The organism is Streptomyces sp. SCSIO ZS0520, assembly GCF_025643355.1.
Lineage (GTDB): Bacteria > Actinomycetota > Actinomycetes > Streptomycetales > Streptomycetaceae > Streptomyces > Streptomyces physcomitrii.
The window spans coordinates 5044197-5964418 of sequence record NZ_CP092644.1 but is presented as its reverse complement, the minus strand read 5'-3'; the positions used below and the strand labels follow the sequence as shown (position 1 = coordinate 5964418).

Sequence of the window (920222 nt, the reverse complement as noted above, 5' to 3'; positions counted from 1 at the left end):
GGCGGTACGGCTGCGTTCCCGCCCGGGCAGTCGGGCTGCGGTGCGGTCGCGCGTCCGGCTCGGGACCTCACCCCCGGTCCGGCTCGGGACCTCACCGCCGGTCCGGCTCGGGTCTCACCGCTGGTCCGGCCGGGGTGAGAGGTGCCCTTGCCCGGCGCGTAACCGGGCGGGGCCGGGCGGCGTAACACCCGCGCCGCAGGCTGGCGGGCATGCACTCCGCTCCGACAGCCGCGGCCCCCGGCGAGGGCACCCCCGCGGTGACGCCCACCCACTGCCCGTACTGCGCGCTGCAATGCGGGATGGGGCTGCGCGCCCGGGGTGCGGGGGCGGTGGAGCTGGTGGAGCGGCCGGAGTTCCCGGTGAACCGGGGCGCACTCTGCGGAAAGGGGCGGACGGCACCCGAGCTGCTCTCCCCCGGGCTCCGGCTGACCGGGCCGCTGGTACGGGACGCCGCCTCGGGCGCCCTGGTCCCGGCGAGCTGGGAGCAGGCGCTCGACCGGATCGCCGAGGGGCTCCGGCGCACCCGGCGGGAGCACGGCGCGGACGCCGTGGGGGTGTTCGGCGGGGGCGGGCTGACCAACGAGAAGGCGTACGCGCTGGGCAAGTTCGCGCGGGTGGTGCTCGGCACCTCGCAGATCGACTACAACGGCCGGTTCTGCATGTCCTCTGCGGCCGCGGCCCACCAGCGGGCCTTCGGTCTCGACCGCGGGCTGCCGTTCCCGCTGGCGGACGTCTCCCGTACCGGCTGCCTGATCCTGGTCGGCTCCAATCTCGCCGAGACCATGCCGCCCGCCCTGCGCTACCTCACCGAACTGCGGGAGAACGGCGGAAAACTGATCGTCGTCGACCCGCGGCGCACCCGCACCGCGGAGGCGGCCGACCTGCACCTGGCACCCCGGCCCGGCACCGACCTGGCGCTCGCCCTCGGACTGCTGCACCTGGTCGTCGCCGAGGGGCGCACCGACGAGGAGTTCATCCGCGAGCGCACCCGCGGCTGGGCCGAGGCGCGGGCCGGGGCGATGGCGCACTGGCCGGAGTACGTGGAGCGGATCACCGGGGTGCCGCTGCCGCGGCTGCGCGAGGCGGCGGAGCTGTTCTGCGAGGCGGAGTCCGCGATGGTGCTCACCGCGCGCGGCCCCGAGCAGCAGGCCAAGGGCACCGACACGGTCGGCGCCTGGATCAACCTGTGCCTGGCGACCGGCCGCGCGGGCAGGCCGCTCTCCGGGTACGGCTGCCTCACCGGCCAGGGCAACGGCCAGGGCGGCCGGGAGCACGGCCAGAAGGCGGACCAGCTGCCGGGCTACCGCAAGCTGACCGACCCCGCGGCGAGGGAACATGTCGCCCGCGTCTGGGGAGTGGCGCCGGAGAGCCTGCCGGGCCCCGGGCGCAGCGCCTACGAACTGCTCGAAGCGCTCGGCGGGGACATCCGCTCCCTGCTCCTGATGGGCTCCAACCCGGTGGTCTCCGCCCCGCGGGCCGGGCACATCGAGGAGCGGCTGCGGGCCCTCGACTTCCTGGCGGTGGCGGACGTGGTCCTCTCCGAGACCGCCGCGCTCGCCGATGTGGTGCTGCCGGTGACGCAGTGGGCGGAGGAGACCGGCACCGTCACCAACCTGGAGGGCAGGGTCCTGCTGCGCCGCCGGGCGCTCGACCCGCCGAAGGGGGTGCGCAGCGACCTGTACGTACTCTCCGCCCTCGCGGAGCGGCTCGGCGTGGAGAAGGGCTTCCCCACCGACCCGGAGGAGGTCTTCGGCGAACTCCGCCGCGCGAGCGCGGGCGGCCCCGCGGACTACTCCGGCATCAGCTACCGGCGCCTGATCGAGGAACAGGGCGTGCACTGGCCCTGCCCGGAAGGGGACGACGCGGGAGGCGGGGATGACGTGGGAGGCGGGGATGGCGTGGGAGGCCGGATCGCCGGGTACGGCGCGGGAGACGGGATCGCCGCGGACGCCGGGATCACCGGGGGCGGCGCGGGAGGCTGGGCCGCCGGGAGCGGTGACCGTGGAGACGGCGACAGCGGAGAGGATGGTGCCGGCGGCGGAGATGCCGGCGGCGGCGGAAACGGCGGTGAGAGGCGCGCCGGTCGGCCGCCGGAGTCGGGTGCCCGGCCGCACCCCGGTACGCCGCGGCTCTTCCTCGACCGTTTCGCGACCGAGGACGGGCGGGCCCGGTTCGTGCCGGTCTCGCACCGGCCCTCCGCCGAGGAGCCGGACGAGGAGTACCCGGTCTTCCTGACCACCGGGCGGGTGCTCGCGCAGTACCAGTCGGGTGCGCAGACCCGGCGGGTGGACGAGCTGAACGCGGCGGCGCCCGGACCCTTCGTCCAGCTGCACCCCCGGCTCGCCGCACGGCTCGGCATCGCCGAGGGCGAGGAGGTGGCGGTGGTCTCGCGGCGCGGCCGGGCGGTCGCCCCGGCCCGGGTGAGCGCGGGCATCCGGCAGGACACGGTCTTCATGCCCTTCCACTGGCCGGGCGCGGGCCGGGCCAACTCGGTCACCAACCCGGCGCTCGACCCGACCTCGCGGATGCCCGAGTTCAAGGTGTGCGCGGTCCGCCTGGAACGCGCAACCGGCTGAGCGGGGGCGGGGCGAGGGCCGGGTCCTGGACCGGGTCCGGGTCTGGGACCGGGACCGGGTCCCGGACCAAGGCCGGGACTGGGACAGCGCGCCCGGCGGATCCGGGTGCTCAGGCCGGGCCCGGAGGGTCCCGCCTATCCCGCGGAGACTCCCCGAACAGCACACCTAACCGGCCCGGGTGGACCAGTCGCCGCCCTCGATCCGTCTGCCGCGCTCCGCCAGCGAGAGCGCGAGCCGCCCCGCCGCGACATAGACCCAGGCGGCCGCCCGGCCCCCGTCGGCCCGGCGCACCTCGCGGCGGACGCGGTCGTAGTGGTTCGCCGAGCCGCCCGGGACGTACCCCTCCAGCCGGTCCAGGTCGCGGGCCACGGCCTCGTACAACTCGGTGCGCGGGGTGAGGAGTTCACCGTGGACGGTGTCCTCCTCGCTGCCGCTCTCCACCAGGTACGGGAAGCCGGGGCCCTCGTAGAGGACGGCGCCGGTGAGGACCGCGGGGGCCTCCTCCTCGGTACGGCCGGACAGGAGTGCCGCGTGGTTGCGGGCGCCGGGGCGCAGGGTGCCGTAGACGAAGAAGGGCAGCGGGGTGCTCACCCGCGGGTCTCCCGCGCCAGCCAGTCGAGATAGGCGGCGCTGCCGCGGACCACCGGGGTGGCGATGATCTCCGGGTTCTCGTAGTCGTGGGCCTCGGTGAGCCAGCTCTCCAGGGCCGGGTAGCGGGCGCCGGTCGTCTTGAAGAGCACCTGCCACTCCGAGGCGTGTTCGACCAGGCCCTCCCACCGGTACACGGAGGTCACCGGGCCGTTGATCTGGGCGCAGGCCGCGAGCCTCAACTCCACGGCGCCGTCGGCGAGAAGCCCCGCCTTCTCGGCCGCGTCGGTCGTGGTGAGCACCGTCAGCCAGTCCACGGGAGCACCGGCTCCCCCGGGGTCGGCGGGGGCGGCGCTCCCGGGCTCGGCGGATCCGGCGGTTCCGGGGGCGGGCTGGTCGGCCGGGGTCATGGGGGTCCCTCCACGCTGCGGGGCGGTGCGCGCCGGGACGGTGTCCGCGCCCGGGCCCGGCGCGCACGGCCCGCGGCGACAGCGAGCATGCCACGCACCCGCCCCGCGCAGGCGAAGGCACGGGACGGGACGGATGGGCGGGGGCCGGATCCGGCCGGGAGCAGCCCCCTCCCGTCAGGATCGGCGGGACGGGCAGGACAGGCATGACGGGTACGGGAGGTATGAGGGCCCCTCCTCACCTCCGTACGAGAGCGGAACCCCAGCCCGCGCACCGGCGGCCCCCAACTCCCGTACCCGCAGGCCTCGATCTCCGTACGGGCGCATCCCGCTCCCCTGCCTGGGGCCTCAACCCCCGTACGGGCGGACCGCCTTGGCCTCGCGGAGGGCGAGGGCCCACCAGACGACCTGGTCGAGCATCGTCTTGGTGGCGGCCTCCGCCTCGGCCGGTTCGCGCAGGGTGCCCTGCTCGTCGAACTGGCCGTGGGCCCAGTGGAAGGAGACGGTGTCGCGGACGGTGACGGCGTGCAGTTCGGCGAAGACCTGCCGCAGGTGTTCGACGGCGCGCAGGCCGCCCGAGATCCCGCCGTAGGAGACGAAGCCGACCGGCTTGGCCCGCCATTCGCCGAAGTGGCGGTCGATCAGGCCCTTGAGGCCCGCCGGGTAGGAGTGGTTGTACTCGGGCGTGAGCACCAGGAAGGCATCGGCCCCGGCGAGCTTGGCGGTGGCCCGGTCCAGGCGGGCCGCGACCTCGGCCGAGGGCCCCGAGGAGGCGGCGGGCAGCTGCGCGTCGGCCACGTCGAGCAGTTCGACCTCGATATCGGGCCGCGCCTCGAACTGGTCGAGCAGCCAGGCGGCGATCGTGGGCCCGAAGCGGCCGTCCCGGTCGCTGCCGAGGATCAGGGTCAGCCGGACCGGCGCGGGGGCGGCGGTCTCGGCGGCCGAAGGGGCGGGGGACGTCGTGGTGGCACCGGAAACGGTGTGATCGGTGGTCATGACCCACAGCCTCATACCTCAAGCAAGCTTCAGGTCAAGCCCTCACCGGAACCGCCGCCGGAGGCCGTACGGGAACCCGCACCGGGGCCAGCACCGGACCCCGCACCGAGGCCCCACCCCGCTCCGCACCACAGGCCCACCACGCGCAGCCGCCCCCGAGCCCCCACCCCCCTCCCGCCCCGCCCTTCCCCACCGCGGATCACCCGTTTCACCCCCGCGCCCCCAGGCCACCGGAGCGGACTACCCCGTACCCGTATGACCAGGCGGAACACATCTTTCGCGGCGTCAGGAACCCTGCGGAACAAGGGGTGCTGACGCCCGCTCAGGAGGCGTGGCCGCCGGGGCGCCGGTTATCTCGGAGGGCGGGGCGCGACCGGACGCACTGGCACACCTCCGTGCCGCCGGGCGGGCCCTCTCGGAGGAGCAAGCACCATGCGCCAAGTCCGCATGCTGGCACCCGCCGCCCTCGCCCTGGGTGCGGCAGGCCTCTCGGTCACGGCGGGGCTCGCCGCCGCACCCGCCGAGGCGGCCGACGGCCCGGGGCTGCGGGTCTACCCCGCCACCGCCGAACCCGGCGCCACGGTCACCGTGAACACCGCCGCCTGCGCCGCGGACGGCGCCGCCGACGGGGACGCGAGCGCCGTGGGCGCCGGAGCCTTCACGCTGGCCCCGAGCGCGCACGAGGAGGAGGTGATCGGGCAGTTCCAGGTACCGGCCTCCGCGCAGCCGGGGACGTACGAGATCCGCGCCAGCTGCCCGAGCGGCGCCGAGGCCACCGGTGACCTCGTCCTCTCCCTCGCGGGCGCGGGCGAGGCGGTGCACCCGCGCGGACATGTGCAGTCCGGGGTCGGCGGCGCCCTCGGACCGGACCCGGTGCAGATCACCGCGGGCGTGGCGGCGCTGGCCGTCGCCGCCGCGGGCGGCACCTGGCTGCTGCACCGCCGGGCACACGCCACCGGATTCTGAGGACCCGCGGACACCCGACGCCGGACACCCACACCCACACCCGCACCCGCACCCGCGGACATCCCGGCGACAGCCGGGCCGGTACCCCAGCCCCAGCCCCAGCCCCAGCCCCAGCCCCAGCCCCAGTGACACCCGACCCCACCTCCGCAGAAGCCCAGCCACGAACCCGGACTGAGAACCCACCGGACTGAGAACCCACCGGACTCAGAGCCCACCGGACTCAGAGCCCACCGGGCCGAGACCCCACCGGACCGAAACCCGGACAGAACCCCAGGCGGACGCCCCCGCAGACAGAGAGCCCACCCCCATGCACCGCATCAGCAACCGCTCCATAGCCCTGGTCAGCGCGCTCGCGCTCTGTTCGGGTGCCTGGCTGGTGCACAGCGGGACCCGTGGTGCGGGGCCGCCCCAGCCGAGTGCCGCGCAGGCCGCGCCCGCACGGCCCGGTGCGGGTACCCGGGAGGCCGCCGGGCTCGCGGCCTCGGCGCCCGAGCGGATCCGAGTGCCGTCGATCCGGGTAGACGCGCCGCTGACCGGCCTCGGTCTGACCCGGGCGGGCAGCCTCGACGTGCCGCCGCCGGAGCGGAAGAACCTGGCGGGCTGGTACGAGCGCGGGACCACGCCCGGTGAGCCGGGCACCGCGATCGTCGCGGGCCATGTCGACAACGCGCGCGGCCCGGCCGTCTTCTACCGGCTCGGCGCGCTGCGGCACGGGGACCGGATCGAGGTGGACCGGGCGGACGGGAACACGGCGGTGTTCACGGTCGACGCGGTGGCGGTGTACTCCAGCCGCGACTTCCCGGACGAGAAGGTCTACGGCCCGGCCGCCCGGCCCGAACTGCGGGTGATCACCTGCGGGGGCGGCTGGTCCGAGCGCACCGGCTACCGCGGGAACGTCGTGGTCTTCGCCCATCTGACCGCCGCCCGCCCGAGGCGCTGAGCCCGCCCCGACGGACCCGGCCCCGGGCGTCCTCCACCGCGAAACACCAGCTCACGCCCCGGTCCGGCGGCCTCACACCGCCCCCTCCCCCGCGCTGAGCGCAGCGTTCCGCACGGGAAACAGGAGGGAACCCGACGGGTAACACCGGCACCACACGCTGAGCGGCATGACCTCGGAAAAGCGTGTGGTGGTGATCGGCGCCGGGCTCGCGGGCGCCCGTCTCGCCCAGCGCCTCGGCGAACTCGGCGCATCCGGCGGCCCGGCCGCCCGGGTGACGCTGCTCGGCGAGGAGCAGCACCCCCCGTACAACAGGGTGCTGCTCGCCGAGGTGCTCGCCGGGCGGCTCGCGCCCGAGGTGGTGGCGCTGCCCGCGCCCGCCGGGCGGCAGCTGCGGGTCAAGGCCGAGCGCATCGACCGGTCCGCGCGGACGGTGCACTGCGCCGACGGCACCCGGGTCGACTACGACCACCTGGTCCTGGCCACCGGCTCCAACCCGGTGCTCCCGCCGCTGCGCGGACTGCTCACCCCCGGCGCCACCGAACTGCCCGCGGGGGTGCACGCCTTCCGCACCATGGACGACTGCCTGGCCCTGTCGGCGGCGGTGCGGCCGGGGCTGCGGGCGGTGGTCGTCGGCGGCGGGCTGCTCGGGGTCTCGGCGGCGCGCGCGCTGGCCCGGCGCGGCGCCCACGTGGTCCTGGTCCAGCAGTCCGAGCGGCTGATGGAGCGTCAACTCGACGCGCAGTCCTCGCAGTTGGTGCACCGGAACCTGACCGGGGCGGGCATCGAGGTGCACACCGAGTGCCGGGTGCGCGGGATCGGCGTACGGGACGGGCAGGTCGTACGGACCGAACTGGCCGACGGCTACCACCTGGGCACCGACCTGCTGGTGCTGGCCTGCGGGGTGCGGCCGCGCACCGGACTGGCCGCCGAGGCGGGGCTCGGCGTCCGCGAGGGCGTGCTCGTCGACAGCGCCCTGCGCACCGGCGATCCGCACATCCACGCCATCGGCGACTGCGCCGAGCACGAGGGCCGGGTCTACGGGCTCGCCGCCCCCGCGCTCGAACAGGCCGAGGCGCTGGCCCGCACCCTGGCCGGTTCCGGGCCGCCGGTCCGCTACCGCGGCACCCGGGCACTGACCCGGCTGACCCTGGCGCCGGGCGGCCAAGACCCCCTGGATCTGGCGGTGTTCGGGCAGACCGAGCCGCTGCCGGGCGACGACGTGGTCCAGATCGGCGACGCCACCCGCGGCACCTTCCGCAAGGTCGTCGTCCGCGGCGACCGGCTCGTCGGCGGTGTGCTGCTCGGCGAACTCTCCGCGGTCGGCGCGCTGGCCCGCGTCTGGGAGGGCGAGGAGCCCCTTCCGGCGGAGAGCGAGGCCCCGCTGCTCCATCTGCTCACCCCTGACGGAGGTTCCTGACATGGCGGCGAACACCGCGACCACCGAGACGACCGAGACCCGCGCGGCGACCGGGGCGGGCGGCCCCGCCGGGTCCGCGGCGCGGCCCACCCTGGTGCTCGTCGGCCACGGCATGGTCGGCCAGCGGTTCCTCGAAGCGCTCGCCGAGCGCGGCCTGACCGCGAGCCACCGGGTGGTGGTGCTCTGCGAGGAGCCCCGGCCCGCCTACGACCGGGTCCAGCTCACCTCGTACTTCAGCGGCCGCAGCCCGGAGGAACTCTCCCTCACCGAGGCCGGGTTCCTGGCGCGGCACGGCATCGAACTGCATCTGGGCGACCCGGCCGAGTCCGTCGACCGCGAGGCGCGGACCGTCACCGCCCGCTCGGGCCGGTGCCTGTCCTACGACACCCTGGTGCTCGCGACCGGCTCGTACCCCTTCGTGCCGCCGGTGCCCGGCAGGGACGCGGAGGGCTGCTTCGTCTACCGCACCATCGAGGACCTGCTCGCGATCGAGGAGTACGCGGGCAGGCACGCCACCACCGGTGCGGTGGTCGGCGGCGGGCTGCTCGGCCTGGAGGCGGCGGGGGCACTGAAGGGGCTCGGACTGACCTCGCACATCGTGGAGTTCGCGCCCCGGCTGATGCCGGTGCAGGTGGACGAGGGCGGCGGGGCCGCGCTGCTGCGCACCATCGAGGGGATGGGCCTGGCGGTGCACACCGGGGTGGGCACCCAGGAGGTGCTCACCGGCGAGGACGGCCGGGTGCGGGGCATGAAACTCTCCGACGGCGGTGAACTCGCCGCCGATCTGGTGGTGTTCTCCGCCGGGGTGCGCCCCCGCGACCAACTCGCCCGGGACTGCGGCCTGCCGGTCGGCGAGCGCGGCGGCATCGCGGTGGACGAAAGCTGCCGCACCGAGGACCCGCGCGTCTACGCCATCGGCGAGTGCGCCCTCGCAAGCGACGGCCGCGTCTACGGACTGGTCGCCCCGGGGTACGAGATGGCCGAGACCGTCGCCTCCGCCCTCGCCGCCGAGGAGGCACCGCTCGCCTTCACCGGGGCGGACACCTCCACCAAGCTGAAGCTGCTCGGCGTGGACGTGGCCTCCTTCGGCGACGCGCACGGCGCCGCCGGTGACTGCCTGGACGTCGTCTACGCCAACTCCCGTACCGGGGTGTACAAGAAGCTGGTCGTCTCCCCCGACGGCACCCTGCTCGGCGGCGTCCTGGTCGGCGACGCCGAGGCCTACGGCACGCTGCGCCCGCTGACCGGTTCGGTGCCGCCCGTCGACCCCGGGCAGCTGGTGCTGCCCGCCGGGGCGGGCGCCGCGGCCCCGCTCGGCCCCTGGGCGCTGCCGGACTCGGCGGTGATCTGCTCCTGCCACAACGTCAGCAAGGGCAGCATCCGCGAGGCGGTCACCGCACACTCCTGCACCACCGTGCCCGAGGTCAAGAAGTGCACCAAGGCCGGTACCGGCTGCGGCAGTTGCGTCAAGGCGCTCGGCCAGCTGGTCACCGCCGAACTGGAGGCCGGCGGCGTCGAGGTCGACAAGGGCCTGTGCCACTGCTTCGACCGGACCCGCCAGGAGCTGTACGAGATCGTGCTCGCCCTCGGCGTGACCTCCTACCGCGAACTCCTGGACGAGCACGGCCGCGAGGAGGCCCGGCGGGGCGAGGGCTGCGAGGTCTGCAAGCCGGTGGTCGCCTCCCTGATCGCCTCGCTCGCCCCGGCGGTCGGCGCCAGCGGCTACGTGCTCGACGGCGAACAGGCCGCGCTCCAGGACACCAACGACCACTTCCTCGCCAACTTGCAGAAGAACGGCTCCTATTCGGTGGTGCCGCGCATCCCCGGCGGGGAGATCACCCCCGAGAAGCTCATCATGATCGGGGAGATCGCCCGCGACTTCGGCCTCTACACGAAGATCACCGGCGGCCAGCGGATCGACATGTTCGGCGCCCGGGTCGAGCAGCTGCCGGTGATCTGGTCCCGCCTGGTGGACGCCGGATTCGAGTCCGGGCACGCCTACGGCAAGTCGCTGCGCACGGTGAAGTCCTGCGTGGGCTCGACCTGGTGCCGCTACGGGGTGCAGGACTCGGTGCGGATGGCGATCGACCTGGAGCTGCGCTACCGGGGGCTGCGCTCCCCGCACAAGCTGAAGTCGGCGGTCTCCGGCTGCGCCCGCGAGTGCGCCGAGGCCCAGTCGAAGGACTTCGGCGTCATCGCCACCTCCAGCGGCTGGAACCTCTACGTCGGCGGCAACGGCGGCGCCACCCCGCGCCACGCCGACCTGCTCGCCCAGGACCTCTCGGACGCCGAACTGGTGCGCCTGATCGACCGGTTCCTGATGTTCTACATCCGCACCGCGGAGCCGCTCGAGCGCACCGCGAGCTGGCTGGAGCGGATCGAGGGCGGCCTCGCCCACGTGCAGGACGTGGTGGTGCACGACTCCCTGGGGATCTGCGGGCAGTTGGAGTCCCTGATGGCCGCGCACATCGCGCACTACCGCGACGAGTGGGCCGAGACCCTGGACGACCCGGAGCGCCTGGCCCGCTTCGTCTCCTTCGTCAACGCCCCCGACACCCCCGATCCCACCGTGCGGTTCGTGCCGGAGCGCGACCAGATCAAGCCCGAGCTGCCGCTCCTGAGCATCGGCGGCCGCCGCCCCGAAGCCTCCCTGGAAGGAAGTGCGCGCGTATGAGCACCATGACCGAGACCCCCGCGGCCACCGCACAGGTCCAACTGCGCCCGGGCGGCGGGGAGGACGGGGGCGCCGACTGGGTCACCGTCTGCGCGCTGGACGGGCTGCTCCCCGGCCGCGGGGTCGCGGTACTGCTGCCCGACGGCACCCAGGCCGCGCTCTTCCTGGACCGCGAGGGCCGGGTGCACGCGATCGGCAACCGGGACCCGTTCACCGGCGCCGCGGTCCTCTCCCGCGGACTCACCGGCTCGGCCGAGGGCCGCCCGTACGTCTGCTCCCCGCTGCTCAAGCAGCGCTTCGACCTGGCCGACGGGCGCTGCCTGGACGACGAGTCGGTACGGGTGCCGGTGTACGCGGTGCGGACCGTGGGAGCCGCAGGGACCAGCTCAGCGGTACGGACCAGCTGAGCCGGTACGGACCGCCGGGACCGTGCCCACCTGAACTCCCCCTGCGGGGGCGGGCGTTCGCCTCGGTGAGCGCCCGCCCTCCCCTGTTTGACCGATCGTTCCAATAAACCTAGGCTCTCCCCCGTGAGCCGAACCAAGTCCTTCGATCCGGACGCCGCCCTCCGCTCGGCCCTCGACCTGTTCTGGCAGCGCGGGTACGAGGCGACCTCGATGGCCGATCTGGTGGACCACCTGGGCATCGGGCGCGCCAGCATCTACGCCACCTTCGGCGGCAAGCGCGAGCTGTATCTCAAGGCCCTCGAACGCTACGGCGAGCTGCACGAGCCGCAGTTGCTCGCCACCCTGTCCCGGCCGGGCCCCGCGCTGCCCGCCGTGCACGCCCTCGTGGAGCGCTTCGCCGCCGAGGCCACCGCCGAACACAGCCGCGGCCAGGGCTGTTTCATCACCAACACGGCCGTCGAACTCGCCCCGCACGACCGGGGCGCGGCCCGCCGGGTCGAGGCCAGCTGGGCCCAGCTGGAGACCCTGCTGCACGCGGCCCTGGAACGCGCCCGCGCGGGCGGCGAGTTGGGCGAGGACACCGACCCGGGCGCCCTGGCGCGCCTGCTGCTCGTCCTGCTCCAGGGCATGCGCGTGGTCGGCAAGGCCTCCGGCGACCCGGCCCGGGTACGCGACGCCGCCGCACAGGCCCGCAGACTCCTGAGCTGATCCCGCGCGCCCACCCGGAGACGGGGAAGGGCCTTCCCCACCGCGGAGTTCACCACCCCTGCCCGCATAACAGAACGATCGGTCAAATTCCTGAGGGCGCGAAAGGCACTGCCCCCCGCTGTCCCTCCTCTCCCCTCCCTTCCTTCCCTCCCTCCCCAAGTCCGCCTTGCCACAGAGGAGTTCATCGATGTCGCAGCAGCCCCGTGCCCGTTTCGCCTCCCGCAGCGCCCTGGTCACCGGGGGCGGTTCCGGGATCGGGCGGGCCGTCGCGCTCGCCCTGGCCGCCGAGGGGGCCGCGGTGCTCGTCACCGGGCGCTCCCCCGACGCACTGGCGGAGACGGTCGCCCTCGTGGAGGAGGCGGGCGGCACCGCCCGGGCCCAGGTCGCGGACGTGACACGGGCCGAGGAGGTGCGGGAGGCCGTCGCGGCGGCGGTGCGGCACTTCGGCTCCCTGGATGTCGCGGTGAACAACGCGGGCGTCTTCCGCGGCGGACCGCTCACCGAACTGACCGCCGAGGACTGGCAGTTGCTCCTCGCCACCAATGTCACCGGGGTGCTGAACTGCCTCCAGGCCGAGATCCGCCGGATGCGGACCCAGCCGGGGGGCGGCGCCATCGTCACCATCGGCTCCAACCTGGGCGCCCACCTCAGCCACCCCGGCACCGCCGCCTACGGCGCCACCAAGGCCGCGGTCTCGGCACTGACCCGGGGCGCGGCCCGCGAACACCTCGCCGAGGGCATCCGTATCAACACGGTCAGCCCCGGCCCCAGCGCCACCGCGATGTCGCTGCGGCCCGGGGAGAGCGAGGCGGAGCGGGCCGCCCGGATGAAGGAGGAGTCGCCGCTGGGCCGGGTCTCCACGACGGCGGAGGTCGCCGCGGCCGTCCTCTACCTCGCCTCCGAGGAGGCCGCCTCGGTGGCGGGCGCGGACCTGGTGATCGACGGCGGCGCGGCGGCCTGAGCACCGACCGGGGGCGCCGGTTCCGCCCGGCGCCCCCGGTCCCCCGGGCCCCTCCGAGCCGCCCGGCGGTGAGCGGAACCGGCGGCCCGCGACCGGACGTCTGCCCCTCGGGGCGTTATCCGGAAGGCCTGCGGGGTACCGGTTGATGTCCGCCAACCGTCCCCAGTGGCAACGGAGTTGCTCCCCATGAAGACCCTGACGACCCTGAAGACCGCCAAGACGAAGACCGCGGACACCGCGAAGACCCCGAACACCGCGGTCACCGCGAAGAGCCCGGCCGCCGCGAAGGGCGCGAACACCGCGAGGACCGGCCTGCGCGCGACCGCCGCCGCCGGGTGCCTGCTGCTCGCCGCGCTCGGCACGACCGGCTGCGACAAGGACAAGGACTGCGACAAGGCGGCCCCGGCCGGGGCGGTCGTGGTGGCGCAGAGCCACCCGGACGACTCCGTCGTCGGCAAGGGCGGCCGGGGCGGCGGCAAGGGCGGCCGGGGCTCGGGCGGCCACCACTCCTCCGGCGGCGGGGACGACTGCGACGACTGACCGGCAGCCGCCCGGCGGCGTCCGGCGCCCGGCGGCGAGCAGCGGCCGGCGGGCGCCTCAGGACTCCAGGAGCACCTTCAGCGCGCCGAGCCGCTCCCGCCAGAACTCCTTGTACGTGGCGACCGCCTCCACCCCGGGCAGGCGGGTGTGACCCACGCCGAGCCGGGTCTTCTGCCCGGTGACGGCGGTCAGCCGGACCTCGATACGGCTCACTCCGCCGAAGGCGTCCTCGAAGTCGGCGGTGACCGAGCGGGCGGGCCGGTGGGTGCGCAGCGTGAAGCCCTCCTCGGGCAGCCAGTCCCGCCGGATCCCGGGGTCGGCGAAGGCCTCGATGACGCGCGCCGCCGAGGTGTTGACGGTCGTGCTCGCGCTCGCCTGCCACTCGCCGTCCCGGCTCTGCCCGGCGGCCCGCAGCCCGCGCTGCTGCTCATAGCCGACGGTGATCGACTGGGCGTACCAGCCGCCGACCCCGTGCGCCTCGCGCACATGCCGGGCGATCTCGGTGTGGCTTCTCGCCGCGGCTCCCCAGTCGTCGAGGGCGGTGAACCAGTCGGCCCAGCCCCGCCCGGTCGCGGCGCGCAGTGCGCCGTCGGACACCTTCTCGGTGATGCGTTTGCCCGCGGTCGACTCGCTCATGGCGCCGACGCTAGAAGCGCACCCGGCCGCCCGCAATGCGAACGGCCACCGGTCTCGGCCCTCGGGCACCGGTGAAGCACAAGGCGCACGCGGCGCAGCACAGCGTACGGACGAGGGGCCGGGGAGCGCGGCCCGCGGCGAGCAGGGTCAGAGGCTGAGCGCGCTGTAGTGGACCCCGGTCAGCTCCTCGGAGGCCGTCCAGAGGCGTTCGCCCGCGGTGTCGTTGAGGGTCCAGGGGGCGCGCCAGGAGCGGGCCGGGGCGCCGCGCCACTGGAGCAGGCGCGGTCCGGTGAAGGAGTCCGGGGTGACCCCGGGCGAGGTCGCCGCGAACAGCGAGGGCAGCGCGCCGTCCTCCGCGGGCTGGGCGAAGATCCGGTTGCCGAGCAGGGCGAGGCGCTCCGCCGCCTTGCGGCCCTCCATCCGTACCCCGGCGGTCTGCAGATTGGTGGAGGCGTACCCGGGGTGGGCGGCCGCCGCGACGACGTCGGAACCGGCGGCGGCGAGGCGGCGGGCGAGTTCGTGGGTGAAGAGGAGGTTGGCGGTCTTGGAGCGGCCGTAGGCGATCCAGCGGCGGTAGCCGCGCTCGCTGTTGAGGTCGGCGATGTCGATGTTGGAGAGCACGTGCAGCCCGCTGGAGACGGTGATCACCCGGGCGGCCGGGGTGTCGAGCAGCAGCGGAAGCAGCCGGCCGGTGAGCGCGAAGTGCCCGAGGTGGTTGACGCCGAACTGCGACTCGAAGCCGTCCTTGGTGAGCACATGCGGCAGCGCCATCACGCCCGCGTTGTTGACGAGCAGGTCCAGCCGCTGGTGCTCGCGCACGAATCCGGCCGCGAACTCCCGTACCGATTCCAGGGAACCGAGGTCGAGGGCGCGCAGCTCCAGCTCGGCGCCGGGCACCGCCCCGCGGATCAGCTCCACCGCCGCCTCGCCCCGCTCGGTGCTGCGGCAGGCGAGCACCACCCGCGCGCCCCTGCGGGCCAGCTCCCGCGCGGTGACCAGACCGAGGCCGCTGTTGGCGCCGGTCACCACCGCCGTGCGGCCGCTCTGGTCGGGGATGTCGTACGCGGTCCAGCCCATGACGGTGCTCCTTGTACTGGTGACGAGGACCTGGCAGGTACGGGCCAGCGTACGGTGTCCGGCCCCCGCACCCGCCGAAAAGGGAGGGAAGCGCCCCGGGCCGGGCCACCGCCTGCGGGGGCTAGAGCTTTTCGGCCGAGGTGCCCCGGCGGGCCAGATCGGCCGCGACGCAGACGGTCGCGAGCCCGGCGAGCGCCATGGCCGCACCGGCGCCGGTGAACTCGGCGAGGACGCCGCACAGCGCGGGCCCGATGCCCTGTACGGACATCAGCCCGGCGGAGAGGAGTCCGAAGGCCTGGCCGCGGCGGGCCTCGGGGACGGCGTCGAGGAAGCGGCGCTGGATGCCGAGGGCGTAGGCGAAGCCGGTGCCGCTGAGCACGAGGAGCAGGGCGCAGACCGGCCAGGGCGGATGCCAGGCGAAACCGGCGAGCGGCAGGCCGAGGACCACGACCAGCGCGGCGACCAGGCGTTCGCGGGTGGCGGGCCGCAGCAGGCGGCCGACGGCCAGATCGCCGAGGAGCATGCCGACCGGCAGGCAGGCGAGCAGCGGTCCGGCCGTCCCCTGCGGGAGTCGCTGCTCCCCGGCGAAGGGCACGATCAGGCTCTCGGCGCCGGTCGCGAAGAGCGGCGGCAGCCACTGCGCGAGCAGCAGCGGGCGCACCGCCGCGTCGGCGAGGAGCGCCCTGCTCCCCGCCCAGCTGTGCCGCAGCACCGCGCGGGAGCCGCGCCCCTTGGCGCGCTCCGCCGGTGCGGCGGCGGGCAGATCGGGCAGCCCGAGGCGCACGGCGAGCCCGGCGAGCAGGAAGGCGCCCGCGCTGAGCAGCAGGCTGCCGCGCGCGCCGAGGAGGGCGACGGCGGCGCCGCCGAGGGCGAGTCCGGCGAGCTGGGCCGCGGAGGAGGCGATATTGGACAGCGAGCGGCCGAGGACATAGGCGTCGCCGGTGAGGGTCTCGGCGACGAGCCGGGCGGAGACGCCGCTGAAGACCGGGGTCAGCACGGCCACGCAGGACAGCAGGACGAGGAGCACGGCGACCGGCGGGCGGGCCAGGCCGAGGTAGGCCGCCGAGCTGCACTGCAGCAGATGGCCCGCGGTGAGCAGCAGCCGGGGGCGCGTCCGGTCGGCGAGCGAACCGAGGAAGAAGGACCCGGCGAGCTGCGGCAGGAAGCCCGCGCCGAAGGTCAGGGCGCCGAGCAGGGGCGATCCGGTCGCGTCGAAGACCAGCACCGACAGGGTCATGATCCGCAGTGCCTCGGCCGCGACCGCCAGGGTCCGGGTCCAGAAGAGCAGCCGGAAGCGCCGGTCGGCGAGCACCTCCCGGTAGGTGGTGCGGGCCTCTCGGGGTGTGGACGGGGGCGGGTTCACGGACAGGAGCGTGCGGATCGGCCGCCCGCGCGGCCCCCGGTTACGCCCGGAGCGTAAGTACGAAGGTGTGTTCGCCGGGGTGCGGGACAACATTCTGGGCAACGGCCCCTGCGGCCGGGACATCCGGTCCCGGGGCTCGGGCCACCGTGACAGGGCGTCAACTGCCCTGCCCGGCATGGTTTGTCCACCGACGAACGAAGGACTGAACATGCTCATCGACCACATCGAGACCCCCGAACTGGCTCCGGCCGCCTACCTCGACGAAGAGGCCGCGGCCGTCGCCACCGACGCACCGGAGGAGCGCGCCTGGCTGCCCTCCTACCAGGCCTCGCTGAGCGCCTGACGCCGGGGCGCCTGATCCAGGCGCCGCCGGCGGGGCACCGGGTCCCGAGGGGCCCGGTGCCCGTCCGGCACCGAAGCGCACCCTGCGCCGGTGCCCCGGCCCGCGCCCCCTCCCCGGGGCCGGGTCCTCGCCAACTCCTCTTCCTGACCCCGCTGTTCGCGCTCCAGGCCCGCTGTTCGAACCGAAGGACGGTCCCCCGTTGTCCGCTTCCCCTTCCGTCGCCGCCCCGGTGGGCGACGTGGTGGCCCAGGCCGACGCCCTGCTCTGCGCCGACCGGCAGTACGGCGACTCCGCCGCCATCGGCGAGCGCAACCTCGCCCGGTTCCGGCTCGGCCTGACCCTGCTCGCCCGGCAGGACGAGGAGGCGGCGCCGCTGCTGCGGGCGATCGCCGCGGCCGAGGCGGAGCAGCTGCGCCCGCTCCTCTACGACCCGGTCCTGCGCAACTGCTTCGAGGTGGACCTCGTCCGGCTGGAACGCGGCCGGCTCGACGGCAGCTCCTTCGCCGTGCACGCACGGGAGTTGACGGCCACTCAGCAACTGGTGGCCTCGACTGCCGTTTCGGACAAGGCCGTTGGGACAGCGGCCGAGCCTGGCGAGACGGAGGCCATCGGCCCCTGCGAGAGCCTGACCGTGCCGCAGCTGCGCGCCTGGCCCGGACTCGGGGACGCCTGGGTGCTGACCGGCCTCGCTCCGCGGGACGGCGCCGAGGAGCAACTCGGCGGGCGGCTCATGGAGTTGTACCGGGACGCGCTCGGCGCGGGCCACACCGCCGAGCCGCTGCTGCCCTCGGCGGAGGTCAGGTCGGTCCTGCGGGAGGGCGCGGAACTCCTCGCCGCCCTGCTGCCCGCCACGGGCGCGGGGGTGCTCCGGCACGTCACCATGGTCGGCTTCACCCACCGGGAGAGCGAGGAGGGCCCCCTCCAGTCGATGTCCGGCGGCGACCCGCTGCCCTCGGCGGTGCTCCTCGCGCCCGAACGCTGCGCCTCCCCCTGGCTCGCCGCCGAGAGCCTGCTGCACGAGGGCTCCCATCTGAAGCTCTTCGACGCGCTGCGCACCGGCGCCGTCGTCCGCAACGCCACCGAACGCGTCCCGATCCCCTGGCGCATCGGCTCCTGGACCGTCATCCGGGTCTTCGTCGCCCTGCACTTCTACGTCCATCTGCTGGCCTTCCGGGCGGCCGGGACGGCGGCGGGCGCGGAGATCCGGGAGCGGTTCGGGACTCCCCCGCCGCCCGAGGAGCTGGACGAGCCCAGCCCCGGCACTCCCGCCGCCCTCGCCGGTACCCACCGGACCAGTGAGGAGCGGGCCCGCTACCTCGCCGGGCAGGTGCTCGCGCTGCCGCCCGAGGCGCTCACCGAGAACGGCCACCGATTCGCCCGCTGGCTGCTCGCCGCCCTGCGGCTGGTGGACGCGGACGCCCCGCGGCCCCCGGAGCGGACGGACCCGGACCCCCGGGACACCGAGACCCCGGCGGCGGCCACCGCGGAGGCGCCGCCCGCGGGCGCCACCCTCCGGCGGACCGCCCCGGTGGACGCCTGCGCCCTGCCCGGGCTCGGCCAACTCCTCGTATCGGCGGGGCAGTCGGGCCGGATGCACTGGCTGGGCGCCCGCGCCTGGACGGTCTACTCCCTGTGCGAGCAGAGCGGCCCCGAGGCCCTGTACCCGGCCTACGCCCGCGCCTGCGGGCTCGACGCCGAGTCGCCCGAGGTCCGTGCGCAGGTGGACGGGAGCCTGCGGCAGCTGCTTGCCGCCGGGCTCGTGAGCTGGGAGGCGTAGGCGGAAGGGACGTACGGGGAAGACACCGCCGTACGGAGAAGGGCCGTACGGAGGAGAGCCGTACAAAGAAGACGGAGAGAGGCGGCACCCCCGCACAGGGTGCCGCCTCTCAGGTGCACCGGGGCCGCCGCCGCGTCGGTGAGGGTCGGGGTGACCCGGCGGCGGCCCCGGAGGCAGCGGGGTCAGCGGCTGTCGCTGCCCTTGGAGGCCGCCGCGGCGCGGCCCGCCTCCAGCCGGGCGACCGGGATGCGGAAGGGCGAGCAGGAGACGTAGTCGAGGCCCACCTCGTGGAAGAAGTGCACCGACTCCGGGTCGCCGCCGTGCTCACCGCAGACGCCGAGCTTGAGGTCGGGGCGGGTCTCGCGGCCCGCCGTGACGGCGTCGCGCACCAGCTTGCCCACGCCGTCCTTGTCGATGGTCTCGAAGGGCGAGACCCCGAAGATGCCCTTCTCCAGGTAGGCGGTGAAGAAGCTGGCCTCCACGTCGTCGCGGGAGAAGCCCCAGACCGTCTGGGTCAGGTCGTTGGTGCCGAAGGAGAAGAACTCGGCGGCCTCGGCGATCTGCCCGGCGGTCAGCGCGGCCCGCGGCAGCTCGATCATGGTGCCGAGGGCGAGCCCGAGGTCGCTGCCGGTGGCGGCCTGGACCTCGGCGATGACCTGCTCGGCCTCGTCGCGGACCAGCTCCAGCTCCTGGACGGTGCCCACCAGCGGGATCATGATCTCGGCGCGCGGGTCGGCCTTGGCGGCCCTGCGCTCGGCGGCGGCCTCGGCGATGGCCCGTACCTGCATGGTGAACAGGCCCGGGATGACCAGGCCGAGCCGGACGCCGCGCAGGCCCAGCATCGGGTTCTGCTCGTGCAGCCGGTGCACGGCCTGGAGCAGGCGCAGGTCGTTCTCGTTGGCGTCCTTGCGGGACTCGGCGAGGGCGACGCGTACCGAGAGTTCGGTGATGTCGGGCAGGAACTCGTGCAGCGGCGGGTCGAGCAGCCGCACGGTGACCGGCAGCCCGTCCATCGCCTCGAAGAGTTCGACGAAGTCCTTCTTCTGCAGCGGGAGCAGCTCGGCGAGGGCGGCCTCGCGCTCCTCGTCGGTGTCGGCGAGGATCAGCGACTCGACCAGCTCGCGGCGCTCCCCGAGGAACATGTGCTCGGTGCGGCACAGGCCGATGCCCTGGGCGCCGAAGCGGCGGGCGCGGGCGGCGTCCTCGGCGTTGTCCGCGTTGGCCCGTACCCGCAGGCGGCGTACGCGGTCGGCGTAGGCCATCACCCGGTGCACGGCGCCGACCAGTTCGTCCGCGTCGTCGGCGCCCGCGTGCATCCGGCCCTCGAAGTACTCGACGACCGGGGAGGGCACGACCGGGACCTCGCCGAGGTAGACCTTGCCGCTGGAGCCGTCGATGGAGACGGTGTCGCCCTCCTCGACGACCACGTCGCCGACGGTGAGGCGGCGCCGCTTGGTGTCGACCTCGATCTCCTCGGCGCCGCAGACACAGGTCTTGCCCATGCCGCGGGCGACGACGGCGGCGTGCGAGGTCTTGCCGCCGCGCGAGGTGAGGATGCCCTCGGCGGCGATCATGCCGTTGAGGTCGTCGGGGTTGGTCTCGCGGCGGATGAGGATGACCTTCTCACCCGAGCGGGACCACTTGACGGCCGTGTAGGAGTCGAAGACGGCCTTGCCGACGGCCGCGCCCGGCGAGGCGGCGATGCCGCGGCCGAGCAGCTCGGTGGCGGCCTTGTCGTCGAAGCGCGGGAACATCAGCTGGGCCAGCTGGGCGCCGTTCACCCGCTGGAGTGCCTCGGCCTCGTCGATCAGGCCCTGGTCGACCAGCTGGGTGGCGATCCGGAAGGCGGCGCCCGCGGTGCGCTTGCCGACCCGGGTCTGGAGCATCCACAGGGTGCCGCGCTCGATGGTGAACTCGATGTCGCACAGGTCCTTGTAGTGCGTTTCGAGCGTCTCCATGATCTGCATCAGCTCGTCGTACGACTTCTTGTCGATCTTCTCCAGATCGGCGAGCGGCACCGTGTTGCGGATACCGGCGACGACGTCCTCGCCCTGGGCGTTCTGCAGGTAGTCGCCGTAGACGCCCTGGTGGCCCGAGGCGGGGTCGCGGGTGAAGGCGACGCCGGTGCCGGAGTCGGGGCCGAGGTTGCCGAAGACCATGGAGCAGACGTTGACGGCGGTGCCGAGGTCGCCGGGGATGCGCTCCTGGCGGCGGTAGAGGATGGCCCGCTCGGTGTTCCAGGAGTCGAAGACCGCCTTGATGGCGAGGTCCATCTGCTCGCGCGGGTCCTCGGGGAACTCGCGCCCCGCCTCGGCCTTGACGATCTTCTTGAAGGCCTTGACCAGCTTCTTGAGGTCGGCGGCGTCCAGCTCGATGTCCGTCTTGACCTTCTTGGCCGCCTTGGCCGCGTCGATCGCGTCCTCGAACAGCTCGCCGTCGACGTCGAGCACGGTCTTGCCGAACATCTGGATGAGGCGCCGGTAGGAGTCCCAGGCGAAGCGCTCGTCCCCGGCCTGCTGCGCGAGGCCGGCCACCGAGGCGTCGGAGAGGCCGATGTTGAGGACGGTGTCCATCATCCCGGGCATGGAGAACTTGGCGCCCGAACGGACCGAGACGAGCAGCGGGTCGTCGGCCTGGCCGAGCTTCTTGCCCATCTTCTTCTCGAGGGCGTCGAGGTGCGCACTCACCTCGTCGCGCAGCGCGGCCGGTTCGGTGCCGCTGTCCAGGTAGACCTTGCAGGCCTCGGTGGTGATGGTGAACCCGGGTGGCACCGGGAGACCGAGGTTGGTCATTTCGGCGAGGTTCGCACCTTTTCCGCCGAGCAGGTCCTTGAGGTCGCGGTTTCCCTCGGTGAAGTCGTAAACGAACTTCTGCTCTTTGTTTTCCGACACGGGTCTCGACTCCTCGAGGACTCGGTGGCTGCCCTGACGGCGAGGAACATACCCAGATCGAAGGCCCATGGGTACGTCCACTCAGCCGTCATACCGCTGTAACCCGGTGTCCGCCAGTGGATCGAAGAGCGGTCCGGCCACCACCGGCCAGGAAGATCACATTCCAGAAGTCGAAGGAGTCCACGCGCGTATACCGCCTCTACGCGCTCACCTGAGCGTGCCTAACGACAAGTGGGTTCACTTCTTAAATGATCGAGCGGTGGCACTCCGTGCCACCCCCTTTGAGAGTTGCACCCGTCACGAATGCGCTCATCTGAGCACACCCCTTATCAAGGTGGCGAGAATCACGCCTCTCATGGGACTCCGGATTTCATCATCCGGACCGGGATGTTCCCTTTGCGGACAGGCCGCCCCCGGCGGGCGGACGCGGACCGCCGGACACCCGCCGGGGTTTCACAGCCCCCGCGCCGCCAGCCGCTCCTCCACCCGCGCCGGGGCGTAGAGGTCCTCCACCACCAGGGCCGCCGCCCCCACCAAACCCGCGCGGTCGCCGAGTCGCGGGGTGACGATCTCCAGGTGGGCGGTGGAGCGGGGCAGGGCGCGCTCGTAGAGGAGTTCGCGGACGCCGGTCAGGAAGGGGGTGCCCGCCAGGTCGCCCGCGAGCATCAGGACGCCCGGGTTCAGCAGGGTGACCACGGTGGCCAGCACCTCGCCGAGCCGCCGGCCGGCCTCCCGGGCGAGGCGGGCGGCCTCCGGGTCCCCCGCGAGCAGCAGGGCGCGCACCTCGGCGCCGCCCGCCGCGGGGATGCCGGCCCGGGTCAGCCGGTGGGCCAGGGCCCGGCCGCTGGCCACGGCCGCCAGGCAGCCGTACGCCCCGCAGGTGCAGGGCTCCCCGGCACCCTCGGCGTCCGCGGCGATCCGGATGTGGCCGATGTCGCCCGCGCCCCCGTCGATGCCCCGGTACAGCTCGCCGCCGACCACCACGCCCGCGCCGATGCCGGTGGAGACCTTGACCAGGGCGAAGGCCGCGCAGTCGGGGAAGGCGGCGCGCTGCTCCCCGTACGCCATGAGGTTGGCGTCGTTGTCGACGAGCACCGGGGTGTCCGGGGCGCCGCCCGTGTGGGCGGCGAAGGCCTGGCCGAGCAGCGCGGGTATCGCCGCCCCGTCCCAGCCGGGCATGATCGGCGGCTGGACGACGGTGCCGCTCGCCACGTCCACCGGGCCGGGCACCGCGAGGCCGATGCCGCAGACCACCTCCGGGGCGCGGTCGGCGCTCTTCAGCAACTGCCCGAACCAGCGCCCGAGTTCACCGAGTACGGCCTCGGGGCCCGCGGCGATGTCCAGCTCCGCCTCGTGCCGGGCGAGCAGTTCGCCGCCGAGCGAGAGCAGGGCGGCCCGGGCGTGCCGGGTGTCCAGGTCGGCGGCGAGGACGACCGCGTGCGCGTCGTCGAACTCCAGCCGGACGGAGGGGCGTCCGCCGAGCGGCGAGTCCACCGGACCGGCCGGGCCCTCCCGCAGCCATCCGGCGCGGAACAGCCGGTCGAGCCGCTGGCCGACGGTGGCCCGGGACAGTCCGGTCGCCTCCTGGAGCGCTCCGCGGGTGGTGGCGCGGCCACTGCGGACGAGGTGGAGCAGGTCGCCCGAGCTGGTCGCACCGCTCTGGTTTCTGGCCATCCCCACTCCTCGCCTGCCCCTTGCTTCGGTCAAGTGCGCATTACATAGTGAGTTCTGCCTGTTAAATAGGCGTAACCCTACGGTAGTTGCCGCCGAACTCCTCGGCGGCCCGTCCTCGGGGAGGATGAGTGGACCGCTCGACCCAACTGGCCGCCCGGCCCACGGCACTTCCCGGGGGCCATCCTGCACCGCCCGGCGGACCGCACCGCGAACACCCTCGCCCCGCACCGGACTTCACCCGCGACGGCGACCCGGCGGCGGAGCCTCAGGTCGGGGCTGCCGGAGAGGCCGGGGCCGCCGGAGAGGCCGGGCGGGACCGGGCCGGAGGGGTCACTCCGGCCGCCGGGCCATCCGCTGCCGTACATCGGCGAGGAGTTTGCCCAACAGGCCGGTCAGCGCGGCGCGTTCCTCCTCCGTGAGGCCCTGGACGAGAAAGGCCTCCCGGCCGAGCACCGCGTCCACGGACCGCTCGATCAGCGCGTGGCCCGCGTCCGTCAGCTCCACCAGGACGGTACGGCGGCCGGTGGTTCCCGGTGTGCGCCGGACCAGTCCCTCCCGCTCCGCCCTCGCGACCCGCTGGGAGACCGCACCGGCGGTCACCAGGGTGCGGGCGGCGATCTCGCGGGTGCTGAGGGCGTAGGGCGGCCCGGAGCGGCGGACGACCGACAGCAGGTCGAGGGTGGCCGCGTCGATCCCCGCCTCCCGCAGCACCCGGCCGCGGTCGTCGGCGAAGAGCTTGCCCAGCCACCACAGGGGCGTGACGATCTCGATGGACTCGGTGGGGGTGCCCGGCCGCTCCCGCTGCCAGGCCGCGGCGATCCCGGCGGCGGAGGGGGCGGGATCCTGGGGAGCGGGATCCTGGGGAGCGGGGGTCGTCTCGGCCACGGTTGCTTTCCCGCCGTCCTCGATGGCGTGTACGTTTAGATCTAAACGTAGAGCATCGGATCCGACCACGGAGCACCCGAGGGTGGCAGGAGGAGCCTTGACCCGCACCGTTCTCATCACCGGAGGCACCAGCGGCATCGGCCGGGCCGTCGCGGCGGCCTTCGCCGCCGAAGGGGCCGAGGTCCTCCTCACCGGACGCACCCCCGCCACCGTCGAGGCGACCGCCGCGGAGCTGGGGGTGCGGGGCCTCGTCTGCGATGCCTCCGACCCCGGGCAGGTCCAGGCGCTCGCGGACCGGCTGTCCGCGCTGGACGTCCTGGTCAACGCCGCGGGCGGCCTGCCCCCGGCGGCCACCGGTGACCAGCCCGCCCTGGAGACCCTGCTCGCCCAGTGGGGGGCCGGCCTGGCGCAGAACCTGCTCACCGCCGTGCTCACCACGGCCGCCGTCCAGGACCGGCTGCGCCCCGGCGGCTCCGTCGTCAGCATCGGCTCGATCGGCGCCGAACGCCGCGGCGGCTCCTACGGCGCGGCCAAGGCCGCACTGGGCGCCTGGAACGCCTCCCTCTCCGCGGAACTCGCCCCCCGGGGCATCACCTGCAATGTCATCTCCGCCGGGTACATCGCCGGAACGAACTTCTTCCAGGGGCAGTTGAGCGAGGAACGCCACCGCGCCCTGGTCGCGGAGACCCACGACAAGCGGGCGGGCACGGTCGAGGACATCGCGGCGACCGTCGCCTTCCTCGCCTCACCCGGCGCCCGCCACCTCACCGGCCAGACCCTCCATGTCAACGGGGGCGCCTTCACCACGCGGTAGGGGGCGGGGGCGTGGCGGCGACTCCGGCCCGCGGCCTGGTGGAGCGCCCTCGCCGGGTGCCCCGCCACCTGAGTAGGTACCTGCGGTCCGTCTGAGTACCTGCGCCGATTCCTGGCGGCCCGCCGCCGAACAGACTGGCACCACTCCCCCGCCGGGGCCGGAGCCAGAGCCGGAGTCAGAGAGGGCGCCTGAGATGTTCGGACCGCCGCAACACCCTTACAGCCGCCCGCAGTCCGGTGCCGGACCGGTGCTCCCGCCGGGCACCCGGACGCTGCCGGGCCCGCGGACACTGCCTCCGCAGGGGCCGGGGACGCTTCCGCCGAGGAGGCCGGGGACGCTGCCTCCGCAGGGGCCGGGGACCTGGTGGGCGCCCGGCCCGGTGCGGCCCGCCGCGCGGAAGACGGGGACCGCCTCGGCGCTGGCCGCCGTCTTCTGGAGCATCACCGTGCTCTCGCTCGGCTGGCTGGTCTTCTGCGCGCTCAACATCAGCTTCTGGGCAGCGATCGCGGGCGGCAACCCGCTGCCGTACTTCCTCTTCCCGGCCGGTGGACTGGCCGCCGTGATCGCGGTGGTCGCGGTGATGAACGCCTTCCTCACCGCCAAGGGCCTGCCCCGCCAGGTCAAGCTGGCCGCCCTCGGCGCGGTGGCCTTCCCGGGACCGCTGGCCGGGGTCCTCTACACCTTCTACTGGCTCTCCAGCGCGACCTGAGGTGTTCCACCGGCTTCCCGCGCGCCCTGAGCGGCAGCGGCCACCGGGCCCCGGGCCCGACGCATCGGGGCACGGGCCCGAACTCCCCTTCCGCCCCGGGGAGTTCAGCCCCCCGAGGTGTCCAGCTCCGCGTCCTCGCCGAGGCCCGCGCAGTCGTAGGGGTCCTTCAGCCAGCCGTCCGGGAGGACCACCCGGTTGTTGCCGGAGGTCCGTCCGCGCGGGCCGTCCGCACCGGCGGGCCAGGGCTGGTCGAGGTCCAACTCGTCCAGACCCGCGGCCAGTTCGGCGAGCGAGGAGGTGACGGCGAGCCGGCGGCGCATCTCGGAGCCGACCGCGAAGCCCTTGAGGTACCAGGCCACATGCTTGCGGAAGTCGACGACCCCGCGCGCCTCCTCGCCGATCCACTCACCGAGCAGCGCGGCATGACGGAGCATCACCTCGCGCACCTGCCGCAGACTCGGGGCCGCGGGCGCGCCGCCGCCCTCGAAGGCGGCCACCAGATCCCCGAACAGCCAGGGCCTGCCGAGGCAGCCGCGGCCCACCACCACGCCGTCGCAGCCGGTCTCGCGCATCATCCGCACGGCGTCCTCGGCGCACCAGATGTCGCCGTTGCCGAGGACGGGGATCTCCGGGACGTGCTCCTTGAGGCGGGCGATCGCCTCCCAGTCGGCGGTGCCGCCGTAGTGCTGGGCGGCGGTACGGCCGTGCAGGGCGATGGCGGTCACACCCTCCTCGACGGCGATCCGGCCCGCGTCCAGGAAGGTCAAGTGGTCGTCGTCGATGCCCTTGCGCATCTTCATCGTGACCGGCAGCTCCCCGGCCCCGGTCACCGCCTCGCGCAGGATGGAGCGCAGCAGCGGGCGCTTGTAGGGCAGGGCGGAGCCGCCGCCCTTGCGGGTCACCTTGGGCACCGGGCAGCCGAAGTTGAGGTCGATGTGGTCGGCGAGGTCCTCCTCGGCGATCATGCGGACCGCCTTGCCGACCGTCACCGGGTCCACCCCGTACAGCTGGATCGAGCGCGGCTTCTCACTCGCGTCGAAGTGGATCAGCTGCATGGTCTTCTCATTGCGCTCGACCAGTGCCCGGGTCGTGATCATCTCGCTGACGAAGAGTCCCCGGTGCCCCGCGCCGGGCTCGGCGGGCGTGGCGGCGCCCCAGCCCTCGCCCTCGGCGAAGGAGCGGCACAGGGTGCGGAAGGGGGCGTTGGTGATGCCCGCCATGGGGGCGAGCACGACCGGGGGCGTGACGAGATGCGGACCGATCGCGAGGGTCCCGGGGGCGGAGGGCGGCGTGGGCATTCCCCCATTTTCACGTATCCGGGCCCAGGAACCAAAGTCATTAGTTAGCCGTACTATTGATGGATGCACGAACTGTCCCACCGGCGCCGGATGCTCGTCCTCGGGATCTGCTGCCTGAGCCTGCTGATCGTCAGCCTCGACAACACGGTGCTCAATGTCGCCCTGCCCGCCATCCAGGACGACCTGGACGCCGATGTCGCCGGACTGCAGTGGACCATCGACGCGTACACCCTGGTCCTCGCCTCGCTGCTGATGCTCGCGGGCTCCACGGCCGACCGGATCGGGCGGCGCCGGGTCTTCCGGTGCGGGCTCCTGCTGTTCACCCTCGGCTCCGTGCTGTGCTCGCTCGCCCCGAGCCTCTCCGCCCTCGTCGCCTTCCGCATGATCCAGGCCGTCGGCGGCTCGATGCTCAATCCGGTCGCCATGTCGATCATCACCAACACCTTCACCGAACCCCGGGAGCGCGCCCGGGCCATCGGCGTCTGGGGCGGCGTGATCGGGATATCCATGGCCGCGGGCCCACTCGTCGGCGGACTGCTCGTCGACTCGGTCGGCTGGCGCGCGATCTTCTGGCTGAACCTTCCCGTCGGCCTCCTCGCCCTGCTGCTCACCACGCGCTACGTCCCCGAGTCCCGCGCCCCCAGGCCCCGGCGGCCCGACCCGCTCGGCCAGCTCCTGGTGATCACGCTGCTCGGCTCCCTGACCTACGCGATCATCGAGGCGCCCACCGAGGGCTGGACCTCACCGGTCACCCTCGGCCTCGCCGCCCTGGCCCTCGGCGCGCTCGCCGGTCTCCTGTACGTCGAACCCCGCCGCCGCGAACCCCTCATCGACCTGCGCTTCTTCCGCAGCGCACCCTTCAGCGGCGCCACCGTCATCGCGGTCTGCGCCTTCTCCGCCCTGGCTGGCTTCCTCTTCCTGAGCACCCTCTACCTCCAGCACGTACGAGGGCTCAGCGCGCTGCACGCCGGTCTGTGGACGCTGCCGATGGCCGCCGTCACCCTGGTCTGCGGACCGCTCTCCGGACGGCTGGTCGGCAGCCGCGGGCCCCGCCTCCCGCTGGTGATCGCGGGCCTCGCCATGACGGTCAGCGGGATCCTCTTCGCGGCCTTCGGGGCGCAGCGCTCCGACGTCGGACTCGTCGCCGGGTACGTCCTCTTCGGCATCGGCTTCGGCTTCGTCAACGCGCCCATCACGCACACCGCGGTCTCCGGGATGCCGCGCGCCCAGGCCGGGGTCGCGGCCGCGGTCGCCTCCACCAGCCGCCAGATCGGCCAGACCCTCGGGGTCGCCGTCATCGGCGCCGTCCTCGCCTCCGGGGTCGCGGCGGGCAACGGGCAGGCCTACCGCGACAGTTACGCCTCGGCGGCCACCCCGGCCTGGTGGATCCTCACCGGCTGCGGGGCCGCGGTACTGCTCTTCGGGCTGCTCACCAGCGGCCGCTGGGCACGCGGCACGGCCGCACGCACCGCCCGGCGGCTCTCCGCGCCGGAGACCGCTCAGGACCCGGCCACCGCCAGGGCGTGAAGCCGCTCCAGCTTCGTACGCGACTCCTCGTCGGCGGGCGGATAGGTCACCATGCGCGGGCCGCCCGAAGGACCCAGCCACAGATCGGTGTGCACCAGGGAGACCAGCCCGACCAGGGCGTTGCGGAACTGCTTGGTCTTGCTGTGCTGGCCCACCACCTCGTGCCGCGCCCAGGCCGCGCGGAACTCCGGCGAGGAGGTCGTCAGCCGGTGGAGCAGCACCTTCCAGGCGGGCTCGGCGAGATGCCCCGCCATCGACACCCGGAACTTCGCGGCCATCACCCGGCTCGTCTCCTCCGCGAGCACCAGGGAGGAGCGCCACTCCTCGTTGGTGAAGCAGAGCACCATGCAGTTGCGGTCCTCGGGCGGTATGCGGTCCAGGTCGCAGAGCAGGCGCCCGTAGGTGCGGTTGTAGGCGAGGATGTCGTACCGGCTGTTCTGTATGCAGGCGGGGACCGGCTCCAGCTGTTCGAGGAGCAGGCGCAGGGCCGGGGTCACCGAGGGGCAGGGCGTGCCGGGCGCCGGGTCGACGACCGCGGCGAGGGCGAACAGATGGCCCCGCTCGGTGGCGTCGAGGAGCAGGGTGCGGGCCAGCGCGTCGAGAACCTGGGCCGAGACCTGGATGTCGCGGGCCTGTTCCAGCCAGGTGTACCAGGTGACGCCGACCGTGGAGAGCTGCGCGACCTCCTCGCGGCGCAGCCCCGGTGTACGACGGCGGCGGCCCCGGGGGAGGCCGACCTGCTCCGGGCTGATGCGCTCGCGGCGGCTGCGCAGGAAGGCCGCCAGCTCGTGCCTGCGGATCTCGGCCTCGGGGCGCGGGGCGGGGTCGGTCTCCGCCGCGGGGACCGGTGCGGAGGCGTCGCTCAGAGCGGGCGCGGGTGCGGGTGTGAGTGCGGGGAGGGAGCGGGCCGGGTCGCCGGGGGGAGCAGTCCCGGCGGGAGCCGACCGCCGTGCCGTGGTCGTCATGGGACCAGCCTGCCGGATCCCCGAAACTGTTGCCAGGTACTGCCGATACCAGGATAAGGAGTCTCTGGTACCCGGCTGTGCGAGGCCCCACGCTGAGGAGCGTGAGCAAAACCGGAACACTCCAGGCACCCCTCCGCACCGCCCCGCCCGCTCCCGGGCTGAGCGAGGCCGGGCTGATCACCCTGCTGCTCGGCGCGGCCCTTCCGCTGATCGACTTCTTCATCGTCAACGTCGCCCTGCCCACCATCGCGCACGACCTGTCCGCGGGCGAGGCCCTCCTCGAACTGGTCGTCGCCGGGTACGGACTCGCCTACGCGGTCCTGCTCGTCCTCGGCGGCCGGCTCGGCGACCTCTTCGGCCGCCGCAGGCTCTTCCTGTTCGGCATGGGGGCCTTCGGCCTCACCTCACTGGCGTGCGGGCTCGCCCCCGACGCCTGGAGCCTGGTCGCCGCGCGCGTCGCCCAGGGCGCGGCCTCGGCCCTGATGCTGCCGCAGGTCCTCGCCACCATCCAGTCCTCGACCACCGGCCACCAGCGCGCCCGCGCCATGAGCATGTACGGGGCGACCGCCGGGCTCTCCATGGTCGCCGGGCAGATACTGGGCGGCGTCCTCGTCGCCGCCGACCTCGCCGGAACCGGCTGGCGGGCCGTCTTCCTGGTCAATGTGCCGGTCGCCCTGTTCGGCCTCCTCCTCGCCGCCCGGACCGTCCCCGAGACGCGCTCCGCGCACCCCGAACCGGTGGACATACCCGGCACCCTGCTGCTCGGCGCGGCCCTGCTCGCCCTCCTCGCACCGCTGACCGAGGGCCGCGCCGCGGGCTGGCCGCTGTGGACCTGGCTCGCCCTGGCCGCCTTCCCGCTCGCCGCCTGGGCCTTCTACCGGGTCGAGCGGCGCGCGGACCGGCTCGGCCGCACGCCGCTGGTCCCGCCCAGCCTCTTCCGGCTGGTGGCCCTGCGGCGCGGGCTGGTGATGCTGGTGCCCTTCTCCATCGGCTTCAGCGGCTTCATGTTCGTCATCGCGGTCGCCCTCCAGGGGGGCGCGGAACTCGGCCCGGTCCAGGCGGGCCTGGCCCTCGCCCCCATGGCGGTCGTCTTCTTCTTCACCTCGCTCGCCGGACCGCGCCTGGTCACCCGGTACGGCACCCGGGTGGTGACCGCGGGCGGGCTCATACAGGCCCTCGGCGTCGGCCTCCTCGCGCTGGCCGCCCTCAGCCAGTGGCCCGACCTGGACCTGCTGACGCTGCTGCCCGGCGCGGCGGTGGCGGGCATGGGCCAGGCGCTCCAACTGCCCGTACTCTTCCGGGTCATCCTCGCCGAGGTACCCGCGGCGCGGGCCGGTGTCGGCAGCGGCGTGATGATCACGACCCAGCAGTCCGCCCTCTCCCTCGGTGTCGCCACCCTGGGCTCGCTCTTCCTCTCCCTGATCCCCGGCATGGGCATGCGCGACGCCCTGCTCGTGACCCTGGGGGCCCAGCTGGCGGGGATCGCCCTGACGGTGGGGCTGAGCTTGCGGCTGCCGCGGGAGGTGGGGTGAGGGGGTAGCCGGGTGAGGCGGTGCGGGGGGGTGAGGCGGTGAAGGGTAATGGGTGAGGGCCATTTGGGGAGTTGGGGGCTCGGGCGGATCCCGGAGTGGGGAGTTGAGGCTGGGAGGGGGCGCGGGGACACAGGGACCCGGGCGAGGACGCGAGGGCACCAGGGCACGAGGGCCTGAAGACGCGAGGGCGCGAGGACGCAGCCCGAGGGCGCGGTAGGGATCCCGCCGAGCGAGGTGGATGACGAGTGACAGCCAACAGGTAACAGATGACAGATATTGAAATCTGTCATCTGTTATGCCAAGGTTGACACCACCCCTCCCCCGCCCTCGCCCTCATCTCCCGTCTTCACCCCTCACCCCGCACCCCCTCACTCCTCTCGCCCCGCACCCTTCACCACCCCCCTCGCCCCATCGCCCCTCACGCCTCGCCCCTCCCTCCCCACCCCCTGACCGGAAAGGGCCCCTCCCCATGACCTCCCCCACCCCCCTCCGCCCCCTCGGCTCCACCGGCCCCCAGGTCTTCCCCCTCGGCCTCGGCTGCATGGGCATGTCCGCCCTGTACGACGACGCCGACCGGGGTGAGTCCCTCGCCACCGTGCACGCCGCGCTGGACGCCGGGGTCACCCTCCTGGACACCGGCGACTTCTACGCCATGGGCCACAACGAGCTGCTGGTCGGCGAGGCCCTGCGCACCGCTCCCCCGGCCCTGCGCGAACGCGCCCTGACCAGCGTCAAGTTCGGCGCCCTGCGCGACCCGGACGGCGGCTGGACCGGCTACGACGGGCGCCCGGCCGCGGTGAAGAACTTCGCGGCCTACTCGCTCCAGCGGCTCGGCGTCGACCACATCGACGTCTACCGGCTGGCCCGGCTCGACCCGGACGTCCCGATCGAGGAGACCGTCGGCGCCGTCGCGGAGCTGGTCGAGGCGGGACACGTACGGCACATCGGCCTCTCCGAGGTGGGGGCCGAGACGATCCGGCGGGCCGCGGCCACCGCGCCCATCGCCGACCTGCAGATCGAGTACTCGCTGATCTCGCGCGGGCCGGAGGAGCGGATCCTGCCCACCACCCGGGAGCTCGGCATCGGTATCACCGCCTACGGGGTGCTCTCCCGCGGGCTGATCTCCGGCCACTTCAGCCGCGACCGGGAGCTGTCGGCGACCGACTTCCGGGCGCACAGCCCGCGGTTCCAGGGCGAGAACCTCCAGCACAACCTGGAGCTGGTGGAGGCGCTGCGTACGGTGGCCGAGGGCAAGGGCGTGAGCGTCGCGCAGACGGCGATCGCCTGGGTGCTCTCGCGCGGGCAGGACATCGTGCCGCTGATCGGCGCCCGCACCCGGGCCCGCCTCGCGGAGGCGCTCGGCGCCCTGGACGTACGGCTCGACGAGGCGGACCTCGCGGCGATCGAGAAGGCGGTGCCGCCCGGCGCCGCGGCGGGCGACCGCTACCCCGAGCCGCAGATGGCCCACCTCGACAGTGAGCGCTGACAGAGGCGCCGGGTACGGTTCGTCCATGACGAAGCCCGCAGCGCTGACCGCCGAGCGCATTCTGCAGGAGACCGAGGAAGTGCTGCGCACGCACGGCGCGTCCAGGGCCACCGTGATGGACGTCGCCCGTGCCCTCGGCGTGAGTCACGGCACCGTCTACCGCCACTTCCGCACCAAGGCGGAGCTGCGCGAGGCGGTGACCCGGCGCTGGCTGAAGAACGCCTCGGGCGCCCTCGTGCTGATCGTCCAGGAGAGCGGGGAGAGCGCGCCGGACAAGCTGCGGCGCTGGCTCTCCGCGCTCTTCGCGGCCAAGCGCCGCAAGGCGGGCGAGGATCCGCAGCTCTTCGCGACGTACGAGGGGCTGCTCGGCGAGCACAGCCAGGTGGTCGAGGAGCACATCGGGGAGCTGGTCGGCCAGATCGAGGAGATCCTCGAACAGGGCGTGGCCCGCGGCGAGTTCCGCTATCCGCACCCGGATCCGGCGATCAGCGCCCGCGCGGTCTTCGACGCCACGGCGCCCTTCCACGACCCGAAGCACGCGGCCGGCTGGCACCGCTCCGGGATCGAGACGGAGTTCTCGGCCGTGCTCGACCTGGTCCTGCTGGGCGTGACCGTCCCCTCCTGAGCCGACGCCTCCTCCTGAGTCGGTTTCCCTTCCTGAGTCGGCGTCCTCTCCCGAGTCCCGAGTCGGCACCCCGCCCTTTCGCTCACCGAGCCGAAAGAGAGCCGCCCCGGGCCGGATCACCCTCTGGACAGGGGGAAACCGCTGAGCCCCGGAGACACCACCACCGCGAGGGGTGGCGCGCTCCGGGGCTCGGCGACACAGCAGCCGGACGGACTGCTGCCTGATGGACTGCTCGGGCTGCCGCCGACTACCAGATCGACTCGACCCACTCCGGGTGGTCGACGAACGGGTTCCTGTTGTGCTGGAACTGGTCGAAGATGACCTGGTTCCGGTTCTGCTCGAAGGCGTCCGGCGGGTCCTCGTCGCTCCACTGCTTGAGCACGGAGAGCTTGCCGATGTTGGGCGCCGAGCCGTTGTCGACCTGGTCGTTGGGCTCCAGGTCGGCGAAGCCGTCGTCGCCGTCGTAGCGGACGGCCATGTAGAGGATCATCCGGGCGACGTCGCCCTTGACCGCGTCGCGGGGCTCGAAGGAGTCGTCGTCGGTGAGGCTGCCGGGCGCCTCGTCGACGGCGCTGCCGCCGTTGTCGAAGTCCTTGTTGCCGCGGACGCTGTTGACCGAGACGTCCTCGGGGCGCAGGTGGTGCACATCGGTGCCCGGACCGGTCGCGGTGCCGAAGTCGCCGTGGCTCTTGGCCCAGACGTGCTCGCGGTTCCAGTCATCGGGGTTGCCGCCGTTGGAGTCCTTGCTCTGCGAGCGCCCGCTGTAGAGCAGGACGACGTTGGCGGAGTTGTCCGGGTCCTCGTCGGTGACCTTGAGGGCGTCCCAGACCTCGTCGTAGCTCAGCTTGGTCTGCTCGCTGATGATGGTGTGCAGGGCGCCCTTGAGCTCCTCGCCGGTCTTGCCGATCGCGCCCTCGTAGTACGTGTCGTCGTAGGCGGTGACGGCCGACCGCGCGCCGTCCGCACCGCGTTCGGCGGGCGTGAGGCCGAAGGAGGGCGCCTGGCCGGCGGTGGCCGCGGCGAGCGCCAGGGCGGCGATGAGAGCGCCGCGCGATATACGTGACTTGTCCACGGAAGAATTCCTCTCCCCGGGGGGCGGTACCTGCCACACGGAAGGTGGGGGGGTGGCACATACCGGACCGGCAGGCAGCCGGACGCAAGAAGCCTGCCAGCGCCCGCACTTGGACACAAGGGCATCACAGCAGGTGGCCGCGCGTAGACCCGGCTATTCCCACCCAGGTCCGGCGCCCGCCGGCTGCCGTACACCCGCCGGAAACAGACGGGACGCCCGCCGAGAGCTCCGGGAAACCGATGGCGTTTCCCCAGGAAGGCGCATACGCGGGAGGACCGGCGGCGGTTCAGTCCTCCGCCGGGTCGACGGTCGCCTGGTGCGCCTCGGCGAGGTGTTCCTCGGCCTTCAGCCAGGGCAGGAACTGGGCCTTCTTCTGCCAGTCGCAGGTCGCGCAGCGCAGGGCGCGCTGGACGCCCGACTTGCTGACGTGGACGGTGTGTTCCCGTCCGTGCTGATCCCATCGGCTGACCTTGCTCGTGGTCATGGACGGCATCGGGGGCCTCCTGGGTCGGGATGCGCCCAGTGTGCAACGGGGCCCCCGCTTCCGGATACGGAATCGGGGGCCCCGCAAGGGAATTGACGGTGCGGGCCGTCAACTCCGGGTGTACTCGTGGTGGTTCAGCAGCCGATGAGGCGACCTGCGAGGTATCCCTCGATCTGGTCGAGGGATACCCGCTCCTGCTTCATCGAGTCGCGCTCGCGGATGGTCACCGCGTTGTCGTCGAGGGTGTCGAAGTCGACGGTGACGCAGAAGGGCGTACCGATCTCGTCCTGGCGGCGGTAGCGGCGGCCGATGGCGCCCGCGTCGTCGAACTCGATGTTCCAGTGCTGGCGCAGAGCGGCGGCGAGGCCCTTGGCCTTCGGGGACAGCTCCGGGTTGCGCGAGAGCGGCAGCACGGCGACCTTGACCGGGGCCAGGCGCGGGTCGAGGCGCAGCACGGTGCGCTTCTCCAGCTTGCCCTTGGCGTTGGGCGCCTCGTCCTCGACGAAGGAGTCGAGCAGGAAGGCCAGCATGGTGCGGCCGACACCGGCGGCGGGCTCGATGACGTACGGCGTCCAGCGCTCCTGGGCCTCCTGGTCGAAGTAGGAGAGGTCCTGGCCGGAGGCCTTGGAGTGCGCGTTCAGGTCGTAGTCGGTGCGGTTGGCGACGCCCTCCAGCTCACCCCACTCGCTGCCGCCGAAGCGGAAGCGGTACTCGATGTCGGCGGTGCGCTTGGAGTAGTGGGAGAGCTTCTCGGCGGGGTGCTCGTACCACCGCAGGTTCTCCTCGGAGAGGCCGAGACCGGTGTACCAGTTCCAGCGCTGCTCCATCCAGTACTCGTGCCACTTCTCGTCCTCGCCGGGCTTGACGAAGAACTCCATCTCCATCTGCTCGAACTCGCGGGTGCGGAAGATGAAGTTGCCGGGCGTGATCTCGTTCCGGAAGGACTTGCCCATCTGGGCGATGCCGAAGGGCGGCTTGCGGCGCGAAGTCTGCTGCACCAGGCCGAAGTTGGTGAAGATGCCCTGGGCGGTCTCCGGGCGCAGGTAGGCGACGGAGCCGCTGTCCTGGGTCGGGCCGAGGTGGGTGGAGAGCAGGCCGGAGAACTGCTTGGGCTCGGTGAAGGTGCCCTTGTTGCCGCAGTTGGGGCAGTTGAGGTCGGCGAGGCCGTTCGCCGGGGTGCGGCCGTGCTTCTCCTCGTACGCCTCCTCCAGGTGGTCGGCGCGGTAGCGCTTGTGGCAGGAGGTGCACTCGGTCAGCGGGTCGGTGAAGGTCGCGACGTGGCCGGAGGCCTGCCAGACCTCGGTGGCCAGGATGACCGAGGAGTCGATACCGACGACGTCCTCGCGGGACGTGACCATGTAGCGCCACCACTGGCGCTTGATGTTCTCCTTGAGCTCGACGCCGAGCGGACCGTAGTCCCAGGCGGCGCGCTGGCCTCCGTAGATCTCACTGCACGGGTAGACGAAGCCACGGCGCTTGCTCAGGCTGACGATGGTGTCGATCTTGTCGGCGGCCACGGTGCTCTCTTCATTACGACGGAGAAATGGGACGGGGGGCGGCGCGGGAGCGCCTCGGTAAAGGGCTTGCGGTCGAGTGGCGGGCGAGGAATGAGGGCTAATGCATCAGGTTACCGGCGCCCCGGGTACCCGGATCAAATCGGTTGGGCGGCCGGGAGCGCGGACCGGCCGGGCCGGGGGCGGACCGAGGGATCAAGATCGCTGTAGTTGACAATCGTTTCCAGTTTTAGTGAAAATGAGTGTCATGAACGTACGACGCCGCCCGACTCCCTCCCGCATATCCACCGCCCTCGCCGCCACCACGGCCGCGGCGCTCGGCCTCGGTGCCCTCACGGCCTGCTCCACCTCCTCCGGGGACGGGAAGGTCGACGGGAAGCTGGACGTCGTCGCCTCGTTCTACCCGATGCAGTTCCTCGCCGAGGAGATCGGCAAGGAGCATGTGAAGGTCAGCAACCTCACCGAGCCCGGCACCGAGCCCCACGACCTGGACATCAGCGCCCAGCAGACCGGTCATCTGCAGAAGGCCGGTCTGGTCCTCTATCTGAAGGGGCTGCAGCCCGCCGTCGACGAGTCCGTGGCGCAGTCCAGCGCGAAGGTCAAGGTGGACGCCGCCACCCTCACCTCGCAGGAGAAGCACGGCACCGAGGTCGGCGGCCACGCCGAGGAGCACGACGAGCACGGTGACCACGAGGAGCACGGCGAGGAGGAAGGCCACGAGGGGCACGGCCACGACCACGAGCACGGCGGCCTCGACCCGCACATCTGGCTGGATCCGGTGAAGTACGCCGAGGTCGCCGAGGGCGTCGGCAAGGCCCTGGAGAAGGCCGACCCGGACCACAAGGCGGACTACCGCAAGAACACCGCGGCCCTGGTCGGCAAGTTGGACGCCTTGCACGGCCGCTTCGAGAAGGGCCTGGCGAAGACCGATACCAAGGTCTTCATCACCACCCACGCCGCCTTCGGCTACCTCGCCGAACGCTATGGTCTGACCGAAGAGGCGATCTCCGGTCTCGACCCGGAGAGCGAGCCGAGCGCGGGACGCGTCCGGGACCTGCAGAAGATGGCGAAGGCCGACGGCGTCACCACCGTCTTCTACGAGACCCTCGTCTCCGGCAAGACCGCGAAGACCCTCGCCGACGACGGCGGCCTGAAGACCGATGTCCTCGACCCGGTCGAGGGGATCACCGGCAAGTCGAAGGGCGAGGACTACCTCCAGGTCATGGACGCCAACCTGGCGGCGCTCAAGAAGGCACTCGGCTCCCAGTGACGACGCCCGGCGGCGGGAGACCGCCGTCCGGCAGGCAAGGACGGAAGGCGCGAGCCATGGACACTCCGGAAGCCACCCGCGGCGGTGAGCCGGTCATCGAGCTGCGGCAGGTGAGCGCCGAACTGGGCGCGCGGCCGGTGCTGCGCGGAGTCGACCTGCGGGTGGGACGGCGCGAGGTGGTGGCGCTGCTCGGCGCCAACGGCTCGGGCAAGTCCACCGCGATCCGCACCATCGTCGGCCAGGTCCCGGTCACCGGCGGGGAGATCCGCCTCTTCGGCACCCCGCGCCGCCGCTTCCGCCAGTGGTCGCGGGTGGGCTACGTACCGCAGCGCACCACGGCCTCCTCCGGGGTGCCCGCCACCGTCACCGAGGTCGTCTCGGCGGGCCGCCTCGCGCGCACCCGCTTCGGGCCGATGCGCCGCGCCGACCGCGAGGCCGTCCACCGCGCCCTGGAGCAGGTCGGCATGGCGCAGCACGCGGGCGACCCGGTGGAGGCGCTCTCCGGCGGCCAGCACCAGCGGGTCCTGATCGCCCGCGCGCTGGCGGCCGAGCCGGAACTCCTGATCATGGACGAGCCGATGGCGGGCGTCGACCTGGCGAGCCAGGAGGTGCTGGCCAGGACCCTGCGCGCACAGGTCGGCGCGGGCTCCTCGGTGCTGCTCGTGCTGCACGAACTCGGGCCCCTGGAACCGCTGATCGACCGCGCCGTGGTGCTGCGCGACGGCTGCGTCCTGCACGACGGCCCGCCGCCCGAGGCGGTCGGCCAGCACGCGCTGCCGGGCCACGACCACGTCCACCCGCACGACCCCGCCCCCCAGCCGCTGCGCTCCGGACTGCTGAGCTGACGAGGCCGAAGGAAGCGCCATGGAACTCCTCACCTTCCCCTTCATGCAGCGGGCCCTGCTCGCCGCCGTGCTGGTCGGCATCACCGCCCCGGCGATCGGCATCTACCTGGTCCAGCGCCGCCAGGCCCTGATGGGCGACGGCATCGGCCATGTCGCGATGACCGGCGTCGGCCTCGGCTTCCTGCTCTCCGCCTCGCCGGTGTGGATGGCGACCGCGGTCGCCGTGCTCGGCGCGGTCGCCATGGAGCTGATCCGCTGGTACGGCAGGACCCGCGGCGACATCGCCCTCGCGATGCTCTTCTACGGCGGCATGTCCGGCGGGGTGCTCTTCATCAACCTCGCCCCCGGGGGCTCCAACGCCAACCTCGGCTCGTACCTCTTCGGCTCGCTGACCACGGTCTCCGAGGACGACATCGTCACCATCTGCGTGCTCGCCGCGCTGGCGCTCGCGGTCACCCTCGGGCTGCGCCGGCAGCTCTTCGCGGTCAGCCAGGACGAGGAGTTCGCCCGGGTGACCGGGCTGCCGGTGCGGCTGCTCAACCTGGTCACCGCGGTGACGGCGGCGGTCACCGTGACCGTGGCGATGCGGGTCGTCGGGCTGCTCCTGGTGAGCGCGCTGATGGTGGTCCCGGTGGCCGCGGCGCAGCAGATCACCCGCAGCTTCCTGGCCACCTATGTCTTCTCGGTGGTGATCGGGGTGGCCGTCGCCGTCGGCGGCACGGTGACCTCGTACTACCAGGACGTGCCGCCCGGGGCGACCATCGTGCTGCTGACCATCGGGGTGTTCCTGGTGCTCAGCGTGGTCGCGACGCCGCTCGCCCGGCGCCGCGCCCGGGCGCTCGCCGGTGCCGGGCAGCCCGCGGGCCCGGTGGAGTGCGCGGTGCCCGCGGCGGCCGGGGCGACGGGGCTGTCCGGGCCCCGCAGCGGGGCGCACGACGAGATCTGAGTCACCCGCGGTCCCCTCCCGCGACCTGACACAATGGCCGTACAGCAGACGTCAGGAGGCAATCGTGGCAGCCCCGGTACGAGGCAGGTCGACCCGCCAGCGTGCGGCCGTAGCGGCAGCTCTCGACGAGGTGGAAGAGTTCCGCAGCGCGCAGGAGCTCCACGACATGCTCAAACACAAGGGCGACTCGGTGGGCCTGACCACCGTCTACCGCACCCTGCAGTCCCTCGCCGACGCGGGCGAGGTCGACGTGCTGCGCACCCACGAGGGCGAGTCCGTCTACCGGCGCTGCTCCAGCGGGGAGCACCACCACCACCTGGTCTGCCGGGTCTGCGGCAGCGCGGTGGAGGTGGAGGGCCCGGCCGTGGAGAAGTGGGCCGAGTCGATCGCCGCGGAGCACGGCTTCGTCAATGTCGCGCACACCGTGGAGATCTTCGGCACCTGCGCGGACTGCGCGCGCAAGAGCGGCCGCTGAGGCTTCCGGAGCGCCGGACCGGGGACCGCGAGGGGTTCCGGGTCCGGCGTCCGTCGTCCGGCCTGCGTTGCTCGGCCCGGAGCCGTTCACTCCTCGGGCTGCTCGCCCTCCATCGCGAGGAGTTCCTCGTTCGGGATGGCCCCGCCGAAGCGGCGGTCGCGGGAGGCGTATTCGAGGCAGGCTCGCCACAGGTCCCGCCGGTCGAAGTCGGGCCAGAGCACGTCCTGGAACACCATCTCGGCGTAACTCGACTGCCAGAGAAGGTAGTTGGAGGTGCGCTGCTCCCCGCTCGGGCGCAGGAAGAGGTCCACGTCCGGCATGTCCGGGTAGTACAGGTACTTCTGTATGGTCTTCTCGCCGACCTTGTTCGGGTCGAGGCGGCCCGCGGCCACGTCCCGGGCCATCCGCTGGGCGGCGTCCGCGAGTTCGGCCCGGCCGCCGTAGTTGACGCAGAAGTAGAGCGTCATGGCGTCGTTGCCCTGGGTCTGCTCCTGGGCGATCTGGAGTTCCTGGACCACCGACTTCCACAGCTTCGGCATCCGGCCCACCCAGCGGATGCGGATGCCCAGTTCGTCCATCTCGTCGCGGCGGCGGCGGATGACGTCCCGGTTGAAGTTCATCAGGAAGCGCACCTCCTCGGGCGAGCGCTTCCAGTTCTCGGTGGAGAAGGCGTAGAGGGAGAGGTTCTTGACCCCGATCTCCAGGCAGCCCTTGAGGACGTCCATCACCACGCCCTCGCCGACCCGGTGGCCCTCGGTACGCGGCAGCCCGCGCTCCTTGGCCCAGCGCCCGTTGCCGTCCATGACGACCGCCACATGCCCCGGGACCAGTTCGCCGGGGAGCTTCGGCGGGCGGGCGCCGGACGGGTGCTTCTCGGGCGTCTTGTACTCGCGGCGCGAGCGCCCCAGAATCCCGCGTACTGCCATGACGGTCCTCACTCCGATCGTTCGGTGCGCCCCGGGCTGCCCGGGTGCGCGGCTGCTGTCCGCGGCGGTGCCGCTCCTTCAGCGGGGACGGCCGGATCTCGTACCGCTGGGGTAGACCGCTCTCCCCCGACCGTACGGCCCCGCCGTCCGTCTCATGTCTTCTCGACGTAGCGCAGCGAGCGCAGTCCGCGCTCCATGTGCCAGTGCAGATACGCCGAGACGAGGCCGCTGCCCTCCCGGACGTAACGGGCCTCGCAGGCGTCCGCGCTCTCCCAGTCGCCGGTGAGCAGCGCGCCGAGCAGGGCGAGCGCCCCCGGCGAGGGTACGACGCTGCCGGGCACCCGGCAGTCCGCGCAGACCGAGCCGCCCGCGGCCACCGAGAAGAAGCGGTTGGGGCCCGGCATGCCGCACTTCGCGCAGTCGTCGAAGCTCGGGGCGTAGCCGCCGACGGCGAGGGAGCGCAGCAGGAAGGCGTCGAGCACCAGGTGCGGGGCGTGCTCGCCGCGGGCCAGGGTGCGCAGGCCCCCGACGAGGAGCAGGTACTGCTGGACCGCGGGTTCGCCCTCGTGGTCGGTGAAGCGCTCGGCGGTCTCCAGCATCGCGGTGCCCGCCGTGTACCGGGCGTAGTCGGTGACGATGCCGCCGCCGTAGGGCGCGATGGTCTCGCTCTGGGTGCACAACGGCAGTCCGCGGCCCACCAGTTCGCTGCCCCGGGCGAAGAACTGCACGTCCACATGGGAGAAGGGTTCGAGGCGGGCGCCGAACTTCGACTTGGTGCGGCGCACCCCGCGGGCCACCGCGCGGACCCGGCCGTGACCGCGGGTGAGCAGGGTGATGATCCGGTCGGCCTCGCCGAGCTTCTGGGTGCGCAGCACGATGCCGTCGTCGCGGAACAGGCTCATCGGGCGGCCCCGCTGCCTGCCCGGGGGCCCGTGCCGCGCGCGGGGGCGCCTGGCCGGGTGCGGGGGCGGGCGGCCCGGGCGGGGTAGGAGTCCATGACCCCATTCTCGCGCACCCCGGGGGCGGCGAAGGGCCCGGGATCCCGGGGGCGGGCCCGCGGGCCGGGGCCTCAGCCCACCGGCGCCCCGTCCTCGCCCGCCCGCGGGCGGTCGTGCTCGGCGAGGGTGACCCCGCGCACCGCCTCCGGGGCGCAGTCCCACTCCCGGCCGCCGCCCAGGGGCCTCAGCTGCACATACGGCCCCTCGTGCCCCATGACCCGGCCGAGCTGCCCGGTCCGGGTGTCCACGGCGTACGAGCCGACCGGCAGTGCCATCCGGCTTCCCCCTTCGCGCTGCCCCTCATGCTCCCCCGTCCCGCCCCGATTCACGCTTCGTGTCCCTCCGCATGCGTCGCGCAGCCAGTCCCGAGTGAACGGTGCCCCGAACCGGGGCCAACTACCCACGTGTGAACGGCTCGGCCTCGCACTGGACACGCAAGTGACCTGAGGGGGACAGGAGATGGCCGAATAGGTTTGCCCGAACGGGCGCGGCGGAGGGTCCGCGGGCGCGCCCGCGGGTCAGCCCACTCCCCGGGTCGCCCGGACCGCGCGCGCCTCGATGCCGCGGAAGTGGTCCGCCATGGCGCGCTGGGCCGCCGCCACGTCGCGGGCCCGCAGGGCGGTCACGATGTCGCGGTGGCGGCGCACGGTGCGCTCGGGCGAGGGGTCCTCGGTCCAGTCCTGGGCGAGGGCGACCCGGTGGAAGACGTTCCAGAAGGCGCCGAGCAGCTGGGCGACGAGGGTGTTGCCGAGCGGGCGGTAGAGGAGTTCGTGGAATGCGCGGTCCAGCTCGGGGAAGGGCCGCCCGGTGCGGCCCGCCTCCTCCATCCGCTCGACGAGGTCCTCGAGGGCGTCCAGCTCCCGCTCGCCGAGCGCGGTGGCGACCCGGCGGATCAGCCCCTCCTCCAGGACCTCGCGGATCTGCAGGATCTCGCCGAGGGCGTGGGCGTCCTCGTGCCGGGCGAGGGTGCGGAAGGTGAGCCCGTCCACCAGGGGGGTCAGCGAGGCCTGGCCGACATAGGTGCCGTAGCCGTGCCGGATCTCCACGATGTCCAGGGCCTGGAGGGCCTTGAGCGCCTCGCGTACGGAGTTGCGGCTCACGCCGAGGGTGTCCATCAGCTCGGCCTCGGTGGGCAGCGGATCGCCCGGGCCGAGTCTGCTGTCGAGGATCAGCTGCATGATCGCGCCCTGGACCTGGCCGCTCACCCGGCGGTCCCGGGCGGGCAGGCCCGCGGAAAACCTCGGCTCCTCGGACATGCCCGAAAGGGTAAGCCCAGCGGAGGTACTACGTCCCACGTCCGGAGCAACCGGGATTCGTGCGCATGCCCTTGACCGCTTCTCCGGCCGCTTTTATGGTCGCGCTACCCACGACGTAGGACGTGGTATCTCCTATTTTCATGGAGGGCACAGTGCGCGACGTGACCGCCGGACCGGGCCTGCACCGCCGGTCCTTTCTGAAGCACTCCGGCGCGCTCGGCGCGGCCGCCGCGATCTCCACGACGCTCTCGGCCTGTTCCTCCGGCCCGGAGTCCACCAACGAGACCGGCGGGGGCCGCGGCACCGGCACCCTGACCGCCGTCATCGGCTACGGGAACGACCAGAGCTGGGACCCGACACAGACCGCCTCGGCCTTCTGCATGGCCGCCAACCACCACATCTACGAGGGCCTGCTCGACACCGACCCGCTCACCCGGAAGCCGTACGCCGCCCTCGCCACCGAGGTCCCCGCCGACTTGCAGGCCACCACCTGGCGCTTCACCCTGCGCGAGGGCGCCACCTGGCACGACGGCAGGCCGGTCACCACCGAGGACGTGGTCTTCACCTTCGACCGCATCCTCGACCCGAAGGTCACCTCGCTGGCCAAGGGCTTCTTCGCCTCCTGGCTGAAGGAGGTCAGGAAGGTCGACGCGCGGACGGTCGAACTGGTCCTGAAGTTCCCCTTCCCGGACGGCGCGCCCCGCCTCACCCTCGCCAAGATCATGCCGAAGCACGTCTTCGGCAAGCCGGGCGGCTGGGACGAGGCCACCCGCGGCAAGGCGATCGGCTCGGGCCCGTACCGGCAGACCGCGCACCACCCGAAGTCGAACACCACCTTCGCCGCCTTCGCCGCGTACAACGGCCCGCGCAAGGCCGCCTTCAAGAAGATGAACTGGCTGTCCATCGTGGACGCCGCCCCCCGGGTCGCGAAGATCTCCGGCAGCAGCGCCGGGGCGCAGATCGCCGACAACATCCCGTACGCCAACATCGAGCAGTTGCAGAGCGAGGGGCTGCGGGTGGAGGGCGGCGCCGGGATGAACCACCTGTTCCTGCTCTTCAACACGGCGCACGAGCCCTTCGGGGACATACGGGTGCGCCAGGCGCTGCACTACGCCGTCGACCGGGACAAGATGATCGAGGCGGCGCTGCGGGGCCACGGCAAGGCGGCCACCTCCTTCCTCGACGAGGGCAACCCGGCGCACCGCGAGGCGAAGACGGTCTACGCGTACAACCCGAAGAAGGCCGAGCAGCTGCTCGCCGCGGCGGGGGTGAAGAACCTCAAGGTGAAGCTGACCGCGGTGAACGTCAGCTGGCTGGTGGACTGCCTGCCGACGATCAAGGCCTCCTGGGACGCGGTCGGGGTCGAGACCACCCTGGAGCCGCAGGAGACCGCGGCGGTCTTCGGCAAGCTCGACCAGAACAAGGACTTCCAGGTGGTCGCGGCGGCCTCCAACCCCAACCAGTTCGGCATCGACGCCGACCTGATCATGCGCTACAACTACGGCCCCGAGAACCTCTGGATGCGCTATGCCCGCTGGGCGGACAAGGCCGAGGCCAAGCGCCTGTTCTCGATGATGGACAAGGCGACGCGCGAGCCGGATCCGGCGAAGAAGAAGGAGATGACGCAGGATTACCTCGACGTCGTCGCCGAGAACGCGGTGATTTATCCGGTCGTCCACAACGAACTCATGACGGCCTGGGACGCCGAGCAGCTCAGCGGAGTCCGGGCCCAGCCGTATCCCGGCATCAACCTGCTCCAGGCCAAGCCGAGCGGCTGAGCGGCGGATGCGCCCGGCCCGCGGGGCCGGCCCCCGCCGGTACGCACCCGCCCGTACCCGAACCCCCGGCGCCCCCGCACTCTCGCCGGTCCCCCTGCACTAAGGAGCGTTCGTGGCCGCGGTCGCCAGAATCCTGGCTCGTCGCATTGTCCTGCTCGTCCCGCTGATGCTCGGGATCGTGCTGTTCGTCTTCCTCGTGATGCGGTTCTCGGACAACGATCCGGCCTCGGCCTATTACCAGGGCGCCAACCCCACCCAGGAGCAGCTGCACGAGTTCCGGGAGAAGAACGGCCTGCTCGACCCGCTGCCGGTGCGTTACCTCGCCTTCGTCGGCGATCTGCTCCGCGGCGACATGGGCTTCAGCGTCCTGAACCGGCAGCCGGTGGTCGAGCAGATCACCACCGCGCTGCCGCTGACCATGCAGCTGACCTTCCTCGGCCTCGGCATCGCGGTGGTGCTCGCCCTGCTCCTCGGGGTCGCGGCCGCGATCTGGCGGGACCGGCTGCCGGACCAGATCATCCGGGTCGTCTCCCTGGTCGGGGTGGCCGCGCCGGGCTTCTGGCTGGCGCTGCTGATGATCCAGTACCTGGCGGTCGACGCGGGCTGGTTCCCGACCGGCGGCTACATCAACCCGGGCGACTCCTTCACCGGCTGGCTCAAGACGATGACGCTGCCCGCGCTCGCCCTCTCGCTGCCGGTGGCCGCCCAGCTGATCCGCATCGTGCGCACCGCGGTGGTGGAGGAACTCGACAAGGACTACGTGCGCACCGCGATCGGCAGCGGGCTGCCCCCGGTGGTCGTCGTCGGCCGCAATGTGCTGCGCAACGCCCTGATCAACCCGCTGACCGTGCTCGGCCTGCGGGTCGGCTATCTGCTCGGCGGCGCCGTGGTCATCGAGACGATCTTCTCGCTGCCGGGCATGGGCAAGCTGATGATCGACGCGGTCAAGAACGGCGACCCCGCCGTGGTGCAGGGCGTGGTGCTGACCACCGCCTTCGGCTTCGTGGTCGTCAACCTCGTCATCGACGTCCTGTATCTGCTCGTCAATCCACGACTGCGGGGTGCCTGATGACCACGTCCGAACCGCGCTCCCCGCTCACCCGGAGCCCCAGGAAGCTCAGCGAGGACCTGGCCCGGCCGGGCATCCGGCTGCGCGGACTGCGCCGCCTGCCACTGCTGTCCAAGATCTCCCTCGGCGTGCTCACGGTGGTGGCCCTGCTCGCGGCCCTGGCCCCGCTGCTCGCCCCGCACGATCCGCTGGACCAGGCCACCCTGGTCGGGGACGGCGGCCCCTCCGGCTCCCACTGGCTCGGCCAGGACTCGCTCGGCCGCGACATCGCGTCCCGGCTGATGTACGGGGCCCGCTGGTCGCTCGCGATCGGGCTCGGCGCCACCCTGCTCGCGCTGGTCTGCGGGGCGGTGCTCGGCGCACTGGCGGCGACCGGCACCAAGGCCGTCGACGAGACCATGATGCGCTGCCTGGACATCGTGATGGCCTTCCCCGGCATCGCGCTCGCCGCCGTCCTGGTCACCGTCTTCGGCGGCGGCATCCCCGTACTGATCTGCGCCATCGCCTTCCTGTTCACCCCGCCGATCGCCCGCGTGGTGCGGGCCAATGTGATGGCCCAGTACGGCGAGGACTACGTGGTCGCCGAGCGGATCATCGGCGCGCGGACCTGGCACATCGTCCTCAAGCACGTGGCGATCAACTGCGCGGCGCCGATCCTGGTCTTCTGCACCGTGCAGGTCGCCGAGGCGATCGTCTTCGAGGCCTCGCTCTCCTTCATCGGCGCGGGCGTACGGCCCCCGGACCCCTCCTGGGGCAGCGTCATCGCCGACGGCAAGAACCTGGTCCAGATCGGCGGCTGGTGGGCGACCGTCTTCCCCGGCCTGCTGATCCTGGTCACCGTGCTCGCCCTGAACATCCTCTCCGAGGGGGTCTCCGACGCCTGGGCCGCGCCCGCGGGCCACGGGGTGCGCCCGCGCGCCGCCCGCAAGGAGGACGTCCTCGAAGCCCCCGAGCCGGGCACCGGCAAGGTCCTCGCGCTGCCCGGGCTCACCGAGGCCGCGGCCCGGCTGCGGAAGCGGGCCCGGCCGCTGCCCGCGGGCGAACCGCTGCTGCGGGTGCGCGGCCTCGCCATCGGCTTCGACCAGCGGCACGAGGGCGTGGACATCGTCGACGGCATCGGCTTCGAGGTGCGGCCGGGCGAGGTGCTCGGCCTGGTCGGCGAGTCGGGCTGCGGGAAGTCGCTGACCGCGCTGACCGTGATGGGCCTCGCGCCCCAGGGTGCCCGGATCCGCGGCGAGGTGGTCTTCGACGGCAAGGACCTGACCCGGATGAAGGCGGGCGCCCGCCGCCGGCTGCTCGGCCACGAGATGGCGATGGTCTACCAGGACGCGCTCTCCTCGCTGAACCCGGCGATGACCATCCGCGCCCAGCTCGGCCAGGTGGTGCGCCGAGGCGGTACGCACACCGCCCGCGAGCTCCTGGAGATGGTCGGCCTGGACCCCGAGCGCACCCTGCGCAGCTACCCGCACGAACTCTCCGGCGGCCAGCGCCAGCGCGTACTGATCGCCCTCGCCCTGTCCCGGAGCCCCAAGCTGATCATCGCGGACGAGCCGACCACCGCCCTCGATGTGACCGTGCAGGCGCAGATCATCGGACTGCTGCTGCGGCTGCGCGCCGAACTCGGCTTCGCGCTCGTCCTCGTCTCGCACGACCTCGCCCTGGTCGCCGACGTCACCGACCGGATCGTGGTGATGTACGGCGGGCAGATCGTGGAGACCGGGGTGACCGCCGACCTGGTCGAGGCGCCGACCCACCACTACACCCGCGGGCTGCTCGGCTCGGTGCTCTCGCTGGAGTCCGCCGCCGAGCGGATGACCCAGATCAAGGGCGTGGTGCCCTCCCCCGCCGGCTTCCCCGCGGGCTGCCGCTTCGCGGACCGCTGCCCGCTGGCGAGCGAGCGCTGCCGCGCCTCGGCGCCCGCCCTGCTCGGCGACCCGCCCCGGCACACGGCGGCCTGCCACCACCCGGCCCTCGATCTCGCGGGCACCGGTACGCACGGCAAGCGGCCTCACGGGCCCGCGCCCGAGGACCCCGACGGCCGCGGCAGCGACGGCCGGGAAAGCGAGCCCGTCACATGAGCCTCATCTCCCTGTCCGGAGCGCACGTCGTGCACAGGGCCCGCACCGGCGGCCTCCTCTCCCGCGACAAGGTGTACGCGCTGACCGGCGCCGACCTGGACATCGCACCCGGCGAGACGGTCGGCGTGGTCGGCGAGTCCGGCTGCGGGAAGTCCACCCTGGCCCGGGTCCTGGTGGGGGCGCAGCGGCCGACCTCGGGCACCGTCGCCTTCCGGGGCAGGGACCTGTGGGCGATGAGCGCGGGCGAGCGGCGCCGGGCGATCGGCCGACACACCGGGATGATCTTCCAGGACCCCTCGACCGCGCTGAACCGGCGGCTGACGGTACGCCAGATCCTGCGCGACCCGCTCGACGTGCACCGCCGGGGCACCCCCGCCGAGCGCGAGGACCGGGTGCAGGAGCTGATGGCCCTCGTCGGGCTGCCGAAGGTGCTCGCCCAGGGACTGCCGGGGCAGCTCTCCGGCGGGCAGCGGCAGCGGGTGGCCATCGCCCGCGCGCTCGCCCTGGAGCCGGAGCTGGTCGTCGCGGACGAGCCGACCAGCGCCCTCGACGTCTCGGTGCGCGCGCAGATCCTCAACCTCCTCCTCGACCTCAAGGAGCGGCTCGGCCTCGCCCTGGTCTTCGTCTCGCACGACATCCAGACCGTGCGGCGGATGAGCGACCGGGTGATCACGATGTACCTCGGCCGGATCGTGGAGGAGTCCCCGGCCGCCGAGGTCACCGCGCACGCACGCCACCCGTACACCCGCGCGCTGTTCTCGGCGACGCCCGGGCTGCTCACCCCGATCGAGCCGATCCCGCTGGCCGGTCCGGTACCCTCGGCGACCCGGCCGCCGAGCGGCTGCCCCTTCCGCACCCGCTGCTGGAAGGCGGACGGGCAGTGCGCCGCCTCCATGCCGGAGTTCTCGGCGGCGGTCCCGGGAGCCGATCTCCCGGCCGCGGATCCCCCGGCCGCGAAGGTCCCGGTGGTGGATCTCCAGGCCCCGGGCCTCCCGGCGGCGGACGGCGGCCACCGCTTCCGCTGCCACCATCCGGTCGGCGGGGGCGAGTCCATTCACGACCTCGTCCTCCAGGCGAGCGCACCGAAGGAGCACCCATGAGCCTTCCCCCCTTGCTGACCGGTGTCGTCCCGCCCGTCTGCACACCCCTGACCCCGGACCTGGAGGTGGACACCGCCTCGCTGACCCGTCTCGTGGACCACCTGGTCGCGGGAGGCGTGGACGGCCTCTTCGTGCTCGGCTCCTCCTCCGAGGCGGCCTATCTGCCCGACGGGCACCGCCGCCGGGTGGTGGAGACGGTGGTCGCCCATGTGGGCGGGCAGCTCCCGGTCCTCGCCGGCGCCATCGACATGACCGCGCTGCGGGTCCTGGACCACGCGCACACGGCCCGGGCCGCGGGCGCCGACGGCATCGTCGTCACCGCGCCCTTCTACACCCGCACCCACCCCGCGGAGATCGTCCGGCACTACCAGGTCGTCGCCGAGCGGGCGCAGCTGCCGGTGCTCGCCTACGACCTGCCGGTGTCCGTGCACAGCAAGCTGGACGCCCGCCTGGTCCTCGAACTCGCCGCGCAGGGCGTGCTCGCGGGCCTGAAGGACTCCAGCGGCGACGAGGCCGGGCTGCGCCGCGTCCTGATGGGCCGCCGCGCGCTCCCGGGCCCGCCCTCCTTCAGCGTGCTCACCGGCTCCGAACTCACCGTCGACTCGGCCTTCGCGATGGGCGCCGACGGGGTGGTGCCGGGCCTCGGCAATGTCGATCCGCACGGCTACGTCCGCCTGGCCCGGCTGTGCCGCGCGGGCGACTGGGCGGGCGCGCGGACCGAACAGGAGCGCCTCGCCGCCCTGTTCCGCATCGTCGACGAGGGCGACCCGGCGCGGATCGGCGCCAGCTCCTCGGGCCTCGGCGCCTTCAAGGCGGCCCTGCATCTGCGCGGCGTCATCGACTGCCCGGTCACCGCCGCCCCTCAACTCCCGCTCACCGAGGACGAGGTGAAGCGGATCGGCAAGCACCTGGCGAGTGCCGGACTGCTCTGAGCCCGGCACCCGCGCCGGGCCTCAGCGCAGCTCGCGCAGCGCGATCCGCCGGAACTCCAGCCTCTCGTACGTCCCTTGGTCACCGGTCTCGTAGAGGAGGCCCAGCGTCGCGGGACCGAGCGGCACCAAGTCCGAGTAGGCGGCCGGGAGTTGCGAGAGGGTGAGGGCCCGGGTGAAGTGCGCGCCCCGGTCGGTGGAGGACCACAGGGCCATCGAGCGGCGGGCACTCGGCACGGAAGGCCCGGAGAAGAGCAACGGCCCTCTCCTGCCGGGCACTTGGAGGGCGCTGCCCTGGACCACCGGTACCTCGTTCAGCGTGGGCTGCACCCGGTAGGGCCGCTCGACGCTGCGCCCGCCGTCGCGCGAGGAGGTGTCGAGCCGGTTGCCCACCGAGGGGCCGTTCTGGTCGCGGGCGCTGAAGTACACGCTGCCGTCGGGCAGTTGGGCGGCGCTCGACTCATTGGCGTTGCTCTCGCCCTCGTAGGCGGCGTCGACGAAGCCGAGCCGCCAGTGGCGCCCGCCGTCGTCGCTGAGCAGCGCGTGGGCACCGTAGTAGCGGGGTTCCTGGCCGGTGTCGGAGGAGCCCGCGGGCGGCGCGACGGAGTGGTTCGCCGGGACCACGAGGCGGCCGCGGTGCGGGCCGTGCGTCAGCGCGAGCGCGTGGCCGGGCCCGGTGGCGTACCAGCGCCAGCCCGGCGGCTTGACCGCGGCCGTCACCTCCCGGGGCGGCGAGAAGCGGCGGCCGTCGTCCCGGCTGTACTGCACGAAGACCCGGCGGCTCTGCGCCGCGGTGACCTCCCCGCGCATGATCTGCGCCTCGGTGACCTGCCCGCTGTTGTACGAGGTCAGCAGGACGATCCGGCCGGTGCGGGGGTCGACGACCGGCGCCGGGTTGCCCCGGGTGTCCCCGCCCCCGGCGGCGACCACGGCGGTCGGCCCCCAGGTGCAGCCGCCGTCGCGGGAACGCTTGAGGACGACATCGATGCTCCCGCTGTCCCCGGCCCCGCCGACGCGTCCCTCGGCGAAGGCGAGCAGGGTCCCGGCCCGGGTGCGGACCACGGCCGGGATGCGGTACGTGTCGTAGCCGCCCTCCCCCGAGACGTACGGGACGGAGGAGGCGCACCGCCCCGGGGCGTCCGGGGCGGTGGGGGCGGCCCCGGAGGCGGTCGCGGGGAGCACGGCGGCGGCGAGGGCGGCGGTGAGTCCGGTGGCGAGGCAGGCGAGGGTGCGGCTCCTGGTGGGCATCGCTCTCCTGTTCAGCGGGGGGGGCGGGGTCGCTTCGGTGGTTCGGCGGGAGGGGTTCGGCTGGGGTGGTGAGGCCGGGCGGGGTCGGTTCGGCTGTGGTGGTGGCGGGGCCGGCTCGGTGTGGCCGGTTCGGCGGTTGGGCTCGTTCAACTGGGGTGCGGCACAGGCCGGTTGAGGGCAGCTCGGGGCGGCCGGTCCGGTCGGACATAGGACGTGGGATGTTCCCTCGCGCGGAACGTATAGCCGGTGGGGTGGGACGGCAAGAGGCGCGCGACCGGTGGAGTGAGGGGCGGCGCGGAGTGGGGTGAGGGTGTGCGGGGTGGGGCGTGTGTGGTGTGCCGTGAGCGGGACGCGCGGCGGGCGGTCAGCGTTCGCCGGGGGTGACGAGGCCGGACTCGTAGGCCACGATGACAAGTTGGGCGCGGTCGCGGGCGCCGAGCTTGCCCATGATGCGGCTGACATGGGTCTTGGCGGTGAGCGGGCTGAGGCCCAGCGCCTCGGCGATGCCGGTGTTGTTGAGGCCGCGGGCGACCAGGGTGAGCACCTGCCGTTCACGCTCGGACAGCCCCTCCGGCCCGCCCGCCGCGCCCGTCGGCGCCTCGGGGGCGGAGAGGAAGCGCGCGATCAGCCGGGAGGTCGGCCCGGGCGAGAGCAGGGCCTCCCCCGCGGACACCGTCCGGATGGCGTCCAGGAGTTCGGCCGGGCGGGTGTCCTTGACCAGGAAGCCGGAGGCCCCGGCGCGCAGCGCGTCCACGACATGCTCGTCGGTGTCGTACGTCGTCAGGACCAGCACCCGTACCGCGGCGAGGCTCGCGTCCGCCGCGATGATCCGGGTCGCCTCGATGCCGTCGAGCCCCGGCATCCGGATGTCCATCACGACCAGATCGGCCTTGGTGCTGCGGGCGAGGTCCACCGCCTCGGTGCCGGTACCGGCCTGCGCCACCACCTCCATGTCGGGCGCCGAGGCGACGAGCATGGCGAAGGCGGCGCGCACCAGGTGCTGGTCGTCGGCGAGCAGCACACGGATGGGGGTGGTCACGGTCCCTCCACGGGGAGTACGGCCGGGGAGCGGCTCGGCGGCGTCGAGGCGGTGCGGCGGGGCGGGGCGGCCCACCGGGTCGGGGCGGCCCGGCAGGACGGGACGGCCCGGCGAGGCGGGGGCTTCCCGGCGGGGCCGAGTGGCGGGCGGGGTCATGGGGCGGCGTCCGCCGCGGGGAGGGGCAGGGCGGCGCGGACGGCGAAACCGCCCTCGCTCCGGGGCCCCGCGGTGAAGGCGCCGCCGACGCTGCGGGCCCTCTCCCGCATGCCGGTGAGCCCGAACCCCCGCCCCTTCCGGGCCAGTTGACCGCCCCGGCCGTCGTCGGAGACCGCCACGTGCAGGGTGCCGTCCGCGGAGTGCAGCTCCACCCGCACCGAGGGGCTGGGCCCCGCGTGCCGTACCGCGTTGGTGAGCGCCTCCTGCACGATCCGGTAGGCGGTGGCGCCCACCGAGGGCGGGACCCCGGCGGCCCGTACCGACACCTCGACGGTGGCGCCCGCCGTACGCGCCGCACGGGCGAGGTCGGCGACCCCGTCGAGACCCGGCACCGGGCCGCGGCCGCCGCCCGGATCCGAGCGGCGCAGCACCTCCAGGGTGGTCCGCAGCTCCCCGCGGGCGGTGCGGCAGGTCTCGGCGATGTCCTCCAGGGCGCCGGCCACGGCCTTGCGGTCCAGGCGCTCGGGGTCGGCCTCCAGGACGTGGGCGGCGACCGAGGTCTGCACGCCGATCAGGGTGATGCTGTGGGCGAGCAGGTCGTGCAGGTCGCGGGCGATGCGCAGCCGCTCCTCGGCGACGCGGCGCCGGGCCTCCTCCTCGCGGGTGCGCTCGGCCCGTTCGGCGCGCTGCACGAGCGAGGCGACGTACTGCCGGTAGACCCGGACGTCGATGCCGAGGAAGAGCATGGCGAGGATCCAGCCCGAGATGCGCAGCAGTTGCAGGCCCTCGTGGGCGTTGTTCGCGCTGACGACCGAGACCACCAGGGTGAGGACGCCGAGGGCGACGAACAGGGTGCGCAGCGGCCTGCCGGTGGCGGCGACCGTGTAGAGGATCACGCAGGTCTGGAACATCGAGGCCGCATGGGAGTTGTCCATCGCGTGGTACGGCGCCACGCAGGCGACCAGCCCGGCCACCGCAAGCACCGGCCGCTGCCGCCGGACCGCGATCAGCAGGGCACTGGCGAGGAGCAGCGCCCAGCCGAGCGCGTCCGGGCGGCGTCCTGAGTCGCCCAGCGTGCCGAGCAGGACGGAGAGCACGCAGGCCGCCAGCGCGAGGAGGCAGTCGTTGCGCAGCCGGTGCGGGGCGCTCATCGGCTCCCGGGTGGCGGCGGCGAGGATCCGCTCGGTCAGCCGCGGCCCGGCGCCCGGTGCCTTCGGCGGATCGTCCACGACGTCCGCATGGTCCACATCGTCCACGGGGTCATCTTCCGTCAGAGGGTTCGTCGGGTTCGGTCCGGGGGGTTCGTCCGGTTCGGTCCGGGGTCGCAGCGGGTGGGTCCGCGGTTCCCGTGGGTGGCTCCGCGCTTCCAGCGGGTGGGGCGCGTACGGGAGTTGAGGAGGCTGCGGGAGGCGGGAGGGCCGTCCCGGGGCGGTCGGTGGCGCGCCCCGGGACGGCCTGGCGGCGGGTCGGCCGCCTGCCGTGCGGGCCCGGCGAGTCGTCGTACGGATCGCCGGGCCGCCGCGCGGATCACCGGCCGACGTACGGACCAGCGGGCCGACGTACGGACCGGCGGGCCGACGTACGGACCGGCGGGCCGACGTACGGACCGGCGGGCCGAGGCTCGGATCAGCGGGCCGCCGCGCCCACGGTCTCGGGTTCGCGGGGCGGGTCCGCCTGCCGGGGCGGCTTCGAGAGGGCACCCGGCCACCAGAGCTTCCGGCCGAGCAGCAGGCTCGCCGAGGTCACCAGATAGGTGCGTACCAGGAAGGTGTCGAGCAGCACGCCGACCGCGATCACGAAGCCGAGTTCGACCAGTTGCACCATCGGCATGCTGGTGAGCACGGCGAAGGTCGCGGCGAGCACCAGGCCCGCGGAGGCGATCACGGCCCCGGTGGTGCGCAGCGCGGTGAGCGCGGCGGCGGCGGGTTCGGCGCCGCCCAGCGACTCCTCCCGCATGCGGTGCATCAGGAAGATCCCGTAGTCCACACCGAGCGCGACGAGGAAGACGAAGGAGAGCAGGCCGAGCCCCGGATCGGTGCCGCCGAAGCCGAACAGCGGCCCGAAGACGAGCCCCGCGATGCCGAGCGAGGCGCCCCAGACGCCGACCACCGCGACGGTCAGCAGCACCGGGGCGACCAGCGAGCGCAGCAGCACCGTCAGGATCAGCAGGACGCAGAGGAGGACGAGCGGGACGACGATGCGGGTGTCCCTGGCGTTGGTCTCCCTCAGGTCGATCTGCTCGGCGCTCGGGCCACCGACGTAGGAGCCGTCGAGGGTGTCCCGCAGCCGTTCGATGGTCCTGGTCTCGGCCGGGCTCTGCGGCGCGCCCTCGGCGACCACGGAGATCTCGGTCCACCCCTGGCCCGCCCGGGTCGTCCTGGCGGTGTCGACGCCCTCGGTGGCGCGGATCTCGCGCAGGGAGCGCTCCGCCCGCCCGCTCGGGGTGAGGACGGTGACGGGCTGGGTGCTGTGCTCGGGGTAGGCCTCGGCGAGCGTCCGCATCGCGGTGACCGCCTGCGGCCGTTCGGTGAAGGAGTCCTCCTGCTTGAGCTCGCCGGGCAGCGCGAAGGCGCCGAGGGCGAGCGCGCCGAGCACTACGCCTCCGGTGGCCAGCACGGCGAGCGGGCGCCGCCCCGCCGAGGAGCCCATGGCGGCGAAGATGCCGCGCCGCTCCTTCGGCCGGCTGCCGAAGGCGGGCACCAGCGGCCAGAACACCCGGCGGCCGAGCAGGACCAGCAGCGCGGGCAGCAGCGTCACCATCGCGACCAGCGCGCACAGCACCCCGACGGTGCCGAGCGGGCCGATGCCGCGGCTGCTGTTGAGGTCCGCGGCGAGCAGGCAGAGCAGTCCCGCCGCCACGGTGCCGGAGGAGGCGAGCACGGCGGGTCCGCAGCCGCGCAGGGCCGCCCGCATCGCCTCCTGGGGGCGCTCGAAGCGGCGCAGTTCCTCGCGGTAGCGGGAGACGAGCAGCAGGGCGTAGTCCGTACCGGCGCCGAAGACGAGGATCGTCATCACGCCCGCACTCTGGCCGCTGATCGGGGTGCCGAGGAACTGGTGGAGGCCGTAGGCGACCGCCATCGACAGGAAGTCGGCGATTCCGGCGACGACCAGCGGGACCAGCCAGAGGAAGGGGCTGCGGTAGATGAGGATGAGCAGCAGCGCGACGACGGCGACCGTGGTGTAGAGCAGCGGGCCGCCCAGGGAGGTGTAGACCTCGGCGGCGTCGGTCGCCAGCGCCCCCGGACCGCCGACGTCGACGCTGAGCCCGTCACCGCCCTCGGTGATCTCCCGCACCCCGTGGACGAAGTCGTCCCGCGCCTCCTCGTCGGTACCCGGCGCGGTACTGCCGACCGGGTACATCAGCGTGGAGCCGTCCTTCGACGGCACCGGCCCGGGCCTGCCGGTCAGCTCGAAGGCCTCCGCGATCCGCTCGACCTGCCCGGTGGCCCGGTCCCGGTCGGCCGGGGTCAGTCCGCCCTCGCGGTGGTAGACGAGCACCAGCCGGGTGGTCTCGCCGCCGGGCAGCCGGTCCTGCATCTCGGCCACCTGCGTCGAGTCGGCGCTCGCGGGCAGGTAGTCGACGGCACGGTCGCGCTGCACGTCGGCCAGCTTGCCGCCGAAGGGCCCGAGCACGGCCAGTGCGGCCACCCACAGGCCGAGGACCACCCAGGGCACGGCCCGGCGTCGTGAACTGTTCTTCGCGGCCCCCATGACGCGGGCCTCCCTCCACCCTGGCGGACTCGGACCCGTCCAGCCTCCCGGCCCCCGCACGCCGATTCCTCGGGCTTGAGAGCGAGTACGGCCGTACTACGGGGGTGGGCCGAGGGGCGCCGGTACTCCCTGGGGAGTAAGGCGGGAGGGGAGCGGCAGCGGGTGCCGGGGCGGCAGCACGTGCCGCGTCCACCGAGGGTGCGGGGGGGAGGCGGGCGGAGGCGCCGGGTCAGGACGGTGTGCGGGCGGCGGTGAGCAGTCGTTCGACCTCGTCGGTGGTGATGGTCAGCGACTTGCCCACGGCGCCGAGCACATCGCGCTCGGCCGGGGTGTACGGCCCGTCCGCGAGGGCGATCCGGGCGCCTTCGAGGAGGATCGACTCCCGGCCCGGCGCGGCGAGGAAGGGCGTCAACGGGGCCAGCGCCTCGTGGAGTTCCACCGAGAGGCCCGCGCAGCCCTCATCGCAGCCCCGGCTCATCGCGCCGGTCTCGGCGGTGAGCGCCTCGACGAGTGCGGTGAGCTGCAAGGCCGTGCAGTTCTCCACCCCGGCGTCGTTCAGGACCCGTACGGCGGCCTCCAGGGCGGGAGTCGAGGTCCCCCCGGCGGCGAGTGTGGACAGGGTGACGGTGTGCACGGCGTCCCGCAGCATGGCCGTCAGCCGGTGGGTCGTCGGATGGTCGAGCACCTCGGTACGGAACTGCTCCCTGCACGCCGCGCACTCGATCACCGGACCGCTGCGCCCCCGCGGCAGCGTCGGGATGCCCAGCACGGCGATGAAGCGGCGGCCCGTCCGGCGCTGATAGTTGCGGTCCCCGCCGCAGCCGGGACAGAAGAACTCGCCGTCACCCACCGTATTCCAGACGGTGTGCGTCCCGACGAGGCGAGAGATCAACTCGGCAGGGGCTCGTCCCCGTCCTGGCAGCACGTCCACCTCCGTAACACCGCGAACACGCTCCCTTGCGCTCCGCTGCGGCGCGCCGACTCCGCCCGGCGGATGATCCGCATGCCGAGATGACGCGCTGGCGTGATGTTAGCCACACCACCCAGTCGGCGTCAGCCCCTTGGGCCGAGAGCTGGCCGAGACCTGCCCGGCGGGCACCGCGTCCCCCGGGTGTCACAGGGACGCCCGGGGGACCCGAAGCCGCGGGTCAGCCGCCGTTCCGGGCCGCGCGGTTGACCGCGGAGACCACTGCCTTCAGGGAGGCGCGTGTCGTATTCGCGTCGATGCCGATACCCCAGAGCACCTTGTCGCCGATCGCGCACTCGATGTACGAGGCGGCCAGCGCCGAAGCGCCCTCGCTCATCGTGTGCTCCTGGTAGTCCAGCAGCCGTACGTCGATGCCGATCGACTGCAGTGCGTCGAAGAAGGCGGAGATCGGACCGTTGCCCGTACCGCTCAGCACCGTGTGCGCGCCGTCGACCTCTGCCTCGACGGTCAGGGTGTCGGCACCGCCGCCGCTCGTGCCGCTGGTGGCCTGGCCGCCGTCGCGCACCTGGATGCGGCCCCAGGGGTTGTCCGGGTTGGGCAGGTACTCGTCCTGGAAGACGGACCAGATGGCCCCCGGGGTGACCTCGCCGCCCTCGGCGTCCGTCTTCGCCTGGATGATCCGGGAGAACTCGATCTGCATCCGCCGGGGCAGGTCCAGGTGGTGGTCGTTCTTGAGGACGTAGGCCACACCGCCCTTGCCGGACTGCGAGTTGACCCGGATCACGGCCTCGTAGGAACGCCCCACGTCCTTCGGGTCGATCGGCAGGTAGGGGACCGCCCACTCGATGTCGTCGACCGTCCTGCCCGCCGCCTCGGCGCGGCCCTCCATCGCCTCGAAGCCCTTCTTGATGGCGTCCTGGTGGGAGCCGGAGAAGGCGGTGTAGACGAGATCGCCCGCGTAGGGGTGGCGCGGGTGCACCTCCATCTGCGTGCAGTACTCGGCGGCGCGGCGGATCTCGTCGATGTCGGAGAAGTCGATCTGCGGGTCCACGCCCTGCGAGAACAGGTTCATGCCCAGGGTGACCAGGTCGACGTTGCCGGTCCGCTCGCCCTGGCCGAAGAGGCAGCCCTCGACGCGGTCGGCGCCCGCCATCAGCGCGAGTTCGGCGGCGGCCACCGCGGTGCCCCGGTCGTTGTGGGGGTGTACCGAGAGGCAGACGAACTCACGCCGGCTCAGATTGCGCGACATCCACTCGAAGCGGTCCGCATGCGTGGAGGGCGTCGAACGCTCCACGGTGGCGGGCAGGTTGAGGATGATCTCGCGGCCCGCCTCGGGCTGCCAGACGTCCATCACCCCCTCGCAGACCTCCAGCGCGAAGTCCAGCTCGGTGTCGGTGAAGATCTCGGGGCTGTACTGGTACCCGAACTCGGTCCGCTCGTCGAGCAGCTTCTCCGCGTACTCCATGACCAGCCGCGTCCCGTCCACGGCGATCTGCCGGACCTGGTCGCGGGAGCCCCGGAAGACCACCTCGCGCCAGACCGGAGCGGTGGCGTTGTACAGGTGCACCGTCGCCCGGCGCGCGCCCTTCAGCGATTCCACGGTGCGCTCGATGAGTTCCTCGCGCGCCTGCGTCAGGACCGAGATCGTCACGTCCTCGGGGATCGCCTCGTCCTCGATGATGGAGCGGACGAAGTCGAAGTCCGTCTGCCCGGAGGAGGGGAAGCCGACCTCGATCTCCTTGTAGCCCATGCGTACGAGCAGATCGAACATCTCCCGCTTGCGTACGGGCGACATGGGGTCGATCAGCGCCTGGTTGCCGTCGCGCAGATCGGTGGACAGCCAGCGCGGGGCCTTGGTGATGCGCTGCTCGGGCCAGGTGCGGTCGGCGATGTCCACGGCCTCGTAACCGCGGTACTTGTGGATCGGCATCGCGGTGGGCTGCTGGAAGTGGTGCGCGGTGGTGAGCGGCGTACGACGACCGACGGGCTGGTCAGCAGGGTTCGACATGATGCGTGGGGCTCCTCATTGGTCCACAGGGGGCCGGCCGACGGGTCGTAGCGCAACACCGAACTCCGCGGGGAGGGGGTCGGCCTCGACTACAGGCCCTCGCCGCGGCAGCTAAGGAGAAGCAGCCCAAAACGCATGATGGCTGCACTGTAACCGAACGGTGCCGCCGCAAGGCGATGCGTTTCAGTATGCGGGACTGCCGCCACGTAAAGGCCATCGCGTGAGTTATCACTCCATTTCGCCAATCTCCCTCGCTTCTAGTGACTGCACCACCACTCACTGTCACAGTCCTTGTATGAGCACTCACCGCGACATCACGCCCGTCTTCTGCACGATCGTCCCGCCGCACCTGCTGGACGCCCTGTCCCAGCACAGCAACGCAAGCCTCGCCGACGTCGCCCGGCGCACCCTCGAACGCGACACCCTGGAGCGCACCCGCCGCAGCCTCACCGTGGCCGCAGGCCCTCAGGCGACGGCCGCTCCAGGCGCCGAGGCCGACCCGCCCGACCAGCCCGAACGCTCCATCCACGACGCCGCCCACGGCACCGCCCTGCCCGGCCGCAAGGTCCGCGGCGAGGGACAGCAGCCCGTGAAGGACGCCTCCGTCAACCGCGCGTACTCGGGTCTCGGCGCCACCTTCGAGCTGTACCTCAAGGCCTACGGCCGCTCCTCCATCGACGGCCGCGGCCTCCCCCTCGTCGCCACGGTCCACTACGACCGCGAGTACAACAACGCCTTCTGGAACGGCGACCAGATGGTCTTCGGCGACGGTGACGGGGAGATCTTCCTGGACTTCACCCTCCCTCTCGACGTCATCGGCCACGAGCTGACGCACGGCGTCACCCAGCACACGGCGAACCTCACCTACGCCGACCAGCCCGGCGCCCTCAACGAGTCCCTCTCGGATGTGTTCGGCTCACTGATCAAGCAGTACGCCCTGGGCCAGACCGCCTCGGAGGCCGACTGGCTCATCGGCGCCGGGCTGCTCGCCCCCGGGGTGAGCGGCAAGGCCCTCCGCTCGATGAAGGCCCCGGGCACCGCCTACGACGACGATGTCCTCGGCAAGGACCCCCAGCCCGGCAGCATGAAGGACTACGTCCGCACGGAGGACGACAACGGCGGCGTCCACATCAACTCCGGCATCCCCAACCGCGCCTTCTACCTCCTGGCCGAGACACTGGGCGGCAACGCCTGGGAGCGGGCCGGGCAGATCTGGTACGACGTCCTCACCGGCGGCGATCTGGCCTCCGACGCGGACTTCGCCGCCTTCGCCCGCCTGACCGCCTCCGCCGCGCAGACGCGCTACGGCGGCGGCGCGGAGCAGGAAGCCGTCCTCAAGGCCTGGTCGCAGGTGGGGGTATCCACCGGCTGAGCCATCGGCCTCCGTCCGCTCCGGCGCATCCTCCTCCCGCCGGGGCGCTGCTCCCCCGGGGCCGTTCCGCTACGCGAACGGCCCCGGGCGGGCGGTTCGGATTCAGGTCCGGGACGGGCAGCCCCGGGGGAGGCTCCGGACGCCCCGCGAAGGCGCGGCCGGAGGTGGGAAATATGGCGGACAGGAAGCGGCGGAAGAGATTGGGGGTAGAACACCTTCCATGCGCATTCAGGTAAAACGCACAGGGGGGTTCGCGGCCATCGTGCGCGAGGCCCAGGTCGACACCGGGGATCTCCCGGACGCCGAGGAGTGGAAGGCCCTGGCGGACGAAGCGCTGGCCACCGCCGGCGAGAGTCCCTCGGCGGGGGTCCCGGACGGTTTCCACTACGCCCTGACCGTCGGCGACCGCACCGTCCACTGCGCCGACCCCGGGCTCACCGAGGCGCAACGGAAGCTGATCTCGCGGGTGTTGAAGGAGGGGGCCTGACCACCGCGGGTCAGCCTGTCTCTCCGCGGATCCCTTGCGCAGCTGTTGCACGATCCGCGGAGGCCGCCACCGGCCCATCTTGCGTCTGACTCTTGCCAGGAACTTCAGCATCTGTTGCGCCTCTCCTCTTCGCAGGGGTTCTTGGCCGGTGTCCGGCCGGTGGTCACGGCGGTGCCTTCCCTCGCCGGTGTCTTCCTGGGACGTGAGCGTCGCCTCGGCGCTCCGCCCCGGCCCCGCTCCTCCCCCTCGCCCGGCTCGGCCCCCGTCCGCGGGAGCCGGGAAAGGGGAGGGATTGCGGGTTGCTACGGCCCCGGTCAACTCCGCTGTCGGGAGCGGCGCTTCCGTGGTCGCAGTGCCAGACTCACCCGCTCACCGAGGAAGTGGGAGAGGACTCCCGATCCTGGGATCGGGAGTCCCTGGATAACTCTCCGTACCCGGGTGATGCTGTCCTCGTGAACCGACTCGATCGACCTCAGCTCGCAGACTTCCTGCGCCGCGGACGTGCCCGTCTCACGCCCGCGGCCGTGGGGATGGAAGCGGGCGGACGGCGCCGCACCCCGGGGCTGCGCCGTGAGGAGGTGGCGCAACTGGCCGGGATGTCTGTCGACTACTACATCCGCCTGGAACAGCGCCGCGGGCCCCGTCCCTCGCGGCAACTGCTCACCTCGCTCTCCCGCGCCCTGCGGCTGACGGAAGAGGAGCGTGACCATCTCTTCCATCTCGCGGGCGAGCAGCCGCCACGCCCCGGCCACACCGATCTGCATGTCCGCCCGGGGCTGCTGCTGATACTCGACCGGTTGCACGACACACCCGCGCAGATCGTCACCGACTACGGAGAGGTGCTAGCCCAGAACCATATGGCCGCCGCGCTCACCGGCGACATCAAGCAGCGCCCCACCGAAGACCGCAACCTGGTCCGGCACTTCTTCACCGACCCGGAAGCACGGCAACTGATCCCAGAGGAAGACCGAGCAGACCGCGCTCGGGCCCATGTCGCCTGCCTGCGAGCAATCACGGCGGCGAGGCCGGACGATCCCGGGCCCGGGCGGCTCGTCGCCGAACTACGCAAGAAGAGCGAGGAGTTCCGAAGACTCTGGCAGTCCCATGAGGTCGCGGCGCGGCACACCGCGATCAAGCGGTTCCAGCATCCGATGGTCGGTCTCCTGGAGCTGGACTGCGAGGTCCTGCTCAGCCAGGGCGGCGACCAGCAGTTGATCGTCCACACCGCATGCCCGGGAACCGAGTCCTACGAAAAGCTCGAACTGCTGCGAGTGGTGGGCTGCCAGGACATGGACGCCGACCCGCTGGAGTCGCCGGTGCCCTGGGGCGAGGAGTACGCGGCGTACGAGGACTTCGAGGAGGACGCGGGGTACGACTGGGTGATGGCCGCCAGAAGCGCCGTCCCGGAGCTGGGAGAGGGCGCGGAAGGAAGCGGTCCGACACGGGAGCACCACGAACGGGAGCAGGGCGAGCGAGGGCAGGGCAAGCGAGGGCAGCGCGTCCCAGCACAACCCGAGCATCGGGAAAGGAGGAGTCACCTGGCCGCGGACGGATAGAGCGGAGGGAAGAGCGGCGGTCCGTCGGCCCGTTCGGAGATCAGAAGCCGAGTCGCCTCAGCTGCTTGGGGTCGCGCTGCCAGTCCTTGGCCACCTTCACATGGAGGTCCAGGAAGACGGGGGTGCCGAGCAGGGCCTCGATCTGCTTGCGGGACTTCACACCGACATCCTTCAGGCGCTTTCCCTTCGGGCCGATGACGATGCCCTTCTGGCTCGGGCGCTCGATGAAGAGATTGGCGTGGATGTCCAGCAGGGGCTTGTCGGCCGGCCGGTCCTCGCGGGGCAGCATCTCCTCCACGACGACGGCGATGGAGTGCGGCAGTTCGTCGCGCACGCCCTCCAGAGCGGCCTCGCGGATGAGTTCCGCCACCATGACCTGCTCGGGCTCGTCGGTGAGATCGCCCTCGGGGTAGAGGGTCGGCCCCTCGGGGAGCAAGGGCACCAGCAGATCGGCGAGAAGGGAGACCTGCTGACCCCCGACCGCGGAGACGGGGATGATCTCCGCCCACTCGAAGCCGAGTTCCTTGCCGAGCTGGTCCACGGCGATGAGCTGCTCGGCGAGGGCCTTGGGGTCGACGAGGTCCGTCTTGGTGACGACCGCCACCTTCGGGGTGCGCTTGATCCCGGCCAGTTCCTTGGCGATGAAGCGGTCACCGGGGCCGAGCTTCTGGTCGGCGGGGAGGCAGAAGCCGATCACGTCGACCTCGGCCCAGGTGGTGCGGACCACGTCGTTCAGGCGCTCTCCCAGCAGCGTACGGGGCTTGTGCAGGCCGGGGGTGTCCACCAGGACGAGCTGGGCGTCCGGACGGTGCACGATCCCGCGCACGGTGTGCCGGGTGGTCTGCGGACGATTGGAGGTGATGGCGATCTTCTGACCGACAAGAGCGTTCGTCAGGGTGGACTTGCCCGCGTTGGGGCGCCCCACAAAGCAGGCAAAGCCGGACCGGTGGGGGGAATCGGACGGCTCGGTGGGGTCGCTGTGAACGCTCATGGCGACCATTGTCCCTGATCCCGGGAGCCGGTCCGACCTGTGAGATTACGGAAACGCTGACGCAATGCGAAACACAGCGGAAACACCGATGTGTGCGGAGCGAAATGCGTGGCGGTGACTCTCTCAGTCTCCCCGACCCTCAGGAGACCGACAGTGAAGACCGTGCACCTGGCCGCAGGCCTCGACAGCGGCGACACCGCCTGGTTGCTCGCGGCAACGGCGCTGGTCCTGCTGATGACCCCCGGGCTGGCCCTCTTCTACGGTGGGATGGTCCGTACCAAGAGCGTGCTCAACATGCTCCTGATGAGCTTCGTCTCGATCGCGCTCGTCACCGTGGTCTGGCTGCTCGCAGGCTATTCACTGGTCTTCGGCGACGATGCCTTCGGCGGCCTGATAGGTGATCTCGGCCACCTCGGCATGGCCGACATCGGACCGGACGACGTGTCCGGGACGGTGCCGACGATGCTGTTCAGCACCTTCCAGCTGACCTTCGCGATCATCACCGCGGCGCTGATCAGCGGGGCGGTGGCGGACCGGACGAAGTTCGCGGCCTGGCTGGTGTTCGTGCCGGTGTGGGCGCTGCTCGTATACGTTCCGGTGGCGCACCGGGTCTGGGGGCCGGGCGGCTGGATCTCGGGGCGCCTCGGTGCGCTCGACTTCGCGGGCGGCCTCGTCGTGGAGATCGCCTCGGGGGCTTCCGGACTGGCGCTCGCCCTGGTGCTCGGGCCGCGGATCGGCTTCCGGAAGGACGCCATGCGTCCCCACAACCTGCCCCTGGTCATGCTGGGCGCGGGACTTCTGTGGTTCGGGTGGCTCGGCTTCAACGGCGGTTCGGCGCTCGGGGCCAACGGCCTCGCGGCCGCCTCGCTGCTCAACACCCTCGTCGCCGGCTGCACCGGGCTGCTCGGCTGGCTCGCCGTCGAGCAGGTGCGGGACGGCCATCCGACCACCTTCGGTGCCGCCTCGGGTGCCGTGGCCGGACTGGTGGCGATCACCCCGGCCTGCGGGACGGTGGGCATCCTCGGCGGGGCCGTGGTGGGGCTCGCTGCGGGCGTGGTGTGCTCGTATGCCGTGGCCTGGAAGTTCCGCTTCGGGTACGACGATTCGCTGGACGTGGTGGGGGTGCACTTCGTCGGCGGGGTGGTGGGCACCCTGCTGATCGGGCTGTTCGCGACCGAGGCGATGACCGGCGGCGCGGAAGGGCTCTTCTACGGCGGCGGTCTGGGGCAGTTGGGCAGGCAGGCGGTGGCGGTCGTGGTGGTGGCCGCTTACACCTTCGGGGTGACCTTCCTCCTCGGCAAGGCGATCGACCGGCTGTTGGGCTTCCGGGCCTCCGCCGAGGAGGAGATGACCGGACTCGACCAGACCGTGCACGCGGAGACCGCCTACGATCACGGCGTGCTGGGCCACGGTGCCCCGCACAACTCCCCGGCGGTCACGAAGGACAGGAGCCCGTCCGCATGAAGCTCATCACGGCGATCGTCAAGCCCTTCCGCCTCGACGAGGTGAAGAGCGCCCTCCAGGAACTCGGCGTGCACGGAATGACCGTGACGGAGGCGAGCGGCTACGGACGCCAGGGCGGGCACACCGAGGTGTACCGGGGGGCGGAGTACAAGGTCGACCTGGTGCCGAAGGTCCGTATCGAGGTCGTGGTCGAGGACGCGGACACGGAGGCCTCGGTGGACGCGATCGTGCGCGCCGCGCAGACGGGACGCATCGGAGACGGCAAGGTCTGGGTGGTACCGGTCGACTCCGTGGTCCGGGTGCGCACGGGCGAACGCGGCCCGGACGCCCTCTGATCCGCCCGCCCTGTGATCTGCCCGCCGACTGATCTGTCCGCCGGGTCCCGGCCGGTGCCCCGCAGGACGGGTCAACCGGCGGTGACCACGTTCCTGACCTCGCCGTCGGTGCCGGCGACCAGCACGGGGGTGTCGGCACCGCCCAGGTCGCGTACCGCCGCGCGGTCGGCGTCCGCGGCGGCCGGGGCCTCGGTGACCACGGCTGCCGCCTCCAGCGAGGTGGCACCGGAGGCCACCGCCATGGCCACCGCCGTCTGCAGGGCGCTGAGTTGCAGGGAGTCCAGGGACACCGTCCCGGCGACATAGGTGCGGCCGGTCTCGTCGCGTACCGCAGCGCCCTCGGGCACGCCGTTGCGGGCTCTGGCCGAGCGGGCCAGGGTGACGATCTTGCGGTCCTCGGGGTCGAGCGCGGTGCTGTCGGTCATGTGCCGAAGCATACGAAGCCGCGGGAACGGCTCGCGCGGGGGCCAGCCGGTGAGGCGAATGCGCGTATCGCCGCCCTACGGAGCCAGTCCCCGTACCGACCCCCCTTGGGGCAAGGGGCTGCTGCCCGAGCACCAGGAGGGCGTAACGGGAGAGACGTACGAGCGCCGATGGAACACCCCTTGCCCCCTCGACGGGCCGTGAGAGGAGAGCGCACCCTACGAGCGCACGCCCCTACGAGCCGAGGAACTCCCGGGCGCCGCGCAGGCGGGTGCGCAGGTGGGACTGGGTGGCGCGGCTGTCGAGGCGGACGTCGAGGGCGCCGGGGAGCGCGGAGTCGGCGCGGCGGGCGGACGGGAGCCGGGACGGGTCGAGTCCCTCACGGCGGGCGAGGAGTACGCCGAGGTCGTAGCGGCTCACGGCATCTGCTCCGGCGAGGTGGAACATCCCGGACGCCTCGGACACCGTGAGTTCGCACAGGGCGGCGGCCAGGTCCGTGACGTGCACCGGGCAGCGGAAGTCGTCGGTGAACAGGGCACCCGACCGTGGATCGGCGGCCAGGGCACGGACCCGGCGCTCGTGTGCGGAGCGGCCGTGGCCGACGATCAACGAGGTGCGCGCGACGGCGGCGTCCGGGACGAGGAGCCGCACGGCGGTCTCGGCGGCTGCCTTCGCCGCGCCGTACGGGGTGACCGGATCGGGCAGGCAGCTCTCGTCGTAGTGGACCCGGGAGCCGGAGAAGACGGCGTCGCTGGAGACGTGGACCAGGCGGCACGGGTGTTGTGCCGCGGCCAGGGCCACCCGTACCGAACCGTCCGCGGTGACCGCCCAATCGGGCTTGCCCGCTCGTGACGTTGAGGACGGCGTCCGGAGCCACCTCGGCGAGCAGTGCGTCGAGACGGCCGGGGAGGCGGAGGTCGAGCCGGTGCCATGTGGCGCCGGGGATGTCGCGGGGTCGGGAGTGGTAGGTCGCGGAGGTCCGCCAGCCCGCGGCGAGGGCCTGGCCCACCAGTTCCGTTCCGAGGAAGCCGCTGCCGCCGATGATCAGGACTCTCATGGGTCCTAACCGTAGGCCGACCGTCAGGGCCGGTCGGCGAGGCTCCTCAGGGGGAAGCGGCCAGGCCGGTCAGGGCCGGTCGACCCGACCCCCTCAAGGGGAACGAACCAGTCAGGGCGGTCGGCCAGGCTCCCCAGGGGGAAGCAGCTCGGCCCGTCAAGGCCGATCGAGTCGGAGCCGCTCCGCGCGTGGCAGTTTGGCCACCACCAAGTCGTAGGAGTCCTCGATGAGTTCGCGGAGCTGGCGGTCGGGGAGCGGGCCGACCGTCACCGTGTTCCAGTGCCGCTTGTTGAGGTGGTAGCCGGGGACGATCTCGGGGTGGCGCTCGCGCAGCCGTACGGCCTCTTCCGGATCGCACTTCAGGGAGATGGTCAGCGGCTCCGCGTCCAGGGCGCTGAGCGCGAAGACCTTGCCGAGCACCTTGAAGACCGAGGTCTCCGGGTTGAAGGGGAACTCCTCGGCCACCGCGTTGAAGGAGAGGCAGAAGGCGCGCAGTTCGGCGGGGGTCATGTGCTGGACTCCTCGGTCGCGGGGACCGTCTCGACGGCGACCGGCTCCACCAGTACGGTCACGATCTTGTTCCGGCGCCCGGCCGCCGCCTCCGCGGTCAGCCGCAGGGCCCGGCCGTCGGGCAGGTCGACCACCGCGCTCGCCCCGGCGATCGGCACCCGGCCGAGGGCCTTGGCGAGGAGGCCGCCGACGGTCTCGACGTCCTCGTCGTCGTAGGCCTCCAGGCCGTACAGCTCGCCGAGGTCGCCGATGTCGAGGCGGGCGGTGACCCGGTGGCGGTCCTCGCCCAGCTCCTCCACGGGCGGCAGTTCGCGGTCGTACTCGTCGGTGATCTCGCCGACGATCTCCTCCAGGATGTCCTCGATGGTGACGATGCCCGCGGTGCCGCCGTACTCGTCGATGACGACGGCGACGTGGTTCCGCTCCTGCTGCATCTCGCGCAGGAGGTCGCCCGCGTTCTTGGTGTCGGGGACGAAGGAGGCCGAACGCATCGCGGTGGAGACCAGCTCGGACTCGGCCTCCCGGTTGATGTGGGTCCGGCGGGCCAGGTCCTTGAGGTAGACGACGCCGACGATGTCGTCCTCGCTCTCGCCGGTCACCGGCATCCGCGAGAAGCCGGAGCGCAGGGCGAGGGTGAGCGCCTGGCGGATGGTGCGGTAGCGCTCGACGACGACGAGGTCGGTGCGCGGCACCATCACCTCGCGGACCAGGGTGTCCCCCAGCTCGAAGACGGAGTGCACCATCCGGCGCTCCTCGTCCTCGATCAGGGACTCCTTCTCCGCGAGGTCGACCAGGGCGCGCAGCTCCGCCTCGGAAGCGAACGGGCCCCGCCGGAAGCCCTTTCCGGGGGTCAGGGCGTTGCCGATGAGGATCAGCAGGGGCGGGATGGGACCCATGATCCGGGCCAGCGGCAGCAGGATGTACGCCGCCGCGGTGGCCGTGTTCAGCGGGTGCTGGCGGCCGATGGTGCGCGGGGAGACGCCGACGGCGACATAGCTGACGAGCACCATGACCCCGATGGCGAGCAGCAGCGCCTGCCAGGTCTTGTCGAACTCCTCCAGGCAGGCGTACGTGACGAGCGCCGCGGCGGCCATCTCACAGGCCACCCGGACGAGGAGGGCGACGTTGAGGTAGCGGGTGGGGTCGGCGGCGACCTGGGCGAGCTTGGCGCTGCCCCGCCGCCCGCCGCGGGCCGCCTCCTCCGCGCGGAAGCTGGAGATGCGGGCGAGTCCGGCCTCGGCGCAGGCGGCGAGCCAGGCGACGACGACCAGGAGGATCGCGCCGAAGATCAGCTGGGTGTTCATGGCCTCAGGAGACGGTCGGGGCGGGCGAGGGACCGGTCAGGCCCCGGTCGGCCCGCCAGCCGTCGACGATGGCCGCCTGCAGGGAGAACATCTCCGCCTTCTCGTCGGGGACTTCGTGGTCGTAGCCCAGCAGGTGCAGCACCCCGTGGACGGTCAGGAGCTGGAGCTCCTCGTCCATGGAGTGCTGCGTCGGGGCCTCCTCGCCCTGCCGGGCGGCGACCTCCGGGCAGAGCACGATGTCGCCGAGGAGTCCCTGCGGGGGCTCGTCCTCGTCCCTGGCGGGCGGGCGCAGCTCGTCCATCGGGAAGGACATGACATCGGTGGGCCCCGGCAGGTCCATCCACTGCAGGTGCAGCTGCTCCATCGCCTCGGCGTCGACCACGATGACCGACAGCTCGGACAGCGGGTGGATGCGCATCCTCGCGAGGGCGTAGCGGGCGATGTCGAGCACCGCCTGTTCGTCCACCTCGGTACCGGACTCGTTGTTGACGTCGATCGACATTGCCGCCTGGTCTACTTCCCGTCGCGCCGGGTGTGCGTGCCGCCCGGCGAGCTCGTCTCGCTGTCGTACTTCTCGTACGCGTCGACGATACGGCCCACCAGGCGGTGCCGGACGACGTCGTGCGAGGTGAGGCGGGAGAAGTGGACGTCGTCGACGCCTTCGAGGATGTCCTGGACCTGGCGCAGGCCGCTCTTGGTGCCGCTCGGCAGGTCGATCTGGGTGACGTCACCGGTGATGACGATCTTCGATTCGAAGCCGAGCCGGGTCAGGAACATCTTCATCTGCTCGGGGTTGGTGTTCTGGGCCTCGTCGAGAATGATGAAGGCGTCGTTGAGCGTGCGTCCGCGCATGTACGCCAGCGGGGCGACCTCGATGGTGCCCGCGGCCATCAGCCGGGGGATCGAGTCGGGGTCGAGCATGTCGTGCAGGGCGTCGTAGAGCGGGCGCAGATACGGGTCGATCTTCTCGTAGAGGGTGCCCGGCAGGAAGCCGAGGCGCTCGCCGGCCTCGACCGCGGGGCGGGTCAGGATGATGCGGTTGACCTGCTTGGACTGCAGGGCCTGCACCGCCTTGGCCATCGCCAGGTAGGTCTTGCCGGTGCCCGCGGGGCCGATGCCGAAGACGACGGTGTGCTTGTCGATGGCGTCGACGTACCGCTTCTGGTTGAGCGTCTTGGGGCGGATGGTGCGCCCGCGCGAGGAGAGGATGTTCTGGGTGAGCACCTCGGCGGGGGTCTCCTGGGCCTCGCCCGCCTCGCCGTTCTCGCTCGCCCTGAGCATGGCGATCGAGCGTTCCACCGCGTCCTCCGTCATCGGCTGCCCGGTGCGGAGCACCAGCATCATCTCGTCGAACAGGCGCTGCACCAGGGCGACTTCCTGGGCCTCGCCGACAGCGCTGATCTCATTGCCGCGGACGTGGATGTCCGTGGCGGGGAAGGAGTCCTCGATCACGCGCAGAAGGGAGTCCCCGGATCCGAGCACCGTGACCATGGGGTGCTTCGCGGGGACGGTGAACTGGGCTCGTGCCTGTCCCCGCGCGGGGTCGTGAGCTGTGGGTGACTGGGTCATGGGCCGGCTCTGTAGGCCTGCTCATCCTCCTCGGTGCCGGGCTCGCGCCCGCCTGACAAGGTCGTGTGCTGCTGTTCCCAGCCTACGACGGGCCACCGACAACACCGAGGGCTTTTCGCGCGCCCGCCCGTGAACCGGCCGGGTGTGCGAGGGCCCGCGCACGCTCCGTGGCCGATCCCCCGGTACGTCCGGCCGCCCACAGCCCGTACGCCTCAGTCGCCCGGCCGGAAGCCGATGGTGGGGACGGCCCGGCGCAGCGGCCAGGGCCGGGAGCTGCCGGTCGCGGCGGGCAGCAGCTCCTCCAGGAAGGCGTAGTGCTCCAGGACGCCCGGGTAGCGCGTGCCGCGCGAGCGCACATGGCGCCACCAGGCGGCGACCTCCGCCCAGCCCGGCGCCGAGAGCGAGCCGCCGAACTCCTGCACCGACAGGGCCGCGGTCAGCCCGGCGAAGGCGAGCCGGTCGGCGAGCGGCCAGCCCGCGAGGGTGCCGGTGACGAACCCGGCGACGAAGACGTCCCCGGCGCCGGTCGGGTCGAGCGCCTCCACCGCGAGGGCCGGCACCCGGGCGGTCTCCCCGGTGCCCGCGTCCACCGCGTAGGCGCCCTCCGCGCCGAGGGTGACCACGGCGAGCGGGACGCGTTCGGCGAGCAGGTGGGCGGCGGCCTCCGGGGAGTCGGCGCGGGTGTAGCGCACCGCCTCCTCGGCGTTGGGCAGGAAGGCCTCGCAGTGCTCCAGGTCGGTGAGCGCGTCCAAGTCCCAGCGCCCGGAGTCGTCCCAGCCGACGTCCGCGAAGACCCGGGTGCCGTGCCGGGCCGCCTCCGCGATCCAGGGGGCGGGGGCGCCGTCCGCGAGCGCGGCGACGGCGGCCCTGGCACGGGGCGGGCAGCGCGGGGCGGGTTCCTCGGGCGGGGGCTCGTGGCCGTGCGAGACCATGGTGCGCTCGCCCTCGTAGGCCATGGAGACGGTGACCGGCGAGTGCCAGCCGCGCACCCGCCGGGAGGGGCCGAGGTCGATCCGCTCGCCCTGGGCGAGGGCGTCCCAGCAGTATTCGCCGTAGTGGTCGTCGCCGAAGGCCGCGGCGAGGGTGGTGCGCAGGCCGAGCCGGGCGAGCGCGGTCGCCATGTTGGCCACGCCGCCGGGGCTGGAGCCCATGCCGCCCGCCCAGGACTCGGTGCCCCGCACGGGGGCGCTGGCCAGGCCGGTGAAGATGATGTCCAGGAAGACGGTGCCGGTCAGATAGACGTCGCAGGGCGGGTCCTGGGGCGTCCGCAGACCGGCGAGCGGATCAAGACCGCCCGGTGCGGGCGGCCGGCCCTTGTCCTGCGTCGTCACGGTGTGCTCCCCCTGATGGTCCGGGTCCGCACAGTGTGCCTGATGGGCGGCGTGGGCCGTCCGGCACGGGCCCGGGTATCTTCCGCGGCATGAGGCTCACGATTCTCGGCGGCGGCGGTTTCCGCGTCCCTCTGGTCTACCGGGCGCTGGCGGGCAGCGAGGTGTCCGGGGTGACCCTGTACGACACCGACCCCGGGCGGATCGCGGTGATCCGCTCGGTCCTCGGGCAGCTGCCCGCCGGGCCGCCGGTGCGGGTGGCCGGGGACCTCGACGAGGCGGTGCGCGGCGCCGACTTCGTCTTCTCCGCGATGCGGGTGGGCGGCACCGCGGGCCGGGTGCACGACGAAGCGGTGCCGCTGGCCGAGGGCGTCCTCGGGCAGGAGACGGTGGGCGCGGGCGGCATCCTGTACGGGCTGCGCACCATCCCGGTCGCACTGCGGGTCGCCGAGCGGGTGGCCGCGCTCGCGCCGGGGGCCTGGGTCATCAACTTCACCAACCCGGCGGGCATGGTCACCCAGGCGATGGCCTCGGTGCTCGGTCCGCGCGTGATCGGCATCTGCGATTCGCCGGTGGGCCTGGTCCGGCGGGCGGCACGGGCCGCGGGCGCCGACCCGGACACGGTGGCGTACGACTACGTGGGCCTCAACCACCTGGGCTGGCTGCGCTCGCTGCGGGACGCGGCGGGGCGCGAGCTGCTGCCCGGTCTGCTCGCGGACTCCGCGGCCCTCGGCTCCTTCGAGGAGGGCCGCCTGTTCGGCGCCGAGTGGCTGCGCGCGCTGGGCTCGCTGCCCAACGAGTACCTGCACTACTACTACTTCCGGCGCGAGACGCTGGCCGCGGTGCGCGCGGCCGGGGAGACCCGCGGCGCCTTCCTGGAGCGCCAGCAGGGCGAGTTCTTCGACCGGGCCGCGCGCGAGCCGGACCGCGCCCACGCCCTGTGGGAGGCGACCCGGCGCGGCCGCGAGGAGACCTATCTCGCCGAGAGCCGGGCCGCGAGCGGCGGCTGGCAGCGCGACAGCTGCGACCTGGACGGCGGCGGCTACGACCAGGTGGCGCTGGCGCTGATGCGGGCCATCGCCCAGGACCGCGGGACCCGGCTGATCCTCAATGTGCGCAACGGCGCCACGGTGCCCGCGCTCGACCCGGAGGCGATCATCGAGACGGTCTGCGAGGTGGGCGCGGACGGGGCGCGCCCGCTGCCCTCGGCCGCGCTCGGCCCGGCCGAACTCGGGCTGATGCTCCAGCTCAAGGCGGTGGAGACGGCGGCGGTGGAGGCCGCCCTCTTCAAGGACCGCGAGGCGGCGCTGCGTGCCCTCGCGCTGCATCCGCTGGTGGACTCCCCGGCGGTGGCGGCACGCATCCTGGAACGCGCGGCAGAGCGCCCCTGAGCTGCGCTTTCCCATCGATCCGGGCCGGGTTCACGGCTCCCGGCAGGCGACCGGGGCGCGCTGCGCGGAGCGGGGCGCGTGTCCGGACGCCAGGCGCATATGCCGCCGCGGGGCGTGCGCGGCGGCGCACGGCGGGAGCACCGCGCCGGTCAGCAGGCGGCGACCTGCACGGACTCCGCCGTACGGAGCGGGCCGCCCGGCCGCGTCGAACCTCGGGGCCGGCCACCCCTGCCCCCATACGGACCGCGACCATCTGGCCGAGCAATGCCACCGTCGCGATCCCCGGCGGACGGCGTCCCGGCTGCGGCGGACCACTCCGCCGAGTCACGCACATATACCCTTTGAACTGGGAAAACTCCCCGCTCTCACCCATTCCCGCAGCCGCGGAATCCCGCATTTCCGGGCCGCAAACCTGATGTGACGCAGATCACACAGCAGCGAGCGTCTCGCCACTCTGCGTGATTGATAGAACTTTGGCCCGCGGTCCCGTCAGCCGACGCCACCGCACCCCATCCCCCACCCCCCACTCCGCGTCCTCCGCTCCACGTCACACCCCTCGCTCCACGTCACACCCCCGCTTCACGCTCGACCCTCTCCGCGCCGTCGCGCGCCCTTCGCGCCTCCCCGCGCCCCTCCACACCCCGCCCCGCCCTCCATCCGCACGCCCAGGGAACGCCCGTGTCCTCCCGCCGCACCACCTGGCCCCTCATCGCCCTCTTCGCCTCCGGCTACCTCGCCTCGTATCTGCTGCCCAGCATCGTCAGCAGACTGATCGACGGCCTCGGCCTCGCGCCGACCCAGGCCGGGCTCATCGGCAGCGCGCTGCTGCTCAGCTCCGCGAGCGCCGGTTTCGCGCTGGCCTCGCGCATCGAGCGCCTCGGCCCGGCCCGGCTGGCCCGCGCGGGACTGCTGCTGTGCGCGGGCGGATACGGTGCCGCCGCCCTGAGCCAGGGGCTGCCGCTGGTGATCGCCGGGTCGATGGCGGGCGGCCTCGGCTCGGGCACCGCCATCACGGTGGCCGCCTCCCGGATCGCCGGGCTCGGGGACCCGCACCGCGCCTCCACCACCGGGCTGCTCTGCGTCTCCGCGCTGGCCGGGGGCGTCTTCCTGACCATCCCCTACCTGGGCGGCGGGCACGGCCTGCCCTTCGGCGCCCTCGCGGTGAGCGCCCTGCTCACCCTGCCCGTCACGGGACGGCTCGGCGGCCCGGCACCGGCCGCGGACAGCGCACCGGCGGCCGCGGGCCCGCTGCCCTACCGCCGCTCGGGCATGGTCCTCGCCGGGGCGATGCTCTGCTGGTCGATGGCCCAGAACTCGCTCTGGGGCGTGAGCGGGCGGATCGGGCTCGACCAGGCGGGCATGAGCGAGGTCGCCGTGGGTGCCGTCTTCGCGGCGGCCCTCGGCGCCGGTCTGCTCGGCGTCCTCGGCGCGGGCGCGCTCGGCACCCGCCTCGGCCGGGCGCTGCCGATGGGCGCGGGCACCGCACTGATCGGCTGCTGCATAGTGGTCACCGCCTGCTCGACCACCCCGGCGGCCTTCGCCTCGGGCCAGATCACCTGGAACGTCCTCTACCCGGCCGTCCTCTCCTATCTGATCGGGGTGGCCGCCTCCCTGGACACCCGGGGCCGCTGGGCGGTCCTCGCCGGTTCGGCCTCCGCGCTCGGCACCGCCTTCGGCCCCGTGGTGGGCAGCGGGCTCTCCGCGCTCGCCGGGTACCGGGCCATGGGACTGCTGCTCTGCGCGGGCCTGTTCGTCCTCGCCGCCCCGATGACCGCCGTCACGCTGCACACCGCGGGCCGCCCCCTGCTGCCGGGCGCACGGCGCCGCCGCGCCACCCGGGCCGCGTACGCCGCCACCGCCACGGCGGCGGTCCCGGCCGGGCTCGCCGAGCGGGACATGGTGGAGATCCCGACCCCGGCCACCTGGCACGAACCGGGCCTGGGCGCCCTCGATCCCGCGGGCGACGAGTCGGGCACCGGCGAGGCGGTTCCGGCAGGGCGCTGAGCGGCAGCGGGCGGGCGCCCGTCGCCGTCGGGAGTGCCGCACAGATGAGGGAGCCCCTCACCAGTTGTGCACAAAAACGTAGATCTCGTGGTCATGCACTCCCGGATGCGCGACAATCTGCGCACATCTGGCTGTGCCACGGGAGTCCACAGGGGGGACGATGGCCGTCGACGAGCAGAGGATCGCCCGATTCCTCAACCGGAGCGAGCTGCGTACGAAGATCGCGAACGTGCTGCGCGGTGCCGGTTTCAAGATCGTGTGGGTGAACGAAGAGGCCGAGGGGAAACGCTGGTCCCTCTTCCTGAAACTTCCCCAGCGCCTGCGAGATCTTTTCGGAACCGCGCGAGAGGTCCTGGTGTGGGTGGTGGAATCCCCCGAGTTCCAGGCCAGAACCGTGACGCAGGCGGAGCGCATCATCAGCGAAGAACGGCCCCGGCTCTGCGAGGATTTCGCCATCGTCGTCACCCTGGACTCCGACACGATGCGCCATGTGTCGGAGACGGCCGAAACCCTGGACACCCTCTTCCTCGGCTTCGACGCGGAGACATTCTCCGCCTGCTCTCCGTACGGGCCGTCCGACTTCATCGAGGCCATGCAGCGCAGGCTCTATGTGCGGGATCTCTACGATCTGCCGTCCGCCGTCACCAGGGCCGAGGACTTCTTCGGCCGCCGCGGGATGGTCAGCGAGATCGCGACCAGTCTGCGGCGCGGGGGCCGGCATGTGGGACTGTTCGGCTTACGCAAGATCGGCAAGACGTCCATGCTCTACAAGCTGCGGTCCACCCTGCAGACGAACGGCGATTCCTATATCGGGCATGTGGACGTCGAGCGGATCGACGCCATCGAGCCCTCGGCGGAGAATCTCCTGTGGAGCCTCGGGGAGTCGATCTACGATTCCCATCGCCATATCCGCAACATCACCACGCTCCAGCTCTTCGGCAAGTACAAACTCTTCTCCTCGATCCCGGACAAGGGCGCGGTCTTCGAGCTGTTCGACCACGACATCAGGGAGATCATCGAGAAGACCCGCCGCTCGATCATCATGATGCTCGACGAGGTCGAGCTGCTCTCTCCGTCCACTCCCGGGTCCGAGTGGGGTTCTTCCTTCGTACGGATCTGGCGGCTGCTGCGCGGACTGGATCAGCAATTCCCCAACAGGCTGAGCTACTTCGTCACCGGGACCAATCCCAGCGCCTTCGAAGTGAGCAATATCGGAGGGCGCGAGAACCCGGTCTACAACTACTTCAAGGTGCAGTACCTGCGCCCGCTCGCCAAGGACGAGGTGGAGAACCTCCTCGTCACCCTCGGGAACAAGATGGGCCTCAAGTGGGAGAGCGCGGCGCTGGAACGGCTGGCCAGCGCGACCGGCGGGCACCCGGCCCTGGTCAGATCCCTGGCCTCGATCATCCACTCCGCCCGGCCCCCGGAGGGCGATGTCAAATTCAGTGTCACGCAGGCGGATGTCGTCTCCGCCATCGACAGATTCCTCGTGGAGAAGAGTTCGCTGCTCAGCCAGATCGTGGCGATTCTGGAGGAGCAGTACAAGGACGAGTACTACCTCCTGGAACTCCTGGCACGCGGCAGGATCGGAGAGTTCCGGGAGTGCGTGACGGCGTTCCCCAAGGACACCGCGCACCTGGTGGGTTACGGAATCTGCGTGAACCCCGAGAGCTGCACCAGTCTGGAGATCGAGATCCTGCAGACCTTCCTCCAGAAGCAGAAGGAGGGGAGAGCCGCCGAGTCGTCGAGCAGGCACCTGTCCCCCGGCGACCGGGTCGACGGCTACGAGGTCATCTCCTCCATAGGCGCCCCGGGCGGATTCGCGAAGGTCTACGAGGCCCGCACCTCCGCCGACGGCGAGCGGGTCGCGCTCAAGGTCTTCGACAACGGCCTGCTCAGCGCCCTGCAGCGGGAGGTCGAGCCCCTCCAGGAGATCGACCACCCCAACGTCGTACGCGTCCTCGACCACGGGAAGAGCGACGACGGGGCCGTCTACATGGTGATGGAGTTGCTGAGCGGCAAGCCGCTGCGGCACTTCTGCACCAGGTCCACCCGGGCCAGCGAGGCGGAGTGCATAAAGTGGCTCGGCGACATCCTGTCGGCGATGCGGGAATTCCACCCGAACGATCTCCTCGTGGAACAGCTCCGGCGGCACACCGAGATCAGCGCCCATGACCTCATGCGTCTCGAAGAGGCGCGGCACGGATTCATCCACCGGGACATCAAGCCGGAGAATGTCATCATCTCGGAACGCGGTGCGGTGCTGATCGATTTCAATATCTCCGTGCGGGCCTCGGAGCAGATCCTCACGCGCAGCGCCACTCCGGGCTATCTTCCGCCGGACGGTCTGGGCATCGCCTGGGATGTCGACGTCGACCTCTATCAGCTCGGGGTCACCATGCTGCAGGCCGCACTCGGTTCCGAATACTTCGAGGGGGCGGCGGACGATCTGCGCCTGGCGGCCAAGGAGGAGTTGTCGGTCAACCTCGCGAAGATCCTGCTGCGTATGACGAATCCGGTACGCGAGAGCCGGTACGCCGGTGCCACTCAGGCGTGGATGGAGGTCAGCAGGCAGCCGCTGTGACCTGGCGCGGGCGCACGCCGGGAGGCACAGGTACGGCCGGGCGGGGCGGCGAGGCCCCGGTCTTCAGCGCCGCTTCGGCAGCGGCACCCTCATCAGGTCGGCGGCGACGGTGAGTTCGCCCGCGAAGCCCGCCCGGCGGGCCTCCGCGCCGAAGGCCTCCGGGTCCGGGTAGCGCTGGCTGAAGTGGGTGAGCACCAGATGGCGCACGCCCGCGTCCCGGGCCGCCCTCGCGGCCTGGGCGGCGGTCAGATGCCCGTATTCGGTGGCGAGTCGCTCGTCCTCCTCCAGGAAGGTCGACTCGATGACGAGCAGGTCGCAGCCCTCGGCGAGGACGGAGACGGCGGGGCACAGCCGGGTGTCCATGACGAAGGCGAAGCGCTGGCCGCGCCGGGGTTCGCTGACCTCGTCGAGGTGGACGCCGCGCAGGCTGCCCTCCCGCTGGAGCCGGCTGATGTCGGCGCCCCGGATGCCGCGTTCGGCGAGGGCGGCGGGCAGCATGCGGCGGCCGTCCGGTTCGACGAGGCGGTAGCCGTAGGCCTCGACCGGGTGCGAGAGGCGGTGCGCGTGCAGGGTGTACGCGCCGGTGGCGGCGAGCGGCCCGTCGGCGGCGACGGGGGCCTCGGTGAGCGCGACGGTCTCGCGGTAGGCGGTGGCGTGCCGCAGCCGGTCGAAGTAGCGCTGACCGCTCTGCGGGTAGTGGGCGGTGATCTCGTGCGGCACCCGGTCGAGGTTGATGCGCTGGATCACCCCGGCCAGGCCCAGCGAGTGGTCGCCGTGGAAGTGCGTGACGCACAGCCGGTTGAGGTCGTGCGCGGCGACCGAGGCGCGCAGCAGCTGCCGCTGGGTGCCCTCGCCGGGGTCGAAGAGCAGGCCCTCGCCGTCCCACAGCAGGACGTAGCCGTTGTGGTTGCGCTGCCGTGTCGGGACCTGGCTCGCGGTGCCGAGGACCACCAATTCACGTACGGACACGGGGAGTTCGATCCTTCTGCTGCGGACAGGGCCGGGGGTGTCTCAGCCGGGCGGCCACTGCAGTCCGCGCCCGGCCAGCACATGAGCGTGGGCGTGGAAGACGGTCTGGCCGGCGCCGGAGCCGGTGTTGAAGACGATGCGGTAGCCGCTGTCGGTGACCTTCTCGTCCTCGGCGACATTGCGGGCCTCGGTCAGCACGTCGGCGGCCGCCTGCGGGTCGGCGGCGGCGAGCGCGGCGGCGTCCGGGTAGTGGGCCCGCGGGATGACCAGGACGTGCGTCGGGGCCTGCGGGTTGATGTCGCGGAAGGCGACGGTGTTCTCGGTCTCGCGTACCACCGTCGCCGGGACCTCGCCCGCGACGATCTTGCAGAACAGGCAGTCGGCCTGCGGTTCGCCCGACATCCGGGTACTCCCTCACCCTCGGCTGATCGTTGCCCGGGAATCGTAGCCGCCGCCCGGGGCCGGTCCGCCCTCCGGGCGTGGCGGACCGGCTCCGGGGCCGCGCGTTCAGTCCAGCGGGGGCAGCGCGGGCGCGGTCTTCGCCGGGTTCTGCTCCAGGGCGGCGAGGGCGATCCGGACGGCCTCGTCGAGCTGCGGGTCCCGGCCCGCGACATGGTCCTGCGGCGCCATGACGACCTCGACGTCCGGGTCCACGCCGTAGTTCTCCACCTGCCAGCCCGAACCCTCCACCCAGAAGGCGTACTTGGGCTGGGTGACCAGGGTGCCGTCGACCAGGTGGTAGCGGCTGTCGATGCCGATGACGCCGCCCCAGGTGCGGGTGCCGACGACCGGGCCGATGCCGAGCGCCTTGATCGCCGCGTTGACGATGTCGCCGTCGGAGCCGGAGTGCTCGTTGGCGACGGCGACCACGGGCCCGCGCGGGGCGTCGGCGGGATAGCTCTGCGGGCGGCGGCCGCGCGGCAGGTCCCAGCCGACCACCCGGCGGGCGATCTTCTCGACCACCAGCTGCGAGGTGTGGCCGCCGCGGTTCTCCCGCACGTCGAGGATCAGCCCCTCGCGGGCCACCTCGACCCGCAGGTCCCGGTGGATCTGCGCCCAGCCCGGGGCCTGCATGTCCGGTACGTGGAGGTAGCCGAGCCGGCCGCCGGAGAGCTCGTGGACACGGGCGCGGCGGCCCGCGACCCAGTCGTGGTAGCGCAGCGGCTCCTCGTCGTCCAGCGGGACGACGACCGCGTGCCGGGGGTCGCCGCCGTCGGCGGGGCCGACCATCAGCTCGACCGGCTTGCCCGCGGTGCCCACCAGGAGCGGCCCGGGACCGGTGACCGGATCGACCGGGCGGCCCGCGACGGCGAGCAGCCGGTCGCCGGGGCGGACCGCGACGCCGGGCGCCGCGAGCGGGGCGTAGGCGCGGGGGTCGGAGGTCTCCGAGGGCAGGATGCGGTCGATGCGCCAACTGCCGTCCTCGTGGCGGGAGATGTCCGCGCCGAGCAGTCCCTGCCTGCGCTCGCCGCTGCCGCCGCCGAAGGGGCTGACGACGTAGGCGTGCGAGGTGCCGAACTCGCCGTTCACCTCGTAGAGCAGGTCGACCAGGTCGTCGTGGGTGGCGACCCGGTCCAGGACCGGGCGGTAGCGGTCCAGGACGGCGTCCAGGTCGAGGCCGCCGAGGTCGGGGCGCCAGAAGTGGTCGCGCATCAGCCGGGCCGCCTCCTCGTACATCTGCCGCCATTCGGCGGCCGGTTCGAGGGTCTGGCGGATACGGGAGAGGTCGACGGTGATGTGGGCGTCGCCGTCGTCCTCGTGCGGGGCGCGGCGGTCGCTGGGCACCACCTTCAGCTTGCCGTCGCTCCACAGCAGGATCCGCTTGCCGTCGCCGGAGACCGCGAAGCGGTCGACGTCCAGGGCGAGGTGCTCCACCCGCTGCTGGGCGAGGTCGTAGCGCTCCAGCTCGGTCTTGGGGTCCGGGTCCTCGGGGTTCGCGCGGGCGTTGCCGAGGACGCCGTGGACCGGGTGGTGCAGCCAGAGCAGTCCCTCGTGGGCCGCCTTCAGCGAGGAGTAGCGGGCCGCCTCGACGGGGAAGGGCACGATCCGGTCGGCGAGCCCGTCGAGGTCGATCCGGGTGACCGGGGAGCCCTCGCCCTCCGGGGTCTCCTCCTTGTCGGGCGCCTGGAAGGGGCGGCCGTGGCGCTGCGGCCCGAAGGGCGAGGGGGTCGCGGCGGAGAGCGTGATCAGATGCGGGCGGCTGCCGCCGACGAAGGCGAGGTCGAAGACGTGCTCGTCGTAGACCGGGTCGAAGGAGCGCGCCGAGAGGAAGGCGAGGTGCTTGCCGTCGTCGGTGAAGGCGGGCGAGTAGTCGCAGAAGCGCAGCGGGGTGGCCTCGGTGACCGACAGGTCGGCGGTGTTGGCGAGCTTCAGCTGCCGCAGCGGCTCGGGGCCGGGGTGCGACCAGGCGAGCCAGGCGGAGTCCGGGGAGAAGACGAGGCCGCTCGCCTCGCCGTCCTCGGTGCGGTCCACCTCGCGGACCTCGCCGCTCTCCCGCTCCACGAGGAGCACCCGGCCGTCGTGCGAGGCGACGGCGGCGCGGCTGCCGTCGGGCGCCACGGTCAGGGCGAGGACCCGGCCGAGCCTGCCCGCGGCGAGCCTGCGGGGCGTGGCGCCGGGGGCGGCACCGGTGGCGGGCGCGAACTCCAGGGCGTCCTCGCCCTCCGCGTCGGTCACCCAGACCACGTACTCCTCGCCCTCGGCGCGGAAGGCGCGCGGCAGCCGGGCGCGGACGCCGGGTTCGGCGGCGAGGGCGCGGGCCGGTCCCGAGCGGTGGGTGACCCAGTGCACCGCGCCGCGCACCGTGAGGGCGCTGCCGCGGCCGGTGTGGTCGGGCGCCCCGGCGCCGAACCAGGCGGCGGCGCTGACCGGACGGGGCTGCATGTCGGTGCGCTGGCCGCCGAGGCGGATGTCCAGGCGGCGCGGGGCGGCGCCGTCCAGGTCGTCCAGGAGCCAGAGTTCACCGGCGCTCGCGTAGACGACGCGGCTGCCGTCGGTGGCGGCGTGGCGGGCGTAGAAGCCGCCGCTGCCGTCCTCGGCCGGGCCGAGGGGGCTGTGGCGGCGCAGGTCCTCGCCGTCGGGCAGCGAGGAGTAGAGCGCGCCGGTGCCCTCGTGGTCGCTGAGGAAGGCGATCCGGGCCGGGCCTTCGGCGGGGACCGTCCACAGCGGGTACTCGATGTTGCCGTCGAGCCCCGCGTGCAGCCGGGCGAAGTCACCGGAGCCGTCCTCGGCGGCGATCCACAGCTTGCCCGCGGTGCCGCCCCGGTAGCGCTTCCAGTACGCGGCCTCCCGGCCCATCGGCACCGAGAGCAGCAGCGCCCGGCCCTCGGGCCCGAGCGCGAGGTCGCCGACCGGTCCGTAGGGCAGGGTCTCGGCGGGGCCGCCGTCGAGCGGGACAGCGTGGGCCCAGGAGCGCCGCAGGGAGGCCCGGCCGTGGGTGGTCACCGCGAGGACCCGGCCGTCCGGTGTCCAGCCCCGCACGCCGGTGCGCGCGCTGCCCCAGTAGGTGAGCCGCTTGGCGGGCCCGCCGTCGAGGGGCGCGGTGAAGATCTCCGGGGCGCCGTCCCGGGTGGAGGTCCAGGCGACCTGGGTGCCGTCGGGGGATATCCGCGGATGGTGCACGGGCATGTTGTCCGCGCTCACCCGCCAGGCGCGGCCGCCGTCGAGCGGGGCCGCCCAGACGTCGTCCTCGGCGGTGAACACGAGGAACTCGCCGTGCAGATGCGGGAAGCGGAGGTAAGCAGGCTGGGTCACACCAGCACCCTAAGCAGCACGAGCGGTACTTGGTGACCCTTTTCGATCACTTGGTCCGCCCCACCGGCGCACACCGGGGCGCACGGTGCAAAGGGGTCGCTCGGGGCGGCAGCCGCACCGCCGGGGCGGGCAGTGCGACCGCGGGAGGCCTATCCCTGGAGGAGCAGCCACTCCTGGAGTTCGACCAGGTTGCCCTCGGGGTCCTTGAGGTGGGCCACCCGCATCCGGTCGGTGAGCGGGGCCGGGCCCTGGAAGACGGCGGCGCCCCGGGCGGTGATCTGCTCGCAGTAGTCGTCGAGGTCGTCGACCCGCAGCACGACCAGCGAGCGGTGGCCGTTGACCGACTCCCCCAGCTCCCCGATGATCTCGGCCATCGCCGTACGGTCCTGGAGCGCGATGCCCGCGGAGCCGGTCGCCGGGGAGAACTTCTCGTACGGGCCCTGCGGTGCGCCGGACTGCGGCTTGAGGCCGAGCACCTCCGCGTAGAAGCGGTAGCAGGCGGGGAAGTCGGTGACGAGCAGCCTGACCTGCGCGAGTTCCAAGGGGGTCTCCTTCGGGGTGCGGCTCAGGACCAGCGGCCGGTGCGGCCGAGCAGCAGTGCGGCCGCCGCCGTACCGGCGGTCGATGTACGCAGCACGCTACGCCCGAGCCGGTACGGTTCGGCGCCGGCCTCGGCGAAGAGGGCGAGTTCCTCCGGGCTGATACCGCCCTCGGGGCCCACCACGAGGACGATCCCGCCGCCGGTGGGCAGTTCGGCGGTGGCCAGGGCCCGGCTCGCCACCGCCGCGTCCTCGTGCAGCACGGCGGCGAGGTCGGCACCGGCGAGCAGGCCCGCGACCTGACGGGTGGTCATCGCCTCGGCGACCTCGGGGAAGCGGACCCGGCGGGACTGCTTCCCTGCCTCGCGCGCGGTGGCGCGCCACTTCCCGAGCGCCTTGAGGCCCCGCTCGCCCTTCCACTGGGTGATGCAGCGGGAGGCGGCCCAGGGCACGATCGCGTCCACCCCGGTCTCGGTCATCGTCTCGACGGCCAGCTCGCCCCGGTCGCCCTTGGGCAGCGCCTGCACCACGGTCAGCCGCGGGCTCTCGGGCTCCTCCTGCCGCACCGGGCCCCGGCGCACGGTGAGCCGGTCCTTGCCCTCGGCGGCGAGCACCTCGCACTCGGCCCAGCGGCCGAGGCCGTCGGTGAGCACGAGCGGCTCGCCCGCGCGCAGCCGCTTCACGGAGACGGCGTGCCGCCCCTCCGGCCCGGTGAGCAGCAGGCGGCCCTCGTCGTCGGCGGTGAAGTCCTCGGTGAGGAAGACGGCGGCGGTCATGCCCCGGCCGCCAAGTCCTGCCGGGCGGCGGCGAGTTCGCCGACGAGCACCTCGACGAGTTCGGCCGCGGGCAGCGGCCGGGCCAGCCGGTGGCCCTGGCCCGCCCACAGCGCCATGCCCTGCGGGTCCTGCGCCTTGGCGGCGGCCCGGCGCAGCGGCGAGGTCAGGTAGTGCACCTGCGGATAGGCGGCGGGCGCGTACGGGCCGTGCTCGCGCAGGAAGCGGTTGACCAGGCCCCTGGCCGGGCGGCCGGAGAAGGCGCGGGTCAGCTCGGTGCGCGGGAACAGCGGGTCGGTCAGGGCGTCCTTGTGGAGCTGCGGCGCCCCCGACTCGGGGGTGGCGAGGAAGGCCGTGCCGAGCTGCGCGCTCTGCGCTCCGGCCGCGAGGACCCCGGCGATCTGCGCCCCGCGCATCAGTCCGCCCGCGGCCACCAGCGGCAGCCGGACCGCCTCGCGGACCTGGGCGATCAGGGCGAGCAGTCCGGTGCCGGTGTGGTCCAGCTCCGGGTCGTCGCGGTGGGTGCCCTGGTGGCCGCCCGCCTCGACGCCCTGCACGCACACCGCGTCGGCGCCGCTGGCCTCGGCCGCGCGGGCCTCCTCGGCGGTGGTGACGGTCACCAGGGTGCGGGTGCCGACGCGGGCGAAGGACTCCACGACCTCGGCGGTGGGGCAGCCGAAGGTGAAGGAGACCAGCGGCACCGGGTCGTCGAGGAGGATGGCGAGCTTGGCCTCGTAGCCGTCGTCGGTCTTGGCGTCCGGGTCGCCGAGCGGGGTCTCGTACCAGGCGGACTCGCCCCAGAGCTGGTTGCGGTAGACGCCGACCGCCGCCATGTCGGTCAGCGGCCGCTGCGGCATGAAGAGGTTGACGCCGAAGAAGCGGCCGGTCAGCGAGCGGAGCTGTTTGATCTCCTCGTACATGCCGTCCGCGGTCTTGTATCCGGCGGCGAGGAAACCGAGGCCGCCGGCCTCGCTGACCGCGGCGGCGAGCCGCGGCGGCGAACCGCCTCCGGCCATGGGCGCCTGCACGATCGGGTACGCAGAAAGATCGCTCAGAGCCAAGGACATGGAACGCATGGTGCCATGTTCCTGCTACCGGTCAGAAACCAGTGCCGGGGTGCGCGCGGGGTCCACCGGCACGCCGCGCGGGGCGGGCCGGTGGACCGCGGCTCAGCGTCCGTTGAAGGCGTCCTTCAGGCGGGAGAAAAGGCCCTGCTGGCCGGGCTGGAACTGGCCCGTGGGGCGCTCCTCGCCGCGCAGCTTGGCCAGTTCGCGCAGCAGGCGCTCCTGCTCCGGGTCGAGCTTGCCGGGGGTGGTGACCTCGACGTGCACGATCAGGTCGCCGCGGCCGCCGCCGCGCAGATGCGTGACGCCCCGGCCGTGCAGCGGGACCGACTGGCCGGACTGGGTGCCGGGCCGGATGTCGATGTCCTCCACTCCGTCCAGGGTCTCCAGGGGCACCTTGGTGCCGAGGGCCGCCGCGGTCATCGGGATGGTGACCGTGCAGTGCAGGTCGTCGCCGCGGCGCTGGAAGACCGAGTGCGGCAGTTCGTGGATCTCCACGTAGAGGTCGCCCGCGGGGCCGCCGCCGGGGCCGACCTCGCCCTCGCCCGCGAGCTGGATGCGGGTGCCGTTGTCCACACCGGCCGGGATCTTCACCGTCAGGGTGCGCCGGGAGCGGATCCGGCCGTCGCCCGCGCACTCGGGGCAGGGGGTGGGGACCACGGTGCCGAAGCCCTGGCACTGCGGGCAGGGGCGCGAGGTCATGACCTGGCCCAGGAAGGACCGGGTGACCTGGGAGACCTCACCGCGGCCGCGGCACATGTCGCAGGTCTGCGCGCTGGTGCCGGGGGCCGCGCCCTCGCCGCTGCACGTGGTGCAGACGACGGCGGTGTCGACCTGGAGGTCCTTGGTGGTGCCGAAGGCGGCCTCGTCCAGCTCGACCTCCAGGCGGATCATGGCGTCCTGGCCGCGCCGGGTGCGCGAGCGGGGCCCGCGCTGGGAGGCGGTGCCGAAGAAGGCGTCCATGATGTCGGAGAAGTTGCCGAAGCCGCCGGCACCGAATCCGCCCGCGCCGCCGCCCGCCTGGGACAGCGGGTCGCCGCCGAGGTCGTAGACCTGCTTCTTCTGCGGGTCCGAGAGCACCTCGTAGGCGGCGTTGATCTCCTTGAACCGCTCCTGGGTCTTCGGATCCGGATTGACGTCCGGGTGCAGCTCGCGGGCGAGTCTGCGGAACGCCTTCTTGATCTCGTCCTGGGAAGCGTCGCGGCGCACGCCGAGTACGGCGTAGTAGTCCGTGGCCACTTACGACTCCGCCAGGATCTGTCCGACGTAACGTGCCACTGCGCGTACTGCTCCCATCGTTCCCGGATAGTCCATGCGGGTCGGTCCGACCACGCCGAGCTTGGCGACTGCCTCGCCGCCCGAACCGTAGCCGACCGAGACCACGGACGTGGAGTTGAGTCCCTCGTGGGCGTTCTCGTGCCCGATGCGTACGGTCATGCCCGAATCGGTCGCCTCACCGAGGAGTTTGAGGAGGACGACCTGCTCCTCCAGGGCTTCGAGGACCGGCCGGATGGTGAGAGGAAAGTCATGCCCGAAGCGGGTGAGATTGGCGGTGCCGCCGATCATCAGGCGTTCCTCGGTCTCCTCGACGAGGGTTTCGAGGAGGGTGGACAGCACGGTCGTGACCGTGCCCCGGTCCTCGTTCTCGAAGGCCTCCGGCAGGTCCTGGACGAGCTGCGGCACATCCGCGAAGCGCCGTCCGGCGACCCTGCTGTTGAGCCGGGCCCGCAGATCGGCGAGCGAGCTCTCGCCGAAGGGCGCCGGGCAGTCGATCATGCGCTGCTCGACCCGCCCGGTGTCCGTGATCAGGACCAGCATCAGCCGGGCCGGCGCCAGCGCCAGCAGCTCGACATGGCGCACCGTGGAGCGGGTCAGCGACGGGTACTGCACCACCGCGACCTGCCGGGTCAGCTGCGCGAGCAGCCGCACGGTGCGGCCCACGACGTCGTCGAGGTCGACGGCGCCGTCGAGGAAGTTCTGGATGGCGCGCCGCTCGGGCGGCGTCATCGGTTTCACCCCGGCGAGCTTGTCGACGAAGAGCCGGTAGCCCTTGTCGGTGGGGATCCGCCCGGCGCTGGTGTGCGGCTGCGCAATGAAGCCCTCGTCCTCCAGGGCGGCCATGTCGTTGCGCACGGTCGCCGGGGAGACCCCGAGGCTGTGCCGCTCGGTGAGCGCCTTGGAGCCGACGGGCTCCTCGGTGCCGACATAGTCCTGGACGATGGCGCGCAGCACTTCGAGCCTGCGTTCACTCAGCATCGCGTCCACCTCCAGTTCCCGGTCACGGCCCGCCCGACGCTCCCCTTGGCACTCCGGGCAGCAGAGTGCCAGACGCGGCCCAGTGTACGGCCGGTGGGTACGGCCACGGCAAGAGCGCTCGCAGGGTCCTGCCGCACCTTGGCCCGCTGTTCCTCCCCTTTACCGCCCCTTGCCGTCCTTTGCCGCCCTCGCCGCCCCTCGGCCGCTGCCGCCGCCGCGCGCGCTGCCTCGGTCTCCCGCGCGCCCCGGAAGAAGCGGATGGCTGTACTTTCGCATGCCGGGAGCGCTCTCCGGCGCGCCTGTGGAAAACCCGCCATCCCCCTGGAGGGAACGTGCCCGAGGGCAGGAGAACCGCCACCGGCGACGGTACGGAAGGTGCGCGCCGATGACGCCGGAGCGGCCCGCGCCGGATCGCGTACCGGACTGGGCGGCGCAGGGCTGGGAGGACCTCGGTGAGGGCTGCGGGAGGGTGCGGCTGCCCGGCTGGGACTGCACCGCGGGCCTGGTCACCGGAGGAGAGGCCGCCCTCATGGTCGACGCCGGGTCGGGGCTGCGGGAGGGCGCGGCGCTGCGGGCGGCGGCCCGGGAACTGCTCGGGCCGGGCCGCCGGGTCGGCCACCTCGCCCTGACCCACCCGCACTTCGACCACGTCCTCGGCGCCCCGGTCTTCTCCGGGGCCGAGGTGTACGCCGCGGTCGGCTTCGGCCGCGCCCTCGACCGCGGGCGGGAGGCGCTGTGCGCGGACGCGGTGCGGCACGGCGCGGACGCCTCCGCCGCGGCCGAGGCGAGCGAGCTGCTGCGGCCCCCGCACCACGAGGTCTCCGGCACCCGCGCCCTGGACCTCGGCGGCCGCCAGGTCCTCCTCGCCGATCTGGGCCCCGCGCACAGCCCGTACGACCTGGTGGTCCTCGTGCCCGGCCCGGTGCCGGTGGTGTTCTGCGGGGACCTGGTCGAGGAGTCCGGACAGCCGCAGGCGGGGCCCGACGCGGCGCCCGGGCGCTGGCCCGCCGCCCTGGACCGGCTGCTCGAACTCGGCGGGGAGGACGCCCGGTACGTACCGGGCCACGGGGCCGTGGTGGACGCCGCGTTCGTTCGCCGTCAGCGTGATCAACTGGCCGGATCCGTCGGCGTGTCGTGACCTGGCGTAGACCTGCTGTTCCTATCGTCAGCCGAATGCGCCCGTACTCGCCGGACCTGACTCCGCCCTGGAAGAAGAAGCAGCCCGCCCCGGAGGTGGCCGCGGAGCCGGGCCTCGTGGTGGAGGAGCCGGCGACCGGCTTCTGCGGGGCGGTGATCGGCTGCGAGGCGGGCACGGTCACCCTGGAGGACCGCTTCGGCAAGCACCGCGTCTTCCCGCTGGAGCCGCGCGGCTTCCTCCTGGAGGGGCGGGTCGTCACCCTGGTGCGCCCGTCCGCCGCTCCGGCCCGGTCCGGCCGTACGGCCTCCGGTTCGGTGGCAGTGCCCGGGGCGCGGGCGCGGGTGGCGCGCGCCGGGCGGATCTATGTGGAGGGCCGCCACGACGCCGAGCTGGTGGAGCGGGTCTGGGGCGACGACCTGCGGATCGAGGGCGTGGTCGTGGAGTACCTGGAGGGGATCGACGATCTGCCCTCCCTGGTCGCCGAGTTCGGCCCCGGCCCCGATGCCCGGCTCGGGGTGCTGGTCGACCATCTGGTGCCCGGCTCGAAGGAGTCGCGGATCGCCGCCGAGGTGACCAGTGCGCACGCGCTGGTGGTCGGCCACCCCTACATCGACGTCTGGGAGGCCGTGAAGCCCTCCTCGGTCGGCATCGCCGCCTGGCCGCGGGTCCCGCGCGGACAGGACTGGAAGACGGGCGTCTGCCGGGCGCTCGGCTGGCCCGAGAACACCGGCGCGGCCTGGCAGCGGATCCTCGACTCGGTACGCAGCTACCGGGACCTGGAGCCGCAACTCCTCGGCCGGGTCGAGGAGTTGATCGACTTCGTGACGGCGCCGCAGTAGGGCGGGGTGGCCTGCGGGCCCGGGCGAAGGGTCGGCACCGCAGTAGCTCGGCGGGTCGGCGGGTCGGCGGGTCGGCGGGTCGGCGGGTCGGCGGGTCGGCGGGTCGGCGGGTCGGCGGGTCGGCGGGTCAGTCCACCAGGTCGCGGACCACCGCGTCGGCGAGGAGGCGGCCCCGCAGGGTCAGCACCGCCGAGCCCTCGGCGTAGGGCGCCTCCTGGAGCAGCCCGTCCGCGAGGGCGCGGGCGGCGGCCTCCGCGCCCGCGGGGCGCAGCAGATGGAGCGGGCAGCCCTCACGCAGCCGCAGTTCGAGGAGGATGCGCTCGACCCGGCGGTCCTCCTCGCTCAGCAGCTCGCGCCCGGCACCGGGTGAGCGGCCCTGGGCCAGGGCGGCCGCGTAGGCGCCGGGGTGTTTGGCGTTCCACCAGCGGACCCCGCCGACGTGGCTGTGCGCGCCGGGGCCCGCGCCCCACCAGTCGGCGCCGCGCCAGTACAGCTCGTTGTGCAGGCAGCGGGCTTCCTGCCGCCCCTCGGCGGCCCAGTTGGAGACCTCGTACCAGCTGTACCCCGCGGCGGCGAGCACCTCGTCGGCGATCAGATAGCGGTCGGCGTGGACGTCGTCGTCGGTCATCGGGACCTCGCCGCGGCGGATGCGGCGGGCGAGCTGGGTGCCCTCCTCCACGATCAGGGCGTAGGCGGAGACGTGGTCGGGGCCCGCGCCGATCGCCGCGTCCAGGGAGGCCCGCCAGTCCTCGTCGGACTCGCCGGGGGTGCCGTAGATCAGGTCGAGGTTGACGTGCTCGAAGCCCGCCGCGCGGGCCTCCGCCACGCAGGCCTCGGGACGGCCGGGCGTGTGGGTGCGGTCGAGGACGTCCAGGACATGGCGGCGGGCGCTCTGCATGCCGAAGGAGATCCGGTTGAAGCCGCCCTCACGCAGGGCCTGAAGATAGGCGGGGTCGACCGACTCGGGGTTGGCCTCGGTGGTGATCTCCGCGTCCTCGGCGAGGCCGAACTCCTCGCGTATCGCGGTGAGCATCCGCACCAGGTCGGCCGCGGCGAGCAGAGTCGGGGTGCCGCCGCCGACGAAGACGGTGCGCACCTGGCGCGGATCGTCGCCGAGCACCTTGCGGGCGAGGCGGACCTCCTCGGTGAGGGTGGCGGCGTAGTTGTCCCGGGAGGCGAGCACGCCGCCGCTGCCGCGCAGCTCGGTGGCGGTGTAGGTGTTGAAGTCGCAGTAGCCGCAGCGGGTGGCGCAGTACGGCACGTGGAGATAGAACCCGAGGGGGCGCCCGGCGGCCCCGCTCAGGGCGTGGCCGGGCAGGGCGCCGTCCTCGGGAACGGGCTCACCGTCGGGAAGTGCGGAAGGCATGCCCCCCATTGTCCCGTACCGCGCGGGGTGGCCCGCCCGCCTGTGGACAACGGGCGGAGGGCACGCTTGTGGACAACCGGCGATCGCGGTCTGTGGACAACGCCGGGTCCCCGGATGTGCACAACGAGGTGCCCGCCGATGTGGACAAGGGAGGGTCCGCGGATGTGGACAACCGGCGGCCGGCCGATGTGCACAACGGCCGACCCCGCGCTCGCGCGCACCGGGCACCGGGCACCGGGCACCGGGCACCGGGCGGCAGACAGCGCACACGGCGAGGGGCGGCCGGGTCTCCCCCGCCGCCCCTCGCCACGGTCCGGCCGCGCGGGCTCAGGCCTCGCGCGCTCCCGCGTACATCTCGTCGATGAGGTGCTTGTACTCGCGCTCGACGACCGGCCGCTTGAGCTTGAGGCTCGGGGTCAGCTCGCCGTGCTCCACGTCCAGGTCGCGGGGCAGCAGCTTGAACTTCTTGATCGTCTGCCAGCGCTGGAGGCCCTCGTTGAGCTGCTTCACATAGCCCTCGACCATCTCCAGCGTCGCGGGGGCGGCGACCACCTCGGCGTAGGACTTGCCCCCGAGACCGTTCTCGGCGGCCCACTCGAGGAGCGGGGGCTCCTCCAGGGCGATCAGGGCGGTGCAGTAGTTGCGGTCCGCGCCGTGCACCAGGATGTTCGAGACGTACGGGCACAGGGCCTTGAACTGGCCCTCCACCTCGGCGGGCGCCACGTACTTGCCGCCCGAGGTCTTGATCAGGTCCTTCTTGCGGTCGGTGATGCGCAGATAGCCGTCGGCGGACAGCTCACCGATGTCGCCGGTGTGGAACCAGCCGTCCGACTCCAGGACCTCGGTGGTCTTCTCCGGCTGGCCGTGGTAGCCCTGCATGTTGTTGGGGCCGCGCAGCAGGACCTCGCCGTCGTCGGCGATGCGGACCTCGTTGCCGGGCAGGGGCTTGCCGACGGTGCCGGTGCGGTAGGCCTCGCCGGGGTTGACGAAGGCGGGGCCGCTGGTCTCGGTGAGTCCGTAGCCCTCCAGGATGTGCACGCCGACGCCCGCGAAGAAGAAGCCGATCTCGGGGGCGAGCGCTGCGCCGCCGGAGATGCAGGCGCGCAGATTGCCGCCGAAGGCCGCCCGGATCTTCTTGTAGACGAGGGCGTCGGCGACCTTGTGCTTCAGCTCCAGGCCGAGCGGAGCGCTGGCCTTGCCGGTGCGGCGGAAGTTGTCCTGGGTGACCTTGGCCCACTCGCGGGCGACCTCGGCGGCCCACAGGAAGATCTTGTACTTGGCGCCGCCCCCGGCGCGCGCCTTGGCCGCGACGCCGTTGTAGACCTTCTCGAAGACGCGCGGCACGGAGGCCATGTACGTCGGCTGCACGATCGGCAGGTTCTCGATGATCTTGTCGACCCGGCCGTCGACGACGGTGAGATGCCCGGCCTCGACCTGCCCGGACAGCAGCGCCTTGCCGAAGACGTGCGCGAGCGGCAGCCACAGGTACTGCACGTCCGCCTCGCTGAGCAGCTCCGTGCCCACCATGGCCTTGGCCATGTAGGACCAGCAGTCCTGCGTCAGCCGTACGCCCTTGGGGCGGCCGGTGGTGCCGGAGGTGTAGATCAGCGTGGCCAGCTGCTCGGGGCCGAGCGCGCCCACCCGCTCCTTGACGATCCCGGGCTGCTTCTCCAGGAGGGCCGTGCCGCGCGCCTCCAGTTCGGCGAGGCTGAGCACCCAGCCCTCGGGGTCGCCGGGCTCGGCGGTCAGGCCCTCGGTGTCGATGACCACGACGTGCACGAGACCGGGCAGCTCGGCCCGGGTGTCACGGGCCTTCTGCAGCTGCGTGACGTCCTCCGCGATCAGCACCTTGCTGGCGGAGTCGGAGAGGATGAAGGAGGCCTCGTCGGCGTTGGTCTGCGGGTAGAGCGTGGTGGTGGCCGCGCCCGCACAGAGGATCGCGAAGTCCGCGAGGATCCACTCGATCCGGGTGGAGGAGGCGAGGCCCACCCGCTCCTCCGCTTGCACCCCGAGGTCGACGAGTCCGGCGGCGATCCGCGAGACCCGCTCGGCGGTCTGCGCCCAGGTCAGCGACTCCCACTCGTCCGGCCCCTCACCCGACTCCGCCGGTACGGGATATCGGTAGGCCTCGGCGTCCGGCGTCGCCGCCACGCGATCCAGGAAGAGGTTCGCCACGGAGGGCGGCCGGTTTTCGATCAGGGTCTTTGTGTCGCTCACGACATCCTCCGGGGCCCGCGGGCTGCGCACGCCGTGCAGGTGCGGCTGACGGGTTCACTGGCTGGTTGCGGCTGCTTGCTTAACTCGCGAGTAACCATCGAGCAGTGGTCAGAGTATTCCGCGTTCGGCCGCCATGTAAGAGGGCACGGGGTGTCACTTCCTACAGATGGAGCGATGTGCGCGTGTGACAGATCACAGGCCGCGGGCCTGCCGCGACACTGCGCGGCAGGCCCGTGGGGGTGTGCCTGGGGATGTCAGCTCTGATCGATTTCCGGCCTATTTCTTGGCCTTGCCCTGGCCGCCGCCGTCATCACTGGACAGGACCGCGATGAAGGCCTCCTGGGGCACCTCGACCGCGCCCACCATCTTCATCCGCTTCTTGCCCTCCTTCTGCTTCTCCAGCAGCTTCCGCTTACGGGAGATGTCACCGCCGTAGCACTTGGCGAGCACGTCCTTGCGGATGGCGCGGATGGTCTCGCGGGCGATGACCCGGGAGCCGATCGCGGCCTGCACCGGCACCTCGAAGTTCTGCCGCGGGATCAGTTCCTTCAGCTTGGCCACCAGCCGCACCCCGTAGGCGTACGCCTGGTCCTTGTGCGTGATCACCGAGAAGGCGTCGACCTTGTCGCCGTGCAGCAGGATGTCGACCTTGACCAGGTCCGCGGACTGCTCGCCGGTGGGCTCGTAGTCCAGGGAGGCGTACCCGCGGGTCTTGGACTTCAGGTGGTCGAAGAAGTCGAAGACGATCTCCGCGAGCGGCAGCGTGTAGCGGATCTCGACCCGGTCCTCGGAGAGGTAGTCCATGCCGAGCATGACGCCGCGCCGGGTCTGGCACAGCTCCATGATCGCGCCGATGAACTCACTGGGCGCGAGGATGGTCGCCCGCACCACCGGCTCGTACACCTCGGCGAGCTTGCCCTCGGGGAACTCACTCGGATTGGTGACCTGGTGCTCGGTGCCGTCCTCCATGACCACGCGGTAGACCACGTTCGGGGCGGTGGCGATCAGGTCGAGCCCGAACTCCCGCTCCAGGCGCTCGCGGACCACGTCCAGGTGCAGCAGGCCGAGGAAGCCGACCCGGAAGCCGAAGCCCAGGGCGGCGGAGGTCTCCGGCTCGTAGACCAGCGCGGCATCGTTCAGCTGGAGCTTGTCCAGCGCCTCGCGCAGCTCCGGATAGTCCGAGCCGTCGAGCGGATACAGACCCGAGAAGACCATCGGCTTCGGGTCCTTGTAACCGCCGAGCGCCTCCTCGGCGCCCTTGTGCAGGGAGGTGATGGTGTCACCCACCTTGGACTGCCGGACGTCCTTCACCCCGGTGATCAGATAACCCACCTCGCCGACGCCCAGACCGTCGGCGGGCAGCATCTCCGGGGAGTTGCTGCCGATCTCCAGCAGCTCGTGGGTGGCGTTGGTGGACATCATCCGGATCCGCTCACGCTTGTTGAGCTGGCCGTCCACCACCCGGACATAGGTGACCACGCCCCGGTACGAGTCGTACACCGAGTCGAAGATCATCGCGCGGGCGGGCGCGTTCGCGACGCCGACCGGGGCCGGGATCTCCGCGACCACCTTGTTCAGCAGCTCCTCCACACCGAGGCCGGTCTTCGCGGAGACCTTCAGCACCTCGTCGGGCTCGCAGCCGATCAGGTTCGCCAGCTCCTCGGAGAACTTCTCCGGCTGCGCGGCGGGCAGGTCGATCTTGTTCAGGACCGGGATGATCTTGAGGTCGTTCTCCATCGCCAGATAGAGGTTGGCGAGGGTCTGCGCCTCGATGCCCTGCGCCGCGTCGACCAGGAGGACCGTGCCCTCGCAGGCCGCGAGCGAACGGGAGACCTCGTAGGTGAAGTCCACGTGACCCGGGGTGTCGATCATGTTCAGGATGTGGGTACTGCCCTGCTCCGCACCCTCGGTGGGCGCCCAGGGCAGCCGCACCGCCTGCGACTTGATCGTGATGCCGCGCTCTCGCTCGATGTCCATCCGGTCGAGGTACTGGGCACGCATCTGCCGCTGCTCGACCACGCCCGTCAGCTGGAGCATCCGGTCGGCGAGCGTGGACTTGCCGTGGTCGATGTGCGCGATGATGCAGAAATTGCGGATCAGAGCCGGGTCGGTACGGCTCGGCTCGGGCACATTCTTAGGTGTCGCGGGCACGCGGGGTCCTGATTCTTGAGGCGCCGGGCGTCGGGCTCGGAGGGCTCCACCGCCGGAATCCGCCCGCCCCGAGGGCCGGTTTCTCCGGTGTGCAGCGTCGATATGCAGGCTCCATGCTCCCATGGGTCGGGCACTGCGCACGGTTTGGGCCGCTCCGAGGGCGGCTGGTAGCCTGAGCAGCTGTGTCTCATGCCCTCTCAGCGCGAGGCACGGTGCGCGAGCAGAGCAGTACGGCGAACCGCACCCGCACCACCCAGTTTGACGACGCCCGCAGCAGTACGGCGTCCGGCAAGAGGCCTCCGGGGGCTCTCCTCGAAGGCCAGACATTCTGAACCTGAAAAGGCTCTTTCGTGGCGAACATCAAGTCCCAGATCAAGCGGATCAAGACCAACGAGAAGGCGCGCCAGCGCAACAAGGCCGTCAAGTCCGCTCTCAAGACCTCGGTCCGCAAGGCTCGCGAGGCTGTTGCCGCGGGTGACGTCGAGAAGGCCACCGAGTACCAGCGCGTTGCCGCGCGTCAGCTCGACAAGGCCGTCTCCAAGGGCGTCATCCACAAGAACCAGGCCGCCAACAAGAAGTCGGCCCTGGCTTCCCAGGTCGCTTCCCTCAAGGGCTGACACCCCTCGGCCCCTCGCGGGGCCGCACGGCCTCGGCCGAGCCTCACGGCCCGGCTCGACGACGTGAACCGTCGGCGGGGACCCAGAGCGGGCCCTCTCATCCGCTCCCCGGCCGGCACCCCGGACTCGCACACCGAATCGCGTTCGCCACGCGGGTACGAGTCCTCACAACGCAAGACCTGTGAAACCGAAGACCCCGGCACTGTCCTTTCCCCGAGGACGGTGGCGGGGTTTTCGGCTTGGCGGGGGGGCGGAGGGGGGGTCGGGGCAGCCGCCTGGTCGGCTATGCCTGCGGGGGCTGCTGGGGCGGGGAGTACGGGGGCTGGGGGGCGGCTGCCGGGGGTCGGGGTGGTGTGGTGCTGGGGGTCCAGGTGGTGGGGATCGGGGTGCTGGGTGCCGAAGGCCATCGTGTGGTCGGTACCGGGCGGGGGCTGGTGCGGCTGCGGGGTCTGATGGGGTTGCGGGAACTGCTGGGGGTTTCCGTATTGCTGGGGGTGTCCGTACGGCTGGGGCTGTCCCTGGTGCTGAGGCTGTCCCTGGTGCTGCGGGTATCCGTACGGCTGAGGTGGCTGGGCTTGCTGCTGGGGCGGCTGGGGCTGGTGGTGGTTCGCGGGGGTCACCGGCATGCCCAGGGCCATCGTCTGCTGGGGTTCCGGGATGGGCTGAGTTCCGGGAGTGGGCTGGGCAGCGGGCTGCGGACCACCGTAGGAGGCGGGCTGGGCAGCGGGGTACGAGGCGTAGGGGCCTGTCGGCTGCGGGGCGTACGGGCCCGCGAGGTTCTGCGGGGATGCCGGGGGGTGCGGCTGGGCGTAGGCCTGAGCCTGGGAATGGGCTTGGGCTTGGGCCTGCTGGGCGTACGCGGTCGTGGGTTGCGGCTGGGCGTGGGGGCCGCCGGGAGCCGGGTGCGGGGGTCCGCCGTAGGGCCCCGGCGGGGGCTGCTGGGCGAAGGGGTTGCCGGTGGGCTGCGGGGCGGCGGCGAAGGGATTGCCGCCTGCCGGATCGGCACCGCCCGCGAACGGGTTGCCGTGGCCGGGCAGTTGACCCCCGGGCGGCAGATACCGCAGACGGCCGGACTCGTCGGTGACCGCGGTGAAGCCCGCGTCCCGCAGCCGCGCCGCGAACTTCGCGTTGCGCTTGCGGTTCACGAAGAAGCCGATGCCGAGGAGGGCCATGAGCAGGACCCACATGCCCACCACGAAGGGCGCCACGTCCCCGCCCGCCTGCACGACGCTGATGACGCACCCCGCGGTGAGGCCCAGCGCGGCGAACATCAACCGCTTCTCGGCGCTCTTGCCGGTCAGGTCGAAGTTGAGGCGGGCCTTGAGCAGTTCCAGCGCCGCGGGCTCGGAGGGCGGCAGCGCGCCGTCGTTGCCCGCCTGCGGATACTGCGCCCAGGAGCGGCCCGCACGCTCCCTGCCCTGAGGCGTCGCATCGGGCACGATCAGCATCTTGAGCGAGGTGTCCCGGCCGCCTCCGGTCCGTACATCCGCGTACTGGTAGCCGAACTGCTCGGCCAGGAAGGCGAGTCGGGCGAGCTTCTTCACGGAGGCCATCGCGCTGGTCAGCTCGACGGGCTCGCCGCTCGCCATCAGCGCGAACATCTTGCGTATCTGGCGTTTGCTCACGTCGCTGTCTCCCACCGGCCTGCATGCCGTCGCTCGCTGCTCACTCGTTCCCCGCAGCCCTCAGCAAACGCCCCGTCGCGGGAGATCGTCAACCGCCTCCTGCCCGGTCGAGGACAGCCGGGCCAAGTCGGTTGTCCACCAGCGGCGTGGTGTCCGTGCAGGTGATCGTCCCGCGTCTGGTTCAGGGGCGAGGGAACAGCCGGGGGAGGAATCCGCCGGCTGAGCGCGATCGCCGGACAATCTCCGGACAACGGGGAGGTGTACGGGTCGGGAGCGCGCGGAGGGAACGGGTGGGCCGGGGGCGCGGGAGGGAGCAGTCCGGCCGGGCGTAGGGGGTAATCGGGCGGAGAGGGAGCGAGCGGGCGCGGCGGAGAGAGGCGGCCCCGGCGGCTGAAGAGTGGGTCAGGGGCGGCGGCTTCTGGCCGCGTGGGCGATGGTGACGACCGCCTTCTCCAGGGCGTACCCGGGGTCGTCTCCGCCGCCCTTCACCCCCGCGTCGGCCTCGGCCACCGCGCGGAGCGCCACCGAGACGCCCTCGGGGGTCCAGCCGCGCATCTGCTGGCGGACCCGGTCGATCTTCCAGGGCGGCATGCCCAGTTCACGGGCGAGGTCGGCGGGGCGGCCGCCGCGGGCGGAGGACAGCTTGCCGATGGCGCGGACCCCCTGGGCCAGGGCGCTGGTGAGCAGGACCGGGGCCACCCCCGTGGACAGGGACCAGCGCAGCGCCTCCAGCGCCTCGGCCGCTCTGCCCTCCACGGCACGGTCCGCCACCGTGAAACTGGAGGCCTCGGCCCGCCCGGTGTAGTACCGCCCGACCACCGCCTCGTCGATGGTGCCCTCGACATCGGCCACCAACTGGGCCACCGCCGAGGCGAGTTCACGCAGGTCACTGCCGATGGAGTCCACCAGGGCCTGACACGCCTCCGGCGCCGCGGAACGCCCCTGCGCCCGGAACTCGCCCCGTACGAAGGCGAGCCGGTCCGCGGGCTTGGTCATCTTCGGGCAGGCCACCTCGCGCGCGCCCGCCTTGCGCGCGGCGTCGAGCAGGGCTTTGCCCTTGGCGCCCCCCGCGTGCAGCAGCACCAGGGTGATCTCCTCGGCCGGTGCCCCGAGGTAGGCCTTGACGTCCTTCACGGTGTCGGCGGCGAGGTCCTGTGCGTTGCGCACCACCACGACCTTGCGCTCGGCGAAGAGGGAAGGACTGGTCAGCTCGGCGAGGGTGCCGGGCTGCAGACGGTCCGGGGTGAGGTCCCGTACGTCGGTGTCGGCGTCCACCGCGCGGGCGGCAGCCACCACCTGCTGCACGGCACGGTCGAGCAGCAGCTCCTCCTGTCCCACGGCGAGCGTGAGAGGGGCGAGCGGATCGTCGTTCTCGTTCTTCCTGGCCATCGCGCCAAGCATCCCACGCCGCACTGACAGCCGGGCCGGGCCCGGGGCCGCGGTGGCGGTGGCGGTGGCGGTGGCGGTGGCGGTGGCGGTGGCGGTGGCGGTGGCGGTGGCGGTGGCGGTGGCGGTGGCGGTGGCGGCACCCTAGGGTTCCTCGCGCCAGCCCTCCCACTCGGCGGCGAAACGGTCCAGTTCCGCGGCGTCGAGGCGCCGGTCCGGGTCCTCGACGGGGACCAGCCACTGGGCGTCCTCGGCGTCGTCCTCCCCGGCGAGCGCGTCCCGCACCGGGCGCGGCTGCTCGGCGACCCCGAACCTGGCCATCAGCTCGACGGCGACCTCGTCCGCCGCATCCCGGTCGGGCAGTACCAGCACATGTCTCACATCGCTCACCCGGTCATGATCCTCGATCCGGGGGGCTGGGCTCCAGCTTCTTGCTTGGTGGGTGTGCTTCCGGGGGGGCAGGGGGTTCGGCCGGGGAGGTTGGTGGTTGGGGGGCTTGGCGGGAGCGTCTTCTGTTTCTGCGTGGCTCGGGTGGGGCCCCCTCCCCCCTCCCCACCCCGCCCCATCCCCTCGCCCCTCGCCCCTCGCCCCTCGCCCCTCGTCCCTCGCCCGCCAGGCTGCCGCGGCTATCGAGCCTCGGTGGCCGCCCTGAGACCCTCGCCTCCCGTTCCCATCACCGCCAGGGCGCCGTCCTGGTCCGTGCGCAGCACCTCCGTGCCCATGGACCGCAGCGCCGTCACCGTGTGCGGGGACGGATGCCCGTACGGATTGCCCTCGCCCGCGGAGATCAGGGCGAGCCTCGGGCGGGCTCTGCGCAGCAGCTCGGGATCCTGGTAGGCGGAGCCGTGGTGCGCGACCTTCAGTACGTCCACCGCGGTGACCAGGCCACCGGCGGGGCTGGCCAACAAGGCTTGCTGTGCGGGCGGTTCGAGGTCGCCGAGCAGGAGCAGCCGGAGGCCCCGGGATCTGACGAGCAGGGTGACGCTGGCGTCGTTGGCCCCCTCCTGGGCCGGTGCGGGAGGCGGCCAGAGCACCTGCCAGTCGAGGTCACCGGTGCGCCGGCGCTCTCCGGCCACCGCCTGCCGTACGGGGATGCCGTGCTCCTTCGCCGTCCGGTGCACGAACTCCGCCTGCTCATAAGGGTCCTGCAGGCCCGTCGTCTCGATCGCCCCGACCGCACGTCCTCGTAGGACACCCGGCAGGCCTGCCACGTGGTCGGCGTGGAAGTGGGTCAGGAGAACCAGCCGGATGCTCCGGATGCCGAGGAGGCGCAGGCAGCGGTCGGCCAGGGCGGGATCGGGTCCGGTGTCGATCACCACCGCGGAGCCGTCGCCTACGGCCAGCACTCCGGCGTCTCCCTGGCCGACGTCGCACATCACGAACCGCCACCCCGGCGGCGGCCAGCCGGTGAACACCCGGGTCAGTGAGGGTGGTTGGAGTACGGCGAGTATCAGCCCGAGGACACAGGCGACGCAGGCCCAGGGGTGCCGGACGAGTCTGCGTCCGGCGACCACGAGGCACACGGTGAGCAGGGCGAGCAGGAGTCCGCCGCGCCAGCCGCCCGGCCAGTCGACGCCATTGCCGGGCAGTCCCGCACCCGTGCGTGCCACGCGCACGATCCAGCCGACCAACCAACTCGCGCACCAGGCCAGCCCTTCGGCAAGGGGCATCGCGAAGGGTGCCGTGAGGAGCACCCCGAAGCCGAGCACCGTGGCCGGGGCCACCGCGAGTTCCGCGAGCAGATTGCAGGGTACGGCGACCAGGCTCACCCGGGCGGCCATGAGCACCACGACCGGGGCGCAGACCGCTTGTGCGGCGAGTGCGGCGGCCAGCGCCTCGGCACCCCGCGGGGGCATCCCGCGCCGCTGGAGCGCGGTGCTCCACCGAGGCGCGAGGAGGAGGAGTGCTCCGGTGGCGAGTACGGAGAGCACAAAGCCGTAGCTCCGGGCCAGCCAGGGGTCGTACAGGACGAGCAGTACCACGGCCGCGGCCAGCGCCGGGAGCAGTGATCTGCGGCGTCCGGTGGCGAGGGCCACCAGGGCGAGGCTGCCGCAGGTCGCCGCGCGCAGCACGCTCGGCTCGGGTCGGCAGACCAGGACGAAGGCGAGGGTCAGCATCCCGCCGAGCAGTGCGGTGGCCCGCAGGCCGATGCCGAACCGTGGGGCGAGACCCCGGCGTTCGGCGCGGTGCGCGCTGCCCGGCGGGCCGATCAGCAGAGCGAGCAGGATGGTGAAGTTCGCTCCGCTTACCGCGAGAACGTGTGTGAGGTCGGTGGCCTGGAAGGCGTCGTACAGCTCCGGTGTCATGCGGGAGGTGTCGCCGACCACGAGTCCCGGCAGTACCGCGCGTGCCTCGGGCGACAGCGAGTCGGTGGCCTGCCGCAGCCCCGCGCGCATCCGTCCGGCGAACCGTTGCGCCGCAGTCGGCCCCCGGACCACGGTCGGCTGCTCTCCGCGGGTGACCCGGGCGACCGCCGTGATCCGGTCGCCGTCGCGGTAGGGCGGGGTCAGTCGTACCGGGACCCTGATCACGGTGGACGGGAGCAGCCTCAGCCACGGCGAGGGGGACTCCGCTGCGGCTGACGCGGCGCCCTCCGCGTTGGTCCGGGGACCGTACGGCGGCCCGGTGCTCTCCGCCGCCCCCTTCCGAAGCCGCTGCTCGGCGGGGTCCGGCGGGTCCTCGGCCAGGAGGAGCACCGGAGCACGGGTGCGGGTGACCGAGCCGTCGGCGGTGGTGAGGCGGAGCGCCTGGGCCTCCAGTACGACGGAGGTGGGGAGTTGGCGTTCGCCGGTGACGCGGGGGCGGGTGCGGCGGGGGTCGGTGAGGACTTTCAGCTCGACCGTGGTGTGGGCGGACCGGCGGGCAAGATCGGGGACCGGCCCGCGGTGCACCTCCGCCGCGTGCAGTGCCGCCGAAGCTGCCGAGGCCGTGACGCACAGCAGGACCGCGCCCGCGGTGTAGCGGCCCCAGAACTTCGGCGCCCTGCTCCTGCCCCCTGCTCCGTCGCCTGTCCTTGCCCTCTCCCCCGTGCCTGCCCGGCCTCTCCGTCCGGGGCCCTCCGGGGTCTCCCGGGCCTCCGGGGTCTCCAGCGACTCGGGTGGCTCCGCTGGCTCCGACGACTCCGGCGGGCTCGGCCTGCACTTCGCGTAGACCGTGTAGACAAGGAGCAGTGCGGCGAGTACCGCTCCGGTGGCGGTGATCGTCATCGCGGTGCGCCAGGACGCACCGGTGACGTACGCCGCGGTCGCCCAGACGGCCAGGGCGGGCGGCAGCAACCGGAGGTCGATTGGGCCCTCTTGGCGGGGATCGGATGCTCCGAGCCGGCTCGGGGCACGCCGGTGGATGCCTGGGCGCTGACTGTTCTCCGAGGGCGGTTCGATTGCCGCCTGCCGCCTGTTGCCCTCCAACTCTTGCGCAGAGTCGGCGAGTTGGACGGTCTCCTCACCGGGAGCGGACGAGTGTGGGCGGGTGCTGATGTCCGGCGGCGGTCCCTCGCTGTCGCTTCCCGCGGCCCCACGCCTTGTGGCGGTCATGGCTGGACCAGGTCGCGGAGGTCGGCGAAGCGGCCGTCGCCGACATACCCGCGCCTACCCTTCGCCACATGAAACCTACACAGAACACTCCAAAACGGGCGATCTTGCTTGTGCGCATCTCGGACGACAAGGCGGAGGACGCTCGCGGCGTCGGGCGGCAGGAAGCTGACGGCCGGGCCCTCGCGGATCGGCTCGGCTGGACGATCGCCGAAGTGATCACCGAGAACGACACGTCGGCCTTCAAGCGGCGCAAGGTGGTGCTGCCGGACGGCTCGACGGCGCTCCGGACGGTCCGACCCGGCTTCCGCAGCGCGCTGGACAAGCTGTCGTCCGGCGCACGCGACGGGCTCATAGCCGACGACCTGGACCGCGTGGCGCGAGACCCACGCGACCTGGAAGACCTCATCGACGTGGTGGAGCAACGCCACATCCCCGCCATTGCGACCACGGGTTCCATGCGGCTGGACGACGACGCCGGAATCACGATGGCCCGCGTCATGGTCGCCATCGCCAACAAGTCCAGCCGGGACACGCGGCGTCGAGTGGCCCGCAAACACCAGGAGTTGGCCGAGGAGGGGAAGCCGGGCGGGGGCGGCTTCCGGGGGTACGGCTTCACTCGGAACGGCATGGAGGTCATCCCCGCCGAAGCGAAGGTCATCCGGTGGATGGCGGAACGCATCCTCGACCCCTTGGAGCCCTGGGCGTTGAACCGGATCGCCGCCGACCTGGAGCGGCGTGGGGTGCCGTCCGCGACCGGCGCGAAGTGGTCCGGCAGGTCGGTCCGGTCCATCGTCACGAAGCCGTCCGTGGCCGGTCTGCGGGCCCACAAGGGCGAAGTGGTCGGCCCCGCCGTGTGGTCGGCCATCCTCCAACGGGACGTGTGGGAGGCCGTTTGCGCCACGCTCGCCGGGCGCGCCGGGCACACCGACCTGACGTTGAAGCGCTGGCTTACCGGGGCCCTCTGGTGCCCCCTGTGCAGGCACAGCCTCACCGGATGGCAGGGCAACCACGGTCCCCGGTACTGGTGCGCGACCCCGCTGGGCGGCTGCGGGAAGATCGCCATCAAGGCCGACCGGGCAGAAGCCGAAGTGGCCACCCGCGTACTGGATTTGCTGACAAAGCCGAACATCCTCCAGCGGCTCACGGCCATAGCGGCGACCTCTGTCACGGAGGACATGCGTCGAGAACTCGCCGAGGATGAAGCGCAGTTGAAGCAGCTCGCTGGGATGTGGGCTCGCAAGGAACTGTCCTTCGCCGAGTACCGCGAAGCGAGGGCAATCATTGAGGACCGGGTGAAGGAATCCCGGGCGCTCGTGCAGTCGTCCGCGCCCAGGGTTCTGCGCTCCCTGCTGGCCGGTGACGTACGCAAGGGGTGGGAGAGGCTGACGCCCGCCGGGAAGCGCGAAGTCGTCCTCACGCTGCTGCCGGACGGGTACGAGGTGGGCCCTCACGACCGCTCACGCGGGAACGTCTTCGACCCCCGGCGGCTCACGCCACGGGCCGCCCTGGCCGCGTGAGACGGCCGCCCACGCCCCCGCCGAACACCCCGGCGGGGGCGTTTCCATGCCCGGCAATATCTACCTCTAGAAGGACTTCCACGACTCCGAAGGTGAAGATCATCCGAACTCGCGCGGACCTGGGCGTTTCCCCTGGCCTGCGGAGGTAGCGAGGGCTCGCCCGGGGTCTAAACGGGGTCCTCATGCCCCCGATTCGGATAGTTCTGTCGCAGGGCACCGGGAGCGTTGGAGGCACAGCCGGGGCAGCCCGCACCGGCCCCCCTCGAAAGGGCCCCGACATGGCCTCACACTTCAACCGCCACGCCCTCCGTGCCGATCGACGCCCTGATCAAGAAATGAAACGACCCCCGGGGAAAGCAGCCGGGGGCCGTAACCGCCAACCCGTTCGGACCCGCGAACCGGTCGGCATTCATACCTGAAAGAGGTAACCCTCATGATACAGCCGAATTCTGGCACTGAAACCCCGCCGTGCGGGTCCGGCGCGCGCCCCATCTTCGATCGCCCGTTGCCCAACGGGCCGAACGAAGAACTCACCCCCAACGATGTCGTTGAGGCCCTTATCGCGGCCGACGTGCACGCCAGGCGCGTAAGGGAAGGCGCGGAGTACGAACTGTTCAAGCGGGAAGTCCGACGCCACGCCGACGCATTGGAGCATGAAAGCGACATCGACGCGCTCAACGCGCGCTCACGCAGCCTGACGGAATTCCTCGCGGAGAAGCCCGCCGGGAGCCCGCGCTACGACATCGCCGAACTCCTCCCTGTCGAGGGCAATTTCACGCTGCTCGCGGCTAAGAAGACGGGTAAGACGACAACGACCGTCGAACTCGTCCGGGCCGTTGCCGATGGTGAACCCTTCCTCGGGCGCTTCCAGATCACGGACGGCCCAGGCAATGTCGCCGTCTGGGACTACGAAATGAGCGAAGACCAGCTCAGGGAGTGGATACGGGACGCAGGTGTCAGGAACACCGGAAACGTGTATGTGCTGAGCTTGCGCGGGATTTACGCGTCGCTGCGTACCCCCGCTACGCGAGAGTGGGCAGTCAGGTGGCTCCGCGACCGTCAGATACGGGTATGGGTCCTAGACCCAGCCCACCGCGCCATGACCGGCTTTACGACTCAGAGCGACCCGAATGACGCCGTCCTCGAATTCACTGAGACCCTGGAGCAGATTAAGCGCGAAGCAGGGGTGCGGAACATCGGGTTGCCCATCCACACCGGAATCAGGGGCGACCACGCCCGGGGGGCCTCCCGGTGGGGAGACTGGCCCGATGCAATCTGGACGCTCAAGAAAGACGAGTCCGGGCGTCGGACACTGCAAGCGGAGGGCCGTGACGTTAATCTCCAGCCGGCCGACCTTCAAATGGACCCGAACACGCGAAGGCTGTCAGTTCCGGTGTTCGCCACAGCGACCAGTGTCTATCAGGGTCCGAGCGACGTAGACAAGCTCTGCATGTGGCTTGCGAGCAACCCCGGAAAACACCCCTCGAAACGAGGTGTGGCCCTCGCTCTGGGCGTGAGCCAGGAAAAAGCCGCAACAGTCATGGAATTGGCCGAGGACGCTGAACGGATCGTCGTCCAGCCCGGTCCCCGGAGGTCACATCGGGCATGGCTCCCGGAGCACTGGAAAGCGGAGGAGAAGGCCCGGCAGGAAGACGCCCAGGGGCGTCAGATGGAGCTGTAGAGAGCGACTGCTCGGCCGACTGCTTCCGGAGTGCTTCCGAAGCAGTCACCGAGCAGTCGAAACGCCCAGGTCACACCGCTTCCGAAGCAGTCGAAAGCACTCACTGCTCTTATCCCTATAGGGGAAGCACTCAGCCAGAAGCACTCGATTCAGCCGTAGGGGTGAGCCTCTGGACGCCCCAGAGGAAGCCCCTCGACACCCCTCCCGGTACACGGACGCCGATCGGCACCACAAAGCCGCCAGAACGCCACGCAGCCCCTCCTTGGGCGTCCTGAGCTGGACGCCCCACCCGAAAGGAAACCGCCATGACCACGATCCCCGACTTCCCTCCCGTGCCCGGCCCCGGCGAACTCGTCCTCGCGGCCTTCAAGCGCTACCCGCTCACAGAAGCCGACTGGTCGCGTTTCATGCGAGGCGTGGACACATACGTCAAGAATTGGCGGAAGGTCCTTAAGACCCGCGAGGACGCCGGAGGTGACGTCTATATCTCTCCGGTGTGGGAAAAGCCCTTGTCGGAGCAATTCGAGCACGAATCCCGAAGGCTTGAAGGAATAGGGCAGCCTGAATGGAGGCTCTGGGACGCCTACGCCCGCGAATTCGACCTCGCCGGATTGTGACGCATACCACACCATATCCCCTATTCCCGAATAGAGGGAAATAGGCGTACTCTCGAAATTAGAGTGCGGGAACGCTCCTTCATGGTGGGACGAGAGGGTGCCGTGGTCGCGGCACCCTCTCTTCTTTCTCCCTCGGTAGCGAGGTGGCTACCTACCGCAGACGCGAATGGCCGGGCGGCCTTCGGAATGCGGCACAGGGAAGCGGCTCCCCGACCCTCAACTTCCCGGCGGCTGGGCGGCTGTCGCCGCACCGATGGCTAGGTGGTCCTCGGAGCGTACGGAAACCCCACGTACACACTCCAGAAGAGGACAACTGTCATGGAATTCCCTACCCTTCGCGCTGTTCAGGACGAACTCGCGGCCCTGCTCAATGAGGCACGCACCGAGGACGGCGGCCACGATGTCGCCAAGATCCGGAGCATCACCGGCACCAACGCCGAAAAGCTCGCCAAGATCAAGGCTCTGAACGCCCGCGTCGCCGAACTCAAGGCGATGGGGCACGCCGCCGAGAACCTGGGCGGCGGCAACCTGTCCGGCGACGGCGCACGACGCTACGAGAGCGCCCCTCTGGGCGGCACCAAGGGCGTCGCCCCCAGCATCGGCCAGGGTTCCCGCCAGTGGGCCCAGGAAGCCGCCCAGGTGCTCACCAAGGCGGCCGAGAAGCACGGCGTCAAGGCGCTCACCTCCGGGGCCGTGGACGCCCCCACGATGGTCCGCACCGGCCTGTTCGCCATGCCGACCAACCCGGCCCGGCTGCTCGACCTCATCGTTGACCGGCAGTCCGTGCCCGGCAACGAGTACGAGTACCTGCGGCAGACCGTCCGCACGGACAACGCCGCCGCCGTCGCGGACTTCGCCACCAAGCCCACATCGATCTACACCGTGGCCTCCATTCCCGACCGCGTGAGGGTGTACGCGCACCTGTCCGAGGCCATCCCGCTCCGCCTCTTCGCCGACCATAAGGACCTCTCCGGGTTCCTGGAGTCGGAGATGTCGCGGGGAGTCCTGGATGCCCTCGAAGCCGACATCGTCAGCGGGGCGACCGGCGGACAGAACGTCGTCGGCATCCTGGAAACCTCCGGCGTCGGGACGACCGCGTACAACACCAGCGTGCCGGTGACCCTCCGCAAGGCCCGCACGGCGATGGAGAACGCCCACGAGGCCCCCACGGCGTGGGTGCTCAACCCGACCGACGCCGAGGGGCTGGACCTCCTCACCACGGCTGACGGCGAGTACGTCGTGGATGGCTCCGGATACGTCAACGTCTTCGGAGACATCCCGAAGATCGTGAGCACAAGTGTCCCCGCCGGTACGGCACTTCTGGCCGACTGGAACCAGTGCCGGCTGATCGTCCGTCAGGGCACCACGATCGACGCCGACCACTCCGGGGCCCTGTTCGACACGAACACGGTCAAGCTCCGGGCAGAGGGCCGGTTCGGGTTCGCTGTGAACCGTCCGGCCGCCTTCCGGGTCATCGACCTGACCCCGTGACCGGGTAACGCCCCGCAAACCGGGGGCCCTCTCCTTGGGCCCCCGGTTCCCCCGATTGACCCGCAGATCGGCGAACTGCCATGAAAACTGCGGACGTTACTCAAGCGGAGCTTCAACTGGGCTACGCGTGCATGGACCGGGACCACTTCGCGGCCCTGTATCCCGGCTCGACCCCACACCGAGAACTCGAAGCCGAAGTAGTGCTGCGTCGCAAGCTGCTGCCACGACTGCCAACCCGTGCCGAGCTGGTCGCCTGCCGACGAACTGCTACCTGAACTCCCCACTGCCAGGCCCCGCGTGGGTGGTGCGGCACAGGAGACCGGGCACCACCACCCACCACACGATGAGTAGGTGTTCCCTGATCGCTGAATCGATTACGGAAACCTACTCATCGTTGCGTTTCCACTGCTTCCGAAACACTGAACTCGAAACCTGTTGACTTCCACTCATTGGAATCATTTCCCAATGATGACGAGACGCCGGAATATGGCACGTATGCGCAATCCCGAGCCTTTTGGACAAGTGATTCTGTGACCAATTCACTGGAATTCCCCAACGAAGCCCTTTCGAAGGCCGCCGAGCGCCATGACGACCGCCAGAGGATAAGCCACAGCCACCCGCCAAGGAATCGCCAAGCGAACGTAACGCAGGCAACGAACCGGTGGCCGCACAGCAGTCGTGAAGCAGTGCATTACCTGCCACCAGCGGTCACCCGTGGGGGTAAAAGCACCCACCCTCGGCGGACCTTCACGCGCAAACGGAGCCCCAAGCCGATGCCATGCATAAACGCTGCATATTCATGCGGCCACCCCGGGGGGTAGGTATGCAGCCACTATGCACCCCCCGGACGACCCCCGCCCCTGTGAACCGTTTCCCTCCCTATTCGTCACACTGACGAGAAAAGGCAAAAGTCGCAGGTCGGAGGCATGATCGATTCGAGCCGGCCCGACCGGCGGGGTCAGGCCCTCTGGGCGTCCCCGGGCGGGACACATAAACGCCGCATATTCATGCAGCTCTGCATATTCACCGCATAGATTGGAGGCCGATTATGCATCATCGGCTGTGTATTGGATGTGGAACCCCGTTCGAGGGGAGAAAAGGTCGGAAGTTCTGCCGAGAGCTGGAATGTGTACGGGCTCGACGGGCAAAGGCGTACCGAGATTGGTACGCCAATGCCCGCGCTAATGGGATGCCGCCCCGGAAAACCGGCGTCGTCCCCTGTGCGGGATGCGGAAAGCCTTGCATGGGAGGGAAGGGGAGCCTTCCGGAAGGGCAGAGGCGTTGCCGGGAGTGCCGGGCGAAGTGACGCCCCAATTACGAGTCGAGAGCCTTAATGGCGTTGGCGATGATTCCCCGGGCTGCCTGCCCCCGCACGGCGTGTTCAGAGAGTCGGTCGAATGCCCGCGTATAGAGCTTGACTTGGCCCGGTTGAACGAGGGTCTGGGCGGCGTCCAGCGTGTCAGCGTGGACCCTCTTCTTGTCGAACATGGTGAAGGTGGCCATCGGCCAGACGGTCCGCTCGGCGGCGAACGGGATGATGCCCACGGCGACCCTGGGCAGGGCCATGACGGCCAGCAGGTGCCCGTACTGAACGGCCATCGTCTCGGCGTCGGCGACGCGGTACCGCAGAACCGACTCCTCCAGCACGATCAGGAACCGGCGGTTGCCCTCGCGGATGACCCGGTTGCGGTCCATGCGGGCCGCCACGGCCTCGCCCACGTCGTTCTTGGTTTTTCGGAAGGCCGCGATGGACGAGAGCAGCGCCGTGGCGTACTCAGGCGTCTGGAGGAACCCGGGGACCACGTCGGAGCAGTAGACGCGGAACAGCTTGGTGCGGTCGTACAGGGACGCACCGCTCTCCTGCAAGCGTCGCAGACCGGTGCCCTGGAGCCGCCTCCACTGGACGTACGCCTCCGCCGACTGCCGGTTGGCCGCCGCCAGGTCGTCCGCCTGCTCGGAGGCCCCACAGGCGGCGCACCAGGACCGGATATCGGCGTCTGACGGGGGCGTTCGGGCGTTCTCGATCCGCGAGGACTTCGACTCGTGCCATCCGCAGCGGACGGCCAGTTCGCGCCCCGAAATACCAGCGTCCAGACGGAGTTCCCGAAGGCGGGCAGCTAGAGCCTCGCGCGCCTTCTGGACGTTGGGGGACGGGTGTTGGGGCAACGAACTGGCCGTTCTGTCAGATCTCGAACTGTTCGTGTGGGGTGGCGAGTTGCCAGACAGTATCGAACGCTGAGCGGCACAGCTCCGCAACCGCCGGCTCGTCCGTGATCTCGTCCTCCACCACGGCACCGTCACCCGAGAAGTGGTGAACCCTCAACAGGGTGCCGTCGAACAACCAGAAGTCGTTTCCCGGCAACGCGATGCCGGTCGCCAACCTTCTGGGCAGCCATCGGACTTGTTCGCCCGCTGTCACGTTGGCGTGGGTGACGTAGTGCTCCCAGCGGATGTACTCGCTTACCGGCTCCGAGACGATCCGGGCGCGCCGGATGGTGACGCCACGGGCCACGGTGTCGGCGATCAGTTGGTCGTACGGGTGCCACCAGGACTCCCGATCCGCCCAGTTGATGCGCTCTCCCCGCTGCCACGCCTCGAATCGCTCCGTGGGCGCGTAGGAGTCGCGCATCTCCAGGTGGACGGCGGACCGCTGGCACTTGCCCAGCAGCTCACCGAAGCTGGGCACGCTCGACGGCATCACAAGCCTCCCTGATCATCGGGATCATCCGGGCCGGAATCCGGATGATCGCTTCCGTGTCCGGCACCGAACCGTTCGCCGGACTGGTCGCCTCACACTGGGCGTGGGTCTCGGCGTCAGGCTTCCAGCCCTGGAAGAGGACTTCCTGCGCCTCTGCGTCGGCCCACACGGTCGGGCAGTGGTCGCGGTCGGTGTTGGGGTCGATCCCCACGAACTCTACGGACATGCCAGCCTCCCGGCTCCAGGTGCTTGCTCGGACTTGCATGAGCCTTCCCTGCCTGCCCGGACGCGTCAACACCGCCTCACGTGGCGGAAGTTGACGTGCAAGTCGGTGCAAGGAACTGGAGCCCCGGCACGAGAGGTCCCTAGCGTCAGGGCAGGGCCTGACCAGGGCTCGCCTGCCACACCCGTTCGCAGCCGGGGAGAGATTGACGATGCGCCATAAGACGACTCAGGAGCGGCCGGTAGACCTGCCGGTGGGGTTCAACGCCTGGCTGCTGGACTGTGCCCCGGCTCCGGGCTGCGCGACCTGCCGGACCGAATGGCGGAGCCTCAAGACGGCCGAGGAGGCCGGGGACATCACGCGGGCCGCCAACCACGCCACGAAGGTTCGAGACCACGCTTCGGGGAGCCACTGATGCCGATGGAGATGCAGACCTACCGGGACGGCCGCAAGGCCGCCGACGACGCGGCAGAGGCCATCAGGGCCGCCCTGGCCGGGCTGGGGCTTCCGGAAGGCGTCTGGGGCAGCGTGCGGCCGATGGTCACCCACAGCGGCAAGCCGTACGTCCACCTGGGCATGATGCGCGCCGAGGCCGTCGCCAAGATCGCGGAGGCAGTCGGAACGGCAGACGCTTCCGAACTCCCGCTCGACGCACCCTGATCGTCAGTGCACGATGCGACAATCCCACCTATGAGCCCTGAGCTGTCCTCGCCTGACATGTCCCTCCCACTGGACGCCGAGCGGAACGCCCCTCTCGTGAGTGAGTGGCTTCTAGGGGCGAGCGCTCTATTGATGAAGCATCAGGGCGACATCAGGACTGCCGAGCTGATCGCTGATGTCTCAGCGCTGGAAGTGCGCTTGTGGGATACGCAGTTCGATCGTGAGGGCTACAGAATCGTTCTCGTGGTGGATGCTCACCTGTTCCCTCGCTACGGCGAGGAGGCGCTGAAACGCATCGAGAAGGTGATGCAGACAGTGCTCATGCCAGCAGGCAAGGAAGTGGACGAGTTCGCGGTGCGCCCGGACATCCGGCTTCCCGCTAGCTGGCGAGACCAACTCCGGCACCCAAACGGGCCGAAGCCGAGCAACCCATGCACGCAAAGTCCGCCGCGACCTGCCCAACCACCCGACTAAGGATGACCTTCACTTCTCGAACGAGTGGGAGTTTGACGTGTATCAGGTGCTCAAGGAGCGACAGGCAGCCTTGCCCGACAACGAGACGATCGGCATCATGCCGCTGTGCAGGATGAGGGTGCTCGGCTCCACCCGGGAACCTGACTTCTTGATCACTTACAAGGGGCGGGCGGGTGTGATCGAGGTGGATGGGCCTCATCATGAGGGCCCTAAAAGAGCCTCGAATGATCACAGCCGAACGGACTTGTTGATCAACGCCGGGGTCGAGTGGGTCGCCCGTCTGGACGTACGCGACGTGAAGGACAGGGCGGAGGTGGAGAAGTTCGTAAGCACCTTCCTGTCCCGCCTCACTCGGCGGTAGCTGCCCGCTCCCGCGCCTCCTGGGCGGCGATCACCTGGCCCATGAGGGTGTCCGCCCAGTCGCGCCGTTCGGTCCCGGCAGGGGCCCGCCAGAACGCTCCGGGCAGGATGTCGGCCAGGACGGCCAGGTCGTCTCGGTCCATCCGGGCGATGGAGACGGAGAGGTCGGGGAGCATTTTGATCACCCTTTCGATCGGGTTCCGCGTTCCACGCTACGCCGCCGAAAGGGCCTCTGACCAGGCATTTCGCCGCAAACCTGGCCGGTAGCTTGTGCCCCTCGCAAGGACCGCCAGGCTCTTGCGACAGTCGAGAGGTCGGTATGGGAAGGTTGCATCGCCGATGCCCTTCACCTGACGGAGTTCGTCGACGGACCGGAAGCCGCCGTGCTGGGTGCGGTAGTCGATGATGTGCTGGGCCAGGACGGGGCCGACACCCGGGAGGGCGTCCAGTTGCTCCACGGTGGCCATGTTGAGCGGCACCGGCGTACCCGCCGCCGTTCCGGACTGTCCGGTGCCGGATGGTGCCGCCCCTGCTGCACCGCCGCCCGGGGTACCGGCGCCGGTCCCGTTGGTCCCGCCGTTCCCGAGGGCGCCCTCCGACGAGGCCTCGCCGACGAGCAGTTGCTCCCCGTCCATCAGCACCCGGGCCTTGTTGAGCCGCGTGATGTCCGTACCCGGGCGGACTCCTCCGGCCCTGCGCAGGGCATCGGCCACCCGTGATCCTCTCGGGAGGCGTTGCAGACCGGGTCGGCGCACCTTTCCGCCGACGTCCACATAGATCTCGCCGCCCGTCGCAGGGCTCGCGCCGGTCGCGGGTGCCGTTCCCGCTGTGCCGGTTTCCGCGCCCCGGGACGGGGACACCGTGCGTACGACGTCAGGTGGCCGTACGGACTGGGTGCGACCGGACCAGAAATGCTGGAGGGCGAAACCGGCGGCCAGTACCAGCACCGCGGCGAGAGCGATCACGCTGCGGCGTTCCAGGCCGCACCGGGTCTGGAGCCAGAGCGGCAGCCGTTCCCGCAGTGCCGGGAGGGCCCGCGCGCGCCAGGAGACCGAGGCCGAGGAAACGCCGGGCAGTTCACGGGTGGCGGGGTCGGTGCCCCCGGGGTCGGCGTCCTCGGGTTCGGTGCCCTCGCCGTCCCGGTACCGGGGCTTTCCGTCCACCGTCCGAGCCGGGCCGGGGGCGATCTCGGCACCAGCGCCGGAGCCTGGGCCCGGGGTAGCACGACCAGGGAAAGCCGCGCCGGAACGGCGACCGGCCTCCGCCTCCGCCTCGGCTTCGGCACCCCGACCGGAACGGAGACCGGGACGGGAATCGAGACGGGGACCAGGACGCGAACCGGGATACAGATCAGGACGCGGACCGGACGCGGCGGTCAGGCCCGTACGGAAGGCGATCCGGAGGTCCCGGGCAGGCCCGGCAGTGGACGTTCCACCGGATCCGTCGCCGCCGACGAGTCCAGCCCCGGCACCTCGTACCGCACCCCTCCCGGCCCCGGATCCCCGTACAGGCGCAGGCCTCGGCGGGACCTCCACGGGAACCGCCGCCGGATCCACGGTCGGAGCCGCGACCGGATCCCCCACCCGAGCCGCCACCGAATCTGCCGCCTGGGTCGCCGCCGGACCCGCCACCGGATCCCCCGTCGAGCCCGCCCGCGCGGAAGGCGAACCCGCTCGGCGGGGCCGCACCTTCATTGTCGGCGGGTCGTCCCACAGCGCGTGATGCTGCTGCCGACTTGGGGGTTTCCTCTGCTCGCTCCGGGCCCATGACGGTACGGGCCAGTCGAGGATTTCCTGCGTGGACTCCCGAACGGGCGCTGGCACATCACTCCCGCCACCGCCGTCCCGAGCGGCCACTCCCGTACCGCCGCCCTTGGGCTTCTCGAAGAGTGCCTGGGCGCGCTGGTTCACCTGTGGTGTCGGGGGTTTGGCCCGGCGGCCGGTGGGGGCGCGATGGCGGGGTCTGCCGCGTACGTCCCCGGCGGGAGGGCGTCCGGGTCCCGTGCCCGCGGGCGCGATGGTGCCACGGGGCCGGGCTCCCGGGCGGTGGGGCCTTCTGGTGACGATCCTGCGCGGGAGGTCGGCGTCCGGAACCGTGGAAGCAGGACTCGGTGGCGCGGGTGAGGTGGGCGCGGCCGGTGTACGGGCGAAGGGAGCCGCGCCGAGGAACCGTGGCGACGGGGCCGCCCGGACAGCGACTGCCCTGCTTCCCGAACCCGTGAACACCGTGTCCGTCGGGCCCCGCAGCCCCGCCCCTACCTCAGCCTCTACGCCTACGCCTGACTCAGACCTAGCCCCAGTCCCAGCCCCAACCCCGGTCCCAGTCCCAGTCCCAGCCGTCGAGCCTGCCCCGGAATCTGTTGCCGTCGCCTGAGTCGCCCGCCTCGCCGGAGGCGCCTGCCTCTCCTGTGTCGCCAGCCTCGCCTGTGTCGCGGTCGTCGTGGAATGTGTCCGAAGTGCCATGGCGGGGACGTTAGGCGGATCACCAGGATCGCGATGATCTTGGTCAAATGCGGTGGATAACCTGCCGGTTGTGGATAACTCGCTCACCTGCCATGGCGAACCGGGACCGCCGAAGGTGACGTTTTCCCTGAGCCGCCCGCCCGGAGCCAGCCCCCCAGCCGCAGATCAGTCCCGCGGCCTGCCGTCCCACCGCCAGGCAGTGAGGCGGGCCCGGCCGGGGAGTTCGCCGCGCCCGGTGGCCCAGAGCAGCGTGGCCCATGGGTCCGTGTCGGCAGGGGTGTCGGGCCAGAGGCGGTCGAGGGCGGCCCGGCAGAGTCCGGCGGGCGGGGTCCAGTCGAGGGCGAGGCCCTGGGCGAGGTCGTGCAGGTGGACGAGTACCTCCACGAGGCCCATGGCGGCGAAGCCTTCGGGATCCGAGATGCCGTAGACGTGGAAGGCGCGCACGGTGGGCGGCTTCGTGCGGACCAGGGCGCTCAGCATCGCGGCGCTCGCCTGGAGCACCTGGAGGAGCCCGGCCGGGCCCGCGCCGCGGTCGGCGCGGATGAGGTTGGCGGGGCCGCCGGGGCGCTCCTCCTCCCAGCGGAAGGGCACGGGGCCGTTCAACGGGGTGGTGGCGGGGCCGATTTGGGCGGCGTAGAAGAACAGGTCGTCGCAGAGGTGCTCGACGGTCTCCCAGCAGGACCAGTCGAGGGCCCCGGCCTTGGCGTCCCAGTCCGGGGAGTCCAGGGCGGCGCGGAGGGTGGTGACCGCGAGGTCCACGGCGAGGTCGAGGTCGTCGGCGGTGACGGGGCGGCGGCCCGGGGCAGTGGCAGTGGCTTCGGCCGTGGCTGCGGCTTCGGCTTCGGCTGTGGGCGCGTCGGGTGTCCGGGAATCAGGCATCCGCGACGGTAACCCGTGCCCCGGTGGCGCCGCCTCCGAATTGGCGGCCGTCCATCCGGGCCGGCGTCCCGCCCGCCGCGGGCCCGTCCGCGGGGCCGCCGACGGGCCCGCGGACGGGTTCAGCGCGAGGAGACGACGACCCCCAGCAGGCCCGGCCCGGTGTGCGCGCCGATCACCGCGCCCACCTCGCTCACGTGCAACTCGCCCAGTCCGGGGACCCGTTCCCGCAGGCGGGCCGCGAGGGTGGCGGCGCGTTCGGGGGCGGCGAGGTGGTGGACGGCGATGTCCACGGGGTTCCGGCCGGTGCGTTCGGTGACGATCTCCTCCAGGCGGGCGAGGGCGCGGGAGGCGGTGCGGACCTTCTCCAGGCTCTCGATGCGGCCCTCGTGGAGTTGGAGCAGGGGTTTGACGGCGAGGGCGGAGCCGAAGAGGGCCTGTGCGGCGCCGATCCGGCCGCCCCGGCGGAGGTAGTCCAGGGTGTCCACGTAGAAGTACGCGGAGGTCACCTCGGCGCGGGCGCGGGCGGCGGCCACGGCGTCCTCGGCGCTGCCGCCGGACTCGGCGGTCTCGGCGGCGGCGAGCGCGCAGAAGCCGAGGGCCATGGCGACCATGCCGGTGTCGACCACTTCCACGGGCACCGGTGCCTCGCGGGCGGCGAGCACGGCGGCGTCGTAGGTGCCGGAGAACTCGGAGGAGAGGTGGAGGGAGACGATGCCGTCCGCGCCCTGCTCGGCGAGGGTGCGGTAGGTCTCGGCGAACTGGCGCGGGCTGGGCCGCGAGGTGGTGACCGACCTGCGCTTCTGCAGGGCTTCCGCCAGGGAGCGGGCGGAGATCTCGGTGCCCTCTTCGAGTGCCTGGTCGCCGAGGACGACGGTCAGGGGGACGGAGGTGATGCCGTGACGCTCCATCGCGGGCTGCGGCAGATAGGCCGTGGAATCCGTAACGATCGCGACATGGCGGGACATGGCCTGGACATTACCTGGGGCGCAGGGGTGGCGGCAGCCCGGGCTCGGCCAAGCGCCGGTGGTTCAGGTGGTGTTCTCGGGGCGGGCCTTCCGCTCCCACGGGTACGGGGCCTGCGGCGGTGCCGGTTCGGTGAGGGCGGGGCGCTCCCGGGGGGCGTCCTCCGGCGGGCTCTGTGTGCTGGGGGAGCGCGTCGCGCCGGACCCGGGCGGCTCGCCCTGAGCCGCCGGATCCGGCCACTCGGCGGGCTGGGGGGTGCCGGGCGCCTCGGGGACGGGTGTCCAGTGGCGCAGGGCGCCGGCCTCGACGTCGATCTGGGCGCTCAGGCTGTCCAGCTCGTCCTCGGTGAAGCGGCGGGCGCGGTCGCGGGCGGCCCAGCGCAGGGAGTCGGCGGAGGCGGTGATGCGTTCGGTGCGGCGGCGCAGCTCGGGCATGCGCTGGGCGAGGACGGCCTTGTCGGGCTCGGACTCCAGGTGGCGCAGGGTGGCGTCGAGTTCCTGGCCGTGGGTGCTGAGCCGGGTGAACAGGGCGAGTGATTCGCTCAGGCCGGCGTCCTCGGCGGCGCCCGCGCGCAGGGCCTCCTGGGTGGCGCGCATGGAGGTGCGCAGCGAAAGACGGAGCTGGGCGAGCTCACCGGCGGGGCCCGGCTGGGCGTAGGACTTGGCGCGCAGCGTGGTGTCCTCGACGGTGCGCCGGGCCTGGGTGAGGGTGCGGTCGACGCCGCGTTTGGCCGCGCCGACGGCCTTCACCGTGGCGTACACACCGAGTGCCACGAACAGCACGAACAGCAGCACCACGACGGTGACCACGACCTCCATGGCGCTCCCTCCTGCCTCTGCGTCCGGTGTCCGTCCGCGTTTCGGTCTCGCCGTACCGGCGGCACGGGCCCGCCCGCACTCTCCACCGTAAACGGAGACGGCGGGCGGGAGGTTCCTGAGCGGACCCCGAGGCTCCCCCTAGGGGTTGTCCCGGACCCACGCCCGAGCCGGGTCCGCGGCATCGCGGCGGACCCGGCAGGGGAACGGCCCTCAGGCGGGAACGATGTTGACCAGCTTCGGTGCGCGGACGATGACCTTGCGGATTCCGGCGCCGTCCAGGGCGGCCTGGACCTTGGCGTCCGCCAGGGCCGCCTGCTCCAGGTCCGCGTCGGAGACGGACGGGGAGACCTCCAGGCGGGCCTTGACCTTGCCCTTGATCTGGACGACGCAGGTGACGGTCTCGTCGACCACGTACGCGGGGTCGGCGACGGGGAAGTCGCGGTGCACCACGGAGTCCTCGTGGCCCAGCCGGTGCCACAGTTCCTCGGCGATGTGCGGGGCCAGCGGGGCGATCATCAGGACCAGGTGCTCGGCGACCGTGCGGGGCACCGCGCCCGCGTTCTTGGTGACGTGGTTGTTCAGCTCGGTGATCTTGGCGATGGCGGTGTTGAAGCGCAGCCCGGCCAGGTCCTGGCGGACGCCGTCGACGGCCTTGTGCAGGGCGCGCAGCGTGTCGCCGTCGGTCTCCGGGTCCAGCTCCCGGTCGACGACGGTGACCTCGCCGCTCTGCTCGTCGACGACATTGCGCCACAGCCGCTGCAGCAGCCGGTACTGGCCGACGACCGCGCGGGTGTCCCAGGGCCGCGAGACGTCCAGCGGGCCCATCGCCATCTCGTACAGGCGCAGGGTGTCCGCGCCGTACTCGGCGCAGATCTCGTCCGGGGTGACGGCGTTCTTCAGGGACTTGCCCATCTTGCCCAGCAGCCGGGAGACCTTGTCGCCCTGGTGGTAGTAGGCGCCGTCGCGTTCCTCGACCTCGGCGGCCGGGACGGCGATGCCGCGGCTGTCCCGGTAGACGTAGGCCTGGATCATGCCCTGGTTGAACAGCTTGTGGAAGGGCTCGGCGGAGGAGATGTGGCCCAGGTCGAACAGGACCTTGGACCAGAAGCGCGCGTACAGCAGGTGCAGTACGGCGTGTTCGGCGCCGCCGACGTACAGGTCGACGCCGCCGGTCGGCATGGACTCGCGCGGGCCCATCCAGTACCGCTCGACGTCGGGGTCGACCAGCTTCTCGGTGTTGTGCGGGTCCAGGTAGCGCAGCTCGTACCAGCAGGAACCGGCCCAGTTGGGCATGGTGTTGGTCTCGCGGCGGTACGGGCGCGGGCCCCGGCCGTCGCCCAGGTCCAGGGTGACGTGGACCCAGTCGTCGTTGCGGGACAGCGGGGTCTCGGGCTGGGTGTCGGCGTCGTCCGGGTCGAAGGTGCGCGGGGAGTAGTCGTCGACCTCGGGCAGTTCCAGCGGCAGCATCGACTCAGGCAGGGCGTGGGCGACGCCGTCCTCGTCGTAGACGATCGGGAAGGGCTCGCCCCAGTAGCGCTGGCGGCTGAACAGCCAGTCCCGCAGGCGGAAGTTGACGGTGCCGCTGCCGATGCCGGTGCGCTCCAGCCATTCGGTGGTGCGCGCCTTGGCCTCGGTGACGCCCAGGCCGTTCAGGTCGATGCCCTCGCCCGCGGAGTTGGTCAGGACGGCCTCGTACGAGCTGAAGGCGTCGGCCCACTCGGCGGGGTCGGTGCCGCGGCCGTCGGTGGGCTCGACGACGCAGCGCATGGGCAGTTCGAAGGCGCGGGCGAAGGCGAAGTCGCGGCTGTCGTGGGCGGGGACGGCCATGATCGCGCCGGTGCCGTAGCCCATCAGGACGTAGTCGGCGATGAAGACGGGGACCTGCTCGCCGCTGACCGGGTTGCGGGCGAAGGCGCCGGTGAAGACGCCGGTCTTCTCCTTGGCGTCGGCCTGCCGCTCGACGTCGGACTTGGCGGCGGCCTGCTTGCGGTAGGCGGCGACGGCCTCGGCGGGGGTGGCGTGGCCGCCGGTCCACACCGGGTGGGTGCCCTCGGGCCAGGCGGCCGGGACGATCCGGTCGACCAGGTCGTGCTCGGGGGCCAGCACCATGTAGGTGGCGCCGAACAGGGTGTCCTGACGGGTCGTGAAGACGGTGATGGCCTCCTCGCCGACGGGGAAGTCGACGCGGGCGCCCTCGGAGCGGCCGATCCAGTTGCGCTGCTGCAGCTTGATCGCCTCGGGCCAGTCCAGGCCGTCCAGATCGTCCAGCAGGCGGTCGGCGTAGGCGGTGATGCGCATGTTCCACTGGCGCAGCTTGGCCTTGAAGACGGGGAAGTTGCCGCGTTCGGAGCGCCCGTCCGCGGTGACCTCCTCGTTGGCCAGTACGGTGCCCAGGCCCGGACACCAGTTGACAGGTGCGTCGGAGGCGTAGGCCAGCCGGTACTCGCCCAGCACGCTCGCGCGTTCGGCGGCGTCCAGCTCGTTCCAGGAGCGCCCCTCACCGGGGACGGCGCGCTCACCGCTGGCGAACTGGGCGATCAGCTCCGCGATGGGCCGGGCCTTGGCGGCCTCCTCGTCGTACCAGGAGTTGAAGATCTGCAGGAAGATCCACTGGGTCCACTTGTAGTACTCGGGGTCGATCGTCGCGAAGGACCGCCGCTTGTCGTGGCCCAGGCCCAGCCTGCGCAGCTGGGCCCGCATGTTGGCCATGTTGGCCTCGGTGGAGACCCGCGGGTGGGTGCCGGTCTGCACCGCGTACTGCTCGGCGGGCAGGCCGAAGGCGTCGAAGCCCAGGGTGTGCAGGACGTTGTGGCCGGTCATGCGCTGGTAGCGGGCGGAGACATCGGTGGCGATGTAGCCCAGCGGGTGCCCGACGTGCAGTCCCGCACCGGAGGGATACGGGAACATGTCCATAATGAACTTCTTGGGCCGGGCGGCGACGGCGGGATCCCCGGCCAGGTCACCGCTCGGATTGGGCGCCTCGTACGTGCCCTGCGCGTCCCAGAAGTCCTGCCAGCGTGCCTCGATACCGGCCGCGGTGGCGGCGGTGTAGCGGTGGGGCGCCGACTCGGAGGTGGCGGTCCCCGACGCGTCGGCGGCGGAGGAGTTGGTCTCGCTCATGATCCTCAAAGCTCCATGGGTCGTCTCTGCCTGCGGTCCGGAAACGAAAAATCCCCTCGCACAGGAGGGGACGCCGCGCCGATGCCGACCGAGGTACTCCGGCGGTCGGGACTGATCAGCGCGGCCCGCTAAGCAGAAGGCGTACGGCACGCATGGCGTCAGGGTACCGCAGCCCCCACACCCCCCGCGACGAGGTAAGCCCAGCCCCGGTCCACCCCACCGGAGCCCGGCCTCACCCTTCGCCCAGCCGAACGGCCAACCGGATCACCGCCCCGAGGCGGGCACCCCACCGACGACGGTCCCCCCGAGGCAGACGCCGAACCGACAACCGCAACCCACGACGGCCACCGAACCGACGACCGCAACCCGAGACGATGGGGGTGCGGGTGGCGAAGCCCCCGCCCCGCGCGGCGCCAGCCCGCGCAAAAACAACGAAAGCGACGAGGTCCACACTTCCCGTGGACACACGTCGCCTCCGCTTTCGTGGAGCTAAGGAGAATTGAACTCCTGACCTCCTGCATGCCATGCAGGCGCTCTACCAACTGAGCTATAGCCCCGTGCTGCTTCCGCCTGGTCTCCCTGGCGGCGACGCCAACATTACACGGTCGGGGCGGCCCACCACCAAATCGTTTCCCGTGGAGGGGGACGGGGGCCGGACGGCGGTGCCGGGGAGGGGAGTTGGGCGTCCGGCGGGGCCGGTGCCTCAGGCGGTGGCGAAGGTGTAGAAGCGCTTGAGGGTGCAGTGCTCGTCGAGGAGCCTGCCGTAGATGGGCTCCCCTTCGAGTTCCCGGTAGGTCTCGATGGGGTCGCCTTTTATGATCAGCGCCCGCGCGCACTCCTCGCACCAGTACTGGTAGTCGGGGTTGACGGGTTCCATGTCGCGGACGATGGGCGTACCGCTGCCGCACCAGTCGCATTTCCTCCTGTGTGCACCCATCGCTCAGCTCCAGCTGTGGCCGCAGGCCGTACACACGTAGGAGACGCCGCCGTTGTCCCCGAGGACCTGGGCGACATGGGCGGACCCGCAGGACGGGCAGTTCAGGTGGGTTCTCACGGAGGCGGCCTCGGTCGCGGAACTCGCTACGCCGAGGAGCGGGATCTCCTCGGGGTTGCGCGCAGGCATCGCCTCTCCCTCCCGCCGGACCGGTGTCCCCCCGTCCGGCCGTACCGATTCTGCCACGGCCCGGCCACTACGGTCAGCGATGCCTTACGGGCAGACCGTCCACCCAAGCGGGGAGCGCCTGGTCCCCCGGCCGCACCCGAGGACGTGCCCACCCGAAGCCCAACCTGAAACCCTCAACCACAGGGTCCAGAAGAAGCCCCCACCGAGCGACAACCTCAGCCCTGCCCGAACGGCCGACCGATCCCCTGAACCCGACCCGCCCACTCAACCAACGACAACGACCACACCGCGAGGCAGACACCCAACCCACGACGGCACCCAAAGACGGCCACCCAACCGACAACCGCACCCAAAGCCGGCCACCCAACCAACGACCGCAACCAAAAGCGGCCACCGAACCGACGACCGCAACCCGAGACGATGAGGGTGCGGGTGGCGAAGCCCCCGCCCCGCGCGGCGCCAGCCCGCGCAAAAACAACGAAAGCGACGAGGTCCACGCTTCCCGTGGACACACGTCGCCTCCGCTTTCGTGGAGCTAAGGAGAATTGAACTCCTGACCTCCTGCATGCCATGCAGGCGCTCTACCAACTGAGCTATAGCCCCGTGTTCTTCCCGCCCGGCGGGCGAACAAGAAGAACCTTAGCCTGCGGGAAGCCGGAAAGTGAAATCCGGCCCCGGGTGCCCCGCGGGCGGCTCAGTCGTCGTCGCCGAGGACGGGTTCGGGCAGGGTGCCCGCGTTGTGTTCGAGGAGCCGCCAGCCGCGCGCGCCCCCGCCGAGCACGGACCAGCAGCAGTTGGAGAGGCCGCCGAGGCTCTCCCAGTGGTGCGGTTCCAGGCCGAGCAGGCGCCCGATGGTGGTCCGCAGGGTGCCGCCGTGGCTGACCACGACGAGGGTGCCGTCCTCGGGCAGCTTGGAGGCGTGCGCGAGGACCACGGGAGCGGCGCGGTCGGCGACCTCGGTCTCCAGTTCGCCGCCGCCGCGGCGCACCGGCTCGCCGCGCTTCCAGGCGGCGTACTGCTCGCCGTGCCGGGTGATGATCTCCTCGTGGGTGAGGCCCTGCCAGACGCCCGCGTAGGTCTCGCGGAGCGCCTCGTCGTGGGTGACCTGCAGGCCGGTGAGCGCGGCGAGCTGGGCGGCGGTGTCCGCGGCGCGGCTGAGGTCGGAGGCGATGATCGCCTGGGGTTCCAGGGAGGCGAGCAGCCGGGCGGCGCGGCGGGCCTGGCCGACGCCGGCCTCGGTCAGCGCGATGTCGGTGCTGCCCTGGAAGCGGCGCTCCAGGTTCCAGGCGGTCTGCCCGTGCCGCCACAGGATGATCCGGCGGCCCTTGCGGGGCGCGCGCTCCCGGGCCGCCTCCTCCTGCCGGGCGGGGGTCCCGGCGGACTCGGCGGTCGCGGGCTGTGGCGGTGACTGCGGCTGGGCGGGGGTGGTCACCGCATCTCCCCGCCGAGCTCCCGCAGCTCGGGCGCGACATCGGCGGCCTCCTGCCGCTGCGCGTACTCGGCGCCCTTGCCGCGGGTGGCCTTGGCCTCCTCGGGCAGTTCCAGCTCCGGGCAGTCCTTCCAGAGCCGCTCCAGGGCGTAGAAGACGCGCTCCTCGCTGTGCTGCACATGGACCACGACGTCGACGTAGTCGAGCAGGATCCAGCGGGCGTCGCGGTCGCCCTCGCGGCGGACCGGCTTGGCGCCGAGGTCCTTGTTGAGGCGCTCCTCGATCGCGTCGACGATGGACTTGACCTGGCGGTCGTTGGGCGCGGAGGCGAGGAGGAAGGCGTCCGTGATGGAGAGCACATCGCTGACGTCGTAGGCGATGATGTCGTGCGCGAGCTTGTCGGCCGCGGCCTGGGCGGCGGTGGTGACGAGTTCGATGGCGCGGTCCGTGGCGGTCATTCCTGGCTTTCGTTCGGCGATGCGGGGCGGTGTGCCGGCCCGGTCGGCCCGGTCGTGGGCACGGCTTCCAGGATCTCACGTACCTCCGGCGTCCCCGGGACGGGCGGAACGCCGGTGCACAGCCGTGACCCGGGCCGCGGGGGCGGGCCGCGCCGCGGCCGCCCGCCCCTGTCCGCCGTGCCCGGCCGGTGCCGCCGGGTTCAGTCCGGCTCCGGCGGCTCGTAGTCGCCGCCGAGCTGCACCAGGACGTCGGCGTTGGCCGGGACCTTGCCCTTGCGTGCGGCGCTCGCGGGCAGGCCGAGGGTCTTGGCCACCTCGACGGCCTGCTGCTTGCGGGCGGGGTCGGCGTACTGGACCTGGGAGTCACCGGTGTGCTGTCCGCTGCCGCCGTCGACGAAGGTGAAGCCGCCGTTGACCAGGCTGACCCGGGCGCTCTCGACCTCGTCCCGGCCCTCGCCGCCCCCGGTGCCGCCGCGGACGCCGACGCGCAGGGCGTCGCCCTTCCCGGGTGCCTTGACGGTGCCGCCGAGGACCTTCTCGACCACCCCGTCGGTGGCCTCGCGGCTCAGGGTGCCGTCGTCCCGCACGGGCAGCAGCGCGGTCTCGTAGTCGCCGCCCTTGGCGCGTTCGGCGAGGCCCGCGAGGAAGGCGCCGAGTTCGCGTTCGGGCAGCGAGGGGTCGAGGATCTGCGCCAGGGACTGCACGGTGACGGTGGCACCCTGGGTGTCGGAGGAGAGCTTGCGCAGTACGCCCTGCATGACCTGGCCGAAGCGTTCCAGCTGGGCGGTGGGCTGCTCACCGGGGGCGCGGTAGGTGGCGTAGGCGACGGCCATCGGGCCGCTGAGGGTCTGCGCCTCGCCCTTGTGCACCAGCGGGGCCTCGCCCTTCTTCGCCTTCGGCGCGGGCACGTCGGTGTCGGTGGTGACCTCGATGCTGCCGACGAGTTCGACGAGGTTGTTCAGGTACGGGGTGTCCAGCCGCCAGGTGCCCTCGACGCGGGTGCCGAGCAGGGTGTCGACGGCCTCGCTGGTGCCGCTGGACCCGTCCTGGTCCACGGACTTGGCGAGGGTGGTCGCGCTGCCGTCGTCCCCGGCGACGGCCAGCGAGTTGGGCAGCAGTACGGTGCTGCCGCGCCCGGTGGTGGTGTTGTCGACGAGCAGCGCGGTGGAGGTGCCGCCGCCCTTGGTGTTGTGCAGGTGGACCAGGATCATGTTCCGCTTCTGCGGGCCCGCGGCCTCGGCGCCGCCCTCGTCCTGACCGGCGCCGAGCCCCGGTATCCTGCCCGCGGACCAGAGGTATCCGCCGCCGCCGAGCAGGGCGAGCACCAGGACGCAGATCAGCGCCAGGCGGCGGCTGCGCCCGCGCCGCTTGGCCTCCTCGCGCCGCTCGGTGCGGCTCTCGGTGAACTTCAGCCAGTCGATGACGTCCTCGGAGTCCTCGGTGGGCTCCTCGACGAAGGAGAACTGCTCGGTGCGGTAGTCCTCCTCACCGCGCTCGCCGAACTCGTCCTGCCCACCGAACCCGTCCCGCGGGCCGAACCCGTCCTGCCCGCTGTCGCCCTCCCGGCCGTGCTCGGGCGCGGGCGCCCGCCGGGACTGCTGCGGGATCCGGTCCGCCTCGCCGAGCCCGGTCCGGCCCGGGCCGGGCTGCGGGCCGGTGTCCCCGAGCTGCGCGTAGGGATCGCCCGGCGGCACCGGCGGCTGCTGCCCGGTGCCGTCCCCGAGCGGCCCGTACGGGTCCTGGGCGCCGTGGCCCTGCCCGCCCTGGTGGCCGGTGGCGTACGGGTCGTGGGCCGGCTGCTGCCCGTACCCCGGCTGCGCGTAAGGGGACGGCTGCTCGTACGGGGAGGGCGGGGAGGGCGGGGCGTAGCCCTGGGACTCGTAGGGGGACGCATAGCCCTGCGGCTCGTACCCCTGGGAGGCGGGCTGTTCGTAGCCGGAGGGCTCATAGCCCCGGGGGCCGGAGGTCTCGTAGCCCTGCTGGCCGGAGGTCTCGAAGTCCTGGGGCCGGTACGGCTGTTGGGGGCCGGTGTCCTGGGCGTACGGGTCGTAGCCGTAGCCCTGGCTCTGCCCCTGGGACCGGTCGTGGGAGTACGGGGACGGGTCGGCGTAGGGCTGCTGCTGCCCGTACGGGTCGTAGGAGTCCTGCGGGGGCGGGGCGTCCGGGACCCTGCGGTACACGGGGGCGCCCGAGGCGTCGTAGCCGACGAGTTCGTAGGGCTCGCCGGTGGGGTCCCGGTGCCCGTCCTCGCCGTATCCGCGGTAGCCGTCGCTCATGGTGCGCCTCCGCCCCGGGGTGTGCCGCCGCGGTACAGGGCTCTCTTGTCGATGTACCGCACCACTCCGTCCGGCACCAGATACCAGACCGGGTCCCCCGCCGCGACCCTCGCGCGGCAGTCCGTCGAGGAGATGGCCAGCGCCGGGACCTCGACCAGGGAGACGCCGCCGTCCGGGAAGCCGGGGTCGGCGAGGACGTGGCCGGGGCGGGTGACGCCGATGAAGTGGGCGAGGGAGAAGAGTTCCCCGGCGTTCTTCCAGGTGAGGATCTGGCCGAGGGCGTCGGCGCCGGTGATGAAGAAGAGGTCGGCGTCCGGGTCGAGGGCGTGCAGCTCGCGCAGGGTGTCGGTGGTGTAGGTGGCGCCGCCGCGGTCGATGTCGATACGGCTCACCGAGAACTGCGGGTTCTCGGCGGTGGCGATCACCGTCATGAGGTAGCGGTCCTCGGCGGGGGTGACGTCCTTGTGGCTCTTCTGCCAGGGCTGCCCGGTCGGCACGAACACCACCTCGTCGAGGTGGAACCGGGCGGCGACCTCACTGGCGGCGACCAGGTGCCCGTGGTGGATCGGGTCGAAGGTTCCGCCCATGACACCCAGGCGGCGCTTGACCGTGCTCACCGGGCCGGCCGGCTTGTCCTGCTCTCCCATGCGTGCAGACCCTACCGGCCCGGCCGCGGGGGCCGGGGCGGAAGGGGCGGCCCCGGTCTTCCTCAGCGGTCGCGGTTGAAGCGGGTGGTGATCCAGAGCAGCAGCAGGAGGGCGAACAGGGCGCCGCCGCCGGTGAGATAGGGGTTGAGGCTTTCGTGGTTGCCGCCGTGCTCGCCGCCCTCGGAGGCGAGAGTGACCAGCTGGGCGGCGGTGCTGTGGAGGCTCATCGTGACCTATCCGGGAGCGGGGAGCGGGCAGCGGACAAAGAACTGCCGCCATCGTATGCGGGGCCCTCGCGCCCCCACACGCCGACTCGGCACTTCGGCGGCCTCGCGGCCTTCGTACCGGAGTCGGCGGATTCGCGGATACGGGCCCCGGCTCGGGATGTGGCCAAGAGCACGGCGGGCAGGGGGAGGCGCGGACGGCGGGACGGACGGGCGGCGGGACGCGAAGTGGCCGCGAGGGCCCACCGCGCCGCGGGCGGGTGTGAACCGCCCGGGCCGGTCAGTCGCGGTCGCGGTAGCCGCGGAGCAGCAGCCAGGCCAGGAGTACCGCGCCGAGGACCGAGACCACGATCACCACGCGCAGCAGATTGCCGGCGCCTTGTTCCGCCGCCGTGTCCGTGGCGAGCAGCACCGGGTGCGCGTCGTGCATGGCGGACTCTCCTGGTTCGGGTGGCTCCGGCTGTTCCGGTGGCTCCGGTTCACGGTAGCTCCGCCCGGTTCCGCCGCCTCGGGCGGGGCCTCGCCCGAGGGGCGCGGGGGGTGTGCGCGGCGGCTGCCGGGCCCTGGTCGCGCGCCCGTGGCGGAACCTTCCACCCCGCTCCGGGCGTCCTACTGTGAGGCCGGGGCGGCAGGCTCTTTCGCGATCGACGCCCGTATGCGCTCCATTTCGACCACTGCCCGATGGGGGATTCATGACTGAAGGCTTCGAGAAGGTCCCGAGCAGGCAGCGCAGGCGTTTTCCCGGGATCTCCTCCCGGGCGTACGAGCACCCGGCCGACCGGTCGGCGCTGGTCGCGCTGCGCAAGCTGAGCGGTTTCGACACCGTCTTCAAGACGCTCAGCGGGCTCCTGCCGGAGCGGAGCCTGCGGCTGCTGTTCCTCTCGGACTCGGTACGGGTCTCGGACGCGCAGTTCGCCCACCTCAACGACATGCTGCGGGACGCCTGCTACATCCTGGACCTGGAGAAGGTCCCGCCGCTCTACGTCACCCAGAACCCGCGGCCGAACGCCATGTGCATCGGCCTCGACGAGCCGATCATCGTCCTGACCACGGGACTTGTGGAGCTCCTCGACGAGGAGGAGATGCGCGCGGTCGTCGGCCACGAGGTGGGCCACGCCCTCTCCGGCCACGCCGTCTACCGCACGGTCCTGCTGTTCCTGACCAACCTCGCCGTGAAGGTCTCCTGGATCCCGCTGGGCAGCGTCGCGATCTACGCCATCGTCACCGCGCTGCGCGAGTGGTTCCGCAAGTCGGAGCTGTCGGCGGACCGGGCCGGGCTGCTCGTCGGCCAGGACATCCAGGCCTCGATGCGCGGACTGATGAAGCTCGCGGGCGGCAACCACCTGCACGAGATGAACGTCGACGCCTTCCTCGCCCAGGCCGAGGAGTACGAGCACTCCGGTGACCTGCGCGACTCCGTGCTCAAGATCATGAACGTACTGCCGCGTTCGCACCCCTTCACCACCGTGCGGGCGGCCGAGCTGAAGAAGTGGGCGGCCTCCCGGGACTTCCAGCGGATCATGGACGGCCACTACCCGAAGCGGGACGAGGACAAGGACGCCTCGGTCTCCGACTCCTTCCGGGCCTCGGCCGCGCACTACGCCAACGACATAAAGAGCTCCAAGGACCCGCTGATGAAGCTGGTCACCGACCTCGCGGGCGGCGCGGGCGACCTCGGCGGCAAGGTGCGGGACAAGTTCACCGGGGGCGGGCGGGGCACCGCCGCGGGCGATCGCGCCGAGGACACCGAAGGCTCCGAGGGTTCCGGTACGGACGGCTCGGGCGAGTCCGGGGACGGGCGCCGGCAGTAGCGGCTCGCGGGGGCGGGCGGCCGGCGGGCGTCAGCCGGTCGGCGCCGCGGCCTGCCCCTGCGCGCCGCCGCCCGCCGGGTGCGGGGCGAGGGCGCCGCAGAGCGCGGTCGCCGCGCCCCGCGCGTAGGGGTCGGTGCCCGCGGCCGGGCCCTTGCCGCTGGCCCGCTGCCCGGCGAGCACGGGGCTGAAGCCGCCGGCCCAGTCGACCGCGCAGTCCAGCGGCCCGGCCTGGACGTACGAGACGAGGATCTCGGCGCGATGGGCGCGCAGGTCCTCGCGGTCGAAGCGGAAGTGCAGTTCGCGGTGGACGGTGAAGAGCGAGGGCTCGATTCCCTTGGCCTGCCCCGCGGGGCGCACCGCGTAGACGAAGGTGTGCTCCGAGGTGACTTCGAGGGTGCGGGAGTCGGCCTCGGCGGCGTGCACGGTGCCCTGGACGCGGATCTCGGGGTCGGCCAGGCGCACGGTGCCCGGGTTGAGGCGGACCGCCCAGCCGGTGGCCGCGTACCGGGCGCCGGGCACCGGGCGGGCGAAGCTCTCGTCGAACTGCGCGGTCTGGCCGGGGTCGAGCAGCTCGCGTACCGGCTCCGTGCTGCCGCCGCCGACCACCTGCGGGTCGAGCGAGGAGGCGACGAGGTAGTCCTTGGCGGTGGTCAGGGCGGACATGATCTGGCTGTCCGAGAAGTGCGGGGTGGGTTTGGCGGCGGGCAGCCTGATGCCCTCGCCGCCGATCGCGAAGCGGGCCGCCGGGCTCTTCTGGAAGAGCGCCCGCACCGTCGGCGCTCCCGGGACCCGGCCGGGCGGTGCCAGCGGTATCACGGTCATCCGCAGCGGTTCGGTGCGCCGTCCGGAGGCGGTCGGCGACTGGTAGGGGTGGCGGACCCCGATGTAGATGGCGGTGCCGAAGGCCACGGCGAGCAGCAGCACCAGGACGAGGGCCTGCCGGGTGAGCCCGCGGTGCAGCCGGGGCGTCCGGCGGACGGCGGGAATGTGGTCCGGGTCGGCGATGCGCTCCTCGGCGGAGAACTCCTGCAGATGGGCAGCGCGGACGAACGATTCGTCGAAGACGACGGATCGGTACTCGTCGTCGCCACCGCCGGGAGCGCCCTCGGGTGTGCCCTGCGGTGGGTCTCCTGGCCCGCTCATACCTTCAGAGTAGGTCGCGGCGGACCCCCGTAAACGCGCGGGTATGCGACAACTTGCGGCGGCTTTCGGCCTGGCCCGCCGCCGCGCCGCTCCCCCGCCGGGCCCCGCGCAGGTCGGGGGCACCGCGGCCGTCCCGGCGCGGTCCCCGCCGCCGCAGGCGCGGTGGGCCTCAGGGCGTGCGGGAGGCGCCGGAGAGTTCCTCCTGGCCGCCGCGGATCAGGTCGGCGGATCCGGCGGGGGCGCCCTTGTCGACCTCGCTGGAGCTGGCCGGGCGGCCGGGCTCGGGGTCGCCGGAGGCGGAGGCGCCCCGGTAGACGGCGGTGAAGGCGAGGGCGACCACGCCGACGCCCATCACCACGGCGAGCATCCAGGCCACCGGGCGGTGCCAGCGGGCGTAGCCGCCGTACGAGCCGTAGCCGTCCTCCAGGTCGCCGAAGTCCTCGGGGCCGTAGGCCTCGTCGGGGATGCGCTGGCCCTCGGTGAGCGGGGCCCGCCACAGGCGGCCCCGGCGGATCTCCTCCGCCTCGGCGGCCGCGGCGCGGGCGCGGGCGGCGGCGAGGAGGCGCTCCACCGCGCTGGGTTCGTGGACGGGTGCCGAGCGGACGAAGTCCTCGTCGAACACCACGGTCGCGGACTCCTCGTCCGCGCCCCCGTGGTCGTGGTTCTCGTCGGGGTCGCGGCCGTCGTGCGACGGTGTGCCCCCCACGTCCTTCGGCACGCTGCCCAGAGTAGACCCGGGGGACCGCTTTGTGCAGGGGGCCTGGGCGGGGGCCCGGGATTCTCAGCCGCGGGTGTGGCCGTCGCCGGTGAGGATGTACTTGGTGCTCGTCAGCTCGGGCAGGCCCATGGGGCCGCGGGCGTGCAGCTTCTGGGTGGAGATGCCGATCTCGGCGCCGAAGCCGAACTGGCTGCCGTCGGTGAAGCGCGTCGAGGCGTTGACGGCGACCGTGGTGGAGTCCACCAGCTGGGTGAAGCGGCGGGCGGTGCGCTGCGAGGTGGTGACGATCGCCTCGGTGTGCCCGGAGGACCAGAGCCGGATGTGCTCCACGGCCTGTTCCAGGGAGTCGACGATCCCGGCGGCGATGTCGTACGAGAGGTACTCGGTCTCCCAGTCCTCGACGGTGGCCTCCACGACGGTGGCCTTGGTGCCCTCCGCGTAGGGCAGCAGCCGCTGGTCGGCGTGGACGGTGACCCCGGCCTCCGCGAGGGCGTCCAGGGCGCGCGGCACGAAGGCGTCGGCGATGTCCTGGTGGACCAGGAGGGTCTCGGCGGCGTTGCAGACGCTGGGGCGCTGCGCCTTGGAGTTGACGAGGATGTCGACGGCCATGTCGAGGTCGGCCTCGGCGTCCACGTACACATGGCAGTTGCCGGTGCCGGTCTCGATGACGGGCACCGTGGAGCCCTCGACGACGGTGCGGATGAGGGAGGCGCCGCCGCGCGGGATGAGGACGTCGACGAGTCCGCGGGCGCGCATGAGTTCGCGTACCGATTCGCGGTTCTCGCCGGGGACGAGCTGGATCGCGTCGGCGGGCAGGCCCGCGCCGCCGACCGCGTCCCGCAGCACGCGCACCAGGGCGGTGTTGGAGCGGTGGGCGGAGGAGGAGCCGCGCAGGAGTACGGCGTTGCCGGACTTCAGGCAGAGCGCGGCGGCGTCGACGGTGACATTGGGCCGGGCCTCGTAGATGATCCCGACGACGCCGAGCGGGACGCGGACCTGGCGCAGGTCGAGGCCGTTCGGCAGGGTCGAGCCGCGGACGACCTCGCCGACCGGGTCGGGCAGGACGACGACCTCGCGGACGTCGGCGGCGATGGCGCGCACCCGCTCCGGGGTGAGGGTGAGCCGGTCGACCACGGACTCGGCGGTGCCGGCCTCGCGGGCGGCGGCGACGTCCTCGGCGTTGGCCTCGACGATCTCGCGGGTGCGGACCTCCAGGGCGTCGGCGATCGCGAGGAGGGCGTCGTCCTTGACCGCGCGCGGCAGCGGGGCGAGGTCCGCCGCGGCGGACCGGGCGCGGTAGGCGGCCTGGACGACCGGCGTCATGTTGTCGTACGGCGAAACCGAGGGCAGCGAGGTCATGTCCCGAGGGTAGGCGACGCCACCGGTCGGATGGTCCGGTTCCAGGGGGTGAGACGGCCTACGGGGTGCGGGCCGGGGGGCGGGCGTGCGGCAGCGGACCGTGCCCGGTCGGCAGACGCCGGGCCGCCGGGCGCTCAGAACGGGTGCACGCCCATCGGGGAGGCCGGCGGCGGCCCGTATCCGGCGGCGATCCGCAGGTGGTAGGTGTCCCGGTCGATGACTTCGAGGCCGACGATCTCCCAGGGCGGCAGCCGGGCGCTCAGCCGGTGCTCGCCCCACAGCCGCAGGGCGACCGCGGCGGCGTCGTGCAGGTCCCGGGCCTCCTCCCAGTAGCGGACCTCGGCGTGGTTGCCCGCGTAGCGGCTGGTCAGCAGGAAGGGGTGGTCGTGGGCCAGCTGCTCCAGGGCGCGGCGCACCTCGGTGAGCGGGGTCTCGGCGCCGGAGACGCTCAGTGTGACGTGCCACAGCCGGGGCCCGTCGGCCGGTTCGGTCCCGCGGCCGTCGAGGCGCTCCCCGGCGGCGACGCTGGTGAGCCGGGGCTGCTGTCCCTGGTCCCGTCCGCGGGCCGCGCCGCCGGTGCGGGACGCCGTCTGGGGGCGCACTTTTCTCACGGCGACCTCCTTCGCGCAATGCCCGTGCCGCAATTTCCTGCAACAAAGTGGAGCAGGCGGGGCGCTCCCGCGGGAGCGTTTTCCGGAAGGTCCCTCAGCCGAGGCAGGAAGATCTCCGGCCATCCCCGGCTATTTGTGCAAAAGCACCAGATCGTCTCGGTGTACCACTTCCCGCTCGTACGCCGGGCCGAGGTCCCGGGCGAGATCCCGGGTGGAACGCCCGATGAGCTGGGGAATCTCCCGGGCGTCGAAGCTGACCAGGCCCCGGGCGACGGCCCGGCCCGCCGGATCGCGCAGTTCGACCGGGTCCCCGGCGGCGAACTCGCCCTCGACGCCCGCGAGGCCCGCGGGCAGCAGCGACTTGCGGCCGTCCACCACCGCGCGTACCGCGCCCTCGTCCAGAAGCAGGGCGCCGCGCGGCGTGGAGGCGTGCTGGAGCCACAGCAGACGGTCCGCGCTGCGGCGCCCGGTGGCGTGGAAGTACGTACCCGTGTCCCGTCCGGCGAGCGCGTCCGCGGCCCGGACCGCGGAGGTGAGCACCACCGGGATGCCCGCGGCGGCGGCGATCCGCGCGGCCTCCACCTTGGTGGCCATGCCGCCGGTGCCGACGCCCGCCTTGCCCGCGCTGCCGATCTCGACGCCGTCCAGGTCGGCGGGGCCCCGGACCTCCGCGAGGCGTGCGCTGCCGGACTTCGCGGGGTCGCCGTCGTAGACGCCGTCCACGTCGGAGAGCAGGACCAGGAGGTCGGCGCGGACCAGGTGGGCGACGAGGGCGGCGAGGCGGTCGTTGTCGCCGAAGCGGATCTCGTCGGTGGCGACGGTGTCGTTCTCGTTGACGACCGGCAGCGCGCCCATGGCGAGCAGCTTGTCCAGGGTGCGCGAGGCGTTGCGGTGGTGGGCGCGGCGGCTGGTGTCGTCGGTGGTCAGCAGCACCTGCCCGACCCGGACGCCGTAGCGCGCGAAGGAGGCCGTGTAGCGGGCGACGAGGAGTCCCTGCCCGACGCTGGCGGCGGCCTGCTGGCGGGCCAGGTCGCGGGGGCGGCGGCGCAGCCCGAGCGGGGCGAGCCCGGCGGCGATGGCGCCGGAGGAGACGAGCACCACCTCGCGGGCCCCGCCCTCGGGGGCGTGCCGGTCGCCGCGAGCGGTCGCGAGCACGTCCACCAGCGCGTCGACCCGGTCCGCGTCGAGGCCGCCGGAGGCCGTGGTCAGCGAGGAGGACCCGACCTTGACGACGACCCTGCGCGCCCCCGCCACCGACTGCCTCGCCCCTGACACGTCCATCTCCGTCCACCGCCCGGCCCAGCGGATCCTTGCCGGTCCGCTGCTCGTGCGGCAAATCTACGTGAGCGCCCGCGCCCGCCGCCCGCCCATTTCAAGGGGCGGACCGCGACCCCGCCTTCGCGGCGCGGCTACGACTCCTGTACGACTCCCCTACGAGCGCTCCACGCGCCCGCGGCCCTTTTCTCACCTTTGCGCGCAATGGCGTCGGGCAAGATTGCCCGGGGGCCGACAGAAGTCATACGGTCAGTGGTCGGCCATCGACATCCGGGGAGTACCTCCCCTGTGACGGGCCGCCCCCCACCCCCTTGTCACACCCGGTCCGATCCCCCGCAGGAGCCCTCCCCGTGTCCTTTGCCGGACTCGCCCCCCGCCGCCTCGTGCAGCTGGGCGCGCTGACCTTGTTGTCCGCGCTGTTCGCCGCGCAGCTCATCGGCGCCTTGCTGCCCAGCGCCCCGCTCCTCGCCGTCGCCGGTGCGGGCGGGCTCGCGCTCGACACGGCCCTCCAGTACAAGCAGCCCGGACTGCTCTCCGCGCTGTCCAAGGTCCGCTTCGACGTCACCGTGCGCCAGCTGCTGCGCGACGCCCTGCTCCTCATCGGCCTGCTGCGGCTCGACGAGGTCGGCCAGGGCGCCCAGGCCGCCGCCACGGTCCTGCTGCTCGGCGCCTATCTCACGCACTTCGCCTGCCAGGCCGCCGCGGTGCTGGTCCGCCGCACCCGCTCGCTGCCGGTGGCGACCCGCAACATCGACGCCTCCGCGCTGCGGCTCACCACCGCCCCGCCGCGGATCCTCTCCCGCCGCCCGGGGCACCGGCTGCTCGCCTTCTCGGTCCCGGCAACCCTCGGGCTCGCGCTCAGCGCGCTCTCCGGCGAGGACCTCGGCGCCGTGGCGGGCACCGCCCTCTCGCTGGCGCTGCTGCTCGGCGGCACCGCCTTCCTCGCCACCTGGCTGCTGCCGAAGAAGCGCGCGGTCAACGAGCGCCGGGTGATGGAGTGGATCGACGCCTGGCTCGCGGACTACCAGCCGAAGGTCGCCATGTACTTCTCCGGCGGCGCCTCCTCGGCCTACCAGGCGAACATGTGGCTCTCCACCCTCGCCGGCCTCGACAAGCCGCTGATCGTGCTGCGCGAGCGCTTCATGGTGCAGAAGATCGACGCCACCGACGTACCGGTGATCTGCTTCCCCAAGGTCGCCACCATGTTCTCCCTGGAGAACTCCACGCTGAAGATGATGCTGCACCCCGCGAACTCCGGTAAGACCTCGCAGGTGCTGCGCATCCCCACCATCAAGCACGCCTTCATCAACCACGGCGAGAGCGACAAGCTCTCCTCCTGCAACCCCTACGCCAAGGCCTACGACGAGGTCTGGGTGGCCGGACCCGCGGCCCGCGAGCGCTACGCCCTCGCCGAGGTCGGCGTGGAGGACAAGGACATCGTCGAGGTGGGCCGCCCGCAGCTCACCCCCATCCGCCCCTACGCGGGCCCGCCCACGGGTACGTACACCACCGTGCTCTACGCGCCGACCTGGGAGGGCTGGGACGGCAACCCCGGCAACACCTCGGTGGTCCTCGCGGGCGAGAACCTGGTGCGCCGCCTCCTCGCCGACGAGGGCGTCCGCCTGCTCTACAAGCCGCACCCGATGACCGGCTCCGTCGACCCGCGCGCCGGTGCCGCCAACGAGCGCATCATGGCGATGATCCGCGAGGCCAACACCCGCCGCTCCGGCGAGCGCCCGGGCCCCGAGGCCGCCGCCGAGCTGACCCGCCGCTCCGCCGCCCTGGACGAGCTGACCAGCACCTCCTTCCGCAAGAGCGCCGACGAGATGGAGCGGATGCTGCTCCAGGGCGCCCCCGACGGCTCCCGGGACGCGGCGATCCTCGCCGCGACGGCGGAGTGGGAGCGCGCCTACTGGGCCTCCTTCCCCGAGTGGGAGCACCAGATCATCACCGGCCCCCGCCCGGCGATCTTCGCCTGCTTCAACGTCGCCGACCTGCTGATCAGCGATGTCTCCAGCGTGGTCTCCGACTGGCTGAGCAGCGAGAAGCCCTACGCCGTCGCCAACACCTCGGGCCTGACCGAGCAGGAGTTCCGCGAGGGCTTCCCGACCGTGCGCGCCGCCACCCTTCTCAGCCCCGGCGCCGAGGAGATCCCGGAGCTGCTCGCCACGGTGCGCGAACCGGCCAGGGACGACCTCGCCGCGGAGCGCGCCGCGCTCAAGGAGCACCTGCTCGGCCCGGCCGAGCCGCCGTCCATGGTGCGCTTCCGCGCGGCCGTGGACGCCCTGTCCGCGCGGGCCGACGAGCGCCGGGTGCGGATGGTGGGACGCCTGGACGAGGGCGCCCCCAGCGGAGACCCCGAACTGGTCGACGAGCCCACCGAGTCGGAGCACGGCGAGAACGGCTCCGGCGCGGAGGACGGCTCCGACACGGCGCACTCGCTGTCCGCGGAGCCCCCGAGCACCGAGGACACCGTCACCGCCTGAGCGGCGTACGGAACGGACCGACCCCGGCCCGGCGGCACCACCAGCCGGGCCCGGGACGGACAGCAGAACCGAGGGCGGCCCGCTCGACTGCGGGCCGCCCTCGGCGTGTTCAGGCGGTCGGCCCGTCGGCCCACCGGTCGGCCGGTGGGCCAGCCGGGCGCCTGTCAGCCGGTCAGCCGGTCAGCCGGTCAGCCGGTCAGCACACGTACGTACCCGGCGTGCCGTACGTACCGCCGCTCACGGCGTGTACAGCCGCTCGGCCGGGATGACCTGCTGGGACTGGTGGGCGCTGGACCAGAGCAGCTTCATATGGGACTCGCCGCCGCCCTCGGTGTGCTCCACCCTGATCGCGTGCTTGCGGCCCGCCTGGAGGGTGACCGCGGCCCGGTCCGCCTTCGGTCCGTGCGGGACCGAGCTGTCCAGGACCAGCTTGCCGTCGATCCACACCCGGGCGGTGTCGTCGGAGACCGTGGTGAGCGTGTACTCCTCCCCGTAGCGGGGCTCGACGGAGCCGGTCCAGCGGGTGCTGAAGTGGTCCGCCGGGATCGAGGCGGCGGGCGAACCGTCGAAGCGGTAGGACTCGTTGACGGCCGGGTCGGTCGAGGTGGCCGCGGGCGGGCCGGAGAACGTCTCGTTGGCGTAGCTCTCCGCCTTCAGCCCCGTCCCCTTGCCCTCTCCCGCGGCGGGCGTCGGCTTCAGGCTCAGCTCGATCACCGAGGACGCCGGGTCGGGGGCGGTGCCCGAGGGGGTCAGGTCGAGGCCGTCGCCCGCCGGTGCCACGGCCACCCGCTGCCCGCTGCCGAGGACCCGGGCCCCGGTCACCTCCACCGGCGCCTCGGTCTTCAGGTGCAGCGGCTCTCCGGCGCCGGGCCACTCGTGGACGGCCGCGTACAGCTTGTCGCCCTTGCGGCTGACGGAGCCCCAGGTGGGCTCGGCGACCAGGCCCGCCGCCTCGCTGCCGTACACCGACTCGCCCTGGCCGGCGGTGCGCAGCCACCTGCCCATGGCGGCGAGGCGGTCCAGGGAGGGCGCGGGGACCCGGCCGAGCCTGTCCGGGCCGATGTTGAGCAGGAAGTTGCCGCCGCGGCCCGCGACATCGCCCAGATTGCGGATGAGCTGGGTGGCGGACTTCCAGTCGGTGTCGTGCGCGGCGTAGCCCCAGCTGCCGTTGATGGTCATGCAGGACTCCCAGAGCTGCCCGGCGACCGGGGCGTCCGGGATCTCCTGCTCGGGGGTGCCGAAGTCGCCCTCGACCACACCGCGCTTGCCGACCCGGTTGTTGATGACCAGCTCCGGGTTCAACTCGCGCAGATAGGTCTCCAGTTCCGCCCCGTCCCGGCGGGACCAGCGGTTGACCGGGTTGTCCGTGTCCCATTCGCCGTCGAACCAGAGCAGCGCCGGGTCGTAGTGGTCGACCAGCTCCTTGAGCTGCGCGTACATCCGCTTCTTGTAGCGCGGGAAGGTCGCCGGATCGGCGAAGTCGGGGTCGTGCCAGTCCCAGATCGAGTAGTAGAAGCCGAGCTTGATGCCCGCGGCGTCGGACTCCTTCTTCAGCTCCGCGAGGATGTCCCGCTCCTTGTCGAAGGAGGAGTGGTCCCGCAGATTCCAGGTGTTCTGCTTCGTGGGCCACATCGCGTAGCCGTCGTGGTGCTTGCTGGTGAAGACGATGTAGCGCTGCCCGGCGTCCTTGGCCGCCCGGACGATGGCCTTGGCGTCGAACTGCGCCGGATCGAAGCGCGCGGCCTGCTTCTCGTACGCCTCGTCCGGGATCGCACAGGCCCGCTTGATCCACTCCGCGTTCTCGCAGACCGAGCCGTCCGGCCGGGTGTAGCTGCCCTCCAGATGGGAGTACGCGCCGAAGTGGATGAACATCCCGAACTTGTCCTGCCGGTACCAGCTGGTCCGCTCGGAGGTGAAGGGGTCGTCCACCGCGTGGTTGGTGCCGGGGCCGCCCTCGGCCTGCGCCACCTGGCCCGCGGGGGCGGCGGGTGGGGCGGCGCTCACGGCGGGCGCCGTCACGGCCAGCAGGGCGACCCCGAGGAGCGGCACAAGTGCCTTGAGGGATCTGCGTGTTCGGCCCGTCTTCGCGCGGCCCGTCTTCGCGCGGCCCGCCGGGAACCGGGCTGCCGCCCTTCGGCCTGCTGTCATCCGACCTGTCTTCGTATGCATGGACGCTCCAGGGAGGAGAGGGGGACGTCTGAGCAGGGCTGGCCAGCCGCATACGGAACCTAGGGAGACACACATCGGATGTCAATGGACCGAACAAGGGGAGACGGCGGGAGTTACGCACCCAATCCCCCTTCAGAGATCCTATCTTTGATGGTCGTCATGGGAGGTCATCATGGGAGGCGGTCTTCGGAGGCCACCGGGCCGCCCCGCAGACCCGCAGACACGGAGACACGGAGAGGAGCCCCGGGCATCGCGCCCAGGGCTCCTCTCCACGGTCTCCGCCGTCCGCGCCGTCTCCGACGCCTCCGCCGCCGGTCAGGTCAGAACGGTTCGAAGTCGTCGTACTCCCGTTCCGCCTCGTCGCGTTCGGCCTGCCGGTCCCGGCGGCGCTGGGCGGCCGGGCGCGGGGCCTCGAAGCGGTGGTCCTCGCCGCGGCGGCCGAGCATCTCGGCGCCGGCCATGGCGGTGGGCTCCCAGTCGAAGACGACCGCGTTGTCCTCCGGGCCGATCGCGACGCCGTCGCCCGAGCGGGCGCCCGCCTTCATCAACTCCTCCTCGACACCGAGGCGGTTGAGCCGGTCGGCGAGGTAGCCGACGGCCTCGTCGTTGTTGAAGTCGGTCTGGCGCACCCAGCGTTCGGGCTTCTCGCCGCGGACCCGGAAGAGACCGTCCTCCTCCTGGCTGACGGCGAAGCCCGCGTCGTCGACCGCCTTCGGCCGGATGACGATCCGGGTGGCCTCCTCCTGCGGCCGCGCGGCGCGGGCCCGGGAGACCAACTCGGCGAGCGCGAAGGAGAGTTCCTTCAGACCGAGGTGGGCGACCGCGGAGATCTCGAAGACGCGGTAGCCGCGCTGCTCCAGATCGGGGCGGACCATCTCGGCCAGGTCCTTGCCGTCCGGTACGTCGATCTTGTTGAGGACGACCACGCGGGGCCGGTCCCCGAGGCCCCCGTACTGCGCGAGCTCCTCCTCGATGATGTCGAGGTCGGAGAGCGGGTCCCGGTCGGACTCCAGGGTCGCCGTGTCGAGTACGTGGACCAGCACGCTGCACCGCTCGACGTGCCGCAGGAACTCCAGGCCCAGGCCCCGCCCCTGGCTCGCCCCGGGGATCAGGCCCGGCACGTCGGCGACCGTGTAGACGGTGGAACCGGCGGTCACCACACCGAGGTTGGGCACCAGGGTGGTGAAGGGGTAGTCGGCGATCTTCGGCTTGGCGGCCGAGAGCACCGAGATCAGCGAGGACTTGCCCGCGCTCGGGTAGCCGACCAGGGCGACATCGGCGACCGTCTTGAGTTCCAGGACGACGTCGTGCAGGTCGCCGGGCTCACCGAGCAGCGCGAAGCCGGGGGCCTTGCGGCGCGCGGAGGCAAGGGCCGCGTTGCCGAGCCCGCCCCGGCCGCCCTCGGCGGCGACATAGGTGGTGCCGTGGCCCACCAGGTCGGCGAGGACATTGCCCTGCTTGTCGAGGACCACCGTGCCGTCCGGCACCGGCAGCACCAGGTCCTGCCCGTCCTTGCCGGAGCGGTTGCCGCCCTCGCCGGGCTTGCCGTTGGTGGCCTTGCGGTGCGGGCTGTGGTGGTAGTCGAGCAGGGTCGTCACCGACTGGTCGACGACCAGGGTGACATCCCCGCCCCGGCCGCCGTTGCCGCCGTCGGGCCCGCCGAGCGGCTTGAACTTCTCCCGGTGCACGGAGGCACAGCCGTGGCCTCCGCTACCCGCGGCGACATGCAGTTCGACGCGGTCCACGAAGGTGGTCATGGGGGGTGCCTCCAAATAGGGAGCGGCGGTTCGTCACGGCCGGGGGCCGTCCGCCGTCACCGTCAGTCTGTACGGATCTGTACGTCGATGCAGAAAACGTCTGTACGCCGGGAAAGTCTGTACGCCGGGACCGCCTGCCCGTGCCCGTCCGCCGACGCGGTACGCGCCCCGGTTCCGGCACGGACGGGACCAGCCGATCCCCGCAGGCGCAGGGCTCACGGAAACCGCCCCGCCTGCTCGTAACACGCGAGAGGCGGACCCTCTTCCCGTACGGAGATCCGTACGGGAAGCCAGGTCCGCCTCTCGGGAACGTGCTCCGAGCGGGTCCCGGGCAGGCCCGGGACTCCACCACAGGTGCGCCTTGGTCAGGCGACCGGAACGATGTTCACGACCTTGCGACCGCGGAAGGTGCCGAACTCCACCGCACCGGGCTGCAGCGCGAACAGGGTGTCGTCGCCGCCGCGGCCGACGCCGCTGCCGGGGTGGAAGTGGGTGCCGCGCTGGCGGACGAGGATCTCACCGGCGTTCACGACCTGACCGCCGAAGCGCTTCACGCCGAGCCGCTGGGCATTCGAGTCGCGACCGTTCCGGGTGGACGATGCGCCCTTCTTGTGTGCCATCTCTTCTCAGTCCCTTACTTCGCAGCCGCGGGGATCTCAGTGACCTTGATCGCCGTGTACTGCTGGCGGTGGCCCTGACGACGGCGGTAGCCGGTCTTGTTCTTGTAGCGAAGGATGTCGATCTTCGCGCCCTTGTGGTGGTCCACGATCTCGGCCTGGACCTTCACCCCGGCCAGCACCCACGGGTCGCTGGTCACGGTCTCGCCGTCGACGAGGAGCAGGGTCGAGAGCTCGACCGTGTCGCCGACCTTGGCGGTGGAAATCTTGTCAACCTCGACGACGTCGCCGACAGCAACCTTGTGCTGACGACCGCCGCTGCGCACGATGGCGTACACGCGAACTCTCTCTCGCTAGGAACGAAACCCCTGATGCCAGCCGCTCACGCGGGCCGGGGCCCAGCGATCCGAGGAGACGAGCGGCCTCCCCCGCCTTGCTGCCGGACCCCGCGAGGATCCGAGCCGCAGCGGGAGGTGAGGTGCTCAGAGGTGCGGCGCACAAACACGCCGAGGGTCAAGATTACGGGCCCGGCGGCGAAAGGGCAAAACGGCGGCCGGGAGCGGGAAGGGGCGGAAGAACGGGACGGGCCCCGGCCGTCACACGACCGGGGCCCGCTCCTCGCTCGGCTGTCAGGCACCGTCCTCGGCCGAAGCGGTGACCGCCGGGGCGCTCTGCTCCGCAGCGACCGTCTTCTTGGTGGCCTTCTTGGCGGTCGTCGCCTTCTTCGCCGTCGTCTTCTTGGCGGCGGTCTTCTTGGCCGCCGCCTTCTTGGCGGGGGTCGCGGCCTTCTTCGCCGTCGCCTTCTTGGCCGTCTTACGGGCGGCCTTCTTCGCCGGAGCGGACTCCTCGCCCTCCGGTACGGACTCCGCGGCGGCGGACTCCGCGGCGGGGGCACCGGTGACCACCGTGACCGCGCTGTCCTCGGAACCGGCGGGCGCACTGGCGGTGCGCACCGCGCGGCGGCGGGGACGGGCCGGGGCGGCGGACTCCGCGGGCGCGGGCTCGGCCTCGGGGGCCGGCTCCGGCTCGGCGGCCTTCGGCGCGGGCTCGGCCACGGTCACCACCGCGGCCTCCGCCTCCCCGGCGCCCTCGGGCGAACCGGCCGGTGCCGTCACCTTGCGGGTGGCCCGGCGGCGGGTACGGCCCTTGGGCGCGGCGGACGCCTCGTCCTCGGGCCGGGCGGCGGGCTCGGCCGCGGGGGCGGACGCGGCGGCGGGCGCCGGTTCCGCCACGGGCTCGGCCACCGGGGCCGCGGCCTCGGCGGGCTGCTCGTGCACCTCGCCCACGGAGGTCCCGGCCTGGGGCTCCGCCTTGTCCGCCCGGCCCTTGGACTCGGACTTGGGCGCACCGGCCGGTGCCGAGGCACGGCGGGAGGCCCGGCGGCGGCCACGGCCGCGGCCCGCGGCGGCCTCCGCCTCGGCGACGGAGCTGTACAGCTCCTCGTCCGGCCGGAACTCGGGCTCGGGGAGGGCGGCCGGCGCGGCGGCCTCGGCCGCCACCTCGGCGGCGGTCTCCGCGGGCTCCTCGGCGGGCTCCTTCTGCTCCTGCGCGGTGTGCTCGTGGTGGGCGTGGTCGTGCGTCTGCTCGCCGCCGCCCTTGCCGCGCTTCTTGCCGCGCTTGCCGCCGCCGCCCGAGGTGGTCGGCTGCTCCATGTGCACGATCACGCCGCGGCCGTTGCAGTGGACGCAGGTCTCGGAGAAGGACTCCAGGAGGCCCTGGCCGACGCGCTTGCGGGTCATCTGGACCAGGCCGAGCGAGGTCACCTCGGCGACCTGGTGCTTCGTACGGTCCCGGCCGAGGCATTCGAGGAGCCGCCGCAGGACCAGGTCCCGGTTGGACTCGAGGACCATGTCGATGAAGTCGATGACCACGATGCCGCCGAGGTCGCGCAGCCGCAGCTGGCGCACGATCTCCTCGGCCGCCTCCAGGTTGTTCCTGGTGACGGTCTCCTCGAGGTTGCCGCCCTGACCGGTGAACTTCCCGGTGTTGACGTCGATCACGATCATGGCTTCGGTCTTGTCGATGACCAGCGAACCGCCGCTGGGCAGCCAGACCTTGCGGTCGAGCGCCTTCATCAGCTGCTCGTCGATCCGGTGGCTCGCGAAGACATCGGTCTCCGAGGTCCACTTGCTCAGCCGCCCGGCGAGGTCCGGGGCCACGTGCGCGACATAGCCGTGGATGGTCTCCCAGGCCTCCTCGCCGCTGACGACGACCTTCGAGAAGTCCTCGTTGAAGATGTCGCGCACCACGCGGACGGTCATGTCCGGCTCGCCGTAGAGCAGCGTCGGGGCGTTCGAGGAGCTGCTCTTGGCCTTCTTCTGGATGTCGGACCACTGCGACTGGAGCCGCTCCACGTCACGGCGCAGCTCGTCCTCGCTGGCCCCCTCGGCGGCGGTGCGCACGATCACGCCCGCGTCCTCGGGGACGATCTTCTTGAGGATGCTCTTGAGGCGGGACCGCTCGGTGTCCGGGAGCTTGCGGCTGATGCCGGTCATCGAGCCCTCGGGCACGTACACCAGGTAGCGGCCCGGCAGCGAGACCTGGCTGGTCAGGCGGGCGCCCTTGTGGCCGATCGGGTCCTTGGTGACCTGGACGAGCACGGACTGGCCGGACTTGAGCGCCGACTCGATCCGGCGCGGACCGCCGGACATGCCGAGCGCCTCGAAGTTGACCTCGCCCGCGTACAGGACGGCGTTGCGGCCCTTGCCGATGTCGATGAAGGCGGCCTCCATCGAGGGCAGGACGTTCTGCACCTTGCCGAGGTAGACATTGCCGACGTACGAGGTCGACTGCTCCTTGTTGACGTAGTGCTCGACGAGCACGTCGTCCTCGAGGATGCCGATCTGGGTGCGCTCGCCGCTCTGGCGGACGACCATGACGCGCTCGACGGCCTCGCGGCGGGCGAGGAACTCGGCCTCGGTGATGATCGGGACGCGGCGGCGGCCCTGCTCGCGGCCCTCGCGGCGGCGCTGCTTCTTCGCCTCCAGACGGGTGGAGCCCTTGATGGACTGCACCTCGTCGGCGCCGGTGCCGGGCTCGTCCTTGGCGCGGCGCTCCCGGGGCTCGCGGACCTTGACCACGGTGCGCTCCGGGTCGCCGTCGCCGGGCGAGGCGGGCTCGGAGCCGTCGCCCGCGCGGCGGCGGCGACGGCGGCGACGGCGGCTGCTGGAGGAACCGGACTCGTAGCCGCCGTCCTCGGAGTCGTCCTCGGAACCGTCCTCGCCCGCGGAGTCCTCGGAGCCGCTGTCCTCGCGGTCCTGGCTGTCACCGGAACCGTCCTCGCCCTCGGCCTGGTCGGCGCTCTCACCGCGACGGCGGCGGCGGCCACCGCGGCGGCGGCGACGGCGGGAGCCGGACTCCTCGGAGCCGTCCCCGTCCCCGTCCTCGGCGTCGCCGGAGTCCTCGTCGCCGTCCGCGGACTCGGCGCTCTCGGCGGATCCGGCGCTCTCGGCGGAGTCCTGCTCGGCGGGCGCCTGGCTCTCGGAGACCGCGCGCCGGCGGCGGCGACGGCGGCCGGAGCCGCTGTCCTCGGCCTCGGCACGGTCCGCCTCGGCGCGGTCGTCCTCGGCCGGGGCCTCCTCGGCGGGCTGCTCCTCGACGGCCGCGGCGGCGGCAGCGGCCGCGGCGCTCTCGGGGGTCTGGAACATCGGCTCGGCGAAGACCGGCGCCCGGAAGACGGCGACCGCCGGACGCGCGGGCGGCGCGGCGTCCTCGCCCTCGCTCTCCTCGGCCGCGCGCGCGGCCTTCTTGCGGGCCGGCTCGGAGAAGCCTCCGGCGGCCTTACGGGTGGCACGGCGGCGGCCACGACGCGGCCCCGCGTCCTCCTCGGCCTCGGCGGCCTCCGCCGGGGCGTCCTTGTCGTCGCGGCCGGACTTGGCGCCCTTACCGGACTTGGCGTCCTGGCCGGACTGCGCGGCCGGGGCGGCCGGGCCGCTGGGCACCTGCGTGGTCTCGGCGCCGGGAAGGTCGTCGGTGGCCGCGAGCCCCTCGGTGTCGAGGGCGGCCGGGGCCGCGGTCTGCGCCTCGGCGGCCAGCGCCTCGGCGGCGGGCGCGCTCACCCGGCGGGTGGCGCGGCGGCGGGAACGGCGCGGGGCCGCGTCCTCCTCCTCGGCCACGGCGGGCTCGGCAGCCTCGCCAGTCTTGGCGGTCTTGGCAGCCTTGGCGGGAGCCTGCGCGGCAGGCGCTTCGGCGGCCGGGGCCTCGGCGGCGGGCGCGCTCTCGGCGGGTGCCGGGGCGGAGTCGGCGGACGCCGACTGCGGGGCACCGGCCGGAGCGGAGGCCCGGCGGGTGGCGCGGCGGCGGGTACGGGCCGGGGGCGCGGCCTCGGCGGCCGGTGCCTCGGCGGTCTGGGCGGTGGAGGCGGTGGCCTCCTCCGTGGTGGCTGCCCCCGTGGCGGCTTCCCCGGTCGCGGCCGTCTCGGCCACCGCCGGAGTCTCCTCCTCGGTCTCCGCCACGTCCTCGGCCGGGGCGCTCGCCTCGGCGCCGGTGGCGGCGGCCGCCTTCGGCTCGGCCGCGGGCGGTCCCGCGGGCCGGGAGGCGGCGCGGCGCCTGCGGCGGGGCGGCAGGGTGTCGCTGGGGGAATCCTTGTCCTGTCCCACGGAGGACCCCGTGGGTTCGGTCGGCTCAAGCATGCGGGCGTTTCTCCCGTCAGGCTCCCGGGCGCCGCGCCTGGTCCGGTGACGTCCGGGGCGCGCGCTCGTGGTGCGCGCCGCCGCCGTCCGGGGCGCGGGCGCCGCACGGGAGCTCATCAGTGTCTTGTTCTCGCCGGTTCCGGTACGCCTTGTGCGTACGGCCTGGCGAAAGTCTTCTGGTCGGTGCGCTGCCCGACCCAGATGGCTCCCGAGTACGAGGGCGGCGCTGCGACGACTGCCTTACGCGGGACCGGGCTGCACCGCCGCGGCGGCAGCGGCATCGGCCTTGGGTGGGGCCGTGACTGCCTCGCGGTCAGGCGCGAGCGGATCGGTCACCGTGCCGTTCTCCTCATCGAACAGCCCCTGCGCCAGCCTGGTCACCGCTGCGGGGACCGGCGGCGCCAGGTCGGCCACAGCTCGAAGACCGGACAGGACGTCGTCAGGCCGTACGGCAGGTGTCACGTGCCGAACAACCAGGCGCAGTATCGCACAGGGCTGCTCGGTGGGCCCATCAGCCATGAGGTTTCCCTCAGTGGAAGACGAGCGGGAGGCCTCCGAGGCGTCGAGCAGTTCCAGCCGGACCACGGCGGCGCGGGCGTCGAAGGCCCGTATGCCGCTCTTGGTGCGCCGCTGCACCTCGACGCTCCCGGCCGCCAGGAAGGCGTCCACCGCCTCCTTCGCCACCGCGGGCTCGACCCGGTCCAGGCGCAGTTCCCAGACGGAGGCGGTGAGCCGGTCGGCGAAGGACGAGGTGTGCGCCTCGACGGCGTCGGTGAGGTCGAGGCCGCCGGGCAGCGACTCGTCGAGCAGCGCCCGCAGGACTTCGGGGTCCCGCGCCTCGGTGAGCGCGATCTCCAGGTACTCGGCCTCGCTGCCGGTGCCGGTGGGTGCGGCATTGGCGTACGAGACCTTCGGGTGGGGCGTGAAGCCCGCCGAGTAGGCCATGGGCACCTCGGCGCGGCGCAGCGCCCGCTCGAAGGCGCGCTGGAAGTCGCGGTGGCTGGTGAACCGGAGGCGGCCGCGCTTGGTGTAGCGCAGTCGGATGCGCTGCACCGCCGGGGCGGGCGGCGGGCCTACGGGCTGTCGCTTGCCCAGTGGTTCTTCTCCTTGATCCGAAGGCGCCGGGGCGCCTGACCCGCCGGGGCGGGACTCTGCTGCGGACGACGCCCCGAGGGCGCGGCCGGTCCGGATCGTCCCCGCGCGAGCGCGGCGGCCGTGGCTCCGGACACCTTCCCCAGGGTACGCGCCCCGGCCGCCGCGGTCGCCGGGGCTGTGGACAACGCCCTCGCGGCCCGCTCTCCGGGCCCGGGCCCGCGGGTCTCGGGCCTTGCCGGACCGGCAGTCTCAGGCCTTGTCGAACCCGCGGGTCTCAGGCCTTGTCGAACCGGACCGGCTCGGGTGCCGGTTCCCGCACGGCGGAGTCCGCCCCGGGCCTCCGCGCCGCGAGGCCCGGCTCGGCGGGCGGCCCCGCGGCCGGTTCCACCGCCGGGGTGCGGGGCGCGCCGAAGAGCAGTCTGCGCACCTCCGCCCGTGCCTGCCGGGCGCTCTGCCGGGCGGCGGTCAGGGCCTCCCGCACCGCGGCCCGCGCCTGGCGGACCGCCCGGCCCGCCGGGCGCCAGACCGCGTCCCGTACGAAGTGCCCGGCGGGGGTGAGCACCGCGCGGTAGGCCCAGCGGACGGGTTCCACGAAGAGCAGCCGCAGCAGACGGCCGAGGAAGCGGCCGACCGCGCGGGAGATCCGGCCCGCCACCCGCCAGGCGTGGCCGAAGGCGTCAGCGATCTCCCGGAGCACCACGGCGCAGAACCGGGCCGCCGGGGCGAGCACCCAGCGCCACAGAGCGAGGAAGGGGACCACGAGGATCCAGCGCAGCAGGGTGCCGAGCCCGCGCACCACGGCCCCGGCCACGCTCCCGAGGCCCCGGCCCAGCGGCGCGAGCACCATGCCCCACAGCCACCCGGCCGCCGCGCCCAGCGCCCCGGCGACCGGCAGGAGCACGTACCGCCACAGCCCCAGCCACAGCCAGACGAAGACCCCCTTGAGCAGCCACACCGCGGCGGTGAGCAGCGCGCGGCCGCACCACCGCAGGCCCCGGCCCAGCGGGGTGAGCACCTGGGCGTACAGCCAGGCCAGCGGCAGGACCAGCAGGGTGCGCAGGAGCCAGGCGGCGGCGCGGCCCAGGGAGCGCAGGGTGCGGGTGAGGGCGTGGCCCAGGGGGGTGAGGAGGCTCCGGTACAGCCACCGCAGCGGGACGACGCACAGCAGATGGCCGAGCCGGACGAGGCCGCGCCCGAACGGCACCAGCGCGTACCGCCACAGCGCCACCCAGGGCAGGACGAAGAGCGCCCGGGCGAGCCGGCCGATCCCGGTGCCGATTCCGGCGGCCGCCGCGGCGAGCGCGGTGAGCAACCCCCGGCCGCAGCGGGCGAGTCCGCGCCCGAGCGGGGTGAGCACCCGGGTGGAGAGCCAGGACAGCGGGGCCACGACCAGGGTCCGGAACAGCCAGGCCAGCGGGGCCGCCACGAGGTTGCGGCCGCTCCAGGCCAGGGCGCGGCCGAGGGCCAGGAGCGGGAGGAGGACGAGCACCCGGCCGAGCCAGGCGAGTCCGCGGCCCAGGGCGGTGAGCGGCCGGACGATCAGGGTGTGCCCGAGCCAGGAGAGTCCCCGCCCGAGCGGGCGCAGCAGCCGGTCCCTGAGCAGCCGCCCGCCCGCGGTGAGCAGGTCCCAGGCCATCCGCACGGGTACCACGAGCACGAGTACGACGATCCGTACCGGCAGCCGGATCGCCACCGCGAGGCAGCCCTCCTCGGCATGCGGGACCGGCGACTTGGGATCGGGACGGGACACCGCCGCGGCGGCTCCGGGGCCGGGGGCCACCGGCGCTCCGCCTCGACCGGGAGCCGCTCCTTCGCCATGCCCGGGAGCCGCCCCTCGACCTCGACCGGCAGCCGCCCCTCCCCCGCGACCGGGAGCCTGCACGCCTCCCCCGTCACCGGGAACCGGCGCTCCTCCTCCGGAACCGGGAGCCAGGACCTCTCCCCCGGAACCGGCAGCCTGCACCCCTCCCCCGTCACCGGACCCCAGCGCCCTGTCCTCCCCCATCGCGGGCTCGTCGGGTGGCGGGTCGTGCGGGGGCCGGTGTGTGTCCATGTGGGCGAAGACGCCTCAGGCGCCCGTACGGATCCAGTAGCGGAGACTTCCGTTTCTGTTGTCCTCGAAGCGGCCGCCGCAGGCCTCTATCACCTTGCGGGAGGCGGTGTTGGACTCCGCGCAGGTCAGCAGCGCGGGGTCGACGCCGAGCCGGTGGGCGTGCGGGAGCGCGGCGCGGAGCATGGCCTTGCCCTGCCCGTGGCTGCGGACGCTCGGGCGCACCGAGGCGACGAGGTGGCCGCCGTGGTCGAGCAGCGCGGGGGTGAGCCGGTGCCGGATGAACAGGGTGCCGAGGTGCTCCTCGCCCTCGGTCCACCACAGGACCGTGGCGGGGACCGGGAGTTCGGGCGGCAGCCGGACGCCCTCGGCCCAGCCGCGCAGTTCCTCCACGAGGGCGGCGAAGCCCTCGGCGCTCTCCCACCGCTTGCCGTGGCGGGCGATGATCCCGCGGGTCAGCGGTCCCGGCCCGCCGGGAGCCGCGGCGACCTCGGCGGTGGTGGCGAGAAAGGACCGGTGGAAGCGCGGGTCCGGCTGGCTCAGTTCGGGCATGCTGCCGATTCTCACCCCTGCCGCCCCGCGGACGGCAGGCGGGTCCGGCCGAAAGCTTCCGGCCGGACCCGAACTGCCAGTGTTCCCGGGCTACTTGACGACGGTCAGCGGCAGCAGCTTCTTGCCCGTGGGGCCGATCTGGATGGAGGTGTCCATCTGCGGGCACACCCCGCAGTCGAAGCAGGGCGTCCAGCGGCAGTCCTCGACCTCGGTCTCGTCGAGGGCGTCCTGCCAGTCCTCCCAGAGCCAGTCCTTGTCCAGGCCCGAGTCCAGGTGGTCCCAGGGCAGGACCTCCTCGTAGCCGCGCTCGCGGGTGGTGTACCAGGCGAGGTCGACGCCGTAGCCGGGCAGCACCTCCTCGGCGCAGCGCATCCAGCGGGTGTACGAGAAGTGCTCGCGCCAGCCGTCGAAGCGGCCGCCGTCCTCGTAGACGGCGCGGATGACGGCGCCGATGCGGCGGTCGCCGCGGGAGAGCAGGCCCTCGACGATGCCGGGCTTGCCGTCGTGGTAGCGGAAGCCGATGGAGCGGCCGTACTTCTTGTCGCCGCGGATGCGGTCGCGCAGCTTCTCCAGGCGGGCGTCGGTCTCCTCGGCGGAGAGCTGCGGCGCCCACTGGAAGGGGGTGTGCGGCTTGGGCACGAAGCCGCCGATGGAGACGGTGCAGCGGATGTCGTTGGAGCCGGAGACCTCGCGGCCCTTGGCGATCACGTTCATCGCCATGTCGGCGATCTGCAGGACGTCCTCGTCGGTCTCGGTGGGCAGTCCGCACATGAAGTAGAGCTTCACCTGGCGCCAGCCGTTGCCGTAGGCGGTGGCGACGGTGCGGATCAGGTCCTCCTCGGAGACCATCTTGTTGATGACCTTGCGGATGCGCTCCGAGCCGCCCTCGGGGGCGAAGGTGAGTCCGGAGCGGCGGCCGTTGCGGGTCAGCTCGTTGGCGAGGTCGATGTTGAAGGCGTCGACCCGGGTGGAGGGCAGGGACAGGCCGATCTTGTCCTCGGTGTACCGGTCGGCGAGGCCCTTGGCGACCTCGCCGATCTCGCTGTGGTCGGCGGAGGACAGCGAGAGCAGGCCGACCTCCTCGAAGCCGGTGGCCTTCAGACCCTTGTCGACCATCTCGCCGATGCCGGTGATCGAGCGCTCGCGCACCGGGCGGGTGATCATCCCGGCCTGGCAGAAGCGGCAGCCGCGGGTGCAGCCGCGGAAGATCTCCACCGACATCCGCTCGTGCACGGTCTCCGCGAGCGGGACCAGCGGCTGCTTCGGGTAGGGCCACTCGTCGAGGTCCATCACGGTGTGCTTGGAGACCCGCCACGGCACGCCCGAACGGTTCGGTACGACACGGGAGATGCGGCCGTCCGGCAGGTACTCCACGTCGTAGAAGCCGGGCACGTACACCCCGCCGGTCTTCGCCAGGCGCAGCAGGAGTTCCTCGCGGCCGCCGGGGCGGTCCTCGGCCTTCCAGGCGCGGATGATCTCGGTGATCTCCAGGACGGCCTGCTCGCCGTCGCCGATGACGGCGCAGTCGATGAACTCGGCGATGGGCTCCGGGTTGAAGGCCGCGTGGCCGCCGGCGAGGACGATCGGGTCGTCGAGGCCGCGGTCCTTCGCCGCCAGCGGGATGCCCGCGAGGTCGAGGGCGGCGAGCATGTTGGTGTAGCCCAGCTCGGTGGAGAAGGAGAGGCCGAAGACGTCGAAGGCGCGCACCGGGCGGTGCGAGTCGACGGTGAACTGCGGCACCGCGTGCTCGCGCATCAGCTCCTCGAGGTCCGGCCAGACGCTGTAGGTGCGCTCGGCGAGGACGCCCTCGCGCTCGTTGAGCACCTCGTAGAGGATCATGACGCCCTGGTTGGGCAGGCCGACCTCGTAGGCGTCCGGGTACATCAGCGCCCAGCGGACGTCGCAGGACTCCCAGGGCTTGACGGTGGAGTTGAGTTCGCCGCCGACGTACTGGATCGGCTTCTGCACATGCGGGAGCAGGGCTTCGAGCTGGGGGAAGACCGACTCGGCCGCTGCGGGCGAGCCGGTGGGGGGCGCAGACGCCACTGAGACCGCTTCCACTGCTTCGGCAGACATTCCGGGAACCTTCGTGAGCTGGCTTACGGGCATTCCGCCGCCGAGGGCACGGGACGGGTGACCCTCAAGACTACGGGTGACCCTCAAGACTAACGTGACGGAACGGGCCGCCCGCACGCCGAGCGGCCAGGGCCCGGCCCGGCGGACCGGGGGCCGGGCCGGGGGCTCACTTCTTGTGCCGGAGCCGTCTCCCGCTGTGCTCGACGCGCTTCCAGGCCGCGGGCACCTCGCTCTCGCAGCGGGCGGCGGCCCGCTCCTCGCGCCCGTAGAGGAGGCCGTAGGTGAAGGCGTTCTCGCCCGCCGTCTCGGCCGCGGCGGCGAGTTCGCGCAGGCGGTCCCGGGCGACCACGCCGTCCTGGTGCTCGCCGAGCAGCTTCTGGAGCTTCTTGACGTCCTTGGCCAGCTTCTTCGCCGGGGAGCCGAGCAGTGCGGTGGCGGCCTCGGCGGCGTAGCGGGTGCGCTTGGCCTTCTTGCGGGCCTCGTGCAGGGCGAGGTCGCGCTCCGGGCCCGGGGCGGTGGCGGCGGCGCGCTCCATCCGGCGCCGCAGCCGGGCCAGTTCGCGGCCGAGGGCCTTGCGGTAGACCTTGCGCGGCGGGCCGCCTGCGGCCTTGCGGAACGGCGGGTCGGCGAGGAGGGCGTCGAGCCGGTCGAGGAGGGCGAGGTAGCGCTCGCTGTCGAGGGCGGCCGCCACCTGCCCGCGGGAGTCGCCGCGGTTCTCGCCCGCCCACTGCCGCAGCCGCTGCGGCACCGGCCCCTCGACCAGCTCCGGCGCCAGCTCCGCCAGGTGCGCGCCGAGGCGTTCGGTGAGCACCTCCAGGTCGCGGTCGGCGCCGAGTTCGCCCGCGAGCCACTTCAGCTCCGCGCCGAGCGGGTCGGTCGCCTCCCGGTCCAGGAGGTCGGCGTAACTGCGCAGGGCGCTGCGCAGCCGCCGGGTGGCCACCCGCATCCGGTGCACGGAGTCGGGCAGCCCGCGGCGTACGGCGGGGTCGAGGTGGACGAGGGTCTCGCGCTGGGCGCGCAGATAGGCGAGGAGGCGGGCGCCCGCCCGGCCGGGCGGCTCCGCGGCCGGGGTCCCGGGCGGCTCGGGGGCGGTCCGCTCGGGGGCGGTCCGCTCCAGGGCGGTGGCGAGCTTGGAGGGGGAGGAGGCGCGGTGCAGGCCCGCCTTGCGCAGCCGCTTGTCGAGCTTGTCGAGCAGGGCGGGCGGCGCCCCCTCGGCGAGTTCGACCTCGGCCTCGGCCCACTCCGCGCTCGCCCCGCCGAGGCGTTCGGCGAGCACCCGGTCCACCGAGGCCTCGGCGAGCAGGGTGCCCCGGGCGTCCACCAGGTGGTGCAGCTCGCGCACCGAGACCAGCCTGACCAGCGGGACCAGGGCGGCGCCGCGGGTGAAGCCGCGTACCAGGGCGGCGAGTTCCGCGGGGACCTCGGGGGCGAGGGGTGCCTGGATCTCCTCGCGGACGTCGGCGGCGAGGGGGAGTTTGAGGTGCCAGCCCTCGTCCTCGCCGCCGGTGCGTCTGCGCAGGGTCAGTCCGCCCGCGGCCAGCCGCGCGTCGGCGGTGTCGAAGTAGAGGGCGTCCAGCTCCCGGACGCCCTGGTCCCGTACGGCATGGACCGGCCCTGTGCCGACGAGCTCGGGCAGGCTGAGGCTCCCGGAGCCCGGCGGGCCCTCGTACTTCCGCTCGATCTCCCGCTTGGAGTGCGCCATACCCCGAACCTAGCGGCGAAGGGGGCAAAGCGGCAGGCCCCCTGCGGGAGGGGGCCTGCGCTGAAGGGACTGCCGGAGGGCGCTAGGCCGACATCGGGCGCTGGACTCTGATCGACTGGAGCAGCCCTATGGCGATCCACACCGCGAACATCGAGGTGCCGCCGTAGGAGACGAAGGGCAGCGGCAGACCGGCGACCGGCATGATGCCGAGGGTCATGCCGATGTTCTCGAAGGCCTGGAAGGCGAACCAGGCGATGATCCCGGCGGCCACCACCGTGCCGTACAGCTCGGTGGTCTCGCGGGCGATCCGGCAGGCCCGCCAGAGCAGCACGGCGAGGAGCAGGATGATCGCCCCGGCGCCGACGAAGCCCAGCTCCTCGCCCGCGACCGTGAAGACGAAGTCGGTCTGCTGCTCGGGCACGAACTGCCCGGTGGTCTGCGAGCCGTGGAAGAGGCCGGTGCCGGTGAGGCCGCCGGAGCCGATCGCGATCCGGGCCTGGTTGGTGTTGTAGCCGACGCCCGCCGGGTCCAGCTCGGGGTTGGCGAAGGCGGCGAAGCGGTTGATCTGGTACTCGTCGAGCACGCCGAGCTGCCAGACGGCGAGCGCCCCGAGCGCGCCGGTGCCGATCAGCCCGAAGACCCAGCGGTTGGAGGCGCCGGAGGCGAGCAGCACGCCGAGCACGATCAGCACCATCACCATGACCGAGCCGAGGTCGGGCATGAGCAGCACGACCAGGATCGGCACCGCGGCGAGGCCGAGCGCCTGGAGCACGGTGCGGTGGTCGGGGTGCTCGCGGTCGCCCGCGTCCACCCGGGCCGCGAGCAGCATCGCCATGCCGAGGATGATGGTGATCTTGCAGAACTCGGAGGGCTGCAGCGAGAACCCGGCCGGGAAGACCAGCCAGGCGTGGGCGCCGTTGATGGTGGCGCCCATCGGGGTGAGCACGAGCAGCACCAGGAAGAGCGAGACGCCGTAGAGGATCGGCACCACGGTGCGCAGACCGCGGTGGCCGAGCCAGAGGGTGCCGACCATCAGGGCGAGGCCGATCCCGGTGTTCAGCAGGTGCCGGACAAGGAAGTAGTACGGGTCGCCCTGGTTCAGCTCGGTGCGGTTGCGGGTGGCCGAGTAGACCAGGGCCGCGCCGATCAGGGAGAGCGCGAGGGCCGAGAAGAGCATCGGCCAGTCGAGCCTGCGCGCCAGGGAGTCGCGGGCCAGCAGCCGCGACATGGTGGAGCGCTCCGGGCCGTAGCCCGGGACGGAGAAGCCTCCGGCACCGGCCATCAGTCCCGCCTTCCGGTCAGCGGCGGTCCGCCGAGGGCGAGCTGCTGCTCCTCGGCCGGGTCCTTCGGCTTCTTCTTGCCCGGGTACTCGTCGACCTTCGGGGCGTCCATGGTGCCGTCGGGCTCGATCTTCGGCAGCTCCTTCTGCGGCTTGGGCAGCAGCGCCTTGCTGCCTCCCTGGCCGTAGAGGGCGTCGTAGATCTTGCGCACGGCGGGGCCGGAGGCGCCGGAGCCGGTGCCGCCCTGGGCGATCGTCATGACCACCGAGTAGTCCTTGGTGTAGGTCGCGAACCACGAGGTCGTCTGCTTGCCGTAGACCTCGGCCGTACCCGTCTTGGCGTGCATCGGGATCTTGTCCTGCGGCCAGCCGCCGAATCGCCAGGCGGCGGTACCGCGGGTCGCGACTCCCGCGAGGGCGTCGTCTATCTCGTCGCGGGTCTTCTTGCTGAACGGCAGCTTCCCGTGCGGGACGGGCGCGATCTCCTTGACCTGCTTGCCGTCCGGGCTGACCACCGCCTTGCCGACGCTCGGGTTGTACAGGGTGCCGCCGTTGGCGATCGCGGAGTAGATGGTCGCCATCTGGATCGGGGTGACCAGGGTGTCGCCCTGCCCGATCGAGTAGTTGACGGAGTCACCGGCGCGCATCTTCATGCCCTCGAGGCAGTTCTCGTACGCGATCTTCTGGGCGTAGCTGCCGTTCTTCTTGCCGGTGCGGCACCAGGAGGCCTTGTTGGCCTCGTAGTAGTCCTTCTTCCACTGGCGGTCGGGGACCCGGCCGGTGACCTCGTTGGGCAGGTCGATACCGGTCTCCTTGCCGAGGCCGAACTCGTGGGCCGTCTTGAAGAACCAGTCCTTGGTCTTCTTCTTCGGCTTGGTGCCGCCGTCCTTCTTCCACTCGTTGTGCGCGAGCCCGTAGAAGACGGTGTCGCAGGAGACCTCAAGGGCGCGGCCGAGGCTGATCGGGCCGTGGTTCTCCGACTCGAAGTTCTTGAAGACCTGGCCGCCGATCGAGTACGAACTGGTGCAGGGGTAGCGGCCGTTGAAGGAGTACCCGGCCTGCACCGCGGCGGTGGTCGAGATGACCTTGAAGATGGAGCCGGGGGCCGCCTGGCCCTGGATGGCCCGGTTGAGCAGCGGGTAGTTCGACTTCTTGCCGGTGAGCCGCGCGTAGTCCTTGCCGGAGATGCCGCCCACCCAGGCGTTCGGGTCGTAGCTCGGGTTGGAGGCCATCGAGACGATGCGGCCGGTCTTGTTCTCCATGACGACGACGGCGCCGGAGTCGGCCTTGTAGTTGGTGCCGGTGTTCCGGTCGTGCTGGGTACGGGCCTCCTTCATGGCCTCGTTCAGCTCGTACTCGGCGACCCGCTGCACCCGGGCGTCGATGCTGGTGACCAGATTGGCGCCGGGCTCCGCCTTGTCGTTCTTCGCCTGGCCGATGACGCGGCCGAGGTTGTCCACCTCGTAGCGGGTGACGCCCGCCTTGCCGCGCAGCTCCTTGTCGTACTGGCGCTCCAGACCGCTGCGGCCGACCTGGTCGGAGCGGAGGAAGGGCGAGTCGGTGTCCTCGGCCTTCTTGATCTCCTCGTCGGTGACCGGGGAGAGGTAGCCGAGCACCTGGGCGGTGTTGGACTTGCCGGGCGCCGGGTAGCGGCGGACCGCGGTCGGCTCGGCGGTGATGCCGGGGAAGTCCTCGGCGCGCTCGCGGATCTGCAGGGCCTGCTTGCTGGTGGCCTCGTCGGTGATCGGGATCGGCTGGTACGGGGAGCCGTTCCAGCAGGGCTTGGGGGTCTTGGCGTCGCAGAGGCGGACCTTCTCCCGGACGTCCTTCGGCTTCATGCCGAGGATGCCGGCGAGCTTGCTCAGCACGGCCTCGCCGTCGTCGGGCATCTTCATCAGCTTGGTGCGGGAGGCCGAGACGACCAGGCGGGTCTCGTTGTCGGCGAGCGGCACCCCGCGGGCGTCCAGGATCTCGCCGCGCACGGCGGGCTGGACGACCTGCTGGACGTGGTTGCCGGAGGCCTCCTCGGCGTACTCGTCGCCGTTGCGGACCTGGAGGTACCACAGGCGTCCGCCGAGGGTGAGCAGCAGGGAGACGACGAGGATCTGGATGACGACCAGGCGGATCTGCACCCGCGGGGTGCGGCCGGTCTCCGGGATGTTGGTCATGGGCGGGGTCCACTCCCCGGCAGGTGCGCGGACGGGCGGTACGTCACGGCTGCCTCCCCTCAGTCGGTGCGTTCGCTACGGGAACGGGGGCGCGGGCCGGCCGGCGGGCCCCCGCGCTCCGTGCGTCTGCTGCTCACAGCCGCTTGACCCCCTTGATGCGTCCGGCGCGGGCGACCCTGGCCCGGGTGGCGCGGGCCTTGAAGGCGCCGCGCTGCTTGCCGATGCTCAGTCCGGTCCCGGCGGAGAGCCAGCCCGCGGCGACGTCCTTGGTGGCGGCGCCGGAGCCGCCGTTCTCGGTGACCGGGTCGCGTTCGGTGCGCCGCGCCAGGGCCACGATCAGCGGCACCGTGAACGGCGCGAGCAGCAGGTCGTACAGGGCGGCGGTGAACAGCAGGCTGCCGAGGCCCACATGGCGGGCCGCGCTGTCCCCGACCAGGGCGCCGACCAGGGCGTACAGCAGGGTGGAGCCGACGGCGGCGGCCACCACCACGGCCATCGGGCCGAGCGCGGAGCGCAGTTGGCCCTTGTCCGGCTTGAAGAGCCCGGCGACGTAGCCGATGACGCAGAGCACCAGGGCGTAGCGCCCGGCGGCGTGGTCGGCGGGCGGGGCGATGTCCGCGAGCAGTCCCGCGCCGAAGCCGATCAGGGCCCCGGCGGTGTGGCCGTAGACCAGGGCGAGGCCGAGCACGGTGAGCAGGAGGAGGTCGGGTACGGCGCCGGGCAGTTGCAGCCGGGCGAGGACGCTCACCTGGATCATCAGGGCGAGCACCACGAGGGCGGTGGACAGGAGCACTCGGTTGACGCGCACGGTATCCAGCTCCTACTGCTCTTGCTCGGCCGGTTCGGCGGGCTGTCCCGCCTGCTCCGGCTCCACGGGGCGGGCCGGGTCCCGGGCGCCCTGCTCCTGCGGTTCGTTCGGGCCCTCGGGGTCCTGCGGGCCGCCGTCCTGGCCGGGGGTGGCCGTCACGGTCACCGTGGGCGTCGGCTTGGCCTCGGGCTTCTCCGGCAGGACGGTGTCGCGGGGGTCGGTGCGGGGCGCGGTGACGACGACGCCCACCACGTCCAGGCGGGAGAAGCCCGCGTACGGCTCCACGTAGACGGTGCGGGTGAGGTCGCCGCCGGAGGGGTCGACGCGGGTGATGCGGCCGACCGGGACACCCGGCACGAAGGGCTTGTCGCCCTGCGAGCCGAAGGTGACCATCCGGTCGCCCTTCTTGACCTTGGCCTTGGAGTTCAGCAGCTGCACCCGCAACGGGCCGTTGCCGCCGCCGGAGGCGAAGCCCAGCTCGTCGGACTTCTCCAGGCGGGTGCCGACGGTGAAGTCGGGGTCGTTGGCGAGCAGCACGGTGGAGGTGCCGGGGCCGACCGTGGTGACCCGGCCGACCAGGCCGTCGGCGTTGAGCACCGTCATGTCGCGCTTTATGCCGTCGCCGGAGCCGGCGTCGATGGTGACCGTCCAGGAGAAGCCCTGTGCGGCGCCGATGCCGATGACCTCGGCGCCCTTGATGCCGTACTGCCCGGCGCCCGCCTTCTTCAGCATGCCGTCGAGCTGCTTGACCCGGCTGCGGTTGCGGTCGTCGCTGCCGAGCTTGGCCTTCAGGGCGGCGTTCTCCCGCTCGAGTTCGGCGATGCGGTCCTCGCTGGCGCCGGAGTCCTTGACCGCGCCGACCGCGTTGCCGACCGGGTCGACGGCGGAGGAGACGCCGTCCTCCACCGGGCCGAAGACGGCCGCGGCGCCGCGGCGGGCCCCGTCGACCGGTGAGTCCTCGCCGCCCCGGATGTCCACCGTGATCAGCGCGAAGGCGATCGCGATCAGCAGCACCAGGAGCAGGCGGCTCTCTCGTGTGTCCCTCACGTGCGGCGGCCGTGCCTTCCTCGTAGGAATGTGTGTGGCTTATGCCTCTATATCAACGATCCGCCGCCCTCGCGGGCACCTGTGGACGCCGGTTCCGGGAGGGACGGGTCCTCCCGCTTCCCCCGTCCGGTGCGCACCGGACGGGGTACGGGCGGACTCAGCCGCGGCGCGGGTGCGCGTCCAGGACCTGCTGGAGCGCCTCGAACTCCTCGACGCACTTGCCGCTGCCGAGCGCCACGCTGTCCAGCGGGTCCTCGGCGATGTGGATCGGCATGCCGGTCTCGGCGCGCAGGCGCTCGTCGAGGCCGCGGAGCAGGGCGCCGCCGCCGGTGAGCACGATGCCGCGGTCCATGACGTCGCCGGAGAGCTCCGGCGGGCACTTGTCGAGCGTCGTCTTGACCGCGTCGACGATCGCGTTGACGGGTTCCTCCATGGCCTTGCGCACCTCGGCCGCGGAGACCACCACGGTCTTCGGCAGCCCGGAGACGAGGTCACGGCCGCGGATCTCGGTGTGCTCCTCCTCCGTCTCGAAGGCGGAGCCGATGGTGATCTTGATCTGCTCGGCGGTGCGCTCGCCGAGGAGGAGGGAGTACTCCTTCTTGATGTGCTGGATGATCGCGTTGTCCAGCTCGTCGCCCGCGACCCGGATCGACTGGGCCGTGACGATCCCGCCGAGCGAGATCACCGCGACCTCGGTGGTGCCGCCGCCGATGTCGACCACCATGTTGCCGGTGGCCTCGTGCACCGGCAGTCCGGAGCCGATCGCCGCGGCCATCGGCTCCTCGATGATGTGCACCTGGCGGGCACCGGCCTGCGAGGAGGCCTCGATGACGGCGCGGCGCTCGACGCCCGTGATGCCCGAGGGCACACAGACCACGACGCGCGGGCGGGCGAGGTAGCGGCGTTTGTGGATCTTGAGGATGAAGTAGCGCAGCATGCGCTCGGTGATTTCGAAGTCGGCGATGACGCCGTCCTTCAAAGGACGCACGGCGACGATGTTGCCGGGGGTCCGGCCGATCATCTTCTTCGCTTCCGCGCCGACCGCGAGGATGCCACCGGTGTTGGTGTTGATCGCGACGACGGACGGTTCGTTGAGGACAATCCCTCGGCCCCTGACGTACACCAGCGTGTTGGCGGTCCCGAGGTCGACAGCCATGTCACGGCCGATGAACGACATCTTGTTCCCCATGAGGATGCGACTGGCCTTCCCGTGAGCTTGCGGCTTTTCAGGACGGCGAGGTGGGTGCTGCGGTGAAGGCTTACATCGTAAGGGCGCCCGCACAATCACAGCGCAAGGGTCTTCGCCATTGTCAGCAGATGTACGCCCGCTCCGCTTGTGGGAACGAGCCATCAGGGGAACGGGTTCCCCCGATCGGGAGGCCTATGCCGGGCGGCGGAGGTTTTTCTTCTCCGGCGCAGGTCACGACCATTACACGCCTGACGAAGCGTCAGAAAACAGTGGGATTACCACGAACGCCCGGGCGCGTCGCGCACGACACCCGGGTCATGAACGGGCAAATTCCGGCGTGCGCCGCAATTCGCGCGGCGCACGCCGGACAAGCCGGATACACGGTAATGGGGAACGGCTCAGGCGAGGCCGGGGAAGAAAATCTTCAGCTCGCGCTCGGCGGACTCCTCCGAGTCCGAGGCGTGGATGAGGTTTTCCCGGGTGATCGTGCCGAAATCACCCCGGATGGACCCGGGCTCCGCCGCGATCGGGTCGGTGGGCCCCGTCAGCCGGCGCACTCCCTCGACGACCCGCTCGCCCTCGACGACGAGCGCCACCACCGGTCCGGAGGACATGAACTCCACCAGCGGCTCGTAGAACGGCTTGCCCACGTGCTCGGCGTAGTGCTGCTCCAGGGTCTCGCGCTCCAGGGTGCGCAGCTCCAGCGCGCCGAGCGTCCAGCCGGCCTTGGCCTCGATCCGGCCGAGGATCTCGCCGACCAGGCCGCGACGGACCGCATCGGGCTTGAGCAGGACGAGGGTGCGCTGGCTCACGGGGGTGCTCCTTCGGTGACAGGTGTGCGGAGATCAGAGGCTACAGGGCGTGTCGCGGCGCCTCGTCCCCGGCTGACCACCCGTCACGCGGACTCGGGGGTGCCGCCCGCCGCGGCCTCCGCGGCGAGCTTCTCCTCGTACGCCGCGCGCTGGGCCTTGGCCACGTCGACCTTGCGGCCGTAGTGGATGCCCGCCCACCACAGCCCGGTGAAGCAGGCGCCGAGGAAGAACATCACCGGCACCGCGAAACCGCTGGCCAGCAGGCCGATCTGCAGCGCCCAGCCGAGGGCGAGCGCGCCGGGCCGGGTGAGCACCCCGCACAGCAGCACGCACAGGGCCATGGCGATGCCGCTGACGATCCAGACGGTGGCCTGGCCGAGGTCCGGGTCCTTCATCGCGACCAGGGCGGCGAAGCCGATCACGAAGAACTCGGCGATCAGCGTGGTGGCACAGAGCGTACGCATGGGTCAGCCCCTCCCCAGGAGCAGTCGGGCCTCGCCGACAGTGATCACGGATCCGGTGACGAGCACCCCGCCGCCCGCGTACTCGCCCTCTTCCTCGGCGAGGGTGATCGCGGCCTCCAGGGCGTCGTCCAGGCGGGGTTCGACCTGGACGCGGTCCTCGCCGAAGACCTCCACGGCGAGGGCGGCCAGCTCGTCCGCGTCCATCGCGCGGTGGCTGGAGTTGCGGGTCACCACGACCTCGGTGAACAGCGGCTCGAAGGCCTCCAGAAGGCCCCGGGCGTCCTTGTCGGAGCTGGCCCCGACGACGCCGATCAGCCTGCTGAAGTCGAAGACCTCGGTGATGCCCTCGACCGTGGCCCGCGCGCCCGCCGGGTTGTGCGCGGCGTCCAGCACGACGGTCGGCGAGCGGCGCACCACCTCCAGGCGGCCCGGCGAGGTCACCGAGGCGAAGGCGGTGCGCACCGTCTCCAGGTCGAGCGGGCGGGCGTGCTGCGAGCCGATCCCGAAGAAGGCCTCCACCGCGGCGAGGGCGACCACGGCGTTGTGCGCCTGGTAGGCGCCGTGCAGCGGCAGGAAGACGTCCTCGTACTCGCCGCCGAGTCCGCGCAGGGTGAGCAGCTGGCCGCCGACCGCGGCCTGGCGGCTGGTCACCCCGAACTCCAGGCCCTCGCGGGCGACCGTGGCGTCCACCTCGACGGCCTTCTTCAGGACGACCTGGGCGGCGTCCACCGGCTGCTGGGCGAGGACGACGGTGGCGTCCTGCTTGATGATCCCGGCCTTCTCCACCGCGATCTCGCCGGGCGTGGAGCCGAGCCGGTCGGTGTGGTCCAGGTCGATCGGGGTGAGCACGGCGACCGAGCCGTCGACGACATTGGTCGCGTCCCAGCTGCCGCCCATGCCGACCTCGACCACGGCGACGTCCACCGGCGCGTCCGCGAAGGCCGCGTAGGCCATGCCGGTGAGCACCTCGAAGAAGGAGAGCCGGTACTCCTGCTGGGCGTCGACCATCTCGACGTACGGCTGGATGTCCCGGTAGGTCTCCACGAAGCGCTCGGCGTCGATGGGGGCGCCGTCGAGGCTGATCCGCTCGGTGATCGACTGGACGTGCGGCGAGGTGTACCGGCCGGTGCGCAGCTCGAAGGCGGCGAGCAGCGCCTCGATCATGCGGGCGGTGGAGGTCTTGCCGTTGGTGCCGGTGATGTGGATCGAGGGGTACGCGCGCTGCGGTTCGCCGAGGACGTCCATCAGCGCCGCGATGCGCTGCACGGAGGGCTCCAGCTTGGTCTCGCCCCAGCGCCCCGCCAGCTCGGTCTCGACCTCGCGCAGGGCGCGGTCCACCTCGGGGTCCGCGGGGCGGGCGGGCACCTGGTCGCCCACCGGCGGGCCCGACCGGGTGCGCAGCGTGCGGCTCCCGGCCTCGATCACGGCGAGGTCGGGGTCGCGGTCGGTCTCGGCGGCGATGATCTCCTCGAACTGCTGCGAGGGGTCGTCGCCGTCGTCGTCGCGGGCGTGGTCGTGCGGGGGGAGGTCACTCACGCGGACAGTCTACGGAGGAGCGGTGACACTCCGGGACAGGGCGCCCCCGGCGGCCGCCCCACCGGCGGCAGGCGGCGGCGCGGGCCCGGCCCGGCACCGTCCGGGGGCCCGGCCCGGTACCGTCCGGGGGCCCGGCCCGGTACCGCGCGGAGGCCGGACCCGGCACCTCCGCGGTGTCGGGCCCGGCCCCGGACGGGACGCTGCTCAGGCCGCGGGGAGCCGCTCCAGCTGGGCGGTCAGGCGGGCGATGTCCTCGTCCGCCTTGCCGAGCCGGGTGCGGATCTTCTCGACCACGTGGTCCGGCGCCTTGGCGAGGAAGGCCTCGTTGCCGAGCTTGGCGTTCGCCTGCTGCTTCTCCTTCTCGGCGGCGGCCAGGTCCTTGGCGAGGCGCTTGCGCTCCGCGGCCACGTCGATGGCGCCGGAGAGGTCGAGCGCCACCTGAGCCCCGGCGACCGGCAGGGTCGCGGTCGCCGCGAAGCTCTCGCCCTCGGGCTGGAGCCGGAGCAGCTGGCGGATGGCGGGCTCGTGCGGGGCGAGCGCGGTCCCGTCGAGCACCAGGCGGGCCGGGACCCGCTGGCCCGGCTGCAGCCCCTGGTCGGCGCGGAACCGGCGGACCTCGGTGATCACCTGCTGCAGGGTCTCGATCTCCCGCTCGGCGCCCGCGTCACGGAAGCCGGAGTCGGCGGGCCACTGCGCGACCACCACCGACTCACCACCCGTGAGAGTGGTCCACAGCGTCTCGGTGACGAAGGGGACGATCGGGTGGAGCAGCCGCAGGGTGACGTCGAGCACCTCGCCGAGGACGCGCCGCGAGACCCGGGCCGCCTCGCCGTCCGCCTGGAAGGTGGTCTTGGACAGCTCGACGTACCAGTCGAAGACCTCGTCCCAGGCGAAGTGGTAGAGGGCGTCGGAGACCTTGGCGAACTGGAAGTCCTCGTAGTACGCGTCCACCTCGGCGACGGTCTTGTTCAGCCGGGACAGGATCCAGCGGTCGGTGGCGGACAGCTCCGCCGGCTCGGGCAGCGGGCCCTCGACGGTGGCGCCGTTCATCAGGGCAAAGCGGGTCGCGTTCCAGATCTTGTTGGCGAAGTTGCGGGAGGCCTGGACCCAGTCCTCGCCGATCGGGACGTCCGCGCCCGGGTTGGCGCCGCGGGCCAGGGTGAAGCGCACGGCGTCGGAGCCGTAGGCGTCCATCCAGTCCAGCGGGTCGACCGCGTTCGGGTTCGACTTGGACATCTTCTTGCCGAACTCGTCGCGGACCAGACCGGTCAGCGCGATGGTGCGGAAGGGCACCTCGCCGTCCATCGCGTACAGGCCGAACATCATCATCCGGGCGACCCAGAAGAAGATGATGTCGTGCCCGGTGAGCAGGACGTCGGTCGGATAGAACTTCTCCAGATCCGGGGTCCGCTCCGGCCAGCCCAGGGTGGAGAAGGGCCACAGGCCCGAGGAGAACCAGGTGTCGAGGACGTCCTCGTCCTGCGTCCAGCCCTCGCCGCTCGGCGCCTCCTCGTCCGGGCCGAGGCAGACCACCTCGCCGCCGGGGCCGTACCAGACCGGAATGCGGTGGCCCCACCACAACTGCCGTGAGATGCACCAGTCGTTGAGGTTGTCGACCCAGTCGAAGTACCGCTTCTCCATCTCCTTGGGGTGGATGGCGACCCGGTCCTCGCGGACGGCGTCGCCCGCGGCCTTCGCCAGCGTCTCCACCTTGACCCACCACTGGAGCGAGAGCCGGGGCTCGACGGTGGTCTTGCAGCGCGAGCAGTGCCCGACGGAGTGGACGTACGGGCGCTTCTCGGCGACGACCCGGCCCTGCTCGCGCAGCGCGGCCACGATCGCCGAGCGCGCCTCGAAGCGGTCGAGCCCCTCGAAGGGGCCGTGCGCGGTGATGACCCCGCGCTCGTCCATGATGGTCAGCGACTCGAGGCCGTGGCGCTGGCCGATGGCGAAGTCGTTCGGGTCGTGGGCGGGCGTCACCTTGACGGCGCCGGTGCCGAACTCCGGGTCGACATGGGCGTCCGCGACCACCGGGATCGTACGGTCCGTCAGCGGCAGCTTGATCCGCTTGCCGATGAGCCGGGCGTAGCGCGCGTCGTCGGGGTGGACGGCGACCGCGGTGTCCCCGAGCATCGTCTCGACCCGGGTGGTCGCGACGACCAGGCTGTCCTCGCCCTCGCCGTACTTGAGCGAGACCAGTTCGCCGTCGTCGTCCTGGTAGTCGACCTCGATGTCGCTGATCGCGGTCAGGCAGCGCGGGCACCAGTTGATGATGCGCTCGGCGCGGTAGATCAGCTCGTCGTCGTAGAGCTTCTTGAAGATGGTCTGGACCGCGCGGGACAGGCCCTCGTCCATGGTGAAGCGCTCGCGCGACCAGTCGACGCCGTCGCCCAGCCTGCGCATCTGGCCGAGGATCCGGCCGCCGTACTCCTCCTTCCACTGCCAGACCCGCGCGGTGAACTCCTCGCGGCCCAGGTCGTGGCGGGACTTGCCCTCCTCGGCGAGCTGCTGCTCGACCTTGTTCTGGGTGGCGATACCGGCGTGGTCCATGCCCGGCAGCCACAGCGCCTCGTAGCCCTGCATCCGCTTGCGGCGGGTGAGGGCGTCCATCAGCGTGTGCTGGAAGGCGTGCCCGAGGTGCAGGCTGCCGGTGACGTTCGGCGGCGGGATGACGATGGTGTACGGGGGCTTCTCGCTCTTGGCGTCGGCGGTGAAATACCCCCGCTCCACCCAGCGCTCGTACAGCTCCCCCTCTACCTCGGCCGGGGCGTACTGCGTCGGCAGGTCGGTGGTGGGCGCTGGCGTCTGCTGCTGAGTGTTCTCGGTCACGGGTTCAGTTTAGAGGGGTCACGAACCAGGTTTGAAACGGGAATCTTTGGTGTGCGTCGGCCTCCCGCCTGTCCCGCTGTCGGACCCGTACGCGAGGATGAGCGCATCGCACGCGCAGCACCTGGAGGGGGAACCCGATGAGCTACAACCAGCCCGGCCCGTACGGCGGGCAGCCGCAGCAGCCCGGACCGTACGGTCAGGGCGGAGGGCAACCTCCCCAGCAGCCCGGCCCCTACGGCGGCCAGCAGGGCCCCTACGGCCAGCCGCCCCAGCAGCAGCCCGGGTACGGCTACCCGCAGCAGCCGCCCCAGCAGGCCGGCGGGTACGGCTACCCCCAGCAGCCCCCGCCCCCGCAGCAGGGCTACGGCTACCCCCAGCAGCCCCAGGGCTTCCCGCAGCAGCAGCCCTACGGCCAGCCGAACACGTATGTGCCGGGCCCCCAGCAGGGCGGCGGCAAGAAGAAGACCGGCCTGATCATCGGCGCCGTCGCGGTGGTGGCGGCGATCGCGGTGGGGGCGTATTTCGTCCTCGGGGGTTCGGACGGCGGCGGGGGGCTCGAGGACGACGGGCCGCACATCCTCACCGCGCCGGAGAGCATCATGGACGGCTACAAGCGCTACGGACCGGAACCCAAGCCGGAAGAGGCCAATTCGAGCGAGGCCGGCAAGTTGGCGAGCGGTGGCGTGACCGACGCCAAGGGGCTGTCCACGATCTACACGACGATCTCGATCACTCCGGGGGAAACCCCTGAGCCCGCCGAGATCGCGGCTTCGAAGGCCGTCACGTACTCAGGTCTCTACGGCAAGGTCAAGGACCCTGAGTCCGCCCTCGACCAGGCCATCGCCGGCATGAAGAAGGCAGTGGAAGACGGCAACGAGAGCGGCAGTTCCAGCCCGAGCGGCTCGAAGGACATGAAGTTCGTGGGCGAACCCGAGTCCGTGGAACCGAGCAACCTCGAAGGCGCGATCATGAAGTGCCAGAAGGGTGAGGCGAAGGACGCCACGGGCCAGTCCGACACGCAGTACCTCTGCTTCTGGGCCGACTACAGCACGATCGGCATGGGAATCCCTGCCGCCGGGGGCAAGGGAGTCGGCCTCGACGACTCCGCTCGGATAACCGCCGACCTCCGCAAGGCGGTTCGTGTCAAGCAGTAAGCGTTCATTTCACCGCCCCCATCAGGCAGTTGATAGCATGATCACTTCTGCTACTTATGGGGGTTTGGTGCATGAAGAAGAAGTCCATCGCCATCGTCGCTTCACTCGCAGCGCTCGCCGCGATACCCCTGACGGCAGGCCCTGCTGCGGCCTATGAAGCCGCGAGCTCCTGTGACCTGCAGTTCGGTGGTGCCGTGTCTCCTTTCAACGGGCGAGCCGTCGGGTCTTGGGACTGGTCGACGAAGACCAAGTTGACGAGTCTCCACATGGAGGCGCGGGACTATGAAGCTGACGGTTGGCACCCCGCCGTCCGACTGGTCACCAAGAAGAGCAACGGTGACACGCACGCCTGGCAGTGGCACCACAACACGGCGGGGGCCGATACCACGCGCTCCTGGAACACCACCGCCTCGGATACCGGAGGCATCCGCAAAGCCTGGATTCAGGGGGCCCTGTTCGACGGGAGCAAGCTCGTGGGGTACTGCAACGGGGGCGTCCGGCCCAATCCCATCTACTGATCACGCAGATCAGCATCCGGAGGGGTTGAGTACAGCAAAGGTGTGGGGCACCCGATGATTCATCGGGTGCCCCACACCTTTAGCTCAACTCCGACTGCCTCAAGCCGACTTCTGCTCCCCGTTCCCCCTCCCCCGGGCGTCCCGGGGGATCAGGGTCGGGTTGACGTTGGAGCGGACGACCTCGGCGGTGATGACCACGCGGGCGACGTCCTTGCGGGACGGGACCTCGTACATGACCGCCTGGAGGACCTCCTCCATGATGGCGCGCAGGCCGCGGGCTCCGGTCTGGCGGAGGATGGCCTGGTCGGCGATGGCCTCCAGGGCCTCGCGCTCGAAGTCCAGTTCCACGCCGTCGAGTTCGAAGAGGCGCTGGTACTGCTTGACCAGGGCGTTGCGCGGCTCGATGAGGATCTGGAGCAGGGCCTCGCGGTCGAGGTTGTGGACCGAGGTGATGACCGGCAGGCGGCCGATGAACTCGGGGATCATCCCGAACTTCACCAGGTCCTCGGGCATGACGTCCTCGAACTGGTCCTTGGACTCGATCTCCCGCTTGGAGCGGATGGTGGCGCCGAAGCCGATGCCCTTGGCGCCCGCCCGGGACTCGATGATCTTCTCCAGGCCCGCGAAGGCGCCGCCCACGATGAACAGCACGTTCGTCGTGTCGATCTGGATGAACTCCTGGTGCGGGTGCTTGCGTCCGCCCTGCGGGGGCACCGAGGCGGTGGTGCCCTCCAGGATCTTCAGCAGGGCCTGCTGGACGCCCTCGCCGCTGACATCGCGGGTGATCGAGGGGTTCTCGCTCTTGCGGGCCACCTTGTCGATCTCGTCGATGTAGATGATGCCCGTCTCGGCCTTCTTGACGTCGTAGTCGGCGGCCTGGATGAGCTTCAGGAGGATGTTCTCGACGTCCTCGCCGACATAGCCCGCCTCGGTCAGCGCGGTGGCGTCCGCGATGGCGAAGGGGACGTTGAGCATCCGGGCCAGCGTCTGCGCGAGCAGGGTCTTGCCGGAGCCGGTGGGGCCGAGCAGCAGGATGTTCGACTTCGCCAGCTCGATGGCGTCCTCGCGGCCCTGCCCGCCGCCGTTCTCGCCTGCCTGCACCCGCTTGTAGTGGTTGTAGACGGCGACCGAGAGCGCCTTCTTCGCGGGCTCCTGCCCGACGACGTAGCTCTCCAGAAACTCGTAGATCTCACGGGGCTTGGGAAGCTCTTCCCAGCGCACCTCGCTCGTCTCGGCGAGCTCCTCCTCGATGATTTCGTTGCAGAGGTCGATGCACTCGTCGCAGATGTACACACCGGGGCCTGCGATGAGCTTCTTGACCTGCTTCTGGCTCTTTCCGCAGAAAGAGCACTTGAGCAGGTCGCCGCCGTCACCGATGCGTGCCACGAGGTGAATCCCCTTCGCCTGCCAGACGCCTGCTTCAGCGGCTCCTGGTGCCTCTATCCGACGGTACCCTGCCGGACCCGGTGTTCGGGTCCCCCTTGGCGCGGTTCACTTGTGCGTGGACCGCGCCAAGGGTGCGGGCGCTGTTCCCGCGACGTCTCAGACGACCGTGGAGTTGTTCATCTTCCGGGTGGAGATGATCTGGTCGACCAGGCCGTAGGACAGGGCGTCCTCGGCCGTGAGGATCTTGTCGCGCTCGATGTCCTCGCGGATCTGCTCGATCGGCGTGGTCGAGTGCTTGGCCAGCAGCTCTTCCAGCTGTGAGCGCATCCGGAGGATCTCGTTCGCCGCGATTTCCAGGTCGGAGACCTGACCGCGACCCGTCTCACTGTAGGGCTGGTGGATCAGAACCCGCGCATTGGGCAGGGCCATGCGCTTGCCGGGGGTGCCCGCGGCGAGCAGGATCGCGGCGGCGGAGGCGGCCTGGCCCATGCAGACGGTCTGGACGTCCGGCTTCACGAACTGCATCGTGTCGTAGATGGCGGTGAGCGCCGTGAAGGAGCCGCCGGGGCTGTTGATGTAGACCGAGATGTCGCGGTCCGGGTCCATCGACTCCAGGCAGAGCAGCTGCGCCATGACGTCGTTGGCGGAGGCGTCGTCGATCTGCACACCGAGGAAGATCACCCGCTCCTCGAAGAGCTTCGCGTACGGGTCGTACTCGCGCACGCCCTGCGAGGTGCGCTCGACGAAGCGCGGGATGACGTAGCGGGACTCGGCGCGCGGCCCGGTGTACTCGGCCTGCGTGCGGTCGTAGAGGCCGCTGCCGGGGAAGTCGTTCACTTCTGTCTCCTGAAAATGAGCTGAGGCGGTCGGCTGGGGGCTGTCGGGGCTCAGGCCGCCCCGGTGCCACCGCCGCCCGGCATACCGGCAGCCGTGGGCATGATGTCGTCGATGAGGCCGTACTGCTTGGCCTCCTCCGGGTCGAACCAGCGGTCGCGGTCGGAGTCGCGGGTGATCTGCTCGACGCTCTGGCCGGTGTGGTGCGAGGTCAGCTCGGCCATCCGCTTCTTGGTGTGCAGCAGCCGCTCGGCGTGGATCTTGATGTCCGAGGCCGAGCCGGCGAGGCCGGCGGAGGGCTGGTGGATGAGGATCTCGGCGTTCGGCAGGGCGAAGCGCTTGCCCGGGGTGCCCGCGCTGAGCAGGAACTGCCCCATCGAGGCGGCCATGCCCATGGCGATGGTGACCACGTCGTTCTTGATGTACTGCATCGTGTCGTAGATCGCCATGCCCGCGGTGATCGATCCGCCCGGGCTGTTGATGTAGAGGAAGATGTCCTTGTCCGGGTCGGCGGCAAGGAGCAGCAGCTGTGCGGTGATCTTGTTCGCGATGTCGTCGTCGACCGGCTGGCCGAGGAAGATGATCCGCTCGTTGAGCAGCCGGTTGTAGACCTGGTCGCCGAGGCCACCACCGATGGAAGGCTCGCCGGCGGCGGAGGGCATCAGATTCGTCACGTATCCACCTGCTCGTCTTACGACGGCGCCGGGCCGTCTCACGTCTTCTGCTGGGGCGTGGGGCCCCGCGTCCTCACCGCCGTCCGGCGGCGCCTGGGGACTCCCCTGCCCTCGTAGTTATGGACCCTAACGCGCAGGCAGGCGGGTGCACTCCCGCACCGGGGACTGTTCGCTGTGAGCGCAGGTGCACCAGGGGCCACGTAGGGGGGCCGCCGGGGCCGGACGGCGGCGAGGCGAGGCGGGGCGCGACGGGGCCGCCGGCGGCCGCGGAGGGCGAGGAGCGGCGCGGGGGCGGGAGGGGCGACGGCGCGGCGCGAGAGCGGCGCTGAGGGCTCCGCGGGGCGGCCGCGCGGGCCGCGGGCGGGGCGGACCGCCTCACGGGCGCCGGGGAGTGCCGCCAGGGCGCCGGGAGACGGCCGGGCACAAGCCGAGGGGCCCCGGACGCGCACGACGGCGTCCGGGGCCCCTCGGCCGCGCACCCGTGCGGGCGCGCGGCGGCTCTGCGGAGAGCCGGGAGGGCGACGGGGCTCAGGCCTCGTTCTTCTCCTCGGCGGGCTTCTCCTCGGTGGCCTCCTCGGCCGAGCCCTCGGCGGCGGCCTCGGCGGTCTCGGCCGCCTCGGTCTCCTCCTCGTCGTCGCTCAGGTCGACGACCTCGCCGTTGGTGTCCTTGACGGTCGCGGCCTCGACCACGGCGGCCAGGGCCTTTCCGCGGGCGACCTCGCCGACGAGCATCGGCACCTGGTTGCCCTCGACGACCGCCTGCGCGAACTGGTCGGGGGACATGCCGGAGGAGGCGGCGCGGCGCATGAGGTGCTCGGTGAGCTCCTCCTGGCTGACGTTCAGCTTCTCCCGGTTGACCAGCTCGTCCAGGACGAACTGGGTCTTGATGCCCTTGACCGCGGCGTCCTTGGTCTCGGTCTCGAACTCCTCGGCGCTCTTGCCCTGGATCTCGAGGTACTTCTCCAGGTCCAGGCCCATCTGACCGAGCTGGTGGTGCTCCAGGTTGTGCTTGCGGGTGTTGATCTCGTCCTCGAGCAGCTTCTCGGGGACGGGCACCTCGACCAGTTCGAGCAGCTTCTCCAGGACGCGCTCCTGGGCCTGCGTGGCCTGGTCGTACTGCTTCATGTTCTCCAGCCGGGAGCGGCTGTCGGCGCGCAGCTCCTCCAGGGTGTCGAACTCGGAGGCGAGCTGGGCGAAGTCGTCGTCCAGCTCGGGCAGTTCGCGCTTGGCGACCTGGGTGACCTTGACGGTGACCTCGGCCTCCTTGCCCGCCGCCGAGCCGCCGGTGAGCTCGGAGGTGAAGGTGGCCTCGCCACCGGCCTCCACGCCCTTGACGGCGTCGTCGATGCCGGCGAGCAGCTCACCGGAGCCGATGGTGTAGGAGACGCCGTCGGCCACCCCGTCGGGGAGGACCTCGCCGTCGACCTTGGCCTGCAGGTCGAGGGTCAGGACGTCGCCGTCCTCGGCGGCGCGCTCGACCGGGCTGGTGGAGGCGAAGCGCTCGCGCAGCTCCTCGACCGCCTTGTCGACGTCCTCCTCGCTGACCTCGATCGGGTCGACCTCGACCTCGATGCCGGAGTAGTCCGGGATCTCGATGGTCGGGCGGACGTCGACCTCGGCGGTGAAGTTGAGCGTCTCGTTGTCCTTCAGCTCGGTGATGTCCACCTCGGGCTGGCCCAGGACGTTGAGCTCGGCCTCGTTGACGGCCTCGGTGTAGAACTTCGGGAGGGCGTCGTTGACCGCCTCCTCAAGAACCGCTCCGCGGCCGAACCGCTGGTCGATGACGCGCGCCGGAATCTTGCCCTTCCGGAAACCCTTCACCGTGACCTGCTGGTTGATCTTCTTGTACGCCGCGTCGAGGCTGTCCTTGAGCTCCTCGAAGGGCACCTCGACAGTGAGCCGAACCCGAGTCGGGTTCAGGTTCTCCACGGCGCTCTTCACGGTTCGGTCTCCTTGTGGCTGACTTCTTGGATTCTGCTGAGCCGGAGAGCTTCAGCGGATCGCCCCCTCGAAAGTCCCGGATCCGTCCCCCTCGGGGCGTGGACGCAGGCACACGGGCGCGCAGCTTGCATAGTAACCGCAGGCGGGACACGCCCCAAAAGAAGAGCCCGGGGACCTCTCCCCGGCACTCCCGGCCGGGGAGGCGACAAGTGGGCGGCACCGCTCGCGCGCGGTCCCGTGAGGTGGTCGGGGTGGCGGGATTTGAACCCACGGCCTTCCGCTCCCAAAGCGGACGCGCTACCAAGCTGCGCCACACCCCGTGCTGGTGCGACACGTAGGGTACATGCCCGCGAGCACGGGGGACTTCCCGATTTACGGCGTCCGCCGCCTGGCGCGATGAAGCCGGTGCGGGAGGCGGCACCGGACCGGTGCGGACGGGCCGGGCCGCCGCCAGAAGCGGCCGGGAGGGGCCCGCGGCGGAAGGGGTGTGCGGCGGGCGCCCGCGAGACGCTACGATGCTTCCCGTGCCGCGCGGTCACTGACCTGCGGTGCGAGGTGTGCGGGCGTAGCTCAATGGTAGAGCCCTAGTCTTCCAAACTAGCTACGCGGGTTCGATTCCCGTCGCCCGCTCCAGACGGCTCAGGGCCGGGACATGAGGACTGCTCCTCGCGTCCCGGCCCTGAAGCGTTTCGCCGGGTGTTTCCGCCGGGCGGTCGCCGTGGGTGTTCTCGCCTGCGGGCCGGGGCAGTTGGGGGCCCGGGCGGACCGGAGGGCTCAGGGCCCCGGGGCCGGTGAGGCCCGGGCGTCCGCGGACGCCGGGGCCCCGCCCGCCGCGGCCTCAGAACTGTATGTCGCTGATGGTGTCGGCGATGGAGTTGAGGAAGTCGTTGATGTCCGGCGCCACGTCGGTCGAGGCCAGGAAGAAGCCGAAGAGCACCGCGACGACGGCAGGGCCCGGCTTTATCGATCCCCCGCGCAACAGCACCACCAGGATGATCGCCAGCATCAGCACCACTGACAGCGAAATGGCCACGTCGATCACACACCCTCGGTCGGTCCGCACTCCCCGGCCGGGGGCACGTCCACACGACCCGCACACCCCCGCCAGAACCATCGTGCCACCAACGGGCCCGCCCCATGCCTTCAGTGACGGATCGTCGGCGGACGGGAGCCGGGGACAGCGCCCGCGGGCGCATCCGCACGGCCCGACTGGGCGCCCGTACGGGGGAATTGACGGTCCGCGGCCACGTAATTCCGAGGTGATCGTTTCCGGTGCCATCCAGTTGCCGCGCGGCGCCCGTACCGCGCCGCGGACCAAAGGGCGGACGGCTATTGCGAATTGACGGGCCGGGCGGACCGGAGGCCGGTCCTCCGGCGTGAGACGGGGCACCAACCCGTATCAACCAGGCATATCTCCGGTGTCACCCTCGGACGCTATGCGCCGCTATGGGTATCGATGTCGGATGTGCCGGTCACGACGGACATAGCATTCCGGGGGTCGGCTATTGGACTACTCCGCTGCGTACTTGAGGCAATTCCGGGTAATCGCAGTCACCTATGGATTCCGTGTCGATGGTTTTACGAAGACGACCTCGCGAGGCTAGGGTGCCTCAGATGTTCCACGCTGCCACGATCTCTGAAAGCGCGGTGGGTCCCCTGTTCGTCCCGAGGTGTGAGTGGCGGGAGGGTCTGTGACCAGTTCACTGCGACCGCAGGACCATGAGGGCGGGACGCGCGCGGGCGGGATGCCGCTGCCCCCGGCCGTGGAGACCGCCGATCCCCCGGCGGTCGAGACCCCGGCGAAGGAGGCCGCTCCCGCCGCCGGGAAACGGGCGAAGGCCTCGCCCGGACGCGACCCCTTCTTCGACAACGCGAAGTACCTGGCGATCCTGTTCGTGGCCATGGGGCACTCCTGGGAGCCGCTGACCGACCACAGCCGGGCCGCCGAAGCGCTGTACATGGTCGTGTACACCTTCCACATGCCCGCGTTCATCGTGATCTCGGGCTACTTCTCGCGCAGCTTCGACATGCGCCCGGACCGGCTCAAGCGGCTGATCACCGGGGTCGCGGTGCCCTATGTGCTCTTCGAGGTGGCGTACACCTTCTTCAAGCGCTGGGCCGACGACGATCCGCAGCAGCCGATCTCGCTGCTGGACCCCTGGTATCTGACCTGGTTCCTGGCGGCGCTGTTCGTCTGGCGGATGAGCACCCCGCTGTGGAAGGTGGTGCGCTGGCCGCTGCCGCTGGCGCTGGCCGTCGCGGTGCTCGCCTCCGTCTCGCCGGACATCGGCGACGACCTCGACCTCCAGCGGGTGCTGCAGTTCCTGCCGTTCTTCGTCGCGGGGCTGCTGATGAAGCCGGAGCACTTCCGGCAGTTGCGCGGGCGCAAGCTGCGGCTGCTCTCGCTGCCGGTGCTCGCCTGCGGCGCGGTCGTCGCCTACTGGGCGGCCCCGCGGATGAACTCGGCCTGGTTCTACCACCGCGACAGCGCGCAGGAGCTGGGCGCCCCCTGGTGGGCGGGCGCGGTGATGACCCTCGCCCTGTTCGGCTGCTCCGCGGTGCTGACCGCCTGCTTCCTGGTGTGGGTGCCGCGCCGCCGGATGTGGTTCACGGTCCTCGGCGCGGGCACGCTCTACGGCTACCTGCTGCACGGCTTCCTGGCCAAGGGCTCGCGCTTCTGGGGCTGGTTCGACACCTACGAGTGGCTGAAGGAGCCGCCCGGCGAGGTCTTCGTGACCCTGGTCGCCGCGGTCGTGGTCACCGCGCTGTGCACCCCGCCCGTGCAGCGGGCCTTCAAATTCGCCATGGAGCCCAAGATGAACTGGGCCTTCGCGAAGGACCCGGCGGAGCAGGCCCGCCGCCGCAGCGCCACCCGCTGACCACCCCGCGGCACCGCCCGCCGACTCCCCCGCGGCTCGCCGCCCCGGCTCACCGGCCGGGTGCGGCGAGCCCGAGCAGCGCCCGCATCCGCGCGTACTTGGCCCGCAGCCGCTCCCGTGTCGCCGGGTCGAGTACGGCGAGGCGGTCCGGGTCGGCGTTGTGCGCGAGGTCGGCCTCTTTGACCAGGAGCGCGCCGGGGGTGGCGAGGATCCGCCGGGCGTACGCCTCGGGTTCCTCGCCCGCCCGCCGGGTCAGGGCGCGCACGATCTCCTTGGTACGGGTGCCGAGCGCCGCCTCCTCCAGCCACTCCCCGGTCAGGCGGTCGTCCTCGACGGCGTCGTGCAGCCAGGCCGCGGCGATCTGCTCGGGGTCACCGCCCCGGGCGCGCACCCCTTCGGCCACCGCGCGCAGATGCTCGCGGTAGGGCCGCCCCGCCTTGTCGGTCTGCCCCTCGTGGGCGGCCCGGGCCAGCGCCTCCACCTCGGCGAGGCTGAGCCGTCCGCCGCTTCCGGGACCTCTCGTACCGTCCATCCGCTCCCCCGCTGCTGGGCGCTTCGCTGCCGCGCGGCTCAGGCGTCCCGGCAGAGCAGGAGCAGCGCGCGGTCGTCCTTCACGTCCTTGGCGACGGCCTCGATGAGGTGCCAGGCGGCGCCGTGGAAGCCGCCGACGACATAGCGGTCGGCCTCGCCGGTGAGCCTGCCGATGCCCTCGGAGATGTCCTGCTCGGAGGTCTCCACCAGCCCGTCGGTGAAGAGCATCAGGACGTCGCCGGGGCGCAGGCTGCCCTTGACCGGGTCGAACTGGGCGCCGCCGTAGACGCCGAGCAGCGGGCCCTGGCCGGAGATCTCCTCCCACCGGCCGGTGCCCGCGCTCAGTTGCAGGGCGGGCGGGTGGCCCGCGGAGAAGAGTTCGTAGTCGCCGCTCTCCAGGTCGAGCACCAGGTGGACGGAGGTGGCGAAGCCCTCGTCCCAGTCCTGGCGGAGCAGATAGGCGTTGGCGGCGGGCAGGAAGGCGTGCGGGGGCAGCGAGCCGAGCAGTCCGCCGAAGGCGCCGGAGAGCAGCAGGGCGCGGGAGGCGGCGTCCATGCCCTTGCCGGAGACGTCGGTGAGCACGACCTCCAGGGTGCGCCCGCCGTGCGTGCGGGCCGCGACCACGAAGTCGCCGGAGAAGGACTGGCCGCCCGCGGGCCGCAGCGCCATCTCGCGGTGCCAACCGCGCGGCAGGCCCGGCAGCTTGCTCTGCACCCGGATGCGCTCGCGCAGGTCGAAGAGCATGGTGCCGCCGCGCCGCCAGGGCACCCCGACCCGGGTGCGGAACTGGGCGAGCAGCAGCCCGAAGAGGCCGCAGGCCGCGACGACCAGGACCACTCCGGGGGTGACCCGGCCGGGGCCCTCCTCGTAGGGGCCGAGCCGCAGGGACTCCACGATCAGGGCGGCCGCGGCGGCGGCGTAGAGGGCGAGCAGGCTCGCGGGGCGCAGCAGCAGTCCGCCGGCGACGATGGGCAGGACCAGGGTGGCCGGGGCGCACCAGACGGCATCCATCAAGGTCAGGGCGCAGATGACCGGGACGGTGGCGAAGAGTCCGGCGAGCGCGATCCAGTCGGAGCCGTCACCGCGGAAGTAGTCGACACCGGATCTGCGCAGCGTGATGCGGGCCCGGTGCACACGTTTCTTGATCCGGTGCCCTGCCGTGTCCGCTTCCGCTCGTCGTACTGCCATCGCCCGTGGACCATATCCAGCAAGGGCCCTGCCGCGCACGGGTGGGCGGATATCTCCTTCCCCGGAGCGGGAAGCGGCCCGGAGGCGGGCGGAGGGAAAGGCTCCGGTTCCGGGTGGAAAACGCCTCGCCCCGCGGTGGGCGCACTGGTAACGATGTGCGTATGAGCATCGATCTGCGTGTGCTGCGCGAGGCCGACTTCGACAGCTGGTACGCCCTTCTCGACCGGGCCTTCGGCGGGGTCCCCGAACCCGCCGAGGAACGCGCCCTGTGGAAGGGCCTCATCGAGTACGAGCGCTCCCTCGCCGCCTGGGACGAGAAGGAGATCGTCGGCACGGCGGGCGCCTTCTCCTTCCGGATGACGGTCCCCGGCGGCGCCCGGGTGCCGACCGCGGGCGTCACCATGGTCAGCGTGGCCGCCACCCACCGGCGGCGCGGGGTGCTGCGGTCGATGATGCGCCGCCAGCTCGACGACATCCGGGCCCTCGGCGAACCGCTGGCCGCCCTGGTCGCCTCCGAGCCGGACATCTACGGCCGCTTCGGCTACGGCTCGGCGGGCCGGGCGCTGGCCGCCGAGATCGACACCGCCCGGGTCCGGCTGCGGATGCCCCCGGGCGCGGACGAGCCCCGGCTGAGCTTCGCCGACCCCAGGGACTCGCTGATGCGCTGCGAGGACCTGTACTCCCGGCTGGTCAGCGGCCGCCCGGGGCTCCTCGCGCGCGCTCCGGGCTGGGAGGAGCTAGGCCTGCTCGACCCGGAGAGCGAGCGCGGGGGCGCCTCGCCCCTGCAGTGCGTACTGGCCGAGCGGGAGGGCGAACTCGTGGGCTACGCGCGGTACTCGGTGAAACCGGAGTGGGACGCGGCGGGCCCGAAGGGCATCGTCCGGCTGCGGTCCCTGGAGGCGCTGGACCCGGCGGCGCACGCGGCGCTGTGGCGGTTCCTCTTCGACCTCGACCTGACCTCGACGCTGTCCGTGCACAGCCGCCCGCTGGACGACCCCCTCCCGCACCTGGTCTCCGACCCCCGGCGCTGCGGGCTGCGGACCAGGGACCTGCTGTACCTGCGGATCGTCGACCTCCCGGCGGCGCTCGCCGCGCGTACGTACCAGGTGCCCCTGGACACGGTCCTGGAGGTCGAGGACGCGTTCTGCCCCTGGAACACCGGCCGCTGGCGGCTGCGCGGGGACTCCGGCGGCGCGGTCTGCGAGCGCACCGAGGACGAGCCCCGACTCGCCCTCGCGGCACGGGAGTTGGGCGCCGCCTACCTGGGCGAGAGCCCGCTCACCTCGCTGGCCGCCGCCGGTCTGGTGCGCGAGCTGGTGCCGGGGTCGCTGGCGCCGGTGTCGCTCGCCTTCGGCTCGCAGACGGCGCCTTGGCTGCCGCACGGCTTCTGACCCCGGCGGCGGTGGCGGCCCCGGTCGCGGGCTGGCAGCGCGGGCACCAGAAGAGGTTGCGGGCGGCGAGGGAGGCGGTGCGGACCTCGGTGCCGCAGATGTGGCAGGGCTGGTCCGCCCGGCGGTAGACGTAGACCTCGCCGCCGTGGTCGTCGACGCGCGGCGGGCGCCCCATGGCCTCCGGCAGGTGCTCGGGGCTCACGGTGTCTATCCGGTTGTTGCGCACGCCCTCGCGCATCAGCTCCACCAGGTCGTCCCAGAGCGCCTGCCACTCCTCGGGGGCGAGGTCGCGGCCCGGCCGGTACGGGTCGATGCCGTGCCGGAAGAGCACCTCGGCGCGGTAGACGTTGCCGACGCCCGCGACCACCTTCTGGTCCATCAGCAGGGCGGCCAGGGTGGTGCGGCTGCGGGAGATGCGGCGGTAGGCGGCGGCCGGGTCGTCGCCGGGGCGCAGCGGGTCGGGGCCGAGCCGCTCGTGCACCGCCTGCTTCTCGTCCTCGGTGATCAGCGCGCAGGTGGCCGGGCCGCGCAGGTCCACGTAGGAGCCGCCGCCCTCCAGGCGCAGCCGTACGGTGTCGGCGGGCGGCGGCGCGGGCAGCGCGCCGAAGGCGACCTTGCCGAACAGGCCCAGGTGGATGTGGACATGGCCCGCGCCGCCGAAGTGCAGGAAGAGGTGCTTGCCGTGCGCCTCGGCGCCGGTGAGCTCGCGGCCGTCGAGCAGCGCGGCGCTCTGGGCGAAGGTGCCCTGCGGGCTTGTCACGCGCAGCTCGCGGCCCTGGAAGCGGGCGTGGTGGTCCTCGGCGAGCCGGTGGATCGTGTGCCCCTCGGGCACGGTCCCTCCCCTGGTGGTTCAGGCCCGCGAACCCTGAGGGGTCGGGCCTGCGCGGGCCTTTGGCGGATCACTCCCGCGGGCCTTCGGTGGATCACTCCCGGGGGCCGCCGGTGGAGCGGGCCCGCGGGCCACTGGCCGGGCGGGCTCGCGGGGCCCCGGCTGGATCAGGCCTGCGGGAGCGGGCCCCGGCCCTGCGGCGGGCCGGGGCGTGGCGGGTTCAGCCCTGCGGGTGGTGGGCCGGGACGGGCGGCAGTTCGCCGGTGGTCTCGTAGCCGGAGAGCATGTCGATGCGGCGGATGTGCCGCTCGTCGCCGGAGAAGGGCGTCGTCAGGAAGATCTCGACGAAGCGGGTGGCCTCCTCGGTGCTGTGCATCCGGGCGCCGACGGCGACGACATTGGCGTTGTTGTGCTCCCGGCCGAGCGCGGCGGTCTGCTCGCTCCAGGCGAGCGCGGCCCGTACGCCCTTGACCTTGTTCGCGGCGATCTGCTCGCCGTTGCCGGAGCCGCCGATGACGATGCCGAGGGAGTCCGCGTCCTTCGCCGCGCCTTCGGCGGCGCGCAGGCAGAACGGCGGATAGTCGTCCTGGGCGTCGTAGAGGTGGGGCCCGCAGTCGACGGGCTCGTGGCCGTTGGCCTTCAGCCATTCGACCAGGTGGTTCTTGAGTTCGTAGCCGGCATGATCCGAGCCGAGGTACACGCGCATGGCCCCGAGTCTGACACGGACCGCCCCGCCGCCCGGACCCGGCCCGGAAAACCTGACGGCACCTGTCAGGTAATGCTGGCAGCGTCGGGGGCGTCCGAGGCCTTCGGACGCGGACGGAGCCGGGGCGGCCCGCGGTGGGCGCCGCCGTCTCCGCCCGGTGGCACAGGGGAAAGGGCACAGCCATGCATGCGACGGATTCCTCGTCCGAGAGTCGGGTACTCACCCCCGGGGACCCGGAGTACGCGCCGGAGGTGGCGGGCTTCCAGACCGGGTTCGCGCTGCGGCCGGCCCGGGTGTGGGCGGCGCGCTCGGCCCGCGAGGTGGCCGAGGCGGTCGGGTACGCGGCCGGGGAGGGCCTGCCGCTCGGCGTGCAGGCGACGGGGCACGGGCTGCCGGATGCCGCCGAGGGCGGGGTGCTGGTCAGCACCCGGCGGATGGACGCGGTGCGGATCGACCCCGGGGCGCGTACCGCGGTGATCGGGGCGGGCGCCCGCTGGGGCCAGGTCGTCGAGGCGGCGGCGCCCTACGGACTCGCCCCGCTCAACGGCTCCTCGCCGGGGGTGGGCGCCGTCTCGTACACCCTCAGCGGCGGACTGGGCATCCTGGCACGGGAGTTCGGCTACGCGGCGGACCGGGTGCGGCGCCTTGAGGTGGTCACCGCGGACGGGCGGCTGCGCGAGGTGGCGGCCGGGAGCGAGCCGGAGCTGTTCTGGGGGCTGCGCGGCGGCGGGCACGGGCTCGGCGTGGTCACCGAGCTGGAGATCGGCCTGGTCCCGGTGGCCCGGCTGTACGGCGGCGCCCTCACCTTCGACGCCTCGGCGGTCGACCCGGCGCGGATCCTCGCGGAGTACGAGGCCTGGACGCGGACCGTGCCGGAGAACCTGACCTCCTCGCTGGCCGCCGTCCCCTACCCGGACCTCCCGGCGCTGCCCCCGCATCTGCGCGGCGCCTATCTGATCTCCCTGCGGGTGGCCTTCACCGGCGGCGCCGAGGAGGGCGAGCGCCTGGTGGCCCCGCTGCGCCGGATCGGGCCCGCGGTCACCGACACCCTGCGCGAGATGCCCTACGCGCAGAGCCCGAGCATCCACAACGACCCGGCCAGCCCGCACGCCTACTACGGGGACAGCGCGGTGCTGAGCGAGCTGGACGTGAAGGCGGCGGCCGAACTGCTCGCCGCGACCGGCCCCGCGGCGCCGATGATGTGCGTGGTCCAGCTCAACCACCTGGGCGGGGCGCTGAGCCGGGAGCCCGAGCCGCCCAACGCGGTGCCGCACCGGGAGGGCCGCTTCCTGGTACGGGTGCTCGCGGTGCTCGACGGCACCGACCGCGCCGCGGCCCGGGCCCACTTCGCCGGAGCGCTCGCCCCGCTGGCCCCGGCGACCACCGGCCGCTTCCTCGGCTTCGCCTTCGGCGGCGGCGACCGCGGCGAGGGCCTCTACCCGGCCGCGACCCGGGAACGCCTCGCCGCCCTGAAGAGGACGTACGACCCGGGGAACCTCTTCGGCGGCCCTCACGGGGGACAGGACTGAGCCCCCACCCAGGGGGGCGGGGGCTCGCGGGTCCTTCATCCGGTCCCGGCCGGGGGGGGGCTCCGCGGTTCCCGGCCGGGTCTCGGTGGCTCCCGGCGGTGTCCGGTGGTTCCGGGCCGGTGGTCTCAGCGCTCGCCGAGCAGCTTCCAGGCGCCCGGCAGGAGGCCCATCGCCAGGGCGGCCTTGAGGGCGTCGCCGAGCAGGAAGGGGGTGAGCCCGGCGGCGACCGCCTCGCTCAGGCCCATGCCGGTGGCGAGGGCGAGGTAGGGCACGCCCACCGCGTAGATGACGGCGGAGCCGAGCACCATGGTGCCGGCGGTCCGGGGCACCGAGCGGTCGCCGCCGCGGCGGGCCAGCGCCCCGGTCAGCGTGGCGGCGAGCAGCATGCCGAGGACGTAGCCGAAGGAGGGGGCCGAGGCGCCGGAGGAGCCCTCGGCGAACCAGGGCACGCCCGCCATGCCGACCAGGGTGTAGAGGACGAGCGAGAGCAGTCCGCGCCGGGCGCCGAGGGCGGTGCCGACGAGCAGCGCGGCGAAGGTCTGCCCGGTCACCGGGACCGGCGAGCCCGGCACCGGCACGGAGATCTGGGCGGCGAGCCCGGTCAGCGCCGCGCCGGAGACGACGAGCACCAGGTCGCGGACGCGCGCCCGGGCCGTCGAGGAGGCGGGCAGCAGGTCCGCGAGGACGGCGCCCGGGCGGGCGGGGGAGGCAGCGAGGCTCATCGGGACTCCGCGGGGAGGAGGGTGGGGACCGGGGCCGGAGGGCGGGGCCCGGGGGACAGCGCGACGCTATCCCAGCGGCCCTCGGCGCCTCACCGTCAGCCGCCGACAAAGGGTCTCGGCGGGGATTGGTGGGTACTACACAAAATCCGGGGCCACACCTGCCGGGCCCGTGAGGCGCGTCACGCGGGGGCGGGGCGCCGGGTGCGGCCGCTCCGTACGGCGGCACCGGGTCGGCACCCTGCGGGTTCGCCGGAACCGGCCGCCCGGACCGCCGCGAGCAGCGGCCGGGAGCGCGGAAAACCGTCCATCCGGAATGCTCGGGGCACCCTGCCGAAGGGTCCAATTCAGCAGGTCACATGAGAGGTCGTTCACAACACCGGCAAGTAAACGGACCATCACGATCCGAGGTCGATGAGTCCGCATGGCGGGCGATCACTTGGCCCTGTCCCGTGCGGTGCCCACACTGTGAGTTCTTTCCCCGGCGTCTCACGTTATGGACAGTCGCTCCCCCATGTCCCGGACTTCTCCTGGTGCCGAGTCGGTCACGACCGACGCCACCCCCCACAGCGAACCGCACGCATCCGCGCAGCCCGCCCTCTCGCACGGGCTCAAACAGCGCCATCTGTCGATGATCGCCCTCGGCGGCGTCATCGGCGCCGGACTCTTCGTCGGCTCCGGGGCGGGCATCGCCTCCGCCGGGCCCTCGATCGTGCTCGCCTTCGCCGCCTCCGGCCTGCTCGTCACGCTGGTCATGCGGATGCTGGGCGAGATGTCCGCCGCCAATCCGGCCTCCGGCTCCTTCTCGGTGCACGCCGAGCGCGCCATCGGCCCCTGGGCCGGCTTCACCGCGGGCTGGATGTACTGGGCCCTGCTCTGCGTCGGCATCGCGGTCGAGGCCATCGGCGCCGCCGACATCATGACCAGCTGGCTCCCGGACACCCCCGGCTGGATGTGGGTGGCCGTCTTCATGGCCCTGTTCTGCGGCACCAACCTCGCCGCGGTGAGCAACTTCGGCGAGTACGAGTTCTGGTTCGCCCTGCTCAAGGTGGTGGCGATCACCGCCTTCCTGGTGCTCGGACTGCTCGCCATCGCGGGCCTGCTGCCCGGCACCGACGCCCCCGGCACCTCGCACCTCACCGGCGACGGCGGCTTCCTGCCCAACGGCACCGACGGACTGATCACCGGCCTGCTCGCCTCCGTCTTCGCCTACGGCGGCCTGGAGACGGTGACCATCGCGGCGGCCGAGTCCGAGGACCCGCGCCGCGGCGTCGCCAAGGCCGTGCGCACCGCCGTGTGGCGGATCGCGGTCTTCTACGTCGGCTCGATGCTGGTGATCGTCACCCTGATCGACTGGCAGGACAAGGCGCTGCTCGCCGGTCCCTACGCGGCCGTCCTGGACGAGATCGGCATCGGCAACGCGGGCGAGGTCATGAAGGTGATCGTGCTCGCCGCCCTGCTCTCCGCGATGAACGCCAACATCTACGGCGCCTCGCGGATGTCGTACTCGCTGATCGCCCGCGGCGAGGGCCCGCGCTTCCTCGGCAAGCTCACCGGCGGCGTCCCGCGCCGCGCGGTGGTCGCCTCCTCGGTCTTCGGCTTCTTCGCGGTGCTGCTGAAGTTCTGGTGGGAGGACACCGTCTTCACCTGGCTGCTGAACATGGTCGGCGCCGCCACCCTCGTGGTCTGGGGCTTCATCGCCGTCTCCCAGCTGATCAGCCGGCGCCGCCTGGAGCGGGAGAGCCCGGACAAGCTCCTGGTACGGATGTGGCTCTTCCCGGCGCTCACCTGGGTGGCGCTCGCGGGCATCCTCGCGGTGCTGCTGCTGATGCTCCGCGAGGACGACACCCGCACCCAGCTCTGGTTCACCGGCGGCCTCGCGCTCGCCCTGGCGGGCGCCGGCTATCTGCGGCAGCGGCTCGCCGCCGAGCGGCAGGCAACTGCCGCGGCCGGGAAATAAGGCGGAGGACCACGGGCCCTGCGCCCGCTCGGCCCAGTCCGCCGCGAGGAAATCGGGTCTCCCGTCCGGGAGGCCCGATTTCCCGTTTCCCGGCGCTTTCCCGCGCCTCCGGGTCACCGGGACTAAGCCAAGCCTTACCCCCGAAAGGGCCAACGCCCTTGTCAGGCAAGGGTTCCGGAGGTGTGCCCCTGCCCGCCGGAGGGCACTGTTGTTGCTAAGGTGCACTTGCAAGAAGCTTGCAATAAGCCGAGGGGACCGTCATGGCTTTGTACACGCTTCCGGAACTGCCCTATGACTACGCGGCACTCGCGCCCGTCATCAGTCCGGAGATCATCGAGCTGCACCACGACAAGCACCACGCCGCCTACGTCAAGGGCGCCAACGACACCGTGGAGCAGCTCGACGAGGCCCGCGACAAGGAGCAGTGGGACTCGATCAACGGGCTCCAGAAGAACCTCGCCTTCCATCTGAGCGGGCACATCCTGCACTCGATCTACTGGCAGAACATGACCGGCGACGGCGGCGGCGAGCCGCTGGCCGCCGACGGCGTGGGCGAGCTGGCGGACGCGATCACCGAGTCCTTCGGCTCCTTCGCCGGGTTCAAGGCGCAGCTTTCCAAGGCCGCGGCGACCACCCAGGGCTCCGGCTGGGGCGTCCTCGCCTTCGAGCCGGTGACCGGCCGCCTGATCGTCGAGCAGGTCTACGACCACCAGGGCAACATCGGCCAGGGCTCCACCCCGATCCTGGTCTTCGACGCCTGGGAGCACGCCTTCTACCTCCAGTACAAGAACCAGAAGGTCGACTTCATCGAGGCCATGTGGAAGGTCGTCAACTGGCAGGACGTGGCCCGGCGCTACGCCTCCGCCAAGCAGCAGACCGACCGCCTCCTGCTCACCCCCGGGAAGTGAGCGCGGGCCGGTCCCGGTGACCGGCCCCACTCCCCCGGGCGGCCCGACGCCCTGCTCGTGATCGTCTTCTCAGCCTTCACGGGGCAGGCGGAAGAAAGGAGAGCCCCCGCCAGGACGTGACTGGCGGGGGCTCTCCCGTTTCCACGGCGGCCTTCCACGGCAGCGGCGGCGCGCGGCCGCGGCCGGGATCAGTCGAAGATCGGCCCCTGGGTACGGGTGCGCTTCAGCTCGTAGAAGCCGGAGACGCCCGCGACGAGCAGGGTGCCGTCCCACAGCCGGGCGGCCTCCTCGCCCTTGGGCGCCGGGGTGACCACCGGGCCGAAGAAGGCGACCTCGCCCTGGCCCTCGGGTCCGGGGACCGCGATGACCGGGGTGCCGACGTCCTGGCCGACCTTGTCGATACCGGTCTTGTGCGAGGCCCGCAGCTCGGTGTCGTAGGTGTCCTTCTCCGCGTACTCGGCGAGCGAGGCCGGCAGGCCCACGTCCGCCAGGGCGCCGAGGACCGCCTCCGGCGTGGTCCCCTCGCCCTGGTTGTGGATCCGCTTGCCGAGCGCCTCGTACAGCGGGCCGACGACCTCCTGACCGTGCTGCTCCCGCGCGGCGACGACCACCCGCACCGGGCCCCAGGCGGTGGTGGCCATCATGTCCCGGTACTCGTCGGGGAGTTCGTCGAGGCGGGGCTCGTTGAGGACGGCGAGGCTCATCACGTGCCAGCGCACCTCGATGTCGCGGACCTTCTCCACCTCCACCACCCAGCGGGAGGTCATCCACGCCCAGGGGCACAGCGGGTCGAACCAGAAGTCGACGGGGGTCTTCCCGGAAGTCGTCGTCCCGGACGTCTCGGACATGTCTCTCCTCGGCTTGCTGCGAATGCGGGTACGGAGGCGGGCGGGCGCGCACGCCCCTCCCGTACCGGGCCAACATCGCCGGGGGTACGCCCCATTCCCGCCCCCGCGGCCCGAACCGGTGTCCGGCAGCCGGTGAGCCCTGTCCTCTGACAGGAGCGCATGCGAGGATCAGTCCTGATCGATCAACCCCCCATACGCGGATGAACCCGAGGAGTACGACCCGTGCCCGGTGAGAATCTGAGCCGCGACGAGGCGCAGGAACGCGCCGCCCTGCTGACCGTCGACGGGTACGAGGTCGCCCTCGACCTGCGCTCGGCGGTCGGTGAGGGACCCGAGTCCCGGACCTTCCGTTCGGTGACCACGATCCGCTTCCGCTGCGCCGAGCCCGGCGCCGCGAGCTTCGCCGACCTGATCGCGCCGCATGTCACGGCCGTCTCGCTGAACGGCGAGGACCTCGACCCGGTCGCCGTCTTCGACGGCGCGCGGGTCCTCCTCGAAGACCTCGCCGCCGAGAACGAACTCGTGGTGGACGCCCAGTGCGCGTACAGCCGCACCGGCGAGGGCATGCACCGCTTCACCGACCCGGAGGACGGCGAGGTCTACCTCTACACGCAGTACGAGCCCGCCGACGCGCGCCGCGTCTTCGCCAACTTCGAGCAGCCCGACCTCAAGGCCCCCTACCGCTTCGAGGTCACCGCGCCCGAGGGCTGGACGGTCTGGAGCAACGGCGCCGGTGAACTCGCCGAGGGCGTCTGGCGGTTCGCGGAGACCGAGCCGATCTCGACGTACATCACCTGCGTGGTGGCCGGCCCCTACGCCGAGGCCCGCGAGCACTACCGGCGCACCCTCGCCGACGGCTCCACCCTGGAGATCCCGCTCGGCCTGCTCTGCCGCAAGTCGCTGGCCCGGCACTTCGACACCGAGGAGGTCTTCGAGGTCACCAAGCAGGGCCTGGACTTCTTCCACGACAACTTCGACTACCCCTACCCCTTCGGGAAGTACGACCAGGCCTTCGTGCCGGAGTACAACCTGGGCGCGATGGAGAACCCGGGGATGGTCACCTTCCGCGAGGAGTTCATCTTCCGCGGCAAGGTCACCCAGGCCGCCTACGAGCGCCGCGCCAATGTCGTCCTGCACGAGATGGCGCACATGTGGTTCGGGGACCTGGTCACCATGCGCTGGTGGGACGACCTCTGGCTGAAGGAGTCCTTCGCCGACTACATGGGCGCCTTCGCGCTGGTCGGCGCCACCCGCTACCGCAACGCCTGGGTCACCTTCGCCAACAACCGCAAGTCCTGGGCGTACCGGGCCGACCAGCTGCCCTCCACCCACCCGATCACCGCCGACATCCGCGACCTGGAGGACGCCAAGCTCAACTTCGACGGGATCACGTACGCCAAGGGCGCCTCGGTGCTCAAGCAGCTGGGCGCGTACGTCGGCCAGGAGGCCTTCCTCGAAGGGGCCCGGCGCTACTTCAAGCGGCACGCCTACGGCAACACCGAGCTCGGCGATCTGCTCTCGGTCCTGGCGGAGACCTCGGGCCGGGACATGGCCGCCTGGTCGCGGGCCTGGCTGCAGACCGCCGGGGTCAACTCCCTGACCCCGCAGCTGACTTCGGACGCCGAGGGCCGGATCACCGAGCTGGCCGTCCTGCAGGAGGCCGCCGCCTCGCATCCGCAGCTGCGCCCGCACCGGGTCGCGATCGGCCTGTACCGGCGCGAGCCCGACGGCACCCTCGCGCGCTACGCGCGGACCGAGACCGATGTGGACGGCGCCCGTACGGTGGTCGCCGACCTCGCCGGGCAGCCGGAGCCCGATCTGGTCCTGGTCAACGACGAGGACCTCACCTACTGCAAGATCCGCTTCGACGCGCGCTCCCTGGACACCCTGCGGGCCCACCTCGGGGACCTCACCGACCCGCTGGCCCGCGCCCTGTGCTGGACGGCGCTGTGGAACCTCACCCGGGACGCGCTGATGCCCGCCCGGGACTTCGTCGACCTCGTGCTGCGCTTCGCCGGGCGCGAGTCGGACATCGGGGTGCTCCAGATGCTGCACTCCTGGGCGCGCTCGGCGCTGGTGCACTACGCGGCGCCCGAGTGGCGCGAGGAGGGCGGGCGGCTGCTCGCCGAGGGCGCCCTCGGCGAGCTGCGGAAGGCCGAGCCGGGCAGCCAGCACCAGCTGACCTGGGCGCGGTTCTTCGCCGCGGTCGCCTCCGGCGAGGCCGACCTCCAGCTGCTCGACGGGCTGCTCGACGGCAGCGCGAAGATCGACGGGCTCGATGTCGACCAGGAGCTGCGCTGGGTCTTCCTGGAGCCGCTGACCGTGCACGGCCGCGCCGACGGTGCCGCCCTCGCCGCCGAACTCGCCCGCGACGACACGGCCTCCGGCAAGCGGCACCAGGTGCGGCTGCTCGCGGCCCGGCCCTCGGCCGAGGTCAAGGCGGAGGCCTGGAAGCAGCTCATCGAGGCCGACACCCTCTCCAACGCCCTGGTCGAGGCGACCATCGCGGGCTTCGGGCAGCCGGAGCAGCGCGCGCTCACCGCCCCGTACGCGCCCCGGTACTTCGAGGTCATCGAGCGGATCTGGGCCGAGCGCTCGATCCAGATCGGCATGCACGTGGTGCGCGGGCTCTTCCCCACCGCCCAGGACAGCCAGTCCACCGTGGACGCCGCGGACGCCTGGCTCGACGGGCACCCGGCGGCGGCCCCCGCCCTGCGGCGCCTGGTCCTGGAGTCCCGCGACGACCTGGCCCGCGCCCTGCGCGGCCAGGACCGCGACCGGGCGGCGGCCCAGGGCACCTGAGCGGACCGCGCCCGCGGCTCCGCCTGAGCGGACCCGCCTGAGCGGACCGCGCCCACGGCTTCCGTGAGCGCACCGCCTGGGCGGACCCGCGTGACCGGGCCCCGGCACTCTCCTCGCGAGGGGAGCGCCGGGGCCCGCCGCGTCCGTACGGAAGCTCCGCGGGAGCGCCGCGGCGGGGTGACCGGCGCTGTTACCGACCCGTCGAGAACCGGGCGGGGCAGCGGACGAGGACGCCGCCCCGGGGCCCGACCGGCAGCAGGGCGGACCCCGTTGGCCAGGGCCTCGCCGGGCGTGCCCGAATCCCCGTGCCCGGCTCGAACTCCTGCCCCCTTCGGGAGTGATGTCCCGGTTTGCCGACGGGGCTGTAACACCGGTTAGCGGGGCACCGGCCACCGGGAAGCTGGCGGGCATGAACCACAATCCGACGCCGCCGCACGGCACCCGGCTCCCGCTCTCGCCCCACCCGCTGCGCCATCTCACCGACAGCCGCAGCCGGGTGCTGACCGCCGCCGAGCTGCGGGCGCACGGGGTGAGCGCCGCCGAGGCCGCCGAGCAGTGCCGCCCCGAGGGTCCCTGGCGCCAACTCCTCCCGGGCGTCTTCCTGTTGCACACCGGGCCGCCGACCGGTGCGGAGCGCCTGCAGGCGGTGCTGCTCTACGCGGGCCGGGCGCCGCGCGGCTCCGCCGAGTCGGTGCCGGCCCAGCCCGCCGCCGCGGACCGCTTCGGGGAGGCGGCCCTCACCGGGCTCGCCGCGCTCGCCTGCCACGGCTTCGCCTCGGCGCCGCCGCCGGCCTCCCTCGACCGCCTCGACGTCCTCGTCCCCCGGGGCCGCAGGCTGCGCTCCACCGGCTGCGTCCGGCTGGTGCGCACCCATCGGATGCCGGGGGCGGTGGTGGTCGGCGGGGTGCCGCTCGCGCCGGTCGCCCGGGCGGCGGCCGACGCGGTGGCCCGGCTCGGCGACGGGGCGCTGGTGCGCGCCCTGCTCACCGAGGCGGTACGCGAGGGCCACGCCGAAGCCTCCGAGCTGGTACGGGAGTTGACGCGGGCCCGGCTGCTCGGGCGCCCCCATGTGACCGAGGCGGTGGACGCGCTGCTCGCCGAGGGCCGCACCCACGCCGAGCACCGCTTGTACCGGATGGTCCGCGAGCAGGGCCTGCCGGACCCGCTGTGGAACGTCGACCTGCGCCTGCCGGGCGGCCCCCACCTCGGCGGCGTGGACGCCTACTGGCCCGATCACGCGGTCGCCCTGGAGCTGCGCACCGCCGCCCCGGCCAGGAGCGCCCCGCCCGCCGAGGGCACCGTGCGGTCGGTGCCCGGCGTCGAGCGCGAGCATCTGGAGCGCCTGGGCATCGCGGTGGTGCACGCCGACCCTGGCCTGCTGCGCGAGCACCCCGCCCGGCAGGCCGCGGTGGTCCGCACCGCCCTGCTCGCCTCGGCGGACCGGGAGCCGGTGCCGTACGTGGTCGTGCTGCCCCGGTGAGCGCGGGGCGGCGGGTGGGCGCGAAGGGGCGGGCGAACCGACCGCCCCCGCGCGCCCGGCCGTCGGCTCAGTCCTCGCAGAACTCCGCCTCCAGGACCGGGGCGCTGTCGCCCGCCCAGTCCCCGTTGAGGTTCATGGCGAGCGCGTGCGTGCCGTCCGCCGTGGTGACGGCGGTGGAGGTGGAGCCGTGGATGCCGCCGTCGTGGCCGTAGAGGGTGACCCCGCAGCTCAGCTTCTGCTCGATGAGCGCGAGTCCGTAGCGGTATCCGGGGTGCTCGTCGCCGGTCGAGACGGTGTCCTTCATCTCGGCCAGCTGCTTCTTCGGCAGCAGCTGTCCGCCGAGCAGGGCGGAGTAGAAGCGGTTCAGGTCGGCCGAGTCGGAGACCATGTCGCCCGCGGCGCCCGCGAGGGAGGGGTTGAGCGCGGTCACGTCGTAGGTCTTGGTGGCGTTCGGATCGTTGGAGAGCTTGGAGTAGGCGCGGGCGTGCGGGCCCGGCAGGCGCGGGTCGGTGCCGGGTGAGCGGGTGCCGCGCAGATGCAGCGGCTCGATGATGCGGCGGCGGATCTCCTCGGCGTAGCCGCGGCCGGTGACCTTCTCCACGATCATCCCGGCGAGGGTGTAGTTGGTGTTGGAGTACCGCCAGCCGGTGCCGGGCTCGAAGCTGGGGGCGTGCCGCATGGCGAGGGCCACCTGCTCGGCGGCGGTCACGGTGCGGTAGCGGTTCTTCAGGAACTCGGTGGAGAAGAACTCCCGCACGAACTGCGGGTCCTCGGTGACGTTGAAGACCCCGCTGGTGTGGTTGAGCAGCTGCCGCACGGTGATCCTGCCGCCGTCGTGCCCGTGACCGCGGACCACGCCCGGCAGCCACTTCTCCACCGTGTCGTCGAGGCTGATGCGGCCCTCGGCCTCCAGTTGCAGCAGCACGGTCGCGGTGAAGGTCTTGCTGATGCTGCCCACCCGGTAGTGGTCCTCGGCCCCGCGCGGCTCCCCGGTGCGCAGATCGCCGGTGCCCACCCCGGCCTTCCAGCGGGTGCCGTCCTCGCGGACCCCGGCGGTCACACCGGGCACCCCCGCCTCGACCGTCTTCTCCAGTGCCGCGCGGGTCGCCTCGTGGCCGCCGCCCGCCTGTCCGGCGCCCGGTGCGGCCGAGGCGGGTATCGCCAGCGCCCCCGCGGCCAGCGCCGCCACCATCGCGCAGGCCGCTGTCTTCCGTACTGCCATCTCGTGTCCCTGCTCTCCCCGTAGTCCCCGTGCGGCCTCGTCCCCCGAGGCCCGGGCCCGCCGTGCGGGGCCCTCACGGGGGCAAACCCCGCCGGACCGGCCCGGGTTGAGCACGCCCCGGGGGTTGAGCGAATTCGCGCCATTCGGCGTGATCGTACGGTCGGGTGGGGCGGGAGTCAGCCCTTGCGCAGCAGGAGTTCGGTGTTGCGGTCGCCCGGGGCGCCGAAGAGGGTGGTGCGGGCGCCGGGGGCGTTGAAGGCCAACTCCCGGTAGAGGGCGGCGAGTCCGGACTGGGAGAGGTCGGCGAAGTCGGTGCGCTGCGGGGCCGCCGACTCGATGAGGGTGGTGAACAGCGAGAGGGTGCCGTCGTGGTTGTCGGCGATCTCGATGATGCGGGCCAGCTGCGGGAAGTCCACGTGCGAGGCGGTGGAGATCTCCCAGAAGCTGCCGTGCGGGGTGATGGCGTTCTTGTGGCTGTGGCCGTTCACCCAGGCGAGGACGTTGCGGTGGCCGCGCAGCAGCTCCACCAACTCGGCGCCGCTGTGCCGCCGTTCGCCCGCCCGCGCGGGATCGGGGCGCAGATTGCGCATCGACTTGCTGGTGTGGTGGCTGAAGACCAGGACGTGCTCGTCCTTGTGCGCCGTCAACTGCTGGCTCAGCCAGGTGAATTGGGCGCTGCCGAGGGAGCCCTCGTAGTGGCCGCCCGGGTCGGTGGAGTCCAGGCTGATGCCGAGCACGCCCTCGGCGACCCGGAAGGTGTAGAACTGCGTGCCCTCGGCCAGATTGGCCTCGGTGTAGCCGTGGCCGTGCGGCCCGGGCCCGGTGAACTCCGCGCGCAGATGGGCCCGTACGTACTCCTCGGGGGTGAAGGGGGCGCGGCGTTCGTCGGGGGTGACGCGGCGCATTCCGGCGGGGCGGGAGCGCAGCAGCTCCTTGTAGAGCTCGCCGGTCGGGTCGCCGCCCTTCTTGACGGTGTTCCACAGAGCGGCGCCCTGCTCGCCGGGCAGGGTCATCACCTTCCGGTCGCCGACGGCGTATTCGGCCCAGAAGGAGTCGCGCGGGGCGTAGCAGCCGCCGGGGAGCTGGTCGTGGTTGCCGACCGTGGAGTACCAGGGCAGGTTCAGGCCGGGGCTGTTCAGCTCCCGGATCGCGGCGTCCAGGAAGCCGTCCAGGCGGGGGAAGCCCTGCGCCTTGTCGGCGTCGCGCAGTTCGTCGCCGGGCTGCCAGTAGAGCTTCAGGCCGCTGTCCTGCACGCCCTCGTAGCGGCGCGGGTCACCGGTGTTGGGGGTGAGCCGTCCGCCGCTCATCGCGGTGAGGAACCAGTCGAGTTCGCTGCGGGCGTTGTTGTCGGTGTTGTCGCCGGTGGTCATCACGAAGTGCAGCGGGGAGCCGGTGGCCGGTGCGCCGCGCAGCGCGTTCACCCGCTCGACGAGGGAGATGGCGCCCGCCACCGAGAGGGCCTCCTGCGGCCGCCAGGCGCTCGCGGTCTGCGCGCGCAGGTACTCGTAGCGCAGCGGGTGCTGCACATCGACCAGGTGCAGATCGGTGAACTGCACGAAGGAGGCGAGGGCGGTGCGGCGTTCGGTGCGCCGGGCGCCGGGCGCGGCCAGCTCCTCGCGCACCACCCGCTCCCAGCCCGGGCCCGGGCCGAGCCGCCGGTAGCCGGGTCCCGCGCCGCGGGGCGCGGCGACGCTGTCGAGGGTGGTCCCGCGGCGGTACGGGGCGAGCGGCGCCGCCGGGGCGGGACGGGAGGCGGCGGGCGGCGGGCCCGCGGTGGCGCGGGAGCTGCCCGGGCCGAGGGCGTAGCCCGCGACGCCCGCGGTGACGGCGAGGGCGCCGCCGGAGGCGAGCAGGGTGCGACGGTCGATTCCTGTGCCAGAGCCATTGCGCGGCATGCGCGGTTCTCCCCGGGTGCGAACGCATCAGCGGTGGTCGCGGGGCGGTGGACTCCCCGCTCACCAGCGATGGTTCGCAAGTGCGATGGCCGCCGCGTGAACGCGGCGGCAACGCCCGACACCCATCCGCGTACGTGGATCACGGCGTCCGCCGGGCGGCCATCCGCGCCTCGGGTGCGCGAGGGCGGACGGTCACCGGGCGTTCATCCGGCGGGGTACGGGCCGGTTCCGGGGGCCGGGTGCGCCTCCTCCGGTATGCGGGGCGAAGGGGTGCCGGTGACCGCCCGGAACACCGGAATCTCGCATTCCGGAGGTGAGGGAGACGCGCAGACGCCGTGAGGGAACCGTCCAAGTCGCCCCGCGCACCGCATGGATGGGGCTCGGGCGACATCCGTACCCGTGAGGAAAGATACACATGTGATGCTCTTTGTCCCTCATGGCGTATGGCGGAAGTACGCCACCGCGTATCCCGGCCCGGGCATTTCTCCCCAAAGCCCGGCCGGATCCATAAAGCTGAGCGGTCATCCGGGCACGTATTCCGGGCACTTCCGATCTCTCTTGATCGTCGCGGATCCTTACCTCACAGGGATGATGATGACCTCCGACCCTCAGCCCGCACCGAGACCAGGTGCGAGACGCGCGGCGCGCATAGCCATGGCCGCCGGACTCACGGCGGCCCTCGCGGCCGCCGGACCCGCTCCGCTGGCCTTCTCCGCGGACCCGGCACCGGCGGCCGACCCCGCCGCCAAGTCGGCGAGCGCCAAGCTCGGCGCCGCGGACGCCGACCTCCTCGCCGACGCGAAGGCGTCCGGCACCAAGAACATCACGATGATGATCGCCACCGCCCCGGGCGCCACCGAGCGGGTCGCGGACCAGCTCGACGCCGTCAAGGGCGGCTCGGTCGGCCGCACCTACGACAAGCTCGGCTATGTGCGGGCCACGGTGCCCACCTCCGGCGCCGAGGCCGCGATCAAGGCGGCCGCGAAGCTGTCCTCGGTGCACGGCATCGACCTGCGCCACGAGATCGAGCTGGACGACCCGACCCCGGCCGGCGACCGCGCCGAGGGCGCGGCCCGCGCGGCGAAGGGCGGCTATGCGGCGCCCGGCAAGAAGACGCCCGCGAAGAACCCGTACAACCCGTCCTTCGAGACCGGTGCGGTGGACTTCGTCGCCAAGCACCCGAAGTACGACGGCCGGGGCACCACCATCGGCATCCTCGACTCGGGCGTGGACCTCGGCCACCCGGCGCTGCGCAAGACCAGCACCGGCGAGCGCAAGATCACCGACTGGGTGACCGCCACCGACCCGATCGTGGACGCCGACGGCACCTGGCGCCGGATGACCAACCCGGTCACCGGGCCCTCCTTCACCTTCAACGGCCGCAGCTGGAAGGCGCCCGAGGGCGCGTACCAGATCAGCATCTTCAGCGAGGCCGCGACCAAGGGCGGCGACGCCAAGGGCGACCTCAACCGGGACGGCGACACCACCGACACCTGGGGCCTGCTCTACGACCCGGCCGCCGGTACCGTCCGCGTCGACCTGGACAACGACGGCGACTTCTCGAACGACAAGGTCCTCAAGCCCTACAAGGACGGCTTCCAGGTCTCCTACTTCGGCGAGGACGACCCGGGCACCGAGGTCGTCGAGCGGGTCCCCTTCGTGGTCGAGATCCGCAAGGACGTGCCGACCGACCCGTACGGCGGCGACTGGGTCGGCAAGAAGGCCGACTTCGTCAACATCGGCGTCATCGAGTCCGAGCACGGCACCCACGTCGCGGGCATCACCGCGGCCAACGGCCTCTTCGGCGGCAAGATGAACGGCGCGGCCCCCGGCGCCAAGCTGGTCTCCTCGCGGGCCTGCACCTGGAGCGGCGGCTGCACCAACGTCGCGCTCACCGAGGGCATGATCGACCTGGTCACCAACCGCGGCGTCGACATCGTCAACATGTCGATCGGCGGCCTCCCGGCGCTCAACGACGGCAACAACGCCCGCGCCGAGCTGTACAAGCGCCTGATCGACACCTACGACGTCCAGCTGGTGATCTCCGCGGGCAACGAGGGCCCGGGCGTGAACACCATCGGCGACCCCGGCCTCGCCGACAAGGTGATCTCGGTCGGCGCCGCCATCTCCAAGGAGACCTGGGCCGCGAACTACGGCTCCGGCGTGGCCAAGAAGTACGCCCTGATGCCCTTCTCCTCCCGCGGCCCGCGCGAGGACGGCGGCTTCACGCCCACGATCAGCGCCCCCGGCGCCGCGATCAACACCACCCAGACCTGGCTGCCGGGCTCCCCGGTCGCCGAGGCCGGGTACCAGCTGCCCGCCGGGTACTCGATGCTCCAGGGCACCTCGATGGCCTCGCCGCAGGCCGCGGGCGCCTCGGCGCTGCTCCTGTCCGCCGCCAAGCAGCTGCACATCGAGCTGACCCCGGCGAAGCTGCGCACCGCGCTGACCTCCACCGCCAAGCGCATCCCCGGTGAGCAGGCCTACGCCCAGGGCGCCGGCCGGATCGACATCGTCGGCGCCTGGAAGAACGTGAAGAAGGGCGTCGCCGCCCACGACTTCACCGTCCGCGCGCCCGTCGACACCGCCATCGACCAGTTCCTCAAGGAGCCGGGCTTCGGCACCGGCCTCTACGACCGCGAGGGCGGCCTCAAGGCCGGGCAGAAGAAGACGTACGCGGTGCAGGTCACCCGCACCTCGGGCCCGGACCGGACCGTCTACCACAACCTCGAACTGCGCAACAACGACGGCACGTTCAAGATCGTGGGCGACGACGTCGTCAAGCTGCCGCTGAACAAGACGGTCACCGTCAAGATCCAGGCGAAGCCCACGTCGGCCGGGGTGCACAGCGCCATCCTCGACGTCGACGACAACCGCACCCCGGGCATCGACCAGCAGATCCTGTCGACCGTCGTGGTCTCGGCCGCGCTCACCAAGCCCGACTACGGCTTCTCCGCCAAGGGCTCGGTCCAGCGCAACAGCACCCGCTCGTACTTCGTGAACGTCCCCGAGGGCGCCAAGAACCTCGAAGTGGCCCTGGGCGGCCTGAAGGGCAAGAGCCAGACCCGCTTCATCGCGATCCACCCCTACGGCGTCCCGTCCGACGACACCTCGACGCCGCTGTGCTACGCCAACTACGAGAACCCGGACAACACCTGCCGCCCGGACCTGCGCTCCTACGCGGACCCGCAGCCCGGCGTCTGGGAGATCGAGCTGGAGTCGCGCCGCACCTCGCCGCTGCTCGACAACCCGTACCAGCTCGGCGTCTCGGTGCTCGGCGCGGCCTTCGACCCGGCCGTGCAGAAGGTCGCCGAGGCCAAGGTGGGCAAGGCCACTCCGGTGACCTGGAAGGTGACGAACAAGTTCGCCGCCGTCGACGGCAAGCTCCAGGGCGGCCCGCTCGGCTCCTCCAAGGCGGACCGTCCGACGATCAAGCCGGGCCAGACGGTGACCACCGAGGTCGTGGTGCCCGAGGGCGCCGACCGCCTCGACGTCGCCATCGGCGGGGTCTCGGACACCGCCGCCGACCTCGACCTCGCGGTCCTCAAGGACGGCGAGGAAGTCGCCACCTCCGCGGACGGCGACTCCGAGGAGTCGGTGAGCATCAGCAAGCCGGCCGCCGGCACCTACACCGTCGAGGTCCTCGGCTACGCGATCCCCTCCGGGGCCACCGAGTACGACTACCACGACGTGTTCTTCTCCGGCGCGCTCGGCAAGGTCACCGTGGACGGCAAGCCGGTCAAGCTCGGCAGCGGCAAGTCCACCGAGGTCACCGCCGAGGTCACCGCCAACGCCGCCGCCCCCGAGGGCCGCACCTTCTTCGGTGAGGTCCAGCTCCTGAACGGCCGCGGCACGGTCGCCGGAGTCGGCAGCGTGGAGATCGAGAAGGTCACCCCGTAACTGACCCGACCCCGGGTACGGCTCCGAGGGCGCCCCGTCCGCTTCGGCGGACGGGGCGCTCCCGCGTGTACGGGGCGCTCCAGGCGGGTGCGGGGCGCTCCGGACGGGTGCGGGAAGCGGGCTCGACCGCCCGGGCGAAAAAACTCCGGGAAATCTTCCGCGGCGATGTCGAGAACCGCCGAGCGGCTCCGTCCCCGGGGTGCGCGCGGCCACAATGGCCCGCACCAGTACCGAGGAGAACCATCATGGCCAAGTACCTGCTTCTCAAGCACTACCGCGGCGCCCCGGCCCCGGCCAACGACGTCCCGATGGACAAGTGGACCCCCGAGGAGGTCACGGCCCACATCCAGTACATGCGGGACTTCGCCACCCGGCTTGAGGAGACCGGCGAGTACGTCGGCGGCGAGGCGCTCGCCCCCGAGGGCAGCTGGGTCCGCTACGACGGCGAGGGCCGCCCGCCGGTCACCGACGGCCCCTTCGCGGAGACCAAGGACCTCATCGCCGGGTGGATGGTGATCGACGTCGACAGCCACGAACGCGCCGTCGAACTCGCCGGGGAACTCTCCGCCGCCCCCGGAGCAGGCGGCAAGCCGATCCACGAGTGGCTGGAACTCCGCCCCTTCCTCGCGGCCGCGCCCAACACGGACTGCCACTGAGAGGGTGCGGGTCGGGGAGGGCGGTACGGCCCTCCCCGAGAGACGCCCGAGCGGGACAGATGAGGGGGGCGGGGCGGGTGGAGAAGGAAGAGCAGGCGGGGCAGGCGGCAGAGCCCGGCCAAGCATCAGAACCCGGCCGAGTGGCAGAGCCCGGCCGAGTGGCAGAACCCGGTCAGGCGGCAGAACCCGGTCAGGTAGCAGAACCCGGCCCGGTGACCGAGGGAGGTCAAGTGCCTGACGGCGGTCGAGTAGCCGACGGCGGTCGAGTGGCCGAAGACGGCCGGACGGACGGAGCCGGCCAGGTGGTGGACGAAGCCCTGCTCCGGAGCCTCACCCCGCAGGTGCTCGGGATCCTCGTACGCCGCGGGGCGGACTTCGCGGCGGCCGAGGACGCCGTACAGGAGGCCCTGCTCGAAGCGGTCCGCGGCTGGCCCGGGGCGCAGCCGCGGGACCCCAAGGGCTGGCTGGTCACGGTGGCCTGGCGCAAATTCCTCGACGCGGTACGGGCGGACAGCGCCCGCCGCCGCCGTGAGGACCTGCTCGACGAGCAGCCCGCGCCGGGCCCCGCCCCCTCGGCGGACGACACCCTCCAGCTCTACTTCCTGTGCGCCCACCCCTCCCTGACCCCCTCCTCCGCGGTCGCGCTCACCCTGCGCGCCGTCGGCGGACTCACCACCCGCCAGATCGCCGCGGCCTATCTGGTGCCCGAGGCGACCATGGCCCAGCGCATCAGCCGCGCCAAACGCACCGTCTCCGGGGTCCGCCTCGACCGGCACGGCGATGTCGCCACCGTGCTCCGCGTCCTCTACCTGGTCTTCAACGAGGGCTACTCCGGCGACCTCGACCTCGCCGCCGAGGCCATCCGCCTCACCCGCCAACTCGCCGCCGCCATCGACCATCCCGAGGTGGCGGGGCTGCTGGCCCTGATGCTCCTGCACCACGCCCGCCGTGCCGGCCGCACCGCCCCGGACGGCAGCCTGGTCCCGCTCGCCGAGCAGGACCGCGGCCGCTGGGACACCGCCTCGATCGCCGAGGCCGTCGGGATCCTCCAGACCGCCCTCGCCCGCGACCGGCTCGGCGAGTTCCAGGCCCAGGCCGCCATCGCCGCCCTGCACGCCGACGCCCCCGCCGCCGAGGAGACCGACTGGGTCCAGATCGTGGAGTGGTACGACGAGTTGCTGCGCCTGACCGACAGCCCCGTGGTCCGCCTCAACCGCGCGGTGGCGGTGGGCGAGGCGGACGGTCCCCGCGCCGGTCTCGCCGCCCTCGCGGAACTCGACCGCTCCCTGCCCCGCCACACCGCGGCCGCCGCCTACCTCCACGAACGCGACGGCGACCTGAAGACCGCGGCCCGCCTCTACGCCGAGGCCGCCCACCAGGCCCCCAACCTCGCGGAACGCGCCCACCTGACCCGCCAGGCGGCCCGGCTCAACTCCGGGTCCTCCGCCCGGCCCGGCTCCCGCCCCGACTCCCGGCCCGACTCCCAGGACCGCTGAATCCCACCCGGCAGCCGACCGCCGACCGGCCCCTCAGCGGAACTCGTGCACCACCTGGATCCCACCCACGATGTGCGCGTTGAACTCCGCCAACTCCTCGGCCGGTACCCAGAGTTCGAGAATCGTCCGCCCACCTGCCTGCCGCACCGGATACCGCCCGAGAAACGCCGACTCGACCTCGAACCGCGTCACGAACCCGGCCCCGCTGTGCTTCACATTCCAGTCCCGCGCGATCTTGACCGCGTACTCCTCGTCGAGCACCGGATAGAAGATCGGCTGCTCCGGCAACCGCGGCGGCCAGGCCCGCCACCCCGACTCCCGTACGAGCGCGAGCTCTTCGGGACCGGTAGGACGCCAGAGAGTGGTCGTCACCGGACGACTGGTCATGAGCACCGCCTTGCGAACGCCGCCTGCCGGTAGGGCAGTTCAGGAAATCGGACAGCCGGAGAGCCCGGAAAACCGGGGGGCTCCGGGGACCGGACGGTACCGGGGCGTCGACTCGGGGGCCATGCGATTTCCCTTGGCGAGGGGGCGGGACTCGGGGGACTGGAGCGTTCAACGAGGCTTTCGCCGAGCGGGAGTTGAGACTGCCCAGGGGCGCTCAGAGGGCACCCAGGGGGCGCCCAGGGGCCTTTTCTCGCCGCAGCGGAGCGCGAGACGAGGCGTCATCAGTCGTAAGGAAGATCCGGCCCGACGCCTGGTTGTTCTTCAAGTCTCTTTCTCAGTCGGTGCCCCACGACATCATCCGAGCACGGAACACCCTGAACTGGCCGTAGAGCCTTCGACGAGGCGAACGGGTCAATGTTCAAGAGCTGAATGCAGCGCGAACTCTTGACGGTGCGGGCGGAGTTGCACGACAGTCGTCTCGCCCTGCTCCACTCCCCACGTGGTCGAGGCGCCTGATGCACCGACGCCGCCTTGCCCCGGATCGCTCCCGCACCCCCGCAGGGCTCGACCCTCCTTTGCCGCCGCAGAGGTCCCCCCTCGTCGAAAGCAGGCATCATGAACCGTACGTTCCGGACCTTCCGGCGCTCTTCCTCGGGACGGCGAGGCCGTCGCCTTCCCACGCTGCTGCTCACCGGACTCGCCGTATCGGCGCTGGTGGGTCCCGCGGCCCTGACCGGCTCCGCCGCGGCCAGTGTGCCGCCGCCCGCGGACGGCTGGTCGACGATGTTCAGCGACGACTTCGAGGGAGCCGCGGGCAGCCGCCTCAACGGCGCCGACTGGCTCTACGACATCGGCACCGGCTATCCCGGCGGCGCGCCCAACTGGGGCACCGGCGAGATCGAGGTCTCGACGGACTCCACTGACAACGTTTACCAGGACGGCGAGGGTCACATGGTGATCAAGCCGATCAAGGACTCCGCGGGCAACTGGACCTCGGGCCGGGTGGAGACCCAGCGCACCGACTTCGGCGCGCCGGAGGGCGGGCAGATGGAGATGAGCGCCTCCATCAAGCAGCCCAACCCGGAGAAGGCGCTGGGGTATTGGCCGGCCTTCTGGGCGATGGGCGCCGACGCCCGGCCGGTCGGGGCCACCAACTGGCCCAGCATCGGCGAGCTGGACATCATGGAGGACGTCAACGGCCTCAGCAAGCACTCCACCACCTTCCACTGCGGTGAGTGGGCCGGGGAGTGCCACGACCCCGACGGCATCAGCAGCGACCTCCAGGCCTGCGACGGCTGCCAGACGGAGTTCCACACCTACTCCGTCGTCGTCGACCGTACGAACGCCGCCGCCGAGCAGCTGCGCTTCTACCTCGACGGCAAGGAGACCTACCGGGTCGACCAGAACCAGGTCTCCGAGGCCACCTGGCGGACCGCGGTCGACCACGGCTTCTTCGCCATCTTCGACGTGGCCATCGGCGGCTCCTACCCGAACAAGGTCTGCGGCTGCACCTCCCCGGCCGCCGACACCTCCTCCGGCGCGGGGATGAGCGTGGACTGGTTCGCCGTCTACAAGACCGACAACGGCGCGACGGCGGGCCCGGCCCCGGCGGTCGCCCACGGCTCCGCCCACGAGCGCCCGTAGAGGTCCTGCGCGTAGAGGTCCTGGGCGTAGAGGTCTTGCCCGTAGAGGTCCAGGGCGTAGAAGTCCAGGGCGTCGTCCGGGCTCCGGCTCGCCCTCCGGTCCTTGGTTCCCTCCGGTCTCGGCCGGAGGGAACCCGGCTCACGGACGCCGCCCCGCGCCCTCCTTGGTGTCGAGCCTGCCCAGCGGATGGGTGCCCCCTTCCAGGGCCCGGCGCGCCGCCGTCCAGCCGGAGCTGTCGATGCCGAGGGCGTGGCGGAGGTAGGCCCAGGTGACCTGTTGGAGGAGGGCGAGGCGGGCGGGGTTCTCGTCGGTGGTCTCGGCGGCCTCGTAGCCGGGGATGCCGCCGAGGGAGTGCTCCGCGCCGTACAGGGTGAGCAGGCCCTCGGCGCCGGGGCTCAGATGGTACGGATCGGCCGTCCACTCCGGTCCGCGCACGCTCAGCGGGGAGTCGTCCCGGTCGCCCGCGACCACCAGGGCGGGGGTGGTCAGATGCGTGAAGTCCGGGTTCATGAAGGGGAATTGCTCGGCCGCGAAGGGGGTCAGGTCGGTGCCGCCCCGGCCCGCCGTGGCGAGCAGCACCCCCGCCTTGACGCGCGGATCGGAGAGGTCCGGCGCCTCCGCGGTCCCCGGATCCCGGACGCGCAGGCCGAGCAGGGTGCCCGCCGTCTGGCCGCCGAAGGAGTGCCCGGCCACGGCGACACGGCTCCGGTCGAGACGGCCGCCGAGTCCGGGGACGGCGGCCTCCAGTGCGTCGAGCCCGTCGAGGATCCGCCTCAGGTCCGCCGACCGCAGACGCCAGATCCGCGGGGTACGGGGATCGCCCTCGGGCAGGCCCACCGTCCGGGAGTCGAGGTGGGTGGGCTGGATCACCGCGAAGCCGCGGGCGGCCCAGTAGTCGGTCAGGGGGCCGTAGCCCTCCAGGGACGAGCCGTAGCCGTGGGTGAAGAGCACGATCGGCAGCCCGCCTCCGGTCACCGGCGCGGAGACCCGTACCCGCAGGTCCTCGCCGCGGTCCGGCGCGGGCAGCACGAGCGGCTTCACGGAGACGACGGGCGTGGGAGCCGTGACGGGGATGCCGGTCGGCGGGGGCAAGGGGGTCGGTGCGGTGGATGCGCTCGGTGCGGTGGATGAGGTGGAGGGGCTGGATGAGGTGGAGGGGCTGGATGAGGTCGGTGCGGGGTTCTCGGTGGTCATGGGGGGACGTCCTTCCGCCGGGCCACCGGTCGGTCGCGGTGGAGCCCTCGCGGATTACGCTAGAACCTGACGTCGACGTGAGGGTCAAGGGCTGAGACGTGAGGGTCGAGGGCTGAGGGAGGCGCCATGCGTATCGGTGAACTGGCCGCCAGGACGGGTGTCAGCGTCCGGGCGCTGCGCTACTACGAGGAGCAGAGCCTGCTCGGCGCGGAACGCAGCGCCGGCGGGCAGCGGCAGTACCCGGAGAGCGCGGTCGACCGCATCCGGCTGATCCAGCAGCTCTACGCCGCGGGTCTTTCGAGCAGGACGATCGTCGAGCTCCTGCCGTGCGTCGTGGACGGCAAGGCCACCCCGGAGCTGCTCGACCGGCTCGCCTCGGAACGGGACCGCATCGACCGCCAGATCGCCGACCTGCTCGGCACCCGGGACCGGCTCGACTCCGTCCTCGGCGGCGCCGCCCGGAACCTGCGCACGGGACAGCCCTGCCAGGGGCGGGCCGACGCCGCCGGGCTCAGTGAGCGAGCTTCAGACCCGCCACGCAGCCGATGATCCCCGCGAGCAGCAGGATCTTCAGCACTCCGGCGGGCTCCCCCTCGAAGAGCATCGCGTACGCGGCGGTGAGGACCGCGCCGATGCCCACCCAGACCGCGTAGCCGGTTCCCACCGGCAGCGTCCGCAGAGCGTGGGCGAGTCCCGCCATGCTGAACACCAGGCCGACGGCGAACACCGCCGTCGGGAGCGGGCGGCTGAAGTTCTCGGACTTCCCCAGGGCTGTCGCCCAGACCGCTTCGAGCATTCCGGACAACACCAGAACGACCCATGCCATGACCGCACCTCGGGCACCGTCTTGTCGTGTGCTGGGTACGGCGCGCTCGTCCAGGAGCCGATCGGGGCTCTGCGACCATCCTCGCACGCACCGCCGGGACCGTGCATCGTCAACCGGCCGCCCCACCAACTCCCCTTGGGTCTCAGGCACTTCAGCTGCGTACGGGGCGATCGGGTCCGGGGGCGGCTCCCCAGTCGGGCAGATCAGTACGTGTGACCCGACCTCCCGCAGGAGATGCCCTCGAGCTTCCGGGCCTTCGGCAGCGCGGCCGTGATCCACGCGCGCTCCTCGGCGACGCGGCTGCCGGTCGACCAGATGTCGGGCGTGGCACCGCCCCGGGGGATCCCGATGAGCGCGTGGTCGCCGACGCGCGGCCGCGAGGAGGCGTTCACCCCCATCACGAACGAGACCCGCGGCTTGCCGCTCTCCGGCTTGTAGTAGCGCTCGGCCGCCAGGATCACCCGCTCCTCCAGGCCGCCCGGAACCGGCGTCACCTCCAGGACGGTGCCCTCGACGATCAGTCCGGCGCAGGCGACGTACCCCTCGGGGCTCAGGTCCCCGCCCGCGGATCCCCCGTCCCGGTCCGACGGCCCCTCCGCACCCGGGGCGCTCGCCTCCGGCCGCCGCACGTCCGCCGCGTCGCCCGCCCCCTCGCGGTCCCCGCCGCCGAGGGAGGTGAGGCCGACCACGCCGAGCACCACGGCGGCCGAGGCGGCGGCCAGCCCGAGGACCAGGCGCCGGGCCCGGCACCCGGGTGCGTGCGCGCGCGGGGGCGCGGGGGTCGCCGCGCGCGGGGGCGCGGAAGCCGCGGGGGGCGCCTGCACCGGAGGCACACGCGGGGGCACGGAGGGCTCCCGTGCGCCCGCGCTCGCAGCCGTACCCGCACCGGCACCGGCACCCGCACCCGCACCCGAGGACAGGGACCGGGACGGAGACGGGGACGAGGTGGCCGCAGCACCCGTCAGTTCCTCCGCCAGGGTCGCAAGCCCCTCCCGCAGCAGGTCGAGGTCGGCCACCGCCCGCGCGTGCTCGGCCCTGAAGCCCGCGTCGTCCCGGACCTCGTCGGCCGGCGGCTCCCCGAGGAGAGCGGCCATCAGCGGATCGGCCCCGAAAGCCGGATCGGCCCCGAAGACCGAGTCGGCCCCCGAAGCAGAGCGGCCCCCGGAGACCGAAGAGGCCCCGGACTCCGAAGAGGCCCCGGACACCGAAGGCTCCTCGGAGGCGGAGTGGGCCCCCTGAGCCGAGTCGCCCTCGTGAGCGGGGCTGCCGTTCCCGGTCATGTCACACCACCTCGTCCTCGTGCAGTCGTACGCGCAGGGCCCGTACCGCCGCGTGCAGGCGGCTCTTCACGGTGCCCTCGGGCAGGTCCAGCTCCTCGGCGATGCTGCGCACCGGCAGGTCGGCGTAGAAGCGCAGGACCACCACCTGGCGCTGGGGGTCGGTGAGCGCGTCGAGGCCGCGGGCGACGGCCAGCGAGAGCAGGCTGCGCTCGTCGGCGGCGGGCTGCTGCTCCTGGCGGAGCGCGGCCAGGCGTTCGCCGAGGCCCTCCTGGCGCCTGCGGGCCCGGTGCCAGTCCATCGCCAGATGGGAGGCGACGACCGCGGCCCAGGCCGAGACGTCCCGGGGCGCTTCGAGGCCGCGGGCGGCCCGCTCCAGGAGCCGCAGCCTGACCTGCTGCACCCCGTCGGGCACCTCCGACCGCGGGACCCCGCCCAGCACCAGCACGGCCCGTACCCGGTTCTCCTGGGCGGCGTCGAGCGGATCCGCCTCCCGGCCCTTCCCCCAGCGCAATGCGCCACCCCTCCCCCTGCGTGCTTTCCCCCGTGCGTCCCTCCTACGACGCGGCAGGCGGCCGGAACGTTCGCCCGGCGGCCGGGAAATTCCGCACGGGTGAATCGCGGGAGAACCCCCCGTCGAGCCCGGCGTGCCGAAGGTCACGTGTCCCAGGGACCGGACAATGGATTGGACAAGTCGGCGCAGGACATACGCATCATGGACACGTACGAAGGCCCAGTTCGCGGGCCCGGGCCGCAGGAGAAGGAGTCCCCGTGAGGGTCGGAATCGTCGGAGCCACCGGTCAGGTCGGCACAGTCATGCGCGGGATCCTCCAGGAGCGGGACTTCCCGGTCGAGGAGCTGCGGCTGTTCGCCTCCTCGCGTTCGGCGGGGTCGACGATCGACTGGAAGGGGCTTCCGGTCACCGTCGAGGACGCGTCCACCGCGGACTACTCGGGGCTGGACATCGTGCTCTTCTCGGCGGGCGGCGCGACCTCGAAGGCGATCGCCGAGAAGGTCGCCGCCCAGGGCCCGGTCGTGATCGACAACTCCTCGGCCTGGCGCCGCCACCCCGAGGTGCCGCTGGTCGTCTCCGAGGTGAACCCGCACGCGGTCGCCGACCGCCCGAAGGGCATCATCGCCAACCCGAACTGCACCACCATGGCCGCGATGCCGGTGCTGCGCCCGCTGCACGCCGAGGCCGGGCTCGAAGCCCTGGTCGTCGCCACCTACCAGGCGGTCTCCGGTTCCGGTCTCGCCGGTGTCGCCGAGCTGCACGGCCAGGCGCAGAAGGTCACCGCCGAGGCCGACCGGCTGACCCACGACGGCGAGGCGGTGGAGTTCCCCGAGCCCGGCGTCTACCAGCGGCCCATCGCCTTCAACGTCCTGCCGCTCGCGGGCAGCATCGTCGACGACGGCTCCTTCGAGACCGACGAGGAGCAGAAGCTGCGCCACGAGTCGCGCAAGATCCTGGAGATCCCGGAGCTGAAGGTCTCCGGCACCTGCGTCCGGGTGCCGGTCTTCTCCGGCCACTCGCTCCAGGTCAACGCCCGCTTCTCGCGGCCGCTGAGCGTCGAGCGCGCCCACGAACTGCTCGCGGGCGCCCCCGGCGTCGCCCTCTCCGAGATCCCGACCCCGCTGGAGGCCGCGGGCAAGGACCCCTCGTACGTGGGCCGTATCCGCGCCGACGAGACGGTCGAGAACGGCCTCGCGCTCTTCCTCTCCAACGACAACCTGCGCAAGGGCGCCGCGCTCAACGCGGTGCAGATCGCGGAGCTGGTGGCGGCGGAGCTGAAGGGCTGAGGCCCCGGCTCCCGCGCATACCGGGCCGCCGCTTCCCGCGAGGGGGTGGCGGCCCGTCGCGTACCCGCCCGCCGAGCGAATTGACCCTAGGGTAAGTTAGCTCTCCCCAGAGGACTTCGGGCTCTTATGGGCTGCTCTGCGCTGCTTCGGCCCGAGGCGCGAGGAAGCGGAGGGCCACCACCATGAGCACCCGGCGAACCCGTCCCCGGCGACCGCTTCCGGAACGGCTCACCGCACTGGTGAACCGGACCGGATCCCTGAACGGCCGCCCCTTTCCCCCCGGCACCCCGATGCGGCCGCCCGCCGGACGGCTGCGGAACTGGGCGCACTACGGGCTGATGGTCCCGGACCTGCCGGAGCCGCACCGCTTCTTCGGGGTGATGTCGATCCTCGGGACGCCCGGTGTCACCGTCTTCGCCAACGACCGGCTGATCACCACCACCCCCGAGGACACCGCGTACACCGTCTCCGCGACCGCCTCGATGGAGTCCGGGCAGTTCCTGGTGCAGAGCATCGCGCGGGACTGCGACTTCCGGGCGGACGGCAGCCGGCTCCGCTTCGGCGAGGAGCTGCTCGTCGAGGGGGCCCCGCCCCGGCTCACCGTCCGGCGGACCCACCCGGACGTCACCGTGGAACTCGACGTCGAGGTGACCGGCACCGCCTCCCACTTCGCCGCCCTCCCCGGCACCTACCGGCACTGGAGCCTGCTCGCGCGCTACCGCGGCCGCATCGAGCACGGCGGCCGCCACCAGGACATCGCGGGCCTGTGCACCTTCGAGTACGCGGCGGGCGCGGGCACCCGCAGCCTGCCGCTCACCCGGCGGCTCAAGGTGCCGGTGCGGCTCTTCACCTACCACGTGCTCAACCTGGACGAGCGCACCCAGGCGCTGCTGGTCGAGGTGCTCGGCCCGGGCGGCTTCCCCCTCCAGCGCGCCGTCTACCTGCGCTCCCTCGACGACCACGGCTCCGTGCACACCCGCGGCTTCGCCCTCGACATCACCTCCTACGAGGCCACCGGGCGCGCTACACCCGACGGCCGGTCCATGCGGCTTCCGCGCACCCTCGCCTGGCGGGTCCAGGACGAGGCGGGCCGGGAGCTGCTCAGCGTCGAGGGCACCACCGGGGGCGACTTCGCCTACGGGCTCGGCGCCGGGTTCGTCGGCAGCTATACGTACACCGGGCGCTTCCGGGGCGCGGAGATCGGCGGGCGGGCCTACCTGGAGTACGTGGACTGCCGTTGAGCCGGGGCCGGTGCGTCCCGGAGCGGGGCGTACCGGGTGCCGCGGTGCGTCATGAGTCCCGCCCGTTCGGGTACGCCCCTGTTCACCGGCCCTATGGGGACATCGTCTTGGAGGGTGTCCGCGTGGAAGGATGGCCGGAACGTCACCTGTGACGGACCCGACCCCGAACGAACGACGCTCTGAAGAAGACGCATCGAGGAGATGACCGCGTGCCCGGCACCAATCTGACCCGTGAAGAGGCGCAGCAGCGGGCGAAGCTGCTCACCATTGACTCGTACGAGATCGATCTCGACCTCTCGGGTGCGCAGGAGGGCGGGACCTACCGGTCGGTGACCACCGTCCGCTTCGACAGTGCCGAAGCCGGGGCCTCCTCCTTCATCGACCTGGTCGCGCCCGCCGTGCACGAGGTGGTCCTCAACGGCGCGGCCCTGGACCCCGCCGCGGTCTTCGCCGACTCCCGGATCGCCCTCGCGGACCTGAAGGAGGGCGGCAACGAGCTGCGGGTGGTCGCCGAATGCGCGTACACCAACACCGGTGAGGGGCTGCACCGCTTCGTCGACCCGGTGGACGAACAGGCCTATCTGTACACGCAGTTCGAGGTGCCGGACGCGCGGCGGGTGTTCGCCTCCTTCGAGCAGCCGGACCTCAAGGCGACCTTCCGGTTCACCGTGCGGGCGCCCGAGGGCTGGACGGTGATCTCCAACTCGCCGACCCCCGAACCGGCCGACAACGTCTGGGCGTTCGCGCCGACGCCGCGCATCTCCTCGTACATCACCGCGCTGATCGTCGGGCCCTACCACGCGGTGCACAGCAGCTACGAGAAGGACGGCCAGTCGGTGCCGCTGGGCATCTACTGCCGCCCCTCGCTGGCCGAACACCTCGACGCGGAGGCGATCTTCGCGGTCACCCGGCAGGGCTTCGAGTGGTTCCAGGAGAAGTTCGACTACGCCTACCCCTTCGCCAAGTACGACCAGCTCTTCGTGCCGGAGTTCAACGCGGGCGCGATGGAGAACGCGGGCGCGGTGACCATCCGCGACCAGTACGTCTTCCGCTCGAAGGTCACCGACGCCGCCTACGAGGTGCGGGCCGAGACCATCCTGCACGAGCTGGCGCACATGTGGTTCGGCGACCTGGTCACCATGGAGTGGTGGAACGACCTGTGGCTGAACGAGTCGTTCGCCACCTACACCTCCATCGCCTGCCAGGCCCACGCCGCCGGCAGCCGCTGGCCGCACGCCTGGACCACCTTCGCCAACTCGATGAAGACCTGGGCCTACCGGCAGGACCAACTGCCGTCCACCCACCCGATCATGGCCGAGATCAACGACCTCGACGACGTCCTGGTCAACTTCGACGGCATCACCTACGCCAAGGGCGCCTCGGTGCTCAAACAGCTCGTCGCCTATGTCGGCATGGACGAGTTCTTCAGCGGCGTGCAGGGCTACTTCAAGCGGCACGCCTACGGCAACACCCGCCTCTCCGACCTGCTCGGCGCCCTGGAGGAGACCTCGGGCCGGGACCTGGCCACCTGGTCGCAGAAGTGGCTGCAGACCGCGGGCATCAACATCCTGCGCCCCGAACTCGCCACCGACGAGGAGGGCGTGCTGACCTCCTTCGCGGTACGGCAGGAGGCCCCCGCACTGCCCGCCGGGGCCAAGGGCGAGCCGGTGCTGCGCCCGCACCGCATCGCGATCGGCCTCTACGACCTCGACGAGGCGAGCGGCAAACTGGTGCGCCGCGAGGGCGAGTCGGGCCGGATCGAGCTGGACGTGGACGGCGAACTCACCGAGGTCCCGCAGCTGGTGGGCGTCCGCCGCCCCGCGGTGATCCTGCTCAACGACGACGACCTCTCGTACGCGAAGGTCCGCCTCGACGAGGAGTCGCTGCGGGTGGTCACCGAGCACCTCGGCGACTTCGCGGACTCCCTGCCGCGCGCGCTGAGCTGGGCCTCCGCCTGGGACATGACCCGCGACGGCGAACTGCCCGCGCGCGCCTACCTCGACCTGGTGCTCGCCGGGGTGGCCAAGGAGTCCGACATCGGCGTGGTGCAGTCGCTGCACCGCCAGGTCAAGCTCGCCCTCGACCTCTACGCGGACCCCAACTGGCGGGAGGCCGGGCTCGCCCGGTGGACCGAGGCGACCCTCGCGCATCTGCGCGGCGCCGAGGCGGGCAGCGACCACCAGCTCGCCTGGGCCCGCGCCTTCGCGGCCACCGCCCGCACCCCCGAGCAGCTGGACATCCTGGAGCAGCTCCTCGACGGCACCGACACCGTCGAGGGCCTGGTGGTCGACACCGAGCTGCGCTGGGCCTTCGTGCAGCGGCTCGCCGCGGTGGGCCGCTTCGACGAGCCGGAGATCACCGCCGAGTACGAGAAGGACCGCACGGCGGCGGGCGAGCGGCACGCGGCCACGGCCCGTGCCTCCCGGCCGACCGACGAGGCGAAGGCGGAGGCCTGGGCCTCGGTGGTGGAGTCGGACAAGCTCCCCAACGCGGTGCAGGAGGCGGTCATCGCGGGCTTCGTCCAGACCGACCAGCGCGAGCTGCTCGCCCCGTACACCGAGCGCTTCTTCTCGGTGGTGAAGGACGTCTGGGAGTCGCGTTCGCACGAGATGGCCCAGCAGATCGCGATCGGCCTCTACCCGGCGGTCCAGGTCGAGCAGCCCACCCTGGCGGCCACCGACGCCTGGCTGGAGTCCGCCGGGCCGAACGCGGCGCTGCGGCGGCTGGTCTCGGAGTCCCGCTCGGGCGTGGAGCGCGCGCTGCGGGCCCAGGAGGCGGACGCGGCGGCGAGCGCCCGCTGAGCCCGTCCGGCCGTGACGGCATGACGCGGGCCACAGCGGCATGACGCGGCCGTGACGGTGTGAGACGCGAGACGGGCGGTCCCCGCGCAGGGGGCCGCCCGTCGGCGTCCGGGAGGGCCCTCGGCGGACCCGGCGCCCGGGCGGAGGGCCCGGGCGGAGGGCCCGGCCGGATCGGCCCGTGCGCATCCGATCGGCCCGTGCGCGTCCGGACGGCAGGCGAGCATCCGGACCGGCCCGCGAGCATGCCGAGGGCGTGGCCCGTACCCGGGCTCGGGTACGGGCCACGCCCTCGGTCGGTCACACGGCGCGGATCAGCTCTGCTTCTGCTGCTTGCGGGACTTGTCGCCCACCATCACCAGTCCGGCGATCACCAGGAAGAGCACGAGCGGCGCGGCCACGAAGAGGCCGAGCGTCTCCACGACGCTCAGCTTGGCGCCCGGGTCGTCGCCGTCGTCCGGGGTGGCAGCGAGCGCGGGGGCCGTCATCAGCAGCATCATCAGCGTCGTACCGGCGGTCAGGGCTCCGGCGCGCAGGGCGTTCTTCTTGTCCACGGGGCCAACGTAGCGAATGGCTAGAGCACCCGCGCGTCCGGGGGTACCGATCGGGGCCCCGGGGAGGCCTCCGGGGAGCGGAAGACGTCGATGAGGGAGTAGAGGCGGGAGGAGGCGGCCAGCTCCTCCAGGGTGACCGGCCTGCCCTGGTCGTCGGCGATCGGCAGGCGCCAGTTGGGGTACGCGTCCGAGGTGCCGGGGACGTTCTGCGGGCGGCGGTCGCCGACCGCGTCCGGCAGCCAGACGCCGACCAGGCGGGCCGGGGTGCGGCGCAGATAGCGGTGGACCGCGCGGATCTCGTCCTCCTCGTCGCCCGCCCCGGCCGGGAGCAGCCCGAGCCGCGCGAAGACGGCCAGCCACTGCGCGACCTCGGTGGCCTCGGCCTCCTGCGCCTCCTCGTCCGCCCGGGCCTCGCTGTCCGCGTCGGTCGTGCTGTCGGGGTCGGTCGCGCCGGCGGCCGGTTCCGGTGGCGCCGCCGGGGCCGCCGCCGCGGGCGGGCCCGCCTCGTCGCCGTGGCCCGTGGTGCCGCCCGACTCCGGTCCGTCCAGGCCGAGTTCGCGGCGCAGCCGGACGTGGTCGCCGCTGAGCCGGGCCGCGGTGGGCGGCAGGTCGTGGGTGGTGGCGGTGGCCAGGCAGTCCGCGCGCCACTCCTCGGGGGCCAGCGGGCGCCCGGAGCCCCGGTAGTCCCGCTCGAACCAGAGCACCGAGGTGCCGAGCACCCCGCGCCGCTGGAGCGTCTCGCGCACGCCGTCCTCGACGGTGCCGAGATCCTCGCCGATCACCAGGGCGTCCGCCCGGTGCGCCTCCAGGAGCAGCACGGCGAGCATCGCCTCGGCGTCGTAGCGGACGTAGGTGCCCTCGGTGGGCGGCTGCCCCGCGGGCACCCACCACAGCCGGAACAGGCCCATCACATGGTCGATGCGCAGCGCGCCCGCGTGCCGCAGCAGGGCGCGCAGCAGGTGGCGGTACGGGGCGTAGCCGCTCTCCGCGAGGCGGTCGGGGCGCCAGGGCGGCAGCCCCCAGTCCTGGCCGCGGGCGTTGAAGGCGTCCGGCGGTGCCCCGATCGACATGCCCTCGGCGAAGTAGCGCTGCTGCGCCCAGGTGTCCGAGCCGGAGGGGTGGACGCCGACCGCGAGGTCGTGCACGAGGCCCACCGCCATGCCCGCCTCCCGGGCGGCGCGCTGGGCGGCGGCGAGCTGGCAGTCGGTCAGCCAGGCGAGCAGGCAGTGGAAGTCGACGCGGTCCCGGAGTTCGCCGCGCAGCCGCCCGGTCCCGGTGGAGCGGGGGTCGCGCAGCTCCTCGGGCCAGCCGCGCCAGTTGCTGCCGTGCACCTCGGCGAAGGCGCAGAAGGTGGCGTGGTCCTCCAGGGCGCGGCCCTCGAGGGCGAGGTAGTCGCAGTAGGCGGCGCGGCGGCCCGGTCCCTGGGGCACCGCCGCCACGAGGGCGAGGGCCTGCTCCTTGAGCTCCCGGACGGCGTCCCGGTCGATCAGCTCCCCCTCGCCGAGGACGCCTTCCCGCAGCGCCGCCGCCCGCCGCAGCAGTTCCTCGGCCGCCGCGCGCTGCTCGCCGCGCAGCTGGGCGTACTCGGGGATGTCCTCGATGCGCAGATGGACGGGGTCGGGGAAGCGGCGGGTGGAGGGCCGGTACGGGGAGGGGTCGGAGGGCGTTCCGGGCAGGGCCGCGTGCAGCGGGTTGACCTGGAGGAAACCGGCGCCGAGGTCGCGGCCCGCCCAGGAGGCGAGTTCGGCCAGGTCGCCGAGGTCGCCCATGCCCCAGGAGCGGGCGGAGAGCAGCGAGTAGAGCTGGACGAGGAGTCCGTAGGTGCGGGCGTGCGGCGCGGGCGCGCGCTCGGGCGCCACGATCAGCTGCGCCTCGGCGCGGCGCCCGTCGGCGGCCTCGGCGTCGAGGCGGTGCACTCCCGGCGGCAGCCCGGTGGTCTCGGCCCGGGTCTCGCCCTGCTCGGTGGTGACCCGCAGCCGGGTGCCGGGCGGCAGCCGGTGCAGCGCCTCGGCCTGCCCGGCGCTCCCGGTGCCCCAGCAGACCACGGTCGGGGGCAGCAGCCGCTCCCGGTCCTCGGCCTCCCGTACGGCGAGCGCCCGGCGGACGGCCCCGGGGGTGCTCGCGTCCACGCCGAGCGCGGCGAGCGCGGCGACCACGGTGGACTCCGGCACCGGAACGTCCCGGCCGGGTGAGGGCGCGTAGGAGGTGGCGACGCCGTAGAGCGAGGCGAGCCGGGACAACGGCATCGGGTCTCCCTAGGCTCCCGTGGACTCCGGGCCCGCCGCGGTGGCGTTGGCGGTCGGCTCGCTGGTGAGGGGAAGTACGTCGGCGAGCGGGGGCTCGCTGGTCAGCGGGGCCGCGTCGGCGAGCGGGGGCTCACTGGTCAGCGGCAGCTCCGCGAAGGACCCCTCGGAGGTGAAGAGCGCGGCGTCGTCGAGGGCGGAGGCGGGCTCGGGGACCACGGTCAGGGGCCGGGTCCCGCTGCGTTTGGACAGGGCGGTGGGCAGGACATGCGCTGAAGCGGCCACGGTGGGCTCCTTGCGGTTGGGCGGAGAGTGCGGAGGGCTCGGAAGCCCGGCGTCCGGTATCCGGACCGTTGCGTCCCGATGAGAGCAAGCCCTACCCAGTGAACTCCAACCCAGACATCTTCGCCCCACCAACGTGACGCTGCCCACAGTCCGGCTCCCCGCCGCCCCGCACCCGGACGGCCGGGCGGCCCGCCGTGGCGGGGCCGGGGCCTGGTCAGGCGTACGTACGGTCGTCGGGTGACCGCGGAGGGGTGCTACCCGATCGGGTGGTTGCGGAGGGGCGGAGTGCGGGTGCGGGTGCGGATGCGGGTGCGCGGGCGGTGCGCCCGGGACTGTCGATCCCGGGAGCGGGGATCCTGGGACCGGCGATCCCAGGATCCCCGCTCCTGGGGCTGACGATCCCGGGACTGGCAGTCCCCTGACCCGGGACCGGCAGTCCCCTGACCGGTGCTCCCAGGACCGGCCCCGGAACCGGCCCGAGAGCCGGTCCAGGGCCGGGCCCTCAGGCCGAGACCCCCTCGATCCGCGCCAGCGCGTCCTGCGCCCCGTACGGCTGGAGGTAGGGCAGCCAGCTCGGGTCGCGGTGCCCCGTGCCGATGATGCGCCAGGCCAGGCCGGTCGGCGGGGCGGGCGGGTGCCGCAGCCGCCAGCCGAGTTCGCGCAGGTGGCGGTCGGCCTTGACGTGGTTGCAGCGGCGGCAGGAGGCGACGACGTTGTCCCAGACGTGCTGACCGCCGCGGCTGCGCGGGATCACATGGTCGACGCTGGTGGCGGCCTGACCGCAGTACATGCAGCGGCCGCCGTCGCGGGCGAACAGGGCGCGCCGGGTGAGCGGAACGGGCCCCCGGTAGGGGACCCGCACGAACCGCTTGAGCCGGACCACACTGGGTGCGGGCACGGTGCGGCTTGCGCTGTGCAGGAAGGCGCCGGATTCCTCAAGGCAGATGGCCTTGTTCTCCAGGACGAGGACGAGCGCGCGGCGGAGCGGTACGACGCCGAGCGGCTCGTACGACGCGTTGAGGACCAGGACATGCGGCACGTAGGCCTCCTTGTACGCCGGCGGCGCGTGGCTCGCGCCGGGACGATCTGCAGTCAGTCTCTCCTCATGCCTGGTCGGAGCGCCACCATGTACCCGTAACGGGCACGGAGTGTTTTGCCCCACACCGGCCTCCCGGCCCGCCTCCCGGCGCGGCCGCGCGAAGGCCCAGGGTGAGCACATCTTTTCCCGGTTCTCCCCCGCCTTCCTCCCCGAAACCGCCCACCGATCCGCACACGATGCCCCGTTAGTGTGGTTGGTGCTGCCCGTACGGCTTCACCTCGTGGAGACTGCCGGACCGTACGGGCGGGCAGCTGATCTGGAGGTTCCCGCCGTGTTCTCGTCCGTCCTTGCCGCCACCGGCACCGATGACCGCTCCGGCTCCTTCGGGAACACCCCGGACCGGGTGAACGAGGCCGCGGGCTGGTTCCAGGACAACTGGTCGCAGTGGCTCGCCGTGAGCCTGCGGATCCTGCTGATCGTGATCGTCGCCGCGGTGCTGCGGGGCGTGGTCCGGCGCGCGATCACCCGGCTGATCGACCGGATGAACCGCACCGTGCAGGCCGTGGACGGCACCGCGCTCGGCGGCCTGCTCGTCAACGTCGAGCGGCGCAGGCAGCGTTCCCAGGCGATCGGCTCGGTGCTGCGCTCGGTGGCCTCCTTCCTGATCCTCGGCACCGCCGCGCTGATGATCATGTCGACCTTCGAGATCAACCTCGCCCCGCTGCTCGCCTCCGCGGGCGTCGCGGGCGTGGCGATCGGCTTCGGCGCCCGCAACCTGGTCACCGACTTCCTCTCCGGCGTCTTCATGATCCTGGAGGACCAGTACGGCGTCGGGGACAGCATCGACGCGGGGGTGGCCTCCGGCGAGGTCATCGAGGTCGGCCTGCGGGTCACCAAGCTGCGCGGCGACAACGGCGAGATCTGGTACGTGCGCAACGGCGAGGTCAAGCGGATCGGCAACCTCTCCCAGGGCTGGGCCACCGCCGGGGTCGATGTCACCGTCCGCCCGGACGAGGACCTGGACCGGGTGAAGGCCACCCTGACCGAGGTCGGCGAGCAGCTGGCCAAGGACGAGCCGTGGAACGAGCGGCTGTGGGGACCGGTGGAGGTGCTCGGCCTGGACAGCGTGCTGCTCGACCAGATGACGGTGCGCCTGTCGGCGAAGACCATGCCGGGCAAGTCGCTGGGCGTGGAGCGCGAGCTGCGCTGGCGGGTCAAGCAGGCCTTCGACCGGGCGGGGATCCGCCTCGTCGGCGGGCTGCCCGCGCAGGCGGAGCCCGAGGCCGACGACCCCTCCGCCGGTGTCGCGGCGCCCTCGGCCTACGCCTCGGCCACCTCGCCGCAGTCGGTCGCGGCCTCGCCGATCGTGCCGCCGCCCAACCTCTCCAAGTAGCCGCCGCACGACGCGCGGGAGCGCCGCGGGGGCCCAGGGCACGCCTGAGCACGTCGACCGGCCCCCCTCGGCACCCGAGCCTCTGGACACCCGCATCCCTCGGCACCGGCCCGCTCCGGTGCTTCCCTCCCCCCAACTCCCTTGATCTCCCCGGCCGTCCGGCCCCCTCCGGCTGCCCCGAAGGCCCGCACCATCGGCCCCCGCGACACGCCCTTTCCGGTCAAAGCGCCCCAGGGCGGCGCCAGTCGGGTCACCACCGGCGCATCCGGCGCCACCCGGGAACCGATGTGCCCGCGGGTACGTGTACAAGTGCGGAGGCGGTGCGCCGGAGGGAGCCGGGGGCGCCGCCGCCGTATCAAGATCGTGGAACGCTGGTGTGGATGTCGGTCCCTGCGGCCATACTTGCGCCCGTGCACCTCTTGTCCCCGGACCGGGCGGAGGTGACCGCGAGACGACCGAGGGGGAGGCACAGGTGACACACCCGCCGAACGGCAGCGCCGCGCCGCCGGTCCCGGCGCCGCCTGCCATGCCCGCGGTACCGCCGCAGCAGGCGCCCGCCGGGCCGCCGGGGGCCGCGCCCGGCACCCCGCCGCCGGGGCCGGGCCGGCGCACGGCCTGGGCCGAGGGCGTCGAGCGGCTGCGCGCCGCGGCGACCACCGAGCCCGGGCGGCTGCGCATCATCGGTGCCGTACTCGCCCTGCTCGTGGTGGTGTTCGGCGCGGTGACCGCCTGGGAGACCTCGGCGCGCTCGGCGGCCGCCGACGACGTACTGCACCGCAGCCAGCGGCTCAGCAGCGACGCGGCGGACATCTACCGCTCCCTCGCGGACGCCAACACGGCGGCCTCCAGCGGCTTCCTCGCGGGCGGCCAGGAACCGGCCGCGGTGCGCGAGCGCTACGACCGGGACATCGAGCGGGCCTCGGAGAAGCTGGCGCGGGCCGCCTCCAGTTCGGGCGCGGACAGCGGCTCGGCCGACGCGATAGCCGAACTCAACCAGCTCCTGCCCCAGTACACCGGCCTGATCGAGCGGGCCCGCGCCAACAACCGCGAGGGCCTGCCGCTGGGCGGCGCCTACCTGCGGTACGCGAACGACCGGATGCAGCGCGAGATGCTCCCGGCCGCCGAGAAGCTCTACACGAGCGAGAACGAGCGGCTGCGCGGCGACTACGACGACGCGACCCCGTATCCGTGGCTCTCCCTCGCCCTCGGGGTCCTCGCCCTCGGCGCACTGGGCTGGGCGCAGCACCGCAACTACCGCCACACCAACCGGGTGTTCAACCACGGCCTGCTCGCCGCGACCGCCGCGGCCACCGTGGCCGTGCTGTGGCTGGCGGTCGGGCACAGCGTCGCCCGCTCCGGCCTCGACGACTCCTACGACGGCGGGGTGCGCTCCCTGAAGGTGCTCAACGACGCGCGCATCGCCGCCCTGAAGGCCCGCGGCAACGAGAACCTGACGCTGGTCAGCCGGGGCGCCGAGACCGTCACGGTGAAGGACAGGTCGCAGGACAAGTTCGACTTCGACTACCAGAAGCAGATCAAGAGCCTCGGCGGCGCGGAGTCCGGACTCCTCGGCGAGGCGGCCCGGCTCGCCGACGACAAGGACGGCGACGAGCCGGTGGCGAAGGCGGTCGACGGACTGCGCGCCTGGACCGAGCGCCACACCCTGGCCCGCGAGAGGGACGACACCGGCGACTACGAGGGCGCGCTGGAGAAGGTCATCGGCGCCGACGACAAGGACCCCACGGGCGAGTCCTTCGACCAGGTGGACCGCGCGCTCGGCGAGGCGGTCGCCCATGAGCAGCGGCAGTTCACCGGCGCGGCCGAGGACGGGCGCGGCGCGATGACCGGTCTGACGGTCGGCATCGCGCTGCTCGCGGTGCTCGGCGCGGCGGCGGCGGTGCTCGGCATCGGGCGCAGGCTTTCGGAGTACCGGTGAGAGGGGGCACTGTGGGCGGGGCACAGCGGGCCCCCGGGCCAGGAGGCAGGCGTACCGGCGGAGTTGAGGAGCGTGGGGTGACAAGGCGGCGAGCCGTTCTCGGCAGGCTGCGCGGCTGGGGCGGGGTGGCCGCGATGGCGGTGGCCATCGTGCTCACGGCCGTGTTCGTGCTGCTGCCGGTGCTCCACTCCCGCGGCCAGGAGAGCGGCGCGAGCCCCGGCGGACCGGGGGTGGCGAAGGCCAGGCCCGCGGCCGACAGCTGCAAGGATCCCGAGGCCAGCGTGCGCCCGTCCGGCGGGAGCGGGCCCGAGATCGAGAAGATCAAGGACCGCGGCAGGCTGGTGGTCGGCGTCGACCAGAACAGCTACCGCTGGGGCTACCGCGACCCGAACAAGCCCGGCGGCGACCTGGAGGGCTTCGACATCGACCTGGTCCACGAGATCGCCGAGAAGATCCTCGGCGACCCGGACAAGGTCCAGTTCCGCGCCATCCCCACCAACCAGCGCATCCCCGCGATCCAGAGCGGGGACGTCGACATGGTGGTGCGCACCATGACGATCAACTGCGAGCGCATCGAGGACGTCGACTTCTCCACCGCCTACTTCGAGACCGGCCAGCAGGTCCTCGCTCCGAAGAACTCGAAGATCACCGGCTACGACGACTCGCTCTCCGGCAAGAAGCTGTGCCTGGCCACCGGTTCGACCGCGGAGGCCGCCCTGAAGAAGAAGAGCTACGGCGCGGACCTCTCCACCACGGTGCCCAACCAGCTCGACTGCCTGGTCCGGCTCCAGCTGGGCGAGGTCGACGCGATCGTGACGGACGGCGCGCTCGGCGCGGGCCAGGCCGCCCAGGACCCGACGATCGAGCTGAAGGGCGAGCCCTTCACCGAGGAGTTCTACGGCGTGGCCATGAAGAAGGGCGCCACCAAGCTGGTCGCCCGCGTCAACCAGGTGCTCGTGGACTACCGGAAGAACGGCTGGAAGGCCTCGTACGACGCATGGCTGGCCGCGGACCTGGGCAAGTCCAGCGGGCCGCCCGCCGCCAAGTACCGCTGACCGCAGGAGGAGAGCCGGGCGCCGGACAGGAAGGGACCGGCCGGGAGAGGAACCCGGCCCGGTGCGGGACGCGGAGCACCGGACCGCAGCAGGTGTGACCCACACAAGACTCCATGTGACCCACACAAGACTCGAGAGGTGATCGATGGGCGTCGCGGGACCCCCCGGGCCGGTGATGGACCGGGACGAGGTGGACCGTGCGCTGGCGCGACTCGGCGCCGAGCACGAAGCCGTGGAGACCTCGCTCCTTTCGCTCCAGGACCACGCCGGGCGCAGGCTGCTCGAAGGCGCCGAGCTGACCGGCGTCACGGCCGAGCGCTGGGCCGAGGCGGACTCCTCGATCACCCTCCTCTGGTCGTACTTCGACGCCTATACGGCCGCCCTGCACGAGGCCCGCTCGCTGCGCGCGGGCAAGCGCTGGCTGAGCCAGGAGGCGCTGGCCGAGCTGACCGAGCGGCTGCGCGGCGCCAGTGTGACGGTGCCCGGCGCGACCGGGGCGGCGGCCGCGCGGCTGACCGGCTCCCAGTCGCTGAGCGAGACCTTCACCCTGGAGCAGCTCGTCGACCGGATGAACAAGCTCTACGCCCACTCCCTGGACATGGTGGTCGCCGCGGACGCCGTCTGGTCGGCGCTGCCCGCCCGGATAGACCTGCTCTCCGCGGAGCTCCAGCGCACCCTCAGCCTCGCCAACTCCGTCGGCGTGCGCCCCGGCGAGCACCCGGCCGGTGACGACCTGGCGCGCATCGCCCGTACGCTCACCAGGCTGCGCGCCCAGGTGATCAGCGACCCGCTGGCCTTCTGGCAGTCCGCCGGGGGCAGTTCGGCGCCCGGTGGCGGGCGCCCCGACACCGAGCGCTACGACCGCGAGGCGCGCGCCCTGGAGGATGTGCGCCGCGAGATCGAGGCGGTGCTCGCGGTCCGCCAGGACGCCGAGGCCCGCCTGCACGGGCTGCGCGACCTGCTCTCCCGCGCCGACCGCACCCTCGCCGAGGCCCGCACCGCGCGCGGCGAGGTGCTCGCCAAGATCGCCGCCTTCGAGGTGCCCGCGGTCTCCGGGCCGCCCACCGCGCTGCACGAGCAGCTGGCGACCGCCGCCGAGTACCGCAGGCACGCCCAGTGGAACCGCCTCTCCCCGCTGCTCGACTCCCTGGAGGCCAAGGCGGAGGACGAACTCCTGCGCGCCCGCGAGTCGTTGACCGCGGTGACCGCCCCGCTGGCGGTGCGGGCGGAGCTGCGCGGCCGCCTGGACGCGTACAAGGCGAAGGTCGCCCGGCACGGCCACGCGGAGGACCCGCTGCTCCTGGAGCGCTACGACACCGCGCGCCGGATGCTGTGGAGCGCGCCCTGCGATCTGCGCGCCGCCGAGGCCGCGGTGCGGCGCTACCAGCAGGCGGCGGCCGAGGCGCTGACGCCGCGGGTCCCCGAACAGGGCGGACCCACCGACTCCAGGGGGGACTCATGAGCGGACAGTCGTGCCAGCGGCCCGGCTGCCCCGGCGCCTACGAGGACGTGGGCGGCGGTGAGCTGTACTGCAACACCTGCGGCCTGGCCCCGGTCGTCTCGCCCACCGGCATGGTCAACTCCCCCTCCACGGGGATGACTTCGGGCGGGGAGGGCAGCCAGGGCTCGGCGGGCAGCTCCCGGTCCTCCGCGCAGTCGGCGCGCTCCTCGCGCTCCTCGCGGTCCTCGACCTCCCGCCGCTCGGTCTCCGGCCGCCTCTCCCGCTCGGTCTCCGGGCGGAGCTCCTCGCGCTCGGTCTCGGTGCGCAGTTCGGGCACCTCGGGCGCCTCCTCGGGGCGCGGGCGGCTCGGCGCGGGCCTGGTGCAGGTGCCGGACGTGCCGCGGCCCGATCCGCGCGCGATGGTCCAGCAGAATCCGGAGGTCCCCGAGCGCAAGCGGTTCTGCTCGCGCAGCGACTGCGGCGCCCCCGTGGGCCGCTCCCGCGGCGAACGCCCCGGGCGCACCGAGGGCTTCTGCACCAAGTGCGGCCACCCGTACTCCTTCGTGCCCAAGCTCAGCCCCGGCGACATCGTGCACGGCCAGTACGAGGTGGTGGGCTGCCTCGCGCACGGCGGGCTCGGCTGGGTGTATCTCGCCGTCGACCGCGCCGTCTCCGACCGCTGGGTGGTCCTCAAGGGCCTGCTGGACACCGGGGACCAGGACGCGATGGCGGCGGCGATCTCCGAGCGCCGCTTCCTCGCCGAGATCGAGCACGCCAACATCGTGCGGATCTACAACTTCGTCGAGCACCTCGACCAGCGCACCGGCTCCCTCGACGGCTACATCGTCATGGAGTACGTCGGCGGCAAGTCGCTGAAGGAGATCGCCAACCAGCGGCGCACCCCCGGCGGCAAGCGCGATCCGCTGCCGGTGGAGCAGGCCTGCGCGTACGGCATCGAGGCCCTGGAGGCGCTCGGGCACCTGCACAGCCGCAATCTGCTCTACTGCGACTTCAAGGTCGACAACGCCATCCAGACCGAGGACCAGCTGAAGCTGATCGACATGGGCGCGGTGCGCCGGATGGACGACGAGGAGTCGGCCATCTACGGCACGGTCGGCTACCAGGCCCCGGAGGTCGCCGAGGTCGGCCCCTCAATCGCCTCCGACCTCTACACGGTGGCCAGGACGCTCGCCGTGCTCACCTTCGACTTCCAGGGCTACACCAACGTCTACGCCGACTCGCTGCCCGACCCCGACAGCATCGCGGTCTTCCGCAGCTACGAGTCCTTCTACCGCCTGCTCGTCCGGGCCACCGACCCCGATCCGGCACGGCGGTTCGCCTCCGCGCAGGAGATGGCCGAGCAGCTGACCGGCGTCCTGCGCGAGGTCGTCGCGCTCCAGTCGGGGCGGCCGCGGCCCTCGCTGTCCACCCTGTTCGGGCCGGAGACCAAGGTCACCGACACCGAGCTGTTCGGCGAGGCCGAGGCGGAGGTCTCCCGGCTCGGCCCGCGCCCGCTCACCGCCGGGCCCGGGCGCAAGCGGGCGGGCGCCGCGCTGGTGCCGGGCCCCGCGGCCCCGCCGCCGCCCGGCCCGCTGGTGAAGGCGCTGGACACCCCGGCGGCCTCGCTGGCGCTGCCGGTGCCGCGGGTGGACCCCGGCGACGCCAACGCGGGCTTCCTCGCCGGTCTGATGGCCTCCGCGCCCGCGGAACTGCTCACCGCCCTGGAGGCGGCGCCGAACCCCTCCCTGGAACTGCGGCTGCGCGAGCTGCGCGCCCGCCTGGAGATGGGCCAACTCGCCCCGGCCGCCGAGTCGCTGGCCCACCTGGAGAGCGCCCACCCGGACGACTGGCGAGTGGTCTGGTACCGCGGCATCGCCGCGCTCGCCACCGGCGACCGCGAGCACGCCGCCCTCTCCTTCGACGCGGTCTACGACGCCTTCCCCGGCGAACCGGCGCCGAAGCTGGCCCTCGGGGTCTGCGCCGAGGTCCTCGGCCAGCTCGACAACGCCGCCGAGTACTACCGCCTCGTCTGGACGACCGACCCCAGCTATGTCAGCGCCGCCTTCGGCCTCGCGCGGGTGCAGCTCGCCGCGGGCGACCGGCGCGGCGCGGTGGCCACCCTGGAGTCGGTGCCGGAGTCCTCCATCCACTACACGGCGGCCCGGGTGGCAGCGGTACGGGCCAGACTGCGCCACCGCGTGGGCGCCCCGGAACCCTCCGCGGGCCCCGGCAACGACGTGCCCTTCCTCACCGAACTCACCGCCGCCGCGGGCCAGGTGGAGGCGCTCGACGGCTACGGCCTGGACGCGCTGCGCCGCGAACGCCTGTCCACGGAGGTTCTGGGGACGGCGCTGGACTGGGTACTCTCCACGGGCCGGAGCGGCGCGGAGGCCGCGGGCGGTGCCCGCACCGTGCTGCTCGGCAGCGAACTGGACGAGCGCGGACTGCGGTTCGGTCTGGAACGCTCGTACCGTACCCTCGCCCGGCTCGCGCAGCGGGGTGAGGAGAGGATCGAACTGGTGGAGCGGGCCAACCGCCTCCGCCCCCGGACGTGGGTGTGAGTGATGTCGCAGATCGACCAGCCGGCTGCCGGTGCGAACTGTCCGAACTGCGCGGAGCCGCTGGAGTCGGACGACAGATTCTGCGGTGCCTGCGGGCTGGACCTCGCGGCGCGCGCGGCCGGGCCCGGCGACCGGCCGACGGTCGCGCTGAGCACCCCGCCGGAGGGCACGGCCGTCCCGGTGCCCGCGCGCAGGGCCCCCGCCGAGGGCTCGGTGGACTGGCCCGAGGCGCCGGAGGTGGACAGCTCGGACCGCCCGGTGCCGGTGCACCACGGCAGTGAACTGCCCGGCACCGACTCCACCGGCATCGCCCTGCCCCGCACCGAGGAGGAGGCGCTGCGCCACGACGCCAGGGCCGGGGACGCCGCGCACACCGGGAACCCCGAAAACGCCGCGAACGCCGCGAACGCCGCGCACGCCGGTGGCACCGACTACCCGCTCGCCGCGCCCGCGGCGGCCGATCCGCGGCTCGCCGTGCCCGCGGCCCCGGAGTCCGGCGGGGGCAAGTCCTGTGTGGCCTGCCGCCTCGGCCGGGTGGACACCGACGGCTACTGCGAGAACTGCGGCCACGCCCAGCCCCGCGAACGCGACCACATGGAGCAGGAGTTGGGCGCCGTCGCCGCGGTCAGCGACCGCGGCCTGCGCCACCACCGCAACGAGGACGCCTTCGCCGTCTCCCGTACCGCCCTGCCGGACGGTTCGGAGGCGGTCGTCGCCGTGGTCTGCGACGGGGTGTCCTCGGCGACCCGGCCCGACGAGGCCTCGCTCGCCGCCTCCCACGCGGCCAACGAGACCCTGCTCGCCGCGCTGCCCCGGGGCACCCACCCGCAGCAGGCGATGCACGAGGCGATCCTCGCCGCCTCCGGCGCGGTCAACTCGCTCGCCGCCCAGGGCGGGGTGCAGGTCGACCAGAACGCGCCCGCCTGCACCCTGGTGAGCGCGGTGATCGCCGGGGAACTGCTCACCGTCGGCTGGGTCGGCGACAGCCGCGCCTACTGGGTGCCGCTGGACCGTACGGCGCCCTCCGCGCGGCTCACCGAGGACGACTCCTGGGCCGCGCAGATGGTCGCCAACGGCTTGATGACCGAGGCCGAGGCCTACGCCGACGAGCGCGCCCACGCGATCACCGGCTGGCTCGGCGCGGACGCCTACGAGGTGGAGCCGCACACCGCCAGCTTCAAGCCCGACCGCCCCGGCGTCGTGGTGGTCTGCACGGACGGGCTGTGGAACTACGCGGAGGCCGCCGAGGAGATGGCCCGCGTCCTCCCGGCGGACGCCGCCGAACGCCCCCTGCACAGCGCCCAGGTGCTCGTCGGGCACGCCCTGGACGGCGGGGGCCACGACAACGTAACAGTGGCGGTTCTGCCGTTCCCGCCCTCGGCGACGGGGGAAGTATCGGCCTGAGGCGCGGGATGTCCGGGCGAAACGGACAGCCACGCGCCCGGAAAACTAGGGGGAGCACGAAGGATGGCGAATTTCTCGAAGCCGATCGGCCCGCGGTTCTCGGTCGAGGTCTACCAGAACGAGTATCTGCCGGAGGGCGGCCGCGAGGTCAACGCGATCGTCACGGTGACCGCGACGGGCGGCGGCACGGTCGGCGGCGCGGTGAGCGCACCGGGGCTGTACGGCGCCGCCGTACCCGACGCCGCGGTGGCGCTCATGGTGGACTGCTCGGGCTCCATGGACTACCCGTCCACGAAGATGCGCGGCGCCCGTGAGGCCACCGCCGCGGCGATCGACACCCTGCGCGACGGGGTGCGGTTCGCGGTGATCGCCGGTACGCACGTGGCCAAGGAGGTCTACCCGGGCGGCGGGGCGCTCGCGGTCGCCGACTCCCGTACGCGGGAGGAGGCGAAGGACTCGCTGCGGGGCCTCTCGGCGGGCGGCGGCACCGCCATCGGCACCTGGCTGCGGCTGGCCAAGGGGCTGCTCACCGGGGCCGAGACGGCGATCCGGCACGGCATCCTGCTGACCGACGGACGCAACGAGCACGAGTCCCCCGAGGACCTGCAGGCCGCGCTCGACGACTGCGCCGGGAGCTTCACCTGCGACGCCCGCGGGGTCGGCACCGACTGGGAGGTCAAGGAGGTCACCGGCATCGCCTCCGCGCTGCTCGGCTCCGCCGACATCGTGGCCGACCCGTCCGGACTGCGCGAGGACTTCACGCGGATGATGGAGCAGGCGATGGGCAAGGAGATCGCGGATGTCGCGCTGCGCCTGTGGACCCCGCTCGGCTCCGAGATCCGCTTCGTCAAGCAGGTCGCCCCGACCGTGGAGGAGCTCACCGACCGCCGCACCGAGGCGGGCCCGCGCGCGGGCGACTACCCCACCGGCTCCTGGGGCGACGAGTCCCGCGACTACCACCTCTGCATCGAGGTGCCGGACGCGGCGATCGGCCAGGAGATGCTCGCGGCCCGGGTCTCGCTGGTGATCACGGAGGCCGACGGCGGCGTCCAGACGCTCTCCCAGGGGCTGGTACGCGCGGTGTGGACCGACGACATGGCGGCCTCCACCTCGCTCAATCCCCAGGTCGCGCACTACACCGGCCAGGCCGAGCTGGCGGACGTCATCCAGCGCGGACTCGAAGCACGCAAAGCGGGCGATCTGGACGGCGCGACCGCCAAGTTGGGGCGCGCGGTACAGCTCGCGAGCGCCTCCGGAAACGCGGATACGGCCAAGCTCCTGGCGAAGGTGGTGGACGTGGTGGACGAAGCGACGGGTACTGTGCGACTGAAGGCGAAGGTCGCCGACTCCGACGAAATGACCTTGGAGACCCGGTCGACAAAGACCGTCCGCGTCAAGAAGTCTTAGCGTCGACGCAGTGGCACGGCCGGAAGGACCGGCCACCAGCCACCCGCCGCAGGCGACGCGGACGTCCACAGGAACCGGCCCACGGGCCGGAGAAGGAAAGGGGGAGGCGCCACCATGCCGACCTGCCCGAACGGACACCAGTCGGGTTCCGACGACTGGTGCGAGGTCTGCGGTCACCGCATGGCCGGAGCCGTACCGCCTCCCCCGCCCCCGCCACCGCCCGGCGGCACCTACGGCTACCCGCAGCCCGGGGCCGGCTACGGCTACCCGGGCCCCGGCGGCCCGGGCGGCCCACCACCCCCGCCCGGCGCGGGAGGACCACCGCCGCCACCTGGCGCGGGGGGCCCGCCGCCGCCTCCCGGCGCGGGCGGCCGGCCGCACCTCTCGGCCGTACCCGACCCGGCACCCGAGCCCCAGCTGTGCCCGCAGTGCCGCACCCCGCGTGAGGGCGGAGCGCCCTTCTGCGAGGAGTGCCGCTGGAACTTCCTCACCAATACGGCGACTTCGTACACCCCCGCGGCACCCAACTCACCGCTGCCCGGCGGCCCGGGCGGACCCGGCGGACCCGGTCAGGGCGGCCACGGCTTCGGCGGACCCGGCGGCCCGGGGATGCCTCCCGGCCCACAGGGGGGCAACCCCTTCCCGCAGCAGGGCCCGCCGCCCGGCCAGGACGCGTACGAGTACCAGGGGTCGCGCCCCTCGCAGATGAACCGGCCTGCGGAACCGTTGCCTCAGGGGCCTGGCGGGCCTGGACCCGGCGGGCCTGGCGGGTATGGGTATCCCGGGCAGGGGGGACCGCAGGGGCCTGGTGGGCCCGGTGGGTTCCCGGGGCCGGATGGTCCTGGCGGATACGCGGGGCAGGACGGGCCTGGCGGATACCCGGGGCCGGGTGGCCCGCAGGGGCCCGGCGGTCCCAACGGGCCTGGTGCGCCTGGCGGGTTCCCGGGTCAGGGTGGACCGGGCGGGCCCGGGATGCCTCCGGGTGGACCGCAAGGGCCTGGCGGTCCCCACGGTCCGGGGCAGAACGGCCCGGGTCAGCACGGGCCGGGGCAGAACGGGCCCGGTCAGCACGGTGGTGGGCCGGAAGGGCCCGGAAGTCCGGGTGGTGGCGGGGCGCCGCAGGCGTTCCAGCAGCCGGGGCCGCCCCCGGCCTTCCCGCAGAGCGGGGACCGTCAAGGTGTCCCCCAGCCTCAGATGCCGCCCGGCCCGGCCTTCGGCGGCGAGGACGACTGGGTCCTCTCACCGCCCTCGGCCCCGGCGGGCGGCCCCGGCCCCGAGGGCTGGAACGGCCAGGGCGGCGCCCAGCAGACGCAGCCCCCGCAGGCGTACCCGGCGCCGGGCACCAACTGGTCGATCACCATCGGCCCCGACCGCGAGTACTTCATGGCGATGATGCAGCGTTCGGGTCCGGAGGCCGCGGGGCTCAACCTGCCCGCGTACTCCCCCGAACAGCAGCGCCCGCTCACCGGCAACCAGATCACCATCGGCCGCCGGCGCCACTCGACGGGTGACACCCCGGACATCGACCTGTCGGTGCCGCCGGAGGACCCGGGCGTCTCGCATCAGCACGCGATGCTGGTGCAGCAGCCGGACGGATCCTGGGCGGTCGTGGACCAGAACTCCACGAACGGCACCACGGTCAACGGCGGCGAGGAACCGATCCAGCCGTTCGTTCCGGTACCGCTTCAGGACGGGGACCGGGTACACGTGGGGGCTTGGACGACGATCCGGGTTCGGCGGGGCTGAGGCTGGGCGACGGATCCGGCGGGTCCAGCGGGTCCAGCGGGTCCAGCGGGTCCAGCGGGTCCAGCGGGTCCAGCGGGTCCAGCGGGTCCAGCGGGTCCAGCGGGTCGGAGGCTAGACGGGAGCGTCGGGAGCCGGGGCTGCCGGGGGCTGACAGGTGACGTCTGACACCTGACAGATAACAGCTGACGGATGACGGATGACGGATATCGATATCTGTCATCCGTCAGCTGTTATCTGTTACCCGTCACCTGCTCCCCCGCCCCGCCACCACCACCTCACAACTGCCACCGATAAGCCCCCTCCGGATCATCCAGCCAAGCCCACTGCCGGTCCCCGTACACGGTGATGCCGAAGCGTTCGCGCCGCGGTGCGCCCTCCGCCTCCCAGACCGCGAGGGCCTCCTCCGGATCGAGGGCGCCCGCGCTGAGCGTGGCGAGGAAGCGGAACCCGTCGTCGCCGAGTACGCGCGGGGGCAGCCCCGAGAGCACCAGTTCCCTGTCCGGGCGGGCGGTTCCGCGCAGCGGCACGAAGAAGGCCGAGGTCTCCAGGAAGCGGCCCTCCGCCTGCGTCGGCCCCTGTACGTCCAGCGCGATCAGCCCGGTGGACAGCGGCGCGAGGATCCGGGCACCCGGCGCGCACTGCTGGAGCCAGGGACCGGGGATCGAGGCGAGCGTGCAGGTGGCGATGATGCGGTCGAAGGGGGCGCGCGGCGGGCAGCCGAGGAAGCCGTCGCCCGTCACCACCGCCGGTGCCCAGCCCGCGGCGGCCAGATGGCTCCGGGCGGACTCGGTGATCTCCGGGTCGAGGTCCACCGTGGTGACCCGGTCCTCCCCCACCCGGGCGGCGAGCAACGCGGCGTTGTACCCGGTACCGGCGCCGATCTCGAGCACCCGGTCCCCGTCCCGTACCCGCAGATCGGTGAGCATCCGGGCCATCAGGGAGGGCTGGCTGCTGGAGGAGAGGAGTTCGCCGTCCCTGATGCGGGTGGCGAGCGGGCCGTCCGTATAGGCGCCGCGTACCCAGCTCAGGCGGCGTTCGGGGTCCGGGTCCTCGCCCCACAGCCGCTCGTAGCCTCCGACGACCCCGATGTAGTACCAGGGCACGAAGAGGTGGCGCGGCACCGAGGCGAAGATCTCCTGCCAGACCGTGTCCCCGTCGAAGGCGCCGCGCGCCGCGATCTGCCGGACGAGGTCGACGCGTGCCCGGTCCGCCTCCGCCTCCAGTGCCTGCTCGCGCAGGCCCGGTGCGTACGGCTGTGCGCGTTCGGTGTCCCCTCGCTGCTTGCCCATGACTCCACTGTCCTGCGGCGCCCCGCCCGAAGCGAGGCGCATCGCACGGAACACGGCATCATCGCCGGATCACCCGCGTCCGGCGAGGGTCACAGGGGGCTCACCCGGGGCTCGTGCCGGACCCGGATATCCCCGCGCACGGCCGGGCGGGGGCCGGTCCTAGGTCCGGGGTCCTCGTTCACCGCATCTGAGACGATGGACGGTGTGAATGAGATTCCGCGCGGCACGCTTCAGGAGCAGACCTTCTACGAGCAGATCGGCGGCGAGGAGACCTTCCGGCGCCTGGTGCACCGTTTCTACGAGGGAGTCGCCGAGGACCCGATACTCCGGCCCATGTACCCGGAGGAGGACCTCGGACCGGCCGAGGAGCGCTTCACGCTGTTCCTGATGCAGTACTGGGGCGGCCCGACCACCTACAGCCAGCACCGCGGCCACCCGCGGCTGCGGATGCGGCACGCGCCGTTCGCCGTCGACCGCGCGGCGCACGACGCCTGGCTGAAGCACATGCGGACCGCGCTCGACGAGCTGGGTCTCACCGAGGAGCAGGACCGCACCCTGTGGAACTACCTCACCTACGCCGCCGCCTCGATGGTCAACACGGCGGGCTGACCGGGGCTCTCCCACCCCGCAGCCAGCCGTCCGGTCTCAGCCCGCCCGCCGCCCCCGCGCGGGCATGACGCTCAGCTGCGCCGAGGATCCCGACCTGCGGACCGCGATGGACCCGTAGTCCGTGCGGAGCCGCAGCCAGGGGCCGGTGGCGAGCAGGGCCAGTCCGGGTTCGCGTCCCGGGGCGGCGGGGCGCAGGAAGCCGAGGGAGTGGGCGGCGTGGGCGGCCCGCAGCGGGAGCCCGCCCTCGCCGAGGGAGCGGGACCAGAGGTCGTTGCCGATCCGGTCGAGCGCCTCGCGGGTGCGTTCCTCGGGCGCCAACTGCTCGGTGCGGGTACGGAATTCGGCGACGGCGGCGCCGACCGCCGCGCGTATCCGCTCGGGTGCGGGCAGCCCGGGCACCTCGCGCCAGCCGCCGCGCGGGGGCAGCACGCCCGCCCAGGACGGGCCGGTGACGGGCTGGGGCACCAGGGCCGTACCGGCCCCTTCGTCGATCTGCTCCAGGAGTTCGCCCGCGGAGGCGGTGAGGTCGAGGACCGCGTCGAGCCCGTGCTCGTACGGCTTCGCCAGGCGGGCCGTGCGGATGGCGAGCACCTCGAAGGAGGCCGGGCGGCCGAAGACGGCCAGGGTGGTCCCGCTGGCCTGGACGCGTACCGCCGCCGCCTTGTCGTAGTGGAGCAGGCGGGTCAGGAAGGCGGCGAGGTCCGCCGCCTCCCCGGTGTCGGCGAAGTGCACTGTGGGCCTGGGGGCCGTCATGCGGCTCGCGTCCCCGCGTCCTCGCCCGGCTCGGCCAGGTACTTGGTCAGGAAGGACTTCTCCTCCGCGCTGATCCGGCGCGGACGCTGGGTCTGGAGGTTGTACGGGACGACCAGCGTGGAGGCGCGGACGTAGATCTCCTCCGCGCCCTCCTCGTCCTTGATCTCGTAGGCGATGGTCAGCGAGGCCGCCGAGATCTTGGTGACCCAGGACTCCACGAGCACCGGCTCGTGCCGGTGGACGAGGGGCCGCAGGTAGTCGATCTGGTGGCGGGCCACGACGGAGCCGCCCGAGAACGAGGGCGAACCGTCGCCCGGCGCCAGCCGGAACATGAAGTCGATGCGGGCCTCCTCCAGATAGCGGAGGAAGACCACATTGTTGACGTGGCCGAAGGCATCCATGTCCGACCAGCGCAACGGGCAGCGGTAGAGGTGGCGCGCCACGAGATCCCTCAGCCTCGCGTGAGCTTCTTGTAGGTGGCGCGGTGCGGACGCGCGGCGTCCGGGCCGAGCCGCTCGATCTTGTTCTTCTCGTAGGACTCGAAGTTGCCCTCGAACCAGAACCACTTCGAGTCGCCCTCGTAGGCGAGGATGTGCGTCGCCACCCGGTCCAGGAACCAGCGGTCGTGGGAGACGACCACGGCGCAGCCCGGGAACTCCAGGAGGGCGTTCTCCAGCGAGGACAGGGTCTCCACGTCGAGGTCGTTGGTCGGCTCGTCGAGGAGGAGGAGGTTGCCGCCCTGCTTGAGGGTGAGCGCGAGGTTGAGGCGGTTGCGCTCACCGCCGGAGAGGACGCCCGCGGGCTTCTGCTGGTCCGGGCCCTTGAAGCCGAAGGCCGAGACATAGGCGCGGGAGGGCATCTCGACCTGGCCGACGTTGATGTAGTCGAGCTCGTCGGAGACGACCGCCCACAGGGTCTTCTTCGGGTCGATGTTCTCGCGGCTCTGGTCGACGTAGCTGATCTTGACCGTGTCGCCGACCTTGATGGAACCGGCGTCCGGCTCCTCCAGGCCCTGGATCATCTTGAACAGGGTGGTCTTGCCCGCGCCGTTCGGGCCGATGACGCCGACGATGCCGTTGCGCGGCAGGGTGAAGCTCAGGTCGTCGACGAGGACCTTGTCGCCGAAGGCCTTGCTGAGGTGCTCGACCTCGACGACGACGCTGCCCAGGCGCGGGCCCGGCGGGATCTGGATCTCCTCGAAGTCCAGCTTCCGCATCTTGTCCGCCTCGGCGGCCATCTCCTCGTAACGGGCAAGGCGCGCCTTGGACTTGGCCTGGCGCCCCTTGGCGTTGGAGCGGACCCACTCCAGCTCCTCGCGCAGCCGCTTCTGCCGCTTGGCGTCCTTGGCGCCTTCGACCTTCAGCCGGGTCTGCTTGGTCTCCAGGTACGTGGAGTAGTTGCCCTCGTAGCCGATGGCGCGGCCGCGGTCGAGTTCGAGGATCCAGCCCGCGACGTTGTCGAGGAAGTACCGGTCGTGGGTGATGGCCACGACGGTGCCCGGGTACTTGGCGAGGTGCTGCTCCAGCCACTGCACCGACTCGGCGTCGAGGTGGTTGGTGGGCTCGTCGAGGAGGAGCAGGTCGGGGGCTTCGAGCAGCAGCTTGCACAGGGCGACGCGGCGCTTCTCACCACCGGAGAGGGTGGTGACCGCCCAGTCGCCGGGCGGGCAGCCGAGGGCGTCCATGGCCTGCTCCAGCTGGGCGTCGAGGTCCCAGGCGTTGGCGTGGTCCAGGTCCTCCTGGAGCTTGCCCATCTCCTCCATCAGCTCGTCGGTGTAGTCGGTCGCCATCTGCTCGGCGATCTCGTTGAACCGGTTGAGCTTGCCCTTGACCTCGGCGACGCCGTCCTCGACGTTCTGCAGCACCGTCTTGGTCTCGTCGAGCGGGGGCTCCTGGAGCAGGATGCCGACGCTGTAGCCGGGCGAGAGGAAGGCGTCACCGTTCGACGGCTGCTCCAGGCCCGCCATGATCTTCAGCACCGTCGACTTACCGGCGCCGTTCGGACCCACGACACCGATCTTCGCGCCGGGCAGGAAGCTCAGCGTCACGTCGTCAAGGATCACCTTGTCGCCGTGCGCCTTGCGTGTCTTGCGCATCGTGTAGATGTACTCAGCCAAGAGAAACCGTCCGGCAGCTTGAATCCTGCAGTGTCATTAGCGACTCCGCCGCATGAGGGCAGACGTACACCATCTTGCCGTACGGGCCGTGCGCTGCGAAAACCGCCTGGTGAGGCCGCACCCGGCCGCAGCTGGGGGTTCGGCCCCGCGAGGCCCCTGGGGCGGGTGGCACGGGAGGGCTCACCGCCCGCCCGGGCTCAGCTCCCGGAACCGTCCGCGTCCGGCGCACCGGCCTCGGCGTCCGCCTTCCTCCTGCGCACCAGGAAGAGCGCGCCGCCGCCGAGGACGACCAGGGCGACCGCGATCCCGGCGAGCAACGGCGTCGAGCTGGAGCTGCCCGAGTCCGCCAGGTCGGCGTCGACCTGGGTGCCGCCGACCGTGGCCGTACCGGGGCCGGAGGTCAGCTGGGCGGTCGTCCCGGCCGGGATGTCGCCCTGGGTCCGGCAGTCGAGCACCCCCTTGAACCTCTTGGCGAAGCCGTGCACCCCGGTGATGGTGAAGTCGTAGGCCTGGTCCTCCTGGAGCGGAACCGTCACGGTCTGTGAGCCGCCCGCCTCGATCACGTACGTGAAGCCCATCAGCCGGAAGCTGAAGTCCTCGTCGCCCTGGTTGGAGGCGGTGAGGGCGATCCCGTCGTCCGCGCACCTCTCCTTCGCCGTGAGTCCGGGAACCGCCCCGGAACCGGCCCAGTTGGCGGTCGCCGCGGCCGAGACCGTCGACTCGCTGGACCCGGCGAGGACCTGGGTCGGCCCCCGGGTGTCCGAGGTGAAGGCCCGGCCGACGGGCACCTTGGTGGAAGCCTGCACGGTGAGCGCCGCGGTGCCGTCCATGGCGCCCGAGGGCACGTCGAGGTAGACCTTGCTGCCGTTGCCCGCCGAAGTGACCCGCTTGCCGTCCTTGTCCACGACCTTCACCCCGCTCGCCGTGGAGTCGGCGGGCGGCAGCACGCTGACGCTGTCCGCGGTGGTGCGGATCGTCACCGGGCCGAGCCGCTCCCCCGGGTGCCCGGAGAGCGCCGCAGGCTCCAGGGCGAGCGAGGCCTTCGGCTCCGCGAGCCCGCGGGCGTGCCGCTGGAGGTAGTCCGCGAGGCGCTCGGCGTCCGGATCGGCGGCCGTGACCTCCGCGCCGTCCGAGTAGCGCCAGATCGCGACCTGGGTGCCCGCGGCGGCGTCCTCCTCGGAGAGGTGCTTGGCCCCGGCCTTCTCGGCCAGCGCGCCGAGGTCGTTGACCTGGGGGTAGGAGTGCTGGAGTATCCAGCGGATCCTGCCCGCCTGCCGGTTGGCCCCCAGCGAGGTGCTGCTCCAGTCGGCCTCCTGGTACTTGGCGTCTTTCTGCGTGGGGCTGTGCAGATCGACGCCGTAGGTGAGCAGGGAGCCGCCGCCCTCGACGGACATCTCGAAGAGCCCGGCGGATATACGCCGTTCCCCTCCGCTCTCGCGGACCACGGCCTCCCCGTGCGTACGCGAGGAGCCGAGCGCCGCCGAGGCACCGCCCTGGTGGTGCGGGATTTCCTGCGCCACCGCGTCCCCGGCGGTGACCGCGATTCCCCCGGCGGTCATCAGCCCCGCGGCGAGCACGGGCGCGGCCCGCCGCATACGCGGACGCCGACAGCGGAGGGTGCGTTCCGTGGTGCCGCTCGTGCCGGATCGCGCGCGTACCGCCGAGAACGCAGAAAACACAGAATTCCCCTCCAGGTGGGTGCGCTTGGCGCGGGCCGACCACTCCCACCAGCAGATTCAGATGCCCCGTGAACTATCCCGGCATCCTAGGAGCGGGGCCCGAGGTGTTCGCGGATCTTGTACGGAGACCGCACATCCGAATCGGAATTGTTATCGCGGGAGGGTGTAACGAGCTGGGCTTATCGACAAATCCATGCGGCTCTCCGAACGTCATTCACCGATAAGCCGCAGTTCGGTCACCTCGGAATTTCCTGTTCCGGAAATCCCGGCCACAGCACGCGCGTTGCCGGACCGAGACCACCGACGGCCGCGGGTCTCGTCCTCAGCCCATCACCACCTCCTGCTGCTGTTCCCGGGACTGCTGGGACTGCTGGGGCTGCTGTTGCTGTTGCTGTTGCTGTTGCTGTTGCTGTTGCTGCGAGGGAGGGGCCACCGTGAAGTCCGGTTCCGGCAGGCCCGGTCCGGGCAGGCCCGGCGGCGAACCCGGCTGCAGCCCGGCCGGGGCGGGCGCCTGCCCCTTCACCCCCTGCCACGTCGCCATCGCCTGCTGCGGCTGTTGTGTCTGCTGCGTCTGCTGCGTCTGCTGGCCACCCGCGTACTCGGGCCGTGCGCGCCGGAAGGCCGCGGTGCCGCGCGCGAGGTCGTGGCCGATGGCGGTGGCCTCGATGTCGACCGAGGACCAGTGCTGGCCCCCGCGGTCCTCGCTGCGCACCTTCAACCTGCCCTGCACCACCACCGGCTCGCCCAGGCCGAGCGAGGCCGCCGCGTTGACGCCGAGCGCCCGCCGGGCCCAGACCGTGTAGAAGTTGGTGTGCCCGTCGACCCAGGCGTCCTTGGCGGGGTCGTGGTACCGGGAGGTCGCCGCGATCCGGAACCGGGTCACCGGCCCCGTGGCCGTCTCCCGGTAGACCGGAGCCGTGGCGACGTTGCCGACGACGCTCACCGTGGTCTCGTTCATGTCGTGCCCTCCCTCGTCCTGCGCCGCCGAAGCACGGGGCGCCCTGCGGACGGCAACGGGCCCCTTCCCGTACGGCTCCGTCCGCGTGTGCACAGACTGCCGTGCCGAGAAGGGGCCCGCTCGAGCCTGTGGATCACCGACGGCTTGTGGACAACTCCCTCACCCGTGAGGGTGAGTACGCCTCCCGCGCCGAGGAGGAGTACGCCTCCCGCGAGGGCGCGTACACCTCGGTACGGACCGCCCCCGCGGCCTTCGCGTACTGCTCCCGCACCTCGCGGTAGCGCAGCAGTTCCGAGGCCACCGGTTCGAGGACGCGGGCCCGGCCGCAGGCGCCGGCCGCCTCGCGCAGCCGGCGCTCGGCCTCCGCTCCGTAGCGCCGGGCCGGGCCGCGTGCCGCGATCCGGCAGGTCCACTCGACGAGCGGCCCGCCGAGGATGCCGAGGACCATCAGCAGGGCGGGGACGCCGAGGTTGGGCGGGCAGACCCGGGCGATCTGGGCGAGCAGCCAGAGCGCGCCGACCACCTGGAGCAGCGTCATGGCGCCCTGGGCGAGCACCGCCGCGGGCCACCAGCCGGGCTTCGGCGGCCGCCGCCCGGGCGCCAGCGAGTCGGCGCTCAACCGGTCGAGGGCCTCCGGGAGTTCCTCGGCCCCGCGGGCGGCGGCCTCCCGTACGGCCTGGGCCCAGGGCGCGGGCAGCCCCTGTGCGGCCCGGTCGGAGAGGGTGCGTACGGCCTGCTCGACCCGCTGCCGGGCGGCCGCCTCCTCCTGCGCCTGGTCCGGTCGGCTCTCCTCGGCCGCCTCCGGGCCGCGCTTGTCCTTCGCCCAGCGCCAGAGCCGCAGCCAAGGGGTGCCGCAGGCCCGTCCCGCGTTCCTGCGCCAGGCCCGCTCGGCCGTCTCGCCCGCGGCGAGCGCGCCCACCGAGTCCGCGAGCCGCGCGCCGAACTCCTCCCGTGCCTCCTCGCTCAGGCCCACCCCGGGCCCGGGCTCGTAGACCGGCCGGAGCCCGACCGCCGCCGCGTCCAGATCGGCCGCGATCCGCCGGGCCGCGGCACCCCGCTCCTGTACGAACTGCCCCAGGCACTCGCGGAGTTCGCCCACCCCCGCCCCGGACAGCGCGGACACCGCGAGCACCGTCGCCCCCGGTTCTCCGTGCTCGCCGAGGGCCACCCCGTCCTCGTCGAGCAGCCGCCGCAGGTCGTCCAGGACCAGGTCGGCGCTGTCGCCGGGCAGCCGGTCGACCTGGTTGAGCACCAGGAAGGTGACCTCCGCGTGCCCCGCCATCGGCCGCAGATAGCGCTCGTGGAGCATGGCGTCCGCGTACTTCTCGGGGTCGAGGACCCAGATCACGGCGTCCACCAACTCCAGGATCCGGTCCACCTGTTCGCGGTGTTCGGGGGCCGCGGAGTCGTGGTCGGGGAGGTCCACCAGGACCATTCCCTCCAGCTCGGCGGCGTCGGGGCTCTGGACCGGCCTGCGGCGCAACCGGGCCGGAATGCCGAGGCGGTCCAGGAGCCGTCCGCTGCCCTCTCCCCAACTGCAGGCCAGCGGAAGGGCGGTGGTGGGCCTGCGCACCCCCGTCTCCGAAATGGTCACTCCGGCAAGGGCGTTGAAGAGGGCCGACTTGCCGCTGCCGGTGGCGCCCGCCACCGCGATCACGGTGTGCTCCCCGGACAGCCGCCGCCGCGCGTCCGATTCCTCCAGGACCCGCACCGCCTCGGCCAGGGTGTCCACGTCGAGCCGGGTACGCGAGAGCCCCACGAGTTCCCGCATCGCCTCCAGCCGCCCCTGCAACTCCCCGGTGAAGGCCAGCACTTCACCCCGCCCGCCACGCTGCGCCCCACCGGGGAAGGGGCCCGCTCCCGGCTGCTCCCCCTCCCCGTCCTCGGCGGCGCGCCGGGCGATGAGCCCGTCGTCCCAGGCGTCCAGCGGATCCGCCTCGGACTGCAACACCTCCGCGGGAGCGAGCGCCAACGCCTCGGCCCCGCCCGCGACTTCGCCCTCCACGACGGCCTCGCTCGCGGCGTCGCCCGGCGACTGCGACTGCGACGGGGGCTGCGGCTGCGGCTGCGCGGACCTCTCCGGCCGAACGGTCGCCTCGGTCTCCTCGGCCTCCTCAGACCTCTCGGCCTTCTCAGCTCGTTCCGCCCTCCCGGACCTCTCGGACCTCTCAGCCCACTCGGCCCTGTCGGACAGCTCGAACTGTCCGAACTGCTCGAACTGCTCGGATTTCTCAGCCGGGTTGACCTTCTCAGGCTCCTGCGGCCTCTTCGGTCCTGCCTGCTCCTGCGGCTGGTCGCGTTCTTCTTCCTGCTCCTGATGACCCGTCAGGGTGGTCACGCGGATCGCCTCTCCTTCTGCAGTACGGACAGTGCGGCAATCAGTCCCGCCTGCGGCTCGGGGCGTACGTCGAGGGCGTCCAGGGGGGCGAGACGGCGTTCACGTTCGGCGTGCAGGACCTTGTCGACGTAGGTGGCGAGCAGGGTGGTGCCGCGGTCTCGCAGCCGCAACGCGCCCAGTGCGCCGATGCGTTCGGCGAGGGTCTCGCCCGCGGCACGGGCCCGCCGCCCGCCGAGCAGCCCGGTGGCGAGGAGCGCGGCCACGGTCTCCGCGTCCGGCGCGGTCCCCTTGTCCAGGAGCCGCACCTCCTCCTCTGCGTACTCCTCGATGACGCGGCGCCAGCGGCGCACCGCGAGCCCGATCCGGTGCTCGGCGCTCTCGGGGTCCGGGTCGCGGGTGCTCAACCCCGCGGCGCCCGCGGCCGGTTCGTCCTGCCAGGCCGCCGCGATCTGCTCGTCGGCGGCGGTCACCGCGCACACCAGGAGCGTGCCGAGGCTCTCCACCACCGCGTCGAGCAGTTCGCCCGCCCCGCAGTCCACCGGATAGCTCCGCCAGCGCTGCAGGGCTCCGCCCGCGAGCACCCCGCCCGCCTCCAAACGCTCGCGCACCCGGCCGAGTTCGCGTACGTAGGCGTCCTCGACGGCGGCGGTCAGCCGCAGGGCGGCCGCGTACTGGGCGGCGACCGATCCCGCGAGCTCCGGCATCCGGGAGGCGAGCGAGGCGAGCACGCCCTGGGCGGTACGGACGGCCGCCCGCTGCCGGGCCTCGGTGTCCTGGGCGCGGGCGGCGAGCCAGCCGCGCAGCGGGGCGACCGCCGTGGCGGGCAGCAGCCCGCCGCCACCCGCCGATTCGGGCAGTTCGGGGACGGTGAAGCGGGGCACGCCCGCGAGTCCCGCCCGGTCGAGCAGGGCCCCGTACTGCCCGGAGACCTCGGTGAGCACCTGGTGCGGCACCCGGTCGAGGACGGTGACCAGGGTGGCGTCGTGCTCCTTGGCGCTGCGCAGCAGGTGCCAGGGGACGGCGTCGGCGTAGCGGGCGGCGGTCGTGACCATCACCCAGATGTCCGCCGCGCAGAGCAACTCGGCGGCGAGGACCCGGTTGTGGGCCACCAGGGAGTCGATGTCCGGCGCGTCGAGCAGGGCGAGTCCGCGCGGCAGGGTGGTGGCCGTCTCGATACGCAGCACGTACTCGCCCTCGGCGGCGGGCAGCTCGGCGCAAGGGTCGAGCCCCACAAGGCCGGTGAGCCCCTCGGCCGAGGCGTGCCCGGTGGCCGAGACCACCGGCGAGGCGCCGAACCGCCCCGGGCCACGCTCCCCGAAGACACCGCCGCCGCGCTCCGGGGCGCCGCCCTGCTCGGCCCCGGCGGGCGCCTCCTGCTGGGGCACCCACACCCGGGTCAGCTCGGGCAGCACCCGCAGATTGCTGAACCAGTGGTGGTCGTCGGGGTGGCAGACGAGTACCGGGGTACGTGTCGTCGGCCGCAGCACACCCGCCTCGCTGACCCGCCGCCCGACGAGCGAATTGACCAGGGTGGACTTGCCCGCCCCGGTCGAACCGCCGACGACGGCCAGCAACGGCGCCTCGGGGGCGCGGAGTCGGGGCACGAGGTAGTCGTCCAGCTGTGCGAGGAGTTCGTCCCGGTTGGCGCGCGCTCTCGGCGCACCAGGGAGGGGCAGCGGAAAACGCACCGCTGCGACACGATCGCGCAGTTCGCAGAGCGCTTCGAGCAGCTGAGGCCGTACATCCAAGGTCACCACATGCGAAGAATGCCCAATTTTGCTGTCTTTCTGAAGCATATGGGCGCTCCTGCGCGCCGACGGTACGCCCGAGGCGCAAGGGGCGGCGGGGGCGGGGGCATAACGAGTGCACAACACCCGCCACGACTGGCGCGAAAAGCGATGCGCGATTCGCACCTGCCTGCGAGTATCAGGACCGCTTCACCGAACCTCCACAACGTGGCGCGGAGGCGAAGCAACCGGGAGCACGACCCTGGAGCCCTATCCTTGGTCCCCGGCAAGGCAGGGCCCGACCGGCCCCGCCGACCGCACACCGGCCCCCGTAGCTCAGTGGATAGAGCAGGCGCCTTCTAAGCGCTTGGCCGCAGGTTCGAGTCCTGCCGGGGGCGCCACTGGCATCCCGTCAGATGTAACCGCTCTTGCCTGATCAGGCGACGCGCTCGGCCCGCACGGGCATCGGCCCTACGCCGCTTCGCCGGACGGTACGGGAGTCGCCGACACTCGCTGGAACTGACCTTCCACGGGCGTCTGCCCCCCCCATACACCCCAGCCAATCCCTCCCCATGCACCCGAAAAGCCCGCGCCGGGCAGCGCCGAAGGGTGGTGCGGAACCCCGCACTCTCGGGTTCCGCACCACCCTTGATCGCGTCGTTCCGCACCACCCTTGATCCCGTCCACGAAACCGCGTGGTCAGTCGTCCCCCTGCGGTCCGGCTTCAAGGGGCTTTGTCCGCCGCGCAGAACGAGCGTGCTCCGCGAACAGGAGCACGCCCAGCGCCCCGCCGGCCATGGTGAGCGAGCCGTCGGTGACCGCCTCGACGGCGTCGGGCGGACCCCCGCACCCCGGCCCCCCCTCACCCCTGCTGGCAGAACTCCACTTCCCCGGAGGTCTTCAGTGCCGTGGACGGGATCCACTGGGCCTCGGTGGTGAGCAGCCAGCGGGTGGTCTTCGCGGTGGGGCCGGAGTCGGTGTAGCAGAGGATCTCGGTGGTGGTGCCCTTGGCGAGGGTGGTGCGCCTGCGGTCGGCGGTGCTCGGGCCCTCGTAGGCGCCGGTGGACTTGGTGGTGGCCGCGACGCTCAGGTCGGGGCCGCAGTGGCGGGGCTCGGCTTCGAGGTCCACGTAGCGGGCGGAGACCCACTTGGCGTCGCCCTCGGCCGAGATGAGGTACCAGTCGGGGTTGCCGGAGACGCGGGTGCCCTTGGTCGCGCAGTCCACCGCGACCTCGGCTCCGTCCTGGAAGGTGTAGGTCGAGGGCGCGTGGGTGCTCGGGGCCTGGTGGGCGACGAGGCCGCCGTCGGCCTTCACGGTGCCGTGCGGAAACGTCTTGGCCTCGGCCTGCCCGGTCAGGGTCAGCGAGAGCGCGGCAGTGCCCAGCAGGGCGGCGGTGAGCCCGGCGGCGCGCGTACGACGGTGGCGGAACTGCATGGTGCTCCTCGGGTGCGGCGGTCCGGTCGACCGCGTTCACTCCGCAGAGAGTCCCGGGGCCCGAGGTTTGTTGCCGGGAGCCGCGAAAAACTTCGGATCCGCCGCCGGGCCAGGAACCCAGCACCAAGGAGGCCGGGTCAGGAACCCAGTACCAAGGAGAGCGCCAGCCAGGTCGCCACCGCCAGGACCGCAGCGAGCCCGAGCGAGGCCAGGGCCAGGCCCCAGGCGGGCAGCCGGGACTGGCGGGGGTGTACGGCGGGGGCCGGTTCACGTGCGGGTTCGGGGGGTACGGCCGAGGCCGGTTCGGGGCGTGAGGTCGGTCCGGGGCGTACGGCGAGGGCTGGTTCGCGTTCGGGGCGTACGTCGGGGGCCGGTTCGCTTTCAGGTTCAGGTTCAGGTTCGGCCGGTGGCGTTGCTTGCGTCGGTGGATTCGATGGCGTCGATGGCCTCAGTGGAGTCGGTGGCGTCGGCGCAGTCGGTGCGGCTTCCGTCGCGGAGGGAGTCTCGCGGACCTCCGTGGCGAACGGCGCCCTGCGCCCTGCGACCGGAAGCCCGGCGACCGGAAGGCCCCCCGCACCAGACCCCGTACGGTCCGCACCTGACTCCGCGCCCTCCTCGCCCCTCGCGCCGAAAGGCCTCCGCAGCCGCTGCGTGTCCTCCAACTCGGCCGCCAAGCCGCGCAGTTGGGCGGCGAGGGCAGCGGCAGTGGGCGGGCGGTGGTCCGGGGCGGCGGAGAGAGCGGAGTGGAGGAAGGCGTCCACGGTGGGGGGCAGGCCGAGTTCCGGGGCGAGGGGGGCGGGGGTGCGGTCGGCGGGGCGGACGGCTACGTCGGCGATGCTGGTCTCGTCCTCGAAGGGGCGCCGCCCGGTGAGCAGGACGTGGACGACGGCGGCGATGCCGTAGACGTCGACGCGCTGGTCGAGCGGGAGGCGGCCGTGGGCCTGTTCGGGGGCCATGTAGCCGGGGGTGCCGACCGCCATGGTCAGGCCGGAGGCCTCGGCGAGGCGCTTGGCCATGCCGAGGTCGGCGAGGACGACGCGGGGGGCACCGGCGATGCCGGAGGCGAGGAGCAGGTTGGCCGGTTTGAGGTCGCGGTGGATCACGCCGTGCTGGTGCAGTACCTCGACCGCCTCGGCGATCTCGGCACCCAGCCGCAGCGCCTCGGCGGGCGGCAGGGGGCCGGCGCAGAGGTCCTGCACGGTGCCGCGGTCGGCGTAGTCCATGACGAAGTAGGCGCGGCCGTCGGGGAGTCGGCCGATGTCGTAGACACCGATGACCCGCGGGTCGGTGATCCGCCGCAGCAGCCGTGCCTCGTCCAGGAAGCGGCCGCAGACATCGGCGTGATCCAGCCAGTTCTCCGCGATGATCTTGATGGCGACGGGGACCGCCAGTTCGTCGTCGCTGGCCTGCCAGACGGTGCTGAAGGCGCCCGCGCCGATCCGCCGCTGCACCCGGTAACGCCCGATCGCCTCCATGGGGCACCATGATGGCAGCCCGGCAGGCAGCGACGGAAAGAGAGTCCATGAGGCGGAGTACCAGCGTCGGCACCCTCTCGGTGGCTGCCCTCGCCGGGATCGGTCTCGGAGTGGCCGGATTCCTCCTCGCGCCCTTCGATCCCGGGCGGGACGACACCGCCGCGGCCCCGAGCACCTCCCCCTCGCCCTCCGCGTCCCCCTCCCCCGGCACCACCGCGCCCGCCCCGCCCTTCACCCGGGAGGCGCTCCTGAAGCCGGAGGAGCTGGTCCGCTTCGGCTGGGGCAAGGCGGAGCGCACCGCGGTCCACGACGGGGTACCGGGGGACCTCGAACTGCTCTGCTTCCCCGGGAGCCTCGCCGCACAGGACGCCCGGGCCGACTACGCGGGTACGTACCGGGGGCTGCAGACCGAGGCCGCCGAGGTGGTGGCCCGCTTCCCGGACCCCGGCCACGCCGAGCGGGCCTTCGCGCGGCTGTCCGGGCAGGTCGAGCGGTGCGCCGAGGCGGAGGGCGGACTGCCGGCCACCGCGGGCACCCGGCACGAACCGCGCCTTGCCGGGGTGGACCGGGTCGTCTGGTGGAACACCGAGTCGAACCGGACGGGCTCCGGGGAGCGTCCTCGGGTACGAGGGGTGCTCGGTCTGGCCATGGTGGACGACCGGCTCCTCGCGCTCTCGCTCACCTCGACGAGCAGCGATCCGGCGAGCACGGTGGAGCTGGAGCCGCTGCTCAGCCAAGCAGCACGGAGACTCGTATGACCCAGCCGGACACCCCGGCGACCCCCGGCCCCGACCCGCTCGACACGTCCGGACCGGACCCCTTCGGCGCGCCCGGCCCCGATCCGCTCGACCCTCTCGACCCGCTCGACCCGCTCGACCCGCTCGATGCGCTGTACGCCGCCGCGCGGGCGGAGGGCGGCGAGGCGCTCGACCGGCTGCTCGCCGAGATCCGTCCGCTGATGCTGCGGCGCTGCGCGCGGCTGCTGCCCTGCCTGGACGACGCGGAGGAGGCCTGCCAGGACGCGCTGCTCGCGGTGGCGCGGAATCTGGACTCCTTCTCCGGCGCGGGTTCCTTCCGGGGCTGGGTGACCGTGATCGCCTCCAACGCGGCGCGGGCGACCTACCGGCGGCTCAAGCGGCGCGCGGAGACCGCCGCCCTCACCGCCCCGCCGGAGCCGGTGGACCCGCGGACCACCAGTGTGATCGCCGGTTCGCGGCTCGATCTGCTCGACGCCCTGGAGGAGTTGGAGGCCCGACACCCCGAACTGGTCGAGTCCGTGGTGCTGCGCGACCTCGCCTCGCTCAGCTATGCCGAGGTCGCGCGCCGCACCGGGGTCCCGCTGGGCACCGCACAGGCGCGGATCCACCGGGCCCGCCGGTTTCTGCGCCCGCGTCTGTCGGTCGTTGAGAGCTGAGCGGTCATCGACGGCTGAGCGGGGAGCTGAACTCCCGTAGCGCAAGGTGGAGTTCGAGGACGGTCCCGGAACGGCCGCTCAAGCTGTCATGGCCTGCCCTTGGCACTGGCGCCGTCACCGCCGAACCGTGGTGAACCCGCCGACGCGCAGCCGCACGCCGTCGCCGGAGCCGGGAGCGGTCAGGCCCGGGCAGGCCGCCCGCGGCCGTCCGGCTCCTGTCTCCAGCCTCCGCCCGCCGCGCCACCGGACGGCCCCGGACGCCGACTCCTTGACGCATCCCTGAGATGGGCGGATCTCCGAGATGGACGGATCTCGGAGATGGACGGATCTCTGATCTCTGAGGCCGACGGATCCCTGAGCTGCCCGATCCCCGAACCCCGATCCCCGAGGCCTGAGGCCCGAGGCCGCGGAGCGCCGATGCCCGAACCCCGATGCCGCGGATTGCCGAGGCGGGGCCCGCCTGGTTCGCGGTCGGCGCCGCTCAGCGGCCGCGGGCCTCGTCGTAGCGCGTGCGGGCCGCGAAGACCTCGGGGAGGCTGTCCTGGGTCCACCGGGCCAGGGTCCAGACGTGCTCGGCGGCGGTGTGTCCGAGCGGGGTCAGCGTGTAGTCGACGCGGGGCGGTACGACCGGCTTGGCGTCGCGGTGGACGAAGCCGTCGCGCTCCAGGGCCTGGAGGGTCTGGGCGAGCATCTTCTCGCTGACGCCCTCCACGGCGCGGCGCAGCTCGCTGAAGCGGTAGGAGCGCTCCCGCAGGGCGACCAGGATCAGCACGCCCCAGCGGCTGGTCACATGCTCCAGGACCCCCCGCGAGGGGCAGTCCGCCGCCATCACATCGGCCTCGGCCAGCAGGGCCCGCAGCTCCGCGCCGCTCTCCTTCTCCGCACTCACCGTCATGCCAGTACCTTACATCAAAGTGGGTACTTCCGAATAGTGAGTGTCCTGCTTACGGTCGTGGAGAGCCGTTTCGCAGAGGCGGAGCGGCGCCAGAAACCGGATGCGGGAGAGAGAACACATGAGCATCGTCGTCACCGGAGCGAGCGGCCAGCTGGGGCGCCTCGTCGTCGAAGGGCTGCTGGCGCGCGTACCGGCCGCGGAGATCGTCGCCGTCGTACGCGACCGGGCCAAGGCGGCGGAGTTCGCCGCCCGGGGGGTCGAGGTACGCGTCGCCGACTACAGCGCGCCGGACTCGCTCTCCGGGGTCTTCGGACGCGACGACCGGGTGCTGCTGATCTCCGGCAGCGAGGTCGGCCGCCGGATCGCTCAGCACCGCGCGGTGGTCGACGCGGCCGTGGCGGCGGGCGTCTCGCTCCTCGCGTACACCAGCCTGCTCGGCGCCCCGGACACCCCCGAGGACTTCATCCTCGCCGAGGAGCACAAGGCCACCGAGGTGATGGTGCGCGACTCCGGCCTGCCGTACGTACTGCTGCGCAACGGCTGGTACCACGAGAACCACACCGCGCAGCTCGACCAGGTCCTGGCGAGCGGGGCGGTGGTCTCCAGCGCCGGTGACGGCCGGATCGCCTCCGCCGCCCGCGCCGACTACGCGGACGCGGCCGTCGCCGTGCTCACCGGTGAGGGGCACGCCGGGCGAGCGTACGAGCTGAGCGGGGACGAGGACTGGGACTTCGCCGAGTACGCGGCCGAGGTCGCCCGGCAGTCCGGCCGCGAGGTCGCGCTGCGGCCCGTGACGCCCGAGGAGCACCGGGCAGCACTGCTCGGCGCGGAGCTGCCGGAACCGGTCGCCGACCTCATGGTCAACATCGACTCCGCCGTCGCCCGCGGTGTCCTGGCCCGGCGCGAGGGAGACCTGGCCCGGCTGATCGGCCGCCCGACCACCCCGCTCGCGGAGGCGATCGGCACCGCGCTCAAGGGCTGAACGGGCGAAGGCGCGGAGGCGCGGAGGCGAACCATCGGGCATCGGGCATCGGGCGGGCACGGAAAGGCCGAACTGGCAGGCGTGGCAAGGCGGTTGCGGGCGCGCCCGAGGCCGAGCCCGCCCGTGCCCCTCACGCCCCGGGCGGGCGGGCCAGCACCCGGGCGATCGGCAGGCAGGCGAGGGCGAGCAGGGCGCCGCCGAGGGCGAGGGTGCCGAAACCGGTGGCGGAGACAAGGAGCCCGGAGAGCAGTCCGCCCGCGGCGCCGGAGACCGCGATCGCCGTGTCCATGGTCCCCTGCACCGCCGCGCGGCGGTCGAGCGGTGCCGCCTCGGTGACCAGGGCGGTGCCGCTGACCAGGCCGAGGTTCCAGCCGAGGCCGAGCAGGACGAGCGCGAGGGCGAGACCGGCGGTGCGGTGCGCGGGGGCGAAGGCGGCCACGCCGCCCGCCGCCAGGAAGACCGGGCCGCAGGCCGCGGCCACCCGCGCCGGTCCGAGCCGGTCGATGAGCCGCCCGGTGAGCGGGGACGGCAGGTACATGGCGCCCACATGCAGGGCGATGACCAGTCCGGTGGCCCCGCCGCCGTGGCCGTGGTGGCTCATGTGGACCGGGGTCATGGTCATCACCGCGATCATGACCAGCTGGGTGAGGACCATGACACAGGCCCCGGCGGCGAGACGCCTGCCGCCCCGGGCCCCCCAACTGCCGCCCAGAGCAACCCGCCTGCCACCCAGGGTCCCCAAGTCCGCCTGCTGCTGCGCACGTTCGCGGGCCTCCGGTGGCCGTCCCGGCTTTTCCGCCTTCCGCTCCGTACGTTCGCGGACCTCCGGTGGCGGTCCCGGCTTTTCCGCCTCCGGCGCCGCATCCGCATCCGCATCCGCATCCGCATCCGCGCCCAACTCCGCATCCCGCGCCGCCAGTTGCCTCGCCCGCAGGAGGGGGTCCGGGCGCAGGGCGAGGGCCAGGGTGAGGGCGGCCGCCGTATAGGCGACGGTGGCCAGGAGGAAGGGGCCGGACAGTCGGGCCAGGCCCCAGTGCACGGCCGCGTTGCCGGTGGCCTGGAGGAGGTTGGGTCCGGTGACCGCGCCCAGGGTGGTGGCGAAGAGCACGGTGCTGACCGCCCGGCCGCGCCGTGCGGGCGAGGCGAGGTCGGCCCCCGCGTACCGGGCCTGGAGGGTGGTCGCGGTACCGGCGCCGTAGACCAGGAGGGCGCCGAAGAGCAGGGCCACGCTGTCCACGGCGGTCGCGAGCACCACGGCGAGGCTGCCGAGGGCGGCCACCGCGTATCCGGCGGTGAGCCCCGGTCTGCGGCCCCGGTGCTGGCTGAGGCGCCCGATGCCCAGCGCGCCGAGGGCGGCGCCGCCGGTGAAGAGCGCGGCGGGCACTCCGGCGAGCCGGGCCGAGCCCAGCATCTCGTCGGCGAGCAGGGCGCCCACGGTGATCCCCGCGGCCACGCCCGCGCCGCTGAGCAGTTGGGCCACCGCGAGGACGAGCAGGATCCGGCGCTGCTCCGGCGGCTCGGCGGGGGCTGCCGCGGGCCGTGGCCGCCGACCGGTGCCGGTCTCCGTCATGCCGCGGTGCCCGCCCTGTCCCCGGCGCTCAACTCCCCTTGCGGTGAACGCTGTTCGCCGGAGGCTTCGAGCGCGGCGATCTCCGCGAGGGAGAGCCCGAGGTTCCGGTGGAGGAAGCGCACGATGGTCCAGTGCGGCAGCGCGCCCTCGTCGTAGGGGCCGAACTCCGCGCGGTACAGGGGGATCCAGCGCAGCGCCTCCTCGGCCAGCTGCTCCCGGCCGGGCTGCTCCTGGTAGTCCTCGTAGCCGATGCTGCGGTGCTCGATGAAGAAGCCGCCGGGCAGGCGCTGTTCGCACAGGGCGCGGTACTCGCGGGTCTGCAGGATCAGGTAGTGCCAGATCTCGTCGATCTCCTGCTCCACCGGGAGGAAGAGCCCGGCGAGCCGCTCGCGGTACCGGGAGACCAGGAAGAGGTAGCGCAGGCACTCGATGACCTGGCGTTCCACGTACGGGCGGGGGTGCTCGGTGGTGGCGGTGAAGTGGCGCACCACCTCCTCGTGCAGCTCCGGGCCGAGGAGCCCGCGCAGGTCCTCGGCGCTCGTCCCCGCCGTCCGGGGGCCGGTCGTCGGCGTTGCCCCCGGATCCGCGGTGCCCGGTGCGGGGGGTGTGCTCGGTGCGCTCATGGTTCTCCGTCGTCAGCTGTGCGCGGCGAGCCAGGCGTACTTGCCGGACCTGCCGATCGGGAGGTGGTCGTGGTACGCCGCGCGGCAGCGGCGTCCGGTGAGGCTTCCGGCCGCCTCGGCGAGTGCGCGCTCCGCGGCGCCGTCCAGGGGCCCACCGGTGAAGGTCGTATACGCCACTTCCGCCATCTCGCCCTCGTACAACCGGAGTTGGTGCTGGAAGACGCCCGGTGCCGCGGCGGCGACCGCCTCGTCCAAGTCACCCTGGGAGAGGGGGCCGTGCGGGGTGGGCAGCAGCTCCTTCTCCCGGCCGGTGAAGCGGGCGATCCGGTCCGGGTCCGGGCTGCCGTCGAGGGTGCGGACGACGTCCCCGGAGCGGTAGCGGATCAACGGCATGTACGGGTTGCGCAGGCTGGTCACGATGAGCGAGTACAGGCCGCTGTCCGGCACGGTCTCCAGGAGTTCGACGCTCATCCGGTCCAGGTACGGGTGGTAGGCGCCCTCGGCGTCGCTGTAGTAGAGGTAGCCGAGTTCGGTGCTGCCGAAGAGGTCGACGATCGGGCAGTCGAAGCGGGCGCGCAGGAAGCGGCGGACGGTGGCGGGCGTGTACTCGTAGGCGTGGATGATGCTCGCGGGGCGCGGGAAGTCCGCCCACAGGCCCCAGTCGGCGGCCTTGCGGACCAGGTGCGCGAGGTGGCTGGTCGAGCAGTCCAGGTGGTAGCGGCCGCTCGGGTGGGACGCCTGGACGGAGCGGATCTCCTCGATCATGCGGCCGACCTCCGCGCGGTCCCAGAGTGCCGGATCGCGGCTGAGGTTGAGGTAGACGGTGCGGGCGTCCAGGCGCCGCTCGTCCAGGGCGGGGGTGGCCGCCGGTTCGCCGCCGCGCCTTTTCGCGTTCACCCGCGCCACGTGTTCGGTGGCCATCACGGTGGTCAGGGAAACCCGCGGGCAGCCCGCTTCCCAGGTTTCCGCGATGTCCGGGTGCTCGCTCCACAGGCGGTAGTAGGAGTGGAGCAGGAAGTAGGGCGGGCGAATTATCTGCATGCGGGCGTGATTCGTTCCCGTGGAGAGGACGAATTCGGCGTCGCCGGAGTCCAGGGCGGCCGCGAGCGCCGGCGTCATCCAGTTCTCCGGAAAACCCTCGGCTATCACGGGTTTCTCCAGGACGGGAAAGTAGCCCTGTGCAAGAGAGTGTTGATAGAGGGGGATGCCCCGGATCTCTTCGATTTCCTCGGGCGTCGGCTGGCGGCTCATGCCTTCCTCGGGTCCACGGCGGGGGCGCCGCGCGGGGCGCGCTCCGACTCGGTTCGCATACGCGCAGGTGGGAGCGGGCCGATGGCCGCCGAAGGCACATGGGCGCCCGGGCGGCCACCGGTCCGGAAATTCAGGAGATACAGCCGGACTTGGCCGGGGTCGCGCTGATGCAGCCCGACTTGGCGACGCTGATACAGCCGTCCTTGCCCGCGGCGCTCGCGGAATTGACCGCGACCCACTCGCGCCAGGTGCCGTCCTGCGCCATGCGCTTGATGAGCTTCTCCATGAGACCTCCCGTGAGACGGATGAACGGAAAAGAGAAACCTGCTCGGTTCCGCCAGGCAAACGTAAAGGGATGCCCAAGTGATCGTCAAGGGCGGCCTTTTGAGTGTGACGCAAAACAGCGGTTGGCGTGAAACACCGGGAGACGGTTCGGCAAGCGGCACGCAACACCCCGGTAATACGCGGATGTTCGGAAGGAGCCTTCACCCGCGCACCCGTGGGCGGACCGCGGGGATCCGCTTGCCGGGTGGCGCGGGACACGTGGGGAACGGCTGTGGCGGGCGCCGGGAGCATGGTAGGAACTAGAAAATAGTTCTAATCGAATCCGCGGTCGGCGCACCGCGTCCGGGCGGCAGGACACCGCCACGCCCCGCGCCGCCGCCTACCGAAAGTGGTCGTATGCGACGCGTGTTACGTGCTCTTGGCCTCGCCGTGCTGCTGGCGAGCACCCCGCTGCTCACCGCGCCCGCCGCCTCCGCCGCGGACGGGGCGACGGAGGCGGGGCCGACCGAGGTCGGCGGCGGCACCGGGCTCATCTTCCGGATGGCGCCGAGCCCCGAGGCCCCCACCAGCCTCTACACCTGCACCATGACCGCGGTCGGCCGGGACGCCGCGGGCAATCTGGTCGGGCTGACCAACGCGCACTGCTTCATCGACGCCGAGGGCGGGAAACTGGTCGGCGAGAAGGTCTGGGTGGACCGCTCGCCCGCCGGGACGGCCGCCGCCCCGGCCCCGGTCGAGGACAGCCGCCCCGACCTGGACACCGGCGCCATCGGCACCGTGACCTACGTCAGCACCCCCAACAACCTGCTCAACCTCGGCCCCAAGGGCCTGGACTACGCGGTGATCAAGCTGGACGAGTCCCGGGTGCGGCCGACCGCCACCGTCGGCGGGGTCACCATCAGGAAGATCGGCGAGCCCCCCGCGAACGGCACCCGGATGTGCAAGCAGGGCCACCGCACCGGCCTGACCTGCGGCGTGAAGCTGGGCACCAACGGGATCTGGTTCACCCACCTGGTCTGGACGAACAGCGGCGACTCCGGCGCCCCCGTGGTGGACGGCGAGACCTTGGTGGGCAACGCCTGGGGCGTGCAGCACAGTTCGCCGATCCTGAGCATCATCGCGGAGATGAACGCCGAGGGCGGCGTCGGCGCGGGCTTCCACCTCGCGAGCTGAACCCCCGCGCACCGCACGCCCCGGACCCCGCGTCCGGTCACCGGACGGCACCCCCGGCCGCTGTCCGGACGCCGGACCGGGGCTTGTGGCCGCCCTCCGCCCGGGGAAAACTCACCGGACCGGGGCACCGCCCGGCGGCGATCGGACCCGGCCGCACCGGGACCATGGGAAACACCGTGACCGTACGAGGGGAGCGAGCATGTTGCGGATCTACTTCACCTCCGAGGACCTGGCGCGGGTCCGGGTGGCCCCCGGGCCCGACTTCCTGTGGGAGATCAGCAACAGCGTGCAGACCCTGCAACGGCGGGACGGCACCCGGGTGTTCGGCCAGTGGCGGCAGTGGGCCCGGCCGCGGCTCTCGGACAGCGGGCGGCTGCTGTCCTCGCTGCTGCCGCCGCACGGCTACTCCCCCGACTTCCTCACCCCCACCACCGGCGACCGCGGCAGCCTCCAGGCCGCCGTCGACACCCTGATGAGCGCGCCCCGCCGAAGACTCCGCGCCGACCTGGCGCAGCTGGCCGCCTCCCGGCACCTGCCCAACTGGGCGAGCCCGCTGGCCGTGGGCGACACCGCGAGCCTGCGGCGGCTCGGCCGGGCGGTGCACACGTACCACCTGGAGGCACTCGCCCCGTTCTGGCAGCACATCCACGCCCATATCGACGCCGACCGCACCCTGCGGCTGCACAGCCTGCGCGACGGCGGCACCGAGGGGCTGCTCTCCGGGCTCGGCCCGCAGTTCCGCTGGCGTCCTCCCGTGCTGGAGGTCGCCTACCCGATCGACCACCAACTGCGTCTGCGCGGACGGGGGTTGACCCTTCAGCCCTCGTTCTTCTGCTGGCCCACGCCGATCACGCTGGCCGACGCGGAGCTGCCGCCGGTCCTCGTCTACCCCATCCACCACGCCCCGGACTGGGCCAGGCCCGCGCGCGACGGCGGCCGGGCCCCGGACGGCTCGGGCCCGCTCGGGCCGCTGCTCGGCCACACCCGGGCGGCCCTGCTGCGCGAGGCCCGGGACGGCTGCACCACGGTGCAGGCCGCCCGGCTGCTCGAAGTGACCCACCCCGCGGTGAGCCAGCACATCAAGGTGCTGCGCGCCGCGGGCCTGGTCACCACGGTGCGCAACGGCGGGCGCTCCTTCCACGTGGCGACCGCCCAGGGCCGCGCCCTGCTCGACACCGCGGACGCGGCGGAGGGCATCGGCCTCAGGTGAGCGGGGTGCCCGGGCACCGGCCCCGACCGGCCGCCCCGGACACCCGCGGGCGCCCCGACCGGCAGGCAGGCGGGCGGGCAGCCACCCCGAACTGCCCTGCGGGCAAAGGGAGTCGACCGGCCGAAAGCAGCCGTTCCCGACCGGCCACCGGTAAGTCTGGGCTTTCGCCTCTTGCGTGCGCCACCGGCCGGGAATCACCCTTGCCCTGCTCCACGGAGCATCCCGGAGACCGCGTGCTCCCCACCCAGGCAGGTGGTTTCTTCCGCAAGGCCCACATCCCCCCTCAGGAGCCTTCATGCGCAGAAGACTTGTGTCCACCGCGATCGCCGTCGCCGCCGTCGGGGCCCTCGCCTCGCCCGTCGCGGCCCAGGCCTCCCCCACACCCCAGCCCGCGAGCGTCTCGGTCCTGAGCAAGGGCTCCGAGGCCGGCACCGCGGTGGTCAGCGGGCAGAACGAGCCCGGCACCCGACTCCACATCGACGGCGCGCGCACCGCCAGCGCGCACACCATCGACGTCGACTACCAGGTCCAGGAGACCGGCTGGTGGTGCGGCCCGGCCGCCACCCGGATCGCCCTCTCCGCGCGCCTGGCCCCGCCGAGCCAGGCCGACCTGGCCGCGCAGCTGGGCACCACCGAGAACGGCACCGACCACATCAGCCAGGTCACCGGCGTCCTCAACGCCAACCTCGGCACCGGCTGGTACGAGACCAAGGAGATGCCGAACGATCCGCCCAGCCAGGCCCAGAAGGACCTGCTGTGGAGCGACATCGTCACGGACGTCGACAACAACTACCCGATCGTCGCCAACATCGTGGCGCCGCCCGGCAACCAGCCGCCCGGGTACCCCTCGGACCAGACGATCTACCACTACTTCACGGTCATCGGCTACGACGACGCCAACCGCACCGTCCTCATCGCCGACCCCGCCTCCTTCGGCGGCAACCAGATCTACTGGCTCTCCTTCGACCAGCTGGCCAGCCTGATCCCCCCGAAGGGCTACGCCGCCTGACGGCTCCCCCAAACCCTCCGGTGCCCGGCGGCCGCGCGCCCGTTCCGCGCCCGCCGGGCACCGGTGCGTCGACCCACGATCCTCACGCGGCACCATCCGTACGCGGCACCATCCGCACGCGGCACGCTCCGTACGGCCGCGCTGCGTACGACCACACTCCGTACGTACGCGATGCCGGTCACCGACTACTGACGGCGCGTCAATCTGCCGCCTCGCAAAGGAAGTTCAGCCCCGTCCCGCCTCATCCGCGGCGCGCACCACGGCGTCCACCAGGCGGTGGTTCTCCGGGGCGGCGCCGGGGCCCGCGGAGGAGAAGCGGCGGCGGGTGTAGCCGTAGGCGAGTCCGGTGCCGGGGTCGGCGAAGCCGTCGGCGCCGACCGCGCCCGCGTGGCCGAAGGCGTCCTTGCCGAGTGCGGGGTAGCGATTGCCCTTGGCCTCGAAGCCGAGCAGGAAGCTGTCCGCCATGCCGGTCACCGCGTCGGTGCCGGTCCAGGGGGTCCGGGTGAACTCCTCCCGGGTCGCCTCGTCGAGCAGCGGCGGCCGCTCCCCGTGGCCGCCGAGCGCCGCCGCGTAGAGCCCGGCGAGTCCGCGGGCGTTGCCCACCGCGCCGGTGGAGGCGGGTCCGAGGGCGCGCACCCGGCGGGAGTTGGCGAAGGAGAGCAGCTCGCGCGGGCTCCAGCCGCCGTGCAGATTGAAGGCGACGGCGGTCAGGGTGGGCGGGCCGGAGGCGGCCCCGCGGGCGCCGGGTCCGGCGGGACCCCCGGGTGCGGAGGGTCCACCGGGTGCGGAGGGTCCACCGGGTCCGGAAGGTCCCCCGGGACCGGCGGGACCGCGCTTGCCACCTGGTCCACCCGTTCCACCCGGCCCACCCGGCCCACCCGGCCCACCGGCTCCGCCCGGTCCCCCCGCCGCCTCCGCCGGGAGGAAGCGAGGTTCCTCCGACTCCGGCAGGCCGAGGTAGAAGTCCAGTCCGTACGGGCGGCGCACCCGCTCCTCGTACAGCTCCTGGAGGCTCCGCCCGGTGGCCCGGCGGATGACCTCGCCGGTCAACGCGCCGATGACCAGAGCGTGGTAGCCGTAGCGGGTGCCGGGCTCCCAGTAGGGCTTCTGGCCCGCGAGGCGGGCGGCGAGCACCCGGTCGTCGGCGAGTTCGGCCGAGCTGAGCCCGCCCTCGGCGCCGATCGACCCGGCCCGGTGCGCGAGCAGTTCGCGCAGCGTCAGCCGGTCCTTGCCCTCGGCCCCGAACTCGGGCCAGTACGAGGCGACCGTACGGTCCAGTTCCAGGGTGTGGTCCCCGACGAGCAGCGCGGCCACCAGGTGGGCGGCGCCCTTGGCGGCGGAGAACAGGGCGAACAGCGAGTCGCCGCGCACCCCTTCGCCGCTCCACAGGTCGACCACCTCGCGGCCGCGCCACCGGACGTGCAACTGGCGCCCGGTGCCGCCCTCTTCGGCGGCCACCGCCGCGAACTCCGCGCGTACCGCCTCGAATCCGGCCGCCACCGTGCCGTGGACCCTGCCCGCGTTCCCGCCCATCCGCGCCCCCGTGGTCTTGTCGCGGCCGGGGCCCGCCGGAGCCGGACGGCGTCCCGGCGAAGCCCTCGTGCCACGGCCCGGGTCCGTCGTCCGGGCCCGAAGTCGGCGTCATCGTACGGACATCGGGCAGCGCGGGGCAGGGCGGGAATCCGGAGTTGCACAGGGGCTTCCCGTCGAACAGGGGTGTCTAGCGGGCGAGTTGGTCCGCGAGGAGGGCGAGTTCGGTGCCCGCGAGGAGGAAGGCGCCGACGCCGAAGTCGGCCGTGGTGTCCGGGCCGATCGGCTGGCTGGACTCGGGGCGGTCGCCCACCCCCTGCACCCAGCCGAGGAAGCCGTCCGGCTGCACGGCCGTGGCGGCGAGGCCCTGCCAGGCGCGGGCGGCCACCGGCAGGAAGGCCGCGCGGTCGACGAGGCCGGTGCGCAGCGCGAAGGCGGTGCCGTAGGCGAAGAAGGAGGTGCCGCTGGTCTCGGGTCCGGGGAGGTGGTCGGGGTCGGCGAGGTTGACGTTCCAGAAGCCGTCGGGGCGCTGGACCTCGCGGGCGGCGGTGAGCAGGGCGGCCAGGGTGGCACGGTACTCGGGGACGTCGCGTGCGGTCGGCGGCAGGGCCTGGAGGGTCTTCACGTGGCCGCCGGCGACCCAGCCGTTCCCGCGCGACCAGCGGACGGGTTTCCCGGCGGGCGAGGTGATCGCGCCGGGCAGCCCCGCGATGAACCGCTTGTCCCGGTACCACAGGCCGCTGTCCGGATCGAGCAGCCCCGGTCCGCCCTCGGCGCTCCTGGTGTGGGTGTAGAGGCGGTGCAGCTTCTCCTCGAAGGCGGCGCGGTCGGGCTGCCCCGACTGCTCGCGCAGCACGGCGATCCGGGCGAACGGCGGCATCGCCATGTGCAGCGCGTCGTCCCACCACCAGTCGTCGTCCTTCTCCGGCCGGTCCACGGCGACCATCCGGTGCAGGCACTCCTCGATCGCCGCGATCTTCCCGGGCTCGGGCTCCAGGGCGTACAGGTCGAGGTAGGTCTGCCCGGCGCACTGGTTGTCCGCGTGCCGGGTGGTGACCCCGTCGATCAGGCCGTAGTCGTGGCCCTCGGCCCAGTCGCGGGCGTAGTCGAGGTAGCGGCCCTCCCCGGTCAGCCGGTGCAGGGCCGTCAGCCCGCTGAAGAAGGTGGCGCGGGCCCAGCCGTTGTCGCCGGGGTCCTGGTGGGCGCCGATCCAGTGGTCGGCGACCCGGCGCAGGACCGCCGCGATCTCCTCCCGGGAGGGCAGCCGCACCGCCGTGCCGAGCGGCGGCGGGGCGGTACGGGCGGGGGCGGCCGAGGCCACCGGGGCGAGGGCGGCCGTGGCGGCAACTGCCGCCGCGCCGAAGAGGAGTTGACGCCGGTTCATGGGGAGACGCCTCCGGAACTCAAGGGGACTCGACGGGGAGGAACTGGGCTCGGCTGGGAGCGGCTGGACTCGGCTCGGCTCAGGGGCTCCGGTGGACTCGGCGGAATCCATGGAGAATCCACGGCTGCGGATTCCGGATCCTGCACGGAGTTCCCGTTCCGAGCAGCATTTCTCATCCTGTACGGCATTCAGCATGCTGCACGAGATCCCGTTACCTGTCCATGGTCTGGACCAGATGGGGCGTGGCGGGCGCGGGCGACCGCTCCGCACGGCCCGCTGCTCTCCCCCGCACAGTCCGCACCCTCCGCGCCCTCCGCACCCGGAAACGACCAGCGGGGCGGCCCGGCGCACGCCCCTGCCCCGAGTGGGGCACCGCGATCGCTGAGGTGCGGATTCTGGGTGACCATGGCTCTTGGGGAAGACGGTGAAGGAGCGACGTGCCCGAACCGCAGGACCAGGGGCCCGGCGGGCGGCGCCCACCGGGGCGCGGCGCGCGGGACTCCCACGGGCCGGTGACCGCCCCGGCCCCGGGCGCGTACGGCGACCCGGCGGACCGGCGGCCGCCCCGGAAGCCGCCCCCGCACCCGCAGAGCACCGACACCACCGGCCGCCCCTCCGTCGCCGAGGCCATGGCGCAGCTGCTCGCCTGCCCGGATCCGCAGTCCCTGCTGGCCACCGCGATGGACGTATGGCTGGCCGGGGTGGGGGCCTCCTCAGGCGCCGTGCACCTGCTCCAGGACGACGGGTGGATGCGGATGGCGATGGGGACCGGGTACGAGGAGGAGCTGCTCGACAGGTTCCGGATGATCCCGCCGGACGCCGATCTGCCGATCGTGGAGGTGGCCCGTACCCGCGAGCCGGTGCATGTGCTCGCCGAGACCTACCGGAGCCGGTTCCCGGACGTGGGGCCCCTGCAGCTCCAGGTCTCCTTCAGCGTGCTCCCGCTGCTCGTGGACGACCGCTGCCTGGGCACCCTCATGGTGCAACTGGAACGCCTGGAGCCGCTCAGCCCCGAGGAGGAGCACGAGCTGACCCTGATCTCCACGGTCAGCGCGCACCGCCTCGACCATCTGCTGTCCACCGGTGCGGGCGCGGAGAGCGACGAGCGGCTCGACCAGGCCCTGCGGCTGATCCGGGGGCGTTCGCGCGCGGCGCGCCTCGAACTCGCCATGACCAACGCCGAGATCGGCTCCTTCGACTGGGACTTCGCCTCCGGCAAGCTCATCTGGGACGACCGGATCTGCCGCATCTTCGGCTTCGACCCGAAGGACTTCGACGAACGGCACGAGACCTTCCTCGACGCCATCCACCCCGAGGACCGGGAGGATGTGATCGAACTCCTGGAGCGCACCAAGGAGTCGGGGATCTACCGCGGTGAGTACCGCATCGTCTGGCCGGACGGCAGCGTGCACTGGATCGACGCGGGCGGCCGGGTCGTCTACGACACCCAGGGGCGGCCGATGGGCATGCTCGGGGTCGCCCAGGACCGTACCGAGCAGCACCGGCGGGAGGAGCAGAGCGCCTCGCGGCAGCGGTTCGTGCTCGATGTCTCGCGCGCCTTCAGCGGGGCGATGTCCACGCAGAGCGTGATCGGGCAGGTCTTCGACACGGTGCTGCCCGGGCTCGGCGGCACCGCGACCGCCGTCTTCCTGCGCGAGGCCACCGGTCTGCACCTGGTCGGCAGCCGCGGCTTCCACGGTCCGGACCTGGAACGCCTCGAACGCCTCGGGCACCTCGCCGAGAGCGGCCCCGGGCATCCGCTGCTGCGCCGCCTCGGCACCGACCGGCCGGTGTTCTTCGCCGACCGCGCGGAGTACCTGCGGCACTTCGCCTCCCCGGACCCCCTGTGGGCCGAGCCGCCCGCCTCCGGCGCGGTGCTGCCGCTGACCACCGGCGAGGGCCTGGTCGGCATGTGGATCGTCACCTACGCGGAGCCGCACGAGTTCACCGCGGACGTACAGGTCGCGCACACCGCGGCGGCGGGCATCCTCGGCCAATCCCTGGCCCGCGCCCAGCAGTTCGACGCCCGGCGGCGGCAGATGAACGAACTCCAGCAGCTGATGCTGCCGCGCAACCTCCCCGAGGTCCCGGGCCTGGAGACCGTGGTCCGCTATCTGCCCGGCTCCAAGGGCCTGTACGTGGGCGGCGATTGGTACGACATCCTCACCATGCCGCACGGCACGGTGATGCTGGCGATCGGCGACGTCCAGGGTCACAGCGCCGAAGCCGCTGCCGTCATGGGCCAGTTGCGCACCGCGATGTGGGCGCACGCCAAGCGGGGCCCCACCCCGAGCGCCCTGATGGCGCTCGGCAACCACACCCTCACCGACCTCGACACCGACCTCTTCGCCACCGGCTGCCTGGTCGAACTCGACCCGGAACGGGGGACGTTCACCGCCGTACGGGCCGGTCACCCGTACCCCCTCGTGGTCCATCCGGACGGCCGGGTCGAGGAGTTGGAGGTACCGGGCGGGCTCCCCCTCGGCACCTTCACCGGCACCGACTACCCCGCGCTCGCCGGGACGCTGCCGACCGGCGCCATCCTGCTGCTCTTCACCGACGGGCTGGTCGAACGCCCCGGCACCGACTACTCGGGCGCGGTGCACGAACTCATGCACGCCCTCGCCGAGTGGACCGCCCGCAACCCGGCCCCGGAACCCGGCGCCGGGAACGGCGGGGGCGACGGCCCGCTCGGCAGGCGCACCCTCGCGGCCCGCCCCGGGGACACGGGCCCCGCCCAGTCGGTCGCGGCCGGCCTCTCCCTGGACGCCCTCGCCGACCTGGTGGTCACCCCGGCACTGTCCCGCAGCTCGCACGACGACATCGCGGTGGTGCTCGTCCGCCGGTCCGGCTGAGTCCCGGCCAGGGGGCCGCGGCCCACCTGCCCCGGTACGGACGTCCCCGCGCCCGGGGGTGCCAGGGCGAGCCCCCTGGTGGGGATTTCCCCACCGCGGTCCCGGGGGCCGACCGGCTGGGCCCGGCGGACGGGCCGCGACAGGCTGAAGCCATGATGACCGAGACGACAACTCCCCCCACCGTGCACGGCACTTGGCAGCCCGCCCCACCGCGCCCCACCCTCCGCTTCGGCTCCGGGCTGCGCTACGTCCTGCTCGGCTTCCCCCTGGCGCTCGGCGCCTTCGTGGCCGCGAGCGCCGGGCTCTCCCTCGGCCTCGGCACGCTCGCCGTGGTGCTCGGCGTGCCGGTGCTGGCCGGGACCCTGGCGACGGCCCGCCGGTACGCGGCCTGGGAACGCGGGCGCGCCGAGGCCGTCACCGGCGAGCCGCTGCCCGCCCCGCGCTACCGCAAGGCGACCGGCGGCGGCCTCCGCGGGCAGGTCCGGGCGCTCGCGGACCCGCAGTCCTGGCGCGACCTCGGCTTCATGTTTCTCGCCCTGGTCCAGCGCACCGTCACCTTCGCCCTGGCACTGACCTGGACCCTCGGCGGCCTCGGCGAACTCCTCTACGCCACCTGGTCCTGGTCCCTCCCCCGGGACGAGAACAACGGCCTGCTCGACCTCGCCTTCGGCATCTCCTCGAAGGCGGCCGACCTCGGCTTCCACACCGCCGTCGGCGCGGTCCTGCTCGCCACGGCGGTGCCGGTGATCCGCGCCCTGGTGGCCCTGGAGGTAGGCCTGGTCCGGGGGCTGCTCGCGCCGCGCCCGGCGGTCGCCCGGTACGGGGACTAAACCGCGGGGGCACCCTGCCTACCGCACCCGACGCGGCACCCCCCAAGGGTTGGCCTCGCGCAGCGGCTCGGGCAGCAGGGCCTCGGGCAGGGACTGGTAGGCGACCGGCCGCAGGAAGCGTTCGGCCGCGGCGGTGCCGACCGAGGTGGTGGCGGGCACGGTGGCGGCCGGGAAGGGGCCGCCGTGCTGCATGGCGTGGGTGACCGAGACTCCGGTGGGCCACTGGTTGAACAGCACCCGCCCGCTGCGGTCGCCCAACACCTCGGTGAGCGCGGCGAGTTCACCGTCCGCCCCGGCTTCGGCGGCCTCGGCGTGCAGGCTTCCGGTGAGCTGTCCGGGCAGCTTCCGCAGCACCCCGGTCAGCTCGGCGCGGCTGCCGTAGGTGACCACCAGGCCGAGCGGTCCGAAGCACTCCGCGGTCGCGGCCCCGCCCGCCGCGCTGAAGGCCGCCAGGTCCAGGGCGAGCAGCCGGGGCGCGGGTTCCGGTGCCCCCTCTGCGGGCCAGACCAGCCGCCGGGCGCCCGGGAGCGCGGCGAGCCTGCGGGCGCCGTCCAGGTAGCCCGCGGTGAAGCGGTCGCCGAGCATCGGGGCCGCGGGGACCGCGCCCACCGCCGCGGTCAGCGCGGCCAGGAGTCCGTGGTCCTCGGCGGGCAGGAACAGCAGCCCCGGGTTGGTGCAGAACTGCCCGGCGCCCTGGGTGAGCGAGGCGGCGCAGCCCTCGGCGATCTCCCGGGTGCGGGCGCGGGCCGCCGCCTCGGTGACCACCACCGGGTTGACGCTGCCGAGTTCGCCGTAGAAGGGGATGGGTTCGGGGCGGTCGGCGGCGATACGGGCCAGGGCGAGGCCGCCGCGTTCCGAGCCGGTGAAGGCGGCGGCGCGCAGGGACGGGTGGCGCAGCGCCTCGACTCCGGCCCGCTCGCCCTCGATCAGCGCGAAGACGCCCTCGGGGGCCCCGGCTGCGGCCAGCGCCCGGCGCACGATCCCGGCGGTGAGCCGGGAGAGTTCCGGGTGCCCCGGGTGCGCCTTGACCACCACGGGGCAGCCCGCGGCCCAGGCGGAGGCGGTGTCGCCGCCCGCGACGCTGAAGGCGAAGGGGAAGTTGCCCGCCGCGAAGACCAGCACCGGGCCGAGCGCGGTGCGGTAGCGGCGCAGTTCGGGGCGCGGTCCGGTGGGCCAGTCCGGGTCGGCGCGGTCGATCCGGACGTCGTAGAGGGCGCCGGTGGAGGCCTCGGTGGCGAACAGGCCCAACTGGAAGGTGGTGCGGGTGAGTTCGCCGTGGAGGCGGGCGGGTCCCAGACGGGTCTCGCGGTCGGCGGCGGCGACCAGCTGCTCCCGTTCCGCCTCCAGGGCACCGGCCACCGCGGTCAGCGCGCGGGCGCGGTCCACCGGGCGGGAGCGGGCCCAGCCGGGCGCGGCGGCGGCAGCGGCCTCAACCGCCTTGCCGACCGCGGCCGTTGAGGTGGTGGGCGAGGTCGCGGAAGCGTCCATCGTGGTCAATCCCTTTCCTTGGGTACGGAGTTGGGGTCCGGGTCACCGGTGTCCCCGGCTGCCGGGCGGTGCTCCGCCGAGTTGCGGTAGCCGAACCAGGCGTAGACGGCCATCCCGAGGGCCATCCAGACCGCGAAGCGGAGCCAGGTGACCGGGTCCAGCCTGCTGATCAGCCAGCCGGAGAAGAGCACGCCGACGGCCGGGATCCACGGCACCAGCGGGGTGCGGAAGGTGCGCGGCAGCCCGGGGCGGGTGCGGCGCATGACCACCACGGCGACCGCGACCACCAGGAAGGCCATCAGGATGCCGATATTGGTGAGGTCGGCGGCCTCCCGGATGGGCAGGAACCCGGCGATGACCGCGGAGCCGACGCCCACCGGCCAGATGATCCGGGTCGGCACCTGCCGGGTGGGGTGGTTGCGGGCGAAGCGGCGCGGCAGCAGCCCGTCCCGGCTCATCGCGTACCAGACCCGGGAGACGGCGAGCATATTGGCGAAGGCGGAGGTGGTGATGCCGATGACCGCGCCGACGGCGACGACCAGGCCGAGCCCGCCGAGCCCGACCGCCGAAAGGGCGCTGGAGAAGGGGCTCTTGGTGTCGATGTCCCGGTAGTCCTGCATGCCGAGCAGGACCAGGCAGACCAGCAGGTAGACCACGGCGGCGATGCCGAGGGAGATCACGATCGCCTTCGGCAGCAGCTTCTTCGCCTCGGTGCTCTCCTCGGCCGCGGCGCTCATCGCGTCGTAGCCGTAGACCGCGAAGAAGGTGGTGGCCGCGCCGGTGACCGCCCCGCTGAGCCCGAAGGGCAGGAAGGGGCTGAGGTTGCCCGCCGAGACGTGGAAGGCCCCGGCGAGGACCACCAGGGCGACGATGGCCAGCTTGACCACCACCAGGACGGTCTCGAAACGCGCCGCCTCCTTGGTGCCCCGGGAGAGCACGAAGGCGAGAAGCAGGCAGAGCAGGGCGGCGAAGACATCGGCGCGGTGGCCGTCGCCGGTGCCGGGGGCGCCGAGCATCCACTGCGGCAGGTCGAGTCCGAGGTGCTCCAGGATGTACGAGAGGTAGCCGGAGACCGCGATGGCCACCACGGCGACGATCGCGGTGTACTCCAGGAGCAGATCCCAGCCGATCGCCCAGCCGACCACCTCGCCGAGGGCCGCGTACGTATAGGTGTAGGCCGAGCCCGCCTTCGGGATGGTGCCCGCGAACTCCGCGTAGCAGAGCGCGGCGGCGGTGCTGGCGACGATGGCGAGCAGGAAGGAGAGCATCACCCCGGGCCCGGCGTCCTCGTGGGCGACGACCCCCGCGAGCGAGAAGACGCCCGCGCCGACCAGTCCGCCGAGGCTGAGCGCGACCAGCTGCCACAGCCCCATGGTGCGGCGCAGCCCGCCGCCGGTCTCCTCCTCCGAGGAGTCCACGGGCTTGAGCCGGAAGATTCCGGCCCGGCTGAACAGGCCCCCGGCGGGCGGGGGTTGGGAACGGATCGGGCGGGCGGGGGCGCGTTCGGACATGGTGGTGCCTCCGGTGGCGGTACGCGGAGTGGGAGCGGGAAGGGGGCCTCGGGAGCTAGAGGACGAAGCCCTGGGGGAAGGGATCGCGTGGGTCCAGGAGGTAGTTGGCGGTGCCGGTGATCCAGGCGCGGCCGCTCACCTCGGGGACGACCGCGGGCAGGCCGCCGACCTCGGTGGTGCCGGTGAGCCGTCCGGTGAAGCGGGTGCCGATGAAGGACTCGTTGACGAAGTCGGTGTGCAGGGGGAGTTCACCGCGGGCGTGCAGCTGCGCCATCCGGGCCGAGGTGCCGGTGCCGCACGGCGAACGGTCGAACCAGCCCGGGTGGATCGCCATCGCGTTGCGCGAGTGCGCGGCGGTGGAGCCGGGCGCGAGGAACTGCACGTGCTTGCAGCCGGAGATGGCCGGGTCGGCCGGGTGCACCGGACGGTCCCGCTCGTTGATCGCCCCCATCAGGGCGAGCCCGGCGGCCAGGATCTCGTCCTTGCGCGCGCGGTCGAACGGCAGCCCCAGCGCGTCCAGTTGCACCATCGCGTAGAAGTTGCCGCCGTAGGCCAGGTCGTACGGGACGGTGCCGAGGCCGGGTACCTCCGCCTCGGCGTCCAGGCGCAGGGCGAAGGAGTCCACATTGCGCAGGGTGACCTCCTCGGCGACACCCTCGCGGACGGCGACCCGGGCCTCGACGAGTCCGGCCGGGGTGTCGAGCCGGACCACGGTCTCCGGTTCGCGCACCTCGACCATGCCGGTCTCCACCAGCACCGTGGCCACCCCGATGGTGCCGTGCCCGCACATCGGCAGGAAGCCGCTGACCTCGATGTACAGCACTCCCCAGTCGGCGTCCTGCCGGGTGGGCGGCTGGAGAACGGCCCCGCTCATCGCCGGGTGGCCGCGCGGCTCGTCGACCAGGAAGCGGCGCAGCCCGTCCAGGTGCGCCATGGCGTGGCGGCGGCGCTCGGCCATGCTGGCACCGGGGATCGGCCCGACGCCGCCGGTGACGACCCGGGTCGGCATGCCCTCGGTGTGCGAGTCGACCGCGCTGAGGGTCCGCACGGAGCGCATCAGCGGGCCTGCCGCTGGAGACCGGTCTGCGTCCCAGGACCGGTCCGGGTCCGGGAATCACCCTGTCCCCGGTGATCACCCTGTCCCTGGGGATCACCCTGTCCCTGGGGATCGGCCGGTCGCTGCGGATCGGCGGACCGGGCAGCGGCCTGCTTCCCGAGGGCGGCGAGTGCGCGGGCCATGTCCGCCTCGACCTGGGCCTGTTGGGCGGCGGAGAGCGGTCCGCGCGGTGGGCGGCAGGGCCCGCCGAAGCGGCCGACCTGCTCCATGCCGAGCTTGATGGCCTGCACGAACTCGGTGCGCGAGTCCCAGCGGAAGGCGGCGACCAGCGGCTCGTACAGGGCGCGGGCCTCGGCGAGGCGACCGGCGCGGGCCAGTTCGTACAGGCGGACCGACTCGGCGGGGAAGACATTGGGGAATCCGGCGAACCAGCCGGTGGCGCCCATCAGCAGGCTCTCCAGGACGACGTCGTCGGCGCCGCTGATCACCTCAAGTGAGGGCGCGCTCTCCCTGATCTCCAGGACCCGCCGCACATCCCCGGAGAACTCCTTCACCGCGACGACGTGGTCGAGCTGCGCGATCTCGGCGAGCAGCGCGGGGGTCAGGTCCACCTTGGTGTCGATCGGGTTGTTGTAGACCATCACCGGCAGCCCGACCGAGGCGACCGCCTCGAAGTGGGCGAGGATCTCCCGGTCGTTGGCCCGGTACATGGTCGGCGGCAGGCACAGCAGCCCGTCCGCGCCGTCCTCCGCGGCGCGCTCCGCCCAGTACCGGGCCTGGTGCGCGCCGGGCCCGTGCACCCCGACGACGACGATGCCCTCCTCGCCCACCGCCTCGATCGCGGTACGGGCGACCCGGCGCCGCTCCTCGTCGGTGAGCGAGGAGTATTCGCCCAGCGAGCCGTTGGGGCCGACGCCGCGGCAGCCGTTGTCGACGAGCCAGCGGCAGTGCTCGGCATAGCGGTCGTAGTCCACCGCGAGTCCGGCGGGGGCGGCCGGGTCCGCGTAGTAGGGCAGCGCGGTGGCCACCACGACACCGCCGAGCGGTCCGTGGCTGCTGTGCGGGGTTGCGGTCATGAACGGGGCTCCTTCTGGGGGGAGTCGGGCGCTGCGGAGTCGGGGGTCGGGGTCGTCAGGGGCCGGGATCGGAATCGGAGTCGGGTGCTACGGGGCCGGGTCGTCCGGGAGTTCGGGCCCGAGGTCCTGCGGAGGTACGGGCCCGGGCTCGCCGTCCGCGCGGTCGGCGGGCGGTGGCGGTGGTGCGGGGGCGCGGGCGAGTTCGCCGAGGCGCAGGGGCTGGGCGAGGGGGCGGCGGTGGCTGCTGGGCGCGGCCAGGCCCTCGGCGCTCCGGGCGTCCGGGTCCTCGCCGCGCAGCCGGGTGCGGAGTTCGCCGACGGTGGGGCCGCAGATCCGGGCCTGGCAGGGGCCGAGCCCGGCGCGGGTGGCGAGCCGGGCGGTGCGGGCGGCGGCACCGGACTCCTCGCGGGCGGCCGCGCACAGGGCGGCGTAGTCGGTCTCCTCGCAGCGGCAGACCAGGGTGTCCGGGCGCAGCCAGCCGGGCCAGGCGGCGCCGATCGGGTGGGCCCGCGCGAGCCGGGCGGCGAAGTCCCGCCCCTGGTCGCGGACTTGGTGCAGACGCGGCAGGCCGCGGGCGGTGCGCTCGCCGCCGGCCGCGTACCAGCCCGCGAGCGCGCCCTCGGCCCGGGCGGCGGGCGCCCCCGCGATACCGGTGATCTCCCCGGCCGCCCAGACGCCCTCGGCGCTGGTGCGCTGCTCGCCGTCCACCCGCACGAACTCTCCTGCCGGGGACGGGAGAAGGGCGCACCCGGCGGCCACCGGGAGCTCCAGCTGCGGGCTGAACCCATGGCTGACGCAGAGGGCGTCCACCGCGAGGGTGCGCGAACTGCCGGGCACCACCGACCAGTCGGGGCGCAGCCGGGCGGTGACCACCTCCTCGACGCGGCCGGTGCCACGCGCCTCGACGACGGCGCGACCGGTGCGGTAGGGCACCCGGTGGCGCAGCAACCGGCCCGCGTAGTCGCGGAGTTCGCCGGTCTTGCCGAGGTGGGCGGCCAGTTGCCAGGGCCGGGAGCCCCAGCCGCGGGCGAGGGTGCGCGCCGGGTTGGCCTCCAGGACCGCCCGTACCCCCGCGCCCGCTTCGAGGAGCGAGGCGGCCACCGGCAGCAGGAAGGGTCCGCTGCCCGCCACCAGGACCCGTTCGCCGACCGCGATCCGCTCCCCCTTGGCGAGCGCCTGGGCGGCACCGGCGGTGAAGACTCCGGGCAACTCCCAGCCGGGGAAGGGCAGTACGCGGTCGTGCGCGCCGGGGGCGAGGACCAGGGCGTCGGGTGCGAGGACGTGCCGGGTGCGGCCGGAGCCGTCCGCGGGGCCGTGCAGCAGGTGCACCCGGGGCGGGCCCTGCTCACCGGGGTCGCGGGGCTCCAGGGCCCAGACCGCGGTCTCGGGCCACCAGGTGCAGCGCGGGTGGGCGCGCAGCTCGCGGCGCAGGCGGGTGAAGGAGGTCCAGTGGTGCTGGAGGCGCTCGGGGTGCGCGGCGCCGAACGCGGCGGGCGGCATCCGGTGGTACTGGCCGCCCATCTGCTCCGCCGAGTCGACGAGGACCACCTCGGCACCGGCCGCGAGCGCCGACCGTGCGGCGGCGAGACCGGCGGGACCGGCACCCACCACCAGGATGTGATGCCTCGTCATGCTTCCTCCTCCGCACCGCAGTTGTCCTCGTCGGCGGCCCCGCGGAGCCCGCGAGGAGAGCCGGTCGCGCCCTCGTCCTCCTCGCCCTCCCCGGCGCGGGACTGGGTGAGCACGGTGTCCCCGTCGCGGGCGCGGCGGCGGCAGGCGCGTACATCGGGTTCGCCGTTGACGCGCACCAGGCAGTCGAAGCAGACGCCGATGCCGCAGAACACCCCGCGCGGGGCGCCCGAGGGGCCGGTGCGCCAGGCCAGGCGGCCCGCCGCGAGCAGGACACCGGCGATGCTCTGGCCCGCGAAGCCGTCGAGCGCCTCGCCGTCCACGGTGATCCGCAGCGGCCGCTCCCGCCTGCCCGCCGCGTCGTCCGCCGCGGGCACGAGTCGCGCGGTCATGGGTGCTCCTTCCGCTCCGTCGGGTTCGCCGGGGTCCCCGACTGCGCTGTTCCGCGCGGGTGTTGCGGGTGCTCCGGACTGCTGCCGTGCCCCGGGGCCCCCGCGCCGTCCCGGGCGGGACCGGCCGTGCCGAGCACCGCCGGGCGGTCCACCCGGAAGGGCTCCGGGTCGAGCGGGGCCGGGGCGCCGAGGACCAGGGCGCGCAGCAGCCGGGCGGTGCCGAGGCTGAGGCCGATGCCCGCGCCCTCGTGGCCGCCCGCGTGCCAGAGCCCGGTGAGCCGGGGGTCGGCGCCGATGACCGGCAGATGATCGGGTACGTAGGGCCGGAATCCGCCGTAGGCGCGCATCACCGGGACCGCGGCGAGGGCGGGGAAGAGGCGGATCGCCTTGGCGGCGATGGCGGCCAGGACCTCGGGCCGCAGCCGCTCGTCGAAGCCGACGCGGCGGCGCGAGGAGCCGAGCAGCAGGCTGCCCGCCCGGGTGGACTCCACCACGGCGGAGGTCTGGAGGCCGGAGTCGTCGCTGCCCACGGCGCCGACGTAGTCCGCGTCGTAGACCTTGTGGAAGACGGTGGGCGGCTGCGGGGTGGTCACCAGGACGTCGCCGCGGCGGGGGCGTACGTCGACGGGGGCGCCGAGGCGGGCGGCCACCGAACCGGCCCAGGGCCCGGCGGCGTTGACGAAGAGGTCGGCTTCGAGCAGGCCCGCCGTGGTGCGCAGCGCGGTCAGCCTGCCGCCGCGGGTGCGGGCGCCGAGGACCTCGCAGCCGGTGCGCAGCCGGGCCCCGGCCGCGCGGGCGTCGGCGAGCAGTGCGGTGGCCGCGGCGGCGGGCTGGACCTGGGCGTCCTCGGGGTAGTGCAGGACGGCCCGGTGCGCGCGGGTCAGGAAGGGTTCGGCGGCGGCGGTCTGCGCGGGGTCGAGGGCCTCGGAGCGGACGGCGGCGGCGCGCTGGCCCGCGGCGAAGCGGGCCAGACCGGCGGCGCCCGCCTCGGTGGTGGCGACCACCAGACCGCCCTTCGGTTCCCACTCGACGGCGCGCACCAGGGCGGCGCCGCGGGGCGTGGACTCGGCGATCTCCGCGAGGACCAGGGGCCACAACGCGCGGGAGAGCCGGGCCAGTTCGAGTTCGGGGCCGGGGCCCTTGTCGGAGAGCAGGATGTTGCCCTCGCCGTGCGCGGTGGTCCCCGAGGCGGCGCCGCCGCGGTCGACCAGGGTGACCGCGCAGCCGGCCCGCGCCAGTTCGCGGGCGCAGGCGGCGCCGACGATTCCGGCACCGACCACCACCGCCCGCGTCACCGGGGACCGCGTTCCACGCATCGAACCCTCCCGTTCGCTTTATCGAACGAGATCGAGGCTAAGAGCACTCCCTCCGAGTGTCAACGCCCCCGACCGGCGGCGCGCGCCGAGACCCCGCGGGGCCCGGACCCCACCGCCGAGCCCGCCGCCCGCGGCTCGCGGGGGTGCCGGTTCCCCGTGGGCTCAGCGGGCCGCCTCGCCGTCCGCCGGAGCACCCGGGTACGGCGGCAGCGGGCGCTGGTCCCTGCCGTACTGGAGCAGCAGCACCGAGCGCACCGGCCCGTCGAGCGCCGTATAGCTGTGCGGCAGCGAGGCGTCGAAGCCGACGTAGTCCCCCGGGCCGAGTTCGGCCTCCTCGCCCTCCACCCGTACGCCGAGCCGGCCGGACTGCACCACGGTGTGCTCGGTGCCGACGTGGCCCAGCGAATCGCGGCGGGAATCCGCGCTCAACTGCTGGTCGTAGACCTCGAAGACGGTGTCGCCCGACTCGATGCGCCGCAGCGGGCGCAGGTCCAGGCCCTCGCCGCTGAGTACCTCGACCTCGGCGGCGCGCACCACCCGCAGTCCACCCGCCTCACGGGCGTCGAGCAGGTCGGAGATGGGCACTTCGAGGACCCGCGAGAGGCTGAAGACCGTCTCGATGGTCGGGTTCCCGGTGCCGGACTCCAGCTGCGAGAGGGTGGCCTTGCCGATCTTCGAGCGGCGCGACAGCTCGGAGAGCGACAGGCCCCGCCGGGTGCGCAGCCGCTTGAGGTTGACCGCCAGCATGTCCCGGATCGAGACCGGGCCGTCCTCGGCGCTCACCGGTTCCTCTCCCCTCGTCCCGCTTCTCGTCCCACGTCTCATCCCTTCTCCCCGATGCGCCACGGAACGGAAGATCGTTCGCTTTACTGAACGGACTCGGCGGCGCTTGTTCATTATCCCGTCCGGTGGCGGAGGCCCGGCATCCGGCATCCGGCACGGCGAAGCCCCGGCAGAGCGGACCGACACCGCTCCCCGGGGCCTTCGCCGGGTGTCACCGCCCGGCGGCGGTTCAGAGGTTGATCATGTGCCCGGCGAGCCCGTGCACCGCCTCCTTGACCGCCTCGCCCAGGGTCGGGTGGGCGTGGACGTTGCGGGCGACCTCGTGCACGGTCAGGTCCCACTGCTGGGCCAGGGTCAGCTCGGGCAGCAGCTCGGTGACATCGGGGCCGATGAGGTGGCCGCCGATCAGCTCGCCGTACGTCGCGTCGCTGATGAGCTTGACGAAACCGGCGGAGTCGCCGAGGCCGTGCGCCTTGCCGTTGGCGGTGAAGGGGAACTTGGCGACCTTGACGTCGAAGCCCTTCAGGCGGGCCTGCTCCTCGGTCCAGCCGAAGCTGGCGATCTGCGGCTGGCAGTAGGTGGCGCGCGGGATCATCACATAGTCGAGCTCCATGGTCTCGGCGCCCGCGAGGGTCTCGGCGGCGATGACGCCCATGGACTCGGCCGCGTGCGCGAGCATCAGCTTGGCGGTGACATCGCCGATGGCGTAGATGTGCGGCACATTGGTGCGGCAGTGGCCGTCCACGTCGATGGCGCCGCGCTCGGTGGTCTTCACCCCGGTGGCCTCCAGGCCGTACCCGGTGACATGGGGGGCGAAGCCGATCGCCTGGAGCACCTTGTCGGCCTCCAGGACCTGCTGGGCGCCGTCCTTGGCGGTGACGGTGACCCGTACCTTCGGGCCCGACTCGTCGATGGACTCCACCCGGGTGCCGGTGAGCACGTCGATGCCGAGCCTGCGGTAGCGCTTGGCCAGCTCGGCGGAGACCTCGGCGTCCTCGAGCGGGGCGATCCGGTCGAGGAACTCGACGACGGTGACCTCGACCCCGTAGTTGTGCAGCACATACGCGAACTCGACGCCGATCGCGCCCGCCCCGGCGATCACCACCGACTCCGGCAGCTCCTCGGTGAGGATCTGCTCCTCGTAGGTGACGACCCGCTCGGAGCGGCTGGTGCCGGGCAGCAGCCGGGGGGTGGCGCCGGTGGCGATGATGCAGTTCTCGAAGGAGATCGTCTCGGTGGAGCCGTCCGCCTTGGCCACCGTCAGGGTGTGGTCGTCGGTGAAGGTGCCCCGGCCCTCGTACTCGGTGATCGCGTTCTTCTTCATCAGGAAGTGGACGCCCTTGACCCGGCCGTCGGCGACCTTGCGGCTGCGGCGGAAGGCCTCGCCGTAGTCGAAGGTGACGGTGCCCTCGACCTTGATGCCGAAGGTCTTCTGCTCGTGGGTGAAGAGATGGGCCAGCTCCGCGTTGCGCAGCAGCGCCTTGGTGGGGATGCAGCCGACGTTCAGGCAGACGCCGCCCCAGTACTTCTCCTCGACGATCGCGACCCGCTTGCCCAGCTGGGCGGCGCGGACGGCGGCGACATAGCCGCCGGGTCCCGATCCGAGTACGACAACGTCGAAACGCTCGGCCATGGAAGATCCTCTCTCTGACTGCCGGGTGCCGGCCCCTCTGCCAGTGTCCACGAACCGCGCGCCCGGCGGGCCGCCCCCGCGCTCGCGGGGCAGCCGCGGCCGGGCGCCCGGCCCGCCCCCGGCACTGGTGGACGCGCGTAGCGGAACGGCCCGGGAGTCCCTGGGGACTTCCGGGCCGTACGCGGTGGGGCCGGACGAGGTGTCCGGCGGCCGTCCCGAGGCGGCGGGCGGCCGTGTCGGGGCCGAGGTGTCAGGCGGCCTTGTCGAGCTGCTTGAAGCTCTTGATTCCGAAGATGTCGACGGCGTGGTAGTAGGTCCAGGCCAGCCCGTCGCAGGAGGTCTTGGTCGCGCCGGAGTAGCGGCTGCAGACCCGCTTCAGGTCCTCGTAGAGGGCGGAGTCGATCCGGGCCTTGTTGGCGCTGAAGGTGCCCATCGCCTTGTAGTTGCGGTAGCCGAAGTCGTGGCGCGCACAGGCGGTTTCGAAGGGGAAGCCGAAGGGGTTGTCGGGCGAGGTGCTGCAGTAGTCCGTGGACCAGTCGAAGCCGTAGGCGGCCCACTGCCCCTGGTTGTTGCGGGCGGCGTTCCAGGCGTTGTAGCTGGAGGCGCTGGTCTGCGTGAAGGAGCTGAGCACCTGCGGCTTGTCGGCGGGTGCGGCCGAAGCGGAACCGGTCGACAGGAGAGCGGCGGGCATCGCCAGCGCGGCGGCGGCGAGCGGCAGGACGTGACGGCGGCGCATGGGGACCTCCGGAGGTGAGGGGGGACGTGGGGCGCCTCGCCGTACGCGGTCGAGGCGGCCCCAGCCTGCCGCCTCGCGGGGCCCGCGAACAGACCGCGGCAGCGAGCCGGAGGTGAATTCTTCGCGCCCTGTTGCCGGGCAACTGTCGGTCAGGACAAATCCGCTGACAGAAATTCAGAGAAACGTCAGAGAACAGTCCGGACATGGTCCGGCGAAGGACAGACTTCCCCCACTCCCGGCGAATGCCCCGGCTGCCGGGTGTGCACGACTGGTGCCGGTACGGTACGGTGCGCGCCTTTGCCCCACCGGGCGCGGCACGGGCGGCGGTACGGGGACAAGGGGGCGCGCGGCATCGGGGCGTGCCCCGGGCGCGCGGGAAACGGAATGCGGCCGGATCACCCGGCGGGGTGAGCGCCGGCGTCCTGGCCGCCGGACCGCGCGGAGGCGGAGCGCTCCTGCCCGGGACCGGAGGCCGGACCGGCGCCCGGACCGACGGCAGCGCCACCCTCCGAGGCGCCCGGCACGGAAGGTCCGGACCCCGCACCCGGACCGCCCCCGTCGAGCCCCCGGAACTCCACCCGCCGCGGCAGGGCGAAGAGGCCGAGGAAGACCAGGCCCATGCTGCCCGCGCCCCACCTGAGGGTCAGCGCGAAGGTGCGGGAGAAGTTGTCGGCGGTGGCCCGCTGCCCGGCCCGGATCACCAACGCGCGGACCTCGGGGGAGGGCAACGGGCCCCGGCAGGAGGCGGGTTCGGCGGTCGGGTCGGTCGCCGCGGCGCGGTCCGCGAGGCAGTCGGCGAAGGCGTCGAGGATCCGCTCGCGCTCGGCGGCGGGCACCTCGGCCCGGGTGAGTTCCTGGCGCAGCGCGGGGGCGGCCCGCGCCACGGCACGCGCCGCGTCGTGGTCGAGCTGCTGGAAGAAGAGCACCCCGGCGAGGGCGGTGCCGAGCGCGATGCCGATCTGCTGCACGGTGCCGAGGACCCCGGAGGCCGAGCCCGCCTCGCGCACCGGGACCTCGGTGAGCACCGCGTCGATCATCGGCGCCACCACCAGCCCGAAGCCGATACCGGCGACGAGGAGCGGGGCGACCATCTGCCAGGGGGCGACGGCCGGTCCGTAGTGGGCGGCGACCAGGACGTAGCCGAGGAAGCCGGTGCCGCAGAGGAGGGCGCCCGCGAGCAGGGCCTTGCGGCCGAAGCGCGGGGTGAAGAACTCGACGGCGGTCCCGGACCCGGCGGCGCAGCCCACCGCGAAGGCGGAACTGGTCAGTCCCGCCCGCAACGGCGGCCAGCCGAGCCCCACTTGCATGTACAGGGTCCAGATGAAGAAGAAGCCGCCGAGGGCGATCCAGAAGAGGGCCCAGACCGCCATCCCCGCCGAGAAGGCGCGCGCCCGGAACAGACTCAGCGACATCAGCGGGGAGTTGTCGGCCCGGGTGCGCCCGCGCTGCTGGAGCACGAAGAGCCCGAGCACCAGGACCGCGGCGCCCATCAGCAGGAAGGTCCACGGCGGCCAGCCGAGGCCGCGCCCCTCGGTGAGCGGATAGACCAGGAGCAGGATGCCCGCGGCGGACAGCAGCGCGCCGAGCGGATCGAGCCGGGGCCGCTCGGGAGCGCGGGAGTCCGGGACGAGGAACCAGGCGGCGAGCAGGGCCGCGGCGCCGACCGGCACATTGACCAGGAAGACCGCGCGCCAGCCGAGTCCGTACGGGTCCGCCTCGGCGAGCAGTCCCCCGGCGACCAGGCCCGCGGCCGAGGCGGCGCCGAGTACGCCGCCCCAGATGCCGAGGACCTTGCCGCGCTCCTCGGCGGGGAAGGTGACATGGATGATCGCGAGGATCTGCGGCACCATCAGCCCGGCCATGGCGCCTTGCAGGAAGCGGGCCGCGATCAGCGCCCCGGGCCCGTCGGCGAGCCCGCAGAGCAGTGAGGCCGCGGTGAATCCGGCCACCCCGGCGAGGAAGACCTTGCGGCGGCCGAGGATGTCGCCGAGCCGCCCGCCGGTGATCATCAGCGCGGCGAAGCCGAGCACGTACCCGGCGACGATCCACTCCCCGTGCGTGTAGGCGGCGTCCAGGTCCGCGAGGACGCTCGGCAGGACCACGTTCACGATGGTCACATCGAGCAGGTCCATGAACCCGGCGACCAGGATCACCACCAGGGCGAACCATCGCCGGGGGTCGGGCGCCCCGGCGGCACCGGGCGGGGCGGCGCCCGGTACGGCGGCGGTGCCCGGCCCGCCGGACCCCGGCCCGCTCACGGTGCCGCCCCCATGACGCTCCCCGCCTCCGCCGTGCCCGTCCGCCGACTCGCGCCTCAGGAGCCGGAGTCGGCGGCCTCGATGGACGCGGCGAGGGCGCGTTCGTACTCCGCCGTGGCGAGTGCCTTGGTGGCCTCCGCCTCGGCGTCCGCCTTGCCCGCGGGGACCAGGACGCCGGTCGGGGTCAGGCGGTGCGGCTCGGGCGGGCCGGCCAGGCGCCAGTCGAAGCGGGCCGCCAGCTCGAAGAGGTCCTTCTGCTCCAGGGGGCCGCCCTTCTCGTGCTCGGCGTGGAGCGCGGTCGGGTGGTACAGCTCGTAGCCGCCCGGCAGGTGCAGGGTGAGGAAGTGGGCGCCCTCGTCGGGGCGGGTGGCCCAGGTGTGCGAGGTGTCCTTGCTGATGTGGGCGAGGCCACCGGCGCGCAGCTCGGTGAGCTTGCCGTCGATGATCATGATGAGCGCGCCGCCGAGGACGAAGTAGGTCTCGTCCGACTCCGCGTGGGTGTGCAGCGGCGGCCCGGACATCGCCTCGGAGACATGCGCCTCGACGAGCGAGGCGGCCCCGTCGGTCAAGGAGCTGGGCAGGACGATCTCGAACCCGCGGCGGCCTGCGGGGCGGTCCTCGGGAAGGATGATCTTCGTCATGAGTCCCTCTCTGGCGTGAGTTCCTGCGGTGGCGTAAAAGCGGAGACGCGAAATGGTGCGTGCGGTGTCACGTGCCGCGCACGCCCAAAATACGAGCGGAAAGGGCGCGCGAGGGGACTTCTTCCTTCCGCGGGGGAAGGCCGGATTCCCGCGGATCACCGGAGCGGCCACAGCGTACTCGGGCCCACCGGATTCCCTTTTGCTGTGCGACTGCGGATTCCCCGGCCGGACTCCGAGGCCGAACGCGGAGCCGTAGGCGATACGCACTCCGGGCCGTACTCGATGACGTACGCGACATCCGTGCACGATGTCCGTGCACGACATCCGCAGGCGACATCCCTACCGCATGGTCGCCCGGATTTCCGGCCGAGGGCCGCTGTCGCGGAAAACCTGTCCGTTCTCTGTGCGGAACCGGAGACGGGCCTGCCGGGATTTCACCCGGCGGGGGAAATCCTGACATCGGCCGGGGCCGAAGTGCGCCCCGGCCGGTGTCAGTTCCGGCGGCCGGTGCTCACCGGCGCGCGGCGGGGAACTTCAGGAGTTCGCCGGTGGTGCCCACCGTCTTGTTGGTCACATAGATCTCGCCGCCCTTGCCGACGGCGAGGCCGAGGGAGTTGACCAGCCGGTCGGCGGTCGGGATCTCGGTCGCCTTGCCGCTCTTCAGGTCGACGCGGTTCAGGGCGCCGGGCAGCGGGCCGGTCTCCGTGTAGCCCTTGGTGAGGGTGAGGGCGATCAGCCCGCCCTTGCCGTCCAGGGCGAGGTCGGTGACGTTCGTCAGACCGGTGGCGAAGACCTTCGGGGCGCTGCCGGGGACGTAGCGCCAGATGCGGGACTTGCCCGCGGCCTGGCCGCTGAGGTCGGAGATGTAGAAGGAGCCGTCGGGGGCGGCCACGATCCCGGTGGGCACCGTCTCGTTCTCGCCGTTGTTCGGGAAGACGAACTCGGTCTTGGTGGTGCCGTCCGGGAGCACCCGGATCAGGTCGTTGCCGCCCGCGTCGGTGACCAGGTAGTCCTTGCCGTGGTGGGCGAACATCCACGCGTTGGAGTGCACGTCGTTGTTGCCGAGCGGGCCGTCCGGGTCGAGCCGGGTCTCGTGGTCGACAAGGTCGCCGAGCACCTTGCCCTTGGCTATGTGCAGGGTGCCGAGGGTCTCGCCGCCCGCGCCCAGCGCCTTGCGGTCCGCGGCGTCGCCGCCGAAGCTGCTGGAGACGGTGTAGCCGCCGGTGCGGGCCTCGACCTGGTTGGGTCCGGCGACCGAGGCGCCGCCGTCCGCGCGGACCTCCAGCTTGGAGGGCAGCCCGGTGACGACGCGGCCCTTCTGGCTGCCGTTGACCCGGTAGATCGAGCCGGTGAAGCCGAGGCAGGAGGTGCCCGGCGCGCAGGCCGTGGCGGGACCGCTGCCGGACTCGGCGACGAGGATCGAACCGTCCGCCTGGAGCGTGATGTCCCGCGGGTTGTTCAGGTTGGTCGCGAGGACCTCGGGGCCCGCGCGGTGCGCGGCCTGGCTGGGTGCGGCGGTGGCCGTGAGCCCCGCCACCACCGCTGCCGCAAGGAGGGCCCCCGCCCAAGGCTTGTGTGCTCTTGACATGTCTCTCCCTTTTCCTGGCACACCCCCGGAATGGGGGGCGTGCATTCGACCGGCGTCACCATAGACGTACGCGGCCGCAGCCGTCCCGGGTGAAATTGCCTGCTCTTCCCGGGATTTGGGCGGCGGTACGTGTCCGACCTCGGAAATCAAGTGTGCGACCTCGGAAATATCGCGGTTGCACACCCCGGTCGAGAACTCGGCGAGAAGGCGCCCCGGGCCGCTCACCGGAAACTCCGCCGAAGTGCCGGTGCACAATTCCCGGGCTTTCTGCACACGGTGGCGCAAGGGAAGAGGCGCCCCTACAGTCGGCCCGGGACACCGCTGGTTTCGGTGAGCGGGCACCGCCCGGCGAACGGCTCCGTTCGAGGCTTTCCCCTGCGCCAGGGCTCCAGTTCAGCCCCCGTGTACGCGGCGGTCCGTACGTCCCGCAGGCACGAGTTCCGCGACACCGCCACGGAGGATACGCATGCCCAAACTCCCCCCCGCCAAAGTCGTCCGCGCCGTGGAGGGTGTGCGCGCCGGCCTGGTGAAGCTGACCCGGCTGCTCGCCCCGCCGCCGTTCGCGCTGCTCGAACTCTCCCAGGGCTCGATGGTCACCCAAGCCCTGTACGTGGCCGCCGAGTTGAAGGTCGCCGACGAGCTGAAGGACGGTCCGCTGACCGCCGCCCAGCTGGCCCAGCGGGTCGGCGCCGACCCCGAGTCGCTGCACCGGCTGCTGCGCCTGCTCGCCACCTACTCGGTCTTCGAGGAGCGCGCCGACGGCAGCTTCAAGCTGAAGCCGATGGGGCAGGCGCTGCGCTCCGACACCCCGCAGTCGATGCGCGCCACCGTCCTGCTGATGGGGCACCCGACCCACTGGGAGGAGTGGGCGCACCTGGTCGACGCGGTGCGCACCGGCGAGGCCAGCCTGCCCAAGCTGCGCGGCATGGGCGCCTTCGAGTTCATCGACGCCAACCCGGAGTACGGGGAGATCTTCACCGCGGGCATGGGCGCGATGTCCGAGACGGAGACCCTGCCGCTGCTCGCCGCCTACGACTTCCGCCGGTTCCGCACCATCGTCGACTACGGCGCGGGGCGCGGCGGTCTGCTCGCCGCCGCGCTCCAGCAGGCGAAGGACGCCCGCGGGGTCCTCTTCGACGCGCGGATCGACACCAACGGCGCCGCCGACTACCTGCGCGAGCAGGGCGTGGCCGACCGCTGCACCCTGGAGAAGGGCGGCCTCTTCGACCCTGCCCCCGCGGGCGGGGACGCCTATCTCCTCAAGCACATCGTGCACGACTGGCCCGAGGAGCAGGTGATCGAGATCCTGCGCAATGTCCGCAAGGTCATCGACCCGGACGGCCGGATCCTCCTCATGGAGTTCGTGACCCCCGACGACAAGCCGAACAAGCCGCACCCGGCCAAGCTGGTCGACCTGTGGCTGATGCTGCTCGTCGGCGGCAAGGAGCGCAGCGAGAAGCAGTACGCGGAAGTGCTCGCCGCCGGTGGCTTCCGCCTGGAGAAGATCACCGAGACGGCCGCCCCGATCTCGGTGATCGAGGCCCGCCCGGTCTGAGCCCGCGCGCACTGAACCCGGCGCCCCGCGCCCGTCCGGTCCCGGTCAGGACTCCCCTGCCGGGACCGGCGGCGTCCCCGGCGCCCGGTCCGCCCCGGCGGCGGCCTTCGCCAAGTGGGCGTCGAGCAGAGCGACTTGGCGCTCGGGCGGGAACTCCCCGGGCGCGAAGAGCGCCTGTACGACAAGACCGAGGACGAAGCTCTGCGCCGCCGCCGCGATCTCCTCGGCCGCGGGGCCGGCCGGCAGTTCGCCGAGCCGCTGGGCGTCCGCGACGTACCCGGTCATCCGCGCGCGGGCGCGGCGGTAGCGGGCGGCGTGCTCCTCGGCCAGCTCCGGGTCGGTGAGCGCCGCGTCCCAGGAGCCGACCCAGATCCGGTTGCTGGCCGCGCTCGCGGCGTCCAGCGGCAGGATGTCGAGCAGCATCGCCCGCAGCATCACCAGACCGGCGGCCTCCCCCGCCTCCTCGGCGGCGGGGCGCGGGCGCTCGGCCGAGCGGCGGTCCAGTACGTCCAGGGCGTGCGCGAGCAGCGCCCGCTTGCCGGGGAAGTAGTGCGTGAGCAGCCCGGTGGTGGCCCCCATCTGCGCGGCCACGGCCCGCAGGGTCAGCCCCCCGAAGCCCCGCGCGGCGAGCACCTGCCACACCGCCTCGGAGACCTCTCTCCGGCGGGCTTCATGGTCTCCACGTGCGGGCGGCATACGAGTAGGGTACATACCCAACGTTTGTTATGTACCGGGGAGCGGGCCGTCCGCCCCCGCCGACCGCTGAGGACCGCCATGTACGCCGTACCGCTCGCCGAGGACGCCGCGCTGCGCCCGCTCGAACCCTGGCAGGCCGAGGAGTTCCTCGCCCACATGGACCGGGCCCGCCCGCACACCGACCCCTGGATCCCCTGGGCCTCCCGCTCCACCGACCTGGACTCGGCCCGGGCCACCCTCCAGGACTACGCGGACAAGCAGGCCGCCGACACCGGCCGCCTGTACGGGATCTGGCGGGCGGGCACCCTGGTCGGCGGGGTGATGTTCGTGCACTTCGACACCCGGCTCGGCAACTGCGAGATCGGGGTGTGGACCGAACCGGCGGGCGAGGGCCACGGCTTGATCACCGCGGCCGTGCGGCACCTGATCGACTACGCCTTCACCGAGCGGGGCATGCACCGCGTCGAGTGGTTCAGCAGCACCCGCAACGCGCGCAGCCGCGCGGTCGCCCAGCGGGTGGGCATGCAGCTCGACGGCACCCTGCGGGAGTACTTCCCGAACCGCGGCTTCCGGCACGACAAGGAGGTCTGGTCGCTGCTCGCCCCCGAGTGGCCGGGCGCCGCCGCGGTCTGAGCCCTCACCCCGTGGCGGGCACCTCGGCGAGACCCGCGAGCCCGAGCAGCAGCGACTTGACCTCGGTGGCGGCGACCTCCCCCGGCAGGGCGCCGGGGCGCGAGCAGAGCAGCACCGGCCCGTCCTCGGGGCGGGCCGGGAGCCTGCCGTGGCTGCCGCGCACCGGCGCCGGGTCGAGCGGGACCACCGCCATCCGGTAGCGCATCCCGAGCTTCTTGCGGGCCAGCGCACCGGCCGCCCGGAGCTTCACATAGGGGTCGAGCGGGTCCAGGAAGAGTTCGGCGGGGTCGTAGCCGGGCTTGCGGTGGATCTCCACCAGCTGCGCGAAGTCCGGCGCCCGCTCGTCGTCCAGCCAGTAGTAGTACGTGAACCAGGCCTCCGGCGCCGCGAGCGCGACCAGTTCCCCGGCCCGCGGGTGGTCGAGGCCGTGCGCCTTCTTGCCCTCGTCGCCGAGGAGTTCGGCGACCCCGTCGAGCCCTTCGAGCACCTCCCGCACCCGGGCCAGGTCCTCCGGGCGCCGTACGTAGACATGGGCGAGCTGGTGGTCGGCGACCGCGAAGGCACGGGAGGCCATCGGGTCCAGGTACTCCATGCCGTCCTGGGTGTGCACCTCCAGGAGCCCGGCGCGGCGCAGGGCGCGGTTGATGTCGACGGGGCGGGACACCTCGGTGATGCCGTACTCGGACAGGACGACCACGGTGCGGCCCTCCGCCTCGGCCTCGTCCAGCAAGGGGCCGAGCGCCGCGTCGAGTTCGGCGGCGGCGCGCAGCGAGCGCGGGTCGCGGGGGCCGAAGCGCTGGAGGTCGTAGTCGAGGTGCGGGAGGTAGCAGAGGGTCAGGTCCGGGTGGCGGGTGCGGTTGAGGTGCCGGGTGGCGTCGATGATCCACCGGCTGGAGACCAGGTCGGCGCCGGGTCCCCAGAAGTGGAAGAGGGGGAAGGTGCCGAGGGCGTCGGTGAGTTCGTCGTGCAGCTCGACGGGGCGGGTGTAGCAGTCCGGCTCCTTGCGGCCGTCGGCGTAGTACACCGGCCGCGGGGTGACGGTCCAGTCGGTGTCCGCGCCCATCGCGTACCACCAGCAGACATTGGCGACGGTGTAGCCGGGGTGGGCGCGGCGGGCCGCGTCCCAGAGCTTGTCGCCCGCGACGAGCCCGTTGTGCTGGCGCCAGAGCAGCACCTCGCCCAGCTCGCGGAAGTACCAGCCGTTGCCGACGATCCCGTGCTCGGCGGGCGGCGCTCCGGTGAGGAAGGTGGACTGGGCGGCGCAGGTCACCGCGGGCAGCACGGTGCCGAGTCCGGCCGAAGAGCCCTTGCGGGCAAGGGACTTCAGGCGCGGCATCTGCTCCAGGAGGGCGGGCGTCAGGCCCACCACGTCGAGCACGAGCAGCGGGGTCGGGGTGGCGGTCACGGCAGCTCCTTGAGGCCGAGGTCGCGGAAGAGGCCGCGGGCGAGGGCGAGTTCGGCGGCGATGCCGTCGGCGAGCTGCGCCGCGTCGGCCGGTCGCGCCTCGGGCGGCAGGGCCTGCCAGGTGTAGGTCTCCACCTCGAAGTGGCGGCTGCGCGGGGCGTCTTGACCGAGCAGCACATCGAGGGAGCCGCGCAGGACGTCCATCGTGGAGGTGAGCGGCGGTGCGGGCGGCGCGTGCAGCGGTACGTGGAAGTGGGCGCGCCAGGGCACGGTCTCGGGCAGCGTCCCGCCCGCGAGCGCCGGGCCCAGGTCGTCGGTGCCGTGCAGCACCCCCTCGGCCAGGGCGCGGGTCTGGTGCAGGAAGCGGGGCTCGTCGAAGGCGGCGAGCGCGGCCCGTACCGCCGGGTCGGCCGGGTCCTCGGCGTGCAGGGCGGCGGAGAGCTGCACCTTCGGGACGGTGGCGCCCGCGCGCTCCAGGGCGGCGAGGGCGGTGGCCGGTTCCTCGAAGCAGGTGGCCAGGTGGCAGGTGTCCAGGCAGAGCCCGAAGCGGTGGGCGGGCAGCGCGGCGAGCGGGGCGAGGGCGTCGGCGGTCCGCTCCACCGCGCAGCCCGGCTCCGGTTCCAGGGCGACCCGGATGGAGCGGCCGGTGCGCTCCTCCAAGTCGTCCAGGCGGCGGGCCAGTTCGGTGAGCTGCCGCTCGGCCGCGGCGGCGCCGGCCGCGTCGAAGTCGCTGCGCCAGGCGAGCGGCAGGGTGGAGAGGGTGCCCTCGGTGACATCCGGCGGCAGCAGCTCGGCGAGCAGCCCGGCCAGCTCGGCGGTGTACTCCAGTCGCTCGGCGTCCCGCCAATCGGGCTGGTAGACGCGGTACTTGACCTTCTCGGCGCCGAAGCCGCGGTAGGGGAAGCCGTTGAGGGTGACCACTTCGAGGCCGCGCCGGTCGAGTTCGGTGCGCAGGCGGCGCAGGGCGGAGGCCTCGGTGGTCAGGGCGCGGGCAGCGTCCCGGGCCAGCCACAGGCCGATGCCGAGGCGTTCGGTGCCGAGGCGTCTGCGCACCGGCTCGCAGTAGGCGCCCAGTTGGGCGAGGACCCCGTCCAGGTCCTCGGCGGGGTGGACATTGGTGCAGTAGGCGAGGTGGACGAGGGAGCCGTCCGGGTGGCGGAAGCGCACGGCTCATTCGCCCCCGCGCAGCAGGGAGTTGCCCTCGTGCAGGGCCTCGGTGCCGGGGACCTCCAGGTCGAGGCGGCCGCTGAGCCCGTAGAAGGCGACCGGGTTCTCCCACAGCACCCGGTGCACCTCGTCCTCGCCGAAGCCCGCGGCGAGCATGGCCTCGCCGACCTTGCGGGTCTTCAGCGGGTCGCTCTTGCCCCAGTCCGCGGCGGAGTTGACCAGGACGCGTTCGGGTCCGTACTCCTTCAGCAGGGCGACCATGCGGTGCTCGTCCATCTTGGTGTCCGGGTAGACGGAGAAGCCGAGCCAACTGCCGCTCTCCCGGGCCTCCTTGACGGTGGTCTCGTTGAGGTGGTCGATCAGGACCCGCTCGGTGGGCAGCTTCGACTCGGCGACCACGTCGAGGGTGCGGCGCAGCCCGGTGAGCTTGTCGCGGTGCGGGGTGTGCACCAGGGCGGGCAGGCCGTGCTCGGCGGCGAGTTCGAGCTGCGCGGCGAGCGCGGTGTCCTCGGCCGGGGTCATCGCGTCGTAACCGATCTCGCCGACCGCGACCACATGGTCCTTGACCAGGTAGCGCGGGAGGGCGTCGAGGACGGGCAGGCAGCGCGGGTCGTTCGCCTCCTTCGGGTTGAGCGCGAGGGTGCAGTGGTGCGCGATCCCGTACTGCGCGGCCCGGAAGGGCTCCCAGCCGAGCAGCGCGTCGAAGTAGTCGAAGAAGCTCTCCGGGGAGGTGCGGGGCTGGCCGAGCCAGAAGGCGGGCTCGACCAGGGCGCGCACCCCGGCCGCGTACATCGCCTCGTAGTCGTCGGTGGTGCGCGAGGTCATATGGATGTGCGGGTCGAAGATGCGCATCAGGCGTCCTTGGCGGTCAGGGCGAGTACGTGGTCGAGGTCGGCCGGGACGGCGCGTCCGGCGGCGGTGCGTTCGGCGGCGAAGTCCCGCAGCATGCGGGCGAGTTCGGCGTCGCCGCGGGCCCGCTCGGGCAGCCGGGCCAGGGCCCGCACCGGGACCTGGGTGAACAGGCACTTGAGGACGGCGTGCCGCCAGGCGTGGTCGTCCAGGTGGGCGGCGGCGTAGGGCCCGACGGCCGCCGCGACCAGGCGGGTGTCGTTGGTGCGCAGCGCGTCCTCGACCAGCGGCAGCCCCTCCCCCGGCGCGAGCGGCAGCCGCGGCAGGGCGCGCAGCACGGCGCGGCGCTCCTCGCCGGTGCCGTGCCGGTAGAGGCGGGTGAGGGCGGCGGGGCCGGGGCGGGCGGCGCGCAGCAGCAGCACCCGGGCGGATTCGGCGGCCTCGGTCCCGCAGGCGCGGCCCGCCGCCGCGAAGCGCAGCTCCCAGCCGGGCACCGCGCGGGACTCCGCGGGTGCGGGCTCGGCCGCCGCCCGGGCGGCCTCGGCGAGCGCCCCGTCCAGCCAGTCGGCGCCCTCGGCGCTCAGCCGCGCGCGCAACTCGGCGGCCTCTCGGCGCAGTTCGGCCTCGGTGCCGTCCGCGGGCTCCGGGGCGGGGCGCGGTTCCTCAGGGGTGATCGGAGTGATCGGCATGGTGCTTCCTCAGGTACGGGACGGTGCTTCCTGCCGCAGGGGCGGCCCGGTCAGCAGTGGTACGGGACGGGCGCGGACCGGCGACGGCGCCCCGGCGGCGCGGTCCTCGCGGGCCGCGGCGGCGACCAGGGGGCGCAGGAACTCCATGGACCGGCGGGCGAGTTCGGGCCCGGCGTGCGAGTGGCGCGGCAGTTCGACCACGGTCAGGCCCCGGTAGCCGCTGGCCTCCAGGGCCGCGAGCACGGGCGGGAAGTCGATCTCGCCCTCGCCGAAGGGCAGATGCTCGTGCACCCCGCGCCGCATGTCCTCGATCTGCACATGCCGCAGCCAGGGCGCCGCGGCGGTCACGCACTCCGCAGGCGAGGCGGGCTCCAGGCACTGGCAGTGCCCGATGTCCAGGGTGAGGCCCAGGAGTTCGGGATCGCCGAGGAGCGCGCGCAGCCGGTGGAAGTCGGCCAGCGACTCGACCAGGTGGCCGGGTTCGGGTTCCAGGGCGAGCGGGATCCCGTCGCGCTGCGCCGCGTCGAGCACCGGGCCGAGGGAGTCGGCGAGCCGCTGCCAGGCCGTGCCCTCGTCGGTGCCCTCGGGCCGGACGCCGCTGAAGCAGTGCACGGCGTGGGCGCCGAGTTCCGCCGCGACCTCGACCGCGGTGACCAGGAGCGCCTCGCGGGCCACCCGCGCCTCCGGGTCCGGGTCGAGCAGGCTCGGCCCGTGCTTGCGGCGCGGGTCGAGGACATAGCGGGCGCCGGTCTCCACGGTGACGTCCAGGCCGAGCGCGCCGAGGGTGCGGGCGAGCGCCTTGGCCCGGCCGCTCAGCCCGCGCGCCAGCGGGTCCAGATGCATGTGATCGAGCGTCAGGCCGACGCCCTGGTAGCCGAGTTCGGCGAGCAGGGTGAGTGCCTCGCGCAGGCGCAGGTCGGTGAGTCCATTGGTGCCGTAGCCGAGTCGGATGCTCATGTCGGGCTGACCTTCCTCGCGAGGCTGCGGGCGAGCGGGACCAGCGCGCCGAGCGAGGCCGCGGTGGCGAGGGCCCCGGAGCGGGCGGCGAGCGCCGCCTGCAGCGGGATCATCGCGCGGATCCCGCCGCCGACGGCCCGCTGGGTCAGCGGCGGCGAGGGGTTCAGCGCGGCGTGCAGATAGGGCCGCCCGGCGGTGGCGGCGTAGGCCCCGGCCAGCGCGGCCTGGGCCAGCTCCCGCGGGGTCTCGGGGAGCCTGCGGGCCCGCTCCAGGCGCAGCGGCCGGGCCCCGGCGGGGGCGAGGAGGGTGCCGAGCGCGGCCGTCGTGCCGAGGGCGGCGAGCGGCCGTCCGGCCGAGCCGCCCTGGGTCTCGGCGCGGGAGACCGCGGTCACCGCCCAGGTGTGGGCGCCGAGCACCGCGGCGGGCGGCAGCGCCCGGCCGAGCACGCTCCCGGCCGCCTCGCCGGAGCGCGGGCCCGCGGTGGCGAGGGCGCCGAGCACCAGGTCGAGCCCGCGCGCGGCGGCCATCGCGGCGGGACCGGCCGCGGTGTGCTTCAGGCGCAGGTCGTAGGCCCAGACGGCGCCCGCGAGGGCGGTGGCGCACAGCGCGGCGGGGCGTCCGGCGCGGGCGGCGAGGCCGAGCCCGGCGGCGGTCAGCCCGGCCGCCGCGGCGAGCGCGGCGCCGGGGGCGATGCGGCCCGAGGGCAGCGGGCGGTGCGGGCGCTCCTCGGCGTCCTCCGCCCGGTCCGCCCAGTCGTTGAGCGCCATGCCCGCCTCGTAGAGGCAGAGCGAGGAGCACAGGGCAAGCGCGGTACGGGAGTTGGGGCGCCGGCGGCTGGCCGCGGCGCCCGCGAGGGCGTCGCCGGGCACGGACAGCAGGGCGGAGACGCGCAGGAGTTCGGCCCAGTCGCGGGGGGTGCTCACGAGGCCTCCGCAGGACGGGCCCCGAGCCGCGCGGCGAAGGCGAGGAGCGCGGCGTACTGCTCGGCCAGGGCCGAGGAGCCGCCGTCGGGGTCCTTGAAGTAGAAGCCGAGCGCGGGGAGTTGCCCGGTGAGCCCGGCCTCCTGGGCGCGGGCGGCGAGCCGGGCCAGGTCCAGGACCAGGGGGGCGGCGAGCGCCGAGTCGCAGCCCTGCCAGATGGTCTGCAGGATCATCCGGGAGCCGAGGAAGCCCTCGAAGGCGACATGGTCCCAGGCGGTCTTCCACTCGCCGAGCGCCGGTACCTCGTCGATGTGCACCTCGCCCTCGGGCAGTGCTCCGAGGGTGTCCTCCAGGACCCGGTTCTTGCCCGCGTTCTTCGCCTCGGCGGCGGCCGGGTCGGCGAGGGCGGCGCCGTCGCCGCCGCCCAGCAGATTGGTCCCGGACCAGGCCCGCACGTCCAGGGCGCGCTGCCGGAACATCGGCGCGAGCACCGAGCGCAGCAGGGTCTGGCCGGTCTTCCCGTCGCGGCCCGCGTAGGGGACCCGGGCGCTGGCCGCGGCCTCGGCGAGCGCGGGGTGGTGCAGCCCCGCCGAGGGGGTGAAGTTGACGTAGGCCGCACCGGCGCGCAGGGCGGCCGCCGCGTACAGCGAACTGGCGGGCAGCCGGGCGCTGTTGGGTTCGGGCAGGGGCTCGGTGGAGGCCAGGTTGACCACGACCGTGCGGGCCACCCCGGTGCGGCGGGTGAAGTCCGCGATGTCGGCGGCGAAGTCGGCGATCAGCTCCTCGTCGCCGCGCCGGTCGCCGGGCAGCGGTCCGCCGGGGCGGATCTCCTCGTCGGCGGCGGCGAGTTCGCGCTGCACCGCGGCGGCGAGCCCGCGCGGCAGCACCCCGCCCTCGGCCAGCGCCTCGGCGCGCTTGGGCAGCGGCCAGTCGGCGGTGTCGTGCCCGCCGAAGACGAGCGAGGACAGCGCGGGCAGCCCGCTGCCCGCGAACTCCGGTGCCTCGGTGACCAGTCCGGTCGGCGGCTGGAGCCCGGCGGCGAGCGCCGCCGCGCCGGTCACCGCGGTGGTGGCGACGGAGCCCCTGGCCCCGATGAACCACACACCGGTACCGGGACCGCTCGCAGGGGCACCGGGCGGACCGGCCTTCTCGGGGTGCTGGGACACGGGATGCCTCCTGGATGACGTCGGTTCCCGCCCCGCGCCCACCGCCCCTCGGCACCGCCGACGGGTGGCCGAAAGAGGCTCAACCACCCGGGTGGGCAGAGGCGTTGGAGCGTGGAGCGGCTGGGACGGCTCCGGGGTGGGGCCCGGTAGCGGATAGGGCGGTGCTGAGCGTGTGGGGCTCTGGCGGTGCGGGTGGGTGCGGGGCGGTGCGCGGTGCGGCGGTACGTGGTACGCGGTACGGGAGGTGCGCGGTGCGGCGGTACGCGGTGCGGGGCGGTGCGCGGTGCGGGTGTGGCGCGCCTGCGGGGTGCGGGGAGCCGGTGGTGCCAAGTGCGCTGCCGGGGAGGGCAGTTGACGCAGTCGGTGCGCGGAGCGGCGGTGCACGAGCGGCGGTGCGCGGAACGGGACCGGCGGGGCGGTGGCGCGGGAGGCGCGGTGCGCGGTCCGGGAGGTGCTCAGGTGCGGGAGTCGCGGGGCGGCTCGCCCGGGAGTCCGGTGGTGCGGGGTGGAGCCGGCCGGTACGGGACCGGGTCGTACGAGGTGGGGCGGTGCGCGGACCGGTCGACCGAGGTCCGAGGTGCTGCGGGACGGTGCCGCGGGCGGCGGTGTCCCTGCCCTCTCCCGCTGCGAAGTCGAGCCGTGGAGAAGGGAGTTGCGGCAGCCTGCCTACTCGGCGCGCTGCTGGAGCTGCTCGGCGAGTTCGGCCCAGGCGGCGGCGCAGCTGCGGGCCAGGTCGGCGACGTCGGGGGCCCAGTGGCAGGGCAGCCCCTGGCCGAGGGTCTCGATGCCGTTTCCGTCCACGGAGTAGTGGTGCAGCCAGCGCAGGGCGCGCCGTCCCGCCTCGTTGAGGCGCAGCGAGGGGTCCTCGCTGAGCTTGGCGAGCAGCCGCTGCCGGTCCACCACCACGGTCCTGCGGTCCAGGCGTCCGGCGGCGGGACGCTGCCGGGCCGCGGTGGCGCCGCCGGGACTCTCCGCCGTGCGGTAGCGGCCGGGCACCGGGTCCTCGCCCCGGTCGATGCGCTGGCGCACGTCCCGTACCGTCGCCGGGGAGAGGCCGGTGGCCCTGGCCACCTCGCGCAGTCCCGCGTCGGGGCGGTCCAGGAACATCGCGGCGGCGCGGCGGCGGCGCTGCCCGCTGTCGAGCGGGCGCAGCCGCCCGTCGCGGCCCAGGCGGGTGGCGGACTGCGCGGAGTCGGCGCCCGACTGGGAGCGGATCCGGGAGACCGTCTTGTCGGAGATCCCGGTGGCGGCGGCGACCGCCCGGTCCGACCACTGCGGATGGGTCATGATGATCCGCGCCGCGGCGGCGGCCCGCTCCTGGCGGCTGAGCGGCAGTCCATGGGTGACGTTGGCCTTGACGGACAGGACGAAGGCCGCGGCCTCGTCGCAGTCGAGCATCCGGGCCGCGATCTCGGTACGGCCGTTGAGCAGGGCCGCGCGGACCCGGTGGGTGCCGTCGATGACGCGCAGGGTGGGGCGGTGCACGGTGATCGCGGGCAGGGAGTCCCCCGCTTCGGCGAGCACGCGTACGTGGTCGTGGTCCTCGCCGCCGAGACGCGGGGAGCCCTCGAAGACGAGGGAGTCGATCCGTACGCGGGTGATCGGGTGCGATTCGATCCAGATGGCCGACGACTCGATCTCGTCGAGATCGACTGCCGGATAGGTCAACTGTTCGGCCAGAGACAAGGTGCACCTCCTGACAGCGATGCGGAAGCGGAATCCAGTTCCGGTAGCGGCATTAGAGGGGACCCCGCTCAGCGGTGTCAACAGCCGTGTCAGGAGGGGTAATTGGGCAGGGGCGGATTCCGGCCAACCTGCGGCCGGTTCCGGCGGGGCGGGCCCGGGCGACCGGCGCCCGCCGCGGGGCCGCGCGCGCGGACAGCGGGCCCGGGAAGCGGGGGCGCACACCGCCCGGCACCGTGATCTGCGGCGCGAGCACTCGCCAACTGCCCGGTGGATATGCCTCGTTGACTTTACCGAGGTCAGGACCGGCCGCGCGCACCGGCTCGCCCGCCCGGCCGCGGGCAGCCCGGAGGCCCCGCCGGGCGGCTTGCGCGCGGAACCTGCTGCGGCGGGGTCCCTTCACATACGCTGAGTGACAGCCGTCAACGCTATGACGGGAGCCGAGCGGAGGATGTGACCGGTGGACAAGGGCGAATGGCCGGCGCTGGCGGAGAAGTTCGAGTCCCAGCGGCCCCATCTGCGCGCGGTGGCCTACCGGATGCTCGGTTCCGTGGCGGAGGCGGACGACGCGGTCCAGGAGACCTGGCTGCGGCTGAGCCGGAGCGAGGCCGGGGAGATCGGCAACCTCGGCGGCTGGCTGACCACCGTGGCCGGCCGCATCTGCCTGGACATGCTGCGCTCGCGCTCCTCGCGCCGGGAGGACCCGCTCGGCGACCACCTGCCCGAGCACGGCCCGCGCGACCAGGCCGCCGCGCCGACCGACCCGGCGCACGAGGCGCAGCTGGTGGACTCCGTCGGGCTCGCCCTGCTCGTCGTCCTGGACACCCTCGACCCGGCGGAGCGGATCGCCTTCGTCCTGCACGACATGTTCTCCGTGCCCTTCGGGGAGATCGCGCCGATCGTCGGCCGCACCCCCGTCGCCGCACGTCAGCTCGCCAGCCGCGCCCGCCGCCGGGTGCAGGCCGTGGACACCTCGCCCGACTCCGACCTGCCGCGCCAGCGCGCGGTGGTCGACGCCTTCCTCGCGGCGGCGCGCGGCGGGGAGTTCGAGGCGCTGCTCGCCCTGCTCGACCCGGATGTCGTGCTGCGGGTGGACGCGGCCGCCACCCCCGCCGGCGCCCCCATGGAGATCGTCGGCGCCCAGCCCGTGGCGGCGCAGGCCGGTCTCTACTCGGGACGTGCGCATCTGGCGCGGACGGCGCTGGTCGACGGGCGTCTCGGCCTGGCCACGGCGGCACCCAGGCAACTCTCCGTGGTCATGGACTTCACCGTTTCCGAGGGACGCATCACCGCAATGAACATCATCGCGGACCCCACCCGTCTCGCCGGTCTCGATGTAGCCATTCTCTCCGCCTGACAACTTCTGTCCGTTTCCCCTCCGCAAGTCTCACGGAATCAGGTAACGTCCGCCCTGCGGGGTGAATCCCCGTGTTCTGGGCCGTGCGACGCCACGCGGGAGGCGTCGCAGAGTGCCTGACGACGCTCGTGTTTCTGCATTCCGATGCCGCTCGTCTTGCAGGTAAGCGCTCCGTTTCGCTTCGGATTCCCATCAGTTCACCGAACGGGGCTCATGACTCACGGGGGACAGACATGGCACAAAGCTCGACCGAGGCCGTACTGGAATCTGGTATTCCCTTTCAGCGTGCCATGCCCTCGCCCCGGTTCGCGGAGGACGAGGGCTTCGGCCCCACCACCCGCAAGGTCGCGGGACTGCCCACCGGCCAGCGGATCCTCGTGGTGGACAACGACAGCGACTACGCCGAGGCGCTGGTCTGCCGACTGCGCCGCCACGGGCATGAGACTACGCGCGTCCAGCAGGGCGGCACCGCCTTGCAGTCCCTGGAGGACATCGATCTCGTCCTGCTCGATCTGGAGCTGCCGGACCTGGACGGACTGGAGGTATGCGGGGCGATCCGCTCCGTCAGCTGCCTGCCGGTGATCATCGTGACCGCCCGCGGGACCGAGCTGGACCGGGTCCTCGGGCTCCAGGCCGGGGCGGACGATTTCCTCGTCAAACCCTATGGATTCCGCGAACTCCTCGCCCGGATCGACGCCGTGATGCGGCGCGTCCATCAACAGCCGCAGCGGGTACGGGAAATCCAGCACGGGCCCCTCAAGATCGATGCCAGCTCCCGGGAAGTGAGCCTGGACGGACGCGAGGTCGGACTCACCAGGAAAGAATTCGATCTTCTGCACCTGCTCGCCTCGAATCCCGACACCGTGATTCCCCGCAAACGTTTACTGCAGCAGGTATGGGGAGATTCCTGGTCGCGCCGAACCGTCGATACCCACGTAAGCAGTCTGCGCAGCAAACTCGGCGACAGCGGATGGATCATCACGGTGCGCGGCGTCGGATTCAAACTGGGCAGCGCCTGAGCCACCGTAGAGAAAGAGAGAAGACCGCGCGGCCGCCTCCCCGGGGAGACGGCCGCGCTCTGCTTGCTCCCGATCCCTCGGGGGTTCAGGGCTGGAGCATCCAGGCGCTCTCGTGCCGGGTGAAGCCGAGGTGCGGGTAGTAGTCGACCGCCGCCGGCGCCGAGAGGAGCACGATCTTCACCCCGGGGGTCTCGGCCTGGGTCCCCGCGATCAGGGCCCGCCCGATGCCCGCGCGCTGGAAGTCGGCGCTGACCGCGATGTCGGAGAGGTAGGTGACATAGCTGAAGTCGGAGACGCTGCGGGCGATGCCGATCAGCCGCCCCTCCTCGGTACGGCAGACGACCACCAGATTCGCCCCGCGCAGCATCGCCGCGAAGCGCTCCCGGTCCTCGATCGGGCGGCGCTCGCCGAGCCCCGACTCCCGGTAGACGGTGAGGACTTCGTCCAGGTCCAGGCCGTCCCCCGGTACCCGCTCAATCTTCCAGGTCACGTAGCTGCTCCAATCGCTCGCGGATCACATCATGGTGGCCGAGGAAGCGCTCGGGGCCCAGTGGCCCGAGGTCGATCCCCTCCTCGGCGAGCGCGGCGGCGAAGTCCGCGCCGCCCGCCAGGGTGCGGTTCGCCGCCGCCTGCACACCCCGGTAGGCCTTCTCGCGTTCGGTGCCCGTGGCGAGCAGTTCGGCGAGGACGGCGGAGCTGTAGACGAGCCCGCCGGTCTGCTCCAGGTGCGCGCGCATCCGCTCGGGGAAGACGGCGAGATGGGTGAGCAGTTCGGTGGCCATGGTCACCTGGAAGTGGCCCACGCTCAGGCTGTCCGGGAGGATCACCCGCTCCACGGACTGGTGGGCGAGGTCGCGCTCGTGCCAGAGCGCGACGTTCTCCAGGGCGGTGCCGGCGTGCCCGCGCAGCAGCCGCGCGAGGCCGACCAGGCGTTCGCTGGTGGTCGGGTTGCGCTTGTGCGGCATCGCGCTGGAGCCCTGGTAGGCGCCGGTGCGCCGCTCCTCCACCTCGCGGACCTCGGTGCGCTGCAACAGCCGCATCTCCAGGGCGACTTGCTCGACCACGGCGCCGAGCGCGGCCACCGCCTGCACCAGCTGGGCGTGCCGGTCGCGCGCCACCACCTGGCTCGGCGCCGGCTCCGCCGCGAGGCCGAGCGCGGTGAGGACGTGCCGCTCCACCGCCGGGTCGATCAGCGCGTACGTACCCACCGAGCCGGAGACCGTGCCCACCGCGACCGCCTCGCGTGCCGCCCGCAGCCGGGTCAGCGAGCGGTCCACCGCGAAGGCGTACCCGGCGAGCTTGTGCCCGAAGGTGGTGGGCTCGGCGTGCACCCCGTGGGTGCGGCCGACGCAGACGGTGTCCCAGTGCTCCACGGCCCGCTCGGCGAGGATCCGGCGCAGGGCGCGGGCCGCGTCGAGCAGCAGGTCGGTGCCGCGGGCGAGGGTGTGGCCGAGCGCGGTGTCGACCAGGTCGTAGCTGGTCATGCCGAGGTGGACCCAGCGGGCCGACTCCTCGGGGATCTCCTCGCAGTAGGCGGCGAGGAAGGAGAGCACCTCGTGGTCGCGCTCCTTCTCGATCTCGGCGACCCGGGAGGCGAGCGGCACGGGCGCGCGCCGCATGTCCGCAAGGGCGCTGCCGGGTACGGCGCCGAGCCGCACCTGGGCCTCGGTGGCGAGGATCTCCACCCGCACCCAGGTCTCGTAGCGTGCCTGGTCCGAGAAGAGTTCCGCCATCTCGGGCCGGGTGTAGCGGGGAATCATCGGTGGCTGCCCCTCAGTCGGTGGACGAACTGGCAGTGTGTGTAAGGGAGTTGAGCCCCCAAGGCCGGGTCAGAAGGCCTCGAAGTACTCGCGCTGCTCCCACTCGGTGACCTCGCCCTCCGGCGGCTGCTCCTTCTCGGCCCAGGTGCGGAAGCGGTCCAGCTCGCTCTGCTTGAGCTTGGCCAGGCAGCGGGCGAGCGGGGTGCCGAGCAGATCGGCGGGGCTGCCCTGGCGGAAAGCGGCCAGGGACTCCTCGAGGGAGCCCGGCAGCGTCTCGGCGCCCGCGGCGTCCGGGCCGAGGGCGGGGCGCGGCACGAGGGAGTCGCTGTTCATGCCCTCCAGACCGGCGAACAGCTGGGCGGCCAGGGCGAGATAGGGGTTGGCGCAGGGTTCGCCGGTGCGGTTCTCCAGGTGCCGGGAGCCGCCCGCGCCGACCACCCGGACCATCGCGGTGCGGTCCTCCGGGCTCCAGCCGATCCGGGTGGGCGAGAGCGAGAAGCCGGAGCCGAGGCGCCGGTGGCCGTTGACCGTCGGCACCGAGAGCAGGCACAGCTCGCGGGCGCGCCGCAACAGGCCCTCCGCGTAGGCGAGTCCGGCGGCGGAGAGCGGGGCCGCGGGGTCGTCGGGGGCGAAGAGGTTGCGTCCGGTACGGGTGTCGACGACCGACTGGTGCACATGCCAGCCGCTCGGGTCGAAGCCGTCGATACGCGGCAGCGACATGAAGGTGGCGTGGTAACCGCCCTGCGCGGCCCGCTGCTTGACCAGGGTGCGGAAGAGCAGCATGGCGTCGGCGGTGTCCAGGGCGTGCATCGGCGCGAAGGTGGTCTCGATCTGCCCCGGACCCGACTCGTGCTCCATCGACCGCAGCGGCAGGCCGAGTTGGCGAAGGAGCGCGCTCAGCGGATGGGCGAAGGCGGTCACCGAGGCGAAGGCGTTGTCGGAGTTGAACTGGTAGCCCGGGTTCATGGCCGCCACCCGGGGCGCCTCCCCCTGGAGGCCGAAGCCGTTGCCCGCGTTCCCCACCGGGCCCTCCAGCCTGCGGGTGAGGTACCACTCCACCTCCAGACCGAGGACCGGGGTGTACTCCTGGGCCGCGTAGGCCGCGATCACCTTGCGCAGGACGTGCCGGGAGGAGAGCGGGTGCGGCCTTCCGTCGGGCAGGTACTCCTCGCCGATCACCCAGGCGGTACGGGCCTCGCCGCCGGGCAGCAGCTGGAAGGTCACCGGGTCGGGGACGACCACGAAGTTGCCCGCGCCGAGGAGTTCGGGGACGTCCACGCCCGGGTCGGAGAGGAAGTCGACGGCGACCGCGTGGCCGGTGTCGAAGAGGAAGGGGCCCGGGCTGTAGTCCATCCCGCCGCGCAGGGCCGCGCGGAAGGCCTCCACGGTGAGCGTCTTGGACCGGGCGAGCCCGTGCGGATCGCCGAACACCAGCCGTATGAGGTCGACTTCGCCGAGGTGGGCCTCGATCTCCGCGGCCGCGGCGCGCTGCCGCTCGTCCCACAGACCGTGCTCGGCGACGAAGTCGCTGCGGCCGACTCCGTCCTCGGCGGCGGGCCGGGACCACTTGCGGGTGTACATCGCTAGAGCATCCTTTCGGAGACGCGCTGGGGTACTTCGGGCAGCGGACCGAGTCCCGCCTCCAGGTCCCGCGCGGTGTCGAGGACCAGGGCGTCCGCGCCGACGGGGCCCACCAGCTGGACCCCGACCGGCAGCCCGGCGCGGCTGAGGCCCGCGGGCAGCGAGACGGCGGGCTGGCCGGTCATGTTGAAGGGGTAGGTGGCCGGGCTCCAGGCGAGCCAGAGCAGGCTCTCGGGGTCGCTCGCCCAGTCGGGACCGATCGCCTCCGGGGCGAAGGGCTCCACCGGGACGGTGGCCATCGCGAGGAGGTCATGGCGCTCCATCACCGCGGCGAGGCGGGTGCGCAGCTCCATCCGGACCTCCTCGGCGCGCATCACCGCGGCCCCGTCGAGCCCGCGGCCGTGGCGTACCACCGCCAGCCGCCCGGGGTCGCCGTCCGCCTCGTCGCCGGGCGCGGCACCGGCGGCCTCGGCGGCGGCGAGGATGTCCAGGAGCGCCGGGTACGGGTCGCGGAAGGGCACCTCGATGCGCTCGGGGTGGTGCCCGAGGGCGGCCAGGGCCTCCAGGGCGCGTTCGCTGACCCGGCGCACCTCGGGCGCGGTGCCCGGGAACTCGATCCAGCCGACCCGGAGGCCGCGCCGCTCGGGACGCGACTCCAGGGCGCCAAGGCCGGAGTCCGGGTCCTGGCGGTGCGGGCCCGGCAGCACCGCGGCGATCTCCATCACGTCCTCGACGCTGCGGGCCAGCGGGCCGAGGTGGGAGAGCCGGTCGGCGCCCGCGGGGACGTAGGGGACCCGCCCGAAGGAGGGCTTGTAGCCGACCACCCCGCAGAAGGCGGCCGGGATGCGGATCGATCCGGCGCCGTCGGTGCCGAGCGCGGCGGTGCACAGTCCGGCCGCCACCGACGCCGCCGCTCCCCCGCTGGAGCCGCCCGCCGAGTACGCCGGGTCCCAGGGGTTGCGGGTGGGCGGCGAGACCCGGCTGACGGTACTGGCGCTCCAGCCGTACTCGGAGGTGGTGGTCTTGCCGACGACGATCGCCCCGGCGGCCTTCAGCCGGGCGACCGCGGGGGCGTCCGCGGCCGGGCGGCGGTTGGGCAGCAAGGAGCCGCGGCGGGTGGGGAGTTCACCGGTCTGGATGAGGTCCTTGACCGAGACCGGGACGCCGAGCAGCGGCTGGTCCTGGAAGGCGGCCGGGCCGAGCGCGCGCAGCCGGGCGTCGGCGGCCGCGGCGGCCCGCAGCGCCCCCTCGCCCGCGACCGCGACGAAGGCGCCGAGGCCGGGGTCGCGTTCCTCGATCGCGGCGAGGTGGGCGGCGAGGTGCTCGGTGGCGGTGCGCTCCCCGCGGCCGAGCAGCGCCCGGGTCGCGGCGATGCCATAGGCGGTCAACTGGGTCTCCTCGCTGGTGACGGGGCGGACGGATCCGGCCTCGGACGGGCTCATCCGGCTCAGCCGCGCGCCTTCACGGCCGCGCGGACGGACTCCCCGTGCCAGGCCGAGTCGAAGGAGGTGACCTCGATCTCCTCACCGGTGGCGACGAGTTCGGCGGCGAGGCCGGTGGCCCCGGCGACGAAGGCGGAGACCCGGTGGGCGGCGAGCAGGTCCTGTTCGCCGAAGGGGGTGCCCTCGCAGCGCAGCAGCCGGAGGTCCATGAAGCCGTTGAAGCGGCGCCCGTCGATCTCCACCGCCTGCGGGCTGCGGATGCTGAAGCGGACCTTGGCGGCGACGTGCCCGTGGTGGTGCTGGTCGGAGTAGAAGGCGATGTCCGGCAGGGTCGGCGGGACGAAGTGGTCCCGGGCCACCACCGCGGGCACCTTCGGCAGATTGCCCGCGATGAAGTGCCAGGAGTTGTACTGCATCCGCGAGGACATCGCCCAGGCCGTGTCGGCCAGCCGGTCCACCGAGTCGCCGAAGTGGCGGCGGGCCGCCGGGTCGGGCACCACGCAGCAGAAGAAGTCGGTGATCCCCCAGTCGGTGATCTCCGCCCAGGCCTGCGCCCGCAGCGCCTCCCGCAGCCCCGCGAGCGAGCGCATGCCGCGGCTCATCGCGAAGTCGGCCTCGAAGGCCTCGGTGGAGGCGGCCACCGAGGCGTGCACCAGCGCCTCGAGCCCGGTGCGGAACTCGCCGTGCGGCTTGGTCAGCCAGGCCGGGGACTCGGCGAGGTGCGCGGCGAGCGCGCCGAGGTCCTCGCCCGCGAGCGGCAGCGCCTCGGTGAGGCGGGCGGTGACCTCGGCCTCGCGGTGGCGGGCGGCCGCGCCCCGGGGGGCGGCGGTCCGCTCGATCTTGTGCATCAGGGGGCCGTGGATCTCCCGGTAGAGCTGCACCTCGCCGAGCACCTCGGTCCGGCGCGCGCGCAGCGCCCCGGCCAGCGCGTCGAGGTCGGCCACCCGCGCCGAGGCGGCGGGCGGCACCGCCTCGCCCCGGGAGTGCGCGTTGTAGTTGCGCCGCACCCCCTCCAGGAGGTGGCCGACGTGGTCCGGGGTGAGCTGGGTGCCGTTGGCCTCCTCGATGCGCGCGTACGAGGCGGAGCGCACCAGCAGGGTCAGGCAGACCACCAGGACGGCCTCGCTGTCCGACCACTGGTCGAGCGGGAGCCCCGCGAGGCTGCTCAGCGCGCAGTCCGGATGCCCGGGCCACAGGGTCTTGCCGGTGAGGGTGTTGGGGTCCCGGAAGTTGGTGTACTGCCGGTCCTCCTGGTAGAGCACGAAGGGCGCGGTGCGCAGGGCGGCGTCCTTGAGCAGGTCGAGCAGTTCCTCGCGGGCCTGGGTGCTGTGCGCCGCGAGCCACTGGCGGCAGTCGACCACCGCCGAGGAGTAGCGGGCCGCCGCCCGCGCCGACTCGGTGCGGTAGGCGGCGAGATCCGCCGCGGACCAGGGCACCTGGAGGGCGGGGGCGACCAGGTTCCCGCTCTCCGCGAGCGGGCCCTGCGAGGGCACCCGGACCAGGATCCGGCCGGTGGTGGACAGGGCGATCTCCCCGTCGAACACCGCGTCCTGCGGCGGGACTTGGGCCCGCTCGGCAGACGCGCCGGACGCCTGGCCGCCGTCGCGCACCCCGCGCCAGGAGGCGCCGCAGAGCACCTTCAGGGCGGCCTCGTCGGCGGTGCGCAGGGCGCGCAGCTGGATGTCGCCGGGGACGTGCCCGTCGAGGGTGAGCAGCGCGTCCACCGCGGCGGGCAGCTCCTCGGCGGCGAGCGCCGCGCGCCAGGCGCGGTCGAGCAGCCCGGGGAAGCCCACGCCGTCCTCGCGCGGATAGTCGGGGCCGGGCGCCGCGCCGGCGGCGCTGCCGTGCCTGCTGGGTCTGCGGCTCTGCCGCTTCCTCGCGTTGATCTCGCGGCGGCTCAGGCCGCGTTCGGCCGGTGAGGGCATCAGGCACCGTCCGCGGTCAGCTCGATGTGCTTCCACAGGCTCTCGTCGGTGGGCGCCCAGTCCTCGTCGACGTAGATGCAGTCGACGGGGCACTCCAGGACGCAGGCCGGGCAGCCCGAGCACAGCTCGGGGATGATGACGACGTCGAGGCCGCGGTCGAAGATGGCGCCGAACTCCGCGGGGCAGCCGCGCAGGCAGCTGTCGCAGGTGATGCACTCGGCGGACTCGATGCGCCGCGGGGGCTTCTTCCAGTTCTCCTCACGGGCGCGTGCGGCGATCCGCGCGTCCCGTCCGCTCGTCTCCCCGCCGGCCGCCTCGTTCTTTTCCCAGGGCATTTCGAAGTCCCCCTCGTGTCTTCTTCTCTCGCGTCCACGGCAAGAGACCAGAAATCGCCGAGCCGGTGTGCCGACCTGTCGGCGCGCGCATGCGGAATCCCATTTCGGGGACAAGCAGGAACGCCGTTCCCGTATTCGGTACGGAGAACACCGCCGCCTGGATTCGCGGTAATCGGACAGCAATCACCGTCCGCAGGGAAGTGCGACCGATGGTCCCCCGATCGGCCAGGGGGCGCAACGCGGTCCAACTTTCACACCGGGCCGCCGCGGAACCGGACCGCCGCTCCCCCATCAGAGCCCAACTGACCTGCCAGGACAAGCCGTTCGGCGCGGAGCCCGGCAGAACCGGAACCCGGCCGCGGGATCACGGCCGACCGCGCCGAAGAGCACCCCGGCGTGCAAGGGCGGAAATCCCGCAGTCGCACAGCGCGCCGCCGGAAAACCCCATGGGACACCGCGTCAGCCGCCCGCTTCACCCCTATTGCCCGTCCTCACATCCCCTTGCCGGGCACTGTGAGATGCGGCCATAGTGCTCGCCGAACGCACTGGAACAGATCGAACACACAGCATTCTTTGGACGGGAGACATTTCTGTGTCGCGCTACGACTGGGGCAAAGAGAACGCTTCCATCGAGAAACTGCGGAAAGTCATCGACGACGCCCGCCTCGAAGTGGTGAAGCACCCGATCTACCACCGCCTTGCAACGCTCGAAGACGTCAACACCTTCAACGAGAACCATGTCTTCGCGGTCTGGGACTTCATGTCCCTCCTGAAGAGCCTCCAGCGCAGCCTCACCTGCGTGGACGTGCCCTGGGTGCCGCAGGGCAGCTCGGAGAGCCGGCGGCTGATCAACGACATCGTCCTGGTCGAGGAGAGCGACGAGCTCGGCGACGGCTTCATCAGCCACTTCGAGCTGTACGTCAACGGCATGGCCGAGGCGGGCGCCGACGTCACCGTGATCAACAACTTCCTGGACCGCATCCGCGGCGGCGAGGGCGTGCGCACCGCCCTGGTCGGCGCCTCGGTCCCGGCGGCGGCCGCCACCTTCGTGAACGCCACCTTCGACTTCATCGAGGGGGCCCCGCTGCACTGCCGGGCCGCGGCCTTCGCCTTCGGCCGCGAGGACCTGATCCCGGAGATGTTCGACCAGGTCATCAAGGTCGACGACCAGGGCGGCAAGCTCGCCACCTTCCGCGAGTACCTGGCCCGGCACATCGAGGTCGACGGGGAGGAGCACACCCCGATGGCCATGGCGATGGTCGCCGACCTGTGCGGCGAGGACGAGGCCAAGTGGCAGGAGGCCGCCGAGACGGTGACCGCCGCGCTGCGCGCCCGGGTCGCCCTCTGGGACGGCATCGTGGCGGCCCTCGACGCCTGACCCCGGCGGCCGGGGCGGCCGGTGAGACCCCGCCCCCGGCCCGTCTCCCGGCCGCGGAGGCCGCGTACGCCCGGCGCGTACGCGGCCTCCGCGCGTCCCGGGGCCCGCGGGGGCGGCGGGACTCTCCCGGCACCCGCCACCGGCCTCCCGGGCCCTACCGCCCGCCGGTCGGGTGCGCGGCGGATCCGGTGCCGCGCCAGGTGCGCGGGCCGTCGAACATCGAGCCGCGCTCGGGGCGCCGCCAGCCGGCCACCGCCCGCCCCAGGGGACCGGCCGCCTGTGCCTCCAGCGCCGAGAGCCGGGCGAACAACAGGGCGGAGAGCGCGGCGAGTTCCTCCGGCGCCGGGTTGCCGCGCACCACCCTCAGCAACTGGCGGCAGGGGGTCTCCCGGCCGCCCTCACCGCTCTCCGGCTCCCCGGCCGCACCCGTGTTCCGCTCGGACATTCGCCTCACCTCTCTGCTGATTCCGTACGCGCTGCCGATTCCGTACGCGCTGCCCGCTTCCGCCCGCGCGACCGCTCCCGTACGAGCCGTCGCGACCGCCCCGCGAGCCGGGGCAGCCGCCTGGTGAGCAGGGGCAACCGCCCTGCTACTGCGGCGGGTTGCCGTGTTTGCGGCGGGGCAGGTCGGCGTCCTTGGCGGCCAGCATGGTGACCGCGCGGCAGAGCACCGCGCGGGTCTCGCGGGGGTCGATGACGTCGTCGACGAGACCGCGTTCGGCCGCGTAGTAGGGGTGGACCAGCTCCTCCCGGTACTCCTTGATCTTCTGCGCGCGCATCTCCCCGGGGTCCGCGGCGGCGGCGATCTCGCGCCGGAAGACCACGTTGGCGGCGCCCTCGGCCCCCATCACGGCGATCTCGTTGGTCGGCCAGGCGAGCGCGATGTCGGCGCCGATGGAGCGCGAGTCCATCACGATGTAGGCGCCGCCGTAGGCCTTGCGGAGGACCACCGAGACCCGGGGCACGGTGGCGTTGCAGTAGGCGTACAGGAGCTTGGCGCCGCGCCGGATGATGCCCTCGTGCTCCTGGTCCACGCCCGGCAGGAAGCCCGGCACGTCGACCAGGGTCACCAGCGGGATGCTGAAGGAGTCGCAGAACTGCACGAAGCGGGCGCCCTTCTCGCTCGCCCTGATGTCGAGGACCCCGGCGAAGGCGTTCGGCTGGTTGGCGACCACGCCGACCACATGCCCGTCGAGGCGGGCCAGGGCGCAGACCAGATTGGGCGCCCAGGAGGCGTGCACCTCCAGGTACTCGCCGTCGTCGACGACCTCCTCGATCACCTCCCGGACGTCGTAGGCGCGGTTGCCGTCGGCCGGCACCACCTCGGTGAGCCGCTCGCCGGGCCGGTCGGCGGGGTCGGCGCTCGGCAGGTGCGGCGGCATGCTGCGGTTGTTGGACGGCAGGAAGGACAGCAGGTAGCGGACCTCGGCGAGGCAGGTCTCCTCGTCGTCGTAGGCGAAGTGGGCCACCCCGGAGGTACCGGCGTGCACCTCGGCGCCGCCGAGCCCGTTCTGGCTGATCTCCTCGCCGGTGACCGCCTGGACGACATCGGGCCCGGTGATGAACATCTGGGAGGTGTCGCGGACCATGAAGACGAAGTCGGTGAGCGCGGGGCTGTAGGCGGCGCCGCCCGCGCAGGGACCGAGCATCACCGAGATCTGCGGGATGACGCCCGAGGCGCGGGTGTTGCGCTGGAAGATGCCGCCGTAGCCCGCGAGCGCGGAGACGCCCTCCTGGATCCGGGCGCCCGCGCCGTCGTTGAGCGAGACCAGCGGCGCCCCGGCGGCCAGCGCCATGTCCATGATCTTGTGGATCTTCGCGGCGTGCGCCTCGCCGAGGGCGCCCCCGAAGATCCGGAAGTCATGGGCGTAGACGAAGACCGTCCGGCCCTCGACCGTGCCCCAGCCGGTCACCACCCCGTCGGTGTACGGCTTCCGCGCCTCCAGGCCGAAGCCGGTCGCCCGGTGCCTGCGCAACTGCTCGACCTCGGTGAAGCTGTTCTTGTCGAGCAGCAGGTCGATCCGCTCACGCGCCGTCAACTTGCCCTTGGCGTGCTGGCGTTCGGTGGCCCGCGGGTCGGGACCCTGCCGGGCCTCCTCCTTGCGCGCGCCGAGTTCCGCGGCGAGTGCGCGCGGGTGGTCGGTGTCCTCGGTGGCTGTCGCCATGGTGTCCCTTCCCCCAGTGGTGGCGTACGCGCCCGGCTGTCATCCGGTCGCGGGTGTACGGAGCGCGGCGGCTGCCGCGTGCCCCGGGCGGGCGGCGGTGTTGTGCACGGTCCAGTCCGGCGGGCGGGCGGCGAGGCCGCCGCTGCCCAGGTAGTCCGCGGCGAGCGGCCGGGCGAGCCCGGTGCCGAGTCCCTTGAGGTAGGCCTCCTTGCGGGTCCACAGCAGGGCGAAGGCGTCCGGGCGCTCCGACTCGGGCAGGGCGGTGAGTTCGGCCCGCTCGGCGGGGTGCAGCGAGGGCAGGCACCGCTCGACGGTGCGCGCCCCCGGCACCCGCTGGACGTCCACGCCCACCGGATCGGCGGCGAGGGCGATCGCGACGAGGCCGTGGCTGTGCGAGAGCGAGAAGTGCACCGGTACCGGCGAGCCGAGCAGGCGGGGCTTGCCGCGCCGCCCGCCCTCGCGGCCGAACTCCAGCCGCTCGGGGGCCAGTCCGGTGTGGTCGGCGAGCAGCCGCCGCAGGACCAGATGGGCGCTCTCGTACTGCCTGCGGTCGGCGGGGCGCCTAAAGAGGCGGGCCCGGCGCCGCTCCTCGGGGCCGAGCGCCTCGGGTCCCGCCTCGGCGCGGGTGGCCGGGATCCCCTCCTCCGTGAGGGAGTCGAAGACCCACAGCTGGTAGGTGCCGGGCGCGGGCAGCGGGGCGCGGGTGGACGTCACGGCAGGGGACCTCCCGTCCGCGGGCGGCGGTGCCTGCCGCCCTGCGCGGCCGACGGCCCCGGGTACGCCTCGGGCCCCGCTCGGCGGCGGGCGGTGCGGAAGACCCCGGCGGGCGGCACGGCCGCTCACTCCCGGCCGGTGTGGGTGAGGCAGTCCTCCAGGAAGGCCAGCGAGCGCAGATGGTACGCGCGGGCCGCCCAGCCCAGGCTGATGTTGTGCCCGGCGTCGGGCTGACGCTCCACCAGGACCCGTGGTGAGGCGGTGAGTTGGGCGGCGAGGTCGGCCAAGTCCTGTTCGCCGTGCCGCCACCAGGCCTCGTGCTCGGCGAAGGTGAGCCGCACCGGCACGCTGATCCGGGGCGCCAGGGCGGCGAACAGCTCGGGCCAGCGGGCGAGTTCACCCGCCTCGCGGGCCGGGACCGGGGCGACCAGGCCGGTGCTCTTGGCGAAGGTGTTCGGCGGGTAGAGCCGCAGCGGACCCCAGTGCCGCAGGGTGTTCCTGCGGGTGGTCCGGCCCTGGTCCGGCACGACGGCGTAGCGGTGGCCGCAGCCCGAGACGTCGAGTCCGAGCAGGGCGCGGTCCGCCTCGGCCCCGGCGGCGGTGGCCATCACCAGGGCGCCGCCGAGCGAGTGGGCGAGCAGGAAGAGCCCGGCCCCGTGGGCGTAGTGCCGGCGGAAGTCGTCGAGGGCGGCGTGCAGCACCACCGCCTGCTCGCCGAGGGTGAGTCCCTCGGGGAGCCACGCGGCGGAGCTGCCGTAGCCGGGGCGGTCCACCGACAGGACGGTGTAGCCGAGTTGGGCGCCGAGCGTCATCAGGGACTGCTCGGGGTGGGCCTGCCCGTCGAAGTACCCGGCGCTCATGCCGCCGCCGTGCACCGCGACGACGGTGGCCCGGGGCGGGCCCTGCTCGGGCTCGCTCAGCAGCGCGGAGAGGTCGAGGCCGCCCGCGTCGAGGGTGATCCGGCGGACCCCGGTGGAGAAGGCGCCGGGTACGGGCGGGTCCGGTGCCGGGGGCTCCGGTGCGGGCGGGTCCGTGTCGCCGGTGGGCGTGCTGCCGAGCGCCGTCATGGCCGGGTCTCCCGAGGCCTCGAAGGGGCGAGGCCGGGGCCTCGCAGGGGGGCGGGCGGTGTGCCGGGTGCGCCACGTACCCGGCGCACCGCCCTGGGGGTCCGGCACCCGTGCGGGCGGGCGCCGGTGCTCGCGGCGGTCGGGATCAGGCGGGCGAGGCCTCGCCGAACCATCGGCGTACGGCCTCCGCCAGCCCCTCGGTGGTCTCCCCCGCCCAGGCCACATAGCCGTCCGGGCGGACCAGGAGGGCGCGGACGCCGTCGAGGCGGTCGGCGTCGCCGGGGGCGGACTTGAGGGTGGCCGTGACGGTGGTGAGCCGGTCGGTCAGTCCCGCGCCCGCCGCGCGGACCCCGGCGTCGTCGGCGAGGTCGAGCAACAGGCCACGCCCGCCGTGCAGTTCGGCGAAGACAGCGCTCTCGCCCTCCTTGCCGACCAGGGTGTGCTCGCCGAGCCGGTGGCCGGTGAGCGGGTGGGCGCCCTCGGGGGCCGCGTAGTGGACGTCGAGGTGGCTGACGATCCCGGCCAGGTGCTGCTTGACCTCCTCGTGGCCGAGGAGTTCGGCGAAGACCGTGCGCAGCGGGTCGGCCGGTTCGCCGCCGAGGAAGACGAAGCCCTGGGCGCGGGTGTTCATCAGCAGGCGGCTGCCGACCGCGTGCCGCTCGGTGTGGTAGCTGTCGAGCAGCCCCGCGGGCGCCCGCCCGGCGACGGTGGCCGCCAGCTTCCAGCCGAGGTTGGCGGCGTCCTGCACCCCGGTGCTCAGCCCCTGGCCCCCGGCGGGGAGGTGGATGTGCGCGGCGTCCCCGGCGAGCAGCACCCGGCCGCGGCGGTAGCTGTCGACCTGGCGGGCGGCGTCGGAGAAGGAGCTGACCCAGTCGGCGCCGCCGTGGCTGATGTCCTCGCCGGTGATGTGCTGCCAGGCGGCGGCGACCTCCTCGAAGGTGACGCTCTCGTCGCGGTCGCGGGCGGGGGTGCCGTGCGGGCAGACGATGATCCGGTCCACGCCCTCGGCGAGCGGGGCCGCCATCACCATCCCGTGCGGCAGGCGCTCGCCGAGGAAGCGGGGCTTGAGGTTCAGGCCGGTGACATCGGCGAGGAACATCGCGCGGGTCGCGGGCAGTCCGGGGAAGGCGAAACCGGCCGCCTTGCGGACCTGGCTGCCGCCGCCGTCGCAGCCGACCAGATAGGCGGCGCGCAGGGTGCGTACGCCCTCGGGGGTGCCGAAGGTGACCTCGACGCCCTCGCCGGTGAGGAAGCCCTCGGCCAGCTCCAGGAACTCCCAGCCGCGGCGGATGTCCGCGCCGAGCCCGGCCGCCCACTCCTCCAGTACCGCCTCGGTCTGGTACTGCGGGATGCCGCGGGCGCCGAAGTGGGCGCCGGGCAGGGTGGTGAAGTCGAACTGCAGGCCGCCGAAGTGGCCCATCGGGCTGGTCTCCAGGGTCTCGCCCTGGCCGAAGCGGGGCAGCAGCCCGCGCTGGTCGAAGATCTCCATCGCACGGGCGGTGAAGCCGAGCCCGCGGGACTGCCCGGTGGGCTCGGCGAGCCGTTCGGCGACGATGACGCGGGCGCCGCCGAGCCGGAGTTCACCGGCGAGCATCAGCCCGGTCGGTCCGGCGCCGACGATGATGACATCGGCGTCCACCGCGGTCCCCTGTGCTGTCCCTGCCATGGTTTCGGTCCCTTCGTGAGGTGTGGGCGTGCGGGTGGTGCCCGGCACAGTGGGGGCGGTGCCTTCGGGGCGGTGGGTCTCCTCAGGCGGTGGCTTCCCACCCTGGCCCGAGTGCCTCGGCGGGCGGTGGGGTCCCGGTGGAGCCCGCCCAGGCGACATGCCCGTCGGGCCGCACCAGGACGGAGTCCTTGTCGGTCAGCGGCCCCTCCTCGGGGCGGCCGGTGAGCGTGCTGAGACGGGCCCCGTCCGGCACGTCCACGCCCGGGTTGATCCACACTCCGCGTCCGGTGCGCAGCAACTCGCTTACGGACACCCGTCCCTGAGGACTCGTCAGGACGGTGTGCGGCAGCCGGGCGCCGAGCAAGGGGTGCGCGGGGCCCGGGAGTTGGTAGCGGATGTCGAGTCCGCTGATCATCCCGGCCAGGTGCGCGCGGACCTTCTCGTGGCGGATGAGTTCGGCCAGCAGGGTGCGCAGCGGCTCCACTTCGGGGCCGCCGAGCAGCAGCATGGCCTGCGCCTTGATGTTGCCGAGGACCCGGCGGCCGACCGCGTGCCGCTCGGTGTGGTAGCTGTCGAGCAGCGCCTCCCCGCCGGGTTCCCGCAGCTGCCGGGCGAGCTTCCAGCCGAGGTTGAAGGCGTCCTGGAGGCCGAGGTTGAGGGCCTGCCCACCGATCGGCATCTGCACATGGGCGGCGTCGCCCGCGAAGAGGATGCGCCCGCGCCGGTAGTGCACCAGCTGCCGGGAGGCGTCGCCGAAGGTGTTCACCCACAGCGGGGTGCCACCGGAGATGTCCTCCCCGGTGACCTGCTTCCAGGCCGCCACGACCTCCCCGAACTCGGCCTCCCCGGTGCGGGGTTGGGCGGTCGAGCCGAAGACATGGGCCATCACCCGGGTCACCCCGTCGCCCCGCCGGGCGGCGATGGCCAGGCCCCGCGGCAGCCGCTCGAAGCGCCGATCGGGTACGTCGATGCCGTCCACGTCGGCGCGCAGCAGCTCCCGGGTGGCGCTCTGCCCGGGGAAGACCACCCCGGTCAGCCTGCGGACGGTGCCCTCCTCGCCGTCGCAGGCCACCAGGTGGCGGCCGCGCACCAGGACGCGCCTGCCGCCGGGTCCGGTGGCCTCGGCCTCGACGTACTCCGCCTGGTCGCCCGGGTTCAGCGCGTGCACCTGGTGGCCGCGGCGGATGTCCGCGCCGAGGCCGAGCGCCCACTCCTGGAGCAGTTCCTCGGTGCGGAACTGCGGCACCTTCCACTGGCCCGGATAGCGGCTGGGCAGCGTCAGATCGAGCGGGATGCCGCCGAAGTGGCCGCGCGGCTCCTGCGGCGGGGTGCCGAGGCCGGCCAGCAGTCCCCGGCTGTCGAGGATCTCCATGGTGCGGGCGTGCAGGGTGGAGGCCCGCGACTCGGTCGTGGGCGCCTCGCGCTGTTCGAGCACCACCACCTCGGCGCCGCCCAGGCGGAGTTCACCGGCGAGCAGGAGCCCGACCGGACCGGCGCCGACGATGATGACCTGGGTCTCCAGGCGGTCCGCGGTGTCCATCAGCCCTGGCGCTCCGCGTGGTTCTTGGCGTGGCCGAGGGTGGCGGTGCTGTTGGTGGACAGCGCGCTCTGCACATAGGCGCGGGCGTCGGCGACGGTCGCGTCGGGGCCGAGGATCTTCTCGATGTTCTCCGGGCGCAGGGTGACGGTGTGCTGGGAGGAGGCCGTGGTGTGGGTGCCGGTGGGGTCCTCCTCGAAGGTCCAGATCCCGGTGTGCAGGGTCATCAGCGCGGGCAGGGTGACCTGCTTGTAGGCGATGCGGTGGTGGGGGAAGGTCACCCGGTAGGACTTGGTGGTGTGGGTGGAGCCGTCCTTGGCCCGGGTGTCCATCTCCAGCTCCTGCAGCCCCGGGGTGTCCTCGGTGAGCCGCACCCGCGCCACGTGCGGGAGCCGTTCGTCCCACTTGTCGGCCTGGTCGATGAAGTCGTACGCGTCCTTCGCCGCACCGTCGATACGGACCGTGTCGGTGAACGAGAACGTCAACTCCTCGGCGGCATGCGCGAGTTCGACGTTCTCCTTCAGCCCGGCCAGTTCCTTGGTGCTGTTCTTGTCGACCGCCGTCTCGATCCACAGCAGGTCGTGCGGATCGTCACCGATCGCCTTGAAGGCGTGCAGCAGCCGCACCCGCGAGGACGAGGCGCCCTGCGGCTCGATGATCCACGTCCCGTTCATCTCCGCCACCGGCTCCGGACTCACCTCCTGCCGGAAGGTGATGCGCAGGGCGTCCTCGTCCAGCGTCCGGTGCGAAGTCCAGTTCTTCGCCTCGCCGTTGGCGGTGGCCCAGATGTGGATCCGCTCCTGCCCCGGGCCCAGCTCCTCGCGGTCCACGTAGAGGGTCGGGGGGAAGATGCGGGGCCAGTTGGCCACCTCGGCGAGCAGCCGGTACACGGCCGCCGCCGGAGCCGCGATGGTGATCTCGTGCTCGACCTCACGGGTCGTCATAGCCACAACTCCAGACAGATGAAGGGGTGCGGGGATCGCCGTACGGACGTCAGAAGTTGCCCAGTCCGCCGCAGACGTTGAGGGCCTGGGAGGTCAGCGAGGCGGCGGTGTCGGAGGCGAGGTAGCCGACGAGTCCGGCGACCTCCTCGGGCGTGGAGTAGCGGCCGAGGGGGATCTTCGCCTGGAACTTCTCCAGGATGGCCTCCTCACTGGTGTCGTACGCGTCGGCGTACCCCTGGCGCACCCGCTGGGCCATGGGCGTCTCGACATAGCCGGGGCAGACCGCGTTCACCGTGATCCCGGTCGGCGCCAGCTCGTTGCCCAGCGCCTTGGTGAAGCCGACGACGCCGTGCTTGGAGGCCGAGTACGGGGCGCCGAGGACGACACCCTGCTTGCCCGCGGTGGAGGCGATGTTGATGATCCGCCCCCGGCTCTTGGCACGCATGCCGCCCGCGTTCAGCACCTCCTTGGTCATCCGGAAGACGCTGGTGAGGTTGGTCTCGATGACATCGGCCCACAGCTCGAAGGGGATGTCGGCGGTGACCCCGCCACCGGAGCGGCCGGCGTTGTTGACCAGCACGTCCACGGTGCCGAAGCGGTCCACGGCGGCCTGGACGAAGGCCCGTACGGAGGCGTCCTCGCGCACGTCGAGGACGGTGCCGTCCACCGGCAGGCCCTCGCCGGCCAGTTCCTTGACGGTCGCCGCGACCCGGTCGGCGTCCCGGGCGCCGAGGAAGACCCGGTGCCCCTGCTCGGCGAGCAGCCGCGCGCTCGCCAGCCCGATGCCGCTGGTGCCGCCCGAGACGAGGGCGAGGCGGCCGTGTTCCTGGGTGTTCTCGGTCATGGTGAAGGCTCCTTCGGCTCAGGCCGCACCGGCGGTGGACAGGTGGGCGTTGACGGCGTCGATGAGGGCGCGCGGGGTCTCCGCGTCGGTGATGACCTCGTCGTCCAGCGAGATGCCGTACTCGCGCTCGATGGCGCCGCCGGTCTCCAGGAGGGCGAGGGATTCGTAGCCGAGGACCTCGAACTCGGTGTCGAGGATCTCGCCGTCCAGGTCGACGCCCTCGGCGGCGCCGGCGGATTGCAGCAGGATCCGCTTCAGGTCGTCGAGGGTGAACGCGGCGGTGGCCATGGGGTGTCCTTCCATCGGGATGTCACGGGGCGAGCGGGGCGGCGCGGGGACGGGGAGCTGACGCGCACTCAACTGCGCGGCGGGGCGAGGTGGTTCACTCGGGACCGCGGACCACGAGCGCGGAGTTGAAGCCGCCGTGCCCGCGGGCGAGGACCAGCGCGGTGCGCAGCTTCGCGGGGCGCGGCTGGGCGAGGACGAGGTCGAGCCCGTACTCGGGGCAGGGCTCCACATGCACGGTCGGCGGGATCACCTGGTCGCGCAGGGCGAGCAGGGCCGCGGTGACGTCCAGTGGCGCGGCCCCCGAGTACAGCCGCCCGGTCATGGTCTTCGGCGCGGTCACCGGGACGCCGCGGATCCCGAAGAGCGCGGTGAGCACCTCGGCCTCGGCGCGGTCGGCGGCCGGTTCGCCCGCGGCGTCCGCGAAGACCACGTCGATGTCGGCGGCGTCCACGCCCGCGTCCGCGAGCGCCGTCTGCGCGGCCCGGCGAAGGGCGGGCGGGCGTCCGCTGCCCGGCCTCGGGTCGAAGGTGGCGCCGTAGCCGAGGATCCGGCCGTGCACCCGGGCCCCGCGGGCGCGGGCCGCCTCGGCGTCCTCCATGATCAGGATGGCGCCGCCCTCGCCGGGCACATAGCCGCGGGCCTCCCGGTCGAAGGGCAGATAGGCGCGGGCCGCCTCGGCGCTGGTGGACATCCGGCCGCCGGAGAGCTGCGCCACCCAGCCCCAGGGGCAGAGCGAGGCGTCGACCGCGCCGGTGACGATCAGCGGGGTGCCCCGGCGGATCTGCCGCCGCGCCTGGGCGAGGGCGTCGAGCCCGCCGGCCTGGTCGCTGACCACCACCCCGCTCGGGCCCTTCATGCCGTTGCGGATGGAGATCTGGCCGCTGTTGACCGCGTAGAACCAGGCGAAGGACTGGTACGCGGAGACGAACTGGCTGCCCTGGCTCCAGAGTTTGCGCAGCTCGCCCTGGCCGAACTCGAAGCCGCCGGAGGAGCTGGCGGTGACCACGCCCATGTCGAAGGAGGGCAGTTCGGCGGGGGTGATGCCCGCGTCGGCCAGCGCCCAGTCGGCCGCCGCGAGCGCCATCCGGGTCATCCGGTCGGTCTGCGGGATCAGCCTGCTCGGCAGGTGGTCCTCGGCGACGAACCCGGGTACCTCGCCCGCGAGTTGGGCCGGATAGCCGGAGGGGTCGAAGTGGGTGAGGCGGGCGATGCCGCTCTTGCCGCCGAGGGTGGCGGCCCAGTAGTCGCGCAGGCCCAGGCCGTTGGGTGCGGCGACACCGATTCCCGTGATGACCGCCGGTGCGCTCATGCCGGGCTCCTCTCCGGGCGGGCGAGCACCATCGCGCTCTGGAAGCCGCCGAATCCGCTGCCGACCGAGAGCACCGCGTCGGTGCGCTGCTCGCGGGCGTGCAGGGGGACGTAGTCGAGGTCGCACTCCGGGTCGGGGGTGGTGAGGTTGGCGGTCGGCGGCACCGTGTGGTGCTCCATCGCGAGCGCCGAGGCGGCGATCTCGATGGAGCCGATCGCGCCGAGGGAGTGGCCCACCATCGACTTGATGGAGCTGACCGGGGTCGCGTAGGCGTGCGCGCCGAGGCTCTTCTTGAAGGCGGCCGTCTCGTGCCGGTCGTTCTGCTTGGTGCCGGAGCCGTGCGCGTTGACGTAGTCGATGGCCTCCGGGGCGAGCCGCGCCTCGTCGAGGGCGAGCCGGATCGCCTCGGCCATCTCCGCGCCGTCGGTGCGCAGTCCGGTCATGTGGTACGCGTTGGAGCGGGTGGCGTAGCCCGCGAGTTCGGCGTAGACGTGCGCGCCGCGGCGGCGGGCCGACTCCCACTCCTCCAGGACGAAGAAGGCGCTGCCCTCGCCGAGCACGAAGCCGTTGCGGGTGCCGTCGAAGGGCCGCGAGGCGTGCTCCGGGTCGTCGTGGCGCGGGGTGGTGGCCTTGATGGCGTCGAAGCAGGCCATGGTGATGGGCGAGATGGGGGCGTCGGAGGCCCCGGCGACCATCACGTCCACCGAGCCCTCGCGGACCAGTTCCAGGGCGTAGCCGAGGGCGTCGATGCCCGAGGTGCAGCCGGTGGAGACCACGGTGCTGGGGCCCTCGGCGCCCACCGCCCAGGCGACCTCGGCGGCGAAGGAGCTGGGCACCAGGTGGTTGTAGAGGTGCGGCACCGCGTAGGCGTGGTCGACCAGGTCGAGCCGGCCGCCGTCGCTGACCACCCGGTACTCCTCGTCCAGGCCCATGGTGGCGCCGACCGCGCTGCCGACGGTGACGCCGGTGCGGTGCGGCTCCAGGGCCGCGGTCTCCAGGCCGCTGTCGGCGAGGGCGCCGCGGGCGGCGACCACGGCCAGCTGGGCGGCGCGGTCCATGCGGCGCACCTCGTGCGGGCTCAGCCCGTGCGCGTACGGGTCGAAGTCGATCTCGGCGGCGACCCGGGAGCGGAAGGGCGCGGGATCGAAGAAGGTGATGCCGCGGGTGGCGGTGCGGCCCTCGCTGAGCAGGCTCCAGAAGTTCTTGGTGCCGACACCACCGGGGGCGAGGACCTCCATCCCGGTGATCACGACTCTGCGCCCGGGCACCTCACGCCTCCCAGGTGTAGAAGCGCTGGGCCATCGCGTCGGCCGGGGAGCGCCAGGTGGCGGGGTCGTAGGCCTCGATGAAGGGCTTGAGGTCCTGGCTGATGCCGATGAAGCGCGGGTCGGTCTTGGCCTCCTCGATGCGCTCGCCGCCGTTGTCCTCGTCGAAGTCCTGGAGGTGGAAGTACAGGCCCTTGTACGCGAAGAGCTGGCGGCGCCGCGTCCCCATGCGGTGCGGCATTTCGGTGGCGTCGAATTCGCCGAAGAGCCCGGCCACGTCCTTGCTCGAACCGAGGTCCATCCGGGCGACGATCAGCGTGCTGTGCATATCTTCTCGCTCCTTGGCAGTTGCGGTCTGTGCGGCACTCGGCTGCGCCCGCGAAAGCGCCGCCCCCGCGCCGGAGACACAAACCGGCCCGGGAATTGCATTCACGAATCCATTCGGCCGCCCATGGGAGCTCGGCGGTGTTCTGCGGCCCGCCGCAGGCACTTTTCCGGCACTCGGTGAAAAGGAGTGGCGGGGAAGTGCCTTACCGGAGGCCGCCCCCCGGTGACATCGCCCGGTGTGGTAAATGGTTCTTCCAAAGCCCGCGTCCTACAAGGCGCCCTTGTGCATTTCTCGGTACGGAATCGTCAGGTACCGCAGAGCCGCCCCCGCAATGTCAGAGGACCGCCAGGCGAACGTCAGGAAGCGGCACGGACGGGTCAGGGAAGTGACCGGACGCCACCCGGGAGGCGGCTGGGGCGGGGGCGCGAGCGGGTGCGCGGGGTGGTGCCGGGACAGCCGGGGCGCCCGGGCCGGTACGGGCGCCGGGGTGCGCGCCGGTTTCCGGGCATGGCCCAGGGGCGTACCGGTACACCGGCACGCCCCCGTGGCGCCAGGGCTCGGAGCGGCGCGGCCCCGCCCGCTCAGCCGACCCGCATGGTGGCCATCATCCCCATGGCCGCGTGGTCGATCATGTGGCAGTGGTAGACGAAGTCCCCCCGGTAGCCGCCGAAGGTGGCCTGCACCTTGACCGTCTCCCCCGGGGCGAGCCGGACGGTGTCCTTCAGGCCGCTCTCCGGACCGGCCGTCACCGGCTGGCCGTTGCGCTCCACCACCCTGAACTGCACCAGGTGCACATGGAAGTTGTGGCTGCCGCGGTCGTTGGCGTTGCGGATGGACCACAACTCGGTGGAGCCGAAGGGGATCTGGGCGTCGACGCGCCCTTCCTGGTAGGCCTTGCCGTCGATCAGGCCGGTGCCGTCCGCGCCCATCAGGAGCTCGATCTCCCGGGTGCGGTCCGGCGGCGGGAGCGGCGGCAGCGACCGCAGGGTGTCCGGGATCCGGCTGCGGTCCTCGGCCCTGTCGCCGACCCGGAATTCGAGGAGGTCGCCGATCTGGTCCTCGGGCCCGGGCGGGCTGGCCACCGCGTTCTTCAGGACGAGCCTGGTGCCGGCCGCGTACCGCGCGAAGTCGACCACGATATCGGCGCGTTCACCGGACGAGAGGGTGAGCGAGGAGGTGGTGAAGGGCCGGGCGAGCAGTCCGCCGTCGGAGCCGATCTGCACATAGGAGGAGCCATCGGAGAGCCGCAGGTCGAGGGTGCGCAGATTGGAGGTGTTGACGATCCGGAAGCGGTACTTGCGGGCGGCGACGGCGAGATACGGATAGGCGACGCCGTTGGCCAGCATCAGGTTGCGGTCCTTGCCGTCGTTCATGGCGTAGACGATCTGCCCGGCCTCGTCGAGGCGGATGTCGCGGATCGCGATCGGCACGTCGTAGGCGCCCGAGGGCAGCGGCAGCCGCTGCTCGGTCTCGTCGGTGAGCAGATACAGGCCGGTCAGCCCGCGGAAGACGGTCTCGGACTCCTGGTGGTGGGCGTGGTCGTGGAACCAGAGGTTGGCGTGCGCCTGCTCGTTGGGGTACGTGTACGTGCGGCTCGCGCCCGGCTGGACCAGGTCCATCGGCCCGCCGTCGCTGGACTCGGGCACATGCCCGCCGTGCAGATGGATCGAGGTCGGCACGGTCAGCTCGTTGACCTGCCGGATCACGGTGCGGCGGCCCCGTACCGCCTTGATCACCGGCGGGGCGAAGCAGCCGTCGAAGGTCCGCACCCGGGTCTTCAGGCCCGGCACGATCTCGCACTCCGTCTCCCGCTGGCGCAGCTCGTACGTCTCCGCGCGGGCGGTGCGGCGGCGCGGGCTCAGCACGGGCAGCGCGGGCAGCGGCCGGGTGAACTTCACCAGCGCCGAGACGTCGAAGCCGGCGGCCCCGGCCCCGGCCTGCCCGGCGGCCTCCCCGGGCGCGGCGGCCCCGGCCTCGGTGCCGCCGAGCAGCGGTACGGCGAGCCCGGCGGCGCCGAGGGTGCCGGTGAGGGCGGCGCCGGAGCGGAGTGCGGTTCTGCGCGTGAACATGTCTTCTCCCCGTTGAGATGACGGCAGTTGGGGCCGGGCGGCGTCCGGCCCGGGCCTTCGGTGTGGAACGACGGCGAACGCCCGGCCCCGTCGGGGGCCGGGCGTCGCCGCGGCTGGCCGGCCCGGAACTCCCGGGCCGGTGGGTCACTCGCCCGCGGCGCGGGTGTGCACGACCCGGTAGGTGTTGGAGTCCACCGAGGTGATCAGCGAGCGGACGGTGGCCTCGGCCTCCTTGCGCTCGGCCGAACGCTCGCCCTCCGGCTGGGAGTTGAAGGCGTCGTAGGCCTCCTTGCTCGCCCACTGGGAGTAGGCGACCACGAAGGAGCCTTCGAGGCCGCGGGCGGCCCGGCCCTTGAGGACGGAGTGCGAGCGGTAGCCGTCGACCTTCAGGAAGTGGTCCTGGGAGAGCGCCTCGACGAGCGCGTCCTGGTTCTCCTTCTCCACCCCGAAGACCGTGATGACGGTGTAGTCGTCGCGGTCCGGGGAGATCTCGGTGACGCCGTTCAGCTCCGGGGCGCGCTGGGTGTAGACGATGTCGTTCTGCAGCAGCCGGATCGAGGTGGTCATCTCGCCGAAGACCGGCAGCGTGCGGTGCTTGAACTCCTCGCCCGCGTACCGCTTTTCGAGGTCCTCGCCGCTGCGCCACTGGATGAAGTTCGCGGTGCCCGGCTGGTCGACGCCCGCGTGCACGGTGCTGGAGATCCAGCCCTCGTAGGTGGCGGCGTCGACGATCTTGCGCATCTCACCGAGCAGCTTCTCCTGCTTCTCGGGGGCGTCCGCGGTGAAGAGGTTGAGCACGGTCAGGTAGCCGTCTTCGGTGGAGATCTTGGGCATGCTGTCGTCGCTTCCTTCTCGGAGGGTGGGAGAGCAGGGGGTACGTGGCGGGGCGGGGCCCCGGGCGGCTCAGTCGGCGGCGCCGAACCAGTGGTCGAGGGCCTCCAGGAGCCCCTCGGCGCCCGAGCCCGCGGGGGCGACCCAGGCGACATAGCCGTCGGGGCGCACCAGCAGGGCGTCCAACTCGGCGCCGATGCCGTGGCTTTCGGCGGTGACGACCTCGACGCGGCCGGCGTGGCCCTCGGCCGCCTTGCGGGCCTCGGCGCTGCCGGAGAGGTCGAGCAGGACGCCCCGGCCCTCGGTGAGCAGGGCGAAGACGGTGGTCTTCTCGCCGCCGACGGCCAGCTCGCGGTCGGGCAGGCGGCGGCCGAGCAGCGGGTGCTCGCCGGGGACGGTGGAGTGCCGGATGTCGAGGCCGGTGACCATGCCGACCAGGTGCTTGCGGACCACCTCGTACCCGGCCAGCTCGCCCATCACGTCGACCAGCGGCTTCATCTCCTCGCCGCCGAGGTAGAGGCTGCGCTGGGCGAGGGTGTTGACGAGGATGCGGCGGCCGACCGGGTGCCGCTCCTCGTGGTAGGTGTCGAGCAGCCCCTCGGGCGCCCTGCCCTTCAGGTCCAGAGCGAGCTTCCAGCCGAGGTTGACCGCGTCCTGGATCCCGGCGCTCATACCCTGGGCGCCGATCGGCAGATGGATGTGGGCGGCGTCGCCCGCGACGAAGACCCGGCCGCTGCGGTAGGCCTCCGCCTGGCGGCTGACGTCGGTGGTGGAGCTGACCCAGTGCGGGGTGGCGCCGCTGATGTCCTCGCCGCACAGCCGCTGGAAGGCCTCGGAGGCCTCCTCGAAGGTGATCGGCTCGGCCGACTCGCGCAGCGGCTGCGTACGGTCGAAGTAGATGATGCGGCTGCGGTCGGGCCCGAGCGGCAGCACCATCACCATGCCGCCGGGGACCTTCTCGCCGATGAACCGCGGGCGCAGCTGGATCCCGGAGATGTCCGCGAAGCGCAGCTCGATCTCCGCCTCGCTGCCCGGGAAGCCGATCCCGGCGGCCTTGCGGACGACGCTGCGGGCGCCGTCGCAGCCGACCACGTACCGGCCGCGCAGCCGGGACTCGCCCTCGCCGGTGCGCACCTGGAGGGTGACGCCCTCGCCGTCGTCGTCGAGGCCGGTGACCTCGACGCCGCGGCGGATCTCGGCGCCCTTCTCGCGGGCCCACCCGGCGAGGACGCCCTCGGTGCGCGACTGCGGAATTCCGCGGGCCCCGTAGGAACCGCCCTCGACGATCTGGAAATCGAGCGGCACTCCGCCGAAATGCCCGAACGGGATGACGTCGACCTGACCGAAACGGGCGAGGAGTCCGCGCTGGCCGAATTCCTCGATGGTCCGCGCGGAGAAACCGAGGGCGCGGGACTGCTGGATCGGTTCTTCGAGCCTGTCGACCACGAGGGCCGAAATTCCGTGGAGCCCGAGTTCCCCGGCGAGCATCAGTCCCGTGGGACCGGCACCGACAATGATCACGTCCGCGTCAAAGTTTTCCATCTGCCCTCTCCCGACGGTGTTGCCTCATTCTTCCCAGGAATGCGGCAAGGGGTAAACAGTCGTCAAGTACAGGCCTTGGGGCGGCTACTACAGGCCTTCGACAGGAACGTCAGATCCGTGACAGGAAGCCTGGCAGGCCACGAATGGCGGGCAATCCTTCAGGTATGACGCCAAGCGAATCGACCGCCGAAATCGCGGGACTCCTGGACCGGTACCTGATCACCCTGGACGACGAGAAGCTGGACGACGACTGGACGCGGAGCCTGTTCACCGAGGACGCCTCGGTCACCTTCCCGGTCGGCGGCCACCAGGGCGCCGCGGGCATGGGCGCCTTCCACCAGCGCACCCTGGACGCCTTCACCTGTACCCAGCACATGGGCACCCACGCCTTCGTCGAGATCGAGGGCGGGGGCGGCACGGCCCGGCTGCGCGCCAACTGCACCTCGACCCATGTCCACCGGCCGGAGAACGCCGCGGAGCTGGGCCCGCTCTTCCGGACCGGCACCTTCGTGGACGGCCGCGCCCGCAGGACCCCCGAGGGCTGGCGGCTGTCCGCGCTGAGCTTCCGCCTGATGTGGAAGCACGGCACCCCGCCGGGCGGCGGGGGCAGGTAGCGCTCCGGCGCGGGCCCGTCCGCCGGGGGCGGGCCCGCGCCTCCTCCCCCGGCACACGGGAAGCGGGGCGCCGCCCGGGCGCCCCGCTTCCTCCGCGTACCGGTACGTCCCGCACGGATCCGTACGCGCTCACACCTCGCGTACGGATCCGCGCACGGCGGCCGAAGTACCCGCCCCCGCTCAGCTGTTGAGGCTCATCACCCGGTCCACGGCGATCTCGACCACGACCCGGCCCGGCGGATTGGGCGGCGGCGAGAGGTAGCGGGCGGCGTAGCGGCGGGCGCCCTCGGTGACCCGTACGGGGTCCTCGGACACGGTCGCGGCGCCCTCCAGGGTGACCCATTTGAACCCGGCGACCTGGCAGAGCGCGGCCCGGCCGCCCGGCGCCGCGAGCACATTGCGCACCTTGCGGGAGTCGCGCACGGTCATCACCCGGGCGAGCCCCGACCGCGCGTCCCAGGTGAAGCGGACGGCGACCACATGCGGGGTGCCGTCGGGGCGGAGCGTGGTCAGGGTGGCCAGGTGCGGCTCGGCGAGGAAGGCCTCCACCGAGGGCGTCACCCGCGGCGCGCTCGCCCGTTCCCGGGACATCGACATCGTGTACGTCCTTCCCTGTTCCCTTGGTTCCCCTGTCCGGTCCTGCCGCCGCGGACGGGCCGCCGGGTGCGACCGGTACCGACGGCGCCGACTCGGGCCACCGGTACGGGAATCGGACTCCGCTTCCGATATTTCAGTACAGGCGAGAGCGCGAAGGGGTGTCAACCACCGCCCGGCGGCCCGCGGTTGATCACCCAACCACCCCAAATCGTCCGCCGGGTGTGCAAGTTGGCCGATTGCCCGCTCCGCCGAGGGGCCCGGAGGGGGCATAGTAGAGTCAACCGGAAGGAGGTTCCGCATGGCGGCAGGCAGCGAGAAGACGACCGGCGCCGAGAAGGCGCAGAGCACCCGTCCCCGGCTCCGCGCGGACGCCGAGCGCAACCGGGCCCGCGTGCTCAACGCCGCGCGGGAGCTCTTCGCGGAGCGCGGCGCCGAGGTGTCCATGGACGAGGTGGCCCGCCGGGCCGAGGTCGGCATCGGCACCCTCTACCGGCACTTCCCCACCAAGGAGGCCATGGTCATCGCCGCGGGCCAGCAGCGCTTCGGGGAGATCCTGACCTACTACCGCACGGTCTGCCGCGACTCCGCCGAGCCGCTCCAGGCCCTGCATCTGCTGCTCACCCGGATCGCCGAAGTGGAGTCCCGCGACCGGGGGTTCGCCACCGCCGTCACCGAGGGCAGCCTCGGCTCGGAGGGCCCGCGCAGCCCGCTGCGGGAGGACCTCGAAGCGGAACTCATGGCGCTGATCGGCAAGGGCCAGGAGGGCGGCAGCATCCGCCAGGACATGGCGAGCGTGGACATCCTCTCGCTCACCTGCGGGCTGACCTCGATCGTGCACCGCCGCAGCGGGGACTGGCGCCGCTACATCGACATCATGCTGGACGGGCTCAAGTCCCAGGCGGCCTGAGGCCGTCGGCCGGCCCGCGGAAGCCGGGGAGGTACGGGGGCTCAGGCCGCCGCGACCGCGATCTCGGCCCGCACCCGGGTCCCGCGCTCCGTACGGTCCACATCGCAGGCGACCGCGTAGGCGTCGACGAGTTGCAGGCCCCGGCCGCAGCGCGCGCCCGCGTCCTCGGTGGCGAGGCGGGCGGCGGGGCGGTGCTTCCAGCGGCCCTCGTCGTCGACATGGACGGTCAGGGCGAAGTCGCTGAGCACGATCCGCAGGGTGACGTCCCGGCTGCCGCTGTGCAGCAGGACGTTGGTGACGAGTTCGGTGACGATGACGCAGGCCGCTTCCTGGGCGCTGCCGGGGAGGTCCCACTGCCGGGAGGTGTCCCTGGCGAACCGCCGCAGCAGGGGGACCGCTTCGGCGCTCACCGGCATCGAGCACAGCGCCTCGGTCTCCCGCAGGGCGGTCGCCCGCGGCGCGAGACGGACGGGAGCGGCGAGCGGACCCGGGTCCCTGACGGTGCTCATGTGTAGCTCCAGATCTCCCTGACCGGGGTGAGTCGGGATGGTGGATTCACACGCTGACGGTGAAGGGCCGAAGGCCCGACTGCACAGGCACTCGGAAGGTGAGGGGGAGAGACCGGACCGCCTTGTGGGGAGACGGCCCGGACGCTCACCGACCGCGCCCGGCACCTTGATCAGGTCCCGGACACGTACCTGGGGGGTGGTGTCTCTACATTCGGGGCTGGCCGCCGGGCCACACAATCAGGGACACTGAACTACGGATACGCAAACAACTCCTGACCCCGCGGGTCTCCCCGGGGCGCCCCGCACCCGGGCGGGCCCGGTCCGCACCGCACGCCGCCCCGCAGGGGCCGCCCACCGGCCGGAAGACCGCGGTCAGGAGCACGGGAGGCGAGCGTGGCGACGGAGGGCAGGGACGTGAGCGTGCGGTGACCGCGAGTGAGCCTACCGCAGACCTCCGGCTGCGCCGCATGCTGGCCTCCCAGGGCAGCGCGCTCGGCCTCGCCCTGGTCGCCGGACGCGCCGGTACGGGCAAGAGCCGCCTCGTCGGACGCCTGCTCGAACTGCCCGACGCCCGCGGCCGCTCGGTCCTCGTCGTCTCCTTCACCGCGGGTGAGTCCGTGCTGCTCAACCGGCTCCCCGCGGCGGGCACGGCGCACGCGCTCGGCGAGGAGCGCCGGCTGCCCGCCGCGCTGCCCGGCCGCCGCGGTCAGCTCGCCCGCTCCGCCGGGGAACGCGTGCCGCCCGCCCGCCGCGGGCCCGGCGGCGAGGCGCGGGCCGCCGCCCCCGAGAAGAGCGCCGACGCCGCCCGGGCCACCGCGGGATCGCGCGATGTGCTCACCGCGCTCGGCGCCCTCGCCCACTCCGGCGGACCGGCCCTGCTGGTCGCCGAGGACGTGCACCGCGCCGACCCGTCCGCCCGCGCGGCCCTGCGCCAGCTGCTGACCCGCCCGCCCGCCGCGCTGACCGCCGTGCTCACCTACCGGCCCGAGGAACTCCCCGAGCGCGGGCTGCCGTTGGGCGCCCCGGTGGACTATCCGCCGGAGGCCGCGGTGATCCGCCTCGACCTCGGCCCGCTCAGCGAGGAGGCGCTGGCCGCCCACGCCGCCGAGGTGCTCGGGGAGCAGCGCTGCGCCCCCGGCTTCACCGCCCGGCTGCACGAGCGCACCGGCGGCGTGGCCCAGGTCGCCGCGGACCTGCTGCGCGCCCTCGACGACGGCGGCCGGGACCCGCTCGGCCCCGCGGACGTGGACGCGGCGGGCGTGCCGGTCCGCCTCGCCGAGCTGACCGCCGGGCGCACCGGCGCGGTGCCCGAGGAGTACCGCCCGGTGGTGTGGGCCGCGGGGGTGCTCGGCGAGCCCGCGCCCGCGCAGGAGCTGGCGGCCGTCGCCGGGATGGAGCTGCCCCGGGGCCGCGAGGCGCTGCTCGCCGCGGAGACCGCCGGGGTGCTCTGCGAGTTCGACCGCGGCCGCTACGGCTTCGACGTGCCGCTGGCCGCGCACGCCGTGCACGAACTGCTGCCCGGCACCGTGCGCGAGGACCTGCACCGCCGGGCCGCCCGGGTCCTCGGCCGCAGGCAGCCGGTGCCCTGGGCGCGGCTCGCCCGGCACCACCGGCACAGCGGCCGCACCCGGGACTGGCTGCGCGCGGTGGAGCGGGCCGCCGAGCAGTTCGCCGCGGGCGGCCGCCACCTGGAGGCCATCGCGCTGCTCGACCGGACCCTGGCCGCGCCGGAGATCCCGCAGCAGCACCGGGTGAAGCTGGCCCTGCTGCTCGCCCGCAGCGCCGTGATCGCGCTGCGCACCGACGAGACCGTGGGCGTGATGCGGCACATCGTCGACGATGTCGACCTGCCCGTGGAGGTACGCGGCGAGATGCGCCTCGACCTCGCCCTGCTGCTGTCCAACACGGTCGGCCTCGGCGAGGGCGGCCGCGCCGAACTCACCCAGGCGGCCGAGGAGTTGGAGTCCCGTCCGGATCTGGCGGCGCGGGCCATGTCGGCGCTCGCGATGCCGTACTGGCCGGGCCCGCCGCTGGCGGAGAACCTGCGCTGGCTGCGGCGCGCGGAGGAGGCCGCCGAGGAGAGCGGCAACCTCGCGGTGCAGATGGCGGTGGCCGCCAACCGGGCCACCGTGATGCTCAACATCGGCCACCCGGACGCCTGGCAGCTGGTCGACCGGCTCCCGCGCGACATCGAGGAACTGGCGGCACGTCAGCAGGTCGCCCGCGGCGTGGTCAACGCCATCGACTCCGCCTTCTGGCTCGGCGAGTACGACCGCGCCGCCGAACTCCTCGCCGAGGGCCGCGAGTTGTCCGAACGCACCGGTGCCATGGGGGCCCACCGCACCGGCCGCAGCACCGAACTCCTGCTGCTGCTCGCCACCGGCCACTGGCAGGGCCTCGGGGAGAGCGCGAACGCCTACGCCGCGGAGGTCGGCGAGACCCATCTCGCCGCCGTGGACGCCGACTTCGTACGCGCCGTCCTCGCCCTCGCCAAGGGCGACTGGAGCCGGGTCACCGAACTCACCTCCGGCAACGGCCCGTTGACCCGCTCCCCCGCCGTCCCGCTGGACGCCGCGAGCGCCATGCTGCGCATCCGCCTGGCCCTCGCCAAACGCGAGACCGAGGCCGCCGCCGAGGAGGCCCGCGGGGCCTGGGAACGGCTGCGCCGCAAGGGGGTCTGGGCCTGGGCCGCCGATCTCGCCCCCTGGGCCGTCGAGGCGCTGGCCGCCACCGGGCATCGGGAGACCGCCGACTCCTGGGTCGCGGAGTTCGCCGCGGGCGTCGAGGGCCTGCTCGTGCGCATCCCCCGGGCCTCCCTGGCCCGCTGCCGCGCCGCCCTCGCCGAGAACGCCGAGGAGCACGCCCGGGCCGCCGCCCTCTACCGCGAGGCGGCCGCCGCGTACGAGGAACTGCCGCGCCCCTACGAGGCCGCGCTCGCCCACGAGGGCGCGGGCCGCTGCGCGCTGGCCGTCGGCTCCGCCGCCGAGACCGACCGCGGCGTGGACGAACTCACCGGCGCCGCGAAGGTGCTCGACGACCTCGGCGCCGTCTGGGACGCCGCCCGGGTCCGCGCCACCCTGCGCAGCAACCACCAGGTCACCGACCGCCGCCCGCCGGGCCGCCCCGGCTACGGCGGCCAGCTCTCCCCCCGCGAACGCGAGGTGGCGGTCCTCGCCGGCACCGGCCTCACCAACCGCGAGATCGCCGAGACCCTCCACCTCTCCTCCCGCACGGTGGAGCAGCATGTCGCCCGCGCGCTGCGGAAGTTGGGCGCCCACTCGCGGCAGGACCTGGCGGCCGCCGGGGAGGCGGAGGAGTAGGGCGGGGCCGCTACCGGGGCGCCGGTCCTCCGGCCGGGCTCCCCGCGCCCTCGTCCGGCAGCCGGGGGGTGTCCGCCGTCCCCGTGGTGTCCGCCGTTCCCGTGGTGTCCGCCGTTCCCGTGGTGACGGTCGTCCCCGCGGTGACGGTCGTCCCCGCGGTGTCCGCCGTCCCCACGGTGGCGGTCGTCCCCGCGGTGGCGGTCGTGCCGTTCGCGGGCGGCGTCACCACGGTGCCCACGCGGGCGAGGAACTCCGGCGACGCCAGGACGTCGGTGTGCCCGCCGGGCAGGGCGGCGGAGGCGAATCCGCCGGTGGTCGTGGCGGCCCACGCGGCGATCCGGTCGTCGGCCGTGATCGGGTCCTCGTTGCCCCGTACCGCCAGTACCGGGCAGCGCAGCCGTACCCCCGCCGGGCCCGGGAAGGCGGTCAGCAGCGCGAGGTCCCACCAGGCGGTGTCGACGGCGATCGCCCGCCACTCCTCGTCGGGCACCTGCCCGAGGACGTCCTCGCCGATGCCCTCCAGATACGCCCGGGTCGCCTCGCGCGAGCGGGCGGCCTCGACGGGCAGCCGCACCCGGTCCGGGGCGTCCGCCCCGACGACCACCAGCGCGGCGACCTCGGTTCCGGTGGCCTGGAGCGCCGCGGCGGTGGCGTAGGCGAGGAAGGCGCCGAAGCTGTGCCCGAGCAGGACGCGCGGCGGCCCGGGCAGGGCGCGGATCCGGGCGGCGCAGGCGGCCACCAGGGCTTCGAAGGAGGTGGGGCCGGGCGGCGCGGCGGCCCGCCCCGGGTACTGGAGGGCGAGGAGCCGCGCGCCGGGCGGCAGGGCGTCGCGCAGCGCGCGGAACTCGCTGCCGAAGGCGCCCGCGCCGGGGAAGGCGACGACATCCCGGGGCGCGCCGTGCGCCTCCTGCACCACCGGGGCCTCATCCGCCACCGGGGCCGCGTTCCCTACCGGGGCCGCGTTCCCCGCCAGGGCCTCGTTGCCGTCCAGGGCCCCGTTCACCATCGCAGCCCCAGCTCGTCGACGATCATCGCGAGGCTGAGCGCGCTCAGCCGGAAGTCCCATTTGCCGCCCGCGGGACCGGGCGCCTCGTCCATGCAGGACGGCTCGAACACCCCGCTCGCGGCGACCAGTTCGCGCCAGCCGCGCCAGGTGCGCTCGTCGGCGACCGCGCTGAGGCCCTGGGCGGTGAACCCGCGCTTGGCCCGGTCGATCACCCGGTCCGGCACGATGCCCCGGTAGGCGGCCTTCAGTACGGCCTTGCCCTCGAAGTCCTCGACCTTCGCCGCGTCCGGGGTCCGCTGGGCGTGCTCCACCACCGCGTTGGCCAGGAAGGGGTAGCGGCCCTCCACCGAGTTCGCCATGAGCATCGCGTCGCCGTGGTCGCCGAGCAGATGCCCGCCGAGCTGTACGTGCACATCGGCCACCGACCGCAGCTGCGCCCGCGTCAGCGACCGCGCCTCGGCGTCGGTGAACGGGATCAGCCGCGTCCGCCAGAACTCCCGGCCGCGCACCGCCTCCCGGGCGGCGGCCGACAGATAACCGGCGCGGCGGGACTCGGCCGCGGCCGGGTCGGCCTCCCAGCCGAAGTCCGCCCGGCCCCAGGCGGTTTCGTTCTCGGGGTGGGCGGGGCGCTTCAGGCGCGGGGCGGTGTCGAAGGCGTAGGAGTCGTAGCCGAAGAAGAGTTCGTCGGCGCCCTCGCCGGAGATGACGCCCTTGATGCCCGCCGCGCGCACCCGCTCGGACAGCATCAGCGCCGCCACGTTGTAGGTCTCGCGCTGCGGCACGCAGCAGTGCCGCACCATCTCCTCGAACCGGTCGGCGATGTCCGCGCCCCGGCAGACGACCTCCTCGTGCTTGCTGCCCGCGGCGGCCACCACCTCGCGCTGGTAGTCGGCCTCGTCCAGCGCCGGGTCGTCGAAGACCACCGAGAACGAGCGGACCCGGTCGGAGAGAGAGGCCGCCTCCATCAGCAGCGCCGAGGAGTCGAAGCCGCCGCTGAGGTAGGCGCCGATCTCGACGTCGGCGTCCAGGCGGGCGGCGATCGCCGCGCGCACGCTCTCCCGCAGCTCCCCCGTGGACACCGGAGCGGCGCCGTCCGCGAGACCGGTGTAGCCGTCGCCGTACCGCCAGAACCGCTCGGTGCGCTGCCCCTCGGCGTCGCAGCGGACGGCGCAGGCCGGCTCGACGGCGTGCACCCCGCTGACCACGGTGCGCGGGGCGACGATATTGCCCAGCGAGAGGTACTGGTCGACGGCGCCCAGGTCGAGCCGCCACGGGCGGTCCAACACCCGTACCAGCGGCTTCAGTTCGGAGCAGAAGTGCACCCGGCCCTCGACGACCGCGAAGTACAGCGGGCAGATGCCGAACCGGTCCCGCGCCAGGTGGAGGACGTTCTCGGCCTGGTCGAGCACCGCCGTGGCGAACTGGCCGTCGATCCGGGCCAGTCCGTCCACCCCGTACCGCGCGAAGAGCTCGGGCACCACGGCCACGTCCACGCCGTTCACCGGCTCGATGCCCAACTCCCGCCACAGCTCACGGGCGTTGAACACCTCGCCGTTGGTGAGCGCCACGAACCGGCCGCCGCGGTCCTGGGCGGGCTGCCATCCGTCGGCGAGGCCGGTCATGCCGAGCCGGGCGAGCTTGGCCGACAGCGCCGGAGTGTCCAGCGAGTACGTCTCGTCGGGGCCGCGGTGGCCGAGCCGGGCGTGCAGCTCGACCGGGATCCCGCGGTCCAGCCGTCCGTCCGGGGCGAAGGTGCCGCTGATGCCGCACATGTCCGCTACACCGTGCCCGTCGGCAGCCGGTCGACGAGCGCCTGGAGGTTCTCGGCGCGCAGCACGTCCCGAACGCCCGCCTCGGCCCAGCCGAGTTCGCGGAGCCTGCCGACCAGGAGCAGCGTCGTGGCGGAGTCGCCGCCGATCTCGAAGAAGTTGTCCTCGGCGCGGACGTTCTCGACGCCGGTCAGCTCGCGCACCAGAGCCAGCACCTCGTCCCCGGCCGCCCGCGGCGCACCGGCGGTGCCCTCGACGGCGGCCGACTCGGGAGCCGGTCCTGCCTCGCGGCTGCGGCGCAGCGCCTCCCGGTCGACCTTGCCGTTGGGGGTGTACGGCATCCGCTCCACCCGCTTCACCACCGAGGGCACCTTGTACCGCTCGACCACCGACTCCAGGTGGGCGCGCAGCTCCCGCGGGTCGGCCTCGCCGACGTAGTAGCAGGCCAGCACCTCGGCCGCGGTCCCCTCGCCCTCGGTGCCCGCCACGGGCTCGGCGAGGACCACCGCCTCCCGCACCGAGGGCAGGCGGCAGGCCACCGCCTCGATCTCGCCGGGGTCGATGCGGTAGCCGCGCACCTTGAGCCTGCGGTCGAGGCGTTCGACGTAGAACAGCTCGCCGCCGCGGCGCTCCACGACGTCCCCGGTGCGGTAGACCGGGCGGCCGTCGGCGTCGCGGAAGCGGACGATGCCCTCCTTCGTCAGGTAGCCGACGCCCACGCTCCGCCCGAGCACCACGAGTTCGCCGCGCTCCGGGTCGTGCGCGCTCCCCCCGTCCGCGTCGGGGGCCGCGTCGGGCTCGGCACCGGGCGGCACCAGCGCGTACTCGCAGTCGCCGACGATCTCGCCGAGCGGCACCCCGTCGTGGCAGTCGGCCGCGTCCAGCGCAGGGGTCAGGAGATTGCAGACGGTCGTCTCGGTGAGCCCGTAGGCGTTGTGGAAGGCGGCGACGGCCGACCACCGCTGGACCACGGCCTGCCGGCACGGTCCCCCGCCGTTGATCACATGGACCAGCGCGCTGTCCTTCGGCGGCCGGGTCTCGGTGAGCGCGAACGGGGTGGTCTTGAGATGGGTGATCCGGTATCCGCCAAGGGTGGCGGCCAGTTCGGTGCCGGGGGTCAGCGCGTCCTCGCCGACCACGACGAGGCAGGCGCCCGAGGTGAGCGTCCACAGGATCTCGGTGATGCACCCGTCGAAGGTCAGCCGCGCGAACTGCAGGGTGCGGCAGCCCGGTCCGGCCTCCAGGCGGCTCACGTGGTCGGCCACCATCGGGGCCAGCGCCTCGGCGGCGACCAGCACGCACTTGGCCTCGCCGGTGGAGCCCGAGGTGAACACCGCGTAGGCGAGCTGCTCCTTGACCTCCCAGGGGGTCTCCAGGCCCGCGGCCCCGGCATCCGGCGCGGGCCGGGGGCGCCGGGTCCGCACCGGCCGCGGCACCAGGTCGACCGCGGCGGTGCCGCCGGGGCCACCCGGGTACGAGGTCACCGCCTCGACGTCCAGCGCGGCGAACTTCTTCTCCGTGGAGGCCTCGCTGTCCCGCGGGTCCACCACGACGAACGGCCGGTCGGCCCACAGGGCCGCGACCATCGCGACGACCGGCCCGGCGCCGCGGGTGCCGTCGATGCCGACGAAGCCGCGCGGGCCGACGAGGGTGTCGAGCCGGTCCGCGAGGCGCTGCGCCGCCGCGCCGAACTCGCGGTAGGTGAGCGCCCCTTCGGGGGTCTGGACGGCGAGGCTGTCGGGGAAGGTGTCGACGGCGCGCCGAATCGCCTGGGCCACCGGGGTGTCTCGCATGAGCAGGGTCGTCCTCATCCTCGATGTCGCTCGTCGATGTCGCTCGATGTCGCTCGATGACGGCAGATGCGGTGGGCCCCCGGCCGGGGGCCCGCGGCCGGGTCAGGTGACGGGGTGCCCGAGCCGCCCGACGCCGTCGACGACGGCCTCCACCCGGTCGCCGGGGTTGATCACCGCGGCGCCCGGGGTGCCGGTGCAGATCACGGTGCCGGGCGCGAGCGTGCGGCCCGCGGTGAAGTGCTCGACGAGGCGGCCCAGGTCGTAGCGCATCCCGGAGACCGGCGCCGCGGCGACCACCTCGCCGTTGCGGACGGTCGACACGGTCAGCGACCGCAGCCGCTCGTCCTCGAACTCGTCCAGGGTCACCAGCTGCGGACCGATGCTGCAGAAGGTGTCGAAGCCCTTGGACCACGGGATGTGCCGCGGGTTCTCGCGGATGGCGTCCTCCGCGGTGAGGTCGAGCACCGCGGTCACCCCGGCGACCACGTCCCGCCAGCCGTCGCGGGAGACGTTCTTGCAGGGGAAGCCGATGACGAGGCCGAGTTCGGCCTCGGCGGTCACCCGCGCGCTCTGCCGGGGCAGTTCGATGGTCCCGGCGTTGTCGATCAGGCAGCTGCCGGGCCGCAGATACGAGCCGGGGGCCGAGGTCGGCTGATCGGCGCCCAAGTCCTGGGAGTGGCCGAGGAAGTTGAGCCCGGCGCCCCAGATGTCACCGCCGTCCATGACGGTGGCCGCCCGCGTGAGGTCCAGCTCCGCTCCGGGGGCCTCGGCCAGCCGCGGTTCCACCAGCCGCGCCCGCCCCTCGGGGACGGCCAGGTCCACCAGCCGGGCGCCCGCGGGCAGGCCGTCCAGCCGCGTCCACCGCGCGCCGTCCGCGCTCGCGTACCGCTCGACCTCGTCGCCGTTCTTCCACCGTACGAATCTCATCGGGCCCCTCCTGCTGGTTGCCCCGGCCCGGTGGCCGAAGCGGTGGCACTGGTCGCGAGCCGGGACTTCGGCGCGATGCTGCGCGCGGCGAGGCCGACCTCGCCGCGGCCCGCCTCGTACCGGGCGATCCGGACGGCCTCCGCCATCACGGCCGCCTCGCCGAGCCCGAACTCCGCGCTGGTCTTCTCGACGAAGTCGAAGAGGCCCGAGTGCATGCCGATCACCCCGCCGAGCACCTGCATCCGGCGGTTCTCGGGGACGACGTCGAGCGTGCTGCGGCACAGCTGCGCGAGGCGGGCCAGCTCCTGGTAGCCGAAGCGGTCCTCGCCCTGCACCGCGAGGATGCCCGCGAGCGATTCGATGCTCGCGTTGCCCGCGCCGCGCCCGAGCCCGTCGAGGGTGGCGTCCACGATCGACGCCCCGGCCTGCGCGGCGGCCAGGCTGTTGGCGTTCGCCATGCCCAGGTTGTCGTGGCCGTGGAAGCCGACCGTGCCGGTCACCTCGGCGACCGCCCGTACGTAGCGCTCGACGTCGGCGGGGAGCATCGAGCCGTTGGAGTCGACGACGTACACGCCCGCGAGTTCGGCGGGGATGTCCTTGAGGAACCCGGCCAGTTCCTCGGCCGGGGTGTCGCTGGTCTTCATCAGGTTGAGGTACACCCGGTCGCACAGCTCGACCGAGGTGGCGAGGTAGTCGAGGACCTCGGGGACCCGGTGCGCCTCCACCCCGACCCGGACGAAGGACATGCCGTCCGCGCAGAGGGAGGCCAGCGTCGCGAGGCTGCTGAACTCGGGCTGGGCGAACATGCCCCAGGAGGTCGAGGTCAGCCGGGCGGCCGCGAGTTCGCACCAGCCCTTGAGATCAATGCTGCACGGCGGAGCGCCCTTGCGTTCGGCCTCGAAACCGAAACCGTGCCCGATCTCCACCAGCCGCACCGGTGTCCGGTCGAGCCCGGTCAGCAGCTCACCGACGAACTCCGCCTCGAACCGGAAGTCGACCGCGTAGCCGCCGTCGCGCAGCGTGGTGTCGAGCAGTTCCCAGGGCCGGCCGTCGTCGGCCGCCCCGTCCGGTGTCCCGTGCATCTCGTCCCCCTTGGTTGTGTGGGCCCCTGTCCGCCCGTTCATCGGTTCCGCGCACCCGCCCGCAGCAGCCGGACCGCCGACTCCTGCCAGGCCGACCAGGTGTGCCCGGCCACCGGGCACACCTCCAGGCGCAGCGCGCCGTCCGGAATCCGCCGCAGGAAGTGCTCCGTGCACCGGCGGGCCACCCGCTCGTCGAGATACGCGAGTGCCGAGGCGCGGGTACCGCCGCCCCGCCGGGGTGCCCGGCCCGCCACCGCCAGCGTGACGTCGAGCGACCGGCGGGGCACGAACCCCCGCCAGCCCTTGCGCCAGCGCAGCAGCGCCCGGAGCTGCCCGAGGGAGCGGCCCCGGCGCAGGGCCAGATAGACGCAGCCCGGCAGGAACTCGCCGCCCGCGTAGCCGGAGACGCACACCACCCGCTCCACCGAGTCGAGCGCGCTGCCCACGGCGAGCGCGAGATCGCACCCGGCGGAGTAGCCGACGACGGTGACCAAGTCGAGCTCCAGACCGCAGAGTTCGGCGACCCGGCGGACGTCCTCGGCCAGTGCCGCGGCGAGTTCCTCGACGCCGGTGCCGGTCTCCTGGGCGGACGTCCAGTCCGGGGTGACGAACACGGCCACGTCGTGCTCGGCGAGCAGCTCGGGCCCGGCCGTCTGCCAGCACTGGACGTCGTCGCCGCCGCCGATCCCGCCGAAGCAGACCACGGCCCGCGCGGTCTCCGCCCGGTCGAAGTCGCGGGAGACGGTGAAGCGCACGCCGAACCGCCCGCCGGACCGTCCCGCGGGGGTGCGCCGGTCCGCAGCCGTCGCGGTCGTGGCGACTGCCGCAGCCGTCGCGGTCGTCGTCGTGGTCGTGGTGGTCATGCTCCGAACACCTCCCCGAAGACGGAGTGCGCGACCGGGCCGAGGCCGGAGGCCGCCGCCGCCCGGGCGACGGCACCGTGGATCTCGGCCTCCGTGGTGGCCCGCTGGGTACGGACGGCCAGCCGCACCCGCGCCGAACCGGGCGGCCACTCCGCGCGGAGCGAGAGCAGCCCGGTGGCCCCGGCCGCCGTGACGAGTTCGGCCACCTGGTCCGCGGCCGGGAGGCCCCCTTCCGTACCGGCGCCGTGGTGGGCGACCGCACCGGCGCTCGGGTGGGCGTCCCAGGCTCCGGCCACCTGCCCGAGCAGCCGGGTGAGGACGGTGGTCCGGGCGTCGGCGGAGCTGCCGCCGGCGGTGCCCGCGTCGAGGACGAGGAACCCGGCGGTCCCCCACCCCACCGCGCGGTCCTCGCCCGCCTCGGCCCCGGCGGCGGCGACCGAGGCGACCAGTTCACCGAAGGTCGGGTGGTAGAAGAGGGTGGCCGGGTTCAGGGGGCGGCCCAGGGCCTCGGAGATCTCCTTGACCAGGTTCACCGCCTCCAGCGAACTGCCGCCCGACTCGAAGAAGTCGTACTCCTCGGGGTCCGCTCCCGCTCCGTACCGCGCCCGCAGCACCTCGGCGACCGCGGCGCGCACCGCCGCCTCGTCGGCGGGGCCGCCCGCGGCGCCCGCCGCGGAGGCCCCGGCCGCCAGTTCCCGGTTCAGCGCGGCCAGCGGCGCCAGGTGGGCCCGCGCACCGCGCAGGACCTCGGCGGCGGGCGTCGCGGGGTCGGCGGCGGCGAAGTCCTCCAGGACGGCGCGCAGCGCGCGCTCCACCCGGCGGAAGTCGGCGGCGGAGAGCCCCGCCATGCCCACCTGGGCGTGGACGTCCAGTGCCGTACCGGCGAAGGCGGACACGATGTCGACGTCCTCGACCGGTCCTGAGGAGATGAGGTCGTAGTGCCAGCGGGCCCCCAGGGCGTCGGTGCCCGCGAAGAAGTCCACCGGGAAGAGGTTGACGTTCGGGCCGAAGGAGCGGCGCAGGCTCCCGCTGCGGAAGCACTGGCTCCAGCGCTTGTCGCGGATGTCGGCGGCGATGCCGTCGAGGAACTCCGCCACCGAGGCGTCCTCGGGGCGGCGCACCACCAGCGGGAGGGTGTACGCGAAGCTGCCGAGCGGCTGCACCGCGGCGCGGGAGACGCCCGCGCGCGGCACGGACAGCTGCACCGCCGACTCGCCGGTGGCCGCGAGCAGCAGCACCGCCGTGTAGCCGCACAGCCAGGCGAGCGAGGCCTGCGCGTCCGGCGTCCCCGCGGTGCCCTGCTCCGCGCCCGGCAGCGCGAGCGGCCGCACCTGGCCGAGCCGGGCGACCCGGGGCACGGTCGACGCCCGCCGCTTCGGGCCGATGAGCACCGGCGCCGTCCGCCCGCCGTCGGTGCTCAGGTCGCGCACCCCGGCCTCGGCCTGCTGCCGCCGCGCGAACATGGCGGCGGCCAGCTCCCGGGAGTCCTCCCAGGTCGCGTACGGCCACATCAGCTCCCCGGCACCACCGGAGTCCTTGCTGTCCAGCGCGCGCAGATACTCCTGCCGGATCATGAACATGTGGAAGACGAGGCCGACTCCGTCGAGCACGGAGTGGTGCACGAAGACCGACCACACCACCGAGCCGTCGGTCAGCCGGTGCAGCCGGGAGAAGAGCGCGGCGCTCGTCGGCTCGGCCAGGGCGCGCCGGTCGCGGGACACCCGGACCGAGTCCGGCACCGGCTCGCCGGGCGGCGCCAGCGGCTCCACCTCGAACAGCCGCCGGCCCTCCGCGTCGTGCGAGATCCGGTCCCCGCAGCGGGCCCACACCGCGGCCAGCCGGGCGACGTCCAGCTCACCGTCGATGACGAACGCGGTCCCGGTACGGATTTCGAGCCCGCCGAGCAGCGTCTCCGCCACCCGCATCTCCTCGGCCTGCGCCGTGGGTTCCCTGTGCGCCGAGTGCTCCGCCGACGGTGGCGCCTCGGCCTCCGCCGACTCTGCCTCCGCCGCTTCGGCCTCCGTCGTCCCGGTCTCCGCCGCCTCGGTCTCCGCCGTCCGGGTCATCCGCGCTCACCCGCCGCGCACAGCTCCTCGATACGGCGGATCGCGGCGTTGCCCGCCACCAGGTAGTGCTCGGGCGCGCCGTCCGCCTCCACCACGGTGGTCTCCGCGAAGCCCCGCCAGTAGTCCAGGTCGCTCGCCGGTACGAAGGCGTCCTCGCTCCAGTGCACGACGGTGCGGGGGAGGTCCCGCTCGCCGCCCTCGCCGAAGTACCGCGAGAGCAGGCCCACGTCCTCGCGGAGCGTGCGCACCGCCAGCGCGGCGAAGGCCTCGTGCACCGGCGGCCTGCCGGAGCCGGCCAGCGCGGCGTTCATGATCGTGAGGATCTCCTCGTCGGGCATGGACGAGGCGTAGGCCCCGTACAGGCCCTCCTTGGCCGGGCGCATGCTCGACAGGACGGTGGTGACGCGCATCCGGTCCTGGAGCCGGGCGGCCACCGCGTCCGCCACCAGGGCTCCCATGCAGTGCCCGGTGAGGACCAGCGACTCGACACCGCGCGCGCCGAGGGCGGCGATCGACTCCTCCAGGTCCGCGCAGAGGTTCTCGATCGAGGTGGCCGCGGGCTCCGCGCGCCGCCGGTCCCGTCCGGGGAGGTGGTAGCGCAGGAAGGGGACCTCGCCGAAGGCGGTGGGCCACTCGGAGAACATCGGTACCCCCGAGCCCGCCTGCGGTACGCCGACCACGATCGTGCGCCGGCCGTCGAACCCGCCGCTGAACCGCTTCACCGGGTCCGTACCCGTGGTGCGTGTGCTGTCCGCCATGCCCTTCACCTCACCGTTCCGATGGCGACGCCGTAGAAGCAGGTCCGCAGCTGCTTCAGCGGCAGGTGCCGCAGCGAGGCGCCGAGCGCGCGCACGGCCAGGCCGTCGCCTTCCAGTCCGTAGTCGTCGCGGACGTGCTCGATCCCCGCGCAGGAGGCGTGCAGCTCGGCGCCGCTGCGGTAGGCGGCCTTGAGCCCGCCCTCGACCGCGCGGTTGCCGGGGTGCCACAGCTTCAGCAGCGGCGACATGAAGTCGGTGACCACCAGGCTCCCCGCGGGGCAGCCCACGCTGATCCCGTCCAGGTACCCGGCGACCTCGGCCGCCTCCAGGTGGTAGCTCAGCCCCTCCGAGACGACCACCGTGGGCAGTTCGGCTCCGGGCAGCTCCCGCATCCAGTCCCGCTGCCGGATGTCGACGGCGACGTTGGTGGCCCCGGCGCCGAGGCCCAGCTCCTCGCGCACGGCGACGACGGCGGGCAGGTCCACGTACACCCACTCCACCGTGGTCCCGTCGGGGAGCTGGCCGGACAGCCGCCGACTGCGGTCCTCCAGGCCGCAGCCGACCTCGACGACCCGCAGCCGCCGGTGGCCGCCGCGCCAGGCGAAGCCCGCGATCTCGAAGTCGTACAGCTGGGCCCGGACCACGCAGCCGCGCATGATCGTCTTGTTGAAGTCCGCCCAGTGGTCGGCGTCCCCGAGCTCGGCGGCGACCCGCTTGGCGACCACGTCGCGGAAGCGCAGCTCCGGCCAGAGTTCGTCCGCGCGCCCGCGCGCGAGCGCGGTCAGCACGGAGGTCGACTCGCTCGACCCGGCCGCGAAGACCCGCTTCGCCGCGCCCGTGGCGGGCTCGGTGTTCCTCGTCTCGGCACTCATCCGGCCATCCCGACCTCGGCGGAGGTGTACCCCCGCATGAACGTGGAGTGGAGTCGTTCGAAGGGGCCGGGCAGCGTCATCGCCCCGACCCGGGAGAAGAACCAATCGAGGTAGCACTCGATCTCCACCGCGGCCACCTGCGCCCCGATGCAGCGGTGCGCGCCCACCCCGAAGGACAGATGCGGCCGGGGATGCGGGGCCTCCGGCGCGAAGTCGGCGCCGAAGTAGGCCTCGTCGAAGTTGGCCGAGTAGTTCCACAGCACGACGAACTCGCCCTGCTTGATCTCCTGCCCGCCGATCTCCAGGTCGCACAGGGCGCGCCGCTGCACATAGGCGTTGGTCGACGTCCAGCGGAAGACCTCGGCGAGGAACCCGGTGCGGTCGCGCGCCCAGCTCTCCGCCAGCTCCTCGGTGTCGCGCCCGAGCACGTACTCGGTGAAGGAGGCGGCGGTGTAGGGCGTGGTGTCGTTGCCGCCGACGGTGACGTTGAGGAAGTTGTACAGGTACTCGTCCTGCTGCAACTGCTCCTTCATCTCCGCGAGGGCGTCCGCGCGTTGGGGCGGCGCCGCCACCGGGCACCCCGGGGCGGCCGCTCCCCGGGCGTTCAGCTTCATGATCGCGGTCAGCAGTTCAAGGTGCGCCTCCGCGCGCCGGGCGGCGGGCCGCTCCGCGTCGCCGATCCGGGGGTCGGCGTAGCCGATGAGGCGTTCGCTCAGGCGCACCAGGCGGGCGGCGTCGGCCGGTTCGATGGCGTAGGCGAGCGAGAGGAAGGAGACCGGGAGCTCTTGGAGCACCGCGCTCAGCAGGTCCCCGCCGCCGCCCGCCGCGAATTCCTGCGAGGCCTCGGTGAGCCGCTGCCGGGTCGCCGTGTCGGTGGCCTTCAGCATCGACCGGAAGAACAGCGGGCTGTGGATCTTCCGCAGCCGCTGGTGGCTCGGGTTGTCGGAGCAGATCAGCATCCGGTTGGAGGCGCTGTCGCTCTGCCCGTTCAGCGAGCCGCCGATGATCGTGCCGTCCTTCGAGGACAGCCGCTGGTCGAGATAGGCCTGCCGTACGTCGTCGTAGCCGAAGAGCATCCAGCGGCCGTACTTCTCGTCCCGCGCCACCGGGTTGTCGCGGCGGTGCCGGGCGAAGACCTCGGCGTACCCGTCCGTGACGAAGGTGGTCTCGTCGAGCAGGCTCTCGGCGGTCGCCGCCGTGGTGGTGTCAGTGGTCACCGGTCGACCTCTCCTGGATCAGGCGGGCCAAGTCGTCCAGATCGGGGGCCGAGAGGAGTTCCTCGGCCGTCAGCTCGACCCCTTCGTTCTCGGTGAGCGCGAGCAGCAGCATGGCCATCTGGAGCGAGCTGAAGCCCAGGTCGTACAGGTCCGCGCCGTCGGGCACCGGCCCGCCGTGGATCGACTCGACCTGCGCCACCAGGCGCGCCCGCACCGCCGGGTCGCCCGCGGGAGCCGCGGCCGGCGCGGTCGCGTTCTCGGCGGCCTCGCTCTCCAGGAGCAGGGCGGCGTCGTGCTTGCCGTTGACGTTCACCGGAATCTCGTCGACCGCGCGCACCCGGGGCACCGCGGAGGCCGGTCCGATCCGGCGCAGGGCGGTGAGGAACGCCGGGGTGTCCAGGGCGGGCGGCAACTGGACGAAGAGGATCGGCTCGCCCGCCTTCTCGGCCACCGCGGCCGCGACGGCGCCCGCGGCACGGGCGTTGCCCTCCAGCTCGGACTTCGAGGTGCGGACGCCGTTCACCTTCAGCACCCCGCCGGTACGGCGTACGAAGCCGAGGCGGCCGTCGGCGGCCCTGCTCACGACGTCACCGGTCAGGAAGGTCCGCCCGTCGTCGCCGAAGGGCGTGCACACCAGCCTTCCGTCGGCGTCGCGGCTCAGGTATCCGGCCGAGATCCCCTCGCCCGCGATCACCAGGCGCCCGGTGTCGGACGAGGCCGGAAGCGGCAGTGAACTCTCCTCGTCCACCAGGGTGGTGGTGATGCCGGGCAGCGGCCTGCCGAGCGGCATCACCGGGACCCCGCCGTAGTCGCTGGCGTGCTCCGCCGGATCGATCTCGTGGCCGGTGCAGGCCACCACGCCCTCGGCCGGGCCGTAGAGGTTCACGAAGGACGCGGTGCAGCCCGACTTGAGGATCGCGGAGACCGAGTCGGCGTACAGCTCGCTGCCGCCCGAGTACAGGATCCGCAGCGAGTTGAAGGCGCCGGGGGACATCCGCGCGGCCGAGTTGACCAGCGTGGCGGGCGCCAGCATCACGGTGACGCCGGTGCGCCTGAGCGTCGCCTCGACCCCGTCGCGGAAGACGTCCTCGAAGCGGGGCAGCACCGTCACGCAGCCGCCGCCGAGCAGGGTCCGTACCACCTCGAAGAGATAGGTGTCGAAGCCCGCGCTCGAACAGTGGGCCACCCGCTCGCCGGGCTCCAGCGGCGCCAGGCCCGCGTTGCCGGTGAACCAGCGCAGCTGCCGGCCGGTCTGCAGGATCGCCCGCGGGGTTCCGGTGGTGCCGGAGGTGAAGAGGATGTTCGCGCTGTCCTCGGGCAGGTTCCCCGGCGACGGCGACACGGTCACCTCGTCGTCGTGGACGCGCAGCCGGGGCGAGAGCAACTCCGTCGCGCCGCGCAGGAATTCCTCGGGGCGCCGGGTGTCGAGGGCGCAGTAGCAGGCTCCCGCGTGCTGCGCCGCGAGGAAGTTGACGATCTGTCCGACGCCGCGTTCGGAGGAGTCGGCGACCACGTGCCCGGCCAGCGCCCCGCCGCTCCGGTCGAGCCAGCGCGCGCTGACGGCCCGCGCCCGCTCGGCCAACTCCTGGTAGGTGACGGGCGGTTGATCCACGGTCCCCGGTGCTCCCGGCACCAGGACGGCGGGCTCCGGCGCGTGCCGGGAGACGGTGTCCATGAACCGCGTCCACAGCGAGGTGTGGACCTGGGGCAGGGTGGCGGTCACCGTTCTGCGGTCTCGCCCGTGCGGCGGTCGGCCTGCCCGGGGCGGGCCGCGGCCGGCCGGAGTGACCCGGCCCGCACGGTGCGGGCGCCGCCCGCCGATGCGAGCGCGTGCGCGCACACCCCGATGTCGGAAAACATTGCTCGACCCCCGTCGAAAAGTGTTGCCCCAGCAAGAAATCCAGCCACCGTGCCCGTCCGCGCCGACGGCAGCGCCCACTGCTCCGCTGCGCGCCACCCGCCGGGGAGACCCGCCAGGAAGAGCTGTGAGGTGAGCCCCGACGGCGCCGCGGCGCCGACCCGCTGGCGAGTCCGAACTGGTGAACTCCCGCAGATGCTAGGCAGGCCGCGACCACCCCGTGAGGCCCGCGACCCAACTGTGATCTTCTCAACATGGGCCGCGGTATCGCGGGTCGGCGGTCCGCGTTCCCACCCGTACCGGGGTGCCGTCGACGAATGCGCCACCAACCCCGCATTACGACCGGGGAGCGCTCTGACCTGCGGTTTCATCAGGTGCCGCGAGCGCGATCGAAGGCGCGGTACACCATCGCGAGGGCGGTTCCGCCCCTCCCGGCCGTGGAGCGGGCGACTCTCCCCGGTTGACCGCGCGGCTCCCCTCGGCGGAACCAGCGGCTCCCCTCCACGGAACCGACGACCGGGCCGGGTCCTCTCCCGCGGGACGCGCGGATTGCCCCCCGTCGGACGCACGGCTCGCCTCCGCCGGACGAACGGATCGCCCCCGTCGGACGGGTGGAAGCGGGCGAGGCGGCACACGGGCAGGCCTCAGGAGGGAAGGGGAGAGGGAGGGGCGAGGAAGGCGTCAACCGCCCTCCGGCGGCCCGCAGTTACTCCTCCCCCGGCTCCTCTCGCTTCTGACGCTTCTCGCGCTTTTCTCGCTTCTGTCGCTCCGCGGATTCCTCCGGTTCTTCCCGCCTCTCCGGTTCTTCCCGCCGCTCCGGCGCCTCCGGTACCGACTGGGACAGCCGTGCCCAGACCGTCTTGCCGAGGTCCCGTCGCTCGCGGTGGCCGAGCCCGTCCGCGACCGCCGCGACGACGAGCAGACCGCGCCCGTACTCGTCCTCCTCGTCCGGCGTCTTGCGTTGCGGCATACGGGAGTTGGCGTCGGAGACCTCGACCAGGCAGCCGTTCTCGATCCGGATCAGCCGCACCTCCCAGCGGCGCCCCGCGACCCTGCCGTGCACGAGTGCGTTGGTGGCCAGTTCACTGGTGACCAGCACGACCCGGTCGATGTCCTCCCGCGCGTATCCCCACCGTTCCAGGACCTTCCCGACCTGGCGCCGGGCCAGGGCGACGGAGGCGGACCGGGCCGTGAACTGCCGGTACCACTCCTTGGCCTCCCCCTGGGTCGCGGCCTCGCGCCCACCGGTGATCTCCACTGCCGCACCTTTCTCTCGGTGAGGAACCCTTCCCAGGATGGAGTGCCGCCGGCCGGACTCGCCAGGGGTTCCGGGGGTGACAGGACGTCGCGGTACGCGCCCCTACGGCGCCGCCCTCGCGTCCGTGCGGGAGCTGATGCGGGCCAGGATCCCCCGGGCGGCGGTGAGGTTGGGCCGGTGGTACGCGGGGTCCTCGGAGGTCCGGAGCAGGTTTTCGAGGAGGAGTACGGACCGGGTGGCGGGGTGCAGGGCTTCCTGGAACCGGCCCTGCCCCTCCCGTGCCTCTGCCTGGAGCGCCAGTACGGCGGCGAGCCCGGGTTCGTGCTCGGGCGGGTCCCCGGCGGCGAGGCGCGTGGTGAGCGCGACCGCCTCGCGGGCGGCCTCCTCCGCCGCCTGCCAGTCCCCGAGTTCCAGCAGGACGTCGGTGAGGCGTCTGAGGGCCAGGGCGAGGCCGGGCTCGTGTCCGGCGGGGTCCTCGCCCGCGAGGCGGCGGCGGACCTCCGCTCCCTCCCGGGCGGAGGCCGACGCCCGCCCCCAGTCGCCGCGTTCGGTGTCCCACAGCAGCAGGAGTTTCAGCGCGGCGGCGCGGGCGGGGCCGTGGGCGGCAGGGTCCTCGTGCTCCAGGCGGCGGTAGGCGGACACGAAGCCCCGCAAGGTCTCCGGGTACTCGGGGCCGGTGCCCGTGAACACCCCCGGGGCCTCCTCCTGGTCCAGACCGGCCACCTTCTTGCAGACGGTGTCGATCACCGCGCTCAGGCTCGCGTCCATACCGCCGGGGCCGCCCGTACTCCCCGGCTTCCGGTAGTAGGGAGCGGTCTCGGCCACGACGGCCAGCGCCTCCCGCCAGCGGCCCAGGACCACCAGGTCGGCCGCGGCGAAGGCCAGGGCCCCGTGCTCGTCCTCGGCGAACTCAGGGTCGTGGCGGGCCAGTCGGCGCGCTGCCCGGGCCATCTCCCGGTGGACGGCGAGGGCTTCGGCCGTCTGCCCCGACTGCTCCAGCCGGTAGGCGAGATTGGCCAGGACGTACAGCAGTCCCCGGCCCTGCTCGAAGCTGCCGTCCGCGGCGCGCCGACGGTAGTCCTCCGCGGTCTCCCGGAGCACCGACATCGCCTCGTCCTGCTTCCCCAGTACCCAGAGCTTGACGGAGAGGGCGGTCCTGAAGGCGGCCAGACGCGGTGGCTCGCCGGACTCCGCGGGCGGGCGGCCGCGGAGTCGGCCCTCTTCCTCCAGTACGGCGAGGGATTCCTCGGTACGCCCCAGCCGGTGCAGGATCTCCGCCAGGGCCTCCAGCGCCCCGACGAGTCGGCTGCCGTAGCCGTCCGGGTCCCGCGCCGCCAGCCCGCGAAAGATCTCGACCGCCTCGCGGGCCGGGTCGAGTGCCTCCTCCCTGCGCAGCTCCAACAGGGTCGGTGCGAGCGCCTCTTGGAGCATGAGCGCGAGCTCGTCCTCGGGTGCTTCGGGGTTCTCACGCCCCAGCCGGCGGTGGACCGCGACGGCTTCGCGCGCGGGGGCGAGCGCCTCCTCCGGCCGTCCCAGCCAGCGCAGTACGAGGGCGAGGAAGCCCAGGCTGCTCGCCAGGTCGGACTCGTACCCGGCGGGGTCCAGCTCCGCCAGCCGGTGCATCGTGCCGACCGCCTCGGTCACGACGGCGATCGCCTCCTGCGCCCGGCCGTCGACACGCTCCGGGAAGCCCGGCAGGCCGACGCCGACCTCTCCCTCGACATGCGAGGCCATCAGCCCCCCGCCGAGCCGCGCGGCCGTCTCGGCCAGGAGGGGGCCGAAGGCCGCCAGGTCGGCGGAGGCCAGCTCGCGGTAGAGGACGAGGGCTTCCCGGTGGGCGGCCAGGGCCCGGTCGTGGCGCTCGGCGGCGTCGAGCCGGATCCCGAGTGCGGCGTGCACCGCGGCCCGTCCGGCGGCGTCGGCGGCCTGTGCCAGGCGGTGCTCGGCGAGGCGTTCCGCGAGGTCGGCGCAGGCGATCGTCAGTTCGTCCCGCGGCTCCTCGGGCAGCAGCGGTTCCAGGGACTCCAGGGTTCCCAGGAGGTGGGGCCAGCGTTCCGAGGCGGCGGCGAGGAAGATCACCGTACGGGCGGCGAAGGCGGGCAGTTCGCCCTCGGCGGTCCGGGCGCCGAGCAGGAGGGCGGGGAGTCCGTCCGTCCAGGGATCCGACGAGTAGCCGGAGTGGTCGTGGCCGGGGAGGCTCACGGCGAGGAAGTCCTCGGCGAGCCGGTCCGGGTAGAGGGGTTCGAGTACGGTCCCGGGGGCCGAGGGCGGGTAGCAGTAGGCGTGGTCGTCGAGCAGCCGGTCGGGGTCCGCGCCGAGACCGGCGGTGCCGAGGACCGCGCGGGCCTCGCGGTAGCCGAGTGCCCCGGTGAGCGCGGCGGTGAACACCACCCGGGACAGCTGCTTCGGGCAGGTGCCGAAGGGGGTGCGGCCGCCCGCGGGGTCGTCTCCGGTACGGACCGTACCCCCGTCGTACAGGGTCGCCCAGTGGTGGCGTTCCCGCTCCAGGAGGTGGGTGGTCAGTCGCGTCATCATCGCCTCGGGGCCGCTGCCGCCGTCCGGTGCCGGGTGCGGTGCGGCGGGTTCCGGGGCGGAGCGGGCGCGGCGGTCGACGGCGACGAGAGCGGCCATGTGCACCGCGAGCGTGAGGCCGAACTCCTCCCTGCTCAGCCAGTCGGGCACCGGGATCGACTCCGGGTGCGTGAGCCCGTAGTGGCGGGCGAAGCAGTCGCGGGCCCGCTGGAACATCTCCTGGCGGCTGTGCTCCTCGCGCAGCGGGCCGAGCCCCCGGGCGAGGCAGGCCTCCGGCGGCCAGCCCGCCTGGGTCAGGGCGTGGCGCAGGGCGGGCCAGGTGTGAGTGGTGCGGGCCAGGAGCAGTACCCGTACCGGCACTTGCTGTCGCAGGACCTGGTTGCTGAACAGCCAGGCGAGGTGGGCGAGCGGCCAGCGGTCGGCGTAGTCGACGAGGACCAGCAGTCCGGCGGCCTTCCCGATCCGCAGGTCCCGGGCGGAGGCCGGCTCCCCGTCGACCCGCCCCAGGGTCTGCTCGGCGGTGAGGACCTTCCACCCGGACCGGACGGCCTTGGCGGCGAGATGTGCGGCCAGGCGGGTCTTGCCCTGCCCGCCCGGGGCGTGCAGCCAGCGGACGGCCCGGTCCGGACCCTCCGCTTCTCCGGCTCCCCCGTCTCCCGCCGCGTCCCTCAACCATCCGGTGAGATCGTCCACATCGCTTCTGCGGCCGGTGAAGTCCACCACGGCGGCACGGGCCTTGAGCAGATAGCTCGGCTGGACGGGCGGGCGTCCCCGGCCCTCGGGCGCAGGCGTGCCGCCGGGGGTGGACTCGGTTTCGTACACGGAGAGTTGGTAGACCGGGCCCCGGCCGCTGATCGAGTGCAGGTCGCCACCGGCGACCCCGTAGGCGTAGCCCGCGTCGGCGTGGACGTCCAGGATGAGGCGCGGCTCCTCCGCCCCGGCCCCGCCGGTCACCGCGCCCGGTCCTCGCGCTCCACCTGCACCTCGGCCCCGGGGCCCGGGGAGGCCCCCGGAGCGGGGTCGCCGGAGGCAGGTGTGCCGGGGGGAACGGTGCCGGGCGCGGCGTGGTTGTGGATGCTGCCGCCGACGACGCCCTGCGCGGTGGCGTTCTGGCCGCTGGCGATGATGTTCTGCCGTACCTGCGGGGCGGCGGGGGCCTCGCGCCGGATCTGCTCGATGATGCCCTCGACTTCGGTCCGCGCCTCGGGGTGGGCGGCGAGGAGGTCGCGCAGCCGGGTCTCCCAGATCGCCTCGGCGCGGATCCGGACCGCCGCGTCCTCCCCGGCGGCCTCCAGTTCCGTGGCGGTACGCCCGAGTTCGGCCGCCATCCGCTCCCGCGTCGGCTCGTCCGAGCGACGCCACAGCTCCGGAATCCGCAGCAGCCACTCGGCCGCACCCGCGCTGAGGGCGCGTACGAACTCCCGGGCGCCCTCCAGGGCGAGGAGCGCCATCACATCCGCCATGAGCCGCCTGCCTCCGTGTCCATCCCGTCGCCGGACTGCCCGGTCGCCGCATCTGCCACCAAGTCTTGCCCCTGCGGGGCCAGTTGGGCCGGAAACGGCGGTCTTGGTACGGGATCGAGAGGTATCCGGCGGTGAGGGGCGGAGGCAAGGCGGCGCGCGGAAACCCTCGGGGACGCGTATGAAGATCAGTACGGACAGTGCCCGCCGACGCCGATCCGCCCCGGGAAGACCGGCTCCGCGGGCGTGATGATCCAGAAATCCGCGAACCCATTTCCGCCTTTCCGGACAGAATGCGCGGACAGGGGCCGCGAATTTCCCGGAAGCTATATTTTCCGCCTCTCGGATCTGGTATTCCATAGTGGTCAGGCACCCCCACATCCGAGGAGTGAAGAATGCGCTCTTTAAGAGGACGTAGACCCCTCACGTCCCTTTTCGCCGCAGCTGCCGCCGCCTGCCTCGCCTTCACCGCCGCGCCCGCCGCGCAGGCCGCCGAGGGCAAGGCCGAGCCGGCCGCCGCCGAGAAGTACGTCGCGCTCGGTGACTCGTACGCGGTGGGCCCGGGCACGGGCACGTACGACAACCCCGACGACCCGTGCCGCCGGGGGCCGTTGACCTACCCGCGGCTGTGGGCGCAGGCGCACAGCTCGTACAGCTTCGTGGAGGCGTCCTGCTCCGGGGCGACCACCGCGGAGCTGAAGGCCCAGCAGGTGCCGCAGCTCACCGCGGACACCACGCTGGCGACCGTGCAGGTCGGCGGCAACGACGTGGGCTTCGTCGAGGTGCTGAAGAACTGCATCCTCACCCTGGACGACAAGGACTGCATCGCGGGGGTCGAGGCCGCCAAGGCCGCGGCGACCGGCAGTCTGCCCGGCGCCCTGGCGGACACCTACGGGGCGGTGAAGGCGGCGGCACCCAACGCCAAGGTCATCGTGGTGGGTTACCCGCGGCTGTACACCATCGGCGGCGACTGCGGGATCCTCGGCCTGAGCGACGCCGAGCGCACCGCGCTCAACTCCGCCGCGGACACCCTCGACGGCGTCCTCGCCGACCAGGCCTCGAAGGCCGGGTTCAGCTTCCTGGACCCGCGCAGCGCCTTCGACCCGCACAGCATCTGCTCGGGTGGCTCGCAGTGGGTGACCAGCCTGGAGTGGAGCGACATCGACGAGTCGTACCACCCGAACCAGGCCGGTCACCGCGACGGCTACCTTCCGCTCCTGAACGCCCTCGCGGGCTGAACCGGGTGGGCTGAGCCGAGCGGCACGGCCGGGCGCGGTCACCCGGAGCCCTCACGGGTTCCGGGTGACCGCGCCCTCGCGCGTGCGCCCTCGCCCTCGCGCGTGCACCTTCCCCGTGCGCGCACCTCTTCCCCGTGCGTGCGCTCTTGTCCTTCTTCCTCGTGCGTGCGCTCTTGTCCCCGCGCAGGGGCCTGTGCGCATTGCCCGCCGGATTCCCCGGGCGCGCAGCACCGAATGCGTCCGGCAGCGGCGGTCGTCGAATGCGCGGGTACGGCAATGACGCCATGATCATGAAAACCGCGGCGGAGAATGCGGAATGCGGGTACGGGAACAAGGTGGCGCGGCGCCGGGGCGGTGGATGAATTCTTTCCCGGATTCCGCGTCACCTTGTTTTCGGTCCCGCTTCGGTTTCCTTTCCCCGCGGGTTTCCTTTTTCCCCGGCCGTCCCGTCCTGCCCGGCCGTCCCGTCTACCGCACCACTTCCTCCGGCGGCCGCTCCTCGGCGGGTACGAGCATCTGGGAGGCGGCGAGTTCGCGGTAGAGGAGGTCGGCGCCGACCAGGTTCTGGTGGGTGCCGGCGGCGCGGACCGAGCCGCCTTCGAGGACGACGATCTGCTCGGCGTCGGTGACCGTGGACAGGCGGTGGGCGATGAGGAGGACGGTGCAGCGGCGGGCGGCCTGGTCGACGGCTTCGCGCAGGGCCTGTTCATTGCTGGCGTCGAGCTGCGCGGTGGCCTCGTCGAGGAGCAGCACCTGCGGGCGGCGCAGCAGCGCCCGGGCGATGGCGAGGCGTTGGCGTTCACCGCCGGAGAGGGTGACCCCGCGGTTGCCGACCTCCGTGTCGAGCCCCTCGGGCAGCCGGGCGAGGAGGGTGTCGAGGCGGGTCAGGCGCAGCACCTCGGCGATGTCCTCGTCGGTGGCGCCGGTGGCGGCGTAGCGGAGGTTGTCGGCGATGGTGCCCGCCATCACCGGTGACTCCTGCTCCACGTACGCGATGCGGCGGCGCAGTTCGGCGCGGGTCAGGCTGGCGATGTCCTGGCCGTCGATGCGGATCTGGCCCGACTCCGGTTCGTAGAAGCGCTGGAGGAGGGCGAACATGGTGGTCTTGCCCGCGCCGGAGAGGCCGACCAGGGCGGTCCTGGTGCCGCCGGGGACGGTGAAGGAGATGCCGCGCAGCGCGGGCGCCCGGCCGGGGTAGGCGAAGCGGACGTCGCGGAACTCCACCGGCGGCGCGGACCAGGCGTCCGGCTGCGCGAGCGGAGCCGCGGCACCGGGCAGCCCCGCGGCAGCGGCCCCCGCGTACCCGGCGCTCGCACGCCCGGCGGAACCGGCCCCCGCGTACCCGGCGGAGCCGACGCCCGCATGCCCGGCGCCCTGCCCGCTCACCCGTGCCACCGGCAGGTCCACGTCCTCCTCCACCGGCAGGCTCCTGACCTGCTCGATGCGGCCGATGGCGCCGAGGCCCTGCTGGAGCATGCCGAGTCCGCCGAGGAGGGAGGCGAGGGGGCTGGCCAGGTAGAAGATGTAGAGCAGGAAGGCGATCAGCTCGGAGGCCGCCAGGCTCCCGGAGGCGACGAGGGCGCCGCCGACGCCGAGTACGGCGAGGAAGGCGGCCTGGATGGCCACCCCGGAGAGCACGGTGACCAGGGCCGCGTACTTGGCCCCGGCGAGTCCGGCCTCGTAGGCCTCGCCGATGGCCTCCTCGGCGCGGGCGGTCTCGCGGGCCTCGGCGCCGTTGGCCTTCACGGTGCGGCCCGCGCCGAGCGAGCGGTCCAGGGCGGCGCCGATCGCGCCGACCGAGGTCTGCGCGCGGGCCACCGCCTGGCGGATGCGCGGCAGGATGAGACCGAGGACGGCGCCCACCCCGAGCAGCACGGTCAAAGTCACGCCGAGCAGGCCGAGGTGGACCACGCCCATCAGGATCACGGCGCCGGTGAGGGTGAGGGCGCCGTTGGTGACCATCACCAGGCCCTCGGTGGCGGCGTTCTGGACCTGGGCACTGTCGGAGGTGACGCGGGCGACGAGGTCGCCGGGGGGCCTGCGGTCGAGTTCGGGCACGCGCAGCCGGATCAGCCGGAAGACCAGGTCGCGGCGGATGGTGCGGACCACCTTCTCCGAGGTGCGCCGCTGCCACCAGGACTGGAGGCCGGTGAGGGCGGCGCCCGCGACGACCAGGACGCCGAGCAGGACCAGGGCGGTGGTGACGTTCCGGTCCTCGCTGAGCCCGTCCAGGACCTCCTGGGCCACCAGGGGCTGGATCAGGCCGGAGATGCTCGCGCCGAGGCCGAGGAAGAGGGTCGCGGTGAGCACGAGCCGGTGCGGGCGGGCCTGGCGGAGCAGGGCGCGCAGCGGGCTGCCGGGCGCGGCGGGCTCGGACGGCGGGCCGGTCGGGGCGGTGCCCGGGCCGGGGCCCTCCTGCGGCGCGGGGGCGGAGACCTCGTCCGGCAAGGGTGCGTGGGCCGTCGTCATGCGTACTCCGGGAAGGCGGTCGGAGGGGGGCCGTGGGGCCCCTGGGCGGGTCAGTGGGCGGCGAAGGGCGCCGGGTGGCGGGCGGTGAGCTGCTCCAGGTGGTCGGCGGCGGCGCGCTGGCCGCCGGTGGCGCGCAGCGAACGCCCGATCTCCGCGGCCCGGCTGCGGTGGCCGCCGGTGTCGTCGAGGACGGTGCGCAGCGCCTCGGCGAGGCGGGCCGCGTCGACCCGGCCGAAGCGGACCCGTACCCCGGCGCCGGCCTCGACGACCTGCCGGGCGACGATCGGCTGGTCGTCGCGGATGGGGGCGAGCACCAGCGGCAGACCGTGCCACAGGGTCTCGCAGACGGTGTTGTGGCCGCTGTGGCTGACCACCGCCTTCGCCCGGCTGAGCAGGTCGAGTTGGGGCACGTGCGGGCGGACCAGCGTGCCGGGCGGCGCCTCGGTGAGGAGTCCGCCCGGGTCGGCGAAGACGCCCTGGACGCGGTCGCCGAGGAGGGCGAGGGCCTTCGCCGTCTCGCCGAGGAAGCGCAGCCCGGCGTCGGTGTTGGCGGTGCCGAGGGAGACGAAGACCAGGTCGCGGTCCGGGTCCAGGTCCTCCCAGGGGAAGTCCGGGTCCTCGGGCCGGTCGGCGATCACCGGGCCGACCAGGTGCACGCGCTCCCAGGGGAGTTCGGCCTCGCCCAGCAGCTCGCGGCTGGTGAAGGCGAGGATGCCGTACGGGGAGAAGCGGGGGTCGGCGGTGGCCCGCGGGTCCCCGACGCGGGCCCGCAGCTCCGCGAGGCGGCCGGTGAGCCAGGCGGCCACCTTCGGCAACTCGGCCAGCGGGTCGATGAGTTCGGCGGAGGTGCTGGCCGAGGTGAGGTACGGGACGCCGAGCCGCTCGCTGACCAGGGATCCGGCGAGGGCGTGCTGGTCGGTGAGGACGGCGTCCGGCGCGAAGGAGCGGACGGCCGCCTCCACGCCGGGTGCCATCGCCTCGGCGAGCGGGAGGAAGAACTCCTCCCACAGGAAGCGGAAGGCGGCCGGACCGGTGAGCCCGGGCGGCCGGACCAGGTCGCCGCCGTCCGGCATGGCGCACTCGTAGACCTCGGCCTGTTCACCCACGAGGTCGCGGAGGCGCTCCGAGTGGCCGCACCAGGCGACCCGGTGCCCGCGCCGGGTGAGTTCGGTGGCGACCCCGGCCAGCGGGTTGATGTGCCCGACGAGCGGGGGCACCACCAGGAGGAAGCGGCTCATCGCGCCGCTCCGGCGACGGCGGCCGCGCGGCGGCCCGGGACGTGGTGGGCGCGCACCCAGTCCAGGACCAGGTCCCGGGTGCGGGTGGGCTGCTCCACCAGGACGGAGTGGCCCTGCCGGGGCAGCACGACGGTCCGGCAGTCGGGCAGCTTGGCCTCCAACTCCGGTACCTGGGCGCTGAGTCCGGACTCGTCGCCGAAGACGGCGAGCAGCGGGCAGCGGATCGCGGAGAGGTCGTCGTCGATGACCCGGCCGCTCGGGATGTCCTCGGCGAGGGTGGTGGAGGCGAGGATGCGCCCGGCACCGCGGGAGAGCCGGGCGGTGTGCGCGCCGTGCTGTTCGGCGATCCAGTCGATGGCCTCGTCGCGGACCAGTTCGCGGCGGGCGTGCGCGAGGCCCTCGGCCATGTGCCCGGTCCAGGCGGCCACCGGCGGCTCGGACTCGATCATGGTGACGCTGGCGGCGCGCTCCGGGTGCCAGGCGGCGAAGGCGGCGGCGACGGTGCCGCCGAAGGAGTTGCCGACCAGATGGACCGGCCGCTCCTCCTCGAGGCCGTCCAGGAGGTACGCCAAGTCCTCGACGAAGGCCTCGAGTTGGTAGCCCGTGCGGGGCCGGTCGGTGCGGCCGTGCCCGCGCAGGTCGTACATCACCACGTCGACTCCGGCCGCCGAGAAGGCCGGGCCGAGGGTGAAGTAGTAGCTGGCGAGGGAGTCGGTGAGCAGTCCGTGCACGAAGACGACCACGGGTGCCTCGCCCTCGGGGGCGGTGCCGCCCGCGGCGCCCGCGGGCAGCCGCTGCACATGGGTGGTGATGTCGCCGGTGCGTATCTTGGCCATGTCAGCCCCGTTCCGCCGCGCGCAGCGACTCGGCGACGTAGTCGACGAGTTGGCCCACGGTCAGTGCGATGATCTCGTCCAGTTCCAGGTCGGCGATGAACAGGGCGACGTTGACCCGTTCGCCGTAGTGCTCGCGCAGCGAACCGGCGAGCGCCACCAGGTCGATGCTCTCCAGCTCCAGGTCGTCGTGGAACAGCGTCTCGCGGGTGATCTCGGCGTCGTCGAGACCGGCGTCGGGCAGTTCGCGGAGCATGGCGGCGATCTGCTCCAGCACCGTGCCCTCGTCGTGCTCGGCGCCCGGAGTGCCGGTGGCCGTCGTGGTCGCCTCAGTGGTCATGTCGTTCTCCTGACTCGTTGACGCCTGCGGTCCAGGCGACGACGTACTGCCGCTCGGGCAGCCCCCGCGGGGCCGCCACCTGACTGCAGCGCACTTCCCAGGCGCTGCCCTGGTGCTCCACTCGCAGCCGCTCCGGCTCCGCGGCGCTCACCCGGAAGTCGGCGGGGCGGCCGCCGAGTCCGGTGCCGAGCGCCTTGGCGACGGCTTCCTTCGCCGTCCAGAAGCGGGTGAACCAGAGGTCCTCGCCCTCGCCGGTGGCCGCGACCACCCGGGCGAGGAGTGCGCGCTCCTCGGGTCCGCAGGCGGCCCGCACGGTCGCCGCCGGGCGGGCGGTGACCTCCTCCAGGTCGATTCCGCAGGGCCCGCGGCCGGCCAGGGCCACCGCCGCCTCGCCGCTGTGCGCGAGGGAGACGGTCAGGCCGTCGCCCAGCTCGCGGCCGTGCACGCCGCTCGCGAAGGGCCGGCCGCGCTCGTCGTTGTCGAGGGCGATCTCGGCGGGGTAGACCTCGCCTGCGCCCTCGGCCCACAGCACGCCGCGCAGGGCGTCCTTGGCGGCGATCCGGCCGAGCAGCCAGCGGCGCCTGCGCACCGGCGGCTGGGCCTCGTAGCGGGCGCGTTCGGCGCTGCCGAGCATGTTGCGCATGATGAGTTCGCGGGTGGCGAGGTCGGGCCAGCGCTCGTGGACCAGGGTCCAGCCGCCGTCCTGCGGGGTGGAGAGGGTGTGGCGGCCGGGGAAGCGGTCCACCGCGCGGATGCCGGGGTCGGTGTCGAAGCGGCGGTCGGTCCAGCCGGTGAACTCCGCCCAGACGCGGCCCTGGTGGACCAGTTGCATGTCGGCGGTCAGGGTGGTGTCGGTGACCTCGGTGATGCGGATGTGGCAGTCCAGGTCGGTGCCCGGTACGGGGGCGGGCCCGTGGAAGGTGATCCGGGCCATGCCGACCGGGAAGACCGTGGTGCGCTCGGTGAGGGTGGCCATGATCCAGTAGCCGAGGAGCTGGCCGACGTTGTCCAGGAGCGCGCCCGGTGCGGCCGGGGTGGTGAGCACCCCGCGCACATGGCGCTCGCCGAGCGCGGTGAGTGCGGTGACCCCCTGGAAACGGGGCCCGTGGAACATCCACCGCTCGCTGTACAGCTGCTCGGCGCTGAGGTCCGGGCGCCGCTCCGCGGCGGTCTCCACCGGCCAGGGCGCGGGCGACGGAGCGTGCCCGGGGGCGAGTTGGACGACCGCGCCCGCGTAGCCGGTGAGCTTGACCTCCACCCGGTCCGGGCCGAGGGCGCGCGCCGTGACCGGGACCTCGGAGGCCGGGATCGCCTCGATCCACTTCTGCAGCCGCACCTGGTGCACCGCGACCGCCCGCAGCCCCGGCCTGGCCTGCTCGGCGAGGCTCATCAGATGCTCGATGACCGTGGTGGCGGGCACGATCGGCCAGCGGTCGGCCTCGTCGGGCCAGCCGGGCCGCTGCCGGAAGAAGCAGTGGTCGAGGAGGTACGGCATCTCCTCGACGTCGATGCGCAGGGTGGCGGGCAGCGGGGCGAGCGGCGGCGCGGTGTCCGTCGGCCCGTCCGACGGACTGCCCTGCTGGGGGCGGCCGTTGGGCGGCTGCCCGGCGCCGGGGGCTACGGGTGCGGCCGGGGCCTGGGGCGCGGCCGGAGGCTGTGCGCCGCGGTGCGCCGGTACGCGGGGTCCCCTGCGCGGCGCCGCGGTCCGCGCCGCGCGCCCGGAGTGGACCGCGTCGAGGAGTTCGCCCGCGACCGAGGCCGTCTCGTCGAGCAGCGCGGAGAGTTCGGCGGCGACCGGGAACCGCCCTGCGGCGCGCCCGAGTTGGTCCAGGGCGGCCGCTCGGGGTGTGGCCGCGCGGGACGGGGCACCGGTGGCACCCGCCCGTACCGCGGGAGTTGCGGCGAGCGGGGAGGCCGGAGCCGGAGCCGCCCGGTCGAGCAGTCCCCGGACCTGGCCGGGCAGCGAGACCAGGGCGCCGCCCAGGTCGAGGCGGGCGGTGGGGCGCCGGGCGCCCTCCCGCCCCGGCTTGGTGGTACGGGAGGTGCTGCCCGCCGGGAGCAGCGGGGCGAGGTCGGGGGCGGCGCCCTCGGTCCACAGGGCGGTGGCGACCCGGCGGAGCTGGGCGAGGCTGTCCCGGGCGCCGGAGTGCGCGGAGACCACCAGGCGGTCGCGTCCTGCGAGGGTGTCGTCGAGCAGCGAGCCGAGCTGCCCCGCGCCGAGGACGAGGAAGGCGCGGAAGCCGGACTCGTAGAGGGCGAGGACGAGTTGGCGGAAGCGGACCGGTTCCAGGAGGTGGCGGACGAACAGCTCGCGGACGGCGTCGGGTTCGGCCGGGAAGGGTGCCGCGGTGGTCGCGGACCAGACCGGGACGTGCGGCGGGTGGAGGGTGTACGCCTCGGCGGCCTGCCGGATGGGGGCGAGGTAGGGGCCGAGCATCGGGGTGTGGAAGCCGGAGCGGAAGGGCAGCACCTGGGCGATGACGCCCTCGGCGCGGAAGGCGTCCACCAGGGCGGCCACCTGCTCCTCGGGGCCGCAGATCATCGACTGGTTGGGCGCGTTGTCGTGCGAGAGGACGACGTCCTCGCGTCCGGCGAGGCGCTCCAGGACCCGCTCGGCGGCGGTGCCGAGCACGGCGAAGGCGAGTCCGGGCACCCGCAGCGCGTCGGGGTCGAAGCCCGCGAGGAAGGCGTCCACCTCCTCGGGCGCGTGCACGCCCGCGGCGGCCATCGCGGTCCACTCGCCCACGCTGTGCCCGGCCACCGCGTCCGGGACGACGCCGAGGCGGCGCAGCGAGGTGTCGAGGATCCGGCCGAGCTGGAAGACCGCGGCGCCGTGCCGTCCGACGTCGCCGACCTGGGCGTCCTCGCCGAACTTCCAGTCCAGGCCGAAGACTTCGGCCAGCTCGTCCACCTTGGCGCCGAACTCGGCCTCCAGGCCGGGGAAGACGAAGGCGGTGCGGCCGCCCGCCGGGCCGAGGACCGGGCGCGGGGTGAACCAGACGTCGCTGCGGCCGCGCCAGGGCTCGCCCTTGGCGACCGCCTTGCGGGCGAGCTTCAGCCGCCGCGCGGTGGGGTCGGCGATGCCGAGGCGCACCGGGCCCGCGCCCTCGGAGCCGGGACCGGTCTCGGGCAGGCTCGTGGCCAGCAACTCGCTGTCTTCGAGCTGGAGTTGAGCGGCCAGCTGCTCGGTGCTCCCGGCGGCCAGGCGCAGCACCCGCTCGGGTTCGCGGACCTGGACGCGGGGGCGGCGGGCGGGCACCCGGGCGGGCTGCTCCAGGACGAGGTGGGCGTTGATGCCGCCGAAGCCGAAGGCGTTGACGGCGGCGCGGCGCGGCCCGCCGCCCGCGACCTCGCCCCAGCCGGTGGCCTCGGCGAGCGGGGCGAACCGCGTCTGCTCCAGGGCCGGGTTGGGGTCCTCGCAGTGCAGGGTGGGCGGCAGCAGCTCGTGGTGCAGGGCGAGGGCGGCCTTGATGAGACCGGCGACCCCGGCGGCGGGCATGGTGTGCCCGATCTGCGACTTCACCGAGCCGATGGCGGCGCGCGCGCCCGTGGCGGGCCCGAACACCTCGGCCACCGTGGCGAGTTCGGCCCGGTCCCCGGCGGCGGTCGCGGTGCCGTGCGCCTCCAGGAGCTGGAGCGCCCCGGGGTCGCGCGGGTCGAGTCCCGCGGCCTCCCAGGCCTGCCGTACGGCGCGGATCTGGCCGCCCGGGTCGGGGTTGAAGAGGCTGGCGGAGCGGCCGTCGCTGGCCACCCCGGTGCCGCGGATGACCGCGTAGATGCGGTCGCCGTCGCGCTGGGCGTCGGCGAGCCGCTTGAGGACGACGACCCCGGTGCCCTCGCCGATGAGGACGCCGTCGGCCTCGCGGTGCAGCGGGCGGATGCGCTCGCTCGGGGAGAGCGCGCCGAGCTGGGTGAAGACGCTCCACAGGGTGAGGTCGTGGCAGTGGTGGACGCCCCCGGCGAGCATCACGTCGCAGCGCCCGGTGGCCAGTTCGCGTACCGCGTGGTCGACGGCGACCAGCGAGGAGGCGCAGGCGGCGTCCACCGTGTAGGCGGGGCCGCGCAGATCGAGGCGGTTGGCGACCCGGGAGGCGACCAGATTGGGCACCAGGCCGATCGCCGACTCCGGCTGCTCGGGGCCGAGCTTCTCGCAGAACGCCTCGCGCACCGACTCCAGTTGCTCCTCGCCGAGCCCGGGGGCCAGCTCGCGCAGGGTGTGCACCAGCTGGTTGGCGGTGCGCACCCGCTGGTCGAGGCGGACCAGTCCGGGGGTGAGGTAGCCGCCGCGGCCGAGCACGATCCCGGCCCGCTCGCGCGCGGCGGGCAGCACCGACTCGCCGCCCGCGTCCTCCAGGGAGCGGTGGGCCACGTCCAGGGCGATGAGCTGGTCGGGGTCGGTGCCGGGCACCGAGTTCGGCATGATCCCGAAGCGGGTCAGGTCGAACTCGGTCGAGGTGTCGGTGAATCCACCGCGGCGGCAGTAGAAGCGGTCGCTGCGCCGCGGGCCGCCGGGATCGTAGAACTCGGGGTCCCAGCGGTCCGGCGGCACCTCGCTCACCGAGTCCACGCCGTGCGCGATGTTGTGCCAGTAGGCGGCCAGGTCGGGGGCGCCCGGCAGGAAGACCTCCATGCCGACGACGGCGACCGGGGTCGCCGCGCCCGCGGCCTCGGGTTCGCGCACCATGCCGGTCACCAGCCGGAGGCGGTGTAGACCACGGTGTGGCTCTCGGGCGCACCGTAGGCGAGTTCGCGCAGCAGGCTGAGCGGTCCCTCGTCGAGGTCGATCAGCTTGATGCCGCGGGCCGCGTAGGAGCGCATCAGCTCGGGGCTGACCATGCCGCCGCCGGTCTCGGAGGCGGCCCAGGGGCCCCAGTGCACGGTCAGCCCGCGCCGCTCGGGGGTGGACCAGCGGCGGCCCAGCTCCTCCAGGGCGTCGTTGGCGCTCGCGTAGTCGCTCTGGCCGCGGTTGCCGAGGGCGGCGGCGATGCTGCCGAACAGGACCGCGAAGCGGGGGCCTTCGGGCAGCCCCTCCACCGCGTCCAGCACCGTGCGGGCGCCGTCCGCCTTGGTGGCGAAGACCCGGGCGAAGGACTCCGGCGTCTTCTCCGAGATCAGCTTGTCCTCGATGACCCCGGCCGCGTAGACCAGCCCGTCCAGGCGCCCGTACTGGGCGTGCGCCTCCTTCACCACGGCGGCGACCGCCTCCGCGTCGAGGACGTCGACCTGGTGGTACTGGGCCTCGCTGCCGAGCGCGGTCAGCTCCGCGAGGGTGGCGCGCACCTCGCGGGCGGCGAGCAGCGCGGAGGCGGCGCGTTCGGTCTCGGCGGGGGTGCGGGTGGTCCCCGAGGAGAGCAGGGCGGCGCGCAGGGCCGCCCGGTCGGGGGCGCCCGCGGTGGCGGCGTCCTCGGCCCCGGCGGGTTCCGGGGTGCGGCCGAGGAGGACCAGGCGGCAGCGGGAGGCGGCGGCCAGGGTGCGGGCGAAGCGGGCGGTGATGCCGCGGGCGCCGCCGACGAGCAGCACCACGGAGTCGCGGTCCAGGCCCGCGGCCTCGGCCTCCGCGGCGCCGTCGCCCGCGGGTCCGGCGCCGGTCGCGGCGAGGGCGCCCAGCGGGTCGAGGCCCAGGTCGAGGGCGCGGCGCTCCGCACCGTCGGCGAGGACCACCGGTTCGGCGCCGGTGGCGGCGAGTTCGGCGTACAGCGCCTTCGCCACCTGCTCCGGGCCCGCCTCGGCGGGGACCTCGACCAGGGTGGCGCGGACCTCCGGGTACTCGCGGGCCACGCTGCGGAAGAATCCGCGCAGTCCGCTGGGGGCGCCGGTGGTGCGCCGGTCGGCGGCGAGCAGCCGGCGCGGGGCCGCGGTGAGCACCCGCTGGAAGAGCGGGAAGGACTCGGGCAGCGTCGGCCCGGACTCCTCCAGCGAGGCGAGGTGCACCACGGCGTCGGCGGTGGCGGTGGGCAGTTCCCCGGCGGGCACCAGATCGGTGCGCACCCCGGCCTCGCCGAGGAGCGCGGCCAGGGCCTCGGCGATCTCGCCGCCGCCGAGCAGCTGCACCCGGCTGCCGCGCTCCGGGGCGGCGGTCACCGGCTCCAGTACGCGTTCGGTGAAGGTCAGCCGCTGCGGGGCGACGACCTGGGCGGACGGCGCCTCGTCCGGCTGCGCGGGGGCGGGGGCGGGCGCGGCCTGCTCGGCGGGGGTCGCGGGTCCGCCGAGGGCGGAGGCGAGCAGTTCGCTGAGCGCGGCGGCGGTACGGGCCGCGCTGAGCTGGTCGAGGTCGGCGGTCTCGGCGGCGAGGCCGAGGCGGGTGCCGAGCTCTCCGGCGATCTCGGTGCGCTTGATGGAGTCGACGCTGAGGTCCGCCTCCAGATCGAGATCGGGCTCGATCATGTCCACCGGGTAACCGGTGCGCTCGGCCACCACCGCGAGCACGGTCTCCAGTACGGAGGCGGCGCTGACCTCGGGGGCCGCGGCGGGGGCGGGCGCGGCCGCGGCGGCGGGCGCCGCGGTCGCGGTGGTGCCGAGGAGCCCGGCGAGCAGGCCCGCGATCGCCTCGGCGGTGCGGGCGCCGCTCAGCTCCTCCAGGCGGTCGCCGCCCTCCGCGGGCAGCCCGAGGCGGCCCGCCAGCTCGCCGGCGATCTCGGTGCGCTTGATGGAGTCGACGCTGAGGTCCGCCTCCAGATCGAGATCGGGCTCGATCATGTCCACCGGGTAACCGGTGCGCTCGGCCACCACCGCGAGGACCGTGTCCAGTACGGAGGCGCCGGTGGGGGCGGGCTCCTGCGCGAGGGGGGCGGCGGGCACCGCGACGGGGGCCGCCGCCGGGGCGGGCGCCGTCTGCTGCGGGACCGCCACCAGGGCGGGCGCGGCCGGGCTCGCCGTCAACTGCTGGGCACCGGCAGGCAGTTCGGGGACGCCCAGGTAGGAGAGCAGGACGTCGCGCTGGGCGGCGACCATGTCCCGGCTGCTGCGGAGGAACTCCGCGATCAGCGCCTCGGGACCGGCGGCCGGGGGCTGGGGGCTGTGCTGGTCGAGCACGGTGAACTCCGTCACGGGTCGGGCCGGTTGCAGGGCGCCCGGCGGGATGGTGCCGTCGGCGCGGCGCAGCAGCTGGCCGTCCACGGTCCAGCCCGCGGCGCGCGCGGCGGGAGCGGTCGCCGGGTCGACGGTGTCCCGGCCGGTGAACAGACGACGGGTGCGGACGTCCACGCCGCTGACGGCGAGCCGGGCGAGGGCGGTGAGCAGCCCGCCGAGGCCGGTGTCGCGGCCGTCCTCCAGGGGGACGGTGCGGTGCGGGCGGTCGCCGAGCACGGCGGCCACCAGGCGGCTGAGCACCTTGCCCGGGCCCGCCTCGACGAAGACGCGCGCGCCCGCCTCGTACATCGCCTCGATCTGGGCGGCGAAGCGGACCGGGGAGCCGATCTGCTCCACCAGTTCGCGCCGGATGCCGTCCGCGTCGGCGGGGTAGGGGGCGGCGGTGCGGTTGGACCAGACGGGGAACGCCGGTGCGGGCAGCGGGAGTCGGTCCAGGTGGGCGCCGAAGTCCTCGCCCGCCCCGGCGAGCAGCGGGCTGTGGAAGGCGCAGGCGACCTTGAGCTGCTTGGCCTGGTGCCCGGCGTCCTTCAGGTGGGCGAGGGCGGCGGCGACGGCCTGGCTCGGGCCCGAGATGACCGTCTGCTCGGGCGAGTTGTGGTTGGCGGCGACCACGTCCCCGTCGAGACCGGCGAGCCGCAGCACCTCCTCGACCTGTTCGGCGCCCGCGCCCACGGCGGCCATCGCGCCCGGGTCCTCGGCGGGCACCCGGCCGAGGATGGCCTCGGCGCGGGCGGCGCTGGCGGCCAGCAGCTCCTCCGGGTCGAAGGACCCGGCGGCGGCGAGGGCGGCCAGTTCGCCGTAGCTGTGCCCGCCCGCCATGGCCGGGCGCACCCCGAGCGAGGCGAGCAGCTCGGTGGCGGCCAGCGCGGTGATGCCGAGCGCGGGCTGGGCGACGGCGGTGTCGGTGACCCGCTCCTGCTGCCGGGCCCGGCTGTCCGCGTCCAGCGCGGCGGGCGGGAAGAGCAGGTCGGCCCAGCGGGCGCCGCGGTGCAGATGGCTGTGCAACTCGGGGAAGGCGACGAAGAGTTCGGCGAGCATCCCGGGCCGCTGGCTGCCCTGGCCCGGGAAGAGGAAGGCCACCTCGCCCGTGCGCACCTCCTCCTCGACCGCGTGCGCGGCGTGGATGCCCTCGGCGGGCGCGTGGACGCCCTCGGCGGCCCGGCGCAGCAGCTCCGGCAGCGCGTCCAGCTCGCGGGCGACCACGGCGATACGGACCGGCTCGCCGCGCAGCGCGGACTGGTCGCTGCGCCAGGAGGCGTGCCGCGCCAGGTCCCGCAGGCGCACCGGGCCGCTCTCGTCGAGCAGCTTCAGGAGCGCCCGTACGGACTTGCGGGCGGCCTCCTCGTCGCGGCCCCGGAAGGTGAACAGCTCGGCGGGCCAGGCGTCCAGGGCGTGCGCCTCGGGGGCCTGCTCGTGGGCGCGGAGCACCACGTGGAAGTTGGTGCCGCCGAAGCCGAAGGCGCTGACGCCCGCGACCCGGTCGGCGGGCTCGGCGCTCCAGGGCGCCGCCGCGGTGTGGAAGGCGAAGGGGCTGCTGCCCTGCTCCCAGGCCGGGTTGGGCTCCTTCAGGTGCAGGGTCGGCGGCTTCACCCCGTGGTAGAGGGCGAGGGTGGTCTTGATCAGTCCGGCCAGGCCCGCGGCGCACTTGGTGTGCCCGATCTGGGACTTGACCGAGCCGACCGCGCAACTGCCGGGCTCGGCACCGGACTCGGTGAACACCTCGGTGAGGGTGGCGAGTTCGGTGCGGTCGCCGACGACGGTGCCGGTGCCGTGCGCCTCGATGAGGCCGACCTCGGCGGGCGAGATGCGGGCGTTGCGGTAGGCGCGGGTCAGGGCGGCGCGCTGGCCCGCGGGGCGGGGCGCGGTCAGGCCGAGGGCGCGGCCGTCGCTGGCGCTGCCGACCCCGTCGATGACCGCGTAGACGCGGTCGCCGTCGCGTTCGGCGTCCTCCAGGCGCTTGAGGGCGACGCAGGCGACGCCCTCGCCGAGGGCGATGCCGTCGGCGGACGCGTCGAAGGTGGCGGAGCGGCCGCTCGGCGAGAGGGCGTGCACCGAGGAGAAGAGCAGGTAGTCGTTGATGCCGTTGTGCAGGTCGGCGCCGCCGCAGAGCACCAGATCGCTGGTGCCGGTGGCGAGTTCCTTGCAGGCGGCGTCCACCGCGGTCAGCGAGGAGGCGCAGGCCGCGTCCACGGTGTAGTTGGCGCCGCCGAGGTCGAGCCGGTTGGCGATGCGCCCGGCGATGACGTTGGCCAGCATGCCGGGGAAGGAGTCCTCGGTCAGGCGCGGCAGCTGCTCGTCGAGGCCGGGCGGCACGGCCCCCGCGTAGGCGGGCAGCACGGTGCGCAGGGTGGTGGCGTTGGACAGGTCGCTGCCCGCCTCCGCGCCGAAGATCACCGAGGTGCGGCGGTGGTCGGCGGCGGGCCCCTCGTACCCGGCGTCGGCGAGGGCGCGGCGGGCCGCCTCCAGGGCGAGCAGCTGCACCGGCTCGATGCTGGGCAGGGAGGCGGGCGGGATGCCGTAGCGCAGCGGGTCGAAGGGGATCTCGGGCAGGAAGCCGCCCCAGCGCGAGGGGGTGCGCTCGCCCTCCCCGTCCGGGGCGTAGTACAGCTCGGGGTCCCAGCGGTGGGCGGGCACCTCGGTGACGCTGTCCCGGCCCTCGACGATGTTCGCCCAGAACTCCTGGAGGTCCTTGGCGCCGGGGAACATCGCGGCCATGCCGACGACCGCGATCCGCAGCGGCGGCGGGGCGCTCTCCCCGGCCGACTCCTCGGCGGCGGGGCGCAGTCGGGCGACGCGCTCGCGCAGCCACTCCCCCGCGCCCGCGGTGACCGAGGCGTGCAGCTCGGCGATGCCGGTGGTCGCGGAGCGCAGCACCGAGACCTCTCCGGCCATGAACATGCCCTCGGCGGCCTGGCGTTCCTCGTCGACCCGGCGCAGTTCGGCGCCGACCCGCTCGACGCCCTTGGAGGCGAGCCGCAGCCGTCCGACGTTGAAGCGCTCCAGCTGCTCCCAGGCCTCCCGGTCGGGCACGCCCTCGGCGGCGAGGCGGGTGCGCAGCGCGGCGAAGTCGCGGGTGACGTCGCTGGCGGCGCAGCGGGTGGCGTGGCCCGGGGCGGTCTCCAGGAGGTCGGTGCGCTCGGCGGCGAGGACCTGCCGCTGGAAGAGCGGCTGGATGGCGCCCGCCGAGACGGCCTCCTCGGTGAAGAGGTAGGCGGTGCCCATCAGCACGCCGAATCCGGCTCCGGCCTTCGTCAGCGGGGCCGCGACGGCGGCGGCCATGGCGGCCGAGCGGGCGTCGTGGATGCCCCCGGCGAAGAGCACCGTCAGCTCGCGGGCCGCCGACTCCCCTGCCTGGTCGAGGAATTCGGTGAGGACCTCGGTCTGCGCCTCCCAGAGCGGGAAGCTGTTGCGGGGCCCGATGTGGCCGCCGCACTCGGCGCCCTCGAAGATGAACTTGCGCGCGCCCGCGGCCAGGAACTGCCGCAGCAGCCCCGGCGAGGGCACGTGCAGGAAGGCGGAGATGCCCTCGGCCTCCAGGGCCGCGGCCTGGGCCGGGCGGCCGCCCGCGATGATCGCGTGGCTGGGCTTCAGCTCGCGTACGACGGCGAGTTGGGCCTCTTTGATCTGCTCGTCGGCGAAGCCGAGGATGCCGACTCCCCAGGAGGTGCCGGGCTCGATCGCCTCCCGGGTGCGCTCCAGCATGGAGCGGGTGCGCTCGGCGTCGGCGAGCGCGAGGGCGAGGAAGGGCAGGGCGCCCTCGGCGGCCACCTTGGCGGCGAAGGCGGGTTCGTCGCTGACCCGGGTCATCGGCCCCTGGGCGAGCGGGAGTCGGGCGCCGAGCGCCCTGGCACCGGCGGAGTCCTCGGCGAGCGCGGCGGCGGGGGTCTCGGCGTCCGCGGAGTCCAGGGCCTCGCGGATCGCGCGGACGGCGTCCAGGACGCGGGTGCCGCGGCGGGCGAAGGAGGCGGCCAGATAGCCGTCCTGGCCGACCGGGAGCAGCCGCTCGCGCGGGTCCTCGGCGGCCAGCGCGCGGTGCACGCCGTCGAGGTCGGCGGGGACCGCGGGCGCCCCGGGTCCGCGCCGGCGCAGCACCCGTACCCCGTGCACGAGCACGCTCTCGGAGCCGTCGAGGGAGGCCAGCGCCTCGGTGGTCTCGGCGGGCGGTTCGGCCTCGTCGAGCAGGGCGAGCTGGATGTCGAGGACCACACCGGCGGCGCCGCCGAGCACGGCCGCCGCGGCGGTACGGGGCCCGATGCCGCCCCAGGCCCAGACCGGCACCGTGATCGCGGGGTCGGCGAGCAGGCGCTGGAGCAGCACGAAGGTGCTCAGCTCCCCGGCGCGCCCGCCGCACTCCTGGCCGCGCACGAGGAGCCCGGCGGCCCCGGCGCGTACCGCCTCGGCGGCCTCCGCGGGGCTGACGACCTCGGCGAGGACGCGGCGGCCGGGGAACTCCGCGGGCGAGCGGGCGGGGTCGGCGAGCAGCACCGTCTCGGCGCGCTCGGGCAGCTCGGCACCGGTGAGCGGGGTGCCGGGGCGGATCCGTACGCCGAAGGGGCCCGCGCACCAGTCGGCGGTGCGGGCGAGCAGGGCGGCGGCGCGGCGGTCGGGCCCGTCCGGCAGTTCGAGCACGCCGAGGGCGCCGGCGCGGCAGGCGGCGGCGGTCAGGCGTGGCGACGGACGGTGCAGCGGGTTGACCGCGATGACCGAGTCCGTCAGCAACTCTGAGGACTCAGAGGACACATGGGGGGACGGCGTCCGCATGGGAGTCTCCGGTGTGGGGGGTGGTGCGCGGTAGTCAACTGGCGGCTCTCCATACGGTCAAGCCGCGACTCTGTGTGATTACCGGAAGCTCTCTACGCGCGTCATCCAATTCCGGACACGCAATAGCGGACACAGTGCGTCGCGACGAGCCCTTTCGTATGCCGAACTTTCCGACGTCGGCCAGCACGTCGTAAACACGCCACGTGTCGGTAACACGGTCTTCTCATTTCGGGCTCTGACCTGTGCGGTAAATCACATGAACTGCTAGGGAAATCACGCAACCGCTGAGCGGATGCACACACTCCGTAATGCTCAGGCGACAATTCCCCCCACTTCTGGCGTTCCCGCGGCGACGAATGGGGTATCCCGCGCAACTGTCCGTGCCGAGCCGGGGCCCGACCGCCCGATTCCGGCCCCGCGGCAGCGAACTCCCGCACCTCCCAGCAAAGTTGATACTTCCTCAGCTTCACCCACATACACCCCGCCGACGCGACGGAACACCGTACGCCACCCTCCCCGACCTCGCGATCCGGGCCCGCGGACGCACCCGGGCCACCCCGCGCGGCACGGCTCCCCCACCCGCCCCGGGGTCCACATGCGCCCCCTGAGCCCCCGGTTCACAATTGCCCCTATGAGTGACATCAGCGACACCGAGGACGGCCGCAGTCCTCCGGCCGCCACCGGCGCCCCGCACCAGACGCTCGCTCTCGCGGCGATGCTCTTCGCGGTGTCGATGACCTTCATCGACCAGACCATCGTCAGCATCGCGGCGCCCAGCATCATCGACGAACTCTCCCTCTCCTCCTCCGGGATGCAGTGGGTGATCAACGCCTATCTGCTCTCCCTCGCCGCCTTCTTCGCGCTCGGCGGGCGGCTCGCGGACATCCTCGGGCACCGCCGCGTGATGCTGACCGGCACCCTCGTCTTCGTGCTCTCCTCGGTGCTCTGCGGCTGCGTGCCCAAGGGCGACCTCGCGCAGAGCTGGCTCATCGTCTTCCGCGCCACCCAGGGCCTCGGCGCGGCCCTGATGTTCCCGGCCGCGCTCGCCGTGGTGGTCGCGGTCTTCCCGGTCGGCAGGCGCGGCCGGGCCCTCGCCCTCTTCTTCGGGCTCTCCGGCGCGCTCACCGCGATCGGCCCGCTGCTCGGCGGCTGGCTCACCGACTGGACCTGGCGCGCCATCTTCTGGGTCAACGTCCCGGTGGCGATCGTGGCCATCGCGCTGACCCTCAAGGCGCGGATCCCGGACACCCGCCGCCCCGAGAAACTCGACCTGGTCGGCGCCTTCCTGGTGGTCACCGGCATGGGGCTGAGCGTCCTCGGCCTCCAGCAGTCCGCCGCCTGGGGCTGGGACGGCGCGGCCACCTGGGTCTGCCTGCTCGGCGGCCTGCTCGTGCTCGCCCTGTTCTGCCGCTACGAACTGGGAGCCGAGCACCCCCTGATCCGGCTCCAGGTCTTCCGCGACAAGGCCTTCGCCGTCGACAACCTGGTGCTGTTCTTCGCGATGACGGCCTTCGTGCCGCTGTTCTTCTTCATGTCCGTCTACGCGCAGGTCTCGGTCAGCGCCTCGCCCAACCAGGCCGCGCTCTACATGCTCTACTTCTTCGCCGGTTTCGCGATCGCCTCCCAGTGGGGCGGCCGGATCCTGGACCGGCGGGGCGCGCGCCCCGCGATGAAGGCGGGCACCGCGCTCGCCGCGGTCGGCTTCGCCCTGTGGGCGAACAAGCTCACCGACCTCTCCTTCCACGACCAGTGGCCCTACGCCGCCATGGCGGGCGCGGGCATCGGCCTGATGCTGGCGCCGACCTCCACCGACGCCGTCAACCGCTCCCTGAACGCCTCCTACGGCGAGGTCACCGGCATCACCCAGACCGTGCGCAACTTCTCGGCCAGCGTGGGCATGGCCGTCTTCAGCACGGTCCTCACCCACGCCACCACCGACCATGTCCAGGACACCCTGACCTCGCGGGGCCTGCCCGAGGGCGCCTCGCGCGAAGCGGCACGCGAGGTCGCCGAGTCCGTCACCGGCAACCCCGACGCCCAGCAGCCCAGCGGCGACGGCCCGGTGGCCACCGTGATGCGCCGGTCCATGGACGCCATCCGGATGGACTTCGCCGAGGCCAACCAGTGGGTCTTCTACGGCATGGCGATCGCCTGCGCCCTCGCCTACCTCTGCGCGATCCGGCACCCGGGGACCCGGGTCACCGAGAACGCCACCCTGGACGCGGAACCGGGCCCGGGTGAGGACAAGCCGGTGGGCACCGCCGACAGGGGCGGTACGGAAGGCAGTTGAGACCGGCCGCGCGGCCGCTGTGAGGGGGTCGTGCCGCCACCGCTGGGGTGCGCCCCCACTTCCCGGGGCCGTCCGCCGGGCGGATAATCCGCGTACGGCCGTCGGCGGTACGTGCCCGCGCGGGACCGCCCGGCCGCGGACGCGCGACCGCCGGGCCGCGCCGCGAGGACCGAGGCGTACGGGGGGGCAGCAGGTGGCCGGTGCACCGCGGCGGACGGCCGCCGCCCTGGTCCTCGCCGCGGGCGGCCTCCTCGCGGGCGGCGGCTGCACCTCCGGCGGTGCTGAGCCCTCCGGCGGCGCCGAACCGCCCGCGACCCGCAGCGTCGACCCGGCCACCCGGGGCTTCCCGACCCCGCCTCCGGTGGTCACCCGCAGCCCGGCCCAGGCCTGCGGTCAGCAGCCGTACGAGGCCGGGTCCTACGACGCGAAGGCGGTGCGCGCGTACACGCCGAAGGGTCCCGCCTACCGGGGCCCCGGCCCGCACCCGGTCCGGCTGCTGCGGGCGGACTCCGGGGAGGGCGGTCCCGAACTGCCCCACCAGTGGGCACCGCCCGGCGGGGTGCAGCTCGTGGTGTGCGAGTACGAGGACGCCGACTTCACCCACCGCCAGGTGGGCACCTGCGAGTACCTCGGCGGCGACGCCCTCGGCGGCACCTCCCGGGTGGAGTCCGCCCGCTGGGTCTACCGCGTCTTCGAGGCCCGGACGGGCGCGCCGGTACGGGAGTTCACCCTGCCCGGCACCACCGCACCGGAGAAGACCTGCCCGAAGACCGCCCTCGCCCCGGACGGCGCCCTCTACCGGCAGCAGGTGGAGAGCGCGGACCTGCGGGCCAGGATCGAGCCGCTGTACCGGGGCGCACGCTGACCGACCGGCAGCGGACCCGGACGGGGCCGGGCGCCCGGCAGCCGCAGCCGGGCGCCCGGTGGGCGGCGCGCGTCTCAAGCCCGTGCGCCGCCCGGCTTCGGGGAGTCGGGGTCAGCAGATCGTGCCCGCGCGGACCTTCTTGCGGTGCAGGAAGTAGTCGTCCACGATCCGGCCGACGCAGGAGCCGCCGCGGCCGTAGGCGGTGTGCCCGAGGCCCTCGTAGGTCAGGAGCATCGCCTTCGGCAGCTGCCGGGCGAGGCTGCGCGCCTCGTGGTACGGGGTCGCCGGGTCCCCGGTGGTGCCGATGACCAGGGCCGGGGCCATGCCCGGGGCCTTGGCGCGGTGCGGCTTCACGGTGCCCCGGGGCCAGTTGCGGCAGCTCATCTCGTCCACCACGGTGGAGGTCCCGAAGACCCCGGCCTTGCGGTGGGCGGCGGCCATCACCTTCCAGTAGGCGCTCGCGGACCTCGGATGCGGTATGTCGAGGCAGTTGACGGCGAGCAGGGCGGCGTCGCTGTTGTCGGGGGCCCGCCCCGCGGCCCGGCCGCCCGCCGACTCCCGTGCGGCGCCCGGGAGTCGGGCGCCTCCTTCGTCCTCGGCGGTCGGCTCCTCGCCCCCGGCCAGCTTCACCAGGCCGGTGCCGTCGCCCTCGTCGTAGGCCTCCCACAGGGCGTCGGAGAGGTCCTCCCACTGGTCCTCGGGGGCGTACATGGCGAGCGTGACCGCCGCGTTCAGGGTGCGGCTGTCGAGGGTGGTGTCCGCCCCCGGCGCGGGCAGCGGCTCGCGTGCCGTCTCCGCGTAGAGGGTGTCCACCACCTCGCGTATCTCCCGCGGGGTGGTGCCCGGGCAGCTGTCGCCCGCGAAGTCGGCGCACTGCCGCGCGTAGTCGTCCACCGACTCGCGGAAGGCGGTGCCCTGGCTCAGCGCGCGCTCGTACCAGTCCAGGCGCGGGTCGACCGCCCCGTCCAGGACCATGGTGCGCACCCGGTGCGGGAAGAGCTCGCCGTAGGTGGTGCCGAGGCTGGTGCCGTACGACCAGCCGAGGAAGTTGAGCCTGCGGTCGCCGAGGGCGGCGCGCAGCACGTCCATGTCGCGGGCGGCATCGGGGGTGCCGACATGCGGCAGCACCGAGCCGCTGCCCCGGCGGCAGCCCCGGGACTCCGCGTCGGCGCTCGCCAGCGCGGCCCGCCGCTGCTCGCCGTCCCTCGGGTACAGCGCGACCGGTGCCTCCTCCTCGGCCCCGCCCTCGGGCTCCCCGCCGCCGTCCCCGTCGCACCTCACGGCGGGCTTGCTGCCGCCCACCCCGCGCGGATCGAAGGAGACGATGTCGAAGCGGGCCCGCACCCGCTTGCCGAAGCTCGCCGCGGTGCCGCCCTTGAGGTCCTCGACGCCGGAGGCACCGGGCCCGCCCGGGTTGTAGACGAGGGAGCCGAGGCGCCGCTTCGCGTTCTCCGCCGGGTGCTTGACCAGCGGCAGCGTGAAGGTGCGCCCCGTGGGCCGGGAGTAGTCCATCGGCACCTTGAGCGAGGCGCACCGCAGCCCGTCGCCGCAGGCCTTCCAGTGCGGCTTCTGCTGGTAGTAGGTGCGCAACTCGGGGGCGTGCGCCGGGTCCTTGCGCGCCTTCTGCGCGCCGTCCGCCGAGGCGAGCTGGCAGGAGGTGAGCAGAAGGGAACCGGCCGCGGCGAGCGCCACCAGGGCGGCCGGGCGTCGAGAACGTCGAGAACTGGGGGGCATGCTGTTGCTCCGTCGCAGGTGTGAGGGGTGCCCACACCCTGGCGGAGGGAAGCTGAGGTTTTGATGAAGGGCCCCCGGGCCCCCGACCGGGGCGGGGCAGGGGCCTACTCCCCCGTCTCCTTCCGCCCCCGCCCCTTCCGCGCCGGGATCCGCAGCACGAAGCGCGCGCCCCCGGTGGGGCTGGGGCCCGCGGTGAGGGTGCCCCCGTGCGCGTGCGCCACCCAGGAGGCGATGGAGAGGCCGAGGCCGGTGGAGCCGGTGGTGGAGCGGTGGCGGTCGAAGAGGGCCGAGTCGAGGCCGGGCGGGAGACCGGGGCCCGCGTCGTCCACGGTGAGCGTCCCGTCCGGGGTGACGGTGAGGCGGACCTCGGCGGGCTCCCCGGGCGCGTGGCCGTGGGCGAGGGCGTTGCCGAGGAGGTTGGCGACGGCGCGGCGCAGCAGCTCGGCGTCGCCCTCGACCACGGTGGGCGCGGCGTCGACGGTGACCTGGTGCGCACCGGCCGCGGGGTCCCCGGCCGACGGTTCGACCAGCTCGACGACCGTCTCGGCGAGCTGGTCGAGCCGCAGCGGCCGGTGCTCCACCACGCCCACCCCCGCCATCAGCCGGGCCCGGGTGAGCAGCCCGTCGACCAGGGCGCCCATCCGCCGCGCGAGGCGCAGGCTGCGCCGGAGGACGTCGGCGGGGTCGGTCTCGCCGCGCAGCGCGGTCTCGGCGAGGCTGCTGAGCGAGGCGGCCGGGGTGCGCAGATCGTGGGCGGCGTCCGCGAGGAAGGCCTCCTGCTGGTCGAGGGCGCGCAGCGCGGGCCGGATCGCCTGGCCCGCGAGGAGCCGGCCGATCAGCGCCGAGACCAGCACCAGCGCGGCGCAGGCGCCGGTGAGGCCCCAGGTGAGCCGGTCGTGGTCGCGGTGCTGCTCGCTGGTGTCGGCGACGGCGACCACCGCGCTGTCGGCCTCCTCGCTGCTGGGGCTGATGTAGGGCTCGGCGACCAGGCGCACCGGGCGGCCGTCGCGGGCCCGGCTGTCCCGGGCGGTCACCTCGGCCCGGTCGATGGCCCGGGTCGCCGCCTCGCGTACGTCGGCGGGGCGGGCGCTCACACAGGGGCGGCGCAGGGTGTCGAGGGCGCGCAGTCCGTCCTCGCGCAGGACGAGCAGGTGCAGCGGCGGGCAGTCGGTGTCCATCGTCTCGACCAGGTCGGCGGCGTCGGGTTCGTCGCCCGTGTAGGTGAGCTGGATGACGGCCTGGCTGGTGCGCAGGTTCAGCGACTGGTCGACCTGGCCGCGCCAGGTGGAGCCGTCGTTGTGGACGGCGAAGACGGCAAGCGCGATGAACCCGGCCGCGCTGGTGAGGGCGAAGAGCAGCGCGATACGGCGGCGCAGGCGGCGGATCCGGCCCGCGGCGGTGTGCGGCTGGCGGGTGCCGCGGCGGGGCCGCAGCGCACCGAGGGCCCGGCGCACCGGCCCGCGCCGATCGGTCTGCACGGCGGGGTGGCTCACCCGGGGCCGTCCTGCGGCGCGAGCAGCCGGTAGCCGACCCCGCGCACCGTGCGGATCAGCGGCGGCTCGCCGAGCTTGCGCCGCAGCTGGGAGATGAGCACGTCCAGGACGTTGGACTGCGGCTCGGCCATCTCGTCCCAGCAGCCCTCGATCAGCTCGCCGCGGGAGAGCGCCTGGTCGGCGCGGGCCGCCAGCATCTCCAGGACGGCGAACTCCTTGCCGGTGAGCATCAGCATGACCCCGTCCCGGCGCACCTCGCGCCGCGCGGTGTCGATCTCCAGGTCGCCGCAGCGGTACACCGGCGGCCGCACCGCGCCGGAGCGGCGGCACAGGCTGTGCACCCGGGCGATCAACTCCGGTACGGCGAAGGGTTTCACGAGGTAGTCGTCGCCCCCCGCCTCGAAGCCCTCGACCCGGTCGGCCACGGTGTCCCGCGCGGTGAGGAAGAGCACCGGCACCGCCCCGCCCCCGCGCCGCCAGTCCCGTACCCAGGCGGCGGCGTCGCCGGAGGGCAGGGTGCGGTCGAGGACGGCGCAGTCGTAGGAGGTGACGAAGAGGGCCTCGTCGGCCTGGGGCAGATCGGGCGCCTCGTCCACCGCGAGGCCCGAGCCGCGCAGCGCCGCGGTCAGCGCGAACCGCAGATTCTCGTCGTCCTCGACCACCAGTACGCGCACGCGGCCAGCCTAGGGGGAAGCGACGGGAGCCTCCTCAGGGCCGCCGGGACATCCGCTCCAGGATCACCGGCCACCGCTCCTCGTCGTCGAGCCCGGCCCTGGCCAGCTGGTAGAAGCTGCGCTCGCACAGGTCGATCAGCTCGTCCTTGCTGCCGAGCGGCTCCTTGATCCAGCCGAGCACCACCTCCTCCATGTACGCGAGCCAGCCGGAGACGGTCAGCCGCAGCGGGCCGGTGACCTCGACGCCCACGGATTCGACGCCCTCGATGATCCAGGCGGCGATGGCCCGGCGCACCGAGGAGTGCAGGGTGGTCACGTCCGCGCCCCGGTTCAGGCTGACCACCGCCTGGTAGATCGTCGGGAAGCGGGTGACGTAGTCCACGAAGGTCACCACACCGCCGCGCAGCTGTTCGCTCAGGCTCAGCGCCGGGTCGGGCCGTACGTGGTCGAGGAGTTCCCCGGCGGCCATGGTGAGCACCGCGTGCCGGAACTTGCGCTGGGAGCCGAAGTAGTGGAAGAGCAGCCCCGGCGAGACGCCCGCCTCGGTGGCCACGGCGTCCACCGACACCTCGTCGATGGGCTTGTACTCCAGGATGCGCCGGGCCGCCGCGAGGATCTGGGCCTGGCGCTCGGTGGGGAGCATGCGCGAGGGAGAGGCGGATCTTCTGGGCATGCCGCCCAGTCTATTGACAGAAACTCAACAAGTCCTACTGTTGAGTAAACATCAATAAGCCGAGACGCCCGCCGCAGCCGTCCTGGGGCCCGTCCCGACGAGGGCCTCGAGTCCCCGCGCGCTCGGCCCCCCTCCCCGCCAGGCCCCGCCTGAAGCCTTCGCCCCGAAGGAGCCGCCATGAGCACGATCCCCCCGACTGACCGGCCCGACCGGACCGACGGGACGGACAGGAACGACCGGACCGACGGGACCGACGAGCACAGCGACCTGGTCCTCACCCCGCGTGATGTGCGCTTCGACTGGGACCGGGTGCCGGTGCACTGGGTCCCCGGCGAGCCGACGGCCACCCATGTGATCAACGTCCTGCACATGCTGCTGCCCGAGGGCGAGCGCTGGTTCGTCCGGGTCTTCCAGCAGGCCGTGCCGCTGATCACCGACGAGGAGCTGCGCGAGCGGGTGCTCGGCTTCACCGGCCAGGAGGCCATGCACGCCGAGGCCCACCAGGGCGTGCTCGACCACTTCGTGGCCAAGGGCATCGACATCGGGCCCTACATCGCCCAGGTCGAGTACCTCTTCCACCACCTGCTCGGCGACAAGGAGGGGCTCAGCCCCCAGCGCGAGCGCGAGTACCTGATCGAGCGGGTCGCGATCATCGCGGGCATCGAGCACTTCACCGCCTTCCTCGGCGACTGGATCCTCAACGCCAAGGCCCTGGACCGGGCCGGCGCCGACGCGATCATGCTCGACCTGCTGCGCTGGCACGGCGCCGAGGAGGTCGAGCACCGCAGCGTCGCCTACGACCTGCTGCGCCACCTGGACCCCGGCTACCTGCGGCGGGCCCGCACCATGGTCGTCTCCATCACCGCGCTGCTCCAGCTGTGGGTGCGCGGCACCCGCTTCCTGCTCGCCGTCGACCCGGAGCTGGCCGGTTCGGTGGAGCCCTCGGTGCGCACCGCGTGGACCGCCGCCCGCCGGGGCCTGCTGCCCAACCCGGTCAAGCTCGGCATCTCCGCGCTGCGCTACTTCAGCCGCAACTACCACCCCTCGCAGGAGGGTTCGACCAGGCAGGCCATCGCCTACCTCGGCGCCTCCCCCGCCGCCCGCGCGGCTGCCCACTGACGCACCGCCCGAAGCCGAGGATCCCACCGCATGAGCCGCCCGCAGCCCCCACGCCTCGTCCCGCCACCGGACCTGTACGGCAGGCCCCGTCCCGACCGCTACCTCCAGGCCCTGGACTGGCTCGCCTCCAAGTACGTGCCGCTCTTCACCGGCAAGGACAGATACGGCACCCGGCCCCGGCCGCCGGAGAGCCACCCGCAGGAACTGACCGTGGTGTCCCGGGAGCCGGTCGCGGACGACGTGGTGTCGCTGCGCCTTGCCACCGAGGACCGGCGACTCCTGCCGCGCTGGCAGCCCGGCGCCCACCTCGACCTGATCCTGCCCTCGGGGCGCAGGCGCCAGTACTCGCTGTGCGGGGACCCGGCCGACCGCTACGCCTACCGCATCGCGGTACGGCTGCTCCCGGACGGTCAAGGCGGCTCGGCCGAGGTGCACCGCGAGCTGACGGCGGGCAGCACGGTCGGCATCCGGGGCCCCCGCAACGCCTTCCCCTTCGCGGGCGACCGGAAGGTGCTGCTGCTCGCGGGCGGCATCGGCCTGACCCCCGTACTGCCGATGGCCCGCGAGGCGGCCTGGCGCGGACTCGACTGGCACCTGGTGCACACCGGGCGCAGCCGCGCCTCGCTGCCCTTCGCCGGGGAGGTGGCCAGGCTCGCCGCCCGGCACCCGGGGCGGGTCACCGTCCTCACCGACGACGAGCACGGCATGCCCAGCGCCACCGATCTGCTGGCCCGCGCGGGCGAGGGCACCGCCGTGTACTGCTGCGGCCCGGTGCCGATGCTCGACGCCGTGCAGGCCGCCTTCGCCCGCAGCGAGGCGAAGGCCCTGCACTTCGAGCGCTTCAGCGCGGCCCCGATCGTCGACGGGAAGCCCTTCACCCTGCGGCTGCGCGACGGCCGCGAGCTGCCGGTGCCCGCCGACCGGACCGCCCTCGAGGTGCTGCGGGCCGACGACCCCGGCACCCCCTACTCCTGCCAGCAGGGCTTCTGCGGGGTCTGCAAACTGCGCGTGCTCTCCGGCACCGTGGACCACCGCGACCGCAAACTCAGCGCACAGCAGCGGGCGGACGGCGAGATGCTCGTCTGCGTCTCCCGCGCCGCCGAGGGCGAATGCCTCGAACTCGACGTGTGACACCGGCTGTTACCGCCCCGGCCGGTGCCGCGGGCGACGAGAGGAAGGCGAGACCATGAGCACCCGTACTGCCGAGAAACCCGCACCCCTGCCCGCATTCCCCTTCGACGAGAAGGACTTGGCGAACTTCCGGGAACTCCAGCGCCTGGCCTACCGCTGCGCGGAGAAGGTCGCCGCCTGGCTGGAACCGGGGGTGACGGAGCGTCAGGCCGCGGCCCGGCTGCGCAAGGAGCTGGTCGCCGAGGGCGTCCAGGACTTCTTCCACGTCCCCTTCGCCTGGTTCGGCGACCGCACCGCCTTCCGCCACTTCCGCACCCCGCTCCAGTTCTTCGCCACCGGACGGCGCCTGGAGGAGGGCATGTCGTACGTACTGGACTGCGCCCCCGTGGTGGACGGTTACACCGCCGACATCGGCTACGCGGGCAGGATGGGCGAGAACCCGATCTGGGACCGGATCGCCAAGGACCTGCTTGACTACCGGGAGTTGATCGTCGACCTGGTGCGGCAGCGCAGGACCCTGGACGAGGTCTACGCCGCCGTGGACGCCCAGATCGCCCGGCACGGCTACGACAATCGGCACCGCGTCTACCCCGGCCGGGTGATCGGCCACCAGGTGACCCGGATGGAGAAGGTCCGCGGACCCGAGGGCCTGACCATGTTCGGCTTCGGGGTGCGCACCCTGCAGACCCTCGGCCGGGAGCTGGTCACCGAGCGCATCCAGGGCCGCTCCCCGCTCTGGGCGGACGGCCGCGCCTCCCGGCACGCCCCGACCCCGGGCCTGTGGGCGGTCGAGCCGCACGTCGGATTCCGGGACGTGGGCCTGAAGTTCGAGGAACTGCTCGTGGTCACCCACGACGACGCCTACTGGCTCGACGACGACGTCCCGCACGTACGCCGCGGCCGCGCGCTCGCCGCGGCCGCCTGACCCGCGCCCCGCCGCGCAACCGCACGCACCCCCGACCGAGGACGACCGCGAGGACCACGTGACTTCCGAGAAACCCGCACGCCCGGACGAGAACCCCACCGGCCAGGACCCGACGGCCAAGGCCCCGAAGTCCCGTTCCCTCAAGGCCCGTTGGAGCAAGACCGCGAAGGCCGCGGCCCCCGGCGGGATCCGCCGCTCCCGCATCCCCTCCGGCGCGCTCTCCCTTGCCGTGTACGAGCAGGGCGACCCGGAGCGGCCCACCGTGCTCCTGGTGCACGGCTACCCGGACACCCACCGCGTCTGGGACGACGTCGCCGCCGAACTCGCCGCCGACCACCATGTGGTCCGCTACGACGTACGCGGCGCCGGCGACTCCGACAAGCCGCGCTCCAAGGACGACTACCGCCTGGAGCTGCTCGCCCAGGACCTGTTCGCCGTCGCGGACGCGGTCAGCCCCGAGAAGCCGGTGCACGTGGTCGCCCACGACTGGGGCTCCATCCAGTCCTGGGAGGCGGTCACCGACCCGCGGGCCGCCGAGCGCATCGCCTCGTACACCACGATGTCCGGGCCGAGCCTGGACCACATGGGGCACTGGCTGCGGCGCCGCTGGCGCAGGCCCACCCCGCGCCACCTCAAGCAGCTCGCCTCGCAGGGCCTGCACTCCTGGTACATCTACCTCTTCCACCTGCCGGTGCTCGCCCCCGCCGCCTGGCGGCTCGGGCTCGCCCGCAACTGGGGCACCGTGCTGCGGCTCGTGGAGGACGTCACCCCGCGCGAGGGCCACCCGCACGACACCCTCGCGGGCGACGCGGCCCGCGGCGTGCTCCTCTACCGCGCGAACATGCTGCCCCGGCTGCTGCGCCCCGGACTGCGGCCCACCTCCGTACCGGTGCAGCTGATCACCCTCACCGAGGACAACTACGTGAGTCCCGCGCTGAGCGAGGGACTTGAGGAGTGGGCCCCGCATCTGTGGCGCCGGGAGCTGGCCGCCACCCACTGGTCCGCACTCCTGGAGAAGGGAACCACCGTGGCCCGGATGATCCGCGAGTTCACCGCCCATCAGGAGGGCGCCCCCGCCGCGCGCGAGCTGGCCGCCGCCCAGCAGGGCCGCGAGGGCGGGCGCGCGGGGGAGTTCGCGGGCAAGCTGGCCGTGGTCACCGGCGCGGGCAGCGGCATCGGCCGCGCCACCGCCCTCGCCTTCGCCGAACGCGGCGCCGACCTCGCGCTCTGCGACCTCGACCTGGAGGCCCTGGAGCGCACCGCCGAACTGGCCGGACTGCTCGGCGCCGAGGCCACCGTCCACAAGGTCGACGTCTCCGACGGCCCCGCCGTGGACGCCTTCGCCGCCACCGTCGCCGCCCAGCAGGGCGTGCCCGACATCGTGGTGAACAACGCGGGCATCGGCCACTCCGGCACCTTCCTGGAGACCACCGAGAAGGAGTGGGAGCGCGTCCTGGACGTCAACCTCTGGGGCGTCATCCACGGCTGCCGCGCCTTCGGCACCGTGCTCAAGGAGCGCGGCCAGGGCGGCCACATCGTCAACGTCTCCTCGGCGGCCGCCTATCTGCCCTCGAAGATGCTCGCCGCCTACTCCACCAGCAAGGCCGCGGTCTTCATGCTCTCCGACTGCCTGCGCGCCGAACTCGCCAAGGAGAAGATCGGCGTCAGCACCATCTGCCCCGGCATCGTGAACACCAACATCACCCGCACCACCACCTTCTCCGCCACCGACGCCGCCGAACAGGCCAAGAAGCAGGCCAAGTTCAGCGGCCTCTACGCCCGCCGCGGCTTCCCGCCCGAGAAGGTCGCCACCGAGATCGTCACCGCGGTCCGCACCAACCGCGCCGTGGTCCCGGTCACCATCGAGTCCAAGGCCGCCCGCTTCCTGAGCCGCCTCTCCCCGGCGGCACTGCGGGCGGGGGCGCGGCTGAAGATGTGAGGGCGCGGGCCGAAGGCGTTTGAAGGGAGAGGCGGACACGGGCACCACAGGCCTGCGGGCCCGCCCCGCGTCTGCCTCTCCCTTCCCCTCACATCCTCTCCTCCCCTCCCCTCCCCTCCCCTATCCTCATCCCGACTCCGTTCGGCGGAAGGGTGGTTGAGGTGCGGGTACGGCTACGGGTCCTCCCCGGGAAGGGCGCGGAGGAGGAACTGCGCTCGCTGCACGCCTGGTTGCTGGACGACTCGGGGGCACGGCGGTTCGCGGACCTTCAGTGGGAGGCCGTCCCCGCGGAGCCCGCCGACAGCATGGGCCCGGTGCTCGACACCCTCTCCCTGGTGATCGGCTCCGGCTTCAGCGCCGCCTCGCTCGCGCTGAGCCTGGCCCAGTGGCGGGCCCAACGCGGCCCCGCGCGGCCCTCGGTGACCGTGGAGCGGCCGGACGGCAGCCGGATCACCTTCCACGGCACCGCCACCGAGGAGACCGCCCGGCTGCTCGCCGCTCTGGAGGCCCCCGCGGGCGCCCCGGAGCGCGCGGCGCCGGGCAGCGCGGGCTCCCCGGCGGGCGAGACACCGCAGCCGTGACGGCCCTCCCCGCCCCGGAGCACTCCCGAGTCGTCCTCGTCGGCGCGAGCCGCTTCGAGGAACTGGCCGAACTCCCCGCCGTGGCAGCCAATGTGGCCACTCTCCGGGAGCTCTTCACCTCCGAGGAGGTCTGGGGACTCCCCCGGCGGCACTGCCTCCTCGTCGCCGAGCCGCGCGCCCCGCGCGAGGTCTCGGCCGCCGTCCGGCAGGCGGCCGCCGAAGCGACCGACACCCTGATCGTCTACTACGCCGGACACGGCCTCATCGACCCGGGCACCGGCGAACTGCACCTGGCCCTCCGGGAGAGCCGTCCCCACGAGGTCTACGACACGGCGGTCCCCTACGACTGGATCCGCCGCACCCTGGCCACCAGCCGTGCCACCCGCCGCATCGTGATCCTCGACTGCTGCTACAGCGGCCGGATGCTCGGCGCCATGTCCGAGGGCCTCGGCCTCGCGGAGATCGACGGCACCTATCTGCTCGCCGCTGCGGCGGAGAACGCCCTCGCCCTGGCCCCGCCCGGCGAGTTGTTCACCGCGTTCACCGGCGAGCTGGTGGCCCTGGTGCGCAGCGGAGTACCGGGGGCGGGCCCCGCGCTGACCCTCAACGACCTCTACGAGAGGACCCGTTCCTCGCTGCGGGCCGCCGGACGACCGGAACCGCACTGCCGCGACCGCAACACCCTGGGCGCCGTGCCCTTCGTACCGAATCCGGCGTTTCAGGTCTCGCCGGAGGGCGAAGAAGGAGCCCCGCCCGCGGATGAGCCGGGAACCGTTTCCCAACTGGCGTCCATACGACGGTTCATGGCCGACCTCTCCCATGAACTGCGAACCCCGCTCACCGCGTTGACCGCGGTCTCGGACGTCCTGGAGACGGACGCCGCCCAGAAGGGGGTCGAGATGGGACCCCCCTTGCGCCTGATGGTGGACGAGACCCGCAGGCTGGCCGGACTGGTCGAGAATCTGATGGAGTTGGCCAGATTCGACGCGGGCATCGCGCGCCTGGTCGTGACGGAGACGGACATCGCGGCGGTGGTCCGGGAATGCCTCGCCGCCCGCGACTGGGACCGGTCCGTCACCGTTGTCGCCGCCCCCGGGGTGATCGCCTTCCTGGACCCCCGGCGCCTCGACGTGATCATGGCCAACCTCATCGGCAACGCCCTCGCGCACGGCCAGGAGCCCGTGACCGTTACGGTCGCCGTCCGGCCGCCGCCCGGGGAGCCGTCCGGCCCGGACCCGTACTGCCCCGATCGGCCCTTCGAGATCGTCCTGACGGTGGCCGACCGGGGCGAGGGCATCCCGGCCCCGCTGCTGCCCTACGTCTTCGACCGGTTCAGGAAAGGGGACAGCCGCCGCCCCCGCTCGGCGGGCCACGGGCTCGGCCTCTCCTTCGCGCAGGAGAACGCGCGCCTGATGGGCGGACGCGTCGAGGCGGCCAACCAGGCGGAGGGCGGCGCGGTCTTCACCGTACGGCTGCCGCAGCACCCTCACCCGGAGCCATCCGCCCCGAGCGAGTCCTGAGTCTTCGGCCCGGGGCCCGAACCGTTTCCCGTTCCGATCCCCGGGCCCCCTCCCTCAGGCCTGCTTGTTCTGCGGAGTCGCCTCGCTGGGCCGTACCACCACGAAACCCTGGCCCTCCAGCTTGAGTTGGACCGCCTCGCCGGAGCCGCCGCGCAGCATCGAGCCGACGGACTGCGAGCGGTGCAGCGAGGTCTGGAGCCCGGCGCTCCAGCCGACCACCGCGTCGGTGTCGACGAAGACCGGGGCCTGCGGCGCGACCGGGATCACCAGCGGGTCGCCCTCGCAGACCAGGCCGAGGCGCCCCTGCCCCTGGAAGACGCTGTTGAACAGGCCGCCCCCGGTGATGCCCGCGCCCTTCACGGTCTTGATCTCGTACGAGAGGGAGGCGTCGAAGCACAGGACGTTGCGGCCGTTGACGGTGAAGACGTCGCCGGGCTCCACATCGATGACGAAGCAGTTCTGCGCCTCGTGCGCGAACCAGGCCTCGCCCTGCCCGCGCACCGCCATCAGCGGCAGCCCCTCCCCGGTGACCGCCCGCTTGAGCATGCCCCCGACGCCCTGGCTCTTGCGCTCGAACTGGAGGTTGCCGCGGTAGGCGATCATCGCCCCCTGCCGTGCGAGCATCTCGCCGTTGACCGCGTACCGGATGGACTTGGAGTTCTGCACGGTCATGCCCGGCGCGCTCGCGGGCTGGACCATGTGCTCATTGGAAAAAAGATCACCCTTCATGGGGACATCTTGTCGCCCCGGCGCCGCCTTGGCCATGTCCCGGCCGCCGCGCACCCGGCGGCGCTACGGGAGCGCGTCGTACACCGCCGCGGGCAGGGTCCGGGAGACCTCGTCGCCCAGCCGCTCGAACTCGCGGCGCAGGAAGGGATCGGCGAGCCGGGCAAGGCCCTTGAACCGGATGGTGGCGCGGTAGGTGAGCACGGTCCCCTCCCCCTCGGCGGCGAAGGTCATGTCGTCGGTCGAGTGCGCGGTCTTGTTCTCCCCGGTGAAGGTGAGCCGGTTCTCCTCCAACCGGTCGAGCCGGTACCGGAGTTGAGTGGTCCGGCCCCGGAAGACGGAGGTGTTGTCCCACTCCGCCCCGACGGTGAGCGGACCGCTGCCCGAGCGCTCGCACTCCTGGGTGCCCGGATCCCATTCCACGGCGTGCGAGAAGTCGGAGAGATAGGCGACGACCCGGGCGAGCGGCCGGTCGAGGGTGATGACGCGCTCGACGTGCACCATGAGGGGCTCCTTGCCGTACGAATTCGGGGGTGGGGGGAGGGGCGGAGACATGGGGAGAGGGATGTGCGCCGCCGGTCGGCGGCACGGTCACGCCTTCCCTGCCCGGGCCGCGCCATACCAGGGCCCTCTGCCGATCGGGCGGCGGCGGGCGCCCGAGCGCGCGTGGGGCCACCGCCGTCCCGTACGCTCCGCACCAGGCAGAGGGGGGTCGGACCAGGAGGAACCGTGCACGGGAGCCAGGGCGCCGAGGACGACCCGCGCGAGCCCGCCGGGCCCGAGGCCCCCTCCGGCCCCGCCGCGTCCCCCGCCCCCGACACGTCCTCCGACGCCGGCACGTCCTCCAGCCCCGACGCCCTCTTCAGCCTCGCCGAGGTCCTCGACGCCTCCGCCCCGGAAGGCGGCTCCCCCGCGTCCGGCCCCGCCCCCTGGCCCTCGGCGGCCGAGGCGGCCCGCCTGTTCGAGATCCGGGAGATCTACGCGGAGCCCGAGGCCGCCCTCAGCGCACGCGGCCGCCAGGTGCTCGCCCGCTTCCCCGGGGCCCGCCTGATCGAGGTCCCCTCGCACTGGAACATCCCGCATCTGCACGGCAACGAGGGCAACGCGCGGCGCTGGGTGCGGATCAAACGCGAGGTCCTGGTGCTCGGCGTGCGCAAGACCATGACGGTGCGCCCCAACGGCCGCTCCGCCGACTGGATCGCCCCGGGCCCCTCCAACGGCTGCGCCCTGGCCTGCGCCTACTGCTACGTCCCGCGCCGCAAGGGCTACGCCAACCCGATCACCCTCTTCACCAACACCGAGGCCCTGATCGCCCGCCTCGCCCGGCACAGCACGGACCTCGGCCCCAAGCCGGAGCCCAACCAGTGCGACCCGCACAGCTGGGTCTACGACATCGGCGAGAACGGCGACTGCTCGGTGGACGCCCTGCTCTGCGACAGCACCGCCGAACTGATCCGCGCCTTCCGCCAATGGCCGTACGCCAAGGCCTCGTTCGCGACGAAGTACGTCAACTCCGCGCTCCTGGACCTGGATCCGCGGGGACGCACCCGGATCCGCTTCTCCGTCATGCCCGAAGCGGACTCCCGCCTCCTCGACGTACGCACCAGCCCGGTCGCCGAACGGATCGCCGCCGCGGGCGACTTCCTGGACGCCGGATACGAGGTGCACTTCAACCTCTCCCCCGTGGTCCTGCGCCCCGGCTGGCAGCACGACTGGGCCGAACTGCTCCGGCACCTGGACGACGTCCTGCCCGCCCGCGTCAAGCAGCAGGCCGCCGCCGAGGTCATCATGCTCACCCACAACAAGGACCTGCACGAGACCAACCTGGGCTGGCACCCCCGCGCTGAGGAACTCCTCTGGCAGCCCGCGGGCCAGGAACCGAAGCTCTCCCAGAACGGAGCCCGCAACGTCCGCTACCGCGCGGACGTCAAACGCCAAGCCCTGGACCGGCTACGGGAGTTGACTACCCGTCATGCGCCGTGGCTGTGGATCCGGTACGCGTTCTGAGAGCCCGACCGAGGTCCCGCGCGGCCACCGGCGAGAGGCTGCCGAGGGTGACGACGGGGTCCTCGTCGCACCGCGGGCAGTAGGGCCAGAAGTCGATGTCCACGAACTCGCCCCCGACGGCGGCCCGCACGGCGTCACGCACCCGTTGGACGATCCGGCGCCCCTCGGGCCAGTCGGGCAAGTCGGCCCGGATCGGGGCCGGTTCGGCGCCGAGCAGGGTGGCGAGACGATCCGCGGTGGGCACGGGTACCTCCCCCAGGTAGATCCGGTCCCGGTCGGCGTACGGCACCGGGAAACCCTCCAACCGGTGCCCGGCGAGGGCGGTACGGAGCACGGTGGCGGCCTCGTGGACGGGGCTGCCGGGGAGCGGCACCGGGCTGGACTCGGGCAGGGGCATGGGACCTCCGAAGGGTGGGTGAAGTGATGCGGTGGGGGCTGCGGTTGGCGCCGCGGCTGCTCGGGGTGAGCGCGCTCAGGACAGGAGCCCCGAGGGTGGCGGGATGTCGAGAGCGCACCAGGTCGTCCGCCCGTCCGGGCTGACGCCCCACTCCCGCGCCAGAGCCGCGACCAGGCACAACCCCCGCCCGCTCTCCGCCTCCTCGTCCACGAGACGCAGCCGGGCCGGCACCGGGGAACCGTCGCGGACCTCGACCCTCAGCGCCCCGTCCGGGACGTGCACCCGCAGCCCGACCGGGAGCCCGCCCCCGTAGCGCACCGCGTTGGTGACCAACTCCGAGACGACCAGGGCGACTTCGTCCACCAGCGCGGCGAGGTCCCACAGGTGCAGGTACGCGGCCGCGATCCGCCGGGCATCCGCCACCCGCGACTCCACCGGCAGAAAGTCCACCTCGAAGCCGCGGGTGGTCAGGCCCGATAACGAACCGGCGTTCCCAGCAGGGGTGTTGAAGGTCATTACCGCCCTCCCAGCAGGCGTTCACGGGCACAGCGACATACGGGAGAACAACGCTCCGTTGCGAGCAGAGCGCTCTCCGTCACGCCAACAGACTGCTCGCACCGACCGCTTGAGCGCAACCCGACAGACGCCAACATTGGCAATTCACTCTTGATGGCTCCGCTCGAACGTTCATACCAACGAGTAGCGTCCGATGCTTGCGGTGCGGCACACTGTCGCCACGATCCGTAGTGGGAGGAGCAGAGGTGTCCAACCGTCCCCGCCCGACAGTCCGCCGACGCAAACTCGGCGGTGAACTACGACGGTTGCGCGAAGCAGCCGGTGTCTCACTGGAGCAGGCAGCCGAACGCATCGGCGGCGAGAAATCGAAGATCTCCCGCCAGGAAACAGGCCGACAGGGCGTCCGCAAGCTGGAGTTGGAGGCCTTGTTCGAGCTCTACAGCGTCACCGACGAGCGTCTCAAGACCGCCCTCACCACCCTGTCCCGCGAAAGCCGCCGCAAGAACTGGTGGGCTCCGTACGGCGAGATTTTGGGCGAGGAGTTCCAAGAGCGGCTGAGTATCGAGTCCGAAGCGGTCCGTACCCAACTTTTTCAGCCGTTGCTAGTCCCGGGACCCCTCCAGACGCGGGCGTACGCCGAGGTACTCATCCGCGGAGCTGCACGTGACACCGATGCCGGGCACATCGAATCGCTCATCGATCTCCGCACCGAGCGGCAGAAGGTTCTCCAGGAGAAGAAGTCACAGGTGCTCTGCCTGCTGGACGAAGCTGTGCTCCGCCGGGCTATCGGAGGCCCGGAAGTCATGAGGGAGCAGCTTCAGAAGCTTCTTGACGTGAATAATCCGCCCATGCTGTCCATCCAGATCGTTCCGTTCGGTCAGGGGTGGCATGCAGGACTCGATGGCCCCTTCGGCATCTTCAGCTACCCCGACCCGATGGATCTGGACGTGGTGAGCATCGAGTACCTCGACGGAGTGCGCTACTTGGAGGAAAATGAACCCGTCGAGCGGTACAAGCTGGCGTTTGACCAACTTCGCGCGTCAGCTCTACCGTCCAAGCAGTCGATGGACTTGATCACGCAGGTCATGCGAGATCTGAAGAAGACCTAGAGGCAGGTACCAGATGATGCGGCACGACCTCCCCGAGGCCAGCTGGCAGAAGTCGTCCTACAGCTCCGACAACGGAGGGCAGTGCGTAGAGCGACAGACGACCAGCGAGGGACTCGTCGCCGCCGGTGACAGCAAGAATCGCTCGCTGGGAGCACATGCCTTCCCTGCCGAGATCTGGCAGGAGTTCATCACCGCCGTCGCCAAGGGCACCCTCTAAAGGGCAACCACCCCACAGCGACAGCAGAGGCAGGCACCGAGATGATGCGGCACAACCTCCCTGAGACCGAATGGCAGAAGTCGTCCTACAGCTTGGACAACGGAGGCCAGTGCGTGGAGCGACAGACGACCAGCGAAGGACTCATCACCGCCGGTGACAGCAAGAACCGCCCCCTCGGCGCACACACCTTCCCTGCTGAGATCTGGCAGGAGTTCATCACCGCCGTCGCCAGGGGTGCTCTCTGAGGTGAGCGCCGAGACGGACAAGCAGGACCTCTACGCGCTGGACCTCGGCGGCGTGGAGTGGCGCGGGGCGCCGGGCAGTGATCCGCAAGACCGTGTGGAGATCGCCGAGTTGCCGGGCGGGGCGGTCGCGATGCGCAACGCCGCCTGCCCGGACGACCCGCCCCTGCGCTTCACCCGAGCCGAATGGGAAGCCTTCGTACTCGGCGCCCAGGACGGCGAGTTCGACGTGTGACGGGAGCGGGCGCAGGCAGCCGCTCCCGTCAATACTCCGAGTGCCCGCGTGAGTCGCGGGACTTGAACCCGCGACTCATGGCGTTCCCCGCGCGCGGTCAGCACCTTCGCCTTCACCCCACCGGCAGCCGCCCCCGCACCGACTCCGAGGCCTCCCGGACCGCCTTGGCCGAGTCGTGGGCTTGGCGGCGGGTGGCGCGGCCGGCGTCGTGGGCGGTGTGGCGGGCGCGGTAGGCGAGGGAGGGCTTGCCGTGGGTGTCGGCGGCGGCGATGAGCAGGCCGCCGAGGAGGGAGACGTTCTTCAGGAAGTGGGTGCGCTGGGCGGCGCGCTGCTCCGGGTCCTTCTCCTGCCACCAGCGGTGCCCTGCCAGCGTCGTCGGCACCAGGGATCCGGCCAGGGCCAGCGCGGCAACGCGCGGGAGGCGCCCGGTGGCCAGCAGCAGACCGGCTCCCACCTGCACCGCCGCGTTGAGCCGTACCAGGTCGGCGGGGTCCTCGGGCAGCCCGGGCACCCGCACGGCGAGGTGGACCGCGATCGATTCGGCGGCGGGGGCGACATGCTCGGGCGACTTCAGATGGCCGATGCCGCTGCTGACGAAGACGGAGGCGAGCATCGGCCGGGCGAATTTCCTCAGAATGGGCATGCGAACCGCCTTCCCCCCGGTCCCGGCCGTCACACGCTCCCGTTCGTGTGCCCGCGCGCCCCCGGCCCGCGCGCCGTCCCCGCCACCACCGGGGAACCGGAATTCCACCTCCGGGCACAAGCACCCACCCGGCCTACACCGGCGCCGGTCGAGGTCACGGACCCGGCTGCCGGACACCGCCGAGGTCACGCACCCGGCTGCCGAGCGCCGCCGAGGTCACGCACCCACCTACCGGGCCGCCGAGGTCACGCCCGCGCGCTCCCGGCGAGGCGGAGCCGCAGGCCGGGGCCTCGGGTGACATGCCACGGCCCGCCCGCGGTCACTTCCTCAGCTCGGCCATCGCCGCCTTGGTGTCCGTCTTCAGCATCTTCTCGACCTCGGAGGCGGCCGGAGGCTTCTCGTCGCCGCTGCCGTACCAGCTCCAGCGCATCTCGAAGGTGAACCAGCCCTCGCGTACCGAGAGGGTGAGGCCGCCCAGCTCCCGGTCGGTCTTCCCGCCGCGCTGCTCGGTGACGAACCAGGCCTCGTCCCCGAGGCCGTCGGTCTCCTTCGCCTCGTAGGAGTACGAGTCGTTCGACTGGTCCTCGTAGGCCTTGCGCTGGTCGGCGAACTCGCCCGCCGGGTCGCTCGCCTTGTGCCAGACGGCGGTGGCGTAGACGTACGTCGAGCTGTACGAACTCGACGTCTCCTGGGGGTCCTTGAGGGTGTGGCTGCACTGGCTCTGGTCGAGGCCGTCCTGCCGGGAGGAGAAGCGGTTGTTGTCCTTGTTCACCGCCGAGTCCTGGAACTCGTACCGCTCCTGGAAGGCGTCGAACTCGGCGGCCTCGCACAGGTTCTTCGCGAACTCGTACCCGGCGAGGTCCGCCTCCTCGCCGGAGCCGCCGAGGGTGCCGGTCGCGAAGAGGGTGCCCGCCCATACGGCCGAGGCGACCAGCACACCGCCGAGTCCCCACAGCCAGCCGGGGACGGGCTTGCGCGGTGCGCCGGAGGGCGGCGGGGGCATCGGCGGCTGTCCGCTCGGCGGCGGCCCGAAGGGCTGGGCCGGCACCTGGCCGTACGGGTTCGGGGAGTTGGGGGTACCGGGCAGGGTGGGCTGCTGGTACGGATTGGGCTGATACGGATTCGGCTGCGCGCCGGGTGTCGACATGAGGTGCAATGTACCTGCCACTCTGCGTAGAGGGGACAGTCACCGGAGCCGTCTCCGTCCGCCTTCTCAACTCCTTGTGGTGAGGCGGTGGTTGGCCTTCGGGGCAGTCGGACCTGGAGAGCGGTCAGCGCACGAGCAGGACGATCGAGGCGGTGACCCCGACCACGACGATGATGCCGCGCAGCACGGTGGGCGGCAGCCTGCGGCCGACCCGGGCGCCGAGGAGGCCGCCCGCCGTCGAGCCGAGCGCGATCACCCCGGCCACCGTCCAGTCGACATCGGCGACCGCCACGAAGACGAGGGCGGCGACGCCGTTCACGATCGAGGCGAGGACGTTCTTCACGGCGTTCAGGCGCTGCAGGTCCTCCTTGAGGAAACTGCCGAACAGGCCCATGAGCAGCACCCCTTGGGCCGCCCCGAAGTACCCGCCGTAGACGCCCGCCCCGCAGACGCCGAGCCACATGGGCACCCCGCCGTCCTTCGCGCCCTGGTCCGCGCGCCGGGCGAGGCGCTTGTTCAGCTGCGGCTGGAGCAGTACGAGGACGCAGGCGAGCAGGATGAGGACCGGCACCACCGCGTCGAAGGTGCTGGTGGGCAGCTGGAGCAGGAGGACCGCCCCGATGATGCCGCCGACCAGCGAGCCCGAGCCGAAGAGCAGGACGCGTTTGCGCTGCCCCTTCAGCTCGCGCCGGTAGCCGTAGGCCGCGCTCAGCGAGCCGGGCACCAGGCCGATGTTGTTGGAGACATTGGCCAGGACCGAGGGGTAACCGAAGGCGAGCAGGGTGGGGAAGGTGATGAGGGTGCCGGAGCCGACCATGGCGTTGATCCCGCCCGCGGCGATGCTGGCCCCGCCGATGGCCAGGGCCTCGATTGCGTCCACCGCTACACCTTCCGTCGTTCCCTGCGGCAGTACCGGCTCCCGGCGCACGGCTCGCGCGCACCGGGCCGCGCCCGGGCCGTCACGGTCCGGGCCCGGGCGCGACACCGCAGGTCACCGTATCTTCCACGACGCCCGGCGGTCTGTGGGCTACGCAACTTTCCCCGGCCCGTCCCAGCATGTGGAGCGGGACCTGCGGAGCTGCGGAGCTGGTGACCTGGAGAGCTACGGAGCTACGCGGACGGCTCCGGGCCGCCCGGCGCCTCCATCCCGCCGGAGGCCTCCGGCGCCTCCGGCACCCTCGGCACCGGCAGCAGCAGGGTGCCATGGGCGCCCGGCGGGACGGTGGGCGAGGCCGGGGGCACCGGGGCGAGGCGTACGTAGCGGCTGCCCTGGGCGGGGCGCGGGTCCGGCTCGCCCTTGTTGGGCCACAGGGCCATGGCGCGCTCGGCCTGTGCGGTGATGGTCAGCGAGGGGTTCACACCGAGGTTGGCGGAGACCGCGGAGCCGTCCACGACGCTGAGGCCCGGGTAGCCGTGGACCCGGTGGTAGGCGTCGACGACGGAGGTCTCCGCGCTCTCGCCGATGGTGCAGCCGCCGAGGAAGTGCGCGGTCATCGGCTTGCCCAGGACCTCGCCGATATTGGTGCCCGCGATGCCGTCGATCCGCTCGGCGAGCAGCCGCGCCGCCCGCCAACCCTCCGGGATATGAACGGGGTTGGGGGCGCCGTGGCCCTGCTCGGCGCTGAGTTTGCCCTTGCCGAAGAGCCCGCCGCGCTTGCGGAAGGTGGTCAGGGAGTTGTCGGCGCTCTGCATGACGAGGCCGATGATGGCGTGCTCCGACCAGCGGTAGGTGCTCAGGGTGCGGCTCACGTACACCGGGTGGCGCAGGAGCTCCCAGGCCAGGGCGGCGAGTTTGGGCCAGTGGCGGCGGTAGAGCGGCATATTGCTGAGCGCCATCGCATTGGAGCCCTTGCCGTAGCGCACATTCTCGATGTGGGTGGTCGGGCTCGGGTGGATGGAGGAGGTGATGGCGACGCCGCGGGTGAAGTCGGCCGAACGCCCGCCGTTCGCCCGGCGGTAGCGGCGCGGGGTGGTCAACGCCCCTACCAGCGCCTCGGAGTTGGTACGGGTCAGGGTGCCGAGCCGGTCCGAGAGGCGGGGTAAGACCCCCTCGTCCTTCATCCGGTGCAGCAGGCTCTGGGTGCCGTAGGTCCCGGCGGCGAGCACCACGTGGCGGGCGCGGAGCACGGTGCGCGGGCCGCGGCGGGGCCGGTCGGTGGGCACGGCGGTGACCAGGAAGCCGCCGCCCCCGGGGCCCTCACCGTCCGGCTCCCCTGTCTCGCGGATCTCCACCACGCTGGTCATCGGGTGGATCCGCGCCCCGGCCCGTTCGGCGAGGAAGAGGTAGTTCTCGGTGAGGCTGTTCTTGGCGCCCACCTTGCAGCCGACCATGCAGTCCCCGCACTCGGTGCAGGCGGCGCGCTCCGGCCCCGCGCCCCCGAAGTAGGGGTCGGGGACACGGGCTCCCGGTTCGGCGCGCAGGCTGCCGTCGCCGTCCGCGCCGTCGCCGAAGAACACCCCGACGGGCGTGGGCCTGAAGGTCCGCCCGACGCCCAACTCCTCGGCCACGGACCGCAGATACTCGTCCGCCTCGGTGGTCGTCGGATTGGTCCGCACCCCGAGCATCCGGCGGGCCTGGTCGTAGTACGGCGCCAACTCCGCTTCCCAGTCGGTGAGATGGCCCCACTGCCGGTCGCGGAAGAAGGCGGGCGGCGGTACGTACAGGGTGTTGGCGTAGTTCAGCGAGCCGCCGCCGACGCCCGCACCGGCGAGCACCAGGACCTTGCTCATCAGGTGCACCCGCTGGATGCCGTACATGCCGAGTCGCGGGGCCCACAGGTAGTTCCGCAGGTCCCAGGAGTTCTTCGGCAGCGTCTCGCGGGTGAAGCGGCGCCCGGCCTCCAGTACGCCGACCCGGTAGCCCTTCTCGGTCAGGCGCAGCGCGGTGACCGAGCCGCCGAAGCCCGAGCCGACCACCAGCACGTCGTAGTCCTCGGGGGCCTCGCGGATCCCGGGGGCCTCGGGCTCCCGCTCGCCCATGCCGCCCGGCTCAGCCACCGTAGAGCGCCTCGATCTCGTCCGCGTAGGCGGCGACGATGGCATGGCGCTTGATCTTGAGGGAGGGGGTCAGCATGCCGTTCTCCTCCGTGAACTCCGCCGGGACCAGGGTGAATTTGCGGATGGACTCGGCGCGGGAGACGGCCTCGTTGGCGTAGTCGACGGCCCTTTGGACGTCGGCGATCATCTCGGCGTCGCGGACCACCTCCGCCAGCGGGGTGTCCTTGGGCCGCTTGCGCACCGACAGCCAGTGCTGGACGGCGTCGGCCTCCAGGGTGATGACCGCCGAGACGAAGGAGCGGTTGTCGCCGACGACGATGCACTGCCCGACCGGCGGACGGCTGCGCAGCCGGTCCTCCAGGACGGCCGGGGAGACGTTCTTGCCGCCGGAGGTGACGATGATGTCCTTCTTGCGGCCGGTGATCGTCAGATAGCCCTGGTCGTCGAGCGCGCCCAGGTCGCCGGTGGAGAACCACTGGTCCTCCAGTACGGCGTCACTGGCCGCGGGGTTGTTCCAGTAGGACTGGAAGACGGTGCCGCCCTTGATCAGCACCTCGCCGTCGTCCGCGATCCGGATCGCGGAGCCCGGGATGGGCTGGCCGACGGTGCCGATCCGGGGCTCCAGCGGCGGGGAGAGGGTGACGCCGCCGCAGGTCTCGGTGAGTCCGTAGCCCTCGTAGATCACGATCCCGGCGGCGTAGAAGAAGAGGCTGAGGCGGCGGTCGAGCGGGGAGCCGCCGCTGATGGCGTAGCTGAGCTTGCCGCCGAGCTCCTTGCGGATGCGGCGGTAGACGAGCAGGTCGTAGAGGCCGTGCGCGAGCTTCAGCTTCAGGCTCGGGCCCTTGCCGGTGCCGAGGAACTGCGCGAGGTGCGCCTCGCCGTAGTCGACGGCGATGCGGTCGGCGCGTTCGAAGGAGGCGCCGCGGCCGATCTTCTCCGCGGTGGCCCGCCCGGTGTCGTGGATCTTCTCGAAGAGATAGGGCACGCCGACCACGAACGTCGGCTGGAACGCCTGGAGTTCGGGGCGCAGTTCGTCCGGCTTGATGCTCGGGCAGTGGCCGACCTCGATCCGCGCGTACAGGCAGGCGATCTGCAGGGTGCGGCCGAGGATGTGCGCGAGCGGCAGGAAGAGCAGCGTGGACGCCTCGGTCCCCGCGACCTCCTTGAAGACCGGCAGCATCAGCTCGATGGAGTTGCCCGCGCCCGCGAAGATGTTGGCGTGGGTGAGGGCGCAGCCCTTGGGGCGCCCGGTGGTGCCGGAGGTGTAGCAGAGGGTGGCGATGTCCGCGCCGGTCAGCGCGGTGCGGCGCTCGGTGACCTCCTCGTCGGCGACGCCCGCGCCGAGGCCGACGATGTCCGCGAGGCCGCCCGCGTCCAGCTCCCAGATCCTCGGCGGCTCGGGGTGCTCCTCGCAGCCCTCCTTCACGGTGGCGACGTTCTCGGCGCTCTCGGCGATCACGTAGCGGGCGCCGGAGTCGCGCACGATCCACTCGATCTGGCCGGGCGAGGAGGTGGCGTAGATCGGCACGGACTGCCCGCCCGCGGCCCAGATCGCGAAGTCGAGCACGCACCATTCGTAGCGGGTGCGGGACATCACGGCGACCCGGCCGCCGGGTTCCAGGCCCGCCGCGATCAGGCCCTTCGCGGTGGCCGTCACCTCGCGTGCGAACTGCGCGGAGGTCACCGGCCGCCAGGCCCCGCCCTCCTTGCGCCGGATCACCACGGCGTCCGGGGCCTCGGCGGCGTTCACGTACGGGATGTCGGGGACGCCGGCGCCGGGGGCCGGGGGCACCAGGTCCTCGGCGTGCGCCTCCCGCACCACGCCGTTCTCGTCGCGGGTCAGCCGCAGCTTCACCCGGGTCGCGAGATCGGGGCGCTTCTGTGCGGTCTTCAGGTCCTTGCGAACGCCCATGGCGGCTCCCCGGGTACGTGGCCTGCGGTGCGCCGACCGCCGAACACAGCCCGCGCTTACTTACTCCAGAGTCAACTTACTCACGCGTAAGCAAAATTCAATGGTGCGGACACAACGAGATGGCTCACGGTCACGCGCGGAAAGTGAGTGGATTCCGTACGTGAGACGGCCGCGGACCCTCCGCGTCCGGGCGGGCGCCTTCCGTAGCCGCCCAGGGTGCCACCCGGAGGGCGGGAGGGGGACTCAGCCCTCGCCGCGGACCGGGGACGGCGCCCAGGTCTCGCCCTCCAGGACATGACTCATACCCACCCAGACCATGTTCATCAGGCGCAGCGCGATGCCCTCCGGGGACTGGTTCGGGTGGCGGTCCATCCAGTCGGTGAGCGAATCGGCGGCGCCGACCAGGGCGTGCGCGACGAAGTCGGCGTCCTCGTCGCCGAGTTGGACCTTTCCGTCCGCCTCCGCGATGCCGTGCCGGACCAGTCCCGCCACCTGCGCCATGACCGCGCGGCGGGCCTCGGCGACCGCGGCGGCGATGGCCTCGCTCAGCTCGGAGGCCTGGCGGTGCAGCACCACCCAGCTGTCGCGGCTCCCGGCGACGAAGCCGAAGAAGGCGACGAGCGCGGCGTGCAGCCGCCGCTCGGGGGTGCCGCCGCCGCGCGCCGCCTCCTGGAAGGCGGCCATCAGGCGGTCCGCCTCGCGGCGCAGGCAGGCGAGGAAGAGGCCCTCCTTGGAGTCGAGGTAGAGGTAGACCATCGGCTTGGAGATGCCCGCGAGTTCGGCGATCTCGTCGACGGAGGCGGCGTGGTACCCGCGCTTGGCGAACACCTGGATCGCCACGTCGATGATCTGCTGCTCCCGGACCTCCCGCGGCACACGCCGCCGCTGCCCCCTCTGCGCCGAGGCCCTGCCCTTTTCTTCGCTCACCCTTGCCAGCCTACCCAGCCCGCCTTATCTTACTCCGTAGTAAGTTTACTCAGAAGTAAGAACCCCGGAAGCAAGCCTCAGCAACAAGCAGTGAGAACCTGAAGGGCAGGGACTTCGATGGCCGACGGCATCGGCGCACTGGCCGAACTCGACTTCGCGACGGTGACTCCCGAGGAGTTCGCGAAGATCGTGAAGAAGCTCTCCACCAAGGAGATCAACCAACTCGCGCAGGACGGTGAGCTGCGCGACCGCGTACTCGCAGAGGTCTTCGGCCGCATGGGCCGGCAGTTCAAGCCGGAGACCGCGGGCTCCCTGAAGGCGCTGGTCCGGTGGAAGATCACCGGCATCGAGGAGAAGGTCTACGAGACCGACATCGACAACGGCAGCTGCCAGGTCCGCGAGGGCCGCACCGAGGCCGAGCCGCGCGTGACGATCATCCTCGGCGACGCCGAGTTCCTGAAGCTCGCCTCCGGCAACGCCAGCCCGGTCACCCTCTTCATGATGCGCAAGCTGAAGATCGCGGGCGACGTCGGCTTCGCCTCAGGACTGACCCGCTACTTCGACATCCCGAAGGCCTGAGCCATGCCCTACTCCTTCGAACTCACCGAAGAACAGCAGGACTTGAAGGAATGGGTGCACGGCTTCGCCAAGGACGTCGTCCGCCCCGCCGCCTCCGAGTGGGACGAGCGCGAGGAGACGCCCTGGCCCGTCATCCAGGAGGCCGCGAAGATCGGCCTGTACGGATTCGAGTCGCTGGCCGACCTCTTCGGCGACCCCTCGGGCATCTCCCTGCAGATCGCCAACGAGGAGCTGTTCTGGGGCGACGCCGGAATCGGCATGGCCCTCTTCGGCACCTCGCTCGCGGTGGCCGGGATCTTCTCCGCCGGGACGCCGGACCAGCTCGCCGAGTGGGTCCCGCAGTGCTTCGGCGACGAGGACGACCCGAAGCTGGCCGCCTTCTGCGTCTCCGAGCCGGGGGCCGGTTCCGACGTCTCGGGCATGCGCACCCGCGCCCGCTACGACGAGGCGAAGGACGAGTGGGTGCTCAACGGCCAGAAGGCCTGGATCACCAACGGCGGCATCGCCAACATCCATGTGGTGGTCGCCTCGGTCGACCCCGGACTCGGCGCCCGCGGCCAGGCCGCCTTCCTGGTACCGCCGAACACGCCCGGCCTGGACGGCTCCAAGAAGATCAAGAAGCTCGGCCTGCGCGCCTCGCACACCGCCGAGGTCTTCCTGGACGACGTACGGGTCCCGGGCAGCTGCCTGCTCGGCGGGAAGGAGAGGCTCGACGCCCGCCTCGCCCGCGCCCGCGAGGGCACCAGGTCCGCGGGCCAGGCGGCCATGGCCACCTTCGAGGTCAGCCGCCCGACCGTGGGCGCCCAGGCGCTCGGCATCGCCCGGGCCGCCTACGAGTACGCCCTCGCATACGCCGGTGACCGCGAGGCCTTCGGCCGCCCGATCATCGAGAACCAGGCCATCGCCTTCGCCCTGGCCGATATGCGCACCGAGATCGAGGCCAGCCGCCTGCTGATCTGGCAGGCCGCCTGGATGGCCCGCAACGGCAAGACCTTCGATGCGGGCCAGGGCTCCATGTCCAAGCTCCGCGCCGGTGAACTCGCCGTCTCCGCAACGGAGAAGGCCGTCCAGATCCTCGGCGGCGCGGGCTACAGCCGCGAACACCCGGTGGAGCGCATGTACCGCGACTCCAAGATCTACACGATCTTCGAGGGCACCAGCGAGATCCAGCGGCTGGTGATCGCCCGGGCCATTTCGGGGCGGCACATCCGGTAACCGCCGCCAGCCATCCGGTACTCCGGTGCCGGTCCGGCGACCACCGGGCTCCCTCGCCGGGCCCCGACGCCCCTTCTCCGTACAGCCTTTCGCGCGGTACGGGGAAGGGGCGCTCTGCCGTCGCCCCGGGGCACCGCCCGCCGATGCCACGGGACCACCTCCGTACGTGACCCACCTCACCGGAACTCCCCTCCCCCCGCCGACAGGTCCGGGTATGAGGTGGAGGCGAGGATGAGGCGCGATGAGTGAGGGACTGCGGGGGCGGGTGCGGGCCGGAGAGCGGGGGGCTTTCGCAGAGGTCTACGAGGCCTACGCGAAGGCCGTGTACAACCATGCCTACCGGCTGACCGGGGACTGGTCCGTCGCCGAGGAGGTGATGGGCGACACCTTTCTGGAGGCCTGGCGCAGCAGGGAGCAACTGGAGCCGGACGGCGGCACCTTGAAGCCCTGGCTGTTCGGGATCGCGACCAACAAGGCGCGCAACGCCAACCGCGGCATCGGCCGGCGGCTGGCCTTCCTCTCCCGCCGCCCCGCACCCGAACCGGTGGCGGACTTCGCCGAGGAGACGGCCGGGCGGATCGACGACGCCCGCCAACTCGCCGCCGTACAGCAGGCGTTCGGTCGGCTGCGGCGCCCGGAGCGCGAGGTCCTGGCGCTGTGCGTGTGGTCCGGCATGGACTACGCACAGGCCGCGGCGGCACTCGGCGTCCCGGTCGGCACCGTACGGTCGCGGCTCTCACGCGCCCGCGCCCGTCTGCGGCGGCTCACGGACGGGGAGTTGGCGAAGAGCGAGCGGGTGAACCAGGGGCCGGAGCAGAGCGGGCGGGAGAAGCGGGAAGGGAGAGACGGCCGGAAAGTCGGCATAAGTACGGAACCGGTGCGGCGTCGTGGAGAGGTGAAGGGTGAGGCCGCGTTCGCGGCCCTTCCCTTTCAGGAGATGCAGGAGGGATCCCGATGAACGCCTCAGGCTCCGGGCCCGGCAGGGACGAACTGGCCCGGCTCGCAAGGCTGTTGCCGCCGCCGGCGGAACGGGATGTGCCTTCTGGTCCCTACCTTCACCACAAGGACCGCTTGATGACTCTCATCGACATCGATGACGAAGCTGCCCGGAGCCAGAGCCGGAGCCAGAGCCAGAGCCGGAGCCGGGGCGGAGGCCGCGTGCCGGCCGGGGCCGGGGCCCGTGCCACCGCTGCCGGGCTCCTCGGCCGGGTCCGCGGACGGCTCCCGCGCCCGGCGCTGTGGATGCCCGCGACGGCGCTCGCGCTCGCCGGAGCCGTGGTCTTCGGCCTTGCCGGAGGCGGGAGTTCGGGCGGTGGCGCGGACTCCGGCACCGAGGCCGGGCGCCAGGGCGGGGCGGACAACGCCGTCGTCCTCCTGGACCAGATCGCCGCGGTCGCCGCGAAGTCGCCGGCCACACCGGTCCGCGACGACCAGTTGGTGTACGTGAAGAGCCTGACGGCGGGGGCCGAGGGCGGACCGGACGGGGTGTTCACGCCGGGGAAGCTGCACCCCCGCGAGGTGTGGATGTCGCAGCGGCCGGGGCCGGTGAAGAGGCTGGGCGTGATCTACGAGGAGGGGGAGTACGTGCCGCTGCGCGAGCTGCTCCCGCCCGGTTCGCCCGGGGTCCCGGCGGGCGCGTACCGGCCCACGTACCGGTGGCTCTCCTCACTGCCCACCGAACCGGGCGCGCTGCTCAGGGAGTTGTACCGGATCACGAAGCCGGAGGAGGGCAGGGAGAAGGCGCAGACCGTCTTCGAGCAGATCGGCGAACTCCTTGACGACACCGTGATGCCGCCCCGCAATGCCGCCGCGCTCTACAAGGCCGCCGCGCGGATCCCCGGCGTCACGAAGATCGAGGACGCGGTCGACCCGGCCGGGCGGCACGGAGTGGCCGTCTCCCGTACCGACAAGCGGGCCTCTGTCGCCACCGAGTGGGTCTTCGATCGGGACAGCCTCGCCTACCTCGGTGAGCGCAGCTATCTCACCGAGGACACCCGGGCGGGCGAGAAGGGCACGGTCATGGAGGAGACCGCCGTCCTCCGGCGCGCCATCGTGGACGAGTACCGGCAGCGGCCGTAACCGACGTCTGTAGTCGGCGCCCGTAGTCGACGTCAGAAGTCGGCATCAGAAGTCGGCGTCCGTAGTCGGCGTCCGTAGTCGGCGTGTAGTCGGGCGTCCCGCAAGCGGGCCCGGAACAGGGGCAGTTGGCCGCGTGCGCGGGTCTCCCCCACCGGTCTCCCGGGCCGATGGCGACGGGGCCGCTCGGGCCCCTCCCGGCAGCTGCGCGGGCCCCTCCCTGCCGTGAAGGCGGGGAGGGGCCCGGGGCATGCGGGGGGGGGAAGCGAGAGGGGCAGCTGATGACGCTCCATCAGTTTCAGGCGGGCCAGTGCCGGTTGGAGTCCGCCCCGGTCTCGGTCAGCCCCGGTTCGTCCGCAGGGCCGTGTCCGTCGCGGAGGCCATCGCCTGCTGGCCGGTCGCGTTCGGGTGGACGGGGATGAAGTTGCTGCCGAAGAGCACCGGTTCGACCCAGCGGGTCTTGGCGGGGGCGCAGGCGTCGTGGCCGTCCGAGGCCTCGGCGAGGTCGACGAAGGTACTGCCGGTCTCCCGGGCGGCGCGGGCCACGGCCTCGTTGAGGTGGGTCTGGAGGGAGCGCATATAGGGGACGTCGCCCTCGGCGATCGGCATCTTGGCGAAGCAGCCCTTCACCGGCTGCTCGGGCATGATCCACGGGTAGCCGAGCACCACGACCCGGGCGGCGGGTGCCTTCGCCTTGATCTTCTCCAGCGAGGCCTTGAGGGCGGGGTAGGTGTCCCGGTCGATCTGCTCCTCGTAGCTGCTGCCGTGCTTGTCCTTGCACGGGCTGCCCTTCCCGCCGGAGCCGAGCCCGGCCGTGCCGCAGGCGAGGATCGAGCCGAGGAAGACGTTGTTGTCGTTGCCGCCCAGGGTCAGCGTGACCAGGTCGGTTTCGCCGCCCAGCGCGTCGAGCTGCGGGGCGACACCCGGGTACTGCGACTTCTCCAGGTGCTTCGTCTCCGCCAGGGCGCAGCTGACGTCCTTGAGCCGGGCGTCCAGGGCGCCCGCGAGCAGCCGCGGGTAGTTCTTGCCGGACTGCGCGCACAGCAGGGGCGCGCCCGGGGCCAGCGGCAGGATGCCCGCACCGGCGCTGTAACTGTCGCCGAGCGCGACGTAGTCGGCTCCCTGGGCTGCCACCGCGGGGTGCGCGGCCCGGTCGGACCCGGCTGCGGCGGGCGGCTGTCCGGCACCGCCGGACCGCGCCGAGGCGGGCACGGCCAGCGACAGCGCGGCAGCGGCGGCCGCTCCGGCGAGGAGGCCTCGCCGGATGTTCCGGGGCAGGCGGGATGCCTCGTCGGCGGTGGGGCGGGAGGCGTGGCGGGGCGAGTGACCGGGCGTGGGGTGGGGCGTGTTCCGGGTCATGGGGTGGTCTTCTCCTCCTGGACCCTCGGGGGTCCAACGGCTCTGGGGGGCGGCGGATCGACGGTTCTCGGAGCAGTGGTCTCGGGAGCGGCGGTCCTGGGATGACTGGTCCTGGGATCAGTAGTCCCGGGATCAGTGGTCCTGGGATCAGTGCTCCTGAGACCGCCGGTCCTGGGATCCGGAGTCCTGGGATCGGCGACCCTGGGACCGGCAATCCCGGGATCCGGAGTTCTCGGACCGACAACCCCAGGCCCCGCGATCCCGGGACCAGCAGCCCTCGGACCGGCAGTCCTTGGACCGACAGCCCTCGGACCGGCAATCCCGAGACCGGCAATCCCCGGAACAGCAGTCCTCTGCCCGGGGATCACCGGATCCGCAGTGCGTCCCAGGATGGGGAAGACGGCGGTACGGAATCTTGGACGCGGCCCACAGTTCCCGGGGCTTGCCGTGGTGGCCCGCCACAACGCCCGCCCGAACGACATCCCGGCCCGCCACCGCCGGTATGCGCGGCCGTCCCCGCCACGGCTCCCGCCCCGGCCCGCTGTCCTCCCGTACAGAATCCGGGCGGTCCGTCTGTCCGCGCGGACAACAGGCCCGCCCCCACGGCATCCGCCGCTCCCCCGCGCCCGGGCCGGTCGGTAGCCTGCCGCCATGAGCCGCCCTCCCGCACCGCCGCCGGAGATCGCGCCGGTGGCGACCGCACTCCTGGAACGCGCCCCGCACCTGGGCACCCGGATGGCCCGCCGCATCCGTGCCGAGGTGGACTACTACGGCAGCGAGGAGCGTGTCCCCTTCGGGGAGCTGTCCGCGTCCTGTTGCCGCAACACCCGTCTGGTGTTCGGGCAGTTGGCGGACTCGGGCCTGACCGAGGACCTGGCCCCGGCGCACGACACCGGACGCGAACGGGCCCGGCAGGGCGCGCCGCTCGGCGAGTTGCTGCACGCCTACCGCGTGGGCTCGCAGTTCCTGTGGTCGGAGCTGACGAGCGCGGCGCGCGGGGCGGGCGAGGTCAGCTCCGAGACCGTGGTGGCGCTCGCCGCCTGGTGGGTGAACGAAGGACTGGCCGCCGCGGCGAGCGACGCCTACCGGCAGGCCGCCGCGCAGTTGCTGCTCCAGCGCGAACGGGCCAGGGCGGCGCTGGTGGAGGCCCTGTTCACCGGCCTGCTCACCGACCGGACCACCCTCTGGGAGGCGGCCACCACGCTGGGCCTGCCCGCGGAGGGGACCTTCCTGGTGGTCGCCGCCGAGGTCCCGGCGCCCGGCCGGGAGGCGCTCCCCGGGTTCGAGGCCCGGCTCAGCGGCGAGCAGACCCGCTCGGCCTGGCGGCTGATGCCCGACCTGCAGACCGGCGTGGTCGCCCTGCGCGGCGCGGGCGGCGAGGAGGACGTGGTGCGCCTCGCCCGGCTGTACGCGGACGCCCGGGTCGGGATCAGCCCGCCCTTCGGCAGCCTGCGGGAGACGCCGCGGGCGCTGCGCCTCGCCCGGCTGGCACTCGCCGGGCTGCCCGGCGGCAGCGCGGGAGTCGCCCGCTTCGACGACAGCGTGCTCGCCCCGCTCGTCGCGGCGGCGCCGGAGGAGGCGGGCCGGATCGCCACCGCGGTCCTCGGCCGGGTCCTGGCCGTGGAGCCCGCGGAGCGCGCCCGCCTGCTCGGCACCCTGGAGCACTGGTACGCGGCGGGCGGCTCGGTGCCCCGCGCGGCGAAGCGGCTCTACTGCCACCCCAACACCGTGCGCTACCGGCTGCGCCGCCTCCAGGAGCTGACCGGCCGCTCCCTCCAGGACCCCCGGGTGGCGGCCGAACTCGCCGTGGCGCTCCAGGCCTTGCGGCAACTGCCGGACGAGAAGGAGCCCGGGGAGGGCGCGTAGGCGTACGGATGCGGCGTAGGGACACCAGGGGCGCGGCGGGTGGCCTCGCGTACGGGGAGGAGCTTTCCGCGAAGTGAAGAAAATGTGACGGCGGCGTGCATAATCTGAGGTGTCGCCGGGCCTCAACTGGGGGGTGCCCGGCCCGATTCCAAGGACACGCATGTCTCGTACACGCATACGCCTCACCGCAGCCGCCTCCGTCGGCACCGCCGCGCTCGGCCTGGCCCTGCTGCCCGCTCCCGCCGAGGCCGCGGGCTCGGTCCACCTGTACAAGATCTACTACGACAGCCCGGGCAAGGACACCCGCAGCAACGGGAGCCTCAACGGCGAGTACGTGCAGATCCGGAACACCACCTCGGCCTCGGTCAGCCTCAAGGGCTGGACGGTCACCGACTCCTCCCGGCACAGCTACACCTTCGGCAGCTACACGCTCGGCAAGGGCAAGACCGTCACCGTGCGCACCGGCAAGGGCAGCAACACCTCGGCCACCCGCTACCAGGGCCGGGCGGCCTACGTCTGGAACAACGACAAGGACACCGCGACCCTGAAGAAGTCGAGCGGCGCCAAGGTCGACAGCTGCGCGTACAACTCCTCGCGGGTCGACTACAAGAAGTGCTGACGCCTCATCAGCAATGGTCAGGAGAAGGCGACTTCGACGGCTCGTCCGTCTCCTGCACCAGCCGCGGCCGACGCGCGTGCGCGTCGGCCGCGGCCTGCCGCCGGGCCCCGCACGGAGGTGGGGGAAGGGGGCCCGACGGCGACTCGGGGCGGGGCGTGCTCCTGGGACCCGGGATGCCGAGGCGGCCGCGGACCGCGGTTCCGCCCGGGAAGGGGGTTCCCTCCCGGAAGAGGGTGAACGGAGGCCGTCCGTTCCCTGAACGGCGGAAGTTTCTCCGCTCCGGGACGGCAAGGGCACGAAACCCAACACCCGTGCCAGCCAGCCGAGTTGACGAGAAGCGAGCCGATTCCCGCAGAACCGAGCGGGAACGCACAGCAGGTGGCGGACCTTAAGGGATTTTCGGCCACAGCCCTGGCGTATTTCATCTTGTTCCCCGAACAGCAGCTGTCCGACTCTGGTTGTTCTTGTCGCCTTCTGTTCGGAGACCGGGATGAGCGCATCAGGACCCAGCCGCCGCCGCATACTGACCGCCGGAGCCGCCCTGACCGGATGGGCCGCCTTCGCCGCGCAGAAACAGGCCTTCGCCGCGGGCGCGGGCCGCCCGGGGAACGGCCCCGCCGCCGCCCGGAGCGCGCCGGGCGGGGAGTGGAACGCCGACCCGGAGGTCTTCCAGGTCAACCGGGAGCCCGCCCGGGCCCGCCTCGTCCCCTTCGCCTCGGCCGCCGAGGCACTGCGCGGCAGGCTCACGGACTCGCCGTACTACCGCTCGCTGAACGGGAGTTGGCGCTTCCACTGGGCGAAGAACCCGGCGGCGCGCCCCGAGGGCTTCGCCGCCCCGGAGTACGACGACAGCGGCTGGGACCGGATCCCGGTGCCGTCGAACTGGGAGCTGCACGGGTACGAGATGCCGATCTACCTCAATGTGCCCTATCCCTGGACCGGCTTCGAGAAGCCCGAATTCCCGGACGTGCCACAGGAGTTCAACCCGGTCGGCTCCTACCGGCGCACCTTCACCGTCCCCGGCGACTGGGACGGGCGGCGCACCCTGCTCTCCTTCCAGGGCGTGAAGTCGGCCTTCTTCGTCTGGGTCAACGGCGAGCGGGTGGGCTACAGCGAGGACAGCTACACGCCCGCCGAGTTCGAGGTGAGCGCGTATCTGCGGCCCGGGAAGAACTCCCTGGCGGTGGAGGTCTACCGCTGGTCGGACGGGAGTTGGCTGGAGGACCAGGACATGATCGACCTGTCCGGGATCTTCCGCGACGTCTACCTCTACTCGGTGCCGCGCACCCACGTACGGGACCTCTTCGTCCGCACCTCCTTCCCCGGCGGCGACTTCGGCCGGGCCCGCCTGGACGTCACCGCGGCGGTACGCGGACCGGCGGGAGCGCGCGGGACGCACACGGTCCGGGTCCAACTGCACGACGCGGCGGGCCGACCTGTCTTCGACCCGCCGCTGAGCGCCGAGGTCCCCTTCGGCGAGGGCGGCGACGGCGGCGAGGGCGGCACGGAGGTGGAGCTGCACGGCGAGGTGCGGGCGCCCCGGCTCTGGTCCGCCGAACGACCCGACCTCTACACCCTGGTCCTCAGCCTGGAGGTGGACGGCAAGGCGAGCGATGTCCACCGCACCCGGATCGGATTCCGCGAAGTCGACTGCGGTCCCGGCCGGTTCACCGTCAACGGCGAGCCGGTGATGCTGCGCGGCGTCAACCGGCACGAGACCGACCCCGACCACGGCCAGGCGGTACCCGAGTCGCGGATGCGCGAGGACATCCGCCTGATGAAGCAGCACAACGTCAACGCCGTCCGCACCTCCCACTACCCCAACAACCCGCGCTGGCTTGAGCTCTGCGACGAGTACGGCCTCTACGTCATCGGCGAGACCAACCTGGAGACCCACGAGGTGCGCGACCGGCTGCCCGGCTCGCTGGCCGAGTGGCGGGCCGCCTGCATGGACCGGATCCGCTCCATGGTCGAGCGGGACAAGAACCACGCCTGCGTGATCGCCTGGTCCCTCGGCAACGAGGCCGGCGGCGGCGACACCTTCCGCGCCATGGCCGACTGGGCCCGCGCCCGCGACTCCACCCGCCCGATCCACTACGAGGGCATGAACGAGGTCGCCGACATGTACAGCATGATGTACAGCACCCCGGCGACCGTCGAGGAGTACGGCAGGTCCGGCAACCCCGTCCCGCACATCCTGTGCGAGTACGCGCACGCCATGGGCAACTCCACCGGCAACCTGCGCGAGTACGGGGAGATCTTCGACCGCTACCCGAACCTGCACGGCGGCTTCGTCTGGGAGTGGGTGGAGCACTCGGTGCGCCTGCCGGTCCCCGGCGACCCGCGGCACAGCTACTTCTCCTACGGCGGCGACTGGCACCCGACCTACCCCAGCGACGGCAACTTCTGCGCCGACGGACTGGTACGCGCCGACCGGCATCCGCACCCCGGGCTCCTGGAGGTCAAGCAGGTCTACAGCCCCGTGGCGCTCGGCGCGGGCGAGGGGGACGGCGAGATGGCGGTCCGCAACAAGCACCTCTTCTCCACCCTCGCCGCCTACACCCTGAGGTGGAGTGTCACGGTGGACGGCACCGAGACGCAGAGCGGAACCGCCCCGGCGCCGAAGGCCGGTCCCGGACAGGAGGCGCGGGTACGACTGCCCGTACGGAAGCCCGCCGAGCCGGCGCCCGGGGCCGAGTACCTGCTCACGGTGCGCGTGGTGCTGACGGAGGCGACGCCCTGGGCGGAGGCCGGGCACGAGGTCTGCGCCGGGCAGTTCGCGCTCGACTGGCGGGTGCCCGCGCCCGCCGCACCGCGGCCCGCCGAAGTGCCCCCGCTCCGACTCGACCGTGCCGGACGCCGGGTGAAGGTCAGCGGCCGCTCCTTCGAACTCGTCCTCGACGAGAGCACCGGCACCCTCTCCTCCTACCGCGCGGGCGGGCGGCTGCTGCTCTCCGAGGGCCCGGTGCCGCACTTCTGGCGGGCGCCGACCGACAACGACATCGGCCGCGGCTTCGAGAAGGAGGCCCGCACCTGGCGCGAGGCGGGCGCCCGGCGGAAGGTGACCTCCGTCGAGGTCTCCCGGCCCGCGCCGGGCGAGGTCCGTATCGAGGTCACCGCAAAACTGCCGACCGAGCCGGAGCCCGCCACCTGGCAGACAGTCTTCCGGGTGTTCGGAGACGGCTCGGTACGGGTCCGCCACCACCTCGACGCCCCCGCGAAGCTGCCCGAAATCCCCTTGATCGGGGCCCTGTTGACCGTCCCCGAGGGCTTCGAACGGCTCGAATGGTACGGCCGCGGACCGCACGAGAACTACGCCGACCGCAAGGCCGCCGCCCTCGTCGGCCGCTACCGCGCCACCGTGGACGACCGCTTCACCGCCTACACCCGCCCGCAGGAGACCGGCAACACCACGGACGTCCGCAGCCTCCGCCTCACCGACCGCTCCGGTACGGGTCTCCTGATCCACGCCGACCCCGAGGGCGACGAACCCCTCCTGGAGACGAGCGCCCTGCACTACACCGCCCTCGACCTGGACGGCCCCCGCCACCCGTACGAACTGAAACGGCGCGGCGAAACCCTGCTGGCCGTCAACCACCGCCAGACCGGCGTGGGCGGCAACGACTCGTGGGGGGCACCGCCGCTGGACGCGTATCGGCTGCGGGCGGGGCGGGGTTATGCGTATGGGTATCGGGTGGTGGGGGTTCGGGGGTGAGGGGTGGTGAGGTGAGGGGTGGTGAGGTGAGGGGTGGGTGGCCGTGGTCAAGTGCCGCCAGGGTGCCGCCCCCCAGCTCGCGGGGCGGGGCTCGTGACTTGTGGTTCTGGGGCGTAGGAACCACGGGTGGGGCTGACGGCTGACGGCTGACGAACCGAAGGTGACGGGTGACATGTGACGGATAACGGATGACGGATATTGATATCTGTCATCCGTCATCTGCTACCTGTCACATGTCACCCGCCCCCGGCCACCAGCCACCAGCCACCAGCCACCAGCCACCAGCCACCAGCCACCAGCCGATCGTCAGCCACCGCCCCGCCCCGCACCCCCACTCACCCACTCACTCCCCACCCCCCTCACCTCACCGCACCTCACCGCAACTCCCCCTCCTCCCCACCGCTCCCCGGCCGCCGGCTGGGCCCCCGTTCCCGTAGCTCGGCGGCCTTGTCCAGGGTCTCGGCGAGGTCGTCCACCGCCCTGTCGCCCGAGCTGTCCGCCAACTCCTCCGCCTGCTCCGCGAGTTCGGCGAGGGACGGGGTGGCCGGAAGGGTCTCCCAGCGGTCGTCGCGGCCGCGCAGGGCGTCGGCGAAGTAGGCGGCGACGGCGGTGGTCCGCAGGCCGGTGTCCGCCTCGTCGAGGTCCTCGGCCAGGTCACCGGAGTCGAGGCGGCCGGAGGTCTCGTGCGGCTTGCGGTCGTCGGGGTCGAGCCAGCGGACCGTCGCCTTGGCGAGACCGCCCTCGGCACCCTGCTTCAGGCGTACCGCGTACAGCGCCGTCACCGTGTGGCCGGGGCCGACCTCGCCGCCGTCGACGCGGTCGTCGCGGAAGTCCTCGTCGGCGACCTGCCGGTTGTCGTAGCCGATCAGACGGAAGGCGCGCACCGTGTCCCGGTCGAAGGCGACCTGGGCCTTGGCGTCGCGGGCGCGCAGGCCGACGTTGGCGGGCAGTTGCTCGGTGAACAGGGCCCGGGCCTCCTCGCGTTCGGAGACATAGGTGGTGTGCCCGTCGCCCTTGTCGGCGAGGCGTTCCATCAGGGCGTCCCCGTACTGGCTGCCGACGCCGACCCCGAAGAGGGTGATGCCGTGCTCGCGGCGCTCCTCCTCGATCCGGTCGAGGATGTCGTCGGCGTCGGTCTCCCCGGTGTTGGCGAGGGCGTCGGACAGGAGCACCACCCGGTTCGTCGCCCCCTTGCGGCGACCGTCGGCGGCGGTGTCGTATCCGGTGCTGACGCCCGCCTCCAGATTGGTCGAACTGGTCGGCTCCAGCTCCTCGATGCGGTCGCGCACCCGGTCGCGGTTGCCGTCGAGCCGGGTCATCGGCAGGATCTCCTCGGCCTCCTCGCTGAAGGCGACGATCGCCATCGAGTCCTCGTCGCGCAGCCCGCCCGCCGCCGACTCCAGGGCGTCCCGTACGAGATCGAGCCGACCGGGCTCCGCCATCGAACCGGAGACGTCGACGACGAAGGTCAGCGCGGCGGGCGGCCGTTCGTCCCGCGGCACCGAGCGGGTCGCGAGGCCCACCCGGACCAGGGACCAGTCGCCGCCGGTGCGCGCGCCGTCGACGGTGACCGCGAAGCCGTCGCCGCCGGGCTGCCGGTACTCCTGCCGGAAGCTGTTGACGAACTCCTCCGGCCGTACGGTCTCCGGGTCCGGCAGCGCCCCGTCCTCGATGGAGCGGCGGGCGAAGCCGTAGGAGGCGGTGTCCACGTCGAGGGCGAAGGTGGACAGGTAGTCGGCCCCGGGCCGCTTCGAGGGCTCCTCGTCCCGCTCGCCCTCCCGCTTGTCCGTGTCCTGCGCGCCGCCCGGCGCGAAGGGCGCGGCGCTGCGCGCGGGCGCCCCTCCGGCGGCGTCCTCCCGTGCGGCTCCCGACCTGTCGCCGGACGAGCCGCCGTCGCTCGTACATCCCGTGAGCAGCAGCGCGCCCGCGGTCCCCACCGCGATCAGCGCGCCGACCGGCCCCGGCCGCCGCCTCCATCGATCCCGCCCGCGCGTCCCGGTCTGCGTGTGCATCCCGCCCCCTCTTCCTTCTCCCGGTTCCGTCCTCGTCCCGGCGGTGTCGGGAACGGGCGGGGCGGGGCGCGGTCGCCCGTACTGCCCCGCCCGGCCCTCCGCCGGATGGTGAGCGCGGTACCGCGCTCACTACTCCGACGCGGCAGGGACCCGTTTCGCTCGGCCGGAAGTGTTGCGAGCCGGTCACAAGGCGGCCACGGGGCAGGAGACTTGAGGGGGGAGGTCCGGGAGCTGGGGCGGGACGGGGCGCGGTCCGCCCCGTAGCCGCGGACGGGAGGCGGACCACCCGGCGGCCGCTCGGACCCGGGCCCCGCCCGACTGCGTACCCCGCCCGGGAACTCAGCCCCTCACGACACCACGTCCTTCCCCCGGAACCCCCGGAAGGCCAGCGCCACCAGCACCACCGCGTACGTCACGGAGAGGGCGGTGCCCTGGATCATGCCGCCCCATTCGGGCTGGGGCTGGAGGGCGTCGGCCCAGGCGAACTGCCAGTGGGCGGGGAGGAAGTCGCGCCAGTCGCCGAGGGCGGTGACGGCGTCGAGGACGTTGCCGAGGATGGTCAGGCCGACCGCGCCGCCGACCGCGCCGAGCGGGGCGTCGGTGCGGGTGGAGAGCCAGAACGCGAGCCCGGCGGTGACGAGTTGGGAGGCGAAGACATAGCCGGTGACGATCGTCAGGCGCTGCAGGGCCGTACCGGCGGGCAGGGCGCCGCCGGTCGGGATCTCCAGCGGGCCCCAGCCGTAGGCGAGGCTGCCCACGGCGAGGGCGAGCAGCGGGAGCAGCACGATCGCGGCGAGGCTCAGGCCGAGGGCGACGGTGAGCTTGGAGACCAGCAGCCGGGCCCGGGGCACGGGGGCCGCGAGCAGATACCGCAGCGAGGACCAGCCCGCCTCGGAGGCCACGGTGTCCCCGCAGAAGAGCGCCACCGGGATGACCAGGAGGAAGCCCGCGGAGACGAAGAGGCAGGTCGCCGCGAAGTTCGCTCCGGAGGCGGTGGCCGTGTCCATCAGGCTGACCCGGCCGTTCCTGCCGCCCGGTTCGCCGCCCACCGCGAAGGCGAGCAGCAGCACGAAGGGCAGCAGGGCGAGCACGGCGCCCATCACCAGGGTGCGGCGGCGCCGCAGCTGCCGGGCGAGTTCGACGCGCAGCGGCAGGGTGCGCAGCGGACGGTAGCCGGGGGCCACCTCGGGGGGTGCGGCCGGGGCGCTCACGCGCTGCCTCCGATCAGGGTCAGGAAGGCGTCCTCAAGGCGGCGGTGCGGGCCGAGGGATTCCACCGGCACCTCCAGGCGTACGAGTTCGGTCAGCAGCCGGGAGGCGCCGGTGGTGCCGTCGAGCTGGACGAGGAGCCCGCCGTCGGTGCGGACGGCGGAGCGGACGCCGGGCAGGGCGGCGATCTTGTGCACCATCGGCTCCGGCACCTCGGTGGCGGTGCCCACCAGGAGCTGTTCGCCGCTGCCGGTGATCTCGGCGACCGGGCCCGCCTGGACGAGGGCGCCGCGGTCCATCACCACCAGGTGGGTGCAGGACTGCTCGACCTCGGCGAGCAGATGGCTGGAGACGATGACGGTGCGCCCGGCGGCGGCGTACCGGATCATCACCTCGCGCATCTCGCGGATCTGCGGCGGGTCGAGTCCGTTGGTGGGCTCGTCCAGGATCAGCAGGTCGGGCAGGCCGAGCATGGCCTGGGCGAGGGCGAGCCGCTGCCGCATGCCCTGGGAGTAGGTGCGCACGGCGCGGTCGAGGGCGCTGCCCAGACCGGCGATCTCCAGGGCCTGGGCGGTGTGCGCGCCCTCGGCGGGGCGGCCGGTGGCCCGCCAGTACAGGTCGAGGTTGGCCCGGCCCGTCAGGTGCGGCAGGAAGCCGGAGCCCTCCACGAAGGCGCCGACGCGGGAGAGCACCGGGGCGCCGGGCCGGATGGCGTGGCCGAAGACGCGGATCTCGCCCTCGTCGGGGCGGATGAGGCCCATCAGCATCCGCAGGGTGGTGGTCTTGCCCGCGCCGTTGGGCCCGAGCAGGCCGAGCACCTGCCCCTTCTCCACCCGGAAGGACAGCTCGCGCACCGCGTACCGGTCCGCCGACTTGGCGTACCGCTTGCTCAAATTGCTTATCTCCAGCGGGACTTCGGCGAGGGCCGGGTCCGGCGGCGGGGTCGCCGTGGTGCGGCGGCGGCCGGTGAGCAGCAGGCCGAGGGCGAGCAGGGCGCCGCCGAGCGGCAGCCACCACACCCAGGAGGGCAGCGGGGCGGCGGCGGTGTCCACGGCGGGCGCGGTGGGCACCCGCAGCGGGCCCTTGAGGGTGGCGCGGTAGGCGGCGGGCTCGGCGGGCGAGGCGTAGCCGAGGTCGGTGCTGGCGAGGACCAGGCGCAGGCGGTGACCCTTGCGCAGCTCGTGGTCGACGGCGGGCAGGGTGAGCTCGGCCTCCTTGCCGCCGCCGCTGCCGGTGCCCTTCACCCGCACCGGGGCGACCAGGTTGGAGGGGAGCACCTCGCTGGTGCCGTCGCTGCCGACGTCGTAGACCTTGCCGAAGAGCACCATGTCCGCGCTGCTGGACTTCAGCTGGACGCGCACCGTGGGCGCGCCGGTGATCCGCAGATCGCGGCGGAGCGGCGCGGAGTCGAAGCGGGCGTGCTGGCCGGGGAAGTCGAAGGAGATGCCGCGACCGAAGGAGGAGAGCTGGGAGAGCGCGGTGCCCCCGCCTTCCTCTCCTGCGCCGCCGCCCGGCCCGCCGAGTCCGGGCAGGCCGGAGATGGCGGGCGGGCTGCCGCCCGCCGGGTTCTCGAAGTGCCGGGTGCCGCCGCCGAGTTCGACGTCCCGGCGGCGGTTGCCGAGCCCCGGGTACGCCTCGGCGTCGGCGCCGCGCAGGGTGGCGGCGCCGTCGGTGGAGTCCACGCCCCCGGTGCGGGTGACGCGGAAGGCGGGTCCGGTGTCGGTGCCCTTCTCCTCCTTCAGGTACCGGTCGAACCAGTCGGTGACGCGGCCCGCTATCCGCGCGGTCTCCATGGCGCCGCCGTCGTGGCCGCCCGCGATCCAGTCGACGTCGACGGGGGCGCCGTTGGCGCGGATGGCCCGCGCCGCCTCGTCGGCCTGGCCGAGCGGGAAGAGCGAGTCGTTCTGCCCCTGGAAGAAGAGGGTCGGTACGTCGATCCGCTTGCCGACGGCGGCCGGGCTGCGCGCCTCCAGGAGCCGCCTGGCCGCCTCGTCGGGCACGCCCGTGCGCGCCACCCGCTGGTACATCCGGCACAGCTCGGGCTCGAAGCGGGCGCAGCCGCCGCCGGTGTTGAGGAAGAGGCCCGCCCAGGTCTTCTTGAACACGCCGTTCGGGAAGAGGGCTTCGGCCAGGCTCCAGTAGGTGATCGAGGGCGCGATCGCGTCCACCCGCTTGTCGTACCCGGCGGAGAGCAGCGAGACCGCGCCCCCGTACGAGGCGCCGGTGACGCCGACCCGCGGGTCGCCCTTGCCGTCGAGCCGCACCTCGGGCCGCGCGGCGAGCCAGTCGACGAGCCGGGAGACGTCGGCGACCTCCGCCTTCGGGTCGTTGAGGCCGATCCGCCCGCCCGAGTCGCCGAAGCCGCGGGCGGACCAGGTCAGCACGGCGTATCCCGCGCGGGCGAGCTTCTCGGCCTGGCCGCGGACGTCGTCCTTGCTGCCGCCGAAGCCGTGGGTGAGCAGGACGGCCGGGCGGCGGCCGCCACCGGAGGTGAAGTAGGAGGTGTCGATCCTGGTGCCGCCCGAGTCCAGTACGCGGTCGCTGCGGTGCACGGGCGGCGCCTCGTCGGAGGCGACGGCACGGAAGGTGCCGGCCCCGGCGAGCACGGCCACGGCGGCCCCGGCGGCGAGCCACCGGCGGGGCGTGCGCAGGGCAGGCCGGAGCCCGCCGCGCAGCGCGGCCCGCAGCTCGGGCAGTCTCAGATCCATGCGCCCCACCGTACGGGCGCCCGCCGACAGTCGCGGCGCCCGCTGGTCGGAACCCCCGCGCCTCCCCGGGGAGTAGAGGCCCCGGCCGCCCTGCACCCCCTGCGGTACGCGGCCGCCCGGATCCCCTCCCTGAGCGCCTTGTGCGCCGTGCACGCCCCCTGCCGCGCGCCCGGGCTCGCGCCGCCCGCGCCCCGCCTCCTCCGTGGCGCATCCCACACCCGCCGTACGTGGTAGGAAACCCCGCATGGAGATCCGACGCGCCACGACCGTCTTCCAGATACTGTCCGCGAGCCGCCTCTTCGACGCGCGCGCCGACCCCGACTGGGCCCGGCGATTCCATGACAATCCGGGCCACCACCTCTTCCTCGCCTACGACAACGGCGCCGAGAACCGCGCGAGCAAATCGGACCCCGTCGGCTTCGTCAGCGGCGTGGAGACCATCCACCCCGACAAGGGCACCGAGATGCTCCTCTACGAACTCTCCGTGGACGAGCCCCACCGCCGCCGCGGCATCGGCACCGCCCTGGTCCGCGCGCTCGCCGACTACGCCCGCACCCACGGCTGCTACGGCATGTGGGTCGGCGTCGACCCGGACAACGCGCCCGCCCTCGCCACCTACGCCAAGGCGGGCGCCCGGGACGAGGGCCGGTTCGCGATGCTGGGCTGGGGATTCGGGGCGCGACCGGACGGGAAGCCCCACTGAGGGGTGCACCCCGCCGCCGTCCCCGGAGCACCGGGCCCCGATGCCGTACGACGACGGGTGGTCCCCCGGAGAGGGGCGGGACCACCCGTGAGCGACCCCGGACCACCGGCGAGCGACCCCGAGGACCTGCCGCGGCCGGAACGGCCCGCCGAGGGCGGGGACGTGCGGCGACCCCAACAGCCTTACGGGGCTGAGGACTTGCCGCAGCGGCCCCAACCGGCGGACCGAGCGGCGGAGTTGGCCGGTGACCGGTCCACCGGCCCGACGCCCGGCGACCCGCCATCCGGCGACCCGAAGTCCGGCGACCCGGCGGCAAGCTGCCCGGCGCCCGGCGCCCCGGCGGCCGACCCCGCCGAGATCCTCCGCCTTGAGGGCATCCGGAAGTCCTTCCCGGGCGTACTCGCCCTGGACGACGTCGACTTCGGCCTCCGGCGCGGCGAGGTGCACGTACTGCTCGGCGAGAACGGCGCGGGAAAGAGCACCCTGGTCAAGATCCTCTCCGGGGCGTACCGGCCCGAGGCGGGCCGCATCCGCGTCGACGGGCGGGAGGTGCGCCCGGGGAGCACCCGGGAGGCCCAGCGGCTCGGTATCGCCACCATCCACCAGGAGTTCAGCCTGGTCCCGGAGCTCTCGGTGGCGGAGAACATCTTCCTCGGCCGCCAGCCGCGCCGCTTCGGCCTGGTCGACCGCAGGCGCCTGGAGCAGGCCGCCGAGGAGGTCCTCGACCGGGTGGGCCTGGACCTTTCGCCCCGCACCCGCCTCGCCGAACTGGGCGTAGCCCGCCGCCAGTTGGTGGAGATCGCGCAGGCGCTCAGCCGGGAGGCCCGGATCCTGGTCATGGACGAGCCCACCTCCGCGCTGGCCGCCTCCGAGACCGAGCAGCTCTTCCGTATCGTCCGCCGTCTGCGCGCGGAGTCCGTGGGCCTGGTCTTCATCACCCACCACTTGGAGGAGATCGCCGCCCTCGGCGACCGCGTCACCGTGCTCCGCGACGGCCGCGTGGCCGGTGAACTCCCCGCCACCGCACCCGCCGAGGACCTCGTACACCTCATGGTCGGACGCACCCTCAGCCAGCAATACCCGCCACGGGAACGGGAGTTGACGAAGCCCGAGGCGGCGGCAGCGACCATCACCGGGGCGCCGGACTCCACGACAGCCCGGCCTCCCGATCCCCCGACTCCCCCTCCCCTCCTCCGCGTCGAGGGACTCACCCGCCAAGGCGCCTTCCAGGACGTGAGTTTCGAGGTACGGGCGGGTGAAGTCGTGGGCCTGGCCGGGCTGGTGGGCGCGGGCCGTACCGAGGTCGTCCGCGCTCTCTTCGGCGCCGACCCCTACGAGGAGGGCGGCGTACGGGTGGCGGGCGTGCCCCTGCCGCGCCACGACATCCGGGCGGCGATGGCCGCCGGGCTCGGACTCGTCCCCGAGGACCGCAAGGGGCAGGGTCTGCTGCCGGGTGCCTCCGTCGCGGACAACCTCGGCCTGGTCACCCTGCGTACGGCGACCCGCGCGGGGTTCGTGGACCGCGGCGCCCAGCGCACCGCTGCCGCCCGGATCGCGGAGCGCCTCGGGGTGCGGATGGCCTCCCTCGACCAGCGGGTGGGCACCCTCTCCGGCGGCAACCAGCAGAAGGTCGTCCTCGGCAAATGGCTGCTCTCCCGCACCCGGCTGCTGCTCCTGGACGAGCCCACCCGCGGCATCGACGTCGGCGCCAAGGCCGAAATCCACCGCCTGGTACGGGAGTTCACGGCCGCCGGGAACGCGGTCCTGATGGTCTCCAGCGAACTGCCCGAGGTGCTCGGCATGAGCGACCGGATCCTGGTGATGGCCGGGGGCAGACTCACCGGCGAACTCCCCGCCGCCACCGCCACCCAGGACGCGGTGATGGCCCTGGCGATCGGCAGCGACAGCGACAGCGGAAACGGCAACGGCAACGGCAACGGCAGCAACGAGGCGACCAGCAGGGAGAACCACAGGACAGGAGGCATCATCCGGTGACCGCCGACACCTCGACCTCGGACACCCCGAACGGCCCGGTTACCCCAAAGGGCCCGAGTGGCCCGGGAGTTGGGCGAAAGACCTCATCGGCAGGGGGCCGCGGCGCGAGCGGAACCCTCGCGGCGGCCCGCCGCCTGCTGCTCGACAACGGCGCACTCGGCGCACTCGTGGCCCTGACCGCGGCCCTCACCCTCCTCTCCGGCGACTTCCTGACCACCGACAACCTCCTCAACGTCGGCGTACAGGCGGCCGTGACCGCGATCCTCGCCTTCGGCGTGACCTTCGTCGTCGTCTCGGCGGGCATCGACCTGTCGGTGGGCTCGGTGGCGGCGCTCTCCGCGACCGTGCTCGCCTGGTCGGCGACGACCGAAGGGCTGCCGGTCTGGCTCGCGGTGCTGCTCGCGCTCGCCACCGGCGCGGCCTGCGGACTGGTCAGCGGCGCCCTCGTCGCGTACGGCAGACTCCCTCCGTTCATCGCCACCTTGGCCATGCTCTCGGTGGGCCGCGGCCTCGCCCTGGTCCTCGCGGACGGCAGCCCGATCGGCTTCCCCTCCTCGGTCTCGGGGCTCGGCGACACCCTCGGCGGCTGGCTCCCGGTGCCGGTCCTGGTGATGGCGGCGGCCGGACTGCTCACCGCGGTCGTCCTCGGCCGCACCTTCCTCGGCCGCGGCCTCTACGCGATCGGCGGCAACGAGGAGGCCGCCCGCCTCTCCGGCCTGCCCGTACGCCGCCAGAAGGCCGCCGTCTACGCGCTGTCCGGGCTGTTCGCGGCCGTCGCGGGCATCGTCCTCGCCGCCCGGCTCGACACCGCGCAGCCCACCGCCGGGCAGGGCTACGAACTCGACGCGATCGCCGCCGTGGTGATCGGCGGCGCCAGCCTCTCCGGCGGCGTCGGCACCGCCTCCGGCACCCTGGTCGGCGCGCTGATCCTCGCGGTGCTGCGCAACGGCCTCAACCTCCTGTCCGTATCGGCCTTCTGGCAGCAGGTCGTCATCGGCGCGGTCATCGCCCTCGCGGTGCTCCTCGACACCGCGCGCCGCCGGGCGGGCGCCCCGGCCCCCGTCCCCGGGGCGGGCGGTACGGGCGGGAGGGCCGGACCGGGCGGCAGGGGTGCCCGGGCTGCGCGCTACGCGATCGCCGCGGTCCTCGTGGCCGCCGTCATGGGCGGTACGGCCCTGTGGCGCGACGACGGCTCCGGCGGCAGGACCACGGTGGGCATGTCCCTCTCCACCCTCAACAACACCTTCTTCGTCCAGCTACGGGCCGGCGCCCAGGCCGAGGCGAAGGCGCGCGGCGTCGACCTCACCGTCACCGACGCCCAGAACGACGCCTCCCAACAGGCCAACCAGCTCCAGAACTTCACCAGCGGCAACAAGTCCTCGATCATCGTCAACCCGGTCGACTCCGACGCCGCCTCCCCCGCGGTGCGCTCCGCGATCACCGCGGACATCCCCGTGGTCGCCGTGGACCGCGCGGTCAGCAAGGCGAAGGTGGCCTCCCTGGTCGCCTCGGACAACGTCAGCGGCGGCAAGCAGGCCGCCCGCGCCCTGGCCCAACGCCTCGGCGGCGAAGGGCGGGTGGTGGTCCTCCAGGGCACCGCGGGCACCTCCGCCAGCCGCGAACGCGGCGCCGGCTTCACCGCGGGCATCAAGGCGTACCCCGGCATCAAGGTGCTGGCCCGCCAGCCCGCCGACTTCGACCGCGCCAAGGGCCTCGACGTCATGACCAACCTCCTCCAGGCGCACGACGACATCGACGCCGTCTTCGCCGAGAACGACGAAATGGCCCTGGGCGCCACCAAGGCCCTCGGCTCCCGCGCCCGCAAAATCCCGGTGGTGGGCTTCGACGGCACCCCCGACGCCCTGAAGGCGGTCAAGGCAGGCACGCTGTACGCCTCGGTGGCCCAACAGCCCCGAGAACTGGGCCGGTTGGCACTGCGCCAGGCCCTCGCGGCAGCCGGGGACGAGAAGACCGAGGCGGTGGTGAAGGTACCGGTGAAGGTGGTGACGGGGCGGAATGCGGGGGACTTCTCCTGAGGGGGAGGCTGACTCTCGGGGCCGGAGGAACGGGGCATGAGCACCGCCTTGTTCAGCGGACGCCCCGGTCACGTCGGCTTCACGGCTGGGCGTGCTGCTCGGCGGCGTCGAACGCGGGCGCGAGCGGGGCCAGCGCCCTGCGGAGCCGGTCGGGCAGCGAGCCGGAGGGCAGGACCAGTCCTCCGGCGACGCGCCCCTCGGCGGCCTCCGCGTTCTGCACCGGCCGGAGCCAGCCCTCCAGCGCGATGCGGACTGCCGCGGCCGCGCTGGCCGCGAGGACGCGGGCCGTGTGCGCTTCGGCGTCGTCCAGGCGTTCGGCGATCACCGCCGTGAGAGGGGGCTCGATACCGGCGGCGGCATCGAGGAAGGCGTCGCGCAGCGCGGTCTGGGCGGTGATCAGCAGCAGCGCCTTCTGTTCGCGCTCGCCGGTGTTCGTGTACTGCGCGACCACTGCTTCGGTGACGGCGTCGGCCAGGCGCACTTCCGCGGGCCGGGCCGCGACCGCCGCCGCGATGCGCGCCTCCCGGTCCGCGGTGACGGCGGAGACGATCGCCTGCTCCCGGCTGGCGAAGTAGTTGTTGTAGGTGCGCGGCGAGACCCCGGCCGCTTCGGCGATGTCCTCCACCCGCACCTGATCCGGTCCGCGCTCGACAGCAAGGCGCAGGGCCGCCTCGCGCAGCGCCTCGCGCGTGGCCTGCTTCTTCCGCTCCCGCAGCCCTGGCCGTGGTGTCGTCACGGCGTCAGCGTTCCACACAGGACTGCGTACGCGCAAAGTTGCGTGCACGTAAACTTGCGTGCACGCACTTTCCCTGCCAGTCTCGACCCGCCCGAAACCGGCAGAGAGGACGCCACCGTGCGAGCAAGAGGAATGACCTACGACACCGGGTTCGTCCTGCACGGCCAGACATCCCGCGAACGCTTCGGCCCCGGGGTGGTCCGGCGCGAGCTCGCCGTCATCCGCGACGACCTCCACTGCAACGCGGTCCAGATCATCGGCGGCGACCCGGACCGACTGGAGCTGGCCGCCGGTACCGCCGCCGAGTTGGGCCTGGAGGTCTGGTTCTCGCCCTATCCGCTGGAGCTGGATCCGGAGCAGATCCTCCAGCTCTTCCGCGACTGCGCCGAGCGAGCGGAACGGCTCCGGCAGCAGGGGGCCGCAGTGGTGTTCGTCGCGGGGGTCGAGCTGAGCGTGATGAACCGCGGGTTCCTCCCCGGAGAGAGCCCCGAGGAGCGGGTCGAGCATCTGATGAGCCGACCCGGGCGTCGGGCCGAGGCGATGCGCGAACTCGGCGTGCGCATGAACGCCTTCCTCCGTGACGCCGCGGCCGCGGTCCGCGAGAGCTTCCACGGCGAACTCACCTACGCGTCCATCCAGTTCGAGCAGGTCGACTGGACTCCCTTCGACTTCGTGACGTTCGAGCTGATCCGCTCCGCCGAGGTCGCCGACGGGTTCCGGGACGCGGTGCGCACCCTGGCCCAGGGCCCGAAGCCGCTCGCCGTCACCGGGTTCGGCACCGCCGCCTACCGCGGCGCGGGAGACCGCGGGGGGCGGGTGCTGGAAGTGGTCGAGCACGACCCGAAGACCAAGGCCCCGCTACGGCTGAACGGCGTATACGAGCGCGACGAGGCGGGCCAGGCCGCGTACCTGGGTGAACTGCTGGAGATCTTCGAGACCGAGGGCGTGGACAGCACGTTCGTGTTCTTGTTCGCCTTGCCCGGCTACCCGCACCGCCCGGACGGCGACCCCAGGGACGACTTGGACCGGGCCGGCCTGGGCATCGTCAAACTCCTCGAAGGGCGCCGGGGACAGACCTACCCCGACATGGAATGGGAACCCAAGGCCGCCTTCTCGGCGGTGGCGCAGCGGTATCGGAGGTGACGGGGCGCAGGCGCGGTGACCGCGGCTCGGGCGCGAATACGCCGAACCCGCCGCAGACCTGGCGCCGGTCCCCCGCCGCCGCGACCGCGAGAGACGTGGTGCGCCTACGCGCCCGAGGGCCCGCGCGGGCGACGGCAGCTATAGCAGCCGTGGAGCAAGCCAGAAAGCTGCCCGATGGGTTCAGTGGAAGCAGAGGCAGAACGGGTGGCCGGCCGGGTCCGCGTAGACCCGCCAGTTGGCCTCCGGGCGGAGCTGGTCCGTCCGCTCCAGCACGGTCGCGCCGAGAGCGAGCGCCCGCTGCTCCTCTCCGTCGAGGTCGTCCACGTCGAAGTCCAGATGGAGCTGCTGGGGGCGCTCCTGGCCCGGCCATACGGGCGGTTGGTAGCCGTCCACCCGCTGGCAGGCCAGCGGTGTCCCTTCGAAGCCGTGCACCTCGATCCAGTCGGGCTCCTCCGGGTCGGTGACCACCCGGCCGCCGAGCAACTCCGCGTAGAACTCGGCGAGTTGTACCGCATCGGCACAGTCCAGGGCGACCGCCTGCAACTTACGAATCACTTCCGCCACCTCTCGTTCCGCTCCGCGACCGCTTCCGCCGCCGCCCGGCCGGGGCACTCGGCCTCCGGCTCACCGGCCGGAGCGGGCACAGCAGCCGTGGCACGCGCGGAAGACGTGCTACCGCAACTTACCGGCCGGCAGATACCGCTCGCTCCGGGGCGCGCGTGGGGCCCACCCGGACATCGCCCTTGCCCTCCGCCATGTTCTGGTCGGCGTTCTTGAGGGCACCGGCCACATCGGCGATCTGCGCCCTGCGTGGGAGGGGTGGACCTGGAGGTCCCTGCCGCCACCCCTCCCAGCGCACCCCTCAGTCGTGCTGCGGGAACCCCAGGTCCACTCCCCGGGCGCCCTCCGACGGGTCGCCCCACCGCGTGGTGACGACCTTGCCGCGGGTGTAGAAGTGGGGGCCGTCGTTGCCGTAGATGTGGTGGTCGCCGAAGAGGGAGTCCTTCCAGCCGCCGAAGGAGTGGTAGCCGACGGGGACCGGGATGGGGACGTTCACGCCGACCATGCCGGCCTGGACCTCCAGCTGGAAGCGGCGGGCGGCGGCGCCGTCGCGGGTGAAGATGGCGGTGCCGTTGCCGTAGGGCGAGGAGTTGATGAGGGCGAGGCCCTCCTCGTAGGTCTCGGCGCGCAGGACGCACAGGACGGGTCCGAAGATCTCGTCGCGGTAGGCGTCGGCGGTGACCGGGACCCGGTCGAGCAGGGAGAGGCCGAGCCAGTGGCCGTCCTCGTGCCCCTCGACGGTGAACCCGGTGCCGTCCAGGGCGACTTCGCAGCCCTGGGCCTCGGCGCCCCGTACGTAGGAGGCGACCTTGTCGCGGTGGGCGGCGGTGATCAGCGGGCCCATCTCGGAGGCGGGGTCGGTGCCGGGGCCGATGCGGACCTTGGCGGCGCGCTCCTTGATCTTCTCGACCAGGGCGTCGCCGCTGGAGCCGACCGCGACCACGGCGGAGACGGCCATGCAGCGCTCGCCCGCGGAGCCGTAGGCGGCGGAGACGGCGGCGTCGGCGGCCGCGTCGAGGTCCGCGTCCGGCAGCACCATCATGTGGTTCTTGGCGCCGCCGAGGGCCTGGACCCGCTTGCCGTGGGCGGTGGCCGTGGCGTGCAGATGGCGGGCGACCGGGGTGGAGCCGACGAAGGAGACGGCGGCGATGTCGGGGTGCTCCAGGAGGCGTTCGACGGCCACCCGGTCGCCCTGGACGACGTTGAACACGCCCTGCGGCAGGCCCGCTTCGGCGAGGAGTTCGGCGAGCAGCAGGGAGGAGGAGGGGTCCTTCTCACTGGGCTTGAGGACGAAGGTGTTCCCGCAGGCGATCGCAAGCGGGAACATCCACAGCGGCACCATCGCCGGGAAGTTGAAGGGCGTGATGCCCGCGACCACGCCGAGCGGCTGGCGGATCGCGGCGACGTCCACGCCGCTGGAGACCTGGGTGGAGAGTTCGCCCTTGAGCTGCTGGGCGATGCCGCAGGCGAGTTCGACGACCTCCAGGCCGCGGGCGACCTCGCCGAGGGCGTCGCTGTGCACCTTGCCGTGCTCGGCGGTGATCAGCGCGGCGATCTCCGCGCGGTGCTGGTGCAGGAGGGCGCGGTAGGCGAAGAGTACGGAGGTGCGCTGGGCCAGCGAGGAGCCGCCCCAGGCGGGGAAGGCCTCCTTGGCGGCGGCCACCGCGGCGTCCACCTCGGCGGTGTCGGCGAAGGCCACCTGCCGGGTGACCCGGCCGGTCGCCGGGTCGGTGACGGGGCCCGAACGCCCGGAGGCGGACGGGGCGTGCTTGCCGCCGATCCAGTGGCCGACCACCGGGGTGCTCGTCTCGGTCATGGGGCTGCTCTCCTTCGGCTCGCTTCGGTCCATGGGTACCGCACCGCTCCCCGCGGGCGCCATCGGTTCGCCGCGACCGCCGCTCTTGACATCCGGCGCCCCGGGGAGGCGGCCGCGAGGGGCGGGTGCGGCGCCGGTCACAGATGCCGCCGTCGCCGGGCCGCCGCGCGCTCGTACTCCGCGCGGGCGGCCACCGCCTCGGGGCGCCCCGAGGTCCCGGCCACCGGTACGTCCCACCAGGCCTGCGCGGGCGGGGCGGCGCCGGGTCCCTCGGCGGGCGCGGGGGCGGTCTCCACGTACACGCAGACGGGGCCGGTGGCCGCGCGGGCCTCGGCGAGGGCCTGGTGCAGGGCGGTGACGGTGGGGGCGCGCAGGACGCGCAGGCCGAGGCTCTCCGCGTTGGCCGCGAGGTCGACCGGGAGGGGTTCGCCGGTGTAGGTGCCGTCGGCGGCGCGGTAGCGGTAGGCGGTGCCGAAGCCCTCGGCGCCGACCGCGCGGGAGAGGCCGCCGATGGAGGCGTAGCCGTGGTTCTGCAGGACGACCACCTTGAGGGGCAGGCCCAGTTGGACGGCGGTGACCAGTTCGGTGGGCATCATCAGATACGTGCCGTCGCCGACCAGGGCCCACACCGGGCGCCCGGGGGCGGCGAGTTGGACCCCGATCGCGGCGGGGATCTCATAGCCCATGCAGGAGTAGCCGTACTCGACGTGGTACTGGTCCCTGGACCGCGTACGCCAGAGTTTGTGCAGGTCGCCGGGGAGGGAGCCGGCCGCGTTGAGGAGGATGTCCTCGGGGCCGACGAGCGCGTCGAGGGCGCCGAGGACCTGGGTCTGGGTGGGGGCGGCCCCGGGGTCGGGGGCGGCGTAGGCCTCGTCCACGCGCTGCTCCCAGTCGCGGGTGGCGCGGGTCCAGGAGCGGACGTACTCGGGGTCGGGTCCGGTGCCGTGGCCGCGCAGGCTCTCGGTGAGCGCTTCGAGTGCGGTGCGGGCGTCGGCGGTCAGCGCGGTGCCCGCCATCTTGTGGCCGTCGAAGGGGGCGATGTTGAGGTTGAGGAAGCGGACGGCGGGGTGCGCGAAGAGGGTGCCGGAGGCGGTGGTGAAGTCGCTCCAGCGGGTGCCGACACCGATCAACAGGTCTGCCTCGCGGGCGAGTTCGTTGGCCGGGGCGGTGCCGGTGTGGCCGATGCCGCCGACCGCGCAAGGGTGGTCGTACGGCAGTGCGCCCTTGCCTGCCTGGGTGGCGGCGACGGGGATGCCGTTCTGCTCGGCGAAGACGGCGAGCGCCTGCTCGGCGGCGCTGTGCAGCACGCCGCCGCCCGCCACGATCAGCGGCCGCCGGGCGGCGCGCAACTGCCGTACGGCCGCGTCGAGTTCGGCGGGGTCGGGGGCGGGGCGGCGGACCGGCCAGATACGTTCGGCGAGGAAGTCGAGGGGCCAGTCGAAGACTTCGGCCTGGACGTCCTGGGGCAGGGCGAGGGTGACCGCGCCGGTGTCGGCCGGGTCGGTGAGCGTGCGCATCGCGGCGAGCGCGGCGGGGATCAGCGCCTCGGGGCGGGTGACCCGGTCGAAGTAGCGGGAGACGGGCCGCAGGCAGTCGTTGACGGACACATCGCCCGCGTAGGGGACTTCGAGCTGCTGGAGCACCGGGTCGGCGGGCCGGGTGGCGAAGGTGTCGCCCGGAAGCAGCAGTACCGGCAGCCGGTTGATGGTGGCCAGGGCCGCGCCGGTGACCAGGTTGGTGGCGCCGGGGCCGATGGAGGTGGTGACCGCGTGGGTGCTCAGCCGGTTGGACTGGCGGGCGTGGCCGACGGCCGCGTGCACCATGGCCTGTTCGTTGCGGCCCTGGTGGAAGGGCATCAACTCGGCGTATTCCACGAGGGCTTGGCCGAGTCCGGCGACATTGCCGTGGCCGAAGATGCCCCAGGTGGCGCCGATCAGTCGGTGGCGTTCGCCGTCGCGTTCGGTGAACTGCGCCGCCAGGAAGGCGAGCAGGGCCTGTGCGACGGTCAGTTGGCGGGTGCCGGTCACCGGTAGCCCTCCTGGTGGTCGGGGTGGAAGCTGATGCGCCAGGCGCGTTCGGCGCCGGGGCCGGCCATGACGTTGAGGTAGTACATCGGGTGGCCGGGCGCGGCGATGGACGGCCCGTGCCAGCCGTCCGGCACCAACACCGCGTCCCCGTCCCGGACTTCGGCGAGCAGTTCGCTGCCGCCGGGTCGGGAGGGGGAGATCCGCTGGTAGCCGAGTCCGTGCGGCCCCGCGATCGCGAAGTAGTAGATCTCCTCCAGGCGGGTCTCGGCCCCGGGCCGCTCCTCGTCGTGCTTGTGCGGCGGGTACGAGGACCAGTTGCCGCCGGGGGTGAGCACCTCGACGGCGATCAGCCGGTCGCAGTCGAAGACTCCGGCGGCGGCGAAGTTGCGTACCTGGCGGGCGCAGTTGCCGCTGCCGCGCTCCTCCACCGGGACGTCCTCGCGGGGCCCGTAGCGGGCGGGCAGCCGCCGTTCGCAGCGCGCGCCGGTCAGCGCGAAGCGGCCGCCCGCGACGCTGCTGATCCGTACCCCGGCGTCCCTGGGGACGTACGCGAAGTCGCTCGGACCGGCGAACACATCGGTCCTGCCGAGGAGTTGGAAGGTCTCCTCGCCGGGCGGGAAGGGCTCCTCCGGTCCGCGTGCGCGGGTCTCCTCCCCGGCGCCGCCGGACCGGACCCCGACCGTGCAGGCTCCCGCGAGGGGCAGCACGATCCACTCGCTGTCCCCGGTCGCGAAGGTGTGCTCCGCGCCCGGGGCGAGGTCCAGCACCCGCAGGGCGGAGAACTCCCAGCCCGCCCGCGCGGGATCGACACGCAGCTCGTAGGGGCCCGCGGCGGCGCTGCCGCGCGGCAGGTGCAGACCGGTGTCGGTCATCGGCTCCTCCGGTGCTCGGGCGGGGCCGCCGGGGCGGGCGCCCGGCAGCCCCGGCGGCCTGCTGTCTCGTTCATGGCCCACTCCTACCCGTCCCGTCCCGCGTCACAGCAGCCCCACCGCCGTGTCGACGGCACCGGCCACATCTCCGTCCGCCGGAAAGAGCAGTGCGCGCCCGGCCACCAGCCCCTGCACGGTCGGCAGCCGCAGCGCCTGGCGCCACCGCTCGTAGACCGCGTCCTGCTCGCCGTCGCCGAGGTCGCCGCCGAGCAGCACGGTCGGCAGGGTGACGGCGGCGAGGGCCCCGGCCATCTCCTCGGGGTGCTCGGTGACCGGCATCTTCAGCCAGGTGTACGCGGAGGTGCCGCCGAGCCCGGCGGCGACGGCGGCCGAGGTGGCGATCGCCCGGCCGCTCAACTCGGCGCGCAGTACGCCCCGTTGGCGGCGGACCAGGAAGGGTTCCACGAACAGGGGCAGCCGCCGGGCGGCCATCTCGTCGACGGTGCGGGCCGCGGTGTGCAGGGTGTCCAGCGAGCCGGGGTCCTCCAGGTCGAGGCGGAGCAGCAGCTTCCCGGCGTCGAAGCGGAGCCGGGTCAGGTCCTCGGGGCGGTGGCCGGTGAAGCGGTCGTCGAGCTCGAAGCGGGCGCCGAGCAGTCCGCCGCGGTTCATCGAGCCCATGACGACCTTCCCCTCCAGGGCGCCGAGGAGCAGCAGGTCGTCCAGGATGTCCGCGCTGGCCAGCACCCCGTCCACCCCGGGCCGGGACAGGGCCAGGCACAGGCGGGCGAGGAGTTCCCCCCGGTCGGCGAGCGCCATCGGCCGGTCGCCCACCGCGAGCATGCCGCGGGCGGGGTGGTCGGCGGCGATGATCAGGAGGCGGGCGGGGGCGGGCGCGTCCGCGGGGTGGGCGCGGGAGGTCGCGCCGGGGGCCGGTGAGGCGCCGGGGTCGTGGTCGGGCCGGGCGCCGGGCTTCAGGGGGCCGCCGGAATCCGTCGGTGTGCCGGGAGCCAGGGATGCCCCGGGATCCGGGGGCTCGCCGGGCCTCGGGGGCGCGGCGGGGGGCTCACTCGGGCGCGGGGGCGCGGCGGGAGCGGAGGGCGCGGCGGGCCCCGGGGGCGCGCTCGGCCTCGGCGGTTCGGCTGCGGCCGGATCGGCGAGGAGCGGGCGGCGTCTGCGCCGGGCCGCCGCCTCGGCTATCGCCTCCGGGTGGCGGGCCCGGATCCGGGCGAGGGCGCGTACGTCGATGTCCTCCGCCCCGGTCGGCACCGCACCGGCGCTCATCGCACCGCTCCGCTCGCCCGCGCACCGGACGCCGCCCCTGCCGCCCGCCCGGCCCGTGCCCTGCCCCGCACCGCCGCCCTCATCGCACCGCTCCGCTCGCGAGCGCGGCCGCCACCTCGTCCGGGCGGGGCATCGCCGAGGAGCACTCCAGCCTGCCCGCGACGATGGCCCCGGCGGCGTTGGCGTACCGCATGAGGTATTCCAGGTCCCAGCCCGCGAGGAGGCCGTGGGCCAGGGCGCCGCCGAAGGCGTCCCCCGCGCCGAGCCCGTTGACCACCTCGACCGGCAGCGGCGGCACCTCGGCACGGGTGCCGTCGGCGTGCAGGGCGAGGACGCCCTGGGGGCCCTGCTTGACCACCGCCAGCTCGACGCCGCGGGCGAGCAGGGCGCGGGCGGCGGCCTCCGGTTCGCGTTCGCCGGTGGCGACCTCGGCCTCGTCCAGGTTGCCGACGGCCACGGTCGCGTGGCGCAGCGCCTCGGCGTAGGCGGCGGTGGGGTCCCCGCGCCAGAACATGGGCCGCCAGTCGAGGTCGAAGACGGTGGTGCCGCGCCTGCCGCGGTGGGCGAGGGCGGCGAGCGTCGCGGATCTGCTCGGCTCCTCGCACAGCCCGGTGCCGGTCATCCAGAAGATCCGCGCGGCGGCGACCGCGCCCAAGTCCAGCTCCTCCGGGCGGATTTCGAGGTCCGGCGCCTTGGGCTGGCGGTAGAAGTAGAGCGGGAAGTCGTCCGGCGGGAAGATCTCGCAGAAGGTGACGGGCGTGGCCAGCCCGGGGACCTCGGTGACCCAGCGGTCGTCCACCCCGAACCCGGCGAGCGCCTGGTGCACATAGCGGCCGAAGGGGTCGGCGCCGGTGCGGGTGATGACGGCGCTGCGGCGGCCGAGCCGGGCCGCGGCGACGGCCACATTGGTGGGCGAGCCGCCGAGGAACTTGCCGAAACTGCTCACCTCGGACAGCGGCAGCCCGCTCTGGAGGGGATAGAGGTCCACGCCCACCCGGCCGATGGTCAGGAGGTCGAGGGGGGCGGGGGCAGAGGTCACGTCTCCGTCCGGGTCCCGGTCGGCGTCCCGGTCGGGGGCCGCAGGCGCCGCGTCCCCGCCCCCGGGGCCCGCGGACTCCTCGCCCATCCCGGCTCCCCTGCCGTGCTCGCGCCCCTGGCTCACTCCCGCACTCCCCTTCCGGTTCCCGCTGCCGTGCCCGTCGCCGTTCCCGTTCCCGGTCTCGTCCCTGGTCGTTCCCGTGCCCGTTCCCGTGCCCGTTCCTGTTGCCGTTGCGCCGGGCGATCCGGACGTGCCGTAGGCCCCGTACCGCATCGGCCGTCCGCTCTCGCCCACCAGCCCGTCGTCGACCCACTCGGCGTGCGCCCCACCGGAACGCGTACCGCAGCCTCCACCAAAGCACGCCGCCGCACGGGTGTCCTGTCTCCCGTCACACCGGTCTCATCCGCCACCCGCCGGGCGCCCCGTCCGCGCCCGCCCGCGCCCCGGTCCGGGGCGGTAGGCGCGCTTGACACCCCGCTCGGCGGACGGTGACTCTGGCGGGCATGACGACGCTGTCGCGGATCCGGATCGGTTCGGCCCCCGACTCCTGGGGGGTGTGGTTCCCGGACGACCCCCGGCAGGTGGACTGGCGGCGCTTCCTCGACGAGGTGGCGGCCAGCGGCTACGAGTGGATCGAGCTGGGCCCGTACGGCTATCTGCCGACCGATCCCGTACGGCTCGCCGAGGAGACCGGGAGCCGGGGCCTGAAGGTCTCGGCCGGGACCGTCTTCGCGGGGCTGCACCGCGGGCCCGGGGTCTGGGAGTCGACCTGGGAGCACGTCTCGTCCGTGGCGGCGCTGGCGCAGGCCTCCGGGGCCGGGCACCTGGTCCTCATCCCCTCCTTCTGGCGCGACGACAAGACCGGCGCCGTCCTGGAGGACCGCGAGCTGAGCGCCGAGCAGTGGCGCACCCTGGCCGCGGGCACCGAGCGCCTGGCCCGCGAGGTCCGCGAACGCTACGGGCTGCGCACGGTGGTGCACCCGCACGCCGACACCCATGTGGACACCGAGGAGCACGTCACCCGGCTCCTCGACGCGACCGACCCGGACCTGGTCTCGCTCTGCCTGGACACCGGCCACTACGCCTACTGCGGGGGCGACAGCGTGCGCCTGATCGAGACCTACGGGGAGCGCATCGGCTATCTGCACCTCAAGCAGGTGGACCCGGCAATCCTCGCCCAAGTGCACGCCGAGGACCTGCCGTTCGGGCCCGCGGTGGGCCGCGGGGTGATGTGCGAGCCGCCCGCGGGCGTGCCCGCGCTCGAACCCGTGCTCCAGGCCGCGCAGTCCCTGGACGTGGACCTCTTCGCCATCGTCGAGCAGGACATGTACCCCTGCGAACCGGACCGTCCGGAGCCGATCGCCCGCCGCACCCGGGAGTTCCTGCGCAGCTGCGGGGCCTGAGCGGGCAAGGCGCCGCCAACTCCCGCCCGTACGAAGGCGGATTGCCGGGCCGCCCCGGCTGCCGGCCCCTGCGTCGCCTCTGTCACAAATGGCCGTGACTCGTCACATCCGTCACGCCTACGCGGGTTTTGGGTCACATGCCGCCGACAGCGGCTCAGCGGCGTCACGCTGCGTCGTTGTCCGGGCACAGGCTGAAGATCGCCAGCGCGAGATGCCCGGACTTCTCCGGCGCCCGAACGGGTCGCCGTCCCGGCGCGCGCATTGGAGGTGCACGAATGACGGACCGCAGGCTCTGGTCGTACAAGGAGATCGCTGCACACATCCGCGTACAGCCGGACACGGTGCGCTCCTACCGCAAGCACGGACTGCTGCCGCCGCCCGATCAGGTGGAGGGCGGGCGGCCGTACTGGTACGCGGATACGGTGCGCTCCTGGGCCGCCGCCCGGCCCGGCAACCGGGGACGCAGAGCCTGAGCGCCCCGCACAGCCCGCCCTAGCGAACCCGCCCACGCGCCCCGCCGCCGGATTCCGGTGGCGGGGCGCCTCTCTGCGCCGGGGCGCGCGGCGGGTCCGTGCCGGGGGTACGCGGCGAGTCCGCGCCGGGGCTCGCGGCGGGGCGTACGGACACGGAGCGCACGCGGGCACACACCGAGCGAATTACCTGGGCGGAAAGAGCGCCGCACGGGCGCCCTCGGCTTGGATTCATACCCCCTAGGGGTATAGCGTGGGAAAGGTGGAGAGCTCCCGGACCACCGGGCGCCTTCGCACGCTACGCCCCCGGCCCCGCACCGGCCGCACGGCCGCACCGGAGCCGCCCGACGACCCACGGAGAACCCATGACCGCCGCACAGACCGGGACCGCCGCCGAGTCCGCCGCCTCCTGCTGCTCCCCCACCGGCTCCTGCCACGGCGGAGCGGCCGAGGACGCCGGGGCCACGGGCGGCGTCACCACCGTCTACCAGGTCAGCGGGATGACCTGCGGGCACTGCGAGGGCGCGGTGACCGAGGAGGTCGGCGCCCTGCCGGGTGTCACCTCCGTGACGGCCTCCGCCGCCGAGAACCGGGTCACCGTGGTCTCCGCCGCGCCCCTGGACCCGGCGGCGGTACGCGCCGCCGTGGACGAGGCCGGCTACGAGCTGACCGGCACCGCCTGAGCCCCGCCCGGGCGCCCCGCCGCCCCGGGCACCTCCCGGCAAACCCGCCGGGGCACCGGGCCGTACCGGCCGGCTGATACCGGTTCCGTACGGCCCGGTCCGCACACGGATTCCGTGGAGCATGACGATGACGAGCACCGCACCCGAAGCACCGCCCGCGGGCGGCGAGCCCCCCGCCGGGAGCACGGCCGAGGAGAGCACCGCCGGGGAGGTCGAGCTGACCATCGGCGGGATGACCTGCGCCGCCTGCGCGGCCCGGGTGGAGAAGAAGCTCAACCGGATGGAGGGCGTGCGCGCCACGGTCAACTTCGCCACCGAGAAGGCGAAGGTGGCCTACCCCACGGGGGTAACCGTCACCGAGCTGATCGCCACCGTGGAGCGCACCGGCTACACCGCCGAGCCCCCGCCCGCGCCCGAGCCGGAGCCCGCGGCGGCGCAGGACCCGGCGGCTCCCGCGGCCGAGGCGGACCCCGCGCTGCGTGCGCTGCGCGAGCGGCTCACCGTCTCCGCCCTGCTCTCGCTGCCGGTCATCCTGCTCTCGATGGTCCCGGCGCTGCAGTTCGACAACTGGCAGTGGCTCAGCCTCACGCTGGCCGCGCCGGTGGTGGTCTGGGGCGGATTCGGCTTCCACCGGGCGGCGTTCACCGGGGCCCGGCACGGCGCCGCGACCATGGACACCCTGGTCTCGGTCGGCACCCTGGCGGCCTTCGGCTGGTCGGTGTGGGCGCTGTTCTGGGGGCACGCCGGGATGCCGGGGATGCGGCACGGCTTCGATCTGACGCTCTCCCGCGGGGACGCCGGATCCACCCTCTACCTCGAAGTCGCCGCGGGCGTGGTGACCTTCCTGCTGCTCGGCCGCTATCTGGAGGCCCGCTCCAAGCGCCGGGCCGGTGCCGCCCTGCGCGCGCTGCTCGAACTCGGCGCCAAGGACGTGGCCTTGCTCCGCGAGGGCCGCGAAGTACGCGTACCGGTGGCGGAGTTGAAGAAGGGCGACCGCTTCGCCGTACGGCCGGGCGAGACCGTCGCCACCGACGGCACGGTGGTCGAGGGCAGTTCGGCCGTGGACGCCTCGATGCTCACCGGGGAGTCGGTGCCGGTGGACGTCGCGGTCGGCGACACCGTCACCGGGGCCACCGTCAACGCGAGCGGGCGGCTGGTCGTCGAGGCCACCCGGGTCGGCGCCGAGACCCAACTGGCCCGGATGGCGCGGCTGGTGGAGGACGCGCAGAACGGCAAGGCGCAGGTGCAGCGGCTCGCGGACCGGATCTCCGGGGTCTTCGTGCCGGTGGTGCTCCTGATCGCCCTGGGCACCCTGCTCGGCTGGCTGCTCGCCACCGGGGAGCCGACGGCCGCCTTCACCGCGGCGGTGGCGGTGCTGATCATCGCCTGCCCCTGCGCGCTGGGGCTGGCCACGCCGACCGCGCTGATGGTGGGCACCGGCCGCGGCGCCCAGCTCGGCATCCTGATCAAGGGCCCGGAGGTCCTGGAGTCCACCCGCCGCGTGGACACCGTCGTCCTCGACAAGACGGGCACGGTGACCACCGGCCGGATGGCGCTCGCGGGGGTGCACCCGGCCGAGGGCACCGGCGCGGAGGACCTGCTGCGGCTCGCGGGGGCCGTGGAGCACGCCTCGGAGCATCCGGTGGCGCGCGCCCTGGCCGCGGGCGCCGCCGAGCGCACCGGGGCGCTGCCGCCCGTCACGGAGTTCGTGAGCCTGGCCGGGCTCGGGGTGCGCGGCACCGTCGAGGGGCACCGCGTACTGGTGGGCCGCCCGGGGCTGCTCGGGCAGGAGGGCGTCACGCTGCCCGAGGCCCTGACCGAGGCGGCCGGGCAGGCCGAGCGGGACGGGCGGACCGCGGTGGCCGTCGCCTGGGACGGCGCGGCACGGGGGCTGCTGACCGTCGCGGACACCGTGAAGGAGACCAGCGCCGAGGCGGTGCGGGAGTTGCGCGGCCTCGGCCTGACGCCGGTGCTGCTCACCGGGGACAACCGGGCGGTGGCCGAGTCGGTGGCCCGCGAGGTCGGCATCACCGAGGTGGTCGCCGAGGTGCTGCCCGAGGACAAGGTGGCCGCGGTCCGGCGCCTCAAGGAGGAGGGCCGCACCGTGGCGATGGTCGGCGACGGGGTCAACGACGCCGCCGCGCTCGCCACCGCCGACCTCGGTCTCGCGATGGGCACCGGCACCGACGCGGCCATCGAGGCGAGCGATCTGACCCTGGTCCGCGGGGATCTGCGGGTGGCCGCGCAGGCGATCCGGCTCTCCCGGCGCACCCTGGGCACGATCCGCTCGAATCTCTGCTGGGCCTTCGGTTACAACCTCGCCGCCCTGCCGCTGGCGGCCGCCGGACTGCTGAACCCGATGATCGCAGGAGCAGCCATGGCTTTTTCCTCGGTTTTTGTGGTCAGCAACAGCCTTCGGCTGAGAAACTTCAGGTGACCGGACGGGGAGCACCGAAAATCGGACAGCTTCCGGCCCGGTTGCCGGCGCCGTCCGGCCGGGCCGGTCACGCCCCTTCCCGAGAACCTTCACGAATTTCGGGACCAGGCGTGCCCATCTGGTCAACGGAACGCTAGGCTGGATACAGCCCTTCACAGATCCTGCTCAACTTCCTTACTGTTGAGTCGCGATCACCGCTCGATGCTCGCGCAGTTGTAAAGAAGCTGTGCGAGAGACGTAGATCACACCGTGGACTACGTAACCATCGGCGGGGGTTGTGAGTCTTAGAGGGTGATGGCGGAAGTGTCTTGGGGGACGCGTCCGGCATCGAGGAGGTGTCCTGGGGGACGCTTCCTGGTTCGACAGCGTGGCCGGGACACGTGCACGGAGAGCTTTGAGCGGCCCTCCCGTCCGTACGGGTCCCGGCACACCGCACCACCGCAGCAGGCGCTGCACCCAGAGCGCCCGTCCGGATCCCGTGGGGGGAATCCGTTCGGGACAGCGCCCGGCCGGATCCCGTGGGGGGAATCCGAATCCGGGACATGGAAAGCGCCCCGATCGCCGGCCCGTGGGGGGACTGGTGACGGGGCGCTTTTCCGCGTTCTGTGCCGTGCGGCGCTGTGTTCCGGTGCCGTGCTGCGCGGCGCTGTCCGCGTGCCGCCGTGCTCCCGGCGCGGAGCGGGCGTCCGGTGGACGCCCTTCCTGCGCCGGGCGGGCGGTGCGGGGTGGTGCGGGGGTGCGGTGCGGCTCAGCGCTGCTCGACCGGGACGAAGTCCCGCTCGACCACGCCGGTGTAGATCTGCCGGGGACGGCCGATGCGCGATCCCGGCTCCTTGATCATCTCGTGCCACTGGGAGATCCAGCCCGGGAGGCGGCCCAGCGCGAAGAGCACCGTGAACATCTCGGTCGGGAAGCCCATGGCCCGGTAGATGAGGCCGGTGTAGAAGTCGACGTTCGGGTAGAGCTTGCGCTCGACGAAGTAGTCGTCGGCCAGCGCGTGCTCCTCCAGCTTGAGCGCGATGTCGAGCAGCTCGTCGCTCTTGCCGAGCGCCGAGAGGACGTCGTGCGCCGCGGACTTGATGATCTTCGCCCGGGGGTCGAAGTTCTTGTAGACGCGGTGCCCGAAGCCCATGAGCTTCACGCCGTCTTCCTTGTTCTTCACCTTGCGGATGAAGGTGTCGACATCGCTGCCGGACTGCTTGATGCCTTCCAGCATCTCCAGGACCGACTGGTTGGCGCCGCCGTGCAGCGGGCCCCACAGCGCGGAGATGCCGGCCGAGATCGAGGCGAACATGTTCGCCTGCGAGGAGCCGACCAGGCGCACGGTGGAGGTCGAACAGTTCTGCTCGTGGTCCGCGTGCAGGATCAGGAGCTTGTCGAGCGCCGAGACCACGACCGGGTCCAGCTCGTACTCGGCGGCCGGCACCGAGAAGGTCATGCGCAGGAAGTTCTCGACGTAGCCGAGGTCGTTGCGCGGGTAGACGACCGGGTGGCCGATCGACTTCTTGTACGCGTACGCGGCGATCGTCGGGAGCTTGGCGAGCAGCCGGATCGTCGAGAGGTGCCGCTGCTTCTCGTCGAAGGGGTTGTGGCTGTCCTGGTAGAAGGTGGACAGCGCGCTGACCACCGAGGACAGCATCGCCATCGGGTGGGCGTCCCGCGGGAAGCCGTCGTAGAAGCGCTTGACGTCCTCGTGCAGCAGGGTGTGCTGGGTGATCTCGTTGCGGAAGGTGGCGAGTTCGTCGACCGTCGGCAGTTCGCCGTTGATCAGGAGGTACGCCACCTCCAGGAAGGTGGAACCCTCGGCGAGCTGCTCGATCGGGTAGCCCCGGTAGCGCAGGATGCCCTGCTCGCCGTCGAGATAGGTGATGGCGGACTTGTACGCGGCCGTGTTCCCGTAGCCGCTGTCCAGGGTGACCAGGCCGGTCTGGGCGCGGAGCTTGCCGATGTCGAAGCCCTTGTCGCCGACGGTGCTGTCGACCACCGGGTAGCTGTACTCACCGTCGCCGTACCGGACTACTACCGCGCCGTTGTTCTGGGTGTTGTCGCTCACGTCTTCCCTCACCGACGTAGTGCCTCATCTTCGAGGTGCCCTGACTGTCTCTACCCTCCCCCATTTGGCTCAGGAGAGTGCACTCGGGGTCGACCATTAGGCCTATCCGCGGCACTGAGTGCCGCGCAACCTGCTCATCCTGCCCGTCTTCGCCCCGGTTCCGGAAGAGCAGTGTGACCTTTCCTACTCGTTTGATCGATCAAAATTTTCGCACGGGGACGGGGAGGCGGCAGGACAGGGGCCGCGCGGGCCCGCCTCCGGCCGACGGATTGGCCCGCTCCGGGCCACATCGGGGCGCGTCCGGACCTCGGCCGGGGCTCCTCCGGTACCGCCCTGGCACCCGCTCAGCGCGGCGCGGCGGAGGCCCCGGAGAGCCGGAAGTCGAGGGCGGTGCAGCGGCGGCCCGCCGAGAGGGTGCGCACGGCCTGGCCGAGCGCCCGGCGGGAGCCGACCAGGACGACAAGCTTCTTGGCGCGGGTGACCGCCGTGTAGAGCAGATTGCGCTGCAGCATCATCCAGGCGCTCATGGTGACCGGGATGACGACGGCCGGGTACTCGCTGCCCTGGGAGCGGTGGATGGTGACCGCGTAGGCGTGGGACAGCTCGTCGAGTTCGTCGAAGTCGTAGGGCACCTCCTCGTCCTCGTCGGTGCGTACGGTCAGCCGCTGGTCCTCGGTGCTGAGCGAGGTGACCACGCCGACGGTGCCGTTGAAGACGCCGTTGGCGCCCTTCTCGTAGTTGTTGCGGATCTGGGTGACCTTGTCGCCGACCCGGAAGACCCGGCCGCCGAAGCGCTTCTCCGGCAGGTCCGGGCGGGCGGGCGTGATCGCCTGCTGGAGCAGGCCGTTGAGGGTGCCCGCGCCCGCCGGGCCGCGGTGCATGGGCGCGAGGACCTGGATGTCGCGCCGCGGGTCGAGGCCGAAGCGGGCGGGGACGCGGCGGGCGGCGACGTCCACGGTGAGCCGGCCCGCCTCCTCGGTGTCGTCCTCGACGAAGAGGAAGAAGTCGTCCAGGCCCGAAGTCAGCGGCGGCGTACCGGAGTTGATGCGGTGCGCATTGGTCACCACGCCGGACTGCTGGGCCTGCCGGAAGATCCGGGTCAGCCGCACCGCGGGCACCGGGCTGCCGGGCGCCAGCAGATCGCGCAGCACCTCACCCGCGCCGACGCTCGGCAGCTGGTCCACATCGCCGACGAAGAGCAGGTGCGCGCCCGGCGGCACCGCCTTGACCAGCTTGTTGGCGAGCAGCAGGTCCAGCATGGAAGCCTCGTCGACCACCACCAGATCGGCGTCGAGCGGCCGGTCCCTGTCGTACGCGGCGTCCCCGCCCGGCTTGAGTTCGAGCAGCCGGTGCACGGTGGAGGCCTCGGCGCCGGTCAGCTCGGCGAGGCGCTTGGCGGCCCGGCCGGTGGGCGCGGCGAGGACCACCTTGGCCTGCTTGGCGCGGGCCAGCTCCACCACCGAGCGCACCGTGAAGGACTTGCCGCAGCCGGGACCGCCGGTCAGCACCGCCACCCGCCGGGTGAGCGCGAGGCGTACCGCTTCCCGCTGCTCCGGGGCGAGTTCGGTGCCGGTACGGGCGGCGAGCCAGCCGAGCGCCTTGTCCCAGTCGACCTCCGCGAAGGCGGGCAGCCGCTCCTGCTCGGTGCGCAGCAGCCGCAACACCTGGGCGGACAGGGAGAGTTCGGCGCGGTGGAAGGGCACCAGATAGACCGCGGTGACCTCCTCGCCGCCCTCGGGGCCCGGCACCCGCTCGCGGACCACGCCCTCGTCCTGGGCGGCGAGGCGGTCCAGGCACTCGATGACCAGCTGGCTGTCCACCTGGAGCAACTTGACGGCGTCGCTGAGGAGTTGCTCCTCGGGCAGGAAGCAGTGGCCCTGGTCGGTGGACTGGGACAGGGCGTACTGGATGCCCGCCATCACCCGCTCCGGGCTGTCGTGCGGGATGCCGACGGACTGGGCGATGCGGTCGGCGGTGAGGAAGCCGATGCCCCAGACGTCGGCGGCGAGCCGGTAGGGCTGGTGGCGCACCACGTCGATGGAGGAGTCGCCGTACTTCTTGTAGATGCGCACCGCGATGGAGGTGGAGACGCCGACGCCCTGGAGGAAGATCATCACCTCCTTGATCGCCTTCTGCTCCTCCCAGGCCGCGCCGATCAGCCGGGTGCGCTTGGGACCGAGCCCGGGCACCTCGACCAGGCGGCCCGGCTCCTCCTCGATGATGTCGAGGGTCTTCAGGCCGAAGTGCTCGGTGATCCGGTCGGCGATCCGCGGGCCGATGCCCTTGATCAGGCCGGAGCCGAGATAGCGCCGGATGCCCTGGATGGTCGCGGGCAGCACGGTGGTGTAGTTCTCCACGGTGAACTGCTTGCCGTACTGCGGGTGCGAGCCCCAGCGGCCCTCCATCCGCAGCGACTCCCCCGGCTGCGCGCCGAGCAGCGAGCCGACGACGGTCAGCAGGTCCCCCGCGCCGCGGCCGGTGTCGACGCGGGCGACCGTGTAGCCGTTGTCCTCATTGGCGTACGTGATCCGTTCGAGGACGCCCTCGACCACCGAAAGACCGGACATGCCCCGACGCTACCGCCTGCCGCCGACAGCGGGCGGGGCGCCGGGGCGCCGACCGGGCGGTCGGCCCGCTCAGCCCTTGCCGAAGCCGATCAGGAAGCCCTCCGCGGCCGGGGCGAAGAGCCGCCCCTTGGCGGTGGCGACACCCGGCACCGTCCAGCCGCTCCAGTCCGACTCGGCCCGGATCGGCTCCTGCGGATGCGGGGCGGGCCACAGCCGGTACGACCACACCGTGCGGCCGGTCCTGGCGTCCAGGACCACCAACTGCCCGTCGGCGTCGGACACATGGACCTGGTTCTTCGCGACCAGGCGCACGGTGGCCGCCCCGACCGGGCTCGTGTACGTCCAGGCCGTCTTGTACGTGGCGGTGTCCAGCGCCTTCACCTTGCCGCGGTAGGCGACGTAGGCGCGGCCGGGGCCGAAGGCGGGGGTGGCGTCGGCGGGCAGCGAGCGCAGCGCCCGGCCGGTCTTCTGCTCGAAGGCGGTCGTCTTCTCGGCCTGGTAGGTGCTGCTGCGCAGCCACAGGGCGCCGTCGCCGAGCACGCCCGGGTTGCCGCCCGGCCCGGAGACGTCGGGGACCTCCATGCGGCGGATCTCCCGGCCCGTCCGACGGTCCAGGAGCTGGTAGGCGATGTCGTCGAAGCCGATCCAGACCCCGGTGGCGTCCACGGCGACATTGGTGAAGCCGTTCTCCGCCAGCGGCGCCCGCCACAACTCGGCGCCGTCCGTGGCCCGCAGCGCGATCGCCTGGCCGCGGCCGTCGTGGGTGTAGAGCACGCCCTCGTACCAGGTCGGCGGGAACTGGCAGTAGCCGTTGCCGAGTTCGGCCCGCCACCGCTGCTTGCCGGTGGCCGGGTCCCAGGCGGTCACCTCGGCGTCCGAGGTCTGGGTGTAGAGCAGTCCGCCGCCGTAGGTGACGGTGGCGTTCGGCCGGAAGGTGAGGAACTTCTGCGGCCACAGGTCCTTGCCGGTGGCGGCGTCGAGCCCGACCAGCTCCATCCGCGGGCCGCCCTCGTCCCCCTGGTCGGCGTTGACGACGGCGAAGACCCGGTTCCCGACGGCCACCGGAGCCGAGACCACCTGGCCGAAGTCGCGCGCCCACAGCTTCTTGTACGGCGCCGCGGCGGTGGCCCCCGGCACCGCGCTGTCACCCCGGGCGGTGGCCCGGTAGCCGAGGGTGGCGTCCTGCAGCTCGGCGGCGGTGGCGACCGAACCCGGCGCCGGTGCCGCCGCCTGCGGACTCGCGGTCACCGCCGTCGCGAGCGCGGCGACCGCGGCCACCAGGCCGAGTCTCGCGCGCAGTCGGCCGGTTGAGACCATCATGGAACCCCCCACGGGTATCTGCGGATACGGAAGAGAAAGCGGTTCCACCGGCGGGGCGGGACCGCGCCGACGGACCGGCAGCAAGCCCGGTACCCCGATTCCCGCGAGTGATCCGCACGTCGCCCCCACTTCTTGTCCGCACTTCCTCCCCGGGCAGTCGGCCGCCGCCCGGATTCCCGGCCCCTTCCGGGAGGTCCCCCGCGGGGCGGGATCCTGCGACACTGGTGCACAGGGGGCCGATGGGCCGCCGGTGACGGTGACGGACGGTGAAGGACGGCGAGATGAGCGTGACCCTGGCGGACGTGGCGGCCCGTGCGCAGGTTTCCCCGGCCACCGTCTCCCGGGTGCTGAACGGCAACTACCCGGTGGCGGGCCCCACTCGGGAGCGGGTGCTGCGCGCGGTGGCCGACCTCGACTACGTACTGAACGGGCCCGCGAGCGCGCTCGCCGCGGCCACCTCCGACCTGGTGGGCATCCTGGTCGCCGACATCGCCGACCCCTTCTTCGGGGTGATCGCGGCGGCCGTGCAGTCGCAGATCGGGGCGAGCGGCGGCCGCGCGGGCGGCGAACGCCTCGCGGTGGTCTGCGCGACCGGCGGCGCCCACGAGCGCGAGCTGACCTACCTCACCCTGCTCCAGCGGCAGCGGGCCGCGGCCGTGGTCCTCACCGGCAGCGCCGACGAGAACCCGGAGCACACCGAGGCGGTCGCGGCCAAGGTGCGGCGCCTGGAGGAGTCCGGCACCCGGGTGGTGCTCTGCGGCAGGCCGCCGCTGACCGGCACCGAGTCCACCGCGCTGCCCTTCGACAACCGGGCCGGGGCCCGCCTGCTCGCCGAGCACCTGCTCGCGCTCGGGCACCGCCGCATCGGCTACCTCGCCGGTCCCGAGGGCCGCACCACCACCCGGCACCGGCTGGAGGGCCACCGCGAGGCGCTGGCCGCCTACGGGCTCCCGGACCCGGAGCCGCTCAGCGTGCACGCCCCCTACGAGCGCGGCGCCGGATACACCGCCACCCGTGAACTCCTCGCCCGCGAACCGGACTTGACGGCCGTCGCGGCGGCCAACGACAGCCTCGCGCTCGGCGCCTGCGCCGCCCTGCGGGACGCCGGTCTCGCGGTGCCCGGCGATGTCTCGGTCACCGGCTTCGACGACCTGCCCTTCAGCGCCGACGCGGTGCCCTCGCTGACCACGATCCATCTGCCGCTCACCGAGGCGGGCGCCCGCGCGGGCCGGATCGCCCTCGGCATGGAGGCCCGCCCCGGCGAGGTGCTCCCGGTGGAGGGCACGCTGACGGTCCGGGACTCGACCGGTCCGGTACGGGAGCGGGCGGCGGCCCGGGGCTGAGGGCACCCGGCACGGTCCGCGAGGCGCCGCCCGGGGCGCGGCGGCCCGTAGGCGATCCTGGAGTCCCGCAATCCGAGGAGCACAGTGAACAGTCCCCGCTTCGCCTTCTCCACGCTCGGCGTCCCGGGCATGGACCTGCAGACGGTACTCGGCCTCGCCACCACCCACGGCTACCAGGGCGTGGAGCTGCGCGCGCACCCGGAGGAACCGGTCCACCCCGGCCTGGACACCGGCCAACGGGCCGCCGCCGCACGGGAGTTCAGGGACGCCGGGGTGGTCGTCAGCGCCGTCGCGGGCTATCCGCAGGTGGCGGCGCCCGGCCCGGACGAGCCGGTGCTCGCCGAGATCCGCGCGCTGGCCCGGCTCGCCCACGACCTCGGCTCCGGCTGTGTACGGGTCTTCCCCGGCGGCGGTACGGCCCCCGGCGAGGAGGCCGACGCGGCGGCGGTACGGCGGCTCGCGGCGGCGGCGCGGGAGACGGCACCGCTCGGCGTACGCGTCCTCCTGGAGACCCATGACTCGCACCGCAGGGCGGCGGACGTGGCCCGGGTCCTCGCGGCCGTCCGCGAGCGGGAGCCCGGCAGCGAGGCGGGCGCCGGACCGCTCTGGGACCTGATGCACACCTGGCTCGGCGGCGAGAGCCCCGCGCAGAGCCTGGCCGCCTTCGGCGCGGTGCCGGACTACGTCCAGGTCAAGGACATCGCCTCGGCCGAGGACACCACCCCGCTGCCGCTCGGCGCCGGGGTGCTGCCGCTGCGCGCGGCCCTGCGCGCCCTCGGCGGCCACCGCTACGGCGGCTGGCTGTGCTGGGAGTACGAGAAGCGCTGGTACGAGGAGGCGGCGCCGCTCGGCCCGCTCCTCGCGGCGGGCCGGGCCCGGCTCGACACCCTGCTCTCGGCCGGAACCGGCGACTGAGCTGCCGCTTTCCCGCCGGGGGTGCCCTGGCCCCGGGCCGGAGGCGGGCGCCGAACGGGCAGCGGACGGCGGCGAACGGGCTCCCGCCATCCGCGCCGGAGACGTCCGGATCTCTTGACTGGCAGAAATTTTCGGGCTATCCGTGCTCCACGGAAGTTTCCTTCAACCAGTCCGCGACCCGTCCCGAACCATCCGCCTGCCGCCCTCCGTTCCCGCAACCGGCAACGGAAGCACGGACGTTGCCGGGCGAGTGCGCCCCGCGCCCGCCCCCGTACCCGGCCGTCGGCGACACCGCCAGCTAAGGAGCGCACGTGCACGACCGAGACTCCGGCACCACCAGACGGACCCTGCTGACCGCCACCGCGGGCAGCGCCGCCGCGCTCACCGTCGGCGGCGCCCTCTCCCCCGCCGCGGCCGCCACCACCCCCGGCAAGGGCCACGACGACCGCGCGCTGCGCCGGCTGCTGTCCCGGATGAGCCTGGAGCAGAAGGTCGGCCAGCTCTTCGTGATGCGGGTCTACGGGCACTCCGCGACCGCCCCGGACCAGGCCGACATCGACGCCAACCTCAAGGAGATCGGCGTCCGCACGGCCGCCGAGCTGATCAGCACGTACCACGTCGGCGGCATCATCTACTTCACCTGGGCGCACAACACCCGCGACCCGCACCAGATCGCCGCGCTGTCCAACGGCATCCAGAAGGCCGGGCTCTCCCGGCCCGGCGGGCTGCCGCTGCTGATCTCCACCGACCAGGAGCACGGCATCGTCTGCCGGATCGGCAAGCCCGCGACCCTGCTGCCGGGCGCGATGGCGCTCGGGGCGAGCGGTTCGCGCTCCGGCGCGCGCGCCGCCGCGCGTATCGCGGGCGCCGAACTGCGCGCGCTGGGCGTGCGGCAGAACTACGCGCCGGACGCCGACGTGAACGTCAACCCGGCCAACCCGGTCATCGGGGTCCGCTCCTTCGGCTCCGAGCCGAAGGCGGTCGCGGGCCTGGTCGCCGCGCAGGTCAAGGGCTACCAGGGCGCCGGGGTCGCCTCCACCGCCAAGCACTTCCCCGGCCACGGCGACACCGAGACCGACAGCCACTACGGCTTCCCGGTCATCGAGCACAGCGTGGCCGAGTGGAACGCCCTGGACGCGCCACCGTTCAAGGCGGCGATCGCGGCGGGCATCGACTCGGTGATGACCGCGCACATCATGGTCCCCGCGCTGGACCCCTCCGAGGACCCGGCGACCCTCTCCCGGCCGATCCTCACCGGCATCCTGCGCGAACAGCTCGGCTACGACGGGGTGGTGGTCACCGACTCCCTCGGCATGGAGGGCGTGCGCACCAAGTACGGCGACGACCGCGTCCCGGTGCTCGCCCTGAAGGCGGGCGTGGACCAGCTGCTCAACCCGCCGGACCTCAAGGTCGCCTGGAACGCGGTCCTGAAGGCCGTGCGTGAGGGCGAGTTGACCGAGGCGCGGCTCGACGAGTCGATCCTGCGGATCCTGCGCCTGAAGGCGAAGCTGGGGCTCTTCCACGACCCGTACGTGAGCCGGCGCGAGGTGGACGAGGTGGTGGGCCGCCGCTCGCACCTCGCGGAGGCGGACCGCCTCGCGGAGTCCACCACCACCCTGCTGGTCAACAAGGAGCGGCTGCTCCCGCTGAGCCGCCGGAGCCACCGGAAGGTCCTCGTGGCCGGCGCCGACCCGGCCTCGCCGACCGGCACCACCGGGCCGCCGACCGCCGTGCTCGCCCGCGAACTGACCGGCCTCGGCTTCACCGCCGACTCGCTGCCCACCGGCACCGAGCCCACCCAGGCCCAGATCGACGCGGCGGTGGCCGCGGCCGAGGGCAAGGACGCGGTGGTGGTCACCACCTACAACGTCACGGCCACCGGCGGCCAGCGCAAGCTGGTGGACGCGCTCGCGGCGACCGGGGTCCCGGTGATCGCGGTGGCGGTGCGCAACCCGTACGACGTGGCCCAACTGCCGGGCGCCGACGCGGTGGTGGCCGCGTACTCCTGGACCGATGTGGAGGTCAGGGCCGCCGCCCGGGTGCTCGCGGGCCGCGTGGCGCCCGAGGGCCGGCTGCCGGTGCCGGTGCGCCGCGCGGACGACCCCACGAAGGAGCTGTATCCGGTGGGGTACGGCCTCTCGTACTGAGGTCTAAGGTCTGGGAGGCGATACGCCTCCTACGGAGACACAGTGCGCCGGGGGCGCGGAGCATGCACTCCGCGCCCCCGGCGCATGTCTGTCGGGGCGGTACGCCGCCCCGGGCCGCGGGCTCAGTGGCCGAAGGCGTCCTTGGCCTTCTCCTTGGCCTGGCGCAGATCGCCCTTGGACTGCTCGGCGCGACCCTCGGCGGTCATCCGCTCGTTTCCGACCGCCCGGCCGAGGGTCTCCTTGAGCTTGCCCTTGAGCTGCTCGGTCTTCGCCTGGTTCTTCTCCTCGGCGGCCATCTGACTCAACTCCCGTACCTGTTCGGCAATGCGGTGCGCGGACATCCGGCGCGCCCTGGCCATCCGGTGGACCGGAATTTCCCCGGGGTGCGCCTCGGTCCGTACCACTCTCCTGTCCGGCACTCCCCGGCGTAAACAAGAAAACCTCCGCCCCGCTCCCGGACACGCATTCCCCGAACCCTTCTCTGCCCCCTTGACCTCGCCTTTCGGGGCTCTCCCCGCATCGCGCGACCCGCCCTTGAATGACTCCCGTACGAAGGGGCACACGGGCTGCCGAGAGGGGCGGCTCCGCTCCTCTCCCGTATTCCGGGAATTACCGCGTACGAAGAGCGAGAAAGCCAAGGGAGAATCCTCATGAGCGAGTACCTCTGGAACTATCAGCCGACTTCCGGTCACACCCCGGACGCCGATCTGACGGGTTACAAGGTCGAGGCGGTCGACGGGCATATCGGAAAGGTGGACAAGCACTCCGACGAGGTGGGCGCGCAGTACTTCGTCGTCGACACCGGGGTGTGGATCTTCGGGAAGACGGTGCTGCTTCCGGCCGGGACCGTGGATCGTGTGGACCACGACGAGCGGAACATCCACGTCTCGCGTACCAAGGACGAGATCAAGGCGGCCCCCGAGTTCGACAAGGACAAGCACCTGGGCGACCCCGCCTACCGGGACCAGCTCGGCGGCCACTACGGCTCCGGGCACTGAGCGGGGCGGGCGGCCGGGTCAGCCTCGCGGGGCCTCGGTCCCGGACTGCTCGCCCGGCATGGTCCGGTGGAGTTCGACGGTGAACTGGGCGCCGGTGAGCAGCGCGAGGTTGGCCATCCACAGCCAGATCAGGAAGACGATGACCCCGGCGAGGGAGCCGTACAGGCGGCTGTAGGTGTCCAGGCCGGTGGCGTACAGGCTGAAGGCGGCCGAGGCGACCAGCCACAGGACCCCGGCGAGCAGGCCCCCGGGCAGGGTCCGGCGCACGCCCCGGCGCTGCTTGGGCGCGCTGCGGAAGAGGATCAGCACCAGCAGGACGACCAGGCAGACCAGGAGCGGCCAGCGCAGCAGGGACCAGACGGTGGCGCCGGTGTCGCCGAAGCCCAGGTGGCGGCTGAGCACCGAGGCCAGCGGGCCGCCGACCACCAGGACCACCGCGCTGCTGAGCAGCAGCAGGAGCAGGGCGAGCGCGGTCAGCACCAGGCGGTGCGCGCGGCCGAGCGGGGTGCGGTGGTCCTCGATGCCGTGCATGGCGTGCAGGGCGCGCCGGAAGACGGCGAGGTAGCTGGAGGAGGACCACAGGGCGCTGGCGAAACCGGCGATGACGACGGTCACCGCGGCCGAGCGCTCCTGGGCGGTCTGTTCGAGGGTCTCGTTCAGGGTCCGCCCGGACTCGGCGGGCGCCCAGCGGGTGACGTCCGCGATCAGGGTCTCGGTGGCGGTGTCGCTGAAGAGCCCGATCAGCGAGACGGTGGTCAGCAGCGCGGGCAGCAGGGCGAGCACGGTGTAGTACGTCAGGGCCGCCGCGTGGTCGGAGACGTCGTCGTTCCACATCCGGACCGGGACGCGGCGCAGCGCGGTGCGGGCGCGGGCCCAGTCGCCGGGCCGGAAGGGCGAGACGGGACGGGACGCGGCGGATGCCGGGCGGGTGTCCGGCTCCGCCGGGGTGTGAGGGCTCATGTCTCTCCGCGGGTGACGGTGCCGCCCATGGTGCGGCGGGCACGGTGACGCACGGGTACCCGCAAACGGCGGGGTTCAGCGCTCCGGGGCGCGATCGGTACGCGAAGGCGGGACGACGCGCGGTGCGGGACGGCGCAACGCGCGGTGCGGGAAAGCGGGGCGCGCGGTGCGGAAGGGCGGGACGCGCGGGTGGGGGCGCGGGCGCGCGGATGAGGTGCACGCCGGTGCGTGCGCGGGCGCCCGCGCCGGGGTACGGCTGCGGGCGCCCGCCCGGCCGTCATCCGTCAGGGACGGCGGCCATGGATGTGCGTGCCCTGGAAGGCAGTGCTTCCGAGGCCAGTGCCTCGAAGGTCACGCCTCGGAGGCCGGTGCCTCGGAGGTCAGAGCCCCGGAGGTCAGGGACGCAGACCGTGGTGCTGCTCGACCTCGTGGCGGTCCAGCTCGGCGTCGTAGCGCGCCAGCGGCTTCGCCTTCTTCGGGTCCTTCTCCACGGCCGAGGGGGCGACGCCCGCCCAGTCGAGGATGCGCGCGGTGGCCTTCGCCTTCTCGTCGGCGACCAGGCCCGCGACATTGGCGCCGTGGTTGGCGCCGGGCGCGGTGAACACGTAGGTGTCCTTGGTGCCGTGGCCCGGGCGGAAGCGCTCGGAGCCCCAGGGGTCGTTCTCGCCGTAGACCCACATCATCGAACGGGCCTTGTGGCGCACCCAGTTGTCGACCTTGCTCATGGCGGCGCGGTCGAACTTCATCGGGATGTCGCGCGGCACGAAGTTCCGCGGCGGCTGGTAGCCGTAGCGGGACAGGTCGGCGACGTGCGGCAGCTTGATGTCGGGCGAGCCCAGCTGCGTACCGGCCTGGTAGTAGTACGGCGTGTAGGGCTCCAGGCCCTGGTCGCTGTAGGAGCTCCAGCCGCCGACCTCGTCGATGTAGTCGAAGAGGGCCTGGTCGGTCACCGTCTTGGCGTCGGGGGCCTGGTCGCAGTCCGCGAGGAGCGAGTACTGCCAGAAGCCCCAGACCAGGTCGAGGACGACGCCCTCGAAGGCCTTGTCGAGGGTGCCGATGGTCTTGAAGGTGTACTTGTTCTTCTCCGCGTAGGCGGCGTACAGCTTCTCCAGCGGCTCGCGGCGGACCAGGGCCTCGCGCTGCACGGCGTTCAGGCGGTCGCGGCACTCCTTGGTGCCGACCTTCTCGAAGAACTCGTCGTAGCGCGAGTCCTCGTCGTTCTTCACGTCGTTGGGGGCCACGTAGGCGACGACGCCGTCCATGTCCTTGGGGTAGAAGCGCTCGAAGTAGGTGGCGGTCATGCCGCCCTTGGAGCCACCGGTGGCCAGCCAGTTCTTGCCGTAGATCGGCTTGAGCGCCTTGTAGATGCGGTGCTGGTCGCTCGCGGCCTGCCAGATGTCGAGCTTGGACCAGTCGGCGGGCTTGGGGCGCGAGGGAGTGAAGAAGCGGTACTCCATCGACACCTGGTTGCCGTCGACGATCTGCGTCGGCTCGCTGCGGCTCGGCGTCGTGGAGACGTTGTAGCCGCTGGTGAAGAAGACGCTCGGGCGGTTGGTGTCCTTGTGCAGCACGGTGATGCGCTGTTTGAAGGTGCCCTTGGACGGGTGCCGGTGGTCGACCGGCTGGGTGTAGTTGAGGACGAAGTAGCGGTAGCCGTCGTACGGCTTCTCCTCAACCAGGCTCATCCCCTTGACGGCGAGGAGCCGGTCCTTGATGTCGTCGGGCTCCGGCTTCGCGGCGGCGGTGGCCGCCGGCACCGTGCCCGCGGCGCCTATCAGCACCGCGAGCGAGAGAACCCATCTGAGTGCCTTGCGCATGCACCCTCCTGTGTAGACACACGTGTGCCCGGAACCTAGCGAAGCCGGGGGCGTGGCACCAGGGGTTGCCGGGACCTGTGGTGCTTCGCCGGGCAGCCGTGGGCCCGCTGTTACACGACGGACGGATACGGAGGGGGCGGGCGGGGGCGTTGGGCCGTGCAGGTGGCGGGGGCGGGAGGCGGACGGGCTCGCGGCCGGGGCCGGAAGCCGCCCGGGCTCAGGGCAGCGGCAGCGGCAGCGGCACTAGCAGAGGATCCACCCCGAACTCACCGACTTGTCCCCTATCTTCCCGCGCACCCAGACGCAGCGGTGTCCCGCGTGCACCTTGACCGGGCCCGCGTGGTACTTGAAGGTGCCCTGGTCCGCGACCGCCGCGCTGCCGCGGGCCTGCACGGTCACGGACATCGCCTGCGGGGTCCCGGCCTTGTCGGCGACGGCGACCGCGCAGACGTAGCCCTTGTCGCGGTAGACGCGGACCTCTCCGGTACGGAAGTGGAGGGTGCGGGCCTTGCGGCCGTTGCACAGTTCGGCGGCGTCGGCGGAGTGCAGCCCGGGCCCGAGGAGCGCGACGAGGCCGCTCGCGCCGAGCACCGCGGCGATCACGACGGGGCCGCGCAGCCGCCGTCGGCGGTGCGTTCCCTTGCTGCTCACTTCTGGATCCCCTCCCCGCCGCTTGCGCCACAGCGTACTGGTGTACGGACGCCGTACGGCAGACCGCGGTTCCCGGCCACGGCCGGGAACCATCGTGCGGGGGCCGCCCGAAGGAGCCCCCGGCGCGGTTCAGCCGGCCGCCTCGACCTCCACCGGTTCGCCGATGAAGGTGCGCCACAGCTCCGCGTATCGGCCGCCCTGGGCGAGGAGTTGGTCGTGTGTGCCGTCCTCGGCGACCCGGCCGCGGTCCATCACCACGACCCGGTCGGCGCGGGCCGCGGTGCTCAGCCGGTGTGCGACGACCAGCGTGGTGCGCCTGCCGGTCAGCCGCTCTGTGGCCTGATTCACCAGGGCCTCGGTCGCCAGGTCCAGGGCGGCGGTCGCCTCGTCGAGGAGCAGGATGTCGGGATCGACCAGTTCCGCCCTGGCCAGCGCGATGAGCTGGCGCTGACCGGCGGAGAGGTTGCGGCCGCGTTCGCTGACCTCGTGCAGATAGCCGCCGTCGAGGGTGGCGATCATCTCGTGCGCCCCGACCGCCCGGGCCGCCGCCTCCACCTCGGCGTCACTCGCCTCCGGCCGCCCGTAGGCGATCGCGTCGCGCACGGTCCCGGGGAAGAGGTACGACTCCTGCGGGACGACGCCGAGGCGGTGCCGGTAGGAGGTGCGGTCCAGGCTGCGCAGGTCGGCGCCGTCGACGGTGAGGCGCCCGCCGGTGGGGTCGTAGAACCGTGCGACCAGCTTCACCAGGGTGGACTTGCCCGCGCCGGTCTCGCCGACGAAGGCGACCGTCTGCCCTGCGGGAATGCGCAAGTCGACGCCGCTGAGCGCCTCTTCCTCCCCGGAGTAGGCGAAGTCCACGTTCTCGAAGGCGAGTTCACCGCGCAGCGAGAGCACTTCCTGCGCCTGGGCGGCCTCGCCGGTGGAGGCCGGTTCGCGCAGCAGCTCCTGGATGCGGCGCAGCGAGACGCTGGCCTGCTGGTAGCCGTCGAAGACCTGTGAGAGCTGCTGGACGGGGGCGAAGAACAGGTCGATGTAGAGCAGGTAGGCCACCAACGCCCCGGTGGTCAGGGTCTGTTCGTCGATCCGGCCCGCTCCGACGATGATGACCGCCACCGCCGCGGCCGCCGAGAGCAGCTGGACGAAGGGGAAGTACACCGAGATCAGCCACTGGCCGCGGACCCGGGCCTCGCGATAGGAGCGGCTGTGCGCGGCGAACTTCTCCCGCCCGTCGGCCTCCCGCCCGAAGGCCTGCACGATGCGCAGACCGGCGACCGACTCCTGGAGCTCGGAGTTGACCACCGAGACGCGCTCACGGGCCAACTCGTAGGCGGCCACGCTCTTCTTGCGGAAGAAGTACGTGCACAGGATCAGCGGCGGCAGCGTCGCGAAGACCACGAAGGCGAGCTGCACATCGATGACCACCAGGGTGACCATGATGCCGAAGAAGGTGACCAGGGAGACGAAGGCGGTGACCAGACCGGTCTGCAGGAAGGTGGACAGGGCGTCCACGTCGGTGGTCATCCGGGTCATGATCCGGCCGCTCAACTCGCGTTCGTAGTAGTCGAGTCCGAGCCGCTGGAGCTGCGCGAAGATCTTCAGCCGCAGCGCGTAGAGGACCCGTTCGCCGGTACGTCCGGTCACCCGGGTCTCGCCGGTCTGGGCCGCCCACTGGGTGCCGACCGCGAGCAGGCCGAAGGCGGAGGCCGTCCATACCGCCCCGAGGGCAAGGGCGTTGACGCCCTCGTCGATGCCGTGCCGGATCAGCACCGGGAGCAGCAGGCCCATGCCCGCGTCCACGGCGACGAGCAGCAGCGCGAAGAGCAGCGGGCGCCCGAAGCCGTGCAGCAGCCTGCGCAGCCCGTAGGAGTCCTCCGGCCGCACCGCGCGGATCTCGTCGACCTCCGGGGTGTCGGTGGCGGGCGGCAACTTCTCCACCTGGGAGAGGAGTTCGGGGGTGGAGGGCATCCCGCCGAGCGCGGTGTCGCGCACCTCGCGGTCCCCGCTCCACAGCGCCGGGGTCACCCCCCGCTCGGCGTCGAACTCCGCGTCCAGCTCCTCGCGTACGGTGCCGCGGCCGCCGGAGTAGGAGGGGCACTCGCACACCTCGGGATCCGTCTCGCGGGCGTGCCCGTGGTGGCCGGGGGAGGCGGCGCCGAGCTCCTCGGGGTCGGTCAGGAGCCTGCGGTAGAGGGCGGAGCGGGCGGTCAGTTCCTCGTGGGTGCCGAGGTCGGCGAGGCGTCCGCCGTCCAGGACCGCGATCCGGTCGGCGAGGTTCAGGGTGGAGCGGCGGTGCGCGATCAGCAGGGTGGTGCGCCCTGCCATCACCGAGCGCAGCGCCTCGTGGATCTCGTGCTCGACCCGGGCGTCCACCGCGGAGGTGGCGTCGTCCAGGACGAGGAGGCGGGGGTCGGTCAGCAGGGCGCGGGCGAGGGCCACCCGCTGGCGCTGGCCGCCGGAGAGGGTGAGCCCGTGCTCGCCGACGGTGGTCTCGTAGCCCTCGGGCAGCTCCCTGATGAAACGGTCCGCCTGGGCGAGCCGCGCCGCCGCCTCGATCTGCTCCGAGGTGGCGCCGGGCAGGCCGTAGGCGATGTTGGCGCGCACGGTGTCGGAGAAGAGGAAGCTGTCCTCGGGCACCAGGCCGATCGCCGCGCGCAGCGAGCCGAGGCTCAGCTCGCGCACATCGTGGCCGCCGATCAGCACCGCGCCGTGGCTCACGTCGTAGAAGCGGGGCAGCAGCAGCGAGAGCGTGGACTTGCCGCTGCCGGAGGCGCCGACCACGGCGAGCGTCTCCCCGGCGCGGATCTCGAAGCTGAGGCCGCGCAGGACGGGGCGGGCCGCCTTGGCGTCGGTGCCCTCACCGGTGGCGTAGGCGAAGGAGACGTCGTCGAACTCGACGGTGGCGGGGGCGTCGGCGGGCAGTTCCTTGGGGCCGCCCGTGAGCGAGGGCTCGGTGTCGATGAGTTCGAGCACCCGCTCCACCCCGGCCCTGGCCTGCTGGCCGACGGTGAGGACCACGGCCAGCATCCGCACCGGGCCGACCAGTTGCGCCAGATAGCTGGAGAAGGCGACGAAGGTGCCGAGCGTGATCTGCCCGCGCACCGCGAGCCAGCCGCCGAGCGCCAGCATCGCAACCTGCCCGAGCGCGGGCACCGCCTGGAGGGCCGGGGTGTAGCGGGCGTTGAGGCGTACGGTGCGCAGCCGCCCGGCGAACAGCCGCCGCCCCACCTCCCGCAGCTTCCCGGTCTCCTGCTCCTCCTGCCCGAAGCCCTTGACCACCCGGACCCCGGAGACCGCGCCGTCGACCACCCCGGCGACCGCGGCGGCCTGCGCCTGCGCGTACCAGGTGGCGGGGTGCAGCCGGGCGCGGCTGCGCCCGGCGATGAACCAGACCGCGGGTGCCACCGCGAGCGCCACCGCGGTCAGCGGCAGCGAGAGCCAGGCCATCACGATCAGCGAGATGACGAAGAGCAGGACGTTGCCGATGGTCATCGGCAGCATGAAGAGCAGGCCCTGGATCAGCTGGAGGTCGCTGGTGCCGCGGCCGACGACCTGCCCGGTGGACAGCTCGTCCTGCCGCCGCCCGTCGAGGCGGGTGATCGCGTCGTACATCTCGGTACGCAGGTCGTGCTGCACGTCGAGGGCGAGCCGTCCGCCGTAGTAGCGGCGCAGATAGGCGAGGACGTAGACGACGGCGGCCGCGGCGAGCAGCAGCCCCGCCCAGACGGCCATCGACCGGCTCTTGTCGCCGATCACATCGTCGATGATGACCTTGGTGAGCAACGGCACCAGGGCCATCACCCCCATCCCGGCCAGCGAGGCACCGAGCGAGAGCACCACGTCCTTCGGATGCCGCCACGCGTACCCGAAGAGCCGCCGCGCCCAGCCCTGCTCCCCCGCCGCGCCCGCCGGCCCGCTGTCCCCTGCCACCCGTCCGCCTCCCGTCACCACTGCTCTGCCGGAAGGCTGCAACGCCCCGGGGCTGGGATTTCATCCCGCCGCAACAAAACCCCGCCCCGGGGCCGCGGGTGGCCCCGGCCCGGGGCGGGCGGCGGTCAGAAGAGGCCGCCCCCGGCGCCGAGGGCCTGGCCGGTGATCCAGCCGCCGTCCGGCGAGGCCAGGAAGGCGACGACCGCGGCGATGTCCGCGGGCTCGCCGAGGCGGCCGAGCGGGGTGCCCCGCCGCGCCGCCGCCAGGGTGTCCGGGTCGGCGCCCGCGACCATGGCCTCGGTACGGGTGGCGCCGGGCAGCACGCTGTTGACGGTGATCCCGCGCGGCCCGAGCTCCTTGGCCGCCGTGCCCACCAGTTGCTCGGCGGCCGCCTTGCTCGCCGCGTAGACCCCGCTCGCGGGCCGCACCGTACGCGTCGCGCCGGTGGAGATGAGCACGAAGCGGCCGCCGTCGCGCAGGCGCCGGGCGGACTCGCGCAGCAGCAGGAAGGTGGCGCGCGCGTTCACCGTGAAGAGCAGCTCGAAGTCCTCGTCGCTCGCCTCGGCGAGGGGGGCGAACCGGGCCAGGCCCGCGTTGCCGACCAGGATGTCGACTCCGCCGTAGGCCTCCTCCGCCGCCGTGAACAGGCGCCGCACCTCGGCCGGTCGGGACACATCGGCGCGTACCGCCGCGGCCCGGCCGCCGGACTCCTCGATACGGGAGACCACCTCGGCGGCGGCCCGGGCGTCGGAGCGGTAGTTGACCACCACCCGGGCGCCGTCGGCGGCGAGCCGCTCGGCGATGCCGCGTCCGATGCCCCGCGAGGCTCCGGTGACCAGGGCGACCCGGCCGTCCAGCGTTGCTGTTCCCATAGGTCCCACTCGCTCCGCTCGCGCCCGGCCGCCAGTCGGGGCCCGGGCAGATTAGTTGAGATGCTCGACTAAATTAGTCGAGCATCTCAACCAATCGCAAGGCTAAGCTGAGCCCATGGAGCCCCGGGACCTCGCCGCAGCCGTGGCCGCACTGCACCGCGAGACCTCCTCCCTCTACGCCGAGGTCGCCCGCGACTTCGGGCTGACGAGCCAGCAGATCCAGCTCCTCTGCATGCTGACCGGCCGCCCCTCCTTCGGCGAGCTGGCCGCCTCGCTGGGCTGCGACAAGACGAACATCACCGGCCTGGTCAACCGGCTGGAGAAGCGGGGCGTACTGGCCCGCGAACCGGACACCAGGGACCGCAGGATCAGCCGCGTCGTCCTCACCGAGACCGGCGAGGAGCTGCGGGAGCGGGTGCGGCGGCAGTTCGGCGCCGCGGTCCAGGAGCGGTTCGGGCGGCTCGGCCCCGAGGAGCGGGCGCGCTACGCCCCGCTGACCGCGGCCCTCGGCGGCTGAACCTCAGGCCGCCAGCAGGGGCGGCGGCTGCACGCCCCGCAGCACGGGCAGCGCCCTGGCCGGTGCCGTGTGGTTGCCGAGGTCCCGGTGGGCGGCGCGGGCGAGGCGTTCGACGGTGTCGACTCCGTAGGCGAAGGTCTTGTTGCCCCGGGTGAGCACGGTCATCGTGTAGTCGCGGCCCGCGCCCTGGAAGGCGCCGAGGCTGTGCACCCGCCAGCCGTCCCGGTCCCGTTTCAGCCAGCCGTTCTTGAGGTGGGCCAGTTCGGTCGCGGGGGCGCCGGAGGGGGTGCCCCAGCGCTGGTCGGGGACGACGGCGGCCATCTCGGCGAGCAGCCGGGCGCGGGAGTCCGCGCCGAGGACGCCGTTCTCGCGGGTGACCAGGTCGAGGAGGCGCTGCTCGTCCCCGGCGGTGACCTGGGTCAGGCCCCAGAAGCGGTCCGGGCCCGGCACCGTGTCGTGCATCCCGGCCGCCGCCAGGAAGGCCCGCACCTTCTTCGGGCCGAGCTGCTTCCACAGCGCGGAGGTGGCCTTGTTGTCCGACCGGGTGATCGAGGCCTCGGCGCGCGCCTCCTCGGTCTTCGTCAGCGCCCGGCCCTCGCGCTCGGCGTCCCAGAGCAGGGCCGCGAAGACGGTGACCTTGACGATGCTGGCCGAGTCGAAGGCCTCGGCCGCGCGGAGCGTGCAGGAGGTGCCGGTGGAGCGGTCGTGCAGGCCGAGGGCGACGGTGCCCGCCCGCTCGCGCAGGGCCGTGCCGAGGTCGCGCTCCAGCTTCGCGGCGAGCGCGGCGTCACCGGAGGCGCAGCGCACCTGGGCGGCGGCGTCCTTGCCGGGCCTGTCCGCCGGGCGCTCGGAGACGGTCCCCGGCGCCCGCTTCGGCTCGGCGGCCGAGGCGGGGGCGGCGGCCAGGGCGGTCAGCGGCAGCAGCACTCCGGCGGCGACGGTGCCCGCGAGGGTGCGGGCGCACCGGGACAGCGGACGAGGCATCGGAACTCCCTTGCTCCTGTGACCGGGGCGAGGGCGTTCCGGTGCCCACTGCACCGGCGCCGGGAGTTCCGGGATCCACTCGCCGTACGACGGCTGCCAGTGTGGGCGAAAAGGGGCATCCGGTGCTGTAGTGCACCTCTCAGCGGGAGCGAGGACGCCGCCCGGGGCCCGTCAGGAGGCCTCGGGCGGCGCGCCGATGTGAGCGGGCTCTCCTCCCGGCGGAGGGTTCGCCGCCCGCGGGGCGAAGATCGACTTGCGTACGGGGCGGGGCCCTGCCCGGGCGACGGCGCGCGGGGGCGGAGTGTCCCGTCCGGGCGGGCCCGGTGCCGCACCGCTCAGCGCGAGGCCCCGATCTGCCGCGCCATGATCGTCGTCAGCTCGTACGCCGTGTGCGAGGCGGCGACCGAGGTGATCTCGGCGTGGTCGTAGGCGGGGGCGACCTCCACCACGTCGGCGGAGACCAGGCGGCAGGAGGCGAGGCCGCGCAGGATCTCCAGGAGTTCGCGGGAGGTCAGGCCGCCCGCCTCGGGGGTGCCGGTGCCGGGCGCGTGCGCGGGGTCCAGGACGTCGATGTCGATGGAGATGTACAGGGGGCGGTCGCCGATGCGCTGCCGCAGCTGGTCGGTGATCTCGTCCACGCCGCGGCGCATCACATCGGCGGAGGTCACGATGCCGAAGCCCATCTTGGCGTCGTCGTCGAGGTCCTTCTTGCCGTACAGCGGACCGCGGGTGCCCACGTGGGAGAGCGCCTCGGTGTCGAGGATGCCCTCCTCCACGGCCCGCCGGAACGGGGTGCCGTGGGTGTACTCCGCGCCGAAGTAGGTGTCCCAGGTGTCCAGATGGGCGTCGAAGTGGAGCAGGGCGACCGGGCCGTGCTTCTTGGCGACCGAGCGCAGCAGCGGCAGCGCGATGGTGTGGTCGCCGCCCAGGGTCATCAGGCGGGCGCCGGTGGAGAGCAGTTCGTCCGCGGCGGCCTCGACGGTGTCCACGGCCTCCTCGATGCGGAAGGGGTTGGCCGCGAGGTCCCCGGCGTCCGCGACCTGGGCGAGCGCGAAGGGCGAGGCGTCCTGCGCCGGGTTGTACGGGCGCAGCAGCCGCGAGGCCTCCCGGATGGCGTTGCCGCCGAAGCGGGCGCCGGGCCGGTAGGAGACCCCGGAGTCGAAGGGCACCCCGACCACGGCGACATCGGCCCGGCCCACCTCGTCGAGGCGCGGCAGCCGGGCGAAGGTCGCCGGGCCCGCGAAGCGCGGCACGCGGGAGGAGTCAACGGGACCGACGGCGACCTGGGCGGCGTGCGCGGCAGGGGTGGCGGGGCCGGTGGGTCCGTCCGGGGTGCCGCGCTCGCCGGGGGCCGGGCTGGTCTCGCTGCTGCTCATCTGACAGGCCTTCTTTCGTACGCTTCCTTGCGTTTCTGCACGATACCGGGGCCCCGCCGGGGGCCGGACCACGGCGCTGAAGTGTACGTTTCCGGCCGATCGGGACCCGAGGGGAGCGTGCGGGCCCGGCTGCCCGCCCCACCGGACGGCGCTCGCGCCGGGGCGCGTACGACCCGTCCGGGCGACCCGCACGCCCCCGCGCGGAAGGCGCCCCGGCGGGCGGCCCGGGGCTCACCGGAGCGCGGCCCGGCCCACCCCCGCTCCGTGACCCGTGTCCCAGCAGGGCGGACGGCCCGCGTCCGCTGAGCGGACGGCGGCACAATGGGGGGCATGCCGATACCCGGGACTCCCAGCCGCGCCGATCTCGTCGCCCACCTCGTCCGGACCCGCATCGCGGGCGAGGTGGCGACCCCCCGCGAGAACAACCTCTCCCACTACCGCAAACTCGCGAACGGCGACCGGCACTACTGGCTCGGCCTGGAACTGGGCGACCGCTGGCGGGACGAGCAGGACGTGCTCGCCGTGATGGCCGAGCGCTGCGGGGTCGACGACGACCCGGAGCACCGGCACGGGCAGGACACCATCGACCCGGAGCTGACCGTCGACGCCCTGGAGAGATTCGCGGCCCGGCTGCACAAGGCCGCCGCGAGCCGGCAGCGGGTGCTCTTCGCCACCGGCCACCCGGGCGGGCTGCTCGATGTGCACCGGGCCACCGCGCAGGCGCTGCGCGCCGCGGGCTGCGACATCGTGGTGATCCCGGAGGGGCTGATGGCGGACGAGGGCATGGTCTTCCAGTTCGCCGACGTCGCCATGCTGGAGCGCGGCGCGACCCTCTGGCACACCCACTCCCCCGAGCCGATGAACGCCATCCTCGACGGACTCGCCCGCGAGGGCAGCGCGCCCCCGGACCTGGTGATCGCCGACCACGGCTGGGCGGGCCGGGCGGGCCAGCGCGGCATCGACGCCGTCGGCTACGCGGACTGCAACGACCCGGCCCTCTTCCTCGGCGAGTCCGAGGGCACCCTCCAGGTCGTCATCCCCCTCGACGACCATGTGCGCAGCCCCCGGTACTACGACCCGATGACGGCCTACCTGCTGAACGCGGCCGGGCTGGGCTGAGCGGCCGCCCGGAGCCGGAAACGACGGGGTACGGCAGCGACGGGGCCTTCGCCCCGCCGCCGGTAACCTCTCCCGTGTCTCTTCCCCTACGTCTCTTCTCTTCTCCTACGTCTCTTCCGGCCCTACGTCTCTTCCGGGTACGCGAAGTCGTACACCAGGACGTCGGTGAGCGGGCGGTAGCCGAGGCGCCGGTAGAGGGCGTTGCTGGTGGGGTTGGCGGCGTTCGTGTAGAGCACGACCTCGGTGGCGCCCGCGGCGAGTGCGGCGCGGCTGACCTCGCTCGTCACGGCGGCGGCGTAACCGCGACCGCGCAGGTGGGCCGGGGTGTAGACGGGGTCGATCCGGGCCTGGCCGCCGACGATCGGGTTCACGCCCGCCATGGAGACCGGCGTGCCGTCCGGGGTCTCCCAGAAGGTGTACTGCTTCTCGGCGAAGCGGGTGCCGGCCCAGGAGGCGGCGTCGATCACCACGTCCTCCTCGACATCCGCCGCGAACTCACGGCACCAGCCCATGAGTTGGTGCTGCTCCGCCGCGCCCGCGAGGCGGCCCCGGCCCGCCGGGAAGGGCTCGGGCGGGGTGAGCGTGCCCAGGCGGTGCAGCCGGAGCCGGACGCGGACCGTCGAAAGGGCGCCGGTGTGCCGCCGCCAGGCCTCGGCGAAGGCGAGCGCGGTGGGCTCGTCCGCGGTGACGGAGGGCAGCGTATGGCCGAGGGCGAGCAGGTGGGCGGCGAGCTCCTCGGCCTGCTCGGGGGTGAGCGAGGTGACGCTCAGACCGGCGGGCAGGAAGCGGTGGAAGGCGGCGCGGACCTCGCCCGCCCGCTCCAGCCACCCGAGGACGGGGGTCCGGCCGCCGTACGCCGCCGTTCCGAGGACGCGCAGTTTCTCGGTGACCGACAGCGGGGTGGTGTGCAGCGCGGGGCGCGAGCGCAGGAACTCCCCGGCGTGGCCGAGGAATTCACCGACGTCTGCGGTCAGGTGCCAGCCATCGGATCCGGAGCGGTACGAGCCATCGGAGTGCATACTCCATGGTCTCCGAATCTCCGCCAGTCCCCGAATCTCCGGCAGTCACTGAGTCTCCGTCAGCCACTGGATCCCCGGCGGTCGGCCGCGGATCCGGGGAGCCCTCAACTCCCCGCTGAGAAGCGCACGTTCCTCCGCGCGCTCCCAACTCCCCTCGGCCACCCGCGCATCCGAGGCGCGAGCCCTCAACTCCCCGTCGAGAGCGTCCTCATGAGGAGGCGGCTGCGGCGGACCATCTGCTCGGCCGACTGCTCCGGGTGTCGCAGCCACCAGTTGACCAGGGCGGTCACCGCGCTGACCCAGACCTCGGTGAGGGCCGCCCGGTCCAGCGGATCGGCGGAGCCCGCCGCGGCGAGGGCTGCGGCGACCCCGCGCTCGGCCTGGTCGGCGATGCGGGCGCGGACCGCCAGGGCGGCCTCGGCCGCCTCGCCCTCCGGCGGGAGGGTCCGGTCGAAGACGGTGTTCCAGACGTAGGGCCGGGGTTCGAGCACGGTGAAGACGGCCCGCAGGGTCTGCTCCACCTTGGCCGCGGTATCGCCGGGCCGGGCGAGCACCTCCTCGATGGCCTCCGCGAGCTGCCCGCCGGCCCGGCGCACACAGGCGGCGAACAGGCCGTCCTTGGTCCCGAAGTACCCGTAGACCAGCGGTTTGGAGATGCCCGCCTCGGCCGCGACCGAGGCGATCGACACCGCGGCGTAGCCCTTGCGCCCGAAGGCGTCCGTCGCCACGTCCAGGATCTGCCGCTCGCGCTCGGCCCGCGGTACGCCCTTGGTCCCCACTTCACCCATCGGCCCATCTAATCACCGGGGGTCCCGGGGGGTTCTGGACTGGGTTCCGGACTGGGTCCCGTTGTGGGTCCTGTGGTGGGTCCTGTGGTGGGTTCCGGGCCGGATCGACTCTTGACAGCATGAATTGACTTTTGAGTAACTTACTTAGAAGTCAATTCAAGGAGGCGCCATGCCCGCCGAGGTGTGGGAACAGATCAACAACCCGGTGCTCTACGCCATCCCCTTCTTCCTGCTCTTCATCGGGATCGAGGTGGCGGCCCTGGCCAGGCTCGACGACGAAGGGCTCAAGGGCTACCTGGGCAAGGACTCGCTGAGCAGCCTCAGCATGGGCTCGGGGGCGCTGGTGGTGATGGCCCTGTTCAAGGCGGTCACCCTGGTCCTCTACGCCTTCCTCTGGTCGCTGGTGCCCTGGCACATCCCGACCGGCGCCTGGTGGCACTGGCCGCTGCTGCTCCTGGTGGTGGACCTCGCCTGGTACGCCAACCACCGCTTCTCGCACCGGGTGCGCTTCGGCTGGGCCGGGCACCAGGCGCACCACTCCAGCGAGTACTTCAACCTCGGGACCGCGCTCCGGCAGAAGTGGAACCCCTGGACCGAGGCCCTCTTCTGGGTGCCGCTGCCGCTGATGGGCTTCGCCCCGTGGACCATCTACGTGGCCTTCGCGCTCAACCTGATCTACCAGTTCTTCACCCACACCGAGGCGGTCGGCAAGCTGCCCCGCCCCGTCGAGTTCGTCCTCAACACCCCTTCGCACCACCGCGTCCACCACGGCAGCGACCCCGAGTACCTGGACAAGAACTACGGCGGCATCCTCATCGTCTGGGACCGCCTCTTCGGCACCTTCCAGGAGGAACTGCACCGCCCCACCTACGGGTTGACGACACCGGTGGGCACGTACAACGTCATCCGGCTCCAGTACCACGAGTACGGCAGCATGATCGCCGACGTCCGCCGGGCCCGGCGCCTGCGGGACAAGCTCGGCTACGTCTTCGGCCCGCCCGGCTGGCGCCCCGCGGACGCGGCACCGGCCCCCGCCCCGGTTCCGGCCGCGACTCCGGCTCCGGAAGCCACGCCGGAACCCGCTACCGCAGCCGCCGCAGCGGACGCTCGACCAGCGCGTACGACAACCACCCGAGGATGACCGAGACGGCCAGGGTGAGCGGGTAGAGGACCGCGAAGTCGCCGATGTCCAGGGTGCCGAGCTGCTTGTCCGTCCACTCCAGCCAGCCGACGATCACCACCATGTGCCAGAGGAAGACCCCGTACGAGATCCGGCCGAGCCAGGCCGGGAGCGGGGATCCGAGGAGGCGGGCGGGTGTGCTGCCGTCGGCCAGGAGCAGCGGGGCGGCGAGGGCGGCCGCGGTCAGCAGGTGGCAGAGGTGCTCCACCACGACCTCGCGGGAGGAGGGGATCGCGGCCACGTCTCCGGCGAGCGGGGTGGAGACCACCACCTGCGCGGCCAGGGCGAGCAGCCAGCAGGCCCACGGATACCGCCGGACCAGCTCGGCCACGCGCAGCGGCCGGGTGGCGCGCGCGGTGCGGGCGGCGAGCAGGGCGAGGGCCATTCCGGCGGCGAAGTAGCCCGCGTAGGCGGGCAGCCAGAGGCGGGCGACGGGTTCCTGCACCGGCGGGTCCCGGTAGAGGACCGCCACCCACACCACGCTCAGCAGGACGAGCGCGCCGAGCAGGGCGAGGGCCGCGCCCGTCCTGCCCCGCGCGAGCAGCCGGTGCAGGGCGAGGGCGAGCAGCGGGAGCAGCGCGTAGTAGGAGACCTCGGTGGCCAGGCTCCAGGTCTGCGAGAGGCTCATGGTCAGCGAGTCCCGCTCGTAGATGACCTGGAGCAGCAGGATCCGGGTGGTGCGGCCCGCCTCGTCGAGGCGTTCGCGCTCGAAGAGCAGCAGCGCCGTGAGGGCGGCGAGCCAGTAGGCCGGGACGACGCGCAGCAGCCGATGCCAGTAGTAGCGCCCGGTGTGCGGCGCCCGGCGGCCGTCCAGGGCGGCCTCGGCCCAGGGGCGGTAGAGCAGCAGCCCGGAGATGACGAAGAAGATCGGGACGGCGACCGCGAAGCCGCTCAGCACGGGCCCGAGCGGCCCCTCCTCCCCGAGGCCGGGCACCTGCCCGGTGAAGATGCCGACGTGCATGGTGACCACGAGCAGCGCGGCGAGGGCCCGGAGCCCGTCGACGGCCGGGGCGTAGCCCCGCGCGGTGTCGGCGACCCCGGCGCCGCCCGCGGCGGAATCCGGCGGGGCCTCGGCACCGCCCGCGGCGCCGGAGGGCGGTAGCGACCCGGCACCGCCCGCGGTACCCGAGGACAGCGGCGCCCTCGTCTCCTCCACGGACTCCCCCATGTGCTCCCCCTGACGACCGCGGCCCCGGGCCGGTACGGCAACTGGCCGATACGGCAACTGGCCGAAGGCTAGGGGCACTTGGCGACACCGCCCCACCCCTAACGCTCCCCCTGCGACCCCGTCCCCGGTACGCCCCGGGCCGCCCCGCCCGGCGTCGGGTCCAGATAGACCCGGCTCACCGCGGGGAAGCGCTCCTTGAGCCGCCGTTCGGCCTCCTCGCAGGACCGCTCGACCTCGGCCGCGGTGGACGCGTCGCGGAAGTCGACCTTGGCAGCCACCAGGGCGTCGCCGGGCCCCTGCACCAGGGTGATCACCTCGAGTACGTCCTGCACATGGCGCCCGGCGAGCAGCTCCTCGCGGATGGCCGCGCGGGTGCGGGGCGGCAGCGGGCGCCCGATGAGCAGGTCGGCGTTGGAGCGGCCGAGCACCCAGGCCACGTAGACGAGGAGGAGGCCGATGCCGAGCGAGGCGATGCCGTCCCAGACGCCGGAGCCGGTGAGCTGGTCGAGCAGCAGCCCGAGCGCGGCCGTCGCCAGACCCGCGAGGGCCGCCGAGTCCTCCAGGACCACCGCCTTGACCGTGGTGTCGGTGGTCCGGCGCAGATAGTGCCGGGTGCGCACCCCGTACCGGGAGGCCTCCGCGCGCACCTGCTTGAGCCCGGTCCGCAGCGAGAAGCCCTCCAGTACGGCGGCGATCGCGAGCACCAGGTACGAGACCAGCGGGCTGCCCGGCTCCTCGATGTGGGTGAGGGTGTGGACGCCGTCGTAGAGGGCGAAGACGCCGCCGCCGACGAAGGTGGCGACCGAGGCGAGGAGCGCCCAGACATAGCGCTCGGGGCCGTAGCCGAGGGGGTGGTCCTCGTCGGGGGCGCGCTCGCTGCGCTTGAGGGCGGTGAGCAGCATCAGCTCGGTGACGGTGTCGGCGACCGAGTGCGCGGCCTCGGAGAGCATCGCGCTGGAGCCGCTGAGCAGGCCCGCGACCGCTTTGGCCGCGGCGATACCGAAGTTGGCGGCCGCGGCGACGAGCACGGTGAAGGTGCTCTCGCCCGACTGCTGCTCCCGGCGCTCCCGCTGCCCCTGCCGCCGTTCCTTTTCCGGTCCCTGGTCCTGCCCCTGGTCGCCCGTCATGCACCGGACGGTAAGCCGCGGGGCGGCCCCCGTTCAGCGGGGCACGCGGACCACGCCCTCCTGGATCACCGAGATCGCCAGCCTGCCGTCCTGGGTGTAGATACGGGCCTGGCCGAGGCCGCGCCCGCCGGAAGCCGAGGGGGACTCCTGGTCGTAGAGCAGCCACTCGTCGGCGCGGAAGGGGCGGTGGAACCACATCGCGTGGTCGAGGGAGGCGCCGACCACGTCGCCGACGGCCCAGCCGCCGCGCCCGTGCGCGAGCAGCACCGAGTCGAGCAGGGTCATGTCGGAGACATAGGTGGCGAGGCAGACGTGGAGCAGCGGGTCGTCCACCGGCCCGTCCAGCTTGCCCCGGGTGCGGAACCAGACCTGCGACCGCGGCTCGCGCGGGGTGCCGACGCTGCCCCACGGCGGCTCGTCCACATAGCGCAGGTCCACCGAGGCGCGGGTGGCCAGCATGGACTCGACGACCCGCGGTTCGGTGAAGACCTCCCGGTAGCGGGGCAGCGCCTCCTCGGCGGTGGGCAGCGTCTCCGGGTCCGGCGCCTCGGGCATCGGCGCCTGGTGCTCCATGCCCTCCTCGTACGTCTGGAAGGAGGCGGAGAGGTGGAAGATCGGCTTGCCGTGCTGGACGGCGACGACCCGGCGGGTGGTGAAGGAGCGGCCGTCGCGGATGCGGTCGACGGCGTAGACGATCGGCGCCCCGGGGTCGCCGGTGCGCAGGAAGTACGAGTGCAGCGAGTGCGCGTGCCGGTCCGCGGGGACGGTGCGCCCGGCGGCGACCAGGGCCTGTGCGGCGACCTGGCCGCCGAAGACGCGCGGGACGAAGGCGGAACGCGACTGCCCGCGGAACATGTCCTCCTCGATCCGTTCGAGGTCGAGCAGATCGAGGAGGGACTGGAGTGCCTGGTGCATGAGCGGAGCCTGTCAGCCTTCGTTTCCGTCGCCGGTGACCTGCCGGGTCACCGGCGCATGTCGTACGGCCTGCCGGTCACCGGCACATGCGGTGCGGGCTGCCGGTCACAGGCCCATGTTCTTCGCGATGATCATCTTCATGACCTCGCTGGTGCCACCGTAGATGCGGTTGACCCGGTTGTCCGCGTAGAGGCGGGCGATCGGGTACTCGTTCATATAGCCGTAACCGCCGTGCAGCTGAAGGCACTTGTCGATCACCCGGTGGGCGACCTCGGTGCAGAACAGCTTGGCGCTCGCGGCCTCGGCGGGGCTCAGCTCACCGGCGTCCAGGGCCTCCAGGGCGCGGTCCGCGACGGCCTGGGCAGCGTCCACCTCGGCCTGGCAGCCGGCCAGCTCGAACTTGGTGTTCTGGAAGGAGGCCACGGTCTTGCCGAAGACGGTGCGGTCCTCGACGTACTGCTGCGCGAAGCGGACCGCGGCGGCGGCCTGGGAGTAGGCGCCGAAGGCGATGCCGAGGCGCTCCTGCGGCAGGTTCTGGCCGAGGTAGGAGAAGCCCTTGTGCTCCTCGCCGAGCAGGTCCTCGACCGGGACCTTGACGTCGGTGAAGGAGAGTTCGGCGGTGTCGGAGGTCTTCAGGCCCAGCTTGTCCAGCTTGCGGCCGACCGCGTACCCCTCGGACTTGGTGTCCACCACGAGCAGCGAGATGCCGTGGCGGCGGTCCTCGGCGGTGGGCGCGGCGGTGCGGGCGCAGACGATGACGCGGTCGGCGTGCACTCCGCCGGTGATGAAGGTCTTGGCGCCGTTGAGGACGTAGTGGCTGCCGTCCTCGGAGAGCTTGGCGGTGGTCTTCATGCCCGCGAGGTCGGAGCCGGTGCCGGGCTCGGTCATGGCGATGGCGTACATGGTCTGCCCGGAGACGAAGTCCGGCAGCCAGCGCTTCTTCTGCTCCTCGGTGGCGTACGCCTTGAGGTAGGGCAGGCAGAGCGCGACATGCACCCCGGAGCCGCCGAAGGAGACGCCCGCGCGGGCGCACTCCTCGTAGATCACGGCCTGGTACTTGAAGGACTCCTCGCCCGCGCCGCCGTACTCCTCCGGCACCTCGATGCCGAAGATGCCCAGCTCACCGAGCTTGTAGTAGAAGTCGCGCGGCGCCTGACCCGCGGCGTACCACTCGTCGTAGACCGGGACGACCTCGGCCTCGATGAAGGCCCGGATGGTCTCCCGGAACGCCTCGTGGTCCTCTTGGAAAACGGTACGGCGCACGAACGGCCTCCCTGAACTCTGGCTTCGGCTCGGCGGGCCCCGATTCCCGGACGGCCCTGCGGTGGGCGCTCACCCTCGCGACGGGATCCCCGTACACCCGGAGGGGAGACGAGGTCGCTGCACGAGGAGGTGTCTAAGCGCTTGCTCATATCAGGCTACCCGCCGGTCACTTCGCAGTCCAGAGACCTGCGTCACGCGAGGCGCCCTCGCGGAAGCACGGAGTCCGCCGATCAAGCCCCCGACCAGGTGTTAAACCTTCAAGCATTAACCCGTTCGAGCTAATATCCACCGAACTGGGCGATCTTCCCGCCTCACGCTCCGTAGCGTCCTGACCATGGTCAGTTCCTCCCATGAGGCGATGCACCGGATCTTCCAGGAGGATCCGGGGATCTTCGCCCGGACATTCGAGAAATTCGGCGTCCCCTTCGCCCACCCCGTAGAGGTGTCCTATCTGCCGACCGATCTCACCGAGATCCAGCCCCTGGAACGCAGAGTCGACACCCTGCTGCGCTTCGACGGCGCGGACGGCGACAGCCGCCTGCTGCTCGTGGAGGCCCAGAGCAAGCGCGACCCCGCCAAGCCGTCGAGCTGGGCCTACTACACCTCCCACCTCTACGCGAAGTACAAGGTGCCGCCCCTGCTCCTGGTGGTGTGCCAGGACCGGAGCACCGCGCGGTGGGCCGCGGGCCCCTTCCGGATCGGGCCGCCGCAGTGGGCGACGCTGCAACTGCGCCCCCTGGTCGTCGGCCCCGACAACACTCCCGTCATCACCGACCCCTCGACCGCGGCCGAGGACATCCCGCTGGCCGCGCTCTCCGCGATCACGCACGCCTACGACAAGGGCGCCGATGCCATACTGAAGGCCTTGGCAGGAGCCCTGAAGACGGTGGACGAAACCACCGCCGGCACTTTCGTCGAACTGGTCTCACTGGGCCTGACCAACAGCCCGGCCCTGAACACCTGGAGGACCCTGATGGCTGTCGATCTCTCCTTCTTCCGCTCCCCCATCGCCAACGAGATCCGGGACGAGGGCCGACAAGAAGGCCGACAAGAAGGCCGGCAGGAAGGCCGAGCGAGCGCCAAGGCCGAGGACGTACTCAAGGTCCTCGACGCCCGAGGCATCGCCCTCACCGACGCCCACCGCCAACACCTCACCACCTGCCAGGACCTGGACCTCCTCGACACCTGGTTCGACCGCAGCCTCGTCGCCACCACAGCCGAGGAGATCTTCGCGGGCGGCGGCTTCGCCGAGTCATCCACCGAGCGAACGGTCACGCCGGAGTCGGCGGAAAGGCCCCGCGAGCAGTGACTCACCTCTCCTTCTTCCGCTCCCCCATCGCCAACGAGATCCGGGACGAGGGCCGACAAGAAGGCCGGCAGGAAGGCCGAGCGAGCGCCAAGGCCGAGGACGTACTCAAGGTCCTCGACGCCCGAGGCATCGCCCTCACCGACGCCCACCGCCAACACCTCACCACCTGCCAGGACCTGGACCTCCTCGACACCTGGTTCGACCGCAGCCTCGTCGCCACCACAGCCGAGGAGATCTTCGCGGGCGAGACGGAGGCCTGACCCGCACACGGAAGCGGGGCGGGTGCCAGGGCTCAAGTCAGCCCGTGGCGCCCGCCCCGCCTCTGTCGTGTCTCAGCCGGGCTCGCTCCCCGGCGGAGGCTTCCCGGTGGCCGGGTCGGCGGGAGTGTCCGCGGGACCCGGCGTCGCCGCGCCCGGAGCGGTACCGGGCGGCGGGTTGGCCCCCGGGTCCGTGAGCCGGTCCGCCGGGGCCGTGTCCACCGGGGCGCCGACCGGGGCGACTTCGAGTGCCGTGGCGCCGTGCGGGCCCGGTGTGTGCGGGGCGGATTCGTGGCCGTACGAGCGCAGGTAGCCGACGACCGTGTTGGTGACCGCGACGAGGGGGACGGCGACGACGGCGCCGCCGATGCCGGCGATCATGCCGCCCGCGGCGACCGAGAGGATCACCGCGAGGGGGTGGACCCGTACCGCGCGGCCGAGGATGAAGGGCTGCAGGATGTGGCCCTCGATCTGCTGGACGGCGAGCACCACCACGAGCGTCATCACGCCGGTGAACACGCCCTGGGTGACCAGCGCGACGACCACCGCGAGCGCGCCCGAGGCGACCGCGCCGACCAGCGGGATGAAGGAGAACAGGAAGATGAAGACGGCCAGCGGCACCGCCATCGGCACGCCGAGGAAGTAGATACCGAGGCCGATGAAGAGGGCGTCGATGAAGGCGACTATCACCGTGCCGCGGACATAGGCGGTGAGCGTCTGCCAGGCGCGCGGTCCTGCGCCCGCGATGCCCGGGCGGGCGGCGGCGGGGACCAGCTTGAGCGTCCACTGCCAGATGCGCGGGCCGTCGTAGAGCAGGAAGAGCGTGGAGAACATCGCGAGGAGCATCCCGGTGAGGGTCTCCATGATGACGGTGACGCCTTCGAGGCCCGCGGAGGTGATCTCCTCGGTGTTGGCGCCGACCGCCTCGCGCAGGCTCTTGGCGATGTCGTTGATCTGGTCCTCGGTGACGTGGAAGGGGCTGTTGAGCAGCCAGCGCCTCAACTCGTCGATGCCGTCCTGGATCTGGGCCGAGAGGTTGTCGAGGTTCTCCATCACCTGCCAGACCACGAACCAGCCGACCAGGCCCATGATGACGAAGCCGAGCACGGCGGTGAGGGTGGTGGCCAGGCCGCGCGGCAGGCCGAGCCGGGTGAGCCGGGCGACGGTGGGCTGGAGCAGCGCGGTGATCAGCAGGGCCGCCACGAAGGCCAGGACGACGAGCTGGATCGCGCTGATGATCCGCATCAGCACCCAGACGGTGCCCGCGAGCACCAGGAGCCGCCAGCTCGCCTCGGCCGCGACCCGCACACCCCAGGGGACGGCGGCCACCGGATCGGGTTTCGGCGGCTTCACCGGTGCGGCCGCGGCGCTCGCTCCGGCGGCACTCGGGCTGGTCAACTCGTCTTGTTCGGCTCGGCGTTCGGCCTCGGCACGGCGCTCACCAAGGCGTTCGCCCATCCGCGTGAGGCCGCCGCCGACCGAGCCCAGCCAGGCTGGCAGTCGCGACATGAATCGTCCTCTTCCCCCTGGGGGCGCGAACATCCGCCCCCGGTGCGCACCGTCTCCCGGTACGCCCTGTCTGTCGGTCTTCTCCGTACGCCGTCTCCGCGTACGCCCCGTCTCAGGTGCCCACTCGGGCGCTTCTCGAACGTACACGCACCAAGCCCCTCACCGTAGGACGGCGAGGGGCTTGGGGTGGTTGAGCGGAGACCGTGTGCCGGGCCCCGTACCAGGGGCGGCCTAGTACCAGTGGTTGGCCTGCCAGAAGTTCCACGCGGCGCACGGGCTGCCGTAGCGGCCGTCCATGTAGCCGAGGCCCCACTTGATCTGGGTGGCCGGGTTGGTCTGCCAGTCGGAGCCCGCGGAGGACATCTTGGAGCCGGGCAGGGCCTGGAAGAGACCGTAGGCACCCGAAGAGGCGTTCGTCGCGCGGTAGTTCCAGCTGGACTCGTGGTCCACGATGTTGCTGAAGCACTGGAACTGGTCCGCCGGAACCATCTGACGGGCCATCGCCTGGATCTCGCCGATGCTGTACGAGCCCTGCGCGGGGAAGTCCGAGCTGTCGCGCGAGGCGGAGCGGCTGGCGACCTTCTCCGCTTCCTTGCGCTCCTTGGCTTCCTTCTCGGCCTTCTCGGCGGCCTTCTGCTTCGAGACCGCGTCCTCGGCGGCCTGCTTGCGGGCCGCCTCCTCCGCGGACTTCTTCGCGGCCGAGTCGGCGGCGATCGCCTGGGCGTCCGCCTGCTGGCTCAGCGAGGCCGTCTGGACCTGGGCCTGCTGGCCCGCGGGAATGTCAGCGAGGAGGGTCGCGTCGTCGGCCGTCGCCTCGAGGTTGTCCGAGGGGGTCTGGGTGCTGCCCGAGGCAACACCCACTACGGCGCCGACGGTGGTGACCGCGGTGGCCGAGGCCACTGCGAATCCCCGGACCGAAATCCGGCTCACACGGTTTCCTTCCAGCATCGCCCGCTTAGGTGACCTCACGGGCGCAATCGTGCCCCCGACACTGGCCTCCCACTAGCTAGGTCACGGGAAGCACGGGCCCGGTGGGCAACTCCTGGGACAGAAGCGCCGCGTGGTGACTCGGGCGGCATACGACGAGCTCTATGGAGTTCTGTGGTGTGGTGCCACTGGGGACACACGTGTGTCGTATGCGGGGCCTGACAAGACCCAGACTCTGCCCTAGCGGTGGGCCGCAAGGCAATTCCCCTTGGGGTGTGAAAGCTCACAGGCCGTTTACCCCTGGCGTTTTCCGGAAACGGGGGGACGCCGAGACGCCGCCCGGTTAGGCTCTTCGGCCTTCCCGGACGGCGTCAACTGACCTGCGTATACGGTGAAATGGGGCTGCCCGCCCGCAAAATACGGCGAGGCGGACAGCGGGTTTCAGATCTGCCCGTCCTCCAGCATTTCGGTCACCAGTGCGGCGATCTGCGACCGCTCCGATCGGGTGAGCGTGACATGGGCGAAGAGCGGATGCCCCTTCAACTTCTCCACCACGGCGACGACTCCGTCGTACCGCCCCACCCGGAGGTTGTCGCGCTGGGCGACGTCATGGGTGAGGACGACCCGGGAGTTGGCGCCGATCCGGGAGAGCACGGTCAACAGGACGTTGCGCTCCAGGGACTGCGCCTCGTCCACGATCACGAAGGCGTCGTGCAGGGAGCGCCCGCGGATGTGGGTCAGCGGCAGGACCTCCAGCATGCCGCGCGCGGTGACCTCTTCGATGACCTCGCGGCTGGTGACCGCGGAGAGGGTGTCGAAGACGGCCTGCGCCCAGGGGCTCATCTTCTCGGCCTCGCTGCCCGGCAGATAGCCGAGCTCCTGCCCGCCCACGGCGTACAGCGGCCGGAAGACCATCACCTTCTGGTGCTGGCGGCGTTCGAGCACCGCCTCCAGGCCCGCGCAGAGCGCGAGCGCGGACTTGCCGGTGCCGGCCCGGCCGCCCATGGAGACGATGCCGACCTCCGGGTCGAGCAGCAGATCGAGCGCGATGCGCTGCTCGGCGCTGCGGCCCTTGAGCCCGAAGGCCTCCCGGTCGCCGCGCACCAGGCGGACGTTGCCGTCCGGGGTGACCCGGCCCAGCGCCTTGCCCCGCTCGGACTGGATGGTCAGCCCGGTGTGCACGGGCAGCCCGTCCGCCTCGGGCACGAACAGGGTCTCCTCCTCGAAGAGCAGGTCGACCTGCTCGCCGGGGAGGGTGAGTTCGCTCATCCCGGTCCAGCCGGAATCGGTGATGGCGAGTTCGGCGCGGTACTCCTCGGCGAGGAGCCCGACCGAGGAGGCCTTGATGCGCAGCGGCAGGTCCTTGGAGACGACGGTGACGTCGTACCCCTCGGCCTGGAGATTGCGCGCGACCGCGAGGATCCGGGAGTCGTTGTCCCCCAACCGGTAACCGGCGGGCAGTACGCCGGGATCGGAGTGGTTGAGTTCGACGCGCAGCGTGCCGCCCATCTCCCCGGTGGGCAGGGGTGCGTCGAGGCGCCCGTACTGCACCCGGTAGTCGTCGAGCAGGCGCAGCGCCTGCCGGGCGAAGTAACCGAGCTCGGGATGGTGCCTCTTGGCCTCCAGCTCCGTGACCACCACGACCGGCAGCACGACCTCGTGCTCGTCGAATCTGGTCAGGGCGCTCGGATCGGCGAGCAGGACGCTGGTGTCGAGTACGTAGGTGCGCCGGTCTGGCTTGTGGCGCTTTGCGCTGGTCACCACGGAAGGACGTACCCCCTCGGAAGAGATCGGGGAGCGACACGTACGGTCGCGGGGATCCCCCCGATACCCACGGATACCGGACCGGTTCCCGGCCCCGTTGCACGGGCCGGGGACCGGCCCTCCCTGTCGCCCGCGCTCAGCACGCGGTCGTCCTGGTGCAAAGGGCCTCCCGGGCGGACGGCCCCATGCCGTCCGCTGAGATGCGACGCCCCACCCTGTCGTGCAGGGGCGTCGACCTGCTGGAGTTATGCCCGTTCGGGGTCTGCGCCATGCCAGGGCATATGACGGCAGCTGTGTGAACTCTGGGTTACCCGTGAACCCCTGAGGAAGCGGAGGCGCCTGCCTCGACCCGATTGCCCGATACGCGCAGAGCGGCCGGGCCGGTGAGGGACCGTCACCCGGAAGGCGGGTGCGCGGCATGCGGAACGGGGCGCCCCGGGCCGTGCGGACGGCGGTGGGCGCGGGCCGCGGTGCCGGGGGTCAGCCGCCGTAGCGGCGGTGGCGGGCCGCGTAGTCGCGCAGCGCCCGCAGGAAGTCGACCTTGCGGAAGGCCGGCCAGAAGACCTCGCAGAAGTAGTACTCGGAGTGGGCCGTCTGCCAGAGCATGAATCCGGACAGGCGCTGTTCGCCGCTGGTGCGGATGACGAGGTCCGGGTCGGGCTGGTCACCGGTGTAGAGGTGCTGGCCGATGAGGTCGATGTCGACGATCTCGGCGAGCCCTTCGAGGGAGGTGCCCTTCTCGGAGTGGTCGAGCAGCATCGAGCGCACCGCGTCCGCGATCTCCTGGCGCCCGCCGTAGCCCACCGCGACGTTGACCACTATCCCGTCGACGTGGGCGGTGGCCTCCTCGGCCTCCTTGATGGCGAGCTGCATCGGCGCGGGCAGCAGGTCGAGGGTGCCGACGTGGTGGACCCGCCAGCGGCCGTCGGCGGCAAGGGAGCGCACCACGTTCTCGATGATGCCGAGGAGGGGGACGAGTTCCTCCTCCGGGCGGTCGAAGTTGTCCGTGGAGAGCAGCCAGAGGGTGACGACCTCGACATCGGTCTCCGAGCACCAGCCGAGGAACTCGCCGATCTTCTCGGCCCCGGCGCGGTGGCCCTGGGCCGCCGTGGAGCCCGCGGCCTTCGCCCAGCGGCGGTTGCCGTCCATGATCACGCCGATGTGCTTGGGCACCTGGTCGTGGTCGAGTCGGCCCTCCACCCTGCGGGCGTAGAGTCCGTACACCAGGTCGCGCAAGTTCACCGAGTCTCACCTCTCGCGTCATGGGGCACGGCCCCCGAAGCGCCGCCCGCCCCTGTGCGGGTACGGGGCCGCGGACCCCCGGCGGGCGGGAGTTTCCGGGCGCGGCGCGGCCCTGCCGGGTTCCGCCGGCGCGGGCCCGTTGATGGTTGTCCCCCGCAGTGACCTTACCGCCGAAAGCCGTCCGGAGAGCCATCCGGCCCGGCGCCGCGGAGCCGGGGACACGGGGCGCGCGGCGCCCTCGTACGGAGGAGGACGCGGGGAACGGATCCGCCGGTTCCGTTCGCCGTCCGGCAGTTTCCGGGGACGTGCGGCGCGGGGCGGGGAGGGGCCCGGACGGGGAGCGAAAGCGCGAGGTGGGCGGGGGTCCGGGAGGCCGGACAGAGAACCGGACACAGAAAACGGGCCGGTCCGTGGGGGGGGAGACGGACCGGCCCGAGGGGGGGTTCCCACCATAACCCTTCGTGAGGGCGGACGGGTGCATCGGCGTGCCGCAACTACTCTCCGAAACGGCCGCGAGCCTCCGGGCCACCTCCCACCGCCCGCCGCGCACCCCCGCGGAGCCCAGTCGCCCCAAGGGTTCCGGCCCCGGACACCGGCCGCCGGGCCCGCCTCTTCGGCCGTACGTGACGGATCCCACCCCGGCGCGTCGTCCCCCTGAGGGGTTAAGGGCGCGTGGAACGTCCGCTTGACGCCGGTTCGCGTGGCCGCCGGGCGGGCCCGGGAAAGGCGGACCGGGGCCCCGCGACCGGTGTTCCCGGCCGGGCCCGCGAGGTGGCCCGGCATCGCGCGGCCCCCTCCACCGCGCGATGCCGGCCGCGCGGCTTTGCCGGCGCGAATTACCTGCGGTGAACCTATGCGAGAGGCTCCCGGCGGCGGTAGGCCGTCCGGGTAACAATGCGGGAAATCGTGGGGTGCGTCCCGGTCTCCGGGGTGCGTCCCGGTCTCCGGGGTGCGTTCACCGGGCGGCCGGGCCGACCAGGGCGCGGCGTCCCGGGTCAGCCGCTGCGGGGTGCCGCCGGGCGGGGCGTGTAGCCGGTGACCGCGGCGCGGCGGGAGACGACCTCGGCCTTGACGGAGCGTTCGTAGTAGACGTTGCTGCCCATCCGGGTGCGGGTCACCAGGCCCGCGCCGTGCAGCCGGGAGAGGTGGTACGAGACCGTCGAGGGGCTGAGCCGGTGCAGAGCGGCGAGCTGGGAGGTGGTCCGCGGTTCGCCGAGGCTCTTCAGGAGCCGCACCCTCGACCGGCCGAGGCCGTCGCCGAATCCCGTCCCCGCCGCCTGCGGAACGAAGTCCCGCGGTGCGGCTTCCGCGCGCCGCGCCGCCGGATAGGCGAGCACCACCGGCGTACCGGCCGCTCCGGGCCCCAGCTCGGTGAGGTGCCCGGCGCCGAGGGCGGTGGGGCAGAGGGTGAGCGGGCCGCGGGTGCGGACGGTGAGCTCGCGGCCGTCGCGCACGCCGAGCACCTCGTCCCGGAAGTCGACCGCCGGGTGCAGCCCGCCGAGCATCGCGGCCGTCCCGCCGCGGGCGGCGATCCTGCCGCGGAGGTCGATCTCCGCCTCGACCCGGGCCGCGACCGCGGGCCAGTGCGGGGCGAGCACCCGGGCGAAGAACTCGGCAGCCTCCTCGGCGAGCCCCCGGGTGAACTCCTCGCCGCCCGCGCGCAGTTGGTGGCGCAGCGCCGCCCGCCGCGGATCCTCGGCGCCCCGCGCGCCGCCGCCCGCGCCGTCGAGGTACGCGGCCAGCCGGGACGCGGGGGCGGGCCGCGCGGCGGTCAGGGCGTGCAGTTCCTCGTCGAGGGAGGGGCGGAAGGCGAGGGGGGTGAGGGGCAGCCAGGCGAAGTCGCCGGGCACCCCGCGCAGCAGGGCGAGCCGGTGCAGCCGGTGGCGCCTCAGTACGGCCGCGACCTCGCCGCCGCCCGGCAGTCCCTCGGCGCCCCGGACGGCGAGCCGGGTGTCCAGGGCCATCCGCAGGTGCGCCAGCGGCGAGACCACGAAGCGGGTGGTGGCGAGCGACCGGGCGGTCAGCCGGATCCGGATCACAGGTGCCCCCAGCGGTTCGGGAACCGGCGGTGCGGCGCCGGTACCCACGATCCTGGCAGCCGCCGGGGCCGCCGCCCTCGGCCGCGGGCAGGAACTCGGGCCGCCTGCGCGGGGAGTACATGTCCTTCTGCGGTCGCACGCCCCGGCCCGGACACCGCTTCTTCCGCGGTATGCCGCCGCCTCCTGACGCGGTACGTCCCCCTCACTTCGCCGCGTACGGCCGCGAGGTCAGCGGGTGGCTTCCCCTCGTACGGCCGCGAGGTCAGCGGGCGCTTTCTCCTCGTACGGCCGCGATGTCAGTGGGCGTTGTTAGCTTCGGGCCATGACGAGCAGCAGTGATCCCGCGCGCATCGACGAGAAGAGCGCCCTGCGCGAGAGCCTGGACCGGCACCGCGACGCCGTGCGGTGGAAACTCGAAGGCCTTGACGAGGAGCAGCTGAGACGGCCCATGACGCCCTCCGGCAGCAATCTGGCGGGGCTGGTCAAGCATCTGGCCTCGGTGGAGTACGGCTGGTTCTGCGAGACCTTCGGGCGGGAGGTGGAGCCGCTGTGGTTCGACCCGGCGAGCGAGGAGGACATGAGCCTCGGCCCCGGGGAGACCTCGGCGCAGATCCTCGCCTTCCACGACCGCGCCCGGGCCGCCGCCGACGCGGTCATCGAGGAGCTGCCGCTGGACGCGCTCGGCACCTCCTGGCGGGGCGTTCCGGTGTCGCTGCGCTGGGTGCTGGTGCACATGGTCGAGGAAGTCGCCCGGCACGCGGGGCACATCGACATCCTGCGGGAGCTGATCGACGGGGCGGCGGGCGACCACCGGCGGAGCTGAGGGCGGGCGGGGCCGGTCGCGCTCGCCCGGTGCGGCCGTCCGGGCCGGTGAACCGCCGCGCCCCGGCCGTCCGTTCACTTAGTGAAGGACGGGCGGCCGGGCGAGCCCTTCTCGCTTGAAGTCTTGACAGTCATCCGACAAGCCGGGAAATTCTCTGCCGGGCGCCGATGCGACGTCAGGGACATGTCGGCACCCGGCCGTTGCTGTCGTTTCCGCACGGAACCGCACCTTCAGCCGCCACCGTCGATCGGCTCCACCCGGTGCGGGGACGTCCCGGGGGCCGGTCCCAATGCAGGGATGGACGTCTTGATGCACCCCCACGATTCCGGCCGCCGGCCCAGAGCCGCCGGATCCCGCCGCCTCACCGGCGCGCTGCTCGCCACCGCCGGGCTCCTCGCCGGAGCCCTGTCCGCGCCCACCGTGGCCGGGGCGGTCTCCTCCGACGACGGGAAGAGCAGCGCGAAGGCGCCGTACCAGAACGCGAAGCTGCCCGTGGAGCGGCGGGTCGAGGACCTGCTCGGGCGGATGACGCTCAAGGAGAAGGCCGGCCAGATGACGCAGGCCGAGCGGATCGCGGTCGACGAGGACCGGGACCAGATCACCGAACTCGGCCTCGGCTCCCTGCTGTCCGGCGGCGGCTCGACCCCGGAGTCCAACACCCCCGGCGGCTGGGCGGACATGGTCGACGAGTTCCAGGAGAAGGCGCTCGACACCCGCCTGGGCATCCCGCTGCTCTACGGGGTCGACTCGGTGCACGGCCACAACAACCTGGTCGGCGCCACCGTCTTCCCGCACAACCTCGGCCTCGGCGCCACCCGCGACCCGAAGCTGGTGGAGAAGGCCGCGCACATCACCGCCACCGAGACCCGCGCCACCGGCCCGCAGTGGGCCTTCGCGCCCTGCGTCTGCGTGGTGCGCGATGTCCGCTGGGGCCGCAGCTACGAGAGCTACGGCGAGGACCCGAAGCTCGTCACCAGCATGGAGACCGCCATCGACGGGCTCCAGGGCAAGAAGACCAAGGACCTCGCCCGCCCGGACCGCGTCCTCGCCTCCGCCAAGCACTTCGCGGGCGACGGCGACACCGAGTACGGCTCCTCCACCAACGGGACGTACACCCTCGACCAGGGCGTCACGGTCACCTCCCGCAAGGACTTCGAGAAGACCGACCTCGCGCCGTACGTCCCCGCGGTGCAGAAGCACAAGGTCGGCACGATCATGCCCTCGTACTCCAGCGTGCAGTGGACGGACGCCGAAGGCGCCGCGGACGGCAAGCCGGTGAAGATGAGCGCCCACAAGGAGCTGCTCACCGGGACCCTGAAGAAGAAGATCGGCTTCGAGGGCTTCCTGATCAGCGACTGGCAGGCCATCCAGCAGCTGCCCGGCGAGTACCCGGACCAGGTGCGCGCCTCGGTCAACGCCGGTATGGACATGTTCATGGAGCCGCACACGGCGCCGAAGTTCATCGACACGCTGATCGCCGAGGTCAAGGCGGGCCGGGTCAAGCAGAGCCGGATCGACGACGCGGTGCGCCGCATCCTGCGGACCAAGTTCCAACTCGGCCTGTTCGAGAAGCCGTTCACCGACCGGCGCAACGCGGACACCATCGGCTCCAAGAACCACCGGGCCGTCGCCCGGGAGGCCGTCGCCAAGTCGCAGGTGCTGCTGAAGAACGAGAACAAGGCGCTGCCGCTGAAGCCCTCGCAGAAGGTCTACGTGGCCGGGGTCAACGCCGACGACCTCGGCAACCAGGCCGGCGGCTGGACCGTCACCTGGCAGGGCCAGTCCGGCAGCGACAACTTCCCCGGCACCTCGATCCTGGACGGCATCCGCGCCAAGGCCGACAAGCCCGACCAGGTCACCTACAGCCAGGACGCCTCCGCACCGCTCGGGGGAAACGATGTCGGAGTCGTGGTGGTCGGTGAGACCCCCTACGCGGAGGGCATGGGCGACGTCGGCAACGAGGGCCGCACGCTGAACCTCTCCGCCGCCGACAAGGCCAACATCAAGCGGGTCTGCGGCGCGCTCGAGACCTGCGTGGTCCTCGACGTCGCGGGCCGCCCGCAGATCATCACCGGCGAACTCCCGAAGACCGACGCCTTCGTGATGTCCTGGCTGCCCGGCAGCGAGGGCGCGGGTGTCGCCGACGTCCTCTACGGCGACAAGCCCTTCACCGGAAAGCTCCCGGTGAGCTGGCCGCGCACCGAGGCCCAGGAGCCCATCAACGTCGGCGACAAGGACTACGACCCGCTGTTCCGCTACGGACACGGGCTCAGCCTCCGCCGCTGACCCGCACCGCGGGGCACACCCGCGCACCGCACCGCACCGCTCGCCGTCCCCGTACTCCCGGGGGCGGCGAGCGGCGCCGTTCCTGGGGGCGGCGCCACTCCGGGGCGCGGTGAGCGCCGTCTGCGCCGGGTCGCCCCCTTCCGCACCGGGGGCCCGCCGCCCTTCCGCCCCGCTTCTCGCGCCATTCATCGGGCGCACACCCGGCGCCCCGATGCTCCCTGGCAGGACACCGCAGAACCGGTATGCCGAACACCGGCGGCGCCGCGTCGAAGTCCGTGACGCGGGGCGGCCGTTGTCCGTCCCCCGCATACCGGCGCACCGCCGCGGCCCCGGCCCGGCCGGGCTCCCCGCGGCCCGGCCCCGGGAGTACGGCACCTCATGCTCTTGACCAGCACCCACACCACCGCCGCCACCTACACCACCTCGCTCGCGGACACCGAGGACCAGGTCAGGGCCGCACAGCGGCTGCGCCACCGGGTCTTCGCCGAGGAACTGGGGGCGCGCCTGACCGGGCCGCTCGCCGGTCACGACATCGACGGCTTCGACGCCCTCGCCGACCATCTGATCGTCACCGAGAACGCCACCGGCGAGGTCGTCGGCACCTACCGGCTGCTGCCGCCCGGCCGCAGCGCACTCTCGTACTCGGAAGGCGAGTTCGACCTGCGCGCCCTCGATCCGCTGCGGCCCGCGCTGATCGAGACCGGCCGCTCCTGCGTGCATCCGGACCACCGCACCGGCGCGGTCGTCAACCTGATGTGGTCGGGGCTCGCCCGCTACGTCCTGCTCTCGGGCCACCGCTATCTGGCGGGCTGCGCCTCGGTCCCGCTCGCCGACGGCGGGCAGGCGGCCGCCAACGCCTGGCTGCTCGGCACCTCCCGGCACGCCTCCCCCGCCGAGCTGCGCGTCCACCCGCACCGCCCCTGGGCACCCGCGGATTCGGCCCCCGTCGAGCGCCCCTCGTACGCCGCGCTGCCGCCGCTGCTGCGCGCCTATCTGCGGCTCGGGGCGTGGATCTGCGGGGCGCCCGCCCACGACCCGGAGTTCGGCGTCGCGGACTTCTTCGTCCTGCTCGACATGGACCGCCTGGACGCGCGCTACCGGCGCTACTTCCTCGGGGAAGTGCGGTGAACCCCGCCAATCCCTGGCCCCTGGCACCGGTCTGCCGACCCGCCTGCGCCGGGCGCTCGGCGGCCTCGGTGCCGGCCCGCGTCCGCGCCCGCCGCTACGCCGCGCTGGCCTGGACGGTGGGCGGCAGCCTCGCCCTGGGCGAACGGCTCGCCGAACCGGAGGTGCTGCGGGCCAGGGCACGCGCGGTGCTCGACGCGGCCGGTCTGCGGACGGCGGGCGGCACCGGACCCCTCTCGGTACCGCTGCCCGCGCCGGTGAGCGAGCGGGCGGCGAACGGCTCGCGGGCGGCGCACGGTTCGCGGACGGCAGACGGCTCGCGGGCGGCAGACGGCTCGCGGACGGCAGACGGCTCGCGGACGGCAGACGGTTCGCGGGCGGCGGGGAGTGCGGAGGCCCCCGGGAGCGGGCGGGCGGCGGGCGGCGCCCCGGCAGGCGGCCCCGGCACCCTGGTCGTCGCCAACCATGTCTCCTGGCTGGACGTGCCCGCGCTGCTCGCCGTCGAGCCGGTGACGCTGCTCGCCAAGCGCCAGGTCGGCGGGTGGCCGGTGGTCGGCACCCTGGCCCGGCGGCTCGGCACCCGCTTCGTCCACCGCGAACGGCTCCGCGAACTGCCGTACCTGGTCGAGGACTTGGCCCGACTGCTCGCCTCCGGCCGCTCGGTCCTGGTCTTCCCGCAGGCCACCACCTGGTGCTCGGTCGCGGGCGGCGGCTTCCACCAGGCCTGCTTCCAGGCCGCCGTGGAGACGGGCGCCCCCGTACGCCCGGTGACCCTGGACTACTTCCAGGGCACCGCCCGCACCCGGTGGGCGGGCTTCCTCGGCGAGGAGCACTTCGGCTCCTCACTCCGCCGGGTGGCGGGCGCCGCCGGACTGACCGTACGGATCACCGCGCATCCCCCGCTGACCGGCACCGACCGCCGCGTACTGGCCGAGCGGGCACGCATCGCGGTCCTCGGCGGGCAGCTGCCGGTGCATCCGGCGGCGGGGCGCGGGACGGAGGCGCGGGGGGCTGTCTTGCAGGGGGCTGCCTTGCAGGGGCGGCGGCGCACGGAGTGGCAAGTCGCGGAGGGACGGGGCGCGCAGGGACGGGGCGCGGAGGAACGGGTCGCGCGGTGACGGGTCCCGGTGTGACGAGTAGCGCGGTGGCAGGACCCGGTGGGACGGACCCCGGTGTGACGAGTAGCGCAGTGGCAGGACCCGGTGGGACGGATCCCAGCGTGACGAGTCGCGCCGCCCTCAACCCCGCGCTTGCGCCGCGTTCTTGAAGTCCCAGGAGTACGAGAAGCCGTCGGACGCGTCCTTCACCCACCGGACCTCCAGGTCACCCGCGCCCCGGGGCACCAGGGCGGTGGCGCACAGGACATGGGTCTCGCCCCGCTTCCAGTTCCGGATGCGGTCCTGGTCCTCGCAGCCCGCGGCGCCCTCGGCGGATGCCGTGTGCCGGGTGACCGGGGTGCCCGGCCGACCGTGGGCGCGTACCTCGATCGTCCCGGTCCGCGGGGCGGCGGCGATGGTGGCGCCGCGGTTGGTGAACCTCAGGTGGGCGGTGGCGGGCACCCGTCCCTCGCCCCGGGCGGCGGCGAGTTCGACGGCCTCCGCCTCGGTGCCGACGTCCACCTTCTCGGCCTTGACCTCGAAGGTGTGCCCCGCCTTCCGGCCGTCGGCCTCGCTCCTGCCGCTGTCCCCTCCGTCCCCGCTGTCCCCGCTGTCCGCCGTGCCGCCGCCCGCCGCCTCGGAAGCGGTCGGGGCTGCCGCGCTCCGGGAGCCCTTGACGTCCTTCCGCGCGCCCTCGGCGCCTTCGGTGCCGCTGTCTCCGCCTCCGCAGGCGGTCAGCGTCCAGGCCAGTACGGCGACCGGGGCGGCGGCGCGCAGCCACCGGGTCGTGCGGCGGTTCGGGGGATTCGGCACTGCTGCTCCTCCTGCTCCTGTGCGGTTGCCCGCCGCCGCGGCCGCACGGCCGCTCGGCGGTTCCGGCGGATCCGCGGGAATCCGCCACCTCACCCGGGAAGACGACCGCGCTGGCCGAAAGGTGCGGTCGCCGTGCCACATTTCGGTGACAGAGGCCCCCGGCGATCCGGCGGTCGATAGCCTCCGGACCAGTGAGGGGAGCACCCTCGCCGCGTACACCTCCGGGGGGATTCATGGCGTACGGCAGACGCGGGCGGCCCCGCCTCCGGCTCTGCGGCGGGGCCCTGGCCGGCGCCCTGCTCCTGCTCGGCTGCTCGGGCGGCGGCGAGGACGGGGCCGCGAGCCCGGCCGCCACCGGCCGGGGCGGCGAGAAGGGCGGGCCCGGGGGCAGCGCCGCACCCGAGCCCAGCACCACGAGCACCAGTCCCGACACCGGCACCGGCCCGAAGGACCGCGGCTCGGCGCTCGCCCTCGCCCGGGCGGTGGCGGCGGAGCCGGACGCCTGGGGCACCGGCTTCGTCAGAAGCACCGCGTACGAGGGCGATCCGGACCGCACCGGTGAGCTCGGCCGGGACTGCGTCTGGCGCCAGGAGCCGCTGCCCGCCTCGGAGTTGATCAGTCTCACCCGGCGCAGCGAGGTCCCCGCGAGGGGCGGGAAGGGGGCGCTCAGGGTCGCCGCCGTGGTCACCGTGCACCGCGACGTGGACGGGGCGAGCTGGGAGATGGCCCGGACCCTGGAGGAGGCGCTGCGCTGCCCCGAACAGCAGCTCAACGCCACCGAGCGGGTCACCGGCCTGATCTCCCTGGGGATCCCGAGCGGCGAACTCGGCGAGACCGCCCACGACTCCCTCGACGAGCGCGGCATGATCCGCGGCACCGAGGGGGGCGGCCCCTACCCGTACTCCTGGGTGCAGGCCCGGTGGGGCGCGGTCACCATGGCCGCGGTCGCGAAGGGGGCGAAGGGCCACGGGCAGAGCGAGGTCGACGACGCGGTGGAGCACGCCGTCGCCTCGATGCTGGAACTTGCCGAACGCCGACTGGAGGCCGGGGATGAGTGAGCCGCTGCTGCCCCGGGACCCGGCCTCGATCGGCGGATACCGGCTGCTCGCCCGGCTCGGTGCCGGTGGCATGGGCGTGGTCTACCTGGGGCGTTCGGCCTCCGGGGCGCTGGCCGCGGTCAAGGTGGTGCACCCCGAACTCGCCGGGGAGAGCGGGTTCCTGGAGCGGTTCCGGCGGGAGGCGGCCGCCGCCCGGCGGGTGCGCGGCCCCTGGACGGCGCCGCTGCTCGGCGCCGGGCCCGAGGACCCCACCCCCTGGCTGGCCACCGCCTTCGTGCCCGGACCCTCGCTCGCCGAGACCGTCGAGCGCTTCGGCCCGCTGCCCGCCCGGAGCGTGCGCGCGCTCGGGCGGATGCTCGCGGCGGCCCTGCACGAGGTGCACGCGGCGGGTCTGGTGCACCGCGATGTGAAGCCCGGCAACGTCCTCCTCGCGGTCGACGGCCCCCGGCTCGTCGACTTCGGCATCGCCCGCGCGGCCGAGGAGACCGCGCTGACCTCGGCGGGCCTGGTGGTCGGCACCCCCGGCTTCCTCTCCCCCGAGCAGGCCGGGGCCGGCGGCGGCGAACTCGGCCCGCCCAGCGATGTGTTCAGCCTCGGCGCCCTCCTCGCCTACGCGGCCACCGGCCGCGCCCCCTTCGGCAGCGGCTCCGTGGAGGCGCTGCTCTACCGGACCGTGCACGACGAGCCCGACCTGGCGGGCCTGGACCCCGCGGAGGACAGCGACAACGATCTCCTCGCGCTGCTGCGGGACTGCCTCGCCAAGGACCCGGCCGCACGGCCCACCGCCCACCGGATCGAGACCCGCCTCGTCGAGGACGCCGCCCCGGGCGGCGGCTGGCTGCCCGAGGAGGTCGTACGGGACATCGCCGACCGCTCGGCCGCGATGCTGGCCCTGCCCGACATCGAGCCCACCGCCGCCGGGGAACCCGGACCGGACACCGCCGAGGACGCGTCGGGCACCGCGCCCCGGCGCCCGCGCCGCCGGGTCCTCCTCCTCGGCGCGGGTGCCGCCGTGCTGGCCGCGGCGGGCGGCGGCACCGCGCTCTGGGCGACCCGCGACGAGGAGGACGCCGCCCCCGGTGAGCCGCGCTGGGCGCTCGGCGTGCACGGGGACCTGAGCGGCCCCGGCCGGCACTACGGGCGGGCGCAGGAGCGGGGTGCGCGGCTGGCGGTCGAGCAGTACAACTCCCGGCGGGACAAGCCCTTTCCGCTGGCCCTGCGGACCGGCGACGACCAGGGCTCCCCGGAGCGCGCGAAGGCCGCCGCCCGCCGCTTCGCCGCCGACCGGGGTGTGCTCGCCGTCCTCGGCCCGACCACCGAGGCGGCGGCCGGAGGGGTCCTCGACGTCTGCGACGAGGCGCTGCTGCCGGTGCTCCTGACCGCGCCCGGCGGCATGCTGACGCTGGCCCACACCTGCCGTTCGGTCCTGCACTGCCGGGTGCGCGACGCGGCCGTGGCCTTCCCGCTCTCCGTCCACCTGGTCAAGGAGGCCAAGGTGTCCCGGCCCGGGCTGCTCCAGGACCGTACCGCCGAGACCTACGCCTGGGAGACCACCGCGATCACCGCCGACACGCTGCGCCAGGCCGGGCTGGACCTCTACCCGCGGGTGGTGCCCGCCGGTCTCCGCGACCTCGGGCGCGAGGTGCGGGACATCGTCCACGCCGAGGTCGACTCCTTCGTCTACGCCGGACTGGCCGCGGGCGGGGCGAGCGCCGCCCGCGCCCTCGCCGCGGCGGACTTCACCGGGCCCCGGCTCGGCACCCAGGCCCTGGTCGACCCGGAGTTCCTGGACCGGGCCGGGGAGGCGGCCGAGGGCTGGTTGCTCGCCGCCTCCTTCACCGACCCGACCGCCCTGGAGGGCGCCGAGTCCTTCACCGCCGCCTTCCGCCGCCGCTTCGACGCGGCACCGGGCCCGCTGGCCGCGGAAGCCTACGACGCGGCGCGGCTGGCGATCCAGGAGATCGTGAAGGCCACCCGGGACCGGCGCCCGCCCTCCCGCGGCGACTTGGCCCGCCTGCTGCGCCGCAGCACCTTCCGCGGCATCACCAAGCGGTACGCCTTCGACCGGGAGACCGGCCGGTTCAGCGGCGAGGGCGCCTTCCTCTACCGCGTCACCGACGGCGCCTTCCGCTTCCTCGGCCCGGCGCCCACGGGGGCGTAGACCGTGCCGGGCATCCAGCCCCTGAAGCCCGGCGACCCGGCGGCGGTCGGCGGCCACCGGCTCCTGGCCCGGCTCGGCGCGGGCGGCATGGGCGTGGTCTACCTGGCCCGTTCGGAGGGCGGCGGACTGCTCGCGCTGAAGGTGATCCGCGCCGAGTACGCCGCCGACCCGCGGTTCCGGGCCCGCTTCCGGCGCGAGGCGGCGGCCGCCCGCACCGGCGGCCGCTGGCTGCTGCCGGTCACCGCCGCCGACCCGGACGGCCGCACCCCGTGGCTGGCCACCGCCTTCGCGCCCGGACCCTCCCTCGCCGAGGCGGTGGACACCTACGGGCCGCTGCCGGAGCGGACGGTACGGATCCTCGGCGCCCGCCTCGCCGAGGCGCTCACCGAGGTGCACGGCGCCGGACTCGTCCACCGCGACCTGAAGCCCGGCAACGTCCTGCTCGCCCTGGACGGCCCCCGGCTGATCGACTTCGGCATCGCCCGCGCGGACGGCGCCACCGCGCTCACCGCCACCGACCTGGTGATCGGCACCCCCGGCTTCCTCTCCCCCGAGCAGGCCCAGGCCCGCGGCGCCGAAGTCGGCCCGCCCAGCGATGTGTTCAGCCTCGGCGCCCTCCTCGCCTACGCCGCCACCGGCCGCCGCCCCTTCGCCGCGGCCACCATCGCGGGCACCCTCTTCCGCACCGTCCACGAACCCCCGGACCTCGACGGCACTCCCCCGGCTCTCCTCCCGCTCCTCCGGTCCTGCCTCGCGAAGGAGCCGATGGCGCGGCCTACGGGGGGTGAGGTGCGGGGGTGGTTGGAGGCCGACCCCGTATCCCCTGGTTGCCCCGCTCCCTCGGACGACTGGCTGCCCGCCCCGCTGCCCGGTCTCATCGCGGAGCGTTCCGCCGCGGTTCTCGCGCTGCCCGATCCGGATCCCGTACCCGCTCCGGAAACCGGACCCGAGGCGGACACGCTCGCGGCGGAGGCGCGGGGGCAGGAAGCTGCGGCGGATCCCGGGGCGCGAGGGTGGCGGCCCTCGCGGCGGCTGCTGCTCGGTCTGGCACCGGTCGCGGCGGTGGGCGCGGCGGGCGGTGGTTTCCTGTTCAGCCGCCGGGGCGGTGCGGGCGGCGGCCGGGGGCCGCTGCCCCGCTACACCCTCGGTCTCCAGGCCGACCTGTCCGGGCCGTCCCGGGTGCTCGGGCTGGCCCAGGAGCGCGGGGCGCGGCTCGCCGTGGCGCACTTCAACGCCACCGCGGACCGCCCCTTCGACCTGGCGCTCAGTGTCCGCGACGACCGCGGCGAGCCCGGCCGGGCCGCGGAGGTGGCGGCCCGCTTCGTGGCCGACGAGAGGATCTGCGGACTCCTCGGTCCCACCGGCGACGCGGGTCTGGAGGCCGTGGTCGGCCACTGCCAGCGCGCGCTGCTGCCGCTGGTCTCGGTGTCGGTGGACAGCACCCGCTTCAACGCCACCACCGCCCGCGCCTACTTCCAGCTCCGCCCCAGCGAAAGCGCCCTGTCCAGCGGCTTCCTGCGCTATCTCTCGGCCGTCGAGCGCAGCGAGCGGACCGCGCTGATCGACGACCGCGCCGCCACCGGCGAGGAGAAGTGGAGCCTCCTCGAAGAGATCCGGCAACTCCTCCCCGCCGCAGGCGGCCTGCGTACCAGCACCCACCAAGTACCTGCCGGCACACAGGACTTCGGCCCCGTCGCCGACTCCGTCCTGGCCTCCCGCGCGCAGGCCGCGGTCTACGTGGGCTCCTCACCGCACCGGGCCGCCCAGTGCGCCCGGGCCCTGGACCGCGCCGGATTCGACGGCACCCGGATGGCACCCGAACAGGTGCTGCGCCCCGCCCTCCCCGCGGACGGCGGCCCCGCCCGGCTCCCCTTCCTTCGGGAGGCGGGCGCCGCGGCGGAGGGCTGGGTCTGCGTCACCGCCTACACCGACCCGCTCCGCCTCCCCGCCGCCGGGGACTTCCTCCGCGCCTACCGCGCCACCTTTCCCACCCCGCCCGCTCCCGGCCCCACCGCCCCCTTCGCCCTGGAGGCCTACGACGCGCTGCTCCTCCTCGCCGCCGCCCTGCGCCGCCCCGCGGACGGCGGCCCCGAACGCGGCTCCACCACCACCCGCCTGCGCACCACCCGGCACACCGGCCTCGCCAAAACCCTCCGCTTCGACGCCCGCACCGGCCAGTTCGACTGGGAGCGGTCCGTGTTCCTCTGGCGGGTGGAGCGGGGGGCGGCGGTGTTCGTGGGGCAGATGGACGGGGTGGAGAGGCGGGGGGATGGGTGAGCGCGGCACGGTGCAGTGCAGTGCAGTGCAACGCAGCGGAGACAGGGTGCGGAGTAGCGGGGCAGCGAGGCGGGGGTGGGCGAGTGCGGCGTGACGCGGGGGCGGCGGCTGGGCGACGTCAGGGGCTGGTCGTCGAACCCGCCGCCTCGTTCGCGTCACCGTCGCCGCTGTCCTCCCCGCTGCCGCTCCCGCTTCCCGGGGACTCCTGGCCCTCCTCCCCGCGCGGGAAGGTGATCTCCACCCGGCGGTTCTTGCGGCGGCCCTCCTCGCTGGAGTTCTCCGCGATCGGGTAGTCCTCGCTGTAGCCGCGCACCTGGAAGGTCACCTCGGGGCCGAGCCCCGGCGCGAGCACCTTGTGCACCGCCTCCGCCCGCTTGCGGGAGAGCTCCTTGCCGTGCTCGTACGTACCGAGGTCGTCCGTGAAGCCGAAGACCCGTACCACCGTGGAGCCCTGGGCCTTGATCTCGTCGGCGATCGCGGTGATCCGGGACTGCGCCCGCGGGTTCAGGCGCGCGCTGTCCTTGGCGAACAGCACCTCGGCCTGGAGCGCGAACTTCACGTCGACATTGGTGTCCTCGCGGCGCTCCTCTCCCCCGAGGTCCTCCACCACGGACTTGATGTCCAGCACCTTCGCGGGCGCCAGCGTCGCCCCGTCCTCCAGCCGGAGCCCGGGGCTCGCGGAATCCACCTCCGGCGGCGCCTGGGAGGTCACACTGCCGGGCGGCAGGCTCGGACTGGGGTCGGCGTCGTCGGCCACGGCGGCACCGGCGCCCGTACCGAGGACGAGGACGAGGGTGGCGAGGGCAAGTCCGGTGGCGGTGACCGGAGTTGCCTGGGTGGTGGCGGTTCTGGGGTGCGGGGTGGGGGGCATGGTCACTCGCTCCCGGAGAGGGCCACGGAGGCGGGCGGCATGGTCGGCAGCTGCAACTGCACCTTGGCCGTGTCCTCGGGGGGCGCGGGGAACTGGGCGTACCAGTCGATGGTGTCGCCCTGGTCGATGCCCCGCTCGAACTTGGTGCAGAGACAACGTCCTTGCGTGTCACGCAGGACGAGATACTTCTTCTTGCCCGAGGAGTCCACCAGGCTCGCTCCCGCCAACGAGCCCCCGTTCTTCTTGAGTTCGGACTCGTCGCTGCGCCATTCGCTGCCGATCCAGATACCGGACCGGTTGTTGGTGACCTGTCCGCTGACGGTCAGGAAGCCGCCCTGATCCCGTACGGCGGAAGTCACCGTCAGACTGATGCCGTTGCCCTGGACGGTGGTCACCGGCTTGCTCTCGGAGGGCTGTTCCGGCTCCTGACCGCCTCCGTCCTTGTCCTTCGAGGGCGCCGAGGAAGGGCTCTCGGCGCTCTTCTTGTCGTCGTCGCCGCCTCCGCCGCAGCCGGCGACGGCGAGTGCCAGTCCGGTGGTGAGCGCCACCAGGGTCACGGCCCTACGGCTTTTCCTGGTCCGCCGCATGATCATCGGTACGGTTTCCTTGTCTTCGGTCTCACGGTCATTCGGCCAGTTGCACGGAGAAGAGAGTGGAGCCGTCGGGGAGATCGCCAGGGTCGAAGTCTCCCGGGTCGATCTCCACCGCCTCGCCGTCGCAGTCGAGTTCGACAGGCTTCTCCGGATCCGCGTCCTCGTCGAAGTCGCAGCGCGGTTTGAGTACGGCCAGGGCGTCGGCCTTGGCGTGCTTGGTCTCCGTACCCGGAATGATCGAGTCACCGACCGTGTAGTTGGTCCTGACCTCGACCCGGTAACCGGGATACCCCTTCACCTCGGTGGCCTCGAAGCCCGTGACACCGGCGTCGTTGTCCGCGGCCAGGGCCTCGGCGGCACCCTCGGCACCACCACCGTCCGCGAGGTCACCGGTCAGCCAGTCGAGCCAGTCGCCGTCCTCCAGGTCCCCCTGCTCGATCGCGTCTGCCAGACCGTCGAGGAGTTCGTCCCTGCTGTCCTGGGCGGCGGCGAGCGCGGCCGCGTCGGCCGCTGACTGGGCCCCGTTCCGTGCCACCGCCGCCTGAGCGAAGGCGAAGAAGGCGAGGGAGACGAAGAGCAGGATCCCGGTGAGCCAGATGTAGAGGGGGAGAGTCGAGCCCGCGTCACCGCCGAGGCTGCTGCGCCTCAGCCACCGATGACGTCGTTGACCGCGTTGCCGATCGCCTCGGAGATCTTGCCGTCGAGCCCCAACTGATCGATGAGCGTATAGATCCCCGCAATCAGAATCATCAACCCCGCATACTCCACGAACCCCGCCCCCGCGTCCCCGTCGCGTCCCCGCATCCGGGAGGTCACGGTCCGCGTCCAGGTGGCGAGGCGCCCTTGTGCGCCCACCGCCGCTCTCAGCCACAGTTCCCTTGCCACGATGTCCCTCTCCGTCCCGCCCTGTTCCGCAGCCCTTGCGGGCGACGTACGCGGGGTCGCGTACGTCCGCGCCGGGTCCGCCGTTCCTGCGTCCCGGTGCACCGCCGGTGCGGCGGCCGCGTATGGCCGCGGTCTTCACTGACACCACCCCCCGTACGCCGTCCCGGACCGCGCGCGGCGGCCTTGCGGAGGCTGGTGTGCCCCCGTGCCGGTACGGCTGTTGTGGTTCTGCGCGGTCGGCGGGGCGGTGAAACGGGCGGCGGGCAGGGAGGTTGGCGGCGCGAGGAGGGCATCGCGGACAAAGTGCCCGCGGAAGGCTCCTCGCCCCCGGATTCCGGCCTGCATTCCGGCCTGCATTTTCGCCACCTCCCTGTACCCGCTGCCTCGCCCGTCCCACCGGTTCCGACCACCCCACCGGTCCCGACCGCGTCGCCGTGTCTCGACACGGTCCCGGTCCGCGTTCGCGCGCTTTCGCTCATCATCCGCGTTCCGGGGGACACGGGGATGACGAATCCGGAAAGAATCTTCCACGCCGGGTTGCAGCTGCGAAGGACAGGGGTCGTACGGGGTGGCGGTCCCCCCGTGCCCCGCCGTCCCTCGCATCCCGCGCACCGCTCAACGCCCCAGGATGGAGCCGAAGTCGGAGCCCGAGCCGAGGAACATCCCGGTGGCGATGAGGATCATCGTGGCCGGGAGCATGAAGACCAGGGTGACCATGGTCGCCTTGGGGATGGTGCGGGCGGCGCGGCGGCGGGAGTTCTGGGCGTCGGTGCGGCGCATGTCGGTGGCGATCTGGATCAGGGTCTCGGCGATCGGGGAGCCGAGTTCCTCGCCCTGCTGGAGCGCGGAGACGAACTGTCCGACCTGCTCGGATTCATTGCGCTTGCGCAGTTCGTCGAAGGCCTGGCGGCGGCTGACGCCCATGTCCATCTGCCGCAGGGTGATGCGCAGTTCGTCGGCCCAGGGGCCCTCGTACTTCTCGGCGACCCGGTCGAGCGCCTGGCGGAAGCTGAGGCCCGCCGAGACGACGACGGCGAGGACGTCGAGGAAGTCGGGCAGCGTACGGTCGATGACCTCGCGGCGGTCGCGGATGGCCTGCCAGATGAGGGCGTCGGCGGCGAGCAGGCCGAAGGCGAAGGTCATGACGGCGAAGAGGAGTCGGCCGTTGGTGAGGAAGACCAGGCCCATCACGGCGCCGAAGATCCCGTAGACGGCGCGGCGGGCGGCGTACCGGTCCAGGGTGAGGCCGCCGGGGTTGCCCGCCATGTCGATGCGGCGGCGTTTGGCGTCGACCCGCTTGGGGCCCATCAGGCGCAGGACCAGCGGGGCGAAGCGCATGCCGAGGCGGTCCACCGCGGACCCGGTGGTGGAGACCCGGGAGGCGCCGATCTCCAGGGCGACGGCGAGGTCGTCGGGGAGCTTGGTCTCGGCGCGGTAGAGGCGGATGCCGTAGGCGATCCCGCCGACGGCGAGGGCCATCAGGGCGGCGAGCAGCAGGGCGGTCATCGCGGGCTCACACCTCGATCTTTCCGAGGCGGCGGATCACCAGGAAGCCGACGGTGTACAGCCCGAGCGAGAGCAGGATGAGCCCCTGGCCGAGCGGGGAGCCGGTGACCTTGGCGAGGGCGCCCTCGTTCGAGGAGTTGATCAGCAGCAGCGAGCCGAGTCCGAGCAGCGGCACGGTGAAGGCGGTGGCGTTGACCTCGGAGAGCATGGTGCGGATCTCGCGGCGGGTCTCCTTGCGGTCCTCCAGGGTCTGGGTGAGGTTGCGCAGCGAGCTGACCACGGAGCCGCCCGCCTTGTTGGACAGCACCAAGGTGGTGACCAGGACGCTGAGTTCGCGGGAGGGCAGCCGCTGGGCGAGTTCGTCCAGGGACTCCTCGACGCTGCGGCCCAGGCTCAACTTGTCGGCGACCAGGGAGAGTTCCACTCCGGCCGGTGCCTCCAGCTCCTCGGCGGCCATGGCGAGCGAGGTGCGCAGGGCGAGTCCTGCGGCGGTGGCGTTGGCCAGCAGCCGTGCCACGTCCGGGAGTTGGCCGATGAAGGCCTCGATGCGCTTCTGCCGCTGCCAGTTGAGGAAGAGCAGGGCGCTCCAGGCGCCGATGAGCCCGGCGATCGGGCCGAAGAAGGGGGCCAGGGCCGCGGCGGCGATCAGCCACAGGGCGAGCACCACGGCGAGGACGTAGACGAAGAACTCGCCCGGGGTGACGTCGAGTCCGGTGGCGGACAGCCGCTGGTGGAGGGCGCGGCCGAGGCGGGTGCCGCGCAGCCTGCGGTCCACCCCGGAGAAGCGGCGCGCGCGGCCTCCCGGCAGGCCCGCCGCCCCCTCCCCGGAGAGGCGGTCGACGAGCGCCTGGCGCTGGGCGCGGCCGGAGGCGTAGACGTGCACCCCGGCGGTGGCGAGCGCGCCGGTGAGCAGGGTGGCGCCGAGCGCGAGCAGGGCGGGGCTGTTCATGCCGGACTCCGGTCGGTGGGGGCGCGGCGGCCGAGGGCACGCGGACGGGGCCGCGTCCCGCGGGCGGCGGCGTAGGTGCTCATCCGATCGCCTGCCTCGGCGGGTACGGCCCCTGCGCGTGCGGCGGGCGGGGCGGATACGGTTCGCCCCGGCCGCCGATGCCGAAGGCGGGCGGTACCGCCTCGCCCGCGAGGTGGAGCTTCTCGGCCGTCTCGCGGGGCAGCGGCAGGTGTTCGAAGTGGCCGTGGACCAGCCGGTCGGCGCCCATCGGGCGGGCGAGGAAGCGGCTGACCGGCACCATCCGGAACTCCTCGCGGCCGTGCGAGACGAGCAGGGCGACCTCGGAGATCTTGCGGGAGCCGTCCACGTGCCGGGCGAGCTGGACGACCACGTCCACCGCGGAGTTGATCTGGTCCCGCAGCGCCTCGAAGGGGATCTGCACCTCGGACATGGACCCGAGGGTCTGCAGGCGCATCAGGGCGTCGTCGGCGGTGTTGGCGTGCACGGTGGCCAGCGAGCCGTCGTGGCCGGTGGACATGGCCTGGAGCATGTCGAGGGTCTCGCCGCCGCGGACCTCGCCGACGATGATGCGGTCGGGGCGCATCCGCAGCGAGTTGCGCACCAGGTCGCGGATGGTGACCTGGCCCTTGCCCTCGACGTTGGGCGGCCGGGACTCCAGGCGGATCACATGCTCCTGCTGGAGCTGGAGTTCGGCGGAGTCCTCGATGGTGATGATGCGCTCCTGGTCCGGGATGAGCCCGGACAGGGCGTTGAGCAGGGTGGTCTTCCCGGAGCCGGTGCCGCCGGAGACGATCAGGTTGAAGCGGGCGCGGACGAAGGCGGCGAGCAGCAGGAGCATCTGCTCGTCGAGGGAGCCGAGGCCGATCAGCTCGGTGAGGGTGTAGGCGCGCGGAAAGCGGCGGATGGTGAGCGTCGGCCCGGTCAGCGAGAGCGGCGGGATGATGACGTTGACGCGTTCGCCGGTGGGCAGCCGGGCGTCGACCATCGGATTCGACTCGTCCACCCGGCGGTTGACGGTGGAGACGATGCGTTCGATGGTCTGCAGGAGCTGCTCGTCGGAGGCGAAGCGCAGCGGCAACTGCTCGACGCGGCCGGAGCGTTCGACGAAGACGGCGTCCGGCCCGTTGACCATGATCTCGGTGATGGAGGCGTCCGCGAGCAGCGGTTCGAGGACGCCGAGTCCGAGCGCCTCGTCGACCACGCGGCGGATCAGCTGGGTGCGCTCGGCCGTGGACAGGACCGGGCCCTCGCGGCTGATCAGATGGCCGAGGACGCGTTCCAGGCGGGCGCGGCGTTCGGCGGCGGTCAGCGAGGACATCTCCGCGAGGTCGATCTCCTCCAGGAGTTTGGCGCGGTAGGCGGCCACGAGCCGCCCGTCCTCGCGCCCGGGTCCGCCGCCCTCCTCGGGCTGCGCGATACGGGACCTCAGGCTCATCCTCGGCTCAACTCCCTTCTGCGTTCGTACGGTTGGTCCGCTGCCGGAACCATGATGACGTCCGGCGGCGGGCCGGTCGTCCTCGGGCGCGGTGGCGCCGGTGGTCCTCGGCCATGGTGGCACTAGTCGTCGTCGGGCATGGTCACGCTGCGGGAGACGCTCCAGTCGGTGTCCACGAAGGGCAGCAGGGTCGGCACCTGGACGGTCACCGTGGCGGTGGTGGTCTCGCCGCCGCCCACCACGTTCACCTGGGCGTCCAGCCAGTCGCTCATCGCGGCGTACCCGGCGGCCTGGCCCGGCCCGTCCTGGGAGGCGACCCGGGCGGCGGCCCGTGCCCCGGAGCCCGCCTGGTTGGCCGAGTAGCCGACCAGGCCGAGCTGGATGGCGGCCATCCCGACGAGCAGCAGGATCGGCAGGAAGCCCGCGAACTCCAGCATGGAGACACCGCGGTCGTCGAGCGGGCGCCGGCGCCGGGCACCCGCCGGACCCCGCGGGCGTACCCGCCGGTCACCGTGCGGCCATCGCATCAGCCCCTCCTCTCATCTCCCCGGCCGTCCCCTCTCGTTCACATCGATCACTTCTCCGGCACCCCGGTCCTCAGTCCTCGCCCTCATGGGCCGCGCCCGCCTCGCCGGAGACCTCCCAGCCCGCGTCGAAGCCGGGCAGGAAGAGCGGGACCTTGGCGTCCACCTGGGCCTTCCACACGGTGCCCTCGTCGGTGCAGTCGACCGCCGCGTCCTGCCAGGCCTCCGGCAGATGGGCGCGGGCGGCGCGGGCGCAGGCGGCCCCGGGGTCGGCGCCGGAGACGGCGGCCGCGGTGGCGGCGCGGGCGCCCTCGTCGGCGGCGTTCCCGGCCAGCGAGTAGGTGTACCCGTACAGGGCGCACTGCCACAGGATGGTCAGGAGGGTGAGCAGGATCGGGAACATGCCCGCGAATTCGAGGGTGACCGCGCCCCGGTCGCCCCGGCTCTCCCGCTTGCGCAGGGCGAGCGCGCCGCCGGTGCGGCGCTTGGCCGCGGGCGCCTCGGCGGTGGCGAGGCCGAGTTCACCGGCGAGGGTGTAGAGGGCCTGCTTCACCGTGGAGCGGTCGTCGAGGTCCTGGAGGCGTCCGGCGTCGACCGCGGACTGGAGCTCCTTGAAGTGCGCGGGGACGGTGGTGCGGGCGACCCGGGTGCCGGTGACGCGTTCGACCAGGGAGGACTGGATCTCCGTACCGCGGGAGTGGCGGTTGAGGACGGTGACGGTGTCCTCGGCCTTGCGGACCTGGAGCCGGTCCCAGAGCCGTACCGTGCGCTTGGCGGCGCGCACCGCGACCACGTCCGGGGTGACCAGGAGCAGTGCCTGGTCGGCGACTTCGACGGCGACGGCGCCCGCGGCGTTCAGCTGGCAGCCGCAGTCCACCAGGACGAGGTCGTAGCGGCTGCGCAGGGCGGCGAGCACCTGGCGGGCCACCCGGTCGGTGACCTCCTCGCCGCGTTCGCCCTCGGCGGGGGCGAGCAGCAGGGCGAGTCCGCTCTCGTGGGTGTAGACGGCGTCCTGGAGGACCCGGGGGGTGATGTCCGCGATGGCGGCGAGGTCGGCGATGGAGCGCCGGAACTGCACATCGAGGTACGAGGCCAGGTCGCCGGACTGGAGGTCGAGGTCGAGCAGCGCCACCGAGCGGCCCGAGTGCTGCGCGGCGAGGGCGAGTTGGACGGCGGTGAGGGTGGTGCCGACGCCGCCCTTGGCGCCGCTGACGGTGACCACCTGGCCGCCCGGTCCTGTGAGGGCGGGCTCGGCGCCGGTGCCCAGGTGGCGGCGCATGCCGAGCGACCAGGAGGCCGCGGCCTGCACGCGTTCGGCCAGGGCCTCGTAGCCGAGCGGCAGGGTGACGATGCCGCGGGCGCCGGAGTCCATCGCCGCGGTGAGCACCCCGGCGCTGGTGTCGGCGGTGACCAGGACGATGCCGACCGCGGGGTAGCGCAGCACGAGGTCGCGGATCAGGTCGAGCGCGGGCACCGGGCCGATGCGCTCGTGGACGAGGACGACCTCGGGCAGTTCGTCCAGGGACTCGGCGGCGAGCCGGTCCAGGGTGTCCACCAGGGTGGCCGAGTCCGGTACGGGCAGGGCGGGTTCGGTGTCGGCCAGCTGCCCGAGCAGGGTCGACAGCGCGCGGGCCGACTCCGGGTCGGGCACCGCGGAGTGCACACGGATGCTCATGACGGCCTCCTCGCGGCGGCCGGTCCCGGGACCGCCCGCCCTCTCGCCCGCCGGTGTGCCCGGATCGGCCTCTTCTCGCGCCTGGCGCCCAACTCGACCATGTCCGGGCCTACTTGTCCTCGTCTAGGGTGTACGAACGGTCGCCCGGCGGCACCGCGGAGTCCCCGCCCTGCGCCACCAGGGCCAGCCGTACGTGGGTGGCGAAGGACTCGGCGTAGGCGACCCGCTGGGCGTCCCCCGCGTCGAGGGCGAAGGTGATCGGCACCGCCTCGTTCTGCTCGCGGCGGCGGTCGTCCTGGTCGCGGTCGAAGGGGGTGAGCTTGCCGACGTCGATCACCCGGGCCCGCTCCACGATGATCTTCGACTGGTCCTTCTGGCGCTCGTCTTCGGCCTTGAAGGTGGCGTAGATGTTGACCTCCGCGCCCGGGTCGATCTTGCCCGCGACACCGGTGGAGGCGTCGATCATGATGGCGATCTCCTGCTGCCCCGGCTTGAGTTCGGGCCGCCCGACCAGCATGTCGGTCTGCAGCAGCGAGCCCTTGCGCAGGGTGGTGACGGCGATCTTCCCGCGTATCTGGCGCAGGCTGCGCACCGCGGTGTCCGAGAGCCACCGCTCGGGCATCTCGACCTTCTCGAACTGCCCGGCCTCCAGCTCCTTGTAGGGGGCCACATCGCTCTTCAGCCGGTACGCGCTCACCTCGGGGCCGACCTTGGAGTTCACGTCGCGGATCACCGACAGGACACCGGCGAAGGCGCCGACGGCACACAGCACGGAGACCACCAGCAGGATGACGCCGCGTCGCTGGCGTGAGTTCATGGCCGGACTACCTCGATCGGGGACGTGTACGGGGGACGGGGCACCGCTTCGCCCTCAGCCCGCGCCCGCGGTGAGGGCACGGGCGGCGGGGGCGGTCAGCTCGGGTGGCGGCGGCAGCGGCGCGGCGCAGAACCCGCAGCGGTCGCCGATGAGTTCGAGCCCGCACCAGTGGCAGCGCTCCCGGCGCACCGAGGACACCAGCTGGTAGAGCACGGAGATGTCCGGGATGGCGGCGGCGAACTCGGCGAGCTTCGCGGTCCCCCACCACTCGGCGGAGGCGGCGGGCTGCCGGGCGTGCGTGACGCCCTGCACCTGCCAGGCCGGGGCGAGGGTGCCGGTGACCCAGTCCGCGGGCAGCTGGCCCGGGGCGACCACCATCCGGGTACCGAAGGCGGGCCCGGCGGGGACGGCCGGGGCCTCGGCCTTCTGCGGGTTCAGCCGCAGGAGTTCGGGCTCGGGCGTGGCCAGGACCGCGAACTGCGAGCCGGGCACCCAGGACCGGGCGTGCGAGCCGAGGCCCACCGGCACCCGGTCGAGCCGGGAGACCGAACCGAGCACGGCCCCGGCGTAGATGTAGTGCGAGAGCAGCCGGGCGGCCGAGGCGAGCACCCCGGGGCTGAAGTCGCAGACGCTCAACTGCCGCAGCTGCAAGGCGAGTACGGCGAGTCCGAGCGGCGGCAGCTCGGGGCGCAGCAGGGCGATCCGGTCGGTCTCCAGTATCGACCGCACGGCGTGCAGCCGGTGCGCCACCCGGACGGGCGCGGATTTGGGGCACAGCACGATCACATAGCCGTGGTGGTCGAGGAGGGTGTGCATCTCCGCGAGGGACTGGTCCAGGGAGTAGGCGTCCGCCTCGGCCGGGTGCCCCCTGCCGTGCCCGGCGGAACTCCTGCCGTGCCCGGACGAACTCCTCGCGAGGGCGGCCGACTTGGCGGACCTCGGCGCGCGTACGGCGGACTGCAGCACGGCGGCGGAGGGCGTGTGCCGGTCCAGCGACGGCAGTACCAGGTCCGCACTGGTGACGGCTATGGCGGTCGGCACCCGCGCACCCCCATCCCTGCTCACGGCCGGGCCCGAGCCCGCCTCACCCTCGCCCCTCGCGCTGTCTCCTGCATCTGCACCATATCCACGCAGGGGGCGGCTCAACACCCGAGTTGGGGAGATCTTCCCCTGCCGGTGCCGAGGAGAGGGCCTGGCGGTCCCGAGGAGAGGGTCCTAACGGTTGACGGACTGGATCTCCTGGACGGTGATGTCCTGCTCGGCCCCGAAGGCGCCGTCGGGGAGGGTGCCGCCGGGTACGCCGGTGCCGGTCCAGTGGATCTTCCAGGTGAGGGTGGCCCGGAGGGTGTAGGCGTCCCCGCCGGAGGAGCGGAGGTAGGTCAGTCCGCACGGCGGCTTCTTCTGGGCGCTGCCCTTGGTGAACGGGGTGCCGATCCGGCCGTCCGTGATCGGGCACGTACCGGAGGCCGGGTGCAGGACGGCGTCCTCGGTGCCCGGCTCGATCTTCAGGGAGACCGGCTCGGCGGTGGTGGTGGCCCGGATGTCCAGGGCGGGGACCGAGGCCGTGACCGAGACCGGCTTGAACTCGGCCTTGTCGAGCCAGGCCCAGGTGGGGAGATTCACCTTGGTCCTGTCGGCGGGGGCCAGTTCCACCTCGGTGCCGGGCACCCGGATCTCGCGGTAGGCGAGCTTGGCGAGCATCTCGGGTGTGAGGGCCTCGGGGACGTCGGCCGGGGGCGGATCGCCCTTGTCCACCCAGAAGTACGGCTTGTCGCAGTCGGCCGCGCCGGGATCGGCCGCCCGCCCCTCGGCGACGAAGCTGTCCCACCAGAAGCCCTTCCCGGCCTTCTTCTTGTTGAAGTCCTGGTAGGGCTTGCCGTTGACGTACCGGTCGCGCTGCGAGGAGTCCCACTCGGCGCCGGTGGAACCGGCCCCCCAGATCGGCTCCAGCTTCTTCCGCAGCTGCTCCGGTGTGTAGGCGGGCGCGTACCAGCAGGCGGGCGGGTTCCAGTCGCCGAGCGGGGTGACCGCGCTGACCTTCTTGCCGGTGCCGTTGTGGGAGCGGTCCCAGACGATGCCCCCGGCGGTGGCCGACAGGGTGCCGTCGCCACCGGCGCCGCCGCCCTGCCGGGTCCCGCCGACATTGCCGTGACCGCCGCGGCCGCCCGCCTGGGCGACCCCCGGTACCGCGACGGCGAGGCCGGTCAGCGAGACGACCGCGATCGCCCTGTGCCATCTGCTCATGGCCGGCATGTGTCGGCTCCCCGCTCCGAGATCACCTTGGTGGTCTGCCATACGCCCTGCGCGTTCCGCACGAGCCTGGTGTTGTAGAGGACGTAGCTGTCCTTGGTCGTGGGCGTCCGGTCGACCTTGCCGCTCTTGCGGTTCCTGATGAAGGACCTGCTCTCGTCGGCGCAGTAGGTGACGGTCGCCGACGCGCCCTTGAGGGAGGCCACCCGCCGGTCGAAGTAGCGGGTCGTGCCCTGCCAGGCGTCACCGTCCTCGGTGTACCCGCGGATGTACTCGACCGAGGACTCCAGGGCGCTGCCCGTGGCGTAGAAGTTCAGGACCTTTCCGTTCACGGCGCCCCGGAAGATCGAGTCGTCGACGGCGTCCACGTAGCGGGCGTTGTCGGCCAGTACGGCGTCCTTGGCGGAGTCCCCGGTCTTCCGGTCCTCGAAGACGTTCTCGGCCCCCGAGGGCAGGCTGACGGCAGGCCGCCGGGCCTGCTCGCCCGGAGTCGGTGACGCCGAGGCCGGCTTCCCGCTGCCCTTGTCGGCTCCGGCGATGTCGTCGTCCTTGCTGTCGTCGCCGCTGCCGCAGGCAGTCAGCAACAGGGCCGCGGCCGCGGACAGCACGGCGGCGGGCATCGAGCGGCGGTTCACTGGCGACTCCGGCGGGACGGGATCCTCATGAGCACACCAAAACTAGCCATGGGGCGGGCGATGTACCAGAGACGGGGACGCACCGGCGGGAGAACAGGGGCGCCCGGCTAGAAGAACTCCGACCACGGCTGGTCCCAGATCTGCTGCCCGCACAGCACCACGAAGAGCAGGCCCGCGAGGACCAGCATGGCGTTGCTGAGCCGCCCGTTGCGCCATTCGCCGGGCGTACGGCTGGAGTTGAGGAGCCAGACCAGGGTGAGGGCGAGGAAGGGCATGAAGGCGGCGCCGAGGACGCCGTAGAGGATGACCAGGCGAAAGGGCTGGCCCTGGAAGAGCAGGACGATGGGCGGGAAGGTCAGCCAGAGCAGATAGCCGCGGAAGGCCCAGGACTTCTCGCGCCGCCCGGTGGCGACCTCCTCGGCGGTGGCCGCCTCGCCCGGGGCGCGCCGGTAGCGGGCCACGAAGTCGGCGAACATCAGGCTCACTCCGTGCCAGACGCCGATCAGCGAGGTGAAGGAGGTGGCGAAGAAGCCGACCAGGAAGAGCTTGGCGGTGGCGTTGCCGTACTCGTCCTCCAGGACCTTGGTCAGGTCGATGAGGCCCTTGTCGCCGCTGGAGATGGCGGTGCCCGAGGAGTGCAGCAGCTCGGCGCCGACGAAGAGCATCGCGACGACGAAGATGCCGGTGGTGACATAGGCGACCCGGTTGTCCAGGCGCATCACCTTCATCCAGCCGGTGTGCGTCCAGCCCTTGGCGTTGACCCAGTACCCGTACGCGGCAAGGGTGATGGTGCCGCCGACGCCGCCGATCAGGCCGAGGGTGTTGAGGACGGAGTCCTTCTCGTCGGGCAGGACGGGCAGCAGTCCGGCGAAGGCCTCGCCGAGGTTGGGGGTGACGCGGATCGCCAGGTAGACGGTGACCACGAACATCACCCCGACGAGGACGGTCATCACCTTCTCGAAGACCTCGTACTTGTTGAACCAGACGAAGACCAGGCCCACGATCCCGCAGAGCACTCCCCAGGGCTTGATCGACCAGTCGGCCGGGAACACGTCCGGGAAGAGCGCCTGCAGGGGCAGCGCGCTCGACGACATCGCCGCGGCGCCGTAGACGAAGCCCCAGATGACGACGTAGACGACGAAGAAGACCGTGGTCCAGCGGCCGAGAGAGGCCCAGCCGTCGAAGAGGGTGCGGCCGGTGGCCAGATGCCAGCGGCCCGCGGCCTCCGCGAGCGAGATCTTGACCAGGCAGCCGACGACGGCCGCCCACAGCAGGGTGTAGCCGAAGCTGCTGCCCGCGACCAGGGTGGCCACCAGGTCCCCGGCGCCCACACCGGTGGCCGCGACCACGATGCCGGGCCCGATGTACTTCCAACTGGACTTGCGCGGCACCGATTCGGACTCGCCGGGAGGGGGTGCGCCTGTGCTGTTCGTCGTCTCCGCCATGCGCAGGAAGAAAGCGCACATCCCGCGGGCGCACAAGGGGGCGCGCATGCTTTCCTCCGAGGTGGGCGGGTGTTTGCCGCCCCGGCGCGCAGGGCAGGGACGGCGCGCGGACGCCTGCGGTTTGCGGACGCACCCGGGCCGGGGTCGTGAATCCCCGTCCCCGCCGCGGCCGTTGGGCCCGCGGACACCAACTCCCCGCCCTGGAGGGACGCATGGACACCGGCCGCCCCACGAGGATGGACACCGGCAGGCTCGCGCGGCTCGCCGAGGAGCCGGTCGACCACCGGTTCAAGGGGCTGCCGCCGGACGCCGAGGGCCTGCTGACGGGCCAACTCGCGGCGCAGCAGCGCAATCTGTACACCGGCGGCTTCACCACCCCCGTCCTCACGCTCTCCGCCGAGGACCTGGAGCACAACCTCCGCCTGATGGAGGGCTACGCCGCCCGGCACGGACTCTCCTTCGCCCCGCACGGCAAGACCACCATGGCGCCGCAGCTGTTCCAGCGCCAGTTCGCGCACGGCGCCTGGGGGATCACCCTCGCGGTACCCCACCAGGTGCGCGTGGCACGGGAGTTCGGGGCGCCGGTGGTCCTGCTCGCCAACGAGGTCGTGGACCGCGCCGCGCTGCACTGGCTCTCCGCCGAACTCGACCGCGACCCCGGCTTCCGCCTGCTCTGCTACGTCGACTCGGTGCGCGGCGTCGCCCTGATGGACGAGGCCCTGCGCGGCCGGAACCGCCCCCTGGAGGTGATGGTCGAGCTGGCCGCCGGGGACGAGGCGCGCACCGGCGTACGCGGCGAGGCGGAGGCGCTCACGGTGGCCCGCGCCGTAGCGGCGACCGGCACCCTGCGGCTCGCCGGTGTCGCCGGATACGAGGCCGACCTGCCCGGGGCGGGCCCCGCGACGGTACGCGCCTGGCTGGACCGGCTCCTTGGCCTGGCCCAACTCCTGGACGGCGAGGGGCTGTTCGCCGGGGCCGAGGAGATCGTGGTGAGCGCGGGCGGCAGCTCCTGGTTCGACGCGGTCGCGGCGGCCTTCGCCCGGCTGCCCGCCCTGTCCCGCCCGGTGCGCAAGGTGCTGCGCTCCGGCGCCTATGTGACCCACGACGACGGCCGCTACCAGGAGTCCACCCCCTTCAACCGGATCCCCGAGGAGGGCGCGCTGCGGCCCGCACTGCGGCTGTGGGCCCAGGTCGTCTCCCGGCCCACCCCCGAGCAGGCCTTCCTCAACGCGGGCAAGCGGGATGTCTCGTACGACATGGGGCTGCCGGTTCCGCTGCTCGTGCGCTCGGCGCGGGACGGTGCGGAGCGCGCGGCCGAGGGCATCGAGGTCAGCAGGCTCTCGGACCAGCACGCCTGGCTGCGTACCGCTCCGGGCAGTGAGATCGAGGTGGGCGACTGGGTGGCGCTCGGGCTCTCGCATCCGTGCACGGTCTTCGAGAAGTGGCCGCTGATCCCGGTGGTACGGCGCGGGGGCACGGTGGTGGAGTACATCCGCACGTTCTTCTGAGGGGGCGCCCTGCCGTCTTCTGAGGGGTGCTCCCTGCCGGCGGCCGGAGGCTGAGCGCGGGCGTCGGGTGCCGGGCTTCGCGGCGGTGGACTCAGCGCACCCCGCGTGGCCGGAACTGGACGCTGATCCGCGGTCCTCTGGCCCCGCCCGCCTTGGGTACCGCGTGTTCCCAGGTGCGCTGGCAGGAGCCGCCCATGACCAGGAGGTCGCCGTGGCCCAGCGGGCGGCGCAGCGCGGTGCGGCCGCCGCCGCGGGGGCGCAGCAGCAGATCGCGGGGTTCGCCGAGGGAGAGGAGGGCGACCAGGGTGTCCTCGCGGGCGCCGCGGCCCTCGGGGTCCGGACCGCGCGAGCCCCGCCGGGGGTTTCCGGAACGGTCGCCGTGCCAGGCCACGCTGTCGCGGCCGTCGCGGTAGAGGCAGAGCCCGGCGGTGACGAAGGGCTCGCCGAGTTCGGCCAGGTAGTGGGCGCTCAAGGCCTCGCGGGCCTCGGTGAGCGCGGGGTGCGGCAGCGGTTCCCCGGCGCCGTAGAAGCAGAGCAGCCGCGGGACGTCCACGGTCCGCTCGTACATCCGGCGGCGCTCGGCCCGCCAGGGCACCTCAGCCCGCAGCCGCGCGAAGAGCGCGTCCGCGCCGCCGAGCCAGCCGGGCAGCTCCTCGATCCAGGCGCCGCGGGACAGCTCGGTGCGCGCGAGGCCGGTCAGGGGGGGCCTGCCGGATCTCGTCGCCCTGGTCGAAGAGGGAGGCCTGGAGGTGCTCCATGGCTCCAGGCTAACCCGAGAACCGAACATGTGAGCGAACAGCTTCGGCCGGTGCCGCCGGACCGGGCCCGGCGGGCGCCCGCCCCGGTTCCCGGGTGGCGCAAAACACGGAGCGCCGTGCGTTACCGGCCCGTATCCTCACGGACATGCAGCTCATCCAGTCGACCAAGCTCGCCAACGTCTGCTACGAGATCCGCGGCCCGGTTCTCGAAGAGGCGATGCGGCTGGAAGCGGCGGGGCACCGGATCCTCAAGCTGAACACCGGCAACCCGGCCGCCTTCGGCTTCGAGTGCCCGCCGGAGATCCTGGAGGACATGCTCCGCAACCTCTCCGGGGCGCACGGCTACGGCGACGCGAAGGGCCTGCTCGCCGCCCGCCGCGCGGTGGTGATGCACAACCAGACCCTCGGCATCGAGACCGACGTGGAGTCCGTCTTCATCGGCAACGGCGTCTCCGAGCTGATCGTCATGGCGATGCAGGCGCTGCTCGACGACGGCGACGAGGTCCTCGTCCCGGCCCCGGACTACCCGCTGTGGACCGCCGCCGTCTCGCTGTCCGGCGGCACGGCGGTGCACTACCGCTGCGACGAGCAGGCGGACTGGATGCCCGACCTCGCCGACCTGGAGCGGAAGATCACCGACCGCACCAAGGCACTGGTGATCATCAACCCGAACAACCCCACGGGCGCCGTGTACAGCGAGGAGATGCTCCGCTCGCTCACCGACATCGCCCGCCGCCACAACCTCCTGGTCTGCTCCGACGAGATCTACGACAAGATCCTCTACGAGGACGCCGTCCACACCCCCACCGCCGCCATCGCCCCCGACCTCCTCACGCTGACCTTCAACGGCATGTCGAAGGCGTACCGGGTGGCCGGTTACCGCGTCGGCTGGATGTCCGTCTCGGGACCGCGCCAGCACGCCGACTCGTACATCGAGGGCCTGACGATCCTGGCCAATATGCGGCTGTGCGCCAATATGCCGGGCCAGCACGGGGTGGTCGCCGCGCTCAGCGGGCGGCAGACCATCAGCGACCTGGTCCTGCCGGGCGGGCGCCTCATCGAGCAGCGGGACGCCGCGTACGAGCTGCTCACGCAGATCCCCGGGGTCAGCTGCGTCAAGCCGAAGGGCGCGCTCTACCTCTTCCCGCGCCTGGACCCGAAGGTCTTCAAGATCAAGGACGACCGGCAGATGGTCCTCGACCTGCTGCGCGCCGAGAAGATCATGGTGGTGCACGGTACGGGCTTCAACTGGCCCGAGCCCGACCACTTCCGCATCGTCACCCTGCCCACCGCCGCCGACCTCACCGACGCGGTGACCCGGATCGGCCGCTTCCTGGACGGGTACGGGCAGCACTGAGGGGCCCGCCCCGCGGACGTACCGCTCGCTCAACTCGGCGGCCAGGAAGGCCGGTTCGTACGGGCGCGCCCTGATCAGCCCAGGCGGCCGAGCCCGGAGCTGACATCGTCGAAGTCCATCGCGGGCACCAGCGTGAGCTGCGCGCCGAGCCGCCCGAAGAGCGGCTCCGCGATCGACGGGATGTCGGAGGCATGCTCCAGGTCGAAGAACATGAGCGCCGTGCGCTTGCCCTGGAGGGCCACGAAGTAGGCGGCCTCCGGCTTGAGTTGGTCCATCGTCGCCTGCATGATCTCGGGCAGCGAGCCGCTCTCGATCGCCCCGCTCGCCTTCTCGGTGTCCATCTGCGCCATCAGCAGCATCCGCATGGGACCACACCTCGCCGCTCCGCGGACCGCGCCTCCCCCGGCCGCCGCTCCCTGCCCGGCGGACGGCGGCGCGGTCGTCCGTACCGTCCATCGTCCCGCCGCCGGTGATGCGTGGGCAGCCCACGCTGTTCGCCGCCCGCTCCCGCCCGCCCTCTTGACTACTACGGGATTCCGCACCCCCACTCTCCGACACCCCTCAACTTTAGACTCAATCCAAGCTAAGATGACGTCCTGAAGGCTTCGGGCCGGAGAGTCCGGGCGAAGAGTTCCGAGCCGGAGAAGCTGGGCCGAAGAGTCTGGGAGGCCATCCATGTACGACCCGATCCGCACCAAGTCGGTCCACTCGATGGCCGGCGGGCAGGACGACGCCTACCCCCACCGCAGCCGTGAGGAGGAGCTGGACATCCAGCTCGCCGGGCACCTCGCCGCCCTGCTCGCCGTCACCGACGAGCTCGGGGACGAGAGCGCCGCCGCGCGCATCGCCGAGCAGCTCACCCGGCTCCGCGGCGCCCCGCCCGTCCGGCACGCGGGCCCCGGCGAGGGCGACACCGCCTCGCTGCACCACCGCGCCCACACCCTCGCGGGCCGCGCCCTGGTCGTCGCCGCCTCCCGGGCCGACACCGCGGCCGCGATCCTCGCCGCCGAGCGGATGGACGCGCACACCGCGGCCCTCGCCGCACTCCGCCCCGCAGCGGCCTGACGTCCCGCTCCCCCACCTGGGTCCGGCTCCCGTACGCACACGCCCACGGCCCCGCCGGAAGACCGGCGGGGCCGCGCACGTACAGCCGCTCGGCAGGAGCGGGACTCAGCCGAGGCGCTCCACCAGGGCCCGGTACTCGTCCCACAGCTCCTTCGGCGTGTGGTCACCGAAGGTGTTCAGGTGCTCGGGGACCAGGGAGGCCTCCTCGCGCCAGACCTCCTTGTCGACCGTGAGCAGGAACTCCAGGTCGGACTCGGAGAGGTCGAGGCCCTCGGTGTCCAGGGCGGCCTTGGTCGGCAGCACGCCGATCGGGGTGGCGACACCCTCGGCGCGGCCGTCGAGCCGGTCGACGATCCACTTCAGTACGCGGCTGTTCTCGCCGAAGCCGGGCCAGACGAACTTGCCGTCCTCGTTCTTGCGGAACCAGTTCACGTAGTAGATCTTCGGCAGCTTGGCGGCGTCCTTGCCCTTGGCGACGTCGACCCAGTGGCCCATGTAGTCGCCCATGTTGTAGCCGCAGAACGGCAGCATCGCGAAGGGGTCGCGGCGCAGCTCGCCGACCTTGCCCTCGGCGGCGGCGGTCTTCTCGGAGGCGACGTTCGCGCCGAGGAAGACCCCGTGGTTCCAGTCGAAGGACTCGGTGACCAGCGGCACCGCGCTGGCCCGGCGCCCGCCGAAGAGGATCGCCGAGATCGGCACGCCCTTGGGGCTCTCCCACTCCGGCGCGATGATCGGGCACTGCGCGGCCGGGGTGGTGAAGCGGGCGTTCGGGTGCGCGGCCGGGACGCCGGACTCGGGGGTCCAGTCGTTGCCCTTCCAGTCGGTCAGATGGGCCGGGGTCTCCTCCGTCATGCCCTCCCACCACACGTCGTTGTCGTCGGTGAGCGCGACGTTGGTGAAGACCGAGTTGCCCCAGAGCGTCTTCATCGCGTTGGCGTTGGTGTGCTCGCCGGTGCCGGGGGCGACGCCGAAGAAGCCGGCCTCCGGGTTGATCGCGTAGAGGCGGCCGTCCTCGCCGAAGCGCATCCAGGCGATGTCGTCACCGATGGTCTCGACGGTCCAGCCGGAGATCGTCGGCTCCAGCATCGCGAGGTTGGTCTTGCCGCAGGCGGACGGGAAGGCCGCCGCCACGTACTTCGACTCCCCCTGCGGCGGGGTCAGCTTGAGGATGAGCATGTGCTCGGCGAGCCAGCCCTCGTCGCGGGCCATCACCGAGGCGATGCGCAGCGCGTAGCACTTCTTGCCGAGCAGGGCGTTGCCGCCGTAGCCGGAGCCGAAGGACCAGATCTCGCGGTCCTCGGGGAAGTGCGAGATGTACTTGGTGGTGCTGCACGGCCACGGCACGTCCTCGTCCTCTTCGGCGAGCGGGGCGCCGACGGTGTGCACGGCCTTCACGAAGAAGCCGTCCTCACCGAGCTGGTCGAGGACCTCCTGGCCCATCCGGGTCATGGTGCGCATGGAGACGGCGACGTAGGCGGAGTCGGTGATCTCGACGCCCAGCGCGGACAGCGGCGAACCCAGCGGGCCCATGCAGAAGGGGACGACGTACAGGGTCCGCCCGCGCATGGAGCCGCGGAAGATGCCCCCCTTGCCGTCCTTGCCCTGGAAGACCTCGCGCATCTCGGCGGGCGCCTTCCAGTGGTTGGTCGGGCCCGCGTCCTCCTCCTTCGCCGAGCAGATGAAGGTCCGGTCCTCGACGCGGGCGACGTCGGTCGGGTCGGAGGCGGCGTAGTAGGAGTTGGGGCGCTTGACCGGGTCCAGCTTTCTGAAGGTGCCCTTGGCCACGAGCTCTTCGGCGAGGCGCTCGTACTCCGCCTCGGTTCCGTCGCACCAGACCACCTTGTCCGGCTGGGTCAGTTCGGCGATCTCGTTCACCCAGGTGATGAGGCCCTGATGACGGGTGGGGACGGTGGGAGCCGCGATGTCGCGCGCCACGATTGCTCCTAAGTGAGGGATTTTGAGGGTGAGTGCCCCGTTGTGGAGATGAGTGCCCCGTGGGGGCCGCGACCCGGACGCTTCGTGACCGCTCATCCGGTGCCGCCTGCTCTCATTTGAGATCATGCGACGGACGTGTTCATCTGTCCAGAGGGCGTCACACTTGAGCGGAGTGAGCATCACCACTTCACTCAGATCACCGAGACGCGCATACCGCTGACTTACGGTGCCGTAGGTACGATCGCCCTATGAGCTCTCCCGCCTCAGACTCGCCCGGGACGACCGAGGCCCCCCGTCCCGCCCCGACCGACGGGCAGTCCACCGACTCCGCGGCCAAGACCGCCGCCCTCCAGACCGCCGCCATGCTCAAGCCGCATCTGCGCGGCTGGCTGCACGCAGGCATGTTCCCGGCCGTGGTCGTCGCGGGCCTCTTCCTCACCGCGCTGGCCGACTCCCCGCGGGGCCGGGTCGCCTGCGGCATCTACACCCTGACGGCCTGCCTGCTCTTCGGCGTCAGCGCCCTCTACCACCGCGGCAACTGGGGCCCGCGCGCCGACGGCGTGCTGCGCAGGCTCGACCACGCCAACATCTTCCTGATCATCGCGGGCACCTACACCCCGCTGACGATCCTGCTGCTGCCCGGCGGCAAGGGGCAGTGGCTGCTCTGGGGGATCTGGGCGGCCGCCGCGGCGGGCATCCTCTTCCGGGTCTTCTGGGTCGGCGCCCCGCGCTGGCTCTACACCCCCTGCTACATCGCGATGGGCTGGGCGGCCGTCTTCTACCTCCCCGACTTCATGCGGACCGGCGGCATCGCCGTCCTGGTCCTGGTGGTCGTCGGCGGCCTCCTCTACAGCGCGGGCGGCGTCATCTACGGCGTCAAGCGCCCGAACCCCTCCCCGCGCTGGTTCGGCTTCCACGAGGTCTTCCACTCCTTCACCCTCGCGGCCTTCGTCGTGCACTACGTGGGCATCTCCCTGGTGGCCTACCAGCACGCCTGAGCGGCACCCGGCGGCCCCGGCGACCGGCGGGAAATCCCCCGGCCACCGGGGCCGCGGCATGTCATCCTGGCCCGGTGAACGGACCGGAGATCCACATCCAATTCGCCCCCGAGCTGGCCCTGTTCGTGCCGCACCACCGCCGCGCCGGGACCACCGCGCTGCGCACCGACGGCGTCTCCACCCTCGGCCATGTCGTCGAATCGGCCGGGGTACCGCTCACCGAGGCCGGGACCCTGCTCGTGGACGGCCGCCCGGTCGAGCCCTCCCACGTACCCGCCGCCGGGGAGCACATCGAGGTACGCGCCGTCACCCGCCCCCAGCACCTGCCGGGCGCCCCGCTGCGCTTCCTGCTCGACGTCCACCTCGGCACGCTGGCCCGGCGGCTGCGGCTGCTCGGCGTGGACGCCGCGTACGAGTCCGAGGACATCGGCGACCCCGCCCTCGCCGCCCGCTCCGCCACCGAGCGCCGGGTCCTGCTCAGCCGGGACCGCGGCCTGCTGCGCCGCCGCGAACTCTGGGCCGGCGCCTACGTCTACAGCGACCGCCCCGAGGAGCAACTCCGCGACGTACTCGGCCGCTTCACCCCCCGCCTCGCCCCCTGGACCCGCTGTACCGCCTGCAACGGCCTGCTCCGCCCGGCCCGCAAGGAGGAGGTCGCCGACCGCCTGGAGGGCGGCACCCGCAGCGGCTACGAGGTCTTCGCCCAGTGCACGGCCTGCGCACGGGTGTACTGGCGCGGCGCCCATCACGAGCAACTGGAGTCGATCGTGGCGGGGGCGGTGGCGGAGTTCGGTTGAGGGGGTGGGCCGTGGGGCTGGCCACTCGCTCAGCCCTCGCCGTCCACTGAAGCCCGTCGGCCCCGAACGCGGGAAGCTCCGAGCTCTCCGGCCAGAGACAGCGGGGCGCGCGCAGACCTCGGCCGGCTGCGCGCCCGGGGCCTCTCGGCCCAACGCCTGCGCGCAGTCCGCGCCTCGGCCGAACGCGGGACGCCGCGCTCGGAGCCCCTTCGGCCGCCGGCCCCGCCCAGCTCTCGGCAGTCCCCCAGTCCGTCAGTCCGTCAGTCCGTCAGTCCGTCAGTCCATCGGCGAACGCGGGTACTCCCGCGCGCAACCCGCCTCCGGCCGAGAGCCCCTCAGCCCTCCGCCGTCTCCCGTGCCCCCACCTGCTCCGCCAGTACGGCCGCGCTCGTGGTCGGTGCCTGGCAGACGAAGCCCCGGCAGACGTACGCGGTCGGGGCGCCGTCGACCAGTGGCCGGTCGGCGAGCAGGGGGAGTTCCCCGCTGCCGGGGCCGCCCGCGGCGACGACCGCTCCGGGCGCGGTGCCGAGCAGTGCGAGGCGGTGGAGTTCGCCGCCGCTGCCGCCGACCACGGCGATCTCGCGGGGGCCGTCGAGCAGCGCCTCGGCCACCGCGAGCCCGTGCCCGATGAAGCGCGGCACCCGGGGGCCGAGCACCCGGACCACCCCGAGGGCGCGTTCGGCGGCGGTGCGGTGGGCCGCGGAGCCGGTCTGCGCCGCGTACGAGAGCAGGGCGCCCGCGGCGGCGGTCCAGCCGGAGGGGGTGGCGTTGTCGGTGGGGTCCTGCGGGCGGCGGATGAGTTCCTCGGCGTCCGTCGCGGTGTCGAAGAGGGCGCCGGAGTCCGCGTCCGCGAACTGGCCGAGCACGTGGTCGAGCAGGAAGCCCGCGAACTCCAGCCAGACCCCCTCCCCCGTCACCGCGGCCAGCGCGAGGAAGCCCTCGGCCACGTCCCCGTAGTCCTCCAGGACCCCCGCGTTCGTACCGGCCCTGCCGTCCTTGGAGGTACGGGTCAGTCGCGCCTGCTCGTCCAGGTGCAGCCGTACCAGCAGGTCGGCGGCGCAGACCGCGGCCTCCACCAGGTCGGGGCGGTCGAAGTAGGCGCCGGTCTCGGCGAGGGCGGCGACGGCGAGGCCGTTCCAGGCGGCGACCACCTTGTCGTCGCGGCCGGGGGCGGGACGCTCGGCGCGGGCGGCGAGCAGCCGCTCCCGGATCGACTCGATCTGCCCCGCCTCGGCCATCAGGCCGTCCTTGCGCGGCAGTTGGAGAACCGAGGCGCCCTTGCCGCCCTCGCTGAAGGTGCCCTGGACGCTCACCCCGAAGTACTCGGCGGCGAAGACCGCGTCCTTGTCCCCGAGGGCGGCCCGCAACTCCTGCGGCGTCCATACGTAGTAGGCGCCCTCCTCGTGGGCGTGGCTGCCCTCGGGCGCGTCGGCGGGCTCGCTGTCGGCATCGAGCGCGGAGGCGAACCCGCCCTCGGCGGTGCGCAGTTCGCGGACCATGAAGTCGGCGGTCTCCAGCGCCACGCGCTTGGCGAGCGGGGAGCCGGTGGACCGCCACAGATGCGCGTAGGCGCGGCAGAGCAGGGCGTTGTCGTAGAGCATCTTTTCGAAGTGCGGCACCACCCACTCCCGGTCCACGCTGTACCGGGCGAATCCGCCGCCGAGTTGGTCGTAGATCCCGCCGCGGGCCATCGCCTCGCAGGTGTCCTCGGCCATCTGCAGCGCGCCCTCGGAACCGGTACGCGCGTGGTGGCGCAGCAGGAACTCGACGACCATGGACGGCGGGAACTTGGGCGCCCCGCCGAAGCCGCCGTGCGCGGTGTCGTAGTCCCGGGTGAGCGCGAGCAGCGCCGCCGCCTGCTCCTCGGGGCCGGGCGCGGTGCCGTCGCCGTAGGAGATCTCCCGCTCGGACAGGTCCTCCACGATCTTCACGGCGACCTCGTCCACCTCCCCGCGCCGGGTCCGCCAGGCCTGGCTGACCCCGTCGAGCACCTGCCGGAAACCGGGCATGCCGTGCCGCGGCTCCGGCGGAAAGTACGTACCGAAGTAGAAGGGCCGCGCCTCCGGCGTCAGAAACACCGTCATCGGCCACCCGCCCTGCCCGGTCGCCGCCTGCACGGCCTCCATATAGACCGCGTCGACATCGGGCCGCTCCTCCCGGTCCACCTTCACGTTCACGAAGTGCTCGTTGAGATAGGCGGCGGTCTGCGCGTCCTCGAAACTCTCGGTGGCCATGACGTGGCACCAGTGGCAGGCGGAGTAGCCGACGCTGAGCAGCACGGGCACATCCCGGCGTCTCGCTTCGGCCAGCGCCTCCTCTCCCCATGGCCACCAGTCGACGGGGTTGTCGGCGTGCTGGAGGAGATAGGGCGACTGCGAGTCGGCCAGTCGGTTCACCATGGGCGCAGTATCGCAGCCCGGCAGCGGCGAGCGGCGCGGCCCGGGCCGGGGCTGCGGCTTCTCCGCGCACACGGGAGTGGCCCGGGCCGGTGGCGGTAGGTGTGATCGTCGGTGTCGTCCGTCCCGCCCGCGCCGGAATCCACCACGCCCCCCCCCGCCAAGTCCGCACCCTTGCCAGGGCCGCCCGGCTCTCATTATCTTGATGTCAAGATTTATTGGCGGAGGAGGAGACGTGGCTCTGGGAACGCTCGGGTACTCCCTGGACGGCCTGCATCACGTGCTGCTTCCGATCCCTCCGGGCGCTGAGGACATCTGCCGCGAGTTCTGGGGAGGCATCCTCGGCATGACAGAGCTCGAGAAGCCGCCGGCGCTGGCGGCTCGCGGTGGGTGCTGGTTCGGCGGGGGTGGCCTGGAGGTCCACTTGGGGGTCGAAGAGGACTTCCGCCCGAACCGGAAGGCGCATCCGGGCATCCTGGTGACCTCGCTCCCAGCGCTCGCCAAGCGGTTGGAAGGCCATGGCGTGACCGTCACCTGGGATGACAACCTTCCTGGCCACACCCGCTTCCACGCGTTCGACAAGCTGGGCAATCGGCTCGAGTTCCTTGAACCGACCACGGTCAGGGCGTCTTCTCTATGACGGCGACGGCGACGGAGTGCCGAAGGGACCGCCGATCTGGGTGCCGGTGACGGACAGCGTGCGGCCGGAGCCGGGCGGACCCGTGGGTAGGCGGTCGTCGGGTACGTCCTGCGCAGGCGGGACGAGCACGACCCGCGCACGGTGAATGTGCCGTCCGGGTCGGCGAAAGTCTCGGGGGGTGCGGGAGCTGTTCGACGCGCTTCCGTACGGCCTGTTTTCCCTCCGCGCATTGCCCCCGTTCTCCCCTCCCGACCACCCCCGCCCCGCCCCATCCCCCACCGACCGGAATTCCGCGATCCGCCCCCGCGCACCCGCCGTTTCCCCTCGTCCTTTCCGCTCTCCGTGCCTCACTGTCCGGCACCGGACAGCCCCCGCGACGCACGGTGAACGATGTCTCCGGCACCGGACCGAGGGCCCGTTTTCGTGGTCCTTGCAGAGGGGTGAGGGGCGTGTCGCACAGGCATGGGCCCGGCGTTGACCAGGGAGAAGGTGTCGCTGAGACGTCCATCTCAGCGGCTTGTAAGCGGACTTCCAGAGCAGTCTGACACCGTAATCGTGCCTGGGTACGTACGCCCGGAGAGATATCCGAAGCCGCTCCACGCAAACGGTCGTCGACCGTCGTGGAGACACTGCCCCGCGCAGGCTCGAATACCGCTCTGCGCCACAGCTTCACGCCCGTCGAAGAGGGAGCGGAAAGGAATTCCTGAGCGCCGCGGAGAAGGACAGTGCGCAGCGGAGAAGCACGGCCGGTGTCCGACGAGTTCATCCGAGTGAAGGGAAGTACCCACCAATGGCGGAGACGACGAAGGCTGAGCAACCGGCCGCCCACGAGCCGAAGTACACGTACCCGATTCCGCGTACCTCGCCCAACGAGCCCCCGTGCCAGTACGCGCAGCTGCGGGCCGAGGAGCCGGTCTGCCCCATCGCTCTGCCGACCGGGCACCCGGCCTGGCTGGTGACCCGCTACGAGGACGTGAAGACGGTGCTCGCGGATCCCCGGTTCAGCCGTGAGGCGCTCTTCCGCGACGGTGCTCCGCGTGCGCAGCTGGTCGAGCCCGACTCGTCCAGCCTGATCAGCATGGACCCGCCGCGCCACTCGGTGCTGCGGAACCTGACGAACCGTGAGTTCTCGCCGCGCCGCGCGGAGGCCATGCGCCCGCGCATCCAGGAGATCGTCGACCGGCTCCTCGACGACATGGCCGAGATGACCGGCCCAGTGGACCTCAACGCGACCCTGGCCCGCCCCCTCGCCCTCCAGGTCATCTGCGAGCTGCTCGGCATCCCGTACGAGGACCAGCACCTCTTCGGCGCCTGGTGCGACCACTTCATGTCGCTGACCAAGTACACGGCCGAAGAGATCGTGCGCTCCAACACGGAGATGCGGAACTACATCGCCGACCTCGCCGCCCAGAAGCGCGAGAAGCCCGGTGAGGACCTGCTGAGCAAGCTGGTCCACTCGATGGACAACGAACAGACCATCACCCACGAGGAGTTGATCAGCACCGGCGTCATGTTCCTGCTCGCGGGGCACGACACCACGGTGACCGTCACCGGCGGCGGCGTGGTGCTGCTGCTGCGCAACCCGGAGCAACTGGCCCTGATCCAGCAGGACATGTCCCTGATGGACCAGGCGTGCGAGGAGATCATCCGCATGGTCACCCCGGGCGACGGCACCTTCATCCGGATCACGCTGGAGGACGTGGAGCTCTCCGGCACCACGATCCCGGCCAACTCCGCGGTGATCGCGCCGATCAGCGCCGCCAACCGCGACGACTCCGTGTTCGAGGACCCGGACACCTTCGACGTCCACCGCAAGGACAACAAGCACATCGGCTTCGCCTACGGCACGCACTTCTGCGCGGGTTCGGCGCTGGCGCGCGCCGAGATCCAGATCGCCATGAAGTCGCTCTTCACCCGCTTCCCCACCCTGCGCCTGCACGTCGACGCCGAGGACCTGCGCTGGCGGATGACCGCCGCCCTCGGCGGCTATGAGGAGATCCCCGTCATATGGTGACCGGAACCACCCGCCACCACCGCATCTGCCCGCTGTGCGAGGCGGGTTGCGGGCTCACGGTGGACCTCGACGGCAGACGCGTCGTCAAGGTGCGCGGCGCCCGGGACGACGTGTTCAGCAAGGGGTACGCCTGTCCCAAGGGGATCTCCCTGGGCGAGATCGACCAGGACCCCGAGCGGTGCCACGCGCCCCTGGTCCGGCAGCCGGACGGCCGGTTCGCCGAGGTCACCTGGGACGAGGCCTTCGCCGAAGTGGCGCGGGGCCTCGGCCGGGTGGCCGAGCAGCACGGCAAGGACGCGGTGGCGCTGTACTACGGCAACCCCGTGATCCACACGGTGGGCATCCCGCTCCACGTGGCCGCGATGCGCCAGTCCATGCAGAGCCGCAACGTCTACAGCTCCAGCACGGTCGACCAGATGCCCAAGAACGTCTCGGCGGGCCTGATGTTCGGCGACCCCTGGGCGATTCCGGTCCCCGACATCGACCGCACCGACCATCTGCTGATCCTCGGCGCCAATCCGCTGGTGTCCAACGGCAGCCTGTGGACCGTGCCCGATCTGCCGGGCCGTATCCGGGCGTTGAAGGCGCGCGGCGGGCGGCTCGTGGTGGTCGATCCGCGGCGCACCCGTACGGCGGAGGTCGCGGACCAGCACGTGACGATACGTCCCGGGACCGACGCGCTGCTGCTCTTCGCCCTCGTGCACACGCTCTTCGACGAGGGGCTGACCGCTCCCCTCGACCCCGAGCGCTACGCGGGTGAGGAGCAACTCCGCGAAGCGGCCGAGGAGTTCAGCCCCGAGGCGGTGGCGGAGGTGTGCGGTACGACCCCCGGCACCGTCCGGGGACTCGCCCGGGAGCTGGCCGCCGCGCCCTCGGCCGCCGTGTACGCGCGGATGGGCACCACCGCCGTCGCGTTCGGCACCGTGGCCAGCTGGCTGGTGGACGTGGTCAACGCCCTCACCGGCAACCTGGACCGGCCCGGCGGCGCGATGTTCGGCGAGGCGCAGCACAACGCGCTGCGCCCGACGGGGCCGCTCGCCCTCGGCCGCTGGCACAGCAGGGTGCGCGGGCTCCCGGAGGTGCTCGGCGAGCTCCCGGCGGCCACCCTCGCCGACGAGATCGACACCCCCGGCGAGGGGCAGGTGCGTGCCCTGGTGGCCATCGCCTGCAATCCGGTGCTCGGCGCGCCCAACGGCGAGCGTCTGGAACGCTCGCTCGCGGACCTGGACTTCATGGTGGCGGTCGACCCGTACGTCAACGAGACGACGCGGCACGCGCATGTCATCCTGCCGCCGCCGCGCGTACTGGAGTCGGAGCACTTCGACATCGTGCTCTCCCGGCTCGCGGTGCGCCGGGTGGCCCGCTACTCGCCCCCGCTGCTGCCGCGCGAGGAGGGCCGGCCGAGCGAGGCGGAGATCCTCGCCAAGCTGACCCTCATCCTCTCCGGGGCGGGGCCCGAGGCGGATCCGGCCTCCCTGGACTCACTGATCATCGACAAGATCCTGGGCGCCGTGGTCGCGGCGCCGGGCTCACCGCTGGCGGGCCGCGACCCCGCCGAGCTGAAGGCGCAGCTGACCGGCGAGGACAGCACGGAGCGGCGGATCGACCTGATGCTGCGGCTCGGCGCCTTCGGTGACGCCTTCGGTCTGCGTCCCGACGGGGTGAACCTGGCGGTGCTGCGGGAGCGGCCGGAGGGCATGGACTTCGGGCCGCTGCGCCCCCAACTCGACGAGATCGTGGGCGCCGAGTCGCGGGTGGCGCTCTTCCCGGAGCCGGTGGCGGGCGACCTGCCCCGCCTGGTGGAGTTCCTCGCGGCGGAGCGCGAACGCGGTGCAGGAAGCTTCCTGCTGGTGGGCCGGCGCCATCTGCGCTCGACCAACAGCTGGACGCACAACATCGCCGCGCTCTCCGGCGGCACCAACCACTGCGCCCTGGAGATCAACGCGGAGGACGCGCGCCGGCTCGGCATCGGGCCCGGCGACGAGGTGACGGTACGGGGCAGGGCGGGCGCGGTAGTGGCGCTCGCCGAGCCCACCGACCGGGTCGGACCGGGAGTGGTGAGCCTGCCGCACGGCTGGGGCCACGGCCGGGACGGCACGCGGATGGCGCATGCGGCGAAGGCGCCGGGGGTGAATGTGAACGCTCTCACCGACGAGCTGGTCGTCGACCCCCTCTCGGGCAACGCGGTCTTCAACGCGGTGCCGGTGGAGGTCTCACCCGGGCGGGGTGATCTGCACCAGTGCTGAGTAGTACGGACGAGTCTCCCGCCGCCGAGCGCTGGGAGCTGCTGCTGCCGCACCGTGAGCGGCTGTACCGGCTGGCCCGGCTGCGGCTGACCGGGCATCAGGACGTCGAGGACTGCGTACAGGAGGCGCTGCTGCGGGCCGCGGACTACCGCGACCTGGACGAGGAGCGCGTCGGTCCCTTCCTCACCTCGATCACGCTGCGCCTGTGCGTGGACGTCTACCGGCGCAGGGAGCGCACCCGCAAGCTCCTCTACCAGCACTCCTTCGTGCCGGAGACCGCCTCGGGGCCGGAGGAGGCGGCCTGCGCGGCGGCCGAGGGCGCCTGGATGCTCCAGCAGGTGCAGCGCCTGGAGGGCCAGGAGCGCGAGGTGATCCTGGCGCGTATCGAGGGCACCAGCACCCGGGAGGCCGCGGGCCGCCTGGGCATCTCCATCAAGGCCGCGGAGGGCGCCTTCACCCGGGCCCGGGCCCGCCTGCGCCGCTGGCACGGGGCGAGCCTGACCAGCGGCTGAACGGTCGCGAGCGCCACCGGAGTCACGAGAGTCGCAGCAGTCATGGCAGTCACGAGACGGAGCAGCCGCCCTGTTCCCGGGTACGCAACGGGAGCAGGGCGGCTCGTGTGTCTCCGTACGCAGGCCCCGTACACAGGCCCGTACGCGAGTCCCCGCACGCCAACACGCGCAGGGGCACGGGCACGCGCACGGGAACGGACACGCGTACGCGCACATGCGCGAGCCCGGGCACGGCCCCTGAGCGGGTCCGTACCCGGGTGTGCACGCGGATGTGTACGCGGGAGGATGCCTACGCGCCGATCGCGTGGACCCCGCCGTCGACGTGGACGATCTCGCCGGTGGTCTTGGGGAACCAGTCCGAGAGGAGGGCCACCACGCCGCGGCCGGCGGGCTCCGGGTCCTCCACGTCCCACTCCAGCGGGGAGCGGTGGTTCCACACACTCGTGATGTCCGCGAAGCCCGGGATGGACTTCGCCGCCATCGAGTTGAGCGGACCGGCCGAGACCAGGTTGCAGCGGATCCTCCGCTTGCCCAGGTCCCGTGCCAGATAGCGCGAGGTCGCCTCCAGGGCCGCCTTCGCCGGGCCCATCCAGTCGTACTGCGGCCAGGCGTACTGCGCGTCGAAGGTCAGGCCGACCACCGCGCCGCCCTCCTCGGGCATCAGCGGCAGGCAGGCCATGGTCAGGGACTTGAGCGAGTACGCGGACACGTGCATCGCGGTCGCCACCGACGCGAACGGGGTGTTGAGGAAGTTCCCGCCCAGCGCGTCCTGCGGTGCGAAGCCGATCGAGTGGACCACCCCGTCCAGCCCGCCCAGTTCGGCGTGGACCAGGTCCTCGAGTCGGGCCAGGTGCTCGTCGTTCGAGACGTCCAGCTCGACCACCGCCGCCGGTCGGGGCAGCCGCTGGGCCACCCGCTCGGTCAGGCTGGGGCGGGGGAAGGCGGTCAGCATGACCTCCGCGCCCTGCTCCTGTGCCAGGCGCGCCGCGTGGAAGGCGATGGACGACTCCAGGAGCACACCGGTGACCAGGATGCGCTTGCCGTCGAGGATTCCGCCCATCAGTGCCCCATGCCTATGCCGCCGTCGACCGGGATGACGGCTCCGGTGATGTACGAGGCCTCCTCGGAGGCGAGGAAGACCGCGGCCGCCGCGATCTCGTCGGGGTTCGCGTACCTGCCCAGCGGCACCTGCTCCAGGATCCGGGAGCGCTGCTCCTCGTTGAGCGCGCGCGTCATGTCGGTGTCGACATAGCCGGGTGCGACGACGTTGAAGGTGATGTTGCGCGAACCCAGCTCGCGGGCGAGCGAGCGCGCGAGGCCCACCAACCCGGCCTTGGAGGCGGCGTAGTTGGCCTGCCCCGCGGAGCCGAGCAGTCCCACCACCGAGGAGATCAGCACCACGCGGCCCTTCTTGGCCCGCAGCATCCCGAAGGTGGCGCGCTTGACCACCCGGAAGGCACCGGTGAGGTTGGTGTCGACGACGGAGGTGAAGTCCTCCTCGGACATCCTCAGCATCAACTGGTCGCGGGTCACCCCGGCGTTGGCGATCAGCACCTCGACCGGGCCGTGGCTCTCCTCGACCTCCTTGTAGGCCCGCTCGACCTGCTCGGGGTCGGTGATGTCGCACTGGACGGGGAGCAGGCCCTCGGCCCGCAGATCCGCCGGGTCACCCGTGCGGTACGTGATCGCGGTCCGGTCGCCGGCCGCGGCGAAGGCACGGGCGATGGACAGGCCGATGCCGCGGTTTCCTCCGGTGACGAGGATCGAACGGCCGCCCATCAGCCCGCCACACCCTGCGGCTCCAGGGCGGACACCAGCGCGGAGTCGTGGCCGTACGGTCCCGAGGAGGCGGCGCCGCCGGGGGCGCCGACGGTCTGGAAGAACTCGACGGTGGACTGGTGGAAGCCCTGCCACTGGTCGGGGAGGTCCGACTCGAAGAAGACGGCCTCCACCGGGCACACCGGCTCGCAGGCCCCGCAGTCGACGCACTCGTCCGCGTGGATGTACAGGGCCCGCTGCCCCTCGTAGATGCAGTCCACCGGGCATTCCTCGATACAGGACTTGTCCTTGACGTCGACACAGGGCTGGGCGATCACATAGGTCATGGAATCCGGTCCACAGGGTCGGGGGCGGGTCACGCCCGGGAGAAGGCGAGCACGGCGTTCTGGCCGCCGAAGCCGAAGGAGTTGCTGACCGCGACCTCCACGGCGGCGGTGCGCGCCGTCTTGGCCACCACGTCCAACTCGACCTCGGGGTCCTGGCTTTCGAGGTTGGCGGTGGGCGGGATGACGCCCTCGCCGACGGTGAGGGCGGTGACGGCCGCCTCGATGGCACCGGCGGCGCCGAGCGAGTGGCCCACCACGCCCTTGATCGAGGTGACGGCGGGCCGCTGGCCGAGGACCCGGCGGATCAGCTTCGCCTCGGCCGCGTCGTTGAGCGGCGTCGAGGTGCCGTGCGCGTTGACGTGGTCCACGGCGTCGGGGGCGAGCCCGGCGTCGTCCAGGCAGGCGCGCAGGGCGAGTTCGGCGCCCGCGCCGCTGGGGTCGGGGGCGGTGGCGTGGTGCGCGTCCGCGGAGGCGCCGTACCCGGAGAGGTTCGCGTACACCCGGGCGCCGCGGGCCCTGGCGTCGGCCGCGCGCTCCAGGACGAGGACGGCGGCCCCCTCGGCGGGGACGAAGCCGTCGCGGTCGACGTCGAAGGGACGCGAGGCCGCGCGCGGGGTGTCCTGGCGCTTGCTGAGGGCGCCCATCTGGCTGAAGCCGGAGATGATCGAGGGGATCAGGCAGGCCTCGGTGCCCCCGGTGATCACCACGTCGCACACGCCCTGGCGCAGCAGTTCGCGTGCCATGCCGATGGCCGTGGTCCCGGAGGCGCAGGCGGTGGCGGTGACGAAGTTGGGGCCGCGGGCGCCGTGGTCCATCGCCACGTATCCGGCCGACATGTTGACCGCCAGCATGGGGATCAGCAGCGGGGAGACGTTCAGGGGACCGTCGCCCAGCAGGACGTTGTGCTGCTTCTCCCAGGTGCCGGCGCCGCCGATGCCGCTGCCGAGGACCACCGCGACCCGGGTGCCGTCCCACTCGCCCGGGTCGAGCCCGCTGTCGGCGACCGCCTCGGCGGCCGCGGTGAGGGCGAGCTGGCTGCTGCGGTCGTAGCGCCAGGCCTTGCGGCGTCCGATGGCCTTGTCGGCGTCGTAGCCGGGGATCCAGCAGCCGATGTGGGCGGGGTTGCCGTCCAGGGCCGGGACCTCCGAGGCGGCGGTGCCCTCGGGGTCCCGGATCAGGTCCCAGGAGGCCTGGGTTCCGATCCCCGCCGCGGTCACCATGCCGATCCCGGTGACCGCGGCGTGGAACGGGCCGGTGGAGCCCGGCATCAGGCCACCACCGGCTTGCTCTCGATGACCTTCACGGCCTGGCCGAGGGTGTCGTCGGCGCCGAGGTCGTCGTCGGACAGCTCGATGCCGAACTCCTGCTGGACGGTCAGGGTCAGTTCCACCAGGGCCAGCGAGTCGAGTTCGAGTTTGCTGAAGGTGTCCTCCGGGGTGACCTCGTCGGTCTCGAAGCCGAAGTTCTTGACCAGCAGCTGGACCAGACGCGGGTAGGTGTCGCTCATGGCGGTACTCCTTGCGAGGTGATGGCCTACAGAGGTGGCGAAGCGTCAGACAGGGGTGACATCGGGCCAGGTCAAGGTCGCCGCGCCCCAGGTCAGCCCGCCCCCGAAGCCGGCGACCGCGGTGCGGTGCCCGGGGCGCAGGGCGCCGGTGGTGACCGCGTCGGCGAGGGCCAGCGGGATGGAGGCGGCGGCGGTGTTGCCCACCCGGTCCAGATGGACCGGGAAGCGGGAGCGGGGCAGCCGCATCTGGTCGGCGACCGCGTTCATGATGCGGACGTTGGCCTGGTGGGCCACGAAGACCTCGATGTCCTCGAGGGTCCACCCGACCCGGGACACGGCTTCGCGGGAGGCGTCGACCATCCGCTCCACCGCGTTGCGGAAGACCCGCGTGCCGGCCATCCGGAAGTACGGGTCGGCGCGCTCGATGTGCTCGGCGCGGATCGGGTCGCGCGAGCCGCCCGAGGGGATCCGGATCAGTTCGCTGCCGGTGCCGTCGCTGCCGAGGATCACCGGGCCGAGCGCGCCCGGCTCCTCCGGTTCGCCCGCGCGCAGCACGACGGCTCCGGCCCCGTCCCCGAAGATCGCCCGGGTGGAGCGGTCCTCGGGGTCGAGGATGCTGGAGTACGTCTCGGCCCCGATGACCAGGACGCTGTCCGCGGTACCGGCGGCGATGAGGCCGCCGCCCACCGCCAGGCCGTACAGGAAACCGGTGCACATCGCCGCCACGTCGAAGGCGGGCACGGTGCCGAGGCCGAGGCGGGCCGCCACCGTCGGCGCGGTGGCCGGGCAGGTGTGGTCCGGGGTGCTCGTCGCCACGATCACCGTGTCCACCGCGTCCGTCTCGGCGGACTTGAGCGCCCGCCCTCCGGCCTCGACGGCGAGGTCGGAGGTGGCGGTGCCCTCCTCGGCGATGTGCCGCTGGCCGATCCCGGTGCGGCTGCGGATCCACTCGTCGGAGGTGTCGAGTTCCCGTGCCAGGTCCTCGTTGGTGACCACCCGGGACGGCAGATGGGTGCCGAGCCCGCACACGACCGCCGCGCGTCCCGCCGCCATCAGGTGCCTCCGACCTGGAGCCGTCCGGTCCGCTCCAGGTCCGCGACCTCGTCGCCGACCTCGCCGAGGTACTCCGAGACGTCGAGGTAGGAGCGCATCAGCGACACCTCCACGTACGGCATGCCGTGGCCGACCAGGTACTCCTTGATCATCGGCTGGGAGCGGCGCAGATTGCGGCGCGGCATGGAGGGGAAGAGGTGGTGCTCGATCTGGTAGTTGAGGCCGCCGTAGAAGAAGTCGGTGACCCGGTTGGGCAGGATGTTGCGCGAGGTCACCACCTGGCGGGTCAGCCAGTCCAGCTCCTCCGCGTCACCGTCGCGCACCGGCAGGCCCTTGTGGTTGGGCGCGAAGAGCAGGCCCATGTAGAAGCCGAAGAGGGCCTGGTGGACGACGATGAAGGCGACGGCCTTGAGCGGCGGCAGGACCAGGAACACCGCGGCGAGGTAGGCCACCAGGTGCACGGTGAGCAGGACCAGGTCGGCGACCAGGTGGCGCTTGATCACGCCCAGGCGGGCCGCGACGTACCCGGAGAGGTGCATGCGCAGCCCCTCCAGCATGATCACCACGTAGAACATCCACGCCTGGTGGCGCACGATGAACCGGGCCATGGTGCTGGTCTTCTTCGTGCGGTGCTTGACGTCGAAGATGACCTGGCGGCGGGTGATGTCCGGGTCGAGGGAGAGGTGGTTGGGGAAGTTGTGGTGCTTGGTGTGGTGCTGCACCCACCAGCCGAAGCTGACCCCGGTGAGCAGGTTCCCGTGGAAGTAGCCGATGACGTCGCTGCCCTTGCGGGTGCGGAAGATCTGCCGGTGCCCCGCGTCGTGGCCGATCAGGTCGGTCTGGCCGAAGCACAGCGCCAGGAAGGCCGCGACGGCCAGCTGCCACCAGCTGTCGCCCAGCAGGGCGAAGGCCGTCCAGGCCGCGGCGAGCAGCACCAGATTGGCGATGATCTTGAAGACGTAGTAGGCGGGCTGGAGGTCCATCAGGCCGGCCCGCTTCACCAGCTTGGTGACCTCGTCCAGGGTGGCCGTCGGGCTGCCGAGGCCGCCCTCGGCGCCGGTCCCGCTGACCGCGGTCATATCGCCTCCTCGAGCCCCATGTAGGCGAGCCGCGAGTGCTGCATCTTCTCGGCCCACTCCTGGCCGGTCGCCATCCGCTCCTCGGGGGTGGTGTCGGCCAGCCGCCGCCCGGGCCAGGCCTCGTAGTCGCCGAGGAGGTGGCCGTGCTCGTCGATGCCCTTCTGGAACAGCGTCTCGCGGCGCAGCAGTTGCTCGCTGGTGGGCAGCTGCCCCCACAGCTCGTACCCCTCGGCCATCAGCTCCAGGAGCCGCGGCTTGTCCTCGGGGTGCTTGAGCAGGTGCTCGCGCAGGATGGAGCTGCCGACGGTCAGATGGCGGATCTCGTCGATGCCCGCGCCGCGCTCGATGTCGGCGGCGGCCGGGTCGAAGACCCGCCACTTGCGCTCGCTCAGCTCGGCGGCGGGCGCGAGGACGCCCTCGACCAGGACGGTCAGGACCAGGACCCCGCCGATGAAGTCCCGCTCGTCGCGCAGCACCCGCAGGCCGAAGTTCTCCAGCGGTACCAGGATGGAGTCGCGGTCCTCGGCGGCCAGCCGGTCCACCTCGGCGAACAACCGCTCCTGGGGGATGCCGAGTTGGAGCAGGTGGCTGCGGAACACCATCGCGTGCCGCGCCTCGTCGATGAGCTGGGTGGAGTAGAACTCCATGGTGTCGTTGTCGGGCGCCAGGGCGACCATGTGCCCGATGGCCCGGGTCGCCTTCTCCTCGGCGAGGGAGCGGAAGGCCAGCTCCTGGGTGATCGCCGCGTTGAGCGGCCCTTCCTGCCGCACCACGTCCAGCGGCCGTACGTCGTCGTCGTGCCCGAGGATGTTGCCGCGCAGGGTTCCCTGCGGAACGGACCTCAGCCAGTAGGCCAGGTCGCAGGTCGCCGCCGAGAGCTCCAGGTTCAGCGCCCCGTCCATGAGCGAGGGGGCCTGCTCCCAGTCCGCCTCGGAGGGGATGTTCGGGGAGGTCATCACTGCTTCCTTTCGGGATGCGTCACAGGGGCGGGGTCCGCGGGGTGCGGTGGGCTCGACAGGCCGGTGTGCAGCACGCCGGCGAAGTTGACCAGGGGGGTGCCGGCGATGGCGTCGCCGCTCAGCACACGGGCCATCAGCAGTTCGTGATCGCCCGCGGCCACCGTGCGTTCGAGTCGGCATTCGAGCCAGGAGACGACTCCCTGCAGCCGCGGCGCGCCGTGCGGCGAGGGCTCCGCCCAGCCCCGGGGCGGCAGTTGGGCAAGGCCCCGGGGCCTGCTGCGCCGGGCGAAGTGCTGGGCGAGCCACTCGTGGTCGGCGGCCAGGCCGTTGGCCACGAAGGTCTCGGCGGCGAGCAGGGACTTCAGGCCCCGGCTGCCCTGGCGCAGCGCGATGCAGACCATGGGCGGGTCGCCGGGGATCGTGGTCAGGGTGGAGACCGTGACCCCTTCGGCCTCGGCGGGGCTGCCGCAGGTGAGGACCGTGACGCCGGTGACGAAGTGCCGCATCGTGGTGTTGAGGGCGGCCTGCACGGCGGCCGGTGCTGTGGCGGCGCCCGTCATGACACCGTGCGCAGGACGTCGGTGCTGCCGGCCGGGGCGGCTGCCGCGGAGTCGTACTCGCGCTGGAACCTGCGGAACGCCTCGTGGGTCTCGGGCTCGAAGCGCAGCCCGAACGGCTTGAGGTAGTTGCCGAACAGGGACCGGTCGCCGAAGAGGTGGATGGGCAGGGCGAGCAGCGCCCACTCGGGGCCCCACAGCCAGATCCAGGCCAGCGTCACCAGGCCCTGGGTGACCAGGCTGTGCATGATGTTGTAGGCGAGGTAGTAGCCCTTGGAGATGTCGCCGTGCCCGGCCCGCTGGAAGGCGATGGCGCCGGGGATGTAGCCGATGAGGTCGATGTAGACGAACAGCCCGATCGCGGCCCACCAGTTGATGTCACCGAGGTGGGTGAAGAAGAGGACCACGCTCACCACGAGCCCGAGGGCGTACTCGGCCCGTACGAGGTAGGCGGTGGTCGGCGTCATGAACAGGTTCTTGGTGTCCATGGCTCACTCCACCGGTGCGCCGGCGAGCTGGACCTCGGCGGGCGGCAGGGCCACGGCCTGGGCCAGGGCCTCGTCGCCGACGACGGTTCCGTTGCCGCCGAAGAGGCCGATGACGACGCGGGCGATGGTCTCCTTGATGACCCGTTCGGCGACGGGGTCGAGGATGCCCGCGAGGCTCGGGATGCCGAAGTCGAAGTCGGCCCGGAAGTCGACCACGCAGCCGTTCTCGCCGCTCTCGATCCGCCAGGTCCCCTCGAAGGAGTCGAAGTCCCCGTCGAGCTGGGTGAAGTCGATCGAGAGGTTGTCCGGGTCGAAGTGGTCGGACTCGGTCCAGCGCAGGATGCCGTTGCGGAAGTAGACCTCCCAGTCGCTGGTCTCCTTGTCGTCGCTGATCTCATGGATGGTCACGGCGCGGACCACCGGGGCGAGTTCGGGGTAGCGGGCGAACTGCCTCACCTGGTCGTACCCCTCGGCCGGTGAGGTGCCGGACAGCTCGACGGCCACGTGAACACTACGCATGGGCGGAGTCACCTTCGAAAGTCGGTACGTAACGGGCCGCCTGCGCTTGGCAGGCGCGGTCGAATGCCTCGTACAGGAAGCGCGCGTCCGCGGCGTCCAGGACGGCGGGCGGGGTGAGCCGGAGCACCAGGTGCGAGTTGAGCGAGTGGTTGGCCACCACGCCGTGCGAGATCAGCTCGATGAGCAGGTCGCCCGCGGGCCCGGGGATCGCGAACTCGATCCCGATGAGCAGGCCCCGGCCGCGCACCTCGCGGACCACCGGGCCGAAGTGGCGCCGGGCGATCTCGCGGACGGTGGTGAGCATCTCGGCACCGAGGTCGCGCGCCCGCTCGACCAGGCCGTCCTCCTCGATCGCCGCGAGGGCGCCGCGCACGGCGGCCATCGCCATCGGCGTCCCGGAGAACGTCGAGGTGTGCAGATAGGGGTCCTTGTCGAAGGCGGCGAAGGCCTTCGGGGTCGCGACGACCGCGGAGACGGGCAGGATGCCGCCGCCCAGCGCCTTGCCCACAAGCAGCACATCGGGGGTGACGCCCTCGTCGTCGGCGCCCCACCAGGTGCCGAGGCGGCCGAGTCCGGTCTGGATCTCGTCGAGCACGAAGTACGCGTCGTAGGTGCGGCACAGCTCCTGCACGGCGCGCAGATAGCCGGGCGGCGGCAGGACGACCCCGGCCTCGCCCTGGACGGGTTCGACGACGAAGCAGGCCCGCCCCGGCATCGTCTTCAGGAGCTCCTCCAGCGCCTCGGCGTCCCCGTAGGGCACGTGGTGGACGCCGGGCAGCAGCGGGCGGAAGGGCTCCTGGAAGATGTCCTTGCCGGTCAGGCTGAGGGCGCCCATGGTCTTGCCGTGGTAGCCGCCGTGGGTGGCGATCAGCTGGTCCTTGCCCCGGGTCCGGGCGACCTTGATGGCGGTCTCCACCGCCTCGGCGCCCGAGCAGGCGAAGTGCACCCGCTCCAGGCCGGCCGGCGCCTTGGCGACCAGCGCCTCGGCGGCCAGGGCGGCCTGCGGTTCGAGGAAGACCCGGCTCGCGACGGGATGGCGCCCCAGCTGCTCCGCGACATGGCGTACGACGACGGGGTGCCGGGCGCCGGTGATCAGTACGCCGTAGCTGCCGCAGTTGAGGAAGCGGCGGCCGTCGTCGGTGTAGATCCAGGAGCCCTCGGAGCCGGTCTCGATGTGGCCGCCGAAGAGCTCGCCGAGGGTGGCGCGGCCCTTGCTGAGGTTGGCGCGGTACAGCCGTCCGATGTGCTCCCGGTCGTAGACCGGCGCGTCCGTGGTGGTGGTCATGTGGCGGTTCCTCACGTCATGCGCAGCGGTTTGCCGCCGATGTGCTCGACGAACGGCTCGGCGAAGCTGGAGCGGGACGGCGGGTGGAAGGAGAGCCCGTTGGAGGCGGCCGACAGGTAGCCGACGTCGCCGCTGCTGATGAAGGCCATCCCGCCGAGGAGTTCCACGGCCTTGCGCACGGTGTCGCCGATGGCGTCCTGCGCTCCGTAGCGGGCCACGAGGGACTTGGCGAGCGCGGCGTTGCCGGTCTCGCCGTCCTGGATCATCCGGGCCACGCCTTCGAGCAGCAGGGCCGCCGTCTCCAGGCGGGTGACCAGCTCGGCCCGCTCGGAGACCGAGCCGCGTCCGGCGGCGATCACGCGCTCGGCGAGCGCGCTGGCGATGCCGAGGTAGGAGGCGGAGATCAGCATCTCGAACCAGATGAAGCCGACGGTCTGGAGCTGGTCCAGCTCGCCGCTGTCGCCCAACTCGGTCCGCATGACCTGCTGTTCGTCGACCAGTACATCGGTGAGGCGGATCTCGTCGCTCTCCGCGCCGGCCAGTGCCCAGCTGGACCAGAAGGGGTGGATGGTGACGCCCTCGGTCTGGCGGGGCACGAGCAGTACGGCCATCTCGCTGGTGCCGTCCGGGCGGGGCAGCGCCACGCTCGCGGTCAGCAGGTCCATGGAGGAGGAGAGGCTGCACGGCTTCTTGGCGCCGTTGATGCGGTAGCCCTTGCCGCCCTCGTCCAGGCGGGCGTTCATGGTCGGCTCCAGGATGCCCCGGCCGGGCCTGCCCTCGGCGAAGCCGGAGGCCACCAGGAGGTTCTGCTCCACGATCCCCTCCAGGAGTGCCCACTCGACGCCGCTGGACTGCAGGCTGTCGGCGAGCGAGAAGAGGGTGGCGACCGAGAAGTGGTGCATCGTGGTGGCGACGGCGAGCGAGGGGGACGCGGCGGCGAGCGCCCGGGTCACCTCGACCGCCTCCACGGGGCCGGCGCCGAGGCCGGAGTACGTCTTGGGAATGACGAGACCGGGGCCGCCGTGCGAGCGGAACAGCTCGATGGCGGGGCTTTCGGGCCGCTCCAGGTCGGTCAGCGGGTGCTTGGCGAGCGCGCCGAGCAGTCCGGGCAGATAGCGCTCGCAGGTCTCGCGGGCGGCATCCAGTGCACGCATGGGAACTCCTTCGCAGAGGCGGAATCGGGGCGGTTACGAGGTCTTCTTCTCGCGCAGGGTCCGCCAGGCTCCGAAGACCGCGTCGCGTGGACGGGAGCCCGTGGAGATGCTCACGCCCTGGACGTGGGAGGTGCGCAGAATCGGGTAGTTGGCCTCACCGAAGACGCCGCCGGTGAGTCCGGTGCCGCCGTGGGTGGGCAGGCAGGGCAGGAAGCCGATGTGGGAGTCGTTGATCTTGAGCAGGCCGCCGTTGCTGATACGCGCGAGGACGCGGTCCACGACCCGGGTGTCCTTGGCCCACACGGAGTTGCGCAGCCCGTAGGCGTTGGAGTTGACGAAGTCGATGAAGCGTTCCAGGAGTTCGTCGTCCGGCGCGGGTTCCGCGACCACGATGGGCAGCAGCGGGAAGAAGGTCTCGTGCACCACGGCCTCGACCTCGCGCGCCCGGTCCATGCCCTGCACGACGATGACGGTCGGCTCCAGGAAGATCCCGTTGGGGTCGCGGCTGCCGTCCAGCTGCATCGCGTGCCCGCCGCAGGCCACCTCGGCGCCCTTGGCGAGCGCGTCGTCCAGGCACTTGAAGAACTTCTCGTTGCGCAGCACCGGCGTGAGCAGCACGTCGGGGTCGCCCGGGTAGCCGGGTCTGATCTCACCGACCTTGCGGACCAGCGCGGCCACCAGGTCGTCGGCGACCTCGGGGTGGACCAGGACCTGGTTGGGGATCATGCACAGCTGGCCGGATCCGTAGAAGCTCTCGGTGAGCGCCTCGGCGGCCAGGTCGATGTCGGCGTCCTTCCAGACGGTCACGACGTCGTTTCCGGCGAGTTCGAGGATGGGCTTCTTGCCCTCGGCCACGCAGCGCGCCTCGAACTTGGTGCCGTTCTCGCTGGAGCCGAAGTAGATGATGTCGTCCACGTCGGGGCTGGCGAGCCAGGCCGAGAGCATGGGGCCGGGGTCGCCGCAGACCACGTTGAGGGTGCCGGGTGGGGCGCCCACCTCGTCGAGCGCGGGGGCGACGATCTCCTGCATCACGTACATCACGCCGAGCGGGCCGCTGCGCGGGGCGCGGACGATCAGCGAGTTGCCGCCCATGACGGCGGTGACGCCGAGCAGCGCGCTCGACAGCGGCGCGTTCTGGGGCGGGTTGAGGCAGACGACGCCGTCGGGCTGTCTGCGGACCTGGAGCCGCCGCTCGTCGCGGTGGAACTCCTGGAGCATCTGCGAGCGGTAGAACGCGTTGGACTCGGGGCTGAAGCACTCCAGCATCCCGGAGACCTGCCACTGGGCGAGCATCAGGGGATGCCCCTCCTGCACCAGGATCTCCGCGATCTCCTCGGCCCGTTCGGCGAGCCGGTCGTGCAGCAGCATGCCGAAGCGGCCGATGCGTTCGTCGATGGGGAACGCGCCCCAGACGGGGGCGGCCTGGGCCGCGGCGTCGATGGCCCGCTGGACGGTGGCACGATCCGCCTTGGCCACCCGGCCCACGACGACATCACGCTGGTCCTCGGCCGTGACGCGTCCCTGTTCCAGTTTCCGCTTGAGTGTCAGACTGGTGAAGACGTCATCGAGCAGAGTGCTGGAATTGAGCACGTACACCCAGTCAGTGCTTTCCAGTGGCCCACCCCCTACATAAGAGTGGTAGGTCCGCAGGGAAGCGGTTTTCGGGGGTGGCGCAGATTCATTCTGCTCCACCGGGCGAGACAGCTGTGTACTGCCCACGGACACTCCTCATCGTTCGAAAACTCAACCTTCGCCAGCCTCGCGAACGATGCTTACAGACCCCTCTGAGAGGCCGCTTAGATCTCACTGACACGGCCTTTTCAGCAATTAATCGCCATGCTCTGCTACATTCCTGCGCACTCACAGGCGACATGACGATGGAGTGAACTGATGAGCCAGTCGGTGGAGTCTTCTCAAGGCGCTCAGGCAACGCTGGAATCAGTTCTGAAATCCATCCGGGATTACGGCGACAATGCCAGCGCATTCCTCGCGGTCAATGAGGGGAACGAGCACTTCGAAGGCAGCGTTAAAGGGGTCATCACCTATCGCAGGGCGGGCCGGTACTTCATCCAGTTCGGCGGTGTGACCGCCGAGCCGGATCAGCAGCGCACACTCCTGGAGGAGTTCCAGAAGTACGCCCGCGCACAACGCCGCCGCATCGTCGGAATCCAGCTCCAGCCGACGGACATCGACCTGTTCGCCTCCGCCGGCTTCACCGTGAACCAGGTGGGCTCCTCGTACTCGGTGCACCTGCCGGAATTCACGCTGCGCGGCACGAAGTTCATGAAGCTGCGCAACAAGATCTCGCGGGCGAAGCGCAGCGGACTCGAGGTGCGCGAACTGCCGTACGACGAGGGCGTCAAGCAGCAGATCGGGGAGATCGACCGGAACTGGCTGCGCTCGAAGGGCAAGCACGTCAAGGAGATCGAGTTCCTGGTGGGCCAGGTGGGCGGCCCGGCGCAGGAGCACCGCCGGCTGTTCGTGGGGCTCATCGAGGAGAAGCCGGTCGCCTACATCTCCTACTCCCCCGCCTACGGCAGCCGCCCGGGCTGGATGCACGATCTGAGCCGGCGGCTGCCCGATGTGAATCCGGGCGTCATGGAGGCCATCAACGCCGCGGCGATCGAGAAGTTCCTCCAAGAGGGCGCCGAGTGGCTGCACTTCGGCTTCACTCCGTTCACCGGACTCGATCCGGCCTGCGAGCATTCCGGGCACAGCCCCCTGACGGCGAAGTTCATGCGGCTGCTCGCGGAGAAGGGCGGCTCGATCTACCCGGCGGCCACCCAGCTGGCGTACAAGGAGAAATGGGGGCCGCACCTGGTGCTGCCGGAATACCTGGCGTTCCAGAACGGCCCCAGTTTCGGGGCGATCTGGCAGATCCTGCGCGTGACCAAGTCCATCTGACCACCGCGATCGCCCCCGCCACCGTGTTCCCCGCCCTGCCGCGCACCGGCACCGCGTTCCCCGCCCCGCGGCACACCGGATTCCCCGCCGCGCGGCGCGCCGCTCTCCGCGGACCCCGCGCCGTACGCGGAGCCGGCGGGCCGGACCGGGGGCGTCCCGGCGGCCCGCCCCATGTCTCAGCCGACCTGGTGCAGCAGGCTCGGCCCATGGCGCAGGATCTCGGCCATGGTCTTCTGCAGGCCGGGCCCCGGCTCCAGGCCGAGTTCCGCGGACAGCCGCTGGCGCACCCGGTGGAAGGTGCCGATGGCCTCGGCCTGGCGGCCGCAGCGGTAGAGGGCGATCATCAGCTGCTCGCACAGCCGTTCCCTGAGCGGGTGGCGCGAGAGCAGCTGCTCCAGTTCCGAGACCACCTCGTAGTGGCCGCCGAGCGCGAGCTTGGCCTCGATGAGGAGTTCCCTGGCCATCAGGCGCGTCTCCTCGAGCCGGGCGGCGGCGGTACGGCAGATGATGCCGTGCCCGGTGTCGAGCAGCGCGGGTCCGCGCCAGCTGCCGAGGGCGTCGGTGAGCAGGACGATGGCCTTCTCCGGATCGCGGGCCTTCATCCGGCTCGCGAGTTCGACGTCCACGATGAACCGCAGGGCGTCGATGTTCTCCGGCGGGAGCATGAGCATGTACCCGGAACCCGAGGTCCGGATCACATTCCGCAATTCCTCTTTTCCGCTGTGCTGCACCAGCGTCCTGCGCAGCCTTGCGATATGGCCTTGAAGGGAATTCGCCGCACTTCGCGGCGGCTGCTCGCCCCAGAGTTCATCGAGCAGAGAGAAAGAAGAGACCGTGGTACCGGAAGTGAGAGCGAGCGTGGCGATGATGGCTCTGAGCTTCTCACCTGGAACATCGATGGGAATTCGATGATCCGTAACGGTCAGTGGTCCGAGTAGCCCGACGTGCACCTTTAACCCCCGTGGTTCGGAACTGGACAGACGTGTCACATTGAACTCGACCACACACATGGAAACGTCAGAAAGAAAACCTGCGCACACATCGAACGTCGAATTCGACGTTCAGAAGAGCACAACTGTCGGGAACGAACTGCTTGACGAGCAGAAGAGCCCGCTAAACCTTTCCGGACCGAGAGATGTGACACCGACTTTCTATCGGTCCCAGAAGATACACACGCGCTGGTTTTGAGCACAACCCTTCCCTCAACCCAAAGTTGGGCACTTTTGGGCCAACTGGAAAGAAACCAGCCAGGCATTGATCCTTAAACCTCGGATTCCAGTCTCCAGGGCGCGGCAAAGCCCTTGACCGAGTCGGCAGCAAGGGCACCAGACGGGGCCAATCGGACAGCGGGAATGCGCCCGAACCGGTCCGTTCGGACAGGGCCGAGGGGCACCCCGGGCGCGGCCCGCGGCACCCCGCCCGGCATTCGCACCCCTGTACGGACGGGCGCCGCCGAGCGGCGTTCCGCTTCCGCTTGCGGCCCGGACGGCGACCTGGCCAGCACGATTCCGGACCGGCGGACGATCACCGCGGGGTGGGAACGCCGCCGCTCCCGCCCGGCGAACCGGGAGAACGGGGTCGGCGGCGCCCCCTCGGCCGGTGCGCGACCCGGTGCCGGGCGACAGCTTCCGGTTACGCCGGGACAAGGGGCCGGAACAAGGGCTTGACACAGCGGAAGGCCGACATCCGTATTCCGCCCGGGCGGGCGGTCGGCAGCTGCCCGAAGGGACCGTCCGAAGGCACTGGCGGACAACTGCGACCTGGAATCCCGCATTCAGCTTCCGCCGCTCCGGACACCGCCCCATTGCAGTTTCCGATTACCGGTATGTAACCTGGACTGTCACTCACGCGCGCGTCGCGCAGGACGGCGCCCCGCACCAGGGGCGGGCGTCGTGGCAGCGGCGGTCGGCCACGGCCCGGTGCCGAGAGCCGGTCGTAAGGAGGAGGACAGGACCATGACCCAGCAGACGGTGGCACGGCGGCCCGGACGCCGCACCCAACAGGAGCGCTCCTCCACGACCACCCACCAACTCCTCGCCGCCGCACGGAAGTTGTTCGCCCGGGACGGGTACACCCCCACCTCCCTCGACGCCATCTGCGAGGCCGCCGAGGTCACCAAGGGCGCCTTCTACCACCACTTCAAGAACAAGGAGCAGCTGTTCCGAGCGGTCTACGAACGCGAACAGCACGACCTGTCGAGCGCCATCGCCCAGAAGTACTCGCACTACAACGACCCCTGGGAAGCCCTCTTCCAGGGAATGCGGGAGTTCCTGGTCGGCTCCATGGAGCCGAGCACCCAGCGCATCACCCTCATCGACGCGCCGGGTGCGCTGGGGTGGGAGGCGATGCGCGAGATCCGCGCCGACTGCCGGCGGATGATGCTGTACGGCCTCTCCCAGGCCCTGGGCAAGGGGCGCTTTCCGCGGAACGAGGTCGAGTCCCTGGCCTCCATGGTCTACGGCGCCCAGTGCGAGGCGGCCATGGCGATGGCCCACGCGGACGATCCCGACGGGCTGCTCGACGCCACCCTGAACCAGTTCCGCTACCTCTTCGACTCCATTCGGCGCATGCCGTCCACCTCGACGCCGTAGACCGCATCGCACTCAGGTGTCTCGCGGGCGGTGGACGAGCGCCCCGGGGAATCCCGTATCGGATCCCGTATCGGGGATCTCTTCGCCGCGGGCGCCCCTCACCGGTCGGTGCGGCGCCCCGCGGCGGCCCCTGAGCGCGCCGGGAGGGGCCGCACCTCGGCGGCCCGGGTCCTTCAGCGGAGAGACGGCGGGCCGTAGACGCCGAGGTGGACGCCCAGACGGCGGATGGTCGCCGCGGCGGCGATGGCGTGGCCCCGCGCGTTGACGTGCCGGCCGTCCGCGCCGAAGATGCCGGGCTCGGCGCTGGCGGGGTGGGCGCCCAGGTCCACGTGGATCGCGCCGTTGCGCAGCGCCAGGTCGTAGGTGCGCTCCGACAGGAGTCTCAGGCGGCGGCGCAGGACGTCCTTGGGGATCTGCCCCGCGCTGCCCCTGCCGAACGGGGCGAGGACGACCACCTCGACGCCCGCGTCCCGCAGCGGTGCGATGATCCGCGCCAGTTCCGCCTCGGTCGCGTCGGCGTCGAAGGAGTCGCGCAGTACGTCGCTGCCGCCCGCCGCCACGGCCGCGAGGTCGGGCTGGAAGGTCAGCGCCTTGCCGAGCTGCCTGGCGCGGACCTCGGCGGCGATCGGGTCCCGCTGGGCCAGGTTGAGGTAGGCGAGGTCCGGATGGACCGAGCGCAGCGCGGCGGCCACGCCGTGGGCCCAGGGGACGTCGTCGTACCCCTCGCACGGCTCCCCCGGTCCTTCCGCGAAGGCGTCGCCCAGGACGACGAAGCGGCGCCAGGGCGCCTGCGCCAGGAGCTCTGTGGCCATCTCCGGAGCGATGCAGTAGGGGTCGTACTGCTCGTCGGCAGAGCGAGCATTCACGGCGGTGTCCTGCCTTCCTTGCTTTCGGCGCCCTTCACATGGGTCCTGCGGCCCGGAACGGCACTCATGTGGCAAGCGTGGGCGGCCGCACTCCCGTACGCGGGAGTCCGGCCGGTGGTCCTCCTGTGGTTCTCCTGAAACGCCGAAGCCCGAGTCCCTGGGAAAAGGAACTCGGTGGCCCCGGCGGGGCGGACTGCTGCGGGGGACAGAACAGTCACGCGCCCACCGGGACCACGGCCAGGTCCGCCGGGGTCAGGCCCTCTTGGCGGCGAGGTGTTCACCCAGCGTGCGGATCACCTCGGTTGCGACGACCGCGTGACCGCGGGCGTTCAGGTGCAGGCCGTCGGAGGCGAAGATCGGCTCCTTGCCCGCCGGGTGGTTGGGCAGGTCGACGTGGAGTCCGCCCATCCGCTGCGTCACCGACTGGGTGAGGTCGGAGAACTGCTGGAGCCGCTGCTTCATGACCGCCTTGTACTTCTCGGCGACGAACGGCGTCCAGGTGTTGTCGAACAGGCCCATCGTCACGACGGTGCAGCCCCGGGCGCGCAGCGCCGAGACGATACGGGCCTGCTCCGTCTCCACGGCGGCGGTGTCGAACTGCTTGCCCAGCAGGTCGTTTCCGCCCGCCACCACGATGGCGATGTCCGGGGCGAACTCCAGCGCCGGGTCGAGCTGGGTGGCCCGGATCTTCGCCGCCGGGAGGTCCCGCTCACCGAAGTTGCGGTACTCCAGCTCCGGGTTGATCCGGCGCAGCCCTGCCGCGACGCGGTCGGCCCAGCTGAGGTCGGCGTAGCCCTCGACGGGTTCGCGCTGGCCCGCGACGATGCTGTCGCCGATGGCCGCGTACCGGGTCCAGGGGGCGCCCTGGAGCTGGGCGGTGATCTCCTCCACGGTCAGGAGATGGGGGTCCTGCAGCTCCTGCGCGTGGTCGGAAGGCATCTCCGTGCTCGTCATGGCTGACCTTTCCTAGAGATGGGGCGAGGCGTGTGGTTCCTAGTTCGCGGCGTCGGGGGTCGGAGTCTTCTGCTCGCCGGCCGGCTGCGCGGGGGGCGTGGCGGCGGCCGGGGTCGGCGGCAGCTTGATGGTGAGGCCGAGTCCGAGGACGGTCACCACCACCGAGGCGCAGGCGGCGATCAGGTAGATGCGCTCGAAGTCGGCGATCTCCGAGATGCCGCCGGAGATCACGGTGGCCAGGACCGCGATGCCGATGGCGCCGCCGATCTGCCGGGCGGTCTGGTTCAGGCCCGTCGCCCCGGCGAACCGCAGCGGGGAGACCGAGAGCGCGGCCGCCGTGGACGTACCGGTGGTGATGGCGCCCATGCCGACACCCGCCAGCATGCCGAGCGGCAGCCAGTAGGCGAGGAACATCCCGTGGTCGGGGAGGGTGAAGGCGAGCAGGAAGCCGGTGCCGGCCAGGATGATGCCGCCGCCCGCGGTGGCGAGCCGGGGACCGTAGCTCGGGGGGAGCTTGCCGACCCGCATGGCCACGATGGTCGCCATGAAGGCGCCCGGCGTCATGGCGAGTCCGGCCTCCAGCTCGGAGTAGCCCCAGGCCTGGGTGACGTACAGGACGCCGACCAGGAGCCAGGAGAAGAGCGCGATGCCGTAGAAGAAGGCGGCGGCGTTGGCCAGGGCGAAGGTGCGGTTGCGCCACAGGGAGATTTCCAGGGCGGGGGCCGGGTGCTTGGCGGAGCGCAGCAGGCACAGGCCGATCAGGATCGGGCCGAGGATGACGCAGATCAGGGTGGAGGTCTCGCTCCAGCCCCAGTCGCCGCCCTTGCTGATGCCGAGGCAGAACAGGCCGACGCCGGCGCCGAGCATGATCGTGCCGAGGAGGTCCGGGAGCTTGCGCTCGGTGCCGAGGCCGGTGGTGCGCGGGATCCCGATGGCGCCGTAGATGAAGAACAGGCCGAAGGGGATGTTGATCAGGAACAGCGAGCGCCAGCCGAAGACGTCGACCAGGACGCCGCCGAGGGCGGGACCGACCGCGGCCGCCAGGGCCGCCGCGGCGCTCCACTGGCCGATGGCCGCTCGGCGGCGCTCGGCCGGGGAGTCCATGAGCACGATGGCGAGCGAGGCGGGGATCATCGCCGCCGCGCCGAGTCCCTGGACCGCTCGGGCCGCCAGGAGGATGCCGAGGTCGGGCGAGACGGCGCAGGCCAGCGAGGCCGCCGTGAAGACGCTGATGCCGGCGATGAAGAGCGTGCGCCTGCCCAGTGCGTCCGCGAGGCGTCCCGCCGGGGCGAGGAGGGCCGCGAAGACGATCGCGTAGATCGTGATGACCCACGAGAGGTCCTTGAACGCGGAGCCCGTGAAGTCCTCACGCAGGTCCGGGATCGCCAGGTTCACGACAGTGACGTCGAGCACCGCCAGGAACGAGGCTCCGGACGCGAGGAGCAGCAACGACGCCGCTGACCGCCGCTGTGGAGCGTCGGCATCGGTGGTAGCCACGGGACACACCTCTTTCTTAGATACCGTTGGTAGGAATGTATTGAGCGCCGACAGCGGGTGTCAACGAGCTCTGGATGACGTGACCCAGTTCACATACCAACAGTAGGTATTAATCGCCGAGGTGCAAGACCTGGCGCAACACCCGCCCGAGATCTTCGGCCGAGAGCTCCTCCAGGCGCGCCAGGGCGTCGGCCGCGGCCTCGTCCACGCCCGTACGCAGCAGCTTCTCGCGCACCAGGGCCGGGTGGTCCTGCCAGGAGGCCGAGCCGACCGCTCCGGTTCCGGCGGCCAGCTCGCAGGTCTCCTCACGGCCGTCGCGCATCCGCACCGTCATGCGGCAGCCCAGCATCTTGGTGGCCTCTTCGAAGGAGGCGACGGGCGGCCCGAGCTCCTCCAGGAGCTTCTCCATGGGGATGCCGGGCAGCTCCGTCTCCCACTCCAGGGCGCGCCGTCCGGCGTGCCGCAGCGTCTCGCCGACCGGGGCGGTGGACATCATGCCCAGCCTGCTCAGGTCCTCGTCCGCCTCCAGGCGCACCCGCTGCGCGAGCTCCCAGCGGCCCTCCTCGGCCAGGCCGGGAGGCGCCAGGTCGGCGACGGTGAGGCCGCCGGTGAGCAGGGCGGTGGCCACGTTGTACCCGGCGCTCAGATTGAGGGCGGGCAGCGAGGTGGCCGCGCCCCGCACATAGCGGTCGGCGTGCTTGCTCATCACCTTGGTCATGCCGGGCACCGCGACGTCGACCGAGGCGATGTCGGCGGGGCCCTCGGGGCGCAGCCTGCGGTGCAGTTCGGCGGCGCACTCGACCAGGGCGTCCAGATGGACACCGGCGGGCAGCAGCTTGAAGGAGAGGGTCTCGGTGTGCCAGCGCTCACCGAGGCCGTACGCCACGAGCTCGGGCACGGCCGCGCCGGAGAAGACCGCGAGGAGCCCCTCGGGATGCTCGATCACGTCGTCGCGCCCGGTGAGTCCGGCGAGCGCGGCGGCGCAGGCGTCGATCGCCGTACGCACCGGAGCGGCGGCGGACAGCACCTTCGCGTCGCTGGCGAGCACGGCCGGGCGCAGCGCGCGCGGGGGCGCGGCCAGCGCCAGGCCCCAGGCGTTCAGGAGCTGCCCGGCGTCCGCGCCCCTGCCGTGCAGCAGGGCCGCGCAGGCCGCCACGACATGGGTGTGGCCGGCCCACTGGCCCCGGAAGGGACCGAGCGTCCCGGCCGCGGTGACGCGGGCGGCGGACTCGTCGGCGGCGGTCACCGCGGTGATGAGGTCGCGTCCGGACAGCCCCTGCTGCCTCTGGTAGGCCACCGGGACGCCGACCGCGGCGTGCGAGACATGGCCCGCGTAGAGGGTGTCCTCCAGATAGAGGCTGGAGGACAGCGCCGCCATCAGATGGGCGGTACGGGCCGGATCCCCCTCGGTGTCGAGCGGGCCGAACGCCGCGAGGAGGGTGCCGCCCACCGGATGGGGGGCGGTGGCCCGGACCGCGGCGAGGTGCGAGACGACCTGGCTGGTGACGACCGAGACGACCCGCGGCGGGATGTCCTCGTACCTCAGCTCCGCGGTCCACCGGGCGAGCGCCCGGGTGAGGCCGCCGCCGCTCTCGCCGCTCATGCGACGCCCTCGGCGAGCTCCGCGGAGCCGGAGGCGTGCGCGACCGCCGCCGGCGGGGCCAGGACGGGCAGGACGGCGGGGAGCACGTCGATGGTGTAGCGCGAGGCCTCGCCCGTGCAGAGTTCGCCGTCGTGCTCGAAGGAGAGCTTCCTGCCGTCGGTGCGCTCCACGACGAAGCGGGAGCCGCGCTCGTACACCACGCCGGGGCGCCCGATGTGGCTGCCGTCCGCGGTCAGCCCGGCCAGCTCGCGTACGCCCATCTGGCCGCCCACCACGCACACGTCGAGCAGTCCGTCGTCGATGACCGAGTGCGGCAGCAGCTTGAACCGGCCCGCCCGGTAGCGGCCGCCGCCGATGTTCACCAGGACGACGGGGCCCTCGTGGACGACCCTGCCGTCCACGCTCACCCGGCCCTCGTACGGCGTGAAGGTGGCCATGGTCTGGGCGACGGCCTGCTGGTAGCGGTCGCGGCCGGGCACCTCGAACATGCCGTAGGCCGCCTCCAGGGCGTCGGCGACCAGGCCCGAGCCCGCGCCGAGCAGCGCCAGGACGTCGATCTCCCGGATGTGCGCCATGTCCACCCAGCGCAGATGCGGCTGCTCGCCGGAGAGCGCCTGGTCCAGGACCGCGCTCCAGGGGGCATCGGCCCAGATCTCCTGGTAGAACGAATTCCCGGTGCCGAAGGGGATGTTGACCATCGCGGGGCGCTTGCCCGCGGGCTGTTCGAGGCCCGCGCGGGCCAGGCCCGAGGCCGCCTCGCGGGTCGTGCCGTCACCGCCGAGCACGATCACCGCGTCGTACCCCGCGGCGGCGGCCTCGGCGGCGCTCGCCTCGGCGTGGCCCTGGTACTCGGTGTGCACGACGTCGAGCCCCGGCACCAGGCCTCGGCAGTGGGCGATGACCTCGTCGATGTGCTGCCGGTCGCGGACCCCGGCCTGGGGGTTGGCGATGAGCAGGGCGCGGGCGGCCCATCCGGGTTCAGTCACCATGGCCGCTCGCCTCCTTCCCGACGCGCCGCGCGGTGACCAGACCCATGAAGTCGTCGTCGCTGCAGTACGGGTCGGTGCCGCCGTAGCGCCGGACAAGTCCGGCCACGCGCAGCTGCTCCACCGGCTCGAATCCCGCGTCCCGGGCCGTCGCGGCGGCGGTGGCCGGGGTCAGGCCGTTGATGTACGGCTCGCCCTGCTCGGCCACCTGGCGGGCCATCTGCAGGGCGCCCTCGTAGCGGCTGCTGCCGTCCACGACGGACTCGTCCATGTAGTCGAAGAGCAGCAGGCTGCCGGGGGCGACGGTGTCCGCCAGGTCGGCGAGGGTGGCGCGGCAGGCCTCGGGCGGCAGGAAGAAGGTCACCCCCAGCCACCCCACGATGCACGGCTCGTCCAGGGCGAAGCCGTGCGCGGTCAGCTCCGTACGCAGCGAGCCGCCCGCGGTGAAGTCGAGGGGCACCGAGGTGGCCGGGGAGCTGAGGTCCGCCGCGGTGAGCGCCGCCAGCTTGGCGGTCTGCGTCGCGGGGTGGTCCACCTCGAAGAAGCGCACCGTCTCGGGGCCGGTCCAGCGCAGCGCCGTGGTGTCGTATCCGGCGCCGAGCAGCACGACTTGGCGCACCCCCGCCTCGACCCCGAGCGCGACCAGGTCCTCGAAGTAGCGCTGGCGCAGCAGGATCTCGGCTATGAAGCCGCCGTGGGCGCGGTCCAGGCGCTGCAGCCGGTCGAGGGCCTCCTCGGAGGTGGTGGGCGGCGGCACGGTGACGAAGAGGTGCGCGTAGGTGTCGCCGAGCAGTCGCCTGTCCGGCTCGATGACGGCGTCGGCGGCGCGGGCGCGAGCGGTGAGATGGGCTGTCTCGCTCGCATGCCCGGACTGCAGCCGGGTGGGCGGAGGTGCGGCTGTCACGGCGGTTGCCTCGCAAGGACGTAGGGACAGGGACGAACACTCGTGTTACGCGGGCGCCCGCCGCACCCCTCAAAAAAAGTCCCGCCGTCCTCGGGAGCGGATCCGGCTCCGGCAGGCGCCCGCGGAGATGAGGGGTGGGGCCCTTTCCCGCGTAAGACACGCGTAGGCACCGGAGCGCGAGTCGAGTGCGCCCGAGAGGATTGAGGGAGACCCAGTGACGACACTCACGGAAGAACTGGCGGGATGGGCGAGTGTGCTGCGCCTCGACGACATACCGGACGACGTGGTCACCACCGCCAAACACCAGATCCTGTCCCAGCTGGCCGCCGTGCGGGCCGGACTGGACCACCCCCTGGGGCAGAAGTTCGTCCGGGGCTTCGGCGCGCCGATCCAGGAGGACCCGGCCCGGTCCGCCTTCGTGCTCTCCGGTCTCGGCTCCTGGCTCCACTTCGACGACACGGCCTACGCCGGGCACCTGTCCAACTCGACGGTGGCCGTCCCCCTCGCGTACGCCAGGACCCAGGGGCTCACCGGGGAGCGGCTGCTGACCTCGATCATCGTCGCGAACGAGACGGCGGCGCGGATCACCGCCGCCACGACGCTCGGCCCCTTCCGCGGCCAGAGCGCCGCGTTCACGCATGTCACCGGGGCGATAGCCGGGCGGCTGCGCGGCGAGGACGCGCCGGCCCAGCGCTGGGTGGACACCCTCGGCCTCGGCTTCGGGCTCCCGCCCCGCACGGTGCCGGTGGGATTCCTCGACGGCGACGCCAAGCTCTTCGGCGCCTCGACCCCGGTGCGGGTGGGGCTGGACGCCTGCGACGCCTCGGCGGTGGGTCTCGCGGGCAGCCCGGTGATCTTCGAGCACCCGGAGGGGTTCCTCTCCCGGTTCGCCACCATTCCGCTGCCCGAGGCCGTGGTGGCCGGGCTCGGCACCCGCTGGCACACCCGTACGACCTCCTTCAAGGTGCACCCCGGCGGACCGGGCATGGACTCCGCCATCGACCTGGGTCTGGAGCTGCACCGCGAACTGGCCACCCCCGGCAGCCCGTTGCGCGCCGAGGACATCGCCGAGATCAGCGTCGACACCTCCCTGTACACGGCGGTGGTGGAGCGCCGGGCCGCGGAGTACCTGCGCGGCGCCCTCTCCCCCGTGAGCGCGCTGGTGTTCTCGCTGCGGTACACCCTGGCCACCGCCCTGCTCACCGGGCAGCTGAGCACCGACGACTTCACCGAGAAGGGGCTCGCGGACACCGAGCGGTGGGCGCTGGCCGGACGGATCGACGTCCGCCTGGACCAGGACATGACGCGGGAGCTGTTCCACTGCGAAGTGCCCTTCGGCGAGGCGCTGCGGCTGGCCGGCGGGCGGGGCAAGGAGTGGCTGCGGCAGTTCGGCGCGGGCTGGGAGGGCGACGGCCAGTGGCTCGTCGACCTGGTGGGTGAACTGCCGCCGCCGAGCCGGGACTTCAGCGACGCCCGCAAGGTGACCGGCGCGCGGGTGCAGATCCGGATGACGGACGGGCGGAGCGTCAGCCGCGAACTGGACGTGCCGATGGGGGCCATCGGCAGTGTGGGCCGCCCGCCGATCGCGGGGGTCGTGCGGGACAAGTGGCTCGGCACGGGCGGCAGCGAGGAGTTCGCCGACGGCGTCGACCAGTTGGAGAAGGCCTCGGCCGAGGAGGTGGGGCGGCTGCTGACCCTGATCTTCGACAAGGACGCCTGAGCCGCGCGGAGTCGGCCGCGGGGACGACGACGCGGACGACGACGGGCACGACGCAGCGGGGCCCGGTGGTCGCAACCGCCGGGCCCCGCAGGGCAGTTCGGGTCGGCTCCCCTGCCGGGAGATGACGTGACGGGTTCGGCTCGTACGCCTCGGGGTGACGCGCCGGACGGCCGCACGCCGAAACGGCGTGGGACCGGTGCCGTCCGTGACGGCACCGGTCCCACGCTCTCGTCAACGCGTGCCTTCAACTCCGGCACGCCGCACCGCAGTTCCCGGCTCAGCCGGTGGCGGCCGACCCCAACGCGCCCTCGGCGATGGCCTCGTGGACCTCGGCGCGCCGGGCCTCCATCTCGCGGCGCTCCGCGTCGAGGGCCTCGGCCTGGAGCTCGTCGGACTCCATCAGCTTGACCAGGTCGGCGCCCGCGAGGTCGAGGACGCCCATGTCGTCGTAGGCCTGCTGGACCTTGGGGCTCCACAGGCCGATGTCCTTGACGCAGGGCACGATGCGGGTGAAGAGCAGTGAACGGAAGGCCCGCATGCGCGGACCGTTGTTCATGTACTCCATGCACTCCTTCATGTCGAAGCCGAGGTTCTCCCAGACCTCCTGCATCCGCAGCCGGTCCCGCATCAGATAGCAGCCCTCGATGATGAACTCCTCGCGCTCGGCGAGTTCCTGGCTGCTCAGGTTCTTGTAGTAGTCCCGCAGCGCCAGCCGTCCGAAGGCGACGTGCCGGGCCTCGTCCTGCATGATGTACGAGAGGATCTGCTTGGGCAGCGGCTTGGTGGTCTTGTCCCGCAGGATCCCGAAGGCGGCGAGCGCGAGCCCCTCGATGAGGACCTGCATACCGAGATAGGGCATGTCCCAGCGGGAGTCCGAAAGCGCCTGGCCGAGCAGCTCCTTGAGATGGGGGCTGATCGGATAGGTCATCTCGATCTTCTCCGTCACGAAGCGGGAGAAGAGCTCCACATGCCGGGCCTCGTCCATGACCTGCGTGGAGGCGTAGAACTTCGAGTCCATGTCGGGCACGGATTCCACGATGCGCGCGGAGCAGATCATCGCGCCCTGCTCACCGTGCAGGAACTGGCTGAACTCCCAGGCCGCCATGTGCTGCCGGAGTTCCTGCTTCTCCCGTACGTTGAGCTTGGAGTACTGCTTCGAGCCGTACAGGCCGAGCGTGTTCTCCGGCGTGCCGAGGGCATCGAAGGGGTCGACCTCAAGGGACCAGTCGATGCGCTTGGCGCTGTCCCACTGCTTGTCCTTGCCCTTTTGGTAAAGGTTCAGCAGGGTTTCACGCTCGGAATCGTATTCCCATGTGAAATGGTTCCTGCCCTGCATGGGGAAAGTCCAGGCGGATTCCATAAGAAATGTCTCCTGCGGTTTCAAAGAACGCTGCACGGCGACGTGTCCTGCAAAAAGAGCGGAGAGAGCAGGATTCGAACCTACGTGGGACATGAGCCCCGACCGGACAAGTCCGGCCCCCGTTAGGCCACTACGGGAATCTCTCCCTGCGTCCACCGGTGTTCCCCAGCGACAAGAAGAACTGTGCCAGACGGCCCTGATATGTCGCTGAGATGGGAGTGTCAGCAGCTCACAGGGCCGAAACCCCTTGTTCCGCACCCGCGTTCGGCCGCCCGCGCACCCGGCCCGGCAGCGGTGCTCAGCGCCCGAGGGCGTCCCTCACCGCGGCGGTCAGGATGCGGGGGCCGTCCCGGGTGAGGATCGACTCGGGGTGGAATTGCAGCGAGGTGAAGTGCGGGCCGCGCAGGGCGTGGACCTCGCCGTCGGCCGGGTCGTGGCTCACCTCGACGAGGCCGACGCCCGGCACCTCGCGTTTGTCCTCCTCGCTGCGGGCGGCGAAGGTGTTGTAGAAGCCGACGTGTTCGGGGGTGCCGAAGAGGTGGATCTGCTTCTGGACGCCCTGGTTGGGGGTCTTCAGGCGCAGGACCTCGAAGCCGAGGGCGAGGCTGAGCACCTGGTGGCTCAGGCAGACGGCGAGGAAGGGCGCCCGCCGGGCGAGCAGGGTGCGTACCGCCGCGTGCAGATGGCGCATCCGCGGCTCCTCGCGCTGCGCCGGGTCCCCGGGGCCCGGGCCGAGGACGACCAGGTCCCAGCCGTCCAGGGAGTACTCCTCGTCGTAGCGGCGGACGGTCACCGCGGGCCCGGTGGACCGGAGTTGATGCGCGATCATGGCGGTGAAGGTGTCCTCCGCGTCCACCACGAGGACCCGCAGACCGGCGAGCGGGGACCCGCCCCGGACCGCCGCGCGGTCGGCGTCCGCGCGCAGCCAGAAGTCGGCGAGGGAGGCGTTGCGCAGCTCCAGGGCCGCCCTGACCTCGGGGTGGTCGGCGAAGCGGGCGCCGCGGCCGGATTCCAGGGCCGCGACCAGGCCGTCCGCCTTGGCGCGGGTCTCGGCGGCCTCGGCGCGCGGGTCCGAGTGGCGTACCAGGGTCGAGCCGACGCCGATGCCCACCCGGCCGGTCGCGCCGAGGACGGCGGTGCGGATGAGGATGGCCGAGTCCAGCGCCGCCCGGCCCGCCCGGTCGCGTCCGAGGAGGGCGGCCACCCCGCTGTAGTAGCCGCGCCCCTGCGGCTCGTATCGGCTGATGACCCGGCAGGCGCTCTCCAGCGGGGAGCCGGTCACGGTCGGGGCGAACAGGGTCTCGCGCAGGATCTCGGCGGAACTGCGGGTGGTGTGCCCCTCGATGAGGTACTCGGTGTGGGCGAGGCGGGTCATCTCCTTGAGGTAGGGGCCGATGGCCCGGCCGCCGCCCTCGCAGATCCGGGCCATCATCTTCAGTTCCTCGTCGACGACCATGGACAGCTCGTCGGCCTCCTTGCGGTCGGCGAGGAAGTTCATCACGCCCGCCAGCGTGGGTCCTTGGGGCGGATACGGATACGTACCGCTGATGGGGTTCATCACCGCCTTGCCCCCGGCCACGCTGATGTGCCGCTCGGGGGTGGCGCCGACGAAGGTGCGGGCGCCGGTGTGGATGAGGAAGGTCCAGTAGGCGCCCGCCTCCCGTTGCAGCAGCCGGGAGAAGAAGGTCAGCGCGCTGTGCGGGCCGTAGTCGGTGATGTCGGCGACGAAGGAGCGCTTGATGACGAAGTTGGCGCCCTTGCCGGTGCCGATCTCCCGGTCGACGACGTTGCGGACGATCTCCTGGTACGCGGCGTCGTCCACGTCGAAGTGGCCGCCGCCGAGGGTGATCGGCACCTGGGGGATCCGGGCCAGCGCCTCCGGCAGGCTCAGCCGCTGCTGGTCGGTGACGGAGAGCGCGAGCAGCGGGGCGCCGTCGTCGGGGACGGTGAAGCCGCGCTCGGCGATCTGCCGGTAGGGGATGACCACGAGGAGTTCGTGGTGCGCGCGGCCCGGGTGCAACGGCTCGGCGGGCAGCGGGAGTTCGGCGAGCAGCGCGGGTTCGGTGACCTCGCCGGTGAGGACGTCCAGGGTGCCGGCGCCCGCGGCCTCGGGCCGGTACAGGAGGGCGTACGCCTCCGGCGGGTCGGTGAGGATCCGGGCCAGCAGGTCACCGGCCTCCGGCGCGTCGGCGGCGCTCATGCGAGGACCTCCTTCGCGGTGAGGACGCTCGCGCAGCGGGCGGCGGCGTACTCCAGCGCCATGCGGTGGTGGTCCGCGGTGAAGTCGGCGACGGCGTCGGCGACGAGGAAGGGCTGGATGTCGTGGGTGAAGGCCTCGACGGCGGTCATCAGGACGCCGACATGGGCGTAGACACCGCAGAGGATCAGCTGGTCGCGGCCGCTCGCGCGCATCTGGTCCAGGAGCGGGGAGCGGAAGAAGGCGCTGTAGCGCCACTTGGTCAGCCGCCAGTCGGCCTCGGCGGGCGCCAGTTCCTCGACCACCTCGCGGTCGGCCGGTTCCGCGCGCATCCCCGGGCCCCAGAAGTCCGCGAGCAGGCCCCGCTCTTCGGCCGTCATGCTGCCGGGCTGGGCGGTGTACGCGACCGGGACGCCGAGCGCGGCGCAGCGCTCGCGCACCGCGGCGGCGTTGCGCACCAGCCAGCCGCGCACGCTCGCCGGGAAGGGCGCGAGGAAGTAGCGCTGCATGTCGTGGACGAGCAGCACCGCGCGGGCCGGATCGGGCGTCCACCGGGCGGTGTTGGCGGGCAGGTCACCGGCGGTGGGCGCCGGATAGGCCTCGATGGGCGGTATCCCTGGCATGGCTTCGCTCCCCGTTCCTGTCGCGCGTACGGCTCGTGACGCGTACGCCTGTTGTCGCGTACGGCTCGTGACGCGTACGGCTCGTGACGTGGGCGGCGGCCGGGTCAGCCGCTCAGGCCGCCGTTGATCTCGACGACCTGGCCGGTGAGGTAGGACGCCCGGTCCGAGACCAGGAAGGCGACCAGGTCGGCGACCTCCTCGGGGGTGCCGGCCCGGCCGAGCGGGATGTTCGCGAGGTGGCGCTCGGTCACCTCCGCGGGCAGGGCGGCCGTCATGTCGGTGTCGATCAGGCCGGGCGCCACGGTGTTGGCCCGGATCCCGTAGCGGCCGCACTCCTTGGCCAGGGAGCGGGTGAGGCCGATGATCCCCGCCTTGGAGGCCGCGTAGTTGGTCTGGGCGGCGCTGCCGTGCACCCCGGCGATGGAGGAGAGCGTGACGATCGCGCCGCGGCGGCGCTTCATCAGCGCGAAGACGGCCGCCCGGCAGACGTGGTAGGTGCCGGTGAGGTTGGTGTCCACCACGCCGTGCCACTCCTCCTCGCTCATCAGGGCGAGCGGGCGGTCCCGGGTGATCCCGGCGGAGGTGACCACGGCCGACAGCGGGCCGAGCTCCCGCTCGGTCCCGGCGACGAACTCCTTCACCTCGGCGAACTCGGCGACGTCGACCCGCCGGTGGTGGACCCGGGCCCCCGCCTCCTCGGCCGCCTTGGCCGCGGACTCGGCGGCCGCGGTGTCGGAGCGGTAGCAGAAGGCGAGGTCGTAGCCGTCCTCGGCGAGGCGGAGCACGACCGCGCGCCCGATGCCCCGGGAGCCGCCGGTCACCAGCGCGACCGGGCGGGCGGCGGGCGCGGGCGGCCCGCCCGTGCCGGTGCCGCTCACCGCGCCGACCCGGTGCTCAGACCGGCCTCGACGAGCTCGCGGACGAGCTGGAAGGTGCCCATCTCGGTCAGCTGCGATTCGTCGATCTTCACGCCGAAGTGCTCCTCGACCCGTACGGCGATCTCCAGCGAGATCAGCGAGTCGACGTCCAGGTCCTCCTTGAAGCGCGCCTCGTCGGTGACTTCCTCGACGGGCAGTTCCAGGGCCCCGGCCACGACGGTGCGCAGCTCCTCGACGTCGAGCGGGGTGTCGGTGTGGTCGGCCATGCGGTGACTCCTCGGCTGGGTGGGGTGGGATCAGGCGGTACGGGCGGGGCCGCTGAGGAACACCGCGGCGACCGCGTCGTCCTCGGGGCCTCCGCAGGTGGCGAGCGCGGTGTGGGCGGCGTGGGTGTCGAAGTGGGCGACCGCGGCGGCGGCCTGGAGCAGGCCGAGCGCGCCGGAGCAGAGGCCGAGCGAGGCGGTCGGGTCGAGGACGGCGGCGGCCCGGACGGGCGGCGGGTCGTCCGGCGCGCTCTCCTCGCCGGCCGGGCGGTCGGTGAGCCACAGGTCGACGGCGGGCCCGGGGGCCTCGGCGCCGTCCGTCCGGCCGGGGCCGCCCGCGCGGGCGGCGGTGACGGCCGCGGTCAGGTCCTCACCGCGGGCGCAGCCGGACAGGGTGGCGCGGACCCGGGCGCCGCGGGCGGCGGCGCGCTCGGCGGTCTCGACCACCAGGGCGACCGCGCCGTCCACGGCCGCCGCGCCGAGGAGCTTGGCCACCGCCTCGCCGTCCGGCTCCACGCCGACCACCAGGGCGGTCTCGGCGCGGCCGGCGACGAGCAGCGCGCGGGCCCAGTAGAGGGCGTCCAGGCCGCTGGTGGGGCCGTTGCACAGGGTGACGCTCGGGCCGCGCAGCCCGTGGGCCATGGCGACCGATCCGGCGATCACATTGCTGGAGGTCTGCGGCAGCCCCATCGGGGCGAGGCCGAGCACGGTGTCCCGGGCGATGATGTCGGCGAAGGAGCAGACGCTGTCCAGGATGCCGAAGTTGCTGCTGACCACGACGGCGGTGGTGTCGCCGTTTCCGGTGTATCCCGAGTTGCCGTCCTCGCCGAGCAGTCCGGCGTCCCGCAGGGCGGGCGCGGCGGTGCGCAGGGCGAGCCGGGAGGCGCGGTCCTTGTGCCGCAGATCGCGTCCGAGCAGTCCGGTACGGGGGTCGAAGCCGCCCTCGCGGACGGTGCCGAGGAGTTCGTCGGGCAGGGTGAGACCGGGGACGGCCAGGCCCACGCCGGTGACGACGGCCTCGCGGCGGGCGGGCGCCGGGGAGTGTGCGGTGCTCATCGTGCTGCCTCCAGGATCGCGGCGGCGTTGATCCCGCCGAAGCCGAACGCGTCGATCTGGGCGAGCCCCAGCTCGGCGGTGGCGGCCTCCTCGCGCACCAGGCGCAGACCGGCGGCCTCCTCGATGGGGTCGGTGAGGCCGAGGACGGGCGGCACCTGGCCGCGCTGCAGGGCGAGCGCGCCCATGGCGAGGCTCAGCAGCCCGGAGCCGCCGAGGGTGTGGCCGGTCATCGACTTGATGGCGGTCATCAGCGGCCCGCCGGGGGCGGGGAACATTTGCGAGAGGACGGCCGCCTCGGTGGAGTCGTTCTTCGGGGTGCCGCTGCCGTGCAGCAGGACGAGGTCGATGTCCCCCGGGTCGATCTCCGCCCGCCGGTGGGTCTCGCGCAGGACGCGGGCGATGCCCTCCGGGTCGGGGGCGGTGGAGTGCTGGGCGTCGCAGTTCATGCCGACCGCGCGCAGCCGCCCGTGCACCCGGCGGCCGGGGGCGGCCTCGCGGGTGAGCACCACCGCGACCGCGCCCTCGCCCATCAGCATGCCGCGGTGCGAGCGGTCGAAGGGGCGCAGCGCCTCGGGCACGTCGTTCTGGACCCGGTCGAGGGTGCCGAAGGCGCTCTCGCCGATGGCGTCGGTCCCCGCCACCACGACGGTGTCGGCCTCGCCCAGCTCGATCAGATCGGTCCCCATGGCGAGCGCGTAGAGGGTGGCCGCGCAGGCGTTGGCGAAGGTGTACGTACGGGTGGCGCCGTAGCGCTCGCGCAGGGCGGTGCCGAAGTGCAGCGCGTCCGGCTCCAGCGGGGCGCCCTCGCGCCACCACAGTTCGGCGCTGCGCTGCTCCTGGAGGGTGGTGCCGACCAGGACGGGCACCTCGGCGAGGTCCTCGGGGTGACCGGCGTCGGCGAGGGCCTGGTCGATCGCCGCGAGCAGCCAGCGGGTGGCGCGGCCGGGCTCGTCGACGCCGGGCCGGGCGCGGTCGTGGATCTCGTAGGCCTGCCGGGCGCGGTACTTCTCGTGGTCGAAGACCTGGAGGGGGCCGAGGCCGCCGCGCCCCGCGCACAGCGAGTCGAAGATCCCGGCGGGGGTGCCGCCGACACAGGCGAGGGCTCCCATCCCGGTGATGTCCCAGCTCATTTTGCCTGCTCCCGAAGTCGGTGGGCGGCCACCTTGCCGGTGGTCGTGGTGGGCAGCGCCTCGACGAACTCCAGCCGCGCCGGGCGCTTGTAGGAGGCGAGGCCGGACCGGATACGGGAGCGCACCGCGCGCCGCACGGCCTCGTGGTCGCCGGCCCGCTCGGGGACGAGGAAGGCCACCGCGCTCTCCAGTCCGTCGGCGTCGCGGGCGGCGACCACGGCGCAGTCGCGGACCCCGTCGACCTCGCGCATCACGGCCTCGATCTCGGCCGGGGGGACCTTGTAGCCGCCGAGGTTGAGGACGTCGTCGACGCGGCACAGGTGGGTGAGGCCGCCGTCGGGGTCCCGGCGGACCAGGTCGCCGGTGTAGGCGCCGCCGTCCGCGAAGGTGACCCGGTCGGCCTCGGGGCGGTTGAGGTAGCCGAGCGAGACGGTGGGGCCCGCGATGTGCAGCCGGCCCTCGGTGCCGTCGGGCACCGGCCGCCCCGCCTCGTCGCGGACGGTGGCGACGACGCCGGGGACGGGCATGCCCGCCCGGCCGGGCATCGGGCGGTCCGGCGGGGTGGCGACGACCACGTGCATCAGCTCGGTGGCGCCGAGGCAGTTGAGCACCGGGGCGCCGAAGGTGTCCTGGATCCGCAGGTACAGCTCGGCCGGGCAGTTCTCCCCCGCGGTCAGGCACAGGCGCAGTGCGGCCACCGCCTCCTCGCCGGGGCGCAGGCTGTCCAGCAGGGCCGCGTAGAGGCGCGGTACGGAGCAGAGCACCGTCGGGCGGTGGCGGCGCAGGGCGGCGGTGACGGCGCGCGGGTCGACCGCGCCGCCGATCAGGACGGTCCGCGCACCGGCGTCGAGGGCGCACAGGACGGAGCTGCCGAAGCCGTAGCCGAAGGACATCCGGGCGGTGGAGAGCACGATGTCCTCGGCGCGCAGGGCGAGTTGGGCGCCGAAGCTGTCCAGCATGGCGGTGATCCCGGCGGCGGAGTGCTGGACGCCCTTGGGCTCGCCGGTGCTGCCGGAGGTGTACTGGATCAGGGCGGCCCGGTCGGCGCGGTGCACCGCGGGCTCCCCGGCGAGGCCGGGGCGGCGGGCGCCGGTGGGGCCGCCGCCGCGCAGCCCGGCGCGGACCTCCTCGCCGGTGAGCAGGACGCGGCCCCCGGCCGCCCGGGCGGGGGCGGAATCCGGCTGCGCCGGGGCGGAGTCCAGGTGGAGGACCCCGGCGGCGCAGTCCGCGGCGATGCGCTCCCGTTCGTCCGCGCCGAGCAGGGGGCTGACCGGTACGGGGACGCAGCCGTGCCACCAGAGCCCGAGGACCGCGGCGACGGTGGCCACCGAGTCCTCGGCGACGACCACCGCGCGGGTACCGGGCGCCACCCCGAGCCCCGCCAGCGCTCCGGCGTAGCCGCGGGCCGCCTCGTACAGCTCGCGGTAGCCGACGTCGCCGAGGGCGGGGTCGGTGTAGGCGGTCCGGTCGCCGTGCCCGGCGCCGAGGTGGCGGCCGACGAGGCGCTGGACCAGGTCGGTGGGGGCGGGGGGTGCCTGGGGCGTGGTGGGGGACGGCGAGGTGCCCGGGCGTCTCTCGGCTGCCGGGAGGGGGGCGGCGTCCGGGACGCGGTCGGCGCCCGGCAGTTGCTCCCCCGCGGGCGCCGGGGCACGCGAGCCGCCGGTGGCGGGAGAGCTGTCCGTACCTGAGGGACTGCCCCCGCCTGAGGGGCCGCCCTCACCGGAAGGACCGCCCCCACCCGAGGGACTGCCCCCACCGGAAGGACCGCCCCCACCGGAGGGACCGCCCCCGCCGGAAGCACTCTCTGTACCGGAAGCCTTCTCCGTACCGGCAGCACTCTCCGCACCGAGCAGGGCCCCCGCACCCGAAGGGCGCCCCGTCGCGAGCAGGCCCGCCGCGTCGAGGACGCTGTCGACCGCGGCGAACTCCTCGTCGGCGAGGGCGAGTCCGAAGCTCCGCTCGATGCGCGCGGCGATCTCCACCTTCTCCAGGGAGTCCAGGTTCAGGTCCTGCTGGAAGGAGGCGTCGGCGGGTATCTCGGCGAGGTCGAGTTCGAGAACGGTGGCCACGATGTGGCGCAGCCGCTCCACGGCGTCGGATGTCCGCTCAGGGGGCACGGGCGCGCTCCTTGTCGGGCCGGGGGGCCTTCCGGTGGCTTCGGCTCCGGGTCTTCCGGAGAGCCGTCAGGACCGTAGCCGAGCCGAATTCGGCGCGGCAGCGACCGCCTCGGAGTCCGTCAAGTCCGTTTCTGAGGAGGGCTGTCGGTGCTTGTGCGACCGGTTCCGGAGAGCTCGCGGAGGCCGCGCCCGGGCGGGCGGGCGCCGACCTGACGCACTTTCCGCACCGTGCTGGCGGCCGCGGGGAGCCCGCCCTAGCTTTCCGTGGACGAGCCGCCGCTGCGGGCTGCCCGTGCCGGGGCCGCACCGGCGACGGCTTGTCCGGTGCCCGCGCCGGGGCGCACGGCGCACCGGTGCCGCACGGGGTGCCCGCGCGGCACCGGCCCGGTGGTGACGTCCACGGAAGATTTCCCCGATCGAAGTCAGGTGATCTCATGCCGCTCACGCCCAAAACGATGCTGACCCCGCAGGCGCGCCAAGGCCTCGCGGAGCTCCCCGGTCTCGGCGGCGGCAATGCCTGGCGGATCGCCGCCGAGACGAATCCGGCGGCGGACCTTCCGGTGCTGCTCGCCGACAAGCCGCTGGCCGGTACGGACGGGGAGTTGCGCACGGAGTTCAGCCTGCGCGAGCTGGACGCCCTGGCCGACGCCTGGTCGGCCTGGTACCTGGACCGGGGGGTGGGGCCGCGCGACCGGGTCGGCGTCTTCCTGGCGGACACCTTCGCCTACCAGGTGCATCTGACGGCGCTGGCCCGGATCGGCGCCATCGGCGTGCTGATCAACGGCCGGATGCTGCCCGAACTCGCCCTCGGCCTGGTCCGGCGCACCGGCGCCGTCGGCCTGTTCACCGACCGGGAGCGGCTGGCCCTGTTCGGCGGGCGCGAGCGCGAACTGCCCGAGCTGCGCTGGACCGCCCTGGACGAGGAGGTGGGGGTGCTCGGCGCCCGCGCCCCGCGCCCCGCGGACCTGTTCCGGCACGGCGACGACGACGCCGTGGTCATCTGCCACTCCTCGGGGACCACCGGCAATCCCAAGCCGGTGATCTGGACCCACCGCCAGAGCGTCTCGGGCGCCTGCTACCGGCTGGTCAACCACCCGGAGCCGGAGGACGTCCTGGTGCTCGCGGGCGCCCCGCAGTCGCACTCCAGCGCCATCGCCTTCACCTACTACTCGCTGCTCGCCGGGGTGCCCACCGTCGGCTGGTCCGACCCGACCGGGCCGGGCATCGCCCGGGGCTGCGCCACCCACCGCCCGAGCGTGGTCCTCGCCTTCAACGAGGCCCTCTCGCACCTGGCGACCCACGAGCCCGACCCGGCGGACTTCTCCTCCGTCGAGGTGTGGGTGAACCTCGGGGACTGCGGCCACGACGCGCACATGCGGCGGCTGATGGCGCTCGGGCGCACCGCCGTCGAGGGCGGGCACGTCCCCGGTTCGATCATCGACGACGGCCTCGGCTCCTCCGAGCTGGGCTGGGCCGCGCTGCGCAAGGTCCTCACCCAGGACTCCCCGGCGCGCGCCCGGCACCTGGGCACCCGGGTGCCGATCGCCGAGGTGGCGGTGCTCAACGAGGACGGCACCGAGGCGGGTCCGGACGAGGTCGGCCTGCTCGGGGTGCGCAGCGAGTCGGTGGCCCACGGCTACTGGAACGACTCCGACACCACCTACCGCTCGATGCTCTCCGGCTACTGGCTCTCCGGCGACCTGGTGCGCCGCTCGGCCGACGGCGAGTTCTACCACGTGGACCGGGCGGTCGACCGGATCCGTACCGCGGAAGGCGACGGCTACTCGGCGCTGATGGAGGAGGAACTGCTGCTCGGCATCGAGGAGTTGGCCGACTGCTCGGTGGTCGCGGGACAGGACCGCGGCCGCACCGTACCGGTGGGCCTGGTGACGCTCCGTCAGGACGTGCCGCCCGAGGCGCTGTTGCGGCGCGCCAACGCGATCCTGGCGGAGGCCGGGCAGCCCGCGCTGGCGCTCCTGGAGATCGCCCCCTCCCCCGAGGACGTCCCGCTCGGCCCGACCGGCAAGGTGCTCAAGCGCCAACTGCGGGAGAAGTACGCGGACTTGGCGGAGTACCGCCCGGCCGACCCGGCGGCGGTGGCCCGCGCCGAGGGCACCGCGGCGGCGGGCGCGTGAGCGCGTCCTCCGCCGCGGCAACCGGACCGGGGGCGGCGGCCCCCGGTCCGGCGGACCCGCTCGGCGCCATGCCGGACGGCCCCTCCGAGGCGATCGCGGCCTGGGTCAACGAGGCCGGGGCCGCGACCCTGGCCGGGCGGATGGGCATGGTCTTCCAGGAGGCCACCCCCGAGCGGGTGGTGGCGACCATGCCGGTGGCCGGGAACACGCAGTTGCAGCGGATCCTGCACGGCGGGGCCTCGGCGGCCTTCGCGGAGTCGCTCGGCTCGCTGGGCGCGGCGCTGCACGCCGGCGCGGGGCGCATCGCCGTCGGGGTGGACCTCAACGCCACCCACCACCGGCCGGTGCGCTCCGGCACGGTGACGGGGGTCGCGACGGCGCTGCACCTCGGCGACTCCTCCGCCAGCTACGAGGTCGTGGTCACCGACGAGGCGGGCCGCCGGGTCTGCACGGCGCGGCTCACCTGCGCCCTGCACGGCGCACGCGGGCGCGTACGCGGGCGCGGGAGCGGGTGACGCAAAGGCGCGCCTGCGGACCACGGCGGCGGCCGGAGCCGAAGAGACTGTTCCCGTCCCTGGGCCCTGCCACGAACTCGGCCTCCGACTCCGCGGCCTGACACCCCATCGAGCTGCACAGATCCCCGAGGAATACCCCATGACCACCCTGCAAGACCCCCACGAGACAGGGACCGAGGCGCCGCCCGTCCTGCGCACCGGGCCGGTTCTCCTGGTGCTGTTGTCGGCCATGTTCTTCGCCCAGTTCGACTTCTTCGTCGTGAACGTGGCCGCGCCGTCCATGGAGGAGAGCATCCACGCCAGCTCCTCCGCGCTCGAACTCGTCGTCGGCGGCTACGCCTTCGCGTACGCGGCCGGGATGATCACCGGCGGGCGGCTCGGCGACGGCTACGGCCACCGCCGCCTGTTCGTCATCGGCACGCTCGCCTTCGGCGCGACCTCGCTGCTGTGCGGCCTGGCGGACACCCCCGGGCAGCTGATCGCCGCCCGGCTCGCCCAGGGACTCGCCGGTGCGGTCATGGTGCCGCCGGTGCTCGCCGTGGTCACCGCCTACTTCCCGGACGAGAAGAAGCCGCGCGCGATGGCCTGGTACGGGGTCGCCGCCGGTCTGGGCTCCATCGCCGGGCAGGTCTTCGGCGGCGGCCTGGTGGCCTCCGACTTCGCCGGGCTCGGCTGGCGCACCATCTTCCTGATCAACGTGCCCTTCTGCCTGGTCATCGCCTTCGCCGCGATGAAGGTGCTGCCCGCCCACACCCGCCGCGAGAAGGTCGGCCTGGACCCGATGGGCGCGGTCGGCGTCTCGCTCGCGCTGGCCCTGCTGCTCGTCCCGCTGACCACGGGCCACGCCTCCGGCTGGCCGGCCTGGACCTGGATCAGCATGGCGCTGGCCCTCCCGGTGGGCGCGGTCACCCTGTGGTGGCAGCGGACGCTCGCGGCCCGCGGCGGCAACCCGGTGCTCGTGATGTCCCTGTTCCGCAGCGCCTCCTTCCGCGGCGGCGTGATCGCCAGCGTGGCCTTCATGGTCTACTTCGGCAGCTTCATGTTCACCCTGACGCTGCTGCTGCAGTCCGGGCTCGGCCTCGACCCGCTGGAGGCGGGCCTGGTCTTCTCGCCGATGGGCGTGATGTTCACGGCGACCTCGATGGTCGGCGGCCGGCTCACCGGGCGCTGGGGCATGAACGCCCTGGTGGTCTCCGGCGGGGTGACCGCGCTCGGCCTCGCGATGCTGGCGCTGCGCCTGATCGCGGCCGACACCGACACCGGAGTGCCGTACATCGTCCTCTGCCTCTGCCTGATCGGCGGCGGCAACGGCGTGGTGCTGCCCGCCCTGTTCGGCGCGGCGCTCACCACGGTCCGCCCGCAGGACGCCGGTACCGCCTCCGGCATCCTCACCACCAGCCAGCAGTTCGCCAGCGCCGCCGGAGTCGCGGCCGTCGGCGCCCTGTTCTTCGCCGTGGCGGGCGGGGACGCCACGGGGCGCGACTGGTCCGTCGCGATGGCCTGGGCGACCGGGGTGAGCTTCCTGCTCGTCCTCGTCGTGATGGCCACCACCTGGACCTTCAAGCGCTTCAGCCCGCCACCCGCACGCACCTGAGTTCGCGGGGACGGGCCCGCCCCGTCCCCGCCCCCTCCCACCGAGAGGCGACACGCATGTGTGGAATAGCAGGCTGGGTCTCCTTCGACCCGGACGTCCCCGTCACGGCCGAGGTCGCCCAGGCGATGACCGACACCATGGTCTGCCGCGGCCCCGACGCCGAGGGGCTGTGGACCACCCCGACCGTGGCCCTCGGCCACCGGCGGCTGTCCGTGGTCGACCCGGCCGGCAGCGCCCAGCCGATGTTCTTCGCACGCGAGGGCGAGGTGGTGGTCGCCCTCAGCTACAGCGGCGAGGTCTTCAACTACCGTGAACTGCGGCAGGAGTTGCTCGGCCGCGGGCACACCTTCCGCACCGCAGGTGACACCGAGGTGGTGCTCCGCGCCTACCTGGAGTGGGGCGAGGACGTCACCGAGCACCTCAACGGCCAGTACGCCTTCGCCCTCTGGGACGCCCGGAGCGAGGAACTGCTCCTGGTCCGCGACCGCCTGGGCATCAAGCCGCTCTACTACCAGCCCGTCCCCGGCGGCCTCCTCTTCGGTTCGGAGCCCAAGGCGATCCTGGCCCACCCCCGGATCCGGCCCGCGATCGACGCCGAGGGCTTCGCCGAACTCCTCGGCTTCACCAAGACCCCCGGCCACGCCCTCTACAAGGGGATGTACGAGCTGCGGCCCGGCCACACCCTGCGGATCGGCCGCGGCGGCATCGCGGTGCGCCGCTACTGGGCGGTGGAGTCCTACGAGCACACCGACGACCTGGACACCACCATCGGCCGGGTACGGGAACTCCTGGAGGACATCGTCGACCGCCAGCTGGTGGCCGACGTACCCGTGGGGACCCTGCTCTCCGGCGGCCTGGACTCCAGCATCATCACCGCCCTCGCCGCCCGCCGCAGGACCGCCCCGATCAAGTCCTTCGCCCTGGACTTCGCCCGGCACGCCGACACCTTCCGCGCCGACGACTGGCGCGGTACCCCGGACGCCCCCTTCGCGGAGCTCCTGGCCCGGCACGTCGGCTCCGACCACCGGGTCGTCTCGCTGCCCTCCGAGGCGCTGCTCGACACCACCGCCCGCGAGGCGGTGATGCGCGCCCGCGACCTGCCCTTCGACCTCGGGGACGGCGACACCTCGCTCTACCTGCTCTTCCAGGAGGTGCGCAGGCACTGCACGGTGGCCCTGTCCGGCGAGTCCGCCGACGAGATCTTCGGCGGCTACCGGTGGTTCAACCATCCCGAGACCCTCGCCGCGGAGACCTTCCCCTGGCTCGCGCCGCCCTTCGGCACCGGCATCGCCGGACCCGGCAGCGGCCCGGGCGAGTCCCTGATCAACCGGGACCTGCTGACCAAGATCGACCTCGGCGGGTACCGCGTCCGGCGCTACCACGAGGCCCTCGCCGAAGTCCCGTACCTGCGAGGGGAGTCGGCCGCCGACCGCCGGATGCGCGAGATCGGCTACCTGCACCTGACCCGCTTCCTGCCCTGGATGCTCGACCGCAAGGACCGGGCCAGCATGGCGGCGAGCCTGGAGGTCCGGGTGCCCTTCTGCGACCACCGCCTGGTGGAGTACGTCTTCAACACCCCCTGGGCGATGAAGTCCTTCGACGGCCGGGAGAAGAGCCTGCTGCGCGCCGCCACCCGCGACCTGCTGCCGGCGGAGATCGCCGACCGGGTCAAGGCGCCGTACCCGATCACCCGGGACCCGCACTACCTCGAAGGGCTGCGGACCTCCCTCAAGCGCGTCACCGAGGGCCCCGCCGCGCCCGTACGCGAACTGCTCGACGAGGAGGCGCTCGCCGCCGCCACCGCGGACGACCCGGCCCCGGGCTACCGCACCGGCACCGAGCTGGTCCTCGCCCTGGACTTCTGGCTGCGCACCCAGGACGTCGACCTGGAGCTCTGAGCCCCGCGCGCTCCACGCGACGGCGGGCCGCCCCCTCGGGCGGCCCGCCGTCCGTGCGTCAGACGCCGAGCGTGGCGCCGCCGTCCACCGTGAGTTCGTGCAGGGTGATGTGGCCGGCCTCCTCCGACAGCAGGAAGAGCACGGCGTTGGCGACATCGCTCGGGACGGCCAACTTGCCCAGCGGGATACCCGCCTTGAAGTTCTCCAGGGACCCCTCGACGGTGGCCTTGCGGCTGCTCTCGTCCTCCTCGTCCCACATCCCGGTCAGCATCGGGGTGTCGGTGGAGCCGGGCGCCACGACATTGCAGCGGATCCCGTAGCGGGCCACCTCCAGGCCGAGGCTCTTGGTGAACAGCGTGGCCGCGGCCTTGGAGGCGCAGTAGGCCGCCATCCCGGTCCTCGCCACCAGGGCCGCGTTGGAGGCCACCGTGACGACGGCCCCGCCGCCGCGCGCGACCATGGCGCGCACCACGGCCCGGGAGACATGGAAGACGCCGTCCGCGTTCACGCCGAAGGTGGTCCGCCAGTCCTCGTCGGTGAGGTCGAGCACCGGCTTGAAGCGCATCACCCCGGCCACGTTGACCAGGAAGTCCAGCGGCCCGAGCCGGCTCTCGGCGGCGGCCACCACCGCGTCCACCTCGGCGCTGTCGGAGACGTTCGCGGGGAACGCCTCGATACGGTGCCCGTCCTCGGCCAGGGCCGCGACCGTCTCGCCGAGGCGCCCGGCGTCCCGGTCGACCGCCGCCACCCGCACCCCTCGCCCCACCAGAGCCCGGGCGACGGCAGCGCCGATACCGCCCGCCGCGCCGGTGACCAGAGCGACCTTGTTCTGCATGAGCGTCTCCAAGTTGGCTGGACTGACGGGGATTTCACCGGACCCGGGCACCACACGGCGCCGGGCACGGCTGTCGTACGGCCGCCGAGGACCCGGCGGCCGAGCACACGGGAGGCCCGGACCGGCCCTGGCGAAGGGCCCCGGCGAGAGAACGGCGGCCGGGAGGCGGTCCGGACGTACAGAACCGGACAACGTCGGGGCGCCGGAACGGGAGAGGGGAAGGACGGCGGAGGGTCCCGCCGCGGCGAGAAACCGCTGTCTTCGATCCGCTGAGCGTCTCGTGGCGTGGAGCGGGCGTGCGGTGCCGGGCCGCTGCCGCGTCCCGGGCGGGACAGCAGATGACCGAAAATGAACGGTCCGCTCCGCCCCCGCGGCAGTTACATGTTCTTGTCATGATCCCGCGCATCGGACGGTTCTCAGGGGGAGGACAGGAGAGCCGGGAGGCGGGAGATCACCGGGGTGGAGCCCAGCGCCCTCACCATCCTGGAACTGCTGGCCGAAGGAGCTCCGGCCGAACGGCTTGAGGCCTTCGCCGCCCGGGCCCGCCGCGGCGAGTCCGACGCGCGCAGCCTCGCCGCCGTCGAGGAGGGAGTCCGGCTCGGCCGGACCGTCCACGAGCGGTGCGAACAGCGGCGCCAGCGGGAGGCCGGACTGTCCGCCCTGCTGAGCGTCGCCCTGGAACTCGCGGCGCCCCTCGGCCCGCGCTCCCTCCTGGACCTGGTCACCCGGCGGGCCCGCCTGCTGCTCGGGACCGACCTGGCCTGCGTCGTGCTGCCCGGCGCGGACGGCGGCCCGGCCCTCGTCCGCGCGGCGGACGGCCATGTCTCGGCCCGTACCGTCGGCCTCGCCCTGCCCACCCTCGCCGACCTCGGCGACGCCGCGGTCACCGGCGCCATCCCGGTCTGGACCCCCGACTACCCGCACGACGAGCGCGTCCGGCACAGCCCCGCGCTGGACGCGGCGGTCGCGGCCGAGGGGGTGCGCGGGGTCCTGGTGGCACCGCTCGGCCGCGGCGGACCCGGCGGTGCCCTCTACCTCGCCGACCGCAGCCCCCGGCACTTCACGCACGAGGAGGTCTCCCTGGTCGGCCTGCTCGGCGAACTCGTGGGCGCCGCCCTGGAGAAGGCCACCGCCCTGGAGCGGGCGCGCACCGAGCTGTCCGCCCTCAGCACCCGCCACGAGCAGTCCGAGCGGCGGCTGCGGACCACCACCGAGCTGCGGGAGCTGCACCACCGCCTGATCGGCCGGGCCCTGGAGGGGGCGGCCCCCTCCGCGCTTGCCGAGGCCGCCGCCGCCCGGACCGGCGGCGTGCTGCGCGTCCTCGCCGCCGACGGCACCGTGCTCGACACCACCGGCGGCGCCCCGGCCTGGGGCGACGAGGAGGGCGACGGGCCCGCAGCGGTGGCCGCGCACACCGCGGGCCGCCCGGTCGCCCTGGGCGAGGGCCGCTGGGCCGCCCCGGTCAGGGCCCGGGGCACGGCCCTCGGCACCGTCCTGCTGCGGCAGGACCGTCCGGTCACCGACACCGACGTACAGGTCCTCGGCATCCTCGCCGAGGCGATGGCCGTGCTGCTGCTCGGGGTCGAGGCCGGTTCCTCCGCGGCCCCGGGCCGCCGCCGCGACGGGCACCTGGACGACCTGCTCACCGGCCCCTCGCCGCTGGTCGGGCAGACCGGGCGCTACCCCCTGGACCCCGGGCGGCCGCATGTCGTCCTGGTCGCCCTGACGAAGACCGGCGAGCTGGGCCGGGCGGTCGCCTGGGCGGCGCTGCACGCCCACCGCACCGGCGGGCTCGCGGGCGAGCGGCGCGACCTGCTCGTCCTGGTCCTGCCGGGCACCGACCCGGGCCAGGCCGCCCGCGCCGTCATGGACGAGCTGGCGCCGCTCCTCGACGGGGCCGTGACCCTCGCCGGGGCGGGACCGGTGACCCACCAGGCCGCCGCCTCGGCCGCGTTCGAGGAGGCCCACCAGTGCCTCGACGCGATGATCGCCCTCGGCGCCACCGGCTGCGCCGCCTCCGCCCGCGAACTCGGCTTCTTCGGGGCGCTGCTCTCCGACGACCGCGACGTCCCCGCCTTCGTCCACGCGGCGATCGGCCCCGTCCTCGACTACGACCGGCAGCGGTTCACCGAGCTGACCAAGACCCTGGAGGCCTGGTTCCGCTCCGGCGGCAGCCCGACCTACGCCGCCCAGCAGCTCTTCGTCCACCCCAACACCGTCAGCCGCCGCCTGGAGCGGATCGGCGGACTGCTCGGCCCCGACTGGCAGCAGCCCGACCACACGCTGAAGATCCAGCTCGCCCTGCGGCTGCACGGCATCCGGCAGTCCCTGCTCGCGCGGCGCGGCGGCGCGCCGGACGAGATCACCGGGCGGCCCGGGTAGCCGCGCGGCCGAACTCCGGGCGAGCGCCGCCACCGTGTGGGCGGCCGAGGCGAGGGTGACATGGCGGTGCCAGCCGTTGTACGAGCGTCCGGCGAAGTCCCGTACGCCGACCCGGTCGGCGATCTCGGCGAAGTCGCGGTCCACCCGCGCGGCCGACCGGCTGAGCCCGAGGAGCGCGGCGGGCCGGTGGTGCACCAGGTCGCTCAGCCAGACCTCGGTGGGCCAGTGCCGCCCCTTCGGCCCGGCGCCGAGCAGGACCAGCTCCTCCTCCCCGCGCGGCCCGCCGGTGGCGCTCCCCGGCAGGCTCACTCGGACGCTCGCGACCAGGGTGCGGGCCTCCCGGCCCGCCTCCGCGGCGGTCGGCGCCAGGCGGTGCGGCAGCCCCGACATCCGCAGGATCCGGTGGGCCGGCAGCGCGCTCTCGCGCTGCCCGGCACCGGCCGGGGTCAGCGGCAGGGTGCGGCGCACCCGGAGCATCAACGGGGCGCCCGCCGCGCGTAATCGGCCGAGCAGCGCGGGTACGGCCAGTTCGCGGGCGTCCAGGACCACCGGGACCGCCGGGCGCTGCCAGCCGGTGGCCACCTCCAGGAAGGTCTCGGCCACGCAGTCGCTCAGCGTCCCGCCGCCGGGGGCCGGGGGCGCGGGGGCGCGGTCCGCCGCCCGGGTGCCGCCCGCCGCCGGACCGGGCAGGTGCAGCCGCCAGTTGACGGGGGCGCTCAGCCGCGGCGAGACCGCCCAGACGCTCACCGCCTGCTGGGCGTTGAGCACTTGGCCGAGCGCCGGTACGAAGCGCCTGCCCACCCCCACGCTGTGGGTGCCCGCCTTCGGGATCAGCACGGGGCGCACCACCCAGGCGTACGGCGGTGCCAACCGGTCGAGATAGCGGGAGAGTTCCTGCCGCACCGGCATCCAGTCCCAGGTGGAGCTGCAGACGAAGTGGTGCAGGCTCTGCTCGGAGGCGGCGCCGTCGATCAGCGTGGCGATATTGCGGATCGACTTGCGGCCCCGGGCGCGCAGCAGGCCCTGGATGTACTGGACCCCCCGGCGGCGCTGGTCGCTGCGGGGCAGCGAGGCGAACAGGGCCGAGGTCAGCTCGTCGAGGACGATCTCGTAGGCTTCCCCCACGGCCAACGGCCCGTGCGGTCCCTGCGGCACAGCCGAGGTCGTGCTGTTCATGAGGTCTCCCCGGGGCGTGGTCACTGATGTGCATCCGCGCTGACGTCCCATCGGCACCTCGGAAAGGTAGGCGGGGGACTCGCACCGGGCCCAGGTGTGCCGGACCACGCACTGGTGGTATCGCACAGTGAGCGGACCCTCACCCCCGGCCGCCGCCGCCCGCCCGGAGCGCGCCCGCCCGCGTGCCGCACCACCAGGCACAGGGGACTCCCCCACCACCTCCCGCCCCTTCCTCCCCAATCCCCCGGTTCCGCCCGGCCGCGCCTGGTTCGGGCCGGGGGGAGGGATTGGTTCCGTCGCGCGGGCGGGAGGCCGCCGCGCGGCCGACCGCGGATCACCGGCGCCGAGGGTGCCGGGGGCGGTGCCGCACCGGCCGTCACGGCACCGGGTCACCGGAGCGCGGTGACCGACGGAGGCTCCGGGGATTCGGGGCCGAAGTGCCGTGGAATCGGTAGGGTACGGAGCTCGCGTGGCAGGTGTCGCGAAGGGGGAAGCATGGCGTACGTCGAGTTCGGCCTCCCCCTGTCCGCCGAGGCGGATCCGTCCGTCGAGGCCGATGTGGTGATCTCCCGGACGACCGGCCAGGCCGACTTCACGGTCAGCCTCACCTGGCACAAACCGCCGTCCGGCGAAGCGGGGGCGGGCGCGGCAGACGCGGCAGGCACGGCGGGGTGAGGGTGCCCGCGTTACCGCCCGAGCGGTCGCCGGGGCCCGGACCGCGGTCCCTGGCGGCGGCGGTGCTGCGCGTCCGCGGGGACGGCGAAGGAGCCGTGGGCCTGGCCTTCCTGGTGTCCGACACTCTTGCTCTGACCTGTGCGCATGTGGTGCAGACGGCCCTCGGTACGCGCGGGAACGCGGCGCCCGCCGCCTCCGCCCGGGTCCGGGTCGACCTGCCCCTCGGATCGGCTCCGCCGGGCGAGGACGGCGAGCGGGCGACGACGGCCGAGGTGGTGCTGTGGATACCGGCGCGTGCGGCCGGCGGGACGGGGGCCGCCGCTGAGGAGCGCGAAGTCGCCCCGGCCGGTGTCGAGTTCGCTGCCGGTGATCGCGAACTGGCCGTATCCGATACCGAGTTCCATGCCGAGTCCGAAGCCGAGTCCGAAGCTGATCACCGCGAACTCGCCCACTCCGGTACCGAGTCCGACGCCGAAGCCGATGCCGACGCCCATGCCGATGACCGCGAACTCACCCCAGCAGGCCCCGAGTTCGACGCCGGAGCCGTCGAGTCCGCCGCCCATGCCGAGCCCGCTGCCCGCCCCGCCGACATCGCCGTACTGCGGCTGGCGGCGCCGCTCGCGGGAGCGGTGCCGGTGCCGCTGGTGGACGCGGAGGAGCTGTGGGGGCACCCGGTGCGGGCGTTCGGGCTGCCCGCCGGGCGGCCGGGCGGGGTGTGGCACGCGGGGGTGCTGCGCGGGCGGCAGGCCGACGGCTGGGTACAGGCCGATCTGGTGGGCGAGGGCTATCCGGTCTCCCGGGGCTTCAGCGGCGGACCCGTCTGGGACGAACGCCTCGCGGGCGTGGTCGGCATGGTCGCGGTCGCCGAGTCCGGTCAGCCGCCCGTCAGCTACCTGATCCCGACGGCTCAACTCCTCGCCGCCCGACCGGAGTTGCGCGAGATCACCCTGCCCCCCTCGCCCTTCCGCGGCCTGGCCGCCTTCCAGGAGGGGGACGCGGCGCTCTTCCACGGCAGGCGGGAGGAGAGCGAGGCGGTGGCGCGGGCACTGGCCGCCGAGCGCCGGGTCACCATCGTCGGGCCCTCGGGCTCCGGCAAGTCCTCGCTGGCCCTGGCCGGTGTGGTGCCCCGGCTGCGCGCGGCGGGCGCCCTGGTGGTCGTCCTGCGGCTCACACCCGACAGCCGCCCGGGGACCGCCTTCGCGGCGGCGCTGCTGCCGCTCCTCGAACCCGGACTCCCGGCGGAGGAGCGCCCCGACCGGATCGCGGAACTCGCCGAGGTGCTGCGCGAGCACGGCCCCGCGGACGTGGTGGCCCGGCTGCTGCGGCTGCGCGGCGGTCGCCGACTCCTCGTCGTCGTCGACCAGTTCGAGGAGGTCCTCGGCCTGGAGCCGGACGCCGTCGAGGAGTTCGCCGCCCTGCTCGGCGACGAGGCGCTGCCCGGCACCGTACGGATGCTGCTCACCCTGCGCGCCGACTTCCTGGAACCGGTGCTCACCCACCCGCTCTTCGGCCCGGAGACCGCCGGACACCTGCACGCGCTCGCCCCACCGGCCGCGGAACACCTGCGCGAGATGGTGACCGCGCCCGTCGACTCCGTGCCCGGTGTCTCTTACGAGCCGCATCTGGCCGAGCGGATCCTCGCCGACACCGGCCCGGGCCCCGGCGAGCTGCCCCTCCTCGCCCTCACCCTCGACCTGCTGTGGCGGCGGCAGCGGGGCGGACTCCTCACCCACCGGGCCTACGAGCAACTCGGCGGTGTCACCGGGGCGTTGGGCAACCACGCCGAGGAGGTCTGGGCCGGACACGTACCGGCGGAGGACGAGGAGGTGGCCCGGCGGCTGCTTTCCCGGCTGGTCCGGGTGCCGACCGGCGGGCCCGCGCCCACCCGCAGGATGGCGCTCCGTACCGAGCTGGGCGCGGCGGAGTGGCACCTCGCGCAGCGGCTCGCCGGGACGCGGCTGCTCGTCACCGGCCGCGACGCCGAGGGCACCGAGACCGTGGAGCTCGCGCACGAGGCGCTGATCGGCGAGTGGGAGAAGCTCGCCGGCTGGGTGGCCGGGGACCGCGCCTTCCTGGAGTGGCGGGCCTTGCTGCAACAGGACCGGGAGCGCTGGGAAGAGGCCGGGCATCCCCCGCAGTTGCTGCCGACCGCCCTGCAACTCGCGCAGTCCGCCCAGTGGTTGGACGAGCGCGGCGAGGAACTGACCACCGCCGAACGGGAGTACCTGGACGCCGGTCATGCCCACCGCCACCGGAGGGTGCGCCGGAGACGGGCCCTGCTCTCGGTGGCCGGACTCCTGGTGGTGCTGGTCCTCCTCGCCCTGTCGCTGTTCCACGCCACCCGCGAGGAGCGCCGGGACCGCGCGGCCGAGGCGGCCTCCCGTGCCCTCGCGGTGGCCGCGGAGGACGAGACGGCCACCGAACCGACGCTCGGCGTGCTGAAGGCGCTCGCCGCCCACCGGACCGCGCCGACACCGGAGGCCCGGGAGGAGCTCCTGCGCCAGTACCTGCGCCACCGGGACTGGGACCGGGTCCTCTCCGGAGTCCTCGGCACCGTCCGGCAGTTAGCACCAGCGCGGACGGCGAGGTGGTGCTGGCCACCTCGGAGCTGGGCCGGGCCGTGCTGTACACCGGTGCCGCCTCCGCGCGGGTGCGCGGCGTCCAGGTGCCCGCCACCGGGCAGCTGGTGGATATCGCGGTCTCCGCGGACGGCACCCGCCTCGCCTGGGTCCAGGCGGACGGCAAGGCCTTCTGGTGCGAGGTGCGCGCCGCCGCCAGCAAGCCGCTCGGCCCGGCGCACCGGCTGCCCGAGGCGCCGGGCAGCGGCCCCGACTGGGATCCGTCGGTGGATCCGGCGCTCTCCGCGGACGGCCGGATGTTCGCCGCGCGCCTGCGGGGCCGCCTGGTCTGGTGGGACCTGGACCGCGGCAGGCGCGCCGGTGAGGTGCCCGCGCCCGCGGACCTGACCGGCCTCGGCTTCGGCCCGGACGGGCGGACCCTCCTGGCCACGGTCTTCGCGGCGAAGGGCACCCAGGCGCTGAAGTCCGTCGAGCTGGCGACCGGCCGCGCCCGCCCGGTCCTCACCGGCGCCCAGGCGATCCACCTGTCCGGGGACCGCCGCACCGCGGTCGTCTGCCGCGAGGAGGACGGGCAGTCCGTCGTCAGCCGCCGCCGGACCTCGGACGGCGCCGCCCTCGGCCGCCCCTACCGCGAGCGGGACGAGGACTTCACCACGGACCAGTGCACGGTGGCGGCCGTGGACGCGACCGGGCGGCGCGTCGCCCTGCGGTACGCCGAGAACGTACGCCTCCTGGATCTGGACAGCGGCAGGACGCTCTCCGCCGTCAGGCTGCCCTCGGCCACTCCGGGCTTCCTGGACACGCCCCTGCTCACGGAGTCGCACGGCAGGCTCCGCTACGGGGGCCATGTGGACTCGACGATCGCCTTCGTGGACCTGACCCCCGGCAAGCGGCTGCTGAAGGCCGCGCAGCAGCGGCTCACCCCCGACGGCAGGAACCGGCTGCTCGTCCGCGCCGACGGCTCCCGGCTGGAACTGCGCCCCGCCGACCCCGCGCGGAACGGGCGCCTCCTCGCCGGGGCCGCGCGCGCGAAGCCGTACTGGGTGCCCGAGGAGGACGACCTGCTCGCCCTCAACCGCGAGGGCGGGCTCCTCGCCGACCGCGAGGGCCGGGAGAAGGTGGTCGTCCGGGACGCCTCGACGCTGCGGAAGGCGGCCACCGTGACCGCCGTCCGGCCGCCGAAGTCCCGCCCGGACAAACGGAAGTTCCGCGATCTGCACACCAGCGGCTCGCTCAGCGGGCACTGGCCGAAGTACGCCTTCCGCTACTTCTTCGACCACACCGGGCGCCTGGTGACCGTCTCCGGCACCGTCGTCCAGCAGTGGGACCCGCGCACGGGGCGCCAGCTCGCCCGCTTCGACGCCGGGGCGCTGCGGCCCGCCGAGGCGCCGGAGGCGGTGCTGAGCATCGCCCCGTACCCGGAGCGGAACAAGGTCTCCGTGCTCGTACGCGGCGAGCCCGGGGTCCGCGTCGTCGACCTCACCACCGGCCGGGTCACGGACCGGGTGCGCACCGGCCGCGAGGTCCTGTCCGTCCAATTCGCCCCCGGCGGGCGGTACTTCGCCGTCCTGCGCGGGGACACCGGCCTGGAGGTCCGGCAGCGCGGCGACCGGCCGCGCCGGGTGATCGGGCCGCTGGACGAGGTCGGCGAGAGCGCCGCCACGCCGTACCTCGCCGCCTTCCTCGACGGCGGGCGCTATCTGGTCGCCACCGGCAACACCGTGCGTACCTACCGGCTCGGCGAGCGCGGCCCCCAGGACTCGTACGTGGTCGGCGACCCGGGCGGGACGGCCGGGGACCACTCCTTCCTGGACGTGTCCGGGGACGGCAGCACGGTGGTCCTGGGCGCCTTCGGGGAGACGGGCAGCGCCTTGCCCCTCGAACCGGAGCGCTGGCGCGCCGAGTTGTGCCGCCTGGTGGGAGCGCGCACGCTCACCGCGGACGAGCGCAGTGCCTTCCCCGCGGAGGCGCGGACGGATCAACTCTGCCCGTAGCGGCGGGTGTTGGCTGGCGGGATGTGGCGGACAAGGAGACGGGCACGGAACTGAGGCCGAGAGGCCGAGGCTGGGAGACCGGAAGCCGGGAGGTCGCGAGGTGAACCCGCCCTCGTCGGCGCGCAGTTGGCGGACCGTGAAGTCGGCGGGTCGCGAAGTCGGGGGGCCGTGAAGTCGGCGGTCGCCCGTGACGCCGGGTTTCCGGTCCCGTCTGGGGGAACGGGACCGGAAACCCGGAGTGGGCGGGCGGGCGTGCCCGCCGGTGTCAGCCGAGGAGTTGCTTGGCGCGCTCGATCAGTTCACGCGCGGTGCCCTCCACGGCGTCGTAGCGGTCCGGGTAGGCCGAGACCTGCACCTTCTGCGCCACCTGGCCCGCGGACAGGTCGGGGTTGTCCGCGGCCACCTGGACGGCGGGGGTGAAGAAGGCGTTCGACGCGTACGAGACGTTCATGATCTGCTCGGGCGTGCCCCAGCCCTGCGAGGGGCGTTGCTGGAAGACGCCGAGCGAATCGCGGTCGCCGCAGTCGAGGTTGTTCATGTTCGACTCGACGACGCCCGCCTCGAAGCCGGCCAGCATCACCTTGTCGCTGACGCCGAGGTCGACGCCGGTCCGGTAGACGGTCTTGAGGACCTCGGGATCGGGGTCACCGGGGACCACACAGCCCCCGCCGTCGTCGCCGCCGCCGGTGCCGAGCAGGTTCTGCCAGGTCTCGGGGCCGACGATGCCGTCCGCGGACAGGCCCTTGTCGCTCTGGAATCGGGTGACCGCGCTCGCGGTACCCGCACCGAACTGACCGTCCACGGCAAGCCCGTAGCCGAACTTGTTCAACGCCGTCTGCGCCGCCGCGACCGCGTCACCGCTGTCGCCCTCACGGACCGTACTGATCAGCCCCGGCCAGGTCTCCGCACCGATGACACCGTCCGCCGCGTACCCCTTCGACTGCTGGAAGGCGACCACGGTGTTCTCGGTGGCCGGGCCGAAGTCGCTGTCGACGGAGATGTCGTAGCCGTGGCCGCGCAGCAGGTACTGGGCGGTGGTGACGTTCGCCCCGGTGGTGCCGTTCTTGAGGGCGGGCCAGGCCGGTGCGGCGCTCGCCGACGGCATCAGGCCGAGGGAGACCACCAGGGCCGCACAGAGCGCGGTGAGCGCGAGCCACACCCGAGGGGCCGCCGGTTTCCTGGTCATCGTTCTCGCGTTCAACCCGGGCTCCTCGTCGTACGTGCGGTGGGGGGACAGGCGAACGGTGCCGGGTCCCGGCGGGCGGCCGTGGGGGCCTGCCCCGCCGGGGCCCGGCAGCCGCTATGCGATGCAGCCGCTGGTCGGCAGGTCGCCGACCGCCGGCGGGGTGGTGCCGTCGTAGACGGCCGTCAGGAGGGGCCCCGGGCAGCGGTTGGCGCCCCCGGCCACGACCTCCACATGGACGTGCGGACCGGTGGAGTTGCCGGTGCTTCCGGAGAGGCCGAGCTGGGTGCCCGCGTCGACCCGGGCGCCGGAGCCGACTCCGTGCGCGGAGAAGTGGCAGTAGTAGTACGTGGCGCCGTCGTCGCCGGTGACCTCGTAGCCGAGTCCGCACCTGTCGTTGTTGATCTGGTTCGCCACACCGGCGTGCACGGAGTACACCGCGGTCCCGGTGCCCACCGGCAGGTCGAGTGCCGGGTAGTCGTGGTGCGGGACGCTGTAGTGGTCGCGGGAGAGGGCGTCGTGCGCGATGGGCAGCGAGTAGGCACCGGCGGCGCCGCCGCTCTGCCCCACAAGGTTCTGCCAGGTCTCGGGGCCGACGATGCCGTCCGCGGACAGGCCCTTGTCGCTCTGGAATCGGGTGACCGCGCTCGCGGTACCCGCACCGAACTGACCGTCCACGGCGAGCCCGTAACCGAACTTGTTCAACGCCGTCTGCGCCGCCGCGACCGCGTCACCGCTGTCGCCCTCACGGACCGTACTGATCAGCCCCGGCCAGGTCTCCGCGCCGATGACACCGTCCGCCGCGTACCCCTTCGACTGCTGGAAGGCGACGGTGGCGCCTTCCGTCGCGGCCCCGAACTGGCTGTCGGCGGCGATGTCGTGGCCCTGGCCGCGGAGCAGGTACTGGGCCGTCGCGACATCCGGGCCGGACGAACCCTTGCTCAGCACCGGCCAGTTGGGGGCGGCGGTGGCCGTCTGCGCGAGGCCGAGGGAGACCACCAGGGCGCACAGCGCGGCGATCGCGAGCCACGCACGACTGACTTTCGTTCTTGGCATCGACCCGACTCCCGGCGTCGAGGAACAGTGGTGCCGCCGAACGTAGCAACGGGGATGGCGGCCGGCATCGGGCGTTCGACCGACCCACCGGAGGCGGGATGTCCGCCCGCGTCGCTTGTGCCCCGGCACCCGCGGCCGCCGCGGCTCCCGCGGAGGCCGCCCGGCCCGGTGCGCGACCCCGTGGACGACCTGCGGAGCCGTCGTACGGCTTCGGTATAGTCCCGCGTCACCGGGACGCACCCGGCGGTCGAGACGCCCGGCTCAACCCGGAGGACGGTGATCCGATGCCCGGATCCGCGTTCCGCGAAGCCGCCCCGGTGGTGCGCGTGTGGAGGTGCGCCCGCGCGCAGGGGCGCCGCACCGCCGGGACCACCTCGCCGACCGCGCGGGCCTCTTCCCCGCAAGGCAGCGTCGAGGCGCGGTTCCTGGCCTCCGCCCGCCGTCTCGCGCCGCCCGTGCGCGGGGTCACGGTGCTCGTCATCGGCGCCTTCGGACTGCTCGCGGTGCCCGGTGGAGCGCTGCCGCTGGGCTTCGCCCTGCTCGCCCTGATCGTCGCGGGGGCCGGGGTGGACTGCTGGGCGGCGTCCACGGGGCGGGGCGCGGCGCTCTCGCTGGTGTTCGCCGTGCTGCGCGTGGTGGCGGTCGGCGCGAGCCAGGAGTGGACCGGCGGGCCGCTGAACCTGTGGGCGCTGAACACCCTGACCACCACGGCGATCACGCTCCAGTGGGAGTGGCCCCCGGTGGTCTCGGTGCCCGTCACGGCCGGGCTGTTCGCGGTGGAGGTGGCGGCCGCGGGCACCGGCGCCGTCGGCACGCTGCTGCCGCGCCTGGTCTTCGAATGCCTGCTGGCCCGCCTGGGGTTCGTCCTGCTGCGGCGGTCGGGGCGGCGGGTGGACGCGCTGCGGGAGCGCCGCTCCGCGCTCGCCCGCGCGGAGGCGGTGTCGCTGGCCCGGAAGCGGCAGGAGCGCGAGTACCTGGCGCTGCTGCACGACACCGCGGCCTCCACCTTCCTCATGGTCGCGGCGCGGGTCGAGGACACCGGCCCGGAGCAGGTCGCCGCGTACGCCCGGCACGATCTCGCGGTGCTCACCGGGGCCGCGGGCGGGGCGGGCCGTCAGGACAGCCCCGTGGAGCTGACGGCCTCGCTGCGCACCGCGGTCGGGACGGGGCGCCCGGCCGTCGAGGTCCGGGCGGAGGGGAGCGCGCTGGTCCCGGTTTCGGTGGCGCTCGCCTTCGTGCGCGCGGTGCGCGAGGCGCTGGTGAACGTCGCACGGCATGCCGGGGTGGACACCGCGGAGCTGAGCGTGCGCGGTGGCGAGGGCGGGCGGGTGGTCGTCGTGGTGTCCGACCGCGGGGTGGGCTTCCGGCCCGACGCGGTCCCGGACTCCTGCCGCGGGATCCGGGGCTCGGTGGTCGAGCGGATGGCCGCCGCGGGCGGCAGCGCCGCGGTCACCTCGCGGCCCGGCGCGGGCACCAGCGTGCGGCTGGTGTGGCCCGGTGAGTGAGTACCGCGCGGCGGACGGCCATGTCCACGCGACGATGCGGATCATCCTGGTCTGCGCCACCGGCGCCCTGCAGTTCGGCCTCGGGCTGCAGCCGCTGCTCACCCGGGAGTACCGCCACCGCTGGCTCGCCGTGGCCGCCTTCGTCGCCCTGGCCTGCGTCACCGCGGTCTGCTGCGGGTGGGTGCTGCGGCGGCGGCCGCTGCCCGGGGCCGTCGCCGCGGTCGGTACGGGCCTCGTACTGGCGGCCTCGTTCGGCGCCATGGCGGCGGCCGCGCCCGGGCAGCGCCACGCGGCGCCCGACTGGTCCTTCGGACTGGTGGGATGGCACCTGCTGTTGCTGCTCCTGGACCGGGTGCGGGTACTGGTCGCCGTGCTCGCCGCGCACCTGGTGGCGAGCCTCGGGCTGCTCCTGTCGTCGGGGGTGGCGGACCGCGCCGCGTTCGGGGCGAGCGGCGCCGCCGCCTTCGGGGCGGTCAGCGTCCAGTTGGCGGTCGTCGTGATCACGCAGGTGCTCCAGCGGCAGAGCCAGGAGGCGACCGCTGTGGCCGAGGAGCGGGACCGCCTGGAGACCCGGGTACTGCTCGCGCGGCAGTGGGAGCAGGGACAACGCAGCGCCCTCGCCGGGCAGTTGGGCTCGACGCTGCCGCTGCTCGCGGGCCTGGCCGACGGCGACCTCGATCCGCGCGAGGAGGAGACCCGGCGGCGGTGCGCGCTGGCCGCGACGCAACTGCGGCGGCAGTTCGCCGAGAACGACGAGGTGCCCGACCCTCTGGTGCACGAGGTCACCGCCTGCGTCGACGCGGCCGAACGCCTGGGCGTGGACGTCTCGTTCGCGGTCAGCGGCGCGGCGGTGCCGGTGCCGCCGCAGGTGCGCCGCGAGCTGACCGCTCCGGTGGTCACGGCGTTGTCGGCGGCGCGCAGTCGTGCCAGGGTGAGCGTGCTGCGCACCGACCAGGAGATCCGCATCGCGGTGGTGGCCGACGCCGGTGCGGACGGGGTCGCCGCCTCCACCGGCCAGGTCCGCGTCGAGTACGGCGCCTACGGTGAGCACCTGCGACTGGAGGCCAGATGGCGCACCCCGCCAAGCTGAGCGCGGTCATCGTCGACGACCACCCCGCGGTACGCGCCGGGGTCGCCCAGTGGCTGTCCACCGGCAGTCCGCCGATCGCGGTGGTCGCCTCCGGTGAGGACGTCCGGGTCGCGTGGACCGGCGAGGGCGCCACCGCCGATGTGGTCATCCTCGACCTGCACCTGGGCGGGCCGGCCCCGGCCCTCAGCGAGCTGCGCAGGCTGGCCGAGGCGGGGCGCCGGGTGGTCGTCTACTCGATGCGCGCGGACGACGACATCGCCCTGAAGTGCCTGGAGTTGGGCGCGCTGAGCTATCTGACGAAGGCCGAGGGCGCCGAGCACCTCCTCGAAGCCGCCGCCACCGCGGCCTCGGGCCGCGCGTACACGCCGCCCTCGCTGGCGGGGGCGCTGGCAGGCGACCGCTCCACCGACCGGCCGGTGCTCTCGGCCCGGGAGACCGAGGTGCTCATCGAGTGGTTCCAGTCCGAGTCCAAGGACTTCGTGAGCCGCCGCCTCGGCATCTCGCCCAGCACGGTCAACACCCATCTCGAACACATCCGGATCAAGTACGCGATGAGCGGCCGGGAGGCTCCCACCAAGGCGGCTCTCCTGGCCCGCGCGATCCAGGACGGCCTGATCGGCGTGGACGACCTGTGAGGAGGGCGCCGCGCTCACCGGGTCACCTCAGCGCGGTGACCCGGTGGGGGCTCCGGGGGTTCGGGCCCGAAGTGCCGTGGAATCGGTAGGGTACGGAGCTCGCGTGGCAGGTGTCGCGAAGGGGGAAGCATGGCGTACCTGGTCGAGTTGCCCGTGTCCGGACCGAGCGGCGAACACCCCGGCGCCGAGGGCGCCGACTCCGCTCCCCCGCGGACGACCGGCACCGTACGGGTCGAGATCGACGAGGTCGCGGACGGACTGGTCCAGGTGGCGCGCCCGGGCCAGGTCGTGGCGCGGGCGACCCGCTCGCTGAACGAGATGCTCGCCGAGATCCGCCCGGTCGCCGAGGACTTCGTCGAGGGCTTCCGCGGCATGGCACGCCAACCCGACGAGATCGCGGTCGAGTTCGGCCTCTCCCTGTCCGCCGAGGCCGATGTGGTGATCTCCCGGACGACCGGCCAGGCCAACTTCAAGGTCAGCCTCACCTGGCACAAGCCGCCGTCCGAGGAAGCGGGGGCGGGCGGGACGGGCTCGGCAGGCGCGGCAGGCGCGGCAGGCGCGGCAGGCGCGGCAGGCGCGGCAGGCGCGGCAGGCGCGGCAGGCGCGGCAGGGTGAGGGTGCCCGCGTCACCGCCCGAGCGGTCGCCGGGGCCGGGGACGCGGTCCCTGGAGGCGGCGGGGCTGCGCGCCGGGCGGGACGCGGACCCGGGTGGAGGGGGAGGCATGGCGGATCCGGCCGAGGCGGCGGGGCCGAGGGCCCTGGACCGCGCGCTGCTGCGCATCCTGGACGCGCGGCGGCAGCCCGTCGGCGTCGGCTTCCTGGTGTCCGGCAGGCATGCCCTGACCTGCGCGCACGTGGTCTCCGCCGCCCTCGGCACCCCGCCGGGCACCCCACCGGAGCAGGGCGCGCGGGTCGCGGTCGACCTGCCCCTGGTACCCGCCGCGCCGCGCGTGGAGGCGGTCCTCGAACGCTGGGTGCCGCCCCGGGTGCCGGGCGGTGCGGCAGCGGACGGGACTCCCGGCGCCCCCGGCCCGGCCGACCTCGCCGTACTGTGGTTCACGGCGCTGCCGCCGGGCGCGGGCCCGGTGCGCCTGGTCGACGCGGACGCCCCGGCGGTGGCGGAGCAGGCGACCGGGCGGACGGCGGCCGGGCCGGACGAGGAGGCGGCCGACGAGGAGGCGGCGGACGGTCTGTGGGGCCATCGGGTGCGGGCCATCGGGCTGCCCGCCGGGCGGCCGGGCGGGGTGTGGCACGCGGGGGTGCTGCGCGGGCGGCAGGCCGACGGCTGGGTACAGGCCGATCTCGTGGGCGAGGGCTATCCGGTCTCCCGGGGCTTCAGCGGCGGACCCGTCTGGGACGAACGCCTCGCGGGCGTGGTCGGCATGGTCGCGGTCGCCGAGTCCGGTCAGCCGCCGGTGAGTTACCTCCTGCCCACCGGCATGCTGACGTCCGCCTGGCCCGCACTCGGCCCGCTCGTACGGCCGCCCTCGCCCTTCCGGGGCCTGGAGGGTTTCGAGGAGGCCGACGCGGCGCTCTTCCACGGTCGGCGTGCCGAGAGCGAGGCGGTCGCCGCGGCGCTCGGCAGGCAGCAGTGGGTCACCGTGGTGGGCCCCTCGGGCTCCGGCAAGTCCTCGCTGGCGCTGGCCGGTGTGGCGCCCCGGCTGCGGGCGCGCGGGGCCCGCGTCCTGGTCATGCGGCCCGCGACCGGGTCCAGCCCGCTCGCGGCCCTCGCCTCCGCGCTGCTGCCGCTCCTGGAACCCGAGCTGCCCGAGACCCGCCGACTGGCCCGCCTCCCCGAACTCCGCGCCGAACTACGGGAGTACGGCCTCGCCCCCGCGGCGGACCGCCTGGCCGCCCGACACGGCCCGGGCCGACTCCTCCTCGTAGTCGACCAGTTGGAGGAGCTGCTCCAGCAACCCCCGGACGCCGTAAGGGAACTGGCCGAGGTCCTCTTCACCCCCGGCGCCCTGTCGCCCGCCGTCCGGGTGCTGGCCACCCTGCGCGCCGACTTCCTCGAACCGGTCCTCGGCCACCCGGACATGGGCCCGGCCGCCGGCCGCCACCTGTACGCCCTCGGCCCCCTCGGCGAGCAGGGGCTGCGCGCGGTCGTCACCGCCGCCGTCGACGCCCTCCCCGGGGTCTCCTACGAACCCCGCCTCGCCGCCCGCATCCTCGCCGACACCGGCACCGGGCCGGGCGTCCTGCCGCTCCTCGCGCTCACCCTCACCCTGCTGTGGCAGCGGCAGGAGAACGGGGTGCTCACCCACCGCGCCTACGAGCAACTCGGCGGTGTCACCGGGGCGTTGGGCAACCACGCCGACCAGGTCTGGGCCGAACACGTACCGGCGGCGCGGGAGGAGGCGGCCCGGCGGCTGTTCACCCAGCTGGTGCGGCTGCCGTTCGGGGCCGCGGTGGCCACCCGGCGCCTCGCCCGGCGCGCCGACCTCGACGAGGAGCAGTGGCGGCTGGCCCAGCGGCTCGCCGCGCACACCCGGCTCCTGGTCACCGACCGCGCCGCCGAGGGCACCGAGACCGTGGAGCTCACCCACGAGGCGCTGATCGGCGCCTGGCGGAAGCTCGCCGACTGGGTGGCCGAGGACCGCGCCTTCCTCGGCTGGCGGGAGACCGTACGGCACGAGCGGGAGCGCTGGCAGCGGGCGGGCCGCGCCCCCGAGCACCTGCCGGCCGCCGCGGCGGTGGCCGGTGCGAAGACCTGGCTCCCCGGGCGCGCCGCGGCCCTCAGCGAGGCCGAGCGGGAGTATCTGGCGGCCGGGCGCGCCCATCGCCGCCGCCGCGCGGGCCGCCGCGGGGCCCTGTTCTCCGGCCTCGCCGCCGCCCTGGCGCTCGCCCTCGTACTCGGTGTGCTCTATGTCGTCGAACGCCGCGACAGCCAGGAGCGCGCCGCCCTCGGCGCCTCCCGCGCCCTCGCCCGCTCCGCGCAGGAGGCCTCCGCCACCGACCCGGCCCGCGCCGCGCTGCTCGCCCTCGCCGCCTACGACACCTCCCCCACCCAGGAGGCCGAGAACGAACTCCTGCGCCGCCACCTCCAGTACGCGGACTACGAGCGGGTGCTCTCCGGCGGACTCGGCGACACCGTCTTCGACACGAGCCGCGACGGCGACGTGGTCCTCGCCGCGTCCAAGCGCTCCGGGGCCACCCTCTTCGTCCGCGCCCTGACCGGCCCGGTACGCGCCCTGCGGCTGCCCTCCACCGACCGGGTGCAGTACGTCATGGTCTCCGGCGACGGGAGGCGCGCCGCCTATGTCCAGTACGACGGCAGGGCGGTGTGGTTCGCGGTGCGGCCCGGGGCGGAGCGGCCCGCGGGACCGCCGCACCGGCTGCCCGACGCCCCGGGCATCGGGGGCGACTGGAGCGACTCCGTCACCCCCGCGATGTCGCTCGACGGCACGATGGTCGTGGCCCATGTCCGGGGGCGCCTCATCCGCTGGGACCTGGACCGCGGCCCGCACGGCGCCCTCGCCGGGAACCTCCCGGCGCCGAAGGGCATCGAGTTCCGGATGTGGCCGGCGCCCGACGACCGGACCCTGCTGGTCCCGGTCTTCCGGCGCTTCCGGTCCTTCGGGCAGGGCGAGAAGGGCAGCCTGCTCGCCCTCGATCTGCCAACCGGCAGGAGCCGCCTGCTGGTGCGCGCCGACGCCGACCAGATCCGGGTCTCCGGCGACCGGACCCGGGCGGTGCTGTGCCGGGTGCGGGGCAAGGCCGCCGAGGTCACCGTGCACCGGCTCACGGACGGCGCCCGGGAGGGGGTCGCCTACCGCGAGAAGGACGAGGACTTCGCCTCCGGCCTCTGCATGGTGCAGTCCGTCGACGGCTCCGGACTGCGGGTCGCGCTCAACTCCGGCAAGGGCCTCAGCGTCGTCGACCTGCGCGAGGGCCGGGTCCTCTCCCGCAACGGCCTGCCCCACGCGAACTCCTCGATGTCCCGGAGCAGCCCCTGGCTGGTGGAGTCCGGCGGGGCCCTCTACTACGTGCGCCACGACGAGTCGATGATCGGCTTCGTCCGGCTGCGGCCCGGCTCCTGGTTCCTCGACGCCGGCCGGCAACTCCTCTCGCCCGACGGCGCGTACACGATCACCGTCCTCGCGGACGGCTCCCGTCTGCAGCGGCACTACGCGCACAAGGAGAGCGCGCGCGTCCTCGCCGACGTGCCGCGCCGCACGCCCTACCGGGTGCCGAGCCGCAGCGAACCCCTCGCCCTCGACCGCGGCGGACGGCTCCTCGCCGACCGCGAGGGCCAGAACCTCGTCACCGTCCGCGACGCCCGCACCCTGCGCCGCACCACCACCGTCACCACGGCCGAGCCGCCGCCGGCCGACTCCCCGGTGCCGCTGGCGGACCCCCGGGGAGTCGGCCCGGGCCAGGACGGCGGCACCGGTGCGTACGACGGCTTCCGCTACTTCTTCGACCGCGACGGGAAGCTGATCACGGTCGCCGGGGACGTGGTCGAGCAGTGGGACCCGCACACCGGGCGGCGGCTGCACCGCTTCGACGCGGGGGTGCTCCGCACCCGGTACGGAGGGGCGAAGGACGCCGCCCTGATGATCGGCGCGTACCCCGCCGCGAACCGGATCTCCGTCGTGGTCCTCGACCGGCCCGGCATCCATCTGGTCGACCTCACCACCGGGCGCACCACCGGGACGGTGCCGACCGGTGACGACATCCTGGCCGCCCAATTCGAGTCCACCGGCAGGTACTTCGCGATCCTGCGCCGGGGCTCGATCCTCGAACTGTGGCGGCGCGGCGATCCCCCGCGCAAGGAGCTCGGCCCGCTGCGCAGCGTCGCCGAGTCCTCCGAGACCCCGTTCTTCGCCGGATTCCTGGCGGGCCGGGACCGCTATCTCCTGGCCGCGAACAACGCCGTACGCGTCCACCGGCTCGGCGAGCCCGGCTACGAGAGGTCCTACTCCTTCACCGGCCCGCGCGACAGCGCACTCGACGGCGAGCACTCCTTCCTGGACGCCTCCCGGGACGGCGGCACCGTCCTGCACATCGGCCCCGACGGCATGGGCGGACCGCTCCAGCTCTCGCCGAGGCGCTGGTACCGCGAGCTCTGCGAGACCGTCGGCGACCGGGAGCTCACCGCCGAGGAGGCGGACCTGCTCCCCGCGGAACCGAGGAGCCGGAGGCCCTGCGCCGGGATCAACTGAGGTACGGGCGCGCACAGTCGGCGGCGGTGCGCTCCCCTCCCGCGGCCGCCTCCTCAGGCCGCGGTGCGCTCCCCTCCCGCGGCCGCCTCCTCAGGCCGCGGCGCGCTCCCCCGCCGGGCGCCGCCGCAGGACCGCCTGCCGCAGGGCGGGCGGCTGGTAGGCCATGTCGAGGCGGCCGACGTCGGTGCCGGGCGGGACGATCTCGTCGAGGGCGTCCAACAGGGCGTCGTCGAGGGTGAGTTCGGCTCCGGCGAGCAGGTCGTCGAGGTGCTCCATGGTGCGCGGCCCGATGATGGCGGAGGTGACGCCGGGGTGGGCGACGGCGAAGACCATCGCCAGGTGGGTCAGCTTCATCCCGGCGCGCTCGGCGAGCGGGATGAGCTGCTCGACCACGTCGAGGCGGCGTTCGTCGCGGTAGTGCGCGAAGAGCCCGGCGCGGTGGGTGGTGGCCTGCTCGCCCTTGCGGAAGCGGCCGGTGAGCATGCCCTGGGCCAGCGGGCTCCAGACGAGGGTGCCCATGCCGTACTTCTGCGCGAGGGGCAGGATCTCGCTCTCGATCCCGCGGTTGAGGATCGAGTAGGTGGGCTGCTCGGCGCGGAAGCGCTGAAGACCGCGGGACTCGGCGATCCACTGGGCCTCGACGAGGGCGGAGGCGGGGAAGGTGGAGGAGCCGATCGCCCGGACCTTGCCGCCGCGGACGAGGTCGGTGAGGGCGGAAAGGGTCTCCTCCAGGTCGACCTCGGGGTCGAGCCGGTGCACCTGGTAGAGGTCGATGTGGTCGGTGCCGAGCCGCCGCAGGGAGTCCTCGACGGCCGTCATGATCCAACGCCGGGAGTTCCCGCGTTGGTTGGGGTCCTCGCCCATGGCGCCGTGGAACTTGGTGGCGAGTACGACCTCGTCCCGGCGCCCCTTGAGCGCCTTGCCGACGATCTCCTCGGACTCGCCGCGGGAGTACATGTCGGCGGTGTCCAGGAAGTTGATCCCGGAGTCGAGGGCCTTGTGGATGATGCGGACCGACTCCTCGTGGTCCGGGTTGCCGATGGCGCCGAACATCATGGCGCCCAGGCAGTAGGGGCTGACCTGGATGCCGGTGCGGCCGAGCGTGCGGTACTGCATGGAAGCCTCCGGTGCTAGCATCACCAAAACGGAACGCTTTACCACTTACACAATACGGAACACCTTCTCAATTAGCAACGGCAGAGCACGGAAGCGAGGGGAGCCGCCCATGAGCGCGCCCACCCCCGGGCCCGCACGGCGGGTGCGGGCCGACGCCCAGCGCAGCATCGACGCCCTGGTGGAGGCGGCCCGCGAGGTCTTCCTCGCCTCCGGTGTGGACGCCCCGGTGCGCGAGATCGCCCGCCGCGCAGGGGTCGGCCTCGCCACCTTCTACCGGCACTTCCCCGAGCGCTCCGACCTCGTCTCGGCCGTCTTCCGGCACGAGGTCGACGCCTGCGCCGAGGAGGCGGCCGCCCTCTCCGCCGCGCACGAGCCCTTCGAGGCCCTGGTCCGCTGGCTGGAGCGCTTCACCGGCTTCGTCGGCACCAAGCGCGGCCTCTCCGCGGCCCTGCACTCGGGCAACCCCGCCTTCGAACCGCTGCCCGCCTACTTCCAGGAGCGCTTCGAGCCCGTACTGCGCTCACTCCTCGACCAGGCCGCCGCCGCGGGCGAGATCCGCACCGACATCGCACCGCTGGACCTGCTGTACGCCGTCTCCCGCCTCTGCTCGGGCGCGGACCGCTCCGCCGACGAGCGGATGGTCGCGCTGCTCATCGACGGCCTCCGGCACGGCGCCGGGCAGTAGCCCCGCACCCCCACTCGCGTACGCGCCCCGCCGGACCGCGCGACGGGGCCACCACCCACCGGAGGACGAGAACCATGAGCCACTCCCCCGACGCCGCCCCGCCCCGCCCCTTCGCCCCGCGGACCGACCCCGCCGCCCTGAGCGAGCTGCGCACCCGGCTGCGGGCGACCCGCTGGCCGGACGCGCCCGAGGAGGCGGGCTGGTCCCTCGGCACCGACCTCGACTATCTGCGCGAACTGGTCGCCTACTGGGCGGACGGCTTCGACTGGCCCGCCCGGGAGGCGGAGTTGGGGCTCCTGCCCCGCTTCCGCGCCCGCGTCGGCGGCCTCGGGATCCACTTCGTCCACGCCCGGGCCGCGGCACCGGCCTCCGCCGCGCTGCCGCTGGTGCTCTGCCACGGCTGGCCGGACTCCTTCTGGCGGTACACCAAGGTCGTCCCGCTGCTGACCGATCCGGGCGCGCACGGCGCCGACCCGGCCGACGCCTTCGACGTGATCGTGCCGGACATGCCCGGCTTCGGCTACTCCGACCGCCCCACCGGCCCGCCGCTCGACTCCCCCGCGGTGGCCTGGCTCTGGGCCGAGCTGATGTCGCTCCTCGGCTACCCGCGCTTCGGCACCGCGGGCGGCGACATGGGCAGCCACGTCAGCCGCTACCTCGCCCTCGACCACCCCGACCGCGTGGTGGCGGTGCACCGCACGGACGGCGGACTGCCCGTCTTCACCGGCGACCCGGCCGAGCTGACACCCGAGGAGCGCGCCTGGTTCGCCGAGGCCCAGCGCTGGGGCGCGAGCGAGGGCGCGTACGGGGCGATGCACCGCACCAAGCCGCAGACCGCGGCCTTCGGGCTCACCGACTCACCGGCCGGGCTCGCCGCGTGGATCGTCGAGAAGCTCCGGTCCTGGAGCGACTGCGGGGGCGACATCGAGCGGGTCTACACCAAGGACGAGATCCTCACCGACGTCATGCTGTACTGGCTGACGGGCACCATCGGCTCCTCGATGCGGATGTACCACGCGAACGCCGCCCTCGACCCGGCCCGGCTCACCCGCCGCGTCGACGTCCCCTCCGGCTTCTCCCTCTTCGGCGGCGACGTCGTCCGCCCACCCCGCGCCTGGCTGGCACGCACCACCAACCTGGTCTACTTCACCGAGCCCGAACACGGCGGCCACTTCGCCCCGTTCGAACAGCCGGAACGCTACGCGGAGGAACTCCGGGCGTTCTTCCGGCCGTTCCGTCAGCAGCCGGCTGGCTAGCCCCGGCAGCAGGCAGTCCCGCCCCGTCCTCCCCACCCGTCACCCATCCGTGCGCTGCCTCGCCTTCCGACCCTGTACGCAGGACACTTGACGGATTGTGTGCGACAAAGCAGGTGAAGGGGGACGAGATGCGGGACAGCCACCGGGCCGACGCGGACCGGCTACTGGTCCAGGCAGTGGAGGAGGAGGCGCGCCGCTCCGGCGGGCGTACGGACACGAAGGTGCTGCTCACGCGGGCGCGGGCCGCGCTGGACAGCATGGCGCGGACGGCGGACGAGGAGTACGCGGCCTATACGAAGGCGCTGGACGAGGCGGCGGCGGGGCAGATCGGCTTCGGGCGCCGCTTCGCGCGGGAGGGTGGCGGAACTCCCCTGCTGGTAGCGGGAGTTGCCGCGCTGGCCGCCTGTGTCGCGGACCTCGCGCTCGGTACCGGCCCCGGCACCGCGGTGGGCGCCGGGGCCACCGTCGCGGTGGCGGGTGCCGCCACCACCGTGGTCAAGGTGACCGCCGCGCATCTCCCGGCGGCGAGCAGGCACGCCGGGGCGCTCAACCAGCCCGGCGGACCTGAGCAGTTGAGGCTCCAGTGGCTCACCGCGCTCGAAGTCCGAGGCGTCCGGCCCTTCTTGGACCAGCAGCGCGTGCTGACCGCGAGCACCGGGAGCAAGAAGGCCGCGCCCAAGCTGCGCCGTACGGACAAGAGCGCGGCGGCCCGGCGGCGCAGCGTCCTGGAGCACTCCTTCGCCCAACTCCCGGAGCCGGTCGGGGTGTTCGCGGGCCGCCGGGCGGAGATGTCGCGTATCGCGCAGTGGGTGCACGCGGCCCGCGCCAGCACCCGGACCAAGCCGACCGTGGTGGTGCTGCACGGGGCGCCCGGCTCCGGACGCAGCACGCTCGCGGTGCGGGCCGCGCAGGACCTCAAGGACCAGTTCCGCGGCGCCTGCGTGGTCGACCTGCGCGGCGAGGGCCCGGACTCGCCGCCGCTGTCCGTCCGGGACGCCCTGCTGCACCTGCTCAACCGCCTCGGCGCGCCCCGCGAACAGCTCCTGTTCCGTGAGCGTTCCTCGCCGGAGCAGCAGGTTCGGCGGCTGACCGAGCTGTACCACCAGCATCTGACCGGGCTCGACGTGATCGTGGTCCTGGACGAGGTGCGCGAGGCCGAGCAGGTGCGCGCCCTGCTCCCGGAGCGCTCCCACTCCCTGGTCCTGGTCACCACGGCCAAGCCGCTCGACCTGCCGCCGGACCTCGACGCCTGGGTGCACCAACTGGCCGTCGAATCCCTGGCGGAGACCGGCGCGGAGGAGCTGCTGCGCGAGTCGGCGGAGGACGACTCCGGCCCCTACGACTCGCAATCCGCCGCCCGCATCGGGGAGTTGTGCGGCGGGCTGCCGCTCGCGCTGCGCATCGCCGGTTCCGCCCTCGGGCCGCGCACCGCGCACCGCCTCGCCGAGGACCTGGCCGCCTACGGGCCCGTGGAACCCGTCGAGCGGGTGCTGTGGCTGCGCTACACCGACCAGTCCGACACCGCGCGGCGGCTGCTGCGCCGCCTCGCGCTCGCCGGACGCGCCTCGCTCGGCGTGGCCGCCGCCGCGGCCCTGCTCGCCACCGAAGAGCCGGAAGCGGCACGGCAGTTGGAGCAGCTGGCCCGGACCGGTCTGCTCGACCACGTCCGCGGCAACCGCTACCGGCTGCACGATCTGGTACGCGGCTTCGCGCACGCCAGGCTGCTCGACGAGGAGGAGCCCGCCGAGCGCACCGCCGCGCAGGAACGCCTCATCGTCAACTACGCCGAACTGGCCGACTCGGTGATCCGCCTGGTCGACGGCAAGACCTCCACCCGCGCCGACAGCGCCTTCCACTCCAGCGCGGTGGGCCCGCACGGCTTCACCTCGCTGGACGCCGCGCTGCGCTGGCTGGACGACGAGTCGAGCTTCATCACCGCCGCGCTGCGGCACGCGGAGGGCGTCGACCAGGGGGCCGTACTGAACCTCCTGGGCGCGCTGTGCGACTACTGCCTGCTGCGCGGCGACCTCTACCGCCTCGGTGAGATCAGCGAGTTGACCCAGGCGGTGGACCAGGGGCTGCTCGTGCGCAGCGTGCAGTGGCGCACCGGTATCGCGGCCCGCCAGCTCGGTGAGCTGGACACCGCCCGTACGACGCTGAGTTCGGTGGTCGACCTCTACTTCGAGGCGCACCACGAGGCGGGCGCCGCCCGGGCGCTGGGCTCGCTCGGCATCACCCTGCACCACCAGGGCAATCTGAGCGGCGCCGCCGAGAAGCTGAGCGAGGCGCTGGACCTCCAGGCGGCGCCCGTACTCGCCGCCGACCGGGCCTGGACCCTGCACGCGCTGGCCGCCGTGGAGCGCGACCGCGGTCTGCTCGGCCGGGCCCTGTCGCTGCTGAACACGGCCCTGGTCCTGCACCGCGAGGGCGAGTCGGTGCACGGCGAGGCCTGGGCGCACTTCCAGCTCGGCCAGGTCTTTCTGCGCCGGGGCGAAGTCCCGCGCGCCGAGGAGGAGTTGAGGCAGGCCCTGGAGCTGTACGGCCGCACCCGCGACCAGCGCGGCGAGGCCTGGGCGCTGACCCAGCTGGCCCGCGCCCGCCTGGTCGAAGGCGACGCCGCCGAGGCGGTCGAGGGGCTGCGGGCGGCGGCCGGGCGGCACCGGGAGAACGAGGACGCACGCGGCGAGGCCTGGAGCCTGTACTACCTGGGCCAAGCCCTGGAGGAGAGCGGGCAGTTGGAGGAGGCGGTACGCGAACTGGAGCGCTCCCGCACGATGTTCTCCCGGATGCGGGACGTGTACGGGCTGGCCTGCGCCCGGCACCACTCGGCCCGCGCCACCCGGGACCTGCGGGCCGCGCAGACCGGCTCGCTGCGCAACAGCGGCTTCGCCCGCCAGCTCCTGGTCGACGCGCGCGCCGACTTCCGGCGCATCGGCGTCGCACACGGCGAGGCCTGGACCCTGCTCGAACTCGCCGTCGTCGACGCCGGGAACGCCCGCACCCCCGCGGCCCTCGGCCTCTGCGAGGAGGCGGCCGCCCTCTTCGCCTCGTACGAGGACCGGCGCGGCGAGGACTGGGCGCAGTTCCTGCGCTGCACCCTGCTGCCGTACGCCTCACCGGGCGGCACCGAGATCGGCACCGCCGTCGCCCAGGAGGAGCTGGCCCAGCTCGCCCGCTCCGGGCATCCGGCGCGGGACGCCCGCCTGGAGGACTGCCTGGAGGCCTACGCCCTGCTCTTGGAGCGGGGCGTGGACCTGGACGCGGGCTGGCAGGCCTGGTCGCTGGGGATGGTCCCGAACCGGCACTCCCGGGAGGTCATGGGGGTCCCGGTGCCCGCGGCCCCGTGACGGAGTCGGGGCCGGGGGCGGTCGGCACATCGCCCCGGCTCCGGTACCGGCCGCCCTTCGCTCCCGGGCCCGACCGCCGGGCCCGGGAGACCGCCGGTCTCGGGTCCCGGCCCGGGCGGAGGGCGAGCGGGAAGGCGAAAGGGCGGGAGGCAAAGCGGGAGGGCGGGAGGCAAGGCGGGCGGGAAGGCAGACGGCCCTAACCGCGCTTCGCGGCGCCCCGGGATCCGGCCTTGTCCTCCGGGCGCCCCTCGGGGGCGGTCCCGTCCGCCGCCTCGGAGGCCGCCGCGGGCGTCTCCTCGGGAGCCTCCTCGAAGTCGACCCGCTTCATATGGCGGTTCATCGACTTCATCAGTGCCCATACGGCGACTGCCATCACCGCGAAGACGATGAAGCCGAGAACGCCCGGGGTCACCTTGTTCTCGTCCAGCTCCTTGGCCAGCGGGACGAACTGGGTCATTGCCAGGCTTGCGCTTGCGCTCATATCAGGCATTGTCCCGGATGCCCGCGAAGAGGTCGTGCTCGGGGAGGGAGGTATCGACGAGCGCCTTCGCCAGCTCGTACTCCTCGGTCGGCCAGGCCTCCCGCTGGATCTCCAGCGGCACCCGGAACCAGGCCCCGTCCGGGTCGATCTGCGTCGCGTGCGCGATCAGCGCCTTGTCCCGGATCTCGTAGAAGTCGCCGCAGCTCACATGGGTGGTCAGGGTGCGCTCCGTGATCCCCATCTTCTCCCAGCGCTTCAGCCAGTCCGCGTACGGGGACTCCAGGCCCCGGTCCAGCATGGCCTGGTGCAGCGCCTCGGTGCGGGCGCGGTTGAAGCCCTGGTTGTAGTAGAGCTTCTGCGGCTGGTAGGGGGCGCCGAATTCGGCCTCCGGGTACTTCACGGTGTCGGCCGCCGCGTCGAAGGCCACCATCGAGATCTTGTGGGTCTGGATGTGGTCGGGGTGCGGGTAGCCGCCGTTCTCGTCGTAGGTGGTGATGACCTGGGGGCGGAAGGAGCGGATCGCGCGGACCAGGGCGCCGGCCGCCACGTCCACGTCCTGCAGGGCGAAGCAGCCCTCCGGCAGCGGCGGCAGCGGCTCCCCCTCGGGCAGCCCGGAGTCGACGAAGCCCAGCCACTCCTGGCGGACGCCGAGGATCTCGCGGGCCTCGTCCATCTCCTTCTTGCGCACCTCGTGGATGTGCTCCTCGATGTACGGGTCGCCCTGGAGCTTGGGGTTGAGGATGGAGCCGCGCTCACCGCCCGTGCAGGTCACGACCAGCACGTCCACCCCCTCGGACACGTACTTGGCCATGGTGGCGGCGCCCTTGCTCGACTCGTCGTCGGGGTGGGCGTGCACGGCCATCAGTCGCAGCTGCTCAGTCAAAGCTCGATCCTCGTTGAGTGATGGTGGGTCGTGGTGGGTGATCCGGCGTTCCGGTCGGTCCGTCCCCCTCCCGCCGGGGCGGGCACCCGCGGCGGGACGGCGTTGCGGCGGCCCCGGGGCGGCGGCCGGTCCGCACTGCGCGACTTCTATAGTGACCGAAGCAGCGGGCGAAAAATTCCGGTACCCCGGGCGTATCGCCCACGAGAGGACATGCGATGGATTCCGCGGTGGAGCGCGAGCGTGCGAAGGACGCGGCTCAGCCGCCCCAGGGCCGCTACGGACGCACCGCCGAGGAGGCGGACGCGCGCACCGACCGCAGGCTGAAGACCCTCGGGGCGGTCCTCGGCGTCCTGCTGCTCGGCGTCGTCGGCTGGTTCGGCTACGACTATGTGACCGGGCAGCGGATCAGCGGCGAGGTCATCAAGTTCCAGGCCGTCTCGGACCGCTCGGTCGAGGTCCATCTCGAGGTACGCAAGGACGCGGGCACCGACGGCTACTGCACACTGCGCTCCCGCTCAGCGGACGGCGCCGAGGTCGGCCGGGCCGACTTCCGCTTCGACCAGGACCGGGACCGGATCGACAAGGTCGTCACGCTGCGCACCACGGCGCGCGGCACCAGCGCGGAGCTGGTGGGCTGCCACACCGGCTGAGCCCCCGCCCGGCTCTCCGGGTCCGCCCCCTTTGACCGGCGCTGACCTGGAACGACCTCTTCTGGATGACATATGTCCTCCCCGTTTCGCGGGGGAATTGTTAGGCTCGTGGTTTCGCCCTTCCGTGAAGGAACATGCTTCTGGGTAGGGCGATGCTTTGTATTCCCAGTACCTACGAGGAGCACCTGTGACCCAGACCAGCGAGAACGTCACCTGGCTCACCCAGGAGGCGTACAACCAGCTGAAGGCGGAGCTGGAGTACCTGTCTGGTCCCGCGCGCACCGAGATCGCGAAGAAGATCGAGGCGGCGCGTGAGGAGGGCGACCTGCGCGAGAACGGCGGGTACCACGCGGCCAAGGAGGAGCAGGGCAAGCAGGAGCTCCGGGTGCGCCAGCTCACCCAGCTCCTGGAGAACGCCAAGGTCGGTGAGGCGCCCGCGGACACCGGCGTGATCGCGCCCGGGATGGTCGTGACGATCGCCTTCGACGGCGACGAGGACGACACCCTGAGCTTCCTCATGGCCTCGCGCGAGTACGCCAGCGAGGAGATCGAGACGTACTCCCCGCAGTCGCCGCTCGGCAGCGGCGTCAACGGGCACAAGATCGGCGACACGGTCGAGTACGAGCTGCCCAACGGCAAGCTCGCCTCCGTGAAGATCCTCGACGGCAAGCCCTACAACGGCTGAGCCCGCAGGACCCGCGGCCCGCGTACGCGAACGCCCCCGGACCCCGCCGAGAGCGGGTACCGGGGGCGTCGTCCGTGCGGGCCCCGCGGGCGATCAGGCGGAGCCCTTGCGGTACTTGCGCACCGCGAGGGTGCGGAAGAGGACCAGGATCACCAGCGACCACAGCACCGAGGCGAGCACCGGGTGCTGCATCGGCCAGGCGTCCGGGGTCCGGTAGCCGGGCGGGAGGTTGCCGAAGAGCTCCCGGCAGGCCTGCACCGTGGTGCTGAAGGGGTTCCACTCCGCGATGTGCCGCAGGAAGGTCGGCATCTTGTTGGCGTCCACGAAGGCGTTGGAGATGAACGTCAGCGGGAACAGCCAGATGAGTCCGCCGGAGGTGGCCGCCTCCGGGGTGCGCACGGTCAGCCCGATCAGGGCGCCGATCCAGGAGAAGGCGTACCCGAGCAGGAGCAGCAGCAGGAAGCCGAGCAGGACCTTGCCCGCGTTGGTGTGCACCCGCCAGCCCACCAGGAGCGCGACGCCCGCGAGGACCACGAGGGTCAGCGCGGTCTGGACGAGGTCCGCGAGGGTACGGCCGGTGAGGACGGCGCCGCGGGCCATCGGCAGCGAGCGGAAGCGGTCGATGAGGCCCTTGTGCATGTCCTCGGCGATGCCCGCACCGGCGCCCGCGGTGGCGAAGGTGACGGTCTGCGCGAAGATGCCCGCCATCAGGAACTCGCGGTAGGCGCCGGTCGACAGGGAGCCGCCGACCTGGATGGAGCCGCCGAAGACATAGGTGAACAGCACCACGAACATGACCGGCTGGATCATGCCGAAGATGAGCACCTCGGGGATGCGCACCATCCGGACGAGGTTGCGGCGGGCGACGACGAGGCAGTCGCGCACCGCGCTGCCGAGACCGCCGCTGACGGCCGGGACGCGGGTCTCGGCGGCATGGGACACCGTACTCACTTGCTGGTCTCCTTCGTGTCCTTCGGGGAGTCTTCCGCTTCCGGGCCGACCTCGTCCTTCTTCTCCTCGGCGCGGTGCCCGGTGAGCGAGAGGAAGACGTCGTCGAGGGTGGGCCTGCGCAGGCCGATGTCGTCGATCTCGATGCCGCGGGCGTCCAGTTCGCGGATGACCTCGGCGAGCAGCTTGGCGCCGCCGGTCACCGGGACGGTGAGCCTGCGGGTGTGCTGCTCGGTGGTGACCTGGCCGCCCTTGCCGAAGGCGGCGAGGATCTCCGCGCCGGAGGCGAGGTGGGCGCGGTCGTGCACGACGACCTCGACGCGTTCGCCGCCGGTGCGGGCCTTCAGCTCGTCGGCGGTGCCGCGGGCGATGACCCGGCCGTGGTCCACCACGCAGATGTCGTGCGCGAGGTGGTCCGCCTCCTCCAGGTACTGCGTGGTGAGCAGCAGTGTCGTACCGCCCGCGACGAGTTCCTGGATGACGTCCCACAGCTCCTGGCGGTTGCGCGGGTCGAGGCCGGTGGTCGGCTCGTCCATGAACATCACCGGCGGCGAGACGACCAGGGCCGCGGCGAGGTCGAGCCTGCGGCGCATGCCCCCGGAGTAGGTCTTCGCGGTGCGGTCCCCGGCGTCGGCGAGGTGGAAGCGCTCCAGGAGCTCGGCGGCGCGGGCCTTCGCGGCCTTCGCCTTCATCTGGTACAGCTCGCCGACCATCTGGAGGTTCTCGCGGCCGGTAAGGTACTCGTCGACCGCCGCGAACTGCCCGGACAGGCCGATCGAGCGCCGCACCTGGTTCGGGTGCTTGACCACGTCGATCCCGGCCACGGTGGCATGGCCGCTGTCCGGCCGCAGCAGGGTCGTCAGACAGCGCACGGCGGTGGTCTTCCCCGCGCCGTTCGGTCCGAGCAGGCCGAGCACGGTGCCTTCGGGTACGTCGAGATCGACGCCGTCCAGCGCCCTGACGTCGCCGAAGGTCTTCACCAGACCTTCGGCATGGATGGCGCCTGGCATGAGAGAGCTCCAAGGGGTCGGGCCGCCCGGCTCACGGTCGGCGAGGAGAGAGAAGAAGAGAGGAGAGGGGAGGAGAGGGAAGGGCGAGGCGAAGAGGTACGGACTGGGCCGCCGCAGGGCTACGGCAGGCAGGAAGGGGCCAGCGGGCACCCGTGCACCCGCACACGCGGCGATCGGCACGTGAGGTGGACCACAGACTAACGCGATACATCGCGTTTCCTCAAGCCGCTTCCGCGGGTGAACGGGAAGCGCCGGTTCACTTCCCGGGGAAGCGTACGAGCCGGGTCTGACATCGGCCTCGGAATTAATCGCCGGGTCTGGCATAGCACGTATATCGGGCATCCGGCGGCGGCCGACGACCGGCCGCCGAGAGGTGCGGCCGCTCCGCTCCGCCGGGGCCACCGGCTCCGCCCCGCCGGGGGCCACGGCTGCGATCCACCCGGGGCCACCGGTCGCGACTTGCCCCGGGCCACCAACTGCGATCCGCCCGGGTTCACCTCAGCCGGAGTTGCGCGCACCCCCGGGCGGGCCGGGCCGCGCGCGGGACCTCATCCCCCGACCGTGTAGCCCGCCGCCCGCAGCCGCTCCGCGACCTCCGTGCAGTGCTCCGGCCCCTTGGTCTCCATCCGCAGGTCGACCTCGACCTCGCTGAGGCCGAGCTGCGGATCCGTACGGACGTGGGAGATGTCCAGGACGTTGGCGTCGGCGGCGGAGAGTTCGCCGAGCAGGGTGGCGAGGGCGCCGGGGCGGTCGGTCAGGCGTACCCGCAGGGAGAGGTAGCGTCCGGCGGCGGCCATGCCGTGGCGCAGGATGCGCTGCATCAGGAGCGGGTCGACATTGCCGCCGGAGAGCAGGGCGACCACCGGGCCCTCGAAGGCGCGCGGATCGCTGAGCAGGGCGGCCACCGGGCTCGCCCCGGCCGGTTCGACGACCAGTTTGGCGCGCTCCAGGCAGAGCAGCAGGGCGCTGGAGAGCTCGTCCTCGGTGACGGTGCGGATGCCGTCGAGCAGCTCCGCGAGGATCGCGAAGGGCACCTCGCCGGGGCGCCCCACCTTGATCCCGTCCGCCATGGTCACCGGGTGCTCCACGGACACCGGCCGGCCCGCCGCGAGCGAGGGCACGTACGGCGCGGAGCCCGCCGCCTGGACGCCGATGACCCGTACGTCCGGCCGCAGCGCCTTGACGCCGACCGCGATCCCGGCCGCCAGGCCGCCCCCGCCGACGCCCACCACGATGGTGCGCACCTCGGGGCACTGCTCGATGATCTCCAGGCCGACCGTGCCCTGCCCGGCGATCACGTCCCGGTGGTCGAAGGGGTGGATGAAGACCGCGCCGGTGCGGGCCGCGTAGTCCTGGGCGGCGGCGAGGGTCTCGTCGACCACCTGGCCGTGCAGGCGGACCTCGGCGCCGTACTCGCGGGTCGCGGCCACCTTCGGCAGCGGGGCGCCCTCGGGCATGAAGACCGTCGAGCGCACCCCGAGCAGGGAGGAGGCGAGGGCGACGCCCTGGGCGTGGTTGCCCGCGCTGGCGGCCACCACCCCGGCGGCGCGCTCCTCGGGCAGCAGTCCGGAGATGCGGACGTAGGCGCCGCGCAGTTTGAAGGAGCCGGTGCGCTGGAGGTTCTCGCACTTGAGGTGGACCGGGGCGCCCACCAGCGCGCTGAGGTGGCGGCTGCCCTCCAGGGCGGTCGTCCGCGCCACCCCGGCGAGCATCTTCTGCGCGCCGCGCACATCGTCCAGGGTCACGGCGGGCAGGGGGCGGGCGCGGCGATAGCTCATGGCCCAAGTCTCGCAGCCGCGCGCACTCCCGCCCGCAGGCCGCCCGGCACCCGGCGGGCAGGACCCCCGCCCGGCCGCCGCCCCCGGCTGCCAGTCGTCAAGCCGCTGAACAGGCCTGACCCGTGACGCTGCCGTGTCCAGACTGGTTTGTGCACCGGCGGTACGAGATGCGCCGTCTCCGCGTACCCTGTCCCCCAACCAAGTCCCGCACTCCCGCAGAAGATCCGCCTCCCTTCCCACTCCCATACATGAAGTGAGCATCCGGCCATGCCCACCACTCAGGACATGACTACCGCCGGTGACGCCGGCCTCCTCGACACCCTGCAGCACGAGGTCGCGCTCTTCGCGCGCCGTGCCGAGCAGACCCGCCTCGGCGGAGTCGGGAAACTGCGCAACTCCATGGACCGCGCCGCGTATCTGCTGCTCAACCGCCTGGACAAGGAAGGCGCGATGGGCGTGAAGGCGCTCGCGGCGAGCATGGGAATCGACTCCTCGACCGTGACCCGCCAGGTGGCGCCCCTCGTCGAGAGCGGCCTGGTCAAGCGGACCTCGCACCCCGAGGACGGCCGGGCGGTCGTCCTCCAGCTCTCCCCGCGCGGCATCGCGCGCCTGGCGGAGGTCCGCGCCTCGCGCCGCGAGCTGATGGAGCAGCTGACCGAGGACTGGGAGCCCGAGGACCGCAGCCGGTTCTGCACGCTGCTCACCCGGTTCAACGTGGCCCTCGCGGCCCGGATGGCGGCCAACCCGCTCCCGGCGGACGACGCCCTTCCGCCCGCCAACTGACCGCCCGCGGCGGGGCGCCGCTCACCGCCGGTGCCGGGTACCTCGCGCAGGGCTCTTGACCTGGGCCCGGCGGCGGCCTCATATGAGAGCGGAAGCGCTTGACGAGAGCGTTCCTCCGGGGCCGCGCGGCCGGTGTACCGCGCCCCCGGCAGGCCGCGGCGCGCCCCGGCTCCGCGGAGCCCGCGGCGGACGGGAGGCGCAGTGCGAGCAGGATCCCGAGGCCGTCTGCCGGGCCAGGCGGCCCGCCGGGCACGTGAGTTCGAAGCCTTCGTCGCGGGCGCGGCGCCCCGGCTGCTGCACACCGCCACCCTGTTCACCGCCGAGCCGCAGGAGGCCAATCCGCAGGCCCGGCGCCTGGCGGTCCACGCCCTCGCGCACACCTACGCCGCCTGGGAGCGGCTGAGCGGCGAGGACCCCTACGCGTACGCCCGCGGCTGCCTGGCGCTGCGCTACGCCCGCACCACCTGGTATCCGCGGCGGCTGCGCAAGGCCCCGGCGCAGGGCGTGCTCGCCCTGCTCGAACCGCGGGAGCGCCTGATCGTCGTCCTGCGGATGTTCGAGGGCGTCGCCGAGGAGCAGTGCGCGGCGCTGCTCGGCCTGCCGCGGGAGCGCGTCGCCGGGCTGTGCGCGCACGCCTGCGCCACCCTGCTGCACCCGCCCCGCGAGCGGGCGGATCCGGCCGGGGCGGTCCGGCCGTGAGCGCCGCGAACCCCTTCGAGCGGCGCGAGGAGAGCGTGCGCAGACTGCTCGAAGAGCGGTCGGTGCCGCTGCCGCCGGACCTCCACGCCCGGGCGGTGCGCCGCGGGGAGCGCCTGCTGCGCCGCCGCAGGACCGCCCGGACGCTGCTCTGGCTCTCCCTGCTCGCGGCCGTGCTCGCCTTCTCGCTGTGGGCCTGCTCGGCCCGGCCCTGGGTGGAGCGCCCCTCCGACACGACGCCGCCGGTCACGGGGCTGTGACCGGCGGCGTACGGAGGGGTTCGGGGCTGGGCTCAGCCGAGGGCCTGCTGCAGGTCGGCGAGCAGGTCGTCGATGTTCTCGATGCCGACCGAGAGCCGGATCAGGTCGGCGGGGACCTCCAGCTGCGAACCGGCGACCGAGGCGTGCGTCATCCGCGCCGGGTGCTCGATCAGCGACTCGACACCGCCGAGGGACTCACCGAGGGTGAAGACCTTCGCGCGGTTGCAGACCTCGATGGCCGCCTGCTCGCCGCCCTGGACGCGGAAGGAGACCATGCCGCCGAAGGAGCGCATCTGCTTCGCGGCGATCTCGTGCCCCGGGTGCTCGGGCAGCCCCGGGTAGTAGACCTGCGCGACCTTGCGGTGCCGGGCGAGCGCCTCGGCCACCCGCTCCGCGTTCTCGCTGTGCCGGTCCATGCGCACCGCGAGGGTCTTCGCCCCGCGCAGCACCAGCCAGGCGTCGAAGGGCCCGGCCACCGCGCCCATCGCGTTCTGGTGGAAGGCCAGCTCCTCGCCGAGCGCCGGGTCCGAGACGACGAGCGCGCCGCCGACCACGTCCGAGTGCCCGCCCATGTACTTGGTCAGCGAGTGCACGACGACATCGGCGCCGAGCGCCAGCGGCTGCTGGAGGTAGGGGCTGGCGAAGGTGTTGTCCACCACGAGCCGGGCACCGGCGTCGCGCGCCACGTCCGCGACGGCCGCGATGTCGGTGATGCCGAGCAGCGGGTTGGAGGGGGTCTCCACCCAGATCGCCTTCGTCTGCGGGGTGAGCGCGGCCCGTACCGAGGCCACGTCCGAGGTGTCCGCCACCGAGAACTCGACGCCCCAGCGCCGGGCGACCTTCGCGAAGAGGCGGAAGGTGCCGCCGTAGGCGTCGTCGGGGATCACCAGGTGGTCGCCGGGGCTGAGGATCGTGCGCAGCAGGCAGTCCTCCGCGGCAAGCCCCGAGGCGAAGGCGAGACCCCGCCGGCCACCCTCGAGGGCCGCGAGATTCTCCTCCAGGGCGGTGCGGGTGGGGTTGGCACTGCGGCTGTACTCATAACCGCCGCGGAGCCCGCCGACACCGTCCTGCTTGTACGTCGAGACCTGGTAGATCGGCGGCACGACCGCGCCGGTGAGGGGATCCGCGGTGTTGCCCGCGTGGATCGCCACGGTCTCGAAGCTCTGCGTGCTGTGGGAGTCGCTCATGAAATCCGAGCGTAGCCCCGACCGGACCCCGGTGCGGACCGCGCGGACCCTTGCTCTGTGACAGGTTCGCCAATTCCCGGACCGGTCTGGTTCGCTTGGAGGCATGGAGATTCTCTGGGTTCTGATGGCCCTCCTGCTGATCGGGGCGGCCCTCGGCCCCGTACTGCGGCGCAGGCGCGGCGCGATCCGCCAGGTTCCGGCGGGCTCCCCCGACGCGGCCGACCCGGCGGACTACGGCTTTTTGCGCCAGGAGGAGCTGGACATCCGGCTGCCCGGACCCGACGAGGACCTGGAGCAGGTCCTCGACCACCTGCTGCGCACCCAGGACTGGCGGGCCGCCTCCCAGCTGCTCGCCGGGACCGGCAAGGAGGGCGAGCTGCGCTGGCAGCGGGTGCAGGCCTTCGCGGGCATGGCCTCCCTGGAGCTGGCCCAGCGGCCCGGCGGGGTGAGCGAGAACCCGGGCGCCCAGTGGCTGCGGGTCTGGCGGGCCGAGGCGCCCAAGGACCCGGGCGGCGCGGCCGTGCACGCGGAGTTCCTGGTGCAGCAGGCCTGGCGCACCGCGACCGCGGGCACCGACGAGTTCCGGATCATCCTGGAGGAGGCCCGCGGGGCCTGCGCGGAGGCCGCCCTGCTCGCCCCCGGCGACCCGGTCCCGTACATCGTGGAACTCTCCCTCGCCCGCGGGCTCGGCTACCCCCGCGAGGAGTTCGAGCAGCTCTGGCTCAAGGTCCTGGACCGCGACTCCGCGCACTTCGGCGCCCATCTGGCCGCCCTGCACTACTGGTGCGAGAAGTGGCACGGCTCCCGCGCCGACGCCCACCACTTCACCGACGCCGCCGCGGCCCGCGCCCCGCAGGGCTCGCTGCTCTCCGCGCTCCCCCTCTTCGCGGTCTTCGAGCACCTGCCCGACGTCAACCTGGTCCGCGGCTTCCACCAGAGCGAGATCGTCACCAAGGCCGTCGAGGGCGCCCAGTACGCCGTGCACCAGGCCCGCCACGACGACCCGATGGCCGCCCACGTCCGCCACCTCCTGCTCTTCTTCCTGGTACGCGGCGAACGCTGGGGCGAGGCCATGGACCAGGTCCTGCACATCGACGGCCACGTCGGCGCCCTGCCCTGGACCCTCTCCCCGGACCCGGCGGCGGACTACGCGGTGTACCGCGCCCTCGCGGTCGCGGGGTACGAGGCCAACGGGGGGAGCCCGGCGACGCTGCGGCACTGAGGGGGCGGGCACGGGCCCAGGCCCCGGCACCCGGCACCCGGCACCCGGCACCCGGCACCCGGCAGGAATGCCCGGGCCGCGCGCCGCGTTCCCCTCACAGACCCCCGAGGAGGACTCCATGCTGTTCGGCCGTACACCCGTGCTCCCGACCCCCGACCAGGCGCTCGGAGGCCGCCCCGAGCCCTCCTACTCCGTGCCGGAGCGCCACACGGTCCTCGGCACCCCGCTGCTCGGCCCCTACCCCGAGGGCTACGAGACCGCGGACTTCGGCCTGGGCTGCTTCTGGGGCGCCGAGCGGAAGTTCTGGCAGGCCGAGGGCGTGTGGACCACCCTCGTCGGCTACCAGGGCGGCCACACCCCGCACCCCACCTACGAAGAGGTCTGCTCCGGCCTCACCGGCCACACCGAGGCGGTACGCGTCGTCTTCGACCCGGTCAAGGTCAGCTACGACACCCTCCTGAAGCTCTTCTGGGAGTCCCACAACCCCACCCAGGGCTTCCGCCAGGGCAACGACGTCGGCACCCAGTACCGCTCCGCGATCTACACCCACTCCCCCGCCCAGGCCGAGGCCGCCGAAGCCTCCCGCACCCGCTACCAGCAGGTCCTCACCGCCTCCGGCCACGGCACCATCTCCACCGAGATCCTCCCCGCCGAGAACCGCCGCTTCTACCCGGCCGAGGGCTACCACCAGCAGTACCTGGACAAGAACCCTGCCGGGTACTGCGGGATCGGGGGGACGGGGGTTTCCTGCCCGGTGGGGGTGGGGGCGTGAGGTCGGGGGCCTTTCCCGTTGTGGAAAGGCCCCATGCTTGACCCCGGGTGATCAGCTCGGGTGCATCGAACGCAGCAGGCCTGCGAAGCGATGCGGGGGTGAGGATGCTGCGGAAGTTGTCCGGTGCCCCGGAGTGCAAGAGCGGCACCTGCCCCACATTGTGGATCACCGAGGACGCCGAGAGCTATGTGGTGCAGGGGTACCTGATCACAGCTCCGGAGAGACTCGCGCAACTCGACCTGCCCGAGGGTGAGGCGGCCGGGATGATCCCGGCCGTAGTCCTGGAGGAGTACTTCCGTGCTCGGCGGTGAGGCCTTCGGGCGGCTCTTCGAGACCTTCGAACGGACCGCCTTCCGGCTGGAGAGCCTCTCCGTCTACGACGTCGCCGAGGAACGCGAGGAGTTCGAACGCTTCCTGCGCGGCGCGGCAATGGGCCCTGACTGGGAAGACAACCCGTGGGTGCGTTCGATGACGGACAAGGGCAAGCAGCTCTCGCGCGTCCATGTGCTGCGCTCTCCGCTGACCGATTACCTGCGGTACGAACTGGCCGCCTACCCGGGGAACATCGCGGCCGGCGAGACCATCGGCATCATCGACCGGGCTGATCAGGACGCTGCCGGCCTCCCCGATCACGACTTCTGGTTGTTCGACGACCAGCTTGTGTACCGGATGCCCCACACCCCCAAGGCGAGTTCCTAGCGGCGAGTTGCTCCCGTCCCACGCCTTGGCCGACTACCGGCGTTACCGCGATCTGGCCCTGGCCACGGCGATGCCGTTCGCGGACTACTGGGAGCGGCACCACTGAGCACCGACACGATCGGGAAGGCCCTGCGGGCACTGCGGGACGCATCCGGACTCACGGGTGACTCCGTGGCCCGCAGGGCTTCGATGTCCGCCGGAAAGCTCTCGAAGATCGAGAACGGCCGGGTACGCCCGACTGTCCAGGACGTGGACCTGGTACTCAGTGCCCTGGGCGTGAGCCAGGAGGTCAAGGACGAGTTCCTGGCGACAGCCCGTGCGGAGGCGGCCGAGGCCACGGCGTTGCGGCTCCTGCGCCGCATGGGTTCGTGGAACCACCAGAAGACCATCCGGGCCATCGAGGCCAACACCACCACGCTCAGGCTGTTTCAGGGTCAGCTCATCCCCGGGCTCCTGCAGACTTCGAGTGCAGCGCCGCCGTGTTCTCCCTGCCACCGGTCCACCGCCGGATGCCGGACTTCGCCATGACCTGCTTCAGCCGGCACGACGACCGGCTCGTCATCGTGGAAACGTTCCACTCCGAAGTCACCACCCGCGATCCGAAGGACATCGGGCTCTACCTCGACACCTTCGAGCGGTTCGCCGCGGTAGCGGTCTACGGGGATGCCATGAGGGCCCTCATCGAGAGCATCCGGGACGGATTCTTGCCCCGACAGTGAGTGTTCTGGAGCGAGTTGCCAGGCAGGTGAGACATCAGCGATATACGAGCGGCGCACACCCCGTCTGCGTGCCCCTACCGCTCGGAAGCCACCTGAAGCATCTGCCGTGAGCGCTTGCGCAGCACCTTGGGGAGGTTCCTGTCGGTGGAGATTGCGGTGAGGAGGCGGCGGGAGGCGGGGCGGGGGAGGTGGGAGAGGGCGTTGAGGACTTCCATGCGGTGGGCGGCGGCGTAGCGGCTGTTGAGGATGAAGTCGCGGGCCTTGTCGTAGGCGGGCTCGTGGTGCAGGCGGCAGAGGGAGATCAGGATTCTGGACGGCAGATGGCTGCCTCGGGTGCGGCGGAGCAGGCGGTGCAGGAAGGCGCGGACCTCGGGGCCGCCCCGGCACTCCAGGACGTGCACGGCTTCCACGCGGACGCGCAGCGGGGCGGTGCCCTCGGCGGCGAGGTCCCGGTAGGTCGCGAGGTCCTCGGGGATCCTGGGGCCGCGGGTGAGCGTCAGGGCGCGTACCCGTACGGGTGTCAACTGCCAGATGTCGGCGGCGACTTGGGGCAGTACGGTCCTCGCGAGCCGTGCGTCGAGCGCGCTCAGGGCCTCCAGGGCGGCGATGCGCTCGGTGTCGTCGAAGTCCGGGGAGTCGACGAAGGAGTGGAGGAGCGCGGCCACGCCGTCGTCGGTGACCTTGCCGAGCGCGAGCGCCGCCCGGATGCGCAGGGGCGGGCTGAAGGCCGACTGGGCGAGGGCGTTGAGGGCGTCCCCGGCGGCGGGTTCGCGGAGGCCGGCCAGGAACTCTCCGGCCTGGATGCGCATGGAGTCGAGGAGTTCCTCGTTCTCGAGGACGAGGAGCAGGGCGCCGGATGCCTTCCGGGTACGGAACTGGTCCAGCCGCTCCGCCGCGCGGAACTGGTGGACGCGGGAGACGGACGGGTGGAGGGCGATGACGGTGAGCGGGTAGATCGCACGGCGGTCGCCCGTGTTGTGCAGGTCCTCGGCGGCCACCAGGCGGATCAGGGTGTCGGCCGCGGAGTCGCCCGCGACGGAGAGCAGCAGCTCCCGGCCGCGGGGGTCGGAGAGGGAGAGCAGGGCGCGGGCGGCGTCGACCCGCCGGGGCGCCGGTATCCCGGTGGCGGTCGCCGCGTTCAGGAGGTAGTCGGCGGCCTGGGGGTCGCCGAGTTGGGCCATGGCCTCGGCGGCCCGCAGCGCCAGGTCGGCGCCGAGTTCCGGGGCGTCGAGGATGTCGGCCAGGATCCGGGTGGCCCGGGCGTCGCGGCTGCGGGACAGGCCCTCGGCGGCGGAGAGCCGGAAGAAGGGGTCGGTGCCGGAGTCCAGGGCCGTTTCGGCGAGCGCGTCGACCGCCGCGGCGGTGCCGAGCCACTCCAGCGCCTCCAGTGCCCGCAGGCGCTGGGCCATCGAGCGCCGCGGGTCCTCGGCGACACCGCGCAGCGAGGCGCAGGCCGTGTACGGGTACAGCCGCGAGATCGACTCCACGGCGGCCGAGCGGATGTGCGGCAGGCTCCGGTGGCCGATGGCGAGGTCGAGCAGGCAGTCGAGGGCGAGGTCGGGGCGGGCCCAGTCGAGGGCCTCCGCCGCGCGCAGTCGCTCCACGGCCCAGATGTGCGGCGCCTGGGCGATGGCGATCAGCCGCTCCGCGCCCCGCTCGTCGCCGAGGCCGCTCAGGCTCTCCGCCGCCCTGATCTGCCGCGAGGTACCCGCGAGCCGGTCCTCGGTCACGGCGAACAGGTGCTCCGCGGCCTCGGGTTCGTCGAGGTCGGCCAGCATCTCGGCAGCGAGCAGCCGGGTGCCGATGTCGTGGGGCGGGTGGGCGAAGCGGTGCAGGGCCTGGGTGCCCCGGGGGTCCCCGAGTTCCACCAGCGACCGGGCCGCCCGCAGCCGGTCGAAGGCTTCCAGGCGGTCGTCGCGGGTGGCGCCCAGGAGTTCGGCGGCGGCCCTGTCCACCACGCGCTGCGGGACCGCGCTCCCCTCGCCGTGCAGCCGGGCCACGTACTGCGCGCCGTGGACCTCCTTGGTCCAGCGGTACAGGAGGCGGCCGAAGCCGGACCGTCCCGACCAGGAGGAGACGAGGAAGTCGACGTACGGGTTCTCCGCCCCGGCCGGGGGGACCGCCCGGCGTCTGCTCGGCCATCTGCCGACCACGGTCCGGTAGGCGCGCCGGTCCCTGCGGCGGTCCGCCACCGTGGCCTGGGCCGCGAGGTATTCGAGGAGGGTCTGGTGGAGGAATTCCAGTGCCTCGCCGCGGCGGACGAGGAGTCCGCTGCGCAGCAGGACCTCCTCGCAGAGCGCGTTCCACCGCTCACTTGTCAGGGAGGACGGTTTGAGGTCCCGCGTCCGTTCCGCGATCAGTACGCGCGCGGATTCGGTGGCGCCCTCATAGCGGGCCAGGGCGAATTCCTGGAGGACGGTGGTGGCCCGCGCGCTCAACTGCTCGGCGGCATAGGCGGCTTCCACTCCGTACCGGTCGAGGAGCGAATGGGCCTGGCCCAGCATGTCCACCTTCTCCCCGTACTGCTTCTCCTGGAGCAGGGCGATGAAATCGGAGTAGAGGGCCCAGCGGCCCCGGGGCAGTGCGGCGGATTCGGAGTGGGCGTAGAGCTGGCAGACCATGGTGGCCATCAGGGGCACGGTGAGCAGGTTCTGCATGCTGGAGGATTTGACGGTCTCCAGGAAGGTGCGCGCCCGGGTGTCCGGATCGGGCAGTTCGAGCGCGGTCAGCCAGGCCCGTACGAAACCGGGGAGTTGCTGGGAGTCGAAGGGCAGCAGTGAATAGGTCCGGCAGCGCCAGTGCTTCAGTTCGTGGAGTTCGCGTACCGACCGGGTGGTGAGGGCGAAGCGGAAGAGGGCGGAATACTCGTCCTGCTGTCTGATGGCCGCCAGTTTCCGCAGCAGGTTCCGGCGGCTCTCCGGGCTCAGCACCTCGTCGAGACCGTCCACCAGGAGCATCCAGCGCACTCCCGGGGCGGGCGGCGCGGTGAAGAGATCAGGGGCGAGGGGGCGGACAAGTCCCGCGCTGCTCAGCTCTCTTGACACCGAGTCGTGCACCAGGGAGGAGAACGGGCGCTCGCCCACCAGGTCGATCGCCTTCACCAGGACGGGAATCGCGTGGTGGAAATGGTCCTCGTCCCAGCGGCGGGCGACCGCGGTGATCCAGGAGCGCAGCAGACTGGATTTCCCGGAGCCCGGACCGCCGATGACGACCACATCGTCCGAGTGGTCCAGGATCGAATCGGCGGGCGCCCGGGCCTCGTCGTCGACGACCAGGTCGTGCGCGGCAGTGTCCCGGGTGGCCCCGTCGTGCGCCCGGTGCGCCATGGCGTGCTGGTGCACATAGACGGCGGAGAGCGGCGGGGGCGTCGTCCCCGGGATCACGCCGGGATAGGGGTGTTCGCGCGCCGCCCGTACCGAGGTGTTCAGGTATTCCCGCAGCCTCGGTCCGAGAAAGGGCCAGCCGCCGGCCTCGATCTGCGCGTCGGAGAGGCGCTGGAGCCATTTCTGCCCGTCGGAACCCCACCGGGAATCCCGCCAGCCGGCCTCCATCCGCTCCAGTACGTCACCGGCGGAGACCATATGGGAACTGCCCGTCTTGTCGGCCGTGCTGAGCATGCCCGCGATGCAGCCCGTTCTCCGGTTGAGCACCGGACTTCCGCTGAATCCGCCGCCGACGGTGGCTCCGCGCAGCCTCCGCAGCACACCGGGATTCTCGAAGCTGCGCGAGGAGACGCCTTCGTAGGTGAAGGAGGCGGACTGGCCGGGGCGGAACATTCCCGTGGGGTGTCCGAAGGCCCACAGGGCGTCGCCCACCTCGATCCGCTCCGAGAGGAGTACGGCGTTTCCGCGGGTGAGGTCCTCGGCGTCGAGGAGCTTGAGAAAGGCCAGGTCCACTCCGCCGGGGGTGAGGTGGTAATGCTCGGGGAGCACCTCGAATTCGAGGGCCAGTGAGCGGGAGGCGATACGTCCCGTGATGCTCGCGGGGAGTTCGTCGGGCGCGTCGGCGACCACATGGGCGCAGGTGGCCACGATGTCCGGGGCGACGAAGAAACCCGTCCCGAGGAGCGGCCCGCGCGGTGAGGGGGATTCGAGGGCGACGACGGAATCGAGGAGCGCCGACTCCGGGTTTCCCGGGTGGTGCGGCGGCACGGCTAGGGCCTTTCGTTTGGATCGGGCTGGATCAGGGAGCGGGGGCTGGTGCGTGCGGCTGCAAGGCGGAGGAGGGCGTCGACGCGGAGCGTCGGCAACCGACGACAACGCCGCAGATGTGCGTGCCGGCCCCCGCGAGCCCAGCCCGAACCAAACGAAAGGCCCTAGGGCTTCTCCCACTCCAGCGTGACCTTGAAGGCGGACTTCGCGCTGGCTTTTCCGATGGCGGCGATCAGGGCCCCGGACTCCAGCGCCACGTCGCAGCCGAATTCCATCGTCACCTTGCTGGCCTCGCTGTGGCGTATCTGGTTGCCGAGGGTGCGGGCGACCTCGGCGAGGCCTCCCATGACCTGGTCCAGGCTCGGGCGGCGGGTGCTGATGTTCGCCTCCTCGCCGTCGACCGCCGTCTCGGGGCGGGCCAGCACGTGGATGCGGACGCCCTCGCACTCCACCGGGACGACCACGGTTGCCTCGTGCTCGCTTTCCTGGGTGGTCATGGGATGCCTTTCGGTGAAGAGTCAGGGTTACGTAGCTTAGAGGTGGCCATCGCTCGGCATGGAGTGAACACCGAAGTGATCGTCGGACACCTCCTGTTGTGTGCTCTCCTGCCGGGCGGGCCTCCTCGGAGCAGCCGGGCGCTGTGCTGTCCCGCGCTCCGCTGCCCCGCCCCGGTCTCCTCTCGGTCTGCCTCCGCTCCTCTCGGTCTGCCTCCGTACGCCTCTGCCGTCAGCAGATCTGCCGCGGGCCGAGATTCCTTCTCCCCGCGCCCCCGCGCTCCGAGAGTGGGAGCAGGCGGCCCAGCAGGGTCGCACCGCCCGACACCTCACGGAGGCCCGATGTCATCCCTGATCACCGGCCGGTATGTGGCCCACGACCCGCGGGCGGAGGACGGCGACACCCCGCCCTCCCGCTTCGACGACCATCTGGCGGCCCAACTCCTGCACCAGCGCATCGTGTTCCTCGGGACCCAGGTCGACGAGGTCTCGGCGAACCGGGTGTGCGCGCAGATGCTGCTGCTCTCGGCGGAGGACCCGCGGACCGACATCAGCCTGTACATCAACAGCCCCGGCGGCTCGGTGACGGCCGGGCTCGCGATCCACGACACCATGCAGCTCATCCCGAACGAGGTCTCCACGCTGGCCATGGGATTCGCCGCCAGCATGGGGCAGTTCCTGCTCACCGTCGGCACCCGGGGCAAGCGCTACGCGCTGCCGAACGCGCGGATCATGATGCACCAGCCCTCGGCGGGCATCGGCGGCACCACCGCGGACATCGAGATCCAGGCGGAGAACCTGGAGTTCACCAAGCGGGCCATCGAGCGGATCACCGCCGCGCACACCGGCCAGAGCGAGGAGACCATCTCCCGCGACGGCGACCGGGACCGGTGGTTCACCGCCGAGCAGGCCAAGGAGTACGGCATGGTCGACCACGTCGTCGAGAACATGGACGACGTACGCCCGGCCGGTTCGCGACGACGGGCGGGGATCTGAGATGAGCCAGTACACGATTCCGACGGTCGTCCAGCGGACCACCCAGGGCGAGCGCGCGTACGACATCTACAGCAGTCTGCTGTCCGAGCGGATCATCTTCCTCGGTACGGAGATCGACGACGGGGTGGCCAATGTCGTCATCGCGCAGCTGCTGCACCTGGAGTCCGCGGCACCGGACCGCGAGATCGCGATCTATCTCAACTCCCCCGGCGGCTCGTACACCTCGCTGATGGCCATCTACGACACGATGTCCTTCGTCAGCGCCCCGATCTCCACCTTCTGCGTGGGGCAGGCCGCCTCCACGGCGGCGGTGCTGCTCGCGGGCGGCGATCCGGGGCGGCGGTTCATCCTGGAGCACTCCCGGGTGCTGCTGGGCCAGCCCGCGAGCGGCGGACGCCAGGGCACGGTCTCCGACCTCAGCCTCCAGGCCAAGGAGATGATCCGGATCCGGTCCCAGGTCGAGGAGGTGCTCGCCCGCCACTCGCACCACGATGCCGCCACCCTGCGCGCGGACATGGACCGCGACAAGGTCTTCACCGCCGAGGAGGCCGTCGCCTACGGCCTGGCCGACCAGGTGCTCAGCAAGAGGGTTCTCGGCAACAGGAGTTGAGCCCCTGAGGGGAAGAGCAAGACCGCCGGCGCTCCCACGGGGGAGGAGCGTCGGCGGTCGCGTGTCGCGGTGGTGCGGGAAGGCGCCGGCTGCCGGCCGCGGTGGGCGAGGGGCGGTCGTCGGCTCAGGCGGCGAGGCGTACGTCCCCGGAGTGGGTGCCCGGGCGGTGTCCCTGGTGGCGGGCCCGGCGGGCGGCTTCGCGCCTGGCGCCGAGTTCGGTGACCGAGGTGAGCGCGACCGGCGGCTTCGCCGAGGCGACCGCGCCGTCCGCCGTGCCGGGCTCCGGCTCCGGGGCGTCCCCGGTCGGGGTCTCCTCGGCCGGTGCCGCTTCCTCGCCGCCCTGTCCGGTCTCGCGGATCTCCTCGCCCGGGGCGTCGCCCTCCGGGCCGGTCTCGGGGGCCACGCCACCCACGCCCTCATCTCCAGCAGACCCACCGGACTCGGCGAACCCACCGGACTCGGCAGACCCGCCGGACTCAGCGGACTCATCCGTCTCGGCGGTCCCGGCGGTGCCCTCCATGCCGGCCTCGTCGAGGGGCCGGGCGCGCTCCCCGTGGACGGCGCCCGCGGCCGGAAGCCGTACCGGACCCCGGTGCCGTACCGGCCGGGTGAGGCGGAGGAGTTCGCCGTGGCTGAGGGCGAGGAGGTCGGCGAGCCCCAGGCCGAGCGCCTTGGCCGCGGCGGCGAGCACCTCCGAGGAGGCCTCCTTGCGGCCGCGTTCGAGCTCGGAGAGGTACGGCATCGAGATCCGCGCGGCGGCGGCCACATCCTTCAACGTCCGCTGCTGCGCCCGCCGTTCACGCCGCAGTACGTCACCGACCACGTGGCGCCACAGCGGTTCCCGCACCGGGGCGCGGCCACCGCCGGGCGCTCCCTGGGCACCCGGTACGGCGGAGGGCGGCGCCGCGGTGGCCGGGCGCAGCGGGATGACGCGGGCGGAAGAGGACGCGTGGCTGCTCACCCCTCCAGGTTAGGAGCCGGGCGCCGGGCTGGAAGGCCGCGGCGTTGCGCCCCCGGCGAAATCGGCCGACGGCGGGCAGAAGGCGGCGGACGGGGGACAGCGGACGACGGAGGGCGAAGGGCGGACGAGGGACGGCAGACAGCAAACGACCGGGGGGCGGACGGCAGACAGCCGACGCAGAGGAGGCCGCCAAGCCCCCTCCCCGCCCCGCCCCACCCGAACAACATGAGATCCAGGCCCCCGCACGTGAGAATCAACGGGCAAGCCCACCCCGCACCGGAAGGACCCGCCCCGTGGAATCCGAAGGCAGCGACGAAGCCGACTGCGAGAGGGACCGCGAGGATGGCCGCGCAGTCCGGGTGTCCCGCCGCCGGGCGATGGCCGGGATCGGGTTCAGCACCGCCTCGGCGGCCCTGCTCACCTCCGGTGCCGCGGTCGGCGCGGGCAGTACGCCGCAGGGGCCGCTGCCGGTGCTGCCGGTGGGCACCGAGGACTGGACGGCCGCGCTCGCGGAGACCCCGCAGGTGCAGCTCGTGCCCGGGGCGGTGTACCGGCTCACCAGGACGGCGGAACTCCCGGACGGCTGTTTCCTCGCCGGGAACGGCGCCACCGTCACCGTCGCGGAACCCTCGTACGGCGCCTTCGCGGTGCGGGAGAGGAGCGATGTCACGATCGCCGACGTCCGCTTCCTGGGGCAGGACGCCGATCCCCTGGGCACCGGGATCGTGCCCGCCCATGTCGGCCTGCGGAGCAGCCGCAGCACCAATGTCCGGGTCCTGGACTGCGACTTCACGCACTGGCGGGGCGCCGGGATCGCGGTGACGGGTGCCGAGCGGGACGACTACTTCGGCTACCGGGTGAAGGTCTCGGGCTGCTCCTTCCACCGCTGCTACTTCGGGGTCTCCACCGCCGACCGCAGCGAGTACTCCCAGCTCACCGGGAACAGCTTCGCCTACTGCCGCCTCGCCGTCTGGAACTCCTCGGGGAACTGGACGGTCAACGACAACACCGTGGTGGCCTGCTACGGGGCGTACTACTCCTTCTCGAAGTCGAGCCCGTACGGGACGGCGAACGGTCCGCACGGGGACAACTGGGGCCACGGCTCCCTGGTCGGCAACACCTTCAACCACTCCAACAACGGTGCCCCCGGCGGACTTTGGCGCCGCGGGGCCGCCTTCCCGCTCGGTGGTGTACCGCGCGATCCGGGGGCCGGGGTGGTGGTGGACGGAGTGCTGCCGCCGACCTTCAGCGGCAACACCCTCTGGTACACCGACCTGCGGGCCACCGGCATCCTCGGCACCCGGTGGCTGCTGTCCGGCAGCAGCTTCTCCCACCTCGACATCAGCTGCACCGGCAGGGCGTGGGTGCACCTGGCCGGGACCCAGTCGCGCAGCGCGGAGACGGCACCCCGGTTCCGCGGCAAGGTGAAGGACCTGCTGCCGGGCTGAGGGACGGCGGCGGGGCCGCGGCTCAGGCGGTCGCCGCCGCCTCCTCCTTCGCCGCCGCCCGCATCGCGGCCGCGGTCCCGCCCGCGTCGTAGTCCTCCGGGGCGCCCGGGACGAGGATGACGTCGCCGGGGATGTTCCGGGTCCGCAGCGGCAGGATCTCCTGGTAGGCGGGCGAGTCGTACCACTGGCGGGCGCGCTCCCCGTCCGGGAAGGCGATGATCACGATCTTCCCCGGCCAGGAGCCCTCCACGACCTCCACCTCGGCCCCGTGCACCAGGAAGCGCCCCTGGTAGGGGTCCATGGTCGCCTGGATGCGCTCGATGTACCGGAAGACCTCCTCGTTCGGGGGCGCGGGCTGGAGATGGGCGATGGCGTACACGGTCACGGCTGCTCCTCGGGTCTTCGGATTCCCGGGGGCGTCGGGCCCCCGGGTCGTCGGGTCCCCAGTCCACGGGTTCCTGGATCGGGTTCCCGGATCGGCCTCCCGATCCGGTGGCTCCAGGCTGCCGGGAGCGGGCCAGGGGGTCGATTACGCCGGAGGTAATGGCGCCGGAGCCGGGTGGGGACACCGGGACCGAAGACGCCGAAGACGCCGGAGCCCCGGCGGCCTCGCGGGGAGGCTGCCGGGGCTCCGGGTACCCGGGGCCGGATACCGGGGGCCGGTCAGATGGTCGCCGTATCGATCACGAACCGGTACCGGACATCGCTGGCCAGGACGCGCTCGTACGCCTCGTTGACCTGCTCGGCGCGGATCAGTTCGATCTCGGCGCCGAAGCCGTGCTCGGCGCAGAAGTCGAGCATCTCCTGGGTCTCGGGGATGCCGCCGATCGCGGAGCCGGCGAGCGTCTTGCGGCCGCCGATCAGCGAGAAGAGGTTCATCGAGACGGGCTCCTCGGGGGCGCCGACGTTCACCAGCGCGCCGTCGGTCTTCAGCAGCGAGAGGTAGGCGCCGAAGTCGAGCGGGGCCGAGACGGTGGAGACGATCAGGTCGAAGGTGCCCGCCAGCTCCTGGAAGGTCTTCGGGTCGCCGGTCGCGTAGTAGTGGTCGGCGCCGAACTTCAGGCCGTCGTCCTGCTTGCCCAGGGTCTGGCTGAGCACGGTCACCTCGGCGCCCAGGGCGGCGGCGATCTTGACGCCCATGTGGCCGAGACCGCCGAGGCCGACGATGGCGACCTTCTTGCCGGGGCCCGCGTTCCAGTGGCGCAGCGGGGAGTACAGGGTGATACCGGCGCACAACAGCGGGGCGGCGACGTCGAGGGCGAGGCCCTCGGGGATGCGGACGGCGTAGTTCTCGTCGACGACGAGGTGGGTGGAGTAGCCGCCGTAGGTGGGCTCGCCGTCCTTGTCGAGGGCGTTGTACGTGGCGGTCATGCCCTTGGCGCAGTACTGCTCCAGGCCCTGCTTGCAGTACTCGCACTCGCGGCAGGAGTCGACGAAGCAGCCGACGCCCACCCGGTCGCCGACCGCGTACTTGGTGACGCCGGGGCCGACCTCGGAGACCACACCGGCGATCTCGTGGCCGGGCACCATGGGGAAGATCCCCTCGCCCCAGCCGTCGCGGGCCTGGTGGATGTCCGAGTGGCAGATTCCGGCGAACTTGATGTCGATCAGGATGTCGAACTCACCGACCGGACGGCGCTCGATGGTGGTGCGCTCCAGCGGCGCCTTGGCGGCGGGTGCGGCGTAGGCGGCAACGGTGGTCATGCCGGTGTTCTCCTCGGGTTCGCGGTGTGAGCGGCCGGATGCGGCCGGGCACGCCGTCCAGCGTGCCCGGATCCGCCGCGCCTACCCAGGCCCCTGTGGTGCCTACGACCAGCGGTCCTACCACTGACGGGGTCAGGCTCCCGGGCATAGGACCAGCGGCGGCGAGGGATACTGGGCCCATGGACGAGCAGCCCCCGGAGCAGCCGCCCGCCGCCGACGGGAAGCTGGACCCACGTGCCGAGCTGAGCGAGTTCCTGCGCAGCCGCCGGGCCCGCCTCAAGCCGGAGGACATCGGGCTGCCCTCGTACGGCAGGCATCGCAGGGTGCCGGGGCTGCGGCGCGAGGAGCTGGCGCAGCTGGCCGGGGTCTCGGTGGCGTACTACACCCGCCTGGAACAGGGCAACGGACGCAATGTCTCCGCCGAGGTGCTCGGCGCCATCGCGCGCGCCCTCAGGCTGACCGATGCCGAGCACGCCCATCTGACCCACCTCGCCAAGCCCAGGCAGCACCGCCGCCGCAGGACCCCGCGCACCCAGCAACTGCGGCCCGCGCTCCAGCAGTTGCTGGACTCGATGGACTCCGTCCCCGGGTACGTGGTGGGCCGCCGCACCGATCTGGTGGGCTGGAACCGGCTCGCCTCCGCCCTCTTCGGCGAGTGGGGCTCGCTCTCGGGCCAGGAGCGCAACTGGGCGCGGATGGTCTTCCTCACCGAGTCCTCGCGCGAGCTGTTCGTCGAGTGGGAGAAGAAGGCCGCGGACATCGTCAGCTACCTCCGGATGGACGCGGGCTGCCACGCGGACGACCCGAAGCTCTCCGCCCTCGTCGGCGAACTCTCCGTCAAGAGCGAGGACTTCCGCCGCCTGTGGGCCGCCCACGACGTCCAGGAGAAGGGCTACGGCACCAAGCGCCTGCGCCACCCCCTGGTCGGCGAACTCACCCTCTCCTACGAGACGTTCAAGCTCCCCGCGGACGAGGACCTCTCCCTGGTCACCTACCACGCCGAGCCCGGCTCCCCCTCCGCCGAGGCCCTGCGGCTCCTCGCCAGCTGGGGCGAGGACGCCACCCGCGCGGGCTCGGCCTCCCGCGAGGCGCGGCGGGACTGAGGCCTGCGCGGAGGACGCCGAGTGGTTTCCGGGGCGCCCTCGCGCGTTCAACCTCTGCAAGGTGAGGGCGGGTCGAGGCGGCCCCGGCCGCCGACGGTCGTACGGACGGCGGTATGGGGCTTCCCTGCCGCCGTTCCCCCTTCACCGGCACCGGGGCGGCGCTTTCAAGATCCGACAACGTTGTCCGGTCCCGGTTATTGACGTGCTCACGATGACATTCGAGACTTTGAGCGGCGTCGGCACGCCGCACGCGCCGAACCGGGAGCACCAGGCCCCACCACGCCCGCACGCGGCGCTCCCCCGCCTCGACCCGCACCGCAGCACGTCCCCCCGCTGTCTTTGTTCAAGAAACGAAGGAGTGCACTCGTGCGACGTTCCCTCTCCCTGCGCTGGGCGCTGCCCGTGACGCTCGCGCTCACCGCCTCGGCCGCCGTCCTCCAGCCCGCCGTCGCCTCCGGCGCCGATCCCGCGCCGCGGCCCGCGCAGCGCGCCGAGTCCGTCTCGCCCGGCATGCTCGGCGCGCTCAAGAAGGACTTCGGCCTCAGCACCGGCGAGGCCCGCACCCGGCTGCGCCAGGAGGCCGCCGCCACCGCGCTCGCGCCCGAGGCGGAGAAGGCGGCGGGCTCCGCCTTCGGCGGCTCCTGGTACGACAGCGCACGCGGCACCCTGGTCGTCGGCCTCACCAAGGCCGGTGCGCGGGCGGACGCGGCCCCCGCGAAGGCCGTCCGCGCGCTCGGCGCCGAGGTGCGGGAGACCGCGCACACCGCCCGGTACCTCGACTCCGTGAAGGGACGGCTGGACAGCGCCTCCAGATCCGGCAAGGCGCCCTCGGCGGTGCACAGTTGGCGCACCGACCCGCGCACCGGGGCGGTGGTGGCCGATGTCGCCCGGGGCGCCGAGGACCGGGCCGAGGTCAAGCGCTTCCTCGCCCCCGCCGAGAAGGCCGGGGTGCTGAAGGTGCGTACCACCGACGCGGCCCGGCCGCTGGCCGCCGGGACGGTCGGCGGCGACCCGTACTACATCAACGGCAACACCCGCTGCTCGATCGGCTTCTCGGTGGTCGGCGGCTTCGTCAGCGCCGGGCACTGCGGTGGTCAGGGCAGCTCGGTCACCGGCTGGGACGGCTCGGCGATGGGCACCTTCGCCGGGTCCTCCTTCCCGGGCAACGACTACGCGTTCGTCCAGATCGGCAACGGCTGGTGGACCGAGCCCGTGGTGCTCGGCTGGGGCACCGTCGGCGACGTCCTGGTCCGCGGCTCGGGCGAGGCCCCGGTGGGCGCCTCCATCTGCCGCTCCGGCTCCACCACGCACTGGCACTGCGGCACCGTGCAGTCCAAGAACGACACGGTCAACTACAGCCAGGGCGCGGTCTACGAGATGACCGGGACCAGCGTCTGCGCCGAACCGGGCGACTCCGGCGGCTCGTTCGTCAGCGGTGACCAGGCGCAGGGCGTCACCTCCGGCGGCTCCGGCAACTGCTCCAGCGGCGGGCAGACCTGGTTCCAGCCGGTCAACGAGATCCTGTCCACGTACGGACTCACCCTCGTGACCGCCTGAGACCCCCTCGCCCCGCCACCGAGGACCGACCGCCTCCTCTCCCTGACCACGGGAGGCGGAACGGCGGACGGCCCGCACCCCGGTTTCCCGGGGTGCGGGCCGTCCTGCGTCACGCTCAGGTGCGCGGCCTGCGGTCCTTCCGGCCGGATCGGGCCGGATCGGGTGCTCAGATCGCCGAACCGGCCTTCCACTGGGCCCAGTCCATGTTCCAGCCGTTGAGGCCGTTGTCCGGCTGGACCGTCTTGTCGCCGGTGTTCTGGACCACGACCACGTCACCGATGATCGAGTTGTCGTAGAACCAGGCGCCCGGGGTGCTGCCGTCCTTGGCGCCCTTGGCGTCCTTCAGGCCGACGCAGCCGTGGCTGGTGTTGACGGCGCCGAAGATGGAGTCGGCGCCCCAGTAGTTGCCGTGGATGAAGGTGCCGGAGTTCGACAGGCGCATCGCGTGCGGCACGTCCTTGATGTCGTACTCGCCCTTGCCGTCGTCGTCGGTGAAGCCGACCGTGGCGCCGTTCATCCGGGTCTCGCGGAACTTCTCCGAGATCACCATCTGCCCCTCGTAGGTGGGGTTGTCCGGTGAACCGGCCGAGATCGGGATGGTCTTGAGGGTCTTGCCGTCCCGGGTGATCTTCATCGTCTTGGTCTTGGCGTCCACGACGGAGACCTGGCTGCGGCCGACCTTGAAGGTGATGGTCTTCTGCTGGACGCCGTAGACACCCTCGGCGCCCTCGACCCCGTCGAGGTTCAGCTTGAGGGTCACGGTGGACCCGGCCTGCCAGTAGCCCTCGGGGCGGAAGTCCAGGCGGTTGGCGCCGAACCAGTGGCCGGCGACCTCCTGGCCGCTGCTGGAGCTGACCTTGATGCCGGACTGCACCTTGGACTTGTTGGTGATGCCCTTGTCGAAGTTGATCGACACCGGCATGCCCACGCCGACGGTCGAGCCGTCCTCGGGGGTGAAGTTGCCTATGAAGCTGTTGTCCGGCGAGACCGTCGTGAAGGAGGCGTTCTCGTGCGCCTCGCGGCCGTCGGCGTCCTTCGCGGCGGCGGTGATCTTGTAGGCGGTGGCGCGCTCCAGCTGGCCGTTGGGCTTCCAGCTGAGTCCGTCGGCGGAGATCTGGCCGGGAACGGCGGTGCCGCCCGCGGTCTGCATCGTCACCTCGGTCAGCTTGCCCTTGGTGACGGAGACCTTCGCGGCGCTGTTGATGCTCGCGTTGTCCGCCCCGTCCTTGGGCGTGATCTTGATCTGCGCCTCGGACGCCTTCTCGGCGGCGGCCTCGTCGACCTGCGACTGGTCCTTGTGTGCCCCGGAGCTGCTGTCGCCCTTGGAGTCCGAGCTGTCGTCCCCGCCACCACACGCCGAGAGCACCAGCACTCCGCCGAGCAGCGCGGACGCGGCCGCCAGGCCCTTGCGCCGTCTGCTGTCCGTCATCACACGCTTCTCCATCGTCGACTGTCCCCACAAGCCAGATAAGGCTTTCCCGAACCCGAAGGTCCCCTGCAGACCACTAGAACACGCACGCCTCGACATCCCGCCCGAATCCGGATGGTTTGTGGGCAAAGCCACGTGCGCCCCAGGAGTGGCCGCAGGACACCGCTTCCCCCTGAGACGACGAGAACCCCGGGCGCGGTTGCCGTCCGGGGCTCACGTCCTGATGTGCTCGTGGTCCTACCGGCCGTCGGCGCCTTCGGTGCTCGCGGTCACCTGCTCGGCGCCATCATCCTCGTCCAGGTCCCAGTCCGGCGAATCGGGGTCGTAGTCGATCCGTTCACTGCTCCAGGAGGCCTGGGCGAGCTCCACCCCCGGCACCTCGCTCACCAGGTCGTACGGGTCCACGAGATAGGCGAGGGCCTCCGCCTCGTCCTCTTGTACCGCACTCTCGGCCTGTTCACGCTCAGAACGAGCCATGTCGTCCCCGCGCACCGCCGCGTCGTCGGCGATCCGCTGCAGCGCCGCTCCGGTGATCGCCTCGGCGTCGCCGATCTCCAGGACCAGCTCCACGCGTAGCCGGACGAACTGTGAAGTTTCCGTTGGGGTCATACGACGGAGAGTACGGCCCATTCCTCTTGTGACTTTCCTGCGACCCGCGGCTTTCACTAGCATCGGTCCGGACACCCCAATTCGCCAGCGCCACAAGGGGATCGATACTCCGTGTCCGCACGCCGCCCGTTGCTGACCGCCGCCGCCGCGGGTGCCCTCCTCGGCGCCCTCTGGTTCGTCCCCTCGGCGGGCGCCACCGCGGGGACCCCCGCCGGCAGCGCGCGGCCGCACCCCGCCGCCGCCACGGCGCCCGGTGAAGCCCGCGAGCAGGCGATCATCGTGACCACGCAGGGCGAAGGCGCCGACACCGAGGGCCTCCACCTCGCCGACAGCGGCAGCATCGACACCACCCCCTACGTGGTGGGCGGCACCGCCTTCCTCTGCCTCGGCGCGGGCTTCGTGGCCTATTCGGTGCGCCGGGGCCGCACGGCCCCCGAGGGACGTACGGCCCCGGACTGAGCGCCCGCGGGCCTCAGGCCAGGCGGCCGGTGACCGGCTCCACCGCGGCGAGCAGCCCTCCCCCGCCGACGAAGGCCTCGGCGGCGGCGAGGTCAGGGGCGAGGAAGCGGTCCGGGCCCGGCCCCTCGACGCCCGCGGCGCGCACCGCGGCGAGCACCGCCCGGGTCGCCGGGGCCGGAGTCAGCCCCTCGCGCAGCTCGACGGCGCGGGTGGCCGCGTACAGCTCGATCGCGAGGATCCGGGTCAGATTGCCCACGGCGGTACGCAGCTTGCGCGCCGCCGACCAGCCCATCGAGACATGGTCCTCCTGCATGGCCGAGGAGGGGATGGAGTCGGCCGAGGCGGGCACCGCGAGCCGCTTCATCTCGCTGACCAGGGCGGCCTGGGTGTACTGCGCGATCATCAGCCCGGAGTCCACGCCCGCGTCGTCGGCGAGGAAGGGCGGCAGGCCGTGGCTGCGGTTCTTGTCGAGCAGCCGGTCGGTGCGGCGTTCCGCTATCGAGCCGAGGTCGGCCGCGGCGATGGCGAGGAAGTCGAGGACGTAGGCGACCGGCGCCCCGTGGAAGTTGCCGTTGGACTCGACCCGGCCGCCGGGCAGCACCACCGGGTTGTCCACGGCGGCGGCGAGTTCGCGCTCGGCGACCAGGCGGGCGTGCGCGAGGGTGTCCCGGCCCGCGCCCGCGACCTGCGGGGCGCAGCGCACCGAGTAGGCGTCCTGGACGCGCGGGGCGTCGTCCTGGTGGTGCCCGGTGAGCCCGGAGCCCGCGAGGACGGCCAGCATGTTCGCGGCCGAGGCGCTCTGGCCGGGGTGCGGGCGGATGGTGTGCAGCTCGGGGGCGAGGACCTTGTCGGTGCCGAGCAGCGCCTCCAGGCTGAGCGCGGCGGTGATGTCGGCGCTCTTGTAGAGGGTGTCGAGGTCGGCGAGGGCCATGATCAGCATGCCGAGCATGCCGTCGGTGCCGTTGAGGAGCGCGAGCCCCTCCTTCTCGCGCAGTTCGACGGGCTCGATGCCGTGCGCCGCGAGGAGCTCGCCCGCGGGGGCGAGGGTGCCGTCGGGGCCCTCCGCCTCGCCCTCGCCCATGAGCGTCAGGGCGCAGTGCGAGAGCGGTGCGAGGTCGCCGGAGCAGCCGAGGGAGCCGTACTCGTGGACGACCGGGGTGATCTGGGCGTTCAGTACGTCCGCCATGGTCTGCGCGACCTCGGGGCGGACGCCGGTGTGGCCGGAGCAGACCGTCTTCAGCCGCAGGAACATCAGCGCCCTGACCACCTCGCGCTCCACCCGGGGGCCCATCCCGGCGGCGTGCGAGCGGACGATGTTGCGCTGCAGCTGCGCCCGCAGCTCGTGCCCGATGTGCCTGCTGGCGAGCGCCCCGAAGCCGGTCGAGACGCCGTACACCGGCTCCGGCTTCGCGGCCAGCGCGTCCACGATCCCGCGCGCCGCGGCCACCGCCGCCAGCGCGTCCGCCGACAGCTCGACGCGGGCGCCCTCGCGCGCCACCGCGAGCACGTCCTCGGCGCTGACGTGCGAGGTCCCCACCACCACAGTGTGCATATTCATATTCAGGAGCCTACGCAGTGAATCGCCGGGTGTCACGAGTGGGGCGCGAGGACGGGGAGCGCGGGACGGCGGCCCCGTATACCTCCTCCGGGGCCCGCACCCGGCGGAACCGGGGAGAAGAAATCCTTACGGTCGGGGCATCCGGACCCCGATGGGGCGCACGGCGGCGCACCATCGGAGCAGTCCGCACGTCGCGCGCTCCAAACACCACGATGCGTGGAGAAGAAGTGGTGGTCCCGTGGCGACGAACCAGGCACGGTAACTCTGGACCGTAGTCGGATGATTGCGGAACGTGCTTCGGCATCGTGAGGGGTGGGCATGATTCGGGTTCATGTGGCGCATACGGCGGACCTGTTCCGTTCGGCACTGGCGGCACTGCTGCGGGGGGAGCACTCCTTCGACGTGACCTCCGGCGGCTGGCCGGGACCGGGACACCGCCCGGAGTACGCGCCCCCGGACGTCCATGTGATCGACGTGGAGTGTCCCGGCGCCTGTTCGCTCCTGGAGCGCCTCGCGGGCGGCGCCCGCTCCGAGGGTGCGGAGGGCCGGCTCCTGGTGCTCGCCCCCGCGGGCCGCCCCGGGCTGCTGCGCCGCGCCTACGAGGCCCGCGCCCTCGGCTTCGTCGACAAGAACGGCCCCGCCGCCACGCTGGCCCAAGCGGTGCGCGCCGTCGCCCGCGGCGAGCGCTTCGTCGACGGCGCGCTGGCCTCCGGCGTCTTACGCGGCTACGAAATGCCGCTCACACCACGGGAGTTGAGCGTCCTCACGCTGGCCGCCGAGGGCAATTCGGTGGCCGACATCGCGCTGAACCTGCGCCTGTCCAACGGCACCGTCCGCAACTACATCGCCGCCGCGACCCGCAAGGTCGGCGCCCGCAACCGCATCGACGCGATACGGATCTCGCAGGGAGCGGGGTGGATGTAGCGGGGTGAATGCAGCGGGGTGAATTCGGCAAGCAGAATCGAGCCGGACCGGACCTTCCGAAGGGAAGAACATGGCTGTGCGCTGGGTGAAACTCGAACTCGCCGTCGCCGCATTCGACGCCCGCCGTTTCGCGGACTATCTGACCCGCTGCGAAACCGAGGGCATCCGCCTGTGCACCCTGGCCGAACTCGGGGACACCCCGGAGAACCGCCGGGCGCTCTACGCACTCAACAAGGAGTGCTCCGCCGACATCCCCGAGCGGGGCGCGTTCTTCTCCTACGAGGAGTACGCGGAACGGCGCTTCGCGGTGCCCTCCTACGACCCCCGCGCGGTGGTCCTCGCCCTGGACGGGGCGGAGTGGATCGGCATGGCGGCCATGTCGAAACACGGGAATTTCGTCTTCAACCAGATGACCGGCGTCCGGGCGGGATACCGGGGCCGGGGCATCTCGATCGCCATGAAGACCCTCGGCATGCGCTTCGCCAAGGACTACCGGGCGCTTACGGTCCGCACCTTTCACCACCCGGCGAATACGAGCGCCATCGCGATGAACCGCAGGCTGGGATTCGTGGACACGGAGGAATGATCCGCGTGTCGCCGCGGTGTGGAGCGGCGCCGTGCTGCCGTGCGCCGCGACGGGCTCGGAATAGGCGCCCGGCCGGTGCCGTTTCCGAGGTGATGGGACATTCCGTGGACGGCACCGAGGCGAGCGGCGGGTCCGACCGGGAGTCCGTACGCGCCCGGCTGTCCGCCGCGCGCGCCGACACCCAGGCCCGGATCGCCGCCCTGCACCGCGACTTCGCGGCGATCGTCGAGGCCAACTCCCTGGTGGCGGTGGACGACGAGCACGATCCGGAGGGGTCCAGCACCGCCTTCGAGCGCTCCCATGTCGCCGCCCTGCTCGACCAGGCCCGCGAGCAGCTGAGGGCCCTGGACCTGGCCCTGGAGCGCCTCGACCACGGCGACTACGGCCGCTGCGAGGAGTGCGGCCGGACGATTCCCGCCGGGCGCCTGGAGGTACGTCCGGCCGCCCGCACCTGCGTGGAGTGCGCGGCGGGCGGGCGGCGCTGAGCGGACGGGGAAGCGCCGGGAAGGGGCCGGGTCACGGGGCGCCGATGTCCTCGTACTCGTCCCAGACCCCCACCAACTCCCGGTAGAGCGCGCTCTTCTGGAGCAGTTCGGCGTGGGTGCCGAGGCTCGCGCGGGTGCCGTCGAGGACGAGCACCCGGTCCGCCCTGCGGGCCGAGGAGATCCGGTGGGCGACGACCACCAGGGTCCCGGGGCGCGCGGCGAGGGCCTGCTCGGCACGCGCCTCCGCCAGGGGGTCCAGATGGCAGGTGGCCTCGTCCAGGATCAGCAGCGGAGCGGGCGAGAGGTGGGCCCGCAGCAGCGCGAGCAGCTGGCGCTCGCCCGCGGAGAGCGCGGCGGGGTCGACCACGGCCTGGTAGCCGCCGAGCCGGTCGACCAGTTCCCCCGCGCCCAAGTCCGCGACCACCGCGTCGAGTTCGGCCTCCGGCACGCCCTCGGGCCGCAGCGCGCCGAGGTTCTCGCCCAGGGCGGCGCCGAACACATAGGCCTGCTGCGGTACGAGGCAGCGCACGGCGGCGAGTTCCTGGGCCCGGCGGGCGCCGATCGGGGCGCCGTCGAGGAGGACGAGCCCCTCCCGGGGCGGCAGCACCCCGGCGAGCAGGGCCGTCAGCGTCGACTTGCCGATCCCGCTCGGCCCGACCACCGCCAGATGCTCCCCGGCCCCGAGAACCAGGTCGAGCCCGTCGATCACCGGCCGCGCGCCGGGCCCGTAGGCGAAGCTCACGCCGCGCAGTTCGGCGGCGGGGGGCGGCTTGCGGAGAGGGGCGGCCGGGGCTGCCGGTTCCCGGTCGGGGTGGGGGAGGTCGTCGCTCCGTGCGGGTTCCGGGGCCGGGTCGCGGGGGCTGGCGCTCGGTACGGGTTCCCGGCTCGGCTCGCCGGGGCCGGGGCTCGGGATCGCCTCCCGGTCCGGGTGGCGGAGGTCGTCGCTCCGTGCGGGCTCCGGGGCCGGGTCGAGGTGGCCGCCGGGCGGGATCGGGCGGGAGAGGCGGTCGCAGACGACCAGGAGGCGGGTGCCGGCCGCGCCCAGCGAGGCGAGCAGCGCGTTCACGGCGGGGATCAGCGCCTGGGTCACATAGGTCAGGGCGCCGAGCAGCGCCCCCGCGGACACCCCCCGGCGCAGCAGCCAGGGCACGGCGATCAGCAGGACGAGAACGGGCAGTTGACCGGCGATACCGAGTGCGACCGTGCGTACCGCGGCCCAACGGGCGAGGTACCGGCCCGCCTTCGCCTCGGCGGCGATCAACTCCGCCGAATCGCGCGCCAGTTGGTCCTGCGCACCGCAGGCCGTGATGTCCCGCAGCCCCTCGCCGAGCCGTCCCGCGTGCGCGGCGAGCGCCTCGTCCGCGTCCAGGAGCGCGCGCTGCCGCGCCGCCATCGGGGCGAGGGTGGCGAGGAAGAGGCCGAGTCCGGCGAGCAGCGGCGGCAGGACGAGCAGCAGCAGGACCGGTTCCAGGGCGAGCAGCCCGGCCGCCGCGCCCACCGAGGTGAAGAGGAAGGACCGCACGGTCAGGACGAGCCCCGCGAAGCCGTCCCGGGCGATCTCCGTCTGGTGGGTGATCCGGGAGACCGCGGCGCTGTCGGCGCGGGCCGGGTCGGCGAGGGCTTCGGCCAGCGAGCGGGAGACGGCGCGGCGCACCAGGGCGTCCCTCAGCGGTTCGACGAGCCCGGCGAGGTGGCGGAAGACCCCCCGCACGGCCACCCCGCCGAGCAGCGCGCCGACCGCCGCGACCGCGAGCCAGAGCAGCCCCCTCGCGGTGTCCCCGGCCAGAAAGCCCTGGTCCAGGGCGCGGGCGACGCCGTAGCCGCCGAGGAAGGTCTGCGCCGATTCCAGCAGCGACCAGGCACCGAGCCCGGCGAGCGCCTTCCGGTGCCGCCCGAGGAACCGCCCGGCCCGCGGCGCCACCCGGCGCAGACTCCCCCGCCGCTCATCCGCCCCGGCCCCCTGCACGGGGGTACGGGAGGGCGCGGCACCGGAGGCGGCGGGCGGCAACTCGGTCGCGGTCATCGCCGGGCCTCCGGGGTGGTGACGGCATGCGGCTCGGCAGCGCTTGCGGGAGGGGGGTCGGCGTGGTGAGCGGCATCGCTTCCGCTAGCGGTAGCGGTAGCGGGACGGGTATCGGCTTCGGTACCGGTGCCCCCACGGGTGTCGTCCTCGGCGCCCGCCCCCGGACCGCTCGCGAGCCCGGTACGCCCCTCACTCTCCCCGTTCTCCCCGAACACCCCCCGGTACGCGGCCTGTTGCCAGAGCACGGCATGCGGGCCGACCGCGCGGACCCGGCCCTCGTCCAGCCAGACGACCTGGTCGGCGCGGGCCGCCGAGGAGAGGCGGTGGGCGACGACCAGGCGGGCGCCCTCGCCGACCTGGGTGGCCAGTGCGCGGCCGACCTGGCGTTCGGTGACCGTGTCCAGGCTGGAGGTGGCGTCGTCCAGGATGAGCAGGCGGCCCGCGTGCGCGAACGCCCTTGCCAAGCCCAGGCGTTGGCGTTCGCCGCCGGAGAGCGGGGCCTCGGTGAGCGGCGTCTCGTACCCCCGCGGAAGCAGGCGTACGAAGCTGTCGGCGCCCGCGGCGGTGGCGGCGCCGCGGACCTGTTCGGCGGGCGGGGTGTACGGACCGAAGGCGAGGGCCTGGGCGATGGTGTCGCCGAAGAGGACGGGGCGTTCGAAGGCGTAGCCGACCTCGCGGCGCAGTGCGGAGCGGTCGAGTGTGGTCAACGGCACGCCGTCGAGCCGGACTTCGCCCCGGTCGGGGTCGGTCAGCCGTCCGGCGACGGCCGCGAGCAGCGACTTGCCCGCGCCGGAGCGGCCGACCACGGCGGTGGTCGTCCCGCCGGGCAGCGCGAGGTCGATGTCCCGCAGCAGCGCGGTGCCCTCCCGGACGACGGTGACGCCGCGCAGCTCCAGCGCCCCGCGGCCCCCGGCGGGCAGCTCCCCGGAGCCGTGCGGCAGGGCGTCCAGTGTGGTCAGGGCGGTGAGGCGGCGGGCGGCGGTGCGGGCCCGGATGAGCGCGCCGAGGGCGCCGGTGAGGGCGCCGATGCCCGCGGCGAGGGCGGCGTACCGGGAGACCGCGAGCAGCTCGCCGACGGTCAACTCCCCTGCGGACAACCGGATTCCGCCGACCGCGAGGACGAGCACCATCAGCAGCGGCATCAGGATCTGGGCGCGGGCGGCGGCCCGGCCGTGCACCCGCCACACCCGGTGCCCCTGCTCGCTCATCTCGGCGAGCGGGGCAAGGACCCGTGCGCGCTCCCGGGCGCCGGTACCGGCGGCGGCGACGGTGCGGGCGCCGGACAGGACCTCGGTGAGCCGACCGGCGAGCCGGGACTGGGCCTGCTGGTAGCGCAGGGTGCCGTCGGCGGAGGCGCGGGCGAAGGCGCGGAGCAGCAGGACGAGCAGCGGCAGTCCGGCCAGGAAGGCGGCGGCCGTCCAGGCGTCGAGGAGCAGCAGCCCGGCGAGTCCGCCGAGCGGCGGCAGCAGGGCGGCCGTGGCGGTGGCCGCGGTGACCGGGGCGGTACCCGCGTCGGCGGCGTTGGCGGTGAGGCGGGTGGCCAGATCACCCGCCGGGAAGGCCGCGGCCCGACGGGGTTCGCCCGCGAGCAGGGCGGTGGTGGCCCGGCCGCGCAGCCAGGCGGTGGAACGCGCCCCGGTGAGTCCGCCGAGCAGGGCCACCGCCGCGTCCAGGGCGGTCTCGGTCACCAACAGGGCGGCGCACAGCAGGAGTTGGGTGCCGCCGGCCCGGCCCGCGAGCAGCAGGTCGAGGGTCCGCCCGAGCACCGCGGGCAGCGCGACGGCCGCGGCTGCCGCCCCCGCACCGCACAGCAGCAGAAGGACACTTCGTCCCCGGCTGTGCCGCAGGGTGGCCCGGAGCAGGAGATCGTCGGCGGGTGGATCGGAGGGCGAGACGCCGGACGGGGTGGAGGGCGGGGCAGCAGGCGAGGCGGGGGGCGAGACGGCGGACGGGCCGGGGGGCGAGTCCGCGGGTCGGTGTGCCGCCGAGGCCATGGGGCGGTGTGCCGCCGGGGCTGCGGGCCGCTTCTCGGCGGTCGCTTCGGGCTGCCTATCCGCGGTCGCTCCGGGGCCGGTACCTGCCCTCGCTCCGGGCCGCTGGTCCGCGGTCGCTTCGGACCGATCCGCCACGGACACCTCGGGCCGATCCGCCGGGGACACCGCGGGCGGCTCCTCCGCCGGGGCTGCGGGCTGACCGTCCGCCGGGGCGGCTGCGGCCTGGTCCACCGGGTCTCCTCTCTCCCTCCCGGGGCCGCTCGTACGGCGCCGGGGCGGCCCGCGTACGGACCGCGGGCAGGTGAACGGTCCCGGGCGGCGATGCCGCCCGGGACCAGGACCACCTCTGAGCACGGCGCGCTGCGCACGGGCGCCGAGGGGTCAGGCTACGAGGCCTGGCATCACGGGGAGCACAGGACAACGCTGAGCGAGCTGTACTCACAGACGAGCAGGCTCACCTGGCTGCCGGTGGCGAGGTCACCGAAGGCCTCTTCCTGCGGGGTGTCCATCGTCTGGAGGTCGAGAAGCGACATGGTTTTTTCCTTTCAGGGACAGGGAGTTCCTACGTTTCGGTCCTGGGACAGGACCGGCTTGTGGGCCGCGGTGGGCGGCAGGAACGGCAGGTGCGCGGCGGTACCGCCCAGCGCGCTGCCGAGTGCGAGCAGTACGCCCGCGGTTCCGGTGGAGAGGTCCATCGAGAGCCGCGACAACTGCTCGCCGGGGAAGGCGAGTTCGCCCTGGTACGGGACCGCGTGCCAGCCGAGCAGGGCGGCCTGCCGGTGCAGGACCTCCGGCCGGTCCGGCACCTCGGTACTGGTCTGCGCGAGGTGCAGCAGCAGGCCGGCGACCCCGCGGAAGAGCCCGGGCTGCACGTAGAAGGAGGAGAGCGCGGCCTGCAGCACGGCGGGGCGCTGTCCGGCGAACTCCTCGTCCTCGCGGTGCTCCAGATAGGCGTCGAGCACCATGCCGATGCCGGTGCTGCCCGCGCCCAGGTACGGCATCGTGCGCCGTCCCTCGTCGACGAGCAGGGCGCCGCGGGAGTCGGTCCGGCAGCGCGCCAGGTCCCGGCGGAGCGCCACCGCGGCGGCCTCCAGGAGCACGGGGTCACCGGTGCGTTCGTAGGTGCGCAGGCAGAGCAGCGCGGTTCCGGCGGCGCCGTGCAGGAGTCCGGCGCGGCCGCCCTTGCGGGGCGGGGCGGCGAGGGTGCGCAGGGCGAGTTCGGTGCAGCGCAGCGAGGCCTCGCGCAGGGTGCCGTCCCCGGACTGCTCGGCGAGGTCGCCGAGGGCGAGGCCGATCCCGGCGAGGCCCGAGTGCAGATCGGGGGCGAGCGGCTCCAGGGCCTGTTCGGCGGCCAAGTGGGCGAGTTCCAGGGCGTGTTCGCGGTGGCCGAGCCCCCACAGCGTCCAGGCGGTGCCGGTGAGCCCGTCGTAGAGGCCGAGCGGGGTGCCGGAGGCGGGGCGCTTGCTGCGCAGCAGCAGCCACTCCTCGGCGTCCGGACATCGGGTGCCCACCGAGTCGAGGGCGTGCAGCACCCCGGCCGCGCCGTAGCCGAGGGACTGCCCGCCGCAGGGTGAGGCGAACTGGGCGATGTCCCCGGGGAAGCAGCGGTCCTCGCGGTCGAAGGTCGCCGAGGCGAGCAGGGCGCGCACCATCGAGTCGCGGGCGGCGGGCCAGTCGGTCGGCTCGGCCGGGAGGTACGGCGCCGAGCGCACCGCGGTGGCGCGGCTGTCCCCGCGGCCTATCTCGCGGACGGCCTCGTCGAGCAGGCTCCGGTCCACGGGGTAGCGGGCGGCGATGAGGTCGGCGAGGTGCGCGGCCTTGGCCCGGTCCAGCGGGAGCAGGGTGGTGAGCGGGAGGAAGAGGGCCAGGCGCAGGCAGGCGAGGGCGTAGCGGTCGATGTCGGTGCCGCGCCGGTCGGCGGGGGCGACGAAGGCGGGGTTGGCGACCACCTGGCGGCGGTTCTCGGCGGCCGGGGCCGCGGCCTCGAAGTCGAGGAGGAAGACCGCGGACTCGTCCTCGGCGACCATCACATTGCTCATGTGCAGATCGCTGAAGACCAGGCCCCGGGCGTGCACGGCGGCCACCGCCTCCTCGACCAGGCCGTGCATCCGCAGCGCCCACGCGGCGTGCTCGGCCAGCGCCTCGGGCCCGGGCTCGCTGGCGGCCAGCGGGAAACGGCGGGCGAAGACGGTGTTGAGGGTGGTGCCCGCCACGTACTCCATCACCAGGAAGCGGTGCTCGCCCACGCTCAGCAGTTCGTGCGCCTCGGGCACCGAGGGCAGCCCCGCGAGCTGCCGCAGCACCTCGTACTCGCGCTCCAGGCGGGCCACCGCGTCCGCGCCGTCCGCGGCCAGACCGGCGTACGGCCGGGCCTCCTTGAGGACCACCCGGGCGTCGGTCCGCTTGTCCCGGCCCAGGTAGACGCCGCCGCCGTTGGAGAAGTGCAGCGCGCCCTCGATGGCGTACGGCAGGTCGGTGACGGCGAGCGCGGCCCGCGCCTCCAGATGGGGGCGCAGGAAATCGGGCGGCTCCACCCAGTCCGGGGTACGGAAGGCGGGTCCGCGCAGGTCGGGGACGAGCCGGCCCTCCGGGTCCTCGACCGCCGGGCAGAGCGCGCCGTCCTCGCCGTAGCAGTAGCGCTGCGCGAAGGCGCCGTAGCGCAGATACACGGGACCGGCGCCCCAGCGCAGATCGCTGAGCACATACGGGCCGTGCTCACCCGCCAGCAACGCGTCCAGTGCACCGGCGAGTTCCTCGCACTGCTTCTCGTCGGCGGGGTAGACGGTGAGGAACTTCCCGCTCCCGGCCCGGTCCGCGTACTTGGCGCTGCGCATGTGCAGCAGATACGGGCTGGGCAGGCACTTGAAGGGCACCCCCGCGGCGAAGCAGTGGCCCGCCACCCGGTCGAGCACCGAGGCGGCGTTGTCCAGCCCCGCCGAGACATGGATCTTCCAACCCTGCGCGGGCAGCCGCGCCCCGACCGGCGTGAACGCCGCCCAGTCCCCCCGCAGATGCCGCTCCCAGCCCTCCGGCAGCGGTCCCCGCACGGTCGGGAAGTGCACGGTACGGGCGTCCGCCGCCGACGAGACCCGGCGGGGCGCGTCGTAGAAGTAGCGGTCGGCATCGCAGTACACGGCGTACTCCGGGTTCATGCGCACCCCCTGTCGGTTTCGGGCCGGGTGTTCGGACTCTGGGTTCCGGGCTGGGCTGGGCTGGGTTGAGCTGGGCTGGGCTGGGCTGTCGGATCCTGGGGCCCGGGTTGGGCGTTCGGACCCTGGGTTCCGGGTTGGGCGTTCGGTCTCGTGCCGGGTTCTCGGTCGTGACTCGCGGGCAGGGCTCGCGGGCCGGGTTTTCGGTGCCGGGCCGGGCTGCCGGGTACCGGGTCGGCCGCCAACCGGCTTGCGCTCGGGGCCTGTTCGGTGTCGGTCAGCGCCTGCTCGGCGACGGGATGACAGTTCCACGCGGGGCAGGGGGCGCCTAGTCACGATCGTCACCAGCTGCCTATGCGAAATGCACACAGTGTGAATGTCGTTTGATCAGCAACTCGCTGCCGGTCGGCCCTGCGGGACGCGCCTGCGAGGGTCCGGTCACTCGTCAGCCGGGCACGTCAGAAGGGGTGCGGGGAGGGGACGTGCGCGATCCGGCCGCCGGGCGCGGTACGCCAGCCGGGGGCGACCGGAGCCACGTACGGGGTACGTGCACGAGCTGGGCGGGACCAGGGGGCGCGCGGTTGTGAGAGGGGCGGTTGAGGGGGGCGCGCGGGGGCGGGGCGAGTCGGGTGGGGGTGGCTGGGCGCGAGCGGGGGGCGGCTGGGGCGGGGCTGATGGTCCCGGGCCGCCTGCCTCGGCGAGCGCCAAGCGGTCAACGCCTCAGAGGCACGACCGCCCGCCCCCGGAGTGAGCCCTCTGCGGCGCGCCCCTCGCCCCCCTCGCCCTCCGCCTCAGGCCGGTCGCCGCCCCCGGATCCTTCTGCGCTCGCCCTCCGGTGGGGCCGGGGCGTCGGCGAGGCGGATGACCTCGTCGTCGGGGCCCTCGCGGCCGGCGACCACCGGCTTGTCGGAGCCCGCGGCCTTGGCGCGGTACTGGGCGGCGTCCGCGAGGCGGAAGAGGCGGCGGGCCGAGCGCACCGGGCCGATGGGGTCGCCGGTGGAGGCCACCCCGCAGGCCACGCCGTCGCCGACGCCGAGATCCGTGGCCCGGCGGCACAGCTCGCCCGCGACGCGGACCACCTCCTCGGTCGAGGGGCCCACCGAGAGCAGGCAGAACTCGTCCCCGCCGAGGCGGGCCGCGAGGGCGCCCGGCAGCATCGCGCCGCAGAGGGAGAGCAGGGAGCCGAAGCGTTCGAGGAGGCGGTCGCCGGTGGCGTGGCCCTGGGTGTCGTTGACCTTCTTGAGGCCGTTGAGGTCGCAGACGACGAGGCTGACCACGGCCTCCCCGGTGCGATGCTCCTCGATGGCCTCGTCGAGCCGGACATCGACGGCGCGGCGGTTGGCGAGCCCGGTGAGGGCGTCGGTGTAGGCGAGCCGGTGGGCCTCCTCCAGGCGCTCGGTCTGGGCGATGCCCGCCGCGACGACGGCCGCGAGCACGGTGGCGAAGTCGGCGTCCCCCTGGCCGAAGACGGGCTGCCCGTACGGTCGCGCCACATACAGCTCGCCCCAGGCCCGGCCGCGCAGCACCACGGGTGCGACCACGCAGCAGCCGCGCCCGCGCCTGCGCAGGGCGGCGACCCGCTGGTGGCAGTACCCCGCCTCCGCCTCGGCGGGGCCCTGGGCCGTCTCCACCCAGGCGTTCGGTTCGCCGCCGCCGATCCACCGCTCGTGCAGGAACTCGGTGATCTCCGGGAACTGGTGCACCGGATAGGCCTCGGCCGCCGGGAACTCCTCCTCGCCCTCGGCCCGCTCGCCGACGTTCACCAGGACCCGCAGCCTACCCAGCTCCCGCTCCCAGACGGAGAGCGCGGCGAAGCTGCCGTCCAGGCCCCGGCAGGCCCCGATCGCCGCCGCCTTCCAGGACTCACGGGACGACCGCGCCGCCGCCATCCCCTGCGCCAGTGACACCACGGCCCGGAGCCGCACTTCCTCCGCCATTGCTCCAGATTAGGGAGGTTTGCCCGGAGAGGGGCGATCAGGCGGCGAAGCGGGGGAACGGCGCCTGGCCGCCGTCCTCCCGGGAGGGGGACGCGGGGGCGCAGACCCCGGGCCAGAGCTCCGGGAGCCAGGGCGCCGGGCCGTGTCCGGACACAGCCCGGGTTCCTGCTACTCCCCCGGCCAGTTCGGCGAGCGCTTCTCGTTGAAGGCGGCGACTCCTTCCGCGCGGTCGCCCGAGAAGGCGGTGGCCCGCCAGGCGGCGTCCTCGATCTCCAGGCCGCTGGGCAGGTCGAGGCCGTTGCCCAGGCGCAGGGCGCGCTTGGCGTTGCGCAGGCCGACCGGGGAGTTCGCCGCCATCCGGGCGCCCATGGCCAGGGCCTCGGCGCGGTCGGCGCCCTCCTCGACGAGGAAGTCGACCATGCCGATCTCGCGGGCCTCGGCCGCGGGCACCTTGCGCGCGGAGAAGACCAGCTCCGCGGCGCGCGCCGAGCCCACCCGGCGCGGCAGCAGCTGGGTGCCGCCGCCGCCCGGTATGACGCCGACCGAGACCTCGGGCAGCCCGACCAGGGCCGTGGTGTCGGCCACGATCAGATCGCAGGCGAGCGCGATCTCGTACCCCCCGCCGAGGGCGAAGCCGTGCACGGCGGCCAGGGTCGGCTGGGGCAGTTCGAGGACGCCGGTGTAGGCGCGGCGGGCCAGCGGGCGCTGGCGGACCAGCTCGGCGTCGGTGAGGGAGTTGCGCTCCTTGAGGTCGGCGCCGACGCAGAAGGCGCGCTCATGGGTGGAGGTGACCACCACGACGCGGGCGTCCCGGTCCGCCGCCAGCGCCTCGCAGGCCTCGGCGAGCGAGGCCGCCATCGCGCTGGAGACGGCGTTCATCGCCTTCGGCCGGTCCAGCGCCAGTTCGGCGACGTAGGGATGCGCCTCGTGCCTCCGGACCGCCACGAAATCCCCGTACCGCTGCTCCACCACACCCTGCGCCACGACGCCCTCCGCTGACGTTAACGATCGTTACCCGGGGATCATGTCAGCTTTCCGGTGCCCGGCAAAAGGCCTCAGCGGGGGACTCCCGGTCCCCGGCGCGCGACACCCGCACTCGCGCCCCGCCGCACCTCGCGCGCCCGCCCGAGCACCGGCCGACCCAGCAGCGCCCGTCCCGCGCCACCCGCCCGGGCCGCGCGCCTCAGCCCCGCCGGGTGAGCAGCCAGGGCTCGACCACGCCGAGGCCGCGGACCGGGCGCTGCCACATCGGCTGGAGGGCGAAGCGGTAGTCGGGCGGCTCCTCGCCCTCCTTCTCCGCGGCGGCGGCCTCCTCGGCGGCCTCGGCCTCGGAGGCCGGGGCCAGCGAGGTCCGGGTCAGCTCCTGGGCGAAGGCGCCGTCGACCAGGACCGCGTCCCGGGGGGCGATGGAGGTGAGGCGGCTGGCGAGGTTCACGGTGGTGCCGAAGACATCGCCCATGCGGGTCGTGACGGTGCCGAAGGCGATGCCGACCCGTAGCGCAGGCATCGTCTCGTCGTGCGCCATGGTCTCGATGAGCAGCAGGGCGATCTCGGCGGCCGTACCCGCGTCGTCGGCGGCGTAGAGGACCTCGTCGCCGAGGGTCTTGATGAGGCGTCCGCCGCGGGCGGCGACCAGGTCGGCGGCGGTGGTCTCGAAGGCCTCGACGAGTTCGCCGAGTTCCTCCTCCTCCATGCGCCGGGTCAGCCGGGTGAAGCCCACCAGGTCGGCGAAGCCGACGGCGAGCCTGCGGTCGACCATCTCCTCGTCGTCCCCGGCCTGGACGACCCGGCCGGTGGCGGCGGCCAGCTGGCGCCGCCAGACGTAGACGAGGAACTCCTCCAGCTCCGGGAGGAGCAGTTCGACCAGGGGGTAGGTGACCTCGGTGCGGGTCATGCCGGGCTCGGGCGGCTCGGTCAGGCCCTCCAGGAAGGAGTCGATCTGCCACTCCGCGAGGCGCGCGGTGGTCTGCCCGGTGGAGCGGGCGACCTGCACCGCCATCGCCTCGCTGAGCAGCCCCGCCTCGACCAGGCCGGCGAGCCGCCGCAGGGCGAGGACGTCCGCCTCGGTGAGCGCCTTGGCCTGGCCGATGTCGGCGAAGCCCATGGCCCGCCAGAACCGCGAGGCCAGCTCCATGGAGACCCCGGCGGTACGGGCCGCCTGGAAGGGGGTGTAGCGGCGCTCGGCGCCGAGGATGAGGCCTTCGATGCGCAGCGCCAGCGGGTTCTCGCTGGCCTCCTCGGACTCGCCGTCCGCGCCCTCCCCCTGCGGGCCCGCGGCCCCGGAGCGGTCCGCGCCGTCCGCGTCCTCGGCGGGATACGCCTCGTCGAAGGGTTCCGCGGAGAGCGGGAGCCCGGCGTCGCCGGTCGCCCGCTCGCGCCAGCCGGACTCCTGCCGGATGCCCGGCTGCCCCTCCCCGGCCTCTCGCTGCGAGCGGCCGGGCCCGGGTGCCGCGCCGGAGCCCGTGTCGTCGACGCTCACGCCTGCTGCCCTTCCGATCTGCCGCGGTCAGTGTACAACTGGAACCCCAGTTTATGAGATCCAGCTCACGAGAGCCGCCCGGAGCCCGGTACCGCCGGGCGGTGTACCTCACCACCCCGGCGGACCGTCAGCGCGGACGTCCTCGGCCACGCGGTCCCGCGTGCCGACACAGTACGGCAGATGTGCGCTGTCTCACTCGCGCGGAGCGGGCCCCGCCGCCTTCAGATGCACGATGTCCCCGGCGCCCACCGGCTCCTGGATGCCGTCCTGGGTGGCGAGCACCAGGCGCCCGTCGCCGTCCACGGCCACCGCCTCGCCGATGATCTGCCCGCCGCCCGGGAGTTCGGCCCGCACCCGGCGGCCGAGGGTGGCGCAGCCCGCGGCGTAGGTCTCCTGGAGCCCGGAGAGCCCGGGGTCGCCGCCCGCCTCGCGCCAGTCCCCGTACCACTGGGCGAAGCTGCGCAGGATCGCGCGCAGGATGGGGTCCCGGTCGGTGCTCGCGGCGCCCGCGAGGGCGAGGGAGCCGGCGCCGGGGACCGGGAGTTCGTCGGTGCGCAGGCTGACGTTGAGGCCGATGCCGACGACCACGGCGCCGGTGCCCGCGCGTTCGGCGAGGATGCCGCCGGTCTTGCGCTCCTCGGCGCCGACGGTGACCAGGAGGTCGTTGGGCCACTTGAGTGCGGTGTCCACGCCCGCGGTACGGGAGAGCGCGGTCGCGGTGGCCACCCCGGCGAGCAGCGGCAGCCAGCCCCAGCGTTCGACGGGGACGGGCTCCGCGCCCTCCCTCGCGTCACCGGGGCGCACCAGGACCGAGAAGAACAGGCCGCTGCGGGCCGGGGCGTTCCAGCGCCGCTCCAGCCGTCCGCGCCCGGCGTTCTGCTCCTCGGCGACCAGCACGGTGCCCTCGTCCAGGGCGTCGGCGGCGGCCGTCAGATCGGTATTGGTGGAACCGGTGCTGGGCACGACCTCCAGGGAGGTCCACAGGGATCCGGGGCGGACCAGGGCGCGGCGCAGCGACGCGGCGTCCAGCGGCGGGCGGTCGAGATCGGACCAGCGGCCGCCCGGTTCGCCTCGGGCATCTTCAGACGTCATGCAAGCCAGCGTAGGTGTGGTCAACGCCGCACTGCTGAACCGTATGCACGCCGATACGCTACGACGCAGTAACCGTAGGCCAGTCGGACGGTCCCCGATCTCCGTCCCCGAACCGTCCCCCCGACCCGTCCCCATTTGAGCAGGCAGGGAGCCGCAGCCCGATGTCAGAGCCGCAACAGCCGCAGGAAACCCCCGCGCCGGACATCCACACGACCGCTGGCAAGCTCGCCGACCTGCAGCGGCGCATCGAGGAGGCGACGCACGCCGGTTCGGCGCGCGCGGTGGAGAAGCAGCACGCCAAGGGCAAGCTGACCGCGCGCGAGCGCATCGAGCTGCTCCTGGACGACGAGTCCTTCGTCGAGCTGGACGAGTTCGCGCAGCACCGCTCGACCAACTTCGGCCTGGAGAAGAACCGCCCGTACGGGGACGGCGTGGTCACCGGCTACGGCACCGTCGACGGCCGCCCGGTCGCGGTCTTCTCGCAGGACTTCACCGTCTTCGGCGGCGCGCTCGGCGAGGTCTTCGGGCAGAAGATCGTCAAGGTGATGGACTTCGCGCTGAAGACCGGCTGCCCGGTCATCGGCATCAACGACTCCGGCGGCGCCCGTATCCAGGAGGGCGTGAGCGCGCTCGGCCTCTACGGCGAGATCTTCCGCCGCAACACCCATGCCTCCGGGGTGATCCCGCAGATCAGCCTGGTCGTCGGGCCCTGTGCGGGCGGCGCGGTGTACTCCCCCGCGATCACCGACTTCACGGTGATGGTCGACCAGACCTCGCACATGTTCATCACCGGTCCCGACGTCATCAAGACGGTCACCGGCGAGGACGTCGGCTTCGAGGAGCTGGGCGGCGCCCGTACCCACAACGCGGCCTCCGGCGTAGCGCACCACATGGCGGGCGACGAGAAGGACGCCATCGAGTACATCAAGACGCTGCTGTCCTACCTGCCGTCGAACAACCTCAGCGACCCGCCGGCCTTCCCCGAGGAGGCCGATCTCGCGGCGAACGACGAGGACCGCGAGCTGGACTCGATCATCCCGGACAGCGCGAACCAGCCGTACAACATCGTCTCGGTGGTCGAACACGTCCTGGACGACGGGGAGTTCTTCGAGACCCAGTCGCTCTTCGCGCCGAACATCGTCACCGGCTTCGGCCGGGTGGAGGGGCACCCGGTCGGCATCGTCGCCAACCAGCCGATGCAGTTCGCGGGCTGCCTGGACATCGACGCCTCCGAGAAGGCCGCCCGCTTCGTGCGGACCTGCGACGCCTTCAACGTGCCGGTGCTCACCTTCGTGGACGTGCCCGGCTTCCTGCCGGGCGTCGAGCAGGAGCACACCGGCATCATCCGCCGCGGCGCCAAGCTGATCTACGCCTACGCCGAGGCCACCGTCCCGCTGATCACCGTCATCACCCGCAAGGCCTTCGGCGGCGCCTACGACGTGATGGGCTCCAAGCACCTGGGCGCGGACCTCAACCTCGCCTGGCCCACCGCCCAGATCGCCGTGATGGGCGCCCAGGGCGCCGTCAACATCCTGCACCGCCGCACCCTGGCCGCCGCCCCCGACAGCGAGCGCGAGGGCCTGCGCAGCGAGCTGATCCAGGAGTACGAGGACCGGCTGCTCAACCCGTACACGGCGGCCGAACGCGGTTACATCGACGCGGTGATCATGCCCTCGGACACCCGCAGCCACCTGGTCCGCGGGCTGCGCCAGCTGCGCAGCAAGCGCGAGTCCCTGCCCCCGAAGAAGCACGGCAACATCCCGCTGTAGTCCCGGCCCCCGAACCCCAATCCCCCGAACCCTTCAGGAGGAGCGGACATGATCAAGGTCGTACGGGGCAACCCGACCCCCGAGGAACTGGCCGCCGCGCTCGCGGTGGTCCGCGCCCGCGCCGCCGCGGCCGACGCCGCGCCGGACGGCGGCCCCGCGGTGCCCGAGGCCTGGGCGGACCCGGCGCGGCTCGCCGCCAGCCGGGTGCCGGCTCCGGGCCCGAAGTCCTGGGGGCGTACGTACTGGCCGGCCTAGGACGCCGATCCGCTGCGGGCGCCGTCGCACGAGGAGTGCGGCGGCGCCCGCTGCCGTGTCCGGCGGGGCACCTCCGAGGCGCCCGGCGGGGGTTGAGTACGCGTACTCAGGCCCCTCGTCGGTGCGGGCGCCAGGATGGTCCGCATGCTGTGGTCCGACCCGAAGAACGAGCCCCCGCAGGAGCTGCGCGAGATGCAGTCCATGCTGCGGCGGGCCTCCGTGCTGATCGCCGTCGCCGTGATCCTGGCGCTGCTGATCCTCGGAGTGCGCTGAGGTCCGCCGGGACGGCGGCGAGGGGCCCCGGCCGCTCGTCTACGCTGAGCCCATGAGTGATCAGCGCCGCCTCGTGCTCGCCTCCCAGTCCCCGGCCCGGCTCGGACTGCTGCGGCAGGCGGGACTGGCCCCCGAAGTGATCGTCAGCGGGGTGGACGAGGACGCGGTGAGCGCGCCGACCCCCGCCGAACTGGCGCTCGCCCTGGCCGAGGCGAAGGCCTCGGTGGTCGCCGCCCGCCCCGAGGTGGTCTCCTCCGGCGCCCTGGTGATCGGCTGCGACTCGGTCCTCGACCTGGACGGCGAGGCGCTCGGCAAGCCCGCCGACGCCGCCGAGGCGAGGGCCCGCTGGCAGGCGATGCGCGGGCGCGCGGGCACCCTGCAGACCGGCCACTGCGTCTACGACACCGCCTCCGGACGGCACCTCGCGGCCACCGCCTCCACCGTGGTCCGCTTCGGCAGCCCGAGCGACGCGGAGATCGCCGCGTACGTGGCCTCGGGCGAACCCCTGTACGTGGCGGGCGCGTTCACCCTGGACGGGCTCTCCGGGCCCTTCATCGACGGCATCGACGGCGACCACGGCAACGTCCTCGGCCTCTCGCTGCCGCTGCTCCGCAAGCTGCTCGCCGAACTCGGCGTGGGCATCACCGACTTGTGGGCGGCCGGGGCGCGGGGCTGAGCCGGACTCCGGCCCTCCGCCGCACGCCCGTACTCCCGCGCGCCCGTACGCCCGTACGCAGACCGAAGGCCGGCCACCCGGAGACGGGCGGCCGGCCTTCGCACGGCGCGTGGGGGCGCTTACGCGGGCGCTCAGGCGGGCTGCGGGGCGCCGCCCTCGGTTCCGGTCCCGCTCTCCGCGGGGCCCTCGCCCTTGTCGACGGCGTCGGCGGTCCTGGCGTCCGCGACCAGGGTCAGCACGATCAGGCCGAAGACCACCATCATGAAGACGAAGGCGAGCCAGCCGACCAGGCCGACGGTGAAGGCGCCGAGCAGCGCGTGCACAACTGCCGCGCTGATGAGGAGGATCCGGCCGATGCCGACGGCGGGCCGGTTGCGGATGCCGACCAGGAGCATGACCAGCGCGCACAGCAGCAGGTAGAGGCCGAAGACCCCGCCGCCGATCCAGGTGCCGATCGACATCGCGTCCGGGTCGAGCCCGCCCATCGACATGTCCTGCCGGTCGACGACGAGGCCGAGGAACCAGTTGAGGAGCCCGATCCCGATCGCCTCCCCCACCAGGACGACCGCACCCACCAGTGCCACCGGTCTGCGCACCACCGCACCCCACCCGCTTTCGACTTACCGCCCCTGAAGGGCCCGCCCGTTGCCCGGCAGACGGCCCCGGGTGGGCCGGTGGACCACGGACTCTTCCGGCCTGCGTACCACTACGTTCGAACACCGCGAACGCTACTAACGGGTAAACCTTGGGACAAGGGGTCGGGCAAAGGCAAAGAATGACTGGGCCATTCGTAGGGACTCCACAAAGAAACCCCGCAGGGCGCGGCACGAATTCACAGAGACCTTGACCACACCCGAGGGCTAGGGTGCGGGTGAGGAAACCTGTCTACGGCGGCACGACAAGGGGTTTCACCAAAAGAGCGGGCCTCGAATCACGCTCCGTGTGGGCAAGCTCACCACTGGGGACGGGTCGTAAGGCCGTGTCGGCTGTCCCTAAACTCAGCTTGTTTCAAGGAGGGAGCCATCGTGCGCAAGGTGCTCATCGCCAACCGTGGCGAAATCGCAGTCCGCGTTGCCCGGGCATGCCGGGATGCGGGTATCTCGAGTGTGGCCGTCTACGCCGAGCCGGACCGGGACGCCCTGCATGTCCGCGCGGCGGACGAGGCGTTCGCCCTGGGCGGTGACACTCCGGCGAGCAGCTACCTCGACATTGCGAAGGTGCTGGCGGCCGCCGCGGACTCGGGCGCGGATGCGGTGCATCCCGGCTACGGGTTCCTTTCGGAGAACGCCGACTTCGCCCAGGCCGTGCTCGACGCCGGACTCATCTGGATCGGTCCGCCCCCGCAGGCCATCAAGGACCTCGGCGACAAGGTGGCGGCCCGTCACATCGCCCAGCGGGCAGGGGCCCCGCTGGTCGCCGGAACCCCCGACCCGGTCGAGGGCTCCGACGAGGTCGTCGCCTTCGCCAAGGAGCACGGCCTGCCGATCGCCATCAAGGCGGCCTTCGGCGGCGGCGGTCGCGGCCTGAAGGTCGCCCGCACTCTGGAGGAGGTCCCGGAGCTGTACGACTCCGCGGTGCGCGAGGCGGTCGCCGCCTTCGGCCGCGGCGAGTGCTTCGTCGAGCGCTACCTCGACAAGCCGCGCCACGTCGAGACCCAGTGCCTCGCCGACAAGCACGGCAACGTCGTGGTGGTCTCCACCCGCGACTGCTCGCTGCAGCGCCGCCACCAGAAGCTGGTCGAGGAGGCCCCCGCGCCCTTCCTCAGCGAGGCGCAGAACAACCAGCTCTACGCCGCCTCCAAGGCCATCCTCAAGGAGGCGGGCTACGAGGGCGCCGGCACCGTCGAGTTCCTGGTCGGCGCGGACGGCACGATCTCCTTCCTGGAGGTCAACACCCGCCTCCAGGTGGAGCACCCGGTGACCGAGGAGGTCACCGGCATCGACCTGGTCCGCGAGATGTTCCGGATCGCCGACGGCGAGGAACTGGGCTACACCGACCCGGCGGTGCGCGGCCACTCCATCGAGTTCCGCATCAACGGCGAGGACCCGGGCCGGGGCTTCCTCCCCGCCCCCGGCGCCGTCACCACCTTCAACGCCCCCTCGGGCCCCGGCGTCCGCCTGGACGCCGGTGTCGAGGCCGGCAGCGTCATCGGCCCCGCCTGGGACTCGCTGCTCGCCAAGCTGGTCGTCACCGGTGCCACCCGCGAGCAGGCGCTCCAGCGGGCCGCCCGCGCCCTGGACGAGTTCCAGGTCGAGGGCATGGCCACCGCGCTGCCCTTCCACCGCAAGGTGGTCAGGGACCCGGCCTTCGCGCCCGAACTCACCGGCTCCAAGGACCCGTTCACGACCTTCACGCGCTGGATCGAGACCGAGTTCGTCAACGACATCGCGCCCTTCCAGCCCGCCGGTGAGGGCGAGGGCGACGAGGAGCCGGGCCGCGAGACCGTCGTGGTCGAGGTCGGCGGCAAGCGCCTGGAGGTCTCGCTGCCCTCCTCGCTCGGCATGTCGCTGGCCCGTACCGGGCTCGCCCAGGGCGCCAAGCCCAAGCGCCGCGCCACCAAGAAGTCCGGCCCGGCCGCCTCCGGCGACACCCTCGCCTCCCCGATGCAGGGCACGATCGTGAAGATCGCGGTCGAGGAGGGCCAGGAGGTCAAGGAGGGCGACCTCATCGTGGTCCTGGAGGCGATGAAGATGGAGCAGCCGCTCAACGCGCACCGCTCCGGCACCGTCAAGGGCCTCGCGGCCGAGGTCGGCGCCTCGATCACCTCGGGCGCGGCCATCTGCGAGATCAAGGACTGAGCCCCTGGCGCCAGTTCAGCCGGGAAGCCCCGCCGGACCACCGTCCGGCGGGGCTTCCCGCATCCTGCTCCCTGCCTCCTGCTCCCTGCCTCGTGCTTTCCGCTTCCCGCCCCGCCTCAGCGCCTGCGCAGATCGGCGACCCGGGCGCCGGGCTGCTCCAGTGCCGCGGCGCTGCGCAACTGCGGTCCGCCGCCCCCGACTTGGCCGCGGCGCGGACTCGGCAGCGGCACCTGCGGCCGGGACTTGCGGCCCGCCGGGCGCTCCCCCTCACCCCCCGAGGGGGGCCGCTCCCCGGCGACGGTGATCTGCACCCCCTGGTCGGCGAGCGCCTGCAGGGCGGTGGCGGCGCGCTCCTCCTGGGCCGGCGGCTCGTCGGTCACCAGGCGGGTGATCAGCTCGGTGGGCACCGTCTGGAACATGGTGTCGGTGCCCAGCTTGCCGTGGTCGGCGAGGACCACGACCTCGGCGGCGGCCTGCACCAGGGCCCGGTCCACGCTCGCGGAGAGCATGTTGGAGGTGGACAGGCCGCGTTCGGCGGTCAGCCCGCTGCCGGAGAGGAAGGCGCGGGAGACCCGGAGGCCCTGGAGGGACTGCTCGGCCCCGCTGCCCACCAGGGCGTAGTTGGAGCCGCGCAGGGTGCCGCCCGTCATCACCACTTCGACCCGGTTGGCGTGCGCCAGGGCCTGGGCGACGAGCAGCGAGTTGGTGACCACGGTGAGTCCGGGCACCCTGGCGAGCCGCCGGGCCAGCTCCTGGGTGGTGGTGCCCGCACCGACGACGATGGCCTCCCCCTCGCCCACCAGGGAGGCGGCGGCGTCGGCGATCGCGGTCTTCTCGGCGGTGGCGAGGTGGGACTTCTGCGGGAGAGGGGACTCCCGTGTGAAGCCTCCGGGGAGCACCGCGCCGCCGTGCCGGCGGTCGAGGAGCCCTTCGGCCTCCAGGGCCCGTACGTCCCGGCGTACGGTCACTTCGGAGGTCTGGACGACGCGGGCGAGTTCCCGGAGCGAGACCGCTCCGTTCGCCCGCACCATTTCGAGGATCAATTGGCGACGTTCTGCAGCGAACACGAAACCGACAGTAACGCGGGCGACCGTCTGCTTTCAGCGGTTTGCGGTGAACAACGGAAGTTGTCCGCAGTGTGCCGCGCGAAGTGGTATATGCGACCACGAAATGGCCGAGCCGTCGCACAAGTGGCCTCCGGCCGCCTTTCCGGCGTACCGGAATCGGCCGCCCGGAACACCCAACTCCCTTTACGGAATAGGGAGTTGGCGGAGGGAGGACCCGGCAGCGCTCAGGCCTGGCCGGTCTCCTTGCGGGTGTGCAGCTGGCGGGCGACCTCGGCGAGCGAGCCGGAGAGGGAGGGGTACACGGTGAAGGCCTTGGCGATCTGCTCGACCGTGAGGTTGTTGTCGACCGCGAGCGAGATCGGGTGGATCAGCTCCGAGGCGCGCGGCGAGACCACCACGCCGCCGACCACGATGCCGGTGCCGGGGCGGCAGAAGATCTTGACGAAGCCGTCCCGGATGCCCTGCATCTTGGCGCGCGGATTGCGCAGCAGCGGCAGCTTGACCACCCGGGCGTCGATCTTGCCGCCGTCCACATCGGCCTGCGAGTAGCCGACGGTGGCGATCTCGGGGTCGGTGAAGACGTTCGAGGAGACCGTCTTGAGGTTCAGCGGGGTCACCGCGTCCCCGAGGAAGTGGTACATCGCGATCCGGCCCTGCATGGCCGCCACCGAGGCGAGCGCGAAGATGCCGGTGACGTCGCCGGCCGCGTAGACGCCGGGGGCGCTGGTGCGCGAGACCCGGTCGGTCCAGATGTGCCCGGAGTCCTTCAGCCGGACCCCGGCCTCCTCCAGGCCCATGCCCTCGCTGTTGGGGATGGCGCCGACCGCCATCAGGCAGTGCGAGCCGGTGATGACCCGGCCGTCCGCGAGGGTGACCTCGACCCGGTCGCCCACCCGCTTCGCGGAGGCGGCGCGCGAGCGGGCCATGACGTTCATGCCGCGGCGCCGGAAGACGTCCTCCAGTACGGCGGCCGCGTCCGGGTCCTCGCCGGGCAGCACCCGGTCGCGGCTGGAGACCAGGGTGACCCGGGAGCCGAGCGCCTGGTAGGCACCGGCGAACTCGGCGCCGGTGACACCGGATCCGACCACGATGAGCTCCTCGGGCAGCTCGTCGAGGTCGTAGACCTGGGTCCAGTTGAGGATGCGCTCGCCGTCCGGCTGGGCGTCGGGGAGCTCGCGGGGGTGGCCGCCGGTCGCGATGAGCACGGCGTCGGCGGTGAGGATCTCCTCGCTGCCGTCGGCGGCGCGCACGATCACCTTGCGCGAACCGTCCATCGCCTGCTGCCCGTCGAGCCGCCCGCGGCCGCGCATCACCCGGGCGCCCGCGCGGGTGACCGAGGCGGTGATGTCGTGCGACTGGGCGAGGGCGAGGCGCTTGACCCGGCGGTTGACCTTGCCGAGGTCCACGCCGACCACCCGGGCGGGGGTGTCGATGTGCGGGGTGTCGTCGGCCACGATGATGCCCAGCTCCTCGTAGGAGGAGTCGAAGGTGGTCATCACCTCGGCGGTCGCGATGAGGGTCTTGGAGGGTACGCAGTCGGTGAGCACCGAGGCCCCGCCAAGACCGTCGCAGTCGACGACGGTCACCTCCGCGCCGAGCTGGGCGGCCACCAGTGCCGCCTCGTATCCGCCGGGTCCGCCGCCAATGATCACGATCCGAGTCACGTACTCCATTGTCCCGTACGCCCGGCATTGCTTCGTCCCGGGGGGTATCCCGCCCCCGCGGGGGCCGCGCACCCCAGGTCAGGCGGAAGGCGTGCTTCCGGTGCCGGGCGGCTTCGGGCCGTCGCCTGCGCGGGCCCCGGCTGCCGTACCCTCGAAGCCATGTCGCTCTACGCCGCGTACGCCGGCAACCTCGACCCGCGGCTGATGACGCGCCGCGCCCCGCATTCGCCGCTGCGCGCCACGGGGTGGCTGGAGGGCTGGCGGCTGACGTTCGGCGGCGAGCACATGGGCTGGGAGGGCGCCCTCGCCACGGTGGTGGAGGCCCCCCGCTCGCAGGTCTTCGTGGCGCTGTACGACATCGCGCCGATGGACGAGGACTCGATGGACCGCTGGGAGGGCGTGGGCCTCGACATATACCGGCGGATGCGGGTGCGCGCCCACACCCTGGACGGCGAGGAGCCGGCCTGGGTGTACGTGCTCAACGGCTACGAGGGCGGCCTCCCCTCGGCCCGCTACCTGGGCGAGATCGCGGACGCCGCCGAGTCCGCGGGCGCCCCGCACGACTATGTGATGGAGCTGCGCAAGCGCCCCTGCTGAGGCGCCGGCCGCCGCGGCGGCTTTGCGGGCGCGACGCCCCGGGGCCCGTCGGCGGGGTCGTACGGCGGCTAGGAGAACGGCCGCGCACCGGAGCCCGGAGTGTGCGAAAGGTGACGTTCCGGCGCCCCTCTTGGGGTCGTTCACGCCGTTCGCGACCGACCGTGAGCGGATTTTCCGTACCGAACACCCGCATTCGGCCCGTCTTATGAGATCACGATCCCGCCTCTGTGACCCTGCGTGTCTACGCGCGTAGGTGAAAACCCGCTACCCTCATTGCGTGAACGCATCTCTTCCTTCGGACGACATCCGGCGCGAGCCGCACGCCGCTGCCGACGCCGCCGCCCTGCGCCTGCGTGAACTGACCGGTGAGAGCACCCACGACGTGGCCCTGGTGATGGGCTCCGGCTGGGCACCCGCCGTCGACGCGCTGGGCGAGGCCGACCACGAGTTCCGGGTCACCGATCTGCCCGGGTTCCCGCCGCCCGTGGTCGAGGGGCACGGGAGCACCGTCCGCTCGTACCGGATCGGCGAGAAGCGCGCACTGGTCTTCCTGGGCAGAACCCACTTCTACGAGGGCCGCGGGGTCGGCGCGGTGGCGCACGGGGTGCGCACCGCGGTCGCCGCGGGCTGCAAGACGATCGTCCTGACCAACGGCTGCGGCGGGCTGCGCGAGGGCATGCGCCCCGGCCAGCCGGTGCTGATCAGCGACCACCTGAACCTGACGGCCACCTCGCCCATCGTCGGCGCCAACTTCGTGGACCTCACCGACCTCTACTCGCCGCGGCTGCGCGCCCTGTGCAAGGAGATCGACCCCAGCCTCGAAGAGGGCGTCTACGCGCAGTTCCCCGGCCCGCACTACGAGACCCCGGCCGAGGTGCGGATGGCCCGCGTGCTCGGCGCGGACCTGGTCGGCATGTCGACCGTCCTGGAGGCCATCGCGGCGCGCGAGGCCGGGGCGGAGGTGCTCGGCATCTCGCTGGTCACCAACCTGGCCGCGGGCATGACCGGCGAACCCCTCAACCACGAGGAGGTCCTCCAGGCGGGCCGCGACTCGGCCACCCGGATGGGCAGCCTGCTCACCAAGGTGCTCGGCCGGATCTGACCGGGCCCCCGGAACAGGGAGCCCACGGCCCCGAACCGGGGAGCCCCCCTGTGCCCAACTCGCCCCGACAGGGCGCTGACCAGGCGGGATTCCCGGCCCGCGGAAGTTTTCCACAGGCTGCCCGCGCCGCTTGCCGCTGAGGCAGGATTGCCCCCACACCACAGAGAAACGGGTCCGCGCAGCCGCGGCGCCCGGGACGGAAGGCGGAGGACACGTGCCGGAGGAAGAACTGCTCGCGCGCGCCCGGACCTGGCTCGCCGAGGACCCCGACGACCTCACCCGCGAGGAGCTGGCCCGGCTGATCGCACGCGCCGAGTCCGGTGACGGCGAGGAGCTGGCCGAGCGCTTCTCGGGCACCCTGCAGTTCGGCACCGCGGGCCTGCGCGGCGAGATCGGCGCGGGCCCGATGCGGATGAACCGCGCGGTGGTCATCCGCGCCGCCGCCGGCCTCGCGGCCTACCTCACGGCCCAGGGCCTGACGGGCGGGCTCGTCGTCATCGGGTACGACGCGCGGCACCGCTCGGCGGACTTCGCCCGGGACACCGCCGCGGTGATGACCGGCGCCGGACTGCGCGCGGCCCTGCTGCCCCGCCCGCTGCCCACCCCCGTACTCGCCTTCGCCATACGGCACTTGGGCGCGGTCGCCGGGGTCGAGGTGACCGCAAGCCACAATCCGCCCCAGGACAACGGCTACAAGGTGTACCTGGGCGAGGGCTCCCAGATCGTGCCCCCGGCCGACAGCGCCATCGCCGCCGAGATCGCGGCGGTGGCCGCCCTCGGCGAGGTGCCGCGGCCCGAGTCCGGCTGGCTGGTCCTCGGCGAGGATGTGCTCGACGCCTACCTGGCCCGCAGCGGCGCGGCCCTGGCCGAGGGCTCCCCCCGCACCGTGCGCACCGTCCACACCGCGCTGCACGGCGTGGGCACCGAGACCCTGCGCGCCGCCTTCGCCCGCGCGGGCTTCCCCGAGCCGGTCCCGGTGGCCGAACAGGCCGAGCCCGACCCGGACTTCCCGACCGTGGCCTTCCCCAATCCGGAGGAGCCCGGCGCGATGGACCTCGCCTTCGCCACCGCCCGCCGGGAGCAACCCGACCTGGTGATCGCCAACGACCCGGACGCCGACCGGTGCGCGGTCGCGGTGCCGGACCCGGCGGCCCCCGAGGGCTGGCGGATGCTGCGCGGGGACGAGGTGGGCGCGCTGCTCGCCGCGCACCTGGTGCGGCGGGGCGCGACCGGCACCTTCGCCGAGTCCATCGTCTCCTCCTCCCTCCTCGGCCGGATCGCCGAGAAGGCGGGCCTCGGGTACGCGGAGACGCTCACCGGCTTCAAGTGGATCGCCCGCGTGGAGGGCCTGCGCTACGGCTACGAGGAGGCGCTCGGCTACTGCGTCGACCCCTCCGGGGTGCGCGACAAGGACGGCATCACCGCCGCCCTGCTCGTCGCCGAGCTGGCCTCCGAACTCAAGGAGCAGGGGCGGCAGTTGACCGACCTGCTCGACGAACTCGCCGTCGAGCACGGCCTGCACGCCACCGACCAGCTCTCGGTACGGGTCAAGGACCTCTCGCTCATCGCGGACGCCATGCGCCGCCTGCGCGAGCAGCCGCCGACCCAGCTGGCGGGCCTCGCGGTCACCCGGGCCGAGGACCTGACCCTGGGCAGCGCCGCGCTGCCGCCCACCGACGGGCTGCGCTACACCCTGGAGGGCGCCCGCGTGATCGTCCGCCCCAGCGGCACCGAGCCCAAGCTCAAGTGCTACCTGGAGGTGGTCCTCCCGGTGGCCGACGCGGACGCGCTCCCGGCGGCCCGGGAGCGGGCGGTGCAGCTGCTCCACGCGCTGAAGACGGACCTGTCGGCGGCCGCGGGGATCTGAGGGGGGCGTACGTCGCGAGGGCGGCCGGGAGTCGGGCCCTGCGGTGCGATGCGGCGACCGGTGGACCGGCCCGCCGGGGGTCGGCGCACCGGCCCGCGGCTCACTCCCCCGCGCCCGCCTCCTGCCGGGCCAGCTCACCCAGCAGCCGCCAGGTGCGCAGCCGCTCCTCCTCGGTGCCGAAGCCGGTCTGGGTGACGATGACCTCGCTCGCCCCGGCCTCCCGGTAGCGGCGTATCTCGGCGGCGATCGCCTCCTCGTCGCCGAGGGCGAAGAGGTCGCCCGCGCGCTCCACGCCGCCGCGGTCCAGGATGTCGCGGTAGGAGGGGAAGCGCTCGTAGAAGGTGAGGTCCTCGTGGGCGCGGGCCCGCAGCTCCTCGGTCCGGGTGGTCACCAGGGCGGGCAGCATGGCCACCACCCGGGGCGGGCGGCGGCCCGCTTCGGCGGCGGCGGAGTTCAGTGTGGGCACCAGATAGTCGTCCAGCGCCTTGGGCGCGGCGAGGAACGGCAGGACGCCGTCGGCGAGTTCGGCGGTGACCCGCAGGGCCTGCGGTCCCATCGCCGCGATCAGGACCGGCGCGGGCGGCGCCCCGGGGACACCGGCGGGCCCGAAGGCGGTGCGGGCGCGCAGGGTCTGGCCCTGGAAGTCGATCTCGCCGTCGTGCAGCAGGGTGCCGAGCGCTTCGAGGTACTCGCGCAGATGCCGGATGGGGCGTTCGAAGGGCACCCCGTAGCTGTCCTCGACGAAGAACTTCGCGGAGAGCCCGAGCCCCAGCTGGAACCGCCCGCCGCTCGCCGCCTGCGCGGTGCGCACCTGCGCGGCCAGGGTGATCGGATGCCGCGGGTACAGGGGGACCACGGAGGTGCCGATCCGCATCCCCGGCACCGCCTGCCCGGTGAGCGCGGCCAGGCTCAGCGCGTCCAGGTCCTGCCGCTGCGAGAACCAGACGGCCCCGATCCCGGCGTCCGCCGCCTGCCGCGCCTGGTCGAGGAGCGTGGTCACGAGGTTCTCGCCCTGTTCGCCGCCCGCGGGCAGACTGATCCCGACCGTCATCCCTGTCACCCTCCGGTACACCGCTGCGAGGCCGCCTTCCGCGGACGCTCTCCTCGGGCAACAGGCCGTACGCACCGGGAAATTCCAGGCGGCTGTTACGTGCGCATGAAGGGCGGGGCCCGCCTCAGCCCACCAGCAGCAGAATCACCAGCAGGACCGCACCCGCACCGGCCGGGCCGAGGATCTCGTACGCCCAGCGGACCTCGACGGGACCCTGGGCGCCGGGGGCCGAGGCGCCCTTCTCCTGGAGTTCGCGCAGTTCGTCCATGGCGCGGTCCGAGGAGGCGCGGTGGTCCTGCACCGGTTCCATGCCGCGCGGCGCGGAGCCGGCGCCCCGGCCGCTCCCGCCCCGGGCCGCCTTCTCCTGCCGGGAGGCCGCCCGCTTGCGGGCCCGCAGCGAGACCGGCAGCGCCCACATCTGGTACTTGCGGTCGGACTCGTCGAGGACCTCGTTGGAGTAGCCCGCGCGCAGCACGGCCACCTGCGACCAGGGCAGCGTGATCACCCGGAAGGGGTTGCGGATCCGCATCCGGTCGTCATTGGCGAAGATCGCCGGCCGTACGGTGAAGGCCACCAGGAGCGGGACGACGAGCAGGACCGCGGCGAGCGTCATCCACGGCACCCTGCCCTCGCCGCGGATCAGCGCGTCGATTCCCAGCCAGGCGGCCAGCGCGAGCAGCAGCACGCCTCCGGCGATGCCGCCCGGTGAGCGGTAGACGCGGTCCTTGTACTGCGGATCGCCGTCGCTGCCGGGTGCGGGAGACTGGGGGTCCGGGCTCGTCATGGTGCCGATTGTGCCTGACGGGTGTCCGCCCGGCGGACGCCGGTGACCGCTCGCGGCCCGGCAGTGGCCGGGTCGTGACCTCGGCAGTTCGGCTTGTTGTCCGGCTGTACAGCTGCTACGCGCGTAGATATGCTCCCCTCGTGACTATGGCGACCACACCACCCTCCACAGCCGCAGGGCGGGCCGCGTTTGCCGACGCGACCGCGTCCGACGCCGCGCTGCGCCGCTTCCTGCACGGCCTTCCCGGCGTCGACGCCGTCGGCCTCGAAGCGCGCGCCGCGGCGCTGGGCACCCGCTCGATCAAGACCACCGCGAAGGCCTACGCCCTGGATCTGGCGATCTCGATGATCGACCTGACCACGCTCGAAGGCGCCGACACCGCGGGCAAGGTCAGAGCGCTCGGCACCAAGGCCGTCCACCCCGACCCGACCGACCCCGAGACCCCGAAGGTCGCCGCGGTCTGCGTCTACCCGGACATGGTCGCCACCGCCAAGCAGGCCGTGGCCGGCTCCGGCGTCAAGGTCGCCTCGGTCGCCACCGCCTTCCCCGCGGGCCGCGCCGCCCTGGAGGTCAAGCTCGCCGACGTCCGGGACGCCGTCGCCGCGGGCGCCGACGAGATCGACATGGTCATCGACCGCGGCGCCTTCCTCTCCGGCCGCTATCGGAAGGTCTACGAGGAGATCGCCGCCGTGAAGCAGGCGAGCGGCGCCGCCCGGCTGAAGGTCATCTTCGAGACCGGCGAGCTGTCCACGTACGACAACATCCGGCGGGCGAGCTGGCTCGGCATGCTCGCGGGCGCGGACTTCATCAAGACCTCCACCGGCAAGGTCGCGGTCAACGCCACCCCGGCCAACACCCTGCTGATGCTCCAGGCGGTGCGCGACTTCCGCGCGCAGACCGGGGTCCAGGTCGGGGTGAAGCCCGCGGGCGGCATCCGCACCGCCAAGGACGCGGTGAAGTTCCTGGTCCTGGTCAACGAGACCGCGGGCGGGGACTGGCTGGACAACCACTGGTTCCGCTTCGGCGCCTCCTCGCTCCTGAACGACCTGCTGATGCAGCGCCAGAAGCTGAGCACCGGACGCTACTCCGGACCCGACTACGTGACGGTGGACTGAGAGACGTGAACACGCCCCTTTCTTCAAGCGCCTTCGAGTACGCGCCCGCGCCCGAGTCGCGCTCCCTGGTGGACATCGCGCCCTCCTACGGGCTCTTCATCGACGGCGAGTTCACCGAGGCCGCCGACGGCAAGGTCTTCAAGACCGTCTCCCCCTCCAGCGAGGAGGTCCTCTCCGAGGTCTCCCGGGCCGGGGCCGCCGATGTGGACCGCGCCGTGGCGGCCGCCCGCAGGGCCTTCGCCTCCTGGTCCGCGCTGCCGGGCGCGGAGCGCGCCAAGTACCTGTTCCGCATCGCCCGGATCATCCAGGAGCGCTCCCGCGAACTGGCCGTCCTGGAGAGCCTGGACAACGGCAAGCCCATCAAGGAGACCCGCGACACCGACCTGCCGCTGGTCGCCGCGCACTTCTTCTACTACGCGGGCTGGGCCGACAAGCTGGAGCACGCCGGTTTCGGCGCCGCGCCCCGCCCGCTGGGCGTCGCCGGCCAGGTCATCCCCTGGAACTTCCCGCTCCTGATGCTCGCCTGGAAGATCGCCCCGGCGCTGGCCACCGGCAACACGGTCGTCCTCAAGCCCGCGGAGACCACCCCGCTGTCCGCCCTCTTCTTCGCGGACATCTGCCGCCAGGCCGGGCTGCCCAGGGGCGTCGTCAACATCCTCACCGGGTACGGCGACACCGGCGGCGCCCTGGTCGCGCACGAGGACGTGAACAAGGTCGCCTTCACCGGCTCGACCGCCGTCGGCAAGCAGATCGCCCGCACCGTCGCCGGTACGGACAAGAAGCTCACCCTCGAACTGGGCGGCAAGGGCGCCAACATCGTCTTCGACGACGCCCCGCTGGACCAGGCCGTCGAGGGCATCGTGACCGGCATCTTCTTCAACCAGGGCCAGGTCTGCTGCGCGGGCAGCCGCCTGCTGGTCCAGGAGTCCGTCGAGGAGGACCTGCTCGACGCGCTCAAGACCCGGCTCTCCACGCTGCGCCTCGGCGACCCGCTCGACAAGAACACCGACATCGGCGCCATCAACTCCGCCGAGCAGCTGGCCCGGATCACCTCGCTGGCCGACCAGGGCGAGGCGGAGGGCGCCGAACGCTGGACCGCCGACTGCCCGCTGCCGTCCGCGGGCTACTGGTTCGCGCCCACCCTGTTCACCAAGGTCACCCAGGCGCACACGGTGGCCCGCGACGAGATCTTCGGCCCGGTCCTGTCGGTGCTCACCTTCCGCACGCCGGAGGAGGCCGTCGCCAAGGCCAACAACTCGGCGTACGGGCTCTCGGCGGGCATCTGGACCGAGAAGGGCTCGCGGATCCTCGCCGTGGCGGAGCGCCTGCGCGCGGGCGTCATCTGGGCGAACACGTTCAACAAGTTCGACCCCACCTCGCCGTTCGGCGGTTACAAGGAGTCGGGCTACGGCCGCGAGGGCGGCCGCCACGGTCTGGAGGCGTACCTCGATGTCTGACAAGTCCGCGAAGGCACCGCAGAAGCCGGCCAAGCCGGGCCGGAGCGCGAAGGCGGCCAAGAAGGACCAGCCCGGCACCGCGACCGGGACGGCGGCCGCCCCCGCCCGATCCGGGCGGCTCGCCGTGTTCAAGACCTACAAGCTGTACGTCGGCGGGAAGTTCCCCCGCAGTGAGAGCGGCCGCGTGTACGAGGTGACGGACTCCGAGGACCAGTGGCTGGCGAACGCCCCGCGCGCCTCCCGCAAGGACGCCCGGGACGCGGTGGTCGCCGCCCGCAAGGCCTTCGGCGGCTGGTCCGGCAGGACCGCGTACAACCGGGGCCAGATCCTCTACCGGGTCGCCGAGATGCTGGAGGGGCGCCGCGAGCAGTTCACCGAGGAGGTGGCCGCCGCCGAGGGCCTGTCCCGCGCCGCGGCCGCCGAGGTGGTGGACGCCGCGGTGGACCGCTGGGTCTGGTACGCGGGCTGGACGGACAAGGTCGCCCAGATCGTGGGCGGCGGCAACCCGGTGGCGGGACCGTTCTTCAACCTCTCCTCGCCGGAGCCGACCGGGGTGGTGACGGTGCTGGCCCCGCAGGAGTCCTCACTGCTCGGCCTGGTCTCGGTGCTCGCCCCGGTGATCGCCACCGGCAACACCGCGGTGCTGATCGCCGGCGAGAAGGCCCCGCTGCCCGCGCTCTCCCTCGCCGAGGTCCTGGCCACCTCGGACCTGCCCGGCGGTGTGGTCAACATCCTCTCCGGCCGCACCGAGGAACTGGCCGGACCGCTCGCCGCCCACCAGGACGTCAACGCCCTGGACCTGACCGGCGCCGAGGACCCGCAGCTCGCCAAGGCCCTGGAGGTCGCGGCGGCCGACAACCTCAAGCGGGTGCTGCGCCCGGGCTCCGACGGCGACTGGCACGCCGACCCCGGCACCCACCGCCTGACCGCCTTCCTGGAGACCAAGACCGTCTGGCACCCCACGGGTTCCCTCGGCGCCTCGGGCTCCGCCTACTGACCCACCCGGCACCATCCGGCGCAGGCAGACCGGAAGCCCCCGTTGCTCCTCTCTCCCGTGGGGAGGAACGGGGGCTTTCGCGGGTCCGGGCGCGGCACGGGAGCGGCAGGGCATCTGCGAGCGGGAACGGCTGCCGCCGGGCCTCAGCCCAGCACCCCCCGCGTGACCGACCCCACCACCGGCAGTTCGCTCAGGGAGTCGCCGTCCGACAGCGGTCCGGTGACCGCCTTGGTGGACACCGGCTTGAAGTCGGCGACCTGGGTGGAGATGCCGTTGTCCAGCGGGTCGACGCCGGTCTGGGCCAGCGGGTTGAGCTTGAGGTCGGAGACGGCGCCGAGGGCCGAGGTCACGTCCAGGGGGCTGGACTCGGCGGGCGCGCCGCTCTCGGCGGCCGGGGCCTCGCTCCGCGCCGCCGGGGCACCGGAGTCCTCGCCCGCGAAGGTGGCCGCACCGGCCGCGGCGGTCCCGGCGGCGAGCGCGGCACCGGCCGCGCCGAGGGTCAGACCTGCGCGCAGCAGGGTACGGGCTGCCGGGGACGTCCTGGGGGCCGCGTGTCGGGCCATGGCTGTGCCGCCTCTCGAGGGGACCCGGACCGCCGCCGGGGATGCGCTGTCCAACGAAGGGCGCACCGCACGGTCACGCGGACGCACACCGGGTAACCGATCTTTCACACCAGGTGATTGACGGTCCGTCGGGGAAGCGGAAACCGGTGGAGGGTGTGTGAATCCGGCTTCATTCCGGCACCGAAGGACGTCCCGGGGCTCGGAGCACGGGCGGGAATGGCGCACACTGGATTCTCGTGAGTTCACCTCCCCACATACCGACGCGCGTCGTGCTCCTGTGCGGCCCCTCCGGTTCCGGAAAGTCCTCGCTGGCGGTCCGTTCGGGGCTGCCGGTGCTCGCCCTCGACGACTTCTACAAGGAGGGCGACGACCCGAGCCTGCCGCGCGTCCCCGGCACCGAGGCCACCGACTGGGACGCGCCGGGCTCCTGGGACGCCGAGGCCGCGGTGGCGGCGGTCGCCGCGCTGTGCCGCACGGGACGTACCGAGGTGCCCCTCTACGACCTCGCGAGCAGCAGCCGTACGGGCAGCCGGACCCTGGAGGTCGGGCGCACCCCGCTCTTCGTGGCCGAGGGGATCTTCGCCGCCGACATCGTGGAGCGCTGCCGTGAACTCGGCCTGCTGGCGGACGCCTTGTGCCTGCGCGGGCGGCCCTTCACCACCTTCCGCCGCCGCCTGCTGCGCGATCTGCGCGAGGGCCGCAAGTCACCGGCGGTGCTGGTCCGCCGCGGCTGGCGGCTGATGCGTGCGGAGCGCGGCATCGTCGCGCGCCAGTCCGCCCTGGGCGCCCACCCCTGTGCGAAGGACGAGGCGCTCGGACGCCTCGCCGCCGCGGCCGCGGGCCACCGCGCGGGCGGCCGCCCCCGGACCCGCGTCCCCGGCGCCACCGCGCCGGCCAAGTCCCAGCAGCCGCAGCCCCGCTGAGCCGACCGGAAGCACCGGGGCCGCGGAAGCACCGGAGCCGGGACCGGGACCGGGCATCCTCCGGCAGGGAGCACGGGGCCACCGGTCACGGGAGCAGCGAGTACGCGAGTACGGCGGCAGCGAGTACGGCGGCAGCGGGTACGGAAACAGGCACCGGAAAAGCCGCAAGACCGGCAAGGCCCCCCAGCCTTCCGGTCCTGCGCTCTCCACCCCCGTGGATCCCCGGTTCGTTACTCCGGGCCTCCCCCTTGTTTCCCCTGATCCCCCTTGTTCCCCCGTAGCCCGGGAAGCGCGCCGTCGCCGTTCCCCCACGAACGACGACGCCGCATTTCCCGGTTTCCCCCTCGGGTTTCCCCGTTTTCCTTCTCTCCCGGTCGCCCGGGACCGGGTCGCCCCGGTTTCTTTCCCCCGTGCCGGGTCGCCCCGGCCGTTCCCCCGTACCGGGTCGCCCCGGCTTCTTTCCCCCGTACCGGATCACCGGGTCTCCCCGGCTCCCCGTCTTTCCCCCGTAGACCTCCGGAGGGGCTCAGGCGACGAGCTCCCCGAAGGACTCCTCCTCGTCACGGCCGAAGCTGAGCACCTCGTCCTCGCGCAGCCTGCGCAGCGAGCGCCAGATGCTGGACTTGACCGTGCCGACACTGATGTCGAGGATGTCCGCGATCTCCGGGTCGGTGCGGCCCTCGTAGTAGCGCAGGACCAGCATCGTGCGCTGGAGTTCGGGCAGCCGGGCGAGCGCCTGCCACAGCACGGCGCGCAGCTCGGTGCCGCGCATCGCGTCCGTGTCACCGACGGTCTCCGGCAGTTCCTCGGTCGGGTATTCGTTGAGCTTGCGCCGCCGCCAGGCGCTGATGTGCAGATTGGTCATGGTGCGGCGCAGGTATCCGCCGACGGCGGCCTTGTCGCTGATCCGGTCCCAGGCCTTGTACGTCGAGAACAGCGCGCTCTGCAGCAGGTCCTCGGCCTCGAAGCGGTCACCGGTCAGGTGGTAGGCGGTGGCGTAGAGGGAGGCGCGGCGCTCCTGGACGTACGCGGTGAACGCGGCCTCCGCGTCCGCCGCGGTCTCGGCCGTGCGCCGCTCCTGCGCCTCCTCGCGCGCCTGTCCGGCGCGCGTCCCCTCGTTCGCGTCAACCACCGTCATGTACACGGTGTGCTGACGCCCGGTGCCGCGAGCGCACCCCCGCCCGCTCACGGCACCGGACTTCTCGCCGGGGTGACCGGACTTACCGGCACTCCGCCCGACGGCGTCGTGCAGGCGCGTGACAACTGCGCCAGTGGTGGTGCTGTGCAGTGTGTTCATCGTGCGCCCCCCGTCGTCGGGTCCGTCGTCCCTTGCTTGTGGACACCACCCTGCCGAGGCCACTTCATGGCGGTGTCCGCCGACTGTCACAGGGCTGTCACAGGCCCCGAGAGGTGTGGGTGCGGTGAGAGTGAACTCCCGAGGTCGAAACCCCGGCACCGCATGGGACAGAATGTCCAGCGTGCCTTCCCTGTTGCTGATCGAGGACGACGACGCCATTCGTACGGCCCTGGAGCTGTCGCTGACGCGCCAGGGGCACCGTGTGGCCACCGCTGCTACCGGCGAGGACGGTCTGAAACTGCTGCGCGAGCAGCGGCCGGACCTGATCGTGCTGGACGTGATGCTGCCCGGCATCGACGGCTTCGAGGTGTGCCGCCGCATCCGGCGCACCGACCAGCTGCCGATCATCCTGCTCACCGCGCGCAGCGACGACATCGACGTGGTGGTGGGCCTGGAGTCCGGCGCCGACGACTACGTGGTCAAGCCGGTGCAGGGACGGGTCCTCGACGCCCGGATCCGCGCGGTGCTGCGGCGCGGCGAGCGGGAGGCCAACGACGCCGCCTCCTTCGGCAGCCTGGTCATCGACCGGGCCGCGATGACCGTGACCAAGAACGGCGAGGACCTGCAGCTGACGCCGACCGAGCTGCGGCTGCTGCTCGAACTCAGCCGCCGGCCCGGACAGGCGCTCTCCCGCCAGCAGTTGCTGCGGCTGGTCTGGGAGCACGACTACCTCGGCGACTCCCGCCTGGTCGACGCCTGTGTGCAGCGGCTGCGCGCCAAGGTGGAGGACGTGCCCTCCTCGCCGACCCTGATCCGCACCGTGCGCGGGGTCGGCTACCGGCTGGACACGCCCTCATGAGCCGTCCCCCGGTGTCCGCGGCGGGCGGCCCGCGCACGTGACGAAAGCGCAGGACGAACGGCGCGGCTGGACCGCCGCGCGCCGGGCACTCATGGCGGGGCTGCGCCTGACCAGCCTGCGGCTGCGCCTGGTCGTGGTCTTCGCGCTGGTCGCGCTGACCGCGGCGGTGCTCGCCTCCGGCATCGCCTACTGGCTGAACCGCGAGGCCGTGCTCACCCGTGCCCAGGACGCCGCGCTCGGCGACTTCCAGCAGGAGATGCAGAACCGCGCGGGCGCCCTGCCCACCAACCCGACGCAGGCCGAACTCCAGCACACCGCGGGCCTGATGGCGGGCACCGGGCAGCACTTCAGCGTGCTGCTCATCGCGCAGGACGAGGACGGCAACACGGTGGTCGGCAACTCCGACCTGGACCGGTTCACCCTCGCCGACGTGCCGCGCCCGCTGCGCGAGGCGGTGGACCGCAGGCAGCCGAGCGGGGAGCACAACTCCGCCCCGTACCACCTGTACTGGCAGCGCACCGAGGAGGGCGGGACCCCGTACCTCATCGGCGGCGCCCGGGTGATCGGCGGCGGGCCGACCGGCTACATGCTCAAGTCCCTCGAACCCGAGGCCAAGGACCTGGACTCGCTCGCCTGGTCGCTGGGGATCGCCACCGCGCTCGCGCTGATCGGCGCGGCCCTGCTCGCGCAGGCCGCCGCGACCACCGTGCTGAAGCCGGTGCACCGGCTGGGCACCGCGGCCCGGCGCCTCGGCGAGGGCAAGCTCGACACCCGGCTGCGGGTCTCCGGCACCGACGAACTCGCCGAGCTGTCACGGACGTTCAACCGCGCCGCGGAGGCCCTGGAGAAACGCGTCGCCGACATGAGCGCGCGGGACGAGGCCTCCCGGCGGTTCGTGGCGGACATGTCGCACGAGCTGCGTACGCCGCTGACCGCGATCACCGCGGTGACCGAGGTCCTGGAGGAGGAACTCGACGCGGAGACCGGCAGCGTGGACCCGATGATCGAGCCCGCGGTGCGCCTGGTGGTCAGCGAGACCCGGCGCCTGAACGACCTCGTCGAGAACCTGATGGAGGTCACCCGCTTCGACGCCGGTACGGCCCGCCTGGTACGCGACGACGTGGACATCGCCGACCAGATCACCGCCTGCATCGACGCCCGCGCCTGGCTGGACGCCGTCGAACTCGACGCGGAGCGCGGCATCATGGCCCGCATCGACCCGCGCCGCCTCGACGTGATCCTCGCCAACCTCATCGGCAACGCCCTCAAGCACGGCGGTTCGCCGGTGCGGGTCTCGGTGCACCCGGACACCCGGGACGGCGGCAAGGACGTGATCATCGAGGTGCAGGACCACGGCCCCGGCATCCCCGAGGACGTCCTGCCGCACGTCTTCGACCGCTTCTACAAGGCGAGCGCCTCCCGGCCGCGTTCGGAGGGCAGCGGCCTCGGCCTCTCCATCGCCCTGGAGAACGCGCACATCCACGGCGGCGAGATCACCGCGGCCAACTCCCCCGAGGGCGGCGCCGTCTTCACCCTGCGGCTGCCGCGGGACAGCGAGCCCGCGCCCGAGGACCCCGGATCCGGGGCCCCGGCCGACACGGACGACACCGACCGCCCGGACGCCACCGGCGAGGCACCGGGCGAGGGCGAGGAGAAATGAGTACGCGAGTTCTGCCCCGGCTGCGCACCACGGCGGCCGCCACCCTCGCCGGGGTCCTCGGCGCGCTCCTCGCCGGCTGCGGGATCCGCCCCACCGAGGTGCCCACCGACTACGGCGCCGCGCCCTCCCGGGCCTCCTGCACGCTGTCCGCGCCGGAGACCGGGGCCCGCTCCGCCGAGGACGGCATTCCCGTCCAGATCTTCCTGGTGTGCGCCTCCCAGCTGGTCCTCGCCGACCGCTCGGCGCAGCTCCCCGAGCGCCCGGCCTCCGCGGACCGGCTGCGGGTGGCCCGGGCGCTCCTCGACCAGCTGGAGCGGCTGCCCTCGGCGACCGAGCGCCAGGTCGGGTACACCACCGACATCCGCCGTCTCACCGTGCGCGGCCCCCGCTCCGGCGACCCCACCGACACCCTGCGGCTGAGCACCGCCCCCGAGGACCTCTCGGCCTTCGCGCTGGCCCAACTGGTGTGCACCTACGCCAATTCGGCCGCCGCGGACGACCGCGGCGGCGTGACCCTCGGCGGCCCCGAGGCCGAACCGCTGCGCCGCTACGAGTGCCCGGCCGAGGTCCGCTCCCGGCCGAGCACGGAGGCGCCGCCGAACACCGTGGTCGAGCGGGACTGAGGGCCGTACGGCTCCGACGGCGGGGCGGGAGGGGCGTACGGGGTGCGAGGGGCGGTCCGCGTACCGTTCCGGCGTCTTTTCCCGCGCGCCCTGTTGACTCGGGCGTCAGGAGCGGGAACCGATCGGCCCCGGTCTCTCGTCCTTGAGGTCGTGCAGCGTCAAGGCTCGGGCGGCGGAATCGTCGCGGTACCACTTCGTGCGGCGGGAGTCGTCCTCCTGGTCGCGCATCTGCTCGTCGTCGCCTGGCTCACCCTGCGGCCGGTGGAGGTCGCCTGGGTGAGCGCGCCCAATCTGCACCCGCTGGCCGGGATCCGCGCGGACTTCGCGCAGGGCTGGTGGCCGGGGCTCCGCCGGGTCGGCAAGGACCTGTTCATGCTGGCGCCGCTCGGCTTCCTGCTGCCGCTGATCGCCGGGCGGGTGAACGCCTCGCCCTTCTTCTCGCTGATGCGGACCACCGCCACCGGAGTCCTGGTCTCCATGTGGATCGGCCTGCTGCAGACCTATATCCCCGGTCAGGTTGTCGACGTCGACTCGCTGCTGCTCAACACCCTCGGGGTGGTCGTCACGCACCTGGCCGTGGTGCCCTGGGCGCGGGCCCGGCTGCGCCGCCGCAGCGGGGCGGACGGCACCGGGGCGGGCCCTCAGGGTCCGACCCCGACGATTGCCAGGGTCGAGTTCGCTCCCTGGGGCGACGCCCTGCGGCGGCCCTGAACGTAGCCTCGAAGAGGAAGCCGGTCATCAGGGACCGGCCCCCGGCGCCGGAGAGCGGCGCGAAGACGGCACGCGAAGGAGCCCGGTATGTCTGCCCTGGTCCGCCCCACCCACGGCCGGATGATCGGCGGAGTCTGCGCGGCGCTGGCGAAGCGCTTCGGCACCTCCGCCACCACGATGCGAGTGATCTTCCTCGTCTCGTGCCTGCTGCCCGGCCCGCAGTTCCTGCTCTACCTCGCCCTGTGGGTCTTCCTGCCGAGCGAGGGCAAGGCCCACCGCGAAGCCTGGTGAGCCGGGACCCGCGTACCGGCACGGTACGCGGGCACCCGAGGGGTTCCCGGCACCGCCGGGAACCCCTCGCCGCTTCCTGCCTCAGCCGCCCAGCGGCAGACCACCGCCGAGCAGGCCGCCGACCGGGGAGCTGGCGCCGCCGAGCGGGAGCCCGCCGAGGAGTCCGCCGACCGGGCTGGAGTCCCCGGTGGGCAGCAGCGAGCCGCTCTCCCGCTGCTGGTCCTGCCGGCCCTGCTGACCCTGGCCCGCCCGCTGGGCCTGCTGCGCCCGCGCGGCCATGGCGGTGGTCGACTCCAGGCCCTCGGTGATCTGCTCCACGGGAGCCGCCGAGTCCACGCCGTCCGCGACCTGCTCCGGCACGCCGAGGACCTTGTTGACGCCGCCGGCCGCGGGGAGGGTCTTGGGCGCCTCGGCGGAGTCGAGTGCGCCGGTGACCGTGCCGAGGGCGTCCGGGGTGGCCGGGGCGGCGGAGGCGGCACCCGCGCCGACGGCGGCGAATGCGGCGCCGAGGGCGGCGACACCGAGGGTCTTGACTGCAGACTGCTTCATGTTCAGTGCGTCCTTGCGACGGGGAATTGAGCGGTCCAAGAACGTATCGAGGCGATTACCCGGCCGCAAACACCGAATCGCGGCCGGAGAAACGAATCCCCTGCCGCGATCGGTTTATCGGAATCAGCCCTCTTCGGAGTCAGAACCCCTGGTCACAGCGGTTTGGCGGAACAGCCACTCGGACTTGAGTTCTGCGTATCCAGGCTTGATCACGTCATTGATCATCGCCAGTCGTTCATCGAAAGGAATGAATGCTGATTTCATCGCATTGACGGTGAACCACTGCATGTCGTCGAGCGTGTAGCCGAAGGTGCCGACCAGGTGCTCGAATTCCCGGCTCATGCTGGTGCCGCTCATCAGCCGGTTGTCGGTGTTGACCGTGGCCCGGAAGTGCAGCTTGCGCAGCAGCCCGATCGGGTGCGCGGCGTAGGAGTCCGCGGCGCCGGTCTGCAGGTTGGAGGTCGGGCACAGCTCCAGCGGGATCCGCTTGTCCCGTACGTACGAGGCGAGCCGCCCGAGGCGCACCGTGCCGTCCTCGGCGACCTCGATGTCGTCGATGATCCGCACCCCGTGCCCGAGCCGGTCCGCGCCGCACCACTGGAGCGCCTGCCAGATCGAGGGCAGCCCGAAGGCCTCGCCCGCGTGGATGGTGAAGTGGTTGTTCTCGCGCTTGAGGTACTCGAAGGCGTCCAGGTGCCGGGTGGGCGGGTAGCCCGCCTCGGCGCCCGCGATGTCGAAGCCGACGACGCCCGAGTCCCGGTAGCGGTTGGCGAGTTCGGCGATCTCCAGGGCGCGGGCCGCGTGCCGCATCGCGGTGAGCAGGGCGCCGACCCGGATGCGGTGGCCGTTCTCGCGGGCGATCCGCTCGCCCTCCCGGAAGCCCTCGTTGACCGCCTCGACGACCTCTTCGAGGCTGAGCCCCTGCTCCAGGTGCTGCTCGGGGGCGTAGCGCACCTCCGCGTAGACCACCCCGTCCTCGGCCAGGTCCTCGGCGCACTCGGCGGCGACCCGGCGCAGCGCGTCCTTGGTCTGCATGACGGCGCAGGTGTGGGCGAAGGTCTCCAGATACCGCTCCAGGGAGCCGGAGTCGGCGGCCTCGCGGAACCAGAGGCCGAGTTTGTCGGCGTCGGTCTCCGGCAGGCCGGTGTAGCCCGTCTCCCGGGCGAGTTCGGCGACCGTCCCGGGGCGCAGGCCCCCGTCGAGGTGGTCGTGCAGCAGTACCTTCGGGGCGCGGCGGATCTGCTCGGCTCCCGGTCCGGCGAAAGTCTGGCTCGTCATCTGCGCACTCTAACGCCTACGCGCGTAGATCACCGCCGGGGGCGCTTTCCGGCCGATACGTAACAGTGATCGCCAAGAGGGGTGGCGCCGTGGAGCGCTTCTGACACTGTTCTGCCATGGGTTCAGTCAAGTCACAAGCGACGGCGGCCCGTGCGGCGCGGCTCTCGGCTCCGATCGGAACCGAGCCCTCCACCGTGAGCGGCGTGGTGCTGCTGCTGCCGGGCGGCGAGGCGGTCTCCGCACGAAAACCCTCGGCGCTGCGCACCTCCGGGATGCGCGGCATGGGACGGCATCTGGCGCGGGCCGGCCGCGCCGAGGGGCTCGCCGCGCATCTGGTCCACTACCGCAACCGCGGCTGGAACGGCAGCGAGGCCGACCTCTCCCAGGACGCGCACTGGGCGGCCGAGGAGGTACGCCGCCGCTACGGAGACGTCCCCGTCTGCCTGGCCGGGGTGGACATGGGCGCCCGGGCCGCACTGCACGCGAGCGGCCACCCGGCGGTCAACTCCGTTTTCGCACTGGCCCCTTGGCTCCCGGAGGACGATGTCGCCGCCGCCCCCGAGCCGGTGAAGCAGCTGCACGGCCGCACGGTCCTGATCGTGCACGGCACCAACGACGAGCGCACCGACCCCGAGCTCTCCTTCCGCCTCGCGGCCCGCGCCAAGAAGGCCCACCGCGACATCGCCCGCTTCGAGGTGCACTCCGACGGCCACCGGCTGGCCCAGCACCGCAGCGAAGTCTTCGCCCTGGCGGCCGACTTCGTCCTCGGCACCCTCTTCGGCCACGCCTTCTCCCGCCCCGTCCAGGACGCCCTGGCGGCCCCGCCGCCCCTGGGCCTGCGGATGCCGCTCGCGGCGGGCTTCGGGAAGTCCCTCGACAAGGCCCGGCGGAAGTGAGCGGGGCGCGCAGACCTTGAAGTGGCCTGTATCCGGGTCGACTTGCGGGGTGAGGGAGCGTACGCCCAGTGCCCGGCCGGAAGTTGAGTTCCGCCGCCCCTGGCACGGGCGGCGACCACCCGTCCGGGGCGAGTGAGCGTACGCCCTCCGTCCGGGCGGAAGGTGAGACCAGCCGCCCCCTGCGCGCACCGCCCCAACCACCCCTGTCCGTACGCGAACTGACGCGCACTCAGGACCGCGGCAGCAGTCGCCCCCGCCGCGAGAGCAGGAAGCGTTTGAAGGCGGCCACCGGCGGGGTGTCCGGGTGGCCGTCCAGCCAGGCGACGCCGATCTCCCGTACGGCCCGCGGGGCGGTCACCGCCAGGTCGGCAAGTCCCGGGCGGGCAAAGGCCGGTGGCGGCAGCAGGGCGACCCCGAGCCCGGCCGCCACCAGTCCGCGCAGGGTCTCCGTCTCCTCGCCCTCGAAGGCCACCCGGGGCCGGAAACCGGCCTGTCCGCACAGCTCGTCGGTGATCCGGCGCAGCCCGTAGCCGGGCTCCAGGGTCACGAAGGTCTCCTCGGCGGCCTCCGCGAGCCGGACCCGGCGGCGCCCGGCGAGGCGGTGGTCCTCCGGCACGACGAGGAAGAGCCGCTGCTCGTCGAGGCGGCGCGCGACCAGGTCGGGGGCGGCCGGTACGGGCGCGGTCAGACAGAGGTCGAGTTCGCCCGCGCGCAGCCGCTCGATCATCGCCTCCCCGTAGGTCTGCACCAGGCTGAAGCGGACCCTCGGATGCTCGGCACGGAAGGCGCGCAGCAGCCCGGGCACCGTCTCGGGACCCATGGTGTGCAGGAAGCCGAAGGCGACCTTCCCCGCGGCGGGGTCGGCGTCCGCGCGCACCTCCTCGGCGGCCCGCTCGACCTCGCCGAGCGCGCGCTCCACGGAGCCGAGGAAGGCGCGGCCCGCGACGGTCAGGGCGAGGGCGCGGCCCCGGCGCGCGAAGAGGGAGATCCCGAGGTCCGCCTCCAGCCGGGCCAGCGCCCGGGAGAGCGTGGACTGCGGCATCCCCAACTCCTCGGCGGCCCGGGTGACATGCTCGGCCCGCGCCACCGCGGCGAACTGCGCGAGGCGCGGGGCGAGCAGCGCCGGCCAGGACTCCGGGTCCAGGGCGACGGCGGAACCGGGCGGGGCCTCGGGGGCGGCGCCCTCCCCGCCGTTTCCGGGGCCGGGATCCGCGCGCTCTTTCCGGCGGCTGTGCGCGCCCTCGCGCCCGACTGGCCTCTGCTCATGCTCCATGGCATCGATTATCGGGTTTTCCCGCATTGGACGCATGAGCCCGGGCTGCCTACGTTCTAGGCATGCTCCCCGCCAGTAGCCGGGCGCCCGGCACCGCACCGGACGCCCTCGCCCCCGCCGCCCCGACCACGACCGCTCCCGCCCGCACCGGTCCCGGGAGCGCCGGGGCGGATGCGGCCACCGAGTCCGCCGGGAGCGCCGAGATCGCCGAGACCACCGGGCCCGCCGAGTCCGCCGAGTCCGCCGAGGAGGCGGCCCGCCTCACCCCGGGCGGCCCCGGCTACCGCCGGATGAGCCTCGCCCTGTTCCTCGCGGGCATCGCGACCTTCGCCCTGCTCTACACCACCCAGGCCCTGCTGCCGCTGATCTCCGCGGACTTCGGCGTCACCGAGTCCGCCGCGAGCTGGTCGGTCTCGGCGGCCACCGGCGCCCTCGCCCTGTGCGTACTGCCGCTGAGCGCGCTCTCCGAGCGGTACGGGCGGCGGACCCTGATGACCGGCTCGCTGGCGGTCGCGGTCGCCGTCGGTCTCCTGGTGCCCTTCGCGCCGAGCCTCGGCGCCCTGGTCGCGCTGCGGGCCGTCCAGGGCGCGGCCCTCGCCGGGCTGCCCGCCACGGCGATGGCCTACCTCGCCGAGGAGGTCAGGCCGCGGGCCCTGGTGGCGGCGATCGGGCTCTTCGTCGCGGGCAACAGCATCGGCGGCATGAGCGGCCGGGTGGTCGGCGGCTGGGCGGCCCAGCTGTGGGGCTGGCGGGTGGCGGTCGGCGTGATCGGCGCCCTCGCCGTCCTCTGCGCCCTGGCCTTCCGCGCCCTGCTCCCCGCCCCGCGCCACTTCACCCCGGCCCCGCTCGCCGCCCGCGCGCTGGCCCGCACGGTCCGCGGGCACCTGGGCGACCCGCTGCTGCGGCGGCTGTACGCGATCGGCGCGCTGTTCATGGCGGTCTTCGGCGCGAGCTACACGGTGATCGGCTACCGGCTCAGCGAGGCGCCCTTCTCCCTCCCGCAGGGCCTGGTCGGCTCGGTCTTCCTGATCTACCTGGTCGGCACCGGGGCCTCGGCCGCCGCCGGACGCCTGGTGGACCGCCTCGGGCGGCGCGGCGCCCTCTACCTGGGCGGCGGTACGGCCGCCGGGGGCCTGCTGCTCACCCTCGCGCCCTCGCTGCCGCTGGTGCTGCTCGGCCTGGTGCTCATCACGGCCGGCTTCTTCACCGGCCACGCGGTGGCCTCCTCCGCGGTGAGCAGGACCGCCGTGCACGGCCGCGCGCAGGCCTCGGCGCTGTACACCTCCGCGTACTACATCGGCTCCAGCGCGGGCAGCACCCTCGGCGCCGTCGCCTTCCGCGCGGGCGGCTGGCCCGGCACCGTCGGCTTCGGCCTCCTCGCCCTGCTCGGCGTGGTCACGCTCACCCTGCTCGGCACCCGCGCGGCCCGCGCCGAACGCCTCGCGGCGGGCGGGACCTGAGCCCTCGCGGGATCCGGGCGGCCTCGTCCGTACGGCCCGAACTCCCCTCCGTACGAGCCGTCCTGCTCACCCTGCGTCCCGCGCCGCGGACCCTGCGTCCCGAGGACTCGCCCCGGGCCGCGCGGAGCGGGAGTATCGGGGCAGGAAGCACTGCATGAGGGGATTTCTCCCCCCAGAGGCCGTTGCAGGGGCCATTGTCAGTGGGGTCCGCTAGCTTCCGTGAGTGTGCCGCCGCCGCTCGGGTGGCGGCAGGGCCACCAGGGGTGTGTGGGTGATGACACAGACGGCGACGAGCGATCTCGACCTCCGGCTTGAGGAGTACCGGATCGAGCTGACGGGCTACTGCTACCGCATGCTGGGCTCCTCCTTCGAGGCCGAGGACGCGGTGCAGGACACCATGGTGCGCGCCTGGCGCAGCTTCGACCGCTTCGAGGGCCGCTCCTCCCTGCGCTCCTGGCTCTACCGCATCGCCACCAACGTCTGCCTGGACATGCTGAACGCGGGCAACCGCCGGGCCCGCCCGATGGACCTCACCGCCCCCCAGACCGCGGCCACCGCCGTCCTCAAGGAGCGCTCCGAGCCGACCTGGCTGGAGCCCGTCCCGGACGGCCGGGTGCTGCCCGGCGGCAGCGCCGATCCCGCGGAGGCGGCCGTCGCCCGCGAGTCGGTGCGCCTCGCCTTCGTCGCCGCCCTCCAGCACCTGCCGCCCAAGCAGCGCGCCGTGCTGATCCTGCGCGAGGTGCTCGCCTGGCGGGCCGCCGAGTGCGCGGAGCTCCTGGAGACCTCCGTCGCCTCGGTCAACAGCGCCCTGCAGCGCGCCCGCGCCACCCTCGCCGCCACCGGCGTCAAGGACAGCGACGCCGCCGACCCGATGGACGAGGACCAGCAGAAGCTCCTGGAGCGGTACGTCCGCGCCTTCGAGGGCTACGACATGAAGGAGCTGACCGCCCTCCTCCACGAGGACGCGGTCCTGTCCATGCCGCCCTACGACCTGTGGCTCCAGGGGCACACCGAGATCCAGGCCTGGATGCTGGGCTCCGGCGCCGGCTGCCGCGGCTCCCGCCTGGTGGCGACCGCGGCCAACGGCACCCCGGCCTTCGGCCAGTACCGCCCGAGCGAGAGCGGCAGCGGCCACGAGGCCTGGGCGCTCCAGGTCATCGAGATCTCAGGAGGCCGGATCACCGGGCTCAACTCCTTCCTGGACACCGCCCGTTGGTTCCCGCTCTTCGGGCTGCCCACCCGGCTCGAAGCCGATGCCGCGGCCGCCGAGCAGTCCGGTCAGCTCCAGTAGCGCCCGCAGCCCCGGGGCGGGTCCGCGCAGGCTGATCCGCCCCCCGGCCCGGCGCGCGGTGAGCTGAAGCCGCGCCAGTACGTCCACGGCGCCCACCCCGCGGGCGTCGAACCGGGCGACATCGCAGACCACCACCCCGTCCGCGCCCGCGGCGAGCCGCAGCCGTACCTCGGCGCAGAGCCGCGCCAGCTCCGCCCGGCCCACCTCGCCGCGCAGGACCAGCACCTCCGGTGTCCTCGCATCCACGCCCCGGTAGACCCCACCCGCGTACCGAACTCATCGGCATCCTCGGCGCCCCCGCCCGCCCCGGCGGAGATCACATTGACCCGGGCGAGCCCCGCCGAGGAGGCTGTCGCCATGCCGTGTACGCCGATACCCCCGCCCCCTTCCCGTGACGGCAGCGGACAGGGGGCGCGGTGCAGGGCGTACTGAGCGGCTTCGCGGTGATCACCGTGGTGATCGCCGTCGGCTACCTCATCGGACGCCGCGGCCACCTCGGCGAGAACGGCCCCGAGGTACTGACCCGCCTCGCCTTCCATGTCGCCACCCCGGCCCTGCTGTTCACCACGCTCTCCCGGGCCGACCTCTCGGTGATCCTCTCCGGGCGCCTGCTGATCACGGCCCTGTGCACGGCCGCCACCGCCGGGGTCTTCGTCGCGGTGGGCGCCCTGCGCGGCTGGGGAGTGGGCCGCACCACCATCGGCGCGCTCTGCTCCAGCTACCTCAACGCGGGCAACCTCGGCATCCCGATCGCCGCCTACGTCCTCGGCGACGCCTCCCTGATCGCACCGGTCCTCCTCTTCCAGCAGATCCTGGTCACGCCGCTCGCCTTGACCGTGCTCGATCTGTCGGGCTCGGGAGCGGGGGCAGAGGTGGGGCTCGGTTCGGGAGCGGGACCGGGGTCCGGGCCCGGCGGCGGGACGGAGGCCGGTTCGGATACGAACTCCGAGCCCGGCTCCGACTCCGGCTCCGGCTCCGGCTCCGGCTCCGGCTCCGGCTCCGGCGGCAAGGACCCGCTGTGGAAGCGGTTGACCACCCCGCTGCGCAATCCGCTCGCGCTCAGTTCGCTCGCCGGGGTCGCGGTGGCCGCCACCGGCTGGTCGGTGCCGGGACCGCTCGGCGACCCGGTGGCCCTGATCGGGAACATGTCCATCCCCGCCGTCCTGCTCGCCCTCGGCATCTCGCTCCGCGGCAGCAGCCTCCCCGGCAGCCCCGGCCCCGACCGCCTCCCGGTGCTGCTCTCCACCGCCCTGAAGTCGGTGGGCCAGCCCCTGCTCGCCTGGTTCCTGGCCGCCGAGGTCTTCGGCCTCGACGGCGAAGCGCTGCTCCAGGTCGTGGTGGTCGCCGCCCTGCCCGCCGCCCAGAACATGTTCACCTACGCCTCCCGCTACCAGGTCGGCGAACGCCTGGCCCGGGAGTCGATCCTGCTCTCCACCCTGGCCTCGGCCCCGGTGATGGTGGGGGTGGCGGCGGTGCTGGGGTGAGGGATGGGCTGAGGCCCCCTTCAGGGCAGGAGCGTCAGCGCGGGGCAGTGGCGAGGGCGGATCACCCGGAAGTGCCGGTGGTCGATGGTCGCGACCTCGTGCACGCCAAGGCGTTCCGCGACAGCGACGACAGAGGCATCAGCCGCGCCGAGCGGCAGGTCCTCGTACTGCTCGACCAACTCCACCATGCGCGAGAGGTCTTGTGAGGTCAGCGCCACGAGACTGAGTTCCTCGGTCTCCAGCGCACGGAGGAACTGCCCCTCCGCACGCGTGCCTGCCCGGGTCTCCAGGAGATAGCAGACCTCGGTCAGGATCGGTCCCGGGACGAGCAGGGGCCCAGGATGTGTTTCGAGCACCCGGAGGCAGTCGGTGTGACGGTCGTCCTTGGCGTTGAAGGCGGCGACGATCGGGCCCGTGTCGCAGATGATCACCGACCGGTGCCGCCCAGTCCTTCACGGAGGATCTCGGACGACCGCGTGGCCAGGTCGGGCTCCGCTTCGAGGGAGCCCGCGAAGGACAGCCGCCGCCGACGCGCCGGAGGCTCCTCGGCCGCGTTCTCGGTGATCCCGGTGTTGTCCACCACGAGGTGGAGCACGACGGAACGAACCGCTTCGGCCTGGTCGGGCCGCAGTTGGTCGATGAGCCGGTGAAGCTCTGGATAGTGGTCGTGAGCAATGCTCATGGCGTCAGTCTAGACGTCTTCCGCACGATCGGTCCGAGGACGGCGGAGGGGGCACGAACGGGAAGAAGGGCCGGTACGTCCCGATCGTCGGGCGAGGGCGTTCCGCTCCCGTCTCCGATGATGCCCGGGCGCCGAGTCCCGGCCCCCGCCCCCTCAGGCCACCCGCTCCCGCACGATTCCCTGGGCCGTGAAGGCGGTGCCGTCCGGCTCGATGTCGTAGGCGCCGGTCAGGGATTCGAGGCCGTAGGGGAAGCGTTCGGGGGTGTCCGTGTGGAGGGTCAGGAGGGGCTGGCCGGCGGTGACGCGGGCGCCGGGCTTGGCGTGGAGTTCGATGCCGGCGCCGGACTGCACCGGGTCCTCCTTGCGGGCGCGGCCGGCGCCGAGGCGCCAGGCGGCGACGCCGATGCCGTAGGCGTCGAGGCGGGTGAGGACCCCGGTGGCGGGGGCGGTGACGACATGCTGTTCGCGGGCGACGGGGAGCGGGGCGTCCGGGTCGCCGCCCTGGGCGGAGATCATCCGGCGCCAGACGTCCATGGCGGAGCCGTCGGCGAGCGCGCGCGCGGGGTCGGCGTCCGGGAGCCCGGCGGCGTCGAGCATCTCGCGGGCGAGGGCGAGGGTCAGCTCGACCACGTCGGCCGGGCCGCCGCCCGCCAGGACCTCGACGGACTCGCGCACTTCGAGGGCGTTGCCCGCGGTCAGGCCGAGCGGGGTGGACATGTCTGTGAGCAGGGCCACGGTGCGCACGCCGTGGTCGGTGCCGAGGCCGACCATGGTGGCGGCGAGTTCGCGGGCGTCCTCCAGGGTCTTCATGAAGGCGCCGGTGCCGACCTTCACGTCGAGGACCAGGGAGCCGGTGCCCTCGGCGATCTTCTTCGACATGATCGAGGAGGCGATGAGCGGGATGGCCTCCACGGTGCCGGTGACATCGCGCAGCGCGTACAGCTTCTTGTCGGCCGGGGCGAGGCCGTCGCCCGCCGCGCAGATGACCGCGCCGGTGGAGCCGAGGACGGAGAGCATCTCCTCGTTGGAGAGCGCGGCCCGCCAGCCGGGGATGGACTCCAGCTTGTCGAGGGTGCCGCCGGTGTGGCCGAGGCCGCGGCCGGAGAGCTGGGGCACGGCCGCGCCGCAGGCGGCGACCAGCGGGGCGAGCGGCAGGGTGATCTTGTCGCCGACGCCGCCCGTGGAGTGCTTGTCGGCGGTGGGGCGGGTGATGCCGGAGGCCGGGGAGAAGTCCATGCGCTCGCCGGAGGCGATCATCGCGGCGGTCCAGCGGGCGATCTCCCGGCGGTCCATGCCGTTGAGCAGGATCGCCATGGCGAGCGCCGACATCTGCTCGTCGGCGACCGCGCCCCGGGTGTAGGCGTCGATGACCCAGTCGATCTGCTCGTCGGTGAGGGCGCCGCGGTCGCGCTTGGTGCGGATGACGGAGATGACGTCCATGGTCTGTCTGTCCTCGGTGAGTGGTGCGTGCGGGAAGTGCGGGGCCCGCCTCCGCCGGTGGGGGCGAGGCGGGCCGGGTGAGTGGAAGCCGCCCCCGGTCGGGCCGGTCGGGCCGGTCGGCCGAACCGGTCGGCCGTGCCAGGTCGGCCCGACTGACCGGCAGGCGGGGTCAGTCGAGCTGGTCCGGGCCGAAGGCGTCCGGCAGCATCTCGGCCAGGGAGCGGATTCCGGAGGCGGTCTCCAGGAGGAGTTCGGGGCCGCCGAACTCGAAGAGGAGCTGGCGGCAGCGGCCGCACGGCATCAGCACCGCGCCCCGCCCGTCCACGCAGGTGAAGTGGGTCAGCCGCCCGCCGCCGGTCAGCCGCAGCTGGGCGATGAGGCCGCACTCCGCGCAGAGCCCGAGCCCGTACGAGGCGTTCTCGACGTTGCAGCCGACCACGACCCTGCCGTCCGTGACGCGGGCGGCGGCACCGACCGGGAAGCCGGAGTACGGCGCGTAGGCATGGGACATCGCCTCGCGCGCCGCCTCCCGCAGCGCCTCCCAGTCGGCCTCGGCGGCCTGCGGGGAGGCGGTCACTTGCCCTGCCCCTTGTGGTAGCGCATGCCGTTGGCCCGTGGCATCCGCAGGCGCTGCGCGGACAGCGAGAGCACGAGCAGCGTCACGAAGTACGGGGTGGCGCCGACGAAGTCGCTCGGCACCTCGTCGGTGGTCAGGTACCAGACGAGGACGGCGGCGGCGGTGAGCGCCGAGAGCCCGCACTGGAGCCAGGCCTTGCGGTAGCCCTTCCAGGCCGCGAGCAGCACGAGCAGGATGAACAGCAGGAGCAGCAGGGCGTGGACGACGGTGCCGCCGTTGCGCAGCTGGAGGGCGTCGGAGAAGCCGAACAGGCCCGCGCCCATGGCGAGTCCGCCCGGCCGCCAGTTGCCGAAGATCATGGCGGCGAGGCCGATGTAGCCGCGGCCGCCGGTCTGGCCTTCCAGGTAGATGTGCGAGGTCACCAGGGCGAGGAAGGCGCCGCCGAGTCCGGCGAGGCCGCCGGAGACCGCCACGGCCGCGTACTTGTAGGTGTAGACGTTGACGCCGAGCGACTCGGCGGCGATCGGGTTCTCGCCGCAGGAGCGCAGCCGGAGGCCGAAGGAGGTCCGCCAGAGCACCCACCAGGTGGCGACCACGAGCAGCGCCGCGATGATCGTCACCACGGACAGGTCGGTGACCAGGCCGCCGAGGATCCCGGCGAGGTCGGAGACGAAGAACCAGTGGTGCTTCTCGATCGAGCTGAGCCCGTCGGAGATCCCGGCCACGCTGAAGTCGGGCAGCGCCTCGGAGGACGGCGACTGCTTGGGGTTGCCGCCCTTGGCCTGCGCCTCGCCCCCGGCGAAGAAGATCTTCGCGAGGTACTGGGTGGCGCCCAGGGCGAGGAGGTTGATGGCCACACCGGAGACGATGTGGTCGACGCCGAAGGTGATGGTGGCCAGGCCGTGGATCAGCCCGCCGATCACGCCGAAGCCGATGCCGCAGAGCAGGCCGAGCCAGGGGCTGGTCTGCCAGCCGAGCCAGCCGGCGCCGAAGGTGCCGAGGATCATCATGCCTTCGAGGCCGATGTTGATGACGCCGGCCCGCTCGGACCAGAGTCCGGCGAGCGCCGCGAGGCCGATGGGCACCGCGAGGCCGAGCGAGGCGGCGATCTGCCCGGCGGAGGTGAGCTGGTCCGCGTCGGTGATCACCCGGACCAGGGAGAGCAGCAGCAGTCCGAAGAAGGTGTAGAGCAGGGCGCGGGTGAGCGTGCTGCGCGAGCGCGGGCCGCCGCTTCCCTTGACCTTGGGAGCCGCGGGAGGCGGGACGTCGGTCATCGTGGCGGTCATCTCACGCCACCTCCTGCTTCTTGACGGGGCCGGAGGCCTGGGCGGCGAGTTCGGCACCCACGCGCTGCTGCTGCCGCTTGATGCCGTAGCGGCGTACGACCTCGTAGGCGATGACGACGCACAGGACGATGACGCCCTGGATCACGCCGAGGATCTCCTTGTCGTAGCCCTGGAATTCGAGGTGGTTGGTGGTGCGCTCCAGGAAGCCCCAGAGCATGGCGCCGAGGGCGATGCCGATGGGGTGGTTGCGGCCGAGCAGCGCGATGGCGATACCGGTGAAGCCGATGCCGCCGGGGAAGTCGTTGCTGAACTCGTGGCTGTCGTTGAGCAGGGTCGGCATGCCGATCAGGCCCGCGACCGCGCCGGAGAGGATCATGCTGGTCGCGATCATCTTCTTGACGCCGACCCCGCTGGCGGAGGCAGCCGACTCGGACATGCCGACCGTACGGAGGTCGAAGCCGAAGCGGGTGCGGCCGAGGATGAACCAGTACAGGACGCCGACGACGGCCGAGACGACGATGAAGCCCCACAGCTCACCGGCCGCGCCGGTGTCGAAGAGGAAGAACTGCGAGCCCGAGGGCAGCGGTTCGGTGGAGACCTTGGTCCCGGCGCGGTCCAGCTCGCCGAGGCGGCCGGGCTGCAGCAGATAGGCGATGACCGCGGTGGCGATGGAGTTCAGCATGATGGTCGAGATGACCTCGCTGACCCCGCGGGTCACCTTGAGCACGCCCGCGATGGCCGCCCAGAGCGCGCCGACCGCCATCGCGCACAGGATGATCAGCGGGATGGAGACGATGCCCGGCAGAGTGAGCGCCCCGCCGAGCGCCGCGGCGATGAAGGCCGCGAGGCGGTACTGGCCGTCCACACCGATGTTGAACAGGTTCATCCGGAAGCCGATGGCCACCGCGACGCCCGCGAGGTAGTACGTGGTCGCCTTGTTGAGGATGTAGACCTGGCTGTCGCTGGCGGTGCCGTAGGTCAGCATGTCGTTGAAGGCGGGCCCGGGATTCTTGCCGGTCGCGAGGATCACCAGGGCGGTGACCACGAGCGCGGCGACGATCGCGAGCAGCGGGGCGGCGATTCCGAGGAACAGCCGCTCCTTGTCGAAGCGGGAGGTGTACTTCTTCATCGGGCCTCGTCCTCCGGCGAGTCGTCCACGTGCTCCAGGTGGCCGGCGGCGGCACCCGTCATGGCGGAGCCGAGCTCCTCGGGGGTGATGGTCGTGGGGTCGGCGTCGGCGACGAGCCGGCCGCGGTACATCACCCGCAGCGTGTCGGACAGGCCGATCAGCTCGTCGAGGTCGGCGGAGATCAGCAGGACGGCGAGGCCCTCGCGGCGGGCCTCGCGGATCTGGTCCCAGATCTGCGCCTGCGCGCCGACGTCCACGCCGCGGGTCGGGTGCGCGGCGATGAGCAGCTTGGGCCGGTGGCTCATCTCCCGGCCGACGATCAGCTTCTGCTGGTTGCCGCCGGACAGCGAGGCCGCGGTGACCTCGATGCCGGGGGTGCGTACGTCGTAGGCGGCGACGATGCGCGCGGTGTCGGCGCGGGCGGCGCGGAGGTCGAGCAGCCCGCCCTTGCTGTTGGGGCGCTCGGTGACATGGCCGAGGATGCGGTTCTCCCAGAGCGGTGCCTCCAGGAGCAGCCCGTGCCGGTGGCGGTCCTCGGGGATGTAGCCGACGCCCTCCTCGCGGCGCCTGCGGGTGGCGACATGGGTGATGTCGTCCTTGTCCAGGCGGATGTGTCCGCTGCCCGGGTCGCGCATGCCCATGACGGCCTCGACCAGTTCGGACTGGCCGTTGCCCTCCACTCCGGCGATGCCGAGGACCTCGCCCTGGTGGATGGTGAAGGAGATGTCGTCGAGGATGACGCGCTCGACGCCGTCGAGGTCGGTCTGGGTCAGGCGCAGGCCCTCGACGGTGAGCATCGGGCGGTCGGTGACCGTGGACTCCTCGGTCTCCGGCGAGGGCAGCTCGCTGCCGACCATCAGCTCGGCGAGCTGCTTGGCGGTGGTCGAGCGGGGGTCGGCGGTGCCGACCGTGGTGCCGCGCCGGATGACGGTGATCTCGTCGGCGACGGAGAGCACCTCGCCGAGCTTGTGCGAGATGAAGATGACCGTCAGGCCCTCGGACTTGAGCTCCCGCAGGTTGTCGAAGAGCGCGTCCACCTCCTGCGGTACGAGGACCGCGGTGGGCTCGTCGAGGATCAGCGTGCGGGCGCCGCGGTAGAGCACCTTGAGGATCTCCACGCGCTGCCGGTCGGCGACGCCGAGCTCCTCGACATGGGTGTCCGGGCGGATGTTCAGCCCGTACGCCTCGGAGATCTCCTTGATTCTGCGGCGGGCCTTCGCCCCGATGCCGTGCAGCTTCTCCGCGCCGAGGACGGTGTTCTCGAGGACCGTCAGATTGTCGGCCAGCATGAAGTGCTGGTGGACCATGCCGATGCCGCGCGCGATGGCGTCGGCCGGGGTGGCGAAGGAGACCTGCTCGCCGTCGACCGTGATGGTGCCCTCGTCCGGCTTCTGCATGCCGTAGAGGATCTTCATCAGGGTGGACTTCCCGGCGCCGTTCTCACCGCAGAGGGCGTGCACGGTGCCCCGGTGGACGGTGATGTCGATGTCGCGGTTGGCGACGACGCCGGGGAAGCGCTTGGTGATGCCGCTCAATTCGACGGCCGGGGTACTGACTTCGGGCTCGGACGCTTTGATGGTGCACTCTCCTCGGGAGAAGGAGCGGAGGAGTACGGAGGGTCTGGCGTCGGCGACGCTAGCGCGGCAACTCCGCGCTACCCGCGTAGAGTTGACACATTGTTATGGCTCGGCGCGTCGGCGTGCGCCGCCCTCGCCGAGCCGGATGCCGCCACCGGCGGGCGGGGCTCCTGCGAGCCCCGCCCGACTGGTGTCACGGGGTGGTCTTGACCTTGATGTCGCCGGCGACGATCTTCTTCTCCGCCGCGTCGAGCTTGGCCTCGATGTCGTCCAGGTACCCGCCGGAGGTCGCCAGCGCCACACCCTTGTCCTTGAGGGCGTAGGAGCTGACACCGGTCTTCGGCTTGCCGTCCTTGACGGACTTCACCAGGTCGTAGACGCCGATGTCGACGTTCTTCAGCATCGAGGAGAGGATCGCGTGCTTGAACTTGGCCAGCGCCGGGACGGCGTACTGGTCGGAGTCCGTGCCGATCGCCCAGGCGCCCTTGACGCCCGCGGCGGCCTCGATGGCGCCGGTGTTGGAGTTGCCCGCGGCCGTGTAGACCACGTCGGCGCCCCGGTCGAGCATGCCCTCGGCGGCCGACTCGCCCTTGTCCGGGCTGGTGAAGCCGGAGGTGTCGTTGCCGCGGCTGAGGTACTGGCGGTCGATCTTGATCTTGGGGTCGGTGTCCTTGACGCCCTGGACGTACCCCGCCTCGAACTTCTTGATCAGCGGGTTGTCGTTGCCCCCGATGAAGCCGACGTGGTTCTTCTTGGTCTTCAGCGCCGCGGCCACACCCGCGAGGTAGGAGCCCTGCTCCTCGGTGAAGACGATGCTGTCGACGTTCTTCTGGTCCACGACCGAGTCGACGATGCCGAAGGTGGTGTCCGGGTACTTCGCGGAGACCTTGTTGACGGCACCGGCGTACGCGAAGCCGACGCCCACGATCGGGTTGTAGCCCGCGTCGGCGAGGTCGGTGAGCTTCTGGACCCGGTCGGCCTCGGTGTCCGAGGTCTTGGCGGTGAGCTCCTTCAGCTCGGCGCCGAGATCCTTCTTGGCCTTGTCGGCACCGCGGGCCGCGGAGTCGTTGAAGGAGTGGTCGCCCCGGCCGCCGACGTCGAAGGCCAGACCGACCTTGACCCCGCCCTTGCCCGAGTCCGAGCCCGAGTCCTCCTTCTCGGAGGATGTGCTGCCACACGCGGTGGCGGAAAGTGCCAGTGCGGCGCTGGCCATACACGCGGCAGAAATCTTCGCTACCCGGCGCAAGGGAGGCTCCTTAGACCTGACCTAAGCGCCTTAGCCGGCGCTCTGCGGATGCGCGCCGCTCGGACGAGTGGCGCAGAGTTTCGCCGCATCGTAACGCGCGTAGATTTCCTCGCCAGACCCTATTCGCAGCCGTTACCGTATCGACGCGAACGGGTCCTGAACGCGCAACCTACGAGAGGTGGCGGAGCCAGGCTACGCCGGTCGGCGGACATCGGCACGGCCTGGGGAAAACCTCTCGCCGGTGGCCGGAAACCGGCCCGGAAACCAGCCCCGGAGCCGGTCCGCGGAGCGCCCCGCCCCACCCTCGGGACGCCCCGTGCACGAGAGACCACTCAGCGCTGCTGCCCGTCGAGGAGGGCGGCCGCGGTGAACAGCTCCACGCCGACCCGGATCGCGGACTCGTCGGCGTCGAAGTCGCCCTGGTGCAGATCGCGCGCGATGCGGTCGTCCGGGCGGCGCACCCCGAGCCGGGCCATCGCGCCGGGCACCCGCTCCAGATACCAGGAGAAGTCCTCGCCGCCGAGGCTCTGGGTGGTGCTCTCCACCGCGTCGGGGCCGCGGCGTGCCGTCATGGCCCGGCGCAGCAGCTCGGTGGCGGCCGTCTCGTTGACCACGGGCGGCACCCCGCGGACGTAGTTGATCTGGCTCTTGGCCCGGTACATGCCCGCGATCTCGTCGACCGCCGCGTGCACCAGGTCCGGCGCCTGCCGCCAGGTGTCCAGGTCCAGGCAGCGGACGGTCCCGGACAGCTCGGCGTGCTGCGGGATCACATTGCAGGCGTGGCCGGACTCGATGCGCCCCCAGGTGACCGCGAGGCCCGAGCGGGCGTCCACCCGGCGCCCGACCAGGGTGGGCACCTCGGTGGCGACCCGGGCGGCGGCGGTGACCAGGTCGGTGGTCAGGTGCGGGCGGGCGGTGTGGCCGCCGGCGCCGTCCAGGGTGATCTCCAGGCGGTCGCAGGCCGAGGTGATGGCGCCGCGGCGCAGCCCGATCTTCCCGGCGTCGACCTTGGGGTCGCAGTGCACCGCGAGGATCCGCCCGACGCCTTCGAGGACACCCGATTCGATGGCGTCCGGGGCGCCGCCGGGCAGCACCTCCTCGGCGGGCTGGAAGATCAGCCGCACCGGGTGCGGGAGTTCGCCCCTGCGGTCCAGCTCGGCGAGGACGAGACCGGCGCCGAGCACCACCGCGGTGTGCACGTCGTGCCCGCAGGCGTGGGCGCGGCCGGGCTCGGTGGAGCGGTAGGCGCAGCCCGTCTTGGTGTCCGGGATGGGCAGCGCGTCGATGTCGGCGCGCAGCGCGAGCATCCGCCGCGCGCCGCCCGCGCCCAGCTCGGTCTCGATGCCGTCCAGGGGCGCCCCGGCGCCGGACTGGGTGGCCATGTCCCCGATGTCGCACATGAGGCCGGTGCCCATGCTCAGTACGTGCGGCTTGAGACCGGCTCTTTCCAGCCGGTGTTTGAGCGCGGCGGTGGTGCGCACCTCCTGGTTGCCCAGTTCGGGGTGCATGTGCAGGTCACGCCGGAAGGCGACCAGCTCGGCGAAGAGCTCCTCACCGAGCAGCCCGGGCAGGCCCGGCAGTCCGAGCAGGCCCGACAGCGGTTCCGCCTCGGGCAGGTCACCTTCTGACTCGTACGGCATCACGTGGCTCACCCTTGGCAGGATACGGCGCCGAAGGGGGCCTCCGAGTGGCGTGGAACGATTCTTCAGCCGTATTGCTCAGAGAAATTTCCCCGCCGCAGGCGTGATCACCACATACGGCGGGTATGTCGTCTGGTTTGCCTCACGGACGTTCGGTCCGTGGCCCGCCGCGGTGCGTACGGAGCGTCATCCCGCGGCCGTGCCGGGTGAGGCCGGGGCCGGGCCGAGCCGCTGGACGTCCCGGGCGCTGCCGGTCACCCCGGAGAGGAAGCCCTGCGCGCGGGGCGAGGCGTGCGCGGTCAGCCAGGCGGGGTCGATGTCGCAGACGGCGACCCGCACCTCGGTGCCCGCGAGGGCCAGCGGCAGGGTGTGCACCACGGTCGAGGGAAAGCTGAGGATCGTACGCCCGATCGGGCCACGCCGGGCGATCAGTTCGAGCGGCAGGTCCGGGCGGACGATCTCCAGGCCGGTCTCGGCGGAGAGCCGGTGCAGCTTCTCGGTGCTCTCGCGGCGGTGCGCGAAGTAGCGGGTGGCCTGGTGGGCGGCGCTCAGCTCGGCGACCGCCACCAGATAGCGGTCCAGGTCCACCACCCCGGTCTCCACCAGGGAGGTGCCGACCAGGTCGGCGCCCTGGGTGAGGCGGGGCGGGCCGAAGCGGGAGCGGGTCCAGCCGAAGTCGTTGGCGCTCAGGTGCACGCCCTCGGGGGCCGAGTCGATCGGCATCGAGGAGAAGACCTCGACCCGGCGCCCCTCGCTCGGGGTGAGCCGCCGCCTCGCCGCCCGCGAGACCGGACCGAAGGCCAGGTCGCGCGCGCTGGGCCGGCCGCCCCTGCGGTGCCAGCGCACCAGCCGCTCCCCCTCGGCGAGCTGGGTGATGAACTCCATGGTCGCGGTGCCGTCGTCCACCACCACGATGTCCCGGACCTTGGTCAGGGTCAGCAGCAGCTGCACGTAGCGCGAGAAGGGGTCGCCGATGACGATCCGCTCGGCCTGGCGCAGCAGCGGGGTCAACCCGCCGATGGTCTGGAAGGGCGCGCTGGCGCCGCCGCGCGCCTCCTCCCAGCGGACCGTGCAGCCCTCGCTGCTGGCGAGTTCCGCCATGCGCCGCAGCTGGCCGCGGGTCATGGGGTCGAGCGGGGAGAGGACGACGACGGTGAAGTCCTCGTAGGGAGGGGTCACCGGTGGGTTCCCGGCCGGGCTGCCGTCCGGCCCCGCCACGCCCGCGGGGGGCGTGTCCGGGCGCGGGCGGTCGTCGAGCGTGGTGGGCACCGCCGTGTGCGCCCACTCCAGGACGTTCAGCAGCTGGACGGGGCTCTCGACGAAGGCGAGGGTGGGACCGCCGTGCGGCCCGACGCGGGAACTCATCGGTGTGTGGCTGCTACCCGGCCGTCAGCCCTGCTCGGCCTCGGCGACGACACCGGGGACGCGGCGCAGCTTCTTCATCGGGCCCAGCTCCGATTCGTAGACCTTCTTGACGCCGTCGCCGAGGGCGGTCTCGATGACGCGGATGTCGCGGACCAGGCGCTCCAGGCCCTGCGGCTCCACCGAGGCGGCCTGGTCGGAGCCCCACAGGGTGCGGTCCAGGGTGATGTGGCGCTCGACGAAGGTGGCGCCGAGGGCGACGGCGGCCAGCGTGGTCTGGAGGCCGGGCTCGTGGCCGGAGTAGCCGATCGGGACGTTCGGGTACGCGTCCTGGAGGGTGTTGATCACGCGCAGGTTCAGCTCCTCGGCCTTGGCCGGGTAGGTCGAAGTGGCGTGGCAGAGCAGGATGTTGTCGCTGCCGAGCACCTCGACGGCGTGCCGGATCTGCTTCGGGGTGGACATGCCGGTGGACAGGATGACGGTCCGGCCGGTGGCGCGCAGGGCGCGCAGCAGCTCGTCGTCGGTGAGCGAGGCGGAGGCCACCTTGTGCGCCGGGAGGTCGAACTTCTCCAGGAAGGTGACGGCCTCGGTGTCCCACGGGGAGGCGAACCAGGCGATCCCGCGCTCCTTGCAGTGCTCGTCGATGGCGCGGTACTCCTCCTCGCCGAACTCGACGCGGTGCCGGTAGTCGATGTAGGTCATCCGGCCCCAGGGGGTGTCGCGCTCGATGTCCCACTGGTCGCGCGGGGTGCAGATCTCCGGGGTGCGCTTCTGGAACTTGACGGCGTCGCAGCCGGCGGCGGCGGCCACGTCGATCAGCTTGATGGCGTTGTCGAGCTCGCCGTTGTGGTTGATGCCGATCTCACCGGTCACGTACACGGGCTGGCCCGGTCCGGCGGTGCGGGAACCGAAGCTGCGCAGGCGGGTGTTGGAGCTCATGATGGTACTTTCCTTAGCTATCGAGGGAGGGGCCGAGAATCCAGGCGGCAATCTCTCTGATGGCGCCGTCACCACCGGGCAGGGTGGTGACGGCGCGTGCGGCTCCGCGCACCACGTCGTGTGCGCTCGCAACCGCTACCGGCCAGCCGACGAGGCTGAAGCACGGCAGATCGTTGACGTCGTTGCCGACGTAGAGCACGCGCTCGGGCGCGATGCCCTGTTCCTCGCACCACTGCTTCAGCGCGAGGTCTTTCCGGTCGATGCCGTGCAGCACGGGGATCCGCAGCTTCCGTGCGCGAGCGGCGACGACCGGATTCTGCTCCGTGGAGAGGATGAGCATCCTCAGGCCCGCCTTGCGCAGGGCCGCGATGCCGAGTCCGTCGCCGCGGTGCACGGAGACGAACTCCTTTCCGTCGGAGTCGATCAGCACCCGGTCGTCGGTCTGGGTGCCGTCGAAGTCGAGGACGACCGCGTCCACGTCCGAGCGGGCCGGCAGCGCGCCGGGCCGCTCCGCGTCGAAGAGCGGGGCCAGCGCGCGGGCGCGGGCCAGGTCGTGCGGGTCGTCGATCTCCAGGACGCGTGCGGGGTCGGTGCGCACGAGTTCGGTGTGCCCGAAGAAGCGGTGGTTGTGCTTGCGGAAGCCGAGCGCGTCCATGGCGTAGGCGGCGCCGGTCTCCAGCAGGTCCTGCGGGCGGTCCTGGCGGCGCGGCCGGAAGGACTTGTCGTGGTTGACGCCGTAACCGCCCTCGGTGGCGGTCGAGTTGGCGAGCCGGGTGGTGCCGCCCCCGCTCGTCGCCCGCTCCTCCCGCTCGCCCCGCTCGTCCTGTTCGGCGGCGATGCCCGCGGGCTCGTCGGCGGCGTCGCGCCAGACGAAGCCGTGGAAGGGGGCGACGGTCAGCGCGGTGTCGGCGCCGCCCTCCACCAGGGCCCCGACCACGCCGTCGATGTCCTCGCGCAGGATGAAGGGGCTGGTGCACTGCACCAGGAGGACCACGTCCACCCGCGCGCCGTGCAGCTCCTCGTGGGCGTCCATGGCGTGCAGGACGGCCGCCTCGCTGGTGGCGGTGTCGCCCGCGATGGCCGCCGGGCGGATGACCACCTCGGCACCGGCCTCACGGGCCGCGGCGGCGATGGACTGGTCGTCCGTGGAGACCACGACATCGGTGACCAGGCGGGCGGCGCGGCACTCCCGCACGGTGCGGGCGACCAGGGGCGCGCCGCCGACCGGGGCGAGGTTCTTCGCGGGCACGCCCTTGGATCCGCCACGGGCGGGGATGACCGCGAGCACACGGCGTGCCGGCGCAGGCGAACCCGCTTCCTGGTGGGTCATGGATGCTCCTTCAGGGGGCAGTCGGTGCGAACCGCCGGCGGGCGGGGCGGCCTGGTCGCCGGGCGTGTTCACAGCTCACCCATACGACGGATGACGGGAGCCACACGTTGTACGCCGTGGCGATACGCGCCACGGGCCGCCCGGCGCACGATCTGCCGTACCGGGCCCGGGTCCTTGTCGGCCCCGGGGGCACCGGGCAGCGGCGAACCGTCCCGGTCCAGGTGGTGCCGGGCGAGGATGCCCGGCAGATAACCAGGCGCGGTGGCGAGGGTGTAGTAGGGGCTGATCGGCGGCAGGGAGTCGGCGGTGAGCAGTTCCCGGACCCGGTCGCGGGCCTCGTCGAAGGCCCGCTCGTACCCCCCCTCGGCGGCGACGCCCTGCCGGGAGACCCACACCGGATCCGGCGCGGGCTGGTGCCCGGCGTCCAGCTCGTCCCAGGAGGCCAGGCATCCGGAGCCGATGAAGTGGTGGTTGCCGAGCGCCTCGCGCACTCCGTTGTCGGTGAGGACGACGGTCGGGATGCGCCGGTGCAGCGATTCGAGCGCGGCGGTGGAACTGACGGTCACCAGGAGGTCGGTACGGTCGAGAACTTCCCCCATATTGCCGTACACCAGGCGGAAGTTGGACGGAAGTCCCCCTTCGATCCGCTGTGCGAGCCTCTGGTACGGCAGCTCCTCGATGTGCGTGGTGTGCTCACCGGGGCGGCTGCGCAGCTTGAGCAGCACCTCGCGCTCGGGGTGCAGCCTGGCGTGCTGCACCATCCGTTCGAGGAGGTACATGCGGTCCCTGCGGTTGTCCGGGACGGACGGCTGGGCCGCGAAGACCACGGTGTACGGATCGCTCTCGGTGTACTCGGCGCCGCCGAGGAAGGGCAGCGCGGTCTCGGTGACCCCGGAGGCGTCGGCGCCCACCCCCCGGTAGACGGCGCGGAAACGCTCCGCGTCCTGGCGGGAGTTGGCGAGTACCAGGTCGGCGCCGTGCCGCAGCAGCAGACCGTCGGCGAGCTTTTCGTAGACCACGCCTACATAACCGGTGACGACCACCGGACGTTCTGCACGACCCTTCCAGGCACGGGCCAGTCCGTGCAGCATGGCCTGGACGGCTCCGCCGACGAGGGCGAGCACGACGACGTCGTACTCCTCCGCGTCGCGTTCCATCTCCTTGAGGAACTCGACCGCCGTGACCTCGGCGAGTGAGTCCGCGGTGACACCAACTTCCTGGAGTTGGCGTGGAGTCGGGGTGGCCCGCCCACGCAGGAGGAAGCCGCTGAGCCTGCTGTCCGTCACGATGCGGTGCGCGGTGAGGGCGCCCCATTTCCACCGAGTATCGGAATCCGCGAGCACGGCGACCCGCAGAGAGGACTGGGAGGTGGTGGTACTTCCTGGCACGCCTCAGACAGTAGGAAGCAAGATGAAGCCCTGCCCGAATCTCGGGGCAACAAACGGTTAACAGTGGGTCAACGGGCCGAAAATCAGTCCCGAGTCGGCGCAAAACACCCCTAGGTTCACCGATCTGGCACGTGTCGTTCATCTGACATCTCACCCAGGTACGAGACAGGCTCGGCCCGGGGGCTTACCGTCCTGTACGTGGCTAAGCTCTCCGTCATCGTGCCGTTCTACAACGTGCAGCAATACGCGCCCGACACCCTCAAATCCTTGCAGGCCAACGCCCGCGAGGACTTCGAATTCCTCCTCGTCGACGACTGCTCGCGCGACGAGACTCCCGACATTCTCGCGCGCGCAGAGCGCGAGCTGCCGGGTGCGCGCCTGCTCAGACACGAACAGAACGGCGGACTCGCGACCGCCCGCAACACGGGCATCGACGCCGCGAGCGGCGAGTACCTGACCTTCCTGGACGGCGACGACTGGCTCGCCCCCGGCTACTACGCCCAACTCGTCGCCGCCATCGAGGACTTGGGCTGCGACTTCCTGCGCACCGACCATGTGCAGTGCACCGCGCGGGCCCGCAGCATCCACCGGGTCCCGCACGGCCGGCGGGGCGAGGTGATGAGCCCGCGCGAGGTCATCCTCCCCGCGGACCGCTCCACCTCCGTCGACTACGCCTTCGCCTGGGCGGGGATCTACCACCGGCGCCTCGTCGACTCGGGGCTGCTGCACTTCACGGACGGGCTGCGCACCGCCGAGGACCGGCCCTGGATCTGGAAGCTGCACCGCGAGGCGGAGAGCTTCGCCGCGGTGGGGCTGCTCGGCGTGTACTACCGCCGCGGCGTGGCGTCCTCGCTGACCCAGATCGGCGATGTCCGCCAACTCGACTTCATCCGTGCGTTCGACCAGGTGGTCGAGGAGACCGCGAAGGACCGCGAGGCCGCGAAGCTCCTTCCCAAGGCCGTCCGCACCTACTGCGCGATCATCTCCCACCACCTGGGCTCCATCGAAAGGTTCGAACCTCCCGTGGCGCGGAAACTGAAAGCCATGAGCTCTGCGGCGCTGCGGCGCATGCCGCAGGACGTCCTGGACGAGGCACTGGACTCGATGGACGCCCAGCGCGCCACCCGGCTGCGCCGACTGCGCCGCCGCCCGGCCTCCTCGGGGGTCGCGGCGTGACCACCCAGATCTTCTTCGCCTCCACTCTCTACGGCACGGCCACGCTCGCCGCGGCCCTCGACGCCGACTGCTTCGCCCCGGCCGACCGGCGCATCCTGCTGGTCTCCAACAACGCGGCGACGCCCGAAGTCACCCCGTCCGTCGACGAGATGCCCGGCTTCGCGAAGCTGCGCGACCGCTTCGACGAGGTGCTCTCCTGGAACGAGACCATCACCCCCTTCCATCCCGGCGGCTGGTCCCCGCGCGCCGACGACGTCCCGCTGTGGGAGCGCCATCTGCGGCTCGCCTGGAACCTCGGTGACGACCCGGTCGAGCTGACCCTGGAGTCCATCCAGGTCAACCCGGCCCTCGGGCTCGCCCAGATCTTCATGGGCGCCCCGCTGGACGTCTACGCGGACGGCCTGATGAGCTACGGCCCCACCCGCAACAAGATCGACCCGCTGGTCGGTTCGCGCGTACGCAGGCTGCTCCACCTGGACCTGGTCCCCGGACTGAAGCCGATGCTGCTGACCGAGTTCGGCGTGGCACCGGAGATCATCCCCACCGAGGTCTTCCTGAAGGTCCTCGGCGAACTCGGCGACGACCCCTCCTCGACCGCCGGCCTCCCCCAACTCACCTCCCCCGCACTGCTCCTGGGCCAGTACCTCTCCGCCCTCGACATCCTCACCGCGGAGGAGGAAGAGGACCTCCACGTCCGGCTCGTACGCGGTGCCGCCGCCCTCGGCCACCACCAGATCGTCTTCAAGCCCCACCCGAGCGCCCCCGCCCGCTGGTCCCGCACCCTGGAACGCGAGGCCGAGCAGCTCGGCGTCGAACTCACCGTCGTCGACTCGCCCGTGCTTGCCGAGGTGCTGTACCAGCGCATGCGCCCCGCCCTGGTCGCGGGCTGCTTCTCCACCGCCCTTCTCACGGCCCAGGCCTTCTACCAGATCCCGGTCGCGCGGCTCGGCACCACCACGCTGCTCGACCGGCTCGCGCCCTACCAGAACAGCAACCGCGTCCCCGTCACCCTCGTGGACGCCCTGCTGCCCGAACTCACCGACAAGAGCGCGGTGCAGGCCCAGTCCTCCGGCACGCAGTCCGCCGGTACGCCCGCCTCCGGCATGTCCGTCGCCGAACTGAGCGAGCTGGTCGTCGCCGTCGGTTTCGCGATGCAGGCGAAGATCTACCCGAGCCTGCGCCCCGCCGCCGAGCGCTATCTCTCGCGCCATCTCAACGCCCACACCTGGCGCTACTTCAAGCGCCGCCGCCTGACCTCCCTGGCGCTTCCCGGCGCGGTGCCCCAGCAACTCGCCTTCATCCCGCGCAATGCCACCGTGCGCCGCGTCGCCCGCCGTGCGCGCTCCTTCAAGCGGGCAGCCCTCGGATGACCGCCCCGAGCACAGACCCGGGCACAGCGGCGAAGGAGCTTCCCGGGGTGACGCCCGGGGCAGTCGGACCGGTGCAGCCCAAGCCGGTCAAACACCCGCCCCGGCTGCGGGCCTTGGACGGACTGCGTCTGATCGCCGCCCTGATGGTGGCCTTCTACCACTACGGCGGACGTGACGGGGAGATCTCCGAGGCCTGGGGCACGTCCAGCAGACTGCAGTTCCCGACGGCCCACGAGTTCTTCGCCTACGGCTGCCTCGGCGTCCAGATCTTCTTCGTCATCAGCGGCTTCGTCATCTGTATGAGCGGCTGGGGCCGCCCGCTGCGGTCCTTCTTCGCCTCGCGCGCCTCACGCCTGCTGCCCGCGTACTGGGCGGCGATCATCCTGGTCACCGCGGTCTTCGCGCTGCCGACCATCGCCTATAAGGCGGTCTCGCCGAGCGACGCACTGCTGAACCTCACCATGATGCAGCAGCCGCTCGGGGTGGACCGCGTCCTCGGTGTCTGCTGGACGCTGTGGGCGGAGGTCCGCTTCTATGCCCTGTTCGCGCTGTGCATTGTCCTTCCGGGCGCCACCCGGCAACGCGTCATCCTCTTCTGCGCGGGCTGGACGCTCGCGGCGGCCATAGCCGAGGCGGCGAACGAACCGCTGCTCGACCTCGTGCTCATGCCCGAGTACGCGCCGTTCTTCATCGGCGGTATAGGCCTCTACCTGCTGCACCGCAACCGCCGCGATGCCATCGGCTGGGGCATAGTCGGTGTCAGCTGGCTGATAGGCCAGCACTACGCGGTGGACCGGCTGTGGCATCCGCCGAACCCCGACTACTTCTCCAACCGCTCCTCGGTGGGCATCATTCTGGTCGTCACGCTCGGATTCCTCGCTGTCGGCGCCATCGCCCTCGGCGCCATGAACTGGGCCAACTGGCGTTGGCTGACTGTCGCCGGCGCACTCACCTATCCCTTCTACCTGGTGCACGAGCACCTCGGCTGGGTTGCCGTGGATGTCCTGCATCAGCGGATCGGTCTGCCCTCGTACGCCACCCTGGGGCTCGCGATCGGCTCGATGCTGCTGCTCGCCTGGCTGTTGAACCGGTTCGTCGAGGACTGGGCGACTCCGAGGCTGCGCTCGGCCCTGGCTCCGCGCCGCTGAGTCCTGCCCCCTCTGTCCCCACTCCCCTGCGCTCCCCGCCACCACCGTGCGCGCACCCGCACGCGAAGGCCGGGAACCGAACCGGAACACCGGCCCGACGATTCCTCCCGCGTCCACTGTGCACCATTGAGCCCGTCTGTGGGGAGAATCCTCCCGGGTTCACCCGATCGTGGGACAGAGCGGCAACTTCCGCCGCGAGGTGCGGAGTTGCCCCCGGCCGCCCGCGCCCTCAGTGGATTCCGTACCGCGTCTCGATACCCGCGATGATCAGGTCGAGACCCTCGTCGAAGCGCTCCTCGTAGCGGTCGAAGAGCTCGGGACCGGCCGCGGCCGCGAGCGGGTAGTCCGCCAGCACGGCCGTACGCTCCTCGAGGTCGAAGCCCTCCCGGCGCTCGCCCGGCAGCGGGCTGACACCCTGCTCCTCGGTGACGAAACCGATGGTGAACAGGAAGGCCGTGGTGCTCGCACGCACCGCCTGCTGAAGGGTGAACCCGGCCCGCAGGAGATAGCCGAGCTCGGTCTCCATCCCCTCGCCGTGCTGGTCCCCGGTGAAGCGGGAACCGCTGAACACCTTCGCGCCGTCGCGATAGCGCAGCAGCGACTGGCGCAGCCCGTGGTTGGACTCCCGGAGATGATCCTGCCAGCCCGCGGCGGGCTCGTAGACGATGTCGACGACCATCCGCCGGTACATCTCCGTCGCCATCTCGTCGAGCAGCGCCTGCTTGTTCTTGAAGTGCCAGTAGAGCGCGGGCGCCTGGACGTTGAGCTCCTTGGCGATCGCACGCAGCGTCAGACCCTCCAGCCCTACGTCGTTCAGCAGATCCAGCGCGGCGTCGGCCACCCGGGTCTTGTCTATCCGCGCCTTCTCCGTCTTGGCCCGCTTCCCGGCACCAGGCTCCCGCGCCGCCGGGGGCTTCGCATCTCCGCCCTCGCCGCTCCGGGACCCGGAATCCCTTTCCTGCTCAGTCACGCTTGACAGCTTAACACCGTTAAGGAACTCTCGGCCTCGACGGAACTTAACGCCGTTAAGGCACGTTGAGTGAGCAGAACGGCACGCAAAGAGGAGCGAGAGATGACGTCAACAGCGGTCTTCACACCAGGAGAAGGCGCGGCCGGGGCCGACGAGGACACCGAGGTGCTGATCGTCGGCGCGGGTCCCACCGGGCTCGCGCTGGCCGTGGATCTGACCCGGCGCGGAGTGCGCTGCCTGGTGGCGGAGCGGCAGGGGACCCTCTTCCCCGGGTCACGCGGCAAGGGACTCCAGCCGCGCACCCTGGAGATCCTCGACGACCTGGGCGTCCTCCCCCGCATCCACGCGGCGGGCTCCCTCTATCCGCCGATGCGGCTCTGGGAGGACGGGCGGCCGGGAAAGACCTGGCATCTGGCCCCGCGGAGCGAGACCACCGAGCAGGTGCCGTACGCCAACGGCTGGCTGATACCGCAGGCACGCACCCAGGAGATCCTCTTCGCCCGCCTGCGCGAGCTCGGTGGCGACGTGGAGTTCGGCGCGGCGGTGGAGGAACTGACGCAGGAGGCCTCGGGCGTCAGGGCGGGACTGAGCGATTCCCGTACGGTGCGCGCCGCTTACGCGGTCGCGGCGGACGGCGGCCGCTCCACCGTGCGCCGAGCCCTCGGCATTCCGATGACCGGCGAGACGGTGGACCTGAGGCCCCTGCTGGTCGCGGACGTCGAACTCGCCCTGGGGGCAGCCCTGGACCGCGAGCACTGGCACATCTGGGAGGGAGAGGGCGGCGACGGCATATCGATGTGCCCGCTCCCCGCACCGGGCAACGCCTTCCAGGTCCTGGTGCGGTACGGAGACGAGAACGCCGTGCCGGACGCCTCGGCGGACGGCGTCGTCAAGCTGGTGGACCAGCGCACCCACCTCACCGTCGAGGACGTCGTACGGGTGCAGTGGTCCTCGGAGTTCCAGGCCAAGGCGGCGCTGGCGGACCGCTTCCGCGAAGGACGGGTCTTCCTCGCCGGGGACGCCGCACACGTCCATTCGCCGGTCGGCGGCCAGGGGCTCAACACCAGCGTGCAGGACGCCTACAACCTGGGCTGGAAGCTGGCGGCGGTGCTGCGAGGGGGTGCCCCGGGGTCCCTTCTGGACACCTACGAAGAGGAACGCCGGCCCATCGCCGCCGGGATGCTGGGGCTGTCCACCCGCACCCACCGGGCCACTGTCGCCGAGGGCGGGACCATGACCGTCCAGCGGGGGCGGGAGTTCCGGCAACTCGATCTCGGGTACCAGGACTCGCCCCTGTCGGTGGATACCCGCACCGGCCTGGACCCGGAGGCGCTGCGGGCGGGTGACCGGGCCCCGGACGGCAACCCGGGCGGCACCCGCCTCTTCGACCTCTTCCGCGGCCCGCGCTGGACCCTGCTGGCCCTCGGCACGGACTGCCCGCTGCCCCGGCTCGACCCGGACACCGCCACGACCCACCGGGCGGCCGCCTACGAGGCCTACGGGACCGGGGTCTTCCTGGTCAGGCCGGACGGCTACCTCGCCTGGGCGGGCGAGACCGCGGAGGGGGTGGAGGCCTATCTGACCTCTGTCACCGGCGGTTGACCGCCCAGCAGTCGGCGGCACCAGGGCCCGGTACCGCCACGACCGCCGGGACCACCACGGCCACCACGGCCACCACGGCCACAGCAATCACCACAACCGCAGGAACAACCGACCGGAACCCCTCAGGCGCTCGCGAGAGACAGCTTGACCGCGAAGCCCAGGAAGATCGCACCCGCAGCGGAGGTCGCCGTGGCCGAGAGGCCCTTGTGGCGGCGGAAGGCGGAGGCGAGCCGGGTGCCACTGAAGATCAGGGCGCTCAGGTAGAGGAAGCTGGCGGCCTGCGCGAAGGCGCCCAGGATCACGAAGGAGAGTGCGGGATAGGCATAACCGGGATCGACGAACTGCACGAAGAACGCCACGAAGAAGAGGATCGCCTTCGGGTTGAGCAGGCTGACGACGAAGGCCCTGCGGAAGGGTCGCTCACCCGCGGGAGCCGCCCCGTCCTCGCTCTCCGCCTCCGCCTGCCGGTGGCGTGAGCGCCACATGCTCCAGGCCGTCCGCACCATGCCGACCGCAAGCCACGTGAGGTAGCCCGCACCGGCGTACTTCACGATGCTGAAGAGGAAGGCGTTCCCCTGGAGCAGCGAGGCCACCCCGGCCGCGGAGAGGGTCATCAACACGGTGTCCCCGCACCACACTCCGGCCGCCGCGGTGTACCCGGCACGGATACCGCGCCGGGCGGAGACGGAGAGAACGTAGAGCGAGTTGGGTCCAGGGAGGAGGACGATGACGAGAAGGCCGACGAGGTAGGTCGGCAGATCGGTGACACCCAGCATGGGACGGAGTCTCGCACGCCTGTCCGGGGGTCTGCCCTTTTGTCCGATTGCCGGACAGGAGGAGGAGCGCGGGCGAGACAGGCGCGGAGGGCGGGCGGTTTTCCTCGCGGGGAGGACGTTGCCGGGGCCCTGAGCCGTGTGCGCGGGGGCCTTGGCGCCGAGAGCGAAGTGGTTGGCGCCGACCACGACGCGCTCGCCCGCCTCGGTCTCCTGGGGGACACGCACGGACGAGGTTCACCTCGGGCTGCTGAGCGGTGAGCTGGACGCCGCCTGCCTCTGGCGGTGCGCCTTTCTGAAAACCGTCGCTCACGGGGAATGACCCCGGCCACCCGCCCAAGGGTGATCAGGGCGGTCAGGGATGAGTCGAGAGGAGACAGAGGAGGAGGAAGAGAACCGCGCTTGCAGAAAACTTTGCCGACGCTATCTCTCTCGCGTGAGCGCAAAGGGGCTGGTGGGACCTCCGGGTGCCGCGCCCGTCCCAACGGGCCGCCGGGGCAAGCCCGTTCGGGTCACGCGCGGTGGTGCAGGCGGTGCGGGTCCGGCGCGCTTACCGTGGCGGGATCCGGCGGGATCGCCCCTCCGGTCCCGTAAACGCGCCAGTCTCACATCGAAGAGCTGTGAAGAGTTCGCAACCATCAACGGCTGGGAAGCATCTTCTCTGTCGTACACCCGGGAGGGGGAGTCGGCGTATGCCGGCGCCCTCGGGCGACGAAGCCCGGGCAGGAACGGCGGGCAACAGCCTGCCGGGAGTGCCTTTTCGGATATTCGTGACAGGGAACAACAACCCAGGACATGGGGGGCTTTTATGCGCGCACCCGTCATACAACGGTCACTCGCGGCCGCAGCGGCTCTCGCCGTGGTCACCGGGTGCACCGCGCAGGCGGTCGATGCGAAGGGCGAGGCACCGAAGGTGCACACCTCGCCGACCGCCGCCGCGAAGAAGACACAGCAACCCGAGGTCCAGAAGCCGGCCGTACAGAAACCGGCGGCGCAGAAGCCGGCCGCCGCCCGGCCCGAGAAGCCCGCGACCGCGGCGAAGGCGCCGACGCAGCAGGCCGCCGCGGTGCGGCCCGCGGCGGCGAAGCCCGTGATCGTGATCGCGCAGGGCACCACGAGCGCGAAGGTGCGTGAGCTCCAGGCGCGGCTGCGGCAGTTGAAGCACTTCGGCCTCGCGCCCACCGGCTTCTACGGCCCGATCACCGCCAACGCGGTCGGCGCCTTCCAGAGCGCACACGGTCTGCCCCGTACCGGCAACACCGACCTCAAGACCTGGAACAAGATCCAGGACCTGAGCGACACCCCGGGCCAGGACGCCCTGTACCCGCCGACCACCCTGCCGCCCTCGAAGCCGGACCCCCGGTGCCTGAAGGGCCGGGTGCTCTGCATCAGCAAGTCCAGCCGGACCTTGCAGTGGATGGTGAACGGCAAGGTGCGTTCGGCCATGGACGTGCGCTTCGGCTCGCAGTACACGCCCACTCGCGAGGGCCTGTTCAGCGTCTTCTGGAAGTCGCGGGACCATGTGTCGACGATCTACGACACCCCGATGCCGTACGCGCTCTTCTTCAGCGGCGGCCAGGCCGTGCACTACTCGTCCGACTTCGCGGCCCGCGGCTACAGCGGCGCCTCGCACGGCTGCGTCAACGTCCGCGACAAGAAGAAGATCGCCGCGCTCTTCGACCAGGTGAAGACCGGCGACAAGGTCGTCGTCTACAAGTAGTCCCGGGGACAGGGACCGATCCGGCCCGTGTGGAGGGGAACTCCCCTTCGCCCGGGCCGGATCGGTGCCCGGCACCGGAAGCGAGCCGAGGACACCGGCAGGGCAGACGTCACCGGAAGGTACGAGACGGTTCGTCCGCGCGTCGGGCGGCGTGTGCCCGACCGGGGCACCGTCCTGACCGGGGGCGTCTCCTGACGAAGGAGCCCGGGGGGATCCCGAAGAGGCGGAAGCCCGGCCGAGCGGGGGCGACATCACCCCAGGAGCGGGGCCGACACCACCGCAGGAGCAGGACCGCTCGGCGGGGAAGAGAATGCGGCGCGGGTGGGACCGGGGGAACGTGTCCCACCCGCGCCGGTTGGCACTGAACCTCGGGTACGGGGGGAACCCGGGCTCGTGCGCGGCCGATGACCAGTCGGCTCACTCTGTACTGCGCCCCGGCGCCGAAAAACGTCACACCTTCAATCGAATATGCTCCTGGCATTTTGCACAGAGGGTGAGAGCCGACCGGAAATGGACTGCTCAGCACCGGATTCCTCACGCTGAGTGAGCGGGCTGGAGCGAAACGGGAGCCGCCACCCGCCCTCCTCTCGCTCCAGGGCAAGGGGAGTTTCGGACATCGCGCGGCCCCTCTTTTTCCCTCCCCGACCCTGCCCCTTCCCTCTCCACCCCCTCCCCGCCACCAGACACCCGGCGGCACCACCCACGGGGCCGGGCGCAACCTCTCCCCAACCCTGGCAATCCCACCCGCCGCCCGCCTCCGGGTCTGCCCCGTCCTCCCCCGTTCTCCCCCGGCGCTCCCTCGATCGGCCCGACCTCGCCCCCGGCACCCGCCCCCACCCACGGCAGAAAGTCACTCCGCCGCCGCCCGGAAAGCACCCCGTACGGCGCTCACCGATCCGCGTACCGCCCTCTCGCCCGAGCCGGGCGGAGCGGCCCCACCCCTCGCCCCCCGCCCCGGCGACCGGAGCCCACACGGCTTCCACGCAACCCCGAACTCGCCCTCTGAGCTGGGCTCTTGCCCTCTTCCGCCCTACGCTCACCGCATCGGACCCACCGGCCTGCCCCACACCGAACAGCGACCGGGCCAGTGCCCGAACCGGCGACCGAGCCAGCAACCGCGCAAGCGACCGGGCAAGCGACCGATGCAGTGCCCGAGCCAGGGGCCGAAGCGAGGTTCGCAGCAGTGCCCGGAGCAGGGTTCGAGGCCGAATTGCAGCGCCGATGGGCGAGGCCGGGGCGCCCTCGCCGGCCCCGGGGAGAGGATCCGGATGGACCGCAACGTACGCACGGTGGATGACGTCATGCGGCTGCTGGACGGCTTGTTCGCGTCCGGGGCCGATCGGTGGACGCGCGAGGGTGCCGCCTGGTGGGACGAGTTCTACGCGGACCGGTCCCGGCCGGTGCCGTTCTTCGCGGCGAAGCCCGATGAGAACCTGGTCGGCCTGGTGGAGCGGGGCGTCCTCGGCGGCGGACGCGCCCTCGACCTCGGTTGCGGCCCGGGGCGCAACGCCCTGTATCTGGCCGGTCGGGGCTTCGAGGTGGACGCCGTCGACCTCTCCCCCGCCGCTCTCGCCTGGGCCGGGGAACGCGCCCGGGCCGCGGGCGTCCGGGTCGGCTTCCACCGCGGGGACGCCTTCGCGCTCGCCGGGGAGGAGTTCGCCGGGCCGTACGACCTGGTCTACGACTCCGGCTGCTTCCACCATCTGCCGCCGCACCGCCGGGTCGGCTATCTGGATCTCCTTGACCGGCATCTCGCGCCGGGCGGGCACTTCGCCCTGACCTGTTTCGCCGCGGGGGCGATGGGCTCCGAACTCTCCGACGCCGACCTCTACCGCGAGCGGCGGCTGCACGGCGGTCTGGCCTACACGCCCGCGGCCCTGCGGCACGTCTTCGCCGGGCTGAGCGAGATCGAACTGCGCCGGATGCGCGAGGAGCCGCCCGAGTCCCCGTACTTCGGGGAGGCCTTCCTGTGGGCGGGCCTGTTCCGCCGGGTTCAGCCCGCGAGGGACAGCGGAGACCCCGAGGCCTCCGGCGCCGAGGAGGTGGACACGCCCGCTGGCAGCGTTGTCGGCGGAAGGGGCGCCGGGAGGGTGGAGGCCTTGGACGGGGTGGGCACCGGTCCCTGACCGGAGTCGTCGCCGTCCTCCCCGCTGCCCTGGTCGGGGCGGCCGCCGCCGGGCCTGGGCCAGTCGCCGTCGTGCCCGTCCTGGGAACCGCCGTGGCCCTCCTCGGCGTCGAGGACCTTCTCGCAGTAGCGCTTCAGGCGCCCGGCACCCTTGGCGGCCTCTTCGAGGGCCTGCTGCTTCTCGGCGTCCAGGGTCCCGGCCTCGTAGGCACGGCAGGCCTGGACCGCGCGCTGCCACCACTCCTTGGCGCCGGAGTCCGGGCGTCCGGGGCGGTCGCGTTCGGGCACCGGCCGGGTGGGCACGGGGGTCTTGCCGCCGCGTGCCTCGGCGTCTCCGCTCTCGGGCTCGTTGCCGGTGTTCCGGCGCGGGGTGTCCTCAGGGGTCGGCGAGGAGCCGTTCTCGGTCTCCTCGGAATCCGGGACCGCGGGGAACTCCGAGGAGAGCGGGACCTCCTGGTCCGGTTCGGGGGAGACGGTGGAGGCGGGCGAGGGGCGCGGGTCCTTGAAGGGCGAGGGCAGCACGCCCGCCGAGCCCGCGACGGCGACCCCGCCGATCATGCACGCGGCCACCGCCGCCGCCATGCCCCAGCGCATCGGGCGGCCGATCCGTACCGCGCCCGCGCCGCCGCCGCGCCGTCCGTTCAGGACCTCGCGCGGGGCGAGCAGCGTGGTGGTGGAGCCGTGGCCGTGGTGCACGGCGGAGGCGGCGCCGCCGTGTGCAATCGCGGCGCCCCGGGCCACCGGAGCCTGCCGGGCCTCGCGGAAGGCGGCCAGCGCGGCTTCCTCGCCGGGCAGTTCACCGCCCGCGCCGAGATCGGCGGGGGTGAGCGCGGACAAGGTCCTGGCCAGGCGTTCTGCCTGAGCACGTGCGTGATCGTCGACGTTGCCGAGCGCCTCTCCGCAGAGCAGGCGCTCCACGGCCTCGGGGCTCAGCCACTCGTACTGCTCGTCGGCCATCACATGTCCTTCTGCGTCCGCGTACGCGAATGCGTCACACCGGCGGACGTCACCGCAGTCGTGTGCGCTTCGCGCTGCGGCGGTACGGCGTCGAGCATTCCGTTCTGCTCCGGATCGGAGCCGAGGAGTTCGGCGAGCCGCTTCAGTCCGCGGTGTGCGGCGGTGCGCACCGCACCCGGCCGCTTGCCGAGCGTGTCCGCCGCGCTCTTCGCGTCCAGGCCCACGACCACCCGCAGCACGACGGCCTCGGCCTGGTCCTGCGGCAGTTGCGCGATCAGCGACATGGTGGAACTGGTGGCGAGGGACTCCATCGCCTCGACGGCCGTGTCGGACTCGGCGGGCTTGCCGGTCAGTTCGGTCTCGTCGCCGCCGATGGCGGGCCTGCGCCCACGCATCCGTATGTGATCGAGGGCGCGGTTGCGCGCGATACGGGCGGCCCAGCCGCGGAAGCGGTCGGCGTCCCCGCTGAACCTGCCGAGGTCACGGGCGATCTGGAGCCAGGCCTCGGACGTCACGTCCTCGGCGTCCGGCTCGCCGACCAGGGTCCGGACATAGCCGAGCAGCCGCGGATGCACAGCCCGGTACACAGCACGGAAGGCGGTTTCGTCTCCGTCCTGTGCCGCACGCACCGCGGCGGTCAGTTCCGCGTCGTCCCCCAGCACTCCCTCATCCTGCCCCAGTCGATGTTCACCCGCTGCGGATCGGGTCCTTTGCCCGGTTACCGATCATCCGAATCCGCCGCGCCGGCCGGTGCGAATCAGCACGCTACGGCGTTGAGCGGCACACGTCCACGCTTGATACAACGCGCAACTAACACGTGACCGAGTGGGGTGTGACAGAAAACGCAGCCCCGGCGCTGAGTGAAGTACGGGCCGCCGCGCGGCCCGTGCCGTGCGGCGGCCGGGGCCTCTCCTGTGGGGGGTGGCGGCCCTGGCCGTCCGCTGGCAGGGGCCCGCGGCGTTTCCCGACCGCCCCGCCCGCCATCCGCACCGGACGTTCACCTCCCGGTCGGCGGGCCAGGGCATCGGCGCTCCCCTTCGCCCACGGGGCGCCACCCGCAGCGACCTCGGCTCCGGCGGCCTGCGCTACCCCCGCCCCCGGAAGTCCACCGCGCAGAAGACCTTGTCCCACCGCTGCTCCCCCACGGCGACGAAGCCGGGCAGGCGGCCGTACTCCCGAAAGCCCAGGGAGGCGTAGAGCGCGAGGGCGCGGTGGTTGTCGCCGCGGGCGTCCAGGGTGAGGACCTCGATCCCGGCGCCTCGCGCGTCCTCGACCAGTGCCGTGGTGAGCAGTCGGCCGAGCCCGCGGCCGTGGGCGGCGGCGGCGACGGCGACCTTCTCCAGGTCGGCGTGCGGACGGTGGGTGGGCCGTGCGTAGCGGCGCCAGTAGCCGAGGCCGAGCAGGGAGCCGTCCGCGTAGACGGCGCGCAGGGCCGCGTCACCGGACCCGGCCGCGGCGCACACTCCGGCCAGCAGTTCCTCCACCTCGTCCGGCGCGGGCGGATCCGGCCAGCCCAGCGGGGCCCCGGCGGCGACCAGTTCCGCGAGCAGCGCGTGGGCGGCGGGGGCGAAGCCCGCCGAACGCGCCGGATCGGCGTGCAACTCCCGTGCGTCGAGCAGCAGTTCAGAGTCCGGGGGCAGCCGGTCCACGCCGGAGGCATCCGGGGGCAGTCGTCCCGTACCGGAGACCTCGGAGGAGAGCCGATCCGCGCCGGAAGCGGTCATGCCCTGCCCCGCGCCGGAACCGGTCCCGCCCTCCCCCGTGCTGGAACCGGTCATGTCCTGCCCGTACCGGAACCGCTCACGTCCTCCCCCGCGCCCGCCGTGAGACCACCGCGCGCAGGACGCGGCGGCCCTCCGCCGAGACGTCGAGGGCCTGCCGCAGGCCGCCGGCGCCGCGGCCGGCGAGGAGTTCCAGGATCGTGGTCTGGCGGCGGAGTTCGGCGGCGACCAGGGGGGACATGTCCTCGGTGCGGCCCTCGCGGCGGGCGGCGACCGTGCGGCCGCCGTCGTCGAGGGCGTCCAGCTCCCGGTGTATCTGGAGCGCGGCGACCGAGCAGGCGTCGGCCCATGCGCGCAGCGGACCGGCCGCCCGGGTCACGGGTACGGCGCCCAGCATGCGGTGGGCGAGGGTGACCGCGCGGTCCTCCTGCGTGGGGGCGGTCTCCAGGGCCTCGCGCGCGCGGGCGAGCGGCGCCTGCCAGTCGGCCTCCTCGGCGAGGCTGGCCCACAGCGGGCGCAGCACCTCGTCGTCGTCACCGAGCAGCGGCACGCAGCGGTCGAGGCAGGCGAGCCCGCTCGCCGCCAGACCGCGGTCGTCCGCCTGGGCGAGGAGCTCCACCAGACTCATTGCGTACGCCTTTCCGTGCGCCGGCATCGACTGGTACTGCGTGCGCGCGCCGCCGAACGTCACTCTTCGGCCATTGTCCGCCCGCCGGGGGACCGCGCCGAGAGGCCCGCCCCGGGCACCCGGGCACTCACCGCTCGACCACGCCGAGCAGGTCGAGGAAGCGGAAGAAGTGGGTCTCCGCGGAGGGCTCGGCGACCGCGGTCAGCGCTTCGAGCAGCGGGGCGGACGGCACCGTGAATCCGGCCTCGGCGGCCCAGGCCACGGCCCGGCGGGCCGCGTCGCCCGGTGGCAGGAAGTAGTCCTCCAGGACCCGGGCGTCCTCGCCGAGGTGGGCGGCCATCGCGGCCGGGGCGAGGCAGGCGGTCCAGGCGCCGCTGCCGGGTGCGGCGGCCTCGACCACCACGCAGTCGCTGTCCAGGACGTAGCCGAACAGGGCGGGGGCGCAGGTCTCCCGGGCGAGCCGGTTCATGCTGCCGATACGGGGCGCCGCCTCACCCGCGGCCGGGCACTCCCAGACCTGCCAGTCGGCGGCGCGGTCCTCGAGCAGGGTGAGTTCGGGGCGTACCGCCTGCAGCGACGCGCAGTCCGCGAGCGGGCGCGGGCTGCGCCCCACCACGTAGTAGCCCCAGTAGCCCACGCCGTCCCCCGGTTCTCGACTGTGCTGGTGAGGGCTGAATACACCACAGACCTACGCGGTCGCGCCAGTGTCCGAAACCCCTCGGTGCGGGCCGGGGTCGCCGCACCGAGGGGTCGGGGCCTCAGTCCGCCTTGGCCGCGAGGGCCTTGAACTCCCCCCAGCTCAGGGGAGGTTCGCCCGCGTCCCACAGCTTCTGGGCGACCGCGGCGAGCGGGAGGCGGATCCCGGCGGCGACCTGGTCCTGGGTCTGCGAGTCGGCCAGATCGCACCAGACCGCGAAGCTGCCGCCGAGGATCTGGGAGTCGTACTTCGCGGGCACCGCGCCGGTGCCGCGGATCACCCGCGGCGTCCACTCCTTGTAGATGCGCTCACCGGTCGGATAGACGAACTGGTTCGGCTGCCCGAGGACGTAGTAGAGGTACTCGTCGTTGTAGTTGAGCACCTTGCGCCCCTCCGCCAGGAACTCGGCGGGCTCGCGCTTCCCGGACTCCTTGCCGGTCCAGTAGGCGACCTGGAGGTCCTTCGCGGGGCGGACCGCGCCGCCGGTGAAGAAGCCGTCGTTCCAGGCCCGCAGCGCCCGGCCGTCGCCGCGGACCGCCTTCGCCCGGTCGTTGAGCCAGCCGGTGGCGAGGTCCTGGATGCGGCCGTTCGCGCCGTACTTCTTGCGGGCCGCGGCGGCGAGGCCGGGGTAGGAGCCCTCCGGGTCGGCGGACATCAGGGCCAGGTACTCGTCGGCGCCGAGGTGCCAGGCGCTGCCCTTGAACAGTCCGGCGTACTCCTTCAGGAGTTCGTCGACGAGCTTGCCCGCGGCCGGGTTCGCGATGTCGACGGTGCCTTGCACCGGGCTGCCCGAGCCGCTCCTGAGCTGGAGCTGCGGGTGCGCCTTGAGCACCGCGCCGAGGTGGCCGGGCGAGTCGATCTCGGGGACGACGGTGATGTGGCGGCTCGCGGCCAGCTTGATGATCCGGCGGACCTGCGCCTTGGTCAGATGCGGCTCGGAGACGACCTCCGGGTGCGAGTCGGAGGCGATCCGGAAGGCCTGGTCGTCGGAGAAGTGCAGGCCGAACTCGTTGAGCTTGAGGTCGCCCATCTCGCGGATCCGCTGCTCGATCCAGTCGGCGGTGAAGTTCTTGCGGGCGATGTCGAGCATGAAGCCGCGCCGCGGCTTGGCGGGGGCGTCGCGCACCTCGCCCTCGGGGACGCCGCCGCCGGTGCGCACCAGTTGCTTGAGGGTGCGGGTGCCGTAGAAGACGCCGGTGTCGCGGCTGCCGGTGATCCGGACCTTTCCGCCCTCGGTCTTCAGGGTGTAGGCCTCGCTGCCGCCCTTGACGCCCTCGTCCAGGGCGAGTTCCACATCGCCCGCCCCGGCCTCGCCGTCCGTGGCGCGGTCGAGCTTCAGTTCGGAGGCGAGCAGGGCGGCCTCGTCGTCCAGGGCGTCGTCCTTCGCCACCACCTTGGCGTCCTTGCCGGGCTTCCAGCCGGGGCCGCGGGCCGCCTCGAAGCCACTGACCGCGGGGATCACCCGGGGCCGCTCGGAGAGGGCGTACGAGCGCTCGGGCGTCGGGGTGCCCGCCGCGGCGGTGTCCGCGCCGGAGGCCTCACCGCCCCCGCGGTCGCCGTCCTCGCCGTCCGGCCACAGGGAGAAGACGAGGGCCACCGCGGTGGCGGCGACCAGGGCGACCAGGATCCAGAGCAGTTTCCTGCGGTCGCCGGGTCCGCGTGGGGAGGACCGGCCGTTCGCGGCATGACTCATGCGGCATCCATCCTGCTGTCGCCTCCGCCCGGCGTGCGGCCCGGTGCGGCCGTACGCGGTTTCCTGATCACTGCTGCGGCACCGGCGCCCGGCTCCCGCCTCACCCGGCACACCGCCTAGCCGAACCTAAGGCCCGTATCTCAGACGCTTGCCGACAACGTCCACCACACGCGCCGAAACTCTCCCTTCCGGGTGAATTTCCTCTCCGTCCCGACCGGTGGCGCGTCCGCCTGACTAGCGTGGGTGCCGTTCCTCGTGTCCCCGTGCGGGTTCCCACGCACCCGTCCGTCCCGTACACCGAAGCGTCCCGTCCTCTCCCCGGCCGCGTCCACCGGCCGGCCCGCGTCTTCTCCTGCCCCTGCCCGTCCCCTGTCCTGGAGCACACGCTGCACACGCCACGACTGCCCCGCGGCCTCGGTCCCCGGGCCATACCCTCCCAAGGGCCGGGCGACCCGTGGCCGCGCGGACTCCAGCGGTTCAACACCACGGCGTCCGAGGCCGCGGAGATCGAGCTGCTCGCCTGCCTGACCGACCTGCGCTGGGCACGGCGGCTCGCCCGGCACCGGCCCTACCCGGACCTGTCCGCGCTGCTCGCCGCCGCGGACGAGGCCACCTACGATCTCACCCCGGCGGACCTCACGGCCGCGCTCGCCAGGGAACCGCGGGCCACCCTCCCGCCCCGCGGCAGCCACTCCGCCGCGCACACCGCGCTGACCGCCGCGCACGCCGCCTACGAACACCGCTTCGGCCATGTGTTCGTGCTCTGCCTCGACGGCTTCCCGCCCGAGGAGGCGCTCGACCAGGTGCTGCACGGCATCCGCTCCCGGCTCGGCAACGACCCGGAGGAGGAGCGGGTGCTCGCCGCCGAGGAGTTGCGCCGCCTCGCGCGTGGCCGGATCACGCGCATGCTGAGCAGGCATCACCGGGCCGGGGAATCGCAAGAATCTACGGATTCCGGGCATTCGGATAGCCCGTACGTGCAAGTTTGACGGCCACTTTCATCAACTGAGCAGGCAAGGCGCCAGGTTTCGGCCAGGGCCTCGCTACGATGACCGGGGCCGGTGGACCGTACCCGGCCGGGCCCGTCCGACCCCCGATGCCGGCGCGGCCCCGATCCCCGCTCCCGGAGGGTTCTTCCGTGCCGGCTGGAACGCTGTACCGCGGCCGGGAAGGAATGTGGTCCTGGGTGGCTCATCGAGTCACCGGCGTCCTCATCTTCTTCTTCCTGTTCGTCCATGTGCTGGACACCGCGCTGGTCCGTGTCTCGCCCGAGGCGTACGACGACGTCGTCGCCACCTACAAGACGCCGGTCGTCGCGCTGCTCGAATACGGCCTCGTCGCCGCGATCCTCTTCCACGCGCTCAACGGCCTGCGCATCATCGCCGTGGACTTCTGGTCCGAGGGCCCGCGCTACCAGAAGCAGATGCTGTGGTCCGCCGTCGGCGTCTGGGTCGTGCTGATGGCCGGGGCGCTGTACCCGGTCCTCGGGCACGCCTTCCGCGAAGTCTTCGGGAGCTGAGGCGGATGTCCGACACCACCCTCGACACGAGCGGCGTCAGCTCCGCGGACGGCGCCTCGCGCTACGACCGGGACCACCCCGCGCCGGTCATCGAGCCCCCGCGCCGGCGCACCGCGAAGAGCCCCGGCTCCCGGGCGCGCAGCAACTTCGAGATGTACGGCTGGCTGTTCATGCGCCTGTCCGGCATCGTCCTGGTCGTCCTGGTCATCGGCCATCTGCTGATCCAGCTGGTGCTCGACGGCGGCGTCTCCAAGATCGGCTTCGCCTTCGTGGCGGGCCGCTGGGCCTCCCCGTGGTGGCAGGCCTGGGACCTCGGAATGCTCTGGCTCGCGATGCTGCACGGCACCAACGGGCTGCGCACCATCGTCAACGACTACGCGGAGCGCCCCGGTACCCGCCTGTGGCTCAAGGGCCTGCTCTACACCGCCACGGTGTTCACCATCCTGCTGGGCACGCTGGTGATCTTCACCTTCGACCCGAACATCCGCTAGGCGCCGGGGAAGAGGCAGCCAGACATGAAGATGCACACGTACGACACCGTGATCGTCGGCGCCGGTGGTGCGGGCATGCGCGCGGCCATCGAGTCGACCGGGCGCAGCCGGACCGCGGTGCTGACCAAGCTGTACCCGACCCGCTCCCACACGGGTGCCGCGCAGGGCGGCATGGCCGCCGCGCTGGCCAATGTGGAGGAGGACAACTGGGAGTGGCACACCTTCGACACCGTCAAGGGCGGTGACTACCTGGTCGACCAGGACGCCGCCGAGATCCTGGCGAAGGAGGCCATCGACGCCGTCCTCGACCTGGAGAAGATGGGCCTGCCCTTCAACCGGACCCCCGAGGGCACCATCGACCAGCGCCGCTTCGGCGGCCACTCGCGCAACCACGGCGAGGCCCCGGTCCGCCGGTCCTGCTACGCCGCGGACCGCACCGGGCACATGATCCTCCAGACGCTCTATCAGAACTGTGTGAAGCTGGGCGTGGAGTTCTTCAACGAGTTCTACGTACTGGACCAGTTGCTCACCGAGGTGGACGGCGTCCGCACCTCGGCGGGCGTGGTCGCCTACGAGCTGGCGACCGGCGAGATCCATGTCTTCCGGGCGAAGTCCGTCGTCTACGCCTCCGGCGGCACCGGCAAGTTCTTCAAGGTGACCTCCAACGCGCACACCCTCACCGGCGACGGCCAGGCGGCCTGCTACCGGCGCGGACTGCCGCTTGAGGACATGGAGTTCTTCCAGTTCCACCCGACCGGCATCTGGCGGATGGGCATCCTGCTCACCGAGGGTGCCCGCGGCGAGGGCGGCATCCTGCGCAACAAGGACGGCGAGCGCTTCATGGAGAAGTACGCCCCCGTCATGAAGGACCTCGCCTCCCGCGATGTCGTCTCGCGCTCCATCTACACGGAGATCCGCGAGGGCCGGGGCTGCGGACCCGAGGGCGACCACGTCTACCTCGACCTCACGCACCTGCCGCCGGAGCAACTGGACGCCAAGCTCCCGGACATCACCGAGTTCGCGCGCACCTACCTGGGCATCGAGCCGTACACCGACCCGATCCCGATCCAGCCGACCGCGCACTACGCGATGGGCGGCATCCCGACCAATGTCGAGGGCGAGGTGCTGGCGGACAATCTGACCGTCGTCCCCGGCCTGTACGCGGCCGGGGAGGTCGCCTGCGTCTCGGTGCACGGCGCCAACCGGCTCGGCACCAACTCGCTGCTCGACATCAATGTCTTCGGGCGCCGCGCGGGCATCGCCGCCGCGGAGTACGCCTCCCGGCACCAGCTCGTCGAACTCCCGGAGAACCCTGGGGAGTTGGTCGCCGCGCAGGTGGAGCGGCTGCTCTCGGCCACCGGCAGCGAGCGGGTCTCGGAGATCCGCAGGGAGTTGCAGGAGACCATGGACGCCAACGTCATGGTGTTCCGCACCGAGCAGACCATCAAGACGGCCGTCGCGAAGATCGCCGAGCTGCGCGAGCGCTATCTGCACGTCTCCGTGCAGGACAAGGGCAAGCGGTTCAACACCGACCTCCTGGAGGCGATCGAGCTGGGCAATCTGCTCGACCTCGCCGAGGTGATGGCGGTCTCGGCCCTGGCCCGCAAGGAGTCCCGCGGCGGCCACTACCGCGAGGACTTCCCGAACCGCGACGACGTCAACTTCATGCGCCACACCATGGCGTACCGCGAGGTCGGCGACGACGGCTCGGAGACCGTCCGTCTCGACTACAAGCCGGTCGTCCAGACCCGCTACCAGCCGATGGAGCGTACGTACTGATGGCTACCCCGACCATGGACAGGGTGGAGGCCGAGGCGTCGGCCTCCCCGTACATCACGGTCACCTTCCGGATCCGGCGCTTCAACCCGGAGGTCTCGGCGGAGGCGAGCTGGGAGGACTTCCGCCTGGAGATCGATCCCAAGGAGCGGGTGCTCGACGGCCTGCACAAGATCAAGTGGGACCTGGACGGCACCCTGACCTTCCGCCGCTCCTGCGCGCACGGCATCTGCGGCAGCGACGCCATGCGCATCAACGGCAAGAACCGGCTGGCCTGCAAGACCCTGATCAAGGACATCGGCCCGGAGAAGCCGATCACCATCGAGCCCATCAAGGGGCTCGCGGTCCACAAGGACCTCGTCGTGGACATGGAGCCCTTCTTCCAGTCCTACCGCGAGGTGATGCCCTTCCTGGTCACCAGCGGGAACGAGCCCACCCGCGAGCGCCTGCAGTCCGCGAAGGACCGGGAGCGCTTCGACGACACCACCAAGTGCATCCTGTGCGCCGCCTGCACCTCCTCCTGCCCGGTGTTCTGGAACGACGGGCAGTACTTCGGCCCGGCGGCGATCGTCAACGCGCACCGCTTCATCTTCGACTCGCGTGACGAGGCGGGCGATCAGCGCCTGGAGATCCTCAACGACCAGGACGGGGTGTGGCGTTGCCGCACCACCTTCAACTGCACGGACGCCTGCCCGCGCGGCATCGAGGTCACCAAGGCCATCCAGGAGGTCAAACGCGCGCTGATCACCCGGCGCTTCTGACCCGCCCGCGGCCTCCCGGTCTCCGCAACTCCGGTACGCCCCGCCGCCCTTCCGGGTGGCGGGGCGCCCTCATGAGAGCTGCCCGCCGTCCGCCCCACCCGCGCCGTGCAGCACCCTGTCAAGGAACTCCCTCTGCAAGTGCAGCCATTGGGCCGGGCGCTCGGCGAACGGCAGATGCCCGGTGGGCAGTTCGGCGGTCACGGCGCCGGGGATCCCCTCGGACAACTGCCGCTGGTGGAAGGGGCTCACCAGGGCGTCCTCGGTGGTGGAGACGGAGAGCACCGGGACCCGCAGCCGCCCCAAGTCCTCGCGTACGTCGAGGGTGTCGAGGAGGGCGACCTGCTCGTCGGTGCCGGGCGGGACGGTGCGCGCGGCCTCTTCGAGGGCGGCTTCCACCGCCGCGCGGTCCATGCCGTCGGCGGCGGTGGAGCCGAGGCCGAACAGGAAGAGGTAGGCGGCGAGCCGGTCCCGCTCGGGCTCGGCGAGCAGCCGGCGCCAGAGCCGCGCGGCGAGCAGGAAGCGCGGGCTCGGATAGGCGAACCCGGCGGTCAGCACCAGCGCCCTCACCCGCCGCGGATGCCGGGCCGCGGCCCGGACGGCGAGCGCGGTGCCGAGCGAGTACCCGGAGACGGCGAAGCTCTCCAGTCCCTCTTCGACCGCGGTGGCCACCAAGTCGTCGGCCAGGGCGTCGAGTTCGAGGGGCCGCTCGGCGCGCGGGGTGCCGCCGGAGCCGGGCAGATCGGGCCCGACCACCCGGTACCGCTCGGCGAGCCCCTGGACCACCGGACCGAAGTTGGCCGCGAAACCACCGCCCGCCCCGTGCGCGAGCAGCAGCCCCGGCCCGCTGCCGAGCACGGTCCGGCTCAGCCCGGAGGGTCCGGGGCGCGCGGCGGGTACGGGAACGGGGGTCGGCGCGGCGGCCGGGGAGGACGGGGTCGTGCGGGGCGAGGCTGCCGAGGAGTGCGGCGGGTTCGTCGTCATGTCCGGACGCTAAGGTCTGACATCGGTGTGAGGGTCAAGCCCGGTCCCGACCCCGGTCCCGGCCGCGGGCGGCGCCGTACGGGAGACGTACGGAAGACGCACGGGAACGCGCACGGGAGACGGGACCGGGAGACAGGACCGGGAGACGGGACCGGACCCGCGGAGCGAGAGGAGAAGCCATGCGCATCGGAGACATGGTCCGGCGGACCGGAGTCAGCGAGCGGCTGCTGCGCTACTACGAGGATCAAGGCCTCCTCTCCCCCGCCCGGCGGGCCAGCGGCTACCGCGCGTACACGGAGGCCGATGTCGCGACAGTCGCCCGGATCCGGGGCCTGCTCGCGGCGGGCCTCGGCACGGCCACCATCGCCCGGGTACTGCCCTGTGTCCGCGAGGAGGCCGAGGTCCTCGCCCCGACCTGCCCGGACCTGGTGGCCGAACTCCGGGTGGAGCGGGACCGTATCGACCTGGCGATCGGCCAACTGCTCACCTCCCGCGGGCTGCTCGACCAGGTGATCGCGGCCGGACCGGCGACACCCTCCACCGAGGAGCCCGAGACACCGCGCACGGCACAGACGACACAGACCGCACAGACCGCGCAGACGGCGCAGACGGCGCAGACGACACAGACGGCGCAGACGGCGCAGACGGCAGAGGCGATCTAGACGACAGGCGGCAGACGGTAGACGGCGGGTACGACCCCAGCCCGCCCCCCTGCCCGCAGACACCCACGGACCCGGTGTGCGCCCGCCGCACACCGGGTCCACTCATGCCCCGCGCCGGAATCCCACTGGCCCCAACTCCCGTGCTCCGAACGGCAGGTGACGTGGCACCGGTCACATCACCTCACCGGGACCCCCTTCCACTTGAACGCGTTCAAAAACCGTCCTACAGTCCTGGCATACAGCTTTTTGAACACGTTCAAGAAGGGGTGGGGACATGGATCTCACAGTGGTCGCCTACATCGTCTACCTGCTGGTCAGCATCGGTCTGACCGTCTGGGTGGCGCGCACGCTCAGCCGGAACGGGCGGATCTTCCTCTCGGATGTCCTCAAGGGCAACGAGAAGCTCGCGGACGCGGTCAACCACCTGCTCGTGGTCGGCTTCTACCTGGTCAACCTCGGCTTCGTGGCGCTCTATCTGAACGCCGACGAGGAGATCACCAGCACCCGGGAGATCTTCGAGACGCTCTCGACCAAGCTCGGCGTCGTCCTGCTCGTCCTCGGTGTCCTGCACCTGGGCAATGTGTGGGTGCTCAACAAGATCCGCCGCCGGGGCGTCCTGGAGCGCGAGCAGCTGCCGCCCGTTCCGCCGCAGGGCTGGGTGGCGCCGGGGGCCCGGGCATGACCGCCCAGCCGTCCGGTGCGGACCGGGGCGCCGCGCGCGTCCCGGTCCGCGGGCTCACGGTCCTGTCCGACCCGGACTGCTCGCTCTGCGCACATCTGAGCCGCTGGCTGCGGCGGCAGCGACAGCTCGTCCCGCTCGAACTGCTCCCGGCCGCCTCGCCGGAGGCCCAGCGCCGCTACTCGGGGCTCGACCACCGGGCGACCCTGGACGAGATCACCGTGGTCGGCGACAGCGGTCAGGTCTACACGGGGACCGCGGCCTGGGTGGTCGTCCTGTGGGCGCTGTCCGAGTACCGCGAGCTGGCCCACCGGATGAGCAGCCCCACCGGCGCCCGGTTCGCCCGCGGCGCCGTCCTCGCCGCGGCCAAGTGGCGCGCCGCGCAGCTCCCGGCCAAGGCCCCGGTACGCGGCGGCCACCCCGGCAGCGGCTGGGGCGGCGGCGCCTACCGGCAGCAGGACGGCTGGACCTACCGGCCCGCCTCCGGCTGGACCATGGAGCCGCCCGGCGCCTGCGCCGGGGGCGAGTGCGGAACTCGTTAGGCTCGCTGCCGTGTCAGCTGCGAACGAGTCACCGACGCCGGGCCCCGGCCGCGGCCCGTCCGGAACACCGGAAGGGCAGGCCGAGGCGGAGAAGCAGGCCGCCCCGGCCGAGCCCGTCAGGAACCAGAAGCCGGGGAGGCCGGAGAGCCCGGAGAAACCGAGGCCCGGGAAGGCCGAGAGGACCGAGAAAGCTGAGAAGGCCGAGAAGCCGGAGAAGACGGAGAAGAGCGAGCAGACCCGGGCGCTCATCCTCCAGACGGCGATGGACCTCTTCCAGGAGCGCGGCTACGACAAGACCACCATGCGGGCCATCGCCCAGGAGGCCGGGGTCTCGGTCGGCAACGCGTACTACTACTTCGCGGGCAAGGAGCACCTGATCCAGGGCTTCTACGACCGGATCGCCGCCGAACACCAGGAGCGGGTACGGCCGATCCTGGCCCGGGAGACCGATCTGGAGGCGCGTCTTTCGGGGGTGCTCCAGGCCTGGCTGGACATCGCCGAGCCGTACCACGAGTTCGCGGCGCAGTTCTTCAAGAACGCCGCCGACCCGGACAGTCCGCTCAGCCCCTTCTCCGCCGAGTCGGAGCACGCGCGGGAGGCCGCGATCGATGTGCACCGCGAGACGCTGGCCGGGGCCAGCGCCAAGGTTCCCGCCGAACTGGCCGTGATCCTGCCGGAGTTGATGTGGCTCTCGCAGATGGGCCTGGTGCTCTACTGGGTCTTCGACCGCTCCGAGGGCCACCGCCGCAGCCGCCGTCTCGCGGACCGCGGGGCCCGGCTGACCAGCCGGGGCGTGGCACTGGCCCGCTTCCGGGTGCTGCGCCCGCTCGTACGCGAAGTGCACGAGCTCTTCACGGACTTCCTGCCGGGGATGACCCAGGCGGCACCGGCGGCGGAGAACTCCCCCACAGCGGACGGGACTTCACCGCCGGACGCCGCGGCGAAGACGGAACGCGCGGCGAAGGCGAAGGGGTCGCGGCGCGGGAAGCGCTAGAGGTGCCGTAGGACAGGCAGCGGGGGTGCGGGTGGTCGAGTGGTGGCGCCCGTACCAAGTGGTGGTGCTCGTGCGGTGGTTGAGGACGGGTCAGTCCAACTCCCGGCGCAGTACGGGCCGTTTGGGTGTCCGGCGGGCGACCTCCTCGAAGCCCTCCTGCGTCAGCAGGGACACCAGGCCGTGGTAGGCGTCGTCCGCGCCGACCGGGCCGAGGGTGTCGTCCACCGGGTAGGCCTCGACCGTACGGGCGCCGCGTTCCCGGGCGAACTCGACGGCGGCGCGCACCAGTTCGCGGGCGACCCCGTGGCCGCGGTGCTCCCGGGCGACGTAGAGGCAGACCAGCGACCAGACGGGGCGATCGTCCACCGGCTTGCTCACCGGGGAGCGGTCCAGGCGGCCGAACTGCTCGCGCGGGGCGAGGGAGACCCAGCCGGCCGGAAGGCCCTCGCGGTAGACGAGGAGGCCTGGTTCGCGGCCCTCGTCGACCAGGGCGCGCAGCGCGAGGCGGTTGCCCTCGCCCCACTGGGTCCGGCGTTCCTGCGGGGTGAGCCGGAAGAACATGCACCAGCAGCCCTTCACGGCGCCGCGCCTGCCGAGGAGTTCCTCGACATCCGGCCAGCATGCGGGGGTGGCGGGTACCGCGGCGGGGGTCTCGGTCATGCGGGCGATCCTGCCGGAACCGGGGGCCGCTCGGGCCGAGGCGTGCCGGAGCCGGAACCAGGCGCCCCCGGCGGGAACCCGGGTGGGGGCACGGGGCGTCCTGGTCTGCGTAACGGACCTGCCGAGCGCCGCGGCCCGGTGTCGGTGTTCTTCGATACCCTCGACCCACAGCCGCCGACGCCCGCGGGAGGCGACCGGCTGTTCGCAGAGAGCGGGGAACGATGAGCCAGCCCAACCCGTACCAGGACGGGAACTACCAGTGGGGACCCGCGCAGGGCCAAGGCGCCCCGGGCTACGGATATCCGGGCGGCGCCCCGGGCTACGGCTACCCGCAGGGCGGCGCCCTGGTGCCCGGGCAGGGCGGCGGCGCGGTACCGCTGCTGTCGCTGGGGGACATCACGGTGCTGCAGGACCGCATCGTCACCCCCGCGGGTGAACTCCCGCTCAAGGGCGCGGTGTGGAACGCCACCGACATGTCCCGCACCGAGGAGAAGATCCCGACCCATGCCGTGGTGCTCGCGATCATCTTCTTCATCTTCTGCCTGCTCGGCCTGCTGTTCCTCCTGATGAAGGAGAAGAAGACCACCGGCTTCATCCAGGTCTCGGTCACCAGCGGCGGCCGCCACCACACCACGATGATCCCGGCCCAGGGCCCGCAGACCATGGCCCAGGTGATGGCCCAGCTCAACTACGCCCGCTCGCTGAGCTCCTGAGCCCCGGCGCCCTCGGGTGCCGCCCGCGCCAGCACTACGTCATGGGCGAGCGCGGCGGCGGACACCGTGATGTGCCGGGCCCGGGAGCCGTGGCCGTGTGAGGTCGCGGCGAGCAGATAGGTGCCGGGCGCGGGCGCGGTCAGCCGGTACGAACCGTCCGAGCGGACCGCGCAACGGTCCAGCTGGGCACCGCTGTTGGCCAGCAGGGTGAGCACCGCGTCGGTGGCGGGCGCACCGCCAGAGGCCCGGACATAGCCGTGCACGGCGGGCGGCTCCGGGTCGGTGGCGGGCTCCGGCCCGGTGACGTGCTCCGGCTGCGCGGGTACGGGGACGGGTACGCGTTCCGGCAGCGCAGGCGCGTACCGCGGCTCGCGCGTGGGCGGGCACGCGGGCGCGTCGCCGCCCTCGACCGCGAGCCCCGGCAGCCGGGTGCCGAGCCGTCCCGGCAGCCACCAGTTGGACCGGCCGAGCAGGTGCATCGCGGCCGGGACCAGTGCCATCCGCAGCAGGAAGGCGTCCAGGGCGACGGCGGCGGCGAGGCCGATGCCCGCCATCGCGCCCTCCGTGTCGCCGCTGAGGACGAAGGCGGCGAACACGCAGATCATGATCAGCGCGGCGCAGCCGATGACCCGGCCGGTCTCGGCGAGGCCGACGCGTACCGCGCGGGCGTTGTCGCCGGTGCGCAGCCACTCCTCGTGCATCCGGCTCACCAGGAAGACCTGGTAGTCCATCGACAGGCCGAAGAGCAGCGAGAGCATGATCACCGGCAGGAAGGAGGTGATCGGGCCCTCCTTGCCGAGGCCGAGCGGTTCGGCGCCCCAGCCCCACTGGAAGACCGCCACCAGGACACCGAAGGAGGCGGCGGCCGCGAGCAGGTTCATCAGGGCGGCGGTCAGCGGGACGGGCAGGGAGCGGAAGGCGAGGAGCAGCAGGACGAAGCCGAGGCCGGTGATCGCGGCGACGAAGGCGGGCAGCCGCTCCCGGGTGACCGCCGAGAAGTCTTTGAACACCGCGGTCACGCCGCCGACATGGGCCCGGACGCCGGAGCCCGGGACGACCTCCTCACGCAGGGTGTCGATGAGGCGGTCGGTCTCCGCGTCCTGCGGCGAGGTCCTGGGCACCACCTCGATGACGGTGACCCCGCGGGCGGGCGGCCCCGCGGCGGCGCGGGCGACGCCCTCGGTGTCCCGGATCCGGTCGAGCAGCCGCTCCGCGGGGGCCGCCGCGCCGCCCTTGTCCCCCTCCACCACGACCTGGAGCGGCCCGTTGAAGCCGGGGCCGAAGCCCTCGGCGAGGAGGTCGTAGGCCCGCCGGGTGGTGGTGTCCTCCCGGTGGTTGCCCTGGTCGCTCGCGCCGAGCCGCAGCGAGAGCACCGGCAGCGCGAGCGCCGCCATGACGAGCAGGGCGGCCAGGGCCACCGCCCGCGGGCGGCGCTGGACGGCGGCCGACCAGCGCGCCGCGAGTCCGCTCGCCTCGGCGGCTTCCGGGCCGTGCGCGGCGAGGCGGCGGCGACGGCGCCCGCTCAGCACCCGCGGGCCGAGCACCCCGAGCAGCGCGGGCAGCAGGGTGAGCGCGGCGAGGACGCTGAGCACCACGGTCAGCGAGGTGGCGAGCACCACGCCGTCCAGGAAGCGCATGTCCATCACCAGCATGCCCGCGAGGGCGACGCACACGGTGCCGCCCGCGAAGAGCACCGCGCGGCCCGAGGTGGCGAGCGCCCGTACCGCCGCCTCCTCCGGGTCGGCGCCGCGCAGCAGGCCGCGGCGGTGCCGGACCACGATGAACAGGGCGTAGTCGATGCCGACGCCGAGACCGATCAACGAGCCGAGCAGCGGCCCGACTTCGGGCACGTCCGTGACATGGCTGAGCAGGGTCGCCGCGCAGAGTCCGGTGCCGACGCCGAAGACCGCGACCACGATCGGCAGCGACATCGCGAGCAGCGAGCCGAAGGCGAGGAAGAGCACGAGGGCCGCGGCGACGAGTCCCACCGCCTCGGAGAGCCCGGCCGGGGGCTCCTGGATCCGGGTGATCGCCTGCCCGCCCAGCTCCACCCGCAGCCCCTCGCCACGGGCGCCCCGCGCGGTGTCGACGACCTCCTCGACCAGCTCCTTCGGCACGGCGTTCGCCTGCTCGGTGAAGGTGATCCGCGCATAGGCGGTGCGGCCGTCCCCGCTGATCCGGTCGGCCGCCGCGGGCCCCGGCTCGTAGGGGCCGCTCACCGAGCCGACGCCCGGCATCCGCGCGATCTCGGTCAGCGCGGGCTCGATCCGCTGCCGCACCCGCGGCTCGCGGACCGCACCGCGCGCGGTCCGCCAGACCACCGTGCCGGTGTCGCCGGAGCGCTGCGGGAAGGCCTCGGCGAGCAGGGCGTTCGCCCGGGCGGAGTCCGTGCCGGGCAGCACGAAGACGTCCGTGTACGCGGCCCCGGCCGCCCCGCTCCCGGCCCCGAGCCCGCCGAGCGCCGCCAGCCACAGCAGGACCACCACCAGACGGTGCCTGAAGCACCACCGTGCCCACCCGGTCACGTGCGTCTCCTTCGCCGGTACGCGGCAACCGCCCGCCCGCCGGCGGACCTCACCGGGCCGTACAACGAGCGAGCGGGGCGCGGGTGTTGACGCCCGGGGACGCGCGCCCGAGGGAGTTCCGTACGAGCGGGTGCCGTGCGCGGCGGCGAGGCTGCGGGAGCCGGGGGCCCGGGCCGCCGATAATGCCGGGCGGCGGCCCGGACCCGGCCCGGGGGCCGCCCCGTACGGAAGGAGAGCGGCATGTCGCACACCGAGGTGGTCCGCGCGGTCCTGGAGAGCTATCTCGCCCAGGACCGCGCACGCGCCGAGCAACTCATCGCCCCCGACTACGTGTTCACCAGCCCGCAGGACGACCACATCGACCGGGCGGCCTTCTTCGACCGCTGCTTCCCGACCGCCGACCGGTTCCGCTCCCAGCACATCCTCCGGCTGGTCCCGGCCTCCGAGGACGAGGTCTTCCTGCTGTACGAGTACGAGCTGACCACCGGCGCCCGGCACCGCAATGTCGAGCTGAGCCGGGTGCGGGACGGCATGCTCACGCGGACCGAGGTGTTCTTCGGCGGACGGGTGGGGTGAGCCGGGTCGGTCGGGTGTGCCGGGCAGGTGGGGTGGGCCGGGTGGACCGGTACCGGCGGGCCGTCACGCCTGGCGGGAGGCCAGCTCCACCACGGTGATGTCCGAGGGGGCGCCGACGCGCGTCGGCGGGCCCCAGGCTCCGGCGCCCCGGGAGACGTAGAGCTGGGTGTCGCCGTACTCCTCCAGACCGGCGAGGGTGGGGTTGGCGAGCCCGGCGACGAGGTTGCCGGGGAAGAGCTGGCCGCCGTGGGTGTGGCCGGAGAGCTGGAGGTCGACGCCGTGGCGGACCGCGTCGTGGATCACCACCGGCTGGTGGGCGAGGAGGACGGCGGCGCGGGAGCGGTCCCGGTCGCCGAGCGCCTTGGTGAAGTCGGGGCCCTGGCCCTCGCTCTCGCCCTGGACGTCGTTGACCCCGGCCAGGTCGAAGGCGCCGATCTCGACCCGGGCGTTCTCCAGGGGGTGCAGGCCCAGTTCGCGTACCTCGCGGACCCACTGCTCGGCGCCGGAGAAGTACTCGTGGTTGCCGGTCACGAAGAAGGAGCCGTGGCGCGCCCGCAGCTTCCGCAGCGGGGCCGCCGCCGGGCCGAGGTCCTTCACGCTGCCGTCGACCAGGTCGCCGACCACCGCGATCAGGTCCGGCTGGGTGGAGTTGATGGTCTCCACCACCTTCTCGGCGAAGCCGCGGCCGAGGATCGGGCCCAGGTGGATGTCGCTGACCACCGCGATCCGGAAACCGTGCGCCGCCCGCGGCAGCTTCGCGAGGGGCACGGTCACCCGCTTCACCTTCGGCCCGCTCAGCACGCCGTACGTCCCGACCCCGACCGTCGCGGCGGCCGCGGCGGCGGCTGCCCCGCCGACGACTCGGGAGACGAAGAGGCGACGGGTGGGGGTGGGAGTGGGAGGGGAGGTGGTGGGTGCGGGGGCCGGGTCCGAGGACTGTCGGTCCTCGGATTCGGGGTCCTGGGAATCGCGATCGTGGCCCGAACGGTCCTGGGAGTCACGGTCCTGGCTCGACCGGTCCCGGGAATCGCGATCCTGGCTCGACCGGTCCCGGGAGTCGCGATCCTGGGATTCCGGATCCGAGGATGCCCGGTCCTGGGATCCCGGGTCCGCGGACTCGTGATCCGCGGACTCCTGATCCGCGGACCGACGCTCCTCGGACCCCTGATCCAGGGACCCCCGATCCGGAGACCTCTGATCCAGGGACCCCCGGCCCCGAACCCCCCACCGCCCCCGCATCAGCAGCGGCCGCACCAACTCCCCCGCCAAGAGCGCGAGCAGCAGATACAGCGACAGCGCCAGCCACAGGAACCCCGGCCAAGCCAGCACCCGCTGGAGCCAGAACGGGGCCCCGGCGCGTTCGGTGGCGAGGGCGGCGAACAGGCAGAGCGGGCCCGCCACGATCAGCACCGTGCCCGCGCGGCGGACCGGGCCCGGGCCGCGGGTGGTGTCGCGGAACAGGCGGCGCCAGACGTACCAGTGCAGGGCGGCGAAGGCCGCGAGTACGGCGAGGAGGATCAGGACGAAGACGACCACCACGGTGCGTCGGCCTTCCGGTGCGTCGGTTGCTGAGGGGTCCGGCTGCTCCGCGGGGTCTCCGGTGCCTCTCGGCCGCGGTGCGGGGAGGGGTGGCGTCCGCGGAGGTGCCGGGCGGGCGAGCCGGTCATGCCGTCCGTCGCAGGGCGCGCAGTCCGCGCAACCCGATGGCCCCGACAACCGTCCCCAGAACAAAGGAGACGACGGCGAGCGTCAGGTGCACCCAGAAGTACGCGGTGGGGTCGCCGTCGTCGAAAGCGAGCCCGCTGCCGTCCTTGACGAGATTCTTGACGAAAGTGATCCAGATGACCCAGCTCCACACCCCGAAGGCGAGCAGGAACCAGGAGACGGGTCGGCTGAGCTTCATGCGCCCAGTATCGCTTTCGGCCCGGCCGGGCCCGGCGGCGGGTCCGCGCCCCGGGCGCGAGGCGGCCGCGCCCGGCACCGGCCGGGGCGCCGGCGGCCGGAAGTCGACCGAAGGGCGGACCTCGCCGGGCGCGTCGCGCCGGGGGCCCTGTACGTTCTCGACCGTGCCTGTCTCGAAAAAGACCGCCTTCCTGGTCGCTTCCGCCTCCTTGCTCTGCCTGTCGCTCACCGCGCCCGCCGTGGCCGACGACAAGCCCAAGGACCCCTCCCCCCGTCCCACGGCGCCGATGTCCAAGCTCGGCGGCGAGCTGCTCGGCAAGCCGGGCACCCAGGTGCGCCTCGCGGGCGGGGCCCCGGTGCTGCCGAAGAAGCTGACCGGGCGCTCCTGGCTGGTCGCGGACGCCGAGTCGGGCGAGGTGCTCGCCGCGCACAACGCGCACTGGCGGCTGCCGCCTGCGAGCACCCTGAAGATGCTCTTCGCGGACACCGTGCTGCCGAAGTTCCCGAAGACCACGACCCACAAGGTCGCGGCGGCGGACCTCGCGGGCATGGGCGCCGGGTCGAGCCTGGTCGGCGTGAAGGAGGACCAGACGTACAGCGTGCACGACCTGTGGCTCGGGGTCTTCCTGCGCTCCGGGAACGACGCGGTGCATGTGCTCTCCGCGATGAACGGCGGCAAGAAGCAGACGGTCCGGGACATGCAGGAGCACGCCGAGGAGCTCCAGGCCCTGGACACCCATGTGGTCAGCCCGGACGGCTACGACGAGCCGGGCCAGGTCTCCTCCGCGTACGACCTCACCCTCTTCGCGCGTTCGGGGCTGCAGAAGAAGGACTTCCGGGAGTACGCGGCGACGGCGCGGGCGAAGTTCCCCGGGGAGGCGAAGAAGGGCAAGAAGCGCCCGACCTTCGAGATACAGAACACCAACCGCCTGCTGACCGGCGACTACGACCTGGACGCCTACCGCGGGATCGCGGGCGTGAAGAACGGCAACACCACCAACGCGGGCGCGACCTTCACCGGGGTCGCCGAGCGCGACGGCCGGGTGCTCCTCGTCACCGTGATGAACCCCTCCGCCAAGGAGCACGACGCGGTCTACAAGGAGACCGCCAAGCTCCTGGACTGGGGTTTCGCCGCCTCCGGCAAGACCGAGCCGGTGGGCAATCTGGTGCGCCCGAAGAGCGAGTCCGGCGACCAGGGCGCCGCGGGCGGCAGCGGCGGCAAGGAGGGCGGCGACTCGGCCTCGGGCGGCGGGAACGGCGAGGTGCAGAAGGCGGACTCGGCCTCCTCCGGCGGGGTCGGCACCGCGCTCGGCATCGCCGGGGGTGTCCTGATCCTCCTCGCCGCGGCCGCCTTCCTGGTCAACCGCCGCTGGCCGCTCCCCGACCTGGTCCGCCGCCGTCCTCGTCCCTGACCGCGGCGCCGTCCGGGCCCCCGGCACCCGCGCCCCCGGCCCCCGCGTCACGGGCCTCGCCCGCGGCCGGACCGCCGCCGGTGGCCGAACTGCCGCCGCCACCGCCGCCGTACGCCTCACCGGGTGCGGCGGCGGTGCCGGTACCGGAGGTGCCGGTCTCGGTGCCGGTACCGGAGGTGCCGGTCTCGGTGCCGGTGACCGCGGTGGCGCCCTGAGGCGCGCCCTCCTCGGGTCCCGCCACCGGCCCGGGCTCGTCCCACTTCACGCTGTCCGCCTCGGCCTCCGGGGAGGTGGCCGTCCAGGCGGCGCAGAAGAGCAGCAGCTTGGCGGTGAAGTTGATCCACAGCAGCAGGGCGACCGGGACGCCGAAGGTGCCGTACATGCTCTTGCCCGCGACGCCGCTGATGTAGCCGCCGAGCAGCAGCTTGAGCAGTTCGAAGCCGAGGGCGCCGATGAGGGCGGCGACGACCAGCGGGCGGCGGTGCGGTTCGGCGCCGGGCAGCAGGGTCAGTACGTAGAGCAGGATCAGGAAGTCGGCGAGCACGGCGACCGCGAAGGCGGCGAGCTGGAGCAGCACCCCGCCGAACCCGCCCTCCTCGATGCCGAGTTGGCGGCTGGTCCAGCCGACGGTGGTCGAGGCGAGGGTGGAGACGACCAGGGAGCCGAGGCCCGCGCCGCCGAGCCCGGCGAGGATGCCCGCGTCCTTGGCCTTGCGCAGGACGGGGTTCTCCTCGGGCTCCGGCAGCTCCCAGACCGCGCGCAGGCACTCCCGCATCGAGCCGACCCAGCCGATGCCGGTGAAGAGCAGCAGGGCGCCCGCGATCAGGCCGACGGTTCCGGCGTTGTCGACCAGGGCGCTGATGTCGAGTTCGTCGGAGATGCCGGGGACCTGTTCGGCCAGCTTGTCCTGGAGGTCCTGGCGGCGGCTGTCGCTGAGGGTGGCGGCGGCGACCGCGGCGCCCAGGGTGAGCAGCGGGAAGAGCGCCAGGAAGCTGATGAAGGTCATCGCCGCGGCGAGTTGGGACCACTTCACCTCGTCGAGGCGCTCGTAGGCGCGCCAGGGATGCGTCCGCATCAGGCGGGCGAACCCCGGCCCCACCACGGGTAGGTTTTTCAGCCAGTCCATGATCTGCGTCTGCCCCCGTCACGTGGTCTCTACCGTTTGCGGAGCCGAATTCCCCGGCGGAAACTGTTCCCTCTGCCGCCCGTTGCCGGAGCCCGGCGGGCTAGCCCGGTTCACGGCAGACGGAACTTCTCACTCGTATCGCCTATTTCACAGCATCTCGGTTGCGGCTTTGACAATAGTCCGCAATCCCGGCGATACCGTCCCTGCATGGCCCCTGAGTCCGCTGCACCCGCCCGCCCCGCCGCCTCGGCCCCCGCCGACTGGCCGGTCCCGGTCACCGGCTGGGGCCGCACCTCCGCCAGCTCCGCCCGTTTGGTGCGCCCGCGTTCGTACGAGGACGCGGCCGAGGCGGTACGGGGCTGGGCGCTGCCCGGTGCGCGCGGCGGCATCCCGCGCGGGCTCGGCCGGGCGCACGGGGACGCGGCGCAGAGCGCGGGCGGCGCCGTGCTCGACATGACCGCGCTGAACCGCGTCCATGTCATCGACGTGGCCACCGGCACCCTGCTCACCGACGCGGGCGTCAGCCTCGCCCGGCTCGCCGAAGTGCTGCTGCCGCACGGCTGGTTCCTGCCGGTGAGCCCGGGCAGCGGGCAGGTGACGGTGGGCGGGGCGATCGGCGCGGACGTCCACGGGCTCGGCCACCGCACGGCCGGTTCCTTCGCCCGGCACCTGCTCTCCCTCGAACTCCTCACCGCGGACGGCGAGGTGCGCACCGTCCCGCGCGGCACCCCCCTCTTCGACGCCACCACCGGCGGACTCGGCCTGACCGGGGCGGTGCTCACCGCCACCCTGCGCCTGCTGCGGGTGGAGACCTCCCTGCTGACGGTGGAGACCGAACGCGCCCCGGATCTCGACGACTTGCTGCACCGAATGAGCACCTCCGCACCGCCCCGCCGGTACGAGGCCGCCTGGATCGACCTGCTCGCCCGCGGCCGCTCCACCGGGCGCGCCGCGCTGCTCCGCGCCGACCACCTGCCCGCCCGGGAGCTGCCCTCCCGGGCCCGGCGCGCCGCGGCGGCCCTCGGCCCCGGTCAAGGCCCGTATCCGCCGCGGCAGTTGGCGCCGGGCCCGCTCGGGCTGCGGGCGACCGGCGCCTGGCAGGGCCTGCGGCTGCGGGCCCTGCCCCGCGCCGGTACCCGCCGGCTGTGCGAACTGGACGCCTTCTTCCACCCCCGCGACACACCCCCGCACGGGCCCCACCACCGCGGGGGCCTGATCCGCTACGAGTGCCTCCTGCCGTACGAGGCGCAGCGGACCCTGGAGCGACTGGTGCGGAGGCTGGCCCGGCGCGGCTGCCCGGCACCGCTCGCCCTGCTCCGCCGCTTCGGCGAGGGCGACCCGGGCTGGCTGTCCTTCGCGGCGCCCGGCTGGTCGCTCTGCCTGGACCTGCCCGCGCGGCTGCCGGGGCTCGCCGCCTTCCTGGACCGGCTGGACGAGGAGGTCGCGGCGGCGGGCGGCCGGGTCCGGCTCGCCGAGGACGCCCGGCTGCGGCCCGATCTGCTGGCCGCGATGTACCCGCGCCTGACCGAGTTCCGCGAGCTGCGCCGCACCCTCGACCCGCGCGGCCTCTTCGCCTCCGACCTCTCCCGGCGCTTGGACCTGTAGGCGCTGCCGCCGCCTTCCCGGCTGCCTGGCAGCCCGCCCGAACCGCCCACCCCCGCACAGGAGTTGCCCATGAAGGACGCCTTCGGAGCCCCGCAGTCCCTGCTCGTCCTCGGCGCCACCTCCGAGATCGCGCTCGCCACCGCCCGGCGCCTGGTGGCCCGCCGCACCCGTACCGTCTGGCTGGCCGGGCGGCCCTCCCCGGAGCGGGAGTCGGCCGCCGGATGGCTGCGCGCGCTCGGCGCCGCCGTGCACACCGTGGACTTCGACGCGCTGGACACCGCCGCCCACGAGGAGTGCCTCGGCAAGGTCTTCGCCGAGGGCGACATCGACATGGTGCTGCTCGCCTTCGGTGTCCTCGGCGACCAGGCGCACGACGAGAGCGACCCGGGCGCGGCGGTCCGGGTGGCCCAGACCAACTACACCGGCGCCGTCTCCGCGGGACTGATCTGCGCCCAGGCGCTCCAGGAGCAGGGCCAGGGCTCCCTGGTGGTGCTCTCCTCGGTCGCCGCGGAGCGCGCCCGCCGCACCGATTTCATCTACGGCTCCAGCAAGGCCGGTCTCGACACCTTCGCCCAGGGCCTCGGCGACGCCCTGCACGGCACCGGGGTGCACGTGATGGTGGTCCGCCCGGGCTTCGTCCGCTCCCGGATGACCGAGGGCCGCGAGGAGCAGCCGCTGGCCGCCACCCCGGAGGAGGTCGCCGTCGCCATCGAGTCGGGCCTGCGCCGCCGGGCCCAGACGGTGTGGGTGCCGGGTGCGCTGCGGGTGGTGATGTCGGCGGTGCGGCACCTGCCGCGGGGGGTGTTCCGGCGGCTGCCGATGTGAGAGGCGTGCCGCGCCGACCGGCCCCCGATCCCCCCGTTCCCCCGCCCCTCACCGCTCCACCCGCACCACCACCGCCTTGCTCATCGGATTGCCGCTCTGGTTGACCTGGACGTGCCCCGCGCCCAGGACCTCCCCGCTGCCGGGGACCGGCGCCACCTGCTCCAGCCACAGCGACTGCTGGGACTGGGGGGTGACCCCGCCGGTGCTGGGCAGTCGGGGGCGAGTGAGGCGGGTGCAGCCCCCGGCGGTGGTGACATAGCGGTTGCCGTCCAGGAAGAGGCCGCGGTCGGCGTCGCGGGCGAGAGGGGCGCGGCCCTGGCAGTCCGCGGGCCAGGCGGGTTCCTGGTGCCAGCGGTGGCCGTCCCAGCGCAGCCGGATGGTCTCCTCCTCGGGCTCCTCGCCGCCCTCGCCGTGGTTGAAGGAGTGGCCGCCGAAGGCGAGGACCCGGTCCGGGGCGAGGGCGAGGACGGACCCGAGCGCGGCGCCGGGCTCGGGGGGTACCGGGTCGGGGAATCGGTAGCGCGGGGTCGCGACGGACGTCCAGGAGCCGCCGTCCCAGTGGGCGGCCGCGGGCTGGCTGGTCTCCTGGCCCGCGCCGCCGATGCCGGGGCCGGAGGTGCGGTGCCCCACCGCCCAGACGTCCTCGCCGGAGGTGCCGTCGATCGCGCTCGCCGGATGGGGCAGCCGGGTGCGCGACCAGCGGCCGCCGTCCCAGTGCCAGGCCTCCTGCTCGCCACCGAGCACCCAGACGTCCTCGGGGCCGAGCACGGCGGTGTCGGTGACGATGCCCCGGGGCCCGGCGGGCAGGGCGTGCCAGGTGCGGCCGTCCCAGCGCGCGAAGCGGGTCTCGTTGCCCGCGGCGGAGACGCCCCACAGCCAGAGCCCGCCGGTGCCGAGCGAGAGCAGCCGGGCGTCCCAGACGTGGTCGCCGAGCACCGCGGGCATCGGGGAGCGGCGCCACCGGTCGCCGTCGTGGTGCAGCAGGTAGGTGTGGGCGCGTACGGGCGTGCCGGTGTGCTGTTCGCTGCCGGTGGCCCAGATGTCGTCGGCGGCGCGCACCGCGAGGCCGTGCAGCTCCCCGGGAGCGTCCACGATCTTCTCGTACGTCCAGCTCAGCCGGGGTGCGGAGGCCTCGGCGGTGGGGGTCGGCGGGGGCGTACCGGAGTCCTCGTCCCCGGCGCCCTCCGGCTGCCCTGCGCATCCGGCGGCGAGGCAGGCGGTCAGGGCCAGGGCCGCGACGGCCTTGCGCATGGCGGGTCCCCCTCGGTGCTGCGGTGGACGGGCAGCGTACCCGCCCGGCAGCGCCGCCTCCGGGGCCGGGTCAGCGGCGGCTCGGGGTGCCCTGGCTGGCCGGGTGGGTGGCCTGCGGCGGCACCGTGAGCGGGCCGAAGGGGAAGTCGCGCAGGCGGCGCCAGACGGCGTCGGCGCCCTGTTCGTAGAGCGCGAAGCCGTGGCAGGTCCAGGCGGCCTCGTACTCGGCCAGCTCCGCGTAGGCGCGGTCCATGGCGGCCTCGTCGATGCCGTGCGCCACGGTGACATGCGGGTGGTACGGGAACTGCAGCTCGCGGGCGACCGGGCCCTCGGGGTCGCGCAGCTCCTGCTGGAGCCAGGTGCAGGCGGAGCCGCCCTCGGCGACCCGGACGTAGACCACCGGGGAGAGCGGGCGGAAGGTGCCGGTGCCGGCCAGGCGCATCGGGAAGGCCCGGCCCTGCGCGGCGACCTCGGCGAGGTGCTTCTCGATCGCCGGGACCGCGGCGGCGTCCACCTCGGTCGGCGGGATGAGCGTGACGTGGGTGGGAATGCCGTGTGCCGCGCGGTCGCCGAAGCCCGCACGCCGCTCCTGGAGCAGGCTGCCGTGAGGCTCCGGGACCGCGATCGAGACGCCGATCGTTACGGTCCCCACGTCGTCTCCCGTCGGGTAGGTGGGATGGGGTGGCTGGGAAGAGCTCTTGTGTTGTCGCGCCGTGGTCCTGCCCGGCGTCTCGCACCGGTCCTGCCGGTCCGCGCCCCCGCACGGCGGCGGTGGCCCGGCCCTCCTGCGCGGTGGCCGCCCGGCCTGGGCCGGGGGCCGCCACCTGTCGCTTGTGTCGCCTTTCGTGGCGCCTGGGGCGGCCCTACGACTGTACGACGCTTTTGGGTCAGTGCTTAGCGGGAAGCAGGCCGACCTTCTCGTAGGCCTGGGCGAGGGTCTCGGCGGCGACGGCCCGCGCCTTCTCGGCACCCTTGGCGAGCAGGGAGTCGAGGGTCTCCGGGTCGTCCATGTACTGCTGGGTGCGCTCCCGGAAGGGTGTGACGAATTCGACCATCACCTCGGCCAGGTCCGTCTTCAGCGCACCGTAGCCCTTGCCCTCGTACTTCTGCTCCAGTTCCGGGATTCCGGCACCCGTGAGGGTGGCGTAGATGGTGAGGAGGTTGCTGACCCCGGGCTTCTTCTCGGCGTCGTAGCGGATCACGGTGTCGGTGTCGGTGACCGCGCTCTTGACCTTCTTCGCGGTGGTCTTCGGCTCGTCGAGGAGGTTGATGAGCCCCTTCGGCGTGGACGCCGACTTGCTCATCTTGATCGCCGGGTCCTGGAGGTCGTAGATCTTCGCCGTCTCCTTGAGGATGTACGGCGCGGGCAGCGTGAAGGTCTGCCCGAAGCGGCCGTTGAAGCGCTCGGCGAGGTCGCGGGTCAGCTCGATGTGCTGGCGCTGGTCCTCGCCGACCGGCACCTGGTCGGCCTGGTAGAGCAGGATGTCGGCGACCTGGAGGATCGGGTACGTGAACAGGCCGACGGTGGCCCGCTCGGCGCCCTGCTTGGCCGCCTTGTCCTTGAACTGCGTCATCCGGGAGGCCTCACCGAAGCCGGTCAGGCAGTTCATGATCCAGCCGAGCTGCGCGTGCTCGGGCACATGGCTCTGCACGAAGAGGGTGCAGCGCTCCGGGTCGACCCCGGCGGCGAGCAGCTGGGCGGCGGCGAAGCGGGTGTTCGCCTTCAGCTCGGCCGGGTCCTGCGGCACCGTGATCGCGTGCAGGTCGACGACCATGTAGAAGGCGTCGTGGCTCTCCTGGAGCGCCACCCACTGGCGCACCGCGCCGAGGTAGTTGCCGAGGTGGAACGAGCCCGAGGTGGGCTGGATCCCGGAGAGCACGCGGGGCTTGTTCGAGGCCATGGGCCCATTCTCTCAGGTGTCCGCGACAGCTTGGGAACGGATCACCGACAGTTCGGAACGAGTCCTTCCGGACACCGGCGCGGCGGCCGGGCTCGCCGGAGCCCGGTTCCTTCGCGCGGCCGGGGCACAACGGTACAAAGTGGGTGACGAGCCGTCCGGAATCCCTCCGGTGGCATCCGCGCACGGAGGCCTTGATGAGCAGTGCCGCATCCGCCGAGCCCTCCCCCGCCGCGGGCTTCCTCGCCCTGGCCGAGACCTACGGGGCGCACAACTACGACCCGCTGCCGGTGGTGGCCTCCTGGGCCGAGGGCGCCTGGCTGACCGACATCGGGGGCCGCCGCTACCTCGACCTGCTCTCCGCCTACTCGGCGCTCAACTTCGGCCACTGCCACCCCCGTCTGGTGGCCGCGGCCCGCGCCCAGCTGGACCGGCTCACCCTCACCTCGCGCGCCGTCCACCACGAGCTGTTCGGCGAATTCTGCGCCCGCCTCGCCGAGTTGTGCGGCATGGAGATGGTGCTGCCGGTGAACACCGGCGCGGAGGCGGTGGAGAGCGCGGTGAAGACGGCCCGGGCCTGGGGCTACCGGGTCAAGGGCGTACCGGCGGGCATGGCCAAGATCGTGGTGGCGGGCGGCAACTTCCACGGCCGGACCACCACCGTCATCAGCTTCTCCACCGACCGCGAGGCCCGCGAGGACTTCGGCCCGTACACGCCCGGCTTCGAGATCGTCCCGTACGGGGACCTCACCGCCCTGCGCGGCGCCCTCAGCGCGAACACGGTCGCGGTGCTCCTGGAACCGGTCCAGGGCGAGGCCGGTGTGGTGCTGCCGCCCGAGGGCTACTTCGCGGGGGTGCGGGAGGCCACCCGGGAGGCGGGGGTGCTGCTGATCGCGGACGAGATCCAGTCCGGGCTGGGCCGCACCGGGCGGACCTTCGCCTGCGAGCACGAGGGCGTGGTCCCCGACATGTACCTGCTCGGCAAGGCGCTGGGCGGCGGTCTGCTGCCGGTCTCCGCGGTGGTCTCCTCCGGGGAGGTGCTCGGCGTGCTGCGGCCCGGCGAGCACGGTTCGACCTTCGGCGGGAACCCGCTGGCCTGCGCGGTCGCCCTGGAGGTCATCGCGATGCTGCGCACCGGCGAGTACCAGGAGCGCGCCGCGGCCCTCGGCACCCGGCTCGCCGAGCTGCTGCGACCCCTCGGCGCCTCGGACGCCGTGGACGCGGTACGGGTGCGCGGGCTCTGGGCGGGCCTGGACATCGACCCGGCGTACGGCACCGCCCGCAAGGTGAGTGAACAGCTCATGGCCCGCGGGGTGCTGGCCAAGGACACCCACGGGATCACGCTGCGGATCGCGCCCCCGCTGGTCGTCGAGGAGGCGGACCTGGAGTGGGGGGTCTCCCAACTGGCGGCGGTACTGGGGCTCTGAGGACCGGGGAATCCGAGGACCCGGAGGCGCTGAGGACCCGAGGGCTCTGAGGCGCGGAGGCTCTGAGGCCGTGGGGGCTCCGAGGCGCGGGCCGCGCGGGCGCCGCTCACCCCAGCGCCCGGCACAGCGCCTGGAGCGCCCCCTGCCAGGCGTGGTCCGGTGGGGTGCCGTACCCGACGACGAGGGCGTCCGGGGTCTCGCCGGTGGCCGCCGGGTGGCGGTAGGCGCGCAGGCCGGAGACGGCGAGGCCGTGCCAGGCGGCGGAGCGGAGCACCGACTGCTCGGTGCCCGGCGGGAGTTCGAGCACCGCGTGCAGTCCGGCGGCGATACCGCGGGGCCGCACCCGGGGCGCGTGCGCGGCGAGGGCGGCGACGAGCTGGTCGCGGCGGCGCCGGTAGCGCAGCCGCATCGCGCGCACCTGGCGGTCGTAGGCGCCGGAGTCGAGGAACTCCGCCAGGGTGAGCTGGTCCGGTGTCCCGCAGGCCCAGTCGCGGGTGCCCCGGGCGGCGGCGACCGCGTCGGCGAGCGGGCGGGGCAGCACCATCCAGCCGAGCCGGAGCCCGGGGGCGAGGGATTTGCTGACGGTGCCGAGGTAGACGACGCGTTCGGGGTCGAGGCCCTGGAGGGCGCCGACGGGCTGGCGGTCGTAGCGGAACTCCCCGTCGTAGTCGTCCTCCAGGATCAACCCGCCGGTGCGGCGGGCCCAGTCGAGGACGGCGGCCCGGCGGTCGGGGCTGAGCGGGTCGCCCATCGGGAACTGGTGGGCGGTGGTCAGCAGGGCCGCGCCCGGGTTCCCGTCGTCGAGCGGGCCGGGGTCGGTGCCGAGCCGGTCGAAGGGGAGCGGGCGGGTGGCCAGTCCGCCGCGTTCCAGGATCCGCCGGTGGTCGGCGACACCGTAGGACTCGGTCGCCACCTCGCGTACGCCGCGGGCCCGCAGCACCTCGTCGAGGAGGACCAGGGCGTGCGCGAACCCGGCGCAGACGACGAGGCGTTCGGGGTCGGCGTGCACCCCGCGCGCCCGGGGCAGATAGGCGGCGAGCGCGGCGCGCAGCTCGGGCCTGCCGCGCGGGTCGGAGTAGCCGAAGGCCTCGTTGGGGGCGTGGGTGAGGGCCTTGCGGGCGGCCTTCAGCCAGGCGGTGCGCGGGAAGGCGGCCAGGTCGGGGAAGCCGGGGCGCAGGTCGTGCACGGGCCCGGCCGGGGCGGTGGGCAGCGCGGGCGCGGCCTCGGGCCTCGGCACCGCGCGGGCGGCGACCCGGGTGCCGGAGCCCTGGCGGGCGGTGAGCCAGCCCTCGGCGACCAGGTCGGCGTAGGCCTCGGCGACGGTGTTGCGGGCGATGCCCAGGTCGGCGGCGAGGCCGCGGGAGGAGGGCAGCCGGGTGCCGGGGGCGAGCCGGCCGCCGCGTACCGCCTCGCGCAGGGCGTGGGTGAGCCCGGCGCGCAGGCCCGGTCCGGAGGGTTCCAGATGCAGGTCAACGCCGAGAGTGGCCCAGGATTTAGCCATGGAAGTGGACCATACCGCCGGGTCACCGACGATTTAGCGTAAAGGGCATGACCACCGAGAACGACACCGCGAAGACCCCCGCCCGTACCGCCCGCAAGACCACCGACGCCCGCTTCTCCGCCGAGCAGCCGACCCGACTGGACTGGACGAAGCTGCGGCCCGACGTCTACAAGGCCCTGGCCACCCTGGAGCAGGTCTCCCGGGTCGGCCTGGAGCCGGACCTGCTGCACCTGGTGCGGCTGCGCGCCTCCCAGCTGAACCACTGCGCCTTCTGCGTCGACATGCACACCAAGGACGCGCTGGCCACCGGCGAGACCGTGCAGCGCCTCATGCACCTCGGCACGCTGGAGGAGTCCCCGCACTTCTACACCGAACGCGAGCTGGCGGCCCTGGAGTTGACCGAGGCGGTGACCGTGCTCACCGACGGCTTCGTCCCGGACGAGGTCTGGGGGCGGGCCGCCGCGCACTTCGACGAGGAGGAGCTGACCGGGCTGCTCGCCGCGATCGTGGCGATCAACGCCTGGAACCGCTACGGCGTCGCGACCCGCATGCGCGCGGGCGACTACCAGGCGGGCGACATCCACCACTGAGGGCGCGGCGGCCCGGGCGCAGAGAGGCACGGACACACAAGACGCCCGGACACACGAGAGGCGAGGAGTCGGTCCTCCTCGCCACTCTCAAGGTATAGCGCACAGGGGGGCTTGCGGCAAGGCCCCCCTTGTCCCGCAGAATCAGCGGCTCAAAGCCATGACCTGCGGAAATGGGAGTGCTAAGTGCGTGTGCTGTTGACGTCGTGGGGGTCGCGCGGGGATGTCGAACCGCTGGCCGGGCTGGCCGTCGCCCTGCGGGAGCTGGGCGCCGAGGCGCGGGTGGCGGCGCCGCCGGACGAGGAGTTCCGGGTGCTCCTGGAGCGGGCCGGGGTGCCGCTGGTGCCGCTCGGACCGACGGTGGCCTCGGTGGTCGCGCGGCCCAAGCCGCCGACGCCCGAGGACGCCTTCCGGCTTGCGCCCGAGCTGGTCGACGCCCGGGTCGCGACGCTGCTCCCGGCCGCCGAGGGCTGCGACGCGATCGTGGCGACCGGGCTGATGCCCGCCGGGGTCCGGGAGGTGGCCGAGAAGCTGGGCATCCGCTACGAGCTGGCCTGCTTCCAGGTCATGGGCCTGCCCTCCCGGCACCACCCGCCGGGCGCCCGCCCCGGCAAGCAGTCCCCCGCGGACGAGACCGACAACCGGGTGCTCTGGCGCCAGGACGCGGAGCGCGTCGACGCCCTGTACGGCGCGGCCGTGGCCCGCCACCGCGAGGAGCTGGGCCTGCCGCCGGTGGACAACGTCCGCGACCACGTCCTCGGCGACCGCCCGCTGCTCGCCGCCGATCCGGTGCTCTGCCCCCTGGGGGACCTGCCCGACGTCGACGTGGCGCAGACCGGCGCCTGGATCCTGCCGGACGAGCGCCCGCTGCCGGACGGCCTCGAAGAGTTCCTGGACGCGGGCGAGCCGCCGGTCTACGTGGGCTTCGGCTCCATGGCCGCGTACGCCCCGAAGGACATCGCCCGGGTGGCCACCGAGGCGAGCCGGGCGCTGGGCCGCCGGGTGCTGCTCGCCCGCGGCTGGGCGGGCCTGTCCGCGATCGACGGGGCGAAGGACTGCTTCGTGGTCGGCGATGTCAACCAGCAGGCGCTCTTCCCCCGGGTGGCCGCGATCGTGCACCACGGCGGCGCGGGCACCACGACGGCGGCGAGCCGCTCCGGTACGCCCCAGGTGGTGGTCCCCCGGATCGCCGACCAGCCGTACTGGGCGAAGCGGGTCACCACGCTGGGCATCGGCACCGCCCACCACGACCCGGAGCCGACCGCCGACTCGCTCTCCGCCGCGCTCACCGGGGCCCTCGACCCCGCGGTCCGGGACCGCGCGCGGAGCGTCGCCGGGACGATCAGCGGCGAGGGCGCGAGGGTGGCCGCCAAGCTGCTGCTCGACGCGGCGGGCTAGCCGAAAGGCCCGACTGCCCACCGGTGGCGGGCGGTTGGGAGCCCGCTACCCGGCCGCCACCCGGAAGCCCACATTGCCCGAGGAGCTGTCCGGGGTGTTGGAGCTGCGGGCGGCGACCCGGTAGCGGTTGCAGTACGAGTCGTGGCAGAGGTACGAACCGCCGCGCATCACCCGGGAGTTGTCCTCGGTGAACCAGTCGGCGCACCACTCCCAGACATTGCCGACGGTGTTGTAGAGGCCGAAGCCGTTGGGCCGGTACGACTTCACCGGTGCCGTGCCCGCGTACCCGTCCTCGGCGGTGTTGCGGGTGGGGAAGGTGCCCTGCCAGATGTTGCACATGTGCCGTCCGCGCGGGGTGAGTTCGTCGCCCCAGGGGTAGCGGCGCTGCTCCAGGCCGCCCCGGGCCGCGTACTCCCACTCGGTCTCGGTGGGCAGCCGGGTGCCGGACCAGGCGCAGTAGGCCTGGGCGTCGTGCCAGGTGACATGGGTGACGGGGTGGTTCTGCCGGTCGGTGACCGTGGAGCCCGGGCCCTCGGGGCTGCGCCAGTACGCCCCGTGCACGCCCCGCCACCAGGGCACGCCCTCGACCGCTCCGGCGCGGGCGGCCTCGGCGGGGGACAGGAAGCTGTGGAAGACGAAGGAGAAGCCGAAGGTCTCGGCCTCGGTGGTGTAGCCGGTCTCCTTCACGAAGGTGGCGAACTGCGCGTTGGTCACCGTCGTGGGCGCGATCCGGAAGCCGGTGACCTCCGCCTCCCGCACCGGCCCCTCCCCGTCGGCGGGGAAGCCGTCCGGGTCGTCGGTGCCCATCAGGAAGCGGCCGCCGGGCAGCGGCAGCAGGCCCCGGGCGACCCGGGCGGCGGAGGCGGAGCGGGAGGGCGGCGGGGTCAGCGTCACCGGGACGGGCCCGCCGCCCGCACCCTGGGCGTGCTCATGAGGACCGTGCCCGTGACCGCCCTCGTGGCCGGGCGTGCAGCAGGAGGCGGACATACGGACTCCGTGGTTCGTGTCGGCGGTGCTCAGGGGCCAGATGCTCGGGTACGGGCGGCGGGCGTGCTCCCGCGCGCACAACCGGCGCGCGCGCTCAGCTCACGCGGTCGGCCGCGAGCTGCCGGGCCAGCTCCGGGATGCCGAGCCGCTGCTCCTCCCCGGGGGTCGCCCCGTGCAGCCGGTTCGTCAGCTGATGAGGGTCGCCCTTCAGATCGTAGTACTCGCGGAAGGTCACCTGCCCGGTGCCCGAGACCACCCCGTCCGGGCCGGTGGTGAGGTCGTAGTACTCCGTGTACTGCTTGTCCTTCGCCACATACGAGGACCAGGTCGGCGGGCCGCCCGCCGCCTCGCCCTGCTTCCACCACTCGACGAGCAGGTGGTCCCGGCTCTCGGCGGAGAGCAGAGAGTGCCCGTCGTGATGGGCGGCCGGGGCGATCCCGGCGGCCTCGAAGAGCGTCGGCGCGATGTCGATGTTGGCGACGATCCGGTCGTCGGCCTGCCCCTTGCCGAGCCCCGCCGCGGGCCAGGACAGGTAGAAGGGCACCTCGTGCGCCTGGCGGTAGGGCACCGACTTCTTCGTCCAGCCGTGGTCGCCCCAGCTGAAGCCGTTGTCGCCGATGTAGAGGACCAGGGTGTTCTCCAGCTGCCCCAGCTCCGCCAGCTTGTCCCGGAAGGCGCCGACCGCGTCGTCCACCGAGCGCAGGGTGCGCAGCTGCTCCGCCCTGATCCTGCGGCCCTCGGCCAGGGTGCCGGTGGCGTCCTTGATGTACGGGGGCTTGTCGGCGCGGTCCGGTTCGGGGACCGAGGGGCGCCCGCCCCAGTCGGGCACCGGCGTACCCGCGTACTTGGGCTCCGGCGTGCGCGGCCCGTGCGAGGCGTACGGGGTGACGTACGCGAACCAGGGCCGCTTGTCCTGCTTCGCCTTGTCGAGGAACTTCAGGGTGCGGTTCTTCACGACGGTGGTCGTATAGCCGTCGAGGCGCTGCACGGTGCCGTCGATGTTCCACTGCGCGTCCACATAGCCGGGCTGGAGCAGCGCGAACTCCTCGAAGTGCGGCGGCGCGTCCGCGAGGGCCCAGGAGTTGAGGTACTTGCCGAACAACCCGGTGCGGTAGCCCGCCTGTTGCAGGTGCCGCTGCACGGTCGCCGACTGGTCCAGCTGGTGCGAGGCCTTGTTGTTGCGGACGCCGTGCCCGTGCGCGAACCGCCCGCTGAAGACCGAGGACCGCGAGGGCGAGCAGAGCGGGGTGGTCACATGGCCGTGGGTGAACTTCACCCCCTGATCGGCCAGCCAGCCCGTGGTCCTGGGCTGCGCCCACTCGGTGTGCTTGGGCTGGTCGTCGGTGACGATCAGCAGGATGTTGGGCCGGGCGGCCGCCGGGCCGTTCGCCGCCGCGTACGCCTGCGCGGCGATCGCGGGTACGGCGGCACCGGCGGCGACGGCCGCCGAACCGGCGAGGAAACCGCGCCGGCTGACGCGTGCTCGCGGCTCCTCGGCACTCGGGGGCGGGACGGGGGCGCTCGGGCGGGGGTCTTGGGCGCTCATGAGGGCGTCTTTCCTCCTGCTTCCTGCGGGACAGGCCGGGAAATCAGGCAGCGAACCAGACGGGTACGGGGCCGGGTTGTACCTCTGCGGAACAGCGCGCGGCCGATCGCGGCCCGACGCGCGGGGTAGAGAGAAGAGGCGGGAGGAAGGGACCGGAGAAGCCGGTCACACACCCGGACACAGCACGCGCGCCACCGGCCCCTGAGCGGGCCGGCGACGCGCGGCGAGAACGCTTGCTGCTGCCATGCCCAAGACCCTAGGCATGGCAGTACGCGGTGATCCATGTACGCCGTGTGAAATGTACGGCGCGGTCAACTCCCCTGCGGAGGAGGCGAGTTGTTCCGTCAGCCGGCGACGGCGAAGGAGAGGAAGGCGATCCAGGCAGCGGCCGGTACGGCGAACTGCGGGCTGGACTCGCCGAGTTTGGAGTCACGGAGGTGGATCGTCTGGGGGCAGGCGGCTACCTCTACGCAGGCGCCGCCCTGGTCGTCGCTGTGGCTGGACTTGTGCCAGTCCAGGGCTACTTCAAGGCAGTCGCCGCCCTGGTTGTCGCTGTAGCTGGACTTGTGCCAGTCCAGAGCTACTTCAAGGCAGTTCCCGCCCTGGTTATCGCTGTAGCTGGACTTGAACCAGTGCAGCCGACTGTTCATAGCGACTCCGCCACCTCTCTGATAAACGCGGCCGACTCCTCAACTCCCAGAGCCTGCATGCGGATCATCCCATAGGCCTGAGTGAGGGCGCTCACCCTGTTTGCGTCAGCGTGCAACGCACTCGTCTCCGGGCCCTCCACGTAGGCGAAGTGCTCGTGTTCAGATGTCTCCAGGAGCACAAACGGTCCATTGAGTTCTTGGCCGTTTCCACGCCCGAACGGCAGCACTTGAATCATGACATTACGCAATTCACCCGCCTTGAGCAGGTTGTGCAGCTGCCCCTTCATCACCTCCGGCCCACCGATTCTCGTACGCAACGCGGCCTCATGGATGACGAAGACGAAGGAGGTCTTGGGACGCCGTTCCAGAGCCTCACTTCGCTCCAGCCTGCCTCGAACTCGCTCCTCGATGGTGTCGTCATCAAGAGGCGGGCAGCTTTCGCTGATGAGCGCGGTCGCGTAGGGGCGGCTCTGCAAGAGACCAGGGATGAGCCCGAACGCGTAGACGTTCAGGACGATGGCCTCCTTCTCCAAAGCCATGAACTCCTGTGACCGCGCCGGGTACGGCTCCGGCTTCAGATACTCGTACGCCGCGATGAGCTTGCCCTGCGCCCCGCACAACGCGTCGCACGTGCGCAGGAGATGGAGCGTCGGCCGTCGCCGTCCGTACTCCATGGACTTCACGTACTCGTAGTTGTAGACAGCCTCGTCGGCGAGGGTCTGGCGGGAGACGCCCGCGGTCTCGCGCCACAGCTTGATCTGGTTTCCGCAGTACCGCCAAGCGGCGGGCGTCTGTGCTGCTGTCGGTTCCTGCGCCATGGGGACCCCTCCGAACGCTGAGCGCATGTCCTCGGCAGGTACCCGTACGCTCCGTACCCGCCTCGCTACTCGCGACATTAGGGCGCGCTGGCCAGTCTGAACCGGGTAACCGACAAAACCCCACCCGCAAGGATCACTTGGCCATGCCGACCCCCTCACCACAACGCCCGCCCGGCACCTCCGCACTCCCCCGTGACCGGCTCCCCCTGGACGTGGCCTGGATGCTGCCGCGCCATCCGCGCAGTGTCGGACGGGCGCGGCGGCGGCTGCGGGAGCAACTGGACGCCTGGAAGGTGCCCGAGGCGCTGACCGAGACGGCGGCCCTGCTGCTCAGCGAGTTGATGACCAACGCCTACCAGCACGCCAGGGCCACCCCGGGCCGGGAGATCCTGACCCGCTGCGAACTGTCGGCGGAGCGGCTGCGGATCGAGGTCTCCGACGCGGGCGACACACTGCCCGAACCGCGCACCGTCACCGTCGAGGAGGAGTCGGGGCGCGGGCTCGCCCTGGTGGCCGCGCTCTCCGACAACTGGGGTGCCCAGCTGCGCAGTTGCGGCATCGGCAAGACGGTGTGGTGCGAGTGGGCGTTACCGCGGGAGTAGGCGGCGCCCACCGGGGGGCGGCTCCGTACCGGTGCGTGATCCGGAAGCGGCGGAACCGGAGCGGCCCGCACGGGTGTCTCAGGCCGGGAACAGCTGTCGCGGCCGGTCGGACGGACCTCTCCGGACCGTCCCGCCCGGCCGCCACCGACCAGAGGAGCGCACCACCTTGGCACCCTCCACGAACCCCCGCGGCCTCTCCCCCAGTCGCCGCACCCTGCTCGGCCTCGGCGCGGGCACGGCGCTGGCCGCCGCGGTCTCCCTCGCCTCGGCGGGCTCCGCCGCGGCGGGCACCGCGGGCGTACCGGGCGGCGGACTCTCCCGCGAACTGCGGGCGCTGGAAGGCCGGTTCGGCGCCCGGCTCGGGGTGTTCGCGCGGAACGCGGTCACCGGCGCGAGCGTGCGGTACCGCGCCGGGGAGACCTTCCCGATCTGCTCCGCCTTCAAGACCCTCGCCGCGGCGGCGGTGCTGCGCGACCTCGACCAGAACGGCGAGTTCCTCGCGAAGACGATCCGCTACACCGCGAAGGAGGTCGAGGACTCGGGGTACGGGCCGATCACCGGTGAGCCGGAGAACCTCGCCCACGGGATGAGCGTCGAGGCGCTGTGCGCGGCGGCCGTCTCGTACAGCGACAACGCGGCGGCCAATCTGCTGCTGCGCGAACTCGGCGGCCCGCGCGCCGTCACCCGCTTCTGCCGCTCGCTCGGCGACCCGATCACCCGGCTGGACCGCTGGGAGCCCGAGCTGAACTCGGCGGAGCCCTGGCGCACCACCGACCTGACCACTCCGGCCGAAGTCGGCCTGGACTACGGCCGGTTGGTGCTGGGCAAGGCGCTGCCGCGCGGCGACCGGGAACTGCTCACCGGCTGGCTGCGCGGCAACACCACCGGCGACGCGCGGCTGCGCGCGGGACTGCCCGAGGACTGGACGGTCGCCGACAAGACCGGCACCGGCGAGTACGGCACCACCAACGACGTCGGTATCGCCTGGACCGGGGACGGCACCCCGCTGATCCTCTCCCTCCTCGCCACCCAGCCGGACCCGGAGGCCCCGGCGGTGGACGCGCTCATCGCGGAGACCGCCCGGCTCCTGGTCCCCGCGCTGGTCTGAGCCCCGGCCCGCGCCGCCGAACCGGGGCGCGGGCCACTCGGCGGACGCGCCGCGCTCAGCACTCCGTACCGCTCAGCACCCCGTACCGCTCAGCACTCCGTACCGAAGCAGAGGCCGCGCAGGACCGTGCGGTGCACCTTGCGCTGCGCGGGCCAGTCGGCGGCCGGGCCCTGGCTGAGGACCGTCCACAACTGGCCGTCCGTGCCCCGTACGACCCGGTCGACGGTGCGCATCCGGACGCCGAACTCCTGGCTGTCGGCGGAGTAGTCCAGCTCGGCGGCCGGGCCGCGGGGGTCGTCGGGCAGGTCCTTGAGGCTGTGGCGGTCGTAGCCGGGGGTGCCGTCGATGAAGGTCTCGGCGAGCTCCAGGGTGCCGCGCGGGGTGGCGTCCTCCTCGGTGACCGGGAAGATCTGGATCCGGCCGCCGCCGCCGGGCTGCTCGTAGTAGTAGAGGGTGACGCCCTTCTCGCCGGACTTGGTGCGCCGCTGCCAGCCCTTGGGGACCACCAGGCTGAACTCGCCCTCGGTGACGGCCCGGTAGCCGGGCGGGGGCTCCTCGGAGGCACTCGGCGTGGTCGGCGGCGCGGAGGTCTCGGCGGTCACGGGCGGCTCGGAGGGGCCCGGGGCGCTCCCGGCCGAGGCGGAGGCGCTCGGCTTGTCCTCGCTCCCGTCGCCGTCCCCGCCTCCGGCGAGCAGCAGTCCGCCGAGGCCGCCGCCCATCAGCGCCAGCGCGAGCACGGCGGCGACGGCACCGGACCGGCCCCGGTACCAGGGGCCGCCGGGGCCCTGCGGCGGCACCGGATGCGAGGAACGCGAGACGGGCCCCGCGTGCCGCCACTGGCCGTCGGGCCCGAACTCCCCCTGGTCACCGGCGGCGTACTGGTGCTGCTCGGCCACCGGGGACTCGGCGCGGCCCGGTACCGGACCGCCGCCGGGGCCGAACTCGCCGCCCTCGGATGGGGGTTGGCCGCCGTCCGGGTCCGGGTGCGGGCGCGGGGCGAACTCCGGGCGCGGCGGAGGCGGCGGGGTGTAGGGCGCCCGGGGACCGTCGTCCCAGCGCCCGGTCTCCGGGTTCCAGCCGAAGCCCTCGTCCTGTCCGGCCATGCGCTCACCCGCCCGCGAAGGCGCCGAGCGCCTGGGTGACCGTCGCCGCCGAGGCCAGGAAACCGGTGAGCGCGCCCGCGGCGGTGAGCGCCCGGCGCAACCGGACCCGGCGGCCCTGGTCGGCGGCGCCCTGCTCCTCGATCTCGGCCTCGGCACCGGCGAGTTCGGCGTCCAGGCGCTCCCGCTCGGCGGAGGCGACCAGGGCGGTCAGCTCCGGGTTCAGGCCCTGCCGCCCGGCCGCCTCGACCAGGCGCGCGAGGTCGGCCCGCATCTCCTGGACGGCCCGCAGCAGCTCCTCCTGCTCGGGCGGGCGGGGGCCGGGAATCGTCCCGTACACCTGGTTGCTCACCTGGTTGCCGTCGCCGATGGCGAAGGCGCCGTGCACGTTCCCGATGCTGATGGGGCCGCGGCCGGGTTGCTCGGCGGGGCCTGGGGTGCCGCTCGGGGTGGCCTGCTGCTCAGGGTCGGTCGTCATCGGTTCCTCCCGGTTCCGGGTTCGCCGCGCGGGGTGCGGGGCGCGGGCCGCCCTGCTGCGGCGGCACCGTGGGTCCGGCCGACTCCGCCCGCCGCGGCGGTGGTTGGGGTGCTGCGGGTGGGGTCTGGGGGCCGGGCGGGGTGCCGCGGCGGGGCTCGGCCTCGGCGGCGCGCCGCCGCTCGGCCTCGGCGGCGAGGCGGGCCTCGGCGGCGGCCTCGGCCGACCGGCGGGCACCGGCCGCGGCCTCGGCGGCCTGCTCCTGGTTGCTGACCGTGTTGTGGTCGCCGATGGCCAGGGCGCCCTGGACGCTCTCGATGTGCACGCCGCCGCCGCTGACGTTGACGATCTTCTGCGCGAACTCGTCGGTGCGGTAGCCCGCTTCGCGCAGCACCTCCCGTACGCCGTGCGCGATCCGGTCCTGGACGGACTTCAGATAGCGCCTGACGTCCATCTCCTGGAAGAGCGACTGCTCGCTGTCGCTGCCGAGTTCGCGCACCGAGCGGGCCGGGCCGTCCGGCAGCGCGCTCTCGTGGCCGCCGGTGAGGGTGCGCCAGCTCAGCGCGGCGCCGCGGCCGAGCACCACCACGGCGAAGGGCAGCGAGCGCGGGACCCGGCCGAGCGCCCAGGCCGCCTTGCCGAGCGCGGTGTTGTTCCGGTACTGGTGCGCGAAGCGGTCGGCCTCCCCGAAGGACTCGCGCACCGGGCGCAGTACATGCGGGGCGATCTCCAGCATCAGCATGCCGCCCTGGGTGTGCACCCGCACGAAGACCGTGGTGACGATCTCCTCCTCCCAGCCGCCGACCCGGGCCCGCAGGAAGTGCCGCCGGGTCTCGCCGCCCTCCTCCACCGCCTCGTCGCGGTGCCGGCGGAAGGCGGACTCGCCGTACGGGGCGAGGTCGCGGCGGGGCAGACCGGCCACCGGCAAGAAGACGCACTCGTCGGTCTCCAGGCCGCGCAGCCGGTCCCGCACCACGGTGGCGGCGGCCGGTGCGGGCAGCCGGAGCTGGGCGAGCAGCGCGTCGATCCGGCGCAGGATCTTGCGGTTGCTCAGCGGTTCCGGGGGCGTGGGGCGGTCGGGGTCGGGGCGCAGTTCGACCGCGAGGGTCCAGCCGTCCACCGGCCTGCCCGCGCCGCAGAAGGGCCGCGCCGGGTGGTACATCACCAGCGGGGCGTGCTGCTCGACCCGGATCCGCTCGCGCAGCCGCTGGAAGCGCCCGCCGGCCGCGCTCTCCGCGGGGTCGGCGGCCATGTCCGGGAAGCGCCGCGGGTCCAGCTCGTGGGTCAGGGCGTGCGCGACATGGCCGCGCTGGCCCGCCAGGAAGCCCGCGACCAGGAGCAGGACCACCAGCGAGGTCCAGGCGTGGAAGGGGCCGATGTCCTGGGCCGCGTCCGAGAGCCAGCCTTCCACGCCCGGGATGCTCTGGAAGAAGGAGAAGAGGATCCACGCACCGGCCAGCGCGACCTCGCCGTCGGCCTGGCCGAAGCCGGCCAGGCCGATCGAGACCAGGGTGAGCAGCAGGAGCAGTCCGCCGAGCCAGCGCAGCACCAGGGCGGCGAGTTTGCGCTGGGCGGCCCCTCCGCTTCCCCCGGGGGCGCGCAGCTTCGCCGCCAGCGCGAGCAGCAGGCTGGGCAGCAGGAAGGAGAGCAGCAGATTGCGGCTGAGCACCGCGCCGAGCACCCAGAGGGCGAGGATGCCGCCCGCCCAGCCGAGATCGAGGCGGCGGGCGCGCAGGGCGTGGGCGAGGACCCGGGCCGCGTCCCAGCCGAGCGAGGGCGCGACCACCCGCTCCTCGTGCACGTACAACTCGTCGATGACCGCGTCCCGGTAGGCCGGGTCGATATAGGCCCCGGCGCACAGCAGCCGGGTGGCCTCGCTCGCGCCCGGGGGCACGACACCCTGGGCGGGCGTCCGCGCGGTGGATCCTTCCGCGGCGTCATCCGGCCGCGGGGTGGTCTGGTCCGTCACAACTCTCCCGGTGCCAGGACTTCCCCGCGGTCCGCGACCTGCTCGGCCCTCGGCTCCTGCCTCGGCTCCTACGGCTGAACTGCCGTACGACCGGCGGAAGTCGGCGTGCGTGCAGCATCTGCACGGACCTCACAGGGTAGGCGCGCCGAGCGTGACCTGCGCCACACAACGGCCGCGCCCCCGGCACCAATGGAGGTGTCCGGGGGCGCAGTGAGGCGCAAGGGGGCGTACGCGGATCAGAGCATCCGGCAGCGGCTCAGATCAGGCCGAGGCCGCGCACCGCCTCGCGCTCCTCCGCGAGCTCCTTCACCGAGGCGTCGATGCGGGCGCGGGAGAACTCGTTGATGTCCAGGCCCTGGACGATCTCGTAGGCGCCGTCCTTCGTGGTGACCGGGAAGGAGGAGATCAGGCCCTCCGGGACGCCGTAGGAGCCGTCCGAGGGGATGCCCATGGAGGTCCAGTCGCCCTCGGCGGTGCCGTTGACCCAGGTGTACACGTGGTCGATGGCCGCGGAGGCGGCGGAGGCGGCCGAGGAGGCGCCGCGGGCCTCGATGATGGCGGCGCCGCGCTTGGCGACCGTCGGGATGAAGTCCTCGGCGAGCCACTTCTCGTCGTTGACGGTCTCGGCGGCGTTCTTGCCCGCGACCTCGGCGTGGAAGATGTCCGGGTACTGGGTGGCCGAGTGGTTGCCCCAGATCGTCACCCGGCGGATGTCGGAGACCGCGGCACCGGTCTTCTTGGCCAGCTGGCTGATGGCGCGGTTGTGGTCGAGGCGCGTCATCGCGGTGAAGCGCTCGGCCGGTACGTCCGGGGCGGCGGCCTGGGCGATCAGGGCGTTGGTGTTGGCCGGGTTGCCCACCACGAGGACCTTGACGTCGTCCGCGGCGTGGTCGTTGATGGCCTTGCCCTGCGGCTTGAAGATCCCGCCGTTGGCCTCCAGGAGGTCACCGCGCTCCATGCCCTTCGCGCGCGGGCGGGCGCCCACCAGGAGGGCGACGTTGGTGCCGTCGAAGGCGACGTTCGGGTCGTCGCTGATCTCGATGGACTGCAGCAGCGGGAAGGCGCCGTCGTCCAGCTCCATGGCGGTGCCCTCGGCGGCCTTGAGCGCGGGGGTGATCTCCAGCAGGCGCAGCTTGACCGGCACATCCGCGCCGAGCAGCTGGCCGGAGGCGATGCGGAAGAGGAGTGCGTAACCGATCTGTCCGGCCGCGCCGGTGACGGTGACGTTCACGGGAGTGCGGGTCATGGCGTTCTCCGTTGACAGCTGTGGCGGTGGGGTTGTCTCCCCGGGTGCGGGGGATCCCTGCCATCGGCCACGATGATCGATCTCTTGGCGTCAAGAGAGATCCGGCGGTCAGGCTATCGCGCTCGGCGCGGACCGTACGTCCGGGTTCGTGTGGCCCACCCCACACAGCGCCCGACACCGCCCAAGTGGCCCCGGCCGCCCGGACGATCGGGCCGGACACCCGGCGGAAACCGGGTCGGCATGCGGACCGGCGGCCGTTCCTGCCTGTAGGGGTGGCAGGAACGGCCGCCGGGTGGGGGTGGTGACCACTCCCGTGGGGGGACTGTGCACCTGCCCCGGTTTTCGCGGGGCATGCGCATCTCCCCGCGGGAAATTTCGGGGAGGCCTTCCGGACGGGAGTGGCGGGCGGGGCAGTTGGGGTGGACCCGCCCGGCGCGGGGGCTACTTCGTGCAGCCCTCGGTGCCCGTGGCGAGGATGCCGCAGGCGGTGACGTCGGCGGCCTTCCGCGCGGCGACCATCGGCGTGTACGCGTCCGTGGTGGTGCCGACCGTGGCGTTCTGCTTGCCGCCGGAGGTGGAGCTGATGCGCACCCCGTCGCCCGCGGCGGCCGAGGTGATCCGGGCCCAGGCCGCGCCGCAGGTCTTGCTCCAGCGGATCTCGACCACCGCGGTGCCGACGGTGGCCCGGTCGCTGGTCTCCACGTACTCCCCGGCGCAGCCCATCTCCTCCGGGTCCCGTCCGGCGCAGTCCTTGCCCACACACTCGACGCCCTCGGGCAGCGGCGAGGCGGCGGCGGTCGTCGAGGGCGGCGGCGCGGGCTCGTTGCCCGCCTCGGCGTTGCCGCCCGCGAGCCGCATCGTCAGCACCGCGGCGACGGCGACCACCACGACTCCGGCGAGCACCATCAGCAGGGGGCTGCGGCGGCGGGAGCGGGGGGCGGGGCGGCCCTCGCGGGGGCCGGAGGGGGCGGCGGGACCGGCAGGTCCACCGGGGCCGCCGTACGGGGACCCGCTCAGGTGGCCGGAGTTCGGGTGGCCGGGGCCCGTCGCGGCGCTCGGGTGGACGGCGGTCTCGGCGCGCGAGGCGCGGCCGGCGCGGCGGCCCGGGCGCTCACCCGCGCCGGGCCCGGCGGGCGATTCGGCCGCCAGGTCCTCCGGATAGGGGCCCTCGCTGCCGGGCAGGCGCTCGGACTCCGGGGCCTCGGACCCTCGCGCGCCGGAGGAGGCGCCGGAGCGCGCGGCCGACCCCGACTGGCGGCGGGCGGCGCGACCGCCCTGCTTCTGCGGACCCGCCTCGCGGCCGCCCGGCTTCTGCGGTCCGGTCTCACCGAGCGCGGCCCGCGCCTGGGATATCCGTATCGCTTCCATGGTCATGTCGTGGCGCATCTCCGAACGGCTCCAGGCGCGTTCGGCCAGCTCCCACATGGTGGTCAGGTGGACCGGGCTGGTGTGGGTGACCTCCGCGAGCGCGATGATCGCACCCTTGGGCGCGAGCAGCCGCCCGTTGAGATACCGCTCCCAGGAGGTACGGCTGTAGCCGGTACGGTCCGAGAGCGAGGCGACGCTGAGACCGCTGCGGTCGACGAGCCGACGCAGCTGTCCCGCGAACTCCCGGATCTCCGGATCGAGTTCCTCCGAGAGCTCCCTCCACCGAGGCATTGCCTTCCCCACTTCCCCCTGTATGTCGTTGCGCCGCCGCACCGCGAAGCACAGGACCCCGGGGCCACCCCGCCCCGGGTTCCGCTCCCGGGCCCCTCCGGGGGACGGGCCCGCGCCGCCGCCGGTTCCCCGGGGCGGTCCTGGATGTCCTCGCCGTACGGCAGGCACGTTCGCACGCGCCGCGCCCTGCGGTCCAGTGTCACATCACCACCGGCGGCACACCACGACGCCCTGACCGATTGGGCCGGGAATCGCCCCTTCCGGCAGCGGCCCCGCCCGCCGCACCGCCCAGACGGCGCCTGACCCGTACGTCGTTGCGGGGCGCGCACACCGTAGCGGAATGGTCACTTCCGTGCCACAGGGCCCGGGCTTTCCTTGAACGCCGCCGACCGGTCGATGAGTCTTGGTCCGCGGGCAGAACCGGACACCGCCACCAGCCGCCTCCGCGGCCCCTGTGGGGACACCCACCAGGGATTTCGCGGCGGCCTCCGGTGCGGCCCGGGCACCCGCAGGCGGTGTCCGTCCCTGATTCGGGGGAGGGGACGGATACCGCCGCCGCCCGCACCGGCGACCTCGGCCGGGCACCGAACTCCTCGGCCACCTTGACCACTTCTGGTCGCTCCTGGCCACTTCGGACCGCTCCTCTTGCTTTTCCTGCCACTTACGCACCTTTCCTGACTCCTCTCCCCCTTTCTTTCCCTTTCTTCCCTCATTGCCTTGCGGTACAAGGTACTCGCCACTACCTTGTACCGCATGACAAAGGAGCTACCGGCACCGGATGACCAACGGCGCAGCCAGCTCCTGCGGGGCGTGCTGGATCTGTGCCTGCTCTCGCTCATCGGCGAACGACCGCGCTACGGCTTCGAGTTCGTGGAAGCGCTGACCGACAGCGGCCTCGACCTGGTGAGCGAGGGCAGCATCTATCCCCTGCTGGCCCGGATGGAGCGCGCGGGTTTCATCTCCTCGTACCGCGCCCCCTCCGCCAGCGGCGGGGCGCCCCGCAAGTACTACCGGCTGACCGACACCGGACGCGCCGAACTGACCAGCGGCCATCACGTCTGGCGTGCCTTCAGCGGGCAGGTGGGCCACCTTCTCGACCGCACCACAGCACAGGGGGAACAGCGACCATGACGCACCACACGCGGACGGCGGAGCCGACTTCGGCGCCGGCCCCGGACCCGGCGACCGACCGGGTGCTCAGGATCTGCCGGGCCAACTGGGAGTACCGGGGGCTGGACGACGCCTCGGTACGCGAGATGCTCGCCGAGTTGGCCGCGCATCTGGAGGACGCCGGGGCGGCGGGACGCTCACCGGAGGAGATCGTCGGCAAGGACGTCCGCGCCTTCGCCGCCTCCTGGGCGCGGGCCCGGGCCCCGCTGCACCGGCGGGCGCTGCGCACCACCGCTCTCGGCCTCTTCGTCCTCGGGGCGCTGATACTGCTGTCGTTCCTGGTCCGCCGGACCACGCACCAGGAGATGACCGTGGAGAGGGTCACCTTCTTCGCCGTCTTCGGCGTGATCGCCGTCGCCTGGGAGCTGCGCCGGGGCACCCTCAGCCTGCTGCGCGGCTGGCTCGCCGCCTTCCTCGCCGCACTCTCCACCGCCCTGCTCACCCACCTGCTCCCGGGCGACAAGACGCTCTTCACCCTCCCGCTGTGGGCGGCCGCGCTGATAGTGCTCCCCGGCCTGCCGTACGCCTACGCGGACCTCCGCGCCAAGCGGGCCGCGTCCGCGGCGAAGCCCGGGGAGGCCGCCGGGGGTGCCGGGGAGCCCGAGGAGGCGGAGATGGCCAACAGGCCGCGGTGAACCGGCAGTTGCGGTGCCCCCCCCCGGCTCACTTCACGGGCCCGGCTCACTTCACGGTGAAGTGCAGGGCGTCGTCCAGGAAGGGGATCTCCAGCAAGGGGTCGGGCTGCGCCATCAAGGCCAGCAGGACGATGAGCACACCGAGTCCGCCGTACGTGATCATGTCCGTGAAGCGGGAGCGCACCGCGAGCATCCCGACCGAGGGCACCATCCAGCGGATCACCGCCCCGCCGACGAGGGCGAGGCCGATGATCAGGGTGCCGACCCGGAAGAAGTCCAGAGCGGTGATCAGCAGCCCGATCCCGGCCGTGCCGAGCACCGCGAGCATCGGCCACTGACGGGCAGGGGCGGGAGCGTCACCCGAGGCCGCACGGCCACCGCCCTCGGGACGGGCCACCCCCCGGGTGAAGCGGGGAAACCGCCGCGAGGCCGGAGCGAGCGTGGCACCGGAGGGCGCCTCCCGGTCGACGGCCACCGAAGCTCCCGCGAGGTCCGTGCCCTTGCCGCCGTCCGCGGACTCCGAGCGGGCGCCGCCCTCCGTACGAGCGCCCTCCGTACGGGCAGTGGACTCCGCAGCGGCAGCGGGCTCCGTGCGGGTGGCGGATCCCGCGCGGGTGGTGGGCTCCGCGGGGGCGGCACCGTCGGTGGGACGGTCCGGCTCGGACTGCCGGGCGCCGGTGCCCTCGGTCTCCGGCGCCTCGTCGGGTGCGTTCATCGGCTGCTCGAATCCTTAGGAGCGGTGATCGGGAGCTTGCGTAAGGAGCTCGGCTACGGCCCGCTCAGCTCTCGGCGGCGCGCTCGGCCGCCTCGACGACATTGGCCAGGAGCTGGGCGCGGGTCATCGGGCCCACGCCGCCCGGGTTCGGGGACAGCCAGGCCGCGACCTCGGCGACCCCGGGGTGGACATCGCCGACGATCTTGCCGCTCTCGTCGCGCGAGACACCGACGTCGAGCACGGCCGCGCCCGGCTTGATGTCCTCGGGCTTGACCAGGTGCGGCACCCCGGCCGCGGCCACCACGATGTCGGCACGCCGCAGGTGGGCGGCGAGGTCACGGGTGCCGGTGTGGCACTGGGTCACGGTGGCGTTCTCGGAGCGCCGGGTCAGCAGCAGCGGCATCGGGCGGCCGATGGTGACACCGCGGCCGACGACCACGACCTCGGCACCGTTGATCTCCACGCCGTGCTCGCGCAGCAGCCGGATGATGCCGTAGGGCGTGCAGGGCAGCGGTCCGGGCTCGTTGAGGACCAGGCGGCCGAGATTGGTGGGGTGCAGTCCGTCCGCGTCCTTGGCCGGGTCCATCAGTTCGAGGATGCGGTTCTCGTCGAGGCCGCGCGGCAGCGGCAGCTGGACGATGTATCCCGTGCAGGCGGGGTCCGCGTTCAGTTCGCGTACGACCGCCTCCACCGCCTCCTGGGTCGCGGTGGCGGGCAGTTCGCGCTGGAGCGAGGCGATGCCGACCTGGGCGCAGTCGCGGTGCTTCCCGGCGACGTACTTGTGGCTGCCGGGGTCGTCCCCGACCAGGACGGTGCCGAGTCCGGGCGTGACGCCCTTCTCCTTCAGCGCCGCGACCCGGGCGGTCAGGTCCGACTTGATCGCGGCCGCCGTGGCCTTGCCATCGAGAATCTGAGCAGTCATGGGAGGCAGCACATTCCTTGGAGATGCGGTGGCGAGCGGAGAGAGCGGTGGTGGGCGGCGGCGTGCCGTCCCCCACCATCCTCCCGGATGACGACTCCCCGATTCCAATCCGGGTCGGTAGGCGGACAGCGACCGGGGCGGTAGGCGGACGGCGGCCGGGTCGGTACGGGGGCCGCGACGGGGCGGCGAGGGCCCGCGCCGCCCGTCTTCACCCCGGCTCCCCGGAACCTTCGCCCGACCGCAAGAATCCGGACACCCGATCTGTACCGCGGACGGCCCGGGAGGCTCCTGGGAGGTTGCTGTGCGTCCCCGAGGGCGGCGCGAACCGGCAGGAATATGCGGGCAGTTCGGGTGAAGTCGGCGCGACGCTGCGTGACGCGCGAGTTGCACTTGCACAACGCCATAGGGAAGCGACTGGACAAAAACGCCAGGCCTTTAGAACGATGAGCGGCACAGTGCCGCGGGCAGTGCCGGGGGGACGTTCCGCATCTGTTGTCGTTCCTCCCCCAGCGATCCGCGTGTCCCCGCGCTTCCTACGGAGGAAATCTCGCCATGAGCTTCGGCGACCCGAACAACCCCTATGGCTCCCCGCAGGGCGGCCAGCAGCAGCCCGGCTACCCGCAGCAGGGCGGCCAGCAGCCGGGTTACCCGCAGCAGGGCGGTCAGCCCGGCTACGGCTACCCCCAGCAGGGCGTGCCCCAGCAGCAGGGCTACCCCGGCTACCCGCAGGGCGGCCAGCAGCCCTACGACGCCTACCAGCAGCAGCAGGCCGCCTACGGCGGCGGCTACGGCTACGGAGCCACCCCCGAGCTGGCCCACTGGGGTCTGCGCCTCGGCGGCACCATCATCGACGGCCTGATCTTCGCCGTGCCGTACATCGTGATCATCGTCGGGCAGGGCAAGGCGGTCTTCGCGATCATCGGCCTCGTCGCCCTGATCGCCCTCGCCATCTGGCAGCTGATCCAGGAGGGCCGCACCGGCCAGACCGTCGGCAAGAAGGCCGTCGGCATCCGCCTGGTCCGCGAGAGCGACGGCCAGCCGGTCGGTGTCGGCATGGCCTTCGTGCGCCGCATCGCGCACTTCCTCGACAGCATCGCCTGCTACCTGGGCTGGCTGTGGCCGCTGTGGGACGAGAAGAAGCAGACCTTCGCCGACAAGGTGTGCTCCACCCTGGTCATCCGCAGCCAGTAGGCGCGTGGCCGTCGGCCCGCCGCGAAGGCACCGGGCCGAACGCAGGACAGCGACGACAGCGGCGGTCCGTATCCCCGAGGGGTGCGGACCGCCGCTGTTGTGCCTGTCACCGGGCAGGGGCGCCATCCCGCGGGATGGCGCCCGCCCCGCTCGCGGGTCGCTACGGGCGGGCGCCAATGGACCCGCCCCGCGACCCCGGCGGATTCAGTGGAAGAAGTGCCGCGTGCCGGTGAAGTACATCGTCACGCCCGCCTTCTCCGCGGCCTCCACCACCAGCTCGTCGCGGACCGAACCGCCGGGCTGCACCACGGCCTTGACGCCCGCGGCGGTCAGGATCTCCAGCCCGTCCGGGAACGGGAAGAAGGCGTCCGAGGCGGCGAAGGCACCGCGGGCGCGCTCCTCGCCCGCCCGCTCCACCGCGAGCTTCGCGGAGTCGACGCGGTTGACCTGGCCCATGCCGACGCCGACCGAGGCGCCGTCCTTGGCGAGCAGGATCGCGTTGGACTTGACCGCGCGGCAGGCCTTCCAGGCGAAGGCGAGATCGGCCAGCTCGGCCGGGGACAGGGCCGCGCCGGTGGCCAGCGTCCAGCTCGCCGGGTCGTCGCCCGCGGCCTGCAGCCGGTCGGTGACCTGGAGCAGGGCGCCGCCGTCGACCGGCTTGACCTCCACCGCGTTCGCCGGTGCCTCGGGGGCGCGAAGCACGCGGATGTTCTTCTTCCTGGCCAGCGCCTCCAGGGCGCCGTCCTCGTAGTCCGGGGCGACGATGACCTCGGTGAAGATCTCGGCGACCTGCTCCGCCATCTCCTTCGAGACCGGGCGGTTGACCGCGATCACCCCGCCGAAGGCGGACAGCGGGTCGCAGGCGTGCGCCTTGCGGTGCGCCTCGGCGACATCCGAACCCACGGCGATACCGCAGGGGTTGGCGTGCTTGATGATCGCGACGCAGGGCCCGTCGTGGTCGTACGCGGCCCGGCGCGCGGCGTCGGTGTCCGTGTAGTTGTTGTACGACATCTCCTTGCCGTGCAGCTGCTCGGCCTCGGCGAGGCCGCCGGTGCCGTCCACGTAGAGCGCGGCGGCCTGGTGCGGGTTCTCGCCGTAGCGCAGGACGCCGGCGCGCTCGTAGGTGTGGCCGAGGAAGCCGGGCAGGCCGCTGTCCTCGTCCGCCGTGTAGCCGCCGTTGGCGGTGGGGTCGGCGAACCAGGAGGCGACGGCGACGTCGTAGGCGGCGGTGTGCCGGAAGGCCGCCGCGGCGAGCTGCTTGCGCGCGGCCAGGTCGAAGCCGCCCGCGCCCGCCGCGGTCAGCACGTCCCCGTACTGCGCGGGGCTGGTGACCACCGCGACCGAGGGGTGGTTCTTGGCGGCGGCGCGGACCATCGAGGGGCCGCCGATGTCGATCTGCTCCACGCACTCGTCGGGGGTGGCGCCCGAGGCGACCGTCTCCCGGAAGGGGTAGAGGTTGACGATCACCAACTGGAAGGGCTCCACGCCCAGTTCGTCGAGCTGCGCGCGGTGCGCGTCGAGGCGCAGGTCGGCGAGGATGCCCGCGTGGACCCGCGGGTGCAGGGTCTTGACCCGGCCGTCCAGGCACTCGGGGAAGCCGGTCAGCTCCTCGACCTTGGTGACCGGGACCCCGGCGGCGGCGATCCGCCCGGCGGTCGAACCGGTGGAGACCAGCTCGACCCCGGCCTCGTGCAGGCCGCGCGCCAGCTCTTCGAGTCCGGTCTTGTCGTAGACGCTGACCAGCGCGCGGCGGATCGGCCGCCGGGTGTCCTCGGCGGCGTCCTGCGCGCCCTCGGCGGTCACACCGTGCGAACTCAGCGAACTCTTGGAACTCATGGGAGGAGTCGTACCTTTCGTCCCTCAATGCGGTAGCCGTTGCGGGCCAGGCGCCCCACGACCTCGACGAGCAGTGCTCGCTCGACTTCCTTGATGCGCTCGTGGAGGGCGGCCTCGCCCTCCTCGGTGTCCTCTTCCACCACCTCGACCACGCCCTGGGCGATGATCGGGCCGGTGTCGACACCGTCGTCGACGAAGTGGACGGTGCAGCCGGTGACCCGGGCGCCGTAGGCGAGCGCGTCGCGCACACCGTGGGCGCCGGGGAAGCTCGGCAGCAGGGCGGGATGGGTGTTGACGAAGCGTCCCCCGAAGCGCGCGAGGAACTCCTTCCCCACGATCTTCATGAACCCGGCCGAGACCACCAGGTCCGGCTCGTGCGCGGCGGTCGCCTCGGCGAGGGCGGCGTCCCAGTCCGCGCGGGTGGCGTGGTCCCCGACCCGGCAGACGAAGGTGGGCAGACCGGCGGCGCGGGCGCGCTCGAGGCCCACGATGCCCTCGCGGTCGGCTCCGACGGCGACGATCTCGGCGCCGTAGGCCTCCGCCCCGTCCGCCTCGATCGCGTCGAGGAGTGCCTGCAGATTCGTACCTGATCCGGAGACCAGCACGACGAGGCGCTTGGCGGCCACGGCGGGGCCCTTTCTCACGGGAGCTTTCGGTGTTTCGGTCGTGCCGGCGTTCCTGTCTCGGCCGTGCTGCCGTGCGACCCTCCGCAGGGATGGTGCGTTCATACGAAGACTCCGCGTCCCGCCGTACGGGGGACTCTACGAAGCAGCCGACCGGCAGCAACGATACCGGCAGTCCCGCCCGCCCCCTCGGGACGGGGGCACCGGCGGCAGGTAGCGTCTGCCGGGGATCCGTCACGGGACGCCCCGGTTTCCTCCGCGGGGAGGCGGCGGTTCCCGTACCGGAGACGCCCCGGTGTCCGTCACGGGAACGCCGCCGGGTGTCCGCTCGTTCTCCACGGTGCGGGCAGGCGGGCGGCGCGCGGACCGGCACCGCGGCCGGTGCGAGGTCCCGGGACGGCGTACACGCAGTGCGCGCCCGACCACCCGCACCGGGCGCCGTAGAGTGCGGCGGAGCGCGCGCCCCGCACCACCCGCACGCCCGAGACCGCACCACCCGCACCACCGCACGCCCGAGACCGCACCACCCCGCACCACCCGCAGACGCCATGCTCGACCGTAGACCCCGCACCACCGCAGACTCCGGGTACGCCCGCAGACTTCGGGTACCACCGCAGATCCCGTACGACCGCGGACTCGGTACGACCGTTCCGGCCGCGGCGGTCCGCCCGGGCCCGGGAAGGCCCGTACGGACCGGCCCGTTCGCACCACGCGAGCCCGCGCACCACCCGCCTCACCGCGATCCGTACGACCCGCACGACCCGCACGACCCGCACGACCTGTACAACCCGCACGACCTGCACGACCCAGACGACCGACACAACCGATACGACCGACACGACCCAGGGAAGACGCACACCTGATGCCGGACCGCAGCCCGAGCCGCCCCACGCTCCGCACGCTCTCTCCCGCCACGGTGCCCGCCGCGGCGGCGGGGCACGGCCCGGCCGTCCTGCTCCGCGAGCGCCGCCCCTCGCCGCCGAGCGAACAGGGCGGCGGGAGCGGCGCTCCCGAGGGCCGCGGCGAGACCCCCGCCGAGGACAACCCCTTCGCCCCGCCGCCGGAGGGCACCCCCGACCAGCCCTGGCAGCCGCGCAGGCCCACCGGGCAGGACGGCGGCGACCACGAGGGCCAGGGCCACGGCAACGGCAACCAGCCCTGGGGGCAGTGGAGCGACCGGCAGCCCGGGCGTTCCCAGGACGGCTTCGGCGAGCGGCCAGGGCGCGGCGGCGGTCCCGAGGGCCCCGGCGCGCAGAACCGCTGGGACCCCACCGACCCGAACCAGCGCCGGGCCCGCTACGCCCTGCTGTCCGGCATGTGGGGCTTCTTCTTCGCCCTCTTCGACTGGCCGTTCCGCTCCTGGTTCTTCGGCGGCGTGGCCCTGCTGCTCGCCTCCCTCGCGATGTTCTGGGCCATCAGCGCCCTGCGCGCCCGGCCGACCGCCCCCGAGTCCAACCCGCCCGCGGGGACCGACCGCGCCGCACCGCCCGCCCCGGCCACGACCCCCGGCGGACGCAAACAGCAGCGGACGGCCGCCGTCACCGGCCTGGTGACCTCCTCCCTGGCCCTCACCCTGCTCGCCTCGGCCTTCGCCGCCCGCGTCGCCTACGCCGACTTCTACACCTGCACCGCCGACGCCCTCACCCTGACCGCCGAACAGAACTGCGACCGCCTCCTCCCGGAGGACCTGCGCCCGGCTCTGGGCAACCAGGACTGAGGGAGCGGGGTCGCGGGCTGCGCCGATCGGGGCAGGGGTCGGACGCGCCGGGCCGGATCAGGGCCAGTCCGGATCAAAGCCGGGCCGGATCAAAGCCGGGCCGGATCAGGGCCAGGTCGGATCAAGGCCAGGTCGGATCAAGGCAGGGCTGGTCACTCGGGGGTGCCGGAGTTCGCGGGGTCGGCGCTCGGGGGCTGGGAGTCGGTGGCCGTGGGGCGGGTGTTACCGGACGTGGTCTTGGCACCGCTGATGGTGAGCCCGGGTCCGCTTGCCGGGGTCTTGGTTCCGCCGGGGGTTGCTTGAGGACCGCCGGTGGTTGCCTTCGGTTTGCCGGTGGTGGCCTTCGGTCCGCCGGTGGTTGTCTGCGATCCGCCGGTGTTTGTCTGCGCTCCGCCCGTGGTTGCCTGAGGCTCACCGCTCGTGTCCGGGGTGCCGCCCCTCGTGGTGCGGGATGCGCTGGTCGTCGTACCGGTCGCGTTGCCGTCCTGGATCGCGCCCTCGGCGCCCTTGCCCCGGGCCTTCGCCGCCGCCTTCTCCTCGTGCCTGCGCGCCCGCGCGGACTCCTTGGCCTCCCGTTGCGCCGCCCGCTCCGCCAGCTTGCGCAGCCGCGCCAGCTCCTTGTCCTGCCGCCTGCGCGCCCGCGCCGCCTCCCGTTCCTCCCGCTTCCGCGCCTTCGCCGCCCGGCGTGACTCCTTGCCCGTATCGGCCGACTGAGTGCCGTCCTCCGGGGCCGGGGGCTTGGCCTCGGGGTGGTCCTCCGACTTGGGGTGGCCCTCGGGCTTGGGCCGGTCCTCCGACTTGGGCTGGCCCTCGGCGCCGGACGTGGGTCCGGCCTTGGGCTGGACGTCGACCTCGGACCTGGGCTGGACGTCGACCTCGGCCTTGGACGGAGGCCGGACCCCGGTCGCGGACTGCCGCTTGGCCGACTTGGCCTGCTCCGCCGCCTGCTTCCTGGCCGCCTTGGCCTCCGCGGCGGACTCCCGCTGCGCGGCCTTAGCCTCGGCCGCGGACTTCTGGCGGTCGGCCTTCTCCTGGGCGGCGGCGAGGCGCCGGGCGGCCTTGGCCTGCGCGGCGGATGTACGGGCGTGGTCGGCGGCCTCGCGCTTCGCGAGCCTCGCGGACTCCGCGGCCTCCTTCGCCGCCTGCTTCGCGGCGGCCCGCTCCGCGCGCGCCGTCTCCCGCTCGCCCTGCTTGCGCTCGCGTTCGGCGGCCCGCAGCTCCGCCCGCTCGGCCCGCCGCGCCTCCGCCGCCGTCCGGCGCGCCTGACGCCAGGCCCGCCACCGGCGCCGACGGGTGCGCCAGGCGTGCAGCAGCAGCGCGAGCGGCACCGCGACGGCGGCCGTCCAGAGCAGGGCCGCCAGCCCGGTCCGCCACCAGGAGGGGCCGAGCCGGGAGAGTACGTCCACGCCGAGCGGGCCGCCCGACATGGCGGCGAGCCCCGCCATCAGCACCCCGCAGACGGCCGCGCCGAGGAGCGCGGCGAGGGCGGTGCGCCCCCGGCTCCAGGCCGCCTCGCGGGGCGCGCCCGCGGGGGCGGCGACCCCGAGCGTGAACCAGGCGATGGTGAGCCCCGCGACGACCGGCACCGCGGCGAGCGCCCAGACCAGGGGCTCCGGGAGGGTCCCCCGGGGCACCGCCGCGAGCAGCGGGAAGGAGGGCAGGATGAGCGGTTCGGTGGTGGCCGTGAAGGGCGCCGCGGCCTGCCCGGTGCCGAGGACGAAGCCGGGGCCGAGGGCGTAGGAGGCGCCCCAGACCGAGGCGTTGGGGACGAGCGCGAGGGCGAGCAGCAGGACCGCGAAGCGGCCCGGCCAGTCGCCGGTCAGCTGCCGGAAGGAGTCCTCGGCGCCGGACAGGTGCAGGACCAGCGAGAGGCCGACGAGCAGTCCGCCGCCGCCGACCAGGACGAGGGCGCCCGCGACACCGGACCGGGTCGCGACGGCGGGCAGCGTACGGCGGGCCGCACCGCTCCCCGGGTACCACTCGCCCACCGCGCCCGCGACCGCCCGGCGCACCGGGGCGGGCATGAAGCCGATACGGCGCCGCACGAAGCGGGGCAGCGGCACCCGCCAGTACCCGGGGGCGGTCCAGGCGCCGGTGACGGCGGCGAGGACGGCGAGCAGCGGCAGCCGTACAAAGGCGCTGTCCCAGGAGGGCTTCAGTTCGCCGCCGGTGGCGTAGCACATCACCCCGAAGGCGACCGCCAGATAGCCCAGGGCGACCCCGATCCAGGCCGCCTGCGCGGGCATCCCCGGGCGGCCCTCGTCCCCGCGGACCGCGTCCCGCGCCGCGCGGTGCACGGCGAGCGCGGGCAGCACGGTCAGGAGCAGCGGGGTGAGCCCGACCGGCGCGGGGGTGCCGGTGAAGGTGTCGGTACGGGTCAGTTCCACGCCGTGGGCCAGCAGCCACAGGGAGGAGGCGGTGTGCAGGGCGGCGCCGGGACCGCTGTCCGGGAAGGGCGAGCTGATCCACAGGGCGAGCACGACCACCGCCAGGGTGCCCAGCCCCAGTCCGGCGGCGACCGCGCCCGAGAACGCGGCCGTACCGAGGCCCGGGGCCCGTTCACGCAGGCGCGAGGGGCGCAGCCGGGAGGCGAGTGAGGGCTTGGCGAGCAGGGAGGGCAGGGTCGGGCTGCGGTCGCTCATCGGGTTCACGCTCGCCATGCTCCCAACGACACGCGCTTTCGCGTCGTAACAGCAGATTGCCCGATGTGTCGCTACAAATACTCTTATGCAATTTTCGTACAAACTGGAGACGGGTCGGCCCCACCGCCTCCGCGGTACGGAATCCGGCAGCGGATCCGGCACCGTGACCCCCGGCACGGAGAGCCAGCCATGACCCAGACCCCGCACGCCTGCGCGCTCCCCCCGGCGGCCGAACTCCGGCGGCTGCGCGAGGCCAGGAACCTCAGCCGCTCCGCCCTCGCCTCCCGGCTCGGCGTCCCCGCCTCCCGCCTGCGCCGCTGGGAGAAGGGCCGCGCCCAGCCGGAGGCCGAGCTTCTCACCCCGTACGTACGGGAGTTGGGGCTCGACACCACGCCACCGGCGGATACGGAGACGGTCAACACCGGCCCACCGCCCGGGAGTTCCGACTCCCCGGTCGACACGGATTCCGCAGCGAGGGAATCCGACGCAACGACACCTGGGGCGACGGCACCTGACGTCGCGTCATCTCCCGTCCCGGCGGCACCAGACCGGGCTTCGGACCCGGCCTCGGGCTCGGACCCGGACACGAACCCGAAAGGCGCGAACCCGAAAACGGGCCCGGACCCGGCCCCGGACAACGCCCCGGACCCGACCCCGGAGACGACCCCGGAAAGCCCCTCCCCCGGCGAACTCTTCGACTCCCTCTACGAGTTGACGTCCGCCTCGCTGGTGCGGCAGACCTATCTGCTCACCGGTCACCGGCGACTCGCCTGCGAGGCCGTGGAGCAGGCCTTCCAGCACGCCTGGCGGCACTGGCCCGAGGTGGCCGCCGACCCCGATCCGGCGGGGTGGGTGCGGGCCGCCGCGCACGAGTACGCGCTGTCACCCTGGCACCGGCTGCGGCCCGGGCGGGAGCGGCGCGGCACCCCGCCCGCGCACCGCCAGGACCGTGAACTCCTCGGGGTTCTGGGCGAGTTGCCGCCGACGTACCGCAGGACGCTGGTCCTGCACGACGGGGTGGGTCTGCCGCTGCCGGAGACCGCGGCCGAGACCGAGTCGAGCACGGCGGCCACCACCAACCGGCTCCGGCACGCGCGCCGGATCGTGGGCGCGCGGGTTCCGGAACTGCGCGCCGTGCACGCCCTGCGGGAACGGCTCGCGCGCCTCGCCGAGGAGAGCGCGGCCGAGGGTCCGCGCCCCGCGCGGATGCGGAAGCTCAGCGAACGCCGCACCCGGCAGTGGACCCGGGCGGCCCTCGGGCTGACCGCCGCCGTGGTCACCGCGACCGTCTTCACCCTGCACACCGCGCCCGGCCACTACGAGCCGCCCGTCCCGCACGGCGCCCCGGTGGGCGGGGTCCCCCCGCGGATGGGACCGCAGCCACCGGGCCACCAGGCGGGAGAACTCCACGCCCGCCTCACCGAGGGCCCGCTCAGCGGCCCCGAACGCCTCCACCCGGACCTGGGCTGACCCGGCCGAGACCCCGGTCCCGGCCGGGTCAGCCCAGACCCAGTACCAGCACCAGCACCGGCACCGGCACAGCAACGGGCCCTACGGAACCGGGCCGCCCCCGCACAGCGGCGGGCCCGCACCCCCTCGGGGATGCGGGCCCGCCGCTGTTGCCGTGCTGCTGCCGTGCCGCCCTCGACTCAGCCGCCGAGGATCTCGCGGGCCAGCTTGGCCGTCTCGGTCGGGGTCTTGCCGACCTTGACGCCCGCGGCCTCCAGGGCCTCCTTCTTCGCCGCGGCGGTGCCGGAGGAGCCGGAGACGATGGCGCCGGCGTGGCCCATGGTCTTGCCCTCCGGGGCGGTGAAGCCCGCGACGTAGCCGACGACCGGCTTGGTGACATTGGCCTTGATGAAGTCGGCCGCGCGCTCCTCGGCGTCGCCGCCGATCTCGCCGATCATCACGATCAGCTCGGTCTCCGGGTCCTCCTGGAAGGCCGCCAGCGCGTCGATGTGCGTGGTGCCGATGACCGGGTCACCGCCGATGCCGACGGCGGAGGAGAAGCCGATGTCGCGCAGCTCGTACATCATCTGGTACGTCAGCGTGCCGGACTTCGAGACCAGGCCGATGCGGCCCGGCTTGGTGATGTCGCCCGGGATGATGCCCGCGTTGGACTGGCCGGGGGTGATCAGGCCGGGGCAGTTCGGGCCGATGATCCGGGTCTTGTTGCCCTTGGACTTCGCGTACGCCCAGAAGGCGGCGGAGTCGTGGACCGCGATGCCCTCGGTGATGACCACGGCGAGCGGGATCTCGGCGTCGATCGCCTCGACGACCGCGGCCTTGGAGAAGGCGGGGGGCACGAAGAGGACGGAGACGTTGGCGCCGGTCTTCTCGATGGCCTCGGCCACCGAACCGAAGACGGGTACGGAGGTGGTGGCGCCTCCCTGGCCATCCGGGCCTTGGGGGACGTCGAAGTCGACCTCGGTGCCGGCCTTCTTCGGGTTGACGCCGCCGACGATGTTGGTGCCGTCGCCCAGCATGAGCTTGGTGTGCTTCATGCCGGTGGAGCCGGTCATGCCCTGGACGATGACCTTGCTGTCCTTGTTGAGGAAGATAGCCATGGTTGCGGTTCCCTCGGTCCTTACTTGGCGGCAGCCAGCTCGGCGGCCTTGTCGGCCGCGCCGTCCATGGTGTCCACGCGCTGCACGAGCGGGTGGTTCGCGTCCGAGAGGATCTTGCGACCCAGCTCCGCGTTGTTGCCGTCGAGGCGCACGACCAGCGGCTTGGTGACGTCCTCGCCCTTGTCCTTGAGGAGCGCGAGGGCCTGGACGATGCCGTTGGCGACCTCGTCGCAGGCGGTGATGCCGCCGAAGACGTTGACGAAGACGGACTTGACGTCCGGGTCGCCCAGGATGATCTCCAGGCCGTTCGCCATCACCTGGGCGGAGGCGCCGCCGCCGATGTCGAGGAAGTTGGCGGGCTTCACGCCGCCGTGCTTCTCACCGGCGTACGCGACGACGTCCAGGGTGGACATGACCAGACCGGCACCGTTGCCGATGATGCCGACCTCGCCGTCCAGCTTGACGTAGTTGAGGTTCTTGGCCTTGGCGGCGGCCTCGAGCGGGTTCGCCGCGTCCTTGTCCTCCAGCGCCTCGTGCTCCGGCTGGCGGAAGTCGGCGTTGGCGTCCAGGGAGACCTTGCCGTCGAGGGCGAGGATGTCACCGCTGGCGACCTTGGCCAGCGGGTTGACCTCGACCAGGAGCGCGTCCTCGGCGACGAAGGTGTCCCACAGGGTCACCAGGACCTCGGCGGTCTTCTCGGCGACCTCGGCCGGGAACTTCGCCTGGGCGACGATCTCGCGGGCCTTCTCCAGGGTCACGCCCTCGTTGGAGTCGACCGGGACCTTGGCGAGGGCCTCGGGGGTCTTCTCCGCGACCTCCTCGATGTCCATGCCGCCCTGCACCGAGGCCATGGCCAGGAAGGTGCGGTTGGTGCGGTCGAGCAGGTAGGAGACGTAGTACTCCTCGACGATCTCCGGAGCGGTCTCCGCGATCATCACCTTGTGGACCGTGTGGCCCTTGATGTCCATCCCGAGGATGTCCGTCGCGCGGGCGACGGCCTCGTCGGGGCTCGCGGCCAGCTTCACGCCGCCGGCCTTGCCGCGACCGCCGACCTTCACCTGCGCCTTCACGACCGACTTGCCGCCAAGGCGTTCGGTGGCCTCGCGCGCCGCCTCAGGCGTGTCGATGACTTCACCGGCCAGCACCGGTACACCGTGCTTGGCGAAGAGGTCCCTCGCCTGGTACTCGAACAGGTCCACGCGCGTCCGTCCCTATCGTGATCTCGCCGCTCTGGCTTTCAGCTTCTCTGCTGTCTGCGTGGGCGTGCCGCGACGGGCAACGTGACCTCAGCTGTTCGCATGTCACAAGGGAGGCGCACGCGGAGTCCGGTGCGCGGCATGTCCGTCCGGCAGGTTATCGCCGCCGGGGCGGGGTCCCTAAATCACAGGTCACACCTGAGCGGTGATACCTGTCACAACTCCGCTAGTGACAATACTGCGAACGGACAGTCACAACATCTCCACACACGGTGAGCCGTAAGCCGCCTTGCCTGCCAACTGCCGTCCAAACACACTGAGTTCGCAGCCATGCATCAAGAGTCACAAGCGCGAACGCTTGGCCCCGGCTCTCCACTCGCCGGGGCACCGACGGGGGAACACCGACTCGCTGCCGCATGGGGGTGGCGCCGCCCGGCATCTCCCCTCTCGGCACCTTCGCCGCCGTTCGAGGCCTCTTGGTGCCTCTGACCGGTATCTATCGGGAGAGGAGGGGGAATGCCGACGAATCCGTCGTACCCCGGCGTCTACGTCGAAGAGCTTCCCAGTGCCGTTCGCACCATCCAGGCCGTCACCACCTCGGTCACCGCCTTCGTCGGACACACCCGGCGCGGCCCGCTGAACCAGCCGGTACGGGTGACCAGCTTCGCGGACTTCGAGCGGCGCTTCGGCGGGCTCGCCTCGCGCAGTGCCGTCAGCTACGCGGTGCACCAGTTCTTCGCGAACGGCGGCACGGTCGCCGTGGTGGTCCGGGTGGCACGGGCGGGCAGCGGCAAGGCGGCCGAGGTCACCCTGGAGTCCACCCAGGGACGCAGCGAGTGCCCGGTGCTCGAGGTGCACGCCAAGGAACCCGGCGTCTGGGGCAACGGCCTGCGGGTCGCCGTCGACTACGACACACCCGCCTGCGAGGAGACCTTCGACCTGCGGGTCTTCGACGCGGCGGGCACCGCGCGGGAGAGCTTCAGCAATCTGTCCATGGACGCCTCCGACGGGCGCTTCGTGGAGACCGTGGTCAACGCGGGCTCCGCCCTGGTGCGGGTGAAGGTCCTCGACGACGACCGGCCCGACCCTTCGGGCACGGTCTCCAAGCGCTTCGGCCACGAGCTGCCGGACCTGGAGGTCGAGCTGACCGTCAAGATCGGTGAGGTGAAGCGCGAGTTCACGCTCTACGAGCCGGCGGTGGACGGCGAGGCCCCGCGCGGCGTCACCGAGCTGGCGCACCTGCTGGAGCGCAAGCTGCGCGCGCAGCCCGACGCGCCCGGCAAGCACGCCTTCGCGGGCGCCGAGGTGACCGCCTTCGGCGACCGCCTCCAGGTGGTCGCGGGCTCCACGGACCCCGAGGACACGGTGCGCTTCCTCGGCGAGTGCGCCAACGATCTGGGCCTGGAGGCCTCGGTCAACCCACCGGTGTTCCCGCTGTGCGGCGGCGAAGACGGTGAACTGCCCGGCCCCCGCGACCTGATCGGCAGCGAGTCCGGCAAGAGCGGCATCCAGGCCCTGCGCGGCGTGGACGACGTCAACCTGCTCGTACTGCCGGAGCTGGCGGCGTACGAGTCGGCCGAGGACCTCGCCACCGTCCTCTCGGCGGCGCAGCGGCTCTGCGAGGAGCGGCGGATCTTCCTCATCGCGGACGCCCCGGCCACCTGGGTGAGCGTGGACACGGCCCGCGCCGGGCTCGCCGCCTTCGAGCAGGTGCGCGGCAACCACGCGGCGCTGTACTTCCCGCACCTGCAGCTGACCGATCCGCTGACCGGACGGCTGCGCGCCTTCCCGCCCTCGGGCGCGATCGCGGGCGTGTTCGCGCGGACGGACAGCGAGCGCGGTGTGTGGAAGGCACCGGCCGGGACCGAGGCACGCCTGGCGGGCGTGCACTCGCTGGCGGTTCCGCTCACCGACCGGGAGAACGGCCTGCTCGGCCCGCTCGGCCTGAACTGCCTGCGGACCTTCCCGATGGTGGGCCCGCTGGTCTGGGGCGCCCGCACCCTCCAGGGCTCGGACGCGCTCGCCACCACGCACGGCGAGTGGAAGTACGTGCCGGTACGGCGGCTGGCCCTGCATGTGGAGGAGAGCCTGCACCGCGGTCTGCAGTGGGTGGTCTTCGAGCCGAACAGCGAGCAGCTGTGGCAGCAGATCAGGCTGAACGCCTCGTCCTACCTGCACACCCTGTTCCGGCAGGGCGCCTTCGCGGGCGGCACTCCGCGCGAGGCGTACTTCGTCAAGTGCGACCACGACACCACCACCGCACAGGACGTGGCGAACGGCGTGGTCAACGTCCTGGTGGGGATCGCCCCGGTCAAGCCGGCCGAGTTCGTGATCGTCAGGATCCAGCAGCTCGCCGGCGAGTTCGCGCGGTAGGCCGGAGCAGCAGCCCGATGACCCTCATCAATCCAGTCGATCCCGTCGGTCCCGTCGATCAAGTCGATCCAGTCGATCAGGTGAGCCGGACGAGTCGGACGAGCCGGATGCAGGACAGGACAGGGGACCACGAGGTCACCACAGCCGCAGAGGACGCAAGGGATACCGATGGCTGAATTCATCGTCAACGCCCATCGTTTCGATCCGTACAAGAACTTCAAGTTCCTGGTCCTGTGGGACGGGCGCACGGTGGCGGGCATCAGCAAGATCTCCCCGCTGAAGCGGACCACGGAGGTCGTCAAGCACCGGCACGGCGGGGACCCCAGTTCCCCGCGCAAGTCGCCGGGCCGCTCGGAGTTCGAGGGGATAACCCTGGAGCGCGGGGTCACCCACGACCCCGAGTTCGACCGCTGGGCCAACAAGGTCTGGCAGGTCGGGGCCGGTCTCGGCGCCGAGGTGTCGCTCGCGGACTTCCGCAAGGACATCGTCATCCAGGTCCTCAACGAGGCCGGGCAGGTCGCCGTCTCGCACAAGCTGTACCGGACCTGGCCGAGCGAGTACCAGGTCCTCGGCGAGCTGGACGCCAACGCCAACGCGGTGGCGATCCAGTCGCTGAAGCTGGAGTGCGAGGGCTGGGAGCGCGACTACGAGGTTCCCGAGCCCGAGGAGCCCTCCTTCCTCAACCCGGCCTGACAGCAAGGGACTTGAGGTCATGACGTGGACGGGTCCCGCCGAACTGCTCGCCGCCTGGGAGGCGGGCGTGGCCGTGCTGCCGCATGCCCGCGCCCGCCTGCTCCACCAGGTGGCCCGCCCCGGCGCCGACGAGGGGACGCTCGCCGCGCTGCCGGTGGGCACCCGGGAGGCGGATCTGCTCGCGCTGCGCCGTGCGCTCTTCGGTGAGCGCATGCAGGTGCGCCTGGAGTGCGGTGCCTGCGGCGAGGCGATGGAGTTCGACCTCGACGCGGGTGCCTTCGCCGGGCGCCTCACCGCCCCCGCGGACGGTCCGGGCGAGCCCGGGCGGGACGGCGGTGACCCGTTGCGTCTGACGGTGGACGGCTGGGAGGTCGCCTTCCGGCCCCCCACCGTCGCCGACCTCACCGCCGCGGCCCAGGCGGGTCCCGAGGCCCGGCGGGTGCTCCTCGAACGCTGTGTGCACTCGGCCGTACGGGAGGGCCGCCCGGCCCGGCCGCACGAACTGCCCGCGTCTGTGCAGCGGGCGATCGCCGAGGCCGCCGAAGAGGCCGACCCCGGCGCGGACATCACGCTCGCGATCGCCTGCCCGGAGTGCGGCAGCTCGACCCGGGCCGCACTGGACATCGCCTCCTACCTGTGGACCGAACTGGACGCCTGGGCGCGCGAGGTGCTCCTGGACGTCCATCTGCTCGCGACCGCCTACGGCTGGTCCGAGCCCGAGATCCTGGCGCTCAGCCCGCTGCGGCGCCGCTACTACCTGGAGCTGTGTGCCGATGCCTGAGCCGAACGAGGGCGCGGGAGCGGCCGGTTCCCCGCCCGCCTCCGACTTCTTCGACCGCCTGCTCGCCCGGCATGTCCCGGCGGCGCCCGCGGCACGGGACGTGGTGCGGGTACGGCCCCGGCTCGCCGGACCCTTCGAGCGGGTGGAGGCGGTACGCGACGACCGCTCCGGCGACCCGGCTCCGGCCGGCCCCGCGGCCGGTCCCCTGTGGCCCGCCGCGCCCCGGCACACCGACACGGCAAGCGGGTTGAGGCCCGCCCCGGCACCGCTGCGCACCGAGCACCGGCGCACCGTGGTGCGCACCGAGCAGGCAGGCGAGCCGGGCCCCGGCCCGGTGCGCGAGGTGGTGCGCGAGCCCTCCGGCGGCCCGCTGCTCCGCCCCGCCGCTCCCGTACGCCCGGCTGCCGTCCCGGGACCGGCCACGGCGGCCCCCGGCGGCGGGGCCCGGCGGGACGACCCGGGCTCCACCGCAACTCCCTTTCCCGGTGGCCCCGTTGTGGACCGCGTCACGGCCCCGGCGCTCATCTCGCCGCTGCCGCGGCCGGGTTCGGGCGATGCGGCCACCGTGGCCCGCGGTGCGGCGAGGGCGGCGGCAGGGCGCCGGGCGCCGCGCGGCGGGGAGCGCACCGTGCACGTACAGATCGGCCGCCTGGAGGTGAGTGCCGCGGGTGCCGCGGACCGGCGGCGCGAGGAGGCACCCGAAGGGGCGGGACGGCGGCCCGCCGCCCTCGGCCTGGACGCGTTCCTGCGGCGGGACACCGGGGGCGGCGGGTGAACGCGTCCGAGCAGAACGGACCTCGGGGCGGTCGGGCCCGCACCGCGACGCGGACGACACAGGCACGGACCACGCGGGCACGGACGATGAGGACACGGACGACGACGGGGACCGAGGGAGCAAGGTCATGAGCAACGCACTCGCCATCGCACATGTCACCCAGGCCCTTGCCCTGCTGATCGAGAACAATCTGCGGCCGGAGATCGACATGGCCGTCTCGGTGGAGACCCGCAAGCCACCGGCCGAACCGCCCGCCGAACCGGCCCTCCATGTCTTCCTGTACCAGGTCACCCCGAACACCGCGCGCCGCAACGACGACCTGGTGACGCGCGCCTCGGACGGCACCCTCCTCACCCGCCCGGCGGCCGCCCTCGACCTGCACTACGTGATCAGTGCCTACGGGGAGGAGACGGAGCTGGTGGGCCAGCGCCTGATCGGTTCCGTGGTGCGCACCCTGCACGAGATCCCCGTACTCCCGAGGGACGTCATCGAGAGCGCGGGCGAGCACCCCTATCTGGCGGGCAGCGATCTCGGCGAGGCGGAGCAGCGGGTGCGCTTCGTGCCGCAGGTGATGGACATCGACGAGACCTCGAAGCTCTGGGGCATGCTCCACCAGACCCCGTACGCCCTCTCCGTCACCTACACCGGCACCCTCGTCCTCATCGACGGCCGCGAGAGGCCGGTCCCGCCGAAGCCGGTGGAGACCAGGACGGTCAGGGCGCTGCCGTTCGGGGCGCCCGGGGCGCCGGTTCCGCCGGTGATCGGGGAGTACCCGCTGCCCGGGGAGGACGAGAGCGCCCCCGCGGCCTCGGACGGCGACGGGGCCGGGGACGGGGACGGGGACGGCAACGGAGACCGGAGCGGCAGCGGCACGGGCGGCCGGGCTGCCGGGCGGTCGGGGAGCAAGGCCCGGAGCGGGTCCGGGAGCGGGTCCGGTACGCGCGCGAAGGCTGCGGCGAAGGCGGCCGCTCCGAAGGCCGGGGCGGCGAAGGCTGCCGCGAGCGGGACGAAGAAGTCCGCGGCGGCGAAGCCCGGGGCCAGGACCACCGCCAAGTCGGCGGGTGCCAAGTCGGCTTCCGGCGGGGCGACTTCACGTTCCGCCGTGAAGGCCGCGACGAAGACCACCGCCGCCAAACGCGCCCGCCAGGCGACCCGCAAGCCCCTGGCGAGCAGGGACGAGGGCACGGGCGAGGGCCAGGGTCAGAGCCAGGAGAGCTGAGTCGGTACGCCGAGAGGGGGCGACAGGACATGGCAGCGGGATCAGAGGGATCCGACAGCGGTACGGAGACCGGGAAGGGCGCGGGCGCGCGTCGTGCCCGCGGTTCCGGACCGGCCTCGGGCTCGGGCTCGGCTTCGGGCTCAAGCGCGGGCTCGGGCTCGGGCTCGGCAACCGACGACGCCTCCGCCCTCCTTGCCGCGGTGCAGCGCGTGCTCGCCCGGGTGGACGCACACGCGGCACGTCCGGCGGACGGTCCCAGGGCACGTCCGGGGGGCGGTTCCACGACACCTCCGGCGGACAGTCCCACGGCACGTCCGGGAGACGGCTCCCCCGGCGCCGCGGACACCGCCGACGCCCTCCCGCCGCTGTCCACCCTCGCCACCCTCACCTCCTGCTTCGGCCTCAGTGACTTCGAGCGGCAGCTCGTACTCCTCACCGCGGCGGCCGAGTTGGAGCCGACGACCGGTGCGCGGTGCGCCGCCGCGAGCGGGGACCCTCAGCGGGCGTACCCCACCTTCTCGCTGGCCCTGGCCGCCCTCGCGGAGCCGCACTGGAGCGCCCTGACCCCGCTCGCCCCGCTGCGCCGCTGGCGCCTGGTCGAACTGGACGACGAGACCCGCCTCACCACCTCGCGGCTCCGCCTGGACGAGCGCGTCCTGCACTTCCTGCTCGGCTCCCCGTACCTGGACGCCCGCCTGCACGGCATGCTGCGCCGCTGCCCCGTACCCGAGCAACTCCCCTCCTCCTACGAGCAGTCGGCGGACCGGGTGGCCTCGGGCTGGGCGGCGGGCTCGCGCGCGGACGCGCCGCTGCTCGTGGAGCTGGTGGGCGGCGATCTGCGCAGCCGTGCCGATATCGCCGCCGCTGCCGCCGCCCGCTCCGGGCTCGGCCTCTACGCGATGGCCGCCGGGGACGTGCCGGCCGACGCGGCGGAACGCGACCGGCTCGCCCGGCTCTGGCAGCGCGAGGCGGTGCTGCTGCCCTCCGCGCTGCTCCTGGAGACTGGCGAACTCGACCGCGAACAGCGGGCGGCGGCCGAGTCCTTCGTCTCCGGCGCGGGCGTACCCCTGGTCGTCTCGGGCGACGATCCGCGCCCGACCGACCGGCCGCGCGGTGAACGGGTGAGCGTCCCGCGCCTGGGCGACGAGGAGCAACTCGGCCTGTGGGCAGGCGCCTTCGACGGCGTACCCGAGCTGAGTGAGCATCAATTGCGTGCTCTGGTCGCCCAGTTCCAGCTTCCGCCGCATGTGATCCGCTCGGCGGCCGCCTCGGTGCGCCGCGATCTGCCGCGGCAGGAAGGGGCGGACGCCGCCGGGCTCGCCTGGCAGGCCGGACTGACCGAGGCCCGGCTCGGCATGGACGACCTCGGCCGCCGTATCGAGCCGGGCGCGGGCTGGGACGATCTGGTCCTCGCCGACCGGCAGGTGCGGGTGCTGCGCGAGATCATCGCGCATGTGCGGCAGCGGGCAACTGTCCACCAGGAGTGGGGATTTGCCGGGACACTGCGCCGCGGTCTCGGTGTCACCGCGCTCTTCGCGGGCGGCTCGGGCACCGGAAAGACCCTGGCCGCCGAGGTGATGGCCAAGGAACTCGGCCTGGACCTCTTCGTCATCGACCTCTCCCAGGTGGTCTCGAAGTACATCGGCGAGACCGAGAAGAATCTGCGCAAGGTCTTCGACGCGGCCGAACGGGGCGGCGCGCTGCTCCTGTTCGACGAGGCGGACGCCCTCTTCGGCAAACGCAGCGAGGTCAAGGACAGCCACGACCGCTACGCGAACCTGGAGGTCAGCTACCTCCTGATGCGGATGGAGGCCTACCGGGGCCTCGCCGTCCTGACCACCAACATGAAGAAGGCCCTCGACTCCGCCTTCCTGCGCCGTATCCGCTTCGTCGTCGACTTCCCCTTCCCCGCCGAGTCCGAACGCGCCGAGATCTGGCGCCGGGTGCTCCCGCCGCAGGCCCCGGTGAAGGACATCGACACCGCGCTGCTCGCCCAACTCACCGTCGCGGGCGGCTCGATCCGCAATATCGCCCTCTCCGGGGCCTTCCTCGCCGCCGAGGAGGGCGACCGGCTCCAGATGCGGCACATGCTCGCCGCGGCGAAGACCGAGTACCTGAAGCTGGAACGCTCCCTGACCCCGTCGGAGGTGCGCGGATGGGTCTGAACGAGCAGCAAAGTCCCGGCCGGTCCGCACCCGGGGTCCCCGGCCGGGGGGCGGCGGAGCCCGACGCGGTCCGCGTCGACATCGGCGAACTCGTCCTCGACGGCTTCGGTCACGGGGTGGACGGGGACCGCGTATCGGCCGCTTTCCAGGCGGAGTTGACCCGTCTGGTGCGCGAGCACGGGGTGCCGCTCGCGGACGCCGACCGCAGCCTGGACGCGCTGCCCGCCTTGCCTGCGCTGCCCGCGGGCCTCTCGTCCCGGCGCCTCGGCCAGGAGCTGGCGCGGCTCGTCCACGAGGGCCTGTCCGGACGGGGCGAGGCTCGGCCCGGGGCCCGTACGGGACGGGGTGGGGCCCGATGAGCACGGCCGCGCACCGGTCCCAGGAGGCGCAGTCCGCGGCGGCGGCCGAACGCCGCCGCAAGCGCCGGGAACGCGGCGCGAAGAACCGCGCCCAGGAACCGAAGAACATCGTCAGCGGCGCCGGGCAGCCGCTGGACCCGGGCGTACGAAGGGAGTTGGAGGAGCAGCTGGGTCATGACCTCGGCCGGGTGCGTCTGCACACCGACCGCGAGTCCGGGCAGCTGACCGAGCTGCTCGGCGCGGACGCGGTCGCCGTCGGCCAGGACATCCTCTTCCGCGAGGGCGCCTTCCAGCCGGGCACACAGGAGGGCAGGCGGCTGCTCGCCCACGAGCTGCTGCACACCGTCCAGAACCCGCACGGCTCGGGTGCGCTCCAGGCCGGGCGGGACCCGGGCGCCGTATCGCTGCCGCAGCAGGCCATCGAGCGGGAGGCCGAGGCGGCGGCCCGGGAGCTGACCTCCGAGGGGCCCGCGGCCACGGCTCCACCGCAGGTGGAGGAGGGCCGGTCGACGCCGGGCTGGCTGCGCTTCACCCGCGTGGACGCCGACCGCAACCGCCTGGAGCAGCTGGATCCGGCGACCCTGGTGGACCGCCTCGCCAATGCGGTGGTGCGCACCCTGCACGGCGACCCGGAGGACCGGTCGAAGCGCGCCCGTATGCAACTGGGCATGCTCCCCGAGGAGTTGCAGGAGCAGGTGTACGAGCGGCTGGAGAACCGGCTGCTCAGCACCGAGCTGGCACGGCTGGTCGACCTCGTCGACGGGACGGATGCCGAGGAGCTCCACGACGCCGACGGCCCCGAACAGAACCCGCTGGGCGCGCCGTTCACGGAACCCGACGCGGTGGCGGAACTCCTCCGCGACCGGGAGAGCGGGCAGCGCGAGGAGGAGAGGGAGCGGGAGCGCGAGGAGCGCCCCGCCGAGGCACCCGCCCCCGAGGGCAAGGAACGCCCCGCTCAGCCAGGGGAGTCGGCGAAGCCGCGCCCGGTGGAGGGCAAGGAGCCGCCCGAGGGGCCGGACCGGGACCAGGAGCGCCCGCCCGGCGGTGGCCGCGAGGAGACCGAGGAGCCCGGCGGCGGCAACCACGCGCCCAACCCCGGTCAGCAGGAGGGCAGTCGGGATCCGGAGGGAACCGGCGGCGAAGGGCCGGGCAGCGAGGGACCGGGGACCGAGGCCGGTTCCGGCGAGTCCGCGCAGGACGGTGGGGACTCCGCCGGGAAGGACGCGGCGGGCGAGGAGAGCACGGAGGCGGACGAGAAGTCCGGGGCCGCCGAGGAGAAGAAGGACGCCGAGAGCAGGGACGGCGGCAAGGAGGAGGACGCGGGCGGCGGGGAGCAGGAGGAGGCCCCGGCCGCGAGCAAGGAGGAGTCCGCGGCGAAGAACCGCCCCGGCATGGCGGATGCCCTGGTCGAGAGCCAGAAGATCCCGGCCGAGGACGAGAAGAAGCCGGAGGACAAGCAGCCCGGTTCCCCCCTGCTGAACGGGCAGCCCGCTCTCGACGCCGAGAAGCGCAGCAAGCTGGAGGGGCAGCGTACGCAGGACCTCGAACCGGAGGAGGCGCAGCCCGGCCCGGCGCAGGGCGGCGACTCCGAGGTGGAGGTCGGCGGCGGGGAGAAGAGCGCCTGGGACACCAAGTTGCAGCCGGAGGACTTCCTCCCGGAGCAGGACCTCGACGTCTCCGGTGTCCCGACGGCCGACAAGCTCGACCCCTCGGCCCCGGGCGCCGAGCCCGCCGTGCCCTCCTTCCCCGCTCCCCCGCCCACCAAGGCCGAGCAGGTCCAGGCGGAGCGGGACGCGGAGGACGCCGAGGAGGAGGCCGGGCCCGAAGCGGAGGAGGCGGCGGCAGGACCCGCGCTCCCCGAGGCCTCGCCGGAGACCGAGGGCAGCCCCGAGGCCGGACTCGGTCTGAGCGCCGTCGATCTGGCCTCCGACCCGAGGCCCGGCTCCGGACTGCCCGGCGCCCCGCCGAAGACCGGCGAGGACGGCACGGCCGAACCCGCCGCCGCCCGGGCCGCCGAGCAGGAGGCCAAGGGCCGGAAGGACGCCGAGGAGGGCAGAGGTGGTGCCACGTCCGGGGGGAAGGACGGCGCCCAGGGCAAGGGCGGGCAGGAGGCGGGCGGCGCCGGGTCCGCCGGGGGCAGGGCGGCGGCGTCCGAGGAGAAGAAGGACGCCCAGGGCAAGCCCGCCGAGAGCAAGGAAGGCTCCAAGGACACCGAGAAGGGCGCCGGCAAGGAGGCGGGCGCCGGATCCGGTGAGCAGGACAAGGCCTCCCCCGAGGAGCAGAACGGCACCACCGACGACGACAGGACCCCTCCCGCCGGACGCGACAGCCAGACCACCGGCGGCTCCAACGCCGACGTCCCCGGCCAGTCCTCCGGCTCGGGCAACGGCGGTTCGGAGACGGGGGGTTCGGCTACGGGGGGTTCGGCTCCAGGTGGCTCGGCCACGGGTGGTTCGGCTACGGGTGGTTCGGGGTCCGGCGGCTCGGACGCCTCCTCCGGTACGCCGGACTCCGCCGCCTCCGGGAGCCCCAAGTCCGCCCCGGAGCCCGGGAAGAAGACCGCGGGCCCGGTGTCGAACGCCAACTCCTCGGCGCCGAAGGCCGCGGCATCGGCTCCCCGGTCAGGCGCAGCGGCCACCTCTCGGCCGAAGCCCGGCGGGAAACCGGCCGGAAAGGGGTCGGCTCCGAGGCGTGGCGGCGGCGGAGGGGCCAAGGGCGCCCCCGCGAAGGCCAAGAAGGACTCCGCCGCCGCGCCCAACCTCTCGCAGGTCGCCCCCGAGGCGGGGCTCAGCCAGGCCGCCAAGCTGAAACCGCACCGCGCCATGGAGGCCATGGGCGGCATCTCCGCCTCCGTGGACCGCACCGTCGGCGACGAGCACCGGCAACTCTCGGCGGCCCCGCCCTCGATGACCCGGCCCGCCGGCTCCCCGCAGACCCTCTCGGGCAAGCCGCGGACCGACGCACCCGCCGCGTACAACCAGGACGCGGTGCAGAAGTCCGAGGCGCCGAAGGCCGAAGAGGCGAAGATCGAGGGCGCCAAGCTGCCCGACGAGAACTTCGACCCGGGCGCGGGCGGTGACGGCGAGGACCTCGGCGCCGTCTCCACCGAGGACCCCTCGATCGCCCGGGCCGAGACCGGCACCGCCCCCGGGGTGGAGATGCGGGGCGCGGCCGAGGAGACCGCGAAGGCGCAGGACGAGGCGGTCGACGCCAAGACCCGGGAGACCCTGGCCACCGGCCGCCAGGACGCCGCCCGTGCCATGGGCGAGGACCAGATCTATCCGGACGTCCCGAAGACCGTGCTGAAGTCCAAGGTCCCGGGCCCGCGGGGTCGCGGAGGCGGCGGTGCCAAGACCTCCGTCAGCACCGGGGCGGTCCCGGTGGAGGCCGTCTCCGAGGTGGCCGAGCACGAGAAGGGGCCCGAGCTCCAACAGGCCTTCGCCCAGGGCCAGAAGGACATGGGCGGCGCCAAGGAGAAGAAGGACGGCGAGTTCCGGGACACCCAGAACAAGCACAGGCAGCAGGTCGACAAGGAGATCTCCACCAACTCCGAGCAGCAGTCCGGTGAGCGCGAAAAGGCGATGGCCGAGGTCTTGGGCGAGCGCCAGAAGTGGCGGACCGAGCAGGACGCCGAGGTGAAGAAGCTCGGCGAGAAGAAGTCCGAGAAGCACGAGAAGGCCCGGAAGGAGGTGGAGGAGAAGGAGGAGGAGACCGACAAGAAGGCGGCGAAGGAGAAGGAGGAGAGCGACCGCAAGATCCGGGAGGAGAACCGGAAGGCCAAGGAGGACGCCGAGAAGAAGAAGCGCGAGGAGGAGAAGAAGAAGGACGACGCCCCCGCCTGGAAGAAGGTCCTCGACTTCATCGTCGACCTCTTCAACGACCTCGTCGACGCCATCGTCGATCTGGTCAAGAAGGCCTTCGACGCGGTGACCGGCTTCATCAAGGACTTCGCCGAGAAGGTCGGCGGCTGGATCAACGACGCCCGCAAGTGGATCACGGACAAGGTCAAGGACTTCGTCGACGCCGTGGTCGACTTCGTGAAGACCGCGGTACAGGCCGTGGTGGACCTCGCGAAGAAGATCGGCCAGGCCATCGTCGACTTCGTCGAGGCCGCCATCGACTTCGTCCAGAAGCTCGCCACCGCGCTGATGGAGGTGGTCGGCGACCTCCTCGACGCGCTCGGCAAGGCCCTCTCCGCGGCCCTCGACTTCCTGGGCAAGGCGCTCAGCGCCGTGGTCGACGCGGTGGTCTCCGGCATCAAGGCCGTCCTCGACTTCGCGAAGAACCTGCTCGCCGCGCTCGGCGACTGGATGGAGATCGCCGCCGACTTCCTCGCCGACCCGGGCGGCTGGCTCAGCGGCGCCAAGAACTCCGCCGAGGACGGCGCGAAGAACCACCTCTTCCACGAGGTCTCCAGCGCGGTCAAGCAGTGGTTCAAGGAGAAGATCGAGGAGATCCTCGGCGTCCCGAAGGCCGTCATCGACAAGCTCGTCAAGGGCGGCATGAGCCTGGACGACATGGTCAAGGAGGCCTGGGAGGCCGTAGAGCCCCAACTCCCCCTGATCATCGGCGAACTGGTGATGACCAAGGTCGTCGCCAAACTGATCCCCGGCGCGGGCTGGGCCCTCGCCGTCATCGACGCCATCCGCACCGCCTGGGGCGCCCTGAGCGCCATCCTCTCCTCCCTCCAGGCCGTCCTCGCCTGGCTGAAGGCGGTACGCCAGGGCGGCGCGGGCCTCCTCTTCGCCAAGGCCGTCGCGGCAGGCGTGGTCGCCCTCCTCGAAGTCCTCTACCAGGCCCTGCTGAGCGGCATCGGCAAGTACGTCGCCAAGGTCGGCAACCGCCTCAAGGGCGTGGCCGCCAAGATGGGCAAGGAAAAGGGCGATCAGGGGGACAAGCCGGGCGGCGACAAGAACACCTCCGGCGACGACCCGAAGGACAAAGGCAAGGACAAGGAAGACAAAGGCAAGGAAGGCCAGGGCAAGGACGGGAAGGGCGCGAAGGAGGACGAGAAGGGCGAGGGCGCCCCGGTCGATCTCAAGAAGCCAGGCAAGGGCCGTACGGACAAGGGTGGTCCGGGCAAGGACAAGGGCCCGGGCGGCAAGGGGCAACACGGCACCCCTGGGAAGGGCAAGGGCAAGGGCAAGAACGGCAAGGACAAGGACCGGGACGACGACAAGAAGGACACGAGTCCTACGCCTGCTCCGAAGCCCAAGCCGAAACCGGACCCGCCGGCGAAGCCGAAGCCCGACACGGAGTCCAAACCCAAGCCGAAGCCGGACAAGGACAGCGGCAAGGACAGCTCCAAGAAGGACGACTCGAAGCAGGACGACAAGAAGGACAGCACCAAGGACCCGGACAAGAGCAAGGACTCGTCCGGCGACTCGAAGAAGGACAAGGACAGGCAGGACGACAACAAGAAGAACACCGACAAGGACAAGCCGGGCAAAGACAAGAAGGACGACGGCAGGAAAGACAAGAAGGACAAGCACAACAAGGACAAGGACAGCAAGGGGAAGAAGGACAAGCACGGCAAGGACAAGAAGTCCAAGGAGGACAGGAAGAAGGAGAAGCAGGAGAAGAAGGACAAGCGAAAGAAGGAGGAGGACTCCAAGGAATCAAAAGATCAACGCCTCGACAAGATCGTGGCCCGCCTGCGCCCAAAGGTCATCGCGATGCTGAACCGCGGCGTGAAGCCACTGCCATTCCGTACAGCACTCGCAGGGTTCCGCGTCTGGTACCGGCTCACCGAATTGGAAGCCCAGGGTTCGCCCTCGGTGGACATCGAAGCTGCACTGAACCCACGGCAACAAGTTACGGACGCCACACGCAAGAGGATCACGACCGAAGTCGAGGCCCTGGACCCGGCCATCCGCAAGAGGATCGAGGTGGCCATCGACCTGGAGACGGACAAGGACTGGATCCTTTTCAAGGGTCAAGAATCCGAAAACGACTTCATCGAGAAGTTCAAGCGGATACTTCATCGCCTCACGGAAAGAGTGATCCACGAAAGGGACAAAGAATACGGACTACACGCCGCCCGAGTGGCCGAGCAGGACATTCAGAAGTTCATTCAAAGCGCGCCGGACGATCTTACGAATATCGAGGAAAGCCAGTGGGCGAAAAAGATCGGTGACATGAAGGTAGCCCGAGAACTGGCGCGAGCCATTGAAATCGGACGTGAACAGGAGAAAAAACTCAAGACCGAGGACGACGAGACTTACATGCCCGTCCCGGGACCAAGATTTCCGGTTCCCGTCAGACATCAACCCGGAATGTCGGAAACCGAATCCACAAGAAAACTCATGGAACTGGAGCGGCACAACGCCGAGGACGATCCGGAAAAATCCCCCCGCAAAGCACCGGAAGGGCTGGAGAACTACGGCAGGCGCCACGGCAAGGTACGAGGCCTGTATTCATCCGCAGTAATTGCCCACATCAACACCAAGTACAAGAAGAGGTTCCCCGCCCTGGCCCAGGCCGCCGAGGTTCAGGTAAAAAAGCGCCAAGTCGACCACGGACAGGAACTTCAGGCAACAGGATCCGACCACCCGAGAAACTTCAACTCGCTGGACACAGACGTCAATTTTGATATCGGAACTCAACAAATTCGCCCCATCATCAGAGGGCGCGCAACAGGGCAGTTGCTACACTTCCTGATCGAGTATCCGGAATAGCGAATTTCAGGGTGCACGACCAGAAACAGAGAGGCAGAAAATGGTAAGCCGAGGCGAACTCATCGAACATTTCGGATCGGATGGAGTGGCAACCGCATCTGAAATCAAGGGACTGCGGTCCACGTCTGCGGCAACCGATCTCGAACTGCTGCGCACGGTGGGCATCCCGCTGCACGTGGATCGAATCCTCTCACTGGAAAGTGGCACGCCAGAGGCGTTCTCAGTGTTCCCCGTGTCCACCACCGACGGAGATCTGGACCTGCTTGTCCTCGGCTCCCCGAGCATCAAGTCTGCGATGCGCTACCTCTTGGACACCAAGGACGGATATGTCGTCCTACTCGATCTGGAGTCCCAGCAGCCAGCGCTCGAAGTCGTCAATGAGTCTCTGTCGAACTTCATGGAATATGTGTACCGGATTGCGCGATACCAAAGCTTCAGGGAAAACGTCGCAGAAAACGGCGTGGCCATCGCCGACTACAAGGAGTTGCTCAGCACCTATCTCGTCTCGATGGATTCATTCGCCTTCGCCAAGACCACGAACTGGTGGTCCATGGTATTCGATCGAGTTCTCTGAACTGGAGTGAGAGAGCAGAAGGGCACGCGTACATGACCCGCTACCCCGACATCCCCAAACCCATCCGCTCCGGCATCATCCTCATAGACCCCGAACGCGGCACCCCCCAACGCATCATCGTCCTCCAATTCAACCCGGACACCCTCGAACGCAGCCTCACCCCCCAATCGGCAGGCGGCAGCGGCGACTCCGGCGGAGGCGGTGCCGGGAACGGTGACCGCAACGAAGCCCTGCGTTTGAAGGGCCCCGCGCAGGAGACCTGGAAGTTCACCGCGGAGATCGACTCCACGGATCAGTTCGAGATCCCGGCGCCGGACGGGATCCATCCCCAACTCGCCGTACTGGAAATGCTGGTGCAGCCCACGGTCGCCCAGATTCGGGAGAACACCCGGCAGGCGGCGAAGGGCACCATCGAGATCAGTCCGATCGAGATGCCGCTCACCCTCTTCACCTGGGGGAGCAAGCGGGTCATGCCGGTGCGGCTGACCGAGCTCAGCATCAACGAGTCGGCGTTCGACGTGAACCTCAACCCCATCCGGGCCACCCTCAGCATCGGTCTGAAGGTGCTCACCGTCAGCGATCTGCCCGCCGGGCACCGCGGCGCCGAGCTGTACCTCGCGCACCTGGCCCAGAAGGAGCGCCTGGCCCGGATGGCGCGCCCCGGCAGCCTGGGCGCCCTCGGCCTGACCCCCGGCGACATCGGCGGAGGTACCGGAGCCGGATTCGGCGGTGCCGCAGGAGCCCGTACCGCGCCCGCCACCACCGGAAGGGGCTGAGGAGACACATCATGGCCACCGCCGAGCCGTACGAGAGCGCCCTGGACGCGATACCCGGAGCGCACCCCTACCCCCGTTCCAGCCGCTACCACGATGCCGAGATCGGGGTGCACCGGCTGCCGGACGGGACCGAAGTCCGGTACACCAAGCGGCGGTTACTGCCTCCGCTGGACCAGGCAGCCGAGGAGACGGTGCCGCACACGGTGAGTGCGGGTGAGCGCCCGGATCTGCTCGCCCAGCGGTACTTCGGTGACCCGTCCCAGTGGTGGCAGATAGCCGACGGCAACCCCGTACTCGATCCGCAGGAGTTGACGGACGAGCCGGGCCGGGTGATCGAGGTACCGCTGCCGGGTGGTTTCCCCGGCGGTGCGGCAGGCGGCGCCTACGGGGCCTCAGGCCCGGGCGGCCTGGGCGGACCCTTCGCGGGCGGGCGCCATGGCTGATGAACCGATCGGTGCCGGGCCCCTCCACGTCACCCTGTACATGGGCCCGCGTCTTGCCAGGCCGGTGCCGCGGGAGGTGACCGAGGCGCTGCTCTCCGCGCAGATCACCAGCACGGCGGGGGAACGCAGCGGATTCCAGCTGGCCTTCGACCTCACCAAGCGCGGCGCGCTCGTCCAACGCCTGCTCCCGGAGGGCTACTTCGACCCGAAGACGCGCGTGATCCTGACCGTCAGCGTCAAGGGCACGCCCTCCGTCCTCCTCGACGGCCTCATCGTCCGGCAGGAGGTCGGCGCCAGTAATCAGCCCGGCCAGACCACCCTCACCCTGACCGGCGAGGACATCACCCTCCTCATGGACCTGGAGGAGCGCACCGACCGCTATCCCAATCTCCGGCCCTGGCAGCGGGTCGAGCGGATCCTGTCCCAGTACGCGGACTACGGCATCCAGCCGATGATCGTGCAGGAGCAGATCGAGCAGCCGCCGCGTGAGCGGCTGCGGGTCGCGTACCAGACGGGCACGGACCTCGGTTACGTCAACGACCTCGCCCGCGCGAACGGTTACACCTTCTACCTGGAGCCGGGGCCGGTCCCGAACCGGTCCACCGCCTACTGGGGTCCGGAGAAGCGGGTCGGGCAGCGGCAGCACGCGCTGAACGTGAACATGGACGTCAACTCGACGGTCGACCAGCTGACCTTCGCCTACGACGGGACGGCGCGCGAGGAGCCGCAGGCCCGCGTGCAGGATCCCGGGACCAGGGTCTCCACTCTCCTCCCCCAGCCGGACATCGGACCGCTGCGTCCCCCGTTGGGCCGCCGTGCAACTCCGGCACTCAAGCGCAAGACTCTGACGGGCACGGCCAAGAAGGAGGCCGAGCAGGCGACTGCCGAGCTGCTCGCCCGTGCGGCGACCTCCGCGGACGCCATCTCCGGTTCCGGCTCGCTCGATGTGAACAAGCACGGATATCTGCTCAGGCCGCGGGAGTTGGTCGGGGTCCGCGGGGCGGGCGTCACCTACGACGGCGACTACTACGTCAAGAGCGTCACGCACAACCTGCGCGTCGGCTCGTACCAGCAGAACTTCACCCTGACCCGCGAAGGCCTGATCGCGATGAGCGACCGGGTCCGGCCCTAGAGGGGGTGCTGCCAGAGTCCCGCACGGCGCCCCCAGCCCCGCAACGACCACCAACAGCCCCCGACACAGGAGCAGTTGACGTATGGCGGCACCGAACGACCGTTACCTCGGCAAGTTCCGCGGCCGGGTGGTGAGCAATGACGATCCACTGCGGATCGGGCGGATCACCGTGTCCGTGCCCGATGTGCTCGGCGACGAGCCCTCGACCTGGGCGCTGCCCTGCCTGCCGTTCACCGGGCCGCAGTCGGGGCAGTTCACGGTGCCCGCGGTGGGGGCCGGTGTCTGGGTGGAGTTCGAGCAGGGCGACCCGAGCTACCCGGTGTGGACGGGGGCCTGGTACGGGTCCGCCGAGGAGCTCCCGCCGGACGTGCGCAGGGAGTTGGCCGCCGGGGTCACCAAGCCGGTGGTGGTGCAGACGCCGGGCAAGCACAAGATCGTCATGTCGGACACCCCGGGCGGCGGGATCCGGATCGAGGCGGCCAGCGGCGCGTACATCGACGTGGACGAGAAGGGCGTGACGATCGGCAACAGCGCCGGTGCCGTGATCACGCTGATCGGCAATGAGGTGAACATCAACCAGGGCCGGCTGATCGTGCCCAAGAAGCGTTAGGACAGGGGGAGTTGACCATGTCCGGGACCGACGGCGGGAAAGCCGTGAGGCGGACTTCGGGGAGCGCCGGTCAGTTGATGGGCGCCGGCGCGGTGATCAGCTGCCCGCACGGGGGCCGGGTGAGTGCCGTCTCCGTGCCGGGTTCCGATGCCGTGCTGCTCGACGGGACGCCGGTGTCGACGGCGGGGCTGACGCACGCGGTGACCGGCTGCCCGCACACCGTGGCCGGGGTGCGCTCGCCGTGCGCCCTAGTCCGCTGGACGCCGGAGACCGACGGGGTGCGGGTGGACGGCGTGCCCGTACTGCTCGACACGACGCTCGCGCAGTGCTTCACCGCAGGACGTGTGCCGCAGGGGCCGCCCGTGGTGGCGCCCCACCGACGAGGGGTGGTCGTGGGATGAGGGCCCGCGCTCAGGTACGTACCGACATCGCCTTCCCGTTCCGGGTGGACCGGCGCGGGCGCACCGCGCACGCCTCCCGCGAGGAGCATGTGCGGGATCTGGTGGAGCAGTTGCTGTTCACCTCGCCCGGGGAGCGGGTGATGCGGCCGGACTTCGGCTGCGGACTGCTCGATCTGGTCTTCACGCCGAACAGCCCGGAGCTGGCCTCGGCGCTCGAACTGTCCGTGCAGGCCTCCCTGCAGCGCTGGCTCGGTGAGCTGATCGAGGTGGAGGCGCTCGACGTGGAGTGCGAGGACACCACGGTCCGGGTCCTGCTGCGCTATGTGGTGCGGGCCACCGGCAGCAGCCGGGACGAGGTCTTCGAGGGGAGGGCCGCCGGATGAGCAACCGGATCGGCAGCAGCGAGGAACTGCCCCTGCCGGGCGCGGAGTTGGTGTGCCGGGACGACGGCCGACGGCGCGGCCGGGTCCGGGCCGCCGAGTTGAACGGGATCGACACGGTGGAGGTGGACGAGGACGGCCGCACGCTCACCCTGACCTTTCTCGGCAAGGCGCCGCACGGGCTGCGCCCGCAGAACATCCGCATCGACGGCGGTCGGCGCGTCACCGGTGTCGAGGCGGTCGAGGTCGCGGTGGAGCGCGAGGAGGACCCGGAGCTCGACGACCGGGTGCACGTCACCCTGGACCGCACCGGTGACGCCTCCCGCTACCGGGTCTCGGTGGTCGCCGAGGATCCCTACGGGCGGCCCGGCACCACTCCGTACCCGGGCTTCGAACAGCGGTATTTCACGGCCGGGTTCGTCTTCCGGCCCGACTCCGACTCGCCCTTCGGCTGCGCGGGGCCCGGCGGCGACGACGACCCCGGTTTCCCGGCGGCCCCGGTCGTCGACTACACGGCCCGCGACTACGAGACCATCCGGCGGCTGCTCCTCGACCGGCTGGCGCTGACCACCCCGGACTGGGTCGAGCGGAGCGCGGCCGACCTCGGGACCACCCTGGTGGAGCTGCTCGCGTACACCGGGGACCGGATCAGCCACCACCAGGACGCGGTGGCGACGGAGGCGTATCTGGACACCGCCCGGCGCCGGGTCTCGGTGCGGCGCCATGTGCGGCTGATCGACTACGCCATGCACGACGGCTGCAACGCCCGCGCCTTCGTGGCGGTGGAGACGGCCGGTGAGTGCGTGCTGCCGCCGGGCACCTACCGCTTCGCCGCGGTGGACGTCCGCACCCTGGACCCGCACGACCGGCCGCAGCCGGGCACCGTGATCGAGGACCGGGACCTGGCGGTGCTCGACGAGTACGGCAGCGTCGAGGTCTTCGAGCCGGTGGCGCACGACGAGCCGCTGGTGCTGCGGCAGGCGCACAACGCGATCCGGCTGTGGACCTGGGGCGGCGAGGTGTGCGCGCTGCCGCGCGGCGCGACCTCGGCGACCCTGCGCGACGAGTGGGCCGACGAGGCCTGCGAGGAACGGCAGTTGAGCCTGCGGGCCGGTGACGTACTGGTCCTGGAGGAGGTCAAGGGGCCGCGCAGCGGGACGCCCGGGGACGCCGATCCGGCGCACCGGCAGGCGGTGCGGCTGACCTCGGTCACCCCGGGCGTGGACACCGTGGAGGACCAGCCGGTCCTGGAGGTGGCCTGGGCGGCGGCGGACGCGCTCGCCTTCCCGCTGTGCCTGGCCACCCTCGGCGGCACCGACTGCGCGCCGGTCACCGAGGTGAGTGTGGCCCGGGGCAATGTCGTCCTGGTCGACCACGGCCGCTCACCGGCCTTCGGGCCCGGGGAACCGCCCGAGTGGGTACGGGTGCCCGCGGACCCGGCGGTGCTCGGGTCCTGCTGCCCGGGCTCCGGCTGCGCGGACCACGAGGCGGGCAACGCGCCCGCCCGGCTGATCGGCTCCCTCGTGGCGAAGGCGGAGAGCGGGCGGTTGCTGACCCCCGCCGATGTGCGGGAGCTGCGCACGGTGGCCGGTGAGGAGCAGACGCTGCGGGCCGGGATCGGGCTCGAACGCGCCGGGCAGCGGCAGGAGACGGTGGTGCCGGGCACGGCGTACGCGCAGGCGGCGGCGCTGCGGACGCTGCTCGCGCAGTCGGTCTACCCGGGGATCGTGCCGCGGTTCCGGCCGCGGCTGGGGCGCTCCCCGGTCACCCAGGCGGTGCCGTTCCCGGAGCCGGTGCTGGTGGCGCGGGGACAGGCGGACAGGCTCGCGGCGATACCCGGGCGGGTGGAGCGGCGTCTGGTGGAGCTGTGGCGCAGCGCCCGCGACCGGGACGGCCTGGCCGAGGAGGAGATCGCCGAACTGACCGTGCTGTTCGGGCCGAAGGTGGTCGAGGCCTGCGAACTGCGCCGCCACCCGGTCCGTGCGCTGCGTGAACTCCTGCACCGCAGCAGCGAGTTGCTGGCCGCCAAGCTGCGGCGGATCGAGGTGCTCACCGCCCGGGCCCGGGCCGGCACCGTACTCGACGGGCAGTTGCCCTGGGAGATCGCGCACAGCTGGGGACCGCCGTACGCGGCCGGACTGCACCCGCGGGAGCCCGCGTTGCGCGGTCCGGCCGCCGCGGCACTCGCCCAGGACCCCCGCGCGGCGCTGCCCGCGGTGCGTGCCGTCGAGGAGTCGGCCGAGGGCACCGGGACCGCGTGGACGCCGCTGCGCGATCTGCTCGGCAGCGGGCCGCGCGACCACCACTTCGTCGGTGAGCTGGAGGACGACGGGCGGCTGGCGCTGCGCTTCGGCGACGGACGCCATGGCGCCCGGCCGGTCCCGGGTTCCCGGCTCGCCCTGCGTTACCGGCTCGGCGGCGGCAGCGCGGGCAATGTGGGTGCCGAGGCCATCAACCACCTGGTGCTCCTGCGGGACCCGGAGGCCGAGGAGGCACCACCGGTGGCGGGCGTCCGCAATCCGCTGGCCGCGACCGGCGGCACCGAGCCCGAACCCGTCGAGCAGGTACGGCAGTTGGCCCCCCTCGACCTGAGGCGGAGCAAGCTGCGCGCCGTCACCGCGGCCGACTACGCCGAGCTGGCCTCCGCGGTGCCCGGGGTGCAGCGGGCGGCCGCCGAGATCCGCTGGACCGGCAGCCTCCAGGAGGCGCACATCGCGGTGGACGCGCTGGGCGGCGGCGAGCCCTCGGCCGTACTCCTCGACGAGGTGGCGCAGTCGCTGCGGGCCTGCCGGCGGATCGGGCACGACCTGGTGGTCGGCCCGGCCCGCCGGGTGCCGCTCGACCTCGCGCTGCGGGTGTGCGCGGCGCCCGGCCACCAGCACGGGCAGATCCTGGCCGAGCTGCACCGGGTGCTCGGCAGCGGACGGCTGCCCGGCGGGCGGCTCGGCTTCTTCCACCCGGACGCGCTCGGCTTCGGCGAACCGGTGCGGCTGAGCCGTCTGGTGGCGGCGGCCGCGGGGGTGCCGGGGGTGGTGAGCGCCGAAGTGACCCGGCTGCGGAGGCTGTTCCACGAGGACCGGGGAGAGCGGGAGGACGGCGTACTGCGGCTGGGCCCGCTGGAGATCGCCGCCTGCGACAGCGATCCGGACCGGCCCGAGAACGGCCGTCTGGAGATCACACTCATGGGCGACGGCGCCCTGGGAGGTGTCCGATGAACGACCCGAACTGCACCTGCGGCTGCGGGGGCGGCGGCCACGACGAGCGGCTCGCGCCGCGGCCCCTGCACAATCCCCCGGGCCGGGACGCCCTGGACCACCGGGTCGACGAGTACGGCGGCTTCCTGGCCGCGATGCGCGACCGGCTCGCCTCCCCCGCCTATCCGGCGCTGCGGGACCTGACCGTGCGCACCGCGGACGACCCGGCGCTCGGGCTGCTCGACGCCGCCGCCGTCCTCGGTGACCTGCTGACCTTCCACTCGGAGCGGATCGCCGACGAGGGCTATCTGCGGACCGCGGACGAGCACCGTTCGCTGGTGCTGCTCGGCCGCCTGGTGGGGCACAGGCCGCGGCCCGGCGTGGCGGCGGGCACCTACCTGGCGTACACCCTGGACCGGGATCCGCGGGCCGAGGACCTGCCGGTGCTCATCCCGCGCGGGGCCCGCTCGCACAGCGTGCCCGCCTCCTCCGAGGAGGACACGCAGACCTTCGAGACCGACGAGGACCTGCTCGCCCGCTGGGACTGGAACGAACTCGCGGTGCGCCGCCGCCGTCCGCTGCTGCTGACCCCGCGGTCGGCCCGGAAGCGTTCGGAGCTGTTCGTGGCGGGCACCGGCCACGCACTGGGCACCGGTGACCAGTTGCTCTTCGTCTTCGGCGAAGAGGCGGGCGGAGTACGCGAGTTGCGGCCGGTGGCCCGGGTGCGGACCGACCGCGAGGAGGACGTCACCGCGATCGGGCTGCCCGGCGCGCCGCCGCCCTCGCTGAAGGAGCTGGTGGCGGAGGCGGGACGCTGGATCGCCGCGCCCGAACAGCCCGGCGCACCCGGCGAGGAGCCGCCGACCGAGGGGGTGCCCAACCCGCGCCCGGTGAGCCGGTTCCTCGCGGACTTCGACGAGCAGGTCCTCGCCCCGCTGCGCGAGGACCTGCCGGAGCTGACGTCCCCGGAGGCCTTCCGGGCCCGGCTCGCGGGGCCGCTGGCCCGGCTCGGCGAGGCGCAGGTCCTCACCGAGGCGTACCGGGAGGTGGCCGCCTGGTGCGAGGAACTGGAGGCGGTGCTCGCCGAACTCGCCGACCGCTCGGTGGAGTTGGGGCCGTCCGTACCCGAGCTGCCGCAGGGCGGGGAGCCGCCTGCCGACGGCGGGCCGCCGCACCGGGATCCGAAGCTGGAGCGGCGCCCGGTCCCGGCGGCCGCCCGCGGTGCCGCCGCGCTCGGCGCGCTGGCCGCGGTGCTGCCCGCGCTGCGCGAGAGCCGTACGCCGCCGCGTGCCGGACGGGCGCCCGCGGGGCCGGGGTCCGATCTGGCGGCGCGGCTGCTCGCGGTGCTCGATCCGGGCCTGTCCGGGGAGATCCACCCGGCCTGGCGGCGGGCGGCGGTGCCGACGGCACCGCAGGCGCTGCGGGAACTGCTGGTGATGCGGGTGACGGCCGCGCCCTTCGGGGCGACGGCCCCGCTCAAGCCGGTGCAGGACGACCGGGGCCGGGTCATCAGGTCGGCCGACTGGCCGCTCACCGGCTCGGTGCTCACCTCGGTGCGGGTGGTCTTCGACCCGGCGGGCAAGGTCCCGCAGAAGGCCCAGTTCCAGCGGATCGAGGCCAATGACTCGGAGCAGAACACGGTCAACCTGCCGGCCGACATCACCTTCCCCTTCGGACCGGGACAGGTGGAGCTGAACGCCCGCGGCGGCCAGGACCGCGATCCGCACTGGCTCAGCCGCCGCCCCACCGACTCGCGGGAGCCCGGGGTCACCGCCCGGCTCAGCGGCGGGCTGCCCGAGCGCACCCTCTTCGTCTCCCGCCCCGACGCGGAGGGCCGGGTGCAGGTGGCCGTGCAGGGCGGCGAGTCCTGGGACGAGCGCCTGGCCCCGAACACGCAACGCGACTTCGCGGACGGCGAGTTCGAGGTGACGGTGCGGTACACGGTGGGCAGCGAGCCCGCCAACGTCGAGATCGGCCTCATCACCAGGACCGGGGCCGCGAACCTCCGCCTGCTGCGGCTCGACACCGTCCACGACGGAATCCGGCCGGGCGGCTGGATCGCCGTCGAGCGGCCCCGCAAGGGCAAGCCGGGCCCGGACGGCATCCCCGGCGACCCGAAGCTCGCCCAGGTGGTCACCAAGGTGCTCTCCGCCCGCACCGCCGCGTACACGGACTACGGGATCACCGGGCGCGGCACCGAACTCGTGCTCGCCGAGCCCTGGCTGGACGAGAAGGACGTGCTCCTCTCGCACCTCAGGGACACCGTGGTGCACGCGGACGGCGATCCGCTGCGGCCCGCCGACGAACCGCTCGGCGAGGACGTGCACGGCAACGAGATCGAACTCGCCGAGCTGTACGAGGGGTTGAGCCCGGGCCGCACCCTGGTCGTCTCCGGTGAGCGCAGCGATGTGCCGGGCACCGCGGGGGTGACGGCCACCGAGATCGTGGTGGTGGAGGACGTCCAGCAGGGCGCCGACCCGCAACTGCCGGGCGACCATGTGCACACCACGCTGCGGCTCACCACCGATCTGGTGCACCGCTACCGCCGGGAGACGGTGCGGATCCTCGGCAATGTGGTGGCCGCCAGCCACGGCGAGAGCCGCGACGAGGCCATCGGCAGCGGCGACGCGGACCGCACCGGCCAGAGCTTCGCGCTCTGGCAGTCCCCGCTGACCTGGCTCCCGGCCGGTACCCCCCTCGGCGCCACCCCCACCCTGGAGGTCCGGGTCGACGGCCTGCTCTGGCACGAGGTGGACAGCCTCGCCGGGCGCGGGCCGCGGGAGCGCGTCTACATCACCGGGACCACCGGCGACGGCCGGACCACGGTCACCTTCGGCGACGGGGTGCACGGGGCGCGGCTGCCCACCGGTCAGGAGAACGTCCGCGCCCGCTACCGCTTCGGCACCGGCCGGGCCGCCAATGTGAAGGCCGGGCGCATCACCCAGGCCCTCACCCGGCCGCTCGGCGTCACCGCGGTCACCAATCCGCGGGCCGCGAGCGGCGGCGCCGACGCCGACGGCCCCGCGCTGACCCGGCGGACCGTACCGCTCGCCGTGTCCGCCCTGGACCGGCTGGTCTCCGCCCGCGACTACGAGGACTTCACCCGGTCCCGGGCCGGGGTCGGACGGGCCCTGGCCACCGAACTCTTCGACGGGCGGCGGCGGTTGCTCCATGTGACCGTGGCGGGCACCGACGACGTCCCGCTGGACGGCGACGGCCGGGTGCTGCCCGCGCTCAGGTCGGCGCTGACCGAGTACGGCGACCCGCTGCTCCAAGTCCGCGTGAACGTACGGGAGTTGGTGGTGCTGCTGCTCGCCGCCCGGGTGAAGGTGGCGCCCGACCACAGGTGGGAGTACGTCGAACCCCGGCTGCGGCAGGCGCTGTTGACCCGGCTCGGCTACCACGGACGCGAACTGGGGCAGCCCGCACACCTCTCCGAAGTACTGGCGGCGGCCCATACGGTGCCCGGTGTCGACTGGGTGGACGTGGACGCCTTCACCGGGATCCCCGCCTCGGTCACCGCGGCCGAACTCGCCGCGCTGCTCGGCTCCTTGGGCGAGCCGCGGAGCGTGGTGCCCGCCCGGGGCGCCGAGTTCGACGAGCGCCGGTACACGGTGCGCGACCCGGAGGGCGAGTCGCTGTCCTCGGTGGCCGCCGCGCACGGCATCCCCCTGGAGGCCCTCCTGCGCCTGAACCCCGGCATCACCGACACCCGGCCGCTGGCGCCGGGGCGTTCGGTGTGCGTCTTCCGCGGCATCCGGCCCGCGCAGCTCGCCCTGCTCACGCCGAAGATCGCCGACACCCTGATCCTCTCGGAGGTGACCTCATGACGGCCAGGCCGGACGCACTCGGCGCGCTGCTCCCGCAGTGGCACAGGCTGCGGGACGCGGAGGCGGGCGAACCGCTGCGCGCCCTGCTCGCGGTGATCGGCGAACAGCTCGACCGGGTCCGCGAGGGCGTCGAACAGGACTACGAGGACTGGTTCGTGGAGACCGCGGCCCCCTGGGTGCTGCCCTACCTCGGCGACCTGGTCGGCTACCGGCCGCTGCCCGGCTACGAGAGAGTGCTCGCCACCGGGCTCGGCGGGCCCGGCGCGGACTCCCGGGCCCGCCTGGCCGAGGCGCTCGCCCCGCGTGCCGACGTCGCCGCGACCGTGGCGAGCCGCCGCCGCAAGGGCACCCCGGCCCTCCTGGAGGAACTCTCCGACCGGGTCGCCGACTGGCCCGCCCGCGCCGTCGAACTCTCCCGGCTCCTCGGCCACACCCAGCCGGTGCGGCTGTACGGGACGGGCTCGCCCGCCGCCGACGCCCGGCGCCTGACCCGCGGGCGCACCGCCGACCTCCGCAAGAGCGCCGAACTCGACCTGGCCGGAGGCCCGTTCGGGACCCTGGGCCGTACGGTGGACGTACGCCGCGCCGACTCCCGGCACCGGCAGGGCGGCTGGACTCCGGCCGGGGTCGGCCTCTTCGTGTGGCGGCTGCGGCCGTACTCGCTGCGCACCTCCCCCGCGTACTGCGTCGACCGGGCCCGCAACCTGTACACCTTCTCGATCCTCGGCAACGACAGCCCGCTGGTGACCAAGCCGGTGCCGGAGCCGTCCGCCACCCATCAGGCGACGGTGGACAACGTGCCCGCGTACATCACCCGCAGGCAGCTCGCCGACCGGCCGGCCGACTACTACGGGCCCGGCCGGAGCTTCGTGATCCGGCGGGACGGCGAGGACCTGCCGGTGCCGCCCTCCGACATCGTGGTCGCCGACCTGTCCGAGTGGCGCTACCGGGCCCGGCGCGGACAGGTCGTCGTCGACCCCGAGCTGGGCCGGATCGCCTTCGGCTCGCGGACCGCTCCCCGGCAGGGCGTCTGGGTGGACTACCACTACGCCTTCGCCGCGGACATGGGCGGCGGCGAGTACCCGAGGGAGCGCGTCACGCCCCCGGAGGCGGCGGTGTACCGGGTCGGGCCGGGCCGACCGTACCAGCGGATCATGGACGCCTACCGGGACTGGCAGCGCGACCGCAGGGCGGGCGGCACCGGCCCGGACGGCGTCATCGAGATCACCCACAGCGGCGCCTACCAGGAGCAGCTCGACTTCGACCTGGACCCCGGGGACCGCCTCGAGGTGCGCGCGGCGGAGGGCACCCGGCCCGTCATCCGGTTGCTCGACTGGTACAGCAACCGGCCCGACGCCCTCAACGTCCGCGGCGTACAAGGCGATTGCGATCCGCGCGAGCTGCCGCGGCTGGTCCTGGACGGGCTCCTGGTCACCGGCCGCGGGGTCAACGTGACCGGCCCGCTGGCGTCGGTGGTGATCCGGCACTGCACCCTGGTGCCCGGCTGGTCCCTGGAACCGGAGTGCGCACCGCACTCCCCCGAGGAACCCAGCATCGTCCTGGACCGCACCAGCGCCTGCCTCCAGGTGGAGCACAGCATCCTCGGCACCATCGAGGTCATCGGCGACGAGGTCGCCACCGAACCGGCCGCGATCCAGCTGAGCGACAGCATCCTGGACGCCACCGGCCACCACCGGGAGGCCCTCTCCGCGCCGGACTGCCGCCTCGCGCACGCCGTCCTGCACGTCCACCGCACCACCGTCATCGGCGAAGTGCACGTCCACGCGGTCGAGTCGGCAGAGAACTCGCTCTTCACCGGGCGGCTGCGGGTGGCCCGCCGCCAGCGGGGCTGCCTTGACCACTGCTACGTGGCACCGGGCTCGCGCACCCCGCGCCGGCACCGCTGCCTGCCCGATCCGGCCGGGGCGGCGACCGGGGCGATCCGGCCGGTGTTCGCCTCCGAGCGGTACGGGACGCCGCAGTACGGCCGCCTCGCCGACGCCTGCCCCGAACCGATCCGGCGCGGCGCCGAGGACGGGGCCGAACTGGGCGCCTTCCACGACCTGTTCCAGCCCCAGCGGGAGGACAGCCTGCGGGCCCGCCTCGCCCAGTACACCCCGGCGGGCGCCGACGCCGGGATCTTCTTCGTCACATGAGCGGGAGACGAACGGCACCGCCGCGCGCGCCCGCCACCCGGCCGCACCGCCCACCCGACCACCGCCGGGGCGTCAGCCGCACGCCCCCCGACGCCCCAACTGCCCGGCACCCAGCTGCCTTTGACCGACCAGAACCAGGGGGACACCCTTTATGCACGCTGACCTCTCGCGCCTGACGTTCCGGCCGGAGCGGCACTACTCCGCCGTGGTCGCCCAGCAGGGCCGGGTGCAGCTCGACGCGGACACCAACGAGCAGACCCAGCTCGACCTCGCCCGCTCCCGGTGGCTGACCGGCGACCTCCTCGGCCCGCACGGCGGCCCCGCCGGGAACACCGGCTTCGCCGTCACCTACGTCGGCGGCAACCGCGGTATCGACAACCTCCTGATCGGGCCCGGGCGTTACTACGTCGACGGCATCCAGCTCGACTCCGGTCGCCCGGCCCCCGGCGAGCCGGTCCCCGAGGACGGACCCGAGCACGGCGCGGACGGCGAGCGGGGGCCCGCACCGGCCGCCGACGCGCCGGGCTGGGACTACTGGAACCAGCCCGACGCCTACCGCGACCCGGAGATCCCCGGCGACCGGCTCCCCCCCGCGTTCCCCTTCCTGGTCTATCTGAAGGTCTGGGAGCGCCTGGTGACCGCCGCCGAGGACCCGGCGCTGCGCGAGGTGGCCCTCGGCCCGGCGATGCCCGACACGGCGGCCCGGGTGAAGGTCGTCTGGCAGGTGCTCCCGCTCGACCTCGGCGTCCTCGGCCTCGACGGCGCGGAGCCCACCCGGGAGAACGTCGGCAAGGCCTTCCGCGCCTGGGCGCACAAGCAGGAGACACCGGGCGCCCGCGCGGCCTTCCGGGCCGAGCGCCCCGAGCACGGCGACGAGGAGCCCTGCCTGGTCGCGCCGGACGCCCGCTACCGGGGCCCGGAGAACCAGCTGTACCGGGTGGAGATCCACGACGGCGGCAGCGCCGGGGAGGCCACCTTCAAATGGTCCCGCGAGAACGGCAGCGTCACCTTCCCGGTCGACGAACTCGACGGCACCTGGGTGCAGTTGGCGAGCCTCGGCGGCGACGGCAAGCTGGATCTGGACGTCGGTGACCGGGTCGAGTTCGTGGACAGCGCCTACACCAGCCGTCTGGAGCCGCTGCCGCTGCTGCGGGTGGAGGAACTCGACCTGCCCGGCCGCCGGGTGCGCCTGTCCGGCGAGCCGGAGCGCGGCGTCGGCCGCCGACCGGAGCTGAACCCGTACCTGCGGCGCTGGGACCATCGCGCGGGTCACCGGCGCACCCGGCAGGGCGCGGGCGCCCAGCTCAAGCAGGGAGCGGTGGCCGTGGAGGAGGGCCGCTGGCTGCCGCTGGAGGACGGCGTCGAGGTCTACTTCGCCGAGGGCGGCAGCTACCGCACCGGGGACCACTGGACCGCCGCCGCCCGCACCGCGACCGGCACGGTGGAGTGGCCCGCCGACGCCGACCGCAGGCCGCTGCTGCGGGGCCCGCTCGGCATCGCCTTCCACCACGCGCCGCTCACCCTGATCAAGGGCGAGGGCAGCCAGCTGGAGCTGCGCAGGGAGTTCCCCACGCTCTCGCGGGACGTCCCCGACGCCACCGAGGAGCAGCTCGCCGCGGAGGCGGAGGCCCATCACGAGGAGCTCGCCGCCGAGGCGGCGCAGGACAGCGGCGGCGGACAGGGGACCAGCCGCTCGCAGACCACGGCGGAGGCCGAGACCGTCGCCGACGGAGGAGGAGAGGGCAATGGCTGAACCACTCAGCGCCTCGAAGCTGCTGAAGATCCTCAAGGCCGAGGGCCTGACCGTGCACGAGGTGCGCAACTGGCGTACCCACAACCGCAATGCGAAGGGCAACTGGGGCCCGGTGAACGGCGTGATGATCCACCACACCGTGACCAAGGGGACCAGCGGCTCGGTCGACCTCTGCTACGACGGCCACTCGGCGCTGCCGGGGCCGCTCTGCCACGGCGTCATCGACAAGAAGGGCGAGATCCACCTGGTCGGGCACGGCCGCGCCAACCACGCGGGCTCCGGCGACCCCGACGTCCTCGCCGCGGTCATCGCGGAGCGGAAGCTGCCCCCGGACAACCAGGCCACCGTGGACGGCAACGCCCGCTTCTACGGATTCGAGTGCATCAACCTGGGCGACGGGAAGGACCCCTGGCCGGAGGCGCAGAAGGAGGCCATCGAGAAGGTCTCGGCGGCGATCTGCCGCGCCCACGGCTGGTCGGAGCGCTCGGTCATCGGCCACAAGGAGTGGCAGCCGGGCAAGGTCGACCCGCGCGGCTTCACCATGGACGCGATGCGCGCGCGCATCAAGGACCGCCTCGCGGGCAAGGGCGGCGACAGCAAGCCGAAGCCGCCCGGCAGACCCGACCACCCGCCGAAGCCGCGGTACGAGCCCTTCCCCGGCGCCGGCTTCTTCCACGACGGACGCAGCCACCCGATGATCACGATGATGGGCCACCGCCTCAACGCCGAGGGCTGCGGCCGCTACGAGGAGGGCCCCGGCCCGGAGTGGACCGAGGCCGACCGCAAGTCCTACCAGGCCTGGCAGCACAAGCTCGGCTTCAAGGGCAAGGACGCCGACGGTGTCCCCGGCAAGGTCAGCTGGGACCTGCTGAAGGTCCCCCACTCCTAGGCGGGAGGGCGGGGTCCGGCGGGCCCCGCCCCTCACTTGCCGGTGTCGGGGATCGGCAGCGGCCTCTTCTCGATGGCGGCGGCCATCACCTCCGGGAAGAGGTCGGGGGTGCAGGCGAAGGCGGGTGCGTCCAGGGCGGCCAGGGCGGCGGCGTGGTCCCGGTCGTAGGCGGGGGCGCCCTCGTCGGACAGGGCGAGCAGGGTCACGAACTGGACCCCGGAGGCCTTCATCGCGGCCACCCGGGAGAGCATCTCGTTGCGTATCCCGCCCTCGTAGAGGTCGGAGATGAGGACGACCACGGTGTCGGCGGGGCGGGTGATCTGCGACTGGCAGTACGCCAGCGCCCGGTTGATGTCGGTGCCGCCGCCCAGTTGGGTGCCGAAGAGGACGTCCACCGGGTCGTCGAGTTCGTCCGTCAGGTCGACCACCGCCGTGTCGAAGACCACGAGCCGGGTCGCCAGGGAGCGCATCGAGGCCAGTACGGCACCGAACACCGAGGCGTACACCACCGAGGCGGCCATCGAACCGGACTGGTCGATGCAGAGGATCACGTCCTTCTTCACCGACTGCGCGGCCCTGCCGTAGCCGATCAGTCGCTCCGGCACCACGGTGCGGTACTCGGGCAGGTAGTGCTTGAGGTTGGCCGCGATGGTGCGGTTCCAGTCGATGTCGTGGTGGCGCGGCCTGCTGATCCGCGCGCTGCGGTCCAGGGCGCCGGTGAGCGTGGCCCTGGTCCGGGTCGCCAGCCGCTTCTCCAGGTCCTCGACCACCTTCCGTACGACCGCCCGCGCCGTCTCCTTGGTGGTCTCCGGCATGGCCTTGTTCAGCGAGAGCAGGGTGCCCACGAGGTGGACGTCGGCCTCCACCGCCTCCAGCATCTCCGGCTCCAGGAGCAGGGTGCTCAGGCCCAGCCGGTCGATGGCGTCCCGCTGCATCACCTGCACGACGGAGGAGGGGAAGTACGTGCGGATGTCCCCGAGCCACCGGGCCACCGAGGGCGCCGAGGCCCCGAGTCCCGCCGAACGCTCCCGTCCCCGGCCCTCCTTGTCCTTGCCTCCGTAGAGCGCGGAGAGCGCCCCGTCCATCGCCGCGTCGCGCCCGCTCAGCGCCTGCCCGGTGCCGTCGGCCGCCTCGCCGCCGAGCACCAGCCGCCAGCGCCGCAAGCGCTCCTCCGCCCCGGCCGCCGTCTCCGGGGCCGCCGCGTGGGCCGCCCCCGCCTCGCCCGCCCCCGCCTCGCCCGGACCCACCGCCCCGGCGCCCTGTGCCGGATCCCGCCTCGTGCCGTTCACCGCCGTCACTCCCCCATCCACTTCGCCGCTCAACTGCCTGCCGTCCTGCCTGCCGTCCGCGCTCAACTGCCCGTCACCACCGGTGCGTCGGCCGTCCCACCGCCCCGCCCGAGGAGGAGGTGCAGCACCGGGAGCACCGCGTCCGCCCGCGCGCCGTCCAGCTCCGGGGCGAACCCGGGGAGCCCCGGCCCCGGCCCGCCCGCGGCCGGGGCCGCCCCCGCCGGACCGCGCCGCACCAGCTCGCCGAGGCTCCGGCGCACCCCCGCCTCGTAGGCGCTGAAGGTCCGCCGCAGGAGCGGGAGTACGTCGTTGAACGCGGTCTCCGGTACTCCGGTGAGCCAGCGGTCGACCAGGCCCAGGAGGCGTTCGTCGTGGACGAGGAGCATGCCGCCGGAGCCGCCGCCGACGAAGCCCTCGATCCAGGCGGCGGCCTCGGCGGGCGGGGTGCCGCGGGAGAGGGCGAGGCCCATCAGGCGGGCCGCCTCCTCCGCCGTCAGCTCACCCTCGTCGAGCAGCAGCCGCGCGCACCGGCCGCGCAGCACCCCGGCCACCGTGTCCCGGTCGGCCAGCACCCGCAGCACGCGCCACCAGCGGGTGCGTATGCCGGAGCGGTCCGGCCCGGCGGGGCGACCTGCTTCGGCGGCCTCGGCCTCAACGCCCGCTGCTTCAGCCTCCTCTGCCTCCGCGCCGGTCGGCTCGGCGCCTCTTGCCTCGGCGCCGAGCGACCCGGCTCCCGCAGCCTCAGCGCCGGTTGCCTGGACGGCCGTCGCCTCGGCCCCGGTCGCCCCGTCGGACGTCGCCACACCGTCCGGGCCACCGGCCCCCGCACCGGCGCCCTCCTCGCCCGGACCGGCCGCGAGCAGCCCCACCGCCGAGTGGACCGCGTCGAGGTGGCGGCGCATCTCCTGGGCCGCGTCCGGGTCCAGGGCCGCGCAGGCGGCGGGCAGGCCCACGAAGACGCGTTCGGCGAGCCCGGCCGCGACCTCGGCGAGGGCGCCGGTGTCGGTGCCGCGGACGTCGCCGTACCGCAGGGAGCGCACCAGCGCGGGCAGGGCCTGGGCGAGGTGGCCGACGTCCGAGTCCAGGGCCGCGCGGTCGGCGAGCACCCGCATCACCACCGGCAGGGCATCCGGCAGCCCGGCCAGCAGGCAGTGCTCGGCGAGCGCGGTGACCTCGGCGAGGGCGGTGGCGGAGACGGCCTCGGTCTCCGCCTTCGCCGAGGCGGCGGCCTGCACCGTGGTGCCCCAGACCCCGGCCTCGGCGACCCGGACGGACAGCTCCGGCTCCCAGCGCAGCCGCCAGCTCTCCCGGAAGGTGCCCGTCCCGCCGCGGCCCGCGGCCGGTTCGCCCCAGCCGATGCCGAGCAGCCGCAGCCGGTGCAGCAGGCGGCTGCGGGCGCCGTCGGTCTCGCCGCGCAGATCGAGGTCGAGCTCGCGTTCCAGCGCCTCCGGCTTGAGCCGCAGCCGGCGCTGGAGCCGGGTGAGGTCGCGCTGGAGCGGCACGGCCGGGGCCGCGTCGGGCACCTCGCCGAGGACATCACCGATCACCAGCCGGTCGCGCACCAGGTCGAGGGGCACATCGGAGCCCTCGCACAGGACGGCCCTGATGGCGTCGGTGGTCTCCGCGAGCCCGGCCAGCGGGCGGCCGCGCATCACCGCGAGGGTCTCCGCGAGCCGTACCGCCTCGATGACATGGGCCGAGGAGACGATCCGGTCCTCCTCCCGCAGCAGCCCGGCGACCTTGGTCATCCAGCGGGTCACCGGCCGGTCCGGGGCGTGGAAGAGGTGCCCGTACCAGCCCGGTGACTCGATGCCCGCGCCATATCCCCCGGCCCGCGACAGCCTGCGGTGCGTCCAGGGCACCCAGGTCATCTCGGTCTTGATCTTCGGCAGCCCCTTGAGCAGGGCCCGGTCGGCGGTGAGCGTGGGCCGCTCGCGCAGGGCGGGCACATGCCAGGCGCCGCAGACCACGGCCACCTGCTCGCCGTACTCCTTCTGGGCGGCCCGGAGGCGGAGGCGCATATGGGCCTCCCGTACGAGGTCGCGGTCCTGGCCGGGCGCCTCCCGCGGGCTCGGCGGCCCCTGCCCGGCGCCCGGCTCCGCCCGGTCGCCTCCCCCGTCCCCGGCGGGCCGCTCGCGCAGCGCCGTCATCGCCTCGGCCAGCGCCTCGAAGGGCGCGAGCGCCTCCGTCCCTCTCGCGCCGCGGTGCTCCACGGCGTCCTCCCACCAGCGCTCGGGGTCGTCGTACCCCGCGGTCCGGGCGAGGACGGCCAGCGGATCGCTGCGGACCGCCCCGGCGTCCGGGGGACCCTGGCCCTCCCCGCCCGGCCCCGGCTCGCCCGGTGCCGCCTCCCCGTCCGGCCCCTCGGCGGGGAACTGCCCGCCGTCCGGGGTGGCTTCCGGGAAGCCGTCCCGCTGCTCCTCCCGGGCGGCCCGTTCCTCGCGGTGGAGGGCGAGGCTGTGGGCGGCCGGGAGGTCGATGAACCGGACCGGGACGCCGTGCCGCAGGGCCCACCGGAGAGCGACCCACTCCGGTGAGAACTCGGCGAACGGCCAGAAGGAGGAGGTGCCCGGCTCGTCCACCGCGTGCGCGAGCAGCGCGACCGGTGGCCGCATGCCCTCCTCGGCCGCGAGGGCGAGCAGCCCGTCGGCCTCCGGCGGGCCCTCGATCAGGACCGCCCGCGGGCGTGCCGCGTCCAGCGCCGCCCGCACCGCACGCGCCGAGCCGGGCCCGTGGTGCCGGACGCCCAGCAGCAACGGCCAGTCCACGGCGGCCACTTCGGCTCCCCCGGCGCCCTCCCCGCTCGCCGCCCCGGCTCCGACCGCCTCCGCCCCGACCGCTCCCGCCGCCACTGCGGATTCCGCCGCCCTCACGGTCTCCTCCACCGCGCCGGGGACGCTCATGCGCTCACCTCCCGGCAGGCGCGGTAGAAGTCCTTCCAGCCCTCGCGCTCGCGGACGACCGCCTCCAGGTACTCCTGCCAGACCACCCGGTCCGCCGCCGGGTCGCGGACCACGGCGCCGAGGATGCCCGCGGCGACATCGCCGGGCCGCAGCACCCCGTCCCCGAAGTGGGCGGCGAGGGCGAGGCCGTTGGTCACCACCGAGATCGCCTCGGCCGTGGAGAGCGTGCCGCTCGGCGACTTCACCTTCGTGCGGCCGTCCGCGGTGACGCCGTCGCGCAGCTCGCGGAAGACGGTCACCACCCGGCGGATCTCGTCGATCCCCTCGGGCGCCGCCGGGAGATCGAGCGAGCGGCCGATCTGGTCGACGCGGCGGGAGACGATGTCGACCTCGGCCTCGGCGCTCTCCGGCAGCGGCAGCACGACCGTGTTGAACCGGCGCCGCAGCGCGCTCGACAGGTCGTTGACCCCGCGGTCGCGGTCGTTGGCGGTGGCGATGAGGTTGAAGCCGCGGACCGCCTGCACCTCCTGGCCCAACTCCGGTATCGGCAGCGTCTTCTCGGACAGGATGGTGATCAGGGTGTCCTGGACGTCGGCCGGGATCCGGGTCAGCTCCTCGACCCGGGCGGTCATCCCCTCGGCCATGGCGCGCATCACCGGGCTCGGCACCAGGGCCTCGCGGCTCGGCCCGTGGGCGAGCAGCCGGGCGTAGTTCCAGCCGTAGCGGATCGCCTCCTCCGGGGTGCCCGCGGTGCCCTGCACCAGCAGCGTCGAGTCGCCGCTGACGGCGGCCGCGAGATGTTCGGAGACCCAGGTCTTGGCGGTGCCCGGCACCCCGAGCAGCAGCAGCGCCCGGTCGGTGGCGAGGGTGGTCACGGCCACCTCGACGATGCGGCGGGGGCCGACGTACTTGGGGGTGATGACGGTGCCGTCCGCGAGGGTGCCGCCGAGCAGATAGGTCGCCACCGCCCACGGCGAGAGCTTCCACCGGGCCGGGCGCGGGCGGTCGTCCCGCGCGGCGAGCGCGGCGAGTTCGGCCGCGAAGGCGTCCTCGGCGTGCGGTCGCAGCGCCTCGCCGTCCTGCGCCCGGCTGTGCTCCGCACGCGTCGGGTTGTCCACGGTCACGGACATGGAACTGTCCCCCTCCAGCTGTTCCTGATCGGACGTCGCCCACCGTGCACCACCCCACTGACAATCACCCCTGACCTGCGAAGACTTCGCCACGAGGCGGACGGCAGGGGGCATTGTCAGTGGCGGGTCCTACGGTCGGGGACATGAATCAGCAGGGGGTGCGCTGGACGGCGGATCAGGTGCTGGCACTGGCTCCTGACGCCTCGTCGCGCAAAGCGGGAAGCAAGCTCGGCACCGCCGGGCCGTGGTCCGACGCGGGCAGTACCGGCGAGGGCACGGTCTGGGGTCTGTGCCGGGGCAGCGGCAGCAAGCCGTACCAGACGGTCGTGGATCTCGCGGACGCCGCGGGCCCGGCCTACAAGTGCAGTTGTCCCAGCCGGAAGTTCCCGTGCAAGCACGCGCTGGGGCTGCTGCTCCTGTGGTCGGGGGCGGACCCGGCGGTGGCCGGGGGCGAGCCGCCCGGCTGGGCCGGGGAGTGGCTGGCGGGCCGCCGCGCACGGGCGCAGCAGAAGCAGGAGGGCGAGGGGTCCGGGGCCGCCCGGCAGAAGACGGCGGATCCGGCCGCCGCGGCGAAGCGGGCGGCGCGGCGGGCCGAGCGGATCAGCGCGGGCGCGAGCGAGCTGGAGCAGCGCCTCGGCGATCTGCTGCGCGGCGGCCTCGCCTCGGCGGAGCAGGCGGGGTACGGACTGTGGGAGGAGACCGCCGCCCGCATGGTGGACGCCCAGGCGCCCGGACTCGCCTCCCGGGTACGCGAGTTGGGCGCCGTACCGGCCTCCGGCCCGGGGTGGCCGGTGCGGCTCCTGGAGGAGTGCGCCCTGGCCCACCTCCTCGGGCAGGGCTGGCTGCGCCGCGCCGCGCTGCCGCCGGAGCTGGCCGCCACCGTGGCGGCCAGGGTCGGTCTGCCGCCCGCCGGGAAGGGGCCCGCGGTGCGCGACGACTGGCTCGTCCTCGCCCGGTACGACACCGCGGAGGGCCATCTCGTCACCCGGCGCACCTGGGTGCACGGCGCCCGCTCGGAGCGGACCGCGCTGCTCCTCTCCTTCGGCGCGGCGGGCCGCGCGCCCGCGCTCGCGCTGCCGGTCGGCCTCAGCCTGGACGCCGAGCTGTCCGCGCATCCCGGCGGCGGGGGGCTCCGCGCCGACCTGGGCGAGCAGTTCGCGGCCCCGGGGCCCGGTGACCACCGGCCCGCCGGGGTCGGCCCCGCGGAGGCGCTCGACCGGTACGGCAGGGCGCTGCGCGAGGACCCCTGGCTGGAGTCCTGGCCGGTGACGCTGCGCGCGGCGGTCCCGGCGCGCGCGGGCGAGGGCTGGCAGCTCGCCGACCCGGAGCAGGGCACGGCCCTCCCGCTCGCGCCCGCGGCCCAGGGCAAGGCGGGCCTGTGGCGCCTGATGGCCCTCTCCGGCGGCGCCCCGGTGACCGTCTTCGGGGAGTGCGGCCACCGCGGCTTCACCCCCCTCGCGGCCTGGGAACCGGCGGTCGGGGAGGTGGTCTCGCTGTGCTGAACGGCCGCGGGGCACAGGGCAGTTGCGGGGACGGACGACGGGGACAGCGGGTGAGGAGCGGGTCATGGGTGTGACGGCGACACAGGAGCAGGCCGCGGGCACGGCGGCGCGGACGGAATCCGGGGCCGACTGGGAGGAGTTGGTCACCGCCGCCCTGCTCGGCACCGAGCGCCGCACCCCGCCGGTGGGGCGGACCGGCGGGAGCCCGGCGACGGCGCTCCTGGACGCCGCCGCCGTGCAGACGGTGCGCCGCAGGGCCGGGCTGCGTCCCGCGGCGGCCGCCGCGCCACTGGAGGCGGCCGGAGAGGATCCCCGCCCCGCGCCGCCCGGCGAGGCGGTGCGGCGGCTGTCCCTGCTGCTCACCGACCGCCCGGGCAGCGGGAACGGCCGCCGCGGCAGCGCCCCCGACCTCCTCGAACTGCTCCCGCAGTGGCTCTCCCTCGCCAACTCCCTCGGGTACCGGGCGCCTTCACCCCTGCTGCCCGCCCTCCTGGACGCGGCGCGCGGGCGCAGCGACCTGCGGGCGGAGGTGCTCGCCTTCACCGGCGTCCGCGGGCTGTGGCTGGCGCGGCTCAACCCGGACTGGAAGTACGCGCTGCGCGCCACCCCCGGCAGCGGCGCCTCGCTCCCGGCCCCGGAGGACGCGGCGGAGGTCACCCGGCTCTGGGAGGAGGGCCTGTTCGCCGAGCGGGTGGCGCTGCTGGCCGCCGGGCGCCGACATGATCCCGCGGCGGCCCGGGAGCTGCTCGCCTCGACCTGGGCGAGCGAACGCGCCGAGGACCGGCTGATGTTCCTCGACTCGCTCCGTACGGGCCTTTCGGCGGCCGACGAGCCCTTCCTCGAACAGGCGCTGACCGACCGCAGCCGCAATGTCCGGGCGACCGCGGCCGAACTGCTCTCCGCCCTGCCGGGCTCGGCGCTCGCCGGGCGGATGGCGGAGCGGGCCGCCGCCTGTGTGCGTCTGGAGTCCACCGCCGCCGGGCCCCGGCTCCTCGTCGAACCGCCCCGGGAGTGCGACGCGGGCATGGAGCGGGACGGCGTGGTACGCAACCGTCCGGCCGGGCGGGGCGAACGGGCCTGGTGGCTGGGCCAGTTGGTGGAGGCAGCGCCGCTCGCCCAGTGGTCCGGGCACTTCGGCGGCCGGAGCCCGCGGGAGATCGTCGCCCTGGAGGTGGCCGACGAGTGGCGGGACGAGCTGCACGCCGCCTGGTGCCGGGCCGCCGTCCGGCAGTCCGACGCCCGCTGGTCGCGCGCCCTGCTCGCGGAGCCCGGCTCCCCGGTGGCCGACGGGCCGGGAGCCGCCTCGCTGTCCGAGCGCGCCCGGCTGCTCGGGATACTCCCCGCGGCCGAACGCGCGGAGTGGGTGGCCGCCTTCCTCCCGGTGCACGGCCTCTCCGAGGCGTTCCAGCTCCTGGGGACCTGCGCGAGCCCCTGGGCGCCCGGCCTCGGGAGCGCGGTGGTGGACGCCCTCAACATCGCCCGGGACGCGGGGAGTTACCCATGGAGCTTCAGCGGGGTGCTCGGCCTCGCCGAACGCTGCCTGGACCCGGCGGAGGCCGGACGCCTGGCCCCGCTGGCCGCGATACCCGACGAGGCGGAGGACGCCGCCCCCGGCGCGGGCGGCTACTGGGCCGAGGCCTTCCAACGCCTGCTCGGCACCCTGCAGTTGCGCGCGGCCATGCGCACGGAACTCCTCGCGGGGCGCGAGCCGGACCGGGCGGGCACGGCCGGCTCAGCGGACACGGCGGGTTCAGCGGGCACGCCAGACGCAGGGGATACGGCAGGCGCGGGGGATGCGCCAGGCCCGGCGGAGACACCCGGCGCGGCTACAGCGGAATAGCGCCAGCGGATCAGGCAGGACGCCCGAAGGCCGCGACCCGGACCCGGGCCGGGTCGCCCGCTCCGGCCGACGCAGCCCACGCGGCCGACCGGAGCCGAGGACGCACGCGAAGGCACGCGAGGACACCTAGACGTAGACGCACCCGTAGACGTAAAGGAAGAAGAAGAAAAAGGTGAGACCGAGGAGAGGAAGGAACCGGCGCGGAGGCGGGCCGGGCCCCTCAGGCGCTCTGGCGGACGTGGGCGTTGACCCAGTCCACGATCGACTGGGTGGTGGCACCCGGGGTGAAGATCTCGGCGACGCCCTTGGCCTTGAGCGGCGCGATGTCGTCCTCGGGGATGATGCCGCCGCCGAAGACCTGGATGTCCTCGGCCTCCCGCTCCGCGAGGAGTTCCAGGACGCGGTTGAAGAGGGTGTTGTGCGCGCCGGAGAGGATGGACAGGCCGATCGCGTCGGCGTCCTCCTGGATCGCGGTGTCCACGATCTGCTCGGGCGTCTGGTGCAGGCCGGTGTAGATGACCTCCATACCGGCGTCCCGCAGGGCGCGCGCGATGACCTTGGCCCCGCGGTCGTGCCCGTCCAGACCCGGCTTGGCGACCACTACGCGGATCGGCCCCGTTGCCACACCCATCACTGCCTCCCACAAGGTCCGGCACACAGGTGTCTGCCTGCCGGCGCGGTATCTACGACGACCACAATGTACGTCCGGCGGAGCACGCCCCGCCCCGGGGACGGACGCGCGCCCGGGGGCCGGATGTGAACGCACGTTATCGTCCACGCCGCGCCACCGGCAGTTTCGTGAACGCGACAGAGGGGGAAATCACACAGTGGGACAAGTTCATCGCGTACCGGTCCCTGCTGGGCGGTGACAGAGGGCCGCCACCGGGCCGTTGCGCAGGGGAGCCGCTCCGACCACCTCCCCGCTCCGTGAACCGCACGGACAGCGGGCAGCGAGGTGCTCTCGGGGGCCGAGCAGGCCGTCCGGCCGCAGAGTCCGCCCACCGTCGCTCTTCGGGGAGCGGACTTCACCGTACGTGTCCGCCGGTCACCGGTTCCCCGCGAGGGCACGCGGGACACCGACGTCCGGCGCGTGCCGACGGGAGGTCGGCCATGCAGGTGACCAAGGCGCTGCCGCTCATCCCCCTGTGCCGCAAGCTGCTCCCGGACAGGCTGGCCGGGCTGTCCATGACCCTGCTGAAGGCGAGCCTGCTGGAGGCCGCGATCCTCGCGGGGCACCTCGTCCTCTACCCGGCGGGCTTCGCCGCGGAGCGCAGGCCCGCGGCCGTCCTGAAGAAGGACGGCGGCGAACAGGAGCCGACGCCGCTCCCGGCGGACAGCCAGCCGCCGGTGGTGCTGCTGCACGGCTTCATCGACAACCGCTCCGTCTTCGTCCTGCTGCGCCGCTGGCTGAACCGGGACGGGCGCCACCATGTGGAGTCGCTGAACTACTCCCCGCTCACCTTCGACGTCCGGGCCGCCGCCGATCTGCTCGGCAAGCACATCGAGGAGATCTGCGCCCGCACCGGCCACCGCGAGGTCGATGTGGTCGGGCACAGCCTCGGCGGGCTCATCGCGCGGTACTACGTGCAGCGGCTCGGCGGGGACGCCCGGGTGCGCACCCTGGTCACGCTCGGCACCCCGCACGAGGGGACCCGGATCGTGCCGCTGATGAACGCCCACCCGATCGTCCGGCAGATGCGGCCGGGCTCGGACCTCATCGAGGAGCTGCGGCTTCCGGCGCCGCACTGCCGTACCCGCTTCTTCAGCTTCTGGAGCGAGCTGGACCAGATCATGGTGCCGCTGGAGACCGCGCGGATCACCCACCCCGACCTGATCGCCCAGAACGTCCGCGTCAGCGGCGTCGGCCATCTCGCGCTGCCGGTGCACCCGGCGGTCGCGACCCGGATGCGGGAGATCCTGAGCAGCGTCGAGCACACCGCGGGGAACGCGGGACTCACCGTCGCCTGAACCAGCTGAACCAGGTGAACCAGGTGAACCACGGGCGCCGTCACCCGCGCCGGGGGCTCACGGTGGCCCGAGTGCGCGACCGCGGACCGCCGCGACCGCACACCGCGGGCCGCCGCGACCGGAGGAGGACGACACACCAGCACCGGACGGTTCGCAGGAGATCCGACAGGATCCGGCGAAGCAGATGCAGGGGTTCACTGCACGCCAGCTCGCCAATACCCGCCCAGGAGTGGGAAATTCGGGCGGAGGCCGAGGGTCCGCGGCGGCCGGAGCAGGTCCGGAAACCTCGAACAACCCTCGAACATAGAGCCAAGGCTGGGTCTACAGCACGACGAAACGCGGCCGAATGCCCGTTTCCCGGAGCGGTGAAACCTGCGGAAGATTGTGGCGCCCGTATACCGCCGGGTACAGTCGCCGCACTGCTCCGCCAGCCGGATCAGCGCTTCAACGGTCCACGACCGTGGGTCCCTCGGACCCGGCCCTGCTGTCGAGGCGAAAGAGAAGTTGGTGAACGACCGTCACCCGTCGGGGTTTGCTCCGGCACCGGCATCCGACGCCGCCTCCACCGCTCATGGTCTCTACGACCAGACCGGGCAGCAAGGGAATTACCCCGGCTACGACGGCACCGGCACCTACCCCGTCCCCGGCTTCGACGCGGACCCCCTCTTCGGCGAGATGCCCGGCTCCGGCTACGACACCGGAAGTTGGGGCACCACCGGCACCTACCCGGCAGCGGGCTCCGCTCAGGACCCCTACCCCTACGCCACACCCGAGGCCGCCTACGGCACCGGAAGCCACGACGGCTCCGGCACCTGGGCGGTCTCCGCGCAGGAGGCCCGGGTCCCGGCCCAGTACGGCGGTCCCGAGGACACCGGCCAGTGGCAGCAGAGCCCCTTCGACCCGACGGCCTTCGACGGCTCGGGCTTCGACGCGGCCGGATTCGCGCAGCAGACGGGGCAGTTCGACACCCGGACCTTCGACCCCTCCGGCTACGCCTCCCTCGGCTACGAGACCCAGAGCTACGAGACGCAGGGCTTCGAGTCCCCCGCCTTCGAGACCCAGGGTTTCCAGACGCAGGGCTTCGACAGCCAGGGCTTCGAGCCCCCGCACATCGAGAGCCCGGGCTACGCGACCGGGAACTTCGCCACCCAGAGCTTCGAAGTCCCGGGCCACGCCCAGGACTTCGGCACCCAGGACCCGTACCCCGGCTTCTCGCACCCCGGCTACGAGGGCCAGGGCTACCCGGCACCGGAGGCCTACGGCACCGCGTCCTTCGAGGCGCAGGGCTACCCCTCCCACGACGGGCACCCGTCCCCCGAGGGGCAGCAGGCCGAGGCCCAGCCGCACCCCGAGGCGTACGGCACGCCGTCCGCCTACGAGGCACCGGGCGGGTACGGCACCGAAGCGCCGTACGAGACGCAGCAGTTCGACGCGCTCGGCTACCCGACCGGGGGCTTCCCGGCGCAGCACGCCGAGGACCAGGCCTTCGCCGAGCAGCCCTTCGAGCCCGGCGGCGCCCCGGGGTCCTTCGAGACCGGCAGTTACGAGACCACCGGCTTCGACACCGCCACCTTCGAGGCGATCTACGAGGCCCCGGCCTACGAGGACGTCCGCCACGACTCCGGACCGGTGGACCACCGGCCCGCGCCCGACGAGGCCGCCCCGGCCGGACCGGAGGCCTCCGGCGGCGAGGGCAACACCGGTGAACTCCCCCGGGTGACCGTCGGGCACCCCGCGGACCCGGCCGGCGGCCGGGCCCGGTCCCGCGCCCGGCGCCGTACCCCCTCCAAGCGTTCCGCGCTGCTGACCGTCGCCGTCCCCTCCGCCTGTGTGATGGGGGTGGCGGGCATCGCGGCGGCCTCCGTCGGGGACTTCGGCGAGGGCGACACGGCGGAGGCCCAGGCCTCGGCGCCGGATCCGGCGAGCGTGCGCCCCTCGGTCGCCAACAACAAGCTCGACTCCCAGCTCCAGGGGCTCTCGGCCGACGCGGGCGACTTCGCGGACCGCGCCAGCCGGACCCAGGAGCGCATCGACCTCAAGGCCAAGCAGGAGGCCGAGCGGAAGAAGGCCGCCGAGGAGGCCGAGCGCAAGGAGCGGCTGCGCCCGAAGTTCGTCCTCCCCGTCAAGCAGCACGGGTTGAGCGCCTACTACGGCCAGGCGGGCGTCAACTGGATGTCGGTGCACACCGGCATCGACTTCCCGGTCTCCTACGGGACGCCGGTGATGGCCGCGACCGATGGCACGGTGCGCACGCAGTACAACACCGCCTACGGCAACATGGCGATCGTGACCGCCGAGGACGGTACCGAGACCTGGTACTGCCACCTCTCCAGCCACAAGGTCTTCAGCGGCAGCGTGAAGGCGGGCGACACCATCGCCTTCTCCGGCAACTCCGGCAACTCCACCGGCCCGCACCTGCACTTCGAGGTGCGCCCCGGCGGCGGCTCCGCCATCAACCCGCTCCCCTGGCTGAACGGCCACGGCGTAGACCCGCAGTAGCGATCGGCCCGACGCCCCCGGCCCTGGACTACGGCCGCCGTACCTCGAACTGGAAGCAGCCGTACTCGACGGCGCGTACGTGCACCAGGGCCACCCGCGGATCGGCGAAGGCCTCCCCGAGCGCCTTGTCGAAGCCGGGCCCGGCCTCCTGCGGGATCTCGAAGAGGCGTCCCCCGACGATGTGCCCCGCGCTGTCGTAGCGGCGCAGGGTGCGCAGCGCGCCGGGGCGCGCGAAGGGATAGCCCTCCCCGCGCGGCCCCGGGCACTCCTCGGCGTGCAGGAAGACCGGCCCGGCCTCGTCGTAGGCCCCGGGCGTGGCACCGGTCGTACGGGCCCAGCGGCGCAGCGGCGCGTAGGAGACCAGGGCGACCCGCTCGCCCGCCTCGACGGGGCGCAGGCAGCAGCGCAGCGGGCTGCCCACGCAGTCGAGCGGGACGCCGTCCTCGCGGGCGGTGTACGGGCGCATCGGGCGCCCGGAGTCGTCGGTGCCGCGGAGTTCCGCGAGCGCGGCGGGCGGGATGGGGAGCGGGGTGTAGGTGGTCATGCGGCCAGTGTGCTGCGGCAGGAACCGGTCGGCTGGCGGGAATCGGACGGGGAGGTCGGCGGTGCTTCAGGGCGCCGGGCGAGGGGTCAGAGCTTCTCCACCGGTGCGTACCGCAGCAGCAGGCGCTTCGGCTTGGGGTCGCCGAAGTCGACGGTGGCCTCGGCGTTGCCGCCGGTGCCCTTGACGCCGACGACGGTGCCGAGGCCGAACTGGTCGTGGGTGACCCGGTCGCCGACCGCGAGGGAGACGACCGGCTTCTCCCCGGCCCGGCGGGTGGCGAAGCCGGAGGCCCCGCCCGCACCCCCGCGTGCGCGCGAGGAGGAGAGGGAGGCGGCGATGCCGGAGGCCGGGCCCGAGGAGACCGGGGCGGGGGCGCCGGTGCGCTTCCACTCCAGGTGGGCGGCGGGGATCTCCTCCAGGAAGCGGGAGGGCGGGTTGTACGAGGGCTGGCCCCAGGCGCTGCGCAGGGTGGAGCGGGTGAGGTAGAGGCGTTCGCGGGCGCGGGTGATGCCGACGTAGGCGAGCCGGCGCTCCTCCTCCAGCTCCTTGGTCTGGCCGAGGGCGCGCATGTGCGGGAAGACGCCGTCCTCCATGCCGGTCAGGAAGACCACCGGGAATTCGAGGCCCTTGGCGGTGTGCAGGGTCATCAGGGTGATGACGCCGTTGCCGTCCTCCTCGTCGGGGATCTGGTCGGAGTCGGCGACCAGGGCGACCCGCTCCAGGAAGTCGGAGAGGGTGGCGCTCTCCTCGCCCTCGCCGGTCTCCTGCTCGAACTCCAGGGCCACCGCGGCGAGTTCCTGGAGGTTCTCGATACGGGTCTCGTCCTGCGGGTCGGTGGAGGACTGGAGCTCCGCGAGGTAGCCGGTGCGTTCGAGGACGGCCTCCAGGACGGTCGCCGGGCCCGCGCCGGACTCGACGACGGTGCGCAGGTCCTCCATCAGCGTGTTGAAGCGCTTGACGGCGTTGGCGGAGCGCGCGGCCATGCCGTACGCCTCGTCGACCCGGCGCAGGGCCGCGGGGAAGCTGATCTTCTCGCGCTGGGAGAGCGCGTCGATCATCGCCTCGGCGCGGTCGCCGATGCCGCGCTTGGGGACGTTGAGGATGCGGCGCAGCGGGACGGAGTCCTCGGGGTTGGCGAGCACGCGCAGGTAGGCGAGGACGTCGCGGACCTCCTTGCGCTCGTAGAAGCGGACACCGCCGACGACCTTGTACGGGAGGCCGACGCGGATGAAGACCTCCTCGAAGACGCGGGACTGGGCGTTGGTGCGGTAGAAGACCGCGACGTCCCCCGCCTTGGCCTCGCCCGCGTCGGTCAGCCGGTCGATCTCCTCGGCGACGAACTGCGCCTCGTCGTGCTCGGTGTCGGAGACGTACCCGGTGATCTGCGCGCCCGCGCCCGCGTTGGTCCACAGGTTCTTGGGGCGGCGGCTCTCGTTGCGCTCGATGACGGCGTTGGCGGCGGTGAGGATGGTCTGGGTGGAGCGGTAGTTCTGCTCCAGGAGGATGGTGGTGGCGTCCGGGTAGTCCTCCTCGAACTGGAGGATGTTGCGGATGGTGGCGCCGCGGAAGGCGTAGATGCTCTGGTCCGCGTCGCCCACCACGCACAGCTCGGCGGGCGGCGGCTGCGGCGCGGCATCCGGCGCGGGCTCCGCCTCCGGGTCGGGCTCGCGGCCCACCAGCTCGCGTACGAGGGCGTACTGGGCGTGGTTGGTGTCCTGGTACTCGTCGACCAGGACGTGCCGGAAGCGGCGGCGGTAGTGCTCGGCGACGTCCGGGAAGGCGCGCAGCAGGTTGACCGTGGTCATGATCAGGTCGTCGAAGTCGAGGGCGTTCGCCTCGCGCAGCCGCGACTGGTACATCGCGTAGGCCTGGGCGAGGGTCTTCTCGAAGCCGTCGGCTGCTTTTGCGGCGAAGTCCTCCTCGTCGATCAGCTCGTTCTTCAGTCCGGAGACCTTGGCGCTGAAGGACTTCGGCGGGAACTTCTTCGGGTCGAGGTCCAGATCGCGGCAGACCAGGGCCATCAGGCGCTTGGAGTCGGCGGCGTCGTAGATCGAGAAGGAGGAGGTGAAGCCGAGCTTCTTCGACTCGCGGCGCAGGATGCGGACGCAGGCGCTGTGGAAGGTGGAGACCCACATGGCGTTGGCGCGCGGTCCGACGAGCTGCTCGACGCGCTCCTTCATCTCGCCCGCGGCCTTGTTGGTGAAGGTGATCGCGAGGATCTGGCCCGGGTGCGCGCCGCGCTCGGCGAGCAGATAGGCGATGCGGTGGGTGAGCACCCGGGTCTTGCCGGAGCCCGCGCCGGCGACGATGAGCAGGGGGGAGCCGCTGTGCACGACGGCGGCGCGCTGCTGCTCGTTCAGTCCCTCGACGAGGGCGGCCGAGTCCACCGCGGGGCGCGGGGCGCCGTCGCGGTAGTGGGCGTCGCGGGGTGGCGGCACGTCGTACTTCCCTCCGAACAGGTCGTCGGGCAGGTCTTCCCGCTCCTCGCCCTCGGGGTCCTCGGGCGGCGGGGGCGCTTCCTCGCGCGGGGCGCGGAGGTCCGCCAGGAAGCTGTCGTCAAAGAGGCTGCTCATCGTTGCCCGAGTCTAGGCGGCCGCACTGACAGCCCGCCGCCGGTTCCCGCTCGCGGCCGCCCAAGGGGCGGAACGCACCCTCCGCTTACGTGATCTCACCCCGCGCGAAAGTCACAAAAACATATCGGACACATGGCGCATCAACCTTCACAGCCGCTCCGCGAGTTGGCTAGCGTGCCCGGCGGGCAGCCCGTCCGGACCGGCGAGACCGCACCGGACCCGGGCGCCCGCAACGTCCGGCACGCCCCCCGCGGCCGGCCCACGGAAGGAGTCGCCGCCTTGGCGTCGCACCGCAAGCCGCGCAGCCCCCGTGTGGTGCCCGGCCCCGCCGTCGGCCTGACCACCGCCGCGCTCACCTCGGTCGCCCTGCTCTCGCAGAGCGCCACCGCCGCGCCCGAGAAGCCGAGGCCGAGCCTGGAAGAGGTACGTAAGAAGGTCGACGGCCTCTACCACGAGGCGGGCGTGGCCACCCAGAAGTACAACGCGGCCAAGGAGCGCGCGGACACCCAGCGCCGCAAGGTCGACGGCCTCCTCGACGACGTGGCCCGGCGCACCGAGAAGCTGAACGAGGCCCGCGCCGAACTCGGTTCCTTCGCCGCCGCCCAGTACCGCACCGGCGGTGTCTCGGGCACCGCCACCCTGCTGCTCGCGGACGACCCGGCCCAGTACTTCGACCAGACCCAGCTGATGCACCGGCTGACCGGGCGGCAGAAGAAAGCCGTCGACGACTACCAGTCGCAGCAGCTGTCCACCGCGCGCAAGCGGGCCGAGGCGACCAGGAGCCTGGCGAAGCTGACCGGCAGCCAGCGGAGCCTGAAGAGCGCCAAGCAGGACGTGCAGGCGAAGCTCGGCACGGCACGCGCCCTGCTCTCGCAGCTGACCGCGAAGGAGAAGGCGCGGCTCGCGGCGATCGAGAAGAAGAAGGAAGAGGAGGCCCGCCGCAAGGCCGCCGCCCTCGCCCGCAAGCAGGCCGAGGAGCGCGAGCGCCGGGAGCGGGAGGAGCGGGAGAACGACGAGGGCGGCGCCGGCGGCGGCGAGGAGACCCCCGGCACCCCGGGCGGCGCCTCCGCCGCGCAGGGCGAGCAGGCGCTCGCCTTCGCCCGGCAGCAGATCGGCAAGCCCTACGTCTGGGGCGCCACCGGTCCGGACTCCTTCGACTGCTCGGGCCTGACCCTCGCGGCCTGGAAGGCGGCCGGGATCACCCTGCCGCGCACCACCTGGGACCAGGTGAAGACGGGCACCACGATCCCGGTCTCCGAGGCCCGCCCCGGCGATCTCGTCTTCTTCTACGACGACATCAGCCACGTCGGGCTCTACCTCGGCGACGGCACGATGGTCCACGCCCCGAAACCGGGGGCCGATGTGCGCGAGGAGTCGATCTACTACATGCCGATCCACAGCGTGGTACGGCCGGGCTGAGCGGGGCATCGCGGCAACCCGCCGGGCCGCGCGGGCGGGGCCTCCGCCGGGCCGGGCCTCAGGCGCACGGCACCGCGACGCCCGGCCTCACGCCGCCGCGACGCCCGACCTCACGGCACCGCGACTCGCGTCCTCAGCTCCTCAGGTCCACAGCACCGCGATGAAGACGTTCGCCGCCGTCAGCCCGCCGACGAGCCCGAACTGCGCCTTGTCCGCGCGCTCCTCGTCCCGCTTGACGTAGACCAGGCCGAGGATCACCACGAGCAGCGCGAGCTTCACGCCGATCTTGACGTTGTTGACGGTGTTGTCGTCCGCCTGGTTGAGCCCGACCAGGATCACCCCGGTCACCAGCATCGTCAGGGCGCCGTGCAGCATCGCCGGGCTGAACCGTGCCGTGCCCTCGCCCAGGGCCTTCATCTGGGTCAGGAAGCCGCCCAGCAGGCTGGCGATGCCGATGATGTGCAGGCCGACGAAGAGGTGGATGAGTACGTCCATGGCCGGGAGCGTAACGGGGGCCCCGGGCGGCACCGGCGGCGGGTCGCGGGAGGCCGGGAGTCCGGTTCCGGGGCCGCGGCGGGGCTCTCCACCCCCTAGCATCCGCCGACCGCCGCCGGGAGCCGCTCCCCCACTTCGGTCAGCTCGGCGCGGCAACGGACGCGCCGGGCCGCCGAGACGGTCGTAAGCGGTCAGCGGGCTGTCAACTGCGGGCAGTTGGGGACATCAAGGTTCTCGCGGGGGTCCGCGGCCTAGCGTCCTTCTCCAGGTGCCCGGCCTCTCACCGCCGTCCGCGAGGACGGCCGCCGGGCGCCCCGCCCGGGCTCCGGCCGCGGCCCGCTCCCCCCGTGCGGGCGGCGGCCGGGCCCCGGGCGCAGGTACCGCCGTACGTCAGGGAAGGACGTGGAGCCCTCGTGGCCGCGCAGCACAGGAAGCACCGAAAACCCGGCCGCCGTCTCCTCGGCGGCACCCCCGGCCGCGCGGCGGCCACCCTCGCCGTGACCGGGGCGACGGCCGCCACCGCCCTCGGCGGTACGAGTCAGGCGGCGCCCGAGGCGCGCCCCGGCGAGGTCCGCGCCCAGGTGGACCGGCTGTACCGGCAGGCCGAGGTGGCGACGGAGAAGTACAACGGCGCCAAGGAGAAGGCGGACGCGGCGCGGACCTCGCTGCGCGGGCTGCGCGAGGAGGCGGCGCGCACCGCGGAGCGCCTCGGCTCCACCCGCGCCGGGCTCGCCTCGCTCGCCACCGCGCAGTACCGCGAGGGCACCCTCGACCCGGCGCTGCAACTGGTGATGTCCGCCGACCCGGAGGAGTACCTGCGCGGCACGGCCGTCGCGGAGCGGGCCTCGCACCGCCAGGCGGCCGCGGTCGGCGAGGCGCGCGGGCAGCTGCGCAAGCTGGCCCGCCTGCGCGGCGAGGCCGACCGGGTGGCGGACCGGCTGGGCACCCAGCAGAGCGAGCTGGCGCGCAGCAAGCGCGCGGTGCAGGAGAAGCTGGGCCGGGCACGGCAGTTGCTGGACCGGCTGACCGCCGAGGAACGTGCCGCGGCCACCCGGGAGGACGGCCGCGCCTCCCGCGAGCAGGCGCGCACCGCCGCCCCGGCCGCGGCGCCCGCACCACCCGCGGCGGCCCCCGGCTCCCGGGCCGGCGCCGCGGTCGCCTACGCCTACCGCGCCCTGGGCAAGCCCTACGTCTGGGGCGCCACCGGGCCGAACTCCTTCGACTGCTCGGGCCTGATCCAGGCGGCCTACCGCGCGGCCGGGGTCTCGCTGCCGCGGACCACGTACAGCCAGATCAACGCGGGCACCCGCATCGGGCGGGGTCAACTGCGGCCCGGGGACCTGGTGTTCTTCTACTCGGGCATCAGCCATGTCGGCATCTACGTGGGCGGCGGCAAGATGATCCACGCGCCCCGGCCCGGCGCCCCGGTGCGCATCGCCCCGATCAGCCAGATGCCGTTCGCGGGGGCGGCGCGGGTGGCTTAGGAGCGAGGGTGGCGGCGCGGGTCGTGCGGGACCCGTACGGGGAGGCCCGTACGGCAGCCCTGACCGGCAGACCCGTCCGAGGGCATCCGGTCGGGAGCATCCGTCCGCAGCCGCCGAAGGCCCGCCCGACGGGGACGCCCGGCGGACCGGGCCGGTACCCCCCCCGCATACGGCAGGAGCCCGAAGTCCCGCCTGCACAGCGGGACTTCGGGCTCATCCGGCACAAGATGTGCGGGCCTGCCGCGCACCGGCCGCGGGAGCGGGCGGCCGGTGCGCGGCAGGGGTCACCAGGCGACGACGTACTTGCCGGTGCTGGCGCGGGACTCCAGCTCGGTGTGCACCTTGGCGATCTCCTCGGGGGCGGCGGTGGCCGGTTCGCCGCGCAGCCGCCCCTCGGCGAGGGCGCGCAGGGCGGACTCCAGGTGGCTCCGCAGCAGGGCGGGGTCGCGGCCGGCCACGTCGCCGAGGTTGTAGCCGACCAGGGCGGAGTTGGTGAACCAGACGTGGTTGCCCGGGTATTGGGTGTCCTGCTGGGCGGCGTCGCCGTAGATGACGTGCCGTCCGAAGGGCGCGAGCAGCTTGTCCACCGCGGTGCGCGGCTCGCCGCCGACCGAGTCGAAGGCGTGGTCCACGCCCCGCTCCCCGGTGTGCCGTTCGACCTCCGCGGCGAGCGAGGCGTAGGTGGTCACGGCGTCGTAGGCGGGGTCGGTGAGGCGGGCCGCCTTCTCCGGGGTGCCGACCGCCCCGATGACGAGCCGGGCCCCGGCCGCCTTCGCCAACTGCGCGACGGCGGTGCCGACTCCGCCCGCCGCGGCGAGCACGAGGACGGTGTCCCCGGCGCCGATCCGGGCGGCGGCGTGCACCAGGCCCCAGGCGGTGACGCCGTTGGTGATCATGCCCGCGGCCGCCGCGGAGCCGAGTCCGGCGAGCGCGCCCTCGAGGGGGACGGTCAGACCGGCCTTGGCGACGACGCGTTCGGACAGGGCGCCGCCGCCGAGGCAGAGCGCCGCGACGCGCTGGCCCGCGCGGACGCCGGTGACCGCGGAGCCGGTGGCGCGGACGGTGCCCACCGCCTCCAGGCCGGGCGCGAAGGGCAGGCCGACCGGGATCTGCCCGCGCCGGAACATCACATCGGCGAAGGTGACGCCGGCGTGGGTGACCTCGACGAGCACCTCGTCCTCGCCGGGGACCGGCTCGGCGGCGCGGTCGTCCAGGGCGAGCACCTCGGGCCCGCCGTATTCGGTGAACCGGACGCTTCTCATGGCCGGTTGCCCCCTCTTTCGCTACGTGTCGCCACCAGGTCCCGGGCCCGGCCGGGCAGCGGTGCCCTGGCGGCGGGCTGGGTCGGGATCTTGCCGGTCAGCAGTTCGCGGCGGCTGGAGACGCCCAGCTTCTGCAGGATGTTGCTGACGTAGTTCTTCACCGTCTGGCGGGCCAGATGGAGGTCCTCGGCGATCTCCTCGTTGGAGTGGCGGCGCAGCAGCAGGCCGAGGATCTGCTGTTCGCGCGGGGTGAGCAGGCCGTTGACGGTCTCGCAGGGCAGCGTGGCGGTGTGGGTGCCCGGCGTCAGCTCACCGAAGTACCAGAGCGGCTTCCCCTCGAAGAGGAGGTCGATGGCGCTGATCAGGCGCTCGACCGGGGCGGTGCGGTGCACGAAGCTGTCCGCGCCGTGGGTGAGGCACTCGGCCAGGGCGCCCGGCGCCGCGGTGCCCGAGTAGACGAGCACGAGCGGAGGCACGGCCAGCCGCTTCACCTGCTCGCACAGCCGGATGCCGTCCGCCGGGCCGAGGAGGTCGATGTCGGTGATGACCACGTCCGGCAGCCGCAGGGCGCATTCCTCCAGCGCCTCCTGCCGGGATCCCGCCTCGCCGACGACCTGTCCCCCGTCGCGGTCGCGCAGCAGGCCGACCAGCGCTCTGCGGGACAGTGGAAAAGGGTCGACGACGACTATGCGTCTGCTTCGCTCTCTTGTCATGACAGGTGCCATGTGTGTTTCCCCCGTTTACTTGGCACACCTCACGGGTTCGCGAACCCGTTAAAGAGACAACTTCCCGCGAGTAACTTTCACCTCTGCGGGGCCACTATCGGTGCATCATTTTCCCGCCATAAGCGGGATTGATGTTTGAGGCTGGAAACTATGGCGCGGCGCTCCGCCACGTCAAGCGAAGGAGAATGCCCGGATTAACTTGTTCCAGTTGTCGTCCGACCTCGCCAACCCCCGCTATTTCGACCATTCGGGGCGACCGAGGAGATCATTCCGGCACGCGTGACTTAACTCACCCCTCATTCTTTTGGAATGCTTTGCCAGTCCTTGGATCCACCACGGATCCCTTTGCCAAGGCTTGGACCCGCCGGGCCCGCACCACGGCCCCGCGGACCCGCCGCACGGCGCCGACCAGCCGGTGCGGAGCGTGTCGCAGGCGCCCCGCACGGGCCGGTCACCGGCTCAGGAGTCGGCGATCAGCTTGCCCGAGACGCCCCAGCTGTCGGCGGGGACCTCGTGGATCCAGACCTGCACGGTGTCGGCCGGGATCTTGTAGGCGTCGACGAAGGCGTCCGTGATGCGCTCCACCAGCTCGCGCTTGAGCTCGGTGTCCCGCGGGCCCTGCTGAACAGTGACGATAGGCATGGGTGAATACTCCTCAGGATTTACAGGAAGACATATGCGCGACCCGGTTCTCCGGAGCCCCCGCATGACCTCAAGTCCACCCGGGATTCGGCCACCGACCAAGACGCAACCGGCACCGGCAGTCATCACGATTCGTGATCGCGCACCCCGGCCGGCAGCGGCCGCTGGGTACAGGCGTCGAGGAGCAGCGGCAGCAGGGGCGTCGGCGCGCTGCGGCGGACCACCAGCGAGGTGGGGATCGCGAGGCCCGCCCCGGCCAGCGGCAGGAAGGCGATCCGCGAGGTGCTGCGCAACTGCCGCGCGTGCTCGGCGTAGACGACCGTCCAGGTCGGGGCGCCGGTGCCGATCGCGGCGAGGGTGTCCTCCAGGGTGCGCGCGGAGGAGGGCCCCGGCACCGGGTCGAAGCCCGCGTCCCGGCAGGCCGAGAGGACGGTGTCGACGAGCGCCGGGTTGCTGCGCCGCGAGGTGAGCCGCAGCGGCAGCGCGGCCAGGTCGGCGAGCGAGGCGTGGCCCGCCGCGGCCAGCGGATGGCCCGCGGGCACCGCGACGGCCAGCGGCTCCTGCCATACGGGGTGCCAGCACAGGGCGCCGCCGCTGCCGGAGCCGCGGACGAAGCTGGCGTCCAGCTGGCCCTTGGCGACCCGGTCCAGACGGTCCCTGGCCGGGGCGGAGTTGAGCTCGACGCTGACGTGCGGGGCGCGCTGGGCGAGCACGTCGAGGATGCGGTCGAGCCGCGCCCCGAGCCCGGTGCTGGTGCCCAGGCGCAGGATGCCGGTGTGCGCCCCGGCGAACTCGGCGACCGCCGCGGCGGCCCGCAACTCGGCGTCGAGGACCGCCCGCGCCGCAGGTAGGAACGTTTCACCAGCGGGCGTGAGACGCACATGCCGGGGCGAGCGGTCGAAGAGCTCGACCCCCAGTTCCCGCTCCAGGCGGCGCACTTGCTGGCTGACGGCGGGCTGCCCGATGTGCAGCCGCTCGGCGGCGCGGCCGAAGTGCCGCTCCTCCGAGACGGTGACGAAATAGCGCAGCTGACGCAGTTCCACGATGCCGACTCCCCCGGTCCAGACAACGGAACCAGGCCAGCATAGAAAGACCGGCGGACCACCGGCGACGAAGGTAAAGGCCGCGGCACCGGGGCGGCGGCACGGCCGCGGGCCCTCCCCCGGGGGCGGGCCCGCGGCCTCCCGTCCGGCCCCGGGCCCCCGCCCCGGACCCGCTCGGCGGCGACTCCGGCCGCGCTCAGGCCCCTTCGCCGGTGGTCAGGACGACATTGCCGCGTACGGTACGGGCGCGCAGGGCGGCGATCGCCTCGGCGGCCCCGGTCCAGTCGCCGCGCAGCCCGATCTCCGGGTGCAGCCGGCCGGTGGCCACCAGGTCGACCAGCTCGGCCAGTTCCTCGCCGTAGCTGCGCTCGCCGCGGGTGTAGTCGAAGTGTTCGAGGGTCACCGCGAAGGGGTCCTGGTCCGGCTTGCGGAAGAAGTGGAAGAAGTTGAGGGCCGAGGGCTGCCTGCTGGCCTGGCCGAACCAGATCAGGCGGCCGCCGGAGGTGAGCAGCGGCAGCGTGGCCGGCAGCACCTCGTGGCCCACCGATTCGAGGACCACCTGGAAGGGCCCCTTGGCCTCGGCCACGGACTGCACGACCTGGGCCGCACCCAGCGCGGCCAGGCGTTCTCCGCGCTCGGGGGTCGCGGTGACCGCGGTGACCTCGATGCCCGCCGCGGCGGCCAGTTCGGTGACGTAGTGGCCCACCCCGCCGGAGGCGCCGGTGATCAGCACCCGGTCCCCGGCCGCGGCACCGGACTGGCGCAGCAGCCGTACGGCGGTGATGCCGGCAAGCGGAAGCACGGCGGCGGTGGCCGCGTCCACGCTCTTCGGCAGCACGGCGGTGCTGCGGGCGGCGACGGCGACCCGCTCGGCCCAGCCCGCGGCCGGCGGGTGCGCGACCACCCGGCTGCCCTCGGCGGGACCCGAGCCGTCGGCGGCGGCGCGGACCACCCGGCCGGCCACGTCCTTGCCGGGACGCCAGCCGGGCCGGGGGCTGGCGAGCAGGAAGGTCTCCCCGCGGTTGACGGAGAAGGCGTCCACCTCGACCACCACCTCGTCGGCCTGCGGTTCCGGCTCCGGCACCTCGGCAAAGGCAACCATGGCCTCGTCGAGTCCCGTCGGTTCGAGGGCGCGCATCTCGGGGTCCTTTCTGAACTTCACTGAGCTTTTTACGGCCCAATCTCGCGCGCGGAAAGGCATCGCGTACAGGTACCGCCGGTACTGTTTCGCGGCCGCAATTCGGTACTGGTGATCCCATCCGCAACGGCGCCTTGCTGCCTAAGCTCGTAAAAGAATCGCCGACCTGTACAGGCCGGTAATTGCGCCCGGTTGTCGCGCCCGGCGCCGTGCCGTTCCCTCGGCATCTCCACGTACCGCACCCCGCACCGCCGCGGGAACTCCCCTCAGGGGTGTCCCGGCGAAGCGCTGCGCGCGGACACCTGTCGCGCCGTCCTGCCCGTCCTCGTCGAACTTCATGAGGAAATTCATGACCGAGAAGACCTCCACCGCACGTCCAGCCCTGACCCTGCTCACCGTGTCGATCGCCACGATCCTGCTGCCGATGTCGCTCACCGGCGCCTCGGTGGCCATGCCGGGAGCCTCCGAGGACTTCCACAACGGCCTGGCGGCCGGGCAGTGGATCGTCAACGGCTACGACCTCACCTTCGCCAGCTTCATGCTGGCGGCGGGCTCCTTCGCGGACCGCTTCGGGCGCCGCCGCCTCTTCGCCCTCGGCTCGGCGGTGTTCGCCGTCTGCTCGCTGGTGTCGGCCGTCTCCAACGGCATCGTCATGCTCGACATCTGCCGGGCGCTCGCCGGAGTCGGCGCCGCCGCGGTCATCACCGCGGGCAGCGCGATCCTCGCCCACACCTTCGAAGGGGCCGCCCGCGCCCGGGCGTTCGGTGTCTTCGGTACGGCGGTCGGCGCCGGTCTCGCCTTCGGCCCCTTCGCGGCCGGTGCCCTGCAGACCTCCTTCGGCTGGCGCGCGATCTTCCTGGTACCGGCGATCGTCGGCGCCGTGGTGGTCGCCCTGTCCCTGTTCCTGGCCGAGTCCAGCGACCCCGACGCGGTCCGGGTCGACTGGCTGGGCACCGTCACCTTCACCGGCTCGCTCGCCTTCCTGATCCTGGCGCTGCTCCAGGGCCCGCAGACCGGCTGGGCTGACCCGGTCAACCTGGTCTCGTACGTCCTGGCCGCCGCCCTCCTGGTCGCCTTCGTGATGGTCGAACTGCGCCAGGAGCGGCCGATGTTCGACCTCAGCCTGTTCCGGCAGCCGCAGTTCGTCTCGCTGTGCGTCGCCGTGGTCTCGCTGGTCTTCGGCTTCACCCCGCTCCTGGTCTACCTGCCGAGCTACCTGACCGCCGTCAACGCCGAGTCGACCTTCCACGCCGGTGTCGACCTGCTGATGCTGACCGTCCCGACGCTGGTCTTCCCGCTGGTCACCGGCTACCTGCTGCGCTGGGTGCCGCTGCGGCACATGGTCTCGCTCGCGGTGGCGCTGACCGCGATCGGCTGCGGCTGGCTCGTGGTCCTCGAACCCGGCGCGGGCAACTGGACGGTGCTCGGCCCCTTCCTGATCATCGGCACCGGGGTCGGCATCTCCTTCGGTGTGATGGACGGCGCCGCGGTCTCCTCCGTGGACTCCGCGCGGGCCGGTATGGCGGCGGGCATGTTCAACACCATGCGGCTCGCCGGTGAGGCCATCGCCATCGCGGTGGTCGGCTCGCTCCTGGTGAGCGCCACCCGCTCCGAACTGGACGGCAAGCTCGGCGGCTTCGACGGAACGTACGCGAACGACCCGGGCGGCCTCGCCGACAAGCTCAACCAGGGCCAGCTGGAGGGCCCGGCCGGCACCGTCTCCGCGGCCTCCCGCGCCGCCTTCACCGAGGTGGCCAAGGCGGGCTACACCGGGGCGCTCCACCAGGTCCTGTGGTTCCTCGCGGCCTTCTGCGCCGTGGCGACCGTCCTGGTGGCCTTCGTCGGCGCCCGCTCGCAGAAGAAGAGCGCCGCCGAGGAGAGCGCCGAGCCGACCGCGGAGGCAGCGGCCGAGGCGGCCGCCCGCGAGTCCCAGCCCAGCGCGGTCTGATCCGGCGGCCGGGCCCGGCGCGTGCACGCCGGGCCCGGCCCCCGACCGCACCCTCTTCCTCTCCTCACCTTCCGCTCCACCGACCGTGCCTCGCCCGGTCCGATCGCCGAACAGGAAAGCCCCATGCGCAGATTCGACGGAAAGGTCGCACTGGTCACCGGTGCGAGCCGCGGGATCGGCAAGGCCTGTGCCGCCCGTCTCGTCGCGGAGGGCGCCCGGGTGTGCCTCACCGCCCGCCGCCCCGAACCCCTCGCCGAGGTGGTCGCGGAACTCGGCGGCCCCCGGCACGCCCTCGCCGTCGCCGGGCACGCGGACGACGAGGCGCACCGGGCCGAGGCGGTCGCCCGCACCGTCGAGGCCTTCGGCGGCATCGACGTCCTGGTCAACAACACCGCGGTGAACCCCGCCTACGGGCCGGTGCTCGCCATGGAGGCGGACGCCGTCCGCAAGGTCTTCGACGTCAATGTGCACGCGGCGCTCGACCTGATCCGCCGGGTGCGCGAGAGCGACCCGTCCCGCGCGGGGCGCGCGGTCGTCAACGTCACCGCCCTCGCCGGGCTGCGCACCGCCCACGGCATCGGCGTCTACGGCGCCAGCAAGGCCGCGCTGATCCATCTGACCGCCCAGCTCGCCCGCGAGGAGGGCCCGGGGATGCGGATCAACTCCGTGGCCCCCGCGGTGATCCGCACCCGCTTCGCCGCCAAGCTCTACGAGGAGCAGGAGGAGCAGCTCGCCAAGGAGTACGCGCTCGGGCGGCTCGGCACCCCCGAGGACGTCGCCGCCGCGGTCGCCTTCCTGGCCTCCGGGGACGCCGCCTGGGTGACCGGGCAGACCCTGGCCGTGGACGGCGGCATCATCCTCCAGGGCGGGGGCATCTGATGAGCCTCTCCGCCGAGCACCCCGCCCCGCCCCCGGCCGCGCCCCTGCCGCGCGGCGTCGACACCGCGGCGCTCACCGCCTGGCTGGCCCGCGAGCTGCCCGGCGCCTTCCCCGAGGGCCCCCGGCTGAGCCTGATCGCGGGCGGCCGGTCCAACCTCACCTACCGGCTCACCGGCGGCGAGCGGCCGATGGTGCTGCGGCGCCCGCCGCTCGGCCATGTGCTGTCCACCGCGCACGACATGAGCCGCGAGTACCGCGTGATGAGCGCGCTCGCCGGGTCCGCGGTGCCGGTGCCCCGGATGCGGGCCTTCTGCTCCGATCTCGCCGTCCTCGGCGCGCAGTTCTACGTCATGGACGAGGTGGACGGCGTGGTCCACCGCAGCGCCGCCGAGCTGGCGGCGCTGGACCCCGCCGAGGGCCGCGCGCTCGGCCTCGCCCTCGCGGACACCCTGGCGACCCTGCACACCGTCGACCCGGGCAGCGTCGGACTCGCCGACTTCGGGCGCCCGGAGGGCTTCATGGCCCGCCAGGTCGCCCGGTGGCGCAGGCAGCTCGCCGCCTCCCGCACCCGCCGGCTGCCCGGGGTGACACAGCTGGCCGAGCGCCTGGAGGCCGGGCTGCCGACGGCGCCGCCGCCCGCCCTGGTGCACGGCGACTACCGCCTGGACAACGTCATGTTCGCCGCCCGCGGCACGGACCGGGTCGCGGCCGTACTGGACTGGGAGATGGCGACCGTCGGCGACCCGCTGGCCGACCTGGGCATGTTCTGCGTGTACTGGGACGGCCTGACCGGGCTCGGCGAGGCCGTGCCGCCCGCCCCGGGCGCCTGCCCCGGCTGGCCGGACCGCGCGGAACTCGTCGCCCGCTACGCCGCCCGCACCGGCCTGCCCCTGGACGCGCTGCGCTGGTACGTCGCCTTCGGCTTCTTCAAGATCGCCGTGATCCTGGAGGGCATCCACTGCCGGTACGCCAAGGGCCTCACCCTCGGCGAGGGCTTCGAGGGCATCGCCGCCGCCGTGCCCGAGCTGATCCGCCGCGGCCACGCCACCTTCGACGGCGAGCACTGAGGCCCCGCGCGCCTCCCCTCCTTCTCCTTCCTCACTCGTACGAGCTGCCGAACCGCCGTGTCCGCACGGGCCGTTCGGCGGCGGCAAGGACGGCAACCCGCCATGGATTTCGCACTCGACGACAGAACCCGGCAGCTGCAGGACCGGCTGCTCGCCTTCATGGACGCGCATGTCCTCCCCGCCGAGTCCGTCCTCGCCGAGCAGCTCGCGGCGGGCGGCGACCGCTGGGCGCGACCCGCCGTCGTGGACGAGCTGAAGGCCGAGGCCCGGCGGCAGGGACTGTGGAACCTCTTCCTGCCGCACTCCCCGGCCGGGGCCGGACTCCGCAACCTCCAGTACGCCCCGCTCGCGGAGATCACCGGCCGCAGCCCCTTCCTGGCCCCGGAGGCGCTGAACTGCTCGGCCCCCGACACCGGCAACATGGAACTCCTGGAGATGTTCGGCACCGACGTCCAGCGCAAGCGGTGGCTGGAGCCGCTGCTCGACGGCGCCGTGCGCTCGGCCTTCTGCATGACCGAGCCGGAGGTCGCCTCCTCCGACGCCACCAACATCGCCACCCGGATCGAGCGGGACGGCGACGGCTATGTGGTCAACGGCCGCAAGTGGTGGTCCAGCGGCGCCCTGAGCCCGCACTGCGAGCTGCTCGTGGTGATGGGCAAGACCGACCCGGGCGCCGAACGCCACCGGCAGCAGAGCATGATCCTGGTGCCCAAGGACACCCCGGGCGTCGAAGTCCGGCGCGGGATGACGCTGTTCGGCTACGACCACGGTCCGCACGGCGGCCACGCCGAGATCGTCTTCCGGGACGTGCGGCTGCCCGCCGAGGCGCTGCTCGGCGAGGAGGGCGGCGGCTTCGCGATGGCGCAGGCGCGGCTCGGGCCCGGCCGCATCCACCACGCGATGCGGCTGATCGGCATGGCCGAGCGGGGAGTCGAGCTGATGTGCCGCCGGGTGGTCTCCCGGGTGGCCTTCGGCAGCGCGCTCGCCGAGCAGGGCGTCGTCCAGGAGTGGATCGCCGAGGCCCGGGTGCGGATCGAGCAGGCCAGGCTCCTGGTCCTGAAGACGGCCTGGCTGATGGACACCGTGGGCAACAAGGGCGCCCACACCGAGATCCAGTCCATCAAGATCGCCACCCCCGCGCTCGCCGAGTGGGTGCTCGGCAAGGCCATCCAGGCGCACGGCGCGGGCGGCGTCTCGCAGGACTTCCCGCTGGCCGAACTCTGGGCGCACGCCCGGTCGTTGCGCCTGGCCGACGGCCCCGACGAGGTGCACCGCCGCTCCCTGGCCCGGCGCGAACTGCGCCCCTACCGCGACGCCGCCCGCACCGCCTGAAAGCCCGCGGCGACATCCCCGCGGGGCGGAATACGAAACCGCGACCGCCCCCGCGGAAATCACAGCCCCGTAACAAGAAAGCACTGAGGGAGAAACAATGTCCGATCTCACCGTCGAAAGAGTACGTTCGGCATTCGAGGCGCTCGGCTCGGGTGACCGCGACCGCATGCTGGAGTTCTGGGACGAGAACGTACGCTTCGAAATCCCCGGCAATCACGTACAGGCCGGCTGGCACGAGGGGCTCGACGCATTCCTCGGATTCCTGGGCACCGTCGGGGAACTCTCCGGCGGCAGCTACAAGGCCGAGAACCTCACCATCACGGTGAACCCCGAGGACGGCTACTCGGTCGACGTGAACACCAACTGGGCGCTGCGCGCGGGCGCCCCCGAGGACAGCACCTCGCCGTACCACCTGCTCGACGTGACCGCGATGCACCTGCTGCGCTGGGAGAACGGCCGCATCGTGGAGGGCCGCGGCGTCATCCTGGGCGACGGCCTGTCGACCTCCGCGCTGTGGTGGTCCCCGATCGGCCCGGACGGCAAGCGCGCCGCCTGAGCCCCGCCGCACCGCACCGGCCCCCGCCCCGAGGAATTCCGAACTCGCGGGCGGGGGCCGGTTTTTGCCTTTTCCTGACCGGAGCCCCCGCGATGACGACACTCAGTCGCCGGCCCCTGTCCGCCCGTATTCCCGGAGTACCAAAAGTAAGGGGTACTGGGTACTGCCCGTACTGCCCGAGCGGCATTGCCCGGAAATAGCCTTACGGAAGTGGATGTGGCCGGAGACGGATCGGCCGATACATCGAGGGGGAATATGTGTCCGGGGAACTCGTGAAACCGTATGACGGCGTCGTCGTGACCGGAATCGGCACCATGCTGCCGAACACCACCACCGTCGGGGACTTCTGGAACAACATCTCCGGCGGCCACTCGCAGGTCGGCCCGCTCACCCGCTTCGAGGGCGCCGCGCACGGGCTGCCGGTGCACGCGGCGGCCGAGCTGAACGACTTCGACCACCGCCCCTACCTGCCCGAGCTGCGCGCGTCGCACGCGGCCAAGTACACCCGCGAGATCCTCATCGCGATGTCCGCGGTCGAGCAGGCCCGCCGGGACGCCGGCCTCGCGACCGGGGACCTGGACCCGCGCCGGGTCTCGCTGATCATGTCCTCCTCGCGGGGGCCCTTCGCCTGGTGGCAGCAGGTGCTCTCCGGGGCGCGCGAGGACGGCTTCGCCGACAAGGGCGCGATGTTCCGCGGGCTGCCCGGCTGCGCCGCCTCGCTGGCCGCGATCTACACCGGCACCCAGGGGCTCGTCACCACCGTCAGCAACGCCTGCGTCGGCGGCCACCAGGCCATCGGCCTCGCGCTCAACGAGATCCGCTCCGGCGCCGCGGACGCCGTCCTGGTCGGCGGCCACGAGTTCCCGATCGTGCCCGAGGTCGCCAAGTGCTACCACGCCACCGGCAGCGGGGTGATGTCCACCGAGCAGGAGGACCCCCGGCGCGCGGTGCGCCCCTACAACCGCGACCGGGAGGGCTTCGCCCTCGGCGAGGGCTCCGTGGTGCTCTGCCTGGAGCGCGAGTCCACCGCCCGCGCCCGCGGCGCCCGCGTCTACGCCGAGGTGCTCTCCGCCAAGTCCCTCAACGAGGCCGCGCACGCCACCACCATGGACCTCACCGGCAAGGTCACCGGCGCCCTCGTCCACGAACTCCTGGAGGACGCGGGCCGCCACCCCGAAGAGGTCGACTACTACTGCGGCCACGGCACCGCCACGTACTACAACGACATCGCCGAGACCCGGGCGCTGCGCGCGCTCTACCCCTCGCGGGACGACGGCGAGCTGCCGCCGCTCAGCTCCAACAAGCCGATCTACGGGCACACCTTCGGCATCGCCGGGATCATCAACGCCGCCGCCACCAGCCTGATGATCCACCACCAGGCCATCGCGCCGACCATCAACTTCACCGACCCGGACCCGGAGTGCGACCACGACCACGTCGTCGAGGGGCTGCGCCCGGCCCGGCTCGACCTCGCCGTCTCGCTCTCCTTCGCCTTCGGCAGCCAGACCGCCGTCCTCGCCCTGGGAGCCGCCCGATGAGCCCCGAGATCCACTCCGGCCCGGAGGAACTGGTCCGCGCCCTCGTCCGCCCCGGCGACCATCTGCACCTCGCCGCCACCCCGGCCCGCCCCAACGCCCTCGGCTACGCGCTGGCCCGGGTCTTCGGCACCGGCGGCCACTTCACCGTGAGCACCACCGGCTACCACTCCAGCGCGCACGCCCTGACCCTCGCGGGCGCGGTCGACAAGGTCATCGCGGGCTTCCTCGGCGACACCTATCCCTCGCCCCGGCCCAACAAGCTCTACCAGCACGTCACCGAGGGCGAGCCCTTCACCTTCGAGCCCTGGTCGCTGCTGAGCTACACCCAGCGCCTCTTCGCGGGCGCCACCGGGGCCCCGTACGCGGTCACCGCCTCGCTGTCCGGCACCGACCTCGCCGAGGGCAAGGGCGCGGACCTGCTGCGGGTGCCCGATCCGGCGCGCCCCGGCGAGGAGTTGACCCTGGTCCGCGCGCTGCGCCCGGACCTGACCCTGGTGCACGGCGTCTGCGCCGACCCGGAGGGCAACATCGCCATGGTCCCGCCGCTCGGCGAGGGGCCCTGGGCCGCGTACGCCGCGCAACGCGGGGTGATCGCCTCGGTGGAGCGCCTGGTCTCCAGCGAGGAACTGCGCGCCATGGCCGACCGGGTGGTGATCCCCGGGCAGCGCGTCCTCGGCCTGTGCGAGGCCCCGCTCGGCGCGCACCCGCAGTCGCTGCGCACCGCGGGCCTGGCCGGAGTCGCCGGGTATCTCGACGACTACGCCTTCCTGGAGGAGATCGTCGACGACTGCCGGGCCGAGAGCCGCGGCCGCGACTGGTACGCGCGCTGGGTCGCCGGTACCGGTTCGCACCAGGGCTATCTGGACCTGCTCGGCGCCGAGCGCCGCCGGGAGCTGGAGGCCGCCGAGCCCTCCTGGCGCCGCACGCCCCCGCCGCCCGCGCCGCGGCCCGCCGCCCCCGACCCGGCCGAACTGCCCGCCACCGAGCAGGAGCGGCTCATCGTGCTCGGCGCCCGCGCGGTCGCCGACCGGGTGCGCGGCGGCGGCTACGACACCCTGCTCGCCGGGATCGGCTCCTCGCACCTGGCCGCCTGGCTGGCCGCCGAGCAGCTGCGCGCCAGCGGCCACCGGGTCAAAGTGATGGCCGAACTCGGGCAGTACGGATTCGTCCCCGAGCACGGCGACGTCTTCCTGTTCAGCCTGCGGCACGCGGCCAGCGCCGAGGCGCTCAGCGGCATCCCGGAGATCCTCGGCGGGATGGTCGCGGCCAACCCGCGCGCCCTCGGGGTGCTCGCCGCCGCGGAGGTCGACGAGAGCGGCACCCTGAACACCAGCCGGAGCCCCGACGGCCGCTGGCTGACCGGCTCCGGCGGGGCCAACGACATCGCCGCCACCGCCGACTGCGTCGTCATCGCCCCGGCCTCGCCACGCCGCTACGTCCCCCGGGTCGCCTACCGCACCAGCCGGGGCGACCGGGTCCTCGAAGTGGTCAGCCAGTTCGGGCGGTTCCTGCCCGCCGGGCCCGGCGCCGGCTTCCGGCTGGCCAGCTTCCTCACCGGACCGGGCGGGGACCAGCCCGCCGCCGACGAGGCCGCCCACCGCGAGCGGGCCGCCGCGGCCGAGGTGGCCGCCCGCACCGCCTGGACGGTGCCGGTCGCCGGGGTGGTGGAGGAGAAGCCGGTCACCGCCGAGGAGCTGGAGCTGCTGCGCTCCCTCGACCCCGAGGGCCGCTACCGCTGAGCACGGCCGCCGAGCCGCCGCGGGCCCCGCACCCGGGGCCCGCCCCCTTCCCGTACCCATCGAAGGAGATCCACCCGCATGTCCGCACCGTCCACCGTGGCCGAGGCCACCAAGGGTATGAACTGGACCGGATCGGGGCTGCACTTCAGCGGCCTCGGCCACTACTACCCCCGCGAGCTGGTCCGCAACGAGGGCGAGGTCAGCATCGGGGGCCGCACCTACTCCCCGGAGGCCGTCGAGGAGCTGGGGGTGAAGAGCCTGCACCGGGCCGACGAGGAGGAGAGCGTCGCGTACATGGCCGAGCAGGCCGCGCGCAACGCCCTCGCCCGGGCCGGACGCGAGCCCGGCGAACTGGACCTGGTGATCCTCGCCAACTGGACCGACCGGCAGTGGATCCCGGAGATCGGCCCGGAGGTCACCGCCCGGCTCGGCGCCGACCGCGCGCTCGCCTTCGACGTCTGCGGGGCCTGCACCGGCTTCGTGCACGGCGTGCAGGTCGCCGCCTCCATGCTGGCCGCGCAGCCCACCTGGAAGCGCGCGGTGGTGGTCGCCGCCGACCGCTTCACCCGGCGGGCCCGCCCCGGCACCCGCGGCCAGCTGATCTTCGGCGACGCCGCCGGGGCCGTCGTCCTGGAGCGCGGCGAGGCCGACCGGGAGGGGCTGCTCCAGTCCACCCTCGCCTGCGACGCCTCCCAGGCCGACACGGTCGCCGCCCGGGACGGCTGGCTGCGCCCGCGGCCCGAGCTGATCGAGCTGGCCATCGGCTCCAGCCTGAAGGTGGCCGGCTCGCTCCTGGACAGCGGCGGCATCGGCGTACCGGACCTGGACTGGCTGATCCCGCACCCCGGCAACAACGCCATCCACGCCGGGGTGAAGAGCGGGCTCACCCTGCCGCCGGAGAAGTTCCTCACCAACTTCGCGGAGCGCGGCAACACCGGCTGCGCCTCCATCCCCATCGCGCTCTCGGAGTTCTCCGAGGCCAACCTCGTCAAGCCGGGCGACCTGGTGCTCTCCACCGCGGTGGGCTCCGGCTGGTACTACGGAGGGCTGCTGTTCCGCGTATGAGCACCGACACCGCCGCAGCCGCGGCACCCGAAGAGCACGGCGCGGGCGAGCCGCCGGTCCTGATCGTCGGCGCGGGCCCGGTCGGCCTGGTCGTCGCCTGCGAACTGCTGCGCCGTGCGGTGCCGGTGCGCGTCGTCGACAAGCACCGCAGCACCACCGACGCCTCCAAGGCCATCATCGTCTGGCCGCGCACCCTGGAACTGCTCGAAGGCACCGGGGTGGCCCGGGAGATGGCCGCGGCCGGGCACCCGCTGGACGGGGTCCGCTTCTGCTCCAGCGGCAAGCAGATCGGCGCGGTGGACGTCACCGCGCTGCGCGACTCGCCCTTCAACCACATCCTGATGCTGCCGCAGTGGGAGACCGAGCGGATCCTGCTCGCCCGCTTCACCGCGCTGGGCGGCACCATCGAATGGGGCACCGAGGTCCTGGAGGTCCGCTCCGGGCCCGAGGCCGCGACCGCGGTCCTGCGGCACGCCGACGGACAGGTCGAGACGGCCCGCGCGCCCTGGCTGGTGGGCGCCGACGGCGCGCACAGCACCGTGCGCAAGCAGCTCGGCATCGCCTTCGACGTCACCTCGCCGCAGGCCACCTTCGCCATCGCGGACGCCCCCGTCGAGGGCCCGGTCGACGAGCGGCGGCTGCACTACTTCTACTCGCCGCGCGGCGCGATGGGCGTCGGGCCGCTCGGCGGGGGCGTGTTCCGCTTCGCGGTCAGCGTGCGGGACGGCCAGCAGCCGGACAAGGAGCTGTTCCAGCGGGCCCTGGACGAGCGGGCCGGTCCCCTCGGCCGGGTCGGCGACCCCAAGTGGAGCGCCACCTTCCAGGTCCGCTGCGCCACCGCGGCCTGCTTCCGCTCCGGCCGCGCCTTCCTGGTCGGCGACGCCGCCCATGTGCTCAGCCCGGCGGGCGGCCAGGGCCTCAACACCGGGATCCAGGACGCCGTCAACCTCGGCTGGAAGCTGGCCGCCGTCCAGCGCGGGAGCCTCGGCGCGAAGGTCCTCGACAGCTACGACCGCGAGCGCCGGGAGGCCGTGGAGCGGGTCAGCGGCACCACCGACCGGCAGACCCGCTGGGGCCTGCTGCAGCGGCCCGCCAAGGTCGCCCTGCGCGACCTCCTGGTCCGCGCCGCCGCCCGCACCGGCATCCTCCAGCGCGCCCTGGCCCCGCTGTTCAGCCAGACCGACCTGTTCTACGGGGAGACCTCCGCGAGCTGGCCGGTACGCGCCTGGCGCTACCCCGAGGTCCGCCCGGGCGCCCGGCTGCCGCACCTGGCGCACCTCGCGGGCGGCGGGGACGGACCCGGCGACCCGGCGCTGCCCCTGCTGGTGCTCTCCCCCGGCGGCGCGGCCGGGCGGACCTGGACCGGCGTACGCGCCGCGCTCCTCGCCGCGCTGCCCGCCGGGCTGCGGATCCTCGAACTCGACGGCCGGGACGAGGCGCACCGCGCCCTGGCCGGGCTGCTCGGCTCCGCGCCCACCGCCCTCCTGGTCCGCCCCGACGGGCATCTGCTCGCCCGGGCCGAGGCCACCCGCCCCGCCGCGCTCTCCGCCGCCCTGGCGGAACTGGGCGCCACCACCGCCGAGGAGGAACGCCATGCGGTCCACAGCTGAGCCCGCCCCGCCCGTCCGCGAGGACCGCGGCCCGGTCTGCGCGGGGGGCGGCACCGCCTTCCGTTCGGCCCTGTGGACCGGCTACGAGGGCGTCCTCATCCCGCCCGCCCGGGACCTGCTGCGGCAGTTCGCGCTCCGGGTGCACGTCCCGCACCACGCCCTGCGCGAGGCGATGCGGGAGGTGACCCGGCAGCGCGGGCTCGCCCCCGCCGCGGACGGCGGGCTGCCGGGCGGGGCCGACGAGGAGTGGGCCCGCGCCGTCGAGGAGGAGCTGGAGAGCGCCTACGGGGTGGTGTGCGAACTCTCGGGCTTCCGGGAGAGCTGGATGGAGCTGTGCCGCCCGCAGCGCCACTGGATCGACTGCCTCACCGAACTGCGCCGCCAGGGCGTCTACCTGGGCCTGTTCACCTCCACCCCGGCCGCGCAGGAACCGGGATGGCTGCGCCTGATCACGCCCGCCCTCTTCGACGCGGTGGTCGCCTGGCCGCAGGGCAGGACCGACGGCGTACCGCTGTCCCGGGCCGAGCAGACCGGCGGCCACGGGCCCGTCGACTGCCTGCTCTTCGACGCCCTGGAGCACCGGCGGGCCGCCGCCAGGTCGGCGGGCTGGCGGGTGCTCTCCTACGACGCCGGGGTGACCGAGGTCGAACGCGCCCTCGCCGACAGCTGCCCGGCCGCCGACTGAGCAACCGGCTGCCCTCTCCCCCGGCCCCCTTCCGCATCCGACTGACGTCTGGAGTACCCGAGTTGAGCGTCCACGAGCACCCCGAGGCCGTGCTGCGGCCCGAGCTGTCCTTCGACCGCACCGTCAGCCGCCGCCTGGTCCACCGCTTCGGCCTGGAGGAGGTGTTCCTCACCGACTTCCAGTCCCTGGAGAAGGACGGCCCCTTCCTCGCCGCCGCCCGGCTGCCCCGGGCCCACGCCTACTACGGCGACCACCTCGGCCACCCCCGCGCCCACGACCCGCTCGCCGTCTTCGAGTGCGTGCGCCAGGCGCTGCTGTGCGCCACCCACCTGCACCACGACGCCCCGACCGGCACCAAGGCGATCACCGCCGAGTGCCGCCTGGAGATCACCGACCCGGCGGCGCTGCTGCTGCGCGCCGAGGACGAGCGCGGCTACGACCTGGAGCTGCGCGGCCGGGTCGACCTGGCCAAGCACCACGAGGGCGTCCTGTCCCGGGTGGTGCACGCCGTCGAGGTCCAGCTCTGCGGGGCCAAGGTCGGCACCGTCACCGTCGACACGGCCCTGCGGCCCCCGGCGGTCTACGAGAAGATCCGCCTGAAGGACCGCAGCACCACGCCCCCGATGTCCGATCAGCTGCGCCACCGGGAGGGGCCGAGCGACCTCCCCGCCCACCTGGCCGGGCGCCGGGACGCGGACAACGTGGTGCTCACCCGGGCCGAGCCCGGCGAGGGCACCCTGCGCGCCCTGCTGCGGATCCCGGTCGACCACACCGGCATGTTCGACCACCCGCAGGACCACCTGCCGGGCCCGGTGATGATGGAGGCCGCCCGCCAGGCCGGACTGCTGCTGCTCACCGAGGAGTTCGGCCGCACCCCCGCGAAGACCCAGCTGGTCTCGCTGACCGCGGGCTACCGGCGCTTCGCCGAACTCGACTCCCCGATCACCGTGCACGCGGAGCTGGCCCCCGGTGCCGATCCGCGGGAGGGCACGTACGAACTGACCGTGGAGTTCCGCCAGGAGGACGCGGCGGTGGCCCGGATGGAGCTGCGGTTCGCCGCCACCGAGCGGCAGTCCGGCAAGGCGCACTCCGGCGAGGTGCCCCGTGCGCTGTGACCCGCCGCTCTACCTGAGCGCGCCCGCGGTGCGGCTCGGCGAGGGGAGCGAGAGCGCCGCCGAGGCGGTGGCCGCGGGCCTGGTCACCGAGGAGACCGCCGCCCGCTTCGGCTACCGCTCGCTGCCGCTGAGCGTCCTCGCCCCGGTCGAACTCGCCGTCGCCTGCGCCACCCGGACGCTCGAAACCGCCGCGGTGCCGCCCGCCGAGGTCGAGCGGGTGCTGCACGCCTGGACCCACTACCAGGGCCACGACTTCTGGTCGCCCGCGCACTACGTCGCCGACCAGCTCGGCGCCGACCGGGCCGTGCCGCTCGGCATCCAGCAGATGTGCAACGGCGCGACCGCCGCCGTGGACGTCGCGGTCCGCGAACTGCTCACCGACCCGGCCGCCGGGTGCGCCCTGGTGACCACCGCGGACCGCTTCGGGCCGCCCGGCTTCGACCGCTGGGGCGACCTGGGCGTGGCCTACGGCGACGGCGCCACCTCCGTCCTGGTCACCCGCGAGCCGCACGGCCCCGCCGCCCGGCTGCTCTCCTCGGTGACCGCGGCCGCCCCGGAGCTGGAGGGCATGCACCGGGGGGCCGAGCCCTTCGGCGCGGTGCCCCGCAGCGGCACCGAACGGCTCCGGCCGCGGGTCGCCAAGCGGCAGTTCCGGGCCGACCGGCCGAGCGCCGACTTCGGCAAGACCTGCCGGACGGTGGTCTCCCGCCTCCTCGACCAGGCCTTCGGCGAGGCCGGGATCGCCCCCGGGGACCCCCGGATCGCGGCGGTCGCGCTGCCGCGCCTCGCCTCGCACGTCCTGGACGAGGTCTACACGCCCGCCGTCCGCGACGTCTGCCCCGCACCGGTGCCCGAACTCGGGCGCACCAGCGGCCACCTGGGCGCCGGGGACGCCCTCGCCAACCTGGCGGAACTGCTGCCCGGCGCCGGGCGCGGGGACCTGTTCGTACTCATCGGGGCGGGCGCCGGGTTCACCTGGTCCGCCACTGTCGTGGAGGCCGCAGCATGAGCACCGCACCGACCCTCACCGCCACCGGGGCGCCCGTCCCGGAGGCGGTGCCCACGCCCGCCGCGCTCTTCGACCTGAGCGGCTCGGTGGTCCTGGTCACCGGGGCCTCCGGCGGCCTGGGCGCCCGCTTCGCCTCGGTGGCCGCGGCGGCGGGCGCCCGGGTGGTCCTCGCCGCCCGCCGCGCGGAGCGGCTCGCCGAGGTGGCCGCGGACTGCCCCGGCGCCCTGGCGGTGCCCTGCGACGTGACCTCCGCCGCGGACCGGGCCCGCCTGGTGGACACCGCCGTCGAGCACTTCGGGCGCCTGGACGTGCTGGTGAACAACGCGGGCGCCGCCCGGGTCGTACCCGCCACCGAGGAGGACCCCGCGGACTTCGCCTCGCTGGTCGACCTCAACCTCTCCTCGGTCTTCGCGCTGACCCAGCTCGCGGGCGCGCGGATGCTCGCCCAGGGCTCCGGCAGCGTCGTCAACATCGCCTCGGTGTACGGGATGGTGGCCAGCGGCAGCCTGCCGCAGGCCGCCTACGCCGCGAGCAAGGGCGGACTGGTCAACCTCACCCGGGAGCTGGCCGCCCAGTGGGCCCGGCGCGGGGTGCGGGTCAACGCGATCTGCCCCGGCTGGTTCCACTCCGAGATGACCACCGAGATGCTGGACAACGACTCCGGCAGCACCTGGGTCAACCGGCGCACCCCGATGGGCCGCTCGGGCTCGGCGGGCGAACTCGACGGCGCCCTGCTCTTCCTCGCCTCCGCCGCCAGCTCCTACGTCACCGGCGCGGTCCTGCCGGTCGACGGCGGCTACCTCGCCATCTGACCACCGCGCCGCGCACCCCGCCCGGGGTGTCCGGCCGAACCACCGTCCTGCCAAGGGAGTTGCCATGGCCCCGGCGGCCCGTGCTGCCTTCTTCGACGTCGACGACACCCTCGTCCGCGTCAAGACGATGTTCAGTTTCCTCGCCTTCCACTACCGCTACCGGGGCGAACCGGACCTGGTCTACGAGCGGGCCCGCGGCCGCCTCCAGTCGCTGCACCGCGAGGGCCACACCCGCGCGGACGTCAACCGGGTCTACTACCGCCTCTACCAGGGCGCCGGACACCGCGCGCTCGCCGAGGAAGGGCGCCTGTGGTTCCGGGAGTCGGAGCGCTCCGGGGACTTCTTCCACGGGCCCGCCGTCGCCGCGCTGCGCGAGCACCTCGCGGCGGGCGACCTGGTCGTCCTCGTCTCCGGCTCCTTCTACGCCCCCCTCGACCCGATCGCCGCGGCCCTCGGCGCGCACGTGGCGCTCGGCACCGAACCGCTGACCGAGGACGGCAGGCTGACCGGCGAGGTCGTCGAGCCGATGATCGGCGCAGGCAAGGGCCGGGCCGCCCGGCGCCTGGCCGAGGAGCGCGGACTCGACCTCGCCGAGTGCTGGGCCTACGGCGACCACGCCAGCGACCTGGAGCTGCTCACCTCGGTCGGCCACCCGGTCGCGGTCGGCGACGACCCGGTGCTCGCCGCGCACGCCGCCGGGAACCGCGCCTGGGGACGGCTGCCCGGCATCCAGGTGCCCTCGGCGGTCTGACCCCTGCCCCGGGCGGGACCACTGTGCGGGGTCCCGCCGCCCGCGGCACTCCGGCGGCCCCTTCCGTACGGAGCGCCGGTTCCCGCCGCGGCAGGCGACCGGAGTCAGCCGGTACGCCCCCGCGGCCGGCGGGCGGTGCCGTTCCCCCAGCGGCACCGCCCGCCGCACCTCCTGCGGCCGCCCGACTCCCTCGCCGGGCACGGGAGTTCAGCCCTCCTGCCGCGTACGGGACGTCAGCGCCCTTGCTCGGTACGCGAGTTCAGCACCCCGACCGCGTACGCGCACACGGGAGCCCGAGCACCGGAGCACCGGCGAGCCCGGTCACCGGCCGGCCGCGTACGCGCGCACGGCAGCCCGGTTCCCCTGCCGCGTAGGGGAGTTCAGACCAGTCGCCGGGCCGTCGCCCAGCGGGTCAGCTCATGGCGGTTGGAGAGCTGGAGCTTGCGCAGCACCGCCGAGACATGGGACTCGACCGTCTTCACCGAGATGAAGAGCTGCTTGCCGATCTCCTTGTAGGCGTAGCCGCGGGCGATCAGCCGCAGCACCTCGCGCTCGCGCTGGGTCAGCCGGTCCAGGTCCTCGTCGACCGGCGGCGCGTCGGTGGAGGCGAAGGCGTCCAGGACGAAGCCCGCGAGGCGCGGCGAGAACACCGCGTCGCCCTCCTGCACCCGGAAGACCGAGTCCACCAGGTCGGCGCCGGTGATGGTCTTGGTGACATAGCCGCGGGCGCCGCCGCGGATCACCCCGATCACGTCCTCCGCGGCGTCCGAGACGGAGAGCGCGAGGAAGCGCACCGGCCGCTCGGCGTCCGCCGTCAACGCGGCGCAGCGGCGCAGGACTTCGACCCCGCCGCCGCCCGGCAGATGCACGTCGAGCAGCACCACCTCGGGCCGTACCGCGGTGATCACGGTGACCGCCTGGTCGACGTCGGCGGCCTCGCCGACCACCTCCACGCCGGTCTGCTCGGTCCGGCCGATCTCCGCCTGCACCCCGGTACGGAACATCCGGTGGTCGTCGACGAGGACGACCCGCACCCGCCGCCCGGGGCCCGCGGCCTCCTCCGTACCGTCCGCACCGTCCGCCGACTGGTTCGACTCGCTCATGACGCCGCCTCCGCCCTCTCCATCTCCAGCTCGACCTCGGTGCCGCCGTCCGGCACCGCACGCAGCCGCGCGGTGCCGCCGTTGCGCCGCATCCGTCCGATGATCGACTCCCGTACTCCCATGCGGTCGGCGGGCACCGCGTCGAGGTCGAAGCCGGGGCCCCGGTCGCGCACCGAGACGAACACCCGGTTCCCCTCCACCTCGGCGTACACCTGCACCGCGCCGCCCTCGCCACCGTACTTGGCGGCGTTGACCATCGCCTCGCGCGCGGCCTGGACCTGGGCCGCCAGCCGGTCGTCCAGCGGGCAGTCGCCGACCACGACCACCTCCAGCGGGACGCCGTGCTTGTCCTCGACCTCGGCCGCGGTGCGCTTCACCGCGGCCGCCAGGGTGTCCGGCTCCCGCTCGTCCTCGGCCTTGCCCCGGCCCATGCCCTGGTAGAGCCACTCGCGCAGCTCGCGCTCCTGGGCGCGGGCCAGCCGCCGCACCTCGTTCGCGCTGTCCGCGTTGCGCTGGATCAGGGTCAGCGTGTGCAGCACCGAGTCGTGCACATGGGCCGCGACCTCGGCGCGCTCCTGCGCCCGGATGCGCATCAGCCGCTCCTCCGAGAGGTCCTGCGCCATCCGCACCAGATACGGGCCCGCGAGCAGCGCGATGCCCACCAGCACCGCCAGCGCCGCCTGCAGGATCGAACCGAGGTGCTCGGCCGAACCCTGGAGGACGAAGATGCCGGTGACCCCGGTGCCGACCAGCACCACCCCGGCCGCCGACCGCAGCAGCGTCAGCACCTGGCGGCGCCGCCCGGCCTGGATCCAGCGCGCCCGGCGGGCGTTGTCGGCCTGCCGCCAGACCAGGGCCACGCCCGCGCCGACGAGCAGGGTCGGCCAGAGGTAGGCGTTGGCCGGGCCGCCCAGGTCGACCTTGCTGACGAAGACCGCCGAGACGATGACCATCGCGATCAGCGCGACGATCTGCCCCTTGTCCGGCTTGCGCGCCACCAGGCGCCGCCGCCCGTCCGGCGCGGTCTCGGCCCGGCGGCTCTCCTCCACGCCGCCGACGCCGAGCGGGACGAAGAACCAGAAGGCCGCGTACAGCAGCGCGCCGAGCCCGTCCACCAGGAACAGCCCGGTGAAGGCGAGCCGCACCCAGACCACGGGCAGCCCGAGATGCCCGGCGAGCCCCCGCGCCACCCCGCCGAGCCAGCGGCCGTCACTGCTCCGGTAGAGCTTGCGCGGGGGCCGCGCGGTCTCCTCGGGCGCTGCGGCGGCTTCCTGCATGGCACCGATCGTCACATGCCCGCGCGGGCACCGGCATCAGGGTCGGCCCCTGAGACTCCCCTGACCCGGCCGGGCTCCCGATCCGCCCGCGGTGACCGGGGAGAACTCAGGGTTCAGCCAGGGTCGGCCCGGCTCCCGCGGCGGCCCGGCGACCGTCACCATGGAGGCATGACGGATCAGCACCCCCGAGGACCGGGTCCGGCGCGCGGCAGCGGCGCCGGACCCACCGCCGCCCCGCCACCTCAGGCGGCGGGCACCGGACGGGTGCCCGAGGCGGGCAGGCTGCGCCGGGAGCGGGGCCAGAAGGTGCTCGGCGGCGTCTGCGGCGGACTCGGCCGCCACTACGACATGGACCCGGTGATCTTCCGGATCGTGCTCGCGGTGCTCTCCGTCACCGGCGGCCTCGGCCTGGTCTGCTACGGCTTCGCCTGGCTCTTCGTCCCGCTGGACGGCGAGGAGGAGAACCAGGCCCGCAGGCTGCTCTCCGGCCGGGTCGACGGACCGGCGCTGACCGCCGTGCTCTGCGCCCTGGTGGGCACCGGCCTGTTCCTGTCGATGATGAAGAACAGCTCCGTCTTCACCTTCGCCATCGCCCTCGGCGTGCTGCTCGCCGCCACCGGCTACTGGTCCCGCCACCGGGCCGCCGAGGAGAGCCCCGCCCCCTTCGAGGCCCCCAGCCAGGAGAAGACCGCCACCACCACCTCGGTCTACGGCGGCGCGCCCCCGGAGGCGCAGAAGCCCCCCGTACCGGGCCGGATCCCGTCCTGGTGGCGGGAGCCCATCGTCAAGGACGGCACCCACATCGGCGGCACCGGCTACCTCTGGGGCCCCGAGGGACTGGACGACCCCGCCTCGGTCCCCGGCGCCCTGCGCAGCGCCTACCCCCCGCACCGCGGGGCGCCGCCGCCCGCGCCCAAGCCCCGCGAACCCCGCTGGATCGGCGGCTGGCTCTTCCTGCTCACCCTGCTCGCGGGCGGCCTCGGCACCGGCCTGACCTGGCAGCACCTGAACCTCAGCGGCACCCTGCAGACCGGACTCGCGGCGTCCCTCGCGGTGCTCGGCCTCGGCATCGCCGTCAGCTCCCGCTGGGGCCGCACCGGCGGCGGCTCCCTGCTGCTCGCCGTGTTCACCGCGGGCCTGCTCGCGGGCGCCGCCGCGCTGCCCCCCGAGGTCACCACCGACTGGTCCCGCAAGGACTGGCGCCCCGCGAACGCCGCCGCCGTACGCCCCGAGTACCGCCTCGGCACCGGCGACGCCCGCCTCGACCTGCGCGGCGTACGGCTCACCGGGAACCGCACGGTCACCACCCGCGCCGAGGTGGGCGCCGGGCGGCTGCGCGTGATCGTCCCGCCGGGCGCGACCGTCCGGCTGCACGCCACCACCGGCGTCGGGGACATCCAACTCCCCGGCCAGGACCAGCGCGACGTCGACATCGCCCCCGGAAAGCAGGAGGACTTCGTGCTGCGCCCCACCGCCGAGACCCCCGACCGGGGCACCCTCGCCCTCGACCTGCACGTCGCCCTCGGCCAGGTGGAGGTCAGCCGTGCGTCATGACTTCGGCCCCGGCAAACTCCTCGCCGGCCTGGTCCTCCTCACGACCGCCCTCCTCTACCTCGGCGACGCCGCCACCTGGTGGCACCTCCCCTGGTACGCCGTACTCCCCCTCGTCTGCGGCGGCCTCTTCCTCTCGGCGGCGGTGGCGGTCGTGGGGGTGGGGGTACGGCGGAGGGGGAGGCGACGGGCGGGGAGCGCGGACGGGTAGTCGGGGTGGTCGGCGCAGTCGGGGCAGGCCCCGTCGAGACCCCGCTGCGGTCAGCCCGCCACCGCGCGTGCCATCAGGGTGCCGACGGTCTCGCCCGCCGGGGGCGCCAGGACGGTCACGCTCACCTCGCGGAAGCCGTGGCCGCCGAGGAGCGCCCGCCACTCGGCGGGGGTGTGGTCGTGCCGGATACCGGAGTTGCCGGGCGGCGGCTTCCGGCTCCCCGGCGGCGCGTGCGAGAAGGCCAGCACACCGCCCGGCGCCAAGTGGGCCCGTACCGCGGGAAGCAGCCTGCCCGGGTCGGTGAACCAGACGGCGCCGAAGACCGAGAGCACCACGTCGAAGGTCTCGGCGGTCCCGTCCAGGAAGTCCACCGCCTCCGCGGTGCGGAAGTCCAGCCCCGGCAGGTGCCCCCAGCGCCCCTCCGCGGCGGCCTTGCGGCTCGGGGCGATGTCGACACCCGTACCGAGGGCACCGAGCGCGGCCAGGTGCGCGAGGTTGTCGCCGCCGCCCGACCCCAGCTCCAGGACCCGGCGGCCCGCGAGGGGGCCGAGGATCTCCTCCGCCGGTCCGTGGTCGGGGTACTGGGTCCAGTTGAGCCAGGTCTTCTCGCCCCGGGCGTTCACGGGGCGGCGGGGCCTGCTCCCGGCGGCGAACCGCTCCCAGGCCTCGGCCGACGACATGTCCATTCCGCCTCCTCCGCACGGCATCCTGCCCACCGCACGGGCCGAGGTCGACATCGGAACAAGCCGCACTTCGGGACACGCCTCCGGCCGCACAGCCCCCAACCGCCGCGCCCCGCAAGGATCTTCACCCCCGCGGAAGGGCTGCGCCGGGAGGGGACCGACGCAGCCCGCTCAGGGGGCGGTGCTCAGTTCTGGGGACCGCCGGGAGGGGAGTCGTACTGCGGGGCGGGCGCGGGCTGTGGTGGCCGTCGGCGGTGCCGGAGCCAGGCGTCGGCGGAGAGGAGCGGGGTGCCCGCGAGGATCAGGGGGAGCCAGGCCATCAGGTACGCGAGGTCGTTCCCGTAGTAGTACGGCTCGGTCGTCCAGCTCACCGTCAGCCACAGGCTCAGCGAGATCAGCGCGCCGCCGAGGGCCGCGAGCCGGCCGAGGAGGCCGAGCAGGATGCCGAGGCCGACGGCGAGTTCGCCCAGGCCGATGGCGTAGCCGAAGCCGACCGGGGACTTCAGGGCGAGGTCGACCAGCCAGGGCACCGCGGAGGTGTCGCGGACGCTGCGCATCGTCTCGCCGATCGAACCGGAGCCGTGGGCCGACAGGAAGGCGCTGTCGGTGAGCTTGTCGAGTCCCGCGTAGACGAAGGTGACGCCGAGGAAGAGGCGCAGCGGCAGCAGCGCGTGACGGGTGAGGAGGGCGCGGAGCGGGCCGCCCTGCCGCTGGCCGCGGGCGGACCGGCCGGTGGCTCCGCGGGGGAAGCGGCCGGTGGCTCCGCGGGGGACACCGGCCCGGTGCTCGCCGGGAGTGCCGCCGGTGTCCTCGCCTCTGCTGTGGGCCATCGCTGGACCGCCTCTCCCGCCGGGCCCCGGTGGCCCGTCGAAGGACGGTACGTACGCCGGTTCCGGCCCGTTCATTCCAGCGTACGACGGGGTGGGAGGGGCCGCGCCCGGCCGGGGCGGGGCCGGTCAGTCCACCACGTCGATGATGCGGCGGCCGGTCTCCAGGCCCGCGGCGGTGACCACCTGCACCTCGACCGGGCCGGGCTCGACATCGGCCGGTACCGGGACGGTCAGCACCGTGTCGGTGGGGTTGCTGAAGCCGCCGGGGACGGGGACCAGCGGGACGTGCACCTGTACGGGTCCGAGGCGTACCGCGAGGCGGGCGAGCTGCTCGGCGGTGCCCGCGCCGGGCGGCACGAAACCGGCGCCGCGGATCTCGATGTCGTCGCCGGTGCGGATCGGGCCGTCCAGGTCCCCGGCCTCGCGGGAGCGCACCACGGAGAGGATCACCGGCCGCCCGCCCGCGGTGCAGGCCGCCCCGGCGAAGACGGCCGCCGAGACCAGCACCAGGAGCACCACCGCCCAGGGCAGCGGGGGCAGCTCGCGCGGGCTCCGGGCGAGCAGTACGCAGCCGAGGACGAGCGCGGCGCCGCTCACCACCACGTACTGCGCCCGGGCCCAACTGCCCTGCCCCGCCTCGTCGGTGAAGAGATCGGCCCAGCGCGGCCGGTCGGCGCGGATCCGCTGGAGCCGCCCGGCGCGCACCCGTGCGGCGCGCACCCCGTCCACGGCCACCGCGACCGCCGCGAGCGCGCCGAGCAGGGTGACGAAGCCGGTGGACCGGCCGGGGCCGAGCGCGTCCAGCAGCTCCCGCCGGTCCGCCGCGCCGCTCGCGGCGGCGAGCTGGACGGCGAGGAGCAGCAGCGCGTAGGCGGCGAGGAGCAGCCAGGCCGACGCCACCGTCCGTGCGGCCGAGAGCCGGTTGCCGCCGCCGGTGAGCGGTGCGAGGAGGCCGCCGCGGGCGCGGTGCAGAGAGGCGGCGCCGCCGAGCAGCGCGCCGAGCAGCAGGGCGGCCGCAAGTCCCGCCGTACGGGCGGTGGTCCAGCCCGCACCGATCGCCGTGGCGGCCTCCACGAGCAGCAGCAGGACGAAACCGGTGGCCAGGACCTGGACGGTCCGCTGCCAGAGCGGGTCGAGGCGGGCCTCGGCCTCGGCCCGGCCGCGCGCGGCGACCTGGGCGGCGGACTGGGTCAGCTCGTCGGAGACCCACTGGCGGCTGGCGCCCGCGGAGTGCGCGACGGCGGCGGGCAGGCCCTCGCCCGCGGCGAGTTCGTCCCGCCGGGCGAGGAAGCGGGCGACCGCTCTGCGGTGGCCCTCCCGGGCGCCCTTCGGGCAGTCGCCGCAGGTGCAGCCGCCCTCGTGTGCGCTCTGCCGCGCCTCCTGCACCGCCACCGGACCACTACTCCGTCGTCTGGGACCACCTGCCGTACGGCGGGGCGCTCGTGTCCGTACCCGGCCGCCGTCGGTCCGGTCAACGGCCGCGGCCGATGATCGCCCGATGTGATCATGAACTTTCCTGCTGTGACTGGGAATTGTGCCGCACCCGGGGACCGCGCGGGCACGGCGGAGGCCCCCGTGGGTGTGAAGCGGCCACGGGACGGTTGACCTCGTACTCCTCCGGCGGGCACGGTGCCCGCTATCCGGACACGGGGTGCTGCTCAGCGGCGTACGGGGCGGTCGGTCGACTCGGCGGACACCGGGCCCCGGGCAGTGGGTTGTGGGTTGTAGGTCTCAACTGGTGAACGGCTGCTGCGACGACTGCTGCGGCTGCGGCTGCGGGCTGCGGCTCTCAGGCCAGGAGATCGGGCTCGCTGCGGCTGATCTGCTCCCACATCGGCTGGTAGTTGATCCAGGCGACGAGGTCGTGGCCGAGCTGTTCGCGGGTGGCGACCGCGCGGGCGTGGTCGATGAGGAAGGGCCGGCCGGCGGCGCGGGCCGCGAGCTGCACCTGGCAGGCGCGTTCCAGGGTCAGGAACCACCAGGCCGCCGCGTCGACCGAGTCGCCGACCGTGACCAGGCCGTGGTTGCGCAGCACCACCGCCTTGTGCGGCCCGAGCGCGGCGGCGATCCGGCGGCCCTCCTCGGTGTCGACGACCACGCCCGAGTAGTCCGGGTAGAGCGCGTGGTCCTCGTAGAAGGCGCAGGACTCCTGGGTGATCGGGTCGACGGGCTCGCCGAGCGCGGCCAGGGCGCGGCCGTGCACCGAGTGGCAGTGCGCGACGGCGACCACCTCGGGCCGGGCCCGGTGGATCTCGGCGTGCACCGTGAAGGCGGCCTGGTTCACATGGCGGCTGCCCTCGACGACCTGCCCGTCGTGATTGGCGAGAACCAGATCGCTCACCGTGAGATGGGCGAAGGGCATCCCGAAGGGGTTCACCCAGTAGTGGTCGGTGAGTTCGGGGTCGCGGGCCGTGAGGTGGCCGGAGACCCCGTCCTCGTACCCGAGGCGGCCGAAGAGGCGCAGGGCACCGGCGAGGCGCTCCTTGCGGTAGCGGCGTTCGTCCTCGGGCGATTCGTGCACGGGCGGCATCGCGAACTGCAACTGGTCGACGGGTATCGGAGTGGGCCCGTGCATCGTTCCTCCATCGCGTGCGGTGGTCCGCAGCGGAAGCTACCGGGGGCGGGCGGATCGGAACAGTCCCCGCACGCGGACACCTGCGGGCGGCCGTCCGCCGCGGGAGAAGCGGAGGCGGTTCCGGGGGCGCGGAGAGCACGGCAGGCGAGGGCGGTTCGGGGGCCGGGAGACCGTATGAGCAGGGGCGGTTCCGGGGGCGCGGAGTGCGGTCGCGGCGGAGAAGGGCGCGGACGGGTACAACCCTCGGCCCCGGTGGCGAGTCTGCCTCTGCGAGGCGGGGGACGTAAGCCTTCCGCCACCCACAGGCATCCGCATGGACACCCGGCCCCCGCGCGCCGTTCACCGGCGCCCCGGGCCGGCGGCCGTGTCCCCCACCCAGGAGATTCCGTGCTCGTACCCCGCCATCGACTCGCCGCCCGCTGCGCCGCGGTCGCCGCCCTGCTCACCGCGCCCGTGGTGGCCCTGTCCGCCCCGGCCTCCGCCGACGGCGGGCGGGCCGCGGAACCCGCCGCCGTCCAGGCGGACTTCGACCACGACGGTCTCGCGGACGTGACGGCCTCCTCGCCCGCCGGTTACCAGTCCGTCCGGTACGGGGGTACGGACGGCCGGAACCAGACCGTGACGGTGGACCCCGCCCGCAGCACCGCCCGCGACCTGGACGAGGACGGCTACGCGGACCTGGTCTCCGGCGACACCATCCGCTGGGGCTCCGCCGAGGGGCTGACCGACGAGGCGCTCACCATCCCCGCCGACCAGCAGTTCGGCGGCAGCGGCGTGACCTCGGGCGACTTCGACGGGGACGGCCACGCCGACCTCGTGGCGCAGAAGAAGGACGCCGAGGAGTGGGGCGATCTGCGCGTCCTGTACGGGCCGTTCACCCGCGAGGGCACCGCCAGCCGCTCCTCCGACCTGTCGACCGGCCGCACCTTCGACCCGACCCGGATGGTCTCCGGCGACATCACCGGCGACGGCCGCGACGACCTGGTCACCCTGCACGCCTTCGAGGAGATGTCGGAGTCCTCGCAGTTCTGGGCGGGCGGCGCGGACGGCCTGGCCACCAAGTCCACCACGCTGCCGGACGCCGCGTCCGCGGCCATCGGCGACGTGGACGCGGACGGCTACGGCGACCTGGTCATCCGCACCGTGCCGGGCGGCGTCGTGGAGAACCTCCCCTACGACGCGGGCACCGTGAAGGTCCTCTACGGCACCGCCAAGGGCCCCTCCACCAGCCGTACGACCACGCTCACCCAGAACTCCGCCGGGGTGCCGGGCGCGAGCGAGGACGGCGACCAGTTCGGCTACGACCTCGCGGCGGCCGATGTGAACGGCGACGGCTACGCCGACGTGGCCGCGGGCGTGCCCTACGAGGACCTGACCGCCAAGGGCAGGCCGGTCAAGGACGCGGGCTCGGTGGTGCTCCTCAGGGGCAGCGCGAAGGGCCTCACCGGCACCGGCGCGCAGGCCGTGCACCAGGACACCGCCGGGGTCCCCGGGGCCGCCGAGAGCAAGGACTACTTCGGCAGCGCCCTGTGGACCGGCGACACCGACGGCGACGGCCACCCGGACCTCGCGGTCGGCGCCCCCGGCGAGGACACCTCCAACGCGGACACCGGCGCGGTCTGGCTGCTGCGCGGCTCCCCGGCGGGCCTGACCTCCGAGGGCTCGACCGCCTTCAACCCGGCGGAGATCGGCGCCCCGGACGCCGACGCCCAGCTCGGCAGCGACTTCGCGAGCTGAGGCGGGGTCGGGGTCGGGGTCGGGATCCACGAGCTGAAGCGGCGGGCGGGCCAGGGCCCCGCCCGCCGCTTCGCGGTCCGGCGGAGCCGATTGTCAGTGGGGGCGTGCAGACTGCCCGCATGACTTCCACGAGTGTCGGCAGGAGCGCGGGGCAGAGTGCCGGTTGGGGTGCCTTCGCCGCCGCGGAACCGGAGTTCGCCGCGCGGGCCGAGGCGCGCTTCGCGGACTTCGCGCACCATGTACTCGCGACCCTGCGGGCGGACGGCTCCCCGCGGACGCACGGCCTCGAAGTCCGCTTCCTGGACGGGGAGTTGTGGCTCGGGATGATGCCGGACTCCGCCAAGGCGCTGGATCTGCGGCGCGATCCGCGCTTCGCGCTCCAGGCCAATCCGGGCGCGGGGCAGGGGATGGACGGCGGGGACATCCGCCTGAGCGGCCGCGCCGTCGAGGTCACCGACCCCGCCGTCCGGGCCCGCTACACGGCCGAGGTGGACCCGCCCGACCCGGACGCCTTCCACCTCTTCCGCGCCGAACTCACCGAGGTGGTGCGGACCTCGGTGGAGGGGGCGCAGCTGGTCCTGCGGATCTGGCGCCCCGGCGAGGGGGTGCGCACCGTGCGGCGGAGCTGAGACCACCCCGCGGCGGGACGGGCCACGGGGGTGTCCGTCCCGCTCGCGGGGTCAGGGCCGGTCGGCGGGATCACTCCCGCGACGGGCTCACTCCCACTCGATGGTGCCCGGCGGCTTGCTGGTGACGTCCAGGACCACCCGGTTGACCTCGGCGACCTCATTGGTGATCCGGGTCGAGATCCGCGCCAGGGTCTCGTACGGCAGCCGGGACCAGTCGGCGGTCATGGCGTCCTCGGAGGAGACCGGGCGCAGCACCACGGGGTGGCCGTAGGTGCGGCCGTCGCCCTGGACGCCGACCGAGCGCACCTCGGCGAGCAGCACCACGGGGCACTGCCAGATGTCGCGGTCGAGACCGGCGGCGGTCAGCTCCTCGCGGGCGATGGCGTCGGCCTCCCGCAGCAGGTCGAGGCGGTCCTTGGTGACCTCGCCGACGATGCGGATGCCGAGGCCGGGGCCGGGGAAGGGCTGGCGGTGCACGATCTCCTCGGGCAGGCCCAGCTCGGCGCCGACCATGCGGACCTCGTCCTTGAAGAGCTGGCGCAGCGGCTCGATGAGCGTGAACTCCAGGTCCTCGGGGAGGCCGCCCACATTGTGGTGGGACTTGATGTTGGCGGTGCCGGTGCCGCCGCCGGACTCGACGACGTCCGGGTAGAGGGTGCCCTGCACCAGGAACTCCACCGGCTGGTCGCCCGGCGCCTCGGCGACGATCTCCGCCTGGGCCTGCTCGAAGACGCGGATGAACTCCCGGCCGATGATCTTGCGCTTCTGCTCCGGGTCGCTGACCCCGGCGAGCGCGTCCAGGAAGCGCTTCTCGGCGTCCACCACCCGGAGCTTGATCCCGGTCGCCGCCACGAAGTCCTTCTCGACCTGCGCGGTCTCGCCCTTGCGCATCAGCCCGTGGTCGACGTACACGCAGGTCAGCTGCGGGCCGATGGCCTTCTGCACCAGGGCCGCGGCCACCGCCGAGTCGACACCGCCGGAGAGGCCGCAGATCGCGCGCCGGTTGCCGACCTTCGCGCGGATCGCCTCGACCTGCTCCTCGATGACATTGCCCATGGTCCACTCGGGCGCGATCCCGGCGCCGCGGTAGAGGAAGTGCTCCAGGACCTGCTGGCCGTGCGTGGAGTGCATCACCTCGGGGTGGTACTGGACTCCGTACAGCTTCTTCTCGTCGTTCTCGAAGGCGGCGACCGGGACCACGTCGGTGGAGGCGGTCACGGTGAAGCCCTCGGGCGCCGCGCTGCAGGCGTCGCCGTGCGACATCCACACCGGCTGCTCGTCCGGGGTGCCCTCGAAGAGGGTGGAGCCGGAGCGCGAGACATGCAGTCCGGTACGGCCGTACTCGCGGGCGCCGGTGTTGTCGACGGTGCCACCGAGGGTGGTGGCCATCAGCTGGAAGCCGTAGCACATGCCGAAGACCGGGACCCCGGCCTCGAAGAGCGCGCGGTCCACGCTCGGGGCGCCCTCCGCGTAGACCGACGAGGGGCCGCCGGAGAGGATGATCGCCGCGGGGTTCTTCGCGAGCATCTCGGCGACGGGCATGGTGCTCGGCACGATCTCGCTGTAGACCCGGGCCTCGCGGACCCGGCGGGCGATGAGCTGGGCGTACTGCGCGCCGAAGTCGACGACCAGGACGGTGTCGGGGGCGGCGGGGGACGCTGATGGCACGGCGGCGGCCTTCCGGCGTTGAGCAGGCTGGCCTGCGAGGTACAGGCTCTGCGGGGAAACAGGGGTTTGGTGTCGATTCTAACGGCGCCGGTGACCGCGGCCTCCGGCTCCTCCCGGGGGCGCTCTCCACCCCCGGCCTCCATCCTCGGGTGCACTGTCTCCCGTCTCGGCGTCCACCCTGCGGGTGCACCCTGCGGTGCACCACCTCGTCCCGGCCTCCACCTGGCGGTCCAGCGCCTGCTCCTCGCCGTCCACCCTTCCGTCCGCCGCCTGCCCCTCGCCGTCCACCCGTCGGCTCGGCCGCCCTCCACCCCGGTCCGGCTCCGCGCCGCCTCCCCGGTCCCGGCGTCCCGGCATCCCGGCGTCTCGACGCCGCGACGCCGCGACGCCGCGGCAATCGGACCCGTCTCAGCATCCGGGCCGCGCCGGCGGCGGCTTGACCGGACGGCCGCCGGTGCGGGCATACTCACCGCGTGATCCAGCACAGCTTCGTCTTTACCTATGGCAACCGGTCCGCCGGCTGCCGTGGTTGTGCTGCTTGATCCACTGACAAGCGACTTCCCAGGCGCCCCGGGCCGACAAGGCCCGGGGCGTCTGGCGTTTCCCGGGTCCTGGGCACCGGGGCACCTCCCCTTCAGCAGAGGAGCCCGCCATGACCGCCACGACCACCGCCGCCCCCGCCCCCGGAGCGACCGCCGCCGCGACGGCCGGTCCCGAGGGCGGCCCCGCCGCGCGGGAGCCGCACCCCGCCGGGAAGCAGTCGGCGGGGAAGCAGTCGGCCAAGAGGCAGTCGGCCGCCGAGCGGACCGGTGCCCGTACCGAGGAGGCCGCGGGGGTGATCGCCGAGGCCAGGTCCCGTATCGACGCGCTCGACGACCGGATCATCGGCCTGGTGCAGGAGCGGATCGCCGTCTCCGCCGTCGTGCAGGAGGCGCGGATCACCTCGGGCGGGCGGCGGGTGAACCTCTCCCGCGAGACGGAGATCCTCGGCCGCTACCGGGACGCCCTGGACCGGCCCGGCACCACCCTCGCGATGACCCTGCTCGAACTCTGCCGCGGCCGGGCCTGACCCGCGGGGCGCCCGGGCGGGCCCCGTCCCTCCGGGGGCCGCGCCGCCCGGGCCCGCCCCGTCGCCCGGGCCCGCCCCGTCGCCCGTCCCGCCCCGCCGCACCTGCGTTCGGTCCGCTTCTCACCCGTACGGCGCGTGACCAGGGCGGCCCGGGCTTCGTTGATCCCGGTGTCCGTGCCAGCCAGGGGCGGGCCCCTCAGAAGAACCACGCGTGGCTCAGCCCGGAGCGATGAGACGTACGGATCGTGCGTCGTGGGACCTCGCTCCGGAGAGGTGACCGGACGGCAGGGGACAGCAGCCCGGTCATCAGGAGAAGCGGCCGGCTCCGGGGACGCCCGGGGCCGACCGACGCACCGGCCCTCCGCCCCGACGGACGGGACCTCCCGGCCGGAGCGGCAGACCGCAGGACGACGACCACCACCCTCGGGCCGCGGGGACCGCTCCCCGCCTTCCCCCACACACAGGACCACAGCGCGGCGCACCTCCCCCCGGCGCCGCCCCGGGTACCGACGCGGCCCTGACGTCGGTGCCGACACGAGGAGCCCCGCGTATCCGTCACGCGGGGCTCCTCGCTGTGCGCCCGCGGGAGGCCGGCAGCCGCCCCCGGAGTACGTCAGCGGCCGTGCGCACAACCCCTGACCTGGTGATCCACCCCACATAAGATTTCTGTCAATTCGAGGACAACCCTTCACAGGGGTCGCGGGTCATCCATGCAGAACCAACGGCCACACCCGCGTCCCCACGCCGCGGAGGCCTCCACTCCCGTACTGCACCCCATGCAGTACGCCGGACTTCCTGAGGTCTTCATGAAGATTCGCCGCGCCCTGGCCACAGCGGCCGCGACGGCTGTCATAGCCCCGCTCGCCCTGCTGTCGGCCCCGGCCGCCTCCGCGGACACCACCGATCCGTCGGCGTCCACGACCGCCTCCCCGAGCGCCACGGAGTCGAGCCCGAGCACCGGGACTCCCACCCCCTCGGACTCGGCCACTCCCCCGGCCACCGGCACGCCCACCTCGCCCGCCCCGACCGCGAGCACCTCGCCGAGCGGCAGCGCCGGCGCCAGCCCCTCGCCGACCGCCACGGCGCCCGACGAGGACGTCCCGTACTGCGAGGAGCTGGACGAGGACTTCGCGGACGCCCGCGTCTCCGCGGCCGTCAGCGGGCTGCCCGGCAAGATCGTCGCGGGCAGCGGATTCCACGAGTTCGCCCTGAAGGTCACCAACGACTCGAAGATCGACGTCGAGGGCGTCGCCTTCTACGCCGAGGTGGAGAACTACGAGGTCGACGACGAGGCGAAGTTCCTGAGCCAGTACGTCGACCTGCAGTTCAAGAACCCCGAGTCCGGGAAGTGGGAGCGCATCGGCAGCAAGGAGTGGGCCGGTGACTACTTCTTCTACGCCGAGAAGCTGACGGCGGGCAAGAGCCAGAGCGTCGCGCTGCGCGTGGCGATCGCCGAGGACGCCCCCGCCGGGGACGCCTACTCCTTCGGCTCCGGCGCCTACCTCGACCAGGTCGAGGAGCAGGACTGCATCGCCGAGGGCTGGGCCGCCTACGACTTCCAGGTCCTGAAGGCCGGTTCCGCCAACCCCGAGCCCGGTGAGGCCGAGCCGGGCAAGGGCGGCGGCAAGGACGGCAAGGGCAACCACCCGAAGCCCGCGGGCAAGGTCTCCGAGCTGCCGGGGGGCAGCCTCGCCGAGACCGGTTCCTCCTCGGTGCTGCCCGCCATCGGCCTGGTCGGCGGCCTCGCCGTGCTGGCCGGTGCCGGTGCCGTGGTCGTGGTGCGCCGCCGCAAGGGTGACGCGGCCGCGTAAGGCCCGGCACCACCCCTGAACAGAAGGGACCTGCGCTCGGAGGGGGGCGCAGGTCCCTTCGGCGTTTCCGGAGCGGCTTTCCGGCCGAACGCGGCTGATACGAGCCGGAGTTGAGGCACCCGCGACCGGGCGGCGGGGTGGCGCGGGGGCGTCGGCCGGGTGACAGAACCATTGCCGGTCTCCGGGGGCCCGTGCTAGAAAGCGCTTACTTCACGCAAGCGCTTTCCGTCGATTTCTCGCCACCCGCCCTCTCGGACGCATGACGCCACGCTCCCCTCCCCCGAGCCCGGAGGTTTTCCGCCCATGCCCTCCGCCGTCCCCTCCTCCCTGCTGTCCCGGCGCGCGCTGCTGCGCCTGACGGCCGCCACCGCCCTCGCCGCCCCGCTCGCCGCCCAGGCGGGCCCCGCCTCGGCCGCGGCCGGGGACGTCTACGACACGCTGCGTCTCAAGTGGCGCGAACTGCAGCTCGGTTCGGGCTTCGACCCGGGCGCCGAGCCCTACCGCGGCAAGCTCCGCGCGCTCGGCGAGAGCGCGCGGAAGCTGCGCGAGACGATGGCGCCCGCCAAGGGCTCGCTCTGGCCGGATGCCGTCTACGGCGATCCGGAGCCGGACACCGAGGCCGACTCCTTCCCGTACTCCGAGGCCCTGCAGCGCAGTTACTACCAGCTGCGCACCATGGCCGAGGCCTACGCCCAGCCCGGCACCGGACTGACCGGCGACGCCGCCCTGCGCACCGCGATCCTCACCGGCCTCGACCATCTGCACGAGGAGGCCTACCACGCAGGTCAGACCCGCTACGGCAACTGGTACAACTGGCAGATCGGCGCGCCCCAGGGCCTGCTCGACATCTGCTGCCACCTCTACGAGGAGGTCGGCCCCGAGCGGATCGCCGACTACGCGGCCGCCGTGGACCACTTCGTCCCGGACAGCGCGGTCGGCAGCTACACCGGGACCTCGACCGGCGCCAACCGGGTCGACCTGTGCCGGGTGCTCGCCCTGCGCGGCATCCTCACCCGCACCCCCGCCAAGATCGCCCTGGCCCGCGACGCGCTCTCCCCGGTCTTCCCCTATGTGACCGAGGGCGACGGCCTCTACAGCGACGGCTCCTTCATCCAGCACACCTATGTCCCCTACGCCGGGTCCTACGGCTCGGTGATGGTCGGCGGGCTCGCCCTGCTCTTCGCGCTCCTCAAGGACTCCGACTGGGAGGTGGTGGACCCGAAGCGGCAGATCATCCTGGACTCGGTGGAGAAGGCCTACGCGCCCTTCCTCTTCAACGGCCTGGTGATGGACAGCGTCTCGGGGCGGGCGATCAGCCGGGAGAGCGCCGCCGGGCCGAACGGCCTCACCCCGCAGGGCGACCATGTGCGCGGCCACGGCATCATCGCCGCGATCGCGCTGCTCGCGCGGAGCGCCTCGGCCGCCGAGAACTCCCGCTGGCAGTCCATGATCACGGGCTGGTCCCGGCGGGCGGTGTACCAGCCGCTGCTCGACGACCCGGCGCTCGGCGTCGCCCCGGCCGCCCGGCTCGCCGCCGTCCTCGCGGGCGGTGCCCGGCCGAGCCCCGAGCCGGTGGGCCACTCGCTCTTCGCCGGCATGGACCGCGCCGTGCACCGCCGCCCGGGCTGGGCCGCGAATCTCGCCATGGCCTCGGACCGGATCACCTACTACGAGACCGGCAACGGCGAGAACCTGCGCGGCTGGCACACCGGCTCCGGAATGCTCTACTGGTGGCCGAAGGATTTTGCCAACGGCCAGTACACGGACGCCTTCTGGCCCACCGTCGACCCGTACCGGCTGCCCGGCACCACCACCTCCCGCAAGAAGCTCGCCGACGGCGAGGGCGGCGACTGGGGTGCGGCCCGGCCGCAGGTGCGGTGGGTCGGCGGCACCGGCGACGGTACGTACGGGATCAGCGGCCAGCACCTCAAGGGGCTCTCCTCCACGCTGAGCGCCCGCAAGTCCTGGATCTTCGCCGACGACGCGGTCATCTGCCTGACCGCGGGCGTACGGGCGAAGGACGGCACCGCCGTGGACACCGTGGTGGAGAACCGGAACCTCGGGGAGAAGGGCGTGCACCGCTTCACCGTGGACGGGACGACGCAGCCCACCGCGGACGGCTGGAACACCACGCTGCACAAGGCGCGTTGGGCCCATCTCGCCGGGCACGGCGGCTATGTCTTCCCCGGCGGCGCCGAGTTGCGGGCGCTGCGCGAGGCCCGTACCGGCACCTGGGCGGCGATCAACAAGAACGGCGGTACGACCCCGCTCAGCCGCCGCTATCTGACGCTCTGGTTCGACCACGGGAGCGACCCGGACGGCGCCGCCTGCGCCTACCTGGTGCTGCCCGGTGCGAGCGAGGCCCAGGTCGCCGCCCGCGCCGCGGACCCCGGCTGGCTGCGGGTGCTCGCCAACTCCGAGCAGCAGCAGGGGGTTTCGGTGCCCTCCCTCGGCCTGACCGCGGTCAACTTCTGGGCGGCCGGCAGCCTCGGCGGCCTCACCACCGGTGCCCCGGCGAGCGTGCTGGTCCGGCGCACCGGGAGCAGGGCCACCCTCGCGATCAGTGAACCCCCGCGCACCGGCGCCGAGTTCACGGTGAGCTGGCGGCAGCCGGTGACCGCGGTGACCTCGCGGGACCCCGGCGTCGAGGTGGTCGCCACCGGGGACTCGCTCAGCCTGAGGATCACCCCGGGGAAGCTGGGCGCGAGCCACCGGTGCACGGTGCGGCTGGGCTGAACCGCTTGCCGGGCCGACCGGGGTCAACTGCACGCCGGGGGCCGGGCTGAACTCCCCGCCAGGCCGACCGGACCCAACTCCCCGCCGCACCCGGGCACTTGAAGCCGCCGGACCCCCGCCTCGTAGGGAAGCGGGGGTCCGGTGCTCGTCAACTACCGTCGGCGGGGCCGTACTTCATCGGCGGTCTCAACTGGCCGCGCCAGGGGCCAACTTCACCGGCGGTCTCAACTGTCCGCCCGACGGGCCTACTTCATCGGCGGGGCCTCGGCCTCCACCTTCTTCGGGGGGACCGTCGGGATGCCGAGGAAGGGCAGCTTGAGCGCGCCGAAGGCGTCGGCGGGGACGGCCGGGGACTTCGGGGCCACCGCGTTCAGCCGCACATAGGCCTCGCCCTGTGCCGGACGGATGTCCTCCTCGCCCTTGTTGGGCCAGAAGGACATGGCGCGTTCGGCCTGCGCGGTGATGGTCAGCGAGGGGTTCACGCCCAGGTTGGCGGAGACCGCGGAGCCGTCCACCACCGAGATGCCCGGGTGCCCCCAGAGGCGGTGGTACGGGTCGATGACACCGCTGTCCGCGTCGGCGCCGATGGTGCAGCCGCCGAGGAAGTGCGCGGTCAGCGGCATGCCGGTCAGCTCACCGATATTGGATCCCGGGAAGCCGTTGATCTCCTCGGCGAGGATGCTGGCCGCCTGGGTGGCCTCGGCGATCTGCGTCGGGTTCTTCTCGCCGTGCCCCTGACGCGCCGTCAGCATGCCCTTGCCGAGGCCCTTTTCCTTGCGGTAGGTGGTCAGCGAGTTGTCCAGGGACTGCATGACGAGGCCGATGATGGTGCGCTCGGACCAGCGGCGGTTGGACAGCGCCCGGGCGAAGAGCAGCGGGTGGCGGACGTTGTTGGCGAGCCAGCGGCCGAGCCGCCTGCCGCGCGGGCTGAACGGCACCTGGAGCACCGTCATCGCGCCCATCGCATTGGACTTCTTGCCGTAGCGCACCGGCTCGATGTGGGTGTTCTCGTTCGGGTGGATCGAGGAGGTGATCGCGACGCCCTTGGTGAAGTCGGCCTTCTCGCCGTGCTTCTTCGCGTAGCGGCGGTTGTCGGTCTGCGCGCCGACCAGGGCCTCGGAGTTGGTGCGGGTGAGCACCCCGAGGCGGTCGGAGATGCGCGGCAGCAGACCGGTGTCCTTCATCCGGTGCAGCAGGGTCTGGCTGCCGTAGGTCCCGGCGGCGATGATCACCCGCCGCGCGGTGAGGGTGCGTCCCGCGCCCTTGCGCTTGTTGTCGGTCGGCAGGGTCTGCACGGCGAATCCGCCGCGGGAGTCCTCGGTGACCGCGACCACGGAGGTCATCGGGTGCACCACGGCGCCCGCCTTCTCGGCGAGGTAGAGGTAGTTCTCGTTGAGGGTGTTCTTCGCGCCGTGGCGGCAGCCCGTCATGCACTCGCCGCACTCGGTGCAGGCCTTGCGGGAGGGGCCCGCGCCGCCGAAGAAGGGGTCCGCGACCTCCTCGCCCGGCTTGACGTTCACGCTGCCGTCGGTGTCCTTGCCGTCACCGAAGAAGACGCCGACCGGGGCCATGTGGAAGCTGTCGCCGACGCCCATCTCGTGCGCGGCGGCCTTGAGATGGACGTCCATCGGGGTCATCGTCGGGTTCAGCCGCACCCCGAGCATCCGCTTCGCCTGGTCGTAGTAGGAGGACAGCTCCTCCTGCCAGTCGGTGATGTCCTTCCACTGCGGGTCCTCGAAGAAGGCCTTCGGCGGCACGTAGAGGGTGTTGGCGTAGTTCAGCGAGCCGCCGCCGACGCCCGCCCCGGCGAGGACCATGACATTGCCGAGCAGGTGGATGCGCTGGATGCCGTAGAGGCCGAGCGCGGGGGCCCAGAGGAAGTTCTTGATGTCCCAGGAGTTCTTCGGCAGGGTCTCGCGGGTGAAGCGGCGGCCCGCCTCCAGGACGCCGACCCGGTAGCCCTTCTCGGTCAGGCGCAGCGCCGACACCGAACCGCCGAAGCCGGAGCCGACCACGAGCACGTCGTAGTCGTAGGACTCGTCCGGGTCCTGTTCGCCCCGCCGCGCGCCTGGTGCGTCCTGCCCGGCGGGGACGGATTTCTCCAGTGCCACGATGCTCTCGCTCTCTTCGTTGTCCGCGGTCTTCGACACGGCTCGGTGGTGACGGCTCGGTGCTGACGGCTCGATGGTGGCGGCCCGGCGCGGGAAAAACGGGTCGCCGCGCGCCGGGCCGTGCGCGCCCGCGCGCGGCCCGGTCGGGTGGCCGGCCCCCAATTTCCCGGACGCGGCCTAGCGCAGCCGCAGCTTCTTCAGGGTCTTCAGGCTCAGCGACATGAAGGCCGCGTACTTCTCGTCGTCCATGCCGAAGGAGGGGCCGAGCGGCAGTACCCGCTGGTGGGCGACGGTCTGCGCCTCGGTGTACTTGAGGATGCCCTCGGCGCCGTGCCGCCGGCCGAGGCCGGAGTCCTTCATGCCGCCCATCGGCGACTGCACGCTGGCGTAGCCCGGCGCGAAGCCCTCGTTGACGTTGGCGGTGCCGGTGTGCAGCCGGGCGGCGACGGCGCGGCCGCGGCGGGCGTTCTTCGACCAGACCGAGGAGTTGAGCCCGTACGGGGTGGCGTTGGCCAGCTCCACGGCCTCGTCGTCGGTGGCGAAGCGGTAGATCGAGACGACCGGGCCGAAGGTCTCCTCGGCGCACAGGGTCATCTCGTCGCCGACGCCGTCGAGGATGGTGGGCTCGTAGAAGTACGGGCCGACATCGGGCCGCGCGACGCCGCCCGCGAGGACCTTGGCGCCCTTGGCCACCGCGTCGTCCACGTGCTGGGTCACCGTCTTGAGCTGGCGCTCGCTGGCCAGGGAGCCCATCTCGGCGCCGTAGGCGAGGGAGTTGCCGAGCCGCATCTCCTTGGTCTTCTCCACGAAGCGGGCCACGAAGCGGTCGGCGACGGCCTGGTGCACGTACAGCCGCTCGATGGCGATGCACAGCTGGCCGGCGGTGGAGAAGCAGGCGCGGACGGCGCCCGCGGCGGCCTTCTCGATGTCGGCGTCGTCGAGCACGATCATCGGGTTCTTGCCGCCGAGTTCGAGGGAGACGCCGACCAGCCGGGCGGCGGCGCCCTGGGCGACCTCGCGGCCGACCCGGGTGGAGCCGGTGAAGGAGACGTAGTCGCCGCGCTTGACCAGCTCGGGGCCGACGACGGGGCCGTCGCCGATGACCACCTGGAAGACCTCGGCGGGCAGTCCGGCCTCGATGATCAGGTCGCGGGCCCACAGGCCGGTGAGGGCGGTCTCGGTGTCGGGCTTCATGACGACCGCGTTGCCGGAGACGAAGGCGGGCAGCGCGTCGCCGATGGTGAGTTCGAGCGGGTAGTTCCAGGGCGCGATCTGGCCGACCACGCCGCGCGGCTGCCGCCGCTCGCTGACGTGGGTGAGGAGGGGGACGGCGCCGGTGTGCCGCTTGGGCGCGAGGTAGGCGGAGGCGCGGCGGCCGTAGTGCCGGGCGGCCATCGCGACCGCCTGGATCTCCTCGTGCGCGTGCAGCCGGGTCTTGCCTGTCTCCAGCTGGATGAGGTCGAGCACCTCCGCCTGGCGCTCCAGGAGCAGGTCGTGGAAGCGCAGCAGTACGGCGGCGCGCTTGCGGACCGGAGCCGCGGCCCACAGCGGCTGCGCGGCGCGGGCTTGCGCGAAGGCGGTCTCGACGTCCTCGGGGGTGGACTCGGGGAGGTCGGCCAGCTTCTCGCCGGTCAGGGGCGAATGGTTCCAGGTGCGACCGGAACCGACGACGCCCTTGGTGAGCTGGGCGACCAGCTCGGGCGTCACGACATCGGCGGCCGTACGGGCACCCGCGGGGGCGGGCGCAACCGGGTTGGTACCGGCCGGCGTGGTGGAGTCCTGGCGGGGTGCGGTGGCCTGCGTCATAAGCGTGAGGGTATTCCTGTCACCGGGCTTTGTGTACCCATGGGTAACAGCAATTCACCGGGCCTGCACACGCTGCCAGTGATTGCTGGCACAACAGCCCTGATCAGGGGCTTGCCCGGTCGGGCACCGGAGAGAGCGGTGAGGACTGTGACACATTCCTCACCGTGCGTGGTGCCGGGGTGACTGATGTGGCGGCGGGGAGGAGCGGGGCCGGTGGGAGCGCGTCCCGTGGCGACACGCGTGTCCGGCGGGAGCGCGCCGCGTGGCGACGCGTGGGTTCCGCGGGAGCGCGTCGCCTGGTGACGCGGGTGTCGCGGGGGACTCAGCCCGCCTTGACGGGCTCCAGGCGCAGGCCCGCCACGATGTCCCGGTAGAGGGCCCGCCCCTCGGCGCGGCTGCGGCCCTCGTCGAGCATGTCGACGAGGAGGGCGTGGCAGGTGCCGTCCTCGTCGTAGACGAAGAGCTGCCGGGCCCGGCGCTTCTCCAGCTCCTCATAGGCGGACTCGGCGAGGCTGGTCCGGCGCCCGTCCAGGGTGCCCTTGCTGCACTTCGTCTCCGGGGTGGTCCACTCCTCCACCGGCACCTTCGCGGGATCGCCGCAGGGACCGCTCTTCCCGTAGGTCCCCTTCGGGTACCGGGTCAGCCGCACCCGGGTGTCGCCCACCGCGTACTCCAGGAAGTCCGCCTCACCCGGCTCCCGTACGAAGTCGCCGCCGTTCCCGTCCCGCCGCTCCGCCGTCTCCGGCAGCTTGAGCGAGGCGCCGAGGTGGGGCAACTGCCGTCTGGTCCAGGTGGGTTCGGGCAGCTGTACGGAGGCGGTCGGGCTCCGGTCCGGCCCGGTCGCCCGGTCGCCGCCGTCGCCGTCCCGCCCGGCCCTGGTGCCCCAGATCCCGGCCCCGAGCGCGAGCCCGAGGAGGGCGGCCAGCGCGGCGATCCGCACCCAGCGGTGGTCGAGACGGGAGGGGGCGGGGGCGGGGGCGAGGAGGAGGGCGGGATCTGGATCTAGACCTGGACCTGGATCTGGGTCTGGGTCTGGATCTGGGTCTGGATCGAGTTCGGGGGAATCGGGGTCCCGGGACTCGGAGTTCGCGGATCCGGAGTGCTCGGATACAGGGTCCGGGGACTCGGAATCCTCGGATTCGCGATCCTGGGATTCGCGGTCCTGGGACACAGGATCCGCGGACTCCGGATCCGGGGACTCCTGATCCTGGGATCCCAACTCCCGGAACCCGGAATCCCAGGACCCCGACTCCCGGACCCCGGCATCCCCACCCCCAGCACCCGACGACACCCCCACCCCCGGACCCGCCCCCAGCAGCACCGGCCCCGTCTCCTCGAAGGCCGTCGCGGAGCGGAGGTGGCGGAGGGTCTCCTCGGTGGTCGGGCGGGCCTCGGGGTCCTTGGCGAGGAGGTGCCGGATCAGCGGGGCGAGGCGGCCGGAGGCGGCAGGCTCGGGTGGTTCGGCGCCCAGTACGGCGGCGAGTACGGCCTCCACGGCGGGGCGGCGGAAGGGCGAGAAGCCTTCGGTGGCCGCGTAGAGGAGGACACCGAGGGACCACAGGTCGGAGGCGGGCCCGGCCTCCTGGCCCGCGATGCGCTCCGGCGCCACGTACTCCAGTGAGCCGACGAACTCGCCGGTGGCGGTGAGGGATTCCTCGCCGCGGATCTGGGCGATGCCGAAGTCGGTGAGGACCACCCGCTCGTGGCTGCCGAGCAGGACGTTGGCGGGCTTCACATCGCGGTGCACGATGCCCTTCGCGTGCGCGGCGCCGAGCGCCCCGGCGAGGGCGAGGCCGATCCTGGCCGCCTCCGGCACCGGCAAGGGCCCCCGGTCCAGGCGCTCCTGGAGGGACTCGCCCCGTACCAGCTCCATGACGATCCAGGGCAGGCCGTCCTCGACGACGACATCGTGCACGGAGACCGCGCAGGGGTGGTCGACCCGCGAGGCGGCCCGCGCCTCGCGGTGGAGGCGGGCGGACATCCGCCGGTGCGCCTCCTCCTGCGGATCGCCGGGCAACTGCGGCTGCTTCAGGGCCACTTCATGGCCGACCCGTTCGTCGAGGGCGCTCCACACCGTGCCCATGCCGCCGGAGCCGATGCGCCCGATCACCCGGTAGCGCCCGCCCACCAGCCGCCCCAGCACCTCGGCCACTCCCCCTCGTTCCCCCTCGGTCCCGTTCTCCCGCACCCCTGGCCCCGATCCGCAGCCCGGCACGCACGGCATCGGCCGACCGCTCCCCGGGCTGCGGGGACCGGTCGGCCGGATCCGTCCTCAGAGCTTGCTGATCTCCAGGTTCTCGATCGCCCCGTCGGCGACCTCCCGGCCGCGCTCGACGAAATCGCCCTTGCCCGGGTAGCCGATGATCAGCTTGTACATGTCCCCGGCCTTCGACTTGTAGTAGAAGATCCGGATCTCCCGGGGGTGGCGCCGGTCGTCGCCGGTCCCCTCGGTGTACGTACCGGTGTTCTCGGCGGACTCCCCGCCCTTGTACGTCGTCTTGTCGGTGTGCATCTTCAGGCCCGAGTCGGAGCCGATGCCGAGGTCGGACTCGCCGGTCTCCTGGAAGGTCTCGGCGTCGTCGTAGGCCTCGGCGGTCGCCGAACCGGCAATGTTGCCGAGGCTGTCGTCCTTCTTGGCGTCGACCTGGAGCCGGACCCAGATCGCGCCGCTCGGATCGGTGTACTCGACCCAGCCCTGGTCCGAATCGTCCTCCTCCGGAACGTACTTGACGTACGACTCGGGCACCGACACCGTCGCCCCGAGCCCCTTCGCCTCGTCGTCCTTCCAGCCCTCGGCGGAGGAGCCGCCGAAGGGGTCGGCGAGGACCACGCCCACCACGAGGACGGCGGCCACCAGGACGGCGCCGATGCCGAGCAGCGCCTTGCGGCTCAGGGTGACGCCCTGGGCGCCGCCGGGTCCCGCGGCCCGCACCGTGGGGGCGGGCGGCGGCGCGGGCGCGGCGGCCTGCTCCAGGAGCTGGCGCACCCGGGCGGCGGCCGGGCGCTGCGCCGGGTCCTTGTGCAGCAGGCCGTTGATGGCGTCGGCGAGCGGGCCCCGCGCGGAGGCGGGCGCGGCGGGCGTCGCGTTCAGTACCGACTGGAGGGTGGCGGGGGTGTTGTTGCGGCGGAAGGGCGAGACGCCCTCGGTCGCCGCGTAGAGCACCACGCCGAGCGACCAGAGATCGCTCGCCGGTCCCGGCCGCTGCCCGAGGACGCGTTCGGGGGCGATGAACTCCGGTGACCCGACGAAGCCGCCGGTGTCGGTCAGATTGGTCTCGCCCTCGATCTGGGCGATGCCGAAGTCGGTGAGGACCACCCGCTCGTGGCGGCCGAGCAGCACGTTGTCCGGCTTCACATCGCGGTGCAGGACACCCCCCTGGTGCGCGGCGTCCAGGGCGCCGAGCACCTCGAGGCCGATCCGGGCGGCCTCGCGCGCGCCGAGGGTGCCCTCCTGGAGCGCCTCGCCGAGGGTGCGGCCCTGGACGAACTCCATGACGATCCACGGCTGGCCGTCCTCGACGGCGACATCGTGCACGCTGACCACCGCGGGGTGGTCGAGCCGGGCGGCGGCCCGCGCCTCGCGGCGCATCCGCTCGAAGACCGTGGCGCGTTCGCGTTCGGGAAGGTGGTCCGGGACCCGGGGCTCCTTGACCGCCACCTCCCGGTCGACGGTCTCGTCCTTGGCCCGCCAGACGGTGCCCATGCCGCCGTGCCCGAGCTTGGCGAGCAGCCGGTAGCGCCCGGCGATCAGGCGGCCCGCCCCCGGGTCGGGCTGCGCCTGCTGGTGCGGCACCGCCTGGGTCGGCTGGGCGTACGGCGCGGGGGGCGCGGGCGGCGCCTGCTGACCGGGATGCGGTCCGGGGCCCTGCGGCGGCTGACCGTGCCCCTGCTGCTGCCCGGGGTACCCGTACCCGCCCTGCTGCGGCTGCTGCCCCTGGGGAACCCCGCCGTACGGGGCTCCCGGCTCCTGGGGCCGAGGCGGCTGGAGTCCGTAGCTGGTGGTCTCGCCGGACCCGCTGCCGCCGGATCCGTAGGGGGCTCCCCCGTCGTTGCTCATGCATCCCTCTCTATCGCGTGGGGAGGCGCCACTTCCAGTCCGGTCACAGAGCCGTGACCCGCCGCCCCGCTTTGCCCCGTTTTCCGGGTCCGGGCAGCGGAGGCACACCCTCCCGATCCGTACCTTTTGGGAGTTGACCCGTTACGTACGGTCAGCCCCCGGTGGTCCCGAGGCCCGGCGCACGCGGCCGGAACGGTCGGCCGCGGCCGGATCCGGTCAGTGGCGGCCGGACCCGGTCAGTCGCGGCCGGTGACCTGGAAGCCCGAGGCGGCCGTGTCGAAGTGCTCCTTCGCCTCCTGGAGCCGCCCGACGGGGGCGGAGACCCAGACGTCGTACATCCGCCCGCCCTCCTCCCAGCAGAGGTCGAAGGTGTGCCGCGGGCCCTCCTCGGCGGTGAAGCCGTCCCAGGTGAACTCCCAGAGGGCGGCGGGGTGTTCACCGTGGGTGGTCTCGGTGACCGTGCCCGCGCGGTAGCCCGGGTTGTGGTCCGGGCCCGCGGCGTGGGCGCGGCGCATCACGGCGAGCGGGCCGCCCTCCTCCGGGTCCGCCTCCTTGACGCCGATCCGGAAGACGGAACCGGGCGAGAGGTAGAAGACGCGGTCGCCGTCGAGCGAACGGGTGTACCCGGCAGGGACGTTGAGCGAGAAGCCCCTCGGGTCCTCGGCGCGGCGGTAGCCCGCGGGCGGCGCGGGGGCGGTGCCGCCGGGCGGGCTCGCGCTCGGCCCGGGCCCGGTGCCGGTGGCCGAACTCCCGGGCGCGGCGGGCGAGTCGGTACGGGTGGCCGAACTGCCCGGCGTACCCGGCGAGTCGGTGCTGTCGCCGAGACTCAGCGCCACCGCCGCGACCCCGGCGCCGAGGCCTGCCGCGAGCAGCGCGGCGGCGGCCAGCGCGGGGCGCCCGAACCGCCGGGGCCCGGCCGGTGCCGCGGGCGCCCGGAGCAGGCCGACGCCGGGCTCGGTGGGGACGTAGGCGTCGGGGGCGAGGCTGCCGGGGGCCGGGTGTTCCGGCGAGGCCTGGCCCACGGCGGGCGGCATGCGGCCGGTGTCGAGGTAGGCGCGCAGCAGCCGTTCGGCCTCGGGGGCGGTGAGCCTGCGGGCCGGGTCGCGCTCCAGGAGCCCGGTCACCACCGGGAGCAGCGCGGCGGCCTCGGCGGGCGGGCGGATCTCGTCGAAGACCACGGCGTGCAGCACCCCGCCGAGGGACTCCCGGTGGAAGGGCGAGACCCCGCTGACGATCGCGCAGAGCAGCGCGCCGAGCGACCAGAGATCGCACTCGGGGCCGATCCGGCCGCCCGACATCCGCTCCGGGGCGGTGTATTCGGGCGAGCCGACGAAGGAGCCGGTCTCGGTGAGCGTGGTCGCGCCGTTCACGTGCGCGATGCCGAAGTCGGTGAGGACCACCCGCCCCAACTCCCCGTCGACCAGGACGTTGGCGGGTTTGAGGTCGCGGTGCAGGACGCCCGCCTCGTGCGCGGTGCGCAGGGCGCCGAGCAGCGCGAGGGCGATCCGGGCGGCCTCCGGCGCCGGGACCGGCCCGTCCGCGAAGACCCGGCTCTGCAGGGAGCCGCCCTCGACCAGCTCCATCACGATGAAGAGGCGTTCCTCGTGCTCCACGACGTCGTGCACGACCACCACATGCGGGTGCCGCAACTGGGCCACCGCGCGGGCCTCGCGCAGCGTACGGTCGCGGCGCCCGCGCGCCTCCCGGGGCGAGAGGGAGTCGTCGGTGTCGAGTTCCTTGACCGCGACCGGGCGCCCGAGCAGCTGGTCCTCGGCCCGCCAGACCACACCCATGCCGCCGCGCCCGAGCCGCTCCCGCAGCCGGTAGCGGCCCGCGATGACGCGGACGGTGTCCCCCTCGCTGCCCATGGAGTCATCATGCCCCACGGTGGCCAGCGGGTTTGCGGCTTGCGGAGGCGGCCCACCGGGACGCGCCGGAGCCGTCCGCCGTACGTGTGGCGGGGCGGCCTATTCGCGCCAACTCCGCAGGATCGAGCCGAACTGCTTGCGCGCCTCGGCCCAGTCCTTCTCGGGGGAGGAGAGGTAGAGCGCGTACTCGACCCCCTCCGCGCTGACATAGGTCTGCTCGATCGCCCGGCGCGGCCCCGGATGCTCGCCGGAGGCCCCCGCGGTCCAGGTGAACTCCCAGAGGGAGCCCTTGCGGTCGCGGTAGACGTTCGGCTCCATCTGGAGCCTGCGGTAGGCGGTCAGCTTCTCCACCGACTTCTCCAGGGCGAGCTGGTGCAGCCGTACGTCGTCGTAGTCGGGCGAGGTGTCGCGGCTGATGCGGACGAAGTGCTCCCCGCCGTCCGGGGTGTAGTCGATCTGCCCCTCGTTCACCTCGCGCTTCCAGCCGCGCGGCAGCGAGAGCGAGAAGCCCTCCGGGTCGTGCACCCGCTCCCAGCCCTCGGGGGTCTCGGCGGAGCCCGTCGCGCCCGGCGAGGCGCCCCGGCTGTCGTCCTGGCGCTGGTTCCACAGGTGCACCCCGGCCGCCGTGCCGCCGCCGACCAGCGCGGCGGCGAGCACCACGGCCAGGATCCGGCGCCGGGCGCGCCCGCGCGGGGCGGGGGCCGGAGCCGGTCCGGAGCCGCCGTACCGCTGCGGCTCCCCGGGCGGGTACGGGCGGCCGTAGGAGGGGGTGTGCTCGTACGGGTGCGGGTCGGGTCCCGGGAGCGTGGCCGACTCGCGCCGCTCGGGGCCCGGTTGCGGCGGCACCTGCGGCAGGGTCACCTCGGGGCTGCCGCCGCGGGCCACCTCGGCGAGGAGTTGCTCGGCCTCGGCGGGGCCCGGCCGGTGGCGCGGGTCCTTGCGCAGCAGGGCGGTGATCACCGGTCCGAGCGCCTCGGCCCGCGCGGGCGGCGCCGGTTCCTCGTCGACCACCGCCTGCATGGTGTTGAGCGGGGTGGTGCGCCGGAAGGGCGAGACGCCCTCGACCGCGGTGTAGAGGGTCGCGCCCAGCGCCCACAGGTCGGCGGAGGGCCCGGGCTCGGCGCCGCGGACCCGCTCGGGCGCCAGGTAGTCCACCGAGCCGACGATCTCCCCGGTGCGGGTGAGCGTCGAATCGCCCTCGACCTGGGCGATGCCGAAGTCGGTGAGGAGCACCCGGCCGTCGTCGGCGAGCAGGACGTTGCCGGGCTTGACGTCCCGGTGCAGCACCCCGGCGGCGTGCGCGGCGCGCAGGGCGCGCAGCACCCACAGGCCGATCCGGGCCGCCCGCCGGGCCTCGACGCCGCCGTCCTGTTTGACGGTGTCGGCGAGGGAGGTGCCCTCGACCAGCTCCATCACGATCCACGGGCGGTCGTCGTGTTCGAGGACGTCGTGCACGGTGACCACGGCCGGGTGGTTGATCCGCGCGGCGGCCCGTGCCTCGGTCTGGGTGCGGGCGAGCAGTACCGAGCGGTCGGAGTCCTGCACGTACTGAGCGGCCGTCAACTCCTTGACGGCGACGGCCCGGTGGAGGAGTTCGTCCTGAGCGCGCCAGACCCGGCCCATGCCGCCCCGGCCGATGGTCTCGCCGAGCCGGTAGCGGCCGCCGAGGAGCAGGCCCTGCATCTGGTTCACATTCCCCCGCACTGCCCCCGAACAATGGTCTCGACGTCCCCAGACTAAGGACCCGGACCCGCCCGGGGAACGGCGGCTCCCGCAAGGAGACCGCACTGTGACGCTTGTCGCGCCGCACCGGTGCGACGCCGGGCGGCCGGGAGCACTCCGCCCCTGCCGGTACGGAGGCGGGCGGCCCGGGAGACGGCGTACACCCGCCGGACCAGGGCGAGTTGAGGCGGCGCGGCGTGCGGGGGTGTACGGGGTGGTGGTGCGGGCGGCACCGGGCCCGAGGGTCTCGAAGCGTCAACTCGCCCCGTGCGGGGCGGCGTTGTGATCCGTACGCCCGAACTCCCCGAACCGGCCGATCCGTTCAGCCCGTGAACCGGTAACTCGCCGAGGCCTGCTCGTAGAAGCGGGTCACCTCGTCGCGCTGGGTCTCCGGGCCGATGACCTGGAGGACGTGGTAGCGCCCGCCGAAGACCATCGCCAGATTGCGGACGAAGACCTCGCGCCCGTCCGACTCCTGCCAGGTGAACTGCCCTTCGGCCATCCGGCGCCCGCCGACGTCGATGCTGCGCATGCCGGAGGAGGTGGCCCAGGTCGAGTCGCGGAAGGGCTGGAGCTCGTACTCCCGCTCGCGCTGGTACGACATCGGGTCGTCCCCGAAGGTGGCGGTGCTGTCCCGGCCCGGGGTGATCAGCAGGGTGAACTGGCCGTTGGTGTAACGGACTTGCTTGCGGGCGTTCTTCGGGGTGCGGGTCCAGCTCTCCGGGACCTGGACCTGGAAGCCCTCCTTGTCCTTGCGGAGTGCGTAGCCCGCGGGGAGTTCGGGGTTGGTGGTCTGCGGCTGCTCGGAACCCGGGTTCTGCGGGTCGCCGGACTGCCCGCCGTCCTCGCCCGGGCTCTCCTCGGAGGTGGGCCCCGGCTGCTGGCCGGTGGCGCCGCCGGAGCCGGGCCGGTTGTCGCCGCCCGCGTTCTCCTCGGACTTGGGCAGGAACAGCATCGCGAAGGCGAGCGCCCCGACCAGGCCGACGAGGACCAGGATCAGCAGGGTGCGGCCGAGCGAACGGGGCTCGCGTCCACCGCGCCCCGCGGGCCGCTTCTTGCCGATCCGGGGTTCCCGCGGCGCCCGCGGCTCCGGCTTCGGGCGCGCCGGACGCTCCCGGCCCGCCTTCTCGCGCACCGGGTCCTGGCGGGCGGGCCGTTCGCGTACCGGCGCGTGTTCGCGGGCCACGTGCTGTTCGCGGGCCGCCGCCTCGCGGGCGGCCCGCTTGTGGCGGGCGGGCTTCGCCGCGCCCCGCCGCCGCCAGCGCCGCACCAGCTCACCGCGGCGCCGCACGATCGGCAGCAGATGCGGATCGGCCGGCGGGCCCGCCACCACCTGCGCGCCCGCCTCGGGCTCCGGCGCCGAACGCACCAGGGACCGCAGCCAGCCGCGCAGTTCCTCGAAGTCGAGGCGTTCGGTGGGGTCTTGGCGCAGCAGCGACTCGACCACCGGCCGCAGCGGCCCGCACTCCTCGGCGAAGGCGGGCGGCTCCGCGCACACCAGCTGCACCAGCTCGCTCGTACTGTCCTCCGGGTACGGGGCATAGCCCTGCACCGCGCGGAAGAGCAGCGCGCCCAGCGCCCACAGGTCGGTGGCGGGCCCGATCGGCGCGGCCAGCTGCCAGTTCTCGTGCACCGGCCCGGCCTGCTCGGGCGCCCACCGCTCGGTCACCGGACCGACCACGGCCATCCGCGCCTGCCGCGCCCGCTCGGCGGCCAGCGCGGTGGCGGGCCCCCGGCGCCGCACCGGCGCCTGATCCTCCGGCACATCCCAGCCGGAGGGCCAGGAGGGGGCGGGGCGCTCGGCGTGCCGGTCGGTGCCGGCCGCCGGGTCCTGGGCGCGGGGAGCGTCTGCGGGGTGCAACTCCTCGGCGCCGTACGGGGATTCGCCGTGCGGCGCCAACTCGCGGGACGAGTACGGGGTTTCACCACGCGGCGCCAACTGGCGGGAGGGGTACGGGGTTTCACCGTAGGCCGCCGAACGGCCGGAGCCGGAACCGAAGTCGGAGTCGGAGTCGGTGCCGGAGTCGGCGCCAGGGCCGGAGTCGGAAGGGGCCTCGCCGCGGGTCGACTCCCCTGCGCCGTACGGGACTTCGCCCTGGGGCGCCCTCTCACCCGGGCCGTACGGGGAGGCGCCCGCCCCGGCCGGGTCGCGGTCCCAGCCGAGCGGCAGCGGCGGGAGGCCGGTGGGCCGGGGCGCCGAGGGCTGCTCGCCCGCTTCCCTGCGGGGAACGGCACCGTGCCAGGGCTCGGCCGGACCGCCGTGCACCCCGTAGGGATCGGCGATACGGCCGGGCGGCGTGACGAGGTCCTCGGGCGCGGTCCGTACGCTGTCGCCCGGCCGGGAGTGCGGGGAGCGCGGCGGCACCGGTGCGGAGGGGTCGGCGGGGGCGTCTCCGCGGGGGCTCTGGACGCCCTGGCCGCGGTCGGCGGAGGGCGGGGCGGGTCGGCGCTGCGGTCCTCGGGGCGAGCCGGGCTGCTGCTGGCCGTAGGGTGCCTCGGATTGTTGCTGCTGGCCGTGGGACGCCTCGGAGCGCGGCCGGTCGTAGGGCGCCTCGGAGCGCGGCCGATCGTGGCGCGCCTCGGGTGACTGCTGCTGGCCGTGGGGCGGTCCGGATGAGGGCCGCTGATCCCGCTGGCCTCGGGACGGCTCGGGCTGCTGCTGCCGTCCGTACGGCGACTCGCCCCGCTGCTCCCGGGCCTGCTGCGCGCGCTGCTGCTCGTCCGCCTGGCGGCCGCGCTGCTGCTGCTCGCTGTGCCGGGCGGCGGCCCGGGTGCCCGCCTGGTAGGCGGCGATCGCCGAGCCCGCGCGGGGCGGGCGGCCGGAGTCGCCGGGGCCCGAACTGCCGTCGCCGTAAGGCGCGTTGCGGTCCTGGGAGCCCGGAGTCCCCGGGCGCGGGGCATCCTGTGCCTCCCGCGCACGGCCCTGCTCCCGCGCACCGCCCTGCTCCGGGGCGCGGCCCTCTCCGGCGGTCCCGCGGCCGGTGCCTTCGGGCAGGGCCGCCGCCCCGCGGCCGTACCCCTCCGGGAGCGCCGCCGAGACGCCCCGCTGCCGGGCCTGGGTGAGTCCGTGCGTACGGCTGCCGCCCGCGCCTTCCGGTGCCGAGGTGCCGCGGGCCCCGCCGCGCGCCGGGCCCGGGGTGCCGCGGTCTTCCGAGCCGCCGTGCCCGGGGCCTCGGCGCGGTCCGCCGACCGGCTGGGAGCCGGTGTCGTCCTGGAGGGCGCCGCCCGGTCCCGGGGGGCCGTCGTGCGGCGGCTCGGGGCGCGGGTCGTAGCCGCAGAGCGCCTCCTCGGCCGCCCCGGCGGCCAGCCCGGTGAGCATCACCCGGCCGTCGTCGCAGATGAGCACGGTACGGGCGGTGATGTTGCGGTGCACCCAGCCGTGCGCGTGCAGGGCGCGCAGGGCGGTCACCACATCGGCGGCGACCTCGGCCGCCCGGTACGGCGAGAGCGGTTCGTCCGCGAGGAAGGCCGCGAGCGAGCGGGCCGCGACGAGTTCGGTGACGATCCAGAGCGAGCCGCCCTCGGCGAAGACGTCGAAGACCTGGTCGAGCCGCGGGTGGTCCGGCACCTGCGCCGCCGCCTGCGCGGCCTCGATGGCACGCTGCACCACCGGATCGGCCGAGCTGCGCACCTCGGCGCCCTCGCCCTTGGCCCCGGCGGCGGTACGTCCCCGCTCCCCCGCCCGGCCACCGGCACCGGGCGCCCCGCGACCGCCCCGGCTGACATACCCCTCCGGCAGGCCTTCGGAGTCGAGCACCTCCGCCTCGACGACCTCGGGCAACGGCACCTGCCGGACGAGGACTTCCTGCCCGCTGTACGTGTCGAAGGCGCGGGTCTGGGAGACTTCGTGCCCGCCCGAGGTGGGCAGCGGCAGACGGTAGCGACCGGCCAGTACCCGGCCCGCGTACTCCTCCATGTCGCCTCCCCCGCCGCGCGGTGCGGTCGATTCCGTTCCCGGTCAGATCTGTTCGCCTTGCGCCCCGCTTGCGCACCGCTTCGGATGCAGACGGTCCGCAAGGCTTCACGATACGTGCCGACAGCACCACGTACCGAACGGATCCCACAACTTCCGTCCCCCACAACAAGCCGCCCAGCTCAGGGGCACCAACTCCCGGGGCCCGTCCGGCCGTTCGACCCCGGTGGAGCCCACCCGGGGGCCGAGCGGAGGCCGAGCAGGGGCCGGGCGGAGGGGTTTCGCGCCCACTTCCGGGCGCGTGCTCCCCGGGACCGCGGCTCCGGACTCCGCTCCGGCGGGTTCCGGACCTCGGTCAGGCTGTTCCTCCGGATTCCGCTCCGGCCGTCCCCCGGACTCCGCTCGGACGGTCGACCCGACTCCGCCCGGACGGTCGACTGGGCTCGGCTCGGGCGGTTCGACCGGGCTCGGCTCGGGCGGTTCGCTCGCGCTCCCCCGCTCGGGGCCTCTCCCCGGGCTGAGGGTTAATGCCGACTGCCGACTCAGGACTTCTTCGGGGTGAAGGTGCCGGTGAACACCTTCCAGGTGTCGCGGCGCTGGTCGGTGTCCCAGTCCGCGTCCTTCGCCGTGTACATGAGCGCGTAGCCGAGGGTGGGCCCGACCACGAAACCGCGGTCGATGGAGCGGTACTTCACGCCCTTGTCGACGTACGTGAACTCCCAGTCCGCCGTTTCCCAGTCCCGGAAGCCGACCTTCTCTATCCGGATGCGGTGGTACTGCGACCGCTGCATGTACTGCTCCTGGCTGCGCCAGTCCGCGACGGGGTTGTCCTTGGGCGTCGAGGTCCAGCCGACCAGGAGCTTCTGGCCGTCCGGCCCTTCGAAGCGGGCACCGGCCGCACTGGTCGAGGTGTACTTCCAGCCCTTGGGCAGACCGATCGAGAAGCCCTGGGAGTGGCGGTAGGTCGTGACGGTGTCCTCGATTCCGCTGCCGCCGTCCGAGCCGCCGTTCCGGCCGGGGTCGTGGCCCTCGCCCGCGTCCTCGCCGGGCTCGCTGCCCTCGCCCTTGCCGTCGTCGCCCTTCCCGCCGTCGTCCTTGCCGTCCTCGCCCTTGTCCTTGTCCTTGCCGGTGTCCTGGCCCTGGTCGTCCTGGCCTCCGCTGCCGCCCGAACCGGCGCCCGCCGAGGTGTTCTTGTCCCCGCCCGGGCCACCCTTCCCGGCCTGGTCCGAGTCATCGCGCAGGGCCAGCCCGAGCACGGTGGCCACCACCGCGAGTGCCAGCACCGCCGCCGCGATCACCAGCGCCCGGCGCGGCACCCCGGCGAGCGGCGAACCGGAGGATGACCCGTCTGCTCCGCCACCGGAGGGCGGCCCACTCGGCGCGGCGGGGGTCCCGGCACTCGCCCCGGCAGCCAGCCCGGCCGTACCCGAGGCGCCTCCGGTACCGGAGGCCGAGGCCGATCCGGAGCCGGTACCGGAGGCCGGAGCCGAGCCCGAACCGGTGCCGGTCCCCGAAGCCGAGGCTGCCCCGGCACCCGCTCCCGCCATGCCGGACAGTACGGCGGTACGGGGGTCCGCGGAGGGCTTCGGCGGGGTGGTGGCGCTCCCGGCGCCTGGGGCACCAGCGGCACCCGAAGCGGCAGCACCCGAGGCGGCCGCCGCACCCGCGGAGCCCTTGCCTGCGGTGCCGGTGCCGGTGCCGGTGCCGGTGCCAGTGCCAGTGCCAGTGCCAGTGCCGGAAACGGCCTTGCCGGAGGCTCCGGTGCCCGAAGTCCCTTGGCCTGACGTTCCCTTGCCCGACTTCGCACCGCCGGACTTCGCAGTGTCAGACTTCGCAGTGCCCGTAGAAGGCGAGCCCGAGGCGGGCGTGCCGGAAGCCGCCGTACCCGAGGCGGACTGAGCGCCGGGCTTCTCGTTGCGTGCGGTGGCCGCCGCGGCGGCACCGGTGAGGTGCACCGTCCGCGGATCGGCGACGGGCTTGTCCTCGGAGGCGGCCTTGTCCTCGGGGGCGGCCTCGTCCTCGGGGGCGGCCTCGTCCTCGGCAAGAGCCTTCCCCGCGGCAGGCGCCTCGCCCTCGGCGGGGATCTCGTCCTCGACGGGGGCCCCGCCCTCCGCGGCAGCCTCGTCCCCGGCAGAGACCTTGTCCTCGGCAGGCACATCGGCCCCGGCAGGCACCTTGTCCTCGGAACTGCCGTTGCCGCCCTCGGACTTCGGCTTCGCCTCGGTGTCCGAGGAGCCCTTGCCCTCGGTCCCGGCCGTCGCCCGGGCGCCTCCCGCTCCCGCGAGGTCCTTGCCCAGGGCCAGCGTTCCGCCCTCGACGGCAGCGACGGTGCCCACAGCCGCGGCCGACTTGCCCGCGCCCTGGTCCGAGTCCGCGTCCCGGCCCTTGTCCTCGCCGGAACCGCGCTGGGAACGGCTCTCCTCAGAACCGTCCCCGTCGGGACCGCCCTGGTCGGAAGCTTCCTTGCCGGAAGCCTCCTTGCCCGAACCGCGCTCTTCAGCGCCGCCCTTCTCCGAACCGCTCGCTTCCGAACCGCTCGCCTTCGAACCGCCCTTGTCCTCAACGGACTTGTCCGCCCCAGGCACACCGAAGGCCGCGTCGACCAGATCCGTAGCCGGTGCCACGTCCTCCGCGACGGCGGAGTCTTCAGAACCGGCGGACCCGACAGACCCAGCGGAGTCAGCAGACCCGGCAGAGTCGGCGGACCCGCCGGAATCGGCGGACCCGATCGAGTCGACGGGGTCGACGGAGTCAGAGGAATCGACAGAGTCAGCGGAATCGGCAGAGCCATCAGGCTCACCGGACGCACCAGACCTATCGGACGCACCCGACTCGGCGGAATCAGCCTCAGAAGCCCGCTTCTTGCCCGAGTCCGAAGAGCTGACCGCAGGCAGCACAGCCGTCTTCGCCACCTCGGCCACCGGCGCCGAGTCCCCGGCCTCTGCCGCGACCCCTGCGCCTGCCTCGGCCCCTGCCGAGCTGTCGGCCCCGTTGGTGTCCTCCTCCGGCGCGTCCGCGGCCAGGCCGCCGGTGACAGCCGTGCCCGAGGCGGCACCCACCGCCGCGTCCAGGCCGCCGAGCCCGGCAAGGGTCTTCCTGTCCTGGGCGAGCTGCTCGGCCGACTTCTCCTGAGCGCCCGGCTGCGCGACCGGCGCGGCCGGCTCTTCCCCGGTGACCGGCGCGGCGGTCGGCCTGTCCGGCGCGGAAGGGCCCGCCGGGGCCCCCGCACCCGTACCGGCGCCGCGCTTCGGGAGGCGTGAACCGCCGCTCTGCTGGCTCTGCTTGGCCCGACTCTCGCCGGAGCCGCCCGCGGCCTTGCGTACCGCTCGCAGGGCGCCGCGCAGGCGCTCCGCGACATCCTCGGAGCGCTTGCCCGAGGTGGCCGGAGCATCCGGGGCCGCCGTGCTGCCCGCCGCTGCGGACGCGGAGCCCTCGGCGGCCGGGGCCGGGCCGAAGCCGCCGGTGGACGGGCCGAAGCCGCCCGTGGACGGGGCCGGGCCGGGGGTCCCGGTCTCGCGGGCGGCGTCGCCCGGCGGACGGGTGGGCGGCGGCGGGACCCGCAGATGGTGGGTCGACCGGTCGGACCTGGGCGCGGGCGACGGTTCGGGGGCGTGCACCAGGGCGGTGAGCAGGGCGCGGGCGCCCGCGTCGTCGAGGCGCTGGTCGGGGTCCTTGGCGAGCAGTCCGTAGATGACCTGGGAGAGCTTCTCGCCCGCGTTCTTCGGCGGTTCGACCGGCTCGGTCATCACCGCGGTGAGGGTGGCGATGGCGGTGCCCTTGTCGTAGGGCGGGCCGCCCTCCACCGCCGCGTAGAGCAGGCCGCCGAGGGACCAGAGGTCGGCCGCGGGGCCGGGCTTGTGGCCGCGGGCGCGCTCCGGCGAGATGTAGGAGGGGGCGCCGACGAGCATGCCGGTGGAGGTGATCGAGGGGTCGCCCTCGACCTGGGCGATGCCGAAGTCGGTGAGCACGACCCGGCCGTCCTCGGACATCAGGACGTTGGAGGGCTTCACGTCCCGGTGCAGGATGCCCTCGCGGTGCGCCGAGCGCAGCACGTCGAGGACGGCGAGCCCCACCTCGGCCGCGCGGCGCGGGGTGAGCACCCCGTCCTGCCGGATCACGTCCGCGAGGGACTTGCCCTCGACCAGCTCCATCACGATCCAGGGGCGGTCGTCCTCGTCCACGACGTCGTAGACGGTGACCGCGCTGGAGTTGCGGATCCGCGCGATCGCCTTGGCCTCGCGCAGGGTGCGGGTGATCAGGCGGCGCTTGTCCTCGTCGTCGATGGCGGACGGGAAGCGCAGCTCCTTCACGGCGACCGAGCGGCCCAGCGTCTCGTCCAGCGCCCGCCACACGGTCCCCATGCCACCGCGGCCGAGGACGTCCTGCAGCCGGTAGCGACCGGCGAGGAGACGTTCCCCCTTGTCCTGACGGGTCGCCCCCGTCTTCTCCGCCTCCGACATGAGTCCCCTCTGCACCGTGCTCGCAACCCGCCCCGAAAGTGCCACCATTGTCCCTCACGCGGGGACCGTGCGGCGCCGCAGGGTCCACCGTCTTGCATCATGGGCACACCCCGGCGCCCGGCACCAGTGGCCCGGCCGCCCCGCACCGCCGCCACCCCGGCGCCGCCCACCGCCCCGGCGCCCCCGCCGAGTTCACGCACGGCACCGGGGGTCCGGTTCCCGCCACACACCCGGCACCCGTCGGCCACCGGGGACGAACCCGCCCTGCGCAGCGTCGAGTTCGGCCCCGGAGCCGCTACCGCGCGGGGCGGGTTCGTACGGCCCGGCCGCCCGGCTACAGAGGCACGATGTCCGGCGCCCCGAGCCGGGCCGCGTCCGCGGTCAGGTCGTCGGGCTGGCGCTGGGACTCGCGCTCGGCCTCGACCCGCTTCTCGTAGTGCGCCACCTCGCGGGCGATCTGGTCCTTGTCCCAGCCGAGGACCGGGGCCATCAGCTCGGCCGCCTCCTGGGCGCTGCGCGCACCGCGGTCGAAGGTCTCGATCGAGATGCGGGTGCGGCGGGTGAGGACGTCGTCGAGGTGGCGGGCGCCCTCATGCGAGGCGGCGTAGACGATCTCGGCGCGCAGGTAGTCCTCGGCGTGCTTCAGCGGCTCGCCGAGGCTCGGGTCCTCGGCGATCAGGGCCAGCACCTCCTCGGTGAGCGAGCCGTACCGGTCGAGGAGGTGCTCGACGCGGACCACGTGCAGCCCGGCGCGCTGGGCGAGGCGGGCGCGGGCGTTCCACAGCGCCCGGTACCCCTCCGCGCCGACCAGTGGCACGTCCTCCGTCACGCAGTCGGCCACCCGCTGGTCGAGCCCGTGCACCGCCTCGTCCACCGCGTCCTTCGCCATCACCCGGTAGGTCGTGTACTTGCCGCCCGCGACCACCACCAGGCCGGGCACCGGGTGCGCCACGGTGTGCTCGCGCGAGAGCTTGCTGGTGGCCTCGGACTCCCCGGCGAGCAGCGGCCGCAGCCCCGCGTAGACGCCCTCGACGTCGTCCCGGGTGAGCGGGACCGCGAGCACCGAGTTCACATGCTCCAGGAGGTAGTCGATGTCGGCACTGGAGGCGGCCGGGTGCGCCTTGTCCAGGTCCCAGTCGGTGTCGGTGGTGCCGACGATCCAGTGCCGGCCCCAGGGGATCACGAAGAGCACGGACTTCTCGGTGCGCAGGATCAGCCCGGTGCTGGAGTGGATGCGGTCCTTGGGGACCACCAGGTGGATGCCCTTGGACGCCCGTACGTGGAACTGGCCGCGCTCGCCGACCAGGCCCTGGGTGTCGTCGGTCCACACCCCGGTGGCGTTGACGACCTGCTTGGCGTGGATGTCGTACTCCCCGCCCGCCTCGACGTCCTCCACCCGCGCCCCGACCACGCGCTCGCCCTCGCGCAGGAAGCCGGTGACCCGGGCCCGGTTGGCGACCTTGGCGCCGTAGGCCGCGGCGGTGCGCACCAGGGTGGCGACATAGCGGGCGTCGTCCATCTGGGCGTCGTAGTACTGCAGGGCGCCGACGAGGGCGTCCTTGCGCAGGCAGGGGGCGACCTGGAGGGCGTGGCGGCGGCTGAGGTGGCGGTGCATCGGCAGGCCCCTGCCGTGGCCGCGGGCCATGGACATCGCGTCGTAGAGGGCGACGCCGGAGCCCGCGTACCACCGCTCCCAGCCCTTGTGCTGCAAGGGGTAGAGGAAGGGCACCGGCTTGACCAGGTGCGGGGCGAGGCGCTCCAGGAGCAGTCCGCGCTCCTTCAGGGCCTCGCGCACCAGGGTGAAGTCGAGCATCTCCAGATAGCGCAGCCCGCCGTGGATCAGCTTGCTGGATCTGCTGGAGGTGCCGGAGGCCCAGTCGCGCGCCTCGACGATGCCGCTGGCCAGGCCGCGGGTGACCGCGTCCAGGGCGGTGCCCGCGCCGACCACGCCGCCGCCCACGACCAGTACGTCGAGTTCCTTCTCGGCCATCGCCGCGAGCGCCTCGGCCCGCTGCTCCGGGCCCATTGCCGCTGTCCTCACCGCTGCCTCCCGTCGTCCGCCGCCCCGGCCCACACCTGGTGGCGTGTGCCCGGACTCCAGTCCCCCATGCCGAAGATTCTGACCGCCCCGCCCGAGTTCAGCCACCACGCCACCGCCGCCTGTGGACAACTCCGGAGCCACATCCCGGACCAGGCAACACACGTCAACTTCTGTCCGCGCAATACACCAAAACGGTCATATTTACTCCTAGTGTGACAGTGCGCTGGTCCACCTTGTCCACAGGGCTTGCGCGAGCGAATCACTCCGGTTAAGGGGCCGGCGCCGGAACCGCACCGCGGCCCCGAGGGAAGGACGGCCACCGACATGCCCGCAGACCTCGCCGTCATCGGACTCGGTCCCCTCGGACTCCCGCTGGCCCAGGCCGCGGTCAGGGCCGGGATCCCCACCCTCGGCTACGACCCGGGCCGCGCCCCCGCCACCGGCCAGCCGACCGCCGAGCGCCTCGACAGCGGCGCCCTCAGCCCCGCCGACCTGCGCCGGATGCTCGCCGGGGGCTTCCACACCACCACCGACCCGGCGGAGCTCGGCCGGGTGCGCACCGCCGTCATCTGCGCCCCCACCCCGCGCAGCGCGCACGGCCCGCTGGACCTCGGCCAGGTCACCGAGGCCGCCCGGGTGCTCGCGACCCGGCTGCGCCCGCACACCACGGTCATCCTCGAATCCCCGGTACCGCCCGGCACCACCGAGGACACCCTGCGCCCGCTCCTCGAACAGGGCTCGGGCCTGCGCGCCGGCACCGACTTCCACCTCGCCTACGCCCCGAGCCGCCTCGACCCGGGCAGCCGCAGCCACTCGCACTCCAACACCCCGCAGGTCATCGGCGGCCTCACCCCCGCCTGCACCGAGTCCGCCGCCGCCTTCTACGCCCGGCTCACCGAGAAGGTGGTACGCGCCCGCGGGCTGCGCGAGGCGGAGACCGTGCAGCTCCTGGAGACCAACTACCGGCACGTCAACATCGCCCTGGTGAACGAGATGGCCGTGCTCTGCCACGAGCTGAACGTCGACCTCTGGGACGTGGTGCGCTGCGCCGAGACCAAGCCCTTCGGCTTCCAGGCCTTCCGCCCCGGGCCCGGCGTCGGCGGCCACGCGGTGCCGCAGGAGCTCGCGGGCCCGCCGCACCTGGTGCGCCCGCTGCGGATGGTGGAACTCGCCCAGCAGATCAACGACCACATGCCCGCCTACGTCGTGCAGCGGGCCGCCGCCCTGCTCAACGAGCACGGCAAGTCCGCCCGCGCCGCCCGCGTCCTGCTGCTCGGCGTCACCTACAAGCCGGACCTCGCCGACCAACAGGGCTCCCCCGCACGGGAGATCGCCCTGCGTCTGACCGACCTCGGCGCCTCGGTCAGCTACCACGACCCGCTGGTCCCCTCCTGGAGCGTGCTCGAACGCCCCGTCCCGCGCGCCGAGTCGCTCTACGAGGCCGCCGCCGACGCCGACCTGACGATCCTGCTCCAGCAGCACCGCACGTACGACCTCCAGGGCCTCTCGGTGAAGGCCCAACTCCTCCTGGACACCCGGGGAGCCGCACCGGCCGGGGCCGCCCAGCGGCTGTGAGGGCGGGTCCGCGGAGGGGCACCACCGCGGCGCGGAGCTGCCGGACGCCGTGGCACAGGGCGGCCACAGGCCCGCAACGGCCTTGTCCTAAGGGGCGTTCGTCCGATAAGCGCGACGGTTCCGACTGCTAATCTGCGGCGAACCAGTCTGCGGCGACCCGCAGTTGCCCACGCGCGTATCCGGGGGACCCTTCACATGAGCCACAACTACCCGCCGCCCCAGCCGCCGAACAACGGACCCTGGGGACCGCAAGGGAGCGGCCCATGGGGACCGCAGGGGGGCGGCCACCCGCCGCAGGGCTTCCCGCCGCCCGGCCCCCAGCAGGGCTTCCCGCCGCAGGCGTACCCCGGCGGCCCCTACCCGCCGCCGTACGGACCCCGGGGCCGCCGCGAGAACCCGGCGCTCGGGCTCGCCCTCGGCTTCGCCGCCTCGGCCCTGGCCGTCGTCCTCTACGCGATGATGATCGACGACGCCCAGGAGGAGGACCTGCTCGGCTGGCTCGGCCTGCTGATCGGCCCCGCCATCGGCTTCCTGGTCGGCCTGACCGGCGGCCGCAACCCGGTGCTCCCGCTGGTCAGCGCCGCGCTCGGCCCCCTCGTCGTCTACTTCGGCCAGATCCTCGGCCTGTGCCTGCTGCTCACCGGCAACACCGACCAGGCCATGGACCTCTTCTTCGAGGACTTCGACAAGGTCAGCGACCTCTGGTCGCACGGCATGGAGGACTCCAACACCGTCTACATCGTCTGCGCCGGGGTGGGCGGACTGCTCGCCGCCCTCGGCGGCGGCCGGATCGGCCGCACGGGCCGGTAGCCGGCAGGCACCCGCGAACGGGAACGGGAACGCGGACAAGCAAGAGCCCCGGGCGCCATCCTCCTGCGTACGTACGAGGGTGGGGCCCGGGGCTCTTGCTGTCCGTGCCGTCAGCGCTTGTGCTGCGAGTCCGCGACGGTGACCTCGACCCGCTGGAACTCCTTGAGCTCGCTGTAGCCGGTGGTCGCCATGGCGCGGCGCAGGGCGCCGAAGAAGTTCATCGAACCGTCCGGGGTGTGCGAGGGACCGGTCAGGATCTCCTCGGTGCTGCCGACCGTGCCGAGGTCGACCCGCTTGCCGCGCGGGACCTCCTCGTGCACCGCCTCCATGCCCCAGTGCACGCCGCGGCCGGGGCCGTCGGTGGCGCGCGCCAGCGGGGAGCCCATCATCACCGCGTCGGCGCCGCAGGCGATCGCCTTGGGCAGGTCGCCGGACCAGCCGACGCCGCCGTCCGCGATGACGTGCACGTACCGGCCGCCGGACTCGTCCATGTAGTCGCGGCGGGCGGCGGCCACATCGGCGACCGCGGTGGCCATCGGGACCTGGATGCCGAGGACGTTGCGGGTGGTGTGCGCGGCGCCGCCGCCGAAGCCGACCAGGACGCCCGCGGCGCCGGTGCGCATCAGGTGCAGGGCCGCGGTGTAGGTGGCGCAGCCGCCGACGATGACCGGGACGTCCAGCTCGTAGATGAACTGCTTGAGGTTGAGCGGCTCGGCCGCCGAGGAGACGTGCTCGGCGGAGACCGTGGTGCCGCGGATCACGAAGATGTCGACCCCGGCGTCCACCACGGCCTTGGAGAACTGGGCGGTGCGCTGCGGGGAGAGCGCGGCGGCGGTGACCACGCCCGCGTCCCGCACCTCCTTGATGCGGCGGCCGATCAGCTCCTCCTGGATCGGCGCGGCGTAGATCTCCTGGAGGCGCTGGGTCGCCTCCGCCTCGCCCATGCCGACGATCTCGTCGAGCAGCGGCTGCGGGTCCTCGTGCCGGGTCCACAGGCCTTCGAGGTTGAGCACCCCGAGTCCGCCCATCTCGCCGATCCGGATCGCGGACTCCGGGGAGACCACGGAGTCCATCGGGGCCGCGAGGAAGGGCAGTTCGAAGCGGTAGGCGTCGATCTGCCAGGCGATCGAGACCTCCTTCGGGTCCCGGGTACGGCGGCTGGGGACGACGGCGATGTCGTCGAAGGCGTATGCCCGGCGGCCGCGCTTGCCGCGCCCGATCTCGATCTCAGTCACGTGTGTGGCCTTTCCTCATTGCTGAAGCGCCGGTATCGCATTTCCGCGCCGGGGTTCAGTATCGCCGACGCATGCCGCAGGGGCGGCCCCGGGGAAACCCCGTACGGAAGACCGCCCCTGCACGCCCTCGGGTGCTCAGCGCCTGCTGGTGTAGTTCGGTGCCTCGACGGTCATCTGGATGTCGTGCGGGTGGCTCTCCTTGAGGCCCGCCGAGGTGATCCGTACGAACCGGCCGTTGGCCTGGAGGTCGGGCACCGTGCGCCCGCCGACGTAGAACATCGACTGGCGCAGGCCGCCGACCAGCTGGTGGACGACCGCGGAGAGCGGGCCGCGGTAGGGCACCTGGCCCTCGATGCCCTCGGGCACCAGCTTGTCGTCGGAGGCGACGCCCTCCTGGAAGTAGCGGTCCTTGGAGAAGGAGCGCTGCTCGCCGCGGGACTGCATCGCGCCGAGCGAGCCCATGCCGCGGTACGACTTGAACTGCTTGCCGTTGATGAAGAGCAGCTCGCCCGGCGACTCCTCGCAGCCCGCGAGCAGCGAGCCCAGCATCACCGTGTCGGCGCCCGCGACCAGGGCCTTGGCGATGTCGCCCGAGTACTGCAGGCCGCCGTCGCCGATGACCGGGACGCCGGCCTCCTTGGCGGCGAGCGAGGCCTCGTAGATGGCGGTGACCTGGGGTACGCCGATGCCCGCGACGACGCGGGTGGTGCAGATGGAACCGGGGCCCACGCCGACCTTGATGCCGTCGACCCCGGCGTCGATGAGGGACTGGGCGCCGTCGCGGGTGGCGATGTTGCCGCCGATGACGTCGGCGCCGCCCGCGTTCGACTTGATCTTGGCGACCATGTCGCCGACCAGGCGGGAGTGGCCGTGCGCGGTGTCCACGACGATGAAGTCGACGCCCGCCTCGACCAGCGCCTGGGCCCGCTCGAAGGCGTCCCCGGCGACACCGACCGCGGCGCCGACGACGAGGCGGCCCTCGGCGTCCTTGGCGGCGTTCGGGTACTTCTCGGCCTTGACGAAGTCCTTGACCGTGATGAGGCCCTTGAGCACGCCCGCGTCGTCCACCAGCGGCAGCTTCTCGATCTTGTGGCGGCGCAGCAGCTGCATCGCGTCCACCCCCGAGATGCCGACCTTGCCGGTGACCAGCGGCATCGGGGTCATGACCTCGCGCACCTGGCGGGAGCGGTCCGACTCGAAGGCCATGTCGCGGTTGGTGACGATGCCGAGCAGCTTGCCGCCGCCGTCGGTGACCGGGACGCCGCTGATGCGGAACTTCGCACAGATCGCGTCGGCCTCGGCGAGGGTGGCGTCCGGGTGCACGGTGATCGGGTCGGTGACCATGCCGGACTCGGAGCGCTTGACCAGGTCGACCTGGTTGGCCTGGTCCTCGATGGAGAGGTTGCGGTGCAGCACGCCCGCGCCGCCCTGGCGGGCCATGGCGATCGCCATCCGCGCCTCGGTGACCTTGTCCATCGCCGCGGACAGCAGCGGGACGTTCACCTTGACGTTCTTCGAGAGGTGCGAGGCGGTGTCGATGTCCTCGGGCGCCATGTCGGACGCACCCGGCAGCAGCAGGACGTCGTCGTAGGTCAGCCCGAGCGTCGCGAATTTGCCGGGCACTCCGACATCACTGTCCTGTGCAGTCATGACACCTTCCCCAATAGCCTTGATCGGTGCGGATGTCCATGCTAACGGCCTTTGGCGGCGTCGAATTCCACCAGCCGGATCACCGCCCGGATTCGTGCGAAGCTCCGAGGCCGGGCGCCCGGCGCCGGATCCCGCCGCCCGCGATCGCCCGTCCTCCGCCCGCGATCGCCGGTCCCCCGCCCGCGCCTACTGCTCCGCGAGCGCCCGCAGTCTGCTCAGCGCGCGGTGCTGGGCGACCCGTACCGCACCCGGGGACATGCCGAGCATCTGGCCGGTCTCCTCGGCGGTGAGGCCGACCGCGATCCGCAGCAGCAGCAGCTCGCGCTGGTTCTCCGGGAGGTTGGCGAGCAGCTTCTTGGCCCACTCGGCGTCGCTGCTGAGCAGGGCGCGCTCCTCCGGGCCGAGCGAGTCGTCCGGCCGCTCGGGCATCTCGTCGGAGGGCACCGCGGTCGAGCCGGGGTGGCGCATCGCGGCGCGCTGGAGGTCGGCGACCTTGTGCGCGGCGATCGCGAAGACGAAGGCCTCGAAGGGGCGCCCGGTGTCCTTGTAGCGCGGCAGCGCGAGCAGCACCGCCACGCAGACCTCCTGCGCCAGGTCCTCCACGAAGTGCCGGGCGTCACCGGGCAGCCGGGAGAGCCGGGTGCGGCAGTAGCGCAGCGCCAGCGGGTGCACATGGGCGAGCAGGTCGTGTGTCGCCTGCTCGTCACCTTCCACGGCGCTTTGGACGAGCGCACCGATCGTCGTCGTCTCGTCGTCGCGCATCGGTCCATGGTGCCTTGGCGGCGCCGCGCCCGTGGCACCGCGTCCATAGTTGTGCATCGAAGCGTTATGAGCAGGTGCGCCGGAACTCATCCGCTGCGCCCTCCCCTCCCGCTCGGCCGGACTGTCCCCGAGGAACTCCACACCTCAAGGATGCGGCATCGGGCGGGAAACGAGCAGCGGGCGTACGCCGTCCCGCCCGCCGGGCGGCGGGCGGGAGCCGAGGAACACCCGCGGCGGCACACTCAGCGCACCAGGCCCCAGCGGAAGCCGAGGGCGACCGCGTGTGCGCGGTCCGAGGCCCCGAGCTTCTTGAACAGGCGCCTGGCGTGGGTCTTCACGGTGTCCTCGGAGAGGAACAGCTCGCGGCCGATCTCCGCGTTGGAGCGGCCGTGGCTCATCCCTTCGAGGACCTGGATCTCGCGGGCGGTCAGCGTCGGGGCGGCGCCCATCTCGGCGCTGCGCAGCCGGCGCGGGGCCAGCCGCCAGGTCGGGTCGGCGAGCGCCTGGGTGACCGTGGCCCGCAGTTCGGCGCGGGAGGCGTCCTTGTGCAGATAGCCGCGGGCACCCGCGGCGACGGCGAGCGCCACGCCGTCCAGGTCCTCGGCGACCGTGAGCATGATGATGCGGGCGCCCGGGTCGGCGGAGAGCAGCCGCCGGACGGTCTCCACCCCGCCGAGGCCGGGCATCCGCACATCCATCAAAATCAGATCCGAGCGGTCGGCACCCCAGCGGCGGAGGACTTCCTCGCCGTTGGCCGCCGTCGTGACGCGCTCGACGCCGGGCACGGTTGCCACCGCACGGCGGAGCGCCTCTCGGGCAAGCGGGGAGTCGTCGCAGACGAGGACGGAAGTCATGACCGCCCTCCGCAGCTGATGCGCGTCACCTTGAGCCTCCAGGCTGGGTACGAATCGTCACCTGTGCGGTTGCTGCCTCGCCATCCCGGACATCCCGGCATTCAGACAAATGCCCGAGCGCTTGTGCTTTCAACCGCCTACGGAAGTCTCAACGACGGTCACCCGAAAGAGTTACGGGCCCGGGGCGAGGTTTCAGCACTCTCCGTAAGGACGCGCCCACGGTACGGAGATCGGTGGCCGCCGACGCCATGACCAGGCATTTCGGAACCGGCTATGCCCCATTCAGCGCCTTTTCTTCCCTTTGGCTGGTGTCTGCGACTAGATTCGCAAGAGTCATATTTTCATCTCCTTAGACAATCATTGTGCGGCTGTGGGCCACTCTGCGTGTCCGCGCAGTCCCCGGCCGCCGTGATCACCGCGAACCCGCGCGACCGCGACCACCGCTATGAGGGGACACGCAATGGCAGACTTCTCCCGCCTTCCCGGACCGAACGCCGATCTGTGGGACTGGCAGCTCCTCGCGGCCTGCCGCGGGGTGGACAGTTCGCTCTTCTTCCACCCGGAGGGCGAACGGGGCGCGGCGCGCAGCGCGCGCGAGAACTCGGCCAAAGAGGTCTGCATGCGGTGCCCGGTGCGCGCCGAGTGCGCGGCCCACGCGCTGGCCGTGCGCGAGCCGTACGGCGTCTGGGGCGGACTGACCGAGGACGAGCGCGAGGAGCTGATGGGCCGGGCCCGCAGCCGCCTGGTGCACACCGGACCGCCCGCGATGAACACCGCGAACGCCGGAAACCCTGCGAACGCCGGAAACGCCGCGAACACCGCCGGCTCCGCCTCCGTGACCACCCGCTGAGTGCCCGCCCGCCCACGAAGGAACGTTTCTCCACAGATCTCCACGGGGACGCTCCGCCCCTGCCCCTCAGCGCCCGGCGACCCGCGCCAGATGCTCCAGGGTCGCCGCCACCGCGGGGACCTGGGCCAGATCCGGCAGGGTCAGCGCGACGACCTCCCGGTGCACCGGCGGCTCCAGCCGCACCGTGCGCGCCCGCCGGGGGCGCACCGACTCCAGGGCGAGCCCCGGCAGCACCGCCACCCCGAGCCCGGCCGCGACCAGGCCGACCACCGCCGGATAGTCGTCGGTGGCGAAGTCGATCCGCGGGGTGAAGCCCGCGCCCGCGCAGACCTCGACGAGCTGGGTGCGGCAGCGGGGGCAGCCCGCGATCCAGGACTCCCCGGCGAGTTCGCCGATGCCGAGCCGGGCGGCGCCCGCGAGCCGGTGCCCCTCCGGTACCAGGCCGACGAGCCGGTCGGCGAGCAGCGGACGTACCACCAGGTCGTCCCACTCCCCCGCGCCGGCCGCGCCGGAGTAGCGGAAGGCGAGGGCCACATCGCAGTCGCCCGCGCGCAGCATCTCGACCGAGCGCGGCGGCTCGGCCTCCTCCAGGAAGACCCGGGTGCCCGGGTGCGCGGCGCGCAGCGCGGCGAGCGCGGCCGGGACCAGGGTGGAACTGCCGCTCGGGAAGGACACCAGGCGCACCCGGCCCGCGCGCAGACCGGCGAGCGCGGCGACCTCCTCCTCGGCCGCGGTGAGCCCGGCCAGGATTCCGGCGGCGTGCCGGACCAGCGCCTCGCCCGCCTCGGTCAGCCGCATCTCCCGACCGGACCGTACGAGCAGCGGGGTGCCGACGGAGGATTCCAGGGCCTTCATCTGCTGGCTGACCGCCGGCTGGGTGCAGCCCAGCACCCGGGCCGCCGCGGAGAAGGAGCCGGTGGCGGCGACCTGGCGCAGCACGCGGAGGTGGCGGGCTTCGATCACCCGGCCAGCATAAGGCCGCCTTTTGACCGGCACCCGAAAGGCCGTGGACGCTTTGGGGCGCAGTGATTAGCGTGCGGGCATGAAGGTTCTCTCGGTGAACATCGCCCGGCCGAAGTCCGTCGACTACACCACCCAGGCCCAGGGGCTCACCGGGATCGACAAGCGCCCGGTCGAGGGTCCGGTACGGGTGAGCGCGCCCGGCCCGATGGGGAGCGCGGGCAGCGGTCTCGCCGGGGACGCGGTCTGCGAGCGGCGCTTCCACGGCGGGCACGACCAGGCCGTCTACGCCTACGCCCGCGAGGACCTGGACGCCTGGGAGCAGCTGCTCGGGCGCCCGCTCACGCACGGCAGCTTCGGCGAGAACCTCACCACCCTCGGCCTCGACCCCACCGCCACCCTGATCGGCGAGCGCTGGCGGGTCGGCGGGCAGGTGCTCCTGGAGGCGAGCGCCAGCCGCATCCCCTGCCGTACGTTCGCGGGCTGGCTCGGTGAGCGCGGCTGGATGAAGACCTTCACCGCGCGGGCCGTCCCCGGTGCCTACTTCCGGGTGATCGAGCCCGGCGAGATCCGCCCCGGCGACGCGGTGGAGGTGGTGCACCGGCCCGCCCACACGGTCACCGTCGGCCTGGAGTTCCGCGCCCTGACCACCGAGCGCGCCCTGCTGCCGCGGCTGCTGGCCGCCGAGGAGGTGCTGCACCCGAAGGCCCGGGAGGCGGCCCGCAAGTACGTGGCCGAGCAGGGGAGTTCGCGGGCCGAGTGAGCGGGACCGCGCGGGGCCCTCGGCCGGGGCGTACGCGTCCGGGCCCGCGGATCACCGGGGCCGGGCAGGCCCTAACCTTGCGGCCATGACCAGAGCTCTGATCACGGGATCCACCGCGGGCATCGGCGCCGCCTTCGCCCGCCGTCTCGCCGCGGACGGGCACGACCTCGTCCTGGTCGCGCGCGACACCGAGCGGCTGCGCGAGCAGGCCACCGAGCTGCACGACCGGCACGGCATCGAGGCCGAGGTGCTCACCGCCGACCTCGCGGGCGAGGAGGGCATCACCGCGGTCGAGCGGCGCCTCGGCGACACCCGGAGCCCCGTCGACCTGCTGGTCAACAACGCCGGGTTCGGCAACAAGGGCGCCTATCTGGACGTGCCGGTCGCGGACGAGCTGACCATGCTGAAGGTGCACTGCGAGGCGGTGCTCCGGCTGACCAGCGCGGCCGCCGCCGCGATGCGCGAGCGCGGGCGCGGCGGGGTGGTCAACGTCGCCTCGGTCGCCGCCTTCGTGCCGCGCGGGACCTACGGCGCCTCCAAGGCCTGGGTCGTGCAGTTCACCCAGGGCGCGGCCCGCGATCTGGCCGGTACCGGGGTGCGGCTGATGGCGCTGTGCCCCGGCTTCGTCCGCACCGAGTTCCACGAGCGCGCCGGGATGGGCACCGAGAACATCCCCCGGTGGATGTGGCTGGACGCCGACAAGCTGGTCGCCGCGGCCCTCGCCGACCTCAGCCGCGGCCGGACCCTCTCGGTGCCGGACCCGCGCTACAAGGCCCTGCTCGGCGTGGTGAAGCTCGCCCCGCGCGCGCTGCTCGGCGGGGTGTCCTCGCGCGCCGGGCGCAAGTACGGCCCGCGGTACTGACGTCGGCCCGCCGCCCGGCCCGGGGGCGGTAAGTCCCAGTGCGGGGGCGTACTTCTTCCCCTCCGGGATGAAGGCGCTGGGCGACTGTCTGCACGCCCGCGGGCTGAAGTTCGGTCTGTACGGCCGGGCGGGCCGCACCGCGGGCGAACCGGCGGCCACCGTCCCGGCGCACGGCACGGTGCTGCTGCGGGTGGCGCGGCGGTAGCACCCCGACCGGGCGGCCCGCTCCGTACCGGCGGGGCGAGGGCTCCCGTACCGGCGCCGGGGAAGGCTGACAGGGGTCGCCCTCCCCGGCGCCCTCGACTGCCGTGCGGGGAACGGCGGTTCAGGTTCCGGACGGCCGCGCGCCCGCTGCCGCGAGGCGGGCCAGCACCCGTCCGCAGCGGCGTCCGTAGGCGCGCTGGAAGAGGAGGACCAGCGGCCCGGCGAGACGGGTGAACCAGCGGTCCGGCCTGCTGAAGGCGGTGACGGTGAGCCGGACCGCGCCGCCGGGCGCCAGCTCCACCAGGAAGGCCTCCTCGCCGCTCTCGGGATGGCCGGGCAGGGTCCCGTACGCGAATCCGGCCCGCCGGGGACCGCGCAGGGCCCAGACCACCCGGCAGCGTCCGGCCACCGGCCCGATCCGCACGGCCACTTCGGCACCCGGCACCGCGCGCTCGGCGTCCACGGCGATACCGATGCCGAGGCCCCGGTGCATGCGCCAGTCCAGGAGTGCCTCCGCGGCGGCCTCGAAGACCGCCTCGCCGTGGCCGAGCAGGGTGCGCACCCGCAGATGGTGGTAGCCGCCGGGGAGCGGTCCGTGCCGGGTCGCGCCGACCTCGGGATAGGTGAGCGGCACGGGCACCGCCGCGGGCGTGGGATCGGCCATGACGGCATTCTCGTACGAGGCGGTCGGCGGTCGGCAGTGGGCGGCGGGCGGCGGGCGCTGACCGGGAGCGTGCGCGGGCCGGTCCGCGGGCCGGATGCGGACGGGCGGCGGGCGGGGGTCCGCGGGTACGGGTCCGCGGGCGGGGGCGCACGCACCGCGGCCCGGCACCCCCGTGGGGATGCCGGGCCGCTGGCCGGCCGGGCCGCGCGGGCTCAGCCGGGATGCTTCAGGCGGGGCCGGGCCTCAGTGCGAGTGGCCGTGGCCGTGGCCGTCGTCGGCCTCCTCCTCGGCCGGCTTCTCGACGACCAGGGTCTCGGTCGTGAGCAGCAGGGAGGCGATGGAGGCGGCGTTCTCCAGGGCGGAGCGGGTGACCTTGACCGGGTCGATGACGCCGGCCTTGACCAGGTCGCCGTACTCGCCGGTGGCGGCGTTGTAGCCGTTGCCCTTCTCCAGCTCGGCCACCTTGGAGACGATGACGTAGCCCTCGAGACCGGCGTTCTCGGCGATCCAGCGCAGCGGCTCGACCGCGGCGCGGCGGACCACGGCGACACCGGTGGCCTCGTCGTCGCTCTTGCCGAGGCCGCCGTCGAGGACCTTGGCGGCGTGCACCAGGGCGGAGCCACCACCGGAGACGATGCCCTCCTCGACCGCGGCGCGGGTCGCGGAGATGGCGTCCTCCAGACGGTGCTTCTTCTCCTTCAGCTCCACCTCGGTGGCGGCGCCGACCTTGATCACGCAGACGCCGCCGGCCAGCTTCGCGAGGCGCTCCTGGAGCTTCTCGCGGTCCCAGTCGGAGTCCGTGGCCTCGATCTCGGCCTTGATCTGCGCGACGCGGCCGGTGACGTCCTCGGCCTTGCCGCCGCCGTCCACCAGCGTGGTGTCGTCCTTGGTGACGGTGACGCGGCGGGCGGTGCCGAGCACGTCCAGGCCGACCTGGTCGAGCTTGAGGCCGACCTCCTCGGCGATGACGGTGCCGCCGGTGAGGGTGGCGATGTCGCCGAGCATGGCCTTGCGGCGGTCACCGAAGCCGGGGGCCTTCACCGCGACGGCGTTGAAGGTGCCGCGGATCTTGTTGACCACCAGGGTCGACAGGGCCTCGCCCTCGACGTCCTCGGCGATGATCAGCAGCGGCTTGGAGGAGTTGGTCTGGATGACCTTCTCCAGGAGCGGCAGCAGGTCCTGGATGGACGAGATCTTGCCCTGGTGGATCAGGATGTACGGGTCGTCGAGGACGGCCTCCATACGCTCCTGGTCGGTGACGAAGTACGGGGACAGGTAGCCCTTGTCGAAGGCCATGCCCTCGGTGAAGTCCAGCTCCAGACCGAAGGTGTTGGACTCCTCGACGGTGATGACACCGTCCTTGCCGACCTTGTCCATCGCCTCGGCGATGAGCTCGCCGACCTGCGGGTCCTGGGCGGACAGACCGGCGACGGCGGCGATGTCGGACTTCTCGTCGATCGGGCGCGCGGTGGCGAGCAGCTCGTCCGAGACGGCCTTGACGGCGGCGTCGATGCCCTTCTTCAGGGCGGCCGGGGAGGCACCGGCGGCGACATTGCGCAGGCCCTCCTTGACCAGGGCCTGGGCGAGCACGGTCGCGGTGGTGGTGCCGTCACCCGCGATGTCGTTGGTCTTGGTCGCCACCTCCTTGACGAGCTGGGCGCCGAGGTTCTCGTACGGGTCCTCGACCTCGACCTCACGGGCGATGGTGACGCCGTCGTTGGTGATGGTCGGGGCGCCGAACTTCTTGTCGATGACGACATTGCGGCCGCGGGGGCCGATGGTCACCTTCACGGTGTCGGCAAGCTTGTTGACGCCGCGCTCGAGGGCGCGACGGGCGTCCTCGTCGAACTTCAGGATCTTCGCCATGGAGCGGTTTCATTCCTCTCAAACGAACTGCGCCCCGGGCGCCCGGCAGGCTGTGAGTGAACGCAGCGATTCGCGGGGGCCAGGGGCGCAGGTCATCAGCAAAATACGGTGAATTACTTCTCGATGACCGCGAGCACGTCGCGGGACGAGAGGACGAGGTAGTCCTCGCCGTTGTACTTCACCTCGGTGCCGCCGTACTTGCTGTACAGGACGACGTCACCGACCTGAACGTCGAGCGGCAGGCGCTCGCCGTTCTCGAAACGGCCCGGGCCCACGGCCAGGATGACGCCCTCCTGGGGCTTCTCCTTGGCAGTGTCCGGGATGACCAGGCCGGAGGCCGTGGTCTGCTCGGCGTCGAGCGGCTGGACCACGATGCGGTCCTCAAGCGGCTTGATGGCAACCTTGGTGCTGGCGGTCGTCACGATCCGACCTCCCCCTTCGGAGATCTCACGGGGTCAACTGATCTGAGGTGGCGACCGGGTGGATCCGTCGTCGCGGGTGCCGGACCTGCCCGTCGCTTCTGGCACTCTCCAGTGGGGAGTGCCAAGGGCGACACTATGACTGCGATTAGCACTCGGTCAAGCGGAGTGCCAATGAGGCGGCGGCGCGTTGCCCGTGTTCCCTCTTCCGAGGTCGCCCGGAAGCCTGTGCGGGGCGCGCGCTCCGGTACGTACGCCCCCGCCGGAACCCGTACGGGGAGCCCGCCGGAACCCGTACGGCGAGAGGGAACCCGGCAGGCGGCCCTCCCGCGCTCAGAGGTAGTCCTCGAGGCGTGCCACCGCGAAGCCCTGGGCCGTCACCGCCCTCAGGAAGGCGCGGACCATGTCCTGCATGGTGCCCTGCCACTCGCCCCGCCCGCTGAAGTGGGTCAGCACGATGTCCCCGGCGTGCAGCTTGCGGTCGAGCTCGCGGTAGTCCCAGCGGTCCAGGGCGATCTCCTCGTTCCACAGCGGGACCGCCTCGATGCCGCAGGACCGGGCGGCGAGCAGGGTGTCCCGGTTGTAGTTGCCGTAGGGCGGGCGCAGCAGCGTGGGCCGGTGCCCGTACTCCCGCTCCATCACCTCCTGCATCCCGCAGATCTCCCGCCGCTGCTGCGCGTAGCCGAGCTTCGGCAGGTAGGGGTGGCTCAGGGTGTGGTTGTGCAGGGTGGCGCCGCTCGCGCGCAGGCGGCGGAAGTAGGCGTAGTCGTCCTTGACCAGGTAGTCGGTGAGGAAGGCGGTGTAGGGGATCTTCAGGTCGGCCATCATGCGCGGGAGGGCCGGGTCCTTGTCGTAGCCGTCGTCGATGGTCAGGAAGACGACCTTGTCCCGGGTGGGCACCCGGGTGAGCACCGGCGGCAGACCCCGCTGGCCGCCGTGCACCTCGAAGCCCCGGCGGGTGTGCAGCGCCGGTTTGCGGGCGGGCGGCGGCGGTGCGGGCAGCGGGGCCGCGAGCAGCCGCCAGCGGGTGGCGGCGGCGAGCCGGGCGGCGCGCGCCCTGGCCTGCTCGGCGGGGGCGGCGAGGGCGTGGGCGCGGGGGGCCTCGGCGGGCGCCTCCAGGGGGCGCAGTCCGCCCGCCGCCGCGCCCGGCGCACCGGGTGCGCCCGCCGGGGAGCCGGAGCCGCGCTCCACGCACCCGACGGCGACGGCCGACATCGAGAAGGCGAGCACGGCGGCGAGGCCGTGCACCAGTTTCCGCCTTCCGGCCCATTGGGCATTTTGTCGTACTAGGCGCATGGCGCCGCATCCTGCCAAGGCACCGCCCGCGCCGGGCACCGACACCACCACCGCGCCCGCCCGGTCCACCGACTGGCCCACAATGGCCCGGTGAACGACCGCAACGCCCCGGCACCGGGCACCCCCGAGGACCCCGGCCCGCTCGCCGCCTTCGCCGCCCTGCTCACCCCCGAGGGCCGCGAGCTGCTCGACCTCGTCGCCGGGACCGCCCCGGGCGAGGAGCTGGCCCTCGCGACCCGGCTGCGCCGGACGCACCCGGCGGCGCTGGTCTCCGCCGCGCTCGGCCAGGAGCGGCTGCGGGCCCGGGCGGTCGCCAAGTTCGGCGCCGGGGACGCGGCGCGGATGTTCTTCACCGCGCACGGCCTGGAGCAGTCGACCCGCACCTCGGTGGCCGCCCACCGCGCCGCCCGGCTGGCCTCGCTGGGCGTGAGCAGCGTCGCCGACCTGTGCTGCGGCATCGGCGGGGACGCGCTCGCCCTCGCCCGCGCCGGGATCCGGGTGCTCGCCGTCGACCGGTCTCCGCTCACCTGCGCCGTCGCCCGCGCCAACGCGGCGGCCCTCGGCCTGGCGGACCTCGTCGAGGTGCGCGAGGCCGAGGTCACCGAGGTGGACACCCGCGGATACGGGGCCGTCTTCGTCGACCCCGCCCGCCGGGCCCCCGCCGGACGCGGCCGCGGCGGCCGGGGCGGCGGCAACGTCCGCGTCTTCGACCCCGAGGCCTACTCGCCCCCGCTCTCCTGGGCCGTCGGCGCCGCCCGCACCGCCCCGTACGCCGCGCTGAAGATCGCGCCCGGCATCCCGCACGAGGCGATCCCGGAGGACGTCGAGACCGAGTGGGTCTCCGAGCGCGGGGACGTGAAGGAGGCGGTGCTGTGGTTCGGCACCGGGCAGCCGGCCTCCCGGCGGGCCACCCTGCTGCCCTCCGGCGCCGCCCTCGCCGTCCCGCTCGACCGGATGCTCCCCGACCCGGAGGTCCGCCCGGTCGGCCGCTACCTCTACGAGCCGGACGGCGCCGTCATCCGCGCCCATCTGGTGGCCGAGGTCGCCCGGCAGGTCGGCGGCGGCCTCCTGGACGCCACCATCGCGTACGTCACCGCGGACGAGCCGCACCCCACCCCGTACGCCACCGCCTATGAGATCACCGACCAACTGCCCTTCAACGTCAAGAAGTTGAAGGCGCTGCTCCGGGAGCGCGGGGTGGGCACCCTGACCGTGAAGAAGCGCGGATCGGCGGTGGAGCCGGAGGAGTTGCGCCGCAAGGTGAAGCCGGAGGGGCCGCGGGCGGCGACGGTCTTCCTCACCCGGGTCGCGGGCGCGCCGACCATGCTGATCGGGGCGCCGGTTACGGGTGGGAAGAACTGACAGGGGATCAACTTTCTGTGGAGTGAGCAGGCCTGACAGGCCATCACCATCCTCCGGTGGCGATCAGGACTGACAGCGCCCACCAACTCCCTCCGCAGCAGAGGAAGTTGATCGGCCGTCACTTGTCCTCGGACGACGCCGAGTCGGAGTCGGCGGCTTCGTCCGCCCGGCGCAGCAGCAAGGCGCGTTCGCGGGCGTTGCGGGTGAGTCCGGCCGCGCGGCGGAACTCCGCGGATGCCTCGGTGCCGCGGCCGAGGCGGGCGAGCAGGTCGCCGCGGACGCTGGGCAGCAAGTGGTAGCCGTCCAGGGCGCCTTGAGCGGTGAGGGCGTCGACGAGGGCGAGGCCACGCTCGGGCCCCTCGGCCATTCCGAGGGCGACGGCGCGGTTGAGTTCGACCACCGGGGAGGGCGTCTGCCGGGCCAACAGGCCGTACAGCGTGGCGATCCGCGCCCAGTCGGTGTCCTCGTAGCGGTAGGCGCCCGCGTGCGAGGCGGCGATCGCGGCCTGGAGCACATACGGTCCGTGCGGGGCGCCCCGGGCCGCCTCCTCGGCGCGGCCGAGGGCGGTGAAGCCGCGGGCGATCAGCAGCCGGTTCCAGCGGGCCCGGTTCTGGTCGCGGAGCAGCACCGGGTGCCCGTCCGGCCCGGTGCGGGCGGCGAGCCGGGAGGCCTGGAGCTCCAACAGGGCGGCGAGGCCGTGCACTTCGGGCTCCTGCGGCATCAGGCCCGCGAGCACCCGGGCCAGCCGCAGCGCCTCCTCGCAGAGCGCCGGGCGCACCAGGTCCTCGCCCTCGGTGGCCGCGTACCCCTCGTTGAAGATCAGGTAGACGACCTCCAGGACCGAGCCGAGCCGCGCCTGGCGGTCCTCGCCCACCGGCACCTCGAAGGGCACCTCCCGTTCCGCGAGGGTGCGCTTGGCGCGGACCAGGCGCTGGGCGACGGCGGACTCGGCGGCGAGGAAGGCGCGGGCGATCTCGGCGGTGCTCAGGCCGCCGAGCAGCTTCAGGGTCAGGGTGATCCGGGACCGCGGGGAGAGCACCGGGTGGCAGGAGACGAAGAGCAGCCGCAGCAGGTCGTCGTCGATGGCCTCGGCGTCCGGCACCGCGGCCGGATCCTCGGCCGGGTCGCCCGCCGGGGGCGCCGTCTCCAGGTCGCGCCCGAGCACGGCGAGCTTGCGCGCGTAGCGCTCCCGGCGGCGGACCAGGTCGACCGCGCGGCGCCGGGCGGCGGTCATCAGCCAGGCCCCCGGCCGGTCCGGGATGCCCTCGCGGGGCCACTGCTCCAGGGCGGCGACCAGGGCGTCCTGGGCGAGTTCCTCGGCGGTGCCGATCTCGCGCACCAAGCGGGCGGTGGCGGCGATCAGGCGGGGCGACTCCATCCGGAAGACGGTCTCGACGACCCGGCGGACCTCCTCGGCGGCGGCCCCGCCCCGCGCTGCGCTCATCCGGCCATCAGACACCCGCCGGGCATCCGGCACCAGGGCCGGACGCCCGGTGTCGCCGGACGCCCGGCCGCGGCGGTGGCGCGCGGCGCTGCGCGCGGTGGTGGGCGTGCTCACTCGGCGATCTGGCGGACCTCGCAGGTGACCGTCCAGTGGTCGTCGTGGACCTTCAGGAAGCGCTTGGACCATTCGACGGCCTCGGCCATGTCCTTGCACTGGGAGAGGGCGTAGCCGCCGATGACCTCCTTGGTCTCGGTGAACGGCCCGTCGGTGACCGAGATCCGGCCGCCCTCCCAGCGCACCCGCACGCCCTCCGCGGTGGGGGCGAGCCCTGCGGTGTCGAGCATCACCCCGGCCTTGGTGATCTCCTCCAGGAGCGCGTTCATGCGCTCCATCATCTCCTCGCTCGGGCCCTCGGCGGGGGCGTTCTTCTCGTCGATGCGGACCAGCGACAGAAAGCGCGGCATGGTGTGCTCCCTCGGTACGGCGGCGAGCTCCGGGCCCTCCGCGGGGCGGGGCCGGTCCCCGTCCCTCACCCCTGCGTCGACCGGGCCGGGCGGAAATCGACATCCGCCGCCGAACTTTTCCGGAGAATTTTTTCCGCGTCCCCGAGGACACCCCGGGAGCCCTCGGAAGGAGCACCGGAAGCCCCCGCGAGAGCCCGCGAAAAGAACCAAGGAAATCCTCAAGGAAGCGGCAATAAGTCTGACCATTTCCCGTGCGGAGAGCTTCGGCGGGGCCGTCTTTCCCGGCGGGGCGTGAGAGCGCTCACTACTGCCTTGCGCGGGGGATGATCTCCACCGACGATGTTCTGACCTCGTGCTGGACTTCCCGTCCGCGGTGCCTCCATGGGCCGCGGCCGGGGATTTTCCGGCCCTGTCCGGAACCACCGGGCAAACGGTCCGCGGGATTGTCTGCCTACCGGTCCGTAACACCACGGGCCTTCCCGCCGTCGCCGATAATCCCCTCGTATACGGGCGGCAATCGGGAATCGGCGCGCCCCGAACGGCAGTTGAAGGTACGGATGACCCAGCGAGCCCCATGGAGGGGACCGGCGATGAACGGCGTGCGGCACGAACTCCTCGGCGAGGCGCACCTCACGCTGCCCGAGGGCACGCCGAAGGCGGTCATCGTGCTCAACCCCGCGATGGGCGTGCCCGCCACGTACTACGCGCGTTTCAGCGCCCAACTCGCCGGCCACGGGATCGCCGTGGTCGCCGCCGAACTGCGCGGGCAGGGCGCCAGCCGCCCCCGCTCCGGCCGCCGCACCCGGCACGGCTACCAGCAGCTGATCGCGCACGACGTCCCCGAGACCGTCGCCGCCGTCCGCGCCCACTTCGGCCCCGAACTCCCGCTCTACCTGCTCGGGCACAGCCTCGGCGGCCAGATATCCATGCTGTACGCGACCCGGGAGCACGCCCGCACCCACGTCGACGGCCTGGTCCTCGTCGCCTCCGGCACCGCGCACTTCCGCGCCTACCCGGGCCTGCGGCGGGCCGGGGTGCTGCTCTTCTCGCAGTCCGCCGCCACGCTGGCCTCGGTCTGGGGCTACTGGCCCGGGCACCGGCTCGGCTTCGGCGGCCGCCAGCCCGCGATGCTGATGCGCGACTGGGCCCGGCTCGCCCGCACCGGCCGCTTCAGCCCCGCCGACGCCGACGTCGACTACGAGGCGCTGCTGCGCGAGACCCGGCTGCCGGTGCTCGCGGTCTCGGTGGCGGGCGACACGCAGTACTCGCCGCGCAGTGCCGTGGACGGCCTGGTCCGCAAGCTGCCGCCGGGCGTCGCGACCCGGATGCACTGGCGCCCCTCCGACGGCTCCCGGCCCGGCCATCTGCGCTGGCCCCGCTCCGCCGACGAACTCGCCACCCGGATCGCCGAGTGGACCACCGAGCTGCGGGCCGCCCGCCCGCAGCGGACCCCGGTACCCCGGCAGGGCCCCACCGCCCCGCCGCCGACCCGGGTCAGGCCCGCACAGCTCAGGCCCGCACAACTCAGGCCCGCGCAGGCCGAGCTGCCCGGACCCGCGCGGACGCCGCGCACACCGGCCGCCGAGAGCTGAGGCCCCGGCCGCGCCGGACCGCGGCCACACAGATTCCCCGGGCGGGGACGGGGGTACCGCCCGGGGTTCCAGCTCTTGTGCCGGACACCGCTAGTCGGTGTCCGGCTCCTCCCCGCCGACCGCCTCGAACCGCCACCGGTGCACCGCCCGGGAGACCAACCCGGCCTCCGGCTCGGGCAGTTCGGGCAGCTCGGCCTCGTAGGGGGCGTCCCACCAGGTGAGGACGAGGACGCGGTCGCCGGGGGCGCGGAAGGTCTCGCGGCGCGGCGGGCGCGGGCGCAGCTCCTGGGCGCGGGCCCAGCGCAGCAGCTCCTCGCCCCGCCCCTCGGCGGCGCGGGCCTCCCACATCAGGGTGACGGTCAACGGGCTCGGCCTCCTCGGCGCCGCCGGGCGGCTCAGGGGTACAGGTTGTCCTTGGCGAGTTCGTGCACATGGTCGTGATCGTGGGAGTGGGAGTGGCCGTGCGGGTGGCCGTGCTCGTGCGCGCCGCCGCCCTCCGCCTCCGCTGTCCCGCCCGCCTTCGCGGTGTCCCTGCGCGCCCCCGGCACATGCGGCTCGGTGACCGGCAGCGAGGAGTCGGCGGGGAGTTCCCAGTCGGAGGCGGCGCGCCCGCGGGCGACCATCTCGGCGCCGAGGGCGGCGACCATCGCGCCGTTGTCCGTGCACAGCTTCGGCCGGGGCACCCGCAGCCGGATGCCGTACTTCTCGCAGCGCTCCTGGGCGAGCGCCCGCAGCCGCGAGTTGGCGGCGACCCCGCCGCCGATCATCAGGTGGTCCACGCCCTCCTCCCGGCAGGCCCGCACCGCCTTGCGCGTCAGCACGTCGACCACGGCCTCCTGGAAGGACGCCGCCACATCCCGCACCGGCACCTCCTCCCCCGCCGCCCGCTTCGCCTCGATCCAGCGCGCCACCGCGGTCTTCAGCCCGGAGAAGGAGAAGTCGTACGGGGCGTCGCGCGGGCCGGTGAGCCCGCGCGGAAAGGCGATGGCACCCGGGTCGCCCTCGCGGGCGTAGCGGTCGATGACCGGGCCGCCGGGGAAGCCGAGGTGCAGCACCCGGGCGATCTTGTCGAAGGCCTCGCCCGCGGCGTCGTCGATGGTGGCGCCGAGCGGCCGTACGTCGGAGGTGATGTCGGTGGAGAGCAGCAGCGAGGAGTGGCCGCCGGAGACAAGGAGGGCCATCGTCGGCTCCGGCAGCGCGCCGTGCTCCAGCTGGTCCACGCAGATGTGCGAGGCCAGGTGGTTCACGCCGTAGAGCGGCTTGCCGAGGGCGTAGGCGTAGGCCTTCGCCGCGGAGACGCCGACCAGGAGCGCACCCGCGAGGCCCGGGCCCGCGGTGACCGCGATGCCGTCCAGATCGCTCGCGGCGACCCCGGCCTCCTTCAGGGCCCGCTGGATGGTGGGCACCATCGCCTCCAGGTGCGCCCGGGAGGCGACCTCGGGCACCACCCCGCCGAAGCGGGCGTGCTCGTCGACGCTGGAGGCGACGGCGTCGGCGAGCAGGGTGGTGCCGCGGACGACACCGACCCCGGTCTCGTCGCAGGAGGTCTCGATGCCGAGGACGAGCGGCTCGTCGCGTACGTCAGCCATGGAGTGATCCTTGTGAACCGGGTGCGGCGGGGGCCCCGGGGCCGCCTGCCGGAGGAGCGGGCGCCATGGTCAGGCGCATGACGAGGGCATCGACGTTCCCGGGCTGGTAGTAGCCGCGGCGGAAGCCGATGGGTGCGAAGCCGAAGCGTTCGTACAGGCGCTGGGCGCGGTGGTTGTCGACGCGCACTTCGAGGAGCACCTCGGTGCACTCGAAGCGGGTGGCCCAGCCGAGCAGGTCGCCGAGCAGCCGGCCGCCGAGTCCGGTGCCCCAGTGGCCGCGGTCGACCGCGATGGTCTGGACGTCGCCGAGGCCGCCGGAGGCGGCGAAGCCCGCGTACCCGGCGAGCCGGCCGCCCTCGCCCTCGGCGACCACATAGCGGCGGTTGGCGCCCGCGCCCCTGGCGTGCGCGAGCTCGGACCAGAACATGCCCCGGGACCAGGCGTCCTCGGGGAAGAGCGCGCGCTCCAGGGCGAGCACCGGCTCGATGTCCCACCAGCGCATCTCCCGCAGCCGGGGGCCGTCCTCGGCCGCCGCGCTCCGCTGCGGTTCACCGGCTGCGGCGCTCACTTGGGGGTGACCACCTTGTAGTTCTTGGGCACCTGGGCGTCGGGGCGGCGCAGGTACAGCGGCCGCGGGGCGAGGAGTTCCTCACCCGCGGCGAGCCGCCGGGCCGCCACCGCGGCCAGCGCCGCGGCCGAGACATGCTCGGGCCCGCGCGCGTCCGCGAAGACCTCCGGGTAGAGCAGGGCGCCGGCACCCACCGCGGGCAGGGCCGTGAGCTCGGCGGCGATCTCGGCCGGGCGGTCCACGGCGGGCTCCGAGGTACGGGTCGCGGCGTCCTCGTAGCGCGCCCAGTAGACCTCTTTGCGCCGGGCGTCGGTGGCCACCACGAAGGGCTCGTCCAGCCCCGCCTCGTGGGCGAGGCCGTCCAGGGTGCACAGCCCGTGCACCGGGACGCCGAGGGCGAGCCCGAAGGTGTCGGCGGTCATCAGGCCGACGCGCAGCCCGGTGTACGGGCCGGGTCCGACGCCGACGACGATGCCGGTGACCGCGGTGAGCGGGGTCCCGGCCCGCGCGAGCACCCGGTCCACGGCGGGCAGCAGCAGCTCCCCGTGGCGCCGGGCGTCCACCTGGCGGGAGGAGGCGACGACGTTCTCGCCGTCGTGCAGGGCGACCGTGACGGCCGGGGTGGCGGTATCAAGAGCGAGCAGGAGCACGCAAACAGCCTACGGCTCCGGCACCCGTGCCACGGCCCGGCAGCGGCGGACCGGCGCACGAGGGCCCGGCTGCTACCGTCGACCCCGGGGTCCCCTCGGTGCGGGATTCCGCCGAAGGACCCGGCCGCAGGGCGCCGGGTACGGGGACGAGAGGCGGCAGTGGTGTCACGGAGCAGCTCGGGATTCGTGGCCGCGCTCACCGCGGCGGCGATGGCCGCGGTCGGCTTCCTCGCCTACCAGGCCTCGGCGAACGCGCCGGAGGACCTCGGCCGCGAGCCCGCCGCCAAGTCCCCGGGCGCCTCCGGTCCCGAGTCCCCCGCCAAGCCGAAGCCCGACCAGCTGCCCGCCCACTCCGGCACCGGCGAGCGGGTCGTCTACTCGCTGCGCGCCGACCGGGTCTGGCTGGTGGGCGAGGACAACCGGGCCCAGACCAGCTACCGGGTCACCCCGAGCAGCGTCGACCCGCTGCCCGGCAGCTACCGGGTGACCTCCCGCTCCGAGTCCGTGGTCGGCTCCGACGGCGTACCCATCGAGCATGTGGTGCGCTTCGCGGTGACCGACGGCGTGGTGATCGGCTTCAGCGCGGCCGTCGACGGCTCGACCCCGAAGCCCGACCCGGACAAGCGCACCGGCGGCATCCGCCAGTCCCGCTCCGACGCGAATGTGATGTGGAAGTTCGCGGGCGAGGGCGGCAAGGTCGTCGTGGTGCGCTGAGGCGCACGAGTCGCGCTGGGGCGCCCGGATCGCGCTGGGGCGCGTGGGACGCGGGAACGCGGGGCGGGATCTACGACTCGCGTAGGACGTGCCGGGCCGCTTACGCGCAGGGGCGGGGGCGCCTGCGACTCCACTCGCTCACGCGCCGAACCCGCTCAGCGCCGCACTCGCTCACGCGCCGAACTCGCCTACGTGCGCACTCGCCTGCGTGCCGAGTCGCGTCGCGGCGTCGTGCCCCCTCGCGTACGCCGCCGGTGACCCCGGAGGTCAGACGAGCCCGGAGGCCTCAGGCGGCCTTGCTGTCCTGGTGGCCGGTCGGCTCGCCGCGCTCTTCCCGCGGGTCCTGAGTCGTCTCGTGCGGCGGGGTGCGCGGCGGGGTGGAGACCGCGTCCGCGGCGACGCAGGACTGGAGCAGCTCGCTCATCGACAGGGCCGAGGGCACGGGCGGCTCGGCAACGGGCGCCTCGTGCTCCGGCCGCGCCTGGCGCTGGGATGCCGACATGGTGCCTCCTGAGCTTCCGGCGGCAGGCGCAGTTAGGCATGCCTTACCGGTACTCCTTCCATGTCACCACGGACAGCGGCCCCGGCGCAACATTTTGCCGACGGCTTGTCGGGATGTTCATCCTCCCGGGGCCGCCCCCCTCGGGTCCGGGTGGCGGGCGTCGACCGACCGGCCGGAGCGCGAGGTCGGGCCGAACGGGAGAGGTCAGGGACCGCGGGGTACGAGTGGGGCGAACCGGTCAGCCGTCAGCGGTCAGCCGTCAGCCGTCAGCCGTCGGCGATCAGCCGTCAGCGGTCCAGGGACGCGAGGGCTCCGGGCGCCGACCAGCGTGCGCCGAGGCCGCGCAGGGTGACCGTCCGGGTCTCGTCGTGCTCGCGGCCGTCGGCGGGGGCCTGGTCGCCCGTACTGCGCTCGATGGTGATCTCCAGCCGGTCCTCGGACAGCTCCTCGACCTTGCCCTCGCCCCACTCGACGACGATCACCGACTCGGGCAGCGAGACATCGAGGTCCAGGTCCTCCATCTCGTCGAGGCCGCCGCCGAGCCGGTAGGCGTCCACGTGCACCAGCGGCGGACCCCCGCCGAGGGGCGGGTGCACCCGGGCGATGACGAAGGTGGGCGAGGTGACGGCGCCGCGGACGCCCAGGCCCTCGCCGAGGCCGCGGGTCAGGGTGGTCTTGCCCGCGCCGAGTTCGCCGCTGAGCATCACCAGGTCGCCGGGGCGCAGCAGGCGCGCGAGGCCGCGGCCCAGGTCCTGCATGGCGCCCGGGGAGGTGATGGTGCGGCGGACGGTCCTGCCGTCAGCCGCCGTGTTCGGCGCTGGGGCCGGTACTGCTCGATCCATAGTCGCCCACGTTAACGCCTGCCCGGACGGCCCCGGCCCGTACGAGCAGGTCCGCGAGGCGGTCGGTGACCAGTTCCGGGTGCTCCATCATCACCAGGTGCCCGGCGTCGGGGACGAGCACGAGTTCCGCCTCCGGCAGCAGCGCCGCGATGGCCTCGCTGTGCTCGCTGGGCGTGATCATGTCGTGCTCGCCCGCGAGGACCAGCACCGGCAGCCCGGTCAGATGGGCCAGCGCCTCCGCCTTGTCGTGCCCGGCGAAGGCCGGGTAGAACTCGGCGACCACGTCGATGGGCGTGGCCTCGATCAGCCGCTCGGCGAACCGGGCGACGCCGGGGTCGACGTCCTTGGAGGCGAAGGAGTACCGCTTGATCAGCCCGGCGAAGAGGTCGGCGGTCGCCCGCCGCCCGCGCTCGACCAGTTCGGCGCGCTGCCCCATGACCCGCAGCACGCCCGGCAGCACCCGGCGCACCGCGTTGACGCCGAGCACCGGCAGCCCGTAGCTGACCTCGCTCATCTTTCCGGAGGAGGTGCCGACGAAGGCGACCGCCCGCACCCGCTCCCGGACGTACTCCGGGTAGTGCGCGGCCAGCGCCATCACCGTCATGCCGCCCATGGAGTGCCCGGCGAGCACCACCGGGCCCTCGGGCGCGGCGGCGTCCAGGACGGCCTTGAGGTCCCGGCCGAGCTGGTCGATGGAGACCGGCTCGCGCCCCTCGGCCTGGCTGACGCCGCGCCCGCTGCGGCCGTGGCTGCGCTGGTCCCAGTAGACGCAGCGGACCACTCCGCGCAGGGCGGCCCGCTGGAAGTGCCAGGAGTCCTGGCTGAGGCAGTAGCCGTGGCTGAAGACGACGGTGACCGCCGGGGTGCGGCGGCCGAAGAGGCGTCTGCGGCGCTGGGCCGGGCCGCCGTCCCGGTCCGGCTCGTCGACCTCGTAGTACAGCTCGGTGCCGTCGTCGGCGACGGCGGTGCCCGGGGTGCCGCGCAGCGCACCGTAGGAGCCCGCGGAGTCGAGGACGAGCCGGGCCTTCTTGCGCATGCCGCGGCCGACCGTGAGGCGCTCTATCGCGACCCCCGCCGCGGCGCCCGCGGCGACCACGCCGATCGCGGCACCGGCGAGACCGGCCTTGCGCCAGGGCTCCCCACCGGCCGCGACCGCCGCCGCGGCCCGCACACTGCCCTCGCTCACGCCCACTCCTCTCCTCGCCGCTCGCGGCCACCGCGTGGCGCACCGGCGCTTCGCCGTGCCGTCCCGCGTACCCCGTCGCCTCCGCCTGTCCCGTACCCCGTCACCCGCGTATGCCCGCGTTCGCGGGAACCCTGTCGATCATCCTGGGGCCCGCGCCGCTCTGTCCACAGCGTGTTGGCTCACATCTGATCGGCATATTTGTGGGTTGAGTGAGGGTCGGCCCGCAGACCAAGGGAGTGGACAGCGACCGGCGAGCGGCGCGACCGCCGGTCGACGACCGGCCCGGACGCGCCTAGACCCCCGAGTAGACCCGCGGCACCCGGGGACTGATCCGCGTGACGATCTCGTACGCGATGGTGCCCGCGGCCTGGGCCCAGTCCTCCGCGGTGGGTTCGCCGCGGTCGCCGGGGCCGAAGAGGACCACCTCGTCCCCGGCGCGCGGGGTGTCGCCGCCGAGGTCGACGACGAACTGGTCCATCGCCACCCGGCCCGCGACGGTACGGAGTTTGCCGCCGACCAGCACGGGACCGGTGCCCGAGGCGTGCCGCGGGACGCCGTCGCCGTAACCGACCGGGACGAGGCCGAGGGTGGTCTCGCCGGGGGTGACGTAGTGGTGCCCGTAGCTGACGCCATGGCCGCCGGGCACCTGCTTGACCAGGGCGAGCGCGGCCGTCAGGCGCATGACGGGCCGGAGGCCGAAGTCGGCGGGGACGCCGATCTCGGGGCTCGGGGAGATGCCGTACAGGGAGATCCCGGGGCGCACCAGGTCGAAGTGGGAGTCCGGGACGGTCAGGGTGGCGGGCGAGTTGGCGAGGTGGCGCACCTCGGGGCGCAGGCCCTGGGCCTCGGCGTAGGCGGTCATCTCGCGGAAGAGGGCGAGCTGGGCGGCGATGGAGGGGTGGCCCGGCTCGTCGGCGCAGGCGAAGTGGGACCAGAGCCCGGTGACCCGGATCAGCCCCTCGGCCTCGGCGCGGCGGGCGGCGGCGACGAGTTCCGGCCAGTCGGCGGGCTGGCTGCCCGCGCGGCCGAGACCGGTGTCGGCCTTCAGCTGGACGAGCGCGGTCCGGCTCGCGGTGCGTGCCGCGGCCACCACCTCGTCCATCGCCCACATCCCGCTCACCGAGACGTCGATCCCGGCCTCGACCGCCTCGCGCCAGGGCCCGCCCGGGGTCCAGAGCCAGCACAGGATCCGGGCGGCGTCCTGGCCGATTCCGGCCGCCCGCAGGGCGAGCGCCTCCTCGGGGGTCGCGGTGCCGATCCACTCGGCGCCCGCCTCCAGGGCGGCCCGGGCACAGGGCAGCATGCCGTGCCCGTACCCGTCGGCCTTGACCACGGCCATGAAGGCGGCACCGGGGGCGTGGGCGCGCAGGCTGCGGACATTGGCCCGCAGGGCGGCAAGGTCGATCTCGGCGCGGGCGCGCAGCGGGGCAGTTTCAGTCATCGCGCCCTCAGTCTCTCAGAGCCCGGGGCCCGCACCGGCCGCCCAGGCGCGGTTCCCGTCGCCCACCCGTCGTGCACCACCGGCGCTCACCCGACGCGCACCACCGGTCGTCCCCCGTCACGCACCACCGGTCCCGGCCCGACGCGCACCACCGGTCGCAGTCCGTCGCGCACACCGATCCCCGTCCCGGGCGCGCCGCCCGGCCCGGCCCCCGGCCCGCAGCCGCCGCCCGCCCGCTACTCCTCCCGCACATCCCGCCAGGCCGCCCCCAGCGCCTCGGCCACCTGGAAGGCGTGGGCCGGGGCGCCGTCCGCGGCGAAGCGTCCGGCGAGGCCGTGCAGATAGGCGCCGACCGAGGCGGCGTCGAGGCCGTCGAGCCCGGCGGCGAGCAGCGAGCCGGCGAGACCGGAGAGGACGTCCCCGCTCCCGGCGGTGGCGAGCCAGGGCGTGCCGGTCGGGTTGACCCGGACCGGTCCGCCGCCGGGTCCGGCGACCAGGGTGGTGGACCCCTTGAGCAGGGCGGTGGCCCCGAAGCGGTCGGCGAGGGCGCGGACCGAGGCGAGGCGGGCGGACTCGACCTCCGCGCGGCCGGTGCCGAGCAGGGCGGCGGCCTCCCCGGCGTGCGGGGTGAGCACGGTCGGCGCGGTCCTGGCCCGTACCGCCGCGGCATCGGCGTGGCGCAGCCCGTCCGCGTCGACGAGCACCGGGACGTCCGCGGCGAGGATCTCGGCCACCGCCTCGGCGTTCTCGCCGATGCCGGGGCCGACCACCCAGGACTGCACCCGCCCGGCCTTGGCGGGCGGCCCGGCGCTGACCAGGGTCTCGGGGAAGCGGGCGAGGACGGCCTCGGCGGCCGGTCCGACATAGCGGACCGCCCCGGCCCCGCCGTGCAGGGCACCGGCGACCGCGAGCACGGCGGCCCCCGGATAGCGCGCGGACCCGGCGACCACCCCGACCACCCCGCGCCGGTACTTGTCACTCTCCGCCGAGGGCGCGGGCAGCAGCGTACGGACGTCGGCGTACTGCAGGGCCTGGACCGCGGGCGCCTCCGGCAGGTCGAGGCCGATCTCCACGAGCCGTACGGCGCCCGCGTGCTCCCGCCCCGGGTCGACGAGCAGCCCCGGCTTGTAGGTGCCGAAGGTGACCGTGGCGTCCGCGCGGAAGGCCTCGCCGGGCACCTCGCCGGTGTCCGCGTCCACACCGCTCGGCAGGTCCACGGCGAGCAGGACGGCCCCCGACTCCCGTGCCGCGCGGGCGAGCCCGGCCGCCTCGGGGCGCAGCCCGCCGCGGCCGCCGATGCCGGTGACGCCGTCCAGGACCAGGTCCGCCCGGGCGATCTCGGCGGCGCCGCCCTCGGGACCGCGGACCACCCGGCCGCCCGCGCGGCGCAGGGCCGTGAGCCCGCCGGGGTGCGCCCGCTCGGGGGCGAGCAGGACGGCGGCGACCCCGGCGCCCCGGCGGGCCAGGCGGGCGCCCGCGTACAGGGCGTCGCCGCCGTTGTCCCCGCTGCCCACCAGGAGGACCACCCGGGCCCCGTACACCCTGGTGAGCAGTTCGGCCGCGGCGGCGGCGAGTCCGGCCGCCGCCCGTCCCATCAGCGTGCCCTCGGGCAGCCGCGCCATCAGCTCCCGCTCGGCGGCCCGTACCGCCTCGGCCTCGTACGCGCTCCGCATGCCCAGCCCTCCGTGTCCGTTGCCTCCGTGCCCGTTCCCGGTGCCGGGCGGCCGTCCGCCCGCGCCCGGCTCAGCCCTCCGCGATCACCACGGCCGAGGCGACGCCCGCGTCATGGCTCAGCGAGACATGCCAGGAGCGGACGCCGAGTTCGGCGGCGCGGCGGGCCACGGTGCCCTCGACCCGCAGCTGCGGGCGGCCGCTGTCCTCCACCCAGACCTCGGCGTCCGTCCACTTGAGGCCCGCGGGGGCGCCGAGCGCCTTGGCGAGCGCCTCCTTGGCGGCGAACCGGGCGGCGAGCGAGGCGATACCGCGGCGCTCCCCGCTCGGCAGGATCAACTCGGCTGGGAGGAAGAGGCGTTGGGCCATCGAGGGGGTGCGTTCCAGTGAGGCGCGGAACCGGTCGATCTCCGCCACGTCGATGCCCACCCCGATGATCACGCGCGCTCCCGTTCCTCTCCGGCCCGTCCGGCCCCGCCCGGCCGCCGCGGTCCGCCGCGCCGACCCGCCGCCTGCCGCGGCGCCCCCGATCGTACGGCCGCCCCGCGTACGCGTCTGCCGGAGCACGGAGAGCGGGACGGCCCCCCGGTCCGGCCGCCCGCCGACACGCTCCACGATTACGCCCATACCGGCAGCCTACGGGCGTACCGCCCGCGTTTGCCGCCCGGAGCCGACCCCTCACCGGCGCCCCGCACCCCCGAAGGTGACGCACCCCACCCTTCGCTCCCGCCATACAGCCGTAACAATGAACTGGTGATCTCACCGGTCTCCTCGCCGCCCAGGAACGCGCACCGGCCCCGGCCGGAGGCGACTCCCTACGTCGACCTCACCCGCGCCGAGTGGAGCGCCCTGCGCGAGAAGACCCCGCTGCCGCTGAGCGCGGCGGAGGTGGAGCAGCTGCGCGGCCTCGGCGACGTCATCGACCTCGACGAGGTGCGCGACATCTATCTGCCGCTGTCCCGGCTGCTCAACCTCTACGTGGGCGCCACCCACGGGCTGCGCGGCGCGCTCAACACCTTCCTCGGCGAGAAGGGCTCCCAGTCGGGCACCCCCTTCGTCATCGGCGTCGCGGGCTCGGTCGCCGTCGGCAAGTCCACCGTCGCCCGCCTCCTCCAGGCGCTGCTCGCGCGCTGGCCCGAGCACCCGCGCGTCGAACTGGTCACCACGGACGGCTTCCTGCTGCCCATGCGGGAGCTGCGCGAGCGCGGCCTGGTCTCCCGCAAGGGCTTCCCGGAGTCCTACGACCGGCGCGCGCTGACCCGCTTCGTCGCCGACATCAAGGCCGGCAAGGACGAGGTCACCGCCCCCGTCTACTCCCACCTGATCTACGACATCGTCCCCGACCAGAAGCTGGTCGTGCGCAGGCCCGACATCCTCATCGTGGAGGGCCTCAACGTCCTGCAGCCCGCCCTGCCCGGCAAGGACGGCCGCACCCGGGTGGGCCTCGCGGACTACTTCGACTTCAGCGTGTACGTGGACGCCCGCGCCGAGGACATCGAGCGCTGGTACCTGAACCGCTTCCGCCAGCTGCGCGCCACCGCCTTCCAGGACCCCTCCTCGTACTTCCGCAAGTACACCGAGGTCTCCGAGGAGGAGGCCCTCACCTACGCGCGCACCACCTGGCGCACCATCAACAAGCCGAACCTCCTGGAGAACGTCGCCCCCACCCGGGGCCGCGCCGCCCTGGTCGTGCGCAAGGGCCCGGACCACAAGGTCCAGCGGCTGAGCCTGCGCAAGCTCTGAGCCGGGACCGCTGCCCGGCCCGGCGCCCGCGTAGTCTGCGCGCATGCTGCACCTGCGTGTGATCTGCCCCGCCGAGCGCACCGAGGAGGTGGTGCGCCTGGCCGAGTCCAGCGTCGGCACCGCGCACCTGGTGGTCCTGCCGGGAGCCGCCCGCAACCCGGCCGGGGACCTGGTGCTCTGCGATGTGGCCCGGGAGGCCGCCGAGCACCTGCTGCGCGGGCTGCGCGAACTCGGCATCCCGGACAGCGGCGCGGTCAGCGTGGAGGACGTGGACCTGACCCTGTCCCGGCGCGCGGACAAGGCGGAGGCCGAGGCGCCGGGCGAGGCGGCCGACGCGGTGCTGTGGGAGGAGCTGACCGAGGCGACCCACGAGGAGTCCACCCTCAGCATCACCTATCTGGCCTTCCTCACCCTCGCCATGATGATCTCCGCCTGCGGTGTGGTCCTGGACAACGCGATCCTCATCGTCGGCGCGATGGCGGTCGGCCCCGAGTTCGGCCCGCTCGCCGGGATCTGCACGGCCCTCGCACGGCCCGCGCCGCGGCTCGCGGCCCGCTCGCTGACCGCGCTGCTCGTCGGCTTCGCGGTGGCGATGCTGATCACCGTCGGCTTCAGCTATGTCATGGACTGGGTCGGCCTGTTCAGCGACACCAAGCTGGACGCGGAGCGCCCCAACACCAACTTCATCTACCGCCCGGACTGGTTCTCCTTCGTGGTCGCCGTCCTCGCGGGCTGCGCCGGCACCCTCTCGCTGACCTCCGCCAAATCGGGCGCCCTGGTCGGCGTCGCCATCTCGGTGACCACGGTCCCGGCCGCCTCGAACGCGGCCGTCGCCTTCAGCGTGGACGAGTACCACCAGGCCTGGGGCTCCACCGAGCAGCTGCTGCTCAACATGGTCGGCATCGTCCTCGCGGGCACCTGCACCCTGCTGCTGCAGAAGGCCCTCTGGGCGGGCACCCACGGCCACCGCTCCCTGCCGGGCCACTTCCCGGGCACGCACCCGGCCTCCCGCAAGCGGCCCTGAGCACCCGGGCCCGGCCCCGGCCCCGATCCGCTCCCGTACGCGAAGGCCCCCACCCTCAACGCCAAAAGCCGCGCCCCGTACGGCAGTTGCCGTACGGGGCGCGGCCCAGCGGAAGGCGCGGATGCGCAACCGGCTCAGCCCAGCGCGGACTTGACCACGTCGGCGAGGCGGGCGGCCACCGCGCGGGCCTGGTCGATGTCGGCGGCCTCGACCATCACCCGCACCAGCGGCTCGGTGCCCGAGGGGCGCAGCAGCACCCGGCCGGTGGCGCCGAGGGTGCGCTCGGCCTCGGCGACGGCGGTGGCCAGCTCGGCGGAGGTGGTGACCCGGGTCTTGTCCACATCGGGGACGTTGACCAGGACCTGCGGCAGCCGCTCCATGACGCCCGCGAGCTCGGCGAGGCTCCGGCCGGTCTCCGCGACGCGGGCCGCGAGCAGCAGCCCGGTCAGGGTGCCGTCGCCGGTGGTGGCGTGGTCGAGGATGATGACGTGCCCGGACTGCTCGCCGCCGAGGGCGAAGCCGTGCCGCTTCATCTCCTCCAGGACGTAGCGGTCGCCGACGGCGGTCTGCACCAGGCTCAGTCCCTCGCGCTCCAGGGCGAGCTTGAAGCCGAGGTTGGACATCACGGTGGCCACCACGGTGTCCTCGCGCAGCACCCCCCGCTCGCGCATGCCGAGCGCGAGCACCGCGAGGATCTGGTCCCCGTCGATCTCCGCGCCGGTGTGGTCCACGGCCAGGCAGCGGTCGGCGTCCCCGTCGTGCGCGATGCCGAGGTCGGCGCCCTGCTCGACGACGGCGGCCTTCAGCAGGTCGAGGTGGGTGGAGCCGCAGCCCTCGTTGATGTTGAGGCCGTCCGGCTCGGCGCCGATGGTGACGATCTCGGCACCGGCGCGGGCGAAGGCGGCGGGCGAGACCCGGGAGGCGGCGCCGTGCGCCTCGTCGAGGACGATCTTCAGCCCGTCGAGCCGGTTGGGCAGCACCCCGAGCAGATGCGCCGTGTACTGCTCGACGCCCTCGGTGTACGGGGTGACCCGGCCGACCCCGGCACCGGTCGGACGGTCCCAGGGGGCGCCGGTGCGGTGCTCCTCGTAGACGGACTCGATGCGGTCCTCCAGCTCGTCGGCGAGCTTGTGGCCGCCGCGGGCGAAGAACTTGATGCCGTTGTCCGGCATGGCGTTGTGGCTGGCGGAGAGCATCACGCCGAGGTCCGCGCCGAGCGCGCCGGTCAGGTGGGCCACGGCCGGGGTGGGCAGCACGCCGACCCGCAGCACATCGACCCCGGCGCTGGCCAGGCCCGCCACCACGGCGGCCTCCAGGAACTCCCCGGACGCGCGGGGATCCCTGCCCACCACGGCCTTGGGCCGGTGGCCTGCGAAGGTGCCCGCCTCGGCGAGTACATGGGCCGCCGCCACGGAGAGGCCGAGCGCGAGCTCCACCGTCAGATCCGCATTGGCGACACCGCGCACGCCGTCCGTGCCGAAGAGTCGTCCCACTGGTGTCCTCCGAACTTTCTCACTGCTCGCTGAAGCGCCGTCCGGGCGGCCCGTCCACCCCGGGGAGAGTCGTCCGCTCTCGCAGGGTGGTCGGAAATCATTCGAACATGCAAGCCTTGAAGCGCCTTGTGTCGCTATACGTCCACATACACCCAAGGTCTGCCACAAACGAACGCCCCGGCAGCACAGCGTGCCGCCGGGGCGAACGGAAGTACAGGAAAGGCGTAATCCTGTGATCAGCGCTTGCTGTACTGCGGGGCCTTGCGGGCCTTCTTCAGACCGGCCTTCTTGCGCTCGACCGCGCGGTCGTCGCGCTTGAGGAAGCCGGCCTTCTTGAGGGCGCCGCGGTTGTTGTCGACGTCGGCCTCGTTGAGGGCGCGGGCGACACCGAGGCGCAGGGCTCCGGCCTGACCGGAGACACCGCCGCCGGCGATGCGGGCGACGACGTCGTAACGGCCTTCGAGTTCGAGCACCTTGAAGGGCTCGTTGACTTCCTGCTGGTGCACCTTGTTCGGGAAGTAGTCCTCGAGGGTGCGACCGTTGATCTTCCACTTGCCGGTGCCCGGGACGATCCGGACGCGGGCGATGGCGTTCTTGCGGCGGCCCAGTCCGGCGGCCGGCTGGGGCTCACCGAAACGCGAGGCCAGGGACTCGGACGTGTACTCGCCCTCGACGGGGACCTCGGTCTCGGAGGTGTACTGCTCGGTGTGCTCGACGTCGGTTTCCTCGACGAGCGGCTGCTCAGCGGTGGTCTCGGCCACGATGCTCCTCAGATTCTGTTCAGTCTTAGGGGGTGGCCGGACTTACTGCGCGACCTGGGTGATCTCGAACGGCACCGGCTGCTGGGCAGCGTGCGGGTGCGACTCGCCCGAGTAGACCTTCAGCTTCGAGAGCATCTGACGGCCCAGGGTGTTCTTGGGGAGCATGCCCTTGACGGCCTTCTCCACGGCCTTCTCGGGGTTGTTCGTGAGGAGGTCGTCGTAGCGGACGCTGCGCAGACCGCCCGGGTAACCGGAGTGGCGGTAGGCGAGCTTCTGGGTCCGCTTGTTGCCGGAGAGGTGCACCTTGTCGGCGTTGATGATGACGACGAAGTCACCGGTGTCGACGTGGGGCGCGTAGATCGGCTTGTGCTTGCCGCGCAGGAGGGAGGCGGCAGTGGTTGCCAGACGACCCAGGACAACATCCTGGGCGTCGATGACGTGCCACTGGCGCGTCACATCGCCGGGCTTGGGGCTGTACGTACGCACGGTCGTAGCCTTCGCTTCTTCTGTGGTGGATGCCGCCGCACCCGTGAGAGGGGTACGGAGACAGGGTCCTGTTCAAGGTCACCACGGACGATCACGACAGCCCTGACCGCGGCGGTCGACGCAAACCGCCTGCAGGTCGCTGGTCATCGGCCCGGTGGACCGGCGTAACGGCAAGCTCACGTGAGTTTGAGCGAACCAGAACGCATAACAAAAGAGCAGACTACCCGCGCCGCCCCGGAAGGGTCAAAACGCGGACCAGGCGGCCACCGTCCCGCCCCCGGCCCCGGCCCCGCGGCGAATCCTCACCCGCCCGGCGCACCGCTCATGGCCCGCCCGCTCTAGGATGCGCCCCATGAGCTTTGGGCAGGGGGGACCCCCGCGGGGTCCGGGCGGCTCGGGTCAGCAGCCGGGCCAGGGCGGGGCGCAGCAGAACCCGCAGCAGAACAGCGGCCAGGGTTACGGCTACCCGCAGCAGGACGGCGGCTACGGCTATCCCCCGCAGCAGCCGCAGGGCTACGGCTACCCCCCGCAGCAGAGCGGCGGCGGTTACGGCTACCCCCCGCAGGACAGCGGCCAGGGCTACGGCTACCCCCAGCAGAACAGCGGCGGCTACGGCTACCCGCCCCAGCAGCAGGCGCCGCCCCCTCAGCGGCAGGGGCAGCAGCAGTACGGGCAGCAGCCGGACCAGGGGGACCAGCGGCAGCGGCCCGGCAGCGGCGGCACCCCGGACTGGGGCGCCCTGGCCGAGGCCTCCGAGTCGCGCGCCCGCAAGCGCAAGTGGCTGATCGCGGGCGCCGCGGGCCTGGCCACCGTGCTGATAGGCGTGGGCGTGGCGGTCGGCGTGGTCTCGGCCAACGGGGACAGCGAGGCCTCCGACGACCCGAGCGGCAAGCTACCCGGCACCGCGGACATCCCCAGCGACACCAGCAGGCCGGGCCCCTCCTTCGAGGCGACCACCCCTCCCCCGCCGCCGGACCCGGTGGACTACATCTCCAGCGCGAAGAAGGACAAGGCGCCGCTCGGCCCCGGGACCCTCTTCCCCGGCACCAAGCTGACCAAGGGCGACCGGGTCTACCGGAAGGGCCCGGTCCGCGACACGAAGAAGTGCGCCGAGGCCACCCGCGGCGACCTCGGCGGGGTGCTCACCAAGAACAAGTGCACCCGCATGATCCGCGCCGCCTACACCCGCGAGGGCGTCTCGGTCACCATCGGCGTCGCGGTCTTCGACACCGCGGCCCAGGCCGCCAAGGTCGTCCAGCAGGCCGAGGACGGCAACATCGTCTCGCTGACCGGCAAGCCGGTGGGCACCTACTGCCGCTCGGGCGTCTGCCGCGACACCGTCAACGCCCGCGGCCGGTACGCCTACTTCAGCATCTCGGGCTTCACCAGCGGCAAGGACGTCACCAAGAAGGACCGCGAGGTCTACCGCGTCAGCGACGACCTGCGTGTCTTCACCCTCAACCAGATCAACCGGCGCGGCGAGGCCCAGGCCTCGGCGGCGGCCGAGGCACCCCGCTAGCCCGGCACCCCGGTAGCCCGGCACCCCGCTGGCCCGGCGGCGCACGCCCGCGGCGGACGGGCCGGGCGGGCTCAGCAGCAGCCCGCCCCCGGCAGCGTCCGCCGGTTGCGCGCCTCCAGGTTCCGGGCGGCCAGCAACTCGTCGGCGGGATAGCCGACTTCCTCCAGGGTCAGGCCGTGCGGGCGCACCACGTGCACCGCCGAGTCCCGTACGCCCGCGGCCAGCACCCGGCCCGGCCAGTCCGGCTCCCGGTGCCCGTCCCCGACGAAGAGCAGCGCCCCGATCAGCGAGCGCACCATGTTGTGGCAGAAGGCGTCCGCGCGCACCGTGGCCGTGACGATGCCGTCCGCGTCCCGTACCAGGCTCAGCTCCTGGAGCGTGCGGATGGTCGTCGCGCCCTCGCGCTTCTTGCAGTAGGCGGCGAAGTCGTGCTCGCCGAGCAGCGCCCGGGCCGCCTCGTTCATCGCCGCGACGTCGAGCGGCCAGTCGTGCCACAGGACATGGCCGCGCAGCAGCGGGTCGACGCCGCCGGGGTGGTCGGTGATCCGGTAGGCGTAGCGCCGCCAGATCGCCGAGAAGCGGGCGTTGAACCCGCTGGGCGCCTCGTCCGCGCGCCAGATCCGCACGTCCTTGGGCAGCCGTCCGGCCAGCCGCTTGAGCAGCTTCTCGCGGTGCTCGGCCCAGAGCGCGGCGGGCAGGTCGACATGGGCCACCTGTCCGCGGGCGTGCACCCCGGAGTCGGTGCGCCCGGCCACGGTCAGCTCGAAGCCCCGCTCGGCGCGCGTCACCACCCGCAGCGCGTCCTCGATCTCGCCCTGCACGGTGCGCCGCCCCCCGGCCTGCTTCGCCCAGCCGGAGAACTCCCGGCCGTCGTAGCTCAGATCAAGCCGCACCCGTACGAAGCCGGGCTCCACCTCGTCCGCCACCTTCCGGGGCCTCCTGTCCATCCGCCCGGCCACCGCGCCGGGTCCAGCGGGTCCGCGCATGGCACGGGCCCGCACCCCCGGAGGGATACGGGCCCATGCGACGCGTTCAGAACGCTCAGGCGTCCTTGGCGTCCTCGGCCGGAGCCTCGGCGTCGTCCTTCTTCAGGTCCGCGGCCGGAGCCTCGTCCTGCTTCTGGGCGTCTTCCTTGACCGCGCGCTTGGTCGCGGCCTCGGCCTCGCCGGTGGCCTGCTGGGCCACGGTCAGGGCCTCCACCAGCTCGATGACGGCCATGGGCGCGTTGTCGCCGCGGCGGTTACCGATCTTGGTGATACGGGTGTAGCCACCCGGGCGGTTCTCGTACCGCGGGCCGATCTCCGTGAAGAGCGTGTGCACGACGCTCTTGTCGGTGATGACCTGGAGCACCTGGCGGCGGTTGTGAAGGTCGCCCTTCTTCGCCTTGGTGACCAGACGCTCGGCGTAGGGCCGCAGACGGCGGGCCTTCGCCTCGGTGGTGGTGATGCGGCCGTGCTCGAAGAGCGACTTCGCGAGGTTCGCGAGAAGCAGCTTCTCGTGCGCGGCACTGCCGCCAAAACGGGCACCCTTGGTGGGCTTCGGCATGGTGTTGCTCCTCCATGTCTGCCCCGGCCGTATCAGGTACCGGGGTCAGTGTCCGAGCAGGCGGTCGCCCGTCGGAGATCCGGATCCGCCCCCGAAGGGGCGGTCCGGACAGGGGCGCGGGGAGCTGCGTGAGTACCGCAGCGCACCCGCACCCGGGATCAGGCCGTCAGGCCCGAGCGGTCAGTACTGCTCGGTCTCGACGAAGCCCGTGTCGCCCTCGTCGTCCGCCCCGAAGGCGTCCGCCGCGGCGGTCGGGTCGAATCCGGGCGGGCTGTCCTTGAGCGCGAGGCCCATGCCGGCCAGCTTCGCCTTGACCTCGTCGATCGACTTGGCACCGAAGTTGCGGATGTCGAGCAGGTCGGCCTCGGAGCGCGCGACCAGTTCACCCACGGAGTGGATGCCCTCACGCTTGAGGCAGTTGTACGAGCGGACCGTGAGCTCCAGCTCCTCGATCGGCAGCGCGAGATCGGCGGCGAGGGCGGCGTCCGTCGGGGACGGGCCCATGTCGATGCCCTCGGCGTCGATGTTGAGCTCGCGGGCCAGGCCGAAGAGCTCGACCAGGGTCTTGCCCGCGGAGGCCATGGCGTCCCGGGGGCGCATGGCCTGCTTGGTCTCGACGTCGACGATGAGCTTGTCGAAGTCGGTGCGCTGCTCGACTCGGGTCGCCTCGACCTTGTAGGTGACCTTGAGGACCGGGCTGTAGATGGAGTCGACCGGGATCCGGCCGATCTCCTGGCCCAGCTGCTTGTTCTGCACGGCGGAGACGTAGCCGCGGCCGCGCTCGACGGTCAGCTCCATCTCCAGCTTGCCCTTGCCGTTGAGCGTGGCGAGGACCAGGTCGGGGTTGTGGACCTCGACACCGGCCGGGGGCGCGATGTCGGCGGCGGTGACCAGACCCGGGCCCTGCTTGCGCAGGTACATCACGACCGGCTCGTCGTGCTCCGAGGAGACGACCAGCTGCTTGATGTTGAGGATCAGGTCGGTGACGTCCTCCTTGACGCCCGGCACGGTGGTGAACTCGTGCAGGACACCGTCGATGCGGATGGACGTGACCGCCGCACCCGGGATCGAGGAGAGGAGCGTACGGCGGAGCGAGTTGCCGAGGGTGTAGCCGAAGCCCGGCTCCAGCGGCTCGATCACGAACCGGGAGCGGAACTCGTCGACGACCTCTTCGGTCAACGAGGGACGCTGAGCGATCAGCATGAAGTGATTCCTTCAGTCAGGGGCACCCGCTATTTGATGCCCGACTTCCCGGACCGAGGTCCGGGTTCCACTTGCAAGGGTACGGGCGGCACGGCCCCACGAGGGAGTCGTACCGCCCGATGACCCGAAAGCTGCGCTGCGGGCGGGGCCGGGATCCGGCCCCGGACCATCAGACGCGGCGGCGCTTGGGCGGACGGCAGCCGTTGTGCGGGGTGGGGGTGACGTCCTGGATCGAGCCGACCTCGAGGCCGGTGGCCTGGAGGGAGCGGATCGCGGTCTCACGGCCGGAGCCGGGACCCTTGACGAAGACGTCGACCTTGCGCATGCCGTGCTCCTGCGCGCGGCGGGCGGCCGACTCGGCGGCCATCTGCGCGGCGAAGGGGGTGGACTTGCGCGAGCCCTTGAAGCCGACGTGGCCGGCGGAGGCCCAGGAGATCACGTTGCCCGTGGGGTCGGTGATCGAGACGATCGTGTTGTTGAACGTGCTCTTGATGTGCGCGTGGCCGTGAGCGACGTTCTTCTTTTCCTTGCGGCGCACCTTCTTGGCAGCGCCCTGACGTCCCTTGGGGGGCATGTCTTAACTCCTACGGGAGGTGGTCGGTCCTACAGCGAAGACCGCTGGTACGCGGTGGTCCGGACGACTGCCGGACACCGCCGAGTCCGCTGCGGACTACTTCTTGCCCGGCTTCTTCTTGCCGGCGATGGCGCGACGCGGGCCCTTGCGGGTGCGGGCGTTGGTGCTGGTGCGCTGACCGTGCACGGGCAGGCCACGGCGGTGACGCAGACCCTGGTAGCAGCCGATCTCGACCTTGCGGCGGATGTCGGCCTGAACCTCACGGCGGAGGTCACCCTCGGTCTTGAGGTTGGCGTCCACGTACTCGCGGATCTTGACCAGCTCCTCCTCGGAGAGGTCACGCACGCGGGTGTTGGGGTTCACGCCGGTCTCGACCAGCGTCTTCTGCGACAGGGTCCGGCCGATGCCGAACACGTAGGTGAGGGCGACCTCCACACGCTTGTCGCGCGGGATGTCGACACCGGAAACGCGTGCCATTCAATGGCTCCAGTTGATTCGCGGAGGTCTTCCACAGGGCCGCTCCCGACCTCCCCCACTCTCGGCTTCGCTCGACCGGGAGGTGCCCCCAGCCGCCTCCTCGGGGAAGACGAGAGTGCGGTACGGACCGGGTCCCCGGCCTCCGACCGGGGGTGTCGCCACTCCGAGGGCGCGATGCCTCGGAAGTTCAGACGGGCCCTGCGTATTTTCTTTGCTTGCGTCGCGCGAAGTTCTGCGGAGTGCAGACCTGCGTCAGCCCTGGCGCTGCTTGTGGCGCGGGTTGTCGCAGATGATCATGACTCGGCCGTGACGGCGAATCACCCTGCACTTGTCGCAGATCTTCTTGACGCTCGGCTTGACCTTCATGGGTGTGAGGTTCTCCGGGTCAGTGCCAGCGGCCCCGCCACCGAGCGGCAGCGGGGTACGGGCAAGATCTACTTGTACCGGTAGACGATCCGGCCACGGGTCAGGTCGTACGGAGACAGCTCCACCACGACCCGGTCGTCAGGGAGGATACGGATGTAGTGCATACGCATCTTGCCGCTGATGTGTGCCAGGACCTGGTGGCCGTTCTGGAGCTCGACCTTGAACATGGCGTTCGGAAGAGACTCGACGACAGTGCCCTCGATCTCGATGGCACCTTGCTTCTTGGCCACGCTTCGCCCTTCGAATCGACTACCTTGATCGGCCCCGCCCCCTGACCATCCCCGTGAAGAGGACATGCAGGGACACGCGAGCCGACGAGTCAGTCTACGTCAGCGTCGAAGGAAAAACGAAATCGTGCGGCAAGAGAACAGGCTTCCCGCTCCCGGCGATCCTTAATCACCCCCGGGAACGGGCCGGAGCCCGGTCCGGGGCCGCCCTCAGCCCAGCGGATCCGGCGCCGGAGTCACCCCGTAGGCCGCCAGTCGCTCCCGGCCGCAGTCGGGGGCGGTGAGGACCAGCGGGCCCTGCTCGGTGATGGCCACCGAGTGCTCCCAGTGCGAGGACCAGCTGTCGTCCAGGGTGAGGACGGTCCAGTCGTCGGAGAGGGTCTTGGTCTTCGGGGTGCCGAGCGAGACCATCGGCTCGATCGCCAGGCACATCCCGGGCACCAGCTTCGGACCGCGGCCGCGGCGGCGCTCCACGTAGTTCAGCAGGTGCGGGTCCATGTGCATCTGGGTGCCGATGCCGTGGCCGCCGTAGTCCTCGATGATCCCGTACTTGCCGCCGCCCGGGCGCGGCTGGCGGCGGATGAAGGTCTCCACCGCGCGCGAGATGTCGACGAGCCGGTTGCCGGTCTTCATCGCGGCGATCCCGGCCCACATGGACTCCTCGGTCACCCGGGACAGCTCGGTCAGCTCGGGGGCGTGGCCGCTGCCGACGAAGGCGGTGAAGGCGGCGTCGCCGTGCCAGCCGTCCACGATGGCGCCGGCGTCGATGGAGATGATGTCGCCGTCCTTGAGGACGACGTCCGGGCTCGGGATGCCGTGCACGACGACCTCGTTGGGCGAGGTGCAGATGGTCGCCGGAAAGCCGCCGTAGCCGAGGAAGTTGGACTTCGCGCCGTGCTCCGCGAGCACCTTGCGCGCCACGTCGTCGAGGTCCTTGGTGCTCGCCCCCGGCACCGCCGCCTCGCGGGTGGCCCGGTGGATCTCGGCGACGACCAGCCCCGCCTCACGCATCTTCGCGATCTGCTCGGGGGTCTTGATCTCCACCATGGGGGCGTCGCCTCTTCGTCTCGGTACGGATCCGCGCGCACCCTGCGCGCGGCGCGGCCACCGCGGGCCGCAACCACCCATTGTGCACCGGCGCGCGGCGGCCCGGCCGCCGGCGGGGCTCCGGGCCCCGGCGCACGGCGCGAGGAAGGCCGCGGCCCCCGAGGGACCGCGGCCTTCCTTCCGTCCGTGCGCGCCTACTGCCTGTGCGTGCCTACTGCGCGGCGGTCTTCGCCGTCTGCAGGGCGTCCATCGCGCGCTTGGTGACCTCGTCCACCTTGCCGAGCGCGGGGATCGTGACGACCAGGCCCTGGGCCCGGTAGTAGTCGATGATCGGCTCGGTCTGCGTGTGGTAGACCTCCAGGCGCTTGCGGACGGTCTCCTCGCTGTCGTCCTCGCGCTGGTAGAGCTCGCCGCCGCAGACGTCGCAGACGCCTTCCTTCTTGGGCGCGCTGTACGTCACATGGAAGACGTGCGCCGAGTCCTTGCGGCAGATGCGGCGGCCCGCGATGCGCTTGACCACCTCGTCCTCGGGGACCTCCAGGTCGAGCACCGCGTCCAGCCGCATGCTCGCGTCCTTCAGCGTCTCGTCGAGCGCCTCGGCCTGGGACACATTGCGCGGGAAGCCGTCGAGCAGGAAGCCGTTCTCCGCGTCCGGCTGGTCCATGCGGTCCTTGGCCATCCCGATGGTGACCTCGTCGGGCACCAGATTCCCCGCGTCCATATAGGCCTTGGCCTGCTTGCCCAGCTCCGTGCCCTGGCTGATGTTGGCGCGGAAGAGGTCGCCCGTGGAGATGTGCGGAATCGACAGGTTCTTGGCCAGGAACGCGGCCTGCGTTCCCTTACCGGCGCCAGGCGGCCCGACGAGGACGATACGCATCAGCGGAGGAACCCTTCGTAATTGCGCTGCTGGAGCTGGCTCTCGATCTGCTTCACCGTCTCGAGGCCGACACCCACGATGATGAGGATGCTGGTCCCGCCGAAGGGGAAGTTCTGGTTTGCCCCGAAACCAACCAACGCCATCGTCGGCACAAGAGCGATCAGGCCCAGATACAGCGAACCCGGCCAGGTGATCCGGTTGAGTACGTAGCTCAGGTACTCAGCGGTCGGTCGGCCAGCCCGGATGCCCGGGATGAAGCCACCATACTTCTTCATGTTGTCCGCGACTTCCTCGGGGTTGAACGAGATCGCCACGTAGAAGAAGGCGAAGAACACGATCAACAGGAAGTACATGGTGATGTAAATCGGGTGGTCGCCCTTGGTGAGGTTCTGCTCGATCCAGGACTTCCAGCCGGACTTGTCGTCCGAGAACTGCGCGATGAGCGCCGGAATGTAGAGCAGCGACGAGGCGAAGATGACAGGAATCACACCCGCCTGGTTCACCTTCAGCGGGATGTACGTGGACGTACCCCCGTAGGACCGGCGGCCGATCATCCGCTTCGCGTACTGCACGGGGATGCGGCGCTGCGCCTGCTCGACGAAGACCACCAGGCCGACCATCACCAGGCCGACCAGGATCACGGTGCCGAACTCGATCCAGCCGCCGGCCAGGCTGCCCTGCTGCTTGATGGCCCACAGCGCGCTCGGGAAGGTCGCGGCGATCGAGATGAACATCAGGATCGACATGCCGTTGCCGATGCCGCGGTCGGTGATCAGCTCACCGAGCCACATGACCATGGCCGTACCGGCGGTCATCGTGATGACCATGGTGACGGTGACGAAGATCGACTGGTCCGGGACGATGTCGCCGGCCACCGGGCAGCCCTGGAAGAGCGCGCCGCTGCGGGCGGTGGCCACCAGGCCGGTGCCCTGCAGGATGGCGAGCGCCACCGTCAGGTAGCGGGTGTACTGCGTGATCTTCGCGGTACCCGACTGGCCTTCCTTCTTCAGGGCCTCCAGGCGCGGGATCACCACGGTCAGCAGCTGCAGAATGATGCTCGCCGTGATGTACGGCATGATGCCCAGCGCGAAGATGGTGATCTGAAGCAGCGCGCCACCACTGAACATGTTGACCAGACCGAAGAGACCGCTGTTGCCTTCAGCGATGTCCATGCAGGTCTGGACGTTCTTGTAGTCGACACCGGGGATCGGGATATGCGTACCGATCCGGTAGATGACGATGATGGCCAGCGTGAAGAGCAGCTTCTTGCGCAGGTCGGGCGTCTTGAACGCCCGGGCGAACGCGGTGAGCACGGTGCCTCCTGCGACCCCCGCGCTCATGCGTCAGAGGTGACGGTCTTGAGGTTCGACGATTGGGTACAGCCGGTGTTGGGCGGACCCGCCCGCTCGACTCGCCTTTCGGGCAGGCCGATCGGGCAGGGGTGTGCACCCAACCCCTTATAGCAACAGCGCACGCAACCTTACCTGCGACTGTGCCCCCCTTGGAACGACCAACCGGGGATACCCCTTATGTGGGGTATCCCCGGTCGGGATCGCTCATGTCACTCGGGCTCAGACGAGCTCGGTGACGGTACCGCCGGCGGCGGTGATCTTCTCCTTGGCGGAGCCGGAGACGGCGTCGACCGTCACCTGCAGCGCCACCGAGAGCTCGCCCTGGCCGAGGACCTTGACGAGGCTGTTCTTGCGGACCGCACCCTTGTCGACCAGGTCGGCAACGGTGACCTCTCCGCCCTCGGGGTAGAGCGCGGAGAGCTTGTCCAGGTTCACGACCTGGTACTCGGTCTTGAACGGGTTCTTGAAGCCCTTGAGCTTCGGGAGACGCATGTGGAGGGGCATCTGGCCACCCTCGAAGCGCTCCGGAACCTGGTAACGGGCCTTGGTGCCCTTGGTACCACGACCGGCCGTCTTACCCTTCGAGGCCTCACCGCGACCGACACGGGTCTTCGCGGTCTTGGCTCCGGGGGCGGGACGGAGGTTGTGGATCTTGAGCGGGTTCTGCTCCGCCATGATCAGTCGACCTCCTCGACCGTCACGAGGTGGCGGACGTGGCGCACCATGCCGCGGAACTCGGGGCGGTCCTCCTTGACGACCACGTCGTTGACCCTCTTCAGGCCAAGCGAACGCAGCGTGTCACGGTGGTTCTGCTTGCTGCCGATGTACGACTTCGTCTGCGTGATCTTGAGGCGGGCCATTACGCAGCACCCGCTCCCGCACGCGCACGCAGCAGAGCCGCGGGGGCGACGTCCTCGAGCGGCAGACCGCGGCGGGCCGCGATCTCCTCGGGACGCTGCAGGCCCTTGAGGGCCGCCACGGTGGCGTGCACGATGTTGATCGCGTTGGACGAGCCGAGCGACTTCGACAGGATGTCGTGAACACCGGCGCACTCGAGCACGGCACGCACCGGGCCACCGGCGATCACGCCGGTACCGGGGGAAGCAGGCTTGAGCAGGACGACGCCCGCGGCCTTCTCGCCCGTGATCGGGTGCGGGATGGTGCCCTGGATACGGGGGACCTTGAAGAAGTGCTTCTTGGCCTCCTCCACACCCTTGGCGATGGCGGCCGGCACCTCCTTGGCCTTGCCGTATCCGACACCCACGGTGCCGTCACCGTCGCCCACCACGACCAGCGCGGTGAAGCTGAAGCGACGACCACCCTTCACAACCTTGGCGACGCGGTTGATCGCGACAACGCGCTCAACGTACGCGGTCTTCTCGGCGGCAGCAGCGCCGCCGTCACGGCCCTTCCGGTCCCGCCGCTCGCCGCCACCGGCACCGCTGCCGCGGCGCTGGGGTCCAGCCATTGGAATTACCTCTCTCTGTTTCCGCTAGCTACGCAGCAACAAAAGTCGCTGCTGCGACGGGGGCTCAGAACTTGAGCCCGGCTTCGCGGGCGGCGTCCGCCAGGGCGGCGATGCGCCCCGCGTACTGGTTGCCACCGCGGTCGAATACGACGGCCTCGACACCCGCGGCCTTGGCGCGCTCGGCGACGAGTGCGCCGACCTTGCCGGCCTGCGCGGACTTGTCGTCCTCGCCGCTGCGGATCGACGTGTCCAGGGTCGACGCCGACGCCAGGGTGTGACCCTTGATGTCGTCGATGACCTGGGCCACGATGTGGCGGTTCGAGCGCGTCACGACGAGGCGCGGACGCTCGGCCGTACCCGAGATCCTCTTGCGGATGCGGATGTGGCGGCGCTTGATGGCAGCGCCCTTGTAGGCCTTGCCCTTGGCGATCTTCACACCGTATGCCATGGCTTACTTACCCGCCTTTCCGACCTTGCGGCGGATGACTTCGCCCTCGTACTTGACGCCCTTGGCCTTGTACGGGTCGGGCTTGCGCAGCTTGCGGATGTTGGCCGCAACCTCGCCGACCTTCTGCTTGTCGATGCCCTCGACCGAGAGCTTGGTCGGGGACTCCACCTTGAAGGTGATGCCCTCCGGGGCCTCGACCAGGATCGGGTGGCTGTAGCCCAGCGAGAACTCCAGGTTGGAGCCCTTCGCGAGGACGCGGTAGCCGACACCGCTGATCTCGAGCTTCTTCACGTATCCCTGGGTCACACCGGTGATCATGTTCGCCACCAGCGTGCGGGACAGGCCGTGCAGGGCCTTGTTCTGACGCTCGTCGTTGGGGCGGGTGACGTTGAGAACGCCGTCCTCACCCTTGGCGATGCCGATCGGCGCCACGATCGTGTGGGAGAGGGAGCCCTTGGGACCCTTCACACTCACGGTGCTGCCGTCGATGGTGACGTCCACGCCGGTGGGAACCGGGATGGGGAGCTTGCCGATGCGCGACATTGCTATTCCTCCGTTCCCGATTACCAGACGTAGGCGAGGACTTCCCCGCCCACACCCTTCTTGCCTGCCTGCTTGTCGGTGAGCAGACCGTGCGACGTGGAGATGATGGCCACGCCCAGGCCGCCGAGCACCTTCGGCAGGTTGGTGGACTTCGCGTACACCCGGAGACCGGGCTTGGAGATCCGCTTGATGCCCGCGATGGAGCGCTCACGGTTGGGGCCGAACTTCAGCTCCAGGACGAGGTTCTTGCCGACCTCGGCGTCCTCGACCTTCCAGCCCGTGATGAAGCCCTCCTGCTGGAGGATCTCCGCGATGTGCGACTTGATCTTGCTGTGCGGCATACCCACGGTGTCGTGGTACGCCGAGTTCGCGTTACGCAGACGAGTCAGCATGTCCGCGATCGGATCAGTCATGGTCATGAATTGGCCTTCGGCCTCTCTCGCCGGGGTTTCCTGTATGCGCCATCCCTCTCCCCGCTCATGGGCGGGACGGGTGCGGCGCGGGGACCTACGGCGTAGTAAGCGTTGACTTGCGGGCAGGAGCCCGCGGACGGGCGGCAGAGGCCCAACCCCCCAAGCCTAGGGCATGCGGGGAGGGCCTTCTGCCAGACCCTTTGCTTACCGAGAGCTTCCGGTGATCCCTGAAGGGGATTTACCAGGAGCTCTTGGTCACGCCCGGCAGTTCACCGCGGTGAGCCATCTCACGAAGGCAGACGCGGCACAGGCCGAACTTGCGGTACACGGAGTGCGGGCGGCCACAGCGCTGGCAGCGGGTGTAGGCACGCACACCGAACTTGGGCTTACGAGCAGCCTTGGCAATCAGAGCCTTCTTCGCCATCTCGCTCACGCCTCCTTGAACGGGAAGCCGAGGTGACGAAGGAGCGCGCGGCCCTCAGCGTCGTTGGTCGCCGTGGTGACCACGGTGATGTCCATACCCCGGACGCGGTCGATCTTGTCCTGGTCGATCTCGTGGAACATGACCTGCTCCGTGAGACCGAAGGTGTAGTTGCCACGGCCGTCGAACTGCTTGGGGGACAGACCGCGGAAGTCGCGGATGCGCGGGAGCGCCAGCGACAGGGTGCGGTCCAGGAACTCCCACATGCGGTCGCCACGAAGCGTGACGTGGGCACCGATCGGCTGGCCCTCGCGCAGCTTGAACTGCGCGATGGACTTACGGGCCTTGGTGACGGCCGGCTTCTGACCGGTGATCGTGGTGAGGTCCTTGATGGCGCCCTCGATCAGCTTGGAGTCGCGGGCGGCGTCGCCCACACCCATGTTGACCACGATCTTGACGAGGCCCGGAACCTGCATGACGTTCTCGTACGAGAACTCCTCACGCAGCTTGCCGGCGATTTCCTCGCGGTACTTGAGCTTCAGGCGGGGGGAAGTGGTGGTGGCAGTCATCAGATGTCCTCACCGGTCCGCTTGGCAACGCGGATCTTGTTGCCGTCCTCGTCGAAGCGGTAGCCGACGCGGGTGACGACCTTGTTGCCGTCCTTCTCCACGACCAGCTGCACGTTGGACACGTGCACAGGCGCCTCGGTGGTCACGATGCCGCCGGCCTGCGAGCCGGAGGCGGTGGGACCGGCCTTGGTGTGCTTCTTGACCCGGTTGACACCCTCGACCAGGACGCGCTCCTCGCGCGGGAAAGCGGCAATGACCTTGCCCTGCTTGCCCTTGTCCTTACCGGTGATGACCTGGACCAGGTCGCCCTTCTTGATCTTCATGCTTACAGCACCTCCGGCGCGAGCGAGATGATCTTCATGAACTTCTTCTCGCGCAGCTCACGGCCGACCGGGCCGAAGATACGGGTGCCGCGAGGGTCGCCGTCGTTCTTGAGAATGACGGCGGCGTTCTCGTCGAAGCGGATGTACGAGCCGTCGGGACGGCGGCGCTCCTTGACGGTGCGAACGATGACCGCCTTGACGACGTCACCCTTCTTCACGTTGCCACCGGGGATCGCGTCCTTGACGGTGGCGACGATGACGTCACCGATGCCCGCGTAGCGGCGACCGGAACCACCGAGAACACGGATGGTGAGGATTTCCTTCGCACCCGTGTTGTCGGCGACACGCAGTCGCGACTCCTGCTGGATCACGTCTATCTCCTGAATGTCTGCCGGTTCCCGGCGAGAAGCGCGAATGCCTCGCACTTCTCGCCGAGCCTGGCGGAACGAACCCGAGGGAAACCCCTCAGGCAATTTTTCGAATCAAGAACTCCGGGCCGGTTCCGGTGAGGGAACCGGCGGGGAATTACTTGGCCTTCTCGAGGATCTCGACGATGCGCCAGCGCTTCGTCGCGGACAGCGGCCGGGTCTCCATGAGGAGGACGCGGTCGCCGACGCCCGCAGCGTTCTGCTCGTCGTGCGCCTTGAGCTTGTTCGTACGGCGGATGACCTTGCCGTACAGCGCGTGCTTCACGCGGTCCTCGACGGCGACGACGACGGTCTTGTCCATCTTGTCGCTGACGACCAGGCCCTCGCGGGTCTTGCGGAAACCGCGCGCGGTCTTCCCCGCGGCGGAGCCGCTGTTGGATTCAGTAGTCACGTTGCTCTCGCTCATCAGGCGCTCTCCACCGTCTCGATGCCCAGCTCGCGCTCACGCATGAGGGTGTAGATCCGCGCGATGTCCTTGCGGACGGCCTTGAGCCGGCCGTGGTTCTCGAGCTGTCCGGTCGCCGCCTGGAAGCGGAGGTTGAACAGCTCTTCCTTGGCCTCGCGAAGCTTCGCCAGAAGCTCCTCGTTGCCCAGCTCGCGCAGCTCGGACGCCTTGGTACCGGCCGACATCACGCTTCACCTGCCTCGCGCCGGACAATGCGGCACTTCATCGGAAGCTTGTGAGCAGCGCGGGTAAGCGCCTCACGCGCAATCTTCTCGTTCGGGTAGGACAGTTCGAACATCACCCGTCCCGGGTGAACGTTCGCGACCCACCACTCCGGCGAACCCTTACCGGAACCCATGCGGGTCTCGGCGGGCTTCTTCGTCAGCGGGCGGTCCGGGTAGATGTTGATCCAGACCTTGCCGCCACGCTTGATGTGACGGGTCATGGCGATACGCGCGGCCTCGATCTGACGGTTCGTCACATAGGCCGGGGTCACCGCCTGAATACCGTACTCACCGAACGCAACCGTCGTACCGCCCTTGGCCTGACCACGGCGCTTCGGGTGGTGCTGCTTGCGGTGCTTGACCCTGCGGGGGATCAGCATTTCGGTCAGGCCTCCGTTCCGCCGCTAGAAGGGGTGGCGGCCTCAGCAGCGGCGGGAGCCTCGGCCTTGGGGGCCTCGGCGGCCGGAGCCGACTGCTGGGGCTTGCGGCCGCGTCCGCCACGCTCGCCACCGCGGCCACCGCGGGCCGGGCGGTCGCTGCCGCCGCGGGCCGGACGGTTGCCGGCACGGGCCGCGGCGTTCTCGGCGCGGACCTCGGCGATGTTCTTGACGTCGCCCTTGTAGATCCAGACCTTCACGCCGATGCGGCCGAAGGTGGTCTTGGCCTCGAAGAAGCCGTAGTCGACGTTCGCGCGGAGCGTGTGCAGGGGCACGCGGCCCTCGCGGTAGAACTCCGAGCGGGACATCTCGGCGCCGCCGAGACGGCCGCCGCACTGGATCTTGATGCCCTTGGCGCCGGCCTTCATCGCCGTCTGCATGCTCTTGCGCATGGCACGGCGGAAGGAGACGCGGGAGGACAGCTGCTCGGCAACGGCCTGGGCGACCAGCTGGGCATCGGTCTCGGGGTTCTTGACCTCGAGGATGTTCAGCTGGACCTGCTTGCCGGTGAGCTTCTCGAGGTCACCGCGGATGCGGTCGGCCTCGGCGCCGCGGCGGCCGATGACGATGCCCGGGCGGGCGGTGTGGATGTCCACGCGGACGCGGTCACGGGTGCGCTCGATCTCCACCTTGGAGATGCCGGCGCGCTCCATGCCGGACGTCATCATCCGGCGGATGGCGACGTCTTCCTTGACGTAGTCCTTGTAGAGCTTGTCGGCGTACCAGCGCGACTTGAAGTCGGTGGTGACACCGAGCCGGAACCCGTGCGGGTTTACCTTCTGGCCCATTACCGGGTTCCTTCCTTGCTGCTGACGACCACGGTGATGTGGCTGGTCCGCTTGCGGATCCGGTAGGCGCGGCCCTGGGCGCGCGGCCGGAACCGCTTCAGGGTCGGGCCCTCGTCGACGTACGCCTCGGAGATGAAGAGGCTGTCGGCGTCGGTGTGGTCGTAGTTGTGCGCGGCGTTGGCGATGGCGCTGTCCAGCACCTTGCCGACCGGCACGCTCGCGGCCTGCGGGGCGAAACGCAGGACCGCCTGAGCCTCCGTGGCGTCCATGCCACGGATGAGGTCCACCACGCGGCGGGCCTTCATGGGCGTGACGCGGATGAACCGCGCCTGGGCCCTGGCTTCCATGGTTGTCCCTTCGGTGTTTGTCATGATCGTTTCCACCCCGCCTTAGCGGCGCTTCGACTTCCGGTCGTCCTTGACGTGGCCGCGGAAGGTGCGAGTCGGCGAGAACTCGCCGAGCTTGTGGCCGACCATCGACTCGGTGACGAACACCGGGATGTGGGTCTTGCCGTTGTGCACCGCGATCGTGTGGCCGAGCATGGCCGGGATGATCATCGAGCGACGGGACCAGGTCTTGATGACGTTCTTGGAACCGGCTTCGTTCTGGGCGTCCACCTTCTTGATCAGGTGGTCGTCGACGAAGGGCCCCTTCTTGAGACTGCGCGGCATCTGAACCCGCTCCTAGCGCTTCTTGTTCGTCTTGCGGCGGCGGACGATGTACTTGTTGCTCGCCTTCTTGGGAGAACGAGTACGACCCTCCTTCTGACCCCACGGGCTGACCGGGTGGCGACCACCGGAGGTCTTGCCCTCACCACCACCGTGCGGGTGGTCAACCGGGTTCATCGCCACACCGCGGACGGTCGGGCGGACGCCGAGCCAGCGCTTGCGGCCGGCCTTGCCCCAGTTGATGTTCGACTGCTCGGCGTTGCCGACCTCGCCGACGGTGGCGCGGCAGCGCACGTCGACCAGGCGGATCTCACCGGACGGCATACGGAGGTGCGCCATCGCGCCCTCCTTGGCGAGCAGCTGCACCGAGGCACCGGCCGAGCGCGCGAACTTGGCGCCGCCGCCGGGGCGGAGCTCGATCGCGTGCAGGGTCGTACCGACCGGGATGTTGCGGAGCGCCAGGTTGTTGCCCGGCTTGATGTCGGCGCCCGGGCCGTTCTCGACGCGGTCGCCCTGCCCGAGGCCGCGCGGCGCGAGGATGTAGCGCTTCTCGCCGTCGGCGTAGTGCAGCAGCGCGATGCGCGCGGTGCGGTTGGGGTCGTACTCGATGTGCGCGACCTTCGCCGGCACGCCGTCCTTGTCGTGACGACGGAAGTCGATCACGCGGTAGGCGCGCTTGTGTCCGCCACCCTGGTGGCGAACGGTCACACGACCGGTGTTGTTACGGCCGCCCTTGCTGTGCAGCGGGCGGACCAGCGACTTCTCCGGCGTGGACCGCGTGACCTCGACGAAGTCGGCGACGCTGGAGCCACGACGGCCCGGAGTCGTCGGCTTGTACTTGCGGATACCCATTTCTCAGTCCTCGTCCGATATCGGACCAGGGCACTCCGTTAGGAGGCCTGGCCGAAGATGTCGATACGGTCGCCCTCGGCGAGGGTCACGATCGCGCGCTTGCTGTCGGCACGCTTGCCGAAGCCGGTGCGGGTCCGCTTGCGCTTGCCCTGGCGGTTGATCGTGTTGACCCCGGTGACCTTGACCGAGAAGACCGCCTGGACGGCCTCCTTGATCTGGGTCTTGTTGGCACGCGGGTCCACGACGAAGGTGTACTTGCCCTCGTCGAGCAGCGCGTAGCTCTTCTCGGAGACGACCGGCTTGAGCAGCACGTCACGGGGGTCCGTGAAGCTCTTGCTCAGCGGCGTCTCGACGGTGTTCTTGCCCTCGGTGGCGTGGCGCTTCGCCTTGGCGACGCGCGCGGCCTTCGCGGCCTTGGCGGCCTTGGGCGCAATGCTCGGGTGACGCGTAGCCATCAGGCCTCGCTCCCTTCGGTCTGGTCAGCCTTCTGCGGGCCGGACACGAAGGACTCCAGAGCGGCCTGGGTGAAGACCACGTCGTCGGAGCGCATCACGTCGTACGTGTTCAGCTGGCCCGGCTCCAGGATGTGCACCTGGGGCAGGTTGCGGGCGGACAGCCACGCGGCCTCGTCCGCACGCTCGACGACCAGGAGCAGGTTCTTGCGCTCCGAGATCTTGCCGAACAGGGACTTCGCGGCCTTGGTGGAGATGTCGCCGTCGACCACGCCGGAGACGACGTGGATGCGGCTGTTGCGCGCCCGGTCGGTGAGGGCACCGCGCAGGGCGGCGGCCTTCATCTTCTTCGGGGTCCGCTGCGAGTAGTCACGCGGCACGGGGCCGTGGACGACGCCACCGCCGGCGAACTGCGGCGCACGGGTCGAGCCCTGACGCGCGCGGCCGGTGCCCTTCTGGCGGTAGGGCTTCTTGCCACCACCGCGGACCTCGCCACGGGTCTTGGTCTTGTGCGTGCCCTGGCGGGCAGCGGCCAGCTGGGCGACGACGACCTGGTGGATCAGCGGGATGCTGACCTTCGCGTCGAAGATCTCCGCGGGGAGCTCGACGGTCCCGGCCTTGTCGCCTGCCGGCGAAAGGATGTCAACAGTGCTCATCGTTACCTCAGGCCCCCTTGGCCGCGGTGCGGACCAGGACGAGGCCGCCGTTCGGACCGGGAACCGCGCCCTTGATGAGCAGCAGACCCTTCTCCGCGTCAACGGCGTGGACGGTCAGGTTCTGGGTGGTGACCCGCTCGTTGCCCATGCGGCCCGCCATGCGCAGGCCCTTGAACACGCGGCCCGGGGTGGCGCAGCCGCCGATGGAACCGGGCGAGCGGTGCTTGCGCTGGGTGCCGTGACCGGCGCCGAGGCCCTTGAAGTTGTGACGCTTCATGACACCGGCGAAGCCCTTGCCCTTGCTCTTGCCGGTCACGTCGACCTTGAGGCCGGCCTCGAAGGTCTCGGCGGTCAGCTCCTGGCCGAGGGTGTACTCGCCGGCGTCGGCGGTACGGATCTCGACGAGGTGGCGACGGGGGGTGACGTCGGCCTTGGCGAAGTGGCCCTTGAGGGGCTTGTTCACCTTGCGCGGGTCGATCTCGCCGAAGGCGATCTGGACCGACTCGTAGCCGTCACTGTCATTCGTACGGACCTGGGTAACGACACAGGGCCCGGCCTTGACCACGGTCACCGGGACGACACGGTTGTTCTCGTCCCAGACCTGGGTCATGCCGAGCTTCTCGCCCAGGATGCCCTTGATCTGCTTGGTCATCTCTTCCGCGCCTCTCAGAGCTTGATCTCGATGTCGACGCCGGCCGGAAGGTCCAGGCGCATCAGCGAGTCAACGGTCTTGGGCGTCGGGTCGAGGATGTCGATCAGGCGCTTGTGCGTACGCATCTCGAAGTGCTCGCGCGCGTCCTTGTACTTGTGCGGCGACTTGATGACGCAGTACACGTTCTTCTCAGTGGGCAGCGGCACCGGGCCCGCGACCGACGCACCAGTACGCGTCACCGTCTCGACGATCTTCTTCGCCGAGGAGTCGATGACCTCGTGGTCGTAGGCCTTGAGCCGGATGCGGATCTTCTGTCCCGCCATGGCTACTTCGTAGTCCTGTCTCTCGTCAACGCTCTGGAACCCGGGGGCTTTCCTGCCGCCCCGCCTCCGACCCACGCGGTCGGGCGTGTCGCGCTCCGCCTGACAGGGATGTCCCGAAGGCCTTCCCTGCCGAGGGATCGCGATCGACGACCGCGGAACCGGGGGTGAGACACCCACCGGGCGCCCTGGCCGAGGCACCCCACCGCACTTCCCGAAAGATTCCCGTACGTCCGCCCCAGCGCTGCCCACAGGACCGAAGTCCTGCAAAGAACTGGCAGTTGGGACGACGAGTACTGTGGGACTCGCTTCCGGTCCTCCCGGCGGGAGGCGCGCAGCATCGGCACTCAACCGAGCAACCCCGATAGTTTGCCATACGGGACAGGGCCCTGGCCAATCGGGTCGTAAACCCTACCCCGGGGGGCGCGAGTTTCAAACGCACGCCGGGCGCACGGGCCGTTCACCCGGAGCCCGGGCGGGCCGCGCCCCCCTTCCGGCACAAGGCGCGGACAGGCGAAAGGGCCCGTACGGCACCGCGGTCTCCCACGGTCCGTACGGGCCCTTCCCGGTTGCTCAGCGAGCTACCAGGCACTCAGGCCAACAGGCAAGCGGAGCTTACTTGTTGATCTTGGTGACCTGGCCGGCACCCACGGTCCGGCCACCCTCGCGGATGGCGAACTTCAGGCCCTCCTCCATGGCGACGGGCTGGATCAGCTCGACGGTCATTTCGGTGTTGTCGCCCGGCATGACCATCTCGGTGCCCTCGGGGAGGGTCACGACGCCGGTCACGTCAGTCGTACGGAAGTAGAACTGCGGGCGGTAGTTGTTGAAGAAGGGGGTGTGACGGCCACCCTCGTCCTTCGACAGGATGTAGGCCTGGGCCTCGAACTCGGTGTGCGGGGTGACCGAACCGGGCTTGATGATGACCTGGCCGCGCTCGACGTCCTCGCGCTTGATGCCGCGGAGCAGGAGGCCGACGTTCTCACCGGCCTGGCCCTCGTCGAGCAGCTTGCGGAACATCTCGATGCCGGTGACCGTGGTGGTGGTCTTCTCGGTCTTGATGCCGATGATGTCGACGGTCTCGTTGACCTTGAGGATGCCGCGCTCGATACGACCGGTGACGACGGTGCCACGACCGGTGATCGTGAAGACGTCCTCGATCGGCATCAGGAACGGCTTGTCGACGTCGCGCTCGGGCTCCGGGATGGACTCGTCGACGGCCTTCATCAGGTTGAGGACCGACTCGCCCCACTCCTTGTCGCCCTCGAGCGCCTTCAGAGCGGAGACCTTGACGACCGGAACGTCGTCGCCCGGGAACTCGTACTCGGAGAGGAGCTCACGGACCTCGAGCTCGACGAGCTCCAGGATCTCCTCGTCGTCCACCATGTCGGCCTTGTTCAGGGCGACGACGATGTACGGGACGCCGACCTGGCGGGCCAGGAGCACGTGCTCCTTGGTCTGCGGCATCGGGCCGTCGGTGGCGGCGACCACGAGGATGGCGCCGTCCATCTGCGCCGCACCCGTGATCATGTTCTTGATGTAGTCCGCGTGACCGGGGCAGTCGACGTGCGCGTAGTGACGCGTCTCCGTCTGGTACTCGACGTGCGCGATGGAGATGGTGATACCGCGCTGGCGCTCCTCAGGAGCCTTGTCGATCTGGTCGAAGGCCGAGGCCTCGTTCAGGTCCGGGTACGCGTCGTGCAGCACCTTGGTAATGGCGGCCGTGAGGGTCGTCTTACCGTGGTCGATGTGACCGATGGTGCCGATGTTGACGTGCGGCTTAGTCCGCTCGAACTTCGCCTTCGCCACTGGGGTCCTCCTGTGGAGTGGTTCTGAACGCCTTGCTTCATCGGCGCCAGGTGATCTTTGCTGGAAAGTCCGGGCCCGGGGGCATTCCTCCGCTGTTGCGGCGGAATGCCCCGGAAGGCTCCGGAGTCAAGCCTAAAGCGTGAACTCGGCTGAGTTACTCGCCCTTGGCCTTCGCGATGATCTCCTCGGCGACGTTCCGCGGAACCTCGGCGTAGGAGTCGAACTGCATCGAGTAGCTTGCGCGACCCGACGTCTTGCTGCGGAGGTCTCCGACGTAGCCGAACATCTCCGACAGCGGAACCAGGCCCTTGACGACCCGGGCGCCACTGCGCTCCTCCATGGCCTGGATCTGGCCACGGCGGGAGTTGATGTCGCCGATGACGTCGCCCATGTAGTCCTCGGGCGTGGTGACCTCGACGGCCATCATCGGTTCGAGGAGCACGGGACCGGCCTTGCGCGCGGCCTCCTTGAAGGCCTGCGAGCCGGCGATCTTGAACGCGAGCTCGGAGGAGTCCACCTCGTGGTAGGCACCGTCGAGCAGGGTCACGCGGACACCGGTCATCTCGTAACCGGCGAGGATGCCGAACTGCATGGCCTCCTGGCAGCCCGCGTCCACCGAGGGGATGTACTCCTTGGGGATGCGGCCACCCGTGACCTTGTTGACGAACTCGTACGAGACGTCGCCGTCGGTGATGGGCTCGATCGCGATCTGCACCTTGGCGAACTGACCGGTACCACCGGTCTGCTTCTTGTGGGTGTAGTCCACGCGCTCGACCGTCTTGCGGATGGTCTCGCGGTACGCGACCTGCGGCTTGCCGACGTTGGCCTCGACCTTGAACTCGCGCTTCATGCGGTCGACCAGCACCTCGAGGTGCAGTTCGCCCATGCCGCCGATGATGGTCTGGCCGGTCTCCTCGTCCGAGTGGACCTGGAAGGAGGGGTCCTCCTCCGAGAGCCGCTGGATGGCGACACCCAGCTTCTCCTGGTCGCCCTTGGACTTGGGCTCGATGGCGACCTGGATGACCGGCGCCGGGAAGTCCATGGACTCCAGGATGACCGGGGCCTTGTCGTCGCAGAGCGTCTCACCGGTCGTGGTCTGCTTCAGACCCATCACGGCGATGATGTCGCCCGCGCCCACCGACTCGATCTCCTCACGCTTGTTCGCGTGCATGCGGTAGATCTTGCCGATGCGCTCCTTCTTGCCCTTCACGGAGTTCAGCACCGCGGTGCCGGACTCCAGGCGGCCCGAGTAGACCCGGACGAAGGTGAGCTTGCCGAGGTGCGGGTCGCTCATGATCTTGAACGCCAGCGCCGACAGCGGCTCCTCGTCGGAGGGCTTGCGCGCGACCGTCTTCTCCGGGTCCTTCACGTCGTGGCCCTCGATGGCCTCGACGTCCAGGGGGGAGGGCAGGTAGCGCACGACCGCGTCGAGCAGGGGCTGGACGCCCTTGTTCTTGAACGCGGTACCGCAGAAGACGGGGGTGACGGTGGTGTCGCCGCCCTTGCCGGAGGCGATGGTGATGCGGCGCACGGCCGCGTACAGCTGCTCCACGGTGGGCTCGGTGCCCTCCAGGTACAGCTCCATCATCTCTTCGTCGTTCTCCGCGATGGCCTCGAGGAGCTTGCCGCGCCACTCTTCGGCGGCCTCGGCGTGCGTCGCCGGGATGTCCACGACGTCGTAGGCCTCGCCCTTGGCGGCCTCGGCCGACCAGACGAGCGCCTTCATCTGGACGAGGTCGACGACACCCTGGAAGTCGGCCTCGGCACCGATGGGCAGCTGCATGACCAGCGGAGTCGCACCGAGGCGGTCGACGATCATGTCGACGCAGCGGTGGAACTCGGCACCGGTACGGTCCAGCTTGTTGACGAAGCAGATACGCGGAACGCCGTAGCGGTCGGCCTGACGCCACACGGTCTCGGACTGCGGCTCCACGCCGGCGACGCCGTCGAACACCGTCACGGCACCGTCGAGGACACGCAGCGAACGCTCCACCTCTACGGTGAAGTCCACGTGCCCCGGGGTGTCGATGATGTTGATCGTGTGGTCGACGTCTTCCAGCGGCCAGTGACAGGTGGTGGCAGCAGAGGTGATCGTGATGCCACGCTCCTGCTCCTGCTCCATCCAGTCCATGGTGGCGGCGCCGTCGTGGACCTCACCGATCTTGTACGAGACACCGGTGTAGAACAGGATCCGCTCGGTGGTCGTCGTCTTGCCCGCGTCGATGTGGGCCATGATCCCGATGTTGCGGACCTTGGCCAGGTCAAGTGAAGTGGTAGCCATAAGGCTTCAGTCTTCTCTCGGTCTCGATGTGGGTAGCGACTACCAGCGGTAGTGCGCGAAGGCCTTGTTGGACTCGGCCATCTTGTGCGTGTCCTCGCGCTTCTTCACGGCCGCACCGAGGCCGTTCGAGGCGTCGAGAAGCTCGTTGAGCAGACGCTCGGTCATGGTCTTCTCGCGACGGGCGCGGGAGTAACCGACCAGCCAGCGCAGCGCCAGGGTGTTGGCGCGGCCGGGCTTGACCTCGACCGGCACCTGGTAGGTGGCGCCACCGACACGGCGGGACTTGACCTCGAGGGTCGGCTTGATGTTCTCGAGCGCGCGCTTGAGAGTGATGACCGGGTCGTTGCCGGTCTTCTCGCGCAGGCCCTCCATGGCGCCGTAGACGATGCGCTCGGCGGTGGAGCGCTTTCCGTTCAGCAGCACCTTGTTGATGAGGGAGGTCACCAGAGGAGAACCGTAGACCGGGTCGATGATGACCGGGCGCTTCGGGGCGGGGCCCTTACGAGGCATTCTTACTTCTCCTTCTTGGCGCCGTAGCGGCTGCGGGCCTGCTTGCGGTTCTTGACACCCTGGGTGTCGAGCGAGCCGCGGATGATCTTGTAGCGAACACCCGGCAGGTCCTTCACACGGCCGCCGCGCACGAGCACGATGGAGTGCTCCTGCAGGTTGTGTCCCTCACCCGGGATGTAGGCCGTGACCTCGATGCCGGAGGTCAGACGCACACGCGCGACCTTCCGCAGCGCCGAGTTCGGCTTCTTGGGGGTGGTGGTGAACACACGCGTGCAGACGCCGCGACGCTGGGGGGAACCCTCGAGTGCGGGCGTCTTGTTCTTCTCGACCTTGTCCTGCCGGCCCTTGCGGACCAGCTGCTGGATCGTAGGCACTACTTCTCCGGTTTCTGTGTGCCGATGTGAAGCTAACCTGGAACGTCGCCGACCCACGCGGTCGGGTGTGTCGAATGCTGCAGACTCCCGCCGCCAGGCAGGAAGGAACGCAGATTGCGGTGCGGCCAGTGACGGCGCCCGTACGGCAGAAGACACGCACGAGGGCCAGGGCACACCCCAGGCACAAGGTCTGAGCGTAACGGGGTTGGCCAGCGGGGTCAAAAGCGATACGTCCCCGGCAGGAACGGCGCCGCCGATCAAGGGGCTCCCACGCCGCGCCGCGGGTACCCGTTGATCGGCGGCGGCCCCCTCTGCATACGCTGAGCGCACAGACGTACGCACAGCGCCACGGGAGGGTGCCCTCGGCATGCGGAGCGTCAATCCGGACGACCTGGACCAGCTGGCCAAGCTCCTCGACGGCCGCGGGACCTCCTCGACAAGCTGGACGAGGCGTTCACCCGGGCTTCCCGCCTGGACGCCACCAGCCACCTGGCAGGCCTCAAGCCCCTGCGCAGCTGGACCCGGGAAACCGCACCCGACCTCCGCCGCCGCTCGGCCGCGGTCCGCCTGGAGAACGGCGACCCCACCGCGGGAGCGCGCTGGGCCGGCTTCGGCGCGGAGGACATCGCCGAGGTGGGGGGCGAGCGTCCTCGGCCCGAGGTCCTGGTCCTCACCTACGGCATCCCAGCAAGCGGCCACACCAAGTCCGAGGCCTTCCACCGCAGACCCGGCGAATCCCTGCACAGCTGGGTGGACCGGATACGGGCTCATGGGATTGCGCAGATACCGGGGCTTGGGGACTACGAAGAAGAAATAGCCGGGGCTCTCGGGGTGGCGGGGGACATCAGAGGCGTGGTGCGGTACAGAGGAGCAGCGTTTCTCCACACGACCAACATCACACGCGTACTTGTCGGCAATCACTTGATCAACAGTCTTCTGCGGCCACGGCAGTCCGCCCTTCTCACCCGGGCCGAAAGACTCATCTTGACGGGGCCCATTCGCAGGGCGATCGTAGCGACAACCATCAGGCAATTGGCAGCATTTGGTCCGATCAGGTCGCTGCACGCACCTGGAACGCGGCTTCCGTCCACCGTGGGAAATCCGATCTCGAGCAATCCGAGATTTCAACGGCTCCAAAGAATGCCCTGGGCCAACGGTTTCATAAGCGATAGAATAACAAGCGCTTTCAACTACGCCATGTCAAGCACACGGCCGATCTTCCGAGGCATATCCGTCAATTGTTCTGTGAAGTTCCTCCTGGGCGACAGCAGACTTGCACAGATCTACGGCGGCCTCACGCGCGCCGGCGAAGTCCCCACGTCCATCCAGGCTGGCCTCTGGAAGCTCGGCAGTAATCTTTACCGAGACCTCCGCGCCGTCAATGTCAAACGACTGCCGGCACTGAGGAGTTCGCTCCGGACGGCCCTCAGAACAGGGGGCGCGATACGTGGTGTCGGCATCCTGGGCAGCGGGATCTCTACCGCCTACAGCACCGCCAACGTAATATCTCGTGGAGCACCCTGCAAGAATTTCGACTCCCGCAGCGAAGGTGCAAGCTACGTAGCAGATGTTGCGGAGTCGGGCTTTCACGCCTCTTCCATATGGGCCGAGACATCGCCGAGTCCTTGGAGTCTCGGAGTGACAGCGGGTTTCGGTGGCGTTTACGTGGGCGCCAAAACTGTCGAGCACTGGGACGGCGTCAAGAAGCAGAGCAAGAAGATTTCTCACGGAGTGGCAGAAGTCGCAACAGATCCGAAGAAGGCACTCGACAAGACCAAATCCTTGAGCAAGAAGATCAATCCATTCGATTGAAGGATTCGGATGCCGATTCCGAAGGACACAGTCCACGCAAGTGCCCGTGAGCAGCATTCCGCGAACTCACGCCACAAATATCAAGGATGAGAGCATGAGCAACTTCGAATTCAAGCTCATGCGGCTGCATGAGGATTCAAAGTACGTCGGAGTCCACGGCGACATCGGGCCGTTCGGATACCTTGAGGCGCGATGCAACTTCTACACCCCTCCACGCAGCCTCCCCACCAGCGAAGCCGTCCTGCAGGGGCCGAGCTTCCCCACTGTGATTTTCTCGGGCGGGGGTGACTTCCCTTCTCTGGATGGTGGATGGCTCCGCATCGATGAGTCGCCCGTGAAAATGGATCTACGCGTCACCGGTATCCGGTCTCGGCCCAGATGGCTCGACATCAGGCACGAGGGGCGCGCATACACCTACAGGCTTTCAAATATGACATGCCCGGCCAAGGGTAATACATTTCACACCCGGTCTCATTGGCTGGCTATCCAGCACGAGGAGCACAATTACACGTATCGAATCCCAGGATTTTTCACCAAGGGCAGAGGAGTCCTTCAGCGCCACAACGCCGAATGCAGACCCTCACCGAAGGTTCAGAAGCGGTCCCGTGTGGCATGGCGAGGCCACAGGAGAGTACGACCCAGCAGGTATTGCCATCTGTTGCGTAATGGAATTGGTCGACTATGCGTGCCTGTCGACACCCAGCGCTCTGATCAGTGCTCCACTCAATCTGACCAAGTTCCACCGCCGGGGTGAGGGGCAGGAGCCGAACTCTGCGGGATGAAGCCGCCAGCCCATGTCGTGCGTCACGGCAGATGGAAGATGCCGTCCCAAATCCTCAGAGAGCTGCGACCGTACGCTGCGGACCCCTCGCCCACCCGTGTCGCTTCCCACATGCCAAGAGCGGCCATCCGTACGAGGAATGACCGCCCTTTGGCTGTCGCTGCACAGAGGCCTAGCGGTTGACCGCCTGAGCCTCCTCCACCTCCACCGGCTGGTTGTTCCCGTACTCACCGTCGGGCAGGTCGCCGCCCGCGCCGCCGGTGCCCGTCCAGGTGATCTTCCAGGTCGCGGTGGCCTGGAGGTCGAAGGTGCCGTTGCCTGAGGACTTCAGGTACGTGACGCCGCACGGCGGGGTGCGGTCCGCCTTGCCCTTGGCGTAGGGCTCGCCGATCGAACCGTCCTTGCCCACCGGGCAGTTGCCCGAGGCGGGGAGGAGCTCGGCGTCCTCGGTGCCGGGCTTGAGGGTGAGGCCGGTCGGCTCGGCGGTGGTGGTGGCCTCCATGTGGAAGCCCGGGAAGTCCAGCGAGGCCGTGACGGACACCGGCTGGAAGTCCCCCTTGTCGAGCCAGGCCCAGGTCGGCAGATTCACCTTGGTCGCGCCCGCGGGAGCGAGGGTGACCTTGGTGCCGGGGACCTTGATCTGGTTGTAGGCGAGGCCCGCGAGGATCTCGGGGTTGATGGCCTGAGGCTCATCGGGCTGTTCACCCTCGGGCACCCAGAACGGGTCCCGCTTGCACGCCCACTGCTCCGCGTACGAGGCGTCGGGATTCTGGACCGCGCCCCAGTACATGCCCTTGTCGCCGTCGTGGTACTCGTCCTTGGCGTAGCCCTGGTTCTCGTCCGAGATCTCGCCGGTGAACTCCCGGCCGTCCGGGTCGTGCACAGCGGCGAAGTAGATGCTCTGGCGCATCTTCCGGAATTCGCCGGACTTCCACTGCGGCGCGTACCAGCAGCCCGGCGGGTCCCAGTCGGCGCTCGACGAGCTCAGCCCGCCCGAGCCGTTGCCTCCCGAGGTGCCGGAGCCGGTGAAGCGGACCTTCACCTGGGCGCCCACACTGTCGTTCTTCTTCGTACCGGTCGAGGAGCCCTCGGTGAGGCCCTCGCCCGCGTATGCCTGCCCACCGGACACCAGGGCCACCGAGCACACGGCGGCACCTATCAGAAGCCTGCGGAAAGTAGTCATGCCCTGCACTCCCGAGATGGATCCGTCACCTTGACGCCGGCTGCTCGCCACAGCCCCTTCTTGCCCTCGGAGGGACTCATCGCGATTTCCCAGAAGGCGAAGTCCTCAGCGCTCGGCTTTGTACGGCGGACCTTCTCGGTCTTCACTTCCTTGCTGAAGTACTTGGAGCTGTCGCTGCAGAAATTGATGACGACGGACTTCGCGCTCTTCGTCGGAATCACCTTGGTGCGGAAGTAGCGCTGCTCGCCCGAGATGGTGAGTCCCGCGTCCACCCGGGCCTTGATCTGCTCCTTGGCGTACTGCTGCGCCTGGCTCTGGAAATCGGAGTAGAACTTGTACGCGCTCTCGTCCGGATCCTGCTTCACGATGCCGTAGCGGATCGCGCGGATGAAGTTCTGAGCGTCGCCGAGCGCCGCCGCCTGCTGGGGGTCCGAGAGCTTCGGGTCCTCGAAATCGATCTGCACGTCCGAGGGAAGCGTGATCTTCGGCCGGTCGAACTTCGGCGCCTCGCCGCTCGCCGAAGGCGAAGCCGGCGCACTCGACTTCGTCTCGCCCCCCGCACCCTCGATCTTGTCCTCGTCCTTGCCCTTGTCGTCGCCCCCGCAGCCCGTGAGGAGGAGGGCGGCGGCGGCCGTGAGCGAGACGGCGGCGGGCAGCACACGAATGCGGTACACGGACAACTCCCGGTGGAGAACGAGACTTTGGCTGATTCAGTAGACGCTAGCGAGCGGTGACGCGGTTCCGCCACCTTTGCCGAGGCGGGATTCCCTCACATCACGAATTCCGCGAACTCTCCTGAATCCACACAGGATTGGGACAAATACCTGCGGGACCGCCGCGGAGTCCGGCACCCACGCCGAAGGGCGGCCACCCCGCAAGGTGACCGCCCTTCGCGACCTCGGCGCACCGGATGCCCCGGTGCCCCTCAGCTCACTGGTTGTACGGACCGTAGTCGTAGTCCTCCAGCGGGACCGCCTGGCCCGAACCCGTCCCGAAGGGCGAGTAGTCGATGTCGTCGTAGCCGACGGCCGAGTACATCGCGGCCTTGGCTTCCTCGGTGGGCTCGACCCGGATGTTGCGGTAGCGGGACAGGCCCGTACCGGCCGGGATGAGCTTACCGATGATGACGTTCTCCTTGAGGCCGATGAGGCTGTCGGACTTGGCGTTGATCGCCGCGTCCGTCAGGACCCTGGTCGTCTCCTGGAAGGAGGCGGCCGACAGCCAGGACTCCGTCGCCAGCGAGGCCTTGGTGATACCCATCAGCTGCGGACGGCCGGAGGCCGGGTGGCCGCCTTCCTGGACCACACGACGGTTCTCGGTCTCGAACTTGGAGCGCTCGACGAGCTCGCCCGGCAGGAGTTCCGCGTCGCCGGACTCGATGATCGTCACGCGGCGCAGCATCTGCCGGATGATGATCTCGATGTGCTTGTCGTGGATCGACACACCCTGCGAGTTGTAGACCTTCTGGACCTCGCCGACCAGGTGGACCTGGACGGCGCGCTGGCCGAGGATGCGGAGCACGTCGTGCGGGTTGGTGGCACCCACGGTGAGCTTCTGGCCCACCTCGACGTGGTCGCCCTCGCCCACCAGGAGACGGGCGCGCTTGGAGATCGGGAAGGCCGTCTCGTCGCTGCCGTCGTCCGGGGTGACGACGATCTTCTTGGTCTTCTCGGTCTCCTCGATGCGGACGCGGCCCGCGGACTCGGAGATCGGGGCGACACCCTTCGGCGTACGGGCTTCGAAGAGCTCGACGACTCGGGGCAGACCCTGGGTGATGTCGTCACCGGCCACACCACCGGTGTGGAAGGTACGCATCGTCAGCTGGGTGCCGGGCTCACCGATGGACTGGGCGGCGATGATGCCGACCGCCTCACCGATGTCGACCAGCTTGCCGGTGGCCAGCGAGCGGCCGTAGCACATGGCGCAGGTGCCGACGGCGGACTCGCAGGTCAGGATCGAGCGGGTCTTGACCGTCTCGATGCCCGCGGCGACCAGCTGGTCGATGAGGACGTCGCCCAGGTCGACGTTGGCCGGGGCCAGCACCTTCCCGTCCACGACGATGTCCTCGGCGAGCATCCGCGCGTACACGGAGGTCTCGACGTCCTCGGTCTTGCGCAGCACCCCGTCGGCGCCCCGCTCGGCGATCGCCAGCTTGAGGCCGCGGTCGGTGCCGCAGTCCTCCTCGCGGATGATCACGTCCTGGGAGACGTCGACCAGACGACGGGTCAGGTAACCCGAGTCGGCGGTACGCAGGGCGGTGTCGGCCAGACCCTTACGGGCACCGTGCGTCGAGATGAAGTACTCGAGGACGGAGAGGCCTTCACGGAAGGACGCCTTGATGGGACGCGGGATGGTCTCGTTCTTGGCGTTCGACACCAGACCGCGCATACCGGCGATCTGACGCATCTGCATCATGTTTCCGCGCGCGCCCGAGTTCACCATCATGAAGATCGGGTTGGTGCGCGGGAAGTTGTCGTTCATGACCTCCGCGACCTCGTTGGTCGCCTTGGTCCACAGGGCGATGAGCTCCTGGGTGCGCTCGTCCTTGGTGATCAGACCGCGCTCGTACTGCTTCTGGACCTTCTCGTCCTGGGCCTCGTAGCCCTTGACGATCTCCTTCTTCGCCTCGGGGACGACGACGTCGGAGATGGCGACGGTGACGCCGGAGCGGGTCGCCCAGTAGAAGCCGGCCGCCTTCAGGTTGTCGAGCGTCGCCGCCACGATGACCTTCGGGTAGCGCTCGGCCAGGTCGTTGACGATCTGGGAGAGCTGCTTCTTGCCGACCTCGTAGTCGACGAAGGGGTAGTCCTCGGGCAGCAGCTCGTTGAAGAGCGCGCGGCCCAGGGTGGTCCGCAGCCGGAAGGTGTCGCCCTGCTGCCACTCGTCGGGACCGAAGTCCTCGCCCTCGGCGGGCGCCGCGGGCGTCCAGCCGCGCGGCGGGATGGTGCCCACGGGGAAGCGGACGTCGATCTTCGACTGGAGGGACAGCTCGCCGGCGTCGAAGGCCATGATGGCCTCGGCGACGGAGGCGAACGGACGCTCCTCGCCCTTCAGCTCGCGCTCCGCACCGTCGGTGGTGAGGAAGAACAGTCCGAGCACCATGTCCTGGGTGGGCATGGTGACGGGACGGCCGTCGGCGGGCTTGAGGATGTTGTTCGAGGACAGCATCAGGATGCGGGCCTCGGCCTGCGCCTCCGCGGACAGCGGCAGGTGCACGGCCATCTGGTCGCCGTCGAAGTCCGCGTTGAAGGCGGTGCAGACGAGCGGGTGGATCTGGATGGCCTTGCCCTCGACCAGCTGCGGCTCGAAGGCCTGGATGCCGAGGCGGTGCAGGGTGGGCGCGCGGTTCAGCAGCACCGGGTGCTCGGCGATGACCTCTTCGAGCACGTCGTAGACGACCGTGCGGCCGCGCTCGACCATGCGCTTGGCGCTCTTGATGTTCTGCGCGTGGTTCAGGTCGACCAGGCGCTTCATCACGAACGGCTTGAAGAGCTCCAGGGCCATGGCCTTGGGCAGACCGCACTGGTGCAGCTTGAGCTGCGGGCCGACGACGATGACCGAACGCGCCGAGTAGTCGACCCGCTTGCCGAGCAGGTTCTGCCGGAAGCGGCCCTGCTTGCCCTTGAGCATGTCGGACAGCGACTTCAGCGGACGGTTGCCGGGGCCCGTGACCGGGCGGCCGCGGCGGCCGTTGTCGAAGAGGGCGTCGACCGCCTCCTGGAGCATCCGCTTCTCGTTGTTCACGATGATCTCGGGGGCACCGAGGTCGAGCAGGCGCTTCAGGCGGTTGTTGCGGTTGATGACCCTGCGGTACAGGTCGTTCAGGTCGGAGGTCGCGAAGCGGCCACCGTCCAGCTGCACCATCGGACGCAGGTCCGGCGGGATGACCGGCACGCAGTCGAGCACCATGCCCTTGGGGCTGTTGGACGTCTGCAGGAAGGCGGAGACGACCTTGAGGCGCTTGAGCGCACGGGTCTTCTTCTGGCCCTTGCCGGTACGGATGATCTCGCGGAGGCGCTCGGCCTCCTCGTCGAGGTCGAAGGACTCCAGGCGCTTCTGCAGCGCCGCGGCACCCATCGAGCCGTCGAAGTAGGTGCCGAAGCGGTCGCGCAGCTCGCGGTAGAGCAGCTCGTCGCCCTCCAGGTCCTGGACCTTGAGGTTCTTGAAGCGGTTCCACACCTCGTCGAGACGGTCGATCTCGCGCTGCGCGCGGTCGCGCAGCTGCTTCATCTCGCGCTCGGCGCCCTCGCGCACCTTGCGGCGCACATCGGCCTTGGCGCCCTCGGCCTCCAGCTCGGCGAGGTCCGTCTCGAGCTTCTTGGCGCGGGTCTCCAGGTCGGAGTCGCGGCGCTGCTCGATCTGCTGGCGCTCCACGGAGACGTGCGCCTCCAGGGAGGGCAGGTCGCGGGTGCGGCGCTCCTCGTCGACGAACGTGATCATGTACGCCGCGAAGTAGATGACCTTCTCCAGGTCCTTCGGGGCGAGGTCGAGCAGGTACCCGAGGCGCGACGGGACGCCCTTGAAGTACCAGATGTGGGTGACGGGGGCGGCGAGCTCGATGTGGCCCATCCGCTCACGGCGCACCTTGGCGCGGGTGACCTCGACGCCGCAGCGCTCGCAGATGATGCCCTTGAAGCGGACACGCTTGTACTTGCCGCAGTAGCACTCCCAGTCCCGGGTCGGACCGAAGATCTTCTCGCAGAAGAGTCCGTCCTTCTCGGGCTTGAGGGTGCGGTAGTTGATGGTCTCCGGCTTCTTGACCTCGCCGTGGGACCACTGTCGGATGTCGTCCGCGGTCGCCAGGCCGATCCGCAGCTCGTCGAAGAAGTTGACGTCGAGCACTTGTCGTCAATCCCTCTTTCGGGGGTTGTGCCCCTCCCCCGCCGCAGCGGGGGAAAGGGGGCGCTTCATCAATGGTCTGAGGGGTCCGGGGTTGACCGGGGCCGGCCGTACCTACGTACGGCGAGGGCCCCGGTCAGACTCGTCAGACCTCTTCGACGCTGCTCGGCTCGCGCCGGGACAGGTCGATACCGAGCTCCTCGGCGGCACGGAAGACGTCCTCGTCCGTGTCGCGCATCTCGATGGACATACCGTCACTGGAAAGCACCTCCACGTTGAGGCACAGGGACTGCATCTCCTTGATGAGCACCTTGAAGGACTCGGGGATGCCGGGCTCCGGGATGTTCTCGCCCTTGACGATGGCCTCGTAGACCTTCACGCGGCCGGTGACGTCGTCGGACTTGATGGTCAGCAGCTCCTGGAGGGCGTAGGCGGCGCCGTACGCCTCGAGCGCCCACACCTCCATCTCACCGAAGCGCTGGCCACCGAACTGGGCCTTACCACCCAGCGGCTGCTGGGTGATCATGGAGTACGGACCGGTCGAGCGGGCGTGCAGCTTGTCGTCGACCAGGTGGTGGAGCTTGAGGATGTACATGTACCCGATGGAGATCGGGTCCGGGAACGGCTCGCCGGAGCGGCCGTCGAACAGCCTCGCCTTGCCGGACGGCAGCACCATGCGGTCGCCGTCGCGGTTGGGGATTGTGTGCTCCAGGAGGCCCGCCAGCTCGTCCTCGCGGGCACCGTCGAAGACCGGGGTCGCGACGTTGGTGCGCGGGTCGACCTGGTCGGCTTCGATCGCCTGCAGGCGCTCGGCCCACTCCTCGCCGAGGCCGGAGACGTCCCAGCCCTGGCTGGCGAGCCAGCCGAGGTGGATCTCCAGGACCTGTCCCGGGTTCATCCGGGAGGGGACGCCCAGCGGGTTGAGGATGATGTCGACCGGGGTGCCGTCCTCCAGGAAGGGCATGTCCTCGATCGGCAGGATCTTGGAGATGACGCCCTTGTTGCCGTGGCGGCCGGCGAGCTTGTCACCATCGGTGATCTTGCGCTTCTGCGCCACGTACACGCGCACCAGCTGGTTCACACCAGGGGGAAGCTCGTCGCCCTCCTCGCGGTCGAAGACGCGGACGCCGATGACCTTGCCGGTCTCGCCGTGCGGCACCTTCAGCGAGGTGTCACGGACCTCACGGGCCTTCTCACCGAAGATCGCGCGCAGCAGGCGCTCCTCGGGGGTCAGCTCGGTCTCGCCCTTGGGGGTCACCTTGCCGACGAGGATGTCGCCGGCGATGACCTCGGCGCCGATGCGGATGATGCCGCGCTCGTCGAGGTCGGCGAGGACCTCCTCGGAGACGTTCGGGATGTCCCGGGTGATCTCCTCGGGGCCCAGCTTGGTGTCCCGGGCGTCGACCTCGTGCTCCTCGATGTGGATCGAGGAGAGGACGTCGTCCTGCACGAGGCGCTGCGACAGGATGATCGCGTCCTCGTAGTTGTGGCCCTCCCAGGGCATGAACGCCACGAGCAGGTTCTTGCCGAGCGCCATCTCACCCTCTTGGGTGGCGGGCCCGTCGGCGAGGACCTGGCCCTCGATGACGCGGGCGCCCTCGTCCACGATCACCTTCTGGTTGACCGAGGTGCCCTGGTTGGAGCGGGAGAACTTGGCGATGCGGTACGTGGTGTAGGTGCCGTCGTCGTTGGCGACGGTGACGTAGTCCGCGGAGACCTCCTGGACCACACCCGCCTTCTCGGCCTTGATGACGTCACCGGCGTCGACGGCGCAGCGGTACTCCATGCCCGTACCGACGAGGGGGGCCTCGGCGGTGATCAGCGGCACGGCCTGGCGCATCATGTTGGCGCCCATGAGCGCGCGGTTGGCGTCGTCGTGCTCCAGGAAGGGGATCATGGCGGTCGCGACCGACACCATCTGGCGCGGCGAGACGTCCATGTAGTCGACGTCCTCGCCGGGGACGTAGTCGATCTCGCCGCCGCGGCGGCGCACCAGCACCCGGGACTCCTCGAAGTGGAGGTCCTCGGTGAGCGGGGCGTTCGCCTGGGCGATGACGAAGCGGTCCTCTTCGTCGGCGGTGAGGTAGTCGACCTCGTCGGTGACGACACCCTCGGTGACGCGGCGGTACGGGGTCTCCACGAAGCCGAAGGCGTTGACCCGGCCGTAGGAGGCGAGCGAGCCGATCAGGCCGATGTTCGGGCCTTCCGGCGTCTCGATCGGACACATCCGGCCGTAGTGCGAGGGGTGCACGTCGCGGACCTCGAAGCCGGCCCGCTCACGGGAGAGGCCACCGGGGCCGAGCGCGGACAGGCGGCGCTTGTGCGTCAGCCCGGACAGCGGGTTGTTCTGGTCCATGAACTGGGACAGCTGGCTGGTGCCGAAGAACTCCTTGATGGAGGCGACGACCGGCCGGATGTTGATCAGGGTCTGCGGCGTGATCGCCTCGACGTCCTGGGTGGTCATGCGCTCGCGCACGACGCGCTCCATACGGGCGAGACCCGTGCGGACCTGGTTCTGGATCAGCTCGCCGACGTTGCGCAGGCGGCGGTTGCCGAAGTGGTCGATGTCGTCGGTCTCGACCACGATCTGGGTGCCGCTGTCGCCGACCGTCTCGGTCTCGCCGGCGTGCAGCTTCACCAGGTACTTGATCGTCGCGATGATGTCCTCGACGGTCAGGATCCCGGCGTCCAGCGGGGCGTCGGCGCCGAGCTTCTTGTTGACCTTGTAGCGGCCGACCTTGGCCAGGTCGTAGCGCTTGGGGTTGAAGTAGAGGTTCTCGAGCAGGGTCTGCGCGGCCTCGCGGGTCGGCGGCTCGCCCGGGCGCAGCTTGCGGTAGATGTCGAGGAGCGCGTCGTCCTGGCCCTGGGTGTGGTCCTTCTCCAGGGTGGCGCGCATCGACTCGTACTCGCCGAACTCCTCGAGGATCTGCTCGGTGGTCCAGCCGAGCGCCTTGAGCAGGACGGTGACGGACTGCTTGCGCTTGCGGTCGACACGCACACCGACCATGTCGCGCTTGTCGATCTCCATCTCCAGCCAGGCACCCCGGGACGGGATGATCTTGGCGGTGAAGATGTCCTTGTCGGACGTCTTGTCGATGGAGGAGTCGAAGTAGACGCCCGGCGAACGCACCAGCTGGGAGACGACGACACGCTCGGTGCCGTTGATGACGAAGGTGCCCTTGTTCGTCATGAGCGGGAAGTCGCCCATGAAGACCGTCTGGGACTTGATCTCACCGGTCTCGTTGTTGGTGAACTCGGCGGTGACGAAGAGCGGGGCCGCGTACGTGAAGTCGCGCTCCTTGCACTCGTCGATGCTGTTCTTCGGCGGCTCGAAACGGTGGTCGCGGAAGGTCAGGGACATCGACCCGCTGAAGTCCTCGATCGGGGAGATCTCCTCGAAGATCTCCTCCAGACCGGACTTGGTGGGGACGTCCTGTCCGCTGTCCAGAGCCGCCTCGACACGAGCCTTCCACGCCTCGTTACCGAGCAGCCAGTCAAAGCTCTCGGTCTGCAGAGCAAGAAGGTTCGGAACCTCGAGGGGCTCCTTGATCTTTGCAAAAGAGATGCGCAGCGGGGCGGTGCTTGCGCCGTTGTTCGTATTCGCGGTCGAGGCAGTGCGCGAGGCGGCCAAGAGGGGGTCCTTCCGAGGGCTCGGACTCACTACGCGCGTACCGGCCCCACACCGGAAGCCAGTGACAAAACCTGAAGAAAACCCTGGTCAGGTCCGGTTTCGTCGGCTGTGCTCAAGTGCGGGCGTGCCCCTGGTGACGGGCAGGAGGCAGCTAACAGGCAGCGCAAAGGGTCAGTGTAGCCACTCGGCCCACTGATGTCCACTCCGGGTTTTCCGAGGCCTGTTCGAGCCTCATATCGACCCTCGTTGTTCTCGCCACTCGTAGCTCGCGGTCTTCCATGCCCTCGACGCACATCGATACTGCCCTCTTCGCCAGCGATCCATGCCTCGGATCCGGATCGGTTCTGGCGACGCGTCCTGAGAATCGCGCGCTGCGTGCGGTTCGTCAAGAGCCCCCAGGCCGAACCACACGCCGCGATCGTCACTGCCGGGCCCCTCCACGCGGACCCCGCCTCCCGGCGGAGCGCAACGAAGATCACCCTACTCGCCGGACCCCGCTGTGCAAGGGAGGTCCTCGCCCGGCCCCGTCAACGCCGAAGGGCGACCACCCGGATGGGTGATCGCCCTGAGCGCTCCGGCCGTTACAGCGGCACGCCGCCGGGGGCCGGAAAAGAGTCAGCCGACTCGTGAGGTCACTTGACCTCGACGGAGGCGCCGGCGCCCTTGAGGGCCTCGGCGGCCTTCTCGGCGGCGGCCTTGTCGACCTTCTCCACGACGGCCTTCGGGGTGCCGTCGACGAGGTCCTTGGCCTCCTTCAGACCCAGCGAGGTCAGCTCACGCACGACCTTGATGACCTGGATCTTCTTGTCGCCGGCGCCGGTGAGGATGACGTCGAACTCGTCCTGCTCGGCAGCGGCCTCGGCCGGAGCGGCGCCGGTCGGGGCGACCGCGACGGCGGCCGGGGCGGCGGCGGTGACGTCGAACTTCTCCTCGAACGCCTTCACGAACTCGGCGAGCTCAAGGAGGGTGAGCTCCTCGAACTGGGCAAGCAGGTCTTCCTGGCTGAGCTTCGCCATGATGGCGGTCCTTCCACTAATTCGGCTGGTGCCGGATGTACATGTCAGGCGGGCGTACGTCGGGCCCGCTGTCGGCCTCCCGCGGCCTAGGCGCACCTAGGCAAGGGCTGCCAATGTGCGAGCCGAATTACTCGGCACCGCCCTGCTCGGCCTTCTTGGCACGAAGCGCCTCCGCGGTGCGGACGAACTTCGAGGGAAGCGCCTGGAAGAGCGCGGCAGTCTGGGACTGCTTGCCCTTCAGGGCGCCCGCCAGCTTGGCGAGCAGAACCTCGCGGGACTCGAGGTCCGCGAGCCTCTTGATCTCGTCGGCGGACAGCGGCTTGCCGTCCATGACGCCGCCCTTGACGACCAGGGCAGGGTTGTCCTTGGCGAAGTCGCGCAGACTCTTCGCCGACTCCACCGGGTCACCGGTGACGAAGGCGATCGCCGTGGAGCCCTTGAACAGGTCGTCCAGGGTGGAGATCCCGGCCTCGTTGGCCGCGATCTTGGAAAGCGTGTTCTTCGACACGCGGTACGTAGCGTTCTCACCGAGCGAACGGCGCAGCTCCTTGAGCTGCGCCACGGTGAGACCGGTGTACTCGGTCAGCACAGCGGCGTTGGAGCTGCGGAACTTGTCCGCCATCTCGGCAACCGCGGCAGCCTTGTCGGGCCTCGCCATGAGCCTCGGCCTCCTTCCGGGTGAACAGGACCGCGCGGACCCGAAGGAGGAGTGGAGCTAAAACGAAACGCCCCGGCGCAGGCGGCCAGGGCGTGAGCTCGACCGGAACCGGATTCGTGAACCGAATCGCGGCCGGGAGCACTTCCAGGGTCACCTACGCAGGTCGCCGCAATTCAGCGGATCCTTCGGCCACCGCGCCCTCAGTTGAGCGCACGGCAACGACCAGCGGTCTTTGGCTTCCTCGGAAGAGTACGGGACCGGCTCACCGGCAGGCAAATCGCCTCCGGCCCGCCGGTGGGCAGGGGTCCGGCCGCCGCTCCCCCGAGGGGACCCGGCGGCCGGCCACCGCACCTACTGCTGCTGCTTCATCAGCTCCTTGAAGTCCACGGTGTCGTCCGCCGGGGGCGCCTCGGCGGTGACATGGATCCCGTAGTCGCTGTAGAAGGCCGTGGTGGTCAGCCTGCCCTTGGCGGTGTCGCCGGCCTCGGTCTTCTTGACCATCAGGTTCTTGTCGTCGACCCAGATGTCGATGGTCTCGGTGGTGATGCCGGAGGCCTGGAGCTGCTTCTTGAGGTCCGCGAGCTGGTCCTTGTCGAGGTTCGAGCCGCGCTCGGCCAGCTCGGCGACCTCGACCTTGCCGCGGTAGTGCGTGGTGTCCTCGCCGCGCACCTCCTCCTCGCCGACCCGGCGTACGTCACCGGAGGCGAGCAGCAGCTTCACGGACTGGTTGGGCGTGGAGTTCTGCAGCTGGTCCTTCATGTACGCACCGCTGGAGCCCGCCAGCTCCTCCAGGTCCTCGTAGCTGTAGCGGATCCAGTGCTTGCCGCCCGCCTGCCGCGCGAAGGGCTCGCCCATCTTCGCGTAGTACTCGTCGGGCAGATAGCGGGCGTCGATGCTGGAGGAGCCGGCCTGCTCCATCTGCTGGGCCATCTGACCGCCGGTGTACGTGATGTTCATCGCCCCGGTGGTGCCGTCCGCCCAGGACAGCTCGCCCTTGGTCTCCATCGACAGGACCTCGCCCATCGAGAAGGTGGACTCGACCTTGGCGGAGTCGGCGGCCTCGGTGGACTCGTCCACGGTGCGCAGCGCGGTCAGGGCCGAGGCGGAGTTCCCCTCGGAGCCGCTGTCCGCGGGCTTGTCCACCGCCTTGTCGTCCTTCGTGCCGTCCCCGTCGGAGGAGCCGCAGGCGGCCACCGATGTGAGGGCCGCGGCGGCCGCCACGGACAGAGCGAGTCGACGCAGATGTCTGGTCTTCATTTCCCACCCCTGTGAGTCTTCTGTGAACCGCACGCTAGTGCAGGGAGCCGAGACCGGTCCCGAGAACGAGACGACCCCGCAACTCCGGGCGGTTGCGGGGTCGTTGGCAGTTCAGCCGATGAGGGTCACTCCTCGGCCAGCGCCGCCATCTCCTTGGCGAAGTCGAAGACCTCGGCGGCGGGCGGCGCCTTCACCTCGACGGGCTTGTTGAAATCGAGGAAGGTCAGCGTCATGTCCATCGGACCCTCCTCGGCCTTGCCGCGCATCCGGAACTGCTTGGTGCGGTCGTCGCCGTCGATCCACAGGTCCATGTCGAGCGTGCCGATGCCGAGCTCCTCGTACTGCTCAAGGCTCTTCTCGCGCTGCTCGCGCTGCTCGCGCCGCTTGCCGTCCGCGCCGGTGAGCGAGGCCCGCAGCTCGTCCAGGGAGACAGTGCCCCGGTAGTGGCGGGTGCGCACGCCCTCGACGGTCTCGGTGCCGACCAGCTTCACGTTCTTCGAGCCGGTGAGGAAGGTCGACTCCGCGGCCGGGTTCTTCTGGGCCTGCGAGCTGAGGCCGCCGCCGCGCGGGCCCTTGGCGCCGCCGAGCCCCTTGCCGCCGAACTTCATCCAGGACTTGCCGTCCATCTCGGGCTGCGGCTTGCCCATGCCGATGTAGAGGACCTCGTCGACCAGGCGGATCTCGGCCTCCCCCGCGTCCGCGCCGCCCGTGACGGTGGACTTGAGGCTCATCGCGAGCGGTTCGATGCTCATCCCGGCCTCGGCCTCGACCTTGCCCTGGCCGGGGACGGTGCCCTTGGCCCGGTAGTGGAAGGAGGTCAGCCTCTCGCTGCGCTCGGCGGCCTTGCGCACCGCCGCCGCGGGCCGCATCGCGGGCGTCTGCTCGGCCCGCTGCTCGCCGCCCCCGGCCTTGTCCCCGCCCTCCGAGGACGACGAACACGCCGCCGCCCCGCACACCAGCGCGGCCGCCACCAGAGCGACCCCCGCCTTCTTCCGTACCGCTCGCATGGCTGAAGCCACGTCCCCACCCCTGACACACATGACCGGAAACAGACGGCCCGCACGGTGCGGCGGCCCGTCTGCCTCAGGTGAACGAAGGATTCGAAGAGACCGCAAAGAAACGTCAAAGCAGCACTTCAGAGCGGGACATTACCCGAACTGAACTCCTTCGTGCGCACATGTTTCTCACAACTCGGTTGCACAAGGGTCATATCCGCGGACGCCCCACCCCGCCCCGAACACGCCAACGGGCCCCGCACCTGAAGCAGGTACGGGGCCCGTGGTCAGGGCGCGCGCGAGGCGGCTGCCGGTGAGCGGAGGGCTCAGACGGCGGCCGGGTCCTCCTCGGTGAGGAGGTTGCGGGTGCGGTTCGGGTCGAGCGGGATGCCCGGGCCCATGGTGGTGGTGACGGCGGCCTTCTTGATGTACCGGCCCTTGGCGGCGGACGGCTTCAGACGGAGGACTTCCTCCAGGGCCGCGCCGTAGTTCTCCACCAGCTTGTCGTCGTCGAAGGACGCCTTGCCGATGATGAAGTGCAGGTTCGCGTGCTTGTCGACACGGAACTCGATCTTGCCGCCCTTGATGTCGTTCACGGCCTTGGTGACGTCGGGCGTCACGGTGCCGGTCTTCGGGTTCGGCATCAGACCACGCGGACCGAGCACGCGGCCGAGGCGGCCGACCTTGCCCATGAGGTCCGGGGTGGCGACGACGGCGTCGAAGTCCAGGCGGCCCTTGGAGACCTCGTCGATCAGCTCGTCGGCGCCGACGATGTCGGCGCCCGCGGCACGCGCGGCCTCGGCACGGTCGCCGGTCGCGAAGACCAGGACCCGGGCGGTCTTACCGGTGCCGTGCGGGAGGTTCACGGTGCCGCGGACCATCTGGTCGGCCTTGCGCGGGTCGACACCCAGACGGAAGGCCACCTCGACGGTGGCGTCGAACTTGGTCGCGGAGGTCTCCTTGGCGAGACGGACGGCCTCGAGCGGGGCGTAGAGCTTGTCCCGGTCGATCTTCGCGTCCGCAGCGCGGAGAGTCTTGCTGCGCTTCACTTCTGCTCCTGAGGTTGTGCACCGGACCGAGTGCCCGATCCGGCGGGAGATGGAGTTGTGGTGCGGGCCGCGCCCGGCCCTGCCACAGGTGCTACGGGGTGGATCAGCCCTCGACGGTGACGCCCATGGAACGGGCCGTACCGGCGATGATCTTCGACGCGGCGTCGAGGTCGTTGGCGTTGAGGTCGGGCATCTTGGTGGTGGCGATCTCGCGGACCTGCGCCTCGGTGATCTTGGCGACCTTGGTCTTGTGCGGCTCGCCGGAGCCCTTCTCCACGCCCGCGGCCTTGAGGATCATCTTCGCGGCCGGCGGGGTCTTGGTGATGAAGGTGAAGGAGCGGTCCTCGTAGACCGTGATCTCCACCGGGATGACCCAGCCGCGCTGCGACTCGGTCGCGGCGTTGTAGGCCTTGCAGAACTCCATGATGTTGACGCCGTGCTGACCCAGCGCGGGGCCGACCGGCGGGGCCGGGTTCGCGGCGCCGGCCTGGATCTGGAGCTTGATCAGCCCCGTGACCTTCTTCTTCTTGGGAGGCATTGCTCTCTCCGGGTCCTTAGTGAGAGTGAGACTGCCTTCAGCCGATCATACGGATGGAGGCATACCGCCCCACGATAGCGGGTACCGCCTCAGGTCCCCAAAACGAGCAGGCCGGACCGCCCCGAAGGACCGTCCGGCCTGCTCCGTCACCGCTGGTGAGCGCCCTCTCAGCAGCGCTTGGAGGTGGCCGCCTGCCCGGCCAGCGGCTCACCCGGGGCCCGCAGGCTCGCCACCGCGGCCGTGCAGTGGCCCGCGGTCTCGGCCGGGTT

Annotated in this window: 752 protein-coding genes, 6 tRNA genes, 10 pseudogenes and 1 riboswitch (1 of these 769 only partly in view); of the genes and pseudogenes, 294 read left to right on the top strand and 474 right to left on the bottom strand. The window is 72.9% G+C overall.

Features of this window, described 5'->3' with window-relative positions; all coding sequences use genetic code 11:
- Positions 1 to 209: 209 nt before the first annotated feature.
- Positions 210 to 2576, top strand: coding sequence for a molybdopterin oxidoreductase family protein (locus MID12_RS23810; RefSeq protein WP_263170605.1), 2367 nt, complete (start codon positions 210 to 212; stop codon positions 2574 to 2576).
- A gap of 165 nt (positions 2577 to 2741) precedes the next feature.
- On the opposite strand, the gene MID12_RS23805 is transcribed toward MID12_RS23810, so the two are convergent.
- From MID12_RS23805 to MID12_RS23795, 3 genes are all read right to left on the bottom strand, one after another.
- A complete protein-coding gene (locus tag MID12_RS23805) occupies positions 2742 to 3167 on the bottom strand; it encodes a gamma-glutamylcyclotransferase family protein (RefSeq protein ID WP_263170603.1) in 426 nt (141 codons plus the stop codon).
- Positions 3164 to 3574, bottom strand: coding sequence for a divalent-cation tolerance protein CutA (gene cutA / locus MID12_RS23800; protein ID WP_317633405.1), 411 nt, complete (start codon positions 3572 to 3574; stop codon positions 3164 to 3166). The genes MID12_RS23805 and cutA overlap by 4 nt, the downstream gene beginning before the upstream one ends.
- Positions 3575 to 3919: 345 nt before the next feature.
- Entirely contained in the window at positions 3920 to 4567 is a 648-nt protein-coding gene (locus MID12_RS23795) for an NADPH-dependent FMN reductase (protein WP_263170601.1), read from the bottom strand.
- Positions 4568 to 4999: 432 nt separating this feature from the next.
- On the opposite strand from MID12_RS23795, the gene MID12_RS23790 reads away from it, so the two are divergent.
- From MID12_RS23790 to MID12_RS23755, 8 genes are all read left to right on the top strand, one after another.
- Positions 5000 to 5533 carry a hypothetical protein gene (locus MID12_RS23790; RefSeq protein WP_263170599.1) on the top strand — a complete coding sequence of 178 codons (534 nt, stop codon included), beginning with the start codon at positions 5000 to 5002 and terminating at the stop codon, positions 5531 to 5533.
- 307 nt (positions 5534 to 5840) lie between these two features.
- Complete coding sequence (locus MID12_RS23785; RefSeq protein ID WP_263170597.1) at positions 5841 to 6473, top strand: class F sortase; 633 nt, start codon at positions 5841 to 5843, stop codon at positions 6471 to 6473.
- A 166-nt stretch (positions 6474 to 6639) separates the two neighbouring features.
- On the top strand, positions 6640 to 7890 hold the full coding sequence (locus MID12_RS23780; protein ID WP_263170595.1) for an NAD(P)/FAD-dependent oxidoreductase: 1251 nt from the start codon (positions 6640 to 6642) through the stop codon (positions 7888 to 7890).
- A gap of 112 nt (positions 7891 to 8002) precedes the next feature.
- Positions 8003 to 10564: a nitrite reductase large subunit NirB gene (gene nirB, locus MID12_RS23775; RefSeq protein WP_263173407.1), complete on the top strand. Its 2562-nt coding sequence runs from the start codon at positions 8003 to 8005 to the stop codon at positions 10562 to 10564.
- 5 nt (positions 10565 to 10569) lie between these two features.
- A complete protein-coding gene (gene nirD / locus MID12_RS23770; protein WP_052483233.1) occupies positions 10570 to 10971 on the top strand; it encodes a nitrite reductase small subunit NirD in 402 nt (133 codons plus the stop codon).
- 123 nt (positions 10972 to 11094) lie between these two features.
- Positions 11095 to 11679: a TetR/AcrR family transcriptional regulator gene (locus MID12_RS23765; RefSeq protein WP_263170593.1), complete on the top strand. Its 585-nt coding sequence runs from the start codon at positions 11095 to 11097 to the stop codon at positions 11677 to 11679.
- Between the two features lie 187 nt (positions 11680 to 11866).
- The gene (locus MID12_RS23760; RefSeq protein ID WP_263170592.1) at positions 11867 to 12640 is read left to right on the top strand and encodes an SDR family NAD(P)-dependent oxidoreductase; all 774 of its coding nucleotides are present in this window, start codon (positions 11867 to 11869) and stop codon (positions 12638 to 12640) included.
- 186 nt (positions 12641 to 12826) lie between these two features.
- Positions 12827 to 13180: a hypothetical protein gene (locus MID12_RS23755; protein WP_263170591.1), complete on the top strand. Its 354-nt coding sequence runs from the start codon at positions 12827 to 12829 to the stop codon at positions 13178 to 13180.
- Positions 13181 to 13237: 57 nt separating this feature from the next.
- Here MID12_RS23755 and MID12_RS23750 read toward each other — a convergent pair whose 3' ends face one another.
- The 3 genes from MID12_RS23750 to MID12_RS23740 all read right to left on the bottom strand — a co-directional run bounded on the left by MID12_RS23750 (position 13238) and on the right by MID12_RS23740 (position 16256).
- Entirely contained in the window at positions 13238 to 13816 is a 579-nt protein-coding gene (locus tag MID12_RS23750) for a DUF4287 domain-containing protein (RefSeq protein WP_263170590.1), read from the bottom strand.
- A gap of 147 nt (positions 13817 to 13963) precedes the next feature.
- Positions 13964 to 14893 carry an oxidoreductase gene (locus MID12_RS23745; RefSeq protein ID WP_040253828.1) on the bottom strand — a complete coding sequence of 310 codons (930 nt, stop codon included), beginning with the start codon at positions 14891 to 14893 and terminating at the stop codon, positions 13964 to 13966.
- A 121-nt stretch (positions 14894 to 15014) separates the two neighbouring features.
- Complete coding sequence (locus MID12_RS23740; protein WP_263170589.1) at positions 15015 to 16256, bottom strand: MFS transporter; 1242 nt, start codon at positions 16254 to 16256, stop codon at positions 15015 to 15017.
- Between the two features lie 208 nt (positions 16257 to 16464).
- Between MID12_RS23740 and MID12_RS23735 the strand changes: the two genes are divergently transcribed.
- Together MID12_RS23735 and MID12_RS23730 are read left to right on the top strand one after the other, a co-directional pair.
- The gene (locus MID12_RS23735; RefSeq protein ID WP_257786947.1) at positions 16465 to 16599 is read left to right on the top strand and encodes a hypothetical protein; all 135 of its coding nucleotides are present in this window, start codon (positions 16465 to 16467) and stop codon (positions 16597 to 16599) included.
- Between the two features lie 199 nt (positions 16600 to 16798).
- Positions 16799 to 18376 carry an aKG-HExxH-type peptide beta-hydroxylase gene (locus MID12_RS23730; protein WP_263170588.1) on the top strand — a complete coding sequence of 526 codons (1578 nt, stop codon included), beginning with the start codon at positions 16799 to 16801 and terminating at the stop codon, positions 18374 to 18376.
- A 182-nt stretch (positions 18377 to 18558) separates the two neighbouring features.
- On the opposite strand, the gene ppdK is transcribed toward MID12_RS23730, so the two are convergent.
- The 3 genes from ppdK to MID12_RS23715 all read right to left on the bottom strand — a co-directional run bounded on the left by ppdK (position 18559) and on the right by MID12_RS23715 (position 23826).
- On the bottom strand, positions 18559 to 21267 hold the full coding sequence (gene ppdK, locus MID12_RS23725; protein WP_040253820.1) for a pyruvate, phosphate dikinase: 2709 nt from the start codon (positions 21265 to 21267) through the stop codon (positions 18559 to 18561).
- A gap of 453 nt (positions 21268 to 21720) precedes the next feature.
- A complete protein-coding gene (locus MID12_RS23720; RefSeq protein ID WP_263170585.1) occupies positions 21721 to 22941 on the bottom strand; it encodes an ROK family transcriptional regulator in 1221 nt (406 codons plus the stop codon).
- 330 nt (positions 22942 to 23271) lie between these two features.
- On the bottom strand, positions 23272 to 23826 hold the full coding sequence (locus tag MID12_RS23715) for a MarR family winged helix-turn-helix transcriptional regulator (RefSeq protein WP_263170583.1): 555 nt from the start codon (positions 23824 to 23826) through the stop codon (positions 23272 to 23274).
- Between the two features lie 97 nt (positions 23827 to 23923).
- Between MID12_RS23715 and MID12_RS23710 the strand changes: the two genes are divergently transcribed.
- Together MID12_RS23710 and MID12_RS23705 are read left to right on the top strand one after the other, a co-directional pair.
- On the top strand, positions 23924 to 24640 hold the full coding sequence (locus tag MID12_RS23710) for an SDR family NAD(P)-dependent oxidoreductase (RefSeq protein ID WP_263170582.1): 717 nt from the start codon (positions 23924 to 23926) through the stop codon (positions 24638 to 24640).
- Between the two features lie 379 nt (positions 24641 to 25019).
- Positions 25020 to 25349 carry a hypothetical protein gene (locus tag MID12_RS23705; RefSeq protein ID WP_263170581.1) on the top strand — a complete coding sequence of 110 codons (330 nt, stop codon included), beginning with the start codon at positions 25020 to 25022 and terminating at the stop codon, positions 25347 to 25349.
- A gap of 104 nt (positions 25350 to 25453) precedes the next feature.
- Here the strand turns inward: MID12_RS23705 and dusB are convergent, their stop codons facing one another.
- Positions 25454 to 26647 (bottom strand): tRNA dihydrouridine synthase DusB, encoded by a 1194-nt coding sequence (gene dusB / locus MID12_RS23700; RefSeq protein ID WP_186095468.1) that lies wholly within the window; start codon positions 26645 to 26647, stop codon positions 25454 to 25456.
- Between the two features lie 63 nt (positions 26648 to 26710).
- Here dusB and MID12_RS23695 point away from each other — a divergent pair, with 63 nt between their 5' ends.
- Positions 26711 to 28174, top strand: a complete 1464-nt coding sequence (locus MID12_RS23695) for an MFS transporter (protein ID WP_263170579.1) — start codon at positions 26711 to 26713, stop codon at positions 28172 to 28174.
- Here the strand turns inward: MID12_RS23695 and MID12_RS23690 are convergent.
- Positions 28147 to 29139 carry a helix-turn-helix transcriptional regulator gene (locus MID12_RS23690; RefSeq protein WP_263170578.1) on the bottom strand — a complete coding sequence of 331 codons (993 nt, stop codon included), beginning with the start codon at positions 29137 to 29139 and terminating at the stop codon, positions 28147 to 28149. The two genes, MID12_RS23695 and MID12_RS23690, sit on opposite strands and share 28 nt — an antisense overlap.
- 101 nt (positions 29140 to 29240) lie before the next feature.
- Here MID12_RS23690 and MID12_RS23685 point away from each other — a divergent pair, with 101 nt between their 5' ends.
- The 3 genes from MID12_RS23685 to MID12_RS23675 all read left to right on the top strand — a co-directional run bounded on the left by MID12_RS23685 (position 29241) and on the right by MID12_RS23675 (position 32782).
- Positions 29241 to 30671, top strand: a complete 1431-nt coding sequence (locus MID12_RS23685) for an MFS transporter (RefSeq protein ID WP_411576997.1) — start codon at positions 29241 to 29243, stop codon at positions 30669 to 30671.
- A gap of 469 nt (positions 30672 to 31140) precedes the next feature.
- Complete coding sequence (locus MID12_RS23680; RefSeq protein WP_263170576.1) at positions 31141 to 32157, top strand: aldo/keto reductase; 1017 nt, start codon at positions 31141 to 31143, stop codon at positions 32155 to 32157.
- 25 nt (positions 32158 to 32182) lie between these two features.
- A complete protein-coding gene (locus tag MID12_RS23675; protein WP_263170574.1) occupies positions 32183 to 32782 on the top strand; it encodes a TetR/AcrR family transcriptional regulator in 600 nt (199 codons plus the stop codon).
- A 247-nt stretch (positions 32783 to 33029) separates the two neighbouring features.
- On the opposite strand, the gene MID12_RS23670 is transcribed toward MID12_RS23675, so the two are convergent.
- From MID12_RS23670 to MID12_RS23660, 3 genes are all read right to left on the bottom strand, one after another.
- On the bottom strand, positions 33030 to 33854 hold the full coding sequence (locus tag MID12_RS23670; protein ID WP_040253794.1) for an endonuclease I family protein: 825 nt from the start codon (positions 33852 to 33854) through the stop codon (positions 33030 to 33032).
- 286 nt (positions 33855 to 34140) lie between these two features.
- Complete coding sequence (locus tag MID12_RS23665) at positions 34141 to 34347, bottom strand: hypothetical protein (protein WP_040253792.1); 207 nt, start codon at positions 34345 to 34347, stop codon at positions 34141 to 34143.
- 125 nt (positions 34348 to 34472) lie between these two features.
- Positions 34473 to 35855 (bottom strand): glycine--tRNA ligase, encoded by a 1383-nt coding sequence (locus MID12_RS23660; protein ID WP_040253788.1) that lies wholly within the window; start codon positions 35853 to 35855, stop codon positions 34473 to 34475.
- Between the two features lie 244 nt (positions 35856 to 36099).
- Here MID12_RS23660 and MID12_RS23655 point away from each other — a divergent pair, with 244 nt between their 5' ends.
- The 4 genes from MID12_RS23655 to MID12_RS23640 all read left to right on the top strand — a co-directional run bounded on the left by MID12_RS23655 (position 36100) and on the right by MID12_RS23640 (position 39388).
- The gene (locus MID12_RS23655; RefSeq protein ID WP_263170571.1) at positions 36100 to 37122 is read left to right on the top strand and encodes a metal ABC transporter substrate-binding protein; all 1023 of its coding nucleotides are present in this window, start codon (positions 36100 to 36102) and stop codon (positions 37120 to 37122) included.
- Between the two features lie 56 nt (positions 37123 to 37178).
- A complete protein-coding gene (locus tag MID12_RS23650) occupies positions 37179 to 37967 on the top strand; it encodes a metal ABC transporter ATP-binding protein (RefSeq protein WP_263170570.1) in 789 nt (262 codons plus the stop codon).
- Between the two features lie 19 nt (positions 37968 to 37986).
- Entirely contained in the window at positions 37987 to 38913 is a 927-nt protein-coding gene (locus tag MID12_RS23645) for a metal ABC transporter permease (protein ID WP_040253781.1), read from the top strand.
- 64 nt (positions 38914 to 38977) lie between these two features.
- On the top strand, positions 38978 to 39388 hold the full coding sequence (locus MID12_RS23640) for a Fur family transcriptional regulator (protein ID WP_269466679.1): 411 nt from the start codon (positions 38978 to 38980) through the stop codon (positions 39386 to 39388).
- 86 nt (positions 39389 to 39474) lie between these two features.
- On the opposite strand, the gene MID12_RS23635 is transcribed toward MID12_RS23640, so the two are convergent.
- The 4 genes from MID12_RS23635 to MID12_RS23620 form a co-directional block, all read right to left on the bottom strand.
- Entirely contained in the window at positions 39475 to 40314 is an 840-nt protein-coding gene (locus tag MID12_RS23635; RefSeq protein WP_040253779.1) for an isoprenyl transferase, read from the bottom strand.
- 152 nt (positions 40315 to 40466) lie between these two features.
- Positions 40467 to 41216 carry a DNA repair protein RecO gene (gene recO, locus MID12_RS23630; protein ID WP_040253777.1) on the bottom strand — a complete coding sequence of 250 codons (750 nt, stop codon included), beginning with the start codon at positions 41214 to 41216 and terminating at the stop codon, positions 40467 to 40469.
- A 167-nt stretch (positions 41217 to 41383) separates the two neighbouring features.
- Positions 41384 to 41587 carry a hypothetical protein gene (locus MID12_RS23625; RefSeq protein WP_040253775.1) on the bottom strand — a complete coding sequence of 68 codons (204 nt, stop codon included), beginning with the start codon at positions 41585 to 41587 and terminating at the stop codon, positions 41384 to 41386.
- 243 nt (positions 41588 to 41830) lie between these two features.
- The gene (locus MID12_RS23620) at positions 41831 to 42568 is read right to left on the bottom strand and encodes a FadR/GntR family transcriptional regulator (protein ID WP_078845209.1); all 738 of its coding nucleotides are present in this window, start codon (positions 42566 to 42568) and stop codon (positions 41831 to 41833) included.
- A 140-nt stretch (positions 42569 to 42708) separates the two neighbouring features.
- Here MID12_RS23620 and MID12_RS23615 point away from each other — a divergent pair, with 140 nt between their 5' ends.
- The 5 genes from MID12_RS23615 to MID12_RS23595 all read left to right on the top strand — a co-directional run bounded on the left by MID12_RS23615 (position 42709) and on the right by MID12_RS23595 (position 49525).
- On the top strand, positions 42709 to 44346 hold the full coding sequence (locus tag MID12_RS23615; RefSeq protein ID WP_263170568.1) for an ABC transporter substrate-binding protein: 1638 nt from the start codon (positions 42709 to 42711) through the stop codon (positions 44344 to 44346).
- Positions 44347 to 44458: 112 nt separating this feature from the next.
- A complete protein-coding gene (locus MID12_RS23610) occupies positions 44459 to 45415 on the top strand; it encodes an ABC transporter permease (protein WP_040253770.1) in 957 nt (318 codons plus the stop codon).
- Positions 45415 to 47493 carry a dipeptide/oligopeptide/nickel ABC transporter permease/ATP-binding protein gene (locus tag MID12_RS23605; protein WP_263170566.1) on the top strand — a complete coding sequence of 693 codons (2079 nt, stop codon included), beginning with the start codon at positions 45415 to 45417 and terminating at the stop codon, positions 47491 to 47493. The genes MID12_RS23610 and MID12_RS23605 overlap by 1 nt, the downstream gene beginning before the upstream one ends.
- A complete protein-coding gene (locus MID12_RS23600) occupies positions 47490 to 48593 on the top strand; it encodes an ABC transporter ATP-binding protein (RefSeq protein ID WP_263170565.1) in 1104 nt (367 codons plus the stop codon). The genes MID12_RS23605 and MID12_RS23600 overlap by 4 nt, the downstream gene beginning before the upstream one ends.
- Positions 48590 to 49525: a dihydrodipicolinate synthase family protein gene (locus MID12_RS23595; RefSeq protein WP_040253765.1), complete on the top strand. Its 936-nt coding sequence runs from the start codon at positions 48590 to 48592 to the stop codon at positions 49523 to 49525. Before MID12_RS23600 ends, MID12_RS23595 begins: the two co-directional genes overlap by 4 nt.
- A gap of 21 nt (positions 49526 to 49546) precedes the next feature.
- Here MID12_RS23595 and MID12_RS23590 read toward each other — a convergent pair whose 3' ends face one another.
- From MID12_RS23590 to leuA, 6 genes are all read right to left on the bottom strand, one after another.
- Positions 49547 to 50770: a sialidase family protein gene (locus MID12_RS23590; protein WP_263170562.1), complete on the bottom strand. Its 1224-nt coding sequence runs from the start codon at positions 50768 to 50770 to the stop codon at positions 49547 to 49549.
- Between the two features lie 364 nt (positions 50771 to 51134).
- Positions 51135 to 51809, bottom strand: coding sequence for a response regulator (locus MID12_RS23585; protein ID WP_040258230.1), 675 nt, complete (start codon positions 51807 to 51809; stop codon positions 51135 to 51137).
- A gap of 152 nt (positions 51810 to 51961) precedes the next feature.
- The gene (locus tag MID12_RS23580; RefSeq protein ID WP_263173401.1) at positions 51962 to 53212 is read right to left on the bottom strand and encodes a sensor histidine kinase; all 1251 of its coding nucleotides are present in this window, start codon (positions 53210 to 53212) and stop codon (positions 51962 to 51964) included.
- Between the two features lie 379 nt (positions 53213 to 53591).
- The gene (locus MID12_RS23575; RefSeq protein WP_263170560.1) at positions 53592 to 55676 is read right to left on the bottom strand and encodes an MMPL family transporter; all 2085 of its coding nucleotides are present in this window, start codon (positions 55674 to 55676) and stop codon (positions 53592 to 53594) included.
- A 229-nt stretch (positions 55677 to 55905) separates the two neighbouring features.
- Positions 55906 to 56601: a TerB family tellurite resistance protein gene (locus MID12_RS23570; RefSeq protein WP_263170558.1), complete on the bottom strand. Its 696-nt coding sequence runs from the start codon at positions 56599 to 56601 to the stop codon at positions 55906 to 55908.
- A gap of 223 nt (positions 56602 to 56824) precedes the next feature.
- Positions 56825 to 58612 (bottom strand): 2-isopropylmalate synthase, encoded by a 1788-nt coding sequence (gene leuA, locus MID12_RS23565; protein ID WP_263170556.1) that lies wholly within the window; start codon positions 58610 to 58612, stop codon positions 56825 to 56827.
- 295 nt (positions 58613 to 58907) lie between these two features.
- Between leuA and MID12_RS23560 the strand changes: the two genes are divergently transcribed.
- The 3 genes and pseudogenes from MID12_RS23560 to MID12_RS23550 all read left to right on the top strand — a co-directional run.
- The gene (locus tag MID12_RS23560; RefSeq protein ID WP_263170554.1) at positions 58908 to 59984 is read left to right on the top strand and encodes a M4 family metallopeptidase; all 1077 of its coding nucleotides are present in this window, start codon (positions 58908 to 58910) and stop codon (positions 59982 to 59984) included.
- 220 nt (positions 59985 to 60204) lie between these two features.
- Positions 60205 to 60471 carry a protealysin inhibitor emfourin gene (locus MID12_RS23555; RefSeq protein WP_040253756.1) on the top strand — a complete coding sequence of 89 codons (267 nt, stop codon included), beginning with the start codon at positions 60205 to 60207 and terminating at the stop codon, positions 60469 to 60471.
- A 452-nt stretch (positions 60472 to 60923) separates the two neighbouring features.
- Positions 60924 to 61763: pseudogene (locus tag MID12_RS23550) on the top strand (helix-turn-helix transcriptional regulator); the annotation flags it as partial.
- A 304-nt stretch (positions 61764 to 62067) separates the two neighbouring features.
- Here MID12_RS23550 and era read toward each other — a convergent pair.
- The gene (gene era / locus MID12_RS23545) at positions 62068 to 63027 is read right to left on the bottom strand and encodes a GTPase Era (protein WP_040253753.1); all 960 of its coding nucleotides are present in this window, start codon (positions 63025 to 63027) and stop codon (positions 62068 to 62070) included.
- 144 nt (positions 63028 to 63171) lie between these two features.
- Between era and MID12_RS23540 the strand changes: the two genes are divergently transcribed.
- Positions 63172 to 64482, top strand: coding sequence for an ammonium transporter (locus tag MID12_RS23540; RefSeq protein ID WP_317633404.1), 1311 nt, complete (start codon positions 63172 to 63174; stop codon positions 64480 to 64482).
- Positions 64479 to 64817, top strand: coding sequence for a P-II family nitrogen regulator (locus MID12_RS23535; protein ID WP_040253748.1), 339 nt, complete (start codon positions 64479 to 64481; stop codon positions 64815 to 64817). The genes MID12_RS23540 and MID12_RS23535 overlap by 4 nt, the downstream gene beginning before the upstream one ends.
- A gap of 71 nt (positions 64818 to 64888) precedes the next feature.
- On the opposite strand, the gene MID12_RS23530 is transcribed toward MID12_RS23535, so the two are convergent.
- From MID12_RS23530 to MID12_RS23500, 7 genes and pseudogenes are all read right to left on the bottom strand, one after another.
- A complete protein-coding gene (locus tag MID12_RS23530; protein ID WP_040253746.1) occupies positions 64889 to 65242 on the bottom strand; it encodes a hypothetical protein in 354 nt (117 codons plus the stop codon).
- A 232-nt stretch (positions 65243 to 65474) separates the two neighbouring features.
- Positions 65475 to 66297 (bottom strand): annotated as a pseudogene (locus tag MID12_RS23525) (SDR family oxidoreductase).
- 156 nt (positions 66298 to 66453) lie between these two features.
- Positions 66454 to 66807: an MmcQ/YjbR family DNA-binding protein gene (locus MID12_RS23520; protein ID WP_263170549.1), complete on the bottom strand. Its 354-nt coding sequence runs from the start codon at positions 66805 to 66807 to the stop codon at positions 66454 to 66456.
- On the bottom strand, positions 66804 to 68111 hold the full coding sequence (locus tag MID12_RS23515; RefSeq protein ID WP_263170547.1) for a hemolysin family protein: 1308 nt from the start codon (positions 68109 to 68111) through the stop codon (positions 66804 to 66806). Before MID12_RS23515 ends, MID12_RS23520 begins: the two co-directional genes overlap by 4 nt.
- A gap of 4 nt (positions 68112 to 68115) precedes the next feature.
- Entirely contained in the window at positions 68116 to 68613 is a 498-nt protein-coding gene (gene ybeY / locus MID12_RS23510) for an rRNA maturation RNase YbeY (protein WP_263170546.1), read from the bottom strand.
- Between the two features lie 11 nt (positions 68614 to 68624).
- On the bottom strand, positions 68625 to 69680 hold the full coding sequence (locus tag MID12_RS23505; protein ID WP_263170545.1) for a PhoH family protein: 1056 nt from the start codon (positions 69678 to 69680) through the stop codon (positions 68625 to 68627).
- A gap of 212 nt (positions 69681 to 69892) precedes the next feature.
- Positions 69893 to 71011, bottom strand: a complete 1119-nt coding sequence (locus MID12_RS23500) for a carbohydrate kinase family protein (protein ID WP_040253731.1) — start codon at positions 71009 to 71011, stop codon at positions 69893 to 69895.
- Positions 71012 to 71100: 89 nt separating this feature from the next.
- On the opposite strand from MID12_RS23500, the gene MID12_RS23495 reads away from it, so the two are divergent.
- The 3 genes from MID12_RS23495 (at position 71101) to MID12_RS23485 (ending at position 76987) form a co-directional block, all read left to right on the top strand.
- A complete protein-coding gene (locus tag MID12_RS23495) occupies positions 71101 to 72399 on the top strand; it encodes a 6-phospho-beta-glucosidase (RefSeq protein WP_263170544.1) in 1299 nt (432 codons plus the stop codon).
- Between the two features lie 678 nt (positions 72400 to 73077).
- Complete coding sequence (locus MID12_RS23490) at positions 73078 to 74403, top strand: MFS transporter (protein ID WP_263170542.1); 1326 nt, start codon at positions 73078 to 73080, stop codon at positions 74401 to 74403.
- 160 nt (positions 74404 to 74563) lie between these two features.
- Entirely contained in the window at positions 74564 to 76987 is a 2424-nt protein-coding gene (locus MID12_RS23485; RefSeq protein ID WP_263170541.1) for a serine/threonine-protein kinase, read from the top strand.
- Between the two features lie 63 nt (positions 76988 to 77050).
- On the opposite strand, the gene MID12_RS23480 is transcribed toward MID12_RS23485, so the two are convergent.
- From MID12_RS23480 to hrcA, 8 genes are all read right to left on the bottom strand, one after another.
- Positions 77051 to 77956 (bottom strand): ribonuclease Z, encoded by a 906-nt coding sequence (locus MID12_RS23480; protein ID WP_263170539.1) that lies wholly within the window; start codon positions 77954 to 77956, stop codon positions 77051 to 77053.
- Positions 77957 to 77998: 42 nt separating this feature from the next.
- On the bottom strand, positions 77999 to 78358 hold the full coding sequence (locus MID12_RS23475; protein ID WP_040253721.1) for a histidine triad nucleotide-binding protein: 360 nt from the start codon (positions 78356 to 78358) through the stop codon (positions 77999 to 78001).
- A 105-nt stretch (positions 78359 to 78463) separates the two neighbouring features.
- A complete protein-coding gene (locus tag MID12_RS23470) occupies positions 78464 to 81709 on the bottom strand; it encodes a S41 family peptidase (protein ID WP_263170538.1) in 3246 nt (1081 codons plus the stop codon).
- 149 nt (positions 81710 to 81858) lie between these two features.
- Entirely contained in the window at positions 81859 to 82251 is a 393-nt protein-coding gene (locus tag MID12_RS23465) for a VOC family protein (protein WP_040253716.1), read from the bottom strand.
- 23 nt (positions 82252 to 82274) lie between these two features.
- Positions 82275 to 83024: a 16S rRNA (uracil(1498)-N(3))-methyltransferase gene (locus MID12_RS23460; protein ID WP_040253713.1), complete on the bottom strand. Its 750-nt coding sequence runs from the start codon at positions 83022 to 83024 to the stop codon at positions 82275 to 82277.
- Positions 83021 to 84088, bottom strand: a complete 1068-nt coding sequence (locus MID12_RS23455) for a nitronate monooxygenase (RefSeq protein WP_040258219.1) — start codon at positions 84086 to 84088, stop codon at positions 83021 to 83023. Before MID12_RS23455 ends, MID12_RS23460 begins: the two co-directional genes overlap by 4 nt.
- A gap of 102 nt (positions 84089 to 84190) precedes the next feature.
- The gene (gene dnaJ / locus MID12_RS23450; protein WP_040253710.1) at positions 84191 to 85324 is read right to left on the bottom strand and encodes a molecular chaperone DnaJ; all 1134 of its coding nucleotides are present in this window, start codon (positions 85322 to 85324) and stop codon (positions 84191 to 84193) included.
- A complete protein-coding gene (gene hrcA, locus MID12_RS23445) occupies positions 85325 to 86341 on the bottom strand; it encodes a heat-inducible transcriptional repressor HrcA (RefSeq protein WP_040258217.1) in 1017 nt (338 codons plus the stop codon). It lies immediately after the preceding gene.
- A gap of 385 nt (positions 86342 to 86726) precedes the next feature.
- Between hrcA and MID12_RS23440 the strand changes: the two genes are divergently transcribed.
- Both MID12_RS23440 and MID12_RS23435 read left to right on the top strand, forming a co-directional pair.
- Positions 86727 to 87479, top strand: a complete 753-nt coding sequence (locus tag MID12_RS23440; RefSeq protein WP_263170535.1) for an MBL fold metallo-hydrolase — start codon at positions 86727 to 86729, stop codon at positions 87477 to 87479.
- Between the two features lie 35 nt (positions 87480 to 87514).
- Positions 87515 to 88318 carry a DUF3097 domain-containing protein gene (locus MID12_RS23435; protein ID WP_263170534.1) on the top strand — a complete coding sequence of 268 codons (804 nt, stop codon included), beginning with the start codon at positions 87515 to 87517 and terminating at the stop codon, positions 88316 to 88318.
- Between the two features lie 127 nt (positions 88319 to 88445).
- Here MID12_RS23435 and hemW read toward each other — a convergent pair whose 3' ends face one another.
- The 3 genes from hemW to lepA all read right to left on the bottom strand — a co-directional run bounded on the left by hemW (position 88446) and on the right by lepA (position 94052).
- Positions 88446 to 89693: a radical SAM family heme chaperone HemW gene (hemW, locus tag MID12_RS23430; RefSeq protein WP_263170531.1), complete on the bottom strand. Its 1248-nt coding sequence runs from the start codon at positions 89691 to 89693 to the stop codon at positions 88446 to 88448.
- A 318-nt stretch (positions 89694 to 90011) separates the two neighbouring features.
- Positions 90012 to 91901 (bottom strand): AMP-dependent synthetase/ligase, encoded by a 1890-nt coding sequence (locus MID12_RS23425; RefSeq protein WP_263170530.1) that lies wholly within the window; start codon positions 91899 to 91901, stop codon positions 90012 to 90014.
- Positions 91902 to 92177: 276 nt separating this feature from the next.
- Positions 92178 to 94052 (bottom strand): translation elongation factor 4, encoded by a 1875-nt coding sequence (gene lepA / locus MID12_RS23420; protein ID WP_078845203.1) that lies wholly within the window; start codon positions 94050 to 94052, stop codon positions 92178 to 92180.
- Between the two features lie 350 nt (positions 94053 to 94402).
- Here lepA and rpsT point away from each other — a divergent pair, with 350 nt between their 5' ends.
- Positions 94403 to 94669 (top strand): 30S ribosomal protein S20, encoded by a 267-nt coding sequence (rpsT, locus tag MID12_RS23415; RefSeq protein WP_040253695.1) that lies wholly within the window; start codon positions 94403 to 94405, stop codon positions 94667 to 94669.
- Here rpsT and MID12_RS32315 read toward each other — a convergent pair.
- The 4 genes from MID12_RS32315 to MID12_RS23395 form a co-directional block, all read right to left on the bottom strand.
- Complete coding sequence (locus tag MID12_RS32315; protein WP_317633403.1) at positions 94570 to 96294, bottom strand: hypothetical protein; 1725 nt, start codon at positions 96292 to 96294, stop codon at positions 94570 to 94572. The two genes, rpsT and MID12_RS32315, sit on opposite strands and share 100 nt — an antisense overlap.
- Positions 96295 to 96696: 402 nt before the next feature.
- Positions 96697 to 97683 (bottom strand): DNA polymerase III subunit delta, encoded by a 987-nt coding sequence (gene holA / locus MID12_RS23405; RefSeq protein ID WP_263170526.1) that lies wholly within the window; start codon positions 97681 to 97683, stop codon positions 96697 to 96699.
- Positions 97684 to 97824: 141 nt separating this feature from the next.
- The gene (locus MID12_RS23400; protein ID WP_263170524.1) at positions 97825 to 98070 is read right to left on the bottom strand and encodes a hypothetical protein; all 246 of its coding nucleotides are present in this window, start codon (positions 98068 to 98070) and stop codon (positions 97825 to 97827) included.
- A 236-nt stretch (positions 98071 to 98306) separates the two neighbouring features.
- Positions 98307 to 100955, bottom strand: coding sequence for a ComEC/Rec2 family competence protein (locus MID12_RS23395; RefSeq protein WP_317633402.1), 2649 nt, complete (start codon positions 100953 to 100955; stop codon positions 98307 to 98309).
- A 326-nt stretch (positions 100956 to 101281) separates the two neighbouring features.
- Here MID12_RS23395 and MID12_RS23390 point away from each other — a divergent pair, with 326 nt between their 5' ends.
- The 4 genes from MID12_RS23390 to MID12_RS23375 all read left to right on the top strand — a co-directional run bounded on the left by MID12_RS23390 (position 101282) and on the right by MID12_RS23375 (position 106519).
- The gene (locus MID12_RS23390) at positions 101282 to 102730 is read left to right on the top strand and encodes a recombinase family protein (RefSeq protein ID WP_263170522.1); all 1449 of its coding nucleotides are present in this window, start codon (positions 101282 to 101284) and stop codon (positions 102728 to 102730) included.
- Positions 102731 to 103235: 505 nt separating this feature from the next.
- Positions 103236 to 104411, top strand: coding sequence for an AAA family ATPase (locus tag MID12_RS23385; protein ID WP_263170519.1), 1176 nt, complete (start codon positions 103236 to 103238; stop codon positions 104409 to 104411).
- A gap of 305 nt (positions 104412 to 104716) precedes the next feature.
- Positions 104717 to 105028, top strand: coding sequence for a hypothetical protein (locus MID12_RS23380; RefSeq protein ID WP_263170518.1), 312 nt, complete (start codon positions 104717 to 104719; stop codon positions 105026 to 105028).
- A gap of 318 nt (positions 105029 to 105346) precedes the next feature.
- The gene (locus MID12_RS23375; RefSeq protein ID WP_263170517.1) at positions 105347 to 106519 is read left to right on the top strand and encodes a phage major capsid protein; all 1173 of its coding nucleotides are present in this window, start codon (positions 105347 to 105349) and stop codon (positions 106517 to 106519) included.
- A 1314-nt stretch (positions 106520 to 107833) separates the two neighbouring features.
- Here MID12_RS23375 and MID12_RS23370 read toward each other — a convergent pair.
- Genes MID12_RS23370 through MID12_RS23360 form a run of 3 tightly spaced genes read right to left on the bottom strand, consistent with a single transcriptional unit; the run spans position 107834 to position 109443 of the window.
- The gene (locus MID12_RS23370) at positions 107834 to 108685 is read right to left on the bottom strand and encodes a helix-turn-helix domain-containing protein (RefSeq protein WP_263170516.1); all 852 of its coding nucleotides are present in this window, start codon (positions 108683 to 108685) and stop codon (positions 107834 to 107836) included.
- 16 nt (positions 108686 to 108701) lie between these two features.
- Positions 108702 to 109217 (bottom strand): DUF6879 family protein, encoded by a 516-nt coding sequence (locus MID12_RS23365; RefSeq protein ID WP_263170515.1) that lies wholly within the window; start codon positions 109215 to 109217, stop codon positions 108702 to 108704.
- On the bottom strand, positions 109189 to 109443 hold the full coding sequence (locus MID12_RS23360) for a hypothetical protein (protein WP_032782589.1): 255 nt from the start codon (positions 109441 to 109443) through the stop codon (positions 109189 to 109191). The genes MID12_RS23365 and MID12_RS23360 overlap by 29 nt, the downstream gene beginning before the upstream one ends.
- A gap of 411 nt (positions 109444 to 109854) precedes the next feature.
- On the opposite strand from MID12_RS23360, the gene MID12_RS23355 reads away from it, so the two are divergent.
- The 3 genes from MID12_RS23355 to MID12_RS23345 are packed head-to-tail and all read left to right on the top strand — an operon-like array spanning position 109855 to position 110935.
- Entirely contained in the window at positions 109855 to 110100 is a 246-nt protein-coding gene (locus MID12_RS23355; protein WP_263170511.1) for a hypothetical protein, read from the top strand.
- A 30-nt stretch (positions 110101 to 110130) separates the two neighbouring features.
- Positions 110131 to 110574 (top strand): hypothetical protein, encoded by a 444-nt coding sequence (locus MID12_RS23350; protein WP_263170509.1) that lies wholly within the window; start codon positions 110131 to 110133, stop codon positions 110572 to 110574.
- A gap of 37 nt (positions 110575 to 110611) precedes the next feature.
- Positions 110612 to 110935 carry an endonuclease domain-containing protein gene (locus MID12_RS23345; protein ID WP_263170506.1) on the top strand — a complete coding sequence of 108 codons (324 nt, stop codon included), beginning with the start codon at positions 110612 to 110614 and terminating at the stop codon, positions 110933 to 110935.
- On the opposite strand, the gene MID12_RS23340 is transcribed toward MID12_RS23345, so the two are convergent.
- The 16 genes from MID12_RS23340 to MID12_RS23265 form a co-directional block, all read right to left on the bottom strand.
- Positions 110922 to 111119 (bottom strand): hypothetical protein, encoded by a 198-nt coding sequence (locus MID12_RS23340; protein ID WP_263170504.1) that lies wholly within the window; start codon positions 111117 to 111119, stop codon positions 110922 to 110924. The two genes, MID12_RS23345 and MID12_RS23340, sit on opposite strands and share 14 nt — an antisense overlap.
- A gap of 27 nt (positions 111120 to 111146) precedes the next feature.
- A complete protein-coding gene (locus MID12_RS23335) occupies positions 111147 to 112097 on the bottom strand; it encodes a helix-hairpin-helix domain-containing protein (protein WP_411576996.1) in 951 nt (316 codons plus the stop codon).
- Positions 112098 to 113561: 1464 nt separating this feature from the next.
- Positions 113562 to 114275: a maleylpyruvate isomerase N-terminal domain-containing protein gene (locus MID12_RS23330; RefSeq protein ID WP_263170503.1), complete on the bottom strand. Its 714-nt coding sequence runs from the start codon at positions 114273 to 114275 to the stop codon at positions 113562 to 113564.
- A gap of 119 nt (positions 114276 to 114394) precedes the next feature.
- The gene (locus MID12_RS23325; RefSeq protein ID WP_263170502.1) at positions 114395 to 115240 is read right to left on the bottom strand and encodes a DegV family protein; all 846 of its coding nucleotides are present in this window, start codon (positions 115238 to 115240) and stop codon (positions 114395 to 114397) included.
- A gap of 63 nt (positions 115241 to 115303) precedes the next feature.
- Positions 115304 to 116056 (bottom strand): hypothetical protein, encoded by a 753-nt coding sequence (locus MID12_RS23320; RefSeq protein WP_263170500.1) that lies wholly within the window; start codon positions 116054 to 116056, stop codon positions 115304 to 115306.
- A 210-nt stretch (positions 116057 to 116266) separates the two neighbouring features.
- Entirely contained in the window at positions 116267 to 119176 is a 2910-nt protein-coding gene (gene leuS / locus MID12_RS23315) for a leucine--tRNA ligase (RefSeq protein WP_263170498.1), read from the bottom strand.
- Positions 119177 to 119660: 484 nt separating this feature from the next.
- Positions 119661 to 119733 (bottom strand) — tRNA-Ala (locus MID12_RS23310).
- Positions 119734 to 119879: 146 nt separating this feature from the next.
- The gene (locus MID12_RS23305) at positions 119880 to 120113 is read right to left on the bottom strand and encodes a hypothetical protein (RefSeq protein ID WP_040253679.1); all 234 of its coding nucleotides are present in this window, start codon (positions 120111 to 120113) and stop codon (positions 119880 to 119882) included.
- A 3-nt stretch (positions 120114 to 120116) separates the two neighbouring features.
- Positions 120117 to 120299, bottom strand: a complete 183-nt coding sequence (locus MID12_RS23300) for a hypothetical protein (RefSeq protein WP_040253677.1) — start codon at positions 120297 to 120299, stop codon at positions 120117 to 120119.
- A 530-nt stretch (positions 120300 to 120829) separates the two neighbouring features.
- Positions 120830 to 120902, bottom strand: a tRNA-Ala gene (locus MID12_RS23295).
- A 91-nt stretch (positions 120903 to 120993) separates the two neighbouring features.
- On the bottom strand, positions 120994 to 121614 hold the full coding sequence (locus MID12_RS23290; RefSeq protein WP_263173394.1) for a histidine phosphatase family protein: 621 nt from the start codon (positions 121612 to 121614) through the stop codon (positions 120994 to 120996).
- Between the two features lie 113 nt (positions 121615 to 121727).
- Positions 121728 to 122186, bottom strand: coding sequence for a ribosome silencing factor (gene rsfS, locus MID12_RS23285; protein ID WP_040253674.1), 459 nt, complete (start codon positions 122184 to 122186; stop codon positions 121728 to 121730).
- A 200-nt stretch (positions 122187 to 122386) separates the two neighbouring features.
- On the bottom strand, positions 122387 to 124462 hold the full coding sequence (locus MID12_RS23280) for an LCP family protein (RefSeq protein ID WP_263170493.1): 2076 nt from the start codon (positions 124460 to 124462) through the stop codon (positions 122387 to 122389).
- Positions 124459 to 125109, bottom strand: coding sequence for a nicotinate-nucleotide adenylyltransferase (gene nadD, locus MID12_RS23275; protein WP_040253670.1), 651 nt, complete (start codon positions 125107 to 125109; stop codon positions 124459 to 124461). The genes MID12_RS23280 and nadD overlap by 4 nt, the downstream gene beginning before the upstream one ends.
- A gap of 62 nt (positions 125110 to 125171) precedes the next feature.
- Positions 125172 to 125336: a hypothetical protein gene (locus tag MID12_RS23270; protein WP_040253668.1), complete on the bottom strand. Its 165-nt coding sequence runs from the start codon at positions 125334 to 125336 to the stop codon at positions 125172 to 125174.
- A gap of 277 nt (positions 125337 to 125613) precedes the next feature.
- The gene (locus MID12_RS23265; RefSeq protein ID WP_163011134.1) at positions 125614 to 125763 is read right to left on the bottom strand and encodes a hypothetical protein; all 150 of its coding nucleotides are present in this window, start codon (positions 125761 to 125763) and stop codon (positions 125614 to 125616) included.
- Positions 125764 to 126025: 262 nt separating this feature from the next.
- Here MID12_RS23265 and MID12_RS23260 point away from each other — a divergent pair, with 262 nt between their 5' ends.
- Positions 126026 to 127144, top strand: coding sequence for a M48 family metallopeptidase (locus MID12_RS23260; protein ID WP_263170490.1), 1119 nt, complete (start codon positions 126026 to 126028; stop codon positions 127142 to 127144).
- Positions 127145 to 127174: 30 nt separating this feature from the next.
- Here the strand turns inward: MID12_RS23260 and MID12_RS23255 are convergent, their stop codons facing one another.
- From MID12_RS23255 to proB, 5 genes are all read right to left on the bottom strand, one after another.
- Positions 127175 to 128287 (bottom strand): hypothetical protein, encoded by a 1113-nt coding sequence (locus MID12_RS23255; protein ID WP_040253663.1) that lies wholly within the window; start codon positions 128285 to 128287, stop codon positions 127175 to 127177.
- Between the two features lie 169 nt (positions 128288 to 128456).
- The gene (locus MID12_RS23250; protein WP_263170487.1) at positions 128457 to 129005 is read right to left on the bottom strand and encodes a hypothetical protein; all 549 of its coding nucleotides are present in this window, start codon (positions 129003 to 129005) and stop codon (positions 128457 to 128459) included.
- Positions 129006 to 129068: 63 nt separating this feature from the next.
- Positions 129069 to 130355: a glutamate-5-semialdehyde dehydrogenase gene (locus MID12_RS23245; protein ID WP_263173391.1), complete on the bottom strand. Its 1287-nt coding sequence runs from the start codon at positions 130353 to 130355 to the stop codon at positions 129069 to 129071.
- Positions 130356 to 130498: 143 nt separating this feature from the next.
- Positions 130499 to 130975: a hypothetical protein gene (locus MID12_RS23240; RefSeq protein ID WP_078845199.1), complete on the bottom strand. Its 477-nt coding sequence runs from the start codon at positions 130973 to 130975 to the stop codon at positions 130499 to 130501.
- 129 nt (positions 130976 to 131104) lie between these two features.
- Entirely contained in the window at positions 131105 to 132250 is a 1146-nt protein-coding gene (gene proB / locus MID12_RS23235; protein ID WP_078845492.1) for a glutamate 5-kinase, read from the bottom strand.
- Positions 132251 to 132600: 350 nt separating this feature from the next.
- Between proB and MID12_RS23230 the strand changes: the two genes are divergently transcribed.
- Entirely contained in the window at positions 132601 to 134736 is a 2136-nt protein-coding gene (locus tag MID12_RS23230) for a hypothetical protein (RefSeq protein ID WP_263170484.1), read from the top strand.
- A gap of 237 nt (positions 134737 to 134973) precedes the next feature.
- Here MID12_RS23230 and MID12_RS23225 read toward each other — a convergent pair whose 3' ends face one another.
- The 19 genes from MID12_RS23225 to MID12_RS23135 form a co-directional block, all read right to left on the bottom strand.
- Complete coding sequence (locus MID12_RS23225) at positions 134974 to 136884, bottom strand: alpha-L-fucosidase (RefSeq protein WP_411576995.1); 1911 nt, start codon at positions 136882 to 136884, stop codon at positions 134974 to 134976.
- A 341-nt stretch (positions 136885 to 137225) separates the two neighbouring features.
- Positions 137226 to 138662, bottom strand: coding sequence for a GTPase ObgE (gene obgE / locus MID12_RS23220; protein WP_040253650.1), 1437 nt, complete (start codon positions 138660 to 138662; stop codon positions 137226 to 137228).
- Between the two features lie 365 nt (positions 138663 to 139027).
- The gene (gene rpmA / locus MID12_RS23215) at positions 139028 to 139282 is read right to left on the bottom strand and encodes a 50S ribosomal protein L27 (RefSeq protein ID WP_040253648.1); all 255 of its coding nucleotides are present in this window, start codon (positions 139280 to 139282) and stop codon (positions 139028 to 139030) included.
- Positions 139283 to 139296: 14 nt separating this feature from the next.
- Entirely contained in the window at positions 139297 to 139617 is a 321-nt protein-coding gene (gene rplU, locus MID12_RS23210; RefSeq protein ID WP_040253646.1) for a 50S ribosomal protein L21, read from the bottom strand.
- A gap of 291 nt (positions 139618 to 139908) precedes the next feature.
- Positions 139909 to 143910, bottom strand: coding sequence for a ribonuclease E/G (locus tag MID12_RS23205; protein WP_263170479.1), 4002 nt, complete (start codon positions 143908 to 143910; stop codon positions 139909 to 139911).
- Between the two features lie 240 nt (positions 143911 to 144150).
- Entirely contained in the window at positions 144151 to 144963 is an 813-nt protein-coding gene (locus tag MID12_RS23200; protein WP_263170477.1) for a TIGR03936 family radical SAM-associated protein, read from the bottom strand.
- A 316-nt stretch (positions 144964 to 145279) separates the two neighbouring features.
- Positions 145280 to 146755: a hypothetical protein gene (locus MID12_RS23195; protein ID WP_263170476.1), complete on the bottom strand. Its 1476-nt coding sequence runs from the start codon at positions 146753 to 146755 to the stop codon at positions 145280 to 145282.
- A gap of 318 nt (positions 146756 to 147073) precedes the next feature.
- The gene (locus MID12_RS23190; RefSeq protein ID WP_040253640.1) at positions 147074 to 147607 is read right to left on the bottom strand and encodes a GNAT family N-acetyltransferase; all 534 of its coding nucleotides are present in this window, start codon (positions 147605 to 147607) and stop codon (positions 147074 to 147076) included.
- Between the two features lie 90 nt (positions 147608 to 147697).
- Positions 147698 to 149653: a TIGR03960 family B12-binding radical SAM protein gene (locus tag MID12_RS23185; RefSeq protein WP_411576994.1), complete on the bottom strand. Its 1956-nt coding sequence runs from the start codon at positions 149651 to 149653 to the stop codon at positions 147698 to 147700.
- A gap of 196 nt (positions 149654 to 149849) precedes the next feature.
- Positions 149850 to 151385: a CYTH and CHAD domain-containing protein gene (locus MID12_RS23180; RefSeq protein WP_263170473.1), complete on the bottom strand. Its 1536-nt coding sequence runs from the start codon at positions 151383 to 151385 to the stop codon at positions 149850 to 149852.
- An 82-nt stretch (positions 151386 to 151467) separates the two neighbouring features.
- Complete coding sequence (gene rodA, locus MID12_RS23175) at positions 151468 to 152667, bottom strand: rod shape-determining protein RodA (protein WP_040253632.1); 1200 nt, start codon at positions 152665 to 152667, stop codon at positions 151468 to 151470.
- Positions 152667 to 154832, bottom strand: a complete 2166-nt coding sequence (gene mrdA / locus MID12_RS23170) for a penicillin-binding protein 2 (RefSeq protein ID WP_040253629.1) — start codon at positions 154830 to 154832, stop codon at positions 152667 to 152669. Before mrdA ends, rodA begins: the two co-directional genes overlap by 1 nt.
- A gap of 133 nt (positions 154833 to 154965) precedes the next feature.
- Positions 154966 to 155640, bottom strand: coding sequence for a rod shape-determining protein MreD (gene mreD, locus MID12_RS23165; protein WP_040253627.1), 675 nt, complete (start codon positions 155638 to 155640; stop codon positions 154966 to 154968).
- A 12-nt stretch (positions 155641 to 155652) separates the two neighbouring features.
- Complete coding sequence (gene mreC / locus MID12_RS23160) at positions 155653 to 156687, bottom strand: rod shape-determining protein MreC (RefSeq protein ID WP_052482577.1); 1035 nt, start codon at positions 156685 to 156687, stop codon at positions 155653 to 155655.
- A gap of 157 nt (positions 156688 to 156844) precedes the next feature.
- Complete coding sequence (locus MID12_RS23155; RefSeq protein WP_263170470.1) at positions 156845 to 157864, bottom strand: rod shape-determining protein; 1020 nt, start codon at positions 157862 to 157864, stop codon at positions 156845 to 156847.
- Between the two features lie 410 nt (positions 157865 to 158274).
- Positions 158275 to 158688, bottom strand: a complete 414-nt coding sequence (gene ndk / locus MID12_RS23150) for a nucleoside-diphosphate kinase (protein ID WP_263170468.1) — start codon at positions 158686 to 158688, stop codon at positions 158275 to 158277.
- Between the two features lie 83 nt (positions 158689 to 158771).
- Positions 158772 to 159152 (bottom strand): DUF4233 domain-containing protein, encoded by a 381-nt coding sequence (locus MID12_RS23145; protein WP_263170467.1) that lies wholly within the window; start codon positions 159150 to 159152, stop codon positions 158772 to 158774.
- A 3-nt stretch (positions 159153 to 159155) separates the two neighbouring features.
- Positions 159156 to 160688 (bottom strand): bifunctional tetrahydrofolate synthase/dihydrofolate synthase, encoded by a 1533-nt coding sequence (gene folC, locus MID12_RS23140; RefSeq protein ID WP_263170466.1) that lies wholly within the window; start codon positions 160686 to 160688, stop codon positions 159156 to 159158.
- A 204-nt stretch (positions 160689 to 160892) separates the two neighbouring features.
- Entirely contained in the window at positions 160893 to 163517 is a 2625-nt protein-coding gene (locus MID12_RS23135; protein WP_040253621.1) for a valine--tRNA ligase, read from the bottom strand.
- Between the two features lie 137 nt (positions 163518 to 163654).
- Here MID12_RS23135 and MID12_RS23130 point away from each other — a divergent pair, with 137 nt between their 5' ends.
- Positions 163655 to 164671, top strand: a complete 1017-nt coding sequence (locus MID12_RS23130; RefSeq protein WP_263170465.1) for a hypothetical protein — start codon at positions 163655 to 163657, stop codon at positions 164669 to 164671.
- Between the two features lie 71 nt (positions 164672 to 164742).
- Positions 164743 to 165189, top strand: coding sequence for a hypothetical protein (locus MID12_RS23125; protein WP_145945167.1), 447 nt, complete (start codon positions 164743 to 164745; stop codon positions 165187 to 165189).
- Between the two features lie 99 nt (positions 165190 to 165288).
- Here the strand turns inward: MID12_RS23125 and clpX are convergent, their stop codons facing one another.
- The 5 genes from clpX to MID12_RS23100 all read right to left on the bottom strand — a co-directional run bounded on the left by clpX (position 165289) and on the right by MID12_RS23100 (position 170344).
- A complete protein-coding gene (clpX, locus tag MID12_RS23120) occupies positions 165289 to 166575 on the bottom strand; it encodes an ATP-dependent Clp protease ATP-binding subunit ClpX (protein WP_040253615.1) in 1287 nt (428 codons plus the stop codon).
- 156 nt (positions 166576 to 166731) lie between these two features.
- Positions 166732 to 167412, bottom strand: coding sequence for an ATP-dependent Clp protease proteolytic subunit (locus tag MID12_RS23115; RefSeq protein WP_040253613.1), 681 nt, complete (start codon positions 167410 to 167412; stop codon positions 166732 to 166734).
- A gap of 50 nt (positions 167413 to 167462) precedes the next feature.
- On the bottom strand, positions 167463 to 168071 hold the full coding sequence (locus MID12_RS23110) for an ATP-dependent Clp protease proteolytic subunit (protein WP_040253611.1): 609 nt from the start codon (positions 168069 to 168071) through the stop codon (positions 167463 to 167465).
- A 540-nt stretch (positions 168072 to 168611) separates the two neighbouring features.
- A complete protein-coding gene (tig, locus tag MID12_RS23105; RefSeq protein WP_040253607.1) occupies positions 168612 to 170024 on the bottom strand; it encodes a trigger factor in 1413 nt (470 codons plus the stop codon).
- Positions 170025 to 170267: 243 nt separating this feature from the next.
- Positions 170268 to 170344 (bottom strand) — tRNA-Pro (locus MID12_RS23100).
- Between the two features lie 239 nt (positions 170345 to 170583).
- Between MID12_RS23100 and MID12_RS23095 the strand changes: the two genes are divergently transcribed.
- Positions 170584 to 170657, top strand: a tRNA-Gly gene (locus tag MID12_RS23095).
- Between the two features lie 205 nt (positions 170658 to 170862).
- Here MID12_RS23095 and MID12_RS23090 read toward each other — a convergent pair.
- Positions 170863 to 171057: a hypothetical protein gene (locus MID12_RS23090; RefSeq protein ID WP_040258196.1), complete on the bottom strand. Its 195-nt coding sequence runs from the start codon at positions 171055 to 171057 to the stop codon at positions 170863 to 170865.
- Positions 171058 to 171715: 658 nt separating this feature from the next.
- On the opposite strand from MID12_RS23090, the gene MID12_RS23085 reads away from it, so the two are divergent.
- On the top strand, positions 171716 to 172903 hold the full coding sequence (locus MID12_RS23085; protein WP_040253604.1) for an acyltransferase family protein: 1188 nt from the start codon (positions 171716 to 171718) through the stop codon (positions 172901 to 172903).
- A 49-nt stretch (positions 172904 to 172952) separates the two neighbouring features.
- Here MID12_RS23085 and MID12_RS23080 read toward each other — a convergent pair whose 3' ends face one another.
- Both MID12_RS23080 and MID12_RS23075 read right to left on the bottom strand, forming a co-directional pair.
- Positions 172953 to 173435: an HD domain-containing protein gene (locus MID12_RS23080; protein ID WP_052482576.1), complete on the bottom strand. Its 483-nt coding sequence runs from the start codon at positions 173433 to 173435 to the stop codon at positions 172953 to 172955.
- A 38-nt stretch (positions 173436 to 173473) separates the two neighbouring features.
- Entirely contained in the window at positions 173474 to 174622 is a 1149-nt protein-coding gene (locus tag MID12_RS23075; protein ID WP_040253602.1) for a PP2C family protein-serine/threonine phosphatase, read from the bottom strand.
- A 161-nt stretch (positions 174623 to 174783) separates the two neighbouring features.
- On the opposite strand from MID12_RS23075, the gene MID12_RS23070 reads away from it, so the two are divergent.
- Complete coding sequence (locus tag MID12_RS23070) at positions 174784 to 176013, top strand: GNAT family N-acetyltransferase (RefSeq protein WP_040253600.1); 1230 nt, start codon at positions 174784 to 174786, stop codon at positions 176011 to 176013.
- Positions 176014 to 176044: 31 nt separating this feature from the next.
- On the opposite strand, the pseudogene MID12_RS23065 reads toward MID12_RS23070, so the two are convergent.
- Both MID12_RS23065 and MID12_RS23060 read right to left on the bottom strand, forming a co-directional pair.
- Positions 176045 to 176845, bottom strand: a pseudogene (locus MID12_RS23065) (Fpg/Nei family DNA glycosylase); the annotation flags it as partial.
- Between the two features lie 217 nt (positions 176846 to 177062).
- Positions 177063 to 177548, bottom strand: coding sequence for a ribose-5-phosphate isomerase (locus MID12_RS23060; protein WP_040253595.1), 486 nt, complete (start codon positions 177546 to 177548; stop codon positions 177063 to 177065).
- A gap of 182 nt (positions 177549 to 177730) precedes the next feature.
- On the opposite strand from MID12_RS23060, the gene MID12_RS23055 reads away from it, so the two are divergent.
- Positions 177731 to 179077 (top strand): FAD-binding oxidoreductase, encoded by a 1347-nt coding sequence (locus MID12_RS23055; protein ID WP_263170459.1) that lies wholly within the window; start codon positions 177731 to 177733, stop codon positions 179075 to 179077.
- A gap of 125 nt (positions 179078 to 179202) precedes the next feature.
- Here the strand turns inward: MID12_RS23055 and MID12_RS23050 are convergent, their stop codons facing one another.
- Complete coding sequence (locus MID12_RS23050; protein WP_263170458.1) at positions 179203 to 179799, bottom strand: biotin transporter BioY; 597 nt, start codon at positions 179797 to 179799, stop codon at positions 179203 to 179205.
- A 511-nt stretch (positions 179800 to 180310) separates the two neighbouring features.
- On the opposite strand from MID12_RS23050, the gene MID12_RS23045 reads away from it, so the two are divergent.
- Complete coding sequence (locus tag MID12_RS23045; protein WP_263170457.1) at positions 180311 to 181756, top strand: amino acid permease; 1446 nt, start codon at positions 180311 to 180313, stop codon at positions 181754 to 181756.
- 260 nt (positions 181757 to 182016) lie between these two features.
- Complete coding sequence (locus MID12_RS23040; protein WP_263170456.1) at positions 182017 to 182664, top strand: superoxide dismutase; 648 nt, start codon at positions 182017 to 182019, stop codon at positions 182662 to 182664.
- A gap of 188 nt (positions 182665 to 182852) precedes the next feature.
- On the opposite strand, the gene MID12_RS23035 is transcribed toward MID12_RS23040, so the two are convergent.
- A complete protein-coding gene (locus tag MID12_RS23035; RefSeq protein ID WP_263170454.1) occupies positions 182853 to 183512 on the bottom strand; it encodes a DsbA family protein in 660 nt (219 codons plus the stop codon).
- A gap of 222 nt (positions 183513 to 183734) precedes the next feature.
- On the opposite strand from MID12_RS23035, the gene pepN (MID12_RS23030) reads away from it, so the two are divergent.
- Both pepN (MID12_RS23030) and MID12_RS23025 read left to right on the top strand, forming a co-directional pair.
- Positions 183735 to 186314 carry an aminopeptidase N gene (gene pepN / locus MID12_RS23030; protein WP_263170452.1) on the top strand — a complete coding sequence of 860 codons (2580 nt, stop codon included), beginning with the start codon at positions 183735 to 183737 and terminating at the stop codon, positions 186312 to 186314.
- Positions 186315 to 186723: 409 nt separating this feature from the next.
- A complete protein-coding gene (locus MID12_RS23025; RefSeq protein ID WP_263170450.1) occupies positions 186724 to 187794 on the top strand; it encodes a hypothetical protein in 1071 nt (356 codons plus the stop codon).
- A 67-nt stretch (positions 187795 to 187861) separates the two neighbouring features.
- On the opposite strand, the gene MID12_RS23020 is transcribed toward MID12_RS23025, so the two are convergent.
- Both MID12_RS23020 and MID12_RS23015 read right to left on the bottom strand, forming a co-directional pair.
- Positions 187862 to 189016: a serine hydrolase domain-containing protein gene (locus MID12_RS23020; protein ID WP_263170449.1), complete on the bottom strand. Its 1155-nt coding sequence runs from the start codon at positions 189014 to 189016 to the stop codon at positions 187862 to 187864.
- Between the two features lie 176 nt (positions 189017 to 189192).
- On the bottom strand, positions 189193 to 190911 hold the full coding sequence (locus MID12_RS23015) for a TIGR03767 family metallophosphoesterase (protein WP_263170447.1): 1719 nt from the start codon (positions 190909 to 190911) through the stop codon (positions 189193 to 189195).
- A gap of 594 nt (positions 190912 to 191505) precedes the next feature.
- On the opposite strand from MID12_RS23015, the gene MID12_RS23010 reads away from it, so the two are divergent.
- From MID12_RS23010 to MID12_RS23000, 3 genes are all read left to right on the top strand, one after another.
- Positions 191506 to 194811, top strand: coding sequence for a S8 family serine peptidase (locus tag MID12_RS23010; RefSeq protein WP_263170445.1), 3306 nt, complete (start codon positions 191506 to 191508; stop codon positions 194809 to 194811).
- Positions 194812 to 195056: 245 nt separating this feature from the next.
- Positions 195057 to 195467 carry a YciI family protein gene (locus tag MID12_RS23005; protein ID WP_040253569.1) on the top strand — a complete coding sequence of 137 codons (411 nt, stop codon included), beginning with the start codon at positions 195057 to 195059 and terminating at the stop codon, positions 195465 to 195467.
- A 305-nt stretch (positions 195468 to 195772) separates the two neighbouring features.
- Complete coding sequence (locus MID12_RS23000; protein WP_052483230.1) at positions 195773 to 196963, top strand: RNA polymerase sigma factor; 1191 nt, start codon at positions 195773 to 195775, stop codon at positions 196961 to 196963.
- 33 nt (positions 196964 to 196996) lie between these two features.
- Here the strand turns inward: MID12_RS23000 and MID12_RS22995 are convergent, their stop codons facing one another.
- Positions 196997 to 197350 carry a hypothetical protein gene (locus tag MID12_RS22995; RefSeq protein ID WP_040258191.1) on the bottom strand — a complete coding sequence of 118 codons (354 nt, stop codon included), beginning with the start codon at positions 197348 to 197350 and terminating at the stop codon, positions 196997 to 196999.
- A 615-nt stretch (positions 197351 to 197965) separates the two neighbouring features.
- Here MID12_RS22995 and MID12_RS22990 point away from each other — a divergent pair.
- A complete protein-coding gene (locus MID12_RS22990; protein ID WP_078845197.1) occupies positions 197966 to 198994 on the top strand; it encodes a glycoside hydrolase family 16 protein in 1029 nt (342 codons plus the stop codon).
- 138 nt (positions 198995 to 199132) lie between these two features.
- Here the strand turns inward: MID12_RS22990 and MID12_RS22985 are convergent, their stop codons facing one another.
- Complete coding sequence (locus MID12_RS22985) at positions 199133 to 200035, bottom strand: alpha/beta hydrolase family protein (protein ID WP_263170439.1); 903 nt, start codon at positions 200033 to 200035, stop codon at positions 199133 to 199135.
- Positions 200036 to 200314: 279 nt separating this feature from the next.
- Here MID12_RS22985 and MID12_RS22980 point away from each other — a divergent pair, with 279 nt between their 5' ends.
- A complete protein-coding gene (locus MID12_RS22980) occupies positions 200315 to 200737 on the top strand; it encodes a MerR family transcriptional regulator (protein ID WP_263170437.1) in 423 nt (140 codons plus the stop codon).
- Here the strand turns inward: MID12_RS22980 and MID12_RS22975 are convergent.
- The 3 genes from MID12_RS22975 to MID12_RS22965 all read right to left on the bottom strand — a co-directional run bounded on the left by MID12_RS22975 (position 200700) and on the right by MID12_RS22965 (position 202805).
- Positions 200700 to 201014: a DMT family transporter gene (locus MID12_RS22975; RefSeq protein WP_263170435.1), complete on the bottom strand. Its 315-nt coding sequence runs from the start codon at positions 201012 to 201014 to the stop codon at positions 200700 to 200702. The genes MID12_RS22980 and MID12_RS22975 overlap by 38 nt on opposite strands.
- A gap of 10 nt (positions 201015 to 201024) precedes the next feature.
- Positions 201025 to 201087: riboswitch (guanidine-III (ykkC-III) riboswitch) on the bottom strand.
- Positions 201088 to 201217: 130 nt separating this feature from the next.
- The gene (locus tag MID12_RS22970; protein WP_263170433.1) at positions 201218 to 202219 is read right to left on the bottom strand and encodes a hypothetical protein; all 1002 of its coding nucleotides are present in this window, start codon (positions 202217 to 202219) and stop codon (positions 201218 to 201220) included.
- Positions 202220 to 202295: 76 nt separating this feature from the next.
- On the bottom strand, positions 202296 to 202805 hold the full coding sequence (locus MID12_RS22965; protein WP_263170431.1) for an RNA polymerase sigma factor: 510 nt from the start codon (positions 202803 to 202805) through the stop codon (positions 202296 to 202298).
- A gap of 257 nt (positions 202806 to 203062) precedes the next feature.
- On the opposite strand from MID12_RS22965, the gene MID12_RS22960 reads away from it, so the two are divergent.
- The 3 genes from MID12_RS22960 (at position 203063) to pepN (MID12_RS22950) (ending at position 208133) form a co-directional block, all read left to right on the top strand.
- Entirely contained in the window at positions 203063 to 204091 is a 1029-nt protein-coding gene (locus MID12_RS22960) for an aspartate-semialdehyde dehydrogenase (RefSeq protein ID WP_040253563.1), read from the top strand.
- Positions 204092 to 204273: 182 nt separating this feature from the next.
- On the top strand, positions 204274 to 205332 hold the full coding sequence (locus MID12_RS22955; RefSeq protein WP_263170428.1) for a DUF6670 family protein: 1059 nt from the start codon (positions 204274 to 204276) through the stop codon (positions 205330 to 205332).
- Between the two features lie 209 nt (positions 205333 to 205541).
- The gene (gene pepN / locus MID12_RS22950) at positions 205542 to 208133 is read left to right on the top strand and encodes an aminopeptidase N (protein WP_263170425.1); all 2592 of its coding nucleotides are present in this window, start codon (positions 205542 to 205544) and stop codon (positions 208131 to 208133) included.
- A gap of 311 nt (positions 208134 to 208444) precedes the next feature.
- Here the strand turns inward: pepN (MID12_RS22950) and MID12_RS22945 are convergent, their stop codons facing one another.
- The 4 genes from MID12_RS22945 to MID12_RS22930 form a co-directional block, all read right to left on the bottom strand.
- A complete protein-coding gene (locus MID12_RS22945) occupies positions 208445 to 208684 on the bottom strand; it encodes a hypothetical protein (protein WP_040253556.1) in 240 nt (79 codons plus the stop codon).
- Between the two features lie 20 nt (positions 208685 to 208704).
- Positions 208705 to 210930: a 4-alpha-glucanotransferase gene (gene malQ, locus MID12_RS22940; protein WP_263170422.1), complete on the bottom strand. Its 2226-nt coding sequence runs from the start codon at positions 210928 to 210930 to the stop codon at positions 208705 to 208707.
- Between the two features lie 9 nt (positions 210931 to 210939).
- Entirely contained in the window at positions 210940 to 211212 is a 273-nt protein-coding gene (locus MID12_RS22935) for a hypothetical protein (protein ID WP_040253554.1), read from the bottom strand.
- A gap of 502 nt (positions 211213 to 211714) precedes the next feature.
- Positions 211715 to 212251: an HNH endonuclease gene (locus MID12_RS22930; RefSeq protein WP_040253551.1), complete on the bottom strand. Its 537-nt coding sequence runs from the start codon at positions 212249 to 212251 to the stop codon at positions 211715 to 211717.
- 331 nt (positions 212252 to 212582) lie between these two features.
- On the opposite strand from MID12_RS22930, the gene MID12_RS22925 reads away from it, so the two are divergent.
- From MID12_RS22925 to MID12_RS22890, 8 genes are all read left to right on the top strand, one after another.
- Positions 212583 to 213644, top strand: a complete 1062-nt coding sequence (locus MID12_RS22925) for a mechanosensitive ion channel family protein (RefSeq protein WP_263170419.1) — start codon at positions 212583 to 212585, stop codon at positions 213642 to 213644.
- A gap of 472 nt (positions 213645 to 214116) precedes the next feature.
- Complete coding sequence (locus MID12_RS22920; RefSeq protein ID WP_040253545.1) at positions 214117 to 215580, top strand: hypothetical protein; 1464 nt, start codon at positions 214117 to 214119, stop codon at positions 215578 to 215580.
- A 134-nt stretch (positions 215581 to 215714) separates the two neighbouring features.
- Positions 215715 to 216635 carry a glutamate ABC transporter substrate-binding protein gene (locus MID12_RS22915; protein ID WP_078845196.1) on the top strand — a complete coding sequence of 307 codons (921 nt, stop codon included), beginning with the start codon at positions 215715 to 215717 and terminating at the stop codon, positions 216633 to 216635.
- A 145-nt stretch (positions 216636 to 216780) separates the two neighbouring features.
- Complete coding sequence (locus MID12_RS22910; protein WP_040253541.1) at positions 216781 to 218097, top strand: hypothetical protein; 1317 nt, start codon at positions 216781 to 216783, stop codon at positions 218095 to 218097.
- A complete protein-coding gene (locus MID12_RS22905; protein ID WP_040253539.1) occupies positions 218094 to 220637 on the top strand; it encodes a serine/threonine-protein kinase in 2544 nt (847 codons plus the stop codon). Before MID12_RS22910 ends, MID12_RS22905 begins: the two co-directional genes overlap by 4 nt.
- Positions 220638 to 220640: 3 nt before the next feature.
- On the top strand, positions 220641 to 222041 hold the full coding sequence (locus MID12_RS22900; protein ID WP_263170415.1) for a PP2C family serine/threonine-protein phosphatase: 1401 nt from the start codon (positions 220641 to 220643) through the stop codon (positions 222039 to 222041).
- 63 nt (positions 222042 to 222104) lie between these two features.
- Positions 222105 to 223448 (top strand): vWA domain-containing protein, encoded by a 1344-nt coding sequence (locus tag MID12_RS22895; RefSeq protein WP_040253537.1) that lies wholly within the window; start codon positions 222105 to 222107, stop codon positions 223446 to 223448.
- A gap of 114 nt (positions 223449 to 223562) precedes the next feature.
- Positions 223563 to 225194, top strand: a complete 1632-nt coding sequence (locus MID12_RS22890; RefSeq protein ID WP_263170412.1) for an FHA domain-containing protein — start codon at positions 223563 to 223565, stop codon at positions 225192 to 225194.
- 275 nt (positions 225195 to 225469) lie between these two features.
- Here the strand turns inward: MID12_RS22890 and MID12_RS22885 are convergent, their stop codons facing one another.
- Positions 225470 to 226483: a methyltransferase domain-containing protein gene (locus MID12_RS22885; RefSeq protein WP_078845195.1), complete on the bottom strand. Its 1014-nt coding sequence runs from the start codon at positions 226481 to 226483 to the stop codon at positions 225470 to 225472.
- Between the two features lie 195 nt (positions 226484 to 226678).
- Between MID12_RS22885 and MID12_RS22880 the strand changes: the two genes are divergently transcribed.
- Positions 226679 to 227092, top strand: a complete 414-nt coding sequence (locus MID12_RS22880) for a globin (RefSeq protein ID WP_040253533.1) — start codon at positions 226679 to 226681, stop codon at positions 227090 to 227092.
- A gap of 36 nt (positions 227093 to 227128) precedes the next feature.
- Here MID12_RS22880 and MID12_RS22875 read toward each other — a convergent pair whose 3' ends face one another.
- From MID12_RS22875 to MID12_RS22845, 7 genes are all read right to left on the bottom strand, one after another.
- Positions 227129 to 227845 (bottom strand): hypothetical protein, encoded by a 717-nt coding sequence (locus MID12_RS22875; RefSeq protein WP_263170409.1) that lies wholly within the window; start codon positions 227843 to 227845, stop codon positions 227129 to 227131.
- The gene (locus MID12_RS22870; RefSeq protein ID WP_040253527.1) at positions 227842 to 228288 is read right to left on the bottom strand and encodes an acyl-CoA thioesterase; all 447 of its coding nucleotides are present in this window, start codon (positions 228286 to 228288) and stop codon (positions 227842 to 227844) included. Before MID12_RS22870 ends, MID12_RS22875 begins: the two co-directional genes overlap by 4 nt.
- An 8-nt stretch (positions 228289 to 228296) precedes the next feature.
- Positions 228297 to 229961 carry an energy-dependent translational throttle protein EttA gene (gene ettA, locus MID12_RS22865; RefSeq protein WP_040253526.1) on the bottom strand — a complete coding sequence of 555 codons (1665 nt, stop codon included), beginning with the start codon at positions 229959 to 229961 and terminating at the stop codon, positions 228297 to 228299.
- A 197-nt stretch (positions 229962 to 230158) separates the two neighbouring features.
- The gene (locus MID12_RS22860; RefSeq protein ID WP_263170408.1) at positions 230159 to 231556 is read right to left on the bottom strand and encodes a TQXA domain-containing protein; all 1398 of its coding nucleotides are present in this window, start codon (positions 231554 to 231556) and stop codon (positions 230159 to 230161) included.
- A gap of 406 nt (positions 231557 to 231962) precedes the next feature.
- The gene (locus tag MID12_RS22855) at positions 231963 to 232598 is read right to left on the bottom strand and encodes a single-stranded DNA-binding protein (protein ID WP_263170406.1); all 636 of its coding nucleotides are present in this window, start codon (positions 232596 to 232598) and stop codon (positions 231963 to 231965) included.
- 133 nt (positions 232599 to 232731) lie between these two features.
- Entirely contained in the window at positions 232732 to 234570 is a 1839-nt protein-coding gene (locus MID12_RS22850) for a YfjP family GTPase (RefSeq protein ID WP_411577076.1), read from the bottom strand.
- Positions 234571 to 234932: 362 nt separating this feature from the next.
- Positions 234933 to 236732: a GTPase domain-containing protein gene (locus MID12_RS22845; RefSeq protein WP_052482571.1), complete on the bottom strand. Its 1800-nt coding sequence runs from the start codon at positions 236730 to 236732 to the stop codon at positions 234933 to 234935.
- Positions 236733 to 236988: 256 nt separating this feature from the next.
- Between MID12_RS22845 and MID12_RS22840 the strand changes: the two genes are divergently transcribed.
- Positions 236989 to 237064: transfer RNA gene (locus MID12_RS22840), tRNA-Arg, on the top strand.
- 461 nt (positions 237065 to 237525) lie between these two features.
- On the opposite strand, the gene MID12_RS22835 is transcribed toward MID12_RS22840, so the two are convergent.
- On the bottom strand, positions 237526 to 238098 hold the full coding sequence (locus tag MID12_RS22835) for a hypothetical protein (RefSeq protein ID WP_263170403.1): 573 nt from the start codon (positions 238096 to 238098) through the stop codon (positions 237526 to 237528).
- A 137-nt stretch (positions 238099 to 238235) separates the two neighbouring features.
- On the bottom strand, positions 238236 to 239573 hold the full coding sequence (locus tag MID12_RS22830; protein ID WP_263170401.1) for a serine/threonine-protein kinase: 1338 nt from the start codon (positions 239571 to 239573) through the stop codon (positions 238236 to 238238).
- Between the two features lie 47 nt (positions 239574 to 239620).
- Here MID12_RS22830 and MID12_RS22825 point away from each other — a divergent pair, with 47 nt between their 5' ends.
- Positions 239621 to 240331, top strand: a complete 711-nt coding sequence (locus MID12_RS22825; protein WP_263170400.1) for a hypothetical protein — start codon at positions 239621 to 239623, stop codon at positions 240329 to 240331.
- Positions 240328 to 240987 (top strand): RNA polymerase sigma factor, encoded by a 660-nt coding sequence (locus MID12_RS22820; protein WP_263170398.1) that lies wholly within the window; start codon positions 240328 to 240330, stop codon positions 240985 to 240987. The genes MID12_RS22825 and MID12_RS22820 overlap by 4 nt, the downstream gene beginning before the upstream one ends.
- Positions 240988 to 241468: 481 nt before the next feature.
- Here MID12_RS22820 and MID12_RS22815 read toward each other — a convergent pair whose 3' ends face one another.
- Positions 241469 to 241882, bottom strand: coding sequence for a winged helix-turn-helix transcriptional regulator (locus tag MID12_RS22815; protein ID WP_078845191.1), 414 nt, complete (start codon positions 241880 to 241882; stop codon positions 241469 to 241471).
- A 118-nt stretch (positions 241883 to 242000) separates the two neighbouring features.
- On the opposite strand from MID12_RS22815, the gene MID12_RS22810 reads away from it, so the two are divergent.
- Positions 242001 to 242864 carry an NAD(P)H-binding protein gene (locus MID12_RS22810; protein WP_263170396.1) on the top strand — a complete coding sequence of 288 codons (864 nt, stop codon included), beginning with the start codon at positions 242001 to 242003 and terminating at the stop codon, positions 242862 to 242864.
- Positions 242865 to 242994: 130 nt separating this feature from the next.
- Here the strand turns inward: MID12_RS22810 and MID12_RS22805 are convergent, their stop codons facing one another.
- From MID12_RS22805 to MID12_RS22790, 4 genes are all read right to left on the bottom strand, one after another.
- Positions 242995 to 244434 (bottom strand): MFS transporter, encoded by a 1440-nt coding sequence (locus tag MID12_RS22805; protein WP_263170394.1) that lies wholly within the window; start codon positions 244432 to 244434, stop codon positions 242995 to 242997.
- Positions 244431 to 245057, bottom strand: a complete 627-nt coding sequence (locus MID12_RS22800; RefSeq protein WP_263170393.1) for a hypothetical protein — start codon at positions 245055 to 245057, stop codon at positions 244431 to 244433. Before MID12_RS22800 ends, MID12_RS22805 begins: the two co-directional genes overlap by 4 nt.
- A gap of 12 nt (positions 245058 to 245069) precedes the next feature.
- Complete coding sequence (locus MID12_RS22795) at positions 245070 to 246308, bottom strand: hypothetical protein (RefSeq protein ID WP_263170392.1); 1239 nt, start codon at positions 246306 to 246308, stop codon at positions 245070 to 245072.
- Positions 246309 to 246438: 130 nt separating this feature from the next.
- Positions 246439 to 246594, bottom strand: a complete 156-nt coding sequence (locus MID12_RS22790) for a hypothetical protein (protein ID WP_163011132.1) — start codon at positions 246592 to 246594, stop codon at positions 246439 to 246441.
- A gap of 395 nt (positions 246595 to 246989) precedes the next feature.
- Between MID12_RS22790 and MID12_RS22785 the strand changes: the two genes are divergently transcribed.
- The 3 genes from MID12_RS22785 (at position 246990) to MID12_RS22775 (ending at position 249985) form a co-directional block, all read left to right on the top strand.
- Positions 246990 to 247766 carry a trypsin-like peptidase domain-containing protein gene (locus tag MID12_RS22785; RefSeq protein ID WP_411576993.1) on the top strand — a complete coding sequence of 259 codons (777 nt, stop codon included), beginning with the start codon at positions 246990 to 246992 and terminating at the stop codon, positions 247764 to 247766.
- A 199-nt stretch (positions 247767 to 247965) separates the two neighbouring features.
- The gene (locus MID12_RS22780) at positions 247966 to 248976 is read left to right on the top strand and encodes an ArsR/SmtB family transcription factor (protein WP_040253502.1); all 1011 of its coding nucleotides are present in this window, start codon (positions 247966 to 247968) and stop codon (positions 248974 to 248976) included.
- Positions 248977 to 249271: 295 nt separating this feature from the next.
- Positions 249272 to 249985 (top strand): C39 family peptidase, encoded by a 714-nt coding sequence (locus tag MID12_RS22775; RefSeq protein WP_040253499.1) that lies wholly within the window; start codon positions 249272 to 249274, stop codon positions 249983 to 249985.
- Between the two features lie 225 nt (positions 249986 to 250210).
- On the opposite strand, the gene MID12_RS22770 is transcribed toward MID12_RS22775, so the two are convergent.
- Both MID12_RS22770 and MID12_RS22765 read right to left on the bottom strand, forming a co-directional pair.
- On the bottom strand, positions 250211 to 251518 hold the full coding sequence (locus tag MID12_RS22770) for a serine hydrolase domain-containing protein (protein WP_263170387.1): 1308 nt from the start codon (positions 251516 to 251518) through the stop codon (positions 250211 to 250213).
- Between the two features lie 187 nt (positions 251519 to 251705).
- Entirely contained in the window at positions 251706 to 252899 is a 1194-nt protein-coding gene (locus MID12_RS22765; RefSeq protein ID WP_263170386.1) for a glycoside hydrolase family 88 protein, read from the bottom strand.
- A gap of 437 nt (positions 252900 to 253336) precedes the next feature.
- Between MID12_RS22765 and MID12_RS22760 the strand changes: the two genes are divergently transcribed.
- Both MID12_RS22760 and MID12_RS22755 read left to right on the top strand, forming a co-directional pair.
- Entirely contained in the window at positions 253337 to 255754 is a 2418-nt protein-coding gene (locus MID12_RS22760; protein WP_263170383.1) for a SpoIIE family protein phosphatase, read from the top strand.
- Positions 255755 to 255906: 152 nt separating this feature from the next.
- Positions 255907 to 256584, top strand: a complete 678-nt coding sequence (locus MID12_RS22755; protein WP_263170381.1) for a sensor domain-containing protein — start codon at positions 255907 to 255909, stop codon at positions 256582 to 256584.
- Between the two features lie 18 nt (positions 256585 to 256602).
- On the opposite strand, the gene MID12_RS22750 is transcribed toward MID12_RS22755, so the two are convergent.
- From MID12_RS22750 to MID12_RS22690, 13 genes are all read right to left on the bottom strand, one after another.
- Positions 256603 to 258072, bottom strand: a complete 1470-nt coding sequence (locus tag MID12_RS22750) for an aldehyde dehydrogenase (NADP(+)) (RefSeq protein WP_263170380.1) — start codon at positions 258070 to 258072, stop codon at positions 256603 to 256605.
- A gap of 5 nt (positions 258073 to 258077) precedes the next feature.
- Positions 258078 to 259583, bottom strand: a complete 1506-nt coding sequence (locus tag MID12_RS22745) for an amino acid permease (RefSeq protein ID WP_263170377.1) — start codon at positions 259581 to 259583, stop codon at positions 258078 to 258080.
- A gap of 55 nt (positions 259584 to 259638) precedes the next feature.
- Positions 259639 to 260640 (bottom strand): proline racemase family protein, encoded by a 1002-nt coding sequence (locus MID12_RS22740; RefSeq protein WP_040253492.1) that lies wholly within the window; start codon positions 260638 to 260640, stop codon positions 259639 to 259641.
- Positions 260640 to 261716, bottom strand: coding sequence for a dihydrodipicolinate synthase family protein (locus MID12_RS22735; protein WP_317633401.1), 1077 nt, complete (start codon positions 261714 to 261716; stop codon positions 260640 to 260642). The genes MID12_RS22740 and MID12_RS22735 overlap by 1 nt, the downstream gene beginning before the upstream one ends.
- 87 nt (positions 261717 to 261803) lie before the next feature.
- Positions 261804 to 263348, bottom strand: a complete 1545-nt coding sequence (locus MID12_RS22730) for an FAD-dependent oxidoreductase (protein ID WP_263170375.1) — start codon at positions 263346 to 263348, stop codon at positions 261804 to 261806.
- Positions 263345 to 263737 carry a (2Fe-2S)-binding protein gene (locus tag MID12_RS22725; protein WP_263170373.1) on the bottom strand — a complete coding sequence of 131 codons (393 nt, stop codon included), beginning with the start codon at positions 263735 to 263737 and terminating at the stop codon, positions 263345 to 263347. Before MID12_RS22725 ends, MID12_RS22730 begins: the two co-directional genes overlap by 4 nt.
- Positions 263734 to 265053, bottom strand: a complete 1320-nt coding sequence (locus MID12_RS22720; protein ID WP_263170371.1) for an NAD(P)/FAD-dependent oxidoreductase — start codon at positions 265051 to 265053, stop codon at positions 263734 to 263736. The genes MID12_RS22725 and MID12_RS22720 overlap by 4 nt, the downstream gene beginning before the upstream one ends.
- A gap of 162 nt (positions 265054 to 265215) precedes the next feature.
- The gene (locus MID12_RS22715) at positions 265216 to 265836 is read right to left on the bottom strand and encodes a helix-turn-helix domain-containing protein (RefSeq protein ID WP_263170370.1); all 621 of its coding nucleotides are present in this window, start codon (positions 265834 to 265836) and stop codon (positions 265216 to 265218) included.
- A 229-nt stretch (positions 265837 to 266065) separates the two neighbouring features.
- Positions 266066 to 267469, bottom strand: a complete 1404-nt coding sequence (gene lpdA / locus MID12_RS22710) for a dihydrolipoyl dehydrogenase (RefSeq protein ID WP_040253490.1) — start codon at positions 267467 to 267469, stop codon at positions 266066 to 266068.
- Positions 267470 to 267719: 250 nt separating this feature from the next.
- Complete coding sequence (locus MID12_RS22705; RefSeq protein WP_263170367.1) at positions 267720 to 268205, bottom strand: phospholipase; 486 nt, start codon at positions 268203 to 268205, stop codon at positions 267720 to 267722.
- A gap of 395 nt (positions 268206 to 268600) precedes the next feature.
- Positions 268601 to 270463, bottom strand: coding sequence for an MFS transporter (locus MID12_RS22700; protein WP_263170365.1), 1863 nt, complete (start codon positions 270461 to 270463; stop codon positions 268601 to 268603).
- Between the two features lie 56 nt (positions 270464 to 270519).
- Entirely contained in the window at positions 270520 to 271104 is a 585-nt protein-coding gene (locus tag MID12_RS22695; RefSeq protein WP_040253485.1) for a cupin domain-containing protein, read from the bottom strand.
- A gap of 511 nt (positions 271105 to 271615) precedes the next feature.
- Entirely contained in the window at positions 271616 to 272692 is a 1077-nt protein-coding gene (locus tag MID12_RS22690; RefSeq protein ID WP_159393029.1) for a ScyD/ScyE family protein, read from the bottom strand.
- 466 nt (positions 272693 to 273158) lie between these two features.
- Between MID12_RS22690 and MID12_RS22685 the strand changes: the two genes are divergently transcribed.
- Positions 273159 to 274247: a methyltransferase gene (locus MID12_RS22685; protein ID WP_078845185.1), complete on the top strand. Its 1089-nt coding sequence runs from the start codon at positions 273159 to 273161 to the stop codon at positions 274245 to 274247.
- Positions 274248 to 274292: 45 nt separating this feature from the next.
- On the opposite strand, the gene MID12_RS22680 is transcribed toward MID12_RS22685, so the two are convergent.
- Positions 274293 to 274943: a TetR/AcrR family transcriptional regulator gene (locus MID12_RS22680; RefSeq protein WP_163011131.1), complete on the bottom strand. Its 651-nt coding sequence runs from the start codon at positions 274941 to 274943 to the stop codon at positions 274293 to 274295.
- Between the two features lie 78 nt (positions 274944 to 275021).
- Between MID12_RS22680 and MID12_RS22675 the strand changes: the two genes are divergently transcribed.
- Positions 275022 to 275576, top strand: coding sequence for a GNAT family N-acetyltransferase (locus MID12_RS22675; RefSeq protein ID WP_263170358.1), 555 nt, complete (start codon positions 275022 to 275024; stop codon positions 275574 to 275576).
- 4 nt (positions 275577 to 275580) lie between these two features.
- Here the strand turns inward: MID12_RS22675 and MID12_RS22670 are convergent, their stop codons facing one another.
- The 8 genes from MID12_RS22670 to MID12_RS22635 form a co-directional block, all read right to left on the bottom strand.
- Positions 275581 to 276981 carry a nucleotide pyrophosphatase/phosphodiesterase family protein gene (locus tag MID12_RS22670; protein ID WP_040253479.1) on the bottom strand — a complete coding sequence of 467 codons (1401 nt, stop codon included), beginning with the start codon at positions 276979 to 276981 and terminating at the stop codon, positions 275581 to 275583.
- Positions 276978 to 278147, bottom strand: coding sequence for a metabolite traffic protein EboE (eboE, locus tag MID12_RS22665; RefSeq protein WP_263170355.1), 1170 nt, complete (start codon positions 278145 to 278147; stop codon positions 276978 to 276980). The genes MID12_RS22670 and eboE overlap by 4 nt, the downstream gene beginning before the upstream one ends.
- 3 nt (positions 278148 to 278150) lie before the next feature.
- A complete protein-coding gene (locus MID12_RS22660) occupies positions 278151 to 278999 on the bottom strand; it encodes a TatD family hydrolase (RefSeq protein ID WP_040253475.1) in 849 nt (282 codons plus the stop codon).
- The gene (locus MID12_RS22655) at positions 278999 to 279685 is read right to left on the bottom strand and encodes an EboA domain-containing protein (protein ID WP_263170351.1); all 687 of its coding nucleotides are present in this window, start codon (positions 279683 to 279685) and stop codon (positions 278999 to 279001) included. The genes MID12_RS22660 and MID12_RS22655 overlap by 1 nt, the downstream gene beginning before the upstream one ends.
- Positions 279686 to 279694: 9 nt before the next feature.
- Positions 279695 to 280642: a sugar phosphate isomerase/epimerase family protein gene (locus MID12_RS22650; RefSeq protein ID WP_078845184.1), complete on the bottom strand. Its 948-nt coding sequence runs from the start codon at positions 280640 to 280642 to the stop codon at positions 279695 to 279697.
- A complete protein-coding gene (locus MID12_RS22645; protein WP_263170347.1) occupies positions 280639 to 281565 on the bottom strand; it encodes an SCO3242 family prenyltransferase in 927 nt (308 codons plus the stop codon). The genes MID12_RS22650 and MID12_RS22645 overlap by 4 nt, the downstream gene beginning before the upstream one ends.
- On the bottom strand, positions 281562 to 282728 hold the full coding sequence (locus MID12_RS22640) for an inositol-3-phosphate synthase (protein WP_052482559.1): 1167 nt from the start codon (positions 282726 to 282728) through the stop codon (positions 281562 to 281564). The genes MID12_RS22645 and MID12_RS22640 overlap by 4 nt, the downstream gene beginning before the upstream one ends.
- Positions 282729 to 283394: 666 nt before the next feature.
- Positions 283395 to 284414 carry a ParB/RepB/Spo0J family partition protein gene (locus MID12_RS22635; protein WP_159393028.1) on the bottom strand — a complete coding sequence of 340 codons (1020 nt, stop codon included), beginning with the start codon at positions 284412 to 284414 and terminating at the stop codon, positions 283395 to 283397.
- 457 nt (positions 284415 to 284871) lie between these two features.
- Here MID12_RS22635 and MID12_RS22630 point away from each other — a divergent pair, with 457 nt between their 5' ends.
- Together MID12_RS22630 and MID12_RS22625 are read left to right on the top strand one after the other, a co-directional pair.
- Positions 284872 to 285768: a sigma-70 family RNA polymerase sigma factor gene (locus tag MID12_RS22630; RefSeq protein ID WP_040253470.1), complete on the top strand. Its 897-nt coding sequence runs from the start codon at positions 284872 to 284874 to the stop codon at positions 285766 to 285768.
- Positions 285769 to 286001: 233 nt separating this feature from the next.
- Positions 286002 to 286787, top strand: coding sequence for a response regulator transcription factor (locus tag MID12_RS22625; protein ID WP_078845182.1), 786 nt, complete (start codon positions 286002 to 286004; stop codon positions 286785 to 286787).
- A gap of 85 nt (positions 286788 to 286872) precedes the next feature.
- Here MID12_RS22625 and MID12_RS22620 read toward each other — a convergent pair whose 3' ends face one another.
- From MID12_RS22620 to MID12_RS22595, 6 genes are all read right to left on the bottom strand, one after another.
- Positions 286873 to 287277, bottom strand: coding sequence for a GNAT family N-acetyltransferase (locus MID12_RS22620; RefSeq protein ID WP_263170342.1), 405 nt, complete (start codon positions 287275 to 287277; stop codon positions 286873 to 286875).
- Positions 287261 to 288547: an adenylosuccinate lyase gene (gene purB, locus MID12_RS22615; RefSeq protein ID WP_040253465.1), complete on the bottom strand. Its 1287-nt coding sequence runs from the start codon at positions 288545 to 288547 to the stop codon at positions 287261 to 287263. The genes MID12_RS22620 and purB overlap by 17 nt, the downstream gene beginning before the upstream one ends.
- Before the next feature lie 69 nt (positions 288548 to 288616).
- Positions 288617 to 290128 carry a glutamine synthetase family protein gene (locus MID12_RS22610; RefSeq protein ID WP_263170339.1) on the bottom strand — a complete coding sequence of 504 codons (1512 nt, stop codon included), beginning with the start codon at positions 290126 to 290128 and terminating at the stop codon, positions 288617 to 288619.
- Between the two features lie 2 nt (positions 290129 to 290130).
- Complete coding sequence (locus MID12_RS22605; protein WP_078845181.1) at positions 290131 to 291570, bottom strand: amidase; 1440 nt, start codon at positions 291568 to 291570, stop codon at positions 290131 to 290133.
- A 5-nt stretch (positions 291571 to 291575) separates the two neighbouring features.
- The gene (locus MID12_RS22600) at positions 291576 to 293495 is read right to left on the bottom strand and encodes a hypothetical protein (RefSeq protein ID WP_263170336.1); all 1920 of its coding nucleotides are present in this window, start codon (positions 293493 to 293495) and stop codon (positions 291576 to 291578) included.
- Positions 293495 to 293830 carry a 4Fe-4S ferredoxin gene (locus tag MID12_RS22595; RefSeq protein WP_040253458.1) on the bottom strand — a complete coding sequence of 112 codons (336 nt, stop codon included), beginning with the start codon at positions 293828 to 293830 and terminating at the stop codon, positions 293495 to 293497. Before MID12_RS22595 ends, MID12_RS22600 begins: the two co-directional genes overlap by 1 nt.
- 592 nt (positions 293831 to 294422) lie before the next feature.
- On the opposite strand from MID12_RS22595, the gene MID12_RS22590 reads away from it, so the two are divergent.
- Positions 294423 to 295208 carry a DUF3050 domain-containing protein gene (locus MID12_RS22590; RefSeq protein WP_040253457.1) on the top strand — a complete coding sequence of 262 codons (786 nt, stop codon included), beginning with the start codon at positions 294423 to 294425 and terminating at the stop codon, positions 295206 to 295208.
- Positions 295209 to 295362: 154 nt separating this feature from the next.
- Here the strand turns inward: MID12_RS22590 and MID12_RS22585 are convergent, their stop codons facing one another.
- From MID12_RS22585 to MID12_RS22515, 15 genes are all read right to left on the bottom strand, one after another.
- Positions 295363 to 295653: an acyl-CoA carboxylase epsilon subunit gene (locus MID12_RS22585; protein ID WP_317633400.1), complete on the bottom strand. Its 291-nt coding sequence runs from the start codon at positions 295651 to 295653 to the stop codon at positions 295363 to 295365.
- A 145-nt stretch (positions 295654 to 295798) separates the two neighbouring features.
- Entirely contained in the window at positions 295799 to 297373 is a 1575-nt protein-coding gene (locus tag MID12_RS22580; protein WP_263170332.1) for an acyl-CoA carboxylase subunit beta, read from the bottom strand.
- A gap of 39 nt (positions 297374 to 297412) precedes the next feature.
- Positions 297413 to 298087, bottom strand: coding sequence for a 4'-phosphopantetheinyl transferase family protein (locus MID12_RS22575; RefSeq protein WP_052482555.1), 675 nt, complete (start codon positions 298085 to 298087; stop codon positions 297413 to 297415).
- Positions 298088 to 298212: 125 nt separating this feature from the next.
- Positions 298213 to 299154, bottom strand: a complete 942-nt coding sequence (locus tag MID12_RS22570; protein ID WP_263170329.1) for an alpha/beta fold hydrolase — start codon at positions 299152 to 299154, stop codon at positions 298213 to 298215.
- A gap of 145 nt (positions 299155 to 299299) precedes the next feature.
- Positions 299300 to 300820, bottom strand: coding sequence for an FAD-dependent monooxygenase (locus MID12_RS22565; protein ID WP_263170326.1), 1521 nt, complete (start codon positions 300818 to 300820; stop codon positions 299300 to 299302).
- Between the two features lie 82 nt (positions 300821 to 300902).
- A complete protein-coding gene (locus MID12_RS22560; protein WP_040253452.1) occupies positions 300903 to 302360 on the bottom strand; it encodes an FAD-dependent monooxygenase in 1458 nt (485 codons plus the stop codon).
- On the bottom strand, positions 302360 to 303301 hold the full coding sequence (locus tag MID12_RS22555; RefSeq protein ID WP_040253451.1) for an aromatase/cyclase: 942 nt from the start codon (positions 303299 to 303301) through the stop codon (positions 302360 to 302362). The genes MID12_RS22560 and MID12_RS22555 overlap by 1 nt, the downstream gene beginning before the upstream one ends.
- Positions 303302 to 303350: 49 nt before the next feature.
- Positions 303351 to 304145: an SDR family NAD(P)-dependent oxidoreductase gene (locus MID12_RS22550; RefSeq protein ID WP_040253449.1), complete on the bottom strand. Its 795-nt coding sequence runs from the start codon at positions 304143 to 304145 to the stop codon at positions 303351 to 303353.
- An 18-nt stretch (positions 304146 to 304163) separates the two neighbouring features.
- Positions 304164 to 304433, bottom strand: a complete 270-nt coding sequence (locus MID12_RS22545; RefSeq protein WP_040253447.1) for an acyl carrier protein — start codon at positions 304431 to 304433, stop codon at positions 304164 to 304166.
- Between the two features lie 94 nt (positions 304434 to 304527).
- Positions 304528 to 305742 (bottom strand): ketosynthase chain-length factor, encoded by a 1215-nt coding sequence (locus tag MID12_RS22540; RefSeq protein WP_040253445.1) that lies wholly within the window; start codon positions 305740 to 305742, stop codon positions 304528 to 304530.
- Entirely contained in the window at positions 305739 to 307010 is a 1272-nt protein-coding gene (locus MID12_RS22535) for a beta-ketoacyl-[acyl-carrier-protein] synthase family protein (RefSeq protein WP_040253443.1), read from the bottom strand. Before MID12_RS22535 ends, MID12_RS22540 begins: the two co-directional genes overlap by 4 nt.
- Before the next feature lies 1 nt (position 307011).
- Entirely contained in the window at positions 307012 to 307335 is a 324-nt protein-coding gene (locus MID12_RS22530) for a TcmI family type II polyketide cyclase (protein ID WP_040253440.1), read from the bottom strand.
- 581 nt (positions 307336 to 307916) lie between these two features.
- Positions 307917 to 309404, bottom strand: coding sequence for a multicopper oxidase family protein (locus MID12_RS22525; protein ID WP_263170313.1), 1488 nt, complete (start codon positions 309402 to 309404; stop codon positions 307917 to 307919).
- Between the two features lie 144 nt (positions 309405 to 309548).
- Positions 309549 to 310238 carry an antibiotic biosynthesis monooxygenase family protein gene (locus tag MID12_RS22520; RefSeq protein WP_040253438.1) on the bottom strand — a complete coding sequence of 230 codons (690 nt, stop codon included), beginning with the start codon at positions 310236 to 310238 and terminating at the stop codon, positions 309549 to 309551.
- A gap of 69 nt (positions 310239 to 310307) precedes the next feature.
- Positions 310308 to 311777 carry an FAD-dependent monooxygenase gene (locus tag MID12_RS22515; protein ID WP_263170310.1) on the bottom strand — a complete coding sequence of 490 codons (1470 nt, stop codon included), beginning with the start codon at positions 311775 to 311777 and terminating at the stop codon, positions 310308 to 310310.
- Positions 311778 to 311941: 164 nt separating this feature from the next.
- On the opposite strand from MID12_RS22515, the gene MID12_RS22510 reads away from it, so the two are divergent.
- The gene (locus tag MID12_RS22510; protein WP_263170309.1) at positions 311942 to 312391 is read left to right on the top strand and encodes a nuclear transport factor 2 family protein; all 450 of its coding nucleotides are present in this window, start codon (positions 311942 to 311944) and stop codon (positions 312389 to 312391) included.
- A gap of 180 nt (positions 312392 to 312571) precedes the next feature.
- Here MID12_RS22510 and MID12_RS22505 read toward each other — a convergent pair whose 3' ends face one another.
- Positions 312572 to 312982: a pyridoxamine 5'-phosphate oxidase family protein gene (locus tag MID12_RS22505; protein WP_040258142.1), complete on the bottom strand. Its 411-nt coding sequence runs from the start codon at positions 312980 to 312982 to the stop codon at positions 312572 to 312574.
- 304 nt (positions 312983 to 313286) lie between these two features.
- Between MID12_RS22505 and MID12_RS22500 the strand changes: the two genes are divergently transcribed.
- Entirely contained in the window at positions 313287 to 313895 is a 609-nt protein-coding gene (locus MID12_RS22500) for a TetR/AcrR family transcriptional regulator (RefSeq protein WP_052482553.1), read from the top strand.
- A 41-nt stretch (positions 313896 to 313936) separates the two neighbouring features.
- On the opposite strand, the gene MID12_RS22495 is transcribed toward MID12_RS22500, so the two are convergent.
- A complete protein-coding gene (locus tag MID12_RS22495; protein ID WP_052482552.1) occupies positions 313937 to 314404 on the bottom strand; it encodes an ATP-binding protein in 468 nt (155 codons plus the stop codon).
- A gap of 467 nt (positions 314405 to 314871) precedes the next feature.
- Between MID12_RS22495 and MID12_RS22490 the strand changes: the two genes are divergently transcribed.
- Entirely contained in the window at positions 314872 to 317724 is a 2853-nt protein-coding gene (locus MID12_RS22490) for a helix-turn-helix transcriptional regulator (protein ID WP_052482551.1), read from the top strand.
- A 10-nt stretch (positions 317725 to 317734) separates the two neighbouring features.
- Here the strand turns inward: MID12_RS22490 and MID12_RS22485 are convergent, their stop codons facing one another.
- The 14 genes from MID12_RS22485 to MID12_RS22420 form a co-directional block, all read right to left on the bottom strand.
- Positions 317735 to 318658: a thioesterase II family protein gene (locus MID12_RS22485; protein WP_263170304.1), complete on the bottom strand. Its 924-nt coding sequence runs from the start codon at positions 318656 to 318658 to the stop codon at positions 317735 to 317737.
- 65 nt (positions 318659 to 318723) lie between these two features.
- The gene (gene asnB, locus MID12_RS22480; RefSeq protein WP_263170301.1) at positions 318724 to 320502 is read right to left on the bottom strand and encodes an asparagine synthase (glutamine-hydrolyzing); all 1779 of its coding nucleotides are present in this window, start codon (positions 320500 to 320502) and stop codon (positions 318724 to 318726) included.
- Positions 320503 to 320507: 5 nt separating this feature from the next.
- Entirely contained in the window at positions 320508 to 322292 is a 1785-nt protein-coding gene (locus MID12_RS22475) for a non-ribosomal peptide synthetase (RefSeq protein ID WP_263170299.1), read from the bottom strand.
- Between the two features lie 102 nt (positions 322293 to 322394).
- Positions 322395 to 323219, bottom strand: coding sequence for a fumarylacetoacetate hydrolase family protein (locus tag MID12_RS22470; protein ID WP_263170297.1), 825 nt, complete (start codon positions 323217 to 323219; stop codon positions 322395 to 322397).
- On the bottom strand, positions 323216 to 324301 hold the full coding sequence (locus MID12_RS22465; protein WP_052482549.1) for a hypothetical protein: 1086 nt from the start codon (positions 324299 to 324301) through the stop codon (positions 323216 to 323218). The genes MID12_RS22470 and MID12_RS22465 overlap by 4 nt, the downstream gene beginning before the upstream one ends.
- Before the next feature lie 38 nt (positions 324302 to 324339).
- Positions 324340 to 325164: an alpha/beta fold hydrolase gene (locus MID12_RS22460; RefSeq protein ID WP_263170292.1), complete on the bottom strand. Its 825-nt coding sequence runs from the start codon at positions 325162 to 325164 to the stop codon at positions 324340 to 324342.
- Positions 325161 to 327230, bottom strand: a complete 2070-nt coding sequence (locus MID12_RS22455; protein WP_263170289.1) for a phosphopantetheine-binding protein — start codon at positions 327228 to 327230, stop codon at positions 325161 to 325163. Before MID12_RS22455 ends, MID12_RS22460 begins: the two co-directional genes overlap by 4 nt.
- Entirely contained in the window at positions 327227 to 327988 is a 762-nt protein-coding gene (locus MID12_RS22450; protein WP_263170286.1) for a thioesterase II family protein, read from the bottom strand. The genes MID12_RS22455 and MID12_RS22450 overlap by 4 nt, the downstream gene beginning before the upstream one ends.
- A gap of 5 nt (positions 327989 to 327993) precedes the next feature.
- Entirely contained in the window at positions 327994 to 328860 is an 867-nt protein-coding gene (locus tag MID12_RS22445) for a class I SAM-dependent methyltransferase (protein WP_263170282.1), read from the bottom strand.
- A complete protein-coding gene (locus MID12_RS22440; protein WP_263170280.1) occupies positions 328857 to 330077 on the bottom strand; it encodes a cytochrome P450 in 1221 nt (406 codons plus the stop codon). The genes MID12_RS22445 and MID12_RS22440 overlap by 4 nt, the downstream gene beginning before the upstream one ends.
- Complete coding sequence (locus tag MID12_RS22435) at positions 330067 to 331800, bottom strand: AMP-binding protein (protein WP_263170278.1); 1734 nt, start codon at positions 331798 to 331800, stop codon at positions 330067 to 330069. The genes MID12_RS22440 and MID12_RS22435 overlap by 11 nt, the downstream gene beginning before the upstream one ends.
- Positions 331801 to 332641: 841 nt before the next feature.
- On the bottom strand, positions 332642 to 333193 hold the full coding sequence (locus tag MID12_RS22430; protein WP_263170276.1) for an ATP-binding protein: 552 nt from the start codon (positions 333191 to 333193) through the stop codon (positions 332642 to 332644).
- Between the two features lie 102 nt (positions 333194 to 333295).
- On the bottom strand, positions 333296 to 336679 hold the full coding sequence (locus tag MID12_RS22425; protein ID WP_263170273.1) for a tetratricopeptide repeat protein: 3384 nt from the start codon (positions 336677 to 336679) through the stop codon (positions 333296 to 333298).
- Positions 336676 to 337188 (bottom strand): hypothetical protein, encoded by a 513-nt coding sequence (locus MID12_RS22420; protein ID WP_263170269.1) that lies wholly within the window; start codon positions 337186 to 337188, stop codon positions 336676 to 336678. Before MID12_RS22420 ends, MID12_RS22425 begins: the two co-directional genes overlap by 4 nt.
- A gap of 392 nt (positions 337189 to 337580) precedes the next feature.
- Here MID12_RS22420 and MID12_RS22415 point away from each other — a divergent pair, with 392 nt between their 5' ends.
- Positions 337581 to 338423, top strand: coding sequence for an SGNH/GDSL hydrolase family protein (locus MID12_RS22415; protein WP_040253406.1), 843 nt, complete (start codon positions 337581 to 337583; stop codon positions 338421 to 338423).
- Between the two features lie 468 nt (positions 338424 to 338891).
- Here the strand turns inward: MID12_RS22415 and MID12_RS22410 are convergent, their stop codons facing one another.
- The 6 genes from MID12_RS22410 to MID12_RS22385 are packed head-to-tail and all read right to left on the bottom strand — an operon-like array spanning position 338892 to position 355153.
- Positions 338892 to 340892, bottom strand: coding sequence for an ABC transporter ATP-binding protein (locus MID12_RS22410; protein ID WP_263170263.1), 2001 nt, complete (start codon positions 340890 to 340892; stop codon positions 338892 to 338894).
- A gap of 50 nt (positions 340893 to 340942) precedes the next feature.
- Complete coding sequence (locus MID12_RS22405; RefSeq protein ID WP_040253403.1) at positions 340943 to 342130, bottom strand: glycosyltransferase; 1188 nt, start codon at positions 342128 to 342130, stop codon at positions 340943 to 340945.
- The gene (locus tag MID12_RS22400; RefSeq protein WP_040253401.1) at positions 342127 to 342966 is read right to left on the bottom strand and encodes an alpha/beta fold hydrolase; all 840 of its coding nucleotides are present in this window, start codon (positions 342964 to 342966) and stop codon (positions 342127 to 342129) included. The genes MID12_RS22405 and MID12_RS22400 overlap by 4 nt, the downstream gene beginning before the upstream one ends.
- A 1-nt stretch (position 342967) precedes the next feature.
- On the bottom strand, positions 342968 to 343303 hold the full coding sequence (locus MID12_RS22395; RefSeq protein ID WP_052482546.1) for an acyl carrier protein: 336 nt from the start codon (positions 343301 to 343303) through the stop codon (positions 342968 to 342970).
- Entirely contained in the window at positions 343293 to 347987 is a 4695-nt protein-coding gene (locus MID12_RS22390) for a type I polyketide synthase (RefSeq protein ID WP_263170256.1), read from the bottom strand. The genes MID12_RS22395 and MID12_RS22390 overlap by 11 nt, the downstream gene beginning before the upstream one ends.
- Positions 347988 to 347992: 5 nt before the next feature.
- Positions 347993 to 355153: a type I polyketide synthase gene (locus tag MID12_RS22385; RefSeq protein WP_263170251.1), complete on the bottom strand. Its 7161-nt coding sequence runs from the start codon at positions 355151 to 355153 to the stop codon at positions 347993 to 347995.
- 631 nt (positions 355154 to 355784) lie between these two features.
- Between MID12_RS22385 and MID12_RS22380 the strand changes: the two genes are divergently transcribed.
- Together MID12_RS22380 and MID12_RS22375 are read left to right on the top strand one after the other, a co-directional pair.
- Positions 355785 to 357443, top strand: a complete 1659-nt coding sequence (locus tag MID12_RS22380) for an MFS transporter (RefSeq protein ID WP_263170249.1) — start codon at positions 355785 to 355787, stop codon at positions 357441 to 357443.
- A gap of 193 nt (positions 357444 to 357636) precedes the next feature.
- Entirely contained in the window at positions 357637 to 358308 is a 672-nt protein-coding gene (locus MID12_RS22375) for a hypothetical protein (RefSeq protein ID WP_263170247.1), read from the top strand.
- Positions 358309 to 358419: 111 nt separating this feature from the next.
- Here the strand turns inward: MID12_RS22375 and MID12_RS22370 are convergent, their stop codons facing one another.
- From MID12_RS22370 to MID12_RS22355, 4 genes are all read right to left on the bottom strand, one after another.
- Positions 358420 to 360042, bottom strand: a complete 1623-nt coding sequence (locus MID12_RS22370) for an alpha/beta hydrolase (protein WP_263170246.1) — start codon at positions 360040 to 360042, stop codon at positions 358420 to 358422.
- Between the two features lie 104 nt (positions 360043 to 360146).
- The gene (locus tag MID12_RS22365) at positions 360147 to 361535 is read right to left on the bottom strand and encodes a sensor histidine kinase (RefSeq protein ID WP_263170245.1); all 1389 of its coding nucleotides are present in this window, start codon (positions 361533 to 361535) and stop codon (positions 360147 to 360149) included.
- Positions 361532 to 362209 (bottom strand): response regulator transcription factor, encoded by a 678-nt coding sequence (locus MID12_RS22360; protein ID WP_040253398.1) that lies wholly within the window; start codon positions 362207 to 362209, stop codon positions 361532 to 361534. Before MID12_RS22360 ends, MID12_RS22365 begins: the two co-directional genes overlap by 4 nt.
- 34 nt (positions 362210 to 362243) lie before the next feature.
- On the bottom strand, positions 362244 to 362882 hold the full coding sequence (locus tag MID12_RS22355) for a TetR/AcrR family transcriptional regulator (protein ID WP_040253395.1): 639 nt from the start codon (positions 362880 to 362882) through the stop codon (positions 362244 to 362246).
- Between the two features lie 177 nt (positions 362883 to 363059).
- Here MID12_RS22355 and MID12_RS22350 point away from each other — a divergent pair, with 177 nt between their 5' ends.
- The 6 genes from MID12_RS22350 (at position 363060) to MID12_RS32310 (ending at position 370097) form a co-directional block, all read left to right on the top strand.
- Positions 363060 to 364001, top strand: coding sequence for a metal-dependent hydrolase (locus MID12_RS22350; protein WP_078845178.1), 942 nt, complete (start codon positions 363060 to 363062; stop codon positions 363999 to 364001).
- A 30-nt stretch (positions 364002 to 364031) separates the two neighbouring features.
- Positions 364032 to 365132, top strand: coding sequence for a PDR/VanB family oxidoreductase (locus MID12_RS22345; RefSeq protein ID WP_040253394.1), 1101 nt, complete (start codon positions 364032 to 364034; stop codon positions 365130 to 365132).
- Between the two features lie 55 nt (positions 365133 to 365187).
- Positions 365188 to 366057: a M24 family metallopeptidase gene (locus tag MID12_RS22340; protein ID WP_263170242.1), complete on the top strand. Its 870-nt coding sequence runs from the start codon at positions 365188 to 365190 to the stop codon at positions 366055 to 366057.
- A gap of 187 nt (positions 366058 to 366244) precedes the next feature.
- On the top strand, positions 366245 to 367996 hold the full coding sequence (locus MID12_RS22335; protein WP_263173382.1) for an SDR family oxidoreductase: 1752 nt from the start codon (positions 366245 to 366247) through the stop codon (positions 367994 to 367996).
- Between the two features lie 161 nt (positions 367997 to 368157).
- Positions 368158 to 368577, top strand: a complete 420-nt coding sequence (locus tag MID12_RS22330) for an effector-associated constant component EACC1 (RefSeq protein WP_040253393.1) — start codon at positions 368158 to 368160, stop codon at positions 368575 to 368577.
- Positions 368574 to 370097: a HAMP domain-containing sensor histidine kinase gene (locus MID12_RS32310; protein WP_317633399.1), complete on the top strand. Its 1524-nt coding sequence runs from the start codon at positions 368574 to 368576 to the stop codon at positions 370095 to 370097. Before MID12_RS22330 ends, MID12_RS32310 begins: the two co-directional genes overlap by 4 nt.
- A gap of 54 nt (positions 370098 to 370151) precedes the next feature.
- Here the strand turns inward: MID12_RS32310 and MID12_RS22315 are convergent, their stop codons facing one another.
- Both MID12_RS22315 and MID12_RS22310 read right to left on the bottom strand, forming a co-directional pair.
- Entirely contained in the window at positions 370152 to 370826 is a 675-nt protein-coding gene (locus MID12_RS22315) for an AIM24 family protein (RefSeq protein WP_040253386.1), read from the bottom strand.
- 63 nt (positions 370827 to 370889) lie between these two features.
- On the bottom strand, positions 370890 to 371327 hold the full coding sequence (locus MID12_RS22310; protein WP_263170240.1) for an SRPBCC family protein: 438 nt from the start codon (positions 371325 to 371327) through the stop codon (positions 370890 to 370892).
- A gap of 225 nt (positions 371328 to 371552) precedes the next feature.
- Between MID12_RS22310 and MID12_RS22305 the strand changes: the two genes are divergently transcribed.
- A complete protein-coding gene (locus tag MID12_RS22305) occupies positions 371553 to 372830 on the top strand; it encodes a spore photoproduct lyase family protein (protein WP_263170238.1) in 1278 nt (425 codons plus the stop codon).
- Here the strand turns inward: MID12_RS22305 and MID12_RS22300 are convergent.
- Together MID12_RS22300 and MID12_RS22295 are read right to left on the bottom strand one after the other, a co-directional pair.
- Positions 372787 to 373227 (bottom strand): hypothetical protein, encoded by a 441-nt coding sequence (locus tag MID12_RS22300; protein ID WP_263170237.1) that lies wholly within the window; start codon positions 373225 to 373227, stop codon positions 372787 to 372789. The genes MID12_RS22305 and MID12_RS22300 overlap by 44 nt on opposite strands.
- A gap of 75 nt (positions 373228 to 373302) precedes the next feature.
- On the bottom strand, positions 373303 to 373743 hold the full coding sequence (locus MID12_RS22295; RefSeq protein WP_263170235.1) for an ATP-binding protein: 441 nt from the start codon (positions 373741 to 373743) through the stop codon (positions 373303 to 373305).
- 245 nt (positions 373744 to 373988) lie between these two features.
- Between MID12_RS22295 and MID12_RS22290 the strand changes: the two genes are divergently transcribed.
- The 4 genes from MID12_RS22290 (at position 373989) to MID12_RS22275 (ending at position 375546) form a co-directional block, all read left to right on the top strand.
- On the top strand, positions 373989 to 374852 hold the full coding sequence (locus MID12_RS22290; protein WP_263170234.1) for a helix-turn-helix domain-containing protein: 864 nt from the start codon (positions 373989 to 373991) through the stop codon (positions 374850 to 374852).
- Between the two features lie 13 nt (positions 374853 to 374865).
- Positions 374866 to 375069, top strand: a complete 204-nt coding sequence (locus MID12_RS22285) for a DUF397 domain-containing protein (protein ID WP_263170233.1) — start codon at positions 374866 to 374868, stop codon at positions 375067 to 375069.
- 113 nt (positions 375070 to 375182) lie between these two features.
- Positions 375183 to 375314, top strand: a complete 132-nt coding sequence (locus MID12_RS32500) for a DUF397 domain-containing protein (protein WP_411576992.1) — start codon at positions 375183 to 375185, stop codon at positions 375312 to 375314.
- A 1-nt stretch (position 375315) separates the two neighbouring features.
- Positions 375316 to 375546, top strand: a complete 231-nt coding sequence (locus tag MID12_RS22275) for a DUF397 domain-containing protein (RefSeq protein WP_040253372.1) — start codon at positions 375316 to 375318, stop codon at positions 375544 to 375546.
- A gap of 112 nt (positions 375547 to 375658) precedes the next feature.
- On the opposite strand, the gene MID12_RS22270 is transcribed toward MID12_RS22275, so the two are convergent.
- The 6 genes from MID12_RS22270 to MID12_RS22245 all read right to left on the bottom strand — a co-directional run bounded on the left by MID12_RS22270 (position 375659) and on the right by MID12_RS22245 (position 383172).
- Positions 375659 to 376189: a DoxX family protein gene (locus MID12_RS22270; RefSeq protein WP_263170232.1), complete on the bottom strand. Its 531-nt coding sequence runs from the start codon at positions 376187 to 376189 to the stop codon at positions 375659 to 375661.
- Positions 376190 to 376508: 319 nt separating this feature from the next.
- On the bottom strand, positions 376509 to 377336 hold the full coding sequence (locus MID12_RS22265; RefSeq protein WP_263170231.1) for a hypothetical protein: 828 nt from the start codon (positions 377334 to 377336) through the stop codon (positions 376509 to 376511).
- A 124-nt stretch (positions 377337 to 377460) separates the two neighbouring features.
- Positions 377461 to 378216 carry a sulfite exporter TauE/SafE family protein gene (locus MID12_RS22260; RefSeq protein WP_040253367.1) on the bottom strand — a complete coding sequence of 252 codons (756 nt, stop codon included), beginning with the start codon at positions 378214 to 378216 and terminating at the stop codon, positions 377461 to 377463.
- 230 nt (positions 378217 to 378446) lie between these two features.
- Positions 378447 to 380315, bottom strand: a complete 1869-nt coding sequence (locus tag MID12_RS22255; RefSeq protein ID WP_263173376.1) for a GMC oxidoreductase — start codon at positions 380313 to 380315, stop codon at positions 378447 to 378449.
- Positions 380316 to 380325: 10 nt separating this feature from the next.
- Complete coding sequence (locus MID12_RS22250) at positions 380326 to 382245, bottom strand: AMP-dependent synthetase/ligase (RefSeq protein ID WP_040253366.1); 1920 nt, start codon at positions 382243 to 382245, stop codon at positions 380326 to 380328.
- Positions 382246 to 382488: 243 nt separating this feature from the next.
- Positions 382489 to 383172 (bottom strand): TetR/AcrR family transcriptional regulator, encoded by a 684-nt coding sequence (locus MID12_RS22245; RefSeq protein WP_052482539.1) that lies wholly within the window; start codon positions 383170 to 383172, stop codon positions 382489 to 382491.
- Positions 383173 to 383289: 117 nt separating this feature from the next.
- Here MID12_RS22245 and MID12_RS22240 point away from each other — a divergent pair, with 117 nt between their 5' ends.
- The 4 genes from MID12_RS22240 (at position 383290) to MID12_RS22225 (ending at position 387045) form a co-directional block, all read left to right on the top strand.
- A complete protein-coding gene (locus MID12_RS22240; protein ID WP_040253361.1) occupies positions 383290 to 383751 on the top strand; it encodes an SCP2 sterol-binding domain-containing protein in 462 nt (153 codons plus the stop codon).
- 3 nt (positions 383752 to 383754) lie between these two features.
- Entirely contained in the window at positions 383755 to 384966 is a 1212-nt protein-coding gene (locus MID12_RS22235) for an acyl-CoA dehydrogenase family protein (RefSeq protein WP_040253357.1), read from the top strand.
- A gap of 241 nt (positions 384967 to 385207) precedes the next feature.
- Positions 385208 to 385924, top strand: coding sequence for an RNA polymerase sigma factor (locus MID12_RS22230; protein WP_263170225.1), 717 nt, complete (start codon positions 385208 to 385210; stop codon positions 385922 to 385924).
- Positions 385921 to 387045, top strand: coding sequence for a CU044_5270 family protein (locus MID12_RS22225; RefSeq protein WP_263170222.1), 1125 nt, complete (start codon positions 385921 to 385923; stop codon positions 387043 to 387045). Before MID12_RS22230 ends, MID12_RS22225 begins: the two co-directional genes overlap by 4 nt.
- 336 nt (positions 387046 to 387381) lie before the next feature.
- On the opposite strand, the gene MID12_RS22220 is transcribed toward MID12_RS22225, so the two are convergent.
- Positions 387382 to 388320, bottom strand: a complete 939-nt coding sequence (locus tag MID12_RS22220; protein ID WP_411577075.1) for an SGNH/GDSL hydrolase family protein — start codon at positions 388318 to 388320, stop codon at positions 387382 to 387384.
- A gap of 732 nt (positions 388321 to 389052) precedes the next feature.
- On the opposite strand from MID12_RS22220, the gene MID12_RS22215 reads away from it, so the two are divergent.
- The 3 genes from MID12_RS22215 (at position 389053) to MID12_RS22205 (ending at position 394601) form a co-directional block, all read left to right on the top strand.
- Positions 389053 to 390267: a PucR family transcriptional regulator gene (locus tag MID12_RS22215; protein WP_052482538.1), complete on the top strand. Its 1215-nt coding sequence runs from the start codon at positions 389053 to 389055 to the stop codon at positions 390265 to 390267.
- A 160-nt stretch (positions 390268 to 390427) separates the two neighbouring features.
- Positions 390428 to 390886, top strand: coding sequence for a lamin tail domain-containing protein (locus tag MID12_RS22210; protein ID WP_263170216.1), 459 nt, complete (start codon positions 390428 to 390430; stop codon positions 390884 to 390886).
- Between the two features lie 490 nt (positions 390887 to 391376).
- On the top strand, positions 391377 to 394601 hold the full coding sequence (locus MID12_RS22205; protein WP_263170214.1) for a glycoside hydrolase family 2 TIM barrel-domain containing protein: 3225 nt from the start codon (positions 391377 to 391379) through the stop codon (positions 394599 to 394601).
- A 374-nt stretch (positions 394602 to 394975) separates the two neighbouring features.
- Here MID12_RS22205 and MID12_RS22200 read toward each other — a convergent pair whose 3' ends face one another.
- The 3 genes from MID12_RS22200 to MID12_RS22190 form a co-directional block, all read right to left on the bottom strand.
- Positions 394976 to 396613: a vWA domain-containing protein gene (locus MID12_RS22200; protein ID WP_263170213.1), complete on the bottom strand. Its 1638-nt coding sequence runs from the start codon at positions 396611 to 396613 to the stop codon at positions 394976 to 394978.
- 347 nt (positions 396614 to 396960) lie between these two features.
- The gene (locus MID12_RS22195; RefSeq protein ID WP_263170210.1) at positions 396961 to 397824 is read right to left on the bottom strand and encodes an ABC transporter permease; all 864 of its coding nucleotides are present in this window, start codon (positions 397822 to 397824) and stop codon (positions 396961 to 396963) included.
- A complete protein-coding gene (locus MID12_RS22190; RefSeq protein ID WP_263170208.1) occupies positions 397821 to 400529 on the bottom strand; it encodes an alpha/beta fold hydrolase in 2709 nt (902 codons plus the stop codon). The genes MID12_RS22195 and MID12_RS22190 overlap by 4 nt, the downstream gene beginning before the upstream one ends.
- Positions 400530 to 400773: 244 nt before the next feature.
- Here MID12_RS22190 and MID12_RS22185 point away from each other — a divergent pair, with 244 nt between their 5' ends.
- From MID12_RS22185 to MID12_RS22175, 3 genes are all read left to right on the top strand, one after another.
- Positions 400774 to 401232: a GNAT family N-acetyltransferase gene (locus tag MID12_RS22185; RefSeq protein ID WP_263170206.1), complete on the top strand. Its 459-nt coding sequence runs from the start codon at positions 400774 to 400776 to the stop codon at positions 401230 to 401232.
- Between the two features lie 357 nt (positions 401233 to 401589).
- A complete protein-coding gene (locus MID12_RS22180; protein WP_263173373.1) occupies positions 401590 to 403227 on the top strand; it encodes a sugar ABC transporter ATP-binding protein in 1638 nt (545 codons plus the stop codon).
- Positions 403228 to 403361: 134 nt separating this feature from the next.
- Positions 403362 to 405263 (top strand): substrate-binding domain-containing protein, encoded by a 1902-nt coding sequence (locus MID12_RS22175; protein ID WP_263173370.1) that lies wholly within the window; start codon positions 403362 to 403364, stop codon positions 405261 to 405263.
- Positions 405264 to 405342: 79 nt separating this feature from the next.
- Here the strand turns inward: MID12_RS22175 and MID12_RS22170 are convergent, their stop codons facing one another.
- A complete protein-coding gene (locus MID12_RS22170; protein WP_263170204.1) occupies positions 405343 to 405999 on the bottom strand; it encodes a TetR/AcrR family transcriptional regulator in 657 nt (218 codons plus the stop codon).
- Between the two features lie 132 nt (positions 406000 to 406131).
- On the opposite strand from MID12_RS22170, the gene MID12_RS22165 reads away from it, so the two are divergent.
- Complete coding sequence (locus MID12_RS22165) at positions 406132 to 407142, top strand: hypothetical protein (RefSeq protein WP_263173367.1); 1011 nt, start codon at positions 406132 to 406134, stop codon at positions 407140 to 407142.
- A gap of 180 nt (positions 407143 to 407322) precedes the next feature.
- Here the strand turns inward: MID12_RS22165 and MID12_RS22160 are convergent, their stop codons facing one another.
- The 6 genes from MID12_RS22160 to iolC all read right to left on the bottom strand — a co-directional run bounded on the left by MID12_RS22160 (position 407323) and on the right by iolC (position 414858).
- A complete protein-coding gene (locus tag MID12_RS22160; RefSeq protein WP_040258076.1) occupies positions 407323 to 407697 on the bottom strand; it encodes a VOC family protein in 375 nt (124 codons plus the stop codon).
- Positions 407698 to 408004: 307 nt separating this feature from the next.
- On the bottom strand, positions 408005 to 409519 hold the full coding sequence (locus tag MID12_RS22155) for a CoA-acylating methylmalonate-semialdehyde dehydrogenase (protein ID WP_040253334.1): 1515 nt from the start codon (positions 409517 to 409519) through the stop codon (positions 408005 to 408007).
- A gap of 137 nt (positions 409520 to 409656) precedes the next feature.
- The gene (gene iolD, locus MID12_RS22150) at positions 409657 to 411546 is read right to left on the bottom strand and encodes a 3D-(3,5/4)-trihydroxycyclohexane-1,2-dione acylhydrolase (decyclizing) (protein WP_263170202.1); all 1890 of its coding nucleotides are present in this window, start codon (positions 411544 to 411546) and stop codon (positions 409657 to 409659) included.
- On the bottom strand, positions 411543 to 412418 hold the full coding sequence (iolB, locus tag MID12_RS22145; RefSeq protein ID WP_263170201.1) for a 5-deoxy-glucuronate isomerase: 876 nt from the start codon (positions 412416 to 412418) through the stop codon (positions 411543 to 411545). The genes iolD and iolB overlap by 4 nt, the downstream gene beginning before the upstream one ends.
- A gap of 102 nt (positions 412419 to 412520) precedes the next feature.
- Positions 412521 to 413390, bottom strand: coding sequence for a deoxyribose-phosphate aldolase (locus tag MID12_RS22140; RefSeq protein ID WP_411577074.1), 870 nt, complete (start codon positions 413388 to 413390; stop codon positions 412521 to 412523).
- A gap of 385 nt (positions 413391 to 413775) precedes the next feature.
- Positions 413776 to 414858, bottom strand: coding sequence for a 5-dehydro-2-deoxygluconokinase (gene iolC / locus MID12_RS22135; protein WP_263170200.1), 1083 nt, complete (start codon positions 414856 to 414858; stop codon positions 413776 to 413778).
- 380 nt (positions 414859 to 415238) lie between these two features.
- Between iolC and MID12_RS22130 the strand changes: the two genes are divergently transcribed.
- The 4 genes from MID12_RS22130 (at position 415239) to MID12_RS22115 (ending at position 419728) form a co-directional block, all read left to right on the top strand.
- Positions 415239 to 416138, top strand: coding sequence for a sugar phosphate isomerase/epimerase family protein (locus tag MID12_RS22130; protein ID WP_263170198.1), 900 nt, complete (start codon positions 415239 to 415241; stop codon positions 416136 to 416138).
- 275 nt (positions 416139 to 416413) lie between these two features.
- On the top strand, positions 416414 to 416611 hold the full coding sequence (locus tag MID12_RS22125; RefSeq protein ID WP_040253322.1) for a helix-turn-helix transcriptional regulator: 198 nt from the start codon (positions 416414 to 416416) through the stop codon (positions 416609 to 416611).
- Positions 416612 to 416973: 362 nt separating this feature from the next.
- Positions 416974 to 417291, top strand: coding sequence for a heavy-metal-associated domain-containing protein (locus tag MID12_RS22120; RefSeq protein ID WP_263170196.1), 318 nt, complete (start codon positions 416974 to 416976; stop codon positions 417289 to 417291).
- Between the two features lie 127 nt (positions 417292 to 417418).
- On the top strand, positions 417419 to 419728 hold the full coding sequence (locus tag MID12_RS22115) for a heavy metal translocating P-type ATPase (protein WP_411576991.1): 2310 nt from the start codon (positions 417419 to 417421) through the stop codon (positions 419726 to 419728).
- Positions 419729 to 420476: 748 nt separating this feature from the next.
- On the opposite strand, the gene MID12_RS22110 is transcribed toward MID12_RS22115, so the two are convergent.
- The 3 genes from MID12_RS22110 to MID12_RS22100 all read right to left on the bottom strand — a co-directional run bounded on the left by MID12_RS22110 (position 420477) and on the right by MID12_RS22100 (position 425668).
- A complete protein-coding gene (locus MID12_RS22110; RefSeq protein WP_186095463.1) occupies positions 420477 to 421793 on the bottom strand; it encodes a citrate synthase in 1317 nt (438 codons plus the stop codon).
- A 332-nt stretch (positions 421794 to 422125) separates the two neighbouring features.
- Positions 422126 to 424348 carry an ATP-dependent RecD-like DNA helicase gene (locus MID12_RS22105; RefSeq protein WP_263170193.1) on the bottom strand — a complete coding sequence of 741 codons (2223 nt, stop codon included), beginning with the start codon at positions 424346 to 424348 and terminating at the stop codon, positions 422126 to 422128.
- Positions 424349 to 424417: 69 nt separating this feature from the next.
- A complete protein-coding gene (locus MID12_RS22100) occupies positions 424418 to 425668 on the bottom strand; it encodes a PQQ-binding-like beta-propeller repeat protein (protein WP_263170190.1) in 1251 nt (416 codons plus the stop codon).
- 281 nt (positions 425669 to 425949) lie between these two features.
- Here MID12_RS22100 and MID12_RS22095 point away from each other — a divergent pair, with 281 nt between their 5' ends.
- The 3 genes from MID12_RS22095 to MID12_RS22085 all read left to right on the top strand — a co-directional run bounded on the left by MID12_RS22095 (position 425950) and on the right by MID12_RS22085 (position 430073).
- Entirely contained in the window at positions 425950 to 427011 is a 1062-nt protein-coding gene (locus MID12_RS22095; RefSeq protein ID WP_040258072.1) for a LacI family DNA-binding transcriptional regulator, read from the top strand.
- A gap of 129 nt (positions 427012 to 427140) precedes the next feature.
- Complete coding sequence (locus MID12_RS22090) at positions 427141 to 427926, top strand: sugar phosphate isomerase/epimerase family protein (protein WP_263173361.1); 786 nt, start codon at positions 427141 to 427143, stop codon at positions 427924 to 427926.
- 311 nt (positions 427927 to 428237) lie between these two features.
- Positions 428238 to 430073, top strand: coding sequence for a glycoside hydrolase family 3 protein (locus MID12_RS22085; RefSeq protein ID WP_040253308.1), 1836 nt, complete (start codon positions 428238 to 428240; stop codon positions 430071 to 430073).
- 122 nt (positions 430074 to 430195) lie between these two features.
- On the opposite strand, the gene MID12_RS22080 is transcribed toward MID12_RS22085, so the two are convergent.
- The gene (locus tag MID12_RS22080; protein ID WP_070083145.1) at positions 430196 to 430369 is read right to left on the bottom strand and encodes a CsbD family protein; all 174 of its coding nucleotides are present in this window, start codon (positions 430367 to 430369) and stop codon (positions 430196 to 430198) included.
- Positions 430370 to 430723: 354 nt separating this feature from the next.
- Here MID12_RS22080 and MID12_RS22075 point away from each other — a divergent pair, with 354 nt between their 5' ends.
- Positions 430724 to 431071: a PRC-barrel domain containing protein gene (locus MID12_RS22075; RefSeq protein WP_263170185.1), complete on the top strand. Its 348-nt coding sequence runs from the start codon at positions 430724 to 430726 to the stop codon at positions 431069 to 431071.
- An 18-nt stretch (positions 431072 to 431089) separates the two neighbouring features.
- Here the strand turns inward: MID12_RS22075 and MID12_RS22070 are convergent, their stop codons facing one another.
- The 5 genes from MID12_RS22070 to MID12_RS22050 form a co-directional block, all read right to left on the bottom strand.
- Positions 431090 to 432031, bottom strand: a complete 942-nt coding sequence (locus MID12_RS22070) for a YihY/virulence factor BrkB family protein (protein ID WP_052482536.1) — start codon at positions 432029 to 432031, stop codon at positions 431090 to 431092.
- A 395-nt stretch (positions 432032 to 432426) separates the two neighbouring features.
- Positions 432427 to 433848 carry a S28 family serine protease gene (locus MID12_RS22065; RefSeq protein WP_040253303.1) on the bottom strand — a complete coding sequence of 474 codons (1422 nt, stop codon included), beginning with the start codon at positions 433846 to 433848 and terminating at the stop codon, positions 432427 to 432429.
- 243 nt (positions 433849 to 434091) lie between these two features.
- Positions 434092 to 434499: a hypothetical protein gene (locus MID12_RS22060; RefSeq protein WP_263170182.1), complete on the bottom strand. Its 408-nt coding sequence runs from the start codon at positions 434497 to 434499 to the stop codon at positions 434092 to 434094.
- Between the two features lie 129 nt (positions 434500 to 434628).
- Complete coding sequence (locus MID12_RS22055; protein WP_263170180.1) at positions 434629 to 438426, bottom strand: ABC transporter ATP-binding protein; 3798 nt, start codon at positions 438424 to 438426, stop codon at positions 434629 to 434631.
- 125 nt (positions 438427 to 438551) lie between these two features.
- A complete protein-coding gene (locus MID12_RS22050) occupies positions 438552 to 439298 on the bottom strand; it encodes an SDR family oxidoreductase (protein WP_040253297.1) in 747 nt (248 codons plus the stop codon).
- A gap of 115 nt (positions 439299 to 439413) precedes the next feature.
- Here MID12_RS22050 and MID12_RS22045 point away from each other — a divergent pair, with 115 nt between their 5' ends.
- On the top strand, positions 439414 to 439815 hold the full coding sequence (locus MID12_RS22045; protein WP_263170177.1) for a MarR family winged helix-turn-helix transcriptional regulator: 402 nt from the start codon (positions 439414 to 439416) through the stop codon (positions 439813 to 439815).
- 3 nt (positions 439816 to 439818) lie between these two features.
- Here MID12_RS22045 and MID12_RS22040 read toward each other — a convergent pair whose 3' ends face one another.
- Positions 439819 to 440799 carry a serine hydrolase gene (locus tag MID12_RS22040; protein WP_052482534.1) on the bottom strand — a complete coding sequence of 327 codons (981 nt, stop codon included), beginning with the start codon at positions 440797 to 440799 and terminating at the stop codon, positions 439819 to 439821.
- A 335-nt stretch (positions 440800 to 441134) separates the two neighbouring features.
- The gene (gene speB, locus MID12_RS22035) at positions 441135 to 442175 is read right to left on the bottom strand and encodes an agmatinase (RefSeq protein WP_263170171.1); all 1041 of its coding nucleotides are present in this window, start codon (positions 442173 to 442175) and stop codon (positions 441135 to 441137) included.
- Positions 442176 to 442505: 330 nt separating this feature from the next.
- Here speB and MID12_RS22030 point away from each other — a divergent pair, with 330 nt between their 5' ends.
- Positions 442506 to 443294, top strand: a complete 789-nt coding sequence (locus MID12_RS22030; RefSeq protein WP_040258062.1) for a phosphatase — start codon at positions 442506 to 442508, stop codon at positions 443292 to 443294.
- 122 nt (positions 443295 to 443416) lie between these two features.
- On the opposite strand, the gene MID12_RS22025 is transcribed toward MID12_RS22030, so the two are convergent.
- Both MID12_RS22025 and MID12_RS22020 read right to left on the bottom strand, forming a co-directional pair.
- Positions 443417 to 444313 (bottom strand): GNAT family N-acetyltransferase, encoded by an 897-nt coding sequence (locus MID12_RS22025; protein ID WP_263170166.1) that lies wholly within the window; start codon positions 444311 to 444313, stop codon positions 443417 to 443419.
- Positions 444314 to 444498: 185 nt separating this feature from the next.
- Positions 444499 to 445101: a TetR/AcrR family transcriptional regulator gene (locus tag MID12_RS22020; protein WP_263170164.1), complete on the bottom strand. Its 603-nt coding sequence runs from the start codon at positions 445099 to 445101 to the stop codon at positions 444499 to 444501.
- Between the two features lie 169 nt (positions 445102 to 445270).
- On the opposite strand from MID12_RS22020, the gene MID12_RS22015 reads away from it, so the two are divergent.
- A complete protein-coding gene (locus MID12_RS22015; RefSeq protein WP_263170162.1) occupies positions 445271 to 446242 on the top strand; it encodes a sterol desaturase family protein in 972 nt (323 codons plus the stop codon).
- On the opposite strand, the gene MID12_RS22010 is transcribed toward MID12_RS22015, so the two are convergent.
- From MID12_RS22010 to MID12_RS21995, 4 genes are all read right to left on the bottom strand, one after another.
- Positions 446184 to 447449, bottom strand: coding sequence for an acyltransferase family protein (locus MID12_RS22010; RefSeq protein ID WP_263170159.1), 1266 nt, complete (start codon positions 447447 to 447449; stop codon positions 446184 to 446186). The two genes, MID12_RS22015 and MID12_RS22010, sit on opposite strands and share 59 nt — an antisense overlap.
- 98 nt (positions 447450 to 447547) lie before the next feature.
- Positions 447548 to 448576, bottom strand: coding sequence for a cation diffusion facilitator family transporter (locus MID12_RS22005; RefSeq protein WP_263170157.1), 1029 nt, complete (start codon positions 448574 to 448576; stop codon positions 447548 to 447550).
- A 33-nt stretch (positions 448577 to 448609) separates the two neighbouring features.
- Complete coding sequence (gene tesB, locus MID12_RS22000; protein WP_263170155.1) at positions 448610 to 449491, bottom strand: acyl-CoA thioesterase II; 882 nt, start codon at positions 449489 to 449491, stop codon at positions 448610 to 448612.
- A gap of 105 nt (positions 449492 to 449596) precedes the next feature.
- Positions 449597 to 450754 carry an acyl-CoA dehydrogenase family protein gene (locus tag MID12_RS21995; RefSeq protein WP_040253281.1) on the bottom strand — a complete coding sequence of 386 codons (1158 nt, stop codon included), beginning with the start codon at positions 450752 to 450754 and terminating at the stop codon, positions 449597 to 449599.
- Between the two features lie 334 nt (positions 450755 to 451088).
- Here MID12_RS21995 and MID12_RS21990 point away from each other — a divergent pair, with 334 nt between their 5' ends.
- Both MID12_RS21990 and MID12_RS21985 read left to right on the top strand, forming a co-directional pair.
- Positions 451089 to 452063, top strand: a complete 975-nt coding sequence (locus MID12_RS21990; RefSeq protein ID WP_263170151.1) for a hypothetical protein — start codon at positions 451089 to 451091, stop codon at positions 452061 to 452063.
- Positions 452060 to 452323, top strand: coding sequence for a hypothetical protein (locus MID12_RS21985; protein ID WP_263170148.1), 264 nt, complete (start codon positions 452060 to 452062; stop codon positions 452321 to 452323). The genes MID12_RS21990 and MID12_RS21985 overlap by 4 nt, the downstream gene beginning before the upstream one ends.
- A 72-nt stretch (positions 452324 to 452395) precedes the next feature.
- On the opposite strand, the gene MID12_RS21980 is transcribed toward MID12_RS21985, so the two are convergent.
- The 5 genes from MID12_RS21980 to MID12_RS21960 all read right to left on the bottom strand — a co-directional run bounded on the left by MID12_RS21980 (position 452396) and on the right by MID12_RS21960 (position 459801).
- A complete protein-coding gene (locus tag MID12_RS21980; RefSeq protein ID WP_040253276.1) occupies positions 452396 to 453829 on the bottom strand; it encodes an AI-2E family transporter in 1434 nt (477 codons plus the stop codon).
- A gap of 231 nt (positions 453830 to 454060) precedes the next feature.
- Positions 454061 to 454759 (bottom strand): hypothetical protein, encoded by a 699-nt coding sequence (locus tag MID12_RS21975; protein WP_040253275.1) that lies wholly within the window; start codon positions 454757 to 454759, stop codon positions 454061 to 454063.
- A 438-nt stretch (positions 454760 to 455197) separates the two neighbouring features.
- Entirely contained in the window at positions 455198 to 456520 is a 1323-nt protein-coding gene (locus MID12_RS21970; protein WP_040253273.1) for a PhoH family protein, read from the bottom strand.
- A gap of 480 nt (positions 456521 to 457000) precedes the next feature.
- Complete coding sequence (locus MID12_RS21965; RefSeq protein WP_040253271.1) at positions 457001 to 457762, bottom strand: isoprenyl transferase; 762 nt, start codon at positions 457760 to 457762, stop codon at positions 457001 to 457003.
- A gap of 995 nt (positions 457763 to 458757) precedes the next feature.
- A complete protein-coding gene (locus tag MID12_RS21960) occupies positions 458758 to 459801 on the bottom strand; it encodes an ArsR family transcriptional regulator (RefSeq protein WP_263170144.1) in 1044 nt (347 codons plus the stop codon).
- 322 nt (positions 459802 to 460123) lie between these two features.
- Here MID12_RS21960 and MID12_RS21955 point away from each other — a divergent pair, with 322 nt between their 5' ends.
- From MID12_RS21955 to MID12_RS21940, 4 genes are all read left to right on the top strand, one after another.
- The gene (locus MID12_RS21955) at positions 460124 to 460624 is read left to right on the top strand and encodes a DinB family protein (RefSeq protein WP_040253264.1); all 501 of its coding nucleotides are present in this window, start codon (positions 460124 to 460126) and stop codon (positions 460622 to 460624) included.
- Between the two features lie 309 nt (positions 460625 to 460933).
- The gene (locus MID12_RS21950; RefSeq protein WP_411576990.1) at positions 460934 to 462910 is read left to right on the top strand and encodes a glycoside hydrolase family 3 protein; all 1977 of its coding nucleotides are present in this window, start codon (positions 460934 to 460936) and stop codon (positions 462908 to 462910) included.
- A 378-nt stretch (positions 462911 to 463288) separates the two neighbouring features.
- Positions 463289 to 464038: a GNAT family N-acetyltransferase gene (locus MID12_RS21945; RefSeq protein ID WP_040253262.1), complete on the top strand. Its 750-nt coding sequence runs from the start codon at positions 463289 to 463291 to the stop codon at positions 464036 to 464038.
- Positions 464035 to 465153 (top strand): lysophospholipid acyltransferase family protein, encoded by a 1119-nt coding sequence (locus tag MID12_RS21940; RefSeq protein ID WP_263170139.1) that lies wholly within the window; start codon positions 464035 to 464037, stop codon positions 465151 to 465153. Before MID12_RS21945 ends, MID12_RS21940 begins: the two co-directional genes overlap by 4 nt.
- 120 nt (positions 465154 to 465273) lie before the next feature.
- Here MID12_RS21940 and MID12_RS21935 read toward each other — a convergent pair whose 3' ends face one another.
- The gene (locus MID12_RS21935) at positions 465274 to 465945 is read right to left on the bottom strand and encodes a hypothetical protein (protein WP_263170136.1); all 672 of its coding nucleotides are present in this window, start codon (positions 465943 to 465945) and stop codon (positions 465274 to 465276) included.
- A gap of 233 nt (positions 465946 to 466178) precedes the next feature.
- Between MID12_RS21935 and MID12_RS21930 the strand changes: the two genes are divergently transcribed.
- The 3 genes from MID12_RS21930 to MID12_RS21920 are packed head-to-tail and all read left to right on the top strand — an operon-like array spanning position 466179 to position 471441.
- Positions 466179 to 467003, top strand: coding sequence for a hypothetical protein (locus MID12_RS21930; RefSeq protein ID WP_263170134.1), 825 nt, complete (start codon positions 466179 to 466181; stop codon positions 467001 to 467003).
- The gene (locus tag MID12_RS21925; RefSeq protein ID WP_263170132.1) at positions 466996 to 469164 is read left to right on the top strand and encodes a bifunctional serine/threonine-protein kinase/ABC transporter substrate-binding protein; all 2169 of its coding nucleotides are present in this window, start codon (positions 466996 to 466998) and stop codon (positions 469162 to 469164) included. The genes MID12_RS21930 and MID12_RS21925 overlap by 8 nt, the downstream gene beginning before the upstream one ends.
- A gap of 12 nt (positions 469165 to 469176) precedes the next feature.
- The gene (locus MID12_RS21920) at positions 469177 to 471441 is read left to right on the top strand and encodes a bifunctional serine/threonine-protein kinase/ABC transporter substrate-binding protein (protein WP_263173356.1); all 2265 of its coding nucleotides are present in this window, start codon (positions 469177 to 469179) and stop codon (positions 471439 to 471441) included.
- Positions 471442 to 471559: 118 nt separating this feature from the next.
- Here the strand turns inward: MID12_RS21920 and MID12_RS21915 are convergent, their stop codons facing one another.
- From MID12_RS21915 to MID12_RS21850, 14 genes are all read right to left on the bottom strand, one after another.
- A complete protein-coding gene (locus MID12_RS21915; protein ID WP_263170130.1) occupies positions 471560 to 472312 on the bottom strand; it encodes an OmpA family protein in 753 nt (250 codons plus the stop codon).
- Between the two features lie 2 nt (positions 472313 to 472314).
- On the bottom strand, positions 472315 to 472905 hold the full coding sequence (locus tag MID12_RS21910) for a hypothetical protein (protein ID WP_263170127.1): 591 nt from the start codon (positions 472903 to 472905) through the stop codon (positions 472315 to 472317).
- Between the two features lie 31 nt (positions 472906 to 472936).
- Positions 472937 to 473554: a pilus assembly protein TadG-related protein gene (locus MID12_RS21905; protein ID WP_263173354.1), complete on the bottom strand. Its 618-nt coding sequence runs from the start codon at positions 473552 to 473554 to the stop codon at positions 472937 to 472939.
- Positions 473551 to 473790, bottom strand: a complete 240-nt coding sequence (locus MID12_RS21900) for a hypothetical protein (RefSeq protein ID WP_263173600.1) — start codon at positions 473788 to 473790, stop codon at positions 473551 to 473553. The genes MID12_RS21905 and MID12_RS21900 overlap by 4 nt, the downstream gene beginning before the upstream one ends.
- Before the next feature lie 615 nt (positions 473791 to 474405).
- Positions 474406 to 475296, bottom strand: coding sequence for a DUF5936 domain-containing protein (locus tag MID12_RS21895; RefSeq protein ID WP_168535795.1), 891 nt, complete (start codon positions 475294 to 475296; stop codon positions 474406 to 474408).
- A 7-nt stretch (positions 475297 to 475303) separates the two neighbouring features.
- Positions 475304 to 476245: a type II secretion system F family protein gene (locus tag MID12_RS21890; RefSeq protein WP_040253249.1), complete on the bottom strand. Its 942-nt coding sequence runs from the start codon at positions 476243 to 476245 to the stop codon at positions 475304 to 475306.
- Between the two features lie 79 nt (positions 476246 to 476324).
- Complete coding sequence (locus tag MID12_RS21885) at positions 476325 to 477701, bottom strand: CpaF family protein (RefSeq protein ID WP_078845166.1); 1377 nt, start codon at positions 477699 to 477701, stop codon at positions 476325 to 476327.
- A 122-nt stretch (positions 477702 to 477823) separates the two neighbouring features.
- A complete protein-coding gene (locus tag MID12_RS21880) occupies positions 477824 to 478228 on the bottom strand; it encodes a TadE family protein (protein ID WP_397913993.1) in 405 nt (134 codons plus the stop codon).
- Positions 478229 to 478298: 70 nt separating this feature from the next.
- Positions 478299 to 479900, bottom strand: a complete 1602-nt coding sequence (locus MID12_RS21875) for a CpaE family protein (RefSeq protein WP_040253247.1) — start codon at positions 479898 to 479900, stop codon at positions 478299 to 478301.
- 109 nt (positions 479901 to 480009) lie between these two features.
- Positions 480010 to 480717, bottom strand: a complete 708-nt coding sequence (cpaB, locus tag MID12_RS21870; RefSeq protein ID WP_040253246.1) for a Flp pilus assembly protein CpaB — start codon at positions 480715 to 480717, stop codon at positions 480010 to 480012.
- A gap of 54 nt (positions 480718 to 480771) precedes the next feature.
- Positions 480772 to 481758 carry a hypothetical protein gene (locus MID12_RS21865; protein ID WP_263170118.1) on the bottom strand — a complete coding sequence of 329 codons (987 nt, stop codon included), beginning with the start codon at positions 481756 to 481758 and terminating at the stop codon, positions 480772 to 480774.
- A gap of 174 nt (positions 481759 to 481932) precedes the next feature.
- On the bottom strand, positions 481933 to 482970 hold the full coding sequence (locus MID12_RS21860; RefSeq protein ID WP_263170116.1) for a hypothetical protein: 1038 nt from the start codon (positions 482968 to 482970) through the stop codon (positions 481933 to 481935).
- The gene (locus MID12_RS21855; RefSeq protein ID WP_040253242.1) at positions 482958 to 483602 is read right to left on the bottom strand and encodes a hypothetical protein; all 645 of its coding nucleotides are present in this window, start codon (positions 483600 to 483602) and stop codon (positions 482958 to 482960) included. Before MID12_RS21855 ends, MID12_RS21860 begins: the two co-directional genes overlap by 13 nt.
- A 107-nt stretch (positions 483603 to 483709) precedes the next feature.
- Positions 483710 to 485047, bottom strand: coding sequence for an Nramp family divalent metal transporter (locus tag MID12_RS21850; protein WP_040258038.1), 1338 nt, complete (start codon positions 485045 to 485047; stop codon positions 483710 to 483712).
- A 212-nt stretch (positions 485048 to 485259) separates the two neighbouring features.
- Here MID12_RS21850 and MID12_RS21845 point away from each other — a divergent pair, with 212 nt between their 5' ends.
- Positions 485260 to 486555, top strand: a complete 1296-nt coding sequence (locus tag MID12_RS21845) for an amino acid deaminase (protein ID WP_263170109.1) — start codon at positions 485260 to 485262, stop codon at positions 486553 to 486555.
- 91 nt (positions 486556 to 486646) lie between these two features.
- Here the strand turns inward: MID12_RS21845 and MID12_RS21840 are convergent.
- Positions 486647 to 487313: pseudogene (locus MID12_RS21840) on the bottom strand (alpha-ketoglutarate-dependent dioxygenase AlkB).
- A 145-nt stretch (positions 487314 to 487458) separates the two neighbouring features.
- On the opposite strand from MID12_RS21840, the gene MID12_RS21835 reads away from it, so the two are divergent.
- Complete coding sequence (locus tag MID12_RS21835) at positions 487459 to 488670, top strand: pyridoxal phosphate-dependent aminotransferase (RefSeq protein ID WP_263170108.1); 1212 nt, start codon at positions 487459 to 487461, stop codon at positions 488668 to 488670.
- Between the two features lie 74 nt (positions 488671 to 488744).
- Here the strand turns inward: MID12_RS21835 and MID12_RS21830 are convergent, their stop codons facing one another.
- On the bottom strand, positions 488745 to 489035 hold the full coding sequence (locus tag MID12_RS21830) for a hypothetical protein (RefSeq protein ID WP_040253235.1): 291 nt from the start codon (positions 489033 to 489035) through the stop codon (positions 488745 to 488747).
- A gap of 310 nt (positions 489036 to 489345) precedes the next feature.
- Between MID12_RS21830 and MID12_RS21825 the strand changes: the two genes are divergently transcribed.
- A complete protein-coding gene (locus MID12_RS21825) occupies positions 489346 to 489735 on the top strand; it encodes a hypothetical protein (protein ID WP_040253232.1) in 390 nt (129 codons plus the stop codon).
- Between the two features lie 105 nt (positions 489736 to 489840).
- On the opposite strand, the gene MID12_RS21820 is transcribed toward MID12_RS21825, so the two are convergent.
- A complete protein-coding gene (locus MID12_RS21820) occupies positions 489841 to 491670 on the bottom strand; it encodes a phosphoenolpyruvate carboxykinase (GTP) (protein ID WP_263170105.1) in 1830 nt (609 codons plus the stop codon).
- A 248-nt stretch (positions 491671 to 491918) separates the two neighbouring features.
- Here MID12_RS21820 and trhA point away from each other — a divergent pair, with 248 nt between their 5' ends.
- Positions 491919 to 492668 (top strand): PAQR family membrane homeostasis protein TrhA, encoded by a 750-nt coding sequence (gene trhA, locus MID12_RS21815; RefSeq protein WP_411576989.1) that lies wholly within the window; start codon positions 491919 to 491921, stop codon positions 492666 to 492668.
- Between the two features lie 74 nt (positions 492669 to 492742).
- A complete protein-coding gene (locus MID12_RS21810) occupies positions 492743 to 493465 on the top strand; it encodes a Mut7-C ubiquitin/RNAse domain-containing protein (RefSeq protein WP_263170104.1) in 723 nt (240 codons plus the stop codon).
- A 335-nt stretch (positions 493466 to 493800) separates the two neighbouring features.
- On the opposite strand, the gene MID12_RS21805 is transcribed toward MID12_RS21810, so the two are convergent.
- A complete protein-coding gene (locus MID12_RS21805; protein WP_263170103.1) occupies positions 493801 to 495864 on the bottom strand; it encodes a thioredoxin domain-containing protein in 2064 nt (687 codons plus the stop codon).
- A 232-nt stretch (positions 495865 to 496096) separates the two neighbouring features.
- Here MID12_RS21805 and MID12_RS21800 point away from each other — a divergent pair, with 232 nt between their 5' ends.
- From MID12_RS21800 to MID12_RS21785, 4 genes are all read left to right on the top strand, one after another.
- Entirely contained in the window at positions 496097 to 496501 is a 405-nt protein-coding gene (locus MID12_RS21800; protein WP_263170102.1) for a glyoxalase, read from the top strand.
- Between the two features lie 790 nt (positions 496502 to 497291).
- Positions 497292 to 498515 (top strand): cytochrome P450, encoded by a 1224-nt coding sequence (locus tag MID12_RS21795; RefSeq protein WP_263170101.1) that lies wholly within the window; start codon positions 497292 to 497294, stop codon positions 498513 to 498515.
- The gene (locus MID12_RS21790) at positions 498509 to 500761 is read left to right on the top strand and encodes a molybdopterin-dependent oxidoreductase (RefSeq protein ID WP_263170100.1); all 2253 of its coding nucleotides are present in this window, start codon (positions 498509 to 498511) and stop codon (positions 500759 to 500761) included. Before MID12_RS21795 ends, MID12_RS21790 begins: the two co-directional genes overlap by 7 nt.
- Complete coding sequence (locus MID12_RS21785; RefSeq protein WP_040253214.1) at positions 500755 to 501273, top strand: RNA polymerase sigma factor; 519 nt, start codon at positions 500755 to 500757, stop codon at positions 501271 to 501273. Before MID12_RS21790 ends, MID12_RS21785 begins: the two co-directional genes overlap by 7 nt.
- A gap of 289 nt (positions 501274 to 501562) precedes the next feature.
- Here MID12_RS21785 and fabI read toward each other — a convergent pair whose 3' ends face one another.
- The 14 genes from fabI to MID12_RS21715 are packed head-to-tail and all read right to left on the bottom strand — an operon-like array spanning position 501563 to position 513575.
- The gene (gene fabI / locus MID12_RS21780) at positions 501563 to 502333 is read right to left on the bottom strand and encodes an enoyl-ACP reductase FabI (RefSeq protein ID WP_040253211.1); all 771 of its coding nucleotides are present in this window, start codon (positions 502331 to 502333) and stop codon (positions 501563 to 501565) included.
- Entirely contained in the window at positions 502333 to 503052 is a 720-nt protein-coding gene (fabG, locus tag MID12_RS21775) for a 3-oxoacyl-[acyl-carrier-protein] reductase (protein WP_263170093.1), read from the bottom strand. The genes fabI and fabG (MID12_RS21775) overlap by 1 nt, the downstream gene beginning before the upstream one ends.
- Complete coding sequence (gene fdxA, locus MID12_RS21770) at positions 503052 to 503378, bottom strand: ferredoxin (RefSeq protein WP_040253207.1); 327 nt, start codon at positions 503376 to 503378, stop codon at positions 503052 to 503054. Before fdxA ends, fabG (MID12_RS21775) begins: the two co-directional genes overlap by 1 nt.
- 29 nt (positions 503379 to 503407) lie before the next feature.
- Positions 503408 to 504646 carry a beta-ketoacyl-[acyl-carrier-protein] synthase family protein gene (locus tag MID12_RS21765; RefSeq protein WP_040253205.1) on the bottom strand — a complete coding sequence of 413 codons (1239 nt, stop codon included), beginning with the start codon at positions 504644 to 504646 and terminating at the stop codon, positions 503408 to 503410.
- Complete coding sequence (locus MID12_RS21760) at positions 504646 to 504885, bottom strand: acyl carrier protein (protein WP_040253202.1); 240 nt, start codon at positions 504883 to 504885, stop codon at positions 504646 to 504648. Before MID12_RS21760 ends, MID12_RS21765 begins: the two co-directional genes overlap by 1 nt.
- A 45-nt stretch (positions 504886 to 504930) precedes the next feature.
- Positions 504931 to 505938 (bottom strand): beta-ketoacyl-ACP synthase III, encoded by a 1008-nt coding sequence (locus MID12_RS21755; protein ID WP_263170085.1) that lies wholly within the window; start codon positions 505936 to 505938, stop codon positions 504931 to 504933.
- Entirely contained in the window at positions 505938 to 507017 is a 1080-nt protein-coding gene (locus tag MID12_RS21750; RefSeq protein WP_040253198.1) for a fatty acid desaturase family protein, read from the bottom strand. The genes MID12_RS21755 and MID12_RS21750 overlap by 1 nt, the downstream gene beginning before the upstream one ends.
- The gene (locus MID12_RS21745) at positions 507014 to 507973 is read right to left on the bottom strand and encodes a VlmB-like protein (RefSeq protein ID WP_040253196.1); all 960 of its coding nucleotides are present in this window, start codon (positions 507971 to 507973) and stop codon (positions 507014 to 507016) included. Before MID12_RS21745 ends, MID12_RS21750 begins: the two co-directional genes overlap by 4 nt.
- A complete protein-coding gene (locus MID12_RS21740) occupies positions 507973 to 508536 on the bottom strand; it encodes a flavin reductase family protein (protein WP_052482529.1) in 564 nt (187 codons plus the stop codon). Before MID12_RS21740 ends, MID12_RS21745 begins: the two co-directional genes overlap by 1 nt.
- Positions 508533 to 509021 carry a hypothetical protein gene (locus MID12_RS21735; protein WP_052482528.1) on the bottom strand — a complete coding sequence of 163 codons (489 nt, stop codon included), beginning with the start codon at positions 509019 to 509021 and terminating at the stop codon, positions 508533 to 508535. Before MID12_RS21735 ends, MID12_RS21740 begins: the two co-directional genes overlap by 4 nt.
- A gap of 3 nt (positions 509022 to 509024) precedes the next feature.
- A complete protein-coding gene (locus MID12_RS21730; protein ID WP_052482527.1) occupies positions 509025 to 509540 on the bottom strand; it encodes a type II toxin-antitoxin system RatA family toxin in 516 nt (171 codons plus the stop codon).
- Positions 509533 to 510825: an aspartate aminotransferase family protein gene (locus MID12_RS21725; protein WP_263170077.1), complete on the bottom strand. Its 1293-nt coding sequence runs from the start codon at positions 510823 to 510825 to the stop codon at positions 509533 to 509535. The genes MID12_RS21730 and MID12_RS21725 overlap by 8 nt, the downstream gene beginning before the upstream one ends.
- Positions 510826 to 510836: 11 nt before the next feature.
- On the bottom strand, positions 510837 to 511979 hold the full coding sequence (locus MID12_RS21720) for an acyl-CoA dehydrogenase family protein (RefSeq protein ID WP_040253192.1): 1143 nt from the start codon (positions 511977 to 511979) through the stop codon (positions 510837 to 510839).
- A gap of 33 nt (positions 511980 to 512012) precedes the next feature.
- Positions 512013 to 513575: an aldehyde dehydrogenase family protein gene (locus MID12_RS21715; protein WP_052482526.1), complete on the bottom strand. Its 1563-nt coding sequence runs from the start codon at positions 513573 to 513575 to the stop codon at positions 512013 to 512015.
- Positions 513576 to 513869: 294 nt separating this feature from the next.
- Between MID12_RS21715 and MID12_RS21710 the strand changes: the two genes are divergently transcribed.
- A complete protein-coding gene (locus MID12_RS21710) occupies positions 513870 to 514883 on the top strand; it encodes a bifunctional lysylphosphatidylglycerol flippase/synthetase MprF (protein ID WP_263170071.1) in 1014 nt (337 codons plus the stop codon).
- Between the two features lie 176 nt (positions 514884 to 515059).
- On the opposite strand, the gene MID12_RS21705 is transcribed toward MID12_RS21710, so the two are convergent.
- On the bottom strand, positions 515060 to 515893 hold the full coding sequence (locus MID12_RS21705; protein WP_107071365.1) for an AfsR/SARP family transcriptional regulator: 834 nt from the start codon (positions 515891 to 515893) through the stop codon (positions 515060 to 515062).
- Between the two features lie 945 nt (positions 515894 to 516838).
- On the opposite strand from MID12_RS21705, the gene MID12_RS21700 reads away from it, so the two are divergent.
- Positions 516839 to 517474 carry a TetR/AcrR family transcriptional regulator gene (locus tag MID12_RS21700; RefSeq protein ID WP_040253187.1) on the top strand — a complete coding sequence of 212 codons (636 nt, stop codon included), beginning with the start codon at positions 516839 to 516841 and terminating at the stop codon, positions 517472 to 517474.
- Between the two features lie 173 nt (positions 517475 to 517647).
- On the opposite strand, the gene MID12_RS21695 is transcribed toward MID12_RS21700, so the two are convergent.
- The 6 genes from MID12_RS21695 to MID12_RS21670 form a co-directional block, all read right to left on the bottom strand.
- Positions 517648 to 518340 (bottom strand): SGNH/GDSL hydrolase family protein, encoded by a 693-nt coding sequence (locus tag MID12_RS21695; RefSeq protein ID WP_040253184.1) that lies wholly within the window; start codon positions 518338 to 518340, stop codon positions 517648 to 517650.
- 252 nt (positions 518341 to 518592) lie between these two features.
- A complete protein-coding gene (locus MID12_RS21690; protein ID WP_052482525.1) occupies positions 518593 to 519294 on the bottom strand; it encodes an SGNH/GDSL hydrolase family protein in 702 nt (233 codons plus the stop codon).
- Positions 519295 to 519333: 39 nt separating this feature from the next.
- Positions 519334 to 520791, bottom strand: a complete 1458-nt coding sequence (locus MID12_RS21685; RefSeq protein ID WP_159393025.1) for an MFS transporter — start codon at positions 520789 to 520791, stop codon at positions 519334 to 519336.
- A gap of 109 nt (positions 520792 to 520900) precedes the next feature.
- Positions 520901 to 522394 carry an MmgE/PrpD family protein gene (locus MID12_RS21680; RefSeq protein WP_263170062.1) on the bottom strand — a complete coding sequence of 498 codons (1494 nt, stop codon included), beginning with the start codon at positions 522392 to 522394 and terminating at the stop codon, positions 520901 to 520903.
- Positions 522391 to 523383 (bottom strand): diacylglycerol/lipid kinase family protein, encoded by a 993-nt coding sequence (locus MID12_RS21675; RefSeq protein WP_063778687.1) that lies wholly within the window; start codon positions 523381 to 523383, stop codon positions 522391 to 522393. Before MID12_RS21675 ends, MID12_RS21680 begins: the two co-directional genes overlap by 4 nt.
- Positions 523373 to 524284, bottom strand: a complete 912-nt coding sequence (locus tag MID12_RS21670; protein WP_052482522.1) for a class I SAM-dependent methyltransferase — start codon at positions 524282 to 524284, stop codon at positions 523373 to 523375. Before MID12_RS21670 ends, MID12_RS21675 begins: the two co-directional genes overlap by 11 nt.
- A 214-nt stretch (positions 524285 to 524498) precedes the next feature.
- Here MID12_RS21670 and MID12_RS21665 point away from each other — a divergent pair, with 214 nt between their 5' ends.
- Positions 524499 to 526004 (top strand): MmgE/PrpD family protein, encoded by a 1506-nt coding sequence (locus MID12_RS21665; protein ID WP_040253182.1) that lies wholly within the window; start codon positions 524499 to 524501, stop codon positions 526002 to 526004.
- A 277-nt stretch (positions 526005 to 526281) separates the two neighbouring features.
- On the opposite strand, the gene MID12_RS21660 is transcribed toward MID12_RS21665, so the two are convergent.
- The 9 genes from MID12_RS21660 to MID12_RS21620 form a co-directional block, all read right to left on the bottom strand.
- The gene (locus MID12_RS21660) at positions 526282 to 527340 is read right to left on the bottom strand and encodes a ferritin-like domain-containing protein (protein WP_237282914.1); all 1059 of its coding nucleotides are present in this window, start codon (positions 527338 to 527340) and stop codon (positions 526282 to 526284) included.
- A gap of 83 nt (positions 527341 to 527423) precedes the next feature.
- A tRNA-OTHER gene (locus tag MID12_RS21655) sits at positions 527424 to 527510 on the bottom strand.
- Between the two features lie 152 nt (positions 527511 to 527662).
- Positions 527663 to 529564 carry an anthranilate synthase family protein gene (locus MID12_RS21650; RefSeq protein WP_263170057.1) on the bottom strand — a complete coding sequence of 634 codons (1902 nt, stop codon included), beginning with the start codon at positions 529562 to 529564 and terminating at the stop codon, positions 527663 to 527665.
- Positions 529561 to 530184, bottom strand: a complete 624-nt coding sequence (locus MID12_RS21645) for an isochorismatase family protein (protein ID WP_040253177.1) — start codon at positions 530182 to 530184, stop codon at positions 529561 to 529563. Before MID12_RS21645 ends, MID12_RS21650 begins: the two co-directional genes overlap by 4 nt.
- A gap of 104 nt (positions 530185 to 530288) precedes the next feature.
- Positions 530289 to 531062, bottom strand: coding sequence for a 3-oxoacyl-ACP reductase FabG (gene fabG, locus MID12_RS21640; protein WP_052482521.1), 774 nt, complete (start codon positions 531060 to 531062; stop codon positions 530289 to 530291).
- On the bottom strand, positions 531059 to 531328 hold the full coding sequence (locus MID12_RS21635) for an acyl carrier protein (protein ID WP_263170053.1): 270 nt from the start codon (positions 531326 to 531328) through the stop codon (positions 531059 to 531061). Before MID12_RS21635 ends, fabG (MID12_RS21640) begins: the two co-directional genes overlap by 4 nt.
- Before the next feature lie 30 nt (positions 531329 to 531358).
- A complete protein-coding gene (locus tag MID12_RS21630) occupies positions 531359 to 532381 on the bottom strand; it encodes a beta-ketoacyl synthase N-terminal-like domain-containing protein (RefSeq protein WP_263170052.1) in 1023 nt (340 codons plus the stop codon).
- Entirely contained in the window at positions 532378 to 533511 is a 1134-nt protein-coding gene (locus MID12_RS21625; protein ID WP_263170051.1) for a beta-ketoacyl-[acyl-carrier-protein] synthase family protein, read from the bottom strand. Before MID12_RS21625 ends, MID12_RS21630 begins: the two co-directional genes overlap by 4 nt.
- Entirely contained in the window at positions 533508 to 535628 is a 2121-nt protein-coding gene (locus MID12_RS21620; RefSeq protein WP_263170049.1) for an AMP-binding protein, read from the bottom strand. The genes MID12_RS21625 and MID12_RS21620 overlap by 4 nt, the downstream gene beginning before the upstream one ends.
- 434 nt (positions 535629 to 536062) lie before the next feature.
- On the opposite strand from MID12_RS21620, the gene MID12_RS21615 reads away from it, so the two are divergent.
- The 4 genes from MID12_RS21615 (at position 536063) to asnB (MID12_RS21600) (ending at position 541770) form a co-directional block, all read left to right on the top strand.
- The gene (locus MID12_RS21615) at positions 536063 to 537763 is read left to right on the top strand and encodes a class I adenylate-forming enzyme family protein (protein WP_263170048.1); all 1701 of its coding nucleotides are present in this window, start codon (positions 536063 to 536065) and stop codon (positions 537761 to 537763) included.
- Between the two features lie 68 nt (positions 537764 to 537831).
- Entirely contained in the window at positions 537832 to 538278 is a 447-nt protein-coding gene (locus MID12_RS21610) for a hotdog fold thioesterase (protein WP_263173351.1), read from the top strand.
- 139 nt (positions 538279 to 538417) lie between these two features.
- The gene (locus MID12_RS21605) at positions 538418 to 539872 is read left to right on the top strand and encodes an MFS transporter (protein WP_040253165.1); all 1455 of its coding nucleotides are present in this window, start codon (positions 538418 to 538420) and stop codon (positions 539870 to 539872) included.
- Between the two features lie 56 nt (positions 539873 to 539928).
- Positions 539929 to 541770: an asparagine synthase (glutamine-hydrolyzing) gene (gene asnB / locus MID12_RS21600; RefSeq protein ID WP_040253162.1), complete on the top strand. Its 1842-nt coding sequence runs from the start codon at positions 539929 to 539931 to the stop codon at positions 541768 to 541770.
- A 58-nt stretch (positions 541771 to 541828) separates the two neighbouring features.
- On the opposite strand, the gene MID12_RS21595 is transcribed toward asnB (MID12_RS21600), so the two are convergent.
- Positions 541829 to 542605, bottom strand: a complete 777-nt coding sequence (locus MID12_RS21595; protein ID WP_040253160.1) for a 2,3-dihydro-2,3-dihydroxybenzoate dehydrogenase — start codon at positions 542603 to 542605, stop codon at positions 541829 to 541831.
- Positions 542606 to 543064: 459 nt separating this feature from the next.
- Here MID12_RS21595 and MID12_RS21590 point away from each other — a divergent pair, with 459 nt between their 5' ends.
- A complete protein-coding gene (locus tag MID12_RS21590) occupies positions 543065 to 544987 on the top strand; it encodes a helix-turn-helix domain-containing protein (RefSeq protein WP_263170043.1) in 1923 nt (640 codons plus the stop codon).
- A gap of 474 nt (positions 544988 to 545461) precedes the next feature.
- On the opposite strand, the pseudogene MID12_RS21585 reads toward MID12_RS21590, so the two are convergent.
- Positions 545462 to 546163: pseudogene (locus tag MID12_RS21585) on the bottom strand (transposase); the annotation flags it as partial.
- A 495-nt stretch (positions 546164 to 546658) separates the two neighbouring features.
- Between MID12_RS21585 and MID12_RS21580 the strand changes: the two are divergent.
- From MID12_RS21580 to MID12_RS21570, 3 genes are all read left to right on the top strand, one after another.
- Positions 546659 to 546838, top strand: coding sequence for a hypothetical protein (locus tag MID12_RS21580; RefSeq protein WP_263170040.1), 180 nt, complete (start codon positions 546659 to 546661; stop codon positions 546836 to 546838).
- Positions 546839 to 546933: 95 nt separating this feature from the next.
- On the top strand, positions 546934 to 549804 hold the full coding sequence (locus tag MID12_RS21575; RefSeq protein WP_263170039.1) for a trypsin-like peptidase domain-containing protein: 2871 nt from the start codon (positions 546934 to 546936) through the stop codon (positions 549802 to 549804).
- Positions 549714 to 551411, top strand: coding sequence for a hypothetical protein (locus MID12_RS21570; RefSeq protein WP_263170037.1), 1698 nt, complete (start codon positions 549714 to 549716; stop codon positions 551409 to 551411). Before MID12_RS21575 ends, MID12_RS21570 begins: the two co-directional genes overlap by 91 nt.
- Positions 551412 to 551676: 265 nt before the next feature.
- On the opposite strand, the gene MID12_RS21565 is transcribed toward MID12_RS21570, so the two are convergent.
- Together MID12_RS21565 and MID12_RS21560 are read right to left on the bottom strand one after the other, a co-directional pair.
- Positions 551677 to 552597 carry a peptidoglycan-binding protein gene (locus MID12_RS21565; protein ID WP_317633425.1) on the bottom strand — a complete coding sequence of 307 codons (921 nt, stop codon included), beginning with the start codon at positions 552595 to 552597 and terminating at the stop codon, positions 551677 to 551679.
- A 114-nt stretch (positions 552598 to 552711) separates the two neighbouring features.
- Positions 552712 to 553650, bottom strand: coding sequence for a peptidoglycan-binding protein (locus MID12_RS21560; RefSeq protein ID WP_263170034.1), 939 nt, complete (start codon positions 553648 to 553650; stop codon positions 552712 to 552714).
- Between the two features lie 284 nt (positions 553651 to 553934).
- On the opposite strand from MID12_RS21560, the gene MID12_RS21555 reads away from it, so the two are divergent.
- The 5 genes from MID12_RS21555 (at position 553935) to MID12_RS21535 (ending at position 562048) form a co-directional block, all read left to right on the top strand.
- Positions 553935 to 555155, top strand: coding sequence for a sensor histidine kinase (locus tag MID12_RS21555; protein WP_263170032.1), 1221 nt, complete (start codon positions 553935 to 553937; stop codon positions 555153 to 555155).
- The gene (locus tag MID12_RS21550) at positions 555148 to 556245 is read left to right on the top strand and encodes a hypothetical protein (RefSeq protein WP_263170029.1); all 1098 of its coding nucleotides are present in this window, start codon (positions 555148 to 555150) and stop codon (positions 556243 to 556245) included. Before MID12_RS21555 ends, MID12_RS21550 begins: the two co-directional genes overlap by 8 nt.
- The gene (locus MID12_RS21545; protein WP_263170026.1) at positions 556224 to 556880 is read left to right on the top strand and encodes a response regulator; all 657 of its coding nucleotides are present in this window, start codon (positions 556224 to 556226) and stop codon (positions 556878 to 556880) included. Before MID12_RS21550 ends, MID12_RS21545 begins: the two co-directional genes overlap by 22 nt.
- Positions 556881 to 557009: 129 nt before the next feature.
- Entirely contained in the window at positions 557010 to 557495 is a 486-nt protein-coding gene (locus MID12_RS21540; protein WP_063778686.1) for a CU044_2847 family protein, read from the top strand.
- A gap of 107 nt (positions 557496 to 557602) precedes the next feature.
- Positions 557603 to 562048 (top strand): serine protease, encoded by a 4446-nt coding sequence (locus MID12_RS21535; protein WP_263170023.1) that lies wholly within the window; start codon positions 557603 to 557605, stop codon positions 562046 to 562048.
- A 90-nt stretch (positions 562049 to 562138) separates the two neighbouring features.
- Here the strand turns inward: MID12_RS21535 and MID12_RS21530 are convergent, their stop codons facing one another.
- Entirely contained in the window at positions 562139 to 563164 is a 1026-nt protein-coding gene (locus MID12_RS21530) for an aldo/keto reductase (protein WP_263170021.1), read from the bottom strand.
- 109 nt (positions 563165 to 563273) lie between these two features.
- Here MID12_RS21530 and MID12_RS21525 point away from each other — a divergent pair, with 109 nt between their 5' ends.
- The 3 genes from MID12_RS21525 to MID12_RS21515 all read left to right on the top strand — a co-directional run bounded on the left by MID12_RS21525 (position 563274) and on the right by MID12_RS21515 (position 568452).
- Positions 563274 to 563849, top strand: coding sequence for a TetR/AcrR family transcriptional regulator (locus tag MID12_RS21525; RefSeq protein WP_263170020.1), 576 nt, complete (start codon positions 563274 to 563276; stop codon positions 563847 to 563849).
- Positions 563850 to 563923: 74 nt separating this feature from the next.
- Positions 563924 to 565105, top strand: a complete 1182-nt coding sequence (locus MID12_RS21520; RefSeq protein WP_263170017.1) for an epoxide hydrolase family protein — start codon at positions 563924 to 563926, stop codon at positions 565103 to 565105.
- 128 nt (positions 565106 to 565233) lie between these two features.
- On the top strand, positions 565234 to 568452 hold the full coding sequence (locus MID12_RS21515; RefSeq protein WP_263170014.1) for a tetratricopeptide repeat protein: 3219 nt from the start codon (positions 565234 to 565236) through the stop codon (positions 568450 to 568452).
- Between the two features lie 196 nt (positions 568453 to 568648).
- On the opposite strand, the gene MID12_RS21510 is transcribed toward MID12_RS21515, so the two are convergent.
- Positions 568649 to 568942 (bottom strand): hypothetical protein, encoded by a 294-nt coding sequence (locus tag MID12_RS21510; RefSeq protein WP_078845156.1) that lies wholly within the window; start codon positions 568940 to 568942, stop codon positions 568649 to 568651.
- On the bottom strand, positions 568935 to 569816 hold the full coding sequence (gene mca / locus MID12_RS21505) for a mycothiol conjugate amidase Mca (protein WP_040253127.1): 882 nt from the start codon (positions 569814 to 569816) through the stop codon (positions 568935 to 568937). The genes MID12_RS21510 and mca overlap by 8 nt, the downstream gene beginning before the upstream one ends.
- 215 nt (positions 569817 to 570031) lie before the next feature.
- On the opposite strand from mca, the gene MID12_RS21500 reads away from it, so the two are divergent.
- Both MID12_RS21500 and greA read left to right on the top strand, forming a co-directional pair.
- Complete coding sequence (locus MID12_RS21500; RefSeq protein WP_052482515.1) at positions 570032 to 570466, top strand: DUF4307 domain-containing protein; 435 nt, start codon at positions 570032 to 570034, stop codon at positions 570464 to 570466.
- Positions 570467 to 570653: 187 nt separating this feature from the next.
- Entirely contained in the window at positions 570654 to 571151 is a 498-nt protein-coding gene (gene greA / locus MID12_RS21495; RefSeq protein ID WP_040253125.1) for a transcription elongation factor GreA, read from the top strand.
- Positions 571152 to 571244: 93 nt separating this feature from the next.
- Here the strand turns inward: greA and MID12_RS21490 are convergent, their stop codons facing one another.
- The 3 genes from MID12_RS21490 to ilvA form a co-directional block, all read right to left on the bottom strand.
- A complete protein-coding gene (locus MID12_RS21490; protein ID WP_040253121.1) occupies positions 571245 to 572102 on the bottom strand; it encodes an ABC transporter permease in 858 nt (285 codons plus the stop codon).
- The gene (locus tag MID12_RS21485; RefSeq protein WP_263170006.1) at positions 572099 to 573109 is read right to left on the bottom strand and encodes an ATP-binding cassette domain-containing protein; all 1011 of its coding nucleotides are present in this window, start codon (positions 573107 to 573109) and stop codon (positions 572099 to 572101) included. The genes MID12_RS21490 and MID12_RS21485 overlap by 4 nt, the downstream gene beginning before the upstream one ends.
- Positions 573110 to 573657: 548 nt before the next feature.
- The gene (gene ilvA, locus MID12_RS21480; protein ID WP_040253116.1) at positions 573658 to 574887 is read right to left on the bottom strand and encodes a threonine ammonia-lyase; all 1230 of its coding nucleotides are present in this window, start codon (positions 574885 to 574887) and stop codon (positions 573658 to 573660) included.
- Positions 574888 to 575154: 267 nt separating this feature from the next.
- Between ilvA and MID12_RS21475 the strand changes: the two genes are divergently transcribed.
- From MID12_RS21475 to MID12_RS21465, 3 genes are all read left to right on the top strand, one after another.
- Positions 575155 to 575670 (top strand): MarR family winged helix-turn-helix transcriptional regulator, encoded by a 516-nt coding sequence (locus MID12_RS21475; RefSeq protein ID WP_040253114.1) that lies wholly within the window; start codon positions 575155 to 575157, stop codon positions 575668 to 575670.
- Between the two features lie 201 nt (positions 575671 to 575871).
- Positions 575872 to 576369, top strand: coding sequence for a sigma factor-like helix-turn-helix DNA-binding protein (locus MID12_RS21470; protein ID WP_237282905.1), 498 nt, complete (start codon positions 575872 to 575874; stop codon positions 576367 to 576369).
- Positions 576366 to 576626, top strand: coding sequence for a hypothetical protein (locus tag MID12_RS21465; protein WP_263169998.1), 261 nt, complete (start codon positions 576366 to 576368; stop codon positions 576624 to 576626). Before MID12_RS21470 ends, MID12_RS21465 begins: the two co-directional genes overlap by 4 nt.
- A 32-nt stretch (positions 576627 to 576658) precedes the next feature.
- Here the strand turns inward: MID12_RS21465 and MID12_RS21460 are convergent, their stop codons facing one another.
- Complete coding sequence (locus MID12_RS21460; protein WP_040253110.1) at positions 576659 to 577813, bottom strand: cystathionine gamma-synthase; 1155 nt, start codon at positions 577811 to 577813, stop codon at positions 576659 to 576661.
- A 103-nt stretch (positions 577814 to 577916) separates the two neighbouring features.
- Between MID12_RS21460 and MID12_RS21455 the strand changes: the two genes are divergently transcribed.
- The 6 genes from MID12_RS21455 (at position 577917) to MID12_RS21430 (ending at position 581225) form a co-directional block, all read left to right on the top strand.
- The gene (locus tag MID12_RS21455; RefSeq protein WP_040253108.1) at positions 577917 to 579035 is read left to right on the top strand and encodes a hypothetical protein; all 1119 of its coding nucleotides are present in this window, start codon (positions 577917 to 577919) and stop codon (positions 579033 to 579035) included.
- Between the two features lie 118 nt (positions 579036 to 579153).
- The gene (msrA, locus tag MID12_RS21450) at positions 579154 to 579807 is read left to right on the top strand and encodes a peptide-methionine (S)-S-oxide reductase MsrA (RefSeq protein WP_263169993.1); all 654 of its coding nucleotides are present in this window, start codon (positions 579154 to 579156) and stop codon (positions 579805 to 579807) included.
- A gap of 116 nt (positions 579808 to 579923) precedes the next feature.
- Positions 579924 to 580118 (top strand): hypothetical protein, encoded by a 195-nt coding sequence (locus tag MID12_RS21445; protein WP_263169990.1) that lies wholly within the window; start codon positions 579924 to 579926, stop codon positions 580116 to 580118.
- Positions 580105 to 580506: a DUF6879 family protein gene (locus MID12_RS21440; protein WP_263169989.1), complete on the top strand. Its 402-nt coding sequence runs from the start codon at positions 580105 to 580107 to the stop codon at positions 580504 to 580506. The genes MID12_RS21445 and MID12_RS21440 overlap by 14 nt, the downstream gene beginning before the upstream one ends.
- A 171-nt stretch (positions 580507 to 580677) precedes the next feature.
- The gene (locus MID12_RS21435; RefSeq protein WP_263169987.1) at positions 580678 to 581034 is read left to right on the top strand and encodes a helix-turn-helix domain-containing protein; all 357 of its coding nucleotides are present in this window, start codon (positions 580678 to 580680) and stop codon (positions 581032 to 581034) included.
- Positions 581031 to 581225 carry a hypothetical protein gene (locus MID12_RS21430; protein WP_263169986.1) on the top strand — a complete coding sequence of 65 codons (195 nt, stop codon included), beginning with the start codon at positions 581031 to 581033 and terminating at the stop codon, positions 581223 to 581225. The genes MID12_RS21435 and MID12_RS21430 overlap by 4 nt, the downstream gene beginning before the upstream one ends.
- Before the next feature lie 74 nt (positions 581226 to 581299).
- On the opposite strand, the gene MID12_RS21425 is transcribed toward MID12_RS21430, so the two are convergent.
- Complete coding sequence (locus tag MID12_RS21425; protein ID WP_263169983.1) at positions 581300 to 585376, bottom strand: trypsin-like peptidase domain-containing protein; 4077 nt, start codon at positions 585374 to 585376, stop codon at positions 581300 to 581302.
- A 164-nt stretch (positions 585377 to 585540) separates the two neighbouring features.
- Positions 585541 to 585873 (bottom strand): CU044_2847 family protein, encoded by a 333-nt coding sequence (locus MID12_RS21420; protein WP_263169979.1) that lies wholly within the window; start codon positions 585871 to 585873, stop codon positions 585541 to 585543.
- Between the two features lie 339 nt (positions 585874 to 586212).
- Between MID12_RS21420 and MID12_RS21415 the strand changes: the two genes are divergently transcribed.
- Positions 586213 to 586866 (top strand): ATP-dependent Clp protease proteolytic subunit, encoded by a 654-nt coding sequence (locus MID12_RS21415; protein ID WP_263169976.1) that lies wholly within the window; start codon positions 586213 to 586215, stop codon positions 586864 to 586866.
- 1 nt (position 586867) lies between these two features.
- Positions 586868 to 587476: a ClpP family protease gene (locus MID12_RS21410; protein ID WP_263169973.1), complete on the top strand. Its 609-nt coding sequence runs from the start codon at positions 586868 to 586870 to the stop codon at positions 587474 to 587476.
- A 577-nt stretch (positions 587477 to 588053) separates the two neighbouring features.
- Here MID12_RS21410 and MID12_RS21405 read toward each other — a convergent pair.
- A pseudogene (locus tag MID12_RS21405) lies at positions 588054 to 588437 on the bottom strand (helix-turn-helix domain-containing protein); the annotation flags it as partial.
- Positions 588438 to 588730: 293 nt separating this feature from the next.
- Here MID12_RS21405 and MID12_RS21400 point away from each other — a divergent pair.
- On the top strand, positions 588731 to 589885 hold the full coding sequence (locus tag MID12_RS21400) for a right-handed parallel beta-helix repeat-containing protein (protein ID WP_263169970.1): 1155 nt from the start codon (positions 588731 to 588733) through the stop codon (positions 589883 to 589885).
- Positions 589886 to 589907: 22 nt separating this feature from the next.
- On the opposite strand, the gene MID12_RS21395 is transcribed toward MID12_RS21400, so the two are convergent.
- Together MID12_RS21395 and MID12_RS21390 are read right to left on the bottom strand one after the other, a co-directional pair.
- Positions 589908 to 590270 carry a DUF1330 domain-containing protein gene (locus tag MID12_RS21395; RefSeq protein WP_263169967.1) on the bottom strand — a complete coding sequence of 121 codons (363 nt, stop codon included), beginning with the start codon at positions 590268 to 590270 and terminating at the stop codon, positions 589908 to 589910.
- A gap of 278 nt (positions 590271 to 590548) precedes the next feature.
- The gene (locus tag MID12_RS21390; protein ID WP_263169965.1) at positions 590549 to 591589 is read right to left on the bottom strand and encodes an NAD(P)-dependent alcohol dehydrogenase; all 1041 of its coding nucleotides are present in this window, start codon (positions 591587 to 591589) and stop codon (positions 590549 to 590551) included.
- Positions 591590 to 591768: 179 nt separating this feature from the next.
- On the opposite strand from MID12_RS21390, the gene MID12_RS21385 reads away from it, so the two are divergent.
- Both MID12_RS21385 and MID12_RS21380 read left to right on the top strand, forming a co-directional pair.
- Positions 591769 to 592692: a helix-turn-helix domain-containing protein gene (locus tag MID12_RS21385; RefSeq protein ID WP_040253087.1), complete on the top strand. Its 924-nt coding sequence runs from the start codon at positions 591769 to 591771 to the stop codon at positions 592690 to 592692.
- A 366-nt stretch (positions 592693 to 593058) separates the two neighbouring features.
- Complete coding sequence (locus MID12_RS21380; RefSeq protein ID WP_040253086.1) at positions 593059 to 594249, top strand: S1 family peptidase; 1191 nt, start codon at positions 593059 to 593061, stop codon at positions 594247 to 594249.
- 166 nt (positions 594250 to 594415) lie between these two features.
- Here the strand turns inward: MID12_RS21380 and MID12_RS21375 are convergent, their stop codons facing one another.
- On the bottom strand, positions 594416 to 595678 hold the full coding sequence (locus MID12_RS21375) for an Ig-like domain-containing protein (RefSeq protein ID WP_040253084.1): 1263 nt from the start codon (positions 595676 to 595678) through the stop codon (positions 594416 to 594418).
- A gap of 237 nt (positions 595679 to 595915) precedes the next feature.
- A complete protein-coding gene (locus MID12_RS21370; RefSeq protein ID WP_040253082.1) occupies positions 595916 to 596287 on the bottom strand; it encodes a hypothetical protein in 372 nt (123 codons plus the stop codon).
- A 111-nt stretch (positions 596288 to 596398) separates the two neighbouring features.
- Between MID12_RS21370 and MID12_RS21365 the strand changes: the two genes are divergently transcribed.
- A complete protein-coding gene (locus tag MID12_RS21365; protein WP_263169955.1) occupies positions 596399 to 596746 on the top strand; it encodes a hypothetical protein in 348 nt (115 codons plus the stop codon).
- Between the two features lie 13 nt (positions 596747 to 596759).
- Here MID12_RS21365 and hutH read toward each other — a convergent pair whose 3' ends face one another.
- Positions 596760 to 598298 (bottom strand): histidine ammonia-lyase, encoded by a 1539-nt coding sequence (gene hutH, locus MID12_RS21360; RefSeq protein ID WP_263173349.1) that lies wholly within the window; start codon positions 598296 to 598298, stop codon positions 596760 to 596762.
- Between the two features lie 324 nt (positions 598299 to 598622).
- On the opposite strand from hutH, the gene MID12_RS21355 reads away from it, so the two are divergent.
- From MID12_RS21355 to MID12_RS21345, 3 genes are all read left to right on the top strand, one after another.
- Positions 598623 to 599228, top strand: a complete 606-nt coding sequence (locus MID12_RS21355; protein ID WP_052482512.1) for a DNA-binding response regulator — start codon at positions 598623 to 598625, stop codon at positions 599226 to 599228.
- Positions 599229 to 599298: 70 nt separating this feature from the next.
- Positions 599299 to 599814, top strand: coding sequence for a GNAT family N-acetyltransferase (locus tag MID12_RS21350; protein WP_263169952.1), 516 nt, complete (start codon positions 599299 to 599301; stop codon positions 599812 to 599814).
- Positions 599815 to 599906: 92 nt separating this feature from the next.
- Complete coding sequence (locus tag MID12_RS21345; RefSeq protein WP_052482511.1) at positions 599907 to 600299, top strand: TraR/DksA family transcriptional regulator; 393 nt, start codon at positions 599907 to 599909, stop codon at positions 600297 to 600299.
- A gap of 31 nt (positions 600300 to 600330) precedes the next feature.
- On the opposite strand, the gene MID12_RS21340 is transcribed toward MID12_RS21345, so the two are convergent.
- From MID12_RS21340 to MID12_RS21305, 8 genes are all read right to left on the bottom strand, one after another.
- A complete protein-coding gene (locus tag MID12_RS21340; protein WP_263169949.1) occupies positions 600331 to 602322 on the bottom strand; it encodes an ATP-binding cassette domain-containing protein in 1992 nt (663 codons plus the stop codon).
- Positions 602319 to 604316 carry an ABC transporter ATP-binding protein gene (locus MID12_RS21335; RefSeq protein ID WP_263169946.1) on the bottom strand — a complete coding sequence of 666 codons (1998 nt, stop codon included), beginning with the start codon at positions 604314 to 604316 and terminating at the stop codon, positions 602319 to 602321. Before MID12_RS21335 ends, MID12_RS21340 begins: the two co-directional genes overlap by 4 nt.
- A gap of 401 nt (positions 604317 to 604717) precedes the next feature.
- Positions 604718 to 604849: a SapB/AmfS family lanthipeptide gene (locus tag MID12_RS21330; RefSeq protein ID WP_040253074.1), complete on the bottom strand. Its 132-nt coding sequence runs from the start codon at positions 604847 to 604849 to the stop codon at positions 604718 to 604720.
- Between the two features lie 12 nt (positions 604850 to 604861).
- Complete coding sequence (gene lanKC, locus MID12_RS21325) at positions 604862 to 607468, bottom strand: class III lanthionine synthetase LanKC (RefSeq protein WP_263169943.1); 2607 nt, start codon at positions 607466 to 607468, stop codon at positions 604862 to 604864.
- 788 nt (positions 607469 to 608256) lie between these two features.
- The gene (locus MID12_RS21320; RefSeq protein ID WP_263169940.1) at positions 608257 to 609402 is read right to left on the bottom strand and encodes a GGDEF domain-containing protein; all 1146 of its coding nucleotides are present in this window, start codon (positions 609400 to 609402) and stop codon (positions 608257 to 608259) included.
- Between the two features lie 168 nt (positions 609403 to 609570).
- Positions 609571 to 610386 carry an enoyl-CoA hydratase-related protein gene (locus MID12_RS21315; RefSeq protein WP_263169938.1) on the bottom strand — a complete coding sequence of 272 codons (816 nt, stop codon included), beginning with the start codon at positions 610384 to 610386 and terminating at the stop codon, positions 609571 to 609573.
- Between the two features lie 199 nt (positions 610387 to 610585).
- Positions 610586 to 611881, bottom strand: coding sequence for an adenylate/guanylate cyclase domain-containing protein (locus MID12_RS21310; protein WP_263169937.1), 1296 nt, complete (start codon positions 611879 to 611881; stop codon positions 610586 to 610588).
- A gap of 192 nt (positions 611882 to 612073) precedes the next feature.
- Positions 612074 to 612973, bottom strand: coding sequence for a biotin--[acetyl-CoA-carboxylase] ligase (locus MID12_RS21305; RefSeq protein WP_040253070.1), 900 nt, complete (start codon positions 612971 to 612973; stop codon positions 612074 to 612076).
- 161 nt (positions 612974 to 613134) lie between these two features.
- On the opposite strand from MID12_RS21305, the gene MID12_RS21300 reads away from it, so the two are divergent.
- From MID12_RS21300 to MID12_RS21285, 4 genes are all read left to right on the top strand, one after another.
- Positions 613135 to 614742, top strand: coding sequence for an acyl-CoA carboxylase subunit beta (locus MID12_RS21300; RefSeq protein WP_263169931.1), 1608 nt, complete (start codon positions 613135 to 613137; stop codon positions 614740 to 614742).
- Between the two features lie 48 nt (positions 614743 to 614790).
- Positions 614791 to 614997, top strand: coding sequence for an acyl-CoA carboxylase epsilon subunit (locus MID12_RS21295; protein ID WP_040253068.1), 207 nt, complete (start codon positions 614791 to 614793; stop codon positions 614995 to 614997).
- A 144-nt stretch (positions 614998 to 615141) separates the two neighbouring features.
- Complete coding sequence (gene mmpB, locus MID12_RS21290; RefSeq protein WP_257786943.1) at positions 615142 to 615270, top strand: morphogenic membrane protein MmpB; 129 nt, start codon at positions 615142 to 615144, stop codon at positions 615268 to 615270.
- A gap of 52 nt (positions 615271 to 615322) precedes the next feature.
- Complete coding sequence (locus MID12_RS21285; protein ID WP_263169925.1) at positions 615323 to 615946, top strand: nucleoside triphosphate pyrophosphatase; 624 nt, start codon at positions 615323 to 615325, stop codon at positions 615944 to 615946.
- A gap of 131 nt (positions 615947 to 616077) precedes the next feature.
- Here MID12_RS21285 and MID12_RS21280 read toward each other — a convergent pair whose 3' ends face one another.
- Entirely contained in the window at positions 616078 to 616545 is a 468-nt protein-coding gene (locus MID12_RS21280) for a hypothetical protein (protein ID WP_040253066.1), read from the bottom strand.
- Between the two features lie 426 nt (positions 616546 to 616971).
- Here MID12_RS21280 and MID12_RS21275 point away from each other — a divergent pair, with 426 nt between their 5' ends.
- The gene (locus MID12_RS21275; RefSeq protein ID WP_040253065.1) at positions 616972 to 618744 is read left to right on the top strand and encodes an acetyl/propionyl/methylcrotonyl-CoA carboxylase subunit alpha; all 1773 of its coding nucleotides are present in this window, start codon (positions 616972 to 616974) and stop codon (positions 618742 to 618744) included.
- A gap of 116 nt (positions 618745 to 618860) precedes the next feature.
- Here MID12_RS21275 and MID12_RS21270 read toward each other — a convergent pair whose 3' ends face one another.
- Together MID12_RS21270 and MID12_RS21265 are read right to left on the bottom strand one after the other, a co-directional pair.
- Entirely contained in the window at positions 618861 to 619811 is a 951-nt protein-coding gene (locus MID12_RS21270; RefSeq protein WP_078845151.1) for a DeoR/GlpR family DNA-binding transcription regulator, read from the bottom strand.
- Between the two features lie 224 nt (positions 619812 to 620035).
- Positions 620036 to 621484, bottom strand: coding sequence for an NAD(P)H-quinone dehydrogenase (locus tag MID12_RS21265; protein WP_263169920.1), 1449 nt, complete (start codon positions 621482 to 621484; stop codon positions 620036 to 620038).
- A 150-nt stretch (positions 621485 to 621634) separates the two neighbouring features.
- On the opposite strand from MID12_RS21265, the gene MID12_RS21260 reads away from it, so the two are divergent.
- From MID12_RS21260 to MID12_RS21250, 3 genes are all read left to right on the top strand, one after another.
- Positions 621635 to 622072, top strand: a complete 438-nt coding sequence (locus MID12_RS21260; RefSeq protein ID WP_040253062.1) for a gamma-glutamylcyclotransferase — start codon at positions 621635 to 621637, stop codon at positions 622070 to 622072.
- Positions 622073 to 622349: 277 nt separating this feature from the next.
- A complete protein-coding gene (locus MID12_RS21255; RefSeq protein WP_040253061.1) occupies positions 622350 to 623174 on the top strand; it encodes a purine-nucleoside phosphorylase in 825 nt (274 codons plus the stop codon).
- Between the two features lie 214 nt (positions 623175 to 623388).
- Positions 623389 to 625041, top strand: coding sequence for a phospho-sugar mutase (locus MID12_RS21250; protein WP_040253059.1), 1653 nt, complete (start codon positions 623389 to 623391; stop codon positions 625039 to 625041).
- 100 nt (positions 625042 to 625141) lie between these two features.
- Here MID12_RS21250 and MID12_RS21245 read toward each other — a convergent pair whose 3' ends face one another.
- A complete protein-coding gene (locus MID12_RS21245) occupies positions 625142 to 626092 on the bottom strand; it encodes a TIGR03564 family F420-dependent LLM class oxidoreductase (RefSeq protein ID WP_263169912.1) in 951 nt (316 codons plus the stop codon).
- A 124-nt stretch (positions 626093 to 626216) separates the two neighbouring features.
- Entirely contained in the window at positions 626217 to 626876 is a 660-nt protein-coding gene (locus tag MID12_RS21240; protein ID WP_263169909.1) for a PH domain-containing protein, read from the bottom strand.
- Positions 626877 to 627022: 146 nt separating this feature from the next.
- Here MID12_RS21240 and deoC point away from each other — a divergent pair, with 146 nt between their 5' ends.
- Genes deoC through MID12_RS21225 form a run of 3 tightly spaced genes read left to right on the top strand, consistent with a single transcriptional unit; the run spans position 627023 to position 630445 of the window.
- On the top strand, positions 627023 to 627991 hold the full coding sequence (deoC, locus tag MID12_RS21235; protein ID WP_263173347.1) for a deoxyribose-phosphate aldolase: 969 nt from the start codon (positions 627023 to 627025) through the stop codon (positions 627989 to 627991).
- Between the two features lie 5 nt (positions 627992 to 627996).
- Positions 627997 to 629448 (top strand): aldehyde dehydrogenase family protein, encoded by a 1452-nt coding sequence (locus MID12_RS21230; protein ID WP_263169906.1) that lies wholly within the window; start codon positions 627997 to 627999, stop codon positions 629446 to 629448.
- Complete coding sequence (locus MID12_RS21225; RefSeq protein WP_263169903.1) at positions 629441 to 630445, top strand: aldehyde dehydrogenase family protein; 1005 nt, start codon at positions 629441 to 629443, stop codon at positions 630443 to 630445. The genes MID12_RS21230 and MID12_RS21225 overlap by 8 nt, the downstream gene beginning before the upstream one ends.
- A gap of 143 nt (positions 630446 to 630588) precedes the next feature.
- Here MID12_RS21225 and MID12_RS21220 read toward each other — a convergent pair whose 3' ends face one another.
- Entirely contained in the window at positions 630589 to 631008 is a 420-nt protein-coding gene (locus MID12_RS21220) for a hypothetical protein (protein WP_040253048.1), read from the bottom strand.
- Between the two features lie 236 nt (positions 631009 to 631244).
- On the opposite strand from MID12_RS21220, the gene MID12_RS21215 reads away from it, so the two are divergent.
- Positions 631245 to 631931 (top strand): hypothetical protein, encoded by a 687-nt coding sequence (locus tag MID12_RS21215; protein ID WP_040253046.1) that lies wholly within the window; start codon positions 631245 to 631247, stop codon positions 631929 to 631931.
- Positions 631932 to 632457: 526 nt separating this feature from the next.
- Here the strand turns inward: MID12_RS21215 and MID12_RS21210 are convergent.
- Complete coding sequence (locus MID12_RS21210) at positions 632458 to 633228, bottom strand: SigE family RNA polymerase sigma factor (protein ID WP_078845148.1); 771 nt, start codon at positions 633226 to 633228, stop codon at positions 632458 to 632460.
- Between the two features lie 181 nt (positions 633229 to 633409).
- Between MID12_RS21210 and afsQ1 the strand changes: the two genes are divergently transcribed.
- From afsQ1 to MID12_RS21185, 5 genes are all read left to right on the top strand, one after another.
- Positions 633410 to 634087, top strand: a complete 678-nt coding sequence (gene afsQ1 / locus MID12_RS21205) for a two-component system response regulator AfsQ1 (protein ID WP_040253041.1) — start codon at positions 633410 to 633412, stop codon at positions 634085 to 634087.
- A gap of 37 nt (positions 634088 to 634124) precedes the next feature.
- A complete protein-coding gene (locus tag MID12_RS21200; RefSeq protein WP_411576988.1) occupies positions 634125 to 635747 on the top strand; it encodes a sensor histidine kinase in 1623 nt (540 codons plus the stop codon).
- Entirely contained in the window at positions 635744 to 636370 is a 627-nt protein-coding gene (locus MID12_RS21195; protein ID WP_263169898.1) for a hypothetical protein, read from the top strand. The genes MID12_RS21200 and MID12_RS21195 overlap by 4 nt, the downstream gene beginning before the upstream one ends.
- Positions 636371 to 636520: 150 nt before the next feature.
- Complete coding sequence (locus tag MID12_RS21190; RefSeq protein ID WP_040253034.1) at positions 636521 to 637081, top strand: VanZ family protein; 561 nt, start codon at positions 636521 to 636523, stop codon at positions 637079 to 637081.
- A gap of 87 nt (positions 637082 to 637168) precedes the next feature.
- Positions 637169 to 637372 carry a PspC domain-containing protein gene (locus MID12_RS21185; protein ID WP_040253032.1) on the top strand — a complete coding sequence of 68 codons (204 nt, stop codon included), beginning with the start codon at positions 637169 to 637171 and terminating at the stop codon, positions 637370 to 637372.
- A gap of 81 nt (positions 637373 to 637453) precedes the next feature.
- Here the strand turns inward: MID12_RS21185 and MID12_RS21180 are convergent, their stop codons facing one another.
- Both MID12_RS21180 and MID12_RS21175 read right to left on the bottom strand, forming a co-directional pair.
- The gene (locus MID12_RS21180) at positions 637454 to 637921 is read right to left on the bottom strand and encodes an ATP-binding protein (protein WP_263169895.1); all 468 of its coding nucleotides are present in this window, start codon (positions 637919 to 637921) and stop codon (positions 637454 to 637456) included.
- A 123-nt stretch (positions 637922 to 638044) separates the two neighbouring features.
- Positions 638045 to 639199 (bottom strand): adenosine deaminase, encoded by a 1155-nt coding sequence (locus tag MID12_RS21175; protein ID WP_263169893.1) that lies wholly within the window; start codon positions 639197 to 639199, stop codon positions 638045 to 638047.
- Positions 639200 to 639315: 116 nt separating this feature from the next.
- On the opposite strand from MID12_RS21175, the gene MID12_RS21170 reads away from it, so the two are divergent.
- Positions 639316 to 640095 (top strand): alpha/beta hydrolase, encoded by a 780-nt coding sequence (locus tag MID12_RS21170; protein WP_263169891.1) that lies wholly within the window; start codon positions 639316 to 639318, stop codon positions 640093 to 640095.
- A gap of 229 nt (positions 640096 to 640324) precedes the next feature.
- On the opposite strand, the gene MID12_RS21165 is transcribed toward MID12_RS21170, so the two are convergent.
- Positions 640325 to 641368, bottom strand: coding sequence for a LysR family transcriptional regulator (locus tag MID12_RS21165; protein ID WP_263169888.1), 1044 nt, complete (start codon positions 641366 to 641368; stop codon positions 640325 to 640327).
- 62 nt (positions 641369 to 641430) lie between these two features.
- Between MID12_RS21165 and MID12_RS21160 the strand changes: the two genes are divergently transcribed.
- Together MID12_RS21160 and MID12_RS21155 are read left to right on the top strand one after the other, a co-directional pair.
- On the top strand, positions 641431 to 642828 hold the full coding sequence (locus MID12_RS21160) for an MFS transporter (RefSeq protein ID WP_040253025.1): 1398 nt from the start codon (positions 641431 to 641433) through the stop codon (positions 642826 to 642828).
- 274 nt (positions 642829 to 643102) lie between these two features.
- Positions 643103 to 644119 (top strand): sigma-70 family RNA polymerase sigma factor, encoded by a 1017-nt coding sequence (locus MID12_RS21155; RefSeq protein WP_263169883.1) that lies wholly within the window; start codon positions 643103 to 643105, stop codon positions 644117 to 644119.
- A 39-nt stretch (positions 644120 to 644158) separates the two neighbouring features.
- Here the strand turns inward: MID12_RS21155 and MID12_RS32305 are convergent.
- Positions 644159 to 644323: pseudogene (locus MID12_RS32305) on the bottom strand (hypothetical protein); the annotation flags it as partial.
- Positions 644324 to 644535: 212 nt separating this feature from the next.
- On the opposite strand from MID12_RS32305, the gene MID12_RS21145 reads away from it, so the two are divergent.
- Positions 644536 to 645603, top strand: a complete 1068-nt coding sequence (locus tag MID12_RS21145; RefSeq protein WP_263169882.1) for an AEC family transporter — start codon at positions 644536 to 644538, stop codon at positions 645601 to 645603.
- A gap of 20 nt (positions 645604 to 645623) precedes the next feature.
- On the opposite strand, the gene MID12_RS21140 is transcribed toward MID12_RS21145, so the two are convergent.
- The 13 genes from MID12_RS21140 to MID12_RS21080 form a co-directional block, all read right to left on the bottom strand.
- Positions 645624 to 646034 carry a type II toxin-antitoxin system VapC family toxin gene (locus MID12_RS21140; RefSeq protein WP_040253019.1) on the bottom strand — a complete coding sequence of 137 codons (411 nt, stop codon included), beginning with the start codon at positions 646032 to 646034 and terminating at the stop codon, positions 645624 to 645626.
- Positions 646031 to 646285, bottom strand: coding sequence for a hypothetical protein (locus tag MID12_RS21135; protein ID WP_040253016.1), 255 nt, complete (start codon positions 646283 to 646285; stop codon positions 646031 to 646033). The genes MID12_RS21140 and MID12_RS21135 overlap by 4 nt, the downstream gene beginning before the upstream one ends.
- Positions 646286 to 646438: 153 nt before the next feature.
- Entirely contained in the window at positions 646439 to 647725 is a 1287-nt protein-coding gene (locus MID12_RS21130; RefSeq protein WP_040253013.1) for a thymidine phosphorylase, read from the bottom strand.
- Positions 647726 to 647894: 169 nt separating this feature from the next.
- On the bottom strand, positions 647895 to 648302 hold the full coding sequence (locus MID12_RS21125) for a cytidine deaminase (RefSeq protein WP_040253011.1): 408 nt from the start codon (positions 648300 to 648302) through the stop codon (positions 647895 to 647897).
- Positions 648299 to 649588, bottom strand: a complete 1290-nt coding sequence (locus MID12_RS21120) for an ABC transporter permease (protein WP_263169873.1) — start codon at positions 649586 to 649588, stop codon at positions 648299 to 648301. The genes MID12_RS21125 and MID12_RS21120 overlap by 4 nt, the downstream gene beginning before the upstream one ends.
- 1 nt (position 649589) lies before the next feature.
- Positions 649590 to 650717 carry an ABC transporter permease gene (locus MID12_RS21115; RefSeq protein WP_263169871.1) on the bottom strand — a complete coding sequence of 376 codons (1128 nt, stop codon included), beginning with the start codon at positions 650715 to 650717 and terminating at the stop codon, positions 649590 to 649592.
- Complete coding sequence (locus MID12_RS21110; protein WP_052482510.1) at positions 650714 to 652294, bottom strand: ABC transporter ATP-binding protein; 1581 nt, start codon at positions 652292 to 652294, stop codon at positions 650714 to 650716. The genes MID12_RS21115 and MID12_RS21110 overlap by 4 nt, the downstream gene beginning before the upstream one ends.
- Positions 652295 to 652487: 193 nt before the next feature.
- Positions 652488 to 653540: a BMP family protein gene (locus MID12_RS21105; protein ID WP_040253002.1), complete on the bottom strand. Its 1053-nt coding sequence runs from the start codon at positions 653538 to 653540 to the stop codon at positions 652488 to 652490.
- 332 nt (positions 653541 to 653872) lie between these two features.
- The gene (locus MID12_RS21100; protein ID WP_040252999.1) at positions 653873 to 655180 is read right to left on the bottom strand and encodes an amidohydrolase; all 1308 of its coding nucleotides are present in this window, start codon (positions 655178 to 655180) and stop codon (positions 653873 to 653875) included.
- Positions 655181 to 655366: 186 nt separating this feature from the next.
- Entirely contained in the window at positions 655367 to 656545 is a 1179-nt protein-coding gene (locus MID12_RS21095) for a hypothetical protein (protein WP_263169868.1), read from the bottom strand.
- Positions 656546 to 656569: 24 nt separating this feature from the next.
- Positions 656570 to 657481: an N-acetylneuraminate synthase family protein gene (locus MID12_RS21090; RefSeq protein ID WP_040252996.1), complete on the bottom strand. Its 912-nt coding sequence runs from the start codon at positions 657479 to 657481 to the stop codon at positions 656570 to 656572.
- Between the two features lie 13 nt (positions 657482 to 657494).
- Positions 657495 to 658811 carry an N-acylneuraminate cytidylyltransferase gene (locus MID12_RS21085; RefSeq protein ID WP_263169865.1) on the bottom strand — a complete coding sequence of 439 codons (1317 nt, stop codon included), beginning with the start codon at positions 658809 to 658811 and terminating at the stop codon, positions 657495 to 657497.
- Positions 658812 to 658879: 68 nt separating this feature from the next.
- Positions 658880 to 660199, bottom strand: a complete 1320-nt coding sequence (locus MID12_RS21080) for a DUF6716 putative glycosyltransferase (RefSeq protein ID WP_040252992.1) — start codon at positions 660197 to 660199, stop codon at positions 658880 to 658882.
- 198 nt (positions 660200 to 660397) lie between these two features.
- Here MID12_RS21080 and MID12_RS21075 point away from each other — a divergent pair, with 198 nt between their 5' ends.
- From MID12_RS21075 to MID12_RS21065, 3 genes are read left to right on the top strand one after another with little or no spacing between them, the layout of a single operon-like run.
- A complete protein-coding gene (locus tag MID12_RS21075) occupies positions 660398 to 661375 on the top strand; it encodes a glycosyltransferase family 2 protein (protein ID WP_040252989.1) in 978 nt (325 codons plus the stop codon).
- Positions 661372 to 662745, top strand: a complete 1374-nt coding sequence (locus MID12_RS21070; RefSeq protein WP_263169862.1) for an alpha-2,8-polysialyltransferase family protein — start codon at positions 661372 to 661374, stop codon at positions 662743 to 662745. Before MID12_RS21075 ends, MID12_RS21070 begins: the two co-directional genes overlap by 4 nt.
- Positions 662742 to 663893 (top strand): acyltransferase family protein, encoded by a 1152-nt coding sequence (locus tag MID12_RS21065; protein ID WP_040252985.1) that lies wholly within the window; start codon positions 662742 to 662744, stop codon positions 663891 to 663893. The genes MID12_RS21070 and MID12_RS21065 overlap by 4 nt, the downstream gene beginning before the upstream one ends.
- Positions 663894 to 664122: 229 nt before the next feature.
- Here the strand turns inward: MID12_RS21065 and MID12_RS21060 are convergent, their stop codons facing one another.
- Positions 664123 to 664749 carry a TetR/AcrR family transcriptional regulator C-terminal domain-containing protein gene (locus MID12_RS21060; RefSeq protein WP_263173341.1) on the bottom strand — a complete coding sequence of 209 codons (627 nt, stop codon included), beginning with the start codon at positions 664747 to 664749 and terminating at the stop codon, positions 664123 to 664125.
- A gap of 216 nt (positions 664750 to 664965) precedes the next feature.
- Between MID12_RS21060 and MID12_RS21055 the strand changes: the two genes are divergently transcribed.
- The gene (locus MID12_RS21055) at positions 664966 to 666465 is read left to right on the top strand and encodes an FAD-dependent monooxygenase (RefSeq protein WP_263169859.1); all 1500 of its coding nucleotides are present in this window, start codon (positions 664966 to 664968) and stop codon (positions 666463 to 666465) included.
- A 122-nt stretch (positions 666466 to 666587) separates the two neighbouring features.
- Here MID12_RS21055 and leuE read toward each other — a convergent pair whose 3' ends face one another.
- Complete coding sequence (gene leuE / locus MID12_RS21050) at positions 666588 to 667241, bottom strand: leucine efflux protein LeuE (RefSeq protein WP_040252980.1); 654 nt, start codon at positions 667239 to 667241, stop codon at positions 666588 to 666590.
- A gap of 805 nt (positions 667242 to 668046) precedes the next feature.
- On the opposite strand from leuE, the gene MID12_RS21045 reads away from it, so the two are divergent.
- Both MID12_RS21045 and MID12_RS21040 read left to right on the top strand, forming a co-directional pair.
- Positions 668047 to 668958 (top strand): L,D-transpeptidase family protein, encoded by a 912-nt coding sequence (locus tag MID12_RS21045; RefSeq protein ID WP_263169857.1) that lies wholly within the window; start codon positions 668047 to 668049, stop codon positions 668956 to 668958.
- 1268 nt (positions 668959 to 670226) lie between these two features.
- Positions 670227 to 670949: pseudogene (locus MID12_RS21040) on the top strand (class I SAM-dependent methyltransferase); the annotation flags it as partial.
- Positions 670950 to 670951: 2 nt separating this feature from the next.
- Here the strand turns inward: MID12_RS21040 and MID12_RS21035 are convergent.
- The 6 genes from MID12_RS21035 to MID12_RS21010 form a co-directional block, all read right to left on the bottom strand.
- Positions 670952 to 672040: a hypothetical protein gene (locus tag MID12_RS21035; protein WP_052482506.1), complete on the bottom strand. Its 1089-nt coding sequence runs from the start codon at positions 672038 to 672040 to the stop codon at positions 670952 to 670954.
- Positions 672040 to 672702 carry an RNA polymerase sigma factor gene (locus tag MID12_RS21030; protein WP_040252975.1) on the bottom strand — a complete coding sequence of 221 codons (663 nt, stop codon included), beginning with the start codon at positions 672700 to 672702 and terminating at the stop codon, positions 672040 to 672042. The genes MID12_RS21035 and MID12_RS21030 overlap by 1 nt, the downstream gene beginning before the upstream one ends.
- Before the next feature lie 423 nt (positions 672703 to 673125).
- Complete coding sequence (locus MID12_RS21025; protein ID WP_317633396.1) at positions 673126 to 673818, bottom strand: GNAT family N-acetyltransferase; 693 nt, start codon at positions 673816 to 673818, stop codon at positions 673126 to 673128.
- 22 nt (positions 673819 to 673840) lie between these two features.
- Positions 673841 to 674389, bottom strand: coding sequence for a hypothetical protein (locus MID12_RS21020; protein ID WP_263169854.1), 549 nt, complete (start codon positions 674387 to 674389; stop codon positions 673841 to 673843).
- A 127-nt stretch (positions 674390 to 674516) separates the two neighbouring features.
- A complete protein-coding gene (locus MID12_RS21015; protein ID WP_040252964.1) occupies positions 674517 to 675026 on the bottom strand; it encodes a hypothetical protein in 510 nt (169 codons plus the stop codon).
- Between the two features lie 121 nt (positions 675027 to 675147).
- Complete coding sequence (locus tag MID12_RS21010) at positions 675148 to 676779, bottom strand: family 20 glycosylhydrolase (protein WP_078845143.1); 1632 nt, start codon at positions 676777 to 676779, stop codon at positions 675148 to 675150.
- Between the two features lie 263 nt (positions 676780 to 677042).
- Between MID12_RS21010 and MID12_RS21005 the strand changes: the two genes are divergently transcribed.
- The 5 genes from MID12_RS21005 (at position 677043) to MID12_RS20985 (ending at position 681326) form a co-directional block, all read left to right on the top strand.
- On the top strand, positions 677043 to 677768 hold the full coding sequence (locus MID12_RS21005; protein ID WP_317633395.1) for a 2-oxo-4-hydroxy-4-carboxy-5-ureidoimidazoline decarboxylase: 726 nt from the start codon (positions 677043 to 677045) through the stop codon (positions 677766 to 677768).
- 149 nt (positions 677769 to 677917) lie between these two features.
- Positions 677918 to 678298: a succinate dehydrogenase, cytochrome b556 subunit gene (gene sdhC, locus MID12_RS21000; RefSeq protein ID WP_078845142.1), complete on the top strand. Its 381-nt coding sequence runs from the start codon at positions 677918 to 677920 to the stop codon at positions 678296 to 678298.
- 5 nt (positions 678299 to 678303) lie between these two features.
- Positions 678304 to 678789, top strand: coding sequence for a succinate dehydrogenase hydrophobic membrane anchor subunit (locus tag MID12_RS20995; protein WP_040252960.1), 486 nt, complete (start codon positions 678304 to 678306; stop codon positions 678787 to 678789).
- A 24-nt stretch (positions 678790 to 678813) separates the two neighbouring features.
- Positions 678814 to 680568: a succinate dehydrogenase flavoprotein subunit gene (sdhA, locus tag MID12_RS20990; RefSeq protein WP_263169850.1), complete on the top strand. Its 1755-nt coding sequence runs from the start codon at positions 678814 to 678816 to the stop codon at positions 680566 to 680568.
- A complete protein-coding gene (locus MID12_RS20985; RefSeq protein ID WP_040252955.1) occupies positions 680568 to 681326 on the top strand; it encodes a succinate dehydrogenase iron-sulfur subunit in 759 nt (252 codons plus the stop codon). Before sdhA ends, MID12_RS20985 begins: the two co-directional genes overlap by 1 nt.
- Before the next feature lie 69 nt (positions 681327 to 681395).
- Here MID12_RS20985 and MID12_RS20980 read toward each other — a convergent pair whose 3' ends face one another.
- Positions 681396 to 682307 (bottom strand): alpha/beta fold hydrolase, encoded by a 912-nt coding sequence (locus MID12_RS20980; RefSeq protein ID WP_263169846.1) that lies wholly within the window; start codon positions 682305 to 682307, stop codon positions 681396 to 681398.
- 179 nt (positions 682308 to 682486) lie between these two features.
- On the opposite strand from MID12_RS20980, the gene MID12_RS20975 reads away from it, so the two are divergent.
- The 4 genes from MID12_RS20975 (at position 682487) to MID12_RS20960 (ending at position 685184) form a co-directional block, all read left to right on the top strand.
- A complete protein-coding gene (locus MID12_RS20975; protein WP_411576987.1) occupies positions 682487 to 682969 on the top strand; it encodes a MerR family transcriptional regulator in 483 nt (160 codons plus the stop codon).
- Positions 682970 to 683243: 274 nt separating this feature from the next.
- The gene (locus tag MID12_RS20970; RefSeq protein ID WP_263169845.1) at positions 683244 to 683651 is read left to right on the top strand and encodes a hypothetical protein; all 408 of its coding nucleotides are present in this window, start codon (positions 683244 to 683246) and stop codon (positions 683649 to 683651) included.
- On the top strand, positions 683648 to 684190 hold the full coding sequence (locus tag MID12_RS20965; RefSeq protein WP_263169842.1) for a thiol-disulfide oxidoreductase DCC family protein: 543 nt from the start codon (positions 683648 to 683650) through the stop codon (positions 684188 to 684190). Before MID12_RS20970 ends, MID12_RS20965 begins: the two co-directional genes overlap by 4 nt.
- Positions 684191 to 684437: 247 nt before the next feature.
- The gene (locus tag MID12_RS20960) at positions 684438 to 685184 is read left to right on the top strand and encodes a TetR family transcriptional regulator (RefSeq protein ID WP_263173335.1); all 747 of its coding nucleotides are present in this window, start codon (positions 684438 to 684440) and stop codon (positions 685182 to 685184) included.
- Positions 685185 to 685274: 90 nt separating this feature from the next.
- Here MID12_RS20960 and MID12_RS20955 read toward each other — a convergent pair whose 3' ends face one another.
- Positions 685275 to 685844 (bottom strand): GNAT family N-acetyltransferase, encoded by a 570-nt coding sequence (locus MID12_RS20955; protein WP_040252951.1) that lies wholly within the window; start codon positions 685842 to 685844, stop codon positions 685275 to 685277.
- 221 nt (positions 685845 to 686065) lie between these two features.
- Here MID12_RS20955 and MID12_RS20950 point away from each other — a divergent pair, with 221 nt between their 5' ends.
- Entirely contained in the window at positions 686066 to 686557 is a 492-nt protein-coding gene (locus tag MID12_RS20950) for a hypothetical protein (protein WP_040252950.1), read from the top strand.
- Here MID12_RS20950 and MID12_RS20945 read toward each other — a convergent pair.
- Entirely contained in the window at positions 686533 to 689082 is a 2550-nt protein-coding gene (locus MID12_RS20945) for an MMPL family transporter (protein ID WP_263169836.1), read from the bottom strand. The genes MID12_RS20950 and MID12_RS20945 overlap by 25 nt on opposite strands.
- A gap of 240 nt (positions 689083 to 689322) precedes the next feature.
- Between MID12_RS20945 and MID12_RS20940 the strand changes: the two genes are divergently transcribed.
- Positions 689323 to 689658 carry a nuclear transport factor 2 family protein gene (locus MID12_RS20940; protein WP_040252948.1) on the top strand — a complete coding sequence of 112 codons (336 nt, stop codon included), beginning with the start codon at positions 689323 to 689325 and terminating at the stop codon, positions 689656 to 689658.
- A gap of 63 nt (positions 689659 to 689721) precedes the next feature.
- Here MID12_RS20940 and MID12_RS20935 read toward each other — a convergent pair whose 3' ends face one another.
- Both MID12_RS20935 and MID12_RS20930 read right to left on the bottom strand, forming a co-directional pair.
- Entirely contained in the window at positions 689722 to 691197 is a 1476-nt protein-coding gene (locus tag MID12_RS20935; protein WP_263169834.1) for a metallophosphoesterase, read from the bottom strand.
- 124 nt (positions 691198 to 691321) lie between these two features.
- Positions 691322 to 691561, bottom strand: coding sequence for an SCO4848 family membrane protein (locus MID12_RS20930; RefSeq protein ID WP_040252944.1), 240 nt, complete (start codon positions 691559 to 691561; stop codon positions 691322 to 691324).
- 163 nt (positions 691562 to 691724) lie between these two features.
- Between MID12_RS20930 and MID12_RS20925 the strand changes: the two genes are divergently transcribed.
- Positions 691725 to 692972, top strand: a complete 1248-nt coding sequence (locus MID12_RS20925) for a D-alanyl-D-alanine carboxypeptidase family protein (RefSeq protein WP_040252942.1) — start codon at positions 691725 to 691727, stop codon at positions 692970 to 692972.
- Between the two features lie 172 nt (positions 692973 to 693144).
- Here MID12_RS20925 and MID12_RS20920 read toward each other — a convergent pair.
- Positions 693145 to 694098, bottom strand: a pseudogene (locus tag MID12_RS20920) (YihY/virulence factor BrkB family protein); the annotation flags it as partial.
- Between the two features lie 207 nt (positions 694099 to 694305).
- Between MID12_RS20920 and MID12_RS20915 the strand changes: the two are divergent.
- On the top strand, positions 694306 to 695703 hold the full coding sequence (locus MID12_RS20915) for an FAD-binding oxidoreductase (protein ID WP_263169830.1): 1398 nt from the start codon (positions 694306 to 694308) through the stop codon (positions 695701 to 695703).
- 69 nt (positions 695704 to 695772) lie between these two features.
- Positions 695773 to 696528: a decaprenylphospho-beta-D-erythro-pentofuranosid-2-ulose 2-reductase gene (locus MID12_RS20910; protein WP_168536102.1), complete on the top strand. Its 756-nt coding sequence runs from the start codon at positions 695773 to 695775 to the stop codon at positions 696526 to 696528.
- Positions 696529 to 696576: 48 nt separating this feature from the next.
- Here the strand turns inward: MID12_RS20910 and MID12_RS20905 are convergent, their stop codons facing one another.
- The 3 genes from MID12_RS20905 to trpS form a co-directional block, all read right to left on the bottom strand.
- Complete coding sequence (locus MID12_RS20905; RefSeq protein WP_263169827.1) at positions 696577 to 697779, bottom strand: hypothetical protein; 1203 nt, start codon at positions 697777 to 697779, stop codon at positions 696577 to 696579.
- Between the two features lie 70 nt (positions 697780 to 697849).
- On the bottom strand, positions 697850 to 698431 hold the full coding sequence (locus MID12_RS20900) for a 2'-5' RNA ligase family protein (RefSeq protein ID WP_040252932.1): 582 nt from the start codon (positions 698429 to 698431) through the stop codon (positions 697850 to 697852).
- Positions 698432 to 698666: 235 nt separating this feature from the next.
- On the bottom strand, positions 698667 to 699680 hold the full coding sequence (gene trpS, locus MID12_RS20895; protein WP_040252930.1) for a tryptophan--tRNA ligase: 1014 nt from the start codon (positions 699678 to 699680) through the stop codon (positions 698667 to 698669).
- Positions 699681 to 699874: 194 nt separating this feature from the next.
- Between trpS and rocD the strand changes: the two genes are divergently transcribed.
- Positions 699875 to 701104: an ornithine--oxo-acid transaminase gene (gene rocD, locus MID12_RS20890; protein ID WP_052482503.1), complete on the top strand. Its 1230-nt coding sequence runs from the start codon at positions 699875 to 699877 to the stop codon at positions 701102 to 701104.
- Positions 701105 to 701210: 106 nt separating this feature from the next.
- Here the strand turns inward: rocD and MID12_RS20885 are convergent, their stop codons facing one another.
- Positions 701211 to 702605, bottom strand: coding sequence for a PLP-dependent aminotransferase family protein (locus MID12_RS20885; RefSeq protein ID WP_040252927.1), 1395 nt, complete (start codon positions 702603 to 702605; stop codon positions 701211 to 701213).
- Positions 702606 to 702652: 47 nt separating this feature from the next.
- On the opposite strand from MID12_RS20885, the gene MID12_RS20880 reads away from it, so the two are divergent.
- Together MID12_RS20880 and MID12_RS20875 are read left to right on the top strand one after the other, a co-directional pair.
- Positions 702653 to 703195 (top strand): carboxymuconolactone decarboxylase family protein, encoded by a 543-nt coding sequence (locus MID12_RS20880; RefSeq protein ID WP_263169817.1) that lies wholly within the window; start codon positions 702653 to 702655, stop codon positions 703193 to 703195.
- Between the two features lie 183 nt (positions 703196 to 703378).
- Positions 703379 to 704590 (top strand): glycosyltransferase, encoded by a 1212-nt coding sequence (locus tag MID12_RS20875; RefSeq protein ID WP_263169816.1) that lies wholly within the window; start codon positions 703379 to 703381, stop codon positions 704588 to 704590.
- A 45-nt stretch (positions 704591 to 704635) separates the two neighbouring features.
- On the opposite strand, the gene MID12_RS20870 is transcribed toward MID12_RS20875, so the two are convergent.
- From MID12_RS20870 to MID12_RS20855, 4 genes are all read right to left on the bottom strand, one after another.
- Positions 704636 to 705577, bottom strand: coding sequence for a formylglycine-generating enzyme family protein (locus MID12_RS20870; RefSeq protein ID WP_263169813.1), 942 nt, complete (start codon positions 705575 to 705577; stop codon positions 704636 to 704638).
- 94 nt (positions 705578 to 705671) lie between these two features.
- Positions 705672 to 707123 carry a sulfatase gene (locus MID12_RS20865; RefSeq protein WP_263169811.1) on the bottom strand — a complete coding sequence of 484 codons (1452 nt, stop codon included), beginning with the start codon at positions 707121 to 707123 and terminating at the stop codon, positions 705672 to 705674.
- A 344-nt stretch (positions 707124 to 707467) separates the two neighbouring features.
- On the bottom strand, positions 707468 to 707773 hold the full coding sequence (locus MID12_RS20860; protein ID WP_263169808.1) for a DUF397 domain-containing protein: 306 nt from the start codon (positions 707771 to 707773) through the stop codon (positions 707468 to 707470).
- Positions 707770 to 708591: a helix-turn-helix domain-containing protein gene (locus MID12_RS20855; protein WP_263169804.1), complete on the bottom strand. Its 822-nt coding sequence runs from the start codon at positions 708589 to 708591 to the stop codon at positions 707770 to 707772. Before MID12_RS20855 ends, MID12_RS20860 begins: the two co-directional genes overlap by 4 nt.
- A 143-nt stretch (positions 708592 to 708734) precedes the next feature.
- Between MID12_RS20855 and MID12_RS20850 the strand changes: the two genes are divergently transcribed.
- Complete coding sequence (locus tag MID12_RS20850) at positions 708735 to 709193, top strand: ATP-binding protein (protein ID WP_078845135.1); 459 nt, start codon at positions 708735 to 708737, stop codon at positions 709191 to 709193.
- A gap of 166 nt (positions 709194 to 709359) precedes the next feature.
- Positions 709360 to 710301, top strand: coding sequence for a class A beta-lactamase (gene bla / locus MID12_RS20845; protein ID WP_263169800.1), 942 nt, complete (start codon positions 709360 to 709362; stop codon positions 710299 to 710301).
- Between the two features lie 89 nt (positions 710302 to 710390).
- Here the strand turns inward: bla and MID12_RS20840 are convergent, their stop codons facing one another.
- The 5 genes from MID12_RS20840 to MID12_RS20820 form a co-directional block, all read right to left on the bottom strand.
- Positions 710391 to 711404 (bottom strand): hypothetical protein, encoded by a 1014-nt coding sequence (locus MID12_RS20840; RefSeq protein ID WP_263169799.1) that lies wholly within the window; start codon positions 711402 to 711404, stop codon positions 710391 to 710393.
- Positions 711405 to 711408: 4 nt separating this feature from the next.
- Positions 711409 to 711879, bottom strand: coding sequence for a hypothetical protein (locus MID12_RS20835; protein ID WP_052482499.1), 471 nt, complete (start codon positions 711877 to 711879; stop codon positions 711409 to 711411).
- A complete protein-coding gene (locus tag MID12_RS20830) occupies positions 711863 to 713845 on the bottom strand; it encodes a hypothetical protein (protein WP_263169798.1) in 1983 nt (660 codons plus the stop codon). Before MID12_RS20830 ends, MID12_RS20835 begins: the two co-directional genes overlap by 17 nt.
- Positions 713846 to 714101: 256 nt before the next feature.
- Complete coding sequence (locus tag MID12_RS20825) at positions 714102 to 715091, bottom strand: malate dehydrogenase (RefSeq protein WP_040252916.1); 990 nt, start codon at positions 715089 to 715091, stop codon at positions 714102 to 714104.
- Between the two features lie 441 nt (positions 715092 to 715532).
- Positions 715533 to 716750 carry an XRE family transcriptional regulator gene (locus MID12_RS20820; protein WP_263169792.1) on the bottom strand — a complete coding sequence of 406 codons (1218 nt, stop codon included), beginning with the start codon at positions 716748 to 716750 and terminating at the stop codon, positions 715533 to 715535.
- 753 nt (positions 716751 to 717503) lie between these two features.
- Between MID12_RS20820 and MID12_RS20815 the strand changes: the two genes are divergently transcribed.
- Together MID12_RS20815 and MID12_RS20810 are read left to right on the top strand one after the other, a co-directional pair.
- Complete coding sequence (locus tag MID12_RS20815) at positions 717504 to 717881, top strand: PadR family transcriptional regulator (RefSeq protein ID WP_052482498.1); 378 nt, start codon at positions 717504 to 717506, stop codon at positions 717879 to 717881.
- Entirely contained in the window at positions 717878 to 718555 is a 678-nt protein-coding gene (locus MID12_RS20810) for a hypothetical protein (protein WP_263169790.1), read from the top strand. The genes MID12_RS20815 and MID12_RS20810 overlap by 4 nt, the downstream gene beginning before the upstream one ends.
- 46 nt (positions 718556 to 718601) lie before the next feature.
- Here MID12_RS20810 and MID12_RS20805 read toward each other — a convergent pair whose 3' ends face one another.
- Positions 718602 to 719270 carry a DUF3017 domain-containing protein gene (locus MID12_RS20805; RefSeq protein ID WP_263169787.1) on the bottom strand — a complete coding sequence of 223 codons (669 nt, stop codon included), beginning with the start codon at positions 719268 to 719270 and terminating at the stop codon, positions 718602 to 718604.
- Positions 719271 to 719334: 64 nt separating this feature from the next.
- A complete protein-coding gene (locus tag MID12_RS20800) occupies positions 719335 to 720192 on the bottom strand; it encodes a bifunctional methylenetetrahydrofolate dehydrogenase/methenyltetrahydrofolate cyclohydrolase (protein WP_040252911.1) in 858 nt (285 codons plus the stop codon).
- Positions 720193 to 720744: 552 nt separating this feature from the next.
- On the opposite strand from MID12_RS20800, the gene MID12_RS20795 reads away from it, so the two are divergent.
- Positions 720745 to 721383 carry an RDD family protein gene (locus MID12_RS20795; protein WP_263169782.1) on the top strand — a complete coding sequence of 213 codons (639 nt, stop codon included), beginning with the start codon at positions 720745 to 720747 and terminating at the stop codon, positions 721381 to 721383.
- Positions 721384 to 721587: 204 nt separating this feature from the next.
- Here the strand turns inward: MID12_RS20795 and purH are convergent, their stop codons facing one another.
- Positions 721588 to 723219, bottom strand: coding sequence for a bifunctional phosphoribosylaminoimidazolecarboxamide formyltransferase/IMP cyclohydrolase (gene purH / locus MID12_RS20790; protein ID WP_263169780.1), 1632 nt, complete (start codon positions 723217 to 723219; stop codon positions 721588 to 721590).
- Positions 723216 to 723845 carry a phosphoribosylglycinamide formyltransferase gene (purN, locus tag MID12_RS20785; RefSeq protein WP_040252908.1) on the bottom strand — a complete coding sequence of 210 codons (630 nt, stop codon included), beginning with the start codon at positions 723843 to 723845 and terminating at the stop codon, positions 723216 to 723218. The genes purH and purN overlap by 4 nt, the downstream gene beginning before the upstream one ends.
- Before the next feature lie 859 nt (positions 723846 to 724704).
- Between purN and MID12_RS20780 the strand changes: the two genes are divergently transcribed.
- A complete protein-coding gene (locus MID12_RS20780) occupies positions 724705 to 725559 on the top strand; it encodes a hypothetical protein (protein ID WP_263169776.1) in 855 nt (284 codons plus the stop codon).
- A gap of 152 nt (positions 725560 to 725711) precedes the next feature.
- Here MID12_RS20780 and MID12_RS20775 read toward each other — a convergent pair whose 3' ends face one another.
- A complete protein-coding gene (locus MID12_RS20775) occupies positions 725712 to 728201 on the bottom strand; it encodes a DUF6350 family protein (protein WP_263169773.1) in 2490 nt (829 codons plus the stop codon).
- A 189-nt stretch (positions 728202 to 728390) separates the two neighbouring features.
- Between MID12_RS20775 and MID12_RS20770 the strand changes: the two genes are divergently transcribed.
- Positions 728391 to 729671, top strand: coding sequence for a helix-turn-helix domain-containing protein (locus MID12_RS20770; protein WP_263169771.1), 1281 nt, complete (start codon positions 728391 to 728393; stop codon positions 729669 to 729671).
- A 179-nt stretch (positions 729672 to 729850) separates the two neighbouring features.
- On the opposite strand, the gene sucD is transcribed toward MID12_RS20770, so the two are convergent.
- Together sucD and sucC are read right to left on the bottom strand one after the other, a co-directional pair.
- On the bottom strand, positions 729851 to 730768 hold the full coding sequence (gene sucD / locus MID12_RS20765; protein WP_263169768.1) for a succinate--CoA ligase subunit alpha: 918 nt from the start codon (positions 730766 to 730768) through the stop codon (positions 729851 to 729853).
- Positions 730769 to 730788: 20 nt separating this feature from the next.
- Positions 730789 to 731967 carry an ADP-forming succinate--CoA ligase subunit beta gene (sucC, locus tag MID12_RS20760; protein ID WP_040252896.1) on the bottom strand — a complete coding sequence of 393 codons (1179 nt, stop codon included), beginning with the start codon at positions 731965 to 731967 and terminating at the stop codon, positions 730789 to 730791.
- 513 nt (positions 731968 to 732480) lie between these two features.
- On the opposite strand from sucC, the gene MID12_RS20755 reads away from it, so the two are divergent.
- From MID12_RS20755 to MID12_RS20660, 20 genes are all read left to right on the top strand, one after another.
- Positions 732481 to 734337: a phage tail sheath subtilisin-like domain-containing protein gene (locus MID12_RS20755; RefSeq protein WP_263169765.1), complete on the top strand. Its 1857-nt coding sequence runs from the start codon at positions 732481 to 732483 to the stop codon at positions 734335 to 734337.
- Positions 734338 to 734505: 168 nt separating this feature from the next.
- Positions 734506 to 735030, top strand: coding sequence for a phage tail protein (locus MID12_RS20750; protein WP_263169760.1), 525 nt, complete (start codon positions 734506 to 734508; stop codon positions 735028 to 735030).
- A gap of 19 nt (positions 735031 to 735049) precedes the next feature.
- On the top strand, positions 735050 to 735811 hold the full coding sequence (locus tag MID12_RS20745; protein ID WP_040252890.1) for a hypothetical protein: 762 nt from the start codon (positions 735050 to 735052) through the stop codon (positions 735809 to 735811).
- Entirely contained in the window at positions 735804 to 736586 is a 783-nt protein-coding gene (locus MID12_RS20740) for a hypothetical protein (RefSeq protein ID WP_052482496.1), read from the top strand. The genes MID12_RS20745 and MID12_RS20740 overlap by 8 nt, the downstream gene beginning before the upstream one ends.
- 127 nt (positions 736587 to 736713) lie before the next feature.
- A complete protein-coding gene (locus tag MID12_RS20735) occupies positions 736714 to 737805 on the top strand; it encodes a DUF4255 domain-containing protein (RefSeq protein ID WP_263169756.1) in 1092 nt (363 codons plus the stop codon).
- Positions 737806 to 737834: 29 nt separating this feature from the next.
- Positions 737835 to 739970, top strand: coding sequence for an ATP-binding protein (locus tag MID12_RS20730; RefSeq protein ID WP_263169754.1), 2136 nt, complete (start codon positions 737835 to 737837; stop codon positions 739968 to 739970).
- A complete protein-coding gene (locus MID12_RS20725) occupies positions 739961 to 740329 on the top strand; it encodes a hypothetical protein (RefSeq protein ID WP_263169751.1) in 369 nt (122 codons plus the stop codon). The genes MID12_RS20730 and MID12_RS20725 overlap by 10 nt, the downstream gene beginning before the upstream one ends.
- Positions 740326 to 747006, top strand: coding sequence for a DUF4157 domain-containing protein (locus tag MID12_RS20720; protein ID WP_263169749.1), 6681 nt, complete (start codon positions 740326 to 740328; stop codon positions 747004 to 747006). Before MID12_RS20725 ends, MID12_RS20720 begins: the two co-directional genes overlap by 4 nt.
- Before the next feature lie 40 nt (positions 747007 to 747046).
- Positions 747047 to 747580 carry an SUKH-4 family immunity protein gene (locus MID12_RS20715; RefSeq protein ID WP_263169746.1) on the top strand — a complete coding sequence of 178 codons (534 nt, stop codon included), beginning with the start codon at positions 747047 to 747049 and terminating at the stop codon, positions 747578 to 747580.
- A 32-nt stretch (positions 747581 to 747612) separates the two neighbouring features.
- Positions 747613 to 748356, top strand: a complete 744-nt coding sequence (locus MID12_RS20710; protein ID WP_052482492.1) for a hypothetical protein — start codon at positions 747613 to 747615, stop codon at positions 748354 to 748356.
- A gap of 11 nt (positions 748357 to 748367) precedes the next feature.
- The gene (locus MID12_RS20705) at positions 748368 to 748799 is read left to right on the top strand and encodes a hypothetical protein (protein WP_263169742.1); all 432 of its coding nucleotides are present in this window, start codon (positions 748368 to 748370) and stop codon (positions 748797 to 748799) included.
- Positions 748792 to 749931: a hypothetical protein gene (locus MID12_RS20700; protein ID WP_040252887.1), complete on the top strand. Its 1140-nt coding sequence runs from the start codon at positions 748792 to 748794 to the stop codon at positions 749929 to 749931. The genes MID12_RS20705 and MID12_RS20700 overlap by 8 nt, the downstream gene beginning before the upstream one ends.
- An 82-nt stretch (positions 749932 to 750013) precedes the next feature.
- Complete coding sequence (locus MID12_RS20695; protein ID WP_263169738.1) at positions 750014 to 750541, top strand: phage baseplate assembly protein V; 528 nt, start codon at positions 750014 to 750016, stop codon at positions 750539 to 750541.
- A gap of 119 nt (positions 750542 to 750660) precedes the next feature.
- Positions 750661 to 750942 (top strand): hypothetical protein, encoded by a 282-nt coding sequence (locus MID12_RS20690; protein WP_317633394.1) that lies wholly within the window; start codon positions 750661 to 750663, stop codon positions 750940 to 750942.
- The gene (locus tag MID12_RS20685) at positions 750939 to 751325 is read left to right on the top strand and encodes a GPW/gp25 family protein (protein WP_040252881.1); all 387 of its coding nucleotides are present in this window, start codon (positions 750939 to 750941) and stop codon (positions 751323 to 751325) included. The genes MID12_RS20690 and MID12_RS20685 overlap by 4 nt, the downstream gene beginning before the upstream one ends.
- Positions 751322 to 754537: a putative baseplate assembly protein gene (locus MID12_RS20680; protein ID WP_263169736.1), complete on the top strand. Its 3216-nt coding sequence runs from the start codon at positions 751322 to 751324 to the stop codon at positions 754535 to 754537. The genes MID12_RS20685 and MID12_RS20680 overlap by 4 nt, the downstream gene beginning before the upstream one ends.
- Positions 754534 to 758346 carry a putative baseplate assembly protein gene (locus MID12_RS20675; RefSeq protein WP_263169734.1) on the top strand — a complete coding sequence of 1271 codons (3813 nt, stop codon included), beginning with the start codon at positions 754534 to 754536 and terminating at the stop codon, positions 758344 to 758346. The genes MID12_RS20680 and MID12_RS20675 overlap by 4 nt, the downstream gene beginning before the upstream one ends.
- Positions 758343 to 760502, top strand: a complete 2160-nt coding sequence (locus tag MID12_RS20670; RefSeq protein ID WP_263169733.1) for a hypothetical protein — start codon at positions 758343 to 758345, stop codon at positions 760500 to 760502. Before MID12_RS20675 ends, MID12_RS20670 begins: the two co-directional genes overlap by 4 nt.
- Before the next feature lie 151 nt (positions 760503 to 760653).
- Positions 760654 to 762255: a DUF6519 domain-containing protein gene (locus MID12_RS20665; RefSeq protein ID WP_263169731.1), complete on the top strand. Its 1602-nt coding sequence runs from the start codon at positions 760654 to 760656 to the stop codon at positions 762253 to 762255.
- The gene (locus MID12_RS20660) at positions 762248 to 763144 is read left to right on the top strand and encodes a peptidoglycan-binding protein (protein WP_040252872.1); all 897 of its coding nucleotides are present in this window, start codon (positions 762248 to 762250) and stop codon (positions 763142 to 763144) included. Before MID12_RS20665 ends, MID12_RS20660 begins: the two co-directional genes overlap by 8 nt.
- 32 nt (positions 763145 to 763176) lie before the next feature.
- Here the strand turns inward: MID12_RS20660 and MID12_RS20655 are convergent, their stop codons facing one another.
- The 3 genes from MID12_RS20655 to MID12_RS20645 form a co-directional block, all read right to left on the bottom strand.
- Positions 763177 to 764307: a VWA domain-containing protein gene (locus MID12_RS20655; protein ID WP_040257889.1), complete on the bottom strand. Its 1131-nt coding sequence runs from the start codon at positions 764305 to 764307 to the stop codon at positions 763177 to 763179.
- Positions 764308 to 764495: 188 nt separating this feature from the next.
- A complete protein-coding gene (locus MID12_RS20650) occupies positions 764496 to 767336 on the bottom strand; it encodes a DUF5682 family protein (protein WP_263169727.1) in 2841 nt (946 codons plus the stop codon).
- Complete coding sequence (locus tag MID12_RS20645; protein ID WP_040252870.1) at positions 767333 to 768466, bottom strand: ATP-binding protein; 1134 nt, start codon at positions 768464 to 768466, stop codon at positions 767333 to 767335. Before MID12_RS20645 ends, MID12_RS20650 begins: the two co-directional genes overlap by 4 nt.
- Positions 768467 to 768609: 143 nt before the next feature.
- Between MID12_RS20645 and MID12_RS20640 the strand changes: the two genes are divergently transcribed.
- Both MID12_RS20640 and MID12_RS20635 read left to right on the top strand, forming a co-directional pair.
- Entirely contained in the window at positions 768610 to 769968 is a 1359-nt protein-coding gene (locus MID12_RS20640; protein WP_040252868.1) for an SWIM zinc finger domain-containing protein, read from the top strand.
- A 64-nt stretch (positions 769969 to 770032) separates the two neighbouring features.
- A complete protein-coding gene (locus tag MID12_RS20635) occupies positions 770033 to 771808 on the top strand; it encodes a DUF5691 domain-containing protein (RefSeq protein WP_263169724.1) in 1776 nt (591 codons plus the stop codon).
- Positions 771809 to 772028: 220 nt separating this feature from the next.
- Here the strand turns inward: MID12_RS20635 and MID12_RS20630 are convergent, their stop codons facing one another.
- Positions 772029 to 772439: a cobalamin B12-binding domain-containing protein gene (locus MID12_RS20630; RefSeq protein ID WP_040252865.1), complete on the bottom strand. Its 411-nt coding sequence runs from the start codon at positions 772437 to 772439 to the stop codon at positions 772029 to 772031.
- 479 nt (positions 772440 to 772918) lie between these two features.
- Here MID12_RS20630 and MID12_RS20625 point away from each other — a divergent pair, with 479 nt between their 5' ends.
- Together MID12_RS20625 and MID12_RS20620 are read left to right on the top strand one after the other, a co-directional pair.
- A complete protein-coding gene (locus MID12_RS20625; protein WP_040252862.1) occupies positions 772919 to 773776 on the top strand; it encodes an esterase/lipase family protein in 858 nt (285 codons plus the stop codon).
- Between the two features lie 507 nt (positions 773777 to 774283).
- A complete protein-coding gene (locus tag MID12_RS20620) occupies positions 774284 to 776275 on the top strand; it encodes a M23 family metallopeptidase (protein ID WP_263169721.1) in 1992 nt (663 codons plus the stop codon).
- Between the two features lie 28 nt (positions 776276 to 776303).
- Here MID12_RS20620 and MID12_RS20615 read toward each other — a convergent pair whose 3' ends face one another.
- Complete coding sequence (locus MID12_RS20615) at positions 776304 to 776819, bottom strand: DUF1203 domain-containing protein (protein ID WP_040252858.1); 516 nt, start codon at positions 776817 to 776819, stop codon at positions 776304 to 776306.
- Between the two features lie 86 nt (positions 776820 to 776905).
- The gene (gene pcrA / locus MID12_RS20610) at positions 776906 to 779392 is read right to left on the bottom strand and encodes a DNA helicase PcrA (protein WP_263169718.1); all 2487 of its coding nucleotides are present in this window, start codon (positions 779390 to 779392) and stop codon (positions 776906 to 776908) included.
- Positions 779393 to 779671: 279 nt separating this feature from the next.
- Between pcrA and MID12_RS20605 the strand changes: the two genes are divergently transcribed.
- Positions 779672 to 780811, top strand: a complete 1140-nt coding sequence (locus tag MID12_RS20605) for an NlpC/P60 family protein (RefSeq protein ID WP_263169714.1) — start codon at positions 779672 to 779674, stop codon at positions 780809 to 780811.
- 141 nt (positions 780812 to 780952) lie between these two features.
- Here the strand turns inward: MID12_RS20605 and MID12_RS20600 are convergent, their stop codons facing one another.
- Positions 780953 to 781306: a hypothetical protein gene (locus MID12_RS20600; protein ID WP_040252854.1), complete on the bottom strand. Its 354-nt coding sequence runs from the start codon at positions 781304 to 781306 to the stop codon at positions 780953 to 780955.
- 413 nt (positions 781307 to 781719) lie between these two features.
- Between MID12_RS20600 and MID12_RS20595 the strand changes: the two genes are divergently transcribed.
- Positions 781720 to 782790 (top strand): C40 family peptidase, encoded by a 1071-nt coding sequence (locus MID12_RS20595; protein WP_263169711.1) that lies wholly within the window; start codon positions 781720 to 781722, stop codon positions 782788 to 782790.
- Positions 782791 to 783074: 284 nt separating this feature from the next.
- Here MID12_RS20595 and MID12_RS20590 read toward each other — a convergent pair whose 3' ends face one another.
- The 5 genes from MID12_RS20590 to MID12_RS20570 all read right to left on the bottom strand — a co-directional run bounded on the left by MID12_RS20590 (position 783075) and on the right by MID12_RS20570 (position 787600).
- Positions 783075 to 784052, bottom strand: a complete 978-nt coding sequence (locus tag MID12_RS20590; protein WP_263169709.1) for a zinc-binding alcohol dehydrogenase family protein — start codon at positions 784050 to 784052, stop codon at positions 783075 to 783077.
- Positions 784049 to 784765, bottom strand: a complete 717-nt coding sequence (locus MID12_RS20585) for a response regulator transcription factor (RefSeq protein WP_159393022.1) — start codon at positions 784763 to 784765, stop codon at positions 784049 to 784051. The genes MID12_RS20590 and MID12_RS20585 overlap by 4 nt, the downstream gene beginning before the upstream one ends.
- A 471-nt stretch (positions 784766 to 785236) precedes the next feature.
- Positions 785237 to 785419, bottom strand: coding sequence for a 4-oxalocrotonate tautomerase DmpI (gene dmpI / locus MID12_RS20580; RefSeq protein WP_040252848.1), 183 nt, complete (start codon positions 785417 to 785419; stop codon positions 785237 to 785239).
- A 125-nt stretch (positions 785420 to 785544) separates the two neighbouring features.
- Positions 785545 to 786462, bottom strand: a complete 918-nt coding sequence (locus tag MID12_RS20575; RefSeq protein ID WP_040252846.1) for a LysR family transcriptional regulator — start codon at positions 786460 to 786462, stop codon at positions 785545 to 785547.
- A gap of 196 nt (positions 786463 to 786658) precedes the next feature.
- A complete protein-coding gene (locus MID12_RS20570) occupies positions 786659 to 787600 on the bottom strand; it encodes a zinc-binding dehydrogenase (RefSeq protein ID WP_040252844.1) in 942 nt (313 codons plus the stop codon).
- 349 nt (positions 787601 to 787949) lie between these two features.
- Here MID12_RS20570 and MID12_RS20565 point away from each other — a divergent pair, with 349 nt between their 5' ends.
- The 14 genes from MID12_RS20565 (at position 787950) to MID12_RS20500 (ending at position 803706) form a co-directional block, all read left to right on the top strand.
- Positions 787950 to 789548: an MFS transporter gene (locus MID12_RS20565; protein ID WP_263169700.1), complete on the top strand. Its 1599-nt coding sequence runs from the start codon at positions 787950 to 787952 to the stop codon at positions 789546 to 789548.
- A gap of 123 nt (positions 789549 to 789671) precedes the next feature.
- Positions 789672 to 790427, top strand: a complete 756-nt coding sequence (locus MID12_RS20560) for an SDR family oxidoreductase (protein ID WP_263169699.1) — start codon at positions 789672 to 789674, stop codon at positions 790425 to 790427.
- Entirely contained in the window at positions 790427 to 791494 is a 1068-nt protein-coding gene (locus tag MID12_RS20555) for a phosphotransferase family protein (RefSeq protein WP_040252838.1), read from the top strand. The genes MID12_RS20560 and MID12_RS20555 overlap by 1 nt, the downstream gene beginning before the upstream one ends.
- Positions 791495 to 791596: 102 nt before the next feature.
- Complete coding sequence (locus tag MID12_RS20550) at positions 791597 to 792826, top strand: acyl-CoA dehydrogenase family protein (protein WP_263169697.1); 1230 nt, start codon at positions 791597 to 791599, stop codon at positions 792824 to 792826.
- 97 nt (positions 792827 to 792923) lie between these two features.
- Positions 792924 to 793382 carry a nuclear transport factor 2 family protein gene (locus MID12_RS20545; RefSeq protein WP_052482487.1) on the top strand — a complete coding sequence of 153 codons (459 nt, stop codon included), beginning with the start codon at positions 792924 to 792926 and terminating at the stop codon, positions 793380 to 793382.
- A 272-nt stretch (positions 793383 to 793654) separates the two neighbouring features.
- Positions 793655 to 794920, top strand: a complete 1266-nt coding sequence (locus tag MID12_RS20540; RefSeq protein WP_237282873.1) for a beta-ketoacyl-[acyl-carrier-protein] synthase family protein — start codon at positions 793655 to 793657, stop codon at positions 794918 to 794920.
- On the top strand, positions 794917 to 796659 hold the full coding sequence (locus MID12_RS20535; RefSeq protein ID WP_263169692.1) for a CoA-transferase: 1743 nt from the start codon (positions 794917 to 794919) through the stop codon (positions 796657 to 796659). The genes MID12_RS20540 and MID12_RS20535 overlap by 4 nt, the downstream gene beginning before the upstream one ends.
- A gap of 78 nt (positions 796660 to 796737) precedes the next feature.
- The gene (locus MID12_RS20530; RefSeq protein ID WP_237282872.1) at positions 796738 to 797724 is read left to right on the top strand and encodes a ketoacyl-ACP synthase III; all 987 of its coding nucleotides are present in this window, start codon (positions 796738 to 796740) and stop codon (positions 797722 to 797724) included.
- Positions 797721 to 799334 carry an FAD-dependent monooxygenase gene (locus tag MID12_RS20525; protein WP_263169688.1) on the top strand — a complete coding sequence of 538 codons (1614 nt, stop codon included), beginning with the start codon at positions 797721 to 797723 and terminating at the stop codon, positions 799332 to 799334. The genes MID12_RS20530 and MID12_RS20525 overlap by 4 nt, the downstream gene beginning before the upstream one ends.
- Positions 799318 to 800019, top strand: coding sequence for a hypothetical protein (locus tag MID12_RS20520; protein ID WP_040252827.1), 702 nt, complete (start codon positions 799318 to 799320; stop codon positions 800017 to 800019). The genes MID12_RS20525 and MID12_RS20520 overlap by 17 nt, the downstream gene beginning before the upstream one ends.
- Positions 800020 to 800081: 62 nt before the next feature.
- Positions 800082 to 801134: an AfsA-related hotdog domain-containing protein gene (locus MID12_RS20515; RefSeq protein ID WP_040252825.1), complete on the top strand. Its 1053-nt coding sequence runs from the start codon at positions 800082 to 800084 to the stop codon at positions 801132 to 801134.
- The gene (locus MID12_RS20510) at positions 801124 to 802143 is read left to right on the top strand and encodes a ketoacyl-ACP synthase III family protein (RefSeq protein WP_263169681.1); all 1020 of its coding nucleotides are present in this window, start codon (positions 801124 to 801126) and stop codon (positions 802141 to 802143) included. The genes MID12_RS20515 and MID12_RS20510 overlap by 11 nt, the downstream gene beginning before the upstream one ends.
- Positions 802140 to 802955, top strand: a complete 816-nt coding sequence (locus MID12_RS20505; RefSeq protein ID WP_078845125.1) for an SDR family NAD(P)-dependent oxidoreductase — start codon at positions 802140 to 802142, stop codon at positions 802953 to 802955. Before MID12_RS20510 ends, MID12_RS20505 begins: the two co-directional genes overlap by 4 nt.
- A 64-nt stretch (positions 802956 to 803019) precedes the next feature.
- Positions 803020 to 803706 (top strand): HAD family hydrolase, encoded by a 687-nt coding sequence (locus MID12_RS20500; protein WP_263169677.1) that lies wholly within the window; start codon positions 803020 to 803022, stop codon positions 803704 to 803706.
- Between the two features lie 380 nt (positions 803707 to 804086).
- Here MID12_RS20500 and MID12_RS20495 read toward each other — a convergent pair whose 3' ends face one another.
- Positions 804087 to 804809 carry a LuxR C-terminal-related transcriptional regulator gene (locus MID12_RS20495; RefSeq protein WP_040252818.1) on the bottom strand — a complete coding sequence of 241 codons (723 nt, stop codon included), beginning with the start codon at positions 804807 to 804809 and terminating at the stop codon, positions 804087 to 804089.
- Positions 804806 to 806086: an ATP-binding protein gene (locus tag MID12_RS20490; RefSeq protein WP_263169672.1), complete on the bottom strand. Its 1281-nt coding sequence runs from the start codon at positions 806084 to 806086 to the stop codon at positions 804806 to 804808. The genes MID12_RS20495 and MID12_RS20490 overlap by 4 nt, the downstream gene beginning before the upstream one ends.
- Before the next feature lie 168 nt (positions 806087 to 806254).
- Between MID12_RS20490 and MID12_RS20485 the strand changes: the two genes are divergently transcribed.
- Positions 806255 to 807640 (top strand): PspC domain-containing protein, encoded by a 1386-nt coding sequence (locus MID12_RS20485; RefSeq protein WP_263169669.1) that lies wholly within the window; start codon positions 806255 to 806257, stop codon positions 807638 to 807640.
- Entirely contained in the window at positions 807630 to 807848 is a 219-nt protein-coding gene (locus MID12_RS20480) for a hypothetical protein (protein ID WP_263169666.1), read from the top strand. The genes MID12_RS20485 and MID12_RS20480 overlap by 11 nt, the downstream gene beginning before the upstream one ends.
- 50 nt (positions 807849 to 807898) lie before the next feature.
- Here the strand turns inward: MID12_RS20480 and MID12_RS20475 are convergent, their stop codons facing one another.
- The 4 genes from MID12_RS20475 to MID12_RS20460 all read right to left on the bottom strand — a co-directional run bounded on the left by MID12_RS20475 (position 807899) and on the right by MID12_RS20460 (position 811936).
- Positions 807899 to 808534, bottom strand: a complete 636-nt coding sequence (locus tag MID12_RS20475) for a class I SAM-dependent DNA methyltransferase (RefSeq protein ID WP_263169664.1) — start codon at positions 808532 to 808534, stop codon at positions 807899 to 807901.
- Positions 808535 to 808716: 182 nt separating this feature from the next.
- Positions 808717 to 809361, bottom strand: a complete 645-nt coding sequence (locus MID12_RS20470) for a DoxX family membrane protein (protein ID WP_263169662.1) — start codon at positions 809359 to 809361, stop codon at positions 808717 to 808719.
- A gap of 126 nt (positions 809362 to 809487) precedes the next feature.
- Positions 809488 to 810753, bottom strand: a complete 1266-nt coding sequence (locus tag MID12_RS20465) for a hypothetical protein (protein ID WP_040252809.1) — start codon at positions 810751 to 810753, stop codon at positions 809488 to 809490.
- Positions 810754 to 811150: 397 nt separating this feature from the next.
- A complete protein-coding gene (locus MID12_RS20460) occupies positions 811151 to 811936 on the bottom strand; it encodes a class II aldolase/adducin family protein (RefSeq protein ID WP_040252807.1) in 786 nt (261 codons plus the stop codon).
- Positions 811937 to 812323: 387 nt separating this feature from the next.
- Between MID12_RS20460 and MID12_RS20455 the strand changes: the two genes are divergently transcribed.
- Positions 812324 to 813673 carry an FG-GAP-like repeat-containing protein gene (locus MID12_RS20455; RefSeq protein ID WP_040252805.1) on the top strand — a complete coding sequence of 450 codons (1350 nt, stop codon included), beginning with the start codon at positions 812324 to 812326 and terminating at the stop codon, positions 813671 to 813673.
- Between the two features lie 119 nt (positions 813674 to 813792).
- Positions 813793 to 814302, top strand: coding sequence for a pyridoxamine 5'-phosphate oxidase family protein (locus tag MID12_RS20450; protein WP_040252804.1), 510 nt, complete (start codon positions 813793 to 813795; stop codon positions 814300 to 814302).
- Positions 814303 to 814389: 87 nt separating this feature from the next.
- Here MID12_RS20450 and guaA read toward each other — a convergent pair whose 3' ends face one another.
- The gene (gene guaA / locus MID12_RS20445) at positions 814390 to 815970 is read right to left on the bottom strand and encodes a glutamine-hydrolyzing GMP synthase (protein WP_040252802.1); all 1581 of its coding nucleotides are present in this window, start codon (positions 815968 to 815970) and stop codon (positions 814390 to 814392) included.
- A 652-nt stretch (positions 815971 to 816622) separates the two neighbouring features.
- On the opposite strand from guaA, the gene MID12_RS20440 reads away from it, so the two are divergent.
- The 3 genes from MID12_RS20440 (at position 816623) to MID12_RS20430 (ending at position 821586) form a co-directional block, all read left to right on the top strand.
- The gene (locus MID12_RS20440) at positions 816623 to 817039 is read left to right on the top strand and encodes a chorismate mutase (RefSeq protein ID WP_263169655.1); all 417 of its coding nucleotides are present in this window, start codon (positions 816623 to 816625) and stop codon (positions 817037 to 817039) included.
- Between the two features lie 806 nt (positions 817040 to 817845).
- Positions 817846 to 818850, top strand: a complete 1005-nt coding sequence (locus MID12_RS20435; RefSeq protein ID WP_040257860.1) for an LPXTG cell wall anchor domain-containing protein — start codon at positions 817846 to 817848, stop codon at positions 818848 to 818850.
- 303 nt (positions 818851 to 819153) lie between these two features.
- Complete coding sequence (locus MID12_RS20430) at positions 819154 to 821586, top strand: polysaccharide lyase 8 family protein (protein WP_263169652.1); 2433 nt, start codon at positions 819154 to 819156, stop codon at positions 821584 to 821586.
- Positions 821587 to 821831: 245 nt separating this feature from the next.
- Here the strand turns inward: MID12_RS20430 and MID12_RS20425 are convergent, their stop codons facing one another.
- The 9 genes and pseudogenes from MID12_RS20425 to MID12_RS20385 form a co-directional block, all read right to left on the bottom strand.
- Positions 821832 to 823697, bottom strand: a complete 1866-nt coding sequence (locus MID12_RS20425; RefSeq protein WP_078845476.1) for a GMC family oxidoreductase — start codon at positions 823695 to 823697, stop codon at positions 821832 to 821834.
- A 177-nt stretch (positions 823698 to 823874) separates the two neighbouring features.
- Complete coding sequence (locus MID12_RS20420) at positions 823875 to 825503, bottom strand: succinic semialdehyde dehydrogenase (RefSeq protein WP_040252791.1); 1629 nt, start codon at positions 825501 to 825503, stop codon at positions 823875 to 823877.
- A 322-nt stretch (positions 825504 to 825825) separates the two neighbouring features.
- A complete protein-coding gene (locus MID12_RS20415) occupies positions 825826 to 827655 on the bottom strand; it encodes a serine/threonine-protein kinase (protein WP_411576986.1) in 1830 nt (609 codons plus the stop codon).
- Positions 827656 to 827775: 120 nt separating this feature from the next.
- Positions 827776 to 829560 carry a serine/threonine-protein kinase gene (locus tag MID12_RS20410; protein WP_263169647.1) on the bottom strand — a complete coding sequence of 595 codons (1785 nt, stop codon included), beginning with the start codon at positions 829558 to 829560 and terminating at the stop codon, positions 827776 to 827778.
- A 236-nt stretch (positions 829561 to 829796) separates the two neighbouring features.
- Positions 829797 to 831428 carry a serine/threonine-protein kinase gene (locus MID12_RS20405; protein WP_263169645.1) on the bottom strand — a complete coding sequence of 544 codons (1632 nt, stop codon included), beginning with the start codon at positions 831426 to 831428 and terminating at the stop codon, positions 829797 to 829799.
- 99 nt (positions 831429 to 831527) lie between these two features.
- Positions 831528 to 833111, bottom strand: coding sequence for a serine/threonine-protein kinase (locus tag MID12_RS20400; protein ID WP_040252784.1), 1584 nt, complete (start codon positions 833109 to 833111; stop codon positions 831528 to 831530).
- Between the two features lie 361 nt (positions 833112 to 833472).
- Positions 833473 to 837066: a protein kinase domain-containing protein gene (locus MID12_RS20395; protein ID WP_263169642.1), complete on the bottom strand. Its 3594-nt coding sequence runs from the start codon at positions 837064 to 837066 to the stop codon at positions 833473 to 833475.
- 3575 nt (positions 837067 to 840641) lie between these two features.
- Positions 840642 to 841523: pseudogene (locus tag MID12_RS20390) on the bottom strand (serine/threonine-protein kinase); the annotation flags it as partial.
- 334 nt (positions 841524 to 841857) lie between these two features.
- The gene (locus MID12_RS20385; RefSeq protein ID WP_263169639.1) at positions 841858 to 843564 is read right to left on the bottom strand and encodes a glycerol-3-phosphate dehydrogenase/oxidase; all 1707 of its coding nucleotides are present in this window, start codon (positions 843562 to 843564) and stop codon (positions 841858 to 841860) included.
- 324 nt (positions 843565 to 843888) lie between these two features.
- On the opposite strand from MID12_RS20385, the gene MID12_RS20380 reads away from it, so the two are divergent.
- Together MID12_RS20380 and MID12_RS20375 are read left to right on the top strand one after the other, a co-directional pair.
- Positions 843889 to 845139, top strand: a complete 1251-nt coding sequence (locus tag MID12_RS20380) for a nucleotide sugar dehydrogenase (protein ID WP_263169636.1) — start codon at positions 843889 to 843891, stop codon at positions 845137 to 845139.
- Between the two features lie 195 nt (positions 845140 to 845334).
- A complete protein-coding gene (locus MID12_RS20375; RefSeq protein WP_052482485.1) occupies positions 845335 to 845949 on the top strand; it encodes a hypothetical protein in 615 nt (204 codons plus the stop codon).
- Between the two features lie 110 nt (positions 845950 to 846059).
- On the opposite strand, the gene MID12_RS20370 is transcribed toward MID12_RS20375, so the two are convergent.
- From MID12_RS20370 to MID12_RS20355, 4 genes are all read right to left on the bottom strand, one after another.
- Positions 846060 to 847184, bottom strand: a complete 1125-nt coding sequence (locus tag MID12_RS20370) for a GuaB3 family IMP dehydrogenase-related protein (RefSeq protein ID WP_040252775.1) — start codon at positions 847182 to 847184, stop codon at positions 846060 to 846062.
- A gap of 135 nt (positions 847185 to 847319) precedes the next feature.
- Positions 847320 to 848834 carry an IMP dehydrogenase gene (gene guaB, locus MID12_RS20365; RefSeq protein WP_040252772.1) on the bottom strand — a complete coding sequence of 505 codons (1515 nt, stop codon included), beginning with the start codon at positions 848832 to 848834 and terminating at the stop codon, positions 847320 to 847322.
- Positions 848835 to 849020: 186 nt separating this feature from the next.
- The gene (locus MID12_RS20360) at positions 849021 to 849596 is read right to left on the bottom strand and encodes a sigma-70 family RNA polymerase sigma factor (RefSeq protein ID WP_040252770.1); all 576 of its coding nucleotides are present in this window, start codon (positions 849594 to 849596) and stop codon (positions 849021 to 849023) included.
- A 242-nt stretch (positions 849597 to 849838) separates the two neighbouring features.
- Positions 849839 to 850450: a response regulator transcription factor gene (locus tag MID12_RS20355; protein ID WP_003948568.1), complete on the bottom strand. Its 612-nt coding sequence runs from the start codon at positions 850448 to 850450 to the stop codon at positions 849839 to 849841.
- Positions 850451 to 850910: 460 nt separating this feature from the next.
- On the opposite strand from MID12_RS20355, the gene MID12_RS20350 reads away from it, so the two are divergent.
- Positions 850911 to 851300, top strand: a complete 390-nt coding sequence (locus tag MID12_RS20350; protein ID WP_052482484.1) for a WhiB family transcriptional regulator — start codon at positions 850911 to 850913, stop codon at positions 851298 to 851300.
- Between the two features lie 66 nt (positions 851301 to 851366).
- Here the strand turns inward: MID12_RS20350 and MID12_RS20345 are convergent, their stop codons facing one another.
- The gene (locus MID12_RS20345) at positions 851367 to 852263 is read right to left on the bottom strand and encodes a LysR family transcriptional regulator (protein ID WP_040252767.1); all 897 of its coding nucleotides are present in this window, start codon (positions 852261 to 852263) and stop codon (positions 851367 to 851369) included.
- 79 nt (positions 852264 to 852342) lie between these two features.
- Here MID12_RS20345 and MID12_RS20340 point away from each other — a divergent pair, with 79 nt between their 5' ends.
- The 3 genes from MID12_RS20340 (at position 852343) to MID12_RS20330 (ending at position 854090) form a co-directional block, all read left to right on the top strand.
- Positions 852343 to 853023, top strand: a complete 681-nt coding sequence (locus tag MID12_RS20340; protein ID WP_040252764.1) for an MOSC domain-containing protein — start codon at positions 852343 to 852345, stop codon at positions 853021 to 853023.
- An 85-nt stretch (positions 853024 to 853108) separates the two neighbouring features.
- On the top strand, positions 853109 to 853885 hold the full coding sequence (locus tag MID12_RS20335; protein WP_263169581.1) for an SDR family NAD(P)-dependent oxidoreductase: 777 nt from the start codon (positions 853109 to 853111) through the stop codon (positions 853883 to 853885).
- A gap of 67 nt (positions 853886 to 853952) precedes the next feature.
- Complete coding sequence (locus MID12_RS20330; RefSeq protein ID WP_263169579.1) at positions 853953 to 854090, top strand: hypothetical protein; 138 nt, start codon at positions 853953 to 853955, stop codon at positions 854088 to 854090.
- 120 nt (positions 854091 to 854210) lie between these two features.
- On the opposite strand, the gene MID12_RS20325 is transcribed toward MID12_RS20330, so the two are convergent.
- The 4 genes from MID12_RS20325 to MID12_RS20310 all read right to left on the bottom strand — a co-directional run bounded on the left by MID12_RS20325 (position 854211) and on the right by MID12_RS20310 (position 858334).
- A complete protein-coding gene (locus tag MID12_RS20325; RefSeq protein ID WP_263169577.1) occupies positions 854211 to 854753 on the bottom strand; it encodes a DUF1990 family protein in 543 nt (180 codons plus the stop codon).
- A 243-nt stretch (positions 854754 to 854996) separates the two neighbouring features.
- Positions 854997 to 856619, bottom strand: a complete 1623-nt coding sequence (gene groL, locus MID12_RS20320; protein ID WP_040252757.1) for a chaperonin GroEL — start codon at positions 856617 to 856619, stop codon at positions 854997 to 854999.
- Positions 856620 to 856732: 113 nt separating this feature from the next.
- On the bottom strand, positions 856733 to 857041 hold the full coding sequence (gene groES / locus MID12_RS20315) for a co-chaperone GroES (RefSeq protein WP_040252755.1): 309 nt from the start codon (positions 857039 to 857041) through the stop codon (positions 856733 to 856735).
- Positions 857042 to 857371: 330 nt separating this feature from the next.
- Complete coding sequence (locus tag MID12_RS20310; RefSeq protein ID WP_078845474.1) at positions 857372 to 858334, bottom strand: polysaccharide deacetylase family protein; 963 nt, start codon at positions 858332 to 858334, stop codon at positions 857372 to 857374.
- A 90-nt stretch (positions 858335 to 858424) separates the two neighbouring features.
- On the opposite strand from MID12_RS20310, the gene MID12_RS20305 reads away from it, so the two are divergent.
- On the top strand, positions 858425 to 859696 hold the full coding sequence (locus tag MID12_RS20305) for a class I SAM-dependent methyltransferase (protein WP_263169571.1): 1272 nt from the start codon (positions 858425 to 858427) through the stop codon (positions 859694 to 859696).
- A gap of 118 nt (positions 859697 to 859814) precedes the next feature.
- Here the strand turns inward: MID12_RS20305 and MID12_RS20300 are convergent, their stop codons facing one another.
- Both MID12_RS20300 and MID12_RS20295 read right to left on the bottom strand, forming a co-directional pair.
- Positions 859815 to 861140 (bottom strand): RNA polymerase sigma factor, encoded by a 1326-nt coding sequence (locus MID12_RS20300; RefSeq protein WP_263169570.1) that lies wholly within the window; start codon positions 861138 to 861140, stop codon positions 859815 to 859817.
- 110 nt (positions 861141 to 861250) lie between these two features.
- Positions 861251 to 861604, bottom strand: a complete 354-nt coding sequence (locus tag MID12_RS20295) for a YciI family protein (protein WP_263169567.1) — start codon at positions 861602 to 861604, stop codon at positions 861251 to 861253.
- 590 nt (positions 861605 to 862194) lie between these two features.
- Here MID12_RS20295 and MID12_RS20290 point away from each other — a divergent pair.
- Positions 862195 to 863196 carry an alpha/beta fold hydrolase gene (locus tag MID12_RS20290; RefSeq protein WP_052482483.1) on the top strand — a complete coding sequence of 334 codons (1002 nt, stop codon included), beginning with the start codon at positions 862195 to 862197 and terminating at the stop codon, positions 863194 to 863196.
- A gap of 90 nt (positions 863197 to 863286) precedes the next feature.
- On the opposite strand, the gene MID12_RS20285 is transcribed toward MID12_RS20290, so the two are convergent.
- From MID12_RS20285 to tsaB, 4 genes are all read right to left on the bottom strand, one after another.
- Positions 863287 to 863559 (bottom strand): hypothetical protein, encoded by a 273-nt coding sequence (locus MID12_RS20285; protein ID WP_263169565.1) that lies wholly within the window; start codon positions 863557 to 863559, stop codon positions 863287 to 863289.
- A gap of 32 nt (positions 863560 to 863591) precedes the next feature.
- Complete coding sequence (gene tsaD / locus MID12_RS20280; protein ID WP_263169562.1) at positions 863592 to 864785, bottom strand: tRNA (adenosine(37)-N6)-threonylcarbamoyltransferase complex transferase subunit TsaD; 1194 nt, start codon at positions 864783 to 864785, stop codon at positions 863592 to 863594.
- Entirely contained in the window at positions 864778 to 865287 is a 510-nt protein-coding gene (gene rimI / locus MID12_RS20275; protein ID WP_263173317.1) for a ribosomal protein S18-alanine N-acetyltransferase, read from the bottom strand. The genes tsaD and rimI overlap by 8 nt, the downstream gene beginning before the upstream one ends.
- Before the next feature lie 62 nt (positions 865288 to 865349).
- Positions 865350 to 866003, bottom strand: coding sequence for a tRNA (adenosine(37)-N6)-threonylcarbamoyltransferase complex dimerization subunit type 1 TsaB (gene tsaB / locus MID12_RS20270; protein WP_040252741.1), 654 nt, complete (start codon positions 866001 to 866003; stop codon positions 865350 to 865352).
- A gap of 162 nt (positions 866004 to 866165) precedes the next feature.
- Here tsaB and MID12_RS20265 point away from each other — a divergent pair, with 162 nt between their 5' ends.
- A complete protein-coding gene (locus MID12_RS20265; RefSeq protein ID WP_078845473.1) occupies positions 866166 to 866717 on the top strand; it encodes a hypothetical protein in 552 nt (183 codons plus the stop codon).
- Between the two features lie 286 nt (positions 866718 to 867003).
- On the opposite strand, the gene MID12_RS20260 is transcribed toward MID12_RS20265, so the two are convergent.
- The 6 genes from MID12_RS20260 to MID12_RS20235 form a co-directional block, all read right to left on the bottom strand.
- A complete protein-coding gene (locus MID12_RS20260; protein ID WP_263169556.1) occupies positions 867004 to 867219 on the bottom strand; it encodes a hypothetical protein in 216 nt (71 codons plus the stop codon).
- 287 nt (positions 867220 to 867506) lie between these two features.
- Complete coding sequence (gene tsaE, locus MID12_RS20255; protein WP_063778681.1) at positions 867507 to 868061, bottom strand: tRNA (adenosine(37)-N6)-threonylcarbamoyltransferase complex ATPase subunit type 1 TsaE; 555 nt, start codon at positions 868059 to 868061, stop codon at positions 867507 to 867509.
- Positions 868018 to 869247: an alpha/beta fold hydrolase gene (locus tag MID12_RS20250; RefSeq protein ID WP_263169550.1), complete on the bottom strand. Its 1230-nt coding sequence runs from the start codon at positions 869245 to 869247 to the stop codon at positions 868018 to 868020. Before MID12_RS20250 ends, tsaE begins: the two co-directional genes overlap by 44 nt.
- 292 nt (positions 869248 to 869539) lie before the next feature.
- Complete coding sequence (alr, locus tag MID12_RS20245) at positions 869540 to 870688, bottom strand: alanine racemase (RefSeq protein WP_040252735.1); 1149 nt, start codon at positions 870686 to 870688, stop codon at positions 869540 to 869542.
- 236 nt (positions 870689 to 870924) lie between these two features.
- Complete coding sequence (locus MID12_RS20240; protein ID WP_263169545.1) at positions 870925 to 872361, bottom strand: NAD(P)H-hydrate dehydratase; 1437 nt, start codon at positions 872359 to 872361, stop codon at positions 870925 to 870927.
- Between the two features lie 70 nt (positions 872362 to 872431).
- Positions 872432 to 872800 (bottom strand): holo-ACP synthase, encoded by a 369-nt coding sequence (locus MID12_RS20235; protein ID WP_040252730.1) that lies wholly within the window; start codon positions 872798 to 872800, stop codon positions 872432 to 872434.
- A 312-nt stretch (positions 872801 to 873112) separates the two neighbouring features.
- Here MID12_RS20235 and coaA point away from each other — a divergent pair, with 312 nt between their 5' ends.
- The gene (gene coaA, locus MID12_RS20230) at positions 873113 to 874102 is read left to right on the top strand and encodes a type I pantothenate kinase (RefSeq protein WP_263169540.1); all 990 of its coding nucleotides are present in this window, start codon (positions 873113 to 873115) and stop codon (positions 874100 to 874102) included.
- A 43-nt stretch (positions 874103 to 874145) separates the two neighbouring features.
- Entirely contained in the window at positions 874146 to 875126 is a 981-nt protein-coding gene (locus tag MID12_RS20225) for a DUF389 domain-containing protein (protein WP_263169538.1), read from the top strand.
- Between the two features lie 134 nt (positions 875127 to 875260).
- Here MID12_RS20225 and glmM read toward each other — a convergent pair whose 3' ends face one another.
- The 3 genes from glmM to rplM all read right to left on the bottom strand — a co-directional run bounded on the left by glmM (position 875261) and on the right by rplM (position 877866).
- Positions 875261 to 876619 (bottom strand): phosphoglucosamine mutase, encoded by a 1359-nt coding sequence (glmM, locus tag MID12_RS20220; RefSeq protein WP_040252726.1) that lies wholly within the window; start codon positions 876617 to 876619, stop codon positions 875261 to 875263.
- A 236-nt stretch (positions 876620 to 876855) separates the two neighbouring features.
- Positions 876856 to 877380, bottom strand: a complete 525-nt coding sequence (rpsI, locus tag MID12_RS20215; protein WP_040252724.1) for a 30S ribosomal protein S9 — start codon at positions 877378 to 877380, stop codon at positions 876856 to 876858.
- Positions 877381 to 877422: 42 nt separating this feature from the next.
- Entirely contained in the window at positions 877423 to 877866 is a 444-nt protein-coding gene (gene rplM / locus MID12_RS20210; protein ID WP_168536272.1) for a 50S ribosomal protein L13, read from the bottom strand.
- 352 nt (positions 877867 to 878218) lie between these two features.
- Here rplM and MID12_RS20205 point away from each other — a divergent pair, with 352 nt between their 5' ends.
- Positions 878219 to 879385: a hypothetical protein gene (locus tag MID12_RS20205; RefSeq protein WP_263169532.1), complete on the top strand. Its 1167-nt coding sequence runs from the start codon at positions 878219 to 878221 to the stop codon at positions 879383 to 879385.
- Positions 879386 to 879456: 71 nt separating this feature from the next.
- Here the strand turns inward: MID12_RS20205 and truA are convergent, their stop codons facing one another.
- The 35 genes from truA to rpsL form a co-directional block, all read right to left on the bottom strand.
- On the bottom strand, positions 879457 to 880311 hold the full coding sequence (truA, locus tag MID12_RS20200; RefSeq protein ID WP_040252720.1) for a tRNA pseudouridine(38-40) synthase TruA: 855 nt from the start codon (positions 880309 to 880311) through the stop codon (positions 879457 to 879459).
- A gap of 115 nt (positions 880312 to 880426) precedes the next feature.
- The gene (gene rplQ, locus MID12_RS20195; protein ID WP_040252718.1) at positions 880427 to 880930 is read right to left on the bottom strand and encodes a 50S ribosomal protein L17; all 504 of its coding nucleotides are present in this window, start codon (positions 880928 to 880930) and stop codon (positions 880427 to 880429) included.
- A 180-nt stretch (positions 880931 to 881110) separates the two neighbouring features.
- Positions 881111 to 882133 (bottom strand): DNA-directed RNA polymerase subunit alpha, encoded by a 1023-nt coding sequence (locus tag MID12_RS20190; RefSeq protein ID WP_040252716.1) that lies wholly within the window; start codon positions 882131 to 882133, stop codon positions 881111 to 881113.
- 169 nt (positions 882134 to 882302) lie between these two features.
- A complete protein-coding gene (rpsK, locus tag MID12_RS20185) occupies positions 882303 to 882707 on the bottom strand; it encodes a 30S ribosomal protein S11 (RefSeq protein WP_003948617.1) in 405 nt (134 codons plus the stop codon).
- Between the two features lie 96 nt (positions 882708 to 882803).
- Positions 882804 to 883184, bottom strand: a complete 381-nt coding sequence (gene rpsM, locus MID12_RS20180; RefSeq protein WP_040252714.1) for a 30S ribosomal protein S13 — start codon at positions 883182 to 883184, stop codon at positions 882804 to 882806.
- Between the two features lie 252 nt (positions 883185 to 883436).
- Entirely contained in the window at positions 883437 to 883550 is a 114-nt protein-coding gene (rpmJ, locus tag MID12_RS20175; protein WP_003948619.1) for a 50S ribosomal protein L36, read from the bottom strand.
- A gap of 68 nt (positions 883551 to 883618) precedes the next feature.
- Positions 883619 to 883840, bottom strand: coding sequence for a translation initiation factor IF-1 (gene infA, locus MID12_RS20170; RefSeq protein ID WP_003948620.1), 222 nt, complete (start codon positions 883838 to 883840; stop codon positions 883619 to 883621).
- Positions 883841 to 884047: 207 nt separating this feature from the next.
- Positions 884048 to 884884, bottom strand: a complete 837-nt coding sequence (gene map, locus MID12_RS20165; RefSeq protein WP_040252711.1) for a type I methionyl aminopeptidase — start codon at positions 884882 to 884884, stop codon at positions 884048 to 884050.
- A gap of 211 nt (positions 884885 to 885095) precedes the next feature.
- Positions 885096 to 885761 (bottom strand): adenylate kinase, encoded by a 666-nt coding sequence (locus MID12_RS20160; protein WP_040252709.1) that lies wholly within the window; start codon positions 885759 to 885761, stop codon positions 885096 to 885098.
- Positions 885761 to 887074, bottom strand: a complete 1314-nt coding sequence (gene secY, locus MID12_RS20155; RefSeq protein WP_040252707.1) for a preprotein translocase subunit SecY — start codon at positions 887072 to 887074, stop codon at positions 885761 to 885763. The genes MID12_RS20160 and secY overlap by 1 nt, the downstream gene beginning before the upstream one ends.
- Positions 887075 to 887332: 258 nt before the next feature.
- On the bottom strand, positions 887333 to 887788 hold the full coding sequence (gene rplO / locus MID12_RS20150; RefSeq protein ID WP_040252705.1) for a 50S ribosomal protein L15: 456 nt from the start codon (positions 887786 to 887788) through the stop codon (positions 887333 to 887335).
- A 2-nt stretch (positions 887789 to 887790) separates the two neighbouring features.
- Complete coding sequence (gene rpmD, locus MID12_RS20145; protein WP_040252703.1) at positions 887791 to 887973, bottom strand: 50S ribosomal protein L30; 183 nt, start codon at positions 887971 to 887973, stop codon at positions 887791 to 887793.
- On the bottom strand, positions 887973 to 888581 hold the full coding sequence (gene rpsE, locus MID12_RS20140) for a 30S ribosomal protein S5 (RefSeq protein WP_005481208.1): 609 nt from the start codon (positions 888579 to 888581) through the stop codon (positions 887973 to 887975). The genes rpmD and rpsE overlap by 1 nt, the downstream gene beginning before the upstream one ends.
- Before the next feature lie 64 nt (positions 888582 to 888645).
- Positions 888646 to 889029 carry a 50S ribosomal protein L18 gene (rplR, locus tag MID12_RS20135; RefSeq protein WP_040252699.1) on the bottom strand — a complete coding sequence of 128 codons (384 nt, stop codon included), beginning with the start codon at positions 889027 to 889029 and terminating at the stop codon, positions 888646 to 888648.
- 3 nt (positions 889030 to 889032) lie between these two features.
- Complete coding sequence (gene rplF, locus MID12_RS20130; RefSeq protein ID WP_040252697.1) at positions 889033 to 889572, bottom strand: 50S ribosomal protein L6; 540 nt, start codon at positions 889570 to 889572, stop codon at positions 889033 to 889035.
- Positions 889573 to 889592: 20 nt separating this feature from the next.
- Complete coding sequence (gene rpsH, locus MID12_RS20125; RefSeq protein WP_010986352.1) at positions 889593 to 889991, bottom strand: 30S ribosomal protein S8; 399 nt, start codon at positions 889989 to 889991, stop codon at positions 889593 to 889595.
- A gap of 232 nt (positions 889992 to 890223) precedes the next feature.
- On the bottom strand, positions 890224 to 890409 hold the full coding sequence (locus tag MID12_RS20120; RefSeq protein ID WP_003956452.1) for a type Z 30S ribosomal protein S14: 186 nt from the start codon (positions 890407 to 890409) through the stop codon (positions 890224 to 890226).
- Positions 890410 to 890414: 5 nt separating this feature from the next.
- Positions 890415 to 890975, bottom strand: a complete 561-nt coding sequence (gene rplE, locus MID12_RS20115; RefSeq protein ID WP_040252696.1) for a 50S ribosomal protein L5 — start codon at positions 890973 to 890975, stop codon at positions 890415 to 890417.
- Positions 890975 to 891298, bottom strand: a complete 324-nt coding sequence (rplX, locus tag MID12_RS20110) for a 50S ribosomal protein L24 (protein WP_040252695.1) — start codon at positions 891296 to 891298, stop codon at positions 890975 to 890977. The genes rplE and rplX overlap by 1 nt, the downstream gene beginning before the upstream one ends.
- 2 nt (positions 891299 to 891300) lie before the next feature.
- A complete protein-coding gene (gene rplN, locus MID12_RS20105) occupies positions 891301 to 891669 on the bottom strand; it encodes a 50S ribosomal protein L14 (protein WP_003974257.1) in 369 nt (122 codons plus the stop codon).
- Positions 891670 to 891823: 154 nt separating this feature from the next.
- Complete coding sequence (gene rpsQ, locus MID12_RS20100; RefSeq protein ID WP_040252692.1) at positions 891824 to 892132, bottom strand: 30S ribosomal protein S17; 309 nt, start codon at positions 892130 to 892132, stop codon at positions 891824 to 891826.
- Positions 892132 to 892356: a 50S ribosomal protein L29 gene (gene rpmC / locus MID12_RS20095; RefSeq protein WP_003974259.1), complete on the bottom strand. Its 225-nt coding sequence runs from the start codon at positions 892354 to 892356 to the stop codon at positions 892132 to 892134. The genes rpsQ and rpmC overlap by 1 nt, the downstream gene beginning before the upstream one ends.
- Entirely contained in the window at positions 892356 to 892775 is a 420-nt protein-coding gene (gene rplP / locus MID12_RS20090) for a 50S ribosomal protein L16 (RefSeq protein ID WP_040252689.1), read from the bottom strand. The genes rpmC and rplP overlap by 1 nt, the downstream gene beginning before the upstream one ends.
- A gap of 5 nt (positions 892776 to 892780) precedes the next feature.
- Positions 892781 to 893620 carry a 30S ribosomal protein S3 gene (gene rpsC, locus MID12_RS20085; RefSeq protein WP_040252687.1) on the bottom strand — a complete coding sequence of 280 codons (840 nt, stop codon included), beginning with the start codon at positions 893618 to 893620 and terminating at the stop codon, positions 892781 to 892783.
- Positions 893620 to 893967, bottom strand: coding sequence for a 50S ribosomal protein L22 (gene rplV, locus MID12_RS20080; RefSeq protein WP_040252685.1), 348 nt, complete (start codon positions 893965 to 893967; stop codon positions 893620 to 893622). Before rplV ends, rpsC begins: the two co-directional genes overlap by 1 nt.
- Before the next feature lie 42 nt (positions 893968 to 894009).
- Positions 894010 to 894291 (bottom strand): 30S ribosomal protein S19, encoded by a 282-nt coding sequence (rpsS, locus tag MID12_RS20075; RefSeq protein WP_010986346.1) that lies wholly within the window; start codon positions 894289 to 894291, stop codon positions 894010 to 894012.
- 12 nt (positions 894292 to 894303) lie between these two features.
- Entirely contained in the window at positions 894304 to 895140 is an 837-nt protein-coding gene (rplB, locus tag MID12_RS20070; protein ID WP_040252680.1) for a 50S ribosomal protein L2, read from the bottom strand.
- Between the two features lie 38 nt (positions 895141 to 895178).
- Positions 895179 to 895595 carry a 50S ribosomal protein L23 gene (gene rplW / locus MID12_RS20065; protein ID WP_040252678.1) on the bottom strand — a complete coding sequence of 139 codons (417 nt, stop codon included), beginning with the start codon at positions 895593 to 895595 and terminating at the stop codon, positions 895179 to 895181.
- Positions 895595 to 896248, bottom strand: coding sequence for a 50S ribosomal protein L4 (gene rplD / locus MID12_RS20060; protein ID WP_040252676.1), 654 nt, complete (start codon positions 896246 to 896248; stop codon positions 895595 to 895597). Before rplD ends, rplW begins: the two co-directional genes overlap by 1 nt.
- Positions 896249 to 896255: 7 nt before the next feature.
- Positions 896256 to 896900, bottom strand: a complete 645-nt coding sequence (rplC, locus tag MID12_RS20055; RefSeq protein WP_040252674.1) for a 50S ribosomal protein L3 — start codon at positions 896898 to 896900, stop codon at positions 896256 to 896258.
- 14 nt (positions 896901 to 896914) lie between these two features.
- Positions 896915 to 897223: a 30S ribosomal protein S10 gene (rpsJ, locus tag MID12_RS20050; protein WP_014054162.1), complete on the bottom strand. Its 309-nt coding sequence runs from the start codon at positions 897221 to 897223 to the stop codon at positions 896915 to 896917.
- Between the two features lie 612 nt (positions 897224 to 897835).
- The gene (gene tuf, locus MID12_RS20045; RefSeq protein WP_040252668.1) at positions 897836 to 899029 is read right to left on the bottom strand and encodes an elongation factor Tu; all 1194 of its coding nucleotides are present in this window, start codon (positions 899027 to 899029) and stop codon (positions 897836 to 897838) included.
- Between the two features lie 154 nt (positions 899030 to 899183).
- On the bottom strand, positions 899184 to 901310 hold the full coding sequence (fusA, locus tag MID12_RS20040; RefSeq protein WP_040252667.1) for an elongation factor G: 2127 nt from the start codon (positions 901308 to 901310) through the stop codon (positions 899184 to 899186).
- Positions 901311 to 901349: 39 nt separating this feature from the next.
- Complete coding sequence (gene rpsG / locus MID12_RS20035; protein WP_003998848.1) at positions 901350 to 901820, bottom strand: 30S ribosomal protein S7; 471 nt, start codon at positions 901818 to 901820, stop codon at positions 901350 to 901352.
- A gap of 2 nt (positions 901821 to 901822) precedes the next feature.
- On the bottom strand, positions 901823 to 902194 hold the full coding sequence (gene rpsL / locus MID12_RS20030; RefSeq protein ID WP_003948652.1) for a 30S ribosomal protein S12: 372 nt from the start codon (positions 902192 to 902194) through the stop codon (positions 901823 to 901825).
- Positions 902195 to 903439: 1245 nt separating this feature from the next.
- Between rpsL and MID12_RS20025 the strand changes: the two genes are divergently transcribed.
- The gene (locus tag MID12_RS20025) at positions 903440 to 904006 is read left to right on the top strand and encodes a hypothetical protein (RefSeq protein ID WP_263169442.1); all 567 of its coding nucleotides are present in this window, start codon (positions 903440 to 903442) and stop codon (positions 904004 to 904006) included.
- A 953-nt stretch (positions 904007 to 904959) separates the two neighbouring features.
- Here the strand turns inward: MID12_RS20025 and MID12_RS20020 are convergent.
- The 11 genes from MID12_RS20020 to MID12_RS19970 form a co-directional block, all read right to left on the bottom strand.
- A complete protein-coding gene (locus MID12_RS20020; protein WP_263169439.1) occupies positions 904960 to 905970 on the bottom strand; it encodes a hypothetical protein in 1011 nt (336 codons plus the stop codon).
- Positions 905967 to 906644, bottom strand: coding sequence for a hypothetical protein (locus MID12_RS20015; protein ID WP_263169437.1), 678 nt, complete (start codon positions 906642 to 906644; stop codon positions 905967 to 905969). The genes MID12_RS20020 and MID12_RS20015 overlap by 4 nt, the downstream gene beginning before the upstream one ends.
- Before the next feature lie 256 nt (positions 906645 to 906900).
- Positions 906901 to 910812: a DNA-directed RNA polymerase subunit beta' gene (locus tag MID12_RS20010; RefSeq protein ID WP_040252647.1), complete on the bottom strand. Its 3912-nt coding sequence runs from the start codon at positions 910810 to 910812 to the stop codon at positions 906901 to 906903.
- A gap of 142 nt (positions 910813 to 910954) precedes the next feature.
- Positions 910955 to 914440, bottom strand: a complete 3486-nt coding sequence (rpoB, locus tag MID12_RS20005; protein ID WP_040252645.1) for a DNA-directed RNA polymerase subunit beta — start codon at positions 914438 to 914440, stop codon at positions 910955 to 910957.
- Positions 914441 to 915072: 632 nt separating this feature from the next.
- Positions 915073 to 915456: a 50S ribosomal protein L7/L12 gene (gene rplL / locus MID12_RS20000; RefSeq protein ID WP_040252643.1), complete on the bottom strand. Its 384-nt coding sequence runs from the start codon at positions 915454 to 915456 to the stop codon at positions 915073 to 915075.
- Positions 915457 to 915583: 127 nt separating this feature from the next.
- Complete coding sequence (gene rplJ / locus MID12_RS19995; protein ID WP_040252641.1) at positions 915584 to 916114, bottom strand: 50S ribosomal protein L10; 531 nt, start codon at positions 916112 to 916114, stop codon at positions 915584 to 915586.
- Positions 916115 to 916465: 351 nt separating this feature from the next.
- Positions 916466 to 917371, bottom strand: coding sequence for a hypothetical protein (locus MID12_RS19990; protein ID WP_263169430.1), 906 nt, complete (start codon positions 917369 to 917371; stop codon positions 916466 to 916468).
- A gap of 125 nt (positions 917372 to 917496) precedes the next feature.
- Positions 917497 to 918378 (bottom strand): DUF1396 domain-containing protein, encoded by an 882-nt coding sequence (locus MID12_RS19985; protein ID WP_411577073.1) that lies wholly within the window; start codon positions 918376 to 918378, stop codon positions 917497 to 917499.
- A 314-nt stretch (positions 918379 to 918692) separates the two neighbouring features.
- On the bottom strand, positions 918693 to 919415 hold the full coding sequence (gene rplA, locus MID12_RS19980) for a 50S ribosomal protein L1 (RefSeq protein WP_040252633.1): 723 nt from the start codon (positions 919413 to 919415) through the stop codon (positions 918693 to 918695).
- A 103-nt stretch (positions 919416 to 919518) separates the two neighbouring features.
- Entirely contained in the window at positions 919519 to 919953 is a 435-nt protein-coding gene (rplK, locus tag MID12_RS19975; protein WP_040252631.1) for a 50S ribosomal protein L11, read from the bottom strand.
- Between the two features lie 167 nt (positions 919954 to 920120).
- A protein-coding gene (locus tag MID12_RS19970; RefSeq protein ID WP_052482479.1) for a hypothetical protein crosses the window boundary here: on the bottom strand, positions 920121 to 920222 show its 3' portion. The gene runs 423 nt beyond the window's last position; the window shows 102 of its 525 coding nt (coding positions 424-525); the start codon falls outside the window, past its right edge — the gene reads right to left on this strand; the stop codon is at positions 920121 to 920123.

Coding starts and splice junctions, on each gene's coding strand:
- MID12_RS23810 (WP_263170605.1), top strand. CDS start 210: ATGCACTCCGCTCCGACAGCCGCGGCCCCCGGCGAGGGCACCCCCGCG.
- cutA (WP_317633405.1), bottom strand. CDS start 3,574: ATGACCCCGGCCGACCAGCCCGCCCCCGGAACCGCCGGATCCGCCGAG.
- MID12_RS23795 (WP_263170601.1), bottom strand. CDS start 4,567: ATGACCACCGATCACACCGTTTCCGGTGCCACCACGACGTCCCCCGCC.
- MID12_RS23790 (WP_263170599.1), top strand. CDS start 5,000: ATGCGCCAAGTCCGCATGCTGGCACCCGCCGCCCTCGCCCTGGGTGCG.
- MID12_RS23785 (WP_263170597.1), top strand. CDS start 5,841: ATGCACCGCATCAGCAACCGCTCCATAGCCCTGGTCAGCGCGCTCGCG.
- MID12_RS23780 (WP_263170595.1), top strand. CDS start 6,640: ATGACCTCGGAAAAGCGTGTGGTGGTGATCGGCGCCGGGCTCGCGGGC.
- nirB (WP_263173407.1), top strand. CDS start 8,003: ATGGTCGGCCAGCGGTTCCTCGAAGCGCTCGCCGAGCGCGGCCTGACC.
- nirD (WP_052483233.1), top strand. CDS start 10,570: ATGACCGAGACCCCCGCGGCCACCGCACAGGTCCAACTGCGCCCGGGC.
- MID12_RS23760 (WP_263170592.1), top strand. CDS start 11,867: ATGTCGCAGCAGCCCCGTGCCCGTTTCGCCTCCCGCAGCGCCCTGGTC.
- MID12_RS23755 (WP_263170591.1), top strand. CDS start 12,827: ATGAAGACCCTGACGACCCTGAAGACCGCCAAGACGAAGACCGCGGAC.
- MID12_RS23750 (WP_263170590.1), bottom strand. CDS start 13,816: ATGAGCGAGTCGACCGCGGGCAAACGCATCACCGAGAAGGTGTCCGAC.
- MID12_RS23745 (WP_040253828.1), bottom strand. CDS start 14,893: ATGGGCTGGACCGCGTACGACATCCCCGACCAGAGCGGCCGCACGGCG.
- MID12_RS23735 (WP_257786947.1), top strand. CDS start 16,465: ATGCTCATCGACCACATCGAGACCCCCGAACTGGCTCCGGCCGCCTAC.
- MID12_RS23720 (WP_263170585.1), bottom strand. CDS start 22,941: ATGGCCAGAAACCAGAGCGGTGCGACCAGCTCGGGCGACCTGCTCCAC.
- dusB (WP_186095468.1), bottom strand. CDS start 26,647: ATGCCCACGCCGCCCTCCGCCCCCGGGACCCTCGCGATCGGTCCGCAT.
- MID12_RS23695 (WP_263170579.1), top strand. CDS start 26,711: ATGCACGAACTGTCCCACCGGCGCCGGATGCTCGTCCTCGGGATCTGC.
- MID12_RS23690 (WP_263170578.1), bottom strand. CDS start 29,139: ATGACGACCACGGCACGGCGGTCGGCTCCCGCCGGGACTGCTCCCCCC.
- MID12_RS23680 (WP_263170576.1), top strand. CDS start 31,141: ATGACCTCCCCCACCCCCCTCCGCCCCCTCGGCTCCACCGGCCCCCAG.
- MID12_RS23675 (WP_263170574.1), top strand. CDS start 32,183: ATGACGAAGCCCGCAGCGCTGACCGCCGAGCGCATTCTGCAGGAGACC.
- MID12_RS23665 (WP_040253792.1), bottom strand. CDS start 34,347: ATGCCGTCCATGACCACGAGCAAGGTCAGCCGATGGGATCAGCACGGA.
- MID12_RS23655 (WP_263170571.1), top strand. CDS start 36,100: ATGAACGTACGACGCCGCCCGACTCCCTCCCGCATATCCACCGCCCTC.
- MID12_RS23650 (WP_263170570.1), top strand. CDS start 37,179: ATGGACACTCCGGAAGCCACCCGCGGCGGTGAGCCGGTCATCGAGCTG.
- MID12_RS23645 (WP_040253781.1), top strand. CDS start 37,987: ATGGAACTCCTCACCTTCCCCTTCATGCAGCGGGCCCTGCTCGCCGCC.
- MID12_RS23635 (WP_040253779.1), bottom strand. CDS start 40,314: ATGGCAGTACGCGGGATTCTGGGGCGCTCGCGCCGCGAGTACAAGACG.
- recO (WP_040253777.1), bottom strand. CDS start 41,216: ATGAGCCTGTTCCGCGACGACGGCATCGTGCTGCGCACCCAGAAGCTC.
- MID12_RS23625 (WP_040253775.1), bottom strand. CDS start 41,587: ATGGCACTGCCGGTCGGCTCGTACGCCGTGGACACCCGGACCGGGCAG.
- MID12_RS23620 (WP_078845209.1), bottom strand. CDS start 42,568: ATGTCCGAGGAGCCGAGGTTTTCCGCGGGCCTGCCCGCCCGGGACCGC.
- MID12_RS23615 (WP_263170568.1), top strand. CDS start 42,709: ATGGAGGGCACAGTGCGCGACGTGACCGCCGGACCGGGCCTGCACCGC.
- MID12_RS23605 (WP_263170566.1), top strand. CDS start 45,415: ATGACCACGTCCGAACCGCGCTCCCCGCTCACCCGGAGCCCCAGGAAG.
- MID12_RS23600 (WP_263170565.1), top strand. CDS start 47,490: ATGAGCCTCATCTCCCTGTCCGGAGCGCACGTCGTGCACAGGGCCCGC.
- MID12_RS23595 (WP_040253765.1), top strand. CDS start 48,590: ATGAGCCTTCCCCCCTTGCTGACCGGTGTCGTCCCGCCCGTCTGCACA.
- MID12_RS23590 (WP_263170562.1), bottom strand. CDS start 50,770: ATGCCCACCAGGAGCCGCACCCTCGCCTGCCTCGCCACCGGACTCACC.
- MID12_RS23575 (WP_263170560.1), bottom strand. CDS start 55,676: ATGGGGGCCGCGAAGAACAGTTCACGACGCCGGGCCGTGCCCTGGGTG.
- leuA (WP_263170556.1), bottom strand. CDS start 58,612: ATGTCGAACCCTGCTGACCAGCCCGTCGGTCGTCGTACGCCGCTCACC.
- MID12_RS23560 (WP_263170554.1), top strand. CDS start 58,908: ATGAGCACTCACCGCGACATCACGCCCGTCTTCTGCACGATCGTCCCG.
- MID12_RS23555 (WP_040253756.1), top strand. CDS start 60,205: ATGCGCATTCAGGTAAAACGCACAGGGGGGTTCGCGGCCATCGTGCGC.
- era (WP_040253753.1), bottom strand. CDS start 63,027: ATGGTCGCCATGAGCGTTCACAGCGACCCCACCGAGCCGTCCGATTCC.
- MID12_RS23535 (WP_040253748.1), top strand. CDS start 64,479: ATGAAGCTCATCACGGCGATCGTCAAGCCCTTCCGCCTCGACGAGGTG.
- MID12_RS23530 (WP_040253746.1), bottom strand. CDS start 65,242: ATGACCGACAGCACCGCGCTCGACCCCGAGGACCGCAAGATCGTCACC.
- MID12_RS23520 (WP_263170549.1), bottom strand. CDS start 66,807: ATGACCCCCGCCGAACTGCGCGCCTTCTGCCTCTCCTTCAACGCGGTG.
- MID12_RS23515 (WP_263170547.1), bottom strand. CDS start 68,111: ATGAACACCCAGCTGATCTTCGGCGCGATCCTCCTGGTCGTCGTCGCC.
- ybeY (WP_263170546.1), bottom strand. CDS start 68,613: ATGTCGATCGACGTCAACAACGAGTCCGGTACCGAGGTGGACGAACAG.
- MID12_RS23505 (WP_263170545.1), bottom strand. CDS start 69,680: ATGACCCAGTCACCCACAGCTCACGACCCCGCGCGGGGACAGGCACGA.
- MID12_RS23495 (WP_263170544.1), top strand. CDS start 71,101: ATGAGGCTCACGATTCTCGGCGGCGGCGGTTTCCGCGTCCCTCTGGTC.
- MID12_RS23485 (WP_263170541.1), top strand. CDS start 74,564: ATGGCCGTCGACGAGCAGAGGATCGCCCGATTCCTCAACCGGAGCGAG.
- MID12_RS23475 (WP_040253721.1), bottom strand. CDS start 78,358: ATGTCGGGCGAACCGCAGGCCGACTGCCTGTTCTGCAAGATCGTCGCG.
- MID12_RS23460 (WP_040253713.1), bottom strand. CDS start 83,024: ATGACCGCCGCCGTCTTCCTCACCGAGGACTTCACCGCCGACGACGAG.
- MID12_RS23455 (WP_040258219.1), bottom strand. CDS start 84,088: ATGTCCTTGGCTCTGAGCGATCTTTCTGCGTACCCGATCGTGCAGGCG.
- hrcA (WP_040258217.1), bottom strand. CDS start 86,341: ATGCTGAGTGAACGCAGGCTCGAAGTGCTGCGCGCCATCGTCCAGGAC.
- MID12_RS23440 (WP_263170535.1), top strand. CDS start 86,727: ATGACGCCGGAGCGGCCCGCGCCGGATCGCGTACCGGACTGGGCGGCG.
- MID12_RS23435 (WP_263170534.1), top strand. CDS start 87,515: ATGCGCCCGTACTCGCCGGACCTGACTCCGCCCTGGAAGAAGAAGCAG.
- hemW (WP_263170531.1), bottom strand. CDS start 89,693: ATGGGGGGCATGCCTTCCGCACTTCCCGACGGTGAGCCCGTTCCCGAG.
- holA (WP_263170526.1), bottom strand. CDS start 97,683: ATGGCCAGGAAGAACGAGAACGACGATCCGCTCGCCCCTCTCACGCTC.
- MID12_RS23390 (WP_263170522.1), top strand. CDS start 101,282: ATGAAACCTACACAGAACACTCCAAAACGGGCGATCTTGCTTGTGCGC.
- MID12_RS23380 (WP_263170518.1), top strand. CDS start 104,717: ATGACCACGATCCCCGACTTCCCTCCCGTGCCCGGCCCCGGCGAACTC.
- MID12_RS23375 (WP_263170517.1), top strand. CDS start 105,347: ATGGAATTCCCTACCCTTCGCGCTGTTCAGGACGAACTCGCGGCCCTG.
- MID12_RS23365 (WP_263170515.1), bottom strand. CDS start 109,217: ATGCCGTCGAGCGTGCCCAGCTTCGGTGAGCTGCTGGGCAAGTGCCAG.
- MID12_RS23360 (WP_032782589.1), bottom strand. CDS start 109,443: ATGTCCGTAGAGTTCGTGGGGATCGACCCCAACACCGACCGCGACCAC.
- MID12_RS23355 (WP_263170511.1), top strand. CDS start 109,855: ATGCCGATGGAGATGCAGACCTACCGGGACGGCCGCAAGGCCGCCGAC.
- MID12_RS23350 (WP_263170509.1), top strand. CDS start 110,131: ATGAGCCCTGAGCTGTCCTCGCCTGACATGTCCCTCCCACTGGACGCC.
- MID12_RS23330 (WP_263170503.1), bottom strand. CDS start 114,275: ATGCCTGATTCCCGGACACCCGACGCGCCCACAGCCGAAGCCGAAGCC.
- MID12_RS23325 (WP_263170502.1), bottom strand. CDS start 115,240: ATGTCCCGCCATGTCGCGATCGTTACGGATTCCACGGCCTATCTGCCG.
- MID12_RS23320 (WP_263170500.1), bottom strand. CDS start 116,056: ATGGAGGTCGTGGTCACCGTCGTGGTGCTGCTGTTCGTGCTGTTCGTG.
- leuS (WP_263170498.1), bottom strand. CDS start 119,176: ATGAGCGAGACCAACTCCTCCGCCGCCGACGCGTCGGGGACCGCCACC.
- MID12_RS23305 (WP_040253679.1), bottom strand. CDS start 120,113: ATGGGTGCACACAGGAGGAAATGCGACTGGTGCGGCAGCGGTACGCCC.
- MID12_RS23300 (WP_040253677.1), bottom strand. CDS start 120,299: ATGCCTGCGCGCAACCCCGAGGAGATCCCGCTCCTCGGCGTAGCGAGT.
- rsfS (WP_040253674.1), bottom strand. CDS start 122,186: ATGACCGCCACGGACCGCGCCATCGAACTCGTCACCACCGCCGCCCAG.
- MID12_RS23280 (WP_263170493.1), bottom strand. CDS start 124,462: ATGAGCGACGGCTACCGCGGATACGGCGAGGACGGGCACCGGGACCCC.
- nadD (WP_040253670.1), bottom strand. CDS start 125,109: ATGGGAGAGCAGGACAAGCCGGCCGGCCCGGTGAGCACGGTCAAGCGC.
- MID12_RS23270 (WP_040253668.1), bottom strand. CDS start 125,336: ATGAGCCTCCACAGCACCGCCGCCCAGCTGGTCACTCTCGCCTCCGAG.
- MID12_RS23265 (WP_163011134.1), bottom strand. CDS start 125,763: ATGCACGACGCGCACCCGGTGCTGCTCGCCACGGACACGGCGGCGGAA.
- MID12_RS23260 (WP_263170490.1), top strand. CDS start 126,026: ATGACTGAAGGCTTCGAGAAGGTCCCGAGCAGGCAGCGCAGGCGTTTT.
- MID12_RS23255 (WP_040253663.1), bottom strand. CDS start 128,287: ATGAGCGGGCCAGGAGACCCACCGCAGGGCACACCCGAGGGCGCTCCC.
- MID12_RS23225 (WP_411576995.1), bottom strand. CDS start 136,884: ATGACAGCAGGCCGAAGGGCGGCAGCCCGGTTCCCGGCGGGCCGCGCG.
- obgE (WP_040253650.1), bottom strand. CDS start 138,662: ATGACCACCTTCGTGGACCGCGTCGAACTGCATGTCGCCGCGGGTAGC.
- rpmA (WP_040253648.1), bottom strand. CDS start 139,282: ATGGCACACAAGAAGGGCGCATCGTCCACCCGGAACGGTCGCGACTCG.
- MID12_RS23205 (WP_263170479.1), bottom strand. CDS start 143,910: ATGCTTGAGCCGACCGAACCCACGGGGTCCTCCGTGGGACAGGACAAG.
- MID12_RS23190 (WP_040253640.1), bottom strand. CDS start 147,607: ATGCCCGAACTGAGCCAGCCGGACCCGCGCTTCCACCGGTCCTTTCTC.
- MID12_RS23180 (WP_263170473.1), bottom strand. CDS start 151,385: ATGGCGCACTCCAAGCGGGAGATCGAGCGGAAGTACGAGGGCCCGCCG.
- rodA (WP_040253632.1), bottom strand. CDS start 152,667: ATGGCCGGTGCCGGAGGCTTCTCCGTCCCGGGCTACGGCCCGGAGCGC.
- mrdA (WP_040253629.1), bottom strand. CDS start 154,832: ATGACCAACATCCCGGAGACCGGCCGCACCCCGCGGGTGCAGATCCGC.
- MID12_RS23155 (WP_263170470.1), bottom strand. CDS start 157,864: ATGTCGTTCATCGGCCGTGACATGGCTGTCGACCTCGGGACCGCCAAC.
- MID12_RS23145 (WP_263170467.1), bottom strand. CDS start 159,152: ATGCGTACGCTCTGTGCCACCACGCTGATCGCCGAGTTCTTCGTGATC.
- MID12_RS23130 (WP_263170465.1), top strand. CDS start 163,655: ATGAGCTACAACCAGCCCGGCCCGTACGGCGGGCAGCCGCAGCAGCCC.
- MID12_RS23125 (WP_145945167.1), top strand. CDS start 164,743: ATGAAGAAGAAGTCCATCGCCATCGTCGCTTCACTCGCAGCGCTCGCC.
- MID12_RS23110 (WP_040253611.1), bottom strand. CDS start 168,071: ATGCCCTCCGCCGCCGGCGAGCCTTCCATCGGTGGTGGCCTCGGCGAC.
- MID12_RS23080 (WP_052482576.1), bottom strand. CDS start 173,435: ATGGACGGTACGAGAGGTCCCGGAAGCGGCGGACGGCTCAGCCTCGCC.
- MID12_RS23075 (WP_040253602.1), bottom strand. CDS start 174,622: ATGGCAGTACGACGAGCGGAAGCGGACACGGCAGGGCACCGGATCAAG.
- MID12_RS23070 (WP_040253600.1), top strand. CDS start 174,784: ATGAGCATCGATCTGCGTGTGCTGCGCGAGGCCGACTTCGACAGCTGG.
- MID12_RS23060 (WP_040253595.1), bottom strand. CDS start 177,548: ATGCGCGTGTACCTCGGCTCGGATCATGCCGGCTACGAACTCAAGAAC.
- MID12_RS23055 (WP_263170459.1), top strand. CDS start 177,731: ATGCATGCGACGGATTCCTCGTCCGAGAGTCGGGTACTCACCCCCGGG.
- MID12_RS23050 (WP_263170458.1), bottom strand. CDS start 179,799: ATGAGCCTCGCTGCCTCCCCCGCCCGCCCGGGCGCCGTCCTCGCGGAC.
- MID12_RS23045 (WP_263170457.1), top strand. CDS start 180,311: ATGTCCCGGACTTCTCCTGGTGCCGAGTCGGTCACGACCGACGCCACC.
- MID12_RS23040 (WP_263170456.1), top strand. CDS start 182,017: ATGGCTTTGTACACGCTTCCGGAACTGCCCTATGACTACGCGGCACTC.
- MID12_RS23035 (WP_263170454.1), bottom strand. CDS start 183,512: ATGTCCGAGACGTCCGGGACGACGACTTCCGGGAAGACCCCCGTCGAC.
- MID12_RS23025 (WP_263170450.1), top strand. CDS start 186,724: ATGAACCACAATCCGACGCCGCCGCACGGCACCCGGCTCCCGCTCTCG.
- MID12_RS23020 (WP_263170449.1), bottom strand. CDS start 189,016: ATGGCAGTACGGAAGACAGCGGCCTGCGCGATGGTGGCGGCGCTGGCC.
- MID12_RS23015 (WP_263170447.1), bottom strand. CDS start 190,911: ATGCCGCGCAATGGCTCTGGCACAGGAATCGACCGTCGCACCCTGCTC.
- MID12_RS23010 (WP_263170445.1), top strand. CDS start 191,506: ATGACCTCCGACCCTCAGCCCGCACCGAGACCAGGTGCGAGACGCGCG.
- MID12_RS23005 (WP_040253569.1), top strand. CDS start 195,057: ATGGCCAAGTACCTGCTTCTCAAGCACTACCGCGGCGCCCCGGCCCCG.
- MID12_RS22995 (WP_040258191.1), bottom strand. CDS start 197,350: ATGACCAGTCGTCCGGTGACGACCACTCTCTGGCGTCCTACCGGTCCC.
- MID12_RS22990 (WP_078845197.1), top strand. CDS start 197,966: ATGAACCGTACGTTCCGGACCTTCCGGCGCTCTTCCTCGGGACGGCGA.
- MID12_RS22980 (WP_263170437.1), top strand. CDS start 200,315: ATGCGTATCGGTGAACTGGCCGCCAGGACGGGTGTCAGCGTCCGGGCG.
- MID12_RS22975 (WP_263170435.1), bottom strand. CDS start 201,014: ATGGCATGGGTCGTTCTGGTGTTGTCCGGAATGCTCGAAGCGGTCTGG.
- MID12_RS22955 (WP_263170428.1), top strand. CDS start 204,274: ATGAGCACCCGGCGAACCCGTCCCCGGCGACCGCTTCCGGAACGGCTC.
- malQ (WP_263170422.1), bottom strand. CDS start 210,930: ATGCCGTTGTCCCGGCTCGCCTCGCTCTACGGCGTCGCCACCTCCTAC.
- MID12_RS22915 (WP_078845196.1), top strand. CDS start 215,715: ATGGCGGTGGCCATCGTGCTCACGGCCGTGTTCGTGCTGCTGCCGGTG.
- MID12_RS22910 (WP_040253541.1), top strand. CDS start 216,781: ATGGGCGTCGCGGGACCCCCCGGGCCGGTGATGGACCGGGACGAGGTG.
- MID12_RS22905 (WP_040253539.1), top strand. CDS start 218,094: ATGAGCGGACAGTCGTGCCAGCGGCCCGGCTGCCCCGGCGCCTACGAG.
- MID12_RS22900 (WP_263170415.1), top strand. CDS start 220,641: ATGTCGCAGATCGACCAGCCGGCTGCCGGTGCGAACTGTCCGAACTGC.
- MID12_RS22895 (WP_040253537.1), top strand. CDS start 222,105: ATGGCGAATTTCTCGAAGCCGATCGGCCCGCGGTTCTCGGTCGAGGTC.
- MID12_RS22890 (WP_263170412.1), top strand. CDS start 223,563: ATGCCGACCTGCCCGAACGGACACCAGTCGGGTTCCGACGACTGGTGC.
- MID12_RS22885 (WP_078845195.1), bottom strand. CDS start 226,483: ATGGGCAAGCAGCGAGGGGACACCGAACGCGCACAGCCGTACGCACCG.
- MID12_RS22880 (WP_040253533.1), top strand. CDS start 226,679: ATGGACGGTGTGAATGAGATTCCGCGCGGCACGCTTCAGGAGCAGACC.
- MID12_RS22875 (WP_263170409.1), bottom strand. CDS start 227,845: ATGACGGCCCCCAGGCCCACAGTGCACTTCGCCGACACCGGGGAGGCG.
- MID12_RS22860 (WP_263170408.1), bottom strand. CDS start 231,556: ATGCGGCGGGCCGCGCCCGTGCTCGCCGCGGGGCTGATGACCGCCGGG.
- MID12_RS22855 (WP_263170406.1), bottom strand. CDS start 232,598: ATGAACGAGACCACGGTGAGCGTCGTCGGCAACGTCGCCACGGCTCCG.
- MID12_RS22845 (WP_052482571.1), bottom strand. CDS start 236,732: ATGCTTCAGAAAGACAGCAAAATTGGGCATTCTTCGCATGTGGTGACC.
- MID12_RS22835 (WP_263170403.1), bottom strand. CDS start 238,098: ATGCAGTTCCGCCACCGTCGTACGCGCGCCGCCGGGCTCACCGCCGCC.
- MID12_RS22830 (WP_263170401.1), bottom strand. CDS start 239,573: ATGGAGGCGATCGGGCGTTACCGGGTGCAGCGGCGGATCGGCGCGGGC.
- MID12_RS22825 (WP_263170400.1), top strand. CDS start 239,621: ATGAGGCGGAGTACCAGCGTCGGCACCCTCTCGGTGGCTGCCCTCGCC.
- MID12_RS22820 (WP_263170398.1), top strand. CDS start 240,328: ATGACCCAGCCGGACACCCCGGCGACCCCCGGCCCCGACCCGCTCGAC.
- MID12_RS22815 (WP_078845191.1), bottom strand. CDS start 241,882: ATGACGGTGAGTGCGGAGAAGGAGAGCGGCGCGGAGCTGCGGGCCCTG.
- MID12_RS22810 (WP_263170396.1), top strand. CDS start 242,001: ATGAGCATCGTCGTCACCGGAGCGAGCGGCCAGCTGGGGCGCCTCGTC.
- MID12_RS22805 (WP_263170394.1), bottom strand. CDS start 244,434: ATGACGGAGACCGGCACCGGTCGGCGGCCACGGCCCGCGGCAGCCCCC.
- MID12_RS22800 (WP_263170393.1), bottom strand. CDS start 245,057: ATGAGCGCACCGAGCACACCCCCCGCACCGGGCACCGCGGATCCGGGG.
- MID12_RS22795 (WP_263170392.1), bottom strand. CDS start 246,308: ATGAGCCGCCAGCCGACGCCCGAGGAAATCGAAGAGATCCGGGGCATC.
- MID12_RS22790 (WP_163011132.1), bottom strand. CDS start 246,594: ATGGAGAAGCTCATCAAGCGCATGGCGCAGGACGGCACCTGGCGCGAG.
- MID12_RS22785 (WP_411576993.1), top strand. CDS start 246,990: ATGCGACGCGTGTTACGTGCTCTTGGCCTCGCCGTGCTGCTGGCGAGC.
- MID12_RS22780 (WP_040253502.1), top strand. CDS start 247,966: ATGTTGCGGATCTACTTCACCTCCGAGGACCTGGCGCGGGTCCGGGTG.
- MID12_RS22775 (WP_040253499.1), top strand. CDS start 249,272: ATGCGCAGAAGACTTGTGTCCACCGCGATCGCCGTCGCCGCCGTCGGG.
- MID12_RS22770 (WP_263170387.1), bottom strand. CDS start 251,518: ATGGGCGGGAACGCGGGCAGGGTCCACGGCACGGTGGCGGCCGGATTC.
- MID12_RS22765 (WP_263170386.1), bottom strand. CDS start 252,899: ATGAACCGGCGTCAACTCCTCTTCGGCGCGGCGGCAGTTGCCGCCACG.
- MID12_RS22755 (WP_263170381.1), top strand. CDS start 255,907: ATGATGACCGAGACGACAACTCCCCCCACCGTGCACGGCACTTGGCAG.
- MID12_RS22750 (WP_263170380.1), bottom strand. CDS start 258,072: ATGGACGCTTCCGCGACCTCGCCCACCACCTCAACGGCCGCGGTCGGC.
- MID12_RS22745 (WP_263170377.1), bottom strand. CDS start 259,583: ATGTCCGAACGCGCCCCCGCCCGCCCGATCCGTTCCCAACCCCCGCCC.
- MID12_RS22740 (WP_040253492.1), bottom strand. CDS start 260,640: ATGCGCTCCGTGCGGACCCTCAGCGCGGTCGACTCGCACACCGAGGGC.
- MID12_RS22735 (WP_317633401.1), bottom strand. CDS start 261,716: ATGACCGCAACCCCGCACAGCAGCCACGGACCGCTCGGCGGTGTCGTG.
- MID12_RS22730 (WP_263170375.1), bottom strand. CDS start 263,348: ATGACGAGGCATCACATCCTGGTGGTGGGTGCCGGTCCCGCCGGTCTC.
- MID12_RS22725 (WP_263170373.1), bottom strand. CDS start 263,737: ATGACCGCGCGACTCGTGCCCGCGGCGGACGACGCGGCGGGCAGGCGG.
- MID12_RS22720 (WP_263170371.1), bottom strand. CDS start 265,053: ATGCGTGGAACGCGGTCCCCGGTGACGCGGGCGGTGGTGGTCGGTGCC.
- lpdA (WP_040253490.1), bottom strand. CDS start 267,469: ATGGCCGAGCGTTTCGACGTTGTCGTACTCGGATCGGGACCCGGCGGC.
- MID12_RS22705 (WP_263170367.1), bottom strand. CDS start 268,205: ATGCGCCGCCGTCACGTCCTGCCGCTCGCCGCCGCCGCGCTGGCGATG.
- MID12_RS22695 (WP_040253485.1), bottom strand. CDS start 271,104: ATGACGAAGATCATCCTTCCCGAGGACCGCCCCGCAGGCCGCCGCGGG.
- MID12_RS22690 (WP_159393029.1), bottom strand. CDS start 272,692: ATGTCAAGAGCACACAAGCCTTGGGCGGGGGCCCTCCTTGCGGCAGCG.
- MID12_RS22685 (WP_078845185.1), top strand. CDS start 273,159: ATGCCCAAACTCCCCCCCGCCAAAGTCGTCCGCGCCGTGGAGGGTGTG.
- MID12_RS22680 (WP_163011131.1), bottom strand. CDS start 274,943: ATGCCGCCCGCACGTGGAGACCATGAAGCCCGCCGGAGAGAGGTCTCC.
- MID12_RS22675 (WP_263170358.1), top strand. CDS start 275,022: ATGTACGCCGTACCGCTCGCCGAGGACGCCGCGCTGCGCCCGCTCGAA.
- MID12_RS22660 (WP_040253475.1), bottom strand. CDS start 278,999: ATGCGCATCTTCGACCCGCACATCCATATGACCTCGCGCACCACCGAC.
- MID12_RS22655 (WP_263170351.1), bottom strand. CDS start 279,685: ATGCCGATCACTCCGATCACCCCTGAGGAACCGCGCCCCGCCCCGGAG.
- MID12_RS22650 (WP_078845184.1), bottom strand. CDS start 280,642: ATGAGCATCCGACTCGGCTACGGCACCAATGGACTCACCGACCTGCGC.
- MID12_RS22625 (WP_078845182.1), top strand. CDS start 286,002: ATGGCACAAAGCTCGACCGAGGCCGTACTGGAATCTGGTATTCCCTTT.
- purB (WP_040253465.1), bottom strand. CDS start 288,547: ATGATTCCCCGCTACACCCGGCCCGAGATGGCGGAACTCTTCTCGGAC.
- MID12_RS22610 (WP_263170339.1), bottom strand. CDS start 290,128: ATGTACACCCGCAAGTGGTCCCGGCCCGCCGCCGAGGACGGAGTCGGC.
- MID12_RS22605 (WP_078845181.1), bottom strand. CDS start 291,570: ATGAGCCCGTCCGAGGCCGGATCCGTCCGCCCCGTCACCAGCGAGGAG.
- MID12_RS22600 (WP_263170336.1), bottom strand. CDS start 293,495: ATGCCCTCACCGGCCGAACGCGGCCTGAGCCGCCGCGAGATCAACGCG.
- MID12_RS22595 (WP_040253458.1), bottom strand. CDS start 293,830: ATGCCCTGGGAAAAGAACGAGGCGGCCGGCGGGGAGACGAGCGGACGG.
- MID12_RS22585 (WP_317633400.1), bottom strand. CDS start 295,653: ATGTCCGAGCGGAACACGGGTGCGGCCGGGGAGCCGGAGAGCGGTGAG.
- MID12_RS22580 (WP_263170332.1), bottom strand. CDS start 297,373: ATGGCGACAGCCACCGAGGACACCGACCACCCGCGCGCACTCGCCGCG.
- MID12_RS22570 (WP_263170329.1), bottom strand. CDS start 299,154: ATGACGGCGCTCGGCAGCACGCCCACCGGCGACACGGACCCGCCCGCA.
- MID12_RS22565 (WP_263170326.1), bottom strand. CDS start 300,820: ATGGCAGGGACAGCACAGGGGACCGCGGTGGACGCCGATGTCATCATC.
- MID12_RS22560 (WP_040253452.1), bottom strand. CDS start 302,360: ATGGACACCGCGGACCGCCTGGAGACCCAGGTCATCATCGTCGGCGCC.
- MID12_RS22555 (WP_040253451.1), bottom strand. CDS start 303,301: ATGACGACCCGTGAGGTCGAGCACGAGATCACCATCGCGGCTCCGGCG.
- MID12_RS22550 (WP_040253449.1), bottom strand. CDS start 304,145: ATGACCGAGAACACCCAGGAACACGGCCGCCTCGCCCTCGTCTCGGGC.
- MID12_RS22545 (WP_040253447.1), bottom strand. CDS start 304,433: ATGGCCACCGCCGCGTTCACCCTCGACGACCTGAAGCGGATCCTGCTG.
- MID12_RS22540 (WP_040253445.1), bottom strand. CDS start 305,742: ATGAGCGCACCGGCGGTCATCACGGGAATCGGTGTCGCCGCACCCAAC.
- MID12_RS22530 (WP_040253440.1), bottom strand. CDS start 307,335: ATGCACAGCACGCTGATCGTCGCCCGGATGGACCTCGGTTCGAGCAAG.
- MID12_RS22525 (WP_263170313.1), bottom strand. CDS start 309,404: ATGTTCACGCGCAGAACCGCACTCCGCTCCGGCGCCGCCCTCACCGGC.
- MID12_RS22520 (WP_040253438.1), bottom strand. CDS start 310,238: ATGCCCAAGATCTCCACCGAAGACGGCTACCTGACCGTGCTCAACCTC.
- MID12_RS22515 (WP_263170310.1), bottom strand. CDS start 311,777: ATGGAAAACTTTGACGCGGACGTGATCATTGTCGGTGCCGGTCCCACG.
- MID12_RS22510 (WP_263170309.1), top strand. CDS start 311,942: ATGACGCCAAGCGAATCGACCGCCGAAATCGCGGGACTCCTGGACCGG.
- MID12_RS22505 (WP_040258142.1), bottom strand. CDS start 312,982: ATGTCCCGGGAACGGGCGAGCGCGCCGCGGGTGACGCCCTCGGTGGAG.
- MID12_RS22500 (WP_052482553.1), top strand. CDS start 313,287: ATGGCGGCAGGCAGCGAGAAGACGACCGGCGCCGAGAAGGCGCAGAGC.
- MID12_RS22495 (WP_052482552.1), bottom strand. CDS start 314,404: ATGAGCACCGTCAGGGACCCGGGTCCGCTCGCCGCTCCCGTCCGTCTC.
- MID12_RS22490 (WP_052482551.1), top strand. CDS start 314,872: ATGCTGGCCTCCCAGGGCAGCGCGCTCGGCCTCGCCCTGGTCGCCGGA.
- asnB (WP_263170301.1), bottom strand. CDS start 320,502: ATGTGCGGCATCAGCGGCACCTTCGCCCCGGACGGACGGCTGGACCGC.
- MID12_RS22475 (WP_263170299.1), bottom strand. CDS start 322,292: ATGCGAGACACCCCGGTGGCCCAGGCGATTCGGCGCGCCGTCGACACC.
- MID12_RS22470 (WP_263170297.1), bottom strand. CDS start 323,219: ATGAGATTCGTACGGTGGAAGAACGGCGACGAGGTCGAGCGGTACGCG.
- MID12_RS22465 (WP_052482549.1), bottom strand. CDS start 324,301: ATGCACGGGACACCGGACGGGGCGGCCGACGACGGCCGGCCCTGGGAA.
- MID12_RS22460 (WP_263170292.1), bottom strand. CDS start 325,164: ATGACCACCACGACCACGACGACGACCGCGACGGCTGCGGCAGTCGCC.
- MID12_RS22455 (WP_263170289.1), bottom strand. CDS start 327,230: ATGACCCGGACGGCGGAGACCGAGGCGGCGGAGACCGGGACGACGGAG.
- MID12_RS22450 (WP_263170286.1), bottom strand. CDS start 327,988: ATGGCGGACAGCACACGCACCACGGGTACGGACCCGGTGAAGCGGTTC.
- MID12_RS22445 (WP_263170282.1), bottom strand. CDS start 328,860: ATGAGTGCCGAGACGAGGAACACCGAGCCCGCCACGGGCGCGGCGAAG.
- MID12_RS22420 (WP_263170269.1), bottom strand. CDS start 337,188: ATGGCGGATGTGATGGCGCTCCTCGCCCTGGAGGGCGCCCGGGAGTTC.
- MID12_RS22415 (WP_040253406.1), top strand. CDS start 337,581: ATGCGCTCTTTAAGAGGACGTAGACCCCTCACGTCCCTTTTCGCCGCA.
- MID12_RS22410 (WP_263170263.1), bottom strand. CDS start 340,892: ATGACGACGGCCCACGCACCCTTGCCGGACGAGGTCTCCGCCCCCGCG.
- MID12_RS22405 (WP_040253403.1), bottom strand. CDS start 342,130: ATGAGCCGCTTCCTCCTGGTGGTGCCCCCGCTCGTCGGGCACATCAAC.
- MID12_RS22400 (WP_040253401.1), bottom strand. CDS start 342,966: ATGGCCAAGATACGCACCGGCGACATCACCACCCATGTGCAGCGGCTG.
- MID12_RS22395 (WP_052482546.1), bottom strand. CDS start 343,303: ATGACCACTGAGGCGACCACGACGGCCACCGGCACTCCGGGCGCCGAG.
- MID12_RS22390 (WP_263170256.1), bottom strand. CDS start 347,987: ATGGTGCGCGAACCCGAGGCCGCGGGCGCGGCGACCCCGGTCGCCGTC.
- MID12_RS22385 (WP_263170251.1), bottom strand. CDS start 355,153: ATGCGGACGCCGTCCCCCCATGTGTCCTCTGAGTCCTCAGAGTTGCTG.
- MID12_RS22380 (WP_263170249.1), top strand. CDS start 355,785: ATGAGTGACATCAGCGACACCGAGGACGGCCGCAGTCCTCCGGCCGCC.
- MID12_RS22370 (WP_263170246.1), bottom strand. CDS start 360,042: ATGCCCCCCAGTTCTCGACGTTCTCGACGCCCGGCCGCCCTGGTGGCG.
- MID12_RS22355 (WP_040253395.1), bottom strand. CDS start 362,882: ATGCCCAGAAGATCCGCCTCTCCCTCGCGCATGCTCCCCACCGAGCGC.
- MID12_RS22350 (WP_078845178.1), top strand. CDS start 363,060: ATGAGCACGATCCCCCCGACTGACCGGCCCGACCGGACCGACGGGACG.
- MID12_RS22345 (WP_040253394.1), top strand. CDS start 364,032: ATGAGCCGCCCGCAGCCCCCACGCCTCGTCCCGCCACCGGACCTGTAC.
- MID12_RS22340 (WP_263170242.1), top strand. CDS start 365,188: ATGAGCACCCGTACTGCCGAGAAACCCGCACCCCTGCCCGCATTCCCC.
- MID12_RS22315 (WP_040253386.1), bottom strand. CDS start 370,826: ATGAAGGGTGATCTTTTTTCCAATGAGCACATGGTCCAGCCCGCGAGC.
- MID12_RS22310 (WP_263170240.1), bottom strand. CDS start 371,327: ATGGTGCACGTCGAGCGCGTCATCACCCTCGACCGGCCGCTCGCCCGG.
- MID12_RS22300 (WP_263170237.1), bottom strand. CDS start 373,227: ATGCCCCTGCCCGAGTCCAGCCCGGTGCCGCTCCCCGGCAGCCCCGTC.
- MID12_RS22295 (WP_263170235.1), bottom strand. CDS start 373,743: ATGACCTTCAACACCCCTGCTGGGAACGCCGGTTCGTTATCGGGCCTG.
- MID12_RS22285 (WP_263170233.1), top strand. CDS start 374,866: ATGATGCGGCACGACCTCCCCGAGGCCAGCTGGCAGAAGTCGTCCTAC.
- MID12_RS22270 (WP_263170232.1), bottom strand. CDS start 376,189: ATGCCCATTCTGAGGAAATTCGCCCGGCCGATGCTCGCCTCCGTCTTC.
- MID12_RS22265 (WP_263170231.1), bottom strand. CDS start 377,336: ATGTCGACACCCGGCGCGCAGCCGAATCCGTATCAGCCCAATCCGTAC.
- MID12_RS22255 (WP_263173376.1), bottom strand. CDS start 380,315: ATGGGCGAGCGGGAGCCCGAGGCCCCCGGGATCCGCGAGGCCCCCGAG.
- MID12_RS22250 (WP_040253366.1), bottom strand. CDS start 382,245: ATGGGCGTTCGCAAGGACCTGAAGACCGCACAGAAGCGCCCCGATCTC.
- MID12_RS22240 (WP_040253361.1), top strand. CDS start 383,290: ATGGCCGACGGCATCGGCGCACTGGCCGAACTCGACTTCGCGACGGTG.
- MID12_RS22235 (WP_040253357.1), top strand. CDS start 383,755: ATGCCCTACTCCTTCGAACTCACCGAAGAACAGCAGGACTTGAAGGAA.
- MID12_RS22230 (WP_263170225.1), top strand. CDS start 385,208: ATGAGTGAGGGACTGCGGGGGCGGGTGCGGGCCGGAGAGCGGGGGGCT.
- MID12_RS22225 (WP_263170222.1), top strand. CDS start 385,921: ATGAACGCCTCAGGCTCCGGGCCCGGCAGGGACGAACTGGCCCGGCTC.
- MID12_RS22215 (WP_052482538.1), top strand. CDS start 389,053: ATGAGCCGCCCTCCCGCACCGCCGCCGGAGATCGCGCCGGTGGCGACC.
- MID12_RS22210 (WP_263170216.1), top strand. CDS start 390,428: ATGTCTCGTACACGCATACGCCTCACCGCAGCCGCCTCCGTCGGCACC.
- MID12_RS22205 (WP_263170214.1), top strand. CDS start 391,377: ATGAGCGCATCAGGACCCAGCCGCCGCCGCATACTGACCGCCGGAGCC.
- MID12_RS22200 (WP_263170213.1), bottom strand. CDS start 396,613: ATGCACACGCAGACCGGGACGCGCGGGCGGGATCGATGGAGGCGGCGG.
- MID12_RS22190 (WP_263170208.1), bottom strand. CDS start 400,529: ATGGATCTGAGACTGCCCGAGCTGCGGGCCGCGCTGCGCGGCGGGCTC.
- MID12_RS22185 (WP_263170206.1), top strand. CDS start 400,774: ATGGAGATCCGACGCGCCACGACCGTCTTCCAGATACTGTCCGCGAGC.
- MID12_RS22165 (WP_263173367.1), top strand. CDS start 406,132: ATGACCTACGACACCGGGTTCGTCCTGCACGGCCAGACATCCCGCGAA.
- MID12_RS22155 (WP_040253334.1), bottom strand. CDS start 409,519: ATGACCGAGACGAGCACCCCGGTGGTCGGCCACTGGATCGGCGGCAAG.
- iolB (WP_263170201.1), bottom strand. CDS start 412,418: ATGACCGACACCGGTCTGCACCTGCCGCGCGGCAGCGCCGCCGCGGGC.
- MID12_RS22130 (WP_263170198.1), top strand. CDS start 415,239: ATGACGACGCTGTCGCGGATCCGGATCGGTTCGGCCCCCGACTCCTGG.
- MID12_RS22125 (WP_040253322.1), top strand. CDS start 416,414: ATGACGGACCGCAGGCTCTGGTCGTACAAGGAGATCGCTGCACACATC.
- MID12_RS22120 (WP_263170196.1), top strand. CDS start 416,974: ATGACCGCCGCACAGACCGGGACCGCCGCCGAGTCCGCCGCCTCCTGC.
- MID12_RS22115 (WP_411576991.1), top strand. CDS start 417,419: ATGACGAGCACCGCACCCGAAGCACCGCCCGCGGGCGGCGAGCCCCCC.
- MID12_RS22105 (WP_263170193.1), bottom strand. CDS start 424,348: ATGTCCGGTCTTTCGGTGGTCGAGGGCGTCCTCGAACGGATCACGTAC.
- MID12_RS22100 (WP_263170190.1), bottom strand. CDS start 425,668: ATGATGGTCTCAACCGGCCGACTGCGCGCGAGACTCGGCCTGGTGGCC.
- MID12_RS22095 (WP_040258072.1), top strand. CDS start 425,950: ATGAGCGTGACCCTGGCGGACGTGGCGGCCCGTGCGCAGGTTTCCCCG.
- MID12_RS22090 (WP_263173361.1), top strand. CDS start 427,141: ATGGACCTGCAGACGGTACTCGGCCTCGCCACCACCCACGGCTACCAG.
- MID12_RS22080 (WP_070083145.1), bottom strand. CDS start 430,369: ATGGCCGCCGAGGAGAAGAACCAGGCGAAGACCGAGCAGCTCAAGGGC.
- MID12_RS22075 (WP_263170185.1), top strand. CDS start 430,724: ATGAGCGAGTACCTCTGGAACTATCAGCCGACTTCCGGTCACACCCCG.
- MID12_RS22070 (WP_052482536.1), bottom strand. CDS start 432,031: ATGAGCCCTCACACCCCGGCGGAGCCGGACACCCGCCCGGCATCCGCC.
- MID12_RS22065 (WP_040253303.1), bottom strand. CDS start 433,848: ATGCGCAAGGCACTCAGATGGGTTCTCTCGCTCGCGGTGCTGATAGGC.
- MID12_RS22050 (WP_040253297.1), bottom strand. CDS start 439,298: ATGGGAACAGCAACGCTGGACGGCCGGGTCGCCCTGGTCACCGGAGCC.
- MID12_RS22045 (WP_263170177.1), top strand. CDS start 439,414: ATGGAGCCCCGGGACCTCGCCGCAGCCGTGGCCGCACTGCACCGCGAG.
- MID12_RS22040 (WP_052482534.1), bottom strand. CDS start 440,799: ATGCCTCGTCCGCTGTCCCGGTGCGCCCGCACCCTCGCGGGCACCGTC.
- speB (WP_263170171.1), bottom strand. CDS start 442,175: ATGAGCAGCAGCGAGACCAGCCCGGCCCCCGGCGAGCGCGGCACCCCG.
- MID12_RS22030 (WP_040258062.1), top strand. CDS start 442,506: ATGCCGATACCCGGGACTCCCAGCCGCGCCGATCTCGTCGCCCACCTC.
- MID12_RS22025 (WP_263170166.1), bottom strand. CDS start 444,313: ATGCACTCCGATGGCTCGTACCGCTCCGGATCCGATGGCTGGCACCTG.
- MID12_RS22020 (WP_263170164.1), bottom strand. CDS start 445,101: ATGGGTGAAGTGGGGACCAAGGGCGTACCGCGGGCCGAGCGCGAGCGG.
- MID12_RS22015 (WP_263170162.1), top strand. CDS start 445,271: ATGCCCGCCGAGGTGTGGGAACAGATCAACAACCCGGTGCTCTACGCC.
- MID12_RS22010 (WP_263170159.1), bottom strand. CDS start 447,449: ATGGGGGAGTCCGTGGAGGAGACGAGGGCGCCGCTGTCCTCGGGTACC.
- MID12_RS22005 (WP_263170157.1), bottom strand. CDS start 448,576: ATGACGGGCGACCAGGGGCAGGACCAGGGACCGGAAAAGGAACGGCGG.
- tesB (WP_263170155.1), bottom strand. CDS start 449,491: ATGCACCAGGCACTCCAGTCCCTCCTCGATCTGCTCGACCTCGAACGG.
- MID12_RS21990 (WP_263170151.1), top strand. CDS start 451,089: ATGGTCAGTTCCTCCCATGAGGCGATGCACCGGATCTTCCAGGAGGAT.
- MID12_RS21980 (WP_040253276.1), bottom strand. CDS start 453,829: ATGTCGCGACTGCCAGCCTGGCTGGGCTCGGTCGGCGGCGGCCTCACG.
- MID12_RS21955 (WP_040253264.1), top strand. CDS start 460,124: ATGACGAGCAGCAGTGATCCCGCGCGCATCGACGAGAAGAGCGCCCTG.
- MID12_RS21950 (WP_411576990.1), top strand. CDS start 460,934: ATGCACCCCCACGATTCCGGCCGCCGGCCCAGAGCCGCCGGATCCCGC.
- MID12_RS21945 (WP_040253262.1), top strand. CDS start 463,289: ATGCTCTTGACCAGCACCCACACCACCGCCGCCACCTACACCACCTCG.
- MID12_RS21930 (WP_263170134.1), top strand. CDS start 466,179: ATGGCGTACGGCAGACGCGGGCGGCCCCGCCTCCGGCTCTGCGGCGGG.
- MID12_RS21925 (WP_263170132.1), top strand. CDS start 466,996: ATGAGTGAGCCGCTGCTGCCCCGGGACCCGGCCTCGATCGGCGGATAC.
- MID12_RS21915 (WP_263170130.1), bottom strand. CDS start 472,312: ATGCCCCCCACCCCGCACCCCAGAACCGCCACCACCCAGGCAACTCCG.
- MID12_RS21910 (WP_263170127.1), bottom strand. CDS start 472,905: ATGATCATGCGGCGGACCAGGAAAAGCCGTAGGGCCGTGACCCTGGTG.
- MID12_RS21895 (WP_168535795.1), bottom strand. CDS start 475,296: ATGACCGCCCTGCTGCTCGCCGCCCTGATGGCCCTCGCCGTCGGCGGG.
- MID12_RS21890 (WP_040253249.1), bottom strand. CDS start 476,245: ATGAACAGCCCCGCCCTGCTCGCGCTCGGCGCCACCCTGCTCACCGGC.
- MID12_RS21885 (WP_078845166.1), bottom strand. CDS start 477,701: ATGAGCCTGAGGTCCCGTATCGCGCAGCCCGAGGAGGGCGGCGGACCC.
- MID12_RS21880 (WP_397913993.1), bottom strand. CDS start 478,228: ATGCGATGGCCGCACGGTGACCGGCGGGTACGCCCGCGGGGTCCGGCG.
- MID12_RS21875 (WP_040253247.1), bottom strand. CDS start 479,900: ATGAGCATCCGTGTGCACTCCGCGGTGCCCGACCCGGAGTCGGCCCGC.
- cpaB (WP_040253246.1), bottom strand. CDS start 480,717: ATGAACTCACGCCAGCGACGCGGCGTCATCCTGCTGGTGGTCTCCGTG.
- MID12_RS21860 (WP_263170116.1), bottom strand. CDS start 482,970: ATGCCGGCCATGAGCAGATGGCACAGGGCGATCGCGGTCGTCTCGCTG.
- MID12_RS21850 (WP_040258038.1), bottom strand. CDS start 485,047: ATGGCGGAGACGACGAACAGCACAGGCGCACCCCCTCCCGGCGAGTCC.
- MID12_RS21845 (WP_263170109.1), top strand. CDS start 485,260: ATGGACACCGGCCGCCCCACGAGGATGGACACCGGCAGGCTCGCGCGG.
- MID12_RS21835 (WP_263170108.1), top strand. CDS start 487,459: ATGCAGCTCATCCAGTCGACCAAGCTCGCCAACGTCTGCTACGAGATC.
- MID12_RS21830 (WP_040253235.1), bottom strand. CDS start 489,035: ATGCGGATGCTGCTGATGGCGCAGATGGACACCGAGAAGGCGAGCGGG.
- MID12_RS21825 (WP_040253232.1), top strand. CDS start 489,346: ATGTACGACCCGATCCGCACCAAGTCGGTCCACTCGATGGCCGGCGGG.
- trhA (WP_411576989.1), top strand. CDS start 491,919: ATGAGCTCTCCCGCCTCAGACTCGCCCGGGACGACCGAGGCCCCCCGT.
- MID12_RS21805 (WP_263170103.1), bottom strand. CDS start 495,864: ATGGTGAACCGACTGGCCGACTCGCAGTCGCCCTATCTCCTCCAGCAC.
- MID12_RS21795 (WP_263170101.1), top strand. CDS start 497,292: ATGGCGGAGACGACGAAGGCTGAGCAACCGGCCGCCCACGAGCCGAAG.
- MID12_RS21790 (WP_263170100.1), top strand. CDS start 498,509: ATGGTGACCGGAACCACCCGCCACCACCGCATCTGCCCGCTGTGCGAG.
- fabI (WP_040253211.1), bottom strand. CDS start 502,333: ATGGGCGGAATCCTCGACGGCAAGCGCATCCTGGTCACCGGTGTGCTC.
- fabG (WP_263170093.1), bottom strand. CDS start 503,052: ATGGGCGGCCGTTCGATCCTCGTCACCGGAGGAAACCGCGGCATCGGC.
- fdxA (WP_040253207.1), bottom strand. CDS start 503,378: ATGACCTATGTGATCGCCCAGCCCTGTGTCGACGTCAAGGACAAGTCC.
- MID12_RS21765 (WP_040253205.1), bottom strand. CDS start 504,646: ATGCCGGGCTCCACCGGCCCGTTCCACGCCGCGGTCACCGGGATCGGC.
- MID12_RS21760 (WP_040253202.1), bottom strand. CDS start 504,885: ATGAGCGACACCTACCCGCGTCTGGTCCAGCTGCTGGTCAAGAACTTC.
- MID12_RS21755 (WP_263170085.1), bottom strand. CDS start 505,938: ATGGCGGCGGGACGCGCGGCGGTCGTGTGCGGGCTCGGCACCCATCTG.
- MID12_RS21750 (WP_040253198.1), bottom strand. CDS start 507,017: ATGACCGCGGTCAGCGGGACCGGCGCCGAGGGCGGCCTCGGCAGCCCG.
- MID12_RS21745 (WP_040253196.1), bottom strand. CDS start 507,973: ATGACCTCCCCGAACATCCCCTCCGAGGCGGACTGGGAGCAGGCCCCC.
- MID12_RS21740 (WP_052482529.1), bottom strand. CDS start 508,536: ATGACGGGCGCCGCCACAGCACCGGCCGCCGTGCAGGCCGCCCTCAAC.
- MID12_RS21735 (WP_052482528.1), bottom strand. CDS start 509,021: ATGGACACCAAGAACCTGTTCATGACGCCGACCACCGCCTACCTCGTA.
- MID12_RS21730 (WP_052482527.1), bottom strand. CDS start 509,540: ATGCGTAGTGTTCACGTGGCCGTCGAGCTGTCCGGCACCTCACCGGCC.
- MID12_RS21725 (WP_263170077.1), bottom strand. CDS start 510,825: ATGACCACCACCACGGACGCGCCGGTCTACGACCGGGAGCACATCGGA.
- MID12_RS21720 (WP_040253192.1), bottom strand. CDS start 511,979: ATGCGTGCACTGGATGCCGCCCGCGAGACCTGCGAGCGCTATCTGCCC.
- MID12_RS21710 (WP_263170071.1), top strand. CDS start 513,870: ATGAGCCAGTCGGTGGAGTCTTCTCAAGGCGCTCAGGCAACGCTGGAA.
- MID12_RS21705 (WP_107071365.1), bottom strand. CDS start 515,893: ATGTGTGTGGTCGAGTTCAATGTGACACGTCTGTCCAGTTCCGAACCA.
- MID12_RS21700 (WP_040253187.1), top strand. CDS start 516,839: ATGACCCAGCAGACGGTGGCACGGCGGCCCGGACGCCGCACCCAACAG.
- MID12_RS21690 (WP_052482525.1), bottom strand. CDS start 519,294: ATGACGAGCACGGAGATGCCTTCCGACCACGCGCAGGAGCTGCAGGAC.
- MID12_RS21680 (WP_263170062.1), bottom strand. CDS start 522,394: ATGAGCGGCGAGAGCGGCGGCGGCCTCACCCGGGCGCTCGCCCGGTGG.
- MID12_RS21675 (WP_063778687.1), bottom strand. CDS start 523,383: ATGGTGACTGAACCCGGATGGGCCGCCCGCGCCCTGCTCATCGCCAAC.
- MID12_RS21660 (WP_237282914.1), bottom strand. CDS start 527,340: ATGCAGGGCAGGAACCATTTCACATGGGAATACGATTCCGAGCGTGAA.
- MID12_RS21650 (WP_263170057.1), bottom strand. CDS start 529,564: ATGAGCGCCGCCGACGCGCCGGAGGCCGGTGACCTGCTGGCCCGGATC.
- MID12_RS21645 (WP_040253177.1), bottom strand. CDS start 530,184: ATGCCAGGGATACCGCCCATCGAGGCCTATCCGGCGCCCACCGCCGGT.
- MID12_RS21635 (WP_263170053.1), bottom strand. CDS start 531,328: ATGGCCGACCACACCGACACCCCGCTCGACGTCGAGGAGCTGCGCACC.
- MID12_RS21630 (WP_263170052.1), bottom strand. CDS start 532,381: ATGAGCACCGCACACTCCCCGGCGCCCGCCCGCCGCGAGGCCGTCGTC.
- MID12_RS21625 (WP_263170051.1), bottom strand. CDS start 533,511: ATGAGCTGGGACATCACCGGGATGGGAGCCCTCGCCTGTGTCGGCGGC.
- MID12_RS21615 (WP_263170048.1), top strand. CDS start 536,063: ATGCCGCTCACGCCCAAAACGATGCTGACCCCGCAGGCGCGCCAAGGC.
- MID12_RS21610 (WP_263173351.1), top strand. CDS start 537,832: ATGCCGGACGGCCCCTCCGAGGCGATCGCGGCCTGGGTCAACGAGGCC.
- MID12_RS21605 (WP_040253165.1), top strand. CDS start 538,418: ATGACCACCCTGCAAGACCCCCACGAGACAGGGACCGAGGCGCCGCCC.
- asnB (WP_040253162.1), top strand. CDS start 539,929: ATGTGTGGAATAGCAGGCTGGGTCTCCTTCGACCCGGACGTCCCCGTC.
- MID12_RS21595 (WP_040253160.1), bottom strand. CDS start 542,605: ATGCAGAACAAGGTCGCTCTGGTCACCGGCGCGGCGGGCGGTATCGGC.
- MID12_RS21580 (WP_263170040.1), top strand. CDS start 546,659: ATGGCGTACGTCGAGTTCGGCCTCCCCCTGTCCGCCGAGGCGGATCCG.
- MID12_RS21570 (WP_263170037.1), top strand. CDS start 549,714: ATGTTCGCCGCGCGCCTGCGGGGCCGCCTGGTCTGGTGGGACCTGGAC.
- MID12_RS21565 (WP_317633425.1), bottom strand. CDS start 552,597: ATGACCAGGAAACCGGCGGCCCCTCGGGTGTGGCTCGCGCTCACCGCG.
- MID12_RS21560 (WP_263170034.1), bottom strand. CDS start 553,650: ATGCCAAGAACGAAAGTCAGTCGTGCGTGGCTCGCGATCGCCGCGCTG.
- MID12_RS21555 (WP_263170032.1), top strand. CDS start 553,935: ATGCCCGGATCCGCGTTCCGCGAAGCCGCCCCGGTGGTGCGCGTGTGG.
- MID12_RS21545 (WP_263170026.1), top strand. CDS start 556,224: ATGGCGCACCCCGCCAAGCTGAGCGCGGTCATCGTCGACGACCACCCC.
- MID12_RS21540 (WP_063778686.1), top strand. CDS start 557,010: ATGGCGTACCTGGTCGAGTTGCCCGTGTCCGGACCGAGCGGCGAACAC.
- MID12_RS21535 (WP_263170023.1), top strand. CDS start 557,603: ATGGCGGATCCGGCCGAGGCGGCGGGGCCGAGGGCCCTGGACCGCGCG.
- MID12_RS21530 (WP_263170021.1), bottom strand. CDS start 563,164: ATGCAGTACCGCACGCTCGGCCGCACCGGCATCCAGGTCAGCCCCTAC.
- MID12_RS21525 (WP_263170020.1), top strand. CDS start 563,274: ATGAGCGCGCCCACCCCCGGGCCCGCACGGCGGGTGCGGGCCGACGCC.
- MID12_RS21520 (WP_263170017.1), top strand. CDS start 563,924: ATGAGCCACTCCCCCGACGCCGCCCCGCCCCGCCCCTTCGCCCCGCGG.
- MID12_RS21515 (WP_263170014.1), top strand. CDS start 565,234: ATGCGGGACAGCCACCGGGCCGACGCGGACCGGCTACTGGTCCAGGCA.
- MID12_RS21510 (WP_078845156.1), bottom strand. CDS start 568,942: ATGCCTGATATGAGCGCAAGCGCAAGCCTGGCAATGACCCAGTTCGTC.
- MID12_RS21500 (WP_052482515.1), top strand. CDS start 570,032: ATGGATTCCGCGGTGGAGCGCGAGCGTGCGAAGGACGCGGCTCAGCCG.
- MID12_RS21485 (WP_263170006.1), bottom strand. CDS start 573,109: ATGCCAGGCGCCATCCATGCCGAAGGTCTGGTGAAGACCTTCGGCGAC.
- ilvA (WP_040253116.1), bottom strand. CDS start 574,887: ATGAGCTATCGCCGCGCCCGCCCCCTGCCCGCCGTGACCCTGGACGAT.
- MID12_RS21475 (WP_040253114.1), top strand. CDS start 575,155: ATGCCCACCACTCAGGACATGACTACCGCCGGTGACGCCGGCCTCCTC.
- MID12_RS21460 (WP_040253110.1), bottom strand. CDS start 577,813: ATGAGCGACTCCCACAGCACGCAGAGCTTCGAGACCGTGGCGATCCAC.
- MID12_RS21455 (WP_040253108.1), top strand. CDS start 577,917: ATGGAGATTCTCTGGGTTCTGATGGCCCTCCTGCTGATCGGGGCGGCC.
- msrA (WP_263169993.1), top strand. CDS start 579,154: ATGCTGTTCGGCCGTACACCCGTGCTCCCGACCCCCGACCAGGCGCTC.
- MID12_RS21430 (WP_263169986.1), top strand. CDS start 581,031: ATGACCTGCTTCAGCCGGCACGACGACCGGCTCGTCATCGTGGAAACG.
- MID12_RS21420 (WP_263169979.1), bottom strand. CDS start 585,873: ATGACCACCCAGGAAAGCGAGCACGAGGCAACCGTGGTCGTCCCGGTG.
- MID12_RS21415 (WP_263169976.1), top strand. CDS start 586,213: ATGTCATCCCTGATCACCGGCCGGTATGTGGCCCACGACCCGCGGGCG.
- MID12_RS21410 (WP_263169973.1), top strand. CDS start 586,868: ATGAGCCAGTACACGATTCCGACGGTCGTCCAGCGGACCACCCAGGGC.
- MID12_RS21390 (WP_263169965.1), bottom strand. CDS start 591,589: ATGACCACCGTTGCCGCCTACGCCGCACCCGCCGCCAAGGCGCCGCTG.
- MID12_RS21385 (WP_040253087.1), top strand. CDS start 591,769: ATGGACGAGCAGCCCCCGGAGCAGCCGCCCGCCGCCGACGGGAAGCTG.
- MID12_RS21375 (WP_040253084.1), bottom strand. CDS start 595,678: ATGACGGACAGCAGACGGCGCAAGGGCCTGGCGGCCGCGTCCGCGCTG.
- MID12_RS21370 (WP_040253082.1), bottom strand. CDS start 596,287: ATGACCCCAACGGAAACTTCACAGTTCGTCCGGCTACGCGTGGAGCTG.
- hutH (WP_263173349.1), bottom strand. CDS start 598,298: ATGCACACTGTGGTGGTGGGGACCTCGCACGTCAGCGCCGAGGACGTG.
- MID12_RS21355 (WP_052482512.1), top strand. CDS start 598,623: ATGATTCGGGTTCATGTGGCGCATACGGCGGACCTGTTCCGTTCGGCA.
- MID12_RS21350 (WP_263169952.1), top strand. CDS start 599,299: ATGGCTGTGCGCTGGGTGAAACTCGAACTCGCCGTCGCCGCATTCGAC.
- MID12_RS21345 (WP_052482511.1), top strand. CDS start 599,907: ATGGGACATTCCGTGGACGGCACCGAGGCGAGCGGCGGGTCCGACCGG.
- MID12_RS21340 (WP_263169949.1), bottom strand. CDS start 602,322: ATGACCGCGACCGAGTTGCCGCCCGCCGCCTCCGGTGCCGCGCCCTCC.
- MID12_RS21335 (WP_263169946.1), bottom strand. CDS start 604,316: ATGGCCTCGGCGGCACACCGACCCGCGGACTCGCCCCCCGGCCCGTCC.
- MID12_RS21330 (WP_040253074.1), bottom strand. CDS start 604,849: ATGTCGCTTCTCGACCTCCAGACGATGGACACCCCGCAGGAAGAGGCC.
- lanKC (WP_263169943.1), bottom strand. CDS start 607,468: ATGAACCCGGAGTACGCCGTGTACTGCGATGCCGACCGCTACTTCTAC.
- MID12_RS21320 (WP_263169940.1), bottom strand. CDS start 609,402: ATGGCGGAGGAAGTGCGGCTCCGGGCCGTGGTGTCACTGGCGCAGGGG.
- MID12_RS21305 (WP_040253070.1), bottom strand. CDS start 612,973: ATGACGTCTGAAGATGCCCGAGGCGAACCGGGCGGCCGCTGGTCCGAT.
- MID12_RS21300 (WP_263169931.1), top strand. CDS start 613,135: ATGTCAGAGCCGCAACAGCCGCAGGAAACCCCCGCGCCGGACATCCAC.
- MID12_RS21295 (WP_040253068.1), top strand. CDS start 614,791: ATGATCAAGGTCGTACGGGGCAACCCGACCCCCGAGGAACTGGCCGCC.
- mmpB (WP_257786943.1), top strand. CDS start 615,142: ATGCTGTGGTCCGACCCGAAGAACGAGCCCCCGCAGGAGCTGCGCGAG.
- MID12_RS21285 (WP_263169925.1), top strand. CDS start 615,323: ATGAGTGATCAGCGCCGCCTCGTGCTCGCCTCCCAGTCCCCGGCCCGG.
- MID12_RS21265 (WP_263169920.1), bottom strand. CDS start 621,484: ATGGAGTACGTGACTCGGATCGTGATCATTGGCGGCGGACCCGGCGGA.
- MID12_RS21260 (WP_040253062.1), top strand. CDS start 621,635: ATGTCGCTCTACGCCGCGTACGCCGGCAACCTCGACCCGCGGCTGATG.
- MID12_RS21245 (WP_263169912.1), bottom strand. CDS start 626,092: ATGACGGTCGGGATCAGTCTGCCCGCGGGCGGCGAACAGGGCGAGAAC.
- MID12_RS21240 (WP_263169909.1), bottom strand. CDS start 626,876: ATGACGAGCCCGGACCCCCAGTCTCCCGCACCCGGCAGCGACGGCGAT.
- deoC (WP_263173347.1), top strand. CDS start 627,023: ATGGCGACCACACCACCCTCCACAGCCGCAGGGCGGGCCGCGTTTGCC.
- MID12_RS21225 (WP_263169903.1), top strand. CDS start 629,441: ATGTCTGACAAGTCCGCGAAGGCACCGCAGAAGCCGGCCAAGCCGGGC.
- MID12_RS21220 (WP_040253048.1), bottom strand. CDS start 631,008: ATGGCCCGACACGCGGCCCCCAGGACGTCCCCGGCAGCCCGTACCCTG.
- MID12_RS21210 (WP_078845148.1), bottom strand. CDS start 633,228: ATGAACACACTGCACAGCACCACCACTGGCGCAGTTGTCACGCGCCTG.
- MID12_RS21195 (WP_263169898.1), top strand. CDS start 635,744: ATGAGTACGCGAGTTCTGCCCCGGCTGCGCACCACGGCGGCCGCCACC.
- MID12_RS21185 (WP_040253032.1), top strand. CDS start 637,169: ATGTCTGCCCTGGTCCGCCCCACCCACGGCCGGATGATCGGCGGAGTC.
- MID12_RS21180 (WP_263169895.1), bottom strand. CDS start 637,921: ATGAAGCAGTCTGCAGTCAAGACCCTCGGTGTCGCCGCCCTCGGCGCC.
- MID12_RS21175 (WP_263169893.1), bottom strand. CDS start 639,199: ATGACGAGCCAGACTTTCGCCGGACCGGGAGCCGAGCAGATCCGCCGC.
- MID12_RS21170 (WP_263169891.1), top strand. CDS start 639,316: ATGGGTTCAGTCAAGTCACAAGCGACGGCGGCCCGTGCGGCGCGGCTC.
- MID12_RS21165 (WP_263169888.1), bottom strand. CDS start 641,368: ATGGAGCATGAGCAGAGGCCAGTCGGGCGCGAGGGCGCGCACAGCCGC.
- MID12_RS21160 (WP_040253025.1), top strand. CDS start 641,431: ATGCTCCCCGCCAGTAGCCGGGCGCCCGGCACCGCACCGGACGCCCTC.
- MID12_RS21155 (WP_263169883.1), top strand. CDS start 643,103: ATGACACAGACGGCGACGAGCGATCTCGACCTCCGGCTTGAGGAGTAC.
- MID12_RS21135 (WP_040253016.1), bottom strand. CDS start 646,285: ATGAGCATTGCTCACGACCACTATCCAGAGCTTCACCGGCTCATCGAC.
- MID12_RS21130 (WP_040253013.1), bottom strand. CDS start 647,725: ATGGACGTCATCTCCGTCATCCGCACCAAGCGCGACCGCGGCGCCCTC.
- MID12_RS21120 (WP_263169873.1), bottom strand. CDS start 649,588: ATGACCGCCACGATGACCGACGTCCCGCCTCCCGCGGCTCCCAAGGTC.
- MID12_RS21115 (WP_263169871.1), bottom strand. CDS start 650,717: ATGAAGAAGTACACCTCCCGCTTCGACAAGGAGCGGCTGTTCCTCGGA.
- MID12_RS21100 (WP_040252999.1), bottom strand. CDS start 655,180: ATGCCGTACGAGTCAGAAGGTGACCTGCCCGAGGCGGAACCGCTGTCG.
- MID12_RS21095 (WP_263169868.1), bottom strand. CDS start 656,545: ATGAGTTCCCGCGTCGGGCCGCACGGCGGTCCCACCCTCGCCTTCGTC.
- MID12_RS21090 (WP_040252996.1), bottom strand. CDS start 657,481: ATGAGCTCCAACACCCGCCTGCGCAGCTTCGGTTCCCGCACCGCCGGA.
- MID12_RS21085 (WP_263169865.1), bottom strand. CDS start 658,811: ATGACCCACCAGGAAGCGGGTTCGCCTGCGCCGGCACGCCGTGTGCTC.
- MID12_RS21065 (WP_040252985.1), top strand. CDS start 662,742: ATGACCGCCCCGAGCACAGACCCGGGCACAGCGGCGAAGGAGCTTCCC.
- MID12_RS21055 (WP_263169859.1), top strand. CDS start 664,966: ATGACGTCAACAGCGGTCTTCACACCAGGAGAAGGCGCGGCCGGGGCC.
- leuE (WP_040252980.1), bottom strand. CDS start 667,241: ATGCTGGGTGTCACCGATCTGCCGACCTACCTCGTCGGCCTTCTCGTC.
- MID12_RS21045 (WP_263169857.1), top strand. CDS start 668,047: ATGCGCGCACCCGTCATACAACGGTCACTCGCGGCCGCAGCGGCTCTC.
- MID12_RS21035 (WP_052482506.1), bottom strand. CDS start 672,040: ATGGCCGACGAGCAGTACGAGTGGCTGAGCCCCGAGGCCGTGGAGCGC.
- MID12_RS21025 (WP_317633396.1), bottom strand. CDS start 673,818: ATGACCGGTTCCAGCACGGGGGAGGGCGGGACCGGTTCCGGCGCGGGG.
- MID12_RS21020 (WP_263169854.1), bottom strand. CDS start 674,389: ATGAGTCTGGTGGAGCTCCTCGCCCAGGCGGACGACCGCGGTCTGGCG.
- MID12_RS21010 (WP_078845143.1), bottom strand. CDS start 676,779: ATGAGTCATGCCGCGAACGGCCGGTCCTCCCCACGCGGACCCGGCGAC.
- MID12_RS20995 (WP_040252960.1), top strand. CDS start 678,304: ATGTCCGACACCACCCTCGACACGAGCGGCGTCAGCTCCGCGGACGGC.
- sdhA (WP_263169850.1), top strand. CDS start 678,814: ATGAAGATGCACACGTACGACACCGTGATCGTCGGCGCCGGTGGTGCG.
- MID12_RS20985 (WP_040252955.1), top strand. CDS start 680,568: ATGGCTACCCCGACCATGGACAGGGTGGAGGCCGAGGCGTCGGCCTCC.
- MID12_RS20980 (WP_263169846.1), bottom strand. CDS start 682,307: ATGACGACGAACCCGCCGCACTCCTCGGCAGCCTCGCCCCGCACGACC.
- MID12_RS20975 (WP_411576987.1), top strand. CDS start 682,487: ATGCGCATCGGAGACATGGTCCGGCGGACCGGAGTCAGCGAGCGGCTG.
- MID12_RS20970 (WP_263169845.1), top strand. CDS start 683,244: ATGGATCTCACAGTGGTCGCCTACATCGTCTACCTGCTGGTCAGCATC.
- MID12_RS20965 (WP_263169842.1), top strand. CDS start 683,648: ATGACCGCCCAGCCGTCCGGTGCGGACCGGGGCGCCGCGCGCGTCCCG.
- MID12_RS20955 (WP_040252951.1), bottom strand. CDS start 685,844: ATGACCGAGACCCCCGCCGCGGTACCCGCCACCCCCGCATGCTGGCCG.
- MID12_RS20950 (WP_040252950.1), top strand. CDS start 686,066: ATGAGCCAGCCCAACCCGTACCAGGACGGGAACTACCAGTGGGGACCC.
- MID12_RS20940 (WP_040252948.1), top strand. CDS start 689,323: ATGTCGCACACCGAGGTGGTCCGCGCGGTCCTGGAGAGCTATCTCGCC.
- MID12_RS20930 (WP_040252944.1), bottom strand. CDS start 691,561: ATGAAGCTCAGCCGACCCGTCTCCTGGTTCCTGCTCGCCTTCGGGGTG.
- MID12_RS20915 (WP_263169830.1), top strand. CDS start 694,306: ATGGCCCCTGAGTCCGCTGCACCCGCCCGCCCCGCCGCCTCGGCCCCC.
- MID12_RS20910 (WP_168536102.1), top strand. CDS start 695,773: ATGAAGGACGCCTTCGGAGCCCCGCAGTCCCTGCTCGTCCTCGGCGCC.
- MID12_RS20905 (WP_263169827.1), bottom strand. CDS start 697,779: ATGCGCAAGGCCGTCGCGGCCCTGGCCCTGACCGCCTGCCTCGCCGCC.
- trpS (WP_040252930.1), bottom strand. CDS start 699,680: ATGGCCTCGAACAAGCCCCGCGTGCTCTCCGGGATCCAGCCCACCTCG.
- rocD (WP_052482503.1), top strand. CDS start 699,875: ATGAGCAGTGCCGCATCCGCCGAGCCCTCCCCCGCCGCGGGCTTCCTC.
- MID12_RS20885 (WP_040252927.1), bottom strand. CDS start 702,605: ATGGCTAAATCCTGGGCCACTCTCGGCGTTGACCTGCATCTGGAACCC.
- MID12_RS20880 (WP_263169817.1), top strand. CDS start 702,653: ATGACCACCGAGAACGACACCGCGAAGACCCCCGCCCGTACCGCCCGC.
- MID12_RS20870 (WP_263169813.1), bottom strand. CDS start 705,577: ATGTCCGCCTCCTGCTGCACGCCCGGCCACGAGGGCGGTCACGGGCAC.
- MID12_RS20865 (WP_263169811.1), bottom strand. CDS start 707,123: ATGAGCGCCCAAGACCCCCGCCCGAGCGCCCCCGTCCCGCCCCCGAGT.
- MID12_RS20860 (WP_263169808.1), bottom strand. CDS start 707,773: ATGAACAGTCGGCTGCACTGGTTCAAGTCCAGCTACAGCGATAACCAG.
- MID12_RS20855 (WP_263169804.1), bottom strand. CDS start 708,591: ATGGCGCAGGAACCGACAGCAGCACAGACGCCCGCCGCTTGGCGGTAC.
- MID12_RS20850 (WP_078845135.1), top strand. CDS start 708,735: ATGCCGACCCCCTCACCACAACGCCCGCCCGGCACCTCCGCACTCCCC.
- MID12_RS20840 (WP_263169799.1), bottom strand. CDS start 711,404: ATGGCCGGACAGGACGAGGGCTTCGGCTGGAACCCGGAGACCGGGCGC.
- MID12_RS20835 (WP_052482499.1), bottom strand. CDS start 711,879: ATGACGACCGACCCTGAGCAGCAGGCCACCCCGAGCGGCACCCCAGGC.
- MID12_RS20825 (WP_040252916.1), bottom strand. CDS start 715,091: ATGACCCGCACTCCCGTGAACGTCACCGTCACCGGCGCGGCCGGACAG.
- MID12_RS20820 (WP_263169792.1), bottom strand. CDS start 716,750: ATGCCTCGGTGGAGGGAGCTCTCGGAGGAACTCGATCCGGAGATCCGG.
- MID12_RS20815 (WP_052482498.1), top strand. CDS start 717,504: ATGACAAAGGAGCTACCGGCACCGGATGACCAACGGCGCAGCCAGCTC.
- MID12_RS20810 (WP_263169790.1), top strand. CDS start 717,878: ATGACGCACCACACGCGGACGGCGGAGCCGACTTCGGCGCCGGCCCCG.
- MID12_RS20805 (WP_263169787.1), bottom strand. CDS start 719,270: ATGAACGCACCCGACGAGGCGCCGGAGACCGAGGGCACCGGCGCCCGG.
- MID12_RS20800 (WP_040252911.1), bottom strand. CDS start 720,192: ATGACTGCTCAGATTCTCGATGGCAAGGCCACGGCGGCCGCGATCAAG.
- MID12_RS20795 (WP_263169782.1), top strand. CDS start 720,745: ATGAGCTTCGGCGACCCGAACAACCCCTATGGCTCCCCGCAGGGCGGC.
- purH (WP_263169780.1), bottom strand. CDS start 723,219: ATGAGTTCCAAGAGTTCGCTGAGTTCGCACGGTGTGACCGCCGAGGGC.
- MID12_RS20780 (WP_263169776.1), top strand. CDS start 724,705: ATGCCGGACCGCAGCCCGAGCCGCCCCACGCTCCGCACGCTCTCTCCC.
- MID12_RS20775 (WP_263169773.1), bottom strand. CDS start 728,201: ATGAGCGACCGCAGCCCGACCCTGCCCTCCCTGCTCGCCAAGCCCTCA.
- MID12_RS20770 (WP_263169771.1), top strand. CDS start 728,391: ATGACCCAGACCCCGCACGCCTGCGCGCTCCCCCCGGCGGCCGAACTC.
- sucD (WP_263169768.1), bottom strand. CDS start 730,768: ATGGCTATCTTCCTCAACAAGGACAGCAAGGTCATCGTCCAGGGCATG.
- MID12_RS20755 (WP_263169765.1), top strand. CDS start 732,481: ATGCCGACGAATCCGTCGTACCCCGGCGTCTACGTCGAAGAGCTTCCC.
- MID12_RS20750 (WP_263169760.1), top strand. CDS start 734,506: ATGGCTGAATTCATCGTCAACGCCCATCGTTTCGATCCGTACAAGAAC.
- MID12_RS20745 (WP_040252890.1), top strand. CDS start 735,050: ATGACGTGGACGGGTCCCGCCGAACTGCTCGCCGCCTGGGAGGCGGGC.
- MID12_RS20740 (WP_052482496.1), top strand. CDS start 735,804: ATGCCTGAGCCGAACGAGGGCGCGGGAGCGGCCGGTTCCCCGCCCGCC.
- MID12_RS20735 (WP_263169756.1), top strand. CDS start 736,714: ATGAGCAACGCACTCGCCATCGCACATGTCACCCAGGCCCTTGCCCTG.
- MID12_RS20730 (WP_263169754.1), top strand. CDS start 737,835: ATGGCAGCGGGATCAGAGGGATCCGACAGCGGTACGGAGACCGGGAAG.
- MID12_RS20725 (WP_263169751.1), top strand. CDS start 739,961: ATGGGTCTGAACGAGCAGCAAAGTCCCGGCCGGTCCGCACCCGGGGTC.
- MID12_RS20720 (WP_263169749.1), top strand. CDS start 740,326: ATGAGCACGGCCGCGCACCGGTCCCAGGAGGCGCAGTCCGCGGCGGCG.
- MID12_RS20715 (WP_263169746.1), top strand. CDS start 747,047: ATGGTAAGCCGAGGCGAACTCATCGAACATTTCGGATCGGATGGAGTG.
- MID12_RS20710 (WP_052482492.1), top strand. CDS start 747,613: ATGACCCGCTACCCCGACATCCCCAAACCCATCCGCTCCGGCATCATC.
- MID12_RS20705 (WP_263169742.1), top strand. CDS start 748,368: ATGGCCACCGCCGAGCCGTACGAGAGCGCCCTGGACGCGATACCCGGA.
- MID12_RS20700 (WP_040252887.1), top strand. CDS start 748,792: ATGGCTGATGAACCGATCGGTGCCGGGCCCCTCCACGTCACCCTGTAC.
- MID12_RS20695 (WP_263169738.1), top strand. CDS start 750,014: ATGGCGGCACCGAACGACCGTTACCTCGGCAAGTTCCGCGGCCGGGTG.
- MID12_RS20685 (WP_040252881.1), top strand. CDS start 750,939: ATGAGGGCCCGCGCTCAGGTACGTACCGACATCGCCTTCCCGTTCCGG.
- MID12_RS20680 (WP_263169736.1), top strand. CDS start 751,322: ATGAGCAACCGGATCGGCAGCAGCGAGGAACTGCCCCTGCCGGGCGCG.
- MID12_RS20675 (WP_263169734.1), top strand. CDS start 754,534: ATGAACGACCCGAACTGCACCTGCGGCTGCGGGGGCGGCGGCCACGAC.
- MID12_RS20670 (WP_263169733.1), top strand. CDS start 758,343: ATGACGGCCAGGCCGGACGCACTCGGCGCGCTGCTCCCGCAGTGGCAC.
- MID12_RS20665 (WP_263169731.1), top strand. CDS start 760,654: ATGCACGCTGACCTCTCGCGCCTGACGTTCCGGCCGGAGCGGCACTAC.
- MID12_RS20660 (WP_040252872.1), top strand. CDS start 762,248: ATGGCTGAACCACTCAGCGCCTCGAAGCTGCTGAAGATCCTCAAGGCC.
- MID12_RS20650 (WP_263169727.1), bottom strand. CDS start 767,336: ATGAGCGTCCCCGGCGCGGTGGAGGAGACCGTGAGGGCGGCGGAATCC.
- MID12_RS20645 (WP_040252870.1), bottom strand. CDS start 768,466: ATGTCCGTGACCGTGGACAACCCGACGCGTGCGGAGCACAGCCGGGCG.
- MID12_RS20640 (WP_040252868.1), top strand. CDS start 768,610: ATGAATCAGCAGGGGGTGCGCTGGACGGCGGATCAGGTGCTGGCACTG.
- MID12_RS20635 (WP_263169724.1), top strand. CDS start 770,033: ATGGGTGTGACGGCGACACAGGAGCAGGCCGCGGGCACGGCGGCGCGG.
- MID12_RS20630 (WP_040252865.1), bottom strand. CDS start 772,439: ATGGGTGTGGCAACGGGGCCGATCCGCGTAGTGGTCGCCAAGCCGGGT.
- MID12_RS20625 (WP_040252862.1), top strand. CDS start 772,919: ATGCAGGTGACCAAGGCGCTGCCGCTCATCCCCCTGTGCCGCAAGCTG.
- MID12_RS20615 (WP_040252858.1), bottom strand. CDS start 776,819: ATGACCACCTACACCCCGCTCCCCATCCCGCCCGCCGCGCTCGCGGAA.
- pcrA (WP_263169718.1), bottom strand. CDS start 779,392: ATGAGCAGCCTCTTTGACGACAGCTTCCTGGCGGACCTCCGCGCCCCG.
- MID12_RS20600 (WP_040252854.1), bottom strand. CDS start 781,306: ATGGACGTACTCATCCACCTCTTCGTCGGCCTGCACATCATCGGCATC.
- MID12_RS20590 (WP_263169709.1), bottom strand. CDS start 784,052: ATGAGAAGCGTCCGGTTCACCGAATACGGCGGGCCCGAGGTGCTCGCC.
- MID12_RS20585 (WP_159393022.1), bottom strand. CDS start 784,765: ATGACAAGAGAGCGAAGCAGACGCATAGTCGTCGTCGACCCTTTTCCA.
- dmpI (WP_040252848.1), bottom strand. CDS start 785,419: ATGCCTATCGTCACTGTTCAGCAGGGCCCGCGGGACACCGAGCTCAAG.
- MID12_RS20570 (WP_040252844.1), bottom strand. CDS start 787,600: ATGCGCGCCCTCGAACCGACGGGACTCGACGAGGCCATGGTTGCCTTT.
- MID12_RS20565 (WP_263169700.1), top strand. CDS start 787,950: ATGACCGAGAAGACCTCCACCGCACGTCCAGCCCTGACCCTGCTCACC.
- MID12_RS20560 (WP_263169699.1), top strand. CDS start 789,672: ATGCGCAGATTCGACGGAAAGGTCGCACTGGTCACCGGTGCGAGCCGC.
- MID12_RS20555 (WP_040252838.1), top strand. CDS start 790,427: ATGAGCCTCTCCGCCGAGCACCCCGCCCCGCCCCCGGCCGCGCCCCTG.
- MID12_RS20550 (WP_263169697.1), top strand. CDS start 791,597: ATGGATTTCGCACTCGACGACAGAACCCGGCAGCTGCAGGACCGGCTG.
- MID12_RS20545 (WP_052482487.1), top strand. CDS start 792,924: ATGTCCGATCTCACCGTCGAAAGAGTACGTTCGGCATTCGAGGCGCTC.
- MID12_RS20535 (WP_263169692.1), top strand. CDS start 794,917: ATGAGCCCCGAGATCCACTCCGGCCCGGAGGAACTGGTCCGCGCCCTC.
- MID12_RS20530 (WP_237282872.1), top strand. CDS start 796,738: ATGTCCGCACCGTCCACCGTGGCCGAGGCCACCAAGGGTATGAACTGG.
- MID12_RS20525 (WP_263169688.1), top strand. CDS start 797,721: ATGAGCACCGACACCGCCGCAGCCGCGGCACCCGAAGAGCACGGCGCG.
- MID12_RS20520 (WP_040252827.1), top strand. CDS start 799,318: ATGCGGTCCACAGCTGAGCCCGCCCCGCCCGTCCGCGAGGACCGCGGC.
- MID12_RS20505 (WP_078845125.1), top strand. CDS start 802,140: ATGAGCACCGCACCGACCCTCACCGCCACCGGGGCGCCCGTCCCGGAG.
- MID12_RS20500 (WP_263169677.1), top strand. CDS start 803,020: ATGGCCCCGGCGGCCCGTGCTGCCTTCTTCGACGTCGACGACACCCTC.
- MID12_RS20495 (WP_040252818.1), bottom strand. CDS start 804,809: ATGAGCGAGTCGAACCAGTCGGCGGACGGTGCGGACGGTACGGAGGAG.
- MID12_RS20490 (WP_263169672.1), bottom strand. CDS start 806,086: ATGCAGGAAGCCGCCGCAGCGCCCGAGGAGACCGCGCGGCCCCCGCGC.
- MID12_RS20485 (WP_263169669.1), top strand. CDS start 806,255: ATGACGGATCAGCACCCCCGAGGACCGGGTCCGGCGCGCGGCAGCGGC.
- MID12_RS20475 (WP_263169664.1), bottom strand. CDS start 808,534: ATGGACATGTCGTCGGCCGAGGCCTGGGAGCGGTTCGCCGCCGGGAGC.
- MID12_RS20470 (WP_263169662.1), bottom strand. CDS start 809,361: ATGGCCCACAGCAGAGGCGAGGACACCGGCGGCACTCCCGGCGAGCAC.
- MID12_RS20460 (WP_040252807.1), bottom strand. CDS start 811,936: ATGCACGGGCCCACTCCGATACCCGTCGACCAGTTGCAGTTCGCGATG.
- MID12_RS20450 (WP_040252804.1), top strand. CDS start 813,793: ATGACTTCCACGAGTGTCGGCAGGAGCGCGGGGCAGAGTGCCGGTTGG.
- MID12_RS20440 (WP_263169655.1), top strand. CDS start 816,623: ATGACCGCCACGACCACCGCCGCCCCCGCCCCCGGAGCGACCGCCGCC.
- MID12_RS20435 (WP_040257860.1), top strand. CDS start 817,846: ATGAAGATTCGCCGCGCCCTGGCCACAGCGGCCGCGACGGCTGTCATA.
- MID12_RS20430 (WP_263169652.1), top strand. CDS start 819,154: ATGCCCTCCGCCGTCCCCTCCTCCCTGCTGTCCCGGCGCGCGCTGCTG.
- MID12_RS20420 (WP_040252791.1), bottom strand. CDS start 825,503: ATGACGCAGGCCACCGCACCCCGCCAGGACTCCACCACGCCGGCCGGT.
- MID12_RS20410 (WP_263169647.1), bottom strand. CDS start 829,560: ATGAGCAACGACGGGGGAGCCCCCTACGGATCCGGCGGCAGCGGGTCC.
- MID12_RS20405 (WP_263169645.1), bottom strand. CDS start 831,428: ATGGGCAGCGAGGGGGACACCGTCCGCGTCATCGCGGGCCGCTACCGG.
- MID12_RS20400 (WP_040252784.1), bottom strand. CDS start 833,111: ATGCAGGGCCTGCTCCTCGGCGGCCGCTACCGGCTCGGCGAGACCATC.
- MID12_RS20395 (WP_263169642.1), bottom strand. CDS start 837,066: ATGGAGGAGTACGCGGGCCGGGTACTGGCCGGTCGCTACCGTCTGCCG.
- MID12_RS20380 (WP_263169636.1), top strand. CDS start 843,889: ATGCCCGCAGACCTCGCCGTCATCGGACTCGGTCCCCTCGGACTCCCG.
- MID12_RS20375 (WP_052482485.1), top strand. CDS start 845,335: ATGAGCCACAACTACCCGCCGCCCCAGCCGCCGAACAACGGACCCTGG.
- guaB (WP_040252772.1), bottom strand. CDS start 848,834: ATGACTGCACAGGACAGTGATGTCGGAGTGCCCGGCAAATTCGCGACG.
- MID12_RS20360 (WP_040252770.1), bottom strand. CDS start 849,596: ATGCGCGACGACGAGACGACGACGATCGGTGCGCTCGTCCAAAGCGCC.
- MID12_RS20355 (WP_003948568.1), bottom strand. CDS start 850,450: ATGACTTCCGTCCTCGTCTGCGACGACTCCCCGCTTGCCCGAGAGGCG.
- MID12_RS20350 (WP_052482484.1), top strand. CDS start 850,911: ATGGCAGACTTCTCCCGCCTTCCCGGACCGAACGCCGATCTGTGGGAC.
- MID12_RS20340 (WP_040252764.1), top strand. CDS start 852,343: ATGAAGGTTCTCTCGGTGAACATCGCCCGGCCGAAGTCCGTCGACTAC.
- MID12_RS20335 (WP_263169581.1), top strand. CDS start 853,109: ATGACCAGAGCTCTGATCACGGGATCCACCGCGGGCATCGGCGCCGCC.
- MID12_RS20330 (WP_263169579.1), top strand. CDS start 853,953: ATGAAGGCGCTGGGCGACTGTCTGCACGCCCGCGGGCTGAAGTTCGGT.
- MID12_RS20325 (WP_263169577.1), bottom strand. CDS start 854,753: ATGGCCGATCCCACGCCCGCGGCGGTGCCCGTGCCGCTCACCTATCCC.
- groL (WP_040252757.1), bottom strand. CDS start 856,619: ATGGCGAAGATCCTGAAGTTCGACGAGGACGCCCGTCGCGCCCTCGAG.
- MID12_RS20310 (WP_078845474.1), bottom strand. CDS start 858,334: ATGCGCCTAGTACGACAAAATGCCCAATGGGCCGGAAGGCGGAAACTG.
- MID12_RS20300 (WP_263169570.1), bottom strand. CDS start 861,140: ATGAGCGCAGCGCGGGGCGGGGCCGCCGCCGAGGAGGTCCGCCGGGTC.
- MID12_RS20295 (WP_263169567.1), bottom strand. CDS start 861,604: ATGCCGCGCTTTCTGTCGCTGGTCCGCATCGACGAGAAGAACGCCCCC.
- MID12_RS20290 (WP_052482483.1), top strand. CDS start 862,195: ATGAACGGCGTGCGGCACGAACTCCTCGGCGAGGCGCACCTCACGCTG.
- tsaD (WP_263169562.1), bottom strand. CDS start 864,785: ATGGCTGACGTACGCGACGAGCCGCTCGTCCTCGGCATCGAGACCTCC.
- rimI (WP_263173317.1), bottom strand. CDS start 865,287: ATGCGCTGGTGGGACATCGAGCCGGTGCTCGCCCTGGAGCGCGCGCTC.
- MID12_RS20260 (WP_263169556.1), bottom strand. CDS start 867,219: ATGTCGGCATCCCAGCGCCAGGCGCGGCCGGAGCACGAGGCGCCCGTT.
- tsaE (WP_063778681.1), bottom strand. CDS start 868,061: ATGGATCGAGCAGTACCGGCCCCAGCGCCGAACACGGCGGCTGACGGC.
- alr (WP_040252735.1), bottom strand. CDS start 870,688: ATGACTGAAACTGCCCCGCTGCGCGCCCGCGCCGAGATCGACCTTGCC.
- MID12_RS20240 (WP_263169545.1), bottom strand. CDS start 872,361: ATGCGGAGCGCGTACGAGGCCGAGGCGGTACGGGCCGCCGAGCGGGAG.
- MID12_RS20225 (WP_263169538.1), top strand. CDS start 874,146: ATGCTGCACCTGCGTGTGATCTGCCCCGCCGAGCGCACCGAGGAGGTG.
- MID12_RS20205 (WP_263169532.1), top strand. CDS start 878,219: ATGAGCTTTGGGCAGGGGGGACCCCCGCGGGGTCCGGGCGGCTCGGGT.
- rplQ (WP_040252718.1), bottom strand. CDS start 880,930: ATGCCGAAGCCCACCAAGGGTGCCCGTTTTGGCGGCAGTGCCGCGCAC.
- MID12_RS20190 (WP_040252716.1), bottom strand. CDS start 882,133: ATGCTGATCGCTCAGCGTCCCTCGTTGACCGAAGAGGTCGTCGACGAG.
- rpsK (WP_003948617.1), bottom strand. CDS start 882,707: ATGCCCCCCAAGGGACGTCAGGGCGCTGCCAAGAAGGTGCGCCGCAAG.
- rpsM (WP_040252714.1), bottom strand. CDS start 883,184: ATGGCACGCGTTTCCGGTGTCGACATCCCGCGCGACAAGCGTGTGGAG.
- rpmJ (WP_003948619.1), bottom strand. CDS start 883,550: ATGAAGGTCAAGCCGAGCGTCAAGAAGATCTGCGACAAGTGCAGGGTG.
- map (WP_040252711.1), bottom strand. CDS start 884,884: ATGGTGGAGATCAAGACCCCCGAGCAGATCGCGAAGATGCGTGAGGCG.
- MID12_RS20160 (WP_040252709.1), bottom strand. CDS start 885,761: ATGCGTATCGTCCTCGTCGGGCCGCCTGGCGCCGGTAAGGGAACGCAG.
- rplO (WP_040252705.1), bottom strand. CDS start 887,788: ATGGCGGAGCAGAACCCGCTCAAGATCCACAACCTCCGTCCCGCCCCC.
- rpmD (WP_040252703.1), bottom strand. CDS start 887,973: ATGGCCCGCCTCAAGATCACGCAGACGAAGTCGTACATCGGCAGCAAG.
- rpsE (WP_005481208.1), bottom strand. CDS start 888,581: ATGGCTGGACCCCAGCGCCGCGGCAGCGGTGCCGGTGGCGGCGAGCGG.
- rplR (WP_040252699.1), bottom strand. CDS start 889,029: ATGGCATACGGTGTGAAGATCGCCAAGGGCAAGGCCTACAAGGGCGCT.
- rplF (WP_040252697.1), bottom strand. CDS start 889,572: ATGTCGCGCATCGGCAAGCTCCCCATCCCGGTTCCCACCGGCGTGGAC.
- rpsH (WP_010986352.1), bottom strand. CDS start 889,991: ATGACCATGACTGATCCGATCGCGGACATGCTGACTCGTCTGCGTAAC.
- MID12_RS20120 (WP_003956452.1), bottom strand. CDS start 890,409: ATGGCGAAGAAGGCTCTGATTGCCAAGGCTGCTCGTAAGCCCAAGTTC.
- rplE (WP_040252696.1), bottom strand. CDS start 890,975: ATGACTGCCACCACCACTTCCCCCCGCCTGAAGCTCAAGTACCGCGAG.
- rplX (WP_040252695.1), bottom strand. CDS start 891,298: ATGAAGATCAAGAAGGGCGACCTGGTCCAGGTCATCACCGGTAAGGAC.
- rpsQ (WP_040252692.1), bottom strand. CDS start 892,132: ATGAGCGAGAGCAACGTGACTACTGAATCCAACAGCGGCTCCGCCGCG.
- rpmC (WP_003974259.1), bottom strand. CDS start 892,356: ATGTCGGCCGGTACCAAGGCGTCCGAGCTGCGCGAGCTGGGCAACGAG.
- rplP (WP_040252689.1), bottom strand. CDS start 892,775: ATGCTGATCCCCCGCAGGGTCAAGCACCGCAAGCAGCACCACCCGAAG.
- rpsC (WP_040252687.1), bottom strand. CDS start 893,620: ATGGGCCAGAAGGTAAACCCGCACGGGTTCCGGCTCGGTGTCACCACC.
- rplV (WP_040252685.1), bottom strand. CDS start 893,967: ATGGAAGCCAGGGCCCAGGCGCGGTTCATCCGCGTCACGCCCATGAAG.
- rpsS (WP_010986346.1), bottom strand. CDS start 894,291: ATGCCGCGCAGTCTCAAGAAGGGGCCCTTCGTCGACGACCACCTGATC.
- rplB (WP_040252680.1), bottom strand. CDS start 895,140: ATGGGTATCCGCAAGTACAAGCCGACGACTCCGGGCCGTCGTGGCTCC.
- rplW (WP_040252678.1), bottom strand. CDS start 895,595: ATGGCTACGCGTCACCCGAGCATTGCGCCCAAGGCCGCCAAGGCCGCG.
- rplD (WP_040252676.1), bottom strand. CDS start 896,248: ATGAGCACTGTTGACATCCTTTCGCCGGCAGGCGACAAGGCCGGGACC.
- rplC (WP_040252674.1), bottom strand. CDS start 896,900: ATGACCAAGCAGATCAAGGGCATCCTGGGCGAGAAGCTCGGCATGACC.
- rpsJ (WP_014054162.1), bottom strand. CDS start 897,223: ATGGCGGGACAGAAGATCCGCATCCGGCTCAAGGCCTACGACCACGAG.
- fusA (WP_040252667.1), bottom strand. CDS start 901,310: ATGGCTACCACTTCACTTGACCTGGCCAAGGTCCGCAACATCGGGATC.
- rpsG (WP_003998848.1), bottom strand. CDS start 901,820: ATGCCTCGTAAGGGCCCCGCCCCGAAGCGCCCGGTCATCATCGACCCG.
- MID12_RS20020 (WP_263169439.1), bottom strand. CDS start 905,970: ATGACTACTTTCCGCAGGCTTCTGATAGGTGCCGCCGTGTGCTCGGTG.
- rplL (WP_040252643.1), bottom strand. CDS start 915,456: ATGGCGAAGCTCAGCCAGGAAGACCTGCTTGCCCAGTTCGAGGAGCTC.
- rplJ (WP_040252641.1), bottom strand. CDS start 916,114: ATGGCGAGGCCCGACAAGGCTGCCGCGGTTGCCGAGATGGCGGACAAG.
- MID12_RS19990 (WP_263169430.1), bottom strand. CDS start 917,371: ATGAAGACCAGACATCTGCGTCGACTCGCTCTGTCCGTGGCGGCCGCC.
- MID12_RS19985 (WP_411577073.1), bottom strand. CDS start 918,378: ATGCGAGCGGTACGGAAGAAGGCGGGGGTCGCTCTGGTGGCGGCCGCG.
- rplK (WP_040252631.1), bottom strand. CDS start 919,953: ATGCCTCCCAAGAAGAAGAAGGTCACGGGGCTGATCAAGCTCCAGATC.